Origin of the sequence: Sorangium sp. So ce381 (assembly GCF_051473845.1) — a bacterium.
GTDB classification, from domain to species: Bacteria; Myxococcota_A; Polyangia; order Polyangiales; family Polyangiaceae; genus Sorangium; species Sorangium atrum.
Genome location: NZ_CP150336.1, coordinates 4,117,966 through 5,040,711 on the forward strand (window position 1 = coordinate 4,117,966; position 922,746 = coordinate 5,040,711).

649 protein-coding genes, 1 tRNA gene and 5 pseudogenes (2 of these 655 cut by a window edge) are annotated in these 922,746 nt (G+C 71.3%); 359 read left to right on the forward strand and 296 right to left on the reverse strand.

Going from position 1 to position 922,746, the window contains the following annotated elements:
- From WMF29_RS15655 to WMF29_RS15680, 6 genes are all read left to right on the forward strand, one after another.
- Positions 1–145 carry the 3' portion of a transcriptional regulator gene (locus WMF29_RS15655; RefSeq protein ID WP_437329598.1) on the forward strand. Its footprint begins 194 nt before the window's first position, so 145 of the gene's 339 nt are visible here — the last part of the coding sequence; the start codon falls outside the window, past its left edge; it ends in the stop codon at positions 143–145.
- Complete coding sequence (locus WMF29_RS15660) at positions 142–702, forward strand: sigma-70 family RNA polymerase sigma factor (RefSeq protein WP_437329599.1); 561 nt, start codon at positions 142–144, stop codon at positions 700–702. The genes WMF29_RS15655 and WMF29_RS15660 overlap by 4 nt, the downstream gene beginning before the upstream one ends.
- Entirely contained in the window at positions 699–941 is a 243-nt protein-coding gene (locus tag WMF29_RS15665) for a hypothetical protein (RefSeq protein WP_437329600.1), read from the forward strand. The genes WMF29_RS15660 and WMF29_RS15665 overlap by 4 nt, the downstream gene beginning before the upstream one ends.
- A 117-nt stretch (positions 942–1,058) precedes the next feature.
- Positions 1,059–1,580 carry a hypothetical protein gene (locus WMF29_RS15670; protein ID WP_437329601.1) on the forward strand — a complete coding sequence of 174 codons (522 nt, stop codon included), beginning with the start codon at positions 1,059–1,061 and terminating at the stop codon, positions 1,578–1,580.
- 390 nt (positions 1,581–1,970) lie between these two features.
- Positions 1,971–3,113 (forward strand): IS1 family transposase, encoded by a 1,143-nt coding sequence (locus tag WMF29_RS15675; protein WP_437329602.1) that lies wholly within the window; start codon positions 1,971–1,973, stop codon positions 3,111–3,113.
- Between the two features lie 336 nt (positions 3,114–3,449).
- On the forward strand, positions 3,450–4,298 hold the full coding sequence (locus WMF29_RS15680; protein ID WP_437329603.1) for a hypothetical protein: 849 nt from the start codon (positions 3,450–3,452) through the stop codon (positions 4,296–4,298).
- Positions 4,299–4,316: 18 nt separating this feature from the next.
- On the opposite strand, the gene WMF29_RS15685 is transcribed toward WMF29_RS15680, so the two are convergent.
- Entirely contained in the window at positions 4,317–6,434 is a 2,118-nt protein-coding gene (locus WMF29_RS15685) for a thrombospondin type 3 repeat-containing protein (RefSeq protein ID WP_437329604.1), read from the reverse strand.
- 61 nt (positions 6,435–6,495) lie between these two features.
- Entirely contained in the window at positions 6,496–7,710 is a 1,215-nt protein-coding gene (locus WMF29_RS15690; protein WP_437329605.1) for a thrombospondin type 3 repeat-containing protein, read from the reverse strand.
- A gap of 198 nt (positions 7,711–7,908) precedes the next feature.
- On the opposite strand from WMF29_RS15690, the gene WMF29_RS15695 reads away from it, so the two are divergent.
- Together WMF29_RS15695 and WMF29_RS15700 are read left to right on the forward strand one after the other, a co-directional pair.
- Positions 7,909–8,958: a PEGA domain-containing protein gene (locus tag WMF29_RS15695; RefSeq protein WP_437329606.1), complete on the forward strand. Its 1,050-nt coding sequence runs from the start codon at positions 7,909–7,911 to the stop codon at positions 8,956–8,958.
- Positions 8,958–10,925: a hypothetical protein gene (locus WMF29_RS15700; protein ID WP_437329607.1), complete on the forward strand. Its 1,968-nt coding sequence runs from the start codon at positions 8,958–8,960 to the stop codon at positions 10,923–10,925. The genes WMF29_RS15695 and WMF29_RS15700 overlap by 1 nt, the downstream gene beginning before the upstream one ends.
- Positions 10,926–11,074: 149 nt before the next feature.
- On the opposite strand, the gene WMF29_RS15705 is transcribed toward WMF29_RS15700, so the two are convergent.
- From WMF29_RS15705 to WMF29_RS15720, 4 genes are all read right to left on the reverse strand, one after another.
- Positions 11,075–12,163 (reverse strand): hypothetical protein, encoded by a 1,089-nt coding sequence (locus tag WMF29_RS15705; protein ID WP_437329608.1) that lies wholly within the window; start codon positions 12,161–12,163, stop codon positions 11,075–11,077.
- Positions 12,156–13,670 (reverse strand): peptidoglycan-binding protein, encoded by a 1,515-nt coding sequence (locus tag WMF29_RS15710; protein WP_437329609.1) that lies wholly within the window; start codon positions 13,668–13,670, stop codon positions 12,156–12,158. The genes WMF29_RS15705 and WMF29_RS15710 overlap by 8 nt, the downstream gene beginning before the upstream one ends.
- Before the next feature lie 104 nt (positions 13,671–13,774).
- The gene (locus WMF29_RS15715; protein ID WP_437329610.1) at positions 13,775–14,551 is read right to left on the reverse strand and encodes a hypothetical protein; all 777 of its coding nucleotides are present in this window, start codon (positions 14,549–14,551) and stop codon (positions 13,775–13,777) included.
- A 148-nt stretch (positions 14,552–14,699) separates the two neighbouring features.
- A complete protein-coding gene (locus WMF29_RS15720; protein ID WP_437329611.1) occupies positions 14,700–15,329 on the reverse strand; it encodes a LysM peptidoglycan-binding domain-containing protein in 630 nt (209 codons plus the stop codon).
- A 129-nt stretch (positions 15,330–15,458) separates the two neighbouring features.
- Here WMF29_RS15720 and WMF29_RS15725 point away from each other — a divergent pair, with 129 nt between their 5' ends.
- The 3 genes from WMF29_RS15725 (at position 15,459) to lon (WMF29_RS15735) (ending at position 19,457) form a co-directional block, all read left to right on the forward strand.
- The gene (locus tag WMF29_RS15725; protein WP_437329612.1) at positions 15,459–16,034 is read left to right on the forward strand and encodes a hypothetical protein; all 576 of its coding nucleotides are present in this window, start codon (positions 15,459–15,461) and stop codon (positions 16,032–16,034) included.
- Between the two features lie 83 nt (positions 16,035–16,117).
- Positions 16,118–16,987, forward strand: a complete 870-nt coding sequence (locus WMF29_RS15730; protein ID WP_437329613.1) for a hypothetical protein — start codon at positions 16,118–16,120, stop codon at positions 16,985–16,987.
- 52 nt (positions 16,988–17,039) lie between these two features.
- Entirely contained in the window at positions 17,040–19,457 is a 2,418-nt protein-coding gene (gene lon, locus WMF29_RS15735; protein WP_437329614.1) for an endopeptidase La, read from the forward strand.
- Positions 19,458–19,556: 99 nt separating this feature from the next.
- Here the strand turns inward: lon (WMF29_RS15735) and WMF29_RS15740 are convergent, their stop codons facing one another.
- The 4 genes from WMF29_RS15740 to WMF29_RS15755 form a co-directional block, all read right to left on the reverse strand.
- Positions 19,557–23,669 carry a UvrD-helicase domain-containing protein gene (locus WMF29_RS15740; protein WP_437329615.1) on the reverse strand — a complete coding sequence of 1,371 codons (4,113 nt, stop codon included), beginning with the start codon at positions 23,667–23,669 and terminating at the stop codon, positions 19,557–19,559.
- Positions 23,666–26,812, reverse strand: coding sequence for a PD-(D/E)XK nuclease family protein (locus tag WMF29_RS15745; RefSeq protein ID WP_437329616.1), 3,147 nt, complete (start codon positions 26,810–26,812; stop codon positions 23,666–23,668). Before WMF29_RS15745 ends, WMF29_RS15740 begins: the two co-directional genes overlap by 4 nt.
- Before the next feature lie 524 nt (positions 26,813–27,336).
- Positions 27,337–28,200: a hypothetical protein gene (locus WMF29_RS15750; protein ID WP_437329617.1), complete on the reverse strand. Its 864-nt coding sequence runs from the start codon at positions 28,198–28,200 to the stop codon at positions 27,337–27,339.
- A 167-nt stretch (positions 28,201–28,367) separates the two neighbouring features.
- Positions 28,368–28,979: a bactofilin family protein gene (locus tag WMF29_RS15755; RefSeq protein WP_437329618.1), complete on the reverse strand. Its 612-nt coding sequence runs from the start codon at positions 28,977–28,979 to the stop codon at positions 28,368–28,370.
- Between the two features lie 250 nt (positions 28,980–29,229).
- Between WMF29_RS15755 and WMF29_RS15760 the strand changes: the two genes are divergently transcribed.
- Positions 29,230–30,645 (forward strand): hypothetical protein, encoded by a 1,416-nt coding sequence (locus WMF29_RS15760; RefSeq protein WP_437329619.1) that lies wholly within the window; start codon positions 29,230–29,232, stop codon positions 30,643–30,645.
- 34 nt (positions 30,646–30,679) lie between these two features.
- Here WMF29_RS15760 and WMF29_RS15765 read toward each other — a convergent pair whose 3' ends face one another.
- A complete protein-coding gene (locus tag WMF29_RS15765) occupies positions 30,680–31,255 on the reverse strand; it encodes a DUF99 family protein (protein ID WP_272098050.1) in 576 nt (191 codons plus the stop codon).
- Between the two features lie 60 nt (positions 31,256–31,315).
- Between WMF29_RS15765 and WMF29_RS15770 the strand changes: the two genes are divergently transcribed.
- Positions 31,316–31,987, forward strand: coding sequence for an AMIN domain-containing protein (locus tag WMF29_RS15770; RefSeq protein WP_437329620.1), 672 nt, complete (start codon positions 31,316–31,318; stop codon positions 31,985–31,987).
- A gap of 59 nt (positions 31,988–32,046) precedes the next feature.
- Here WMF29_RS15770 and WMF29_RS15775 read toward each other — a convergent pair whose 3' ends face one another.
- Positions 32,047–33,015 carry a COX15/CtaA family protein gene (locus WMF29_RS15775; RefSeq protein ID WP_437329621.1) on the reverse strand — a complete coding sequence of 323 codons (969 nt, stop codon included), beginning with the start codon at positions 33,013–33,015 and terminating at the stop codon, positions 32,047–32,049.
- A 180-nt stretch (positions 33,016–33,195) separates the two neighbouring features.
- Between WMF29_RS15775 and WMF29_RS15780 the strand changes: the two genes are divergently transcribed.
- The 7 genes from WMF29_RS15780 (at position 33,196) to WMF29_RS15810 (ending at position 39,860) form a co-directional block, all read left to right on the forward strand.
- Positions 33,196–34,362, forward strand: a complete 1,167-nt coding sequence (locus tag WMF29_RS15780) for a diguanylate cyclase (RefSeq protein WP_437329622.1) — start codon at positions 33,196–33,198, stop codon at positions 34,360–34,362.
- Between the two features lie 21 nt (positions 34,363–34,383).
- The gene (locus tag WMF29_RS15785; protein ID WP_437329623.1) at positions 34,384–35,847 is read left to right on the forward strand and encodes a sigma-54-dependent transcriptional regulator; all 1,464 of its coding nucleotides are present in this window, start codon (positions 34,384–34,386) and stop codon (positions 35,845–35,847) included.
- An 85-nt stretch (positions 35,848–35,932) separates the two neighbouring features.
- The gene (locus WMF29_RS15790) at positions 35,933–37,324 is read left to right on the forward strand and encodes a TolC family protein (protein WP_437329624.1); all 1,392 of its coding nucleotides are present in this window, start codon (positions 35,933–35,935) and stop codon (positions 37,322–37,324) included.
- A gap of 99 nt (positions 37,325–37,423) precedes the next feature.
- Positions 37,424–38,215, forward strand: a complete 792-nt coding sequence (locus WMF29_RS15795) for a cytochrome c biogenesis protein (protein WP_437329625.1) — start codon at positions 37,424–37,426, stop codon at positions 38,213–38,215.
- A 4-nt stretch (positions 38,216–38,219) separates the two neighbouring features.
- Positions 38,220–38,498, forward strand: coding sequence for a CcmD family protein (locus tag WMF29_RS15800; protein WP_437329626.1), 279 nt, complete (start codon positions 38,220–38,222; stop codon positions 38,496–38,498).
- Positions 38,498–38,641 carry a hypothetical protein gene (locus WMF29_RS15805; RefSeq protein WP_272098058.1) on the forward strand — a complete coding sequence of 48 codons (144 nt, stop codon included), beginning with the start codon at positions 38,498–38,500 and terminating at the stop codon, positions 38,639–38,641. The genes WMF29_RS15800 and WMF29_RS15805 overlap by 1 nt, the downstream gene beginning before the upstream one ends.
- A 79-nt stretch (positions 38,642–38,720) precedes the next feature.
- Positions 38,721–39,860 carry an acyl-CoA dehydrogenase family protein gene (locus WMF29_RS15810; RefSeq protein ID WP_437329627.1) on the forward strand — a complete coding sequence of 380 codons (1,140 nt, stop codon included), beginning with the start codon at positions 38,721–38,723 and terminating at the stop codon, positions 39,858–39,860.
- A gap of 59 nt (positions 39,861–39,919) precedes the next feature.
- On the opposite strand, the gene WMF29_RS15815 is transcribed toward WMF29_RS15810, so the two are convergent.
- Positions 39,920–40,885, reverse strand: coding sequence for an FHA domain-containing protein (locus WMF29_RS15815; protein ID WP_272098060.1), 966 nt, complete (start codon positions 40,883–40,885; stop codon positions 39,920–39,922).
- A 259-nt stretch (positions 40,886–41,144) separates the two neighbouring features.
- Entirely contained in the window at positions 41,145–41,294 is a 150-nt protein-coding gene (locus WMF29_RS15820) for a hypothetical protein (RefSeq protein WP_272098061.1), read from the reverse strand.
- Between the two features lie 319 nt (positions 41,295–41,613).
- Here WMF29_RS15820 and WMF29_RS15825 point away from each other — a divergent pair, with 319 nt between their 5' ends.
- Both WMF29_RS15825 and WMF29_RS15830 read left to right on the forward strand, forming a co-directional pair.
- Positions 41,614–42,822, forward strand: a complete 1,209-nt coding sequence (locus tag WMF29_RS15825; RefSeq protein ID WP_437329628.1) for a protein phosphatase 2C domain-containing protein — start codon at positions 41,614–41,616, stop codon at positions 42,820–42,822.
- Complete coding sequence (locus tag WMF29_RS15830; RefSeq protein WP_437329629.1) at positions 42,819–43,544, forward strand: pseudouridine synthase; 726 nt, start codon at positions 42,819–42,821, stop codon at positions 43,542–43,544. Before WMF29_RS15825 ends, WMF29_RS15830 begins: the two co-directional genes overlap by 4 nt.
- Here the strand turns inward: WMF29_RS15830 and WMF29_RS15835 are convergent.
- The 6 genes from WMF29_RS15835 to argJ all read right to left on the reverse strand — a co-directional run bounded on the left by WMF29_RS15835 (position 43,510) and on the right by argJ (position 48,816).
- Positions 43,510–44,613 carry a dipeptide epimerase gene (locus WMF29_RS15835; protein ID WP_437329630.1) on the reverse strand — a complete coding sequence of 368 codons (1,104 nt, stop codon included), beginning with the start codon at positions 44,611–44,613 and terminating at the stop codon, positions 43,510–43,512. The genes WMF29_RS15830 and WMF29_RS15835 overlap by 35 nt on opposite strands.
- A 25-nt stretch (positions 44,614–44,638) precedes the next feature.
- On the reverse strand, positions 44,639–45,250 hold the full coding sequence (locus tag WMF29_RS15840) for a TlpA family protein disulfide reductase (protein WP_437329631.1): 612 nt from the start codon (positions 45,248–45,250) through the stop codon (positions 44,639–44,641).
- 20 nt (positions 45,251–45,270) lie between these two features.
- Positions 45,271–45,738 (reverse strand): 3-hydroxyacyl-ACP dehydratase FabZ, encoded by a 468-nt coding sequence (fabZ, locus tag WMF29_RS15845; protein WP_272098066.1) that lies wholly within the window; start codon positions 45,736–45,738, stop codon positions 45,271–45,273.
- Positions 45,739–45,779: 41 nt separating this feature from the next.
- A complete protein-coding gene (locus WMF29_RS15850; RefSeq protein WP_437329632.1) occupies positions 45,780–46,388 on the reverse strand; it encodes an OmpH family outer membrane protein in 609 nt (202 codons plus the stop codon).
- Between the two features lie 48 nt (positions 46,389–46,436).
- Positions 46,437–47,309 carry a hypothetical protein gene (locus tag WMF29_RS15855; protein WP_437329633.1) on the reverse strand — a complete coding sequence of 291 codons (873 nt, stop codon included), beginning with the start codon at positions 47,307–47,309 and terminating at the stop codon, positions 46,437–46,439.
- 331 nt (positions 47,310–47,640) lie between these two features.
- Entirely contained in the window at positions 47,641–48,816 is a 1,176-nt protein-coding gene (gene argJ / locus WMF29_RS15860; RefSeq protein ID WP_437329634.1) for a bifunctional glutamate N-acetyltransferase/amino-acid acetyltransferase ArgJ, read from the reverse strand.
- 125 nt (positions 48,817–48,941) lie between these two features.
- On the opposite strand from argJ, the gene WMF29_RS15865 reads away from it, so the two are divergent.
- The 4 genes from WMF29_RS15865 to WMF29_RS15880 all read left to right on the forward strand — a co-directional run bounded on the left by WMF29_RS15865 (position 48,942) and on the right by WMF29_RS15880 (position 55,274).
- A complete protein-coding gene (locus WMF29_RS15865) occupies positions 48,942–50,558 on the forward strand; it encodes a hypothetical protein (RefSeq protein ID WP_437329635.1) in 1,617 nt (538 codons plus the stop codon).
- 9 nt (positions 50,559–50,567) lie between these two features.
- Positions 50,568–51,428, forward strand: a complete 861-nt coding sequence (locus WMF29_RS15870; RefSeq protein ID WP_437329636.1) for a hypothetical protein — start codon at positions 50,568–50,570, stop codon at positions 51,426–51,428.
- A gap of 167 nt (positions 51,429–51,595) precedes the next feature.
- Positions 51,596–53,734, forward strand: coding sequence for a DUF2169 domain-containing protein (locus tag WMF29_RS15875; protein WP_437329637.1), 2,139 nt, complete (start codon positions 51,596–51,598; stop codon positions 53,732–53,734).
- A gap of 79 nt (positions 53,735–53,813) precedes the next feature.
- On the forward strand, positions 53,814–55,274 hold the full coding sequence (locus WMF29_RS15880; RefSeq protein WP_437329638.1) for a serine/threonine-protein kinase: 1,461 nt from the start codon (positions 53,814–53,816) through the stop codon (positions 55,272–55,274).
- A 103-nt stretch (positions 55,275–55,377) separates the two neighbouring features.
- On the opposite strand, the gene WMF29_RS15885 is transcribed toward WMF29_RS15880, so the two are convergent.
- Complete coding sequence (locus WMF29_RS15885) at positions 55,378–56,862, reverse strand: IS4 family transposase (protein ID WP_437325635.1); 1,485 nt, start codon at positions 56,860–56,862, stop codon at positions 55,378–55,380.
- On the opposite strand from WMF29_RS15885, the gene WMF29_RS15890 reads away from it, so the two are divergent.
- From WMF29_RS15890 to WMF29_RS15905, 4 genes are all read left to right on the forward strand, one after another.
- A complete protein-coding gene (locus WMF29_RS15890; protein ID WP_437329639.1) occupies positions 56,861–57,115 on the forward strand; it encodes a hypothetical protein in 255 nt (84 codons plus the stop codon). The genes WMF29_RS15885 and WMF29_RS15890 overlap by 2 nt on opposite strands.
- A gap of 841 nt (positions 57,116–57,956) precedes the next feature.
- Positions 57,957–58,490, forward strand: coding sequence for a hypothetical protein (locus WMF29_RS15895; RefSeq protein WP_437329640.1), 534 nt, complete (start codon positions 57,957–57,959; stop codon positions 58,488–58,490).
- 566 nt (positions 58,491–59,056) lie between these two features.
- On the forward strand, positions 59,057–59,344 hold the full coding sequence (locus WMF29_RS15900) for a hypothetical protein (RefSeq protein ID WP_437329641.1): 288 nt from the start codon (positions 59,057–59,059) through the stop codon (positions 59,342–59,344).
- 1,095 nt (positions 59,345–60,439) lie between these two features.
- Positions 60,440–61,057, forward strand: coding sequence for a CAP domain-containing protein (locus WMF29_RS15905; protein WP_437329642.1), 618 nt, complete (start codon positions 60,440–60,442; stop codon positions 61,055–61,057).
- Positions 61,058–61,144: 87 nt separating this feature from the next.
- Here WMF29_RS15905 and WMF29_RS15910 read toward each other — a convergent pair whose 3' ends face one another.
- Both WMF29_RS15910 and WMF29_RS15915 read right to left on the reverse strand, forming a co-directional pair.
- Entirely contained in the window at positions 61,145–62,086 is a 942-nt protein-coding gene (locus tag WMF29_RS15910) for a hypothetical protein (protein WP_437329643.1), read from the reverse strand.
- Positions 62,087–63,252: 1,166 nt separating this feature from the next.
- Entirely contained in the window at positions 63,253–63,612 is a 360-nt protein-coding gene (locus tag WMF29_RS15915; protein ID WP_437331271.1) for a hypothetical protein, read from the reverse strand.
- Here WMF29_RS15915 and WMF29_RS15920 point away from each other — a divergent pair.
- Positions 63,545–64,198, forward strand: a complete 654-nt coding sequence (locus tag WMF29_RS15920) for a glycoside hydrolase family 11 protein (protein ID WP_437329644.1) — start codon at positions 63,545–63,547, stop codon at positions 64,196–64,198. The genes WMF29_RS15915 and WMF29_RS15920 overlap by 68 nt on opposite strands.
- 39 nt (positions 64,199–64,237) lie before the next feature.
- Here the strand turns inward: WMF29_RS15920 and WMF29_RS15925 are convergent, their stop codons facing one another.
- The gene (locus WMF29_RS15925) at positions 64,238–65,047 is read right to left on the reverse strand and encodes a fumarylacetoacetate hydrolase family protein (RefSeq protein ID WP_437329645.1); all 810 of its coding nucleotides are present in this window, start codon (positions 65,045–65,047) and stop codon (positions 64,238–64,240) included.
- Between the two features lie 132 nt (positions 65,048–65,179).
- Positions 65,180–65,764 carry a class I SAM-dependent methyltransferase gene (locus tag WMF29_RS15930; RefSeq protein WP_437329646.1) on the reverse strand — a complete coding sequence of 195 codons (585 nt, stop codon included), beginning with the start codon at positions 65,762–65,764 and terminating at the stop codon, positions 65,180–65,182.
- Between the two features lie 168 nt (positions 65,765–65,932).
- Between WMF29_RS15930 and WMF29_RS15935 the strand changes: the two genes are divergently transcribed.
- On the forward strand, positions 65,933–66,601 hold the full coding sequence (locus tag WMF29_RS15935; protein WP_437329647.1) for a DUF2293 domain-containing protein: 669 nt from the start codon (positions 65,933–65,935) through the stop codon (positions 66,599–66,601).
- A 27-nt stretch (positions 66,602–66,628) separates the two neighbouring features.
- On the opposite strand, the gene WMF29_RS15940 is transcribed toward WMF29_RS15935, so the two are convergent.
- Entirely contained in the window at positions 66,629–67,252 is a 624-nt protein-coding gene (locus WMF29_RS15940; RefSeq protein ID WP_437329648.1) for an HAD family hydrolase, read from the reverse strand.
- Positions 67,253–67,588: 336 nt separating this feature from the next.
- Here WMF29_RS15940 and WMF29_RS15945 point away from each other — a divergent pair, with 336 nt between their 5' ends.
- Entirely contained in the window at positions 67,589–68,779 is a 1,191-nt protein-coding gene (locus tag WMF29_RS15945) for a vWA domain-containing protein (protein ID WP_437329649.1), read from the forward strand.
- Positions 68,780–68,865: 86 nt separating this feature from the next.
- Here the strand turns inward: WMF29_RS15945 and WMF29_RS15950 are convergent, their stop codons facing one another.
- The 6 genes from WMF29_RS15950 to WMF29_RS15975 form a co-directional block, all read right to left on the reverse strand.
- Complete coding sequence (locus WMF29_RS15950; protein ID WP_437329650.1) at positions 68,866–69,930, reverse strand: LNS2 domain-containing protein; 1,065 nt, start codon at positions 69,928–69,930, stop codon at positions 68,866–68,868.
- A gap of 269 nt (positions 69,931–70,199) precedes the next feature.
- The gene (locus tag WMF29_RS15955; RefSeq protein WP_437329651.1) at positions 70,200–71,369 is read right to left on the reverse strand and encodes an acyl-CoA dehydrogenase family protein; all 1,170 of its coding nucleotides are present in this window, start codon (positions 71,367–71,369) and stop codon (positions 70,200–70,202) included.
- A 245-nt stretch (positions 71,370–71,614) separates the two neighbouring features.
- Positions 71,615–73,072 carry a serpin family protein gene (locus tag WMF29_RS15960; RefSeq protein ID WP_437329652.1) on the reverse strand — a complete coding sequence of 486 codons (1,458 nt, stop codon included), beginning with the start codon at positions 73,070–73,072 and terminating at the stop codon, positions 71,615–71,617.
- 78 nt (positions 73,073–73,150) lie between these two features.
- The gene (locus WMF29_RS15965; RefSeq protein ID WP_437329653.1) at positions 73,151–73,948 is read right to left on the reverse strand and encodes a hypothetical protein; all 798 of its coding nucleotides are present in this window, start codon (positions 73,946–73,948) and stop codon (positions 73,151–73,153) included.
- A gap of 317 nt (positions 73,949–74,265) precedes the next feature.
- The gene (locus WMF29_RS15970) at positions 74,266–74,973 is read right to left on the reverse strand and encodes a hypothetical protein (RefSeq protein ID WP_437329654.1); all 708 of its coding nucleotides are present in this window, start codon (positions 74,971–74,973) and stop codon (positions 74,266–74,268) included.
- A 117-nt stretch (positions 74,974–75,090) separates the two neighbouring features.
- Complete coding sequence (locus tag WMF29_RS15975; protein WP_437329655.1) at positions 75,091–76,785, reverse strand: aminotransferase class I/II-fold pyridoxal phosphate-dependent enzyme; 1,695 nt, start codon at positions 76,783–76,785, stop codon at positions 75,091–75,093.
- 387 nt (positions 76,786–77,172) lie between these two features.
- Here WMF29_RS15975 and WMF29_RS15980 point away from each other — a divergent pair, with 387 nt between their 5' ends.
- Complete coding sequence (locus WMF29_RS15980; RefSeq protein ID WP_437329656.1) at positions 77,173–78,534, forward strand: sigma-54-dependent transcriptional regulator; 1,362 nt, start codon at positions 77,173–77,175, stop codon at positions 78,532–78,534.
- 131 nt (positions 78,535–78,665) lie between these two features.
- On the opposite strand, the gene WMF29_RS15985 is transcribed toward WMF29_RS15980, so the two are convergent.
- Positions 78,666–79,325, reverse strand: a complete 660-nt coding sequence (locus WMF29_RS15985; RefSeq protein WP_437329657.1) for a Uma2 family endonuclease — start codon at positions 79,323–79,325, stop codon at positions 78,666–78,668.
- A 180-nt stretch (positions 79,326–79,505) separates the two neighbouring features.
- On the opposite strand from WMF29_RS15985, the gene WMF29_RS15990 reads away from it, so the two are divergent.
- The 3 genes from WMF29_RS15990 (at position 79,506) to WMF29_RS16000 (ending at position 82,539) form a co-directional block, all read left to right on the forward strand.
- Positions 79,506–80,825, forward strand: coding sequence for a PhoH family protein (locus WMF29_RS15990; RefSeq protein WP_272098102.1), 1,320 nt, complete (start codon positions 79,506–79,508; stop codon positions 80,823–80,825).
- An 81-nt stretch (positions 80,826–80,906) separates the two neighbouring features.
- Positions 80,907–82,016 (forward strand): tyrosine/phenylalanine carboxypeptidase domain-containing protein, encoded by a 1,110-nt coding sequence (locus tag WMF29_RS15995; RefSeq protein ID WP_437329658.1) that lies wholly within the window; start codon positions 80,907–80,909, stop codon positions 82,014–82,016.
- Between the two features lie 310 nt (positions 82,017–82,326).
- Positions 82,327–82,539 carry a hypothetical protein gene (locus tag WMF29_RS16000; RefSeq protein WP_437329659.1) on the forward strand — a complete coding sequence of 71 codons (213 nt, stop codon included), beginning with the start codon at positions 82,327–82,329 and terminating at the stop codon, positions 82,537–82,539.
- Between the two features lie 13 nt (positions 82,540–82,552).
- Here the strand turns inward: WMF29_RS16000 and WMF29_RS16005 are convergent, their stop codons facing one another.
- The 4 genes from WMF29_RS16005 to WMF29_RS16020 form a co-directional block, all read right to left on the reverse strand.
- Positions 82,553–84,739, reverse strand: a complete 2,187-nt coding sequence (locus WMF29_RS16005; RefSeq protein WP_437329660.1) for a RecQ family ATP-dependent DNA helicase — start codon at positions 84,737–84,739, stop codon at positions 82,553–82,555.
- Positions 84,740–84,832: 93 nt separating this feature from the next.
- On the reverse strand, positions 84,833–85,525 hold the full coding sequence (locus WMF29_RS16010; protein ID WP_437329661.1) for an oxidoreductase: 693 nt from the start codon (positions 85,523–85,525) through the stop codon (positions 84,833–84,835).
- A 422-nt stretch (positions 85,526–85,947) separates the two neighbouring features.
- Complete coding sequence (locus WMF29_RS16015) at positions 85,948–86,490, reverse strand: NUDIX hydrolase (RefSeq protein ID WP_437329662.1); 543 nt, start codon at positions 86,488–86,490, stop codon at positions 85,948–85,950.
- 475 nt (positions 86,491–86,965) lie between these two features.
- A complete protein-coding gene (locus WMF29_RS16020) occupies positions 86,966–87,562 on the reverse strand; it encodes an FxsA family protein (RefSeq protein ID WP_437329663.1) in 597 nt (198 codons plus the stop codon).
- A 240-nt stretch (positions 87,563–87,802) separates the two neighbouring features.
- On the opposite strand from WMF29_RS16020, the gene WMF29_RS16025 reads away from it, so the two are divergent.
- Positions 87,803–89,347, forward strand: a complete 1,545-nt coding sequence (locus tag WMF29_RS16025) for a lysine 5,6-aminomutase subunit alpha (RefSeq protein ID WP_437329664.1) — start codon at positions 87,803–87,805, stop codon at positions 89,345–89,347.
- A gap of 283 nt (positions 89,348–89,630) precedes the next feature.
- Entirely contained in the window at positions 89,631–90,365 is a 735-nt protein-coding gene (locus WMF29_RS16030) for an OAM dimerization domain-containing protein (RefSeq protein WP_437329665.1), read from the forward strand.
- 4 nt (positions 90,366–90,369) lie between these two features.
- Here WMF29_RS16030 and WMF29_RS16035 read toward each other — a convergent pair whose 3' ends face one another.
- The gene (locus WMF29_RS16035) at positions 90,370–91,155 is read right to left on the reverse strand and encodes a J domain-containing protein (protein ID WP_437329666.1); all 786 of its coding nucleotides are present in this window, start codon (positions 91,153–91,155) and stop codon (positions 90,370–90,372) included.
- A gap of 287 nt (positions 91,156–91,442) precedes the next feature.
- On the opposite strand from WMF29_RS16035, the gene WMF29_RS16040 reads away from it, so the two are divergent.
- The 7 genes from WMF29_RS16040 (at position 91,443) to WMF29_RS16070 (ending at position 99,395) form a co-directional block, all read left to right on the forward strand.
- Positions 91,443–92,288, forward strand: coding sequence for an SDR family NAD(P)-dependent oxidoreductase (locus WMF29_RS16040; RefSeq protein ID WP_272098112.1), 846 nt, complete (start codon positions 91,443–91,445; stop codon positions 92,286–92,288).
- 326 nt (positions 92,289–92,614) lie between these two features.
- On the forward strand, positions 92,615–94,378 hold the full coding sequence (locus WMF29_RS16045; RefSeq protein ID WP_437329667.1) for a hypothetical protein: 1,764 nt from the start codon (positions 92,615–92,617) through the stop codon (positions 94,376–94,378).
- Positions 94,379–94,422: 44 nt separating this feature from the next.
- Entirely contained in the window at positions 94,423–94,926 is a 504-nt protein-coding gene (locus WMF29_RS16050; RefSeq protein WP_272098114.1) for a T3SS (YopN, CesT) and YbjN peptide-binding chaperone 1, read from the forward strand.
- Positions 94,927–94,946: 20 nt separating this feature from the next.
- Positions 94,947–96,164, forward strand: a complete 1,218-nt coding sequence (locus tag WMF29_RS16055) for a hypothetical protein (protein WP_437329668.1) — start codon at positions 94,947–94,949, stop codon at positions 96,162–96,164.
- A 199-nt stretch (positions 96,165–96,363) separates the two neighbouring features.
- Complete coding sequence (locus WMF29_RS16060; protein ID WP_437329669.1) at positions 96,364–97,245, forward strand: carboxypeptidase regulatory-like domain-containing protein; 882 nt, start codon at positions 96,364–96,366, stop codon at positions 97,243–97,245.
- A gap of 361 nt (positions 97,246–97,606) precedes the next feature.
- Positions 97,607–98,608, forward strand: a complete 1,002-nt coding sequence (cyoE, locus tag WMF29_RS16065; protein WP_437331126.1) for a heme o synthase — start codon at positions 97,607–97,609, stop codon at positions 98,606–98,608.
- A 52-nt stretch (positions 98,609–98,660) separates the two neighbouring features.
- Positions 98,661–99,395: an SCO family protein gene (locus WMF29_RS16070; RefSeq protein WP_437329670.1), complete on the forward strand. Its 735-nt coding sequence runs from the start codon at positions 98,661–98,663 to the stop codon at positions 99,393–99,395.
- A gap of 16 nt (positions 99,396–99,411) precedes the next feature.
- Here the strand turns inward: WMF29_RS16070 and WMF29_RS16075 are convergent, their stop codons facing one another.
- Together WMF29_RS16075 and WMF29_RS16080 are read right to left on the reverse strand one after the other, a co-directional pair.
- A complete protein-coding gene (locus tag WMF29_RS16075) occupies positions 99,412–103,917 on the reverse strand; it encodes a sigma 54-interacting transcriptional regulator (protein WP_437329671.1) in 4,506 nt (1,501 codons plus the stop codon).
- 41 nt (positions 103,918–103,958) lie between these two features.
- A complete protein-coding gene (locus WMF29_RS16080; protein WP_437329672.1) occupies positions 103,959–104,738 on the reverse strand; it encodes a DUF3105 domain-containing protein in 780 nt (259 codons plus the stop codon).
- Positions 104,739–104,815: 77 nt separating this feature from the next.
- Here WMF29_RS16080 and WMF29_RS16085 point away from each other — a divergent pair, with 77 nt between their 5' ends.
- Positions 104,816–105,712, forward strand: coding sequence for a GGDEF domain-containing protein (locus WMF29_RS16085; protein ID WP_272098120.1), 897 nt, complete (start codon positions 104,816–104,818; stop codon positions 105,710–105,712).
- Positions 105,713–105,728: 16 nt separating this feature from the next.
- On the opposite strand, the gene WMF29_RS16090 is transcribed toward WMF29_RS16085, so the two are convergent.
- The 9 genes from WMF29_RS16090 to WMF29_RS16130 form a co-directional block, all read right to left on the reverse strand.
- Entirely contained in the window at positions 105,729–106,868 is a 1,140-nt protein-coding gene (locus tag WMF29_RS16090) for a hypothetical protein (RefSeq protein WP_437329673.1), read from the reverse strand.
- A 77-nt stretch (positions 106,869–106,945) separates the two neighbouring features.
- Positions 106,946–107,200 (reverse strand): hypothetical protein, encoded by a 255-nt coding sequence (locus tag WMF29_RS16095; RefSeq protein WP_044964942.1) that lies wholly within the window; start codon positions 107,198–107,200, stop codon positions 106,946–106,948.
- A gap of 108 nt (positions 107,201–107,308) precedes the next feature.
- Positions 107,309–108,757, reverse strand: a complete 1,449-nt coding sequence (locus WMF29_RS16100) for a cytochrome c3 family protein (protein WP_437329674.1) — start codon at positions 108,755–108,757, stop codon at positions 107,309–107,311.
- Between the two features lie 11 nt (positions 108,758–108,768).
- On the reverse strand, positions 108,769–110,373 hold the full coding sequence (locus WMF29_RS16105) for a hypothetical protein (protein ID WP_437329675.1): 1,605 nt from the start codon (positions 110,371–110,373) through the stop codon (positions 108,769–108,771).
- 314 nt (positions 110,374–110,687) lie between these two features.
- Entirely contained in the window at positions 110,688–111,449 is a 762-nt protein-coding gene (locus WMF29_RS16110) for a HEAT repeat domain-containing protein (RefSeq protein WP_437329676.1), read from the reverse strand.
- Positions 111,450–111,721: 272 nt separating this feature from the next.
- Complete coding sequence (locus tag WMF29_RS16115; RefSeq protein WP_272098125.1) at positions 111,722–112,534, reverse strand: hypothetical protein; 813 nt, start codon at positions 112,532–112,534, stop codon at positions 111,722–111,724.
- A gap of 139 nt (positions 112,535–112,673) precedes the next feature.
- On the reverse strand, positions 112,674–113,597 hold the full coding sequence (locus WMF29_RS16120; RefSeq protein WP_437329677.1) for an outer membrane beta-barrel domain-containing protein: 924 nt from the start codon (positions 113,595–113,597) through the stop codon (positions 112,674–112,676).
- Positions 113,598–114,021: 424 nt separating this feature from the next.
- Entirely contained in the window at positions 114,022–115,386 is a 1,365-nt protein-coding gene (gene ftsY, locus WMF29_RS16125; RefSeq protein WP_437329678.1) for a signal recognition particle-docking protein FtsY, read from the reverse strand.
- A 146-nt stretch (positions 115,387–115,532) separates the two neighbouring features.
- Positions 115,533–117,284, reverse strand: coding sequence for a carboxypeptidase regulatory-like domain-containing protein (locus tag WMF29_RS16130; protein WP_437329679.1), 1,752 nt, complete (start codon positions 117,282–117,284; stop codon positions 115,533–115,535).
- 507 nt (positions 117,285–117,791) lie between these two features.
- Here WMF29_RS16130 and WMF29_RS16135 point away from each other — a divergent pair.
- Positions 117,792–118,583: a HEAT repeat domain-containing protein gene (locus WMF29_RS16135; protein ID WP_272098129.1), complete on the forward strand. Its 792-nt coding sequence runs from the start codon at positions 117,792–117,794 to the stop codon at positions 118,581–118,583.
- Positions 118,584–118,659: 76 nt separating this feature from the next.
- A complete protein-coding gene (locus tag WMF29_RS16140) occupies positions 118,660–119,529 on the forward strand; it encodes a HAMP domain-containing protein (protein WP_437329680.1) in 870 nt (289 codons plus the stop codon).
- A gap of 85 nt (positions 119,530–119,614) precedes the next feature.
- Here WMF29_RS16140 and WMF29_RS16145 read toward each other — a convergent pair whose 3' ends face one another.
- The gene (locus WMF29_RS16145) at positions 119,615–119,938 is read right to left on the reverse strand and encodes a YraN family protein (protein WP_272098131.1); all 324 of its coding nucleotides are present in this window, start codon (positions 119,936–119,938) and stop codon (positions 119,615–119,617) included.
- A 241-nt stretch (positions 119,939–120,179) separates the two neighbouring features.
- A complete protein-coding gene (locus tag WMF29_RS16150; RefSeq protein ID WP_437329681.1) occupies positions 120,180–121,031 on the reverse strand; it encodes a hypothetical protein in 852 nt (283 codons plus the stop codon).
- 669 nt (positions 121,032–121,700) lie between these two features.
- Here WMF29_RS16150 and WMF29_RS16155 point away from each other — a divergent pair.
- The 8 genes from WMF29_RS16155 (at position 121,701) to WMF29_RS16190 (ending at position 146,658) form a co-directional block, all read left to right on the forward strand.
- Entirely contained in the window at positions 121,701–123,347 is a 1,647-nt protein-coding gene (locus tag WMF29_RS16155; protein ID WP_437329682.1) for a tetratricopeptide repeat protein, read from the forward strand.
- 91 nt (positions 123,348–123,438) lie between these two features.
- A complete protein-coding gene (locus WMF29_RS16160) occupies positions 123,439–127,320 on the forward strand; it encodes a tetratricopeptide repeat protein (protein ID WP_437329683.1) in 3,882 nt (1,293 codons plus the stop codon).
- Positions 127,321–127,331: 11 nt separating this feature from the next.
- Positions 127,332–128,822, forward strand: a complete 1,491-nt coding sequence (locus WMF29_RS16165; protein WP_437329684.1) for a tetratricopeptide repeat protein — start codon at positions 127,332–127,334, stop codon at positions 128,820–128,822.
- Between the two features lie 527 nt (positions 128,823–129,349).
- Positions 129,350–129,589, forward strand: coding sequence for a hypothetical protein (locus tag WMF29_RS16170; protein ID WP_272098136.1), 240 nt, complete (start codon positions 129,350–129,352; stop codon positions 129,587–129,589).
- 90 nt (positions 129,590–129,679) lie between these two features.
- Positions 129,680–131,725: an AgmX/PglI C-terminal domain-containing protein gene (locus WMF29_RS16175; RefSeq protein ID WP_437329685.1), complete on the forward strand. Its 2,046-nt coding sequence runs from the start codon at positions 129,680–129,682 to the stop codon at positions 131,723–131,725.
- 583 nt (positions 131,726–132,308) lie between these two features.
- Positions 132,309–133,217: a tetratricopeptide repeat protein gene (locus tag WMF29_RS16180; protein ID WP_437329686.1), complete on the forward strand. Its 909-nt coding sequence runs from the start codon at positions 132,309–132,311 to the stop codon at positions 133,215–133,217.
- A 75-nt stretch (positions 133,218–133,292) separates the two neighbouring features.
- Positions 133,293–144,833 (forward strand): tetratricopeptide repeat protein, encoded by an 11,541-nt coding sequence (locus WMF29_RS16185; protein WP_437329687.1) that lies wholly within the window; start codon positions 133,293–133,295, stop codon positions 144,831–144,833.
- 268 nt (positions 144,834–145,101) lie between these two features.
- Positions 145,102–146,658: a protein kinase domain-containing protein gene (locus WMF29_RS16190; protein WP_437329688.1), complete on the forward strand. Its 1,557-nt coding sequence runs from the start codon at positions 145,102–145,104 to the stop codon at positions 146,656–146,658.
- 82 nt (positions 146,659–146,740) lie between these two features.
- Here WMF29_RS16190 and WMF29_RS16195 read toward each other — a convergent pair whose 3' ends face one another.
- Positions 146,741–150,631 (reverse strand): serine/threonine-protein kinase, encoded by a 3,891-nt coding sequence (locus tag WMF29_RS16195; protein WP_437329689.1) that lies wholly within the window; start codon positions 150,629–150,631, stop codon positions 146,741–146,743.
- Between the two features lie 373 nt (positions 150,632–151,004).
- On the opposite strand from WMF29_RS16195, the gene WMF29_RS16200 reads away from it, so the two are divergent.
- The 3 genes from WMF29_RS16200 to WMF29_RS16210 all read left to right on the forward strand — a co-directional run bounded on the left by WMF29_RS16200 (position 151,005) and on the right by WMF29_RS16210 (position 155,281).
- Positions 151,005–152,543, forward strand: coding sequence for a hypothetical protein (locus tag WMF29_RS16200; protein WP_437329690.1), 1,539 nt, complete (start codon positions 151,005–151,007; stop codon positions 152,541–152,543).
- Positions 152,540–153,448 carry a hypothetical protein gene (locus tag WMF29_RS16205; RefSeq protein WP_437329691.1) on the forward strand — a complete coding sequence of 303 codons (909 nt, stop codon included), beginning with the start codon at positions 152,540–152,542 and terminating at the stop codon, positions 153,446–153,448. Before WMF29_RS16200 ends, WMF29_RS16205 begins: the two co-directional genes overlap by 4 nt.
- Positions 153,449–153,652: 204 nt before the next feature.
- Positions 153,653–155,281 (forward strand): tetratricopeptide repeat protein, encoded by a 1,629-nt coding sequence (locus tag WMF29_RS16210; RefSeq protein WP_437329692.1) that lies wholly within the window; start codon positions 153,653–153,655, stop codon positions 155,279–155,281.
- A gap of 596 nt (positions 155,282–155,877) precedes the next feature.
- Here the strand turns inward: WMF29_RS16210 and WMF29_RS16215 are convergent.
- Genes WMF29_RS16215 through WMF29_RS16225 form a run of 3 tightly spaced genes read right to left on the reverse strand, consistent with a single transcriptional unit; the run spans position 155,878 to position 161,084 of the window.
- Entirely contained in the window at positions 155,878–157,155 is a 1,278-nt protein-coding gene (locus WMF29_RS16215) for a hypothetical protein (RefSeq protein WP_437329693.1), read from the reverse strand.
- Positions 157,152–160,574 carry an RHS repeat-associated core domain-containing protein gene (locus WMF29_RS16220; protein ID WP_437329694.1) on the reverse strand — a complete coding sequence of 1,141 codons (3,423 nt, stop codon included), beginning with the start codon at positions 160,572–160,574 and terminating at the stop codon, positions 157,152–157,154. Before WMF29_RS16220 ends, WMF29_RS16215 begins: the two co-directional genes overlap by 4 nt.
- An 18-nt stretch (positions 160,575–160,592) precedes the next feature.
- Positions 160,593–161,084: a DUF6531 domain-containing protein gene (locus WMF29_RS16225; protein ID WP_437329695.1), complete on the reverse strand. Its 492-nt coding sequence runs from the start codon at positions 161,082–161,084 to the stop codon at positions 160,593–160,595.
- A gap of 415 nt (positions 161,085–161,499) precedes the next feature.
- On the opposite strand from WMF29_RS16225, the gene WMF29_RS16230 reads away from it, so the two are divergent.
- Positions 161,500–163,062 carry a tetratricopeptide repeat protein gene (locus WMF29_RS16230; protein WP_437329696.1) on the forward strand — a complete coding sequence of 521 codons (1,563 nt, stop codon included), beginning with the start codon at positions 161,500–161,502 and terminating at the stop codon, positions 163,060–163,062.
- A gap of 55 nt (positions 163,063–163,117) precedes the next feature.
- On the opposite strand, the gene WMF29_RS16235 is transcribed toward WMF29_RS16230, so the two are convergent.
- The 3 genes from WMF29_RS16235 to WMF29_RS16245 form a co-directional block, all read right to left on the reverse strand.
- Positions 163,118–165,589 (reverse strand): hypothetical protein, encoded by a 2,472-nt coding sequence (locus tag WMF29_RS16235; protein ID WP_437329697.1) that lies wholly within the window; start codon positions 165,587–165,589, stop codon positions 163,118–163,120.
- A gap of 107 nt (positions 165,590–165,696) precedes the next feature.
- Positions 165,697–166,281 carry a hypothetical protein gene (locus WMF29_RS16240; RefSeq protein ID WP_437329698.1) on the reverse strand — a complete coding sequence of 195 codons (585 nt, stop codon included), beginning with the start codon at positions 166,279–166,281 and terminating at the stop codon, positions 165,697–165,699.
- A 20-nt stretch (positions 166,282–166,301) separates the two neighbouring features.
- Positions 166,302–167,678, reverse strand: a complete 1,377-nt coding sequence (locus WMF29_RS16245) for a hypothetical protein (RefSeq protein WP_437329699.1) — start codon at positions 167,676–167,678, stop codon at positions 166,302–166,304.
- A 321-nt stretch (positions 167,679–167,999) separates the two neighbouring features.
- Between WMF29_RS16245 and WMF29_RS16250 the strand changes: the two genes are divergently transcribed.
- From WMF29_RS16250 to WMF29_RS16260, 3 genes are all read left to right on the forward strand, one after another.
- Positions 168,000–169,706, forward strand: a complete 1,707-nt coding sequence (locus tag WMF29_RS16250; RefSeq protein ID WP_437329700.1) for a DUF1592 domain-containing protein — start codon at positions 168,000–168,002, stop codon at positions 169,704–169,706.
- On the forward strand, positions 169,703–171,067 hold the full coding sequence (locus tag WMF29_RS16255; protein ID WP_437329701.1) for a DUF1552 domain-containing protein: 1,365 nt from the start codon (positions 169,703–169,705) through the stop codon (positions 171,065–171,067). Before WMF29_RS16250 ends, WMF29_RS16255 begins: the two co-directional genes overlap by 4 nt.
- A gap of 167 nt (positions 171,068–171,234) precedes the next feature.
- On the forward strand, positions 171,235–173,139 hold the full coding sequence (locus WMF29_RS16260; protein ID WP_437329702.1) for a L,D-transpeptidase: 1,905 nt from the start codon (positions 171,235–171,237) through the stop codon (positions 173,137–173,139).
- A gap of 40 nt (positions 173,140–173,179) precedes the next feature.
- Here the strand turns inward: WMF29_RS16260 and WMF29_RS16265 are convergent, their stop codons facing one another.
- Positions 173,180–173,896 carry a hypothetical protein gene (locus WMF29_RS16265; RefSeq protein WP_437329703.1) on the reverse strand — a complete coding sequence of 239 codons (717 nt, stop codon included), beginning with the start codon at positions 173,894–173,896 and terminating at the stop codon, positions 173,180–173,182.
- A 565-nt stretch (positions 173,897–174,461) separates the two neighbouring features.
- Between WMF29_RS16265 and WMF29_RS16270 the strand changes: the two genes are divergently transcribed.
- Complete coding sequence (locus WMF29_RS16270; protein WP_437329704.1) at positions 174,462–178,055, forward strand: protein kinase domain-containing protein; 3,594 nt, start codon at positions 174,462–174,464, stop codon at positions 178,053–178,055.
- Positions 178,056–178,066: 11 nt separating this feature from the next.
- On the opposite strand, the gene WMF29_RS16275 is transcribed toward WMF29_RS16270, so the two are convergent.
- On the reverse strand, positions 178,067–180,070 hold the full coding sequence (locus WMF29_RS16275; protein WP_437329705.1) for a PAS domain S-box protein: 2,004 nt from the start codon (positions 180,068–180,070) through the stop codon (positions 178,067–178,069).
- 427 nt (positions 180,071–180,497) lie between these two features.
- Between WMF29_RS16275 and WMF29_RS16280 the strand changes: the two genes are divergently transcribed.
- Entirely contained in the window at positions 180,498–181,190 is a 693-nt protein-coding gene (locus WMF29_RS16280) for a hypothetical protein (RefSeq protein ID WP_437329706.1), read from the forward strand.
- A 218-nt stretch (positions 181,191–181,408) separates the two neighbouring features.
- Here the strand turns inward: WMF29_RS16280 and WMF29_RS16285 are convergent, their stop codons facing one another.
- A complete protein-coding gene (locus WMF29_RS16285; protein ID WP_437329707.1) occupies positions 181,409–184,954 on the reverse strand; it encodes a protein kinase domain-containing protein in 3,546 nt (1,181 codons plus the stop codon).
- Between the two features lie 171 nt (positions 184,955–185,125).
- On the opposite strand from WMF29_RS16285, the gene WMF29_RS16290 reads away from it, so the two are divergent.
- From WMF29_RS16290 to WMF29_RS16305, 4 genes are all read left to right on the forward strand, one after another.
- Positions 185,126–185,377 carry a MoaD/ThiS family protein gene (locus tag WMF29_RS16290; RefSeq protein ID WP_276597196.1) on the forward strand — a complete coding sequence of 84 codons (252 nt, stop codon included), beginning with the start codon at positions 185,126–185,128 and terminating at the stop codon, positions 185,375–185,377.
- Between the two features lie 21 nt (positions 185,378–185,398).
- On the forward strand, positions 185,399–186,520 hold the full coding sequence (moaA, locus tag WMF29_RS16295) for a GTP 3',8-cyclase MoaA (protein WP_437329708.1): 1,122 nt from the start codon (positions 185,399–185,401) through the stop codon (positions 186,518–186,520).
- Between the two features lie 77 nt (positions 186,521–186,597).
- A complete protein-coding gene (moaC, locus tag WMF29_RS16300) occupies positions 186,598–187,113 on the forward strand; it encodes a cyclic pyranopterin monophosphate synthase MoaC (RefSeq protein ID WP_437329709.1) in 516 nt (171 codons plus the stop codon).
- Complete coding sequence (locus WMF29_RS16305) at positions 187,110–187,634, forward strand: molybdenum cofactor biosynthesis protein MoaE (protein WP_437329710.1); 525 nt, start codon at positions 187,110–187,112, stop codon at positions 187,632–187,634. The genes moaC and WMF29_RS16305 overlap by 4 nt, the downstream gene beginning before the upstream one ends.
- Positions 187,635–187,674: 40 nt before the next feature.
- Here WMF29_RS16305 and phoU read toward each other — a convergent pair whose 3' ends face one another.
- From phoU to WMF29_RS16340, 7 genes are all read right to left on the reverse strand, one after another.
- Complete coding sequence (gene phoU / locus WMF29_RS16310) at positions 187,675–188,400, reverse strand: phosphate signaling complex protein PhoU (RefSeq protein WP_044964959.1); 726 nt, start codon at positions 188,398–188,400, stop codon at positions 187,675–187,677.
- A gap of 20 nt (positions 188,401–188,420) precedes the next feature.
- Complete coding sequence (pstB, locus tag WMF29_RS16315) at positions 188,421–189,284, reverse strand: phosphate ABC transporter ATP-binding protein PstB (RefSeq protein ID WP_272098164.1); 864 nt, start codon at positions 189,282–189,284, stop codon at positions 188,421–188,423.
- A 9-nt stretch (positions 189,285–189,293) separates the two neighbouring features.
- Complete coding sequence (pstA, locus tag WMF29_RS16320) at positions 189,294–190,205, reverse strand: phosphate ABC transporter permease PstA (protein ID WP_272098165.1); 912 nt, start codon at positions 190,203–190,205, stop codon at positions 189,294–189,296.
- Complete coding sequence (gene pstC, locus WMF29_RS16325) at positions 190,202–191,185, reverse strand: phosphate ABC transporter permease subunit PstC (RefSeq protein ID WP_272098166.1); 984 nt, start codon at positions 191,183–191,185, stop codon at positions 190,202–190,204. Before pstC ends, pstA begins: the two co-directional genes overlap by 4 nt.
- An 81-nt stretch (positions 191,186–191,266) precedes the next feature.
- On the reverse strand, positions 191,267–192,376 hold the full coding sequence (pstS, locus tag WMF29_RS16330) for a phosphate ABC transporter substrate-binding protein PstS (RefSeq protein WP_437329711.1): 1,110 nt from the start codon (positions 192,374–192,376) through the stop codon (positions 191,267–191,269).
- A gap of 96 nt (positions 192,377–192,472) precedes the next feature.
- A complete protein-coding gene (locus WMF29_RS16335) occupies positions 192,473–193,969 on the reverse strand; it encodes an ATP-binding protein (protein WP_437329712.1) in 1,497 nt (498 codons plus the stop codon).
- Positions 193,970–193,975: 6 nt separating this feature from the next.
- On the reverse strand, positions 193,976–194,671 hold the full coding sequence (locus WMF29_RS16340) for a response regulator (protein ID WP_012235579.1): 696 nt from the start codon (positions 194,669–194,671) through the stop codon (positions 193,976–193,978).
- 337 nt (positions 194,672–195,008) lie between these two features.
- On the opposite strand from WMF29_RS16340, the gene ndk reads away from it, so the two are divergent.
- The 4 genes from ndk to dapE are packed head-to-tail and all read left to right on the forward strand — an operon-like array spanning position 195,009 to position 198,354.
- Complete coding sequence (gene ndk / locus WMF29_RS16345) at positions 195,009–195,443, forward strand: nucleoside-diphosphate kinase (protein ID WP_272098169.1); 435 nt, start codon at positions 195,009–195,011, stop codon at positions 195,441–195,443.
- Positions 195,443–196,336: a hypothetical protein gene (locus WMF29_RS16350; protein WP_437329713.1), complete on the forward strand. Its 894-nt coding sequence runs from the start codon at positions 195,443–195,445 to the stop codon at positions 196,334–196,336. Before ndk ends, WMF29_RS16350 begins: the two co-directional genes overlap by 1 nt.
- A 42-nt stretch (positions 196,337–196,378) precedes the next feature.
- Complete coding sequence (locus WMF29_RS16355) at positions 196,379–197,254, forward strand: 2,3,4,5-tetrahydropyridine-2,6-dicarboxylate N-succinyltransferase (RefSeq protein WP_437329714.1); 876 nt, start codon at positions 196,379–196,381, stop codon at positions 197,252–197,254.
- A complete protein-coding gene (gene dapE, locus WMF29_RS16360) occupies positions 197,251–198,354 on the forward strand; it encodes a succinyl-diaminopimelate desuccinylase (RefSeq protein WP_437329715.1) in 1,104 nt (367 codons plus the stop codon). The genes WMF29_RS16355 and dapE overlap by 4 nt, the downstream gene beginning before the upstream one ends.
- An 82-nt stretch (positions 198,355–198,436) precedes the next feature.
- On the opposite strand, the gene WMF29_RS16365 is transcribed toward dapE, so the two are convergent.
- From WMF29_RS16365 to WMF29_RS16375, 3 genes are all read right to left on the reverse strand, one after another.
- Entirely contained in the window at positions 198,437–199,429 is a 993-nt protein-coding gene (locus WMF29_RS16365; protein ID WP_437329716.1) for a sensor histidine kinase, read from the reverse strand.
- 230 nt (positions 199,430–199,659) lie between these two features.
- Positions 199,660–200,088, reverse strand: a complete 429-nt coding sequence (locus WMF29_RS16370; protein WP_437329717.1) for a response regulator — start codon at positions 200,086–200,088, stop codon at positions 199,660–199,662.
- Between the two features lie 227 nt (positions 200,089–200,315).
- Entirely contained in the window at positions 200,316–200,780 is a 465-nt protein-coding gene (locus tag WMF29_RS16375; RefSeq protein ID WP_437329718.1) for a response regulator, read from the reverse strand.
- 348 nt (positions 200,781–201,128) lie between these two features.
- On the opposite strand from WMF29_RS16375, the gene WMF29_RS16380 reads away from it, so the two are divergent.
- Together WMF29_RS16380 and WMF29_RS16385 are read left to right on the forward strand one after the other, a co-directional pair.
- Positions 201,129–201,950: a sensor histidine kinase gene (locus WMF29_RS16380; RefSeq protein ID WP_437329719.1), complete on the forward strand. Its 822-nt coding sequence runs from the start codon at positions 201,129–201,131 to the stop codon at positions 201,948–201,950.
- A gap of 120 nt (positions 201,951–202,070) precedes the next feature.
- Positions 202,071–206,126, forward strand: coding sequence for a hypothetical protein (locus tag WMF29_RS16385; RefSeq protein ID WP_437329720.1), 4,056 nt, complete (start codon positions 202,071–202,073; stop codon positions 206,124–206,126).
- A gap of 104 nt (positions 206,127–206,230) precedes the next feature.
- Here WMF29_RS16385 and WMF29_RS16390 read toward each other — a convergent pair whose 3' ends face one another.
- Positions 206,231–208,258 (reverse strand): DsbA family protein, encoded by a 2,028-nt coding sequence (locus WMF29_RS16390; protein WP_437329721.1) that lies wholly within the window; start codon positions 208,256–208,258, stop codon positions 206,231–206,233.
- A gap of 413 nt (positions 208,259–208,671) precedes the next feature.
- Complete coding sequence (locus WMF29_RS16395) at positions 208,672–209,166, reverse strand: hypothetical protein (protein WP_437329722.1); 495 nt, start codon at positions 209,164–209,166, stop codon at positions 208,672–208,674.
- A 289-nt stretch (positions 209,167–209,455) separates the two neighbouring features.
- On the opposite strand from WMF29_RS16395, the gene WMF29_RS16400 reads away from it, so the two are divergent.
- Together WMF29_RS16400 and WMF29_RS16405 are read left to right on the forward strand one after the other, a co-directional pair.
- Positions 209,456–212,293 carry a serine/threonine-protein kinase gene (locus WMF29_RS16400; RefSeq protein ID WP_437329723.1) on the forward strand — a complete coding sequence of 946 codons (2,838 nt, stop codon included), beginning with the start codon at positions 209,456–209,458 and terminating at the stop codon, positions 212,291–212,293.
- 65 nt (positions 212,294–212,358) lie between these two features.
- Positions 212,359–213,885 carry an MATE family efflux transporter gene (locus tag WMF29_RS16405; protein ID WP_437329724.1) on the forward strand — a complete coding sequence of 509 codons (1,527 nt, stop codon included), beginning with the start codon at positions 212,359–212,361 and terminating at the stop codon, positions 213,883–213,885.
- A gap of 10 nt (positions 213,886–213,895) precedes the next feature.
- On the opposite strand, the gene WMF29_RS16410 is transcribed toward WMF29_RS16405, so the two are convergent.
- From WMF29_RS16410 to WMF29_RS16430, 5 genes are all read right to left on the reverse strand, one after another.
- The gene (locus tag WMF29_RS16410; RefSeq protein WP_437329725.1) at positions 213,896–215,965 is read right to left on the reverse strand and encodes a bifunctional aldolase/short-chain dehydrogenase; all 2,070 of its coding nucleotides are present in this window, start codon (positions 215,963–215,965) and stop codon (positions 213,896–213,898) included.
- 46 nt (positions 215,966–216,011) lie between these two features.
- Positions 216,012–217,328 (reverse strand): adenosylhomocysteinase, encoded by a 1,317-nt coding sequence (gene ahcY, locus WMF29_RS16415; protein WP_437329726.1) that lies wholly within the window; start codon positions 217,326–217,328, stop codon positions 216,012–216,014.
- Positions 217,318–218,430, reverse strand: coding sequence for an ArsR/SmtB family transcription factor (locus tag WMF29_RS16420; protein WP_437329727.1), 1,113 nt, complete (start codon positions 218,428–218,430; stop codon positions 217,318–217,320). The genes ahcY and WMF29_RS16420 overlap by 11 nt, the downstream gene beginning before the upstream one ends.
- A gap of 264 nt (positions 218,431–218,694) precedes the next feature.
- Complete coding sequence (locus tag WMF29_RS16425; RefSeq protein ID WP_272098185.1) at positions 218,695–219,990, reverse strand: M16 family metallopeptidase; 1,296 nt, start codon at positions 219,988–219,990, stop codon at positions 218,695–218,697.
- Positions 219,987–221,816, reverse strand: coding sequence for a peptidylprolyl isomerase (locus WMF29_RS16430; RefSeq protein WP_437329728.1), 1,830 nt, complete (start codon positions 221,814–221,816; stop codon positions 219,987–219,989). Before WMF29_RS16430 ends, WMF29_RS16425 begins: the two co-directional genes overlap by 4 nt.
- A gap of 129 nt (positions 221,817–221,945) precedes the next feature.
- Here WMF29_RS16430 and WMF29_RS16435 point away from each other — a divergent pair, with 129 nt between their 5' ends.
- From WMF29_RS16435 to WMF29_RS16450, 4 genes are all read left to right on the forward strand, one after another.
- Entirely contained in the window at positions 221,946–222,455 is a 510-nt protein-coding gene (locus WMF29_RS16435) for a hypothetical protein (protein WP_437329729.1), read from the forward strand.
- Between the two features lie 124 nt (positions 222,456–222,579).
- Complete coding sequence (locus WMF29_RS16440) at positions 222,580–222,963, forward strand: PilZ domain-containing protein (RefSeq protein WP_437329730.1); 384 nt, start codon at positions 222,580–222,582, stop codon at positions 222,961–222,963.
- Between the two features lie 127 nt (positions 222,964–223,090).
- Positions 223,091–223,516 (forward strand): hypothetical protein, encoded by a 426-nt coding sequence (locus WMF29_RS16445; RefSeq protein WP_437329731.1) that lies wholly within the window; start codon positions 223,091–223,093, stop codon positions 223,514–223,516.
- Positions 223,517–223,526: 10 nt separating this feature from the next.
- A complete protein-coding gene (locus tag WMF29_RS16450; RefSeq protein ID WP_437329732.1) occupies positions 223,527–225,632 on the forward strand; it encodes an ATP-dependent DNA helicase in 2,106 nt (701 codons plus the stop codon).
- Positions 225,633–225,714: 82 nt separating this feature from the next.
- On the opposite strand, the gene WMF29_RS16455 is transcribed toward WMF29_RS16450, so the two are convergent.
- Entirely contained in the window at positions 225,715–227,367 is a 1,653-nt protein-coding gene (locus tag WMF29_RS16455) for a hypothetical protein (protein ID WP_437329733.1), read from the reverse strand.
- Between the two features lie 179 nt (positions 227,368–227,546).
- Between WMF29_RS16455 and WMF29_RS16460 the strand changes: the two genes are divergently transcribed.
- From WMF29_RS16460 to WMF29_RS16480, 5 genes are all read left to right on the forward strand, one after another.
- A complete protein-coding gene (locus WMF29_RS16460; protein WP_437329734.1) occupies positions 227,547–228,134 on the forward strand; it encodes a gluconate 2-dehydrogenase subunit 3 family protein in 588 nt (195 codons plus the stop codon).
- Complete coding sequence (locus WMF29_RS16465; RefSeq protein ID WP_437329735.1) at positions 228,131–229,777, forward strand: GMC family oxidoreductase N-terminal domain-containing protein; 1,647 nt, start codon at positions 228,131–228,133, stop codon at positions 229,775–229,777. The genes WMF29_RS16460 and WMF29_RS16465 overlap by 4 nt, the downstream gene beginning before the upstream one ends.
- Positions 229,778–230,076: 299 nt before the next feature.
- Complete coding sequence (locus tag WMF29_RS16470) at positions 230,077–231,810, forward strand: sigma-54-dependent transcriptional regulator (protein ID WP_437329736.1); 1,734 nt, start codon at positions 230,077–230,079, stop codon at positions 231,808–231,810.
- Between the two features lie 401 nt (positions 231,811–232,211).
- The gene (locus WMF29_RS16475) at positions 232,212–233,546 is read left to right on the forward strand and encodes a zinc-ribbon domain-containing protein (protein ID WP_437329737.1); all 1,335 of its coding nucleotides are present in this window, start codon (positions 232,212–232,214) and stop codon (positions 233,544–233,546) included.
- Between the two features lie 209 nt (positions 233,547–233,755).
- Complete coding sequence (locus WMF29_RS16480) at positions 233,756–236,857, forward strand: hypothetical protein (protein WP_437329738.1); 3,102 nt, start codon at positions 233,756–233,758, stop codon at positions 236,855–236,857.
- Positions 236,858–236,861: 4 nt separating this feature from the next.
- Here the strand turns inward: WMF29_RS16480 and WMF29_RS16485 are convergent, their stop codons facing one another.
- A complete protein-coding gene (locus tag WMF29_RS16485) occupies positions 236,862–238,436 on the reverse strand; it encodes a hypothetical protein (protein WP_437329739.1) in 1,575 nt (524 codons plus the stop codon).
- A 280-nt stretch (positions 238,437–238,716) separates the two neighbouring features.
- Positions 238,717–239,400 carry a hypothetical protein gene (locus tag WMF29_RS16490; protein ID WP_437329740.1) on the reverse strand — a complete coding sequence of 228 codons (684 nt, stop codon included), beginning with the start codon at positions 239,398–239,400 and terminating at the stop codon, positions 238,717–238,719.
- Positions 239,401–240,086: 686 nt separating this feature from the next.
- Between WMF29_RS16490 and grxD the strand changes: the two genes are divergently transcribed.
- Complete coding sequence (gene grxD / locus WMF29_RS16495) at positions 240,087–240,401, forward strand: Grx4 family monothiol glutaredoxin (protein WP_437329741.1); 315 nt, start codon at positions 240,087–240,089, stop codon at positions 240,399–240,401.
- On the opposite strand, the gene WMF29_RS16500 is transcribed toward grxD, so the two are convergent.
- Together WMF29_RS16500 and WMF29_RS16505 are read right to left on the reverse strand one after the other, a co-directional pair.
- Complete coding sequence (locus WMF29_RS16500; protein ID WP_437329742.1) at positions 240,398–241,159, reverse strand: uracil-DNA glycosylase; 762 nt, start codon at positions 241,157–241,159, stop codon at positions 240,398–240,400. The two genes, grxD and WMF29_RS16500, sit on opposite strands and share 4 nt — an antisense overlap.
- The gene (locus tag WMF29_RS16505) at positions 241,156–242,406 is read right to left on the reverse strand and encodes an esterase/lipase family protein (RefSeq protein WP_437329743.1); all 1,251 of its coding nucleotides are present in this window, start codon (positions 242,404–242,406) and stop codon (positions 241,156–241,158) included. Before WMF29_RS16505 ends, WMF29_RS16500 begins: the two co-directional genes overlap by 4 nt.
- Before the next feature lie 129 nt (positions 242,407–242,535).
- On the opposite strand from WMF29_RS16505, the gene WMF29_RS16510 reads away from it, so the two are divergent.
- Positions 242,536–243,750 carry a hypothetical protein gene (locus WMF29_RS16510; RefSeq protein ID WP_437329744.1) on the forward strand — a complete coding sequence of 405 codons (1,215 nt, stop codon included), beginning with the start codon at positions 242,536–242,538 and terminating at the stop codon, positions 243,748–243,750.
- Positions 243,751–243,754: 4 nt separating this feature from the next.
- Here WMF29_RS16510 and WMF29_RS16515 read toward each other — a convergent pair whose 3' ends face one another.
- From WMF29_RS16515 to WMF29_RS16535, 5 genes are all read right to left on the reverse strand, one after another.
- A complete protein-coding gene (locus tag WMF29_RS16515; protein ID WP_437331127.1) occupies positions 243,755–244,357 on the reverse strand; it encodes an adenine phosphoribosyltransferase in 603 nt (200 codons plus the stop codon).
- 41 nt (positions 244,358–244,398) lie between these two features.
- Complete coding sequence (surE, locus tag WMF29_RS16520) at positions 244,399–245,175, reverse strand: 5'/3'-nucleotidase SurE (RefSeq protein WP_437329745.1); 777 nt, start codon at positions 245,173–245,175, stop codon at positions 244,399–244,401.
- A gap of 24 nt (positions 245,176–245,199) precedes the next feature.
- The gene (locus WMF29_RS16525; protein WP_437329746.1) at positions 245,200–246,813 is read right to left on the reverse strand and encodes an aldehyde dehydrogenase family protein; all 1,614 of its coding nucleotides are present in this window, start codon (positions 246,811–246,813) and stop codon (positions 245,200–245,202) included.
- Positions 246,814–246,913: 100 nt separating this feature from the next.
- A complete protein-coding gene (locus tag WMF29_RS16530; protein ID WP_437329747.1) occupies positions 246,914–249,157 on the reverse strand; it encodes a hypothetical protein in 2,244 nt (747 codons plus the stop codon).
- A 99-nt stretch (positions 249,158–249,256) separates the two neighbouring features.
- On the reverse strand, positions 249,257–251,077 hold the full coding sequence (locus WMF29_RS16535) for a c-type cytochrome (RefSeq protein ID WP_437329748.1): 1,821 nt from the start codon (positions 251,075–251,077) through the stop codon (positions 249,257–249,259).
- A 438-nt stretch (positions 251,078–251,515) separates the two neighbouring features.
- On the opposite strand from WMF29_RS16535, the gene WMF29_RS16540 reads away from it, so the two are divergent.
- From WMF29_RS16540 to WMF29_RS16550, 3 genes are all read left to right on the forward strand, one after another.
- The gene (locus tag WMF29_RS16540; RefSeq protein ID WP_437329749.1) at positions 251,516–253,141 is read left to right on the forward strand and encodes a TolC family protein; all 1,626 of its coding nucleotides are present in this window, start codon (positions 251,516–251,518) and stop codon (positions 253,139–253,141) included.
- A 173-nt stretch (positions 253,142–253,314) separates the two neighbouring features.
- A complete protein-coding gene (locus WMF29_RS16545; protein ID WP_437329750.1) occupies positions 253,315–255,531 on the forward strand; it encodes a sodium-translocating pyrophosphatase in 2,217 nt (738 codons plus the stop codon).
- 95 nt (positions 255,532–255,626) lie between these two features.
- Complete coding sequence (locus WMF29_RS16550; RefSeq protein ID WP_437329751.1) at positions 255,627–258,956, forward strand: SNF2-related protein; 3,330 nt, start codon at positions 255,627–255,629, stop codon at positions 258,954–258,956.
- 167 nt (positions 258,957–259,123) lie between these two features.
- Here the strand turns inward: WMF29_RS16550 and WMF29_RS16555 are convergent, their stop codons facing one another.
- The 3 genes from WMF29_RS16555 to WMF29_RS16565 are packed head-to-tail and all read right to left on the reverse strand — an operon-like array spanning position 259,124 to position 260,973.
- Positions 259,124–259,732 (reverse strand): ExbD/TolR family protein, encoded by a 609-nt coding sequence (locus WMF29_RS16555; protein WP_272098210.1) that lies wholly within the window; start codon positions 259,730–259,732, stop codon positions 259,124–259,126.
- Positions 259,729–260,292 (reverse strand): ExbD/TolR family protein, encoded by a 564-nt coding sequence (locus tag WMF29_RS16560; RefSeq protein WP_272098211.1) that lies wholly within the window; start codon positions 260,290–260,292, stop codon positions 259,729–259,731. Before WMF29_RS16560 ends, WMF29_RS16555 begins: the two co-directional genes overlap by 4 nt.
- Positions 260,293–260,295: 3 nt before the next feature.
- Positions 260,296–260,973, reverse strand: coding sequence for a MotA/TolQ/ExbB proton channel family protein (locus WMF29_RS16565; RefSeq protein WP_012235624.1), 678 nt, complete (start codon positions 260,971–260,973; stop codon positions 260,296–260,298).
- Positions 260,974–261,969: 996 nt separating this feature from the next.
- Here WMF29_RS16565 and WMF29_RS16570 point away from each other — a divergent pair.
- From WMF29_RS16570 to WMF29_RS16585, 4 genes are all read left to right on the forward strand, one after another.
- Positions 261,970–262,590 carry a MotA/TolQ/ExbB proton channel family protein gene (locus WMF29_RS16570; protein ID WP_231864858.1) on the forward strand — a complete coding sequence of 207 codons (621 nt, stop codon included), beginning with the start codon at positions 261,970–261,972 and terminating at the stop codon, positions 262,588–262,590.
- A 226-nt stretch (positions 262,591–262,816) separates the two neighbouring features.
- On the forward strand, positions 262,817–263,386 hold the full coding sequence (locus WMF29_RS16575; protein ID WP_272098213.1) for an ExbD/TolR family protein: 570 nt from the start codon (positions 262,817–262,819) through the stop codon (positions 263,384–263,386).
- Positions 263,387–263,401: 15 nt separating this feature from the next.
- Positions 263,402–263,983 carry an ExbD/TolR family protein gene (locus WMF29_RS16580; protein ID WP_020735583.1) on the forward strand — a complete coding sequence of 194 codons (582 nt, stop codon included), beginning with the start codon at positions 263,402–263,404 and terminating at the stop codon, positions 263,981–263,983.
- A 190-nt stretch (positions 263,984–264,173) separates the two neighbouring features.
- Positions 264,174–265,178 (forward strand): hypothetical protein, encoded by a 1,005-nt coding sequence (locus WMF29_RS16585; RefSeq protein ID WP_437329752.1) that lies wholly within the window; start codon positions 264,174–264,176, stop codon positions 265,176–265,178.
- A 152-nt stretch (positions 265,179–265,330) separates the two neighbouring features.
- On the opposite strand, the gene WMF29_RS16590 is transcribed toward WMF29_RS16585, so the two are convergent.
- Genes WMF29_RS16590 through WMF29_RS16600 form a run of 3 tightly spaced genes read right to left on the reverse strand, consistent with a single transcriptional unit; the run spans position 265,331 to position 268,685 of the window.
- Positions 265,331–266,629: a DUF4147 domain-containing protein gene (locus WMF29_RS16590; protein WP_437329753.1), complete on the reverse strand. Its 1,299-nt coding sequence runs from the start codon at positions 266,627–266,629 to the stop codon at positions 265,331–265,333.
- Entirely contained in the window at positions 266,626–267,354 is a 729-nt protein-coding gene (locus WMF29_RS16595; RefSeq protein WP_437329754.1) for a hypothetical protein, read from the reverse strand. Before WMF29_RS16595 ends, WMF29_RS16590 begins: the two co-directional genes overlap by 4 nt.
- Positions 267,354–268,685 (reverse strand): HD domain-containing protein, encoded by a 1,332-nt coding sequence (locus tag WMF29_RS16600; RefSeq protein ID WP_437329755.1) that lies wholly within the window; start codon positions 268,683–268,685, stop codon positions 267,354–267,356. Before WMF29_RS16600 ends, WMF29_RS16595 begins: the two co-directional genes overlap by 1 nt.
- A gap of 990 nt (positions 268,686–269,675) precedes the next feature.
- Here WMF29_RS16600 and WMF29_RS16605 point away from each other — a divergent pair.
- Both WMF29_RS16605 and WMF29_RS16610 read left to right on the forward strand, forming a co-directional pair.
- Entirely contained in the window at positions 269,676–271,793 is a 2,118-nt protein-coding gene (locus WMF29_RS16605; RefSeq protein ID WP_437329756.1) for a hypothetical protein, read from the forward strand.
- Between the two features lie 282 nt (positions 271,794–272,075).
- Entirely contained in the window at positions 272,076–273,785 is a 1,710-nt protein-coding gene (locus tag WMF29_RS16610; RefSeq protein ID WP_437329757.1) for a serine/threonine protein kinase, read from the forward strand.
- A 39-nt stretch (positions 273,786–273,824) separates the two neighbouring features.
- Here WMF29_RS16610 and mutH read toward each other — a convergent pair whose 3' ends face one another.
- Both mutH and WMF29_RS16620 read right to left on the reverse strand, forming a co-directional pair.
- Positions 273,825–274,508, reverse strand: a complete 684-nt coding sequence (mutH, locus tag WMF29_RS16615) for a DNA mismatch repair endonuclease MutH (RefSeq protein WP_437329758.1) — start codon at positions 274,506–274,508, stop codon at positions 273,825–273,827.
- A gap of 218 nt (positions 274,509–274,726) precedes the next feature.
- Positions 274,727–278,344, reverse strand: a complete 3,618-nt coding sequence (locus WMF29_RS16620) for a protein kinase domain-containing protein (protein WP_437329759.1) — start codon at positions 278,342–278,344, stop codon at positions 274,727–274,729.
- 420 nt (positions 278,345–278,764) lie between these two features.
- Here WMF29_RS16620 and WMF29_RS16625 point away from each other — a divergent pair, with 420 nt between their 5' ends.
- Positions 278,765–279,964, forward strand: coding sequence for an aminotransferase class V-fold PLP-dependent enzyme (locus WMF29_RS16625; protein WP_437329760.1), 1,200 nt, complete (start codon positions 278,765–278,767; stop codon positions 279,962–279,964).
- A gap of 28 nt (positions 279,965–279,992) precedes the next feature.
- Here the strand turns inward: WMF29_RS16625 and WMF29_RS16630 are convergent, their stop codons facing one another.
- On the reverse strand, positions 279,993–280,850 hold the full coding sequence (locus tag WMF29_RS16630) for a metallophosphoesterase (protein ID WP_437329761.1): 858 nt from the start codon (positions 280,848–280,850) through the stop codon (positions 279,993–279,995).
- A 177-nt stretch (positions 280,851–281,027) separates the two neighbouring features.
- On the opposite strand from WMF29_RS16630, the gene WMF29_RS16635 reads away from it, so the two are divergent.
- The 10 genes from WMF29_RS16635 to WMF29_RS16680 all read left to right on the forward strand — a co-directional run bounded on the left by WMF29_RS16635 (position 281,028) and on the right by WMF29_RS16680 (position 292,604).
- Positions 281,028–282,776: a phosphoenolpyruvate carboxykinase (GTP) gene (locus WMF29_RS16635; RefSeq protein ID WP_437329762.1), complete on the forward strand. Its 1,749-nt coding sequence runs from the start codon at positions 281,028–281,030 to the stop codon at positions 282,774–282,776.
- Positions 282,777–283,178: 402 nt separating this feature from the next.
- The gene (locus WMF29_RS16640) at positions 283,179–283,736 is read left to right on the forward strand and encodes a GbsR/MarR family transcriptional regulator (protein ID WP_272098226.1); all 558 of its coding nucleotides are present in this window, start codon (positions 283,179–283,181) and stop codon (positions 283,734–283,736) included.
- A gap of 157 nt (positions 283,737–283,893) precedes the next feature.
- Positions 283,894–284,904, forward strand: a complete 1,011-nt coding sequence (locus tag WMF29_RS16645) for a polyprenyl synthetase family protein (protein ID WP_437329763.1) — start codon at positions 283,894–283,896, stop codon at positions 284,902–284,904.
- A 71-nt stretch (positions 284,905–284,975) separates the two neighbouring features.
- Positions 284,976–286,250, forward strand: coding sequence for a hydroxymethylglutaryl-CoA reductase, degradative (locus WMF29_RS16650; RefSeq protein ID WP_437329764.1), 1,275 nt, complete (start codon positions 284,976–284,978; stop codon positions 286,248–286,250).
- Entirely contained in the window at positions 286,247–286,978 is a 732-nt protein-coding gene (gene ubiE / locus WMF29_RS16655; RefSeq protein WP_437329765.1) for a bifunctional demethylmenaquinone methyltransferase/2-methoxy-6-polyprenyl-1,4-benzoquinol methylase UbiE, read from the forward strand. The genes WMF29_RS16650 and ubiE overlap by 4 nt, the downstream gene beginning before the upstream one ends.
- A 33-nt stretch (positions 286,979–287,011) precedes the next feature.
- A complete protein-coding gene (gene menD / locus WMF29_RS16660; RefSeq protein WP_437329766.1) occupies positions 287,012–288,856 on the forward strand; it encodes a 2-succinyl-5-enolpyruvyl-6-hydroxy-3-cyclohexene-1-carboxylic-acid synthase in 1,845 nt (614 codons plus the stop codon).
- A 49-nt stretch (positions 288,857–288,905) separates the two neighbouring features.
- The gene (locus WMF29_RS16665; RefSeq protein WP_437329767.1) at positions 288,906–289,046 is read left to right on the forward strand and encodes a hypothetical protein; all 141 of its coding nucleotides are present in this window, start codon (positions 288,906–288,908) and stop codon (positions 289,044–289,046) included.
- Entirely contained in the window at positions 289,043–289,978 is a 936-nt protein-coding gene (locus tag WMF29_RS16670; RefSeq protein ID WP_437329768.1) for a 1,4-dihydroxy-2-naphthoate polyprenyltransferase, read from the forward strand. The genes WMF29_RS16665 and WMF29_RS16670 overlap by 4 nt, the downstream gene beginning before the upstream one ends.
- A 5-nt stretch (positions 289,979–289,983) precedes the next feature.
- Positions 289,984–291,057, forward strand: a complete 1,074-nt coding sequence (locus tag WMF29_RS16675) for a mandelate racemase/muconate lactonizing enzyme family protein (RefSeq protein WP_437329769.1) — start codon at positions 289,984–289,986, stop codon at positions 291,055–291,057.
- On the forward strand, positions 291,045–292,604 hold the full coding sequence (locus WMF29_RS16680) for an AMP-binding protein (RefSeq protein WP_437329770.1): 1,560 nt from the start codon (positions 291,045–291,047) through the stop codon (positions 292,602–292,604). Before WMF29_RS16675 ends, WMF29_RS16680 begins: the two co-directional genes overlap by 13 nt.
- Before the next feature lie 38 nt (positions 292,605–292,642).
- On the opposite strand, the gene WMF29_RS16685 is transcribed toward WMF29_RS16680, so the two are convergent.
- On the reverse strand, positions 292,643–293,080 hold the full coding sequence (locus tag WMF29_RS16685; RefSeq protein WP_437329771.1) for an acyl-CoA thioesterase: 438 nt from the start codon (positions 293,078–293,080) through the stop codon (positions 292,643–292,645).
- A 270-nt stretch (positions 293,081–293,350) separates the two neighbouring features.
- On the opposite strand from WMF29_RS16685, the gene WMF29_RS16690 reads away from it, so the two are divergent.
- Both WMF29_RS16690 and WMF29_RS16695 read left to right on the forward strand, forming a co-directional pair.
- Positions 293,351–294,319: a hypothetical protein gene (locus tag WMF29_RS16690; protein WP_437329772.1), complete on the forward strand. Its 969-nt coding sequence runs from the start codon at positions 293,351–293,353 to the stop codon at positions 294,317–294,319.
- Positions 294,320–294,542: 223 nt separating this feature from the next.
- The gene (locus WMF29_RS16695) at positions 294,543–295,361 is read left to right on the forward strand and encodes a lysophospholipid acyltransferase family protein (RefSeq protein WP_437329773.1); all 819 of its coding nucleotides are present in this window, start codon (positions 294,543–294,545) and stop codon (positions 295,359–295,361) included.
- A 25-nt stretch (positions 295,362–295,386) separates the two neighbouring features.
- Here the strand turns inward: WMF29_RS16695 and WMF29_RS16700 are convergent, their stop codons facing one another.
- The gene (locus tag WMF29_RS16700) at positions 295,387–296,568 is read right to left on the reverse strand and encodes a lipin/Ned1/Smp2 family protein (RefSeq protein ID WP_437329774.1); all 1,182 of its coding nucleotides are present in this window, start codon (positions 296,566–296,568) and stop codon (positions 295,387–295,389) included.
- A gap of 150 nt (positions 296,569–296,718) precedes the next feature.
- On the opposite strand from WMF29_RS16700, the gene WMF29_RS16705 reads away from it, so the two are divergent.
- The 3 genes from WMF29_RS16705 to WMF29_RS16715 all read left to right on the forward strand — a co-directional run bounded on the left by WMF29_RS16705 (position 296,719) and on the right by WMF29_RS16715 (position 301,151).
- The gene (locus WMF29_RS16705) at positions 296,719–297,375 is read left to right on the forward strand and encodes a hypothetical protein (protein WP_437329775.1); all 657 of its coding nucleotides are present in this window, start codon (positions 296,719–296,721) and stop codon (positions 297,373–297,375) included.
- 44 nt (positions 297,376–297,419) lie between these two features.
- Positions 297,420–299,558, forward strand: coding sequence for a protein kinase domain-containing protein (locus WMF29_RS16710; protein WP_437329776.1), 2,139 nt, complete (start codon positions 297,420–297,422; stop codon positions 299,556–299,558).
- A 102-nt stretch (positions 299,559–299,660) separates the two neighbouring features.
- Positions 299,661–301,151: a tetratricopeptide repeat protein gene (locus tag WMF29_RS16715; protein ID WP_437329777.1), complete on the forward strand. Its 1,491-nt coding sequence runs from the start codon at positions 299,661–299,663 to the stop codon at positions 301,149–301,151.
- 24 nt (positions 301,152–301,175) lie between these two features.
- Here the strand turns inward: WMF29_RS16715 and WMF29_RS16720 are convergent, their stop codons facing one another.
- The 3 genes from WMF29_RS16720 to WMF29_RS16730 form a co-directional block, all read right to left on the reverse strand.
- Entirely contained in the window at positions 301,176–301,955 is a 780-nt protein-coding gene (locus tag WMF29_RS16720) for a hypothetical protein (protein WP_437329778.1), read from the reverse strand.
- 85 nt (positions 301,956–302,040) lie between these two features.
- A complete protein-coding gene (locus WMF29_RS16725) occupies positions 302,041–303,378 on the reverse strand; it encodes an NAD(P)/FAD-dependent oxidoreductase (protein ID WP_437329779.1) in 1,338 nt (445 codons plus the stop codon).
- Between the two features lie 229 nt (positions 303,379–303,607).
- Positions 303,608–304,114: a DUF2505 domain-containing protein gene (locus WMF29_RS16730; protein WP_437329780.1), complete on the reverse strand. Its 507-nt coding sequence runs from the start codon at positions 304,112–304,114 to the stop codon at positions 303,608–303,610.
- Positions 304,115–304,317: 203 nt separating this feature from the next.
- Here WMF29_RS16730 and WMF29_RS16735 point away from each other — a divergent pair, with 203 nt between their 5' ends.
- Positions 304,318–304,740, forward strand: a complete 423-nt coding sequence (locus tag WMF29_RS16735; protein ID WP_437329781.1) for a response regulator — start codon at positions 304,318–304,320, stop codon at positions 304,738–304,740.
- Positions 304,741–304,789: 49 nt separating this feature from the next.
- Here WMF29_RS16735 and WMF29_RS16740 read toward each other — a convergent pair whose 3' ends face one another.
- The 3 genes from WMF29_RS16740 to WMF29_RS16750 form a co-directional block, all read right to left on the reverse strand.
- The gene (locus WMF29_RS16740) at positions 304,790–307,084 is read right to left on the reverse strand and encodes a protein kinase domain-containing protein (RefSeq protein ID WP_437329782.1); all 2,295 of its coding nucleotides are present in this window, start codon (positions 307,082–307,084) and stop codon (positions 304,790–304,792) included.
- A gap of 90 nt (positions 307,085–307,174) precedes the next feature.
- Positions 307,175–308,566, reverse strand: coding sequence for a pyridoxal phosphate-dependent aminotransferase (locus WMF29_RS16745; RefSeq protein WP_437329783.1), 1,392 nt, complete (start codon positions 308,564–308,566; stop codon positions 307,175–307,177).
- A gap of 67 nt (positions 308,567–308,633) precedes the next feature.
- On the reverse strand, positions 308,634–310,454 hold the full coding sequence (locus tag WMF29_RS16750) for a hypothetical protein (RefSeq protein WP_437329784.1): 1,821 nt from the start codon (positions 310,452–310,454) through the stop codon (positions 308,634–308,636).
- Positions 310,455–310,914: 460 nt separating this feature from the next.
- Between WMF29_RS16750 and WMF29_RS16755 the strand changes: the two genes are divergently transcribed.
- The 4 genes from WMF29_RS16755 (at position 310,915) to aroA (ending at position 315,653) form a co-directional block, all read left to right on the forward strand.
- Positions 310,915–311,337: a hypothetical protein gene (locus tag WMF29_RS16755; RefSeq protein ID WP_044964995.1), complete on the forward strand. Its 423-nt coding sequence runs from the start codon at positions 310,915–310,917 to the stop codon at positions 311,335–311,337.
- A 1,018-nt stretch (positions 311,338–312,355) separates the two neighbouring features.
- On the forward strand, positions 312,356–312,916 hold the full coding sequence (locus WMF29_RS16760; RefSeq protein ID WP_437329785.1) for a hypothetical protein: 561 nt from the start codon (positions 312,356–312,358) through the stop codon (positions 312,914–312,916).
- 53 nt (positions 312,917–312,969) lie between these two features.
- Positions 312,970–313,884: an isoaspartyl peptidase/L-asparaginase gene (locus tag WMF29_RS16765; RefSeq protein ID WP_437329786.1), complete on the forward strand. Its 915-nt coding sequence runs from the start codon at positions 312,970–312,972 to the stop codon at positions 313,882–313,884.
- A gap of 470 nt (positions 313,885–314,354) precedes the next feature.
- The gene (gene aroA / locus WMF29_RS16770; protein WP_437329787.1) at positions 314,355–315,653 is read left to right on the forward strand and encodes a 3-phosphoshikimate 1-carboxyvinyltransferase; all 1,299 of its coding nucleotides are present in this window, start codon (positions 314,355–314,357) and stop codon (positions 315,651–315,653) included.
- Between the two features lie 88 nt (positions 315,654–315,741).
- Here aroA and WMF29_RS16775 read toward each other — a convergent pair whose 3' ends face one another.
- Positions 315,742–316,476 (reverse strand): alpha/beta hydrolase, encoded by a 735-nt coding sequence (locus WMF29_RS16775; protein ID WP_437329788.1) that lies wholly within the window; start codon positions 316,474–316,476, stop codon positions 315,742–315,744.
- A 295-nt stretch (positions 316,477–316,771) separates the two neighbouring features.
- Here WMF29_RS16775 and WMF29_RS16780 point away from each other — a divergent pair, with 295 nt between their 5' ends.
- The 5 genes from WMF29_RS16780 (at position 316,772) to WMF29_RS16800 (ending at position 324,082) form a co-directional block, all read left to right on the forward strand.
- Complete coding sequence (locus WMF29_RS16780) at positions 316,772–317,602, forward strand: NADPH-dependent oxidoreductase (RefSeq protein WP_437329789.1); 831 nt, start codon at positions 316,772–316,774, stop codon at positions 317,600–317,602.
- A 205-nt stretch (positions 317,603–317,807) separates the two neighbouring features.
- Complete coding sequence (locus WMF29_RS16785; RefSeq protein WP_437329790.1) at positions 317,808–319,469, forward strand: FAD-dependent oxidoreductase; 1,662 nt, start codon at positions 317,808–317,810, stop codon at positions 319,467–319,469.
- Positions 319,466–319,801, forward strand: coding sequence for a 4Fe-4S binding protein (locus WMF29_RS16790; protein ID WP_437329791.1), 336 nt, complete (start codon positions 319,466–319,468; stop codon positions 319,799–319,801). Before WMF29_RS16785 ends, WMF29_RS16790 begins: the two co-directional genes overlap by 4 nt.
- Before the next feature lie 369 nt (positions 319,802–320,170).
- Positions 320,171–322,225, forward strand: a complete 2,055-nt coding sequence (locus tag WMF29_RS16795) for a rhamnogalacturonan lyase (protein WP_437329792.1) — start codon at positions 320,171–320,173, stop codon at positions 322,223–322,225.
- Positions 322,226–322,492: 267 nt separating this feature from the next.
- Complete coding sequence (locus tag WMF29_RS16800) at positions 322,493–324,082, forward strand: hypothetical protein (RefSeq protein ID WP_437329793.1); 1,590 nt, start codon at positions 322,493–322,495, stop codon at positions 324,080–324,082.
- A gap of 324 nt (positions 324,083–324,406) precedes the next feature.
- On the opposite strand, the gene WMF29_RS16805 is transcribed toward WMF29_RS16800, so the two are convergent.
- Together WMF29_RS16805 and WMF29_RS16810 are read right to left on the reverse strand one after the other, a co-directional pair.
- The gene (locus WMF29_RS16805) at positions 324,407–324,586 is read right to left on the reverse strand and encodes a hypothetical protein (RefSeq protein WP_437329794.1); all 180 of its coding nucleotides are present in this window, start codon (positions 324,584–324,586) and stop codon (positions 324,407–324,409) included.
- Between the two features lie 54 nt (positions 324,587–324,640).
- Positions 324,641–325,825 carry a hypothetical protein gene (locus WMF29_RS16810; RefSeq protein WP_437329795.1) on the reverse strand — a complete coding sequence of 395 codons (1,185 nt, stop codon included), beginning with the start codon at positions 325,823–325,825 and terminating at the stop codon, positions 324,641–324,643.
- A 645-nt stretch (positions 325,826–326,470) separates the two neighbouring features.
- Here WMF29_RS16810 and WMF29_RS16815 point away from each other — a divergent pair.
- From WMF29_RS16815 to WMF29_RS16825, 3 genes are all read left to right on the forward strand, one after another.
- Positions 326,471–326,791, forward strand: coding sequence for a hypothetical protein (locus tag WMF29_RS16815; RefSeq protein ID WP_437329796.1), 321 nt, complete (start codon positions 326,471–326,473; stop codon positions 326,789–326,791).
- Between the two features lie 84 nt (positions 326,792–326,875).
- The gene (locus WMF29_RS16820) at positions 326,876–327,835 is read left to right on the forward strand and encodes a TauD/TfdA dioxygenase family protein (protein WP_437329797.1); all 960 of its coding nucleotides are present in this window, start codon (positions 326,876–326,878) and stop codon (positions 327,833–327,835) included.
- 88 nt (positions 327,836–327,923) lie between these two features.
- The gene (locus WMF29_RS16825) at positions 327,924–328,499 is read left to right on the forward strand and encodes a c-type cytochrome (protein WP_437329798.1); all 576 of its coding nucleotides are present in this window, start codon (positions 327,924–327,926) and stop codon (positions 328,497–328,499) included.
- A gap of 57 nt (positions 328,500–328,556) precedes the next feature.
- On the opposite strand, the gene WMF29_RS16830 is transcribed toward WMF29_RS16825, so the two are convergent.
- A complete protein-coding gene (locus tag WMF29_RS16830; protein WP_437329799.1) occupies positions 328,557–330,827 on the reverse strand; it encodes a hypothetical protein in 2,271 nt (756 codons plus the stop codon).
- Complete coding sequence (locus tag WMF29_RS16835) at positions 330,824–332,629, reverse strand: TolB family protein (RefSeq protein ID WP_437329800.1); 1,806 nt, start codon at positions 332,627–332,629, stop codon at positions 330,824–330,826. The genes WMF29_RS16830 and WMF29_RS16835 overlap by 4 nt, the downstream gene beginning before the upstream one ends.
- Positions 332,630–332,924: 295 nt before the next feature.
- Between WMF29_RS16835 and WMF29_RS16840 the strand changes: the two genes are divergently transcribed.
- The 5 genes from WMF29_RS16840 (at position 332,925) to WMF29_RS16860 (ending at position 338,990) form a co-directional block, all read left to right on the forward strand.
- Entirely contained in the window at positions 332,925–334,103 is a 1,179-nt protein-coding gene (locus WMF29_RS16840) for a ferritin-like domain-containing protein (protein ID WP_437329801.1), read from the forward strand.
- Between the two features lie 51 nt (positions 334,104–334,154).
- Complete coding sequence (locus WMF29_RS16845) at positions 334,155–335,267, forward strand: SDR family oxidoreductase (RefSeq protein WP_437329802.1); 1,113 nt, start codon at positions 334,155–334,157, stop codon at positions 335,265–335,267.
- A 1-nt stretch (position 335,268) separates the two neighbouring features.
- Positions 335,269–336,360: a sulfotransferase gene (locus WMF29_RS16850; protein WP_437329803.1), complete on the forward strand. Its 1,092-nt coding sequence runs from the start codon at positions 335,269–335,271 to the stop codon at positions 336,358–336,360.
- A 251-nt stretch (positions 336,361–336,611) separates the two neighbouring features.
- Positions 336,612–338,489, forward strand: coding sequence for a c-type cytochrome (locus tag WMF29_RS16855; RefSeq protein WP_437329804.1), 1,878 nt, complete (start codon positions 336,612–336,614; stop codon positions 338,487–338,489).
- 90 nt (positions 338,490–338,579) lie between these two features.
- Complete coding sequence (locus tag WMF29_RS16860; RefSeq protein ID WP_437329805.1) at positions 338,580–338,990, forward strand: VOC family protein; 411 nt, start codon at positions 338,580–338,582, stop codon at positions 338,988–338,990.
- Between the two features lie 46 nt (positions 338,991–339,036).
- Here WMF29_RS16860 and WMF29_RS16865 read toward each other — a convergent pair whose 3' ends face one another.
- Positions 339,037–339,690: a TetR/AcrR family transcriptional regulator gene (locus tag WMF29_RS16865; RefSeq protein ID WP_437329806.1), complete on the reverse strand. Its 654-nt coding sequence runs from the start codon at positions 339,688–339,690 to the stop codon at positions 339,037–339,039.
- A gap of 83 nt (positions 339,691–339,773) precedes the next feature.
- Here WMF29_RS16865 and WMF29_RS16870 point away from each other — a divergent pair.
- Positions 339,774–340,160 (forward strand): annotated as a pseudogene (locus tag WMF29_RS16870) (FAD-dependent monooxygenase); the annotation flags it as partial.
- Between the two features lie 119 nt (positions 340,161–340,279).
- Here the strand turns inward: WMF29_RS16870 and WMF29_RS16875 are convergent.
- From WMF29_RS16875 to WMF29_RS16890, 4 genes are all read right to left on the reverse strand, one after another.
- Positions 340,280–340,810: a hypothetical protein gene (locus WMF29_RS16875; protein ID WP_437329807.1), complete on the reverse strand. Its 531-nt coding sequence runs from the start codon at positions 340,808–340,810 to the stop codon at positions 340,280–340,282.
- 945 nt (positions 340,811–341,755) lie between these two features.
- A complete protein-coding gene (locus tag WMF29_RS16880) occupies positions 341,756–342,430 on the reverse strand; it encodes an O-methyltransferase (protein ID WP_437329808.1) in 675 nt (224 codons plus the stop codon).
- A gap of 203 nt (positions 342,431–342,633) precedes the next feature.
- Positions 342,634–344,373, reverse strand: coding sequence for an alpha-amylase family glycosyl hydrolase (locus WMF29_RS16885; protein WP_437329809.1), 1,740 nt, complete (start codon positions 344,371–344,373; stop codon positions 342,634–342,636).
- Positions 344,374–344,815: 442 nt separating this feature from the next.
- Positions 344,816–346,228, reverse strand: coding sequence for a cytochrome P450 (locus WMF29_RS16890; RefSeq protein ID WP_437329810.1), 1,413 nt, complete (start codon positions 346,226–346,228; stop codon positions 344,816–344,818).
- 393 nt (positions 346,229–346,621) lie between these two features.
- Between WMF29_RS16890 and WMF29_RS16895 the strand changes: the two genes are divergently transcribed.
- A complete protein-coding gene (locus WMF29_RS16895) occupies positions 346,622–347,491 on the forward strand; it encodes a DUF899 domain-containing protein (RefSeq protein WP_437329811.1) in 870 nt (289 codons plus the stop codon).
- A gap of 79 nt (positions 347,492–347,570) precedes the next feature.
- On the opposite strand, the gene WMF29_RS16900 is transcribed toward WMF29_RS16895, so the two are convergent.
- From WMF29_RS16900 to WMF29_RS16920, 5 genes are all read right to left on the reverse strand, one after another.
- Positions 347,571–347,954 carry a hypothetical protein gene (locus tag WMF29_RS16900; RefSeq protein ID WP_437329812.1) on the reverse strand — a complete coding sequence of 128 codons (384 nt, stop codon included), beginning with the start codon at positions 347,952–347,954 and terminating at the stop codon, positions 347,571–347,573.
- A 98-nt stretch (positions 347,955–348,052) separates the two neighbouring features.
- A complete protein-coding gene (locus WMF29_RS16905) occupies positions 348,053–349,750 on the reverse strand; it encodes an amidohydrolase (RefSeq protein ID WP_437329813.1) in 1,698 nt (565 codons plus the stop codon).
- 48 nt (positions 349,751–349,798) lie between these two features.
- On the reverse strand, positions 349,799–350,974 hold the full coding sequence (locus WMF29_RS16910; protein ID WP_437329814.1) for a hypothetical protein: 1,176 nt from the start codon (positions 350,972–350,974) through the stop codon (positions 349,799–349,801).
- Positions 350,975–351,257: 283 nt separating this feature from the next.
- Positions 351,258–352,487, reverse strand: a complete 1,230-nt coding sequence (locus WMF29_RS16915) for a hypothetical protein (protein WP_437329815.1) — start codon at positions 352,485–352,487, stop codon at positions 351,258–351,260.
- 228 nt (positions 352,488–352,715) lie between these two features.
- A complete protein-coding gene (locus WMF29_RS16920) occupies positions 352,716–353,792 on the reverse strand; it encodes an aldo/keto reductase (RefSeq protein WP_437329816.1) in 1,077 nt (358 codons plus the stop codon).
- A gap of 176 nt (positions 353,793–353,968) precedes the next feature.
- On the opposite strand from WMF29_RS16920, the gene WMF29_RS16925 reads away from it, so the two are divergent.
- The 3 genes from WMF29_RS16925 (at position 353,969) to WMF29_RS16935 (ending at position 358,652) form a co-directional block, all read left to right on the forward strand.
- Positions 353,969–354,496: a MerR family transcriptional regulator gene (locus WMF29_RS16925; RefSeq protein WP_272098291.1), complete on the forward strand. Its 528-nt coding sequence runs from the start codon at positions 353,969–353,971 to the stop codon at positions 354,494–354,496.
- A 382-nt stretch (positions 354,497–354,878) separates the two neighbouring features.
- On the forward strand, positions 354,879–356,588 hold the full coding sequence (locus WMF29_RS16930) for a hypothetical protein (protein WP_437329817.1): 1,710 nt from the start codon (positions 354,879–354,881) through the stop codon (positions 356,586–356,588).
- 21 nt (positions 356,589–356,609) lie between these two features.
- Complete coding sequence (locus WMF29_RS16935; RefSeq protein ID WP_437329818.1) at positions 356,610–358,652, forward strand: G8 domain-containing protein; 2,043 nt, start codon at positions 356,610–356,612, stop codon at positions 358,650–358,652.
- A 28-nt stretch (positions 358,653–358,680) separates the two neighbouring features.
- On the opposite strand, the gene WMF29_RS16940 is transcribed toward WMF29_RS16935, so the two are convergent.
- The 4 genes from WMF29_RS16940 to WMF29_RS16955 form a co-directional block, all read right to left on the reverse strand.
- A complete protein-coding gene (locus WMF29_RS16940) occupies positions 358,681–359,160 on the reverse strand; it encodes a hypothetical protein (protein ID WP_437329819.1) in 480 nt (159 codons plus the stop codon).
- 247 nt (positions 359,161–359,407) lie between these two features.
- Positions 359,408–360,949: a spermidine synthase gene (locus WMF29_RS16945; protein ID WP_437329820.1), complete on the reverse strand. Its 1,542-nt coding sequence runs from the start codon at positions 360,947–360,949 to the stop codon at positions 359,408–359,410.
- Positions 360,946–361,608, reverse strand: a complete 663-nt coding sequence (locus WMF29_RS16950; RefSeq protein ID WP_437329821.1) for a fused MFS/spermidine synthase — start codon at positions 361,606–361,608, stop codon at positions 360,946–360,948. The genes WMF29_RS16945 and WMF29_RS16950 overlap by 4 nt, the downstream gene beginning before the upstream one ends.
- A gap of 20 nt (positions 361,609–361,628) precedes the next feature.
- The gene (locus WMF29_RS16955) at positions 361,629–362,648 is read right to left on the reverse strand and encodes an AraC family transcriptional regulator (RefSeq protein WP_437329822.1); all 1,020 of its coding nucleotides are present in this window, start codon (positions 362,646–362,648) and stop codon (positions 361,629–361,631) included.
- A 342-nt stretch (positions 362,649–362,990) separates the two neighbouring features.
- Here WMF29_RS16955 and WMF29_RS16960 point away from each other — a divergent pair, with 342 nt between their 5' ends.
- On the forward strand, positions 362,991–363,527 hold the full coding sequence (locus WMF29_RS16960; protein WP_437329823.1) for a VOC family protein: 537 nt from the start codon (positions 362,991–362,993) through the stop codon (positions 363,525–363,527).
- A gap of 97 nt (positions 363,528–363,624) precedes the next feature.
- On the opposite strand, the gene WMF29_RS16965 is transcribed toward WMF29_RS16960, so the two are convergent.
- Both WMF29_RS16965 and WMF29_RS16970 read right to left on the reverse strand, forming a co-directional pair.
- On the reverse strand, positions 363,625–364,806 hold the full coding sequence (locus tag WMF29_RS16965; protein ID WP_437329824.1) for a hypothetical protein: 1,182 nt from the start codon (positions 364,804–364,806) through the stop codon (positions 363,625–363,627).
- Between the two features lie 182 nt (positions 364,807–364,988).
- Entirely contained in the window at positions 364,989–365,594 is a 606-nt protein-coding gene (locus WMF29_RS16970) for a polysaccharide biosynthesis/export family protein (protein WP_272098302.1), read from the reverse strand.
- 260 nt (positions 365,595–365,854) lie between these two features.
- On the opposite strand from WMF29_RS16970, the gene WMF29_RS16975 reads away from it, so the two are divergent.
- The 4 genes from WMF29_RS16975 (at position 365,855) to WMF29_RS16990 (ending at position 370,473) form a co-directional block, all read left to right on the forward strand.
- The gene (locus tag WMF29_RS16975; RefSeq protein WP_437329825.1) at positions 365,855–367,354 is read left to right on the forward strand and encodes an O-antigen ligase family protein; all 1,500 of its coding nucleotides are present in this window, start codon (positions 365,855–365,857) and stop codon (positions 367,352–367,354) included.
- Positions 367,355–367,446: 92 nt separating this feature from the next.
- Positions 367,447–368,406, forward strand: coding sequence for a Uma2 family endonuclease (locus WMF29_RS16980; RefSeq protein WP_437329826.1), 960 nt, complete (start codon positions 367,447–367,449; stop codon positions 368,404–368,406).
- A gap of 277 nt (positions 368,407–368,683) precedes the next feature.
- Positions 368,684–369,817, forward strand: coding sequence for a UTP--glucose-1-phosphate uridylyltransferase (locus tag WMF29_RS16985; protein WP_437329827.1), 1,134 nt, complete (start codon positions 368,684–368,686; stop codon positions 369,815–369,817).
- 17 nt (positions 369,818–369,834) lie between these two features.
- Positions 369,835–370,473 carry a GNAT family N-acetyltransferase gene (locus WMF29_RS16990; RefSeq protein WP_437329828.1) on the forward strand — a complete coding sequence of 213 codons (639 nt, stop codon included), beginning with the start codon at positions 369,835–369,837 and terminating at the stop codon, positions 370,471–370,473.
- Between the two features lie 18 nt (positions 370,474–370,491).
- Here the strand turns inward: WMF29_RS16990 and WMF29_RS16995 are convergent, their stop codons facing one another.
- Positions 370,492–371,034, reverse strand: a complete 543-nt coding sequence (locus tag WMF29_RS16995; RefSeq protein ID WP_437329829.1) for a PadR family transcriptional regulator — start codon at positions 371,032–371,034, stop codon at positions 370,492–370,494.
- 500 nt (positions 371,035–371,534) lie between these two features.
- Here WMF29_RS16995 and WMF29_RS17000 point away from each other — a divergent pair, with 500 nt between their 5' ends.
- From WMF29_RS17000 to WMF29_RS17010, 3 genes are all read left to right on the forward strand, one after another.
- Positions 371,535–372,317 carry a class I SAM-dependent methyltransferase gene (locus WMF29_RS17000; protein WP_437329830.1) on the forward strand — a complete coding sequence of 261 codons (783 nt, stop codon included), beginning with the start codon at positions 371,535–371,537 and terminating at the stop codon, positions 372,315–372,317.
- A 167-nt stretch (positions 372,318–372,484) separates the two neighbouring features.
- Complete coding sequence (gene rpsD, locus WMF29_RS17005) at positions 372,485–373,096, forward strand: 30S ribosomal protein S4 (RefSeq protein WP_437329831.1); 612 nt, start codon at positions 372,485–372,487, stop codon at positions 373,094–373,096.
- Positions 373,097–373,401: 305 nt separating this feature from the next.
- The gene (locus tag WMF29_RS17010) at positions 373,402–376,140 is read left to right on the forward strand and encodes a hypothetical protein (RefSeq protein ID WP_437329832.1); all 2,739 of its coding nucleotides are present in this window, start codon (positions 373,402–373,404) and stop codon (positions 376,138–376,140) included.
- A 132-nt stretch (positions 376,141–376,272) separates the two neighbouring features.
- Here the strand turns inward: WMF29_RS17010 and WMF29_RS17015 are convergent, their stop codons facing one another.
- Entirely contained in the window at positions 376,273–376,701 is a 429-nt protein-coding gene (locus WMF29_RS17015) for a VOC family protein (RefSeq protein ID WP_437329833.1), read from the reverse strand.
- A 112-nt stretch (positions 376,702–376,813) separates the two neighbouring features.
- Complete coding sequence (locus WMF29_RS17020; RefSeq protein ID WP_437331128.1) at positions 376,814–378,199, reverse strand: aldehyde dehydrogenase family protein; 1,386 nt, start codon at positions 378,197–378,199, stop codon at positions 376,814–376,816.
- Between the two features lie 58 nt (positions 378,200–378,257).
- Here WMF29_RS17020 and WMF29_RS17025 point away from each other — a divergent pair, with 58 nt between their 5' ends.
- Both WMF29_RS17025 and WMF29_RS17030 read left to right on the forward strand, forming a co-directional pair.
- Complete coding sequence (locus WMF29_RS17025) at positions 378,258–379,049, forward strand: Stp1/IreP family PP2C-type Ser/Thr phosphatase (RefSeq protein ID WP_437329834.1); 792 nt, start codon at positions 378,258–378,260, stop codon at positions 379,047–379,049.
- 107 nt (positions 379,050–379,156) lie between these two features.
- The gene (locus tag WMF29_RS17030) at positions 379,157–379,417 is read left to right on the forward strand and encodes a hypothetical protein (RefSeq protein ID WP_437329835.1); all 261 of its coding nucleotides are present in this window, start codon (positions 379,157–379,159) and stop codon (positions 379,415–379,417) included.
- A gap of 49 nt (positions 379,418–379,466) precedes the next feature.
- Here WMF29_RS17030 and WMF29_RS17035 read toward each other — a convergent pair whose 3' ends face one another.
- Positions 379,467–380,543, reverse strand: coding sequence for a glycosyltransferase family protein (locus WMF29_RS17035; protein ID WP_437329836.1), 1,077 nt, complete (start codon positions 380,541–380,543; stop codon positions 379,467–379,469).
- Between the two features lie 114 nt (positions 380,544–380,657).
- On the opposite strand from WMF29_RS17035, the gene WMF29_RS17040 reads away from it, so the two are divergent.
- Positions 380,658–381,650 carry a hypothetical protein gene (locus WMF29_RS17040; RefSeq protein ID WP_437329837.1) on the forward strand — a complete coding sequence of 331 codons (993 nt, stop codon included), beginning with the start codon at positions 380,658–380,660 and terminating at the stop codon, positions 381,648–381,650.
- A gap of 281 nt (positions 381,651–381,931) precedes the next feature.
- On the opposite strand, the gene WMF29_RS17045 is transcribed toward WMF29_RS17040, so the two are convergent.
- Genes WMF29_RS17045 through WMF29_RS17055 form a run of 3 tightly spaced genes read right to left on the reverse strand, consistent with a single transcriptional unit; the run spans position 381,932 to position 385,598 of the window.
- Positions 381,932–383,047 (reverse strand): ABC transporter permease, encoded by a 1,116-nt coding sequence (locus WMF29_RS17045; protein ID WP_437329838.1) that lies wholly within the window; start codon positions 383,045–383,047, stop codon positions 381,932–381,934.
- A complete protein-coding gene (locus WMF29_RS17050; RefSeq protein WP_437331129.1) occupies positions 383,044–384,546 on the reverse strand; it encodes a sugar ABC transporter ATP-binding protein in 1,503 nt (500 codons plus the stop codon). The genes WMF29_RS17045 and WMF29_RS17050 overlap by 4 nt, the downstream gene beginning before the upstream one ends.
- 32 nt (positions 384,547–384,578) lie before the next feature.
- A complete protein-coding gene (locus WMF29_RS17055) occupies positions 384,579–385,598 on the reverse strand; it encodes a sugar-binding protein (RefSeq protein WP_437329839.1) in 1,020 nt (339 codons plus the stop codon).
- Positions 385,599–386,159: 561 nt separating this feature from the next.
- Here WMF29_RS17055 and WMF29_RS17060 point away from each other — a divergent pair.
- The 4 genes from WMF29_RS17060 (at position 386,160) to WMF29_RS17075 (ending at position 391,204) form a co-directional block, all read left to right on the forward strand.
- A complete protein-coding gene (locus WMF29_RS17060; RefSeq protein ID WP_437329840.1) occupies positions 386,160–387,467 on the forward strand; it encodes a DUF1566 domain-containing protein in 1,308 nt (435 codons plus the stop codon).
- 111 nt (positions 387,468–387,578) lie between these two features.
- On the forward strand, positions 387,579–389,051 hold the full coding sequence (locus tag WMF29_RS17065; RefSeq protein ID WP_437329841.1) for a YkgJ family cysteine cluster protein: 1,473 nt from the start codon (positions 387,579–387,581) through the stop codon (positions 389,049–389,051).
- Between the two features lie 63 nt (positions 389,052–389,114).
- Entirely contained in the window at positions 389,115–390,146 is a 1,032-nt protein-coding gene (locus tag WMF29_RS17070; protein ID WP_437329842.1) for a DUF2169 family type VI secretion system accessory protein, read from the forward strand.
- Positions 390,143–391,204: a beta-ketoacyl synthase N-terminal-like domain-containing protein gene (locus WMF29_RS17075; RefSeq protein ID WP_437329843.1), complete on the forward strand. Its 1,062-nt coding sequence runs from the start codon at positions 390,143–390,145 to the stop codon at positions 391,202–391,204. Before WMF29_RS17070 ends, WMF29_RS17075 begins: the two co-directional genes overlap by 4 nt.
- Positions 391,205–391,741: 537 nt before the next feature.
- Here WMF29_RS17075 and WMF29_RS17080 read toward each other — a convergent pair.
- A complete protein-coding gene (locus tag WMF29_RS17080; protein WP_437329844.1) occupies positions 391,742–392,200 on the reverse strand; it encodes a DUF6968 family protein in 459 nt (152 codons plus the stop codon).
- A gap of 4 nt (positions 392,201–392,204) precedes the next feature.
- Entirely contained in the window at positions 392,205–392,528 is a 324-nt protein-coding gene (locus tag WMF29_RS17085; protein ID WP_437329845.1) for a hypothetical protein, read from the reverse strand.
- Between the two features lie 229 nt (positions 392,529–392,757).
- Here WMF29_RS17085 and WMF29_RS17090 point away from each other — a divergent pair, with 229 nt between their 5' ends.
- The 8 genes from WMF29_RS17090 (at position 392,758) to WMF29_RS17125 (ending at position 410,081) form a co-directional block, all read left to right on the forward strand.
- Entirely contained in the window at positions 392,758–397,590 is a 4,833-nt protein-coding gene (locus WMF29_RS17090) for an alpha-2-macroglobulin family protein (protein WP_437329846.1), read from the forward strand.
- Positions 397,591–397,892: 302 nt separating this feature from the next.
- Positions 397,893–398,696: a hypothetical protein gene (locus tag WMF29_RS17095; protein ID WP_437329847.1), complete on the forward strand. Its 804-nt coding sequence runs from the start codon at positions 397,893–397,895 to the stop codon at positions 398,694–398,696.
- 164 nt (positions 398,697–398,860) lie between these two features.
- Positions 398,861–401,086 carry a type VI secretion system Vgr family protein gene (locus WMF29_RS17100; protein ID WP_437329848.1) on the forward strand — a complete coding sequence of 742 codons (2,226 nt, stop codon included), beginning with the start codon at positions 398,861–398,863 and terminating at the stop codon, positions 401,084–401,086.
- A gap of 40 nt (positions 401,087–401,126) precedes the next feature.
- The gene (locus tag WMF29_RS17105) at positions 401,127–403,400 is read left to right on the forward strand and encodes a type VI secretion system Vgr family protein (protein WP_437329849.1); all 2,274 of its coding nucleotides are present in this window, start codon (positions 401,127–401,129) and stop codon (positions 403,398–403,400) included.
- Between the two features lie 13 nt (positions 403,401–403,413).
- A complete protein-coding gene (locus WMF29_RS17110; protein WP_437329850.1) occupies positions 403,414–406,188 on the forward strand; it encodes a type VI secretion system Vgr family protein in 2,775 nt (924 codons plus the stop codon).
- Positions 406,188–406,760, forward strand: a complete 573-nt coding sequence (locus WMF29_RS17115; RefSeq protein ID WP_437329851.1) for a hypothetical protein — start codon at positions 406,188–406,190, stop codon at positions 406,758–406,760. The genes WMF29_RS17110 and WMF29_RS17115 overlap by 1 nt, the downstream gene beginning before the upstream one ends.
- Before the next feature lie 223 nt (positions 406,761–406,983).
- Positions 406,984–407,106: a hypothetical protein gene (locus tag WMF29_RS17120; RefSeq protein WP_437329852.1), complete on the forward strand. Its 123-nt coding sequence runs from the start codon at positions 406,984–406,986 to the stop codon at positions 407,104–407,106.
- A gap of 476 nt (positions 407,107–407,582) precedes the next feature.
- On the forward strand, positions 407,583–410,081 hold the full coding sequence (locus WMF29_RS17125; RefSeq protein WP_437329853.1) for a hypothetical protein: 2,499 nt from the start codon (positions 407,583–407,585) through the stop codon (positions 410,079–410,081).
- A 47-nt stretch (positions 410,082–410,128) separates the two neighbouring features.
- On the opposite strand, the gene WMF29_RS17130 is transcribed toward WMF29_RS17125, so the two are convergent.
- The 3 genes from WMF29_RS17130 to WMF29_RS17140 form a co-directional block, all read right to left on the reverse strand.
- Complete coding sequence (locus WMF29_RS17130; protein ID WP_437329854.1) at positions 410,129–411,853, reverse strand: glycoside hydrolase family 43 protein; 1,725 nt, start codon at positions 411,851–411,853, stop codon at positions 410,129–410,131.
- Between the two features lie 264 nt (positions 411,854–412,117).
- The gene (locus WMF29_RS17135; protein WP_437329855.1) at positions 412,118–413,689 is read right to left on the reverse strand and encodes a hypothetical protein; all 1,572 of its coding nucleotides are present in this window, start codon (positions 413,687–413,689) and stop codon (positions 412,118–412,120) included.
- 67 nt (positions 413,690–413,756) lie between these two features.
- A complete protein-coding gene (locus WMF29_RS17140; protein WP_437329856.1) occupies positions 413,757–414,209 on the reverse strand; it encodes a hypothetical protein in 453 nt (150 codons plus the stop codon).
- Between the two features lie 64 nt (positions 414,210–414,273).
- Here WMF29_RS17140 and WMF29_RS17145 point away from each other — a divergent pair, with 64 nt between their 5' ends.
- Positions 414,274–416,376, forward strand: a complete 2,103-nt coding sequence (locus tag WMF29_RS17145) for a hypothetical protein (RefSeq protein ID WP_437329857.1) — start codon at positions 414,274–414,276, stop codon at positions 416,374–416,376.
- A 76-nt stretch (positions 416,377–416,452) separates the two neighbouring features.
- Complete coding sequence (locus tag WMF29_RS17150) at positions 416,453–417,541, forward strand: PEGA domain-containing protein (RefSeq protein ID WP_437329858.1); 1,089 nt, start codon at positions 416,453–416,455, stop codon at positions 417,539–417,541.
- A 30-nt stretch (positions 417,542–417,571) separates the two neighbouring features.
- On the opposite strand, the gene WMF29_RS17155 is transcribed toward WMF29_RS17150, so the two are convergent.
- The 6 genes from WMF29_RS17155 to WMF29_RS17180 all read right to left on the reverse strand — a co-directional run bounded on the left by WMF29_RS17155 (position 417,572) and on the right by WMF29_RS17180 (position 426,762).
- Positions 417,572–418,747: a hypothetical protein gene (locus tag WMF29_RS17155; RefSeq protein ID WP_437329859.1), complete on the reverse strand. Its 1,176-nt coding sequence runs from the start codon at positions 418,745–418,747 to the stop codon at positions 417,572–417,574.
- A 120-nt stretch (positions 418,748–418,867) separates the two neighbouring features.
- On the reverse strand, positions 418,868–419,605 hold the full coding sequence (locus WMF29_RS17160; RefSeq protein ID WP_437329860.1) for an OmpH family outer membrane protein: 738 nt from the start codon (positions 419,603–419,605) through the stop codon (positions 418,868–418,870).
- Positions 419,606–419,638: 33 nt separating this feature from the next.
- On the reverse strand, positions 419,639–423,697 hold the full coding sequence (locus WMF29_RS17165; RefSeq protein ID WP_437329861.1) for a serine/threonine-protein kinase: 4,059 nt from the start codon (positions 423,695–423,697) through the stop codon (positions 419,639–419,641).
- 97 nt (positions 423,698–423,794) lie between these two features.
- Entirely contained in the window at positions 423,795–423,950 is a 156-nt protein-coding gene (locus WMF29_RS17170) for a hypothetical protein (protein WP_437329862.1), read from the reverse strand.
- A 56-nt stretch (positions 423,951–424,006) separates the two neighbouring features.
- On the reverse strand, positions 424,007–425,014 hold the full coding sequence (locus WMF29_RS17175; protein ID WP_437329863.1) for a hypothetical protein: 1,008 nt from the start codon (positions 425,012–425,014) through the stop codon (positions 424,007–424,009).
- A 410-nt stretch (positions 425,015–425,424) separates the two neighbouring features.
- On the reverse strand, positions 425,425–426,762 hold the full coding sequence (locus WMF29_RS17180) for a PP2C family protein-serine/threonine phosphatase (RefSeq protein WP_437329864.1): 1,338 nt from the start codon (positions 426,760–426,762) through the stop codon (positions 425,425–425,427).
- A 431-nt stretch (positions 426,763–427,193) separates the two neighbouring features.
- On the opposite strand from WMF29_RS17180, the gene WMF29_RS17185 reads away from it, so the two are divergent.
- The 3 genes from WMF29_RS17185 to mutS all read left to right on the forward strand — a co-directional run bounded on the left by WMF29_RS17185 (position 427,194) and on the right by mutS (position 434,725).
- A complete protein-coding gene (locus WMF29_RS17185; RefSeq protein ID WP_437329865.1) occupies positions 427,194–428,957 on the forward strand; it encodes a hypothetical protein in 1,764 nt (587 codons plus the stop codon).
- Positions 428,954–431,833 carry a hypothetical protein gene (locus WMF29_RS17190; RefSeq protein WP_437329866.1) on the forward strand — a complete coding sequence of 960 codons (2,880 nt, stop codon included), beginning with the start codon at positions 428,954–428,956 and terminating at the stop codon, positions 431,831–431,833. The genes WMF29_RS17185 and WMF29_RS17190 overlap by 4 nt, the downstream gene beginning before the upstream one ends.
- 117 nt (positions 431,834–431,950) lie before the next feature.
- Positions 431,951–434,725 carry a DNA mismatch repair protein MutS gene (mutS, locus tag WMF29_RS17195; RefSeq protein WP_437329867.1) on the forward strand — a complete coding sequence of 925 codons (2,775 nt, stop codon included), beginning with the start codon at positions 431,951–431,953 and terminating at the stop codon, positions 434,723–434,725.
- Between the two features lie 10 nt (positions 434,726–434,735).
- Here mutS and WMF29_RS17200 read toward each other — a convergent pair whose 3' ends face one another.
- Together WMF29_RS17200 and WMF29_RS17205 are read right to left on the reverse strand one after the other, a co-directional pair.
- A complete protein-coding gene (locus tag WMF29_RS17200; protein WP_437329868.1) occupies positions 434,736–436,790 on the reverse strand; it encodes an IgGFc-binding protein in 2,055 nt (684 codons plus the stop codon).
- Positions 436,790–438,892: an IPT/TIG domain-containing protein gene (locus tag WMF29_RS17205; protein ID WP_437329869.1), complete on the reverse strand. Its 2,103-nt coding sequence runs from the start codon at positions 438,890–438,892 to the stop codon at positions 436,790–436,792. The genes WMF29_RS17200 and WMF29_RS17205 overlap by 1 nt, the downstream gene beginning before the upstream one ends.
- A gap of 505 nt (positions 438,893–439,397) precedes the next feature.
- Here WMF29_RS17205 and rpsB point away from each other — a divergent pair.
- The 6 genes from rpsB to WMF29_RS17235 all read left to right on the forward strand — a co-directional run bounded on the left by rpsB (position 439,398) and on the right by WMF29_RS17235 (position 447,386).
- The gene (gene rpsB, locus WMF29_RS17210; protein WP_437331130.1) at positions 439,398–440,237 is read left to right on the forward strand and encodes a 30S ribosomal protein S2; all 840 of its coding nucleotides are present in this window, start codon (positions 439,398–439,400) and stop codon (positions 440,235–440,237) included.
- A gap of 271 nt (positions 440,238–440,508) precedes the next feature.
- Positions 440,509–441,459 carry a translation elongation factor Ts gene (tsf, locus tag WMF29_RS17215; protein ID WP_437329870.1) on the forward strand — a complete coding sequence of 317 codons (951 nt, stop codon included), beginning with the start codon at positions 440,509–440,511 and terminating at the stop codon, positions 441,457–441,459.
- 9 nt (positions 441,460–441,468) lie between these two features.
- Positions 441,469–442,413: a polysaccharide deacetylase family protein gene (locus WMF29_RS17220; protein WP_437329871.1), complete on the forward strand. Its 945-nt coding sequence runs from the start codon at positions 441,469–441,471 to the stop codon at positions 442,411–442,413.
- A 44-nt stretch (positions 442,414–442,457) separates the two neighbouring features.
- Positions 442,458–443,822 (forward strand): hypothetical protein, encoded by a 1,365-nt coding sequence (locus tag WMF29_RS17225; RefSeq protein ID WP_437329872.1) that lies wholly within the window; start codon positions 442,458–442,460, stop codon positions 443,820–443,822.
- Positions 443,819–445,840 (forward strand): hypothetical protein, encoded by a 2,022-nt coding sequence (locus WMF29_RS17230; RefSeq protein ID WP_437329873.1) that lies wholly within the window; start codon positions 443,819–443,821, stop codon positions 445,838–445,840. Before WMF29_RS17225 ends, WMF29_RS17230 begins: the two co-directional genes overlap by 4 nt.
- 520 nt (positions 445,841–446,360) lie before the next feature.
- Positions 446,361–447,386: a hypothetical protein gene (locus WMF29_RS17235; protein WP_437329874.1), complete on the forward strand. Its 1,026-nt coding sequence runs from the start codon at positions 446,361–446,363 to the stop codon at positions 447,384–447,386.
- Positions 447,387–447,455: 69 nt separating this feature from the next.
- Here the strand turns inward: WMF29_RS17235 and crcB are convergent, their stop codons facing one another.
- The gene (gene crcB, locus WMF29_RS17240; RefSeq protein WP_437329875.1) at positions 447,456–447,839 is read right to left on the reverse strand and encodes a fluoride efflux transporter CrcB; all 384 of its coding nucleotides are present in this window, start codon (positions 447,837–447,839) and stop codon (positions 447,456–447,458) included.
- A gap of 140 nt (positions 447,840–447,979) precedes the next feature.
- Here crcB and WMF29_RS17245 point away from each other — a divergent pair, with 140 nt between their 5' ends.
- Positions 447,980–448,321: a hypothetical protein gene (locus tag WMF29_RS17245; protein WP_437329876.1), complete on the forward strand. Its 342-nt coding sequence runs from the start codon at positions 447,980–447,982 to the stop codon at positions 448,319–448,321.
- A gap of 226 nt (positions 448,322–448,547) precedes the next feature.
- Here WMF29_RS17245 and WMF29_RS17250 read toward each other — a convergent pair whose 3' ends face one another.
- Entirely contained in the window at positions 448,548–449,468 is a 921-nt protein-coding gene (locus WMF29_RS17250; protein WP_437329877.1) for an ABC transporter ATP-binding protein, read from the reverse strand.
- 111 nt (positions 449,469–449,579) lie between these two features.
- Here WMF29_RS17250 and WMF29_RS17255 point away from each other — a divergent pair, with 111 nt between their 5' ends.
- From WMF29_RS17255 to WMF29_RS17270, 4 genes are read left to right on the forward strand one after another with little or no spacing between them, the layout of a single operon-like run.
- Positions 449,580–449,867 carry a hypothetical protein gene (locus WMF29_RS17255; protein ID WP_272098357.1) on the forward strand — a complete coding sequence of 96 codons (288 nt, stop codon included), beginning with the start codon at positions 449,580–449,582 and terminating at the stop codon, positions 449,865–449,867.
- 15 nt (positions 449,868–449,882) lie between these two features.
- Positions 449,883–450,716 (forward strand): CheR family methyltransferase, encoded by an 834-nt coding sequence (locus WMF29_RS17260; RefSeq protein WP_437329878.1) that lies wholly within the window; start codon positions 449,883–449,885, stop codon positions 450,714–450,716.
- A 19-nt stretch (positions 450,717–450,735) separates the two neighbouring features.
- A complete protein-coding gene (gene glnD / locus WMF29_RS17265) occupies positions 450,736–453,597 on the forward strand; it encodes a [protein-PII] uridylyltransferase (protein WP_437329879.1) in 2,862 nt (953 codons plus the stop codon).
- Positions 453,594–454,673: a tetratricopeptide repeat protein gene (locus WMF29_RS17270; RefSeq protein ID WP_437329880.1), complete on the forward strand. Its 1,080-nt coding sequence runs from the start codon at positions 453,594–453,596 to the stop codon at positions 454,671–454,673. The genes glnD and WMF29_RS17270 overlap by 4 nt, the downstream gene beginning before the upstream one ends.
- Positions 454,674–454,693: 20 nt before the next feature.
- Here WMF29_RS17270 and WMF29_RS17275 read toward each other — a convergent pair whose 3' ends face one another.
- Together WMF29_RS17275 and WMF29_RS17280 are read right to left on the reverse strand one after the other, a co-directional pair.
- Positions 454,694–455,605 carry a ParB/RepB/Spo0J family partition protein gene (locus WMF29_RS17275; protein WP_437329881.1) on the reverse strand — a complete coding sequence of 304 codons (912 nt, stop codon included), beginning with the start codon at positions 455,603–455,605 and terminating at the stop codon, positions 454,694–454,696.
- The gene (locus tag WMF29_RS17280; protein WP_437329882.1) at positions 455,602–456,537 is read right to left on the reverse strand and encodes a ParA family protein; all 936 of its coding nucleotides are present in this window, start codon (positions 456,535–456,537) and stop codon (positions 455,602–455,604) included. The genes WMF29_RS17275 and WMF29_RS17280 overlap by 4 nt, the downstream gene beginning before the upstream one ends.
- A 660-nt stretch (positions 456,538–457,197) precedes the next feature.
- Here WMF29_RS17280 and WMF29_RS17285 point away from each other — a divergent pair.
- From WMF29_RS17285 to WMF29_RS17325, 9 genes are all read left to right on the forward strand, one after another.
- Positions 457,198–457,359 carry a transcriptional regulator gene (locus tag WMF29_RS17285; protein ID WP_437329883.1) on the forward strand — a complete coding sequence of 54 codons (162 nt, stop codon included), beginning with the start codon at positions 457,198–457,200 and terminating at the stop codon, positions 457,357–457,359.
- 265 nt (positions 457,360–457,624) lie between these two features.
- Positions 457,625–458,893 carry a trigger factor gene (gene tig / locus WMF29_RS17290; protein WP_437329884.1) on the forward strand — a complete coding sequence of 423 codons (1,269 nt, stop codon included), beginning with the start codon at positions 457,625–457,627 and terminating at the stop codon, positions 458,891–458,893.
- Positions 458,894–459,190: 297 nt separating this feature from the next.
- Positions 459,191–459,835: an ATP-dependent Clp protease proteolytic subunit gene (locus WMF29_RS17295; protein ID WP_437282063.1), complete on the forward strand. Its 645-nt coding sequence runs from the start codon at positions 459,191–459,193 to the stop codon at positions 459,833–459,835.
- Positions 459,836–460,317: 482 nt separating this feature from the next.
- Positions 460,318–461,574, forward strand: coding sequence for an ATP-dependent Clp protease ATP-binding subunit ClpX (gene clpX / locus WMF29_RS17300; protein WP_437329885.1), 1,257 nt, complete (start codon positions 460,318–460,320; stop codon positions 461,572–461,574).
- A gap of 206 nt (positions 461,575–461,780) precedes the next feature.
- The gene (gene lon, locus WMF29_RS17305; protein ID WP_437329886.1) at positions 461,781–464,273 is read left to right on the forward strand and encodes an endopeptidase La; all 2,493 of its coding nucleotides are present in this window, start codon (positions 461,781–461,783) and stop codon (positions 464,271–464,273) included.
- Between the two features lie 63 nt (positions 464,274–464,336).
- Positions 464,337–465,905, forward strand: coding sequence for a bifunctional phosphoribosylaminoimidazolecarboxamide formyltransferase/IMP cyclohydrolase (gene purH / locus WMF29_RS17310; RefSeq protein ID WP_437329887.1), 1,569 nt, complete (start codon positions 464,337–464,339; stop codon positions 465,903–465,905).
- Positions 465,906–466,091: 186 nt separating this feature from the next.
- Entirely contained in the window at positions 466,092–467,537 is a 1,446-nt protein-coding gene (locus WMF29_RS17315; protein ID WP_437329888.1) for a ParA family protein, read from the forward strand.
- Between the two features lie 158 nt (positions 467,538–467,695).
- Positions 467,696–468,094 (forward strand): hypothetical protein, encoded by a 399-nt coding sequence (locus WMF29_RS17320; protein WP_437329889.1) that lies wholly within the window; start codon positions 467,696–467,698, stop codon positions 468,092–468,094.
- Between the two features lie 271 nt (positions 468,095–468,365).
- Entirely contained in the window at positions 468,366–469,070 is a 705-nt protein-coding gene (locus WMF29_RS17325; RefSeq protein ID WP_437329890.1) for a Bax inhibitor-1/YccA family protein, read from the forward strand.
- A 210-nt stretch (positions 469,071–469,280) separates the two neighbouring features.
- On the opposite strand, the gene WMF29_RS17330 is transcribed toward WMF29_RS17325, so the two are convergent.
- Complete coding sequence (locus WMF29_RS17330) at positions 469,281–469,781, reverse strand: DUF4112 domain-containing protein (RefSeq protein ID WP_437329891.1); 501 nt, start codon at positions 469,779–469,781, stop codon at positions 469,281–469,283.
- Positions 469,782–469,971: 190 nt separating this feature from the next.
- Between WMF29_RS17330 and WMF29_RS17335 the strand changes: the two genes are divergently transcribed.
- Positions 469,972–471,555 (forward strand): hypothetical protein, encoded by a 1,584-nt coding sequence (locus WMF29_RS17335; protein ID WP_437329892.1) that lies wholly within the window; start codon positions 469,972–469,974, stop codon positions 471,553–471,555.
- Between the two features lie 106 nt (positions 471,556–471,661).
- Here WMF29_RS17335 and WMF29_RS17340 read toward each other — a convergent pair whose 3' ends face one another.
- The 5 genes from WMF29_RS17340 to WMF29_RS17360 form a co-directional block, all read right to left on the reverse strand.
- Positions 471,662–473,578, reverse strand: a complete 1,917-nt coding sequence (locus tag WMF29_RS17340) for a hypothetical protein (RefSeq protein WP_437329893.1) — start codon at positions 473,576–473,578, stop codon at positions 471,662–471,664.
- Between the two features lie 135 nt (positions 473,579–473,713).
- Positions 473,714–475,663 carry a molybdopterin-dependent oxidoreductase gene (locus WMF29_RS17345; RefSeq protein ID WP_437329894.1) on the reverse strand — a complete coding sequence of 650 codons (1,950 nt, stop codon included), beginning with the start codon at positions 475,661–475,663 and terminating at the stop codon, positions 473,714–473,716.
- A gap of 111 nt (positions 475,664–475,774) precedes the next feature.
- Positions 475,775–476,716: a hypothetical protein gene (locus WMF29_RS17350; protein ID WP_437329895.1), complete on the reverse strand. Its 942-nt coding sequence runs from the start codon at positions 476,714–476,716 to the stop codon at positions 475,775–475,777.
- 262 nt (positions 476,717–476,978) lie between these two features.
- Positions 476,979–478,031 carry an RluA family pseudouridine synthase gene (locus tag WMF29_RS17355; protein WP_437329896.1) on the reverse strand — a complete coding sequence of 351 codons (1,053 nt, stop codon included), beginning with the start codon at positions 478,029–478,031 and terminating at the stop codon, positions 476,979–476,981.
- 88 nt (positions 478,032–478,119) lie between these two features.
- Positions 478,120–479,334 (reverse strand): vWA domain-containing protein, encoded by a 1,215-nt coding sequence (locus WMF29_RS17360; RefSeq protein WP_437329897.1) that lies wholly within the window; start codon positions 479,332–479,334, stop codon positions 478,120–478,122.
- A 568-nt stretch (positions 479,335–479,902) separates the two neighbouring features.
- Between WMF29_RS17360 and glgA the strand changes: the two genes are divergently transcribed.
- From glgA to hflX, 6 genes are all read left to right on the forward strand, one after another.
- Entirely contained in the window at positions 479,903–481,357 is a 1,455-nt protein-coding gene (gene glgA / locus WMF29_RS17365) for a glycogen synthase GlgA (RefSeq protein ID WP_437329898.1), read from the forward strand.
- 166 nt (positions 481,358–481,523) lie between these two features.
- On the forward strand, positions 481,524–482,519 hold the full coding sequence (locus WMF29_RS17370; RefSeq protein WP_437329899.1) for a hypothetical protein: 996 nt from the start codon (positions 481,524–481,526) through the stop codon (positions 482,517–482,519).
- 46 nt (positions 482,520–482,565) lie between these two features.
- Positions 482,566–482,973 carry a FixH family protein gene (locus tag WMF29_RS17375; protein WP_437329900.1) on the forward strand — a complete coding sequence of 136 codons (408 nt, stop codon included), beginning with the start codon at positions 482,566–482,568 and terminating at the stop codon, positions 482,971–482,973.
- A gap of 158 nt (positions 482,974–483,131) precedes the next feature.
- A complete protein-coding gene (locus tag WMF29_RS17380; protein WP_437329901.1) occupies positions 483,132–484,445 on the forward strand; it encodes a WD40/YVTN/BNR-like repeat-containing protein in 1,314 nt (437 codons plus the stop codon).
- 352 nt (positions 484,446–484,797) lie between these two features.
- Complete coding sequence (locus tag WMF29_RS17385) at positions 484,798–486,720, forward strand: GAF domain-containing protein (RefSeq protein ID WP_437329902.1); 1,923 nt, start codon at positions 484,798–484,800, stop codon at positions 486,718–486,720.
- A gap of 219 nt (positions 486,721–486,939) precedes the next feature.
- Positions 486,940–488,376: a GTPase HflX gene (hflX, locus tag WMF29_RS17390; RefSeq protein WP_437329903.1), complete on the forward strand. Its 1,437-nt coding sequence runs from the start codon at positions 486,940–486,942 to the stop codon at positions 488,374–488,376.
- A gap of 32 nt (positions 488,377–488,408) precedes the next feature.
- Here hflX and WMF29_RS17395 read toward each other — a convergent pair whose 3' ends face one another.
- Entirely contained in the window at positions 488,409–488,579 is a 171-nt protein-coding gene (locus tag WMF29_RS17395; protein WP_272098382.1) for a hypothetical protein, read from the reverse strand.
- 82 nt (positions 488,580–488,661) lie between these two features.
- Between WMF29_RS17395 and WMF29_RS17400 the strand changes: the two genes are divergently transcribed.
- Both WMF29_RS17400 and WMF29_RS17405 read left to right on the forward strand, forming a co-directional pair.
- Positions 488,662–489,096 (forward strand): DUF309 domain-containing protein, encoded by a 435-nt coding sequence (locus WMF29_RS17400; RefSeq protein ID WP_437329904.1) that lies wholly within the window; start codon positions 488,662–488,664, stop codon positions 489,094–489,096.
- A gap of 208 nt (positions 489,097–489,304) precedes the next feature.
- Positions 489,305–489,697, forward strand: coding sequence for a response regulator (locus tag WMF29_RS17405; RefSeq protein ID WP_437329905.1), 393 nt, complete (start codon positions 489,305–489,307; stop codon positions 489,695–489,697).
- 204 nt (positions 489,698–489,901) lie between these two features.
- On the opposite strand, the gene WMF29_RS17410 is transcribed toward WMF29_RS17405, so the two are convergent.
- Positions 489,902–490,639 carry a hypothetical protein gene (locus WMF29_RS17410; RefSeq protein ID WP_437329906.1) on the reverse strand — a complete coding sequence of 246 codons (738 nt, stop codon included), beginning with the start codon at positions 490,637–490,639 and terminating at the stop codon, positions 489,902–489,904.
- Between the two features lie 473 nt (positions 490,640–491,112).
- On the opposite strand from WMF29_RS17410, the gene WMF29_RS17415 reads away from it, so the two are divergent.
- Positions 491,113–491,562 carry an acyltransferase gene (locus WMF29_RS17415; protein WP_272098387.1) on the forward strand — a complete coding sequence of 150 codons (450 nt, stop codon included), beginning with the start codon at positions 491,113–491,115 and terminating at the stop codon, positions 491,560–491,562.
- A 161-nt stretch (positions 491,563–491,723) separates the two neighbouring features.
- Here WMF29_RS17415 and WMF29_RS17420 read toward each other — a convergent pair whose 3' ends face one another.
- Positions 491,724–493,226: a L,D-transpeptidase gene (locus WMF29_RS17420; RefSeq protein ID WP_437329907.1), complete on the reverse strand. Its 1,503-nt coding sequence runs from the start codon at positions 493,224–493,226 to the stop codon at positions 491,724–491,726.
- Between WMF29_RS17420 and WMF29_RS17425 the strand changes: the two genes are divergently transcribed.
- A complete protein-coding gene (locus tag WMF29_RS17425) occupies positions 493,225–493,425 on the forward strand; it encodes a hypothetical protein (RefSeq protein WP_437329908.1) in 201 nt (66 codons plus the stop codon). The genes WMF29_RS17420 and WMF29_RS17425 overlap by 2 nt on opposite strands.
- 469 nt (positions 493,426–493,894) lie before the next feature.
- Here WMF29_RS17425 and WMF29_RS17430 read toward each other — a convergent pair whose 3' ends face one another.
- Positions 493,895–494,650: a S1 RNA-binding domain-containing protein gene (locus WMF29_RS17430; RefSeq protein WP_437329909.1), complete on the reverse strand. Its 756-nt coding sequence runs from the start codon at positions 494,648–494,650 to the stop codon at positions 493,895–493,897.
- 234 nt (positions 494,651–494,884) lie between these two features.
- On the opposite strand from WMF29_RS17430, the gene WMF29_RS17435 reads away from it, so the two are divergent.
- A tRNA-Lys gene (locus tag WMF29_RS17435) sits at positions 494,885–494,960 on the forward strand.
- On the opposite strand, the gene WMF29_RS17440 is transcribed toward WMF29_RS17435, so the two are convergent.
- Positions 494,919–495,929 carry a hypothetical protein gene (locus tag WMF29_RS17440; protein ID WP_437331131.1) on the reverse strand — a complete coding sequence of 337 codons (1,011 nt, stop codon included), beginning with the start codon at positions 495,927–495,929 and terminating at the stop codon, positions 494,919–494,921. The two genes, WMF29_RS17435 and WMF29_RS17440, sit on opposite strands and share 42 nt — an antisense overlap.
- 687 nt (positions 495,930–496,616) lie before the next feature.
- Here WMF29_RS17440 and WMF29_RS17445 point away from each other — a divergent pair.
- The 23 genes from WMF29_RS17445 (at position 496,617) to WMF29_RS17555 (ending at position 559,205) form a co-directional block, all read left to right on the forward strand.
- Positions 496,617–498,353, forward strand: a complete 1,737-nt coding sequence (locus WMF29_RS17445; protein WP_437329910.1) for a DUF6178 family protein — start codon at positions 496,617–496,619, stop codon at positions 498,351–498,353.
- 1,150 nt (positions 498,354–499,503) lie between these two features.
- Positions 499,504–500,739 (forward strand): hydroxymethylglutaryl-CoA synthase family protein, encoded by a 1,236-nt coding sequence (locus tag WMF29_RS17450; RefSeq protein ID WP_437329911.1) that lies wholly within the window; start codon positions 499,504–499,506, stop codon positions 500,737–500,739.
- 148 nt (positions 500,740–500,887) lie between these two features.
- Positions 500,888–503,737, forward strand: coding sequence for an SDR family NAD(P)-dependent oxidoreductase (locus WMF29_RS17455; protein ID WP_437329912.1), 2,850 nt, complete (start codon positions 500,888–500,890; stop codon positions 503,735–503,737).
- 3 nt (positions 503,738–503,740) lie between these two features.
- A complete protein-coding gene (locus WMF29_RS17460; protein WP_437329913.1) occupies positions 503,741–513,592 on the forward strand; it encodes an SDR family NAD(P)-dependent oxidoreductase in 9,852 nt (3,283 codons plus the stop codon).
- 35 nt (positions 513,593–513,627) lie between these two features.
- Positions 513,628–520,662, forward strand: a complete 7,035-nt coding sequence (locus WMF29_RS17465) for an SDR family NAD(P)-dependent oxidoreductase (protein WP_437329914.1) — start codon at positions 513,628–513,630, stop codon at positions 520,660–520,662.
- A gap of 17 nt (positions 520,663–520,679) precedes the next feature.
- Positions 520,680–525,356, forward strand: coding sequence for a beta-ketoacyl synthase N-terminal-like domain-containing protein (locus WMF29_RS17470; protein WP_437329915.1), 4,677 nt, complete (start codon positions 520,680–520,682; stop codon positions 525,354–525,356).
- Positions 525,353–526,444: a thiamine pyrophosphate-dependent enzyme gene (locus WMF29_RS17475; RefSeq protein ID WP_437329916.1), complete on the forward strand. Its 1,092-nt coding sequence runs from the start codon at positions 525,353–525,355 to the stop codon at positions 526,442–526,444. Before WMF29_RS17470 ends, WMF29_RS17475 begins: the two co-directional genes overlap by 4 nt.
- Positions 526,445–526,454: 10 nt before the next feature.
- Positions 526,455–527,432 carry an alpha-ketoacid dehydrogenase subunit beta gene (locus WMF29_RS17480; protein WP_272098406.1) on the forward strand — a complete coding sequence of 326 codons (978 nt, stop codon included), beginning with the start codon at positions 526,455–526,457 and terminating at the stop codon, positions 527,430–527,432.
- A gap of 14 nt (positions 527,433–527,446) precedes the next feature.
- Complete coding sequence (locus WMF29_RS17485; RefSeq protein WP_437329917.1) at positions 527,447–529,159, forward strand: 2-oxo acid dehydrogenase subunit E2; 1,713 nt, start codon at positions 527,447–527,449, stop codon at positions 529,157–529,159.
- Positions 529,160–529,162: 3 nt separating this feature from the next.
- Positions 529,163–534,682, forward strand: a complete 5,520-nt coding sequence (locus WMF29_RS17490; protein ID WP_437329918.1) for a type I polyketide synthase — start codon at positions 529,163–529,165, stop codon at positions 534,680–534,682.
- Between the two features lie 77 nt (positions 534,683–534,759).
- Complete coding sequence (locus WMF29_RS17495) at positions 534,760–542,094, forward strand: SDR family NAD(P)-dependent oxidoreductase (protein WP_437331132.1); 7,335 nt, start codon at positions 534,760–534,762, stop codon at positions 542,092–542,094.
- Between the two features lie 20 nt (positions 542,095–542,114).
- Positions 542,115–542,861: a polyketide synthase gene (locus WMF29_RS17500; protein ID WP_437329919.1), complete on the forward strand. Its 747-nt coding sequence runs from the start codon at positions 542,115–542,117 to the stop codon at positions 542,859–542,861.
- Between the two features lie 12 nt (positions 542,862–542,873).
- Positions 542,874–543,662, forward strand: a complete 789-nt coding sequence (locus WMF29_RS17505) for an enoyl-CoA hydratase-related protein (RefSeq protein WP_437329920.1) — start codon at positions 542,874–542,876, stop codon at positions 543,660–543,662.
- Between the two features lie 25 nt (positions 543,663–543,687).
- On the forward strand, positions 543,688–544,527 hold the full coding sequence (fabD, locus tag WMF29_RS17510) for an ACP S-malonyltransferase (protein WP_437329921.1): 840 nt from the start codon (positions 543,688–543,690) through the stop codon (positions 544,525–544,527).
- A 114-nt stretch (positions 544,528–544,641) separates the two neighbouring features.
- A complete protein-coding gene (locus WMF29_RS17515) occupies positions 544,642–545,661 on the forward strand; it encodes an acyltransferase domain-containing protein (RefSeq protein WP_437329922.1) in 1,020 nt (339 codons plus the stop codon).
- The gene (locus WMF29_RS17520) at positions 545,661–547,010 is read left to right on the forward strand and encodes a PfaD family polyunsaturated fatty acid/polyketide biosynthesis protein (RefSeq protein WP_437329923.1); all 1,350 of its coding nucleotides are present in this window, start codon (positions 545,661–545,663) and stop codon (positions 547,008–547,010) included. Before WMF29_RS17515 ends, WMF29_RS17520 begins: the two co-directional genes overlap by 1 nt.
- 54 nt (positions 547,011–547,064) lie before the next feature.
- A complete protein-coding gene (locus WMF29_RS17525) occupies positions 547,065–548,537 on the forward strand; it encodes a DHA2 family efflux MFS transporter permease subunit (protein ID WP_437329924.1) in 1,473 nt (490 codons plus the stop codon).
- Between the two features lie 70 nt (positions 548,538–548,607).
- Positions 548,608–548,853, forward strand: coding sequence for an acyl carrier protein (locus WMF29_RS17530; protein WP_437329925.1), 246 nt, complete (start codon positions 548,608–548,610; stop codon positions 548,851–548,853).
- A gap of 31 nt (positions 548,854–548,884) precedes the next feature.
- On the forward strand, positions 548,885–550,150 hold the full coding sequence (locus tag WMF29_RS17535; protein WP_437329926.1) for a beta-ketoacyl synthase N-terminal-like domain-containing protein: 1,266 nt from the start codon (positions 548,885–548,887) through the stop codon (positions 550,148–550,150).
- 182 nt (positions 550,151–550,332) lie between these two features.
- Positions 550,333–554,286 carry an RHS repeat-associated core domain-containing protein gene (locus WMF29_RS17540; RefSeq protein WP_437329927.1) on the forward strand — a complete coding sequence of 1,318 codons (3,954 nt, stop codon included), beginning with the start codon at positions 550,333–550,335 and terminating at the stop codon, positions 554,284–554,286.
- Entirely contained in the window at positions 554,283–557,054 is a 2,772-nt protein-coding gene (locus tag WMF29_RS17545) for a hypothetical protein (RefSeq protein WP_437329928.1), read from the forward strand. Before WMF29_RS17540 ends, WMF29_RS17545 begins: the two co-directional genes overlap by 4 nt.
- 424 nt (positions 557,055–557,478) lie before the next feature.
- A complete protein-coding gene (locus tag WMF29_RS17550) occupies positions 557,479–558,570 on the forward strand; it encodes a hypothetical protein (RefSeq protein WP_437329929.1) in 1,092 nt (363 codons plus the stop codon).
- Positions 558,571–558,656: 86 nt separating this feature from the next.
- Entirely contained in the window at positions 558,657–559,205 is a 549-nt protein-coding gene (locus WMF29_RS17555; protein ID WP_437329930.1) for a hypothetical protein, read from the forward strand.
- 139 nt (positions 559,206–559,344) lie between these two features.
- Here the strand turns inward: WMF29_RS17555 and WMF29_RS17560 are convergent, their stop codons facing one another.
- The 3 genes from WMF29_RS17560 to WMF29_RS17570 form a co-directional block, all read right to left on the reverse strand.
- A complete protein-coding gene (locus WMF29_RS17560) occupies positions 559,345–560,391 on the reverse strand; it encodes a cytochrome-c peroxidase (protein WP_437329931.1) in 1,047 nt (348 codons plus the stop codon).
- A complete protein-coding gene (locus WMF29_RS17565; RefSeq protein WP_437329932.1) occupies positions 560,388–561,368 on the reverse strand; it encodes an MbnP family protein in 981 nt (326 codons plus the stop codon). Before WMF29_RS17565 ends, WMF29_RS17560 begins: the two co-directional genes overlap by 4 nt.
- Before the next feature lie 690 nt (positions 561,369–562,058).
- Positions 562,059–562,793, reverse strand: coding sequence for a type 1 glutamine amidotransferase domain-containing protein (locus WMF29_RS17570; RefSeq protein WP_437329933.1), 735 nt, complete (start codon positions 562,791–562,793; stop codon positions 562,059–562,061).
- Positions 562,794–563,119: 326 nt separating this feature from the next.
- Between WMF29_RS17570 and WMF29_RS17575 the strand changes: the two genes are divergently transcribed.
- From WMF29_RS17575 to WMF29_RS17585, 3 genes are all read left to right on the forward strand, one after another.
- Positions 563,120–564,571, forward strand: a complete 1,452-nt coding sequence (locus WMF29_RS17575) for a hypothetical protein (RefSeq protein ID WP_437329934.1) — start codon at positions 563,120–563,122, stop codon at positions 564,569–564,571.
- A gap of 10 nt (positions 564,572–564,581) precedes the next feature.
- Complete coding sequence (locus tag WMF29_RS17580) at positions 564,582–569,288, forward strand: sigma 54-interacting transcriptional regulator (protein ID WP_437329935.1); 4,707 nt, start codon at positions 564,582–564,584, stop codon at positions 569,286–569,288.
- Between the two features lie 61 nt (positions 569,289–569,349).
- Positions 569,350–570,630 carry a hypothetical protein gene (locus WMF29_RS17585; protein WP_437329936.1) on the forward strand — a complete coding sequence of 427 codons (1,281 nt, stop codon included), beginning with the start codon at positions 569,350–569,352 and terminating at the stop codon, positions 570,628–570,630.
- Positions 570,631–570,773: 143 nt separating this feature from the next.
- Here the strand turns inward: WMF29_RS17585 and WMF29_RS17590 are convergent, their stop codons facing one another.
- Positions 570,774–572,243, reverse strand: a complete 1,470-nt coding sequence (locus WMF29_RS17590) for a glycosyl hydrolase family 8 (protein WP_437329937.1) — start codon at positions 572,241–572,243, stop codon at positions 570,774–570,776.
- Here WMF29_RS17590 and WMF29_RS17595 point away from each other — a divergent pair.
- On the forward strand, positions 572,221–572,460 hold the full coding sequence (locus WMF29_RS17595) for a hypothetical protein (protein ID WP_437329938.1): 240 nt from the start codon (positions 572,221–572,223) through the stop codon (positions 572,458–572,460). The genes WMF29_RS17590 and WMF29_RS17595 overlap by 23 nt on opposite strands.
- Before the next feature lie 163 nt (positions 572,461–572,623).
- Here WMF29_RS17595 and WMF29_RS17600 read toward each other — a convergent pair whose 3' ends face one another.
- Positions 572,624–573,535, reverse strand: a complete 912-nt coding sequence (locus WMF29_RS17600; protein WP_437329939.1) for a LysR family transcriptional regulator — start codon at positions 573,533–573,535, stop codon at positions 572,624–572,626.
- Positions 573,536–573,667: 132 nt separating this feature from the next.
- On the opposite strand from WMF29_RS17600, the gene WMF29_RS17605 reads away from it, so the two are divergent.
- Positions 573,668–574,363 carry an O-methyltransferase gene (locus WMF29_RS17605; protein WP_437329940.1) on the forward strand — a complete coding sequence of 232 codons (696 nt, stop codon included), beginning with the start codon at positions 573,668–573,670 and terminating at the stop codon, positions 574,361–574,363.
- Between the two features lie 66 nt (positions 574,364–574,429).
- On the opposite strand, the gene WMF29_RS17610 is transcribed toward WMF29_RS17605, so the two are convergent.
- The 4 genes from WMF29_RS17610 to WMF29_RS17625 form a co-directional block, all read right to left on the reverse strand.
- The gene (locus tag WMF29_RS17610) at positions 574,430–575,707 is read right to left on the reverse strand and encodes a kelch repeat-containing protein (protein ID WP_437329941.1); all 1,278 of its coding nucleotides are present in this window, start codon (positions 575,705–575,707) and stop codon (positions 574,430–574,432) included.
- 287 nt (positions 575,708–575,994) lie between these two features.
- Complete coding sequence (locus WMF29_RS17615; protein WP_437329942.1) at positions 575,995–576,174, reverse strand: hypothetical protein; 180 nt, start codon at positions 576,172–576,174, stop codon at positions 575,995–575,997.
- A 57-nt stretch (positions 576,175–576,231) separates the two neighbouring features.
- On the reverse strand, positions 576,232–577,671 hold the full coding sequence (locus WMF29_RS17620) for a PLP-dependent aminotransferase family protein (protein WP_437329943.1): 1,440 nt from the start codon (positions 577,669–577,671) through the stop codon (positions 576,232–576,234).
- Between the two features lie 3 nt (positions 577,672–577,674).
- Positions 577,675–578,262, reverse strand: a complete 588-nt coding sequence (locus WMF29_RS17625; protein WP_437329944.1) for a LysE family translocator — start codon at positions 578,260–578,262, stop codon at positions 577,675–577,677.
- A 281-nt stretch (positions 578,263–578,543) separates the two neighbouring features.
- Here WMF29_RS17625 and WMF29_RS17630 point away from each other — a divergent pair, with 281 nt between their 5' ends.
- Positions 578,544–579,083 (forward strand): hypothetical protein, encoded by a 540-nt coding sequence (locus tag WMF29_RS17630; protein ID WP_437329945.1) that lies wholly within the window; start codon positions 578,544–578,546, stop codon positions 579,081–579,083.
- A 49-nt stretch (positions 579,084–579,132) separates the two neighbouring features.
- Here WMF29_RS17630 and WMF29_RS17635 read toward each other — a convergent pair whose 3' ends face one another.
- Entirely contained in the window at positions 579,133–579,981 is an 849-nt protein-coding gene (locus tag WMF29_RS17635) for an oxidoreductase (protein ID WP_437329946.1), read from the reverse strand.
- A 156-nt stretch (positions 579,982–580,137) separates the two neighbouring features.
- Positions 580,138–582,045, reverse strand: a complete 1,908-nt coding sequence (locus tag WMF29_RS17640) for a M6 family metalloprotease domain-containing protein (protein ID WP_437329947.1) — start codon at positions 582,043–582,045, stop codon at positions 580,138–580,140.
- Between the two features lie 303 nt (positions 582,046–582,348).
- Here WMF29_RS17640 and WMF29_RS17645 point away from each other — a divergent pair, with 303 nt between their 5' ends.
- Both WMF29_RS17645 and WMF29_RS17650 read left to right on the forward strand, forming a co-directional pair.
- Complete coding sequence (locus WMF29_RS17645; RefSeq protein ID WP_437329948.1) at positions 582,349–583,791, forward strand: sigma 54-interacting transcriptional regulator; 1,443 nt, start codon at positions 582,349–582,351, stop codon at positions 583,789–583,791.
- Positions 583,788–587,168, forward strand: coding sequence for a protein kinase domain-containing protein (locus WMF29_RS17650; protein WP_437329949.1), 3,381 nt, complete (start codon positions 583,788–583,790; stop codon positions 587,166–587,168). Before WMF29_RS17645 ends, WMF29_RS17650 begins: the two co-directional genes overlap by 4 nt.
- Positions 587,169–587,199: 31 nt before the next feature.
- Here WMF29_RS17650 and WMF29_RS17655 read toward each other — a convergent pair whose 3' ends face one another.
- Entirely contained in the window at positions 587,200–588,045 is an 846-nt protein-coding gene (locus WMF29_RS17655) for a hypothetical protein (protein ID WP_437329950.1), read from the reverse strand.
- A gap of 474 nt (positions 588,046–588,519) precedes the next feature.
- Here WMF29_RS17655 and WMF29_RS17660 point away from each other — a divergent pair, with 474 nt between their 5' ends.
- Positions 588,520–589,242, forward strand: a complete 723-nt coding sequence (locus WMF29_RS17660; RefSeq protein ID WP_437329951.1) for a hypothetical protein — start codon at positions 588,520–588,522, stop codon at positions 589,240–589,242.
- 71 nt (positions 589,243–589,313) lie between these two features.
- On the opposite strand, the gene WMF29_RS17665 is transcribed toward WMF29_RS17660, so the two are convergent.
- On the reverse strand, positions 589,314–589,547 hold the full coding sequence (locus tag WMF29_RS17665; RefSeq protein ID WP_437331133.1) for a DUF3072 domain-containing protein: 234 nt from the start codon (positions 589,545–589,547) through the stop codon (positions 589,314–589,316).
- A gap of 6 nt (positions 589,548–589,553) precedes the next feature.
- Positions 589,554–589,781, reverse strand: a pseudogene (locus tag WMF29_RS17670) (DUF3072 domain-containing protein); the annotation flags it as partial.
- 136 nt (positions 589,782–589,917) lie between these two features.
- On the opposite strand from WMF29_RS17670, the gene WMF29_RS17675 reads away from it, so the two are divergent.
- The 4 genes and pseudogenes from WMF29_RS17675 to WMF29_RS17690 all read left to right on the forward strand — a co-directional run.
- Positions 589,918–590,757: an SDR family NAD(P)-dependent oxidoreductase gene (locus tag WMF29_RS17675; protein ID WP_437329952.1), complete on the forward strand. Its 840-nt coding sequence runs from the start codon at positions 589,918–589,920 to the stop codon at positions 590,755–590,757.
- Positions 590,758–591,083: 326 nt separating this feature from the next.
- Positions 591,084–592,679: an SPFH domain-containing protein gene (locus WMF29_RS17680; protein WP_437329953.1), complete on the forward strand. Its 1,596-nt coding sequence runs from the start codon at positions 591,084–591,086 to the stop codon at positions 592,677–592,679.
- 306 nt (positions 592,680–592,985) lie between these two features.
- A complete protein-coding gene (locus tag WMF29_RS17685; RefSeq protein WP_437329954.1) occupies positions 592,986–593,855 on the forward strand; it encodes a hypothetical protein in 870 nt (289 codons plus the stop codon).
- Between the two features lie 258 nt (positions 593,856–594,113).
- Positions 594,114–594,803: pseudogene (locus tag WMF29_RS17690) on the forward strand (hypothetical protein); the annotation flags it as partial.
- A gap of 178 nt (positions 594,804–594,981) precedes the next feature.
- Here the strand turns inward: WMF29_RS17690 and WMF29_RS17695 are convergent.
- The 3 genes from WMF29_RS17695 to WMF29_RS17705 all read right to left on the reverse strand — a co-directional run bounded on the left by WMF29_RS17695 (position 594,982) and on the right by WMF29_RS17705 (position 596,955).
- On the reverse strand, positions 594,982–595,146 hold the full coding sequence (locus WMF29_RS17695) for a hypothetical protein (RefSeq protein ID WP_437329955.1): 165 nt from the start codon (positions 595,144–595,146) through the stop codon (positions 594,982–594,984).
- A gap of 449 nt (positions 595,147–595,595) precedes the next feature.
- Positions 595,596–595,874: a hypothetical protein gene (locus WMF29_RS17700; RefSeq protein ID WP_437329956.1), complete on the reverse strand. Its 279-nt coding sequence runs from the start codon at positions 595,872–595,874 to the stop codon at positions 595,596–595,598.
- A 547-nt stretch (positions 595,875–596,421) separates the two neighbouring features.
- Positions 596,422–596,955 carry a hypothetical protein gene (locus tag WMF29_RS17705; RefSeq protein ID WP_437329957.1) on the reverse strand — a complete coding sequence of 178 codons (534 nt, stop codon included), beginning with the start codon at positions 596,953–596,955 and terminating at the stop codon, positions 596,422–596,424.
- Between the two features lie 983 nt (positions 596,956–597,938).
- Between WMF29_RS17705 and WMF29_RS17710 the strand changes: the two genes are divergently transcribed.
- Positions 597,939–599,006 carry a hypothetical protein gene (locus WMF29_RS17710; RefSeq protein ID WP_437329958.1) on the forward strand — a complete coding sequence of 356 codons (1,068 nt, stop codon included), beginning with the start codon at positions 597,939–597,941 and terminating at the stop codon, positions 599,004–599,006.
- A gap of 38 nt (positions 599,007–599,044) precedes the next feature.
- On the opposite strand, the gene WMF29_RS17715 is transcribed toward WMF29_RS17710, so the two are convergent.
- Positions 599,045–600,583 carry an IS1182 family transposase gene (locus tag WMF29_RS17715; protein WP_437331134.1) on the reverse strand — a complete coding sequence of 513 codons (1,539 nt, stop codon included), beginning with the start codon at positions 600,581–600,583 and terminating at the stop codon, positions 599,045–599,047.
- Positions 600,584–601,446: 863 nt separating this feature from the next.
- On the opposite strand from WMF29_RS17715, the gene WMF29_RS17720 reads away from it, so the two are divergent.
- From WMF29_RS17720 to WMF29_RS17785, 14 genes and pseudogenes are all read left to right on the forward strand, one after another.
- Positions 601,447–602,766, forward strand: a complete 1,320-nt coding sequence (locus WMF29_RS17720; protein WP_437329959.1) for a peptidylglycine alpha-amidating monooxygenase — start codon at positions 601,447–601,449, stop codon at positions 602,764–602,766.
- 524 nt (positions 602,767–603,290) lie between these two features.
- Positions 603,291–604,256, forward strand: coding sequence for an L-histidine N(alpha)-methyltransferase (gene egtD / locus WMF29_RS17725; protein ID WP_437329960.1), 966 nt, complete (start codon positions 603,291–603,293; stop codon positions 604,254–604,256).
- Positions 604,253–605,542: an SUMF1/EgtB/PvdO family nonheme iron enzyme gene (locus WMF29_RS17730; RefSeq protein ID WP_437329961.1), complete on the forward strand. Its 1,290-nt coding sequence runs from the start codon at positions 604,253–604,255 to the stop codon at positions 605,540–605,542. The genes egtD and WMF29_RS17730 overlap by 4 nt, the downstream gene beginning before the upstream one ends.
- Positions 605,539–606,333 (forward strand): ATP-binding cassette domain-containing protein, encoded by a 795-nt coding sequence (locus tag WMF29_RS17735; protein ID WP_437329962.1) that lies wholly within the window; start codon positions 605,539–605,541, stop codon positions 606,331–606,333. The genes WMF29_RS17730 and WMF29_RS17735 overlap by 4 nt, the downstream gene beginning before the upstream one ends.
- Positions 606,330–607,850, forward strand: coding sequence for a glycine betaine ABC transporter substrate-binding protein (locus tag WMF29_RS17740; protein ID WP_437329963.1), 1,521 nt, complete (start codon positions 606,330–606,332; stop codon positions 607,848–607,850). The genes WMF29_RS17735 and WMF29_RS17740 overlap by 4 nt, the downstream gene beginning before the upstream one ends.
- Positions 607,851–608,116: 266 nt before the next feature.
- Complete coding sequence (gene drmD / locus WMF29_RS17745; protein ID WP_437329964.1) at positions 608,117–611,788, forward strand: DISARM system SNF2-like helicase DrmD; 3,672 nt, start codon at positions 608,117–608,119, stop codon at positions 611,786–611,788.
- Positions 611,789–611,809: 21 nt separating this feature from the next.
- Positions 611,810–615,889 carry a DNA methyltransferase gene (locus tag WMF29_RS17750; protein ID WP_437329965.1) on the forward strand — a complete coding sequence of 1,360 codons (4,080 nt, stop codon included), beginning with the start codon at positions 611,810–611,812 and terminating at the stop codon, positions 615,887–615,889.
- 77 nt (positions 615,890–615,966) lie between these two features.
- Positions 615,967–617,014 (forward strand): annotated as a pseudogene (locus WMF29_RS17755) (PDDEXK nuclease domain-containing protein).
- Positions 617,011–620,499 carry a DISARM system helicase DrmA gene (gene drmA / locus WMF29_RS17760; protein ID WP_437329966.1) on the forward strand — a complete coding sequence of 1,163 codons (3,489 nt, stop codon included), beginning with the start codon at positions 617,011–617,013 and terminating at the stop codon, positions 620,497–620,499. The pseudogene WMF29_RS17755 and the gene drmA overlap by 4 nt, the downstream one beginning before the upstream one ends.
- Positions 620,499–622,364, forward strand: a complete 1,866-nt coding sequence (drmB, locus tag WMF29_RS17765; RefSeq protein WP_437329967.1) for a DrmB family protein — start codon at positions 620,499–620,501, stop codon at positions 622,362–622,364. Before drmA ends, drmB begins: the two co-directional genes overlap by 1 nt.
- On the forward strand, positions 622,361–623,182 hold the full coding sequence (locus WMF29_RS17770) for a phospholipase D-like domain-containing protein (RefSeq protein ID WP_437329968.1): 822 nt from the start codon (positions 622,361–622,363) through the stop codon (positions 623,180–623,182). Before drmB ends, WMF29_RS17770 begins: the two co-directional genes overlap by 4 nt.
- Before the next feature lie 28 nt (positions 623,183–623,210).
- On the forward strand, positions 623,211–624,437 hold the full coding sequence (locus WMF29_RS17775; RefSeq protein ID WP_437329969.1) for a DUF6361 family protein: 1,227 nt from the start codon (positions 623,211–623,213) through the stop codon (positions 624,435–624,437).
- On the forward strand, positions 624,430–626,349 hold the full coding sequence (locus tag WMF29_RS17780; RefSeq protein WP_437329970.1) for a phospholipase D family protein: 1,920 nt from the start codon (positions 624,430–624,432) through the stop codon (positions 626,347–626,349). Before WMF29_RS17775 ends, WMF29_RS17780 begins: the two co-directional genes overlap by 8 nt.
- Positions 626,346–629,702, forward strand: coding sequence for a helicase-related protein (locus WMF29_RS17785; RefSeq protein ID WP_437329971.1), 3,357 nt, complete (start codon positions 626,346–626,348; stop codon positions 629,700–629,702). Before WMF29_RS17780 ends, WMF29_RS17785 begins: the two co-directional genes overlap by 4 nt.
- Positions 629,703–629,860: 158 nt before the next feature.
- On the opposite strand, the gene WMF29_RS17790 is transcribed toward WMF29_RS17785, so the two are convergent.
- On the reverse strand, positions 629,861–630,883 hold the full coding sequence (locus WMF29_RS17790) for a zinc-dependent alcohol dehydrogenase family protein (protein WP_437329972.1): 1,023 nt from the start codon (positions 630,881–630,883) through the stop codon (positions 629,861–629,863).
- A gap of 104 nt (positions 630,884–630,987) precedes the next feature.
- On the opposite strand from WMF29_RS17790, the gene WMF29_RS17795 reads away from it, so the two are divergent.
- Positions 630,988–631,923, forward strand: a complete 936-nt coding sequence (locus tag WMF29_RS17795) for a LysR family transcriptional regulator (RefSeq protein ID WP_437329973.1) — start codon at positions 630,988–630,990, stop codon at positions 631,921–631,923.
- A gap of 29 nt (positions 631,924–631,952) precedes the next feature.
- Here WMF29_RS17795 and WMF29_RS17800 read toward each other — a convergent pair whose 3' ends face one another.
- Positions 631,953–633,290, reverse strand: a complete 1,338-nt coding sequence (locus tag WMF29_RS17800) for a hypothetical protein (protein WP_437329974.1) — start codon at positions 633,288–633,290, stop codon at positions 631,953–631,955.
- 331 nt (positions 633,291–633,621) lie between these two features.
- Between WMF29_RS17800 and WMF29_RS17805 the strand changes: the two genes are divergently transcribed.
- The gene (locus tag WMF29_RS17805) at positions 633,622–634,206 is read left to right on the forward strand and encodes a histidine phosphatase family protein (protein ID WP_437329975.1); all 585 of its coding nucleotides are present in this window, start codon (positions 633,622–633,624) and stop codon (positions 634,204–634,206) included.
- 32 nt (positions 634,207–634,238) lie between these two features.
- Here WMF29_RS17805 and WMF29_RS17810 read toward each other — a convergent pair whose 3' ends face one another.
- The 7 genes from WMF29_RS17810 to WMF29_RS17840 form a co-directional block, all read right to left on the reverse strand.
- Positions 634,239–634,667 carry a hypothetical protein gene (locus WMF29_RS17810; RefSeq protein ID WP_437329976.1) on the reverse strand — a complete coding sequence of 143 codons (429 nt, stop codon included), beginning with the start codon at positions 634,665–634,667 and terminating at the stop codon, positions 634,239–634,241.
- A 268-nt stretch (positions 634,668–634,935) separates the two neighbouring features.
- A complete protein-coding gene (locus WMF29_RS17815; protein WP_437329977.1) occupies positions 634,936–635,796 on the reverse strand; it encodes an SDR family NAD(P)-dependent oxidoreductase in 861 nt (286 codons plus the stop codon).
- Positions 635,797–636,029: 233 nt separating this feature from the next.
- Positions 636,030–636,752 (reverse strand): hypothetical protein, encoded by a 723-nt coding sequence (locus WMF29_RS17820; protein ID WP_437329978.1) that lies wholly within the window; start codon positions 636,750–636,752, stop codon positions 636,030–636,032.
- A gap of 7 nt (positions 636,753–636,759) precedes the next feature.
- Entirely contained in the window at positions 636,760–637,848 is a 1,089-nt protein-coding gene (locus WMF29_RS17825; RefSeq protein ID WP_437329979.1) for a TRAFAC clade GTPase domain-containing protein, read from the reverse strand.
- A 2-nt stretch (positions 637,849–637,850) separates the two neighbouring features.
- Positions 637,851–639,161: a hypothetical protein gene (locus WMF29_RS17830; RefSeq protein ID WP_437329980.1), complete on the reverse strand. Its 1,311-nt coding sequence runs from the start codon at positions 639,159–639,161 to the stop codon at positions 637,851–637,853.
- A complete protein-coding gene (locus tag WMF29_RS17835; protein WP_437329981.1) occupies positions 639,161–641,902 on the reverse strand; it encodes a TonB-dependent receptor domain-containing protein in 2,742 nt (913 codons plus the stop codon). Before WMF29_RS17835 ends, WMF29_RS17830 begins: the two co-directional genes overlap by 1 nt.
- Positions 641,903–642,125: 223 nt before the next feature.
- Positions 642,126–643,703, reverse strand: a complete 1,578-nt coding sequence (locus WMF29_RS17840) for a CotH kinase family protein (RefSeq protein WP_437329982.1) — start codon at positions 643,701–643,703, stop codon at positions 642,126–642,128.
- Between the two features lie 233 nt (positions 643,704–643,936).
- Between WMF29_RS17840 and WMF29_RS17845 the strand changes: the two genes are divergently transcribed.
- A complete protein-coding gene (locus WMF29_RS17845; protein WP_437329983.1) occupies positions 643,937–645,220 on the forward strand; it encodes a hypothetical protein in 1,284 nt (427 codons plus the stop codon).
- Between the two features lie 52 nt (positions 645,221–645,272).
- Here the strand turns inward: WMF29_RS17845 and WMF29_RS17850 are convergent, their stop codons facing one another.
- Both WMF29_RS17850 and WMF29_RS17855 read right to left on the reverse strand, forming a co-directional pair.
- Positions 645,273–646,532, reverse strand: coding sequence for a patatin-like phospholipase family protein (locus WMF29_RS17850; protein ID WP_437329984.1), 1,260 nt, complete (start codon positions 646,530–646,532; stop codon positions 645,273–645,275).
- Positions 646,533–646,558: 26 nt separating this feature from the next.
- Positions 646,559–647,815, reverse strand: coding sequence for a patatin-like phospholipase family protein (locus WMF29_RS17855; protein ID WP_437329985.1), 1,257 nt, complete (start codon positions 647,813–647,815; stop codon positions 646,559–646,561).
- A gap of 696 nt (positions 647,816–648,511) precedes the next feature.
- Between WMF29_RS17855 and WMF29_RS17860 the strand changes: the two genes are divergently transcribed.
- Entirely contained in the window at positions 648,512–649,192 is a 681-nt protein-coding gene (locus tag WMF29_RS17860; protein WP_437329986.1) for a DJ-1/PfpI family protein, read from the forward strand.
- 90 nt (positions 649,193–649,282) lie between these two features.
- Here WMF29_RS17860 and WMF29_RS17865 read toward each other — a convergent pair whose 3' ends face one another.
- Positions 649,283–649,564, reverse strand: coding sequence for a Na+/H+ antiporter NhaA (locus tag WMF29_RS17865; RefSeq protein WP_437329987.1), 282 nt, complete (start codon positions 649,562–649,564; stop codon positions 649,283–649,285).
- Between the two features lie 65 nt (positions 649,565–649,629).
- On the opposite strand from WMF29_RS17865, the gene WMF29_RS17870 reads away from it, so the two are divergent.
- The gene (locus tag WMF29_RS17870) at positions 649,630–649,929 is read left to right on the forward strand and encodes a hypothetical protein (protein WP_437329988.1); all 300 of its coding nucleotides are present in this window, start codon (positions 649,630–649,632) and stop codon (positions 649,927–649,929) included.
- Between the two features lie 18 nt (positions 649,930–649,947).
- Here the strand turns inward: WMF29_RS17870 and WMF29_RS17875 are convergent, their stop codons facing one another.
- Positions 649,948–650,406, reverse strand: a complete 459-nt coding sequence (locus WMF29_RS17875; RefSeq protein ID WP_437329989.1) for a hypothetical protein — start codon at positions 650,404–650,406, stop codon at positions 649,948–649,950.
- A 477-nt stretch (positions 650,407–650,883) separates the two neighbouring features.
- Here WMF29_RS17875 and WMF29_RS17880 point away from each other — a divergent pair, with 477 nt between their 5' ends.
- Both WMF29_RS17880 and WMF29_RS17885 read left to right on the forward strand, forming a co-directional pair.
- The gene (locus tag WMF29_RS17880) at positions 650,884–653,106 is read left to right on the forward strand and encodes a bifunctional alpha,alpha-trehalose-phosphate synthase (UDP-forming)/trehalose-phosphatase (protein ID WP_437329990.1); all 2,223 of its coding nucleotides are present in this window, start codon (positions 650,884–650,886) and stop codon (positions 653,104–653,106) included.
- Positions 653,107–653,242: 136 nt separating this feature from the next.
- Complete coding sequence (locus WMF29_RS17885; RefSeq protein ID WP_437329991.1) at positions 653,243–654,982, forward strand: DUF389 domain-containing protein; 1,740 nt, start codon at positions 653,243–653,245, stop codon at positions 654,980–654,982.
- A gap of 31 nt (positions 654,983–655,013) precedes the next feature.
- Here WMF29_RS17885 and nhaA read toward each other — a convergent pair whose 3' ends face one another.
- Positions 655,014–656,423 (reverse strand): Na+/H+ antiporter NhaA, encoded by a 1,410-nt coding sequence (nhaA, locus tag WMF29_RS17890; RefSeq protein ID WP_437329992.1) that lies wholly within the window; start codon positions 656,421–656,423, stop codon positions 655,014–655,016.
- Between the two features lie 252 nt (positions 656,424–656,675).
- On the opposite strand from nhaA, the gene WMF29_RS17895 reads away from it, so the two are divergent.
- Complete coding sequence (locus WMF29_RS17895; protein ID WP_437329993.1) at positions 656,676–657,686, forward strand: phosphotransferase family protein; 1,011 nt, start codon at positions 656,676–656,678, stop codon at positions 657,684–657,686.
- Here the strand turns inward: WMF29_RS17895 and WMF29_RS17900 are convergent.
- The gene (locus tag WMF29_RS17900) at positions 657,655–657,780 is read right to left on the reverse strand and encodes a hypothetical protein (RefSeq protein ID WP_437329994.1); all 126 of its coding nucleotides are present in this window, start codon (positions 657,778–657,780) and stop codon (positions 657,655–657,657) included. The two genes, WMF29_RS17895 and WMF29_RS17900, sit on opposite strands and share 32 nt — an antisense overlap.
- A gap of 137 nt (positions 657,781–657,917) precedes the next feature.
- On the opposite strand from WMF29_RS17900, the gene WMF29_RS17905 reads away from it, so the two are divergent.
- Positions 657,918–658,049: a hypothetical protein gene (locus WMF29_RS17905; protein WP_437329995.1), complete on the forward strand. Its 132-nt coding sequence runs from the start codon at positions 657,918–657,920 to the stop codon at positions 658,047–658,049.
- Positions 658,050–658,688: 639 nt separating this feature from the next.
- Here the strand turns inward: WMF29_RS17905 and WMF29_RS17910 are convergent.
- Positions 658,689–659,711 carry a hypothetical protein gene (locus tag WMF29_RS17910; RefSeq protein ID WP_437329996.1) on the reverse strand — a complete coding sequence of 341 codons (1,023 nt, stop codon included), beginning with the start codon at positions 659,709–659,711 and terminating at the stop codon, positions 658,689–658,691.
- 28 nt (positions 659,712–659,739) lie between these two features.
- Positions 659,740–660,030: a hypothetical protein gene (locus WMF29_RS17915; protein WP_437329997.1), complete on the reverse strand. Its 291-nt coding sequence runs from the start codon at positions 660,028–660,030 to the stop codon at positions 659,740–659,742.
- An 883-nt stretch (positions 660,031–660,913) separates the two neighbouring features.
- Between WMF29_RS17915 and WMF29_RS17920 the strand changes: the two genes are divergently transcribed.
- From WMF29_RS17920 to WMF29_RS17955, 8 genes are all read left to right on the forward strand, one after another.
- Entirely contained in the window at positions 660,914–661,222 is a 309-nt protein-coding gene (locus tag WMF29_RS17920) for a PadR family transcriptional regulator (protein ID WP_437329998.1), read from the forward strand.
- A 164-nt stretch (positions 661,223–661,386) separates the two neighbouring features.
- Complete coding sequence (locus WMF29_RS17925; protein ID WP_437329999.1) at positions 661,387–661,662, forward strand: hypothetical protein; 276 nt, start codon at positions 661,387–661,389, stop codon at positions 661,660–661,662.
- 1,121 nt (positions 661,663–662,783) lie between these two features.
- Complete coding sequence (locus WMF29_RS17930) at positions 662,784–664,211, forward strand: hypothetical protein (RefSeq protein WP_437330000.1); 1,428 nt, start codon at positions 662,784–662,786, stop codon at positions 664,209–664,211.
- Between the two features lie 63 nt (positions 664,212–664,274).
- A complete protein-coding gene (locus WMF29_RS17935; RefSeq protein WP_437330001.1) occupies positions 664,275–665,729 on the forward strand; it encodes a sigma 54-interacting transcriptional regulator in 1,455 nt (484 codons plus the stop codon).
- Positions 665,730–665,759: 30 nt separating this feature from the next.
- Complete coding sequence (locus tag WMF29_RS17940; RefSeq protein ID WP_437330002.1) at positions 665,760–669,038, forward strand: protein kinase domain-containing protein; 3,279 nt, start codon at positions 665,760–665,762, stop codon at positions 669,036–669,038.
- Positions 669,039–669,163: 125 nt separating this feature from the next.
- Positions 669,164–670,936, forward strand: coding sequence for a serine/threonine-protein kinase (locus WMF29_RS17945; protein WP_437330003.1), 1,773 nt, complete (start codon positions 669,164–669,166; stop codon positions 670,934–670,936).
- Positions 670,937–670,938: 2 nt separating this feature from the next.
- On the forward strand, positions 670,939–673,704 hold the full coding sequence (locus WMF29_RS17950) for an FG-GAP repeat domain-containing protein (RefSeq protein WP_437330004.1): 2,766 nt from the start codon (positions 670,939–670,941) through the stop codon (positions 673,702–673,704).
- Positions 673,701–674,984, forward strand: coding sequence for a PEGA domain-containing protein (locus WMF29_RS17955; protein ID WP_437330005.1), 1,284 nt, complete (start codon positions 673,701–673,703; stop codon positions 674,982–674,984). Before WMF29_RS17950 ends, WMF29_RS17955 begins: the two co-directional genes overlap by 4 nt.
- Before the next feature lie 59 nt (positions 674,985–675,043).
- Here the strand turns inward: WMF29_RS17955 and WMF29_RS17960 are convergent, their stop codons facing one another.
- Positions 675,044–676,570: a hypothetical protein gene (locus WMF29_RS17960; RefSeq protein WP_437330006.1), complete on the reverse strand. Its 1,527-nt coding sequence runs from the start codon at positions 676,568–676,570 to the stop codon at positions 675,044–675,046.
- 671 nt (positions 676,571–677,241) lie between these two features.
- Here WMF29_RS17960 and WMF29_RS17965 point away from each other — a divergent pair.
- From WMF29_RS17965 to WMF29_RS17980, 4 genes are all read left to right on the forward strand, one after another.
- Complete coding sequence (locus tag WMF29_RS17965) at positions 677,242–678,570, forward strand: DUF2403 domain-containing lipoprotein (protein ID WP_437330007.1); 1,329 nt, start codon at positions 677,242–677,244, stop codon at positions 678,568–678,570.
- A 5-nt stretch (positions 678,571–678,575) separates the two neighbouring features.
- Positions 678,576–679,676 carry a glycoside hydrolase family protein gene (locus WMF29_RS17970; protein ID WP_437330008.1) on the forward strand — a complete coding sequence of 367 codons (1,101 nt, stop codon included), beginning with the start codon at positions 678,576–678,578 and terminating at the stop codon, positions 679,674–679,676.
- A gap of 502 nt (positions 679,677–680,178) precedes the next feature.
- Positions 680,179–680,769 carry a DUF5110 domain-containing protein gene (locus tag WMF29_RS17975; RefSeq protein WP_437330009.1) on the forward strand — a complete coding sequence of 197 codons (591 nt, stop codon included), beginning with the start codon at positions 680,179–680,181 and terminating at the stop codon, positions 680,767–680,769.
- A 487-nt stretch (positions 680,770–681,256) separates the two neighbouring features.
- A complete protein-coding gene (locus WMF29_RS17980; RefSeq protein WP_437330010.1) occupies positions 681,257–682,102 on the forward strand; it encodes an alpha/beta hydrolase family esterase in 846 nt (281 codons plus the stop codon).
- A gap of 111 nt (positions 682,103–682,213) precedes the next feature.
- Here WMF29_RS17980 and WMF29_RS17985 read toward each other — a convergent pair whose 3' ends face one another.
- Complete coding sequence (locus WMF29_RS17985) at positions 682,214–683,575, reverse strand: PQQ-dependent sugar dehydrogenase (protein ID WP_437330011.1); 1,362 nt, start codon at positions 683,573–683,575, stop codon at positions 682,214–682,216.
- 155 nt (positions 683,576–683,730) lie between these two features.
- Positions 683,731–684,432 (reverse strand): VOC family protein, encoded by a 702-nt coding sequence (locus WMF29_RS17990; RefSeq protein ID WP_437330012.1) that lies wholly within the window; start codon positions 684,430–684,432, stop codon positions 683,731–683,733.
- Between the two features lie 150 nt (positions 684,433–684,582).
- Between WMF29_RS17990 and WMF29_RS17995 the strand changes: the two genes are divergently transcribed.
- Both WMF29_RS17995 and WMF29_RS18000 read left to right on the forward strand, forming a co-directional pair.
- The gene (locus tag WMF29_RS17995; protein ID WP_437330013.1) at positions 684,583–686,901 is read left to right on the forward strand and encodes a nitric-oxide reductase large subunit; all 2,319 of its coding nucleotides are present in this window, start codon (positions 684,583–684,585) and stop codon (positions 686,899–686,901) included.
- A 164-nt stretch (positions 686,902–687,065) separates the two neighbouring features.
- Complete coding sequence (locus tag WMF29_RS18000; protein WP_437330014.1) at positions 687,066–688,556, forward strand: flavin-containing monooxygenase; 1,491 nt, start codon at positions 687,066–687,068, stop codon at positions 688,554–688,556.
- Here WMF29_RS18000 and WMF29_RS18005 read toward each other — a convergent pair.
- The gene (locus WMF29_RS18005) at positions 688,553–688,945 is read right to left on the reverse strand and encodes a hypothetical protein (protein ID WP_437330015.1); all 393 of its coding nucleotides are present in this window, start codon (positions 688,943–688,945) and stop codon (positions 688,553–688,555) included. The genes WMF29_RS18000 and WMF29_RS18005 overlap by 4 nt on opposite strands.
- A 452-nt stretch (positions 688,946–689,397) precedes the next feature.
- Between WMF29_RS18005 and WMF29_RS18010 the strand changes: the two genes are divergently transcribed.
- A complete protein-coding gene (locus WMF29_RS18010; RefSeq protein ID WP_437330016.1) occupies positions 689,398–690,264 on the forward strand; it encodes a hypothetical protein in 867 nt (288 codons plus the stop codon).
- Between the two features lie 87 nt (positions 690,265–690,351).
- On the opposite strand, the gene WMF29_RS18015 is transcribed toward WMF29_RS18010, so the two are convergent.
- The 3 genes from WMF29_RS18015 to WMF29_RS18025 all read right to left on the reverse strand — a co-directional run bounded on the left by WMF29_RS18015 (position 690,352) and on the right by WMF29_RS18025 (position 693,599).
- Positions 690,352–691,872, reverse strand: coding sequence for a hypothetical protein (locus WMF29_RS18015; protein WP_437330017.1), 1,521 nt, complete (start codon positions 691,870–691,872; stop codon positions 690,352–690,354).
- Between the two features lie 122 nt (positions 691,873–691,994).
- Complete coding sequence (locus WMF29_RS18020; protein WP_437330018.1) at positions 691,995–692,891, reverse strand: fibro-slime domain-containing protein; 897 nt, start codon at positions 692,889–692,891, stop codon at positions 691,995–691,997.
- Positions 692,892–693,032: 141 nt separating this feature from the next.
- Positions 693,033–693,599 (reverse strand): hypothetical protein, encoded by a 567-nt coding sequence (locus WMF29_RS18025; protein ID WP_437330019.1) that lies wholly within the window; start codon positions 693,597–693,599, stop codon positions 693,033–693,035.
- Between the two features lie 365 nt (positions 693,600–693,964).
- Between WMF29_RS18025 and WMF29_RS18030 the strand changes: the two genes are divergently transcribed.
- Complete coding sequence (locus WMF29_RS18030; RefSeq protein WP_437330020.1) at positions 693,965–694,363, forward strand: hypothetical protein; 399 nt, start codon at positions 693,965–693,967, stop codon at positions 694,361–694,363.
- Here WMF29_RS18030 and WMF29_RS18035 read toward each other — a convergent pair.
- From WMF29_RS18035 to WMF29_RS18070, 8 genes are all read right to left on the reverse strand, one after another.
- Complete coding sequence (locus WMF29_RS18035; protein ID WP_437330021.1) at positions 694,275–695,663, reverse strand: sensor histidine kinase; 1,389 nt, start codon at positions 695,661–695,663, stop codon at positions 694,275–694,277. The two genes, WMF29_RS18030 and WMF29_RS18035, sit on opposite strands and share 89 nt — an antisense overlap.
- The gene (locus tag WMF29_RS18040) at positions 695,660–696,331 is read right to left on the reverse strand and encodes a winged helix-turn-helix domain-containing protein (protein ID WP_437330022.1); all 672 of its coding nucleotides are present in this window, start codon (positions 696,329–696,331) and stop codon (positions 695,660–695,662) included. Before WMF29_RS18040 ends, WMF29_RS18035 begins: the two co-directional genes overlap by 4 nt.
- A 26-nt stretch (positions 696,332–696,357) precedes the next feature.
- Positions 696,358–696,960, reverse strand: a complete 603-nt coding sequence (locus WMF29_RS18045; RefSeq protein ID WP_437330023.1) for a hypothetical protein — start codon at positions 696,958–696,960, stop codon at positions 696,358–696,360.
- A gap of 107 nt (positions 696,961–697,067) precedes the next feature.
- The gene (locus WMF29_RS18050; protein ID WP_437330024.1) at positions 697,068–699,986 is read right to left on the reverse strand and encodes a biotin/lipoyl-containing protein; all 2,919 of its coding nucleotides are present in this window, start codon (positions 699,984–699,986) and stop codon (positions 697,068–697,070) included.
- 2 nt (positions 699,987–699,988) lie between these two features.
- The gene (locus WMF29_RS18055; protein ID WP_437330025.1) at positions 699,989–701,722 is read right to left on the reverse strand and encodes an acyl-CoA carboxylase subunit beta; all 1,734 of its coding nucleotides are present in this window, start codon (positions 701,720–701,722) and stop codon (positions 699,989–699,991) included.
- 223 nt (positions 701,723–701,945) lie between these two features.
- A complete protein-coding gene (locus WMF29_RS18060; RefSeq protein WP_437330026.1) occupies positions 701,946–703,292 on the reverse strand; it encodes an acetyl-CoA hydrolase/transferase family protein in 1,347 nt (448 codons plus the stop codon).
- 101 nt (positions 703,293–703,393) lie between these two features.
- The gene (locus tag WMF29_RS18065; protein WP_437330027.1) at positions 703,394–703,804 is read right to left on the reverse strand and encodes a CBS domain-containing protein; all 411 of its coding nucleotides are present in this window, start codon (positions 703,802–703,804) and stop codon (positions 703,394–703,396) included.
- Between the two features lie 209 nt (positions 703,805–704,013).
- Complete coding sequence (locus WMF29_RS18070) at positions 704,014–704,805, reverse strand: CBS domain-containing protein (RefSeq protein ID WP_437330028.1); 792 nt, start codon at positions 704,803–704,805, stop codon at positions 704,014–704,016.
- Between the two features lie 415 nt (positions 704,806–705,220).
- On the opposite strand from WMF29_RS18070, the gene WMF29_RS18075 reads away from it, so the two are divergent.
- Entirely contained in the window at positions 705,221–705,895 is a 675-nt protein-coding gene (locus WMF29_RS18075) for a universal stress protein (protein ID WP_437330029.1), read from the forward strand.
- A gap of 231 nt (positions 705,896–706,126) precedes the next feature.
- Complete coding sequence (locus WMF29_RS18080) at positions 706,127–707,431, forward strand: sialate O-acetylesterase (protein ID WP_437330030.1); 1,305 nt, start codon at positions 706,127–706,129, stop codon at positions 707,429–707,431.
- A gap of 215 nt (positions 707,432–707,646) precedes the next feature.
- Here the strand turns inward: WMF29_RS18080 and WMF29_RS18085 are convergent, their stop codons facing one another.
- Positions 707,647–709,260: a hypothetical protein gene (locus WMF29_RS18085; RefSeq protein WP_437330031.1), complete on the reverse strand. Its 1,614-nt coding sequence runs from the start codon at positions 709,258–709,260 to the stop codon at positions 707,647–707,649.
- Between the two features lie 787 nt (positions 709,261–710,047).
- Here WMF29_RS18085 and WMF29_RS18090 point away from each other — a divergent pair.
- Entirely contained in the window at positions 710,048–711,043 is a 996-nt protein-coding gene (locus WMF29_RS18090) for a latent transforming growth factor beta-binding protein (protein ID WP_437330032.1), read from the forward strand.
- A 231-nt stretch (positions 711,044–711,274) separates the two neighbouring features.
- Positions 711,275–712,417, forward strand: a complete 1,143-nt coding sequence (locus WMF29_RS18095; protein ID WP_437330033.1) for an aromatic ring-hydroxylating oxygenase subunit alpha — start codon at positions 711,275–711,277, stop codon at positions 712,415–712,417.
- A 45-nt stretch (positions 712,418–712,462) separates the two neighbouring features.
- Here the strand turns inward: WMF29_RS18095 and WMF29_RS18100 are convergent, their stop codons facing one another.
- The gene (locus WMF29_RS18100) at positions 712,463–713,509 is read right to left on the reverse strand and encodes an SGNH/GDSL hydrolase family protein (RefSeq protein ID WP_437330034.1); all 1,047 of its coding nucleotides are present in this window, start codon (positions 713,507–713,509) and stop codon (positions 712,463–712,465) included.
- A gap of 327 nt (positions 713,510–713,836) precedes the next feature.
- Here WMF29_RS18100 and WMF29_RS18105 point away from each other — a divergent pair, with 327 nt between their 5' ends.
- The gene (locus WMF29_RS18105; RefSeq protein WP_437330035.1) at positions 713,837–714,655 is read left to right on the forward strand and encodes a hypothetical protein; all 819 of its coding nucleotides are present in this window, start codon (positions 713,837–713,839) and stop codon (positions 714,653–714,655) included.
- Here the strand turns inward: WMF29_RS18105 and WMF29_RS18110 are convergent.
- The 9 genes from WMF29_RS18110 to WMF29_RS18150 form a co-directional block, all read right to left on the reverse strand.
- Positions 714,609–715,841: a zinc-binding metallopeptidase family protein gene (locus WMF29_RS18110; RefSeq protein WP_437330036.1), complete on the reverse strand. Its 1,233-nt coding sequence runs from the start codon at positions 715,839–715,841 to the stop codon at positions 714,609–714,611. The two genes, WMF29_RS18105 and WMF29_RS18110, sit on opposite strands and share 47 nt — an antisense overlap.
- A 413-nt stretch (positions 715,842–716,254) precedes the next feature.
- Positions 716,255–718,669, reverse strand: a complete 2,415-nt coding sequence (locus tag WMF29_RS18115; RefSeq protein ID WP_437330037.1) for a family 43 glycosylhydrolase — start codon at positions 718,667–718,669, stop codon at positions 716,255–716,257.
- Between the two features lie 133 nt (positions 718,670–718,802).
- On the reverse strand, positions 718,803–719,852 hold the full coding sequence (yjfF, locus tag WMF29_RS18120; protein ID WP_437330038.1) for a galactofuranose ABC transporter, permease protein YjfF: 1,050 nt from the start codon (positions 719,850–719,852) through the stop codon (positions 718,803–718,805).
- A complete protein-coding gene (locus WMF29_RS18125) occupies positions 719,849–720,907 on the reverse strand; it encodes an ABC transporter permease (RefSeq protein WP_437330039.1) in 1,059 nt (352 codons plus the stop codon). The genes yjfF and WMF29_RS18125 overlap by 4 nt, the downstream gene beginning before the upstream one ends.
- Entirely contained in the window at positions 720,904–722,427 is a 1,524-nt protein-coding gene (locus WMF29_RS18130) for a sugar ABC transporter ATP-binding protein (protein WP_437330040.1), read from the reverse strand. The genes WMF29_RS18125 and WMF29_RS18130 overlap by 4 nt, the downstream gene beginning before the upstream one ends.
- Before the next feature lie 46 nt (positions 722,428–722,473).
- The gene (locus WMF29_RS18135) at positions 722,474–723,445 is read right to left on the reverse strand and encodes an ABC transporter substrate-binding protein (protein WP_272098593.1); all 972 of its coding nucleotides are present in this window, start codon (positions 723,443–723,445) and stop codon (positions 722,474–722,476) included.
- A gap of 83 nt (positions 723,446–723,528) precedes the next feature.
- Entirely contained in the window at positions 723,529–724,227 is a 699-nt protein-coding gene (locus tag WMF29_RS18140) for an L-ribulose-5-phosphate 4-epimerase (protein WP_437330041.1), read from the reverse strand.
- Between the two features lie 9 nt (positions 724,228–724,236).
- On the reverse strand, positions 724,237–725,742 hold the full coding sequence (gene araA, locus WMF29_RS18145) for an L-arabinose isomerase (RefSeq protein WP_437331135.1): 1,506 nt from the start codon (positions 725,740–725,742) through the stop codon (positions 724,237–724,239).
- An 11-nt stretch (positions 725,743–725,753) separates the two neighbouring features.
- Positions 725,754–727,448 carry a ribulokinase gene (locus tag WMF29_RS18150; protein ID WP_437330042.1) on the reverse strand — a complete coding sequence of 565 codons (1,695 nt, stop codon included), beginning with the start codon at positions 727,446–727,448 and terminating at the stop codon, positions 725,754–725,756.
- A gap of 144 nt (positions 727,449–727,592) precedes the next feature.
- Here WMF29_RS18150 and WMF29_RS18155 point away from each other — a divergent pair, with 144 nt between their 5' ends.
- Positions 727,593–727,808 carry a hypothetical protein gene (locus tag WMF29_RS18155; RefSeq protein ID WP_437330043.1) on the forward strand — a complete coding sequence of 72 codons (216 nt, stop codon included), beginning with the start codon at positions 727,593–727,595 and terminating at the stop codon, positions 727,806–727,808.
- A 36-nt stretch (positions 727,809–727,844) separates the two neighbouring features.
- On the opposite strand, the gene WMF29_RS18160 is transcribed toward WMF29_RS18155, so the two are convergent.
- From WMF29_RS18160 to WMF29_RS18175, 4 genes are all read right to left on the reverse strand, one after another.
- A complete protein-coding gene (locus tag WMF29_RS18160; RefSeq protein ID WP_437330044.1) occupies positions 727,845–728,429 on the reverse strand; it encodes a hypothetical protein in 585 nt (194 codons plus the stop codon).
- Positions 728,408–729,847 carry a M64 family metallopeptidase gene (locus WMF29_RS18165; protein ID WP_437330045.1) on the reverse strand — a complete coding sequence of 480 codons (1,440 nt, stop codon included), beginning with the start codon at positions 729,845–729,847 and terminating at the stop codon, positions 728,408–728,410. The genes WMF29_RS18160 and WMF29_RS18165 overlap by 22 nt, the downstream gene beginning before the upstream one ends.
- Positions 729,848–729,917: 70 nt before the next feature.
- Entirely contained in the window at positions 729,918–731,354 is a 1,437-nt protein-coding gene (locus WMF29_RS18170; protein ID WP_437330046.1) for a DUF1552 domain-containing protein, read from the reverse strand.
- The gene (locus WMF29_RS18175) at positions 731,351–732,961 is read right to left on the reverse strand and encodes a DUF1592 domain-containing protein (RefSeq protein ID WP_437330047.1); all 1,611 of its coding nucleotides are present in this window, start codon (positions 732,959–732,961) and stop codon (positions 731,351–731,353) included. Before WMF29_RS18175 ends, WMF29_RS18170 begins: the two co-directional genes overlap by 4 nt.
- Positions 732,962–733,886: 925 nt before the next feature.
- Here WMF29_RS18175 and WMF29_RS18180 point away from each other — a divergent pair.
- Positions 733,887–734,939 carry a LacI family DNA-binding transcriptional regulator gene (locus WMF29_RS18180; protein WP_437330048.1) on the forward strand — a complete coding sequence of 351 codons (1,053 nt, stop codon included), beginning with the start codon at positions 733,887–733,889 and terminating at the stop codon, positions 734,937–734,939.
- A 335-nt stretch (positions 734,940–735,274) separates the two neighbouring features.
- Entirely contained in the window at positions 735,275–736,510 is a 1,236-nt protein-coding gene (locus WMF29_RS18185) for an endo-1,4-beta-xylanase (protein ID WP_437330049.1), read from the forward strand.
- A 262-nt stretch (positions 736,511–736,772) separates the two neighbouring features.
- Here WMF29_RS18185 and WMF29_RS18190 read toward each other — a convergent pair whose 3' ends face one another.
- Positions 736,773–737,990 carry a vWA domain-containing protein gene (locus tag WMF29_RS18190; RefSeq protein WP_437330050.1) on the reverse strand — a complete coding sequence of 406 codons (1,218 nt, stop codon included), beginning with the start codon at positions 737,988–737,990 and terminating at the stop codon, positions 736,773–736,775.
- A gap of 449 nt (positions 737,991–738,439) precedes the next feature.
- Here WMF29_RS18190 and WMF29_RS18195 point away from each other — a divergent pair, with 449 nt between their 5' ends.
- The gene (locus tag WMF29_RS18195; RefSeq protein WP_437330051.1) at positions 738,440–739,051 is read left to right on the forward strand and encodes a hypothetical protein; all 612 of its coding nucleotides are present in this window, start codon (positions 738,440–738,442) and stop codon (positions 739,049–739,051) included.
- An 8-nt stretch (positions 739,052–739,059) separates the two neighbouring features.
- Here the strand turns inward: WMF29_RS18195 and WMF29_RS18200 are convergent, their stop codons facing one another.
- A complete protein-coding gene (locus WMF29_RS18200; protein WP_437330052.1) occupies positions 739,060–740,481 on the reverse strand; it encodes an ADP-ribosylglycohydrolase family protein in 1,422 nt (473 codons plus the stop codon).
- A gap of 120 nt (positions 740,482–740,601) precedes the next feature.
- On the opposite strand from WMF29_RS18200, the gene WMF29_RS18205 reads away from it, so the two are divergent.
- The 4 genes from WMF29_RS18205 (at position 740,602) to WMF29_RS18220 (ending at position 747,120) form a co-directional block, all read left to right on the forward strand.
- Positions 740,602–743,373, forward strand: coding sequence for a DUF2961 domain-containing protein (locus WMF29_RS18205; RefSeq protein ID WP_437330053.1), 2,772 nt, complete (start codon positions 740,602–740,604; stop codon positions 743,371–743,373).
- A gap of 240 nt (positions 743,374–743,613) precedes the next feature.
- Positions 743,614–744,636, forward strand: coding sequence for an ABC transporter substrate-binding protein (locus WMF29_RS18210; protein WP_437330054.1), 1,023 nt, complete (start codon positions 743,614–743,616; stop codon positions 744,634–744,636).
- Positions 744,637–744,643: 7 nt separating this feature from the next.
- Positions 744,644–746,182 carry a sugar ABC transporter ATP-binding protein gene (locus tag WMF29_RS18215; protein ID WP_437330055.1) on the forward strand — a complete coding sequence of 513 codons (1,539 nt, stop codon included), beginning with the start codon at positions 744,644–744,646 and terminating at the stop codon, positions 746,180–746,182.
- Positions 746,179–747,120, forward strand: a complete 942-nt coding sequence (locus WMF29_RS18220) for an ABC transporter permease (RefSeq protein ID WP_437330056.1) — start codon at positions 746,179–746,181, stop codon at positions 747,118–747,120. The genes WMF29_RS18215 and WMF29_RS18220 overlap by 4 nt, the downstream gene beginning before the upstream one ends.
- Before the next feature lie 46 nt (positions 747,121–747,166).
- On the opposite strand, the gene WMF29_RS18225 is transcribed toward WMF29_RS18220, so the two are convergent.
- The 3 genes from WMF29_RS18225 to WMF29_RS18235 all read right to left on the reverse strand — a co-directional run bounded on the left by WMF29_RS18225 (position 747,167) and on the right by WMF29_RS18235 (position 748,665).
- Positions 747,167–747,952, reverse strand: a complete 786-nt coding sequence (locus WMF29_RS18225; protein ID WP_437330057.1) for a phytanoyl-CoA dioxygenase family protein — start codon at positions 747,950–747,952, stop codon at positions 747,167–747,169.
- 64 nt (positions 747,953–748,016) lie between these two features.
- Positions 748,017–748,160: a hypothetical protein gene (locus WMF29_RS18230; RefSeq protein ID WP_437330058.1), complete on the reverse strand. Its 144-nt coding sequence runs from the start codon at positions 748,158–748,160 to the stop codon at positions 748,017–748,019.
- A 52-nt stretch (positions 748,161–748,212) separates the two neighbouring features.
- Positions 748,213–748,665 (reverse strand): hypothetical protein, encoded by a 453-nt coding sequence (locus WMF29_RS18235; protein ID WP_437330059.1) that lies wholly within the window; start codon positions 748,663–748,665, stop codon positions 748,213–748,215.
- Between the two features lie 259 nt (positions 748,666–748,924).
- Here WMF29_RS18235 and WMF29_RS18240 point away from each other — a divergent pair, with 259 nt between their 5' ends.
- Complete coding sequence (locus WMF29_RS18240; RefSeq protein WP_437330060.1) at positions 748,925–750,091, forward strand: hypothetical protein; 1,167 nt, start codon at positions 748,925–748,927, stop codon at positions 750,089–750,091.
- 79 nt (positions 750,092–750,170) lie between these two features.
- Here the strand turns inward: WMF29_RS18240 and WMF29_RS18245 are convergent, their stop codons facing one another.
- The gene (locus tag WMF29_RS18245; protein ID WP_437330061.1) at positions 750,171–750,710 is read right to left on the reverse strand and encodes a DUF4345 domain-containing protein; all 540 of its coding nucleotides are present in this window, start codon (positions 750,708–750,710) and stop codon (positions 750,171–750,173) included.
- 133 nt (positions 750,711–750,843) lie between these two features.
- Here WMF29_RS18245 and WMF29_RS18250 point away from each other — a divergent pair, with 133 nt between their 5' ends.
- A complete protein-coding gene (locus WMF29_RS18250) occupies positions 750,844–751,833 on the forward strand; it encodes a cupin domain-containing protein (protein ID WP_437330062.1) in 990 nt (329 codons plus the stop codon).
- A 43-nt stretch (positions 751,834–751,876) separates the two neighbouring features.
- Positions 751,877–752,830 (forward strand): hypothetical protein, encoded by a 954-nt coding sequence (locus WMF29_RS18255; protein ID WP_437330063.1) that lies wholly within the window; start codon positions 751,877–751,879, stop codon positions 752,828–752,830.
- Positions 752,831–752,847: 17 nt separating this feature from the next.
- Here WMF29_RS18255 and WMF29_RS18260 read toward each other — a convergent pair whose 3' ends face one another.
- The 4 genes from WMF29_RS18260 to WMF29_RS18275 all read right to left on the reverse strand — a co-directional run bounded on the left by WMF29_RS18260 (position 752,848) and on the right by WMF29_RS18275 (position 756,461).
- Positions 752,848–753,432: a hypothetical protein gene (locus WMF29_RS18260; protein ID WP_437330064.1), complete on the reverse strand. Its 585-nt coding sequence runs from the start codon at positions 753,430–753,432 to the stop codon at positions 752,848–752,850.
- A gap of 71 nt (positions 753,433–753,503) precedes the next feature.
- On the reverse strand, positions 753,504–754,514 hold the full coding sequence (locus WMF29_RS18265; RefSeq protein ID WP_437330065.1) for an anion permease: 1,011 nt from the start codon (positions 754,512–754,514) through the stop codon (positions 753,504–753,506).
- 10 nt (positions 754,515–754,524) lie between these two features.
- A complete protein-coding gene (locus tag WMF29_RS18270; RefSeq protein WP_272098642.1) occupies positions 754,525–755,175 on the reverse strand; it encodes a DUF47 domain-containing protein in 651 nt (216 codons plus the stop codon).
- 245 nt (positions 755,176–755,420) lie between these two features.
- Positions 755,421–756,461 carry an AraC family transcriptional regulator gene (locus tag WMF29_RS18275; RefSeq protein WP_437330066.1) on the reverse strand — a complete coding sequence of 347 codons (1,041 nt, stop codon included), beginning with the start codon at positions 756,459–756,461 and terminating at the stop codon, positions 755,421–755,423.
- A gap of 222 nt (positions 756,462–756,683) precedes the next feature.
- Between WMF29_RS18275 and WMF29_RS18280 the strand changes: the two genes are divergently transcribed.
- Both WMF29_RS18280 and WMF29_RS18285 read left to right on the forward strand, forming a co-directional pair.
- Positions 756,684–757,652 (forward strand): aldo/keto reductase, encoded by a 969-nt coding sequence (locus WMF29_RS18280; protein WP_437330067.1) that lies wholly within the window; start codon positions 756,684–756,686, stop codon positions 757,650–757,652.
- A gap of 178 nt (positions 757,653–757,830) precedes the next feature.
- Positions 757,831–758,595, forward strand: coding sequence for a zinc-dependent peptidase (locus tag WMF29_RS18285; RefSeq protein ID WP_437330068.1), 765 nt, complete (start codon positions 757,831–757,833; stop codon positions 758,593–758,595).
- 39 nt (positions 758,596–758,634) lie between these two features.
- Here the strand turns inward: WMF29_RS18285 and WMF29_RS18290 are convergent, their stop codons facing one another.
- The 4 genes from WMF29_RS18290 to WMF29_RS18305 form a co-directional block, all read right to left on the reverse strand.
- Positions 758,635–759,315, reverse strand: a complete 681-nt coding sequence (locus tag WMF29_RS18290; protein WP_437330069.1) for a hypothetical protein — start codon at positions 759,313–759,315, stop codon at positions 758,635–758,637.
- A gap of 130 nt (positions 759,316–759,445) precedes the next feature.
- A complete protein-coding gene (locus tag WMF29_RS18295; protein WP_437330070.1) occupies positions 759,446–760,039 on the reverse strand; it encodes a hypothetical protein in 594 nt (197 codons plus the stop codon).
- Positions 760,040–760,048: 9 nt separating this feature from the next.
- On the reverse strand, positions 760,049–762,184 hold the full coding sequence (locus WMF29_RS18300; RefSeq protein ID WP_437330071.1) for a molybdopterin cofactor-binding domain-containing protein: 2,136 nt from the start codon (positions 762,182–762,184) through the stop codon (positions 760,049–760,051).
- Complete coding sequence (locus tag WMF29_RS18305) at positions 762,181–762,642, reverse strand: (2Fe-2S)-binding protein (RefSeq protein ID WP_272098656.1); 462 nt, start codon at positions 762,640–762,642, stop codon at positions 762,181–762,183. The genes WMF29_RS18300 and WMF29_RS18305 overlap by 4 nt, the downstream gene beginning before the upstream one ends.
- A gap of 223 nt (positions 762,643–762,865) precedes the next feature.
- Between WMF29_RS18305 and WMF29_RS18310 the strand changes: the two genes are divergently transcribed.
- Entirely contained in the window at positions 762,866–764,530 is a 1,665-nt protein-coding gene (locus WMF29_RS18310; RefSeq protein WP_437330072.1) for an NTP transferase domain-containing protein, read from the forward strand.
- Here the strand turns inward: WMF29_RS18310 and WMF29_RS18315 are convergent, their stop codons facing one another.
- The gene (locus WMF29_RS18315; protein WP_437330073.1) at positions 764,531–765,304 is read right to left on the reverse strand and encodes a hypothetical protein; all 774 of its coding nucleotides are present in this window, start codon (positions 765,302–765,304) and stop codon (positions 764,531–764,533) included.
- 464 nt (positions 765,305–765,768) lie between these two features.
- Here WMF29_RS18315 and WMF29_RS18320 point away from each other — a divergent pair, with 464 nt between their 5' ends.
- Positions 765,769–766,338: an SgcJ/EcaC family oxidoreductase gene (locus WMF29_RS18320; RefSeq protein WP_437330074.1), complete on the forward strand. Its 570-nt coding sequence runs from the start codon at positions 765,769–765,771 to the stop codon at positions 766,336–766,338.
- Between the two features lie 41 nt (positions 766,339–766,379).
- Here the strand turns inward: WMF29_RS18320 and WMF29_RS18325 are convergent, their stop codons facing one another.
- Positions 766,380–767,624 (reverse strand): glutathionylspermidine synthase family protein, encoded by a 1,245-nt coding sequence (locus tag WMF29_RS18325; protein WP_437330075.1) that lies wholly within the window; start codon positions 767,622–767,624, stop codon positions 766,380–766,382.
- Positions 767,621–768,472 carry a DUF350 domain-containing protein gene (locus WMF29_RS18330; RefSeq protein ID WP_437330076.1) on the reverse strand — a complete coding sequence of 284 codons (852 nt, stop codon included), beginning with the start codon at positions 768,470–768,472 and terminating at the stop codon, positions 767,621–767,623. Before WMF29_RS18330 ends, WMF29_RS18325 begins: the two co-directional genes overlap by 4 nt.
- Before the next feature lie 157 nt (positions 768,473–768,629).
- Here WMF29_RS18330 and WMF29_RS18335 point away from each other — a divergent pair, with 157 nt between their 5' ends.
- From WMF29_RS18335 to WMF29_RS18350, 4 genes are all read left to right on the forward strand, one after another.
- Positions 768,630–769,580, forward strand: coding sequence for a hypothetical protein (locus WMF29_RS18335; RefSeq protein WP_437330077.1), 951 nt, complete (start codon positions 768,630–768,632; stop codon positions 769,578–769,580).
- A 5-nt stretch (positions 769,581–769,585) separates the two neighbouring features.
- Positions 769,586–770,935 (forward strand): hypothetical protein, encoded by a 1,350-nt coding sequence (locus WMF29_RS18340; RefSeq protein WP_437331136.1) that lies wholly within the window; start codon positions 769,586–769,588, stop codon positions 770,933–770,935.
- 2 nt (positions 770,936–770,937) lie between these two features.
- The gene (locus tag WMF29_RS18345; protein ID WP_437330078.1) at positions 770,938–771,510 is read left to right on the forward strand and encodes a hypothetical protein; all 573 of its coding nucleotides are present in this window, start codon (positions 770,938–770,940) and stop codon (positions 771,508–771,510) included.
- A gap of 91 nt (positions 771,511–771,601) precedes the next feature.
- Positions 771,602–772,549: an STAS domain-containing protein gene (locus tag WMF29_RS18350; protein WP_437330079.1), complete on the forward strand. Its 948-nt coding sequence runs from the start codon at positions 771,602–771,604 to the stop codon at positions 772,547–772,549.
- 248 nt (positions 772,550–772,797) lie between these two features.
- Here the strand turns inward: WMF29_RS18350 and WMF29_RS18355 are convergent, their stop codons facing one another.
- Together WMF29_RS18355 and WMF29_RS18360 are read right to left on the reverse strand one after the other, a co-directional pair.
- The gene (locus WMF29_RS18355; RefSeq protein ID WP_437330080.1) at positions 772,798–776,397 is read right to left on the reverse strand and encodes an nSTAND1 domain-containing NTPase; all 3,600 of its coding nucleotides are present in this window, start codon (positions 776,395–776,397) and stop codon (positions 772,798–772,800) included.
- Between the two features lie 273 nt (positions 776,398–776,670).
- A complete protein-coding gene (locus tag WMF29_RS18360) occupies positions 776,671–777,465 on the reverse strand; it encodes a hypothetical protein (protein ID WP_437330081.1) in 795 nt (264 codons plus the stop codon).
- A gap of 180 nt (positions 777,466–777,645) precedes the next feature.
- Here WMF29_RS18360 and minC point away from each other — a divergent pair, with 180 nt between their 5' ends.
- Positions 777,646–778,491, forward strand: coding sequence for a septum site-determining protein MinC (minC, locus tag WMF29_RS18365; RefSeq protein WP_437330082.1), 846 nt, complete (start codon positions 777,646–777,648; stop codon positions 778,489–778,491).
- 6 nt (positions 778,492–778,497) lie between these two features.
- Here minC and WMF29_RS18370 read toward each other — a convergent pair whose 3' ends face one another.
- A complete protein-coding gene (locus tag WMF29_RS18370) occupies positions 778,498–780,240 on the reverse strand; it encodes an ABC transporter substrate-binding protein (protein WP_437331137.1) in 1,743 nt (580 codons plus the stop codon).
- A gap of 325 nt (positions 780,241–780,565) precedes the next feature.
- Here WMF29_RS18370 and WMF29_RS18375 point away from each other — a divergent pair, with 325 nt between their 5' ends.
- Entirely contained in the window at positions 780,566–781,237 is a 672-nt protein-coding gene (locus WMF29_RS18375; protein WP_437330083.1) for a cyclase family protein, read from the forward strand.
- Positions 781,238–781,328: 91 nt separating this feature from the next.
- Here WMF29_RS18375 and WMF29_RS18380 read toward each other — a convergent pair whose 3' ends face one another.
- Complete coding sequence (locus tag WMF29_RS18380; RefSeq protein ID WP_437330084.1) at positions 781,329–782,294, reverse strand: DUF4423 domain-containing protein; 966 nt, start codon at positions 782,292–782,294, stop codon at positions 781,329–781,331.
- A 109-nt stretch (positions 782,295–782,403) separates the two neighbouring features.
- Between WMF29_RS18380 and WMF29_RS18385 the strand changes: the two genes are divergently transcribed.
- Positions 782,404–783,096 carry a hypothetical protein gene (locus WMF29_RS18385; protein WP_437330085.1) on the forward strand — a complete coding sequence of 231 codons (693 nt, stop codon included), beginning with the start codon at positions 782,404–782,406 and terminating at the stop codon, positions 783,094–783,096.
- A 75-nt stretch (positions 783,097–783,171) separates the two neighbouring features.
- On the opposite strand, the gene WMF29_RS18390 is transcribed toward WMF29_RS18385, so the two are convergent.
- From WMF29_RS18390 to WMF29_RS18405, 4 genes are all read right to left on the reverse strand, one after another.
- Positions 783,172–783,609, reverse strand: a complete 438-nt coding sequence (locus WMF29_RS18390) for an NADAR family protein (RefSeq protein WP_437330086.1) — start codon at positions 783,607–783,609, stop codon at positions 783,172–783,174.
- Between the two features lie 84 nt (positions 783,610–783,693).
- The gene (locus WMF29_RS18395) at positions 783,694–784,857 is read right to left on the reverse strand and encodes a substrate-binding domain-containing protein (protein ID WP_437330087.1); all 1,164 of its coding nucleotides are present in this window, start codon (positions 784,855–784,857) and stop codon (positions 783,694–783,696) included.
- A 371-nt stretch (positions 784,858–785,228) separates the two neighbouring features.
- Entirely contained in the window at positions 785,229–786,671 is a 1,443-nt protein-coding gene (locus WMF29_RS18400; protein WP_437330088.1) for a DUF1552 domain-containing protein, read from the reverse strand.
- Entirely contained in the window at positions 786,671–788,308 is a 1,638-nt protein-coding gene (locus WMF29_RS18405; protein ID WP_437330089.1) for a DUF1592 domain-containing protein, read from the reverse strand. The genes WMF29_RS18400 and WMF29_RS18405 overlap by 1 nt, the downstream gene beginning before the upstream one ends.
- A 476-nt stretch (positions 788,309–788,784) precedes the next feature.
- On the opposite strand from WMF29_RS18405, the gene minD reads away from it, so the two are divergent.
- A complete protein-coding gene (gene minD / locus WMF29_RS18410) occupies positions 788,785–789,612 on the forward strand; it encodes a septum site-determining protein MinD (RefSeq protein ID WP_437330090.1) in 828 nt (275 codons plus the stop codon).
- A gap of 12 nt (positions 789,613–789,624) precedes the next feature.
- Entirely contained in the window at positions 789,625–789,939 is a 315-nt protein-coding gene (gene minE, locus WMF29_RS18415; RefSeq protein ID WP_437330091.1) for a cell division topological specificity factor MinE, read from the forward strand.
- Positions 789,940–789,947: 8 nt separating this feature from the next.
- On the opposite strand, the gene WMF29_RS18420 is transcribed toward minE, so the two are convergent.
- Together WMF29_RS18420 and WMF29_RS18425 are read right to left on the reverse strand one after the other, a co-directional pair.
- The gene (locus WMF29_RS18420) at positions 789,948–790,871 is read right to left on the reverse strand and encodes an SWIM zinc finger family protein (protein WP_437330092.1); all 924 of its coding nucleotides are present in this window, start codon (positions 790,869–790,871) and stop codon (positions 789,948–789,950) included.
- Positions 790,868–794,080 (reverse strand): SNF2-related protein, encoded by a 3,213-nt coding sequence (locus WMF29_RS18425; protein WP_437330093.1) that lies wholly within the window; start codon positions 794,078–794,080, stop codon positions 790,868–790,870. The genes WMF29_RS18420 and WMF29_RS18425 overlap by 4 nt, the downstream gene beginning before the upstream one ends.
- Before the next feature lie 549 nt (positions 794,081–794,629).
- Here WMF29_RS18425 and WMF29_RS18430 point away from each other — a divergent pair.
- The 4 genes from WMF29_RS18430 to WMF29_RS18445 all read left to right on the forward strand — a co-directional run bounded on the left by WMF29_RS18430 (position 794,630) and on the right by WMF29_RS18445 (position 801,342).
- Positions 794,630–797,977 carry a kelch repeat-containing protein gene (locus WMF29_RS18430; protein WP_437330094.1) on the forward strand — a complete coding sequence of 1,116 codons (3,348 nt, stop codon included), beginning with the start codon at positions 794,630–794,632 and terminating at the stop codon, positions 797,975–797,977.
- Positions 797,978–798,160: 183 nt separating this feature from the next.
- The gene (locus WMF29_RS18435) at positions 798,161–799,453 is read left to right on the forward strand and encodes a DUF1552 domain-containing protein (RefSeq protein WP_437330095.1); all 1,293 of its coding nucleotides are present in this window, start codon (positions 798,161–798,163) and stop codon (positions 799,451–799,453) included.
- Complete coding sequence (locus WMF29_RS18440) at positions 799,372–800,334, forward strand: SMP-30/gluconolactonase/LRE family protein (RefSeq protein ID WP_437330096.1); 963 nt, start codon at positions 799,372–799,374, stop codon at positions 800,332–800,334. The genes WMF29_RS18435 and WMF29_RS18440 overlap by 82 nt, the downstream gene beginning before the upstream one ends.
- Before the next feature lie 24 nt (positions 800,335–800,358).
- Positions 800,359–801,342 carry an asparaginase gene (locus WMF29_RS18445; protein WP_437330097.1) on the forward strand — a complete coding sequence of 328 codons (984 nt, stop codon included), beginning with the start codon at positions 800,359–800,361 and terminating at the stop codon, positions 801,340–801,342.
- Here the strand turns inward: WMF29_RS18445 and WMF29_RS18450 are convergent.
- Positions 801,310–802,917: an amidohydrolase family protein gene (locus tag WMF29_RS18450; protein ID WP_437330098.1), complete on the reverse strand. Its 1,608-nt coding sequence runs from the start codon at positions 802,915–802,917 to the stop codon at positions 801,310–801,312. The two genes, WMF29_RS18445 and WMF29_RS18450, sit on opposite strands and share 33 nt — an antisense overlap.
- 51 nt (positions 802,918–802,968) lie before the next feature.
- On the opposite strand from WMF29_RS18450, the gene WMF29_RS18455 reads away from it, so the two are divergent.
- Positions 802,969–803,325, forward strand: coding sequence for a hypothetical protein (locus tag WMF29_RS18455; protein WP_437330099.1), 357 nt, complete (start codon positions 802,969–802,971; stop codon positions 803,323–803,325).
- On the opposite strand, the gene WMF29_RS18460 is transcribed toward WMF29_RS18455, so the two are convergent.
- The 6 genes from WMF29_RS18460 to WMF29_RS18485 form a co-directional block, all read right to left on the reverse strand.
- Positions 803,312–803,767 (reverse strand): nucleoside deaminase, encoded by a 456-nt coding sequence (locus WMF29_RS18460; RefSeq protein ID WP_437330100.1) that lies wholly within the window; start codon positions 803,765–803,767, stop codon positions 803,312–803,314. The two genes, WMF29_RS18455 and WMF29_RS18460, sit on opposite strands and share 14 nt — an antisense overlap.
- A complete protein-coding gene (locus tag WMF29_RS18465) occupies positions 803,764–804,804 on the reverse strand; it encodes an aliphatic sulfonate ABC transporter substrate-binding protein (RefSeq protein ID WP_437330101.1) in 1,041 nt (346 codons plus the stop codon). Before WMF29_RS18465 ends, WMF29_RS18460 begins: the two co-directional genes overlap by 4 nt.
- Positions 804,801–805,646 carry an ABC transporter ATP-binding protein gene (locus WMF29_RS18470; protein WP_437330102.1) on the reverse strand — a complete coding sequence of 282 codons (846 nt, stop codon included), beginning with the start codon at positions 805,644–805,646 and terminating at the stop codon, positions 804,801–804,803. The genes WMF29_RS18465 and WMF29_RS18470 overlap by 4 nt, the downstream gene beginning before the upstream one ends.
- Positions 805,643–806,488 carry an ABC transporter permease gene (locus WMF29_RS18475; RefSeq protein ID WP_437330103.1) on the reverse strand — a complete coding sequence of 282 codons (846 nt, stop codon included), beginning with the start codon at positions 806,486–806,488 and terminating at the stop codon, positions 805,643–805,645. Before WMF29_RS18475 ends, WMF29_RS18470 begins: the two co-directional genes overlap by 4 nt.
- A 3-nt stretch (positions 806,489–806,491) precedes the next feature.
- Positions 806,492–807,094, reverse strand: coding sequence for a cysteine hydrolase family protein (locus tag WMF29_RS18480; protein WP_437330104.1), 603 nt, complete (start codon positions 807,092–807,094; stop codon positions 806,492–806,494).
- Positions 807,095–807,361: 267 nt separating this feature from the next.
- Positions 807,362–808,366 (reverse strand): PAS domain-containing protein, encoded by a 1,005-nt coding sequence (locus WMF29_RS18485; RefSeq protein ID WP_437330105.1) that lies wholly within the window; start codon positions 808,364–808,366, stop codon positions 807,362–807,364.
- 635 nt (positions 808,367–809,001) lie between these two features.
- On the opposite strand from WMF29_RS18485, the gene WMF29_RS18490 reads away from it, so the two are divergent.
- Positions 809,002–809,919: an SMP-30/gluconolactonase/LRE family protein gene (locus WMF29_RS18490; RefSeq protein ID WP_437330106.1), complete on the forward strand. Its 918-nt coding sequence runs from the start codon at positions 809,002–809,004 to the stop codon at positions 809,917–809,919.
- Positions 809,920–810,034: 115 nt separating this feature from the next.
- Positions 810,035–811,024, forward strand: coding sequence for a helix-turn-helix transcriptional regulator (locus WMF29_RS18495; RefSeq protein WP_272098809.1), 990 nt, complete (start codon positions 810,035–810,037; stop codon positions 811,022–811,024).
- A 34-nt stretch (positions 811,025–811,058) separates the two neighbouring features.
- On the opposite strand, the gene WMF29_RS18500 is transcribed toward WMF29_RS18495, so the two are convergent.
- The gene (locus tag WMF29_RS18500) at positions 811,059–812,189 is read right to left on the reverse strand and encodes a pirin family protein (RefSeq protein WP_272098811.1); all 1,131 of its coding nucleotides are present in this window, start codon (positions 812,187–812,189) and stop codon (positions 811,059–811,061) included.
- A gap of 207 nt (positions 812,190–812,396) precedes the next feature.
- Here WMF29_RS18500 and WMF29_RS18505 point away from each other — a divergent pair, with 207 nt between their 5' ends.
- Entirely contained in the window at positions 812,397–813,620 is a 1,224-nt protein-coding gene (locus WMF29_RS18505) for an MFS transporter (protein ID WP_437330107.1), read from the forward strand.
- Between the two features lie 86 nt (positions 813,621–813,706).
- Here WMF29_RS18505 and WMF29_RS18510 read toward each other — a convergent pair whose 3' ends face one another.
- Positions 813,707–814,060: a hypothetical protein gene (locus WMF29_RS18510; protein ID WP_437330108.1), complete on the reverse strand. Its 354-nt coding sequence runs from the start codon at positions 814,058–814,060 to the stop codon at positions 813,707–813,709.
- A gap of 59 nt (positions 814,061–814,119) precedes the next feature.
- Entirely contained in the window at positions 814,120–815,730 is a 1,611-nt protein-coding gene (locus WMF29_RS18515) for a sulfatase-like hydrolase/transferase (RefSeq protein WP_437330109.1), read from the reverse strand.
- Between the two features lie 482 nt (positions 815,731–816,212).
- Here WMF29_RS18515 and WMF29_RS18520 point away from each other — a divergent pair, with 482 nt between their 5' ends.
- Positions 816,213–822,524 carry a M4 family metallopeptidase gene (locus WMF29_RS18520; RefSeq protein ID WP_437330110.1) on the forward strand — a complete coding sequence of 2,104 codons (6,312 nt, stop codon included), beginning with the start codon at positions 816,213–816,215 and terminating at the stop codon, positions 822,522–822,524.
- A 326-nt stretch (positions 822,525–822,850) separates the two neighbouring features.
- Complete coding sequence (locus WMF29_RS18525) at positions 822,851–823,240, forward strand: hypothetical protein (protein WP_437330111.1); 390 nt, start codon at positions 822,851–822,853, stop codon at positions 823,238–823,240.
- 40 nt (positions 823,241–823,280) lie between these two features.
- Here the strand turns inward: WMF29_RS18525 and pheT are convergent, their stop codons facing one another.
- A complete protein-coding gene (gene pheT / locus WMF29_RS18530) occupies positions 823,281–825,722 on the reverse strand; it encodes a phenylalanine--tRNA ligase subunit beta (protein WP_437330112.1) in 2,442 nt (813 codons plus the stop codon).
- Positions 825,723–825,755: 33 nt separating this feature from the next.
- Positions 825,756–826,805: a phenylalanine--tRNA ligase subunit alpha gene (pheS, locus tag WMF29_RS18535; protein ID WP_437330113.1), complete on the reverse strand. Its 1,050-nt coding sequence runs from the start codon at positions 826,803–826,805 to the stop codon at positions 825,756–825,758.
- Between the two features lie 901 nt (positions 826,806–827,706).
- Here pheS and WMF29_RS18540 point away from each other — a divergent pair.
- From WMF29_RS18540 to WMF29_RS18590, 11 genes are all read left to right on the forward strand, one after another.
- The gene (locus tag WMF29_RS18540) at positions 827,707–829,149 is read left to right on the forward strand and encodes a carbohydrate porin (RefSeq protein WP_437330114.1); all 1,443 of its coding nucleotides are present in this window, start codon (positions 827,707–827,709) and stop codon (positions 829,147–829,149) included.
- A 76-nt stretch (positions 829,150–829,225) separates the two neighbouring features.
- Positions 829,226–830,044, forward strand: a complete 819-nt coding sequence (locus WMF29_RS18545; RefSeq protein WP_437330115.1) for a 5-deoxy-glucuronate isomerase — start codon at positions 829,226–829,228, stop codon at positions 830,042–830,044.
- Positions 830,045–830,103: 59 nt separating this feature from the next.
- On the forward strand, positions 830,104–831,441 hold the full coding sequence (locus tag WMF29_RS18550; protein ID WP_437331138.1) for an MFS transporter: 1,338 nt from the start codon (positions 830,104–830,106) through the stop codon (positions 831,439–831,441).
- A gap of 4 nt (positions 831,442–831,445) precedes the next feature.
- A complete protein-coding gene (gene kduD / locus WMF29_RS18555) occupies positions 831,446–832,207 on the forward strand; it encodes a 2-dehydro-3-deoxy-D-gluconate 5-dehydrogenase KduD (RefSeq protein WP_437330116.1) in 762 nt (253 codons plus the stop codon).
- Positions 832,208–832,218: 11 nt separating this feature from the next.
- Complete coding sequence (locus WMF29_RS18560; protein WP_437330117.1) at positions 832,219–833,307, forward strand: PfkB family carbohydrate kinase; 1,089 nt, start codon at positions 832,219–832,221, stop codon at positions 833,305–833,307.
- Positions 833,308–833,339: 32 nt separating this feature from the next.
- The gene (locus tag WMF29_RS18565; protein ID WP_437331139.1) at positions 833,340–834,005 is read left to right on the forward strand and encodes a bifunctional 4-hydroxy-2-oxoglutarate aldolase/2-dehydro-3-deoxy-phosphogluconate aldolase; all 666 of its coding nucleotides are present in this window, start codon (positions 833,340–833,342) and stop codon (positions 834,003–834,005) included.
- A 30-nt stretch (positions 834,006–834,035) separates the two neighbouring features.
- On the forward strand, positions 834,036–834,395 hold the full coding sequence (locus tag WMF29_RS18570; RefSeq protein ID WP_437330118.1) for a cupin domain-containing protein: 360 nt from the start codon (positions 834,036–834,038) through the stop codon (positions 834,393–834,395).
- A gap of 99 nt (positions 834,396–834,494) precedes the next feature.
- Positions 834,495–836,159 carry a pectate lyase gene (locus WMF29_RS18575; RefSeq protein ID WP_437330119.1) on the forward strand — a complete coding sequence of 555 codons (1,665 nt, stop codon included), beginning with the start codon at positions 834,495–834,497 and terminating at the stop codon, positions 836,157–836,159.
- 129 nt (positions 836,160–836,288) lie between these two features.
- Positions 836,289–837,470 (forward strand): vWA domain-containing protein, encoded by a 1,182-nt coding sequence (locus WMF29_RS18580; RefSeq protein WP_437330120.1) that lies wholly within the window; start codon positions 836,289–836,291, stop codon positions 837,468–837,470.
- Between the two features lie 268 nt (positions 837,471–837,738).
- Positions 837,739–839,400 (forward strand): serine/threonine-protein kinase, encoded by a 1,662-nt coding sequence (locus WMF29_RS18585; RefSeq protein WP_437330121.1) that lies wholly within the window; start codon positions 837,739–837,741, stop codon positions 839,398–839,400.
- Between the two features lie 28 nt (positions 839,401–839,428).
- The gene (locus WMF29_RS18590) at positions 839,429–840,253 is read left to right on the forward strand and encodes a hypothetical protein (RefSeq protein WP_437330122.1); all 825 of its coding nucleotides are present in this window, start codon (positions 839,429–839,431) and stop codon (positions 840,251–840,253) included.
- Between the two features lie 21 nt (positions 840,254–840,274).
- Here WMF29_RS18590 and WMF29_RS18595 read toward each other — a convergent pair whose 3' ends face one another.
- Positions 840,275–841,600, reverse strand: a complete 1,326-nt coding sequence (locus tag WMF29_RS18595; protein ID WP_437330123.1) for a sigma 54-interacting transcriptional regulator — start codon at positions 841,598–841,600, stop codon at positions 840,275–840,277.
- Positions 841,601–841,708: 108 nt separating this feature from the next.
- On the opposite strand from WMF29_RS18595, the gene WMF29_RS18600 reads away from it, so the two are divergent.
- Together WMF29_RS18600 and WMF29_RS18605 are read left to right on the forward strand one after the other, a co-directional pair.
- The gene (locus WMF29_RS18600) at positions 841,709–842,698 is read left to right on the forward strand and encodes a diguanylate cyclase (RefSeq protein ID WP_437330124.1); all 990 of its coding nucleotides are present in this window, start codon (positions 841,709–841,711) and stop codon (positions 842,696–842,698) included.
- Positions 842,695–843,369, forward strand: a complete 675-nt coding sequence (locus tag WMF29_RS18605; RefSeq protein WP_437330125.1) for an HD domain-containing protein — start codon at positions 842,695–842,697, stop codon at positions 843,367–843,369. The genes WMF29_RS18600 and WMF29_RS18605 overlap by 4 nt, the downstream gene beginning before the upstream one ends.
- Before the next feature lie 202 nt (positions 843,370–843,571).
- Here the strand turns inward: WMF29_RS18605 and WMF29_RS18610 are convergent, their stop codons facing one another.
- On the reverse strand, positions 843,572–844,315 hold the full coding sequence (locus WMF29_RS18610; protein WP_437330126.1) for a pectate lyase: 744 nt from the start codon (positions 844,313–844,315) through the stop codon (positions 843,572–843,574).
- On the opposite strand from WMF29_RS18610, the gene WMF29_RS18615 reads away from it, so the two are divergent.
- Positions 844,296–844,709, forward strand: a complete 414-nt coding sequence (locus tag WMF29_RS18615) for a hypothetical protein (RefSeq protein ID WP_437330127.1) — start codon at positions 844,296–844,298, stop codon at positions 844,707–844,709. The genes WMF29_RS18610 and WMF29_RS18615 overlap by 20 nt on opposite strands.
- Before the next feature lie 354 nt (positions 844,710–845,063).
- Here the strand turns inward: WMF29_RS18615 and WMF29_RS18620 are convergent, their stop codons facing one another.
- The 3 genes from WMF29_RS18620 to WMF29_RS18630 all read right to left on the reverse strand — a co-directional run bounded on the left by WMF29_RS18620 (position 845,064) and on the right by WMF29_RS18630 (position 849,019).
- Positions 845,064–846,170: a vWA domain-containing protein gene (locus WMF29_RS18620; protein ID WP_437330128.1), complete on the reverse strand. Its 1,107-nt coding sequence runs from the start codon at positions 846,168–846,170 to the stop codon at positions 845,064–845,066.
- A 133-nt stretch (positions 846,171–846,303) separates the two neighbouring features.
- Positions 846,304–847,800, reverse strand: a complete 1,497-nt coding sequence (locus WMF29_RS18625) for a pectate lyase family protein (protein WP_437330129.1) — start codon at positions 847,798–847,800, stop codon at positions 846,304–846,306.
- A gap of 424 nt (positions 847,801–848,224) precedes the next feature.
- Positions 848,225–849,019 (reverse strand): hypothetical protein, encoded by a 795-nt coding sequence (locus tag WMF29_RS18630; RefSeq protein WP_437330130.1) that lies wholly within the window; start codon positions 849,017–849,019, stop codon positions 848,225–848,227.
- A 239-nt stretch (positions 849,020–849,258) separates the two neighbouring features.
- On the opposite strand from WMF29_RS18630, the gene WMF29_RS18635 reads away from it, so the two are divergent.
- Positions 849,259–853,644 (forward strand): DNA topoisomerase 3, encoded by a 4,386-nt coding sequence (locus WMF29_RS18635; RefSeq protein ID WP_437330131.1) that lies wholly within the window; start codon positions 849,259–849,261, stop codon positions 853,642–853,644.
- An 18-nt stretch (positions 853,645–853,662) separates the two neighbouring features.
- On the opposite strand, the gene WMF29_RS18640 is transcribed toward WMF29_RS18635, so the two are convergent.
- The 3 genes from WMF29_RS18640 to WMF29_RS18650 all read right to left on the reverse strand — a co-directional run bounded on the left by WMF29_RS18640 (position 853,663) and on the right by WMF29_RS18650 (position 856,663).
- Positions 853,663–853,791, reverse strand: a complete 129-nt coding sequence (locus WMF29_RS18640; RefSeq protein ID WP_272098872.1) for a hypothetical protein — start codon at positions 853,789–853,791, stop codon at positions 853,663–853,665.
- A 245-nt stretch (positions 853,792–854,036) separates the two neighbouring features.
- Complete coding sequence (locus tag WMF29_RS18645; protein WP_437330132.1) at positions 854,037–855,722, reverse strand: SBBP repeat-containing protein; 1,686 nt, start codon at positions 855,720–855,722, stop codon at positions 854,037–854,039.
- Between the two features lie 122 nt (positions 855,723–855,844).
- Entirely contained in the window at positions 855,845–856,663 is an 819-nt protein-coding gene (locus WMF29_RS18650) for an SDR family NAD(P)-dependent oxidoreductase (RefSeq protein WP_437330133.1), read from the reverse strand.
- Positions 856,664–857,096: 433 nt separating this feature from the next.
- On the opposite strand from WMF29_RS18650, the gene traA reads away from it, so the two are divergent.
- Positions 857,097–859,187 (forward strand): outer membrane exchange protein TraA family protein, encoded by a 2,091-nt coding sequence (gene traA, locus WMF29_RS18655; protein ID WP_437330134.1) that lies wholly within the window; start codon positions 857,097–857,099, stop codon positions 859,185–859,187.
- Entirely contained in the window at positions 859,184–861,076 is a 1,893-nt protein-coding gene (locus tag WMF29_RS18660; RefSeq protein ID WP_272098879.1) for an OmpA family protein, read from the forward strand. Before traA ends, WMF29_RS18660 begins: the two co-directional genes overlap by 4 nt.
- Positions 861,077–861,250: 174 nt before the next feature.
- On the opposite strand, the gene WMF29_RS18665 is transcribed toward WMF29_RS18660, so the two are convergent.
- The gene (locus WMF29_RS18665) at positions 861,251–861,901 is read right to left on the reverse strand and encodes a hypothetical protein (protein WP_437330135.1); all 651 of its coding nucleotides are present in this window, start codon (positions 861,899–861,901) and stop codon (positions 861,251–861,253) included.
- 238 nt (positions 861,902–862,139) lie between these two features.
- On the opposite strand from WMF29_RS18665, the gene WMF29_RS18670 reads away from it, so the two are divergent.
- Positions 862,140–862,658, forward strand: a complete 519-nt coding sequence (locus tag WMF29_RS18670; RefSeq protein ID WP_437330136.1) for a peptidylprolyl isomerase — start codon at positions 862,140–862,142, stop codon at positions 862,656–862,658.
- A gap of 217 nt (positions 862,659–862,875) precedes the next feature.
- A complete protein-coding gene (locus WMF29_RS18675) occupies positions 862,876–863,358 on the forward strand; it encodes a hypothetical protein (protein WP_437330137.1) in 483 nt (160 codons plus the stop codon).
- 45 nt (positions 863,359–863,403) lie between these two features.
- Here WMF29_RS18675 and WMF29_RS18680 read toward each other — a convergent pair whose 3' ends face one another.
- The gene (locus tag WMF29_RS18680) at positions 863,404–865,209 is read right to left on the reverse strand and encodes an ATP-binding protein (protein WP_437330138.1); all 1,806 of its coding nucleotides are present in this window, start codon (positions 865,207–865,209) and stop codon (positions 863,404–863,406) included.
- A gap of 123 nt (positions 865,210–865,332) precedes the next feature.
- On the opposite strand from WMF29_RS18680, the gene WMF29_RS18685 reads away from it, so the two are divergent.
- The 3 genes from WMF29_RS18685 to WMF29_RS18695 all read left to right on the forward strand — a co-directional run bounded on the left by WMF29_RS18685 (position 865,333) and on the right by WMF29_RS18695 (position 867,973).
- Positions 865,333–865,950, forward strand: a complete 618-nt coding sequence (locus tag WMF29_RS18685; protein WP_437330139.1) for a DUF47 domain-containing protein — start codon at positions 865,333–865,335, stop codon at positions 865,948–865,950.
- Positions 865,947–866,954 carry an anion permease gene (locus WMF29_RS18690; protein WP_437330140.1) on the forward strand — a complete coding sequence of 336 codons (1,008 nt, stop codon included), beginning with the start codon at positions 865,947–865,949 and terminating at the stop codon, positions 866,952–866,954. Before WMF29_RS18685 ends, WMF29_RS18690 begins: the two co-directional genes overlap by 4 nt.
- Positions 866,955–867,094: 140 nt before the next feature.
- On the forward strand, positions 867,095–867,973 hold the full coding sequence (locus tag WMF29_RS18695) for an NmrA family NAD(P)-binding protein (protein ID WP_437330141.1): 879 nt from the start codon (positions 867,095–867,097) through the stop codon (positions 867,971–867,973).
- Positions 867,974–868,054: 81 nt separating this feature from the next.
- Here the strand turns inward: WMF29_RS18695 and WMF29_RS18700 are convergent, their stop codons facing one another.
- Entirely contained in the window at positions 868,055–869,254 is a 1,200-nt protein-coding gene (locus tag WMF29_RS18700; RefSeq protein ID WP_437330142.1) for a 6-phosphofructokinase, read from the reverse strand.
- A 151-nt stretch (positions 869,255–869,405) separates the two neighbouring features.
- Positions 869,406–872,147 carry a phosphoenolpyruvate carboxylase gene (locus WMF29_RS18705; RefSeq protein WP_437330143.1) on the reverse strand — a complete coding sequence of 914 codons (2,742 nt, stop codon included), beginning with the start codon at positions 872,145–872,147 and terminating at the stop codon, positions 869,406–869,408.
- Between the two features lie 206 nt (positions 872,148–872,353).
- On the opposite strand from WMF29_RS18705, the pseudogene WMF29_RS18710 reads away from it, so the two are divergent.
- Both WMF29_RS18710 and WMF29_RS18715 read left to right on the forward strand, forming a co-directional pair.
- Positions 872,354–873,235 (forward strand): annotated as a pseudogene (locus tag WMF29_RS18710) (serine/threonine-protein kinase); the annotation flags it as partial.
- A 641-nt stretch (positions 873,236–873,876) separates the two neighbouring features.
- Positions 873,877–874,785: a LysR family transcriptional regulator gene (locus WMF29_RS18715; protein WP_437330144.1), complete on the forward strand. Its 909-nt coding sequence runs from the start codon at positions 873,877–873,879 to the stop codon at positions 874,783–874,785.
- Positions 874,786–874,936: 151 nt separating this feature from the next.
- On the opposite strand, the gene dut is transcribed toward WMF29_RS18715, so the two are convergent.
- Together dut and WMF29_RS18725 are read right to left on the reverse strand one after the other, a co-directional pair.
- Complete coding sequence (dut, locus tag WMF29_RS18720) at positions 874,937–875,395, reverse strand: dUTP diphosphatase (protein WP_437330145.1); 459 nt, start codon at positions 875,393–875,395, stop codon at positions 874,937–874,939.
- Positions 875,396–875,413: 18 nt separating this feature from the next.
- Complete coding sequence (locus WMF29_RS18725; protein ID WP_437330146.1) at positions 875,414–876,793, reverse strand: TPR end-of-group domain-containing protein; 1,380 nt, start codon at positions 876,791–876,793, stop codon at positions 875,414–875,416.
- Between the two features lie 160 nt (positions 876,794–876,953).
- Between WMF29_RS18725 and WMF29_RS18730 the strand changes: the two genes are divergently transcribed.
- Positions 876,954–877,817, forward strand: a complete 864-nt coding sequence (locus tag WMF29_RS18730) for an SGNH/GDSL hydrolase family protein (RefSeq protein WP_437330147.1) — start codon at positions 876,954–876,956, stop codon at positions 877,815–877,817.
- Between the two features lie 23 nt (positions 877,818–877,840).
- Here WMF29_RS18730 and WMF29_RS18735 read toward each other — a convergent pair whose 3' ends face one another.
- The 5 genes from WMF29_RS18735 to WMF29_RS18755 all read right to left on the reverse strand — a co-directional run bounded on the left by WMF29_RS18735 (position 877,841) and on the right by WMF29_RS18755 (position 881,474).
- Positions 877,841–878,590: a lysophospholipid acyltransferase family protein gene (locus WMF29_RS18735; RefSeq protein ID WP_437330148.1), complete on the reverse strand. Its 750-nt coding sequence runs from the start codon at positions 878,588–878,590 to the stop codon at positions 877,841–877,843.
- Positions 878,591–878,777: 187 nt separating this feature from the next.
- Entirely contained in the window at positions 878,778–879,209 is a 432-nt protein-coding gene (locus WMF29_RS18740) for a secondary thiamine-phosphate synthase enzyme YjbQ (protein WP_437330149.1), read from the reverse strand.
- Between the two features lie 9 nt (positions 879,210–879,218).
- Positions 879,219–880,118, reverse strand: a complete 900-nt coding sequence (locus WMF29_RS18745) for an HvfC/BufC family peptide modification chaperone (protein ID WP_437330150.1) — start codon at positions 880,116–880,118, stop codon at positions 879,219–879,221.
- The gene (bufB, locus tag WMF29_RS18750) at positions 880,102–880,959 is read right to left on the reverse strand and encodes an MNIO family bufferin maturase (protein WP_437330151.1); all 858 of its coding nucleotides are present in this window, start codon (positions 880,957–880,959) and stop codon (positions 880,102–880,104) included. Before bufB ends, WMF29_RS18745 begins: the two co-directional genes overlap by 17 nt.
- Positions 880,960–881,144: 185 nt before the next feature.
- The gene (locus tag WMF29_RS18755) at positions 881,145–881,474 is read right to left on the reverse strand and encodes a hypothetical protein (protein WP_437330152.1); all 330 of its coding nucleotides are present in this window, start codon (positions 881,472–881,474) and stop codon (positions 881,145–881,147) included.
- Positions 881,475–881,841: 367 nt separating this feature from the next.
- Here WMF29_RS18755 and WMF29_RS18760 point away from each other — a divergent pair, with 367 nt between their 5' ends.
- Together WMF29_RS18760 and WMF29_RS18765 are read left to right on the forward strand one after the other, a co-directional pair.
- A complete protein-coding gene (locus tag WMF29_RS18760) occupies positions 881,842–882,858 on the forward strand; it encodes a hypothetical protein (RefSeq protein ID WP_437330153.1) in 1,017 nt (338 codons plus the stop codon).
- A gap of 28 nt (positions 882,859–882,886) precedes the next feature.
- Entirely contained in the window at positions 882,887–883,918 is a 1,032-nt protein-coding gene (locus WMF29_RS18765) for a hypothetical protein (RefSeq protein WP_437330154.1), read from the forward strand.
- A 102-nt stretch (positions 883,919–884,020) separates the two neighbouring features.
- Here the strand turns inward: WMF29_RS18765 and WMF29_RS18770 are convergent, their stop codons facing one another.
- The gene (locus WMF29_RS18770; protein ID WP_437330155.1) at positions 884,021–884,722 is read right to left on the reverse strand and encodes a glutathione S-transferase family protein; all 702 of its coding nucleotides are present in this window, start codon (positions 884,720–884,722) and stop codon (positions 884,021–884,023) included.
- A 277-nt stretch (positions 884,723–884,999) separates the two neighbouring features.
- Here WMF29_RS18770 and WMF29_RS18775 point away from each other — a divergent pair, with 277 nt between their 5' ends.
- A complete protein-coding gene (locus WMF29_RS18775) occupies positions 885,000–885,476 on the forward strand; it encodes an SRPBCC family protein (RefSeq protein ID WP_437330156.1) in 477 nt (158 codons plus the stop codon).
- 405 nt (positions 885,477–885,881) lie between these two features.
- Here the strand turns inward: WMF29_RS18775 and WMF29_RS18780 are convergent, their stop codons facing one another.
- On the reverse strand, positions 885,882–888,368 hold the full coding sequence (locus tag WMF29_RS18780) for an efflux RND transporter permease subunit (RefSeq protein WP_437330157.1): 2,487 nt from the start codon (positions 888,366–888,368) through the stop codon (positions 885,882–885,884).
- A 745-nt stretch (positions 888,369–889,113) separates the two neighbouring features.
- Between WMF29_RS18780 and WMF29_RS18785 the strand changes: the two genes are divergently transcribed.
- The gene (locus WMF29_RS18785; RefSeq protein ID WP_437330158.1) at positions 889,114–889,245 is read left to right on the forward strand and encodes a hypothetical protein; all 132 of its coding nucleotides are present in this window, start codon (positions 889,114–889,116) and stop codon (positions 889,243–889,245) included.
- Positions 889,246–889,440: 195 nt separating this feature from the next.
- On the opposite strand, the gene WMF29_RS18790 is transcribed toward WMF29_RS18785, so the two are convergent.
- The 3 genes from WMF29_RS18790 to WMF29_RS18800 all read right to left on the reverse strand — a co-directional run bounded on the left by WMF29_RS18790 (position 889,441) and on the right by WMF29_RS18800 (position 891,344).
- On the reverse strand, positions 889,441–890,172 hold the full coding sequence (locus WMF29_RS18790) for a hypothetical protein (protein ID WP_437330159.1): 732 nt from the start codon (positions 890,170–890,172) through the stop codon (positions 889,441–889,443).
- A gap of 32 nt (positions 890,173–890,204) precedes the next feature.
- Positions 890,205–890,630, reverse strand: coding sequence for an EVE domain-containing protein (locus tag WMF29_RS18795; protein WP_272098926.1), 426 nt, complete (start codon positions 890,628–890,630; stop codon positions 890,205–890,207).
- Positions 890,631–890,735: 105 nt separating this feature from the next.
- The gene (locus tag WMF29_RS18800) at positions 890,736–891,344 is read right to left on the reverse strand and encodes a L,D-transpeptidase family protein (RefSeq protein WP_437330160.1); all 609 of its coding nucleotides are present in this window, start codon (positions 891,342–891,344) and stop codon (positions 890,736–890,738) included.
- A gap of 105 nt (positions 891,345–891,449) precedes the next feature.
- Here WMF29_RS18800 and WMF29_RS18805 point away from each other — a divergent pair, with 105 nt between their 5' ends.
- Both WMF29_RS18805 and WMF29_RS18810 read left to right on the forward strand, forming a co-directional pair.
- Complete coding sequence (locus WMF29_RS18805; protein ID WP_437330161.1) at positions 891,450–892,526, forward strand: RNA polymerase sigma factor; 1,077 nt, start codon at positions 891,450–891,452, stop codon at positions 892,524–892,526.
- 227 nt (positions 892,527–892,753) lie between these two features.
- Positions 892,754–893,785, forward strand: coding sequence for an OmpA family protein (locus WMF29_RS18810; RefSeq protein WP_437330162.1), 1,032 nt, complete (start codon positions 892,754–892,756; stop codon positions 893,783–893,785).
- 170 nt (positions 893,786–893,955) lie between these two features.
- Here WMF29_RS18810 and WMF29_RS18815 read toward each other — a convergent pair whose 3' ends face one another.
- A complete protein-coding gene (locus tag WMF29_RS18815; protein ID WP_437330163.1) occupies positions 893,956–898,395 on the reverse strand; it encodes a hypothetical protein in 4,440 nt (1,479 codons plus the stop codon).
- A gap of 147 nt (positions 898,396–898,542) precedes the next feature.
- Between WMF29_RS18815 and WMF29_RS18820 the strand changes: the two genes are divergently transcribed.
- From WMF29_RS18820 to WMF29_RS18840, 5 genes are all read left to right on the forward strand, one after another.
- Entirely contained in the window at positions 898,543–898,821 is a 279-nt protein-coding gene (locus WMF29_RS18820; RefSeq protein ID WP_437330164.1) for a prevent-host-death protein, read from the forward strand.
- Entirely contained in the window at positions 898,818–899,195 is a 378-nt protein-coding gene (locus WMF29_RS18825; RefSeq protein WP_437330165.1) for a type II toxin-antitoxin system RelE/ParE family toxin, read from the forward strand. Before WMF29_RS18820 ends, WMF29_RS18825 begins: the two co-directional genes overlap by 4 nt.
- Before the next feature lie 146 nt (positions 899,196–899,341).
- Positions 899,342–901,783, forward strand: coding sequence for a peptide ABC transporter substrate-binding protein (locus WMF29_RS18830; protein ID WP_437330166.1), 2,442 nt, complete (start codon positions 899,342–899,344; stop codon positions 901,781–901,783).
- 138 nt (positions 901,784–901,921) lie between these two features.
- On the forward strand, positions 901,922–902,938 hold the full coding sequence (gene galE, locus WMF29_RS18835) for a UDP-glucose 4-epimerase GalE (RefSeq protein ID WP_437330167.1): 1,017 nt from the start codon (positions 901,922–901,924) through the stop codon (positions 902,936–902,938).
- Positions 902,939–902,957: 19 nt separating this feature from the next.
- A complete protein-coding gene (locus tag WMF29_RS18840) occupies positions 902,958–905,273 on the forward strand; it encodes a peptide ABC transporter substrate-binding protein (protein ID WP_437330168.1) in 2,316 nt (771 codons plus the stop codon).
- A 44-nt stretch (positions 905,274–905,317) separates the two neighbouring features.
- Here WMF29_RS18840 and WMF29_RS18845 read toward each other — a convergent pair whose 3' ends face one another.
- Positions 905,318–905,911, reverse strand: a complete 594-nt coding sequence (locus WMF29_RS18845) for an esterase/lipase family protein (RefSeq protein ID WP_437330169.1) — start codon at positions 905,909–905,911, stop codon at positions 905,318–905,320.
- A 253-nt stretch (positions 905,912–906,164) separates the two neighbouring features.
- On the opposite strand from WMF29_RS18845, the gene WMF29_RS18850 reads away from it, so the two are divergent.
- Positions 906,165–908,558, forward strand: coding sequence for a glycoside hydrolase family 31 protein (locus WMF29_RS18850; RefSeq protein ID WP_437330170.1), 2,394 nt, complete (start codon positions 906,165–906,167; stop codon positions 908,556–908,558).
- Between the two features lie 27 nt (positions 908,559–908,585).
- Here the strand turns inward: WMF29_RS18850 and WMF29_RS18855 are convergent, their stop codons facing one another.
- Positions 908,586–909,473: a LysR family transcriptional regulator gene (locus tag WMF29_RS18855; RefSeq protein WP_437330171.1), complete on the reverse strand. Its 888-nt coding sequence runs from the start codon at positions 909,471–909,473 to the stop codon at positions 908,586–908,588.
- Positions 909,474–909,534: 61 nt separating this feature from the next.
- Between WMF29_RS18855 and WMF29_RS18860 the strand changes: the two genes are divergently transcribed.
- Positions 909,535–910,251 carry an SDR family oxidoreductase gene (locus tag WMF29_RS18860; RefSeq protein ID WP_437330172.1) on the forward strand — a complete coding sequence of 239 codons (717 nt, stop codon included), beginning with the start codon at positions 909,535–909,537 and terminating at the stop codon, positions 910,249–910,251.
- A gap of 251 nt (positions 910,252–910,502) precedes the next feature.
- Here WMF29_RS18860 and WMF29_RS18865 read toward each other — a convergent pair whose 3' ends face one another.
- A complete protein-coding gene (locus tag WMF29_RS18865) occupies positions 910,503–910,700 on the reverse strand; it encodes a hypothetical protein (protein WP_437330173.1) in 198 nt (65 codons plus the stop codon).
- A gap of 10 nt (positions 910,701–910,710) precedes the next feature.
- Here WMF29_RS18865 and WMF29_RS18870 point away from each other — a divergent pair, with 10 nt between their 5' ends.
- Positions 910,711–911,454 carry a fibro-slime domain-containing protein gene (locus WMF29_RS18870; RefSeq protein WP_437330174.1) on the forward strand — a complete coding sequence of 248 codons (744 nt, stop codon included), beginning with the start codon at positions 910,711–910,713 and terminating at the stop codon, positions 911,452–911,454.
- 62 nt (positions 911,455–911,516) lie between these two features.
- Here the strand turns inward: WMF29_RS18870 and WMF29_RS18875 are convergent, their stop codons facing one another.
- A complete protein-coding gene (locus tag WMF29_RS18875; protein ID WP_437330175.1) occupies positions 911,517–911,891 on the reverse strand; it encodes a hypothetical protein in 375 nt (124 codons plus the stop codon).
- A 333-nt stretch (positions 911,892–912,224) separates the two neighbouring features.
- On the opposite strand from WMF29_RS18875, the gene WMF29_RS18880 reads away from it, so the two are divergent.
- Complete coding sequence (locus WMF29_RS18880; protein WP_437330176.1) at positions 912,225–913,058, forward strand: class I SAM-dependent methyltransferase; 834 nt, start codon at positions 912,225–912,227, stop codon at positions 913,056–913,058.
- Between the two features lie 124 nt (positions 913,059–913,182).
- Here the strand turns inward: WMF29_RS18880 and WMF29_RS18885 are convergent, their stop codons facing one another.
- Together WMF29_RS18885 and WMF29_RS18890 are read right to left on the reverse strand one after the other, a co-directional pair.
- The gene (locus WMF29_RS18885) at positions 913,183–914,679 is read right to left on the reverse strand and encodes a hypothetical protein (protein WP_437330177.1); all 1,497 of its coding nucleotides are present in this window, start codon (positions 914,677–914,679) and stop codon (positions 913,183–913,185) included.
- A gap of 207 nt (positions 914,680–914,886) precedes the next feature.
- On the reverse strand, positions 914,887–916,398 hold the full coding sequence (locus WMF29_RS18890; RefSeq protein WP_272098956.1) for a GH1 family beta-glucosidase: 1,512 nt from the start codon (positions 916,396–916,398) through the stop codon (positions 914,887–914,889).
- A gap of 120 nt (positions 916,399–916,518) precedes the next feature.
- Here WMF29_RS18890 and WMF29_RS18895 point away from each other — a divergent pair, with 120 nt between their 5' ends.
- The 7 genes from WMF29_RS18895 to WMF29_RS18925 form a co-directional block, all read left to right on the forward strand.
- Positions 916,519–917,487, forward strand: coding sequence for a quinone oxidoreductase family protein (locus tag WMF29_RS18895; RefSeq protein WP_437331140.1), 969 nt, complete (start codon positions 916,519–916,521; stop codon positions 917,485–917,487).
- Between the two features lie 200 nt (positions 917,488–917,687).
- Positions 917,688–918,047, forward strand: a complete 360-nt coding sequence (locus WMF29_RS18900) for a glutaredoxin domain-containing protein (RefSeq protein ID WP_437330178.1) — start codon at positions 917,688–917,690, stop codon at positions 918,045–918,047.
- A gap of 263 nt (positions 918,048–918,310) precedes the next feature.
- Complete coding sequence (locus WMF29_RS18905; protein ID WP_272098962.1) at positions 918,311–919,231, forward strand: ABC transporter permease; 921 nt, start codon at positions 918,311–918,313, stop codon at positions 919,229–919,231.
- A 2-nt stretch (positions 919,232–919,233) separates the two neighbouring features.
- Positions 919,234–920,286, forward strand: coding sequence for an ABC transporter permease (locus tag WMF29_RS18910; RefSeq protein ID WP_272098964.1), 1,053 nt, complete (start codon positions 919,234–919,236; stop codon positions 920,284–920,286).
- 50 nt (positions 920,287–920,336) lie between these two features.
- Positions 920,337–921,350 carry an ABC transporter ATP-binding protein gene (locus tag WMF29_RS18915; protein WP_437330179.1) on the forward strand — a complete coding sequence of 338 codons (1,014 nt, stop codon included), beginning with the start codon at positions 920,337–920,339 and terminating at the stop codon, positions 921,348–921,350.
- Positions 921,347–922,363, forward strand: coding sequence for an ABC transporter ATP-binding protein (locus WMF29_RS18920; protein WP_437330180.1), 1,017 nt, complete (start codon positions 921,347–921,349; stop codon positions 922,361–922,363). Before WMF29_RS18915 ends, WMF29_RS18920 begins: the two co-directional genes overlap by 4 nt.
- 125 nt (positions 922,364–922,488) lie before the next feature.
- Positions 922,489–922,746, forward strand: the 5' portion of a protein-coding gene (locus tag WMF29_RS18925) for a hypothetical protein (RefSeq protein ID WP_437330181.1). The gene runs 1,230 nt beyond the window's last position; only the first 258 of its 1,488 coding nucleotides appear in the window; its start codon is at positions 922,489–922,491; its stop codon lies off the right edge, out of view.

A 922,746-nucleotide genomic window follows, 5' to 3' on the forward strand; every position in this document is an offset into this window, starting at 1 on the left:
CCTTGAAGGCATCGCCCGCGGGCGTGACCACGGCTCGCCCGGGACCGTGCAGCGCGCCGCGAAGGCGGCGGGCATCACCGTCGAGCAGCTCCTCGGCGGACTCGCCGCCGCGGACCGCTGCCCGACGTGCGGGAGGAGCGGGTGAAGCGCCCGCGGAAGGGGGCGACGAGCCAGCCTGCCGCGCGACACCCCAGGAAGAAGCCGACGATGGCAGAGATCCTTGCGGAGCGCGACATCGTCATGGCGACGCTCGCCGGCATCCCGAAGCGGGACCGCCGCGACGTGGAAGCCGAGGTGTTGCTCAACGCCTGGAACGCCGTCCGTCGGGGGCTCTACCGGCCCGACCCGAAGGACAAGCCGCGCGATGCGCTGAGGAAGTGGCTCCACGGGATCGCCTGGCGCCTCGCCTCGCACTACGTCAACAGCGCGTGGGCGCGCCGCGCCGTGCTCCACCCGTCGCCGCTCGGGTTCCTGCACGAGCCCGTCGGCATCGACATGCACGCCCAGATCGAGGCGCGTGAGGAGCTCGGCGCCATGGCCAGCCTGCCGTCGTGGCAACGGGATGCCCTGCTCTCCGTCGACAGCCCGGAGTCGCTCGTCGCGTACGCGAAGCGGCGCCGGATGAACCCGAGCACCGCGGCATCGCGGCTCCGCATCGCCCGCGAGGCGCTGGCCCTGCGGCTGAAGAGGTGGCGCCGATGAGCGACCGAGCCGAGAAGCGCCGCGTCCTCACCGAGGAGGACCTGACCTACGTCGTGGAGCAGCTGAGCATCTTCGACGCCTACCCCGGCGTGGTGCCCTGGAACCGCGCCGAGCTCTGGGCCGCCGTCATGGACCTCCACATGACCGCCAAGACCCGAGCCGACCGCGAAGCCTTCGCGGAACTCGTCGGCGCTCTGCGCGTCGTCGACGTGCTGGAGCGGCACTTCCTCCGCAAGTAGCCCGCCTCTTCCCGCCGTCATCTCGCCCTCCTCCACGACCAAACACATCCTGAACGCCCGTTGCTGAACGCTTGGGATCCTGTCGCGCGAATGACCTGGCTGTTATCCGTAGCTGTCATGACGGCACACCACACGGATTACGAACATCTCCAGGCCATCGCGTTTGAGTACAACAGGTACCCAGACAAGGCGGCCGCCATCCTAAAGAGCATCGTTAGCAAACTAGTCGGCGGCATGATGTGGGGCGGGAAGCATGCATTTGCCAAAGTTACGCCGACCCCTAACACGAGGGCCGTGAACGACGAATTTGCTGTAGACAACGAAGGCGTTGTTACCGGGTCCGTACTCATGTCGCTTACATTCTCCAAGAGACATGGTTCCTCCGTCTATAGCGCAATAGAACTGGCTATTCCTGTGTCGATTAAATTCGTTAGAGCAACGGGCACATGGGTGGTCGGCGTCGCTGGCGAAACAAACGCATTTGGCTCTCACGCTGAGATGTCGGACCCATTCCCAGTCAAGGACGACTCGGAGCTCAATCATCTGCAGAGCCTCATGTTCACGGAGATCTGTGGCCAGGCATGGAGAAAGATTATGGCTGGCGACGTGACGGACTTGAGATCCGAAGATACCCAATAACGAGTCCGTTCTTCGTCATTGGCGACCACTCGCTTGCGTCTTCGACCTCCATGTAGGCGACGACCTTGCCCGACAGTTGGCAGTACACGGGGAGTCGATTGTCAGGCTCGGCCCCGCGTGCCTTGACGACCTGCAACCATTCCCCATTCGGCAGCGCCCTCCGGCTCATCGCGCCACCTCGGCTATGACATACCCCGTCCTGTCGGCATCTACCGCGCGCCCTTCCGAGCGGTTTTCCACGGCAAAAGCGCTATAATCGAAGGACCTTAGACGAAAGCGCCCCGTCTCGGCTGGCACCAAGACGGGGCTGCGAAACGCCAGGCAGTCGCCCACCTCGCGCCCATCGCACCGCGTAGGGTACGGCCGTGCCTGGGGAGAGGCAAGGGTCCCGTGGCGAACGTGCTCCCACGCGAGCGGCAGCTTGCCGTGCTCGCGGCCCTGGTGGACGGCAACAGCGAGCGCGCCGTCGAGCGCATGACGGGCGTCGAGCGCAAGACGATCCGCCGCTTCGCGCTCCGCGTCGGCATCGCCGCGCAGAGCCTCCACAACACCATGGCGCGCGATCTCTCGCTCTCGCTCATCGAGAGCGATGAAGTCTGGTCCTTCGTGAAGAAGAAGCAGTCGCGCGTGACGCCCGCGGAGCACGCGGCCGGCCTTGGCGAGGCGTACACCTTCACGGCGCTCGCGATGCCGAGCCGCTACGTCGTGACGTGGCACGTCGGCAAGCGGGACGAGACGAGCGCCGACGCGTTCATCAAGGACCTGCGCGCGCGGCTCGTCGTCATGCCGTCGCTCACCTCCGACGGATTCACCGCCTACCCGGGCGCGATCGGGGCGAGCTTCGGTCCAGGCGTAGATTTCTCTGTGGTCCAGAAGAACTACACGAGGAAGGGGCAGCGCGACGACGACCACCGCTACGAGCCTCCGCGCGAGCCGTTCCTGACCAAGCGCGTGGTGTTCGGCGCCCCGAACATCGACGCCGCGACGACGGCGCACGTCGAGCGGAACAACGCCACCCTGCGGCACCACATCGGGCGCATGAGGCGCTTGGTGCTCGCCTTCAGCAAGGACCCGGAGCACCACCGCGCGGCCGTCAGCCTGGGCCTGACGCACTACAACCTGTGCCTGATCGTCAAGACGACGCGCGTCACGCCCGCGATGGCGGCCGGCGTCACGCGCCACATCTGGGAGCTCCCGGAGCTGCTCGACGCGCTGCTCTCCGTGCCCGAGACGCCAGCGCCGAGCGCGAAGCCGCTCGCTCCCCGCAAGCCAGAGGGGACCGCCCGCGAGCTGCCCGGCGGCCGTGGCTTCCTGCGCGTGGTGCCTGGCGGCGCCGCACCGAGCCCACCCGTCGCCCCTGCGCCACCTCCGCCCGCTCCTGTGCCCGTCGCCGCGCCGGCTCACGTCGAGCCCTCCGCGCCGTCGGCGGAGCCGCCCCGCCAGCTCGACCTGTTCGCCTGGCGCCCGAAGCCCCGGAAGCCGGTGCAGATGTCCCTGTTCGGGGATCCGCCTGCCGACCCGACGGCCGAATAGTGGGGTTGTTTGCGTCCACAAAAGTGGGGTCGTTTCAAGCCGAATGGGGTAATTACCCCACCACCTGCCGCGAACGCTGTGCCCAGGTCCACACCTGGGCTTCCCTTCAAAATTACGCTGAGCGCCAGATCGGGGCCGCCTTCCTCCGGCTCTCGTGAGCCTCGGCCCATGACGAGCGCCTGTGAGGGCCGTCACCTCCCGTCGGTCGCCCCGAAGCGCGCCTCGGGGCTGCGCTGCGCGCTCCGCGGTTGCTCCTGTAATCGGGTGTCATCGACAGGACATGAGACCGGCGCTTCCCTGGCACGACGCGCTGTCCCCCACGTGGAGGTCTGTCCCATGTTGAAACACCTGATGATTGAAGAGATGGTCGCCCTCGTCGCTCCGTGGATCGAGGATGCCCAGCGGAAGCGGCTGTTCCTGTCGATCCCGGAGATCGCCGGGCTGCACGACAAGGTGGCCGAGGTCCACGGCGCCGTGCTGGCGGTTCGCCCGAGCAAGACGGGCGTGTCGGCCGGGATGACGGCCTTGAACGACGAGCTCGCGAAGGTCGACGAGCGCCACGATCACCTGGCCAAGGCGGTCTCGTACGGCATCGACGCGCACCGCGAGCACTGTCTGGCGGAGGAGCTGCCGGACGTCGGGGGGGCGGAGGCGTGTGATCAGGCCCAGGGCCGGCTGTTCCCGACCGGGCTCGCCATCATCAAGGCGTCGCCCACCGCGGAGTCGGGCAACACGGCGCGGATCGCCCGGCTCCTCGACGAGGAGCCCTCGACCGCCGCGCTCCTCAAGGCGATCCCGGCGCCGGGCAAGACGACGCTGCTCCACACCGTGCAGCGGTGGATCGCGTCGGGCAAGGAGCTCGCGACGATCGAGCACCGGCGGGACGCGCTCGCCGCCAAGGAGAAGACCGCGCCGGTCGTGAACGCGACGATCCTGGCGGCGCGCAATCAATGGCTCCGCGTCGTCGCCGCGGTGCTCTCCAACCTGGAGATCTCGAGCGCTCCGGCGGAGGCCATCGAGACGATCCGCGGCCCCGTCCTGAAGGCGTCCGAGCGAGCCGGCCGGCGCTACGCCAGCGGTAAGGCCGGGGGCGCCGGCGCCGAAGGGCCTCGCCAGCCCGCGGCAGCGGGGGAGGGGGGCGTCGCCGCCGGGGGCGCGCCCGGGGCCAGCCCGCCCGTGGAGTGACGCGCGCCGCCGGCCGCGTCACCCGCGCCGCCGCCGCCACCGCGCGACGAGCGCCGCGGCGGCCAGCCACGCCGCTGCCGAGCCTGCCGCCCCGTCGGTGCCCACCGCGAGCCCGCAGCCGTTGCCGTGCGCCCGGGGGTCGCCGCGCAGGGGCCTGGGGGCGGCGCCCTCGCCGCCCGAGCCGTCTTCGCCGCCGTGGCCTCCGCCGCCGCCCGCACCGGCGTCGCCGCCGCCCGGGCCCGCGCCGCCGCCGCCCGCGCCGGCGTCGCCGCCGCCCGAACCGTCTTCACCGCCCGCGCCGCCGCCTCCGCTGCCGGCGTCGTCGGGCACGCAGCCGCCGGCCACGCAGGTGCCGCCGGGGCAGCGGGCGCCCTCCTTGGGGAGGAGCGCGCACTCGCCGTGCCTCGGGTGGCACTGCGCGGAGGTGCAGACGTTCCCGGAGGGCGCGCACACGACCGGATCGCCGCCCCTGCAGACGCCGCCGTTGCAGGCGTCGTTCCGGGTGCAGGGGTCGCCGTCGTCGCAGGGCGCGCCGTCGGGCTTCGCCGGCGCGCTGCAGTCGCACGCGTCGCCCACGTGGTCGCCGTTCGCGTCCTCCTGCCCTTCGTTCGGGAGGGACGGGCAGTTGTCGTCGGCGTCGGGCGCGCCGTCGCCGTCGTCGTCGTCGTCGCACCGATCGCCGTAGCCGTCGGCGTCGCCGTCGCTCTGGCTCGGGTTCGCTAGGAGCGGGCAGTTGTCGCCGTCGTCGGGCGCGCCGTCGCCGTCGTCGTCGATGTCGCACGCGTCGCCCTCGCCGTCGCGGTCGAGATCGGACTGGTCGGGGTTCGGGACGGAGAGGCAGTTGTCCGCGCCGTCCTCCACGCCGTCGTCGTCCCTGTCCAGCGCGTTCAGGTCGCACGCGTCGCCCCGGCCGTCCGCGTCGGCGTCGGCCTGATCGGGGTTGGGGACGAGCGGGCAGTTGTCGACCTCGTCGCCAAGGCGGTCGTTGTCGTCGTCGTCGTCGCACGCGTCGCCGCTGTCGTCCGGCGGCGACTCGTCCTTGTTGTTCTCCTGCCCCGCGTTGGGCGTCGACGGGCAGTTGTCGATGTCGTCGGGCACGCCGTCGCCGTCGTCGTCGGGATCGCAGGCGTCGCCCGCGCCGTCGCCCTCGAGGTCCGACTGATCGGGGTTCGCCGTGAGCGGGCAGTTGTCGTCGCCGTCGAGCACGCCGTCGCCGTCGTCGTCGGGATCGCAGGCGTCGCCCGCGCCGTCGCCGTCGGCGTCGGCCTGATCCGGGTTCGGCGCCGACGGGCAGTTGTCGTCGAGGTCCTTCACGCCGTCGTCGTCGTCGTCGCCGTCGCCGTCCGCGTCCCAGTTGACGACGTAGGCCCGCTCGCGGACCGACATCCCGACGAGCGCCGGCGCCGGGAGCGCGTCGAGGTGGGCCGCGCCCGCGTCGGAATCGGCCCGGCTCGCGCGCTGGCCGCCGAAGTGCATGACGATCCGCGTCGCACCGGGCGGCAGCTTCAGGGTGAACTCGGCGACGGGCCCCTGCGTGGCCGCGCAGTCGAAGGTGGTCATCCCGACGCTCCCCGGCACGATCGCCGCGGAAGGCCCGAAGAAATTGAAATGGAGGCTCGGATCTCCCCCCATGTCGACGGTGTCGTCCGTGGCGAGCCATCGATCCGCCGGCGTGAACTCCAGATCGCCCGTGTACGACTGCGTGATGGTGGTGCCGTTGTCGGACCCGACGTTCGTCTCGATCCGCACGACCGTCACCCGCTCGCTGGCGGTGGGGTTGTGGAGGATCTCCAGGAAGCGCGCCCAGCCCTCGTCGGTCGGCACGTAGATCTTCCGGGTGACCTCGAGCTCGCCCATCAGCGCCGGCCCGTGGACGAGCTGCCGCCCGTCCATCTCCTCGGCCCGGGTCGACGAGGGGAAGGTGCTCCCGTCCACCCGCAGCACCATGCCGGTGTCGAAGGCGTCGTTCGTCCCGTCGCCGATCACCCCGTCCGTCCCGACGTCCCACCGGAAGGAGAGACCATCGATGAGGTCCTGCAAGGGGCCCGCGGCGGAGCACTGCGCGGCCGCGCTACGCGGCGCCGCAGCGAGCGCCAGCGTGACGCCGAGCGCGGTGGCCATCACGGTTCGCTTCATCCTCTTCACCCTCTCTCGCCGCGCAGGGCCGCGTCGCATGGCCCGATCACGCTCGTCCTCGTCACCGCGCCGCGCCGCCCGCGGCCGGCTCCTGCTCGCCTTGCGCCTGCTCCGGGCAGCCGCGCCGCGCCGGGTCGCCGCCCGCGGAGCCCGCGGCCGCCCGGGGGCAGAGGTCGTCCTGATCGGCGACGCCGTCCTCGTCCTCGTCCTCGACGGGACAGCCGTTCCTCTTCGCGTCGGCGCTGGCCGGGCCGTGCGCGTACGGGCACGCGTCCTGCGCGCCGGGGATGCCGTCCATGTCCGGATCCGCGTTCGCTTCGGTGTCCGCCGCCGCGCCGGCGGGCGGCCGCGCCGGGGGAGCCCACGCCACCGTGCCCATCGCGCGGAACGACGGCGTGCCGATCGCGTCGCCGATGCCCGGCCCGGCGGCCGCCCCGACGACGAGGCCGGCGAGGGGGCGGAGCCGGGCGCCGATCAGGAGCTCGGCGCTCGTCGTCCTCTCCACCTCGACCCGCTCGCGCGCGGTGAGCGACAGGGAGCCGCCCTGGAGCATCGTCTCGGCGTACACCTCCGGGCCGACCTGCAGCCGCTCGTCCCAGAGGAGCACGCCCGCGCCGCCGCCATAAGCGAGCGTCGAGGGGCTCTCGGAGCTCCGCATCACCGCGCCGGCCGCGACGCTCCACACGACGCGCGCGACCCGCCCGCCGAGCAGGAGCTGCGGCGTGACGCGGACCGCGCCCTCGCCCATGTACGCGTCCGAGCTGCCCGTGGGCAGGTGCAGGGACGCGCTCGTGCCGATCTGGAAGGGGTCGCCGTCGTCGCCGAGCAGCCGGACGCGCACGCCGAGGCGCAGATCGCCGAGCGCAGGCGACGACGGAGCCTCGGGCGCGCCCGCGCCGGCCGCCGCCGCGGCGCCGTCGCCGCTCTGGGCGAGCGCGAGCGGCAGCGAGGCCGAGACGAGCAGCCGATCCCACAGCGAGAGGGAGCCGCCGACGTGGAGGAGCGACTGGCTGCCGACGATCACCCGCTCGGGCGAGGCGCCATCGGAGAGCGTGAGCGGGTCCTCCGCGTGGTCGAACAGGGCGAGCCCGCGCGGGACCAGGTGCCCTCCGATGAACGGCGACGGCACACCGAAGAGCGGATCGCCCGCCGGTGTCGGCTCGAACCGGCTGAGCGCGACGGCGCCAGGCCCCTCCGCGCGCGCGGAGGACGGGCCGAGGGCGATGCCGAGGAGCGCGCCCGCAAGCGCCGCGCCCACCGTGATGAGGCCTCTCATGGGCGCCGGATGGTATCCCCGCCACCGCAAGCGGAGCAAAGGCGATTTGTCCGAGACGTTTCCAACAGTTGCTTGCGCGGCGCGCGCATCGGGTAGCATCGCGGTGATCCCAGCCGGAGAATCGCGGTGATCCCAGTCGGAGAATCGGAGAGTCGGAGCACGGCCCGCGCGGTGTGCCTCCGCCAGCAAGGAGCATCGATGCGAGGGAAGCACCTGGGCCGTTGGGGGCGCGCCGTCGCGGCCGCGCTCGGCGTGGGGCTCGCGGCGGGCGCGGCCGCGGCCCAGCCGGCGCGCACCGCGCCCGCAAAGGCGCCGCCCGCAAAGGCGCCGCCCGCAGCGACGCCGCCCGCGGCGACGCCGCCCGCGCCGCCCGCGGAGACGCCGCTCGCGGAGTCGCTGACCGGGATGGCCAGGGCCGAGCACGGGGCGGGCGCGGCGCTGTTCGACGACGGCGACTACGCGGGCGCGCTCGCGCGGTACGAGCGCGCCTACGAGCTGTCGCGCGATCACCGGCTGCTCTGGAAGATCGCGCTCTGCCAGAAGAACCTGCGGCGCTACGCGTCGATGCTCGCGACGCTGCGCCGGCTGGAGGCCGAGGGGGGCGCCGCGCTGTCGGCGCGCGACAGGCAGGACATCGCCGATCTGCTCAAGGCCGCCGGGATCTTCGTGTCCCTCCTCGAGATCACGGCGAGCGAGCCGGGGGCCGCGGTGTTCGTGGACGACGAGCGCGTCGGGACGACGCCGCTCGCCGCGCCCGTGCCGATCGACATCGGCGAGCGCCGCATCCGCGTGTCGAAGCCCGGCTTCGTCGATTTCGTCCGCCAGGTGAAGGTCGTGGGCGGCGACAGCGTCGCGCTCGTGGCGCGGCTCGACCGGGCGGTGCACCGGGGGCGGCTCGCCATCGCCGCGGGGCAGGACGATCTCATCGCGATCGACGGCAAGGTGGTGGGCAAGGGCCGCTGGGAGGGCTCGGTGCAGAGCGGGACCCACGCGCTGCGGGTGACGGCGCCGGGGATGACGCCGCACGAGGCGCAGATCTTGGTCCGCGACGACGAGCGCCGCCGGATCGACGTGTCGCTGGAGCGCGCCGCGCAGCGGGGCGGCGCGAGCAAGTGGCTCTGGATCGGCGGCGGCGCGGCGATCTTCGCGGGCGCGCTCGTCGCGGGCGCGCTGCTCTTCGAGCCGGGGACGCCGGTGGAGCAGGGCAGCTTGGGCACGGTCCCGCTGGGCTTCGGAGGGAGACGTTGATGCGGATGAAACGGACGAAGCGGACCAGGTCGATGTCGGCGGCGGTGTGGCTCTCGCTCGCCGCGGCGGCTGGGCTCTCGGCCTGCGGCGGGGAGAAGGGGCAGCTCATGGTCGTCTTCCAGACGGACATGTCGCTGCCGAAGGACATCGATACGGTCCGGATCGAGGCGACGCTCGACGGGTCCGTCGTCTACGACGAGACGTTCGAGCGGCTCGGAAGCGACGGGTCGATCCGCCTGCCGGCGACGCTGGGCTTCCTCACGCCCGACGACCCGTCGCAGGCGCTCCGGGTGCGCGTCATCGCGAGCCGCGGCGGGAAGGACGGGGTGCGCCTGCTCCGCGAGGTGCTGACGACCGTGCCCGAGGGGCGCACGGCGACGCTGCACATGCCCATCCAGTTCCTGTGCGACGGCTCCGCCGAGGTCGAGCGCGACGCGCAGGGCAACGCGCTGCGCGACGCGGAGGGCAACGTGCTCGTCAAGAACAGCTGTCCCGAGGGCCAGAGCTGCGTCGCGGGCTCGTGCGTGCCGCGCGAGGTCGACTCGCGCGAGCTGCCCGATTACGAGGCCGTGGCCGTGTTCGGCGGCGGATCAGGCGACGGCGACGGGCTCTGCTTCGACACCCTGCGGTGCTTCGCCGCCGCCGCGTCGGCGCCGGTCGATCTCGAGGCGTTCGCCGCGGACGGCACCGTCTGTCGGGCCGCCGCGCCGAGCGGCGACGTGAACGTCGCGCTGCTCACGCAGGGCGGCGGCATCTGCGGCGAGAGCGCGTGCTTCGTCCCGCTCGACGCGGAGAGCGACGCGGGCTTCCGGGTGGAGGAGGGCAACGTGCTCCGGCTGCCCGTCGAGGTGTGCAGGCGCGCGCAGAGCGGCAAGCTCGCGGGGCTCGCGATCGTGGCCGCGGGCGAGGGGCAGTGCCGCAGGAAGGGCACGGACCTGCCGACGTGCGGCCCGTGGTCGGCGCTGCAGGGCGGCGAGTCCACGGTGCCCGACGCGTCGGCGCCCGTCCCCGTGGCGGTGGCGCAGGTCCACCCGGTGTCGCTGCAGGTGGCGGCGGGCGGCGTGACGTGGATCGCGGGCGCCACGTTCGATGGGGCGGGGATGGCCCAGGAGGACGGAGAGCTGAAGACGGCGCCCGTCGACGGCGGGGAGCCGCTGATCCTCGGCGCGACGCAGGCCTCGCCGCGGGATCTCGCGATCGACGAGGCGCGGCAGGTGGCCTTCTGGACGAACGCGGAGGACGGCACGCTGAGGGTGGTCCCGCTCGCGGGCGGCGAGCCGCGGGTGCTGCTCGCGGATCTGGAGCAGCCCGAGGGGCTCGCGCTCTCGGGCGGCGCGCTCTCGTGGACCGAGCTCTGGGGAGGCGGCGTGTTCCGGGCGCAGCTGAGCGGCAGCGGCGCGGAGGTCGAGCTCGGCGCGCCGGAGGAGCTGACGCCGACCGGCACGGCGTTCTCGTCGCCCTACCGCGTGGCCAGCGCGGGGGACACCGTGTGCTGGACGTACCAGGGCACGCTGGGCAGGACCGACGGGGCGGTGGCGTGCCGTGTGGGTGAGACCTCGGTGACGATCGCGGCGGAGCAGCTCACGCCGCGCGAGATCGCGCTCGACGTGGACGGGGAGGGGAACGCGGCGGCGGTCTACTGGGCGAGCTTCGAGGGCGGCAGCGTCTTCCGGGCGGATCTGAGCGGGGCGGAGGTCGGCGCGCCCGAGGAGATCGCGTCGGATCAGGGCCAGCTGAACGGCCTCGCGGTGGACGAGGGGCACGTGTACTGGACGCGGCGCGACGCGGGGACGGTCGTGCGCATGCCGAAGGCCGGCGGCGAGCAGGAGGTGCTGGCCTCGGGGCAGGCGCGGCCGGGCGACATCGCGGTGGACGAGGCGACCGTCTACTGGATCAACGAGGGATCGCCGGACGGCAGCGACGGCGCGCCGGTGAAGGACGGGGCGGTGCTGAAGCGCGCGAAGTGACGGGGGCGACCTGAGCGCCTGGCCCGCCCTGGCCAGCGCACCGGTTCACGGGACCCCGGCTGTCCAGCGGGCTCGACCCTACCCGGCGGAGGCGAGCCCGCGCTCCGCCTGCTCCGCGCGTCCGGAGAGGTGACGGATCCGACCTGGTGTCATGGCCTCAGGTACTTGTCTATCGTGTCTCGCACCACGTGGCCGACCGGATCGAACCCGGAGGACTCGAAGAGGAAGTTCTGCCACACAGCGACGAACTCTCGGCCCGACGTGTGTTTGAGGATCGAGCCCTCCGAGTAGACGTTGCTGCCGCCGTTCACCGGCTTGAGCTGGGCGAGCCCCACCTTCGTGTGGGTCACCGTGAAGTTGAGGGGCGGCGAGGCGCGGTCGATGAAGACCTCCGGCACGGCGACCGCCTTGGCCAGGAGATCCCGCATCTCACCGCTGCTGATGCCGCCGACCAGCGTGCCATCGTACATCAGCGTGTACATCCGCGCGAGGTGAATCGCGGTGGTCGCCTGGGCGACCTTCCCGTCGTTCACGGAGTCGATGCGGAAGTAGGGGTACTTGGCGGTGTAGTCCCCCGCCAACCAGATACCGGTGTTGGTGGCCGCGTCGAAGAACCCTCCCGACACGAGCGCGCCGTTCAGATAGCCGTAGCCGGATCCGTGCACGCACTGAGCGGCGCTGGCGTTGTCGCTGACCGCGATCATCTTCTCGAGGTGGCCCTCGAAGGCGGTCGAGAAATTCACGGTGAAGCCCTGCCCCGGGTGGCTCACCGGGACGACGTCGAACGTGCTGGCGTACTGCGGCACCGCGTGGGGCTTGAGGACGCCCTTGAGCGCCGGTATCGATGAGACCCGCGTCAGGATCGCGGGATCGAGGTACAGCGCGGCGTCCTTGAGCAGATCCGCCTTGGTCGTGCTCCCGCCGAGCTCCGCCGCGATGTCCCGCAGCGTGCGGCGGAGCTCGAAGGCCGAGTACATCGACGCGACTTTGAGCAGGCTGGCCGAGAAATGTACCTCGTTGCCCTTATAGTGGGCCATCGGGCGAGCGCCATCGGGCTCCAGCGAGACGATCGCCACGGGCGTCCGCCAGCTCGTGCCGGGCCCGGCCGCGACGGCATCGTCGAGCGCCTTCTGGAGCTTCGCGTTCGGCCTCAGCGGGTCCGCGTACGCGCTCGGGAAGGGCGGTGTCTTCAGCGCCGACACGCGGGCAGGCACGGCAGGGACGGGCCCCCTAGCCACGGTCGGCCTCTTCGAGGGATGCCACCGGCGTCGCGAGCGTGCCGTGCGCCGCGACGAGCGCGAGGTGCGTCGGCTCATCGAGCGTCCCGGTCGCGCAGAGGCCGATGTCCCATTGAAATGCGCGCACCGCGGCGTCAAGAGGATCGGTGTCAGGATACCCGATGTTGTGCAGCCGCTTCCTGGCCTGCTCCTCGATCGTGCCGACATCGTAGTTCACGTACAGCTCCAGGCGGAAGGGCGGCGGCCCCTCCGCCTCGTCCATGCCCCGGTCCTCGGTGCGGCCCCACTCGACGAGGCAGCGCTCCGGGACGCCTGGCACCGTGATCGTCGCCACCCCGTCCGGCGCGCGACCGACGCGCGAGCGACCGGCGGCCTGGATCCGGTAGGGGGCGCCCGCGATGAGCTCCGCAAAGCGGTTGCGGAGGGTGACGGTGATCTGCGTGTACGTCCGGCCCTCGCACGGCGAGAAGCGCGCGAACCGATCGTACCAAGTGCACGCCATGGTGCGGTGATCGTTTCGATACTCGCGAGCTTCGAGGCCCGGGCGGCGGCGCTGGTCTCCGTCGGGCCAGAACATCTTGCGGCAGGCGGAGGTGCCCTCGTCGGCGCGGGGACACGGCCAGGCGCTGGCGGTGACCGGGATATCGCCGGGGAAGAGGAACACTATCGCGCGGCGGTTTGACGCGTTCCGCGCGTCACGCTCGGCGCGAGGAGCCGCACCGGAGTCGTACTTCCGCTGATCGGCCTGAGAGATGACGAGCACCGGGTTGAATTCGCTGCACCCCTGGTGCGCGCCCTTGCCCAGCGGATCCTCGCCGCGGCCGACGAACCTGTCGGGCGTCATCGAGAACGGCTGTCCGGCGGCATCGGTGCAGACCGCGTCCATGTAGGCCGCGAAGAGCTCTGCGCGCGTCTTCGGCCCGGCGTCCCCGTCCGTGGTGAGCCCACGATCGGCCTGGAAGCGCCGCACCGCAGCGATGGTGGGGCCGTCTTCGATGCCGCTCGGATCGCCCGCGTAGTAAGGGCGCTCCGGATCGGCAGCGGGATCGAGCAGCGCGCCCAGCATCATCTGCACCGCGCGCGTCCCCCAGCGGTCGTTGCCGAGCGGCTCTTTGTAGAGCTTCTCCCAGAGGGCCACGTCGCGGGTGAGGAGTCCATAGAGCGCCTGGGCGCGGCGAACGCTGAGGCCTCGGTTGTAGTCGTCGAGGCCTGACGCGTCGGCGTGGCCGAAGACCGCCGCGAGCGATCCCTTGTTGGCGCGCAGGAGCGCCGCGAACCGAGGCGCGCTCGCCCGCACCCCCGGCTTGAGCAGCGAGGAGTCGAGATCGAACAGCGCCTCGTTGAGGCGCCAGCACGCGACGGGCGCGACCGGTGGGCGCACTGTATTGAACCGCGCGTCGGTCGCCGGCGCCACGTAGAACGGCAGCCTCACGCGAGGTCCCTGGGTCGAGACCAGCGCGTCCTGCGTTGCAAAGCCTTCCGGATCGTCGTCGAGCCACTCTGTCATGCAAAATCCACTTCAGGGGCTACGCTTCGTCGATGGGGCGCGATTGACGCTGTCGTGGTGCGTGGGGCTTCGAGCGTGTCAACATGAATCTTTGAATCGGTGGTTCAATGCGGCGCCGGCATCCAACGGTAACCGCCCTCCTGGACGACCTGATCCGAGTTTTCATGGGCCCACTCGATGCCGGGCGCGCCCCCCCTCGGCGCGGCGAACACGAGCGGCCATTCTCGCGTCGAGTGACGGATTCGCCACATCGCCGGGTCGCCATCCAGCGCAAGATCGCAGCGCAGCGCCTCGACCCGCGTCCGCGATGAGGGCTGCCATCGCGCTGTCGTCTTTTCGTCGCCGTCTGTCCTCTTGCCTGGCACCAGGGCAGCGCCCGCTGAAAGAACCGAGACGTGTTCGGGGCGGCATTGGAGGACGAGGGCACCTGGCATCACTCCGCACCCGGTCTCGGTGGGGCCGGCCGTCGCGGAGAGACGATAGGAGCGTGGGTCCGCGGAGGCGCGCGCGCCGGCGTATACGGTCATGGTGGGCGCGGGCCACCGCGTCTCGTCGTTCTCGTCACCATTGAGTGACATCCCGAGCTGCGTGGGAGGCTTGCCGACCTGGCAGAATACCTGCAATCGCGCGCGCGCCGCGCCGCGGAAGAGGACCCACGTCAGTCGAGTCGGCGGGTAGCGCAGCGCTCCGACCAGGACCTGCCGGAAGACCCGGCGATCGAGCGTCGCGTCGTCGAGCGCCTCGGCCGCCACATTCGGCTCGGCAGCGGGTCCGGCCCCCGCATCCGTCGCGGTCGTCGGTGCGGGCGGCGCCGATGCGTCCGGCACGGCGTCCAGCGCAGCATCGCCCGTCGGGTTCGGGGGCGCCGGAGGCACGGCCACCGGCGGCGATCCCCTGCCGCTGGGCGGCGGCTCCGATCGCGTGCTGCCGCACGCGCCGAGCGCCGTCAGGGTGAGCAGGACGGAGCAGCGAGCGAGGCGTCCTCCCGCGGTGCGGTGTCCGGGCGCGGATCCGTGTCGTGCGCCGCGCTCAGCAGCCATAAGCATCTTCGACGGCTGCCTCCAGCGATGGCGTGCGCTCGCCATCGACCGTCAGCCCGTGATCGTACTGGAAGAGCTCGATGGCGAAGCGGAGCATGTCGTCGTCCGCGTCGCCAGGATCGCCCGCCCAGTAGCCCATCGCGTTCAGCCGCGCCGAAAGCCCCGCGGGCGCTTCGACCGGATCGAGGTGTCCGATCGCGAGATCGTAGCCCACCCCTCCGTACGTCAGCGTTGCCCGCCGGGCGTCGCGCGGGATCCGCTTACGAACGACGCCGTCGCCGTCCGTCGTCATCTCCTCGGAGGTGCCGTCGACCGCGAGCTCGCAGCGAGCGCCGTGAAGCGGCTGATCTCGCCAGTCGAGCAGGCGCACGGCGAGCTGGAGCCACGTGCGTCTCAGGACGAAGCGGTGCATCCGCCCTGTGCTTGCCTCGACCTCCTTCGCATCGGCGTCAGGGATCGCGAGCGTGTCGCCCGGCGCGAGGACGTACGGCGATCGCCGTTTCCGCCTGAGCTCCGCGTTGTCCGGGTGCTGCCAGATCACATCGTCGTTCGCGAAGCCGTAGCGCGCTGCGATGGACGCCAGGTGCTCTCCCTGACGGACGACGTGCTGCTGAGGCATTCGGCCGAAACTACCAGGGCCCTTTCGGAGCGGCAACCCTGCACGTCCGGCGCTCGGGCTCTGCCTCGGCGCTTTACCCCCGCAGGCACAGCCAGATACATCTGTGCTTCGGAGTGAGCTGATTCAACAATGCATCCTAGCTGGCATGTCGGCTGCTTCCCTGAGAAGGTGTGGATCGTACGGCGCCTCGATAGCTCGCTGCCCGAGGGGGCTGAAGTGCTCTCGGCGCTGGAAGCGACGTGGCGGCTGGACGCGTGGTTCACGGACGATGCCTGGGGCAGGCTGCTTCTCATCGACATCTGCGAGGCGCTCGGCCATCCGGTGGCCGTGGGCGTCGGGCTCCATCCGAGCAGGCTGCGAGCGCGGCTGCGGGAGGCGTTCGCCGACGGCAGTCTCCACGCGTACCGCGTGCGACGCGTCTCGGCGGGCGCGCCCCTGGTCACAAGGCCCGAGTCCTCCAGGGGCGAGGGGCCCGAGCCCCCGGCCAAGGGAGACAAGGGCTGGATCGCGATCCAGCTCATGGACGACGGAGCTCCGCCGAAGCCTGTACCATTCATGAAATATCGTATCGAGCTGCCCGATCAGTCGGTTCGTGAAGGGCTGCTCGATCAGAACGGGCAAGCACTGCTTCAGGGCATAGATCCGGGCACCTGCAAGGTGTCTTTCCCTCAGCTCCACGGCGACGACTGGCGCCCCGTCGCCTAGGTCCGCCCGTCCGGAGTCCGACCAGGGATAGCCGGCCGTGCAGGGTCTGCGCGCTCGCCGCCGCGTGTGCTATGGGCCGATCCGTGAAACGCACGGCGCTTCTCCTGCTCGCCCTCGCGCTCCCCGCGTGCGGATCGAGCTACGCACAGCAGGGCCCGAGCGACACGCTCCGGGCCTACGCGCAGGCGCTCCAGGAGGGGCGCGTCGACGCGGCGTACCGGCTGCTCTCGGACGAGGCCAAGCGGTCGATGTCGCTCGAGGCCTTCCGGCGCGCGGTGCGGGACAACCCGGACGACGCGCTCGAGATCGCCCGCGCCATCGCGCGGCCCGCGGCCGATCCGGTGGTGACCGCGACGGTCACCATGCCGAACGGCGAGGAGCTCCTGCTCGTCTTCGAGGGCGGCCGCTGGCGGCTCGACGCGGCGGCGGTCGATCTCTACGGTCAGGCGACGCCCCGGCAAGCGCTGGTGGGGTTCCTGCGGGCCTTCGAGCGGCGGCGCTACGACGTGATCATGCGCTACGTTCCCGACGCCGAGCGGGAAGGCCTCGTCGAGCCGGCAGGCGCTGCGCCCGACGAGGCGGGCGCGCCCGCCGAGGCGAGCTCCGCGCGGGGTGGCGAGAGCCCGGCGCAGCCCGCCGGACCTGGAGCTGCGCCGGGCGGCGCGGGAGCCGCGCCGCCCGGCGCGGGAGCTGACGCGGCGCAGAAGCCGGGCGGTCGGCCCGGGACGGTCAAGGCCGCGGCCGACGCGGGGCAGCTCACGCCCGAGAAGCTGAAGAGCGCCTGGGAGGGGCCGCAGAAGGAGCAGATCAACCGGGTCGTCCAGGCGATCAAGGCGGCGCTGCCGACCGCGACCATCGAGGAGACGGGGGACAGCGCGTCGATGGCCTACGGCGCCGGCGGTACGGTCGCTTTCACGCGCGAGCACGGGGTCTGGAAGATCAAGGACTTCTAGCGGCGCGCCCGCGTCATGGCTTCGAGAAGAGCGCTGTACTAGGGTTGTCTGCATGCCGACCGGCGATCCTTCTTCGCGAACGCCTCCCTCGCCCGACGCGGATAGCGTCCCGATCCTCCCGCTGCGCAACTCGGTGCTGTTCCCGATGTCGGTCGTGCCGATCAACGTCGGCCGGCCGCGGAGCGTGCGCCTGGTCGAGGATCTCCTCGGCCGCGAGCGCGCGCTGGTCGGCGTGATCAGCCAGAGGTCGCCCGACGTGGACGAGCCCACGTTCAAGGAGCTCTACTCCGTCGGGACCGTCGCGCGCGTGGTGAAGGTCATCCGGCTCGGCCCGAACAACTACTCGGTCGTGCTGAACGGGCTCGGCCGCTTCCGGGTGAAGTCGGCGTTCTCGCTGGAGCCGTACATGCGCGCGCGGATCGAGCGCATCCCGGAGTCGCTCGTGCGCGACGTGGAGCTCGAGGCGCTCGGCGCGGGCCTGCGCGAGGCGACGCGCGAGGTGCTCGGCCTGATGCCGAACCTGCCGCGCGACACGGCGGGCATCCTCGACAACGTGCGCGAGCCGGGCGCGCTCGCCGATCTGATCGCCTCGAACTTCCCGCAGGCGCAGGCCTCGGTCGGCGACAAGCAGGAGATCCTCGAGGCGTTCGACGTGAAGGCGCGCGTCCGCCTCGTGCTCGCGATGGTCGGCCGCCAGCTCGAGGTGCTGCGGGTCAAGAAGGAGATCTCCTCCATGGTGCAGGAGGAGATGGGCAAGTCGCAGCGCGAGTACATCCTCCGGCAGCAGATGAAGTCGATCAAGGAGGAGCTCGGCGAGGGCGGCGACGACGACGAGATCGAGGAGCTCCGCGAGCGCATCCGGCGCGCCAAGGTGCCGGCGGAGGTCGACAAGGTGGTCCGCAAGCAGCTCAGCCGGCTGCGCTCGATGGCGCAGCAGTCGGCCGAGTTCAACGTGACCAAGACGTACCTCGAGTGGATCGCGGATCTGCCGTGGTCCAAGACCACGGTGGACAAGCTGAGCGTCGAGAGCGTGCGGCGCTGCCTCGACGAGGATCACCTCGGGCTGGAGAAGGTGAAGAAGCGGATCGTCGAGTACTCGGCGATCCGGCAGCTCCGCACGGACAAGAAGGGGCCGATCCTGCTCTTCATCGGGCCGCCCGGCGTCGGCAAGACGTCGCTCGGCAAGTCGATCGCGCGCAGCATGGGGCGCCGCTACGAGCGGATCGCGCTCGGCGGCGTGCGCGACGAGGCGGAGATCCGCGGGCACCGGCGCACGTACGTGGGCGCGCTGCCCGGGCGCATCCTGCAGGCGCTGAAGAAGGCGGGCACCAAGAACCCGGTGCTCGTGCTCGACGAGGTCGACAAGATGGGCGTCGACCTGCGCGGCGATCCGGCGGCGGCGCTCCTCGAGGTGCTCGATCCGGAGCAGAACTCGACGTTCCAGGACCACTACCTCGACCTGCCGTTCGATCTGTCGCAGGTGATGTTCCTCGCGACCGCAAACAACTGGGACGGCATCCCGGGGCCGCTCGTCGACCGCATGGAGGTCATCGAGGTGCCCGGCTACACGCGGACCGACAAGCTGGGGATCGCGCGGGAGTTCCTGGTGCCGAAGCAGCTGTCGGCGCACGGGCTCACGGACGAGCGCCTGGAGTTCACGGAGCCGGGCATCGAGGCGGTCGTCGACCACTACACGCGCGAGGCGGGCGTGCGCGGCCTGGAGCGGCAGATCGCGGCGGTGTGCCGCGCGACGGCGGTGAAGGTCGCCGAGGGCCACGACGTGCGCGAGGTGGCGACGCCCGAGCACGTGGAGCAGGTGCTCGGCCCGCACAAGCACCGCCCCGAGATCGCCGAGCGGACGCTCCAGCCCGGGGTCGCGACCGGGCTCGCGTGGACGCCGGCGGGCGGCGAGATCCTCTTCATCGAGGCGACGAAGATGCCGGGCAAGGGCAACGTGGTGCTCACCGGCAACATGCGGAACGTGATGCAGGAGTCGGCGAGCACGGCGGTGAGCTTCGTGCGCAGCAAGGCCGATCGGCTGCACCTCGATCCGGAGTGGCTCAAGGAGATCGATCTGCACGTGCACATCCCGCAGCACGGCACGCCGAAGGACGGGCCGAGCGCGGGCGTGACGATGTTCGCGGCGGTGGCGTCGCTGCTGCTGGGGGCGTCGGTGCGCAGCGACGTCGCGATGACGGGGGAGATCTCGCTGCGCGGGCGGGTGATGCCGGTCGGGGGGGTGAAGGAGAAGCTGCTCGCGGCCCACCGCGCCGGGATCCGGCACGTGCTCATCCCGGCGAAGAACCGGCGCGACCTCGAGGACGTGCCGCAGGACGTCAAGGATCAGATCAAGATCACGATGGTGTCGTCGATGGAGGAGATCCTGCCGATCGTGCTGGAGCCGCCGCGGCGCGCTCCGGCGCAGAGCGCGTCGCCGGAGGAGATCGAGGAGCAGGCGGGGGCGCAGTAGGAGAGAGGTCGTCGAGGGGGGCCGGCCCGCGCGGCGAGCACCCTCCGCGAGGGCCTTACCGTCGTCTGTCGATGGGGGGTTGGGGGGCGCGGGGACGCGCTAGCCGTGACAGGCGCGCACGAAGCCGCAGCGCAGCTTGCGGCACGCCTCGACCGGGACGGCGTCGAAGCGATCCTCGGACCTCGCCTCGGCGAAGCGCTCGGCGAGGCGGGCTAGCTCGCGCTCGAACCGCGCGTGATCGTCGTCGGTGAGGGTCCCCATGGGGCCCGCGGCAGCGAGCCACACGGGCTCGACCTCGGCGCCGACGAAGAGCACGCCAGCGCGGATGGGGCGGTCGGGGTGACGCCTCCTGAGCGCGAGCGCACACGCGCGCAGGCGGAGCTCGTACGGCGAGAGATCCGCGCGGGGGCGCGCGCGCTTGTACTCGATGACGTCGATCTGGCCGCCCGGGTGCAGGATGGCGAGATCGATGGCGAGCGAGAGCGCGAGCCTCGCGCCGCGCCGCCGTCCGGCGCGCTGGGGCTCGACGTCGAGCACGAGCGCCTCCTCCCGGAGGAGCGACGCCTCCTCGCCGCGCACCTGGCGCGCGTAAGGGCCGTCCAGGAAGCGCGCGACGCCCTCCGCGGTGCGCAGCACGTCCGGGCCGTGCGGCGGGAAGCCTTCGAAGGCGAGGCGGGCGGCGACCTCCTCGGCCTCGGTCGGCTCACCCCAGCGCGCGCGAGGCCAGCGCTGGAGCACCCGGTGCACGGCGCGGCCAGGAGGGCGAGGATCCGCGCCGTCCTCGAGCTCGACGCGCTCCTCGCCCGGGAGCTCGGGCGGGCCCTCGACGTCGAACAGGCCGAGCTGGCCCTCGCCGGCAGGCTCGGCGATCCCGAGGAGGTGGCGCAGCCGGAAACGGCGCGGGCACGCCTGGAACGCCGCGAGGGACGCCGCCGCGACCAGCACGGTCTGCGCGCGCGCTGGCCCCATGGCCGGGGGCGCACGGGGGGCCGGCGCGGCGCGCGCGTACGCGTCGGTGCCGGGAGCGGGCGCCTTCGCCCCGGCGAGCAGCGCGCTGGCGTCGAGCGTCGCACGGATGGTGCCGGCCAGCGGCGTGGAGGCCTCGATGTCGACGGCCGCCGCGGTCCCGGGGTCGGCGTCGACGGCCGCCGCGGTCCCGGGGTCGGCGTCGACCGCGGCCTTCAGCGTGAGCCAGGCCGAGCCGCTCCGCGGCTTCGCCTCGGCGCCGACGAGCACGAGCTCGCGGCGGGCGCGCGTGATCGCGACGTACGTGAGCCGCTGCCGCTCGGCGCGCTCCCGCGCCCGCACCTCGGCGCGCGCCGCCTGGAGCGCGGGCGTGCTGATGGGCAACGACGGCCCGCGCGCCGACGCCTCGGCGTCCTGGAGCGTGCTGGTCCGCAGCCGTCCGTCGATCACCTGCACGTAGTGGCGCACGAGCAGCGCGGCAGGCCGGTCCCCCGCGGCGGGGACGTAGCTCAGGCCAGGCTGGGCCGCGCGGGGCTCCGCGTTGAGATCCAGGAGCACGACGGCCGGGAAATCGAGCCCCTTGCTGGCGTGGATCGTCGTGAGCCGCACGGCGTCGTCCTCGGGCGAGAAGACGGCGGCCTCGGGCTCGTCCGCCTCGTCGCGGATGCGGCGATCGAGCCAGCGGACGAAGCTCGCGAGCGAGCCGCCCCGGCGGCGGGCGATGGAGACCAGGCGGTCGACGTTGCCGAGGCGGGCCTGGGCGCGAGGGAGCGCCGCGAGGACGCGGTCGAGATCGAAGGCGGTGACCGCGGCGCGGATCGCCTCGCCGGGCGTCGAGCGGAGCGCGGCGCGGCGCAGGCCGGCATAGCGGGCGCGGAACGCCTCGAGCCGCTCGCGATCCCCCGCGGGCAGGCGCGCGAGCGCGGGGAGCGGGCGCCCGTCGTCGAGCTCGGCGTCGTCGGGCGAGGGCGACCGGCCCCCCTGCGCGAGCGCGGCGGCGGACCAGCGGCCGAGCAACGGGACCGCGAGGCCGCGGCCAGGAGGCGCGAGCAGCGCGAGCGAGGTGTCCGAGAGCGCCACCACCGGGCCGCGGAGGACGGTCGCCAGGGCGAGGCGATCGCGCGGATCGAGCAGGAGGCGGAGGATCGCGGCCAGATCACGGACCTCGGCCGCGTCGAAGAGCGCGCGGCCGGCCACCACGTACGGGATCTCGAGGCGCGCGAGCGCCAGCTCGACGAGCGGGATCGTGCTCCTCCGCCGGGTGAGCACGGCGACGTCGCGGAAGCGCAGATCGCCTGTCGCGGCGCCGTCGCGGCCCGCAGCGCCGTCGCGGCCCGCGGCGCCGTCGCGGCCCGCAGCGCCGTCGCGGCCCGCAGCGCCGTCGCCGCCCGCGCCGCGGACGCGCCGCGCGATGTACGCTGCCGCGATCAGCGCCTCGCGCAGCTGTCCGCGCGCGTCCCGGACCAGGGCGTCGACCCCGTCCGGAGCGCCGCCGCCGTCGCTGACCAGCACGACGTCCGTCGGGCCCTCCGCGGCCCTGCCCGGCGCCGCGACGAGGTGCTCCGCCGCGCTGTAGGCGATCTCGAACTCGCGCGGCGGACTTCCAGCCTCGCGCGCGCCCGCGTCGCCGTCGCCCGCGCCGCCGTCGCCCGAGCCGCGATCCTGGGCGAAATCGCGCGCGGAGAAGGCGTTGATGAACGCGAGCAGCTCGGGCGTCGACCGGCGGCTCTCGCGGAGCGCCACGAAATCGGCGCTCGGATCCGGCGACCAGAGCGCGGGCGCGAGCTCGAGCGCGCGGCCCGCGGCGGCGCCGGCGAGCTCCGCGCAGACGCGGCAGAAGATGGAGACGTCGGCCCCGCGGAACCCGTAGATGGATTGCTTGCGATCGCCGACGAGGAACAGGCCGTGACCCGACAGACCGGCCGCCGTCGGGGCCACGCCGGCCGGGCGCGCGAGGGCGGCGTCGTCGCGCTCGCGCAGGAGGTACACGAGATCGCGCTGCACCGCGCTCGTGTCCTGGAACTCGTCGACGAGCAGCACGTCGACCGAGCCGCGGACCGCCGCGCCGATCGCCGGATCGTCCCGCAGGCCGTCGCGGGCGGCGCGCAGGAGATCGCCGAACCCGAGGCCGCCCTCGGTGCGGCGGATCGCCGAGAGCCGCTCGCGGATCTCCTCCAGCAGCTCGATGATCCGCGCCTCGCGGCGCGACAGGGCCGGGGCCTCGCGCAGGAAGCCGAGCAGCTGCTGCGCCTTGTCGCGGTGCTTCTCGCCCGGCAGCGCCTCGCGGAAGGCGATGAGCGCCTCGTCGGCCGGCGTGGACTTGCTCTTGTGGGGCTTGCGCTGCGTGAGGAGCTCGATGAGCGGGGCGCTCGCGGCGCTCGCGGGGAAGGGCGCGCCGCCGTCCTCGCGGCCGAGCGCCGCCACGAGCGCCGCCGCCGGCGCGCGGAAGGCGGCGCTGCCGAGCGCGGCGCTCCCGGCGGCGAGGCGGCGGAGCTCCCGCGCGAGCGCGCTGGCCTCGGCGGCGTGGTCGGACACGGCGAGCCGGCGCGGGGCGAGGCCGTCCTCGTCGAGCCGGTCGAGCAGCCGCGTGACCTCGCTCCGCGCGGCCTCGACGCCGCCCGTCGCGGCGATGAGCGCGCGCGCGGCGTCGGCGCGCTCGCCCCCCTCGGCGAGCGCGCGGCTCAGCGCCTCGTCGACCGCGAGATCGCTGAGCGCCTGCGCCTCCTCCTCGTCGAGGATCCGGGCCGAAGGCGAGAGCCCCATCGCGATCGCGTGCCGGTCCACGATCTGCTTGGCGACGCCGTGGAGCGTGTCGATGCGCGCGGCGGGGAGGCGGGCGAGCGCCTCCTCCGCGCGCTTGCGCAGCTCGGAGACGGGCAGCGACGCGCCGGGGAGGCCGGCGACGGCCGCCTGCCGCGCCCGGAGGATGTCGGCGAAGGGGATGTCCGCCTCGCCGTTCCAGCGGGCGATCTCGCGGAGCGATCGCTCGACGCGGTGGGCGATCTCCCGCGCCGCGGCGCGGGAGAACGTCGTCGCGACGATGCGGTCCGGCGGCACGGGCGGCGCGGCGGACGCTGCGTCGGGCAGGCCGAGGGAGGTGAGGCCGAGCGTGAGCAGCACGTAGAGCGCCGTGAGGCGGTGCGTCTTGCCGGTGCCGGCGCTCGCGGCGACCACGACGTTGCGGCGGAAGGCGTAGATGAGCGCGTCGCCCTCGGCGAGCTCCGCGCCGCGCGGCGCGGAGCTCACGCGACCTCCTCCGCGGCCTCGTCGCTCGGCACGACCGCGGGGCGGCGGCACACGTCGCGCGCGTCGCACCGCGCGCACATCGTCGAGAGCGTCGGCCGCGGCGCGGCCTTGCCCTCCCAGAGCGCGACGACCGCGGCCCGCGCCGTGCGCGCGGCCTCGGCCCAGCCCTCGGCGAGCGCGCGCTGCTCGTCGGCCGTGCGCGGCCACAGCTCGATGAGCCCGCGCTGGCGCACGCCGATGTAGACGGCGCGCACCTCCTCCGCGCCCAGCGCGCGCGCCGCGATGGCGCTGTACAGCGGCAGCTGGAGCGCCCTCCGCCGCTCCTTGGCGTCGGGGAGCTTGCCGGTCTTGTAGTCGACGACCCGCACGACGCGCTGGTCGGTCGATCGATCGAGCCGGTCGATCTGGCCGTCCACCCACAGGCTCGGGCCTCCCTCCTCGTCGAGCGGGGGGAGCTCCAGCGGCCGCCAGGGGGGCGGCTCTCCGGCGCCGAAGCGCCGCTCGGCCAGGAAGAAGCGGAGCTCCGGCGACGCGTCCTCCCCGTCTCCGTCGAGCGTGCGGGCCACGACCTCCAGCACGTCCGCGATCGCCTTCTCGACCGCCTCGCGGCGGAGCGGGGCCATGGGCGCCGAGACGCCGAGCGCCGCCTCGGCCGCGGCGCGCGCCGCCGCGAGCTGCTCGGCCGGATCGCGCTCCGGGCCGAGCTCCCGCAGGGCCTCGAACGAGGCCTGCAGGGCGCGGTGGATCAGCGTGCCGCGCTCGCGCGCGTCGGCCGACTCGGCGAGGTCGTCGGCGCGGCGCACGTGCAGGACGCGGCGGGCGAACGCCGCGAAGGCGCAGCCCACGGCGCGCTCGATGTGGGTGACCGCGATCGGCCTGTCGGGGTGCGCCCCGCCGATCGCGGCCCTGAGCTGCGCGGCGAGCGCGGGATCGCCGTCGACGAGGACGCGGCCCGTGTGGAGGTCGATCGGCGCGCGCGGATCGAGGAAGAAGTCCGCGCGGGCGCGCTCGATCCGGATCCGCTCCGCGAGGTCCGCCGGCGGCCGCCCGCCGCCCGCGAGGGCGATGAGCTCCGCGTCGCGCGGGCCGAGGGGCGCCGCGTCCGGGGCGACGCGCGAGGCGGGCTCCGTGCGCTGGGGCGCGCCGGCCGCCGCGGCCACGACGAAGAGCGGGTGCGGCTCGTTCGGCTCGCTGTCGTCCCCGCGCGTGAAGCAGAGGGCGACGCGCCGGGCGCCGGCGAGCGCCCAGCCGAGCTCCGCGCGCTGGGCCGCCTGGCGCTCGCGCCCCGACGCGGGGCGGCTCGGCGCCGGCAGCCTCCCGCGGAGCGCCTCGCCGAGCAGCGTCTCGTCCGCGCCCGGGCTGCCGCCGTAGGCGCGCGCGTCGAGCCCGGTCACCACCACCACGTCGTGCTCGAGCGCCGTAAAGCCGGCGGCGACGTCGATGCGCACCGCGCCGGCGCGGCCCGCGTCGCCGCGCGGCCCGGCGCCCTGCTCGGCCGCGGCCCGCTCGAGCTCCGCGTAGATCTCGGCCACGGTGGCGGGGCGCTCCTCGCAGCCGAGGTCGTACGCGGCCCGCGCGAGCGCCTCGGCCTGCTCGCGGATCGCGCGCGCGGCCCGCGCTCCTTGCCCCATCGCGCCCATCGCCTCGAGCGCGAGCGCGCCGCCGCTCCGCCGCTCGCCGCGCAGCGCGGCGCGGAGCTCCTCGAGCCCGGGCTCGCCGAAGCCCAGCTTGTCGAGGAGCGACAGGAAGCGCCGCACGATCTCGGGCCGCGTCGCCGCCTCGCCGATCCAGCGGGCGCTGGCCAGCAGCCGCTCCAGCGCGTGCGGCATCCACGCCTCGTCGTCGCCGTCCTCGTCGCCGTGCGCGCCGCCCGCGCCGCGCAGCACCTCCAGGCCCAGGGCGAGCTCCGCGTCGCTCAGCGCCTCCTGCGCGGTCGCCGGCGGCGTCCGCGCCGTCCCTGCGCGGCGGTCCGCGCGGCGGGCCGCCACGACCGAGATGAGGCCGTCGATGAGCAGCCGGCCCGTGCGATCCACCTCGACCGGCACGTCGCGCAGCCGGTGGGCCAGGTCGGTCGAGCGCCGCTCCGCCTCCGTGGCGGACGTGCGGTCCATCCAGGCGCCGGCGTGGACCCCCGGGGCGCGGAGGATCTCGATCGCCTGCTCGCGGCGCACCGGCCCGACGGCGAGGCGCAGGATGGCGAGCGCGACGCGCCCGTCGGGGCAGCTCGCGGCGGCGCGGCCGCGCGGCTCCGAGGCGCGGACGCCCGCGTCGGCCAGCGCGGCGCGGAGGGGCTCGAGCGCGGCGTCGTCGAGCGCCGGCACGACGACGGCGATCCGCTCGGGCGGGATCCCGCGGCCGAGCGCGGCGGCCACCTCGGCGGCGGCGGCGCGCGCCTCGCCCTCCGGGGTCCTCGCCGCGACGGCGGCGAGCGGCTCCGCTCCGCCGTCGGGCACCCAGGCGATCTCCGGCGCGTCCTCGAGCGAGGCCCAGCGCCGCTCCAGCGCGTCGGCGATCGGCGCCGCGCCTTCGTCCGGGAGCGCGGGCAGCTCGACGGTGACGCCCGCGCCGCCGCGGGCGCGGACCGCGGCGTGGAGCGCCTCGACCCAGGCGAGATCGTCGGGCTCCCAGGCCACGGCGCCGCGGATCGCGACCTTGCGCGGGAGCGGGAGCGCGGCGGACGCGCCGGCCGAGCGGAGCGCCCGCGCGAGCACGGACCCGGCGCAGCGCGGGTCGACGAGGCGCGCTGCCCGCAGGGCGGCGTCCGCCCGATCGAGGACCTCGGCGATGGCGATCGCGTACGGGGTCCCGAGCGCCCGCAGCTCCGCCGGGGAGGTCCCGGCGCGCCGGAAGCTCCCGAGGGCGCGGTCGATGGCGTGCGCGAGCGCGACGCGCGCGGCGGGCTCGGCCGGCTGACGCAGCCGATCCGGCGGCAGGGCGTCGAGGGCGAGCCGGGTGGCGAGGCGGCTCGTGTGAAGGCTCGCTATGGCGGCGTCCGGCGCCAGCAGGGCGAGCGCCTCGGAGACGAAGCTCCACCGTGAGCGGATTTCCTGTCCTGCGGTACGCGGGTCGCGCAGATCGAGCGAGGCGAGCTCGCGTTCAACGTGCCGCTCGGTCGGGACGATGAGGAGCGATGTTCTGCTCACCACCGCGAGACGGCCGAGTGCCGCTCCCGGGAAGCGCAGGCGCCCGCCAGGGCAGGCGGCTGAGAGGGCGCCGGCGCGTCTGAATGCACGTCCAGCAAGGGGGACCTCACGGCAGACGCTTTACTTCATGCATCCGTCCCCTCGCAACCTCTGCCGGGGGCGCGCCTTGTTGAAAAAGTCCCGCGGAATGTGGGAATTCTTGTGGGGAAAAGGGAATGCGTGTTGAAAAACCTGTTGAGAACCCCGGACGGTCCGGGTCGCAGCGCGCCGTAGACCTGCGGAATTGCACGCAGCGAGGGCGGGCCAGAGCACGCCCGGGGCGCTCTGCAGTTTTCAACAGGCTCAGCGGTGATCGGCGGCGATCGGAGGAGACCGGACGTCACGACGGGGCGTGAGCCGCCTCGGCAGGCCGAGCGGGGCAGGGCGGACGGAAGGAGGAAAGGGGGAGGAGGGGGCTGAGCGCTCCGTCGCGAGGCGCCCTGTCGGTTGCGTCGGTTGCGTCGGTTGCGTCGGTTGCGAGGGGCCTAGCGGCGCGCCACGTCCTTGTCGCGGCGGACGCTGGTGTCGTCGGCCGGCGGCAGATCGGACACGCTCGCCGGCGGCATCGCTGGCGGCAGCAGCGTGGGAGCCGCCGTCGCGCTGCCCTGGTCGCCGCCTCGCGCGGCGGGACCGGCGCCGGCCGACGCGGCGGCGGACGCGCTCGTCACGGCGCCCGGCGAAGCATCGGAGGCGGCGGGTGAAGCATCGGAGGCGGCGGTGGTCGCCTGCGTGGCTGGGGGCGCCTCGGACTGTGCGCGATTCCGCACGGCGGTCACCGCCTTGTCGGCCGCCTTGACGAGCTGTGTCGTCACGACCGAGGGCGGGAAGGGGAGCTTCGGGGCGACGAAGAGCTCGAGCTTCAGGATCGTGTGGTGCTCGTCGACGGCGCGGAGCCGCCAGCGGGCGCGGAAGTCGGCGACGTTGCCGCGCTTGTGGCGGCCGGAGATCACCTCGTCCGCGCCGTCCTTGGTGGGCGGCGACATGTCGGCGACCGTCCAGATGTGCGCGGCGCCGTTCAGGATCGGCACCTGGAGATAGACCTCGCTCGTGCCCTTGCGCTTCGCGAGCACGCGGCTCTGGTCGAAGGGGCCGATGAACGTCTTGTAGCTGCCGTAGGAGGTGACGATCTTCCGGACCGCCGGCAGGGGCGCTTTCACGAGGATCGCTGCGCCCCCGGTGTCGATCGCGGCGACGGGCCCGGTGGTCTTCAGCGTGTACCGGAGCGCCTTCCCGAGCGACGCGAGCTTCTCCGACTCGGCGTCGGCGGCGCGGGCCGCGCGCGGCGAGAGGGAGAGGGCGAGGACGGCGAGCGAGAAGGCGATCAAGGACAGGGACCACAGTTTCTTCATGGACTCTCCTGTTCGAGCGACGTCCGTCAGCGCGGGCTCCCCCCCACGTAGCGGACATGCGCCTCGGGCGGCGAGACCGCAGCCCCTCGCTACATGTAACTCCGTGAGCAGGCGGCCGCACGCCTGCGCACTACAGAAAACATGCTTTCTTCGGACGAGGTCGGAATTCAGCGATCGGCGTCGGCGCGCTTCACGTTCACGCCGCTGGCGCCGCGCTGCGCGCTGCCGCCGCTGTCTTCGCTCGTGGGCGCGGCGCTCGCGGCCTGTCCGGCAGCGTCGGCGTCGGGCTCGGACGAGGCCGCGGGTGGCCGCAGGGGCCGCTCGCCTGGCTCCTCGTCGAGCGGGGCCATCTTGCAGGAGCCGTCGAACTGCACGCCGCGATCGATGAAGATGGCGGGCGCGTGCAGGGCGCCGGTCACCTTGGATGGAGCGTAGAGCTCGATGGCGTCGCGGGCGCGGATGCTCGCCTGGACCTCGCCGCCCGTGACGATGCACGTGACCACGTGGATCTCCCCGATCACGAGCGCCCCTTCGCCGATCACGAGCACGTCCTCGCCGCGGATCTCGCCGCGGAAGCTGCCGTCGATGCGCACGCGGCCCTCGAAGAAGAGCTTGCCTTCGAAGTGCGTACCGCGGCCCAGGAGGGCGTTGATCTCGGTGGGCCGGTGGCCCCCGCCGTCGTCGCCGCGCGGGCTTCCTGGGGATCGCGGCGAGAGGGGCGAATCCCTGTCGCCCGGGAAGGACATCGGCTCCATCGCCTGCTGGCTTACTTCAGGCATCGTCACATTCGCAACGGGGGTGCGCGTCAGTCGCGTAACGGGCGCGCCGAGGTGGCCGTGTATGTTGAGTGATTTCCGATGCTTGGAGACGATTTGCGGCAGGGTACGTTTTCTGCAGAGAGGGCGGACCGAGCAGGTGTCCCGGCGCGCTGACCGCGCCGGTGGACGGCGCGCGCGGAGGGTGAGCCGACGTCTGGCCGAGCGCGCGGTGGAGCGTGAGGGTCCGAGGCGACCAGGAGAGGGAGTGGAGATGACGTTCCGATCGTTGCTTGTGGCTGCCGGTGTCCTGGGCAGCATCTCGGTGGCGTCCGCGCAGACGCCACCCGCGCAGCCGACAGCTCCACCGGCCGATCTCACGCCGCCTCAGCCGCCGCAGCAACCGGCCGCCCCGGCGCCGGCCGCGCCCGGCGCTCCTGCCGCGCCCGGCGCTCCTGCCGCGGCTCCCGGCGCCCCTGCGGCTGCGCCGGGCGTGGCTGCCGCGCCCGCCGCCGCTCCGCCCGCGGAGCCAGCGCCCCCCGCGCAGCCGGAGCCTCCGGCAGAGCCGCCGTCGGCCCCGGCGACACCGCGGTCCGACGCCGTGGTCTCCCCGGTGGTGCGGTTCGATCTGGCCACCGCGGCCGATACCGTGCAGGAGGAGGACGAAGAGACGAACCTGCGCTGGCGCGGGACCACGTTCACCTGGAACCAGGCCGGCAGCACGACCCTCTTCGGCGTCGGCGGCGAGTACACGCCCGACATCCAGGTCTACGGCTGGGATTTCACGCTGCGGCCGAGCTACTACCTGCTCGACCGCCCCAAGGACAAGGTGTCGCTGTCGGCCGAGATCGGCTGGCTCGTCGAGCTCACGAACAGCGACACCACCGCCACGTACCGGGAGCCGCAGCTCAAGGACACGACGCTCGGCGCCCGGTACAGCCGCGCGCTCTGGGAGAGCGGCGGCGCGAACAAAGGCGAGTACAAGACGGACGCCGCCATGCGGCTGCGCGTGACCCTGCCGACCTCGCCGCAGAGCTGGAACTCGGGCGACTACTTCACCGTGTCGGTCGGCCCGCAGGTGAGCCAGAAGATCAAGCTGCTCGGTTCGAAGGCCGACGGGCTCAACCATGTGACGGCGACGCTCGGCGTGACGTATGCCCACCTGTTCTCCAGATCGATCATGCGGGTGAACCCGGACCTCCGACGACTCCGGCAGAACCCGAGCGGTGAGAGCGAGCTCGACGAACAGCTGAGCGGGTATGCCCAGGTCCTCAATCGCCTGACCACGAGCCTCGATCTCGACGTGCCGCTCTACAAGGACCTCTCGCTGGGGACGAGCTTCGGGCTGCTCAGCCGGTTCAAGCCCGAGCTCGGAGAGGGATGCCTCAAGATCAGCACCGGCTGCGCCCCGTATACCTTCGACGGGACCACCTACCTCCCGAACACGGCGTTCGACATCAACGTGAGCTACCCGGTCTACGAGGTCGTCGACCTCACGCTGGGCTACAACAACACAACGGCGCAGCTCGGGGAGGACGGCCAGCGCAGGAACTTCTTCTATAGCCCTGACGCCCAGTTCTATCTCGACATCAACGCCAACCTCGACGTCATCTACTCGAAGGTGACAGGCCGCGGGAAGAAGGCCGAGAAGGCGGGCACCGCCAGCGCTTCGCGCCGGCAGGCGCTCTGACGCGCGCGAGCCGTCGCGGCTCGTCAACGTACCGTTACGCGCGCCCGCGGCTCTCGCCGGTGGTCAGGCCGCCGGCGATGAGGTGCGCGGCGCGCAGGGGCTCGGGGAGGTGGCCGTTCACCGAGAGCCGCGCGATCAGCGCGCTCGCGTCGTCCAGCGAGATCCCGGCGCGCTGCACGTACACGCTCGCGACGGGCTCCATCGGGCCAGCGCGCTCGATGAGCGCCCACTTGCGGCGCCCTCCCCGGACGCGCGAGAGCAGCGCGTCGCGGATCGCGTCGAGGTCCGGGAGGCGCCGCGCCACCACCACGACCGGCAGGGCGAGGGCTTCGTGCAGCGCCGCGAGATCGACGACGTTGAAGCCCGCCACAGCGATGCCCTGGAGCATGACCACCTGCGCCTGGGCGTAGAAGCGGGAGCCGCGGATCATCGCGGCGATCGCGGGCGTGGCGTTCCGCCCGTCGCGCCTCACGCGGGTGGAGAGGACGCCCTCGAGGCGCAGCCCCGAAAAGACGGTCCCGACGACCTGCACGTCGCCGCGGTGGTCGCGGGCGAACGGCGCGTCGTCGACCCCGATGACGTGCGAGAAGCGTGGAGCGCGGGCCGGCACACGCGGAGCTTAACGTGCTGCCGTCTTTGCCGGGCCAGGCGGTCGTGCTGTACTGATAGAATGCGACCTTCCAGGCACCTCTCGCTGAGCCTTCTGCTCGCCCTCGGCCTCGCCTCGTCGCTCGCCTTCGGGCAGGGCGCCACCGCCCAGCCGGCCCCGAAGGCCGCCGCGGCGCCGGAGAAGGCCGCCGCCCCGCAGAAGCCGGCGGTCAACAAGCCGCGCGGCGGCAGCGCCGGCGCGCCGAAGCGCGCCGGGCGCGCGCGCAAGCCCAAGAAGGACGCGCAGGCGAGCCTCGCCGGGCGGCCGGTCGCCACCTTCCCGGGCTTCCGCATGCTCCCGGCCGGAGGCTCGCGCGTGTTCGTGCAGATCCACGGCGGCAAGGTCGACGTCGCCGAGTCGAAGGCCGCCGGACGCCTCGTCTACCGGCTGAAGGGCGCAGGGGCGATCCAGACGAACCGCTTCCCGCTCGTGACGTCGTTCTTCGCGACCCCGGTGACCCAGGTGCAGCTCGTCGGCCAGGGCAACGATCTCGACATGGTGATCGACCTGCGCACCCAGACCGAGGCGGCGTACCGCGTGCTCGAGACCGATCAAGGGATGGTGCTCCAGGTCGACTTCCCCCCGTCCGTGCCCGAGCAGCGCGCCGCGGCGCCGGCCGAGGGAGCGCGCAAGCGCTCGGAGCGCCGCACGATCTCGCAGGATCCCGGGAGCGACGAGAGCTCGGATCTCTAGCGTTCCGGCTGGCCGCGGCCGGGGTCCGGGCCGAGGCCGAGCTCACCGCCAGAGGGCAACTAGATGGCGACGGCCTCCCGCCGGGCCTTCTCCCCGGGCGGACCCGCGTCCGCCGCCGAGGCCGGCTCGCCCATCGCCGCCGCGGCGAACGTCACGAGGACCATCCACAGGAGATCGGCGAGCAGCAGGTGGACGAGCTGCATCCACACCGGCGCGAGCAACAAGAGGTTGAGGAGCCCCGCGCCGATCTGCAGCAGCACGAGCGCTCCGGTCGCCGCCGAGAGCCGCGCGACCTCGGGCGAGGGGCGCCGGGCAGCGACGGCGCCGCGGGCGAAGAGGAGGTAGACGGCCACGGCCGCCGCCACCGTCGGGTGCAGCACGCGCAGCTGCAGCAGGAAATGCGCCGCGGGCGAGAAATCCTGCGCCAGCCCCTCTCGGAGCGAGCCCGCGGCGAAGAGCGTGTCCCCGAGCGCGGCGATGGCCCCGGTCACGCCCACCGCGAGGACGCCTGCGAGCCCGGCGCCGAGCAGCGCGCCCGTCACCCCCTGGCCGCGCAAGCGCACGCGCCGGCCCCCGCGTGCCCAGTAGAGGGTGCAGGTCATGGCGCCCACCAGCAGGAACGTGTTGATGAGGTGCACGGCCATCCAGAGCGCGCGCGCCGCCGACGCGTCGTGCGCGACGTACTCGAGCAGGACGATCCCGGCGCCGACCGCCGCCTCGGTGATCATGAACAGCATCGACGCGGCCGCGCCGCCGCGCACCGGGTGGCCCGACGGATAAGCGACGAAGGCCCAGACGAGCTGCAGCGCGACGAGCAGGAACGCGATGCCCGAGGTGGCGCGGTGCGTGAACTCGATGAAGGTCGCCGCGCTCGGAGAGCGCGGGATGACGTCGCCGTTGCACGTCGGCCAGTGGCTGCCGCAGCCGGCCCCCGAGCCGGTCGCGCGCACGAACGCGCCCCACAGGATCACGCCGAGCGTGAAGGCCAGCGCGAGCGCCGCGAGCTTCCAGAACCGCGCCTGAGTCATGCCGGGTCCTTACCGCGAAACCAGCGCGACGGCAGCCCGCGCGAGATCGGCGATGCACGGGCAACCTGCCCAAGCAACTCCTGCGATCGTCAGCGCGACCGCGCGCGACCGGCGGCGAGGCGGCGTCCACCGCAGCGCGATCTCGTTGCGCCCGGCCCCGGCTGAAGGGAGGATGTGCCGGTGCCGAACAGCGACGAACTCCGAACCGCTCCGCTCTCCGCGCCGATCGAGCTCCCGAGCGGTCGACCGGCCAGGATCGTCGTCGCGGACGACGACCGCCTCGCGCGCCAGATGCTGGCGAGCATCCTTCAGAAGGCGGGCTTCCAGGTCGAGGCGGTCGACGACGGCCAGGAGGCGATCGAGCTGATCGGGCGGGGAGGGGTCGATCTCGTGCTCCTCGACATCGTGATGCCCCGGCTCACCGGCCTCGAGGCGTGCAGGCTGCTCAAGAGCATGACGTCGGAGTCGTTCCTCCCCGTCGTGCTGGTCACCGTGAAGAGCGACACGGCGAACCGTGTCGAGGGGCTCAAGATCGGCGCCGACGATTACGTCTGCAAGCCGTTCGAGGAGGAGGAGCTCCTCGCGCGGGTCGGGGCGATGCTCCGGATCAAGCGGCTGCACGACCAGGTCGCGGCGCAGCGCGCCTACCTGGAGCAGCTCTCCATCCACGACGAGATGACGGGGCTCTACAACTACCGTTACCTCTTCACGCGCCTCAACGAGGAGTTCAAGCGCGCGGAGCGCTACCACGAGCCGTTCGCCTGCGTGCTCGTCGACATCGATCGGCTGAAGGCGATGAACGAGACCGGGGGGCGCACGCTCGGCGACGCCGTGATCCGGCGCGTGGCCGATGGGATCCGCCGCTCCGTCCGGGAGGTGGACGTGGTCGCGCGGTACGGCGGCGAGGAGTTCCTCATCGTCCTGCCGAGCACCCACTTCGCCGGGTCGCTGACGGTGGCCGAGCGGATCTGGCGCGAGGCCTCCGGCAACCCGGTCGAGTTCGGCGGAGAGGCGAGGCCGTGCAGCGTCTCGATCGGCGTCTCGCTCTACCCCTCGCGCGACGTCCGCTCCAAGGACGCGCTGATCCGCGCCGCGGAGAGCGCGCTCAACCAGGCGAAGCGCGAGGGCGGCAACCGGATCTGCGTCTTCCAGCAGCACGGCCACATCTACACGCCGACGGCGAGCGGCGAGCCGCAGTCCTCACCCCCGCCAGGGAAGCTCCGGCGCTCGAGCGATCCGGCCTTCGCCGCGACGCACGCGGCGCACACGGCTGCGGAGGAGCCGAAGGAGCCGCAGACGCGCCGGGGCACCGACCTCCCGCCCTTCCCCTCACGCAAGCCGCTCTAGTCCCGCTCGCCGCTCCGCCTCGTGAACGCCGCAGATCGCGCCCGTATCCTCCTCGTCGACGACGAGCCCGCCCTGCGCCGCGGCCTGGCGCGCGCGCTCGTGCGCGACTTCGACGTCCTCACCGCCGAGGACGGCCCCGCGGCGCTCGGGCTGCTCGCGACGACCCGCGTCGAGGCGGTGCTGCTCGACCTCGCCATGCCGCGCATGAGCGGCGCCGAGGTGCTCGATCGGATCAGGGCCGCGTACCCCGACGTCGAGGTCGTGGTGATGGCCGGCCACGCCGACCTCGACGCCGCGATCGCGGCCGTTCGCGCCGGCGCGTACGGGGTCGTGACGAAGCCCGTCGACGCGGAGGCCGCGGTCGCGATCACGATCGAGCGCGCGATCGAGCGCGGTCGGCTCGAGCGCCGCGCGCGGGCCCTCGAGGAGCGGGTCGACGAGCACGAGCAGCTCGGCGAGGTGATCACGAGCTCCGCCGCGATGCAGGACGCCTACAGGAAGGCGCTCGGCGTGGCGGCCGTCGCCGCGCCCCTCCTGCTGGTGGGCGAGCGCGGGACGGGCAAGGAGCTCGTCGCGCGCGCCGTCCACCGGCGCGGCCCGCGCGCCGCGCGGCCGTTCGTCGCCGTCGACTGCAGCGCGCTGCCGCCGTCGCGGGCCGAGGACGAGCTCTTCGGCGAAGGCGGCGACGCCTCGCCGGACGGCCGCGCCCGCGGGGGCCTGCTCGAGGCGGCGGACAAGGGCACGCTCTTCCTCGACGAGGTCTCGGCGCTGCCGCTCGCGGCCCAGGCCAGGCTGCTCCGGGTCCTCACGCACGGCGAGATCGCGAGGGCGGGGGGCGAGCCGCGCCGCGTGGACGTGCGCGTGATCGCGTCGACGTGCGAAGGCCTCCGCGAGCTCGCCTCTTCAGGCCAGCTCCGGGAGGATCTCGCGTACCGCCTCGGCGTCGTCGTCGTCGAGCTGCCGCCGCTCCGGCGGCGCAGGGAGGACGTCGCGCTGCTCGCGAGCCACTTCCTGAACCGGTGCGCGCGCAGGCACGGGCGCGACGTCAAGCGGATCGGCCCGGAGGCGGCGCGCCTGCTCCGCGAGCACGCGTGGCCGGGCAACGCGCGCGAGCTCGAGAGCGCCATCGAGCACGCCGTGATCTCCGCGCGCGGCGAGGCGATCCTGCCCGCGGATCTGCCGCCCGCGGTGTCGGGGCGCTCCGGGCCGCCGCTTCGCCCTCCGAGGGACGCGCTCGTCTTGCCGGCCGAGCTCTGCGATCTCCCCTACGCGGAGGCCAAGGAGCGCGCCGTCGATGCGTTCGATCAGATCTACGTCGGGCGCCTGCTGGAGCGCACGGGCAACAACCTCAGCGAGGCGGCGCGGCAGGCGGGGATGGATCGCTCGAACTTCCGGAGGCTGAAGAAGAAGGTCGCCTCGCGCGGAGACGAGGCCGCGCAGGGGGAGACCGACGGGGCGGCCCCGGGCAAGGGCGGCGCGGGCTGACGCGCGGACACGTCGGCGCACGCGCGCACGTCGCGCGCGCACGTTGCAGAAGCGCGCGGCCGGCTCGTGCTACGTTGCGCCGAAAATGGCCCGACGCGCTGCACGAGCTGCCCTTGCTGCCGCCGCCGTTTCCCTCGCGGTCCGGCTGGCGCCGCTCCCTGCCGCCGCCGCCGACGCCGGCGGGGCTCCCGGGCGGCGGGCGGCGGTGGTCCACGATCTCCCCGGCGTCCTCGCGCTCGCCGACCGCAATCACCCGAACGTCGCCGTCGCCCGCGCGAAGCTCGACCAGGTCCGCGCGCAGCTCGACGAGGCCCGGTACGCCCCGTTCTCGCAGTTCAAGCTGACGGGCGGCGTCGCGCTCGCGCCGACCGTCCGCGGGAACAACGTCTTCAGCCCGAACACCGACGTCTCGCTCACCTCGAGCCTCGGGGTCGGCTGGCGCGTGAACATCGACGGCGTCATCCCGCTCTGGACGTTCGGGAAGATCACGAACCTCTGGGACGCCGCCGAGGCGAACGTCCGGGTGAACCAGGCGAGCGTCGAGAAGGAGCGGGACGCGGTGCGGCTCTACGTCCGCAAGGCCTACTTCGGCCTCCAGCTCGCGCGCGACTCGCGCAGCCTGCTCGTGGACGTGAGGGCCGAGATGGACAAGGCGCTCCGGCGCCTGGAGGAGCAGGTCGAGCGCGAGGAGGGCGATCCCATCGAGCTGCTCAAGCTGCAGACCTTCGGGGCCGAGCTCGAGGCGCGCGGGGCCGAGGCCGACAAATACGTCTCGGTCGCGCTGGCGGGGCTGCGCTTCTACACGGGCGTCGCGGATCTCGACATCCCCGACCTCCCGATCCGCCCGCCGAAGCACCGGCTCGGCCACGTCACCCGTTACCTGACCGCGGCGCGCCTGTACCGACCGGAGCTCGCGCAGGCGCGCGCGGGCTTCGACGCGAGGTCCGCGCAGGTGCGGCTCGCGCGCGCGCAGCTGTTCCCCGACATCGGCATCGCCGTGCAGGTCGGGGTGAGCGCCGCCCCGGAGGTCGCGGATCAGCTGAACCCGTTCACCAACGACCCCGGCAACTTCTTCCACTACAGCGCGGCGCTCGCGCTGCAGTGGAAGCTCGACCTCTTGCCGCAAGCGGCGCGCATCCGCGCCGCCGAGGCGCAGCTCGAGGAGATGGCGGCGACGCAGCGCTTTGCCATGGGCGGGGTCGCGACCGAGGTCGAGACCGCCTATGCCGAGGTCGTGGAGGCCCAGAAGCGGCTCGACGCCTACAGCAAGGCGACCAAGTACGGGAAGCGCTGGCTCGTGATGGTGCAGCAAGGAATCGACGTCGGGACGATGACGGACAAGGATCTCATCGATCCAGCCAAGGCATATGCCACGAACCGATTCAACCAGCTGAACGCGACGATGGATCTCGACATGGCGATGTCGCGGCTCGCGAAGGCGACCGGCTGGGACGCCATCGCGCCGGACGGCACCTGAGCGAGGGGGCGGCCGCGCTGAGGCACGCGCTGCGTCGCTCGGCTCCGCGTCACCCCGGCTTGAACGCGACCGTCCTTGGCAGTACGGTGCGCGGACAGCATGGGAGCCAACGTCAACGTCGAGCAGGCGCCGCACAAGGTGGCTTTGGCAGCGAACGGTGATGCGGCGCGGCGCGCGGCGAGCGGGGCCTCCGCGGGCGCCAGCATCGCGTTTTACGTCCTGCTCGCGGCGTCGGCCCTCGCCATCATCGGCACTCTCCACTTCGTGGCCTACGTCGTGCCGACCGAGGCCACGATGGGGATCGTGCAGAAGATCTTCTACTTCCACGCCCCCGCCGGGTACGCGATGTACATCGGCGCGACCGTCTGCTTCATCGGCTCCGCCGGCTACCTCGCGCGCGGCACCCAGCGCTGGGATTCGCTGGCGAAGGCCGGCGCCGAGGTCGCCGTGGCGATGGGGCTGATCGTCCTCGTCACCGGTCCGCTGTGGGCCGCCAAGGCGTGGGGCGTGTACTGGACGTGGGATCCGCGCCTCACGACGTCGCTGCTCAGCGTGCTTATCTACATCGCTTACGTCGTGCTCCGCGCCTTCACCGGCGACAGCGACGCCGAGCGCAAGTTCGCGGCGGCCCTGGGCGTCCTCGGCGCGGCCAACCTGCCGATCATCCATTATTCGGTGAAGATGTGGGGCGGTAACCACCCCACGGTCATCACGGGCAAAGGCGGCGGCCTCGGGCACCCCGACATGAAGATGGCGCTCGGCTTCGGCTTCCTCTCGTTCACCCTGCTCACCCTCGCGCTCGTGTGGGCGCGCTACCGCGTCGATCTCGCGTCCGCGCGGCTCGCGGAGATCGAGCAAGAGGCCCTCGAAGCCGGCATCGGAGAGGACTGACAACGTGAATTCCCATCATTCCTTGTTCTCCCATGCGGCGTTGCAGCAGCCGACGAGCACCGCGTCGGACGACCGGTCGCAGGCGTTCCGCCCCGTCCAGGGGGGGAACGACATGCAGAGCGGAGAGAAGCTGCTGGTCGAGGCGTACGCCGCGATCTGGCTCATCCTCTTCGCGCTGGTCTTCCTCTCCTGGCGCCGGCAGAAGCAGATCGACCGGCGCATCGACGCGCTGGAGGCCGCCGTGCAGAAGGCGCGGTCTGGAGCAGGCCAGGGGGCGAGCTGATGCCGAACCTGGGGGAGATGACCCCGCAGCACGCGCTCTACATCCCCGTGGTGCTGATGCTCGGGCTGATCGTCGGCTACATCCTGGGCAGCCGCGCCGTGCGGGCCGAGCTAGAGCGACGTAAGCGCAGAATGAAGCAGTGACGGGGGCGCAGGCCCTCGTCCCGCGTAGCTGGCGGGCTCGGTGAGCGCCGTCCCCGCCCCACGAGCCGGAGGTCACAAGGTGGTCGATTTCTCTGTGAGCGAAGAGCACAAGGCTCTCATCGATACGGCGCGTCGCTTCACGAAGGAGCGCATCCTCCCGATCGCGGCCGAGTGCGATCAGAAATCGTACTTCCCGATGGATGTCTTCGTGGAGGGCTGGAACATCGGGCTCGTCAACCCGACCTGCCCGGCCGAGTACGGCGGCCCGGGGATGGGCGAGCTCGAGAACGCCCTCCTCGCCGAGGAGCTCTCGTACGGGTGTACCGGGATCCAGACGAGCTTCCTGGCGAACGGCCTCGCGCTCACCCCCATCAAGCTCGCCGGCAGCGAGGAGCAGAAGAAGAAGTACCTCGGCATGCTCACCGCCGAGCCGATCATGGCGAGCTACTGCACGAGCGAGCCGGACGCGGGCAGCGACGTCGCGGGCCTCAAGACCCGCTTCACGAAGCACGGGGACGACTACGTGCTGAACGGGCAGAAGTGCTGGATCACGAACGCGAGCTACGCGCGCTACTACGTGATCTTCGCGACGTCGAACCCGGAGCTGCGGCACAAGGGGATCGCGGCGTTCATCGTCGACCGCGACACGCCCGGCCTCCGCGTCGGCAAGAAGGAGGACAAGCTCGGCCAGCGCGCGAGCGACACAGCCCAGGTGTTCCTCGACGATGTGAAGGTGCCGAAGGCGAACCTGCTCGCGCCCGAGGGGCAGGGCTTCAAGCTCGCCATGGAGACCTTCAACCAGACCCGCCCGGACATCGGCGCGGCCGCGACGGGCCTGATGCGGCGTTGCGTCGACGAGTGCGTGGCCTACGCCAAGGAGCGCAAGACCTTCGGCCAGCCGATCGGCAGCCACCAGCTCATCCAGTGGATGCTCGCGGAGATGGCGATCCGCGTCGAGGGCACGCGCCTGCTCTACCAGAAGGCCGCGTGGAACCTCGATCACGGGGTGCGCGACCCGATCGTCTCGAGCTTCGCGAAGGCCTACGGCGCCGACAGCGCCATGCAGACGGCCGTGGACGCCGTGCAGGTGTTCGGCGGCAACGGCTACGTGAAGGAGTACCCCGTCGAGAAGATGATGCGCGACGCGAAGGTCCTCCAGATCTACGAGGGCACGAGCCAGATCCAGCGCCTCGTCATCGCGCGCCAGCTTCTGGCGTAGCGCGCAGCGCATAGCGCGCCGCGAGGGCGCGCCAGCGGCCGCGAGGCGCGGCCGGCGTGTCAGATCTGCGGGTGCCAGATCAGGGTGAGCTCGGGGCCGAGCGTGAGCGCGAGGCCCTCGGCGGGCACCATCACGCGGCGGACCTTCTGGCCCGCGAACCTCGTCCCGTTCGTCGAGCAGAGATCGAGGGCCATGATCTCCGTGCCGTCCCGCAGGAGCAGCAGGTGGGTCCGCGAGATGTGCGTGCTCAGGACGGCGCGCAGGCCGCGGTCCAGGCAGTTGTCGGCGCGCCCGAGGAGCACGCCGTCGTCGAGCGCTTGCTGGGGCAGCTCGACCGCGGCGCTGCGCTCGCTCGATTGCAGCGTGAGCCGCACGTACCCGCTCTTCGCGCGCGGGGCCACCATCTCCTCGATGTGCGAGACGGGGCGCACCGACGTGATGTGAGAGATCTCTCCGCGGGCGAAGCGGTGGCTGGTCGTGATGCCCTCGGTCGCCGCCGGCGGCGCGGCGCCCTCGCTGACGGCCTTGCCCGCGATGCTCTCGATCCCGCGCGGCGGCTCGCTCATCCCGCACGAGCTCACCTCCAGCGCCCTCGACGAGGCGCGCGGCCCGACCGGGAGCCCGCCGACCACGTGCTTGCCGATGCGCACGAGCAGCGGGCCGCTGACGACGATCGACCGCCGCGGCACGTCATCGTCCACGAAGAAGGGGATCGAGGTCTGCAGATCCATGAGCCGCAGGCCGAAGGCGCCGTCGGGGAGGTTGCAGCAGGTGGCGACCAGGTGGCGCACGCAGACGTCGTCGCCCGACGCGAACTTCATGTCGCAGCGCGGGTGCGAGCCGAAGACGGCATACGCGCCGCTGTTCGCGGGCAGGTCCAGCCACGCGACGTCACCGCCCGACACCCGGAACAGCCGGTACCCCTCGCTCATCGGCGACTCGGGAGGGTTCAGCGCCATCACCGCCTCGGCGGTGGACAGGGCGCGCCGCATGGTGGCGACGTCGATCCGCGGTTCTACCGTCATCGCGCGCTCCACGAGCGGCGCGAGGTCGCGCGCCCCGCAGTCCGCGTCGGACCGCCGAGCTCGAGCGTGAACGGCGGAGTCGCTGCGCAGGCCTCCGGCAGAGCCGCGGCAGGAGCGAGCGTGGTGGATGTCAGACAGCGGCGAGGCCTCATGCGGTCGAGCCGAATCCTACCGGAATTTTTCGTCTGGGGCTCTTTCGCTGCGCGCCCCGAATCTGCTGTGGCCGGCGGGGCTCAGGTCGAGACGACGGCTGTCCGGCTCAGCTCACGCCGACGCTGACCTCCGCAACGAGCTCGCCACCCCAGCGCCAGAAGGCCACCGAGCGGCTGAACAGGACGATGACCTCCAGCCCGAGCCCTCCGCCCAATTCGAGCCGAAAGCGCCCGACGTCCACCTCGATGAGTTGCATGCTCCCCGAAGACGCGAGAGTCGGGCCAACCGTGGATCCGTGCGCGTTGCACGCTGGTGTGTCCGCCGGAGGCACGGCCTCGCCGCGGCCGGTGCGCAGGGCGCGCCGGCCCGCGCCGGCGGGCCAGGGCGACGACGCGCTGCGCGCCGCCGCGCGAGGGGGGCAGCGGGGCGGCGACGTGGCGCGCGCTCGCGGCGGGGGCAGGGGCGAGCGCCGGCGGGCGCAGGCGAGCGGGCGCGGAGCCGTCGCGGAGCCGTCGCGCGGTCGTCGACAGCCGCGCCATTTTGACGCCGCCCGCACGGTGTCTATCCTGGTCGCGGTGTCCCGGATCCTCCCACGCTTCGACTATCGCATCGAGTTCGCCGCATCGACCGATGTCGGCCTCGTCCGCCCGAGCAATGAGGACCGGATCCTCTGTTGCCCCGAGCTCGCCCTCTTCGGCATCGCCGACGGGATGGGCGGCCACGCCGCGGGCGAGGTCGCGGCTCAGATCGCCGTCGACACGGTGCGCGCCGAGGTGCTCGGTCCGCCCGCCGCGGCCATCCTCGACGCGTACGTGGCCGACCCGAACATCGAGGCGCGGCGCGAGGTGTTCGCGCTGCTCCGGCGCGTGGGCGAGGCCGCGCACGCGGCCATCCTGGAGGCGCGCCGCACGGAGCCGAGCTACCAGGGGATGGGCACGACGCTCGATTTCGTCGTGCTCGCGCACAGCCGGGCGTTCTTCGCCCACGCGGGCGACAGCCGCGCGTACCTGGTTCGCCCGACGACCACCGTCCAGCTCACCCAGGACCACGCCCTCTACGATACGCTCCGCGCGGCCGGCAACCCGACCCCGGCCAGGAAGCCGCAACGGAACCCGCTCGTGAACGCGATCGGGCTCGCCGGCACCGTCGCGGTCGACACCGTGTTCGTCGATCTCTCGCGCGGCGACCGCATCGTCCTCTGCACCGACGGGGTGCACAACGCGGTCGACAGCGAGGCGGCGCTCTCCCGCTTCTGCTCGAAGGGCGGGCCCGAGGAGGTCGCCGCCGGCCTCCTCGGCCACGCGCGCGAGCGGGGGGGCCACGACAACGCGAGCGTGATCGTCATCGACATCAAGGAGCGCTTCGTGAAGCGCGCGGACGACGCCGGCCCGTCCTCGCGCGATCTGTCGGTGCTCTCCGCGTGCCCGCTCCTCGCCGGCATGAGCCCCGCGGCGGTGCTCGGGGCGCTCGCGGCCGGCGTCGAGGTGGAGCTCTGCGCGGGGGATCGGATCCCGCGCGACGTCGCCAGCGATCTGGTCGCTTACCTGGTGCTCGACGGCGCCGTGAACCTGCCGGACGGGCGGCGCGTCGGGTCCTCCGGGCTGCTCTTCCCCGAGTCGCTCGTGGGCGCGCGGCGCAAGGGCGATCTGCCCGTGGCCGCGGCGCGCACGCGGCTCATCCGGATCCGCAAGGACGATTTCGCCGAGGTCTGCGAGCACGACGCGGATCTCGCGGCCGCCCTCTACCAGCGGCTCGCGCGGTACCTCGCGCTCGGGACCGGATGAGCGGGGCCGCGATGCAGCTCTCCCTGCTCCACCTGGACGATCGCGTCGCGGCCTTCGCGAAGCCGTCCGGGCTGCTCGTGCACCGCGGCTGGGGCAGCGCGCCGGTCGTGTTCGTCGACCTCGCCGAGCGCGCGCTGGGCCGGAAGGTCTATCCGGTCCACCGCCTCGACCGGGCCACGAGCGGCGTGCTGCTCGTCGCGCTCGACTCCGCCGCCGCGGCGCTGCTCGGCGCGCAGTTCGAGCAGGGCCTCGCGCGGAAGCGCTACCTGGCGCTCGTCCGCGGCGTTCCCCCCGAGCGCGGGTGCATCGATCACCCGATCCCGCGGCGCGAAGGGGGCCCGCGCGTCCCGGCCGTCACCGACTTCGAGCGCCTCCACGCGCTCGAGCGCTACGCCGTCGTCGAGGCGCGCCCGCGCACGGGCCGCCTGCACCAGGTGCGGAGGCACCTCAAGCACATCAGCCACCCGATCATCGGCGACGTGAACTACGGCAAGGGCGAGCACAACCGCCTGTTCCGCGAGCGCTATGCGCTGCACCGCCTCGCGCTCCACGCGGCCGAGCTCGCCGTCGCCCACCCCGAGACGGGCGCGCCGCTGCGCCTCGCCGCGCCGCTGCCCGACGACCTGCGAGGCCCGTTCGATCAGCTGGGCGTGCCGGCGTGGATCGGCGCCGTCGGCGACGCGACAGCTAGCCCGCCCCTGGATCGCGGCGCTCCGGGGTGACGCCGTGGCCGGCGCGGATCCCCTCGAGGGAGAGCGCCGGGCCTCGCTGGACGAAGCCGCCGTCGAACGGGTTCTCGGCGAGGAACATGGGCGTGTCGAGATCGACGAACGAGAACCCGCCGAGGCCGGCGGCGAAGCACGCCGACGCCGTCATCGCGAGCACCGACTCGACCATCCCGCCGATCATGAGCCCGAGCCCCGCGGCGCGTGCGACCGCCGCGATGTCGAGCGCCTCGGCGATGCCGCCCTTCATCAGCTTGATGTTGACAACGGTCGCCGCGCGCTCGGCTGCGACGCGGAGGACGTCCTCCGCGGAGGCGGCGCTCTCGTCGGCGGCCACGTCGACGCCGGCGCGCCGCGTGACCTCCTTCATGCCGTCCCAGTCGTCCCGCGGCACCGGCTGCTCCAGCAGCGCGACGTCCGCGCCGAGCCGGCGCGCGTGCGCGACGAGCGCGAGCGCCTCGCCCGCCGTGAGCCCGCCGTTGCCGTCGAGGATCAGCGACGCCCCGGGCGCGGCCGCGCGGATCGCCTCGATGCGCGCCGGATCCGACGCGGCGAGGCGGCCGCCGACCTTCACCTTGAGCGTGCGGAATCCCATGCCCGAGGCGCGCCGCGCGGCCTCCTCCGCGCGCTCCGGCGAGCCGGTGGTGATGGTGATGTCGGTCGTGAGCGCCGTCCCGGAGCCGCCGAAGAAGGCCCAGAGCGGCATGCCGGCGCGCTTCGTCAGCGCGTCGAGGATCGCGGTCTCGATCGCGCAGCGCGCCGCGCCCGCGCCACCCCCGGCCGCCGTGTGGAGCGCGCGCGCGACGGCGCGCCACGCGCGCGCGTCCGAGCCGACCACGGCCTCGCGCAGGGAGAGGGCGGCCGCGCGCGACCCGTCCTGCGTCTCGCCGTTGAAGGCGGGCAGCGGCGCCGCCTCGCCGAAGCCGAGCGTCCCGTCGGCGAGCTCCACGGTGACGAGGAGGTTCGCCGCGCGCTCCTGCGCGCCGCCGGCGATGCCGAACGGCTCGTGCAGCGGGATGTCGAGCGCCTCGACCGAGACGCGCCGGATCAGGGTGGGGGTCGTCAAGACGGGCGTCGCCTCCTCGGGAGCCTCAAGGGGATTGGCGGCCGCCGTCGGCGGGCGGCGGAGCGGCCCCCGGGCCGAGGAGCGCCTCGATCTCCCGGGAGATCTTGTCCTCCTCGCCATCCTCGTAGCCCGCGTGGATATGGCGCACGACGCCGCCCCGATCGACGACGAACGCGGTCGGCATCCTCCGCGGCTTGTACGCCTTCTCCGCGCTCTGGTCCTTGTCCCAGAGGATCTTGAACCTCACCCCCGCCTCGTCCGCGAACGCCGTGAGCTGCTCCGTCGAGACGTCCTCGGGCGCGTCGAGGGAGACGGCGAGCACGGCGAGATCGCCGCCGAAGCGGTCGAGGAGCGCCTGGTACTTGGGGAACGACTTCCTGCAGGGGCGGCAGTAGGTCGCCCAGAAATCGACGATCACCACCTTGCCGCGCGCGTCCTTGAGCGTAGGGGGCCCCTCGCCGCTCACGACCTCGGCCGCGAGCTCGGGCGCCGCCGAGCCGATCAGGCCGCCGCCCGTCTCGGGCGCCGGGGGCGCGAGGGGCGCGGCGCCGCCGCAGCCGCCCGCGAGCGAGAGGGCGAGCGAGGCGCAGAGGGCCGCGAGGACACGGGCGAACGACGGCGATGGACTGGGCCTCATGACGAGATCTCCCTCCTCGATCAGGGCTCGCGATCGACGATGGAAGCGAGCATCTCTCCCTCGGCGCAGAGCGTCCCGTCGACGCTCGCCTCGCCGCGCAGCTTCCAGACGTTCGAGCGGTGGTGCAGCACCTCGGCGTAGAGATCGAGCCGGTCGCCGGGCGTCACGGTGTGGCGGAACTTCGCCTTGTCGATGCCAAGGAAGAACATGAGGTTCGACGTGGCGTCGAACGGATCCGACGCGTAGGCGAGGATGCCGCCGAGCTGCGTGAGCGACTCCAGGATCAGCACCCCGGGCATGATCGGCCGCTGGGGGAAGTGCCCCTGGAACCAGGGCTCGTTGTAAGCGACGCACTTGTAGCCGCGGATGCACTTGTTGGCGGTGATCTCCGTCACCCGGTCGACCATCACGAGGGGGTAACGGTGCGGCAGGATCGACAGGATCTGATGGATGTCGAGCGTGACGGGCGCTTGGGTTCGGTCAGGCAAGGCCGGCTCCTTTCCGCGGTGTGGAGCGCGCGGGCGGCGCGCTACTTCGCGTCGTCCTTCTTCTCTGCCTTGTCGCCGCCGGCGTCGTCCTCGCCGCCGCCGGTGTTGTAGAGCTGGATGACCTGCTCCGTCAGGTCGAGATCGGCGCGGACGTACGGGGCCGCTTGCTTGTCGAAGATGATCTCGTAGCTCGACTTCTTCGCGATCCTGCCGACGATGAGCATCATCTTCTTGAGGATGGGCCCGGTGAGCTCGCCCTGCTTCTTCTGGAGCTCCTTGTTGTAGTCGACGAACACGGTCTGGAGCTCGACCATCTGGCGCTGCCAGTCCTCCATCCGCTTCTGGAGCGACTCGCGCGAGAGCACGCGCGACTGCTTCTCGATGTCCTCGCGCGCCCGCTGGAGCTCGGTCTGCTTCGCGTCGAGCTCCTGCTGCCGGCGGTCGAAGAGCTTCTTCAGCGTGGCCTGCGCCCGGATGCCGTCCTCCGTCTGCATGACGGCGTGCTGCACGTCGACGACGGCGATCCGGGTCTCGGCGGCGGCGACGCTCGGCACGGCGAGGGCGAGCGACACGGCGGCGGCGCGGGCGATCCGGACGAGGAGCGGCGCGGACCGATGCGCGGACCGATGGACAGGAGAGCGGGCGACCATTGGAGCCGATTACCTGCCGCGTGACGGACGGTCAAGGTGTGCGGCGGATCAGAGGCACTTGCCCGAGATGCAGCTCTCGCCGTCGGGGCAAGGCTCGTCGAGCGAGCACTCCGGCGCGACCTCCTCCCGCGTCTTGCAGAACCCGTCGTCGCAGCCGACGAAGCGGCTGTCGATGAGCTGGCAGGCCCGCGTGTTCTCGCACGGGTAGTGGCAGTAGCCGTCATCCATGCACTCCTGGCCCTGCGCCGCGCAGGCCTTGGCGCCGCAGCCGGGCTGAGGAGAGGGGTCATCCATGCACGCGCCGGTGGCCGCGTTGCACACCTCGCCGGGCGCGCAGTCCGCGTGCGTCGCGCAGCCGGTGGTGCAGGTGCCGTCGACGCAGACCGCGCCGCCCTCGCACGGGGCCGCGTCGCTGCACGCGGGGTTCGCGGGGTCGGGGACGCAGACCCCGCGGTCGCAGCGCGTGCCGGGCTCCGCGCAGGGCGCGGCGTTGGAGCAGCCATCGGCGCACTCGCCGTTCACGCACACCCTGCCGTCGCCGCACTCGTAGCTGAACTCGCACGCCGCGATGCAGAGCCCGTCGACGCACCGCGTGCCGTCCTCGCACGCGCCGTCGCCCTCGCAGGGACACGTGGTGAGCTCCGCGTCGCACTCGGTCTCCGCGCCGCCCGTGCCCCCCTGGCCCGCGCCGCCCTGACCCGGGTCTGCAGGACCCGCGCCGCCCCAACCGCCGCTGCTGGTGTCGACGTCCGGCTCCACGGGGCGACACCCGTAGCCGTCGCAGAGGAAACAGTTGTCGCCATCGGGGTCGCACTGGAGCGACGCGTCGCCACAGCCGCCGCAGCCCGTCGCGGTCGCGGCGATCATCAGGAACAGCGCGCCTCGACCCAGGATCTTCGCAAGGGGGGAATGAAGAAGCATCGAAGTCCTCCAGCGGCGGCCGGCACCGGCGCGGCCTTCCCGCACGACTACCATGACGCGCGCTAACACGCAGCGTGCCACGGGGCGGCAGGAGAGGAGGGCCGGGAAGCCCGACGAGGCGCTCATTTTGTGAACCCGCTTGTGAACCTGCGTTCACCTGCGCTCGTCGCGCGAGGTTCACTGATCCGCGGGGGGTCGCGCGGCGGCGAGGCGGGGGACGGCCGGCGCTCGAGGCCCGGGAGTGATGTGGAATGCCGCAGCAGGCGCTTCCGGTCAGGGCGAAGGCGCGGGGGCGCTCCTGCGAGCGGCCCGGCCGGTCACCCCGTGAGGATCAGGAGCGGTACCCCGCGTTCACGTCGACGTAGCCGTGTCCGAGATCGCTCGTGAGGTACGCGAAGTCGCCGGGGCCGCTGCCGAGCACGAGCTCGATGACGTAGGTGTCGCGCGCGAGCACCTCGTTGGCCTTGAGCTCGGCTTCCGCCCCGACCGGCGCGCCGTTCCGCACGATCGGGATCCCGCCGACGAGGATCTGGGCCTCGCGCGGGTCGAAGGGGACGCCGGCGCGGCCCGCGGCGGCGAGCAGCCGCCCCCAGTTCGCGTCCTTGCCGAACAGCGCTGTCTTCACGAGCATCGACGTGGCCACCGTGCGCGCGACGGCGCGCGCACCGTCGCGCGTCGCGAGCCCGCGGACGCGGATCTCGGCGACGTGCGTGCTGCCCTCGCCGTCGGCCACCATCGAGCGCGCGAGCTCGCCGCAGACCTCGGTGAGGCCCGCCGAGAGCTCGTCGCGCGAGACGCGGCGCTGGGACGCGCCGGAGGACAAGAGGAGCACCGTGTCGTTGGTGCTGGTGTCCCCGTCGACGCTGCACGCGTTGAACGTCACGTCGCACGAGGCCGCCAGCGCCTCGCTCGCCTCGCCGGCGTCGAGCACGGCGTCGGTGAACAGGAAGACGAGCATCGTCGCGTGGGGCGGGCCCACGTCGGGGTGGATCATCCCGGCGCCCTTGCCGATGCCGAGCAGCGTCGCGCCGGCGCCGAGCTTGCGCTGCGCGAGCTTCGGCCAGCGGTCCGTCGTGCAGATCGCCTGGGCGAAATCGAGGTAGCCCTTCGGCGACAGGCGCGCCGACAGCTCGGGGACACGCTCGATGATCCGGTGCGCGGGCAGGACGGCGCCGATCACGCCGGTCGAGGCGGGGAGCACCTCGTCCTCCGAGGCGCCGATGGACTCGGCGACGGCGCGCGTCGTATCGAGCGTCGCCTTCCACCCTGCCTCGCCCGTGCAGGCGTTCGCACACCCGCTGTTGGCGACGACGGCGCGAGCGCGCCCCGACCGGACGCGCTGCATGGCGATGTCCACGGGCGCCGCGCGCACGAGATTGCGCGTGAACATGCCGGCCACGACCGCCGGCTGATCGGCCACCGCGAGCGCGACATCGATGCGCCCGTCTTTCCGGATCCCGGCGCTGACGGCGCCGAAGCGAAAACCTGCAACTGGCTCGAAGCTCATGAGGGCGCGGAGTCTACGCACGAACGCGCGCCGGGAGAAAGCGACAAGCGGAGGGCAGGCGCCGCGGGGGATGAGACGCCCGGAGGCGGCCGAGCTGAGCGCGGCATTTGCAATGCTTCGCCTCGATGATCGCGGTCCGTATTGTCGACATCAAGGGCCTGTATCTGCCGGGCTTTCCCGACAGCACGGCGCCGCCGGGGACGACGCGGGCGGCTGGATACAAGCCCGGTTACAAGAGCCTCGATAACCGAGGACGCGTCTACATCAATCGAGATCTCGACGGGCAGTGGGCAAAGAATACGCAGCTCGTCGAGATCACCGTCGAGGTGACGAGCTCCGAGGGCGAGCTGCCAGAAGGAGCCCGGATCCGCTGGAGCGCGCGCGATCCCGACGATCCCTCGAATGAGCGGCCGGAGGTGCACCCGGACTGGGCTCCCACCCTCGACGAGAACGATTACGACGCCGCGGGGAACTATGTGGGGCCGGTCGAAGACGACAACGAGGGAACGCAGGACAGGGCGCCTGGCTGGGAAGAGGTGGAGGGCTATGCGCTGTCCGACGTGACGGAGACCAGCGCGAGCACGGCGATCGTCGGGAGGACGAGCAAGGTCCGGCGCCACATGACCGATATCGCCGGAGACAACCTGATCGTGAGCGCCGCGCTCGACGCCGCCGGCGGCGCCGAGGCGGCCGGCGACGAGACCGGGATCATGACGCTCTGGCGCCGGATCGACGTCGAGTACATCCGGATGGAGAGCGCGCCCCCGTTGCCCGTGGAGCAGGCGCCGGAGCACTTCGAGCCCGTCTTCACGCAGCTCGATTTCACCGAGGCGCGCGTGATCCAGGACCTGCAGCACATGGCGCTCTACGCGGACGCGCTCGGCGAGATGGCCTCGCGCTTCGTGAGCGAGCACTTCGAGCACGCCGGGGACCCTGGCTGGTTCTGCCTCATCGCCGCGCTCGAGCCGCACCCGGTGCCCGAGGTCCGGGGCGAGGTGCTTTTCTCCGGGAGCGTCACGATCCTGGACGGCGGCGAGGGCGAGCGGCGCAGCGAGTACGTGGAGATCCCTGGCACCCACCCGGACGCGAGCTACATCACGTTTCGCTGGGAAAGCTGGCAGATCAGCTTCTCGGTCGCGAGCGCGGCCATCCTCGACGACCCGCCGCGGACCCGCCTCTGGCTGGCGCCGCACGACATCCAGAGCCAGTTCACGGCGGGCGACGGGTCCCTGGCGCACGCGTACGAGAGGCGCCTCTTCTTCTTCCCGCGGGCCCGCCGCAGGGACGGGGCGTGGGAGCCCCCGGGCTACGGCATCCCCGCGAGCGCCGAGGTCGACGTGCGGGGCTCAGGGGCCGCCTATGTCGCCGGCATGAGCCCCACGATCGACGTCGGGCCGGCGAGGTACTTCGCCGGCAGGACCATCCTCTTCACCCATCACAGGGCGTGGTGGGATCCCGAGGCGGCGCAGCCCCGGCGCGGCTACGAGCAAGGCACGCTCCACACCATCGTCCACGAGCTCACGCACGCCTTCGGGATGCCGCACAAGTGCGGCTACTTCGATTACCGGACGCCGCGCCGGACGACGTGCTGCATGAACTACGGGTCCCACTGGATGGTGGACGCCGACCAGCAGCTCATCCCTGGGACCGACAGGCGGGTCGGCAACGACCTGTGCGGGCGCCACGTGAAGGAGACCCGGCGCGTGCGCCTCGAGAACAACAGGGGACTTCGATGGAGATGAGGGGCTGTCATGTCCGATGAACACACGCGGAGCGCCGGGGACCCGGTCGGCCCGCCTGGTCTGGTGCTCCGCTCGCTCGACCACGATCGCCGCTATGTGCTCGGCTTCCCCCTGCACGTGGCCATCACGCTGTGCGCCGATCGCCCTGGCGCCTGCATGCTGCGGTTACCGCGCCCGAGCTGGGCGGGTAACGCAGGCTCCATCGGCGTCCACCTCGCGCGGGCGGGCACCGGCGAGGAGGTCGTGAGGACCGAGCCCTCGCCGGTCGTGCTCCCTGAGCACGGCACGCCGGTGTTCCGCCTGTGCCCGGGCGAGTGCAGGCGCATGCTCATCGACGTCTCGTCGTACCTCCCGGCGGGGCTCGATCCCGGGCAGTACACGCTGGCGATCGTCTACGTCGGGCCGCCGAACCGCGCGGAGAGCGCGCCGGTGCCGATCGAGCTCGCGGCGCCGAGCCCCGAGGAGCAGCGCGAGCTCGGGCGCCTCGCGCCCGAGGCCGCCCGCGCGGGCTCCTGGGGCCGCTGGACGAGCCTCCCTCCGGACAGCGGCGCGGCGGTCACGGGCCGCGTGGAGCCGGGCGATCCGCTCCGCTTCGACAGCATCTTGCGTTATCTGCTGTACGGGCCGCAGCCGCTCGGCGACGTGGACCCGGCCATCCTCGACGTGCTCCGCGGCGTCTACGAGCCGGAGGCCCAGGCGCTCCGCGCCGAGATCTACGCCGCGCGGGGGGACACGGCGCGCTTCGCGGAGACGGCGGCGCTCATCCGGGCCGCTCACCCGGGGCTCGGCTGGTGGATCGAACAGATCGAGGCGGGGCAGAGCGAGATCGGCTTCGTCCGGGCGTGCCGGGCGAACCCGTGCGGCGGGTGAGCGGCGGCGCCGGTCCCCGTCTGCCAACGCCCTCGCCGCCGCGCCGGCTCCACACGCGGATCACGCGATTGCAACGCGATGGTCACCTTGAGCGGGTTCACTTGTCGCAGAGCGATGCGTGACGCGATGCGAGCGATGGCGAGGTGTTTCTACAAAAGGAGGCGGTCGTGAGCGCGCTGCCCCCCGACGCCGTGGCGTCGCTCCCGGGCGCGGAGGCCGCCGCCGTCTCGTGGCGCACGCAGGGCCAGCGCTACATCACGATCATCGTCAAGGCGAGCTTCGCGTTCACGCCGGGCGCGGCCATGTGGCGCACGGAGCCGCAGGAGATCTTCCGCGCCGAGGTGCATCACGCCAAGAACCCCGCGCGGAGCGTCCGGTTCACCGGCGATCTCGCGCCCTACCTGGGCCGCGCGGACGTGCTCTTCACGGGCGACGCGCACGCCCCTGACGGGGCGCACGTCGAGTCCTTGCCGGTGCGGCTCGCTGTCTTCGGCGCGAGCGGCTGCGCGCTCGACAAACGCCTCCTCGTCCGCGACAGGAAGCCGTTCCAGCGGATGCCCCTCGTGTACGAGAAGGCAGCGCGCGGCGCGAACGGGTTGGAGAACCCCTTCGGCATCGACGCGAGCGACGGCGAGGCCCGCGTCCTCGACCCGCAGGACCCCGCGCGGCCCGCGGGGCTCGGCCCGATCGCGCGCGCCTGGCCCGTGCGCAAGCGGCTGCTCGGCAAGACCCGGCGCGAGACGCTCGAGGGCCCGAACGCGGAGATCCCTGCCGGCTTCGACTGGTCGTACTTCCAGGCGGCGCCCCCGGACCAGCGGATCGACTATCTGCGCGGCGACGAGTGGATCGTGCTCGAGAATTTGCACCCGGCCGCTCGCCGGCTGGAGATGCGCCTGCCCCGGGCGCGCGGCATGGCGCGGATCCACGGGCTCGCCATGCCTCCTGCGACGGGGGGCGACGTCATCGAGCTCAACGCGGACACGCTCCGGATCGACGGCGCCGAGCAGCGCTGCACGGTCGTGTGGCGTCAGATCGTCCCCGTCGACGACGGCGCCCTCGCGGCCGTGCGGATCGTCGCCGGCGTCGCGGTCGACGGCGAGGAGCTCGCGTGGCCCGACCTGCGCCTCGGGCGGGCCTCGGGCGCTCCGGGAGCGGCTCCGGACGCGCTCCGGATCGGCCCGCAAGGGACCGTGCACATCGAGGACGCGCCCGGCGCGCCTGGCCCGGCGCGCCTTCGGGACGGGGATCCGGGGTGCACCATCCACCTCTCGGACGACGAGATCGAGATCATCGACCTGATCCAGCGCCCGTCGCCGCAGCAGACGGTCGCGCTCTCCGACGAGCAGGGCGAGGCGGCGGTGCGCGCGCTGGTGCTTCCGTTCGCGGCCGCGCCGGGATCGGCGAGGCAGAGCCGGCCCGAGCCGGCGCGACCGCTGATCGATGCCGCCGTGAGCGCGACGCTCGCCCTGTCGAGCGAGGAGGAGGTGCTCGTCGGCGAGCGGCCCGCGATCCCGTTCTTCTTCGACCCGAGGTCGGCGCCGCGCCTCGAGCTCAGGGCGCCGATCGTCGGCGCGCCCTGGTCCGGCGCCCTCGCTTCACCGGCGCCCGGCCCGTCCATCGGGCTCGCGACCCTCGCGCTGGAGGATGCTCCGCCGCCCGTCGAGGTGTTGCCGCCGCCCGTCGAGGTGTTGCCGCCGCCCGTCGAGTCTTCTTCTTACGCCGCCCCGGCCTCGGGCGTCCTCGTGCGTGAGCCCGAGCGACCTGCCGCGTCCCGCTTCTTTCACGTCCTCCGGCGCGAGGACGAATCGCCCTCCGGGCCGCTCCCGCCGCTCGGAGACGGCGAGGAGGTGAGCCTCGAGCGGTGCGCGATCATCACCGCGGAGCTCGCCGAGAAGCCTGTCCCCCGCGCCGACGTGCTCAAGGCGCACGGCCTGTCCGAGGCGCGCTGGGCAGAGGCCGAGCGGCGGTGGCGGGACTCGATGACGGAAGAGGCCAGGAGCCGCGAGCGGGCGCTCCGCGACAGGTTCGACGCGGCCTATGTCGGCGCGTGGGAAGCCGTCTGTGGCCCGCTGCATGCGGCCGATTATGCCCGGCTGATCGTCGCGACCGAGCGCAGCGGCGGCGCGGCGGCGCTCGGCGAGCGCGCGATCCGGCGCACCGTGTGGGTGCGCATCAAGCGGCTCTGGGCCAGGCGCCTCGCCGAAGATCCGCGCCTCAGAGCCCGCGTCGAGGCCGAGATCGCGAGGCTGCGCGAGGCGCCGCGCCAGCGCGCGCAGGGCGGCGCTCCCGCGGCGTACGCCGTCTGATCCGCGCTGCGCGCCGTGCCCCTTGACCGCGGCGCGCGGGGTTCCGAACATCATCGCTGGTGCAAGCGATGGTCCGTTCATGATCGACGCGTCGACGCTGGGCAAGGAGCTCGCGGGCCGGTACAGCGTGGAGGGGCTGCTCGGCGTGGGCTCGATGGGCGCCGTCTTCCGCGCGCGCCACCTCGCGCTCGCTCGGGTCGTGGCGATCAAGGTGCTCACCGGGCACACGGATCCGAACGCCGGGGAGCGGATGCTGCGCGAGGCGCGCATCTCGGCGCTCATCAAGTCGCCGCACGTGGTGAGCTGTTACGACTTCGGCTTCCTTTCGAGCCGATCGCCGTTCATGGTGATGGAATACGTGGGCGGCCCGTCGCTGGCCGCGCGGCTCCAGGGCGGGCCGCTGCCGCTCGACGATCTGCGGCGTTACATGCTCCACGCGGCGCGGGGGATGGCCGCCGCGACCGAGCTCGGCGTGATGCACCGCGACCTGAAGCCGTCGAACATGCTGATCGCGCCGTCAGGGGAGCTGAAGGTCGCCGACTTCGGCCTCGCGCGCCTGACCGCCACGACGGGGCCCACGGCGCTCCGGGAGCAGCCCCTCACCGCGATGGGGACCGTGCTTGGGACGCCGTTCTACATGGCGCCCGAGCAGGCGTGGAGCCCGCAGGAGAGCGACACGCGCGCGGACATCTACAGCTATGGCGCGTCGTTCTACCACGCGGCCACGGGCCAGCGGCCGTTCGAGGAGCAGGAGCTCCTGCCGCTCCTGCTCGCGCACCGGCAGGACATCCCGGCCCGGCCGCGGGCGCTCCGTCCCGAGCTCGACGAGGACGTGCAGGCCGTCCTGGAGCGCTGCCTGGCCAAGGACCCGAAGGACCGCTTCCAGTCGTTCGAGGAGATCGACACCGCCCTCGTGGGCGCCCAGAGCACCCGATGGGGGGACCCGCACGACCTGACGCTCCGCGTGTACATGGAGCAGTACAAGCGCTTCCGGCCCGCCCTCCTGTCGGGCGGCCCTGCGGGGCCGGTCACGGCCTTCCAGTTCCACGGGGACAGGACGCTCTCGATCGTGCGCGCGAACATCGCAGGCGTGTCGGCCGACGCGCTCGTGAGCGCGGACGACGGGCAGCTCACGATGTCGGGCGGCGTGGCGCTCGCCCTGAACCACGCGAGCGGCGGCGTGTGCCACATGGAGACGCGCAAGTACGTTCCCGTGCGTCACGGCGGGGTGGTGGTCAGCTCCGCTGGCAGGTTGAACGCGCGGTTCGTGTTCCACGCGATCACGCTCGACTGGGATCACGTGGCGACCTACAGGCCGACGCGCGACCTCATCCTGCGGCTCCTGGAAGGGTGCTTTTATCACGCGGACACGATGAAGCTCCGGAGCATGGCGCTGCCGCTGCTCGGGGCGGGGAGGGCGGGATTCTCGCCCGCCGAGTGCCTCGACACGATGGTCGAGTTCCTGGTGAAGGCGATGCTCCTCGGCGGGACCGGGCTGTCGCACGTGACGATCGTTCTGCGGGAGGGCGCTGGGGTCTGAGCGAGCGCCCTGTCGACAGGTAGCGCCGCGTCAGCGCCCCCGGCGATTACCAACGTGAACGTGAACGTGGTCGTGAACGTGGTCGTGGTCGTCTGAGGATTGATCACATTTCCCCCTTAGTTTTCGCTGTGTTGGCGACGGCGGCGTTCCAGCCCATCTCCAGCATGAGCAAGGTCTGCATTCCGCGCGCGAGCGTCAGCCAACCGGGGGGACCGTTGCGCTTGAGGTGTCCACCGAGACCGGCAACGGCGTAGAGCGCATCGACTACCGTCGCCCCCTGCGCCGGCAGCTTCTTGGGCTGGTGCTGGTGCAGCAGCTTCAGCTGCGTGGGGTTCAGGGCTCGTTCCGCGGGCGCGTTGGGCTCAAGGCGCGACAGAGAGCGCAGCAGCAGCATCTGCCACGCGATCGGGGCGAACAGCGCCAGCGCGTTCGTCAGGCTCCGGAAGCTCTCGAGCTGGCGCGTCTCGAGGGCGCAGCCGGTCTTGAGCGCCTTGAAGAACTCCTCGATGAGCCACCGTGCCCGGTAATGGTCGACGATCGCAGCGATCTGGTCGGGCGTGTCGACGGGCTCGTTGGTCGCCAGCACCCACGCGACCGGCTCTTCGCCCGCTGGCGTGTCGATCTCCTGCACACACACGATGTTGACTGCGAGCTCTTCGGCCAGCTCGGGCAGGTAGTACGGACGGCGCAGCGCCACGCGCCGGGCGCCGACGCCCAGCGTGGCCCTCCGCTCCGAGCGCTCGGGGTGCGCACGCTTGCTCGCAGGTACAGGGCCGGTGCGGCGTTGGGTGAGCACGACCTCGCGGCTAAGCCGGATCGGCAGCTCGACCAGCGCCTCGCTCAGCCGAAGCGGTGCGCTGTCGTCGAGCGATTCCTCCTCATCCTCGGCCAACTCCAACACGTTCCGATCCCGCGCCATGCGCACGACGAAGCGGTGGCCCTGCTCGACCATGGCGCACAGAAGCGGGTAGGCGTCGGCCTCGCGATCCATGATGTGCAGCAGCGACGTGCGGTCGCCCACGGCCTGCTCGGCCGCCTCCACCTGCCGCAGCCAGCGCGTCGATTCCTTGTCGGTCACGCGCGCATAGTCGCTGCCCGTCCTGTTCTTCTTGCGTGGGCTCTTGGACAGGGCGGAGGCTTTGCGGGCCCAGCAGGCCAGCCCCAGCAGTCCGAGCGGCTGGTTGATCGCGTCGGTGGCCACGGCGAGCGTCGCGTGCGCCAAAAAGCCCTGGGTGTGCTTGCCGTTGAGCGGGCCGAGCCCTTTGCGTGCGCCGTCGCCGTCGAAAGCGACCGCGGTGGTGTCATGCACCGCGCGAACCGTGTCGTGACCGGCCATCCGCTCGAGGGTCTGCTCGCTGTGGGCTTGCACCAGCGCACCATACGACACGCGCTTGTTGCCAAGGAGCCGGTAGAAGCCCTCCAGCTCTGCTTCTGTCTTCAGCGAGTCCGGGAAGCTCTCGCCCGGCGCGACGCTCAGCCGTGCCACCACCGCCCGGACCCGCTGATGCAGGCGCGCGTCGCCCAGCTGCACCGTCTCGAACTCGCGCACGAGCGACGGCGTCGCTTCCGGCACATCGGGATTTCCCATGACATTTCAGACGCTTGGCGGGTCCGAAACGGATCAAAAAAAGATGTGCGGGATCTTCAGTCGTGGTCGTGGTCGTGGTCGTGTCGTCGACGACACGATCGTGGACGTGAACGTTCCGCGAAAACCTTGGGCGACGATTGGGGACGTCTACGTTCACGACCGAGCCGTTGACGACCACGACCACGACCACGACCACGTTCACGACCACGACCACGTTGGTGACTTGCCGGGGGGGGCGGGCTTGGTGCCCTGAACGCGCTTGGTGAACCCCGATGAGGGAGAGGGGGCGCTCTCGCGGGCCTGTCGTCGGCCCGCGCCCGCACAGGCCGAGGCGGGGGATAACGCTCCATAACCGCGCGGCCGCCCGCCTGCGCCACCGTTGTGTGTCCTTGCTCACTATTGCGCGGCTCCTGCGCAGCTCAACCGGCCTCCTGCACGTCGATTCTGTGTCCTTCATCACTGAATGCCGCCTCCTGCGCAGCCATGGCTGCCTCCTGCGCAGCGCCGGCGGCGCTCCTGCGCAGCCATGGCTGCCTCCTGCGCAGCGCCGGCGGCGCTCCTGCGCAGCCATGGCTGCCTCCTGCGCAGCGCCGGCGGCGCTCCTGCGCAGCCATGGCTGCCTCCTGCGCAGCGCCGGCGGCGCTCCTGCGCAGCCATGGCTGCCTCCTGCGCAGCGCCGGCGGCGCTCCTGCGCGGCCATGGCCGCCTCCTGCGCAGCGCCGCTGGCTCTCCTGCGCAGCCACGGCCGCCTCCTGCGCAGCGCCGCTGGCTCTCCTGCGCGGCCTTGGCCTCGTCCTGCGCAGCGCCGCTAGATCTCCTGCGCGACTCTGGCTCTCTCCTGCGCAGTCTCTTCTGGTGCGTCCAACGAGATCGCCGCGGCGCCGCGGATTTCCGGACGCGTGCTGTTCGCCGACCACTCGGCTGAAGAAGACTCCCAGTCACATCACTGCCAGCACATCAGTGTACGCCCAGGACGGGTCCACTCCTGTCTCTTCGGATCACTCGCCGAGTTTCTGTTTGACGCCCAGATCCCACCAAGAACAATGGCGCGTGTCCCCATTCGGCGTGTCGCAGCTCGGCGAGGAGCCTTCACCATGTCGATGCGCTTCCACGGCAAGGTCGGCCTGCTTTGCGCTTGCAGCCTCGTCGCGGCCCCCGTCCCGGCGCTGGCGCTCGAGTTCAGCGGCGGTGTCAGCGTCGGTGGGATCCAGGTAGGGACCGAGCCCCGGCTCGCCGTGAGCCCCTTCATCGGGTGGCTGTGGCGCAGGACGGGCGACTTCCGGATCGAAGTCCACAACGTGCTCAGCGTCGTCCCAGGGGCAGGCGTCGGGGTCTACGATCGGACGGCGGTGACGCTCGGGTACACCACGAAGACCGGCAACGTCAGCCTCGGGCCGTCGCTGTCGGTCTACATGATGCAGGTGTGCGGCGCCGTGATCTGCGACCGCGTGATGGGGATCGCTCCGGGGGGCCGCGCCCAGTCCGACTGGTACTTCGCCGGTCGCCTGGGGGCGTCGACGAGCGTCAACGTGGACTGGGCCGGCGGGAGCAGCCGCGTCCTTCCTGGCAGCATGGTCCTGATGGTCACGGCTGGGCCTATCTGGAGGTTCGGGGGAGAGTCGAAATGAAGAGGCGGATCGTTCTTCTGGTGTTCGGTCTCACGGGGTGCAACTTCGACATGGGAGAGTGCTACGTCCGGGGTCATGGAACGGAGGGGGCCGGCGGGGGCATCATCACCCCTACTGGCGGGGTCGGAGGCTTCGGGTATGTCCCGCTACAGCCGCAGAACCACACCGGCTACGACGAGGATCCGTGCAGTGGCGGCTCACAGCTCGCCGAGTGCACGGTCACGTGGAAGGCTGGCTCGACTCAGTGCAAGAACTGGGGAGAGACAGGCGCCTGCACCTCGCTCTACCAGGGCGATCATGCGAGCCTGGACGAGGCCAAGGAGCGATGTGAGTATGCCAACGGGGTGCACCTCGGCTCGGGAGCGCAGTCGTGCGGCCCGTGCCGGTGGGTGAATGGCGCGAATGGGGATTGCAAGGAGCGCTGCAAGCTGAACTGTGACGCAATTCACGACGGCTGTCATGAGGACTGCACAAAACGCGATCCTACGTCAACGTGTCGCGCGAAGTGTAATGCCGACTATTCCAAGTGTCTTCGCAAATGCGAGGATAGCTGCAAGTGAGGTCCAATGCTTGAGCTGACCACGATCTTTACCCCAGTGGACGGTAGTCCGAAGCGGACCATCACGCTTCGAATCAGTGATGTGCGGCTCGATTCCGATGGCGTTACGTGGTCTGTTGCCGTGGAGATTCTCGGGTTCAAGGATGATGACAGGGTTCGGCTGAAACAGGTGGACTGGACACAGGCGATCGTGGATGGTGCCCAATTTGTCGCTCGGAGGGTCAACGACAAGGTCGAGAACGCGGGCGGCGGAACCCTCGACCCACCCATTTGGAACACGACATGGGGAACTTGAGCGAGTGGACGCGATGGTGGACACCAATGCTCGGTGCTGTGCGCTCGGGGCGGTGGTCGAGCTCGGCCATGTGGCCGGCGAGCTCTTCAGCATGGCCGGGGTGAGGTTCGCGAGCACGAGGCCGGATCGAGGTCGCCGTCGGCTTGGTCGAGCATGCCGGGGGGCGGCCGCGGGATCGACGGGGGCGCTGGTGAGGTCGGAGCGCGCCAGCGTCGCGCTACATGGCGCCCGAATCAGTCGCTACCTCAGAAATCGTGAAAAAGTGCTAGGGCTGAACAATGAGTTCTCATGCGGCCACAAGGGCGCTGGTGCGCACCCTCGAAATGACGCTGCCAGGCTGGAGCGATGTCCACGACATCGTTGTTCGCATCGGGCTTCCAGAGGACGATCCCCTTCCGGGCGGAAATTTTCGTGTGCTACCTCTACTGCGGGAAGTTGCCCCGGGTCAGCAGAAAAACCGCCAAGGCGCCGAGGCCGCCAAGAGAAGAGGGGGAGGGTCATCCCGGCATTCCCCCTCTTATTTCTCTGGTTTCTTGGCGCCCTTGGCGGTTTGGCGGTTCGCTTCTCAGGGCGACCTCCCGCAGTAGTGCTAGCCATCCGCCGCGGAGGGTCAGCGGGCGCGGGTCCTGCTCGGGGAGCAAGCGGAGCCGGAACTGCCGCCCGAGATAGATAAAGGACCGACTGTCCGCTCACGAACTCTCGCGCGCTGCTGGCGGGGGGCGGGAGCTGCTAAGAAATCTACACGGCGTCCGTCGACCTCAAGAGCTGTCCGTAACGAAGCGAGCGGTGGGAAGCGAAACTCGTCCAAATGCAGCGGAATTTTCGAACCCCTCGCGTCATCCTCCTTTTACTTGATCGGTTAGTCGTAGCAGCTCCACACTTGCAGGTATGCGTATCGCTTCCTTCAGCGTGCTCGCGTTCGCGTTCGCCTGCTCCAGCTCGCCAGACGAACCCGGCGGCTCGGGAGGCGCAGGGGGCGCCGCCGCGGGCGCCCCGGGCACGAGCGGCACTGGCGGCGTCACCCAACCAAACGGAGGCGCGACGAGCGCCGGCGGCAATGCGACGAATGGCGGCGCAACGACAGGAGGAGCCGCGATGGGCGGAGCGTCGACGGGCGGCATGCCAGCCGGCGGCTCCTCGGGAAGCGCGGGCACAGCGAGCGGCGGAGCGTCGGCAGGAGCTGGCGGAGCGAATGGCGGAGCCGGCGGGGCGAGTGGCGGAGCCGGCGGAGCGAGCGGCGGAACCGGCGGCGGCGGGGCCTGCGTCAAGGACCTCGCCTGCAAGCTGGACCCACCGCCGAGCACCGGCGACCTCGCGCAAGACTGCGTCGATCGCATCAACCAGTTCCTCACGCAGTGCGCTTGCCTGCCGGCGCTCAAGCGCCGCAAAGACGGCGAAGCCTGCGCCAACGAGATGGCGAAATACGACGCCGATCACAACATGTCTCACGCCGGCATCCAAGCAAAAATCTGTGAGCCCGGCGGCTCGCAAAACTCCTGCCCTGGCTACTCCTCCAACAGCAAAGTCATCGGCCTGTGCATGCAACAGATGTGGGACGAAGGCCCGCCACCCACCGCAAACTGCACCGGCGACTGCTACGAAATGTACGGCCACTTCATCAACATGACCGACGACTCCGTCACCCAAGTCGCCTGCGGCTTCTACACGACGAGCAGCGGCAAAGTCTGGGCCGTCCAAAACTTCACGCGCTGAGAGCGCGGGTGGGCGGGGCCTCGTTGCGGCGCGGGCGCAGTTACAAGGGAGGGACGAGCAGGCCGCGGCGGCGGGGGTTGGTCGGGCTCACGGGTGCTCGTCGGCGGGCACCAGACGCGCGGCGAAGAAGAAGCGCCCGTTCAACCACCACCCCAGGTCATGCAGGCGACCCCCGTGCAGAAGAGCGCCGCCGGCGTCGAGCGTGCCGGCGCGGAGCGCCGCCCAGACCTCGCGCGAGAACATAACCGGCCCGAGGCCAGGAGGCCCCTGACGGCCCCTCAGCGCCTCGTAGATGGCCGGGCGCGGGGTGCTCGGCAGCTCCAGGGCCGTCCACCGCGCCTGACCCGGCCCGGGGCCCTCGACGACGGACAGAGCGATGTGCAGGTCTCCGTCGGGCGCGAACGTCCCCCACGTCGCGCCGCCGATCGGCCGGTAGTCAAACCGCGCGGCCACAGCGAGCAGAGCCCGCTCGAGCAGCGGTCGGGGCGGCGCGAGCTCGGGCCGCGTGGTTGGCTCGGCCGGCGAGCTGTCCGGCGGAGCAGGGGAGGGGCGCGGAGCGCCCTGGGGCAACACCGTGACGACGCGAAAGCCACCGCGGCCCGCGAAGCCCTCGCCCTGCACGCCCCGCCGCGGGTGGAGCCAGTCGCCGTCGAGCGCGACGTGGGCGAGGCCGAGCGCACCGGGCGCGTCCTGCGCGCCGGAGGCCTGCGCGCGGAGCGGGGCGGGGCTCTCGCTCGGCGAGAGCCGGCCGAGCGGCGTGCGCGGCATCGGACGGGTGACCGCCTCGGGGCTGCGCGCGGTCGCAGGGCCGGTGTTCGGGCACCGCTCGGAGGCAGCGCTGCCCGGCGTGGATGTCGCCACGGCGGGGCCGACGTCCACAAGCGCCGCCTGGCAGCACTCGCCGGCGCTTGCGGTGGGCGGCGGCACGGCCGAGGCCGGACCGACGTGGACGAACTCGGCGCAGCAGAACCGCCCCCATGCCAGAGGACGAGCTCGCAGCGCTCGCCACCCGAGGATGGTGCGCGACAAGCTTTCTTTATCAAGGACCAGACACCCCGAGCGCCCCCTTTGCCGTGCGGGCTCGCTCCCATCCTGCTCGACGCGGTCGTCGACGGTCTGCTAACCCCCCGGGAGCAAACTCCTGTCAACCTGCTCGTCCGGGCGACGAACGTGATCGGCAAGCTGCAGGCGGGTTGGCCGCGCGAACGACTGGATCAGCTGCTGCCCAACGCGTGGGCGCGAGCGTCGCTCCCGGCTTCGGCCGCCAGCGGCGCCGACGCGCCCCGAACGACGCAAAGCTCGTCTTCGGCACCGAGGGACGGGGGAGAGCACCTCGCCGACCCTCTCGTGTTGTCCGCCCGGGGCCGCTCGGACGGCGAGTAGGCGCCGCCCCTCGCCCAGCATCGTCGACCCCGGCGAGAGCCGCAAGGGGCCGTGCCTATGGCGATGGCCGGGTGGTTACCCAGCGGGCCTTACCAGCGAGTCGAGGTGCCTCGCATGGCGCGCTTTCTGGTTGACAACGCACCAGTGCTGCGCAGCGCAGACGTGGCCGTTCCGCCCTGGGTACCTTCGCCTCCGCCGTCGTAACCGCCCGGATCGAGCACTCGTCGCTTTTCCAGGAGGGTGAACGAAGTGAGGGTCGACAGAGGTCCATGATTGAACCCGTGCGCGCAGCGTGGCTGTATCTTGCAAGGCACGCCACGGCGAAACAGCGAAACTGTCGCGATGAAGCAGTAAGGACCCTTGACTTTCGCCTCGTGGCTATAAGAATATTCCAAACCTCCCTTGGCGGTCCGGACCCCTCTCAGCCGGGCGCCGCAGTCGGTAGCGGGATCGCGCAAGGGCCGACTCCGAGTGAGGCGACTGTGGGGATTACTTGCCTCTTGCGGCTGCGCGTCGGGGGTGCTCTTGCTTTCTCTGAAGTGATGCCCATCCCCATCACACGGGGTTTTCGCATGTGAGTGTCTCTTCGACAAACGTCGTGATCGCCAGGCCTGTGGTCGGCGCAGGCACCGCGGGTGCATCCATGATCGCCGGGAACATGGGCACGCTCGCCGGAACATTCGAGTTTTGACCGCTGGATCGAAGGGGCCGCAGACGGCTCGATGGGTTCATGAATCCATCTAGATCAGAAGTTTGAGGCTCAGCCGGTTCATCATGGAGAACCCTTCAATGCGCGTCGCTCCCTTGCTTGTCTACTTATCCGCTTCGGTCGCATGCGGCCTGCTGGCGTGCAACGTCGAGCGCGCCGTGGGCGAGGACCTCGAAGTCCTGGACTCCTCGTCGAGCAGCTCGTCGTCGTCGAGCAGCAACTCGAGCTCATCGTCGAGCAGCAGCTCGAGCTCGTCGTCGAGCAGCAGCTCGAGCTCGTCGTCGAGCAGCAGCTCGGGAACGGGCGGCGGCGGGGCCGGCGGGGCCTCGTCGTCGAGCAGCAGCTCGGTGACGGGCGGCGGGGCCGGCGGGGCCTCGTCGTCGAGCAGCAGCTCGGTGACGGGCGGCGGGGCCGGCGGCGCAGGCGGGGAGGGTGGGGCCGGCGGCGCACCCGACACGTGCACGACATCCGAACAGCCGGTCTGCAGCAATCAAACTGGCGACCACTGCGGCTTCACCTATCAACTCTGGAAGGACCAGGGGACCGGATGCCTGACCAACACCGCGGATGGCTTCAGCATGGAATGGAGCGATATCAACAACCTGCTGGGCCGTAAAGGCCTGAGGCCCGGGTCGGCGAATCAGATCGTGACCTACGAGGCCGACTTTCGGCCAAACGGCAATGCCTACCTGGGGGTCTATGGGTGGACGAAGAGCCCGGCCGTGGAATACTATATCATTGATGGCTGGGGCACCTGGCGTCCCCCTGGCGGACCGGGAACCATGGGCACCGTCACGAGCGACGGAGGCGTCTATGACATCTACAAAACCCAGCGATCCGAGGTGCTCGCGATTGATGGCATCAATGCCCCTTATCAGTTCTGGAGCGTTCGTAAGCAGAAGCGCACGAGCGGAACCATCACCGTCGCCAACCACTTTGACGCATGGCAGAGGCTGGGGATGAACATGGGGAGCTTGAGCGAGGTCTCGATGCTCGTGGAAGGATATCAGAGCAGCGGAAGGGCTGACGTGAGCGTCTCCATGAGATGAGCGCCGGGGTTCGAGCGTCGACCCGGGCCGCTCGCCGGGCTAGCGCCCGCTCGCGCCGTCGCCCCGCGCGGTCACGGACACCCGCAGCGCGCCGATCCCGCGCGTCTCGGCCGTGGCGCCGGCGATATCGATGACGAGCTCGTCGCCGGACACGATCGGCCCCACGCCCTGGGGCGTCCCCGTCGCGATGACGTCGCCGGGCTCCAGCGTCATCACCCGGCTGATGTACGCGACCAGCTCGGGCACGCCCCAGATCATCTGCGCCGTCAGCCCGTCCTGCCGCACCTGCGAGTTCACGACAGCCCGCACGCGGAGCGCCCCGGGATCGAGCTCCGTCTCGATCCACGGGCCCACAGGGCAGAACGTGTCGAACCCCTTGCCCCGCGTGAACTGCACGTCCTTCCGTTGCAGATCCCGTGCGGTGATGTCGCCGAGGCAGGCGTACCCGAGCACGTGATCCAGCGCGTGCTCCGGTCGCACGTCCCGGGCGCGGCGGCCGATGACCACGCCGAGCTCCGCCTCGTGCTCGACCCGCTGGCTCTCCGGAGGGAGCACGATGGACTGGCCAGGACCGATGAGCGCCGAGGGCGGTTTGAGGAAGAGGAGCGGCTCGACCGGGACGTCGTTGCCCAGCTCCTGGGCGTGCGCCGCGTAATTGCGCCCCACACACACGATCTTCGTGGGGACCACGGGGCAGGCGAGATCGACGTCGGTCCACGCCACGGCCTCCCCCGTGGTCTTGCCGCCGAGCCAGGGCGGCGCGTCCAGGACGAGCGCGGCTGCGCCGTCCAGGCGGGCGAAGAAGGCTGGGCGATCCTGATCCGGAGGCGCGAGGCGAGCGAAGCGCATGGCGCGAGCAAAGCGCGATCTTCGGGTCGCGGCAAGGCTGGGACCGACGCAATACGACGCCGAGCGCCTGGCAGCTGTCTGCGCGGAGCTCGTGCGTCGTGGTCGTCGCGCGACGTCGGCGGCGGGCCGCCGTCACGGAGGAGGCGCCGCGGCGCCCCGACGCCGCGCGACGAGGCGGGCCTCGTGATTCCCCTCCTCGAGCCACCCTTCCTCGTAGCGGACCACCTCGAGCGCCTCGCCGAGCAGCCCCGGGAGCTCGCCGTCATCGAGCAGCCAGCGCGCGCTCGGGTGCGCGTGTCTCAGCAGGTTCGACCGCGTCGGGTGCACGACGACGAGGAGGCCGCCCGGGGCGAGCTCCGCCGCGCAGGCCGCGAGCCGGCGCTCGAGGAAATAGAAGATCAGGAGGAGGTCCCACGGCCCGGCAGGGAGCGGGTCGCGCTCGACGTCGAGCGCCACCGTGCGCAGCGCCAGCCCTTCCTTCGCCGCGGCGCTCCGAGCGATGCCGAGCCCGACCTCGGAGATGTCGGCCAGCGTCACGTCGAGCCCGCGCCGCGCGAGCCACAGGGCGTGACGACCCGCGCCGCCCGCCAGGTCGAGCGCGCGCCCGCGCCGGGGCAGGAGCGGATCGAGCGCCGCGAGCACGGCGGAGGGCTCCCCCGGATCGCCGCCGCCCTCGCGGTAGCGGGCGTCCCACCTCGTGCGATCGTCGTCCGACACGCTGTCCTCCTGTCCTGTTGGCCGCGCCGGGGCGGACACCGGCGAGCGCCCCTCGCTGGTGCGGAGCGTACCATCACCCGGCGGGGCCGCTTCGGCGCCGGGCGACGGAGGCGGCCGGCCGGCGCTGGACGCGCGGCATGACCTGGCCTAGCACGCCGCCGGTTCGCCATGCCCGAGTGCCTGACCCTGGCCCCGACCCCGGATCCCCGCCGCTTCCGCGCGCCAGACGGCGCGCTGCTCTCGCCGCCCGAAGGCTGGGCGTGCCTGCCCCCGGGCGACGCCGGGCTCACCCGACGGGTGAAGCTCGCGGGCCCATCCTGGATGGTGGTCGAGAAGCGCGGGAGGAAGACGTTCTCCCGAGGCCTCTGGGCGCCCGCCGCCACCATCGAGGCCGCCCGCGCCGCGCTCGAGGCCGAGCGCAGCACGCCTTCGTACGCGAAGAAGCGGGAGGCGGACGCCCGGCGGAGGGAGCGCGACCAGGAAGAGTACGTGCGCGAGTTCGAGGCCGCGGTGGCCGCGTTCCTCCGGTTCTCGCCGCGCTACGCCGCGCTCGCGCGGGCGGTCGCGACCAAGGTGACGCTGCACGCCACGCCGGTCGGCAGCGGCACCGTCGCCCGCACCGAGCGGATCCCGGTCGCGCAGCGCGCCGAGTCGGCCGTGATCGCCTGGATGCGGCACCAGACCACGGCCTACGACACGATGGCCATCCCGCGCGTGAAGGGGATGCGCCGCGAGGTGCGGCGCGAGCTCGCGCAGATCTCCCGCGCCATCCTCGATCTCCATCGCGGCGACGCGCCGCACGCGGGCGCCTCGTGCCCGCTCTGCGCGGCGCTCTGACGCGCGGGGCGGAGCGGGGCGAGCCCGTCACGCGCCGAGCAGCCCCTCTCCGACCAGCCGCGCGCGCAGCCCCGCGGCCCCGTCGAACACGTGCGCGCGCATCCCGAATGCGGCCGCCGCCTCGCAGTTCTCCGCGCGATCGTCGACGAAGAGGCACTCGCCCGCGTCGACCCCGATGCGCGCCATGAGCCGATCGAAGAACTCGGGCGCCGGCTTGCGCACGCCCAGGTGGTGGCTCGAATAGACGCCCTCGAACAGGACGTCGAGCGCGAACGCCTCGCGCACCTCCTCGACCCACACGGGGTAATTGCTCGCCACGAACCTGAGCGCGCGGCCCTCGAGCGACGCGACGATCTCCCGCACGCCGGGCAAGAAGCGATATCCCGCGCGGCGCACCCGGTTGAACGCGTCGAGGTCGAACGAGAACCCCTCGGCGCCTTCACGAAAGAACCGGCGAGCGAACTCGGCCTCATCGATCTCGCCGATCTCGAACGCAGGCCAGCACGTGGGGTCGCGGTGCCTCGCAATCTCGGGAGGCGCGGGCGCGGCGGGCGCGGCGGGCGCGGCGGACCGGATCGCCGCGGCGAGCGCCTCCCGGTACGGGTCGTAAAGGACAGTATCCATTAGATCGAAACACACTGCGCGGACCATCAGGCGCGAACCGTAGCACCGGCACGCGCGCGTGTGCGCACACAGGTCACACGGGCATACAGGCGTGCGGCCACACCGGTGAGTTGCGCTGAGGGCGCCGCGACGTGAGAGCGGCGTGGAAGCGGCGTGGAAGCGGCGTGTAACAAAGACACAAAATTGATACGAACTTTGGGAAGGCGCATCTCGCAATGCGCTGCGCGATGGCCTATACTGGGCATGGGTGGCGAGTCTTCAGGAGCGTGGTCCGGCGATGCGTCGGCTCCTGAGGACTCGTGTGGTTGGTCTGCTTTTCTACCGGCGCGCAGCGCCGGCACTTACTTAAAAAGGAGTCAGGCCATGAGATTGCCTGCTATGGGCATTGCCTTGTTCACGGTCGCCGTGGCCAGCGCGGCGTGCGGCGGCGGCGGCGACGAGAATCAGAGTGGCTCGGGCGCCGCGAACGGCTCGGGTAGCGGGAGCGGAGGCGACGACAGCGGCTTCGGTTCAGGGGGTGTGACCTCGGGCAGCGGCTCGGGCTCAGGCAACCCCAGCAGCGGCGCTGGCCCTTCGACCGGCGCCGGCGAGGCGTGCGCAACGCAAACGGCCCAGGCCGGGCTCCAGCCCGTGTACCTGGCAGTCGCGTTCGACGTGTCGGGCAGCATGGGGATGAACGACAGGCCCTCGCACAGCAAGGAGCTCAAGTGGGATCCCGTCGTCGCCGCGACCAAGCAGTTCTTCACGGATCCGGCGTCCGCGGGGCTCACCGCCTCGCTCACGTTCTTCCCCGGCGAGCGGCGGATGTGCGAGGCCAGAACCTACAGCGCGCCGGACGTCGAGATGACGCCGCTGCCCTCCGAGGCGTTCGGTAAGGCGATCGACGACGTCACGCCCGCGACCGACGACGACTGGGGCACGAGCACGCCGACGGCGTTCGTTGTCGATGGGACGGTGACCTTCATCGAGCGGCAGCGCCAGGAGAGCCCCGGGAAGTACGCGCTCGTGCTCGTGACCGACGGCTACCCGCAGCGCTGCGGCGGACAGGCGGACTCCATCGAGGCCGTCGTCCAGCGCGTCGAGGGGGCGCGACAGGACAACATCCCGACCTACGTGATCGGGGTGGCGAACCCGCCGGAGGACGAGCCGGGGAACGTCGACAACCTGCGCGACATCGCCGAGGCGGGCGGCACGGGGCAGGCCTTCATCATCGAGACCGGCAACCCCGACGCGACCGCGACCGCGTTCAGGGCGGCCATCGACCAGATCCGCGGCGCCGCGGTGACGTGCAACGTCGCGATCCCGGCGGCGCCCGACGGGAGGACGTTCGACAAGCAGCGGGTGCGCGTGACGTACACGAGCGGAGGGGGCCAACCGAAGGCCGTCGCGTACGATCAGGAGTGCGCGAGCGACGACGCCTGGCGCTACGACAATCCGTCGAACCCGTCGCAGATCGAGCTCTGCGAGAGCGTGTGCAACGCCATACAGTCCGATCCGGAGGCGTCCCTGGGCGTCGACTTCACCTGCGAGGACGTGATCGACATCCCGCAGTGATCCAGCGATGGGCGGCGGGGGCGCTCCCTGATGCAGGCGCGCCCGCCCCGCCCGCGGGGCGGAGGCTCGCGTCGCGAGCGCGTCCTTCAGGGCGCGCAGGCGGCCTGTGGGCGGAAGAGCGCCCGGACGAGGCCCCGGTAGTCGTCGTGGGGCACGCCGCCGCGGAGATCGCCGCCGAGTTTGTAATAATAGCACCGCGAGGGGGCGATCCCGGCGGCCGTGTACGTCGCCACGTCGCTCGGCATGTTGCCGAAGCCGAAGGAGGGCACGATGCCCGTGCGCGCCTTGAGCCATCCGAGCTCGATGGTCTTGTACTTGGCCGCCGCGCCGCCGAACGCGCCGGTGACGCCGATGGTGGTGTGGAGGATGCCCGGCGGGAAGCCCTGCTCTCGCAGCCAGACCCTCGTGCTGCCCACGAGCCACTCGGGGCGCGCGGTCACGTAGAAAAGGTAGATCCCGCTCTCGGCGAGGGCGCGCATCGCGTCCGCCGCGCCGGGGTGGGCGGCCGGCGGGGCGCCGCCGACCAGCTCGCTGACGACCGCCACCTCGCTCGACGTGAGCGTCCCGTCGACGTCGGTCACGGCCACCTGCGCGCCTGGCGGGAGGACCTCGATGAACAGGTCCGCGCTCGTGGCGTCGCCGGCCACGGCGAGGTGGACGCGGTGCCGGCCGACCTCGAGGCGCCGGCCCGCGGCGAGGTCGATGTAGACGCGCCCGCCGGTGTCCGGGATCCCCTCCGTCGTCGGGTGCGGGTGGTCGTCGTCGCTCGTCCGGAAGGTGCCGAGCCGCTCCCAGGCGCCGCTGCAGCCGCGGAGCAGATAGGCCTCGACGTCCTCGTCCTCGAGATCGTCGTCCTGCGGCCCGTAAGCGAACTTCGCGATGGCCCACTGGGGCCCGTCGGCGCGCGCGAAGAGGTCGCGCCCGCGGTGGCGCGGCCACCCGGCCGCGACGAGGCGCGAGCGCGTGTGCCTGAACCCGCGCGGCAAGGCCTCCGGCGGCGGCGCGTCGCAGGCCGGACGGGCCGGGCAGGCGCCCGCCCGGGGCCGCGGCGGCGCGGGCGCATCGGCCTGCCGCGGGGCACCGGCGCAGGCGACGAACGAGATGGCGGCGAGGACCAGCGGGGCGAGCGGGGCGGGGCGCAATACGACCACCTATACCGCGTTGGTCGTGAACGTGGTCGTGGTCGTGAACGTGGTCGTGGTCGTGAACGTGGTCGTGAACGTGAACGTGGTCGTGGACGTGGACGTGGTCGTGGACGTGGTCGTCCGCCGGCCGACGTGAATCGTGGGAGTTGAGAGCGGCGATCTCCGGGGGACGTTCACGTTCACGACGAGCCGTTGACGACCACGACCACGACCACGACCACGACCACGTTCACGACCACGACCACGTTCACGACCACGACGGTGATCGCTAAGGTTCAGGTCCAGAGGCCCGTCGGCTGCCCAAGGAGCGCGGCGCCGACCTGGCCGAACCAGCCCTCTGCGGCGGCGGCGTGCTGGGAGAAGGTGTGAATGTCCCGGAACCGCCGTTGCAAGGGCGACGCGTTCCGGGCGACTCCGCCCCCGCCCGCCTGATAGCAGGTGTCCACGGCCCGGGCCGTCACCTCCGTCACCCACGCCAGGGCGCCCGAGATCCGCGGCGCCACCGCGAGGGCGGCGCCAGGGTTGTTCACGCACGCGGCCCAGAGCTCGTCCCCCATGTCGCGCAGCAGGGCGCGGGCGGCGCGGACGCTCGTCTCGGCGCGGCCGAGGTTCACCTGGAACAGCGGAGAGTCTGCCAGCTGGGCGCGCGCATACAGCCGCTTCTTGCCCGAGGCCGCGAGCGTCACGATGTCGTCGAGCGCCCCCTGGGCGATCCCCACCGCCACCGCCCCCATGTGGAGCGCGAAGTGCAGGACGGGCGCGACGAAGCCCGGCCCGGCCACCGACGGCTGGCCCCGGAAGATATCGAGGGTGTTCGCCTCGGGGCAGAAGGCCCCTTCCAGCGCGATATCGTGGCTGCCCGTGCCGCGCAGGCCGAGCACGGACCAGGTGTCGATGATGCGCGCCTCGCTCGCCGGGAACAGCATGCCCCGCATCTCCGGCACCTCGCGCGCCTCGCCCATCCGCGGGCGGCCGCCGTCCATGATCACGCAGTTCCCGAACAGCCAGCTGGCGTGCTCGCAGCCGCTCGCGAAGCTCCAGCGCCCGGTGACCCGGTAGCCGCCGTCCGTCGCGTGGGCTTCGCCCTGCGCGTTGAAGCCGCCGCCGATGATCACGTCCGGCCCGCCGGCGTAGATGGCGTCGAAGCGCTCGCGCGGCAGGAGCGCGAAGAGGTGCGGGCTCTCCGAGCCGATCATCACGGTCCAGCCGGTGGCCCCGTCCGCGCGGGCGAGCGCCTCGAGGACGTCCATCCCCGTGCGCAGATCGACGTCGTGGCCGCCGTGGCTCCTCGGCAGGAACATCCGGAAGCACCCCGCCGCCTTGAGCTGACCGAGGAGATCCGCCGGGAGGCGCCGCGCCTCCTCGATCTCCGCGCTCCGTGAGGCGATCGCGGGGGCCAGGTCACGGACGGCATGCAACACCTTCGCGGCGTCTTCGTTCTTCATCGCTCGCTCCTTGACATCGGGGGTTGGCGGACCCTGTGAAGGCCCGGCAAAACGGCTCATCGTACGGCGGTTCAGGAGCGGGGTGCAGATTCGTGCGCTACGGGCTCAGCCGCTAGGCAGGCGAGTGAGGCGTACGCAAGTACGCCGCAGCGAGCCGAACGACGCGGATGAGCCCGTAGCGCACGAATCTGCACCCCGCTCCAGAGCTCCGCGCAGACTTTCGGCCCCCTCCGCCGGGAGCGACGTCATCGCGGGTCGGTCACCCGGCCCATGAACAGCACGGTGCCAGTCGCCACGTCGCGGATCAGGAACACGAACGGGTGATCCGCGCGGAACGCCTGGGGCGGCGCCGGGGCGGATCGTGTCGTCATGACGACCCCCGTGGCCGCGGCGGCCTCGGTCCCTTCCTCGTTGACCTCCACGAACGCCTTGTGGCGCACCTGGGAGATGTAGAGCGGCTCTGCCCTCGTGATCCCGGAGAAGTCGGCCTTCTTCTCGTCGAACGCGAGCGGCATCCCCAGCGCGCTCAGGGTCGCCGACAGCTCGAGCTCGGCCGTCATCTTGAAGCGCGGGAGCGCCACGTCGACCCGCGCCGGCTCGAGCGCATCCACGTACGCCTTGAGCTGCCCCGCTGCCAGGCGCTGCTCCACCTGCGCCAGCCCGTCCACCTGCGCGGGCAGGACGACGACCATGGCCAGCCGGCGCTCGGGGCTCTGCGCCTCGTACGCGAGCTCCAGCACCGAGGCGTCAGCGGTCTTTCCAAAGCCCGCCAGGAGCGTCTTGCGCATCATCGGCACGGCCGGCGCCGTCCCGGGCTTGACCGTGAACGGCTCGTTCTTGGTGGCCTTCTTGTCGAAGGGCGTCGCCCACTTCCCCTTGAAGTAGACGGCGTTCGTCAGGACGAGCCGCGTGAGGCCGGTGATGCTCCCGGCGGGCATCAGGTCCTTGATCTTCCCGTTCGTCTGTTGTTCGACCCATTGATTGATGCGCCCCCGCGCCGGCTCGCTCCCGCCCTTGAAGTCGACGAGCTCGATCCCTGCCCCGTAGTGCTGCTGGGTGGTGCTCTGGAACGCGGGCTCGATCGGCAGCCCGGCCTGGCCCCACAGCCGGTTGGCGATCCGGAGCTCGGGCCCCTGGGGCCCGGTCGCCAGCGCCAGCTCCTTGATGAGCCCGCCGAAGGCGGCGTGGAGCGCCTCGGGCGGGAGGGTGAACTCGAGCGTCTTCGCCATCTGGGCCGCGGTCTCGCCGCGGGCGCCGGCGTAGGTCATGGCCAGCGCCGTCGAGATGCTCGCCGGCGAGAAGAAGAGCTTGTCTCTGGAGGCGGCGAGCTTGCCGTAGAGGCGCTGCGCGAACGCGGCGTTCGTGTCGGCGAGCGCCGTGGCCGGCGGCGGAGGATCCGGCTGCTGAGCGTCCGGCGGGGCGGGCTCGCTCGGCCCAGGGGCCGCCGCCCCGGAGGCCGGCTTCGCGCCGGGACAGACGTGTTCCCACCGGCACGCCCCGCCCTCGGCGCGCGCGCACTGCGGGGTGCCGGTGGAGCCATCGTCGCAGACGCGGGCGATCATCGCGAGGGGGCCGCAGTCGGCGGGCTGGCAAGCGGACGCGCTCGGGGCCGGCGCGGCCGGCGGGGCGCCGTCCCGGGCCTGACACCCGAGCCCCAGCAGCGTGCATAGCGCGGTCGTGAAGAACGAGATCGGTCTGGCCATGGCGCTGAGGTACCAGCGCGCCAGGCCGGCGGGAAGCTCGACCGGAAGGCGGAGCGAGCGTGTGCTCCCGTCGCGCCGTCAGAAATTGTGGACGAACGTGAACCGGCCGGCGAGCTTCTTCCCGCCGATCTGGCTCTCCTCCTGCGTCTCGTAGCCGAGGTAAAGGAGCAGCTTGTTTCCCGTGCCGTAGTTCAGCCCGAGCACGCCCCCGACCTGCAGGCTGGCGAGGCCGCTCTCGTCGACGTCCGGACCGGCGGTCAACGGGTCGTCCTCGAGCGTGACCTCGTTGAGGTCGAGCGTGGCCTCGAGGTGCGGGCCGAAGCCGAAGTCGTCGATGGGGTAGTAGAGCAGGAAGTCCCGCGTGTAGACGTAGTTCTGGACGCTCTCGTCGAACATGCTGGAGAACGACCCCAGGATCCACGACTCGAAGTAAACGGGCTTTGAGTCGACGAAGGTGAACAGCTGCGGGGCGACCAGCGCCGCCGGCTGCATCGTCGTGAAGTTGAACGAGAAGCCCACCATCGGGTTGAGGATGACAGGGCCCATCGTGAAGGCGGGGCCGATGTCGAACTCAGCGGTTCCCAGCGTGGTGAGGTAGATGTCGCTCGAGAGGCTGATGGGGCCGACCTGGTGCGTGGCGCCGGCCCAGAGCTGGAGACCGAGGCTGTCTGCGTCGAAGCGGAACCAGCTCGGGATCTGGCTCGCCTGCGGCTCCGGCGCGGCGGGCTCCGCCGCGGGCGTCGGCGCGGCCACGGCCGTTGCGCCCGGATCAGCCGGGGGCGCAGCGGGATCCTGAGCCCAGGCGGCGGGCGACGCGAGCAACCCCACGACGCAAGCGAGCGCCGAGCAACTTCTCCGCATATCGTTCTCCATCATCGAATTGCCTCCTCTGCGCAGCACGAGGTGAAAGCAACATGAAACATGAGAGCAACATGAAACGTAACGGCAGTCGGTCGACACTAACGTAGTGCAGAGCAGTTAGGCAAAGCCGATGTGCATGGAGAGCCCCCGAGCGGCGCGCGGCCGCGTGGCCTGCCCGCGCGGGCGCACCTCGCTGCCTCGCTGGCCACAGGCGTCGATCGGGCAGGGGAGCGGCTTGAGCCGTCGGCGGCGCTGGACCGGGCGAGGTGTCGTTCGCCGAGGGCCGCGGGCGCGCAGGGGGAGAGGGGCCTGCGCCCTTCTTGAGAGGAGGATCACAGAGGGATGTACTGGATGCCCGCGGCCGCCCCGAGCGACGCCAGCGCGGCGGCCCCGACGAGGAGCAGCGTCATCTTCAGCAGCGTCCCCTCGATCTGGTCCGTGACGAGGCCGTCGACGCCCTGGGAGAGCTCGTCCCGCACCTTCATCAGGTCGATGCCGCCTGCCTGGTTGGCCTCGTTGCGGAAGCGCGCCAGCGTCAGCGTCTCGATGGTCCCGAGCAGCTGCGCCTCGATCTTGCGCCGCAGGAACCCCCGCACGCCGCCCCCTGTCGGCGCCGCCTGCACCCTGTGGATCACGGCGAGGCGCAGGCGCTTCACCGCCGCGTTGAGCGGGACGCGCTCCACCGCCTGCGCCACCCGCCCGCCGCGGGCGCCCGCCTCGGCCTGCTCGGAGACGCCGAGCAGCCGCTCGAACACGGAGGTCACGAGCATCCCGCCGAGGCGCTTCGCCCGCACGATCTGCAGGATGCCGGTGCCGAGCGCCCGCTTCCACGACAGCGTGAAGCCCATCACGGCGGAGAGCGCGAGCGCCGCGACGGCCGCCAGCGCCCCGCGCAGCGCCGAGCCGTCGGCCGCGATGGCGTACGACGAGGCGGCGAGGGCGAGGGCCAGGAACGACATGGCCGCGGCCGTCAGGAAGAAAGAGCGGAGCGCAGGGCCCAGCGCCCCGGCGACACCTTGCGCGAACGGTCGAAGATCCATGACCGCTCAGCTGACCACGCCCGCCGCGCGGCGAAAATGCCGAACGTGGCGGGCGCGCGTCGATCACCGCGAGCATGGGGAGCGGGCCCGGAGGGCGCCGCTCCCGCCCCGCCCGCCTCAGATGACGCCGAACTTCTTGCCGACCTTCTCGAACGCCTCGAGCGCGTGATCGAGGTGCTTGCGCTCGTGGGTCGCCATGTAGCTCGTCCGGAGCACCTGCTGCTTGGGCGGGACGCCCGGGGTGATGAACGGATTCACGTAGAGCGAGTAGTCGTCGAGGAGCGACTTCCACATCATCACGGTCTTGAGATCGTCGCGGATGTAGATGGGGATCACGGCCGTCTCGGTCTTGCCGAGCTCGAAGCCGAGCCGCTGCAGCTCCGTGCGCATGTACGTGAAGTTCTCGCGGAGCTTCTCCTGGCGCCAGGGCTCCTCCTGCATGACCTCGAGCGAGGCCATGGCGGCGGCAACGCAGGGCGGCGCGGCGCTCGCCGCGAAGAGGAAGCTGTAGGCGAAATGCTGAATGTAATCGAGCACCTTTCGCTCACCGACGAGCCAGCCGCCGATCGAGGCGAGCGACTTCGAGAAGGTGCCGCCGATGAGGTCGACCTCCTTCCCGAGGCCGAAGTGCGCGGCGGTGCCGCGGCCCCCCGGGCCGATGACGCCGAGCGCGTGGGCGTCGTCGACGAGGAGCCGCGCCTTGTGCTTCTTCACCACCTCGACGATGCCGGGCAGACTCGCGATCTCGCCCTGGGCGCTGAACACGCCGTCGGTGATCACGAGGGCGCCCTCGGTGTCGGCGATCTCGGAGAGCGCGCTGTCGAGCGCGGCGGGATCGCTGTGCTTGTAGCGCACCATCCGGGCGCCGGCCGCCTGCGCGAGCCGCACGCCGTCGTAGATGGAGGCGTGATCGTCCTTGTCGATCATCGCGACGCTCCGCTTGTTGCTGAGGAGCGCCGAGATGGTCGCGATGTTCACCTGATAGCCCGTCGTGAACACGAGCCCCGCCTCCTTGCCGTGGTAGGCGGCGAGCTTCTGCTCGAGCTCGTTGTGGAGGCGCATCGACCCGTTCACGAGCCGCGAGCCGGTCATGCTGGTGCCGTATTTGTCGATGGCGTTCCGCGCGGCTTCCCGCACCTTCGGGTGGGTCGTCAGCCCGAGGTAGTTGTTCGAGCCGAGCATGATCACGGTCCGGCCCTCGAGCTGCGCCTCGGGGCCGTTGTTGAAGTCGAGCGGGCGGAAGAAGGGGTAGACGCCCATGGCGCGGGCGTTGTCCGCGGTCATGAACTTGTAGGCCTTCTCGAACACGTCGCGCCCGCCGATCCGCGCCAGCGACGTCCGCGCCGCCATCTGGGTCGCGAGCTGCTGCTCGGCCGCCGCGGCCACGTAGGTGCCGGCGCCGTTCGAGCCCGCGCCGTTCGAGCCCACGCCGTTCACGTGCGGGCGGCTCGCCGCCCCGCCGCGCTCGCGCGGGGCTTCGCTGCTCGCCGTCTCCTCCACGACCGACAGCCCCGCGCCGCTCGCGGCGGGCGCGGCGGGCGCGGCGGGCCGACGAGCCGCCGCGCGCGACGGCGTCGCCCCGTGGACGCCGGCCTCGTCGTCGAGCGAGGGATCGATGTTCGGGAGCGCGTGCCCGTTGAGCAGGATGTCCCAGGCCTCCGCGGCCCGCTCCCGGGCGGCGCGCAGGCGGTTCTTCGCGTCCATGACCCCCGTGGCGAGCCGCATCACGCGATCGTTGCTGACGACACGGACGACCACGCCCGACGAGGTGAGCTTCTTTGCTTGGTCGACCAGACGATCCTTCATCCTCATGCCCTGGCTCCTCACGCGATCGAATTAAGGGGCGCGGTCCCGTCCGCGAAAGCCGCTCCGGCGTGCAGGATCGAGGCCCCTCGGGCCCCTGCTCGTTCCCTGCGCGTGTCGCCGCTAAAGCAGCCTGCGCGGGCCGCGTCAACTGCCACCACCGCGTCGTCCCGGCGTGCGACGAGCGCCGCGGAGCGCCGTCGCCGCGCACGCGCATTCCGCGTCGCGCAGGGGCGTTCGCGTGGTGCGCGGCGACGTTCGCAGAGCTCGCCCGCCACGGGCCTGCGCGCGCTGCACCTGACTCCCAAACACCGCGGATGACAGGCCGCGGCAAGGGCAAAGGCGCAACTCGTTGCGGAGTGGTGCGCGCCGGTGTAGGAAAAGTTTTCAGGGTCTATGCGCCGTGTCCTAGTCGTTGACGACGAAGAAAACCTGCGCCTCGTGGTGCGCACGTTCCTCAAGCGGGACGGCTACGAGGTCGAGGCGGTCTCGAGCGGCGAGGAGGCGCTCGCGATGGTCGAGACGTTCGGGCCCGACGTCATCCTGACCGACGTCCGGATGCCCAGGATGGGCGGGCTCGACCTGCTGGCGACGCTGAAGGCCAAGGGCAACGAGGCCACGGTCATCGTGATGAGCGCCTACGGCAACGTCGACCTGGCGATCGAGGCGATGAAGGCGGGCGCCTACGATTACATCCAGAAGCCGTTCAAGGCCGAGGAGGTGCTGCTCACGCTCCGCAAGGCCGAGGAGCGGGAGGCGCTCCGCCGCGAGAACCGCGTCCTGCGTCAGGAGATCCGGCGGGAGAACCTCTTCGAGGAGATCCTCGCGAAGAGCCCGCCGATGCAGGTGATCTTCAAGACGATCGCGAAGGTCGCCGACTACAAGACCACGGCGCTCATCACGGGCGAGAGCGGCGTCGGCAAGGAGCTCGTGGCCCGGGCGATCCACCGGCGGTCGAGCCGCCGCGGCGGTCCGTTCGTCGCGGTCAACTGCGGCGCCATCCCGGAGAACCTGCTGGAGAGCGAGCTCTTCGGGTACAAGCGGGGCGCGTTCACCGACGCGGTGAACGACAGGGCGGGGCTGTTCGAGCAGGCGAACCACGGCACGCTGCTGCTCGACGAGATCGGCGAGCTGCCGCTCGCGCTTCAGGTGAAGCTGCTCCGGGTGCTCCAGGAGGAGACGCTCCGCCGGCTGGGGGACAGCAAGGACATCAAGGTCGACGTCCGCATCCTCGCGGCGACCCACCGCGACCTGATGGCCGAGACGCAGGCCGGCCGGTTCCGCGAGGACCTCTTCTACCGGATCAACGTGCTCCCCATCGCGATCCCTCCACTCCGCGAGCGGCGGGAGGACATCCCGATCCTCATGGATCACTTCCTCGCGAGGAACAACGCGCGGTTCGGCATCAACATCCGCGGCTTCGAGCCCGAGGCGAGGCGGCTGCTCCTGGAGTACCGGTGGCCGGGCAACGTGCGGGAGCTGGAGAACACCGTCGAGCGCGCCATGGTGCTCTGCGAGGGCGAGCGCATCGGCGAGGCCGACCTGCCCGAGCGGATCCGCGAGGCGCGCGATCCGATCCAGATGCAGCTGACGAGCGGCGAGCTGTCGATCAAGAAGACGTCCCGCGTCATCGAGGAGATCCTCATCCGGCGCGCGCTCCAGAAGACGAAGGGCAACCGGACCAAGGCGGCCGAGGTGCTGGAGATCAGCCACCGGGCGCTGCTCTACAAGATCAAGGACTACCGGATCGATCTCTGACGGCGGTGGGGCCCCGCGCGGGTGGGGGGTACGCGGCGGGAGAGTGGCGTAATTCCACGGTTCACGAGCTGAACGACGGATTCTGCCATGGCGATTTGGATGTGCCGCGAGGGCGCAAGAGTCCTGGCGGGCTAGCGCGGTTCATCGAGCGAGCCCGCCTCCTCGCCGAGCACCGGCGAGGAGGCGGCGCTGATGTCGCCGAACAACTCGTCGATCTCGATCTCGACCGCATCGAACGGCGCCGCGCGCACCCTGTCCCCGCGGCCCGCGACGAGCTCGATCAGGTAACCCTCCGCGGTCCACCGGAGCACCGCGAGCGTGCCATTGTGGGGATCCGCCATCCAGTAGTGCGCCACGCCCGCGCGGTGGTACCCGAGGCGCTTGTCGCCCATATCGATGTGCGCGGTCGTCGGCGAGAGGACCTCGCAGATCCAGTCAGGGCCGGCGGTCACGATGCCGCGCCGGTCGGGCTCCGGCAGGGTGGGGTTCCTGTCGCGGCGCCAGCCGAGCACGTCGGGACGGCAGCCGAGGCCTGCGATCTCCATGTCCACTTCCATGGAGATCCACCAGCCGCCAGGCCGGTCACCACCGCCTGGACGACGGTCGTACGCCCCGCGGACCAGCGCGATGATCGCGCCCTGCGTCCTGCCGTGCATGGGGCCCGGCATGCCCTGGTACATGATCCGCCCGTTGATGAACTCGGCACGCTTCTCCTCGGGAATGGCGAGCCAGTCCTCGATCGTGGGCTGCCGCAGTGAGCGGGACAGAGCGACGGGCGGGATCATGTGCATCGAGGAAAGCATAGTCCACGTCGCGTTCGCGGGCAGCGGACGCCGCGCTTCCCCCGCGCCGCCGCGGAGAGCGCCGCGCTGCTCGGCGCCCGCAGACCGCCACGGAGCGATCCAGGCGCCCGCCAGGTCGGAGCTCTCTTGCGCCCGTCGCCTCAGGCGGCTACGTCGTCCCGCTCCCCCATGAAGAAGAATTACGTTCTCGACGCGAACGTCCTCCTCCACGATCCGCACGCGATCTTCAGGTTCGAGGACAACGACGTCATCATCCCGATCTACGCGATCGAGGAGATCGATCAGTTCAAGCGGGAGGGCTCCGAGCGCGGGCGCAACGCGAGGACGATCGCCCGGCTGCTCGACGAGGTCCGCGGCGCCGGGACGCTCGCGACCGGGGTGCTGCTCGAGAGCGGCGGCACGCTGCGGATCGCGATCCCGGAGCGGCGGCCGGAGCTGCTCGTGGGGCTGGAGTCCGGATCGCAGGACAGCGCCATCCTCCAGACGGCGATCGACATCCGCGATCGGCACAAGGATCGGCCGACCATCTTCGTGACGATGGACACGAACCTCAGGATCCGCGCCGACGCGCTCCGGATCCCGGCGGAGACGTACGAGAACCAGCGGGTGCACGACCCGGCCATCGAGCAGTCGGTGGTGGAGCTCGAGGTGCCCGGCTCCGAGGTCGACGCGTTCTTCCAGAACGGCTCTCTCTCCAGCGACAAGCTCGCGGATTTATTGCCGAATTCTGCGGTGTTGCTCCGCGACGCGGGGGCGCCGAGCCACACGGCGCTCGGCCGGTTCGACGCGGCGCGCGGGCAGATCGTCGCCCTCCGGGTCGGGCGGGAGGGAGTGATGGGGGTCCGGCCGCGCAACAAGGAGCAGGCGTTCGCGCTGGACCTCCTGCTCGACGATTCGGTGCGGCTGATCACGCTGATCGGCAAGGCCGGGACGGGCAAGACGCTCCTTGCGCTCGCGGCGGCGCTGAAGCGGACGACCGAGGACAACGCCTACAGCCGGCTGCTCGTGAGCCGGCCGATCATGCCGCTGGGGCGCGATCTGGGCTTCCTTCCGGGCGACGTGGACGAGAAGCTGAACCCGTGGATGCAGCCGATCTTCGACAACCTCGAGTTCCTCTTCTCGAACGGCGGCACGAAGCCGGGGCGCGACGCGCGCGGCTTCGTGGAGCTCCTGGAGAGCGGGCGGATCCAGGTCGAGCCGCTCACCTACATCCGCGGGCGCAGCCTGCCGCACCAGTACCTCATCGTGGACGAGGCCCAGAACCTCACCCCGCACGAGGTGAAGACGATCATCACGCGGTGCGGCGAGGGGACCAAGATCGTGCTGACCGGCGATCCTCAGCAGATCGACAACCCGTACGTGGACCACGCGTCGAACGGCCTGCTCGTGGTGGCGGAGCGGTTCAGGCGCGAGCGCATCGCGGGTCACGTGGTGCTCGCCAAGGGCGAGCGCAGCGAGCTCGCGGAGCTCGCGGCGAACCTGCTCTGAGGCGAGCGGCGCCGGGCGCGCGGCGCTCTCACGGGGCGGGGGCGTGCGGGGCGGGGGCGTATCTGGAAGGAGCGGCGGGCCGTGGCGCGGCGTCCTCGAGCTAGATCGGCCGAACGGCCGGCGCCTCCGGCGTGGGTGCCGGACGCGGATCGGCTCCTCGGCGCCGCGGCGCGGCGGATCCGCGTCGTCGGGTCGAGCACGCCGGTGAACCTCGTCGAGGAGCTCGCGCGGCTCGCCGCCTCCTGGGATCGGAGCGGCGGGGAGCTCCCGCGGTTCACCTACGCGCCCGCGCAGGACCACGGCGAGCTTCGAAAGGCGATGGAGGCGGCGGCCGAGCGGCTCGCGGGGCAAGGGGAGCTCGGCGCGGTCTACGCCGGCCGCGCGAGCGAGCTCGCCGCGGAGGCCGCGATCTGCGAGGCCGCGGGCGGGGCGGGGTGCTGGTCCGCCGCGCGCCGCCGCTACGCCGCGCGCGACGCGTTCGACGAGCAGGCGGACGCGCTCGCCGCGACATGGGTCGAGCAGGAGGCGGGCGCCGCGTCGAGCGACGAGGAGCGGGTGCGGAGCGACGACGCGCGCTCGCCCAGGTCGCTCGTGTCGCGGATGCGCCGCGAGATCGGGGCGTGGCGCCTGCCCCTCCGGGTCGTGATCGCCGACATCGCGCCGCTCGCCGCGACGGGCGACGGGGTGATCCAGGTCGCGCGGGGGCGCATGCTCACGCGCGACGACGTCGAGCGCACGGTGCTCCACGAGATCGAGGGGCACGCGGCGCCCAGCGTGCGCGCCGCGGCGCTCCCGCTCGGGATCTTCGCGATCGGGACCGCGAACGGGGGCGACGATCAGGAGGGCTGGGCGCTCGCGCGCGAGCGCGCCGCGGGGTACCTGGTCGGCGCCCGCCGGATCGAGCTGGGGCTGCGCCACCTCGCCGCGCGGAGCGTCGAGCGCGGCGCGGGCTTCGTCGAGACAGCGCGGCTGCTCGAGGCGCGCGGCGCGCGCTCCACGGGGGACGCCCTGCGCATCGCGGCGCGCGTCCACCGGGGCGGCGGCCTCGCGCGGGAGGTCGTCTACCTGCCGGCGCTGCTGCGGGTCGAGGCGCTGCTCGTGGAGCAGCCGGCGCTGGGGCCGGTGCTCGCCTCGGGCCGGGTCTCGGTGGGCGCAGCGGCGTCGCTTTCGTCCTGGGCGAGGGAGAGGTGATGGTCCGTGGCTGCCCAGCTCGACCGAGAGGATGGGAAGCCGGGAAGAAAAGTCCGATCCTCGCTGAACTTCGTGCCTTCCTGGGAAGCCGATCCCATGAAATGAAGGCATCGCCGGTCGGGTGAGGGGCGGGCGAGAAAGGGGGCTGCGTGAAGGGAAGGATCACTCCAGCCGCGCGAGCGCGGCATGGAACGCGCTTGACGTGGTGGCCGGCGGGCGGGCCGCCTCGCGCGTGCGGTCGCATCCGCGCGGCGCGGGGCGGCGGTCCCGGGAGCGCGCGGCGCGGACGGGCCGGCGGGCGGAGGCGGGCATGAACTCGAAGAAGGCCATGGAGAGGGAACCCAGACGGCCGCCGAGGGGAGGCGAGGCCCCGACGGTGGTCCTCAAGGGGGACCTCCATGTCCTGGATCTCGGCGCGGGCCTGATGCTCGACGTGTTCATCAACGTCGAGGGGCGCCTGACGACCTTCGTCAGCCTGGATGGCCAGCTCATCGCGGAGCTCCGCGTCGCGGGCCTCGCCTGAGGTCCCGGGCCGCTCAGGGGCCCGAGAACTCCCGGACGACGCGGAGGATGCCCTCCCCGTAGCTCGAGATCTTCGCCTGCCCCATGCCGCGCGCGAGCGCGAGGTCGTCGAGCGACGCGGGCCGGATCCGCGCGATCTCCCGGAGCGTCCGGTCGTGCGCGATGACGTAGGCGGGCAGCGACTTCTCCTTGGCGAGCGCGGCCCTGTGGGCGCGGAGCGCCTCGAACAGCGGCACGTCGTGCTCCTCGAGCTCGACGCCGGGCTCCGCTTGCGCGCGCGAGGCCGGGACGGGGGCGCCCGGCGCGGGGCGCGCCGCGTCGTCGCGGGTCGCTGCGGACGCGAACGCCTGCGGGGCCGGCTGCGCGCGCGCCCGCGTGGAGGGCGCGGCCGCCGGCGGGCGCGCGGCGGGCGACGCGCCCGGCGCCGCGCGGCGCGGCCGCCGGCGCGCGGCGGGGACCGGGAGCCGCACCCGCGAGGGCACCTCTCCGCGCATCACGCGCCAGCCCGCCGGCGTGATGAGGGGGACGGGGAACTCGCCGGTCGTGAGATCGATCCAGGCGTTGGCGAGCAGCGCGCGGAGGATCGACATGGCCTCGTCGTGGCTCTTCCCCTCGAGGACGCCGAACGTCGAGAGCCGGTCGAGCCCCATGCGGCGGACGCGCTCGTTCGACTCGCCGACGAGCATCGACGCGACCGCCTGCATCCCGGCGCCGCCCTTCACCCGCGCGACGCCGGCGAGCGCGCGCCGCACGAGGTCGTTGTCCCGGGCGAGCGCGGCCGGGTCGCTCGCCTCGAGGGCGTCGACCTCCAGGCAGACGTCGCAGTGGCCGCAGCCGCCGAGCGACTCCGCCTCGTCGCCGAAGTAGCGGAGGATGAAGTCGTGCCGGCACGTCGCGGCGTCGACGTAGCGGAGCAGCTCGCGGAACAGCCCCCAGGCGCGCGCGGCGTCGTCGGCGTTCGCCTCGACGCCCCCCTCGCCGAGCTGGCAGAGCCGGCGGCGCAGCGCGATGTCCGCGGGCGCGAACAAGAGGAGGCCGCGGGCCGGGTCGCCGTCGCGCCCGGCGCGGCCGACCTCCTGGTAGTAGGCCTCGATCGACGACGGCGGCTGGGCGTGCACCACGAGCCGGACGTCGGGGCGATCGATCCCCATGCCGAAGGCGTTCGTGGCCACGACCACGGAGAGGCTGCGATCGGCGAAGCCCGCCGAGATGCGCGCGCGGGACTCGGGGGCGAGCCCGGCGTGGTACGCTTCCGCGTTCCAGCCTGCGTCGCGGAGCGCCTCGGCGAGGCGCTCGGCTCCCTTGCGGGTGGCGGCGTAGACGATGCCCGCCCCGCGGGGCCGCCCGGGATCGCCGAGGGCCTCCAGCAGCGCGCGCGCCGTGCGGCGCCCGGCCTCGCGCGGGCCGTCGACCGCCGAGACCTGCAGGTGGAGGTTGGGCCGGGCGAAGCCGCGCAGGATCACCTTGGGCGGCGGCTCTTCGGGGCCGCGCGCGCGCCCGCTCACCGCATCGCCGCCGCCGCCGTCGTCCGCGCCGTCGGGCGCGGGCAGCGGCCAGCCGAGCCGGCGGATGATCTCGTCGCGCGCGTCGGGGGTCGCCGTCGCGGTGCAGGCGAGGACCCGGGGCGGCCGGAGCCGCGCGAGCGCGGCGCCGATGCGCAGGTAGTCGGGCCGGAAGTCGTGCCCCCACTGGACGATGCAGTGCGCCTCGTCGACGGCGACGAGCGAGAGCCGGCTCGCGGCGAGCGCCTCGACGAACCCGTCGAGGGCGAGGCGCTCGGGCGCGGCGTAGACGAGCTTGTACTCGCCGCGGCGGAGGGCGGCGAGGCGGCGGCCGTTCTCGTCGCGCGCGAGGCTGGACGCGATGAACGTCGCCGGGATGCCGCGCGCCTCGAGGGCGCGGACCTGATCTTCCATCAGGGAGATGAGCGGGCTCAGGACGAGCGTCGTGCCGGGCAGGGCGACGGCCGGGAGCTGGTAGCAGAGCGATTTGCCGCCGCCGGTCGGGGCGACCACGAGGACGCGGCCCGCGCCCCCGAGCAGGGCCTCGATCGCCTCGCGCTGCCACGGCCGGAACGCGGCGATGCCGAACCGCTCCGCGAGCACGGCGTCGAGCGACGGGGGCGGGCTCTCCGGCGGGCGCAGCGAGGAGGGGGCGAGGCGCTCGGTCACGATCGGCGAGGGGCGTTCAGCGAGGACCATGGCGGCGTCGTCGAGCGAGCGCCGTGCCTGCCGCGAGCCCTAGCATTTCCGCGCGCATGCGTCGCCCGGTGGGTGGCGGCGCCATGGCGGCGATCAGGCCTGGACGACGCCGATGCCCTTGGCGAGCGTTTCCATGTCGTCGAAGTGATAGACGTGGCGACCGTTGCGCCCGCCGAGCGCCGCGGCGACCATCGCGCCGGCGACGGTCCTCGCGTCGATGGGCCGGTACCTGCGCAGGCCGCCCTTCATCGTGAACCGGAGCGTCTGCGCCGCCGCGACGCCGATGGCCTCGCCCTTCCTGACCTCGCCCCGCTCGCCGAGGAGCAGGCTCGGCCTGAGGACGTGGACGGCCGCGAAGCTCGCCGCCGAGAGCTCCTGCTCGAGCTCGCCCTTCACGCGCAGGTAGAAGCTGGTCGAGCGCGGGTCGGCGCCCACGGAGGAGACCAGGACGAACTGCTTCACCCCGGCCTTCTCGGCGAGCCTGGCGATGGTGATGGGGTAGCGATAATCGATCTCGTAGAAGGCCTCTTCGGAGCCGGCCTTGGCGATCGTCGTCCCGAGCGCACAGAACACGTCGCTCACGCCGGCGAAGTCCGCGCCTTCGAGCCGGTCGAAGTCGACGATGCGCTGCGAGAGCCGCGCGTCCTCGATCGGGGCCGGGCGGCGGAGCAGGGCGACGACCTTCGTGTACGCTGGCTGTTGCACGAGGAGGCGCAGGCAGTGGCCGCCGACGAGGCCCGTTCCTCCCACGATGAGAGCTGTCTTGTCGACCGTCATGTCTTCCATGTCCGTGCGGAATCACCCGCGGAGAGCGCCGCCGCGGGGATCCACAGCCGTACCACGCAGCGTAACGCAAGCGGCGCGCGAACCATAGCGGCCGGCCGTGCGCGGCGCGAGCGGACCGACGGCGCGGGCCCCCCACGCTTCCTTTCCTGGTGTGTCCGGGCGCTACATGCTCTGTCCTTCGCCAGCCACGCGCCAGTCACGCGCCGCGCTCAGCCACGCGCCGCGCTCGTCCGGAGCAGCATAGACGGACGACCGCAGGGCTCCATCGAGCTGCCGGCTCTGGAGATGGCCGTACGCTGAAGGGGGGATGATCGCACATCTCCTGTGATCCCGCGGGCGCCGCTCGGAGCGAGCGTGCGAGATGTGCCTTGAGCGGGCCGCCCGCCTCCTGCGTCGCGGCGGCGCGGGGCCCGCGCGGCGCCTCACGTGAGCTGCGCGCTGGCGACCTTCTGCGAGCGCTTCGTGCGCTGGGCCTGCGAGCGCTTCGCGCGCTGGGCATGGAAGGCCTTGACCGCCATCGGGATGACCAGCTCCCGGTGCTTGGGTACCAGGTTGTTCGGCAGCTGCTCGACTGGCCACCAGGTGCCCGTGGCCGGGACCTCGGCGAGCTTCGCCTGATGGACCCGGGAGAGCATCCAGCCGCGCGTGGCGGCCGAGAAGTAATCGCCGACGAACGTGAAGTCGGAGATCGTCATCCCGACCCGGTGGAGGACGTGCTCGGGCTGCTCGCCCGGCGAGAGGACGCTGCCGGGGCAGCACCACTCTCCAGGGCCTGCCGCCGACGCTCCGCGCTGTGTCAGGAGCACCTCGAGGGCGCCAGAGTCCGCGTTCCTCCGGAGGCACACGGCGTCCGCGGCGAGGTGAATGGGGAGTCGGGAAAGAGCGTTGATGAGCGAGCTGCCGAGCGGCTCCCGTGGATCGACGTACCCGAGGAGCCAGCTGGCCATCGACTTGATGAGCCTCATCGGGGCACCCTCCGCGAGGGCGCGCGGCGGGGCCGCTGGAGCACCGCCCGCCGGGCGTTCGGGCGAGGGCGTCGGCGCTGCTCAGGGCTGGACGTCGTGCCGGGGTCGCTCTTCGCGCTGCCGCCGGGGCGGCGCGGCCGGGTCGATGGGATCGAGGTTCGAGTTGGATCTTTCATAGGAGGTTGCTGCGTTGGTGTGGTTGTGCGTTGTTGCGTCATGTTGCGCAGGTTCAGATCTTCATGTCGTTTCTCCTGGGATGTCGGGCTGCGCCGACGACGTTGAGGAGCCTACAATGCGCTCTGTTTCTTTGTCGTTTCAGTCGTGCAGCTCGGACGTGAATCATTGTCCTGCGTCGTTGCTCGCTGTCTCGCCGAGCTCCTGACGCCGGTGTTCGGGTGTCGTGCGTGAGAGTCGCTGGTGATCCGGGCCGCGCGAGCGCGCATGCGTTCGCCGGGGCATCGATGACATCGAGGTGTCAGCCGGGCAGTCGTCGCGTCGTCCGCGCTGGCCCGCCGGCCTCATCCTCCTCGGCTCCCTCGGTCACCTCCGCCTCGACGTCGATGACCTGCCATGACGCCGGTCGACCGCGGGACGCGCCAGCGCGCCCGTCGGCGCGCTCGCCGAACGGCCCGCCGCTCAGGTCGATGACCCTCATGCTGAAGAACGCGCCGTTGCCTGGGCTGTCCACGCCGATGCCGGCGGCGCTCGCCGCGGCCACCCGCCGCTCGAACCGCTCCCGCACCGCCGCTGCGATCCGGCGGCGCACCGGCGGGAGCAGGAGCATGAGCCCTGCCACGTCGGTCAGCACCCCTGGCGTGATGAGCAGCGCCGCCCCGAGGAGCGCGAGGAGCCCTCCCGTGAGCCCCTCGTCCGGGACGCGGCCCGCCGCCAGCGCGCCGCGCCACGAGGCGAGCACCTTGAGCCCCTCGCGCTTCGCGAGCGCTGCGCCGAGGATCGCCGTCCCGAGCGCGATCGCCACGGTGGGCCAGAAGCCGATGACGTCGCCGATCGACAGGAGGAGCCAGAGCTCCAGGATCGGGAGCGCCGTGAAGAGCAGGATGAGCTTGCCCATGACCCCCGTCGTCTAGCGCCGCCCGCCGCGCCGCGCACGCGTGGGGCCGCCCGCCTCGCTGCCGAGCGCCGTCATCGCGCACCGCGGCACGCCGCCATCGCGCACCGCCCCGCGCCGCCGTCCGCCGCCCGGAGCCCCACGAGGCCGGCTGTTCCACTGTTCCATGCTCCGCCATGGATCCTGCGCCGGAGTACCGGCCGCGGTGAGAGTGCGCTAAGAGCGCTTGCCCCGGAGAAATCCATGACGACTGTCCCCGTGGAGCAGGAAAAGGTGGAGGCGTGTCGCGCGTTTGCCGCCGACATCGCCGACGAGGTGCAGCGCTTCATCGACCGCCACACCACGGTCGGCGTCGAGCGCACCGTCGCCCGCGCGTACGGCGTGGTCGGCGCCGACGCCGAGGGGACGCCGCTCGTGAACGCGCTCGTCGATCGCATCCACAGGGCGGGGCAAGCCGGCCGCGGCGTGGCCTACCACCTGGGCCGGGCGCTCTGCGAGGGCGCCGGCTCGGTGCAGGAGGCCGCGGAGATGCTGGCGTTCAGCGAGGCGGCCGACCTCGGCGCGGGGCCGCCCGCGGCCGAGGCGCGCGGCGCGCTCGAGGCCGCGACGCGGGAGGCGATCGCCCGGATCGACAGGGCCCGCGACGAGCGCGAGGCCAACAAGGCGGCGCACCGGGTCGGCGTCGCGCCGCTCAAGTACGTCATCGTCGCGACGGGCAACATCTACGACGACGCCGTGCAGGCCAAGGCCGCAGGGTTCGCCGGCGCCGACATCGTCGCCGTGATCCGCGCGACCGCCCAGTCGCTCCTCGACTACGTCCCGGAGGGGCCGACGACAGAGGGATACGGCGGCACCTACGCGACCCAGGAGAACTTCAGGATCATCCGCCGCGCCGCCGACGAGGCGACCCGCGACACCGGCACCTACCTCGCGCAGACGAACTACTCGTCCGGCCTCTGCATGAGCGAGATCGCCTGGATGGCGGCGGTGGAGCGGCTCGACATGCTGCTCAACGACGCGATGTACGGGATCCTGTTCCGCGACATCAACATGCAGCGGACGTTCATCGATCAGTATTTCTCCCGGAGGATCATCGCGAGGAGCGGTATCGTCATCAACACGGGAGAGGACAACTACCTCACGACCGCCGATGCGGTCGAGAAGGCCCACACGGTGCTCGCGTCGCAGTTCATCAACGAGGCGTTCGCGCGGCGCGCGGGCCTCCGCGAGGAGCAGATGGGCCTCGGCCACGCCTTCGAGATCAACCCCTGGCTCGAGGACAGCCTCCTCTTCGAGCTCGCCCAGGCCCAGCTCGTCCGGCAGATCTTCGACCGGCACCCGATCAAGTGGATGCCGCCCACCAAGTTCAAGACAGGCGACATCTTCCACAGCCACGTCCACGACGCGATGTTCAACCTGGTCGGGATCACGACCGGCCAGTCGATCGAGCTGCTCGGGATGTTCAGCGAGGCGGTCCACACACCGCTCCTCATGGACCGGTATCTCTCGCTGAAGAGCGCCCGCTACATCTTCACGGCGGCGCGGCACCTCGGCGACGAGATCCAGTGGAAGCCGGGCGGCATCGTCGAGCGGCGCGCCCGCGAGGTCCTCGACAAGGCGCACGAGCTGCTGCGGGAGGTCGAGCAGGAGACCGTCTGGGACGCCATCGGGCGCGGCGCGTTCGGCGACGTCAAGCGCACGCGCACCGGGGGGAAGGGGTACTCCGGGGTCGTCGCGCGCCACCCGGAGTACCTGAACCCGATCCTCGAGGTCCTGGAGCGGTCGTAGGCCTGTCCTGCTGCGCCGTTCCGGTCGGAGGGCCTTCGGGCTGGGGGCGCGCCGAGAAGGACGGGATTCCCGGGACACTCTCCGACAGGGCCGGAGCGTCGGCGCGCCGGACGACATTCTTCCTGACTTGGCATCTTCCGTGCGCCGAAGCATGGCTGAAGCGTGGAAGCATGGAAGAAGCGCGCTCTCTCCCCCGCGATCGCGCTGGCCGCGCGACACCGCATGGCGCTACTGTCAACGATGGATGGGCTCTTCTGGCCCACCGCTGTAGACAGAGGTGAGCATGACACTGCGAAACATCCTGCGTGCGTATGGCGACCGAGAGGGGGACGGGATGGTCCAGATGTCGTTCACGCTCCGCGTCCTGCCGGGCGACCGCGCGCGCGAGGCGGCGAAGCGCTTTGCCGAGTCGCACGGCCTGCGCGAGCCGCTGGTCACGGCGATGGAGCAAGCCAGCCGGGAGCACACGTATTTCGTCGTTTACGGGCACTCCCAGCACGGCGTCGACCTCTCGGACATCGAGGTCGAGGAGCTCGCCGCACAGCCGCTCACGCGGGACGACATCGAGGCGCAGGCGAAGAAGCTCGGCCGCAAGATCGTGGTCGTCGGGGCGTGCACCGGCAGCGACGCGCACACGGTCGGCATCGACGCGATCCTGAACTACAAGGGGTTCGCCGGCGAGAAGGGGCTCGAGAGCTTCAAGTGCTTCGACGCCCACAACCTGGGCGCGCAGGTCGAGAACGCCGAGCTCTGCGAGAAGGCCAAGGCGCTCGGCGCGGACGCGATCCTGGTCTCGCAGGTGATCACCCAGCGCAACTGCCACAAGGAGAACGCGGCGGCGCTCGTCGAGATGGCGACGCGCCAGGGCTTCCGGGACAAGGTGATCCTGCTGCTCGGCGGCCCGCGCATCGATCACAACCTGGCCGTCGAGCTCGGCTTCGACGCCGGGTTCGGCCCGGGCACGAAGCCGATCACCGTGGCGTCGTTCCTGATCGAGCGCCTCGTGGGCCGGGCGTAGGCGGTCAGGCGACGAGCATGTGGTAGGCGGCCGAGAGCTCGGCGAACCGCGCGGTGCGCAGGGCGCCGTCGCCGGCCTGCGCCGCGGCGCGGTCGGGGTGCAGCGACGCGGCCAGGCGGCGGAAGGCGCGGCGGATGTCGGCCTCGGTCGCGCCCTCGCGCAGGCCCAGCGCCTCGAGCGCCCGGCGGCGCGGCTCGTCCGCGCGAGCGGCGCGCGGCGGAGCGCTCCGCGGCGGCGCGCTCGCAGGCCCGCCGTGCGCGGCGCGCGCCGACGAGCCGCGCCGCTGCCGATCCCGCGCGCGCGGGCGGCCGTGGAGGAAATCGCTCGGAGAGAGCGGGCCGGTCTGCCGCAGCGACCCGGCGAGGGGCCTCGCCGTGTGGAAGCAGATGGTCGCCTCCTCGATGCTGAACAGCGCCTCGAGGCGCTCTCGGAGCTGGATCCGGAGCGCGCGGTCGACCGCGCTCGCCGGGATGAGCCCCGCCGCCACGAGCACCTCGCCGGTCCGGCGCCCCCGGTGCGCGGCGACGAGCGCGGCGAGCCGCTGGATCGACGGCTCGGGTGCGGAGCCCTCCTTCGCGAGGATCTCGCCGAGGCGGGGCACGCGGAGCGGCGTCTCGACGGCCGTCACGAGGCCGGAGAAGAGCTGGATCCGGTGCTGGCGGCCCGGCACCGTCGAGCCGCTCGGCGTCCGGAGCTCGCAGAGCTCCAGGAGCCCGGTGGTCTTCTCGCGGTGCAGCGCGCCGAGCAGGTCTCCCAGGGTCGACGTGGAAAGGCGGCTGGGCAGTTGCATCGAAGGCGGCGTTATCACTGCCGCGCTCGATCGGCCAAAGAAGCGGCGCAGGCGCTCGGGCGCGCGGACGTCTCCCTCGCCGGACGGGCCCGCTCGCGCGCACCGTCACCGTCGCTCGGCCATCGCTCGGCCATTGCGTGGCCTTCGCTCGGCCGTCGCGTGGCCTTTGCTCGATTGCGTGCCCCTGCGCGCACGAATGTGTGCCCGGGCCGAGGCCCGCCGTGCGAAGCTCCGCGCGAAAACGGCACGGCGCACCGCGCCGGCGCGCGGATCAGGAGGAATCTGCGATGGGCTTGCTCGACGGAAAGGTCGCGATCATCACGGGAGCCGGCGGCGGGATCGGCCGCGAGGAAGCGCTGCTCTTCGCCCGCGAGGGCGCGAAGGTCGTCGTCAACGATCTCGGCGGGACGCGCGACGGGGCGGGCTCGAGCGACGCGATGGCGGCGCAGGTCTCGGAGGAGATCAAGGCCGCGGGCGGGCAGGCCGTGCCGAGCTTCGACAGCGTGGCGACCCCCGAGGGCGCGGCGAAGATCGTGAAGACCGCCGTCGATGCGTTCGGCCGGGTCGACATCCTGGTGAACAACGCGGGAATCGTCCGCGACAAGACGCTCCTCAAGATGGATGAGGGCATGTGGGACGCCGTCATCGCCGTTCACCTGAAGGGGACGTTCCTTTGCACGCAGGCCGCCGCGAAGCAGATGGTCGCGCAGGGCGGGGGAGGGCGGATCGTCAACACCACGAGCGTCTCGGGGATGATCGGCAACTTCGGGCAGGCCAACTACGCGGCTGCCAAGGCCGGCATCTACGGGCTCACCCGCACCGCCGCGATCGAGCTGCAGAAGCAACGGATCACCGTCAACGCGATCGCGCCCATCGCCAAGACACGCATGACGGAGGATCTGCCCATGTTCCAATCGGCGGGCGACACGCTCACGCCGGCGCACGTGGCGCCTGCGGCGCTGTTCCTCGCGTCCGACCTGTGCGCCGACAAGACCGGCAACGTCCTCGCCGTCGCGGGTGCACAGATGTACATTTACAAAGTCGTCCAGAGCCCCGGGAAGTTCAAGGACGAGGGCGGCGTCTGGACGGCGCAGGAGATCGCGGATCACTGGGACGCGATCATCAAGCTCTGATCGTGGCGCGGGCGCGACGGCGCAGGGCGCCTGGCCGACGGCGGGCGCGGCCGGAGCGCCGGCGCGCCCGCCCAGGGCTGCTTCCCGCGCATCGCGTCGCATGCGCGGCGCGGACGATGCGGCTTCGCGCGAGCCGACCGTTGCTGCGCTGATCCCTGGATGCTAGGTTCGAACCGCTTCCGGGGTACGATTGGCGCATCGGCGCACTGTTCGAGCAGGTCGTTCACGCGGAGTCTGGAGGTGCCACCGGTGACCGTCTTTCGCTGCTGTTACGGCTGCGCCATGTCGCGCGGTGCGGCCTCTGCAGCGCGGAGGCGTTGAGCGCCGTGTCGCGTGACGCCCACATCCCGCTCGCCCTGTGGATCTGCGCGGCGATCGTGGCGCACATGGCGGGCGGCGGCGGCGCGGTCGAGGTGGCGCAGGTCATCGAGGATCGCGCCCAGCTCCGCCAGATGGTCCACGCGGTGAGGGATGGCCTCCGGCCGGGCGACACGACGTTCGAGATCCTGACCGACGGCGCGGCGCTCACGCCGCCTCCCGCCCCGCTCGCGCCGCCGGAGCGACCGGCGGACAGCGAACCGGACAAGGACGCGGCGCCCGATCCGCAGCAGCCGAAGCCCGAGCCGACCAAGGCGGCGACGACCCCACCGCGGAAGCCGCCGAAGGCTGAGCCGCCGCGCCAGGCGAAGGCGCCTCCACCCGCGCCGCCAAAGCCCGAGCCGCCCAAGGAAGCGGCGGCCAAGATCGTACCGGTCCAGCCGGCGCCGCCGCCGCCGCTGCCGCCGGCGGATCAACGGATCGCCGTCCGCCAGCACGTCCAGAAGGACCAGGAGGACAACCCCGAGGCGAACCGGATCGCGGACGACGCCAACAAGGTCGCCGAGGAGACCATGGCGCAGATCCGCTCGAAGGATCAGGACGATCCGGAGCCGACGCCCGGGACGCCGTCAGGGCCGAAGGCGCCGACGGACACGGTCGGCGACAGCGACCACGATCACAGCGGCCACAGCGAGGAGCGCGCCGGCAACGAGAAGCACGCGCCCGGCGAGGGGAACCCCAGGAGCGAGAGCGCGGAGCACCACAGCCCGGCGTCGCCGGCGCAGGCCGCGCAGGCCTCCCGGGCAGCGTCCTCCCCGAGCGTGCCGGGCGCGAGCGGCGGGGCTCGCGTCGCGCAGGCACCTCCCGCGCTTCCGCCGCCGGAGAGGGGCGCCGCGGGCGGCTCCGGCCCGGCGTCGCCCGAGGTGATCGACGGCGCGCGCGGCGGCTACACCCTCAATCCGGCGAACCCGGGCGGCGACGGCAAGAGCCGCGTGGCCGGCAAGAAGGCGACGCCGCAGCCCTACCAGAGCCCGGTCCGCGTCGGCTCGATCGGCCTCGGCGCGCCGGGGCTCCCCGGCGGGCCCAACCTCAACCTGGACATGGCCGGCGTGCAGGCGGCCGTCGGCAACGAGAAGCTCAGGGCGGAGCGGGCCTCGGACGGCGCCTCCCGCAAGAGCGCGCACCGGGGCTCGTGGGAGACGACGGACAAGTGGAAGAAATGGCGCGCCGCGATCGAGAACTACGACCCCTCGGTCAAGCCCGGCAACCAGACCTCGCTCAACGCCGCGCGGGTGCCGTTCGCGACGTACATCAACATGATCCACAACCGGCTCCACCCGATCTTCGCGGAGGAGTTCCTGGCGTCGCTCGAGAGCCTGCCCTCCGGGCACGCGTTCAACCAGAACCGGGTGACCCACGTGGAGATCGTCCTGAACAAGGACAGCGGCAGCATCGTGCGCCTCGGGGTCACGAGGCCGAGCGGGATGACGGCCTTCGACATCGTCGCGCTGAACTCGGTGCAGCGCGCGTCGCCGTTCGGCAAGGCGCCGGACGCGATCGTCTCGCCGGACGGCAACGTGTACCTGCACTGGGAGTTCCACAGGGATCCGTACGACGCGTGCTCGACCCGCAACGCTCGCCCGTTCCTGCTGAAGGCGCCCTCCGGCGCCGCCCCGGTCGAGCCGGCGCCGGTGCGCAGGGGGCCGCGGCCCGTCCCGGGCGACGAGGGTGCGCCGGCGCCGCCAGGTCCGCTGCTTCCGCTCGGGCGTTAGGTCCCGGCTCTGCACCGGGACCGCGGCGATGTATCCTGCGCGTCATGCCGAAGGATTCCGACGAGGCCGTTCGAGTGACCAACGCGCGCATCGAGGCGGCGCTCGCGGATTCCCCGGCGTTCACCCGTGTCGAGCCGCAGTTCTACGTCGTCCGCCAGGGGACCGCGTACGTCTACCTTCATGTCCTCCCCTGGGCGCCCGATCGCGCGCTCGTGCGGCTCGTCGCGCAGCTCGCCCGCGGCGTCGAGATGACGCCGGACCTCGCGATGAAGCTGCTCCGCCTGAACGCGCGCATCCGCTTCGGCGCCTTCGGTTACGTCGCGCAGGGCTCGTGTGTGGTCATCGTCCACACGCTCCTCGGCGGCGAGACGCTCGACGCCGACGAGATCCTCGTCGCGCTCCGGGATCTGTCCGTGCTCGCGGATGAGTACGACGACCGCATCGTCGAGGAGGCCGGCGGCCAGCGGATGCAGGACCTGATCGACGCCTCGGCGACCGCCGCGGTCTTCACGGATCTCGACGCTCCCCGCGCCTGGGACAAGGGCTGAGCGACGGGCGCTCATCTTCAATGCTCCTCAACATCGATCTCCCACCCGAAGGCCCTCCTCCCACCGCCGCGCCGGACGCCGCTGCCTCGCCCCATCGCGAGGAGGGCGGCGAGCCTCCGCCTCCCGAGCGCCGGTCCTCCGCCGCCGGGCGACCTCCGCTCGCCGGCCTGCCAGTGCTCGCGCTGATCCGGCCGCTCGCCGTCCTCGCCCTGCTCGCGATGATCCTCGGCCGCATGCTCGCGCCCGCGATGGTCGGCCTGGCGGTGGGCATCGAGCGCGCTGTCCACACGATCGAGCTCGCCGGCGCCGGCGCCTCGCAGCTCTTCGCGATCGGCGCCATCGTCGTCGCGATGGCGCTGATCAGCGCGGTCGTGCGGAGCCGCGTCCCGTACGCGCTGCGGATCGGCACGATCGTCGCGGGCAGCTTCGTCATCCTTGTCGTGCTGCACGCGACCGTGCAGCGCGTGCCCGACCTCTCCGCCGCGCTCATCGGCGTGAGCGCCGCGATCCTCGCGCTCGGCAGCGCGTGGGAGGCGCTCCGCGTCCCGTTCGTGCGGCCGGTCGCGGCCGCGCTCGGGCTCGTCGGCGCCTCTGCGCTCGTGCGGCTCGCCGGCGTCCTCCTGGCCGTCTGGGCGAACGACCGCGGCTCGAAGGCGCTCGCCGGCGCGACGAGCTCCGTCGCGACCGCCGCGTTCGCGCTCGATGCGCTGGCCGTCCTCACGGCGACCGTCGCGCTCGGCGCGGGCCGCGAGGCGCGGCCGCGTGAGGCCGAGCCGCCGCGGCCGCGCCTCGTGAGCCCGCTCTCGCTGGTGGCGCTCGCGTCGGCCCTGCTCGCCACGCGGGCGGCGCTCGCGGGCGCCGCCGACGACGCATCCATGGTCGAGGCGCTCTTCCGCCGCGCGCTCGACCGGCTGCTCACCCGCCCCGCTCCGGTCGTGCCGCTCTCGATACAGCTCTTCGTCGCCGCGCTCTCGGTGGTGATCGTCGCGCTCGCGCTCGTCGCCCCGCCGCGGCTGCCGGCGCTGGGCGGCGCGCTCGCGCTGCTGCTCGTCGCGGGCAGCGCCCCGGAGGTGCCGCTCGGCGCGCTGTCGCTGGTGATCGCCGCCCTGTGCGTCGCGCTCGCGGCCCGCGACGAGCGCGGCTTCTGGGCGGCCGTGCTCGCGAACGAGCGCGAGCGCACCTCTGGCTCGCTCCCGGGCGCCGGGAAACCGGACATCACCGGCGGCGCGTCAGGTTGACGCGAGCGACGACACTCGTTAAGCACGCCCTCGCTGTGCGGAAGGACGGCGCGCGGCATTCCACCCGCTGCTCGCCATGAGAAAGACGCGGTGGGAGTCGCCGCCCGGTCCAGACGACCCCTCCCTGAAGACGCCAGATCAGGCTCGGAGGGGCGCGAATCAGGCTCGCGTGGCGCGCCGCGGGCGCGGGAGAGTCCTCATGCATCGTCGCGATCTCGCCTCGCTCTCTGCTCTCGCGCTCACGCTCGCTGGGTGCCCCGAGGAGCCCTCGAGGCCGAGCGGCGGCACGGCCGCGACGGCCATCACGGCGGCACCCCCGGTGGCCTCGGTCGAGAAGCCCGCCGCGGCCCCTCAGGGGTCCGAAGCGCCGAAGGCCACGGCGCAGGCGGCCGCCCCGGCGGCCCCCGAGGGCAAGGGGATCATCAAGGGGGTCGTCAAGTTCACCGGCAAGCCGGTCGAGATGAAGGTCCCCACCGCGCGCAAGGACGCTCCGTTCTGCCAGGACAAAGACGTCCTTTACAACGCTGTTGTCGCCAACGATGGCAAGCTCAAGGACACCTTCGTCCGCATCGCGGTCGGGGGCGTGCCGGGCAGCTGGAAGGCGCCCGACGCGCACGCGGTGGTCGACCAGCAGGACTGCATGTATGTGCCGCGCATCCAGGGCGTGGTCTCCGAGCAGCAGGTCGACATCAAGAACAGCGACCGGACGCTGCACAACGTGCACACCTACAAGGGCTCTGAGACGCTGTTCAACCAGGCGCAGCCGGGGGGCGCCGCGCCGCTCACGAAGGCGTGGAAGGACGGCATCATCAAGCTCACCTGCGACGTCCACCCGTGGATGCGCGGCTTTGTCGTGGTGACGGATCACCCGTTCTTCGCCGTGAGCGGGGATGACGGCTCGTTCACCATCGAGAAGGTCCCTGCCGGCAAGTACAAGCTCGAGGCGTGGCACCCCCGCTATGGCCTGAAGACCGCCGACGTCGCGGTCGCGGACGACAAGCCCGCCCAGGTCACGTTCACGTACGCCGGAACCGAGCCTGAGCCGGCGGAAAACAAGGACGAGCTCAAGGGCCTTTGGTGAGATCCATGGCAGCGGCTGCGGCAGGCGTCGCCCCGCCCCGGGCTGCCCGGCTGGCGGCGAGCGGCGCGGGGGAGCGACCTTTCCAGGCTCGCTCGACGCGCAAAGAACGGCTGAGCACGCCACGACGGTTGCCGCAAGGCGACTCGTGCCCTAAAGGGAGGCGGGCGACAACTGACGAACTCGACTCCCCGAGACGTGTTGTGCGCGCTAGTCTCCCGGCCCCGATGCTGTTTTCTCCCGCCTCCCGCGCTCCGGTGATGACGTTTTTCAGTGTAACTGTCCCGAGCCCAGGGATCTTCGGAGATGCCGCGCGAGCGCGCGGCGTGGGCCCCGAGCACAGCAGCGAGGTGCGCGCGTGACCATGAGCGTCGAGCAGGCCGCCGAGCGCGCCCCGGTCGTCCCTTACGTTCGCCAGGCGGAGCCGTCCGAGGGCGGCGGCTGTGCGGTCCCCACGAGCGCGCGCCCGCTGCTCAAGGGAGCGGCCGATCTCGTGAGCCTCACCAAGCCGCGCATCACGAGGATGGTGGCCGCGACGATGCTCGGCGGCATGTGGGTCGCGAGCCGTTATCTCCGCGCCGGACTGGCGGGAGAGGCCGCGATCGAGCGCGCGGCGGTGCCGCCCGCGCAGCTGGCGCTGGCGTTGCTGGGGACGGTGCTCGTCGTGTCCGGCGCCAACGCGCTCAACATGTACATCGAGCGCGACACCGATCTGCTGATGGAGCGGACGCGGAGCCGCCCCTTGCCGGCGCGGCGGCTTTCGCCGGAGCTGGCGCTCTGGTTCGGGATCGCGCTCTCTGCCGCCTCGATTCCGGTGCTGTTCATCGGGGTGAACGCGACCACGGGCGTGCTCGCCGCGGTGGCGCTGCTCAGCTACGTCCTCGTCTATACCCCGCTCAAGCGCCGGACGACGCTCTCGCTGCCGATCGGCGCGATCCCCGGCGCCATCCCGCCGCTGCTCGGGTGGACGAGCGTCACAGGGCAGATCGACGCGCCCGGGTTCCTGCTCTTCGCCGTCATGTTCCTCTGGCAGATCCCGCATTTCCTCGCGATATCGCTCTTCCGTCAGGACGAGTACCAGCGCGCGGGGCTCAAGGTGCTGCCGCTCGAGAAGGGCGATCTCACGACACGGCGCCACATCGTCGGCTACCTCGCGCTGCTCGTGGTGTCCTCGGTGCTGTTCGTCCCGCTCGGCGTGGCGGGCCCTGTCTACCTCGGCGCCGCGGTCCTCCTCGGCGGCGCGTTCTTCGGGCTCGGCGTCTACGGTCTCCGTGCGGGCACCGGCGCTCGCTGGGCGCGTCAGGTCTTCTTCGCCTCCATGGTTTACCTGGTGCTCCTCTTCGCCGCGCTGATGATCGGCGCCTGAGCGGCGCCTCGTCGCCTTGACTCACAGGGGACAGGCCCTTAAGCGTCACCGGATGGTCTCAAGCGAGCCCACGCGCCACGCGAACGGCGCTCTGTCGCCTGCGGAGCCGACCGGCCAATCACTCCCGTCCGACCGCGGCGACGCGGGGAGGCCCCCGCGCCGTGGGCTCGTGGGCACGCCCGTGTTCTGGGCCGGGCTCCTCGCGCTGGTCGGGCTCGTGGCGCTCATCACCATCGGGGTCGCCGGGCGCGCGCTCCACGGCCAGGCCGCGGAGACGCCCGCGATCCGCATCCCTCTGCCCGCCTTCGAGCTCACGGATCAGCGGGGCGCGCGGTTCGGGCTGGAGCAGCTCCGGGGCCGCGTGTGGATCGCGGACTTCATCTTCACGACCTGCCCGACCGTGTGTCCCAAGCTCACGCAGCGGATGAAGGAGATCGAGCACCGGGGCCGCGATCTCGGTGACGCGCTGCACCTCCTGACATTCACCGTCGACCCGGAGAACGACACCCCGGCGGTGCTCGCGGCCTACGCGGCGTCGCAGCAGCTCCCGCTCGAGCGCTGGACGCTCCTGACAGGCTCCCTCGATCAGATAGAGTCGACGGTCCTCGACGGCTTCAAGGTCGCCATGGGCAAGCAGGAGTCGAGCCCTGGCCTCTTCAGCATCTTCCATGGCGAGCGCCTCGTGCTGGTCGACCAGCAGGGCGTGATCCGCGGCTACTACGAGGCGAACGACGACGGGATCGACACGATCCTGCGCGACGCGGGCGCGCTCGTGAAGTCGAGGTGACCCGCTCGGGCCCGCCTCACGCCTCGATGGCGAGCCGCTTGATCATCTTCTGAAGGCCGAACCTGGACAGGCCCAGCAGCTTGGCGGCCTGCGTCTGGTTCCCGCGCGTGCGCTCGAGCGCGTCGCGCACGAGCTCCGTCTCCAGCGCGTCGATCCTCGCGCGGACGTTGAGGCCGAGCTCGCGCGGCGTCGCGCTGCCGCCGTGCGCGATCTCCGGGGAGAGGTGCTCCCGATCGATGGTCCCGTCGCAGAGCACGAGCGCCCGCCGGACCTCGTTCTCCAGCTGGCGCACGTTGCCCGGCCACGCGTAGGCCGAGAGCCGATCCATCGCCCCGCGCGTGACCCGGACCGGGCCGCGGCTGTGCTTCTCGAGGAAGTGCTGGACGATGAGCGGCACGTCCGTCGCGCGCTCGCGCAGCGGCGGCACCCGGATCGTGATGATGTTCAGCCGGTAGAGCAGATCCTCCCGGAAGGCGCGGGCGCGGACGAGCGCCTCCAGATCCCGGTGGGTCGCGGCGATGACGCGCACGTCGACCTTGCGCGCCCGCTCCGAGCCGATCGGCCTCACGAGGCCGTCCTCGATGACCCGCAGCAGCTTCGTCTGCATCGCGAGGCTCATCTCGCCGATCTCGTCGAGGAACAGCGTGCCCCGATCGGCCACCTCGAAGAGCCCGGCGCGCGGGCGATCCGCGCCCGTGAACGCGCCGCGCACGTGCCCGAAGAGCGCCGACTCGAGGAGCCCTTCGGGGATCGCGCCGCAGTTCTCGCTCACGAACGCGTGCGCGGCGCGCGGCCCGTTCTGGTGGATGGCCCGCGCCACGAGCTCCTTGCCGCTGCCGGACTCGCCGCAGACGAGCACCGGCACCTCGGAGGCGGTCACCCGATCGACGAGGCGCAGCATCGCGCGCAGAGGCTCGCTCTCGCCGATGATGGCGTCGTACCGGTAGCGCGTGTCGCGGCCGCCGCGCGCCCTGGCGAGCTCGAGCGCCGCGGCGTCGAGCTCCGCCTCGCGCCGCGCGAGCTCCTCGGCGAGGCGCGACGAGGCGCGCTCCGCGCGGCGCGCGGCGCGGCGCAGCTCGACCTGCGCGCGCGCGTCGGAGATCGCCAGCGCCGCGACCGACGCGATGGCGCGCGCCCACCGCAGCTCCTGCGCGCCGAACGCGCCGCGGCGCACGCGGTCGTCGAGGTAGACGACGCCGAGCGCCTCGCCGCGCGCCACGAGCGGGACGGCCAGCACGCTCCGCAGCTTCAGCGCGTGCACGCTGCGGTGCACGCTCGGCAGCTCCCCCGCCGCGTCGACCGCGACCACCGGCTCGCGCGCCTCCAGGGCGCGGCGCGCGAGCGTCTCCGACAGCGCGAGCTGCTCCGCGCCGAGGCTCGAGCGCGCCAGGTTGCGCGCGGCCCGCGGGACCAGGCGCCCGTTCGGGGCGCGCAGGAGCAGGAGCCCCCGCTCGACCCCCGTCCAGAGCACGAGCGCGTCGACGACCCGGTCGAGCAGCGGCGCGAGCCGCTCGCGCTCGCCGAGCGCGCCGACGAGGGCCTCCAGATCGCGCGCCTGCTCGGGCCGAAGCCCGCTCTCCGGCAGCGCCCGCGCGCGGACCACCCACGGGAGCGATCGGACCGCGCCGGAGAGCGCCGACGCCCCTGGCGACGCAGCGGAGGCGCCGGCCGAGCCCGCGCCCGCGTTGCGCCCGCAGAGCTCGCGGGCGGCGTCGGCGAGCGCCGCGAGCACCCGGTGCGCGACGTCCGTCTGGCCGGCCCTGACGGCCAGCGCGTGCGCCGCGGCCAGCGCCGGGCCGCGCGCCGCGATCGGGGCGCGGGCGCCCGCGAGCGCGGCGATCGCGGCGAGGACGCGGTCGCTGCGGCCGCGCGACGCCGACGCGCCCGACGCGCCCGCCGGGCCGCGCGGCGCGTCGTCCGCGGCGAGCGGGGCGCCGACGTCGTCCGCGGCGATCGCGATCGCGGCGCGCGCTCCCCACCAGTCGAGCCGCGAGGCCGCCGCGGGCTCCGGGCCGTTCGCGAGCTCGTCGAGCTCCTCGACGCGGGATCCATCGAGCTCGTCTGCGCCGTGGCGCAGGAGCCGCGCGGCCGCCCGGAGCGTGTCGTCCGCGGAGCCGCCGGCGAGGAGCGCCGCCGCGCGCGCCGCCGCCGCGCGCGGGTCGACGTGCGAGCCGACGTCCGGGCTGGCGACGCCGTCGCCCCGCGCGGCGACCACATCGGCGATGGCCCAGAGCGCGTAGGCCTCCGCCTTCGCGTCGCCCGCGTCGCGGGCCCGCGCGATGGCGTCCTCGGCGGTCCGGCAGGTCTCGTGCACCAGGCCCGCGGTGGCGTAGGCGGCGGCGCAGGCGAGCAGCGCCCGGGCGCCCTGCGCCGGCCGGCCGAGGTGCTCCCAGAGCAGCGCCGCGCGGGTCGAGGTCGCGATCGCGCCGTCGAGATCGCCGAGATCCACCGCCGCCGCCGCCTCGCCGGTCCGGTAGGTCGCCTCCTCGACCACCGCGCCGGCGCGGACGGCGTAGTCCACCGCGGCGCTGAACGACGCGTGCGCGCGCTCCGGATCGCTCGCGTGCCACGCGTAGCCGCGCACGGCGGCCATCCGCGCCAGCTCCTCGACGGAGCTCGCGAGCGCCTCGCCGCGCGCCACCTCCGACAGCGCCCGCGCGGTGTCGCCGCGCAGCACGGCGAGCAGCGCGCGCACCTCGCAGAGCGGCGCCGTGACCGCATCCCCGGCGAGCGCGTCGGCCGCCTCCAGCGCCCCCGCGTCGATCGCGGCGCGCGCGAGCACCGCGCGCGCGCGCCCCTCCGGGTCCGCGCCGGCGTCGATCGCGGCGCGCGCGCGCTCCTCCGCGAGGGCGCGATCGCCGGCGCGCCGCAGCACCTCCGCCGCGATCGCCGCGGCCTCCGTCGCGCCTCGAACGCACGAGCGCAGCATCAGGCTCCGCGCGCGCCCGGCGTCGCCGTGCAGCCGGAGCGCGTTGGCCGCCGCGACGACCAGGCTGGCGGGCGCGTCGTCGCGCTGCTCGACCGCCTCGAGCGCGAGCGGATCCGGCGGCACCCGCGCGATCGCGAGCGCCAGCGCCGCCGCCTCCGCCGCGCCGAGGGCTCGCGCTTCGGCGGCGCCCTCGGCAGCTCCGCGCTCCTCCGGCGCCGCGCTCGCCCGCCGCCGCGCGCCGCTCCCCGGGGTTCCCAGCACGGCCGCCTCGACGTCCGCGTACGTCCAGGCGCGCGGCGGGACCTGCCGCGCGAGCGCGACGAGCGCGTCCGCGAGCGCCCTCTCCGGCGCCGACGCGAGGGGGCCCATCGGCCACGCCGCCGCGCTCGTCCCCGCGAGCGCGGTGAGCCACCGCGCGACGCGGTCCGGCCCGAGCCGCCCCAGCCACGCCGCGTCGCCCTGCGGCGGACCCGCGCGCGCCGCGCCGTCGCCCGCGCGGAGCGGCGCGCCGGAGAGCGCGCGCACCCGCTCGACCACCGCGAACGCGTCCACGAGCCAGGGGGCGACGTCGTCGCGCACCCCGAGCGCCGCCTCGAGCTCGTGTCGCCGCAGGCGCAGGTAGGCGGCGCGCACGCGGCGCGCGTCGCGGTCCTGTCGATCGCGCTCTGCGGCGGGCGCCCCCGCGTCGCGGCCGGCGCGCCCCGCGGGGGACGCGGCGACCGGGTGCCGCGCGCGCGGCGCGCCGGCGAGTGCGGCGCGAGCCGACTCGGTGACCCACGCGGACGACGGGCGCGCCGCGGGGGAGGGCGAGAGGAGCGCCCGGCAGATGGCGTCGAGCGGCGGCCCGGCCGCGCTCTCCGCGGCCACCGCGGCCCGCGCCGCTCCGATGGGATCGTCCGCGTCCGCCACGCCAGGGAAGGCGATCTCGGCGAGCAGCGTCCCCAGCGCGAGCAGGTCCCTCGCCCGCGCGTCTCCGAGCTCCGCGTCCCCGCGCGCGATGTACCGCAGCGTCGCCCCGTCCACGGAGGCCTCGTGGATCGAGCAGGCGAGCCCCAGGTCGATCACCGCGATCCGCCCCTCCGGCGTCAGGATCAGGTTCTCCGGCTTGAGATCTCCGTGCGCCAGGCCGATGCCGTGCAGGTCGGCGAGCGCCTCGCCCGCGTCGCGCGCGGCGGCGAGCGCGAGCGCCGCGCGCTCGCCGGGGGGCAGCCTGCGCAGGGCGTCGGCGACGGCTCGCCCTTCGACCCAGCGCATCGCGACGAACGCGCGCCCCTCCTCGCCGGGGGCGCCCTCGACGCGCGCGGCGCGAGCGACGCCAGACGGCATCGCGAGCCAGCCGACGTCGACGAGCTCCGGCAGCCGCGGCGAGAGCGCCAGCGCCGCGTGCAGCGCCTCGCGGGCGAGCGCCCGCCGCGCGGAGGCGCGCTGCGCCGCGGGCGCTCCGCGCTCGCGCGGCTCGATCTTGAGCGCCACCATGCCGCCGCGCTCCCGATCGGCGGCCTTCCAGACCTCGGCCGACCCGCCGGACCCCGCGACGTCCAGCAGCCGGAAGCGCTCTGCCAACCGAGGTGTCACGGTCGACGGCTCGCTCATGCCCAGAATGCTCCCGGGCCGCGAGCCACCTGTCAACCCGGTTACGGCTCCGGTGGAGCGCCCTCCGCCATGCCTCCCGCGCCTCCGCCGCCGCCGCCGCCGCCGCCGCCGCCCGAGCCGTCGCCGCAGCTCGGCGCGCCGCCGTCCGGCAGATCGATATCGACGGCCCCCGCGTCGCTGCACGTGTCTTCCGGGCCCTTGCCGTAGTGGTCCGCCACGAAGCGCGCGAGCGACGCCTTGTCGAGGCACGTCGCGGTGTACGTGGCGCCCCAGGCCGCGGCTGCAACGGGGGTGTCCAGCGCGCTGTCGGGCGTCATCACGAGCCGCGCCTCCGGCCCTCCCGGCACCAGGAGGCACTTCGGATCGGAGGCGGCCTCGGCCCGCACCTCGTCGAGCGCCGCCTTCACCTCCGCGCAGCCGGACGAGGCGCACCGGTACGCGAGGACGATCGCGCCGTGCTCGAGGTTGTGGACGTACATCTCGCGCGGGACCTCGGACTCGAAGCGCTTGTACTCGGCCCAGATGCCCCAGTGATCTCCGCCGCTCGGCGGGTTGGTCGTGTACTGGACAGACGCGCACGTGGCCACGTGTTGCGCCGACGTGACGGGGATCCCCGTCCTGACGACGACCTTGCACTCGGTCTCGCCCGGGAGCGGCGGAGCCTCCGGAAAGCTCGTGACGATCTCGGGTTGTTGCGGCGCGGGCGCGGCGTCGCCCTCGTCGATCGGGGGCGCGCTCGTGCCACACCCGCTGAGAGGACCGGCGAGCCCGGCGGCCATCGTGGCAGCGACACACATCTGCGCGAAACCGCAGTGTTTCATGGCCGAAGCCTACCATGTCCGACGCGCGACGCGCGTTGCCCTGGCACGTCGGCTCTGGTGTACTTGGCTCCCCTAGCGTGGCGAAGCAAGAGAACGATCATCGGCAGACGCTCGTCACCTGCACCTCGATCGCCCCGCCGGTGCTGCCGGTGGCGCCTGGCACCGCGTGTCTGGTGGTGATCTACGGCACCGAGCTCGGGCGCCGCATCGCGCTAGGGACCGGGGCAATCGAGTGTGGGCGCGCGATACAGACCGATATCCCGCTCGACGACGACGCGGTGAGCCGGCGTCATGCGCGCATCTCCTGGACGGGGATGAGCTACGTTGTCCGCGATCTCGGCTCGACCAATGGCACCTACGTGAACGACGTCTCCGTCGATGAGCGCGCCCTCAGGGACGGCGACCAGGTGAAGATCGGCCGGACGATCTTCAAGTTCATCCAGGGTGGCAACGTCGAGCTCTCGTATCACGAGGAGATCTACCGGCTGATGACCTTCGACGGTCTGACGCAGGTCCACAACAAGCGCTCCTTCGAGGTCGCGCTGGAGCGCGAGGTATCGCGGGCTTGCCGCTACCATCGCCACCTCGCGCTCATCATGTTCGACATCGATCACTTCAAGAACATCAACGACACCCGCGGGCACCTCACGGGCGACGCCGTGCTCCGCCAGATGGCCGCGCTCGCCGCCGCGAACGTCCGCCGCGACGACGTCCTCGCGCGCGTCGGCGGGGAGGAGTTCGCGCTGCTCGTGCCGGAGATCGCCCTCGACGGCGCCCGCCTGGTCGCCGAGAAGCTGCGCGCGCTCGTGGAGCGCACGCCGTTCCGCTTCGAGGATGGCGAGGTCGCCGTCACCGCGAGCTTCGGGGTCGCCGCCGTCACGCCGGACGCGCCTGTCTCGCCGATGGAGCTCTACCGCCGCGCCGACGAGCGGCTCTACCATGCGAAGAAGGCCGGGCGGAACCGCGTGATGTGACGCTGCGCAAGCGCCGTCAGGGCGAGGCAGCCGGGGCGGAGCAGTCTCGCGGCGCGGCGCCGTTGAGGATCCACGCGGACAGGATGTCCATGCCGTCCACGTAGGGCGTCGTGTTCTGATCGTCCGGCATCTGGGGGTTCTGGGGGTGGAACCAGAATATCGGCTTCGAGGGCGGGGGCGGCATCGGCATCCCCACCACAAACGCCGCCTGCAGCCGCTCGTTCTCCTGGCGGAGCTTCTCCGCCGCATCGGCGGGCAAGGAGGGATCGACCGCGATCTGCCCGATGAGGATCTTGTAGAGCAGGTAGCTGTTCCCCGGGTTTCCCGGGTCGATGAGCGGCATGGCCCTGCCGAAGCGCGCAGGGGACGCCTCCCCCACGTGCGCCTTCTCGCCCATCTGGGTCTGGTGGGCGGTGCGCCCGATCGCGGTCTCGAGCAGCGGATCGAGCTGGTTGAACGCCGTGCCCAGGTTCAGGTCCAGCCCTGCGGCGGCGCTCGCGCCGTTGTGGCACCCGAAGCAGCCGTAGAAGAGGTGGTACGCGGCGCCCTTCACGCAGGCGATGCACGTCGGATCCGCGGGAGCGTCGCCCTGGCAAGCGTCCGTGCGCATGACGCACTCGAGGTCTCGCTGGCAGAAGAAGTCGCCGCTCGGCGGGCGCTCCGGCATCGCCTGGGGCGGGTTCGTCGCCGCGACGGAGAACTCGATGCGCGTGTTGCCGTCGAGGGGCGCGCCGTCGAACGCGCGGACGCCGGACGGCGCAGCCTCGTCCGCCGGCTTGAAGACGGTCAGCGCATACCGGGTCCCGGGAACCAGGCCCGGCATGCCCTCGATCTGGCGGAAGATGACCTCCCGCTGGACAGGGTTGTACGTGGGCGCGAGGGCGATCGGATTGACGCAGTCCGCGTAGGTCTGGACCGTGGCCAGATCGCCCGAGACGCACACGGACTCGGCGCCAACCGTGGCGCTCACCGAGCTCGGCAGCAGGAAGCGATCGAACTTCAGCACGAAGCTCGCTGTCGACAGGACCTCGGTCGTGCCGGCGGGATCGAGCGCGGTGCGGACGGGCTGGTAGTTCTGGTCGAGGCTGGTCGTGGCGCGCGCCTCGATCAGCTGGACAGGAGGGGCGTCGATCGGCTGGAGCGTGGCCTCCCCCACGTCGCAGCCGGCCGTCGCGAGGGCCGCCTGCAGACAGAGGGGGAGGAGGGCGAGGCGCGTCGCGCGAGCCAGCGTGCTCAGCTCTCGGAGTAGAGCGAGAGCTGCTCGCGGACGACCTTCTCGTTCACCCCGGACTGGATGTGCTCCTTGAGACAGTCGGCCAGCGTGATCAGCATGTCGTCTACCCCTTTCTCCTCGATGAGCTTCGACAAAAGTTGGCGTGCCTCCCGTCCGTCGTCCTCGCGGAGGAAGCCCCGCACTGTCTCCAGCGTGATTTCCCCCTGGAAATCGAGATAGAGGTTGTCGATCAGGTACTTGATCAGCTCCTTCACGCCCGTTCTCCTTGGCGTTCGCGGCGATCGTTAGGGAAGCCGCGCGCACTTCGCTATACCCGTCGCTGGAAGGCCAGGGCAAGGAATATACTGACGGATTTTGACTTTTCATTGGCACCGCTGCACGAACCTGTCGCTCGACTGATGGCACACCAGGCACGGACGCGGGTTCCGGGAGAACGCCGTCTTGCACTTGCTCTCGAACCCGAGCGGGTGCGGGTTCAACCCTTGCCCGCCTGACGCCCCGCGCGTCGCGTGGCAGGTCGCGCAGTCCCGCTCGGTGTGGCAGGAAACGCACGCATTCAGGTTTCGCTCTGCTTCCCAGGCGTGGTGCTTCGCGCCGCGCGGCGCTGTGGTCCACTCCGCCGGCGGGGGATGGAAGCGGCGCCCCGTGGGCCGCGCTGCGCTCGGCGCGTCGCGCGCCACGCCCGTCCGCCGGTGACAGTCCGCACAGAACGTCTGCTCCTGATGGCAGCTCACGCAGCGAGGATTGTCCTGCCGGGCCGCTTGCGGGTGCATCGAGAGGAAGTCGTTCGGGTGGACGTTGCGCGGACGGATCTTCCCGTCGTGGCAGTCGGTGCAGTAGTTCGCGCTGTGGCATGACCCGCAGAAGGCGCTGTCGTTCGCGGCGATCTGCTTGTGCCGCTCGAGCCAGTCGGGCGTGTGCCCCGCGTTGTGCAGCCACGCGGGCGGCAGCAGATCGCCCGTGGCGAACGCCGTCACGAGCCGCCCGTCGGGGCGCGTCACGTGGCAGACGTCGCAGTCGCTCTTCGCCTCACCCTGGGCCGCGCCGCTCATGTTGTGGCACGTGAAGCAGCCGGCCATGCGCGGCAGTTGGTCCCGGGTAGCGAGCTCGATCCGATCGACGCGGCCGTGGCACTGGCTGCACTTGATGTTCCGGCTCACGTGCTTCGCGTGAGGGAAGCGGAGGTTCGCGTGCGGCAGCACGAGCGGCGCCACCTTTCCGTCGCTGCCAGCGTTCTCCCCGATATGGCAGTACGCACACTGTCCGTTCTCGTTCGTCCCCGCCTTCACCTGGGTGAGGTCGGAGTGATCGACATCATGACAGTTGTCGCAAGTCTCGCTCGGCTTCGGCAGCAGCCGGTCCGTCACCGCGCCGCTCGTGTAGGCCGCGCCGTGGCACGACTTGCACGTCTGCTTGAGCCCCTTGACGTGCTTCTTGTGGTTGAAGCGGATCGTCAGCGTCTGCGGGGGATAGATCTCGTCGCTCGGGACCGGTGTCGCGCTCGTCCCGGGAGGCATCCACGCCAGGGGCACCTCCGCGTCGGCGGGCATCGGGTGGAGGCCCGACGTGTACCCGCCGTGCGGCGCCTTCGCAGGCGCCTCTCCCTCGGCGTCGCCTTCGTCCGCGTCGCCATCGGCCGCCTCGGCGCTGTCGTCGCCTGCTGCCGCCGGCGGCTTCGGCTGGGCAGCCGCCTCGGGGCCCACGATCGCGAGCGCCAGCGCGCCCAGGCACGCGACGATCGCGACCCATCCAGGGACGACCCTCGCCTCGTCTCGCCGAGCGCGGCGCCCGCCGTCCTGTCTTGCGTCCATGCGATCCTCGCTCACGGCGCCACCCGCAGGTTCACGAGGCCGACGACCCGGAAGCGCTGGCCCACCAGCCGGTTCATGTCGTGCTCCCACTCGATCTTGAAATCCGCGACCTCGCCCGGCCGATACCCAGCCCCGAGGACATATCCGAACGACGTCGCGCCCCGGTCTGGCCTGAGCGGATCCTCCCAGTCGTACAGCGACATCCGTGCTCCGAGCGCGTAGCGCTGCCCGCTCAGCCGCTTCTCTCCCGAGAGATCGGCCCCCGTCCGGCGCCCGCGCTCCCCCGTCTGCAGCATCCCGCGGAGCTCGACCGACGTCGTGCGCGTGCGGTAGCGTCCCGCGAGGTTCGCGAGCACGTCGGTCGAGATCGTCGCGGCGCGGTTCTTCTCGTCGCGCGCGTAGTCGCGGAGCGCGCCGTCATTCGGATCGAGCGACGTCGCGCCGACGCAGCCTGGTCGATTCACCGCCTCACACTGGCCGGCGCCGAACTCCTCCGGGTTGCCTTCGGCGATCCACATCCGCGTGCCGCCCCAGGCCGCGACATCGATCTCGCGGGTGACGTCCACCGCCGCCCGTCCCGTGATCGTGGTGATGGGATCGTGGGTGAACCAGTTCCAGATCGAGTCAGCGTCGAACGTCGGAACGAAGTAGTCGACGTCCGCCCCCAGCGTGACGCGGCTCCCGGCGTACACCTCCAGGCCGCCGTAAAACGAGCCGACGAGCTGGTTGTAGAAGTCGTAGGTCACTCCGCCCTTGAGGCCGCCGAGATCCGGCTTGTTGATGTTGGCGGCGTACCCGAGCCGATCCTGCGAGATGCGCGACGCATCGGACGTCCGGACGCCTCCGCCCGGATCCGGGAACTGCTGGGTGACAGAGGTCCCCAGGTTGTAAACGCGGCGGTAGGTCAGGCGACCGTGGACGAAGCTCGGACCGGCGCTCTCGAGCGCGACGCCGAACGCTGGCGCCAGATCGGACGCCTGATACGACGGGAAATCGGCTGCACTCCCGGGCTGAGTCCGGTCATCGCCGAATCCCCGGTGGCTGCCGCGCCAGATCCCCTGCTGCTCGAAGCGCGATGTGGAGAGCGGCAGGCCGCCGCGCTGCTCGAGCCCGCCGTACGCCTCGAGTTGAACGTAGTACGGTGTCGTCACCCGGAGGAGCGCGCCGTCGAACGACCACCACCCGAGCACGTCGCTCACGTACTGACGGCCGACCCGGAAGCCGAGCCACCCGCCGGCGACGTTCCGCCCTTCGACGTACGCGTACATCAGATCGATGGGCGCCTCGCGCAGCCCCGGGATGTAGCGCGAGCCCCCATCGATGCTGTAGTCCGTCTCGCCGCCCCGCTGCGCGCCGTCGAGGTGGCCATTGATCCCGAAGTCCGCGTCGAGCCGGAGCCGCACGGTCGCGGAGTAGTCGGCCTCGCCTGGAGCAGAGTCGCCCTGGAGGTTGTAGACGGCGAGCCCCAGCGTCTGAAGGAGCCGCCGCCGTTCGATGTTCGTGTCGCCCCAGGGGCTCGCGACCTCGTAGGCCTGGACGCCGGTCGTCGACTCGACCTCGAAGTCGGCCGCGGCTGCGCTGCGCGGGACGAGCGCGCAAGGCAGCAAGCACGCCACGGCCAGCGCGCGTGACAGGGGGAGGTGAGGGAGGGGGAGGCGACAGACGGGGACGCGACGGGCGCTCCCCACGAGCGTGCCAGGGCGTGCGTCGCTGGCGTGCCGCGGACGACGTCGCGACGGAAGCTCCGCCATCCATGAGAGATGCTCAATCACGGATGGCGCTCGCTTTCGTCTTGTGCGGGCCGGTCTGCGCGGCTTCGCTCTCAGCTGCCGCCGAGGGCTGAACAAGCATGGCGTGGAGTTTCGTCCACGCGCGGTGATGCTGTCAACCCGATCGCAGGACGAACGGGTTTGTCACGATGCGCGCCGGGTCAGCTGTATCCAGCGCCCTTCCGGAGCTTGCCGTCCGAGCCCACGCTGAAGCCGTTCGAGTCCTGGAGCGCCTGGCTCGCGCTGCTCCGCAGCTCGGCCGGCACCGTCCAGCCCCGGGTCATCAGCCCCTCGGCGACCTTGTTCTTCACCCGGACCGACTCCTCGGTCGCGAGCATCTTCACCAGCGCTGGCACGCTCGCCTCATCGCCCTGGGAGAAGATGGTCTGCACGGCGTGGAACCTGACCGTCTCGTTGACGTCGTCGAGGAACCGCTCGACCGCCACCCGCACGTCGTCGCCCTTGATGTCGCCCAGCGCCATGATGAGCTGCTGCTTCGGCTCGACGTTGCGCGCATACTCCGTGTCGAAGCGGTCGAGCAGCTGGACGAGCTCGGTCCGGTACTCGGCGTCGTCGAGCAGCGCCCGCAGGATCTTGAGCGGCCAGGTGAGCGCCTCGGCCTTGATGCAGAACTCGACGACGGCCGGCACCGCGTCCTTGCCCGCATCGACGATCCCCCGGAAAGCCAGATCCTTCTCCTCTTGATCCGTGATGGAGGGGTCGATCGAGAACGTGAAGCGCCTGAGGAGCGCCGCCGCCGCATCCGCGCTCTTCATCGCGGCGAGCGACTGGATGGCGTCGAGGCGGTCGTACGTCTGAGCGCGCTTGTCCGCGACGACCTTCGCAGGCCCGGCCACCTTCTTGTCGGAGGGGACGCCCCCGGAAGGGGGATTGCTTTTGCGGAGAAAATCGAAAATACCCAACGCTGACCTCTGGTGGCTGTCCCCGCCGCCCGGTCCGAGCTACCCGGCGATCGTCACCGGATCTATAGCGGGGCGCATCTTCGTGCGCTACGGGCTCATCCGCGTCGTTCGGCTCGCTGCAGCGTGCTCTCGCCCGCCTCACGCGCCTGCCTGGCGGCTGAGCCCGTATCACATGAATCGGCGCCCCGCTAGAGTGGCTCGCGGCAGAGGGTGCTTCCCGCCTGAGCTACCCCGGGCGAACCGGCTCGGTCACCGCGAGCCGGCGCAGCCGTCTACTCCGTCGTCTTGATGCCGGTGGGGAACTGAATACTCAGGCTCACGGTGACCATGCTCGTGAAGTGGAATTCGCGGTCCTTGTCGTCCACCTTGCGGTCGGGGAACGCCTCGTCCGTTCCGAGCCCGTGGTTGTCGAAGCCCGAAGTATTCCATGCGAACGGCAGGGCGCGCCACTCCGCGCCGAAGCCGATGAAGTCCGACGGGTAGAAGTTCCAGCCGAGGCCGAACGTCGGCGCGAAGGCCATGCGGCTCTCGAGTCCGAAGGTCTCCGCGCAGGCGTTCTGGTTGGTCGTTCCGCACTCCTTGCGCTCCTTCACGCCGATCGCCGCGGCTCCAGCGAAGAAGCTCACGTCGGTATCAACGAAGAGCTCGGCGAACAGCGCCAGCTTTCCGCGGAAGGGAACGACCGTGACCTGGGGCGCTGCGACCCACTGGATCTGTCCGAGCTGATCCTTCGTCAGGTCGCCCTTGGTCAGGTTGACCCTGGTCAGCTGGCACGCCTTCGTGAACGGCTGGGCATCGCAGTTACGCCCGTCGATCGCGACGCGCTGGAGCTCGTCCGTCAACCCGGCGTTGTACTGAAACCCGTACCCGCCCCAGGCGCCGAAGCCGAGCCAGTCCGTGAAGTGGTAGGTGAGCCGCAGGCCCGGCATGATCGTCCGCCGGTACTCGTCCAGCAGAGTGAACGATGCGCCTGGAGCCACCTCGAACCGCCCGGCACGGTGGAGCCGGAGCTGCCGCACGGCCGGCGCGCCGGCCAGAGGGCCCGTGAGCTGGATCTCCTGCGCCTCCGCGGGCGCAGCCGTCATCAGAAGTGCACAGCCGGTAAGCCCTGCCACCACGGTGCAGAGGCTTTGGACGAATCGACGCATCATGCCTGTCCCCGTCTTTGGCTGAATCATCCTATGTCTCGCGCTCGGCGTCCGCGCGTCCCCACGTCCAAAGTCTTCACTTCGGCAGCCGGTATTCCCAGGAGAACGGCAGGAAGACCGACAATCCGACCTGCGCCTGTACGTTGTTGGTGAAGCTCTTCCCCTCGGCGAGCCAGGTGCTCTTGTCCTGAGGGTTCGCCGCGACGCTGGGGTTCTCGAGCTCGTCGAAGAAGATGTAGTCGCTGACCTCGAACATCGCCGCAAACCAGCGGTTGAAGAAGATGCGGAGGCCACCGCCGACGTGGAAGGAGAGCTTCGGCTTCCAGTCGAAGGTACGGTTGTCGGGGTCGACGACGGCCATCGGCCTCGTCGAGATCGCGCCGACACCGCCCAGCACGAAGAAGTCGTAGTGGAAGATGAAGTCGCTGAACCCGGCGAACTTGCCGTACGCGGGGACGTACGTGAAGTTCGCATTCGCGTTCCACTGATACTCGGTGATCGGCTCGCCGATACGCGCCGCCCTGCTCGTCTGGAAGTTGAAGTCCGACGGCGTGTTGAGCGCACCGTACCAGTTGCCGTTGACCCCGATCGCGAGGACGTTGGTGAGGTACCAGTTGACCGCGAGCCCCGGCCCGTTGTGGCCGACGAACTGGTCGTTCATCGTCAGCCCGAAGTACGGGTTCACCTCGAAGCGGTGGTAGCGCAGCGCGTAGATCTGCTGCACCGCGTAGGTCTCGTTCTTGAGATCCTTCGCGGCCTCCTTCTCCAAATTGATCGTGGGACACGCCGTCGGGTCGATCTTACAGATGTCCCCAAGCCCCGTCTCCTCACCGCCCTCGGTCGGGGCAGCGGGCGCCTCCACCGGCTCCGTGCCCTCGGCAGGAGTCTCTGGCTCGTCGAGGTTGATTTCCTTGGGTTGCCCTTTTGGCTGAGCCGACGCCGTAAGCGGCACCGCGACCAGCGCAGCCGCAACGAGAAGCCCCACGCGAGCCTGGTTCATCGCCATCCCTTCCAAAGTCCGTGCGATGCGAGCGATCGATCGCCCAGGTAGTACAGCTTCCTAACTACTCGAATTCATTAAATAATTCGGTCAACCGCCAAGCCCGACGGACTATATCACGCCGAAAATAAAAGGATCAACAACCAAATCCTTTTGCCACGGACGACCGGCGGCGTCGCAGAGGGGGCGCGCCGGGTGGATTCGCGGCGAGCAGCAGACTCGCTGCACAATCACCGCGGGCTCGGATCGCCGGTGTGCTTGCGCCGAGGGCGCGACGATCGTGACGCCTGACGGGTTCAGCGGCAGAGGCGCGGCGTGCTGAGACATTGGAGCCATCGCCCGTTGGTTGGACCGGTGTCGAGCCGCGCGATTGGGTGGTGAGGAGAGATCGAGCGCCGCCGGCGCTCACGCCGCGGGGCGCGCGTCAGGCGGCCGCGTCTTCGGAGCCGCTGGCGCGGCCGAGCATCGCCTCGACGAACTCGTCGGGCTCGAACTCGCGGAGGTCTTCCGCGCGCTCGCCGATGCCGACGTACCGGACGGGCAGCCCATGCTCGGCGCAGATGCCGAGGATGACGCCGCCCTTGGCGGTGCCGTCGAGCTTCGTCAGCACGATGCCGGTGATGGGCAGCGCCTCCTTGAAGAGCGCGGCCTGCTGCATGGCGTTCTGGCCGTTCGTGGCGTCGAGCACGAGCAGCGTCTCGTGAGGCGCCCCCTCGAGCGCCTTGTTCATGGTGCGCGCGACCCGGGACAGCTCCTCCATGAGGTTCGTCTTCGTGTGCAGCCTGCCGGCGGTGTCGGCGAGCACCACGTCGGCGCCGGTGTCCTTCGCCTTCTGGATCGCGTCGAAGATCACCGCACCGGGGTTCGCGCCGTCCTTGCCGCGCACGACCTCGCAGCCGACGCGCTTGCCCCAGACGTTGAGCTGCTGCACCGCCGCCGCCCGGAACGTGTCGCCCGCGGCGAGCACCACCGTCCGGCCTTCGGCCTTGAGCTGCGTCGCGAGCTTGCCGATCGTGGTCGTCTTTCCCACGCCGTTCACGCCGACCACCATCACCACGGTGGGCTGCGTCTTCAGCGGCAGCCCGCCGCCGGCGCCGACGCGCAGGATCCGCTTCGCGTGCTCGCGCAGCGCGTCCCAGACCTTGTCGGTGTCGGCGAGCTCGTTCCTGCTGAGCGCCGACCGGATTTCGTCGAGGAGGAGCTCTGTCGTCTTCACGCCGACGTCCGAGGTGAGCAGCACCTCTTCGATCTGCTCGACGACGTTGGGATCGATCTCCTTCTTGCCGGCGAACAGCGCCTTGAGCCGGCCGAAGAAGCCCTCGCTCTCCCGCACCTTCGTGAGGCCTTTGCGGAGCCCCTCGATGTCTCGCTTGCGCGCGGCCGGAGGCGCGGTCTCCCGCGCCGGCTTGGCGGCCGGCTTTGCGGCCGGCGCCTCGATCGCGGGCGCGACGGGCGCCTCCGCGACCGCGGGCTCCGGCGCCGCCGGCTCGATGGCGGCCGGCGGCGCGACGGGCGCCTCGACGGGGGCGGGCACCGCCGCGGGCGGCTCCTCCTGCGGCGCGGGCTCCTTCGCCTTCGCGGGAGGAGCTTCCTCCGCCGGAGGCTTCTTCGGGGCACGCGGCTTCTCGGTCGGCTTGTCCGCCGGCTTCTCGGAGGGCTGCTTCGCCTTCTCCTGGAGCTTCTTCGGTTCGGGGGGCGCTGCGATCTCCGGTGGCGGCGCCTTCTTCGTGACGAAGTAGACGATCGCCGCCACCACGACGAGGCCGACGATAATTAGGGCGATTTCCACGTTGGCGTTCTCCGGCGAGGGAGCCGACTATATGGGACGCACCCCATACGTCAACGTGCGGTCGCGCGGGGGCGCGATCCGGCCAGCGAAACGGCAGATCGACGCGGCGGCGGGGCCGGCGCTTCGCGGGCCCCCGTGCGCCTGGCTCACGGGGCGAGCGGCGAGGCGCCCGGCTTGGGCTCCGACGCCCCGAGGTCCTGCTCGATCCGCTCGTCGACGGGATCGGGGCCGAAGGCGGCGTGCTCGATCCGGCTCGCCCAGAGCTCGACCTCGCGCTGCTGAACCCTGCTCGCCGCGCGGCGCACGTGCCCGGGCGTCGGCTCGGGCGGCCCCTCGAAGGGAGCTCCCTGGCGCCGCGCCCAGCGGACGAGGCGGTCGAGGACGGCGCGGCGCCGCGTGACGAGCGCGATGCCCAGCTTGCTCGGCGACGGGAGCGCCTGCTCATGGCTGCTGTGCATCGGCGCGCGGACCACGAGCCTCGCGTCGCTCCGGTACGGCGCCTCGATCGAGAACTCGCCGACGTCGTCGGTCAGCGCGCGGGCGATGACGCCGCTGCCGTCGAAGGCGGGCACGACGATCACGAGCTCGGCGCGCGCGATGGGCGTGCCGTCGTGCGCGTCGGCGACGGCGCCACGCCAGCCGGTCGCGCCCTCGAGCGGTCCCATGACACGCACGCCGGCGCGGCCGGGCGGCGCGACGGGCCGCTCGTCGCCCGCGCGCGTCGCCGCGGCGCGCTTCGGCGCCCGCCGCCAGCCGCCGAGCACCCAGCCCGCGATGGCGAGGACGGCGGCGCCGAGCGCGATCTGTCGCCACGCCCCGGGGCCCGCGACGGGCACGTCGATCGCGAGCTCCGCGCCGGGGATCCACCACGGAGAGGCGGGCACGTAGCGGAGCGAGATCGGGACCGTACCCGCTCGCTCGGCGGTGAACGCGGCGATCACCCGCGCCTTGCCGCCGGTCACGGTCGCCGCTCCGACGGGCTCACCCGCGCGCAGCGCCTCGACGACGCCGCCCTCGACCGGGCCACGGGACGAGCGCACCTCGACGTCGATCGACACGCCGTCCTCCGCGCGCGCCGGCTCGACGGGATGCGACAGATCGAGCGTGACCTGAGCGTACCGGACGACGCCCTGGCTGACGCTCGCCTTCGCGAGCGTGGCGGTTCCATCGAAGCGCGCGCGCAGCACGCCCTGGCCGGCGCCGTCGAGGCGCTCGGTCGGGAGCTCGAAGCGCGCGCGGCCGTCGCCGCCGGTCGGCGCCTCGGCGAGCCGCGCGCCGCGCTCGTCCTCGAGCACGACCGGGAGCCGGTCGCGCTCGAACGGCGCGCCGCTCGCGAAGCCGCGCGCGCCGCTGCGATCGAGCCGGAGCGCCACGGCGACGTTGACCGTCGGGCGATCGAGATCGATCGCGTCCACCGGCGGATCGAACCGGAGGATCACCGGCGCGAGCGGGGCCGCGTGTGCCTCGATCGGGATCTTCGCCTCGGCCGCGTCGTAGAGCTTTCCTCCTGCGAACCGGATGCGCAGCGTCGCGTCCGCGAGCGGCGCGCGCCCGTGGAGGCAGAACCCGCCGCGCTCGTCTGTCGCGATCACGTAGCCGCCTTGCGAGGGGCGGGGCTCGCGGGCGCGCGCCGCGCCGTCGGCTGCGCACCCATCCACCGCCGGCAGGATCGCAGGCGCGCCGGCGCTCGTGAGCGCATCGATGGAGAGCGGCGCCTCCGCGATCGCGCTCCGCGCATCGTCGACGACGCTTCCGCGCACGACGAACCCGTCGGGCTCGGTCCATGCGACCGCCTCGATCTGCGCGCTTCCTCGCACATGGATGCGGAGCGGCGCACCTTGCGTCTGCGCGTGCGCCGCGTGCGCCGCAGCGAGCGCCGTGGCCGCGAGGAGCGCCAACGGCAGGCATCGTCTCAGTGCGCGCATCTCCCGAAGGCCTCCGGCGAGCTCCTCATCATGGTCGCGCATTATCCGTCACGCGGACACGGCACGGGCAAGGGGAAGCCGATCCGCGGCAGCGCCGCGCCCGCGCTCGCCCGGCGCCTGCAGCGCGAGCGAGCGAGCAAGCGGCGAGTGCGGACGTAAGCGGACGTGAGCGGACGTGCACGCGAGCTCGCGGCAGCGCGTCGGGTCGATGGCGGTAGCGGGTGGGTAGATAAGCGGATGGTGAAGCCGTGTTCGCCGTGAGCCCAACATGTTTCACGCGTTGAAGCGCCGCGGGCAGGCCGCGTCAAACCGTCCAGTCTGGTCGCAGCGAGGAGCGAGCGAATGCAAGGCAAAAGTGCGAGCGTGTGCGCACCAAATTTCGGGTGTAGACCGGCTGATCCGATCGCCACGGCGGCGATGCGCTCGTGTATCGTCGGACGTGGAATGCGTCGGCCCTTTTCAGTGCTCGTGTTGCTGGTTGTGACGCTTGTACTCTCGCTGATACCCACGAGGCTCTACGCGGATCAGCGCACGAGCTACCTCGCCGACCAGCTCAGGACCAACGAGGACTATCGCGTCCGCACGCAGGCGGCGCTCGCGCTCGGCGCGTCGGGAGACGACGCCGCCACGAGGCCGCTCTGCGATGCCCTCACGGACAGCAACGCGTCCGTCAAGGTCGCGGCGGCCGCGGCGCTCGGCAAGCTCGGCAAGCCCGCGGGGCTCGCGTGCCTGGAGCGCGCCGAGGGGCGCGAGCAGACGCCGGCCGTCAAGTCGCAGATGCAGAAGTCGATCGCGGCGCTGTCCGCCGGCGGCGGTGGCAGCGGCGGCTCGGCTGCGCCGCCGCCTCCGGGCGCGGACACGAAGTACTACGTGGCCATCGAGATCACGAACAAGAGCGGCCGCCCAGAGTCCGAGATCGAGCCGCTCGTGCGCGCCGCGATCCAGTCGAAGATCCTCGCGAAGGCCGGCTACGCGGTCGCCCCCAAGGGCGAGACGGTGGCGCAAGGCAAGAAGATTCTGAACGGCAAGAAGCTGAAGGGCTTCTATCTGCTCGCCACGGTCGAGCCCGCCGTGTACCAGGGCGGCAACCTCACCCAGGTGGTCCGCGTCAGCATGTGGACCTATCCGTCCAAGTCGCTCCAGGGTGAGTTCGCGCCGAAGCTCACGCAGAGCGGCACCCCGAAGAAAGACGTCCAGAGCGAGAACATCCTGATGAAGATGTGCGTCGAGAACGCGGTCGAGACCTTCCACAAGGTCGTCGCCTCGTTGTGACGCACCTTCGCTGCTCGAATTTGGCTTCTCCAGTGCCTCACGACCCTTGTCATCTCCAGCCAGCTCCGAGGATCCCATGAGCGACGCTTCCAGCACGGCCCCGCAGACCTCCGCGCCGGAGGTCAGAGCGCGCTACCAGCGGAGCGCGCGGAACTACCTGATCGACCAGAACTTCCAGCTGAAATACACGGGGTTCCTCGTGGGGATCAGCCTTGCGCTCTCCGTGGCGCTCGGGATCCTCCTCTGGAACGCGAGCTCGAAGATCATCGAGCAGAGCCGCAGCGCCGTGCAGCAGGGACAAGAGACCGTCCGTCAGGGTCAGGAGACGGTCAAGCGCGGCCAGGAGGTGCTCGTCCAGAGCCGTCGGGTCAGCGAGGTCGTCGCGATGAACATCGCGAAGGAGTACAAGGACGATCCCGAGCTCGCGAAGACGTTCGGCGAGGCGGCGCAGCGCGACGAGAACAAGCTCAAGGACGAGCAGTCGCGGCTCGAGCGCGACGCGGCCACGCTGCAGCAGCGGGCGGAGGCGCTCGAGCGGCAGGCCGCCGACGTCGCGAACAACCAGCAGATGTTGCTACGCCTGATCGTCGCGCTCCTGTCGCTGCTCGTCCTCGGCGTCGGCATCGCGGGCATCGTCTTCACGCACAAGATCGCCGGGCCGATCTTCAAGATGAAGCGGCTGCTCCGTCAGGTCGGCGAGGGCAAGCTGGTCGTGCGCGAGAAGCTCCGGAAGGGCGACGAGCTCCAGCACTTCTTCGAGGCGTTCGAGAAGATGGTCGAGGACCTCAGGGCGCGCCAGCAGGGCAAGATCGCCAAGATGGATGCGGTCCTCGAGAAGCTCGAGGCAGGGGCGCGCGCCGAGAAGGGGACGCTCGAGATCGACCCCGAGGGCCTCTCCCAGCTGAAGCGCCTCCGCAGCGAGATGCAGGAGCAGCTCGACGCGTGATCGAGCCCGCGCGCGGTCGATCGACGTACGCGCCGTCCGAATCCCTCCCGAGATCAAGCCAAAAATAAGAAGCGTTCAGGCCGCGCTAAAAGGCGGCCTTGATGATCTCGACGGTCGCTTCGCCGCTCGGGAGGAACGTCACGGATGCGGCGTCGAAGCGCATCCGCTCCACGCCGCGCACGCGCGAGAACGTGGCGCGCCAGAGCCGCTCGCCCGCTCGCCGCACGCGGGCGCGCTTGCTCGCGTCGATGCTGTCGAGGGCGCGGACGTACGAGCCGGCGCCGCGTGTCCGCACCTCGATGATCACGATGACAGGGCCGTCGCGCGCGACCACGTCGATCTCCAGCCGCCCCACCCGCGCGTTGCGCGCGATGATCTCCACGCCCTGCGCGGCGAGGTGAGCGACCACCGCGTCCTCCGCGCGCGCGCCGAGCGCTCGCCGCGCGTCGGCCGCGGGAGCGCCAGCGGGCCCGATCGCCGGCCGGCTCTTCGCCGGAGCCGCCCGTGCGCTGCGCGTCGCGGCGCGCCCGGGCGGCCGGCCGTCATGTGAGCCCGAATCGTCGCTGGGAGGGAGGGAGACGGAGGTTCCGGCCAGATCGGCCGTCGTCGGCGGAGGGCTGCGCGAGCCGCGACGGCCGGTCACCCGACGCCTAGAAGCCTTCGCACTGGTCCGAGTTGGCGCGGCCCTGCACGTCGCCGCAGGCCCCCTCGTTCTCGAACTGCGTGTTCTGCTTGATGCAGTACTTGCCGGTGATGTTCGGGTCCCCGAGGCCGACGTTCGGGCGGATCTCCGAGCAGGTGAAGCCCTGCGGGCACTCGCAGAAGTTGAAGTTCGGGTCGTCCGGCTCGCCATCGGCCACGCCGCACCGGCACGAGCAGTACACCGCCTGCTGCGCGTTCCGGTTCGAGTTGGCGGCGCACTGGCCGCACACGGGCGACGCGACCTGGTCGTCGGTCCCCGGCACGCAGCAGGCTTTGCCCTCGTTCTCTGCCGCCGACTTGGTCGGGTCCTGGCAGCCGGTGAAGCCGTCGCGGCAGAGGTACAGCTTGCAGACGCCAGTCTCGCACTTCCAGCCGGCGCCGGGGCAGTCGGCGTCGCCGCCGCAGCGACAGAAGGCGCCAGCGGCGTCGCACATGCCGCTGAGGCACTGGCTGTTGCCGCCGTCCGGCCTCGTCGGGTCGCAGTCGGGCGCGTACGTCCCCGACTCCTCGCAGGTGGTGCACCCGCCCTGCCCGGGTACACACGTCGCAGGCGCCTCCTGGCCGAGCGGGCAGCTCACGCGCCCCTGGAAGTGGTTCACCAGGCAGATGCGCGTCTGGCACTGGAAGGATCGCGATTCGATGTTCTCTTCCGTCACCTTGAAGCCAGCGAACTGCGAATCGTACTCGTCTTCAGGCAGACACGGGTCGCCGACGCCGCCGCTCTCGCACGCGGAGGGCAGGCTCGCCATAGCGACGACGCTGAGCAGGCCGAGCAGGCCGGACAGAATGGAACGGGTCATCAGAACGTGCTCCTTCGGCGGCGGTGCGCGCCACCGCTTCGGCAGCGGCGCGCGGACGGGAGGCAAGAAAACGCTCAAGTCGAGGTGCTCAAAGGCACAACGTCAGCGGTTGGACCCTAGACGAAGCGCGCCTTGAGCGTCAACAGCCGGATGGGGCGCGCCCGTCCACGTCGCCGAGGTGGCGGGCGCCGCCGGTGCGAGGCGTTCGACCCTGCGCGCGCTCATCCCTTGGCGGCGGACGGCCTGGCTGCCGCCTGGGCGGCGGCGGTGAGGCGGCGGCGCGACGATCGCGTTTAAGGAAGCGATCGCGCCTCCGTTCGATAATTCCACCGTCGACTCCTACGCAGTGCGCAACCCCAAGGTCGACGCGGCGCCGGGTGTCTCAGGACGGGAATGCAAGAGGGGGCCCCTCGCCCGGCATCGCTTGACAAGCTGCGCGCCACAATCCTACCATCCCCCGCCACACGCAAGTATCCGTTGATTCTCATTGAACTTTTTGGTTCCTGACCGAGCTGCCTCGGGGGTCTACGGCGCGCGTTCTCCGTGTGTGGAGCCGCGAACGGGGCGAAGGGGCCACGATCTTTACGTCGCCGAAAGCGAGGAACGACGATGCGGAACCGGGTGGCGAGTATCTGCCTTGTAGCTTCTGCCCTGTTGCTATCCCCCGCCGTGGGGCATGCGCAGCCCGGCAAAGGTAAGCCCGTCGCGGCTGAAAAGGCGGACGCCAAGGGCGACAAGAAGCCCAGCAAAGAGGTCAGCGCCGACGAGGATGCGGGCCCCGTGACCGCGGGCCAGATGACGGAGGAGGCTGCGCAGGGCAAGCGGCTCTTCGACAGCGAGCGGTGGAGCGACGCTGCGCGGCAGCTGAAGCGCGTCGTCGACGGCGACACCGGCGATGACGAGGGCAACAAACAGATCGCCCAGTACCACCTCGCGATCGCGCTCTACCGCCTGCAGTTCTACCAGGCGAGCTATGCGCTCTTCTCGCAGATCGCCGACAAGCCGAACCACCTCAAGTTCAACGAGACGCTGCTCTGGCTGTCCAAGCTCGCGACGCAGCTCCCGGAGCCGGCGGACATCATCGAGCGCGTCGGCAAGTACAAGACCGAGCAGATCGCGCGGTTCAACAACCCCCAGCAGCGCGACCTCTACTGGCAGCTCAACTACCTGCTCGGCCGCTACAAGTACCGGAACCGGAACTACGAGGAGGCCATCAGCCTCTTCGCCAAGGTCGACCCGAACAGCAAGTACTACGTCCAGGCGCAGTTCTTCAGCGGCATCTCGTACGTGCAGCTGCGCAAGTCGGTGCCGGCGGTCAAGTCGTTCCAGCGCATCGTCCAGGCGATCGACGAGGGCGTCGAGGGCCTCGAGGACGAGGCGCGCATGCGCGACCTCGCGTTCCTCTCGATGGCGCGCACCTACTACTCGGCGTCCGTCCGCCTCGACGACAACAACGTTCCGACGATCGACGCCGCGAAGCTCTCGGCGGCCGTCAAGTACTGGAACCGCGTCGACGTCGCGAGCGAGTACTGGCTGGACAGCCTCTTCGAGCAGTCCTGGGCGTACTTCATGGCCGGGCTGTACCCGCAGGCGCTCGGCAACATCCACACGATCGAGTCGCCCTACTTCCCGAACTCGTTCTATCCCGAGGCCGACATCCTGAAGGCCGTCGTCTCGTTCACGATCTGCCAGTACGGCGACGCGACCACGATCGTCGCGAAGATGAAGAAGAAGTACGAGCCGATCAAGAAGGACCTCGAGTCGATCCTGTCCCGGTACCAGGGGGAGGGGAACGAGGAGCGCTTCTTCCAGTTCCTGAAGGACGTGGGCGCCGGCAAGGGCGACATCCCGCCGAGGGTCCGGCCGATCGTCGAGAACGCGCTCTCCGACCGCCAGCTCCGCCGCAACATGGAGTACGTGCGCATCCTCGATGAGGAGGCGGATCGGTTCAAGAAGGCGCCCGCCAACTTCCGGAACTCCCCGGTCGGAAGCGACGTGACCGACGCGCTCGAGTTCGCGAGGAGCCTCGCGATCCGCAACGCCGGCACGCTCGGCCGGGAGCGCTACCAGCGCAACCTCGACGAGCTCAACGAGCACCTCCGCGACTCGTCGAAGATCCTCATCGACATCACCGCGGCCGAAAGGAACAAGCTGGATCAGCAGGTCGTCAGCGGCCAGCTGTCGAAGGAGGACGCGCTCACCTACGGCGTCGTCAAGCCCGACGACGAGCACGTGCTCTGGCCGTTCGACGGCGAGTACTGGCGCGACGAGCTCGGCTTCTACCGGCAGGTCGTGACGTCGAAGTGCAGCAAGTGAGCGATTTCATCATGGTTGGCCCCGCGGCCCTAGGTCGCGGGGCAGGCAGCGCTTCCTCACGGGGGTCCGTGGCGGAGGGACGGAGATGGAGATGAAGCAGTCGAAGTTCGGTGTACTGCATGCGCTCCGCGCGGCGGCGGGTACGTTGGCCGTAGCGGCGTGCGCGGTCACGACGAGCCCCGCGTCGGCGGCCGACGCGTGCATCACGCAGCCGGCGAAGGATGCGATCGCCGCCTGTCCGGGCGGCAAGCTCCAGGTGTCGGCGGGCAAGAAGCCGCAGGTCAGCTTCAAGTCAGCCCCGCAGGGGATCCAGCTGAAGAAGCGCGAGGACTTGACGAAGCCGACCAATCCGACGGCTTCACAGGCCTCGGCGCAGCGCGACGAGCGGCGCAATCGCCTCGCCCCGAAGGTGAGGAGCCTGCTGGTCACGGAGATCCAGGGGCTCGAGGGCCTGTACTCCTCGACGCCGAAGAACGCGCCGGACCGGCCGAAGCTGATGCGGCGCCTCGCCGAGGGCTACGTCGAGCTCGAGTCGGCGGCGTTCCGCGACAAGACCGAGGGGCAGATCAAGGCGGACGAGGCCAAGCGGAAGAACCCGAAGGCGGTCGCCGGGATCAAGGCCGAGATCGGCAAGGCCGACAAGATCCTCAGCCTCGCGCGCAAGCAGGCGATCAAGTACTACACGGACCTGAAGACGCAGTATCCGAAGTACTGCCAGAGCACCAACGCGGCCGACCCCGCGAAGAGCACGGGCTGCACGGACGAGGTCCTCTACTACCTCGCCTACGAGTACGAGCAGGCCCAGCAGCTCGAGGACGCTCGCAAGGTCTACTTCGAGCTGATCAAGAACTGGCCGAACTCGAAGTACATCCCGAACGCGTACCTCGCCTTCGGCGAGCTCTTCTTCAACGAGGCGCAGGGCGACCCGTCCAAGTGGGACCTGGCTGAGCAGTCGTACGTCAAGGTCACCCAGTACCCGCCGCCCGAGAACAAGGTCTGGGGCTACGCCCACTACAAGCTCGGGTACGTCTACTGGAACAAGGGCGATTTCGCCCGCGCCATCAGCGAGTTCAAGAAGACGATCGAGTACGGGCAGCAGTTCCAGCAGATGCCGAACGCGGCGCAGCTCGCGGTCTCGGCGCGGCGCGACATCATCCCCGTCTACGCGCTCGCGGGCGACCCGCGCAAGTCGCACGACTTCCTCCGGCCGCTCAGCGGCGACACGAGCGGCAGCTCCGAGAAGACGTTCAAGATGATGGACGACCTCGGGCAGAACTACCTCGACACCGGTCATTACAAGGAGGGCATCGAGCTCTACACCGACCTGATGACCCGCGATCGGGGCCCGAGGTACTGCGTCTATCAGGGGCACATCGCGGAGGCGACGCTCGCCATGAAGTCTGGCAACAAGGACCAGATCATGGGCGAGCTCGGGCGCCAGCTCGACGTCCACAACAAGTTCCTGGGCGAGGGGCACCCGGCGGACGCCAAGCTGAAGTGCTCGAACATCACCGCCGGTCTGCTGACCGAGACGGCGATGGCCTGGCACCTCGAGGCGGTGGGCTCGGGCGGCGTGCGCGGCACCGGCGACAAGAAGACGATGCAGCTCGCCGCGCAGCTCTACGACAAGGTCGTCAACAACTTCAAGCAGGAGCAGTTCGCCAAGTTCGAGTTCCCCCGCATCCTGAAGGAGGACTGGCCGAACATCTTCAAGATCAAGTACGCGATGGCCGACCTTCTGTACTTCCAGAAGGACTGGGCCAAGTGCGGTCCCGCGTTCGACTCGGTCGTGGCCGAGGACCCGAACGGCCCGCAGGCGGCTGAGGCCGCGTACGCCTCGGTGCTCTGCTACCAGAACATCTACACCGAGACCCACAAGGACGGCTCCGACAAGAAGGGGTCCGGCAACCTCCCCGACGGGGGGACGGGCAAGAAGGGCGACAAGAAGGCGGAGAAGGCGAAGTTCCTGCCCAAGGACTTCAGCGACAGCCAGAAGGGCATGATCACCGCCTTCAACCGGTACGTCTGCTACATCAAGCCCGCGGCGAACGACAAGGAAGCGCAGGAGCAGTACGTCGAGGTGAAGTACGCGCGCGGCCGCACGTACTTCGAGGCGCAGCACTGGGAGGAGGCCGCGCTCGCGTTCCGCGACGTGGCGCTGAACCACGCCGACAAGGAAGTCGGCATCTACGCGTCTCAGCTCTACCTCGAGTCGCTCAACGTCCTCGGCGCGAACATGGACCCGCCGCGTCCGTCTTGTTACGACGACATGGCCGCGGACGTGCCCAAGTTCGTCGACCTCTACTGCAAGGGCGGCAAGGAGAAGGAGAACGCCGAACAGTGCGGCATCCTGATCCGCATCCAGCGCGACATCGAGCGCCTGCGCGCCCAGAAGCTCGTCGAGGCGGCTGATGCGGCCGGCGGCGTCGAGGCCCTCAAGAACTACGAGAAGGCCGCCGTCGCCTACATGGACATGTGGAAGAAGTACGGCGAGGCCGCCTGCGAGGCGAAGCAGCCCGCGTGCGAGAAGAGCGAGGAGATCCTCTACAACGCGGCCAAGGCGTTCCAGGCCGCCCGCCTCATCGCCAAGTCCATCTCGGCCCGCAAGATCCTGCTCGATCCGCGGTACAACCTCCACAACACCGAGCTGGCGAAGACGTCGATCTACGAGATCGGCGGCAACTACCAGGCGATCGCGGTCTATGACGAGGCGGCGAACTGGTACGAGCGCTACGCCCGCGAGAACCCGAAGGGGGACAAGGCCGCCGAGGCGCTCCAGGACGCGGTCGTGCTGCGGCTCGGCCTCGGTCAGGAGGACCAGGCGATCAAGGACGCCGACCTCTTCAACAAGAACTACGGCAAGGCGAAGCCGGCGCAGACCGCGCAGATCGCGTTCGCGATCGGCGCGCACTACATCGATCGCGAGGACTGGGATCAGGCGCGCCGGCGGCTGTCGACGGCGATGCCGCAGATCGATCGCAACGCGACGTTCGACGTCCAGGTGCAAGCGCACGCGATGTACGCGCGCGTCCTCCTGCAGACGAAGAGCGTGACCCCGGCGAACGGCGAGTACAACAAGGTCCGCGGCTACTGGAAGGACCCGGCGGCCGCGCTCAAGAAGCTCGACGCGATCGGCGGCGAGGAGCCGGAGAAGCTGCGTCGGCTCGGCAAGGTGCTGACCGCGGTCGGCGAGGCCTACTTCCACTTCGCCGAGCAGAAGCGGAAGGACGTCGATAAGATCAAGTTCCCCGAGTACAAGGGCTCCGGGAACCGCGAGGACGTCCTCAAGCACATCAACACCAAGGTCGCCGACTGGGTGAAGAAGAAGCGCCCGGCGATCGAGGCGGCCGACGCCGAGTACCAGAAGATCCTCAAGCTGGAGCCGACGCCTCCGCCGAAGTGGGTCATCGCAGCCGGCGCGCGCGTCGGTCAGATGTGGGGCAAGTTCGTCGCCGAGTTCCGGGCCGCGCCCATCCCGAAGGAATGGAAGGGGCACGGCATGGTCCCGGGCACCGACGTCTCGTACGACGAGATCCGGGGCGAGTACTACTCGCGCCTCGACGAGGCGAGCGAGCCGCAGAAGCAGATGGCGAAGGGCGCGTTCAAGACCTGCCTCGACCTGTCCGTGAAGTACCAGTACTTCGACGACTACTCGCGTACCTGCGAGGTGTGGCTGTCGAAGAACTACGGCGCCGAGTACCACCTCATCGACGAATTCCGCGGCTCGCCGTCGCGGGTCAACTCCGGCATGAGCGAGCGCCCTGCGCCGCTGAACCTCGACGGGACCCCCTTCCGAGAGGCGCTGACAGCCGCTGACAAGCCGGCTGCGAGCAAGGAGAAGGAAGAGGGCGACGACAAGAAGGCGGGCGACGACAAGAAGGCGAGCGACGACAAGAAGGCCGCGCCGGCTGCGTCCGGTGCGTCCAAGGAAGGCTCGGCGCTCGATCGGGCCACGACCCGACCCAGGAAGTGATGGAGCGAAACATGAGAAGCATCACCTCATTGGCAGCGGTTGCGGTGCTCCTTCTGGCCGCGACGGGTTGTGGCGGCGGGAGCACCGGCGGTACGGCTCACGGGGCGAAGGACCCGACGACGGGCAAGACGATCACGGACAGCAAGGGTCAGGCCGTGTCGGTCGAGGCGGCCAACAAGTTCAAGACCGCCATGGACACCATGGTCCAGCACGACAAGGCTGGGGACTGGTCCGAGGCGACTTGCAGCTCGACGGCCCAGCTGTTCCTGGACGCGGCGGACGAGCAAGGGAGCACGACGTTCGCCGAGGCCATCTACAACGCGGGGCTCGCGTACCAGCGTTGCAAGAAGGACTCGGAGGCGAAGAAGCACTTCACGCAAGCGCTTCAGAAGAACCCGAAGTTCCACCCCGCGCGGGTCCAGGTGGCGCTCTACAACCTGGCGGAGTCGGGCGACAGGAACATCGACGCGGCGATCAGCGAGATGCGCCAGGCCGCCGTCGTCGATGCTCAGTACAAGAACGTCGAGGCGCTCGTGCACCTCGCGCTTCTGTACATGAAGCGCGGCAACCAGGTCGCCGACAACGATGGCCCCAACGACTTCCAGCGCGCGAAGCGGTACATCCAGAGCGCGCTGGCCGTCGACGACGCCTTCATGCCCGCGTTCAACCAGCTCGCTATCTACTACCTGGAGACGGCGAAGCAGAAGGCGGGCAGGAAGTCGGGCAAGGCGGTCGCGACCAACGTCAGCAAGCAGAAGAAGGTCGACACGCAGGCGCTGGAGCTCGCGGCGCTGGTCTGCTCCCAGGCCATCCGCAAGAACCCCAACTACGCGCCGATCCACAACACCGCGGGGATGATCCAGGTGGAGCTCGCGAACCTGAACGGCGCCGTGCAGGAGTTCAACATCGCGAGGAAGCTCGACCCGACCTTCTACGAGGCGCAGATGAACTACGCGGCGGTGAACCTCCAGTTCCGGGGGTTCCAGCAGGCGGACGAGGCGTACCGCGCGGCCCTGAAGATGCGTCCGAACGACTACGACGCTCATCTGGGCCTCGCGCTCGCCCTGCGCGGTCAGATCGATGACGCGAACTTCGACAGCATGGTGGCGGCCGCCAGCGCGGAGCTCGATGCCGCCAAGAAGGTCGCCCCCGAGCGCGCCGAGACCTATTACAACGAGGCGATCCTGACCCAGGAGTACAAGGCGAAGTCGGGCGGCAAGGGGGCCGAGGGCGCCCTCATGTCGGCGAAGGGGCTGTTCGGTCAGTTCATCCAGAAGGCGGGCGCTAGCACCGAGTTCGCCGACGCGGTGAAGCGGTCGAAGGAGCGCATGAGCGAGATCGACCAGATCATCGCCTTCAACAAGCAGACCGAGGCCGAGCGGAAGGCGGCCGAGGCTGACATGAAGACGAAGGAAGCCGAGCAGGAGGCAGCTGCCGGGAGCGAGGGCGAAGGGGGCGAGGGGGGCGAAGCGACGACCCCGGCCCCGGCTCCTGCCCAGTAGCGGACCCTCGTCCTGGGCGCCGTCGATGGTGGGGTGCAGGTTCGTGTGACACGGGCTCAGCCGCTGGGCAGGCGAGTGAGGCGTACGCAAGTAGGCCACAGCGAGCCGAGCGACGCGGCTGAGCCCGCCACGCACGAAGATGCGCCCCGCCACAGCGGACGTCTCGATCGGTCCGGGTCGCAAGGAGGGTGAGCGAGGGATACGGTAGTATTCCGGGCGAGCTCGACGGGCGGGTCGGACCGCGTGGCGGTGCGACAGACAACGGCACCTGAAGCCCCCTTCTCTCGCTGCACGAAGCTGCATCAAGGAGAAGGGGGCTCGTTTTTTTCGTCTTCGTCGCAGCGTTCTGGGAACCTTGGGTAGAATCGGTTGTCGAGGCGTGTGTGGGTCGTGCTCTCCGACGCCTCGATAGCATGCGAAGCTGGTTGACCGGCCGCCGCGGAAGGCGGTACAATGGCACTGTAACCGCGTCGAAACATTGTGAGGAGGCTGGAATGAGAGGGTTGACCCGATTGGGTGCGGGAGTCGTGGCTGCCGTTCTTATGAGCGTGGTCGCCTCATCGGCGTTCGCGCAGGGAGCGGCTCCTGGCGCTGGGAAGAAGGATGAGGGGTACGGGTACGAGTTCTCGGACGATCCGCTGAACGCCGGCGGGTTCGGCCCCAACGACGCCACCATCCGCGTGCGGCCCGGTCCTGTCCGGACGACGCTGATCAGGCCCCGCACCTCGTTCGTTCCGGAAATGCTCAAGTCGGTCGAGAACCTCTGATGTGATGGGCAGGTTTGGCACCTGCCCTATCGATTTACCCCCCGGTGCTGGGGGCGTGCGCCGCGCGGCGCACAGGGAAGGCTGGCGGAGATGGAAGGCAAGCAAAGGGTCGCTCTCACATTTGCGCTCTACCAAAACGAGGCGCTCGTCCGCCGGGAGACGATCACCCAGGATATCGTCAAGGTAGGCAAGGACGCGAAGAGCCATCTGCGTGTCGATGACGAGCTTGCCTCGCGCATGCACGCGGTCATCGAGGTCGCCTCCCCGCAGGACATCACGCTCATCGATCTCGGCAACGAGCCGGGCACGATGGTGAACGGGGCGCGCGTCAACAAGTGCAAGATCAGCCCAGGCGATCAGCTGCAGATCGGCGGCACGAAGATCATGCTGGAGCGCGCGGAGCCGGTGGCGGTCGCCGCGGCGGCGGGCCCCGCCAAGCCGGTCCCCGCAAACCCGTTTGCGGCGGCGCCTGGTGGGAACCCGTTCGGCGCTGCGGCGCCCGGGAATCCGTTCGCGGCCGCGCCGCCTGGGAACCCGTTCGCAGCCTCCGCCGCGGGCGGGGCGGACCCGTTCTCCTACAACAACCCGTTCGCGCAGTCGGCGCCGGCCGTCGACGAGGTGCCCCCGGACGCGCCGGAAGGCTCCTACACGTACACGCTCGTGAAGAACGGGCCGGACGTGCCGAGCGAGGAAGTCGAGGTCCCGGCGGCCTCCGTCGAGGTCATGATCCTGTGGGATGCCGCGGTGCTCCACGTCGAGCACCTCACGCCGCCGCGCTCCTTCTACGTGGGTGAGGAGGCGGGGAAGAACTTCAAGTGCGACTACTTCATCCCCTCGGAGAAGCTCGGCACGACGCGGGCGCCCATCCTCCTCGCGGATCGCTCCGGCTCGGTCTCCGTGGTGCTCCTGCCCCGCGCGACCGGGACCATCGAGATCCCGGGTAGGCCGAAGATGACGGTGCAGCAGGCGATCGATCAGGGCCTCACGCAGCCCTGTTCTGAGCTCTCTGGCGCCTATCAGATGGCGCTTCCGTCGGGCGGGAAGGCGAAGGTCGAGCTCGACGGCATCGTCTTCCAGGTGTCCGCCGTGAACGCAGGCAAGGTCGTGGCTGGCCACCTCCAGCTGGACACGCAGAGCCTGCTGTACACGGGCCTCTCGATGGCGGTTCACCTCGGGCTGCTCGCGGCGATGGCCTTCTTCATGCCGCCCCTCGGCGATACGGGCGAGGACGGGATCTCCGCTGACCAGCAGTTCCTCATCCAGCAGTACCTCGCGGCGGCCGCCGAGAAGGAGATGGAGGAGAAGGAGACCGAGCAGGTCGCCGAGAACGCGGCGGACAACAAGGAGGGTGGCACCGGTACACGCGCCAAGGGTGAAGAGGGTTCGATGGGTAACCCGAACACCAAGGCCACCGGCAACCGCTACGGCGTCCAGGGGCCCGCCGACAACCCGGATCCGCACATCGCCCGCCAGGCTGCGCTCCGCGACGCCGCGGAGTTCGGCATGATCGGGCTGCTGAACGCCGGCGCCGGCGGCGATCCGAACGCGCCGACCGCGCCGTGGGGACGCGACGATTCGCTCGGGAACGATGCGCTGAGCGCCCGCGGCAACATGTGGGGCGATCAGATCGGCGACTCGTTCGGCGCCGGCGGCCTCGGCCTCTCCGGCATCGGCGAGGGCGGTGGCGGGCGCGGCGAGGGCATCGGCCTCGGCTCGATCGGCACCATCGGGCACGGCGCCGGCACCGGCACCGGCCAGGGCTTCGGCTCCGGCCATGGCCGCCTCGGTGGGTCTCATCGCACCAAACCGCCGCAGGTGCGCATGGGTGCGACCAGCGTGAGCGGCCGTCTGCCCCCCGAGGTCATCCAGCGTATCGTCCGTCAGAACTTCGGTCGATTCCGGCTTTGCTACGAGAACGGGCTCAGGAACAACCCGAATCTGCAGGGCCGTGTCGCGGTGCGCTTCGTCATCGGGCGCGACGGCGCGGTCTCCAACGTGGGTAACGGCGGTTCGGATCTGCCCGATAACGGCGTGGTTTCCTGCGTCGTTCGGGCGTTCTACGGCCTGTCGTTCCCGCAGCCCGAGGGCGGTATCGTCACCGTCGTCTACCCGATCATGCTCAGCCCCGGCGGCTGACATGCTCAGCCCCGGCGGCTGAGTTCGCCTCGCCGCTCGGTTCGAGCGAACGCCCCGCACTTCGCGTGCGGGGCGTTTTCCATTTCAGCGCTGGACGCGGCTGGCGCTGGGCGCGGCCGGGGGTCTGCGGCGAGCGCCCGTGGGGTGGCCAGCTCGTCGTCCGCCGCGCGGGGGGAGGGTGGGGGCCCCGCGTGGAGGCGCTGCCGCGAGGCGCATGCGCGGGGTCTGAAGCCCTGGACTTCCGCGGTTGCCTCCGCCTATTCTCGCGTCGCCGCGCGAGGTTCAACGCGCGCCACCTCGGGACGCTTGTGACGGTGCCACACGGAGCGGGGCAGCCTGTCTCCGAGACTGCTGAAGGAGCGGCGCAGCCGTCTCCGGGATTGGGGACGGAGCGGCGCAGCCGACTCCGGGACGCTGAAGGAGCGGCGCAGCCGACTCCGGACGCTGAAGGAGCGGCGCAGCCGACTCCGGACGCTGAGCTGAAGGAGCGGCGCAGCCGACTCCGGGACGTTGAAGAGGGGCGACGCGACGCCCAGGTCACTCAGAGGCCGGCGATGCCGGGGCCATTCGAAAGGTGAGCGAGATGAAGCTTGGGGCATTCTTGATGGTTGGCCTGGTCGCGGCGAGCGCGGCGGGCCTGGGCTGCAGCCGGCACCGCCAGGAGGCCGTCATCCTGGCGAATCAGGCCGACAAGGAGGTCGCCGTCAACCCCGACGGTGCGGCCAACAAGTACGAGCAAGCGACCAAGCTCGACCCGAACAACCACCGCATCTTCTTCAAGCTGGCGATGGCTCACAAGAAGCAGGAGGAGTGGGACAAAGTCGCATCGACGCTGGCTCGCGCCACGCAGATCGCCCCGAAGTTCGCCAACTACTGGTTCGAACGGGGGTGGGCGCTCGAGCAGCAGGCGAAGAAGAAGACGATCTCCTACGAAGAGTCCAAAGAGCCGTACCAGAAGTGCATCGAGAACGACCCCAACTTCGCGGACTGCTACTCCCAGCTCGGGAACGTCTACCTCTGGACGGACGACGAGCAGAAGGCGCTCGAGAACCTCACCAAGGCGATCGAGCACAACCCGAACGAAATCCGGTACTACGCGGCGCTCGCCGACCTGTACACCCGTCTCGGGTACACGAAGGAGGCCGAGCAGGTGCTCAAGGAGGCGAAGTCGTTCGCGAAGCCGGGGGACAAGTACCTCTTCGGCATCCACAGCCTGCTCGCGTCGGTCTACCAGGACCGGGGGTCCACGGCGGAGATGGTGTCCGAGCTCGAGGCCGCCAAGGCGGTGGCGCCGACGGATGGTCCCGAGTCCGTACAGATCCTCTGGAGTCTCGGGAGCACCTACGCGACCCTGGATCCGCCGCGCAAGCAGGAGGCGATCCAGATGCTCAAGGGGTTCACCACACGCGCCTGCAAGGGCTCGAAGGCGGCGAGCTTCAAGACCGAGTGCGAGACGGCGAACACGCTCGTCGCGCGGCTCGGCGGTCAGTAGCCGTGATGCCGCGCGCGGCACGGGGCACCTAAGCGTTTCAATCGTTCGAAGGTCGGGGCCGAGGGTCGATAATCAATGGATCTTGCGCAGCGTCTCAATCATCTCGAGTCGGTTCATGACTGGCAAGGGCTCGTCGAGGAGCTCGAGAAGGGGATTGCGGCCGAAGGGGACGCGACCCGGAAGGCGGCATATCACCTGAAGCTCGGGCGGCTGCTCGAGGAGAAGTTCCTTCAGGCCGTCAAGGCGCTGAAGCACTTCCAGGACGCCTACAAGCTGAATCCAGCGCTGCTCGAGGCGCTGGAGTCGGCTCGTTCCATCTACTGGGACCTCGGCAAGACCAACATGGTCCAGAAGCTCCTGGAGCTCGAGCTGAGGAACGCCCCCGAGGGGACCGCGGCCGCCGAGCTCCGCGTGGAGCTCGGCGACGTGCTCTGCGACGCGGGCGATTTCGAGCGCGCGACGGAGATGTACGCGAAAGGGCTCGCTGCGTCCGGCGGGACGAGCGAGGAGGCGCGGGCCTGCCTGTTCGACATGCAGGTCGATCAGTCGTCGTGGTCGGCGCGCATGGCGGAGCTGGTGGACGCGGCCGACGCGGCCGCGAGCAACGACGAGCGCAAGCGGCTGCTGCTCCGCGCGGCGCGCCTCGCGAAGCGCTTCGATCGCGGTCAGCTCGAGGACCTGCTCCGGAGGGCGTACGAGACCGCGCCTTCCGACAAGCAGGCCGCGGCGATGTTCGAGGGGCTCCTCGTCGAGGCGGAGCGGCCGCAGGCGATCGTGGAGACGCAGCGCCGCATCCTCGACGCGCGCGCCGGCGTGGCGCGCGGAGAGGCGGCGTTCAAGTTCGGCGTGCGCTGGGCCACGCGGCACCAGAACGTCGAGATCGGATCGAAGCTCCTCGAGGAGTCGCTCCGGTTCGATCCCTCGAACGAGGCTGCGTTCGCCTACCTGCGCGAGCTCTGGGGGACGAAGGAGGGCAACTGGGAGCGCGTCGCGTCGCTGGCGGAGAGCGCTGCCAACCAGAACGGCAGCTCCCCGTACATGATCGCGCAGGCGGGCGGTGTTGCCTGGCGCCAGCTCGGCAACCTCATCCGGGCCAGGAGCTGGTTCGAGAGGCTCTCCGCGGTCGCCCCGACGCACCCGAGCGTGAGCGCGTTCGAAGCGCAGATCGGCGAGCGCCTGACGGCCGCGCCTGTCGCGCCGTCCGCGCCTCCGCCGGCTGCTGCCGCGCCCGCGCCCGTCGTCGTCGCGCCCGCGCCCGTCGTCGTTGCGCCCGCGCCCGTCGTCGTCGCGCCGCCTGCGCCCGTCGCCGTCGCGCCTGCGGACGCCACGCCGCTTCCCACGAGCGCGCCTGCGCCCGTCAGCGCGCCTGCGCCCGTCAGCACGCCAGCGCCGCTCAGCACGCCAGCCCCGGTGAGCGGCAGGGCGAGCGCGCCCGTGAGCGCTCCTGTGGATGCCTCGTCGGTGGACGAGCGCGACGCGAGGTCCTCGGTGGCCGACATCGAGCCGCCGCCTGCGCGGGCGCCCGCCGAGAGCAGGCCTGCCGATTCGGAGGTCGGCCGGCGGCCGACGGCGCCGCCGCCTCCGGCCGCGGAGACCGCGGGCCGCGTCGAGGAGCTCAAGGCCAAGGCCCAGAAGCAGGAGCAGGCCAAGCGGTACAACGAGTACGTCAAGACGCTGATCGAGATCGCCGAGGCGGTCTCGGATCCCGCCGAGAAGATCGACAACTACGCGAAGGCGGCGGATCTCTACTCGGGCAAGTTCTCGAACGCGGCCGAGGCGGTGAAGTGCTACGAGGCGATCCTCGCGATCGACGGCGAGCACGCGCAGGCGATCGACTTCCTCCGCCAGAGCTACGAGAAGCGGCGCGACTGGGAGAAGCTCATCGGGCTGCTCCGCCGCGAGGCCGCGGCGCTCCCGGAGGGCGGCGATCGCGCCGCGAAGTACCTCGAGATCGCGAAGCTCGCGTCGGAGCGGGTGAAGAAGGTCGACTTCTGCATCGAGCTCTGGGACGAGGTCCTCGCGAACGACCCGGAGAACCCCGAGGCGCTGAACGCGCTGGCCGGGCTCTACGAGAAGAACAAGGACTACCAGGCGTTCGCGAGGGTGCTGCAGAAGCAGGTCGACACGACCTTCGACAGCACCCAGAAGCTCGCGCTCCTCAGCAAGCTCGCGCAGCTCTACGGCGAGCGCCTCAAGGACGACGAGGCGGCCGTCAAGGCCTGGCAAGAGGTGATCGCGCTGAACCCCCAGGACCGCAAGGCCCAGGAGGCGCTCAAGAAGGCGTACCTCCAGCTGCAGCGCTGGGACGACCTCGAGGTGTTCTACGCCGAGAGCGGCAAGTGGGACGAGTTCATCCGCGTCCTCGAGTCGCAGGAGGCCAAGGAGACCGACGACGCGGCCAAGATCAGCCTGCTGGTCAAGATCGCTGATCTCTGGATGGTCCAGAAGCAGAAGGCGGATCGCGCGGCGCGCGCCTACGAGAAGGTGCTCTCGATCGACGGCTCGCACCTCGCCGCGGCCGAGGCGCTCATCCCGATCTACACGCAGGCGAACAACCCGAAGGGGCTCGCCGGCGCCATCGAGGTGAAGCTCTCGCACGACCAGGACGACGTCTCCCGGCTCGACCTCTACCGGCAGGTCGCGGCGCTCTACGAGACGCGCCTCAAGGAGCCGCAGCGGGCGTTCGAGCGTTACCTCTCGGCCTTCCAGATCGCGCCGCAGGACGAGCAGTGCATCGATGACGTCGAGCGGGCCGCGCGCTCCACCGAGGGGTGGGACGCCCTGATCCAGGCCTACTCGTCGGCGATCTCGCGCGCCGAGGGCGAGGGGGACATCGCGCTCGGGGTCGATCTCCGGCTCCGGCTCGGGCGGGTGCTGCTCGATGAGGTGAAGCGCATCGACGAGGCGCTCTCGCAGTTCCGCGCCGTGTACGAGGCGGACGGCGAGAACCAGGCCGCGATCGGCGCGCTGGAGCGGCTCTACCGCGAGACGGGGCGGTTCGGCGAGCTGCTCGGCATCTACGAGAAGAAGCTCGGCATCGTCACCGAGCCGGAGGAGCGCAAGCAGATCCTCTACGCGATCGCGGAGCTCTACGAAGGGGAGCTGCGCGACGCGGCGCAGGCGATCGGGACGTATCGCCAGGTGCTCGACGACGAGCCGACGGACCCGCAGGCGCTCGCGGCGCTCGACAAGCTCTACCGCGAGCAGCAGGACTGGGCGTCTTACGTCGACGTGCTCCGCAAGCGGATCGACTCTCCGCTCGACGAGCACGCGCTCATCGACCTCAAGTTCCGGCTCGGGAGCACCCTCGAGAAGCACCTGAACGATGCGGCTGGAGCGCTCGAGAACTACAAGGAAATCCTGATCCTCGATCCGGGCAACGACGCGGCGCGCCTCGCGCTCGAGGCGCTGCTCTCGAACGAGTCCCTGCGGGCCGAGGCGGCGGCCATCCTGCAGGAGATCTACGAGGGGCGCGGCGACTGGGAGAAGCTGATCCAGGCGCTCGAGATCCTCGCCGCGGCCGAGGGCGACACGGCGACGCGCGTCGCGCTGCTCCGGAAGGTGGCGCGGACGGCGGCCGAGAGCCTGAGCGACCTGGGCCGCGCGTTCGACGCGCAGTCGCGGGCGCTCAAGGACGACCCGTCGCACGCCGAGACGCGGGCGGAGCTCGAGTCGCTCGCCGCGCAGGCGGGCGCCTGGGACAGGCTCGACGTCATCTTCAGCGAGATCGCCGATTCGCTGAGCGACGCCCGGCTGAGCCGCGAGTACTGGATGCGCCTCGCGAGCATCCACGAGCGGCTCGGCAAGGTCGAGGAGGCGGCGAACGGCTACCTCCGCGTGCTCTCGATCGATCCCGCCGACTCGGAGGCGCTGGAGGCGATGGACGAGCTCTACCGGCGCACCGAGCGCTGGGGCGATCTCATCGGCGTCTACCGGCGCCGCATCGAGCTCGTGCACGAGCCGGCCGAGCGCGAGGGCCTCTACGCGCAAATGGCCGAGGTCTACGAGCAGCGGCTCGGGCAGCCGGAGGAGGCGATCGCCGCTTACCGCGAGGTCCTCTCCATCGACAACACGAGCATGGTGGCGCTGGCGGCGCTCGACGGGCTCTTCAGCCGCCAGGGCATGTGGGAAGAGCTGGCGGACAACCTCGAGGCGCAGCTCGGCATCGCCGTCGACGAGGAGTCCCAGATCAGGCTGATGCTCCGGCTCGCCGCGCTGCGGGAGTCGCGGATGCGGCTCGTCGACTCGGCGATCGACATCTACCGGCAGGTGCTCGAGCGCGAGCCGACGAACGTCGAGGCGCTCGGGGCGCTCGAGCGCCTCGGGAAGGTCGCCGAGCACGAGCTCGCGATCGCGGAGATCCTCGAGCCGCTGTACCGCCAGTCGGGCGACTTCCAGAAGCTCATCGGGGTGCACGAGGTGCAGGTGCGGCGCAGCGACGACGTGACCCGTCGCGTCGAGCTGCTCCACCAGATCGCCGTGCTCTACGAGGACGCGGGCGGCGACCTCAGCTCGGCCTTCGACACCTACGCGCGGGCGCTGAGCCAGGATCCGGCCTCGGAGTCGACGCAGGAGGGGCTCGACCGGCTCGCGCGCGCGACCGGCCGCTTCGCCGACCTGGCGCGCGTGTTCGAGACGCTCGCGGCGCAGCAGACCGACGCCGAGCTCGCGAGCTCGCTCTACACGATGAGCGCGCGGATCTACGAGGGAGACCTCGGCGACATGGACAGCGCCGTCGGGCACTACCGGCGCGTGCTCGAGATCGATCCGCGCAACCTGCACGCGGCCGAGTCGCTCGAGCGGCTGTTCAGGACCGCGGAGCGCTACAACGAGCTGTCGCAGATCCTCCAGCAGAAGGCGGACATCCTCGACGACCTGAACGAGAAGAAGCTCGCCCTCTTCCAGGCCGCGAGCATCGAGGAGGAGGTGCTCGAGCGGCACGATCCGGCCATCGCCGTCTACGGCAAGGTGCTCGAGCTCGACGCCGAGGATCTGCGGGCGATCGACGCGCTGACGAAGCTCTACCTCAGCCTCTCGCGCTGGCAGGAGCTCCTCTCGGTCTACGCGAAGAAGGCCGATCTCGTCCTCGATTCGAACGAGAAGAAGCGCATCTACTACCAGATCGGCGCGGTGTACGAGCGCGAGCTCGGCAACGTCGCGAGCGCAATCGACACGTACCAGCGCGTCCTCGAGATCGATCCGGACGATCTCCAGGCGCTCGGGCGGCTCGACGTCCTCTACCAGACGTCGCAGAACTGGCTCGAGCTGCTCAGCGTGCTCCAGCACGAGGCGGAGATCACCGCGGATCCGGCGGAGGGGATCAGCTACCAGTACCGGATCGCGGAGCTCTACGAGAAGCACCTCGACGACGTGTCCCGGGCGATCGAGCTCTACCGCGATCTCCTGCAGCAGATGCCCGATCACGAGCCGACGCTGCGGGCGCTCGAGCAGATCAAGGACGGCAGCCGTGAGCCGCTCGGCGCCGCGCTGGTGCTCGAGCCGATCTACGACGCGTCCGGCGAGTGGCAGAAGCTGATCAGCGTGCTCGAGGTCCGGGTCAAGGTGGCCGAGGACCCGTACGAGAGGGTCGATCTGCTCCACCGCGTCGCGCGCCTCTCGGAGGAGATGCTGAGCGACCACGTCACCGCGTTCGAGACGTACGCGCGGGCGGTGACGTTCGACATCGGCAACGAGGAGTCGCTCTCGAACCTGGAGCGGCTCGCGATGATGGTGAACCGCTGGCCGCAGGTCGCCGCGCTGTACGACACGGAGCTCGGCCGGCTCGGCGAGGAGCCGGCGCGCTTCGTGGAGCTCGGGCTCCGCCTCGCGCAGATCTTCGAGACGCAGCTCGACGACATCGACAGCGCCGTCGCGCGCTACAGGCGCGTGCTCGATGTCGAGCCGGAGAACCAGACCGCGATCGCGTCGCTCGATCGCCTGTTCACCGCGACCGAGCGGTGGAGCGACCTCGTCACCATCCTCTCGCGCGAGTCGGAGATCGCGCAGTCGCCGGACGAGATCCTCGAGTTCAAGTACCGGCTCGGCGTGGTCTATCAAACGCGGCTCAACGACCTGCCCGCGGCCATCGGGGCGTACCGCGAGGTGCTCACGGCGGCCCCCGAGCACTCGCCGACGCTCGAGGCCCTCGAGGGGCTCTTCGCGGCCGGGATCAAGCAGATCGAGATCGGCGCCATCCTGGAGCCGCTCTACCAGGCGGCGGCGGAGTGGGAGAAGCTCGGCGGGGTGCTCGAGGCCGAGCTCACCCACCTCACCGAGCCGCAGGAGCGGCAGGCGATGTACTACCGGCTGGGGGAGCTCCAGGAGGAGCGCCTCATCTCGCCGGACGGCGCCCTCGCGGTCTTCATGCGGGCGTTGAAGGAGTACCCGGGCGACGAGAAGACGCTCGAGGAGGTCGAGCGGCTCGCCGGCTCGGTGGACGGCGGCTGGGAGATGCTCGCCAACGCGTACGCCGACGTGCTGGGCATCCACAGCGACAAGGACGTCCAGACAGGCATCGGCAAGCGGCTCGCGCGGGTCTTCGAGACCGACCTCAGCGACGTCGCCAAGGCCGAGGAGACGTACCGGTACGTGCTCGGCATCGAGCCGCTCGAGGCCGAGGCGCTCTCGAACCTCGATCGGATCTACACGCAGCTCGAGCAGTACCCCGAGCTCGCGAGCGTGCTCGAGCAGCGGGTGCGAGCGACCGAGGATCGCCCGGAGCTCGTCGATCTCTACCTCCGGCTCGGGCAGACGTACGAGGAGCGGCTCGGTCAGCTCGACGACGCCATCCGCGCGTTCCGGCGCATCTTCGACGAGCTCGAGACGACGAACGAGCAGGCGATCAGCGCCCTCGAGCGCATCTACACGGCCAAGGGGGCCTGGACCCAGCTCAAGGTCGTGCTGGAGCGGGAGCTCGAGAACGCGATGGGCGACAGCCAGGAGGCCGACATCCGCGCCAAGATGGCGCATCTGCTCGCCGATCGGCTGAACGACGTCCAGGGCGCGGTCGAGACGTGGAAGCGCGTCCTCGACCTCCGCGGCGAGGATCCGGAGGCGCTCGGGGCGCTCTCCAACCTCTATGAGCGGGTGGGGCAGTGGTCCGAGCTCTGCGACGTCCTCGAGCGGCACTACGACATCGCGATCGACGATGAGTCGCGCGTCGCCGTGCTGCTCCGCCGCGCCAAGCTGTTCCACGAGCAGCTCGGCCGCGACGACTCGTCGCTCGACGACTACCAGCGCGTCCTCGACATCGACTACGCGAACCTCGAGGCGCTCTACGCCATCGCGGCGATCTGGCGGCTGCGCAACGAGCCCGAGCAGATCGTAAGCTCGCTCCACCAGACGGTGGATCGGGCGCGGGACGTGCTGCCGGCCGAGAACGTGATCGCGCTGTACCGCGAGCTCGGGACGACCTACCAGCACGTCCTCGGGCAGGCGTACGACGCCATCGACGCCTGGAGGAAGCTGCTCGAGGTCGACCCGAAGGACTTCGAGGCGATGGCCGCCCTGGAGAACCTGCTCCGGGCCGAGGGGCGCTGGGTCGAGGTCATCGACGTGAAGATGGGCCGGGCGGCGGCCTACGAGTCGCCGGCGGACAAGGTGCGCGAGTACCTCGAGGTGGCGCAGATCTGGGAGCACCAGGTCGAGGAGAGGGACCGGGGCACGCTCGCGTACGAGAAGGTCCTGGAGCTCGAGCCGACGCACGATCAGGCCTTCGCGGCGCTCGAGCAGCTCCACGACGCGGCCCGGCGGAGCGAGCCGCTCATCGAGCTCTACCTCGCGCGGCTCGACTCGCGCGAGGAGGTCTCCGAGAAGACCGACATCCTCCGCAAGGTGGCCCGGGTCTTCGAGGAGCAGCTCGAGGACAAGCCTCAGGCCTTCGACGCGCTGCTCACGGCGTTCGAGATGGACTTCTCCGACATGGACACGGTCCGCTACCTCGAGCGCATGGCGCAGGCGACGAACCGCTGGCCCGAGCTCGTGCAGACGGTGAACGGGTGGCTGCAGCAGCAGACGGCCCCGCTCCAGAAGATCACGCTCTGCCTGCGCCTCGCCAAGTGGTACGCGGAGGACCTCGGCCACCCCGAGTACGCCCAACCGTACTACCAGCAGATCCTCGCGCACGACCCGAACAACGTCGCGGTGCTGCGCCAGATGGCGAACTTCTTCAAGAAGACCGGCCAGTGGCAGCAGCAGGGGCAGATGCTGACGAGCGCCCTCAACGTCGCGGTGACCGACGTCGATCGGAAAGAGGTCCTGACCGAGCTCGGCGAGGTCCTCGAGAAGCACATGGGCGAGGTCGAGCAGGGGCTCAGCTTCTACCGGCGCGCCCTCGACGTGGATCCGCTGCACCTGCCGGCCCTCGAGGCGCTGGAGCGGATCTACACGGATCGCGATCAGTCGAACGATCTCGTCGACGTCCTGCTCCGCAAGGCGCGGGCCGTGAGCGAGCCCGACGTCGTCGCGGCCGTGAAGCTGCGCACCGCCGGCCTCTACGAGTCCAAGCTCGGCCTGATCGAGAAGGCCGGCGCGGTCTACCGCGAGGTGCTGGACATCGACGCATCGAACCTCCTCGCGATGCGGGGGCTCGAGCGCGTCTACACGGCCACGCACCAGTGGCCGGATCTCGTGCGCGTCCTCGAGATGCAGCTCGACGTGGTCACCACGGAGCGCGAGCGCATCGACGTGCTGATGAAGATCGCGAACCTCCAGGAGGAGCAGTTCCTGAAGCCCGATCTGTCGGCCGCGCGCCTCGAGCAGGTGGTCGAGATCGACCCGAGCCACGAGCCCGCGCTCGAGGCCCTGGAGCGCTGCTATCGCCGGCTCCGCCAGTGGCACGATCTCATCAACACCTACGATCGCCACATCAACGCGGCGGAGGATCGGCAGAAGAAGATCGAGCTCTGGGCCCAGACGGCCAAGGTCTACGCGGAGGAGATCGAGGACCTCGACCGCGCGATCGACGCGTACCTGAACATCGTCGACATCCAGGACACGCACATCCCGGCCCTGGAGGCGCTGGCGAAGCTCTACGAGAAGCAGGACAACTCGGCGAAGGCCATCGAGTACATGACGCGCGTCGCCGACCTGACGGCCGACGGCAAGCAGCGCGTCGAGATGTACTTCCGGATCGGCCGGCAGCTCGACGAGAAGCTCGGCGAGCGGGTCCAGGCCCAGGAGCGCTTCGAGATGGCGCTCGATCTCGATCCGTCCCACGTGCCGACGCTGGCGGCGCTGCGGGTGATCGCGATCGACGCGGCCGACTGGGACCGGGCGGCGCGTTACCTCGACCAGGAGCAGATGAACACCGACGCGCCCCGCGCCAAGGCGCGGCTGCTCGTCGAGCTCGGCAAGCTCCGGGACGACATGCTCGGCGAGCACGCGCTCGCGGTGCAGGCGTACGAGATGGCGCTCCAGAGCGATCCCGACAACGAGGACGCCGCGATGCCGCTCCTCAACGAGTACGTCTCCACGGAGCGGTGGGCCCAGGCCGAGCCGCTCGCGGAGATGCTCGTCAGGAAGAGCGGCAAGCGCGACAGGTCAGAGCAGCACCGGCTGCAGCGGACCTTCGGGCGGGTCCTCGAGCGGCTCGGCAAGGACGACGCCGCGCTCAAGGCGTACACGGCCGCGCACAACCTCGATCTGACCGACCAGGAGACGATCCGGGGCCTGGCGGACGTCAGCTTCAAGCTCGGCGACTGGGCGAGCGCGCTGACGAACTACCAGAAGGTGCTCACCAGCCTCGACGAGGCCGAGACCGAGGAGCGCGCGACCGTCTACTACAAGCTCGGCTGCATCAAGCAGGCGCAGGGGCAGTCGAAGCAGGCGGTCAACAACTTCGAGAAGGCGCTCGGCGCCGAGCCCGCGCACCGGCCGACGCTCGAGGCGATGGTCGCCGTCTACGACGCGCTCAAGGACTGGAAGCAGGTCTGCCACTACAAGCGGCTGATCCTCGACAACATCATGGACGGCGTCGAGCGGTTCAGGATGTTGAACGACATCGGCGACATCTGGGTCGAGAAGGAGAACAACATCCCGAAGGGCGTGGAAGCCCTGGAGGAGGCGCTCGACCTGGAGCCGCAGAACCACGTGCTGCTCCACAAGCTGCTCCAGCTCTACCAGCGCACGGGGCAGTGGGAGCGGATGGTGGACTGCCTCCAGCGCATCGCGGAGCTCGAGCCGCAGCCGGATCGGAAGAGCCGTTACCTCTACACGATGGCGCAGATCTACCGCGACAAGCTGGACGACCCGGCGCGCGCGGTGGAGCTGTTCAACGACACGCTGGACCTGAACCCGCACTCCCTCGAGGCCTTCGAGCGCATCAACAAGATCCTCACGGCGCAGAAGGAGTGGAAGCAGCTCGAGCGGGCGTACCGCAAGATGCTGCACCGGGTGGCCGGCAAGGGGAACACGGACCTCGAGTACAGCCTCTGGCACGCGCTCGGGCTCATCTACCGCGATCGGCTCGGCGACAGGACGGCCGCCGTCGAGACGTTCCGCATGGCGTCGCGGCTCAAGCCCGAGGACGCGACGGAGCACCTGATCCTCGCGGAGCTCTACGAGCAGTCGGAGCAGTTCGATCTGGCGACCGGCGAGTTCCAGGCGATGGTCAAGATCGATCCGATGAAGATCGACCCGTACAAGCGGCTCTACCGCCTGTACGTGGACAGCAAGCGTTACGACCAGGCCTGGTGCGTCGCGGCGGCGCTGTCGTTCCTCCGCAAGGCCGATCCCGACGAGCAGCAGTACTTCGAGGACTACCGCCCGCAGGGGCTCATCCAGGCGAAGAGCCGGCTCGACAACGAGCAGTGGATCAGGAACCTGTTCCACGAGGAGGAGAACCTCTACGTCGGCAAGATCTTCGAGATGATCGCGGGCGCCGCGCTCAGGGCGAAGATCGAGACGCTCAAGCAGCGCCGTGAGCTGCCGGTCCTCGATCAGCGCTTCCTGCAGGATCCGGCGACCTCGACGGTGACGTTCGCCCGGACCTTCGGGTGGGCGGCCAACGTCCTGGGCCTGCCGGCGCCGCGGCTCTACGTGCGGAGCGACGTGCCCGGCGCGCTCGTCGCGGTGGCGAACGAGCAGCCGGCGTCCGTCGCGGGTCAGACGGTGCTGACCGGGTTCTCGCCGCAGGAGCTCACGTTCATCGTCGGCAAGCACCTCGCGATGTACCGCGGCGAGCACTACATCAAGACGCTGTTCCCGACGGTCACCGAGCTGACGGTGCTCCTCTTCGCCGGGATCAAGCTCGTCGCGCCCGACACGTCGGTTCCGCCGGACATCGAGAAGCAGATCACGGCGACCGCGCAGACGCTCCGCGGGTTCATGCAGCCGATGCAGCTCGAGGGGCTCCGCATGGTGGTCAAGAAGTTCCTTGCGGAGGGCGCGAAGGCCAACATCAAGCGGTGGGTCCAGTGCGTCGACATCACCGCGGCGCGCACCGGCCTGCTCCTCTCGGGCGATCTCGAGATCGCGAAGAAGATCATCGCCGCCGAGCCGCAGCAGCCCGGGGATCTCCCGCCCCAGGACAGGCTCAAGGAGCTGATCGTCTTCTCGACAAGCGATCAGTATTTCGCGCTGCGTCAGGCGCTCGGGATCGCCATCGGCGAGGGCTGATCCCGCGCGGCAGTCGGGCCTAAGTTGCGGAATTCACCTCATTAACTGGAGCACCCGGGGCATTCAGGGGGAGCGCGCGCGCGCTCCTCGGCCCGGGGCTCCGCTGTGCCGGAGGGATGCACATCTCCATGAGTCTGCTTGACGAGTCAGCAATCCTTACGAACGATCAGGTGCTGTGACCTCGTCATCGATGATCGTCCGGCTCCCCGTGCAGTCCGCGAGAGGCTTCGGGAGATACAGGCTGATCGCAAAGCTTGGGCAGGGAGGGATGGCCGAGGTCTTCCTCGCTGCGCATCGCGGCCCGCTCGGGTTCGAGAAGCTGGTCGTGATCAAGCGGCTCAAGCCGGGGATCGCGACCGAGCCCGAGGTCAACGCGATGTTCCTCGACGAGGCGAGGCTCGCCGCGCGGCTGAACCACCCGAACGTCGTGCAGACGTACGAGTGCGGCCAGATCGACGACCAGTACTACATCGTGATGGAGTACCTGGAAGGGCACTCGCTCGATCGGATCTGCAGGAAGATCGACCCGTCGCGTCACCGCGCGGTCTACCTGGCGATCCTGGCCGACGCGCTCGCCGGGCTCCACTACGCGCACGACCTCATGGACTTCAACGGGCAGCCGCTCCAGGTGGTCCACCGCGACATCAGCCCGCACAACATCTTCGTCACCTACGACGGGCAGGCGAAGGTCGTCGACTTCGGCATCGCGAAGTGGGCGACGCGCGACGCGGACACCAGCACCGGCGTCGTGAAGGGGAAGATCCGGTACATGGCGCCGGAGCAGGCCCTCGCGACGATGGTCGATCGCCGCGCTGACATCTTCTCGATGGGCCTCATCTTCTGGGAGCTCGTCGTGGGCGAGCGCTTCTGGGGAGATCTCTCCGACGTGCAGATCCTCCAGCGGCTCACGTTCGGCGAGATCCCGAAGCTGCGCGAGCGGTGGCCCGCGGCGCCGGACGCCCTCGAGCGGATCTGCTCGCGCGCGCTCGCGATGGCGCCCGAGGAGCGGTACGCGACGGCGGCCCAGATGCGCGACGACGTCGAGGCGTACCTCGCGACGATGGGCCGCCGCCCCTCCTCGGCCGAGATCGGTCGCCTCATCGGCGAGACGTTCGCGCACCGCCGCGCCGAGGTGAGGTCCGCGATCAGCGACCAGCTGGGGCGGCTCCACGCCAGCGCGGCCGAGGGCGGGGAGGAGTTCGAGATCCTGCCGGTGCTCGAGGAGCGCGGCGCCGTGCCGTGGTCTCAGCGCATGCCGCTCTCGCAGATGTCGCAGCAGTTCTCCGCGCCGGTGGGGGACCAGATGCTGGGCGACGACCCGTCGCGCGAGGACAGCATCTCGAACCGCCAGACGATCCCCACGATCATGGTCGCCAACACCAAGTCGACCCGGCGAAAGGCGCTCTGGAGCGCGGGGATCGCCGTGCTCTCGGTGCTGCTGATCGGCGGCGCGTGGGCGGTCCTCGCGCTCCGAACCCCGGCGACCCAGGTGGACAGCGATGCTCGGACGGAGGTCAAGGACGAGCCCACGACCCCTCCTCCCACGACCTACGCGCCCCCGGTCGCCAACCTCGTCGAGCTCCGGATCATCGCCACGCCGCTGGACGCGAAGATCTACCTCGACGACGTGGAGCTCCCCAGCAACCCGTTCTTCGCGAGGTTCAGCCGGGATGGCACCGGGCACCGCATCCGGGTCACGGCCGACGGGTACACCCCGGAGGCGCGCTTCGTGGTGTTCACGCGCGACGAGGTGCTGACCATCAACCTCCGCCAGGTGCCGTCGACGTCCCCCAAGGCGGGCGGCGGCGCCGCGCCGCGGAAGTGACGGGCAGGGCCGCGGGCTCGGCCTAGCCGCCGGACAGCCGCCGGAGGCGCCGCGAGGGGGCGCCGGAGCGCCGCGCGGGGCTCTACGGCCGGCCGCTCAGCATCGCCTCGAGCTCCGGCGGCACGCAGCCGTAGGCCTCGGCGGCCACGAGCAGCGCCGAGTTCTGCGGCAGGTTCAGCAGGAACGAGCTGGCGTAGGGCGTCCCCTCGAGGCCCTTCAGCCGGCGCAGGAGCGGGGGCATCGCGCGCTCCATCGCGGCCCGCGCGCCCTCCAGATCGCCCATGTCCACGCACGCGTCGTGGAGCGCGAGGTAGATCGGCGCCTCGTTGAGCAGGCTCGGCGCGCCCGCCTCGACCAGGGCCGCCGCCTCCCGCGCGATCTCGCGGGCCTGCTCGGCGTTGCCGAAGCGGCGCTCCGCCTCGGCGCAGAACCCGAGCGCGACGGGCAGGACGTCGCGGTTGTCGGTGACGCGGTACGCGTCGGTCGCCTTCTTCAGCAGCGAGCGCGCCCGCGCGAGGCCCGACGACTCGAGGCGCAAGAGCTCGCAGCCCCGGTAGAACAGGATGCCCAGCGTCACCCGGTCGCGCACGACCCACATGCTCCCCGCGGCCTCGTCCGCGCTCGCGCGCGGCTCCGCGAGCACGGCGTCGAGCCGAGGCTCGGGGCCGAACGTCGCCGCCCAGCAGAGCAGGATCATCTGCCCGTGCCGAGCCGCCCCGGAGCTGCCGATCGCCTGCGCCCTGGCGATGCCCCCCTCGATCTCCTGGAGCGCCTCCTCCCGGGCCCCGATGGTCGTCAGCGCGAAGCCGACGTTCATCGTCAGCATCGCCTCGCGCTCCTGCAGCCCGGCGCGGCGCGCGGCCCGCGCAGCGTTCCGGCGCGCCCCCAGCGCAGCGGCCGGCTCGCCGCGCGTCTGGTGGGCGACCGCGCGCGTCTGCCACGCGTCGACCGCCGCCCAGACGAGGTTCCGCCGCGCCGCCAGGTCGAGCAGGTGCGCGGCCTCCTGCTCGGCCATGGCCAGCTGCCCGGCGAACGCGTGGACCTGCGCCAGCGTCGCCGAGCACTGCGCCTCCTCCTCGACGAGATCGATCGACCGGGCGCGGTCGCGCAGCGCCGTCAGCCGCTCCTCCAGGTCGATGCCGGAGCCGCACGCGTGATCGTAGCGCGCGCGGGCCGTCAGCGTGCGCAGCTCGCTCGCCTCGTCGAAGACGTTCTCCCACATCGCCCGGATCGCCGAGTCGCGCTCGGGCGAGCGCGCGTCGAGCCGCGAGTACGCCTCCTCGAGGAGGACCGCGCGCGCGAACGCCGTCGGCTTGTCGGGGGAGAACACGAGCGCGCGATCGGCCATGGTGACCGCGTCGCGGAGCGAGTTCGTCGCCAGGGCGCGCCGCGCGGCGGCCTCCCAGCGGATCGCGGCCTCCTCGTGCTCGCCGCCGAGATCGAAGTGCTGCGCCACCGTCGCGCTGTCCTCGCCGAGCCGATCGAGCCAGCGCGCCGCCGCGGCGTGCAGCCTCTTGCGGAGCTCGTCGCCGACGGACGCGTACGCGACGTCGCGGACGAGCGCGTGCTTGAACAGGAACTCGCGCGTGGCCGGGAAGCGCGACGCGGGCTGCGCGACGAGGAGCTCCGCGGCGATGAGCTTCTTCAGCGCCGTCGCGGGCTCGGCCACCCCGACCTCGGCGAGGCCCAGGTCCCACACCGACAGGCCGAAGACGCTCATGCGCACCACCGCCTCCCGGGTGGGCTCGTCGAGCGCGTCGAGGCTCACCTGGATGGCCGCCTCGATCGTGGGCGCCGTGGCGGCGTCCTTGCCCGAGGCGATGACCCGCGCGAGCTCCTCGGCGAAGAGCGGCGAGCCGGCCGCCTGCTGCGCGACGCGGTCGAGCGTCGCCTCGTCGAACGGCCGCGCGGCCGCGGCCGCGCTGAAGACCGCCCGCGCGATCTCGCGCGTGGCCCGGCGCGCGATGGGGCGCAGCTCCACGCGCACGTGGTCGCGGCCGGCGAAGCGCTGGCCCTGGTCGCGCCAGAACGCGGGGCGCACCATGAGCAGGATGAACAGCGCCCTCCCGGTCGCCCGCCCGAGGAGGTGATCGAGCCACGCGACGCTCTCCGGGTCGGCCCACTGCGCGTCCTCGACGAGCAGCGCGCACGGCTCGCTCGACGCCGCGTCGACGGCGATGTCGGTCATCGAGAGGTAGAGCGCGTCGCGCGCGCCGCGCAGGTCGACGCCGTCGGGGAACGGCTGGTTCGCGAGCAGCCGCGCGAGGAGCCCGCCGTCGCCGTGGAGCGGCCGCCGCGCGCGCACCGCGTCCTCGGCCTGCTCGAGCGACGCGCCCTTCGGCAGGCCCATGAGGACCCGCAGCGCGTCCGTGGCGACGCCGAGCGCCTGCGCGCGGCCGAACGACTCGCAGCGCAGCTGGACGAGCCGCGGCGGATCCGGTCGATCCACGATGCGGGCGACGAACTCGCGCGCGAGCCGGCTCTTGCCGATCCCCGGCGGCCCCGAGATGCTCATCACGACCGGCGTCCCGTCCTCCACGCAGCGCTCGAACGCCGCGACGGTCGTGATGAGCTCGGCGTCCCGCCCCACGAACGGCGTCTGCGCGTCGGGCCGCTTCGGCGCGCGCGCCAGCACCCGCACGGCGCCGCTCTCCAGGGGCTCGCCCATGAAGCGCCCGCGGGACAGCTCCACCGTGGTGGCGTCCGCGAGGACCCTGCCGAGGCCCGCCTCGCGCGCGAGCGCGACCGCGCGGTCGACGACCTCGCCGGCGGAGCGCGTCCTGTCGACGCGCATGCGGCCGGAGGCGACGCCGACGCGGCCGCCGCGGCCGCCGAGCGCGAGCCCGAGCTCGAGGGCGCGGGACGCCTCGTCGCCGTGGGCCTGCCGCACGCCGAGGTGGGCGGCGATCGAGTCCGTGCCGAGCGGCAGCGCGTCGGCCCCGCGGCGGCGCAGCGCTTCGAGCTCCCGCTGGCGCTCCTCCCCGGTGGCCACGTGCAGCGCCACGATCGTGGTCACGAGCCGCGTCCCCATCACCCCCGGCGGGTTGTCGCTCACGCGCAGCGGCGACGGGGTGGGCAGGTACGGCTCGTCGGCGAGCGCCGCGAGCCTGTCCGCCACCTCGCGCGCCGAGCTCGGCCGGAGCTCCCGGTCGGCGCGCAGGAGCGCGTGGATCAGGTCGTCGAGCGCCGGGACCACGTCGAGCAGGAACTCCGAGAGGCGCGGCGCGGGCGTCGTGGCCAGGCGGACGAGGGTCGCGATCGAGCTCGGCCCCATGTGCGGGGGCCGGCCGGCGACCAGCTCGAACAGCGTGGCGCCGAGCGAGTAGAGATCGCTGCGCGCGTCGACGGTCGCGTCGCCGCGCGCCTGCTCGGGCGAGATGTACGCCGGCGTGCCGACGAGACCCCCCGCGTCCGTCGTGAGCACGACCTCCTTCGACGCCGCCACGCCGAAGTCCACGAGCTTGGTGCGGAGCGGGGCGTCCGGCGAGCCGCGCAGGAGGAGGATGTTGGAAGGCTTGATGTCGCGGTGGACGACGCCCGCGGCGTGCGCGGCCGCGAGCGCGCACGCCACCTGCCGCCCGACCTCGATCCCCTCGCGCAGCGAGAGCGGGGAGCGCTTCTGGCGCGCCGCCAGGTCCTCGCCGTCGAGCCACTCCATCGCGATGAAGGTCGCGCCCTCCTCGATGCGCCGCCCCTCCGCGTCGACAGCGCTCGCTTCGAGCGTCCCGAACGCAACGACCCTCACGATCCCGGGGTGATCGAGCTCCGAGAGGACCTGCCCCTCGCGGGAGAGCCGGGCCTGGCCCTCGGCGTCGACCCCGACCGCCGTGATGATCTTCAGCGCGACGTAGCGCTCTGTCTGCACGTCGAAGGCGCGGTGCACGGTGCCGATGCCGCCGCGGCCGACCTCGTGCTCGATGTGGAACCGGCCTGCGACGAGCGGCCTTGCGGACTCGATACGCGCGGAGCTCATGCGCTAGCCGACGTGGTTTGTGGGATGGGCGCCGAGGGGGCTCCGGCGCAGCGGAGAGGCGATCTCATCGCGTCGGGCCGCGTGGGCCTGCGGTGTTCCGACAGGGCGCATTCGCGAAAGAGACTACGCCGTCGCTCATGGCAGTTCCAGTGTCGCGGTCGCGGGACCCGGGCAGCGTGGCGGACGCGGCGAGCCGGCAGGAGCGCTCGCAGCGCCGCGCGCGCCTCTCGTGACGGACCCGGCCGGGGAGCTCGCAGAGCGCGCGGCGGGCCTCTCTTGACGGATCCGGCGGCTCCTCCTACCGTCTTCGGCTCCGCTGCTCCTCCAACGTTGCGCTACGTTGCGTTACGTTCGAGCGGCGGAAGCCATTTCGATGCTCGATCGCGTCGCCGTTCACCAGACCCGGCTGCGCACGCCCGGCCTCGGGCTCGACGCCAAGGGGGTCGCGCTCGGCGCCAAGGGGCTCGTCCTCCTGCCGTCGATCGATCGGCTCGTCGCCTTCCTGGCGCTCTACACGCGGCAGGGCTCGCTCGCGGACATCCTCCGCTCGCTCGTCGTCGAGATCGTCCGATCGAAGCTGGGGGCCCGGGAGGTCACCCTCCTGTTCGCGGCCGAGAGCAGCGATCGGCTCGACCGTGTCGCCGAGATCGCGCGGCTCGCGGGCGGCTACAGCTTCACCGGCACGAGCCGGCACTTCGTCCAGTACCGCGACGCGGCCGCGCCGTTCGGGTACGACGTCCCGCAGATCCTGCCGAGCGACGCGGCGCTCTCGCTCTATCACAACGCCTTCTCGCAGACGTACGAGGTCGAGCGGCGCGTCGACGTGCGCACGCTCCTGCTCCGGCTCGAGCCGCACCTCGATCCGGCCGCCGGGCGGGACCCTGGCCCGCGCTGGCTGCTCGCGGAGTCGGGGCTCGGCCCGGCGCTCATCCGCTACTTCTCCCGGAGCAGCGTCGAGGCCGAGGTCGGCCTGTGCGAGTGGCCGCCGGAGTCGAGCTTCGACGACGCCCCGGTGCTCCGGTACCTCTTCCGCGCGCCGGCCATCCCTGCCCGGATGGTCCCGCTGCTCACGAGCACGCCGGGGCTCGGGTATTTCGTGCCGGTCGCGCCGGGCGCGGCGGTGGAGGTGGGGTTCCGGCACCCGGTCAACCTCCGCGCCTGCCCGGTGTTCGGCGAGGCGGGCCTCGTGCTCTTCCGGGGCGGGGGTCGCGAGGCGCTGGAGATCGCGAAGCTGCCGGCGATGGGCGACGTCGCGGCGTTCGCCCGGGTGGAGCTCGGCCGCGAGCCCGTCGCGGCGAAGGTGGCGGCGGAGGGCGACGCGCAGCGCCCCGCGTCGGTCGTGCTGTCGCTCCGCCTCGTCCCGAGCTCCGAGCCGTGGCGGTCGGTCACGGCCTCGTGGATCCGGCCGCAGGAGATGCCGCTCCTGCGGCACGTCGCCTACGCGCTCGGCCCCGAGACCCTGCGCCGCGCCCGCATCGCCTTCACCGCCGCGGGCGCGTTCCTCAGGCACCCCACCGGCATCGAGGGGATCCCGGTCGGCGAGTTCTTCCGGGAGGTCCATCCGGGCCTCTACATCCCTGCCGGCTACGACGCGGTCCCTGCGGTCGCGCCCGGCGTGCTGTTCCGCGCGCTGGGCGCCCCCGCCGGGCAGGCGCTGTTCATCGGGCGCGACGGGGGGGCGATCGGCGTGCCGGAGGAGGCGTTCGTCGCCCTCGAGACGGCGCTGCTCGAGGCCCAGCAATGGTCGGCGGTGACCGCGTCGTCCGCGGGCCTCACGGCGGCGCTGGCCACCGAGCTGCCCGAGGTCGTGCTCGGCGGCGTCGGCATCCGGCCGCTGCGCGATCTCGCCCCGTCCGAGGCGCTGGCCGAGCCGAGGGCGCTGCCGCCGGGCGCTGGCCGGGCGCCCCAATGACCCAGGCCGAAGCGATCGCCGAGCGGCTCTCCGAGCTCCAGGCGAACGTGCTCGCCCCGCTCGTCCTCGGCGGTCCTCTGCGCCCGGTGCGCCCCTTCGGCGTCCGGCTCGCGCTGCTCCTCGGCGACGGCGCGCCGGCGATCGATCGCGACCTCGGCTCGCGCATCGATCTGGTCCGCGTCCGTGTCGCCCGCCTCATCGCCCCGATCGACGTGCTCCCGGGGCTCACCGCTGCCGAGTGGGCGCTCCTGGCCGCGCTGAACGACCTGCTCCAGCTCACGAACCACGAGCTCGCCAGCGTCCTGACGCGCAGCCGCTATCCCCGCCTGCTCGCGAGCGTGCGCGACCTCTGCGAGCTCGTGCCCGCGCCGGTGGACGTCGGGGCCGCGCTCTCGCGGCACGCGACGTTCGCGCGGGTGCTCGACTGCTTTCGCACGGACGCGCTCGTCGCCTGGTGGACGGGCCGCGCGAGCTTCCGCGGCCAGCGCCCGCCCGCGCGGCTGCTCCGGTGGCGGCAGCTGCGCGGCGTCCAGGTCGACACCCGGCGCGTCGGCCTCGCGGACATGGGCCACGACGTCCCGGGGCTCGCCCCGCCGGACTTCGCCGAGGCGCTCTCCCTCTGGATGACGCGCACGCCGCTCACGGATCTCGCGACCGCCGCGCGCAAGGACCCGCCGTTCGCGTGGTCGGCCTCGACGCTCGCGGTCGTCGCCACCCCTCCTGGCCGGAGCCTCGCGTACCGCGTCCTCCTGCGCCAGCCCCACGACCTCGCCGTCGCGGCGCTCGCCCGCGCCGCCCGGGAAGTCCCGCCGCGGTTCGCCCAGGCGCGGGCGCTCGCCGAGTCGTTCGCCAGCGAGGTCGCCGCCGGCATCAAGCTGCTCGACGAGCGCTCGGCGGCCGGGTGACCTGCGCCCGCCACGCGCCCGTCCTGGCATCTCCACGCACCGCGCGCGGCTTTGCTCGGCTCAAACGGTGCGTGATACGCTCCGTCCTCCTTGCAGTGCAGAGGCGCGCCGTCCTTGCGCTCGCGCCTTCGACATCACCTCACGGGCATCGCCCTGGGAGCGACGGACCGTTTGAACCGGCAAGACGCTGAGACTTCCGACAAGTTGCTTGCTTCCCCCTGGCGCGCGCGGCGCCGCGGCTCCTGCCTCGAGGCGTCGCGGCGCGCCTGGAGCGCCGGGCGCACCTGCGCGCGCCTCGCCGGCGTCGCGTTCGCGCTCGCGCTCGCGGTGAGCCCTGGCGTCGCGTTCGCGCAGGCGGAGGCGCTGCTCGACGAGGGCAAGAGCCTGATGAAGAAGGGCAAGGTCGCGGAGGCCTGCCCGAAGCTCGAGGAGAGCTACAGGCTGAGCCCGAGGTCGGCGACGCTCCTCGCGCTGGCGATGTGCCACGAGAAGCAGGGCAAGGTGGCGACGGCGTGGGCCGAGTACATCGATCTCGGCGCAGCGGCCCGCAAGGAGGGCAACAAGCGCCTGGAGGCCGACGCGAAGGCGAGGGGAGCGAAGCTGGAGCTGTCGCTCCCTCGGCTGACGCTGAGCGTGCCGCGCGCAGCCGCGGTCGAGGGGCTCGAGGTGACGCTGGACGGGGCGCCCGTCGACGGCGCGCTCTGGGGTCAGGCGAGGCCGATCGATCCTGGCCAGCACAAGGTGAGCGCGAGCGCCCCTGGCAGAAAGCCGTGGGAGAAGTCGGTCGCGATCAAGCGGGGCGAGCGGAAGACCGTGGCGGTGCCGGCGCTCGCCAAGGACGCCTCGGCCGCTGCGCAGCCTGCGCCCGCGGCGGAGGCGCCCGCGCCGGCGGCGCCGGTGGCGGCGGCGTCGGAGAAGGGGAGCGCGGCGGCCGGGGACGGCGCTGCGGGACCCGGGAAGGGCGCTGCGGGGCCGGGGAAGGGCGCTGCGGGGCCGGGGAAGGGCGCTGCGGGGTCCGGGAAGGGCGCTGCGGGGCCGGGGAAGGGCCCGGCTGCGGCGGAGGCTGGGAAGGGCGCTGCGGGGCCGGGCAAGGCTGCCGCGGGGCCGGAGACCGATGCGCCGCCTGCGGCACCTCCTGCATCCGAGGAGCCGGAGCCGAGCTCCGGATCTGCGCCGAGGCACACCGGGAGCTTCGTGATCGAGGCCGGTGTGGCCGGTGGCGCGTTGATCGGCCTGATGGACTCCGGCAGCTTCGGCGATCTGAGCGCGTACTCGTACAGCTACAACATCCCGGAGGGTGAGCTCATCGCGCCCTGCGACGATGAGGTCTGCCATGCCAGCTTCGATCCGGCGATCGGGCCGTTTGCCGGCGGGGAAGCGTTCATCGGGGTTGCGATCTCCGAGGATCTGCACCTTGGCGCGCGTGTGCTGGGCGGCTACCGCTTCGGCGGCGGCTATGTCGTTGTCGGCGGTCCCTCCGTCTCGATGCGCCTCGGGCGCGTCTGGCTCGGCCTTTCGGGGCTCGTGGGCCCTGTGGGGCAGGAGGCGAAGGTCACCGGGATCAAGGGGGAGATCCCCTCCGAGGTGGTCCACCTCAACTACGGTCGGAGCGAGGTCGCCGTGAACGCGCGCGAGGGCAGCCTCCCCGAGAGCGCGCTCGTGGAGACGCTCGCGTTCGGCGGGAGCGTCGACGTGTCCCTGGTGCTCGCGGACCTTCCGAGCGCGGGCTGGACGTCGGGCGCGCTCCTGCTGAGCGTCTCCCCGACGGTCATGAAGGGCCTCGACGGCTGGGTCTTCGCGGCCCCGGCGAGCCTCGGTTACCGCTTCTACTGAGCGGCCTCGCGAGCCGTCGCGCTCTCTCGTCGGGCGCCCGGGTGAGGGGACCGGGCGCTTCGGTGCGCGACGAGCGAGAGGGCGCAGCAGCGGTAGCGGATGCCCACCCCCGGTCCGTGCTCGGCGCTCCGCGCCTGCGCGCGGCCCGCCCCTCCCAAATCGCGCGCTCCGCGCGCTCAGGGAGGGGGGAGAGCAGATCCGCAGCATCGACCCATCGCGGCGTACAACCAGGAGGCGCCAGCTTCGCCAGCACGCGTCGGTCGTGCGGTCCGCTGATGATCGCGGCTGTGCCGAGCTGAGACAGAGCGTCGGAGAACTTCCAGTTGTCGCTCATCGTCTCCCGACGCGCTGAAACTGGTTGCCCGTGACCTTCCACATACCAACATCGCGGATGCCACCCGGCCGTTGTGCCGGGTCAATCGATTGCTCGGATTGTTGTAATGCACGCTCCGAGATCTTCGGGCTAAAGGCATCCAGCGAGCGACGGTCTTGGCTCCTCCATTCACCTTCCTGTCATCGCATGGCTGGCGCGGTCGTGCTTGTTGAAGCCGACGTGACGCGCGTGCGCTTTCATCTCTGAAGAGCTCGGCATGGAATCACCGGAGCGCCCGTGCCCAGCCCAGCGTGGCGATATCGAGCGCGACGACCTCACGGCGGTCGTGACTCACAAATTCGACGGCGGGCCAACTCGCGAACCGTTCCCGGATTTGAGAAGGGACCAGGTGTCCTCCGAGGAGGAGCCGCGCGAGGTGAGAGAGGGCTGGGCGCAGCGCGAGGAGATCGTCGAACGGAAGCTTCCTGGCGTCATCCGTCGACCAGATCTCGAGCGACCGAAGTCGTTGGACGAGGGGGTGTGCTGCGAGCACACGGAGCCCTTCGGGGCGCGTGGGGCGATACCAGAGTCCGAGGTGTTCGAGCGCTGGGAGCTTCCCGGGGCCGAGCGGCCCGAGGGCTCCTCGCACGTCATCGTCTCCGCGAAATACCGTCAGGTAGCGCAGCGTCGGCGCGGGCTGAGAGAGCAACGTCGCGAGGGGCCGCTCCGGCGTGCCCAGGCCCAGGAGGCCGGGCAGCGCGGCGCCGATGGCTGGACTGGACCCGCGAGCGACGAGCGACGCGACCACCGACGCGCGCCCGTGCGCGTTGAGCAGCTCGAGGAAGGGGCCGAGCGCGCCGAAGGTCATGAGGCGAAGAGACCGGAGTGAGCGCCCGGCGGGGCTTGCCAGAAGTCGACGCAAGCGGTGCAGGCCGACAACGCCGAGCGAGACGTCGGGGGCATCCGGTGAGAAGCCGAGTGCGTCGCGGCCGATGAGCTCGAGCTCCGGTCGGAGCTCCTCATCGATGGTGGCGGCGTCGTCGTCATAGACCCAGCCGAGGAGGCCATCTTGGCCGTCGTCGATGCACGCACATGGCTCGCCGAACTCAGGGATCGGGCCGAAGGTCATCTCCTTTGTCGAGTCGAGGAGCTCGTGCACCAAGGCGCGTGCGTCGTCTCCATCGTGACGCAACTGCTCGACCTGGAATGCGATCAGCGTTCCCATTGGATCGCCGCGTCGTTCGAGCTGTGCGCCGATCTGGTGAGCTGCGGCGAGCATGTCTTCGTCGGGGGGCGCACTCGTGACGGCTTGACCGCCAGCGGCGAACCCCTCGGCGCGGAGCTTGGCGAGGCGGTACTCGAATACGATTTCTGCGATGCACGCCCTGGTAAAGCTCCGATCGAACGACACCCGGCTACCCCGCCCGACCGGGCGCTCTGTGACGCGGCCGCCGTCGATGCGTAACTCGATGTGTTCGTCGCGGCGGTCAAGCCGCAGCGCGAGGCTCGCCGGCAGCTTGATGGTGTCGAAGCCACGGTGGAACGCCTTGCGGGAGGTCATCGTCGCCTCGAAAATTGGCCGTTGTCTACTTTCCAAGTTCCCAGATTCATGGAACCGTGTGCGTTTGGACGGCTGAGGTGGCTGGTCGGATGGGATGCATAGCCGTGGCTCGCGTTTGTGCCACCGCCGATCACGCGTCCGCTCGGCGGTGGTCGTCCAGCCATCGTCCAGAGTCGCGGAATGAGCTGAGAGCAGTTCGGGCACGCAGGCACGGCGTCGTTCGATCCGGTTTCCGAGCGTATGGTGTCGACCTCGCCGAGCGCGCTCTTAAGATTCCTTTGCCAGTTGCGATCTCCAGGGGCGCAGGACCGGCCGGTCCGGCGTTCCCAGTCCCTGATATGGTCGGAGAGGGCTTGCGGTTCGGCGCAGCCTTCCGGCGGTCTTGGATCACCTGGTTGTCGAGCGTTCGTCCTCGGTAAGGCCGCTGCGACCGCGGGGTGGATTGATTCCTCGCTGCCTCCGCTGCTCCGCACGACCTGTGTGCCGTTGCGGCGAGTGATGACGCAGCGAAGGAGCCCGTCGACATCCACCCAATCCATCGGGTGATCGTCGACATACGCGTACGGCTTGAGGCTCCCCTCGATCCCGAGCGGCTCCGGACTGAGATACACTCCCGTCGCCGGGTCGTAGTACCTGTGCCCGTTGCAATGGAGCCCGGTCTCCTCGTCGGCGTACTGCCCCGGCAGCCGCAGCGGCGTCAGCGCGGCCTGTTCCGTCGGCGCATGCCCGTACATCGTGGCCTGTAGCTCTCCGACTACGTGCCCATCCCCACCGATCAGCGCCTCAGGAAACCCGTTCACCCCATGGACGAAGTACCCGAGCGCCCCCCCGGCGCCCTCCCGCTGCGCTAGCGGCAGCACGCTCTCCGGCAGCGTGACGTAGCTCCGCTCTTCCACGATGGGCGCCTGCCCGTCCCGCGCTCGCTCTGTACGCTCGTGGACCATCACGTCGCCGCGAAAGGCATACTGCGTCACGCTCTCGACCTGCCCGAGCCGCGCAACGCGCTTCTCGATCCTGCGGCCGAAGGCATCATAAGCGAACGAGATCGTCCTCCCTTCCGGGGTTCGCGCTGCCATGAGCCGCCCGTCGCCGCTCCAGTCGTACGTCCATACAAGCTCGCGTCGGACCTCGCCTTGGTCGTCCAGCTCGCTCACGCGCTTCCGCACCACATCGCCGCGCTCGCTGTAGCCGTAGCGCACGGTCTCTTGTTTCGTCGTGTGCGCCGTCAACCGCCCACCCGGCGTGTACGTCCGCTGCTCGCCCTCCCTCTCCATCTCCCCTGTCACGGTGAAGCGGAACCGCTCCGCCGCCTTGCCCGCCTTGCGCCGCTCGACGATGCGACCGTTCGCATCGCGGAGCAGCTCTCCCACCGTGCCAACGAGGTTCTCGTCGGTGCGTAGCAGCCCCGCAGACGACCAAGCGTACGTACTGCGCCACGTCTCGCGCGATGGCAGCGGCCCGACCCAGGCGGGCTCTCCCGGACGTACACGCGGCGCCATGGATCTGCCGAGCACTCGCTGGCGCTCCATCAACCCATCCGCGTTGACGTCGGTCGCGATTCTGCCGCCGCCTGGCAAGAGCCGCTCGACCTCGAAGCCGCGCGCATCGTAGGCGAGGCGCAGCGGCTCGCTCTCACCGCCGATCTGCACGGCCACAGGTCGCCCCCTGACGTCGCGCTGCACGCTCATCTCGCCGCCCGGCCCGCAGACGGAGGTGGCCTTGCCCATGGCATCGTAGGTCCACGCGAACGCCGCGAGCACCTCGGCGCCTCGCCGCGTCACCTCGGTCGTCACCCGACCCCGCCGGTCGTAGGTGTACTCGCACTCGATGCCGCCGCTGACCGCGCGCTCGATCCGGCCGAGCGGATCGTACTCGAACACGTCCTGGCGCCCATCCGAGGTGCTCCGTTTCACGAGCCTGCCCAGCGGATCGTACTCGAGATCGACGCTCTCGGAGCCGCACTCCCTCCGGACGATCCTGCCCAGCAGATCGAGCCTGTACCGGATCGCCCGCCCATCGAAGGTCCGCTCGCCGGTGATGCGCCCCTCGGCGTCGCGCTCGATCCGGTGCTCCTCACCGGCCTCGTTGACGATGCGCACCAGGTCCTGCTCGCGGTCGTATCGATACCGCACCGTGCTCCCGTCGGGCCGCACGAGCTCGGTGACGACGTGGAAACCGCCCCAGCGCAGCGTGGTCGTGCGCCCGTCGGCGTCGCTGATCCTCGCCAGGTTGCCGTCGACGTCGAAGTCGTAGCGCGTCACCGCGCCGCTCGGCCCGAACACGGCCGCGGGCCTGCCGCAGGCGTCGTAAGCGAAACGCGTCTCGTGCCCGCGCTCGTCGGTGAAGCCCATCACCCGGCCCAGGAAGTCGTATCGGATGCGCCGCTCGGCGCCGTCGGGCTCGACGACGCGGACGCGGTTCGCGAGCGCGTCGTACTCCATGCGCGTCTCGCCGCCGTTCGGCAGGGTCGCGCCGACCAGAAGGCCACGCATGTCGTAGGCGAATCCGACGACGAACCCCATGTCGTCGTAGACGGCCACCACATCGCCGCGCGCGTCGCGCTCGTAACGCGCCGTGCCGCCGAGCGCGTCGGTCATGGCCGAGACGAGCCCGCGCGCGTCGTGCTCGTAGGCGGTCCTGTTCGCCATCGGATCGACCTCGGCCAGAACCCGCCCCTCGGTGTCGCGCTCCCAGCGGAAGACCTGCCCCAGCGCGTCCTGGTACGCGCACAGCGCACCGGTATCGTCGTAGCCGAACATATGCACGCCGCCGCCGGCTCCCCAGACCATCCTGTCGAGCTTGCCGAAGGCGTTTCCGTCGACCCGCCGGATGGCGCGCGAGGTGATCACCTCCGTGAGCACGCCGTCGTGGTGATCGATCTTGACGTGCAGGAACCCCTTCGCAGGTGAACCGTCACTCAAGGCCCCCGGCACGCCGTCGTCGAGCGCGTCGTTGCCCTCGCGGTGACACCACGCTTCGATGCAGCGCGTGTCCTTGTAGCGAAACTTGGCGACGAGCCCGCCGGGCTCCTCTCGCCGAATCAGACGATGGCGTTCATCGTAGGCGAAGCGGTGGGCGTGGCCCGCGGCGTCCTCGGCCGCGATGAGGTCGCCGCGCGCGTCGAACGCGTACCGCCGCCGTGTCTCCCATCGACCGTGCGCGAAGGCGTTCTTGACCTCGAAGGCGGCGATGTGCCCGTCGCTGTGGCGCCGTACGCGCACGACACGGCCTACGCTGTCGATGACCTGCACGAGGCCGCCGTCCTCGTACGCGAGCGCGATGGCGTTGTCGTGCACGTCGACGATCCGGCTCAGCAGCCAGCGGCTGCCGAGCGGCTCCGCGAACAGATACGCCAGCCCATCGGCCGCGAGCGCGTAGCCCCAGGGATACCTGGTCAGTACCCCGCACGGCAGCCGCACCGATTCGTCCTCATCGAGCTACTGCGGCAGCTCCGTCGCCGCCGCGTGCGGCTCCAGCACCCGCAGGCCGCGACGCCGCTCCTCGATCTGCCACGCGAGCGAGTGCGTCCACCCAAAGCCGAGGCCGCAATCCTCCTCGACGAGCGCCGAGCTGTAGCTGCGCTTGACCACGAGCGGGATCGCGCCGGGCAGCGCGAGGTCGACGACCGCCACCGTGTAGACGCGCCCTGTGATCGGATCGACCGGATCGCCCGCGTGCGTGCCGCCTCCGCCGCCGTGTGCGGGGTTGGGACAGCCGCTGCCGCTGCCGGGCCCGCAACTCCCTGCGTCCTTGCCGCCGCCGCGCGCGCCGTTGCCGCCGTTCTTCCCAGCGCCGCCTTGACCGCCGCCGCGGCCATTTCCGTAGTGGCCGTTGCCACCTCCGCCGCTTCCGCCGCCGCCGAGGATGAAGACGCCGGGGTTCATGCCGGGGATCACCGCCGCATTCGGAAACGGGGCCGTTCGCGCCATGCGGGCATGCTCGGCGACGGGCGTGCCGCCCGCAACCTGCCGGCGGTTCCTCGACGCCGTCCACGGCGGTCCCCGCACGCGGCGGTGCATGCCGGCGGGCGTCCCCCCACGCAGAGCTGCATGCCGGCGGGCGTCCCCGCACGCGGCGGTGCACGCCGACGGGCGTCCCCCCACGCAGAACTGCATGGCGGCGGGCGTCCCCGCACGCGGCCGTGCACGCGGGCGGGCGTCCCGCCACGCGGCGCTGATCTGCCAGGCCGCCCCGCCGGCGGCCGGCTCCGGGCATCCGCGAGAGCTCGCCCTGGCGGACCGCGTTTCCAGAGGCATCGGCGGCCGACCTCTCCCGGCGCGCGCCACGCCCCGCGGGCCTCTGCCGCTCCTTGGTGCCCCCGCGGGGGCAGGCTACCGTCCCGCCATGTCCAGGACCGGGCGGCGCAAGCAGAAACCCACGCCGCGACAGGGCGCCCCGGAGCTCACGCCGAAGAACGTGGCACGCATGGAGGTCGACGCCGCGGTCTACCGCCTCGTGAAGCTTCTCAGCCGCTACCCGGATGGGCACCCCGACGCGAAGGCCCGCGGCGCCCTGGAAAAGACGCTGCCCGCCCTCGACGCGCTCCGCGCGAGCCACCCGGACCACCCGCAGGTCGCCTGGGTCTCCGGGATGATCCTCCGCAAGCTCGGCCGCCTCGACGAGGCCGTGCAGCTCGCCCGCCGGGCGTTCGAGCTCGATCCGACGTTCGCGACCGCCGTGAGCCTGGCCTACGCCCTCCGCGAGCGCGGCGAGATCGACGCCGCCCGCGACGCGTTCGAGGCCGCCGCTCGCCTCGATCCAGAGGACGTCTCGGCCCGCTGCGACCTCGGCGCCATGCTCTGCGAGGCCGGCCGCACCGACGAGGGGCTGCGCCATCTCGAGGCCGTCCTCGAGGCGCAGCCGGCGCACCCAACCGCCTTCCCGATCCACGCCTACCACCGCGCCGCGCGCGACGGCGACGCCTCCGCGTACGACAAGCTCGCGGCCTACGCCAGGGCGCACCCGGAGAGCGCCGCCGCCGCGTGGGCGCTCGAGCGCCTGCGCGCCGAGGGGCTCCACCATCCCGCTCCCGCCGCGGTCGTCGAGGGCTTCGTCGCGGGCGCCGCCGAGGCGCTCGATCACCTCCACCGCGATCACGATCCGTGGCTGAACCGCTTCGGCGCCCGCGCGCACGGATACCGGCTCGACCCGCCGCTCACCGCGCGAGACATCGAGCGCATCGAGGCCTCGTGCGGCGCCCGCATCCCCGCCGACTACGCGGCGTTCCTGACCCGCGTCGGGAGCTCCGGCGCCGGCCCGTACCACGGGCTCCTGCCGCTCGACGGCCCTGGACAGATCGAGAGCCTCACCGGCGAGTTCCCCCACACGAGGGCCTACCGGCCCGATCCACGGACGCTGACCGCACCCCAGCGCGCCGCGCTCCAGACCGACGAGGTCGTCCGCGGGACCGTCGCGCTCGCGCACATGGGCTGCGGCTACTTCTCCGTGCTCGTGATCCGCGGCCCGCGCGCCGGCAGCGTCTGGGCGGATCTGCGCGCGGCAGGCCTCGGCGTCGTCCCGACCCACGACAGCTTCACCGCGTGGTACCGCGGCTGGATCGAGGCGCTCTCCAGGGGAGAGCCGGCGCGGGTCCCCGTGGAGCCAGGACGGTGCTCGGCGCCCGCGGCGCTCAGCGACTACCTTGCTTCATGGGAGCGGCAACACGCGCTCCGGCCCGGCACCCTGGACGAAGCAGGGACCCGACGGGCGCTGCGCGAGATCCCCGACGCCGGCATCGCGATCCAGGCGGCGGCGTCGAGGTACTTCGACGCCGGCGATCCCGTGGACCCCTGCCCCAGCTGCCAGCACATGTTCGATCACTTCCTCCGGAAGAACATGCTGCTGCCCGCGCAGATCCGCCCCGGCGTGCCACCCAGGGCAGCGCGGCGGGCCTCGCCCGAGGCGTAGCCCCGCCCCGGCGTGCCACCCAGGGCAGCGCGGCGGGCCTCGCCCGAGGCGTAGCCTACCCCCTCGGATCCGCGCGCCGCCTCCGGGCGCGGCGCGGCTCGCCGCGGACGCTGTCCGCTCCGCTGGCGGGCTCGGGTGACGGGGCGAAGCCGATCGCCGCGAGCTCGCTCTCGCCGACGACGTCGCCCTTGGCCACGAGCGCCGCGCGGAGCAGGACCGCGCCCATCTCGGCGTCGTTGCCGGGCCACGGGTGGTCGAGCACGGCCTGCAGCGCCCGCAGATCGAGGCCGAACGGACGGCCCCGCAGGCGAACGCCGATGCGCGCGAGGTGATCCAGCGCGAGCGCGCGGAGATCCTCGGCGCGCGACGACAGCGAGGGCAGCGCGACGGCCCTGTCGCCGAGCCGGTCCGCGAGCCGCTCGCTCAGCTGGCCGGTCGCCGCGAGCGCGTCCACGGTCTGGGGCACCGCCACGACGAGCCCCACGTCGTCCGGCAGCGCCGCGCCGAGGTAGCTCTGCACCTCCGACGGCAAGGCCTGGGCGTCGAGCACGAGCAGCGTGCCCCCCCGCGCCGCCTCGATGGGCGAGCTGTCCGGATCACGCCACAGCGCGAGCGCGGTCGGCGTCCCCGAGGAGCCCTCGATTGCACTCGGCTCGTCGCGCGCCGGCGCAGCGCCCCGCTCGTCGCGCGCCGGCGCAGCGCCCCGCGCCTGCGCGAACGCCTGCGCGAACCCCTCGGGGAGCGGCGCCGCGCCGTCGACGATCGCCAGCGGGCCGCCCGCGCGCGGCGAGGTCAGGTGGACGACCGCGCCCCACGCCACGGCGTCGATCCCGGGCGCCGTCAGCAGCGTGACCGGGCCGCCCGCCACGCCGAGCCGCTCCAGCTGCTCGAGCGCCGCGCGGGCGGCGGGGCTGTAGGCGGCGGCCCGCGCCGGCCTCGCGAGCAGCGCCGCGATCGCGCGGAAGCGCCCCGCTCCCTGCGCCACGGCGCGCTCGAGCCGGCTCACCTCGCGCGCGCGCTCCTCGGCCTCGCGGCGGGCGGCGACCTCGCGGCCGCGCGACCCCGACAGCATCGCCGACACCGCGATCACCGCGCCGAGCCGGTCGGCGACCGCGCGCAGGCCGCTCACCTCCTCCAGCGTCATCGGCGACGCGCGCCGGGCCCGCGGGATGGCCAGGGCCCCGATCGGGCCCTCCGCGTCGTTCACCAGGGCCACGACGCCGACGTCGCGCTCCGCGAGCCAGGCGAGCAGCGGGCGCACCTCCGGCCGCCGGACCTCGACGGCCTCGGCGGCCTCGACGCGAAGGACGCGCTCCGGCTCGATCTGGGCGAGCTCGATGAGGCGCGCCGGCACCTCCGCCGGCTCGGTGTGCGCGTAGCCGGCGCGATCGACGGTCACCCGCTCGGGCGGCGAGAGCAGGTAGAGCGCCGGCGGGGCCTGCCCGGCGACGCCGGCGTCCGACGCCTCGCGCAGCGCGGAGAGCGCCGCCTCGAGCGCCGCCTCCGGCTCCGGGTTCATCGCCGCGCGCGTCGCGGCGTCGAAGGCCCCGAGCCAGCGCGCCCCCTCCGGCGCGAACCGGCGCGCGAGCGCCGGCGCCGCGAGCCCCGCGAGCGCGCACAGCGCGCACGCGCCGAACACGGCGACGCCGACGGAGGACTGCGGCGCGCCGCGGAGCCCGAGATCGCCGCGCGGCGCCTCGTGCACGGCGTAGACCGCGAGCAGCGCCGGCGGGGTCGCGAGCGTCGCGACGGCGAGCGTGCCGCGGAGCGCGCGCGAGACCTGCGCGGCGTCCGCGGCCACGGTGCAGAACGCGACGCAGACCGCCGCGACGGCGCTCGTGACCGGCAGGATCGACTCGGGGGGCGCGACGCCGACGAAGGCCGCCGCGAGGCCGACCGCCAGCGCGGTCGCGGTGAGCAGCAGCGCGGCCTCGACCCGATCGGCCACGCCGAGCTCGATCCGCCGCGCGATGCGGACGCGCGCGATCGCCACGAGCGTCACCGTGAGCGAGCCGAGCGAGGCGGCGGACGTGGCGTAGTGGACGAGCAGCGGATCGAGATCGGCCGTGCGCTCGGGCGCCACCGCGGAGACGGCGGGCAGGGCGACCGCCACGGTCCAGAAGAGCGAGGCGAACGCCGCCGCGTCGAGGCGCCGCGTGCTCGGCGGAGGCTCGAGCAGGCCGCCGAGGCCCGCGATGCGCGCGAGGCCGACCAGGGCGGCCATCGCCGCGGCTGCCGCGCCGAGGTTGCCGAGCGCGATCAGCGCGAGCCCGGCGGGGCCGCTCCGCGCGGCGGCGAGCATCGCGGCGCCGGTGAGACACACGGCGGCCGCGCTGCGGGCCGCCGGCTCGATCCGGTCCTCTCCCCGCGGCGGCCGCTCTACCCAGCGGAGGCCAAGCGCGAGCAACGCGGGCAGCCCGAGCAGGGCGAGCCACGCGGGCCCGTGGCCGCCGGACGCCCGGAGCGCGGCGAAGGCGGTGTAGGCGACGGCGGCCGCGGCGATCCAGAACGAGCGCCGGCGCAGCATCGCGGCGAGCGTAGCGTCTGGCCACGGGGGCGCCAACGAGGCGGTCTCATCGAGGTGACGACCGCGCCGCCCGCGCCGCTTCCGCGGCCAGATGCTCCTTCGCTACCTCAGGGCGGGAGCGCCGCGATGTAGTCGTAGAGACACTTCTTCTCGTCGTCGCTGAGCTCCGGGCCGAGCGGCATCCGGCTGTCGCAAGGCGGGGGGTCCGAGAGCTTCATGTAGAGCAAGCTGGCGTCCGGATCGCCCGGCACGATCACCGTGCCGTTGCCGCCGCAGTCGGACGCCTGGCCCGCGACCCTGGTCTCCCAGCCCGTCGACAGATTGAGGCCCCCCAGGTTCGCTTGCCCATCGTGGCAGCCCGCGGTGGCGCACTTCGCCGCCACCAGCGCCTGCGCTTCCGCGCATCCGGTCCCACCGCCGCTGCTCGCGCTGGTGGTCGCAGCGTCGCCGCCGCTGGTGGCCGCAGCGTCGCCGCCGCTGGTGGCCGCAGCGTCGCCGCCGCTGGTGGCCGCAGCGTCGCCGCCGCTGCCAGTCGTCGCGCCCTGGCCGTTTCCGCCGCCAGGTCCGTCGCCGCCGGCGAGGTACTGGTCCTTGTCCTCGAGGGTCCCCGCGCAGCTGATGATGAACGCAGCGCCGCTCATCACGGCGGCGGCGAGCGCGGTGCGCCCGCCAAGGAAAGCGATGTACGTCACGTGCTACCTCTCTCTCTCGCTCAGTAAACGTAGGCTCCGGCGAGCCGCACCCCAAGGTACTGGTCGATCGCCCCGCCGGCCACGTACGGGTCGCCGATCGCGGGCTCGAACGACGAGAAGAACCGCGCGTACTCGACGAGGAGCCGCGCCTCGACGCCGGTCGTGACGGGCACGAGCACGCCGGCCATCGCGCCGATGCCCTGCACGCTCGCCCCGGCGAACCGATCGTAGACCGGGCCTGACGAGAGCGGGAAGAGGTAGTCGGCGCCGAGCGCCAGCGCGACCGGGCCGGCCGGCACCCGCAGATCGAGGCCGCCCCGGACCAGCGTGTAGGAGACGTTCGGCACCGTCCTGGCCAGGGCCTCCGGCGCGTCGACCTCGAAGGTCAGGAGCCGGAGCCCGGCGGAGATGCCGAGCACGGACGACTCGCCGATCGACAGCCGCTCCCGCAGCCCCAGGTTGATGCGCTGGTAGGTCGTGCTGATCGGGTCGCCCTCACCCACCGCCGAGTTGAGGCCGAGCGCCAGCATGTACCCCGCGGTGATGCCGAGGCCCTTGAGCACCGGGATGTCCGTCGACGCGAGCGGGTACACCTCTCCGGAGATCGACAGCGCGGGCTGACCGAAGACGTCGTAGGGCCGGAGGTTCTGCGTGACCGGATCGGAGTACTCGAACCAGCGGCCGGTGAACTCGACGCCGGCCTCGACCGAGAAGAGCGCCGAGCGGGGATCGTGGCGCTTGCGCTTCCCGCCCTTGTCGCCGTCGTCGCCGCCCTTGTCGCCGTCGTCGGCGCTCTTGTCGCCGTCGCCGTCCTTCTCGTCGTCGCCGTCCTTCGCGCCGTCGCCCTCGTCGCCGCCGTCCTTCGGCTTGTCCTCGTCGGCCGCGGCGGCCGCCGGCGCGATCTGCGAGAGCGTCGGGCCGAGCAGCTCTTCGAGCGCCTTCTTGCGGTCGTCCCGCGAGCCGCCCAGCGGCACCGCGCCGTCCACCGCGAGGTCGCCGGCGTTCTCGTCGACGTAGACGAGGTGGACCTCTTTCTTCTTCTTCTTGTTCGTCCGCGAGACGCCGTAGATCACCCCCTCCACCTTCGCGGCCTTGCCCGCCTTGCGGATGCGGTCGATGGCCTTCTTCCGCTGGGCCTTCGCCACCAGCGCGTCGCCCACCGGCTTGGTCTGGCCGGCGCCCCGCAGCGACTTCGAGAACGCGTCAGCGTCCACGACCTTCAGCGTCTCCGGGACGAGGGACGCGATGTCTTCGCGGATGTCGTCCGCGTTCGGCCCCTCGATGTGGATCGCGATCGACTTCGACCCCTTGGGGGCGGCGAGCGCGATGGGCGAGAGCGCGAACGTCGTGACCGTCGCGGCGGAGAGCCCGAGGAGGATCCTCCCGCAGAGGCTCAAAGAGAGGGACAGCGTTCTGAACCTGGTCGGCTTCCGCGCGGGCCTTTTGCCGGCAGCGGCGTCAAACGAAGCTTGCACGCGCGCGAGCCTACAGGCGATGTCGCGGCTGGATCCAGCGTCTTTCGAGGGGGCTGAGCGACATTTCTGGTGACGCGCAGTGTCGCTACGAGACTCCGCTGCAATCGGACTCACGGGCCTCGCTGAGCCTCGTCTTCCCTGGCGCCTTGACGGGCCCCAGCGAAGGGAGAAATGTCGTCGCGCGATGCGCAGCGCCGCAACGCAGCGCATCGCGGGCCAGCGCGTCCCCCGGGGAGAGGACAGATGGATCGGTCAAGAGGACGGCACCGCCGCGCGGCGCGCGGCCCCGGCGGCTCTCTCGGGCTTGCGATCGTCGTGGCGGCGGCCGCCGCCTGCTCCGGCGGGCGCGGCGGCGGGGCCACGGGGGGAGCGGAAGGCGAGGCGCCGCGCTGCGCGGAGATCCGGCCGGGCGCGTCGCCGCTCCGGCGGATGACGCGCTTCGAGTACAACAACACGATCCGCGATCTCCTGGGCGACGACAGCGCGCCGGCCGACGCCTTCGTGGTCGAGGAGGAGGCGCTCGGGTTCAACAACCAGGCGGCGGCGCTCGGGGTCACGCAGCTCCTCGCCGAGCAGCTCATGAAGGCCTCCGAGGCGATCGCGGCGCGGGCCGCGAAGGATCTCGGGAAGCTCCTTCCGGGGTGCGACCCGGTGGTGCAGGGGCCCGACGTGTGCGCCGCCGAGCTCATCGAGCGCCTCGGCAAGCGCGCATTCCGCCGTCCCCTCGCGCCCGCGGAGAGCGAGCGGCTCGCGCGGCTCTTCGCCTCCGGAAACGACGAGCACGGCTTCTCGACCGGCGTCGAGCTCGTGATCCAGGCGATGCTCCAGTCGCCGCACTTCCTTTACCGCGTGGAGCACGGCATGCCGGATCCGGCCGGCGAGGGCGTGGTGGCGCTCTCGGACCACGAGATCGCCTCGCGGCTCTCGTACCTGCTCTGGAGCTCGATGCCCGACGACGCGCTGTTCGCTGCAGCCGACGCGGGGGAGCTCCGCACCGCGGAGCAGATCGCCGCGCAGGCCCGCCGCATGCTCGAGGATCCGCGCGCCCGCGCCGCCGTCGCGAACTTCCACGCGCAATGGCTGCAGCTGTCGAACATCGATACCCTCACCAAGGACCCGGCGGTCTACCCCGGCTTCCACGCCGGGCTCCCGGCGCTCCTCCGGGCGGAGACCGAGGCGTTCCTCGATCACGTCGTGTTCGAGGACGACGCCGGCGACGTGGCGACCCTGCTGACGGCGCCCTACTCGCTGATGAACGCCGAGCTTCGCGCGTTCTACGGGCTGGGAGCGGCGGGCGGCGCGGAGGCGCCCGGCGAGCTCTCGGTCGTGCCGCTCGATCCCGCGCAGCGCGCCGGCTTCCTCACCCAGGCCAGCGTGCTCGCCGTGCTCGCGAAGCCGGACCAGTCGTCGCCCGTCCATCGCGGCAAGTTCGTCCGGGAGCGGCTGCTCTGCCGGACGCTGCCGCCGCCGCCGCCCGACGTGGACATCCAGCCGCCGCCGGTGCGGGACGGGATCCCGACCCGAAGGCAGTTCGAGCGGCACGCGGAGGACCCGGCCTGCGCCGGTTGCCACCGGCTCATGGATCCGATCGGCTTCGGGTTCGAGCGCTACGACGGGATCGGCCTCTACCGCGAGGTCGACCAGGGCGTCCCGGTCGACTCGAGCGGCGAGATCGTGGGGAGCCGGGATATCGATGGGCCCTTCGACGGGGCGGTGGAGCTCGCGCACCGCCTCGCGGAGAGCGACGAGGTGCGCCAGTGCGTCGCGACGCAGTGGTTCCGCTTCGGCTACGGCCGCGCCGAGCAGGCGGAGGACGAGTGCAGCATGCGCCAGATCCAGGCGGCGTTCGCCGAGAGCGGGTACAACATCAAGGCGCTGCTCGTGGCGCTGACCCAGACGGACGCGTTCCGCTACCGCCGCGCGGCGCGGGGCGCAGGGGGTGCGCCGTGAGCGGGGCCGTGCAGCGCCGGGCGTCGAGGAGGCGCCTCGATCGCCGCGCCTTCCTGCGCGGCGCCGGCGGGCTCGCCCTCGCGCTCCCCTTCCTCGACGCCATGGCCGGATCGGCGAGCGCCGTCGATTTCCCGAAGCGCTTCGTCGTCTTCTTCACCGGCCTCGGCACGGTGAAGGAGGCCTGGCAGCCGACAGGGACCGAGGCGTCGTTCGAGCTCGGAGAGATCCTCGCGCCGCTCTCGCCCTACCGGGACAAGCTGCTCGTCGTCGAGGGCATCGACATGGAGTCCGCCTACCACGGGCCGGGCGACTCTCACCAGCAGGGCATCGGCCAGGCGCTCACGGGCACGGAGCTCCAGGAGGGGACCCTCTTCCCGTACGCCTGCAACCCCGCCGCGCGGGTCGGCTGGGGCGGGGGCATCTCGGTCGACCAGCTCCTCGCCGCGAGGCTCGGGGCTCGCACGAAGCTCTCGTCGCTCGAGCTCGGCGTCCAGGTCCAGTACGCCAACGTCTCGTCGCGCCTCTCGTACCTCGGCCCGGGCCAGCCGGTCCCGCCCGAGGACGATCCGCGCGCGGCGTTCGACCGGCTGTTCCTGGACCTCAGCGCCGACCCCGCGGAGCTCGCGCGGCGGCGCGTCCTGCGCCGCCGTGTGCTCGGCAGCGTCATGGAGGACTACGGCGCCCTCGCGCGCGAGCTGGGGGGCGAGGACCGGCAGAAGCTGGAGCGGCACCTCGACGCGCTGAACGACATCGAGCAGCGGCTCGACGTACCGGCGCTCCTCGGCGGCGCGTGCGCCCTGCCGGCGCTGGGCGAGCCGCTCGACATCTACGCGAACGACAACTTCCCCGCGATCGGGAGGCTGCAGACCGACCTGCTCGCGATGGCGCTCGCCTGCGATCTCACGCGGGTCGCGTCGATCCAGTGGAGCGCGACCCAGGCGGGCAAGGTGTTCACGTGGCTCGGCCAGTCGGAGACGCACCACGCGCTCTCGCACTCGAACATCGCCGACGCGGACAAGCAGCGGCAGCTCGTCGACATCGGGCGCTGGCAGGCGGAGCAGCTCGCGTACCTGCTCGAGCGGCTCGACGCCGTCCAGGAGGGCACGGGCACGCTCCTCGACAACACGCTCGTCCTCTGGTGCACGGACATCTCGGAGGGGCAGAGCCACTCGCGGCGCGACATGCCGTACGTGATCGCGGGGGGCGCCGGCGGGGCGCTCAGGACCGGAAGATTTTTGCGCTATGCCGGCGATCCCCACAACAACCTGCTCGTCGCGCTGTGCAAAGCGATGGGCGTGGACGTGTCGACGTTCGGCAACCCCGCGTACTGCACGGGGGTGTTGCCCGGCCTCTTGGCCTAGTTGCGCGCGCCGGAAATCCCGCCGGGGATTGCTGACGCGCGCAACCAGGGCGACCGCGAAGCGGACGCCGGGGTTCGGGGCGGAGCCCCGAGGAGCCAGGCGCCGGCGCGCGTCCGCCGGGTGTTTTGGGCTTTTCGTCGCGCGCCGATTTTGGCAAGTAGGCCCGCATGGGCGCCCTGCTGTCCTCCGGGAAGCCTCACGATGCGCGGCGCGCGGCGCGCCTCGCTCTCTGTCTCGCTCACCTCGCGGCGCTCACGGCCGCGGCGTGCGGCTGTCGCAAGCCCGCGGACGCCTCGGCGGACGCGGGGGCGGCGGCCCCTGCCGGCGACGCGGGCGCTGACGCGGCCCCCTCGGCGCTCGCGTCGACCGAGGGGCAGGCCGCGCCCGCGGCGCCCGCGTGGCCGCCGAGCGACAAACCGCTGCTCGGCGTGACGGCCTTCGTGGCGACCGTCTACAAGGAGCCGCGCGACACGTCGAAGAAGCTCGGGTACCTGCGCGTCGGCTCCAGGGTGCCCCGCTCCGCCGAGCCCGCCGGCACCGCGGGCTGTCCGGGCGGCTGGTATGCGATCGAGCCCCACGGCTACCTCTGCGTGGGTGAGGAGGCGACGCTCGACCTGAACGACCCGATCCTCAAGGCCGCCGGCCCTGGGCCGAACATGAGGACCGCGCTCCCGTACCGGTATGCCTTCGTCCGCGCGGTGCTGCCGCTCTACCTGCGCGTCCCCACCGCCGAGGAGCAGCGCAAATCGGAGTTCAAGCTCGATGAGCACCTGTCGTGGTTCGAGGAGAACAAGGCGACCGTGCAGCGGGTCATCCTCGGCGCGAACGACGTGGCGATCGACGCGCGCGGCGTGCCGCTTGCTGGCAAGCAGCTCGGCGAGCTCGGCCTTGGGAAGAACTCGCTCGAGCTCGGCGAGGGCGCGCTGCTCGGCGGGGAAGGGGACGGCGACCCGATCCCGTTCTGGCTCGAGGGCGGCAAGCGCCTCATCCGCAACATCAGCGACTTCAAGGTCCCGGACTACGCGGTCTTCGCCGATCGCGCGCGGCGCTTCACCGGCCTCTCGCTGATCGGATCGTTCGCGACCGGACCGGAGTCGCTGAGCCGGCGGTTCGCGATCACGACCGATCTCCGGCTCGCGCCTGCGACGAAGATCAAGCCCGACACCGGCTCTCCCTGGCACGGCGTCGAGCTGACCGACGCGCTCACGCTGCCGCTCGCCTTCGTCCGCGCGCGGAGCGCCCGCGACGTCCAGATCCAGGGCGACAAGGCGACGCCGGGCAAGGAGCTGCCGTTCCGGGACATCGTCCCGCTGACCGGCAGGATGCGCCGGATCGAGGGCGTGAAGTACTACCGCACCCGGGATCAGCGGTACGTGAGCCAGCTGGACGTCGGGCTCGCGGTCGCGCCGTCCGCGTGGCCGGAGGTCGCCGAGAAGGGCGAGAAGTGGATCGAGGTGTCGATCACGCACCAGACGCTGGTCCTCTGGGAGGGCAAGCGCCCGGTCTATGCCACGCTGGTCTCGACCGGCCAGGCCGGGGTGGCCGATCCCAAGACCACGACCGCGACGGTGCGCGGCATCTTCCGGATCCGCAACAAGCACATCACGGCGACGATGGACTCGAACGAGTCGTCGAGCGTCGGCGGCCGCGCGGAGACGACCGCCGACGCGCCGTCGGCCTCGCGCGGCGCGAAGCCGGAGAAGGGCGGCTCGTCGAAGGAGCGCTCCCCGAAGAAGCCCGGCGCGAGCGCGGCGGCGAAGCCCGCGGCGGGCGAGAAGGTGGTCCCCCGGAAGGGCGACGGGGAGTACGGCGTGACGCGGCGCCGCGGCGAGGGGACCTATGCCCTCAAGGACGTGCCGTACATCCAGTACTTCGCGAGCGGCTACGCGCTCCACGCCGCGTACTGGCACGACGTCTTCGGCACGCCGCGCAGCCACGGCTGCATCAACCTGTCGCCCATCGACGCCCACCGGCTGTTCCTGTGGACCGATCCCCCGGTGCCGCCCGGATGGCACGCGATCAACACAGGCGAAGAGCTGGGCGAGGGGACGACGGTCATAGTCCACGAGTAAGTGACGCGATCGCTGTCTGGATGAGGAGTGCGGGGGCGCTTCAGTGCTTCGGCGCGGTGCGGAGGAGGTCGGTCAGGGCCTCGTCCGCGGAGGCGGCGAGGGCGTCGAGGAGCGCGGCGAGGTGGGCATGCTGGTCCGGGGTGAAGGGGGGCATGCCGAAGCGCGCGCGGACGCCTGAGAGGCGAAGAACTAGGCCGGCGCCGTCCTGGTAGCCGGCGATCCAGGGGCCGCGGAGGAGCTCGTCGCAGATGCGACGGAGCCGCGACTCGAAGGCGGCGCGATCGGCGAGGGGGCCGGCGGGGGAGGGGGCGCGCTGCTGGAAGTGGTGGATCGAGGCGGCGGCCTCGGTCGGGGCGCCGTCGATGGCGTCGAGGCCGGCGCGGAGGTCGTCGAGGAGGGGCGCGAGGCCGGTCCTGCGGACGAGCGCGCCGTCGAGGCACATCTCCCAGAGCACGTGGGCAAACAGCGCGAGCCGGGGCGCGCCGAGCGAGGCGGCGCGCAACGCGGCGGCGAGGCGGCGCTCGCCCTCCACGAAGACGGGGGCGGCGTGGAACCAGCGGTCGACGGCGACGTGGTGGTCGATGCCGGCCAGCACCTCGGCGAGGCGGGGCGGCGGGGCCGCGGGGCGATCGGGCGCGCGGGAGGGCCTGACGCGCCGGTCGGCCATGCGCCAGAGGTCCGGGAGCATCGCCGCCGCGCCCGCGGCGGCCGAGCCGAGGTCGCGCGCGGCGAGGTGGCGATGAAGCAGGAAGTTCATGCGTTCAGGATGGCGCTGCCGTCCGCGGCGGTCGACGGTGAACCGACGCGGCGCGCTCTCCCTCGCCCTTCCGAATTCCCGCTGTGGGGCTAGGGATACGGCTGCTTCGGCGACGCGGCGGGCCCGTGAGGGCCTGCAGCGCAGGCCGACCGTGACAGGCAGGAGCGCCCATGAGCTGCCTGTCCCCGATCCAGGAGACTCGTCTTCGTGCTCGATCCACCGGTACGCGCCGCGTGGTGCGCGTGGCGATGAGAGAAGCGCGAGGACGGCAGTGCGCCTCGATCGACCGGAGCTGCGGTGGTCCGGCGGTCCGAGTTCTGCCGCAGCGCCGCAGCGCTCATGTAGGCAGATCGGCGCCGTCGAGCTCGAATCGCCGGCCTCATCGTTACCCGGCCAGCGGAGATGGATCCATGCCAGTCGCCTGTCGCGGCCGTCAGGGCCCCTTTTCCTCCTTGGAGCCGCGAGTTCGGCGGGGCCCCACGCGCGCCCCGCCTCGCACATCCCCTCGCCCGCGGCCGTTGCTTCTCTTGCTCGGGGTTCGGCGCAACAGGTAGCCTAGGCAACGATGCAGGCCAGCGACCCGTTCGGCTGGGTGGGGTCGATCATCGACGGCCAGTTCGCCGTCGAGGCGCTGGCGGGCGAGGGAGCGTTCGGCGTCGTCTACCGGGCCCGGCACCTCGGCTTCGATTCGCCGGTCGCCGTCAAATGTCTCAAGATCCCCGCGGGTCTAAGCCCTGACCAGCAGGACGGTTTCCTCGCCAAGTTCCGCGAGGAGGCGCGCCTGCTCCACCAGCTCTCGCGCCGGACGATGGGCATCGTCCAGGCGCTCGACATCGGCGCTGCCGCGGCTCCGAAGGGGCCCTGGACGCCGTACATCGTCATGGAGTGGCTGGAGGGCGAGACGCTCGAGCAGGATCTCAAGCGCCGCAGCGCCGAGAAGCTCCCGCCGAGGAGCCTCGGCGACGCGATCCGGCTCCTCGCGCCGGTCGCCTCCGCGCTCGCCGTCGCCCACGACGAGAACGTGTCTCACCGCGACGTCAAGCCGGCCAACCTGTTCCTGCTCGGCGATCGCATGAAGGTGCTCGATTTCGGGCTCGCCAAGGTCTTCTCCGAGACGCCGACGTTCGCGGAGGCGCTCGTCCAGACGGGACGAACGTTCCGCGCCTTCACGCCGCAGTACGGCGCGCCGGAGCAGTTCAGCCCGCGGTTCGGCGCCACAGGGCCCTGGACCGACGTCTATGCGATGGCCCTCATCCTCATCGAGGTCGCGAGCGGTCAGCCCGCCCTCTCGGGCGGCGACGTCATCCAGCTCTTCGTCGCCTCGAGCGACGAGGCGATCCGGCCGAGCTTTCGTTCCCGCGGGGTGAACGCGAACGCCGACGTCGAGGTGGTCCTCGGCCGCGCGCTCGCGATCAACCCCTCGCAGCGGTTCCACAACCTCGGCGAGATGTGGGCCGCCCTGGAGGCCGCCCACCGCTCCAGCATCGTCGTGGTGGCGCGCGACACCCTGCGCGCGCCCGCCTTCGGCCCGAGCGACACGAACGACGACGCTGACGGGCTGCTCGACCTCGCCGCCGTCCACCTGCCGCCGCTGCCGCCGCCGCCGGCGCTGTCGGTCCCGCCGCCGTCGCTGCCGCCGTCGTCGAGGTCGTGGATGACGCCGGACAGCAGCGGGATGAGGGGGAGCGTGAGCTCCGATCGCGGCTCGCCGCGGACCCGGGCCGCGCTGCCGTTCGAGGGTGGAGAGCACCGGATCTGCACCGTCCTGTTCGCCGATCTGTCCGAGGCGACCGCGCTCTCGTCGCGGCTCGATCCCGAGGACGTCAAGGACGTCGTCGACCGCTGCTATCAGGTGCTCGCGGAGCACGTCGAGCAGATGCACGGGATCGTCGAGCGGCCGATCGGCGGGCGCGTCATGGCCGTCTTCGGCGCCCCTCGCTCGACCGACAGCGACGCCGAGCGGGCGATCGTCGCGGCGCTCGGCGCGCAGGCCGCGATCCCGCGCCTCGCGCTGCCGCGCGCTGCGCGATCGGTCCGCCTCTCCGTGCGGTTCGGGATCGCGACGGGGCGGGCCTTCGTCGGCGCTGGGGGCTCGGCGCGGCAGGACCTCGCCGTCATCGGCGACGCGGTCGACGGCGCGGGGCGCCTGCAGCAGCTCGCGCCGCGCGGCGCGATCGTGATCGGCCGCGACACCCACCGCCTCGTCCTCGGGCGCTTCCACGTCGAGCCGATCGACGCGGGCGCGGGCGCGAATGCGGTCCGGGCGCCGGCGGCGCCGCCGGCGTCCACCGCTCACGGCGCGGCGCAGCCGATCTACCGCGTGCTCGGCGAGGCGCCGCTCCACCACGCGTTCGCGCCGCCCGATTTCCATGGGCTCTCGACGCGCCTCGTCGGGCGCGGCGCGGAGATGCAGCGCCTGTGTGATCTCGTCGAGACCGCCTTCCACGAGCGGCGGCCGCGCCTCATCACGCTGGTCGGCGCGCCCGGCGTGGGACGGACGCGGATGCTCGCAGAGCTCTTCGCGGGCCTCCGCGACGGCGGCGCCGGGGGCGGCGCGCCCTCCTCGGAGCGCGGGTACGCGCTCGCGCCGCCCGGGGGGCTGCTCGCCCTCTCCGCGCAGTGCTCGGCGCTCGCGCAGGACTCGAGCTATGGCCTGGCCGGCGCGCTGCTCCGCCGCTGGTTCGGGATCCACGAGGCCGATCCGGCCCAGGTCATCCTGCGCAAGCTGCGCCGCGGTCTGCGCTGGATCCGGCTGCGCGCCGCGCGCGCCCGCGTCCGCGCCGAGCGGGAGGCCGCCGGCGCGGGGGCCAGGGCCGCCGCGCTCGGGGGCGCGTCGCCCATCGTGACCCACGCGTCGTCCGTCCCGCTCCGAGGGCCGATCAGCTCGACCGTCAGCGGGCGCAGGGGAGCCGGGGCGGCGCGCTACGAGGACGACGACGAGCTCGATCCGTCCCCCTCGCTGTCGAGGCCGAGCGGGGGGAGCGACCTCGAGGAGATCCTCGCCCGGCTGGCGGCGATCCTGGGCGCGCGGCCTGCGCCCGCAGGGCTGCTCGAGGCCGCGGCGCGCGGCAGCGTGCTGGCGAGGCGCCGGATCGCCTCCGCGCTCGTGCTGCTCGTCACCTTCGCCCTCGAGCGGACGCCGATGGTGATCGTGTGCGACGACCTGCAGTGGGCCGACGACGCGACGCTCGACCTCGTCGAGGAGCTCGTGGCGCACGCCGAGGGGCTGCCGCTCTGCATGGTGTGCACCGCGCGCCCCGAGCTCTACGAGCGCCGCCCCGACTGGGGCGTCGGGAAGGAGGCGTACGTCCGCGTCGACGCGTCACCGCTCGCGCGGCGGCACGCGGAGGAGATGATCCGGGATCGGCTCCGCGGCGCCTCCGCGCTCGATCTCGAGCTCGTGCGCGCGATCGCCGAGCGCTCCGAGGGCAACCCGCGAACCGTGGAGGAGACCCTCCACCTGCTCGTGGACGCCGGCGCCATCGAGGCCCAGGAGGGCGCGTGGCACGTCCGTGACGACGCGCTCAGCGCGCTGAGCCTGCCGCCGGCGGTGCACGGCGTGGTCCAGGCGCGCCTCGACCGCCTGGACGAGGCCGCGCGTGTCCTCCTGGCGCAGGCCGCGGTCGTCGGCCGGACCTTCTGGGAGGGCGCGGTCGAGCGGCTCCGGAACGACGCCCCGCAGGCGCGCTCGCCGATGTCGAGCGAGCGCATCCTCGCGGAGCTCCAGGATCTCGATCCGCCGTTCTCGGTGCGCCACGGCGGCAGCGCGTCCACCGCCGAGCTGCTCGCGCGCCTCTGCGAGCGCCAGCTGATCCGGCTCCGCTCCCCCGCATCGTTCCCCGGCGAGCGCGAGTACGTGTTCGTGGAGCAGGCGACGTGCGAGGTCGCCTACGAGATGCTGAGCCTCAAGATCCGCCGGCGGATCCACCTGCTCGTCGCCGACTGGATCGAGCACCGCGCCCCGAACGCGGCGGCGCGCGACGAGGGCGCCGCCCTCCTCGCCCACCACTACGAGCGGGGCGGCGATCTTCGGGCGGCCGCGGCGGCGTACGACCGCGCCGCGGCGCACGCTGCCGCGATCGGCGAGGGCGCCGCGGCGGCGCGCCACGCGGCGCGCGCCCGGGAGCTCCACGACGAGCTCGCGGCCGACGACGCGTAGGCAGGCCGCCGCTACCGCGCCTTGCCGCGCGCGTTCGGCAGCCGGGCGCCGGACACGACCAGCGCGTGGCGCAGGGCGTCCTCGAGCGCGCCGAAGGTCTCGAGCGTCCGCGCGTCGCTTCCGAGCGTCACGATGGCCTGCGCGACCCCGGGGGAGATGCCCGACACGAGGCAGCGGCTGCCGAGCAGGCTCGCGGCCCGGGCCACCTGGAACAGGTGGTCGACCGTCGGGGTGTCCGCGACCTCCACGCCGGTCAGATCGAGCACGGCGAAGTGGGCCTGCGTGCGGACGATCTCCCCGAGCAGCTTCTCCATGATGTCCGTGGCCCGGTCGCTGTCGAGCGCGCCGATGATGGGCAGCACGAGGACGCCCTCCCACGCCTGGATGATCGGCGTCGACAGCGCGCGGATCGCCTCCTGCTGCTGGCGCAGGACGCTCGCGGTCCGCTCGCGTTCGGCGTTCTCCGCGGCGAGCATCCGGTTCTTGCCTTCCAGCTCCTCGGCGTACACCTCGAGGCGCTCGATCGACTGGCGCAGCTGATCTTCGAGCCGCTTGCGCTCGGTGGTGTCCCGCATCGTCACGGCGACGCCGCCCTGGATCGGCACGATCTGGTGGTGCACCCAGACGCCCGGGCGCGACGCCTGGGCGGTCGGCGCGGGCAGGAGGATCTCCTCCTCGATCGGCGCCCCCTTCCGGAGGCCGCGCAGGCACCTCGCGAGGAGGACGCCGGCCTCGACCGAGTGGACGAGCTCCGAGAGGCGCTGACCGAGGAGCTGCTCGCGCGGCATCGACAGCATCGTCGCGGCGCGCGCGTTGAGCCCCGTGATCACGAAATCGGCGATCTCCTCGCTGTCGTCGCGGTGGGAGGCCAGCGTGAGGAACGCGTCCATGCTGGCCTCGACGGCCGCGTGGAAGCGCGCCTCGCTCTCCCGGCGCTGCTCCTCGGCGCGCCGGCGCTCGGTGATGTTCTCCCCCACGATGAGCGCGTTCGTGACCTCGTCGGCCCCGCGGATCGCGCTGACGTGGTTCGCGTACCACGCCCGCCCGCCGTTCGCCCCGAGGCCGACCACCTCGTAGCTCGCGCGGCCCCCCTCCTGGAGCACCGTCCGGAGCGCCTCCCTCACCGTGGCGTGGTACTCCGGCGCCGTGAAATCGTAGAGGCTCCGGCCGACGATGCTCTCTTCCCGGACCCCGGGAGACGGCCGGTTCACCGAGACGATGCGCGCGTCCTTGTCGACGACCACCAGGTGGTGCGGGATGCCGTCGTACAGCGCCCGCAGCTTCTCCTCGGACTCACGGAGCGCGATCTCGGCGGTCTTGCGCCGCGTGACGTCGCGGGCGACGAAGTAGACGAGCCCCTCGTCGAGCGCGAGCATCGCGTTCCACTCGAGCCACCGGTACGAGCCGTCCTTGCAGAGGAACCGGTTCTCGTAGGTGATCGTCTGCGCGCCCGTCGAGAACGTGTCTGTCTCCGAGAGGGTGCGCGCCTTGTCCTCGGGGTGGATGAACTCGAGGTAGGGCCGCGCCATCAGCTCCTGGCGGCTGAACCCGAGCGTGCGCTCCCACGAGGGGCTGAGCTCCTTGAACCGCCCGTCGAGCGTCGCGGCGCCGAGCATGTCGACGGCGAGCGCGTAGAGCCGCCGCTGCTCCTTGTCCTCTTCGCGCACGACGGCGCGCAGGATCGGCCCTGCTCGGTCGGGGAGGGGGAGCCGCGCGATCTGCGTGTCGGCCTGGATGAAGTCCCCGCCTGGGCGCCGGTAGAGCCACCGAAACCGCTGCGGCTCGCCCCGGCCCGCCGCGTCGAGCCGCTGCGCGAGGCCTTCGGCGGAGGCCTGTCCATCGGGCTGCAGCAGCGGCGCGAGGTCCGCGAGCTCCCGTCCGACGAGGCCGTCCGCGGACCCGGCGAGCAGCCGGATCGCGCTCGGATTGGCGTCGATCACGCGGCCGTTCTCCAGGAGGAGGAGCGCGTCTTCGGCCGCCTCGAACGCGGCGCGGTGGAGATCAGGCTGGCTCATCGTGGGCGCCGCAGGGTGTCAGGAGCGCCGTGCCGCCGTGTTGTCCTCTCGATCTCGATCGCCAATCAGCACCTCGAGCGGCCGCCGACACCCCCGCTCGGTCGCTGCCGCCAGCGGCGCATTGTGCAGGAAGCCTCGGTCGAGGTCCATGAGCCCGCGCGCGGCTCGGCGCGGGCCGTTGCTGTCGTCGCCGTCCTCGTAGGTTTCGTCTCTCGTCCGCTCCCTGGTTCCAGCTCCGTTCCGGCGCAGGCCGCTCGCGCGGCGGCATTCGAGCGCTCTTGTCTTCGTCAATGTTGTCTGCCTGCCACACGCCGGCGACGGCCTCTCGCGTGCTGCGGGCGCCGTGGTAGCGTTGGTCTGCATCGCGGGGGGTTCCTTCTGCGCTGCCTGTCGGCAGGCAGCTCTCGCGCGGTGCGAGGGGGGTGCGATGATCTCAGAGGCGTGCGGGCTCTGCGCTTGGCCGGCGAGCCTTCTCGTCGACGACGTACAGCGGCACAAGAGTGCGCTCCTGGACATGGCGCTGCAGATGCGTGCGGACGACAAAGAGCCGCTCGCGCGCGTGGCCTTCCGGGGCGCGCTCTACTGGCAGCGCTGGCTCCTGACGAAGGAGCCTGGGCTCCACGAGGAGGCTCGGGTCGTCTCCGGGCTCGAGTTCGCCCGGGAGGCCGGCGACTGGAAGGAGGCCGACATGCTCCTTGCCCACGCCGACGGCTCGAGCGCCCTCGCCGGTCTGCCGTTCGTCGATCACTGGAAGGCGCTCGTCGCGCAGCACTTGCCGGAGCAGGTGAGCGACGAGCACGAGCTAGAGGAGACGTTCCAGGAGTTCCGGCGGCACCCCAGCGAGGAGGCCGCGGAGAGCGTGCGTCGCTGCGCCACGGCGATCGCGCCCCTCGGGTCGCCGGTCCCGGTGCACAGCCTCCTGGCGCGTGTGGCGATGGATCTCGGCCAGACCGAGGAGGCGGAGTTCCACCTCGCCGCGCTCGTCGTCTGCAGGCCGCTCTGGATCCCCTACGTCGTGCAGCTGGCCGAGCACCAGGCGAGGCTCGATCTGCCGCGTGCCCTCCGCACGATCGAGGACGCGCGCCGCCTCTTCGGTCCCGACTTCTGGCTCCCTCTTTGAGCGGGGCTCACCCGCTTCGGATACGGGCCCATCTCGGCGTTTTCGGTGCTCAGCGCACGGGAGTGCGCCTGCGCGCCGAAAACGCCGATCTGGACCCGTCTCCTGTGCGGGTGAGCCCCGCTCGGCGACGCAGCTCGTGAGAGCGTCAGCCGTCGGCGGCCTCCGAGCTTTTGGAGAGCTCTTGTGGCCAGGATCCAGCGCCCCCCCGGGCCCCCGCCTCAGGCGCTCTCGAGCGTGCGCATCCAGCCGCTGATCCGCGTCCCCGCCGGCTTGGGCCAGCCCATCCGCGCGAAGCGCTCGAGGAGCTGCGGCGTATGGTCTCCGGTGCGGCTGTCCTTGAAGGCCGCCCGCGCCGCGTCGAGCTCGCGCGCCGCCTCGTGGAAGCGCCCCTCGTGGTACGCGAGCCACGCGAGCGTCAGGTGCCGGTGCTGCCGGGGCTCCGCCTCCGCGAGCGCCACCGCCTCGCACGCCATCAGGTGCTCGCGGGCGAGCTCCGCGTCCCCGCGGTGGAGCGCGATCTGCGCGAAGAGCAGCCGCGCCTCCACCAGGCCCCACGGATCCCCGAGCCGCTCGAAGAGCCTGCCGGCGGCGAGCGCGTGCTCCTCGGCGAGCTCCGGCGCGCCCGCGTCGAGCGCCACCATCGAGAGGAGGCGCTCGCACCCGGCCTCGCCGCGCGGGTTCGCGACGTCGCGGAAGCTCTGCCGCGCCGCGAGCGCGCCCGAGCGCGCCGCCTCGAAGTTGCCGACGCGGTGGTCCGAGTGCGACAGCGCGAGATCGCACTGCGCGAGCCCGAGCCGGTAGCCGATGGCGTCGAAGTCGGCGTGCGCGGTCGTGAGCAGCGCGCGCGCCGCCTCCGAGGTCGCCCCGGCCTGCTCGACCATGCTCTGCAGCAGCAGGCACTGCGCCCGGCCGAGCCGATCGCCGACCTCCATGAACCTCGACGCCCCGGACGCCAGCACCGCCCGCGCCCGCGCGTGCTCGCCGAGCAGGTAGTCGATCTCGCCGAGCAGCACCTCGCACTGCGCCTGCCCGTGGCCGTGGCCGATCTCGTCGAAGATCGCGTGCGCCCGCGCCACGAGCCGCCGGCCCTGCGCCTCCGCGCCGAGGTCCGACGCGATGTGCCCGAGCAGGCGCAGGCAGTGCGCCTGGTTCTCGCGGTCGCCGGCTTGCTCGAAGATGCGCCGCGCGTCCTCCGCGTCGCGCCGCGCCTCGTCGAGCCTCCCCGCAAGCCGCAGCGCCTCGCCGCGGAAGCGCAGCTGCGTCCCGAGGCGCGTCCCCGTCAGCACGGGCCGCGCGTCCACCCCGCCCCGGAGGCCCGGGCGCGAGTCGCTCCCCCCGGGCAGCTTGCCGTCGAGCACGGCGAGGTCGCGGAGCGTCGCCGCGATGTCGCGCGAGCTCTGCCAGTGCGCCGCCACGTGCGCGTGCATGAGCGCCGCGGCCTCGTCGGTGTCGCCGGCGCGCAGCAGGCTGACCACCCGGTGCCGGAGGATGCGGCGGCTCGACGCGGCCGGGTGCGCCCCGAGCGCGTCGGCGGCGGCGCGGAACACGCGGGCCGCGTCCGGCTCGAGGAAGAGCTGCGAGAGGAGGTGCTCCTGGAGCAGCGCGTGCGGCCAGCGCAGGCGATCGCCCACGGCGAGGAGGATCTGGGCGCGCTGCATGGACGCGATCGCCCGGTCCGCCGAGATGTCGAGCGAGGTGAGCAGCGCGCGCAGGATCTCGCGCCGGATGTCGCCGCCGAGCGCGGCGGCGGCGCGCGCGCCGGTGCGGAGCTCCTCGGGCAGCGCCGCGAGGCGCTCTTCCCAGAGGTCGGCGGTGGTCGCCGCCTGCACGGCCATCGACGCCCTCGGCACGAAGTACTTGCCCGCGCGCAGCTGGAGGTGGCCGCCGCCCGCCCACGCGTGCAGCAGCTGCAGCGCGAAGAGCGGGTTCCCCTTGCTGCGGGCCGTCGCCGCCTCGGCCGCCGCGTCGTCGAGCGGCAGCGTCTCCCGGAGCAGCGCGTGCGTCTGCGTGGGGTTCAGCGGGGCGACGTCGAGCCTCTCCCCGACGTAGGCCGCGAGCGCCCCCTCGATGCGCCTCGCCGCCACCGGATCGCACTCGACCGCCTCGCTCCTGACCGTCGCCACGACGAGGAGGCCCAGGTTCGGCGCGTCGCGGTGGAGCGTCATGAGCCCCTCGAACGTGGTCGACGAGGCGTAGTGCAGGTCGTCGAGCCAGAGCAGCACCGGCCGGTCCCGGCCGATCCTCTCCAGGGTCTTGCGGATGATCAGCCAGCGGAGCTCGGGGCGGTCCAGACGGAAGCGCTTCCCTGTCGGGCCGACCGCCTCGCTGCCCGGAGGCGACGGCTTGATCCACTCGGCGGTCGCCGCGACCCACGTCTTGCCGACCTCGTCCTCGGGCGGGACCTCCCAGAGGTTCATCAGCACCTTCTCGACGATCTCGCGCTCGGCCCGCTCCAGCCGGTAGTGCTGGGTCACCGCGCCGAGCACGCCGTCGAGCGGCGCCGCGATGCGCCGGTAGCGCGCGCGGAGCGGCACCATGAGCGCCCGCTCGTGGACCTCCTCGCAGAGCCACTCGGCCAGCCGGCTCTTGCCGACGCCGGCCTCGCCCGCGAGCAGGACGAACCGGTGCATCGCCTTCGGCGCGTCGACCATCTCGGCCACGACCTCCATGAGCCGCGCCCGCTCCCCGGTCCGCGCGACGAACGGGCTCGGCCGGAGCGCGAGCAGCCCGGTGGTCGTCACGGACGGCGGCGGGTCGTCGTCTGGAGGCTCGATGAGCTCGGGCGTGAGCAGCTCCTTGCGGCTCGGGGGCAGACGGCCGCTCGTCAAGAGGGCGATCGGCAGCGGCGTCGCGGTCACGTTCTCGTTGTTGCGCGGCTCGAACCGCTTCCACACCCGCCGCGCGTCGCCCGCGAAGTCGAAGCGGTGCCACGGGCGCTTCGCGAGCAGCCGCTTCGCGAACTTCGCGACGTCGCCCGGCACCGCCGTGGGGAGCGGCAGATCCGGGATCGGCGCGCTCCGGTGCTGCTGGAGGAGCTCGTCGTTGTTGCCGTCGTAGACCTCCCCCCCGGCGAGCAGGGCGTAGAGGATGCAGCCGAGCGCGTAGAGGTCCGTCGGCGGTCCGACGTGGGGCGCCGCGAAGCGGATCTGCTCGGGCGCCATCCAGCCCGGGGTGCCCGCGCCCCAGCGCACCGTGGGTTCGCTCTCCCTCGATCCGTCGAGCCGGTGATCGACCCGGTCCTGGATGAGCCAGGCGAGCCCGAGGTCGAGCACGTGCACGAGCGGCGGCTCGCCCCCGTGCTGCAGATCGACGAGGACGTTGGACGGCTTCAGGTCCCCGTGGATCACGCCCCGCGCGTGCGCGTGCGCCAGCGCGCCGAGCACCTGGTCGATGACGCTCCAGATGATCGGCCAGGGCAGCGGGTCCTCGAGCCGCGCGAGGTAGAGCCACTCGTGGAGCGATCGCCCCGGGACGGCGTCCATCACGAGGTACGGCGTCCCGTTGCTGAGCGCCCCGAAGTCGCGGGCCTTGACGAGCGCCGGATGGGAGAGCCCGGCGAGCGCCCTGGCTTCTTCCTGGAACCACCAGGCGTCCTCGGGGCGGGCCGCCGCGCCTGGCCGGTCGAGCAGCTTCACGGCGACGCGCTCGTCGAGCACGAGATCGCGGCAGAGATAGACGACCCCCATGCCGCCGCGACCCAGCTCTCGGCGGACCTGATAGCGACCGGCCAGGATCGTGCCCGGCAAAAAGCCTTCTTCCGACATGACGGTGAGCCGCCCGATGATAGCCGTGCCGGCCGGGCCCGGTAGACTCGAATCTCGCCAGGCGCCAGGCGCCAGGCACCAGGCACCAGGCGCCAGGGCGTCGAGGCGGCCCGAGGTCGCTTGGCGGCAGTTCGTCGTGTCGGGTCAGCGGAGCGATGCTAGGTTGCAGTGATGGATGCAGCGGTACGCGTGCTTGCATTCGCTGGCGCGAGGGATGTGCTGGGCACCGGAGAAGTGGCGCTGCCGCTGGCTGGTCCCTGCACCGCAGCGGAGCTCCTGGAGCACGTCTGTGCTCGCTATCCGGGGCTCGGCCCCTACAAGGGATCCATCCGGGTGGCCGTGAACGGCGTCTATGCGACGCCGAGCGATCCTGTAGGTTTCGGTGACGAGGTCGCGCTCATCCCGCCGGTGGCGGGCGGCTAGAGGAGCCGAGAGGGACGCTGCATGCCTTCTTCTATTGGCGGCCTCGATCCTGCGCGCAATGCGGGCGACGCGCCGGCCGAGCGGAGGCGATCGCTGCCGCTCGTCGGCGGCGGAGAGGCCGGGCGACGCGCCGCCGTGATCCCGTACCGCGACGGCGCCCGCGAGGCCGCTGGCGCGCACGCGGGGCCCGCGCCGCGGAGCGCGCGCATCTCGGTCACGGATCGGTGCGACTTCGCGTGCACCTACTGCCGCCCGTCGCGGCATGACGGCTACGCCGACGGCAAGCTCATGACGGCCGCCTGGCGCACCATGTTCGAGGCCCTGCGCGACGCCGGCGTCCGGCGCGTGCGCCTGACCGGCGGCGAGCCGCTGCTCCACCCCGAGATCGTGTCGATCGTCGGGTGCCTCGCCTCGCTCGGCTTCGAGGATCTGGCCCTCACGACGAACGCGTCGCAGCTCGCGCGGCTCGCCGGGCCGCTGCGCGCCGCCGGGCTGCACCGGCTGAACGTCTCGATCGACACCCTCGATCCTGGGCGCTTCCACGAGATGACCCGGGGCGGCGAGCTCGCCCGGGTGCTCGACGGCATCGACGCCGCGATCGCGGCGGGCTTCTCGCCGATCAAGCTGAACACGGTGGTCCTCCGCGGCGTGAACGACGACGAGATCGAGCGGCTCGCGCTGTGGGCCTGGGAGCGCCGGATGGTGCCGCGCTTCCTCGAGGTGATGCCGATCGCCGAGGGCGCTCGGCTCGTCGGCAAGCACCTCGTCACCGCGGCCGAGATGAGGGCGCGCCTCGCCGAGCACCTCCTCCCGGAGGAGGCGGCGGCCGAGCCCGGCCTCGGCCCGGCCAGGTACGTCCGCGCTCGCCGCGACCCGTCGCTCCGCGTGGGCTTCATCACGGGCACGAGCGACACGTTCTGCGAGAGCTGCGATCGCCTGCGCGTCTCCTCGACGGGCGTTCTCCGGCCGTGCCTCGCCACGGACGACGGCGTCGACGCCTCGCGCGAGGCGAAGATCGGCGATCGCGCGGCGATCCGCCTGCGCCTGGACGAGGCGTGGCGCCTCAAGCCGGACGGCAAGGTCTGGAAGGGCTGCACCGAAGAGACGGCCTCCGCGGTGTCGATCCGCGCGATCGGCGGCTGAAGGAGCGGGCGATCGGCGCGGGGCCGGATCACGTTCGGCTACCGGTCCTCGGGGCCGCCGTGTCAGATTCCGGGGCGATGCCGCGAACCCCTGATCGACCCCGCGAGGGCGAAGCGCTCTCGACTCACCTCTCTCCGAGCGGCGAGGCCCGCATGGTGCCTGTCGAAGGCAAGCCCGTCACGCACCGCCGCGCGGTCGCGTCCGGCGCCGTCCTGATGCGCCACGAGACGATCGCCCGGGTCGCGCGCGACGACGCCCCGAAGGGCGACGTCCTGGCCGCGGCGCGGATCGCCGGGATCATGGCGGCGAAGCGCACGCCGGAGCTCATCCCGCTCTGCCACGGCATCGCGCTCACGCACGTCTCGGTCTCGCTCGACGTGGACGAGCCGTCCGCGTCGATCCGGGTGACCGCCGCCGCGGAGGCGTTGGATCGCACCGGGGTCGAGATGGAGGCCATGGTCGCGGTGAGCGCCGCGTGCTTGACGATCTACGACATGCTCAAGGGGATCGATCGCGAGATGGTGATCTCGGACATCAAGCTCCTCGAGAAGAGCGGGGGCCGGTCCGGCCATTTCCAGCGGAGCGCGCCGTGAGCCGGATCCGCGCCGAGCCGCTCCGACTCGACGAGCTCATCGCCGCGGTGTCTCACCCCGGCGCGGGCGGCATCGCCACGTTCCTGGGCGTGGTGCGCGACGTCAACGAGGGCCGTTCGGTCACGCTGCTCGAGTACGAGGCCTACGGGACGATGGCCGAGGCCGAGCTGGAGCGGATCCTGTCGGAGCTCGCCGCAGAGATCCCCGGCGTGCGCGTCGCCGCGACGCACCGGGTGGGCGCGCTCCACGTCGGCGACGTCGCCGTGGCCTGCGCCGCGAGCGCGCCGCACCGGGGAGAGGCCTTCCGCGGGTGCCGCCTGCTCATCGATCGCATCAAGGAGCGCCTGCCGATCTGGAAGCGTGAGCACGGGCCGGACGGCCCGTACTGGGTCGGATGGGAGGACGCCCGCTGCGCCGGCGAGCATGGGCACGAGGCGCCCCACGGGCACGCGCACGGCGACGAGGCGCCCCACGGGCACGGCCACGGCGGGACGGCGCCTCCGGGCGGCGCTGGCGCCTAGCGCAGGCCGGGCAGGCGCCTAGCGCAGGCCAGGCAGGCGCCTAGCGCAGGCGAAGCCCGGCCGGCGGCGGCGAGGAGAGCGGGTCGTTCTCCTTCAGGCGGTTGTGGTGCCGGATGTCCGTCCCCTTGACGAGGAAGACGACCGACTCGGCGATGTTCATCGCGTGATCGGCGATGCGCTCCAGGTACTTGGCGATCGACTGGATGCGCGTGGCCCTGTACACCGTGCTCGGGTCGCGGCTCATGACGAGGAGCACCTCCTGGAAGATGCGGGCGTAGTGCTCGTCGATCACGTCATCGCGCGTGAGCAGCTGGTTCGCTCGCTCGCAGTCGCGGGCGACCAGCGCGTCCAGCGCCTCGTGCACCACCTCGATCGCCTCGTCCGCGAGGCCTTGCAGATCCGCCACCGGCGCGAGCGGCGGCTCCTCGTTGAGCTCCTGCACACGCTCGCAGACGTTCACAACGAGATCGCCGACCCGCTCCAGATCGGTGACGATCTTGAGCGCCGTGGTGACGAAGCGCAGGTCGGACGCCACGGGCTGGCGGGTCGCGAGGATCCTCATACAGAGCTCGTCGACCTCGCACTCGAGGCGGTTGATCCGGCGATCGAGCCGGATCGTCGCCTTGGCGAGGCCCGTGTCGCGCGTCGTGAGCGCGGTCGAGCCTTTCTGGATCATCTCCTCGACGAGGCTCCCCATGAGCAGCAGCTTCTCGCGAAGCGTGCGTAGCTCGTGCTCGTAGACCTTGCTCGTGTGCGACGTCGGCATGATTCTATCCCCCGCTTCCATCAGCCGAACTTCCCGGTGACGTAGTCTTCCGTCTTGCTCTCCTTGGGGTTGGTGAAGATGGTCTGGGTCCTGTCGAACTCCACCAAGTCCCCCATGTAGAAGAAGGCGGTATAGTCAGAGCACCGGGCGGCCTGCTGCATGTTGTGTGTTACGAGCACGCAAGTATACCGCTCTTTCAGCTCGTCGATGAGCTCCTCGACGCGCGCGGTCGCGATGGGATCGAGCGCCGAGCACGGCTCGTCGAGCAGGATCACGTCCGGCTCCACCGCGAGGACGCGGGCGATGCAGAGCCGCTGCTGCTGGCCGCCCGAGAGAGATAGCCCGGACTGATCGAGCTTGTCCTTCACCTCGTCCCAGAGCGCGACCTGGCGCAGGCATTTCTCGACGAGGCCTGTGGGATCCTTGACGGAGATGCCGTTCAGCTTGTGTCCGGCGAGGACGTTCTCGCGGATCGACATGGTTGGAAACGGGTTGGGTTTCTGGAACACCATGCCGACGCGCCGCCGCAGCCGCACCGGGTCGACGGCTTTGTCATAGATGTTCACGCCGTCGATCATGACGGAGCCCTTCGCCGAGGCCCCGGGCACCTGCTCGTGCATCCGGTTGAGACAGCGCAGGAACGTCGACTTCCCGCACCCGGACGGGCCGATGACCGCTGTGACCTGGCCATCGGGGATATCCAGCGTGATGTCGTGGATGGCGTGGAACTTATGAAAATAGGCGTTGAGCCGAGTGACGCTGATCTTGGCTGGCGGCGCCTCGTCTCCTGGCTCGATGGAGCGGCTGTCGATGCCGTCCGTGTCGAGCCCGCTGCGGCGTTCCCCGGACCGTCCTTTGTGGTGCAGTGAGTCGAACGAGCTCATCGAGTGCCTTTAGCGCGCCTTGACGCTCCGCGACGTGGCGATGCGCGCGAGCAGGTTGAGGAGGAAGACGATGATGATCAGCACGAGGGCGCCGGTCCACGCCTCCTGCTGCCACTTCGGGTAGGGCGATGTGGCGTTCCGCCAGATCTGCACCGGCAGTGAGGCGATGGGGCGGTCGATGGCGAAGCTCCAATACGATGAGCCGAGCGCGGTGAGGAGCACTGGCGCGGTCTCGCCGGCGATGCGGGCCACGGCGAGCATCACGCCGGTGCCGATCCCGGGCGAGGCCGTCCGGAGCACGACGAGGAGGCTCGTGCGCCACTCCGGCACGCCGAGGGCGAGCGACGCCTCGCGGAGGTGGGCGGGCACCAGCTTGAGCAGCTCCTCCGTCGTGCGGGTCACCGTCGGGAGCATCACGATCGCGAGCGCGATGCCGCCGGCGAGCGCCGAGAAGCGCTTCATCGTGACCACGACGAGGGCGTAGACGAACACGCCGATGGTGATCGAGGGGACGCCGCCGAGCACGTCGGCGATGAACCGGATGGCGGCCGCGAGCTTGCCGCGCCCGATCTCGGCCAGGTAGATGCCGGCGAGGATGCCCGTCGGAAGCCCGATGCTGCAGCCGATGGCGACGAGGATGAGCGTGCCGACGACCGCGTTGCCCATGCCGCTCCGCTCGTCGCCGACGGGCTTCGGCAGCTGGGTGAAGAAGTCGAGGGACAGCCCGCTAAGGCCCTTGCTGACGACGTAGATGAAGATCAGGAACAGCGGGACCAGGACGACGACGGCGCTCGAGACGCAGAGCCCTTCGAAGAAGTAGCTGCGCGCGCGGCGCAGCGTCTCGCCGGGCGCGGGCTCGAGCAGCGTGCGCTTGGGGGCGCTCGTGGGGCTCGCCACGGGGACAGGGGTGTCGCTGTTCATGCGCGCTTCTCCAGCTTGCTCTTGGTCGAGCTCACGAGCCACCGGGCGAAGAGGTTGAGGAGGAGGGCGACCCCGAAGAGGAGCAGCGCGATCTTGGACAGCGCCGACACGTACATATCGCTCGTCGCCTCGACGAACTCGTTGGCGATGACGCTCGCCATCGAATAGCCGGGGTGGAAGATCGACGCGCTCACCTTCGGGACGTTGCCGATCATCATCGTGACGGCCATCGTCTCGCCGAGCGCCCGGTTCAGCCCGAGGATGATGGCCCCGATGATGCCTGAGCGCGCCGACGGGAGGACCGCGTAGCGGATCGTGTCCCACGCGCACGCGCCGAGGCCGACCGCGGCCTCGCGGTGCAGCTGGGGCACCGCCTGCATCACCTCGCGCGACACCGACGTGATCGTGGGGACGATCATGATGGCGAGGATGACGCCCGCGGCGAACATGCCGAAGCCGAGCGGCGGGCCCTCGAAGAGGGGGATGTAGCCGAAGTACTTGATGATGACCGGCTCGACGGTGTCCCGGAGCCAGGGGCGGAGCACGGCGATGCCCCAGAAGCCGTAGACGACGCTCGGGATCGCCGCGAGGAGCTCGACCATGAACCCGAGCGGCTTGCGGATCCGGTGGGGCGCCAGATCCGACAGGAAGATCGCGAGGCCGAGCGAGACGGGGACGGCGAGCACGATGGCGATCAGCGACGTGACGACCGTGCCGTAGACGAACGGGAGCGCGCCGAACTCCTCACGCGCAGGGTCCCACACGCGCCCGGTGAGGAACCCCAGCCCGAACTTGTCGATGGCGAGCCGCGATGAGCGGATGAGCTCCAGCACCATCAGCGCTGGCACCGCGAGCACCGTCAGGCCGAACATCGTCAGGATGGCGCGGAACGCTCGATCTGCTCCGCGCGTGCCATGTGGCGCGTCGCTCTGTGGCGCGGACGAGGCGGCTTGTTGCATCGGGACTTCTACGGTGCTCATGGACCTATCCTGCGCTCCTGCGCGCACGCCAGCCGCGCGCGGCGGAGCGCCGTTCGCACGGCTGAGGCGCATTCCTGGGGGTTATGGGGCGAGCAGGGGCTTGCCGTCAGGGCCGACCAGCGCGGCGAGCTTCTTGTCGACCTTCTCGACGACAGCCGCGGGCAGCGGGGCGTAATGGAGGTCGTTCGTGAACTTCTGGCCGTCTTGCATCGCCCACTTGACGAAGTTGGCGAGCACCTTGCCCTTCGCGAGGTCCTTCTGCTCCTGGTACACGAGGAGGTACGTGAAGCCGGCGATGGGGTATGCGTCCTCGCCCTCGGCGTCCACGAGCGAGATCCGGAGGTCTTCCGGCATCTTGGCTGCGGCGCCGGCGCCTGCGGCGGTCGTGCTCTCCAGCGACGGGGTGATGAACTTCCCGCTCTTGTTCTTGAGCGAGGCGAACGTGAGCTTGTTCTGCATCGCGTACGCGAGCTCGATGTAGCCGATCGAGGCGGGCGTGCTCGTGATGAGCGCGGAGACACCGTCGTTGCCCTTGGCGCCGAGGCCGCCAGGCCAGTTCACGCTGGTCCCGGTCCCTGGGCCGCTCTTCCACTCCGGGCTGACCGCGCTCAGGTAGTCGACGAAGATCTTGGTCGTCCCGCTGCCATCCGAGCGGTGGACCGTCGCGATCTCCTTGTCGGGGAGCTTCACGTCCGGGTTCTCCTTCTGGAGCGCCGGATCGTTCCACTTCTTGATCTTGCCCAGGAAGATGTGCGCGGCCGCCTCCGGCGTGAGCTTCAGGCCAGACGGGACACCCTCGAGGTTGTAGGTCAGCACGACCGCGCCGAGGCAGGTCGGCAGGTGAAGGATGCCGGCGGCCTTCCCGAGCTGCTCCTCGTTCATCGGGGCATCGGAGGCGCCGAAATCGACGGTCCGCTCGGTGATCTGCCGGATCCCACCCCCGGAGCCGATGGACTGGTAGTTGATCTTGACCTTGGAGTTGGCCTTCTGGAACTCAGCGATCCACTTCGTATAAAGAGGGTACGGGAACGTCGCACCCGCGCCCGTCAAGGTGATGTCCCCGTCAGCGGTCGGCTGCGGCGCGGTGTCCTTCTTCGCGCCGGGGAGCGAGCCGGTTTCTTGGGGGGCATCAGAGCGACCGCACGCCGCGGTCAGGAGGAACATCGCCAGGGTGAGCAGAATTCGAGCCATGCACAGCAAGGCGTAATCGAGTTTTGTGACAGCTCCGTGACGGCAAGGTGGAACAGCGAGTACCGCGCTTTCCTGGCTTTGCGTGGTTCGCGTGGATCACTCGGCGCGCGCCAGGCGGACGGTGAACTGGGTGCCGCGGCCGATGGCGCTCTCGACCTCGATCGAGCCGTTCATCAGCTCGACCAGGTGCTTCACGATGGCGAGGCCGAGCCCGGTGCCGCCCAGATCGCGTGAGCGGCCGGCGTCGACTCGGTAGAACCGCTCGAAGATGCGGCCCAGGTGGTGGGGCGGAATACCGGGGCCGTCGTCGGCGACCGCGATCGTCACCTGGTGATCGACCGAGCGCGTCTTCACCGTGACGTGAGCTCCCTCGCCCGCGTACTTGATGGCGTTGTCGAGCAGGTTCATGAGCACCTGCTCGAGCGCGCGGCGGTCGCACCGAGCGGGCGGGAGCGCAGAGGCGTCGACGGTCAGCGTGACCCTGCGCCGGCGCGCCGCCTCCGCGAGCAGCTGCGTGACGTGCTCGATGGCGGGGGCGATGTCGAGCTCCGACAGCGCGAGGCGGAAGTTCTTCGCCTCGATCTTCGAGAGGTCGAGCAGATCGTCGACGAGGTGGCGGAGGCGCTTCGCGTGCCGATCGATCACGTCGACGAACTCGGCGGCCTCGTGGGGATCGTTCAGCGCGCCGAGCTGCAGCGTCTCGGCGGCGGTGCTGATCGCGGTGACCGGGGTGCGCAGCTCGTGGGACACGTTGGCGACGAAATCGGTCCGGATCGTCTCCAGCCGGCGGAGGTCGGTGACGTCATGGAACACCGCGATGAGCCCCGGCTCGGCGGACGCGCCGTCGTGATCCGCGCCCCACGCGGCGAGGGCCTCGCGCTCATCGTGCCCGAGCCGCGCCGGGCCCTTCCGGCGCGACACGCGCACGAGCAGCCGCCTCGGCAGCGTCCGCCCGAGCTCGACCTCGACGTCGACAGGCTCGTCCCGCTTGCCGGCGAGCTGGATCGCCTCGGTGAGCCGCGCATTGCGGATCGACTCGATGACCGATCGACCGAGCGCGTCCTCGCCGAGGGAGGCCATCGCGCGGAGCGCCCGGTTGGCGAGGAGGATCCTCCCGTCGCGATCGAGCACGAGGACGCCCTCGCTCATCCCGTCGAGGATGCCCGCGAGCAGGGCGCGCTCCGTCCGGACCTCGGCGGTGGAGCGGGAGAGCTCGCTCGAGAGGTGGTTCAGCGCGCGCGCCAGCTGGCGCAGCTCGCCCGAGCCGCGCAGCGGGGCGCGCGTCGACAGGTCGCCCTCGGACATCGCCTGCGCGAAGCGGGTCAGCCTCCGGATCGGGCGCGTGACGAAGAAGGCCGTGGCGGCGCCCACCGAGACGGCGACGACGATCACGGTGCCCATGCCGAGCAGCAGCGTGCGCCGTGACCGAAGCAGGGCGGCGTCGACGGCGGCGCGCGGGCTGTGCTCCGCCAGCAGCGCCGCTTCCATGTCGCGCGCGGCGAGGCGCTCGATCGGGACGCCAGCGACGAGGAGGGCGAGCACCGTCCCCGCCGCGAGCTTCGCTCCGACGCCCAGCCCCCTAAGCAAGCGCATGGGCCCCTAGGCGACCTCGGGCTCGGCGCGGAACCGGTAGCCGACGCCGCGCACGGTCTCGATGTAATCGCCCGCCGCGCCGAGCTTCTCGCGGACGCGCTTCACGTGGGTGTCGACGTTGCGCGCGGTCACGTCGACGTGCGAGCCCCACACCTCGTCGAGCAGGAGATCGCGCGACAGCACGCGCCCGCGGCGATCGTAGAGCATCATGAGCAGGCGGAACTCGAGGGCGGTCAGCGCGATCTCGGCCTCCTGAACCCAGGCCCGGTGCGCGGCGCGATCGACCCGCAGGATGCCGAAGTCGAACTTCTCCGGCGCCGACGCCGGGCTCTCCGAGCGCTTGAGGATCGCCCGGGCGCGCAGGATGAGCTCGCGCACGCTGAACGGCTTGACGACGTAGTCGTCGGCCCCGAGCTCGAAGCCGACGATCCGGTCGATCTCCTCGCCCTTGGCCGTGACCATGATGACGGGCACCGCCGATGTCTGTGGGTTCTGCTTGAGGCGGCGGCAGATCTCCGTGCCCGACATGTCCGGGAGCATCAGGTCGAGCAGGACGAGATCGAACCGCTCCTCCTTGACCGCGCGGAGCGCCGTCTCCCCGCTCCCAGCGGACACCACATCGAACCCTGCCTGACGGAAATTGTAGGTGAGGACGCGCTGCAGGTCGCGCTCGTCCTCCACGATGAGCACGTGGCTCGGCATGGCCGATGTATGTAGCAGCGCATTGTGACAGCTTGATGGCGATCGCGCGTGTCGCGCGTCGCCCTCGCGAGACGGAATTGCGACAAGGACGCGATGGCGCGCGAGCGCGAGGAGAGCGCGGAGAGCCGAGACGGACAACGGGCGGGCGGGATCGGACGTGGCCGATCCGCAACGTGGGGCGCGGCCGGGAGAGCAGCCTGGAGCGCTGTGGCGGGGCGGACAGCGATGACGGAAGCGCGACCGGCCGACGGGTCGTGCAGCGCGGCGGGCTGCGGACTCCCGGGACGGAATGCGTGACGCTTGCAACGCTCGGCGTTTTCGCCTAACTGGGCCGCCCATGGCCCTCGAGCGAACACTCTCAATCATCAAGCCTGATGCGATGGAAAAGAACACGGCCGGCGCGATCGTCGCCCGCCTCGAGCAGGAGGGCTTCACGGTCAAAGCGATGAAGCGCATCCACCTTACCCGCGCGGAGGCCGAGGGCTTCTACGCGGAGCACCAGGGGCGCGGCTTCTTCGACGAGCTCGTGACGTTCATGTCGCGCAGCCCCATCCTGGTGATGGCGCTCGAGCGCGAGGACGCGGTGGCGAAGTACCGCGAGGTCATCGGCGCGACGGATCCGGCCAAGGCAGCGGCAGGGACGATCCGCAAGCTCTACGGGGCGAACGTGGGCGAGAACGCGGTCCACGGGTCCGACAAGCCGGCGACCGCCGCGCGGGAGATCGCCTACTTCTTCGCGGGTTACGAGGTCGCGCCGAGCGCGACGGCCTGATGCTCGGCGAGCGGCTCGCGGCTGCGCTCGGCGCGGCGCGGGACGGCGCGGCAGGCATCGAGAGCTTCGCGCACCTGCTCGGCTCGCGCCGCGTCGGGCCGCGTGGGGTCGCGCTCGCGCTCCCGGAGGTATGCGAGGGGTGCGCGGCGCTCGTCGTTGCCCTCGACAGCCTGTCCGCGGCGGTCCGCGACGGCTTCGTCGAGACAGACGCCGCCGTGGCGGCCGACGCCGCGGCGGCCGACGCCGCCTGCGCGGTCCTCGGCCATGCGGGCGTCGAGGTCGCGCGCCTCACGGACGAGCTGTCCCGCGCCGCGGCCGGCGCCTCGCCGGCGCGCGGCCCTGGCCGCGGTCGCGGAGACCGCGGCGGCTCCGAGCGCGGCATCGACGCGCGGCAGCGCCTCGGGCTCGAGGCGTCGGTGCGCAGGACGGCCCGGGAGCTGAGCGGCGCGCTGCGCCTGTCCGAGCTCGTCATCGCGACCCTCGAGCTGCGCCCGACGCCGCTCGATCTCATCGACGTGCTCCGCAACTGGAGCGCCGCCCCGGCCGATGGGCGGCCCGTGGTCGGCATCTCGGTCGCCTCCTCCGACGGCCGAGCCAACGAGGTGGAGGGCGACGTCCGCGCCGTGAGCGGGCTCATGGAGCTCGCTGTCGGCATGGTCAGCGCCGCCGGTGTCGCGAGCCCGCACCTCACCGTGTCCCGCCTCTCGGACGGGCGCTCGGTGGTGCGCATCGCCGAGCGCGGCCCGCGCGAGGGGGCGCCGGCGGTCGCCCTCGACGTGGTGCTGCGCGACGGCGGCGAGCGGGCGGCCGCCGTGGCCCGCGTCGTCGCGCGCCGCGCGCGCATCGAGCTCGTCGAGGGGACGGGCGGTCGCGTCGTCACCATGACGTTCTGACCCCGGTGCCGGTGCTGGCTCGGCCGTGCTAAAGGCGGCGCCATGGCCACCGAAGAATCCATGAAGTCCCTTGTTGAGGCGGCGTTCCGCGACCGCGAGCTCCTGCGCTCGCCCGCGCACGAGGCCGCGGTCCTCCGCACGATCGAGTGCCTCGATCAAGGCCTGCTCCGCGTCGCCGAGCCCGACAAGACCGCGCAGGCGGGCGGCGAAGGCGCGGCGTCCACCGGCGAGGGCGCGCCGCACAGGTGGGTGACGCACGCGTGGATCAAGGAGGCGATCCTTCTCTACTTCTCGCTCCGCGGCATGAGCGTGATGGAGGCCGGCCCCTTCGAGTTCCACGACAAGATCCCGCTCAAGCGCGGCCTCGACAAGGCGGGCGTGCGCGTCGTCCCGCCGGGGACGGTGCGCTACGGCGCGTTCCTCGAGCAGGGCGCGATCGTCATGCCCGGCTACGTGAACATCGGCGCGTGGGTCGGCTCGGGGTCGATGGTCGACACCTGGGCGACGGTCGGCAGCTGCGCGCAGATCGGGCGAGGGGTGCACCTCGCCGGGGGCGTCGGCATCGGCGGGGTGCTCGAGCCGCCGGGGGCGCGGCCCGTGATCATCGAGGACGGCGTCTTCGTGGGCTCCCGCGTGATTGTGGTGGAGGGCGTCGTGGTCGAGGAAGAGGCGGTGCTCGGCGCCGGCGTGGTGCTCACCGCGTCGACGGCGATCCTCGACGTCACGGGGCCGGAGGTCGTCGAGCACCGCGGCCGGGTGCCTGCGCGCAGCGTGGTGATCCCGGGAACGCGGCCGAAGCGCTTCCCCGCAGGGGAGTTCTCGATCCCCTGCGCGCTCATCATCGGCAAGCGGAGCGAGGCGACGGACCGCAAGGTGTCGCTGAACGCGGCGCTGCGAGATTTCGCGGTGCCGGTGTGAGCGCGCGCGCCGACGCGGACGCGGCGGCCGCGGCCGATCTCGCGGACACGCTGCTCTGGCTGTGCTCCGTCCCGTCGCCCACGGGCGAAGAGCAGGAGCTGTGCTGCGCGGTGGCGGAGCGGCTCGGTCGGGCTCGGCTCGCCGCGCCGGTGCGCCGCCACGGCGACTCGCTCGTCGTGCAGGTGACGCAGGGCACGGGCGGCCCGAAGATCGCGCTGGCCGGGCACCTCGACGTGGTGCGCACCTCGCACGACGGGCCGCCGCGGATCGAGGGGGATCGCCTCTACGGCCCCGGCGCGAGCGACATGAAGTCGGGGCTCGCGCTGATGCTCGACCTCGCCGAGGGAGAGCGGGAGGCGATCGCGGGCGTCGATCTGACGCTCGTGTTCTACGCGCGGGAGGAGGGGCCGTACCTGGAGAACGAGCTCGCGCTGGTCATCGAGCGCGAGCCGGACCTCCGCGCGCTCGATCTCGCGGTGTGCCTCGAGCCGAGCGACAATCGGTTGAGCCTGGGCGCGAGCGGGTCGCTCCACGCTGGGCTGACGTTCCGCGGGCGGACGGCGCACAGCGCGCGGCCGTGGCAAGGGGAGAACGCCATCTACAAGGCAGGCCCGCTCCTGGTCGAGCTCGCTGCGCTTGCGCCGCGCGAGGTCGAGATCGACGGGTTCGTCTACCGCGCCGTCACCACGGCGACGATGGCGCAGGGCGGGCGCGGGCGGAACGTCGTGCCGGACGAGTTCACGATGAACCTGAACCACCGCTTCCCGCCTGGGACGTCGATCCAGGAGGCGCAGCGGACCATCGAGGCGCTCGTGGACGGCCGCGCCGAGATCGCCTGGCGCGATCTCAGCCCTTCGGCGCCGCCGCACGCGTCGCACCCGCTCGTCGTCGCGCTGCGCGAGGCGGGCGTCGCCGCGGTCGAGCCGAAGCAGGCGTGGACCGACGTGGCCCGCTTCGCGGAGCTCGGAGTGCCTGCGGTCAACTTCGGCCCTGGCGAGAACGCCCAGGCGCACCAGCGCAACGAGTGGTCGTCGCTTCAAAAGCTGTCGGAGGGTCGCGCGATCCTCCGCCGCTGGCTCTCGGCGCTCGGACCGGCCTGACGCCGCGCGCGCTCCGTGTCAGGGGGGAACCCGCCTGATCGCGCGCGGTGTTCGGGGCGCGCCCCGGCGACCCTCGTGTCCTTCAGGTGCCTGCGCGCACCGAGAGCCCGGCGGCGGGGATGGTGAAGAAGAACGTGCTCCCCTGGCCGGGCGAGCTCTCGACCCAGATCGTACCGCCGTGGGCCTCCACGATGCCCTTCGTGACGAACGCCGCGAGCCCCATCCCCTGTCCCATGGGCCTTCGAGGGGGCGCGTGGCGGGTGAAGAGCAGCGGTTGCTGATCCGGGGAGATGCCAGGTCCTGTATCGGAGATCGAGAATCGCGCGTCGGTGCCCGACGGCTCGGCGCGCACCGTGATGCGTCCGCCCTTCGGCGTGAAGCGCATGGCGTTGCCGAGCAGGGTGGCGATGACCTGGACGATGCGCTCGCGATCGCACGCGATGGGCGGCAGATCGTGCGGAAGCTCCTTGGCGATCTCGAGCGGCTTCAGCGCGACCGTGGGCGCCAGGAGCTCGATCGCCTTGTCGAGGATCGGCTCGACCTCGTGCGCGCCCTTGCCGACCTTCAGCGAGCCGCTCTCGATGCTCATGGCGTCGACAAGGTCCTGCGCGAGCTGGTTGATCTCGTCCGCCGCGCGGGTGATCGCCTCGAGCTGCCGCCTACCCGGGCCCTCTTGAGCGACGGATCGCATCAGCATGCGGGCGCTCACGACGATCACGCTCAGCGAGTTCCTGAGGTCGTGAGAGATGGTGGATACGGTCTCGCGCAGGAGGCGCTCCGCCGCCTCCGCGCGACGCTCGAGGAGCTGGCGCTGCTCCTCGATGATCCGCTCGCGCTTGGCCGCGTCGCCCCGTGGGGCGAGCCGCTCCGCGTCCGCCTTCGATCGCCTGGGCGCCCTGGCGCGCAGGGTCGCTGGTCCCGCGGATCGAGGCCCGCTCGCTGCAGCGGACGTCGAGCCTCTCTTCGGAGCGCGCAGGGGCGCCGCCGTTGTGCGCCCGCGGAGCGTGCGGCCGTGCGCTGCATCCGCGCCGTCCGCCGCGTTCTTCCCGGCTTTTTTTCTCGTCACCCCCGCCATTCTTGTCCCCTCGTGCCTCTCAAGCGCTCAGTTAGCCAGAAAGACCGCACCGAGAATAGTCAGGTGGTGCCGCAGTCAAGTCCTGGCAGCGCGGGAGCGCAGGTGCGCTATTCGCAGTCTCGCCGCGGTCTCGCCGCAGCGTCGCGGGGGGAACGCGCCTCGCGGATCTCGCGAGCTCGTGCGCGTGGTGTGGGTTTCGCTGGTTCCGTGGAGCGGGGATTCGCGGCGCGTCAGGGCGTGCTTTCCGGCTGCGATGACGCGCCGCCGCGCGACAGGAGGCGGCGAATCTCGAGCACGAGCGTGTCCGGCAGACACGGCTTCGTCAGGAAGGCGTCGCACCCCGCGTCCTTCGCCTCGCGCGAGTGCCCCGCGAGCGTGTGACCTGTGAGGGCGACGATGGGGATCCGCATGGTGCGAGGATCGCTCTTGAGGTGGCGCGTCGCCTCCCAGCCGTCGATCTCGGGGAGCGAGAGGTCCATCAGGATGAGGTCCGGGATCAGCTCGAAGGCGCGGTCGAGCGCCTCGCGCCCCGTCGCCGCCTCGGCCACGCGGAACCCGGAGAAAGACAAGTACTCCGCGAACATCTCCCGGTTGTCCTGGAAGTCGTCCACGACCAGGACGAGCGGCGAGACCGCGTTGTCATCAGACTTCACTTCCATCCCAGTGAACCTTTCCATTCCTCGGCGCACCGCGCCGCCCGATCGGTCGTAAGGGGCTCCGGCATCGCTCGGCCGGCCTCTCACGAAGGTCATGTAGGGGGGCGATCCGCTCGGGTCACGTCATGTTTGTATACCTGATGGCGGGCACAATGCCGGGCATTTCCCCTCCCGCGCAGGGGTTATCCTGCATTTGCCCTGAAGGGGTCTCAGGTTGCTCCTGATGCGGCCTAGGTAGGTCCGTAGGGTCGGCGGACGCCGACGATCTCGTGGAGCAAACGAGCGGCGCTGTCCCAGTCGACCGGCTTCACGAGGACGCCGTCGAACGCCGAGGCGTTGAGGGCGGCGCGGGCCTCGAGATCGCGCCGGCCGGTGCACGCGAAGATGGCGACGTGCTGGGTCGCCGGATCGGCGCGCAGCGCCTCGGCGACGACGAAGCCGTCGATGCCGGGCATCCTCAGGTCACACAGGATCACATCCGGCACGTCCTGCGTCGCGAGGAACACGCCACGCAACCCGCCGGTTGCCCGCTCCACCAGGAAGCCGTGCGCAGCGAGCGCCGCCTCCGCCATGACGAGGAAATCGGGATCATCATCGACGATGAGGACCCGGCGCCGCCGCTCGAGCACCTGGGTATCCTCATCTCCCTGCTCGTCGTGATGCTCGGTGAACTCACTGCGCTCTGCCTCGGACATGCTCCCCCGCTCGCGGCTCGGCTGACAGCGCTCCCCAGGTGCTCGGGCTTCGATGCGCGATGCGCGGAAGCATGACCATGGGACCATGGATGGAAGGAGAGCAACGGCCTCCCGCCGGCGTTTCTGGAAAGGCCCCCCCGCGCTGGTGGAGGCGGAACCTGAACCCCAGGTACACCTTGTGCCCAGGTCGCTTATCCGCAACCATCAACTGTCCAGCGCAGATGGGGGGCCTCTGCGCGGCTCACCCCCAGCGTCCGGCGACCGCTGTTTCGGGGCAGCCCCGACGACAGTTGGCTTGCTCGTCTGATGCTCGAGGTCCGCGCTGCTGCATATTCGGAGCAGGCGTTTATGTGGATGGATGACGAGTTCTTCGCGCGTGTGGGCCACGATCTTCGGGGTGAGCTGGCGACCATGCTGGCGGGGGTCCACTATCTCCTGCGTTACCAGAAGGACCTCGGGGCGGCGCCGCGGGACATGCTGGAGCGCGTGCGCGGCGCGGGCGAGCGGCTGAAGCGGCTCCTCGACGAGTTCGACAACTCCATCTGGCTCCGCGCGGACGCGAGCCGTCCCATGGCGATCGCCTCGTGCGATGCAGGCGAGCTCGCCCGCCGCGCGGCGGGGCACCTCGAGGAAGCGGCGACCGCGCGTGGCGTGCGCATCTCGTTCGATGCCGAGCCCGACGGGGGCGCCCCCGTGGAGGGGGATCCCGAGCTGCTCCGGGTGGCGATCGAGTATGTGCTCGGCTTCGCCATCCTGCGCTCGCGCGATCGCCCCGTGCAGATACGTGTCTCGATCGCTGGCGGTGAGGCCGTGGTGACCGTCATCGACGAGGCCGGCCCCGTCGCGCCGGAGCCGCTCGCTCGGCTGCTCGATCCGTTCGGCGAGCGGGCGGCGATCCCCGCCGACCCCGTCGCGCCGCGCCGTCGAGAGCGGCTGGGCCTCGGGCTCGCGATCGCGCGTGGCATCCTCGGCGCGCACGGGGGCGGGCTGACCGTGGAGCCGTCGTCCGAGCGCGCGGACGGCGGCTCGACGGAGCCGGCCTCGGGGCTCTCCCCGACGGGGCTGCGATTCTCGTGCTCTCTCGGCGGCGTTCGACGGGGCGCTCCCCCCGGCTCGCCCGAAACGAGGGGTCGCGGCGGCGCGGCGAGCGCGAGCGGCGATGGCGGATGAGGTCCTGCCCAGGGCTCGCAACGCGCGGATCGTGTCCGATGAAGACTTCGTCTAGGATGAACGGGGTCGCACGTCGCGAGCGTGCTCCAACTTCCACCGCCCACCGATGAATGCGCCTCGATGCCGACGCTGAGCTCTCTCCTCGTGCAGCATGGGGTTACCTCGATGCGGGTGGTCGAAGAGGCGATCGCCCGCCAAGTGCTCCACGGCGGCGACCTCGCCACGAATGTGCTGGAGCTGGGGGCGGTGCGTGAGCGGGAGCTCACCGCGCTGCTCGCAGAGAGCCTCGGGCTCCCGCCCGCCGTGGGCCGATTGCGGCCCGCGTCGCCCGACGTGCTCCGGACGATCCCGGTCGATCTCGCGGTCCAGCACCGCGTGTTCCCCCTCGACGTACGCGGAGGCCTCGACGTCGCAGGGGCGGGAGCCGCGCAGCGCGAAGCGACGCTCGTCATCGCCACGGCAGAGCCCCTCGCGTTGCCCGTGGCGGAGGAGCTGAGCTTCGCGCTGGGGGTCAGCCTGCGGCAGCTCGCCGCGCCGCTGGTGCGCATCCGCCAGGCGCTCGCCGAGCACTACGGCGTGGCCCTGGAGCGGCGGCTGTCGCGGCTCGTGAAGCAGCTCGACGCGCGCGCCGAGCCGAGCCCCGACGAGTCGAACCAGTCGAACGGGCCTGGGCCAGCGGTCACCGCAGCGGTCCCGCCGGCGGCGTCGGCGCCCGTCTCACCCGAGGGCACCGACGCGGCGCAACGCGCAGCGGTCGACGCCACCTCGTCCGCGCGGATCGACACGACGCCTCCTGCCGAGGTCGTCGCGGCTCGCCCGGTCGAGGTCGCTGCGGCCTCGCCCCCTGGCGCCGATGCGGATTCACCGGCAGGTGCTCGCCCCACGTCGCCTCCAGGAGTCGACGCGGCTTCGCCGGCCAGCGTCGAGGAGCCCGAGGATGCCGCTGAGACCCAGCAGCGGCGGCACAGCATCGAGGATGCTCCGACGGTCGAATCGCTGACCTCGATCTACGACGAGGACACGGTCGTCGCGGACGTCGCGCTCAACGAGGCGGTGCCCACGCCGAGGAAGCCGCCGCTCCACGAGATGGATGACGAGCCGACGGTCGTCGCTGCGTATCCGCTCGATCTGGCCGCGCTCCGCTATCCCGAGGCGCACATGCCTCGGGTCGAGGCGGTCGCTTCGAAGCGCGCCGCGCCAGCTCGTGGTGAGGCGGCCGCGCCTACCGGCCAGGCGGCCGCGCTGCAGGAAGAGCCGGCGATCGAGCCGGCAGTGCCGACGCCGCGCTCCGAGCAGCTCGCGCCGCACCTTTCGCCGCTGGCGCCATCGGACGCCGTGCACACGTCGCCGACCGTGGAAGCCCCGGGGCCGCCCGTCGAAATCCCGGAGTCGGCTCCGAAAGCAGCGGCCTCGCCGGCGTCGGCGCTCTCCGGCGCGCGTTCGCCGGCGCCAGGTACTCAGCTCCTGACGGGCTGGCTGAAGCGGGCCTCCGCGGCACACCGGCCTCAGCGAGAGCCGCTGCCGCAAGCCGCCTCGGCGCTGCAGCAGCGGCCGGACGGATCCGCGCCGACGGCGTCGGCACCGTCGCCGCTACCCGCAGCACCGACACCCGAGGCGCCTGTCCCCGCGGCGTCAGCACCCGAGGCGCCTCCGGCCGAGCGACGCGAGCTCTCCTCGATCACGCCAGCGGCGAAGGTCTCCATGCGCGAGGCGGGACGCTCTGCGCCCGCTGCGCAGAGGCGTAAGGGCCCCTTCACGCTGGCCATGGCCGAGCAGGCGCTCGCCGCCGTCGGCTCGAGCGAAGAGGTGCTCGCGGTCCTCTTCGACTTCGGCCAACAGTACTTCGAGTACACGGTCCTGTTCACGGTGCACGGCGAGCGCGCCGAGGGCCGCAACGCCTCAGGTCCAGGCGCCGAGCGTGAGCGCGTCACGAAGATCACCGTGCCCTTCGAACGTCCGAGCGCCCTCGCCAGGGCGCGCGCGCTCCGCGCGCCGCTCGTCACCGCGATTGCCGGCAGCGCTCCTGACGCCGAGCTCCAGCGCGAGCTCGGCAGGAAGGTCCATGCGGCCGCTGTGGCGGTCGTCCCGATCGTCGTGCGCGGCCGCGTCGTCGCGCTCGTCTACGGTGACGACGGCGCCACCTCGGTCGAGCTCTCGAGCATCGGAGACCTCATCGCGCTCGCCGGCATCGCGGCGACGGTGCTGGAGCGGCTCATCCTGCGGAAGAAGCTGAACCGCAGCGGTGGTGCCCAGCAAAGCGACGGCCCGGCGCCCCATGATGCCGCCACGCCGCCGCAGAAGGCGCCAGCGCCGCTGCATCCCGCACCTGCGCCTCCGGAGGACGCCGCCGCCGCCGGGCCTTCGGAGGGCGCTGCTGCGCCTCCAGAGGACGCTGCTGCGCCGACGGGCGAGCAGGCCACGGAGGGACCGCTCTCCCTGCGCACCCGCGCCGCGCTCATGGAGCTGAGCAGCATGGTCCGCTCGGACGCGCACGGCTCGCACGTCGCCGCCGGAGGAGCGCAGCCGCCCGCGGCGGATGCAGATCGCGACGCGGGAGAACCCCCGCCCGCCGACCCCTCGGACGTCGCGCCGCGAGCCGTGCGGCCGCAGGGCGGCTGGACCACGGAGGACGGCGCCTCGGGGATCGATGCCGTCGCGCGTGCCTTCGGCCTTCGCGGCACCGGCGTGGAGGCCGAGTCCGTGCCGCCGGAAGAGGGTGTCGCCCACGCGATGGCCTTCAGCTCGACCATCCCGCCGGCCCCGACGCTGCACGCACAACGCCTCGGCTCCGAGCCGCAGTTCCGGTCGGGCCTCGAGGTGGACGCGGACGTCGTGTCGGGCACGGCCGTCACGGCGCCGATGATGCCGGCGATCACGCCGCCGATGATGCCGGCGGTCACAGCGCCGATGATGCCGGCGGTCACGCCGCTACCTGCGTCGCGCGCCGCAACGTCGTCCGCGCCGGCGATCATCGACGAGATCCCCGACCTCGAGATCCCCGCGGCGCCGGTCCCCTCGGCGTCGGAGGACCTCGATCTCGGCGAGCCGGAAGAGGCGCGGACGAAGCGGTACTCACGGCCTCCGTGGATGCTCGACAGCTCGATCACGCCGGGCGCAGAGGAGCACCGGGAGCTCGGACCGGCGCCGGCAGCGGGGCGGCCCTCGTGGCGCCGCCGCACGCCTGTCGCCGTCGAGACCGCCACGGCGTACGCGAGGCCCCCGTCCGAGCGCCGCGCCGCGGTCTCGCAGTCGCCGGCCGGCGACCTGCGCGCGGAGTACACCTCGCTCCTTCAACACGTCCTCGCGGGCGGCGAGTCCGCCGCGAGGGCGTTCGCCGAGCTCGTGCGGAACGGCGACACGGCGATCTCGATCGTCGCCGCGCGGTTTCCCGGTCCGCTCCGGGTCGACCGTCAGCGCTTCCGTGAGCAGCTGGCCGGACCGGACGGCGCCGCGATCGTCGCCACCGCGCCCCCCGCCTCCCAGTGCGGGCCGCTGCTCGAGCTCATCGTCGCGATCCGGCGGCCGGCGCTCCCCTTCATGACCGTGCGGAGCGCCTCGCCCGATCCCGAGGTGCGCCTGTGGGCCACGCACGTGCTCGGCGAGCTGCCGTACCCGGAGGCCGCCAACGCGCTGCTCCCACGGCTCTTCGACGACAGCATCGCCGTGCGGCGGATCGCGATCCAGTCGGCCGCCTCGCTGATCGCGGCGCCGCCCGCGGGCGGCCCGATCCTGCAGGGGCTCGATCACATCGCGCGCGATCGCGAGGAATCGTCCGCGCGACGGCTCGCGGCCATCGAGACGATGACCGAGATCCGCTCCGGAGCCAGCGTGCCGGCGCTCATCAGCGCGCTCACCGATCCTCACGAGGCGATCGTCGAGGCGGCGGCGCGGGCGCTGATCGTCATCACGCGCGACGATCTCGGCCGAGACGCGCGCAGGTGGCTGTCATGGTGGTCGAGGAACGGCGAGCGCCATCGCATCGAGTGGATCATCGACGCGCTCACGCACGAGAAGCCTGCCATCCGCCGCGCGGCGATCGACGAGCTGAAGGGCATCACCAAGGAGTACTTCGGCTACTACGAGGACCTGCCGCGGCAGGAGCGGGAGGCCGCCCAGGAGCGGTACCGCGCGTGGTGGATCTCCGAGGGGCGCTCGCGGTTCCGCACCACCGGCTGAGGCTGCAGGGAGGCGGGCGGCTCGACCGCTCAGCGGGAGCCGCCCGTCGGGTGGGCTTCAGGGAAGGGAAGGGGAACGAAGAGAGCGAACCGCGCGGCGGCGGTTCACTTCGGGGTGGCGGGGGCGGCGGCCGGCTGCGCGGCGGGCGCCGGCTTCTTGACGGGCAGCCCGGCGGGCGCGGTCTCGCCGGCCTCCTTCATGGCCTTGTCGATGAGCTTCTTGAACTTCGAGAACGGCTGGGCGCCGCTGATGAAGTAGCCGTTCACGACGAACGCCGGCGTCCCGCTGATGCCCGCCTTGTCCGCGACGGCGCTCTCGGAGTCCACGAACGCCTTGTGGGTGTTCGCGTCGAGCGCCTTCTTGAACTTCGTCAGGTCGAGGCCCTGCTCCTCGGCGTACTTCTCGAGCGAGGCGCGCGCGAGGCCGTCCGGCTGCCCCTGGTTCTTGAAGAGCTCCTCGTGGTACGCCCAGAACCCGGCGTTGCCCTTCTGCGCGTAGGCCTCCTGCGCGGCCTCGGACGCGAGCGGCGCGTTCTTGTGCATCGGCAGCGGCCGGTGGCGCCACACGATCTTCAGCTTGTCGCCGTAGGTCTTCGAGATCTGGGAGACCGTGTCCTCGACGCGCTTGCAGAACGGGCACTCGAAGTCCGAGAAGACCTGCATCACGACCTTGGCCTTCTCGCCGCCCTTCCACGGGCTGTTCGGCGGCGGCGCGGAGACCTCCTTGCGCTCGGGCGGCGGCGGCTCCTTGCCGTCCTTGATGATCTCGGCGTAGAGGTCCTTCGCGGCGACGCCCTTGGCGAGCAGCGCCTCGGACTTCTTCATCTCCTCGTCGATGATCGCCTTGAACTTGTCGATCGGCTGCGCGCCGACGAGCCGGCGGCCGTTGATGAAGAAGTGCGGGGTCCCGGACGCCTGCAGGTCGTCCGCGAGCTCCTGATCGGCGGCGATGGACGCGCCGTGCTTCTTGGTGGCGATCGCGGCCTTCACCTTCTCGACGTCGAGCCCGAGCTCCTTGGCGTAGCCGAGCAGATCCTCGTCGTTGAGCTTCTGCTGGTTCTTCCAGAGCAGGTCGTACGCGTCCCAGAAGCCCTTGTCGCCCTTCTGCGCGCGGGCCTCCATGGCGAGCTCAGCCGCGGGCTCCGCGCGCTGGTGGAACGGGAGCGGGTTGTTCTTCCAGACGAACCGGACCTTGTCCCCGTAGGTCTTGACGATCTCGTCGATCGTCGGGACGACCTTGCTGCAGAAGGGGCACTGGAAATCGGACCACTCGACGATGGTGACCAGCGCGGTGGCCGGACCCTTCGCCGGCGCCTCGCCGACGGGCACCTTCCAGACGGTCTTGTCGTCCTCCTGCGGGCGCTCGCGGTCCTTCTGGGGCGGCGCCTTCGCCTTGTTCTCCGCGGCGAGCTTGGCGTACACCTTGTCGGGCTTCGTCCCGGAGGCGACCGCCGCCTGCGCGGCCTTGAGCTGCTCGTCGATGACGGAGGTGAACTTGTCGATCGGCTGAGCGCCGCTCAGGAACACGCCGTTGATGATCGACGCGGGCGTGCCGGTGACGCCCGAGGTCTTGCCGACCGCCATGTCGGCGTCGATCTTGGCCATGTACTCCTGCCGATCGAACGCCGCCTTGAACTTCGCCCTGTCGACGCCGGCGTCGCCGGCCCACTTCTCGAAGTTCTCGGGCGAGAGGCTCTTCTGGTTCTGGAAGGCGAGCTCGTGGAACTTCCAGAACGCCTTCGAGCCGCCGAGGCGGAACACGGTCTCGGCCGCGAGCGCCGCCGGGCGCGCGTTCTTGTGGAAGGGGAGCGGGTTGTTCTTCCAGAGGATGCGCAGCTTCTCGGGGCCGTACTTGTCCTTGAGCTGGCTGATCGTCGTCTCGACCTTGCTGCAGAACGGACACTCGAAGTCGCTGAAGACGACCATCGTCACCGGCGCCGCCCGCGTGCCCCACATGGGGTCCTTCGACGACACCGGGACCGCCGCGTCCTCGTCGGTCCACGGCTGACCGTCGTCGACGGCCGCCGAGATCTCATGGCCGCGCGAGCCGGCGCTCCGATCGATGCTCCACATCAGCCCCATCCCTGCGATGAAGCAGAGAAGAAAGCCGACGATGGCTGTTCCCTTGTTCATGATGTTTCCTCTCTCAACGTGGGTGGGGCTCCGCCAGGCGGGCCCCTCCTTCAACGCGGGTGCGGCACCGGGTGCAGCGCCCGCGACAAGATCGCCAATCGTGAGCCCCCGGGGCGGCGCGCCACCCCGGGCCGAGGGAGCCGCCGCCGCGTGCCCGCAGCGCAGCCCCCGGCGGAGCGCCAGAGCCGCTCTCGACCCCTCACGCCGGCGCCTGCGCCCGGCCTCGAGCGCGGCTGGCACGTCGCCCTCGAGAGGGCGAGCCTGCGCGACGTGGGACCGGACCGGCGCCTAGGAGGCTCGGGTCAGACCGGCAAGCGCTCCAGATCTCGCGGCAGCACCGCCCTCGCGCCAGGAGCTGCGGTCTCCGAGAGACCGAGCGGCGCGATCGCGTGCGGGCTGCCGGCGAGCTCGCCTCATCGAGGCGGGTGGTAGACGCCCTGCGCGACGCCGGGACGTGGTCCTCCCGAGACCGCCGCGAACGAGAAGAGCGAGACGGGCGCGTACAGGGGAGGGAGGACGAGCTCAGGAAGGAGCAGCGCCTGGTGCGGAGCGCTGGCGAGCTCGCTCACAGGACCTGGATGCCGCGAGTTCGGCCCGACCATCGGCCCGCCATCGCTCCCGGCGCAGCCTGGCGCCGCGTCGATCCGCGCGTCGGTGATCGGGAGGGTGCGGGGCGGAGCGACGGCGGAGGCTCCGCGGGGATCACAGATGGGCGCGTCCCTCGTCTCGCCCGTCGCATCGTCGACGCTGGTCAAGACGGTGCACGACGGCTCGTCCGGCGGGGCGACGATCGTCATCCGGTCGTCCTCGCACACCGGGATGATCGCAGCGCGCGCTTTCAGCGGCAGGACCAGCGCCAACGCGAACGTCAGCACGGTCATCAGGCGCTGGACAGCGTGTCGCGACATCCCTCGCAAGGATTAGCCGAGGCGTGCAGGGAGAGCAATGGCCCGGATCCCCGAGGGAACGCGGCACTCCGGGCCTTCCTGGACGGATCCCGACGCTTCTCCAGGGTACCGCCCGGAGGACGCCACTTGTCGACAGGGTGTGGATAACCCTGTGGATAAGTTGGAGAGCCCCTGTGTCGAAACGGTGGTTCGAGCAGCCCGCGCCAGCAGGAGCACGGCCGGTTTCAGGGTTGTGCAGCGATCCGCGCGAACTTGGCCCACCTTGTCCTACATCCGGTAGGTTCGCTTCATGGCGAACTCCTCCGCGACCGTGCCTCGCCCGGTTCCTCCGCCCTCGCATGAGCCCAACAAGAGCGGCTTCGCTGCGGACGATGTTCCCCGGCCGCTCGGCCGTTACGTGCTCCTGCGGCGCATCGCCCGCGGAGGCATGGGGGAGGTGTTCCTCGCCTCCACGACCGGGCTGGAAGGGGCCGAGCGCCCCGTCGTCGTGAAGATCATCCGCCGCGAGCACGCGTCCGATCCGAGCTATATCGCCCGCTTCCTCGACGAAGCGCGGGTGCAGGCGCAGCTCCAGCACTCCGGCGTCGCGCAGGTCATCGAGGCGGACGTCGACCCGGCGACAGGGGAGCCGTACGCCGTGGTCGAGCACGTCGAGGGCCGGAGCCTCGGCGAGGTCCGCGCCCGCGCGGTGCAGCTCGGGCACCGCTTCGACTGGGCGGAGGCGGTCGCGATCGCGACGATGATCGCCGAGGCGCTCGCCCACGTGCACGAGCGCAGGGACCCGTCGGGCGCCGCGCTCGCCATCGTCCACCGCGATCTCTCGCCGCAGAACGTGATGCTCGGCTTCGCCGGCGACGTGAAGATCATCGACTTCGGCACCGCCCGCGGGCAGAACCGGCGCTGCCACACGGTCGCGGGCGTCGTCTTCGCGAAGCCGGGCTACGTCGCGCCGGAGGTCGCCAACGGAGATCCGGGCGACGCCCGGGTCGATCTCTATGCGCTCGGGGTCATGCTCTGGGAGCTGTGCGCGGGGCGCCGGTTCCTGCAGGGCGACGCGCAGGCGCACATGGCCGCGGTCGCGCGCAATCAGAACGACCCGCCGCCGATCGCGCTGTCGCTCGGGGCTCCCTCGGCGCTCGACGCCGCCATCGGGCGGCTCACGGCCTTCGACCGCGACGCCCGCTACCCGTCGAGCCGCGCCGCCGCGCGCGACCTCGCCGCGCTCCTCGGGGCGGCGGTCGCCCTGCCCGGCGGCGAACGCGGCGTGCGCGCGCGGGCCGCGCACTTGATGCAGCGCCTGTTCCCTGGCGAGCCGGGGCGCTCGCGCAGCGAGTTCGCGGCCCTCGTCGCCGCTGCCAAGGCCCACCGCGCCACGGCCGTGACGCCGGTGAGCCCGCGCGCGGAGGCCATGGCCTCCGCCGAGCGCGTGGACGACGGCACGCTGCCCGGGACGCGCTACCGGCTGCTGCGCGAGATCGGGACGGGCGCGAGCAGCACCGTCCACGAGGCGGAGCACGTCGATCTGGGGCGCCGCGTGGCGCTCAAGGTCGTCTCCGCGGAGCACTCGGCGACCGACGTGGTCGCGAGCCGCTTCCGCCGCGAGGCGCGCGTCCTCTCGCGCCTCTCCCACGAGCACCTCGTGAAGGTCCACGATTTCGGCATGGCCGCGGATGGCCGGCTGTTCTGCGCCATGGACCTCCTGGAGGGCGAGACGCTCGACGCCCTGCTCGTCCGCGGCGGCGCGATCGACTGGAGGGACGCGCTCGCGATGGCCGCCAAGGTGCTGAGCGCGCTCGAGCTCGCGCACGCCGAGGGGCTCGTTCACAGGGACATCAAGCCCGAGAACCTGTTCATGACGCGCCCGCGCGGCGCCGAGGGGGCGCTCTCCCTCGCGGACGCCGGCCTGAAGCTGCTCGATTTCGGGCTCGCGAAGCGCCTCTCCGAGGATCGCGGCGAGGCCGACGGCGTCGCGGACGAGACGGGCGCCGGCGAAGGGCCGGCCCGGGCAGCGGTCGCGATCGTCGGGACGCCCGAGTACATGGCCCCCGAGCAGGCCGCGTCGGGGCGCATCGACGGGCGCGCCGATCTCTACGCGCTCGGCTGCGTCCTCTACGAGATGCTCACGGGGCGCCTGCCGTTCGTCGAGCAGAGCCTCGTCGCGCTGATCGACGCGAAGATCAAGGGCAGCCCCGAGCGCCTCCGCGAGCGCGCGCCGACCCGGCAGATCCCGACCTTCGTCGACGATCTGGTGATGCGCGCGCTGGCCCGTCATCCGAGCGTCCGCTTCCAGAGCGCCGCCGAGATGCGAAAGGCCATCCTGGATGCGCTGGGGCAGCCCGCGCGCGCGCGCACCCGCCGCCGCGCGCTGGGGTTCGCCGCGGTGGCCGCCGCGATGACGCTCGCGGGCGTGCTGGTCGTCGGCAAGGGGCGCGAGCTGGTGGCCAGGGTCCCCGCGGTCGCTGCGCTCGTCGGCGCCGCGGGCGAGGCGACCGCGGCGTCGGGCGACGAGGCGCAGCCCGCTGCGCCCGGCGCGCCGGCGGTAGCCGCGGAGGCGCCGGTAGTCGCTGCGGAGGCGCCGGCGTCCGCCGCGGAGGCGCCGGCCGACGGCGCGCTCGCGGCAGCTTCCTACGCACCGGCGTCCGCCGCGGCAGCTCTCGCTGCTGCCAGCGCGCCAGGACCTGCCGCGGCAGGGCAGGGGAGCGCCACGCCTTCCGCCCTCGCGGCTGTGTCCGCCACCGGAGCTGAGCCCGCCGCGCCCCGCGAGGGAGCCGCGCTGCCCGCGGCGGCGGTGCCGCATGGGCAGGCTGCCATCGCGAAGAGCGACGCGGCGAAGCCACCGGCGAGGGACGAGTCCGCCCGGCGCGCCTCGGCGACGGCCGCGCGCGCACCGGCGCCCAAGGCCGCCAAACCTGCGGCGCGCGGCGCGGCGGATCGCGCCTCCCGCGAGGTCGCGAAGCGCGAGCAGAAGGCGCGCGAGCGATCGTCCTCGTCCGCGGCGCGCGAGTCGGCCGCGCCGACACCCGCGCGTGGCGAGGCTGACACGGCGGCGAAAGACGCGCACGAGGATCGCGGCGAAGCGAAGCGGCGCCGTCACAAGCGGCGGTCCCGGGTCGCGAAAGCGGAGTAGCCCCGCGTCGCGCGGCGCATTTCGCTCGCGCGTCGGCTGCGGCGTTGTATACCGCGCAGCCTGCGATGGCTCAGATCGCCCTGTCCGCGCCGGGTTCGAACGCCGTTACGTCGGGGCCACCCCATCGCGCCATCCTGCGGCTCGCGCTGCCGACCGTGGCGGCGATGCTCACCCAGAGCATCGTCAACGAGGTCGACATCGTCTTCTTCGCGCACCTGCCGTGCCCCGAGTCCTCGAACGCGCACGCGGCGCTCCTGCCGTCGCTGATCGTCCTGTGGCTGTTCGGCGGCTCGCTCAGCGCGATCTCGGTCGGCACGCAGGCGTTCACGGCGCGCCGCTTCGCCGAGAATCGCCCCGGGGACGCTGGCGCGGTCCTCGCGAACGCCCTGTTCTTCTCGATCGTCGCCGGCGTCGTGTTCTCCGCGATCGGGTACCTGACGATGCCGTATATCCTGTCCGTCATCATCAAGGTGCCGGACGCGCGGCAGGCGGCGCTCGACTACCTCGGCTGGCGCCTGCTCGGCGTGACGTCGATGGCGGCGACGTTCGCGCTGAAGGCGTTCTTCGACGGGATCGGCAAGACGCACATCCACCTGGTCTCGGCCCTCGCGATGAACGGGCTGAACATCGTGCTCTGCCTCCTGCTCATCTTCGGCAACGCCTCGCTCGGCATCCCGAAGTACGGCATCGCCGGCGCGGGCATGGCCGGCTTCATCTCGACCTACGTCGGCCTCGCGATCATGCTCGCGTACGCGCTCCTGCCGGCGTACCGGCGCCGCTACCGCCCGTTCGCCACGAGCAAGCTCTCGGCCCCGCTCGTCTGGTCCATCCTCAGGCTGTCGATCCCGAGCGCCGTCGCCACCGTCGCGATCATGACGGGCTTCGCCCTCTTCTACGCGATCGCCAGCAAGCTCGACCAGGTCGCGCCGGCGGGCGTGGTCTCGCCGCTCTGTCCCGGCGGCCGCGCGGAGCCGGTGTATGGCGCCGCCACCACGGTGATCGTCGGGATCCTGAAGCTCACGTTCACCGCCTGCCTCGCCTTCGGCACGTCGACGGCGACGCTGGTCGCGCAGTCGCTCGGCGAGAAGGACGGCGACAAGGCCGCGCGCTTCGGCTGGACCAGCGTCCGGCTGGGGCTCGCGATCTTCGGGGTCGTCGGCCTGCTCGAGGCGATCTTCGCGCGGCAGATCCTCGCGTTCGCCAGCAGCAGCGAGCTCGTCCAGGCCGCGGCGCTCCGGCCGCTGCAGGTCATGGGCATCTGCACGCCGCTCGTCGCGGTCGGCATGATCCTGACGCAGGCGCTCTTCGGCGCGGGCAACACGCTGTTCGTGATGGTCGTGGAGCTCATCCTGCACTTCACCTGCCTCGTCCCGCTGGCGTGGCTGCTCGGCATCACGCTCGGCTTCGGCCTGATGGGCATCTGGGGCGCCGGCGTCGCCTACGTGGTCCTCCTCGCCGCGACCATGGTGTGGAAGTTCCGCTCGGGGGACTGGAAGAAGATCCGGCTCGACGCCCATAAGCCCCTCGACGGGCCCGCGCTCGGCGAGGGCGGCGGCGGCGGCGGCGGCGGCGCGAGCGCGCAGGGGCTCTGAGCCGACCGGCTCAGCGGGGGAAAGCGGCGGCGTTCCCGCCGTCGACGGTCACCACGCAGCCCGTCGTGGCCTCGGCCGTCGCGAGGTAGAGGAACGCCTGCGCCACGTCGGCCGCAGTGGTCTCGCGCCGGAGCAGGTTGTCGCGGAAGTAGTCGTCGACCGAGACGTTGCGGGCGCGGGCGCGCGCCTCCAGCAAGCCGGCGCCGAAGAGCGCGGTGCGGATCCGGTCGGCGTTCACCGCGTTGGCCCGGATGCCCTGAGGTCCGAGGTCCACGGCGTACTGGCGCATGAGCGAGACGAGCGCCGCCTTGGCGACGCCGTAGGGGCCGAAGTCGGGCCCCTGGTTGAACGCGCTCTTCGACGCGTTGAACAGGATCGCGCCGCCTGAGCCCTGCGCGAGCAGCACCCGCGCCGCCGCGCGGGCGACGTTCTGGTGGCCGAGCAGGTTCAGCTCGAGCGAGGCGCACAGCGCCTCGTGCCCCTCGGACGTGTGGAGGGAGCCCGAGAACGCGCGGCCGGCGTTCGAGACGACGACATCGACGCCGCCGAAGTGCGCGGCGCTCTGCGCGAACGCGCGGTGCACGCTCGCCTCGCTGCGCACGTCGCAGGCGACCTTCATGCAGCGGCCGCGGTAGCGGCCCCCGAGCTCTGCGGCGGCCTTCTCGAGCGACTCCTCGTCGCGATCGGCCAGCACCACGTGCGCCCCCGCGGCGAGGAACGCCGCCGCGGTCGCGTGGCCGATCCCCGAGGCGGCGCCCGTGATCAGCGCGATCCGCCGATCGAGCGGGCCCCGCTGGCCCGCCCCGAGCTTCAGCTTCGCCTGCTCGAGGCTCCAGTATTCCATGTCGAACAGGTCGAGCTCCGGGACCGGCTGGTAGCCGCCGAGCGCCTCGGCGGCCTCGATCACGGAGACGGTATGAGCGTAGACGTCCGCGACGATCTCCGCCTCGGCGCGGGAGCCGCCCACGCACAGCGCGCCCGCCCCGGGGAACAGCAGCACCCGCGGGAACGGATCGAGCTCATCGCGGACGACGCCCCGCGCCGCGCAGGAGCGGCGGAAGTACTCGTGGTACTCGTCCACGTACCTCGCGATGGCCTGCTCGACGGTCGCGCGGAACCGCGCCGCGTCGGTGATGGCGTGGCAGTCGATGACGAGCGGCCGCGCCTTGGTGCGGATGACGTGATCCGGCGTGGCGCAGCCGATCTGCGAGACCCTGGCCAGATCGTCGCGCGCGCAGAACGCGAGCAGCTCCAGGCCGGTGCGGAGCGTGCAGACCCAGGGGCGCCCCGACGCGCGGGCGAGCGCTCCGCGGACGACCGGCCCGATGGCGGCCCGGAGGTCCGGATCCGCCGCGACCGTGGGGTGCGAGACGACCACGCTGCGCTCGGCGATGTAGTGCTCGGCGCGCGTGACGGCGTCGATCATGCGCGTATAGCTCTCCTCGGCGGTGTCTCCCCACGTGAAGACGCCGTGCTTGTCGAGGATCATCAGCGACGGGAGCGCCCCTCGCGCGAGGCGCTCCCGGACGAGCTCCGCGACGCGGCGGGCGAGCGCGAAGCCTGGCATCACGTACGGCACGAAGAGCGCGCCGTCCCCGTAGATCGCCTGGACGACCTCGGCCGAGCCGGGCTGATCGATGACCGCGAGCACCGCGTCCGCGTGCGTGTGATCGACGAACTTCGCCGGGATGATCGCGTGCAGCAGCGCCTCGACCGACGGCGTCGGGCTCGCCGGATCCAGCATCTGGCCGCGCAGGAGCGCGACCATCTGCTCGTCGGTCATCGCCTCGAGCGCGCACGCGCGCTGGAGCGGCGCGAGGCGGCACGCCGGGAAGCCGCGCGGCTCGATGGTCGCGAGGTCCCACCCGCTGCCCTTGATGAAGAGCACCTCGACGCGATCGCCGAGCAGGTCGACGGCCGTGCTCTTGACGCTCGTGTTCCCGCCGCCGTGCAGGACGAGCGACGGATCGGCGCCGAGGAGGCGGGAGGTGTAGACGCGGAGGGCGAGATCCTCGCCCCAGGTCGAGGCGTAGGTGTCGAGGGTGCGCTGGGCTTCGTCCTTGCTGTGGCGAGGATCCATCAATGGGCCGCGTACCCCAGCGGCGGAGGCGCCGAAAGCCCGCCGCTCAGTAGCGGTAGTTCTCGGCCTTGAAGGGGCCCTCGGCGGGGACGCCCAGGTATTTCGCCTGCTCCGCCGTCAGCTGGGTCAGCTCGACCCCGAGCTTCGGCAGGTGCAGCGCGGCGACCTTCTCGTCGAGCTTCTTCGGCAGCAGGTGGACGCCGATCGTGTGCTTCTCGGTCCACAGGGCGATCTGCGCGAGGACCTGGTTGGAGAACGAGGTCGACATCACGAACGACGGGTGGCCGGTGGCGCACCCGAGGTTCACGAGCCGGCCGCGCGCGAGGACGATCAGCCGCTTGCCGTCCGGGAAGATGAAGTGATCGACCTGCGGCTTGATGTTCTCCTCCTTGATCTCGGGGTTCTTCTCGAGCCACGCGATCTGGATCTCGGAGTCGAAGTGCCCGATGTTGCAGAGGATCGCCTCGTCCTTCATCGCGATCATGTGCTCCGCCCGGACGACGTCCTCGCAGCCCGTCGCCGTGACGAAGATGTCGGCGATCGGGGCGACGGTCTCGAGGCGCTTCACCTCGTAGCCCTCCATCGCCGCCTGCAGCGCGCAGATCGGGTCGATCTCGGTGATGATCACGCGCGCCCCCAGGCCGCGCAGCGACTGCGCGCACCCCTTGCCGACGTCGCCGTAGCCGCACACGACGGCGACCTTGCCGGCGAACATCACGTCGGTGGCCCGCTTGATCCCGTCGCCCAGCGACTCGCGGCAACCGTAGAGGTTGTCGAACTTGCTCTTGGTCACCGAGTCGTTGACGTTGATCGCGGGCACCTTCAGCTTGCCCGCGCGGTGCATCTCGTAGAGCCGGTGCACGCCGGTCGTCGTCTCCTCGGAGAGCCCGCGGATGGGATCGGCGCCGGTGAAGAGCTCCGGGTGCTTCTCGTGGGCGACGATCGTGAGATCGCCGCCGTCATCGAGGATCATGTTGGGCCCCTTGCCGCCCTTGAAGGCGTAGAGCTGCTGCTCGATGCACCAGTCGTACTCCTCGAGGGTCTCGCCCTTCCACGCGAAGACCGGGATGCCGGCCGCCGCGATCGCCGCCGCCGCGTGGTCCTGCGTCGAGTAGATGTTGCAGCTCGTCCACGTGACCTCCGCGCCGAGGGCCACGAGCGTCTCGATCAGCACCGCCGTCTGGATCGTCATGTGGAGGCAGCCGGCGACGCGCGCGCCCTTGAGCGGCTGCGTCGCGCCGTACTCCGCCCTGAGCGCCATCAGCCCGGGCATCTCCTTCTCGGCGATGCGGATCTCCTTGCGACCCCAGTCCGCGAGCGTGATGTCGGCGACCTTGTAGGAGAGCTTCTTCTCAGCAGTCATGGTGTCCCTTTGCCTTTTCGGTGAATGCGCTTGTGCGCGCGCCGCGCCAGCCGACGAGCAGCTGCCAAACCAGGTGTCGATCCGGGCCTTCGCCCTGCCATGCGGACGGCAGCCGCCGGAGCTCGACGCCGGAGAGCCCGGCCTCCTCGGCGAGACCCCGGAGGTCGCCCGGCGAGAAGCCGAGCCAGATGTCCGCCTCCTGCTCTCGAAGGGCCTGATCATGATGCACCTCGTAATCGAGCACGCACACCGCGCCCCCGCGGGCGTGCGCGCCGTCGCCGCGGCCGGGGGCGGCCGGGCGCGCGAGCTCGACGAGCGCGCGCATCGCCTTCGCCGGCTGAGGCGCGTGGTGCAGCACGCGCGCCGCGAAGACCACGTCGGCGCCCCCGGAGAGGGCCTCGTCGGCCCCCGGAGGATCGCCGCCGAGCGCGCGCGCCACGGCCTGGATCACCTCGGGCCCGTCGATCTCGCCGCACACCAGCTCGACGTTCTCGAGGCTGCGCCTCCGCAGGCGCTCCCCGGCGAGCTGCAGCTGGGCGCTCGCGCGATCGAGCGCGACGACGCGATCGAAGACGGGCGACAGCACCTCGAGCAGCGCCCCGTCGCCGGTGCCCGCGTCGACCGCCAGCCGCCTGTGGGGCAGGAGCGGCGCGAGCGCCGCGAGGTAGGCGGCGAGCTCGGACGGCGGCCCCGGGCGCAACGGCCGCCCGCCGCGCGCGAAGAACTCGCGCGTCTCGGCGTCGCGCGCGGCCAGCACCTCCTCGATGCGCGCGAGCGTCCCGTCCGCCGCGCACGCGCGCTGGCCCGCGCGCACGGCGTCGTCGACCACGGGATCGGTCGTCGCGCGCGGGTCCAGGCGGAGCAGCGTCCACGTCCCCTGGCGCCGGGCGAGCAGGATCCCCGCCTCGCGGAGCGCGGCCGCATGGCGGGAGATCTTCGGCTGACCCTCGCGGAGCAGCTCGGCCAGCTCTCCGACGGCGAGCTCTTCCGCCGCGGCCAGGCCGAGGAGCCGCACCCGCACCGGATCCGCCAGCAGCCGGTACAGCTCGCACCGCGCGACCGCCTCCTCCGGTTGAGCTGGCGTCTCTACGACCGAGACCATGGCTCATACATATGTGTTGATGCGCATAGATGCAAATAGTTTATTCAAGGCCCTGAACGCGCTCGGTTCCCCTCGAAGGCCCCGCTGACACGTATGCCCGGGCACCACGGCTCGCGCGCCGGGGCAGGCTCCCGTGCAGCGAGTAGCAGGGACCAGCCATGCGCACGGGGGCGCCCTTCAGCGGCCGCCCCCTTGCCGGGCCCCTTCCGCTTCCTGTGCGATCGTCGCTGTCGTGGTGCGTCGCGGCTCTTGGCTCGCGCCGGGTCAACCGAACGAGCGGACGGCCTTCTCCAGCTTCGCCTCTTCCGAGGAGCGGAGCAGGCCCACGGCCACCACGGTCAGGCGCTCCGGCCTGAACAGCGCGCGCGCGGCGTCGCGCACGTCGGCGACGCTGACGCGCGCGAGCTCCTCGTGCCGCGCCTCCGGGGTGCGCGTGATGTCGGCGAGCGCGGCGAGCCCATGGAAGCCGGCGGTGGCCTCGACGTCGTCGAGCATCGCCTCCACCGACCAGAGGTGGCGGTCCCGCGCCTTGGCGAGCTCGTCCTCGCGCGGGCCGACCTCGGCGAGCTCGCGGAGCAACGCGAAGATCTCCCGGACCACCACGGTCGCGCGGTCGTGCTGGACGCCCGCGGCGATGTCGACGACCCCGTCGTCCTCGTAGGCCTCGAACATCCCCGACACGTCGTAGCAGAGGCCCAGCCGATCGCAGATCCGCTCGTACAGCCGCGTCGACATGCCGTCGTCGAGGACGCGGAGCAGCATCTCCACGGCGGGCTCGCGCGGATCGCGCTCGCTCACGCCCCGGAACGCGATCCGCAGATCGGTCTGGCTCGACTGGTTCTCGATGAAGCGGAACCTCGGCTTCTTCTGCCCGTTGGGCGGCGGCGCGGCGGGCACCTGCTCGCCGCGCGGCATGGCGCCGAAGTGCCGCTCGGCGGCCCGCGCGCACGCCTCGGGATCGAGCCGCCCCGCCAGGCAGAGCACCGCGTTCGCCGTCGTGTAGTGCCGGGCGTGATGGGCGCGCAGCATCGGCTCGTCGAACCGATCGAGCGCCGCGATGTCGCCCGTGATGGTGAACCCGAGCGGGTGCCGCTCGTACATGAGCGCGCGCGCGTTGTTGTCCGCGTCGATGTCGCGCCCCTCGTCGTCGAGGTCCTCGAGGATCTCCTCGCGCACGATGCCGCGCTCGACCTCGATCGCGGTGAAGCGGGGCGACGTGGTCACCTCGCCGAGCAGGGCGAGCACCGGCTCCAGGTTCGTCGGCGGCACGGAGATGCTCATCACGCCGTGGTCGACGTGGGTCGCCGCGTAGAGCGTCCCTCCGAGGCGCTCGAAGGCGAGCGCCTGCGCATGCGCGGACGGCAGCGTCGACGTCCCCCGGAACACCATGTGCTCCAGGAAGTGCGAGATGCCGTTGTTCTGCTGGCTCTCGAACCGTGAGCCGACGCGCAGGTACAGCGAGGCGACCGCCCGGTGGACGTGTGGTTGCGGGACGAGGACGACCTTGAGGCCGTTCGGGAGGACGACGTCGCGCGCGTCACGCAGCGGGAGCGACGTCATTCCCCCTCGTCTTCGAGCGGCAGCGGCGGCTCGCCGGAGCCATCCTCGGCAGGCTTGGACTCCTTCAGGAGGTTCTGGTCGTACTTCACCTCGCTGCCGATCGTCGACTTCAGCCGGCGCACGTACCCGATGAGCGCGTCGTTCTGCTTCGCGGCGCGCATGGCCGACGTGTAGAACTCGCGGTCCTTGTCCCACTGCTCCTGGCTCGCGGAGGTCTTCTCCTTCAGCTGGATCACGGCATAACCGTTCGCCAGCGCCACGACGTCCTTGGGCAGATCGCCCGGCTTGTCGAGCTGGAAGGCGATGCGCGCGGCCTCGGTGCTGTCCTTCGCGTCCGCGATGGGCGAGCCGGAGACGTTGAACGGCAGGCTCGTCTCGACGGTGGGTCGGTTCGGGTGGTTCGCGATCGTGTAGGGAGCCCGCGCATCCCCGGCCTCGGCCTGGCCACCCTCCTTCGCGCCCGCCTCCTTGTTCCCGTCCTGCTTCGCCGCGGCGGGCTCGCCGCCCGCCTTCGCGCCCGGCGCCGCGGCGCCCGCCTTCTCGCTCGCTTTCTCCTTCGGCTTCGCCGGCGTGAGCTGGGCCATGTAGGCGGCGAGCGCGTCCTCCAGCGACTTGCCGCCCGCGGCGGCGGCGAGCACCTGCTTCGCGGCCTCGGCCGCGAGCCGCTCCGACTCGTGGGCGATGTAGAGGTCGCGCGCCGCCTCCTGCCGGCCGATCTTCTCGGCCTCGGCGTCCTTCGCGATCTGCTCGAGCTTGATCACGTGGAAGCCGTCCTCGGTCTCGATGAGGTCCGACACATCGCCCGCCTTCATCTCGAAGAGCTTGTCCTCGACAGGCTTGCTCAGGCGGCCCTTGGCCACGCATCCGAGCTCGCCGCCGCGCGCCGCGCTCGGCCCGTCGCTCGCGGCGCGGGCCACGTCGGCGAAGCTCTCGCCCTTCTTGAGGCGCTGGACCGCGCCCTCGATCCGCGCCTTTGCGGCCGCCTTGCCCGCCTCCGGCCCCTGCTCGGCCTCCTCGGGCTTCACCTCGACCACGAGCTCTCGGGCGACGCGGCACTCGGGCTGATACTGCGCCTTCCGCCCCTCCCAGGCCTTGTCGAGCTCTTCTTTGTTGGTGTCGGCCCAGGCCTGGATCGCCTTCTCCGACGTGTCCACGATGAGATCGCTATAGAAGCGCCGGTCGAAGCGCACGTAGGCGAGCGTCCTGGTGGATTTCTCGCGCGAGAACTGCTCGAACGCCTCATTCTCGCCGACCCGGACCCGCGCCCGGATGAGGTCGCGCATCCGGGCGGCGATGAGCTCCTTCCGCTGGTAATCGCGGAAGTCGGTGGGGCTCATCTTCGTGATGTTCCGGATTTGCTTCTCGTACTGCTTGTTGTCGAATTTCTTCGTTTGCCGGTTGCGGACGTCCAGGTAGCGAGTGAGGTCTTCCCGGAGGCTGAGGGCGTAACCGACCTGGCGGATCTTGTCTGCCGGGAGCGAGACATGCACCCTGCCAGACACGAGCTCGTTCGTGAGCTCGTCGTCCGAGACGGTGATCCCGAGGCGCTTCGCGTCCTCGTTGAGGAGCCACCGCTCGTAGAGCCCCTCCGCCGTGAGCCGCCGGTAACCCATCGCCCGGAGGCGGTTTTCGTCGACGCTCCGCATCGCGAGCAGGTTCTTGGACGCGTTGAAGTCGGTCGAGGAGATGCAGCTGCCTCGGACCTCGACGGCACAGGTCCTCCCGGTCGACTGCACGGGGCCCGTGCTCGGGCGGAACTGGACGATGAAGACGACGGCGATCGCGATGATGATGGCAGCGCCGAAGATTTGGCTCAGTCTGTTCACGAAGGGCTCGCTCCCGGGGCGTGCGCCGCTCGCTCTTCGAGCGGCCTCCCGCCTTGGCCTGGCGCGGCATAGCACGGCGTCGACGGCGTGTCTTTACGGCGGTCGGGAGCGGGGCTAGGGGCTCATGCCATGGCAAGCTCGAAGTCACAGCTCCCCGATTGCGGCCTCTACCTGACGACAAAGCCGCTCCCCGGACACGAGGACAAGGTGCCTGCTGGCACCATCGTTTCCTTCCACAACCACTCGGACAACGGTCTGCCGACGGTCACGACGCCCGACCACAACGTTCACAACCGCTGGCACTTCCACGGTCCTGCGGTCGCGTTCCGGGGCACGACGTGGGCGGACTCCCTGCAGCGCCTCCCCGCCGAAGGGTTCTACACGCTTCGCAAGGAGCTCGCGTTCGACGGCGGCAACTGGCCGAAGGGCACGCTCGTGCAGCTCGGTTACACGCAGGCGGGCATGCCTATCCTGTTCATCGCCCGTGTGCGCTCGCGGCTTCAGGAGAACGACCTCTTCTTCTCCGACAAGGGCGTAGGCATCAAGCGCGAGCAGCTGTCCCTGCTCGAGCCCGTCTCCGTCTTCGAGGAGCCGAGCGACGGCTCCGGCCACCAGCCCGACCACGCAGACGCGCACTGAGCGGCCGCCGTAGGGGGCGCATCCTCGTGCGCCATGCAGGACCCGGCTCTCCCGTCCACGCTGAATATCGACCGGAGCCCACATTTCTGTCCCCGGGTACGGCGTGTGCTTGTAATTTTCTTTCGTGATTCGACGCAGAACCCTCACCCCCCCGTCCCTCCAGATTCCCCCTGAGCTCCTGGCCAACCGTCGCAGGAGCCCCCGCCGCGAGCTGAGCGAGCGGGTACGCCTGGAGACCGGCGAGCGCGCCGTCGCCGGCTGGACGCTGAACGTGAGCGTCGGCGGGCTCAGGGTGGTGATAGAAAATTCACTCGACCCTGGTACGGAACTAACGGTCTGGCTCGACGGCAGGAGCCCGCGCCCAGGTAGGATAATGTGGGTGCAAGACGAGCCCGACGGCTCGATCGTCGGTGTGTGTTTCCTGGATGGTCTGGAGGATCGAGAGGGCATCAACGGCCTGGGGGGCCTGGAAGGTGGCTCCTCGAGGTCGCCGCGATCGAGCTCCTGAGCACACACGAGCGCGCCGGCGTTCCAGAGCGCCACACGTGGTCGGCGCTGTCGGCTTGACGAGGCACCCGCAATTTTGCGATGGATGTTCCTGCTGACAGCTGGGGGTAGCCGGAAACCAGCGGAAGATGCCGACACCCGCGGAGATAAAGAAGGCCCTGCTCCAGGCCGGATTCGAGGTCTACCGCACCCGGGGCGACGCCGTGCAGGTCGCGGAGCGGGTGCGTGAGAACCTCCTCATGGACTCGGGGATCGTCGTGGGCGCGGAGCCGCTGCGGGTCGGGTTCGTCGTGCGCGCCCAGCGCAACGATTTCCCGGGGGCGGCGGACGAGCAGCTCTTCGAGCGGGCGCGCGGGATGGCCGAGGCCGCCGTGGCGCATGGCTACACCGAGGCCGAGGCCGCCCTCCGCCACGTCCGCGACCCCGGCGACGCCGAGCGGACGCTCGATACGTGGTGCGAGGTCCACTTCGAGAAGCGCGTGGCGTCGCTCGAGCTCGCCGTCAGCGAGGTGGGGTTCGCCCTCTCGCTGGAGAAGACCGCCCTGCCGCGCTGAGCGGTGCGCGATGCCCTTCGATCGAGCCGCGAGCCTGCTCGGGCCCTCTGGCCCGTTCGCGCGTGGCCTGGACGGGTACGAGGACCGAGAGGGGCAGGTGGCGATGGCGAGCGCCGTCGAGCGGGCGCTCGCGGAGGACCGCATCCTCCTCTGCGAGGCGGGCACCGGGACGGGCAAGACGCTCGCCTACCTGGTGCCCGCGATCCTGAGCGGTCGCAAGGTCGTCGTCTCGACCGCGACGAAGGCGCTCGAGGACCAGATCTACACGAAGGACCTGCCGCTCGTGGCCGAGCACCTCCGGCTGGATCCGCGCGCGGCGCTGGTGAAGGGGCTCGGCAACTACCTGTGCCTGCGGCGCTTCGGCGAGCTCCGGACGAGCCCCGGCGCGGGCGCCGGGATCGCGGGGCGCTCGCTGCCGCTGATCGAGGCGTGGGCGCAGGAGACCGAGATGGGCGACGTCGCGGAGCTCGCCCACCTCGCCGAGGGGGATCCGCTCTGGCGAGAGGTCGCGTCGTCCAGCGAGACGCGCCTCGGCGCCTCGTGCGAGCACTTCGAGCGGTGCTTCGTCACGCGGATGAAGCGCGACAGCGAGGCGGCGCGCCTCCTCGTCGTCAACCACCACCTCTTCTTCGCGGATCTCGCGCTGAAGATCGCCGGAGCGCGCCGCGGCTTCGCCGGCGCCGGCGCGCTCCCGCCGTACGATGCGGTCATCTTCGACGAGGCGCACCAGCTCGAGGACATCGCGACGGGCTTCTTCGGCGTCCGCGTGTCGCGCGCGCGGGTCGACTCGATGCTGCGCGACGCGGACCGGGCCTTCATCGCGTCGGGCCTCGCCGATCGCATCCTCGGGCGGGGCGAGGGGACGGCGATCACGGCCGTCGTGCGCGAGTCCGCGGACGCGCTCTTCGATCGGCTCGCCTCGCTGGGCGGCGCCGCCGGCGGCGGGGATCGCGGCGAGGCCCGGAGCCCGCTCGCCAGGGACGCCTGGTCGGGCGAGCTGCTCGACGCGTACCACCGCCTCGACGACCACCTCGAGGCGCTCGCGGCGTACGCGAGCGCGAACGCGATCAGCGAGGCGGTGCAGCTCGTCGGCAACCGCGCCGCGCAGCTGCGGGACGACGCGGCGCGCATCGTCGACCCCGCGACGAACCAGGTCACGTGGGTCGAGGTGCGCGGCCGCGCCGTCTCGTTCGGCGCGTCGCCGGTCGATCTCGGGGACATGCTGCGCGAGCACGTCTTCGAGCGGATCGGCGCCGTGGTGCTGACGAGCGCCACGCTGACGACGAGCGGCTCCGCCGGGGCGAGGTTCCGCTTCCTCCGCTCGCGCATGGGCCTCGATGAGGACGTGTCGGTCCCTGTCGACGAGCTCGAGGTCCCGTCGCCCTTCGACTACCCGACCGCCGCGCTGCTCTACACGCCGCGCGATCTCCCCGAGGCGACCGACGCTGCGTTCGTCGAGCGCGCCGCCGATCGCGCGGCCGAGCTCATCGGCATCACGGGCGGCGGCGCGTTCCTCCTCTGCACGTCGATCCGCGCGATGAACGCGCTCGCCGCGGCCCTCCGCGTCCGGCTCGCGCGCGCCTCGGCGGTCGCCCGGGCGGACGGGAGCGCTCCGGGGCGGCAGGCTCCGCTGCTCGTTCAGGGGGACGCGCCGAAGGGCGCGCTGCTGCGCCGCTTCCGCGCGGAGCGGCACGCGGTGCTCGTCGCGACGATGAGCTTCTGGGAAGGGGTGGACGTCCCCGGCGAGGCGCTGCGCCTCGTGATCATCGAGAAGCTCCCGTTCGCCGTGCCGACCGATCCCGTCGTCGCGGCCCGGTGCACGGCGATCGAGCAGGGCGGCGGCAACCCGTTCATCGCCTACAGCGTGCCGCAGGCCGCGATCACCTTGAAGCAGGGCTTCGGCCGGCTGATCCGCGCGCGCACCGATCGCGGCATCGTCGCGATCCTGGACCGCAGGATCCGCACGCGCGGCTACGGCCGCGTGCTGCTCGACAGCTTGCCCGACGCGCGCCGGACCGACCGCATCGAGGACGTGCGCGCGTTCTGGGCGGCCCGCGCGGCCGACGCGGAAGCGGACCGAGGAGGAGCGCCGGCCGGGACAGGCGCGCGGACGTGAGGCGCGGAGCGAAGGGGCCGCGAGGCGAAGCGCGAGATGAGGCGTACCCTCCGGCGACGCGCGCTCTTCGTCGGAGCGCTCGTCAGGGATACGACGTCTTCCCGTAGATGCACCAGGCGCCGCCCTTCCGGAGGGCGATGGCCTGGAGGAGCCTGTAGTCCGCCTTGAACCTGGGGTCGTCGTACGAGGCGCGGGAGGAGGGCACCGTCGGGTTCTTGCAGTCGATCCCGGAGGAGATGACCAAGAAGTAACGCGGGTTCTTCGCGAAGATCGCGTCGGTGTAGCCGGCCCCGACCTTGTGCGTGTACCCGCCCGGCAGGCGGGAGACCTCGGGGCTGAGCAGGCCGAGCATGTCCACCACCGGGAAGCCCGTGCGGTAACCGACGTAGCCGATGTCGGCGAGCGCGATGGGGCCAGGCTCCGCGTTCTGAGCGAGCCACTCCGCGGAGCGCCCTGCCGCGTCGTCCCAGAAGCCCTTGTCGTTGACGAGGAGGTTCCGCTGGGCCCGCACGAGCTCGCCGGCCCGGGTCGCGATCGTGATCGCGCCGAACGCTGCGATCGCGAGCGACGCCACGCGCTCACGGCGCGCTGCGATCGCGCGGACCGCGTCGTCGGCGAGCAGGAACGCGAACGGCTCCGCGGGCGCGAGGAACCGGAAGTAAGGCATCCAGTCGCCGCCCACCGCGACGACGTACACGCCGAAGAGCAGCGCGATCGACGCGATCGCGAGGCCGCTCCGGCGCCGGTGGACGATGGACGAGGCGACCGACAGGAGCCCGAGCCACAGGAAGGCGCCGGCGTGCTGCGCGTACTTGCGGACGTAGTCGCCCCCGCCCTGGATCTGCAGCGCGAAGTCGCCCGTCTTCGCGGCGAGCGTGTTCGGGAGCCATGCGCCGTAGTAGCTGTGCCGCCACACGAGGTGCGCGGCGACCGGGAGCGCGAAAGCGAGCAGGCGCAGCACGCTCCGGCGCGAGAGCGCCTGCTCCGAGTGCCAGACGACGAGCAGCCCGAGGAACAGCGGCGCCTCCGGGCGGGTGAGCGCGGCGAGCGCGAACACCGCGCCGGACAAGGGGAACCAGGGGAACCAGGAGAAGACGAGCGCGGGTCGAGCGCCGCCGTCGTCGCTGGCGGCGTCCTCTTCGCGGAAGAAGAGCTCGGTCCCCGCGAGCGTGAGCAGGAGGAACAGCGGCGTCTCCAGCCCGAACACCGCGTAGCCGGAGAAGAGGACGCTCATCGCGAGCAGCCACGTCGCGAGGCAGGGCACGTTCGAGAACGGACGCAGCCGCCGGGAGAGGAGGTAGGTCGGGACGAGCGCACCTGCAGCGCAGGCGGCGCCGAGCACCTTCGACGCCGCCGCCGGCGCCGCGCCGAGCTTCACCGCCGCGGCGAGCAGCACCGTCCAGAGGAAGTTCGTGTAACCCTCGACGCGCTCGCCCACGTTGTAAACGAGCCCGTTTCCGTTCGCGAGGTTCTCCGCGTACCGGAACGAGATGTACGCGTCGTCGATCGTGAAGCTCGCGACGCGGAGCGCGGCCGCGATCGTGATCACCATCGGCGCGAGCAGCCCGAGCGTGAGCTCCAGCGAAGCGGGGAGGGGAGCGCCATCGAGCCAGCTTCGAAGATCGCGCGCCGGCGAGGCGTGGCGCTCCGCTCCCGACGGCTCCTCGCCTTCGAGGGACTCGTCGTATCCCACCTCCTCGCTCCTCTCCCCTGCGGTCACGGGCTCGTCGCTCATCGGGCGCCGACCATACCGCGATTGTCACAGCCACAACGTCGAGCTGCGTAAATCAGGACAGGATGGTGCGCGCACATCCCGACGCAGTGCGAACGAAATTGCGCACTCCGACTGTAGGACTACGCTGTCGAGGCAGCCACGGCGACGGCTTCCCGTGCTGACAAGGAAGGAGTCGAGTGATGAGCGAGCTCGTTGCGCACCTGCCCGTGATCGGTCCCGTCGTCGCCCTGGTGGCGCTCGCCCTCGCCGCCACCTTCCTCGCGCGCAGGGCGTCGGCCCCTGCTGCTCCCTCTTCCGCGCTGTCCGTGAAGGAGCGGGCCATCGTGGCGGCCTGCGCTGACGCCCTGTTCCCGGCCGGGGGTCCAATCCCGGTCTCCGGCACGGAGGCCGGGCTGGTCGAGTACATGGACCGCTACGTCGCGCGCACGCCGCGGCCTCTCCGGCCCTACATGCGGCTGCTCTTCCACTTCGTCGAGCTCTCGCCGTGGGTCTTCGGGCCGCGCCGCGCCCGCTTCACGCGTCTCCCGCAGGCCGATCGCATCGCGGTGCTCGCGTCGATGGCGCAGAGCTGCATCTATCTCCGGCGGGTGACGTTCCTCTCGCTGCGGACGATGCTCTCGATGGGCTACCTCGCGAACGAGAAGGTCGCCGGCGCGATTGGCGTCGCCTGCTGCGCCACGCCCTTCGAGCGCCGCGCCGCCGGGAGGTCGGCGGGTGAGCCCGCCGCCGCGGCGCCCCCGTCGCTCGTGCCGGGGGTGACGGCATGAAGCTCCCCGTCGTCCCGGAGCCGCCTCGCGCCGTGAGCCGCGAGCGCGGCGAGCGGCGCTCGCTCTCCGAGGCCACGCTCCGATCGCGGGGCGCTGTGGAGCCGCTCGCGCCCGGCGAGCCGCGCACCCAGGTGAAGGTGTTCGCCGACTACGAGGGCGAGGTGCGGGCGTCGTGCGAGGTGCTCGTCGTCGGCTCGGGTCCGGGCGGCGCGGTCGTCGCCAAGGAGCTCGCCGAGGCGGGGCGCGACGTGATCCTCGTCGAGGAGGGGCCGCCGTTCGGGGTGGAGGATTTCCGCCAGGAGGCGGGCGAGTCGCTCTCGCGCACGCTGCGCGAGGGCGGGATGCGCGCCGCCCGCGGGCGCATGCTCATCCCGACCATGCAGGCGATCGCGCTCGGGGGCGGATCGGTCGTCAACTCGGCCATCTGCGCGCGCTCGCCCGCCTGGGTGTTCGACAAGTGGGCAGAGCGGACCGGCACGGCCTCGCTCACCCTGGACGCGCTGCTGCCCCACTACGATCGCGTCGAGCGCTTGCTCGGCGTCTCGCCCACGCCGATGGAAGTGCAAGGCGAGCGCAACCTGCGCTTCAAGCGCGGCTGCGATGCGCTGGGGCTGTCGAGCGAGCCGACCCACCGCAACGTGCGCGGCTGCCGCGGCTCGGGCGAGTGCTTCACGGGGTGTCGCAACCGCGCAAAGATGTCGACCGACGTCTCGTACGTCCCCGCCGCGATCCGGGCGGGCGCGCGCGTCTTCACCAGCGTGCGCGCCGAGCACCTGCTCCTCTCCGGCAGGCGCGCCGCCGGGATGCGCGGGCGCACGATCGAGCCCTTCACGTGGCGCGAGGGGGCGCCCGTCGAGATAAGGGCGGAGCTCGTCGTGCTCGCGGCCGGCTGCATGGCGACCCCGCTCATCCTGCTCCGCAGCGGCGCCGCCGGATCGAGCGGCTACGTGGGCAACGAGCTGCAGCTCCACCCGGGGCTCGCCATCATGGCGGTGTTCCCCGAGCCCATCGATCCATGGGAGGGCGCGACCCAGGGCTATCATTCGCTCCACTTCATCGAGCAAGGGATCAAGCTGGAGGTCCTCTGGTCGCCTCCGGCGGTGCTCGCCGCGCGATTCCCCGGCTTCGGGCACGACTACCAGCGTCACCTCCGGACATACAACCGGATGGCGCCGTTCGACGTCATCATTGCTGCCGAGCAGTCGCGCGGGACGGTGCGTCCGAAGCGAGGCAGCTGGGACCCTGATGTGCGATTCGACTACGCACCGCGCGACGTCGAGAAGATCCAGCGCGGTCTCGGCATCCTGTCCGACATCTGCTGGGCGGCGGGGGCCTCGTCGATCCTGCCCGGGCTGCACGGGGTGCCCGACGAGCTGAGGTCGCCGAAAGAAGCCGAGATCCTGAAGAGCAAACGGCTCGACGGACGAGACACGATCACCGCGGCGAATCACGCCTTCGGCACGGCGCGGATGTCGAGGCGCCCGCGGGACGGGGTGGTCGATGAGGAGGGGCGCTGCCACGATCTGGACAATGTGTACGTCGCTGACACGAGCGTCTTTCCTGGAAGTCCCGCAGTGAATCCGATGCTTACGTGCATGGCGCTGGCCGATCGGATCGCATGCGGCATCATCGAGCGCTGGTGAGGCGCGCGGCGGCGTGTCACCACAGGAGTCAGTGAGCCAGGGGCGCCGCATCCGTCGGGCAGGCACGGCATGTCGCGGACGGTATGTGAGGGGGGCTTTGCACCCGAGAAGGAGGCAACTCCCGAGTTGATACGAGGCCCCCGCGAGGTACAAGTTTAACGGCACGTTTCAACTCGCACGGGGCCGAGCCGTCCGTCCGCCGAGCTGGGAGGGAAGCTTTGGGACCGAACGCAGTTTCAGCTGCAATTCCGCGCGGACAAGCGCGCTCGCCGCATCGGAGCCACAGCCATCACGGCCGTGTGCTCCTCGTCGAAGACGAGCCCGACCAGGCGGCCATCCTCGAGGCGGTGCTGCGCCACGAAGGGCTCGACGTCGTCGTCGCGTCGAGCGGCGAGCAAGCGCTCGAGATCCACCAGCGGACGCCGGCTGACGTGCTCGTCACGGATCTCAACCTGCCGGGCATGACGGGGGTCGATCTGATGCGCCGGCTCTCGCCCGGCGAGCTCGAGGGGCCCGAGCCGAAGGCGCCGCCGCCCCACGTGGTCATGGTCACCGGCGCGGCGTCGATCACGAGCGCCGTCGACGCGCTCAAGCTGGGAGCGGCCGACTACCTCCAGAAGCCGCTCGATCCGGCGCGCCTCGTGCTGCTCGTGCGCGAGCTCCTCTCGTCGCCGCCGACCGAGTTCGACGACGACGATCCCCTCCATGGGCAGCTCGTGTTCGAGGGGATGATCGGCGGCTCGCCGCGGATGCGGGAGGTCTTCACCCGCATCGATCGCGTCGCCGCGACGATGGCCCCCGTGCTCATCGTCGGCGAGAGCGGCACGGGCAAGGAGCTCGTCGCGCGCGCCATCCACAACCGGAGCCGCCGCCGCGCGGGCCCGTTCGTGCCGGTCCACACGGGCGCGATCCCGCGCGAGCTCATCGGCAGCGAGCTCTTCGGCCACGAGAAGGGCTCGTTCACCGGCGCGTTCGCGGCCGCGGAGGGCAAGTTCGAGGCGGCGGCTGGCGGCACCGTCTTCCTCGACGAGGTAGGCACGATGGACGCGGCCGTGCAGGTCAGCCTCCTGCGCGTGCTCGAGACGTACCGGTTCACGCGCGTCGGCGGCCGCAAGGAGATCGAGGCCGACGTCCGCGTCGTCGCCGCCACGAACAAGGACCTGCTCGACCTCGTCGACGACTGCGTCTTCCGCGAGGACCTCTACTACCGGCTCAACGTGTTCACGGTGACGCTGCCCCCGCTGCGCGAGCGCAGGGAGGACATCCTGCCCATCGCCGAGCGCTTCCTGCTGAAGTTCGCCAAGCGCTACGGCACCCCGGCCCGCCGCCTCTCGGACGCCGCCGTCGAGCGGCTGGCCGAGCACGACTGGCCCGGCAACGTCCGCGAGCTGCGCAACGTCATCGAGCAGACGGCGCTCTTCGCCTCGAACGAGCTGGTGTCGGCCAACGACGTCCAGCTCGGCCAGGGCCGGATCGAGCGGCGCGCGGGCCGGCGTTCCTATGACAGCATCCCGTCGACGAGGGTGGCGGCGCCGGTCGCCCCGGCCGAGCCGGCCGAGCCGCTCTCTGTGCCGATCGTTCATGCGGCCGACCTGGTGGTCCCCTCCGAGCCCGTGCCGTCGCACGTCGGCGCGCAGCCCGTGCCGTCCTCCATCGGCCCTGCCTCGATGCCGCGGAGGCCGGGGGAGGCGGGCACGCACGAGGCCGAGCCGTCGCGGGACGCCGGCGAAGCGGCGGAGCACCCGCTCGTGCTGCGCCTTCCGGTCGGGACGCGCCTGGCGGATGCGGAGCGCAAGCTCATCCTGCTGACCCTCGAGGCGGTGCGCGGCAACAAACAGCGCGCCGCCCGCGTGCTCGGGATCAGCCGCCGCGGCCTGTACTCGAAGCTGCAGGCGTACGGGGAGCACGTGGGGAGCCACGAGGCCCAGGGGCACAGCGAGAGCGCCGAGCCGCAGGACCCGGTCGACGACGTGCCGGTCGTCACCGACGAGCCCGCCCTGGAAGAGCTCGGCTCCGCGCGCGGCGACGCCTGACGGGCATCCTTGCCGCTCCGCGCCGCGAACCCACACCGCGCCGCGCCGCGAGCTCACACCGCCACACCGCAGGTTCGCAGTACCGCAGCAATCACGGGTCGCGCGGGCGCGTCGAGTGTGAGCCGCCTCCCAGCGCGGATGGGCGCCTGAGCCCCGCCGAGAGGCGGCTGGTCGCACTCCGGGACCCGACCTGCGCGCTGCTGCGCCGCACCCCGACAACGGTCCCGTCGGCGGTCCGTCCCTTTGTGCTTTACGAAGGGACGACGACCTCGGCTATCGTAAAGCGGAGCTGCGAGATCAGACGCGCGACTGGCACGTCAGAGAGCGGGCCACCGGCGCGGTATCAAGGTAAACTCTACGCGACGCCTCGCCGGCACTACACCCCAGCGGGCCAGCCCCCAATGAAGATCACCTGCCAGTCCTGTCAGTCGAAATACACCGTCTCGGACGAGAAGGTCCAAGGCAGAACCGTCAAGATCAAGTGCCGCAAATGCGGCGCCACGATCCTCGTGAACAGCTCGGGCGTGACGACGAACGGCGGGCTCGCCGATCCGGTGTCCGGCACGAGCGTTCCGAATGACGGGACGACGTACCTGGTCAACGTGGCGGACGGCGATCAGCGCTCGATGGCGCTGGCCGAGATCGTCACGAGCTACCAGGCGGGGGTGATCAACGCCGAGACGTACGTCTGGGCGGACGGCATGGCCGACTGGCAGCCGCTCGGCCAGATCGACTCGATCGTCGCGGCCCTGCACGCAGGCAGCGCTCCTGCCTCGGCGGCCGCGCAGGAGGCGCCGGTGCAGTCGACGTCCGTGCCCAGCGGGGGAGCGGCCCTCGGGCAGACCTCCCCGGGCGTCGAGTCGGTCGCGGCGGCCGCTCCTCGGGCAGCGGCGGTGCGTCGCGATCCGGCGCGCCCGACGCAGGATCTCTTCGGCGGGAGCCCGGGCGTCGAGGCGCACCGGCCCAGCTCCGACGACGTGGCGACGAGCGCTCCGCTCTTCAAGAGCGGCGCCGCGCCTGGCCAGCGCGACGAGAACTCGATGCTGTTCTCGCTGAGCGCCCTCACGGCGAAGGCCGCCGCTCCTGCCCCGGCGCGGGCGGCCGTCAGCGCCTCGGAGGACTCCGGCCTCATCGACCTGAAGGCCCTCGCATCGGGAGCCGGCGTCCGAGCGCCGTCGCCCGTCGCGAGCATCGTCGCCAACGATGGCGGCCTGTTCCAGCTCAGCGCGCCGATCGTGACCACGGCGCGAGCGCCGTCGGTCGCGCCGCCGAACGTCGGCGAGGCCCCTTCCAAGAACCGCGCCCCCTTGATCATCGGCGCGGGCATCGCGATCGCGGGCATCGCGATCGCAGGCGTCTTCTTCCTGATGAAGGGCGGCGGCAGCACGCCGGTTCCCGCTGCGGTGGAGACGACGCCGCCCACGGCCGCCGCGCCGGCGACGACGGCGCCCCCCGAGCCGGAGCCGGCGCCCACCGCGTCGGCGACGGCGTCGGCGACCGCGACGGCAGAGCCGGTCGCGAGCGCTGCGCCGAGCGCCACGCCGACGGCAGCAGGGGCGCGTCCGAGCACGAGGCCGTCGACGCGACCGAGCACCGGTGGCAGCACCGCAGGCAAGCAGACGCCTGCTGCCGCCGCCCCGGCGCCGGCCGCTCCGGCCCCCGCGAAGCGCGGCGGCTGCGGGTGCGCGGCCGGCGATCTGATGTGCGCGATGCAGTGCTCCGCAAAGGGCAAGTGAACGCGCGCAGGCCGTCGTCCGATCGGTGAGCGCAGATCCTCGTCGCCGGAGCCGCGCGCGCGGCGGCTGCTCCGGCGCCGGCTCTGCGATGCGCGAACGGCATGAGCCAGACGCGGCAGACACGCACGACGCGAGCCGCGGCTGGACCTTCGAGCGGGCGCCCGCAAGGACGGTGCGGCGCCCGGACCGCCGCGCTAGCATCGTCCGTCATGAGTGAGCCCGACGGGCGGCTGCGCGCGCCGATGCCTCGGTGGATGCCGGGCGCGGCGCGGCGCTCCGCGATGGCGCTGCTCCTCTGCGCGAGCGCGGCAGGGTGCGGTGGGCGGGCGGCGATGACGCCATCCGGAGGACAGCCGTCGAGCGATCGCGGCGCCGCTGGGCAGGCGTCGCGCCAGGCTCCGGGCGGGCGAGCCTCGCAGGGCGCGCTCGTGACCATGGTCACTCCATCGCGGCTGCTCCCGGACCTCGTCGGAGAGCGCGGCGTGGTGGCCAGCGAGGCGGGGGCCAAGCGGGTGCTCATCGATCGCATGCGCGTCGTCGCGCACGACGACGGATCGCTCGAGCGCGCCGCCGACCTGTTGCCGTCGGGTCAGGTCACCTCGCTCAAGCTGCCGACGCGCCTGGGCGGCGGTTACCTGTTCTACTCCTCGAACCGAGGCAGCGCGCAGCTCTGGCGGGCCCAGGCGTGGCTCGCCCCGCTCGAGCCGCTCGTCCAGCTGCCGTCGGAGGCGAACGAGATCCTCGCGGGGTTCGATCGCCTCTACGCTCGGCTCTCGCACAGCCACCGGCTCCTCGCGATCGACGCGCAGACGGGCGCGGCGATGCCGCTCGGCCCGCTCCCGCCGGCGAGCTCGTACGGCCAGATCGCGTTCGCCGACGGCTGGCGCGCCGTGGTCGAGGCCGATCTGCGCGGCTTGCTCGTCACGTTCGACGCAGGGGCCACCTGGCGCGAGGTGGAGATCGACGCGCGGCCGACCTCCGTCGCCGTCGTCGGCGGCGATCCTGCCGTGATGACCGCGAGCGGGCTCTACGCGGTCGATGCGCGCGGCGGCGTGACGTACCGCGCGCTGGAGGTCTCCGACGACGTGCACGAGCCGCCGGCGCGCGCCCAGGGGCCTCTCGGGAGGCGCCCGCTCCGCGCGGCGGTCGAGGACGGGTGGCCCGACTCGAGCACGACCGCGGTGGTGGCTCGCGGCGGCGCCCTGGCGCGCGTCTCGCTGCGCGACGGGGCGGTCATCGACGTCGCGCCCGACGCTTATCCGGAGCGAGAGGCGGCCTGCCATGCGATCCGCGCGGGGGCGTCGTTCGGGTTCGTGTGCGGCGAGCGCGAGGGGCCGACGACCCTGTACGCCTTCCAGCCGCCGCTCGGCATGCGCCGGCTGATGCGCTTCGACGAGCCCCGCTTCGTGGTCGCGAGCGGCAACGGTGCGCTGGTGATCCGCGGCTCCTGCAGCGAAGACAGCGCGGTGCGCGCCGGGCGTGCGTACTGCGTCGTCGCCGCCGACGGGCGCACCCGCGAGATCCACGTCCGCGCGCCCGCGCGAGACGTCGGCATCGAGCGCGTCGTCGCGCTGTCCGACGGCCGCATCGCCGTCCTCTCGCCGCCTCGCCTGGACGCATCGGGGCAGCTCACGCTGCTCAAGGGGAGCGACGTCACGACCGTCCCGCTGATCCTCCCGGGAAAGCCGCGCAGCACAGCGCGCGATCTGCAGCGCGGTATGTGGCTCGAAGGGTTCGAGGAGCGTGAGCCCGGCGTCATCGGCGGCTGGGTAGAGGCAGGCGGTCCGATCGTGGGCGTTCGGATCGACGCGAAGAGCGGGAAGGTGACCGCCGGCGCGCCGCGCCAGGACGGCACGGGCGCGCTGTTGTCAGGGCGGTTCGCGTTCTCCCTCGGAGAAGGCGAGCGCGCCGCCGAGTCGACGGACGGCGGGATGACCTGGCGCGCGCTCGATCTGCCGGAGCGGGACGACGACACCGCGGCGTCGAGGACGCGCGCGTGCGGCCCCGTCGGCTGCGTCTTCAGGGGCTGGATCCGCGTCGGCTGGGGCAAGACGGCGATGCCGGACGATCTCGCCGAGGCGAAGCCGCCGCCGGTGCTTCAGATGCCGCTCCGCGCGGGGAGCCCGGTCGCGATGCGCTGCGAGGCCCTCGGCTCGTCGACGCCGCCGCTGCCGGACAAGCCTTCCGCCGCGCCGTCCGCGCGCGCCGAGGGAGCGCGCCCGGCCTCGTCGGTCACGCGCTCGGCGTCGACGGAGACACCCACGTCGCCGTGGGCTCCTTTCCGCAACACTCCGCCGCCCAAGCGCGGGGCGGACGAGATCGGCCTCGACAACGGGGCTCCGTACGACATCGTGACGATGCGCGCCTACGCATGGGGCAAGCGAGGCGCAGACTGGGCGCGCGCCGGGCGCTGGCTCCTCCGTTTCGACGATCGCTTCGACCCGGATGGCGGGGTGCGTTCCAGCGGCGTGAGCGCCTCGCCTTGGTCGGATGAGGCGTCGGCCGCCGAGGCGCTCGGGGTGGTGAGCCAGGGGGCGGCGTCCTGGGGCGCGTACCTCGATCCTGGCGGACGGGCCGCGCTGACCCACGTGTGTCGCGGCGCCGGATGCAGCCTGTTCGCAGCCTCTGAAGGGCTGCCGATCCTTCCGTTGCGCGACAGCGCCGGCCGCGCCGGCAATTTCCTCCGGCCGTTTCCGAACGGCGCCGTGCGGCTCGGCGAGACGTGGTTCTTCGTGACGCCCGGCGGCTCGTATGACGTCGTGGCGCTGTGGCGCGCCGACCTCGGGATCGCGCGGCAGCTGGCGACCTACTATCGGCCTGGCCGCGCCGGCTACGGCGTGGATCCTCCGCGCCTGGTCCGGCGTGCGCTGGGCGGCGGTGTCGGCCTGCTCATCTCGGCGGCTCCCGACCCCGGCGTGCGCGCCGGCTCCTGGCACGTGCTCCCGATCGACCGCGAGACCGGCGCGCTCGGCGAGGCGGTGCCGCTCGGCCGCAAGGACCTCGCGGATACACGGCTCGAGCGGTGTACTCCGGGGCAGGACGGCTGGCTCCTCGACACGAGCCTGGACGGCTCGCCGAGCTTCGATGTCGTCGGCAGCTCTCCCTCCGTCGACGGCGCCGAGTTCAGGCTTCGCCTCGATCCAGGCAGCGCGTGCGTCGAGGCGATGGCGGTGAGGCTGCAGGGCGCCTTCTCGAAGGCGCCCGAAAAGCAGAGCGACGTCGGCGCCAGCGCGATCCCGCTCGCTGCGACCGAGCGCGCGACGGGCCGGAGGTGGCGGTTGCGCTGCGAGCCGAAGGACGCCGCCAGATGATCCGCTAGTTGGTGATGGCGTCCGGCGAAACGGCGTTCACCCGTCCCTCGACGCCGACCTCCTCGCCTTGCCCGTAGCGGATGGTCCCGAGCCAGTCGGCCGTCCATGCGATCGGCGTGGCGGAGCTGTTGAGCTGCGCAGGGCCTGAAGCGTTCACGACGATCTCGCCGATCATCCCTGCCTTCTCCGATGCCTCCGTGCCAGCGCGCCACAGGAGCTTGAGCCCGCCAGCGCACAGCATCGCCATGCAGTCGCTGGAGCAGTCGGAGTAGCCGCCGAGCAGCTCGCCGAGCGCCTGGCACTCTGCCGCAGCGGCGAGCGCTGCGGGGACGGACTCCGCATCCGCCTCCGCTGCGACCCCGAGCCCGGTCACTCCGCCGATGTATCGGGTCGGCGACCACGTCAGCGTGCCCGCGAGCCGGAGCACGTCGCCGGGATCCGCCGTCCACGACATGAAATGTTCCGGTGGTACGCCCGCGTTGTCGGCGGTCACGCTGCCGAGCCAGCTCGCCTCGAAGAGCGCGCGTCCCTGCATGTCTCCCGCGCCGCTCAGCTGGCCATCCAGCGCGAGCGGCGTACCCGCGAGCCCGGCATGGGCCCATCCACGACACCTGTTGCGCAGGGGGATCGGGAGGGCGGCGAGGTGCGCCTGTGCCGCCGCGTCCCAGTCACGCTCGATGCGCTGCGCGGCAAACGCGGTCGCCTGGTCCGGCGGCGCCGCGCGCTGCATCGCGTCGAGCAGGGACGCGGCTTCCGCGCCGGCAGGCAAGGACGCGTCGAGCATCTGCTCGGTCGCTGCTTCGAGCATCGCGGTCAGCCCCTCAGCCGTCACGAGGGTCAGCTTCGTGTCGAGGCGCGTCGCCGCCATATCGATCGGCAGGTCCTTGATCGGGACCCAGACGTCGCGCGCCGAGCCGGCCTGCAGCTCTCGTTCGCCCACGCAACCCCACATGATCCGACCGCTGTGCAGAGCGACGGTAAGGCTCGGCCCTACAGGCGCGCCCTTGACGACCACCGGCTCGCCTGGACCGCCGTGCGCCACGAGCGCGCCCACGGGTGCTTCGGGCGCAGCAGCCGCGATCTCCTCACAGGTGGCCTCTGCGACGACGCTCGCCGTCCAGCCCTTCGCGACGCGCGTCCCGTCGTAGACCGGGATGACGCGGAGCGTGCCGAAGCCCTCTGCGCTGACGGAAACACCGAGCTCGGCGGATGGCCCCTTCTTCGTCGCGGCGCGGAGCCGAAACGTGCTCCCCAGAGTCGACGCGTGGAGCTGAACCGAGGCCCTGCCATTTTCGTCCGCGACGGCCGTCGTGCGGTCGACCCATGCACCCGCAGCTTCGCCGAGGAGGGTGAAGCTCACCTCGTAGGGCGCGGGCGGTTGTCCCGTAACCCAGACCGTGCGCAGCTCCCCTGGCACGAGCTGGAGCGTACCTTCCTCCTCGAACGCCAAGACGGTGGGTTGACCGGCGTCCCCGGGCATATCGGGGATATCCGCCGACTCGTCGGCCATACGAAAAGAGCAGGACGCCAGTCCCACGATGGCGATCCAGGGAGCCGAGTACTTCCAAGGCAAGCTCACCCTTGGAGTGTACCTTGCATCTCCCACGGCGAACAGCGGAGGGCGAAACGTACGACGGCCTTCCGCGTGAGCCGTGTCCATCGGCCACCGACCCTGCCGAGCAGAGCTTGGGGCGAGCGGGTTCACCCAGGAGTGACGTCGCGAGCTGTGCCGCGAGGCGGTGGTGCCAGGGCCACGTGGCGGCAGCGGGCGACGGCAGGGCAGCGGACGTCCCGCGGTGCGCGCGGTGGCGCCGCGCCTCGAGGCATGAGGCAGACGGCGCCGGCCCGCAGGGACGCGACTACTTCACGTAGATCTGGGCGACGGCGAGGCCGCTGCCGCGGACGGTCATGACGGCCTTCGCAGGGCCGCCGACGGGGAGCGGATTCTTGAAGCAAGTGCCTTTGCCGCCGAGCGTGGCGTTCGGTCCGGTGGTGTTGTCCTGAGAGAGCACCACGGGCGGCAGCATCGGCGCGGGCTGGGCGACGATCTGCAGGTTGAGCTCCTGGACGCCGAGGCCCACGCCGATCACCGAATAGCACTTGCCCGGCTGGATATTGAACGGCTGCTCGAGCGTCTGGCCGTCCTGGAACTGCCCGGCAAACGCGCCGCCTTCCGGCTGCATGCCCTGGACCTCGGAGGCCGCCATGGCGGTGAGGATCGGGGTCGCTGCGCTGACCGCGGCAGGCGCGATCGGGGTCGCCTGGCCGGTGCTCGTGCCCGTCGCGGTCGGCGTCTGCGTCGGGGTGGGGGTCGTGGTGGCAGGCGGCGTGTACTGGCCCGGCTGCTGGGTGGGTTGGCCGTACTGGCCAGGCTGGGCGGGCTGACCGTACTGTCCAGGCGGGTACTGTCCGGGCGGGTACTGGGTTGACGCCCCGTACTGGTTCTGCATCTGCGACGGGTTGTTCGGCTCCGGGTCGCTGCCGCCGCAGGCGAGGGGCGCGAGGCCGAGCAGGGCCGCTGGGATGAGGACGTGCAAGCGCATACGAGGCTCCTTCAGGGTTGTGCGGGTGAGGCCGCGACAATGGGACGCTCGCCGCACCCGCGGCGGCTCACCGCCGCTGGTCACGGTCGGTGAGACGGCCGAGGTGGGGGCGTGTTCTACAACGACTTGGCGGCGCGAGGCCAGACGCTGCGGTGCAGGCGGCACGAGGCGCGTCCAGCGGGCCGAAAGAGGCCCCGCCGCGGCCTGGGTACAGAGGTCCTGGAGCACGTTGTCGACCAGCGTTCGACGTTTCGGTGCCCGCGGGCGGGCGCGCGCCGTGGCGCGCGCCGTATCGATCGCCCACCGTGTCCCTGCGCGGCCGCGGCCGTCGAGCCCCCTCGGTGGACGCGCTGAGCCCGGCCGGCGCGGGCCACCGACCCCGCATCTCTCGCGAAGACGCACCCCGCCGTCGCCGCACCCGCCCGAGGATACACTGGTCCCTGCGGCCCTTCATGAGACCCCTGCGGCGCTCCAGCCCAGTTGACGCGGGCGGAGGGCGACACCAGAAACCCCGTTCACAACCGCGCGCGGGGCGGGGCGGTCACGTGGTCCGCTTGGCGAGCCCAGTGCGGTCCCGTCGTGAGCCCCGCCGGACGCCACGGAGTGCGGCCCGGCGGTCACGCGCCGCTTCTGTGTAGATTGAACAATGGGCGATCCCGCTCGCGGCGGGAGATCAGGAACGAGCCATGAGCGACATCCACCAGGCAATCAAGGATACCGTCGAGAGCAACCGCGTCGTCCTCTTCATGAAGGGCACCAAGACCTTCCCGCAATGCGGGTTCTCGGCGCGGGCCGTCGACATCCTGAAAAAGTGCGGCGTGGACTTCAAGGACGTCAACGTGCTGTCCGATCCCTCGCTGCGCCAGGGGATCAAGGACTACTCGCAATGGCCGACGATCCCGCAGGTCTATGTGGACGGGAAGTTCATCGGCGGCTCCGACATCCTGACGGAGATGTTCCAGTCGGGCGATCTGCAGAAGCTCCTGTCGAACCAGAGCTAACGTCCGGATCGCTCGGGGGCGCGAGGCCCTGCTGCGCTCACCGCGCGGCGTAGGACCTCGTCGAACATGTCGCCGGTGAGCCGCCCCGTCTGGGTGTTCTGCTGGCTGACGTGGTAGCTGCCGAAGAGCAGCGCCGCTGCGGCGCCGCCGCGCGGATCGGGGATCGACGCCTCCACGCCGTGCGCGAACGGTGGCAGGCGTGGGTGAGCTTCCGCGTGATCCCCCGCGGACGCGCGGCGTGCCCGGGCGAGCGCGCCGACGGCGTCATAGCCGATCTTGCCGAGCGCGAGGTAGACGCGCGCCCGATGCAGCGCCGCGAGCTCTCGGTCGATCCACCCACGACACGCCGCGAGCTCCGCGATCGTGGGCTTGTTGTCCGGGGGAGCGCAATGGCAGGGGGCGGTGATGAACACGCCCCGAAGCGAGAGCCCATCGTCGCGCGAGGTGCTCGTCGGCTGCGAGGCGAGCCCCGCTCGATAGAGCGCCGCGTAGAGGAAGTCGCCCGATCGATCGCCCGTGAACATGCGACCGGTGCGGTTCCCGCCGTGCGCCGCCGGGGCGAGCCCGACGATCACGAGCGGCGCGTCCGGATCGCCGAAGCCCGGCACAGGGCGGCCCCAGTAGGTCTGGTCCCGGTAAGCGCGCCGCTTCTCTCGCGCGACGTCCTCGCGCCACGCGACGAGCCGCGGGCAGCGCCGGCACTCGACGAGCTCCGCCGTGATCTGAGCGAGCGCGCGCGCCGCGCCGCCGCGGCTCACGCGGCGGGCTCGCCGCGCGCGCTCGTCGAGGCGCCGCTCTGCTCGAGGTCCACGCCGCGCTCCGAGGCGCGCGCATCAGCGAGCGGGCGCGGCGGCGCCGCCGCGTGCTCTGTCAGGCCGCCCTGCTCGCCGGCCACCATCCCGGTCACGATGCGGTCGAGCACCGCGTCGAAGCGCAGGCGATTGAAGCGGGCTCCGCTCGCCAGCCAGTCGATGTGCCCGCCCTTGCCCGGAAAATGGCCGACGATGTCCAGGTGGTCGGCCTTGCCGGCCCAGATGAGCTCCCCCCAGACCTGCGAGGCGAGCGGGACCACGCCGTCGTTGGCGTCCGGGGGCGGCAGCTCGCCGAGCACGCGCGCGAGCTTCTGCTCGATCGAGCCGTCATGGGAGCGGCAAGGGTAGTGCTCGTTCAGGCGGGCGGTGATGTTCGACAGCGCGGTGAAGATGGCAGCCGACATCGCCCCCCACGGCGACCGGAGCGCCGATACCCAGTCACGGACGGCGTTGCGCGGCGCGTACGTCGCGACGCTCTGGTACCGCAAGCCCGCGCGGTCCTCGAGGCCGGCGTGGAGCAGATCCATCGCCTCGGGCATGAGCTGGACGATGGCGCCCTGGTCGTCGCGCAAGAGCTTCAGCCACGCGCGCAGCTCGCGGCTCGACGCGTCGTCGAGCACGCGGATGAAGCTCTCGACCGCGCGATCGATGAGCTCGATCTCGAAGAAGCCGAGCTGCGCCCGGCCGAAGGCGGCGACCAGCGCCGACGCGGCCGCGAGCGGAGGCGCGCCGAGCTTGAGGCCGGCCACCGTCAGCGCGGTGACGGCGTAGAGCAGGCGCTGGCCGCTCACCGTGGCGAAGAAGGCGGCGAGCGGGGTGCCGAAATGAGGCGTGTTGATGGTGGTGACGGACCGCAGCCGGCTCGTCCAGCCGAGCCGGCGATGAGCGTTCCCGGGGAGCCGCGCCGTCGGCGAAGCGACGAGGCGGGCATCCAGGCCTCCGGTCGAGTGGCCTACGATGTGGATAGGGCCGTCATCGTCTCCGGCGCTCTCGTCGACGAGGCGGGCGAGCTTCGCCGCCCGGCGGAGGATGGAGGCCGTCGGGTGGACCTCGCAGACGTGGATCTCGACGATCCGGCCGCGATCGCGGAACCGCTCCTCGATCGCGCGGATGAAGTGCTCGAAATACTCGAGGGAGGCGAGGGTTGCGAAGCCGAACATGCCCGGCGACAGGTAGACGCGCGTCTTCTGCACGCGCGGGAATGTGCCATGCCCGCCGGCCCTCCGCGGCATTTCCATCGCCGCCCGCGCCTGCGGCCATGACAGCCGGGCGGCGTGAAGAAGCGGCGGCATGCCGGCCGTAAATCCGGCTACCCTGCGAGCGTGGACGACCCCAGCGCGCGGGAGATCGAGGCGGCTGTACAGGAGGCCCTGGGCCTGTTTGGAACATCAGGCTCGGTGAGCGTGCAGGGGCGCCAGATCGCGCTGCGTGGGCGCGGTGCGCCCGTGGCCATCGATCTGGAGCAGCTGGTCGAGCAGTGGCCGCTTCTGCCGCAAGAGCTGCGCACGCGTAAGGCGTCCGACATCGCGCGGCGGCTCGCTCAGGCGCACCGCGCGGTGAGCTCGCTCGCGCCGCCAGCGCCGGCCGCCCGGGTCCGGCCAGCGCGGCACCTCGTGATCCCCGTCGGCGTGATCGCGCTCGTGGTGGTCAGCGCGCTCTTCGCGTCGCGCATGTTCCGATCGCGGGAGGCGCCGGCCGCCTCGCCCACGGAGCCGGAGACGACCGCCGGCGAGGATGCGGCGCGGAACGCGCGCACCTGCGAGGCCGCGCGCAAGCGGATCTACGCCGGCGCTTCCATGGGGCCCTTCGAGCTCGCGGGCTGGGTCGCCGAGCTCTGGCTGGCGATGCCGCGCGGCGCCGCCGCAGCGGAGGTCGCCGCCGGCGCCGGGGAACCTCCAGCCCTGACCGCCGAGTCCGTGGGGCTGGGCGCGCTCATCGCGCAAGGCAAGCTGACGGCGGGCGCCGACGCCGATCTCGCCGCGATCACCGACGGGGTCGTGGAGATCGTCCCCGGGTTCGACGCGGAAGAGGCGAAGCGCTCGCCGTCGTGGCGCGCGATCGCCGCGCGCTTCTCCGGCGGATACGCGCGGGCATACTTCGATCCCGCGCAGCGGGCGCGCTTCGTCGCGCTCGGCGATCGCATGGCCGACGCGTCCGCCGCGGCGCTGGGCGCCCTGTACGCGCGCTGCGCGCACCTGCCCTACCACGACGCAGGCGCCTGGTTCCGCGGCTCGGATCCGGCCGCGGCGGCGACGGCGCTCGTCTATGCGTCCGGCCTCTTCGCCGAGATGTCGGCGGTCGATCGGGGGGCGCTCGCCGCGCTGCCAGGGGTGGGGCCGATCGACGCCTTGCGCGGCGCCGGCGCCTCGCTCGATGTGGCGAGCCTTGGCAAGCTGGTGGGGGCGCACGGCGGGGGCATCACGAAGGGCGGGACGGGCGCGGTCGTCATCACGTTCCCCGTCGGGGGGCCGACCCGGGCGACGACCGCGAGCCGCACCGTCGCGCGCAAGCTGCAGGTCGGCGTGGGCCAGGAGTGAACGCTCACTCGCCCGCGGCGAAGTGAACGATCGAGAAGACCGGCGCCGTGCCGCCGGCGCGCTCCGCGAGGAGCGCCCGACCGCCGAGGAAATCGAGCTCGACGACGAAGGCGAAGCCGGCGACCTCGCCGCCCTGCTTGCGCGCGAGCTCCGCAGCGGCCGAAGCCGTGCCGCCGGTCGCGAGCAGGTCGTCCACGATGAGGACCCTGGCCCCCGGCCTGATCGAGCCCTTGTGCATCTCGAGCTCTGCCGTGCCGTACTCGAGCGCGTACGCCACGCGATCGGTCGCGGCCGGGAGCTTGCCGGGCTTGCGCACGGGCACGAAGCCGGCGTTGAGCCGGGCCGACAGCGCGCCGCCGAAGATGAAGCCCCGCGACTCGACGCCGACCACGACGTCGACGTGCTCGCCGACGAAGCGCTGGGCCAGGAGATCCAGCGTGATGTGGAGCGCCCGCGGATCCGCGAGGAGCGGCGTGATGTCCTTGAAGAGGATCCCGGGCTTCGGAAAATCCGGGACGTTCCGGAGGTGCGCCTTGAGGTAACGGAGCGCGTGCTCGGAGGGCAGGGCGTCGTGGTTGAACATGACGCCGAGCGTAGGCGAGCGGATTCGAGCCGGAAAGCGCTCCACGCGTCGCGACGCGAGCTACGTCAGGCGACGTGGCCGTCGTTGAGCTCCGCGGCGAGGAGGCCCGCGATGCCCTCGTGCTGCGCGGCGAAGAGGTCGAGCGTCAGCGGCGTGACGCTGACGGCCCCTTCGTCGTAGGCCTCGGTGTCCGAGCCGGGGACGAGGTCGTGGCGCACGCCCGCGCCGCCGATCCAGAGGTACTCGTGCCCGCGCGGATCCCGGCGAAAGATCACCTCTTCTGTGTACAAGCGCGCGCCGATGCGCGTGGCTCGCACGGGCCAGCTGCTGCCCGCAGGGATGTTGACATTGAGCAGCGGCGCTGGCCGGCGCCCCTCCTGCCCGGCGGCGCGGTGGAGGGCGAGGGCGAGCTTGACGCCGAGCGCCGCGGCGGCCGGGAGCGACGCGCCTGCATCGGCGGAGAGCGCGATCGACGGGACTCCGCGGAGCGCTCCTTCGCGCGCGGCGGCCACGGTGCCCGAGTAGAAGATGTCGGCGCCCAGGTTGAGCCCGTGGTTCATGCCCGACACGACAAGATCGGGGCGCCGCGGCAGCACGCGCGCGCCGGCGTGAAGGGCGACGTAGATGCAGTCGGCGGGCGTCCCGTCGACCGCGAACACGCCGGGCGCGGCCTCCAGGAGCCGGAGGACGCGGTGCAGGCTCAGGGAGTGGCTCGTCGCGCTCTGGTTGACCGCGGGGGCGCACACCACCACGTCGGCGTGCCGGGCGAGCTCGTCCCGCACCGCGATCAGGCCCGGGGCCGAGTAGCCGTCATCGTTGGAGAGGAGGATCAGGGGGCGCATGCGTTCGCTCGATGGGTCTCTGGATCAGCGACCGAGCAAGCGCCTCGCGAGCGCGGCGACGAGCTCGACGAGGGCGCTGACGCGGCCGAACCATGCGGCTCCACCTCGCGCCCGCGCCATCGCGAAGGCGACGGTCCGGAGCGCGGGCGTATAAGGGTACCACCACAGCTCGCTCTTCGCCCTGCTGCGGTCCTCGAGCAAGAAGCGCGGCCGCGTCAGCTCCGCGAGCGCGTGTGGGCTGCTCGTGACGCCGTAGCCGCTGTCTCCCGCCCCCGTCCACGGCGCAGCCGGGAGCGCGCCCGTGAAGCCGTGGTTGTTGATCGTCACCACGCCGGAGCGCAGCCGTCGCGCGAGCGCGTGGGCCCGCTCGTAGCCGCGGGTCCAGAGGCTGGTCGTGAGCGCGAAGCGGGACGCGTTGGTGCGCGCGATCGCCTCCTCGGCGTCCTTCACCACGATGACGGGAAGAACGGGGCCGAAGGTCTCCTCCCGGAGCAGCGGCGTGTCCTCGCGCTCCACCTTGAGGACCGTCGGCGGGAAGGCGAGCGAGCCCTCTTCCGGCGCGCCGCCTGCGAGGATCTCCGCCCCGCCCTCGACGGCCGCCTCCAGCTGATGCCGCACGAGCTGCGCCTGCCGCGCCGTCGTCATCACGCCGACGTCGACGCCGGCCCGGAGCTGCCCCGTGAGCTCGACGACGCGCCCGATGAAGCGGTCCGCGATCGCCTGCTCCACGTAGACGCGCTCGATGGAGGCGCAGTTCTGTCCGGCGTTCGTGAAGGCGCCCCAGAGGACGCCGCGCGCGGCGCGCTCCAGATCGCAGTCGCCGAGCACGATGGCGCTGTCCTTCCCGCCGAGCTCCAGCGACGTCGGGACGAGGCGCTCGGCGCACGCGACGGCGATCTTCTTGCCGGTGGCGACGCTGCCGGTGAAGACGACGAGATCGACGCCGGCCCCGACGAGCGCGGCGCCGAGGTCGCTGCCGCCCTGCGCGACGGCGAGGACGCCGTCCGGGAGCAGCCCGTCGAACAGCGAGGCGACGAGCGCGCCGGAGCGCGGCGTGACCTCGCTCGGCTTGAAGACCACGGCGTTGCCCGCGAGCAGCGCCGGCACGATCGTGCGCAGCGGGATCGCGACAGGGTAGTTCCAGGGCGTGATGAGCGCGACGACGCCGCGAGGATCCCTCTGGATGCGCCCGACCTTGCCGGGGTAGGCGAGCGGATCGAGCGCGACGGGGGAGTCGTCGAGGAGCTCCTCGATGGATCGGGTCCAGTAGTCGATGAGATCCGCGTTCGGGAGCACTTCAGCGAGCGCGGCCTCCTCGATCGGCTTGCCGCACTCGCGGTGCACGAGCGTCGCGATCTCCTCGGCCCGCGCGAGCAGGCGCTTCTTGACGCGCGCGACGAGCTCGGCGCGCTCCCTGATCGGGACCTCGGCCCAGGCGACCTGCGCCGCCCGCGCTCTGGCGACGATCGTCGCGAGGGCGCCGAGCTCTGTCTCCGCCACGTCGTCGAGCGGCGCTCCCCCTGCCGGGCTGCGCAGAGGGAAGGGACCGGAGCTCGCCACCCTGACGGACGCTGACGACGATGCGTCGCCAGCGGCGGCGCCGGCGTCGTGGGGAAGGGTAGTCGTCTCGGAATTCATGAGGCGCGGAGCCTAGCACCGCGCTCCTGCCCCTCTGCATGGGGCATGTGGTGACCCCGAGGGAGCAGGCCCCGACCGGACGGGCCGGGGGCGCGGGTTTCTACGGAGCGGGATCAGGCGTCGGTGCAGTCTCCTCAGCGGGAGCGGGCGCAGCGCCCTCACCGTCCGGGGTGGCGGTGCCGGCGGCGCTGCCTTTCCGTTTCGTGGGCCGGTCGGGCGCCGGGCTCGCCGCGGAGGGCGTGATCGACACGACCGTCTGCTTGCGGCAACCGACGATGACCGCCTGACCGGCGGAGAGCCATGCGGGGGTCGACGTCTTCTCCGTCGTCAGCTTACCGAGCCGCACGTAACGCGTCCCGCAGGGCACATCGAGCGTCTCTCCGGTGCTTCCGGCGAGCGAGCCGTTCACATACACCGACGCTCGCTCTGGCGAGTTGACCGTCAGGTGGCCCCGGTTTGACGGCAGATCCTCGGCTTTGCCTGCGGCCGGCGCAGCGCTCGCCTCGGGCGCGGCGCTCGCTTCGGGGGCAGCGCTCGCCTCGGGCGCAGCGCTCGCCGCCGGCGTCGCGGTCTCGACCGCGGACGGTGCAGCGGGCGCCGTCTCGGTGGGCGCAGCGGTCGGAGTCGGCGCGGTGGTCGGCGGCTGCGCCGTTGCGCTCTGGGTCGCTCCGGGAGACGTGGTGTCGGGGGCGACGTTGGGGAGGGGAGCGGGCTCGGAGCCGAATACGCCGAGCTTGTACGCGACCGCTGCGCCGCCCACGAGGAGCGCCACGGCTGCGATCACGAGGCCCGCGCGAGAGCGCGGGCGCGGCGGCGGGCGCACCGTGATGCCGGCGTCCGCGGTCGGCCGCGTCGTGACGTGGTCGGAAGGCTTCACGTCCTTGTCGGCCGGGAGGGGCGGATCCTTGGTGATGACCTTCGGGAGAAGGTCGCGGTCGGCCGCCTTCGGCCTGGACCTGCGATCCGCTTCGTCGCTGGCGTCTCTGGACAGCGTTCCGGGCGACGCAGCGCCGGTCTCTTCCGCGACCGAGCGCGCGATGGCCTGGGCTTCGGACCGCGCGGAGCGGACCGCCGTTTCCTCGTCTTCGAGGCCCTCGGGGCGGGAACGAATGACGGTGGGCTCGTCCTCGAGCATGCCGCGGATCACGGTCGGCTCGTCGTCGACCATCTCGCGGCTGAACTCTCGCTCGCTGGCAGGCTCCCCCATCGCGCGCCGGGTGGCGACGGCGATCTGATCGGGCGCCTTCGGGGTGACCGGCTCCCCAGAGGACGACGGCGCGCGGGCGGTGACCGCCTCGAGCGTCGGAGCGTCGTCCGCGGCGGGTGACGCGGTCGTGGCGTGCGCCTCCGCGCGGTCGGGCAGGGATCTGCGCTCCGCGCGCGCCTCGGCATCCGGCGTCGGCCTTCGCTCGGCCGGGAGCTTCAGCCCTGCAGCGGGCCTCTGGCCGGGTTCCGGCTCGTCGGGGAGGAGCCCTGCGAATGAGAGCTCGCTGTCGCTCTCCGCCACCTTGGGCCGTGCACCGACGTCCTCGTGAGGGAAGAACGGCTTCGTCTCTGCGCGCGGGCTGGAGCCCCGGGCCGGGGGCACCGCTGCAGCGGGCGCGTCCTTGGCCTGGGCACCTGACCTGGCAGCAGGCGCCGTGACCCTGGCCGCGGTTCTGGCTGCCTCTCTCGGCTTCAGCTCGGCGGCCTCCGCGGGCGGGCGGTAGGTCTCCTGAGCGCCGGCCGGGGGACCCGCGTCAGCTCGCGGGAGATCGAGCGATGCGGCGGGCCTCGCGACCGGCTTCCCGGGTGAGCTGGGAGGCGGCGCAGGGTTGCGCGCCGGCGTCGCCGCGGCCGGCTTGACGGCCGCCGTCTTGACCCCGCTCGCCGCGGGCGTGGCCGCTGCGGGCGCCTTCACCGGCGGCTGTTGCGGCGTCTTCGCCGGAGATTGCTGCGGCGCCTTCGCGGCCGCTGCGGGCTGCTTCGCGGCGCTGGCCGCCGCGGTCTGCGGCGCCTGCGCGGCGATCTGGCGCGCATCGGCCGCCGGGCTGAAGGCGTCGATGCCACCGACGTCGTCGAGGACGGGCTCGAGGGAGCGCGGCGCAGACGGTCCGCTCGCGGCGACCGCGCTGGCCGCCGCCGTCCGTGCTTCGTTCGCCAGCGACGTTTCCGTCGAGCTGAACCTGGGGTCGGGCGAGGCCGCGCCCGCCGTGTCGTTGGCGATGGCGCCGGGCGCCTCGCCGCGATGCGGGACGAGCTCGGCGGAGGCCGCGAGCTGCGCCCGAGTACGAGGCGCAGCGGCGTTCCGCTGCACCCGGTGGAGGAGCCCTTCGAGGGTGGCGACTTTTTCGGCGACGTTCACGCCGCGCCAGCATATCGCGGCTCGGCGCTCGTTACATCATTCGCGGTGATGCGGCGCGATCAGGCGGGCTCACCAGCCGAAAATCCCGCCGGAAGAGGGTCAGAGGGTCTCGAGGTAGGCGACCAGATCGTCGAGCTGGGCGTCCGAGAGGTGGGACGTCTTGCCGTGCCGGTCGCCGCCGCCGCAGGCGGGGTTGGTGAACCGGTCCTTCAGCGTCGGCGCGCACCCGTCGTGCATGAACGGCGCGCGCGCGCCGATGCGGACCAGCGACGGCACCTGGAAGGGCTTTCCCGTGCCGACGTCGAACGACTCGTTGCTCGTGAGCTGAGCGCCCGCGTGGCAGCTCGCGCAGTCGACGGCCTTGTCGTGGAAGAGCGCGTCGCCGCGCGCGACGGCCTCCGCGTCGGGCGCCGACGACACCGGCGGAGCGGGGAGGCTGTCGATCCACCGCGCGAAGATCTTCACCCGGCGCGGTCCCTGGTGCATGCCGCCCATGCGCCGCTCGAAGACCTCGTCCATGATGGCTTCGATACCGGACATATCGCCGTCCCAGTGGAACGGCGCGGTGTTGAGGATCCCGCCGCTGACGAACTGGGTGCGCCGCGGGCCGATGGGGTTGAATACCCAGGTATGGCTGTCCTCGCCTCCCTCCGGATGGCACGACGCGCAGGCCATCGGGCCGGACGCGTTCCGGTGGAACATCTCGTGGCCGGTATCCTTCCGGCTCTCCCCGGGGAGCGTGATGACCTTGGTGACGCGGTTGCCGGTGGCGTCGATCCCCCCGAGGATCTGGAGGCCCGCCGGTTCACGGGTCTGGACCACCACGGAGCTGCCAGCGAACGCGACGGCCGTGGGTTCGCCTTCCACGGGCACGCGCTGCTCCGCCTCGACGCAGGTCCCTTCGGGGGCACCCTTCGCCACGTTCAAGTTCGCGCTGCTGGTCACGAGGATCTCGCTCCTGCCGGCCGCGACGACCGCATACGAGAGACCGTCATCGGACACCGCGACATCGACCGGCAGGGTGGCGGAGGGGAGGGCAGCGGCCAGGTTCGGCTGGCCGTCGGAGTCGGGCGTCCCGACCTCCGAGACCGTGCTGTGGACGACGCTCCCATCGCATCCGCCGGAGCTGTAGCCCCCCTCCACGATCTCGACCGGGGCGATCAAGGCACGCTGGTGGACCATCGCGACACCGCCTGTCGGCAGCTTGATCGTCCGCCAGGCGACGGTCGGCGCGAACTCCTGCCCGAACAGGTTGAACTTCGGGAGCTTCTTTTGCTCCATGACGGCGCCGTCCGCACCGATGGTGAGCAGCTCGGCAGACCGGAACTTGCTGACCAGGAGGCGATCCCCGTCCACGACCACGTCGCGCAGGTCGCGATCGAGCTTCAGGCGGCGTGTCGCCGCTCCGGGACCGGCCGGGAGCGTGACGAGCTCGCCGCCGACGCAGGCGACATGGAGCTCGTCGGTCTGCGCATCGTAGGCGATCCCCCGCGGGGCCGGGCACACGTCGCGCCTGTCGACGATCGTCCCGCTGTCCGCGTCGACGCTCACGACCGCGCCGCCGCGGCGGAGCGCGACGTGGAAGCGACCCGCGTCGTCCTCGACGACCCTGCCCGGCTCGTCGCCCTTCTGCAGCGCGATCTCCGCGGTCAGCTTCTGCGCCTGGAGATCGACGATCCACACCCGGTCGCGATCCGGATCCGCGGCCACCGCCCGGAGGGCGCTCTTGCTCACGGCGAGCGTTCCGCCGCTGATGGCGGGCGGCGGCTCCGCCGCGACCGCGACGCTCCCGGGATCACCGATGTCGGGGGTGTCGTCCTCACCGAGCTCCCACGGAGCGCAGGCGGCAAAGGATGATCCGATCACAAGGATGGCGAGGAACGGGGAGAAGCTGCGGCGCGACGCAAGCAGTCTATGCATGAGGGCCTCCGGTCCGCCGCCAAGCAAGATGGCGGCCACTTCATTCGATGTTCTTCCATCCGATCGCGCGCGGCAATACGTGTTGCCGCGGAGAGAGCGACGTATTCCTGCCGTCCATAACGCGCGTGAACGGGGTTGGATGGCGCGTCTGGCGAGGGTCCCGTGCTGCGCATCGGCGATGACGTCCCTGCTGTCGTGGCCCATTGCGGCACGGCATGACGAGCGCGCCAGACCATCGTATCCGGTGCGACCCAGGACGTTGCCCGGCGCGGTCACGGCATCACGCGGGCCCGGGGGCGCAAGCACGCCGTGCGCCGAGAGCGCGGGCTGCCCGGTCACCTTCGCCAGACGGCGAGGCGAGCGATCGCCGAGACGCGATGCGTGGGATCGCCTGTGACTTGACGGGTGCTCTCGCCGCCCATAAGTGACCCACCGGTCATGAAAAGCACCGCACCCTCGTCTCGACGCAGCATCTCGCTGGCTTCGACGCTCGCCGGGCTGCTCGCCCTCGGGCTCATCGCCTCACCGGCCGCGGGGCAGCCGGCCGCTCCCCGACCGGCGGCACCGCAGCCGGTCACCCCGCCGCCCGCTCCGGCGCCTCCTCCCGCGGGCCAACCGCAGCCTGCCGTCGCTGCGGCCCAGCCGGCGGCGCCGAAGGCCGATCCGCTCGCCACGGCCCTCGCGCCGCAGCCGGGAGGGCTGACGCCGGACGATGTCGCGAAGGCTGCGCTGCAGACGCGCGCGTCGCTCCGCGCCAAGCAGGCCGATCTCCGCGCGGCGTCGGCGAAGGTCGACCAGGCGATGGTCAATTTCTTTCCCCGGCTGACTGCGACGGCGACCTACACGCGCCTCTCTGAGGTCGAGAGCGCGGGGCTCGGAGGCGGTGGCATCGTCGGCGCGAGCAGCGAGGGGCTGATCAAGGTCGGTCCATGTCCGCCCGACGTGCAAGGCCAGTGCGTCGTCGACAGCGCCGGGCGGCCGGTGGGGGCCGCCTCCCTGTCCTTTCCGGCGCCTCTCAACAGCATCTCGCTCACGGCGAATCTCGCCGTCCCCATCTCGGACTACGTGTTCCGCATCTCGCAGGGATACGCCGCCGCGTCCCACGCGGAGAGCGCGAAGAAGCTCGAGCTCCAGGCGGAGACGCTGCAGGCCGCGGCCGACGCGAAGGTCACCTTCTTCAACTGGGTCCGCGTGAAGGGGCAGGTCGTCGTGGCAGGTGAGGCGGTGTCTCAGGCGAGGGCGCACGTCGAGGACGCGCGCCGCACCTTCGAGGTGGGCCTGCTCTCGCGCGCCGACGTGCTCCGGCTCGAGGCCCAGGTGGCCGGCGCGGAGCAGGTGCTCAACGAGGCTCAAGCCGCGCTCCTGGTCGCGGATGACCAGATCCGGATCGCGCTCGGCGCCGGGCAGGAAAGGCCGCTCACGCTGGGGATCGACGTGATGGGCAGCGCGCCTGCGAAGCCGCCCGCCGAGGCGCTCCCGGCGCTGGTGCAGGAGGCGCTTCAGAGGCGCCTCGAGATCCGCGCGCTCGACGAGACGCAGTACTCGCTCGAGAAGGCCGAGGCGGTCGCGAGGGCCGGCTACTTCCCGCGCGTGGACGGGTTCGCCGATCTCACCTACGCAAACCCCAACCAGCGCATCTTCCCGACGCAGGACAAGTTCGCCATGACATGGTCCGCCGGCGTCCGCGCCACGTGGGTCGTCAACGACATCTTCACCACCGCGGGCGCCTCCGCCGAGGCGAACGCCCGCACCACGCAGATCGCGGAGCAGAAGGCCGCGCTGCGCGACGCCCTCCGCCTCGAGGTGGCCTCGGCGTATGCGGAGCTGAGCAAGGCTTCGAGCAGCATCGAGTCTGCGGAGCGCCAGCTCGCGGCGGCCGCGGAGTCGATGCGCGTCAGGTCCGAGTTGTTCCGGGCAGGACGGGCCACGAGCGTCGACGTGGTCGACGCCGAGGGCGAGGTGACGCGCGCGCGGCTCCAGCAGCTCAACGCGCGCGTCGGCGCGCTCGTCGCCAAGACCCGGCTGGACCACGTCGTCGGGCGCGACGCGAAGGACCTGAAATGACCCGGCCGCGCGCGTCTTCTTCGCTTGCACGGCTCTCCTGGCCGGAGTAGGGAAGGCGTGCGCCGCTGCAGCGCGGGTTCCTGCGGCGCGTTTGTCGATACCGCGGCAACCACCCGCATCATCCCTCACCGGCCGAGGTAGCGCGTCCACGGTGCGCGCCCGGTCCGCCCGTCATGACGGAGCTTGCGCTCATCCTCAGCGGCGGCCTGCTCGGGCTCGCCTTTGCGGCTTACCTCGCTCGCTGGGTCGTCGCACGCCCCGCGGTCGAGCCCGAGATGCAGCGCGTCGCCGCGATCATCCAGGGGGTCGCGGAGGCGTACTTTCGCCGCCAGAGCAGCGTGATCGGCGCGGTCTCGGCGATGCTCGGCGGCGCCATCTTCCTCGCTTACGGCCTCCTCCGGCGCGCCGGGGAGAACAACCCGGTGCCAGCGCTGGAGCTCGGTGTCTGGCTGACGCTCTCGTTCGCGGTCGGGGCCGCCAGCGCGGTCGCGACCGGCCGCGTCGCCGCCTGGATCGCGCCCCGCACCAGCGTGCGCGCCGCGAGCGGCGCCCGCCGCTCGCTCGATCTCGCGCTGCAGATCGCCCTCCGCGGCGGCGCCGTGTCGGGGCTCTTCGTCGCGAGCATGAGCCTGCTCGGCCTCGGCGGCCTGTTCGCCGCGGTCCTCGCGTTCCGTGGCGGCTTCGGCGCCGAGCCGGCCGAGGCGCTCGCGCTCGCCCCGACCATCCCCTGGGTCATCGCCGGTTACCCGCTCGGCGCCTCCTTCGCCGCCCTGATGGCGCAGCTCGGCGGCGGCACCTTCTCCAAGGCGGCCGACCTCGGCGCGGACCTCGCCGGCGCGGAGGTCGGGCTCGACGAGGACGACCTCCAGAACCCGGCCACGATCGTCGATCTGGCAGGCGATACGGTCGGCGACTGCGCCGGGCGCGCGGCCGGCGTCTTCGCCTCGACCGTCGCCGAGAACGCGGGCGCCATGGTGGTCGGCGCGATGCTCTTCCGCAACAACGCCGGGCTCCCGAGCGCCCTCGCCGTCGTGCTCTTCCCGCTCGTCAGCCGCGCGTTCGGCCTCATCGCGACGCTCTTCGGCGTCATGGTCGTCAAGACCGACGACCGGGAGGACGCCTTCAACGCCCTCGTGCGGGGTCTCTACGTCACGGCCACCCTCCACGCCGTCGGCATCGCCGGGGCCGCCAAGTGGCTGCTCGACGCCCACTGGGTCGTCTTCTTCGCGTGCGGCGTGATCGGCATCGTCGCCGGCATCGGCGTGCTGCACGTCACGCAGTACTACACCGAGCAGCGGCACCGCCCGGTGCGCGAGCTCGCCGAGGCGGCGCGCAGCGGCTCCGCGATGGCGGTGCTGCGCGGGCTCGCCATCGGCCTCGAGAGCTCGGTGCTCCCGCTCCTGGTCGTCGTCGGCGCCACCTTCGGCTCCTACCTGCTCGGCGCCCGCTCCGGGCTCGCCGGGGGTGGCCTGTTCGGCACCGCGGTCGCGACGATGGGGATGCTGGGCACCTCGGGCTACGTCCTCGCCATGGATGCGTTCGGCCCCATCGTGGACAACGCGGGCGGCATCGTCGCCGTGACCGTCGCCCGCGAGCGGCCGGACGTGCGTGGCCGCACCCTCGTGCTCGATGCCGTCGGGAACACGACCAAGGCGCTCACGAAGGCGTACACGGCCGGGGTGGCCGCGCTCGCCTCGCTGCTGCTCGTCGCGGGCTACCTCGATGAGTCCCGGCGCCGCGCGCTGGCGTCGAGCGCGCCGATCCGCGGCGAGACGACCGCGATGGTCCTGCGCCTCGACCGGCCCGAGGTCTATCTCGGCGCCCTGGTCGGGATCCTCCTTGTCTTCTGGCTGGCCGGCCGCTGCATTCGCAACGTCCTCCAGGCTGGTCGACGTGTCCTCGATGAAGTGAGGCGCCAGGCCCGCGCCCGCCCGCCGGGTTTCGTCGGCGACCACGAGCCCTGCGTCGAGATGGTCTCTCGAGCAGCGCTGCGCCACATGATCGCGCCGGCCCTCGTCTCCGTGGCGGTGCCCGTCGTCGTGGGACTTGCCTTGCGCTTTGCAAGGACGGAAGATAATCCTCTGGTCGCGGCCGATTCAGTCGCGGCCCTGATCATGGCCGGGACGGTCGCAGGCGTCCTCGGGTCGCTCTTCTTGGGGAATACCGGGGCGATCTGGGACAATGCGAGGCAGTACATCGCGACCGGCGCGCACGGTGGGCGCTACCTTGTCGACGAGACGGGGGCGCGGGCGGACAACCCCACCTATGGTGCCGCCGTCGTTGGCGACACGATCGGCGATCCGCTCAAGGACGTGGCCGGTCCCGCGATCCACGTGCTCATCAAGATGCTCCCCGCCGTGACCATCGTGTTCTTGCCGTTCTTCATCTGATGACGGTTCTTCACCCAGCGGGATTTGCCAAGAGATCCCGTTCACCCGACCCATCCCGGCGAATAGCCGCCGCACCCGTATCCCGAGCCCACGACGTGCCGCCTCCGATCTCCGACGCACTCTCTACCCTCAGCGATCGTGGCCTGCGAAGGCTGCTTGGCGCCCGCACCTTCCTCCGCGGGCTGGAGTACTTCCGCCGCCGCGTCGTCGAGGACATCTCCATCAACGAGACGATGGCGAGCGGCACCGTCCGCGCCGCCGACTCCGAGCCGTATCCGGTCAAGGTCGAGCTCTCGCCCGATGGCATCCAGTCGCAGTGTTCCTGTCCTGCGTTCCAGAAGGCTGGGCAGCACTGCAAGCACGTCGCGGCGCTGCTGATCAGCATCCGCGACCAGGCGCGCGGCGCGCAGCCGCGGCGCGAGCCGCCGATCCCGGCGCTCGTCCCGCAGACCGCCCACGCCGGCGGCGACGCCCTGAAGCGCGTGCGCCGGCGCGACCGCCGCGGCCGCCTGGCGATCACGCCGGCGGCGCCCGTCCCGACCGTCGTCGGCACCCACGGGCCGCCGGGCTCACCCGTCGCCCTCGCCGCGCCGGTCCTGGACGCGACGGCCAAGCAGACCGGGATCGGCGCCTGGCTTCCGCCCGAGGGCGTCACCGGGGCACGGCGCGTGGAGTTCCGCCTCCACGTGCGGCAGGGGGCGCTGACCGTCACCGTCCTCGACGCCGAGGCGCGTGTCCCGGTGCTGCCCTCCGCGGCGCTCGCCTGGCAGGCGCTCTATCCGACGCCGGATCGCGACGCGCTCCGGCTGCTCGCCCGGTTCGAGAGCGGCAACCCGCGCCACCCGGCCGTCGACATCCGCGGCGAGGACGTGGCCGAGCTGCTCCCGCTGCTCGAGGGCCAGCGCGTGCTGCTCGAGCCGGCGCTGATGCAGCTCCGCTTCGGCGACGACAGCCTGCGGCCGCGCTTCGATCTCGAGACCGTCGGCGGCGACACCATCATCGTGAAGACGAGCTTCGAGCGGGGGAACGACAAGCGCCGCTTCTCGCTGCTCCAGGGCGGGTGGTTCGAGGGCTGGCCGGGCTGGCACATCGACACGCAGGAGGGGCTCGCGCGCCGCATCGACAAGCGCGTCTCCCCCGCGGCGATGCGCCGGCTGCTCCGCTCGCCGACCATCGGTGAGCCGATGAGCGAGCTGGCCCGCATCATCATGCAGGGGTTGCCCAAGATCGCGCTCGAGGTCGGCGCGGAGCTGCCCGACCTGAACCAGATCGCCGAGGTCGTCGACCTCGTGCCCACGTTCCGCATGCGCGCGGGCGGCTCGCTCATCGAGGCGCGCGTCACGCTGACCGCCGCCTACGGCGACGCCGAGGTCGCCGTGCGTGCCGACGGCATGTCGCCCCCGGTGCTCGTGCAGCCGCCCGAGGAGGGGATGAAGCGCGCCCGCTGCATCCGCGTGGACATCGCCGCGCAGCAGGAGGCGGCGAGCAAGCTGCTCGCCCTCGGGCTCAAGCCGGACGAGACCGGCCAGGGCTTCATCGCGAACGGCGACCAGGCGCTCACCTTCTGGACCGAGGGGCTCGCCGAGCTCCCCGACGACTGGGACCTCTTCGTCCCCGAGGATCTCGTCGACACGCAGGTGCGCGGCAGGCCGATCGGCGTGTTCGCCAAGGTCACCTCGGGGATGGACTGGCTGAACGTCAAGCTCAGCTTCGAGAGCGAGGGCGTCGGCGTCGATCGCGACGAGCTGCGCCGCTGCCTCGCCGAGGGCAAGCGCTACGTCCGCCTCGAGGACGGGTCGTTCGCCGCGTTCGATCCCGACGCCGTGCGCGCGATGCTCGATCGCGAGGTCGAGCTGATGATGGCGGCCGGCAAGAGCGGCCGGCTGCCGCTCGCGCAGGCCGGGCGGGTGCACGAGCTGCTCCAGCACGCGAGCGGATCGAGCGTGACCGCGTCCGCGCGCGAGCTGTTCCAGAAGCTCAGCAACATCGACGAGATCGGCAGCACCAAGCGGCCCAGGAACCTGAAGGCGACGCTCCGCCCCTACCAGGAGGCGGGCCTCTCGTGGCTCAAGTTCATCCATGACATCGGCTCGGGCGGCGTGCTCGCCGACGACATGGGCCTCGGCAAGACGGTCCAGACGCTCGCCCTCCTGCTCGCCGTCAAGCAGGAGGAGAAGCACATGCGCGCGCTGATCGTCGCCCCGACGAGCGTCGTCACGAACTGGGAGCGCGAGCTCGCCCGGTTCGCGCCCTCGCTGTCGGTCGCCCTCTGGCACGGCGCCGATCGCAAGGACCAGATCGACGAGGTGAAGGCCGCGGAGGTGGTGATCACCAGCTACGCGCTCCTCCGTCGCGACGAGGATTTCCTCGCGCAGCTCGACCTGAGCTACGCCATCCTCGACGAGGCGCAGCACATCAAGAACCCGATGAGCGCCACCGCCGCGGCGGCCAAGCGGCTCCGCGCGAAGCGCCGGCTCGCGCTGACGGGCACGCCCATCGAGAACCGGCTCTCGGAGATCTGGTCCATCTTCGACTACGTCTCGCCGGGCTTGCTCGGCTCGCTCGACAAGTTCGAGGCTCGCTTCTCGCGCCCGATCGAGGCGGGCGACTACAAGACCGCGCAGCGCCTGCGCGCCGCCATCCACCCGTTCATCCTGCGCCGCACGAAGCAGGAGGTCGCCAAGGATCTTCCCGAGAAGATCGAGATGGATCAGATCTGCGATCTCACGGGCGAGCAGCGGGCGCTCTACCTGCAGGTCGCGCGCGAGGTGCGGGCGCAGGTCCTCGGCGAGGTCGAGCGCGTCGGCCTCGCGAAGAGCCAGCTGCAGATCCTCGCCGGCCTCACCCGCCTGCGGCAGGCGGCCTGCGACCCGCGGCTGCTCGGCTTGCCGCGGGAGTTCGGCGACGACGACTCGGGCAAGCTCGTCGCGGTCCGGGAGCTCATCGCGAACGCCGTCGAGGGCGGGCACAAGGTCCTCGTCTTCAGCCAGTTCGTGATGATGCTGAGGCTCATCGAGAAGGCGATGAAGGAGGATGGAGTCGCCTACGAGTACCTCGACGGCTCCACGAAGGACCGGGCGGAGCGCGTCGAGCGCTTCCAGAGCGATCCGAGCGTGCCGGTCTTCCTCATCAGCCTCAAGGCGGGCGGCACCGGCCTGAACCTCACCGCGGCCGACACGGTCATCCACTTCGATCCATGGTGGAACCCGGCGGTCGAGCAGCAGGCAACGGACCGCGCCCACCGCATCGGTCAGACGAAGGTGGTGACGGCCTATCGGCTCATCGCCGAGGGCACGATCGAGGAGAAGATCCTGCTGCTCAAGGACAAGAAGCGCCAGCTCGTCGCGTCCGTCCTCAGCGAGGACGCCGGCGGCGCGAAGAAGCTCACCAAGGCCGACCTGGAAGAGCTGTTCGCGGTGGACTGAACGAACGACGGCGCGCAGGGGGAGCGCGCCGGTCGCGGAGCACCGGCCGATCCATGGGGGCGCGCAGGGGAGCGCGCCCCTCCCTCATGGGAGCAGGGGTGGATCCATGACGGCGCTCGGGGTGGCCGTCGTGGGGGCTTTGGGCACCGCAGGGCGGGGGAGGATGGCTACGGCTTGCGGCTGCCGCTCAGGACCATCAGGTGGTACTTGCCGAACTCGCTCTGCCCCAGGGTGAACAGGACCTCGATCAGGAGGCGGTACGGCGTGGTCGCGTCGGCGACGATGATCGCCTCCGACGACGACGGATCGAGCCCTTTCGCGGCGCGAATGGCTTTGTCCGTCTCGCGCGCGTGGGACAGGGCGTTCGCCAGCGGCACGATGTAGAGATCGTTCGGCCCGCTGCGCTTGTACTTTGCGTCGACGCCCGACTGCGCGAGCTGCTCGCGGTTGGGCAGCATGACGATCGGGGTCGGATCCTCGCCGACCAGGATCTGCGACTTCGAGACGATGACGACCACACCCTCCTGGGAGGGCTCGGCCTGCATCACCGACTTCGGCAGGGTGAGATCCTTCGACTGCGGGATGGATGCCGCCGACGATCCAACGCTCTTCAGCAAGAAGACGAGGATGATCGTCATCAGGTCGAGCATCGCCGTGATGTTCAAGAAGTCGATCTCGGGCTCCCGCCGGTTCCTTCGGATCGCCTTCCGGAGGGCCGCTTTGTAGCGGACGACGCTCGCCCTCGGCCGCGGGGCAGGTCGCTGCTCGGCGCTCATCGGGCCACCCCGAAGTGGACCTCCGGGAACAGCACCTCCCCGTCGTCGCTCCTCAGCGCATCCATCACGTCGATGATCGTCTTGTAGTCGATGCCCGGGTTCGCCGTGATCGTCACCTGCGTCTCCTCTTTGAACTCGGAGCGGGCGTTCTTGAGGCGCTTCGCGCACGCCGTGAGGGCGGGATAGTCATAGCCATCGTTCACCTTCGGCACCGTGACCCCGCCGCCCACGTCCTGGCAGCCGGTCGCGATGTTGCCGCTCGACGTCTTCAGCGAGATCCCCTGGCTGGTGATGAACGCGGAGAGGTTCAACGCCTTGCTGGAGAGCTCGCTGCGCACCTTGCCCCCGCCGATGGAAGGCGGCGTCGTGTCGATTGACGACACGAATGTCACCGACACGCTGGCGAGCACGAAGATGAGGATGTTCGTGATGATGTCGAGGTACGGAACGACGTTGAGCTCGCCGGCCTCCTCCCCGGCTTCGGGCTCCTTGGGCTGCGATAGGCGCCGGATCTTCGATCGCTGCGCCGAGCTGAGCGGGACGTCTTGCGGGTCCGCCATGGGCTAGTAGCCAGGCTTGCTGCTGATCGTGAGCAGGTTGAACACGCGCTCCGTCGTCGACTCGAGATCGTGCTGGATGTTCTTGGAGCGGGTGTGGAGGAGCACGTGCGCGATCATGCACACCACCGCGATGGCGAGGCCGAACGCGGTGTTGTACATGGCCTCCGCGATGCCGTTCGAGAGCATCCGCTGCTTGTCGGCCTGCGAGAGGCCCTGGGCGGCGATGGAGGCGAACGTGTTGATCAGGCCGGAGACCGTCCCGATGAGGCCGATCAGCGTCGCGATGTTCGCGAGCGACCACAGGGCGCCGATGCGCTTCTCCACCGCCGGCTTCAGCTCGGACAGCTTCTCGCTGAGGGCGGCGTCGATCTCGTCGGCCCCCTTGTTCGCGTGGGTCAAGCCGGCCTTGACGAGCTGCAGGATCGGATAGTCGCTCGCGTCGCAGAGCTTGATGGCGCGGTCGATGTTACCGGCCGCCACCAGCTTCTTGACCTGCGCGAAGAACTCCTTGGAGTTCACGCGGTAGCGTCCGAGCTGGAACGCGGTTCGTTCGATGATGATGGTCACCACGACCGCGGAGACGACCAGGTTCGCGATCAGGAAGGTCGGATTGTGTTTGATGGCCTCCCACATCCCACCTTCGCCACCACCCTCGGCCGCCAACATCAGCAGATGACGCATCCTCGAAGTCCCTTTCTCAGCGTCGTCAGAAGCCCGACAATCTCCAGGCGCGGCGACTATAACTGCCGCCCGATCCCGTGCGCAAGCTCGGCGATGCTGCGGCGCTCCGAGCCTCGAGGCCGGGATCGCCGAAAATCCCCGCAAGAACCAGCGCATCTCACCGGGAGCTCATCCCTGCCACGCGGACGGGCGCCCGCGATGTCGAGGCGGGACAGGTGGGTCCGGAGACCCCTGAATCGCCCCGGCCGCCGGCGTCCGAGCGGGCTACCGTGCTCTGCCATCGCCGCGTCCCCCGGGCGGATGAGCCGCAGCGCTCGCTCTCGGGTGATGCGGCTCGCGCTGCCGCGGCGCGCGATCGGGCCGGCGGTGGTCATGCGGGCGCCGCGCCCCCTGAAATTCGCGGGATCTGCCGCCGGTCGACCCGCATCGCTCCCGGCCGATCATGACATAACCCCGCGATTGTTGTAAAGTTTTGCCCGTATCAGAGCGCTCACGTGTGGCCAAATCTCTCTTGACGGCGCCGGGTCTCAATCGCGAAGATGCGCGAGTCCCCCGGGCGCGTCGGCGTAGCTCGGCCACAAGGCGGCACGCTCTGCGGTGAACGGGGAGCCGCGCCCAGAGCCATGAACGGCCCCTGGCGCGACGACGCGAAGTCAGTCTTGGACGACAGGTGGGAGAGCTGGGACGGCGCCGGGCGCCGGCCCCAGAAGAGACGATCAGGACTCTTGCAGAGGTCAGCGCCGCTCGGTTAGCGTCCCGTGGGCATCTCGCCAGAGAGCGACAGCAGCACGCCGTCCACGGCCAGCGCCGCCAAGCAAAAATAGGCCTCTCATCCGTCTTTACGTGTGAGTGAAAGACTGCCGCCCCTCGGCAACACGAGTCTGACAAAGGGAACCGATCGAGTTGCGCGAAACCTCATCCCGGGGACGCGAGGCGAACTGGAGGACAGAAGCAATGCACGGAGCGTATGAAGCTTTCAAAGAGGGTGGGTGGGGTATGTGGCCCATCCTGTTCTGGTCGATCCTCACGATCGGCATCATCGTCGAACGCGCCCTCTACCTGTTCGGCTCGTCCATCAACAAGGACGTCTTTCTCGCCACCATGCAGAAGTGCATCCTGGCGGGTGACGTTGCCAAGGCCGTGAAGATGTGTTCGGCGGCGAACGCCCCGCTCGCCCGCATCGTCCAGGCTGGCCTCGTCAAGGTGAACCGTCCCGACGAGGAGGTCCAGGCGGCGATGGACGAGGCGGCTCTCCGCGAGCTGCCGAAGATCTCGGCGCGCACCTCGTACCTCGCGCTGCTCGCGAACCTCGCGATGCTCTCGGGCCTCCTCGGGACCGTGACGGGCCTCATCAAGTCGTTCGGCTCCGTCGCCGGCGAGTCGGTCGACCCCAGCCAGAAGGCCCGCGTGCTCGCGCTCGGGATCTCCGAGGCCATGAACTGCACCGCCTTCGGCCTCGGCGTGGCCATCATCGGCCTCATCGGCTTCGCCGTGCTGAACGGCAAGACGCAGCACATCGAGGACGACATCAACGAGGCGTCGGTGCAGATCCTCAACCTCGTCGTCGCGAACCGTCAGAAGGTGAATGTCGCAGCAGTAGGTCAGGCGGCTGCCTGATGGTCCTCGGCGGGCCCGGGTCGTCGAGCGCCCTTCGCGCGCGATGTCACCTGGGCCCGCTCTCGCGCCTCGAAGCCCCGGACGGCGGCTTCCGCCGCCGGGGCCCCGGGAACTTCGGAAGAGCGACGAAGTCAGACCCAGCATGGTGGCCCACCGCGAGCTGCGGGCAGGGCGTTCCCCGGAACAACTTGGATAGGTGAGCTCAGGCTCACGTTGGGAAGGCAATATGGGCGGCGTAGACGTCGGCGACGGTGGCGGCAAGAAGCGGTCGACGAACAGCGATATCAACATGATCCCGTTCATCGACCTGCTGATGGTCACGATTGCATTCCTGTTGATCACGGCGGTCTGGGTCACCAACTCGCGCATGAACGCGGACGCCCAGGTCCCTGGCCCTCCGGACCCGAACAAGGAGCTCACCCCGCAGACGCCGGAGAAGGTGCTGAACCTGCACATCGGCGAGAGCGAGTTCGGGCTCGTGTGGAAGCAGGGCGCGACGGTGGTCAACGAGGTCAAGGTCAACAAGTCGCCCGTCGAGATCGGCGAGGCGGGCTCGAAGATCGTCCGCTACCCCGAGCTGGCGAAGCGGATCGAGGAGGAGTGGAAGACCCACGGCGGCCACCGGGATCCGAGCGACAAGAAGCTCGACCAGGCCATCCTCCACACCGACAACCGGACGCCCTTCAAGGAGATCGTCGCGGTGCTCGACGCGCTCTACGCGCCCAAGCGCGAGATGCGGCTGCCCGATGGGAACAAGCAGGTCCCCGTGTTCAACATGACGTTCTCGGTCCGCTGAGGCAGGAGCGCGCACATGGATAGGTTCAATCCGAAGCACCACAAGAACCCCCACGCCCACGTGATCCACCAGCCGGGCCGCCGGCTGATGAAGGGCGTGCCGCTCCGGTTCGTGTGGAACAAGGTGTCCGGACACGGCGCTCGCAGCCCGAACGCGGGGCTCAACCTCGTGAGCTTCATCGACTTCCTCGTCGTGACCGTGATCTTCCTCCTGATGTCCTTCTCGGCGTCAGGCGAGATCGCCGTCGACAAGAACGTCAAGCTCCCGAAGGCGGAGAACGTCGAAGACGTCATCGACGCGCCGATGGTCGCTGTGAACGGCAACCAGATCCTCGTCGACGGCGCCCTCGCCGGGTCGACCCGCGCGATCGAGGAGCTCGGGCGGCTTCAGAAGATCGACGAGCTCTTCAACCTGCTCAAGAACAAGCGCGAGCTGTGGAAGCAGGTGCAGCCGAACAAGCCGTTCCCCGGCGTTTGCATCCTCCAGGTCGATCAGAACGTGCCCGCGCTGGTCGTGAAGAGCGTGTTCCAGACCGCGGCGTTCGCCGGTTACCCGAACGTCAGCTTCATGGTCAGCAAGCTCCCGAAGTCGCAGTGATCCCCGCTTCTTGACCTATCGAGCACAGAAGGATGGGGCACGCCGGGCGACCCCCGGCGGCCTCGGTCACCATGGAACGTGGTGGCTCCAGCGGCGCGCTCGGCGCGGCCTTCGCCTCTACGCGGCTCGCGTGGAGGAGGCTGCCTTGCTCGGGTGATCGGGCTGGGGCCTCCTGCGTGGAGCCTCTGCTATGTCCTCTGAACAGCCGCCCCGCGAGCGCGGCCTGCCGTCGGTCTACAAGGCGCGCGAGGCGCGCTCCAAGATGCGCTGGCCCCCGGCGAAGTTCTGGGGTTACACGGCCCTCGTCCTGGCGGTCTCGGCGATCCTCCACTGGAAGTGGTCGCAGGGGCAGATGGAGAGCGCGCGTCAGAAGCTGATGGCGCGCCAGCGCGCGGTCGCCGTCGAGCTCGGCCCGCGCTGGTTCCCCATGCGCGAGCGCGTGGAGGGCTGGACCCTCGATCTGGCGCGGAGCGCTGGCGCCGATCTCGTGGATCGGGAAGCGCTCAAGACGTGGAATTTCCGTGAGCTTGCGGGTATTTACCTGCGCCTCCGGGTAGACGAGGCCACGGGCGTCGACGCCGTCCGGAAGAACGCGCAGCAGTCGCTCCGCGACGCGTTCACCGCGTGTCTCTTGCGTGTGCCGAACCCGAACCCGCTGGCCGGCGCGGAGTGCAAGCGCACGCGGGACTGCCCCGCGGGCGAGTACTGCAACGAGGCCGAGCGCTGCTCCAGGCCCGCGCAGCCCTTCAACCTGCGCGTCGCCTACCGGACGATGCAGGTCCTCTCGGACGAGTGGGTGCGTGACGCACAGGACGCCTCGAGCGAGCTCCGCCTGCGGCTGCTGGAATCCAGCTTCGAGGACACGATCCGAGACGATGTTCCGCTCGCGGCGGAGCTCCTCACGCGGGCGCAGTATTACCTCCTCGTCCTCGACGAGCCGGCCGAGGGAGCGGCGAGCACCGAGGCGTTGCTCGGCGTGCCGCACATGGCGCGGGTCGGGGTGTGGCGGCTGTCGGACGGCAAGGCCATCCTGCGGGTGCGCCGCGAAGCGAGCGGCAATCTCATCGGCGGGACGCCCTCGATCGAGGGGAGCGTGCTCGATGCGCGGCAGCGGCAGGCGAACAGCTGCGCGCTCGCGCTCGCGGTGCGCGAAGCGATGGGCGACACCACGGCCGCTGTCGCCGAGCCGCAGTGAGGGCGCGGCGCCCCGGGGCGCGCGCCGCTCATCGCGCCTGCGCGCGCCGGCTCGCACCGTAGTCCGCGCGGCGCGCGTGAGTTCACGTGGCTGTGCGTTGCCGCGTGAACTCACGCGCGCCGCCGCGCCTCAGCGCGTGTTGCCGCGTGAGCTCACGCGTGCGCGCCTCTGGGGAAGTCTCGCGCAACGATGTGCAGGTCCGTGAGGTTGTGACCTGTCGGCCCGGTCTCGACACGCGTGCCGAGCGCGCGGTGAACGACGGCGTCGTCGAAGCGCGCGAGCGCCGCGTCGATCGCGCGGTCGTCCATCGCGGCTGCTGCCGCGCGGGCGACGGCCGCGCCCGCGGCGCCGGAGCTGCCGTCGACGCCGTCGGAGGCCGCGCAGAGGAGCGCGACGTCGGGCGGCAAGCCGCGCAGGGCGGCGAGCGCGATCCATCCTGCGCGGCCGCCGGCGCCGCGGTGGGCCGGCAGCGCCAGCGTCGGCTCGCAGGGGATCACGGCCGCTTCGCCGGGAGCGAGGGTGCGCGCAAGCGCGAGGCGGCGCTCCACGATCGCGCGCGCATCGCCGTCCTCGGCGGGGGCGGCGGCGGCGCGGAGCCCTGTCCTGTCGGCGAGGGCCGCCGCCACACGCTCGGCGAGCTTGTCCGGATCGGCGAGCACGCGCGCTTCCAGGAGGCGCGCGTCCGCTGGCTTCAGCGACTCGCTGAGCGCGGGCGTGAGCCACGCGAACCGGGGAGCCCAGCGCTCGAGGGCGGCGAGCGCCTCCTCCACGCGCGTCGGGTCCGGGACGGTGGGGCCCGAGCCGACGTCGTGCGGGAGTCCACCCACGACGTCGCTCATGAGCAGCGTCAGCACGCGCGCCGGGGCCGCCGCCGCCGCGAGCCGCCCACCCTTGATCCGCGACAGGTGGCGGCGAACGAGGTTGACGTCCTGGATCGGCGCGCCTGCTTCCAGGAGCTCTGCGACGACGGCCTGCTTGTCCGCGAGGGACACGCCCGGAGGCGGCGCGGCGATCAGCGCCGACGCGCCGCCGGACAGGAGGGCGATCAGGAGATCCTCGGGCCCGAGCGCGGCCGCGATGGCGAGGGCCGCTTCGGCCGCGTCGACGCTGCGCGCGTCGGGGATGGGGTGCGCCGCGCGCATCACGCGCAGCGGGCGCAGCGCGGCCTCCTCGGGGTCGGTCGGCGGTGTCGTCTCATCGCGCGCGGCGAGCGCCGGGGCCGCGACGGTGATGACGAGCCCTCCGGCGATCCTGTCACCCCAGCGGCGGAGCGCCCCCCGGGCCATCCCGGGCGCCGCCTTCCCCGCCGCGATCACGAACACGCGGCCACGGTGCGCTCCGGCCTCGGCGTCGAGCGCGCGCTCGACGAGCCCTGCTGGGTCGAGCTCCGTCAGCCCGGCGCGGAACGCGGCCACCAGCGCCGCGCGCAGCTCGCCGAGGGCAGCGCTCAACGGGTCCTCGCGCCGACCACGCCGCGCTGCACCGCCGCCCGGGCGGGGGCACGATCGCCTGCGTCGACGAGGTGCGCGCGGAGCACGTGGTGCCAGCCCAGCGTGACCGACACCATCGCCCGCTGCGCGTCGCGCGGGCCCTCGTCGCCCGAGAGCTCCGGCCCGCGGAAGCGGAGCGCACCCCGCACGCCGAGGAACGGGCCCGTGGCGTCTCCCAGGAGCGGCACGTCGAGCGACAGCGAGAGCTCGAGCCCGGGCTCCGCGGCGAGCCCTGCTCCCGGCGGCGCTTCCCAGAACGAGCCCACGCCGAGCGCGACGGAATCGATGAAGAGGTCGAGCCAGGGCGCGCTGCGCTCGAGATCGCTCGCATAGCGGGCGAGGAAGAGCGGCTGGATGAAGACGCCGCCCGCGATCGAGCGCGCGACGGGAGCCCCGTCTGCGCCGAGCGCGTCGGTGTAGTGCGCGTACAGGCCGGCGGTCGAGAGGTACACCGCGGCGCCGCGCGCGCAGAGCGCCGGACCGCCGTCCGCGAACGAGGCGCCAGCGCCCGCGCGCAGATCGAGGTCTCCGTCCAGCCGGCCGTACGCCCCGTCGCCCTCGGCGTGCGCCGTGGACGCCCCCGCGAGCGCCGCGAGCGCTGCAACACCGGCGACCGCTCTGGCGATGGCGCGGCGCGCGCGCGCGGGCTCGGACGATCCCCGGGCTGCCTTGTTCCTGGTGGTCATCAGCGTATCAGCGCCTCCCGCACCGTATCCCGCAGCTCGGGCGCGAAGAGGATCCGGGTGCGTGTCATCGTCTCGTTGCGCAGCCGATCCAGCAAGAAGGACACCTCGGCGGGGCGCCGCGGGCGCCCTTTGGAGTAGACGACCATGAGCGACTCGTCCTCGGCGTAGGGCGTGTCCTCGGCGACGTCGACGCCGACGTACACGTCCGGGTCGAGCCCGCCGCTCTGCGCGATCTCGCGCACGGTCTCCAGCGCCGCCGCGCGCCGCGCGTCGCGCTCGGCCGGCGACTCGCCGGGCTCCGGGAACAGCTCGACCGACTTGAAGAGCGAGCGCACGCGCAGGCGGCGGGCGAGATCGGACAGCACGGGATCGGGCGCCGCTTCCCAGGCATGGATGGCCCCGAGCAGGACCTGATCGTCGAGCTCGAGGTACTGCTCCAGGGTGGGCATCTCGCCGACGGCCATCGCGGCGACGGCGGCGGGGACCTCGGGGATCCGGTCCCCGGCGGTGAGGCGGTTGACGACGCGCCGGAGGATGGCGCCGATCATCCACTCCGCGCTGCGCGTCGTCTTGTGGAAATAGACCTGTTGAAACATGAAGAAGCGGGCGAGCAGGAACGACTCTATCGCGCTCATCCCCTTCGTCCCGTCGATGGCGAGCGCGGGCGCTGGTGGGGCGGACGCGGCGCCGCCGCCGGGCATCTCCACCTGGACGTCGCTGAACCTGAGGCTGCGGAGCAGCCACGGCAGGTCGTACTCGCCGTACCTGACGCCCGTCGCGTGCGCGTCGCGGAGCAGGTAGTCGCAGCGATCGACGTCAAAGGTCCCGCTCACCGCCTTGGCGAGGTACGGCAGCTCGTGCCGTCCGCCGATGAGGTCGGCGACCCGCTGCGGGAGGTAGGGATCCTGGCGCACGAGCACCTGGTGCACGTCCGAGGACGGGTCGAGCAGGATGCGCTCGGTCCAGCGCTCGTGGTGGAGCGCTCCCGGCATGGCCTCCTCGAAGAGATGCGACAGCGGGCCGTGGCCGAGATCGTGCAGGAACGCTGCGGCGATCGCGTCGCGCGCGCGGTCGCTGGTCACTCTCTGCCAGAACGGAAGGTCGCGATCGATCTGACGGAGCCTCGCGATCAGGCGGCGCATCACGTGAGCGGCCCCGAGCGCGTGCGAGAAGCGGGTGTGCTCGGCGCCTGGGAAGGCGAGCGACGTCAGCCCGAGCTGACGGATGCGCCGCAGCCGCTGCACCTCGCGAGCGCCGAGCAGGCGCGGAACGATGGCCGCTTCGGCGCTCTCGAACTCGATCAAGCCGTGGACCGGGTCGCGCAGAATCAAGATGGGTCTCCACTCGACGCCATGGGCGCAAACGGCGCCGGGTCACTCAGGAGTCGCCTGATGGCGTCGATCCGCGGGCGTGTGCGCGGGGGAGAGGGCTCATCGCTTCGGGCGTGCGGTGTGGAGCACAGCATGGTGCGCCTCGAACAGGGGCGGGAAATCAAGGAGGTGTGCGACGTTCCCACGTGGGCCCGCGGGAAGGCAAGCGCGGCTCGTCGCCGAGCCTTCTTCGTGAGCGGTCCAGCGAGCCGGTCAGCTCTCCCTGACGAGGACGATAGGTGCGCCGCATCGGGACGCCGCGAGCGTGGCGCGCGACGGAATTCATGCGATGGGGCCAGCCACGCCGAGGCGGAATCGCGCGGCGGACGTCGAGCGGCCGACGTCGCGGACGTCGCCGACGTCGAGCGAGCGGCAAACCGTGTCGAGCGCCGCGTGAGGCGAACGCGTGCGCGGCGCATCACGGCACCGCGAGCGTGGTCCCGCGGCCGCATGCGATTGCGTACGAGCGCGTGTGATTGCGTACGGTTGCGTGCGGTTTCGTGCGGTCGCGGTACACGGGACGAGCGCTCGAGATACGGGCTGAGATGCCTGAGGTGAATCGGGCGAACAGAGGGTGACCATGCGAGGAACGCGCGAGGAACGCGCGAGGACGACGCGAACCACAGCGGGGTGAACCGACGAACAACAGACGTGAACCGACGTGAACCGGCGAAGAACCGACGTGAACCGACGAAAAGAAGCCGCCGCGAGGCCAGCGAGCGAAATTGCGATCGGAGAAAATTGTGATCGACGGAGGAAAGTGCTCGATTTCTTGAAGCTGGACGAGCATCCTGGTGTACGGTAGGAGGCTGACTATTCCGCTGGTTAACGTGGGTCATCGGATATCCGGGAGATCAAGTCGAGCGCATGACCACAACCAACGGACGACAGTCGGGGCGGGAGCATCCTGCAGATGAGGAGCAAGGTCGGGTGACACGCGAATCGGGAGGCATGGCGAGCAGTGATGAGGCTGAGCTCGACGAGTCGCCGAGGCGGCTCGACGCCATCCTCCGCGCCCTCCCAGAGTCGGAGCTCAAGGGCCTCATCACACGCATGGGGATCCGCATCGACGCCGCGAAGCGCATCGACGCGCCCTCTCAGGCGGCGCGGGCGCTGGTCGGCCTCCCCGACGTGCGCGACCCGTCGCGGCTCCCGACCGCCAGCCGCGAGCTGCTCCATCGCATCGCCGAGGCGGGCGGCGTGCTCGTCGTCCCGTCGCTCCCGGCCGGGCTCGAGCCGCTCATCGCCCGTGGCGTGGTCTACGCGCGCAAGACCGACGAGGGCATCGAGCTCGTGCTCCCGGCCGCGTTCCTCGTCCAGCTGAAGAGCTGGGAGAGCGAGGATCCCCGGGCGATCCGGGCGCTGCTCGCGCAGGCGCCGTTCGAGACGATGAGCGCGATCGCGACGCACTACCTCGGCCGCCCGGCCACGCCGCCCATCGCGCTGTCCCTCGAGAACGCGTGGGAGACGCTGAGCGCTCCGGACCGGCTCCGCGAGGAGATCGATCGCCTCGCGCCCGTCGAGCGCCGCCTGCTCGAGTCCATCGAGGCCGTCGGCGGCGAGGTGGACACGCAGGAGCTGCTCGATCTGGAGCGGGAGCCGATGCGCCTGCGCAGCGCGAGCGGGGTGACCGCGAGCCGCCGCGGCGCGGGCTTCGCGCTCGAGCGCCGCGCCTTCCTCATCCCGATCCATCCGAACCGGCACGTCGTGCCGACCGAGGTGGCGGCGATCGTCGGCGCGGATCGCCGCCGGATGCGCGAGAAGCGGCGCGAGCAGATCCGGTCGTTCGTCCTGGAGGAGGATCACGCCCCGCGGCGCGCCCGCTTCGCCTCGGATCCCGGGATGCTCGCGCTGGCGCTCGCGTACTGCGTGCGCGAGCCCGGCAGCGACGTGCGCCCCGGCGTCGGGACGCCGCGGTCGCTGCTCGTCCGGCTCGCGCAGCGCTTCGGGCGGGACGTCGAGGGCGTCGCGCTCGTCGCCGCGCTGTCGCGCGCCGTCGGGCTCTGGGACGCTTCGGCGGCGTCGCCCGCGACGCCGCCCGGCTCGCTCCAGGTGCAGGAGCTGACGCCGCTCCTGTTCACGACGTGGCGCCGCGGCGGCGCGTGGGATGAGGCGCGCGCCGAGCGGGAGGTGCTCCGGGTCGCGTCGGACAACCGCGACGCGAGCCCCATCGGCGCGCTCCGCGAGATGGTGCTCGACGCGCTCCACGACCTCGGCGAGGGCCGCTGGGTCCCCTGGCAGTCGCTGCAAGGCTACCTGGCGGCGGACGAGCGCATCGCGGGGGTCGAGCGGCTGGTCCGTCGCTGGGCCGAGCGCGCCTCGGTCGAGGCGCCGGAGGTCCCCGACATCACGCGGCGGATCGCGCTGGAGTCGCTGCCGGCGCTCGGGATCATCGATCTCGGCGGGGCCGAGGACGTGGCGAGCGCGGAGCTGGCTCTCCGGCTGACGCCGCGCGGGCGGGCGCTCCTCGCGGGCTCCGCGCCGAGCTCGGACAACAGCAAGAGCAAGTTCGTCGAGGCGCACGCGCTGCGCGTGGGCCCGAGCGCCAGGGTCGCCGCCGTGCTCGGGCTCTCGTCGTTCGCCGAGATCGGCCGCGTCGGCGATCAGGTCGATCTCCTGCTCACGCCGCCGTCGATCGCGCGCGCGCTGTCGGTGGGCCTCGACAGCGACGCGCTGCGCTCTCGCATCGAGGCGGTCGCGCCGCTGCCGGACACCATCTCGCGCATGCTCATCCAGGCGAGCGTCGTCATCGGCAAGGCGAGCTTCGTCGGCGCCTCCGGCTTCCTATGGATCGAGGATCCCGAGATCCGCGAGCTGCTCCGCACGCGGAGGCCGGCGGCCGAGATGTTCGTCGATCCGTCGCCCCCCTCGGGGTTGCTGATCGAGGCGGGTGTCGATCTGGAGCGGCTCATCCGGCGCTGTCGCGCGCTCGGCGTCGAGATCGAGGCCGATCTCGGCAACCTCAAGGCGACGCGGCAAACCCCGGCGCACGGCACCGAGGGACCGCACCGGACCTCCTCGACGGCGAACATGCGCCGCTCCCGGACGCCGCCAGCGCGCACCCGTTGAGCTCGCTGTCAACTGGCATTGCGGGGCCACGAGCGCAGGCCGACCGCTGAGCCGAACCTGAAGGAACCGCCGGGCGGTCGTCGGCGCTCACCGACGGACCGCGGGGGCGCTTCGTCCGCGGTGTGGCGGTGCGTGAGGAGCGCAGGCTGGCCCTGGGTTGCGCTTGCTTCCGCCTGTTCCACGCGCGCGTCCCACCTGGGGGTCGTTTTTTCGCAGCTCTTTGCATTCCTGCGGCGTGAGGGGAATCGCTTCGGAGAAGCGCGACGTGTATACCTTAGCTCGATGGCGCCCTCCTCTGGTGAGCCGGACTCGACCGAAGGAGAAGTCTCGGTCGGCCCGGAGACGGCTGCGTTTCCGCTCGGCCCGGGGGAACCGAAGGCTGACAACGTCTACACGATCGCGCCTGGCACCGTCATTGCGCGCAAGTACCGCGTCGAGCGCACGATCGGCCGTGGAGGCATGGGGCTCGTGGTCGAGGCGCTGCACCTCGATCTCGATACGCGTGTCGCCATCAAGTTCCTGCTCCCGGAGTTCATGTCGTACACCGAGGCGTCGGAGCGGTTCATGCGCGAGGCGCGCACGGTCGCCAAGCTGCAGACGCCCCACGTCGTGCGCGTGCTCGACGTGGCCGCCCTCGAGAGCGGCGAGCCGTACATGGTGATGGAGCTGCTCGACGGCGTGGACCTCGCGGGCCACGCCGCCGAGTCGGGCACGCTCGCGATCGGCGAGTGCATCGATCACATCGTCCAGGCGTGCGAGGCGCTCGCGGAGGCGCACGCGCTCGGCATCGTCCACCGCGATCTGAAGCCGGCGAACCTGTTCCTGACGAAGCGCCCGGACGGCGCCCCGCACATCAAGGTGCTCGACTTCGGCGTCTCGAAGATCCTCACCGGCGACACGGGCAACGTCTCGCTCACGCAGACGACCACGATCCTCGGGTCCGCGCTGTACATGTCCCCCGAGCAGATGCGCTCCTCGAAGAGCGTCGATCCTCGAACCGACATCTACGCGCTCGGCGTGTGCCTCTTCGAGATCATCGGCGGCAGGCCGCCGTACGTCGCCGATAGCTTCCCCGAGCTGTGCGCGAAGATCTACACGTCGCCGCCCGAGGCGCTCCAGGACCTCCGCCCCGAGGTGCCGGAGGGCCTCGTCGAGGTGATCGAGAAGTCGATCGCGCGCGAGCCGGAGGATCGCTTCCAGTCGATCGCGGAGTTCGTTCAGGCGCTCGCGCCCTACGCCGCGCCGGGCACGCGCACGACCATCGGCGGGATCCTCCGCCAGCACGCCGTGGAGCTCGACCTGCCTCCGCCGGCGTCGCGGGCGGCCATGACGCGGACGTCGCGCGCGTCGCGCACGAGCAGCGGCGGGCCGTCGGTGAGCGACAGGGGCGCGCGCACGGGCAGCTCTACGCCCCCGGTGGAGGACGAGGTCCCGCGCCGCGGGCGCACGATGCTCTACGTGGCGGTCGGGGCTGTCGCCGTCCTCGTGGGCGCGTGGGGCGCGCTCCAGTTCCAGCGCAGCCGCTTCGCTGTGGGAGGGAGCGAGGCGACCGCTCCGGCGGAAGCGCCTTCGTCTGCCGACACGGCGGCTCCCGGCGCGCCGACGGCGACGGCGCCTCAGGCGCCGGACACGGCCGCGGCAAGCCCGACGGTCGCTGTCCCCGCGGGCGCCGCGGCGACCGCTGACGCAGGCGCGAGCGAGGCGGACGCAGGCCCATCGGATGCGGGCGTCAGCCCGACCGGGACAGCGGCGGATGCGGGGAGCGAGCCGTCCGCAGCGGGTACGGCGGCGCCGAGCGCCAGCGCGGGCAAGCCGCCGCGCGCCGGCGCCGGAGGGCGAGGGCGCACGCGCCCAGCGGAAGCCGGGGGGGCTGCCGTGGACGAGCCTGCGACGCCGCGCACCGTCACGCCGACCGTGAACGACGATCTCTCGCTGGAGACATGCACCGCCACGATGCCGGACGGCTCCAAGAAGGTCGTCCCCTGCAAGTGACGCGCGCCGCGGCGCCCGTTCGCGGAGGGGGCTCGCCGGTCACCCCGGGATCGCGGCCGGATCGCTCAGGATCGCGCCGGTGAAGCTGGGGCGCAGGTAGAAGCCGCGCGGCAGCGCGGCGATCATCTCCCCGTCGCGTCCGAACGCGAGCGTCCGCGAGCGCCCGCTCGCGGCCTTTGGCCGCACCTGGAGCCAGCGCCCCGCGTGCGCGGTGAGCGCCTCGACGGCGCCGATGCCGATGAGCCCCATCAGGTCTTCGAAATCGGCGCGCAGGACGCGCTCCTGCGCGTCCGTCGGCCGCCAGAGCCGCGGGGCGCCCAGCCGTCGCTCCTCGCTCGGCCGGCCAGGAGAGGCGATGATCGGGACCCACAGCACACAGGCGAGCTTCGCGCGAGCGCGCGACGTCTCCCACTCCGCACGATCGGCGTCCGAGAGGGAGATCGAGCAGACGAACGTCGACTCCTGCGGCGCCCCGGCCACGTCGACGGGGATCGTCTTGAGCTCGATCCCGAGGTGGGGAAAATCGGGCCTCGATGTCGAGCCGGCCGTCGCGCCGAGCGCGCGCTCGACGAGCGCGCCGGCGGCGCCCTTCGTGCGCACGCCGCCTCGGGGCACGGCGCAACCGAGCGCGCGCGCGAGATCGGCGAGCGTCAGGCCGGCGAGCGCGGCCGCCCGGCCCCGGAGCTCGGCTTCGTCGCGCGGCGGTTTCAGCGCAGGGATCAACGACGCCGCCCTTAGAGCATCGCGGGGCGCGACTCCAGCGCTCAGCCGCGATCGAGAAAGGTTGGCCGCCGGGGTGCGCCGGTACGTCGATGGGGATCGAGCAGCGCTGACCCGGGGGCCATGGCGGCCTGATACGCGGCCCCCCCGAACGCGCCGCCGAGAAACAACCTACTGCTTAAAACCTTCTTTGGGCCGACAGGATTCAGAGGAAAAACGCATCAGGAATTTCCTGTATGGACTTTCCGAGGTCCACCAGCGTTGGGCCTGGCAGCCCGCTCGTCGTCGAGCGGCCATCTCAGGTCAGCGAGCTGACCGGTGATCCGCAGCAGCATCTCCCTCAAGGAGGAGGCGTTCGCGCGGTCGTTCGGGTTATGTCGTAAACAGGCATACATGAACGCCGCGATGTCGGCGGTCCTCGGATCGTCGGCGATGCGCTTGATCGGCGCAGGGAGCCCATCGTGCGTGACGTGCGCCGTGATGAGCGCGACCTCGGTGGGCGCGTCGAACAGCGTCTTGCCGGTGAGGATCTCGTAGGCGAGGCAGCCGAAGCTGTAGACGTCGGCGGTGAGCGGGGTCGGCGTGACCCCGGCGGGGACGACGCCCCAGATCTCCGGGGCGCCGTAGCAGCCGGTGGCGCAGCCGGGGCGGATGTGGCGGCCTGCGAGGCCGAAATCGACGAGCACGGGCTCGCGTCCCCCGCGCAGGATCACGTTGGTCGGCTTGATGTCGAGGTGCCCGACGCCGACGGCGTGCATGGCCTCCAGCCCGGCGAGGATGCCGTCGAGCAGCGCCACCGCGCTCCGGGAGGTGAGGCCTCGAGCGTCGAGCAGCTTGTCGCAGCGGATGCCCTCGATGAGCTCCATCACGAGGATCGGCTTGGGGCGGGCGCCCGCGTCGAACGTGACGAAGCGGGCGAGGTTCGGGTGATCGGGCAGCGAGAGCAGCGCGCCCGCCTCCTCCCGGAACAGGCGGAGGAAGTCGGCTTCCGAGACGCTCCTGGCCGCCGTGTGATCGTACTCCGGCACCTTGAGGGCGAACCGCTCCGCCGACGGATCGTGTCGCTCCTCGGTGCGGGTGACGACGAACACCGTCCCCAGCGAGCCGCCGCCGAGCTGGCGGTGCACGTAGAAGCCGCCCAGCGTGCGCCGGCTCGGAAGCCACGCGGGCAGCGGCTGCTCGGGCAGGGCGACCCCGCTCGGCGCGCTCGGCCGCCGGACCGGGAGCAGCAGGACGCGCGGCACGACGAGGGCGACCACATCGGCAAGCGCGCTCGGGATGCTCGCGCGCGCGGCCGAGACGAGCGCCTCGATCGGCGCGGCGACGCTCGGCTCCGCGTCGCCTTCGTCCTGCAGCGCGACCTCGATGGCGAGGCGCAGCGGCTCGGTCGCGCCGGAGGGCGCGGAGGCCGGGTGCTCCCCGCAGCGCCGGCGCGCGCCCGCGGTCAGCTGCGCGAGGCGCGTCAAGGCCTCCTCCAGGGCGGCGAGCGGCGAGGCGTCCACGTCGCCGTCGCCCGCGCCGGTCAGCGCGCTGAGCGCGCGGGCCGCGTTCAGCGCGCCGAGCGCGCGCGAGAGGCGGGCGAGCGCGCCCCGCACGATCTCCGTGCGCTGCGACGCGCCCGCAGGGAGCGCGGTGACGAGCGCCTCGAGGGCGGCGATGCGCTCGAGCGCCACGCGCGCGCGCTCGGCCTCGGCGAGCTCCGCGTCGAGGCCGCCTTGTCGGGTCGACCGGCGCGACGCCGGGGCGTCGCCCTCCGTCGCGCGCGCGCCGCCCTCGCGCCCGCCGCGCGCGAACCGCGCGTAGGCGCGCAGCAGCTGGGCGACGTCCGGGTGCATGCTCGCCTGGCCGAGCACGTCGAGGTCGTCGGGGTCGCCGCCGCGCATCGCCGCGTGCAAGAAGATGTCGGCCGCGTCGGCGGCGCCTTCGCGCACGAGCGCGTCGAGGCCGCGGGCGACCGAGGCGGCGATGGCGCGGCGGAGCGACGAGCCGCGCTCGGCGCGCAGCCGGTCGAGCAGCACGCTGATGGCGCCCGTCCAGCGGGCGAGCACCCGCGCCTTGAGCTCGGGCTCGCTGCCGAAATCGGTGCTCTCTCCGTCGATCAGGTGGATGAGCGCGCGCAGGTTGCGCTGGTGCACGGTGACGTGCAGGGGCGGCGAGGCGCTCGCCCGGGCGGCGGGACCCTCGGCGCGGAGCAGCCAGCGAGCGAGCCGCTCGTCGAGATTGTCCAGGGAGGCGACCCCGGTCGCGTCCTCGCTCGGCCGCCGGTTCAGGAGCAGGAGGCTCTTCAGCAGGCCGGAGCCGAGCAGCTCGGCGTCGAGCTCGCGCACGAGCCCCAGCGCGGCCCTGCGCGCCGCGGTGCTCTGCGCGTCGTCGTGCTCGCAGAGCTCGATCTCCTCGAGCGCGCCCACCACCTCGGTCGCCAGGGCGTAGGCCTCGAGCGCGCGGCCGTGCGCGTCGCGCGGGCCGGTCTCGACGAACGCCGCGACGGCGCTGTCGAGCGCGCCGCGCAGCAGCGCCACCCCGGCGCTGTCCATCGAGAGGTCGCGGTGGATGACGCGCGCGAGCGCCGCGAGCCCGTCGTCGCGGACGTGCGCGCTGGGCGGGGCCTCGAGCGCGTCCTCGAGCGCGCGGGCGCAGCGCGCCGCGGCGCGGGCGCCGAACGGCTCGCCGCGGCTCATCACGCCCCGGAGCTCGCGCCGGAGCTCGACGATCGCCTCGGCGGTCGCCATCGGGGAGGTGCGCGCGATCTCGTCGAGCAGCGCGTCGGCGGCCTCGGGCTCCGCGTCGGCCGCGACGGGGAGCCCCCAGGCCATCGCCGTGGCGATGCCCGGATCCGCGGCGAGCAGCGGGCTCCGGAGCAGCTCGATCGCGCGTCCGAGCGCGCCGTCCGGATCCACGGCGATGCTCGCGGCCAGCGACGCCGCGCCGCGCCGCCACTCGGTGGGGGAGAGATCCTGGGAGAGCAGCGCGCGCACCTCCTCGGCGAAGTCGGGCAGCACCCCGGCGAGCAGCCCGCGCGCCGCGGCCACGTGGCGCCACACGAGCGGCTCGCGATCGGCGAGGAGCGTCTGCCAGGCGAGCGCGATCCCGTCGGCGCTGCGGTCGAGGTCGCGCCGCCGCCCGTCGCCGACGTTGCGGAACAGCCGGAGCGGGAGGTCGTCGCCCTGCGTGGCCCGGCGGGTCGCCTCGCGGGCGGCGCGCTCGAGCAGGCGCGCGGCGAGGCGTCGCTCCGGGAGCGAGCCGGTCGATGGCGCGGCGATCCAGTCGCGCGACAGCTCGCGCCGCGAGGCGAGCAGGAGCGCGAGCGGTTCGACCGGGATGTCGGTGCCGGCGGGGAGCCAGAGCGAGAGCATCACGCGGGCGCGGATCCCTGCCCCGGACAGGCCGCGGGCCGAGCCGGCCGCCATGCGGGTCGCGAGGGCGACGAACGTCGCTGCGTTGCCGGCATAGAGCTGTCCCAGGACGCGCCTGCCCAGCTCGCGCCGCTCGGGCCCGAGCGGGAGCGCCCCGGCGATCTCGTAGAGCGCCACGCTCGCCGCGGCCGGCGCGAGCCAGCTCAGATCGTCGAGCAGCCCGTCGGCCATGGCGGTCTGGACGCTCCGGAGCAGGCCATCCGGGCTGAGGGAGTCGAGCGGGGTCGATCCATCGAGCGCGTCGACCAGGGCCAGCGAGGCGATCGTCTGCCGGAAGAGCGCGCGGCGGACGTTCGGGTCGTCGTGGGACGTGAGGTCGACGAGCCCTTCGAGGTATTCCGCGCGCGGTCGCATCGGCAGGTTGCGCAGTCTAGCGCGCCGACGCGCCGGCCCCCCTCCCACGCCGCGGCAATCCTCGCCCGCCATGGAACCTCCCACCTCGATCCGGAGCGCGTACCGCTCCACATGGCTCCGAGACAGCTACCTCCCCCTACGATGATCGGACCGGCCCGAGGCGCGCCCCCGCCGCGCGTTTCGCCTCCTCGCCCAGGCGAGCGCGTCGTGGCACGGCGAGGAGCCGGCCCCGTCGACGCTCGATCTCCCGCAGAAGCGCGTCCCCTCGCGTCCGGCCGCCTGGGCCGTCGGCGCGCGCGTGGGGCAGCGGCAGATGGCAGAGCGCTCCGGGCCGCTCTACGCGTTGAGGACGCAATCCACGCATCCTGCGCAAGGCACCGCACCGCACGGACCGGCTGGGTGGAAGTGAGCAGCGAAGTGGGTTAAGCGGCAGCGCTACGGGGCCTCGTCGCCCAGCGTGTCCGCCGGGCGTGCCTCGACTGAAGAGCTGGAATGCAAGGAGACGTGGAACAGGGCTTCTCTCTCGACCTCGACGCGTTCCGCGCGGCGTACTCGCGCTTCCTCGCGCCGGCCGGGGACGCGGCGCCGCGCATCCTGCTCACGGGGCACTCGCACCAGGCCTGGCCTGATGTGGCGCGCGACGCGCTCGCCGCATGCTTCGACGACGCCGCGCGGCTCGTCGACGGCAAGTGGGACGCCGCGGTGTTGCCCAGGCTCTCGGCGGTCGGCGCGGCGATCCTGGAGCGGATGGGCTTCGAGCGCGGCGACGCCATCGCCTTCGGCCAGAACACCCACGAGCTCGTCTACCGGCTGATCTCGTCGCTCCCGCGGCGCGAGCGGCTCCGGATCGTCACCACGCAGGGCGAGTTCCACTCGCTCAGGCGCCAGCTCGCCCGCCTCGCCGAGGACGGCGTCGAGATCGACTGGGTGGCCATCGAGCCGCGCCACGCGCTCGCCGACCGGCTGCTCGCGGCGCTCCGGCCGGGCACCTCGATGCTCGCGATCTCGGCCGTGCTCTTCGAGAGCGCGACGGTGGTGCCGCGGCTCGGCGAGATCGTCGCGCGCGCGGCCGAGATCGGCGCCGTCCCGCTCGTGGACGCCTACCACGCGTTCAACGTCGTCCCGCTCGCGTGGGGCAGCGCCGCGCCTCATGTCTTCGCTGTCGCGGGGGGCTACAAGTACGCGGCGATGGGCGAGGGGATCTGCTGGATGCGCGTCCCGCACGGCTGCGAGCTGCGTCCGGTCTTCACCGGCTGGTTCGCCGACTTCGGCTCGCTCGCGGGCAGCAGCGGGGGCGTCGCGTACGCGCCCGGGGGCGCGCGGTTCGCGGGCTCCACGTTCGACCCCTCCGCGATCTACCGCGCCGCCGCGGTGATCGCGCACTGGGATCGCTTCGGCCTCACCGTGCCGCGGCTGCGCGCGATATCGCTCCGGCAGACCGGGCGCATCCTCGGCGTCCTCGACGCCGCGGGCCGCGGCGGCGACGTCGTCTCGCCCCGCGAGCCCGAGCGCCGGGGCGGCTTCGTCGCCGTCCGCTCAGCGCGGGCGGGCGACGTCGTCGAGCGCCTCCGCGCCCGGCGCGTGCTCGTCGACGCCCGGCGTGACGTGCTGCGCATCGGCCCCGCGCCATACCTCACCGACGCCGAGATCGACCAGGGCGTCGCGGCCCTGGTCGAAGAGCTCGGTCGATAGCGCTCTGGCGAAGCTCTCGTCGGGACGCTCAGGGTTCGCTGTGGACGCGCGGCGCGTCGGGGTACAGCGACCGGAGCCCGCGCCAGGCGACGTCGGCCGCGCTCTCCGCGGGCTCGGCGAGATCCCATTCCAGGTAGAGCTTGTCGCCGTCGTAGCAACCGAAGCTCGTCGACAGGCAGAGCAGCGGCTCGCGCTCGGTGGCATACCCCTCGCGCGCGACGTCGTGCCCGTAGATCGCCACGCGAGCGTCCGGGTCGATCGCGCGGAGGAAGGCATAGGCGCGGTCGCTCGACGTGCTCCGCGCCCAGAGCAGCGCGCCGAGCGTCCCGTGCAGGCTCATCTCCGAGAGCGGTACGTCGAGGAACCCGTCGAGCGGGAGCCGATCGAGATCTTGCCGGCTCTGGATGCGGGCGTGCGGCGCCGCATGCAGCATGACCAGCCGGGCCGCGCGCGCGGCCGCCACGAACGGCCACCCGCGGAACCAGCTCCGCATCGCCAGCGTGTCCTCCGGGCCGAGGAGGTCTTCGAGCCGCAGCGCCTCGTCCGGGAAGAATTTGGCCACCACCGGACCTCCCACGTGCGCGTGCTCGTGATTTCCGAGCAGGTAGTGAACCCTGCCGGGGTGGCGTTCCGCGAGACTCCTCGCCTTTTTCAACAAGGTCACGGAATCGCCCCGGTAGAACGAGCCCAGGTAGTCGGGCCATTCACCTTCGTCGAGCTCGGGCCCGTGGACCAGGTCGCCCGTGATCACGAGGACCGCGCCGTCACGGCCGGTCGCCGCCCGCTCGAAGATCTCGGCGATTCGCTCGAAATCCGCGACATTGCCCTGTAAATCGGTGGCGACGATGAGTCTGCCCCGATCAGGGAGGTCGACGACACGCTGCACGTCTCCAGCATAGCCGAACGTCCCTGCGTTCGCCTCGCGTGAACTGAGCCCATCCGACGCGTGAACGCCGGCCGGCTGCCACGCCACGCCCTCTGCCAGAACATCCAGATTTGACGAAATACTACAATAGTACTGTGACTTGGCGGAGGTTCTCGCTCGGGCTAGGCTCGCAGTCGTATGCAAAACCGGAAACTTTCAGCGTGGGTGGACGAGGTCGCCCATCAGACGCGGCCTGATCGGGTCGTCTTCTGTGACGGCTCCGAGGCGGAGAACCGAACGCTGATCCAGGGGATGCTGAGCGACGGTACGCTCCTCGCGCTCGACGGGGAGAGATACCCCAACTGCTATCTTCACCGGAGCGACCCGACCGACGTCGCCCGGACTGAGCACCTCACGTTCATCTGCACTCGCGATAAGGAAGACGCGGGCCCGACGAACAACTGGATGTCGCCGGACGAGGCCTCGCAGCGGGTCGGACGGCTGTTTGACGGGGCGATGAAGGGGCGGACGATGTTCGTCGTCCCGTACCTGATGGGCCCAGTGGGATCGCCCTCCTCGAAGGTCGGAATCGAGATCACCGACAGCCCTTATGTCGTGGCGAGCATGCGGATCATGACCCGTATGGGCCGGGTCGCGCTCGATGCGCTGGGCAGCTCCGAGGACTTCTGCAGGGGGCTGCACTCGCTCGGGGACCTGAGCCCCGAGCGCCGCTTCGTCTGCCATTTCCCGGCGGAGCGGCTCATCTGGAGCGTCGGCTCCGGGTATGGGGGCAACGCGCTGCTCGGGAAGAAGTGTTTCGCGCTGCGCATCGCGAGCACGATGGCGCGCGACGAAGGGTGGCTCGCGGAGCACATGCTCATCCTCGGCTTGGAGGACCCGGGAGGGCGGGTGACGTACATCTGCGCGGCGTTCCCGAGCGCCTGCGGGAAGACGAACCTCGCCATGCTGGTGCCGCCGGCGTCCCAGAAGGGGTGGAAGGTGTGGACGGTCGGCGACGACATCGCCTGGCTGCGGATCGGCCGGGATGGCCGGCTCTGGGCGATCAACCCCGAGGCCGGCTTCTTCGGCGTGGCGCCGGGGACGAGCTCGAAGACGAACCCGAACGCCCTGGCGACGCTGGCCAGGAACTCGATCTTCACGAACGTGGCGCTCACGCCGGAGGGGACGCCGTGGTGGGAGGGCTTCGACGGTCCGGTGCCGCCGGTGCTCACCGACTGGAGGGGACGCCGATGGACGCCCGACAGCAAGGAGCCCGCGGCGCATCCCAACAGCCGGTTCACCGCGCCGGCCCGCCAGTGCCCGTCCATCTCGACGGAGTTCGAGGCCGCAGCGGGCGTGCCCATCTCGGCCATCGTCTTCGGCGGACGGCGCGCGCGCCTCGCGCCGCTCGTCTGCGAGGCGCGCGGCTGGGCTCACGGCGTCTATCTGGGCGCGACGATGGCCTCGGAGACGACCGCGGCGGCCACCGGGAAGGTCGGGGTCGTCCGCCGGGACCCGATGGCGATGCGCCCCTTCTGCGGATACAACATGGGCGATTACTTCGGGCACTGGATCGAGCTCGGCGAGAACCGCGCGGCGTTCCCGAAGATCTTCCACGTGAACTGGTTCCGGCAGAGCGAGGCGGGCGCGCTCCTCTGGCCAGGCTTCGGCGAGAACCTCCGCGTCCTCCGCTGGATCGTCGCGCGCGTGCGCGGGGAGGCGAAGGGGCGCGACACGGCGGTCGGGATCATGCCCGCGGACGGCGAGCTCGACACGAGCGGCCTCGGCGTGAACGACGAGGCGATGCGCGAGCTCTTCGCGATCGATCGCGACGCGTGGCTGGAGGAGGCGCGCGATCGCGAGGCGTTCCTGGAGTCGTTCGGCTCGCGCATGCCCGAGGCGCTGCTCCGGCAAAACCGGGATCTCATGGCCCGGATGCGCGCGTGAGCTAGCGCGGTCGAGAGCGGTTCAGACGCGGTTTACGCCTGATTCACGCCTGATTCACGCCTGACTCACGCCCGATCACGCCTGATTCACGCCACGCACCGCCGCGAGGCCCGGAACGGCCCCCGGCCGAAGGCTCGCGGAGCTGACGCGCGAGCCCTGCCCAGGAGCATCCCGGCGCTCGACGCCAGGCCGCGCGGGCGCGCGGCCCGGGAAGAGTGACGCGCGGGCGCGCGGCCGAGGAAGAGTGACGCGCCTGCGCGCGGCCGAGGAAGTGACGCGCGCGCCCGCGCCGGCCCAGGAACCGACCTGCCCGTCCGCGCTACATGGCGAGAACGGTCGGGAATGTCTTGACGCCGGCGCAAGTAGGCCCACACAGTTCTTTCAAAGAATTCTGAAACTTTCATGAGCCACGCAAGCGACATCCATCGCCAGGCGGAGCTGCTCGCGGCGGACGCGATCGGCGACGTCATCGAGCACTGGGGCTTCCGCCGGGTGCTCGGGCGGATCTGGACCGTCCTGTTCATCGAGGGCGGAGCCCTCGCCGCCGCCGAGATCGGTGAGCGGCTGCAGGTTTCCTCCGGCGCAATGAGTATGTCGCTGACAGAATTGCAAAGGTGGGGTGTAGTACGAAGAGTATGGAAACCGGGAGAGCGGAAGGAGTTCTTCGAGGCCGAGACGGACTTCTGGAAGATGATTTCCAAAGTGTTCGCCGAGCGCGAGCGGCTGATCGCCGACTCCGTGAGGGAGCGCCTCGAGCGGGCTTCGGCGCTGCTGGAAGGCCTGCCTCCGACCGAAGCCGCCCGGTTCAGCCTCGATCGGGTGGAGCGGCTCCTCTCGTTCGTGATCGTCGCGCAGGCGGCGCTCGACGGGTTCATCAAGAGCAGGACCGTGGATTTCTCGCGGTTCGGGGATCTGGTCCGGTTCCCCATCCGCGCCGTGCGTTCCCGGCGAGGCGCCTAGCGGGACCGTGATTTCGGAGAGCTCGACCGTCACGGGGGGCCCCGCGCGGTGCGGGGCGCAGCGTGCGCTCGTGCTTCCAGGTGGAGATGGGATGACTGCGACTACAACGTTTACTGGGACGGTCCAGCGGAGCGATGTCGTCTCGAGCCTCGGAGGCATGTGCGCTGGGCGAGGGCTCGACGCGCTCGCAGCGCGCCTCGCGGAGCTGAGGCGCCTGCTCGACGGGGACCTCGGCGACATCGAGCGCGAGATCGCGAAGGTCGGGCTGGACGGCGAGACGCCGGCGCACCGGAGCGCGCGGCACCTGCTCGGCCTGAACGGCAAGCGGCTGCGGCCCATCTGCGTCGCGCTGGCCTCCCACATCGGGAGCGGCTTCAACGACGCCGCGCGGACGTTCGCCGTGACGGTCGAGCTGGTCCACAACGCGACGCTGCTGCACGACGACGTCGTCGACCTCGGCGACCGCCGGCGCGGCGCGGACGCGGCGCGGGTCATCTACGGCAACGCCGCCTCGATCTTCGGCGGCGACTACCTCCTGCTCGACGCGCTCTCCAAGATCCAGGCGGTCGGCATGACCGACGTGCTCGAGCGGGTGCTCCTCGTGATCAAGGAGATGGTCGTCGCCGAGGCGCTCCAGCTCGCGTCGCGGGGCCGCGTGCGCACGAGCACGAGCGAGTACTTCCAGATCGTCGACGGCAAGACGGCGTCGCTGTTCCGCTGGGCGATGTTCGCAGGGGCGCGCGCGGGCGGCGTGAGCGAGCCGCTCTGCAAGGCGCTCGAGAGCTTCGGGACGAGCCTCGGGGTCGCGTTCCAGCTCGTCGACGACGTCCTCGACTTCGCGGGCGACCCGGAGGCGACCGGCAAGGCGCTGCTCACGGACCTGCGCGAGGGCAAGATGACGTACCCGCTGCTCCTCGCGATGGAGCGCGACCGCGAGCTCACGCCCGCCCTCGAGGCGCACTGCGCGTCGGAGGACACGGCCGTCGAGCCGGAGCTCGGCCGGCGCATCGCGCAGATCATGGTCGAGAAGCGCGTCGTGGACGACTGTCTCGAGCTCGCGTCCCGGCTCTGCGGGGACGCGGTGCGGAGCATCGAGCCGCTCCCGGAGAGCCCGGCGAAGGCGGCGCTGGAGGGGGTCGCGATGTCGACGCCCCGGCGGAGGCGGTGAGCGGCGATGACGAACCCCTGGATGCAGTGCGCGGAGCGCGCGCTCCTCTCGCGAACGCGCGGAGACACCCGATGAGCCAACACGTGTCCAGCCGGATCAGCGGCTTCTACAAGCGGTGCCTCGAGGAGCGGCTCAGCGCGATCCAGGCGCTCGGTCTGCTCGACGAGGAGGCGCTCGCGCACCTCGCCAGCGGGGGAGGGCTGCCGACGGCGGTGGCCGATCGGATGTGCGAGAACGTCATCGCGACGCACGCGCTCCCGCTCGGCTTGGCGCTGAACTTCCGCGTGAACCAGCGCGACGTGCTGGTGCCGATGGCGGTGGAGGAGCCGAGCGTCATCGCCGCAGCGTCGAACGCGGCGCGCATGGTCCGGCGGTCGGGCGGCTTCTCGGGCGAGGCGGACCCGCCGATCATGACCGCCCAGGTCCAGCTCGACGACGTGCCGGACGCGGAGGCGGCCGCGGGCCGGCTGGAGGCGGCCCGCGCGAGCCTGCTCGCGGCCGGGGACGCGGCCATCCCCAGGATGGTGGCGCGCGGCGGCGGCTGCCGCGATCTCGAGGTGCGCGTCCTCTCGGCGGAGCTCGGCGTGCTCGTCGTGCACCTCTACGTCGAGGTCGGCGACGCCATGGGAGCGAACCTCGTCGACACCGTGGCGGAGGCGGTGGCGCCGCTCGTGCAGCGCATCGCCGGCGGGACGCTGGGCCTGCGGATCCTCTCCAACCTGACCGTCCGCCGCCTCGTCCGGGTGACGGCCACCGTGACGGACGACGCGCTCGGGGGCGCGGACGTGGCGAGCGGCATCGCGCGGGCGAGCCGCTTCGCGGAGCTCGATCCGTACCGGGCGACGACCCACAACAAGGGCTTCATGAACGGGCTCGACGCGGCCGCGGTGGCGCTCGGGCAGGACTTCCGCGCCATCGAGGCGGGCGCGCACGCGTACGCGTCGCTCGGCGGCCGGTACCGGCCGCTCAGCACGTGGGAGCGCATCCCCGACGGGCTCGTGGGGCGCGCGGAGCTGCCGCTCGCCGTCGGCACGGTGGGCGGCGCGACCGAGGTGCACGCCGGCGTGCGCGCCGCGCTGCAGCTCGTGGGCGCGAAGAGCGCGCGCGAGCTCGCGGTGGTGCTGGCGTCCGTCGGGCTGGCGTCCAACCTGGCGGCGCTGCGCGCGCTCGCGAGCGAGGGCATCCAGCGAGGCCACATGCGGCTCCACGAGCGGAAGCGCGCGCTCGGCGTCACGTCCACAGCGGGCGGGGAGGCCGCCGGGCCGGCGTCCGGTGAAGGCAAGCGGTTCGCCGCAGAGCGAGCCGAGGCGCCGCGCGCGGCGCACCAGGCGGGAGGCGGGACATGAGCGACGCGAGCCAGGATCAGGCGCCGCGCGGCGGGCGCCGCTTCGGCACGGGCGAGATGTTCGACGGCATCGCCGAGCGGTACGACCTCCTGAACCGGGTCATCTCGCTGGGGCTCGATCAGGGCTGGCGGCGGCGCGCGGTGCGCTCGCTCGAGCTCTCGCCCGGCGCGACGGTGCTCGACCTGGCGACGGGCACCGCCGATCTCGCGATCGCGATCGCGCGGGAGCACGACGTGCGGGTCATCGGGGTCGATCCGTCGCAGGGGATGCTCGGCGTCGGCCGCCGGAAGGTGGAGGCCGCGGGGCTCGCCGGGCGGATCGATCTCGAGGTCGGCGACGCGCAGCAGCTCGGGCTCGGCGACGCGAGCGTCGACGCCATCTCGATGGCGTTCGGGATCCGCAACGTCCCGGATCGCGCGCGGGCGCTTCGCGAGATGGCGCGCGTCACGCGGCCCGGGGGGCGCATCGCGATCCTCGAGCTCAGCGAGCCGCGCAGCGGGCTCATGGGCAAGCTCGCGCGCTTCCACATCCACACGGTCGTGCCGTACGTGGGCGGCGCGATCTCGGGCAAGGACGAGTACCGGTACCTGCAGGACTCGATCGCGAGGTTCCCGCCGCCGGACGAGTTCGCGGAGCTGATGCGCGAGGCGGGGCTGCGCGTGCTCCGCGTGGAGCCGCTCACGATGGGCGTCGTGTGCCTCTTCGTCGCGACGCCCGAGGGGGCCTGACGTGCGCGCGAGAGAGGGCCTCGGGGGGCGGTGATGGGCGGGTCGAACCTCCACTCTGCCTGGGCGCAGCTGTTCGTCCGCGCGCTCGCGCAGGCCGGGGTGCGCGACGTGGTCCTCTGCCCCGGCTCGCGCTCCACGCCGCTCGCGATCGCGGCGATGGAGAGCGAGGAGGTGCGCTGCCAGAGCGTCATCGACGAGCGCGCCGCCGCGTTCTTCGCGCTCGGGCAGGCGCGCGTCACCGGCCGGCCCAGCGTCTTCGTCTGCACCTCGGGCACCGCCGGCGCGCACGCGCTCCCGGCGATCATCGAGGCGCACCAGAGCTTCACCCCGTTCATCGCCATCACGGCCGACCGCCCGTGGGAGCTCGCCGACGCCGCGGCCTCGCAGACCGTCGATCAGACCAAGCTCTTCGGCGACCACGTCCGTCACTTCGCCGAGCTCGGGCTGCCGGATCCGTCGCCCCTCGCGATGCGCGCGGCGGCGCGCATCGCGGCCCAGGCGGTCACGCGCGCGCTCTCGCCGACGCCGGGCCCGGTCCACATCAACGCGCGCTTCCGCAAGCCGCTCGAGCCGGTCGACGCGGCCGGGCCCGAGCCATGGCAGGCGGAGTGGGAGGCGCTGATGCGCCGCGGCGGCACGCGGGTCGTGTCGGCCCGCGCCGGGGTCGATGGGCGCGCGATCGAGGAGATCGCCGCGCGCTGCGCGCGCGCGGAGCGGGGGCTCATCGTGTGTGGCCCCGCCCAGAGCCGAGAGGACGACGCGCGCGCGCGCCGCGCGGTGCTCGCGCTCTCGCGCGCGACAGGCTTCCCGGTGCTCGCCGAGGGCACGAGCCAGATCTGCTTCGGCGGCCTCGCCGAGGGCGTCGTGATGCCGGCGTCGTTCGATTCGTTCCTCCGCGCGCCCGAGTTCCGCGCGGCGAACGCGCCCGACCTCATCCTCGAGCTCGGCGCCCCGCCGACATCGGCCGGGTACGCGACCTACATCGCCGAGCACGCGAGCGCCCGCCGCGTCGTCGTCTCCTCGCACGGCTGGAACGACCCGACGAGCGCCGCGGCCGCCCTCGTCATGGGCGAGCCCGTGGAGGTGTGCGAGGCGCTCGCGGCGCGCCTCGCCGGGGCGGCGCTGAGCCTGGGGCGCGGGCGGCGGGACTGGGCGGCGACGTTCGCGCGCGCCGGCGAGATCGCGGCGGCGCACGCCGCGCGCGCTTGCGCCGGGGACGAGCTGACGGAGGGCGCCGTCGCCCGGATGGTGGCCAGCGCGTGCCCGGCAGGCTCGCTGCTCGCGATCGGCAACAGCATGCCGGTGCGCGATCTCGACACGTACTGCCCGCCGTCGGCGCGCGCGCTGCGCGTGCTGCACCAGCGCGGGGCGAGCGGGATCGACGGCCTGGTGTCGGGGGCGGCCGGCGCCCGCGTGGCCGCCGCCGCGCCGGTCACGTTGCTGCTCGGCGATCTCAGCCTGCTGCACGATCTGACCGGGCTGCTCCTCGCGGCGAAGGCGGCGGGCGACGGCCGAGCGCCGCTCGTCATCGTGGTGGTCCAGAACGACGGCGGCCGCATCTTCGAGCACCTCCCCATCGCCAGGCGCGGCGCCGAGCTGCTCGAGCGCTGCTTCACCATGCCGCAGCACCTCGATTTCGCGCCCGCGGCGGCGATGTTCGGGCTCGCCTACGAGCGCGCCGGGACCGCCGGGGATCTCGCCCGCGCGCTCGCCGCTGCGTACCAGCGGATGGGCGCGACGCTGATCGAGGCGGTCGTGCCGCCCCACGACGGCGCCGCCCGCGTGGCGCGGCTCTGGTCCGACGTCCGTCGCGACGTCGCAGCCCTTGTCAGCGCGCCGGCCGCGGAGGGGGCGGCGGCCGATCTGCAGTCTCCATGAGCGGCGCGCGCGCCGAGAACCCCGAGCTTGCCGAGAGGGATCCACGATCATGAGCCAGGTCAACGCGAACACGAGTCCCGCACCCGACGACGTCGCGCGCGGCGCGTCCGGCGAGGACGCCGCGCAGCGCGGGAGCGCTCGCGCCGCCGCGGGAGCGCGCGGGCTCCGCGAGGCGGGGAGGGGATCGTGAGCGCCGCGGCGGCTCCTCAGGCGGCGGGCGCGGCGGCCGCGGGGGGCGTGCGCCCCGGCTCGCTCCGGGCGTGGCTCCTCGCGTCCCGGCCGGCGACGCTCACCGCGGCGCTCGCGCCGGTCATGGTCGGGACGGCCGTCGCCTACGCGCTCGGCGGGATGCGGCTCGGCCCGGCGCTCTCGGCGCTCGCGGGCGCGATGCTCATCCAGATCGCGACGAACTTCGCGAACGACGTCTTCGATCACGAGAAGGGGGCCGACACGCACGAGCGGCTCGGCCCCACGCGCGCCGTGCAGGCGGGGCTGCTCACCCCGCGCCAGGTGCGCGCCGGGCTGCTCGTCACGATCGCGCTCACGCTGCCGTTCGGGGTGTACCTGGCGTTCGTGGGCGGGTGGCCCATCGTGGTGATCGGCGTCGTCTCGATCCTCGCTGGCGTCGCGTACACCGGCGGGCCGTACCCGCTCGGCTATCACGGCCTCGGCGACCTCTTCGTGTTCGTGTTCTTCGGCCTCGTCGCCGTCTGCGGTACGGCGTTCGTCCAGCTCGGCTCGGTGCCCCCGCTCGCGTGGGCGGCGGCCGTGCCGATCGGCGCCATCGCCACCGCCGTGCTCGTCGTCAACAACGTCCGCGATCGCGAGACGGACGTCGTCGCCGGCAAGCGCACGCTCGCCGTCCGGCTCGGGCGCCGCGCGGGCGTCATCGAATACGCGATGCTCTTCGCCGTCGCCTACGCGGTGCCGGTCGCGCTCGCGGTCGGCGAGGGCCGGCGGTGGACGCTCCTCGTGTTCGCGACGTTCCCTCGCGCGGTGCGCCTGCTCCGGGTGCTGGCGACGACCGACGGCCGGCCGCTCAACGAGTGCCTCGCCGGGACGGCGAAGCTGCTGCTCGCCTACGCGCTGCTCTTCTCGCTCGGCCTCGCGGCCCAGCTGTAGGGATCATGCGCGTCGTCGATGCCCGCCTCGCGTCCCGGATCCTCGATGGCGCGCGCCGGGGCCTCGTGCTGTCGCTCACCGACGACGAGGGGCGCGTCGGCCTGGGCGAGGCCACGCCGCTCCCCGGCTTCTCGCCCGACACGGCCGACGAAGACGAGCGCGCGCTCGCCGAGCTGCCGGGGGCGCTCGGCGCGCTCGACCCGCCGGCCGAGGGCGCGACACCGACGGCCGCGGCGTCCGCGATCCTGCGCGCGCTCGCGCCGTTGTCATCGCGGCTGCGCCATCTCCCGGCGGCGCGCTTCGCCCTGGAGACGGCGCTGCTCGATCTGCTGGGCCAGCGCCTCGGCCTCTCGATGTCGGCGTGCCTCGGCGGACACGGGCGCTACGCCGACGTCCAGGTCAACGGCCTGCTCACGACCTCGGTGGCGCTGCCAGAGATGCTCGAGCGCGCTCGCGCGCTCGCCGCGCGCGGCGTCCGCGCGATCAAGGTGAAGCTCCGCTCGCGCGGGGAGGACGGCTTCGCGCGCGACCTCGAGGCGCTGCGCGCGCTGCGGCGGGAACACCCGGGCGTCGAGCTCCGGCTCGACGCGAACGCGGCATGGTCGCTCGACGAGGCGCCGCGTCGGCTCGCGCTCCTCGCGCCGCTCGGCCCGCGCTTCGTCGAGCAGCCGGTCGCGCCGGAGCTCCTCCATCACCTCGGCGCGCGCGAGGTCCCGTGGGCGGCCGACGAGTCGCTCGCGGTCGAGGGCATGCCGGAGCGCCTGCTCGAAGCGGAAGGCTGCGCTGCGTTCATCCTGAAGCCGGCGATGCTCGGCCTGCTGCGCGCCTACGCGCTCGGCTGCAGGGCGCAGGCGCGCGGCATCGACGCCGTGGTGACGCACCTCTTCGACGGGCCCATCGCGCTCGCCGCCTCGTGCGAGCTCGCGCTCGCCTTGCCGCGCCCGCCGCTCGCGTGCGGCCTCGACGCGCACGCCGGCCTGGAGGCGTGGCCCGCGATCCGGATCCCGCAGCTCCGCGAGGGCGGCCTGGTCGCGGCCAGCGATCGGCCCGGCCTCGGCATCGGGCCATGGACGGGCTGAGCCTCCTCGATGCCGCGCGCGATCCGGCGATCGCCGCCCGGACAGCGATCGTCCACGGCGGCGCCGAGGACGACGCGCAGCGCGCGATCGACGTCCCCGCCCTCGGCGTCGGCCCCGGCGGCGCTCTCCGTTTCGGCGAGCTGGCGCCCGCGGTCGTGGCCGTGAGCGCCCGGCTCGCCCGCGCGGGGGTAGGGCCGGGAGCCCGCGTGGCGCTCGTCGCCCCGAACGCGCTCGGGACCGTGGTCGTCATCCACGCGCTGCTCGCGCTCGGCGCCGTGCTCGTCCCGATCCACCCCCGGCTCACGGCCGGCGAGGCGGGCCTCCTGGTCGACGACGCGCGCCCCGACCTCGTTCTGCGCGAGCCGGCGCTCGCCGCCCTGCTCGACGACGCCGCGCCGGAGATCGGCGCGCTCCGCGAGCGCGGGGCGCGCGCCGCCGAGGCCGCGCGCGTCCCGCCGCCGGATCCATCCGGCGATCTGGCGATCGTCTACACGTCGGGCACCACCGGGCGTCCCAAGGGCGCGGTGCTCTCGCGCCGGGCGTTCCTCGCCGCCGCCGAGGGGAGCGCGGCCAACCTCGGCGTGCGCGACGACGATCGCTGGCTGCTCTGCCTTCCGCTCTGCCACGTCGGTGGCCTCTCGATCGTGACCCGCTGCTTGCTCGCGCGGCGCGCTGTCATCCTAGCGCCGCGCTTCGAGCCCGCCTCGGTGCTCGCCTCGATCGTCCGAGACCGCGCGACGTTGCTGTCCGTGGTGCCGACGATGCTGCTCGCGCTGCTGGAGGCCGATCGCGACAACGTCCTCGCCCGGCTCCGCGCGGTGCTCGTCGGCGGCGCGGGCGCTCCGGAGCGGGCGCTCGACGAGTGCGCGCGCCGCGGGGTCCCCGCGCTCACCACGTACGGCCTCACCGAGGCCTGCTCGCAGGTCACCGCGCAGCGCCCGCGCGACCCGCGCGCGAGGGAGCCGGGCTCCGGCTCCCCGATCGCCGGCGTCGAGCTTCGCATCGAGGGCGCCGGCAGCGACGGCGTGGGCCGCATCGAGATCCGCGGCCCGGTGCTGTTCCGGGGTTACTACCGCGGCCCCGACCGCGCGCCGGAGCTCGCGGTCGACGGCGCCGGGTGGTTCGGCACCGGCGATCTCGGCGCGCTCGACTCCGCCGGGCGGCTGCACGTCGCGGCGCGCCGCAGCGATCTCATCGTGACCGGCGGCGAGAACGTCTACCCCGCCGAGGTGGAGCAGGTCCTGGCGTCCTGCGCGGGCGTCGCCGGCGCCGTGGTGTTCGGCGTGCCTGACGAGCGCTGGGGCCAGGTCGTCGCCGCGGCGATCGTCCCGGATCAGGGCGTGCCCGGCGCGACGGGCGGCGCCGCGCCCTCGCCCGCATTGCTCGGCGACCTCGCGGCCGTCGTCGCGGCGCGGCTCGCCCCGCACAAGCGCCCGCGGCGCCTCTGCGCCGTCGCGGCGCTGCCGCTCACCGCGGCCGGCAAGCTCGATCGCGCCGGCGCGGCGGCGCAGCTCGCGGCTGCGCTCGCCCCGTTCCCGCCGCGCTAGCGCCCGGCGCGCCGTCCGGCGGTCGTCGCTCGGCGCGGCTATGCGAGCGCGCTGCGCAGATCGCCCGGGAGCGGGCACGGCGTGAAGCGCGCGCCGTCGATGCACACGTGCACGGTCTGCCCGATGGCGGCGACCCGGCCCGCCGTCGTCACGCGGTAGCCCACCGTGAACGACGTGTCGCCGAGCTTCGGCGCGAGCACCTCGACCTCGATGGCGTCGCCGAACCGGAGCGGCAGGAGGTAGTCCGCCTCGGCGTGGACGAGCGGCAGCTTGATCGTGCCGCCCGCGATCATGGCGGGGAGGTCGATGCCTCGCTCCTTCAACGCGATCATGTAAGCGTCGCTGAAATACTCGAGGACCCGCGGATAGAAGACGATCCCGGCCGCGTCGACGTCCTGGAAGCGCACGGCGCGGCGCTCCACGGCGAGGCGCGGCGCGGTCTGCTTGAGCTCATCGACGCTGAACGCGCGCTTCATCGCGCCGCAGGGTAGCGCAGAGGCGCTGCTCACGTCGCGAGGTGCGCGGTGCTCCGCCGCACCGCGGCGCCCTCCTTCTCCGGCTCTGACGCGGGCGGTCACGTCGGACCGGCGGCGCTTCGTCGCGTCGTTCCCGTGTCCCTTTCCGCTCGCCGTCGTCCGTTTCGCGGTCCATGCTCGCCCGCGATGGCTGACCGACGTCCCGGCGGTCTCGGGGCCGGGTCCCGCAGGCTGCGTCGCGCCACCGCGAAGGATAGCGAGCGCCGCGCGATGCGATGCCTCGGGGCTCGAGCGCCGCGCTCCCGCGGCGTGGTCGCGGCGCTCGCCTGCCTCCTGGCGGCGTGCTTCGCGGCCGCGTGCGAGTCGGCGCCGGCGTCGACCCCGACGCCGATGCCCTCCCAGAGCCCGCCCGTCGCTGCGCTGCCGCGGCCTGCGTTCGCGGAGACCTCGGCGCCGACCGGCGCGGCGCACGCGTCGAACCCGCTCGGCCTCCCCCCGTATCCGATCAAGCTCGAGCCAGGCCGCCGCGTGTTCACCTTCTCGGACCGGATGCTCGCCGGGGCCAAGCTCGGGTCCACGCTCGTGCTGTACGCGGGGACGGTGGTCGGCTTCGACGGCGACGACCTCATCGTCGAGGGGAGGGGCGGACCGTCGTACAAGGTTCACCCGGGCTACGTCATCCCCGTGCCCGACGCGCCCCGCCTCCGACCCCACGACCCGCTGCTCACGGAGTGGAACGGCGTCATGAAGCACGCCGTCCTCACCCGCTTCGTGAAGGACAAGATCGAGGTCCGCTACACCGACATGGACCCGCGGACCCCGCTCGCGCAGCTCAAGGGCGTTCGCTTCGTCGTGCAGACCGCGGGGCTCGCGCCCGGCAACTTCGCTGCATGGAAGGACGGCGAGACGTGGCGCCACGTGCTGCTCGTGTCGCGGCTCGGCGGTCCCGCGGCCGAGCCAGGCGCCGTCCTGACGTCGCTGTCCAGCAGCTCCGCGCGGTGGTTTGCCCTCGGTTACGGCGGCGCCGCGCTGCTCGCCGACGAATCGGCGCTCCGTCCGCTCCCCGTCAAGCCGCAGCTCAAGATCGGGGCGAGCGTCTGGGCCGAGTGGGTCGGCGCGCTGCGCCCAGCCGTCGTGCAGAGCGCCGAAGAGACAGGCCTGTACACGGTGAAGTTCGAGCGCGCCGGGCGGCCGGCCACGGTCGGCTGGGGGCTGCTCACGCCGCCGCTCCAGCCGTAGCCGCACGGCGCCGCAAGAGCGCGTCGCTCGAGCCGCCACCCTGGCCCGCGGAGCCGTCCCGGCTCATGCCGAGCTTCCGACGTGGGCGAACGCCGGATCACGATCTCGCCGCGTCGCGGAGCTGAGCGGCGATCCGGAGTCGAGCAACGCCGCTCGCACACAGCGATGGTGCGCAAGACACTACGCGTTTTCGCCCGACATGGAGAGTGGTAAGCGCTGTAGTATGGATCTCAAGAGCGCATGGCTGGCGACGCGCCAGTGGGTCCCTTTCACCCTCAGGACCATGGCGTACGGCACAGTGTCTCTGACGCTGGGCCCCCTCACGCCGCAGCGCTCGGCGAGCCTGTGGGCGATGCGCCGCTGGTGTCAGGCGAGCGCGCGAGGGCTCGATATCGAGATCCAGGCGAGCGGGCTCGAGAACGTCCCTCCCGGGGTGTTCGTCTATTGCTCGAACCACCAGAGCCTTCTTGACATTCTGGCCCTCGGCGCCGTTCTACCAGGCGATTTCAAGTGGGCCGCCAAGCGCTCCCTCATGAAGATCCCATTCCTCGGCTGGCACCTCCGGCTCGCGGGCCATGTGCCTGTCGATCGCACGGTCGGCTCCCGCGCCGCGGTCGAGGCCATCGCGCGGTTCGAGGAGGTGCTCAGGAGCGGCAAGCCGCTGCTCGTCTTCCCCGAGGGGACGCGGAGCGAGGACGGCATCCTCCGGGAGTTCAAGAACGGCGGCTTCTATGCAGCCGTCCGCGCCGGCGTGCCCGTGGTGCCGGTCGCCATCGACGGCACGCACCTCCTCATGAAGAAAGGCGCCATCGACACCGGTGACGGCACCCTGCGGATCGTCCGCGTCCGGGTCGGCGCGCCGATCGCCGTGCGCCCGGACGGCCGCGAGGGCGCGCGGGTCAACGAACTGCGCGAGCGCGCCCACGCCGCGGTGAGCGAGCTCCTCCGCTCGATCGGCGGTCGCGTCGAAGCGCCGGCCGGCGCCGCGGCTGCGTCGGAGGCGCCTGCGAGCGGCGCCCGGACCGAGCAGGCGTCCGGCTGACGGGCCGGCGCGCCGGCCGGGTGGATCAATCGCAGAGGCTGGGGAGCGCGTCGATCTCGGCGAACAGCTCGTCGTAGCCGTCGATGCGACGGCCCCCGTGCGACTCATCGTCGAACCGATAGAACACGCGCTGCGCGAGCGGCATCACGCCGGCGTTGTCGTAGGCCTCGGCGTCGGTCGCCGTGTTGCCGAAGGCCCACGCGGGCAGCATCTCCCTTCCGTCGAACAGCCGCTCCAGCTCCGCTGTCTTGTACTCCACGGCGCGGTCGCCCACCGCGCCGGTCAGGCTCAGCGTGGTGTGCACGATGCCAGGCGGGAAGCCGTACGCCTCGAGGAAATCGCGCGTGCGCTGGACGAGCCACTCCGGCCGCGCGGTCAGGTACATCGGGCGGTAGCCCTTCGACGTGAGCCGGTGGAACGCCGCCGCGGCGTGCGCATGCACGTCGGGCAGCTCGCCGAGGAGGAGCGAGGTGAACTCCTCGGTCTCCGTGCCGGTGAGCGTCCCGTCGACGTCGCTGACGAACACCGGGGCGCCCCGCGCGACGACCTCGATGAAGAGGTCGGTGCTCGAGAGGTCGCCGCGGACGACCAGGTGGACCCGGTGCCGGCCCGGACCGAGCCGCTGCGCCGCGGGGATCTCGAAATAGACGCGGCCGCCGTCATCGCTGACGCCCTCGACCGCGCGGTGCGCCGAGTCCGCTTCCGTCGTGGTCGCCGAGCCGAGGCGCTCCCACGCGCCGCCGCAGCCGCGGAGCAGATAGACGTCGACCCGCTCATCCTTCAGGTCCTTGTCCGTGATCCCGTAGGCGAACTTTCCGATGATCCACTGCGGGTCGTCCGGCGTCAGGTAGAGGTCGCGTCCGCGGTGGTTGGGGCTCCCAGCGCCGGCGATGAGGTACGAGGACGGGTGGTTCCACGCGAGCTCCTCGCCCGGATCCGGCGGCGGCGCATCGCACGCCGGAGGTGTGTTGCAGAAGGCCCCCGGCGCCCCGTCGCCGCTCGAACCGCCGTCCTCGCCGCTCGGTGCGCTTCCGTCGCCCCTGGCCCCGCCGCCATCGCTCTGGCCCCCACCGCTGTTCTGGCCGTCGCCATCGCCGCCCCGGCCATCACCATCGCCGCCCTGGCCACCGCCCCCGTCGCCGCTCGGCGCCCACTCGAGCGTCGCGTCGGCCGATCCGCAGCCGATCGCGAGCACTGTTGTCGCCATGACAAGTAGTATCCTGGTTTGCATCGGGCCCGAGTGTGACCGAGTCGCCCCCATTCGAACAGCGAGCTCCGGTCGTCGATGGCGTCGCTGTGGACCGCGCTCGCCCCTTGCGTGCCGGCCTGACTCCGGGCAATCGTAGCTGCCCCAACGATGCCCAAGCCCGACCCGAAGGTCCTGCTCCGCCACGCCGGTGACTATCTCAAGGCGCACCCCGAGGAGATCGCGAGGGCGTTGCGCGGCGCGCTCCGCCTGCGGTTCGGCGTCCCGATCGATGCGCTGCGCTATCTGGCGAGAGAGCTCAGCGGCGGCAAGCGCGCGCCGAAGGACATCGTGATCGAGGCCGCGCCCCCGGGCCTGCGCCTCGCGCTGACGGTGAAGGTCATGGGCGCCCCGATCCGGGCCTCGTTCACGGCCTTCGCCGAGGAGCTCGACGTGCGCGCGGACGCGATCCAGGTCGGCCTGCGGATCGCCGACCTCAAGCTGCAGGTGATGGGCGACGAGGCCTCGCCGATCGCCGGGCTGATCGGCTCGGGGGCGATCGACCTGAACAAGCCGGGCGATCTCGTCTCCTTCATGCCCAAGCGGCCCGCCGCCCTGATCGACGCGAAGGATGACAGGATTACCCTGGATCTCCTCAAAATCCCGGCCCTCGGCGGGAATCCGGCGGTCGCGCGGGCGCTGCGCATCTGCGCGCCGGTGCTCGGTGTCCGTGCGCTCAAGACCAAGGATGACCACCTGGACGTGCACCTCAAGGCCACCCCCTCCGGGGTCGCCGCCGCGATCGCCGCGGTGCGCGCGGGCGTCTGAGGCTCTTTCCGCTGGGGGCCGTCGCCCGCTAGACTTCTCCGTGCATGTCTCGGCTCCCCGAGCCCGCGCCGGCTGCGCTCTCGCTTCAGTTCCTTGCAGAGATCGCGTCCGGGGCCACCACCCGCGTTGATCTCTGCAGGTCGGCAGGTCCGCACCGGCCTGGGGAGCTGCTCGCCGTCAAGCGGCTGCACCCGCACTTCGCCGAGGATCAGAACGTCTCCACCCGGTTCCTCGACGAGGTGCGCACGACCGCGGCGCTCAAGCACCCGAACGTGGTCGAGGTCGCGGGCTGGGGGACGGACGAGCAGGGATGGTACTTCGCCGTCGAGCTCGTGCAGGGCGTGAGCCTCGCGCGGCTCATGAAGACCGTCTTCGACACGGGCGAGATGTTCTCCGAGCGGCTCGTCGTCCACGTCGGCGCGACGCTCTGCCGCGGGCTCAGCGCGGCGCACGAGCTCCGCTCGCCAGGCGGCGCGCTGCTCAACCTCGTGCACCGCGATCTGACGCCGGGCAACGTGCTCGTCGGGTTCCAGGGCGAGGTGAAGATCGCCGATTTCGGGCTCGCCAAATCGTCGCTCCGCGTGATGACGACGGCCGTCGGGGCGCGCCGCCGCGTGACGACGTACATGGCGCCGGAGCAGGCCCGCGGGGGCGCCGCCGACAAGCGCTCCGACCTGTTCTCGCTCGGCGTCGTGCTGTTCGAGCTCTTCACCGGCAAGCACCCGTGGCCGTCGACGAGCGACTACGAGCTGCTGCGGAGCATGTCGACGCAGCCGGCGGCCGATCTCCGGGAGCTCCGGCCGAAGATCGACAAGGAGCTCGTGTCGATCGTGATGCGCTGTCTCGAGAGGGACCCGCCGTCGCGCTTCCAGAGCGCGGACGAGATCCTCGCTCGGCTGGAGGGCTGGCTGCACAGCCACGGGTACCACGAGGGCAACGAGGAGGCGCTCGGGCGCTTCGTGCGGCGCAACGCGATGAGGCAGATGCGCTGGTTCGAGCGCGCCGTCACCGGCGGCTTCGCCGGGGTCGCCAAGGCGCCGCGCCCCTCGCTCTCGACCGCGCGGGCGATCCCGCGCCGGCCATCGGCCGATCCGCGGGGCAGGGGGGCGAACGCCACCGGACGGCTGCGCGGCGAGGGGGGGGCGCGCGCTCAGGACGACGACGCGACCGACTTCGAGGCGCGCCGCGGGACGCTGTCCCATTCGCCGACCGGCCTCACGCCGAGCGACGTGGACGCCGCGGACGACGATCTGGGCCGGCGCGGTCCCATGGCCTCCGAGACGGCCGACGAGGCGACGGTCGTCGTCGGCAGCAACGGCAGGGGGCGCGCCGACCCCGGGTCCTCCAGCTCGGGCGGAGGACGGCGGCGCAGCAGCCTGCCCTCGTACGGATCCATCACCGAGCGGGACAGCGAGCCGCTGCCGACGTCCGGGAACGAGGCGACGCCCTCGATCTCGAGGGTGGCCGCGTTCGCCGTGGATCATGACGCCGACACACCGCTCACGGCGCAAGGCGCGCCGGGAGGCGCGCGGCCGCTGCACGCGGAGGTCGACCGCCTCACGACGGAGGCGCTCCGGCTCCGCGAGGAGGCGCGCTTCGCGGTCGCCCACGCCGAGCGCAAGCTGGCGCTGGCCAAGGTGGCTGCTCACCTCTCCGAGATGGCCACCGAGGCGCTGCGCCTCTCCGCGAGCGCCGCCCCGGAGCGCGCGTCGCACCGCCTCGACGAGGCGCTCGCGCTCGAGCGGGCGATGCACAAGGTCATGTCCACGCCGCTCACGCTCGCGCCCGAGACGACCGCGCTGCCTGTCGCGTGGGGCAACGAGCAGCGGTCCATCCTCGCCCAGCTCGGCCTCGAGCACCTGGCATCACCCGCCACGTCGAGGCCCTCGGACTTCGGCGCGCCCCCGCAGCGGCTCACTCCGGCGCCCGGGGACGCGAGCGCGGCGCAGCAGCTCATGGCGGCCGGCCCCGCGAGGAGCGACGCGGCAGGCGTGCCATCCGCTGCGCTCGCCGTCCGGGGCGACGCTGCGGGCGACGCGATCGGCCCGCCCACCGCTGCGGACGCTGACGCGTTTCAGGCCAGCCTCCGGCCGATGCTCCTCGGCGTGCCGCGCGCGCTCGCGCTCGCCGTCGCGGCGGCGGCCTTCATGGCGTTCGTCTTGCTGGCCTGGTTCTATTCCTGAGCGCCGCTGCGCCCGCGAGCGCGCGACGCGCGACGCGCGACGTGCCGCGCGCCGAGACGTCGCTTGATCCCGGCGGGGCACGGCGGCTACCGTCCTTGGATCATGAGCGAGCAAAGCGACTGGGTGCTGATCGGCCTGGATGAGACCACGGCGCGCCGGCAGGGGATCCCCGCGCGCATGCCGGTTCCTCGTGGCGAGTTCGAAGGGCTGGCCGACAAGGGGCTCGGCATCGACGCCGCCCGCAAGTGGATCAAGGACTTCCTCACGAACTCCGAGCCCGGCAAGAGCGGCGTCTGGCGCAAGCAGAACAGCACGCTCGTCTCACAATTCGAGGCGTTCCTCGACAAGGCTCCGGTCTGGGAGCGCGCGCAGAAGGCGTTCGGCGAGCGCGACTACGAGAAGGCGATCTCGGCGCTCAAGCGCATCATCACGATGGATCCCGACGATCACGCCGCGCGGCTGAACCTCGCCTCGGCGCAGGCGAACATGGGCGATCACCCCGCGGCGCTGAAGAGCTTCCAGGCGATCCGAAAGACGTTCCAGGGGGACGCCGACTACCACGTGGCGGTCGGGCAAGTGCACCTGGCGATGCAGAAGAAAGACGCCGCGCTCGACGAGATGGTGCTCGCGCTCGAGGCGAAGCCCGACTGCCAGCCGGCGCTGGATGCGATGGTCCAGCTCGGGGTCCTCACGCCGATCTACGAGAACCCGCGCGACGCGGCCTCGCTCGTCTACGTGCGCTCTGACGCGGTGCTCGAGTACCTCGCGGGCCAGTGGGACGCGGCGCCGCGCGACGGCGCCTTCTATCTCGAGCAGCTCGCCTACCACGAGCGCGAGCTCCGCCACGACGTCGCGCTGGCCGCGGCGGAGCGCGCCGTCGCCGCCTCGGGCGAAGGGGCGAGCGGCGAGCGCGCGCACCTCGCGCGGATCGCCGCGCTCCGATCGCTCGGGCGCACCGACGAGGCGCTCGCCGCGGCCGAGGCCTTCGTCGCGACCGCGCCGTCCTCGTCGGGCGCCTGGGTCGAGCTCGCCAAGTGCCTGTCCCAGGCGGGCCGCGGAGCGGAGGTGCCCGCCGCGGTCGAGCGCGCGCTGGAGAGCGACCCAGGCGATCTCGCGGCGCTCTCGCTCCGGTTCTGGCCGAGCGATCCCGCGGACATCCAGAAGGTCAACGAGGCGATCCCCGCGCTCGCCGCCTTCGTCGCGGCTCACCCCGAGAGCGCCGGCGCGCGCCGCTCGCTCGCCCGCGCCGAGCTCGTCGCAGGTCGGATCGACGACGCGCTGGCGGGCTTCGCGGCGGCCGTCGCGCTCGCGCCCGGGGACGACGATCTCCGGGCCGAGTACTGGACCGAGCTCGGGAAGCAGCAGCGGTACCCGGACATCATCGCCGACGCCGCGAGGCTCTCGGATCTCGCGAAGCGCGACTGGAAGCTGCGATGGAACGAGGCCGAGGCGTACGCCGCGCTCGGCAAGAACATCGAGGCGCGGGCGGCGTTCTCTGCCATCAACTTCGACGAGTCGCTGCACGTCGACGTGCGCCGCAGGGCCAAGCGCGCCGTCAAGACGATGGATGAGACGCCGCCCGTCGTGCCGTGACGCCGAGCCGCGGGCGGCGCGCGCTCAGAGCGAGCCGGAGACGCCGAGCCCGACGGCGTCGCCCGTGACGATCGGCTTCACCGACAGGGAGACGTCGTTGCGGACGAGCTTCTTCTCCGGCGCGGCGAGGCCGCCGATGAACATCGCGGCCCCGGCGACCTGAGCCAGCCCGTCGACCATGAGGACGAAGACGCCGCCGCCCTTCGCATCGGCGGTGCCGACGGTGATGAAGGGGCCGGCGAGCGGGATGTAGAGCGGGAGGTAGCTCTCCCCGCTGCCGCCGCTCGCCCTGTCCGCGCTCTCCGCGACGAGCCCGACCATCGCCGAGAGGATGTAGGTGACCCCGAACGTCACGGCGCCGCCGATGACCAGGCCGCGGCGCGCCCTCTCCTCCACGCGGTAACCCTCCGGGACGGCCTGCCCTTCCTCGTAGTTCATGATCCTCGGGCCGACCGGGTACGAGCCGGGGGTCGAGGCGTATCCGGGCGGCGGGGCGTAGCCCGGAGGCGGGGCGTATCCGGGAGGCGGGGCGTATCCGGGAGGCGGGGCGTATCCGGGAGGCGGGTAATAGCCGGGCTGCTGCCCGTAGGGGGCAGGCGCGCCGTACGGCGCGGGGGCTCCGTAGGGCGCGGGCTGCGGCTCGGCGCCGGCAGGGGCGGCTGCGCGCGGCTGCGCGGACGCAGCAGGAGGCGCCTGCGCGAAGGCGGAGGGGGCGCCGAGCAGGAGTGCGGCGAGAGGTGCTGCGCTGGCGAGGAGCGCTCGCCACGGATGCGTCGGGGCGCCCTGTCCGGGATGGATCGTCATGGTCAATGACGCTAACGCAGCTCCGTCGCCAAGGTCCAGACGAGCGCAGTGCGCCGGCGCGTGGCGTGTGTGCTCCAGGCCGCGCCTAGGCGCGCGTGCGCGCGGGCTCCATGGGCTGGTGCCTCCTGACGGCGCCATCGTCCTTGCGCGCCTCGAGCTCCGGCGCGCGGTGGTCCTCCAGGAGCGGCGGGATCTCGCCCGTGATCAACCGCGAGGCGCGCTCGTAGGTCACGTAGGAAAGGGCCCACGAGAACAGCACCAGGAAGCGGTTACGGAAGCCGATCAGGAAGAGGATATGGACGAACAGCCACGCGAGCCACGCCAGGAACCCGGAGAGCTTCAGCTTGCCGAAGTCGGCGACCGCCGCCGCGCGCCCGATCGTCGCCATGGAGCCCCGGTCGTCGTACCGGAACGGCAGCCGCGGCAGCCCCCGCAAGGTGCGCGCGATGCTGCGCGCGGCGTGGCGCCCTCCCTGGATCGCCGCGGGCGCCACGCCGGGCACGGGCGTCCCGTCCTCCTGCTTCAGCGACGCGAGGTCGCCGATCACGTAGATGTCCTCGTGACCCGGCACCGTCAGGTCCGGCGCCACCAGCACGCGCCCTGCCCGGTCGAGCGGCGCTCCCAGGGTGCGGGCGATGGCCGACGCCGCCACGCCGGCCCCCCAGAGCACGGTCCTGGCTTCGATCCGCTTGTCGCCGATCGAGACCCCCTCCTCGTCGATGCCGGTGACGCGGCAGTTCGTCCGCACCTCCACATTGAGCGCGGCCAGCTGCTGCTTCGCCTTCTCGCCGAGCTCCGGGACGTACGACGGCAGCACCTGCCCGGCCCCTTCCAGCAGGACGATGCGGGCCTTGCTCGGGTCGATGCGCCGGAACTCGCGCCTGAGCGTGTGCCTCGAGAGCTCCGAGAGGGCACCGGCGAGCTCGACGCCCGTCGGGCCCGCGCCCACCACGACGAACGTCATCCAGGCGCTCCGCCGCGCCGGATCGGGCTCGCGCTCGGCCGCCTCGAAGGCGACGAGGACGCGCCGGCGAATCTCGAGCGCATCCTCGACGGTCTTGAGCCCGGGCGCGAAGGCCGCCCACGCGTCGTTCCCGAAGTACGAGTGCGACGCCCCGGCCGCGACGATCAGCGTGTCGTAGCCGAGCTCGCCGTCCTCGAAGATCACCCGCTTCTGGACGGGGTCGATCGCCTTCACCTCGGCGAGGATCACGCTCGTGTTCTTCTGCTTGCGCAGCACGTGACGGATGGGCGTGGCGATGTCGCTCGCGCTCAGGCCCGCCGTCGCGACCTGATACAGGAGGGGCTGGAACGTGTGATGGTTGTGCCGGTCGATCACGGTCACGCGTACCGGCTCGCGCCGGAGCGCCCGCGCCGCGTAGAGGCCGCCGAAGCCGGCACCGATGATGACGACGTGCTCCATGCGGTGGCCCTGGTTCCCGTGTGCCACCGCAGCAAGAGCAGGAGCCGCAGATCTCCCGATTTGACCCTGGACGTGAAGGGGGCGCCCTCGCTCGTTCGCGGGACGGAGGCCGCGAGATGGCCGATCGCGATCCCCTCTCGTCGGCGTCGCCGTCCGTTCGTCGGGCAGCGCCTGCGTCAGGCGCCCCAGGCGGTGCGCAGCAGGGACCGGCCGATCGCCATCGGCCCGGTCAAGCGGCTTTGCCCTGGGCGATCCACTTGTTCATGAAGACCGCGCTGAGCTCCCACCCTTGCCGCAGCTCCTTTTCGGCGCTGCTCTCGAGCATGCCGCCGACGCCGAACACCTTCGCTTCGATCGTGATCTCGGCGATCCGACGCACCTTGTTGTCGCCGATGGCATCGGCGCGCACCACGCCTTCGTTGCGCATCTTGTCGGCCAGGGTGCTTGGCGTCAGCTTGAAGGTCCACACCTTCGTCGCCTTGTTCAGCCTGCCCTCTTCGGTGTAGCGGAACCCGGAGCCGAGCAGCTTCTCGACGGGGCCGGGCAGATTCATCTTCGGCTTCCCGGCCGACCTCCGGATGATCTCCGTCGCCGTCTCGACCTGCTCCGTGATCGTGAACTCGGGGAAACCGAGCTCCTTCCTGTAGAGCTCCTCGTTGAATGTCTTGTCCAGGAACAGCTTCCAGAACGTCTCGAGGTTGCAGTTGATCTCGTGTGTGAGGGTGAACTTGCCCATGGGATCGTTCCTTTGCGGTGCGCGGGTTCGATGACGTCTAGCTCTGCGTGTACCGCAGCCCGTACGTGGCGTCCATGTCTCGGCCGGGAGCGCTGAACACGGGATCTGCGAGGACAATGCGTCCGTCTGCGTTGCGCGCGCCGGGCGATGCAGGCGCGGGCGGCGGGCTTCCAGCGCTTCTGCATCCGTGCGAGCATGACGCTGTGACGTGCATCCTCGTCATCGACGACGACGCCGCGATCCGATCCATGTTCGTGCGTTCGCTCCGCCCGCTGGGCGAGGTCGAGGAGGCGAACGGCGGGGCGCCGGCGCTGCGCCGGCTCTCCGCGCGCAAGTTCGATCTCGTGGTGCTCGACCTGCACATGCCGCTGGTCGACGGCTTCAGCGTGCTCGAGTCGCTCTCGGCCAAGGGGGCGCTGAACCGGGACACGCCCGTCTTCGTCGTGACGGCCGATGAGTCGCAGCAGGCTCGTATCCGCGCGCTGCGTCGGCACGCGATCTTCCTGCTCTCGAAGCCGGTGAACCTCGCCATGCTGGTGTCGCTGGCGGAGTCGTCGCTGAAGAAAGCCGCCGCGCGCGCCACGCCGTCCGACGAGGCGCAGCCCGAGAAGCCGAAGGAGCACTGAGCGCGATCCGCCGGCCGCGCGGGAGGCCGCTGCGGCCGGTCTGAAGGCGCTACCGCGGCGCCAGGTCGAGGGGCGGCGCAGCGGGGCGCGGTCGCGGCGGCGCCGGGCCGGGGACGGGCCCGCGCGGCAGCGCGGGGGCGGGCGGCGTCGCCGGCTGCGCGGGCTGGAGCGAGGGCCGTGGCGGAGTCCACCCGGTGACGGATGGCGTCGGCAACGGTCCCGGGACGCGCGGCGCAGGGGTGACCGAGGAGCCCGGGTACGGCGTCCCCGGCGCGGGTGCGGTGCCGGGGACGTACGCCGGCTGCCCGCTCGGGAGAGGGGCGCCTGCGTCGGCGGGGACCGCGGCATCCGCGGCCGCGTCGGTCTGGGCGGCCGCGTCGGCCGCGTCGACCTGCGCGGCCGCGTCGACCTGCGCGGCCGCGTCGACCTGCGCGGCCGCGTCGGCGATCTGCTCGGCTGCGGCCGCGTCGATCGGGGCCGCGGCATCGGCGACGGCGTCGCTCGCGACCGTGGCGGCCGTCGCCGACGCGCTCGGCTTCGCCGCGGCATCGGCGCCGGCATCGGGCGTTTGCGCCGTCGGTCCGGAGGCGCTGGGGCTGGCGGAAGGCACCACCACACCGCCGAACGGCAGGCGGCCGGAACGCGCGAGCACGAACGCAGCGGCCGCGATCAGGCCCAGGACGATCAGCGCGAGCAACGCCACGCGGGCGAAGGACCACGTCGCAGGAGCCGGGGGCGCGCGGCGCTCGGGCGCCGGCGCGACAGCGCTCGCGGGGCCGCCCGCGTGCGCCGCCGGACCGACGTAAGCCGCCGGCCCCGGGGGCGCCGGCGGCCCAACGTGCAGCGGCGGCGGGAGCAGCGGCAGCGGCGAAAGCCCCGCCGGGAAATCGAACGGCGAGCCTGCCCCGTCCGGGTTCGACTTGCGGGTTGCATCCGGGTTCGACTTGCGCGTCGCGTCCGGATTCGACTTGCGCATCGGGTCGGCGTTCGCGCGGCGCGGGCTCGTCGGCGCCGGCATGCGCGAGCTCGCCGGCCCCGACATGCGCGAGCTCGCGGGCCCCGACATGCGCGAGCTCGCGGGCCCCGACATGCGCGAGCTCGCGGGCCCCGACATGCGCGAGCTTGCCGGCCCCGACACGCGCGAGCTCGCGGGGCCCGCCGGGGACGAGGGCGGCGCCGCGTCGGCCGCGCCCCCGCCCTCCGTCGCCTCCGGGCCGTCCTGCAGGATCGGCAGCATGGAGATGCGCCGGAGCATCACCTCGGTCGCGTCCTCGGGGCGCGAGGCCTGCGGCTTCTGGGGGTGGGCGCGCTCGGCGAGGATCCGATCGAGCTCGTCGAGCGCCTGATCGATCCGCTCCTTGCGCGCCTCGGCGACCCCGGGGAGCAGATCGCGGACGAGCTGGCCCACCTGCTTGTCGGTGTAGCTCTCGCGGACCGCGGCGCTCACCTGCTCGAGATCGCGGCGCAGCTCCGCGGCCGTCTGGTACCGCTCGTTCGGGTTCTTGGCGAGCGCGCGCATGATGATGCGGTCGAGCTCCGGGTGGACCTCGGGCATGATCTCGCGCGGCGGCTGCGGGTTGCGGTTGGCGATCTGCTGCATCGCCTCCAGCGGGCCCTTGCCGCGGAACGGCGTGTGGCCCGTCACCAGCAGGTAGAGCAGCACGCCCATCGAGAAGAGATCGCTGCGGCGGTCGAGCGCCCCGCCCATGACCTGCTCGGGCGAGAAATACCCCGTCTTGCCCTTGATCGCGCCGACGCGGCTGGTCTGCGCGCGCGCCCGCGTCTTCGCGACGCCGAAGTCGACGACCTTGACCATGCCGTCGAACGTCACCATCACGTTCTCCGGCGTGACGTCGCGGTGGATCAGGTTGAGGAGCTCGCCCGTGTCGTCGCGGACCTCATGCGCCGCGTGCAGCCCGGCGCACGCGGCGATCATCACGTGGAGCACCCAGCCGAGCGGCAGGAGCGCGCGCTTCGCCTTCTGGTTCGAGAAGATCTTCGCGATCGGGGCGCCGTCGATCCACTCCATCGCGAGGTACGGCCGATCGCGGACCTCGCCGTACGCGAGGATGTGCACGACGTTCGGGTGGAGGATCCGCGACGCGGTGCACGCCTCGTCGAGGAACATCGCCCGCGCGTCGTCATCCCCGCGCATCGCGTCCGACAGCAGCTTGACGGCGACGATCTGGACGGAGCCGTTGGGCCGCCTGAGCCGCGCAGCCCACACGGCGGCCATGCCGCCCACGGCTGCCGGGAACAGCAGCTCATAGGGGCCGATCGTATCGCCCGGCTGGAAGTTACCGGGGTCGTCGTCGTTCCAATCACTCCACGGATCTTTGGCCACGCGCTCCCCCACCATGTCGGAAGACGTGCAGCGCGACAAGACCTGGCGCTCGGCCCCGTCTTCCCGCTCCCCTGCGCGGCGCCGCCGGTGTCAGGCCCGGCGACGCTCGCCTACCATGCGCTCGAGCCGCCCGAGCGCCCGGACGAGGACGTCCTCGCTCGGGCCGAAAGAAAAGCGGACGTGGTGGCGGAACCGCGACGGCCGCCCCGCCCGGCGCTTGCCGGGGTTGACGTCGAAGAACTCGCCCGGCACGACGATGATCCGCTCCCCGAGGGCCGCCCGGAAGAAGCCGTAGCCGTCGGAGAGCCCCGGGGGCAGATCCGCGACCGAGCCCCAGACGTAGAACGTGCCCTCGGGCTCCGCGTCGACGGTGACGCCGATCCTGCGCAGCCCCTCGAGCATGATCTCGCGCTTGTGCGAGAACGTCCGGTGGATGGCCGTCGTCTCGGCGCGGGTGTGCTCGATGGTGAGCAGCTCTGCGGCGGCGCGCTGCATCGGCTTGGAGCCGCCGCCGTCGAGGAAGCTGCCGGCGCTCGCCACCGCCTCGATGACCTCGCGCGGCCCCAGCGTCCAGGTGACGCGCCAGCCGGGGTAGCGCCAGTTCTTGGTCAGGCCGTCGAAGATCACGACCGGATCGCGATCGACCTCCTCGACGTAGCGCGCCGCGCTCTCCATCGGGGCGACGTCGCCCATCCCGTAGACGTAATGCGAGTAGAACTCGTCGAGCAAGAGCGCGCAATCGAGCTCCTTCGCGGTGCGGACCCAGGCGGCGAGCTCCTCGCCGCGCACGTGCTTCCCTGTCGGGTTACAGGGGTTCGAGGCGAGGATCGCGCTCAGCCCGCGGCCCAGGATCTCGCGGCGCAGGTCGCCGACCGAGAACGAGTAGCCGCGCTCGCCCTCGAGCAGGATCGGGATCGGCGAGAACAGCCGGAAGACGTCGAGCAGCTCCTCGTACGCTGTGTAATCGGGGAGGAAGTGGCCGAGGTTGATCTGCCCGAGCGCCGCCGCTGCGCGGGTGAGGGCGATGCGACCCCCGCCCGACACGGCCACGTTCTCGGCCGTGTAGCGCGACGGCATGCCCCGCCGGTAAGCGCGGTTGTAGAGCGACGCGATCGCCTCGCGCAGCTCCCAGAGCCCGGCCACCGGCGCGTACTCCTGGTCGTCTCCGGAGATCGGCACCGCCGCGCAGCGCGGGGGCGAGCCCGGGAGCGGGCCCGTCTCCGGCTGGCCCTGCCCGAGGTTGCACCAGCCGTCCGTCCCCTCGTCGGCGCCTGCCTTGAACCCGAGGCGCGCGGCCTCGGTCGTCACGTAGATGACGCCCGTCCGCGGCACCTTCCGGAAAGCGTGGACCGCCCGCTCGTCGCCGCGCGGCGGGGCCGGCGTGTTCCCCCGGTCGGCCGGCGCCCCAGGATCGCTGGGCCGGGCCTCGTCTCCCTGGAGATCGCCTCGCTCGTCGGGATGCTCTCGCTCTACTTCTGTCATCGTTTGTTTCCAGGCACTTCGAGGCATGAGATGCGCTGCCGTGGTGATCCAGCAGGAGGCGAGCGCCTCAGGCCTGCTGGGCCGTCGGCTTTCCGCCGTCCTCGCTCGCCGGCTCGGGCTGCCGCGCCCACGGCATCGTCTTACCGGAGAAGATCCAGAGCAGGTAATAGCAGAAGGCGAGTGAGACAGCGGTGAGCACCGTGTACTTGTCGTCGTTGTAGTTGAACGTGATCCAGATGAACTGGCTGAGCGCCGCCAGGCCGAACAGGGGCACCTCGATCTGGCGCTTCACCCGGGTGAGCGGCGCGCTCAAGATCATGAATGAATAGTAATAACAGGTGAGCTGCGAGAGCAGGATGACGAAGATCTGGGCGAGGCACTGGGCCACCCACAGCGAGCGGACCCGCCGGCACACGTAGACGAAGCCCGCCAGGGACGCGGCGATGATCGCGTAGGCGATCCAGCGGTATTTCGCGTAGCGCTCGTTGCGCATCCGCTTCCAGACCTCGAACGGATCGACGAGCTTCGTGTCCTTCGTGTACTTCATGCGGCCGGACTCGACGCCCGTACCGGGCTCGTGGGCGACGAGCACGCGGAGGCCCATGTGGTTCGTCAGCGGCGTCTGGTCGTGCACCTTGAGCGTGTGCTCGTAGAACTGCCGGTACGAGTCCGAGCCGGAGACCTTCATGCTCACCGGAATGAGCACGGCGGCCGCGAGGACGCCGCCGATCAGCACCTGCACGTGCGACCTCGCCATGCGCTTGTGGCGGACGAGGTGAATCCCGGCGACGGTGAGCCAGCCGATCACGGGCAGGCCCGGGAAGATGCGCAGGAGGCCCGCGTAGACCATGCTCGCGCCCGCGAGCTTGAAGTAGCGCTTCCGGATGAGGCAGGCCGAGAGGACCAGGTAGAAGAGCCAGTCCTGCCGGAGGAACGCGCCGCCCGTCCAGTAGAACGGCGCCGACGACTGGCACCCCCAGAAGATCGCCGCGACGGCGAAGACCCGCCACCCGAAGGCCCAGTAGAGGGCGGCGAACATCCCGAGCAGATAGAAAATATCGAAGCTGGCGAGGAACTGGAGGTAGCGGGTGCTGGCCGGCTGGAGGTCCGCCCAGAACTTACCCATGATCGTCCAGACCGGCGGCGGGTTGTAGCCGTGGTCCTTCTGCATGTCCTCCCAGTAGCCCTTGTCCGAGGCCGTCCGGAAGAACTGCACGTCGGCCTTGAACGCATCCCAGCGCTCCGGTGCGAAGTGCGCCTTGCAGATCTCGGGGTTGGCGAGCACCTCGCTCGCCGGCATGAGGAGGTTGTCGCCGCCGAGGTTCCGGATCTTCTTGTCCGGGTGGCGGACCTCCTTCGACATGTCGAGCTTGACCTGCCGCCCCGTGTCCTCGTTCGTGTACGTGACGAGCCCCAGCTCGTCCTGCGCGATCAGCGCGCATTTGTAGAGGCCGTCGTACCCCATCTCCGGGAAGTACTTGGCCCCCATGTAATAATGGAACTGATCCCAGCGGTGGTAATACTTGGGATAGCCGAAGCGGAAGCCGTTGAAGTACGCGATGATGGCGGCGACGCCGAGCGCGACGCCGGCGAACCGCTTCCAGCGCTCCGCGATCGGACGGCGCATCCCCTCGCGATGCGTCTCGTAGAAGACGCAGAGCGCGGCGCCCATCGCGATCGCCACCTTCGCCATGTCCACGGCGCGGGCGTGCTCGTCGATGTACCGGTCCAGACCATAGAAGAACAGCGCGACGCCCGCGGCGACCGTGCTGTACCGCGCGAGCACGCGGAAACGCGCCGGGGTGAACCAGTTGAGCGCGAACGCGACGCCGGAGTAGGCGCAGAGCGCGATGACGATCTCGATGACTTGTTGTGACGTGAGCTTCATTGCCTGCGGTTCGGATCGGGATCGAGGTGACGCGGGACGCGCCGGCGGGCCTCTTCGCCGGCCTTCCGCGGCAGCGCGCCCGACATCGGGCGCCGCTGCCGCCCCGACCCGTCGCTGCGGGCTGGAGCCCGTCGGGGCCGGGGTGGCGCCGTAGGTGCAGGACGCACCCCGTCCCGGACGGGCTCCACGGGGGAGGCGGGGCCACCTTAGCCGAAATCCCAGGAGTGTGGCGCTCTCGTTGTGGCCGCCATGGGCATCGGCGAGCGTACCCAGGCGGCGTGCGTGTGACAGGTGTGACCGGGGCGGAGCCGTGTCGTCTCGACGTGCTGCGCAATTGAGCGGGCTTCCTCCGCCGAGCAGAGCTCGTGTATCGTCTCCCTTCGTGTCGAACGACAGTTTCTCTTCTGCTTCTTCGGGGGGCTCGGAGCGAGAGGGGGCCCGTGGCCCCTACGGTTTTCTCGTGCGCGTCGACGGCGCGCCGCCGCTCTGGTGCCGGGAGGTGCGGGGCTTCCACCGCGCCGCCGTCGCCGCGGCCGATCCTGACGCGCTGCCTCCCGCGCAGCTCGTGCTCGTCGGCCTCGACGAGGCGGCGCGGGCGTGGCTCGCGTCGTGGGCCGAGGACAGCGAGCGCGTGCGCCGCACGCTGACGATCCGGAGGCTGCTCGACGACCGGGAAGCCACCGCGGTCGTGACGCTTGCGTCCTACGGCTATGGAGTCAACACCGCGCTCGCCGTGGAGTCGGTCGTGGTGCCTGGGGGCGACGGCCCGGCGGCCATCCTGCGCAGCGGCGTCCACACGAAGGAAGAGATCGACGCGATGCTCGCGGTCCTCGCCACGGCGCTGCCGGAGGGCGAGGAGGCGAGCTGGTTCGCGCACGTCTGACGGGCGCGCGGCCCCACCTCGCGCTGCGGCGCGAGCGGCGGAGGTCACGGCGCGCTGGCCCGCCGTCCAACATCCTTGCCGGCGTCCTCGCCGTTGTTCCACCTTACCTGTTCCGGCAGCTGCGCGCGTGCGTCCGGCACGTCGTCTCGCCGGAGCGCTGCGCCTCGTCGTCCTGCCGAGACGCGCCTTGCACCTCGTCCTGCCTGGCCGCTGCTTCCGGTGACGCCTGCCTGGCCGTGTGCGGCGTGCGGCGCGCCGCGTGCCTCGTGCCGCATCGAAAAGAACGACGCCTGCCCGGCTACGCTGCGAGACGCGGTGGGAGCGGTGGGGCCATGCGGACCGCGGGTAGACATGGATGGAATGGAAGAGAATCGCTTTCGATGTTTCGGTGCGTGAGCCCCTTGCTCGCCTGAACAGCGGTGATAGGCTGGTCCTCGGCCTCGGACGGAGCATCAGCTCCAGGATGGTCCTGCCGTGGAGCACCACGGTGCTGGGGTCGACACCAGATCGGCGGGCTCTCCGCAGATCCGCAATCGAACACCCTTGCCATGCCGGACGATCTCTTTCGATCCGGCGCGGGGTGCCGGCAAGCCGGAGGAGGGATGGACACCATGCACAGTACCAGTGGCTCTTCTATACCGGAGGCTGGGAACGGCTGACCCTCGTGGAGCGTGGACGCAGGGTCATCGGGGCCTTGCAAAACGCTACCGCGCTCGGCCAGGTCCGGCGCTCGATAACCTGTTGACTGCCATCGCGACCTCCGCGAGGCCGGCAGAGAGGGAATCGAGGAAGACTCAGGTCTTCCAGCAACGATTCTCACCGGCGCTCCGGGGCCGAACGCTCGTCGCGACGGGACAGGGGGGGCGCCGCACAGGCGGGATCAAGCGGGGTCCAGAAGGCCTCCGGTAGAGGCCCACGGGACGGGTCGGGTGCGAGCAAAGCACCCGACCCGTTTTTATTTCCATTGCCTGGGAGCGCTTTTTTGTCCTGCGCCGTGCCTGTCTGGTACGCGGGCTCGATGCGGATGCTGCTGCTCGCGCTGCTGCCGGCGTTGCCCTTGCTGCCAGGGTGCGCCGACGCCTTCGGGGATCAGGAAGCGCCGGAGCGGGGGACCGCGCTCGGCGCTTTCCACGTGGTCGGGACGCAGACGGCGAACACGTGCGGGGAGGGGGCGCTCGGCGCGAAGCGCCTGTGGGAGTTCGACGTCGAGCTCGCGCGCGGCGACGGGTCCCTGTACTGGAACAACGGCGCCAGCGTGATCCCAGGCGTCATCGACGACGACGACGTGAGCTTCTCGATCGACGGGCGCGTGGTGGTCGACATGCGCGCCGGCGACGCGCCGCCGGGGCCGCCGTGCTCCGTCGAGCGCCGCGACCGGGCGCTCGGGCAGCTCGGCGGCAGAGGGGATGACGTCGCCGGGTTCAAGGCGACGATGTCCTTCGAGTTCGTGCCCACGGCGGGGTCGCGGTGCGAGGACCTCGTCGCCGGAGAGCTCAGCGTGGCGCCGGTGCTCGCGGCGCTGCCGTGCGGCATGGCCTACGATCTCAAGGCCAAGCGGAGCGCGCTCCCGCCCGAGTGAGCGTCGGGTGGGCGTGGACCTCCGGGCGCGCGCCGGGGTAGGGTGCCACGGTCGTGAAGCACGTCATCCATTCTCTGGGCGGGCACGGCGGGCGGCGCACCGTCCTTGTCCACGGCGGCGCGGGCGACGTCGCTCCTGAGCGGCGGCCGCTGCACGCGGCGGGGTGCCTCCGCGCGGCGCGCGAGGGAGCGCGCGTGCTCTCCGAGGGAGGGAGCGCGCTCGACGCCGTCGAGCGCGCTGTGCGCGTCCTCGAGGACGATCCGCTCTTCAACGCGGGCACGGGCGCGTGCCTCAACGAGGAGGGCCACATCGAGCTCGACGCGTCGATCATGGAGGGCCGCGGGCTCAGGGCCGGCGCGGTCTGCGCGCTCTCGGATTTCGCCGAGCCGATCGCGATCGCGCGCGCGGCGCTGGAGGACGGCCGGCACGTGCTGTACGCCGCGCACGGCGCCGCGCGGTTCGCGCGGATGAAGGGGTTCTCGCCCGTGGGCGAGGCCGCGCTCATCACGGAGGCGGCCCGGGAGGCGCTCGCGGCGGCCCAGCAGGGCATCCGCCCGACCTCCTGGGCGGGCAACACGGTCGGCGCGGTGGCGCTCGACGAGGGCGGGCTCACGGCCGCGGCGACGAGCACGGGCGGCACGGTCAACAAGCGGGTCGGGCGGGTGGGGGACTCGCCCCTCATCGGGGCTGGGACGTACGCCGACGACGAGGCCGGGGCCGTGTCGACGACCGGCCACGGCGAGGGGATGATCCGGCTCGTGGTGGCGCACTCGGCCGTGGAGCGGATGCGCGCGGGCGTCGGCGCGGTCGACGCGGCGAGCGGGATCATCGCGCACCTGGCGGAGCGCCTCGACATCACCGGGGGCGTCATCGCGCTCGATCGGACCGGGCGGTTCGGGCTGGCGCGCTCGACCGCGACCATGTCGTGGGCAGCTGTCGGCGATTGGGGCGAGGAGAGCGGTGTGTGAATTCTCTTTACAGAGAACACACATGATTCCGTAGTCACTGTTCATCGCATGGCGCCCCGGGCGCTCTCGCGTGTGCGGTAGTGAGCATCACCGTCAAACCGCGTTCGTCCTGAGCTGGGGTGTTCGCAAACCAAGCCGCGGCGCTGTTGCGCGCGTCGGGTGATGGCGTGTCATGCACGGCGAGGCGGCTTGACCGGCCCCCGAGCCACGGGGATCACGCTGGGCTCCGTCGGCAGGAGGTCTATCTTATGAATCGGAATCCCCCGAGTGGGCAGTACCGCTACTACGATGGCATGCTGTATTTCATGGCGCTGCTGCACGTGAGCGGCGAGTTCCAGGCCTACGCGCCGCAGTGAGGCGCGGCGGCGCGGCGCCGCGAAGATTCGTGTGATCCTGGCGCCGGCGAGCGACGAGCGACGCGATGAGCCCGTGGCGCACGGAGATGCGCCTCGCTATAGTCCGCCGCCCTCATGATCCCTGCCGGTCCTCTGCCCATCACCCCGCTGTCCTCGCCGCCTGATCTGATCTGGCGGGTCCCTGGCTCGAAGAGCATCACGAACCGCGCGCTCGTGCTGGCTGCGCTCGCCGACGGCGAGAGCACGCTGGAGGGGGTGCTCCACAGCGACGACACGCGGCACATGCGGTCCGCCCTGGAGGCGCTGGGGATCGGGATCGAGGACGCCGGGCCGCACACGCTGGTCGTGAAGGGGGGGCGGGGCCGGCTGCGTGCGCCGGGGCGCGAGCTGTTCGTCGGGAACAGCGGCACCACGGTGCGGTTCCTGGCGGCGCTCGCGTGCCTCGTGCCGGGCGAGGTTGTGCTGGTCGGCGACGAGCACATGGCCAAGCGGCCGATCGCCGATCTTGTCGACGGCCTGAGGCAGCTCGGGGCGGACGTGGAGTGCGCGACGGGGTGCCCGCCGCTCCGGATCCGGGGCGGCCGGCTGAAGGGCGGCACGCTGACGATGCGCGGCGATCGCTCCAGCCAGTACTTCTCGGCGGTGATGATGGCCGGCCCCTTCGCCGACGCCGCCATCGATCTGCGCGTGGCCGGCGAGCTGGTCAGTCGCCCCTACGTCGAGATCACGCGGCGCATGGTCGCGGATTTCGGTGGCCGGATCGACGAGGCCGCGGGCGGGTTCACTGTCCATCCCGCCGCGGGGTACCGCCCGCGGGCGTACCCGATCGAGCCCGATGCGTCGTCCGCGAGCTATCCGTTCGCGCTCGCCGCGGCCGCGGGCGGATCCATCACCGTGCCCGGCCTCGCCGACGGGGCGTTGCAGGGGGACTACCGGTTCGTCGAGCTCCTGGAGCAGGCCGGCGCGCGGGTGAGCCGGCAGGCCGACGCCACCACCGTGCGCAGCGACGGGCGCCTGCGCGGCATCGACGTCGACATGCACCACATCTCGGACACGGTGATGACGCTGGCGGCGATCGCTCCGCTCCTCGATGGGCCGACGACGATCCGGAACGTGGCGAACATCCGGATCAAGGAGACGGACCGCCTCGCCGCTACCGTCGCGGAGCTCCGCCGCCTGGGCCAGGAGGTGACCCACGGCGACGACTGGCTCCGCATCGAGCCTCGGCCGCTGACGCCCGCGCTCGTGCGCAGCTACAGCGACCACCGCATGGCGATGAGCTTCGCGATCCTGGGGCTCTGTCGGCCAGGGATCACCATCGAGGATCCGGCCTGCGTCGCGAAGACGTACCCGACGTTCTGGGAGGACGTCGAGAGGTGCTCCCGCGCGGCAGGCGCGGCGCCGGCGGTGTGATCCCGGCCCGCGCCGTCGGCAAGGAGATCAAGAGATGGCGAGCACGGCCTCCGTGCGCGCTCGATAACACACGCGCGCCGGGCCCATGTCAGGGGCGGGGCCGCGCGTTCGCGTCGAGCCAGTCGAGCGCCTCGTCCATCACCCGTTCGGCGTCCGGCAGCGCTCCGTGGTGCGCGCCCGGCATCTCCCGGTAGACCGCCGGTATCTTGGCGGCGAGGAGCCCGCTCGCGCCCTCCTTCATGCGGTACGTGGCGTCGAGCTCGCCGCTGATCATCACGGCTCCCCGGACGTGCCGGAGGCGCGCGGCCGAGGGCGTCGTGGGCGCGCCGAGCAGCACCAGCCGCGAATACCGCTCCGGCCACCGCTCTGCGAGCCGCTCCGCGAGATTGGCACCCTGCGAGTAGCCGATGACCACGAGGTCTTCCGCCTCGCCGCCGCACGCCGCCAGCGCGTTCCGGATGCGGCCGTCCTGCTCGTCGACGCCGGGCGAGTACTTGCTGAACACCCGGTCGGCGCCGCAAGGCACGTCGCCCTGGAGCCCGAGCACCCCGCCGTGCTCCCGCGCCGCCCTCGCGAAGGCCTGCACGTAGCCCAGCCCGTGCCCGCACATGCCGTGAAGGAACACCATCCGCGGACACGCGCCGAGCGGCCCGGTGACGACGAACGCCGGCAAGTCGTCTGGCACGGGCACCTCGGTCGCGGCGAGCGGCGGCTCGACGGGTTGCCGCTCGACCATTGTGGGCTGTGCCGGGCGATCCTCCGCGAGCGCGCGTTCCTCCTTGCTACACCCCGTCGCCAGCGCCGCGAGGCCGAGTCCGGACATGGCTATGACGGAAATTTTCATAAGCCTGGCGTTGGGCCACGCTCGACCCACCGCAAGCGCTCCTTCGCGCCCGCAGGAGTTTCCGCTCACCTCGCGAGCAGAGCGGTTTTGCTCTTTCTGACGGATGAATTGTCCGTTATAACGGATATTGACCTGGCTGGCGCGGCTCCCCGGGATCGTCGCGCCGTGCGCCCGTGGCACCGAGGCGCGCAGAGAACAGCCTGGCATCGCCGCAGGGGAGTACGTCCCGCGCTGCGAGAGACGATCGATTGCAAGGACGGCAAGGAGCAGACCGATGAGTGATCGCGGCGTGGCGTATTTCGGCGAGCGGTACGGCGGCGAGGGGCCGGCGCCCCGCTTCGCGCAGTGGAACGAGGTGATCGAGGCGCTGCTCGGGCATCGCTCGGTGCGGCGTTACGCGCCGAGGCCGCTCCCGGAGGGCACGCTCGAGCTGCTCGTGGCCGCGGCGCAGTCGGCGCCGAGCTCCTCGAACCTGCAGCTCTGGAGCGTGCTCTCGGTGCAGGACGCCGAGCGGCGGCGGCGCCTCTCGGAGCTCGCCGGCGGCCAGGCGCACGTGCGCGATTGCGGGCTGTTCCTTGTCTGGCTCGCCGATCTGCAGCGGCTCGGCGAGCTCGCGAAGCACCGCGGCGTGGGGCACGAGGGGCTCGACTACCTCGAGATGTTCGTCATGGCGGTGGTCGACGCGGCGCTCGCCGCGCAGAACGCGCTCGTCGCGGCCGAGTCGCTCGGCCTCGGCACGGTCTACATCGGCGCGCTGCGGAACCACCCCGAAGCGGTCGCGGCCGAGCTCGGCCTGCCACCCCAGGTGTTCGCGACGTTCGGGCTGTGCGTGGGCTGGCCCGACGCGGCCACCCCGGCGAGCATCAAGCCGCGGCTGCCGCAAGAGGTCGTCCTGCACAGCGAGCAGTACGGCGCGTTCGAGCGAAGCGTGGGCGCGCTCGATGCCTACGACCAGCTCATGGAGCGCTTCTATACGAAGGAGCGCATGGGCGTGCAGGGGAGCTGGAGCCGCCACTCGGCCGCGCGCGTCGAGTCGGCCCAGGCGCTGCGCGGGCGCGACCGGCTGCGCGCGGCGCTCCTGGCGATGGGGTTCAAGCTGCAATAGCCGGAGCCCAGCGATCGATGCGCGCGCGAGGTGCCGCGGAGGTGCGCCCGGAGCAGCACCTGGGCAGCAGCCCTTGGTGCCTCTCCAGCAATCAGGGAGCCGCCCACCGGATCGGCGCCGGGAAACAGGCCATGGCATGTCGGCTGCAATTGCAGTGAAAGGGGGCGGACAAGGCAGCTGGCCTGAACAAGGGAGCCTTCCCATCATGAGCGAGGAACTGGGGCCTGAGGGCGAGGGCGGACGCGTCCTCGACGGGAGCGACACGCTGGCGCTGGAGGCCGACGTCCTGGTGATTGGCGGCGGGCCCGCCGGGACGTGGGCCGCGCTCGCCGCGGCGGCGAAGGGCGCGCGCGTCGTGCTCGCGGACAAGGGGTATTGCGGCAGCAGCGGCGCCACGGCGCCTTCGGGGGTCGGCGTGTGGTACGTGCCCCCGGTCCCCGAGATGCGCGAGGCGGCCAAGGCGAGCCGAGAGGGGCTGGGCGGCTTCCTCGCGGACCGGGGCTGGATGGACCGCGTGCTCGACAAGACGTGGGCCAGCGTGAACGACCTCGCGACCTGGGGTTACCCATTTCCGGTCGACGACAGCGGGCAGCCCGTCCGCCGCAGCCTGCAAGGCCCCGAGTACATGCGCCTGATGCGCAAGCGGGTGAAGCTCGCTGGCGTCCGCATCCTCGATCACAGCCCCGCGATCGAGCTCCTCGTCGACGGGAGCGGCGTGGTCGCCGGGGCGGCCGGCGTCTGCCGGCAGCTCGGGCACAGGTGGGCGGTGAGGGCCGGGGCCGTGGTCATCGCCACCGGCGGCTGCGCCTTCCTGAGCAAGGCGCTCGGCACCAACGTCCTCACCGGCGACGGAGGGCTGATGGCCGCCGAGGCGGGCGCCGAGATGTCAGGGATGGAGTTCTCCAACGCCTACGCGATCGCCCCGGCCTTCGCGTCGGTCACAAAGACCCTCTTCTACAGCTGGGCGACGTTCTATTACGAGGACGGGCGCGTCATCGAGGGGGCCGGCTCGCAGCGCGGCCGGTCCGTGATCGCGGAGACCCTCCTCACGCAGCCGGTCTACGCCCAGCTCGACAAGGCCGACGAGGCGCTCCAGGCGTGGATGCGCACGGCCCAGCCGAACTTCTTCCTTCCCTTCGATCGCGCTGGCATCGACCCCTTCCGGCAGCGGTTCCCGGTCACGCTGCGGCTCGAGGGCACCGTGCGCGGCACGGGCGGGATCCGCATCACCAGCCACGGCTGCGCCACGTCGGCGCCGGGGCTCTACGCCGCCGGAGACGCCGCGACGCGAGAGCTCATCTGCGGCGGATTCACGGGCGGCGGCAGCCACAACGCCGCGTGGGCCATCTCCTCGGGCCAGTGGGCCGGCGAGGGAGCAGCCCTGTTCGCGCGCAGCGTCGGCCCGCGCGCCGGCCGGCGCGCGGTGGAGGGGGTCGGCCGCGCCGCGCTCCCGGCGGCGGGCGGGACGAGGCCGCTCGACGCGGAGGGCGTGATCCGGTCGGTGCAAGACGAGGTGTTCCCGTACGACAAGAACCTCTTCCGCACCGCGCAGGGGCTCGCGGCCTCGCTCGACAGGCTCGATGGGCTGTGGCGGGACGTGCGGCAGGCCTGGCCCGGGGCGGCGGTGCGCGAGGCCGTGCGGGCGCGGGAGAGCGCCGCGATGGTGGCCACCGCGCGCTGGATGTTCAACGCGGCGCGCGCGCGCACCGAGACGCGCGGCATGCACAAGCACAAGGACCACCCCGGGCTCGATCCGGCGCAGCAGCGGCGGCTGATCACCGGCGGTCTCGACCACGTGTGGGTGCGCCCCGAGTCGCCGGCGCCGGCGTCGATCGGCGCGGCCGCGGCGGAGGTGCAGGCGCCATGATCGAGCTCGTCAGCGATGCCCGGTGCATCGGGTGTGATCTCTGCGTCGAGGTCTGCCCCACCGACGTGTTCGACCGCGTCCCGGGCGGCGCGCCGGTGATCGCCCGGCAGGGCGACTGCCAGACTTGCTTCATGTGCGAGGCCTACTGCCCGGTAGACGCGCTCTACGTGGCCCCGGAGGCGGAGCGGCCAACCGCGGTGGACGAGGGACAGCTCGAGGCCTCCGGGCTGCTCGGGAGCTACCGGGCCGCGGTGGGGTGGGGCACCCGGCGCAAGCCGGGCGCCGCAGCCGACCAGACGTTCCGCGTCCTCACGGTCGCTCGGCAGAGCTAGAGCGGCGGTCACCCGCTTCGGATACGGGCCCACCTCGACGTTTTCGGTGCTCAGCGCACCGGAGTGCGCTTGCGCGCCGAAAACGCCGATCTGGGCCCGTCTCCTGTGCGGGAGACCGCCGCTCTGCAGCCGCTCTGCTCTGGATGGTGCCAGCACCTGCCGCCCTGAAGGGGCTCGGGCCAGTCGAGCCCGTTGTCCTCAGGTGCGTGGCGGTAAAATTTCAATGCCCGAGAAATCGTGCGTCCCGTGCAATTCTCGTGACTGACTTCGTCCTGCTCTCACAACCTGGGTGAGAAACGAGGCCACCATTCCGCTCACGGCCGGGAGGCGAGGCGCCGACCGGACGATGAGGGGCCGCGCGAGGTATGCATGAGACGATCTATTTTCTTCATTTGCTTTTCGCTCGCTGCCGCTCACCTGGCATGCGGATCGAGCGGTGATTCCGGAACCGGCGCGGGCGGCGCCGGCGGGGAGGGCGCCGGGACGGGCGGCGGCACGACCGGCGCGGCGTCCAGCGGCAACGGCAGCGGCAGCAGCGGCAGCGGCAGCGGCAGCGGCGCGGGCACCAGCGCTGCGTCCGGCAGCGGCGGCGCCGGGACGAGCGCCGCGACCGGCAGCGGCGGCTCGGGCGGCGGCGCGGGCGGCGGGGCGCCCACGGGGTTCGCGCAGATGGAAGACCTCGACCGCGGTGTCGTGGCCGTGCCCACGGACGGCGGCACGTACGTGGGCTTCCGCCTGTTCGGCTACGACCCCGACGACATCGCGTTCAACGTCTACCGCGACGGCGCCAAGGTCAACGATGCGCCGCTCACAAACTCCACGAACCTCGTGGACCGCGGCGGCTCTCCGAGCTCGGTCTACACCGTGCGCCCCGTCGTCGGCGGCGTCGAGCAAGGCGAGTCGGAGTCCGCGCCCGTGTGGAAGGATGGATACCTGTCCATCCCGACGACGCCGCCGCCCGCGGGGGACGGCTACACGTACTCGAGCGGCGATGGCAGCGTGGGAGACGTGGACGGCGACGGACGTTACGAGATCATCCTCAAGTGGGATCCGTCGAACCTCCAGGACAACTCGAAGGCCGGCCGCACCGGCAAGACCTACCTCGACGCTTACTCGCTCGACGGCAAGCGGCTCTGGCGCATCGATCTCGGCGTGAACATCCGGGCCGGAGCGCACTACTCGCCGTTCCTCGTGTACGATCTCGACGGCGACGGGAAGGCGGAGGTGGCCGTCAAGACGGCGCCGGGGACGCGCGATGGGAGGGGCGAGTACCTGAGCAAGGGGCCGGCGGCCGGCGATGACGATTCCAAGGATTACCGCAACAACGACGGCTATATCCTCACCGGCCCGGAGTACCTCACCGTGTTCGCCGGCGACACCGGCGCGGAGCTCGCCACGACCGAGTTCAAGGTCGGGCGCGGCGACGTGTGCAGCTGGGGCAACAACGAGTGCTACGGCAACCGCGTCGACCGCTTCGTCGGCACCGTCGCGTTCCTCGACGACACGGGGCGCCCGAGCGTCGTGTTCGGGCGAGGCTATTATGCGCGCACGACGCTCTCGGCCTGGAACTACCGCGACGGCGCGCTCTCGAACCTCTGGACGTTCGACTCCAGCTCGAGCCGCGCCAACGAGGCGTTCGGCGGCAAGGGCTGCCACTCCATCAGCGTCGCGAACGTGGACGACGACCCGCAGCAGGAGATCATCAACGGCGGCGCCACGTTCGACAACGACGGCAAGGGCCTCTGCGCGGTGAACTACTATGCTCACGGCGACGCGCTGCACGTCACGGATCACATCCCGTCGCGCCCTGGACTCGAGGTGTTCCAGCCGTACGAGGGCGGCGAGTCGCCCGCCTACGCCATGCGCGACGCCCGCACGTGCGAGGTCCTCTGGAAGGGGCCAGGCAACGGCGGCGAGGAGGGCCCCGGCCGGGGAGTGGCTGCGGACGTCGACCCGCGCAGCCCCGGCAGCGAGGCGTGGGTCAACAACAGCGAGCTGCTGGGCGGCTCGGACGGCGATCGCGTCGGGAGCCGCCCTGCGTCGAGCAACTTCCTCATCTGGTGGGACGCTGATCTGAGCCGGGAGCTCCTCGACGGCAATGGCATCCGCCAGGCCGACGGCCAAGGGGCGAACTTCACGGCCGCCGGGTGTACCTCGAACAACGGCACGAAGAGCACGCCGACGCTCAGCGCCGACCTCCTCGGCGACTGGCGTGAAGAGGTGATCTTCCGCTGCGGCGATTCCATCCGCATCTTCACCACGAACCAGGTCGCGACGAACCGGATCTACACCCTGATGCACGATCCGCAGTACCGCGTGGCCATCTCGTGGCAAAACGGCGCCTACAACCAGCCGCCTCACCCGAGCTTCCATATCGGAGAGGGGATGGCCGCGCCGCCGAAGCCGGATATCCACGTCCGCTGAGACTCCGGCGCTGGCAAGTCGCCTCGCTCGACTCGATATCTGAAGCCGACGGCCTGGCTACCGAGTCAAAACGCGTCGAAAGGGCCGCCCTCACTGCACAGTCTGCCTGTGAGCGTTCACATGTCTATAAATACATGATTACAGTACATTCGTTAACACCGTTGACGAAGTTCGCGTGCCGCTGGTAGAGTGGTGTTACCTGCCCGAGGTGAGGCGGGTTGCGCCTGACGGACTGAGCCTAACGGCCTGAGAGCCTGAGAGAGCGACATGCGATTTATCGACTTGCACCAGGGTTCTGCGACCGACCTCCGTACATCGCGGCGGGGCCTGGCCACGCTCGCCGCGCTGGCCGCGTTGTTGCTCAGCGCGTGCGCCGGTGACGATGGCAACTCGTTGAGCGGCGCGTCGGAGGGCGGCGCGGGAGGACCCGATGCGACGGGCGGGACGGGCGGCGCGGGCTCGCAATCGAGCGTGAACTCAGGCTCGGGCGCGGGCTCGGGTGCTGGCTCGCAAGCCAGCACGGGCGCGGATTCGGGCTCGGGCTCGGGGTCCGGCTCCGGAGGCGCCGGTGCCGGTGGCGCCCCGGACGACCATCCTGCGTACGACCACTGCGTGAACGGGTACATGCCCCACCCGAGCGACTCGGATCCCAACATGAAGGATGGCCCGGCGGAGTTCTTTCCGCCCGGCAACAACGATCCGAACATCGTTGATACGACGGTGCAGCCCCAGGTCCTGGACTGGATGTATGAGAACAAGTGGCAGGACGCCCACGTCGAGTGGCACGCGATCCGCGCCTGCAACTTCGGGGGCGCCGGGAGCAAGGTGGGCATCTGCGACTTCAAGCAGCTGGTCCCGAAGGATCAGAACTGTCAGACCGCCGGCGACGGCTATCAGTTCCTCGTGTTTCACCGCCACATGATCCAGGCGTTGCAGCAGCTCTGGCCCAATCATAAAGAGCAGTTCACGGGCTTCACCAAGTTCCCGACCAAGGCGGAAGACGTGCCGCCCCAGTGGCGCTCCGCGTGGAAGAACTGGGACGCGGACGCCCTCGCCGCCGGGAAAATCGGCGATGAGATCGACAAGCCCGAGAACCTCGCGAGGTTCAAGGACGAAGGCGAGCTCGGCTTCTGGCTTCAGTGCAACGTGGGTCAGAAGCTGGCGGGGGCGGCCAGCATGCCGTGGGTGGGGCTCCACTTCGTGCTGCACGCCAAGTGGGCGCGGCCGGGCAACACGACGCACGGTGTGAACAACACCAGCGCGAACATCGACAATTACATGTTCTGGAAGCTCCACGGCTGGATCGACAACGTGTGGGAGAAGTACCGGCTCGCCAAGGGGTTGTTGCCGACGGACAAGAAGCTGAAGGACGATCTCGTCGCGCAGTGTCGCGAGATGGATACCGAGATCAAGATCATCAAGGACAACCTGGACCCCGAAGACGTCAGGGATCCCAATGCGCCTTTGCCGGTGGAGTCCGGGTACTTCCACGAGAAGGTGCGGCCCATCTTCGAGAGCGCGACGAACCTGTGCAGCGGCTGCCACGCCGAGTCGGGCGCCAATGCGGGGCTGTCGCTCGGTGGCCACCTCAGCTCCAGGGAGATCGTCGACGGTTTGGTCAACGTGCCCTCCCGCGACGGCGGTCAGTTCAAGCTCGTCGTCCCGGGCGACCCCGACCACAGCTGGCTCTACCTCAAGGCGGCCGGCAAGGCGGAGGGCGCGGGTTGCCAGCAGACCTCTACGGCGCAGTGCATCTCGGGCGTGATGCCGCCCAGCACGGGGGGGCCGACCGTCAGCCCGGCGCAGCTCGAGATCTTGCGTAAATGGATCGCGGACGGCGCCGCGGGACCGCCCTGATCCTGGCGAACGCTCGAGGTCGGCGGGATCTGATCTGCCGACCTCGAGGGTGAAGAGCCAAGTTCGTCTCAGGCCGACATTGGGGGCTCCGGGGCGCCATCAGCGCCCTTCACCTCGCACCCCGAGGCGTCGGAACATGCCTGGGGCGCTCCGCCTCCCTCCTGTCTCGCATTCCGCCCATCGCTCTCCGCCGTGAGCGGCCGCGTCGCCTCTGCGGGCGCCGGCGCAAGGCACCGCGCTCGGTTCCGCGCCCACGGCAGGCCCCCGTGGCCGAGGCGTCAACCAAGCTTCGCGCCGCGTTCTCCTACATCCGAACGTGAACGTTTACGTGGTCGTGGTCGTGGTCGTGGTCGTTAACGTGGTCGTGGTCGTTAACGTGGTCGTGGTCGTTAACGTGGTCGTGGTCGTGGTCGTGGTCGTCAACGATAGGCCGTGAACGACCACGACCACGACCACGACCACGACCACGACCACGACCACGTAAACGTGAACGTGAACGTTCACGTTGGTGACCGATGGTGAGGTGAAGCGGGGGAGACCGACCCAGGCGAGTCCGTACTAGGGGCCCGGAGGCGGGTAAGTGTCTTCCTTCATCTCCTGGATCCAGCGCGAGACGACCTCCACTCCCGTCTCGTCGACCTTGTGGGTCCCGATCCGCGGCATCTGCCCTTCGAAGCCGCGGAGCACCTGGCGGGCGACAAGCAAGCTGCGCGACGGGTCTCCCGGCCGGATGTCGTACCAGTTGGCGGGGTCGGGGTTCGGGAGCCCCTCGTACTTCGCGTTTTCCGCGGGGCGCTTGTTGATGGCCGTCCGGGCGGCATCCGTGGCCATCACGCTGCCGAGCTCGCTCGCCTCGAGCCGCAGGTAAAGGCCCGTCTTCTGGCCCGCCGACTCGGGCAGGTCGTTGTGACAGCTCACTCCGCAGTTGGCGTGAAGGTAACCGAGCGCCTGGCGCTCCACCTCGTTGCCCGGAATCGTGAGGGCGAGATTGCTCGCGTCCGCGATCACGCCGAGCTCGACCAGCGTCTCGGGCGAGAGCCCCTCGGCGCCGGAGCCGAGCATCAGCGCGTCCCAGCCCAGGACGTAATCGGCGCGTCCGACGTGGCACTCCTTGCACTGATCGCGGTTCGGGACCGTGTGGCCGGTGCCGTAGAGATCTTCCACGCCGAAGTCGTTCTGCATCTGGATGGCCTGCTTCTCGTCCTCGGACCACACATAGCTCGTGTAGACCCAGCCGGCAGCCGTCTTGCGCAGGAGGCGAGTCTCCGCGAGGCGCAGCGCGCCGCCCGCGCCCGTCACGCTGAACTCCTTCCAGAACTGCGTCCCCTCGGGGTAGATGAACGCGTCCGGATTGCTGGTGTCCACGTGCTGCCCTTTCGGGATGGAAACGAAGCGCCGCTTCTTGGCGCCGTCGCTCCAGAGCTCCACGGCAGGCTTGTACTCGAGCACACCGCACGCGAGCTCGCGCTGATCGAAGTTCCCGTAGAGCCCCGTACAGCGCAGGTTCGCCGGCAGCACGCCGTCGATGGGCGCAGCGCAGTCCACGTCGGTGGGCATCGCAAACTCCGCGCAGCTCGCGCCTCCCCCGCCGCCTGCGCCGCCTGCGCCGCTCGTTTGCGCGCCCGATCCGCCGCTGCCGACCGTGGCGCCCGACCCCCCTTCGCCCTCGGGCTGCGCCTGCCCGCCGCCCGAGCTACATCCCGCCGCGAGCAGCAGCGCGCCGACGAGTGAACCGTTCCTCACGACCTGAAAAAGCATGCGCGCAGTCTGCCACAGGAGAGGAGCGCTTGGGAGCGTGGAGTCACGCCTTCGCCGTGCCGCATCGCGCATCGCCCCCGCGCAGCGCGCTTCATCCGGTCAGCGGTCGTCTGCTGTCGGAAGGATGTGAACGTCGATCAATCGACGGTCGAACGGACAGCGCAGCGGGGCCGAGCTGCTGTCGGAGGGATGTGAACGTCGATCAACCGACGATCGCGCGGACAGCGCAGCGGCGGGTCCGACAGAGCCGATAAGGGCAGGGCGCCCTCTGAAAATGTGAACCTATCGAATGGTCCACTCTTGCTGTACATCGTGCGTCCAGCGCCGGATCGTTCAGGGCCCGAACACCCGGCATCGTCTGTCCGCCGCGCTCTTGCGCCGCTCCGGCGCCATGCTCGCGCGGCCGCGGGCGCGGTGCGGCCTCGGCAGCAGGCGCTGCTGACCACGTGCTCGTGACGCAGCACCTGGCGCGCGAAGTCCGGCCGAAGCGCATGGAAATGGCTGGCACGGCGCGTGCGATGCGCGACGCGCGTCGGATCAGCGACCCGGCACGTCGGGCGCGGCGGTGCGCCGCCCGGGCCGTCACCCCGCCGAGTGCGCCCGAGAACAACCTTTTCACGGAGCCGTCGCATGAGTGGTCTCAGTCTCGTCTTCGACACGCCCCACTGGGTCACGGCCGTGGAGCTCGCCGGCTTGCTCGGGGGCGCCGGCTTCACCGTGCAGAAGATCGAGGCCCAGGAGAACGTGCACCATCAGCCGGACGGGCGCTCCGCCATCGCCTTCTCGCAGGCGAGCTCGTTCGGCAACTTCCTCGGCCACCTGCCCGAGTCGCTGCGCAGCGAGGCCATCGAGGACATCCAGCGCGAGCTCGAGGCCTTCCGTACGCCCGAGGGCATCCGGCTCGAGGGGAAGCGGCTCTTCGCCATCGCACACAAACCGGCGTCGCACTGAGCTGACAGGTCGATAGCCGACCCCTGCACCGCGACGCCATTCCAGCATCTTGATCGCTTTTCTCTGCCACGAGGAGAACTCCGCATGAGCGCCACACAGAACCATAGCAACAACGTCCTCGAGATCGTCCCCGTCGCCGGCCGGATCGGCGCGGAGGTGCGGGGCGTGCGCCTCAGCGCCGATCTCGACGCCACCACCGTGAGCGAGATCCGGAAAGCCTGGCTGCGACACAAGGTCATCTTCTTCAGGGGCCAGCACCACCTCGACGACGCCTCGCAGGAGGCGCTCACCACGCTGTTCGGCGCAAAGCCCGTCGCGCACCCGACGGTGCCCGTGGTCAATGGCACCGATTACATCCATGAGCTCGACTCGCGCGAGGGCGGGCGCGCGAACTCCTGGCACACCGACGTCACGTTCGTGGACGCCTACCCGAGGGCCTCGATCCTCCGGGCGCTCGTGATCCCGGCGTACGGCGGCGATACCGTCTGGGCCAACACGGTCACCGCGTACCAGGATCTGCCGCCCGCGCTGCGCGCGCTCGCGGACACGCTGTGGGCGGTCCACAGCAACGAGTACGACTACCAGGGGCGGAAGCCGAACTCGTCGTCGGACGACCTGCGGCGCTTTCAGGAGGTGTTCACGTCGACCGTGTACGAGACCGAGCACCCCGTCGTGCGCGTTCACCCGGAGACCGGGGAGCGGTCGCTCGTGCTCGGCCACTTCGTCAAGCGGCTTGTCGGCGTCTCGTCCCACGACTCGGCGCACCTCTTCCAGGTGCTCCAGGAGCACGTCACGCGCCTCGAGAACACCGTCCGCTGGCGCTGGGCCGCGGGCGACGTGGCGGTCTGGGACAACCGCGCCACGCAGCACTACGCGATCAACGACTACGGCGATCAGGTCCGCGTGGTGCGCCGCGTGACGGTGGACGGGGACGCGCCCGTCAGCATCGACGGCAAGCGCAGCGTCACCCGCAAGAAGGCGCAGCGCGCCCCCGCCGCGAGGAGCGAGAGCGCCGGCGTCGCCGTGGCCGCGGCGACCGCGTAGTCGCCCGAGCCGGGGCGCGTCCGCGGGCGTCAGGGGATCCTTGACGGCCGCGGACGCGTGCGCTTCACCTGCGGCGGAGGAGTGCCCCGTGGGTCCAACTAGCAAGCGCGACGACGCTCGAGACGGAGCGCAGAACACGGCGCACGTCGTGGTGATCATGCTGATCGTGGCCTTCGGCGTGCTCGCGCTGCCGTGGATGGTCCTCCGGAAGCTGGACGCCCGGACGCCGACGGGCGGCGTGACGGCCTCCGGCGTCCCGGACGAGGACCTCGCCCAGGGCGGCAAGATCTATTATCGCTCGTGCGCCAATTGCCACCAGGCGAGGGGGGAGGGGAAGCCGGGCCGCTATCCGCCGCTCACCGGCTCCTCGTGGCTGCTCGAGGACAAGGAGACGCCTATCCGGATCACGCTGCTCGGCGCCGCCGGCCCGATGGAGGTGAACGGCGCCCTCTACAACGACGTGATGCCCAACCTCGGCGTCACGCTGTCGGACGAGGACGTCGCGCTGGTGCTCACCTACGTCCGGTCGAGCTGGGGGAACAGCGCGCCCGCCATCACGCGGGACGAGGTCGCGAAGGTCCGCGCCTCGCTGGGAGACCGGATGGAGCCCTGGGCCGGTGGCGCGGCGCTGTCGGCGGCGCGGGAGACGCGCGTCCTGCCCTGAAGAGCGCGGGCGATCGGAGCGGGCCGCCGGGGAGGCGCTTCCAGGCGCCGAGCGCGGTCACTGCCGAACGGGCTCCTGCAGATCCACCCCGAAGTGCTCGCGGTAGCCCCGCCGCGCGGCCTCGCGCAGCTCGTCGTCGCCGCGGCTGAACTGCTCCTCGAACGCCTGCGCGTACGTCTCGGGATCGACCTCCCGCGCGCCGGAGCGCAGCCTCTTGCCGGAGAGCGTCTCGAGGACGAGCGTGGCCACCCGGTGCTCGGCGCCGCCGCGCGCCACGACGCCGAAGGGGAACAGGTGCACGAGCGTGAGCTGCGGCGGCGCGTCGCCGGCCGTCATCTCGGCGATGTACGCGGAGAGCTCGCGGCTCACGCGGTCCTGCGCCTCGTCGGAGAAGCCGGCGAGCAGCTCGGTCACCGCGGGCGAGAGGGGCAGGTGAGGGCCGTCGATCTGGTGCTGGAGCTCGTGCCGCTCGGTGCCGGCGAGCACGGCCCGCTCGAGCGTGGAGCCCAGGCGCTCGCGCAGCTTCGCGAGCGCCGCGTCGCAGCGCGCGAGGGCGCCGGCGTTGGCCCCGGCCGCGCCGCCCGCCGCCGCGTGGCACGTCGCGCCCTCCTTGTCGAACCGCTCGGCATACGACCGCACCTCGGATCCGAGGACGAGCGCGAAGGGATCCTGGTCGCGCGAGAAGCCGAGGTGGACGCGGGGCTCGCCCGTCATGGGCTCGACGAGGAGCGTCGCGAAGCGGTCGTCGCCGACGCGGTAGGCGTGGACCTCCTTCACCCGGTAAGGTGTGGTGTAGAAGCGCCGCGTGGCGCCGTCGGTCGAGACGCCGAGGTGGACGGACGCGTCCAGGTAGTACCCGAGGCCGGCGCGTCGCGCCGCGTCGTTGACCTCGGCGACGAGCCGGCCGAACGCGCGGCCGGAGAGCTCGAGGTCGTCCACCTGACCGGCCAGCGCCGCGAGCGCCGCGGCGACGTCCTTGCCGTCGGGCTGCGCCCTGGCGACCGTGAGCATCTCGCGGCTGCGCGCCCTGGTCAGCACCTGCGCCTCCGCGCCCGTGCCCTGCGCGTCGCGAGCGTGCGCGTCGCGGGCGATGCGCGCGCGCTCCCAGCTCGGCAAGAGCTCGCCGTACACCTTGTCCCATTCGGTCGTGGGCGCGCCGAGCCTCCAGTCGACGCCCTTCGGCGCGGGGCGGCCGAGCACCAGCAAGGCGCCGAGCAGCGCGGCGACCGAGGCCGCGGCCGCGCCTGCCGCTGCGATCGGCCGCGCGCCGCCGCCATCCGCGCTGGCCCCGATGCCTGGTTCCAGCTCGGCTTCGGGCACCATCACGCCGAGCGCGAGCACCTCGATCGCGGAGGCGAGCACCGCCACGACCGCGGCGAGCAGGAGCGCGAAGAAGGCGACGGCGCCCGCCTCGACGCCCCAGCCGCCCGAGAGGAACGCGCGGTACACGAAGAGCAGCATGAGGCCGGGCATGGCCCACACGGCCGCGATCGCGAGGCCAGGGTGCTCGCGCCGGGGCACGCGGCGCACGTAGGCGAGGCCCAGCAGGGCGATCGCGAGCGGGCCGAGCACGAACAGCAGGACCATGCCGTAGCCGAGCTGGAAGCGGGCGTCGGGCAGCGTGGCGACGAGCACGGCCGCGCGAGCGATCGTCTGCGCGGGGATCTCGCCGCGGGACGGCCAGAGATAGAAGACGAGCGCTGCGGCGACCGACGCGGCGAGCAGGGCGCTGCCGCCCTTGCGCGCCCGCGCGTGGAAGCGCAGCACCACGCCCGCCGAGGTGAACGCGAAGACCGCGAGGAACGGGGCCGGCCGCGTCAGCAGGCTGTCCGGCAGCGGCAGCATGTCCCACGCGGAGCTCCGGCGGCCGATCCACACGGCGACGTTCACGGCCACGAACGCCGCGAGCACGGCGATCGCGCGCGACGTCGGCCGCTCGACGAGCAGGCCCGCGCGCCGCTCGGTGCGCGCGCCGAGGAAGAGCAGCCACAGGCCGGCGATCGCGGGCGCGAGCGCGGCGACCTGGGCGGCGGGCGCGAGCTCGGGGAGCACGCTCCACACGAGGATCCCGTGGCCGTAGGCGACCTCGTACGGCACCAGCGCCGACAGCGCGAGCGCGAGGCCGCTCCACAGGCAGCGCGCGCGCAGGCGCTCGGCCGACATGCGGTAGAACATCGCGGTCGCGACGCTCTCCTCGCCGGGAGGAGCGCTGGCGTTCTGCGGCGGGGCGCTGGCGTCCTGCGGCGGGGCGCCGGCGCTCTGCGGCGGGGCGCCGGCGCTCTGCGGAGCGCCGCCGCCGTGCTGCGGAGGGACGGGGGGCGCGCTCACGGCTCGACCGACGCGCTCGCGATGCGCGAGATCGACCGCTTCTGCGGGAACACCGGGTCGCGGTACCGCACCTCGAACAGCACGCGCTTCCCATCGGCGGAGAACCGCGGCGCCCGCTCCGCCGCGGAGCCCACCGTGAGCTTCTTGATCTCGCCCGTGGAGAGCGCCAGCACCGCGATGTCCGTACCGCCCGCGCCCCTCGTCTCGAACGCGACGCGCGCGGCGTCGGGCGAGAACGCGGGCCACGAAGCGCCGCCCGGGGCCGCGTACACCTTGCGGCGCCACGTCGCCGTGTCGATGACCGCGAGCCCCGGCTCGTCGCCGTCGACGACGCACACGATCTTCGTCCCGTCGTTCGACGCCGCCGGGTTGCGCAGGTCCTCCCCGGGCTTCGCGCGGAACGGGCGCTCGATCGACAGCGGCTGCTTGCCCACGTCGACCACCGCGAGGTGCGGCGCGTCGTCCTCCGACGCGTCGGGCACGTAGACGAACACGAGCCTCGTCTCGTCGAGCCACGCGAACCCGCCGAGCGACTGATTCTCGGTGTGGAAGCCGAACACCTCCTTGCCGCCGTCGGTGTCGAGCACCATCAGATCGGCCTGCGCGCCCGCCTCCGGGCGATCGTAGACCGCCACGAACCTGCCGCCGGGGGCGAGCTTCGGGTCGACGAACCGGTGCTCCGGGTCGACGCGCACGCGCTTGCTCTGCCCGGATCGGTCGACGACCGTGATCGTCTTCGCCCAGCCGAAGAAGTCCTCCACCAGCGCGGCCCGGTCGCCGTCGCGCTGCGACGACGGATACGAGTACACGTGATAGCCCCTCCACATCGGCTTGACCGCGCCGGGATCCGTCGTCGGGACGGCCGGCTGATCGAGCGGCCGCCACTCGACCGTCTCCAGCGCTTCGCTGCGGGCGAGGTCCCTGGACCTCACCGAGTGGAACACCGAGACATCGGCTGTCTTGACGAAATACCCGCCCTCGGCCGTGCCCACGAGCAGGTCCTCCGCCGCCTGGGGCGACAGGAACGTCACGCGCCCCTGCTCCTCGGCCTCGACCTCCTTCGCGCGGGCGGCGTATGCGGCGGCGGCCCGGTCGAGGTTCGCGGCGCGGTCCTTCACGAACCTCCGCGCCGACGCCAGCCGCTCCAGCAGCTTGATGTCCGATCCCTCCGTGATCTCGCGCACCGAGGGGTGGTCCATGAGCTGCGCGATCACCGCGTCGAGCGCCTGGGACGCCATGGAGTTCGCGAGCAGCGCCATCGCGCGGTCCTTCTTCGTCGCCCCGGAGTAGCCGCGGATCCGCCCCTCGGTCGATGTGCCCTTGTCGAGGGACGTGAGCGTCACCGGCGCGTCGACCCGGAGCTCGAAATACCCCTCCTTGACCGGGTGCTCCACGATCTCGGGCGCGAGGCGCGCCTCGATGATGAAGCCGGCGCCGAGCGCCCTCGCGGCCTCCCTCGGGTCCTTGGCGCTCTCGAGCGCCTTCACGACCTTCGGGTCGCCGCCCTTCACGGGATCGAACCCGAGCTCCGCGAGGTGCTCGCCGAGCTCGTCGGCGAGCCTCGCCGCGGGCTGCGACCCTTCCCACCAGTAGCCATCGAGATCGATCGCCACGAGGATGCGCAGCGGATCGGCCGTGGTCATCGAGCGGAAGGCGAGGAGGCCCACCGCCGCGATCACGAGGCCGAGCACCGCGAAGACCGGCCAGAGCCTGCGCTTCGGCACGAGCGCCTGGAGCGACTCCGGCGGTTCGGCCTCGGGGGCGGGGGGCTGCGCGTCGGTCGGGGGTCGAGGCTCCTCCATGGAAAGGGACGTGCCCTATCCGCGAGAGGGCGTAAAGCTGCGTGAGCGTGGCGCGCGGGAAGGACGCTGGCCACGCTGCCCGGGAGTCCGCGCTTCTTACGGCCCGCCTGCCGACGCTGCATGAACAGGAGTGGAGGGGCCGGCCTCGGGAGGAGCCCCGCCTTCGGGCTGGCCGCCCCCCATGACTGCCTGACCATACTCTCCCGGCGCGGGGGACTCGAGATTGGCGTGAATTCCCGGGAGGCATGCGTCGTGCAAGCGGGTCCAGACCTATTCTTCATCAACGAGGTACCTGATGACCACCGCACATGCTTTTCGACGCACGCTTGCATATCGCCTCTTCGCCCTGCTCGCGCTCCCCGCTGCGGGTGGCGCGACCGGCTGCGTCACCGCCATGAGCAGCTGTCCCGAGGATCCCGAGCCCATCTCCAAGGTGGCCTGTTTCGCGTGGCCGCAGGACGGCGCGGGTGGCGCCGGAGAAGCCGGCGGCGCTGGGGAGGCCGGCGGCGCAGGTGGCGCAGGTGGCGGCGGGGGCGAGCCTGTCGCGTGCCCCGCGCGACCGGAGGCGCAGGAGATCCTCAATCAGTCCGCGTTCGGGTCGCACAGCGTCAGGAGCGATGGATCGCTCGAGGACGGGCAGTGCTGCTATCAGACGTCCTTCATCCCGATGTGCGAGGGGCGCCCGTACCTCGTCGAAGAGGCCGCGCGGACAGCGCCGTTCGTCCGCGCCCGCGGGAGCGCCGGCTGGGGCGCGGCGGAGGCCCTGACACCGCGGATCGATCATCTCACCGCGGACCTGCGGGAGGCGCTGGCCGCGGCGTGGACGCGCGACGCGCTCTTCGAGCACGCGTCCGTGGCCTCGTTCGGCCGCTTCGCGCTCGAGCTGCTCGCCGCGGGCGCGCCGGCCGATCTCGTGGAGGAGGCGCACCGCGCGGCGCTCGACGAGGCCCGCCACGCGCGCCTCTGCTTCGCCCTCGCGAGCGCCTATGCGGGCGAGGTGATCGCTCCGGGCGCGTTTCCCTTCGACGGGCGGGTGGAGGTCGAGGCAGACCTCGCGTCGATCGCGGCGCGCGCCGCGAAGGAGGGCTGCATCGGCGAGACCATCGCGGCGGTGGTCGCGGCCGAGGAGCTCGGCGCCGCGGAGGACCCGGCTGTGCGGAGCGCGCTCGCGATCATCGCGGCGGACGAAGCGCGGCACGCGGAGCTCGCGTGGGGCACGGTGGCGTGGGCGATCCGCACGGGCGGCGAGCGGGTGCGGGCGGCGGTTGAGAAGGTGTTCGCGGGGCTCGGGCGCGCGGAGCTCGGGGGAGGCGACAGCGCAGGAGGTGCGCAGCTCGCGGCGCACGGGCGGTTCGGCGCCGCAGCGCGCGGCGAGGCGGCCGCGCGCGCGATCGAGGAGATCGTGGGGCCGGCGTCGAGGTTGCTCCTGGCAGGGCGCCCGGACGAAGCTGCCCAGAGCGCGATGACGGCTTGAGGGCGGGGCCCTTCCGCTCGCCCTGGCCACGCGATACGCTCCCTCTCCGCCATGAAAGAAGCGCATCTCGTGACCGGGGCGACGGGGTTTATCGGCGGTGCGCTCGTCCTGGAGCTGCTGCGGCGGACCGATGACGACATCGTGGCGATGGTCCGACCCGGCGACACCGGGGCGGTCGAGAGGTTCCGCCAGTCCATCCATCATGCTGCGAGCCTCTACGAAGCGACCGATGTGCTCGCGAAGCTCGACAGGTGCCGTGTCGTCGCCGGTGACGTCGTCGAGCAAGACTGCGGCCTCCGCGAGCCGATCGGTGCTCGCGTCGCGCAGGTGTGGCATGTGGCCGCATCGCTGCAATACGAGAATCGTCACGTGGACGTCATCAGGGCGACCAACGTGGAAGGCACCCGCCGCGTCCTCGCCCTCGCGGGTCAGCTCGGGGCGGGGACGTTCAATTACATCAGCACGGCGTACGTTGCAGGGCGCGCGACGGGGGCGATCCCCGAGGTGCGGAGCCGCGGCAACGCGACCAACAACCACTACGAGCAGAGCAAGATCGACGCCGAGACGCTCGTCGCCTCCTGGGCGAACGGGCGCATTCGTATCTTTCGCCCCAGCATCGTGGTGGGGCACAGCCGCACGCTCGGGGCGACCTCGTTTTCGGGCTGTTATGGCTTCTTTCGCCAGCTCGTGCAGTTCCGCGGGATGATCGAGCGCACCCAGAAGGGCTTGCTGTCGCGGTCCCCCGTGCGGATGAGGGTCGACCCGGATGGCGACCTGAACCTCGTTCCGGTCGATGCGGTCGTCCAGGAGGCCGTCGGGATCGCCCTCCAGGACGCGTGCGAGGGCGTGTTTCATCTGACGCATCCATTCCCATGGAAGACCGGCGCGACGGTGCGCACGATGTTCGAGCTGCTCGGCATGCACGCGCCCATGTTCATCGACCGGCGTGACGACTTCTCCTGGCTCGACCAGCAGCTCGACAAGCGGATGGATTTCTACGGTTCGTACATCATCGGTCACAAGCATTTCGAGCGAATCCGCACCGACGCGGCGCTCCGGGGGCGCGAGCGTTTTGCGTACGCCGAGGTGCCCCTCGTGGCGCTCTGCCAGTGGTACCTTCAGGTCCTCGAAGAGACCCGCAAGAACCTCCCGGTGGCTCGCTGACATGGGCGCGTTGGCACCGCTCTTCATCGTGGGGACGGGGCGCTGTGGGTCGACCATGCTGTCGAACCTCGTGCGCCGGCATCCGGACCTGCTGAGCATCTCCGAGTTCTTCTCGGCGGCCACCGACCTCGGTGGACGGATCTCCCTGTGTTTCCCGGACCATCCGATCGACGCGGACGAGCTCTGGCGGATCGTCGCGGGCATCCAGCCCAAGCTGGCGACGATGCGGCGCCACGACGTCATGATGGACGAGGTGCTGTATCGACCGGCGGCGCTCCCGCGCTTCGGCGGCGTGCCGGGCGTGCCGGCCATCCTGGAGACCGCGCTTCCGCATCTGTGTGATGAACCGGAGGCGCTGTTCGACGAGCTCGAGCGCTTCGTCTCCACCCTGCCTACGGCGGCGGTCGGCCAGCACTATCAGCAGGTGTTCGGGTTCCTCGCTCACCGCTTCGGCAAGCGAACATGGGTCGAGCGTTCCGGGGGCTCGTTGCGGCTGGTTCGCCGGCTGATCAAGAGCTTTCCCGATGCTCGTTTCGTACATCTGGTCCGTGACGGCCGCACCTGCGCGATCTCGATGAGCCGTCACCTCGGGTTTCGCATGGCGTTGATCGCGGTTCAGCTGACCGAGATCCTCGGCGTCGATCCGTGGGAATCGAGAGACCGCGCCTACGTGGACGACGTGCCCGAGGAGCTGCTCCCGTTCTTGCCCGAGCGCTTCGATCGCGAGGCCTTCCTGCGCTACGAGACGCCGCTGCCGCTGTGCGGTCATTACTGGTCCGGCGAGATCGTGACAGGGCTCGACGAGCTCTCGGGCGTCGCGCCCGGGCGGCTCTTGACGCTTCGTTACGAGGACTTCGGCCGAGCGCCGCGCCCGACCATCGCTCGCCTGATGGAGTTCATCGGCGTCGACGCCGATGACGCCTGGATCGAGCGCATGGCGGGCATCGTGCGTCCGGCGCGCTCGCGCTTCAGCGAGCTCGCCCCCGGAGAGCGACGCGCGTTGATGGACGCGTGTCAGCCTGGCTTCGCCGCGCTCGCGGAGCTGTATTCCGCCGAGGTCGCGGAGGCGGCCGTGGGCGAGGTGCCAGCCTGATCGCCGCGTGTGGAACGACGGCAACACCTGGCTTTTTCAGCGTATCTATTTTGCGTCTCCCAGCACGATTCCGGCAGTCGGAAGTCTGTGCCCTGGGCGGAGACTGCGGATCCTGCTGCATGGACGCGCCCCCCTGAATTCGGCGCGTCCGCTGCGATCTCGCTCATTTCGGGGAGAGGTGTCGTCGTCATAGGCTCGGCGCACGACCCCGGCAACCGTCTTGCATAGCCGCGCCGGTCGCAGGAGGCACAATGAAAGCTCACTTCGGCGCGGGGCTCACCGCGCTCGTCGCCATGATTGCGGCCATCGCCGGGTGCACGGTGCTCGACGGTTATGACGATCTCCCGTGGGACGACACCCAGGGGTTACCGGACTCCCCGACGCGAGATCCATCCCCCAAGGTCTCCGCGGTGCCGCCTCCCCCGATCAGCGGCGGGACGCTCCTTGTGACCACCGACAAGGCGTTTGCCATTGCGGCGGATCCGGACCGCGACAGGATCTCCATCGTCGATCTCGTCAGGTCCAGGGTGCACGGGATCCTCCCCCTGGAGAAGGACGACGAGCCCGGGCGTGTGGTCGAGGGGGCGGCTGGCTCCGTTCATGTGGCGCTCCGCCGCGGGGGCGCGGTGGTCACGATCGATCTCGCGACCAAGAAGATGCACCGCAGGCCCGTGTGCCCCGCGCCCCGCGGGCTCGCCTATGACGCGTCGACAGACCTGCTCCACGTCGCGTGCGCGGGCGGCGAGCTCGTGACGCTCTCCTGGGACGTCGCGGCCCCGCCGGTCCGCGAGCTCCGCCTCGACGGCGACCTGCGCGACGTGGTCGTCGAGGGGGACTCGCTCCTCGTGAGCCGCTTCCGGTCCGCCGAGCTCCTGGTGGTCGCGAAGGACGGGACCGTTGTCGAGCGCATCAGGCCGCTGGCGTACATCCCGGGTGCGCTGTACGACGGCGCGAACGACACGCGCGAGTTCGCGCCGGCGGTGGCGTGGAGGATGGTCCCGCTGCCTGGGGGCGGTGTGGCCATGGTGCACCAGCGCGCCCTCGTCACGCCCATCGAACCTGCGGGGGCCGGCAGCTACTACTCGACGGATTGCAGACAGAGCGTGATCCATACGGCGGTGACCGTCACGCGACCGTTGCCCAGCGAAGGCGATCCGTCGGACCTTGTGCTGTCCAGGCATGGTGTGGGCGGCATCGGGGTAGGGGTGCTCCCGGTCGACATCGCTGTGTCGCCGGATGGGCTCAGCGTGGCGATCCTGCAGGCGGGCAGCCGCGATCTCGTCGTGACGCCGCTCGAGACCCTCGAGCGGGAGGACGGGATCGAACGCTGCGCGCTCGCCCCCGACCAGGGCCGCCCCTTTATCGGCCCCAGCGGCGAGCCCATCGCCGTCAGCTACTTCGGAGCGAACAAGCTGCTCGTGCAGCTACGGGAGCCCCCGGGCATCCTGAAGGTCTCGGCCCTCGACGGCGTGAAGTTCGGCATGATCGAGCTTCCCGGTGAGAGCCGGCTCGACGATGCCCATGCCCTCTTCCACGGCAACCGCGGTGGAGCCCTTTCCGTCACCTGCGCGTCCTGCCACCCGGAGGGGCATGAAGATGGTCGTGTATGGAACTTCCAGCCCGTCGGACCGCGCCGCACACAATCCTTGTCAGGCGGCGTCCTCGCGACGATGCCGTTTCACTGGGACGGTGACCTGGGATACTTCACGGGCTTCATGGAGGAGGTGTTCGTGAAGCGGATGGGCGGCTCGCTTCCGGACGGCGAGCACCTCGACGCGTTCGCGGCGTGGCTCGACACGATCAAGGCCCTTCCCCGGTCGAAGCCGGCGGACGAGGGCGCCGTCGCGCGCGGCGAGGCGCTCTTCAACGACCCGACCCTGGCGTGCGCGACGTGCCATTCCGGCGAGACGCTCACGAACAACCAGACCGTCGACGTGGGCACGGGCAAGCCCTTCCAGGTGCCCTCGCTCCGCGGGCTCGCGGCGCGCGCTCCGTACATGCACGACGGCTGCGCCGCGACGCTCCACGACCGCTTCGGCCCGTGCGGTGGAGGGGACCGACACGGCGTCACCTCGGCGCTCGCGCCGGCTCAGATCGACGATCTCGTCGCGTACCTCGAGACGCTCTGATCCGATGGCTCCCGGCCCGCGCCGGGCGCCTCGCGCAGCCGCGAAGCGCCCTGGCTTGGGGGCGACGTGCCCAACAGCTAGACTCATCGCATGTCAGACCTGCTCGTCAACATCGATGTACCGGCGCTCGATCCTGCCATCGCGTTCTACACGCGTGCGTTCGGCTTGCGCGTCGGGCGGCGCTTTGGTGCCTCCGGGGTCGAGCTCCTCGGCGCGGCGGCGCCCATCTACCTCCTGGTGAAGCCGGCCGGCAGCGAGCCAGCCGTCGGTGCGTCTCCGCGCGACTACCGCCGCCACTGGACGCCGGTCCACCTCGACTTCGTGGTCGACGATCTCGAGGCCGCCGCGCGCCGCGCGCAGGAGGCAGGCGCGGTCCCCGAAGCCGATATCGAGGTGGCGGCGTGGGGGCGCATGCTCCGCCTGGCCGATCCCTTCGGCCACGGCGTCTGCCTTCTTCAGTTCAGCGGCCGCGGTTACGACGAGATCGCCACGTCCGGCTGAGCGAACGGGTCATGCGGGGCAGCCGCCATCGGCGGCCTCGGCGAGATCACGTGTCCTCCCGCCCCGCGCCGGCGCGTGGCGCTGGGGTCTGCTTCCCGCGCAGGTAGCGCTCGAGCAGCTGCACGAGCTCCTCGGCCAGCGCGCCGGAGCGCACGTCGTCGGGCCGCTCGACGATCGCCTGATGCACGACCGCGTGCGCCGCGGTCTGCATCATCCACCACGCGAGCTCCACCTCCGGCGCCGGGCAGCCCCACGCCGAGAGGAGCTGCTTTGCCTCCTCGAGCAGGAAGCCCTCGCTCGCCGCGGACCGGGGCGCCTTGATGCGCGGCATCTGCTCGAGGAACACGCGGTGCAGCTCGGGCTCCACGGCGTGGGCGGCGATGCCGGCCTCCACGATCGTCCGGACCACGCGGTCGGGCGACTGCCCCTGATGCGCGGCGAGCACCGCGGCCGCGGCCGCGCGGCCCTGCTCGATGTGCCGGCGGTGGAGCTCGGCCACGAGCGCCTCCTTGCCCGGAAAGAACTGGTAGAGCGACGCGACGTTCACCCCGGCCCGCTGGGCCACGCGGTTCGTCGTCAGCCGCGCGTACCCGTCCCGGACCAGAATGTAAGCGGTCGCCTGCAGGATCGCCTCGACGGTCGCGCGCGACCGGTCCTGCGTCGGCTGTTTCCGCGGCGTTATGGCGTCCCGCTTGCGCATGGAACCATGCTGGCAGAACGCAAGCTGACGAGGCAAGCGACAGCTTCCAAGATGGCGTGACTTCACCTGACAGGAGACAGCCAATGAATCCGTCGCAGAGCACGCATGTCCTCATCGCGGGGGCAGGGCCCACCGGCCTGACCCTCGCGTGCGACCTGGCCCGCCGTGGCGTGGCGTGCCGCATCGTCGACAAGGCGCCATCCCATTTCGCCGGCTCCCGCGGGAAAGGCGTGCAGCCGCGCACCCTCGAGGTCCTCGACGATCTCGGGGTGCTGGACGCGGCGATGGCCGCCGGAGCCCCTTACCCGCTGATCCGCGCCTACGACGGCGGCGCGGTGCTGGGCGACTGGGCCATGTTCGAGCGCCGCGCGCCGACGCCGGACGTGCCCTATCCGAACATCCTGCTCCTCGGGCAATGGCGGACGGAGGACTACCTCCGCCCGCTGGTCGGCTTTGTTACGGCTGAGGTTGGCTGTACGCTGAATCCGAACTTCTCGTGCACCGCGACGGTGGCCGTCTACGCCGAGTGAGGTTCGACCAGTCCGCGCCACGGAGCGAGGAGCCTAACGACGACGATGGCAGCGCCCGATCAATACCCGCGCCAAAGCCGCTTCAGTCGTGCGAAAAGTCCTCGTTGCGCGTGCGCGCGAGGAACAGGGGCGACAGGCTCCGGAGGGTCGAGGTACTCAGCAACCATCAGCAACGGGCCAACTTGCACATTCACCGGTTTTCCAGGCCCCTCGGGGGACGTGCGCTGTCCGAGCTGCCGTAGTATCTTGAAGGTAGCGCTGCGTTGGAACATCGCTTGCCGCTGCGCTTTCGAACATCGCTCCGCCACCGACATACACGCGGCGAAGACGGGCTCTGCCGCCAGGGGTCGATGCTCGAGGGAAGCGACGCCGCTCGACGGGCGGTGAACACTGTAGTGGTCGGGCCACGTGATCTTCTCGCTTCGCAGCCAGACTCGCGCCGCTGAATTCGGCGCGAAGGCGACCACGCGGCGCGCGACCGCCACGTCAGCGCCCGCCTCGAGCAAGATCTCCAAAAGCTCCGAATCGGCGATTGTGTTCCTGCGCGCGACCGCCTTGAACACGACGCTAACCAGTTTTTCGAGATCCACGAACACCCGCTTAGCACGGACGCGCGTCTGTCTCACGCCGAGCGCGTCGTCCGCGATTCACGCAGGCGGGCCCTCCTTGCCTCGTAGCCGGGGCAGCACGGCCGAGCCGCGGGTGCATCGTCGGGTCTGCAAGGGACGATTTCAGGATCGAAAGCTCCAGGGGTTCCCTGACGGGCAAGTCCTTGAAGAAGGCGTGGAAAGGCCCTGGCCCGTGTCCTGCTAGAGAACCAGGGCAGAGCGCCCGTGACGGCTTCCCCCCCCCGCCGTCGAATGGGCGCTCTGTTTTTTGTGCGCCGGCGGCCCCGAGCAGCAATCCGGCCACGAACCCTCCCTCGATCTGGACATGGGGGTTCTGCGACCAGTCGCTCGGCGCCGCGGTCACCGGCCGGGACACGAAGCCCGAACGCCTCGAACACCTGCGGTTGCATCGCCTCCTCGATGCCCACCCCGGTGTCAGTCCCCCGGATGACGGCCTCTCTCGCCGAGATGTCTCAAGGGGACGCGCTGGCACGTCGAGCGGGTCGCGCTCGGTCAGTTTGCCAACGAGCCGCCGACGCTGCCGCCGGCATCGTCTCCGGCGCAGCCGTCGTAACGCCTTCACCGTCGTCTTGGGCGCGCTCCCCGCGCCGCTCCGGATGCGCCGCAGGACCGGCCGACGAGGTCGAGCGGTGATCGCGCTGGACCGCCGCCGCAGGGCCCTGGGGTCGCGGCGCGAGTGCATCCGTCAGGTCTGCAAGCGGCGATCTCAGGATCGAAAGCTTCAGGGGCTTCCTTACGGGTAAGTCCTTGAAAAGGGTGCGGAAAGACCCTGGCCCGTCTCCTGCTAAGTAACCAGGACAGAGCGCCCGTGACGGCTTCCCCCCCCGCCGTCGAATGGGCGCTCTTTTTTTGTGGGCCGGCGCGGGAGGGTGCGAGGAGCGCCCGGCAGACGCTGGGCCGGTGCGGCTACGGATCCTCGGTGACGAGGACGATGGCGAGACCGTCGTATCCCTTGCTGCCCACGGTCTGGATCGCCGTCGCGCTCACGCGTCGCTCGGCGGCGAGCAGCTTGTTCAGGCGGCGCACCCCCTGGACGCTGGGATCGGCGCTCTCGGGGTCGATGATCGCCCCCTTGCGCACGACGTTGTCGATCACGATGACGCTGCCGCGGCGGGAGAGCTTGAGCGCCCACGCGAAGTAGTCGGGATTGCTCGGCTTGTCGGCGTCGATGAAGATGAGGTCGAACGGGCCGCGGCCCTCCGCGGCGAGCTTGGGCAGCGTGTCGAGCGCTCGCCCGAGGCGCAGCTCGACGATGTCGGCCAGCCCGGCGCGATCGAGGTTCGCGCGGGCGACCTCGGCGTGCTTCGGCTCCGACTCCAGCGTGATCAGGCGGCCGACGGCAGGCAGCGCCCGCGCGAGCCAGATCGTGCTGTAACCCCCGAGCGTGCCGATCTCCAGGATGGTTCGCGCCCCCTGGATCCGCGCCAGGAGATGCAGCAGCTTGCCCTGGTTCGGCGCGACGTTGATCGGCGGCAGGCCGGCCGCGGCGCTGGCCGCGAGCGCCGCATCGAGCGCGGCGTCGGACGGCACGAGCAGATCGGTGAGGTAGCGATCGACGGCGGACCATTGCTCCTGAGCCATGAAAATCATCCTCCTCCCGTCGCGGCGACCACCGTCGCGGCGCACGGGTGAGCTGAGCGCCAGATGTTCGAACTTCCTGCAGCTGACAGAGACGCTGAGCGTCCCGATAGGGACGCCTCGCGGCCACGTCAAACATTGGATGTTTGTCCGTTATAACAGACGATCGCGGTGAGCGCAGCGCCCGCCGCCGCGCAGGGCTCGTCCTACCGCGGCACGAGGACGCGGACGTCCCAGGGCGCGAGGTCCAGCGCGAGGGCGCCGGCCCGGAGGTGCGCGCCGGCGCCGCTCAGCGCGTCGCGCAGGCCACCTCGCGCGTGGGCGGCGAACGGCTCCGGGACGGTGAGCCGCTTCCTTACCGGTCGGTCGCTGAAATTCAGGACGACGAGCGCGAAGCGGGACGCGTCGTCGCCGTGCCTGACATAGGCGAAGACCTCGTCGTCCGGCCCCCCGGCGTGCAGCGTGAGGTGCCCCCGCGACCGGAGCGCCGCGACACCGCGCCTGAGCCGGATCAGCCGCTCGTAATGCCGCGCCAGCTGGCCGCGCGGGGGCCGTGAGACCGGGGCGAGGCCGCCGTAAGGCTCGTACTCGGCGCCGAGCTCGTCGAACGTGTAGACGCACGGGATCCCCGGCAGGGTCAGCAGCGCCGCCGCAGCGACGCGCGTCAGCCCCGGCCCGTGGCGGGTGATGAAGCGCGCGCCGGTGTCGTTGTTGTTGATGAACCTGAGCGTGCGCTCGGGGCGCGCGGCGGTGGCGGCGAGCGCCGCGCCGAGCCGGGCCGCGATGCCCCGCGGCGCGCCGAACACGTCTTTCCAGGCCCAGTGTCCGAGCTCCTCGGTCCAGTCGTAAGCCGCGTCGAACCCGTTCTGCAGATAGTACGGATCGCGCGCCGAGGCCTCGGCGATCAGCGCGACATGCGGGCTCACGCGCCGGAGCTCGGCGGCCCAGGGGGACCAGAGCTCGCCCCGCCGCTGCTTGATGCCCCACGCGGCGTCGACGCGATAGCCATCGATGTCGAACCGGCGCACCCAGTGCAGCGACGCCTCGAGCATCCAGCGCGCCACCTCGGCGCTGCCGTAGTTCAGGTTCGGCAGGTGCTCCCAGTCGAAGTAATGCGTCGGCTCACCGCCGTCGTCGCGATCGTAGAAGTCGAAGGTGTGGGCGCGGTTCGAGCGCCGCTCGGCCTCCCGGAAATACGGGTGCTCGGCCGAGGTGTGGTTGGGCACGAGATCGAGCAGCACGCGCAGGCCGCGCCGGTGCGCGTCGTCCACGAGCTCGCGGAGATCTTGCTCGGTCCCGTAGTCGGGGCGCACGCTGAAGTAGTCGGTGACGGCATACCCGAAGTCGCCCTCGGGCGCGGCGAAGAGGGGAGATAGCCAGATCGCCGTGACGCCGAGCCGCTCGATCGCGGGGAGGGCGGCGCGGACGCTCTGGAGCGGCGGATCGCCGAAGAACGGGGGCACGACGCCGTAGAGGACGGCGTCGTCGATCCACGCCGGCGCGGTCGCGCCAGGGGCGGCTTCGAGCGGCGGCGCGACCCGCGCGGCGTCGCCGCGGCCGCGCTCGTCGCGCACCCTGAGCTCGTACAGCGCCTGACCGCGGGCGTCGGGCGCGGGCAGCTCGAGGCGAGCGCCTTGCCCGAGCGGTTCCGGCGCCGCGCCGACGCGCAGCCGGAACCAGTCGAAGGCGACGATCTCGGCGCGCGAGCGCTCGCCGGGCTCGCTGCTCGTCGCGTCGAGGACGAGCTTGCCGCCGGCCAGCGCAGCGCGGGCGCGGGCGCGGGGCGTGTCCTCGAGCCGGACGCGGTAGGTGACGGGCGGAGAGTCCAGGTCGCCCGCGCTCGCCTCCCGGCAGCGCGCGACGATCTCGTTCTCGCCCTCGATCAGCGGGATGTCCGCGAAGAACCGCTGCTGCTCGATCGCCGCGGGGAACACGTCGCCGCCCACCCGGATAGCGCATTCCTCCAGCGTGCCCGCTCCGGCGAGGGCGCCCTGGATGCGCGCGCTGAAGGCCCAGACGTCGGCATCGCCGGCGTGCAGCTCCAGCCGGGCTTGCGCCGATCCGGATGGGCGCGGCGATACCGAGGGGGTGACCGACTCGCACGAGGACGCCGCCAGGAGCAGAGCGGTAGCCCATCCGAGCCGGGCGAGCAGCCGAAGGCGACGTGATGGGCCTTCGACGCGCTGTGGCCGGACACCGGTGCTCGCGTCGAGCGAAACGACCGGCGGAGGTGGGGATGCACAGGGAGAGAAGGCGGCCGTCGAGCGGAGGAGACGTCTCAGCATGGGGGCGATGCGGCAAGCGGGGGAGCCCCTCTATTCCAGATCCACCCCCGGCGATCCCCGAAGCGCAGAGAGCGCGGAGCTTTTATGTCGTGATCTTCTCCATCTACTCCATGTCCGCTATGTCGTGGCCTCCACGGCGATGCATTCCCGTGCTGGGGCTTCCTCTGCGCCTCCTCGCGCCAGGATCAGGCGGCGGCGCTGAGACGCGATTGCGGGCGCGCACGACGAGCGGGACGCCGCCCGACGGGCTCAGCGTCAGATTGCGGCGCACGGGTCGGGGCGGCCGCTCCTCGAGCAGGCGGAACTCCCATGCCGAAAGCGCCACGCCGAGCACGATCTTCATCTCGAACATCGCGAAGGCCGCGCCGATGCAGCGGCGGTGTCCGCCGCCGAACGGCAGGTACTCGAACGGGGAGAACTTGCGCTCCAGGAAGCGCTCTGGCCTGAACCGGGACGGCTCGGGGTAGAGATCGGGGTGGTGGTGCACGAGCAGGATGCAGGGCGCCACCCCCGTTCCCGGCAGGAGCTCGTGCTCGCCCAGGCGGAACGGCTGCGCCAGGAGGCGAGGGGACTCGGTGACGATCGGATAGATGCGCAGCGCCTCCTTGCACACGGCGTCGAGGTAGGGCAGGGCGGCGAGGCGCTCGGGGTCGGGCTCCGGGCCGAGGGCGTCGATCTCGTCGCGGAGGCGCGCGAGGACGCCGGGGTTGCGGTGCACGTGATCGAGGGCCCACGCGAGGGCGAGCGCCGTTGTCTCGTGCCCGGCGAACAGCAGCGTGCGGAGCTCGTCGAAGATGGCCTGATCGCTCATGGTAGAGCCGTCGTCGTAACGGGCCGAGACCATGAGGCTCAGGATGTCGTCGCCCGGCGCCGCGCGCGCCCGCTCGATCTGCCCGAGGAACAGGGCATCCAGGTCATCGACGCGCCGGCGGAAGCGCGCGTAGGGGCCGAGGCCGCCGAGGTCCCGCTGCAAGAACGGCAGGAAGGTCAGCGCCGGGGTCAGCGCGTCGGTCATGGCGACGACGGCGCGGGCGAACGCGCTCGTTCGAGATGGCTCCTCCACGCCGAACACTGCGCGGATGATGACGTCGAGCGAGATCGCCTGCGTGATCTCCTGGGCGACGGCGCGGGGCGCGCGCGCCGCCTCGGTGAGCCGACGGGCGGCGGTGTCCGCCATCGCCGCGGCGTAAGCGCGCATGCGATCGCCGTGGAACGGGGGTGTCAGCAGCTTCCGCTCGCGCCTGTGGCGCTCGCCCGAGAGCATGAGGAGCGAGTGCTCCCCCACGAGGGGCGCGATCGCCCTGGTGGCGAAGGGAAGGAATGTCTCCGGCGGCGCCGTCAACACTTCCTCCGCCGATCTGGGGCATCCGGCGATCACGACGTCACCGCTGACCACGGGGACGTTGAAGACATCCCCGTACGTGGAGGCGCACCGCGACAGGAACTCGAAGGGACGTGTGATGAACTGGTAGGTCGTCAGAAGTCGGCCGCGCGGGCCTCGAAGCAACTGGCTCATGGCGTACCTCGGCGGGAGCTCGATCCCGGGGGCGCGCGGCGCCTCGCCGGGATCGATACCAAGGATGGGCTCGGCGCGCCGCTCCGGCAGCGGCGTCGGGCGCCAATGTTGCGACGGATGGCGCCAGGTCGGGGCGCGCCGCGCGGTGTCCGCCCGACCAGGGCCATCGTGACCACGCTGCCGGGGCCGGCCGGCGCTGCCGCGTTCGCCCACCGGAGAGCTCGCCTGGGGCATCACGCAATGCTCGTGCCATAGGCGTAGCGGCGGCCGGCGACATTTTTGATGGATGCGCCGATGAGTTCTGCGCGCTCCGGCAGTCCACCCCCCGAACCCATCCCGCGGCAGCGCCCGCACCGGGCGAGGCCCATTCCCGATGACAATGGAGACGTCCCCATGACCCGGATCGAACTGCCCCGCGTCGTGTCGCGCGCCGAGTGGCTGGAGGCACGCAAGGCGCTGCTCGCCCGCGAGAAGGAGCTGACCAGAGCGCGCGATCGGCTCAACGCGGATCGCCGGCGCCTGCCGATGGTCGAGGTGACCGAGCCGTACGAGTTCTCGGGCGCCCACGGCAAGCTGCGCCTCCTCGATCTGTTCGAGGGCCGGCAGCAGCTCATCGTCTATCATTTCATGTGGCTCTTCGAGGACGACGGCACTCCCAAGGATCGCGGCTGCCCGAGCTGCTCTGGCTACGCCGATCAGATCTCGAAGGGCCACCTGCGGCACTGGCACAACGTCGGCACCACGTTCGCGTTCATCTCGCGCGCTCCCTGGGAGAAGATCGCGCCGTTCAAGGCGCGTATGGGCTGGCCCGTGCCCTGGTACTCGTCGGCGGGCAGCCGCTTCAACCACGACTACCATGTCACGCTGGACGAGTCGGTCACGCCAGTGGAGTACAACTACCGAACGCCCGCCGAGCACGAGCAGGCGGGCTCGGCCTACTATCTTGGGGGCAAGCAGCCCTTCGACCTGCACGGGCTGAGCTGCTTCCTGCGCGACGGCGAGCGCGTGTATCATACCTACTCGACTTACGGGCGCGGCACGGAGTCGACCGGCGGCTCGTACTATTTCCTCGATCTGACCGCGCTCGGGCGCCAGGAGGAATGGGAAGAGCCCAAGGGGCGCAGCACCGGGCTGGGCGCCAAGGCCGGCGACGAGCGCATCCGTTACCCCGACGAGCAGGAGGACCTGTCCGATTCGAGCGGCGCGCGGCCCGCGGCCGCCGCTCCCGAGGCGGACGACTGTTGCTCACGGATGCGCCGCTGAACCGCGGGGCCCGCGCCATTCTCGGCGAGAGCGCGACGCCCGAGCTGCCTCGCTCGCCGTCGGCAGGAGTGAACGCCGCTCACCGCGCATCGAACCTCACGTCCAGGTCCGGGTACTTGCGAGCGAAGTACTCCAGCGCCAGCCACGTGTGGCAGTGCCGGACGTCAGGCTGGTGCGCCGTCGGGCAGTTGCAGCCGAGGAACACGTCACCTTGCCGGGCCTCCTGCGCCAGCGCGTCGAAGCGCTCCCGTTGCTCCGCAAACCGCTCATCGAGCGCCGCGAGGTAGGCGGCGCGAAACCTCTTGAAGCCAGCTTGCGAGGGGTCCGACAGGAACTCTTCGACCATCTCCGGGGTGGGCCTCAGGATGTGGTGCGTGTGTTTGCGCGTGTCGTACCGCTTGCCTTCTGGCAGCGGATCGTCCTCCGGGCGGCGCCCGCGGACGAGGTGGTAGCGTGCAAGCATATACGCTCATTCCTCCTTTCGTTCGTCGTTGGGATGCGTCGGCCGCGACGTCCCATGGCGGTCCGGACGAAGCGCGGCGCGCAGCACGAGCGCGCCTCTCACCGCGGCGCCGGCGCGCGCGCCACGCGGCCGCCCACGACCACCATGTCGATCGGCGTGTCGACGAGCGAGCGATCGGGCGAGAGATCGCGGCCCAGGACCGTCAGATCGGCCACGTAGCCAGGCGCGATCCGGCCCCGCTGGCCCTCGGCCCAGGCCGCGTACGCAGGCGCCGCGGTGAAGGCCAGGAGCGCCTCGTCGAGGTCGAGCCGCTCCTCGGGCATCCACCCGCCCGGGGGCTGGCCCGAGGGATCCTGCCGGGTCACGGCTGCATAGATGCCGAGCAGCGGTGAGGCGTCCTCCACAGGGAAATCCGAGCCGAACACGAGGCGCGCGCCCGACGAGAGCAGCGACCTCCAGGCATACGCGCCCTTCAGGCGATCGGCGCCGAGCCGCGCGGGCGCCCACGGCATGTCGCTCGTCGCGTGCGTCGGCTGCATCGAGGCGATCACCCCGAGCGCCGCGAAGCGCGGCAGATCGTCGGGCGAGAGGATCTGCGCGTGCTCCACCCGGAACCGCAGCGCCGCCGCCCGCCCCGGGCCGAGCGCCTCGAACGCGTCGAGGACGGCGCGGTTGGCGCGGTCGCCGATCGCGTGCACCGCGAGCTGGAAGCCCGCGTCCGCGACGAGCCGCGCCGCGCGCGCGAGCGCCTCGCGATCCATCAGCAAGAGCCCGCTCGTCGAGGGCTCGTCCGCGTACGGCGCGAGCAGCGCCGCGCCGCGCGAGCCGAGCGCGCCGTCGGCGAAGAGCTTGACCCCGCGCAGCACGAACATCGCCGTGCCTGTCGGGTCCACGTCGGGCGTGCGCGCCTTCAGCCCCTCGAGCTGCCCGTCGCCTGCGAGGTAGGCGTAAACGCGGATCGGCAGCCGCCCGGCCGCGGCGAGCGCGCGGTAGACGGCCACGGTCTCGTCGTCGATGCCCATCTCGTGCACGGCCGTGAGCCCGGACGAGAGCGCCTCCTCCGCCGCGCGCAGGATGCGCCGCTCGCGCACGGCGGGCGGGTCGGCCGGGATCCTGGCCTCGATGAGGCCCATCGCGTTGTCGACGAAGACGCCCGTCGGCTCGCCCGCGGCGTCGCGCAGGATGCGCCCGCCCGGCGGATCCTGCGTGCCTCGACCGACCCCGGCCGCGCGCATCGCCACGGCGTTCGCCCAGAGCGCGTGCCCGTCGACGCGGCGCAGCGCCACCGGGTGCTCCGGCGCCGCCGCGTCGAGGGGGGCGTGCGTGGGGAACGCCGCGCCCGGCCAGAGGTTCTGGTCCCAGCCGCGCCCGGTGATCCACTCGGCCCTCGGGCGGGCCTTCGCCGCCCCGGCCACGATCGCCGCCGCCGCCTCGGCGCTCGTGGCGCCGCGCACGCTCAGCGTCTCCAGCGCGACCCCGAGCCCGTAGAGATGGGCATGCCCGTCGACGAGACCGGGCACGACCGCGCGCCCCGGCAGCTCCTCGACGCGCGTACCCGGCCCGACGAAGGCCTTCGCGCCGCCAGCGCTGCCCACGAAGACGATCCGCTCGCCGCGCACGGCGACCGCCTCGGCGCGCGGGTTCCCGGGGTCCATCGTCCGGACGACGCCGGCCGTGATCACGAGATCTGCGGGCGCTTCGGGCATCGACGTCGCGGCGGACAGGCCCGGCGAGGCACAGCCGGGGGCGAGGCTGCCGAAGAGGCTCAGGAGCGTCGCTCGGAGCGCGTTCGACATGAGCGCCACCCTAGCACCCGCATGGGGCGCGCAACGGCGGGCAGGGGGCTACCAGAGGCTCAGCGTGACCGCGACGGTCAGCAGCGGCAGCGGCGCGAGCACCGCGATGAAGAAGACGAGGACGTCGATCCGCGCAATCTGCGCGCGCCCTCGCTCGAGCAGCCCGGCCTGCTCTCCGGCGACGATCTCGGCGCCGCAGAGATCCCCTCCGCGGTACGTGCCCCCGGACGTCGGTCCGAGGACCACGACCGGTCCGGGTGGCAAGCCGCGGTCCGCGGCGCGCACGAGAGGCGAGCCGTCCGCGAAGTCGAGCCAGCCGTTTTCCGCGAGCACCGCGACCCTCGCCCCCGCGATCCGCGCGAGGGCGCGGCGGGCACGCCAGCGATGGCGGAGCAGCGCCGCGGAGAGCAGCGCTCCGCAGGCCGCGACGGCGATCGCGCGCCGGTGGGCGCCGAGCACGTCTGCGACGAGGCGCATGGACGCGGGCCTCGGGAAGAACCGCGGCGCAGTGAGGACGACCGGACCTGCTTCACCGCCGCGATGGGCATCGTAGATCGCTCCGTCGAGCACGATCAGCTCGCCCAGCTCGCGGTGTTTGGCGAACGGAGACGCTTTGCGAACGAGCGGCGACGCCTGGCGGATGATGAAAGAATCGCGGGGATCGATCCAACCCGGCTGCTGCGGGCACGCCTCGGGGTCGACCATCGTGTACGTGCCGCGCTGAGACAGCCACGTCACGAGCTGAGCGTCGAAAGGCCTCCCGGCCTCCTCCACATCGAGAAAACACCTCTCGGACAGGCTCGGGCACAACCTGCGCACGCCCAGCCGGCCGATGGTCACGTCGTGGATGCGCGTCACGAGGGGCGGTCCGGACGGGTCCGACGGGCCCTCGGCGATCATCGAAGGCGCCCCCTCGACGGGCGGGACGACTCCGATGCTCGGAAGGGACGCGATGTGATCCTCCGGATCGGGCTCTCGTACGGCGTGAGCGGTCGATACGGCAATGAGGCCCGTGGTCAGCGCGAGGACGGCGACGCTCGCCGCGTGGAGAGCGCGCGGCGGCACACGGACCATGGTGGTCGTCATGGCAGCGAAGAACACCACCCCGAGGGCGCCGACAAGGGCGGACATGAGCCCAAACACGCTGCCGATGGCCGGCAGCCACTCTCGCCATACGTGCCAGGAAGGGGGGATGTCGGGGCACGTCATCGCATCCCGGGTCATGCGGAACCAAGCTCGTCCCGCTCTCGCACCCCGGCGCGCTCGACGCCTACGGCTGCACCGCCAAGGCCACCTGGACCATCATCGACTGAACCGACCCTGCTGGTTTCTTTTCGGGATAATTCACAGGGAGTCGGGGAGACGGGGAGTGAATCCCGCCAATCTCCCTGCCTCCCCGACTCCCTGTTTCAATTTTATCTGCTCAAATGCCAACAAAATGAGGGGGTTGTCAGGCTTGGAACGAGGTGTCGACGACCGGGCACGGCGCACCGCGCGATGCCGTCTCTCATTCTCCTGCTTCGGTACTGCATGTAATGTTGATCCACCCGCGACGGCCTTCGATCGCGCCGCCGATGAACCGGAGCGGCCATGGGTGATCCGAACGCTCGCAGCGCCACTGCGATACCAGCTCCGGCACCTCGGTCGCGCAGAAGCCGCTCGGGCATCCCGGACAATCGAGCGAATGCCGGCAGCTCTCCAGGTCGGCGCCGGCGAGCTGCACGACCTCGCAGCGGCGCAGCTCCTCGCCGCCGCGCTCCACGAACGTGGGCTGCCCGCCTGGATCGCGCCAACCTCGCGCGGCATCGCAGCGCTCGAGATCGGCCTGATCGATCATGACCTTGCAAGCGACCACGCCTCCGTCGTCCACGGCGAGCGGGTGGGCCTGGCAGATGTACCCGCAATCGGCCCAACCCGGGTGGAGGAGCATGTCCCACGTTTGCTGATCGTCGCAGCGCGAGGCGATCGGCTCCGCGTGCACGAGCTCGCTCCACGCCTCGAGTCGCGTGCTGCCTTCGTCGACGGCGCGACAGGTCGAATCGCGCGTGGTGAAAGGCCCGACCACCTCCGTGTCCAGGGTCATCGACAGCGCTGTCTGGCCGGGTACGTCGTCGGCGACGAGCTCGGGCCCCTCGTCGTCGCGCGTGCTCGCGACGAGCAGCCTCGCGATCCTGTCCTGGGGCAGTGACCTGACGAAGGCGACCTCCGCCTCCCCCACGGGGGCGAGCGCGCCCGTGACGAGCTCCAGCGCGCCCCTGGCCGTCCGTAGCGGGCGGTACTCCTCCCCGGGCTCGGCCAGGCGCTGGCCCAGCGCCTCTGTCACGCCTGCCATCACTGCCTCGACCTCCTCCTCGTGCGATGTCTGAGTGGTCCACGCGAGCGCGGGGATTTCCCTCGAGGTGAGGAGCGCCGCAGCCTCGGGCGCGCTCGGCCGCGCGACGACCACCCGGATATCGCCCGGGTGCCACTGGGCCGGATCCGCGCTGCCGCAGGCTCCCCACCGCAATCCGATCACGTCAAGAAGGCTCGCGCGCACGCTCTGGGCGACGCGCTCCCGAAGCTGCGCAGCTTCGGCCGTGTCCGCGTCATCGACGACGAGGACGATGACCTGCGGGCGCTCCCCGGCGCCCGTTCCGTCGAGCACCAGCTGCGAGGTTGTCCGGGGATCCACCGCCACCGGATCCGTGCCGCACGCCACGGCGGCGAGCGTCAACCATGTGAGATGGAGAGACCTCATTTGCCACATCACGGGCGGTGTTGGCAACACGCGTACCAGTGAGCGTGCTGCTCTCCAGGCCGAGAACAGCGCTGTTCCTGCGGTGTCCGAAGTGGGCTGAGCGCGCTCCATGCCAACGCGGCGGCGCGCGGCGCCAACCCAGTTGCTCAGCCCGAGCGAGCCGCTCCCTCCCGGAGTGGTGACGCTGGATCCGCGACTGACCCGCGGAGGCCTCGGGGATGAGGTCCGCTACTTGTTCGTCTGGTGCTGGCGGGCGCGATCCGCGACCGTTTGCCCGCCGGGGACGCCGCGCACGTCGCGGTTCTGCCACTCCAGCATCCAGCCGGGGTATTCGGGCGGCAGCGCGCTCGCCTCGTCGAGCTGCTTGACGTGTTCGGGAGAGAGCGTGACCTCTGCCGCGGCGAGGTTGTCGGCGAGCTGCTCCCGCGTCTTTGCGCCGATGATGACGCTGGTGACGAAGGGGCGAGTCAACTGCCACGCGAGCGCGACGCGCGCGACCGAGAGGCCCGTGGCGCCCGCGACCTCGCGCAGCGCGCCGAGCACGCGCGGCAGGCGGGCGCGGTCGACGGGCGGGAAGTCGAAGCTCGTGCGCCGCGCGCCGTCAGGGCCGCCCGGCTTCTCCGGATCGAACTTGCCCGACAGCATGCCGCCCGCGAGCGGGCTCCAGGGGAGGATCGCGATGCCCTCCGACTGCGCCAGGGGCACGATCTCGCGCTCGATGTCGCGCCCCGCGAGCGAGTAGTAGACCTGGGCGCTCTCGAACCGCGCGAGGCCGTTCGCCTGCGCGAAGCCGATCGCCTTCATGGCCAGCCACGCGGGCAGGTTGCTGAAGCCGACGTAACGGGCCTTGCCCGAGCGCACCACGTCGTCGAGGGCGCGCACCGTCTCCTCGATGGGCGTCACGGGATCGACGCCGTGGATCTGGTAGAGGTCGACGTGATCGAGCCCTAGCCTCTGGAGGCTCGCGTCGATGCTCGCGAGGATGTGCGCCCGCGAGAGGCCGATCTGGTTCACGCCCGGGCCCACGCGTCCGCGCACCTTGGTGGCCACGACGACCTGCTCGCGCGGGCGGCCGAGCGCCTTGAGCGCCGCGCCGACGAGCCGCTCCGACTCGCCTTCGGCGTACACGTCCGCGGTGTCGATGAAGTTGACGCCGCTGTCGAGCGACGTGCCCACGACCGCCTCGACCTCGCCGGTGCCGAGCGCGCCGATCACCTGCCAGAAGCCCTTCCCGCCGAACGTCATGCTGCCGAGGCAGAGCTCGGACACGTAGAGGCCTGTCTTCCCTAGGAGCTTGTATCGCATCGTGCCTTCTCCCTTGTGTGTCCGGGAGGGGTAAGGCTTCGAGCGCGCTCGAAGTCAAGGGGCGGCTGGCGAAACAAAACGAGGCCGGGGGCGCCCTTGACTTAGAGCGCGCTCGAGCTTTTACCGTGACGGGTGCCGAAACGCCGCCGTCCCTCCCTGCGCGGCAAGGAGGTCCAGTGCAGCCCCGCCGAGCAGCTGATCGCCCTCCGCTCTCCGCCATCGACGTCCGCCCCCCTCCCGCGGAGCGCGCCGAGGCGCCCTCGGGAGCGGCTGACAGGCTGACCATCGCCGAGGTCGCTGCCGCCACGAGCACGAGCACGCACACGCTGCGCTACTACGAGCGGATCGGCCTCATCCAGCCGATCGCGCGGGCGCGCAGCGGCCACCGCCGCTACGGTCCCGACGACGTGCGCTGGGTCGTCTTCCTCCGCCGGCTGCACGAGACGGGCATGCCCATCCAGCGGATGCTCGCCTACGCGACGCTCGCGCGCCGGGGCGACGCGACCATCTCGGAGCGTCGCGCCCTGCTCGAAGCGCACCGCGACGAGGTGGCCAGGAAGCTCGCCGAGCAGCAGGCCCACCTCGCCGGCATCGAGAAGAAGGTGCGAATGTACGAGGAGCTGGAGCGTCAGCTCGCCGAGAAGAGCGGCCGCGACGCACCCGCGCCCGGCCGTCAGCCGGCGGCCTTCGTGCCGAGCGCCTGATCGCCGATCGTGCCAGTCCTTGTGCGCGGCGCGCTGCGCCTCCTCGATTCGCCCTCAGCCAGGATGGCCGGCCGGTGAACCCCGTGAAAGGCTCGTATGAGCCATATCACCAGGGTGAAGTCTTCTCGTTCAGAAGACATTGCCAACAGGGTCTCTGGTTGTAGGACTGAGCCCTGCCCGAGGCTCGCGACAGTCGCTTGCCATGTCGGCCGCTGGCAGCGACCAAGAGACGCTTCCTCGTAGACAAGGGTGCGACGGGAAGAGCAACTCCAGGGCCTGGACGACCTGCTCGCGTGTGCGCTCCCCCGGGGAGGATGTGGGTGTATTGTTCCTCGGCGTTGAAGCTGACGAAACCCTCGACGGCGACTGATATGCTGCGGCCGTGCGATGGCTCGCCCAGCTTGCGCTCGCCGTGGTCCTGATGGGGTGCGCGCCGGATGGAGACGAGGATGCAATTTCGACCGCGACCTCGCTCCCGATTGAGGTCCTCGGCGCGCCGGGCGCCGCCGTCGCGGTCACGATCGACGTCCCCGGCGACGTCGCCTCCGCGCCGGGCGCCGCGCTCGCGCTCACGGTGCACAACGTCGTCGAGGCCGACGCGGCCTACGTGGTGGTGAACGACGCGGCGCCGATCGACCTCGCCGCGCCGGGGCTGCGCAGGCCGTCGGGCGGCCACGCGACCGCCACGCTCCCGCTCGCCGAGGGCACGCTGCGCGCGGGCGCCAACCGCGTGGTGTTCCGCTACGACCGCCAGGTCCGCGACGTATCCGGGTTCCGCGTGATCGACGTGGCCGTGGTGGCCGGGGGGCGGCGGGGGACGGCCGACCTCCCCGCCGACGACCCCGCCGCCTGGACCGCGCCGTCGGCCGACGCCGATGCCATCGAGCGCGGGCGGCGCTTCTTCACCGAGGAGAGCCGTGACGGCGGGCCTGTGTGCGCGCGCTGCCACGCCGACGATGGCGCCGACCTGGCCTACTTCGCGTTCTCCAACCACAGCGTGATCGCGCGCGCCCAGCACCACCTGTTCACCCCCGCCGAGGCCGCCGACCTGGCGAGCTACGTGCGCTCCCTGGCCGTCCCCCCCGTCGGACGCGTGATCGACGCGCCGTTCCAGCCCGGCCCGCTGCACGCGGGCGCGGCCGGCGCCGGGCATAAGGCCGTGCTCGACTCCGACGAGGCGCTCGGCGCCGCGCTGTTCCCCGGCGGCTTCCCCGAGGACCCGGCCTGGGACCTGGCCGCGTCGTTCGACTCCTCGGCCATCGCGCTCCCCGTCGAGACGCCGTCGTGGATGCGCTGGCTGCCGCGCAGGATCGACGAGACCTGGTTCACGCGCGACGACGGCCGGCTCGCCGAGGCGCAGGCCGCGCTCGAGCGCGACGGCACGCTCGAGGCCGCGCGCGCCTTCGAGAGCGCTGCGGTGCAGATCGGCAAGGAGATCCTCATCACGACCGGCGATCACGCCGGGCGCGTGGAGCTCCTGCGCTACGCCGCGATCAAGCTGTGGGACTGGCAGCGGCGCCACGGCGGCTTCGACGGCGCAGACCACGGCTTCCCCGACGGCGGGCCCGCATTCCCCTACGAGGTCGGCTTCGCGTTCTTCGAGGCGGCGTTCGCCGAGGCCGTGCCGGACGCGATGGCGCAGACCTTTTCCTGGTGGGTGGCCCAGGCCGCGGTCAACCCCGGCCGGGGCCACACGTCGGGCGATCGACCGCTGAACTGGAAGGACGTCCTCACCGCCGCCGACGGCGCCGGCGCCGGCCCGTGGACGATCACCTATCTCCACCTCGTCGGCAGCCTGGAGGAGTCCCAGGGCGCGCTCGCCGACGACTTCGGCACCGATCGCGGGCCGGTGCGCCTGCTCGCCGTGCCGCTGCGGCGCGTCCCCGGCCCGATCCGCGCCTCGCTGCTGCGCCGCTTCCTCGCGCGCGAGGCGGCGTTCCTGGCCGGCGGCGGGACGCTCACGTCCGATCATCACGTGGTCCTTGGCAACGCCTGGCGGGATGGGTGTGAGGGGCTCGCCCTCGACGAGCGCGCGGAGCTGCGCGCGCTCGCGCCGCCCGAGGTCGCCGCCGACCTGGCGGCGTGTCCCTAGGCGGCGATTGCTGGAGGAACGATGGTTCGAACACGTCTCGCGCTCTCACTCGTGGCCGCTGCCGCGCTCGCGGCCTGCGGCAGCTCGGGGAACGGCCCCGGCGGCTCTGGCGGCCCCGACGGTCCGACCGCCGACTGCCCCGACGGCGAGTCCTGCTCTTTCTGTCACGCCACGACCTGGGGCGGCGCGCTCCCCGGCGCGGACACCGACGTGGTGATCCCGTCAGGGAAGGTCGTCGTGGTCGACTGCCCCGCCGAGGCGCACACGGTCCTTGTCGAGGCCGGCGGCACGCTGCGCGCGTCGCGCGAGGCGTCGGCCACGCTGACTCTGCACGGCAACCTGGTCGTGGAGGGGACCGTCGACTACGGCACGCCCGACGACCGCGTCCCCGACGGCGTGACCGCCGAGATCGTCTTCACCGGCATGCACGACGAGGACTACGCCGGCACGCCCAGCGCGGTGGAGGGAGGGGACGGCCCGCAGTCGGTCGACACGCCCATCTCCGTCGTCGGCGGCGACGTCGGGGTGTGGGTCATGGGCGCCGGGCGCCTGCTCGCGGCCGGCGCGCCCAAGCGCGCGTGGGGGAAGCTCGTCGAGGGCGCGGGGGACGGCGACGCGGTGTTCACCGTCGACGACGCGTCGGGGTGGAAGGCCGGCGATCGCGTCGTCCTCACCCCGTCGACCCCGCTCGCCGGCGGCGACGCGGCGGTCGACCAGTTCGATGAGGGGACCATCGCCGCTGTCGACGGCAACGAGGTGACGCTGGCCAAGGCGCCTGCGTTCACCCACGACGGCTGCGCGGACTGCCTGCGCCGCGCCGAGGCCGCGAACCTGTCGCGCAACGTGGTCATCCGCTCGGCCGACGACACAGCGCACGCGCACATCCTGGTCGCCGAGCAGGGGCACGCGCAGCTCGACAGCGTGGAGCTCCGCTGGCTCGGCCCGCTGATCCCGTGCAGCGGCGGCGCCGAGGGGACCGCGCTCCCCGCCCGCCGCGCGCCGCTCTGGTTCCACCAGCAGAAGGACGCCTCGGCGGGCTCGTTCGTGCGTCACGCGGCGATCTGGGGCGGCGAGCTCCACTTCATCATGGTCGAGCAGTCGAACGACATCGAGATCAGCGACGTCGCCGGCTACGACACCCAGGGAGTGGGCTTCGGCCTGTTCTACGACAACGGCGCGTGCGGCACGTTCTGTGACGATCGCGAGAAGGCGCCGGCCGGCGTGCTCCTCGACCATGTGCTGGCCGCGCGCGTCGGCATCCCCGAGCGCGTCGACGGCTGCATCCGCGTGGACCACCGCATGACCGGCATCGCGGTGTCGGGCGGCGAGGGCTCGGGCGCGCGCGACTCGGTCGCCGTCGGCGTGGGCTACGACGGCACAGGCGAGGACGTCTCCGGCTTCGGCTGGCAGGAGGGGGGCTCGGGGCGGCCGGCGGACTTCGTCTTCGACGGCAACGTCGCCCATCACGTCCGCGGGCACGGCGCGATGATCTGGCAGAACATCGAGGTCGCGCAGCCGGCGTACCGCGACAACGCGTTCTGGTCGAACGGCCACTATGGCGTCCTCTGGGGTGCCTACGTGAATCCGCTGCTGTTCTCCGACGTCGTGGCGGTGGACAACGGGCTGGCGTCGATCGGCGTCAAGGCCATCCCGCTCGACGACACGGCCCGCATGCAGGGGGGCACCGTCGACGACATCAAGATCCTGGCTTACGTGTTCATCCAGGAGAAGCCGGCGATCTTCGATCACGTGACGTTCACGGGCGATCGTCCGGTCGCGGTGACGCAGCTCCACGAGGCGTGCGACGGCGGCGACGAGGAGGACCCCGCCGATCCCGACTGCCTGCGCGTGTGGCTGCGCTTCGTCGATCCGGTATTCCCGGCGGGCGTGCTGCCGTTCGATTTCGGGCAGACGTTCAACCGCTACTCGACCTGGGAGGTGCGCGGCTTCTCCAGCCCCGACTTCCCGGACCTGCCGGCCGACTTCGATCTCTACCGCGCCGACAACGAGGTCGAGGGGGGCGCCTACTTCGCGCCGTTCGACGCGTGGCTCGTTCCACGTTGATGCGGCGAGAAGCACCGCCGCCCGTCGCTCAAACTCCCAGCTTCGGTCGCTGAGCGATGATGAAGTCGACGGCGGCGCGGACGCTGTTCACCTTGGCGTAATCGGCGCTGAAGGTGGCCACGAACGATTTCGCCTCCGGCCAGGCGCCGAGCGTGGGCTCTATCTCCTCGGCCTTCCAGCGGGCGCCGAAGGGGGGCATGAGCACGAGGCCGAGCTTGAGCCCGCCATCGGATGGCCGGCCGTGCTCCGGGAGCCAGCGTGTGCCATCGGTCAACCGCTCCGGATCAGGGGGAGTGACCGACGCGCGAGGCACGGTTGCGACCGCCGAGCGGCTGGTGCGCCCCCGATGGGACAGCGACGAGGCCTGTGCTGGGCGGCCATAGGGCCCGAAATCCACATCGCCAGCCTGGTCCAGCAGCTCTATGTCAGAGCGAGTGAACGACCCAGACGGCTGGCTCCTCATAATCCAGCCGCTGTCGGGCAGCGCCGCCAGATCGTCGCTCCGCACGGCGAGCGGCGCGGCGTTGCCGACCGCGGCCAGACGCCCCGTCGCCCGCTCGACGAGTCCGAACGTGAACGCTCGCGTCGACGCGCAGCCGGAGGTTCGACGCGAAGCGGCGGAGACCGCTCACGGTGGAGCTCGACGGCTTCAATGTGCAAGCTGCGGTACGGATCGAGGGATGGGCCGATGAGGGGCGGGAGCGGCTCGTGAAGTACTGCGCCCGCCTCGGGGGGTGCGTCCTGCGAAAGGAGGGCTAGGGGTACGTGCCGAACGCCCACCATTCGGTCGCCATGTTGTCGTCGGTGATGATCGGGTCATCCTGCGTCCGCAGCAGGATCGACTCCCGGCCTTCCCAGGTGGGCCCGCCGCGCCAGTCCTGTTCTTTCAGCAGATCGAGCTGCGCGGCGCTGCTGCCGGCGGGCAGCACGGGACGGCCGTCGATACGCCACGCGTCGAGCTTCCCCTCGAAGCGCGCGTGGTCGATGGTAATCGGACCGTCGCTCGCGATCAGCATGTTCTGGAAGCGGAGGGCGTTGGGGAATACGGTCGCCCCGGTCTTCTGAGCCGCGGTGGACATGGTGGTGTTGTAGTAGAGCGCGCCGCCCAGCTTCAGGTGCCGGCGGGACAGATCCATCATCTCCCGGGAGAGCAACATCGAGGCATACGAGCGCCAGTACACGATTGTGTTCTCGACGATGACGTCGAAGCGCCGCGAGGTCCGCCCCAGGTAGCGCCGGCCATCGTCGATGAGGACCTCCACCTTCGGGTTGTCCAGCGCGCTCGCGACGACGGGCGCGCGCCGCGCCGCCTCGACGAACCCGGGGTTGATCTCGACCACGGTGAGGCGCTCGACGTCGGGGTCGTTCGCCAGCACCTGAAGCCAGGAGCCGGACCCGAGGCCGATCATGAGGATGTCGCGCGGCTGGGGATGGAACGCGGACACCAGATAGGCCCGCAGCACCCGGTTCTCGTCCTTTTCCGGCAGCGGGCTGACGTTGGTGATGCCCTCGTAAGATCCGCCGCCGTACACCGTGCCCGACTGGGAGACCGTGACGACGCCTTCGCGACGCTCGATGACGTGGGCGAAGCGACCGTGCTCGCGGTGTTCCTCCCCGTAAAGGAGCTTCTCGTAGAGGTCGCCGTAGAGCGTCGGCGCCGACCCCACGAAGGACGCGATGGCGGCAGCCAAGATGGCGCCGCTGAACACGCGCGAGCGCGCCGTCGTCGACGCGGAGAGCATGAGCATCGCGCCGATCGCGGCGCCCGCGATCGCGAGGGCCACGTTGAGCTCGCGCAGAGGCAAGACATCCAGCAGCACGAGGCCGGTGACCAGGCTGCCCAGCGTCGAGCCCACGATGTTGCCGACGTAGACGTAGGACAGCCGCGCGCCGGCCAGCTCGTCCGCGCGGATCCCGAAGTGGCACAGGAGCGGGAACCCCGCGCCGAGGCAGGTGCTGGCGAGCGCGAAGACAGGCAGCGTCGAGGCCGGCTCCACACCGCGGCCGACCAGGTGCGCGACGACGGGGGCCACGAGGAAGGCCGCGAGCGCCCCGGCGAAGATCACCCCGCCCACCCGGTAAAGCTGTCCGGAGTGCTCCGCCGCCGTGCTCCGGCAGTAGCGACCGGCGAGGAGCGATCCGCCGGCCAGACCGGCGAGGTAGGCCGCGAGCAGAAAGCCGAAGGCGTCCGGAGCGCCTTCGACCGTGAAGCCGTAGATCCGGACCCAGAGGACCTCGTGCGAGAGCGCGAGATAACCGCCGAGCGTGGCGACGAGGACGGCGACGAGGAGCCTCATGGCTCGCCGCGACGCCCCCGGCGCAGAACCATCACGAGCACACCGAGAAATACGTTGAGCGCCGCGGCAACCTCCGCCGTGGCCCGGAGGCCCAGCCCGCCCAGCAGGTAGTGCGCCGCCAGAAAGGCACCGAACGCCGCGCCCAGCGTGTTGGTGAAGTACAGGTTACCTAGCGAGCGACCGACGTTACGCGATCGCGACGTGGCGTGCGCGACCAGGAGGGGCAGTGTGGCTCCCATCAGCATGGCCGGGAGCGCCACGAGCAGGAAGGCCACCCCACCCGTGGCGACATGGCCAATGCCGTGCGTGACCTCTGCAATGAGGGCGAAGAGGCGAATGCTGAAGGCGCCGTAGAGGCCTATCCCGAGCTCGGAGAGCGCAAACAGCGTCACCGCGGCTTGCGGGTACCGGCGCGAAAGCGCCCCACCCGCGAGGCTCCCGAGGCCGAGACCGAGCATGAACGCGGTGACGACGATCGTGACCGACAGGATGTCGACGCCGTAGATCGCGTAGAGCGCGCGCTGCCAGACGACCTGATACACCAGCGCTGCCGAGCCCGAGAGGAAGAACACCGGGAAGAGCCAGGGCTCCATGGCTTGCGCCTTCAGCTGCTCAGCGGCCGGCGGGGCGAGCTTGGTCGAGAGGGTCTGCGAAGGCATGCTTGCTCTCCCACACGGAGCTAGCGGACGCGGGCGCGCCGGTACTCTCCCGGCGTCGTGCCCGTCCAGCGACGGAAGCTGCGATAGAAGTGGCGCGGCTCGCCATAGCCGAGCAGGAACGCGATCTCCTGGAGCGCGAGGTCAGGCCGGCGGACGAGATCGAGCGCCTTCTCCCGCCGGGCCTCGTCGAGCTGCGCCGTGAACGACGTGCCGACGTCCTTGAGCGCGCGCTGGAGCGAGCGCGTGCTCATGCCCAGCGCGCGCGCGATCCCCTCCTGGTCCACGTCGCCGTGGTCGAGCCGCTCGTCGATGCGGGCGCGCACGCGCGCGTCGAGCGTCGCGGCGCTGGCGGGCGCCGCGCGCGCGGCGAGGAGCTGCTCGGCGTGGCGAACGAGGTAATCGCGGACCGACGGGTCCGCGCCGACCAGGGGCGCGTCGAGCACGCGCGCATCGTAGACGAGGCCCGTCGCGCCCGCCTCGAAGCGGGCGGGGGCCCCGATCGCCTCCTCGTAGAGCGACGGCGGGTGCCGGCGAGGATGGCGGAACAGCGCCTCGATCGGCCTCGCCGAGCCGCCGAGGTAGAGCGCGATGAAGCGCGCGAGCGTCGCGACCATCATCTCGATCGGCTCGGCCATGGCGACGACGCGCGGCTCGTGCTCGAGCGCGAGCCGCGCGACCCCGCCGTGCTCCTCGAGGAGGATGCGGAGGTACGGGTCCATCAGCCGGCAGAAGCGGCCATAGACGGCGACGCCCTGCCGCACGGTCTCGCTGTGGCGAAGGACGTGCCCCACGATGCCGACGACCGAAACCGGGATGCAGCGCGCATAACGCAGCCCGAGAGGCTCGCCGGGGAGGCGCTGGAGAAGGAGCTCCCACAGCGAGAAGAGCGATGCATACGGCACGAGCTCGTCGGGCGCGGTAAGGATCTCGGGCGCGACGCCGGCCGCCTGGAGGAGATCCTCCTGCGGGACTCCGCACGACGAGGCGAAGGCGATGAGCCCGGCAGGCATGGATGCGAACACGAGATCGCCGTCGGACATGGCCTGCGCCGAGGATAGCGCAGCCGTCCGGGGGCTCAGCGCCGATCCCGCCGAGCCCCCGGGCGGCTGCGGGTCCCTCGAGGCACCCGCCGCCTCGCTGTCCAGGGCTGGTCGAGCGTCCGGGGCACGGCGCGCCGGGCCGGCATCCTGCGCAAAGGACTCCCCGTCGCCGGAATCCCTCATGCTCGATGGGGTGGGGACACCGGGAGACCCGACGTAACCGATCTAACCGAGGTCACCGCCCGCGCCTCGCTTCGCGATCGCTCGACCGATTGCATGGAATCCAGCTTGAACGAGCGCTCCGGCTCGTGGCATCCTTGCCATGCACGCAAAGGGGGGACGATGGCGGTGCATCACATCGCGCTGGCGACCAGCGATCTGGTCGCCACACACCGGTTTTATACCCGGGCCATGGGGTTCCGTCTCGTGAAGGTCATCGCGGTGCCTTACGAGGGCAGCCGCGATGGGGGCTGGGCGAGGCACGCCCTGTATCGGACCAGCGAGCCCGATGGTCCGATGCTCGCATTCTGGGATGTGCACGAAGAGACGGTGCGGGGGCGCTTCAGGACGGATCTCTCGACAGGGCTCGGGCTGCCGGTGTGGATGAACCACCTGGCCTTCAGCGCCCCGACGGGTGAGCTCTACGGTCGGATGCTCGCGCGATGGCTCTCGCACGGCCTGGAGGTGACCGAGAGAGATCACGAGTTCTGCCGCTCGATCTGCACGATCGATCCGAACGGCATCATGGTCGAGTTCTGCCAGACCCTCCGGGCCTTCTCGGCCGAGGAGGTGGCCGACGCGGAGCGCTCGCTCTTCGATCCCATGCCGCCGCTCGAGCTGCCGCGACCCTCGGTCGTCCACCGGTCGCAGGTGGGGTGATGCGCCTGCGCGCGACCAGGCCTCCGGCGGTGATTGCGCGCCATCGTCACGTCATGTGCGGCGCGTGGGACGGCGAGATCGCGTGCTGCGACGTGGCTCAGGGCGTTGCCGGCGCTCCTTCCCGGCAGGGCGCCACCCGATCTGCGCCGCCGAAGAACTCTCCCGAGAGCAGCGACCATGCCCGCGCGTTCTCCGGCGGGCCGCACTTGAACGGCGCCTTCGAGAGCCGCTTGCCGCGGAGCGCCGCGCGCTGCTCGCGGTAGTAGCGGATCGCCAGCTCGGCGGCGTACTCCACGACGCCGTTTCCTGGCTGGAACGAGTAATACGTGCCGCCCTTCACGATGGTCTCGTTCGGCGAGTACGGCGTGAGGCAGGAGATCCTCGTTCCGCAGCGCGCGACGATGCCGTCGTAGATCGGCGAGAGCGCCGCCTGGGACCACCCGCCGTGCGCGACGTCGTTCAGGTGGAAGAGCTCGTGGAAGAGCGTCTCCCGAACGTCGTCCGCGGAGCGGTGGAGCGAGCCGGAGAGGTTGTATGCGACCGTCCAGCCCGAGGCGTAGGCGGAAGGCGTCCGCGCCCGCACGGACCGGAAGTAGCGGAGCGCGAGGGCGCGGTGCCGGTAGCGCACGGGCGAGCTGGCCGCGGCCGCGAGATCCGCGACGAAGGCGTCGAAGTCGGCGATCGCCGAGACCGTCCACTCGAGGTGGCGGCGCTCGGCGCGCACCGGCAGCTCCGGGACGAGGTGGAGCATGCCGCGGTAACCGCCGTCCATCATGTGCTCCCGTTCCAGCCCGGCGACGCTGCCGTTCTGGTCGAAGAGCGCGGTCGCGCTCGCCGAGGCCTGCGGGTCGCCTTGGTAGCGGAGCGCGAGCAGGCAGCGGATGCGCTCGTGTCCCGGGCTGGGCGCGGCCGCCGTCCCGGCGTTCCCGCGCCGGCAGGCGTCGATGGCGTCCCGATGGGCGGCGGCGTCGTCCGGGAACAGGATGGCCTCGGCTTCGTCCGCTGAGATGGCAGGGGCCGGCTCGGTTGGGGTGGGGGAGGGCGCGGCGCCCTGCGCGCCATCGGCCTGCGCTCCCCCCGCGGACGCCGCGCCGGCAGGCTTAGGGCCTCCCGGGCCTGAAGGCGCGCTGGCTGTCGCGAGGACCGGAGAGCTCGGCGGCGCCGCGGCCTTGCCGGCGGGGCCCGGGGGGCCGGGGCTCGCAGGGGCACACGCCGCGACGATCAGCGGCAACGCGAGGGTCAATACGGCGGCGAGCGGCGGTGTTGCCCCGGGACGCATCCTGTCAGGATGCCAGAACTTGGTGCGGCGATCATCCAACGATGTCCGTCGGGGCAGGGGAGGACCCGCAGCGATGCGCAACGGGTCCTCTGCGACGCGAGCGCTACCCCTGCCCACGCGCGTGCCGCAGCCGCATGCGGATAAGCCTGTTCCCGGAGCGACGTGTCCCCGATGCGGACCTTCTACGGCACCACCACCGTATCGTTCGTTTGCAGCGGCAGATCCCCGCGGAGATCGCCTTTCCCGACGACCTCGTCGAACACGAACGGAATCCTGCGCTCGCCGATCGCGTCGCGCCGGACGATCACCACCTCATCGGGATCGGCGAAGCGGGTGAATCCGCCCGCGAGGGCGAGCGCCTGGAGCACGGTGATCTGCCCCCTCGGCGTGAACTCGCCAGGACGCGACACCTCGCCCATCACGTAGACCCGGTAGCTGTGGAGCTCGGCCACCTCGACGCTGACGACCGGCTTCTCATGATAGAATTTGGCGGCCTGCGTCGCGATGTCCTCGGCGATGCCCATGACGGTGCGCCCCGACGCCAGGACGTCGCCGATGAGCGGGATCGTGATGAACCCGTCGGGTCGCACCGTGACGCGCTGGCTCAGCGCCTCGTTCTTCCAGGCGCGCACCTCCAGCACGTCGCCCGGGCCGACGGCATAGGCGCTCGTCGCGCGGCGCTCCGCATCGAAATCGACCCGCGGGGCGCGCGCGCCGCAGCCCGGGAGCGCCATGAGGACCGTGAGCGCGGAGCAGAGCAGGGCAATCCGGACACAGCGGGAGCACATGCGGTTTCCAGCCTCCTTGATGCGATGGCGCTCCAGCAAGCGCCGATCCCGCGGCCGCGCTCCGCGCCTGCTCCTCGCGCGCGCACTGGCGCTCTTCCCGCGTGCCGCTCGGACCCGCGGTGCTAGATCCGTCGCGCGGAAGGGGGGAATGCGCGCCGCGCCTCATCGCGCCCGCGCAGGGCGCCTCCGCGCGGCCGCCTCGACGGCGCGGCGCGGGCCGCCTGTGCGCGGCGCGCGCCACGCGAACGGCGCGCCACACCATGGCAGCGTGGGTCGTGTGCGCGCTGTGCGCGCTCGTCATCATCAAGCCGCAGGAGTTCATCCCGGCGCTCGCGGGGATTCCGCTCGTGCACGCGGCGTTCGGGATCACCCTTCTCTGCGTCGCCCTCGACGTCGTGTGGCGGCGGCTCAAGCCGACGCTCGCGCCTCAGGTCGTCTATGCGCTCGCGTTCCTCGCCTGGGCGGCGCTGACCACCGCGCTGAAGCGCCCGGCCGCGCTCGAGGAGCGCGGCATGCAGCTCGCGACCGTCGCGGGCATCTTCGTCGCCGTCGCCGTCGCCGCCGCCTCGCCGCGAGGGCTGCGCGCGCTCGCGATCACGCTCGTCGGCTGCGCCGTCCTCACGACCGTGGTCGCGATCGTGCAAGCGTTCCAGCCCCATGGCTGCATGATCGCCGCGCCCGATGACTGGGAAGGCAAGGGCGAGCTCGAGCCGGATGGACGCCCCTGCGAGACCAACCTCGACTGCCGCATCGAGGCGCCCGTGCCCGACGGCAACTACCGGTGCGAGCGCCCGGGGCCGCTCGGCACGTCGACCATCGACGGCCGTGTCCGCTACCGCGGCTCGCTCGCCGATCCCAACGAGCTCTCGCTGATGGCCGGCATGTCGATCCCGCTCGCGATCGCGCTCGCGGAGCGGCGCGCCGGCCCGCGCCGGCCGCGCCGGCCCGTCGGCGGAGGCCCGCCCCCGTCGGCCGGCGCGCCGCCATGCGCGCCGCGCCGCGCGCTGACGCTGCCCGTCCTGCTCACGGATCGGCTGATCTCGCGCGTGGCCGCGGCGCTCCGCGCGCTCCCCGTGACGGCGATCATCGCGGCGATCGGCGCGATGGTCGTCCTGTCGCGCTCGCGCTCGGGCGTCATCGTGTACCTGGCGGTCCTCGGCCTCAGCTTCATCCGGCGGAGCGGGACGCTCGGCGTCATCGCCGCCTGCTTCATCGGGCCGCCCATGCTCCTGCTCGGCGGCCGGAGCGGCGACGAGGCGAGCGAGAGCTCGGACGAGCGCGTCGAGCTGCTGCGGGAAGCGTTCGAGCTGATCCGCCGGACCAAGGGGATCGGCGTCGGCGCAGGGCAGTTCGGCGACGAGTCGTCGCTCGGCTTGACCGCCCATAACTCCTATCTCCTCGCCGCGGCCGAGACGGGCCTGCTCGGGATGTGCCTGTTCGCGCTCGTCCTGTACGCGTCGATCAAGGTACCGCTGTCGATCTGGCTGGGCGACGTCGATGCCGGCCCCACGGCGAGGCGGTTCGCGCCGGCGATCTTCGTGAGCCTGTGCGGCGCGCTGATCGGGATCTTCTTCCTCTCGTGGGCCTACAAGGACATCCTCTACATGGTGCTCGGCGCCTCCGCCGCGCTCTACGGCGCTGCGCGGGCCGAGGACAGCCGCGTCGTGGTGCGCGTGTCCGGGAGGGAGGTCGCGCTCGTGTGCGGCGGGATGGTCGTGGTGCTCGTGCTGCTCAACATGGTGCTCCGGTTCCTCGGGTGAGGGCGCGCGCGAGCGCCGGACGGCGCCGGCGCCGCCTCGCAGCAGGTCGTCCGACGGCGGGAGCGCCCCGGAACGGTGGTATGCTGGGCGGGATGTCGGCTCCCATCCGAAAGCCCGTCGACCCCGCCGCTGCCCCCATCCCGGCCGAGGCGCCGCGCGCCCCGACCGAGGCCGAGTGGGCCGCGATGTCGCCCGCTCAGCGCCAGCAGGCGATCGCGGCGCTCGTCGACTCCGTGTCTCAGGAGGAGATCGACGAGCGCCTGGCCATGGCCGAAGGGGACCCGCACTTCGACGCCAAGGTGGAAGCGCGCGACACGCTCCGCGCCTGGTTCGGCCGGCGCGGGCGGCGCATCTACATCGGCGCCGAGATGAAGGTCCACTATCCGGGCGAGAAGGGCTTCACGCCCGACGTGATCGCGGTGACCGACGTCGATCCCGGCCCGCGCCTCTGCTGGATGGTCAGCGCCGAGGGCAAGGGGATCGACCTCGCGATCGAGGTGCACTACGCAGGCAACTGGCGCAAGGACTTCGTCGACAACGTCGTGCGCTACGCGACCCTCGGGATCCGTGAGTACTTCATCTACGACATCCCGCGCGGACACCTCAAAGGTCACCGGTTACCGCCCACGGGCGAGCGGCGTTACGAGAGCATCCCGTCGCGCGCCGGGCGGTACCGATCGGAGGTCCTCGATCTGGATCTCGCGGTGGAGGCGGGGCGTCTCCGTTTTTACGCGGATACCGCCGAGCTGGTCACCGCCAGCGAGCTGGTGGGCAAGCTCGAAGGGATGATCGAGGCCGCCGAGGCCCGCATCGAGCAGGAGCAGGCGCGGGCGGAACAGGAGCAGGCGCGGGCGGAACAGGAGCAGGCGCGGGCGGAGCAGGCGGTGGGGCGGCTGTCGGCGGCGATCCTGATGCTGCTAGACGCGCGCCGCATCCCGGTGAGCGAGGAGGCGAGGGGTCGGATCCTCGGCGAGACGGACGTGGACGTCCTGGGACGCTGGCTCCAGCGCGCGGCGACCGCGGCGGCGGTGGAGGAGCTGTTCCCGAGTTGACCGGCCGCTGACGGAAGCAGGACCGGGGGCTCCCGGGTCGGCGTGATTTCCTGGAGATGATCCATTCTCGGAAGGGAACTGGTGATCTTCAGGCGAGCGACCTTCAGGCGAGCGACGCGGCATCAGGGAGCCACGTACGACGCATTCAGCGCCATCCGGATCTCGGGTGTGTGTGCAGGCGCGAGATGCCTCTCCAGGAGGCGCCCATTCTGAACGGCGTGACCGGTTGCACGATGCCGTTGCCACGCGCATCGCCTCGTGGTCTTTTGAGGATACCGTGTCTTCCCTCGCCCAGCAGATCGCCGCGCTCCCTGGCCCTCTCCTCGCTCGCCTCCGGGCTCGCGGGTTCGACCCCGATCGCGTCGCCCGGTGGGCCGCGTCCATCGGCAAGGACCGGGACGCCCGCAACCGCCTCCAGGGCACGGTCGAGCCGCCCGCGCCCGGCGATATCGCCTACCTGCCCGCCGAGGGCACGCCCGAGCACGCCCGCTGCCGCGAGGCGGGCCTGGCCGCGCTGCGCCGGGGCGAGGTCGCCCTCTGCGTCCTCGCCGGCGGGATGGCCACCCGGATGGGCGGCGTGGTCAAGGCGCTCGTCGAGGTGCTGCCTGGTCGGACCTTCCTCGATCTGCGCCTCGCCGAGAGCGATCACCTCCGGCGCACGACGGGGGTCCCGGTCCCGCTGTGGCTGATGACCAGCGAGGCGACGAACGGACCGATCCGCGAGGCGCTCGGCGCGCGCCTCGACGAGCCGGGCGATCTCTGCGCCACGTTCGAGCAGCACGTGTCGCTGCGCCTGACCCCGGAAGGGGGGCTGTTCCTCGACGAGGCGGGCGAGCCGAGCGTCTACGCCACCGGTCATGGCGACCTCCCGGACGCCCTCCGCGAGAGCGGCCTCCTCGGCCGTTTCATCGCCCGCGGCGGGAAGATCGTCTGGATCGCCAACCTCGACAACCTCGGCGCGACCGTCGATCCGGTCCTCCTGGGCTGGCACCTCGGCCACGGCGGGCCCCTGTCCGTCGAGGTGGTCGACAAGGGCGGCGACAAGGGCGGCGGGCCGCTGCGGTGGAACGGCCGACCGGTGATGGCAGAGGACTTCCGGCTGCCGGTCGATTTCGACCCGAAGGTCGTGCCCGTCTTCAACACCAACACCTTCCTGGCGAGCGCCGAGGCGCTCGACGCCCTCGCGCTGGAGTGGATCTACGTGGAGGTCGAGAAGAAGGTGGACGACCGCAAGGCGATCCAGTTCGAGCGCATCCTGAACGAGGTCACCTTCGGCCTGCCGGCCCGGTTCGTTCGCGTGCCGCGCGAGGGCCTCGCGGCGCGGTTTCTTCCCGTCAAGGACGTCGAGGAGCTGGAGCGGCGGAGGCCGGCGATCGAGGCGATCGCCCGCGCGCGCGGCTTCCTCGGCTGAGCCGAGGGGCACAGGCCGTGGCGCGCGGCGCGCGGTCGACGACCGAGGGGGCCAGTCATCGTGACAACGACGCGCGCGCCGCGGAGAAGCGCCCGAGTGCGCGGTGGCGGACGGGAGGATTGGATATGGCAGATGCGCAGACTGTCTCTCTGGACGCGGCGACGCCAGCGGACGCCGTGATCCTGTCCAACCTTCTCGAGCTGTACATCCACGATCTCAGCGATGTGTTCCCCGCTATCGAGCTGGGGCAGGACGGGCGCTTCGGCTATCCCAAGCTCCCTCTCTACTGGTCGGAGCGGGAGCGGCGGTTCGCGTTCCTCATTCGATGCGGCGGGCGCGTCGCCGGGTTTGTCCTGGCGACGCGCGGTTCGCCGGCAGTGGAGGATCCGGACACCCTCGATGTCGCCGAGTTCTTCGTCCTTCGCCGCTATCGCCGCTCCGGCGTGGGCCGCCAGGCGGCGTGCCTCCTATGGAACGGTCTTCCCGGGAAGTGGACCGTGCGCGTCGCCGAGGGGAACCGGGGCGCTCTGGCGTTCTGGCGCGGCGTCGTCGCGGAGTTCACGAGCGGCGCTGTGACGGAGCTCGTGCGTCCCGGCCAGCCGAACGCCTGGCGGGTGTTCTGCTTCGAGAGCGTGCCTGAGCGCGTCGCGCCCTGATTCCACGGGCGGCGCGGATCACGGGCGCCGGCCGGCGGGCCCCTCCGGATCTTCGCCGAGCAGCTCCTCGATCTCGGCCGCCGCCTTGTCGAGCACCTTCACGGTGCGCGCGAGCACGGACGGCGTGATGCGCCCCCGGCGCATCGCGTGGCGCAGCATCTTCATGAGCGAGCCGATGCGCTTCATGACGTCGCCGAAATCCTCGGCGAACCGCTCCCACGAGGTCTCGACGAAGCGCTCGTAGAACTCGTCGACGTACTCGCGGTTCGCCTTGAGGTCCTCGCGGCCCGCGTCGGTGATCTCGTAGATCTTGCGCCCCTCGGCCTCGATGACGCGCGCGTGGCCGAGCTCCTCGAGCATCTGCAGCGTCGGATAGATGACGCCGGGGCTCGGACGGTAGGTGTCGCCGCTGCGCTGCTCGATCGCCTGGATGACCTCGTAGCCATGGCGGGCTCGCTCGGCGAGCACGTCGAGGACGAGGTAGCGCACGCCGCCGCGATCGGCGCGGAGCGGCGGCCCTCCAAACCAGTCGCCCCACCAGCCCGGCGGGCCGCCGCCCATGCCGTGCCGACCCCTCCCGAACGGACCCCCCCTCGGCCCTCGCGGGCCTGCGCAGTGATGGTGTTCGTATCCCCAGAACATAGACAAAATCCCTCTCTGGCTCGGCGGCGGACCGCCACGGCGGCGAGCACTCAGCTGCCGCGCGCTCGTGCGCAGACCACCCCGGCTCCGCGGCCCGGCGACCATGCGGCTGCCGGGTCGATATTCTAAAAGATATATCTAAAAGATAGCTCTCGACCGATGCCCGTCAAGGGCCGGGGCGGACGACCGCAGGCTCCGGCCGGGCAGGGCAGGGCCGCAGGACACAGCGATGGGGAGAGGCGCCGCAGCTCAACCTGGGTGGGTCGCCAGCTCAACCTGGGTGGGGTCGCCAGCTCAACCTGGGTGGGGTCGCCGCCACAGCTCAACCTGGGTGAGGTCGCGGTCGCAGCTCAACCTGGGTGGGGTCGCGGCCGTTCGCTGCTTGACATAGGACGCACGTTCCTGTAACGAAAATGAAAATGATTTTCAGTATCGACGCTGCCCCTTCGTTTGCTCGACGCGAGCTCGCGGGTGTCGCCGCGTGCGCGTACGCCTCCGACGCGTTTCCTGACCTCGGGCTCCACGACGAGGAAGCGCGCCAGCTCGCCCGCTTGCTCGAGGTCGAGCGCGCTGGCTTCACGGAACAGGAGCTCCGCCCCCTCGCGACCCGCACGCGGCTGGTCGATGACGTCGTGGACGACTTCTTCCGCCGTCACCCGGACGGGTTGGCCATCGGGCTCTTCTCCGGGCCGTGCACCCGATTCTCGCGCGTCGACAACGGGCAGCTCCACTGGATCGACATCGACGTTCCCCGCGTGGTCGCGTGGAAGTCCCGGCGCGCCCCGCAGACGCCGCGGTACGCGCTGGCCACCGCGTCCCCGGGCTGCGATCACTGGATCGATCAGCTCGCCGACGCGCAGGACTGGCCCACGTTGATCCTCGGCCTCGGCCTCTTCTCCCACCTCGGCCCCGAGCGGATCGGCGCCTTCTTGACCCAGGTCTCCCTGCGCCTCGCCAAGGACGTGGAGCTCCTGCTCGACGCGAGCCCGAGCCTCCAGCTCCGTCCCACCGCGGCGAGGGGCGCGCGTCACGTCGAGCTCCACCGAGAGGGAGGGGTCGTCGAGACGTTTCCATGGCTGCGCGTCCTGGGCGACAGCGACTATCCCGAGCCGCTCGGCGCCCGCATCCGGACCACGAATGGACTCGCTCGCTTCTTCCGTAAAGCGCAGTTCCCGATCCTCCGCCACCTCCGGCGCGTGTGAGCCCTCGATAGCACTCTCGGGTACACCGCCATGACAAGCAACAGCAAGACCCATGCACAAGGACAGAGAAGCTCGATGAACATCCAGGACTACGTCGACGCACCGGCGCCCTGCGGCGCCGCGCTCCACCATCGCGACGCGCGCGCGTCCCTGGGGAGGGCCCGGGCATGAGCCGTTACACCGGACCTCGCGTCAAGGTCATGCGCGCGCTCGGGGTCGAGCTCCCCGGGCTGTCGGCCAGGAAGACGGAGCGGAGGCCTTACCCGCCCGGGCAGCACGGACAGGCCCGCAAGAAGCTCAGCGAGTACGCCCTGCGGCTCCGCGAGAAGCAGAAGGTCAGGCTCAACTATGGCCTCACCAACACGCAGCTGAAGACGCTCATGCTCGAGGCGCGCAGGAGCGACCTGGCCGCCGGGACGAAGCTCATCGAGCTACTCGAGCGGCGGCTCGACAACGTCGTCTTCCGCGCGGGCTTCGCGCGCACCATCCCGGCCGCGCGACAGCTGGTGGCGCACGGGCACGTGCTCGTCGACGGAAAGCGCGTCGATATCCCGTCCTACCGCGTCAGCGCCGGAGAGACGGTGAGCGTGTGCGAGAAGCGCCGTGACCACCGGACCGTCGTGGAGGGCCTCGCGAAGACCGACATGGAAGCCCCCACGTGGCTCGCGGTCGACAAGGACGCCCGGCAGGCGCGCGTGGCCGCGCTGCCGGACGAGACGAGCATCCCGTTCCCCATCGCCGTTCAGCTCATCATCGAGTACTACTCGCAGCGGCTGTGACGCGGAGCAGGGCTCGCCGCGCTGGCGAGCCCGCCTCCCCCGAAGCGGGGCCGCGGCGACGAGCGCCCGCCTTTCCGGGAGCGTCCACGCAGCGAGCCGCGCGCGCCGGACGCGGAATGTCCATGGCGTTCGTCGGCGTCGGCCCTCTCTCACGCGGTCAGCGCGCGTGGTGGCGCCGAGCGGTGTGCGTCCCGGGGTGACGCGCCCGCGAGCACGCGCTTTGCCGTGCGGGGGCGGAGCGCCCCCGCGCGCGCCCTCCGCGCCGCGCGGCGCCGGACGCGCTGCCCACACGGGCGAGGAACACCATGGCCAGCCTGAGCACGGAGAGCACACCCCGGGAGCGCCTGGATCGCGCGATAAGCGTCCTCGGCCGGGTCCGGATGTACTGGCGCGGAGCGGCCGCGATGATGGCCGTCGGACTCGCGATCTCCTTGGCCCTGGCGCTCGCCACGAAGCGGGTGTGGCGGAGCGAGGCCACCATCCTCTACCGCGACACCATCCAGACAGGCCGCGATCCCCAGAGCGGCACCGCGCGCGCGGCGCGCCTCGGGTCGAAGCTGAAGGACGCGCTCACGGCGCGCGGGACGCTCGCCGGCGTCGTCGAGGCGTTCGGGCTCTACCCGGAGAAGACCGCCCGCTCGATGGTCGAGGCCGTCGAGGAGATGAAGACCCACGTCGGCTTCCGCGCGCAGAGCAGCGATACGTACGTCATCTCGTTCACCCACGACGATCCCCACGTGGCGCAGCAGGTCGCCGCCCGCCTCACGCAGATCCTGCTCGACGACTACCGCCGCGACAGCCTCGGCACGGCGACGATGACCCGCGACTTCCTGCGGAAGGAGCTCGCCGAGGCCAGCTCCAAGGTCGACGCGGCGAGCCGCGCGCTGGCGACGTTCCTCGCCAGGAATCCGCAGTTCCAGTGGGGGCTCAACGACTCCCCGTACGCGCCGGTGCCCCAGCCGCTCGGCTCGCCCGCCGCCCCGGCGCCCGCTGCGGCCCTGCCAGCGCAGCCAGCCCGCCCGGCCGATCCGCAGCTCGCGGCGCTCGAGCGCCAGCTCGCCCGGGTCGAGGCGCTGCTCGGGGCCGCGCGGTCGCCGGCGGTGGCGCCCGGGCAGCCGCTGCCCCAGAGCGTCGTCGAGGCGCAGCGGGCCCGCACCGCCGCTGTCGCCGCGGTCGCGTCGGCCGAGGCGGCGCTCGCCGAGAAGCTCACGACCGTGACCCCGATCCACCCGGACGCCGTCGCCGCGAAGCGCCGCGTCGAGGCGGCGAAGAGCCAGCTCGCCGCGGCCGAGGGCGCGCTCGGGCTCGTGCGCGCGGGCGTCACCGAGGCGCCGGCCGGCGAGGAGCGCGCGCTCACGCCGGCGCGGCGCGCGGCGCTCGCGGCGGAGCGGACCGCGCTCCTCCGGCAGATCGCGGGCCTGCGCGCGCGCGCCGCAGGCGGCAGGGCGTCGGCAGGAGGCGAGGCGCCGCGCGCGCCGGCGGAGAGCGCGGCCAGGGGCGAGGCGCCGCGCGCCCCGCCGTGGGCGGCCGACGGAGCCGCCGAGGAGCGCGTGATCGAGCTCGAGACCGAGTGGCACCGGCTCCGCCTCGATCTCGAGCGGGCGCGCGAGTACCTGAAGACCGTTCAGGCCAACGAGCGGTCCGCGGACCTGTCCGCGGACGCCGCCGAGAACAAGAGCGAGACCGAGCTCGACGTCCTCGACCAGGCCTACCTGCCGAGCCGCCCCGACCGGGGGCGGGGCCGCGTCTTCTTCGCGGGCGCCGCTGTGACGTTCTTCTTCGCGCTCGGCGTCGCCGGGGCCCGGGTGCTGCTCAACGACACGCTCTATGACGGCGGCGACATCCACGCGCTCGGCGGCCCGGTCCTGCTGGCCGCGATGCCGGAGCTCCCGGCGCGCCCGCCGCTCCGCGAGCGCACGATCGTGCCGGCGTACTGCGCAGAGCCGCTCGGCGGGCCCGGGTACGGCGCGGAGCCGTCCGGCGGGCCCGGGTACGGCACGGAGCCGCCCGGCGCGGCTGGGCCCGGCGCGGAGCCGCCGGGGGAGGCCAGGCACGGCGCCGAGCCGTCCAGCGCGGCTGGGCCCGGCGCAGAGCCGCTCGGCGGGCCCGGGTACGGCGCGGAGCCACCCGGCGCGCCGGAAGAGGCCGCTCCGGCCGGCGCCGTCCCGGACCCGGAGGACACGCTCCGGGATGGCCTCGATCTCGGCGACTGCGAGGTGACCGACCGGACGTCCTGGAGCGCGCCCGAGGCTCCGCTCGCCTGCGTGGGCGTGCGTTCGTTCGCGCGCGCCGGCAGCCCCGCGTTCGACGGGCCCGAGGTGGTGATGATCGGCGCGGATCTCGATCCCGAGGGGCACGGGGTGTTCGAGCTGCTCCGGGGAGCGCCCGCGCCCGCGCTCGCGGCGCTCCGGGTCCTCCGGCACCGGCTCGATCAGCGGCGGGCGGGCGAGCCGCTGGCGGTCGCGGTGGTGAGCCCCGGCCGGGCCGAGGGCAAGACCGCGCTCGCGGTCCGCCTCGCGATGACGCTCGCCGAGGCCGAGCGCGCGCGGGTGCTGCTCGTCGACGGCCACCTGGCGTGCCCCCGCGTCGCGGCGACGCTCGGCCTGCGGCTGCCCGCGCACGCGAGCTTCTCGGAGCAGCTCCGGCGGCGGATGGCGGGCGAGATCCGCCCGCTCGGCGTCATCGCCGTCAGCCAGTCGCTCTCGGTGCTCGCGGAGCCATCGCTCGAGGCGAGCTATCCCGCGGCGCTCCACTCGGTCCACTTCGAGGCCGCGATGCGCACGCTGCGGCGCTATCACGACTACGTCGTCATCGACGGCCCTCCGGTCCTCGGCTCGGGCGACGCCAACGTCATCGAGGACGCCGCTGACGGCATCGTCCTGGTCGCGCGCGCCTCGCTGACCCGGGCGTCGTCGCTGACGAGGGCCGCCGAGCAGCTCGGCGATCGCCGCATCCTCGGGGTGGTCCTCAACGACGTCGCGCCGAGGCCCGTCGTCAGGAAGCGGATCTGCATCGATGGCGAGCCAGCGGGACAGTCAGTCTGAGGAGAGGCGAGGAGGCGCCGACAGGGCAGCAGCGAAAGGAGCGCGGGAGGAGCCGCGGTGGTGCGCCGGCGCCCGTATCGAGTTCAATCGATCCTGTGTCGGCGCTTCAACGATCTCGCGGCATCCTCGCGATCAGAACGTGATCTTTATCGCGTCGGCCGACTTGTTCGCCTGGCCGTGGTGGACGACCTCGATGTTGTTGCCATCCGGGTCGAGCACGAACGCCGCGTAGTAGCCAGGATGGTACGGGCGCTTGCCCGGAGCGCCGTTGTCCTTGCCGCCCGCGGCGACCGCGGCGGCGTGGAACCGATCGACCGTCGCGCGGTCGCTCGCCTGGAAGGCGAGGTGCGCTCGGCCCGTGGGCACACCGGCCGCGGACGGCGAGTCGACGCTGGATATGAAGAGCTCGTCGGCCCAGAAGTAATCGTCGGCCTCGCCTCCGATCGGGATCCCGATCGTCTCGAAGACGGCCCGATAGAACTTCTTGCTCGCCGCGAGGTCGGCCACGACGAGCTGAACGTGATCGATGAGGCGCCCGCGATAGATCTCTCGTATTTCCATCACTCCGGGATACCGCACATCGCCCACCGTGCAAGCGGACTCATTCGAGCTCATCGGCTCGCGGGCCACGCGCGGCGCGGTTGTTTACGCCGCGCGCCGCGCGCCCGGGCCTTCAGCCGATCTTGAAGTTGATCGATTTCGGCCGCGTCAGGTGCAGGAACCCGAGCGTCGAGAGCGTCGCGCCCTTGCCGCTGTTCTTCGCGCCCGTCCACGGGAGCGCCGGATCCAGGGTGTCACACTGGTTCATGTAGACGGTGCCGACGTCGAGCTCGCGCGCGAGCCGCGCGGCGCGCTCGCGGTCGCGCGTCCAGACCGACGCGGTGAGCCCGAGATCGCTGTCGTTCATCAGCGCGAGCGCCTCCTCGTCGGATGAGACCGGCACGATGGGCAGCACCGGCCCGAACGACTCGATGCGCATCACGTCGAGATCGGGCGCCGTGTCCACGAGGAGCGTCGGCTCGAAGAAGCGCCCGCGGCCCTCGACCTGGGTCGCCCGACCGCCGCAGAGCGCCTTCGCCCCCCGGGAGAGCGCCTGCTTCACCTGCGCCTCCAGGAACGCCGGCGCATGGGGCTGCGCCATCGGACCCAGGTTCGTCCGCTCGTCGGTCGGATCGCCGAGGACATAGCGCTTCATCAGCTCCAGCGCGGCCTCCACGAACTTCGGATACAGGTCGCGGTGAACATACGCGCGCTCGACAGCACAGCAGCTCTGTCCGGCGTTGTAGCAGGCGCCGTCGACGATCCCGTCCACCGCCTTCTCGAGGTCCGCGTCGGCCGCGACGTAGGCGCCGTCCTTCCCGCCGAGCTCCAGGCCGGCGTCGACGGCCACCTTCTTCGATGTGGCCGCATAGATCCTGCGTCCGCCTTCGACGGAACCGGTGAAACCGACGAAGTTGACCCGCGGATCCGATGCGATGCGCTCCGACGTGGCGTGGTCGCAGTGGAAGGCCTGGACGAGGCCGGGCGGCGCGCCGGCCTCCGCGAACGCCGTCGCGAAGTGCTCTCCGCAGAGCGGCGAGCGCGGCGAGTGCTTGAGCAGCACCACATTGCCCGAGAGCACCGCGGGGATGACCACGTTCACGGCGGTGAGGAGCGGATAATTCCAGGCGGGCAGATTGAAGACCACACCGAGCGGAGCGCGCACGATCCGCCGCTCGAGCCCGGGGAGCTCCGGCAGGATCACATCGGCGAGCGCGCCCTCGGCGATCGAGATCATATGCCGGGCTCGCTTGGCCATCCCCGCGACTTCATTGCGGGATTGGCGCAGCGGCTTGCCCATCATGCGGGTGATGTCGGCGGCGATCGACGGGGCGTTGGCCTCGATGTGCTCGACCGCGCGCTGGCACAGGGCGGCGCGCTCGGCGATGGATGTGTGCGAGAAGCGCCGCGCGGCGGCGGTCGCCGTGTCGAGGAGGCGGTCGACGGCGGCCTCGTCTGCAAGAGGCCGGCGGACGGCTTCCTCGAGGGTATAGGGGTTGTCGATCACAAGGTCGGACATGGCGGGGGAGATTAACCCAGTTCCCTGCGGGGCCAAGCGTCGTCTAGACTCGGGGCGAATGCGCGCCACCGCGGCAGGTCTATCCGACGTCGGCAGGGAGCGGGTCCACAACGAGGACCGATACATCCTCCTCCCCGAGTTCAACGTCTACGTCGTCGCGGATGGCATGGGCGGGCACGAGGCCGGCGAGGTCGCGAGCCGGATCGCCGCGAGCGCCATCGCCGGCTACTTCCGCGACGCGAACGGCAAGCGGCGCAAGGCGTCGACCGGCGACAGGCTGCGCGCCGCCGTGACGTACGCGAACGCGCGCATCTTCGCGCACGCCGACGACTCGCGGTTCTACCGCGGGATGGGGACCACGGTCGTCGCCGCCGCGTTCTCGCCGCGGGAGCGCAAGTTCTACGTCGCCCACGCCGGCGACAGCCGCTGCTACCTCCTCCGCAACGGCGATATCTCGCAGCTGACCCGCGACCACTCGCTCATCGCGGACGCGCTCCTCGAGCGGCCCGACCTCACGGAGCGCGACCTCGCGTACCTGCCCCGCAACGTGATCACGCGGGCGCTCGGCATCGCCCCCAGCGTCGACATCGACCTGCGCGCGGAGCGCGTCGAGGCCGGCGACGTGTTCCTCCTCTGCTCCGACGGCCTCCACGGGCTCGTGGACGATCGCGAGATCGCGCGCATCGTCGAGGACAACGCCGTGCTCGCCGACGCGTGCGGCAAGCTCATCGACTGCGCCAACGAGAACGGTGGCCGCGACAACATCACCGCCGTGCTCATCCGGATCGAGGAGACGGCATCGGCGTCGTGGAGCCAGCGCCAGGGCGTCAAGAGCCGCAGCGCGCGGTAGCATCGGGAGGCGTGCGGAGGGGGGCGGGAGCATGCCGCGTCGTCGCGTGGGCGGCGCCGCCGCGCCCGTGCCCCGTGCGCGTGGGCTGAAGACAAGGGAGGTCATGCATGCGAACCAGGTGGATCGGGATGGGGCTCTTCGTCGGCGCGCTGCTCGCGTGGGGCTGCGGCGGCGAGGCGGCGCTCGGCGAGGCGTGCGAGGAAGAGGGCGCGGACGGCGAGTGTGAGGGCGGGGCGGTCTGCGGCAAGCCCGACGACAGCGCGGCGCTCGAGTGCCTGAAGACGTGCGTCGAGCAGTCGGACTGCCCCGCGGAGCAGGAGTGCAACGGCATCTCCGGCTCGGACCTCAAGGGCTGCAGGCCGAAGTAGGGGAGGGCGCGGTGTCCACGCCGCGAGCGCGGCGCGCCGGCCGCCGCGATCAGAGCACGCCGGCGTGCGCGCGATCGAGCAGGCCGTCCATCACCTCGAACAGCTGCCGGTTGCCGTCCTGGGAGTAGCCCGCGAGCTTCTCTTCGCAGGCCGGGATGGCCTTCACGAAATCCGCGACGACGGCCGGGTCGTCCAGCGAATCGGCGCCGCGGCCGAAGCCCTCGCGCTCGAGGTAGCGGGCGTTGAGCACCTGCTCGAACTGGCGGCCGAGGGGGACGGCGAGCATCGGCTTGCGCAGGTAGACCGCCTCTCCCATCAGCGTGAACCCGCCGCCGGCGATGACGGCGCGGCACGAGGCGAGGTCGTCGATGAAGCCCTCCTCGCTGAAGGGGCGGTAGCGCAGGTTGCCCTCGACCTGCTCCTCCGTGATGTTCCGGCGCATCCCGTAGATGCGGCACTCGAGCCCGGTCTTCGCGAGCGTCGCCGAGAGCGCGTCGTTCCCCTCGGCGGTCTGGTAGACGAGCAGGTGCTCCCCGGGGCGGCGGTTCGCGGCGATGATCTCGGGGCGGAGGATCGGCGGGACCAGCGTCGTCTCCTGCTTGCGGACCGGCGGGCGGAAGAACGTGGCGATGACGTAATGGTTGCAGAACGGCAGCTTGCTCTTCACGAACGCGCGCGTGAGCTGGAAACCCGCCTCGTGGCCGGCGAGGATCTCCGCGTCGTGGGTGCACCGGTTGATGATCTGCATGTTGTCGACCGAGAGGATCGGCAGCCGGTGGAGCTTGGCGTAGAGGTACGTCCACGACTCGAAGTCGCTGACGGTGAGCTCGGGGCGAAAGTCCTTGATGAGCTCGAAGTACGCGGCGATGTTCTTCGGCGTGCCCGTCGCGCCGGACAGCACGTTGGACCAGAGCGTCTTGCCGCGACGCACCCGGTTCTCCTCGTAGATCATGTGGAGCCCGTGGATGCGGTTCACCCCCGCGAAGCGCTTGGACAGGAAGTCGGTCGCCCTGCCCGACGCCATGATCTCGAGCTCGTGTCCCTGCGCGAGCAGGTGTTCGATCACGACGCGCGAGCGCATGGCGTGCCCCATCCCTTCGCCGACGACGCCATAGAGGATCTTCATGACGCGCGAGTGTAGCGGGGGCTTTGTGGCGTTCGGAAGGAAACGGCGCCGCCGCGGCGCGGGCGGCGCGGACGGCGACCGAGCGCAGGCGGCGCCGCGGCGCGGGCGGCGAGCGTGACGCCCCGCCGCCGGATCTGGAGCGAGCTGCTGCCGCTCGAGGTGGTGCGGATGCCCGGGACGCTCGCGCTGCTGCGGCGGTATGCGCTGGAGCTCTCGATCGCGGTGCGGCCGGAGACCGCGGCGGGGCTGCCGGATCTCGTCGCGGCGTGCGCGGACGCGGGGGTGGCGGTCGCGGTGTGGCCGATGATCGCGGACGAGGACGGGCGCTGGGCGAGCGCCGGCAACGCGGCGGCGTTCGGCGCGTTCGTCGCGCGGCTGCTGGACGCGCTCGACGCGCGGCGCCTGGCCGCGGCGGAGATCGTGTTCGACCTGGAGCCGCCGATCGATGCGGTGCGGCGGGCGCTCGCGGGGGGGCGCGGCGCGCTCGATCTGCTCGGCGGTGGACCGCGGGGGAGCCCCCGGTGGAGCGAGGCGCAGCGCGCGTACGTGGAGCTGGCGGGCGCGGTGCACGCGCGCGGGATGGCGACCTCGGCCGCGATCGTGCCGCTCGTCTTGACCGACGGGCCGGCGCGCGGCTGGGAGCGGCTGCTCGGGACGCCCGTGTCCGCGCCGCCGTGGGGGCGCGTCGGCGCGATGCTGTACACATCGCTGGTCGAGGGGTATTCGCGCGGCGCGCTCGAGCGGGAGGACGCGGTTGCGCTGCTCGCCTGGGGGTGCCGCGCCGCCGCCCGGCGGTTCGGTCCGAGGGCGGGCGCCTCGCTGGGCGCCGTGGGCAAAGGCGCGCTCGGCGACGAGCCGGTCTACCGCTCGGTCGCCGAGCTCCGCGAGGACGTGGCCGCCGCGGAGGCGGCCGGGGTCTCGGATCTCTCGCTGTTCGACCTCGGCGGGGTGCTGGCGCGGCCGCCGGCCGAGGCCTGGCTGGAGGCGTTCGTGGCGCCGCCGGAGGCGCATTCGCCCCGGGATACGCTGCGGGCGCGCGGCGTGGTCGCGGCCGCAGCGCTCGTGGGGCGGGCGGCGGGCTGCGCTCGTCGGCTCACCTCGCCGTGACGGCGATCACCCGTGGTGTGACTTGCCCTGGCCGCGGTAGCGCTTCCAGTGATGTCGCTTGTTCTTGCTCTTCGGCCTGCTGTTGTTGGACAGGCCGATAGACGTCTTCTTCGTGTGCACCGACATGGCCCCGTCATGGCGCCGAGACGGGGCGGGCGACAGGGGGTCACGGACTTCGCCGCTCAGGCCGGACCGCCGGGCTGAGGAGGCGACGACTTCCCTGATAGGTCAGGGCGGGGCGCTCTTGGCGGATTGCCGGTTCGTCCCCATCGCAGGAAAGCTCAGGCGCTCTCGCGATCGGGCGCTCGCGCGGCAGGCGACTCCGCTGCGCTGACCGCCGCGGCCGCCTGCAGGCTCGGCGCCGCCTCGGCGGCGCCCGCGGAGGCATGCCGGATGCGCCGCTTCGTCTGCACCATGTGCACGATCTGGTCGAGGATCACGGCGACGAGGATCACGGCGCCGATGATGATGAAGGTCCAGTTCGGGTCCAGGCGCCAGATGCGTTGAATGCGGTCAGCGTCCTGGTACGGCAGCTGGAACATATTGATGCCGTTGTCGATGACGCGCATCACCGCGGAGCCGATGATGATGCCGAGCACCGTGCCTTCACCCCCGCGAAGCGAGCAGCCGCCGAGCACGGCCGCGGCGATCGCATACATCTCGTACGCGATGCCGACCTGCTGCGACATCTGCCCGATGTACGAGGCGTAACAGACGCCGGCCACGCCGCCGAGGCCCGCCGAGATCACATAGGTAGACGTCTCCACCCGCCTCACGTTGATGCCGGAGTACTCGGCCGCGTCGCGGTTGCCGCCGATCGCATAAACGTAACGGCCGAACACCGTGAAGTGCAGCGCATAGGTCGCCACGGCGCTCACGGCGAGGAACATCAGGAGCGGGTACGGGACGAGCGCGTCGCTCCCGCTCTTGAGCAGCCCGCCGTTCGCGAGGGCGAGCAGCGGCGAGCCACCGAGGCTCAGGGTGCCCCCCTGGGCGATGGTCTGCGAGACGCCGCGCAAGAACAACATGCCGCCGAGCGTGACGATGAACGGCTGCAGCTTGAGCCGCGTGATCAACAAGCCCTGGCCGAGGCCGATCAGCAGCGCCACGCCGAGCGCCACCGGAATGCCGATCCACAGCGGGTAGCCCAGGCCGCCGAGCTGGGTCGACGAGAGCTTGGCGATGAGGACGCCCGTCAGGCCGATCACGGACCCGATCGACAGATCGATGCCGCCGGCGATGATGACGAACCCGATGCCCATCGCGAAGATCCCGAGCATCGAGATCTGCCGCAGGGTGTTGATCGAGTTCGACTGCCCGAGGAAATCCGGGTTCGAGATGTAGAGGCCCAGACACATCACGACGAGCGCGATGGTCATCCCGAGCTCGCGCCTCACGACAGAGCCTCCTTGTCCGCGTGGCCCGTCATCAAGGTCGCGATCCGCTCCTGACTGAGCCGTTCCCGCGGCAGCACGCCCTTGATGCGTCGCTCGTGCATGACGGCGACGCGATCGCTCATTCCGATGATCTCTTCCATGTCCGAGCTGACCATCAAGATCGTGATGCCTTCATCCGCGAGGGCGGCCATGTGGCGGTAGATCTCGGCCTTGGCGCCGACGTCGATGCCCCGCGTCGGCTCGTCCAGGATGAGCACGCGCGGGTTCATGGCCAGCCATTTCCCGAGCACCACCTTCTGCTGGTTTCCGCCGGAGAGGTTCACGACGGGCTGACGAATGCCGGGCGTCTTCGTCCTCAAGCGCTCCACCTCCGATTCGGCGACCCGGCGCTCCGTCTCCCTGTTCAAGAAGCCCCAGCGGCCGTAGCTGCCGATGTTGGGCAGGGAGGTGTTCTCTGCGACGCTGAGCGGCAGCACGAGGCCGTGGCGCTTGCGATCCTCCGGCGCCAGGTAGACGCCGCGGTCGATCGCATCCCTGGGTTTTCGAGGAGCGAACCCCTTGCCTTCGAGCGTCATGCGTCCCCCGAGCGCCTTCGTCACCCCGAAGATCGTCTGCATGAGCTCCGTGCGGCCCGAGCCGACCAGGCCGGCAAAGCCGAGGATCTCCCCGCGTCCGGCCGAAAAAGAGACCTGCGCGGGCGCGCCGGGCACGACGAGCCCCTCGACCACCAGCACGGGCTCGGTCGATCGGCGGGGCCGCCTCTCCGGGAAGTAGTGCGCGCTGAGCTCGCGGCCCACCATCATGGCGACGATCCGTTCGCGCGTCGCCTCCGCGCGCGTGAGGTCACCGACGTAGCGGCCGTCGCGCAGGACCGTCACCCGGTCCGCAAGCGTCATGACCTCTTCCATCCGGTGCGAGATGTAGACGATGCCGATGCCGTCCGCCCGGAGCTTGCGGATGATCCCGAAGAGGTGCTCGGACTCACCGCTCGTGAGCGACGAAGTCGGCTCGTCCATGATGAGGATGCGCGCGCTCAGGGCGAGCGCCTTGGCGATCTCGACCATCTGCATCTGGCCGGCGGTCAACGCGGACACCGGGGTCGAGGGCGGGAGCGGCAAGCCCACGCGCAGGAGCAGCTCCCTGGCGCGGGCGTGCATGTCGCCCTTCTTCAGCGGACGGAGGAGCAGCCCTGTCGCGCCGCCTTCGTTGCCGAGGAAGATGTTGGCCGCGATGTCCAGGTTCGGCGCCAGCATCAGCTCCTGATGGATGAGCGCGATGCCGAGGCGCTTGGCGGCGCGCACGCTCTCGATGGCGACGCTCCTTCCATCGATGCGGATCTCGCCCTCATCGGGCTGCAGGGCGCCCCCGAGGATCTTCATGAGCGTGCTCTTGCCGGCGCCGTTCTCGCCCATGAGGGCGAGCACCTCGCCCGGCTTCAGCGAGAGAGAGACGCCCTGGAGCGCGACCACGCCGGGAAACCGCTTGGTGATCGCGCGCATCGAGAGCAGATCCGGAGCGGACGCCGTCACGCTCACTTCTTCATTTCGGCGAGCTGCTGTTTGAAGGCCGCAACGTTGGTCTTTTCGATCACCTCGATGCCGGTGTCGATGCTCTTGTTGGCCGGGATCTGCGCCTTCGCCGTGTCGGGCTTGACCGAGAGCTCATGCGCCCACTTGCTCGCCAGGTAACCGAACTGAAACGGCTTCTGGACGACCGTGGCCGAGATCGTGCCGTTCTCGATGGCCGTGAGCGTCTCCTGCTCCTCGTCGAACACCGCTGCGAGGACCTTCCCCTTCTTCCCGAGCGCCTCGATGGCCGCCGCGATGGCGGGGCCGTTGTAGGACCACAGGCCTGCGACGAGCTTCAGGTCCGGGTGCGCGTTGATGATGTCCTCCACGTTGGAGCGCGCCTTCGCGCGGTCGGTGTTGTCCTCGCGCTTGTCGACGATCTCGATGTTCTTGCCGGCGATCGCGTCCTGGATGCCTTGCAGGCGCTGCTTCGCGTTGTCCGCGGAGAGCGTGCCGACGAACACGGCCATCTTGCCGCCTTCCGGGAGGAGCTTCACGATATAGGCGCCGAGCGCCTTGCCGGCCTCGTGGTTGTTGGTGCCGATGTAGAGCAGTCGGCTCGACGCCGGGGCGTCCGAGTCGAACGTGATGAGCTTGCTCTTCTCGGCCACCTTGTTGAGCACCGGGACCTGATCGGCGGGCGCGATGGCGCTCACGGCGATGGCGTCGTAGCCCTGACTCGAGAGGTTTTCGAGGATTTGGTTCTGCTCCTCCGTGGTGCCGTTCGACGGCATCTTCACGTCGACCTGAACCTTGCTTTCTTGCTCGTATTTCCGGACGCCCGCCTGAGCGATCTTCCAGAACTCGGACGCGTTGTTGGTGACGAAGGCGAGCTTGACGACCTTCGGCTTCGAGCCGGCGCCCTCGGCCGGCGCGGCGCCCGTCCCCTCGCTCTTCTCGTTGCACCCCGTCATCGCGAGCAGCCCCAACAGGAAGGGCGCTACGACCGCCCAACCCTTGCCCCAGGACTTCGTCTCTTTCACGGCTGGTCTCCTTGCTGATTCACTTCAAGAACGTGTTGACATCACGCGTGGCGTCGCCCTTACCCGGCCGTTGTCCCCGTGATCTGCTGCAAAGCTGGCGGCGCGTCTTTCCACAGTGCGCCCCGGTGGCTGGGGTCTACCCTCCGCGTCCCTGGAGGCCGAACCACTCCTTGGTCTTCAACATCGGAATGGCTCTGAGGACAAAGGATGCCCGCAGGAATTCATTGTGAACGTTCACATTTTCGGTGTCAACTCCGATCGGCGGGTGCTGTGCGCGCGGGACGTCACGGGTTAAGGCTGATCGAAGAATTGTCAGGGCACGGGAACGCGCGGTCGCCCGGTGCGATCAGGGGCGTTGCGCCTGCCGAAGGCGCGCAGGGTCTGCGACTCAGCACATCGAGCATGGGCTGAGATGACGGCGCTGGGCGATTTCTGTAGATTGGCAGGAAATATGCCTTTCTTCCGGTACGTGCGTTGGCGACCCTCGCGCGGCGTGTGATAGGTTGGTGCGGTTCGAGCATATTTGTCTTGCGACATTGGCTTGAGCCCGCGGAGGTGCCTGTGAATCGAAGCAAGCGGCGGGTCGTTGACGCGACCCGGGTGATGTCCGTCGCCGCGGCGCGTGCCTGGACGGGGGTCGCGCTCGGCGTGGTGCTCGCGGCCGCGGCGTGCGGCGAGGAGGAGGGCGGCGACCGCGGTGCGATCGCGGGGAGCGGCGGGTGGGGGACGGGCGGCGCGCTCGCGACAGGCGGAGCCTCGGAGACGGGCGCCGGGGTCGGCGGCGCGGAGAGCAGCGCGAGCGGCGGCGCGCCAGGGGACGGCGGAGCGGAGAGCACCGCGAGCGGGGGCGCGGAGAGCACCGTGAGCGGCGGCGCGCCGGGCAACGGCGGAGCGGCCGGGGAGGGCGGTGGTCCGGGCAGCGGGGGCGCGGGCGGAGCGCCCGACACCTGCAGCAGGGCCGCTGCCTGCGGGACGCACAAGTGGGCCTGCTGGCCCATGCCCAACCCGGCGGGCAGCGGCCTGCCCAACCCCGCGAGCTACACCGATGTGGGGGGCGGCGTGGTGCGCGACAACGTCACATGCCTCGAATGGCAAGAGACCCCTCCTTCCGAGGCGTACACATGGGAGCAGGCGATCGGCTATTGCGACGGCCTGACGCTCGGCGGGTCCTCCGACTGGCGCCTTCCCACGCGCATCGAGATGACGTCGATCGTCGACTTCACCCGGAGCCCGGCCATCGACAGGGGCGCGTTCCCGGGGGCGCGCGGGGGCTTCCACAAGACGGCGTCCGACTGGATCCTCACCATCCGGCAGGCCGGCGCCGGCGCGGGACGCGACTATGCCTGGGCCTTCAACCTCAGCGACGGGATCGTCAGCAACGCCTACTCCAAGGCGACCGCGGCGAGCCTGCGCTGCGTGCGAGGCAACGGCGATGGCGAGGCGCCGAGCAGCCCGGCCGTGGCCCCGCCCGACCAGTACACCGTCGTGTCGCCCGGCGAGGTGATGGACAGGTACACAGGCCTCGTCTGGCAGCAGGGGTATTCGCCGGCCACGATGGCCTGGGCCGAGGCGGAGAGCTACTGCGCGACGCTCGATCTCAACGGCCACGCGTGGCGCCTGCCCAGCATCCGGGAGCTCGCGACCCTCGTCGACGAGGCGCAGGTGGCGCCGTCGATCAACCGCACGATGTTCCCCGACACGCAGTACGGCTCCCGCAGCAACGACTGGTACTGGGGCTCCCACGCGGCCGTGGGGAACGCCGCGGCGGCCTGGGCGCTCAATTTCGACGACGGCTTCACCGGGTTCAACGCGGGAGAGAGCGGCAAGTGGAACTATTTCACGGCCGCGTGGGTGAAGTGCGTGCGCTGAGGGCGCCGCAGCGGCCGTCGCGCTTCGCCTGGGGAGCGCGGCGGCGAGGCCGGCGCCGCCGTCCCTCGTTTCGGTGGCGCGCCGCCGCCGGCGTCGGATAGCTTGGCTCGGGTGAGCCCGAGCACGCCGCCGGCGCGCCCTCGCCTCGCCGCCCACGTGCTCGCGCGGCGCCACCTGGTCGGCGAGGAGGAGCGCGTCATTCTCCACGATGTCCGCACGGGGCAGCTGCTCCAGCTCGGCCCGCGGGAGTGGGTCCTGCTCTCCGCGGCCGACGGGACGCGCGACGTCGAGGGCATCGTCATCGCGGCGGCCCGCGAGGGCGCGCACGCGCGTGTGCCCGCGGCGCAGGCGTTCTTCGCGGAGCTCCACGCCGCGGGGCTGCTCGGAGCGGACGACGCCGGCGAGGACGCGGCGCGCTTCGGGTCCACGGCGGCCGCGGCGCCCGCGGCGCCGGCGCTCGACCCGGGGGAGCGCGATCCCCGCGAGCGCCCGCTGGAGGTGCTGCCCGAGTTCAGCCTGCACTGCGACGGCCGCGGGAGCTGCTGCCGGATCTACGCCTCGATCCTCTTCGACCCCGAGGAGGCGGCGCGGGCGCGGGCATTGCGGCCCGATGTGCTGAGCGGGGGCGCGCGCCACGAGCGGGCCTTCACGCCGGAGCGCGGGACGTGGCCGTGCGCGGCCTCCGTCGTGGCGATGCGGGACGGGCGGTGCGCCTACCTCGAGGGCGAGGGGCGCTGCTCGCTCCACGCGAGGGGCGGGCCCGAGGCCAAGCCGCTCGGGTGCCGCACCTTCCCGACCAGCTTCGTCGACGACGGCGAGTCGGTGCGCGTCTCGGTCGCCGTGGAGTGCGCCTGCGTGCTGGCCAGCGCGGGCCGCCCCGGCGGCGCGCCGCTGCTCGATCCGCGGCTCGTCACGCGGGGGGATCTGGACGAGCGCATCGATGTCGCCCGGCTGCCGGACCGCGCGCAGGTGGCGCCCGGCGCGACCGCCTCCCGCGCCGAGGTCGTCGCCTGGTCGCGGCGCCTCGCCGCGGCAGCACCCCCGCCCGACGTCGCCGCGGGCCTCTTCTCGCTCGCCGCCGCGCTCGAGGCCGAGGGCCTCACCGAGGGGGCGATCGCGCGCTTCGAGCGGCCCGATCCGCTGGATCCGGCGGCGCTCGCGCCCTGGCTCGCCGCGCTCCACGGCCGCGCGGCGCGGCGGGCGCGCGAGGACGCCGCCTGGCGGAGCGAGCGGGACCTCGCGGGGAGGGCCACGCGGTGGATCGCGGACGCGACGCTGGCGCTGGCCGAGCCCGACCTGCTCGGCGCGCTGCTCCTCGCGCCCGTGCCCGCGCGCGTGGGCGACCGCGAGCGCTTCACCCTCCGGGCGGCCTTGCACGGCCACCGCCTGCTCGGGGCGCTGCCGCTCTCGCTCGCGCTCCGCGATCGCGCCGTGCGGCTCGTCGTTGCCCGGGCGCTGCCGGCGGTCGTCGACGGGGAGGGCGCGGACGACCCGGCCTGCGCCGAGCCGATCGCGCTCGTGGAGGCGACGCTGCGAGGCCACGGCCTCGACGCGTACGCCGCCGAGGCGGTCACGGCGGGGTGATCGCGTGCGTCTCCTCGAACTCGGAGAGACATCGCCTCCGATCCTGTCGATAATGCGCCCGCGATGAGCCAGCCCCCGCTCGACAACAAGACGGACTTCGCCGCGCATCCACAGCTGCTCGTCGACAGGGACGGCGAGCAGCTGGTCACGATCGTCAAGGCGAGCTTCGAGCTCCAGGGCGACGGCAGCCTCGAGCTCGCGCCCCCCGAGCGCACGCGCGGGGTCCGCCTCGCCGACCTGCCCTGGGAGGAGAAGAAGCCCGAGAGCGTCGCGTACCCCGCCGACGTCTGCCTGTTCAAGCCGGCGACCGACGTGATCTTCGTGGCCACGGCGTACGCGCCGAACGGCAAGGCGGTGCCGTCCTTCGACGTGCGCGTCGAGGTGGGCCCGCTCAGCAAATCGCTCGTCGTGTTCGGCAAGCGGCTCTGGGTGGACAAGGGCGCCGCCCTCACCGCGCCTTCGCCCATCGAGCAGATCGACATGCGCTACGACCACGCCTGGGGCGGGCGGGACGACGACGATCCCGCGGCGCTCCTCGAGGAGCCGCGCAACCCGATCGGCACGGGCGTCACGCGCGCGCCGGCCTCGCTCACCCACCAGCCGGCGCCGGCCATCGAGGATCCCTCGTACCCGATCCGGACCGCGAAGACCGCGCCGCCGCCCGCGGGGATCGGGGCCGTCGGCCGGCACTGGGAGCCGCGCCGCGCGTACGCCGGGACGTACGACGCCGCGTGGCGGGAGAACCGCGCGCCGCTCCTGCCCGAGGACTTCGACCACCGCTTCAACCTCTGCGCCTCGCCGGGCCTCATCGCGGATCCGCCGCTCGCGGGCGGCGAGCCGGTGCGGGCGCTCAACCTCACGCCCGAGGGGGCGCTCAGCTTCGAGCTCCCGAAGGTGCAGGTCGAGATCGAGTTCCACGTGAAGGACCGCGCGCCTGTCGCCTTCGCGCCCCACCTCGACACCGTGCTCGTCGACCTCTACGCCACCGGCCCGCAGAAGCCGGTGGCCGTCGAGATGGTCTGGCGCGCGCACGTCAAGGCGCCCCGGCGGATGAAGGACGCGCGCGTGATCGTGCGCGAGCGGGGGCGAGCGTGAGGCCCCTCGCCGCCGTGGTGGCCGCGGGCGCGGTCACGCCCGTGGGGCTGCGCTCGATCGACACCGCCTTCTCGCACCGCGCCTCGGCCGCGGCGATGCGCGAGTCGCCGCTCGTGGACGGGCAGGGCGAGCCCGTCACGATGTGCTTCCTGCCCACGCTCGATCCGCGGGCCACGGGCGCGGCGCGCGCCGTCCTGCTCGCGGAGCGCGCGCTCGGCGAGGCGCTCGAGAAGCTCGGCCCCGCGGCGCGGGGGCTGCGCCTGCAGATGGGCCTGTGCCTCGACGAGCACCTCGGGCAGCGGCCGCCGGGCGGCGAGGCCCCGGCGCAGCGGGTCGCCGCCGAGCTCGCCGCGCGGGCGCAAGCGTACGGGTGCGCGCCGGAGATCGCGGTGAAGGTCTCGACGCGAGGGCCCGCCGCGCCGGGGTACTTGCTGCCGGAGCTGTGCGACGCGCTCGCGCGAGGCGCGATCGACGCGGCGCTGCTCGGCGGCGTGCACACCGACTACGACCCAGCGCGCATCGCCGCGCTCGACGCCGCGGGCCGGCTCTTCCGGTCGGACAACCTGGACGCCCTCGTCCCCGGCGAGTGCGCGGCCTTCGTGGTCCTCATGCGCCCCGACATCGCGCGGCGCGCGCTCCTCCGCGAGCTGGGGCAGATCGTCGGCGTCTCCACCGCGCACGAGCGGGCTCGCCCGGACAACGACGAGTCCGCGTTCCAGGCCACGGGCCTCACCGCCGCGCTCCGTGCCGCGCTCGCGCCCCTGGCCGAGCGCGGGATGCGCGCGGGCTGGATGCTGACCGATATCACCTTCGAGACCTTCCGCCATTTCGAGCTCCAGGCCGCATCGGTGCGCACGCAGCAGCTGTTCTGCGATCCGCAGCAACTGGAGTGCCCTGCCCAACGGATCGGCGCGCTCGGCGCCGCGGCCATGCCGCTGCATCTCGCCATCGCGTCGGAGGCGTTCGCGCGGGGCTTCGCGCCGCACCCGTGCGCCGTCTCCCTCGCCGGGAGCGACGGCGGGGAGCGCGCAGCGATGGTGGTCGTGGCGCCGGGGTGACGGTGCAGCACGGCGGACTGAGTCCAGGTGTAGCCGCCGAACGGGACGACCGCCGAACTGGCGCGCGCGGGGGACGCGGCGGTGGGGGCTTTGGCTGAAGGTGGGGGCATTTGAACGGCCAAGTCGCCAGAAGACGCCAAGATTTTAGAGGATTTCTTGGCGTCTTCTGGCGACTTGGCGGTTCCATCATTCCGGGAGGGTCGGTGAATTCCCTCTCCACCTGTCGACGGCTTTTCCGGAGAGATGAAATTCAGTCCGGAGGATGTCGACAGGCGGTGTCCGGGATAGGGCCTCTCCCAGATGACCCGACGTGGAACGAGATCTCCAGCTTTGCCACGGACGGGCGCTTTCGTTAAGGCCCTTGGTCTACCACTGGAGAGAACGCCCGCTCGGCCTCAGCGGGTATGCTGGGACAGCCGATGTCCTGGTCATCGTGCGCGATTACAGCCTGTTCAATGGGCCTTTCGCGCGGTCGGTCCGCGAGCGCCAACGGACGGCGCGAGCCCGGGGTAGGGGCGCCGGGTGCGCGCATGGCGCTCATTCGCGCTGTGCGCGCGCTCGCTTCACCTGCTCGCGGACTTTCGGATGCTGCTGGCTGACCTCGACGATGACGCGGCCAACGACCTCGACCGCGAGGTCGAAAGCCCGCTCCGCCAGGCGCTGGAACCAGAGCCCGAACGGCGAGTCGATCGGCCGGTACAGCCCCAGGTCACCGGGCTCCCCGCCGGCGGCCCAGGTGATGGGCAGCCCGGACGCCTCCAACGTCTGCCTGGCGAAGCCCTGCGCGAGTTGGAGGGCTTGCAGGGCGTCGACGCCCTCCTGCCACTTGAACACCTCAGCACCGAGCCCGGAGATGAGCACCGGGCAGCACCAGTCGCCGTCCTGCGCACCGGACGCAATCGGCTTGCCGATGACGAGTACGATCTGCCGGTCAGGCTGGCCATCCACTCCGTAGCGACGGACGGCGATGGGCTCACCGATGCGCTTCTTGGGCATAGGGTTAGGTTAGTCCGGAAACGACGTGACCAGGCAGTAGACCTCCCATCTGGCCGGTGACCCGCTGTTCGCCACTTCCCAGCAAGCCCTCTTTACTCACCGGATCCAGTTTCCACTGCGAGCGGCAGAATGCCTCCTTTGCCCGCTGACTCGCGTGGGTCAGCAGCAGGCAGATCCCCCTGGCATCAGCCCGCAGCTCTCCCGTCGCAGCCACGAACGCAGCGGTGTCCGGGTCCGCCTCTTCGGCCGCATTCTCCTCGGTCGTGCTCACAACACAGCCAGCGAACATGACGACAACGGCGACCCCGATGAGCTTCGCGCCACGCATAGAGTCCCCCTGCTCGACCGCCCGCTACACGTAGAGCCCGGGGCGCTCAGCGGTAGCCGCATGTCACGCGGGGGCGTCGCGTGCCGACGTGGGCGGAATCATCCATCGAAGCACGCGATCCGCTTCACACGGCACGGCGCGCCGGCCCGATCGCGCGCGGCGCTGGCCACTCCGCGCGGCGACCGTGCAGCGCAGGAACCTGCTCCCCTCTGCCGTGTCGAAAGGCACCATGCCCAGGTCTTCCCTTCCGCTCGCCGGCCTCGTCCTCATCGCCGCCCTCGGCGCCGCCGCGACGTCCGACGCGGCCACGGACGGCCGCGATGCGGTCGCCCGCGGCCTCGACCTCTTCGTTCACGCGCCCGACCGCGGCGCGCCCGGCGCCACCCTGCCGGTCCAGGTCCTCGCGCTCGGCTTCCCCACCGCGGTCACGCTCCGGCCGCTCGAGGCGGCCACCGTGGAGGCGACCTGGGATCCCGAGCACCTCGGCAAGGTCAGCGCCGTCCCGCCGCCCGTGCGGGTCACCACCGACGCGAAGGGGCGCGCTCACCTCGACGTCCCGATCCCGGAGGGGCCCGAGCGCGAGCTACGGCTGCTGCTCGGCGTGCGCGCCGGCGACCGGCAGCGGACCCGGACGCTCACCGTGCAGCGACTGGCGCCGCTCCAGGTCGACCTGCACGTTCCTGACACGCGCGTGGTGCCGGGCAGCGCGATGTCGGCGTGGATCACGGTGCAGAGCCAGGCCTCGGGGCAGCCGGCCCCGCGGGTCCCCGTGGAGGTCAGCCTGCTCGAGGGCGGCGTCGCGCGGCACACGGCCGTGGTCACGACCGACGCGGCCGGCGTCGCCATGACACGCGTGCCCGTCCCCTGGATCGACGAGCCCGGCTGGCGCTGGATCCTCCGCGCCCGCGCGCGGGGCGCGGCGGGGGCCTCGTCGAACGCCGCGGAGATCTCCCTGTCGCCGCGCGAAGAGACGCCCGGCGCCCCGCAGATGCTGGCCGAGTGGTCCGAGCAGGATCTGCGCGCCGGGGATCGCGCAAGCTACGTGATCCGGATCCGCGATGGCGCCGGCCAGTCCGTGGCCGGGCTGCCGGTGCGGATCTGGACCGGGCCGAAGGGCACGAGCCCGCCCGAGGACAGGGCCGCGTGGGACAAGCTCACGACGCCCGCGCGCACCGACGCGGCCGGCGAGGTCCGGGGCGCGGCCACGGCGCCCACCACCGTGGTGCAGGGCGCTGGGACCACGCTGCGCGTCGTCGCGCGCGCGACGTTCGAGGGGCACGAGCTCGCGCGCGAGGCCACCGTCTCCGTGGAGAGCCCCACCTCGGAGGCGACGCTGCTCCCGGAGGCGGGCGCGGTCGTTCCAGGCGTCGCTCAGCGCATGCTCCTGCGCGTCCGCGATGCGCGGCGGAAGCCGGTGCAGGGCACCTTCACCGTCGAGGGCGACGGGCTCCAGGCCGCCGTGACCACCGACGCGTACGGCGAGGCCGAGGTGACCTGGGAGGCGCCCGTCGAGCTCGGGGCCTTCCGCAACGTGGGGCCGTGCGCCGGCGGCGTCGCTGCGGCGGTGCGCGTGCGGCCCGCTGGCGAGCTCCCAGCGCTCGCGTCGCGGCGCGAGCCGTTCGCGCTGTGCGTCTCCGTCGATCGCGACGCCTCGGCGCTGCTCCGGCCCGAGCGGCTCCTCGCCCGCGCCGGCGACGCGCTCCCGCTCCGCGTGGTCGACGCCGGCGGCGCGGACGCCCGCGGCGACCGGCGGCCGGCGGGCGGCAGGGCAGGGGACGGCGGCAGGGCAGGGGACGGCGGCAGGGCAGCGGACGGCGCCGGCTGGAGCGTGATCGTCCAGGCGGACAACGCGGCCCGCGCGGCGAGCGCCTGGATCGCCGGAGGCCCGGAGGGCGGCGCGCTCGGCCTGCCCGAGGGCGCGGCCGGCGTCTGGACGCTCAGCGCTGCCGCTCCTCGGCCGGGCGCCGCCGCGCGGCAGGCGGGCGGCGCGGTGCTCGTCACGCCGCGCGTCCTCCCTCGGCTCGAGGCCCGCATGACCGGCGGCCGCGCGGCCCCGCGCGGCGCCGTCGACGTGGACCTCGCGCTCACCGACGGGGGCAGCCGCGGCCTGCCCGGGACCGTCGCGGCCGTCGTCGTGGATCTGCACGGCGGGGGCAGCGTCGGCGGGCTCGCGGCGCTCGACACGCGCGCGCGGCTCTGCCAGGGCATGGTCGAGCCCGAGCGCTGCGGCGCTTTCCTGGAGGGCGATCCCGCGCTCGATCCGCTCCGGCGCGCGGAGCTCGGCGCGCGGGCGCGCGAGGCGATCGCACCGGCGAACGATCCGGCCGGCTCCGCGCGGGCGGCGCTCGACGAGGCGTTCGGCCAGGTGCTTCGCTCGCTCGAGGGGGCGGTCTTCGAGGCCACAAGCGACCCGGAGCGGCTGCGCGACGTGCGCCGCCGCGGGCCGGGCGGCGCCTATGCATGGAACCCCGAGCTGATGACCCTGGTCACGGCCGCCATGGATGCGCCCCCCGAGACGCCCGGCGGCGAGCCGCTCTCGCTCGCGGACCTCCTGGGGGTGGACCCGCAGGTCACGTTCGATCACGTCGCTCGCCGCGTCACCCGCCTCAAGCTCTTCCGCATCCTCGCGGCGGCGCGCGCGTTCCGGCGCGAGCGGCTTCTCGACCCGGACGAGCCGGCGCTCCGCGATCCGAACGCGCTGCTCCGCCGCCTGGTGCGCGACGCGCAGCTCGAGGAGTCGCTCCTGCTCGATCCCTGGGGCGGCACCATCCAGTTCACCCCGACGACGGCGCCGCCCGCGCCGTTCCTCACGGTGCGGCGCGGCTTCGCCCTGCAGGCGCCCGGGCCCGACGGCCGGATCGGCACGGGCGACGACGTGCGCGATCCGTTCGAGCGCGTGCTGCGCTCGGGCACGCCGTACGCCAGGGCGGTCGGCGAGGATCGCCTCGTCGACGCGAAGTTCGACATGGAGGTCGGCGACGCCACGGTGTCGGCGTGGGAGAGCCTCCTGGAGGAGCTCACGGGCACGTCGCTTGGCGAGGGGCTCGGCCTGAGCGGCATCGGCACCGGCGGCGGGGGTACGGGCTCCGGCGTCGGGTTCGGTTCAGGCCACGGCAGACTGGGCGGCGCCCACCGCACGTCGAGCGGCGCGCCGCGGGGCGTGTTCTTCTGGTCGCCGCCCCAGCGCACCGACAAGGATGGCCGGCTGCGGATGCGCGTCCCGCTCGGCGACGTCGAGACGACCTTCCGGCTCGTCTTCGTGGGCGTGCCGGACGGCGCCACGCCGGCCACGGCCACGCTCGACGTGCCCACGGCGCAGCCGCTCTCGGCGCACGTGGAGGCGGGCGCCGCGTGGGTCGAGGGCGACGAAGTCGACGTGGAGATCTCGGTCCGGAACCGCTCGCCGAGGCCGCTCCGCGCGATCGTGGAGCTCACGGCGCGCGGCGTGGCCGCGCTCGCGGACCCACGCCGCCGGGCGGTGGCGGTCGACGTGCCCGCGGGGGGCGCGGCGCCGGTGCGCGCGCGGGTGCGGGCGCTGCGCGCCGGGCGGGCGGAGCTCGCGGTCGCCGTGAAGGCGCAGGGGACCCCGGGCGACACGCTCGTGCACGCATGGGATGTGCGCCCGGCGGGCGAGCCCACCGATCTGAACATCGCCCAGGTCGTCGAGGGCGGCGCCACGGCCACGCTGAGCGTCGCGGCGGACGCGCAGCGCTACCAGCCCACCGGCCGCCCGCGGCTCGTCGTCGAGCGCGGGCTTGCGGGCGCGCTCACCGCGGCGCTCGAGGCGATGGATCCCGACCGGCTCTCGTCTGCCGGGGCGATGGCGGACGCGGTGGAGGTCGCGGCGCTCGTGGGCCGCTGGGCCGCCGCGCGGGGGGGCGATGGCGCGCCGATCGCCGCGCGCGCGGAGGACATCGGCCGCCGCGCCGTGGGCCGGCTGCTCGCGTACAAGGAGAGCAGGAAGGACCGGGGCTTCTGGCCTCCGGCGCTCCGGGCGCGCACCTTCGCGCCCGCGTCCGCGGCGGAGGAGCTGCCGAAGATCGACGCGCGCTGCCCGCCCGAGCCCCTGCACCCCGCGGCAGCGCTCGACGCGCTCGAGGTCGAGCCCTCGCCTGCGGGGGGCGCGGTGAACGCGTGCTGGGACGCGCTCGTCACGAGGACGCTGGACGACGTGATCCAGAGCGGCGATCGCGTTGCGCTCGCCCGGGTCCTGCTCGCGCTCGCGGAGCGGCCGCACCGGGCAGCGCTGGCCGCGAACGTGGCGGACCGGCTGCGCGCCTGGGTGGCGCTGCTCTCGACCGGCGGCATCACCTTGCCGCCGGGTCAGGCCGAGGATCGGAGCGCGCGCGCGGTGGTCTACGCGGCGCTCCTCCGCGCCGCCGGGCTCGGTCGGAGCGCGGCGCCGCCCGCGAAGCTCCTCGGCTGGGTGGGCGTGCAGCGCGACGTGCGCGGCGGCTACGGCGCGCCGGCCAGCACGCGCGCGGTGGTGCGCGCGCTCCTGGCCCACGGGGGCGAGGGCCGTGGGGTGGCGCGGGTCTCGGTGACGTCGGGCGGCGCGCGCCGCGACGTGGAGGTCGGGCCGTCGGGGCGGCTCGTGGTGCCGCTCGACGCGGGCGCGACGGAGGTGACGGTCGAGGCAGCGGGGCCCGCGGTCGTGGCGCGCCTGGAGCGCCCGGCGCTCCGGCGCTGGAGCCGGCCGCCGACCGCCGCGCCGAGCCCCGTGCAGGCGGAGATCTCGTGGCCGAAGCGCCCGCGCGCGGGAACGACGGGGAAGCTCGCTGTCTCGATGCGCCACACGCTGGGCCGCCCGATCGAGGTCGACGTGCGCATCCCGCTTCCGCCAGGGGTGTCGCTGGCCGCGCCGCTCGGGGGCGTGCGGCAGGTGAACGGCGTCCTCGCGCTTCGGGCTTCCGTGGAGGCGAGCCGGCTCGCGACGCTGGTCGAGATCCCGGTGCGCTTCGCGCTCGCAGGGAAGGTCACAGCGCCCGAGGCGCAGGCCCGGGTGGCGCAGGAGGAGCTGCCGCGCGCGGTGGTCCCGGCGCGGCAGCTCCTCATCGAGTGATCGGCGCTCCTGGATACCGGTTCACTCTCCGCCTGCGCCGGCGCAGGAGCACACGGCTGAAGTCGTGTTCGATGCCCGGCCACAGGGGTTCAACTACACGCATCGATCGAGGGCACGGCTTCGGCGCGCCCGCAGGCTGTGGAGTGGAGGCGGCCCCTTCGATGCATGATCGGTTGTTGATAGGAGCGTCTCTTTTCCAGTGACACCGCGCCATTGAAGGCGAAGCGTTCGACGAAGAGATCACCTTGACATAAACTCGGATCGCCGCGCGCGCGGCCCCCTTCCGTGCCACGATCCCGGCCGTGAGCCCGCGATGTACGCTCTTGCAGCTGCTCCTCCTCGCCGCCTGCGGAGGCCCCCAGCTGCCCTCGCCCGCCGCCGTCGCGGGCACCGCCGAGGCACCGCCGTCGAGATGCGTGCTGCCCGGCGCGCCGACGGTGGTGCGTCGCGAGGGCAACGCGGTGTTGCAGGTATGGGAGGTGCCGGCCGCGCCGGTGCTGTTCGAGGAGGTGCTGCCGAGCGCGCCCGGGTACCTGGCGTACCGTAAGGCGATCGCGGCGGCCGGCGGTGACCTCGAGCGTCCGGTCGCCGATCCACCCCAGCCGCGCGACGACGCCGAGCGCGCGCTATGGCGCCGCGAGGACGAGAACGCCGCGCTGATGTACGGCGACGCAGGTCGCGTCCGGCCTATCCGCTGCCTCGAGGCAGCCCTGTTCGCGGCGCAGGACGCGCGCTATTCGGAGCTCACTCAGCCCACCGAATTCATCGCGTCGATCCTGCGCCGCGAGGTCGGCGGCCGGTCCCAGCTCAAGATTTATTTCGGGGCGAGCGACTCGATGTTCCCGCCCAAGGCGTTCTATGGCTTCGACGAGGTCCGCCGCGACGTGGCCGCCGGCTGGGAGTATTGGGTCGTCCTCCACAACCACTCGGTGCGTACTCTTGACGGCAAGCCCGCCCTCGGCGTGCCCGCGCCGAGCACGAGCGATGTGCCGCTCTTCCGCGGGCTCGTCGAGGAGTCGGGGCTGCGCGCGGTGTGGGTCACGAACGGCTTCTACACCGGCGAGGCTACGGCCGAAGATCTCTCCCGCTACCGCACCCGCGATTGACGGTCAGCGCATAGCTTGTGCGAGGGTGAAGGTCGCTTCGGAAGGAGCGGCCCGTGCGCGCGCCGCCCCGAGGTCCGCACCATCCGGCCCCCACGCCGCTCCCGCCGCGTCGGGTTCCGGCGCCGGGGCTTGGCGCCGTCCGCCGATCGCCTACCATGCCCCCAATGGCCGCTACCTTCGCCACCTTCTCCCTGGAGGGCGACAAGCTCCCCGCGGACGTCGCCGTGACCCGCTTCGAGGCCGTCGAGGCGATCTCCACCCCCTACACGGTGGAGGTGCGCTTCGCGACATTGGACGCCTCGTTCCGGGTCGAGGACTGCCTGCGCAGCCGCCTCTGCCTGCGCGTCGTCGACACGTCGGGCCAGGAGCGGCTCTACGACGGCATCGTCGACCGCGCCGGCTTCGCGCACATCGTGGGCGAGAGCCGCCAGTTCGATGTCCGCCTTCGGCCCGCGCTGGCCGCGCTCGCGCACCGCGAGGGGTGCCGCATCTTCCAGGAGAAGACCATCGTCCAGGTCGCGCAGTCGGTCTTCGAGGACGCCGGCTTCGGCGACAAGGTCGAGTGGCGGATCGCGAAGGAGTACGAGCCGCGCGAGTTCATCGTCCAGTACCGCGAGTCGCACCTCAACTTCGTCTCGCGGCTCCTCGAGGACAACGGCCTCTTCTATTACTTCCGGCACGAGGCCGCCGGACACACGATGATCATCACCGACGACCCCGCCGCCTTCGAGGTGGAGGAGGGGCTGCCGGTGAGCTTCCGCATGGCGCAGGGCGGCCTGCCCGGGAGCCTGCCGCTCGCCAAGTTCACGAGGACGCGCGCGCTGCGCACGAGCCTCGTCCACCTCCGGGACCACGATTTCGAGAAGCCCGACGTGAAGCCGGAGTCCGCGCTGCCCCGCAAGGAGGCCATCGCGCTGCCCTACTTCGAGTACCCCGCCGGCTTCACGAAGGGGAGCGTGGGCGCCCGCCGCGCCGAGGCCCGCATGCGCGAGCTCTCCGCCGACGCCGACGTGTGCGAGGGCGAGAGCCGCGCGGCCGGGCTCAAGGTGGGCGAGCCGTTCGCCGTCGAGGGCGCCGCGGAGCCGTGCCTGAACGGCGAGTTCGTGGTCACCCACCTCGTCTCGCGCGGCAACCAGACGCTCACCGGCGGCGTGACGAACTACGACGTCGAGAACCATTTCCGCGGCGTCCCCAAGGGCGCGCCCTTCGCGGCCGAGCGCCGCGCGAGGCGGCCGCGCATCCGCGGCATCCAGACGGCGGTCGTCACGGGGTCGAGCACCCAGGAGCAGGCGATCCACGTCGACAAGTACGGCCGCATCAAGGTCCGCTTCTTCTGGGACCGGCAGGGCCAGCAGGACCACACATCGAGCTGCTGGCTGCGCGTCTCGCAGATCGCGATGGGCGGCTCGATGATCCTCCCCCGCGTCGGCTGGGAGGTCTCGGTCGCGTTCCTCGACGGGGACCCGGACCGGCCGCTCGTGCTCGGGCGCACGTACAACGCGGAGAAGACGCCGCCCGACGCGCTCCCCGCCGCCAAGGCGTCCGGCACGCTGAAGAGCATGTCGTCGCCGGGCGCGGGCGGCCACAACCAGATCGGCATGTCCGACACCGCGGGGAGCCAGGGCTTCGGCATCCACGCCCAGAAGGACCTCAACGTCACCATCAAGAACGACAAGGTCGAGGAGGTGACGGTCAACGAGGAGCAGCACATCAGCGTGAACGGCTCCCGCTCGGTCAAGGTCGACGACTCGACCTCCGTCGCCGGCAATCAATCGCTCGACGTCGGCGCGGTGCTCTCGCACAAGATCACCGGCAACCAGAGCATCTCGATCGGCGGCAACGACACGACCAACGCGATCAGCAACTACGTCGAGAAGGTCACCGGCAATCGCTCCTATACGGTGAGCGGGAACCAGATCACGATCTCGAACGGCGTCAGGCACTCCATCACCGGGGACATGAGCCGCAAGGTCGGCGCGCTGCAGCTCTCCGGCAGCCTGGGCTCGATCAACGACAACGTCCTCGGCGGGATGACGGAGACGGTGGGCGCCGTGAAGGCGCAGATCATCAACGGCAGCCACGGAGAGCAGATCACGGCCAACAAGGACCAGACCTCGCTGGCGGCGGAGCTCCACCTCACGAAGGGCTCGCTCTCCCACGTGGCGCTCGGCGTCACCAACATGGTCGGCGGCCTCCATTACCAGAAGCTGGACGGTGATCTCGTGGTGCAGGCGCCGCTCATCACCCTCCTCGGCGCCGTCGGCGTCTTCAAGGGCGGCGGCAGCGAGCTCAAGCTCGGCGGCGGACCCGTCGTGATCAAGGGGTCGAAGATCGCGGTCAAGGGCGCGCTGGTGGTCAAGATGGGCGCGTCGATGAAGCTCGGATCGTGAGGGTCCATGGGCGCTAGTGACGTGAAGAGAGAGGTGAAGAGTGGCTGATCATCATGTCCTCGCGATCCCCTCCCTCAGCGTGGAGGGCAAGATCTACCGGGTGCTGCGCTTCGAGCTCACGGAGCAGCTCTCCGAGCTCACCCGCCTCGAGTGCGAGCTGCTCGACGACGAGGCGGCGCTGCCGAGGCCGAAGGAGGTCCTCGGCAAGCGCGCGGTGTTCACGCTGTCGCGCAGCGACGACACGCAGACGCGCTCTTTCGCCGGGACCATCGTCCTCGCCGAGCTCGTGCCCGATCCCGACGACGTGCCCACGCTGCGGATCGAGGTCGCGCCGGCGCTCTGGAACCTCGGGCAGCGCTCCGACTGCCGGATCTTCCAGGACAAGAGCGCCGTCGACATCGTGAAGGAGGTCCTCGAGGGCGCGGGCGTGCCCGCGGGCCAGCAGGACTGGCGCGTGACCGAGCCCCACCCGACGCGGGTCTACACGGTCCAGTACCGGGAGCGGGACCTCGATTTCGTGCACCGCCTCCTCGCCGAGGAGGGGATCTACTTCGCGATCCACATGAAGGACGACGAGGACGTCCTCGTCTTCGGCGACTCGCCGACCGGCCTCGAGGACATCGAGGGCGCGACGTCGCTGCCGTTCTTCCAGGACTTCGGCGTCGAGGGCTTCGCGGATCGCGTCGTCCGCCTCTCGCGGGAGGTCTCCGTGCGGAGCGACAAAGTGTTCGTCCGCGACTACGACCCGGAGAAGCCGTCGACCAAGCCGGAGGCGTCGGCCGAGGGGAGCGATCCTGGGGAGCACGTGCTCGAGATCTACGAGCACCCGGCGCGCACCGCGGATGCGGGCGTCGCGGAGCGGCTCGCCAAGGTGCTGCTCGACTCGGTGCAGGCGGAGCGCGACGTCGTGCACGGCGAGAGCGGCTCGCTCGCGCTGCTCCCGGGCCGGCGCTTCTCGGTGGACGGCCACCCCTACGACCCGCTCAACCAGGAGTACCTCGTCGTCCGCGCGCGCATCGTCGGCAGCCGGCCGCGGGGCTTCGAGCTCTCCGGCCGCGCGGGCCCGGAGGACGGCGCGCGCGTGCTCCAGTCGAGCTGCGAGTTCTGGGGCGTGCCGACCGGGAGCACGCGCTACCGGCCCCCGCGGCGCGCCCGCGAGCAGGTGATCCCGGGCACGCAGACCGCGATGACCACCGGGCCCTCGGGGCAGGAGATCCACACCGACGCGGGCGGGCACGTGAAGGTCGCCTTCCACTGGGATCGCTCCGGAAAGAAGGACGACACATCGAGCCGCTGGATCCGCACGAGCCAGGTGCCGACGGGCGGATCCATGCTGCTGCCGCGCGTCGGGTGGGAGGTCACGGTGCGCCACGTCGAGGGCGACGCGGACCGGCCGTTCGTGATGGGCCGCATGTACAACGCGCTCACGCCGCCGCCCTACGCGCTCCCGAAGGAGGCAGGGAAGAGCTCCCTCCAGACCGCGACGACGCCGGGCGGTGGCAGCACCAACGAGCTCCGGATGTCGGACTCGAAGGGCGGCGAGGAGATGTTCATCAACGCCTCGAAGGACATGTCCACCGAGGTGAAGAACAACGCGACCGAGTCGATCGGCAACAACCACAAGAAGAAGATCGGCGCGGATCAGACGACGAACGTCACGAACAGCATGACGACCAGCATCGGGTCGAACCAGACGCTCTCGGTCTCCGGCAACCAGTCGATGAAGATCGAGACCTTCCACGTGGACGACATGGGCGGCGATCACTCGCTCTCGATCGGCGGGAACCGCGACATGAAGATCGGCGGGGATCACAAGCGCGACGTCACCGGCAACAGCTCGCTCACGGTGTCCGGCAACCAGATCGATCTCGTGGTCGGCTCGGTCACGGATCAGACCCTGGCCGGCTTCGACCACGAGGTCGGCGCGGCGCTGGTCGAGCTCGCGCTGGGGCACCGCTCCGTGACGGTCCAGGGCGACCGGAGCGAGACGGCCACCGGCGCGAAGGTGATCGCGGTCAAGTCGGGCCGCGGCGTCCAGGTCGGCGGCTCGATGAACGTGAAGGTCGGCGGCGCGATCGTCAACGTGGCGAACGGGAACCGCGTGGAGAGCTCGCTCGGCACGTACACCGAGCTCGCGGGGGGCGCGCAGCTCGTCAAGGCGAACAACGCCGTCTTCGAGGCGACCGGCGCGCTCACGCTGGTCATGGGCGCGTCGATCCTCTCGCTGACGCCCGCGAGCGTCGCGATCATCGGCGTCTCCGCGAAGCTCGACGGCGACGTCTCCGACACCGCCGCGCTGGTGCTCGACAACTGAGGAGGAGGCGAACGTGGCACGCGAGACGATTGCGCACTTCACGATCGAGGAGATCCCCGCGGCCCGGGTGCTCCGCTTCGAGGCGATCCACGAGGCCGGCAGGCCGCTCGTCCTCGACGTGGAGGTGTACCTCCACTCGTACCAGGAGCTCGACGCGATGATCGGCAAGCCCGCGGCGCTCTCCTTCGGCGCGTCCGGGGAGGCGCCGCGCGTCATCGCGGGCACGGTGGAGGCCGCGACGTCGATCGGCTCCACAGAGCTCGGCATCGAGGGGCTGCTGGGCGTCCGCTACGCCGTCCGCGTCGTCTCCTCGCTCGCGCTCCTCGCGCGCAGCGTCGACTCGCGGATCTTCCAGGACATGAGCGCCAAGGAGATCGTGGCGAAGGTCCTCGAGGATCACGGGATCACCCGCGTCGCGTGGCGGCTGAGCGGCGACTGTCCGAAGCGCGAGTACTGCGTGCAGTACCAGGAGAGCGCGCTCGCGTTCATCTCGCGGCTCATGGAGCACGAGGGCGTCTACAGCTTCGTCGAGGTGGACGCCGACGGCGAGCTCCTCGTCTTCGACGACGACAGCACCGTCGCCGGGCCGATCGCGGGCGACCCCGCGCTGCCGTTCCGCCGGCGCACCGGGCTCAGCGCGGCCGACGAGCGCGACGCCATCTACTCGATCCGCGAGCTCGAGCGGGTGCGCTCCGGCAAGTTCGTCCTCCGCGATTTCGACTTCAAGCGGCCGAAGCTCGACCTCACGTCGACCGCGGCGTCGGGCGAGAACGACGCGCTGGAGCGCTACGACTACCCGGGCGGCTACTTCGAGCCGAGCGAGGGGCAGCGGCTCGCGCAGATCCGGCTGGAGGAGGAGCAGGTCGAGCGGCACACGATCGAGATCGACACCGTCTGCTCGCGCCTCGCGGTCGGCCAGAAGCTCACGATCACGGACGCCGGCGAGCTCGACGGCGAGTACTTCCTCTTCGCGGTGAAGCACACCTACGTCCACGAGGGCGACGACGCGCACGGCGGCGGCGAGCGCGCGACGTCGCGTTCCAGGGCGCGCGCGCGCCTCGTGCCGGCCTCCGTGAAGTACAGGCCGCGGCGCATCACGCCGATCCCGCTCATCGAGGGGCCGCAGACCGCGACGGTGGTCGCGCCCGCAGGCTCGCAGACCGAGGCGATCCACACCGACGAGTTCGGCCGCTGCAAGGTGAAATTCCACTGGGATCGCAGCGACGTGATCGACGACAAGGCGTCGTGCTGGATGCGGGTCGCGCAGCTCCAGACCTCCGGCTCGATGATGCTCCCGCGCATCGGCTGGGAGGTGATCGTCGAGTTCCTCGAGGGCAACCCCGATCGGCCCATCGTGACCGGGCGCCTCTACAACGGCGTCTATATGCCGCCGTACGCGCTGCCGGAGGGCAAGACCCGCACGGCGATCCAGACATCGAGCACGCCGGGCGGCGGCGGAGCCAACGAGATCCGCTTCGAGGACAAGGCGGGCTCCGAGGAGATCATGGTGCACGCCCAGCGCGACATGAAGACGGTCGCGGCGAACAACGCGAAGAGGAACATCGGCAACAACGAGACGTCGGTCGTCGGGAACAGCGCGTCGCTCGAGGTCGGCGGCAACCAGACGACGAAGATCACGAAGGGCTCGCAGAACACGGTGGGCGCGAACCAGACGATCAGCGTCGGAGGCAACCGCAACGTCGAGGTGAACGCGGTGTCGGCGCTGACGGCGAAGGGCAACGCGACGACCACCGTGGGCGGCAACCAGTTCGAGATGGACGGCAACCCCCTCGAGGCGATGCTCGCGCTCGCGGCGCAGGCGGCGGTGCAGTTCGCGAGCGTGATGGCCAACAACGCGATCGCGGCGGTCCAGGGGCAGGTCGACGGCGCCATCAACCAGGTGATGGCGCCGATCAACGGGCTGACCCAGAAGGCGGCGGGGGTCGCGGGCGCGATGCAGGCCGTCGCCGGCGGCGACATGAGCCGCATGCCCGGGATGATCGCGGGCGCGTCGGGCATCCCCGGCGCGAGCCAGCTCGCGGCCTCGATGGGCGGCGGCGGGGGCGGGGGCGGGGGCGGCGCCGCCGGCGGCGCGCCGGGCGCCGCGGCGCCCAACATGCTCGCCTCGATCGCGTCGAACGTGGCGCAGAGCAGCCTCGCCGGGAAGGTCTTCGTGAAGCCGGAGGCGCTCGCCTCGGCCCTCGGCATGGACGGGGGCGGCGGCGGCGGCGGGTCGACGGCCAACGTCGGCGGGCCGGACGGCGCCGTCGATGGCGTCGACGCGACCGACCGCGAGAAGGGGCCCGGGCACACGACCGCCAAGGTCACGGGCACCCACAAGGAGGACGTGGGCTCGATGAAGGTCCTGGGCGCGATCCAGGACATCGACAACAACGTGACCGGCAAGAAGACGATCGACGTCGGCGCCGCGACCGTGCAGGTGGCGTTCGGCAGCTACGCCGAGAGCGTCACGGGCTCGAAGAGCGAGAAGGCGACGGGCCTGGTCGTCCTCAGCAACGGCGGCGAGAGCGAGACGGTCACCGGCTCGCGCACCGCGATGGTGGGCGGCGCGGTCGTCGACAAGCTCAAGGGGTCGCACGTGGTGCAGGCCGTCGGGCCCGCGACGTTCATCGGGGCCTTCCACAAGGTGGAGGCGAAGGGCGCTATCGTCTTCAAGTGCGGCGCCAGCGAGGTGGTGATCGACGGCGCCGGCGTCACCATCACGTCCCCGCTCGTGACCATCCTGGCGCCGAAGATCCAGCTGCCGAAGAAGGTCTCGGAGGTCTGATGGCGGCTCAGTTCGACGGTGGGTCGCGGGCGGCTTCTGCGTCGCTCTCGCTGGAGGAGCCGGACGCCGCGGCCACGGCCGAGGAGGCGTCCGAGTCGCCGCGAGTGACCTTGGACGACGTGCTCGCCGAGCCGGCCGCGGCGCCGCTCCCGGCGCGGACGGCGCAGCCGCTCGGCGCCGCCATGCGGACAGCGCGCGTCGCCTCGATCGCGGGGCGGAAGGCGTCGATCCACGTCCGTGGCGCGGAGGGGCCCGTCGACGCCCAGATCGCGCCCGACGTCGATCCCGAGGTGATCGCCGACGCCCACGCCCGCGGCGACGCCGTGCTCGTCGAGCTCTGCGAGGGCGAGCCCCCGCTGATCGTCGCGGCCCTGACGACGCAGCGGCCGCACACGCTCCACCTGAAGGCGACCACCGTCGCCATCGAGGCGGAGCAGGAGCTGCTGCTCCGCTCCGGCCGAGGCGCGGTCCGCATTCGCCAGGACGGCGACATCGAGGTCGTGGGCAGCCGCATCAGCGCCGCGTCGCGGGGGCTGTTCCGGATCGTCGGGAGGCTCTTGCGGTTGAATTGACGGCACGCGCGGCGTGCCCGCCGGAAGGCTCGGCTGTCCTAGCTTTCACTCGGGGAGCGTTGAAGCAGCGATGCGAACGGCACCTGTCCCCAACATCCCGGCCATCCCGGGATGAACCCCGGCGTCTTCGTTCTCGGCGGCGGCCACGCGGAGCGCCACCGGGCCGGAATTTCAGCGTGATCGGGACGCGAGGCTGAACCCGGACAGCTCGTACCAGAAGAACTTGCACGATCCGAGCGCATTCCACGACGAGCAAGGCAATTACAAGCGACCGGACAATCCGCCGCCGCCGGAGACGAAGTTCGTGCCGCCGGAGGACGACAACGCCGACCCGACCCGGAAGTAGAGATGGCGGACACCGGCGAAGAAGCTGCGATTTCGAGTTTGCTCGGCGGGCTGGAGCGCGCGCCGGACGGGGTCTGGCTGGCCACGCGGGCCCTCCTCGCCTCTCCGGCTGTGGCGGCCTGGCTTGACGGCAAGCCGCGTCCTTCCGGCTCGCCCGAGCAGCGCCCTTGGGCAGCGCTGGAAGCGCTCTGGGCGGGCTCCCGCCCGGGTGAGCGGGCCTTGATCAGGGCTCCTGCGTGCTCTGCCAGGAGCTCTCTGCTCGGCGCATTCTGTCTTCATCTCACGCGGCGATGGCTCGCCCGCGTGGCATTCATCCCGATCTCGGTCCACGGCGGCATGGCGGATCCCTCGATATGGGTCGCCGCGCTGCACGCGCGGCTCGGAGCGTTGACCTCCAGGAAGGCCTCCGAGCGCGCGCTCGCCCCGCGCGTGGCAGATGACATCCGACCGATCCTCGACGGTGACGAGAACCCCGAGGTGCCGCTGCTGATCGTGCTCGACGGTGCCCACGAGAACGATGATCCGGCGGTATGGTCGCGCATCGGATGGTCAGCCGGGCTGCCCGGGAATGTCCGGGTGTGGGTGTCTGCGGACAACGACCCTGGTGTCACCGCCGCCCGATGGGGTGAGGCCCTTCATTGGTTGAACGATTGGTCTGATGTCGTCCTGGAGATGCCGTCGGAGCGCTCCGGCACGGCGTTGCCCCGCGACGTCGACGCGGATACCGTGTGTGTCTTGAGCGCTGCCAGCGGGCCGATCTCAGAGGCAGAGCTGGTCCAGATCGTGGGAGGCGATCGGGCCGAGGCACGAGTGTCTGCCACGTTGCGGAAGCTCGAGCCATGGCTCTGTCACACAACCCATGGCGCCGCGTTCCTGCATCGAAGTCTCGGGAAAGATCTCGCTCTGCGCTTGAGCCACCTGGGCGATGCCCGTGGTCAGGCGCTCTTGACCGCACATGTCCGGGCGACGCTCGATAGCTGCTCTGAAGAGAGCATCGCCTCTGTCGCTCGATCGGAATACGTCATTCGATATGGGGCGATGCATTTCTTGCGACACGATGCCACGGCGGAAGAGCTCGATCGCGTGATCGCCGAGCCGATGCGCGCCGCCTGGGAACCCCTGGATGGCGGTGCGTTCGGCTTTCGTGCGCTCGTCGTCGCCGCGTGGTGGCGAAGCCACGCAGCGTTCGGCGAGGCGACGTCGGAAGCCTCGCGCGGCCGTTGCATGGTGCAGGCGCTGCGGTTGCGAACACTCTTCGAGCAGCTCATCACTTCGTTCGTGCACGCTCTCCCGGACGTGGTTGGCGGTGCCATCCACGAGGGGCTCTTTCGACCGGGCGCAGGCATCGAACTCGCTAGGCCGCTGAGCGAGAAAGACAGGCTGCGGCTGTGGAGGGCGGTCCGGCCCGCCGTGTCCGAGGCGGATGTGGTATGGCCAACACCATTTCTGCACGAAGCAGAACGCGCCGTCGCAGGGATCGAGGCCGCCGGCGCGACCGAGACCCCCTCGGCATACGCGCGAGACCGCAGAGGCTTCGTATTGCGCGAGTTGAAATGGCGTCGTGTCGTGAAAGCGCTCGTGATCGGCGCGCTCCGGCGTATCGCCGAGCGGTTGCGCTTCCCCGCGCGGGAGGAGGTTCTGCTGCTGGCGGCCAGGCGCCTCGCCGGGATCCATCCAGAGCGCCGTGCGTTCTGGGCTGCCCTGCTGGCGCCGCTCTACCCCGAGGAGCGCCGCGCCGAGCGACTCGAAGACGTGGACGCGCAGATCTCCGCCTTGCCGGAGCTCGGAGATCGCCTCGAAGTCTTGACGGAGCGGCTCCTGGGGACCTCGGCGGGAACGAGCGCGATCGTTCAACGAGCCATGGGATGGTTGCTGTCTTCCGAACGGTTTCCGCTCACGGCGCAGCGCTTTCTCTTTCATATTCCCGAGAGTGAATGGAACCGATGTGTTCCCGACGAGGCGCGAGCGCTCGTCCGTCGCTGGCAAGGCGAATCGCGAGGATCCGCGGATTCGCTCGGGCCGCTCCGCTGCGCGCGGCTGCCTCCGTGGCTCGCGGCCGAGGTGCAGGAGGCTCCCCTCGCGGAGGTGAAAGAGCGGATGGACATCTCCGACCGCAACTACGTCGCCTCGGAGCTCGTCTCCTTCGTCACGGCGGACGTCCGAGCGGAGCTGGCACGCATGTTCTTCTCGGTGCCTCCAGAGGCCTTCCGCGGCGAGGACCGCGCCATCGAGAACTGGGCGGAATCGGCCACGCTGGAGGAGCTCCGTTACATTCACCAGAAGGTGTTGCCGTGCATGGGCTCTCAGATTGACGATGCGCTCGCGGCGCTCTCCCTCCGTGCAGTGGCGCTCGGCGACAGGGACCTCGCGACCAGCTTTTGCGCCGCGATGGAGGGGGACGACGGCCGGCATCAGGCCGAGCTGGAGATCGCGCTCGCTCTGGGCTCGTTTTCCGACGTGGAGCGCCTCGTGCGTCCGGACCTGGAGGACGAGGAAGCGTCTGGAATGCTCGAGATGGTAGGGAAGGCGCTGAAGAGCGAGGAGCACGCGGCTCGCTTCGCGGAGCTCGTGCGCGGCGCTGCTCGAGCATCGAACAGGCTGTCTGCGTGGGCGGCCGTGTTCCCGTCGCTCTCCCCGGAAGCGAGGGAGAGGTTGTCCCCAGCCGTCGCCGACACGGTGAAGGAGGTGCTCCGCGAGCCCCCCGAGGAGTCGGACGACACGCTCTGCAGCATGTTCCCTTGGATGTCAGAAGAGAGCCTGTGCGACGTGTGGCGAGAGCGCGCCTCACCCGACGCGTGGCGTCCCACGATCGCCGAGATTACGCCTCTCTTCACGTACGATCGACGTTATGACAACGGCTCGTGCCTGGACACGCTCCTCCTGCGTCTGGGAGGTGAAGCCGCCCTCGTAGCCTGGGCCAGGACGCTCGCCGAGCTCGACGACTGGTTCTCGGAGATCGGGCCCGGGTCGGAGTGATCGCGCGGGCCTGCGGCGATGTGGCCATCGCCGCCTGGGTTACCGATTCAGCTCGTCACTCCCGGACGACGCCCCCTCCGGCCGCGCTGCCGGAGCCCCAGGGACGCCGCAAGCAGCGCTGTCAGCGCGATGGCACCTCCGGACGGCGCGCGGCTCGCCGAGCGGCAGCTACAACCAGCCGGCTCGCCCGATTCCTCGTCAGAGGTGCCCCCCGACGACGCCTGGGCGGCTGACGTTGAGCTGGGGGACCCTCCACCCGTGGCCGCGCCCGTCGAGGGCGCTCCTCCGGAGCCGGAGCCGGAGCCGACGCTGACGGCACTGCCGTTTCCGCCGCCGACGCCACTGACGCTGCCGTCGCCACCGCCGCTCGTGCTTCCCCCCGTGCCACCCCCGCCGGCGCCCTCGCCCCCGACGGGCGAGAACTGCCAGAAGTTCACGTTGAAGAGGTTCGACCCGCCGCCGGTGAAGACGAGATAGAGATCGTGCACGCCTGCGGCGCCGTCGACCGCACACGACACGTCGCTCCACTTCTGCCAGCCCCCCGTCGCCCCGACGGCGCAGGTGCCCACGAGCTTGCCGTCGCGCGCATCCAGGCGGAGCTCGATGCTGCCCCCCTCCGCGCCGCTCGCGACGCGCGCGCGGAAGCTCTCCGCCCCTTCGCCGAAGTCGACCCCGCGGAGGCGCACCCAGTCTCCGTTGTTGATGAGCGAGAGGTCCATCCCGCCCTCCTCGCAGCGCTCGGTCTCGATACCGCTCTGCGCGTTGAAGGTCTCGGCCTCGACGCGCGCGTAGGGGTCGAGGTTCGCGAGCTGCTTGAGCCCGTCCGTCGTGTAGGTCACCGGCACGATCGAGCCGTCTTCCTTGTAGGTGAACGACTCGATCCCGAGGTTCCGGCGATAGCCCGGGGGCTCGCCGGCGTCGTTGGCGACGGAGCGATTGTGGTAGGCGTGGTACCAGGAGCCGCCGAACTCGAAGATTGCCGCGTGGTTGTTGTTGTTGTTGTTCTTCGGCGGCTGGGGCCCCACCGTGCCGCGGTGAGTGAAGCCGGAGGTGGGGCTCGAGCTCGTGAGGTAGTCGATCCGCATGCCGTTCGCGGGGTTCGTCGAGTACGACAGATAGTAAACGCCGTTCCGCTTGTGCATCCACGAGGCCTCGAAGAAGTACGGGACCGTGATCGTGGAGGCCGAGCCCGAGACGCTCACCATGTCGTTGTTCAGCTTGATGACGCGCGCGTTCTGCTCGCCGTTGCCGCCGAAGTAGAGGTACGCCTGGCCGTCGTCATCGATGAAGACCCCCGGATCGAAGAGCCAGATGTTCTGGCCCGAGGCGCCGGGGGTGCTCGAGGTGATCAGGGCGCTGCCCTTCGCGTCTCTGAACGGTCCGGTCGGGCTGTCGCTCTTGGCGACGCCGATACCTGATCCGTTGTTGGCGAAGTACATGTAGATGTTGCCGTTGCGCTCCACGAGCGAGGGGGCCCACGTGTTGGCCGCCCAGGAGGCGTCGCGGGGCACGCGGATCACTTCCCCGTGGTCGGTCCAGTTCTTCAGGTCGCTGCTCGAGATGGCCACGAACGAGGCCATCTTGTAGCCGTCGTCCGAGCCGTCCTGTTTGACGTTGTCGTCGTCGTTCGAGGCGTAGAGGTAGACCCGCCCGTCGTGCACCAGCGAGGCCGGATCGGCGAGGTAGCGGTGCGAGGCGATGGGGTAATCGGCCAGCGCGGAGGGGCTCGCGACGAGCCCGACCGAGGTGAGCGCGAACCCGCAACAAGCCATTCTCGCCAATGTACGTGAGCGACGCATGTTCACCTTACCTGTTGGTCCAGAGCCCTTGATCACGGCCGCTCGGGCGGCGCTTCGCCCCCGAACTGGTACAGGCGAGGTCCCGAGCGCAGGCTTCCAGGGCGAAGCGAAAGGATATCCCTTGGGGCCAAATGTGAACGTTCACATGGCCGATGTCAATCAAAATCCGGCGCGCGGTGAGCCTCGGCACCTCTCGACGCCGGCGCTGAGCGGCGCCCGACTCGAGCGCGGGTGTCCTCAGCCCTGCGCGCTCTGGTCGATGAGCGCTTGCCACTGCGCCTTGAGCGCCGGATCGGCCTCGAGGCGCTCATGCCAGATCCTGTGGAGCGCGATCCAGCTCTGCGGGGTCAACCCATAGTGGCTCTGGATCTGCGGGATGTGATTCGGATGGTCGCGCAGGTCGGCGCACAGGCGCGCGTACCGCGCGAGGGAGATGCGCTCCACGCGGCGCATCGTCTCGTCGTCCTCCATGCCGGCGTGCGCTTGCGCGGTGAGCTCCGCGGGCGTGGGGCTCGCGGACGGCTCGGCGGCGCTTGGCTGAAGGAAGGGTAGGGCCCATCTCCCCGTCGGGATCTGGGGCGGTTGCGGAGCGATATCCCCCCTGGCGGGCCGCGATGGCGCGGGGGATTGGCCCGGACGAGCGAAGGGCAGGGCGTTGTCGGCGGCCGGCGAGGGGGTCGGTCGTGAGAACGGCAGGGGATTGGCGGCCGGCGGCGGGGAGGCGGGGCGAGAGAAGGGCAGGGGATTGGCGGCCGGCGGCGAGGCGGCCGGTCGCGAGAAGGGCAAGGCGTTGTCGGCCGGAGGCACAGGGGCCGGTTGCGAGAAGGGCAGGGGATTGGCGGCCGGCGGCGAGGAGGCCGGGCGCGAGAAGGGCAAGGCGTTGTCGGCCGGAGGCACAGGGGCCGGTCGCGAGAAGGGCAGAGCGGCATCGAGCGGAGGCAACGGGGCCGGTCGCGAGAAGGGCAGAGCGGCATCGAGCGGAGGCAACGGGGCCGTGCCTGAAAAGGGCAAGGCTCTGTCGGCCCCCAGCGCGCCGACCGTGCCGATGGCCGTCGTGTCCATCTCCGGGCTGTCTGCCGGTGACGCAGTTGTGCCCTCGACCGCGGGCGCGCTCGACACGTCTTGACGGAACGGCAGCGCATCCCGGCCCGGGAAAGGCGTCGTGCCGAGGAGCGTCATGCGGGCTCGCGGCGCCGTCGATGGCCGCTCCAGCCTTGGCATGGGCAGCGGCGACGGCACCGCCGGCAGCAGCGACGCGGAAGGCACGGCCGGCGGCAACGGCGAAGGCATGACCGGCGGCAACGGTGAAGGCATGACCGGCGGCAACGGCGAAGGCACGGCCGGCGGCAACGGGGAAGGCTGCACGATCCCGGGCAGCGGCGCGGCGGCATTCAGCCTGGCCCAGGGAGATCGCGCAGCCCCCTCGTCGCTCACGCCCGCGGCGGGCGGCGGCGTCGCCCGATCCAGAGGCGCCCCCTGCAGCGGGGCGATGCGCGCAGCAGGCGCCACGGGCATCGGCCCTTCCAGCTTCCTGGGCGCGCCCCGCGCCTTCTCCTCGGCGCGGCGCTTCTGCGCGGCGACGAGCTCCAGGTACCGGCGGCTCGATCGCAGCTGCCCGCGCGCGGCCTGCGCGGCGAGCCTGGACATCCACCGCTCCCGCGCCGCCTCCCACGCGGCGGCCGAGAGCCCCGCTTCGGCGAGCACCTCGTCGCGCGGCAGGCCCGCCTCGAGGGCCCCGGCCACGGCGGCGAGCTCCTCGAGCCGGATCGATCGGACCTCCTCGTCGCGCTCCACCATGTCCACGAACATACCCCCTCATCACCGCCGGCCGGCGCGCCGCGGCGGCCCGGCCGACGTCGCCTCGCGGCCGTCCCGGTTACCTCATCGCCCGCTGAAACCGCGCCATGAGCGCGTCGTCCTCGAGCATCGCCGCTGTCCATCGCTGCTGCGCGCTCAGGTAGTCCTCGAGCGTCAGATCCAGGCGGCTCAGCACCGTCGCCATGTCGGTGCCGCGCTTCATCGCGCGAGCCGCTTCGAGGAAACGCTCGAACGACAGATCGCCCTTCGATCGGGCGCGCTGGACCCTGGCGAACGTCTCGGCGAAAGCGACGACGAGCGGCGGCACCCCCGCCTCCTCGCCGTCGTCGTCGTCCGCCTCGGAGAGCCGTGTCTGCCAGGCGTCGTCGAGCGCCTCCCAGCCGGCCTCGTCGAGCCCGTGCGCCGCGAGGAGCGCCGCGCGGTCGGCGCTCGGGTCCGCGAGCCGGGCGGCCAGCGTCGCGTACGCCTCGACGTCGTCGATGCCCTGCGCGCTCTGCGGAGGTTCCTTCATCGTCCGGCCAGGCTACCTCAGCGCGCGTCTTGGGGCCTCCTTCGCGCAGGTGTATTCATGGCGCGTGTCCTTCTCATACCTGCCCTTCGTCGCGCCCGGCGGTCAGGAGGGGCAGCCCTCCGCGCCCGCCGGCACGGACCTGCTCGCCCACGACAAGCTCGAGAACGCGCACGCCGCGCTCCGCCGCGCGGCGCTGTCGCTCGAGCACGACGTCGAACCCGTGACCGACCTGACCGGGCCCGCGCGCGCCCTGGAGCGTGCCCTCGGCGCGATCTACGACGCCTTCGACGGCCGCGCCGAACCCCTCGGCGCGGTGCGCGCCGCCCTGGCGGAGACCGACGACATCGCCGCGCAGATCGGGCAGGCGATCGGGCTCGACGCCGGCTTCACAGCTGTGGACGAGCTGCTCCGGAGCGCGCGCGGCTGGCTCGAGCAAGCGGCGGCGCGGCTCGCCCTCGTGCCGCCGGCGCCGCCGCTCGACCTGCCGCCGATCCTGGCGAGCCGCGACCGGCCGCGGTTGCACGCGGTCCAGCGGGCGTCGCTCGCGCCGCTCATCAAGGTCCCGGAGCCGCCCCCGGCCGAGCTCGTCGCGAAGCCGCCGCCGCCGATCCCGCCGCCGCGCACGTTCGAGGAGCTCAAGGCCGCCGTCGAGGCGCTGAAGCAGCAGGCGCCCGCGCCCGGCGCGCTGCCCGCGGCGGCGGAGGCGCGGCCGCCCGCGGCGGGCCCGGAGGAGAGAGCTCCGCGCCCCGCGCCGCCGGGCTTCGCGCCGGAGATCGGCGACGCGATCGACGATCTCGCCTTCCTCCGCGCCCGCGCCCGCGAGTGCTTCGAGGAGGTCGCGATGGTCGGCATGCAGCGGGCGCCGCTGCTCGGCGACCCCTTCCGCGGGGCGCTGGTCCTCGAGCGGCGCATGCTCGCGGCCATCGACGTGATCGCGGCGATCGGGGCGCCGGCGCTCGAGCACGTGCCGCGGCTCGTGGCCGACGCGCCCGTGAAGGACGCGAGCGTCGCGTTCGCGAGCGCGATGGTGCTCGGCTGCTTCGCCGGCCGCGACGCGCTCGCCGCGGCCGAGCTCGCGCTGCTCCGGAGCGGCAAGGACAGGGCGTTCATCGACGCGCTGGGCGCTGCCTTGAAGCTCGTCCCGCACGAGCTCCTGCCGCTCGCGCTCCGCAGCCTGCTCCGCGAGCCCGAGCCGCTGGTCCGCGCGATGGCGATCGACGTCCTGGCCTACCGCGGCTTCGCGACCGAGGACGAGCTCGTCGCGGCGGCGTCGGACGACGCGGCCCCCGTGGCGGCGTGCGCGCTCCACCACCTCGGCTGCACGCCGGGCCCCCGCTTGCCCGAGCTGATCCAGCGGGCCCTCGCGGCGCCGGACCCGGCGCTCCGCGAGGCTGCCTGGACGGCCATGGCGCTCTCGGATCACCCGCACGCCCCGCTCGCGCTGCGCGGGGCGCTGGACGAGGCCGACGGCGCGGACACCGCGGCGCTCCTGCTCGCGCTCGCGGGCGACGACGCCGACGCGCGGCTCCTCGCCTCGCGCGCCGCCGAGGCGCCGCGCCGCGGGCTGATCTTCGCGGTGGGCTGGGCCGGCGCGGCCGCCGCGGTGCCGCTGCTCATCGACCTGCTCGAGCGCGACGTCGACGGGGACGTGAAGCTCGCCGCGGCCTACGCGCTGGAGCGGATCACCGGCGCGGGGATGTGGGACGAGGTCGCGGTGGCGGACGAGGAGATCTTCGTCGCCGATCCGCCCGAGCCCGACGTGGGCGAGCCTCGCGAGCTCAAGCTCGCGCAGCTGGTCAGCGATCCCAACGACCTGCCCGAGGCGCCGGCGCCGGAGATGGAGGAGCAGCCCACGGTGGACGCCGCGCGCTGGCGGGCCTTCTGGCGCGAGCGCTGCCAGGGCTGGGACATGAGCGCGCGCTACCGCCGCGGGCGCCCCTACACACCCGACGTCGTGCTCGACGAGCTGGACACGGGGCGGGTCACCCCGGGCGAGCGCCGGCTGCTCCAGCGCGAGCTGATCATCCGCACCGGGCACTTCGTGCGCTTCGATCCGCACGACTTCGTGGTGGCGCAGGAGGAGGCGATCCAGGCCTGGCGGCCGATCGCGGCGCGCGCTTCCGGCGCCCCGGGCCGCTGGACGCGGCCCCGCCGGCGCGTAGGGTAAACGGCGCGTCGGCGCTCGGACGCACGCGAGCCGAGCCGAGCGCGAAGAGGGGCGCGGTGCCCGCCAGGGGGGATGCATGGAGCGACGCGGACTTCGGAGGAGCGGCTGGCGGCTGGTCATCTCGGCCTGGGCGCTCGGCGCCGCGCTGAGCGCGCCGCCCTCGGCGAGGGCCCAGTCTAGGGAGGAGCTCGCGGAGGCGCGGGCGCTCTTCCAGGAGGGGGTCGCGCTCAGCGCGGCGAACCACTGCGCCGCGGCGCTCGTGAAGTTCCAGGCGGTCGCGGGCGTGCGGCGGACGCCGCAGGTGCTGTTCAACATCGCGGAGTGCGAGGCGCGGCTCGGCAAGCTCGTCTCGGCGCTCGGCAACTACCGCGTCGCCGCGGCCGCGGCCGACGGGGACCCCCGGGCGAACGACGTGAGCGCGAACGTCGGCGCGCGGATCGAGGACCTCGAGGCGCGCATCCCGAGGCTCGCGATCCGCCGCGGCGCGGGGGCGCTCACCGCCACGATCCTGCTCGACGGCGCCGCGCTCGGCGCCTCGGAGATGAGCGCCGACATCCCGGTCGATCCAGGGCCCCACGTCGTCTCGGCCCGGGTCGGCGATCGCGAGGCGGCGCGGGAGACCGTCACGCTCGAGGAGCGGGACGCGAAGACCGTGGAGATCGCGCTCGCCGATCCGCCGGCGGCGCCGCGGCCGGCGAGCGCGTCACCGGGAGGCGCGCCCGCGGAGGTGCCGCCGAGGGCCGCGATGGAGGGCCTGCCGGCGACGCGTCCATCGAAGGCGCCGGGCCTCGCCGTCCTCGGCGCCGGGATCGCGAGCGGGGCGGTGGGTGCGGTCTTCCTCGGCCTCCGCGCCGGCACGCTGAGCGATCTCGATGCGCTGTGCGGCGGCGACAGGAGCTGCCCTCCTTCCGCCAGGCCCGTGGCCGATCGAGGCCGGCTCTACACGGGCGTTGCCGAGGCGGCGATCGGGCTCGGTGTCGTCGGCGTCGCCGCGGGGATCACCCTGCTCGTGATGAGCGGCAGCGCGGCCGCGCCGGACGCGAGCGCCCGCGCCGCCGCCGCTGCGGCCGGGCGGCGCGCCCGCGCGGGCGTCCGCCGCGCGGAGGTCCTGCCGCAGGCGCCCGGCGCCGACCTCGCGGGGCTCAGCGTCGCCGGCAGCTTCTGAGGCCGGGCGCCCTCCGGGCCAGCGGGCGTGTCAGGTGCGGCAGCAGAACGTCCGTGGGCTCGCGCCGCGGGCCTCTCCGCGGGGCGTGCCGCCGCTCGGCAGGCACGCACCGCCGGTAGGCGCGCCGAGCGACGTCACCTTGCGGCCCACGACGGAGGGGTTGTCCTCGAGGTCCTTGCAGCTGCCCGCAGGCAGCTCCGTCACCCGCATCGAGCAGGTGTGCAGCTGCGCGTCGGAGTAGAGGGCGACGGTCGTCGGGCACGTCCCGCCCGACGGCGCGCCGCACGCGCAGTCGTCGTCGCAGCCGCGGCTGTCCTCGACGTCGGTGTAGAAGACATGCCGCTCCGTGTAGGGGCCCGGCGGGCAGACGGCGTCGCCGTCCCTGGCGATGCAGAGGCCGCCCTCGAACGGCGCGGCTGGCTTCGGCGCGCAGACCTGGCCGAGGTTGCAGCCCCGGCCGAGCGGCTCGGCCGCGGCGCACGCGCGGCCGAGGCGAGTCCACCTGGGGTCCGGCCTCTGCACCTGCACGGCGCTCGGCGCGCACGCGCCGCCGGAGGCCGCGAGCGGGCTCACGCTGACCGAGACGGCGCACGGCGCGCCGGTGGTCGCCGAGCACTCCGTGTTGCTGCTCGGCCCGCAGGTCAGCCTGTCGCTGAAGACTCCATCGGGGCCTCTGCACACCTGGGCCTCCCAGCCGGGCGTCTCGAGCGGGAAGAGGCAGTGCGGCTCCGATCCGCAAGGCGCGTCCGCGACGGTGATCGTGATCCCGTCCACCGGATCGCAGCCTTGCCCCTCCGCGGGACCGCACGAGCACGCGCAGCTCGCCGGCGGCGCGGACAGGCCGCGGTTTCCGACGAACGGCGGCCCCGCGGCGAACTCGGGTGGGCAGCCCGGATCCATCGCGGGCTCGCCGTCGAACAGCGCGAAGTAGCCGCTCCAGCCCTCCGGCACGGCCGCCGTGCACACGAAGTCGCCGCACGCGGGATCGGCGCAGTCGATCCGGCCATCGCCGTCGTCGTCGGCGCCGTTCGCGCAGTCCTCCGCCCCGTCCCCGCTGGAGCTGCGGCTGGCGCTCCCGGAAGGCTCGGGCTCATCGAAGGTGTACTCGGGGTACAGACAGGCGGCGGGAGCGGCCAGGGCGCCTGCCGCGCCGAGCCCGATGCAGGCCGTGAGGCGCGCTCCCCGGCCGACGAGAAAAGAGCCCACCGAACCACCTCCGTGACAGGTGGCCGCGCAGCGCCCGTTCGCGCTCGTGCCCCCGCCCGGAGGATATCGCGCCGCGCGGCGTGAGCCACGAGCGCCGCTCGAGCGACGTACGCTACGCGGCTACTTCTTGGCGGGCGCGGCAGGCTTCGCCGGGGCGGCGGGCGGCGCGCCCTTGGCCGGCGGCGCGCCCTTCGCGGGCGGCGCTTCGCCGGCCTGCCCGCTGTTGTACAGCTGGATCGCGCGATCGGTGAGCTCGAGATCGGCGCGGTAGTAGGGCACGGCCGACTTGTCGAGGATGAGGTCGTAGCCCTCCTGCGCCGCGAGGCGCCGGAGGAGGCCGAGCACCTTCTGCAGCATCGGCGTCGTGAGCTCGCTCTCCTTGCGCTGCATCTCGCGCTGGGCGTCGAGCGTCGTCGCCTGGAACTCGGCGGCCTGGCGCTGCCAGGTCTCGAACCTGCGCTGGAGGACGTCCTTCGGCGTCTTGCCCGCCTGGGCCTCCTTGTCGAGCTTGTCCCGCTCGTCGTCGAGCGCGCGGCGCTTCGTGTCGAGCTCCACCTGGCGGCTGTCGAACAGCTTCTTGAGCGTCGCCTGGACGCGGAGCCCTTCCTCGGTCTCCAGCATGGCGCGGCGCACGTCGACGACGGCGATCTTCGACTGCGCGGACGCGGGCGCGGGCGACAGCAGCGCCGCGCTGCCGAGCGCCGCGGCCGCGAGCAGCGGCAGGACGCGCGCCGTGAGCCGCCGGCCCGAGGTCGGGCGGGCTGCCAGCGGAGCACCCTGGGTCGCGCCGGCCGGACGCGCAGGGGTGGAGAACGTGGAACAGCGCGCGACGAGCCGCTCAGGAGCGTTGTTTCGCATCGCGGATGGCCTTAGCTACCCGGCCACCCAACGTCAAGAACGTGGCGCGCCCTTCTCGTGCGCCGCCGCCGCCGCGCCCTCGGCGTGCGCGTCCTTGCTCTGCGCAGGGCTCGCGCTCCGGTGCGCAGCCGGGTCGTTGCTCGGCGCCTCGGCGCGCTCCTTCCGCCCCGAGGCGCCGGCGGTCTTCGTGACCTTGCTCCGCGACGGCGCCCCGGCGGCCCGCTGGGCGGACGCGTCCGCCGCGTGCGGCGGCCGCTGCGTCGAGGGCAGCGACCGGCCGAGGCGCTCTCGGGCGAGGGCGATCAGGCGCCCGACGTCGTCGTTCCCCCGAAGGAACGCGTCGCGCTGGCGGGGATCCCGCAGGGCCTCGACGCGCGCGGCCAGGGCGGAGAACGCGGCGTCGAGCGCGGCGTTCGCCTCCCGCTCCTCCCCGATCGCGAGGAGGGCCTCCACGAGCGTGACGCGGATCGCGTCGCTCCACTCCTCGATGGGCCCCCCCGCGAGGTGGCGCGACGCCTCGCGCGCCGCGTCGACCGCGGCCCTGAGCTCGCGGCGCGCCAGCTGGACGCGGGCCATCGCGAAGCTCGCCATCGCCTGCAGCGCGGCCGCGCGGTGCGCCGCCTCCTCGCAGAGCCAGCGCGCGACGGCGTGGGCGGTCGCGTGGTCGCCGGGGGCGCCGCGCCAGACGAGGAAGAGCGCCTCGTACAGCCGGCCGGCGAACCTGAGGCGGGAGATCTGGCACGCGTCGGCGATCTCGCTCGCCTGGCGCTCGAGCGCGACGCCCTCCTCGATGTTGCCGAGCCGCGCGTGCGACATGCCGAGGTTGTGCAGCGCGAACCCCTCGATCGCCCGGAGCTTCCGGCTCCGCGCGTCGAGCAGCGCGCGCTCGAGCAGCGCCTGCGCCTCCTCGAACAGGCCGAGCTGGTTCAGCGCCGAGCCGGCGCTCAGGCGGGCCCTTGCCGCGATGACGGCGTCGCCGGCCCCGTCGGCGTCCGCGACGAGCGACGCGCCCAGGGAGGCCGCGGCGGCCAGGTCGCCGGCGTGCATCAGCGCGGTCAGGTGGGCCTCCCGGGCGTGGAGGAGCGCGTCGGTCGAGCCGCTCCCGCGCGCGGCCTCCATGGCCGCGTGCGCGGCGCGGAGCGCCTCGGCGGGCCGGCCCAGCGCCGCGAGGGCGCGGACGCGCGACGCGAGGAGCTTCGCGCGGATCGAGGGTGAGAGCGCCGCCGCGAACTGCGGAGAGAGCGCGGACGCGGCGCGCGCGTCGCCCTCGGCGCTCTGGCCTGTCTCGATCATGCAGGTCGCCGCGACGACCTGCGCCTCGCCCCACAGATCCGAGCCGGGCAGCGCGAGGCGCGACGCCTGCTCCGCGGCGTCGAGCGCCTCGTCGAGGCGGCCGAGGAGCTCGAGGATCTCCCCGCGGCGGACCAGGAGCGCTGCGCGCGTGGTCCCCTCGGCCCCGCAGGCGAGCCCGCGCGTCGCGAGCTCGAGCGCCTCGTCGAGCCCCGCGCCGCTCGCCGCCGTGTCCCGCGTCGCGCGCGCGTACAGCAGCGCGGCCCGCGCCTTGTCGCCGCCCGCCTCCGCATGGCGCGCGATGAGCCCCGGATCGACGCCCGCGGACTCGAGCCAGGCGGCGGCGGCGATGTGGAGCGCGGCCCGGTCTTCCTCGAGGATCGACGCGTACGCCGCGTCGCGCACGACCGCCTGCCGGAACGTCCACTGCACCTGCCCCGGGACCCGCGGCTCCAGCTGGCGCGCGATCATCTCGCCCGCCTCCAGCTCGGCGAGCTCCGCGCCCACGGCGCGCTCGAGCAGCGCAGCGACGCCCGCCGTCCAGAAGACCTGTCCGAAGACGGAAGCGGCGCGCAGCGCCCCGCGCACCCCGCTCGACATGCGGTCGACGCGGACCTGCACCAGGGCCTGCACGCTGAGCGGCACGCCGTCCCGCCCCTCCGCGGCGGACCGGATGAGCTCCTCCAGGAAGAGCCCATAGCCGCCGGCGCGCTGCGCGATGGCCCCGCGCGTGCCAGGGTCGGCCTGCGGGAGGGCGTCCGCCACGAGCCGATCCGCGGCCTGCGGGGACAGCGGGGCGAGCGTCACGCGGGTCACGTCGCGGTGCTCCCACAGCGACGGGAACCGGGCGGAGAGCTCGGGCCGCGCGAAGCCGAACACCCCGAAGCGGAGATCGGCGCAGCCGAGCAGCCAGTCGACGAGCTGGACGGTGGTGCTGTCGGCCCAGTGCATGTCCTCGATGACCAGGATCTGCGGCGTGGTCTCGGACTTCGAGCGGAAGAACGCCTCCACCGCCATCCGCGTGCGCGATTCCATGAGCTGCGGGCTCTCGCGGGCAGCGCGCAGCGGCTCGTTGTCCTCGTCCGGGAAGGGCACGCCGGCGAGCTCCCCGATGAAGCCGGCGAGGAAGCGGAGCGGGCGGGCCAGGCGCATCGCCACGTGGGCGCTCACCTTCTGCACCTGGTCCTCGAGGCGCTCGCAGTCGCGGACGCCCATGAGCGAGCGCAGGGCGCGGCCCAGCCCCGTGATGCCCGCGCCCTGGCTCATCGCGTCGCCGCGGCAGAGCAGGATGATCGGCGCGTGCGGCGCCGTCTCGAGGTGCTGGATCAACGCGGCGCGGACGCCGCTCTTGCCGATGCCGGCGGGGCCGGTCACGAGCGCCGCGCGCGGCGCGCCGTCCTCGGCGATCTGCTTGAAGATGCCCTGGAGCCTCGCGAGCTCGTGCTCGCGCCCGAGGGTCGCCGTGGGGAGCCCGGCGAGCTTGCGCGCGTCGAAGCCGGCGGCGTCCTCGTGGACGAGCACGCCGCCGCGCGCGTCCTCCTGGACCACGAACCGCCCCTCCAGAGCCGCGGTCGCGTGCGCGTCGATCCGGACCGCGCCGGGCGCCGCGAACTCCAGCTGCTGGGCAGCGCGCTCGAGCGCCTCGCCGGCGAGGCTCGCCCGGCCGCGGACGGCGTGCCCGATCGCGACCGAGGCCCGCGCGCCCGGCGTCGATCGGGCGACGGTCAGCGCCGCCCGCGCGGCGCGGGCCACCTCATCGCCCCGCGAGCGCTCCACCCCGAGCGCCGCGACGAGCCTCCCGTCGGGGAGCGGCTCGAACCGCGGATCGTCGCCGAGGGCCTCGCGGAGCGCGGCGTCCACCTCGGGGCGGAGCGGCCCGGCACCCAGCTCGAAGAGCGCGCAGGCGACGACGCGCCGCTCGCCGTTGGCGAGCCGCACCTGCGGCCGCTCGTCGCCTGGCCCGGCGGGCCCCGGCATGATCTCCTGCGCGGCCGCGCGCCGGACGATCGAGGCGGACCTGTCGGTCGCGGGAGGATCGTTGTTCAGCTCCCCGACCCGCGCGAGCGCCCGCGCCAGCTCGCCGCCGTTCTCGTACCGCTGCTCGCGATCTCGGGCGATGGCGCGCGCGAGCACCTCGTCGAGGGCCTCGGGCACGTCGAAGCGGATCTGCTGCGCGCGCGGGGGATCCTCGATCACGAGGCGGCTGAGCAGGGCGATCGCGTTCTCGGTCTCGAACACGTTCCTGCCCGTGACGAGGCGGAACAGGACGGCGCCCAGCGAGTACACGTCGGCCCGCGCGTCGACCGCCTCGCCGCGCGCCTGCTCGGGCGCCATGAAGTGCGGGGTGCCGATGATCGTGCCGCGCTCGGTGGGGCAGTCGTCCGGCACCGCGAGCTTCACGACGCCGAAGTCGATCAGCTTGATCGCGGTGCCCTTGCCGCGGACGAGGAAGATGTTGGAGAGCTTGAGGTCGCGGTGGACGACGCCGCGGGCGTGGATGGCGGCCATCGCGGCGGCGCTGCGCCGGACGACCTCCACCGAGTCGCGCATGCCGAGCGGCGCGCGCCGCTGGCGCTGCCCGAGATCCTCGCCGTCCAGCCACTCCATCGCGAAGAAGAGGCGCCCGTCGAGGCAGGTGCCGTGAGCGATGTACTGGACGATGTTCGGGTGCCGCAGATCGGCGAGGATCGCGATCTCGCGCGCGAAGCGGGCGCGCTCCTGGGGCGACGCGGCGGCGCGCAGGACCTTGAGCGCGACAGGGGCGCCGGTGGTCTGATCCGTGCCCTTGAAAATATCACCCATGCCGCCGCTTCGGCTGCGGGCTTCGATCATGAAGCGGTCGGTCGGGTCGGTGGACTCCGGGAGCACCGTCCGGATAGGCTACGCGAACCTCGCGTCTTCATGCCAGCGAGAAGGCGTTCTGCGCGGCGCGGAGCCCCGGCGGGCGACCTGGGCCGAAGCCCGAGTCGCGCGTTATCGTCGTGCTGCTCCGCAGCGTGGCGCCCTCCATGAGCGGGGCGAGCAAGGCACGGCGCTCGAAAATTCCAACCAGCATCCGCGCCGTCGCGCCGTCCGCACCATCCTCCTGCCCGCGCGCACCCCTCCGTGCGCTCAGAACCCCGCGAGGAGCCCGGCGCCGATGGAGGCGCTCGGACGCGGAGCTCTCAGCGCGCCGGCGAGCGGGGGGTCGAGGAGCCCGAAGGAGACGAGGACCTCGGCGTGCGAATAGAACGAGAGCGCGTCGTTGAGCGCGAGCTCGATCCCGCCGCGGAGCCCGAGCCCCATGAACAGCAGAGACACGTCGGTGGCGGGGGCGGACCGATCGCCGACGTGCGCCACGCCCATCTCGACGAGAGCGCATGTGACGAGCAGGTCGCCCGTGTGGAGGCACGGAGCGAACGCCCCGCTCGCGTGCGTGCGCAGGTACGGCGATCTCACGCTCGTGCTCCCGCCGGGGCTCGGGGCGTATGGACTCGACACCTCGCCGTTTCCGCGCGCGCTTGGGTTCGAGACGGCGAACGTGCCCCGGCTCTCCAGCGAGAAGGAGAGGCTCTGTGACCAGCGAACCCTGAAGAGCAAGGAGGCGCCGCCGAACGGCCCCTCGGGCACCCCGAGCCCCGCTATCGCGCCCGTGCCGATCCGCGCCGAACTCCATGGCTCGCCGGGCCCGCCCGCAGGCTCCGGGCGCGCCGGCGCGCTCTCTGGGCGAGGCGGCGCGGCGGGCGCTCGTTCGTCGCTCGCGAACGGCGTCAGCGCGAAGGAGATCGCGAGCGCGACGGTGTTGGTGAGCTGCTCGCAGGCGCCGTCTCCGTGCGAGAGGTCGAAGCCCCGGCCGGAGACCCGCCCGTCGGCGTTCCGGTAGGTGGTCGTCGCGACGACGTGGGCGCCGTGAGGCCTGATCGCGACGTCGACCTCCTCGGTCGCGTCCTCGCGGAAAGGATCGTACCCGACGCGCAGCCGGATCCGCTCGCGCAGCGCGCGCTCTCCAGGGCACGAGGCCGCTTGCGCACCCTCGCTGTAGCGCAGCCGCAGCGCGCGGCGCGCCGGCTCTGCCGCGAGCGAGGGCGCGCTGAGCAGCAGAGAGGCGAAGGCGATCATGCAGAGAAACGAGCGTGCCATATCCCCGATCAGCGGCTCCGATAGACGAGCCATTCGTGGCCGCCATGAAGCCCTCTCGAGCCAAAGCACGTCAAGAGCTCACGTCGTTTCTCTTTGCGAGCCCGGCAAGCATCAATCGAAGTGATAATCGAAGCCCGCGAATCGTAATGGCCGCGAAATCGCGATTATGCGCGAGCGGGATCCGAATCCGTGACGAGCGTGATCACTCGCCCGTATACACGTGGGCAGCCGACCCGCGCGGAGCATGAGGATCCGTCGGGACTCGTGGCAATGCAGACACGCTGTCTGCAGTGGCCTGCGGGCGGCGGGCGTGCTCCGCCCGCCGCGCGGACCTCCCGGTCAGCGCCGCGCGCGGTCGATCTCGTTGGAGGGGGAGGGAGAAGGCGAGGGGGGAAGCGGCCGGCGAGCGGTCAGCCTGCGCTGGCGCCGGCGCTGGCGCCGGCGCGCGAGGCGAGCCGCGCGAGGTCCTTGGGGTCGCTGACGCGGACGAGGATGACGGTGATGTTGTCCCGCCCGCCGCCCGCGTTCGCCTTCTCGATGAGCGCCTGCGACGCCTTCTCGGGATCGGGCTCGGCGAGCAGGATGTCGCGGATGGCCTCGTGGCTCGTCATCTTCGAGAGGCCGTCGGAGCAGAGGAGGTAGACGTCGCCGGGGTGGGGCCGGGCGATGATCAGATCGACCTTGACTGCGGGGGAGATTCCGATCGCCCGGCTCAGGTGGTTCGCCATCGGCCCGGTGATCCCCGCCGCGCCCATCGTGTGATCGGTGGTGAGCTGCGTCAGCTCGTTGTCGCGCAGGCGATAACAGCGGCTGTCGCCCACGTGGCCGATGTAGAGGCGCTGCTTGTTGGGCGAGAACCGCGCGCTGACGAGGGTCGTGCCCATGCCCGTGAGGCTCCGCTCGGCGTGGGCCCGCTCGTAGATCGCCTGGTTCGCTTGCTGGATCGCGACCGCGAGCTCGCTGCCGCGACGCGGGACGTCGGGGTAGGGGCTCTCCTCGTCGCTCTCCACGAACGACTGATCCTTGAACGCGCGCGCGATCGTGTCGACCGCGAGGCGGCTGGCGACGTCGCCGCCCGCGTGGCCACCCATGCCGTCCGCCACGGCGAACAGGTAGTGCTCGTCCAGGCAGAGGTAGCAGTCCTCGTTCTTCTTGCGCTTCTGGCCGGGATCCGTCTGTCCGACGGCGCTGATGAGCAGCAGCGGCGACGAGCTGGTCGGCTCGTCGACGGCCGCCTCGTCGTCGTAGATGATGGGGACGGCGGACGGCTCCTCGCGCTCGTGCCCGTCGTCATCATCGTCGTCGTCGTCATCGTCGCCGCCGTAGGACGGGATGCTCGCGCGCTTGATCGTGCTCTGCAGCACCTCCGGCGGCGCCAGCGTGATCAGCGTGAGGTCGTCGTCATCGTCGTCGAACGCGTCATCGTCGTCGTCGCGGCGCGATGAGCCGTTCGATCGCTTCCAGTCGGCGCTCGAGATCCGCTCGGTGCGGCCGTGACTTCCGGTGGTCTTCGCGTGGGCGCTCTCGCTCGCGGGCGTGCCGCCCCGCAACCCTGCTGCGCCTGTCCTCGTCGTTGAATCGTCGAGATCTCCCTCCCCCTCGTCGAGGGCTTGAGCTCCTGGGCCCCCCTGCGTCAGCGTCGTCGCCGCGCGAGGCCGGGCCCGGTCGCCGTTGTTCGAGCGAAAATACCAATAGATCAGCCCAAGAAGGGCGATTCCCATGACAAGGGCGGCTGCGAGATCGGCCATGTCCCGGCGACCAACGTAGCAAAGGCGCGCCGCGTCTCCGAGATCAACGTGCAGGGGGACGGACGACGGCGATCGATCCCGGTCGACCTTGACCTGCGGAGCCCGCACCGCAGGGGCGCACCTTGGGCACCACCCGGCGCAGGGGAGCGCCATCTCACCCCGCCGAGGGCTCGCCACCCCGTGACGGGCGGCCGCTGCAGAGCGCTCGCCCGGAGCAGAGCGTCTCGCCAGGAGGAGGCCGCGCCTGGCGGGCCGCGCGCGCTCACCCCGGGGCAGGCCGTGCGGCCGTGCTGCGCTGCGGCAGGTGCAGGCGAGAAACGAGGGCCTTCGCAGCGGCGTCTGCCGCTCGTTCGCCAGGAGGACCGCTGCGAGCGCCGCGCGCTCGCCGCGCGTCCGCCGCAAACGAACCCGCGGAGAGGAGCGGGTTGCCAGTGCTCCAGGTGCTGACTAGTCTCCGCGCCCGCATGAAGCTCGCCCGCACACTTCTCCAGACACCTCGCATCGTTGGCGTGGGCCTCGCGGCCTCGATCGTGGGCGGGCTCGGGGGCGTGGGCTGCTTCGTCGAGGGCGAGGGGCTGCCGCCGCCGGTCGAGGGGCTCTACTACCCGACGGGCCTGGCGGTGTCTCCCGGCGGACGGGTCCTCTACGTCGCGAACTCGGACTTCGATCTCCAGTTCAACGGCGGCACGGTCCAGGCGCTGGATCTCCAGCGGCTGCGCAAGCGGGCGCTCACGCTCCAGTCGGGGCTCGCTCCTGGCGGGCAGGACGCCAGCGGCGGCGTGCGCGGTGCGTGCGATGCGGTGGGGCTGAAGACGAACGCCGCGTCGTCGCTCTACCCGGGGCCGTGCGGGCCGCTCAACCTCTCCGCCCTCGAGGGCGACGAGGAGGTCGTCCGGAGCTCGGCCGTGATCGGCGCGTTCGCGTCCAACCTCCTCCTCGTGCACAGGCCGCTCAGCGGCGAGGCCGCCGACCCCGGCGCGGAGCGGCAGGCGCGCCTGTTCGTGCCCGTGCGCGGCGACCCCTCGGTGACCTTCTTCGACGTCGCCGACGACCGGTTCGACGACGCCGGCGCGCAGCGTTGCCAGGGCGAGGCCTGCTTTCGGCTGGACTGCGGCGCGAGCGCGGCGGGCGGGCGCTGCGGCAGAGATCACCGCATCGGGGAAGACCCCGGCCAGGAGCTCATCCGGCGCAAGCTGCCGCTGGAGCCGTTCGGGATCGCCGCCGGTCCGGACGGGACGAGCATCGTCGTCTCGCACCAGACGGAGAACGCCGCGAGCGTCATCGTGAACCGCTGGGAAGCGAGCGAGAGGCCGCAGCTGGCGTACGTCCTCACCGACCTAGGCCTCGGACCGACGGAGCTCGCGGCCGTGCCGCGCCCGAGCGTGCTCGGCGAGCTGGAGAAGAACGGGTGGGGGATCGACTACCAGCCCGCGTTCGCGGTCACGTACATCGCGTCGTCGGAGCTCGGCCTTCTCCGCTATCAGGACGCCGCTTCAGGCGCGGCGCCGCGCCTGAACGAGTCGACCCCGACGCCGATCACCGAGCTCGCGAGGGGGACCGACTCCCGCGGGGTCGCGTTCGACGCGAGCGAGCGGCAGGCGTGCGAGGACGGCTGCGCGGGTGGCGCAGACGTGGCCGAGTGCCTCGAGCGGTGCGTGGAGATCCCGATCCCGGTGTACGTGGCGCATCGCGGCCCGAACTCGCTGCTCATCGGCGAGCTGACGACGACGCTGGTCAAGAAGGGCTCGGACGTCGGCACGGAGGGGCGGGCCTCGGTGTACGACACGATCGCGTTCCACGACGCCGCCCCGCTCGGCGCCTACCCGTCTCGGATCGAGATCGGCGAGGTGATCGACCCGGAAGGCGTGCCTCGCCGCAGGGTCTTCGCGCTCGCGTTCGACGCGGGGCTCGCGTTCTCCTACGACCCGGAAGCGCGCCGCGTCGACGCCGTCATCAAGACTGGGCGCGGGCCGCAGGCGCTCGCGTTCGACACGGGCTCCGCGTGCGGCGACGAGAAGGAGCGCTGCGACCGCGAGCAGGGCGGCGCCGGCCGCGACACCTATTCCCTCATGTACATCGCGCATTTCACCGACTCGTACCTCGGCGTTGTCGACCTCGACATGCGCAAGGCGAGCACGTTCGGAACGATGATCCTCACGGTGGGCACGCCCGTCCCGCCCCGGGAGTCCCAATGAAGCCGCGCCTCGCGCTCCTCGCCTCCACCTCCGCCCTGGCGCTCGCCGGGTGCGCCGGGGAGGCCACGCCGGTCACCGTCGAGGCCCTGGCGCAGTCCGGCCGCAGCGCGTTCGTCTGCCTCGCCGTCGACCGGCCGGATCCGGACAAGCCGGGCGTGATGCGCTCGCTGCCGATCACGGACTGCTCGTACCGCACCGTCGAGTCGTCCACGGACTACGAGGTCGACGCCAAGGACGCGGGCAGGGCCACGCTCCCGCACCTCTACGGCCTCGTCACGCAGACAGCGCGCGGCGAGGTCGCGATCGTCGACATGACGACCGAGTCGGCGCTGACCGTCGATCGGGACCCGGGCACGCCCGCCCCGAGCTTCCTCCCGGTCGGCGCGCAGCCGGTCGACATCGTCGCGACGCCGGGCGGGACCGCGTCGTTCGTCGCCGTCGCGGAGCCGGGGCGCGCGGGGATCTACGCGCTCCCGTCGGCGAAGGTGCTGCCGCGCGAAGGCTGCCCGGTCCCGTCGCTCAGCTCTTGGCCGGCCTGCTCGCTCCCCTCGGCGCCGGGTGAGATGCTGCTCGTCGCCGACCCGCCGGACCCGGAGGGCAGCGGCAAGCTGCGGAGCTCGTGCGAAGGCAGGTACGACGTCGAGCCGACCGAGCCTGGCGACCCCGGTGCGTTCGTGGACGACGTCTGCTCCACGTCGAACGGGAGCCTGGACATGGAGGGCGGCGGCCGCCAGAAGCTCCTCGTGACCTTGCCCGATCTCGGCGGCATCGCCGTGATCGACGCGCAGAACCTCCTCGAGAGCGAGGATGGCGGCTTCAAGGCGTGCGACGTGGAGCGGTGGGTCCCTCTCGAAGTCTCGCTCCCGCCGGCCGCGACGCCCGACGAGGCGCCGCACGGTCCCGAGTGCGCTCAGCCAGCGGCCGCGGCGAGCCCGGAGCAGACCTTCGACAAGGCCCGGCCCGCGGGGCTCGCGCTCTCCGGCAACCGGCTGTACGTCGGCGATCTCGACGCGCCGGTGATCCACGTCGTCGACCTCCCGACGCCCTGCGAGCCGAGCGAGCAGCCCCCGCTGCTGCCCGCGTCGACGCTCGACCCAGGGCGCGTCGTCACGACGACGCGCCTCGCGGTGAGCCTGGCGTCGCCCCCCGACTTCAGCCGCTACCTCTACGCGGTCGACGCCGGCGACGGCAGCGTGATGGTCTTCGACGTCAGCGACGGCGCGCCCAGCCGGTCGCCGCTCTCTCGCGAGAATCCGGACTGGAACCCGTTCCAGCCGCCCGACCGCGTCCGCCTGCCGGCGCCTGTCCGCGATCTCGCGATCGTGCAGCGCGACGTCCCGAAGAGCCTCCCGGCGACGGGCGTGGTGCCGAGGGGGATCCGGTGCAGCCCCGATCCGAAGCTCACGCCGTGCGACAGCAGCGTCACGTCGTGCGACATCGAGACGCTGTACCGCACGTCGGCCGATCGCGACTCCGGCGCCGGCCCGCTGAAGCTCCGGGGCACGTTCGCGTACATGGCGCTCACGAACGGCCAGGTCGCGATCGTCGACATCGACGACCTCGACGCGGCCTGCCGCGGACCGGAGCGCCAGAGCGTCCGCGCGGGCTGCGATGCGGACGCTGCGCCGAGCAGCCCGCCGCTCGAGACGAGCGGCGAGGCGTCCTGCAACGTCGTCCTCCCGCACGCCGTCCGCTCCGAGACCTACGTCGTCGCGAGCGACGGCTCCGGCCAGATCGAGCCCGGCGTGCAGGGCCTGCCGATCCTCTACGATCGCAGCGGCGCGGTCGTGCCGCTCTCCGCGGAGAGCCCGAAGATGCGCGCCACGTTCCCGTCCGAGGGGGCCGCGCCTGACCTCGCGCTCGCGGTGGGGGTGCAGCGCGAGGCGATCGCGTCGAGCGACAGCGCTGAGAGCGAGCTCGACGAGCAGGGGCTCGTGCTGAGGTCCGGCGGACCGCAGCACGCGCTGACGATGAACCTCGAGGACCCGCGGGTGCACATCGCCAACGAGACGTGGACCGTGACCTACGAGGGGGTGTTCACGTCGATCACCCGGGCCGCCGTGGCCTTCGACGAGAACCTCTACCTGAGGGGCGCGGACGCCCGCTTCTGCCGCCGCGGCGTCCAGAGCCTGACCAGCGTGAAGGCGCAGCTGGAGGCCGCGGGCGTCCCGGAGGGCGAGGCCGAGACCCGCGCCGAGCAGCTCGCCGACTTCGCGCAGATCACGTCCGAGCTCCCGGACGAGGACGCCACCTACTGGAACAACGTCGACTCGTCCGTGTGCTCGTTCGACACCTGCAACGCGAAGTATGGCAGCGTCATCACGTCGCGCCCGGCGCTCCGCATCGAGGAGGCCTACGACGACCACCTCGAGTTCGCTCCGGCCGCCGAGGCCGAGGCCAAGTTCGCGGCGTGCTGCTTCGCCGGCTCGGTGCAGCTCGGCATCCGCGCAGGGGGCCAGTGGGTCGTCCGGAGCAACGGCGCCGGCTTCCTGCACCACGTGATCGCCGATCCCGCGACGGGCGCCTGCCGGAATTCGTGCGACACGCGCCTCTCGCGGCTCAACGGGCGCGTCGTCCACACACCGCCCGACGGGCGCGTCACCGACGGTGATCCGGGGGCGTTCATCAACCCGATGTTCCGGTTCGCGGTCACGGGCGGCGTGCCCGAGCAGGACATGCAGTTCCGCTTCACCACCCAGGGGGCGTTCACGCCGCTCGCCCTGGACCTCGCGGACATCAGCGACACAGTGGAGCTCCAGCCGCAGGCCATCCAGCTCGTTCCGGCCACGGGCGAGCTCGCCGTCACCGACGGCTCTGTCCAGGGCCTGTTCCTGCTGAGCTCACGCGACGTCGCCGTGGCGCGCCGGTTCCGCTGAGCCGCCTGCCGGCACCGCGGCATTGCGGTTTCGGCGCCGAGATTTCCACGAAAACAGCGGAACAAACGCGCGAATCACGCGTAGACCTCACCGGCGGTCGAGACTAAGACGCCGGCGATGCAGCCGTCCGAGCAGCCTGCGGCCAGGAAGAAGCTGACCCCGGTGATGCGCCAGTACGAGGATGCGAAGGCGCTCCACCCCGACGCCATCCTCTTCTTCCGGATGGGCGACTTCTACGAGATGTTCAACGACGACGCGGTCCTCGTGTCGCGCGCGCTGAACCTGACGCTCACGAGCCGCAACAAGGGCGAGCCCGACGAATCCCCGATGGCCGGCGTCCCGCACCACGCGGCGCACGGGTACATCGCGCGGCTGCTCGCGCTCGGCCACAAGGTGGCGATCTGCGAGCAGTGCGGCGATCCGTCGAAGATCAAGGGGCTCGTGCCGCGGCAGGTCGTGCGCGTCGTCACGCCGGGGCTCGTCACCGAGACCGAGCAGCTCGACGCGCGCGCCAACCACTACCTGGCGGCGGTCGACGGCGGCGGCGCGCCCCGCGGCGACGCCCTTGGAGCCGGGGGCCCGTACGGCCTCTCGCTGCTGGATCTCTCCACCGGCGAGCTCTCGGCCACCTCGGTCCCGGACGCCGCGACGCTGCTCGCGGAGCTCGCCCGGGCGGATCCGCGCGAGGCGCTGATCGCCCGGGACCTCCCGGACGTCCGCACGGCCGCGGCCTCGCTCGCCTGCCGCGCGGCGCTGCGCGACGACGAGGAGCTCGACAGCGCGCAGGTCGCGGCGATCCTCGACGACGCCGCGATCGAGCCGATCTCGGCGGCGGCGCTGGCCGAGCACCCGCTCCCGGCGGTGCGCGCCGCCGCGCGGGCGCTGCGCTTCGCGCGCCGCTGCAGCCCCGGCGCGCGCATCCCGGTGCGCCGCATCGCCCCGCACGACACCTCGGGCACGCTGCGCATCGACGAGACGGCCCAGGCGCACCTGGAGCTCGTGCGCGCCGCGGACGGCGGCCGCCGCGGCACCCTGCTCGACGTCATCGACTGCACGGTCACCCCGGGCGGCGCCCGGCTCCTTCGCCGCCGCCTGCTCTCGCCGCTCGCGGATCTGGCCGGCATCCGCCGGCGCCTCGACGAGGTGGAGCTCTTCGTCTCGCACCCGCGCGCCCGCGGCGAGTTGCGGCAAGCGCTCGGCGGCGTCGGCGACCTCGAGCGCCTCAGCGTCCGCGCGCTCCTCGGCGAGGCCACGCCGCGCGACCTCGGCCTCCTGCGCGACGGCCTCACGGCGGCCCCGGCGGCGATCGCCGCGGTCCGTTCGATCCCCGACCTCGGCAAGGCAGCGTCGCGCGGCGACGACGGCGCCGCCGCGCGGGGCAAGGACGGCGTCGCTGCGCGAGGCAAGGACGGCGCGGCGGCCGCGTCGGGCTCCGAGCCGCTCCTCGCCGAGGCGGCGTCGCTGGACGTCGTCGCCGACGTGTGCGCCGAGCTCACCGCAGCGCTGATCGAGCGGCCGCCCCCGAACACGCGCGAGGGCGGCATCTTCCGCGAGGGGTACGACAAGGAGCTCGACGACGCGCGCGGCGTTGAGAAGAACGCGACGGAGCTCATCCTCGCGCTCGAGGCGAAGCTGCGCGCGCAGACGGGCGCGCCCTCGCTCCGGGTCAAGTACACGCGCGTCTTCGGCTGGTACATCGAGGTGACGCGCGCGCACATCGCCAAGGTCCCGGAGACCTTCCGCCGCAAGCAGACCGTCGCGACAGGCGAGCGCTACACGAGCGACGAGCTCGACGAGCTCGCCGACAAGATCGAGCACGCCGGGGCGCGCGCGCTGGAGCGGGAGACGGCGCTCTTCGACCGGCTGCGGGCCCTCGTCGCGAAGAGCGAGGGCCGCCTCCGCGCGCTGGCGCGCAAGCTCGCCGCGTGGGACGTCGCCGCCGCCCTCGCCGACGTCGCCCACCGCAACGACTACGTGCGGCCGCACGTCACGGCGGGCGAGGCGCTCGCGATCCGCGACGGCCGCCACCCGGTGGTCGAGCGCTACGCGGCCGCGGGGCACTTCGTGCCGAACGACACCCGCCTCGATCTCTCGGGCGAGCGGCTCTGGCTGATCACGGGCCCCAACATGGCGGGCAAGTCGACGCTCATGCGCCAGGTGGCGCTGATCGTGGTCCTCGCGCAGATGGGCAGCTACGTCCCCGCGCGCGAGGCGGAGATCGGCCTCGTCGACCGGATCCTCTCGCGCGTGGGCGCGAGCGACAACGTCGCGCGCGGCGAGAGCACGTTCATGGTCGAGATGCGGGAGACCGCCGAGATCCTCCGCGACGCGACGCGGAGATCGCTCGTGATCCTCGACGAGATCGGCCGCGGCACGAGCACGTACGACGGCCTCGCGATCGCGTGGGCCGTGGCGGAGCACCTGTTCGACGCGATCGGCTGCCGCGCCCTGTTCGCGACGCACTACCACGAGCTGACGGAGCTCTCGGCGCGCGCGCCGGGGATCGCGAACCACTCGGTCGCCGCGCGCGAGCACGGCGACGACGTCATCTTCCTCCACAAGCTCGAGGCGGGCCCCGCGAGCCGCAGCTACGGCGTGGCGGTCGCGCGGCTCGCGGGCGTCCCCGAGAGCGTGCTCGCGCGCGCCCGCGCGATCCTCGCGACGCTGGAGTCGGGCGCCGCGCTGCCGGGCGGCAAGCACGCCTCCCTCCGCGGCCGCACGCGCGGCGGCGCCGCGCAGCTCGACCTGTTCGCCCCGGCGCAGGCCGCGGTGCCGCCGGAGCAGTCGGCCGTCATCGAGACCTTGCGCGCGGTGGACGTCGATCGGCTCGCGCCGCTCGACGCGCTGCGGCTCGTGGCCAACCTGAAGGGGCTGCTCGGCGGCGGCGGCTGACCGCGGCGACTCAGTCCGGCGGCGCGATCTCGCGGAGCTCGGTGCCGCCCGCGTACCCGTAGCTCACGAACGAGTCGAACCCCGTCACGAGCAGCCCCACGGGCGCGGAGGCCGTGAGCCAGTGCACGCCGTCGCGCTGCATCCCGGGCAGCACGTTGTCCGGCGCCTGCCGCGCCGGATCGATCGCCGCGAAGCTCAGCTGGCAGCGGTAGACGACGAACGACGGCGCGCGGCCCCCGCGCTGCTCCTCCGTGAGCCCGTCCGCGGGCGCGATCTCGCACTCGTCCGGCCCGAGCGTCACGTCGTCGAGCCGCACGACGGCCGACCGCGGCGCGACGACCGAGATGAAGTCGAACGCGTACTTGTCCGGCGTCAGGAACACGTAGTCCGGCCGGAACTGCTCGATGGGGGGCAGGATGATGAGGCTCGGGTCTCCGCCTGGCAGCCCCTGCTTGACCCCCGTCGCGTTCTGGCTGGCCATGATCTGCGACACGATGACCGGCTCGGAGCTCTCGATCATGAAGTCGCCCCAGGCCGTCACCTCGCGGAACTCGCCCAGCGACGACAGCGTGATCCGATCGTCCGGCGGCGGCAGGGTCGTCTCGATCACGGCGCCCTTGCTGCTCGCCGCCACGATCCTGACGTACTCCGGCTCGGGCACGGCCTCGATCCGCGCGCCGGCCTCCTTCACGGTCTTCGACCGGCTCGGCGTGTGTGGCACCGCGAACCGCTTGCCGGCGGTCCGGGTCGGATCGAGCTGATCCTCCAGATGGTCGGCGCAGCAGCGGCGATCCGCGAGCTCGTCGAAGTGGGGCGCGTCCGAGGCCTCGTTTCCGGTGAAGACCGCGATGGGCTGATCGGCCTTCACGATCGATCCGGTGAAGTCCGCGTTGAACCCGCCGCTCTCCAGGTTGAGCACGTCGAACGCGCCGAGCTTGACCTCGATCGACCCGCCCTCCGGCGTCTCCGGGACGGGCCCGCCCCCGACGACCCTCGCCGTTGTCGTCACCTGCACGGTCGTGTTTTCGCGCGTCCCGACGATGGTCAGGAACGCCCGAAGATCGATCGGGTTCTGCGGATCGAAGTTCGTGTCCGGATCGTCCGTGACCGCGATGGTCTGCGGCCACCCGGTGACGACGTACGCCGTCGCCATCGCGCCCGGGCTGTAGGTCAGCGCCTCGCGCGGCTTCAGCAGCGAGGCGTCGTTGGAGAACACGTTGGCGTTCTCCAGCGGGTTGAACTGATAGGCGACGATGGGGAACTTCGACGTGATCTTGTACGCGTGCCGCGTGAGCGCCGTGTGCGTGCCCGTGTTGTACTCGCCCTCCGGGCTGCCATCGACCTCGCGCGGCCCGAGCTTGAACACCTGGAGATAGAGCGGCGCGATGAGCGCGCTCGCGATCTCCACCGGGGCGGGCGCGTCGCCCGGCGCGCCGTCGTCCTGGAAGATGTGGATCTCGTTCGGCACGTCCGGCTGCGGGTTCGAGACCACCACCGCGAACTGCTGCGCCGCCGCGTTTCCGGTCGCGTCGATCCGCGCGTTGTCCAGATCGACCGCCCAGTACTCGCACCCCACGTTGCTCCGCTCGAGCTCCGCGACGGTGCACAGCTGCTGGCAGCTCCCGCTCCGGCACGCCTCGCCGGCCTCCGTGTCGCACGTGTCGATCACGCGGCCGAAGCTGCCGTCCGCATCGCAGACCACGACGTCCTGCTCGCGGCACGAGTGCGCGGCGGGCACGCACGGCCGGCAGCCGAGCTCGAGCGACGCGCACACGAGCCCTCGAGCGGCGCAGTCGTCGAGCGTGACCCAGGCCAGCCCTGCGCCGGTCTCCTCGCAGCGCGTGAGCTCCGCGCCGCAGCGCACCTCGCCGGCCGTGCAGGGCGGCGGCTCCTCCGGCCGATCGCCCCACCGCGTGCCGCTGTCGAAGCAGCTCGGCGCGAGCCCGAGCCCCGCGGCGACGGCGATGAGGGCGGCGGCGGCGGCATACCGCGATCGGGCGCGGCGTCCTGGCTTCTGGGCGCGCGTCGGCCTGCGCGCTCGCGTCGGGTGGGGAGGGGCGCTCATCACAGGTGCGCGCTGAAGCTGTCGAGGGAGTAGGCCGACATCCCTGCCGGCTTGAGCTGCCGGTAGACGAGCTTGCCGTAATCGAAGCCGTCGATCTTCGCCCCGTACACCCCGATCGTGAGCGGCCCCGGCGGCAGCGCGCCATTCTCGATCTCGAGCTGCCGGAGGTCCGGCACCTCGACGGCGTGCGACCCTGCCGGCACGGCCACGGTCCACCGGATGAGGCCGTTTCCGCTCGCGATGTCGTAGACGCTGAGGTCGACGGGCGCGCCCGCGCCGAACGAGGTCGCGAGGTGGGACCCATCCCAGGCGCTGTTCTGCGCGGGCGCCTCGAGCGTCGGCACCCCCACGAAGTCGCCGATGCGCACGGGCTCGCTCGTGCTGGTCGAGAGGACCCGCCCGACGACGGACAGCGGCGCGAGCCCGGCCTTGCCGGTCACCGCGCGCGCGGACGAGTGGTAGCTCGCGCCGAGCAGATCGCGCGCGAGCGGCGGCACGCCCACGAACGTCAGCCCCCCGTTGAACGGGATCAGCGGGCTCTGCGCGCCGATCGGGAGCGTCGCGAACCCGTCGTTGCCGATCATCAGCGACACGTTCGCCTGGATCCGGTCCGGCCCCTTCGGCCCCTTCGCCGGCGCCCTGACGTCCATCGAGAGGGCGTGGTCGAGCGGCTGATTGATCCGCAGGAACACCTCCTTCGTCCACTCGTTCGGGAGCACCGGGATCCCGCGGACCACGCCCATCGCGTACGCGGTGAACCGCGGCGGGGTCGTCGAGCGATCCTCGAGGCCTGCCAGCGCGTAGATCGTGCGATTGCCGGGCGCGACGTACATCGTGAACCCGTGCCCGAGCTCGCCCGACGTCTCCGGCGTGATGGCCTGGAACTCGGACGGCAGCTTGAAGGTCGCGAGCGGATCGACGCCCGTCGTGAACACGTAGGCCGCCTTTCGCTCGGTCTCGCGGCGCGGGCTCGGGATGTTGCCCCACGCGACGCTCCCGGGGTCCAGCGACGTGTCCCACACGAGCTCGCCCTCGATCGCCCCGGCGCTGCCGACCTTGCCGCCGACCGGCGGCGGCGGATCGCCGGACGCGCCGCACGCGGGCGTGAGCACCGGATCCAGGTAGACGGTCACCGTGTCGACCGGCACGTCGACGAACGAGATCGGGCTATGGCACGTCGCGGCCACGGTGACGGTGCGCGGCGAATCGAGCGACGCGTCCTCGATCACCGCGACGCCGGACGCGTCGACCTCGATCCGAGAGGTCGTGTCGGCGCCGAGGACGACGCTCGCTCCGGGGATCGGGTCACCCGTGAAGTTGTCATAGACGAGCACCTTGAGCCGTCCCGCGAGCGGCGCGCCGCTGAGCCCGCCCTTGTAGCCGTTCGCGCTGTCCTCGTAGGTGTAGCCGTCCAGCACGAGGATCGTCTCGCCGCCGGTCGTCACCGAGATCGTCTTCGCGCCCGGCGTGCCCTGGGGCACCGTGCAGACGAGCCGCGTCGGCTCCGGGACGGCGAGCGACGAGCACGGCTTCTGATCGATCTTCGCGACCGTCGTCTCGTCCCAGCGCGTGCCTTGCCCGATGAGCTCGACGGTCGTCCCGCCGGAGATCGGCCCGCTCGACGGGGACGCGTAGAGCGCGTCGTACACGTAGCCGCCCGGCAGCGCTCGCCGGGTCGACGTGTCGTCGCCGTTCTGCACGGCGAGCTCCACCGGGCCCGCCGCGCCCGGCGGCGCCGCCACCTGGACCCGGCTGGGATCGACGGGCACGATCGCGGACGGATCGACCTCGACGTCGCCGAACCAGACGCGGACCTGGGAGCTGAAGCCGTTGCCGTGGAGCAGGACGCGCTGGCCCCCGTTGAACGGCCCGTGCGTCGGGTCCGCGCCGAGCAGCGCGTGCGGATCGCCGCCGGGCAGCCCTGCGCCGGTGGACGATGACGTCGACGTGGTCTGCGGGTCCACGCCGAAATCGCCGCCGTCGCCGTCGGTCTGCCGGCGGATGCCCTCGGGCGCCGACGCGATGCAGGCGGAGACGATCGCGAGCCCTGCGCAGACCGAAGCGAAGCGTGCGGTAAGAAAGCCTCGTGATGCGGTTCGCACGAGGCGAGTGTACGCCATCGCGGATGCCGGGCCACGGCGCGCCAAGGGGCGTGGCCCGGCGTTCCCGTGCTCCGCGCCGCGCGATCCATCGGCGCAACCACGCGGACGGCGGAGCGGACAACCGTGCGGGGGGCGCGGGGAGCGCGGGGAGCGCGGGGAGCGCGGGGGGCGCGGAGACACACGCAAACACACGGAAATACTGCGGTGCGATGCGGTGGCTTCGTCGCTTGACAAGCGATGGGCCTCGGGGTAGCAAACCGCCCCCTTCTTGCGGTCTCGTGACGAGGGGGACAGCGGAGGCTGAATCCTCTCACCTTCGCTGCCGCTGAACCGAATCCACACGCTCTCCTGGCACCCACGGCATTCCGCGGCCCGGTGCCCCAGCAGCACGGACGCTCCTGTCCGCGCCTGGGGTTGGTCGCGGGAGGGGGAGCGGCGGACCAACCGAAAGGACACTGCCGTGACCGATACCAGCTTCTCCGCATCCGTCCCCGCGGTCGACACCATGCAGGCCGCTGCCCCCCAGCCGGGGGATTTCCCGCTCCCGCTCCGCTCGCTGCTCGACGCGGGCGTGCACTTCGGCCACCAGACGAAGCGCTGGAACCCGAAGATGCGGCCGTTCATCTACGGCGCGCGCAACGGCATCCACATCATCGATCTCGATCAGACGACGCGGCTCTTCAAGCGCGCGTACGACTTCCTGACCGACGCGGTCGGCCGCGGTGGCCACGTGCTGTTCGTCGGCACGAAGCGCCAGGCGCAGGACATCGTGCAGGAGGAGGCCCGCCGGGCGGGCATGTACTTCGTCACGAACCGCTGGCTCGGCGGCACCCTGACGAACTTCCGGACGATCAAGCAGGGCCTCGATCGCCTGCGCACCCTCGAGCGCATGAAGGAGGACGGCACCTACGAGCAGCTGCTCAAGAAGGAGGTCGTCCGCCTCGAGAAGGAGCGCGAGCGGCTCGAGAAGTACCTGGGCGGCCTCAAGGGGATGGGCGGCCTCCCGGCGGCGATCTTCGTGATCGATCCGCACCAGGAGTCGATCGCCATCAGCGAGGCGCGCAAGCTGAACGTCCCGGTCGTGGCCATCACGGACACGAACTGCGACCCGGATCTCGTCGACTTCGTGATCCCTGGCAACGACGACGCCATCCGCTCGATCCGGCTGATCACGGCCCGCGTCGCGGACGCGTGCGTCGAGGGCGCGCAGCGCCGCAAGGATCACGGCGAGGGCGCGCAGCAGGGGGCGGGCGGCGGTCGCGGCCAGCGCGACGAGATCAACGTCTACCAGGGCGGCCGCGGCGGCCGCGGCGGTGGCGGCCCGCGCCAGCAGCAGGCGTCGTAGCGCGGCGCGAGCCGCGACGGAGCGGCCCAGCGCCCGGGCGGTGGGGTGACGACGACGTCGCCGTCACGCCTGGGCGGTGTGGCGCCGCGAGAGAGCAGAGAGGGCGCAGGGATAGAAATGAAAATTTCACGCCTCTGCGCCTTCTGTGCCTCTGCGGTTCGACCCGCCCTCGCTCGGGCCGTTCGTGCAACAGCAGTCGGACGTGTGGTGAACGGGGGCCGCTCGGCGCGGCCTCTTCCTATCTAGGTTCCAGGTTGAAGGAGAAAGAGCCATGGCCGGCATCAATGCGCAGGCGATCAAGGAGCTTCGTGAGCGTACCCAGGCGGGGATGAGCGACTGCAAGAGCGCCCTCACGGAGGCCGAGGGCGACATGGAGAAGGCGGTCGAGATCATCCTGAAGAAGGGTCTCGCGAAGAGCGCCAAGCGGGCCGGCGCGTCCGCCACCGAGGGCGAGGTCCGCGCGGTGGTCGCGGCCGACCGGCGGAGCGCGACGATGGTCGAGGTCAACATCCAGACCGACTTCGCCGCCCGCAACGACGCGTTCCGGCAGTTCGTCGGCGACGTGCTCTCGGCGGTCGAGAAGGCCCCCGACGGCGCGGACGCGGCTCAGCTCTCGATCGGCGGCAAGTCGATCGCCGACACGGCCACCGAGCTGACCGCGCGCATCGGCGAGAAGGTCGCTGTGCGCCGGTGGGATCGCGTGTCGATCCCGGCGGGCAAGCACGGCGTCACGCACGCGTACGTGCACCTCGGCGGCAAGATCGGCGTGCTCGTCGCGGTCGAGGCGTCGAGCCAGGCGGTGGCGGAGCACCCTGCGGTGCAGAAGTTCATCGACGAGACGGCGATGCAGGCCGCCGCGATGAGCCCGCTCGTCCTCCGCCGCGAGGAGGTCACGGAGGAGCTGAAGGCCAAGCAGAAGGAGATCTTCGAGGGGCAGCTGCGCGAGGATCCGAAGCCGAAGCCGGAGGCGGCGTGGCCGAAGATCATCGAGGGCAAGTTCAACAAGTGGTACTCGGAGGTCGCGCTGCTCGAGCAGGAGTCGGTGGAGGCCGCGTCGCGCGGCGAGTCCGGCCAGACGATCGAGAAGCTCCTCCAGGCGGCGTCGAAGGCCGCCGGCGGCGAGCTCACGCTCACGCGCTTCGTGCGGTACGAGCGCGGCGAGGGCATCGCCAAGAAAGAGGACGACTTCGCCGCCGAGGTGGCGAAGATGGCCGCGAGCTGACGCGGTCCGATGCGGGGGCGCCTCGCCGCCGTCTCGATCGACCTCGACGAGGTCCCGAACTATCTCGCCATCCACGGGCTCGCCGTCCCGGATCGCTCCGGGGCGGCGGTCGCGCTGAGCGCCGTCTACGACACGGCGCTCCCCCGCATCGCTGATTTCGCTGCTTCCCACGGCATCCCCGTCACGCTGTTCGCGATAGGCCGCGACCTCGCGCGCCCCGAGAGCGCCGCGGCCTTGCGCGCGCTGAGCGACGCTGGCCACGCGGTCGAGAACCACTCGTACGGGCACCGCTACGACCTCTCGCGGCTCCCGCGCGCCGCGATCGCGCGGGAGGTGCTGCTGGGCGCCGAGGCCATCGCGGAGGCGGTCGGCCGGCGTCCGACGGGCTTCCGCGCGCCGGGGTACACGGTGAGCGACGCGCTGTTCGACGCGCTCGACGCCGTCGGGGTCGCGTTCGACTCCTCGGTGTTCCCGTGCCCGCCGTACTACGCCGCGAAGGCGCTCGCGATGGGCGTGCAGCGGGCGAAGGGGAGGGGGTCGTCGGCGATCCTGGACACCCCGCGCGTGCTCGCGGCGCCGCGCCGGCCGTACCGGCCGGGGCGGCCGTGGTACCGGCGCGGCGGCCGGCGCTTCGTCGAGCTGCCGATCCAGGTGACGCCGGGGCTCCGGCTGCCTGTAATCGGGACGAGCGTGGCGCTCGCGGGCGCGCCGGGTGCGCGGCTCCTGGCGCGCGCGTGCGCCGGGGAGGCGCTCGTGAATCTGGAGCTTCACGGGATGGACTTCCTCGACCGGAGCGACGGCCTCGAGGCGCTCGCGCCGCACCAGCCGGAGCTCCGGGTGCCGCTGGGCAGGCGGATCGAGGCGCTGGGGGCGTTCGTGGAGGAGCTTGCGCGGAGGGGAGCGAGCTTCGTGCGGCTGGACGAGGCGAGCCGGGAGCGCGGGCTCGTGAAGTGACCCGCGGGGCGGTGCCGACGGGCGGCGCGAATTCCCTGACGAGCATGGTGCCGTCGGGTACCTTCCCGGCGATGGAGTTCGAGCGCCTCCAGGAGCTCTACAACCGCTGCAACCCCGACGAGCCGCTGTCGCCGGGCGATGAGCGCAACGTGGACATCGACGTCCGCGGCGTCCGCGGGGCTCACTGGACGAACAAGCTCGCGCGGCAGATCGAGCTCTCCAGGACGCCGGTCTGCCAGCTCTTCACGGGCCTCCGCGGCACGGGAAAGAGCACCGAGATCCAGCGCCTCGCCGCCAGGCTCTCCGATCCGAAGCGGCGCAACCTGCTCACGGTCCTGATCGACGCGGACGATGTCCTCGACCTGACCGTGGAGATCGACATCTCGGACGTGCTCGCGCTCGTGCTGCTCCACACCGAGCGTACCGTCCTGGCCGCGGAGGGCGAGGACGCGGCCAGCGCGTTGACGGACGGGCCTCACCGGCGGCTCTGGGCGTGGCTCTCGCGGACCGACGTGGAGATCGGAAAGCTCACCGCGGGCGTGGAGGCGGGGGCGAAGACCGGGGTCGAGCTCAACCTCAAGACCAACCCGACCGTACGCCACCGGGTCCGCGAGATCGTGGCCAGGCACCTCTCCACGTTCGTCCGCTTCGTGCACGATGAGCTCCGGGAACTCGACTGGCGCGCGCGCAAGCTCGGGCGCTCCGGCGTCGTGATCCTCTTCGACTCGCTGGAGAAGCTCCGGGGCACGAGCCTCACCTGGAAGCCGGTGCTCGAGAGCGCCGAGCGCATCTTCTCGACCGGCGCGCCGTACCTCCAGCTCCCGGTGCACGTGCTCTACACGATCCCGCCGGCGCTCGCGCGGCGCATGGTCGAGCCGCCCGTGTCGTTCCTGCCGATGATCAAGGTCCGGGACGTCGAGGGCAGGCTCCACCCCGAGGGCGTCGAGGTCATCACGGAGCTCGTGAAGAGGCGCATCGACGAGGACGCGCTCCGCGAGATCTTCGGCGAATCCGCGCTCCGGGACCGGCTCCGCGCCATCGCGCTGTGGTCGGGCGGCTACCCGCGCGAGATCGTGCGGCTGCTCCAGACGCTGCTCGAGCTCGAGACGTTCCCCGTGGAGGCGAAGACGCTCGAGCGGGAGCTCCACCGCGCGGGGAACGCCTACAGGAGCATCGTCTACGACAGCGGCGCGATCCCGTGGCTCGCCACGGTGAACCGCACGAAGCGGCTCATCACGAACAATGAGCAGGAGCGCGAGGCCGCCGATCACCTGCTTCAGAACAACGTCATCCTGCGTTACCTGAACGACGACGAGTGGGTCGACGTCCACCCATCGGTGGCCGGGATGCAGGAGCTCGCCGGGCCCTTCCCCGACGTGAAGGACGCCGCGCCGGAGGAGGGCGCATGACCGGCGCCGCGGGCGAGGAGCGCTCGCGGCTGATCCGGGCGCTCGCGCTCTCGCGGCGGTTCCACCTCTACCTGGCGCGCTGCGCGAGCCCTCGCGCTGCGGATCAGTTGGTCGCTGAGCTCGCCGCGGAGCTCCCGCGTGGTGGGCGCGCCGAGGTCCGCCTCGTCAGGCTGGATCCATACAACGCGAGGACCGAAGACACGCCGCTCACCGACGGCGAGCTCGCGGATCGCGTCCTGCTCCCGCTCCTCGACCCGCCCGAGGAGCTCAGTGGCGCGATCCACCTGGTCGACGCATCGCGCGCGGCCTACGCGGACAAGGAGGCGTGGGCACGCTTCTTCGCGCTGTGGAACGAGAAGCGCAACGTCCTCGGTTCGTCCCGCGGTGAGGTCGTTGTGATGCTGCCGACCGCGCTCGTACAGGTGTTCGCGACGGCCGCGCCGGATGTGTGGTCGATCCGGAGCGGGGAGTACGTCATCGAGGAGGACGCGGGCGCGCGCGAGGCCGGCCTGGGGAGCGGCGCGCGAGGGTCCCTGTCGTTCGTGGGCGTTGCCCGCGTGGCGCTTCCCTCCTTATCAGCGACGGCGTCGGGGAGCGTGAGCGCGCGCGTCGGCGACGTGCTGTTGCTCGTGCGCGCCGTCTCGCCGCTTGCGCTCTTCGGGGGCGATCTGGTGGTCGAGCCGTGGGTCAGTGATTTTCTCGTCCAGAGCGGGGCCGACGCGCTGTTGAGCGAGCTGCACGCAATGGAGCAGCGCGGCATCGCCGAGGTCGCGCCGCCCCTCCGGGCGAGGCGGATGCTGCGCGTCGCCAATGCGCTGCTCGCTGAGCGGCGCTTCGGCGAGGCCGAGGCGCTGTACTCCGACCTTCTGACTCTCATCGAGGCCCACGATGCGGAACTGACCGCCGTCGCGCTCTCGCACCTCGCCATCGCGGTGGCCGCGCAGGATCGCGCCGATGCAGCCGTCGTCCATGCGAACCGGGCGTTTTCGCTCGTCGGCGCCGAGTCCGGTGGAGGGGGCGCCGGCGCGATCGAGTTGCCGGACGTGCGGCAGGCGAACGCGCTCGTGCAGTGGTGCCTCGGTCACCTCGAGCACGCGGAGCTGCTCGACCAGCTGCTCGTCATGGAACCGAAGGGAGGGACCCATCGATGGCGCCCTTACGCGCCATTCGCCAACCTTCTATCGCACATTCTCCGGCGGGTTGAGCGCGGCCGCGTCGCCAGCGCGCTGGCGTTTGGCCGTTCACTGGCCTCTCCCGAGCTGCACGAGAAGCACCTCGAGGGAAGGCGCGCGGTCTTTCGCATCACCTGCGCGGACATTGAGTTCCTCTCCGGCAACATCGATTCGTCGCTCCGGGAGCTCGAGCAAGCCGCTGTCGAGGACACTGCCTGGCCGGCGGAGCACGCGAGCCTCGCTGGCCGCCGCGAGATCGCCGTGGCGCTCATCGAGATCGTTCGGGGAAACGAGGATCGGGCCTCGAAGATCCTCAGGCGAGCGAGGCATGCAGCGGTTCAATTGCGCTCGGAGCTCGATCTAGAAGGCGGTTGCCGGGCAGCGGCCTTCCATGCGGTGACGTCCGGGCTCCTCGCGCTGGTCACGGGGGATCCTGGAGGCGCCGCCACGTGGTTTGACAACGCGCGTGCTCGGATCGCCGACTGGGGGCGATTGGGCCTGGACCGGCGATCACGCCTCCGCGCGCAGCTCTTGGTCGAGGTGCTTCGAGCCGCGCTCCAGCCGGAGGGTGACGGCGCTGTCGCGGCCGCGCGCAACCTCACCCACCAGGCCGAGGCGCTCCTCGGCGACACCGCGGAGGATCACATGAGCCGCGTGCTCGCGGTCGCGGCGCATCGGGAGCTCGCGCGGCGCCTCGCGGGGGCGGGCGGCGGCGACGCTCGAGCCGCCGCGCAGCGGGCCGCGGCGCTCGCCCAGCCCCTCGGCAACCTCGGTGTGCCCGCGTGGGACGAGCTGCTTCGCGCTGCAGAGCGCGCGCTGAGCTTCGCCCGCAGGCGACCTCCATGAGGAAGCGCTGCCGGCTGAGAGGGAGGGGGAGTGGAATAGACGCGATGCGTCGTGCGCGCTCTCCTCGTGCGTCATGCTCGCGTTCCTGGCGTGTGGTGCGCGCGCTCCCGGCGCGTGGTGCGCTGGGTCCTGCCGTGTCTGGCGCGTAGCGTGCGATGGCCCCCGCGTACTGCTTGCGCGGTGTGCGCGCGCTCGCCCCGCGTGGTGCGCGCGTCCCGGCGCGTGGTGCGCGCGTTCCGGCACGTGGTGCGCGCGTCCCGGCGCGTGGTGCGCTGGTGCGACCGCCGTCCCGCGCCTTCGCCCGCCGGCCTCGCGCGCGATCCCCGGCTGTCGTGGCGCTGCTCATCCTGCGCTTCGCGCGCGCCGCATCCTTCCATGCGCGTCCCCGCTGGCGGCTGTGTGCCGTGTCCCGAGCAGGATGCGCCCCTGCGCCTCATCGGATCGGGCTGTCGCGACGTGATTGTGCTCGCTGGAGTGCTCCCTTTCCTTTCATTGACGCCTTCTCATAGCTTCTCCTTTCATGCCCACTTCCAAGACCAAGAAGCCCGCGCCGGCGGCATCGCCGGCCGAGGTACCGATCGTCTCACCGACCACCATCACCCTCGACGCGCTCGCGAGGGAGCTTGGCCCTGCAGATGGCGCGTTCGCCGCGCGCACCTACGCGGGCATCCCCGAGGAGGACCTCGTCACCGAGGGGACGCGCATCGATTCGCAGAGCCTCATCGATGACGTCCCGCACTTCGTCGCCTCGGCGCGGCGGATCCTGGGCTCGCTGTCCGAGGCGCAACGCGGCAAGGTGCGCATGCCCGCGGCGCTCTTGCCGCTGCTCGTCGCCGAGGCGGGCCGGCTCCAGGCGATGAAGCGGTCGCACGACGCGGCGGCGACCGAGGCGGCCGGCGCGAGGGCCGCGCTCGAGGTGCAGGGGCGGAGCGCGATGCGCGACGGCATCGGTGAGCGCGATCTCTGCTACGACGGCCTGCGCAACGCGCTCGGAGCTCGCCGCATGGCGCGGGTCGACGCCGTCGTGGGGCGGGCAGACTCCCCCGAGAGCCTCGCCAAGGGCCTCGAGGCGCTCGCGAGCTTCATCGACGAGACCCGGCGGGCCGATCCCGCGCAGGACGCGAAGCTCCTCGAGGACTACGGCGTCGGCGCCGAGTGCGCGGCCGCGCTCCGGGCCACGGCGCAGCGGGTGCGCGGCGTCGCCAGCGTCCAGATCGCCGCGGGGCGGCGGGTGACGCAGCGCGCGCTCGATCTGCAGGACGGGCGGGTCGCGGTCGTGATCGAGAAGATCCTCCGTGCCTTCCGCGCGGCGCGCCGGGTCGATGGAACGATCCTGGTCCCCGAGCTGAACAAGGCCGCATGGATGTTCGAGGCCCGCTCCGGCAGCTCCGGCAAGAAGCCCCCGTCCGCCGGAGAGAAGCCCCCGTCCGGCGGAGAGAAACCCTCGTCCGCCGGAGAGACTCTCCCGCCTGCCGCCAGCGGAGCGCCGGGCGCCGTATCATCGGCGCAGGGAGAGACGGCGCCGATCCTCGGCGCCGACGGCTGAGCCTCATCCCCCACGACCAAGGGCGGCGCCGCCTGCCGCCCGCGCCCTCCACGGCCCGTCTCGACGCCTTCAGCCCGCGATGAGCCGCCTCGCGACGACCATCCCGAGGACGCCGGCGAGCAAGCAAGCGACCAGCGTGATCGCGATGTTGGCGAGCCCCGCTGCCCACGACTTGTACTCGATGAGCCGGATCGTCTCGTTGTTGAAGCTCGAGTACGTGGTGAAGCCGCCCATCACGCCGGTGCTCAGGCTGAGGCGGAGCGTCGGCGAGAGGAGCTCCGTCGTCGCGGCGACCTCTCCGATGGCGCCGAGCAAGAACGACCCGGTCACGTTGACGGCGAGCGTCCCATACGGAAACTCGGCGCCGAAGCGCTGCTGGCACCACGTCGACAGCCCGTACCGGGCGAGCGTTCCCGCTGCGCCACCGAGACCGATCCAGAACCACCGCTCCATTCGTTTCACCTTCTCGCTCGAGTCGCGAAGATCGTGAACGGCGGCCGTGCCATGGCATCCTCGCCGCCGCTGGTCGAACGCTGGCGCGGGTAAAGCGCCGCTTCAACACGACCGGGCCGTGCCGCCCCGATCTGCACCACATGATCCCGGCCGAGAGCCGCCTGCCCGAGGCCCCGAGGCTCGTCGAGCAAATGGCCTGCGTCGTCGTCCACGCGCCCCGGCAGACGGGCAAGACCACCGCCCAGCGCGCCGTCGCCGAGCGGCTCACGGCCTCGGGTCGCCACGCCGCGGTCCTCTTCTCCTGCGAGGAGGGCAGCGCTGCCGGCGACGACTACGGCTCCGCCCAGCGCGCCGTCCTGCGCGAGCTCACGCGTGCGGCCCAGATCGCGCTGCCGCCGCGCGGGCGCCTCGCTCGAACCGCGCCCCAGTTCTCCGAGGCGACGACGCCCCGCGGCCGCCGCGTCGCGCTGCTCCGCTTGTAGAGCGCCGCTCAAGCTCCGGTTCCAGGAACGAAGAGCGTAGGCCCGAGCAGAGGGTGTTCGTCGTGCGGCGCGGGGAGGGCCGATGTTTGAGCCTGGGACAGAGCTCCTCCGGCGTAGCCGGAGGAGCTCTGTCCCAGGCGAGTTCGGCGGGGTCCCCGCGCCGCGCGACGAACACCCTCTGCTCGGGCCGGGCAGCCCGGCAGGACCTCTCGTCCCGCCCCCCCGGCTACTCCGCCGCCTTCCTGAACTCGATCACCCGCCCGCCCGTGCCGTCCGCCAGCGCAGGCCGGTTCACCCGCGACACCTCGTCCGTCGCCACCCCGGATGCCGCGATGAACTGGCGCGCCTGCTCGTTGTCGCCGTGCGCCAGCTCGTCCGGCGTCCCCGACGCGACGACGCGCCCCTGGATCACGAGGAACGCCTGGTGCGCGATGCGGAACGTGCTCGCCATGTCGTGCGAGATCACCACGCTCGTCACCTTGAAGCGCGCCCGCGTCTCCTCGATCAGGTCGTCGACCAGCCGGCTCGTCAGCGGATCGAGACCGCTGGTCGGCTCGTCGTAGATGAGGATCTCGGGCTCCAGCATCAGCGCGCGCGCCAGGCCCACCCGCTTGCGCTGCCCGCCGGACAGCTCCGACGGCATCCGGTCCTCCTTGTTCTCGAGGCCGAGCGAGTTCAGCATGCCCACGACCTTGTCGCGGATGTCCCGCTTCGACATGTGCTTCCGGTGCTCGCGCAGCGGGAACGCCACGTTGTCGAAGATCGTGAGCGAGTCGAGCAGCGCCGCGTACTGGAACACCATGCCGAACCGCTGGCGCATCCGGTTCATCTCGAAATCGCCGAGCGCGCCCATGTCCACGCCGTCGACCCAGATGTGGCCGGTGGTCGGCCGCTCCAGCCCGATGAGCAGCCGGAGCAGCGTCGTCTTGCCAGCGCCCGACCCGCCGATGATCACCGCCGTCTCGGTCCGCCGGAGGTGCATGGTGATGCCGTGCAGCACCTTCGTCGCCCCGAACGATTTCTTGATGTCGTCGACGAAGAGGTGATCCCCCGGCTGCCACCCCGGCGGCATGTTGCCCACCTGCTGCGCTTCCGGGGGGCCCGCGTGCGGGGAGGCGGAGACCTGGCTGGGCGGCCTTCTCGACATCCGCGCCGTACGGTACCACGGAGGAGGCCCCGCAGGACGCCGATCGCCTTGCATCACGGTAAGGGCGAGCACGTGCTTGACGCGGCAGGGCGCGGGACGGAAACGTTGCTCATGACCGACGACCTACTCAAGGCAGCCCTCGAGACAGCAGAGGCGAAGACCGACAAGGATGGCTGGGCCGAGCTCCCCGAAGGGCGCATGCTCACGCTCTACGCCGCGCACGACGGCGTGTCGCTCCCGGTGACCAAGATCGAGGCCGTGTCGAGCGCGGGCGGGCTCCTCAAGGCGCGCAGCACCAAGGGCGAGACGTTCGTGCTCGCGCTGAAGGACGTGTTCGCCATCGCCCTCGACGGCGGCGGCAAGGGAGCCCAGGCCAGGAAAGCCGGCTTCCTCGGCTGATCGCGACGACCTTCCATGGCCCGATCGTCGAGAGCGGGAGGAAGTCCTGCGGCGCGGTCCGCTCAGCGGGCCGTCGACCTCGCGCTCGCCGAGCTGCAGCGCCGGTTCGGCCTGGGCCGCAGCCTCGCCGCCCCAGGCTGGGTGCGCGAGCGGGTCCTCGCCGTGCTCAGCGCCGTGGCCGCGCGCCACGGCGTCTCGCCGCTCGCGGCCGCCGAGCGGCTGCGGGACGACAGGGAGGCCATCGAGGAGATCGTCAGCGCGCTGCGCGTCGGCGAGACGCGCTTCTACCGCGACCCGATCATCTGGGAGGCCATCGCCACCTCGGTGCTGCCCAGGCTCCCGCCCGACCTGCCGATCGCCGGCCTCTCCGCCGGGTGCAGCACCGGCGAGGAGGCCTATACCCTGGCGATGGTGCTCGCGAGCGCGGGCCGCCGCTTCAGCGTGCTCGGGGTCGACCGCGCCGCTCCCGCGATCGAGGCGGCGCGCGAGGCCGTCTACTCCGCCGAGGCCGTCGACCAGCTCCCCCCGTCCTTCGTTCAGCGCTACTGTGAAGAGAAGGGCGGAGCGCTGCACGTCGGCCAGCAGCTGCGCGACGTCGTTTCCTTCGAGGTCTGCGATCTGGTGCACGCCGTGCCGAGCGGCGGGTTCCAGATCATCTTCTTCAAGAACGTGCTCCTGTACCTCGCAGAGCCCGCCGGCGACGCGGTGGCGCGCCGCCTCGCGGCCGAGCTCGGTCCAGGCGGGCTCCTGTTCTCTGCCGCGAGCGAGGCGCCGCGCCTCTGCGGCGCCGGCCTCACGCCGATCAAGGTGAACGCGCACGTCACCGCCTTCCGCGCCCCGGGCGCCTGAGAAAGCAGAACGACACCGCATGAGCGTCGACCTCTCCCCCACGTCCAGGCCCAGCGGGCTCGCCGAGCTCCGCGCCGCCTACGCGCGCGAGCGCGCCGAGCTCGATCGCACGGCGCCGAGCGGCTCCACGCCGGCCGCGGATCCGGCCGCCGTCGGGGTCGCCCTGGGGCGGCGCCACGCGCGCCTGCTCGACGATCTCCTGGCGCGCCTCTTCCACCTGCTGCGCGAGTCCGGCGGGCCCGGCCGCAAGGAGTGGGACTCGGTCGCGATCGCCGGGGTCGGAGGCTACGGCCGCGGCGCGGCCGCCCTGCGGAGCGATCTCGACCTGCGCATCCTCGCCCGCGACGCCCAGCGCGCCAGCGCCATCGCGGACGCGCTGCTCTACCCGCTCTGGGACATGGGGGTCGCCGTGGGGCACCAGGTCGTCACCATCGACGATCTCATCGACGGCGCGCGCGAGGACCTGCCCACGGCGACGAGCCTGCTCGACTGGCGCCACGTCGTCGGCGACGCGTCGCTCTCGGAGTCGCTCTGGCAGCGCGCCTCGTCGGGCATCTTCGCGCACTCGGAGCTGCCCCGCTTCATCGAGCGGCTCGGGAAGGAGATCGCGCAGCGGCACGAGCGCTTCGGCGGCTCGGTCTACCTCCTGGAGCCGGACGTGAAGAACGGCGCCGGCGGGCTGCGCGATCTCGACGTCGCCCGCTGGGCCGCGAAGGCGCGCTACGGCGTCGGCGAGTTCGACGCGCTCGTCCGCTTCGGCGCGCTCGTCGCGCGCGAGGCGGAGGAGATCCGGAGCGCCTCGGAGATGCTCTGGCGCATCCGCAACCTGCTCCACGCCCACTCCGGGCGGAGGACCGACCGGCTGACGTTCGACGAGCAGGAGCTGTGCGCCGGCGCGCTCGGCTACAGCAAGGGCGCCGGTCCGGCCGACGCCGGCCGGAAGGGCGCGCCGCCCCCTGACGAAGCCGCCGTGTCGCCCGAGGCGATCGAGCGGATGATGAGCGATTACTACCGGAGCGCCCGGACCATCTCGCGCTCCCTCGACATGATCGTCTCGCGCGCCACGCCGACGCTGACGCGGCGCCGCCGCCGCGACGAGGACCTCGGCGGCGGGGTCCGCCTCTTCGACGGCTGCATCACGATGAGCGACCCGGATCTGCTGAGGACCGATCCGGCGATCGCGCTGCGCCTCGTCTCCGAGGCCGTCGAGCGCGGCGTGCCGCTCCTGCCCTACGCGCGCGGCGCGATCGTCCGCGCCGCCGGCGATCCGGCGTTCTGCGCGGCGCTCCGCGAGAGCCCCGAGGCCGCCGAGCGGTTCAGGACCCTCGTCGCCACGTGCAAGGAGACGGAGCTGCAGAGCGGATCGGTCGTCCGCGAGCTGCACGACCTCGGCCTCCTGCTCGCGATGATCCCGGAGTTCTTGCCGGTCGTCGGGCGCGTCCACCACGACGTCTACCACGTGTACACGGTCGACGTTCACTCGGTCGCCGCGGTCGATCGGCTGGCGTCGCTCGTGCGGGGCGAGCTCGCGGGCGAGTTCGGGCTCGCGTGCCGCCTCGCCGCCGAGGCGACGCGGCCGACGATGCTGTTCTTCGCCACGCTCCTGCACGACGTGGGCAAGGCGATCGGGGGCACCGATCACAGCGGGCGCGGCGCCGAGATGGCCCGGAAGATCCTGGCGCGGCTCGGCTTCCCGCAGGAGGACATCGACGAGGCGTGCCACCTCGTGCTGAAGCACCTCGTGATGTACCTCATCGCGACCCGGCGCGATCTCGACGACCCCGCGACGATCTCGGAGTTCTGCCAGGAGGTCCACGGCCGCGAGGGGCTGCGCGATCTCTACCTGCTCACGGTCGCCGACCTGTCGACCACGAGCCCCACGTCGATGACGTCGTGGAAGGCGCGCATGCTCGACGAGCTGTACCTCTCCGCGGACAGGGCCCTGCGCGGCGCGCGCGAGGACGCGGGGCCGTTCGGCATCGACGACCAGCGGATGGCCCGCGCGATCAGCGGCACGGTGGGCGCCCTCGAGGACCTTCCGGCCGCGAACGAGGCCGATCGGCGCGCGCAGCGGGACTTCCTGGCCCGTTATCTGGCGTCGATGCCCGAGCGCTACCTGCTCGCGAACAGCCCGGCCGCGATCGCCGCGCACTCGGAGCTCGCCCGGCAGCAGCAGTCGAACGGCAACAGCGTCTCGGTCGCGCTCGTCCCGTCGCGCCACCCGGAGGCCGCGGAGGTCTGCGTGGTGGCGCCGGATCGCCCCGGCTTGCTCGCGGCGATCACGGCCGCGCTCGCGGCCTCGCGCCTCGAGGTCCACGCGGCGCAGATCCACTCGCGCGCGTGCGACGACGATGGGATGGACGACGGCGGCGTGATCCGCGCGAGGGCGGGCTCGTCCCCGCCGGCGGGCGTGCGCCTGCAGGCCGTCGATCTGTTCTGGGTGCGCGACCGCGGCGAAGGGGTAGGGGGGGTGGCCCGCGCCATCCCGAAGCTCGTGACCGACATCCAGGGGGTGCTCTCGGGGCAGCTCTCCGGCGCCGAGCTCGCCAAGAAGCGCCGGGGCGGCGCGCTGCGCGAGCGCCCGACGCCGAAGGTCCGGACGCAGATATCCATCGACGATCGCGCCTCGCACCACACGGTGATCGAGGTCCTCACGCGCGACCGCCCCGGCCTCCTGTTCGCGATCTCGGACGCGCTCTACCGGCTCGGCCTCTCGATCTCGGTCGCCAAGATCAACACGGAGGGCACGCGCGTGGCCGACGTGTTCTACGTGAGCGACGCGGACGGGACGAAGATCGCGAACGGCAAGCGGACGCAAGAGGTCGAGGAGCGGCTGCACGCCGTCCTCCAGGGTCTGGACGGCGAAGGGAGTGTCGGATGAACGAGAGGTGGTTTACGCGCGCGGTGTGGACGACGGCGATGACGACGACGGCGAGGCCCGCCGCGCAGCGGGTCCTGGCGGCGGTGGCGCTCGCCGCGTGCGTCGCGGCGTGCGCCCTTTCGTGTGGTGGGGCGCAGGAGCCGCAGCGCGATCCGCTCCTGGCCGATCCGCCCGAAGGCAGCGACGCGGCGGCCTCGAAGGGCGCGTCGTCCACGGCGCTGGATCGGGGCATCGCGTACATCAAGAACGAGAAGTACGAGGAGGCGAAGCAGCACCTCCTCCAGGCGATCGAGCACGAGCCGGGCAGCGCCGAGGCGCACTATTACCTCGGCCTCGCCAACGAGAAGACGAACGATCGCGCCGGCGCCGAGGCGTCGTACAAGAAGGCGCTCGCGAGCGATCCCAAGCTCGAGGCCGCCGCGCTGAACCTGGCCGCGCTCTACCTCGACGAGCCGCCTCGGCCGGACGACGCGATCGCGGTCCTCTCGAAGGCGATCGAGCAGGCGCCGGACCGGGCCGCGCTCCACCAGAACCTGGCCTACGCGTACGGCCTGAAGGGCGACGTCGCGAACGCGAGCAAGCACTACGAGGCGGCGCTCAAGGCCGAGGACACGGCCGCCACGCGCTTCGCCTACGGCGCGATGCTGTTCGAGGCGAAGGTGCTCGACCGGGCCGCGGCCGAGCTCAAGAAGGCGCTCGCGGCGACCGGCGACGACGTGGCGACGATCGCGACGATCGGGCGGATGCTCGGTCCGGCGAAGGCCTACGCCGACTGCGTGGCGGCGTTCGACCGCGCCATCAAGCTGAAGCCGGAGGCCGAGTTCCACGTGCGCCGCGGGACGTGCCGCCACGAGCTCGGCGACGAGCCGGGGGCGCGCGCCGACTACCAGGCGGCGATCAAGGTGGACCCGCGGTTCGCGGCCGCGCACTACTACCTCGGCCTGTCGTTCCTGGCCGAGCGCAAGCCGCAGAGCGCGATCGCCGCGCTCACGGAGGCCGGGAAGCACGGGGGTGACACCGAGATCGGCAAGCGCGCCCGCGCCAAGGTCAAAGAGCTCAGCGCCAGGCTGAAGTAGCGCCCGGAGGCCGTGCAGGCTCACACGCCGAGCAGCGCGATGATCCTGTCGAGCTCGTCGAGCGAGCCATAGGTGATGCCGAGCTCGCCGTGGCCGCCCTGGTCGCGCACCTCGACGCGGGTCCCGAGCCGCCGCGCGAGCCGCGCCTCCAGGTCCTTGATCGCAGGCGACTTCCCCCCGCGCTTCTTCTCGCCCGCCTCCTCGCCCTCGCCCTCGGCGGCCCGGAGCTCCCTCTCCTTCGCCGCCTTGATCAGCGCCTCGACCTTGCGGACGGGGAGCTTGCCGTGGACGGTCCGCTCCGCGACGTCGGCCATCACCTTGTCGCTGGGCGCGCCGAGCAGCGCGCGCGCGTGGCCCTCGCTGAGCTCGCGCGAGATGACCATGGTGCGGATCCGCGGCGGCAGCCGGAGCAGCCGGAGCGAGTTGACGATCGTCGTGCGGTCCTTGCCGACGCGCTCGGCGAGGGTCTGGTGCGTGTAGCTGTGCTCGCGCAGCAGCCGATCGAACGCCTCGGCGATCTCGATCGGGTTGAGGTCGGCCCGCTGCACGTTCTCGACGAGCGCGAGCTCGAACGCCTCCTTGGGGGAGACGTCCTTGACGACGACGAGCACCTCCCTGAGCCCCGCGCGCTGCGCGGCGCGCCACCGCCGCTCGCCCGCGATGAGCTCGAAGGCGTCGTTCCCCGCCTGCGTCCGGCGCACGATGAGCGGCTCGATGAGCCCGTGCTCGCGGATGCTGCCGGTGAGCTCCTCCAGCTCCGTCTCGTCGAAGTGCTGCCGCGGCTGCCCCTTCTGCGGGACGATCTTCTCGATCGCGCACACGAACACGCTGCGCCCTTCGGCCGCCGTCGCTGTCGCCGGCGGCGCCGCCGGGAGCAGGGCGTCGAGCCCCCGTCCGAGCGCGCGCCGCGCCCCTTTCTGATCGGCATTCATGATCTGGGTCGTGCGTCCCTCGCGCGCTCTCCGGGGTTCTGCGGGGGCGAAGGCTCGGCCGGTGGCTCCGCCTCGGCGGCGTCCCCGCGCGGCCGCTTCTTCGCGTCTGCCGCGGCGGCGGGCGGGCCGTCCAGGATCTCGCGCGCGAGGCTCAGGTAGCCCTGCGCCCCCTTCGACTGCGCGTCGTAGAGCAGCGCCGGCTTGCCGTGCGACGGCGCCTCGCTGAGCTTCACGTTGCGCGGGATGATCGCGTCGAAGACGCGGAAGTGCGCCTTCACCTCGTCGGCCACCTGGTGGGTGAGCGAGTTGCGCCCGTCGTACATCGTGAGGACGACGCCCTCGACCGTGAGCTCCGGGTTGAAGGCGCTCCGCACCCGGTCGATGGTCGCCATCAGGTGCGTCAGCCCCTCGAGCGCGTAGTACTCGCACTGGAGCGGCACGAGCACCCGGTGCGCCGCGGTGAGCGCGTTCAGCGTGAGGAGCCCGAGCGACGGCGGGCAATCGAGCACGACGTAGTCGTAGCCCGCGAGCTGCGGGCGCAGCGCGTTGCGCAGCCGCACCGCGCGATCGTCCGCGTCGACCAGCTCGAGCTCCGCCGCGACGAGGTCCTGGGTCGCGGGCACCACGCCGAGGAGCGGCACCTCGGTCGGCACGATCGCGTCCTTCAGCGCCGCTCGCCCGATCAGGACGTCGTAGAGGGACAGCTCGAAGCTCCCGCGCCGCACGCCGACGCCGCTCGACGCGTTCCCCTGCGGATCGCAGTCGACGAGCAGCGTACGGCACTCTGCCGCGGCGAAGCTCGCGGCCAGGTTGACCGAGGTCGTGGTCTTGCCGACGCCCCCCTTCTGGTTGGCGACGGCGAAGATGACAGGCGAAGGCTTGGGGGCGGCGCCGGGCTTGCCGGGCGCGCCCCCCTCGTTGGGCGATGGCATCGTGCTGTGTCGCGTCCGACCAGGCTGCTTACACGACCCCCATCGGCACGTCGAGAGAAGCGGGCGCCTCGACACAAACGTTCGACCGAGCGTGCGGGTCTGTCCTGCGCGGTCGGTCCAGCGCGCGGGCCCAGCGCGCTGCCGCCGCGGGCGTCCTGGGACGCCCTGGACGCTGGGCTGCGGCACCCTCGGGGGCGCGACCCGGGCGGGGCGTCGTCACCCGCTCGGCGCCATCCCACCGTTCGGTTGCCGGATTGTTGGCCTGAACGGCAGGCGTATCTACAGTGCCCACATGTCGCTTGATGTAGGCAAAGGTAGCCGAACGGCGAAGGCATGGGCGCGCGGGCGAGCCTCGAGGCGAGGCCGGTGCTTCGGCCTCGGCGGGGCGCTGCTGGCCTGCTGCGACCCGGGGCCCGTCGATCGGGTCCTCGCGCGCGCCTTCTGGTGCGACGGGCGCGGCCCTGCGCCGCTCGCGCCTGCGCAGGTCCTTGTGCTTTCGCCTTCGCTTCAACGCAGGTCGGCGCTCGGTTCGCGCCGTCGTCCGCCCTCGACCTCGAGTCGCGGGCCGACGCCGACCGCCCCTTGATCACGGACGTGGTGCCCAGCTTCGCCGAGCGGACCGACGCACCGACGTCGCCTCGGCACATGTGAGGAGGACAGATGCCGCTTCCCAGGTCGTATCAGAACTTTGCAGAGTTCGAGCGGGAGATTCTCCGCCCGAACCGCGTGGGCTTCTCGCTCGAGGACATCGTCGAGGAGGAGGGGTCCTTCGACGCCGAGCTCGACTTCGACAAGGACCCGTTCGACGCCTCGGACGACTGAGCGCGGCGGCGCGGCGCGCGGGACGTCTTTTCAACGTCCTCGCACGTGCTCGCACGTCCTCGCGGTCGCGCTCGGCGCTGCTGCCCCGTGACGTCGCGTCGCCAGCGCCAGCGCTGCACATCAGCTTGCACGATCCCTCCCGGGATCCGAGCCCCGGCGGCCGCCTCTCCGCCGGGGCTCCTTTTTTTTTAAAGCAGCGTCCTGTCGCTCGTCTTGACCCCCCCAGCGACGCGTGGCACGAGTGCCGCCCTTCGAAAAAACCGCCATGCAAGTCAACGTCGAAAAGCTTTCTCCCGTGCTGATGGAGTTTCAGGTGGAGGTCCCCGCGGACCGGGTCCGGAGCGAGGTCGACAAGGCCTATACGGCGCTCCAGCGGACGGCCCGGGTCCGGGGCTACCGGCCTGGCAAGGCGCCGCGCCAGGTGCTCGCGCACCTCTACGGCGGCCGCATCCATGCCGATGTCGCCCAGCGGCTCGTCGACGCCACGCTGAACCAGGCGCTCGCCGACAAGCAGGTGCAGCCCCTGTCCCAGCCGGCGATCGCGCCCACCGAGCTCCGCCCTGACGACACGTTCTCGTACAAGGCCCGCTTCGAGGTCCGCCCCGACATCGCCGAGGTGAAGTGGGAGGGCTTCGAGGTGAAGCGCCCCTCGACCACGCCGACGGACGAGATGATCGACGCCGAGATCACCGCCCTCCGGCGCGAGCACTCGACGCTGCAGGCGCCCGATCCGGAGCGCCCCGCGGCGAAGGGGGATGTCGCGACGCTCGCGTTCACCCTCGAGGTCGGCGGCGCGCTGCGCGACACGAAGGAGCAGGAGATCGAGACCGAGCTCGGCAGCGGCCAGGTCTTCAAGGAGATCGAGGACGCCCTCGCCGGGATGACGCCCGGCCAGTCGAAGGACGTCCAGGTCACGTTCTCCGAGCAGCACTCCAACGCGGATCTGCGGGGCAAGCAGGCGACCTTCCACATCACGCTGAAGGATCTGCGGGAGCGCATCTTCCCGGAGGTGGACGACGAGTTCGCGAAGGACTGCGGCGACGAGAGCCTGTCCGCGCTCCGCGAGTCGCTCCGCAAGAAGCTCGAGAAGGAGCTGACGCAGCGGGCGAGCGACGCGGTCGCGGAGCAGCTCGTCGTGGAGCTCTGCAAGGCGAACCCGATCCCGGTCCCGCCGTCGCTCGTCGACCAGCAGGCGCAGCTCGCCGAGCGCGAGCTGCTCGCGACGGCGCGGAGGCAGGGGCAGCGCGTCGATCCGACGCCGGAGTTCCGCGCCCGCGTGCGGCTCGACGCCGAGATGAAGGTGCGCGCGGGCCTGGTCATGGCCGAGATCGCGAAGGCGAAGGCGGTCAAGATCACCGAGGCCGATCTCGAGAAGGGCTACGAGGAGCTCGCCGAGCAGACCGGCAAGAACGTGGCGAAGATCAAGGCGGAGTATCGCGAGCCCCAGAAGCGCGAGCTCTTCGCCGGGATGATCCTCGAGGACAAGATCCTCGACATCATCGAGGCTGCGGCGAAGGTCGCGGACGCGAGCTAGCCCCGCCCAGCAAAAGTCCGGCGCGGAATGGCCGGACCTCTGCTCCGCACGCCGGCGCCTCAGCTCTGCTGCGCCGGCGTGCGCCGTTTGTCCAGGTCGCGCCTCTCGCGCTCTCGAGCGACATCGGGCGCGCGCGCCTGGATCGAGCGAGCCGCGGCGCGCCGCGTGTTCCGTGCGACGCGCGGCGAGCGGCCGATATTTCCGGTAACCTTGGGCGCGTTCGGTCTTGCGATCGGACGCAGTCTGGCCCAGGAGTAGAGCCCCTGCCGCGCGGCAGCGAACCCCTCGGAGCACCGGATGACCCGACGAGTCGAAACCCGCACCCAAGCCATCGAGTTTCTCGAACGCGAGAAGGCCTACATCCTCCCGACGGTCACCGAGGTGACCCACCGCGGCGAGCGGGAGTGGAACATCTTCAGCCGTCTCCTCAAGGATCGCATCGTCTTCATCGGCACGGAGATCGACGACTTCGTCGCGAACGCCGTGATCGCGCAGTTCCTCTTCCTTGAGAGCGAGGATCCCGAGAAGGAGATCCAGGTCTACATCAACAGCCCGGGCGGCGTCGTGACGTCGGGGCTCGCCATGTACGACACGATGCAGTACGTGCGTTGCCCGGTGTCGACGATGTGCATCGGCCAGGCCGCGTCGATGGGCGCCGTGCTGCTCGGCGCCGGCCGCAAGGGTCGGCGCTTCGCGCTGCCGCACGCGCGGATCATGATCCACCAGCCGCTCGGCGGCGCGCGCGGTCAGGCGACGGACATCGAGATCCAGGCGCGCGAGATCAAGAAGATCAAGGAGACGCTGATCGACATCCTCGTCGACGCGACCGGCAAGAACCGGGACGAGCTGGCGAAGGACATCGAGCGCGACTTCTACCTGAGCGCGACGCAGGCCAAGGAGTATGGCCTGATCGACGAGGTCTTCCCGAAGCGGAACAAGTAGGTGGCCGCGCCGCCGCGTCCGGCGGGCGTGCTGGGGCCGAAGCGCGGCGCGCCGTCGCGCCGGGCCGCGGCGCGCCGTCGCGCGGCGTCACGATGCCACGCCCCGCCGCTGTGGCGGGCGGGGCATTGCGCGCGGGCGCGCGGGAGCGGAGCACGCGGGAGCGGCTCCTCGCGCGCCGCGCTGCGTTCGCTCGATCCGCTGTTTTTCGCGCTTTTCGTGCGACGCGCGGCCTCGTCGGCGGCCGACAGCGGGGCGCCATCGGGTGATTCCCTGACTTCGGCCACAGGCTGGAGACCACCCCCGTTAGCTTGCGACGGTACGGGCACCGCACTAGAATCCGAGCGCGGCGTTTGGCTGCGCATCGCTGAAAATCCAGGGAACGGTGGAAGCCGTTCCCGGCGCAAGTTGGAGGGGCCGCCGCCGCGGCGGGACCCCACCTCTCATTGAAGCGGTAGCGTCGGCAGACCGCACTGAGGGTCGAAGTGGAGCGAAGGCGGGACGATCACTCGAATGGCAATCTAAGCTGCTCTTTCTGCGGCAAGTCGCAGAAAGAGGTGAAGAAGCTCATCGCGGGCCCCACGGTCTACATCTGCGATGAGTGCATCGGGCTGTGCAATGACATCATCGCGGAGGAGGTCGAGAAGGACGAGCCGTACGCGGGGTCGACCCCGGTGCCCAAGCCCGCCGACATCAAAGCGACCTTGGACGAGTACGTCGTCGGCCAGAACCGCGCCAAGAAGATCCTCGCTGTGGCGGTGCACAACCACTACAAGCGCATCGACAGCCGGGTCTCCTCGGACGACGTAGAGCTGTCCAAGTCGAACATCCTCCTGCTGGGGCCGACGGGCTCCGGCAAGACCCTCCTCGCGCAGACGCTCGCCAAGATCATCAACGTCCCCTTCGCCATCGCGGACGCGACGACGCTGACCGAGGCCGGGTACGTCGGCGAGGACGTCGAGAACATCATCGTCCAGCTCCTCCAGAACGCGGATCACGACGTCGAGCGCGCGCAGCGCGGCATCGTCTACATCGACGAGATCGACAAGATCAGCCGGAAGAGCGACAACCCGAGCATCACCCGCGACGTCTCCGGCGAGGGCGTGCAGCAGGCGCTGCTCAAGATCATCGAGGGGACGATCGCGAACGTCCCCCCGAAGGGCGGGCGCAAGCACCCGCAGCAGGATTTCCTGCAGGTCGACACGACGAACATCCTGTTCATCTGCGGCGGCGCGTTCGTCGGGCTCGACCAGATCATCCAGCGGCGCATCGGCCAGAACACCCTCGGCTTCGGCGCGGACATCAAGGGGAAGAAGGAATTCAAGCTGGGCGAGCTGCTCAGCGTCGTCCAGCCGGAGGATCTCCTCAAGTTCGGGCTCATCCCGGAGTTCATCGGACGTCTGCCGATGGTGGCGACGCTCCATGAGCTCAACGAGGAGGCGCTCATCGACATCCTCACGAAGCCGAAGAACAGCCTGGTCAAGCAGTACCAGAAGCTGTTCGAGATGGACGGCGTGAAGCTCAAGTTCACCCGGGGCGCGCTCGTGGCGGTGGCCCGTCAGGCCCTCGAGAGGAACAGCGGCGCCCGCGGCCTCCGCGCGATCCTCGAGTCGGCGATGCTCGACATCATGTACGACGTCCCGTCCCGCACGGGGATCAAGGAGGTCGTCGTCAGCGAGGACGTGATCGTGAAGCACGAGCCTCCGCTCATCGTGTACACGAAGGAGGCGGAGCTCGCGTAGCGCTCGCCCCCGGGGGGCCGCGGGCCGGGGCGCACGTCGCGGCCCGAGCCGAGCCCTCGCCCCCCGGAGGCTCCTCCGAGCGTGCCGGCGCCGCGTGTCCCTGGAGGGCAGCGGGACGAGCCGGCGGAAGTTCAGCATCAAACCAAGGCATTTGACAACCGAGGCGGGGGTGCCCCGACCTCCCGACACTCCCGGAAAGACGGCGGATGTTCTTCAAGAACGACAGTGATCGCGGCAAGAACGCACCCGAGCGCGGGATCGTCCCGTTGCTCCCGCTTCGCGACATCATCGTCTTTCCACACATGGTCTCGCAGCTGTTCGTCGGGCGCGAACGCAGCATCGCTGCGCTCGACGAGGCGATGAACCGCGGCAAGGAGATCTTCCTCGCCGCGCAGCGCAACGCGAAGACGAACGATCCGACGCCGGACGACATCTTCGGCGTCGGCTCGGTCGGCGCCATCATGCAGCTGCTCCGCCTCCCGGACGGCACCGTCAAGGTGCTCATCGAGGGCAAGCGCCGGGCGCGCATCCGCCGCTACGTCCAGAGCGATGCGTACTTCCTGATCGAGTACGACGAGATCGTCGAGAGCTCGGTCGCGAGCGTCGAGGTCGAGGCGCTGATGCGCTCGGTCCAGTCGACGTTCGAGATGTACGTCAAGCTCAACAAGAAGATCCAGCCCGAGGTCCTGATGGCGGTGCAGGCCATCGACGAGGCCTCGCGGCTGGCCGACACCATCATCGCCAACCTGCCGACCATCAAGCTGACCGACCGGCAGGCGCTGCTCGAAATGGAGGAGCCGCAGAAGCGGCTCGAGCGTCTCATCGAGTTGATGCAGGCCGAGATCGAGATTCTCCAGGTGGAGAAGAAGATCCGGAGTCGCGTCAAGAAGCAGATGGAGAAGACGCAGAAGGAGTACTACCTCAACGAGCAGATGCAGGCCATCCAGAAGGAGCTGGGCGGCGGCGAGCGCGACGAGTTCAAGAACGAGATCCAGGAGATCGAAGAGGCCCTCAAGACCAAGCGGATGAGCAAGGAGGCCGCCGCGAAGGTCAAGAAGGAGCTCAAGAAGCTGAAGATGATGCACCCCACGAGCGCCGAGGCGACCGTGGTGCGCAACTACATCGATTGGATCCTGGAGCTGCCCTGGTACGACAAGAGCGAGGAGCGTTATGACCTCGTCGAGGCCGAGCGGATCCTCGATGAGGATCACTACGGCCTCAAGAAGATCAAGGAGCGGATCCTCGAGTACCTGGCGGTCCAGGCGCTCACGAAGAAGCTCAAGGGCCCGGTGCTCTGCTTCGTCGGGCCGCCCGGCGTCGGCAAGACGAGCCTGGCGAAGTCGATCGCGCGCGCGACGGGGCGCAAGTTCGTGAGGCTGTCGCTCGGCGGCGTGCGCGACGAGGCGGAGATCCGCGGCCACCGGCGGACGTACATCGGCGCGCTGCCCGGCAAGCTGATCCAGTCGCTCAAGAAGGTCGGGACGAACAACCCCGTGTTCCTGCTCGACGAGGTCGACAAGATGTCGACCGACTTCCGCGGGGATCCGGCGGCCGCGCTGCTCGAGGTGCTCGATCCGGAGCAGAACCACACGTTCAACGACCATTACCTGGATCTCGATTACGACCTCTCCGACGTGATGTTCATCACGACGGCGAACACGCTCTCTGGCATCCCGGTGCCGCTCCAGGACCGCATGGAGGTCATCCAGCTCTCGGGCTACACGGAGTTCGAGAAGCTGAACATCGCGGTGAAGTACCTCGTGCCCCGGCAGCGGAAGGAGTGCGGCCTCGAGGACGTGTCGCTCGACTTCACGGAGGGCGCGCTCCGGACGATCATCCACCACTACACGAAGGAGAGCGGCGTGCGCTCGCTGGAGCGCGAGATCGCGAGCGTCTGCCGCAAGGTGGCCAGGCGGGTGGTGTCCGACGGCAAGGAGAAGCCGATCGAGGTCGTCGCGAAGAGCATCCCGAAGTACCTCGGCGTCCCCAAGTACCGGCTCGGCCGGCGCGAGGAGCGCGACGAGGTGGGCCTCGTGAACGGCCTCGCAGTGACCAACGTCGGGGGCGATCTGCTCCCGGCCGAGGCGACGGTGGTGCCGGGCAAGGGCAAGCTCGTGATCACCGGGCTGCTGGAGAAGGGGATGGAGGAGAGCGGGCACGCGGCGATGAGCTATGTCCGCTCGCGCCTCGATCGCCTCGGGCTCGAGCCGGACGTCTATCAGAAGGTCGACGTCCACATTCACTTCCCCGATTTCGTCCGCAAGGACGGGCCCAGCGCCGGCGTCACGATGGTGACCGCGCTCGTCAGCTCGCTCATGAAGGTGCCTGTCCGGAGGGATCTCGCGATGACGGGCGAGATCACCCTGCGCGGCCGCGTGATGCCGATCGGCGGGCTCAAGGAGAAGCTGCTGGCGGCCCATCGCGGCGGCATCGCGACCGTCATCCTGCCGAAGGAGAACCGGAAGGATCTCCGGGACGTGCCGCGGCGGGTGCTGAAGGCGCTGCGGCTCGTGCTCGTCGAGCACGTCGACGACGTGCTCCGTGAGGCGCTCATCCTGCCCGACTCCTACGCGGTCTTCGGGCCGCCCAAGGGCGTCCTGGAGTACCGGGACGGCGAGCTCGTCACCGAGGCGGCGTCGGTCAAGGCGCCGCCGGCCACGGCGGGCGAGCCGACGCCGGCCGCGCCGCCCGGCGCGTGAGCGCGGCGCCGCCCGTCGGATAGGCTGGCGGTCGCCGCAGAGACGCACTAGCTGTGCGTCGCAATGATCCGACGCGCACTGATTTCGGTATCCGACAAGACGGGACTGCTCCCGCTGGCCAGGCGGCTCGCGGAGAAGGGCGTGGAGATCCTCTCGACCGGGGGGACGCAGCGGGCGCTCGCGGACGCCGGCGTGCCGGTCATCGGGGTGGAGGCCTATACCGGCTCTCCCGAGGTGATGGATGGCCGGGTGAAGACGCTCCATCCCCGCGTGCACGGCGGCATCCTGATGCGCGGCGCGATCGACGACGAGGACCTCGCGCGGCTCGGCGGGGCGCCGATCGATCTCGTTGTGTGCAATCTCTATCCCTTCGAGGCGACCGTCAGGAAACCGGGGGTCACGCACCCCGAGATCATCGAGAACATCGATATCGGCGGGCCGTCGATGGTGCGGAGCGCGGCCAAGAACCACGCGCGCGTCGCGGTGGTGGTCGATCCGGCCGACTACGATGCTGTGCTCGCCGAGATCGACAGGCAAGGTGAGGTGTCGAGCGCCACCCGCCGCCGGCTCGCCACCAAGGCGTTTGCGCACACGGCGGCCTACGACGGGATGGTGTCCGGTTACCTGTCCTCGCTGCCCGAGGACGGTGAGCCGAACGCCGCGCAGCGTGAGGCCTATCCGCGCTTCCTGACGCTCGCGCTCGAGCGGGCCTATCCGCTCCGGTACGGCGAGAACCCGCACCAGTCCGGCGCCTTCTATCGTGAGCGGGGCGCGGCCGCGGGGTCGCTGGCGCTGGCGGAGTCGCTGGGCGCTGGCGGCAAGGAGCTCTCGTTCAACAACCTCGTCGACGTGGACGCCGCGTTCGAGGCGGTGCGCGAGTTCACGCAGCCTGCCGCGGTCGTCGTGAAGCACACGAACCCGTGCGGCGTCGCGACCGGCGACAGCCTCGCGGCCGCCTACAGGACGGCGCGCGAGGCGGACGCCGTCAGCGCCTTCGGCGGGATCGTCGCCCTGAACCGCGAGGTCGACCGCGCGGCCGCCGAGGTGCTCGTCGAGACGTTCCTGGAGTGCGTGGTGGCGCCCGCCTATGCGCCCGAGGCGCTGGAGGTGCTCCGGACCAAGAAGAACCTCCGGCTGCTGGCGACCGGCGCGCTCTTGCCCGCGGATCACCGGGAGCTGACCTTCAAGCGCGTCGGCGGGGGCCTGGTGGTCCAGGAGCGGGACGCCTCGGCGGCCGGCGAGGTGCGCGGCGGCCGGGTCGTGACGAAGCGCGCGCCCACCGAGCAGGAGCTCGAGGCGCTCGATCTCGGCTGGCGCGTCAGCAAGCACGTGAAATCCAACGCGATCGTGCTCGCGCTTCCCGGGAGGACGGTCGGTATCGGCGCCGGACAGATGTCGCGGGTCGAGAGCGTGCGCATCGCCTGCAGCAAGGCGGGCGAGCGGGCTCGCGGGAGCGTCCTGGCGTCGGACGCGTTCTTCCCGTTTCCGGACAACGTGGTGCTCGCCGCGGAGCACGGGATCACGGCGGTCGCGCAGCCTGGAGGCAGCGTGAAGGACGCGGAGGTCATCGCCGCGGCCGACGCGGCGGGGATCGCGATGGTGTTCACAGGGGCCCGGCACTTCCGTCACTGAGCTGGCCTGGCGCCGCGGTCCCGCCACGGACCGGCCTGGCGCCTCCCCGTCCCGGGGCGCGCGCGCTCCCTCTCCGCCGGAGGGATGGGTCACGCTCGCAGAAAAGTTGACCTTTGCGCCTTGACTGTGATGATGGTCAACGCTGCGCCTGGGCAAAGCGCTGTGCGCGGCGCGAAGGAGCGAGCTGTGGGCGGAATCAGCGAGACGTGCAGCGTGTGCGGGACCGGATTCGAGGTCCAGTTCCGGTACCAGATGGAGGAGAAGGACGGCGGCTTCTCCTTCTTCTGCTCGCAGAAATGCCTGGAAAAGAGCCATCTCGGCGGGCAGGACGGCGCTGCGCTCGCCACGTGCGACGCGTGCGCGAAGCGGTTTCCGCCGGATCTCGTGTCCCAGGTGCTCTACGTCGCCGGGCGCCGGCACTACGCGTGCTCGCTGGGGTGCCGGACGCAGCTGGTCCGTGAGGCGAAGGGGGTGCGGCTCGGCGACATCGCGGCGGCGGCCGCGGCGCCGGCCGACGGGGCAACGCCGACCGGCGGCGAGGCGCCGCTGGCAGGAGGCGCCTCGCGCGCCGCCACGGAGGCAGCTGAGCCGGCGCCGCCGGCGGTTCGCGCGAGCGCACAGGGCGAGGCGACGGGGCCGGCCGCGCCGGCCGTCGCGCCGGTCGCGTCTGCTGCTCGGCCGGCGGAGCTCAAGGGGCAGGGCGCGGTCGCGGTGCCCCTGTCGCCGGCGGGGGGCGCGAAGCGGCCCGCGCAGCCGCCGCAGCGGCCCGCCGGGGTGCCCCGCTGCCTGGCCGTGTTCAACCACAAGGGCGGTACGGGCAAGACGACGACGGCCGTGAGCGTGGCGGCCGGGCTCGCGGCGCGCGACAAGCGGGTGCTCCTCGTCGACACCGACGCGCAGGGGAACGTCTCTGTCTCTCTCGGCGCGGGCGCGGAGCGGTCGCTCTATCACGTGCTCGTGATGGGGCTCCGGGTCGCGGACGCGACCAAGACGGTGCGCCCGAACCTGGATCTCCTGCCGTCCAACGAGACGCTCGCCGCGGCAGAGCTCTACCTGGCAGGGCGCCAGAACCGCGACCGCGTGCTCTCGGATCGCCTCTCCGCCGCGGCGGCCGAGTACGATTACGTGGTGCTCGACTGCTCGCCGAGCCTGTCGTTGATGAACCAGAACGCGCTGGTGTTCGCCGACAGCGTGCTCGTCCCGGTCGCGTGCGACTACCTGTCGCTCGTGGGCGTCCGGCAGGTGATCAAGACGGTGAAGAACGTGAACGCGCTGCTGCATCACCCGGTGCAGATCTGGGGCGTGCTGCCGACCTTCTACGACGGCCGCGCGAAGATCGCGCGCGAGGCGGTGAGCACGATGAAGCAGCACTTCGGAGAGCGCTGCCTCGCGCCGATCCGCCAGGCGATCAAGGTCAAGGAGGCGCCCGCGCAAGGGCAGACGATCTTCGAGTATGCGTCGGGAACCCCCGCCGCGGACGACTACCTCGCGGTGGTCGATCGCATCATCGAGAGCCGCGAGCGCGGCACGACGGGCTCCGAGGCAGGGGCGTCGCGCGACGGGACGGCGTGGAGCGTCGACCGGGGCGACGCGGGTACGGAGCGGCCGGGCGCTGCGGCGGCGGGTGCGTGAAGGGACCCGCGGACGCGGGGTCCCGCTGAATGAAGGGCCCGCACTCGCGGGGTCCCGCTGAATGAAGGGACCCGCGGACGCGGAGTCCCGCTGAATGAAGGGCCCGCACTCGCGGAGTCCCGCTGAATGAAGGGCCCGCACTCGCGGAGTCCCGCTGAATGAAGGGCCCGCACTCGCGGAGCCTCGACCGGGCAGGGGAGCTGGAGGAAGCAATGAAAAGCGAAGGCGATCTCGGGGGCGCCGCGCGGGCGCTGCTCGATCGCGACGAAGTGGAAGGTGTTTTGTCCGGGGCGTTCTATACGTCCACGGAAGTGCCTCGCGTGCGCGCAAAGGCCCGGACGACCGGCGCCGCATCCGAGCCGGGTGCTGCGCCGGCGCCCGAGAGACCGCAGCACTACAAGGTTATCTGTATCTCGATGTACACCGAGGATCTCGAGCGGCTGGACGAGATGGTCAGCTCGCTCAAGGCGCGCGGGATGACCAAGGCCAACAGGAGCGCGCTGATCCGGCATGCGCTCTCCCAGGTCGACCTCGACAAGATCCCGAAGGGGATTTAATCCCTTCTTTCAGGGAGACCTCGACAGGACGCAGGGCGCGACGTCCCCATTTCCATCATCGTGCGGCGGGCGCCGCGCGCTCCCAGGCGCCCCCGCGTTGCCGGTGGGGGCTGGTAGTCCGGCTTTCCCGGGAGCCGGCGAGCGGCGGAGGGCCCGTGCACCGGCGCCGGCGCTCACGACGTCGTGGCGCTGCGCCTCGTCCCCTGGCCGCCGCGCCGCGGGCATGCGGCGTGCTTCACGTGCTAGAGTCGAGGCCTACCAGAGAGGGAACATGGACCACAACTACGTAGGATACGGGACCCGCTCGTCGGTGCACCGTGCCGGTGCCGAGTCGCGCGAGCGCTTCCTCGTGCGAACGTACAACCACCTGTTCGGTGCGATCGTGCTCTTCGCTGCGATCGAGGTCGCGCTGTTCAAGACCGGCGTCGCCTCGGTCATCGCCAGGGCGATGATGGGCAGGAGCTGGCTGCTGGTTCTCGGGGCGTTCATGCTCGTGAGCTGGCTGGCCAGCCGCGCCGCGCACACGTCGGCGTCGAAGCCGGCGCAGTACGCCGCGCTCGGCGGCTACGTGCTCGCCCAGGCGATCGTCTTCGTGCCGCTCCTCTACATCGCGGACATGGTCGCTCCCGGCGCGATCCAGAGCGCTGGGCTCGCCACGATGGCCGGCTTCGCCGGGCTCACCGCGATCGCGTTCGTGACCCGCAAGGATTTCTCGTTCCTTGGGGCTCTCCTGCGCTGGGGCGGCATCTGCGCGCTCGTCCTCATCGCGGCCGGGGCGCTGTTCGGCTTCCAGCTCGGCACCTTCTTCAGCGTCGCCATGGTCGCGTTCGCCGGGGCCGCCATCCTGTACGACACGTCGAACGTCCTGCACCACTTCCCCGAGGACCGGTACGTCGGCGCCGCGCTCCAGCTCTTCGCGTCGGTCGCCCTGCTGTTCTGGTACGTCCTCCGCCTCTTCACCACCTCCCGCAACTGAGCGGGGGGCACCCGCGGCGGATACGGGCCCATCTCGACGTTTTCGGTGCTCAGCGCACTGGAGTGCGCTTCCGCGCCGAAAACGCCGATCTGGGCCCGTCTCCTGTGCGGGTGCCCCCCGCTCGGGCGGCGTCCGTTGCCGAGAAGACGCGGCGGCGTCCGTTGCCGAGAAGACGCGGCGGCGTCCGTTGCTGAGAAGACGCGGGGGGCGTCAGGGGGAGAAGAAAGACTGTAGCGCTCTTGTCAGTGAGAAGAGCATGAGGGCCGTCAGGGCGAGGATGCCCGCCAGCGCCAGGGACAGGCCGGCGTAGAAACGAAGATTGGAGGGCGGCGCGCTGCCTTGCGTGCGCGCGGCGAGGTGCGCGCGCAGCAGGTCGAGGTTGCGCGCGTTTGCCTTGTAGGTCGCGTCGAATAGATCGCCTACGAGAGGAACCGTGCCGAGCAGCGTCTCTAGGCCGACGTTGAGCACCATGCGCAGCACCGCCGAGGCGGGGAGACGGTAACGCGTCGCCGCGAGCACGATGTAAATCGAGAGCGCGAAACCGATGAGATCGCCGATGCCAGGGATCAACCCGATCACGGCGTCGTAGCCGACCCGATAGTCGACTCCAGGGATACGGATGGAGTTGTCGAGAAAGTGCCCGAGCGCGTTCAAGCGCCTCAGCCGCTCGTCCTCGAGATCAATGGCCGGGGCGAGGGGCGGCATGGGCATGGCGGACCCATCTCGGCGAAGCGGGTGAGACATCCATCGCAGTCTACTTCTCGCCCCCTTCGACGGCGACTCAAGAGAGACCGCAGGGCGGCGGCGGGCGAGGAGCGGGCAGGAGCACGCCGGCTCCGGAGGGCGGGCGGGCGCTGCCGGCGTTGCGGCGGCGGCGCTGCGATCCATGCTGGCGCTTACCATGCCGAGCCCGCGCGCCCTGGTTCGCCGCTACGGAGCGCGGAGAGCGCTGCTCGGCCTCGCCAGCGCGCTGCTCGGGACGCTCGATGGGGCCGCGGCGCTCGCGCAGGGACGGTACGAATCCGCGCTCCTGGGCGGGCGATCGGCGCTCCTGGGGGGGACGGGGGTCGTGCTGGGCGTCGACGGCGCCGCGCCCTTCCTGAACCCGGCCACGATCGTCCGCATCGAGGACCGGAACATCGCGTTCTCGTCGGCGTTCTTCCGCTATGCGCACCGCACACTGCAACGGTGGCACCAGCCAGGTCCGGTCGACCCCGCCCTGTACGGCGATCTCCGGCTCGATCGCACGACGGTGAGCGATCATGGGCTGGACAGCCTCCCTGACGCGACATGCTATTTCTTCAACTGGAAGAGCGGCGTGCGAGGCGCGGATTCGGCGCGGGTGCCGGTCGGCCGCCAGGTCGTCGCCGCCTGCCTCGGCAAGACGGAGGAGAACGAGTTCGGGTTCGACGCGCTCCGATTCTCGGGGGAGTCCGCCTCCCGGCGCGTGAGCCAGGCGCAGACGCTCCGCTACGCGTGGGGTCGCTTCAGCGCCGGTCCATCGTGGAGCTACAGCGCCACCTCGCGCCTCGCCCTGGGCGCCTCGCTCTCGCTCGTGCGCACCCGCTACACGAGCTCGCTCGGCGTCGCCAGCCTCGTGGAGGACACCGGCGCGGGCTCGGCGAGCAGCGCGACCTACCAGGCCGCGCTCTCGGGCGATTCATGGGACCTGCTCGCGCACCTCGGCGTCACGTACCGGCTGAACCGGGTGTTCTCGGCCGGGATCAGCCTGCGGACGCCCAGCGTTCACGCCGTCGACTCCCTGGATGCGAGCTACGTGGACACGCGCGGCGACGCGACGGCGGCGGCGCGCTACTGGGCCGGTGAAGGGGAGTTCGTGGCCCCCTCTCCGGCCCGCGTCGCGGTCGGCGCGAGCGCGGAGTGGAGCAGGCTGCGGCTGGAGCTCGACGGCTTCTTCTACATGGGCCAGCCAGAGTTCGCGCGGATCGCCGCCGATCGTGAGGAGATCGCGATCGCGGGGGGCGCGGTGACGAGCCGGACGCGGGGCCGCCTCGACATCGTCGAGGCGGCGGCGCCCATCGTCAATGTCGGGCTCGGCGCCGAGGTGTTCCTCACGCGCGACCTCAGCCTCGTGGGCGGAGTCGCCTCCGATTTCAACGCGCTGTCCAGCCTGCGAGGCCCCATGTCCGCCGAGTCGAAGCTCTTCTTCGAGCGGATGAGCGGCGCCCACGCGTCGCTCGGGTTGGTCTCCTATACCCGCTACGGCGATCTCGTGTTCGGCGCGCGCCTCGATTACGCCGCGGGGCAGATGGCGGCCGTCAACGCGTTCGCGTCGCCGGTGCGGCTGGACCCCATCGACTGCCGCGAGATCGGCGCGACCCTGGTGCTCGCCGGGAGGATCAGCCTGCGCACCGTGGAGGACGTGGCGCGCGAGATCGGCGACGCCGTGGAGGGCTCGGCCGCCGCGCCCCCCGAGCGGACCAGGCCGAGGGAGCCGATGCGGGCGCCTGCTCGAGAAGACTGAGCGGCGACGCGCGCTATCGATCGAGCGGGCGCCGCGCGCGTCCGGCGCGAGGCTGGGCGCCCGCGGACGCGCCGGAGGCCGCTCCCACGCCGCGGCGCCGCGGCGCTCACGCCACGTCGGCGTTCCGCGGGCGCACCCCAGCGCGCTCCGCGAGAGCCTCGGCCTCCGCGAGCGCCTCCGTCTCCGCGAGGGCCTCGGCCTCGGCGTCGCCTTGCTCCCTCAGGCGCTCGAACGCCGCGAGCGCCGCCGGCGCGATCGCCGAGAGCCAGCGCCGGCTCGCGGCGTCGAGCCGGAGCTCCTCGCGGAGCCGCTCCACCTCGCCAGCGCCCGCGGCGCCCGGGTTCGCCGCCGCGCGGCACACGTCGGCGAGCAGCTCGTCGCGCGCGTTCAGCGGCAGGTCCGCGTCCCTCTCGGTGAGGCGCGCCGCCCCGGCGATGTCGCCCTCCCGCGCCCGCAGCGCGAGCGCCACCCGCAGCCTGGCCCTCTCCAGGAACGGGTACGACGCATACCGCTCGGCGAGCAGCGCCATCTCGGCGCGCGCGTCGGCGCTCCGGCCCATCGCCGCGAACACGAACGCGCGCTCGGCCAGGAGCGCAGGCAGCAGGATGTCCGCCGCCATCGCGCGCGCCGCCTCGGTGTTCAGCCGCGCGAGCCCCGCCTCGCACGCCGCGAGCGCCGCGAGCAGCTCCCCTTGCCGGTCCGACAGCTCGGCGAGCGCGAGGTACGCCTGCGCCGCGGCCGCGGGCGCCTTGGTCCGCGTGAGGGCCTCGAGCTCAGCCTTCCCGCGCTGCGGCTCGCCCTTCGCGATCGCGACCTTGGCGGCCACGAAGCGCTGCGAGAGCTTGCGCGTGCGCACCGCGTTCACCAGCACCCCACCGACGAGCATCACGATGAAGAAGATCGGAAACGCCAGGACGATCGCGAGCGGTCCGAAGATCGGCTCCGCTGGCAGACGCTCGACCGCGGGCGCCACCGGCGGCGCCTGATCGGAGTTCAAGAGCTGCCACACCCCCAGGAACACCATCACCAGGACCACCCACAGGAGCAGCATGCGGCGTGCCGCCTTCGCCACCGGCTGGCGGCTGCTCCCGGCGCGCCCCTCCGCCGCGGCGCGCGCGGAGGCGTCGGCGCGGTCCACCTCCGCGCGCGACAGCTCCTCCACCCCGCCCGCCGCCAGCGCGGGGGCGCGCATGAACGGCGCCGCCTCGGGTGAGATGCGCGCCGCCCAGTCCGCCGCCGAGAGCTCGCCTCCGGCCTCCGGCTCCCGCTTCGCGCCGGTGCGGTAGACCGAGCTCGCCTTCGCCTTCAGCATGCGCTGGTAGGCGCGGACGAGGGCGCGCTCGCGCGGGCGCGTGTGCTCGACGAGGAGGCTGCGCTCGCGGAGCAGGTGCGCCCGCAGCGCCTCCCTGTCGCCCGAGCGCTCCAGGAGCACCGCGGCCGCGAGCTCCGCGCGGGCGAGCACCTCGGGCGACGCCAGGGCGCTCGTCCGCACGAACTCGATGTCCGCCGAAGCGCCGTCGCGATCGCTCGTCGACGCGCGGAGCAGGGCCCTCAGCGAGCGCGCCGCGGCGATCGTCACGTGATCCAGGTGAAAGGAGAGCGGGTCGGTGCGGCGGGTCACCGCGGCGTCGGCGCGGACGAGCGCGCCCGCGAGATCGCCGCGCTGCATGGCCGCGAGCGCGCGCTGGACATCGACGACGCGCAGGACGTAGCGCGAGCGGCACGTCTCTTCCGCGTAGTCGAGGAGCTCGGCGGCGTCCTCGCGCTGGCCGGAAGCCGCGAGGTTGTACGCCTTGTTGACGACCTGCACGGCGACGCCCATCGAGCGGGTGCGGAGCCCGATCGCTATCGTGAGCGCGCCGGCCATCCCGAACGGCAGCCCGGCCGCGACGCTGCCGAACCCCGCCACGCTCACCCCCGCGCCGATCAGCGCCATCGCCCCGCCGATCGCGATCTGCCGGTTCGCCATGCGGCGCGCCGCGTGCGGTGTGATCCCGAACCTTGCAGGCAGCTCTCTCGCCATCGCGCGAGCGTAAGAGACCGCCGGCCGAGCGGGCCAGCGGATCTCGCGGGTACGGCGTGGCCCTACCGGAGCCCGCGCCTCGTCGCGCCCGCGCCGTGAGCTCCGTCCGCCGCGCGCGCGACTGCCCGTCGCGGGCTAGGGCAGGGGCGCCGGCGGGTCGATCGGCTCCACGCGCACCCGCTCCTCGTAGAGCGCGCCGCCCTCGCCGATGTCCGTGGTGCGCGCGGTGATCAGCGCGTTGGCGCAGCGGCCGTCCCGGAGGTGGCCTCCCTTCGGGACGAGCGCGACGTCGCGGCGCTGGGCAGGATCGTGGCGGATCACCGCCGTCATGGCGCCGACGCGCGACGTGATCCGGCAGGCGCCGCCGTCGGGCACGCCGCCGGCCGCGTCCGGGTGGACCGTGACGACGGCCGGACCGCGCTGGGGTCGCGCCCACTGCGACGACTGGGACTTGTCGGTGGAGAGCGCCATGAGCAGCAGCGGGAACTCGCTCGCGTCGGGATCCGCGCGCTCCTCCGGCGCCTCGGTGATGAGGTTGACCCGGCCGCTCGGGGTCGGGAACTTGCGGTCCTCGAACAGCACCTTCGGCGCCAGCGGGTTGCGCACCGGCCCGCGCTCCAGCGTCTCGAGGGTGACGCCGAGAGGCGCGAGCTTCGGCTCCGTGACCCGCCGCTTCCAGTCGCGGGCGCTGCCGTCGAGCGCGTCGCCGAGGCCCACGCGCCGCGCGAGCGCCTGCATGATCTCGAGATCGCCCTTCACCCCGGGCGGGGGCGGGACCACGGGCGTGGAGACGCCGAGGTAATGGTGGCCGTAGGCGCCGACCACGTCGTCCGCCTCGAGGAGCGTCGTCGTGGGCAGCACGAGGTGGGCGACCCGCGCCGTGTCCGTGAGGAAGGAGTCGACGACGACGACGAACTCGCGCGTCCGGAGCGCCTCCGCGACCGTGTCCGACTCGGGCAGCATCGCGACCGGGTTGCCGGCGGTCACCCAGACGGCGCGGATCGGCGGGTCGCTCATCCCGAGCACCTCGCGTCCGAGCAGGGGCTCGCAGACGGTGCGCGGCGCCGGGCGCTCGCCCTGGAACGGCGAGAGGTCGAACGCGCCGCGGCGCTTGAAATAGAACGAGACGCCGCCGCCGGGGATGCCGAGGTTCCCGCTCACGGCCCCGAGCGCGTCGAGGGCGCGCACGATCGCCCCGCCCGAGGTGCGCCGGCCCATGCCCCAGCCCACGAGGATCGCCGTGGGCCTCTCGGCGAGGCGGCGAGCGAGGTCCAGGGCCGCGCGCTCGGGCACGTCGGCCTCGCGGCACCACGCGGCGACCGAGCTCCGCCGCGCGAGCGCGCGGAAGGCGTCGAGGTGATCGCAGTAGTCCGCGGCGCGCGGATCGGCCCACCCCTCGTCGAAGAGCACGCGGGCGACGGCCATCGCGAGCGCGAAGTCGCCGCCGGGGCGCGGCTGGTAGAACGCCCCGCAGAGCGACGCCGTCCTGTGGTGCACCGGATCGATGAGCACGAGCTCCGCGCCGCGCGCCTTCGCCTCGCGCAGCACCGGGAGCGTGTGAGGGCTCGAGGTGAAGACGTTCTTGCCCCAGAGGAGGATGTGCCGAGCGTTGAGCAGATCGGCGAGGTCATGGCTTTCCTCCTCCCCGAAATCGGTGAGCTGCGCGGCGTCGCCAGCGCCGGAGCAGATGTCGCCGCGCTTGACCGTGACCGGCCCGAACCGCGCGAAGAACGCGTCGGCGATCCCCGTGAGGATCCCGAGCGAGCCGCCGCTCCGGTAATGGAAGATCGCGCCCGGGCCCGACTCGCGCCGGATCGCGAGGAGCCGCTCGGCCGCGGTGTCGAGCGCCTCCTCCCAGGAGACGGGCGTCAGCTCGCCGCCCTTGCGGAGCAGCGGCGTCGTCAGCCGCTCGGGCGAGTACTGGGTCTCCAGGAAGCGCGATGTGCGGTAGCAGAGGAAGCCCCGCGTGATCGGGTGGTCCGGGTCGCCGCCGAGGCGCACGACGCGGCCGTCCTCCACGGTGGCCACGATGCCGCAGGCGTCGGGGCAGTCGCGGTTACAGGTGGTCTTGCGGAGCTCCTGCATGGCAGCAGCGTAGATCGAGCGTGCAGGGCGGTACACCCGGTCTGCCCCCAGGAAGTCCGTCCGGACGTGGTCCGCCTTCCACGCCGCTCCGCGGCGGCTCCGCGCGCCGGATCAGTCGGCCGCGAGCCGCTCGGGCGCGTAGTCGCGCGAGTCGTCGCCCGAGACCTCCTGGGCGATGGCCCGCAGCTGCTCGTAGCGCTCGCGCAGGAGCGACCACAGCCGATCGCGGATGTCCCTCGAGTCGAGCCGCTCCGGCGGGCGGGTGTTGCTGAGCAGCCACTTCGCGGTGCCGTTCAGCTGGGTCAGCTCCTCCCTGGTGATCGGGATCCGGCTCTGCACGTGGCTCCACCGGTCCAGGATGAGGTTGGTGATGGTGGCCGTCGCGCTCGCGGGATCGCCGGCGACGAGCGCGCGCCGGACGATGCCGAAGGTCTCGGGCACGATGCTGCGCGGGAAGTACACCTCGGCCGTGGCGAGCGTCGGGCGCAGCGCCCCGTAGAGCAGATCGAGCTTCTCGACGACCTCGGGCGGCGGCGCGCTCTCGGGCTGCATGCGCGTCACCGCGTAGTCGAGCGCCATCGCGAGCTCCGGCAAGCTGCGGATCGCGTCGAAGCGGGACTTCGGCAGCCGGCGCCGGTGGCGCGCCGGATCGCGCGTGACGGACTGCACGGCGCGCCGGACGATCGCGAGCACCCCGCTCGCGTCGCCGCGAAAGGCCTGCACGTTGGCCGCGGGCAGGTCGCTCGCCGGCATCGCGTACCGCTCGTAGCGCTCCCGATCCAGGCTCTCGTCGCCCCGGGCCCGCGGGTCGACCTGCAGCGGCGCGGCGCCGGCCGATGAGGCCGGTGCGGATCGCTCCGGGCCCGCCTGCCGCGGTTCTCCGGCGCCGGCAGGCTCTCCTGGAGAGGGCGCCGCCGCCGCGTCCTGCCTCGTCTCTCCCGGATCAGGCACCGGCCCGGATGTCGTGCTCTGGGCGGTGCTCTCGGCCTCGAGCGGTGTGGACCGGAGCGCTGGATCCCGCAGCGCCTCGAGGTCGTCTCGCGCACGCGTCATCTCGGCCATCGTACGTAAGTCGGTACTTCGGCACAAGATCCGCCGCCGCTCGATCTCGCCGTCGTTCTCTTCCTTCGCTGCCTTCTCTTCCTTCGCTGCCTTCTCTGCCTTCCGCCTCGCGGAGGATCTCGGCTTCCAGCGTCCATCGCGCACCCGCGGGCGCCGCCTCGTCCGTAGGTGTCATCGCTGCGCAAGCGTCACCCCGCACACACACACGAGCGGAGGGGTGGCCCGCGATGGGGGCGTCCACCTCCTGCGCGGATCACGCGTCGAGCGCGTCCCAGAAGGTGCGCAGATCGTCCGAGAGCGGCGCCTCGATGCGCACGCGTTCGCCTGTCATCGGGTGCGTGAGCTCCAGGAGCGCGGCGTGGAGGGCGTGGCGGTCGAGCTCGAGCGCGCGGCGGTCGTCGTCGGTGAGCACGCCGTCGGCGCCGCGCGCGAACATGCCCTCGTCCGGGCCGTAGAGCTTGTCGCCGACGAGCGGGAGGCCGCTCGTCGCGAGGTGGACCCGGATCTGGTGCTGCCGGCCGGTCTCGAGCGTGCAGCGGACGAGCGCGTAGCGCCGACCGGTGAGGGGATCGGCGCGGCGGCCCAGCACCTCGCACGCGGTGGCCGACGCGAGGCCGCGGCCTGGCGGCGCGACCCGCATCTTGACCTTGTAGCGGCTCGCGTCGTCCAGCTCGAGCGGCAGCTCGACCCGGAACGTATCGTGCTCGGGCCAGCCCCAGGCGATCGCCGCGTAGCGCTTGACGACGCCTGTGCGCTCCTCGAACTGCGCCTTCACGGTCCGATCGGCGTCGGGCGTGCGGCAGAGCAGCAGCACGCCGCTCGTCTCCCGATCGAGCCGGTGGGCCAGGAACAGCCGCTCGCCGGGGCGCGCGGCCTCCATCATCTTGATCACGGTGCTCTTGTGGTACCGCGCCGTGGGGTGCACCGGCAGGCCCGCCGGCTTGTCGATGGCGAGCAGCGCGTCGTCCTCGTGGAGGACCGGGATCGGGGTGTCGGGCGCCTGCTCGTCCCACGGCTCGCGCCAGAGGAGGATGCACTGCTCCGGCCGGACGCGATCGCTGCCGCGCAGGCGCCGAGCCTCGGGCGAGTAGGCGCCGCGAGCGACGATCTCGGCGGCGCGCGTGCGGCTCGTCCGCTTGAGCTGGGTCTGTACGAACCGGTCGAGCCGCATGCCGGCCGACTCCGGCGGCACGCGCAGCACGGTGACGACCGACCCCTCCGGCACCTCCGCGGGGCGCACCACCGGCGTGCCGCGGCCGAAGGGGCCGCTGGTGCCGGCGAGCTCTCGCGCGCTGATCCTGGTCATTGGGTCGAGCCGGCCTTCGCCTTTAGCAAAAGCGCCGGCCTGTGGCGCGGAAAAGGGGCGGTGCGCGCCGGCGCGTGCCGGCGCAGGTTCACTGAGGGACGAGGATCTCGCAGGGGAAGTCGAACGAGATCTCCTGCGCGTCCTTGAGCTGCTCGCAGGCGTCGCCGACGAGGACGAGCCGGGTGGCGCTTTCCATCGTCCAGCCGTTCTGGGCGTCGTAGGGCACGGGCGTGCCGTCGAGGAGCACCTGGCCGAGCGCCGCGTTGCGGAGGTCGACCTCGATCGAGCCCTGGAGGTCGAACGTGCAGCTCTTGACGCCGGCGATGGCCGCGTCGAGCTCGTCCTCCAGGGCGGACGCGTCGGTGGGGTCCGGCGTGTAGTACGTGGCGGTGCCGCCAGCGTTGGCATAGGTGCCTGCTCCGGCGAAGCAATCCTCGTTCGTGCCGCTCCGGGGCCGCTGGACGGGCTGGCCCGCGCCGGCGTTCGCCACGTCCTGCAGGTGCTGCGCGAGCGCGCCCGACCCGAGGCCGAAGACGAACGTGCCGATGCCCTGCTCGTAGGCGTCCTGCACCGCGCCGACGACGTCGTCGCGCGCGCACACGGCCAGCACGTCGTCGCAGCGATCGGGCTCGCCGTCGGTGACGAACAGGATGTACTTGGGGCCGGGCTCCGGGAACGCGAGGAGCTCCGGGACGACCGTCTCGTTGAATGTCATCGCGGTGGGCGTCTCGAGCTTGCCGGGCGGCACCGTGGAGGCCTCTTCGTAGGCGGCCGAAATGGCGGCGTGATGGTTGATGGCGATGCCGTCGGCCCTCGCGAGCAGCGGGCACTGCCTGTTCTCGATCCCGGTGAACGTCACGAAGCCGAAGCGCACCCTGTCCTGCAGCCTGTCGACGACGCGGAGCACCGCGGTCTTGAGCGGGTCCCAGAAGCCGCTGCCGTACATGCTGCCCGAGCGATCGACGACGATCATCACGGTCGGCGTCTGCGGCTCGAACGTGATGTCGAGCTGCTGGCATGCGCCTCCGCCGCCGCCCGTGCCGCTCGAGCCGTGCGAGCCGCCGAAATCGAGCCCTGAGCCGCCTTCTCCGAAGCCGGAGCTCGAACCGGAGCCGGGGCTGGCGCCGCTGCCGCCCGCGCCACCGCTGCCGGCGCTGCCAGCGCTGCCGGTGCTGCCGGTGCTGCCGCCAGAGCCCTGGGTCGAACCGTCGCCGTCGTTCTTGCCTCCACAGCTCACGGCGACGCCGGTGGCGAGGAGGGCGAGGAGCAAGGAAAACCTGGGAAAGTTAAGGGTGCTGCTCATGGCGAAACGATACACAGGCCAGGACGGCGCGTCTGCGCCATGCAGGGCCCAGGACGTGGATGGGGCGCAGGTGAAAAGTTGCTCGAAACGACGCGTGCGGCGCTGCCTCCGCGGCGAGACCCGGGCGCCGGCCAGCGTTCAGCGCCGTCTCCGGCGCCCCCTCTCAGCGTCGACCGGTGTGCGGGAGCGCGTCCGCGGAGGCACCTGGATGTAGCGCAGCATGCAGAGGTGCCTGCGCGGGCCGACTTTGAAGTGAAAAATCATACAGATTTGCCTGCGGGATCCCGTAAAAAAGTAATCCAACATGCAAATTTGAGTGCGATCGGACCTTCCGGGTGAGATCGAGGAGCCAGAGCTGCCTGCGGCGCCGGTTCAGCGCGTGTCGCCGGCGTGGCGCTGGGCTCGCGGCGCTCTTCGACCGTGGGGCTCGCGGACAGGGGAGGTCGTGCACGGCGACGAGGGACATCGAGCGGGGCTCGCGAGGGCGTGTCGCCGGCCGTGCGACCCCGCCCGTGGGTTCGGAAGCCGCGCTGTACGCGCCCCGGTTCGTGCTACACACGGCGCCCGCATGGACATCCTCTTCGCTGCGTCCGAGATCGCGCCCATCGTCAAGGTCGGCGGCCTGGCCGACGTCGTGTCGTCGCTCTCGAAGGCGCTCCGGCTGCTCGGGCACAAGGTGACGATCGCGCTGCCGCGCTACCAGGCGCTCGACTCGAGCGGGCTGATGATGGCGCGCCGCCTCACGCCGATGCCGCTCGAGGTCGATGCGAAGGTGTCGCCGGGCGGGCCGATCCAGGTGACGCTCTTCGACGGGCGGCTCAGCACGGGCGTGGAGCTCGTCGTCCTCGATGTGCCAGGCTTCCACGATCGGCCGGGCATCTACGGCGAGGAAGGGCGCGATTACGAGGACAACGCGCGCCGGTTCTCGCTGTTCTCCCGCGCCGTCGTGGAGCTCGTCCGCCAGCGCGCCCGGTCCGGCTCGCCGTTCGATATCGTCCACGCCCACGACTGGCCCACCGCCATCGTGCCGTACCTGCTCCGCCACCAGCAGTCCGCGCCCGGCCGGACCGTGCTGACGCTCCACAACGCCGCGCACCAGGGCCTCTTCCCGAAGGACACGCTCGCGTACCTCGGCCTCGACGACGACCACTTCCGGCCCGAGCGGCTCGAGTTCTACGGCCAGCTCAATTTCCTCAAGGGCGGCATCCTGGCGGCGGACGCGCTGACCACCGTCTCGACCACCTACGCGAACGAGATCCTCACGCCGAAGCAAGGCGAGCGCCTCGACGGCGTGCTCCGCACCCGGGCGAACCAGCTGTCCGGCATCGTCAATGGCATCGACTACGCCGTCTGGAACCCGATGACCGATCCGGCCATCATCGCCCGTTACGACGCGGAGGACGTGAGCAACAAGGGCCGCTGCAAGAGCGCGCTCCTCCAGGAGCTCGGGCTCGAGATCCGGCCGGATCGCCCGCTCCTCGTCTCCGTCGGCAGGGTGGTCGCCCAGAAGGGCAGCGACCTGCTCGCGAACGCGATGCCGAAGATCCTGAAGGGCGACGTCAGCGTCGTCGTGGCCGGCGAGGGCGACCCCGAGCTCATGGAGAAGCTCGCCGCCGCCGCGGCCAAGGCGCCCGAGCGGGCGAAGTTCCTCGGCGGGGTGAGCGAGGCCGTCGTGCACCGGCTCATGGCGGCGGCCGACCTCGTCGTCGTGCCGTCGCGCTTCGAGCCGTGCGGCCTCGTGCAGCTGTACGCGCAGCGCTACGGGGCTGCCCCGGTGGCGTGCAGGACCGGAGGCCTCGTCGACACGATCGTCGACGTCGACGCCGCCCTGGAGACCGGCACGGGGTTCCTGTTCGACAAGCCGACGGCCACCTCGCTGCTCGGCGGCGTGCAGCGCGCCCTCGCGGCCCTCACGTCGCCCCGCTGGCCCGCGGTCCAGCGCCGCATCATGCGCCTCGATCTCGGCTGGGACCGCCCCGCGCGCCGCTACGTCCAGGTCTACCGCCAGGCCCTCGCCAGCTGAGCTCCGCGCCGTCGCTGAGCCCCGCGCGCGGTCGGCTGGCTCTGCGCGCGGAACGGAAGCGGCTCGGGACACCGCGTGAAGGTGCGGCCCGACCGAGCTCAGGGGCCCTCCGCGCGACAACGTGTCGCATTGGCGCGGGGCAGGAGCGTCGCCTATAGGAGCGGCCGTGCTGGCCAGAGCCGTCGCCGGTGTGGTGCTCCTGCTGTCGCTCGCGGTGCACTCGAGGGAGGCGCGGGCGTCGGCCTGCTGCGGAGCGGGCCACGGCATGGCCCAGTGGCTCGCCCCCTCGGAGCGCGCCGCGGCGAGCTTCTCCGTCCGGCTCACGGAGCAGCTCGGGGCGTGGGCGGTGGACGGAGGCTTCGATGCGTCCGATGAGGGCGTCTACCACCGCGAGCTGAGGGCCGAGGCCGGGTGGCTGGTGCGGGCCGGAGAGCGCCTCCAGCTCGGCATCTCCGTCCCGATGATGGTCACCTGGAGCGGGATGGGGCTCGGCGATGCGTCGTCCGGCGGCGGGCCAGGTGACCTCGGCGCGGCAGCCAGGATCGACCTTATCGAGGGCGCGGCGTCGCCGTGGATCCCGTCCGCCGCGTTCACGCTCGGCGTGACGCTCCCGACCGGGCGCGGCCCGAGCACCGGGACGGCGCCGTTCGACGCGGGCGTGGGCGGCGTGGCCGGCGCCCGCGCGATGGGCGTCGACATGACGGGCGCCGACACGACCGGCCTCGGGGTGGCCGAGATCCGGCCGGGGATGGTCCTCGAGAAGTCGTGGGGCTCGTTCCACGCGCTGCTCTCCGCCTCGACCAGCTTCCGCACCAGCCACCGTCTCCCCGACGGCGACGCGGTGCGGTCCGCGCCCCGCGTGCAGCTCCTCGCCGCGGCGGGGCCCGCATGGCCGTCCGGCGCCTCGCTCACCGTGGGCGTGCTCCACGAGCGCGAGGGCGCGCCGCGCGAGGTCGAGCCGGGCCCGGGCCCCCGCATGCCCATGGGAAAGGAGCGCGTGCGGACGGCGCTGCTCGCCGTGCTGGCCCACGACATCGGCGCGCGCTGGACCGCCGTCGGCAACCTCCAGGTGGACGTGCCGATCTCCGGGATCGGCCGGAACGAGGGCGCGTTCGCCGCCCTGTCCGCAGGCCTTCGCTACGTGTGGGGAAGACGTGATTGAACCTCGTGAACAGCCTTCGCTGAAGTCACCCGCCAGGCGCCGCGCGGTGAGCGCCTGCGCCGCGCTGATCGCGGCGCTCGCCGTCCTCTCGCCGGCTGGCTGCGGCTCCCGGGACGTGGAGCCGGATGCCGGCAACCGGCTGGACGTCGGCGTGAACGGGCGCATCGAGTTCGCGGTGGAGTCGATCGAGCCGATCAAGCGAGGCTTCAACACCTTCCACGTGCGGCTCACGTGGACCGACTCGGGGAACCCGGTGCAGCGGATCAAGCTCCGCGTCTACGCGAGCATGACGAGCATGGGGCACGGGTCCGTGCACGAGGGCAAGGAGATCGAGCCCGGCCTGTACGAGGTCGCCGACGTGCCCTTCGGGATGGGGGGCCTCTGGGACGTGCAATACCGGGCCCTGGCCTCGTCCCTCATCGACGAGGCGGCGTTCGAGTTCGACGTCCACTAGGCTGACGCCTCGTGCGAGCCCCTACCGAACGCTCCGAGCGAGCCCCTACCGAACGCTCCGAGCGAGCCCTCCTAGCGCCGACGCATCACCCGCGCAGCGGACCGGGCGCGCGGCGGCGCGGCCCCCTCTCGTCCTGCGCGGCGGCGCTGCTCTCGGTCGTGGCGCTGCTCTCGGTCGCCGCGTTCCCGGCGCCGGCCTCGGCCAACGGACGCTTCCCGGCCGCAGGCCTGATCGCGTCGCACCCGAGCGATCCGTCGCGCCTCATGGTCCGCGCGACCTACGGCCTGCTCGCCTCGCGCGACGGCGGCGAGCGCTGGCGCTGGATCTGCGAGCCGGTCGTCGGCTTCGGCGGGAACGAGGATCCGATGATCTCCTTCCTCGCCGACGGGACGATCATCGCCGGGGTCTTCGACGGCCTCAGCGCGTCGAAGAACGGAGGCTGCGACTGGTCGTTCGCCCAGGGCGATCTGATGAACCGCTACGTCATCGATCTTTCGGCCGATCGCGAGGACCCCTCCCGCGCCGTGCTCGTCATCAGCCTGGGGCTCGGGGCGGGTCAGTTCCTGACCCAGCTCTGGGAGACGAGCGACAACGCGGACAGCTGGACCCAGGCCGGCGTCGATCTGCCCGAGGACTTCCTCGCCCACACGGTCGACGCAGCCCCCTCGGACCGCGCTCGCGTCTACGTGAGCGGCCGCTACGGCGCGCCAGACTACGTCGGGGTCCTCCAGCGCACCGATGATCGCGGCGCGACCTGGGAGCGGCTCGACATCCCGGGGAGCAACGACATGCGCCTGCCGTTCCTGGGCGCGATCGATCCCGTCGACCCCGACATCGTCTACGTGCGGCTCGACGGCGATCCGACCGATGCGCTGCTCGTCTCGAAGGACGGAGGGCGCAGCTTCATCACCGCCTTCGAGAGCGCCGGCGACCTCCTCGGGTTCGCGCTCTCGCCGGACGGCGCGACCGTGATCGTGGGCGGGCCGCAGGACGGGATCTGGCGCGCGCCGGCCGCGTCGCTCGAGTTCGAGAAGATCTCGGACGTCGGCGCGCGGTGCTTGACCTGGACCGCCGAGGCGCTCTTCGCCTGCGGCGACGAGTTCGCCGACGGCTTCACGGTGGGCCGATCGATCGACGACGGCGAGAGCTTCTCGGCGCTGCTGCACCTCGACGGGCTCTGCGGGCCGATCGAGTGCGCGCCGGAGAGCGGCGCGACCTCGACCTGCGCTCCGCTGTGGGGTGCGACGGAGCTCACGATCGGCTCCCAGCAGTGCGACGGCGCCGCAGCGACCGGCAGTAGCGGCGGGGGATCCGAGCCGCCGCCAGCGGAGGCGTCGGACGGGTGCGGGTGCAAGATCGGCGCGGCAGGCGCGGCGAGGGGCGAGGGCGCCGCGCAGCCCGCCAGCAGCGCGATCTGGTTTGCGCTCGCGGCGGGCGTCGCGAGCGCGCGGCGGCGCAGGCGCGCTCGCTAGCGGGGCGACACACGCGAGCGCGCGGCGGCGCAGGCGCGCTCGCTAGCGCGGCGACACGCGCGAGCGAGCGCCCGGCGGCCGGGAGCGTGAGCGCCACGGCACACGAGCGAGCGCGACGGCGCAGGCGCGCTGGCGAGCGCGACGGCGCTCGTGTGCAGGCGAGCGCCACATAACCGCTTATGGAAGCGCGCTCGCATGGCCCAGGAAGAAGGGTACGGACGGAGAGGCCGGACCGCCTCGGCGCCGTCCGCGGGAGAGTCGGACGGGCAAGCCGTCGCCTGGTTCGTTTCTGGATCTACGTCCTCGTGGGCTGGCGTAGACTGAGGGTGCCTCGGCTCCGGCCAGCGCGTGAATGGCCCCTAGAGACCTTCCCAGATCGCCGCTCGCCGTCTTCCTGCGCGCTCACAGCGCGGAGATCCTGGAGGCATGGGAGCGCGCCGAGCGTCGCCGCGCGCCGGGCGAGCAGTCCCCCGGCTACATCGCGCTGCGCGAGGAGCTGCCCTCCATCTTCGCGCGCCTCGCCGAGCGTCTCGAGGCGGCCGTGGCCGCGGCGGCGGCGCCGCCGGGCGGTGACGAGCCGGACGCGTGGGGCGGCGTCGAGTCCGTGTCGGTCGAGTTCCCCGAGCCGCTGCTCGGCTTCCGCGTGCTCGACAAGCTCCGCGACGGGTTCGAGCTGGAAGACGTCGCCGCTCACTACTCGGTGCTGCGCCGCTGCGTGCTCCGGATGCTCGAGCGGACGGGCACGCAGCCGTCGTGGGTCGAGATGACGATCCTGCACGAGGTGCTCGATCAGGTGATCATCGATCCGGCGACGCGGAGCGCCGCGCTCCGCGAGCGGGCGCTCGGCGCGCTCGATCGCGTCTCCGCCGAGGGCATGGGCAACGTGCACATCGATCGGCTGCTGCGGCGGCTGGTCGAGGTGGTCGTCGAGTCGGCGCGGTCGGTCGACTGGGCGGTGATGCTGCTGCTCGAGGGCGAGGTGCTGCGGATCCGCGCCGGCATCGGCGTCGACGAGGCGCTGTGGGGCCTGCGCGCGTACAGGCTGGCGGAGGGCTTCGTCGGGCGCGTGGTCCGCGAGCGGCGCCCGGTGGCGCTGCGCTCGGCGGCGCCGGATCCGCTGGCGACCGACGCCGGGGGCGGCGCGGCGGGGCCCGAGTCGGGGGCGCAGAGCGAGCGCCCGAGCGACGCGCTCCACGCGCTCTACGGCGTGCCGATGCTCTCGGAGGGTCGCCTCGTCGGCGTCACGGTCGTGAGCTCCCGCCGCGTGGCGGAGTTCTCCGAGGGAGACCGGCTGCTCTTCAAGAAGGCGGCCGAGCGCGCGGCCGCGCTCGCGACCCAGGCCCAGCTGCGCGAGCAGCTCGCCGGGGAGCGCGGCCGGTTCGAGGCGGCGATCCAGAGGCTCCCGGTCGGCGTGGTCGTCGCGGAGGGAGCGTCGGGCGCCATCGCGCTCAACAACCGGAGGTTCGCGGAGATCGTCCGCGGCCCCGAGGAGACCCCGAGCAACGCGCCGCTGCGGACGCTGCTGAGCGAGACCGACGACGACCAGCGCGCGCGCTGGCTGCTCCACCGGGCGCTGCACGGCGGCGAGACGGTCTCCCGCGACGAGATGGAGTTCATCCGCGCGGACGGAGAGCGCCGCCTCGGGAGCTTCAGCGTGGCCCCCGTGCGCGACGCCGACGGGCGCATCACCGCGGCGGTGATGACGCTCGAGGACGTGACGGAGCTCAGGAAGGCGGAGCGCGCGCGGCAGCTCCTGCTCGAGGCGAGCGCGCTGATGGCGGAGTCGCTCGACCACCACGGGACGATCGAGCAGGTGGTGCGCCTCGGGGGCGAGCGCTTCGCCGACCTCTGCGCGCTCGATCTCGACGACGGCGGCGGCGGCCCGCGGCTCGTCGCGTCCGCGCGCCTGCCCGAGGCGCGGGCGCTCCTGCCGAGGCTGCTCAAGCACCCGCCGCTGCTGCTCGGCGACGCCGCCTCGCTGGCGGAGGCGACGGCGCGCAGGGAGGCGACGCTGATCCCGCTGGTCACCGATCCGTGGCTGCAGCGGATCGCCCGCGGGCCGGAGCACCTCTCGGCGCTGCGAGAGCTCGGCGCCCGCTCGGCGATCCTCGTCCCGCTCGTGGCGCGCGGCCGCAGGCTCGGCCTGCTGAGCCTCTGGACCGTGGATCGCGAGCTCCGGCAAGACGATACGGGCGTGGCCGCGGAGCTCGGGCGCTTCGCGTCGCTGGCCATCGAGAGCGCGCGGCTGCACGGCGAGGCGGCGCGATCGAGGTGACGCCGCTCGTGCCTCGGGCGTGATCGGACGGCAACGCCCGCTGGCGGCGTCGGGCTATCCCTGCCCGCCCTCGTGGTCCGCGTCGGGGTGAGTTCGGCGGTTCGCCGGAGCGAGCCCGGCGGGTTCGTCCGAGGCGACGCAGCGAGGCGCGGGCGAGCGCGCGGCGGCTTGCGTCGCGGGGATAGATGAGGCGAAGCTCCCGCTCTCGCACACGACCGTATGACAAACACCAACCAAGAACGTCCCCTCGCTGTGCTCGTCGGGGTGCAGCTCCCCGGCGTCGACGATGTCGAGCACGCCGCCGATCTCGCCGAGCTCGGCCGCCTCGTGCACACGCTCGGCTTCGACGTGATCGCGACCGTGTCGCAGCGGCGCGGCGCGCTCGCGGCGGCCGCGGTGCTCGGGGAGGGCAAGCTCAGGGAGCTCGCGGAGCTCACGGGCGGCAGCGGCGTCGTGCCCTCGGGCGCGCCGGAACGAAAGAACAAGGCGCGCGCGCGCCGGGCCGCAGAGAGCGGCGACGGCGACGGCGACGAAGACGACGTCGAGCTCGGCGGCGACGACGGCGACGACGCGGGCGACGACGGCGGCGCGGAGCCGCGCGCGGGCGGCGCCGGGCAGGCGGCGCGCCTGGCGACGGTCGTGGCGGTCGATCACGACATCTCGCCGAGCCAGGCGCGCAACCTGGAGCGGGCGACGGGCGCGCAGGTGCTCGACCGGGCGGGCGTGATCATCGAGATCTTCCACCGCCACGCGCGGAGCCGGGAGGCGAAGCTCGAGGTCGAGATCGCGCGGCTCAACTACGTCGCGCCGCGGCTCCGGGAGACGGGCGGCGGCGGGGACCGGCAGCGCGGCGGGATCGGCGGCAAGGGCGCCGGCGAGAGCGCGCTCGAGCTCGATCGGCGCAAGATCCGCGACCGCATCGCGGAGCTGAAGGAGGAGCTCACCGCGGTCCAGCGCGAGCAGTCGACGCGCCGCGCGCTCCGGCAAGGGCAGCGCCGCGTCGCGCTGGTCGGCTACACGAACGCGGGGAAGTCGTCGCTGATGCGGGCGCTGACGGGCAGCGAGGTGCTCGTCGCCGACAAGCTCTTCGCGACGCTCGACACGACGGTGCGCGCGCTCCACCCGGAGGTGCGCCCGCGGATCCTCGTCTCGGATACGGTCGGCTTCATCAAGAAGCTGCCGCACGATCTCGTGGCGAGCTTCCGCTCGACGCTGGACGAGGCGCTCGAGGCGTCGCTCCTGCTCTACGTGGCCGACGCGTCGGACCCGACGTTCCGCGATCAGCTCGCGGTGACGCGCGGCGTGCTCTCCGAGATCGGCGCGAGCGAGGTGCCGAGCCGGCTCCTGCTGAACAAGGTGGACCGGCTCTCCGAGGAGGAGCGGGACGCGCTGCGCCTCGAGTTCCCCGAGGCGACGCTGCTCTCGGCGAAGACCCCGGCCGACGTGGCGGCGCTGCGGGAGGCGATCATCGCGTTCTTCGAGCAGTCGATGGTGGAGGCCGAGCTGCTCTTGCCGTACGCGAAGCAGGGGCTCATCGGCGAGATCTACGAGAACGCGCGCGTGCTCTCGGAGGAGTACGACGACGTCGGCGGCCGGCTCTCGGTGCGGGCGCACGCGGCGGCGCTCGATCGGCTGCGCAGCCTGCTCGCGCGCTGAGGGCGCGGCGGGCGGCGTGGGCGCGCGCGGCGTCAGCGCGGGCGGGCGGCGCGGGCGCGCACGGCGTCAGCGTGGGCGGCGATGGCGCGCGCCTCGTCTGCCTGCAGGCGTCGCCGTCGCCGGCGGCGGCGCAGGACGATGCCGATCGCGAACGCCAGGAGGTGGAGCCCAGCAATCACCGCGACGAGGAGCCACCGCTGCACGCGCGGAGCGTAGCACCGGAGCGGCGGAGCGCGGGCGTCCGGGGCGCGTGGTACGCTCCGCTGCCCACCGTCGCTCCGCGCCATGAGCTCCTCCACCGACGCAGCGCTCGAAGCGATCGTCCAACGCGGGCTGGAAGCTTACCGCGCGGGGCGGTTCTTCGAGGCGCACGAGCTGTGGGAGTCCGGATGGCGCGACGAGCCGGACCCCGTGAGGAAGACGTTTCTCCAGGGGCTCATCCTCGTCGCCGCGGCCCTGCACAAGCTCACGAGGATGCAGAGCCCACCGGGGGCGTTGCGCCTGCTCGACAAGGCGCGCGCTCGGCTCGCGGGAACGCCTGACGGCATGGGCGGGCTGGCGATCCGGCTGCTCGTCGACGACATCAGCCGCGCAGCGGCCGCGATCGAGCAGCTCGTGAGCGGAGAGAGAACCGAGATCGACGCCTCGCTTCTGCCCAGGATGGAGATCGCGGGCGACGTCGCGCCGCCATCGCCGTCCGGGGCGCGTCCGCGGCCGTGAGCTTCTGACCCGAACGGGCTCCGCAGTCGATTCTGCGCTCGTCGCGTGCGACATGGGACGCTGGCGTGACATCGTTTGCCTGAGTGGTGTTCGCGCATGGGAAGCGCCCGTGTGGGGGGATATCGTGGCAGACGGGTACTGTGGAACCGGAGTGGAGGGGACGGCGAGCGCCGAGCCTCGAGCCAAGCTGCAAACCGAAAGGAGCCGCGTGACACGGCGCAAGCAGATCCTGATCGTGGACGACGACCAGGAGATCCGGGAAATGCTCGAGATCACGCTGGAGGAGGAGGGCTATGACGTCCTCTCGGCGAGCGACGGCGAGGCCGCGCTCGCGCTGCTGGAGCGCAACCGGCCGAATCTCATCCTGCTCGACATGCGCATGCCGGTGATGGACGGTTGGGGGTTCGCCCGCGCGTACGCGTCGTGTCCTGGTCCGCGCGCGCCCATCCTCGTGATGACGGCCGCGGTGGACGCCGGCACCTGGGCCCGCGAGGTGGGCGCGTGCGCGTCGGTCGCAAAGCCGTTCGATCTGAACCGCCTGCTCGATTCGATCGCGGCGCACGCGGGGTGCTCGCCCGGCCCGAGCCCGGCCTCCGCCTGAGCAGGCCCAGGCTGGGCGCGATCCCGGCGCGCTGCGTGAGCGGGGCCATGCCGGGCGCGAGCCCGGCGCTGAGCGACTTATCTGAGCGGGGCGATGCCGGGCGCGAGCCCGGCGCGCTGCGTGAGGGGGTTATCCGAGCGGGGTCATCCGTGGCATGAGCCCGGCCGAGGCCGCGGCGGATCTGCCGCGGCGCCAGGCGGTGGATCAGCCGCCCGTGGCGCGGCGCATCGCGCAGAGGAGGTCGCCGCGGCACGGGTCGGTGGGAGCGCGGCGGTCGGTCGTGTCTGGCGCTGCTGGGCCAGGCTTGGCGCGCGTCGCCGCCGCTGCACCCGTGGGCCGCGCGCGGTTCTCGGGCGCGCGCCGCGAGGCGACTGCGTCGTCGGGCGCGTTGCCAGCGCTGTTGCGCTCGACAGGAGGCGCGGCCAGCGCGCGCTCGGCGGGCGCGTCGATGCGCGGGAGCCGCACCTCGACCGCGCGCGCGGCGGCGGCGAGGCCGGCCGTCGCGCGAGGGCCGGTGGCGGCGGCATCCGGGGCAGAGATGCCCGCCGTGAGGGCCGCGATCGCGCCGGCGCCAGCGAGCAGGACGGCGATCGAGCGGGCGCGCCATGCGCGCGCCGGCGCGTCGAGCGCCGGCGCCTCAGGCACGGGTGCGGACGCGGGCGGCTCGCCGAAAGGGAAGATCGGCAAGAGGTCGAGGACCTGGGGGCGGGCGCCCTCCTCGCCGGCCTTCAGCGCGGTGAGGTCGATCTGCCCCGAGGACGCGTCGCGCTCCTCGCCCGCGGCGCGCGCCGCGGGCGGGGCCGTGACGGCGGCATCCTCCGTGATTGCCGGCGTATCCAGCGAGGACGCGTCCACCGAGAACGAGACGGATGTGTCCTCTCCGGGGCTGGTGACGGCGGCTCGCTGTTCGTTCCCCCACTCCTCGTGCTGCGTGTACTTCATGGTTGCTCCCGCTTCAGCCGTATCGGTCGAGCGCTGGAGTCGCGCGCCTGCGCCGCCGGTCGGCATGTCCTTTCGAGATTTGGACATGCACACGCGCGCGCTCTTGGGCCCGCCGCGCGCTCAGGCCCACGCTCATCGACCGCGATCGCGGGGCGTTACGATCGATTCCGCCCCGCGCGCGCGCCGGTGTTCGCCGCGTTCGCCGCGTGCCTCGCGTTCGCCGAGCTCGCCGCGTTCGCCGTGACGCACGCGCCTGCTACCGAGGTCGGGGAGCACCTGAAGCAGGCCCGTCGGCGGCGTTCGCGATCTTGCGAGCGGGCTCGTGACGCCCATACTTCGACCGCTCGGATCGCCGAGGGCGTGCAGCCGGCGGGCCTCATGATCGCGTGCGCTCGGGGAAGTTGGTTGCGATCGGGGCGTTCCTCGTCGAACAGAAGTTCCCACGCAAACGCGAATCGGATACTTGAGGTGAGATGAAATCTACACGGCTCTTCACGGTTCTGGGGGCGCTGATGTTCCCCCTTGCAGTGGCTCTGGTCACCAGCGGGTGCCCCAAGAAGGAAGAGGACGACGTTCCGCCGGTGCCCTCGGCTCCGCCCGTCGTCCCGACGCCGGCCCCGACGCCGACCCCCACGACGCAGATCGTGCCCGAAGAGGACGCCGGGGCGGACGCGGCAGACGCCGACACGGCGGACGCGGACGCTGGAAAGAAGGTGGTCGGCACGGGCGATCCCAGCGGGATCCGCAAGTGCTGCGCGGCGCTGCGCCAGAACGCGAAGTCGGCTCCGCCCGAGCAGCAGGGCGGCTACCTCGCGGCCGCCTCGGCGTGTGACGGCCTGGCGAACTCGCCGCAGGGACGGCAAGCGCTCTCGACCTTGCGCGGCCTCCTGGTCGGCGCGCAGATGCCGGCGTCCTGCCAGTAACGGGACGGACGAAAGGGCCAGCAGCGGTCGGGTGAGCGGGCCCCCCGCCCAGCTTGCCGGACGCATCTGGCGAGCTGGGCCGGTCGTCCGGCTGTCCTGAGGGCATCGGGGCAGCCGGAGCCATCAGCCGTGCACGGAGCCATCAGCCGTGCACGGAGCGATCAGCCGTGCACGTAGACGAGCGTGCCGCCGCCCTCGAGGTTCAGCGCTCCATGCCACTCGGGCGGGACGGCGGGCTCGGTCCACTCGAAGAGCCAGGCCGCGTCGGCAGGGGCCAGGTTGATGCAGCCGTGGCTGCGCGCCTTGCCGAACTCGTCGTGCCAGTACGCGCCGTGGAGCGCGTAGCCCCCGTGGAAGTACTGGGTGTAGGGCACGTCACGCAGGTCGAACGCCGCCTCGGACGCCTCATTGTCGCCGTCCATCGTGGTCGAGACGTGCTTCGCGTGGATGTAGAAGGAGCCGCGGACGGTGGCATCGGTCTCCTCGGGATCGGCCATGCCGCTGCGACCGCTGGAGATGAGCGCCGCGAACACGGGGCGCGTGCCCTCGTACGCGACGAGCATCTGGCGGCGGATCGAGATGTCGATCCACTTCTTGCCGTCGCGCGCGAACCCCTGAGGGTCCTTGCGCAGCTCGGCGATGATGAGGTGGTCGGCGGCGAGCCATGAGCCCTCGGTGGTCTCGAGCAGCCCCTTGGCCCCGCCACGCGTGCGGCCGGTGAGCACCCAGCCCGAGCGGTGCGGCGCGAGGCCCGCGTCGACGAGCGCGCGGCCCGACGCGGAGGGACGCTGCCGGGTCGCGCCATGGACGCGGACGAAGGCAGGGGCGCCCTTCAAGGCGGGATCGGGGCGCGGATCGGTGCCGGGCGGCGCGGGAGGGAGCTCGTCGGCAGGCAGCTCGGCGACGGAGAAGCTCGCGGTGTCGGCCGGCGGAGCGGCGGCGGGCGTCGGAGCGGCCGACGACGTGGGGGATGCCGACGACGCCGCGGCGGCCGGGGATGCCGTGTCGGACGCGCCCGCGGGGGCCTCGGCGCCGTCGGCGTCGAGATCCTTGATGATCACGCCGCGCATCGCGCTGAGGCGCGCGGGGCGGGTGCGATCGAGCGGGATGAGGTCGAGCTCGGTCGTGAGGCCGAAGCGGCGATTGGTCCACTCGAAGGTCGTGATCAGGCCGAACGCAGAGCTCTCCTTGGTGCGGCCCGTATGCACGGAGTAGTGGAGCTTCTCCTCGGCGCCGTACGGCTTGGGGAGATCCCGGCCGGCGAGGAGGAATTCCGGCACGGGATCGAGCGGCAACGAAGAGGGCGCGACAGCCGCGCGGGCGAGGTGGGCGCTGAGCGTGGACCCCTCGACGCGGCGCTGATCCTCGACTGTCGGGAGCCGGAAGTAGAGGTGCGGCGGGGGCGAGCCCGACATGACGTAGTAGTAAGGCACGGGCGCACCACGGCGCGGACCGCGCACGGCCGCGGCGACCACCTGGTGCTCGAGCGCGAGCGACGCGCCCTTGCCCACGCAGACGTAGCCGCGCGGCGCGATCCGGTACCAGCCGCCAGCACATCCGTCGGTGCCCGCAGGGAGCTCGGCCCGATCGACGACCGCGCCGGCGCGCAGGTAGCCGAGCTTCGTCGAGCGCTCGTCGGGAGCGACGTAGATCCAGGTGCGCATGGCGATGCTGGCGATCTTCGCGCCCCGGCCCGGCAGCGTGGTCTCTTTCGAGGAGGGCGATGCGGCGGCCGACGACGCGAGCGACGCAGGCGACACGGCGTCCGGCGCGGCGGACCCAGGAGAGGGGGCCAGCGGCTCGGCCGAGGGGAGACCCGGGGCCGCGGGGGCGGCACCGGTGGCGAGCGGGGCCGTCGCGTGAGCGGCGCCGGAGCGGTGATCGTCGGTTGCCCTGCCGGGCGGATCCTGGGACGGAGAGCAGGCCGCGGTCGAGAGGACGAGCGGGGATGCGCCGGCGAAGGCGACGGCGAGAGCGCCAGCGCGGACCAGGGCGCCGGAGAGCGAGCGGGAGGGCGCCGTGGCACGAGGTCCGACGCGGGGGCGAGCGCGAGTGCGCGGGGAGCGCTGCGGTGCGGGCAGCGACGCGGGGGCGGGGGCTCGAGCGAGGGGAGGCATCGACGCGAAGGCGGAGGCAGGGAGACCCAGGCCCGAGGTGCGAAGGCGCGCGGGGCCAGCGAGCCAGCGGGCGACGAGGAGCCGAAGCTGGAGCCGCGAGGGGCTGAGCGGGCGAGGTGTATGCTGAACCGAGGGGGAGATGCAATCTCCTGCCGGCGGCGTGAGGACGGGGAAGGAGAGGACGGAGAGGGAGACGGGACGAGGGGGAAGAGGCGCTAGCGCTTGACCTTCTTCGCGAGCAGGTCACCCAGCGTGCCGAAGTTGCGAGGCGCAGGCTTGGCGCCCTTGTCGTTGCCGCCGCCGGAGCGCTCGGCCTTGGCGTACGACTCGAACTGGCCGCGCTCCTCGTCGACGCGGAGCGCGGAGATCGACAGGCGGATCTTGCCGGACTCGTCCACGTTGAGGATCTTCGCCTCGACGTCCTGCCCCACCGTGAAGTGCTTCTTCAGGTCGGCGGAGCGAGGCGTCGCCGTCTCGGCCGTCGGGACGAGCCCGCGGCCCGAGCGGCCGGACGTGCCCGCGATCTGGACGAAGACGCCGTAACGCTCGATGCCCGTCACCTTGCCCTTGACCCGCGCTCCCTCGACGAGCAGCGGCGCGCCGCCCGCGGCAGGCGCGGAGACCGCGAGCGACGTCGCGCCGTCGCCGCCGTCGCTCGCGCGCACGACGACCGGCGTGAGGCGCACCTGGCCGGTGCCGGAGTCGACGCCGGCGACAACGGCCGAGACGCGCGAGCCGACCTCGACGCGGAGCTTGCCGTCGCCGTCGGCGAGCGCGACGCGCTCGAACATGCCCTCCTGCTTGCCGCCAAGATCCGCGAAGACCGCCTCGCGAGCGATGGCGACCACGGTCACCTCGATGGTCTCACCCGTGTGGTACTGGCGGCGGCGCTGCTTGCCAGCTCCTTCGGACTGCTCGAAGAGCGAAGCGAACGATTCCTTGGAGGCGGCGGAAGGGCGTGACGACGACATGGCGCGACCTCATAGCGCGAGGCGAGGGCGCGAGGAAGGCGGCGGTGAGCGGGAAGCGAGGGGGGAGGCGGGAGGACGGCGGTGGAGAGGGAGGGGGCGGAAGCGGAAGGAGGGGGAGGGGGGAGACGGGGAGGGGCTGGGGAGAGGACGGGGAGGGCGGAGAGCAGGGAGGCGGCGGGAACGGAAAGGTGGAACCTGGCGGGGGCTTCTGCTAGCTTCGCCGGCCGCTGAATCGGGTCGATAGCTCAGTCGGTAGAGCTGCGGACTTTTAATCCGTAGGTCCAGGGTTCGAGTCCCTGTCGACCCACCAAGTAACTACGCGGAACTGCTGACCTTTCCGACCAGCACTCCCGCCTGTTCCAGGTTGTCTCCACGGACCGCCCCGGCAGGCGACGCGTCGAGCAACGCGATCGCGCTCGGCGACAGGTGCATGTGGCCCATGGTCTCGTCGAGACGTCGCGGTGCCCGGCGAGCTCCTTGATCGGTACCACAGGCGCCCCCCGCATCGCGAGGTGCGGGCAGACCGTGTGGCGGAGGGGGTGCGGGCCCTCGAGCACGGCGAGCCCGCGCGGCGCGTCGCCTGCCGCATCCAGCGCGCGACCGTCCGCCCCGTGATGGGCGAGCCGGCGTCCTGCTCGGCCGGTAGCAGACCGGACATGTGGTTGGCGCCGCTCGACCGAATAGACCTTCGCCGGTGCGCGGCGAGGTGATCGAGCTCGACCTCGGCGCAGTCGTCCAGCCAGGTGGCGGCGCGGAGCACGCGGGTGACCGCGATCCAGCGCCGGTCGGAGACGACGAGCCCGTTGGCCTTGAGCTCGTTCCGGATCCGGAGGAGCTCCTGCACGATGCGCTCGGGCAGCGTCACCCGGTCGACGCCCGCCCGCGCCGCGTCCCACTCAGCGAGCTTGATCTGGGCCGAGGCCGAGTCGGACCCCTTGAACACCTCATCGAGGAAGGCGCACTCGACCCCGGCGAGCCGGCCGTCGAGATTGCGCTCGCAGGGATCGTCCTTCAGGGCGCTGAGCTCCACCGGCCCGAAATACTCGTCCTCGGATCCGAGCTTGGTCGCCAGCGTCTGGAACTTCCGCGCCTCTGGGAAGCGCGAAAGGAACCCGAAGAACGAGGCGCTCCTCGTCGTACCGGGAGGGCCCACGAGCAGCGCGTGATCGGCAGACAGGACAGCGAGCAGGATGCACTCGACGGCTCTCGCGCTCCCGGAAAGCGGCAAGCTAACTGTCGCGCACGGTCCCGAGCCTGCGCCGCAAAGACGTCCTATCAACCGAGTTGCTGGTCGTGGACTTCATCATCACCTCATGTGTCTGCGCAGCGGGCATGCTGCGCCGGTGCCTCGCCGCGGTGTCACCCACGGCGAGGCGTCTATGGGGGCAATCCCGACTCCTCAGTCGTTGACCACGGGGATCGTGAACGACACGCCATCACCGCGGTCGAGCTGGACCTGGAAGCTGTGCCGGAGCTCGTTGACGCGCTCCGTGATCCGGTCAGCGGAGGTGGTTTCCGTGTGCGGCCATGGCCTCGGCGTGCGCGAGTTGCAAGCGCAATGCCGGTGTCACCAACATGGGGGCTCTCCACTGCTGCACCTCGCTGGGGCGACCTTTCCGCCGGTGCCGCCCCGCCCCCGACATCACGACGGGAGGGGCTGAAATGTGCGGATCGTGTCGGTCTTCAACACCGGGCGGAAGGCGGACGCAGCGGCGCGCGCGGGCTGCCCCGGCTGGTGAGCGTGACGGGCGCCAGGCCAAGCCCGTCGCCGCGTGCGCGCCCACGAGCGTCGCCTCCCACGGCCTTCATGAACAGGGCGCGGCGAAAACGTACAGTTAACCTGGAAATCGCTCAAAATAGATTTCATTTGAAGCGTCGGGCGGGCGCCGAGCGGCGACACCTGCTCATCATCCCTCGCGACGATCGCGCTTTACAGGCGCGTCCAGAGCGCTAAAGAAGGCAAATCATGAAAACACCGCTCACCACATCGACCCGTCCTCGCCACCTCGTGACGCGACTCCTTGAACAGCCGGATCTCGTCCACCTCGTGCAGGGCCTACCGGCCCCGGTGCTCACCAAGCTTATTCATCACATTGGCCTGGAAGACGCGGGCGAGATCGTCGCGCTCGCGACCACCGCGCAGCTCGAGGGAATCTTCGACGAGGATTTGTGGCGCAGCGAGCGCCCGGGCAAGGACGAGACGTTCGACGCAGATCGATTCGCCCTCTGGATCGAGGTCATGCTCGAGGCCGGTGAGGCGTTCGCGGCGCAGAAGATCGCCGAGCTCGACGAAGACTTCGTCACGCTGGCCCTGTGCAAGCACGTCCTCGTGATCGACATCGACGGGCTCTGCGTGCAGATGTCGAGCTCGGCGCATTCGGACGATGACGATCTCGTGGAAAAGGCGCTCGAGGGCTGTCTGTACCAAGAGTTCGAGGAGTTCCGGGTCATCGCCAAGAACCACCGGAGCTGGGAGCCCATTCTCTCGGTCCTGGTCGAGCTGGACAAGGAACATCACACCCTCCTACGAACGCTGCTCGACAGGTGCTGCGCCATCTCCTCCGAGTACATTGAAGAATCCGGCGGTCTGTACGACGTCCTCACCTCCGAGGAAATGCTGGAGTCTGACGTGGCCGGTGAGCGGGAAGATCGGCGCGAGCAAGAGGGGTTCGTCGCTCCTTCGGCGGCGGCGAGTTTCCTGAATCTGTCGAGGGTCACACCCCTGGAAGAGGTACTGCAGTCCCGAACGTACGACGCCGTCACGCGCGCCCATTTCCGCGCGGCGGCGGTGAAGGGTCGACCCACCGCAGCGGCGGCTCGGCGATCGGACGCGCTCGAGGCGAAGAATGCGGCGAATCCGCAGAGCCTCAAGGGCTTCCTCGAGGTTTTGCGCGAAGCGGACGTCCTGCCGCCTGCGACCGAGCCGGGGCTCCTCACGGCCGGCGCGAAGCACGGGGACGATCTCCCGTTCACGTCGGCGATCCGCGAGGTGAAGACGCGCGACGCGGAGATCTATGGGAAGCGCCTGATGGAGCTGAGCTACCTCGTGAACGTCCTCATCTCCGGATGCAGCTACAACGGCGGTGCGTTCCGGCCGTTCGAGGCAGTCGAAGCCGCCATCTGCACGTGCAACCTCGGGCTCGAACAACTCCTCGGAGAGCGATCGGCGCGCAAGAAGCCGAGCCCGGACGAGCTCGTGTCGGTGATCATCGAGCACGACGCGGTGAAGATTTTCATGGCCGGGTGGAACATCCTGCATCACCGGGTGTCGCTCTTCGCCGCCGACGCGATACGGAAAGCGCTGACAAAGCTGGCCGCCGACCAGTCCGACGCGCAGACGGCCCGGGAGATCGAGCGCGTGGCCCTCGGGCTCGGGGCGGATGCCGACGCGGGCAAGCCGTGGCGCTCGCGCGGCAAGCTCGACCGGATCGAGGGCGTGCTCGGGGCCGAGACGACATCGACATTTCGGGCGCTCCTGGACGAGTACCCGACGCTGCCTCACGGCGTGGGCGAAGGATCGCGGACCACCGCGGGCCGGCCTTTGCGCTTCATCTCCACGGGCGCGCAGGTTCTGGCCATACAGACGTTGCTGAAACGGCCGGAGGTGATCGGTGCAAAGGGCCCAGAGCGCGCAGCCCGCACCGACGCCCCCGCCAAGCCTCGACTCAAGCGCACCCGACCTGGACCGGGCCGCCAGAAGTAGAATTTGAATTTCATCACTCCCGAAGCGGGTTTGCGGGGACCACGGAAGCGGTACCGCCTGTGGCGGTGCCGCTTCTCGCCCTTGGCGAGCCGCGAGCGACGGGGAGTGTCAAGATAGCTGGCTGTTGAGTCTGCGGGCTTCTTGGGGCGGAGACGGCCGATCGATCACCCGGCGCACAGGATCGGGACCGCCCGGATGGCCGCGCTCCTTAAGCATGCCGAGGAGGCGACTCGAGCGCCGCGAGGGATACTTGCCGAGCTGCTCGACGATGAAGGGCACGAAGGGTCGACCATCGACGGGCGCGGCGCGACGACCTTCTGCGGTGACGCGGCCTCGGGACCGGGTCCGGCACAACACCTTCGGCGCAGTGTAAAGCATGGTTCGCTCGTGCTCGCCTCGCGCGGCTCATGAGCCGGTAAAGCGGTAGAGCGGCCGGGTCTTGCCCTGGCGCCAGGCATGCGCCTGCCTGGCATGCGGGTGAAGGTACCGACGCTCGGCCCCATACGCGTTTCATTATCGGTGTAAAATACCGTTATGAGCGGAAGTAATGCGGCTTGCAGATACCTATTGCTCAATCTGTCGGCAGTGTTATATGTAGCCTGGCGGACACAACCATACCGAGCCAGTCAAAGAGACGCGAGCACGCCAAGGCACGACGACGAAATCGTGCTCTTGCATGCTGGAACGCGAGCAACTCAGGCGCACGATGCGTCTTTGTTGGCCGGCGACGGGAGGTTTTGAGGGGTACTTGCCGCTGCGACTGCTCTTGGCGACACGTGTGTCGCACAGGCTTGCAGGTGTGCCAGCCATTGATTGGCACCACTGGTGCAGCGACGACATTGAACGATTTCAATGGTTTCAATGAGGTTGCGAAGCGGCGACGCCAGAGCGTCGAACAGGTTAATTTTGTAAGAAGTTAGGAACCTTCGATGCAATGCTCGAAGGTCCGGCCGGACCGCGATCTCATCCGCGTCCGGAGGTGCATGGCTGGAACGATGGTCGCCGTCGGTGGGGATGTCGCGGCAGGAGCAGGCGCTCATGAGGGGGCTGACAGGCGTGAGAGCGCTGTTCGGCTCTCTCAGGCTGCGCCATTGTGTTTGCCGTTCCAGGTCGTAAAAAATCGTGGCGGGTCGATCGCGGGAGAGAGTCGATGGACGTCGGAATCGAGCGCATTAACGCTTATCTCGGGCAGGCATGTATCGACGTGCGGATGATATTCGAGCACCGAGGTCTCGAATTGAAACGCTTCGGAAACCTGCTGATGGACAAGAAGTCCGTATGTCTGCCGTGCGAGGATTCGGTGACGAACGGCGTGAACGCGGCAAAGCCGCTCATTGATTCGCTCGATCGGTCTTCTGTTGAGAAGATCGAGCTACTGATCACATCCACCGAATCCGGGCTCGATTTCGGCAAATCGCTCAGCAACTACGTCCACGACTACCTGGGGCTCAGCCGCCGCTGCCGAATGTTCGAGGTGAAGCAGGCGTGCTACGGCGGTACGGCGGCTCTACAGATGGCTGCCAATTTCGTGAGGTCCAACGCGGCGCCCGGCGCGAAGGCGCTCGTCGTGGCGACGGACATCACGAGCGCGACAGCGAAGCACACATACGCGGAGCCGTCCCAGGGGACGGGCGCCGTGGCCATGATCGTCGGCGACGAACCGCACGTCCTGGAGCTGGATTTCGGCGCGAACGGCTATCACGGTTACGAGGTCATGGACACCTGCCGGCCGGACGTGCACGTCGAGGCCGGCGACCCGGATCTGTCTCTTCTATCCTATCTCGACTGTCTGGAACAGAGCTTTCGAAGCTACGTGGAGCGGGTCGAAGGTGCGGATTTTCAGTCTGCATTTGATTACCTCGTGTTCCATACGCCGTTCGGTGGAATGGTGAAGGGCGCTCACCGCAACATGCTTCGCAACATGAAGGTCCCGCCGGAGAGCATCGAGCGTGACTTCAAGCAGCGCGTGACGCCGTCGCTCAAGTATTGCGCGGAGGTCGGTAACATCTACTCCGCATCCATCTTCCTCGCCCTGATCGGGCTGATCGATTCCGTGCCGCTCGATTCCGCCAAGCGCGTCGGGCTCTTTTCGTACGGTTCGGGCTGCTCTTCGGAGTTCTATAGCGGAATCATCTCTCGACGCGGACAGGAGCTGGTGCGGGCCCTCGGCCCGGCAGAGGCGCTTCGAAAGCGCTATCGGCTCAACATGGCTGAGTATGAGAACCTGCTGGCGCTGAACTCGGAGTGGACGTTCGGCGTGCGCGATCGGCGGGTCGACGTCTCCGGATACCGAGACATCTACGACCGACAGTTCACGAACAGCGGCTTGCTCGTGCTGGAGAGCGTCGGGTCGAACTATCATCGCAAATACAACTGGGCTCACTAGCTGCCCCGTTTGGTTGACTCGCGCGTTTCAGGGCGGAATAGGCGCGTTCGCGTTCGGTGGGCGGGTAAAGAACCATGATTGATGGTCGTCGGGTCATTTCGAGAATGGACGTTGCCACTTCGGCCTGTCCCGATGACTGGTACGTGCCATGAACGTTGACCTCCTCGGGCAAGCCGACTCGGCCGATGGCGATCGCGGCCGCGTCGCCGTCGGACAGAGCTGGATCGTCGCGCTCTCGGCGCGAAATGAGCAAGAGCTTCGGCGCCTCGCCGGATCGATGCGCGAGTGGCTGTCGGGTGGGCGTAACGGGATTTCAATGGGAGAGTTGAGTCGAGCGTTGAACGTGGGACGCACCCATTTCGGCGTGCGATTCTGCGGGCTCTTCGACTCGCTCGACGACCTCTCGGCCGCGCTCGAGCGGCGGGCGGCCGGGGAGGCGCCGCGACCTGCCGATGTCGATGGACCGCGGCTGTCGCTCGAGACCGCGACGAGCGCTTTGGAAGAGAGCGGCACGGAGCCGAAGGAGCGCAGGGCGGCGCTGGAGGCCGTCTGCGACTGGTACCGGCAGGGAGCCGACATTGATTGGCGACGTGTGTGCGGCGACCCGTCTGAGGGGGCCCCATTCGACCTGCCGGCCTACCCATTCACGGATGTCGACTTCTGGTTTCAGGCCGAAAGGCCCCATTCGGCGATATCGGGCGCGCGGCCCTGGACGGTGGATTCATTCTGGGATGCGGACCTATCCAGGTTGGGTCGCCAAGGCTTCGCGAAGCTCTTGGGTGACGATGATGCGAGCGTCCTTCAGCATCGCGTCGAGGGGGCGCCCCTGGTCCATGCTGCGTTCTATTTCGAGCTCGCTTTTGCGGGCCTGAGGGCGTTGCGATGCCAGGTTGGCGGCTTGCGATGGCGTTCTTGCGTTTGGGCGAACCACCTCGTGCTCGGCCGGCGCGTGCCCGTGTGCCTATGGCTGCGGGACGACGGTGACACGGCCTCGTTCGAGATAGGGCTCGGGAGCGAGACGACGGAAGAGATCGTCATGCAGGGGCAATGGGAAACAGATGGCCGTGGCCCGGTTCCACCGTTTCCGGACACGTTCCCCTCCGGAGCGGCGCGCGAGCGCGCCACGGCGGCGGCGGTCTACGACACGCTGGCGGCTCGGGGGGTGGAGTATGCGCTGGACGCGCGGCTCATCGAATCGATCAACCTGTGGGCGGCGGACGACGCGTGGGTCGAGCTCTCGTCCCTGGCACCCGAGAGCGACCGGCAAGAGCCGGTGAGGCGAGCGTTCTTCGCGGCGCTCCAGGCGGCGGAGTTCTTGATCGCCCGATCCTCGGAGGCTCCGGCCGTCGTGGAGAGAATCGAATCTATCGCCATCGCGGACGCCACGCGCGAGCCGCGGTTCGCGCGTGTCCGATCGACGGCGAGCGGGCAGGGGGCGCCGACCTACGATATTGTCGTTTTCGACGTGAATCGCGAGGTCGTTGTCGTCATCGAGCAGGTGCTCTTTCAGCTCGTGGGCGGGGCGCGCGGCGCCCGGGGCCGACTCGAGCAGGTCACGCCCGGTCCGATGCTGGCGCGCCCGCGCCTTGTGGCGCGCCCTCCCGACGGGAGAGCCCCCTCGACCATCGGCGAGGGCGTGCTGATCTTCGACACCGACGATCGCCTCGCTCGACGAGTTCGGGAGAGCGAGCGCGACGCGGGCGTCGCCCTCGTCTTGCCCGGAGCGGAGTTCCGCCGGTGTGACGCGCTGACGTACACGATCGATGTCACCCGAGGCGAGCACTACACCGCGCTGCTCGAAGCGCTGCGCGGCGAGAGCTTCTTACCTGGACACATCGTCCATCGTTGGGCCAAAGGTGACTTCGGCTACCGGCCCAATCAGATCGACTCGCAGCTCGACCACGGCGTGCGCTCGCTCTACTGGATGGCCCGTGCTCTCGTCGCCGCGCGGTGGGATCGCCCCTTGCAATTCCTGGTTTGGTACGGCGGGCGTCCCGAGCTCGTGCAGCCCCTCGGCGCGTCGGCGACCGGCTTGCTGCGAGCGTTCGCTTTGGAGCAAGCACGCACCACCGTGCGCGCGGTGGAAGACGCCTGGTCGGAAGACGATCCGGTCAAAGCCGAGGTCATGCTCCGAGCGGAGCTCGCCGTCTGGTCGGGCGACATCGAGGTTCGTTACGATGGCGGCGGACGTTGGGCGAAGACGTGGGAGCTGGCGTCGCTCTTGCCGGCGCCGGCCCCGCATCCGGTGCGCGCGCACGGTACGTACGTGCTCACGGGCGGCCTCGGTGGCCTCGGGCTGTTGTTCGCGGAGCGCTTCGCGCGGCTCGCGCCGGTGAACCTCGTGCTCACTGGACGATCGGCGCCCACGCCGCGGCAGGAAGACGTCATGGCGCGCTGCCGCGCTTTGGGGAGCCGCGTCACGTTCGTGCGATGCGACGTCACCCGTCAGGATGAGGCGGACGAGCTCGTGGCGCGGGTGCGCGCGGAGTACGGGCCGATCCACGGAGTTGTGCATGCGGCAGGCGTGCTGCGTGATGGTCTCGTGGCGACCAAAGGGCTCGATGCCCTGAACGAGGTCATCGCACCGAAGATCGCGGGGACCGTTCACCTCGACGTTGCCACGCGTCGCGAGCCGCTCGACTTCTTCGTGATGTTCTCGTCGCTCGTCGGCGCCGTGGGCAACGTGGGTCAAGCGGACTTCGCTGCGGCCAACGCGTTCCAGCTGGCGTTCGCCGAGTTGCGAGAGGCGCAGCGAGTGACCTCCGAGCGTGCGGGGGTGACCCGCGCGATCGCTTGGGGTCATTGGCACGAAGGCGGCATACGAGTGACCGACGACGTGGACTCGGCGCTCGCTGCGCGCGGGATGGTTTCACTGTCGAACGAGGTGGGCTTCGCGCTGTTCGACGAGGCGCTCCGCGCGGAGGCTCCGGCCTCGATCGCCGCGCAGGGCGACTCGTCGAAGCTGCTGTCGCTGCTCACGAAAGCTGGCCGAGGCTGACCCATGCAGGAGACGCGAGATCAAACGTTCGTGCGCGTTCAGGCGGTGCTCTGTCGGATCGCCGATGCGCTCCTCAAACGGGGGCAGGGCGCCGCTGATCCAGAGCGCACGCTGCCCGAGCACGGCTTCGACTCGATCATGCTCAAGGCCTACGCGCGTGCGATCAGCGACGAGCTGCAAATCGATCTTGCTCCGAGCACGTTCTTCACGCACGACAGCATCGCGCGCTTGACCGCGCATATCCTCTCGGAGCACCAGGCCGCGGCGGACGCGCCGGATCGAGCTTCCGGCAAGACGCGCCGATTCGAAGGGTTTCGAGGGCGGAGGCTTGAGCCGCTCGATCTCGTCCGGCAAAGCGCCCCCGACGCGAGCCGCCCGGCTGACGTCGCCGTCATCGGGATGAGCGGGATGTTTCCCGACGCGCCGGACCTCCAGGCCTTCTGGCGGAACCTCGTCGAGGCGAGAGATTCCGTGACCGAAGCGCCGACCGACCGCTTGGACTTCTCCACCTTCGACGCGCAGGACGGAGAGCTGGCGAAGCCCGTGCCACATTGGGGGGCCTTCGTTCGCGACGTCGATCGCTTCGACGCTGCCTTTTTCGGGATCTCGCGGCGGGAAGCCGAGGTCATGGACCCGCAGCAGCGCCTGTTCCTCGAGAACGCTTGGCACGCCATCGAAGACGGGGGCTATTCGCCGCGCGCGTTCGCGGGGCGCCGGGTCGGCGTCTTCGCCGGCGCGCAATTCCACGGCTATGAGGATGTCGTCTTCGCGGCGCGGATCTACGACGGGTATACTGGAACGGGTAATTCCCAGTCGATTCTGACGAACCGCGTCTCGTATCTCCTCGATCTGCGCGGCCCGAGCGAGACCGTCGACACGGCCTGCTCGAGCTCTCTCGTGGCGATCCATCGGGCCGTGCAGGCGATTCAGAACGGCGAGTGCGAAGCCGCGCTGGCGGGTGGAGTCAGCCTCAACCTCAGCCCCAAGGCGCAGGTCGTGACGGCGCAGCTCGGCGTCCTTTCTACGACGGGGCGCTGCCGGACATTCGACGCGCGCGCAGACGGTTACGTGAAGGGCGAGGGCGTCGCGGTGTTGCTCCTCAAGCCGCTCGACCGAGCGCTGGCCGACGGCGATCACGTGTACGGCGTCATCAAGGGGAGCGCCGTCAATCACGGCGGCAAGGTGAGCTCGCTCACCGCCCCGGAAGCGGGGGCGCAGAGCCGGGTCATCATCGACGCGCTCGAGCGCGCGCGTATCCGGCCGGAGACGCTGGGCTACATCGAGGCGCATGGTACCGGCACCGAGCTGGGCGACCCCATCGAAATCGACGGCATCAAGGGTGTGTTCCGGCACTTCGGGGTCCCCTGGGAGTGCGCGTCAGAGGGCGAGCGCTGCCGCATCGGATCGCTGAAGACGAACATCGGGCACCTGGAAGCGGCGGCCGGCGTCGCAGGCGTCGTCAAGGTCCTGCTAGCTCTCTGGCATCGGGAGCTGCCGCCGTTGCTGCATCTCGAGACCGTCAATCCGTATCTGAAGCTCAACGGGACTCGGCTCTCGATCGTCACCCGACTCACGCCGTGGGAGCGCAGGGCGGGGGAAACCCGACATCCCATACCTCGGCGCGCCGGGGTCAGCTCATTCGGGTTCGGCGGGACCAACGCGCACATTGTGCTTGAGGAGGCGCCGGAGCGATCGCCTCGAACGGTGGAATCCTCTACCGCCGAGGTCATCGCGCTCTCCGCGAAGACGGAGCGCGCGCTGTTGGCACGGATACGTGCGCTGCGATCGTGGCTCGACGACGTGGGTGACACCTATGCGCTTGCCGACGTCGCCTTCACGATCAACGTGAGCGGGAGTAATTTCACCAAGCGCTGCGCGTTTGTCGTCGGGTCGCTCGCGGAGCTGAAGGCGGCGTTGACCGCGGTCGATCGCGGCGAACGACCGCAGGGATTTTTCGACGCGGAGCGCGCGGCGGACGCCGTTCACGACGCTGCGGTCGAAGCGGCGGCAAGCGCGATGTCGGATCCGAGCCGGCTCGGTCGCGCGCTCGAAGGGATCGCGGCGGCGTTCGTCCGTGGCCGCGTAATCGACTGGGCCAGGCTCTTCTTGGGCCGGGAACGCCGCCGGATACCCATGCCGGGCTACCCCTTCGAGGGCGAGCGGTTCTGGATTCCGAAACCCGAGCAGGACATCAGCCTGGGGTTCTTCGGCCCGGCCTTTGTGCACTCCGAGCTGTCCGTCGATAGCATCCAACCGGCTGGCGTCCTTCTCGTCGTCGGCGGGCAGGAATACGCGCGAGAGCTGCGCGCCCGATGGCCGGGGCTCGACGTTGCCGTTCTCGCCGGCGATGAGACCAATTACGCGACCGCGATAGATAGGTTGCGCGCGGAGAATCGATTTCCCCAGCGGGTGATCTGGTGTGCCCCGGACATCAACCAGGAATCGGCTGACTGCGCTCGCCTCTACCGGATGGCGCTCGGCTCGTTATGGAGGCTCTCGCAGGCCTTGATTCGAGCGGCGCCGCACCGGACGATCGATCTGCTCGCCGTTCACGTGGGGCCGTCGTCAGCCCCGCTGGCCGCGGCGGCGGCGGCGTGGGCGAAATCGGCGCTCGCGGAGCATGCCTCGTTCTATTGCCGCGTCCTAGAGCTTTCTCCTGATCTGGACGCGTCCGCCCGCGCGTTGCTCTTGGCGCGCGAGGTTCTCTCCGGCGACACCGCGTTCGAGGTTCGCTATGATGCGATGCGGAGGCGCTCGGTCAAGAGCTACGCTCCGCTCGAGGCCGCGCCGTCGGCCGTTCCCTTGCGGCGGGGCGGCGTCTACATCGTCTCCGGCGCCTTCGGCGCGCTCGGTCGCCGATTCGCCGAATGGTTGGCGACCGAGTGGCAAGCGAAGCTCGTGCTTCTCGGTCGTCGGCTGCCGCCGAAAGCGCCGCCCTCAGGCTCGCGAGAAGGCGACGTTCTGGCGCTCGAATGCGACGTGACGCGCTTCGACCAGGTCGAGGCCGCCGTGCGGCGCGCGGTCGCTGCGTTCGGGACAGTGCACGGGGTGTTGCACGTCGCCGGCGTGGGCGGCTCGAAGCCGGTGCTCGATCTCGACGCCGTCGAGCTCGAGCGATTGCTGGCCGTCAAGGCGGAGGGAGTCATCCACCTCGATCGCGCGACGAGGCATCTTCCGCTCGACCTCTTCGTCGGGTTCTCGTCGTTGGCGGCCGCTGCCGGGACGGCCGGTTATTCGGCGTACGCGGCGGCGAACGGGTTCCTCGATGGCTTCATGCGGGCGCGCACATTGGCGCGACGGCCTGGGCTCAGCCTCTCGATCGCCTGGCCGTTCTGGGCGGACGGAGCGATGGGGCCCGCGGAGGAAGCCAAGAAGGCGTGGATCGCGTGGATGCGAAAGACGCAAGGTCTGGTGCCGTTGTCGGCCGCGTCCGGCCTACGCGCCTTCGAGCTCTCCCTGGGGTTGGGCGAGGCTCACATCGTCGTGACGGAAGGGGAATTGAGCAAGGTAAGGCCCATGTTGGCGGCGGCCGCGCGGGCCGAGCGACATGGTGAGCCGGACGAGCCGGCAGCGTCGTTGTCTGTGGACACGCCGGCGCCGCCGGGGCCGACGCAGCCGAGGCCATCAGCGCAGGGATCCGCGTCGCTCGAGCGCGCGCTCGTGGAGCTCGCGGCGCGCATTCTCAAGGAACCCGAATCGTCCATCGACCCGCGCGCGCCGCTCACCGAGTTCGGATTCGACTCGTTGTCGCTCAAGGATCTCGCATCGCGCCTCTCGCGAACCTATTCGCTGCCGATCACGCCCAATCTCTTCTTCCAGTATGGAACGTTGCACGCTCTCGCCGACTATTTGATCACGAAGTTGCCCGATGTTCTGAAGCTCGCCGGTGAGCCAAAGAGTTCTCCCGTGGAGAAGCTCGCGACGGCGACGGAACCGGCGATGCAGGGCGCCCGATCGGGACGAGAAGAAGTGAAACGAACAGAACCGGGACGAAGCGATCTGGGACGAGAAGAGGGATGGCAAGAAGGTTCGCTGCGAGGAGGTGATCCGCCGCTCGGCACCTCGCCGGCGGGCTCGGAGCCGATCGCCGTGATCGGGATGGCCGGCGTATTTCCCCAGTCGAAGGACGTCGACGAGCTGTGGGCGCACCTCGCGGCGGGGGACGACCTCGTGACGGAAGTGCCGCGGGAGCGCTGGGACTCCCGCGCCTTCTTCGGCGACTCCACGCGCGACCCACAGAAGACGAACTCGAAATGGGGAGGGTTCGTCGCGAACGTCGACTGCTTCGATGCGGCGTTCTTCCGCATATCGCCGCGCGAGGCGGAGCTCATGGATCCGCAGCACCGGCTCTTCCTTCAAGTCGTGTGGAGCGCGATCGAGAACGCCTGCCACGATCCGCTGGCGCTCGCGGGCCGGAGCGTCGGCGTATTCGGTGGAACGCAGGTCAGCGAGTACCAGGAGGTGCTGGAGGCGCACCGCGAGCGCGACGCGTTCCGCGTAACGGGGAACATCGACGCGCTCCTGGTGAACCGGATCTCGTACTTGTTCGATCTCAGGGGCCCCAGTGAGGTCGTGAGCACGGCCTGCTCGAGCGCGCTCGTCGCCGTGCATCGCGCCCTGTGCGCGCTGCGCCGGAACGAATGCGAGATGGCGATCGTCGGCGCCGTGAGCCTGATGCTCTCGCCGCTCGGGTTCGTCTACCCCAGTCAGATGCGCATTCTGTCTCCGGACGGGCGCTGCAAGACCTTCGACGCGCGAGCCAACGGCTACGTCAAGGGCGAAGGGGCCGGCGCCCTCGTCCTCAAGCCGCTCTCGAAGGCGCTTCGCGACGGCGATCCGATCCACGCCGTCCTACGTGGCAGCGCGGTCAACCATGGCGGCAGAGCCACGTCCCTGACCGCGCCGAACTCGGCGTCGCAGCGCGACGTGATCCTCCGCGCGCTCGCCGACGCAGGGCTCGGCGCCGGGAGCGTGAGCTACGTCGAGACCCACGGCACGGGGACGGAGCTGGGCGATCCGGTCGAGATCGACGGCTTGAAGCAAGCGTTTGCTGAAGGCGGCGCCACCGCGTCGGCGTCGTGCGGGCTCGGGTCCGTGAAGAGCAACATCGGTCACCTCGAGCCCGCAGCCGGCATCGCCGGGCTCGTGAAGGTCATCCTGGCGCTGCGGCACCAGATGATCCCTCGGACCCTTCACGTCCAGACCGTCAATCCGTACATCAACCTTGAGGGCTCTCCGTTTTTCATCGCCGACCGCCCGCGGCCGTGGACGAGTGGACTCGACGCTTCAGGCCGACGGGTTCCGCGCCGCGCGGGAGTGAGCTCGTTCGGATTCGGCGGGGCCAACGCGCACGTCATTGTGGAGGAGGCCCCTCCGCCGGCGCCTTCGAGCCCGCCTCCTGAGAGGCCGTATTCGATGCTCGTGCTCTCCGCGAAGAGCGAATGGTCGCTCCAGGAACGGCTGCGCGACCTCCGGCGATGGATCGGACAGCACCGCTCGGAGGTGACGCTTGGAGAGCTGAGCTTCAACCTCGCCATGACGCGCAGCCACTTCACGCACACCTGCGCGCTGGTCGTGAAATCTTACGATGAGCTCGACGAGGCGCTCGCGCACCGGCTGGAGGGGCGCCCGTGCGCCGCTGTCGTGAGCGGGACCGCCGCGAGCGGCAAAGACGGCTCGGAGCCGTTGATGGACGAGCTCTCGGAGTATCTAGCGACGACGGTGACGCGCGGCGATCTGACGCCCGAGCGATATCGCAGCGTGCTGCTCGCCCTCAGCGAGCTCTATTGCCGGGGCAAGCGGGTGGACTTCGGCGCGATCTTCGGGACCGCGCGAGTTCGACATGTGCCGTTGCCTTCCTATCCGTTCGAGAAGCGGCGACACTGGCTCGAGGCGAGCGACGCGCGGGGCGCAGCGATCGCGTGCGCGACCGACCTCGGCTACTACGAGCCGAGGTTCCGGGACGCTCCTTTGCCCGCGGCCGGCGCGCACCCGCTGCCGCCCGGCGCCGTTCTTCTCTTCGATGTCGATGATGCGCTCGCCCCCCGCGTGAGCCGCCACCTCGGCGGTCGCCCCGTCGTTCTCGTCGAGCAGGGGCGGGAATACCGCCGCGTCGATGCGCTGCGGTACGAGCTCGATCCGGGTGATCCCGAGGGCTACGAGCGGCTTTTGTCGTCGATCGAGGGAGACCACGGAGGCTGCGCGGCGGTGGCGCACCTGTGGGCGCAACACCGGTTCTCGCCGGACGTGCGAGCGGTCGATGCGCAGCTCGACGAGAGCTTCTATTCGGTGCTCTTCCTCGCTCGCGGCCTCGTAGCGCGAAGGCGTCAAGTCCGCTTTCTGTTCGGCTATCGGGAGGCCGAGGGCCCGCAGCCTGTGTACGCGGCGATGGTCGGGTTCGTCAAGTCGGTCGCGCTGGAGCATCCCGCGCTCGACATGTGGGTCGTTGCCTTTGGCGGCGCGGCGGCGCCTCCGGACGCGGTGGCCGCAACGTTGGTAAGAGAGCTGGAGAACGGCTCGACCCGCGGCGTGCGCGTGCGGTACTCGGGTGAGCGCCGCGCGATCGAGCGGTTCGAGCGGGTGAGCGCCGAGCGCGCCTCGGCTGGCGTTCGAGAGGGCGGCGTCTATGTGATCACGGGCGGCTGCGGAGGGCTCGGGCTCATCGTTGCCGAGCACCTCGCGCGGGCGTACCGCGCCAAGCTGGTGCTCGTCGGACGCGCACCGCTGGACGGCGGCAAGGAGCGCCATATCGAGCGGCTCGCCGCGCTCGGGGCGGAAGTCGCCTACGTCCCCGCGGACGTCACGATCGCAGAACAGGCGCTCGGCGTCGTCGAGCTCGCCGAGCGGCGGTTCGGCGCCCTTCACGGCATCGTCCACGCGGCGGGCGTGGGCGCGGCCGCGCCGATCAAACGGAAGGCCGTCGAGGAGGCGCGCACGGTGCTCGCGCCGAAGGTGCAGGGGACGTTGAACCTGCTGCACGCGGTCGGCTCACGCCGGCTCGATTTTATCGCGCTGTTCTCGTCGATCTCCTCTGTCATCGGTAATCCGGAGAACGTGGACTACGCATTTGCAAACGCGTTCCTCGACGCATTTGCCGCTGCGCGCGCCGGCGCTCCGGGGCCGCGTATCGCCGCGATCAGCTGGCCGCTTTGGGAGGATGGGGGCATGAAGCCCGCCCCGGCGCAGATGGCGGCGCTCGCGCGCTGGATGCGCGAGGCACAGGGGCTCGTCCCCCTCCCAAGCGCGCGCGGCATCGAGGCGTTCGAGCGCTGCCTTGGTCTCGGCCGGCCCCACCTGATGGTGATCGACGGCGACGGAGCGCTGTTCGAACAGACGCTGTCACGTGCGTGCGAACGCGAGCTCGACGCGGCGGCGGCGGACACGACCTTGAAGCAGTCCGCGGTGTCCACCGTCGAGGCCGCGGAAGGGGCGGAGAGAGCCGGGCGCGCCCCTGGTCCGTCGGCCGTCGCGATCGAGGAGGAGCTCCGCGCGCTCGTGGGCGCTCAACTGAAGCTCCCGGAGGCGGACATCGACTCCGCCGAGACGTTCTCGAACCTGGGGCTTGATTCAATTTCGCTCAAAACGTTCGTCGAGAGGGCGAATTCGCGGCTCGGAGTAAAGCTGATGCCCAGCGTCGTCTTCTCGTACGAGACGCTCCGGGCGTTGGCGCACCACGTGGAGGCCGCGCATACCCCGACGATCCATTCGTCGTCGGGCGCCCCTCCGACCACCCCGGAGCAGGGGACCATCGGCCGCGTCGCGGCCGCCGCGCCCCCGGCTGCAGTGGATCCCGATCCGCCTTCGGCCACCGGCGCCGCGGGCGCCGGTACAGGAGCCATGCCCGCCTCGGCCGCCGCCGCGCCGCCGCCGCGTGGCTCGTCCCGGGGCGCGCCCGCGGCTCAACCCGAAGGAATTGCCATTATCGGAATGAGCGGCGCGATGCCGCAGTCGCGCGATCTCGATGCGTTCTGGCAACACCTCGTGGCGCGGCGCGATCTCGTGACCGAGGTCCCTGCCGCGCGCTGGGACTGGCGGCAGTACTTCGGCGAGGGCGTCGCGCAGTCGGTCTCGAAATGGGGGGCGTTCCACGGAGATGTCGATAAATTCGACGCGGATTTCTTCGGCATCAACCGGCGTGAAGCGGCGTTGATGGATCCGCAGCAACGCGTCTTCCTCGAGGTCGCGTACCACGCGTTCGAAGACGCTGGATACTCGACCAGCTCGCTTGCTGGGCGATCGGTCGGCGTCTTCGGGGGGATGAACTTCGGCGAGTATCAGAGCCTCCTCGCCGCGCATGGCGAATCGCACGCGTATATGGCGACCGGCAATTACAGCAGCATGCTCGCCAATCGCATCTCGTTCCTGCTCGACCTGGTCGGGCCGAGCGAGACGATTGATACGGCGTGTTCGTCCGGGCTCGTAGCCTTGCATCGAGCGGTGCAGGCGCTTGAGACCGGCGAGTGCGAGATCGCGCTCGCCGGCGCGGCGAGCGTCATCGTCAGTCCGCGGTCGTACGTCGTGTCCAGCCGGTTGGGGATCCTGTCGCCCACTGGACGTTGCCGGACGTTTGACGCCGCCGCCGACGGTTACGTGAAGGGGGAAGGGTCCGGCGCGGTCGTGCTCAAGCCGCTCGCTCGAGCGCTGGCCGACGGCGATTCTATCTACGGCGTCATCAAGGGGATCGCCACCAATCACGGCGGTCGCGCCAACTCGATGACCGCGCCCCGCGCCCCGGCCCAGGCGGCGGTCATCCGGCGCGCGCTCGAAAAGGCGAAGGTTGATCCGCGGACGATCACGTACCTCGAAACACACGGCACGGGGACGAGCCTCGGAGATCCGGTCGAGATCGATGCGCTCAAGCTGGTATTCCCGCCGGAGGGGGCGCTCGCCACGAGAGGTTACTGCGCCCTCGGAGCCGTGAAGACGAACGTCGGGCACCTCGAAGCCGCCGCTGGAATGGCCGGGCTCCTCAAGGCCCTCTTGGCTTTCCGCCATCACAAGCTCCCCGGGAATGTGCACTTCAAGACCCTGAACCCGTATATCCAGCTCGACGAGAGCGCCTTCTTCGTGCACGCGGACACCATCGAGTGGACGCGGATGAACGACGACATCCCACGGCGCGCTGGCGTGAGCTCGTTCGGCTTCGGCGGCGTGAACGCGCATGTCGTCCTGGAGGAGGCACCCGACGTACCGCGCCGGACGACCGGCCGGCCGGCCTATGTTTTCTGTGTATCGGCCAGGAAGCCCTCGCAGCTCTCACGCCGCATCACCGATCTGCTCGAGTGGCTCGGCTCCCAGGCTGACGTCGATCTCGGGGCGCTGAGCTTCACGCTGAACGCCGGGCGGGCTCACCACGCGCATCGTTGTGCGATCGTCGCGTCGACGCGTAGCGAGCTCGAAGAGCGCCTGGTCGCGGAGCGCGACCGGGTCCGGAGCGCTCCCGACTTGCCCGCGCCCTCTCGCGGGCAGGCGGACGCCGCGGCGTCGAACGCCCGAGGTGGATCGCGCGACCCGAGATCGGCGCTCGCGTCGGCGAGCCGGGGCGACCGGCCTGCGCTCGCGTCGATCGCCGATGCCTATGTGGCCGGCGCGGAGCTCGACTGGCAGCTCCTGTACGAGGGCGAGGCGGTGCGCCGCATCTCGATTCCCGGTTACCCCTTCGAGCGGATTCGTTATTGGTTCGACGAGCTGTCCGCGTCGCCGCCGGCGGTGTTGCCAGCCGTGCCTGCGCAGCAATCCAGACGCCCGCTCAAAGCGCTCACGGTCCCCCGCGGAGCGCCGTCTGACAAAGCGCCAACGTCCGCGCTCAATGGTGATTCTCACCACAAGATTCGTTTGAAGACTATTTCGGAGTGAAACTCCGTGACCTACATCGATTGGAGCGCGCGAAAGTGAGCACGAGCAGCCGCCTGAAGCAGATTGTGGCCGACGAACTGCTGCTGAGCCCCGAGCAGTTGGACGCCGATGCATCGTTCTCCGAGCTCGGGATCGACTCGATCCTCGCGGTCGAAGTCGTGAAGAAGGTCAACCGCGCATTCGGCGTGGAGCTGAAGAGCACGGCTCTTTACGACCTGCCCTCGATCCGCGCGCTGGCGGAGCACGTCGACGGCCCTGGAGTCGAAGCGCCTCGGGGGTCGCGCATTTCCCTGAAGCCAGTGGGCATCGCCGGCCCTGCGCCATCGCCCATCGTGGACGCGCCCCCGGCGGAGAGCGCGGCCCGCCGGACCGCGCCGACTCCGACGCGCGCGCAGGCCGAAATCCGTAGAGAGCTTCGTGAGGTCGTGGCGGCAGGGCTGCTCGTCTCGCCGAATGACCTGAAGGACGCGGCGGCCTTCGCAGAGATTGGGGTCGACTCGATCCTGGGCGTCGAGATCGTCAAGCGCTGCAATCAGGCGTGGGGAACCGAGCTGCCGGCGAGTATTCTTTACAGCTATCCCAGCATCGCCGAGCTCGCCGAGCACGTCGCGGAGATCTTCGCAGAGGCGTCCCGCGCCGGCGACCGCTCACCAGAGGAAAGCAACGGGAGTCGTCCGATCGTGCATCGCGCGGTCTCGGAAGTGCGGCGTGAAGCGCCGCCGAGCGCGGCTCCGGAGGCGCGGCGTGAAGCGCCGCCGAGCGCGGCTCCGGAGGTGCGGTGTGAAGCGCCGCCGAGCGCGGCTCCGGAGGTGCGGCGTGAAGCGTCGCCGAGCGCGGCTCCAGAGGCGCGGCGTGAAGCGCCGGCGCGAGCACCGGCCGCCCGCGCCGCGGATCCGGACGAACCGATCGCCGTCGTCGGGCTCTCTTGCCGTGTACCCGGCGCGCGCGATGCGCGCGAGTTCTGGGTCAATCTCTACCAAGGTCGCGACTCGGTGCGAGAGGTGCCCCGCGAGCGCTGGGATCCGCAGCTCTGGTTCGATCCGGATCGCCTGGCGCCGGGCAAAACATACAGCAAGTGGGGGGGATTCCTGGACGACGTCGACAAGTTCGACCCGCTCTTCTTCAATATCTCGCCTGCCGAGGCGAGCTGGATCGATCCCCAGCACCGCCTCTTTCTCGAGGAGTGCTGGTCGGCGCTCGAGGACGCCGGCTACACGCCGGACGACGTGCGCGGCAGGCGTGTGGGCGTCTACGCCGGAATCATGAACAATGATTACCAAGAGGTGATCATCCGGTCGGGCTCCAGCCCCAGCGAGCACGGCACAACGGGCATCGCCGAGTCGATGCTCGCCTCACGTCCGTCGTACTTCCTGAACCTCAAGGGCCCGGCGCTCACCATCAACACGGCATGCTCATCGTCTCTCGTGGCCATTCATCTGGCGTGTGAGTCGCTCAAGAACCGGCACACCGATATGATGATCGCCGGCGGCGTGACCTGCTATCTGACCGAGTCGTCGTACATCGGAATGAGCAAGCTCGGGATGCTCTCGCCCCGGGGGGTGTGCTCGCCGTTCGACGACGGAGCCGACGGTATCGCTCCCAGCGAGGGGGTCGGCGTTGTCGTCCTGAAACGTTTGAGCGACGCGATCGCTGACGGAGACAGGATCTGGGGGATCGTTCGGGGGTCGCTGACGAATCAAGACGGCAGGACCAACGGGATCACGGCGCCGAGCTCGATCTCGCAGAAGGCGCTGTTCGTCGAGCTGTATGAGAGGACGGGGATTCACCCGGAGAGCATCCAGTACGTCGAGGCTCACGGCACGGGGACCAAGCTCGGCGATCCGATCGAGGTAGAGGCGCTCAGCGCGGCGTTTCGCACGTTCACGCAGAAGTCGCGCTTCTGCGCGCTCGGCTCGGTGAAAGGCAACATCGGCCACACGTCGGGCGCCGCCGGCGTCGTGAGCCTGATCAAGGTGCTGCTGTGCATGAAGCACCGCACCCTCGTGCCATCGATCCATTACGAGCGTTCGAATCGGCACATCGCCTTCGAGGAGACGCCGTTCACGGTTCAGACCGAGGTAGCCGCATGGGAGGCGCCGCAGGGCGCGCCCCGGCGCTCCGCGATCAGCTCGTTCGGGTTCAGCGGCACCAATGCTCACTTGATCGTGGACGAGCCGCCTGCATTGCCGATCGCCCCGAGCACGCCCAAACCGGCTTACCTGTTCGCGGTCTCGGCGCGGACGCCCGACGCCCTCCGGCAGAGGTTGGCGGCTCTCTCCGAGGCCTTGACCGAGGCTGATGGTCGTATCGATCTTCAGGCTTTGAGCTACACGCTGAACCGCCGCCGCGCGCATTTTGCCCATCGTGTCGCGTTGATTGCTTCGTCGGTGAGCGAGCTCCAACAATTGCTGGAGGCCGCTCGTCGGGGCGAGGCGGGGCCGCGCGTCGTCTTTGGGCCCGCTTCCGCCAAGGAGACGAGCGCCTCCGACGCGCTCCTTTTCACGGAGGTGCTCACCATCGTAATCGAGCAGGTCCGGCGGCGAGACGGCCTAGACGATGCGACCTACGCGCGCAAGCTGACGGTCCTCGGGGCGCTCTACGCGAGAGGGCTGGACGTCGATTGGGCGATTCTGCACGAGGGAGAAAGCTCCCGCCCTTTGAGCTTGCCCGGTTATCCGTTCCAGAGGCGCCGGTGCTGGATCGAGGTGTCGTCCAATGACTCGGCGAGCAAGGCGTCTCCGGCTCTGGCTCCGTCGCATCGAGTGAGCCCCCGGGTCCAGGAGAACGGTGCGCATCACAATGGTGCGCGCGAGAACGGTGCGTATGAGAACGGCGCTGGCCTCTCCCGCGGTTCGTTCGCGGCGGCGGTTGAAGAACCGAGCCATGGGGTCGAGACCTTCGAGCTCTCCGAGGAGCAGCCGACGTTGGCCGATCATCGAATCGCCGGGCAGTCGATCGTTCCAGCGGTGCAGTATCTGGAGCTGATCCGCGCCGCGCTCGAACGCGGCGGCAAGCGGGCCGTCCGGCTCTTCGGGTGCGTCTGGCTCGACGCCTGCCGGGTCCGCGGCTCGGCGCCGCGACTTCGTTTGTCGCTTGAAGAGCCCGGACGGTTCGTCTTTAGCTCGACAGACGAAGCGGGGCGAACCGTCGTTCATTGCCGCGGCTCCTGGGAGGAGAGGGACCTCGCCCGGATCCCGCCCCCGGTGGCCCTCGCGCCCCTCCTCGAGCAGGCGGTCACGGTCTTGAAGGGCGCGGAGATCTACGCGAAGTTCGCGCGGCTCGGGATCGACTACGGCCCGAGCTTCCGAACGCTGCAATGGGTCCAGCGCGCGGGTACCAAGCTCGTGGCGAAGATCGAGGCGCGCCCTTCGCGAGGCGGAGAGCTCGTTATGGCCGGTCTCCTCGACGGTGCGCTTCAAAGTCTCATCGGGTTCGCGCAGGACGAGGGCGAAGGTTCGTCGGTTCCGTTCAGCATGGATGCCGTGGAGGTATACGGGCCCGTCGACTCCGAACTGTACGTCGTCGCGGATGTCAAACCATCCAAAGGCCCCGGTCCCAGCCTGTCGCGTCAGGTCGATCTCAAGCTGATCGCGCTCGATGGGCAGGTGCGGGTCAGCATCGAGAATCTCACCGTTCGCAAGTATGCGAACAAGACGCAATCCATCCAGGCGCCGACGAGCCCGCGCGTCGTGTTGTGTGAGGTCGACTGGCGCGACCGCCCCGCGGGGGAGATGCCGATCGACCTGGCCGCTGCGCGTGGCGTGCTGGTGCTCGAGGGGCGGGCTGGTCTCTCGAGTGCCCTCCAATCCTGGTGTTCCGAGAGGCAGCACCGGATGCCGATCATCTCGGTGACCCCCGACGCGCCGTTCGCGCAGCTCGGTCCGGCCGAATACTGCGTGGACCCAAGCCGCCCGGAGGACTTTGCGCGGCTGTGGAGCGCTCTTGCGGCCGGTGGCATCGCGGTGAGTCACGTGCTCAACCTTTGGTCCCTACACGGCGCGCAGCACGGCGGGGCCGGGGAATCACTGGAGGACAGAATTGCGACGGGCCCGCTCGCGACGTTCGATCTTGTCGCCGCCTTGGCTCGGGCAGGGACGAGGAAGCTTCGCCTCCTGCATGCGTACCTTACGGATGACCCGCTGGCCGGCGCCGACGCGATGATGGCTGGTTTTGCGGAGAGCGTCGTCCGGGAAAAGCCGGACTACGACCTCCGGGTTGTTGGGCTCGGAGAGGCGTGCCGTGCGCCGTCGGTGCTCGTCGACGTGCTCGCGCGAGATCTGTTCAGCAAGGGCGCGCCGCGCCACGTGCGGTGGGTCGATCCCCGGCAATCGCGCTTTATGGGTGTGCGACGCTTGGAGGCCGACGCTGCCGGCACGTCGGCGGTCGCGGCGGCGCCGGTCGCCGGTGGTGTCTACCTCGTCACGGGCGGCATGGGCGGCGTCGGTCGTCACGTCGCGCATTGGCTCGCGTCGGAGTTCGGAGCCCGCCTCGCGCTCGTCGGGCGGCACGCCCGCGATCCGATGATCGAAGCCAAGCTCGAGCCGCTGCGCCGCGCGGGCGCGGCGGCCGTCGAGTACTTCTCCTGCGACGTCGCATGCGCGGACGAGGTCGACGCGTTGATCCCGGCGATTCAAGACAAGCTCGGCGCGCTGCGAGGAATCATCCACGCGGCCGGCGTGCTCAACGATTCGCTTCTCGTCAACAAGACACGCGCAGACTTCGAACGCGTCATGTCGCCGAAGGTGTTCGGCGCGGTTCACCTCCATCGAGCCACCGCGCGCCATCATCTCGATTTCTTCGCCGCGTTCTCGTCGCTGGCGGCGCTGAAGGGCAACGTGGGCCAGGTGGACTACGCGACCGCCAACGCCTTTCTCGGCCACTTTGCGGCGTGGCGCGAAGGGCAGCGCGAGAGAGGCGAATGCTCGGGGATCACCGTAGCCATCGACTGGCCGCTCTGGCGGGACGGCGGTATGCAGGTCACCGTCGAGATCGAGCAGCGGCTGCGAGACGCGTTCGGTCTTGAGCCGCTCGAGACGGGGGAGGGGATGGACGCGTTCCGGACGATCCTCGCGCGGGGCGTTCCGCGTGTCGCGGTGGCGCGCGGGCGCGTAGCCGCCGTCTCTCGTTACCTCGGCCTGGAAGGCGACGACGTCAAGGTATCAACGGTCGCTGCGGGCGCGATCGAGCGCGGGCCTGTCGCGGCGATGCACGAGCCCCCGCCGCAGCGGACGGGCGGCGATCCCGGTCAACGAGAGCAGGCCGCTGTCGCCATGTTGACTCAGATCTGCGTGGCGACCCTCGGGCTCGACGCTGCCGACGTCGACCCCGACGCGCCGTTCGACACGCTGGGAGTCGATTCGATCCTCATGATGAAGATCCTGTCGGCGATCGAGCAGCACGTCCACTTGCCAGTGCCGCCCAGCATGATCCTCGAGAATCCGACCGTCCATCAGCTCGCGAAAGCGCTGGTCGCCGAGGGTTTCGTCCGGGAGCCGAGCGCCAAGGCGAACGGCGTGCGGACGGAAGCTCCGGCCCCGTCCATGGAGCCGATCGCGCCTTCGCGGTCGCCTGCCGCCGCGCCGGTGCCCGCTGAGCGGGCGCCCGATCGCCGGATCGCCGTGATCGGGATGGCCTGCCGCTTCCCGGGTTCTCCGAGCCCGGAGTCGTTCTGGGAGAACTTGCGGGGCGAAAAGTGCCTGGTCACCGAGGTGCCGCCCGATCGCTGGGACGTCGGTCGATCGTTTAGCCCCGATAAGCGCGCCGGCAGATCCTACTCGAAGTGGGGCGGCTTCATCGAAGGCGTGGATCTCTTCGACAACGAGTTCTTCGGCGTCGCCGACGAGGACGCGGTGGTGATGGATCCCCAGCAGCGCATCGTGCTCGAGCTGACCCAGGAGTTGTTTGACCGGGCGGGGTATGCACGCAGCGAGATCGAGGGGCGAAACATCGCCGTGCTCCTCGGCGCGTCGCAGAGCAGCTACATCAACCTGGTCGAGGGCAACCTGAGCGACAAGCAGCTCGCCAAGGCCGTCGTGAGCACCATTTCGAACATGGTCGCGGCCCGGGTCGCCGACTTCTACAACCTCAAAGGCGCGGCCCAGACCATCGACGCCGCCTGCGCCTCGGCGCTGATCGCCGTGCACGACGCCTGCAAGGCGCTGGTCGACGGGTCCGTGGACATGGCTGTTGCGGGTGGCATCGGGCTCCTCCTGGACGACCGCCAGTTCGTATCGTTCAGCCGCGCCAGCGTCCTGTCGGATACCGGCGTTTGCCGCGTCTTCGACGAGAAGGCGAACGGCTTCGTCCTCGGCGAGGGCGCGGGGCTCGTTCTGCTCAAACGATACGACCAGGCCGTGAAGGACGGTGACCGGATCCTCGGCGTCATCCTGGGATCGGCGGTCAATAACGACGGCCGCACGATGGGCTTGACCGTGCCGAATCAGGCGGCGCAGGAGGCGGTGATCGAGCTGGCGCTCGCCAACGCCTCGGTGTCGGCTGACACAATTTCGTACCTCGAGGCGCACGGCACGGGGACGCTGCTCGGCGATCCCATCGAGGTCAAGGCCGCTTCCAAGGCGTACTCCAAGCAGACCGAGGCGAAGCGGTACTGCGGCATCGGGTCGGTGAAATCCAGCGTGGGGCACCTGATGCGGGCCGCCGGGATCGCGAGCTTGATCAAGGTGATCTTGTCGCTCCAGCACGGGACAATCCCCGCGACGCTCCACTGCGACGCGCCCCACGCGCGATTCCAGTTCGAGCAATCGCCGTTCTACCCGGTCCGGGGCACGCAGGAGTGGCGCCCGCTCAAGGGAGTGCGCCGGGCGGGGATCTCGTCGTTCGGTTTCGGCGGCACCAACTGCCACATGATCGTGGAGGAGGCGCCTCGATCGGTGCCGGCGCGACGGCAAGAGCGCCCCGCTCAAGCGTTTCGGCGTCGGCGCTTCTGGGCGGACGGCACAACCCCGGCGCCGAGGCACGACGAACGCCATTTGTGGGACATTCTCAGCCGCCTCGAGCGGGGCGAGCTGAGCTCGGAACAAGCGACGCGAATGACCGCGCAGGCACTTTGACGCGAGGGAGCGGGCAAATGGACACGGCTTTACGGAAAATCTTCGAGAGTGTCGAGCGAGGCGAGCTGTCGCGCGACGATGCGATGCGACGAATCGTCACGCTGCGCGGCGAGCAGCGCCCCTCGGCGACGGACGCCGCGTTCTCGCGCCAGTTCTCGCTCGGGGACGCGTACGTCCGCGATCACCTCGTGCAGCGCGAGCCGGTCCTGCTCGGTGTCACGTACGTGAGCCTGGCGCTCGACGCGTGGAGGCGGACCGGGCGCGCCGGCGGTGCGTGCGCGCTCCAACGCGTCACCTTCGTCGAACCCATGAAGGTGCGCGCCGGCGTCCCATGTCGCGTCTCGGTGGAGATCGAGGAGCAGGCGGGCCAAACAAAGTTCCGCGCGCTCTTCACACACGCGGACGGGGCAGGCGGCTCGCGCGTCCCGGCTCACGGTGAGTACATGGCTGCCCCGGGGGGGCGGCCTCCGGCGATCGAGCTCGAGGCGGAGCTGCGCGCGGCGTCGGCGGTTGTTCCGGGGCACGATCTCTACGGGCGGAGCGACGGCATCGAGCACGGCCCTTCGCTCCACACGGTACGCAAGGTCCACGTGACGGGTGATCGAGCGATCGGCGAGCTCGCGCTCTCGGACGCGCTCGCCTTCGAGACGAACTACGAGAGCGTCCATCCCGCGCTGCTGGATGGGGCGATCCTCTCCGCGGCGGTCCTCCTGCCGGAGGGCGCGCGCTCCAAGCCCTTCATTCCGATTTTTATCGGCTCGCTCACGCAGTATGCCGCGGTCCCCGCCCGCTGCTTCAGCGTGTCCCGGCTGGTCAAGGCCAACGACGAGGTCACGATCATCGACATGGTGCTCGTGGACGCGAGCGGCAGCGTGCTCGTCGACGTTCGAGGCTTCACCTGCAAACGCATCCGAGCGACGAACAGCTCGGCGACCGCGGAGCAGGCGAGGCGCGACGTCACGCCGGCGCATCTGGTCGGCCACGGCGTCGAGGCTCGCGCTTCGGACTCGACCGATCCCGTCGAGGGCTACGTCCTTCGCAAATTGCAAGGGTTGGTCGGCTCGTCAAGGCCCCTCGATCCGAAGACCAACTTCATGGATCTCGGGATCGACTCGAATCAGCTCGTCGGTCTCGCAGCCAGCATCGAGAAGGAGGTCGGCGTTCAGCTCTATCCGACGGTGTTCTTCGAGTATCCGAACTTGAGCGACCTCACCGCCTTCTTCGCGCAGGAATACGGCGAGAAATTTCGCGCGTTCTGCGGCGTGGCCGTTGAGTCCTCTCCGCTGCCGACGCCGGCCGCGAAGCCGGTCCAGAGCAGCGCGCCCCGGCAAGCCGACGAGCGCATCGCCATTATCGGGATGGCGGGGCGCTGGGCGGAGGCGCCGGGTCTCGAGGCGTTCTGGCGGAACACCGCGCTCGATCGGGATGTGGTGCGGGAGGTGCCGCTCGACCATTGGGACTACCGGCCCTGGTTCGAGGCGGGCACGCGACAGGCGGACAAGACCTACGCGAAGTGGGGCTCGTTCGTGAGCGACGTCGCCGAGTTCGACGCGGAATTTTTCGGCATATCGCGAAGAGAGGCGGAGCTCATGGACCCGCAGCAGCGCCTGCTGTTGCAAACGCTCTATCACGCCGCCGAGAACGCCGGTTACGGCGTCAAGATACGCGGCTCTCGAGCGGGTGTGTTCGTCGGCTGCTGCTTTTACGACTACGCGCAGGAGATGGGCCGGGTCGGCAAGGTCGTGGATCCTCACGACGGGACCGGCAACGCCGCGACCATGCTCGCGAACCGACCTTCATTCTTCCTCGATCTGCGCGGGCCGAGCCTCACCATTGATACCGCGTGCTCGTCGTCGCTCGTCGCCCTCGACATGGCCAGCGACGCGCTGCGCCGGGGCAAATGTGATCTCGCGTTTGTGGCGGGCGTCAACCTGCTGCTCAGCTCCTGGCACTATCGCTATTTCTGCAGCATCGGCGCGTTGTCTCCGACGGGGCGTTGCCACACCTTCGACGAGCGCGCGGACGGCTACGTCCCCGGGGAAGCGGTCGGCGTGTGTTTGCTCAAGCCGCTCTCCGCCGCGATCGCGGACGGTGATCGGATCCACGCCGTCATCACCGGCTCCGCGGTGAACCACGGAGGCTACACGCCGTCGCCGACCGCGCCCAACGCCAAGATGGAGACCGAAGTCATGCGCGAGGCGTGGCAGAACGCGGGGGTCGACCCCACGCGCATCGGCTACATCGAGGCGCACGGCACGGGTACTCCGCTCGGGGATCCCATCGAGATCAACGCGATCAAGGCCGCGTTCGCTGCGCACACGACCGAACCGGGCTTCTGCGCGGTCGGATCGGCCAAGGCGCAGGTGGGTCACACCGAAGGGGCGGCCGGCATCACCGGCGTCATCCGGACCGTGCTGGCCATGCAGAACGAGACGATTCCCGCGTTGCACGGTTTTCGGAAGCTCAATCCGTACATCAACCTCGAGGGGAGCGCGATCTACATCCCCGCCGAGAAGCGGCACTGGCCCGCGCGGGCGGGTGAGCCGCGTCGAGCCGGGGTCAGCTCATTCGGGTTCGGAGGGACGTACGCCCACGTGGTGCTCGAGGAGGCGCCGCCCCGGTACGTCCCGGCGGAGGGTAGTCCGCGGTCCCACGTGTTGATCGGCATTTCGGCCCGGAACGAGCGTGCGCGGAGCACGCGCGTGACCGAGCTCCGCGATTGGTTGGCGGTGGCCGGCGACGTCTCGCTGGCCGACTTGGCGTTCACGTTGAACAGGACTCGCGCCCATTGGGCGTCGCGGCACGCGTTTGTCGTGCAGAGCGTCGACGAGCTCCGCGCGGCGCTCGACGCCGTGCTACGGGGGGAAGCGCCCCCGTCGGTCCTGTCGTCGAACGCTCGCGTCAAGCCGGAGCGGCACGCGGCGGCCGCCTTCGAGACCGCATACCGCCGGCTCGTAGAGTGCGGCGACGGCGAGGAGCTTCGAGCGGTCTTGCGCTCGATCGGGGCGCTTTACATCGAGGGTGCTGAGGTCGACTGGGCGCGCGTTGCGCCTCGTGCCCGCTTGCTTGACGCGCCGCTCTACCCCTTCGCCACCGAGCATTGCTGGTTCGACCATCGCACCGCGCCGCCCACCGAGCACACGACGGCGCCTCACGTGATGTCGGCGCCGCCGGCGTCAGCGCCGCCGGTGTCAGTGCCGCCGGTGTCAGCGCCGCCGGTGTCAGCGCCGCCGGTGTCAGCGCCGCGCTCGGTCGATCGAGCCGAGGACGCGGGGCGTCCGGAGCAACCCGCGGCGTCGCACGTTTACGCCAAGGGCGTGCGCATTCTGAGTGACATCTTGCTGCTGCCCGAGTCGAAGATCGATCGAGATGCCGAGCTCACCAGCCTAGGCGTCGACTCGGTCATGACGATGCAGTTCGTGATGCGAGTCAACGAGGTCTTTGGACTTCGCCTGACGGCCGCGGCGCTCTACGACGTCACGCGCGTGGGCGACGTGCTCGACCGCCTCACCTCGATCATCGGGGGCGCGGCCGCGTCGACCGCTGACTCGACGGTCTCGAGGGGGTCGGAGTCGATCGCGAGCCCCGCGCCCGCAGCGGCGGCGGAGCCACCAGCGGCGGCGGAGCCGCCCGTCCGGACCGCGGATCCGGCGAGCCACGCTCCCGAGTCTCCTTCCGCCCCCGAGCGGAAGCGGCTCGTTCTGAAGCGAACCGGGGTGGTGCAGCCCGCGAGTGTACCCGCTGGGGCGCGCTACGTGCCGATCTTGAGCTTCAACACGGCGGGGCACAAGGTGCCACTCTTTCTCGTCCACCCCGGCGGGGCGGGGGCCGAGGCGTACATCAAACTCTCTACCTATCTCGACAAGAGCCAGCCGCTCTACGCCATCGAGTCGTACAACCTGTACAGCGGCGAGCCGCTGATCCGCACCGTCACCGAACTCGCGGCAGTGTACCTCCGCCATCTGAGAGAGGTTCAGCCGCGCGGCCCCTACTATCTCGGCGGTTGGTCACGCGGCGGGATGATCGCCTTCGAGATGGCGCAGCAGCTCCGGGCGAGCGGCGAGCAGGTAGGCACGCTCTACCTGTTGGACACCTATGTGATGAACGAGCGCGAGAAGCTGGTGGCGCTCGACAACGTCATCAAGCACTCGCTGCCCAACTCGGAAGACGGCTCGTTCCGGAGCCTGCTCAAGAAGAACCTCGCCACCGAGCGAATCGCGAACATCGTGTACGACCCGTGCGAGTTTCCGGGGCGGACCATCCTGTACAAGGCCAATCAACCGCTCGAGGCATCGGTCGCCAGGGACACGATGCGGCAGGTCCACGTAACGATGCACGAGGGCATTCCGCGGGCGGCCAGCGACGGGGTCGACGATGTGATCGACAACCTGAACGCGTTCATCAACGAAGACACGATCGCCGATTTTAACGCGCTGGGCGCCAAGCCCGACAACGGCTGGTCTCGTTACATTCCGAACCTGCTCGTCCGGGTTATCGAGGGCAACCACTTCAGCATCATGGGGGAGCGGACGCTGCGCCCGATGGTTGAGCACATTCAGGCGGACCTGCTGGCGACGTCCGCTTCCGGCCGGAGCGGCGCGGCGCGAGAGCGCGACGGGATGGGCGCACACGTCAAGAATCGGGCCAACGGAGACCTCGTTTTTGCGACCTCGGGCATGGGGGATGAGAGATGAAATGTGAATGGGCGCTCCGCCGCGGTGACTCGCCGGAGCTGTTTCGCGTCCTTGGCACTCCCGACGCGTCGAATGTCCCCCACGCGGACGTGGCGGACAACTCGCACGCGCTGATGATGTATCGACAGATGGTCGCGCTCCGCGTGCTCGACGAGCGGGCGCTCGTGTACCACCGGCACGGTCGCATCGGCACCTGGGCGATCTCGTGGGGCCATGAGGCGATCCACGTGGGCGTCATGGCGGCCCTGCGCGACACCGACTGGGCTTTCCCGTCGTACCGCGAGAACAAGCTGTGCCTGCTCCGGGGCATGTCGCCCGAGGCGATCCTGGCGGGGTGCCGCGGTCAGCCCGAGGGGTTCTGGAATCCCCACGAGTGGCGAGTTGGCTCGATTTGCATTCCGGTGGCCTCTCACGTCCCCCACGCGGCGGGGTTCGCTTGGGGCGAGAAGCTGCAAGGGCGCGACACGGTCGCGGCGGTCTTCTTCGGCGATGGCGCCACGTCGGAGGGCGAGTTCCACGAAGGAGCCAATTTCGCCGCGGTGACGCGGGCCCCTGTCTTGCTCGTGTGCACGAACAATCAATGGGCGATCAGCACCCCCGTATCGCGCCAGACTCGGGCGATGTACCTGGCGGACAAGGCGGTGGGTTACGGCATTCCAAGCGTACGCGTCGACGGGAACGACGTGCTCGCGGTCTACGAAGCCACCCGGCAGGGGGCCGAGCGGGCTCGCGACGGGGGGGGGCCCGTCTTCATCGAATGTGTGATCTATCGGGCGCAGGCCCACGCGTTCCCGGACGATCCAAGCGCGTACCGCGACGATGTGGAGGCTGAAAAGGCGCGGCGCGAGGAGTGCCTCGGGCAAATGGAGACATACCTTCGGGCGCGCGGGCTGCTCAGCGACGAGCAGGCGGCCCTGTACCGATCGGAAGCGCTGGCCTCCGTGGCCGCGGGCATCGTCAAGGCGGAGGCGCTCCCGACCGCCGACCCAGAGCTGATCTTTCAGCACGTTCTCGAAGAGCAAACTCCAGCCATGCGGAGCGACATGGAGCGACTCCGCGCCGTGCGCACCCGCTACGGATCACCGTGAGGATCGGTAGATGACCCTACTCGCATTCGCTGACGCGATTAACCTTGCTCTTCGAGAAGAGCTACACAGAAATCCGCGCGCGATGCTGCTCGGCCAGGACATCGGGCGCAGCGGCGGTGTGTTCCGCGTGACCGCCGATCTGCAGCAGACCTTCGGCGCCGATCGCGTCGTGGACGCGCCCATCTCCGAAGCGGGGATCGTCGGGATGGCCGTTGGGTTGTGTCTCTCGGGCTGGCGGCCGGTCTGCGAGCTCCAGTTCGACGCTTTCAGCTATCCGGCGCTGAACCAGATCTTCACCCACGTGAGCAGGTACCGGTGGCGGACGCGGGGCGCCGCGGCGATGCCGATGGTGATCCGCATGCCGTGCGGCGGCGGCGTGAAGGCCCCCGAGCTGCACTCCGACTCGCCGGAGGCCTATTATTGCCACACACCCGGCCTGGTCGTTGTCATGCCCTCGACGCCCGCGGACGCGAAAGGGCTCCTGACCGCGGCGCTCCGCGCGCAGGACCCAGTGGTGTTTCTCGAGCCGAAGAAGCTCTACCGCCACGCGCGGGGCGAGGTGCCGGAGACGGAGCACATCGTCCCGCTCGGGTCGGTGCGCACGGTGCGTGAGGGGAGCGACGTCACGCTGATCGCGTGGGGGGCGATGATAGACGTCGCCGTGCAGGCGGCGGATGTCGTCCGCGAGGAGGGAGTCTCGGCGCACATTTGCGACGTGCGTACGCTCTCGCCGCTCGACAGAGCGGGCATCCTGGACGCGGTGAGGGCCAGCGGCCGCGTGGTGATCGTGCAGGAGTCGCCGAGGTCGTGCAGCCTGGCCAGCGAGATCGCGGCGCTCGCGGCGGAAGAAGCCCTGTATGACCTGCGCGCGCCAGTGGTGCGCGTGAGCGGGTACGACGCTCCGTACCCTTATTACAGCGTCGAACACTATCACCGCCCCGACTGGGCGCGGGTCGTTGACGCTATCAAGCAAGTGCTCGCGGCGTAGGACGGGTATCTGATATGGGTTTCGTTTACGTATTGCCGGATCTCGGGGAAGGAATCGCCGAAGCAGAGGTCGTGCGCTGGCACGTCGCCGAAGGCGACGACGTGCAGGAGGACGATCCCCTCGTCGAGGTGGTCACCGCCAAGGCGACGGTCGACGCGCCCTCACCGAGGACGGGCAAGGTGCTCAAGGTGGTCGCCCTGACAGGAGAAACCATCCAGGTGGGCGATCCGCTGGCCGTCATCGGCGAAGCCGGCGAGGACGTCGAGGCCATCCTCCAGGCGAACGCCAAGGCGAGCTCGCGGCGGCCCGCGGGCGGCGCGATCCAGGTCCTGCCCAGCGTCCGCAAGTTGGCCGCGGAGCTCGGCGTCTCGCTCGAGGCCCTACAGCACTCCGGCCCGATCACCGCGGATGTGGTGCGGGCCGCCGCGCAGGGAAATCTCGGCGCTGGTGTGCAGGGAAACCTCGGCGTCGGCGTCCGGGCGCGGCGGCGGCTCCAGGGCGTCGGCCGGGCGGCCGCGCAGAACCTGTCGCGCGCGCAGCTCGTCCCGACGGTGATGGTCGTCGAGGAGGCCCAGCTGGATGCGCTGTTCCGCCTGCAGCAGCTCCTCGATATCGGCTACGTGCCGTTCCTCGTGCAGGCGGCGATCGCGGCGTTCCGCGAGGTGCCCGAGGCGAACGCTCGATTCGACGAAGCGAAACAGGAGCTCGTGATCTACGACCAGGTCGACATGGCTGTCGCCGTGCACCTGGACGAAGGGCTGGCGGTTCCCGTCATGAGCGACTGCGCGGGGCTCTCGCTCCGTGAGCTGGCGGAGAAGATCCGCGACCTCGGGGAGAGGGCGCACGCCAACGCGCTTTCGCCGAGCGAGAGCATGGGAGGCACATTCACCGTCTCATGCCCGGGGGACGCGGGGGTGCTCCTCGCGGCGCCGCTGCTCAACGTGCCGCAGGTCGGGCTCCTGGCGCTGCACCGGCTGTCGCGGAGACCGATCGTCGTCGATGGCCGATTGGCCGTGGGGTGGGCGGCGCACGTCACGTTCACGCACGATCACCGCGCGATCAACGGCATGACTGCCTGCCACTTCCTTCGGCGCGTGGTCGAGCTCTTGTCGAAGCCGCTCCAGGCGCTCGAGGCCGGGATCTTCCGGCCCGGCGATCTCCAATCTCAAGCGACCCGAGCGCCGCGTCCGGGCGCGGCGGAGCCTTCCGGGGCGCTGGCCGCCGAGCTGGGCGGGCTGCCCGAGCCGCGCCGGCGCGACCACCTCATCGCGGCGATCGAGGCGCGCCTCCGCAAGCAGCTCAATACCAACTGGACGTTTGATCGCTCCCGGACGTGGTCGGATCTCGGCTTGAACTCGTACGGCGCGGTGTCCTTGCGCAGCTCGCTGAGCGACGCGTTGGGGTGCGAGCTGCCGTCGACGCTCTTGTACAGACACGCGACGCCCGTTGCTCTCGCCGAGCACCTCCTCGGACTGCTGCGCCAGCCGGCGGCTCCGGCGACGCTCACGCCGGTGCAGCTCCTCCAGCGGCTCCGGGGGATGCAGGAGCAGAAGGCTCACGCGCTCCTCGTGGAGCTGACCGAGGGGCGAGCTGCCCGGGACGCACGGCCGCGGCAGACGAAGGGCGAGGACCTGATCGACGAGGCGGGGGGCGCGGCGGCGTCGAACGTGGAAATCGACGCGCAGCTCGATGACATCTTGGGCGCCGATTCTTCGGCGGGGGCATAGGTCGTGAGCGACGAGCAAACAATCCGGCTGCGCCGCGCGATGGCGGCCGTCACGAAGCTCCAGGCGCGAATAGCGCAGCTGGAGGCAGGGGCGCACGGCGCCATCGCGATCGTCTCCATGGCCTGCCGGTTTCCCGGCGGCGTCGACAGTCCGGAGGGGTTCTGGCAGCTCCTGGATGACGGACGGGACGCGATCACCGAGATCCCGCGTTACCGGTGGGACGTCGACGCGGTCTATGACCCGAATCCGGGGACGGTCGGCACCACGTACTGCCGCGTGGGCGGCTTCGTCGGCGAAGTGGACCGGTTCGATCCTGGTTTCTTCGGGATCAGCCCGCGCGAGGCGCTGACGATCGATCCGCGCGAGAGGTTGCTCCTCGAGACAGCGTGGGAGGCGCTCGAGCGGGGAGGGATGACCGCCAAGCGGGTCGCCGGCTCCTCGACAGGCGTCTACGTCGGCATTTTGACCCTGCCGGAGTACCAAATCGACGCTCTCCGTGACAGGGACCGGATTGACCCGTACACGCTCCTCGGCACCACCCACAGCGCGATGGCGGGCCGACTCTCGTACTGGCTCGGCCTGCACGGCCCCAACATGCCGGTCGACACGGCATGCTCGTCCTCCCTGGTGGCCGTGCACCTGGCCGTGCAGGCGCTCCGGGCGGGGGAATGCGACATGGCGCTGGCCGGAGGGGTGAGTCTCCTGCTCGCCCCGGAGGGCTACGTCTATTTCTCTCGCCTGACAGCCCTCTCCAAGACGGGGCGGTGCCATGCGTTCTCCGCCGACGCCGACGGTTACGTGCGGGGTGAAGGCTGCGGGATGGTGGTGCTGAAGCGCCTGGAGGACGCGCAGCGGGACGGTGATCCGATCCTCGCCGTGATCCGGAGCAGCGTCGTCAATCAAGACGGGACGTCGAACGGGTTCACCGCTCCCAGCGGCGTCGCTCAGGAGCAGATGCTGCGCCGGGCGCTCAAGCAAGCGCAGATCGAGCCGGCAACGATCGACGTCGTGGAGTGCCACGGGACGGGGACGATCTTGGGCGATCCGATCGAGGTCGACGCGCTGGCGAGCGTCTATGGAGAGGGGCGCTCGCCGGACCGCCCCCTGCTGCTCACGTCGGTGAAAACGAACATCGGGCACACCGAAGGGGCCGCGGGCATCGCGGGGATGATCAAAGCGGTGCTCGCGCTGCAGCATCGCCGCGTGCCGCCGTCGTTGCACTTCAACGACCGTCCGAACCCGAACATCGCTTGGGATCGCTCTCCGGTGAAGGTGGCGACCACCGCGATACCGTGGGAACAGAGGGAGCACCCGCGGCGCATCGGTGTGTCCTCGTTCGGGTTCTCGGGGACGAACGCGCACATCATTCTGGAAGGGGTGCCTGAGGCCACGCCGAGCGCGGCGCCGCCGAAGCTGAGCTTGCCACGGGTCCCGCTGGTGTTGTCGGGTCACACGGAGGAGGCGCTGCGGAGCAACGCGGGGCGCCTGGCGGCGTGGCTGGACGACCACGACGGCTCGCTCCTGGATATCGCGTACAGCCTCGCGGCGACGCGAACCGCCTTCCGAGAGCGCGTCGCGGTCTCGGTGGCGGACGCACCGTCGGCCAAGGAGGCGCTCCGCGCCTTGGCGCGAGGGGATCTGCCGTCCGACGCGATCCGCGCGACGGCGCGCCGAGACCGGGCCGTCTTCATCTTCCCCGGCCAAGGCAGCCAGTACCCGGGCATGTGCCGGACGTTGCTGAACGAGCCGGTGTTTCGTGAGGCCCTGGCCGCGTGCGACGCCGCGATACGTCAGCACGCAGGCTTCTCGGTGCTGGAGCTGCTGGAGCAAGACGACGATGCGCAGCGGAGCGCGCTGGAGAAGGTGGCCATCGTCCAACCGGTCTTGTTTGCGGTCGCCGTCGCGCTCTCGCGGTTGTGGCAGTCCTGCGGCGTGGAGCCGGCCGCCGTCGTCGGGCACAGCCAGGGAGAGGTCGCCGCGGCCGTCGTGGCCGGCGCGCTGTCGCTGGAGGAGGGCGCGCGCGTCGTCAGCGTTCGGAGCCGCCTCTTGAGTCGACTGGACGGCAGCGGGGCGATGGTCAGCGTTGGTCTCCCGATGAAGGAGGTGGAAGCCCTCCTGGCCACATACGAAGGGCTGTCGGTGGCCGTCGTGAATACGAGCGAGTCGACCGTCGTCGCGGGCGATCGTTCCCGGTTGGAGGCGCTGCTGGTCGAGCTGGAGCGTCGAAGCGTCTTCTGCCGCCGCATCGCGGTGGACTATGCGTCGCACTCGCCGCAGATGGACCCGATCCTGGGAGCTATCCGTGAGGGGCTCGCCGATCTCGCGCCCCGCGAGGCGAGCACGCCGTTCTACTCGACGGTGCTCGGCAAGCAGGCGATCGGCACCGAGCTGGGTGGCGGATACTGGGCGGACAACCTGCGTATGCCCGTGCGGATGGACCTGGCGCTCGAAGCGCTCGGGCAGCGCGACGCCGCCGTGCTCCTGGAGGTGAGCGCTCATCCTCTCCTCGCTGCCCCGCTCGGGCTTGCGGGGCACGAGGCCGTCGTCGGTTCGCTCCACCGCGACGCGGACGCCGCCTCGCGCTTTCGAGCCGCCGCCGCACAGCTCCATGTGCACGGCGTCGAGGTCGATTGGGAGAAGGTCTACGCGGCTGCGGGCGCGAGGCGGACGGCCGTGCCGACCTATGCGTTCCAGCGCGATCGCTACTGGTTGGAGAAGCCGAAGGAGCGACGGCCGCAGCGCGGAGGGCACCCGCTGCTCGGGGAGCGCATCGAGCTCTCGACGCCGAAGAAGATCGCGGTATGGGAGAGCGCCATCGGCCTCGAGGCGTTGCCGTACCTCAAGGATCATCGGGTCGAAGACGCGATCATCTTCCCAGGCGCGGGCTTTGTGGAGATGGCCCTCGCGGCGGCGAAAGAGCTCTTCGGTGGAAGAGCTCACGTGGTGGAGGATCTCTCGCTCGACGTCGCGCTCGTTCTCCTGGAGGAGGCGAAGGTCGTTCAGCTCGCCTGCGTGGAAGACGAACCGGGGTCGATGGGCTTTCAGATCTCGAGCTGGGAGGACGCGAGCTCGTCGTGGGTGCGGCACGCGCGGGGGAAACTGCGGCTCGGCGAGCCGGAGAAGGTCGCGCCGGAGCCTCCTCGCGAGGTGCGCGCGCGCTGCCGCACGGCCGTGAGCGGCGGCGAGTACTACGGCGCGCTCTCGGAGCGAGGCCTCGTTTACGGGCCGTCGTTTCAACGGATCGCGCGCCTCTGGGTCGGAGAGAAGGAGGCGCTCGGCGAGATGCAGCTCGCGGGCGAGGGGACCTCGGGCGCGAGGCGCTACATCGTCCCTCCCGACTTCCTCGACGGCTGCTTTCAGGTGTTGATGGCCGCGTCGGGGTCGTCGACGGCGGGGCCGATGGTCCCGGTAGGCGTGAAGTCCGTGCGGGTTCGGGGGCCGCTCGAGGGCAACGTATGGAGCCACGTTTGGCTCCGAGAGATCGACGAGGCGAAGGGCAGCTTCACGGGCGACGTGTCTCTGCTGGACGAGTCCGGAGGCGTGCTGGTCGACGTGCGGGGGCTGCGCGTCCAGCGGCTCGAGCGCGGCGCGGTCGCGGGTGAGGAGATCCGCCGCCTTGAGCACCGCTTTCATCCGGCGCCGTTGCCGGAGCGCGAGCGCACGGCCTCGGGCAGGTCGGGCCGGGTCGTGATCCTCGCGGACGAGGGCGGCGTCGGGGATGCTCTCGCGAACGCGCTGCGGGCGGAGGGGGTACCGGCCACGTCCGTACGCGCTTCGGAGATCTCCCTGGAGGGCTCGCGGGTCTTCGAAGATCTGTTCGGCTCCTCGCCGTGTCGAGACATCGTGCACCTCTGGAGCCTCGACGGCCCGCCGCCCGAGGAGATCACCGTCGCCTCGCTGGCGCGCGTCGGGCAGCGCGACTGCGGGGGCCTGCTCCACGCCGTACAGGCGCTCTCGCGCCTCTCCTTGCGAGACGCGCCGCGGCTCTGGATCGTCACGCGCGGCGTGCACCAGGTTGGGGCTCCATCGACCCCGAGCTCGCCAGGCCCCGCGCTGCTCTGGGGGCTCGGTCGAACGATCGCAGCCGAGCACCCGGAGCTCTCCTGCACGCGGCTCGATCTGGCGCCGCGACCGCTCCCGGACGAGGTGAACGAGCTCGCGAGACATCTGCTCGTCGACGATCGCGAGGACGAGATCGCGCTTCGTCCAGAGGGCCGCTTCGTCGCGCGCGTGGGGCCCGCGGCGAAGCTTCGGTCCGCGGGGACGTCGTTTGGCCCGACGAGAATCGCCCAGGGCGCGACGTACCTCGTCGTCGGTGGGCTCGGCGGCCTCGGATTGTCGCTGGCCGAGTGGTTGGTGTCCGAGGGGGCGCGCCACCTGGTGCTGACGAGTCGGCGCGGAGCGCACACCACGGAGCAGATCGAGGCTGTCGCGCGAATGAAGGCCTCCGGGGCCCAGGTGGTCGTCGAGGCGGCGGACGTCTCGGTGCGCTCCGACGTCGAGCGCGTGCTGGAGCGAATCGCGAAGGAGCTGCCGCCGCTGCGCGGCGTCGTGCACGCGGCGGGCGTTCTCGACGACTCCCTCCTGGAGCGGCAGACGGCCGAGCGACTGGCGAAGGTGACCGCGCCCAAGGTGGCGGGCGCGTGGCACCTGCACGAGCTCACGCGCGATCAACCGCTCGATTTCTTCGTCCTCTACGCCTCGGCGTCTGGGCTCCTCGGCGCCGCGGGACAGGCCAATTACGCCGCGGCCAACGCATTCCTCGACGCGTTGGCTCATCATCGGCGCGCCCTCGGCCTCCCCGCGTTGAGCCTCGACTGGGGAGCGTTCTCCGAGGTCGGGTTGGCGGCGGCTCAGGACAACCGAGGCGCGCGGCTGGCGACCATGGGAATGCGAAGTATGACGCCCGAGGAGGGCATCGCCGTCCTCGCCGAGGAGCTGGGCGGCGACCGCGTGCAGCTCGGCGTCATACCGCTCGACTTGCGGCAGTGGGTCGAGTGCCATCCGCACGTCGCCGCCTCGACCCTGTTCTCCGAGCTGGTCCAAGCGGCCGGCCAGCTCCGGGGATTGAGCAAGACGGCCAAGTCGATGCAGCAGTCGCTGAGCAAGGCGTCCGCCTCGGAGCGCCGCGCGCTGGTCGAGCGCTTCCTTCGAGAACAGGTGGGGACTGTCCTCCGGATGGATGCGTCCAGGGTCGACCCGACGGCGCCTTTCCGGGGCATGGGGCTCGATTCCCTCATGGGATTGGAGCTGCGCAATCGGCTCGAGACCGGTCTCGGTCTGAAGCTCGCGGCCACGTTGATCTGGACATACTCCAACGTGACCGCTCTGGCGGAGCACCTCTCGGGTCGGCTCGCGGCGGAGACGAGCGGGGACCCGCGCGTCGAGACGAACGCTCCGGTCGACGTGCTCGTACACCCGGCGGCTCCGATGAGCGTCGCGCCCATCTTGAGCCTCTCGCACGAGGAGAAGAACGCCCTCCTCGAAAAAACGCTGTCGGCGATCGAGGAATATCTCAAATGACCCAGGGCACAGGGACTGGACTCTCGCAGCTCGATCGAGCGCAGATCGCGCTCATGAAGGCGCAGCATGGGCTGGAGATGCTCGACCGGATCCGGTCGGAGCCGATCGCCATCGTGGGCATGGCCTGCCGGTATCCAGGAGGGGTCAACACGCTCTCTTCGTACTGGGATCTCCTGAGCCGGCGCGTCGACGCGATCAGCGAGACGCGCGCGCGCTGGCCCGACGCGGCGGCGGGCGCGGCGCCGGAGGTCCGCTGGGCGGGACTCCTCGATTCGGTCGACGCCTTCGACGCGGAGCTCTTCCACATCGCGCCGCGCGAGGCCGTGAAGCTCGACCCGCAGCAGCGCCTGCTCCTCGAGCTGACCTGGGAAGCGCTTGAGGATGCGGGCTACGCCCCGGACGGGCTCGTCGGTGCGCCCGCGGGAGTCTTCGTCGGCATTTCGAGCGCCGACTACGCCCAGCTCCTCACCGCCGCGCCGCCGGCCGACGTGGACGCTTACAACGGGACGGGCAACTCCAGCAGCTTCGCAGCCGGGCGCGTGTCGTATGTCTTCGGCTTCCAAGGACCGTCGGTGGCGATCGACACCGTCTGCTCGTCGTCGCTCGTCGCCACGCACCTGGCCTGTCAGAGCTTGCGAACGCAAGAGTGCGATCTGGCGCTGGCGGCCGGCGTGAACCTCATTCTCTCGCCGCGTTCGATGGACATCCTGGTGCCGCTGAAGGCGCTCTCTCCCGACGGGCGCTGCAAGACCTTCGACGCGCGCGCGAATGGCTTCGTCCGCGGTGAGGGGTGCGGCGTGCTCGTGCTCAAGCGCCTATCGGACGCGCTGCGGGATGGAGATTGCATCTGGGGTTTGATTCGAGGGTCGGCCGTCAACCAAGACGGCAGCTCGACCGCGCTCACTGCGCCGAACATGCTCGCGCAGCAGCAACTGCTCAGGCGGGCGCTCGCCCAGGCGAAGCTGTCCCCGTCCGACATCGGCTACATCGAGGCACACGGCACCGGCACGTCCCTCGGCGACCCCATCGAGGTCGAGGCCCTCAGCAGCGTGTTCGGCGCCGCCCGCGCGGATGGCTCGAGCTGCGCGCTCGGCTCGGTGAAGACGAACATCGGACACCTCGAGGCGGCCGCCGGAGTCGCCGGGTTGATGAAGAGCGTCCTGGCGCTTCATCACGAGTGTATCCCCGCCCATTTGCACCTGCGCGCGCTCAATCCGCGGATGTCGCTCGAGGGGACCCCCTTCGTGATTCCGACGAGCGAGCTCGCCTGGCCGCGCGGCGCGAAGCCGCGTCGGGCGGGCGTGAGCTCGTTCGGCATGAGCGGGACCAACGCTCACGTCGTGCTTGAGGAGGCACCTTCGCGGCCGGCGTCGGCGAAGCCGGAGGTCGAGCGGCCGGTCCACGTGATCCCGGTGAGCGCGAACACCGCCGAGGCGCTCCGCGCGCTGGCCGGAAAGTACGCGCAAAAGCTCGCCGAGACCGAAGACCGGCTGGAAGACATCGCGCACACCGCCGGCGCTGGGCGGAGCCGGCTCCCGGAGCGACTGGCGGTGGTCGCCCGGACGAAGCAGCAAGCCCAGGAGAGGCTCGAGGCGTTCGCGCGAGGAGAGACGGCGGCCGAGTGCGCGCGCGGTCGGGCCGACCGGTCCAAGCCGGCCAAGATCGGTTTTTTCTTCGCCGATGGAGGTGCGCATTACGCGGGAATGGGCCGTTCGCTCTACGAAACAGAGCCCGTGTTCCGGCAGGCGCTCGATCGCTGCGACGCGGAGATGAAGCGGATCGCGGGCCGGAGCCTGCTCGGGGTGATGCTCGGCGGAGGCGCGAGCGGCGCCGCGCTCGACGGAGCCGAGGATACGCTGCCGGCGCTCTTCGCGCTTCAGTTCGCGCTCTGCGAGCTGTGGCGGTCGTGGGGCGCCATGCCTGACGCGGTCATGGGCCACGGCGCTGGCGAGTACGCGGCGGCGTGCGCGGCGGACGTGCTCACGATGGAAGGGGGATTGCAGCTCATCGTCGAGCGGAGCCGGTCGCCGCAGGCGGAGCCGACCTCGGGGCCTTCCGACAAGGCGGCGCAGGCGACGTTCAAGGCGCCATCGATCCTCTTCATACCTCACGAGGCCGGGCTCATGGCGAGGCTGGAGCCGGCGCGGGCAGAGTCCTGGCGCCGCGCCGTGGGAGAGGCCATCGCCGCCGAGCGAGGCGTGGAGGTGCTGCGCGCCAAGGGGATCGACGTGTTTCTGGAGGTCGGGCCGCATCCAGCGCGGTCCGGCGCGGAGGCGGCGCGGATCGAAGACGCGGCGGAGTGCGCGTGGCTGCCGTCGCTGTGCCAGGGGCGAGGCGAGTGGGAGACGATGCTGAGCAGCCTGGGCGAGCTGTTTGTGCGTGGCGCGGGCGTCGATTGGAAACGATTGGACGCGCCGTATGCCCGCCGGCGCGTGCGGTTGCCGACCTATACATTTCAGAGGACGCGCTACTGGTTCGAAAGCAAGTCGAGGCCGCAAAGCCGCCGCGGCCAGGAAACGGGGCACGAGCTGCTCGGCGAGCAGGTGGCTCTGGGCGGAGAGGGCGCGTTGTTCGAAAACCGGCTCAGCCCGCGTGACGGTCACTACCTCACCGACCATCGCGTGCTCGGCAAGGTGGTCGTCCCCGCGGCTGGTCTCCTGGAGATGATGTCGGCCGCCGGGGCGAAGGTCACGGGAGCCAAGGTGCGGGTCAATGACCTGCTCGTCCTTGCGCCGCTGGTGCTGGATGATCCGGCGGGGCGAGACGCGCAGGTGGTCGTCGCGGAGCCGGTCGAGGGCCGGCGAAGCGTTAAGATCTACAGCAGGAAGGCGAGCGGCGACGGCGCGTGGACGCTGCACGTCTCGGGCGTGCTCTCGGAGCTCGGCGGCGCAGGCGCGGCGCCGGTGGACGTTGCCGGGTTGCGGGCGCGGTGCGCCGAACCGCAGGACGTGGACGCGGCATACGCGGCGTTCGAGCAGCAGGGGCTGGGGCTCGGCGAGTCATTTCGTGGGATGGAAGCGCTGTGGGCCGCGCCCGGCGAGATGCTCGCGCGCGTGCGGCTACCGGCGGGGTGCGCGAAGCAGGCGCAGGAGTACGGAATCCATCCGGTTCTCCTCGACACAGCGCTGCAGGTGCTGGCGTCGATCGTGATGCGGGGAGCCGCCGAGGATCGGCTGTATCTGCCGTTCGGGGCGGCGGGGTACGCGCAGCGGACCGACGCGGCGGAGCGCGGCTGGGTGCACGCGCGCTTGACGAGCGACCCGCGCCGCGAGGTCGTGACGGGAGACGTGCAGATCCTCGACGACGAGGGGAGAGTGGTGGCCGAGGTCGCCGGGCTCCAGTGCAAGCAAGCGCCGTCACACGCCCTGCAACGGGCGTCCACGAGCACAACGGAGCAGGCGATTTACAGGCTTGAATGGGTGGAGTCTGCGCCGCAGGCGCAGGTCCCGCCGGTGCAGGGCCGGTGGTTGATCCTGGCGGACCACGAAGAGCCCGCGGAGCCGCTCGTGCGTGAGCTGTGCGCGAGGGGAGCGGAGAGTCGATTCGCGACCTGGCCGGAGGCGAAGCGCGAGCTCGAGGCGGGAGGCGCGTTCGAAGGGGTCGTACGGATTTGGGAGCGCGCGAGCGGGGAAGGCTCTCCGGCGGATCGCGCCGAGAGTCGCGCCGTGGGCGCTTTGGAGCTGACGCAAGCGCTGGTGCGAAGCGGGCGCGTGAAGCGGCTCTTGTGCGTCACGCAAGGCGCACAACCGGTGGCGCCGGGGGACGCCGTGGACATGGCGTCGTCGGCGCTGTGGGGATTGGGGCGCGCGGTCTTTCAGGAGCATCCCGAGCTGTCGTGTCGCCTGATCGATGTGGACGAGCTCGCCGGAGGGCTGTGGCGCGAGGTCGTGAGCGGCGACGCGGAGAACCAGGTGGCGCTGCGCAGCGGCAAGCGCTGGGTCGCTCGGCTGGTGAAGGCGCCGCGCGAGCCCGACACATTCTCGCCGGAGACGCCCAACTGCCGGCTGGAGAGCTCGAAGCGAGGTTTGCTCGAGAGTCTGCGATGGGTACCGACCTCGAGGCGAGCGCCGGGCCCGGCTGAAGTGGAGATCGAAGTCCGAGCCGCCGGGCTCAACTTCCGGGACGTGCTCAATGCGCTTGGAATGTACCCGGGCGACGCGGGCCTCCTGGGCGGCGACTGCGCGGGCGTGGTGGCGGCGGTGGGCGAGGGCGTGCAGCACGTCGCCGTGGGGGACGCGGTGATGGGCTTGGTCCCGGGTTCTTTCGGCCGCTACGTCACGGTGGACGCGCGCCAGGTGATCCGGCGCCCGCCCGAGTGGACGTGGGAGCAGGCGGCGTCGGTACCGACCGTGTTCTTGACCGCGTGGTACGCGCTCCGCGAGCTCGCGGACCTGAGAGCGGGCGAGCGCATCCTCGTGCACGCGGCTGCGGGAGGCGTGGGGATGGCGGCCGTGCAGCTCGCGCGGTGGATGGGGGCGGAGGTCCTGGCGACCGCGAGCGCGTCGAAGCACGAGGTGCTGCGGGCGATGGGCGTCGAGGCGATCGCGGACTCCCGGTCGCTCGACTACGCCGAAGCGTGGAGCCGGACGAAGCGGCCCGGCGGCGTCGACGTGGTGTTGAACGCGCTCGCCGGTGATCATGTGGACAAAAGCCTCTCGTTGCTCTCACCGGGCGGGCGCTTCCTGGAAATGGGCAAGACCGACGTGCGGAGCGTGTCGGACGTTGCGTCGAAGCATCCGGGTGTGCTGTACCGCGCGTTCGATCTGCTCGAGGCCGGGCCGGCGCGGATCCAGGAGATGTTGACCCAGATCCTGGCCGGGTTCGCCGGCGGTCGGCTGCGTCCGCTCCCCGTGACGAGCTTCGAAATGAGGCAGGCGCAGGCGGCCTTTCGTTTCATGGCGCAGGCCCGCCACGTGGGAAAGATCGTGCTTCGGGCGCCCGGCCTGGAGACGAAGCGGCCCGACGCGACGGCGCTGATCACCGGCGGACTGGGCGGGCTCGGGCTGCTCGTGGCGCGCTGGTTGATTGAAAAACAGGGGATCGCGCATCTCGTCTTGGTCGGGCGCAAGGCTCCCTCACCCGCGCAGCTCGCCAAGGTCGAAGAGCTGCGTGAGCTGGGCGCGCGCGTGACGGTGGCGCAGGCGGACGTCGCGGACCGCGCGCAGGTCGAAGCGCTGATGTCGTCGCTCGGACGGGAGTCGCTGCGGGGCGTAATCCACGCAGCGGGTGTCCTTGAAGACGGGATCTTGATGCAGCAAAATGGACGACGCTTCGCGCAGGTCTTCACGCCGAAGGTGCAGGGCGCGTGGAATCTGCATGAAGCGACGCGGGGCCTCCCGCTCGAATTTTTCGTGCTGTTCTCGTCCGCGGCGGCGATGCTCGGCTCCGCCGGGCAGAGCAACTACGCCGCGGCCAACAGCTTTCTGGACGGCCTCGCGCACCACCGCCGAACCCAAGGATTGTGCGGCCTCAGCTTGAACTGGGGGGCCTGGCTCGGGGCGGGGATGGCGGCGTCGCTCGGCCAGCCGGATCGCGTGCGTTTGGCGCGTCTCGGTGTCGGGTCACATACCCCAGCGGAGGGCCTCGCCTTGCTGGAGGACGCGTGGCTTCGAAGCGACCCCCAGCTCGGCCTCTTCAAGCTGGATCTGCCCGTGCCGGCGCAAGCCGCGGCGGCCGACGAGGTGCCGCCGTTGTGGCGCTCGCTGATCGTCCAGACCGGGGCGCCGCCGCGCCGCGCGGCACCTTCCTCTTCGGCATCGTCGCCGATCGCGCGATTGGCTTCGCTCTCACCCGCCGAACAAAGGTCGGAGATCGAGTCCACGCTGCGCCTGGAGGTGGCCAAGGTTCTGTCGTTGCCCACGTCGAGCGCGGTGCCGCTCGCGACGCCGCTGAAAGAGCTCGGTCTGGATTCGCTCATGGCGGTCGAGCTGCGCAACATGCTCACGGCTCACATCGGCCAGACCTTGCCGGTGACCCTCGCGTTCGACTTTCCGACGGTCAAGCAGATGACTGACTACCTGCTGACAGAGTACCTCGTGAAGCCGACCGAGCATCCGGCGCCCGTCGACGCGCCGCCTGCCCTCGCCAAGATCCCCGCGCGCCGCGGCACCTCAGTGGGATCGGACGAGCCCATCGCCATCGTCGGCATGGCGTGCCGGTTCCCCGGCAGCGACAATCCGCGAGCGTTCTGGGAAACGCTGATCGCCGGCCGCGACTGCACGTCGGAGATCCCGAGCTCGCGCTGGGATGTTGCCCGTTACTACGACGCTCGACCGGGGACGCCCGGAAAGATGATTTCCCGGCGCGGAGGTTTTCTTTCCAAGGTCACCGGGTTCGACGCGGACTTCTTCGGGATCGCGGGGATCGAAGCCGAGGCGATGGACCCTCAGCAACGCTTTCTCTTGACCGTCGCATGGGAGGCCATGGAGTCCGCGCGCCTGTCGCCGCGGCGCCTGGCCGGCAGCAAAACGGGGGTCTTCGCCGGCCTCTGCAATTTCGATTACGCACGCCTCCTGTTCACGCACGCGCTCTCCGTCAGCCCGTACGCGGGAACCGGTGGATCTCTCGCCATTGCCGCCAACCGACTCTCGTACTTCTTCGACCTGCGCGGCCCGAGCCTGACGGTCGATACGGCGTGCTCCTCGTCGCTCGTGGCGGCCCACCTCGCGTGTCAAAGCTTGCGCATGGGGGAGTCGGATCTCGCGCTCGTGGGGGGCGCCAACCTCATCCTCGCGCCGGAGGTCAGCATCGCCCTCTCGCAGGCCGGAATGCTGGCGCCGGACGGGCGCTGCAAGGCCTTTGATGCTGCGGCGGACGGGTTCGCGCGCGGCGAGGGCTGCGCGGTGGTGGTCCTCAAACGTCTGTCGGACGCGCTCCGCGACCATGACCGCATCGTCGCCACGTTGGTCGGCTCGGCCGTGAACCAGGACGGGCGCAGCAACGGTTTGACCGCGCCGAACGGCCCGGCGCAACAGGCGGTGGTGGAGCAGGCGATCGAGGACGCCGGCGTGACACCTTCGGACGTCGGATTCGTGGAGGCGCACGGCAGCGGCACGCCGCTCGGAGATCCCATCGAGTTCAACGCGCTGCGGAAGGTCCTCGACCGACGTCGAACCCCGGATTCCCGGTGCTGGATCGGATCGGTGAAGACGAACATCGGGCACCTCGAGGGCGCGGCCGGGATCGCGGGGTTGATGAAGGCGGCGCTGGCGGTTCACCACGGCACGATCCCGCCGCATCTCCACGTGCGGACGCTCAACCCGCACCTCGATTCGGCCGACGGGCGGTTCGCTGTTCCCACGGCGTGTGAGCCGTGGCCGGCGTCAGGGGCGCGGCGGATCGCGGGCGTCAGCTCGTTCGGATTCGGCGGCACCAACGCGCACGTCCTCGTCGCCCAGCACGGTAACCCCTAGGGACGCGGAGGGAGAAGCAGGTGGAGCCCATCGTTTTGCTCGAATTTCGCTCCGATCACATCGCGCATTTGATGCTGTGCGATCGTGCAAGCAAGAACATGTTCTCGCGCACCCTCATCGAGGAGTTGACGAACAAGCTGGCCGAGGTCGCCCGGCATCCGGAGGTGCGCTGCGTCGTCGTGTCGGGACTGGAACGGCATTTCTGCTGCGGCGGCAGCCGGAGCGAGCTGCTCGAGCTCATCGAGGGCAACTACACCTTCGCCGTCGGTCATTTCTATCGGGCGCTGCTCGATTGCCCGATCCCGACGATCGCCGCGATGGCGGGCCACGCCCTCGGTGGCGGGCTGGTCTTCGGCTTGTACGCGGACATCGTGATCTTGGCCGAGGAGTCGATCTACAGCGCCAACTTCATGCGCTACGGCTTCACGCCCGGCGTCGGAGCGACGTGCCTCCTTCCGCACCGGCTCGGGCCCGCGCTCGCGCACGAGATGCTCCTGACGGCCAACGGCTTCCACGGGGAGGAGCTGCGACGCCGCGGTGTGCCCTTCCAGGTCGTCAAGCGCGACCGCGTGCTGCAGCAGGCCCTGACCATCGCCGCGGATCTCGCTTCAAAGCCCGTCACGTCGCTCAAGCTTCTGAAGGCGACCATGACGCAAGCGCTTCGCGACGAGCTCCCTCGCGCCGTGAGCCGCGAGCTCGAGATGCATGAGATCACGTTCAAATTGCCCGAGGTCCGCGCTCGGGTAGAGCTCGAATTCGGATACTGAGGAGTGAATGCCGTGACGTTCGAGACACTGCGCTATGAGAACAGCGGCGGCGCCGCGCGGATCACGCTGCATCGACCGGAGCACAGAAACGCCATCAACCGTGCTCTGCTCCGGGAGTTGAACGCGGCGCTCGACCTGGCCGAGGCCGCTCCGGATTGCCGCATGGTGGTGCTCCAGGCCGACGGGGACATCTTCTGCTCCGGTATGGACTTCGACGAGATGGCCAAGCTCGCCGATCAGGTAGACCTTCGGACGATGCAGGAGAGGACCGAAGAGTACATGCTCACGCTCAAGCGGCTGGCGACCTCCCGTCGAGTCGTCGTGTCGCGCGTCGCGGGGGCGGTCACGGCGGGCGGCGTCGGCTTTGTCGCCGCGAGCGATCTCGTGCTCGCGACTCCCAAGGTCACCTTCACCTTGACCGAGGCCCTCTGGGGGCTGCTTCCGTCCAACGTCGTCCCGTACCTGGTTCGCCGCGTCGGGTTTCAGGCCGCGTTTCGCATGACGCTCACCGCCGCGTCCATCTCTGCTGAGGAGGCTCACCGGCTGCAGCTCGTCGACTACCTCGGCCCTGATCTGGACGAGCTCGAGAGGGTCATTCGCATACGGCTGAATCGAATCACTGCCGACACGGTGAGCGAGCTCAAGGGTTTTTTTCGGAAGATGTGGATCATCGACACGGCGATGGAGCAGGCCGCTGTTGAAGAGACGGCGCGGCTCGGTGCTTCGGCGACCGTGAAGGAGAACATCCGCAACTTCGTCGAGGCTCGCACGTTTCCATGGGAACGCCGCTCCGGCCGATGAACCGCCCCGAACCGAGGTACTCCTGATGAAGGCCTATATTTTTGCGGGTCAAGGATCGCAGTCGCGTGGGATGGGCCGCGAGCTCTTCGCGGAGTTCCCGGAGTACGTCGCCCGCGCCAACGACGTCCTTGGCTACTCGATCGAAGAGCTCTGCCTGAGCGACGGGGACGGCAGGCTTGACAACACCGAGTACACGCAGCCCGCGATCTACGTCGTGAACGCCCTCTCCTACATGAAGAAGGTTCGCGACGGATCGGGTCCCGCTGACTATTGCGCGGGGCACTCGCTGGGCGAATACAACGCGCTCCTCGCGGCTGGCGCGTTCAGCTTCGAGGACGGGCTGCGCCTGGTCAAGAAGCGCGGCGCGCTCATGGCCGCGTCAAAGGGCGGTGGAATGGCCGCGGTGGTCGGGTTCGGAGAGAGTGACATCCGCGAACTGTTCATCAAGAACGACATCGTGAACATCGATGTGGCCAATTTCAACTCGCCCTCGCAGTTCGCGATCGCTGGGCCGAAGGCGGAGATCGAGGCGGCGAAGAAGGTGTTCGAGGAGGCCGGGGCCGTGTACCACATCCTGCGGGTCGGGGGCGCATTCCACTCCCGTTACATGCAGGAGGCGAAGACGGAGTTCGGGAGGCTCGTCGAGACGTTTCACTTCGCGAGGCTGAAGATCCCCGTGGTGTCGAACCTTCGCGCTCTCCCTTACGCGAACGGCCGAATCGCCGCGGGGCTGACGCAGCAGATCACGGGGGTCGTTCGGTGGAGCGAGAGCGTCCGGTACATGGCGTTGCGCGGGGTGACGGAGTGGGTCGAAGTGGCTGCTCGGCCGGTGTTGACGCCGCTCTTGAAGCGAATCTTGAAGTGAACGATCGCGCCTTGCTCACGTCGCGCGGGCTCCAGGCCCGTCTCTGCCGCCGTCGGTCGGATCGAGATCCGTTGTCGGTGAGCTTTGCAAAGAATCACACGGAGAGGTGATCCCATGGACGCCCGAGGCAGACCCGTCGTTTTCATGTTCGGCGGACAAGGCTCGCAGCACTATCACATGGGGCGCGAGCTCTTCGACGCAGACTCGACGTTTCGGACGTGGCTCCTCCGCGGCGATGAGCTGTTCCGGCGCGTGAAGGGCCGTTCGCTCATCGAGGTCATGTTCGATCGGTCGAGGAGCAGGGCCGACCCGTTCGACCATATTTCGGAGACGCACCCGGCCATCGTCCTCGTGGAGTTCGCGCTCGCCCAGGCGCTCCTCGGGCGGGGTATCGAGCCCGACGTGCTCATCGGTTACAGCCTGGGCGAGTTCGCGGCGGCCGCGGTCTCGGGCGTGGCGCCGTTCGAGGACGTGTTCATGGCGGTTCTCCGGCAAGCCGATCTCGTGGTCGAGCGCTGCTCGGAAGCCGGAATGACGGCCGTCATCGGCGACGTGCGCCTGTTCCACGACGAGCCCAAGCTCTTCGCCGGATGCGAGCTCGTTTCGGTCAATTTCGAGCGACACTTCGTCGTCGCGGGGTCGCTCGCTGCCCTTGCTCAGGTCGAGGCAGAGCTGCGGGGGCGGAACGTCCTCCAGGTCCGCTTGCCGGTGCGGTACGGGTTTCACTCGCGGTGGCTCGATCCGCTGGCGCGTGTCAGCCCAGCGCTGCAGCTCTCCTCCCCGCCAGCGCCGCCCCGGGTCGCCTTGATTTCCTGCGCCACCACCGGCCCGGTGTCGCGCTTCGATCACCGGCATATCTGGCAGGTGATTCGGACGCCGGTGCGCTTTGCCGATACGATAGAGAAGCTCGAGGACCCGGAACGTCACGTGTACGTCGATCTGAGCCCGTCGGGGACCTTGGCCACCTTCGTCAAGAACATCCTGCCGGGCCACGCGGAGGCGACCGTGGTGCCGATCATGACGCCGTTCGCGGGCGCTCGGGAGATGCTCAGCGAAGCGATCGCGCGTATCGACGCGGCGGTGCACGGCGGGACGTCGCGCGCGCGGCCGGACGAGACTGGAGCCCGCGCCTGATGCTTGGGAGCGCTGAATTTCGTAGGGATTACGGGGTCGACCTCGCCTATGTGGCAGGGGCGATGTACAAGGGCATCGCTTCGAGTGATCTCGTCATTCGCATGGGGCGAGCGAACCTCTTGAGCTTCCTGGGGACGGGGGGAATGCCGCTCGCGCAGATTGAGCGGGAGCTCGACAGGATCCAGGGAGAGCTCGGTCCGACGCAGGCGTTCGGCGCAAATCTCCTCGCGAACCTGGATGACCCCAGGCTGGAGATGGCCACCGTAGAGCTGCTCTTGAAGGCCAACGTGGTCAACGTCGAGGCGGCCGCGTTCACGCAGATCAGCGACGGTGTGGTGTGGTATCGATTCAAAGGGGCGCGCTGGGGAGCTGACGGCGAGCCGGCTGTGCGCCGCCGTCTCATCGCGAAGGTCTCGCGCGCCGAGATCGCCGAGTCGTTCCTACGCCCCGCTCCCCCGGCGGTCGTCGAGCGGCTGCGCGCCGCGGGGCGGCTCAGCGCAGAAGAGGCAGAGGTCGCGCTGCGCGCGCCCGTCGCGAGCGACATCTGCGTGGAGGCCGACTCTGGCGGGCACACCGATCGAGGTGTCCTGATCGTGCTCCTGCCATGCATTCTTCGACTGCGCGATCGCGTGTGCAGGGCGCAAGGCTACGCGAAGAGCGTGCGCGTCGGGGCGGCGGGGGGAATCGGGGCGCCCGAGTCCGCCGCGGCCGCCTTCCTGATGGGGGCAGACTTCGTGCTCACCGGCTCGATCAATCAGTGCACGGTCGAGGCGGGGACGAGCGACGCGGTCAAAGATCTGCTCCAACGGGTAGCCCTGGGCGACACCGCCTACGCGCCCGCCGGCGATATGTTCGAGCTGGGAGCTCGCGTGCAGGTGGTCGGTCGAGGCCTCCTCTTCGCGCCTCGTGCCAATGAGCTCTACGAGCTGTATCGCCGCCACTCGTCTTTGGACGAGATCGACCCGCAGGTCCGTCGGCGGATCGAGGAGCGTTATCTATGCCGGAGCTTCGCGGAGGTATGGGACGAAACGCGGAGCTACTTCGAAAGGTCGAACCCGGCGCGTCTTCGGGAGATGGAGCGAAGCCCGAAGGCCAAAATGGCGGCCATATTCCGCTGGTATTTCGTGCACTCGACGCGCCTGGCGCTGCGGGGCAGCGCGCAGCAAAAGACGGATTATCAGGTGCAGTGCGGGCCGGCGATGGCCGCTTTCAATGAATGGGTCAAGGGCACCCCTTACGAGAGCTGGCGATCGCGACACGTCGATTCCATCGCTGTGCTGTTGATGCGCGGCGCAGAAGACCATATGCGGCGCGCGCAGCGCGATGAACGGGAGGAGGCGCGGCTCTGAAACCGGTATTTCTTGACTCGGTCGCGGACGCCGCTTATCTGGCTGGGTGAGATCATGGAAAACGCAAAAAACGATCAAGTTGTCAAGGGCGGACTGAGCCGGGCAATGGTGGTGGTGCTGGTATGCATCTTCATGTCGATGCTCGACAGCAGCATCGTCAACGTTGCGCTCCCTTCGATCGGCGAAGCCTTGCACGGCTCGTTTGTGGTCCTGCAGTGGATCGTACTCTCGTACCTGGTCGTCACGAGCGGGCTCGTGCTCGCGATGGGCCGTCTCGGCGACATCTTCGGCAAGAAGCGGTTGTACATCGCTGGTATCGTTATTTTCACCGCGGGCTCCGCGGTCTGCGCGGTCCCCTGGAACGCCGGGTGGCTGCTCCTGGGACGCGCGGTCCAGGGCGTCGGAAGCGCCATCCTGCTGGCGCTCGGGCCCGCCTTGGTGACCGAGCTCGTCGCGCCGGCCGAGCGCGGGAAGGCGTTCGGCATGATGGGCGCGACCGTCTCCCTGGGGCTCATTCTGGGGCCGGGGCTCGGAGGAGTTCTGGTCTCCTCGCTGGGCTGGAATTGGATCTTCCTGATCAACGTCCCCATCGGTCTGTTCGCGGCGGTGCGCGCTCTGCGCGATATTCCGGCGACGCGTCCGGCCGCGCAGGAGTCGTTCGATCTTCTGGGCGCCACCGCGCTCTTTCTCGGGATCTCAAGCCTGGTGATCGCGATCACCGGGGGCGAGCGTTCGGGGATGGGTCCCGAGGGCGCGGCGGCGCTCTGGGCGGTCAGCGTGGGCTCGTTCATCGCTTTTGTCGTCGTCGAGCTCAAGGTCAAGACGCCCCTCCTCGAGCTGCGGATCTTCAGGAACGCGCTCTTCAGCACGAACCTGGCGGGGGCGGTGCTGAATTCGATCGCTCTCGGCGGGACCCTGGTTTTGATGCCCTTCTATCTGCAGAACGTGCTCGCCCTCAGCGTTCGAACCACGGGGCTGCTCCTCGCCGTGACCCCGATCGCGCTCACCGTGGTTGCCCCGCTCGCGGGAGGTCTGAGCGATCGCTTCGGCGCGCGCCGCCTCATCCTCGGCGGACTGCTGCTCACGGCGGTGGGCTTCTACGCGATCAGCACGCTCTCCCAAGAGACAGGCAAGGTCGAGTATGCGCTGAAGTTCCTTGTCCTGGCGGTCGGCGTGGGGCTCTTCCAAACACCGAACAGCGCGACCATCATGTCGTCGATCCAGACGGCGCGCACGGGCATCGGGGCGGGGCTCTTGTCGGTGGCGCGGCTCTTGGGCCAGACCGTGGGCGTCGCGACGGTCACCGGGCTCTGGTCGTGGCGTGTCATGTCGCACGTCGACATGGCCTCGGGCGAGGGCCCGCTGCGAGCGCCGCTGCAGGCGCAGGTCGATGGGTTTCGCGACGTGTTCCTGATGTTGCTGGTGACCACGGTGCTCACGGGCATCATCGTGGCTCAAGGCTTTCGTTCCGGCACGAGCCCGGTCGGTCCGCTCGCCGCGGGGGGGAGCCGACCGGCAGCCGGCTGAACTCTCATCGGTTGGAAATGAAGCTCATGCAGCGACGCTGCATGAGGGGCGCCCAGGAGGAGGTTGAGTCATGACGCGTGATGAAGTGTTGTCGATCGTGCGTGAAAACATCGTGATGGTCCTTCCGGAGGTGGATGCGACCTTGCTGCGCCCGGAGAGGAGCCTCTCGGAGCTCGGGGCCAACTCCGTCGATCGCGCGGAGATCGTCGTGGGGGCCATGGCGGCGCTGCGGATCAAGGTGCCGGGCAGCGAGCTCGCCGAGGCGAAGAACATCGGCGGGCTCGTCGACGTCCTGTATCGCAAGCTCAGCGGTTGACGGCGACGCCCCGAGGAGAAGCGGAGCTCGCATGAAAGGCGTGCTTGTCACGGGCATGGGCATCGTGGGCCCCTTTGGGTCAGGGGTCGCGTCGTTCGAGCGCGCGCTCCGCGAGGGGGCACGGCCGTTCACGGTCACGTCGCCCGCGATCTCGACGCGCGCGGGCTACATCGAGGCTCCGGTGCCGGAGGCCGTTCTTCAGGTCGCGTTCGGCGGTCAAGGCCGGACCGGCGAACTTCACCCGCGCCTCCGCAAGCTCGGCGCTCGAGCTCCTCTTGCCGTACAAGCCGCGCTCCTCGCGGCGTCGGAGGCGTTGTGGCCGGCCGGCGCGGCGCTCTCCGGCGAACGGATCGGCATCGTCGTCGGAGGGCAGAACCTCACGCACGCATTCGAGCAGGAGGCGCTGCCGGCCTTCCGACAAGAACCCGCCTACGTGAGCCCGAGCGCGGCGCTCCGGATTCTTGACACCGACGTCCTTGGGTGCGTCAGCGAGGCGTTCGACATCCGCGGCGAGGGGATGTGCGTGGCCGGGGCGTCGGCGTCCGGAAACGTCGCGATCATTCACGGCGCGCGCCTCGTCTGCGGCGGCCAGGCCGATGCGTGCCTCGTCGTCGGCGCGCTCGCCGAGCTGTCGCTCTTTCAAATGCAGACGCTCGTCAGCATCGGCGCGCTCGGCGGCGAGTTCTTCCTCGACGCCCCGCACCGAGCTTGCAGGCCGTTCGATCGCCGCCACGGGGGCTTCATCCCTGGCCAGGCGAGCGCCGCGCTGTTGCTGGAAAGCGCGGCGTCCGCTCGTGCCAGGGGTGCGGAGCCGCTCGGATGCGTGCTCGGGGGCGGCATCGTCCTCGACGCCAAGAGCGGCTCGAGCCCGTCCGTTGAAGGCGAAGTCGGCGCCATGCGCCGCGCGCTCGCCGACGCAGGTGCGGGCGCGAGCCACGTGAGCTACGTGAACGCGCACGGCACCGGAACGCCGCTGGGCGACGAGGTCGAGCTACGGGCGATCGCGGAGGTGCTCGGCGAGCGCTGCGCGGAGGTCCCGGTGAACTCGACGAAGGTCGTGACGGGTCACTGCCTCTGGGCCGCGGGGGTCGTTGAAGCCGTGGCCACGCTCGTGCAGATGCGAGCGGGTTTCGTGCACGGCAACTTCAACCTGGACGACCCCCTCGAGACTCCTTGCAGGCTGGTCGGTCGGGCCAGCGAAGCGGCGGACATCGGCGTCGCCCTGAGCAATTCGTTCGGCTTTGGCGGCATCAATACGAGCATCGTGCTCGGACGAGCATCGGATTCGCGCGCATGATCGCGCGCCTCGGCTCGAGCGCCGCCGGCGCCTGACCGCGTTGTCCACGATCGAGCGGCGCTCCAAGCCCGGGTGAGCTGCCCACCCCGCCCGCGGCTCACGTGGGTGCATCCGGGGGCCAGGCGGTGTAGGCTCGTGTGGATCACACGGCAGCAAGACCGCACGAGACCCGGGAGACGACCATGGCCCGCACTGCGCCTGTACCGAACATCCCCGCCATCCCTGGAATGAACCCGGGGGTCTTCATCATGGGAGGGGGCGGGGCCGGTGGCGGGGGCGGTGGCGCTGGAGGAAACGGCTCTGGCGGTAAACAGGGCGGCAATGGATCCAACGGTGGCAAGGACGCCAGCGGCGGCGGGAAGTCCGCGTGTGGCAGCGCCGGCGGCGACGGCGCCGGCTGCCCGAACCACCATGGCGGCAAGAAATCGGGAATGGCTGCGAAGGGCGACCCGGTCGACGTGGTGACGGGCCGGGTGTTCACGGTTCCCGCCGTCGACGTCGAGCTTCCGGGACCGCTGCCGCTGTCGATCGTGCGGTCGTACACCACCGCGGCGTTCGAGCGCGACGTCGGGCTGGGGTTCGGGTGGAGCCACTCTCTGGCGTGGGAGATCGAGGTGCGGCAGCGCATCATCCGCGTCTGGACCGACGATGGGCCGGTCGATGTCGAGGCGATGCCCGTGGGCGCCGGCGCGGCGGGCCCCCACGGCTGGGTCCTCGCGCGGGAGGAGCGCGGCTTCGTCCTCGATACCGGCGACGACCGCTGGTACGTGTTCGCCGAAGCGACGGGGAAGCGATACCGGCTGACCGCGATCAAGGACCGATACAACAACGAGATCAGGCTCTCGTACCGGGATGGCGTGCTCGCCGAGATCACCGACAGCGTCGGACGGATCGTCCGGGTCCGGCGGACGCCCGACGGGCGCATCGGCGCCTTCGAGATCAAGAACGCGCGGGAGCGCGGTGTCTGGGTGCCTCTCGCGCAGTACAGCTACGACGCGGCCGGGGATCTCTCGTCCGCGACCGACGCCGACGGATACACGACGCGCTACACGTACCAGGAACACCTCCTCACCTCCCATACGAGCGCCACCGGGCTCACGTTCTCATTCCGCTACGACGATCGGCGTCGCTGCGTCGAGACGTGGGGCGCTTACGACGATGGGCCCGACCGCAGCCTGGCGGAGGACGTCCCGACGCACCTGGCTGACGGGAAGACGGTCGCCAGAGGCATCTACCACTGCAAGCTGGAGTTCGGAGAGGACGGATACGTCGAAGTCGCGGACTCCATCACGGTTCATCGCTACTTCGGGAACCGCTTCGGCAAGCTCGACAAGGCCGTGAGCGCCGGGGCCGTGTTCAGCCGGACGTACGATGAGCACGGGCACCTCCGGACGTTCATCGATCCGGTCGGCGCCATGACCGTCTGGCAGCGGGATCGCCTCGGCCGCGAGCTCTCCATCACCGATCCGCTCGGTCGAATGACGAAGATCGAGCGCGACCCCGACGGGCATGTCCGCCGAGCGATCGATCCGGCAGGCGGCGTCACCGAGATCGGGCGGACGCCCGACGGGCTCATCTGGACCGACCCCCTCGGGGCGGTGTTCCAGGTGCGCCAGGACGGGCGCGGGCGGCTCATCGAGACGGTGGCGCCCAACGGCGGCCGCACGACGTACCTCTATGACGATCTCGGGAACATGGTCGAGAAGACCGACGCGCTCGGGGGCAAGACGCAGCTGGCCTACGATTACTGGGGTCGGTGCCGCTCGATCCGGGATACGAGCGGCGCGGTGCTGTCGTACACCTATGACAACCGCGGCAACCTCACCGGCGTCTACCGGCCCGACGGCGGGACGACCCGCTACGAATACGACGGTATGGGGGACTGCACCGCGGTCCTCCAGCCGAACCAGCAGGTGACCCGGTTCGTGCGAGGCGGCTTCCACAAGCTCTGCGAGGTGCACAAGCCGAACGGAGAGAGCACACGGTTCCGGTACAACCGTGAGGGGCGCCTTGTCGAGATCCAGAACGCGCTCGGGGAGCGCCACAGGATCGAGCTCAACACCGCGGGGATGGTGACCAGCGAGCGTGGGTTCGACGGGCGCGTGTCTCGAACCAAGTACGATTACAATGGTCGGATCATCTCCTTCCAGAACGCTGCGGGCGAGAGGACGGAGTACACGTACGACCTCGCCGGGCAGCTCATCGCGCGCACCTTCGACGACGGCAGCGTCGAGAGGTTCACCTACGACGCCCGCGGCGACCTGATCGCCGCTGACAGCCCCGCCGGCTCGTTCACCTATGAGCGCAACGCCGTCGGCTGGGTCGTGTCGGAGACCCAGATCGTGGGCGGCGAGGCCGCGACCGTCCGGCGTACCTTCGATCTCATGGGTGACGTCGTCGAACGCACCACGTCGCTCGGTCACTCCGCCAGGTGGATTCGCAACGTCGGCGGGCTCGCCGAGAGGGTGATCCTCGACGGAAGAGACGAGGTCCGGATCGCGTACGACGCCGCGGGGCGTGAGGTTTGCCGCGCCCTGCCGCGAGGCGGCCGGATCGAGAGCGTGTGGGACGTGATGGATCGCCTCGTCGAGCGGCGCGTCTGCTCGCCGTCGAGCCGCGTCCACGTCGGGCCGAACGAACCAGAATGGGTGGGCCCGGCGCCGGCGTCGGTGACGGTGCACCAGGCGTACCGATACTCGCCTGCGTCGGAGCTCGTCGAGGCGTGGGACCAGGCGTACGGCACGCGCCGCTTCGAGTACGACCCTGCGAGCCAGATCCTGGCGAACGTCCCGGAGCACGAGCGCGCGGAGCTCTTTCGCTACGACGCCTGCGGGAACGTGTTCGACGTCGCCGCTGGCAAGAAGGATCGCTCGTACGGTCCTGGAAATCGCTTGCTCAGGAAGGGAGACACCGAGCTCCTCTGGGACGACGACGCGCGCCTCAAGGAGACGCGGGCCAGGACCTCCGCCGGAGCGCTCGAGGTCACCCGGTATGCCTGGGACGCGCGTGGACTCTTGCAGTCGGTCGAGCGCGCCGACGGCACCGTCGTCGAGTTCTCGTACGATCCGGATGCCCGGCGCGTCGCCAAGCGGATTTCCCGTCGGCTCTCGACCGGGGAGCTGCGGCCGGAGAGCACGACGAGGTTCGTCTGGGATGGCGCCGAGCTCGTGCACGAGATCCGGCAGGTCACCGGCGACGCGGCTGCCCCCACCGCAGAGGCACGCACGTACGTCTTCGAGGCCGGCGCGCCGTGGGCGCAGCGCGCCGGGGAGGGCGAATGGTATCATTACCTGAACGACGAGATCGGTACGCCGGAGCGGCTCGTCGGCCCCGACGGCGCCGTCGCGTGCGAGCTGCGGCGGAGCGCCTGGGGAAAGGTCGAGCCCGCGCGCAGCGCCTTGGCACCGGTGTCGACGCCGATCCGCTTTCGTGGGCAGTACTGGGACGATGAGATCGGCCTCTGCTACAACCGCAACCGCTATTACGATCCCGAGGTGGGTCGCTATATCAGCGCGGATCCAATCGGGATCTTCGGCGGCCTCAATGGATTCGCCTACGCGGAGAACCAGCCGACGCGGCTCATCGATCCGGACGGGCTCATGGCCAAGGCCTCGAGCGAGATCGAGACCGCCGGCGGCAAGAGGCACCGCGGATCGAGCGCGTTCGGGGGGCCGCTCGACCCCGCGCTCCAGACCGCGGTCGACAATGCCCACAAGAAGTTCGACGACGGCCAGGTGGCGGGGCCGAAGCCATCGAGCGCCGGACAGTGTGCCGAGATCGAGGCGCTGAACAACCTGGCGAAAGACATCCGGCAAGACCGCCAGAAGAACGGTAAGACATTGAAAGACCCGGCGGCCGAAGACACCGAGATCAGGAAGGAGATGCAGAAACAGGTGAAGGAGGGCAAGATGACGACCAAGACAGACAAGGACGGTCTGCTCATGGATCCGTGCAAGTTCTGCGCGCAGGTCATGCGTGAGCTCGGCCTTCACCCGGCGAACAACGGGGGCACTGGCAAGAAGAACGGTGTCATCGGCTCGGACGGCAAGGCGTGGAACGGCAATGTCTGGCACAAGGGACGCTCCATGCCGTTCAGGACCGCTCCGTCGAGCACGCCGCCCTTCGCAGGCACATGATCCCTCCTTCGCGAGCACCGGATGCGCCGGCCGCAGGCCCGGCGGCGGCGGAGCGTGGCGTCCGCGCCTTCTGGCGCGAGGTCGAGCGCTGCAGCAGCGCCCCCCTCGGCGGGAGGGCGCGCGCTGGCGCTGTGGCGGCCCTCGAAGGGTGGCTGGAGCATGGCGGTGCGCGCGTGGTGCTGCTCGGGCCGAGCGGGCGCGGCAAGTCGATGCTGCTGGGCCCGTGGGCGCTGGAGCTGGCCCGCACGGGCCGGCACGAGATCGCGTTCGTCCCCGTGAGCCGCCGGTTCGGTACGGCGCTGGAGCATACGGCGCTGAACCTCCTTTATGCGCGCGTGGCACCGTTCCTCAGGTCGCCGCGGCGCACCGGCGAACGGCCGCACGGGGTCGAGGCGACGCGGCGCGACCTCGTGAGCATGCTCGAGGAGGGCCGCCCGCCCGGAACCAGGCCGCTCGTCGTGATCCTCGATGGGATCGACGAGGCCGTCGCGTGGAGCGCCGATGCCGCGCAGCGCTTCCTGCGAGATCTCGGCCCCGGCGTGCGCGCCGTGCTGTCGGCGCGCTCGATCGAGGTGCTCGGAGGGCTCCGGGAGGAAACCGAGGTGGTCGCGCTGCCGCCGATCGCAGTCGACGAGGTGGCGGAGGCCGTCGGGCGGAGGCTCGGCGATCCGCCGGCCAGCGTGAGCTACGATGTCGCCCGTGTGAGCGGCGGGGAGCCGCTTCTCGTGGAGGCGCTCCTCGAGGCCCTCTCGCGGGATCCCGCGGCTGTGGCGCCGCCGCTCGCGAGCGCTCACGCCGGGGCTCCGGGGGTCCTCGATCTCTGCGCCGGCGGCGCGAGCCGCCCTGTTTTGCCTTGGCTTGCAGGCGCGATCGCGCCGATCGAGGAGGAGGAGCTCTTCGCGATCTCGACGGTGAGCGACGGAGTCTGGAACGAGCTGAGCGGACCGATCGTCGCCGCGGGAGAGTCGGGCCTCGCGCTCCGTCACCCGGCCTGGGCGGAGGCTGTTGAAGAGCGGCTTGCGCCGCAGCAGCGCGCGGCGGTCGATCGCCGGTTCGCCGACCACGGGAAGCGCGCGTTCGCCTCGGGCACGGTCTCTGATTACGTATGCCGGAACTGGCGCGCTCACCTGGAGCGGGTCGGCGCGAGCCTCGCAGAGCGGATCGAGCTGGTCTCGAGCGCGTGGCTCGACGTGTGGAGGACGCGCCCGGATGGCTCGTCCGGGTTCATCGCCGACGTGGACGCGACGGCGGCGTGCGCGGCGAGCCTCCTGGTCGATGCCGCGGCCGGAGGCGATCTCCTGGCGGCGCTGGCCGCGCGGGTCCGCTGCCTGCTCGTGACGAGCTCGGTGCGGACGATCCTTGGCTTCGAGGAGACGCGGCGTGTGCTGGCTGCGCAGGCCGCGCAGGAGGACGAGGAGGAAGAGGAAGGGGCCGAGGGAGGCGAGGGCTCCGCCGGAGCACACATCGAGATGCCGCGCGTGGGCGAGGACATCCTGGATGCTGGACGGCCGATCGCCGACGCCGCGGAGCGCGCCGGTGCCCTGATCCGGCTGGCGCGCGAGCTGCCCGACGCCGAGCGCGCCGTCGTGCTCGGCTGGGCGCTCGAGGCCGCCAGCGAGGAGCACGCCGGCGGGGGCGCGCTCGCCGCCGTGGCGTGGGCGCTCGACGGGCAGGCGCGCGTGACCGCCGCGCGCGAGGCAGCGGCGCGGCTCGCTCGCGAGCGGACCAGGGAGAGCCGGCTCGCGCGCGTGTCCGTGGCGGCGCTGCTGCCCGAGGACGAGGCGTGCGACCTCGGTCGCGAGGCGTTCGCCGAGGTCCCGGCCGACGCGAGGAGCGACGAGCTGCCGCGGCTCTCGGAGGCCGCCGCACAATGGTCTCCCGGGGCGGTGCGCGGGCTCTGGGCATGGTCCCAGGCGCTGCCCCCCTCGGAGCGGCACTTGGTCCTCGCTCGCCTCGCTTCGGGCCTGCCTGCGGAGGAGCGGGAAGCGGGCGCGTCGGAGGCGCTGGGGCTCGCGCTGTCGCTGCTCGCGGGCGACGCGCTTCCGCCGGACGCGTGCTGGAGCCTCTGCGCGCTCGCGCCGCACGCACCTGCCGGCGCCGCGTCCGCGCTGGTCCAGGCGTGCGCGGCTGCGGCCGGCCTCCACCTCCCGGTGGTGAAGGCCGTCGCCGCGCGCCTCTGCGATCTGGGGCGCGTGGAGGATGCGCTCGCGCTGGTGGACACGCTGCCCCAGCCGTCGGACCGGATCGAGGCGCGAGCCGCCCTGCTCGCGCACCTGCCCGCCGCGGTCCGCGAGGCCGCCTGGGCCCAGCTGTCGGGCGATCTGCGGGCGAGCGACGGCGCGCGCCTGCTCTTCGAGCGGAACGCCGCTGCGTGGACCCGGGCTCTCGGGGCCGATGCGGTCCTCGACCTGTCACGCGACATCGGCGCCAACTGGCCAGCCCTGGTCGCGATCGCCGGGGCCTCGCCGGACCACGCGCCGGCGATTGCGCGCGATCTGGTCGAGCGCGCTCTGGAGCAGCCGAGCGACGAGGACGAGGCGCTCTTCGCGCTGGTCCCGCTGGCCGCCTGGATGACCGAGCCGCACGCACGCCGCCTCTGCCAGAGACTCCTGAACGAGCTCGGCTGGAAGCCGCGGTCCGATCTCCTCGACGACTGGACGAAGGACGACCTCGGGCACCTGGCGCCGTTGTTCGCCCGCGTCGCTGGACCGCAGGGCGTCGCCGCGGTGGCCCGGGAGATCGTCGACGTCGCGCGATGGCTGCCCTGAGCGTCCGCGTGGAGATGTCGCGCGCCGAGCCCTTCAGACATCATCTCGGCGGCGTATTCGCAGCTGTCACCGGGCCATGGTCGCTGACAGGCCTCGAGGGCACGCGCCGCAGCACGGGTCTACTGCCCAAGCCCGGGTGAGCTGCCCACCCCGCCCGCTGCTCACAAAGCATTGCGAGAAGCCGACTAATTTTCTCGTTACAACCCTCCTATTTCCACGTCGCGCTCGCTCTATGCGGACGATTTTTGGTGCCCATCGCGTTGGCCGGTAGGGTAGGAGTGACCTGAAACGGCTTCATGAACGCAAACATCGAAACCCAGGTTGCTCACTATCTCTGCACAGGTGAGCACGACCGGCGAGCGCTCGGTCGTGTTCCTGACGCCGCACAACATCGAGGCTCTCCTCGCTGAGAGACCTGGCACACATGAGCGAATACCAGTGGTACGAGTTCGTCGCGCTCGATCGTCCCCTCACGCCGAAGCAGATGGCGGAGCTCAGGACCATCTCGACGCGCGCCGACATCACGCCCACGCGCTTCTGGAACGAGTACCAGTGGGGTAACCTCAAAGCCGACCCGGCGAAGCTCCTCGAGCGCTACTTCGACGCGCACCTCTACTTCGCCAACTGGGGTACGCGGCGGCTGATGTTCCGGCTGCCGGCGGCGCGCATCGACGAGAAGCAGCTCCGCCCGTACTTCCCCGGCGGCGCAGCGCGCATGACGAAGGCCGGCGAGCACGTCGTGATCGAGCTGGTGAGCGAGACCGAGGAGCCCGAGGACGACTTCACGAGCGACGTGACGCTCGCGTCGCTGGCGCCGGCGCGGAGCGAGCTCCTCCGCGGGGATCTGCGCGCCGCGTACCTCGCCTGGCTCCTCGCGGTCGAGGCAGGCGACGTCGAGGACGACGAAACGGAGCCGCCGCTGCCGCCGGGTCTCCGTGAGCTCTCCGCGCCGCTCGAGGCGATGGCCGGCTTCCTTCTCCTCGACGGCGATCTCCTGTCGGCCGCGGCGGAGCCGAGCGGCGCGGAGCCGGACGACGCCGACGCCCTCCGCGCGTGGGTCGGCGCGCTCCCCGCGCGCACCAAGGATCAATGGCTGCGGCGCGCGGTGGACGAGCCGGAACTCGCGCTCGGCGCCGAGCTGCGCCGCGCGTTCCGTGCTCGGGTGCAGGCGAAGACAACGAGGGTTCCACGGACCGTCGCGGAGCTGCGTGCCGCGGCCGAGGAGCGTCGCGAGAAGCGAGAGCGCGCCGAGGCGCTCCGAGCAGAGCGGTCGCGCAAGGCCGCAGAGGCCGCCCGGACGAAGCAGCTCGACGCGCTCGCCAAGCGGCTCGACGCCGCGTGGAGCGAGCTGGAGGCCCTGGTCGCCAAGAGCGCCTACGACGAGGCGCTGAAGCTGGCGATCGACCTTCGCGACCTCGCCGCCCGCGACGGCACGAACGCAGCGTTCACGGAGAGGTTCAAGGCGATGCGGAAGCGACAGTCGCGGCGCCGGGGCTTCTTCGACCGCTGGAAGTAGGAGGACGAGCCGAGAGGATGGTGAAAAGGGACGTTGGTCGAGCCAGGCGCCTGCCGCATCCAGCGGAGCTTCCGCGCGATGATGGCGTGCGCTACGGCCCGGAGACGTGGCGCGAGATCGACGGCGTCGCCTTCTGCCACTGGGACCGGTGGCTCCTGCGGCTCGCGCTGGCGGAGCCGCGCGGCCTCGACGCGATCGCGCGTGAGTTCCGTGCGCGCGCGGCGAGTCGGCGCGTCAGCGGCGAGGCCGTCGAGGCGATGCTCGCGCAGGTGGTCGACCTGCGTGGCCGGCTCGCGCGCGTCGCGCGGATCCCGGAAGAGGTCCTCGATGCGGAAGAGCGAGCGAGCGGGTGGCTGCTGAAGAAAGCCTCGAAGCGGGTCTGGCATGATGGTCCGAATCGCCGCACGGACGCGATGCGCAACACGCCTCGCCGGCGGCGCGAGGCGCACGCGCTCCGGGGAAACTGGGCGCGCTTCCCGGTGTCGCCTGCGCGCTTCGAGCCCGAGCTCCGCCGCGTCGTCGGAGACCAGGCATACTACGACTATCGCGCCACGGATCTGGTCGCGCGCCTCCTCGAGGGCCAGCTCGCCCGTGCGCTCACGCTCCGCAAGGCGGTGCTGGCCCCCTGGGGATAGGGACCGCGGCGATCTGGCCTCGCCTACTGGAAGGCGCAACCCTTCCCACACGTCCCATCCGACCCAAAGACCTGTTCCAATCCTGTTCCATCACTCCGGTGGCCTTCGGGGACATGGCACCACGCCCCTGGCTCGCCGCTCACGGGCGGTACCGCGGATCGTCCAGAAAGGCGGCATCAGTCAGCGACCGCAGGAACGCCACCAGATCGGCCTTCTCGTCCGGAGAGAGCCCCAGCTCATCGATCTGCGGATCGGTGGAAAAATGGCCCAGCCCCCCGCGATCGTAATGGTCGACCACCTCCTCCAGCGTCGCCAGCGATCCGTCGTGCATATAGGGGGCGCTCGCCGCGATGTTCCGCAGACCGGGCACCTTGAATTTGCCAAGGTCTCCCGTGCGTCCGGTGATCCTCTGCCGCCCGACGTCGCCGCCCTCGAGGTAAGTGCCGTTGTTGAAGAAGCCTTCGTTGGTGAGCATTCCGGCCGGGTGGCAATGGAAGCAGCCAGCCCGCTCGGTCAGGAACAGGGCCTCGCCGCGGCGCTCGGCGTCTCCGAAGCTCGTGTCGTCCCCGCGCCGGTGCCGGTCGTAAGGGCTGTCGGCGCTGACGATCGAACGTACGAAGCTCGCGAGGGCCTTGCGCAAGGACTCCTCGCCGGGAGGCCCGCCATAGGCATCCATGAACGCCTTCACATAGACGTCATCGCCGGCGACACGAGCGACGGCCTCGGCGAGCGGTAGATCCATCTCGTCGGGGTTCTCGATGGGCTTCCCGGTCTGCTCTTCCAGGGTGGCCGCGCGGCCATCCCAGAAGAAGCTCTCGCCCCAGGCGAGGTTCACCAGCGCGGGCGCGTTCCGCTGTCCCAGGCGGCCGTCGACCCCCTGAGAGACGGGGACCGGATCGGCGAAAGCGTGCTCCTGACGGTGGCAGCTCGCGCACGCGATCTCGCCGGTGCGAGAGAGGCGCTTGTCGAAGAAGAGCCTCTTGCCGAGCTGGGCCCTCGCCTCGGTGAGCGCGTTTTCGGCCGGCGCTCTGGCCGCCGCGGTGCGCGCGGGAAAGCCGGCGGGGATGGCGTCCGTGACGAGCGGCGGCAAAGGTCCAGGGGCCGCCGGCCCGTCGTCGCCGCATCCGCCCGCGAGGAGCAGCGCCGCCAGGCCGATGGCCCCGCCAACGTTGGAACTCGGCGTCACGGACCGAAGGTGAACACCGTCCGATCGGGGAGGCCGCGCCGCAGGCGCTCACCCGCGAAGAGCTCGTCTCCCACGGGCCCGGGCGGCGGGACGAACCCGGTCATGTCGACGTCCGCCGTGGCGCCCGCGAAGACCTCGTCCATGACGAGCCGGACGACCTTGCCCGTCGAGCCGCTCGCGGGCACGGACAGCGCGCCTCGTACCTCGACCCTGGGCGCGAGATCCTCGACCAGGTTGCCTCCCATGTGGACCGCCGGCGGAACCGTGGCCGTCTCTCCCTCGGGATCGACGGGATCCCCCTCGTCCGGCGGAGCCACGTTGCCCTCGTAGCGCAGGAAGAGGTGGCCGGTGTGCGGCCACGTCATCTGGGAGGCTTCCGCCAGAGGCGCGACGCTCGTTTCGGGCCGGGAGCTGTTGCAGGCCTGGTGCAAGCCCCAGATGAAGCTGACGCCTTCGTAGCTGCCAGCCGGAGCGCGCAGCCGGAGCGCGGCCGAGCCCGGGTCCTCTGCGTTGTAGAAGTGGACCCCGTAAGGGGTGGGGGCGCCGTCCGGGCCGACGATATCGACGGGCACGAGGTCGCCGTCCGCCCCGATCAGCGCCGCGTGGGAGACGTAGAAGCGAACGTTGAGCGGCGTGACCGTGCTGCCGTCCGGCGCGACGTTCGGCTCGCCGAACAGGAACGGCTCACCGCCGAGGACGAGCTCGAACGCGAGCTCGACGGGTGTGCCCTCGGTCCGGATGGACGCCGGCTGCTCTGCGCAACCGGTCGGCCAGGTGGCCTCGGCCTGGCCGCCCGCGCCGCCGGCGCCCGGTTGGGCGTCCGCTCCACCCGCGCTGCTCGCTCCACCGGACCCATCGGGCTCGCTGCCGCCCGCACCGCCTGTCCCGGACTCGATTGGCTGATTCGAGCCCCCGCCGCAAGCAGCTGCGGCGCCCAATAGCAATCCGAACCACCGGAACAAGCCAGGAGATTTCATCGTGGGATCGATTGTACGCGATGACGCACCACACGGGAACAGATGACGCATCGCCGGGATCTTGCTGGGCGAGACGCGGATGGGTGGTGCGAGCGGCGATACGCCGCCGGGCCGGCCAGCACCATTGTGCCAGGGCGGTGCGCGCGCGAAGAGGAGAGGGGCGCTCTGCCGCGGCCCCTCCGCCGAGCAGGGCGACCTCGGGCGGGATGCGGCTTCTCCGCGCGGAGATCACGAGCGTCGTGCCGATGACCGCGATCAACAGACCTGTCGTCTTCACCAGCCAACGTTCGCTCTTCGGGCCAGTGACCGCCTCGAACGTACGTAGTTGACGAGCGGTCAGATCCCGGCGATCACATCAAAGAGACCCTGCGCTCCGGCGAGGAAGATCGCCTGTTCGTTCGCCTGTTCCCGATCGCGTTTCGTGCTCACCATCGCCGCTGTCAGCGATCGCCGCCGGGCGTACCGGAGCCGTCGGGCGTGCCGGAGCCGCTGCCACCACCGGGCGCGCCGGAGCTGCTGCCGCCGCCAGGCGTGCCGGAGCGACGCTCCACATCCGCGCCGAACGTTTGGGTCGAACCCGCGTCGAGGGAGGCTCACGCCGTCCTGATTCAACGTCGGAAAATGCCCCACGTACCGCGGATGGAAGCGGGCGCCCGGAAGCAGCTGTCGAGGTGCCATGGCGCGGGGTCGTCACGCCTGCCTGGCGAGCCGCCGGAGCGCGAGGATCCCGGCGCCGAGCACCGCCGCCGCCCCGAGGAGCCGGCGCGCTGTGTAGGCCCTCGACAGGGCCACCATCCCGGCCACGGCCCACGGGGGAGGCGCGCTTTGCTGCGGGGCCGAGATCGCGTGTGATGCCGCTCCCTTCGGCGCTGCCGAATCGCGCTCCGCGAAGAGCTCGATCATCGCGCGCGTGAAGGAGGCCAGATCGTGCGGACCGCGGCTCGAAACCCAGTTCCCGTCGCGCACGACGGCCTCGTCGCGCCAGACGGCGCCGGCATGGACGAGATCGTCCCGAATGCCAGGCCATGACGTGAGCTGCCGCCCGTTCAGGCGCCCCGCCGACGCGAGCACCCACGGGCCGTGGCAGAGCGTGGCGATGGGCTTCCCCGCCTCGTCGATGGCCCTGACGAACTCCCGCGCCGCTCGGCTCTGCCGGAGGAGGTCGGGGTTGATGAAGCCGCCCGGCAAGAGCAGGGCGTCGTAGTCGGCCGGAGCCGCTTGCTCCACCGTCCGATCGACGCGCACCGTACGGCCGGGCCAGTACAGGTTCAGGCCGCGGATCTTCCCGCGTCGGAGCGAGAGCACCTCGACGTGGGCCCCCTCGGCGCGGAGCGCCTTCGTCGGGATCGTCAGCTCGACCTGCTCGAATCCCTCGGTCGCGAGCACCGCGACATGCAACCCTTTCAGCCTTTTCCGAAACAGCATCTTCGACCTCGTGACGCGCGAGCGCGCATCTCGGGCTCATTGCAAGGTCTATGCGCTCGATGGCGTGCCGGCGACCAAGTCCAGGAGCATCCGAGCGAACGGCTCAGGGTGGGCCGACGTCGTTCATGTGCCGGTCGACGCTCACGGCCTTCGAACGGAGGAGCCGGAGGCGCACGCCAAGCGGTTACCAGCTCCTGGTCACCCCGCCGTTCCGGTTACCACGTCCTCTGGTAACCGCCCCGTTGCGATGCGAGAAATCCTTTGAGATTCAATGGTTTGGCGCTGTGGCCCGAGAGCTGCTTCAGGGGCTGGCAGGAGACCTTACCATGGTAACCGAACCGACATCCCACCGCCTCACGCTTCCCATTCTCCTCGCCACCCTGCTCGCCGCGTGCGCCGGAACGTCCGACGGCGGCAGCTCGACCGGCGACGCGCCGGCCGATCCGCCCGGTCCAGCGCCTCACGAGGGCGCCTCTCCCGGCCAGCGGGCCGCGCCCGCCGTGCCTCCGGCGCCGGATCTCGCGTACCCCGGCAAGGGCTTCATCGTCCACGAATGGGGCACCGACACCGTGGTCGTCGGCTCCGACGGCTCGCTTCAACCGGGGCTGCACCACGAAGAGGAGGACCTCCCCGCCTTCGTCTACGACCGGCTCGAAGCCGGCACGCTCGATGGCTCGATCTCGACGAGCGTCAACGTGAAGATGGAGACGCCGGTCACTTACTTCTACTCCGAGGAGCCGCTCAACGCGCACGTCCAGATTACGTTCCGCAAAGGGATCTTCACGCAGTGGTACCCCGCCGTCCGCGAGTTTTCCCCGCCCATCATCGCGCCCAACACCGTTGCTGGCGTGACGACCTACGCGGACCCGGCGTACGACCCCGAGTTCCCCTTCAGCTCGCAGATGTGCGCGGAGACGTACGGCCCGAACGCGAACGGCTACCTGCAGTGGAGTAACATCGAGGTCCTCGGGCGCGACGGCGATATCCCTCTGCCCGAGGCGCCGCTCGATCGGTTCACGTGGGCGCACGCGCGCCAGGTCGGCGCCAACCCGCTCCGCGTCGCAGGCGTGCCCGGCGCGATGGAGACGCCCCAGCACGAGCGCTTCCTGTTCTATCGAGGGCTCGGCAACTTCGACCTGCCCGTCCGCGTGACGGCCGGCACCGGCGGGGCGATCTCCGCCGAGAATACCCTCGACGAGGCGATCGGCGCCGTCTTCGTCCTCAACGTCGGCGCCTCGGCGGGGGCGTTCGTCGCGCACCCCCAGGGCATCGCCACGGGCGGCACGCTCGTCGAGCGCGCCCCCTCGCTCGACGGAGCGCCGCCCCTCGACGAGTTCGTCCAGTCGCTCGGCGCGAGCATGATGGACGCCCTCGACGCGACCGGCCTGTACCACGACGAGGCCGTCGCCATGGTGAACACCTGGAAGCGCCAGTGGTTCCGGACGCCCGGCGTCCGGGTGCTCTACCTCGCTCCTCAGACGTGGACCGACGCCTCGATCCCGATCACCATCGCTCCCACGCCTGCCGATGTCGTGCGCGTGATGATGCTCCGCGTCGAGGTGCTCTCGCCCGAGATCGAGTCGGCCGACGTCGGCGCGGCGCGGCGGCTCGCAGACCCGTCCCTCGCCGGCGACGCCGAGCGCCACTTCGACGATCTCGGGCGCTTCGCCGAGCCGCGCCTCCGCCGCGCGCTCACGATCCTCGGCGAGCCTGCGTACGGCCAGCCCTTGCTCGCCCGCATCGCGGCGGGAGCGACGGCGAGCGCCGCGCGCGAGTAACCTCTCGGCCATGCACGCCTCGCGGCGCGAGCCCTTCATGGCCCATCCTCGGTACGAGCCGGGCGAGATCCTCGGGCAGGGGGCGCAGGGCGTCGTGGGGCGCGTGATCGACCGCGAGGCGCGGGGGCGCGAGCTCGTCGCGAAGGTGTTCCGTCAGGGCGCCTTCCGCGAGGACACCCTGCTCGGCGAGTTCGCGCTGCTCGCGCGCCTGCGCATCTCCGGCGTGGTGCGGGCGCACGATCTCGGGCGCGACGAGCGGACGGGGGCGCCCTTCCTCGTCGAGGAGTACGTGGCCGGCGACGACGCCGCGGCGTGGGTGCAGGAGGGCCCGGCCGCAGAGCGCCCGGCGCGGCTCGCGGGCGTGCTCGGCGGCGTCGCGAGGACGCTCGCCGCCCTGCACGACGCGGGGTTCGTGCACAGCGATCTCAAGCCGGCGCACGTGCGGATGCGGCCCCTCGGCGGGGGCGGCGCCGAGGCCGTGCTCCTCGACCTCGGGGCGGCGGTCTCGAGGGCGCGCGCGCCGGGCGGCGCCGTCGCGTTCACCTCGGCCTTTGCCGCGCCCGAGCTGCTCGCCGGGGGCGCGCCCTCGCCCGCGTCCGACCTCTACAGCCTGGGGGCGCTCGCGTGGTGCTCGGCCGCGGGCCGCCCGCCCGGGCCCTCTCGCGCGCGGCGCCCGCTGCGCGACGCCGCACCGTGGGTCCAGCCGAGCGTGGCCGAGGTGATCGAGGCGCTGCTCGCGCTGCACCCGCGAGACCGCCCCCCCGAGGCCCGCGAGGTGCTCCGGCAGCTCGGCGTCGCGGCCGCGGAGGCGGGCATCGCCGTCGGGGCGCCGCCCGCGCCCATCGGGCGGGAGCGCGAGCTCGAGGCGCTGCAGCAGGCGCCGTCACGGTCAGGGCGCGTGCGCTATGTCACGGGGCCGAGCGGCGCCGGCAAGAGCCACCTCGGCCGCGAGCTCGTGACGCGGGCGCTGCTCGGCGGGCGGAGCGCTCGCTACGTGGCGTTCCCGCGCGACGCCGACCCGCTCCTGCTGCGGCTCATCGCGTTCTTCCGGGGCGCCGAGCAGGCGCCGCCGTTCGTGACGCCGCCCGGCGACGGGCCTCCGCTCCTGCTCTTGCTGGACGACCTGGATCAGGCCCCGGCCGAGCTCCGCGCCGCGCTCGACGCGTACCGGTGCCGGCCGGCGGCGCCCGGCGGCGCGGCGATCGAGGTGATCGCGACGGCCCGGAGCGCGCCCGAGGGCGCGGCGTGCGTGGCGCTCGGGCCGCTCAGCGACGCGAGCTTCGGCGCGCTGTGCCGCGCGCTCGGCGTGGACGACGAGGCGAGCGTGCGAGAGGCCGCCGTGGCGTCGGGGAAGAACCCGGGGTGGCTCTTCGCGTCGCTCGGCCGCGTGCCGCTCACGAAGGACACGGCGATCGAGCGCGTGCGCGGGCTGTCGGCCGACGCCTGCGCGACGCTCGCCGCGATCGCGATCGCGGGCGGCGCCCTGCCCGAGGCGCGCTGCTCTCTCGGGTTCGGGCGCGGCGGGCGGGCGGACGCGCGGGGCGGCGGGCAGCAGCGCGCCTCCGGCGAGCGAGCCCTCGGCGAGCTGCTGGCGGGCGCGCTCATCGCGAGGCGGGAGGCGGCGGCCGGCGCGCTCATCACGCTGTCCGCTCCCGCGCTGGCGAGGGACCTCGCGGCGGCGCTCGCCACGCCGGAGATCGCCGAGGAGGTCGCCGCGGCGCTGCTCGCGGACCCCGGCGCGCCTGCGTCGGCGCTCCTCTCGGCGGCGGCGGCGCCGTGCACGAGCGCCCGCCGCGCGCAGCTCCACGAGCGGGCCGCGGCGCGAGCGCGCGAGGCCGGGCTGCGGTCGGAGGAGATCGAGGCGCTGCTCGCGCTCGGCGAGGACGCGGACCGGAGGACCCCGGCGCTCCTGTGCAGGCTCGAGCGGCTGACGCGCGACGCGGGCGTGGGCGCGGCGCACCCGCAGGTCGTCGCGTGGCTCGACGAGGCGGCGCAGGGGGACGAGCGGGTGCTCGTGCTCGCGCTGCGGCGGCGCGCGGAGAGGCGCGCGCGTGATGGAGACGCGGCGGCGGCGAAGGAGCAGGCGCTCGCCGCGCTCGCGGCGGCGCGGCGGCTCGGCGGCGGGGCGGCCGAGGCGTTCGCGCTGTCGACGCTGGGGCTCGTGGCGCTGATGCGCGCCGACTGGGGCGAGGCGGAGGCGTGGCTCGCGGGCGCGCAGGCGAAGCTGCCCTCGGCGGGCGAGCGCGTGGACGATGTGGAAGGCGAGCGCGTGGACGACGTGGAAGAGGTGGCGCGGCTCCACCACAACGCGGGCATCGTGGCGCTCTACCGCGGCCAGGTGGACGACGCGGTGCGGACGTTCGAGGCGTCGCTCGCGGTCAAGCGGAGCCTCGGGGATCGCGCCGGCATGCGCTCGTGCCTGATGAACCTGGGGATCGCGCTCGGGAAGGCGTCGCGCTACGAGGACGCCTTCCGCGCGCTCGACGAGGCGATGCGGCTCGCGCGGTCGCTGGGTCAGGTGGCGGGGCGCGGCTGGTGCCTGTCGGCGCGCGCGGACATCGAGGTGCGCCGCGGCGACGCGCGCGCGGCGGAGCGCTGCATCGAGGAGGCGTGGGCGCTCGCGGCGTCGCTCCCTGCGGCGATCCAGGCCGATCTGGTCATCGCGCGGGCGAACGTTGCGTTGCTCGACGGCGACGGGCGGCGGGCGCTCGCGGCGCTCGCGGCGCTCGCGGCGCTGGATCCGGGCGTGCGGGCGAACGATCCGCTCGTGGACGCGCGGGCCCAGGTGGCGGAGGCGCAGGCGTACCTCACGAAGCTGCCGGCGGAGCCGCGGCGGGCGGCGCGGGGGGCGATCCGGGCTGCGCGGCGGGCGCGCGCGGCGATGCTCGCGGAGGTGGAGGCGCAGGCGCTCGACGTGCTCCGCTCGGCGCGGCCGGGCGCACCGGCGGCGGCGGGCAGCGCGTATGCTGGCGGAGGCATGACGGCGGCGAGCGGGGAGGATGACGCGCTCTGGGCGTGGCTCGCATCGGTGGCGGCCGCGGGCGACGGCGCGAGGGGGACGGCGGACGGCGCCGCGGAGGCCGCGGTCGGGCTCGCCCGCGCCCTCGTGCAGCAGTCGGGGGCCGAGCGCGCGCTGCTCGCCGTGGTCGACGAGCAGGGGCGGGTGGTCGCGGCCTGGGGCGCCGATCTCGACGGGCTGGAGATCGCCGAGGCGGCGCGGCGTATCGCGCCCGACCTGGCCCGGCTCGCGCTGAGCCAGGCCGCGCCCGTCCACTACCAGCGCGACGTGGAGACGCCGGGCGGCCGCGGCTCGCGGCTCGTGGTGCGCGGCGGCGCAGACCCCGCCTCGACGGGCGCGCGCGCCCCGGCGGCGAGCGCGGCCGCGCCGGGTCCGGCGCTCCCCGGGCCTCCGCGCGCGCTCATCGTGGTCGAGCACCGGTTCCGCCCGGCGTGCTTCGATGCCGTCACGGAGGTGCAGGCCGCTCGCTGGGCGTCGCTCGCGGGGCTCTTCCTGCGGCTCTTCGCCCGCCCCGGAGCGCCGGAGGAGCCGCGCCGCGAAGGCCCGGCGCCTGCCTGCCTCGCCTCGCTCGCGGAGCCCGCGCCCGATCTCCGGCACGCCGACACAACGGTCGTGCCCACGGCCCCGCTGCGCAGGAGCTTCCCCGGCATCCTGGGCCAGAGCGCCGCGCTGCGCCGGGCGCTCGCGCGCCTCGACGCGGCGATCGACAGCGATCTGCCCGTGCTCCTGATAGGCGAGACCGGCACGGGCAAGGAGCTCTTCGCCCGCGCGCTCCACGATCTCGGCCCGCGCCGTTCGCGCGAGCTCGTCGCCGTCAACTGCGGCGCGGTCCCCGACACGCTCTTCGAGGCGGAGCTCTTCGGCCACGCGCGGGCCTCGTTCACGGGGGCCGAGCGCGCGCGCCCCGGCCTGCTCGCCCGGGCCGAGGGCGGCACGCTCTTCCTCGACGAGCTGGGGGAGCTGCCGCTCCCGCGCCAGGCGGTGCTGCTGCGGGCGCTGGAGTCACGGCGCTATCGCCCGGTGGGCAGCGACGACGAGCGGCCGTTCGACGCGCGGATCGTCGCGGCCACGAACCGGGATCTCGCGCAGGCGGTCGCCGAGCGAGCGTTCCGGCAGGACCTGCTCTTCCGGGTGAACGCGATCGAGATCCACGTGCCGCCGCTCCGCGATCGGGAGGGCGACGTGCCGCTGCTGCTCGCCGGGTACCTGGATCGGACGGGCGCCCCCATCGAGATCGCGCCGCGCGCGCTCGCGGCGCTCGACGCCTACGCGTGGCCCGGCAACGTGCGGGAGCTCGCGCACCTGGTCCAGCGCCTGGCCGCGCTGGGCGTGCGCCGCGTCGACCTCGAGCACCTCCCGCGGGGGGTGCGGGCGAGCGCGCCGCGGGCGAGCGCGCTGCGGGCGAGCGCGCTGCGAGCGAGCGCGCGCCGGACGCCCGCCGCGGAGCGCCCCGCGGGCGAGGCGCGACCGCCGGCCAGCCCCGCTCCGCCGCCGGCCGCGGAGCGCCCCGCGGGCGAGGCGCGCCACGCGCTGGCCGAGGACGACGAGCGCGAGCCGATCCGCCGCGCGCTCGCGGAGACCGGCGGGAACATCAGCCGCGCGGCCGAGCGCCTCGGCATCACGCGCCACGGTCTGAAGAAGCGCATGGCGCGCCTCGGCATGCGCGCCCCCTCCGGATCGCAGGGGAAAGCGGGGTGAACCCCCTCGTGGAGGCGCTGCTGACAAAGAGGCAGGCAAACGCAGTATCGGAGGACTCTTTATGAAGGGCAGCGGTTCCGGAGCACTGAACACATCGAGGCTCGAGGAAGAGCACCGACGAGGCCGCGCGGCAGGACAAACGGTCTTTCCGATCCTCCCGCGCCCCTGCCACCCTCGAGGACCGAGCCCTCGCCGTGGGTGGAGCGGGCGGTTCGCCCTAGCGCTGCTCGTCGCGGGCTGCTCGCCTGCGGCCGTCGACGGATCGCCGGCGCCCCTGCCGGACGGCGGAGGTGGCGCCCCCGCCGCGCCGCCCTCGCCCGCTGCATGCGATGCCTCCGCGGCCGACGGCGTCGCCGTCTTCGCCTCCGACGTCGACACAGGCGCCCCGCAGGCGCCCGGAGCTCCCCCCTACGCGATCGACGGCTGCTGGCTGGCCTACGTCGCGCCGCGCGAGGCCGGCGACGTGAGCGGCGCTCTGAGGCTGCGTGATCTCGGTACGGGCGAAGAGCTCCTCCTCGCGCCGGCCGCCGAGACGCCCCGCCGGCCTGCGCTCGCCGGCGACGTCGTGGTCTGGGAGGCGACGGACAGCGGAACACGCGTGGTGCGCGTGCGCCGGGGTGGCCAGACGCAGACGATCCGCGGCCCGTTCGACCACGCGGGCGAGCCGCGCGTGGAGGGAGACGCCGTGGTGCTGACAGGCTGGTTGACCGCGGACGAGAGCGGCGACACGGACGTCTTCCTGTACGAGATCGGCCAGGAGGAGGCGGTCCCGATCGCGTCCGGCCCGGGCCAGCAGCGTTTCCCGGACATCTCGGCGACGCACGTCGCCTTCGCTGATTTCTCCGAGGATCCCGACGGCCGCTTCGACGAGGACGCGCGCGATCTCGCGGACATCGTGGTCTATGACCGGCGCACGAGGCGCGCCACCCGGCGCTCCCGGGAAGGCAAACAGTCCTTCCCGATGCTCGGCGCCGGGGAGACGGTGGTGGCTTATCTCGAATGGGCGCCGTTTCATCCGGAGCCCAAGTTCGAGCAGTTCGATCTGCGGATCGGGGACATCACCGCTCCTGCGGACGGCGACGCCCTGGCCGCGAGCATCGAGCAGTCGGGCCGGCCGTACGTGCTCCCCGAGGTCCGCGGCGAGCTCATCGAGTGGGTGGAGCGGCCTGCAGACGGCAATGCGTCCTTGCGGCGGAGGCCGGCCGATCTCTCGGCGCCCGCGGTCGAGGTCCCCGGGCTCTCGGCGTTCGAGTTGTTCGGGCCGTCGGCCTCTGCGACGATCACGGTGCTGGCGGCGCGCTCGCCGGGAGGCGAGCTGGAGCTCCGCGGCGTCGCCCGGTGATCCGGGGGGGCGCAGGCTGGCCCCGCCGCGGCGTGGTGAAGGTCCGGGAGCGCTACCTCCCGGCGGGACAGGCCTTGCGAGGGGAGTCGGTGTCGGGCGCCCGCGATCACCGGAGTGATCCGAGCGCCCCCACGCCTGCCGAGCTACTTCTTCGCAGCAGCGGCAGCAGGCGCCTTCGCAGCAGCAGCCGGCGCCGCGGCCGGCGCCTTCCCAGCAGCCGGCGCCGCGGCATGCTCCTGCGGCGTGATGATGCGGAATTTCCCGCTCAGGTGCAGCAGCGACATCGTGTACAGCATGCCGTCGTAGTACCGCCACTTGCCGGTGGGCGCCTCGCGCTGATACAGCTCTTCGACGAAGCGCCAGGCCCGCGGATGGGTAGCGGCCAGCGCCGCGACGGCGTTCGCCGCCACGAGCCCGAGCGAGTCGTAGTCGACGGTGGGCTTGCCATCGAGGGTGAAGTTGCCCTTGTACTTGGGGCCCTGCGCCTCGAAGAACGCGAGGAGGCGATCGCTCAGCTCGGTCTGCCGCGGATCCTTCGCCCACCACGCCGCGTCCACCGACCAGTTGATCGCGGTGCGGAACGCGTCCTGACGGAAGTTGGCGGTCCCCGCGTCCCACGAGGCGCCCTTGGGGGTGCCGTCGAAGTTGGCGTAATCCGGAGCGAGCCCGGTCTTCGGGTGGGTCGTCTTGACGAAGTAATCGCGGCTCGCCTTGGCCGCCTCGGCCCAGAACGCGCGATCCGCCTCGGGGCCCCAGGCCGCCCAGAGGTCGTAGAACGCCGGCAGGTGATACGACGGGTCGGTGTGATCGCCGTTCTTCGCGAAGTTGTCCGCGTCGGGCGTGAACCGGACCATCTTGTGCTCGGTGTTGAAGAGCGAGTGCAGCGTCGTCTTGCGCTTGTCCTTGTTGACCGGCCCGGTGATCGGCTTCCGGTTCTTCATCGCGTCGAGGATAGCGAAGGCTTCCTTCTTGTAGTCGTAGATCCCCTTGCCGTTCCCCCAGCGGTTCGACGCGAACAGCAGCGCGGTGGCGAAATACTCCTCCGCGTCCGGCGCGGGATTCTCATCCATGGCCGTGCCGTCCGGGTGCATCTGCCACGAGAAGTAGCCGAAGCCGGGGTGCTTCGGATCCGCATGGTACATGTGGGACTTGGCCCAGTTCCACAGGGCGTCGAAGTCGTCTTTGCGATCGACCTGCACGGCGATCATCATGCCGTACGACATCCCCTCGGAGCGGACATCGTTGTTGCCGATGTCCATGATGTACGCCTTGGGGCCGTTCGCGTTCTTCCCCGCCGGGAACAGGACGGCCTGCTCCTTGGGGTCGCCGTGGAACAGCTGCTCGTAGGCCTTCGCGATCTTGGCGTCGATCTCGGCGGGCTTGTGTCCGAGCTCGGCGAACAGGTTGCGATACTCACCCGTCGCGAACGCTCCCTTGGCAGCGGGCTTGAGCGGCGGACCGAGGGGCGCGGGCTCCGCCGGGGCGGGCGCCTGGGCCGTGCCGCTCGGGCTCGCGGTGGTGGCCGGAGCGGCGCTGTCGGCCGGAGTCGCGGAGCTCGCCGGACCGGGCGAGCCGACCTGGGTGCCCTGGTTGCTGGGCGCGCAGGCGATCACCGTGACCGCAAACCATACCGATGCGACGGGAGACGTTAGCATTCGCAAGTTCATCACTGTCCTCGTGTTCGAGCTCGCATCCTGTGAGAACGCGCTCGGCGTGAACATCGCTGGCGACGTCCACGTTATGACGCTGCTCGGCGAGAAGGAAATCCAACCGCTCGGAGGCGTCAAGCCCCAACTGCCGGGCCTGCCCCGGGGTGAAAGGACACCCTGACAACTGCGATCCGGCTCTTCTAGAAAAGTTGCGTGATCCCAGCATCTTTTCATGTGTCGAAGGGGATCGCCTTCACGTCACAGCGCTGCTCGCTCAGGGGTCGACGCGGTCGACATGATCGACGTTCACACGCCTCGAATCGGCGCTTCTGGGTCGGGCGCGGCTACGCCCTGAACTCCGCCAGCGACCGGCACACGCGGCGGAGCCGGTCGCGCAGCCACCGGTGCGCGGGGTCGGCGTCGAAGCGGGGGTGCCACGCCTGCGAGATGGTGATGGCCGGCGTGGTCACGGGCAGCGGGAACGTGACGAGATCGAAGCGCGGGGCGGCGTGCGCGAGCCATTTCGACGGGAACGCGCCGACGAGGTCGGAGCTGGCGAGGAGGCACAGCGCCGCGTAGTGGCCTGACGCCACGGCCGCGGTGGTCCGGGCGAGCCCTTTCTTCTTGAGGGCCTCGTCGATGGGGCCCCAGGTCTTGCCCAGCCTGGAGACGCCGAGGTGCGCGTGCTCGACGAACCGCTGCAGCGTCACCTTGCCGGACGCGAGCGGGCTGCCGCGGCGCACAACGCCCACGAAGCGGTCCTTGACGAGCGCCTGCACGCGGATCTCCGGGCCCATGTCGCCGATGATGCCGACGTCGAGATCGATCCGGCCCTCCCGGAGCGCGGCGACGTCCTCGTCGCCCTCGGGGAGGAAGCGGACCGTGACGCCCGGGGCCTCGGCCCTCAGCGCGTCGAGGAGCGGGGCGCCGAGGAGGCCGACCATGCCGTCGCCGGTCCGGACGGCGAAGCTGCGGGTGAGCGCGGCGACGTCGAGCGCGCCGCGCTCGCGGAGGACCGCGCTGGCCGAGGCGACCACCGCGCGCACGCGCGGGCGCAGCTCCGCAGCGCGCGGCGTGGGCACGAGCCGCCGGCCGGCGCGCACGAGGATCGGGTCGCCCACGGCCTCGCGGACGCGCGCGAGCGTGCGGCTCATGGCCGAGGGGCTGAGGTGCATCCGCTTCGCGGCCAGGAGGACGCTCTCTTCCTCGAGGAGCGCGTCGAGCGCGACGAGCAGGTTCAGATCCATGGAGTGCATGGGACGCAGCAATAACTTACCGCACATGCACTGGAAGTCATGTCTGTTCGGGCGCAGGTTGGGTGTCGAACAGGGCAGCCGCGAGGGCAGGGGAGCCGTCGCCATGGGCCTGCCCGGAGGAGACCTGTCATCATGAGCACCACGCTGGATTCGCCGCGCGTTCAAAGGACCCTCGACCGCCTCTTCCAGGACGCCGACAGCGGCGATCCGGGCATCATCGCCCGCGTCCGCGGCGACCTGGAGCGCCGCGGGCCGAGCCCCGACCCCGAGAGGCTCGCCCACATGCTCGCCGACGCGTATCTGCCGGTTTCCCGCGAGGTCGGGCGGCTACTGCACTTGCTCGCCTTCGCGACGAGGGCGCGCACCGTGGTGGAGTTCGGCACGTCGTTCGGGATCTCGACGGTGTTCCTGGCCGCGGCCGTCCGCGATGCCGGGGGCGGCGGGCGGGTGATCGGCAGCGAGATGCACCCGGAGAAGGTGCGGCGTGCGCGGCACAACCTCGAGGAGAGCGGGCTCGGGGAGCTCGTCGAGATCCGCGAGGGAGACGCGCTGGTGACGCTGCGGGACGGGGAGGGGCCGATCGACTTCGTTCTGCTGGACGGATGGAAGAACCTTTATTTGCCGGTGCTCCAGATGCTCGAGCCCCGGTTGCGGAGGGGCGCGCTCATCGTCGCGGACGATCTCGACATCGCGCCGGATGACCTGCGGCCGTACCTGGAGTACGTGCGCGGCGCGGGCAGCGGCTACGGGTCGGTGGAGATCCCGCTGGGGGACAGGCTGGAGGTCTCCTGCTGGCATGGCCGCGACGGGCGCGAGGGCGGGGCGTGAGACAGGTCGCCTCGCTCCTCGCGCGAGGCGAGCAGCGCGCGGCGGCGCGTGCGCGTCAATGCTTCATCAATGCTTCTTCTTGCAGCCCCCGTACCGTTCCACGCTCGCGAGGGTTGGCGGGTTGCTGAAGTACGTCGCGTCATACCCGCCCGTGATGAGGACCGAGCCGTCTTGCAGGGTCGTCGCGGTGTGGAAGCCCCTCTGGATCGGCTCGTCGATCTCGGTCCATGTGCCGTTCGCCTCCTTGTAGATCTCGGCGCCGTCGCTGCCGACGGCCATCACGCGGCCGTGGGACATGGGCGTGACGGCGGATGCCCACGTGTGGAGGAAGTTCGGCGGCGCGGTCAACGTCCACGTGTCGTTCGCGGGATCGTAGATCTCGGCGGTCTCGCCGGCGTCGACGAGGATCTCGATCTCCTCCTCGGTGCCGCCGTAGATCCTGCCGCCGCCGCCCACCACCAGCACGCGCCCGCTCGGCAGCAGCGTGGCCGTGTGCTGCATGCGGGGCAGGTTCGTCGGCGCCGCCGCCGCCCAGGCGCCCGTGGCCGGATCGTAGATCTCCACGCTGGTGCGGCCCTGGGGCATCTCGTTGCCGTTCAACGTGTAGCCGCCGACGACGAGCACGCGCCCGTCCTGGAGCAGCGTCGACGTATGAAGGTAGCGGGTCACCGACATCGACCCTGCGCTGGACCATGTGTTCGTGGCGGGGTCGTAGAACACGGCCTCCTTGAGGCTCCTGTCGTCGTCGCTGCCGCCCGTGCGCAACACCCGCCCGTCCGGCAGGAGGGTGAGCGCCGTATAGGCGAACTCCCAACCACGGGCCGCCTCGCCGGGCGTGAGTGGGACGCTCGCCGTCGTGCCCGTGCTCGGATCGTAGACAAGCCCGCCCGGGCTGAAGAGCACCCTGCCGTCCTGGAGGAGCGCCGCGCCAACGGGGGACATGGGGTAGGGCAGCGTGTCACCGGTCGTCCACGTGTCAGCGGCGGGATTGTAGAAATCGACCGTCGTGGGGTAGGGGTAATCGCCGCTGCCGCCGGCGACCATCACCTGGCCGTCCGGCATGAGCAGGGCGATGTGCCGCTCTCGCGCCACCGGCAGCGGCGCCGCCGACGACCACTCCGCGTGGACGCCGACGTGGCGGCGGCACTTTTTCTTCTTGGCGTGGTGGTGGGCCAAAGGCGCCGAGTTCACCTCCAGCGCCCCCTCCTCGAGCGCATCCGAGGCGAGGGGTTCAGGCTCCGCCCCAGCACCGCAGCCGGCGACCGCGAGCGCGGCGAGGGAAACGAAGGCGACCAGACCACGATGATGGCGACGACCGATGGTGGACATGTAGGACCTCGTCATGAGCTGGAGGAGTGGCAGCGGTCCCGTGCTGGGGACGCGCCATGGAGCGCAACAGAAGACCATATCAGATGGCCGCTAAGCTGGAACGGGGCGCGCTTGGCCGAGCGAGCGCTTTGACGCTTCGTATGCTCCGCGATGCCGAGCGTGGACTCTGTACCCCGCTCGCGGGGACCCTCTCCACCCGCTACGCGCCATAGGCGTTAACCAAGCTTCGCACCGCGTTCTCCTACATCGAACGTTTACGTGGTCGTAATCGTAATCGTGGTCGTGGTCGTGGTCGTGGTCGTTCACGGCCAACCGTTGACGACCACGACCACGACCACGACCACGTAAACGTTCACGTAAACGCTCACGTTCACGTAAACGCTCACGTTCACGTAAACGCTCACGTTCACGTAAACGCTCACGTTCACGTAAACGCTCACGTTCACGTAAACGCTCACGTTCACGTAAACGCTCACGTTCACGTTGGTGTCCGATGGGGGCGGGCTTCGGTGACCGAGCTTGGTCAACGCCTATGCCCGCTAAACCCCCACCACCGCCCTCTCCATCGCCCCTCGCGCGCTCGCCACGGCCGCAAACCGCGGCCCGAGGTACTCCGCCACCCGCACATGCTGGCTGAACACCACATTGAACCGGATATGCGGATCGCCCGCCCCATCCGCCATGAACGTCGCCCCGCGGGCCAGCAGGATCTTGTTGAGGTACGCGTCCTGCACCAGCTCGTCGACGTCCACCCCGCGCGGCGCCGCGCCCCAGAGGAACAGCCCGCCTTCACCCGGGTGGTCCAGCAGCACGCCGGCCTCGCTCAGCCGGCGCGCCGCTGCGTTCCGTGCCGCGCCGAGCTTCTGCTGCAGCCGATCGATGTGCTTGCGCCACCTGCCGGCCGACAGCACCTCCAGGAGCACGAGCTCGTTCAGCGCGCCGGTCGTCAGCACCGAATAGATCTTCTCGCGCAAGAGGGGCTTCAGCCGCCCTGGCTCGGCCGCGATGTAGCCGAGGCGCAGCGCCGGGCTCAGCGCCTTGCAGAAGCTGGAGTAATAGATGACCCCGTCCAGCCCCGAGAGCTGCGCCAGCCGCGTGGGATGCCCGGGGTGGAAGTGACCGTGCACGTCGTCCTCGGCGATGAGGACACCGTGCTGGTGCGCGATCGTCAGCACGCGGTGCAGGTTGGCGGCGCTCGAGCCCCAGCCGGTCGGGTTGTGCAGCACGCTCTGGAGGAACATGAGCTTGGGCCGGTGCTCGCGGCACGCAGCCTCCAGCGCCCCCGGATCCACGCCGTCCGGCGTTCGCGCCACCGGGACGAGGCGGTAGCCCGCCTGCCGCAGGCGGCCGAACAACAGGAAATAGCCCGGGTTTTCCACCAGCACCGCGTCGCCTGGCTGGAGGTAGGCCCGGCAGATCAGGTCGATCGCATGCGTGCCGCCCCAGGTCGTGAGCACGCGGCCCGCGTCGGCCGCGAGGCCCTGCGAGCGCATCAGCATCGCGATGCGCTCCCGCAGCTCGGGTAGCCCCTGCGGCGGACAGCGCGCCGCCATGCCGGCGTCGTTGCGGGCGAGCGCGCGCTGGAGAACCGTCGCAGGGATGGCGTCGCTCAGCCAGCTCGCCGGCAGCGCGCCGCTGCTGGCCAGCAGCACGCCGGCGCGCTGGTCGTTGGACTGCTGCGCCAGCCACACCGGCTCCTGCTCCTCGCCGGCCTCCAGCCACGCCTCGTTGGGCATGGCCGAGGCCGCCTCGCACACGAAGAACCCGGCCGTGCCGCGCGACTCGAGAAGCCCGGCCGCCACCAGCCGATCGTAGGCCGTCACCACGGTGTTGGGGCTCACGCCGAGCTGCGCCGCCAGCTGGCGGATCGACGTCAGCCGCGCGCCGGGCGGCAGCTGCGCGCCCTCGATCAGCGCGCGCAGCCGCGCCTCGATCTGGTCGGCCAGGGGAACGGCGGAGTCGCGGTCGAGCGAGAACATGGGTCAACGCAGGAACAGGAGCGCCAGCACCGCCAGCGCGCCGGCCATGATGCCATTGAACAGCCGGTGCCGTCCCGCATCGGTCAGAAATCGCCGGATGGCCACGCCGAACAGCGCCCACGCCGAGGTGCACGGAAAGGTGATGGCGAGGCTGACGACGGACACGAGCAGGGCGCCGCTCGCCACGCCCATGCCTGGCGGCATGAACACCGAGGCCACCGTGATCGCCTTGACCCAGCTCTTCGGGTTGACGGCCTGGAACAGCGCCCCCTGCGCGAACGACAGCGGCCGCGGCACCTCGGCGCCCTTGACCGCGGCGCCGCCGGTCAGCTTCCACGCCAGCACCAGCAGGTACAGCGCGCCGGTCACGCGCAGCACGCCGTGCAGCGCCGGGCAGGCGGCGAACAGCGCGCCGAGGCCCAGGCAGGCGACGAAGGTCTGGACCGCGCCGCCCACGCCGATGCCCAGGAGATGCGGCAGCGATCGGCGGTAGCCGAAGTTGGCGCCCGAGGCGGTGAGCATCATGTTGTTCGGCCCAGGGGTGCTCGACATCACGAAGCAATAGGTCAGGAGGGGCAGCAGCTCGGTCATCGCAGAACGCTCCGGTCGGGGATGGCCCGGAGCGTAAGGAGGCGGTGTTCGCCGGTGAAGGCACAGGGGGCGCTCCGCACGAAAGCACTGTGTCAGTCGCGCGACCGGTACAGCGCCGGGGGGCGCACCGGACGTGGACGCTGCGTGCGGCTGCGACGTTCTGGCGGATGCCATCGCACCGGCCAGACTCCACGTTCCGGCTGGCGCGGAGACGGATTGATCGCGTACCTGTACCACTCGGAGCAGCACAGCCGGACGAGGCCCCTGGCCGCGGAGGAGACATGACGGACGAATCAGCGGCAGGCGCGCCCGACAAGGCGGCATTTTTCCGACCGGAGAACGAGCGGGAGGGCTCGCGCAGCGAGATCTCGAGCCCCACGGGGAAGTACAGGCTCGTGGTGTCGAGCTTCTCGACGGGACGTGGCACCTGGGACTATGCCCAGGGCGAGGTCTACAGGACCGCCTCTGCCGATCCCATCGCCGTCGTGCAGAGGAACTTTGACTGGTTCCCTTTCCTGTTCGTCGAGGCGCACCCGAACGGCCACGACTACCTGGTGTGCGGCGAGGACTACCAGGGCCAGACCGTGGTGGAGCTCGATACCGGGAGGCGCCGCGACCACCTGCCGGACGAGGCGAAGGACGGGATCGCCTTCTGCTGGGCGGAGATGCGCTTCGAACCGTCGGCCGTGATGCTCGTCGTCGAAGGGTGCATCTGGGCGTGCCCGTACGAGTTTCGCTTCTTCGACTTCTCGGACCCGATGTCGGGATGGCCCGAGATCGAGGCGCCCATGGTGAACGACCCGGAGGCGGCGGGCGCGTGACCCCCGTCTCTCCCTGCTCGCTCGTGCCTCCAGGGGTGTCAACCTCGCTTCATTTGGGAAAGTCCGTCGACTCCGCGACGGCGCGCCACGCGGCGAGCTCCTGCGCCACGAACGCGTTCTTCGCCTCGATCGCAGCGACGGTGTCGCTGCCGAGCGGGAGGCGGAGCGGGGGATTCTTCGCGCGGGAGAGCTCGACGACCACGCGCGCGAGCCGCTCCGGGTCGCCAGGCTGCTGGAGGCTGACCTCCTTCGCGCGGCTCCGGACCTTGCCCGCGGTGTCCGCATAATCGGCGATGACGTTTCCCATCTCGACGACGGACTTCGCCTCCAGGAACTCCGTCCGGAAGTAGCCCGGCTCGATGACCGTCACCGCGATGCCGAGCGGCGCGAGCTCGGTGTGGAGCGCCTCCGAGATCCCCTCGATTGCGAACTTCGTCGAGCAGTAAACGCCGAACCCGGCGCCCGACCGGTAGCCGCCGAGCGACGAGATGTTCAAGATCTGGCCGGCGCGCTGCTTCCGGAGCTGCGGGAGCGCGGCGCGCGTCACCGCGAGGAGGCCGAACACGTTCGTCTCGAAGACGCGCCGGACCTCGTCCCCCGAGGTCTCCTCGATCGCGCCCATGACGCCGTAACCGGCGTTGTTCACGAGGACGTCGATCCGGCCGAACCGAGCGACGGCCGCCTCGACCGCGGCGGCGACCGACGCCTCGTCCGTCACGTCGAGCGCGACGGGGAGGAGCGCCTCGGGCCGCCCGAAGCGGTCCGTGATGCTCTTGGGATCGCGCGCGGTGGCGACCACCCGATCTCCGGCGGCGAGCGCCGCCTTTGCGATCTCCGCGCCGATGCCGCGCGACGCGCCCGTGATGAACCACACCCGCTCGTGCTTGCTCGTTTCCATGGGGATCTCCTCTTCGTGGCCGGGGCGCTGCGCCCCTCACACGACGGAAGATGCAACATCCCGAGCATGAAGAAAATGCGCGCACGCAGGAGCAGCCGAAGCTCCGCGCGCTGATAGAGACGGTCACGAGCCTCCGCGGGCAGGAGGCCAAGCCGCTCAGTCGCACTCCCCGACGCTCCACAGACCGGGCGCCTCCACGTGGAGCGTGACGATCTCGTCCTTGTCGAACCCGAGCGCCTGCTGCACACCCGTCGTGCGGTATCCAAGGAAGATCTGGTCGTCCCCGAGGTCCACGATGTGCTTGTGGGCGCGGCCGTGGATCTCGTGCTCCGCCACGGACGCTGTGATCGCGTTGCAGGCGAAGGGGACGTAGCTCACGTGCGCGAGCATGATCGGCCCGGAAACGTTGAAGTCCGTCACCGAGAGCCCTGTGAACTGCCCGTCCGCGTCGTCGCTGCTCGGGTCGGTGAACGGCGTGAAGGTCCGGCCCCCCTCCTCGTTGTAAAGATTGGCGAGGGAGCTCGGTGAGCTCGGGTTGTTCGCCATGACCGCGATCTTCCCGGCGCCGGCCTTCCTGGCCTCGTCGACGCGGTAGATCGCCACGCCGCCGGAGACGTCATCGAAGTCGAACCAGCGCTGCAGGCCGCGGTCGTAACCCTCGTTCTGGCGGTTGTCGATGAGGAAGTACTGGTCCGGATCCGAGGTCTCGATCTTGTAAATCGTCGGCTCGACGCCCTGCCCGAGGAACTCCGCGCCGGCCGTCCGGACGATGGCAATGTCCTGCGGCGGGGCGCCGGGCTCGATCACCGTCGGCGCCAGGAATCCGGCCCGGATCCGGCTCCAGGCGCCCATCGCCACGGGCATCGAGCCCGCGGGCGAGCCGCTCGTGCTCCCCCAGCTCCCGCTCGCCATCACGCACCATGACCCGAGCGGGGTCGGGCCCTTGTAGAGATCCGGGAGGCCGACCGCCGCGTGCCCGAGCTCGTGGACGATGACACCCACCGTGGCCGGCATCGTGGTGGGCACGCCGCCGACGGAGTGGACCTGCCGTTCGCCGAGCGCGGCGTAGCCGGAGAGGACCTTCCCGTCGAGGGTGATCGGGTCCTCGAAGCCCTTCGCATGGGCCCAGATGGATGGCGTCTTGCTGGTGTTCGCGGTCTCGTAACCGGCCACGATGAAGACCACGTTGAGCTCGTCCCCGCGGACCTTGCCGTCTGCATTGGTGTCGTAGGAGGCGAAGTTGACGTAGGGATCCGCCATCACCAGCGCCTCCTTCAGGTAGAGCTGAAAGAGGGAGAAATCCTTCTTGCTGTTGGGGTGCGCGAACGGGAGCTTGATCCGGACGATGCCGTCGTTGGCGGTGCCCTGGGTCTCCTTCGCGCGGGTGAAGGAGAACTTCCCGCGCGACATGTCGGCGTAGTAATGGTTCACCGAGCCCGGGAGGCTCCCGTACATCGTCTGTTTCCAGTACGCGATGTCGGTGGCGAAGCTGCCGGTGAACGCGCCCGGCGTGGCGAGCCCGCCCCCCTGGGTGAACTCCAGCAGGATGGTCAGCAGGGGGCGCCGGATCCCGGTGATCACCGCCGGAGCCGCCGCGAACGAGAGCGCGCCCCGCGAACGTGAGGTCGCCGCCTCCCAGAGGGTATCGAGCGCCTCGTCGTCGATGCGCTGGAGCAACGCCGGATCCACGGGGCCGCCGTGCCCGCGGAGATCACGGACCAGCACCCCGGAGGGGACGAGCTTGAGGGCGCCGCGCGCGTCCGATCCGAGCTCGGCGACCTCGTAGTCGCCCGAGAGGTCGTTGAGCACGACGGCGGTGCCGTCCGCCATCCGGAGGTAGTCGAAGTGCTCGTCGCCGATCACCTCGGCGCGGAAGGTCGCGCCGTTCGGGTCGAGCGATATCTCGCGCAGCCCGGGCTCGGCGCTCACCGCGGCCGCAGGGCGGCTCGCCGAGACGGCGCTCGCCAGCGCGGCGAGCGCGACGAGCCCGAGCCGCGCTCCGCGCCGCGCGCCGGCGATCCCCTGGTGATCCACGTTGGCTGTGCTGCTGTGTCGAGACGTCATGTCCGTGTCCTCCTCGATCCGCGTTTCGCCGCGTTCGAGGGGCGCATCGCAACGCATGTGCCGGGATCGGTGTGCAGCGCGAATCGGCGCGTTTCGAGGCTGATCCGCGCGTCTTCGGCGAGCGCTGCGCCCCGCGCCGACGCGCCGCCGGGACAGCTGTCGCGCGCGCGCGACGGATGCTGTCGCGGCGGCGTGACAGCGGTCCTGCAGGCGCGCCGGCGGCGCGCTGCAGGCGCCGCTGCGGCCCCGCGGGCGCGCCGGTTCCCGGTTGACGCGGCCCCCTCCAGGGGCACCATGGCGATCATGGGCGACGATTCCGGGGAGGCCTGCACGCTCACGAGCTTCGATCAGGGGCGCTCTCTCCGGCTCCCGGCCGTCTCGGTGACCGTCGCCCTCCCGGACCGGCGCACGCTCACAGCGCCGCTCGATCTGCGCCCCCTCCTCGTGGGCGCGGGCGCGGACTGCGATCTGGTCCTCGCGGATCCACGCGCGTCGCGCCGGCACTGCGAGATCCGGTTGACGGAGCAGGGGGTGCTCCTGCGCGATCTGGGCAGCAAGAATGGCACGCTGATCCGCGACGTCCGGATCCGCGAGGCATTCCTCCCGCCGGGCATCCCCGCCACGGTCGGCGGCTCCGAGATCGTCGTCGGCGCTGCGGGCCCCGCGGCTGTTTTGCCGCTCTCCGCCGCGGACGCGTTCGGCGAGGCCGCGGGGCGGAGCCTCCCCATGCGCGCGCTGTTCGCCCGGCTGGAGCGCGCGGCCCCGACCGACGAGACCTTGCTCCTGCTGGGCGAGTCCGGCACCGGCAAGGAGGTGCTTGCGCGGGCGATCCACGCGCAAAGCCGCCGCAAGGACGGCCCCTTCGTGGTCGTGGACTGCGGCGCCATCGCGCCGAACCTGGTGGAGAGCGAGCTCTTCGGGCACGCCCGGGGCGCGTTCACGGGCGCCGCGGCGGCGCGGCCGGGTCTGCTCGAGCAGGCGAGCCGGGGCACGCTCTTCATCGACGAGATCGGCGAGCTCCCGCTCGAGCTCCAGCCGAAGCTCCTCCGCGCCATCGAGGGGCGGCAGATCCGGCGGATCGGATCGAACGAGTGGCTCCCCTTCGACGCGCGGATCGTGGCGGCCACGCACCGGAACCTGCGCGCGAAGGCCCAGGACGGCTCGTTCCGGGCCGATCTCTACTTCCGGCTCTCGGTGGTGGACATCCACGTCCCCGCGCTCCGGGAGCGCAAGGACGACATCCCGCTCCTCGTCGAGCGCTTCCTGGTCGCGCGGGATCCGCCGCGCGCGCTCGCCGACCTGCCGCCGGGCGCGCTCCCGCTGCTGGAGGCGTACGACTGGCCGGGGAACGTGCGCGAGCTCCGGAACACCGTCGCGCGGCTCGTCCTCTTCCCCGAGCTGCTCCACGAGATCCTCGGCGCTGCGCCGGCGGCGCCGCAGGGGAGCTCCAGCGCGGAAGCGACGCGCCCCGATCCCTCGGGCGCGGCGCCCTCCGGCGCGGGTTCGTCGGGCGCGGCGCCCTCCGGCGCGGCGGCAGCAGGGCCCGGGGACGCGCGCCTCCGCAGGCTCCTCGAGCTGCCGCTGCCCGAAGCGCGGGAGGTCGTGCTGGAGGAGCTGGAGCGCGCCTACGTCACCGAGAAGCTCCGCCAGCACGGGGGCAACATCTCGCACGCGGCCGACGCGATGGGCGTCTCCCGCCAGCTCGTCCACCGGCTGATCCAGCGCCACGGCCTCCGGGCACGATGATCCTGCCCGTGGACGGCGACGAGCCCCGCGTCGACGCCCCGCAGTGGCCGCGGCGCGGCCGCGACGACGCGACCCTCACCGGCCCGGCCATGGCTGCCGCGCCCGCCGCGCCCGGCGCGATGCCCGCTGCGCCCGAGGCTTCGCCCGCTGCGTCGGAGGCCACGCCCGCCGCGCCCGCCGCCACCTCCGATCTTGGCCTCGGCGAGGAGAGCCGGCGCTCCGCCGCCGCGCGCGACTCCACGCCCGCCGCGCCCTCGCCGATACCGCCTTCGCTCCACGCTCGCTTCGAGGACTTCCACCTCCTCGGCCGCGGCGGCATGGGCGTCGTCTACCGGGCGCGGGACCTCCGGCTCGGCCGGCGCGTCGCCATCAAGCTCCTCTCGGCGGGCGCGCAGATCGACGGGAGCTTCCTGCGCGAGGCGCGTTCCCAGGCGCGGCTCCGCCACGAGAACGTCTGCGAGGTCCACGAGGCCGGCGTCGCCGATCACGTGCCTTTCCTCGTGATGCGCTGCATCGACGGCCCCTCGCTCCAGGACGCCCGCGGCGACCTGACCCTCGAGGAGAAGGCGCGCGTGGCCCGGGCCATCGCCGCCGCGCTCCACGAGGCGCACCGGCTCGGCCTCGTGCACCGCGACGTGAAGCCGAGCAACGTCATGCTCGAGCGGGGCACGGACGGCGCCTACCGCCCCTACCTCATGGACTTCGGCATCGCGCGCGAGGCGGGGGAGAGCGGGCCCACCCTGACAGGCGCCCTGCTCGGAACCCCCGCGTACATGGCGCCCGAGCAGGCCGCGGGTCGGGTGCACGCCCTCGATCGGCGGACCGACGTCTACGGCCTGGGCGCGACGCTCTACGCGCTGCTCGCGGGCCGCCCGCCGTTCACGGGGGGCACCGTGATGGACGTGCTCCGCCAGGTGCTGGAGGCGGACGCGACGCCGCTCCGGACCCTGGACCGCGACATCCCCCAGGATCTCGAGGCAGTGGTGATGCGCTGCCTCGAGAAGCAGCCCGGCGCCCGCTACGAGTCGGCGCGCGCGCTCGGCGAGGACCTGCAGCGCTTCCTGGACGGCGATCCGGTGCTCGCGCGCCGCGCCTCCCTCGGCCGCCGCCTGGCCCGGGCTGCGCGGCGGCACCGGGCGGCCGTCGCTGGCGTGGCCGCGCTGGTCGTCGCGGCCTTGGTCGTCGCCGGCCTCTCCGTCCGGAGCCGGCGCGCCGCCGCGGAGCAGGCGGAGCTCGCGCGCGAGCTCGGCGAGACCGTGAAGGAGATGGAGCTCTTCCTCGTCGGCGCCCACGCGATGCCGCTCCACGACGTCGAGCGCGAGCGCGACGTGGTCCGCGCCCGCCTCAGGACCGTGGAGGCCCGGATGGCGCAGGCGGGCGAGAGCGGCCGCGGCCCCGGGGAGTACGCGCTCGGCCGCGGCCTGCTGGCGCTCCAGGAGCCGGCCGCCGCCATCGAGCACCTCCGCGCGGCCGAGCAGGCGGGTTACCGATCGCCGGGGCTCGACTACGCCGCCGGCGCGGCGCTCTCCGAGCTCTACCGCCGCGGCCTGGAGCAGGCCCGGCGCATCCGCAACCCGGCGCAGCGCGAGGCCCGGGTCGCCGCGCTGGAGGCCGAGCTCAAGGCGCCGGCGGTCCTGCACCTCCGCGCGGCGCTCGGGGGCGCCGTCGACGCGCCCGCGTACGCCGAGGGGCTGCTCGCGCTCGCCGAGGGCAGGCACGAGGACGCGCTGGAGAGGGCCCGGGCCGCGTTCGCGGGGGCGCCGTGGCTCTACGCGGCGAAGAAGCTGGAGGGCGACGTGCTCTTCGCGATGGGGAGCCGCTACCGCCACGACGCCGCCTTCGATTTCGAGCGGATGAAGGGCCATTTCGACGGCGCCGCCGAGGCGTACCGGATCGCCGCCGACCACGGGCGGTCCGACCCCTCGGTCCACGCCGGCGCGTGCGAGCTCTGGACCCAGACCATGAACGCCGCCGGCAAGCACGGCGCGTCGATGCGACCGAGCTTCGAGCGGGCGCGGGAGGCCTGCGGTCGGGCGCTCGCGGCGAGCCCGCGGAGCGCGGAGGCGTACGTGAAGCTGGCCTGGGTCCACAGCTGCTTCGCCTGGTGGGTCGCGAGCGGAATGCAGGAGGGCGAGGACGCGGAGGCGGCCCTCGCCGAGGCGACCGCGCGCGCCGAGGACGCGCTCGCCAGGAGCCCGGACGACGCCATGGCGCGGTACGTGGCCGCCTCGGTCTTCCGCGCGCGGGCCTACCACGCGGACCTGATCGGCCGCGACCAGGGCGAGGCCCTCGAGCGCGCCGTCCAGGGCTACGAGGCCGCGCTCCAGCGCGAGCCGGACCTCGCCTGGGCCCTCAACGAGCTCTGCGTCGTCCACGCCGAGCGCGGCCGCTACGAGTCCCTGCGCGGCCTCGATCCGAAACGGTCTTTCGAGCGCGCCGAGGATCGCTGCGAGCAGGTCCTGGCGCTCGATCCAGGGTTCGGCAGCGCGCGAACGTCGCGCCTGACCGCCGGCTTCTACGAGGTCGAGCACCTCGTCCGCGCCGGCCGCTCTCCGGAGGTGGCGGTCCAGCGGGTGCACGCGGTGATCGAGGCGACGCGCCGGAGCGATCCTTCCTGGACCGGGGCTCCCTACTGGCGGCTCTGGCTGGATCACGCGCTGGCGATGCACGCGCTGGACGCGGGGGCCGATCCTGGCCCGGCGCTCGCGCGCGTCCAGGAGAGCGCGCGGGCGATGGCGCCGGGCGCGGCCGCGTATCCGGAGTCGCTGCGGGCGATGCTGGCGATGCTCGAGGCGCGCGTCCGGCTCGCGCGGGGCGAGGATCCGGCGGCCGCGCTCCGGATCGCGCGCGAGACGCTCGATCGCAGGCTCGTCGAGGCGCCCTGGGACGTGTCGGACCGGGCGCAGCGCGCCGAGGCGGAGCTCCTCGCCTTCCGATGGAGCGCGCAGCGGGGCCGTCCGGAGGCGGCGGCGCTCGACGCGGCGCTCGTCCCGCTCCGGCCCGTGCTGCTCGGCGAGCCGCGCGCCGATCCGCGGATCTACGCGCTGCTGGCCGAGATCCACGAGGCCCGCGCCGCGCTGCGGGCGGGCCGCGGGCAGGACGCCGCGGCCGAGATCGACGAGGGGCTCCGGCACGCAGGCGCGGCGCTCGCTCTGAACCCGCGCTTCGACCGGGCGCTCGTGGCCCAGGGTGGGCTCTTTCGCCTGCGCGCAGCGGCGGCGCCCGGTGCGGCCGCCCGGAGAGAGGCCACGCTGCGGGAAGCCGAGGCCCTGGAGGCGGCGATCCAGGCGAACCCGCTGCGCGCCCGGACCGTGGGCGCGCGCCTCGTCGAGGCGCGGCGGCTCGCGGGCGAGGGGCCTGGCACGGCCGCGCGCTGAGGAGTGAGCTGCGCCAGCGGAGCGTTGCGGCTCATTGCGGGTAGCCGGGGGGGAGGGGATCGCACCAGTCGGGCGCGGGGTCCTCCAACCATGTCATCGTGCACGCCTTGCTGTTGCAGTCGTACTGCCCGCTCCCCGGCGCGCCCACGGCCTGGCACTCGGCGTTGAACTCGAGGACATCCTTGTAGACGAGGCCGCAGGTGTTCTTCTGGTAGCAGTACCGCTGAGCCAGCGCTGCCTTGGCGTCGATCCCGCACCCGCTCAGGAACGAGCGTGTCGGGTAGACGTCCACGACGACGTTGCCCGCGACCACGCTCGCGCACCAGACCGCCTCGCTGTGGATGAACCCGCCGTGGTCGCCGCCGTCGTCGTTCACGTGGGATCCCGTGAGCAGGATCTTGACGCCATCCTTCTTGTCGTTGACGAACGCGATCACGCACTCCAGCACGTTGTCGATCACGTCGTCGGAGAGCCCCTTCTCCGTCCAGACGGAGGCGCCGCTCACCATCCCCCGTCCCTGGTAGGGCTTGTTGCCGTAGGTCACGACGGTGCCGCTCGCGACGGCGCAGCGGAACGTGTGATTGAAGACCTCCTCGCCGCCCGCGTCGGAGAAGACGGGGGTGGTGGTGATCGCCGGGTTGATGGCGCCGTTCTGGAGCAGCGGGTGCCGCAGCCAGCGGGCGACCTCCAGCTTCCAGGTGTGCCACGCGAGCTTCGGCGTGCCGTTGGGGTCCTGCGATCCGGGCTTTATCACCGTCGCTTCGAGCCCGGGCCCGTCGAGCTCGGCCTCGATCTCCGACTCCGATGCCGGCCCGCAAGCCGCCATGAGGAGCCCGATGCCCATCACCATCCCGTGCGCACCAGCAGAGCGCTTCATCGCGATCTCCTCGTCCAGAGAGTTTCGAGCCTTCGTTGACGGCAACGGCGAGCTTGCCGGTCATGGACACAAGCGGCCATGATCGCCGCGCTGTGTGCCCGCGACAAGGAGCATGCGCCGTGCCACGCGTGAGAGCGGCGTGGCGGCGGCGGATCGCCCGCGCCTCTCCCGGCGAGGTGGTACGGCGGCGTGACAGGTGACCGCGGCGCGGACAGCCGCTGTTGCGCCGCCATGACAGGCGCTCATCCGAGCTGCCGGAGCTGCCAGAGTGAGCGAGCGGCGAGAGGGGGCATCGCCGGGCCGCGGAGAGGCGATGTTCTCCTCATCCCTGGAGATCCAGGCCACCTCAACGGGGGGGAGCGCGGGGAAAAATCGACCGAGGCCGTGTCGGGTCCGCGGGACCATTTACGGGAGTAGGGGAAAGAGGGCGCGATCCGCGCTCTCCACGATCGCCTTCTGCCCGAGGTACACGCCATGAACAAGCCGTCGTCGCTCCCCCTTTTCCTCTCGCTCCTTCTCGCTGCGGCCGGCTGTGGCAGCACGGCGCCCGTCGAAACCGAGACGCCCGTGCCCGCGCAGGAGGCCCTGCGGGGGAGCCGTTACTGCGAGATCCTGCTCGGCGACGCGGATCTCGGCGCGAGATCGGTGAGGATCGACGTGTACAACACGCAGGGCTTGAACGAGTGCCCCGAGGCGGCGTGGGTAGCGGTCGATGAGGCCGAGGTGAAGGCCGAGACGATGGCGGACGTGGTCGTCATGAACGGCCCGCGCCACTGGATGATCGACAGCTTCGAAGGCTCGAAGGTGCTCGATCCGGAGGTGCGCACGCTCGGCGGCATCGAGATGCGCAAGACGGGCACGCTCACCGTCGCGCTCGCCGAGGCCTCGAGCAAGGCGAAGCCGTACGAGACACGCACCGTGCGGCGCGACACGACGTGGGGCTACGACGCGGGCAAGACCGTCTACGAGCTCGTCGATCCGGAGGGCGCGATCTACGACATGCAGTCGTACAGCGTGCAGGAGGTGCAGCAGGACGAGGCGTCGCTCGCGAAGCTCGGCGAGACGTTGACGCTCCCCGCCGGCTGGGCCTTTCGAACGCGGGTGATCGACGAAAAGCTCGAGGTGGAGGCGGTGGACGGGCTCGCCGTCGTGGTGCAGGACGGCTTCGGGAATACCTATCAGCGCTCGCAGCAATAGAAGGCGAACGGGGCGCGACGTTCAGCGGAGACCCCACGCCTCCGGGGCGGCGAGCTGAAGCGCCCTGTCGGTCACTCCCGCAGCTTCTGCCCGCGCCCGGTCCTCGCCTGCAGCTCGTCGATGCGCTTCGACGCCTCCGCCTTGGTCAGGTTCGCCTCGAAGTCCACGCCCGCCTCCTGGGAGAGCGTCTGGAGATACGACGCCTGCGCGCCTGTCATCGGCTCGTCGCCCGTCTTCCACTGCTCGGGGTCCTTGCGCGTGTTCTCGACGCCGGCGGCCGCCTCCGCGCCGCCGGAGACGCCCACGGCGTCCCGCAATTCGTCGATCTTCTCGGACGCCTCCGCCTTGGTCAGGTCGTCGGGGACCTCTTCGCCCTGCTGCTCCGCGAGCGTGTGCAGGTACGACGCCTGCGCGCCCGTCATCGGCTCGTCGCCCGTCTTCCAGTCGCGCGGATCCTTCTGGACGTTCGACGGCCGCTGTTCGCCTGCTTGCCCCGCGGCCCTGGGATCGGCGGCCTGCTGGTCTCTTTTCGTGCTCATCTCCGGTTTCCTAATCCCGGGAGGGCGCGTGGCAAGCCCGCGAGCACGCCGAACGACGATCGTCGCGCCCCGAGCCAGGCTGGGGTAACACTCCTCGAACACCACGTCTTCGCGGCGCGAGGGTGAGGAGGGATCGATGTCGAAAATCGCACTCGTTACAGGCGCGAACCAGGGCCTCGGTTATGCGATGGTGGCCCGTCTGTGCCAGGAGTTGCCGCCGGGCAGCACCGTGTACCTGGGGGCCCGGGATCCGGAGCGCGGCGAGGCGGCCGTGGCGCGCCTGCGCGAGCAAGGCCTGCAGCCGTCCCTGGCCCGGCTGGACGTGACCGACGACGCCAGCGTCCAGGCCCTGGCCGAGACGGTGGCGCGCCGTCACGGCGGGATAGATATCGTGCTCTCGAACGCGGCCGCGCGCATCGGGAAGGACCTGCCCCAGGCGGTCCAGGTCCGCACCTTCATCGACACGAACAACCACGGCACCTACCGGATGATCCGCGCCTTCGGGCACCTGCTGCGCGACGGCGGGCGGTTCCTCGTGGTCGCGAGCTCCTTCGGCTCCCTGAGCAAGCTGGATTCGCGGCTGCACCACCGCTTCGACCCCGCCACGCGATCTCTCGAGGACATCGAGCGCGTCATGGACGAGTACGTCGAGCTGGTCGAGCGCGGCGAAGCAGAGCTCCACCACTGGCCGGCGTGGATCAATATCCCGTCCAAGGTCGCTCAGGTCGCCTCGATGAAGATCTATGCGCGCCAGCGACAGGCTGAGGCCACAGAGCGCGGGCTCACCATCGCCGCGCTCTGCCCCGGGCTCGTGGACACCGACGCGTCGCGTCCGTGGTTCGACGACATGTCGTCGGCGCAGTCGCCGGCGGACGCCGCGAAGAACGTCCTCTGGATCTGCACGGAACCCGCCGAGTCGGCGCGCGTGGTTCATGGTGAGCTCGTACAGCACCGCCGGGTAATTCCCTGGTTGTGACGCGGCGGTTGATCAGCCGCGCGAAGCGCGCGACGCCGATCGGGGCACGAAAATCGCCGGACTGTTCGCCGCTACCCGGCGGGCCGGACCATCGTGGCGGGTGGCCGAGATCGGCGTGATGCCTCGCCGCAGGAGGAGGCGGCCACCGCCGCGGCCGGGCGGCCGGGCGACAGCGCTCCATCCTGGACCGGCGCTGCGCTCCATTCCGGATCGGCGCCTCGCCTATCGCGGGTCGGCGGCGCGCGGCGCGGCCCCGAAACGCCTCCTTCGCCGTGCCTCCTGCGTGGCCCGCTTCCTGCGAAAGCCGTTCTCGCGAGGTAGAGGTCATGACGCACATCGAGCAGCGCAGGGTCATCATCCACGAGGGCGGCGTGCCGGGCGGCGCCGCGCCGATCCTCCACGCGGACGATCACGGGACCGGGGCGGCCGGTCGCGGGCGGTACGATCAGGGCTGGCGCGCCGGCAAGCCGGCCGAAGATCCAGAGAAGCTCAAGAAGTGGGGCCGTATCAGCGCGAAGCCGAGCGAGTACCTGATTCACATGCGGCGGGGCAGCCTCCGGCCCACCTCCGGTCAGGGCGCCTCGTGCTTCAAGCTCCCGGGCGACAGCGTCGCCGTCGTGCCGACCACGGTCCAGAAGCTCCAGTTCACGGCCGACCAGGTCACCCTCGAAAAGGTCGGCGTGGAGGTCACGGGGCTCGCCGTCTACCGCATCGCGGAGCCGCTCATCGCGTTCCGGATGCTGAACTTCTCGTTCCCGGAGCGCGCGCAGGAGAAGCTCGAGGCGCTGCTCGTCGACATGTTTGCCGGCGCCGTGCGCCGGCTGGTCGCGAACCTCTCCGTCGAGGAATGCTTGACGCGGCGGAAGGAAGGGCTCGCCAGCGAGCTGATACGAGAGATCGTGCCCGTCGTCTCCGGGCGCGGCAGCGCCGAGGACGCCACCGACAAGGGGTGGGGCGTCCTCATCGATACCATCGAGATCCAGGACGTCCGCATCCTCTCTCCGGCGGTGTTCGGCAACCTGCAGGCGCACTATCGCCAGGAGCAGGAGCGGAAGGCCAGGGAGGCGTCGCTGCTCACCGAGCGCGCGGTCCGGCAGGGCGAGGCCGAGGCGCAGCGCGCGATCGAGCTGACCAAGCTCTCCGCCGAGGTCGAGCTGCGCACGCGACGCCAGGAGACCAGCGAGAAGGCCCGGCTCGAGGAGCTCGCCTCCGAGGCGCGGGTGTCGGAGGCGAAGCTCGTGTCCGAGCGGGCGGCCCGGGAGCGGCAGATCACGCTCGACAGCGAGATCGAGCTCAGGAAGCTCGCGGCCGACGTCGGCCTCAAGCAGCAGCGACAGGCGACGAACGAGCAGGGCAAGCTCGAGGAGCTCGCGGCCGAGGCGCGGCTGAAGGAGACGCGGCTGGCCCACGAGCAGCAGATCGCGGCGCTCACGCTGAGGGCCGAGATCGAGAAGACGACGCTCGAGGCGGAGGCGGCGGCGGCGCGCCACGCGGCGAAGATGGCCGCGAGCGCCCACGAGATCGACCTGCTCAGGCAGCGCGCGGCGATCGCGGGCGCGCGCCGGCTCGTGGCCGAGGCCGAGCTCGCCATCGCCGAGATCGAGGCGAGGAAGGCGCGGCTCACGCAGGAGATCGAGCTCGACCGCGCGCGGGCGCTCCGGGAGATCGAGAACACCGTGTCGCCGGAGGTCATCCGGTTGACGGTCGCGCAGCAGATGCCGGCGCTCGCCGCCGCGTTCCAGCAGCGGATGGGAGAGGTGCACATCACGGCCGTCGATGGGGCGAACCCGTTCGGGTACATCGCGGCGGCCGTGGAGGGGGTGATGGGGCTGGCGCGCGCGGCAGGGCTCGAGGTGCCGCCGGCGCGCGCGCAGAAGGCGGAGCTGACCGAGGAGAGCGGGCTGGACAGCGACCGGCGTTGAGCCCGGCGACGTGAAACGCGACTTCATGCGGTTCGGCGAACCATGTGCGTCGCGAGTCCCACACACGAGCGGTCGTGACGCGCCGACGGGAGCGTTGCGCAACAGCGCAATCCGTTGCGGATCATGACAGGGCATTGCGCTCAGCTCCTCGCTGTCTGAGGCGTTTCGCCGAGACCTTCACGCATCTCGCGCCGGCACGTGGGTTGCCGTGCAGCCACGCCGCAACGAAACCACGGCGTGTCGCCGCGGCGGCAGGCCAGAGCCCATCAGACATCACAGGAGGTTTCCCCCGTGAGTGAATCACCGATGTTTTCGACCATGGTCCTCCCCCAGGAGCTCGTCGCGGACGACGTGATCGGTCTCCGAGATCAGATGAGCGCGCGCATCGCGGCGGTGCTCCGGCCCAAGGGCGGTAAGCGCAAGGAGGGCGACGCGCCGCTGCCCAGGGGGATCGAGCCCATCGCGGCGCTGCCGCCGCACATCGACAGGCCGTGGAAGCGCTTCGACGCGGCCGCGACAGAGCTTCAGGATTTCCGCGGCGTGCGGGCGAGCGCGCAGGCCGCCCAGCGCCACTCTGTGACGAGCGAGGCCGAGCGGAGCGCGGCGAACACCGACAGCGACGACCGATGGCGCGCGCTCGAGCAGTGGAACGCGGGCGCCGCCGGGCTCTCCGAGGATGGGCAGACGCCGTCGCCGTCCGATGCGCGCTGGCTGTACGGGCAGCTCTTTCCGGCGCCCGAGGGGCTTCGCTTCATCACGCGCCGGCCCCGGGTCCAGTGGGCCGCGATGGTGCAGCGGATGAAGACGCTGGAGGAGGAGCGCGCGCAGGCGGTGATCGAGCAGTTCGGCGGGACCCGGCACTACCGGCAGCTCGTCGCCGCCCACGCGCGCTTCGGCGAGGCCTACGGCTTCACGACCGTGGTCCTCGCCAAGGAGGGCGGGCCGACCGACGGCCGGCCGCAGTGGAGCGCCGCCCGGGATGCGCTGCGGAGCCTGATCCAGAAGATCGAGAGCCACGCCGACCCGGAGATCCCGGGGAGCGAGGCGCTGGCCGCGTTCCTGCTGGCGCCGTACGTCGAGATGGTCGACGACCTCGCGAAGCCCCGTCGAAGAGCCCCCGCCACAAAGCCCGAAGCCGTCCCGGCGCCACCGCTCGGGGCGGGCAGCACGCCGTGAACCCATCCGGGTGAGCCGACTCCTCCACGCGGGAGACGAGTGGCACTCGTCTCCCGGTGGACGTGCCTCCAAGAAAAGACGAGTGGCACTCGTCTCGCGGTGGACGTGGCTCCAAGAAAAGACGAGTGGCACCCGTCTCGCGGTGGACGTGGCTCCAAGAAAAGACGAGTGGCACCCGTCTCGCGGTGGACGTGGCTCCAAGAAAAGACGAGTGGCACTCGTCTCGCGGTGGACGTGGCTCCAAGACTTCCCTGGTGCCGCGGAGCGATCGGCATGAAGGTCAATGTCCGCTGCTACGACGGGTCCGACTGGGGCCCCGGGGCGCCGGGAACACAGGGCGCGCCCGGCGAGGGCATCGGGCGCCTCACCGAGACTGGATGGGAGGGCGCTACAGGGGCCGAGCGGAGTTGGGGCACGCCGGGCCAAGGCGGCGGCGGCGGTGGTCGTCGGGGCGGGCTTGCCATGTGCGGCGTGGCCTCCAAGGGCGGCGCAGGAGGAGGCTCGGGCGGGGCCGGCGGCTGTGGTTGTCGAGGGGGCCGCGGGGGAGCGAATGCACATCCGGCGATCGGCATCGTCGCGCTTCACGCCCCCTTGACCGTGCGCGACAGCATGATCACGACGGGTTACGGCGGCACGGGCGGCAACGGCGGGCCGCCCCAGGAGGGCGGCGGAGGAGGCAGAGGCGCACCGGGCGCCGCTCTGCTGGACGTCTTTCAGGCCTGCATGGGTGGCCGTGGCGGCCAGGGAGGGCCTGGCGGCTACGGCGGCCCGGGGCGCGGCGGCGACTCGATCGGCGTCGCCTACCTCGACGAGGACCAGCTCACGCTCGAGGGCGTCACCTTTGAGATCGGACCGCCGGGCACGGGCGGAACCAGCTGGAACCACGATGGCACGACGACGATGGGGCAGAGCGGCGAGAGCCACGAGACGCTTCGCTTTCCCGAGTAGCCGCAGTCACGTCAGGGGAGTACGGCGAGGATCTCAACGCATCCCCCACTTTGTCGGCAAGCTGCTGGCCAACGTGCGCCTCGACCTCCGCGGAGCCGCGCCGCTGCGGAGGGGGCGCCGCCGAGTTCGCCTCAAGCTCCTCGCCGGGCACGCGGACGGCGGACGCCCAGGGGAAGGGCTACACCGGATCCACCCAAGTCCACTTGGGCGAGAAGAGGCACATGTATATCGTCGCCTTGCCCATCGACACCGTGTCCATCGCCACGTCCGGAACCACCTCGTTCCCGAGCTCCGGCGGGATCGGCCGGTAGCCAGGGTACGTGGCATCGATCTCCCGGGCCATCTCGCGCGCCCCTGGCTCCTCCTCGGGGATGCCGGGGGGGTGGATCCTCCCGGATCATGCATCTTCCTCGTCGACCTCATCGTCGGCGATGCCGCAGGTGCCCCCGCTCGATCCGGACGAGCGCGGACGAGGCGAGAAGGGAGGATCGAGCGTTCCTCCGCCCTCTGCCTCCACCTTGTCGGCGAGGCGGATCGCGGCAAACCTGGCCGCATACTCAACGGCCTCCGCCCAGTCTCGCCCACGAAGTCGAGAAGTTTCGACCCTGGCGAAGCCGAGTATTTCCACAGCAGCAGACCATGGGTTCTCGGTCCCTGCGTGCGTTTGCGAACATCGCCGATTCGGATCGTGACGATCCGCAGGCTACCGTCAGCGGGAGTTAGCTTTGTCGTTAGTTCAATCACGACTGCCTGTCGCGATCTCTCAAGCAATCAGTATATTCAGTATCGTCCTCAGGGCGCGATCGGCGGTTCAAGGGTGCCGCCCGCATCCTCCGCTCGGCCGCGGATGTACTTGGACGCGAACTGAGCGGCCAGCTCCACTGCGTGGAGCGGATCCGCACCGGCTAGCGGGCGATCGAACGCGACCTCGTCTCCCCACACGATCGTTACGCTGATGTCCCAAGGTGCGGGATCGTCTGCACCGCGCACCTGTTTGACATCGAACAATCGCACCACGATGTCCTGATGAACATCTCCATCGAACTTGTACTTTAACTCGATCATGATCATCGGCACTTTCTGTCGCAGTCGCGGTTACAAACGGCGAGATCGTTTGTACATTCAGACAGGCAGTTTTTATTCCCCTTGGGACAATTGTTGCGACAATTCACCCATATCTGGTAACAGAGATCCTTGCAGCGCTCCAAGCAGTCATTCTGCGCGCCGGTCACCCACCGGCACGGGCCGCACGACTGCACGCCCGAGTCGAGGTGCACCCCATTGGCATATTCGCATCGCTCCTTGGCTTCGTCCAGGCTCGCATGTTGGCCCTGGTAGAGCGAGGTGCAGGCACCGGCCTCACCCCAGTTCTTGCACTGAGTGGAGCCAGCCTTCCACGTAACCGTGCACTCGGCGAGCTCTGAGCCGCCGCACGGATCCTCGTCGTACCCGGTGTGGTTTTGCGGCTCTAGCGGGACATACCCGAAGCCCCCGACGCCACCTGTAGGGGTGATGATGCTCCCGCCAGCTCCTTCCGTTCCATGACCCCGGACGTAACACTCCCCCAGATCGTAGTTACACCCCGTGAAACCGAGAACCAGAAGAACGACCCCTCTCTTCATCTTGACTCTCCCCCGAACCGCCAGATAGGTCCGGCAGTGACCATCAGGACCATGCCGCCAGGAAGGACACGGCTACTCCCACCAGCCCAGTCCAGGTTGACGCTCGTGGACGCCCCCAAACGCCCCGCGAAGTACCAGTCGGTCTGGGCGCGGCCACCAGGAGCGACGCCGACCACGCGGTCACAGATCACGGCGCCGCACACCGGCATCAAGTAGATCGACAGCGACGGGCCAAAACTGACGTTGCCTGTCTTCGTGGCATACCCAAGGGTAACCGCCGTTCGATCGTAAACCCCGACGCCTGCACCTGGAACGATGCTGAGCACGTTGTGGACTTCGATCCGGAAGTCGCTCGCTCTGCGCCAGAGCCAGCCGACGAAGGGGCTCACGGCAAGCTTGGGCTCAGTTCCAACCTGGATCCCACCGACACTGACACCGCCGCTGAACTCGAGTGCCAGCGCCGGCTCAGGAGCGATGACGAGCATATAAGCGCAGATCAGGCTGACCTTGCCGTGGAAGCGCATCGACATGGTGGGAGGCCCTTGGCCAAGCCGCGACACGCGGTGTGTGTACGCGCGCCATTTTTCTGGTTGTGGCCTGGGCGTCCAAGAGAAATCCGACGAGGAGATCGCAAGGCTCGAGGGTCGAGCCGTCCCGGGCGCACACGCGGCTACGCGGTGGAGGTGTTCGTCAACCATTTGGTGGGCGAACGGCTCTCGCCCGGAAATCCGCAGCGCCACGACTATTCCGTTTGACTATGGCGGCCGCACCGTGCTTCCCCGGGTGCGCTTCAACATCTGTGACCGCAGCGGCGGAGAGGGGCCGCGCCGAACTCGCGCCCGCGCGCCTCGTCGCCGGCGCCCCTTCTGTACTAGGTCAGATGGGCGACGGCGCCACGCTCGCCCTTTGGCAGCCTCGCTCCGGCGCTCGGCCAGGTGGAGAGCCACTGCGCCGAGCTGGCCGACGCTCGCCTCGACATCTGCGACGGCCCCGAGCGTACCCAGGTGGACGGCGGCCCCCAGTTCGTGCCGGGGACCGCGACGCCGGCTAGGCCTGGAGCGGCCCCCCACCGGACGCCCGCGCCGCGGCGAGAGACTGCGCCGATCGGCTCCGGCGCCCTGTGCTCGACGGCGGCCGCGCCGAGTTCGTCCTCATCGAACTGCTGGATGGTGAACGACCACGGCCCCGAGCGCGTGCCCTAGGCGCAGCGATTTGAAGCCGCGCCCTTGACGACCCGCGACCCGACCGCCAGCAGCGGCACGGGTGCGTGCCCATGGCCCCATACAGCTCCCCCGGCCTCCCCGCGCATGCCGCCGGGCTGGAAAGAAGCTGCGTAGGACGTTGGACTCAGCCCACGACTGGAGGATGCCGCCGAACAAGCCGCTGCTGCCGACGAAGCCCGCCGTTTCGAGAAAGGAACGCTCGCGATCGGTGGTACGATCATGCCCTACCGAAAGCGCCTGGCTGGCGGGCTTCGCGGCAGACCGGCAAATCGTTGGACTGACGATTCACTATGAAACCACTATCTGAACCGACGCTGCCCGCGCTCTCGCTGCGGATGTACGACCCGGAGCAAGTCTACGCGGAGCGGATTGCACAGCGCCAACTGGCGTACCTGGACAATAACGTCTGGATCGAACTGCGAGATGCTAGGACCGCCGCGGCGACGGCGTGTCGGGACGCCTGTTTCGCGGCAGTTGCGGCTGGCAAAGCACTGTTCCCGCTGGCGTTCCCAAGCATCACCGAAGCGATTGAAATCGAGGACGTCGCCACGAAGCTGCGTCACTGCACGCTCTTAGACGAACTGTCGTCCGGTGTTACTTTCCGGTCACCTGCCATACTATTAAAGCTTGAGGCCTGGAGCGCGTCGGAGTGGTTCTTTCTAGGCGATGAACGACCGCTTGAGCGAACGCAAGTTTTTACAAGCGTTCCCGAACACCTCGGGGAAGGTACGCTGAGCTTCCCGGCGGGTTGGACGCTGAGCATGCTAAGAAAGCTCGCTGATGACATGGCTTCCGACCCGCGGATGCGAAGCGTCCGGTTCATCGCTGAGCAAGGTGACTGGAAGCAGCGGCATGCCGCATTCCGCGCAAGCTACGTAGATAAGATGGAGGCACTGCGGGCTCGGCAGCGGACCAGGCCGAAGTTGCCCAAACAACAGGCCTTCGCTCGGGCACTGCTCGACGAACGGGTGGCGCTCATAAAGAGCTACCTGCTCGAGGGAGGGGCGGAACATCTATTTTCGATACTCGGCCCGGAGAAGGCGGCGTCGCGAATTAGCGAGGTGCTGGCGGCTAAGGGCGCGGGCGGTCCCGAACGGATACGCGAGATATGCAAGCGGATGCCGATACTTGACCAGCACGCACGCCTGATGGCTCACGACACTCTGGAGTCGAACAGAAAGCCACAACCCCAAGATTTCTTCGACATCGACCATGCGACTTCTCCTCCGGTTTACGCTGACGCATTCGTGACCTTCGACCGGCGACTTGCGCGGCTAGTTCGAAGCGCTAATCGGGGAGGCGCAAAGCTTCTCACATCTTTCAACGAATTGCTTGGCTGGCTGGAGGCGCTTCGCTAGGACGACAAACATGTTGAAGATCGTCTAGTTCCGATAGGTTATGCCGCCTCCTGGATGAGCCGCTGGGCGGCCTCGAGATTCTGGATGGTGGCTGCGCGCCGGAGGTCGAATAGGTTTCTCCTGGCGCCGATGTAGCGCGCGCTGTGTCCTTTCCGCGCCGCGATATGGGCGAGCGCATGCTCCACAGCCGTGCGCTGCCGGAGCACGGCGCGTCCTGGCCCGGTCTGCTGTAGCTTCCGGAACTTGCGCTGCAGCGCTTCGTCCTCGGCGATGGACACGGTTCGGCCTCGTCCCGACGCGGCTTGGGTGCATTTGGATCGGAGAGGGCACGCGCCGCACTCTTCAGGATCGAACTCGACCGTGTCGCCCGGTTCGAACACTTCGACCTGCCCTGCTGGACATGTAATCGTCTTGGTACGCAGGTCAATCTTGAAGTCGCGCTTGCTGAACAAGGCGAGGCTGCGAGCCCGCTGCCCCCAAGGCTTCGAGAACCCCCGGCCCTTCGCGCGGATCACGTCATCAACGACGGGACTGTTCACGTAGGCGCGATCGATGTGGAGTTCGACGATGCGCAACCGCTGACGCTGAATGTCCTTGGCGATCGGCGAGGCTCCCTCTTCTTCGGGCCGATTCGCGGGCGTGACCGCGCAGGCGACAATGATGGGAAGGTCAAGGTCGCGTGCGATGTGCTCCTTGTAGCCGTCAAACCGCTTCGAGCGGCTCTTGCGGCCGTGGCGCATCTCGGCGTCTTCGATGGAGACACGGCGGTCAGGCGCAACGCCTTGCCGGATGCGAACGGTCCCATCCTCGGCTGTTTCCAGGTCCTGGTCTCGGACCTGTGTGATCGCATCCAGATAGGTGCGAAGCGGCTGCTCGACGACGTCGTCCAGATGGCGGTCGACCCACTGCTGCAACGACGAGACCTGCCGCTCCAGGATCTGAATCGCCGCTGCCTTCTGTTTCGGGTCGCTCCAGTCGAGGTCGAGCCCGGCCTTGATGCTGGGAGCCAGAAGCAGCGGGATGCCCGCCTTGCGGCAGATCTCCTCGGGCGGACGCTCCGTGATCTTCGACACGACGCGGACGATGCTGCGTGCAGCATGGCCGAGCAGGTTGATCGTGTCTTCAACCCGCCCGGCCCCCGCTAAAGGGCGGCTATCGATGGCCACCCGCAGCGCTTTCGACACCGCACGCCTTTCGCCCTCCGTCATCGCGCCGGACCGAACGAGCGCCACGGTCCGCTCCAGCAGCACCCGGTCCATCTCGTGCGCGACCATCCGCTCTCGGAACGCCTGCAGCGCGCCCTGCGAGAACGGCGGCGTCGCCGCACCCAGGCATCCGAGCACCATCTGCCAGCGCAGGTCGACGACGGACAACTCCACGGCCTCGGCATCCGATGCGCCGACGTAGCCTTGGAGCAGCGTGACCATGCACATCAGCGCCGGTGGATGCGGCGCCTCGCCTGCCCCCGTCGTCCGGTACATGCCCTCCAGCTGCTCCTGGAACGTCTCATCGAACAGCTCGTGCCGGTGCTGCCTGAGAAAGCCGAACAGTGCTCTCACGCGCGTCAGCCGCTTCATCAGCGCCTGCTCTTGCCGCGACAGCTCCACCGGCGGCAACTATCGTTCCATCCGTGCACCTCCGGACGCGGACGAGATCATGGCCCGACGAGACCGTCGAGCCTTGCATCGAAGCGACCGGAATTATCGCAAAATCAACCTGATCGGTCCTCTAGTACTACAGCCGTACTTGGTCCCAGGTGCGGCTGTAAGCATCAAAATCGTCGAGAAATCCATGTCCGTCCGCCCGCCTACAGCCGCAGATGGGCCGCAAGGACGGCTGTAGTACTAGGACATCCAAGGGCGATCTGCTGCGGAGCCCCCCGTCGGCGCTCCGCCGCCGATGCACGGACCGCGGCAGCTCGCCCGCTCCAGGCGCAGCGCTGGCGGCGTGTGGCCTCCGGCGGGCACACTTCCCCGTCGCCCCCCTTCCTCGCGCTCGCGTCACGCCGCCTCGCACCCCGCTGGGTCGCGCGCTCGGGCCATGGCCGGCCCCTCGGTCGGCAGCCCCAGGTGGACCAAGATAGCGGTCACCACCTCGGGATCGTGAAGGTCCGCGATCACCCGACGCCGACCGCCACAAGGGCAGGCGAGGACATCTTCGAGGTACACGCGCACCGTTGAACGATCTCAGAGCGGGCGGGCACTCACCGAAGGAGCACCGACGCCAGGTCGCCGGCCCGTCCGTAGACCTGGGTCGCCGGTGCTCTCACGCGCCAAGTCTCCCGCTGTTCTCGGGAGCTCGCGGCGCGCGTTCTTCTTCCACCCAATTCGACGGCGTTTTTCGGAATCTCGGTCTTCGACCGCCCTTCCGAAAAGCTGCAGAACAGCGCTCGATACGCTCGAACGCCGATTCAGGTCGCACTTTTCCCCGAGGAGCTCGCATGAATCGTAGTCGTTATTTGTTCTCGGCGCTGTCCTTCCTATCCGCTCTCGTGGTTGTCGCGTGCAGCGACGCCGAGAAGGGCAGCAGCGGCTCATCCGGCTCCGGTCCGGAGAACGGCAACGCGGAAGCGCTGCCGTGCGACGTCGACAAGATCCTCTCCACGAAGTGCCAGACCTGTCACGGGGCGTCCCCGAAGTTCGGCGCGCCGTTCCCGCTGGTCGACCGGAGCGATCTGGTCGCGCCCGCGGTGAGCGATCCCAACAAGAAGGTCTACGAGCTCGTCGCCGCACGCGCCCGCGACACCGCGCGCCCCATGCCTCCGCCCCCGACCGAGCGCCTGACCGCCGCGGAGCTCGCGATCTTCGATCAATGGATCGCCGCCGGCATGCCGGCCGGTAAAGACACGTGCGTCGACCCGGGCGGCGGCGGAACCATCGACCCTCCGACCCTGAGCTGCACACCGGATGTCCTGCTAGCGCCGTCCGCGCCTTACGTCATGCCGAAGGGCGTCCAGGACCAGTATATGTGTTATGGGGTCGATGTAGAGATCGGCCAGAAACGACACCTCGTCGGGGTCGTGCCCCACATCGACAACAGCACCATTGTACACCATATCCTGCTCTTCAAGGCGGATGAGGCGTCTCCCTCGACGCCCACGCCGTGCAATGGGGGCGACATCATGGGGGCTCTTTTGGCCGTCTGGGCGCCCGGCGGCAAGGCCATGGAGCTGCCGCTAGAGGCGGGCTTCCCGCTGGAAGGCACGGCACACTTCACAATCCAGGTGCACTACAGCAACATCAAGGGCCTCGACGGGCAGCAAGACAGCACCGGCTTCGACGTCTGCACGACGACGGAGCTCCGCCCCAGCGACGCCGGCATCTTCATGTTCGGCACAGAAGACATCAACATCCCGCCTCACGGCTCGCTCGACGTGAGCTGCGATTACCAGTTCCCGCCGGATATGGGGGCGCTTTCGGTAATCAGTGTTATGCCGCACATGCACATCCTCGGCAAGCACCTGTCGAGCAACACGGTGCCCACGGACGGCAGCGAGCCGAGCAACCTGGGGCTCGCCGATCCGTGGAACTTCGACAACCAGATCTGGTACGATAACGATACCATCCTTCGAGGCGGCGACACCGTGAGGACGCGTTGCGCGTGGGACAACCCGGGCAACAGTGCCGTGGAATTCGGGGACCGGACGCTGGATGAGATGTGTTATAATTTCGTGATGTACTATCCGTCTCAAGAGCTAGATTCAAAGGTGGGGGACTGGACTTCTCCGGCGGACGACGTGTCCTGTGTGACGACAAAATAGACCAGCTCGTGCAAGACGCGCGCCTGTGCCCAAGCGGAGGCGCGCGCCGTTCGGTGAGAGCGCTCGTAAGCCTGGCGAACAGGAGCACCGCGCGCGCCTTCGAGGGTCTCTTCGATCCGCGCGCCACCCCGAACGGCCGCGTCGATCGCTTCGCTTTCAGCGAGCGGATAGGACAAGCAAACGCGTTCCGCAAAGTAAAGATTCTCGGAGCCGTTCCTGACTCGTGCAGTCCGACTGTACGAGCTCATTGAGAGAACGGGCCTTATGCGATCAGGCAGGTTTCCACGCCTGAAACGCCTGGGATTGCCGCGACGTAGCACCAAGCGGAAGGCATCGTACCGTATAGCTGTACCCTACTGGCTCTACCTGCCCGGCCCCCGTTTTCTGCACACCCCTTGAGTACGCCCGCGCTGCCCGGGTTTCACCGAGCATCGTCCACGGCGGCACGCCGGGGATCGATGCTTGACGTCCGCCGCTCTCCTCCCAATGGACGCGCTGCCCAGCGCTCCCTCAAGGAGGTCCTGTTGAGCTCCACATTCACGGAGGATGCGTACCCTTCACCCGATGAGCGCGCTCGGTTGCGCGAGAGCCTCACACGATCGCTGCCCGAGATCCCGCCCGTCTACTTCTACGACGATCTCGGGAGCGAGCTGTTCGAGCAGATCACCCACCTCGCGGTCTACTACCCGACGCGCACGGAGATCGGCATCCTCGAGCAGCGCGCCGGAGACATCCTGCGCGCCGTCCGGCCGCGGCGCCTCGTCGAGCTGGGCAGCGGCGCGGGCCGCAAGATCCGCATCCTGCTCGACGCCTGGCGGTGGGTGGGCGGCGGCGAGACGTGCACGATGCTGGACGTGAACGGGCTCTTCCTGGAGACGTCGATCAGCCGCCTCCGCACCGACTACCCGGAGTACACGTTCCGCGGCGTGATCGGTGATTTCACGACCGACCTGCCGCGGCTCGGCCGGGGCGGGGGGCGCCTCGTGCTCTTCCTCGCGGGCACCATCGGCAACCTCTACCCCGACGAGCGGCGCGCATTCTTCCGCGAGGTCGCGCGCGTCATGGAGCCGTCGGACGCGCTCCTCGTCGGCGCCGATCTGGTCAAGGACACGGCCCGGCTGGAGGCCGCGTACGACGATCCGGAGGGCGTGACGGCGGCCTTCAACCGCAACGCGCTCCGCGTGATCAACCGGCGCTTCGGGGCGAATTTCGCGCCCGACGCGTTCGCGCACCGCGCCTTCTACGACGCGGCGCGGGCGTGGATCGAGATGCGCCTCGTGGCCACGCGGCGGATGCGCGTGCAGATCCCGGCGCTCGATCTGCGGCTCGATCTCGAGCGCGGCGCCGAGATCCGCACCGAGGTGAGCTGCAAGTTCACGCGCGACTCGCTCCAGGCCTCGGCCCGGGCCGGAGGGCTCGTGATGTCTTCGTGGCACACCGATCCCGACCAGCTCTTCGCGCTGGCCCTGCTCCGGCGGAGCGACGCGTGACGGAGGCCTCGTTCGAGGCGCTCCTCGCCGCCGCGTGGCGCCGCAGCGACGACCTGTTCGCGCTCGTCCCGGAGGCGTCGATGGGGCGTCGGCCCATCGCGCTGCGACACCCCTTCTCGTTCTACCTGGGGCACCTCCCGGCCTTCGCGTGGAACCAGATCGGCCGAGGCGTCCTCGGGCTCGGGCCCATGCGGAGCGATTTCGACGTGCTGTTCGAGCGCGGGATCGATCCGGCCAACGAAGACGGCGCCCGCGCCGCGTCGAGGGACGCGTGGCCGGCGATCGCCGAGGTGATCGCGTACCGCGACGAGGTCCGCCGCGCCGTGCGGGCGCGCATCCCCGACGTGCTGGCGCGCGCCGACGATGTGCTCGGCGCGCGAGGGCGGATCCTCCAGCTCGTGATCGAGCACGAGCGGATGCACCACGAGACCCTGATGTACATGCTCCAGGAGCACGGCGACGCGCGGCGCCCCGACGGCGCGCCCGCGTTCGTGGCCGGCGGGGGGCGCGCGGCCGAGCCCCGGCACGTCCCGGCGGGCCGCGTGGTGATCGGCGCGGACTTCGAGGCGATCCCGTTCGGCTGGGACAACGAGTTCGGGCGCGCGGAGATCGATGTCCCGGGCTTCACCATCGACTCGTTGCCGGTGCGGAACGGCGATTACCTGGCCTTCCTCGAGGCGATGGGAGACGGCGCGCGGGCCGCGCTCACGCCCCGTACGTTCGTGCGCCGCGGAGGCGGGCTGGCGGTGAAGACGATCTTCGGGCCGGTCTCCTTCGAGGTCGCGTCGGGCTGGCCGGCGCAGGTCTCGGGCGAGCAGGCGCGCGCCTATGCAGTCTGGCGCGGTGGGCGCCTGGCGACCGAGGCCGAGCTGCGCCGCGCCGCGTTCGGCGAGCCGAGCGGCGGTGTGCGCGCGCGTCCGTGGGGGCACGCGCCGGGCGAGCCGCGTCATGGCCACTTCGGCTTTCGCGGATGGTCGCCGGTGCCGACGGGCAGCCACCCGGACGGCGCCAGCGCGTTCGGCGTCGAGGAGCTGGTGGGCAATGGCTGGGAGTGGACGTCCACGCCCTTCGCGCCCTTGCCCGGCTTCGTCGCGTACGCCCGCACGTACCCCGGGTACTCGGCGGATTTCTTCGACGGGGAGCACGACGTCGTCTTCGGCGCCTCGTGGGCGACCGACGAGGGGTTCCTCCGGCCGAGCTTCCGCAACTGGTATCGCCGGGACTATCCCCATGTCTTTTCGAGCTTCCGGGTCGTACGCGAGGAGCCACGCTCTCGGCGGCGATGATCGAGCTCGATCAGGTGACCAAGCGGTACGATGGAATCGCCGCTGTCGACAGCGTCTCCCTGCGCGTCGAGCCGGGCGAGCTGGTGGTCCTGCTGGGCGGGTCGGGATCGGGGAAGACCACGACGCTGAAGATGACGAACCGGCTCATCGAGCCGAGCTCGGGTCGCATCCGCGTCGAGGGCGAGGACGTGACCACCGTGCCGCCGCACGCGCTCCGGCGCCGCATCGGCTACGTGTTCCAGCGGCTCGGGCTCTTCCCGCACCTGACGGTCGCCGAGAACGTGGGCATCACGCCGGCGCTCCTCGGCTGGGACCCGAGGCGCATCCGTGGTCGGGTGGACACGCTGCTGGAGCTGGTCGAGCTGGATCCAGCCGAGGTCCGCGATCGGCGGCCCGACGCGCTCTCCGGCGGCCAGGCGCAGCGCGTGGCCGTGGCGCGGGCGCTGGCGGCCGAGCCGGGCGTGCTGCTGCTCGACGAGCCGTTCGGCGCGCTCGATCCGATCACGCGCGAGCGCCTCCAGCGATCGTTCGCGCGGGTGCGCCGGAGCCTGGGGTTCTCGGCGATCTTCGTCACGCACGACGTCGTCGAGGCGCTGCTCCTCGGCGATCGCGTGGGCGTCATGCGCGGCGGGCGCCTCCTGCAGCTCGCGCCCGGCCGCGAGCTGGCGCGCGCGCCGGCCGACGACTACGTGGCCGATCTGGTGCGCGGCCCGCTCGAGCAGGCGCGCGCCGTCGAGTCGCTGATCGCGGGCGCGCCCGCGCGAACGATCGCTGGAGGCGGCGCTTCGTGAAGGAGCAGCTCGCCCTCCTCCCGCGCTACCTCGCCGCCCACCTCGGGCTCACGCTGGTCGCCCTGGCGCTGGGCGTGGCCGTGAGCGTCCCGCTGGGCGTGCTGGTCACGCGATCGCGCCGCCTGGAGGGGCCGGTGCTGGGCGTGGCGAGCGTCGTCCAGACCATCCCGAGCCTGGCGCTCCTGGCCTTCATGGTGCCCGTGCTCGCGGCCCTGGGCGCGCGCAGCATCGGCTATCTGCCGGCGCTGATCGGCCTCTTCCTCTACAGCCTCTTGCCGGTCCTCAGGAACACGGCGGCCGGCCTCTCGGGCCTCGATCCGGCGGTGATCGAGGCCGCGCGCGGCGTGGGGATGACGCCCCGCGAGCAGCTCCGCCGCGTCGAGCTGCCGCTGGCGCTCCCGGTGATCGTGGCCGGCGTGCGCACGGCGGCGGTGCTGACGGTGGGCACCGCCACGCTCTCCACGCCGGTCGGGGCGCCGAGCCTTGGTGACTACATCTTCAGCGGGCTGCAGACGCGCAACTACACGGCCGTGCTGATCGGCTGTGTGGCCTCGGCCGGGCTCGCGCTGGTGCTGGACGGCCTGGTGCGTGGCCTGCTCGCCGGCGTCACGCGCCGCAGCCGGCGCCTCGTGCTGCTGTGTCTCGGCGGCTTCGCCGGGCTCGCGGTCTTCGCGGCCACCCCGGTCGTGCGCGCCCTCCTCGAGCGCGATCAGGTGTCCATCACCGTCGGCGCCAAGACCTTCACCGAGCAGTACATCCTCGCCGGCATCGTCGCCGGGAGGATCGAGCGCGTCGCCGGCGTGCCGGCGCGGACGCTGGGATCGCTCGGATCGACGGTGGTGTTCGACGCGCTGAAGAGCGGCGAGATCGACGTCTACGTCGACTACTCGGGCACCCTCTGGGCGAACGTCCTGGCACGGAGCACGGAGGGCGCGGACCGCGCGTCGGTGCTGGCCACGGTGGAGAGGGAGCTGCTCGATCGGTACGACGTCCACGTGGCCGCCGCGCTCGGGTTCGAGAACACCTACGCGCTCGCCATGCGGCGGGCCGAGGCCGAGCGGCTGGGGATCCGGCGCATCAGCGATCTCGGGGCGCGCGCGCGATCGCTGCGGGTGGGGGGCGACTACGAGATCTTCCAGCGGCCGGAGTGGCGCGCCATCGAGCGCGTGTACGGCCTCGCGTTCCGCGAGGCGCGGAGCATGGATCCGTCGCTGCTCTACGAGGCGCTGCGAGCGGAGCAGGTGGACGTGATCACCGCCTTCTCGACCGACGGGCGGATCATCGTCGACGATCTGGTGCTGCTGGAGGACGATCGCCGGGCCATCCCGCCGTACGACGCGCTCGTGCTGGTGAGCGATCGGCTCGCGCGCACCCGCCCGGAGGTGCTGGAGGCGCTGCGCGGGCTGTCGGGGACGATCGACGCGCAGAAGATGCGCCAGATGAACGCGGCCGTGGACGAGAAGAAGGGCTCGCCGGCCGCGGTGGCCGGCCGTTTCCTCGATGAATTGCGGCGCTGAATTCTCCTGCGCTGGGCCCCCCGCGGGCCGGCCGTTGGGGCTCGCACGTTTCGCTCGCAGCAGCACCCGCCGGGCCCGCCGTGATGCCCGCGCGATGTGCTGCCGCTTTGCTCTTTCCCGGTCCAGGCCGAGGGTGAGCGCCAGGAGCAGGTCGTGCGACGCTCGCGCGCAACCCGGTGCACCGTCGGCTGAACAATCTTCACCGTGTCGTTGCCGAGGCGTACCTTGCCGTGGGCCGCCAGCTCTGCGCGGCGCGTGGAACCCCGATGTCGATGTCCGTGTCCTTGCCCTCCGCTCCCTCGCCCTCCGTTCGCACGCTCCTCGAGTCGCTGCCGTCACGGGGGCGCTTGATCGAGCTCGCGCGCTACTTCGGCGTCTTCGTGCCCCAGCGCGGCACGAAGGCCGAGCTGGTCGCCGCCCTGGCGCGCTCCGAGCAGGTCCGCATGCGCGCCGTGGTCGAATGGATGGGCCGCGACGAGCTCCGCGCTGCCTGCCAGGCCCACGGCCTCGACGCTTCCAGCCGCGCGCGCCAGGAGCTCGCAGAGCGGCTCCTCCAGGCCTTCGGCGATCGCAAGACCGCCCCGCCGACGGGCCTCTTCGGAGCCCACGTCACCCCGCGCCTCACGCCCGTGAAGGGGGACATCGCGCTCGTCCGGCAGCGCCAGTACCTCGTCGAGGACGTCATCACGCCCGAAGCCCCGAGCGAGGCCACCCGCGTCGACCTCGTCTGCCTCGACGACGATGCGCAGGGCGTCCGCCTCTCGGTGCTCTGGGAGATCGAGCTCGGCGCGAAGGTCCTGCAGCCCGAGGCCGAGGGGCTCGGCGCGGTCGCCTCGCTCGACCCCCCGCGCCGCTTCGCGGCCTACTTCCACTCCCTCAAGTGGAGCAGCGTCACGGCCACGCGCGCCGATCTCTTCCAGGCGCCGTTCCGGGCTGGCATCAAGCTCCTCGACCACCAGCTCACGCCCCTCAAGAAGGCCCTCGAGCTGCCGCGCGCGAACCTGTTCATCGCCGACGACGTGGGCCTCGGCAAGACCATCGAGGCCGGGCTCGTCATGCAGGAGCTCCAGCTCCGGCAGCGCGTGGACTTCGTCCTCGTCGTCTGTCCGGCCTCCCTCTGCCTCCAGTGGCGCGGCGAGATGGAAAAACGCTTCGGCCAGCGCTTCGAGATCATGGGCCGCGAGCTCGTCGCCCGCCGGCGCCGCGAGCGGGGCTTCGGCGTCAACACCTGGAGCACCCACAACCGCTTCATCGTCTCTTACCAGACGCTCCGCCGCACCGAGTACCGCGAGCCGCTCATCGCCCACCTCGGCGCGCGCATGAAGAAGAGCCTGCTCGTGCTCGATGAGGCCCACACCGCGGCGCCCGCCTCGGCGAGCCTGTACGCGGTCGACTCCCACGTCACGACCTTGATCCGCGACGAGCTCGGCCCGCGGTTCGAGAACCGTCTCTTCCTGTCGGCGACGCCGCACAACGGTCACTCGAACAGCTTCAGCGCCCTCATGGCGATGCTCGACCCCCAGCGCTTCACGCGGGGCGTCCCCATCCAGGCGGGGTCGAAGGCGCTCTCCGCCGTGATGGTCCGCAGGCTCAAGCGCGACCTCCAGGCGCTCGGCAAGAGCGATTTCCCCGTCCGGAGCGTCGTCCGGATAGCCCTTACGCGCGAGGGCGACGGCTTCCGGGCGCGGTGCTTCGAGGCCGAGGCCGGCCAGCGGGAGAAGCTCGCCGCGGAGATCGCGCTCGTCCCCGTCGGCACGCCCGAACTCGAGCTCTCGTGCCTCCTGGCCGAGTACACAGAGACGATGAAGCCGAAGCGCGGCCGTGGGCAGCTCGTCTTCATCAACCTCCAGAAGCGGCTCCTCTCGAGCATCGAAGCGTTCCACCGGACGCTGAACGCGCACGCCGCGCGCGTCGACGAGGGGGCGCCGAGCGCCGATCCCCGCCGCTCGGCGGGGCGCACCGCCACGCTGGATGACCAGCTCGATCTGGAAGGAATGGCGAGCGCCGCACCAGCGCCTGCGCCGCTGCTCGGGCGCGGGCGGCCCGAGGACGACGACGCGTATGGCGTCGACGACGAGCAGCGCGACGAGGAGGACGCGGCCGAGGTCGCCTCGGCGTCAACCGCGCTCCCGTCCCCCGAGGGGCGCGCCCGCCAGCTGCTCCAGCGCATGCTCGACCTCTCTCGCCAGCACCGCCATCGGCCCGACGCCAAGGTGGCGGCGCTCCTGCACTGGCTCCGCGCGGAGCTCTGCCCAGGGGTCGGCACGTCGGACAGGGGCAAGCGCAGGAGCGGCGCCTGGGGCGACCGGCGGGTGATCATCTTCACGGAGTACGGCGACTCCATGCGCTACCTCCAGAAGACGCTCGGCGCCGCCTTCGAGGACACCGACCGCGGCGACGAGCGCATCGCCATCTTCCACGGCGGCATGGGCGACGAGGCGCGCGAGGAGCTGCAACGGGCGTTCAACGGCGATCCGGGGGAGCACGCCGTGCGCGTCCTCATCGCCACCGACGCCGCGCGCGAGGGCCTGAACCTCCAGAACCACTGCGCCGATCTCTTCCACTTCGACGTCCCGTGGAACCCGGCCCGCATGGAGCAGCGCAATGGCCGCATCGATCGCACGCTCCAGCCCGCGAGCAAGGTCCGCTGCCACTACTTCGTCTACCCGGAGCGCGCCGAGGACGCGGTGCTCGAGAAGCTCGTGGGCAAGGTCGAGACGATCCAGACCGAGCTCGGGAGCCTGGGCGAGGTCGTCATGGAGCGCATCGAGCGGGCGTTCAGCCATGGCATCGATCGGAGCACCGCGGCCGCCCTCGACGAGGCCGAGCGGCTCCCCGAGCAGGCCGAGACGACCCGGCGCGAGCTCGAGACCCAGCGCGAAGGCCCGGCCGTGCTGAGGAAGGAGATCGACGAGGCGCGCCGCATCCTCGGCCGATCCCGCAAGGTGATGGACTTCAGGGAGGAGCTCCTGCACGACGCCATCGACGTCGGCCTGGAGCTCGCGGGGGCCGCGCCCCTGGCGCCGCACGCCGAGAAGGTGGAGGGGCAGCAGGCGTTCGCGCTGCCGCCTCTGCCGGCGAGCTGGGACCGCACCCTCGACAGCCTGCGCCGCCCTCGCCGCAGGGACGAGCCCGAGTGGGAATGGCGCAAGCTTCCGCCGCAGCCCGTGGTCTTCAAGGCGCTCGACCGGATGGGCGAGGAGCGCGTCCACCTGCACCTCGAGCACCCGTTCGTGCAGCGCATCCTGGCGCGCTTCCTGGCCCAGGGCTTTGGCGCCCAGGATCTCTCGCGCGTGACGCTCGTGCCCGACGACCGCTCGGGCGAGCCGCGGGCCATCGCCTTCGGTCGCCTCTCCCTGTTCGGGCCCGGGGCCGCGCGCCTGCACGACGAGCTCATCGCCGTCGCCGCGCCCTTCCGCGAGAGCGGCGACGGCGATCACCTGAAGCCCATGGGCACCGAGGAGGATCGCCAGGCCGTCGCCCACCTCGAGGAGCTGCTCACGCGCGTGGGCGGCCTCCCGGCCGTCCCGGAGCCCCTTCGCCGGCGCCTGGCGAGGACGGCCGCCGCCGACTTCGGCGTGCTCTGGCGGCACGTGCAGGACGAGGCCGACGGACGGGCGCACGAGGCCGCGCAGCTCCTCTCGGCCCGCGGCGCCAAGGAAGCCGAGGATCTGCGGCAGATCTTGAGGGCCCAGCGCGTCGAGATCGAGGGCCAGCTGAACGTCCAGCTCTCGCTCTTCGGCGAGCTCGAGGGCGACACGATGAAGTCGCAGCGGGAGCAGCTCGAGAGCGAGCGAGAGGACATGAGGAAGCGCCTGGGCCGCATCGAGGACGAGATCCGGGACGAGCCGGCGGAGCTCGAGGCGCTCTACCGCGTGAGCCTGAAGCGGCTCGCGCCGGTCGGGCTCGTGTACCTCTGGCCGACGACGAGCATCTAGTTAGTAGGGACGAGAGACGCCATGAGCGACGCCGACAAGCGATTCCACGAGCAATGGATCGGCATGGCGCAGCCCTCGGAGGGGCTCGTCGTGTCGGTGCCCGTGCTGGTCGATGCCCAGTGCGCGGAGAAGCTGCCGCGGGAGGCGCACCTGGCCTTCCTCGAGTGCCTCGAGGAGGACGCCGAGAAGAGGCTGCACGTCCCGGATCTGGCGCGGCTCTTCTCGACCGTGCTCGAGCTCGACGCCGAGCGCTTCGACGCGGGCGAGGCGCTCCCGAAGGAGCTCTCGCTCTACGTCGTGGAGGGCAAGCAGCTCCTCCGGCCGACGCGCGCGCTCCGGTGGAACAAGCCCCGGGAGGAGGCGGCCGCCGCGGCGGACAGCACGCCCGCGGCGCAGGCGGGGCGGCCGTACGCGATGCTCGTCTGGGAGGTGCCGCCCGAGGTCGAGCAGCTCGACAAGCCCGAGCAGGTCACCGGCGCGTGGGAGTACCCGGCGCAGGCGAAGTTCGAGCGGCTGCTCCGGGAGTGCCGCGTGCCGATCGGGCTCCTCTCGAACGGCCACGAGATCCGGCTCGTGTACGCGCCGCACGGCGAGTCGAGCGGGTGGATCGCGTTCCGCGCCGCCGACATGGCGTCCGTGAGCGGGCGGCCGATCTTCGATGCCTTCGTGATGCTGCTCTCGCGGCAGCGCTGGTTCGGCGTGGCGGCAGAGCAGTCGCTCCCGGCCATCCTGGCCGAGAGCCGCAAGCGCAACGCCGACGTCACCACCGAGCTCTCGCGGCAGGTCTTCGAGGCGCTCGAGGCGCTGCTCGCGGGGTTCGCCGCCGCCGAGGAGCGGGACGGCACGGGCGCGCTCCGGGACGCGCTGGAGCGGGAGGACGACCACCTCTACGCGGGCCTGCTGACGGTGCTGCTGCGGCTCGTGTTCCTGCTCTACTGCGAGGACCGGGGGCTCCTGCCGGCCGAGCAGCCGCTGTTCGCGCGGAGCTACAGCCTGCTCGGGCTGTTCGACGCGCTCCAGGCCGACTTCGGGAAGTACCCCGACACGATGCACAGGCGCTTCGGGGCGTACCCGCGGCTCGTAGGGCTGTTCCGGGCGGTCTATCTCGGTGTGTCGCACGGGGAGCTCGTGATCCCGGCGCGGCGGGGGCAGCTCTTCGAGCCGAACGCCTATCCGTTCCTCGAGGGGTGGGGGCCGGAGGGGAGCGCGCCGATCACGCAGGCCGAGGCGCGCGCGGCCGTGAAGCTGCCCAGCGTCGACGACCTGACCGTGTACTCGGTGCTGGAGCGGCTGCTCTACCTGGGCGGCCAGCGGCTCTCGTACAAGGCGCTCGACGTGGAGCAGATCGGCAGCGTGTACGAGGCGCTGATGGGCTTCGGGGTGAAGCGTATCGAGCGCGGCGCGGTGCGGATCCGGCTCGGGAGCAAGAAGGGCGCGGCGCGGGTCTGGGTGGAGGCGGACGCGCTGCTCGCGGCGCCGGCGAACCAGCGGGAGCGGTGGCTCCAGGACGAGCTCGGGTTCGACAAGAACGTGGCGGCGAAGATCGCCGAGGCGGTGAAGAGCGCGAAGAAGGCCGAGGAGGCGCTCGGGGCGATGGAGCCCTTGAGCGGGCGTACCCCGGAGCGGGCGGGCGCGGGGACGCTGGTGATCCAGCCGGGGCCGGAGCGGCGGCGGACGAGCAGCCACTACACGCCGCGCACGCTGACCGAGCCGATCGTGGAGCGGACGCTGGAGCCGCTGATCAAGGCGATGGGGGAGGCGCCGAGCTCGGAGACGCTGCTGAACCTGGTCGTCTGCGATCCGGCGGTGGGGTCGGGGGCGTTCCTGGTCGCGGCGTGCCGGTACCTGGCCGATCGGGTGGTGGCGGCTTGGACGCGGGAAGGGCGGCTGGAGGTGATCGCCAGCGCGCACGAGGACGTCGTGAACCATGCGCGGCGGCTTGTGGCGCAGCGGTGCCTGTACGGCGTCGACAAGAACACGTACGCGGTGCAGCTCGCGCGGCTGTCGCTGTGGCTCGTGACGATGGCGAGGAACGAGCCCTTCACGTTCGTGGACCACGCGATTCGGCACGGGGACTCGCTGGTGGGGCTGGGGTTCGAGCAGATCCGGGCGTTTCACTGGAAGCCGCAGGCGCAGGTGGAGCTGTCGGCGGGGCTCCTGTCAGAGGCGCTGGACGAGGCGATCGGGATCCGGAAGAGGATCCTGGAGCTGGCAGGCGAGGGGACGTACGCGGCGCAGCGGGAGAAGGAGCGGCTGCTGTTCGATGCGGAGGACGCGCTCGACCGGGTGCGGCTGGTCGCGGATCTCGTGGTGGGGGCGTTCTTCGGGCAGAAGAGCGACAAGGAGCGGGAGAAGGAGCGGACGCGGCGGCTGGACCGGGTGACGGCGTGGCTCGCGGCGGAGAAGCGGGGGGAGGGGGAGACGGCGGGGGAGATCCTGGCGGAGCTGCGGGGGATGCAGGGGGAGATCCGGCGAGAGCAAGTGCCGTTTCATTGGATGGTCGAGTTTCCGGAGGTGTTTGCGCCGGGGAGGGCGGACCCGCTGGATGGGAACAAGGTTACCGGGCAGGCTTGGGTGGACGCGTTTGTGGGGAATCCGCCGTTTGCGGGAAAGAACGGGGTCATACGGAGCAACGGACCCGCATACTTGCCGTGGCTTCAGGTGCTACACGAAGGGGCGCATGGAAGTGCAGACCTTTGTGCGCACTTCTTCCGGCGTGGTGCTGGACTTCTCGGGTTCAACGGCACTATTGGCCTGATCGCGACCAACACGATCGCCCAAGGCGATACCAGAACCGTTGCCTTGCAGTGGCTACTAGCTCATAGGTATGTGATATATGAAGCTACCAGCACGATGTCATGGCCTGGGGATGCCACTGTTTCAGTTTCGGTAGTCCATGTCGCAACTGGGGCCATGCAGCGTATCGTTTCGGGAAATTATCGCCTTGATGGTAAGGTGGTCTCGATCGTCGACTCGTCATTGCGTCCGAGGCCAGAACGTCCGAATCCAGAACGGCTTGTTGCCAATCGCGGGGTCAGCTTTCTCGGTGTTAATCCATGGGGAGCCGGTTTCTTTATATCTATCGAAGAGCGAGCTCATTTGGTTGAGAGGGATTTTAGAAACTCTGAGCGGATGTTCCCCTATATTGGCGGCGAAGAGGTGAATTCTGATCCGCTGCAGAACTTTTGTCGATATGCGATTCACTTCGGTTCGATGAGTCTCGCTGAAGCCGAGCGGTGGCCTGACTTGCTGCAAATTGTGCGGGAAAGAGTGAAGCCTTCCCGTGAGCAGCTTGGTGACAACACTGATGCACGCCGAATGAAGGCGTATTGGTGGCAGTACTATGGTCGCGATCGTCCAGAGATGGCTGCGTCCATTGGGGCAATCGAGCGCTGTCTGGTTATATCGAGGGTTACAAAGCATTCGTGCTTTTCTTTTCAGCCGACGGGAAGGTTGTTTAGTGAGGTTCTTTGTCTTTTTGCGCTGAATAGATGTTCGCACTTTGCGCTTCTCCAGTCGCGCATTCACGAGCTCTGGGCCCGCCTCTTATCGTCCTCGATGAGAACGGACCTCCGCTACGCCGCCTCCGACTGCTTCGAGACTTTCCCGTTCCCGCAGCCCGACCCCCGCACCGTCATCCCTGAACTCGAAGCCATCGGCGAGAAGCTCTACGAGACCCGCGCCCGCTTCATGGTCGACACCAACCAGGGCCTCACCAAGACCTACAACGCCTTGAAGGACCCCGGCAACGACGACCCCCGCATCCTCGAACTGCGCGCCCTCCACGAGGAGATGGACCGCGCCGTCATCGCCGCCTACGGCTGGAGCGACATCGCCGTCCCCCCGTACTGCCCGAAGACCGACGACGACCGCGCCGCCGTGCAGTCCTTCGAGGACGAGGTCATCGACCGCCTCTTCGTCCTCAACGCCGAGCGCGCCGAGCAGGAGAAGCAAGCCGCCGCAGCCGCCGCGCCTCCCGCGAAGGGCGCCAGGAAGCCCGCCGCCAGGAAGCCCGCCGATCCAGCGAAGAAGCCCCGTGCCCCGCGCGCCAAGCCGGCGGCGCCCACGTTGCCCGGCTTCGCGGACGAGAGCGATCCGTGATCCGGCGAGCCGCGGCACGACCTCGCCGGGGCGCTTCCAGGACGGCCCCGCTCGCGAAGCCGCCGCCCGCGCCCTCCGTGGCGCCCTCGAAGCTCGTCGGAGACATCAGCCGCCTGATCGAGGCGGCACGCCAGCGGGCGGCGGTGACCGTGAACGCCGTGCTCACCCGGCTCTACTGGCGCATCGGCGCGCGGATCCGGACCGAGGTGCTCCGGTACGCCCGCGCTGCCTACGGCGACAGGGTGATCGCCGCGCTCGCGGAGCAGCTCCAGCGCCGCTACGGCCGCGGGTTCTCGGAGAAGACGCTGCGGCGCATGGTCCAGTTCGCCGAGGCCTTCCCCGAGGAGCCGATTGTCGCGGCGCTGTCGCGACAATTGACCTGGAGCCACTTCGTCCTCCTGCTGCCGCTCGAGGCTCCCCTCGCGCGCGCGTTCTCCCCTCGCGCGCGCGTTCTACGCCGAGATGTGCCGCGTCGAGCGGTGGAGCGTGCGCGCGCTCCGCCAGCAGATCGACAGCATGCTCTACGAGCGGACCGCGCTCTCCCGCACGCCCAAGGGCGTCGTCGAAGCCCAGCTCGCGGCGTTGCGGGCCGAGGACCAGGTCACCCCCGAGATGCTCCTGAAGGACCCCTACGTCCTGGATTTTCTCGGCGTTCAGGACCGCTACCTCGAGAAGGATCTCGAGGACGCCATCCTGCGCGAGCTGGAGGCGTTCATCCTGGAGCTCGGGAGCGGGTTCTGCTTCGTCGCCCGCCAGAAGCGGATCCAGATCGACGGGGACGACTTTTACATCGATCTCGTCTTCTACAATCGAAAGCTCCAGCGGCTCGTGGCGGTCGACCTGAAGGTCGGCGCGTTCAAGGCCGAGTACAAGGGGCAGATGGAGCTCTACCTGCGCTGGCTCGACCGCCACGAGCGCGAGCCCGGAGAGGAAACACCCCTCGGGATCATCCTCTGTGCCGGCAAGCGCCGCGAGCAGATCGAGCTCCTGGAGCTGGGCAAGACGGGCATCCACGTCGCGGAGTACCTCACCGTCCTGCCGCCCCGTGACGAGCTCGCCCGCAGGCTCCACGCCGCGGTGGAACATTCACGCGCGCGGCTCGCGCCGCCCGAGGAGGCCAAATGAGCGACAGCACGTCGACGCAGCCGAAGAGGAGCCCGCCCACGAACCCCCGCGACCACCTCGTCCGCGCCCTGCACGCCGACCTGATCGGCCCCTACCAGCTCGACGAGGAGGGCATCGTCGAGCAGGAGGTCCTCGAGCTTCCGCCGTCCCGCCACTACCTCACCGGCTTCCTCGCCTCCGAAGAAGAACGTGAGCCCGAGGACCCGACCGCCGACGACAGCCTCGGCGCCGGCCCAGACGAGCCCGAGGAGGAAACTCAGGGGGAGGAGCCCGAGGACAAGCGGCCCAATCTCTGGCCCGCGTCCATCGGAATGAGCGTGCTCGTCCCCAGGGAGACGCGCGACGTCAAGGTCACCGTCCGCTTCGCCGAGTATCACCCCGAGACCCTGAAGCCCGAAGGGCGCGGCCGAGGGCAGCGCGTCTGGAAGCGAACACCGCGGCAGACGATCTCCACGGACGTCCCGCTGGACCCGCAGATCCTCAAGAACGGGATCCGCCTGCGGGACACGGTGGGCCTCGTGATCTACGGCCAGCTCAAGGCCGTCGAGCACGCGCGCGGGCTCCGGGAGGGGACGCAGGCGCTCGCGCTCTTCGTCGTGAACCAGCGCGGCGCTGGCGAGAAGGGCCGGCGCGACGAGCAGATGGTCTTCCAGATCGAGATGGAGATCGAGTGCACCGAGGGCATCGTCCCGCGGCCGAACTTCTCCGACGAGGAGAGCGACCAGTGGGACCAGAAGGTCGCCGATCTCCAGTTCCGTGAGCGCGTCGAGTACGCGGTCGGTCACGGCGTCGCTGTCGTGGTGCCCCCGGGTCAGAGCTCATTGGACGATGGGGGCTCGCCCGGCGAGCCGGGCTCTGCCCCCAAACCCTTGGTCAACGATGGGGGCTCGCCCGGCGAGCCGGGCTTTGCCCCCAAACCCCCGGTCACCCGCGTGAAGACCACATGGCTCCCCGAATACGAGGTGCGGCGGGTCGTTGCGCACGAGGAAGACGACGTGAACGTCGCGATGGACGAGCTCGCGAAGCTCGACAGCGCCGAGGTGGTGCGCGAGCGGCTCCAGCGCCTGCCTGCGGCCTACGGGGCGTGGATCGAGCGGCAGCGAGGCGTCGCGCTCGAGGGCGACAGGCGCGCAGAGACCCGCGACGAGCTCATGCGGAAGGCCGACGACGCGCGGCGGCGGATCCAGGAGGGCATCGCGCTCCTCGAGAGCGACGCGCAGATCCGCCAGGCGTTCTGCCTGGCCAACGAGGCGATGGCCGAGGCCGCACGGCACCGGAGCCCTTCTCGGTACCAGGGCGGCGAGCGCCCCGAATGGCGCCTCTTCCAGCTCGCGTTCCTGCTGATGAACCTCCACGGCGTGGCCAGCGGCGAGCACCCCGATCGCGAGCGCGTCGAGCTGATCTTCTTCCCGACCGGCGGCGGCAAGACGGAGGCCTACCTCGGCGTCATCGCCTTTTGCCTGCTCCTCCGCCGCCTGCGGCGGGCGAAGCTGCCCGACGGCGGGCTCGGCGTCACCGTGCTCCTCCGGTATACCCTGCGCCTGCTCACGCTCGACCAGCTCGGCCGCGCGGCGACGCTCGTCTGCGCGCTCGAATCCCAGCGCCGGAAGATGCCCGCGGTGCTCGGCGACACGCGCTTCTCGGTCGGCCTCTGGGTCGGGCGCAGCGCCACGGCCAACACCCTGGACGAGGCGTCGAAGCTCGTCACAGGCTTCAAGCTCGGCGCGAACGGCAATCCGTGCCCGCTGCCCACCTGCCCGTGGTGCGGCAAGGAGCTCGGCGCGGGCAGCCTGACGCTCCTGCCCTCGAAGACCGCGCCCGACGAGGTGCGGGTCGGCTGCACCAGCGAGATCTGCGAGTTCTCGCGCGCCAACAACGACGAGGGCATCCCGGTCGTCTTCGTCGACGAGCAGGTCTACCGGGAGCTGCCGAGCTTCCTCATCGCCACCGTCGACAAGTTCGCGATGATGCCCTGGCGCGGCGAGGCCGGCATGCTGTTCGGCAAGGTCGGCGCGCGCGACGGCCGGCGCTTCTACGGCCCGATGGACGGGAAGCCACCGCGCACGGCGAAGAACCTCCCCGGCGGCCTCGCGCCTCCCGAGCTCATCGTGCAGGACGAGCTGCACCTGATCTCGGGCCCCCTCGGCACCATGGTCGGCCTCTACGAGACGGCGGTCGACGCCCTCTGCTCGCGCCAGACCAGCACCGGCGTCGTGCGGCCCAAGGTGCTGGCCGCGACAGCCACGGTCCGCCGCGCCGATACGCAGATCCAGGCGCTCTTCGGTCGCCCGGCGAGCACGGTGAGCGTGTTCCCGCCGCCCGGCATCGACGACTCCGAGACGTACTTCGCGACCGTCGACACGAAGAGCCCCGGCCGGAAATACGTCGGCGTGGCCGCGCAGGGGCGCAGCATGAAGGCGATTCTCCTGCGCGTGTACCGGACGCTGCTCGCGGGGGCGATGAGGACCTACGACCCGTCGTCGTCGCCCCAGCAGACGGCGGACGCGTACATGACGCTCGCCGGCTATTTCAACAGCCTCCGGGAGCTCGGAGGGATGCGGCGGCTGGTCGAGGACGAGGTGCTCGGCCGCGCCGCGCAGGCGGAAGAGGCGCGGCCGATGAACGCGACGGGCAAGCACCTCTGGTTCGCCAACCGGGATATCGGCGAGCCGGTCGAGCTGACGAGCCGCGAGCACACCGACGCGGTGAAGCGCACCAAGGATCGGCTCAACAAGCCCTGGAGCGATCCCGAGCGGATCAACGTGCTGCTCGCGAGCAACATGATCTCGGTCGGCGTCGACATCGATCGACTCGGCCTGATGGTGGTCGCGGGGCAGCCGAAGACGACGGCCGAGTACATCCAGGCGTCGAGCCGCGTCGGCCGCCAGGACAGGTGGCCGGGGCTCGTGGTGACCGTGTACAACCTCCACAAGCCGCGGGATCGCTCCCATTACGAGCACTTCGCCGCCTACCACGAGAGCTTCTACCGCTTCGTCGAGGCCACGAGCGTGACGCCGTTCTCGGGTCCCGCCCTCGACCGCGGCCTCGTCGGCATGCTCGTCGCGATGGTCCGCTTCGCCTCCCGCGATCTGACGCTGCCGAAGGGCGCCATGGCGCTGCCGGCAAACCGGCACCTGGCGAACGCCGTCCTCGACCAGATCGCCGCGCGCGCGAGCGGCCAGCCCGAGCTGAACCAGGACGGGCAAAAGAAGCTCGAGGAAGAGCTCCGGATGCGCGGGCACAACCTGCTCGACACCTGGACCGATCTGGTGCGGTCGACCCCCGAGGAGCCAAAGCAGCGCCGGTACTCGAAGTTCGACCGGGAGAAGGTCGGCGGCAAGCCGCTGCTCTACACGCCGCTCGACGAGGAGCGCCCAGGTCCCGACACGCCCGATGGCCGCTTCGCGGCGCCCACGTCGCTGCGGGACGTCGAGTCGACCGCGCACCTCTGGCTCATCGGGCGACGCCTGGGGAGGCAAAGCTGATGGCCATCGCGAAGAAGACCGCGAAGGGCGGGCACAAGCCCCCCGAGGGCAAGATCCGGCTGGGCCAGGTCGTGATGACGTTCGGTCCGGGCGCGATGGTCGACCTGCTCGACCACGCCGTGCTCATCGGCGGCACCGACTTCTGGCGCTACGACAGGCACAAGGATCAAGGCTTCATCGACGAGCCCCGCCTGCGCGACGCCATCATCGCCAGGGTCGGCTCGAAGCTCGGGATCGAGCTCAGCATCAACCGCGCGTTCCGGCTACCCCCCGCGGGCGACGACGACGCGCCGTCGCAATACAACGGTATCCAGGTCGCCGAGTTCCCGTCGTGGTTCCTCTGCCAGCGTTGTCGCGCGCTCGGGCCGTCGAGGAACCTCGAGCGTGAGAAGGGGCGCTACGTTCACCGCTGCACCAACACCCAGCAGGGCTTCTGCGTCCCCGTGCGGTTCGTGGCGACGTGCAAGCGCGGCCACCTCGACGAGTTCCCCTGGAGCTGGTTCGTGCACCCATCCCAGGAGACGCGGTGCGAATCGCTGGATCTCCATCTCAAGGAGGACGCGTCCGGCGACTTCGCCCATATCCGCGTCTGCTGCGGCGTCTGCGGCGCGGAGCGAAAGCTCTCGGAGGCGCGCGAGCCCAAGATCCTGCCCCAGTGCCGGGGGGAAAGGCCGTGGCTCGGCGTCGAGGGACGCGAGGAGAAGGGCTGCGAGGAGAAGCTCAACCTGCTCGTCCGCACGGCGAGCAGCGGTTACTTCTCGCAATGGATGAGCGCGCTGTCGATCCCCGACAAGGCGCGCGAGGTCCTGAACAAGGTCAGCGAAGCGGACGTGTGGAATGTCGTGCAAGAGGCCAAGCGCGAGGAGCTCGCGCTGCTGCGCAAGGTCGTGGCCTCCGTGCGCAATGCGCTGCGCGACTACGACGACGACCAGGTGTGGACCGCGATGGAGACGATCCGCAAGGGCAAGTCTCCGGCGAGGGACGAGCTCCGGACCGCGGAGTACAAGGTCTTCCTCGAGGCGAAGGACGAGGTGGATGGCCAGCTTCCGCCGCGGGACGAGGACTTCTTCGCCTGTCGCCTGTCCCCGAAGCGGCATCCGTTGCCGCCGAAGGTGAGCCGCATCGTGCTCGCCAAGAAGGTGCGTCAGGTGCGCGCCCAGATCGGCCTGACGCGCCTGTCGGCAACGCAGATGAACCTGCAGGGCGAAACCGAGGACACGAGCACCCTCCAGCCGCTCGGGCTGACGCCGACCTGGCTGCCGGCGGCAGAGATCTTCGGCGAGGGCGTGCTGGTCTGCCTGGACGAAGAGGCGGTTCGGAAATGGGAGAGCCGACCCCCGGTGATTCGTCGCGAGGAGGAGCTCGCCGAAGGGTACAAGCAGGAGTACAAGGGAAACAACCGGGGGCCGAAGTTTCCGGGGGCCAGGTTCTACCTTCTGCACTCGCTCTCGCACCTCCTCGTGTCCTCGATCTCGCTCCAGTGCGGCTATTCGGCGAGCGCGCTCTCCGAGCGCATCTACTGTGCGCCGGCGACCGACGACCTGCCGATGGCGGCGATCTTCATCATGACCGGCACGAGCGGCGCCGAGGGCACGCTCGGAGGGCTCGTCGAACAAGGTCGCTTCATCGGCCGGCACCTCCGTCGCGCCTGGGACATGGCCTCGCTGTGCTCGAACGATCCGGTCTGCGCGCATCATTCGCCCGGGGACCAGTCGGGGCGCCACCTCGAGGGCGCCGCCTGCCATGGGTGCCTGTTCGTCGCAGAGCCAGCGTGTGAGCGATTCAACCGCTACCTGGACCGGGCGCTCGTCGTGCCAGCGATGGGGCACGATCCCGAGCTCGCCTTCTTCAAGGTCCGGCCGTGACGGGGGCGGGGTTATCCGCGGTCACGGAGCAGGATCTCCTTGCCCTCGTCGCCGCGCTCGACCGGGGGGACGTGCGCGCGCCGATGAACGAGACGGGCCTGCGGGCCAACGGCTTCGGGCACCTCGTCGACGCGTTGCGGCCTTATCTGAAGCTCGGTCGGGAAGGCATTCACGCGGTCGTCGACGTCGTGCTCGCCGAGCGGCGGCATCGCAAGGCCGCCAGGCTCACCCTGGTCTGGACGGGCGACGACCCGGGCGTCAGCCATTCTCGCCACACGCGGGTCCTCCTGCCCGAGCTCTTCGAGCGGGCGCGGCAGCACGTGCTCGTCGCCGGCTATTCCATCGACCACGGCGCGGAGCTCTTCGCGTCGCTGCACCGGGGCATGGTCGACCATGGGGTGACGGCGGATCTTTTCGTGGACGTGGATCAGCTCGCCAAGCGGCTGGAGCAGGCGGCAAGGGGCGCAGGGCAGAGCTGGCCCCTGGTGTCGGCGCCGCTCGTGGCGGCCAAGGGGAATGTGGCGCGGGGGCAGGCCGTGGTGGCGCTGTTCTTCCGGCTGATGTGGCCGTTCGGCGATCCGAGGCCGGTCGTCTATTTCGACCCGAGGACGGCAGACAGGCAGAGCGCGGTCAGCCTGCACGCGAAGTGTGTCGTGATCGACCATGAGTACACGCTCATCACGTCGGCGAACTTCACGGATCGCGGGCAGACGCGTAACCTGGAGGCAGGGGTGGCGATCGAGGACCAGGGGTTCGCGGCGTCCCTCGAGAGGCAATGGCTTAACCTGGTGGATGCGGGGGTGGTCGTGAGGGCGTGACGCGCGCCCGACCGGAAAGGAGCTTGCGTTGATCTCGACGTTCACCTGGCTGGATCATTCGGATCGGGAGCGGCAGCGCGTCCTCGAAGCGATCGACCGCTTCAAGGAGAGCGACACGCGCGACGAGCTCGGGCTCGGCAGCATCCGCGACGCCTTCGCTGATCTGTTCTTCCCGGGCACCAGCGTCATCCAGACGCGGGCCCGGTATTTCCTCTTCGTTCCCTGGATCTACCTCGAGCTCGAAGGCCGCGAGACGCCCTCGCGCGAGATCGAGGCGAAGGCGCGCAAGGCCGAGACGAAGCTCATCCAGGTGCTGAAGGCGTCGGATGACCCGTTAGGGACGATCGGCGGCCTCGCCGGTGAGACCTTGAAACGACTTCCGAGCAACGTCTACTGGCTCGGCCTCGCGGCCTGGGGCATACGCAGCTTCGACGGTTCGCAGGACGACTACCACCGCTCCCTCGACCGATTCTTCGCCGTACGCGACCGCGCTGGGCGGGACGACGACGGCGAGAGCCTCGACGGGCGCGTGCGCCGCAACTGGCACGCCAGCATCCCGGCGCCACCCGACGGCTTCCCAGGCAAAGCCGGATTCGCCCTGCGACGCGAGGAGGCTCGCTATCTCGTCGACCGGATCCAGCTCTCCGCACCGCGCTCGCTGCTCGCCTTCCTGGCGCGCCGCGGTCGCGCCGCCGAGGTCGACTTCGCGTGGATGCACCCCCAGCTAGGTGAGCTCTCCGGCGAGGTGCAGGAGGCGCTCACGCACGCGCGGCTTCTCGCGGAGACGATGCAAGGCGCGGCGTGGCTCTACAATGTGATGCTCGCGGAGGAGCGCGCGAAATCGACGGGGAACGGCGACGCCGTGGAGCGGTTCCGGGGCGAGCTCGCCGGCTGGTCGGAAGAGATGCGCGGACGGCGCGGGGCGGTCGCCTCCTGGGACCGCTCCGCCTTCTGGAGCCTGGTCCGCCAGCACGCCCGTGTGGCACGGACGACAGAAGCGTTCGTCGAGGGCTGGCTCAAGCTCACGCCGTGGGACAAGCCGGGCGGCGGGGCGGACGACAAGGCGGCGCGCGCGCTGGTGTGGCAGCGGGAGCAGCAACTCAAGGGCGGCCGGGCGCGGCTCACCAACCCCCGCGCGCTGGAGCTCTGGGGGGGCGAGTCGGGCACGGCGCGCCTCACTTACCGGTGGCCGTCGGCGAGCCGGCTGCTGGCCGACATCTACGCGGCCCTGGGCCGGGGAGGGGACGATGCTTGAGCCGGGTAATCGCCGGGTGCTCCTGGAGGCGCTGCGACCGCCGGACGGTTATGTCGTCGACCGGACCCTCGCCACGACCTATTCGCTCGACCTGATCGCATTGCTGGTCGCGCCGCTGTCCTTTTCGCTCTTCGACAGGATCGCACGCCGCGGGGATCCAGCGGCCGACGAGGCCGAGCCGCTGGGGGCGACGGCGCTGCTCCAGGCCGTGCGCGCCCATGCCGAGAAGCTCGTGGTGTTCTGCCAGGCGGGTTGTATCGCGCGCCCGGCGCAGTACCGCCAGCTCCTCGCCTACCTGGAAGGGTCCGTCGTCCAGGTGCGCGCGCGAAGCGAACAGGGGGTGTTCCACCCCAAGGTATGGGTGCAGCGCTTCACCTCGGCCGACGGCCCCGTGCGGTATCGGGTCCTGATCAACTCCCGTAACCTCACCTTCGATCGGTCGTGGGACACGATGCTCTCGCTGGAGGGCGAGCTCAAGGACCGCACCAACGCGATCGCCCGGAACCATCCGCTCGGGGACTTCCTGGCGGCGCTCCCCGGCCTCGCGGTGCGCCCCGTCTCCGGACGGGTGGTGACGGACACCGCGCTCCTTGCCGACGAGGTGCGCCGCGTCGCGTTCGAGGAGCCGGAGGGGTTCGAGGATCTCAAATTCTGGCCCCTCGGCCATGACGACAAGACGCGGTGGCCGTTCGATACACGGATCGATCGGATGCTTGTGATCTCGCCGTTCGTCGCCGCAGAGACGCTCGGGCGGCTGACCACGACCGGGAGCGGGCACGTGCTCGTTTCGCGGACGGAGGAGCTCGCCCGCGTCTCCCCCGCGACGTTCGCGCGCTTCGACGAGGTGCACATCCTCAATGAAGGAGCGGAGGGCGAGCGTGAGGACGGTGACGACGGCGGGGATGGTGACGCTGGCGAGGCGATCACCGCCGACACGGCCGCGCGCGGGCTTCACGCCAAGCTCTATATCGCCGATGCGGGGCGTAGCGCGCACGTATGGACGGGATCCGCCAACGCGACGCGAGCGGCGTTCCACGAGAACGTAGAGCTCCTCGTCGAGCTCACGGGCAAGAAGGGCAAGGTGGGCATTGACGCTGCGCTCGGCGATGGTGGCGGGTCGGCTGCGCTGCGGGCGCTCCTCGTGCCGTTCACGCCGTCCGGGGAGGCTGCGCCCGAAGACCCCGTCGACGCGGCGCTCGACCGTCGGCTACGCGGCCTACGCCTCGCGCTGGGGAGCGCTCCATGGCGGGCGAAGGTCGAGCGCGAGCCCGCGCCGGGTGACGACACCGAGCGCTACTGCGTCCACCTCCGCGCGGAGGGCGTGCGGCTCGACTTCGGGCCGGGCACCGAGGTGCGCTGCTGGCCGATCGCGCTCCCGCCGGATCGCGCGATGGGCCTGTCGCTGTCCAGCGCCGGCGCGTCGACCACCTTCTCCCGGTGCTCGTTTCAGGCCCTGACGAGCTTCTTCGCCTTCCATGTCGTGGTTCAGGAGGGGGCGCGGACAGAGCGGATCGTCTTCGTGGTCAACACCCCGCTCGACGGGGCGCCGGAGCACCGGCATGCGCGCATCCTGCTGGCGATGCTCGATGATCCAGCCAAGGTGATGCGCTTTCTCCGGATGCTCCTCGCGCTCGATCCGGTGGAAGGCATCGAGGAGCTGCTCGACGCGGAGGGCACGACGGAAGGGGCGACATCCTGCTGGTCCGGCGGGGGCTCGGGGACGCCGCTGCTCGAGGCCCTTCTCCGGGCGCTCGATCACGAGCCGGAGCGGCTGCGCGAGTTCGAACGCGCAGTGCAGGAGCTCGGGACCACCCCGGAGGGCGCGGCCGTGCTACCGCCCGATCTCTGGCGCATCTGGGAGCCCGTTCGCTCCGCCTGGGAGGCGCAGCGCTCCAGAGGAGGCCGATCATGAACGGAGGCAAGGAGGCGCGTGTCGCCGATGCGGTGCTGGCAGGACTCAAGGACTTCCAGCGGCGGACGGTCGATTGGGTGTTCGAGCGGCTCTATGAGAAAGAGGGCGGGAGTGGCCGTTTCCTCGTGGCGGACGAGGTCGGCCTCGGCAAGACGCTCGTCGCTCGCGGCGTGATCGCGCGCGCGATCGATCACTTGCGCGCGACGGTGCCGCGCATCGACGTGCTGTACATCTGCTCGAACGGTGACATCGCGAGGCAGAACATCCAGCGGCTGAAGCTCGATGGAGACGGTCACGTGGCCCTGGCGTCGCGCCTGACCATGCTTCCTCTCGAGGTGGGCAAGCTCAAGAGCACGAGCACCGGGGTCAATTTCATCTCGTTCACGCCGGCGACGTCGTTCGACGTACGCGACGGGCTGGGCCAGGCGCAGGAGCGGGTGCTGCTCTACTGGATGCTCCGCAAGGCGTGGGATCTCGGCGCTGGCAAGGCGATGATCAACGTGTTTCGTGGTCACGTCGGCGCCGACCGTTTCCGTGAACGGATCGACAGCTTCGACCGGTCCTTGATCGACGTTGCCGCCCAGGAGGCCTTCGAAAAGGCGCTCTCCAAGCGCGTGGCGCAGGAGAGGGAGGGAGGCGCGGTCGATCTGCGCGCGCAGCTCGACGCGCTGTGCCAGGCCTTCTCCTCGTCGAGCCGGACGATCGACCAGGAGACCGGCCGCGCCCGCGGCCGCTTCGTTGGCGCGCTCCGGTCGGTGCTGGCGGAGAGCTGCGTCGAGGCGCTCGAGCCAGATATCGTGATCCTCGACGAGTTCCAGCGCTTCAGCCATCTGCTCGACGACGACGAGGATGAGGCGAGCGTGCTCGCGCGCGCCGTGTTCGAGTACCCGAAGGTCCGGGTGCTGCTCCTGTCGGCGACCCCCTACAAGATGTACACGCTGAGCGACGAGGAGGGCGAGGACGACCACTACCGCGACTTCGTGCGCACCATCCGTTTTCTCGAGGGGAAGACGGGCGGCACCCGTCTGATCGAGGACGAGATGGAAGCGTACCAGTCCGCCGTCCTCGGGCTGACGCAGGCCGATGGGCCCGAGCGCCTCCGCAGAGCGACCGGGCGGCTCACGGAGCGGCTCCGCCGGGTGATGGTCCGGACCGAGCGGCTCGCCTCGACGCCGGACCGGAACGGGATGCTCGTCGAGGTGCCCGGAGCGCCGCTGGAGCTTCGTTCGAGCGACGTGCTCGACTACCTCGCCGTGCAGGCCGTGTCGCGGGTGGTCGGGCAGCAGGATGCCATCGAGTACTGGAAGAGCGCGCCTTATGTGCTCAGCTTCCTGGACGAGGGCTACAAGCTCAAGACCGAGCTGCGCAAGGCGCTCGACGCGGGCGACCAGAGGATGCCTGTCGCCCGGGCCCTGTCGCTCTCTCCGACGGCCACGCTGCCCTGGGACAAGGTGCACGGCTATAAGGAAGTCGAGCCAGGCAACCCGCGGATGCGGGCGCTGGTGGACGAGCTCCTCGGGACCGGCGCGCATCGCCTGCTCTGGATCCCGCCTGCGATGCCGTACTACGCGCTCGGCGGGCCGTTCGCGGATGCGGGCGTGGCGCGGCTGACGAAGCGGCTCGTCTTTTCGTCGTGGCGGGTAGTCCCCCGGGCCATCGCGGCGATGCTGAGCTACGAGGTCGAACGACGGGTGTTCAGTGAGGATCCGGGCGCGGAGTACACGCCGGAGTACCGGGCGGGGCGGCGCGGGTCGCTGCGCTTCGGTGCGGAGGCCGATGGCCGCCTGACCGGCATGGCCGTGCTCGCGTTGCTCTACCCGAGCCTCTACCTCGCCGAAGCGTGCGATCCTGCGAAGCTTTCGGTCGAGCTCGCCCGGGATCGCTCGTGCGGCGACGCGCCGTGCAGCCTGGGCGCGATCCCCGCGACAGACATCCTTCAGCTGGCGAAGGAGCGGATCCAGTTCGCCGTGGACAAGCACCTGCCCCGCACCCGGGCGGATGGCCCTGCGGACGAGCGCTGGTACTGGGCCGCCCCGTTGCTTCTCGACCGCAAGCTCAGGGAGGCGACGACGGTCGCCTGGTTCCAGCAAGAGGACCTCGCTGCGGCATGGTCCGGCGCGGCGGACGCTGACGAGCCTGTCGAGGGCGAGGAGCGCGCCGGACGGGGCCGCTGGGCGGAGCATGTCGAGGAGGCGCGGACCGTCGCGCTCGGCGGCGTGGCCGCGGCGACGTCGGCGGAAGGGCAGAAAGCGCTCGGGCGGATGCCCGACGACCTTGTAGATGTCCTGGCGCATCTCGCCATCGGCGGGCCTGCGGTCACCATGTTCCGGGCGATGCTCCATGTCGTGGGCGGCGAATCCGCTCTCGACGAGGCGGGGCGGACGGCCCTTCGCAATGGCGCGGGGACCACCGCGTGGGCGTTCCGCGCGCGGTTCAACCAGCCCGAGGTGGTGGCGCTCCTGCGCGGCATGAGGCGGGACGATGATACGACGCCGTACTGGCGACAGGTCCTCGACTACTGCGTCAACGGCTGTCTCCAGGCGGTGCTCGACGAGTACGTGCACGTGCTCCGCGATCACCTGGGCCTGCTCGCCGGGACGATCGGCGAGCGCGTTCACGAGGTAGCGGACGAGATCGTGCAGGCGATTGAGCTCCGGACGTCGCGTGTCGCCATCGACGATCTTGTGCGCAGCGAGGCCGGCCGCACGGTGAAGCGCGTGAGCCGCAATCTACGGACGCATTTCGCTCTCCGGTATGGGGACGAGCGCTCGGATGACGGGTCCCTGGTGACGCGCGCTGACCACGTGCGCAAAGCGTTCAACTCGCCGTTTTGGCCATTTGTGCTGACGACGACATCTGTAGGCCAGGAAGGGCTCGACTTTCATACATATTGTCACTCCGTCCTTCACTGGAACGTGCCGTCGAACCCGGTCGACTTCGAGCAGCGTGAGGGCCGCGTTCATCGCTACAAGGGCCACGCGGTGCGCAAGAACATCGCCGAGGCGCACGGGGAAGCGGCGATTCACGACGGCGACCGCGATCGCTGGGAGGCCATGTTCGCGCGCGCCCTGGAGCGGCGCTCCGCAGACGCGACGCATATCGTGCCGTACTGGATCTTCCTCGATGGCGCCGCGCGCATTGAACGGCACGTCCCTGCGCTGCCGCTCAGCCATGATCGAGAGCGCATCCAGCGACTGCGCAGCTCCCTCGCCGTCTATCGTATGGTCTTTGGCCAGCCGCGACAGGAGGACCTTGTCGCCTACCTGATCGAGCGGGTACCCCGGTCGGAGCTGGACACGTTGATGGCGGAGCTGCGCATCGATCTGAGCCCGGACCGCAGTGCGTCAGCCTGAAGCGCTTGACTGCCGAGCGCGCCCCAACCGATTTGTCTTGTGAACGCTGCGGTCTGCTGGAAGACCAAGAGTTTCGCTATGCCGCCATACGCGAGCAGAACGTGCTCGTAGGATAGTACCACGCTTGCGCGCCGACCGCCCCCCCGCCGCCGCTTCGCTCACTCGATCCCGATCACCACCTTCCCGAAGTGCCTCCCCGCAGCGAGCTTCGCGAGCGCCTCGTTCGCCCGCTCGATCGGAAAGACCTCATCAACCACCGGCCGGATCCCGTGCAGCTCGAGCGCCGCCACGAGCTCCACGGTCGACTGCCTCGACCCGACCACCGCCCCCTCGACGCGGATCGCGCGGAACAGGATCGGCATCGGATCGATCTGGCTCCCAACCCCGCTCAGCAGCCCGATCAAGCTCACGATCCCGCCCGTCTTCACCGCCTGCAGCGATTGCGGCAGCGTCCCTGCGCCGCCCACCTCGATCACCCGGTCCACCCCTTCGCCCCCCGTCAGCCGCAGCACCTCCTCGTGCCACTCCGGCTGTTTCCGGTAGTCGATCGCGTCGGTCACGCCGAGCGCTCGCAGCCGCTCGATCTTCGCCGCGCTGGACGACGTGGCGATCACGCGCAGCCCCGCCGCGCGCGCGAGCTGCGCCGCGAACAGCGAAACCCCGCCGGTCCCCTGCACGAGCACCGTCGCCCCAGGCGCCGGCCGCGGCCCCGACTCGAAGAGCGCCGTCCACGCAGTCACCCCAGCGCACGTCAGCGTCGACGCCTCGTTGAACCCGAGGTGCGCCGGCGCGCGGACGATCGCGTCCTCCCCGAACACCACCAGCTCCGCGAGCACCCCGTCGTTCCCGCCCGCACCGAGCGTCGTGGCGCGGTACTCCCCGCGGAACGGCCCCGAAGCCCACGTCGGGAAGAACGTCGAGATCACGCGATCGCCCTCCTTCCAGCGCCGCACGCCGGCCCCGAGCGCGACGACCTCGCCCGCCGCGTCGCCCAGCGGGACGAGGTCCTCCTTGCGCTCGCCGCCGTACCGGCCGCGCACGACCATGAGGTCACGGTAGTTGATCGACGCGGCGCGGACGCGCACGAGCACCTGCCCCGGACCGGGCTTGGGCGCGGGGCGCTCGGCGAGCGTCCATGCGTCCGACTCCGAAGCGTTCTTCCGAATGATGACAGTCTTCATGGCGTGTCCTCCTGTCCTCCCTGGACACCCCATCCGTAGATCCGTTCCTCCGGGCGCAGTAGTCCGCGCGAGGGAACGTCACCTGTGCTATTTCAGCACAGATCATGATCTCGCTCGCCGCGATCGAGCTGCTCGTCGCCACCGTCGAGACCGGGAGCTTCTCGCGCGCCGCGCGCCGGCTCGGCGTCACGCCGTCCGCGGTGAGCCGGCGCGTGATGCGCCTCGAGCAGGAGCTCGGCGTGGCGCTGCTGGCGCGCACGACGCGGTCGCTCCGCCTGACGGACGACGGGCAGGCCTTCTACGCGCGCTGCGTCCGCATCGTCGAGGAGCTCGGGGAGGCGACCGAGGCGATCGCGCGCGCGAGCAAGAAGCCCGTGGGGCTCCTGCGCGTCGACGCGCCGGTGGCGCTCGGACGGGGCGTGATCGCGCCGGGCCTTCCGCGCTTCGCGGCGCGCTACCCCGACGTGCGGGTCAACCTGACGCTGCGCGATCAGCACGTCGACCCCGTGGCCGAGGGGCTCGACCTGCTCGTGCGCATCGGCCCGCTCGGCGACTCGAGCCTCGTCGCGCGCCGGCTCGGCGCGAGCCGCATCGTCCACTGCGCGGCGCCGTCGTACATCGCGCGGCGCGGCGCGCCGGCGACGCCGACCGATCTCGCTCACCACGACTGCGTCGGGTACCTGCGCGACGGACGGCCCTCAGGGTTCCGCTTCCTGACCGGAGACGGCGACGCCGTGCTCGAGGTGCCCATCTCCGGGCCGTTCCACGCGAACGACGTGGATGTCCTGAGGCACCTCGCGATCGCCGGGAGCGGGATCATCGCGATGTTCGACTTCCTCGCGAAGGACGCGCTGGCCGAGGGGACGCTCGTGACCGTGCTCGACGAGTTTCCGACGACGACCTGGCCAATCCACGCGCTGTACCCGAAGAACCGGCACCTCTTGCCGAAGGTGCGCGTGTTCGTCGATTTTCTCGCGGAGATCTTCGCTCCCTCCTTGCCCCAGCGCCGGGGCGAGCGCCGGCGGAGCGGGCGACGTTGAGCGCTCCCTCGCGAGGGCCGTCAGCGCCGTCAGAACTGGTAGAGCCCGCCCGCCTCGACGCCCCAGCCCGTGCGGTCGGCGTCCTCCTGCGCTGCGGCCGCCGGATCGAGCTTGTGGCGCGTGAGCAACAGGGAAGGCTCGAGCACGATCGAGAGCCCCTTCATCGGCGCGAACGCATAACCCGCGCGCAGGGTCACGTTGCGCTCGATGCCGGGACCATTCGCGGCGACGCGCGCGGGCGCGGTGGCCGGCGCGCCGCCCGCCGCGGGGGTTCCGGGCGTGTAGCCGAGCTGCATCTCGTCGGTGCTGAGCACCACCGCGGTCCCGGCGACGAGGTGCAAAGAGTGCTTGTCCAGGAACGTGACCTTCCCCGACACCCAGCCGCCCACCTCGGCGACGTCGTTCGTGCGATAGCCCTGCCCGAGCGTCAGGAGACCCAGGTTGGCGAGGTTCTTCCCGCCGTACGCCTCGGCCCGCACGTTCAGCGAACCGGCCGTGATCTCGCCGAACAGGTTGCCGCCGAGCGCCAGCCGCCCCTCTTCGGTCGGCAGGTTCGCGTCGAAGGCGAGCCGCGTGCCGATCACCGAGGCGCCCACCCATGCGGTCTTCTCGGCGCGATAGCTCGCGCGCAGCGCGACGGTCGGCGTGCGCGAATACTCGACGTTGTTGAGGATGGCCGTGACGTTCTGGCTGACCAGGCCGAGCGCGGCGCCCACCTCGACGCTGCCGAGGTTCGCCAGGTAGATGAACTGGTGGCGCACGAAGCCCGAGTTTCCGGACTGGAACATCCCACCCACGAGGTTGTACGTGTGCGTGTTCAGCGGCGAGAACAGATCCCAGGTCTGGCCGAGCGTGAGCTTGTGCCCGTCGCCGGGAGTCCACTCCAGGAACGCCTGACGCACGCGAAGGCTCGTCCCCTGGGCCGGCGAGGACTTGCCGAAATCGACGAAATCGACCTCGACCTGCCCCTTCACGGGCGTGCCCTCCCCGACGGCCACGCCGAGGCGCGTCTGCTGCGCCTGGAAGGTGAGGCCGACGGCGTCTGGATCGGCGAGGAACAGCGGGTTCACCGCGGCCGTCGGGGCGGTGTAGTTCGGGTTGCCGAAGGACTCGAGGCCGTTCCCCACGACGACCGTGGGCTTGACGATCCCGTAGACACGCACGAGAGGCTTGTCATCGGCCTTCTTCTGCTCGACCGGCGGAGGAGGCGCAGGACGGGGCTCCTCCACGGGCCGCGCCGCGGCCGCGCCCGGCGCAGCCTGCTGAGCCGGCTCCGCCGGCTGCGCGTTGCTCGTGGCCGGCGCAGCGACTCCGGCCAGCGAGAGAGAGACGACGAGGGTTGCGCTGGGCGTCTTCCAAGTGCTCATGATCAATCTTCTCCGGCGGTGAATCGGACACGCGGGTTCACGTTCCGACATCCACGAGGGCTGCATCGGCGCCGCCGTCGACCACGCCACTCGTCATTTGGGTGTTCACGTGGGTCTCCCGAGAGCACGGTCCGCGCAACGTGGTTTTCAATGAATCGATAATTCTGTTGTGGGCTGGGAATGACGAGACACCCTATTACCAATCCGTCGGGATGCCAAAAAACACGCCCGAGGCTGACGGGGCTCCACGCGGCGAGAGCTCGGCGGTCCGCGTCTTGACAGCCAGGAGGGGCTCTGCGATTCCCCTGGACGGACCTCGCGAGGACCGACGTTGAGCGCGCGCATCATCCTGGTCCGTCACGGCCGCTCGGGGCACGTCCACACCGGCTGGATCGACGCCGCCGGGTTCCAGCGCTGGCGCGACGCCTACGACGCCGCGGGCCTGGCGCCCGGGGAGCTTCCGCCGCCCGCGCTCCAGCGCCTGGCGACGCAGGCGGGCGCGGTGGTCGCGAGCGATCTACCGCGCGCCCGCGCCTCGGCCGAGCTGCTCGTCCCCAGCGCCGAGATCGCCACGTCGGCGCTCCTGCGCGAGGTGGAACAGCCGGCGCCGCCGTTCGGCGACGCGCGGGCGCCGCTCGCGGTCTGGGCGCTCGCGATCGGGCTCAGGAAGGCCTACGGGGCGCTCCGCGGCGAGGCGCCGCCCGCTGCGGTGCAGCGCCGCGCGGGCGAGGCGGCCGAGTGGTTGGTCGAGCTCGCGGCCCAGCGCGGCAGCGTGCTCGCGGTCACCCACGCCTGGCTCCGCGAGGTGCTGGCGCAGGCGCTCGCCGATCGCGGGTGGCGGCGCGTGCACGCCTCCGCGCGTTACGCCCACTGGAGCGCGTGGACGCTGACTGACAAGCATCCATCCGGATCGTAGCTTCCCGCCAGCCGTGCGGGCCGATCCAAGCACTACCCCGTGCCCTCCGGCGCGCGCTGGCGGAGCGCGTCCTCCAGCGCGCGCTCGAACACCGCGCGCGATGGATGGACGGTCAGCTTGCGGATGGCGGTATTCGCGATCTGAACCCCGAAGATGACCACCCTGGATTGGAGCAGAAAGTGACCTCCCTCGATCGCATGGAGGACGGAAACCGTCGCCTCGGTCAGCCGCGTGCGCGTCACGTGCTCGTAATCGGTCATCGCCTCCCAGTCGTTGAAGACCAGCACTCGGCCCTCCTCGGCGACCCGCCGCAACATCGCCTCCTCGATCGCCGCGGCGCCCGCCTCCACCAGCACCCCGGTGACACACGTGACCATCAGCGCCGGCGCGGGACACCAGATCTTTACCGTGCCCTCGTTGCACCAGTGGGTCTGAAGGGGGCGGGCAGGGAGCGAGACCATACAGCTGGCGGGTAGACTGGGCCGCGGGCGACCGTTCGTCGAGGACCCCGTCGCACGATCTGCATCAACATGAGGAGCCGCGCGACACGCCAGGATCTCTGCGGTGTCGTGTTGTGAGGGGCCCGACCATCACACGAAGTGAAACATCCAATTCGGGCGGCTGAAAACAACCTGTGCAGCTCTCCTGTTACAGCGACGGATCTTTATGCTGCCCGGGGCCGAGCCCGCCTCACCTGCGCGCGGCGCGCGCTCCGGGCAGCCTGCCCCGTCAGGGCTTCGCCGCGCCCGCCATGAAGGCGGCGAACGCCTCGGCGTACTCTGGATGCCAGCGCGACAGCGCAGGTCGGTTCCGGATCAGGTCGTCCGCCGCCCACTGCACGCGGCGCTCGTCCATCTCGCGCGTCACCGCGTTGTCGGGACAGAGCAGATAGAAGTCGCCGCGGGCCATGCCGTCGATCATCAGATCGACCACCTGATCCGCGGTCCAGGCCTCCGCGGGCTTCTCCGGGCCCCTCGCGGTCATCCCGGTGAAGGTGTAGCCCGGGATCAGGAGATGGGCGGTGATCTTGCAGCCCGCCACGTTGCGCAGCTCGTGGGCGAGCTGCTCTGTCAGCACCTTCACGCCGGCCTTCGAGACGTTGTAGGCAGCGTCGCCGGGCGGGGTGGTGATGCCCTGCTTCGAGCCCGTGTTCACGATGGCGCAGGGGGTGCCCTGCGCGATCATCGCCTCGGTGAACGCCTGCACGCCGTGGATCACGCCCCACAGATTGACCTCGATGAGCCGCCGCCAGCGCTCGATGTCCTTCCACGGCTTGCCGCCGCCGCCGACTCCGGCGTTGTTCATCAGGACCGCCACCTCGCCGAACGCGTCGTAGGCGACCTCCTTCAACCGTTGCACGTCCTCGAGCCTGGCGACGTCGGTCGGCACCGCGCGCACGTCGGCCTTGCCGCCGGGCGCGGCGGCGGCGACGCGCCCGGCGGCCTCGTGCAGCGCCGGTCCGTCCAGGTCGGCGAGACAGACCTTCAGGCCCATGCGCGCGAAGCGCTCGGCGGCCGCGAGGCCGATGCCGCTGGCGGCGCCGGTCACGACGGCGGCACGGCCAGGTGTCAATGCGGGATGGTCATTCACTGCGGATCTCCGTCATGCGTTGATGGCGCGCCGCCTTTGGCGCGGCGATCGGGGCGAGCATAGTAGGCGCCGGCGCGTCGAGCCACGATCATCCGACATCCGGCGTGAGTGGCCACGTCCAGGGATGGCTTGCATGTCACCGCAGCGGCCCCTACCATGCGCGCTGGCGGACAGCCGCGCAGGTGCGCGATGAGCGATTGAATTTTCCGGAGAATTTGAGGGATACCTCAGCCTCAACCCCCCACCCATCCGACCATCAGTCGACCGACGGCGACGATCACCAGCAGACAGGCCGCGAAGCAGCCGAGTCCCGGGCGCTTGCCGTTATCGCCTGCTCCCGCCACCTGCAGGCTCACCGCGCCCGGAGGATCCAGGCGCTTTTTTTTTAGCGTGGGCAACCGCTTCCACCGCGCCGGCGCGGCTTCGCCTTCGAGCAGCGCCACCGGGGGCGTGCGCTTCACGATCGCCATCGCGCGCGCCGCCCGGCTCTCCCGATCACCCCGCCTCGACGCGCGGATCGTCGCCTCGGGCAGCCCGAAGACCTCGCCGGAGCCGTACGTCCCAGCGAGGCCGGCGAGCACGCGAAGGTGCCAGTCGGCGGGGATCGCCCCGGGCAGCGCCTCGAGCGCCTCCTCCGGGATCGGCGGGAACCACACGGCGAAGTGCTGGACCCGCCTTCCGGTCCAGTCCTTCCGCGCTGGATCGAGGAACCGCGTCGCCACGTAGGGAAACACGAGAGAGCCTCTCGGCCCCGGCTCGTCGATCTCGAGCAGGCCATAGCGGAGCTCTCCCGCGCTCGCGTCGGCGTCGCCGATCATGGCCTCGAGCGTCGTGAGCCAGGCGGGGAGCGCCGGGATCTCGGGCACGCAGATGAACTCGTAGTCCCAGTGCTCGCCGCGCGTCCTCCAGAGGAGGCGCGATGTCTCGACGACGGGCGCTGGCGCGGGCGCGAGCATGGCTGTCCTACTGGTTCTGGTGGTAGGCCCGCGCTCCCTCGTCGTTGCGCAGGGCCGCGGCCATCGCTGTCAGGACCGCCGTGAACGCGTCGCCCCTCCGGATCGCGCCCTCGCGGGTCTTCTGGAGCCTGTCGAGCCGCGTGGTCGCGAAGTCCTTGATCGAGACGAACCGCAGGATCTTGCTCACGATCTGGTATCGCTTCGGGAGGAAGTCGTCGAGCGAGTCGACGAACGTCACAAGATCGCGCAGGCCCTGGAAGAACGTCTCTCCGGCCGACCTCTCCTTCCTCGTGGCCTGCGCCTCGCGGACCGCGCCCTCGACGGTGCTCACCAGGATCGCGGGGGCGAGCGTGCGCACGCCGAGCGAGGTGCCCGGGTCGACCTGCGCGTCGGCGTCGACCGGCGCGGCGACCGACGAGAGCAGCATGAAGCGGTGGCCGAACGCGCTCTCGGCGCGGAGCACGGCGCAGAGCTTCGCGAGCTGATCGTCGGCGTCGCGGCAGACCTCGCGCTCGAAGTCGCTCGCGCTGTACTCCGGCGGGAATAGGTCGGCCTTGCTGAGGGCGAGGATCCACTCGCGCGGGAAGCTCACCTCGTCGCCCGCGGCGGCGCTGGTCCGGCGCAGCCGGTCGCACTCGTCGGCGAAGTGCTCGAAGAGCCACCGGATGTAGCCGGTCCCCTCGCTGCGGTACTTCGCGCCGTCCGCAAGGAGGATCCCGACGTGGCTCATGCCGAGCTTGAGCAGGCCCTGGCGCATCGCCTCCCGCTCTTCCGCGTCGATCGGCTCGTCCTCCCACCAGCGCCCGGGGTAGTCGTACCAGTGGATGCGGACCGCCGCGTCCGGCAGGTCCCTGGGGAAGAAGTCGAACTCGTACGCGTCGAAGCGCGTGCTGCCGTCCGGGAACCTGCCCTCTTCGAGGCGGTAGAAGCGCCCGAGGAGCTGGTTGCCCTGCGCCTTGTTGACCGCCTGGATCTTGTACGCGTGCTCCTGCTGAAACGAGGGCTGCGTCTGCGCCCGGTAGAAGGCCGCCAGGAGGACCGTCTTGCCTGCGCCGGAGGCGCCGAACAGGGCGACGTGCAGATCGAGCGGCGGCATGACTACTTCTTCTCCTTCACCTCGACTTCCATCTGCTTCACGCTCGAGCCGCCCCGGCTGTCGTGGACGACCGCCCACAGCGACACGCGCCCCGGCTTCGAGGGCGGCGTCCAGGTGGTCCCGTGGCGCTCGCCGGGTCCCGTCACCGCGTCGCTCACGAGGCGCCGCGCCCCGTCGAACTCGCCCCCGTCCGTGTAGTAGTCGACCCAGATCGCCTCGCGCGCCGGCGGTCCGCCGAGCCCCGTGGCCTCCACGTCCTCGTCGGCGGCGCCCGGCGGCACGATCACGTCGATATCGTAGCTCGTGCAGTCGTCGGCGTCCGGCTCTGCCGGGCTGCATCCCTGGGCCTTCGCTTCCGGCCGGACGCACGGCTCCACGAGGGGCAGGCCGCTCTCGCCGAGCGCGACCTCCTTGTCGTCCAGCTTCAGCGTGAAGCCGTCGAGGGGCGGGTTCGTGTTGGATCGCTGGTCCTGGAAGACATACACCTGCGTGTAGCCCACGACGAAGCTGTCCGGACCGAGCACCTTCCCGTCCTCGTCGACGCACTCCAGTGGAACCGCCAGGTCGTCCAGCAGCGCCGCGTCCGGCTCGGCGCCTGACAGCACCGCCGCCAGCGCCGCGGACAGCGCCGGGGAAGGCCGCGTCTTACCGGCGCACAAGGCGAACAGCACGTAGGCCGACGAGTACCTCGTGCCGGTCGCGGTGCGCCCTGCGTCCTTGCGCTTGAGGATGTCGTCCGGCAGCGCCCACGTGAACGAGACCGCGTTGGGCTTGCCGCTCAGCCCTGGCTCGATCTCCTGCCGCTCGAAGAGAGAGGTCGGCTCCTCCTGGCCGCCGTTGCCGCCGCCACCACCGATACCGCCGCTGCCGCCGTCGTTGGTGCCGCCACCACCACCGTCGCCGCCGTCACCGATGCCGCCGCTGCCGCCACCGCCGCCGCCGTCGTTGGTGCCGCCGCCTGCTCCTCCCGGCTGCGGGCTCATCCCCGCGATGTAGGTGCCCAGCCACTGCGGGAGGCACCCGAGATGCTCATCCACCCCGACAGGCGGGTTCACGCAGCCCCCGATCCACGCGACCTCTACCTTGCGCGGATTGCCGTCGGGGTCGCCCAGCGCGTCGGCGTACGTCATCCGAAAGGTCACGCGCTCGCCCGGCGCCGCGTACGGCTTGTCCGCCGTCACGGTCAGGACGCGGAGCGCCTCCACCTCGGACGACGGAGCCAGGTCGCTCCCTGCGCAGCAGGGGATGCCGAGGGCCAGGGTCGAGAGCGCGGCGAGCAGCGCGCGGCGAGCGGGCAGTCGGGTCCGTTTCATCAGAAGTCTCCTCGCAGCCCGAGCGTGGGCAGGAAGGGGAGCCCCGTCACGTACTCCCGCTTCGTGTAGTTGAAGTTGTAGCTGATGCCCTCCGCAGCCTGGTAGTTGTAGACGTTTTGCACGTCCAGGTAGAGCCCGAGCTGCCACCTCTTGAATCGCCACGTCTTGTCGACGCGGACGTCGAGCTGATGGAACAGCGGCATCCTCTCGCTGTAGTCGCCCCCGAGCGGGAAGGGCGAGTACTTGCCCGAGGAAGCATGGTAGATCGCGTTCACCCGGTTCGGATCACACCCCTTCTGCTCCGGATCGCAGACATAGGGTGTCTGGAGGTTGCCCGACACGAGGCGGAAGCGCGCGCCGACCTCCCAGCCCCGGCCGAGCTGCAGGTTCCCGAGCACGGTCAGCACGTGCGTCTGGTCCCACGGCGTGGGGTGCTCCTCCTCGCCGGGGCCGTCCGTGCGCACCGACCGCGAGAGGGTGTAGGCCGCCCAGCCGAAGAAGCGGTCGTCCGGCTTGTACTTCAAGAGCACCTCGCCGCCCACCGCGTACCCGGTGCCGTCGTTGGCATATCCGTCCTTCTCCGCCGAGAAGACGACCTGCCGATCGAGCTGCTTGTAGAACCCATCCAACGTCACGTCGATCTGCGGCGTGATCTCCTGCTCCACCCCGAGGCCGTAGTGGATGGATCGGTTCGACTTGATATCCGGCGTTCCGAACGGCTCGACGCTCTCCTGGAACTGGGGCGCCTGGTAGTAGAGGCCCACGCCGCCCTTCGCCGTCGTCCGCGGGAAGCCGCTCCGGATGTCGTAGCGCGCGTTGATCCGCGGGCTCACGTCGAGCGTGTGCGTGTCGAGCGCGTAGTCGACGCGCACCCCGGGGACGATCCGCGCGCGCGGCGAGGGGACCACCTCGAACTCGGCGTAGGCGGCCGGCCGGGAGTACGGGCCGTCGAACGACTGGTCCTGCGCGGGGAGCGTCGAGAACGGCTGGTTCGACGGGTGGCCTGCAGGCAGCCTCGTCGGCGCGTGGAGGTTGACCGTCGCGACGCCGCTCGAGAGGTCGGTCCCGACGTTCATCGTGAGGAACCTGGCGAACCGGTGCGAGTACTCCAGCCGCAGGTCGAGCGAGGCCGTGGTGATGTTGAAGGCGAGGGGAGCGACCCCGAAGTCGAAGACGTCCCTGCCGAGGGCCAGCGACCAGAGGATCCTGTCACGGTTCCCCAGGCGGTTCTCGTAGCTGAGCTGGAGGCGCTGGAAGGCGGTGTGCAGCCCGAAGTCGCCCGTCAGCGCCGGCTCGTCCTCCGGCGGCTTGTCCAGGGTGATCTTGAAGGCGTCGTCCGATCCGTAGAAGCTCGCGCGCACGCGCTCGCTGGGGGAGGGGCGGCCCTCGAGGACGAACTGGTAGTCGTAGTAGACGGGCGCCTGCGTCACGCTGGAGCCCGCCTCCTTGAGCACGGGCCCGAGCCACGCGTCGACCCAGCTCCGCCGGCCCGCCGCGATGAACTTCCAGTCCTTGAGGTACGGGACGGGCCCCTCGAGGAGCACGCGCCCGTCGATCAGATCGAGCTGGACGACGCCGTGGTACTTGCCGTCCTGCTTCGGCGAGCGGAGCCCGACGTCGACGATGCCGCCCATGGCGCGGCCGTACACGGCGCTGAAATTGCCCGGGTAGAAGTCGATCTTCTCGAGCATCTCGGTCGGCACGACCGAGGAGAGGCCGCCGAAGTGGTAGATGATCGGCACCGGGGTGCGATCGATGAACGTGAGCGTGTCCTGCGGCGCGGACCCGCGCACGATGAGCAGCCCGAACCCGCTGCGCGCGACGCCGGGCAGGCTCTGCAGCGAGCGCAGCGCGTCGCCGCCGGTCCCGGGGATGCGGTCGATCTCGCGGCGCTCGAGCGTCCTCCGGGTCACCTCGCGCGGCGGGCGCTCGCCCTGCACGGTCACCTCGATGCCCGGCGCCGCGCCGTCCTTGGGCGCCGCGAGCGAGATGCGGTAGCGCACCTCGATCGCCTCGCCCTCCGCGATGTCCTCCTCGGCCGTGAACGGCTCGAACCCCGCGGCGGCGACCTCGACGCGGTACTTGCCGGGAGGGAGGTTCTTGAAGCGGAACTTGCCGCGCTGGTCGGTCTTCACCTCCTCGCGGCCGCCGTCGGGCCGGAGGAGGCTGACCGAGATGTCCGGGAGCCCCTCGCCGGTGCTCGCCGACAGGACGGTCCCGACGACCGTCTCGACGTCGGCGGGCGGGGCCGGCGCCTTCGTGTCGGCGGGCTTGGGGGTGAGCGTGAACGCGTACCGGTAGAGGATGCGCGCCGGCGCCGGCGTGCCGTCCGGGCGCCGCGCCGGCTCGAACACGAGGCCGGGCGCGGCGGCGAGCGCGGCCTCGTCGAAGCCGTGCCCGCCCGGCGTCGCGACCTCGGCCTTGGTGACGCGCCCGGTCTTGTCGATGTCGAGCTTGAGGATGACGCTCCCCTCGACGCCGGCCTGCTGGGCTTCGACCGGATACGCCGGCGGGGCGTACGTGATCAGCTTCGGCGGGGTGATGGCGGTGGGCGGCGCCGGCTGGGCCGTGCCCGGCTGGGGGACGACGACCGCGCCGGCCCCGCCGCGAGGAACGGACGCCCCGCCCACGTCTCCCTCAGGCGGAGGCTCGGGCGGCGGCGCGTCGGCGGGCTGCGCGCGCGCTGCGCTGGCGGTCATCGCGACCGCGAGCAGCAGCGCTTCCGAAACAGCGAGGCGCATCGCAGAGGGCGCTGTGGAAGGCATGCGCGCGCACTCTCGCATGACGCGGACGAAGAGAGAAATATGCATCCGGGACGGGAGTGTGCTCCCGCGGTGTGTGTGCATCGGCTCACGAGGCGCCGGGGCGAGCGCCCTCCGTGGTCGCCGGGCGCGCTCCGGGTAACGTGGTTCGCGGCTCAGCCACCCGTCGTTCGCAGCCCGGGCCGAGGCGCGCCGCCGGCGCTCAGTAGAGCGCGTCCTGGTGCTGCCACCGCTCCGAGAGCCACGCCTTCAGGTACGCGATCTCCTCCTCGTACGTCGTGAAGTCGTCGCGCCAGCTCCAGCCCTCGTAGCTCCGGTACGCCTCGCCCCACCTCGACTCGTCCCGGCGCGCGCTCGCGTCGATGCGCGCCACGTAGCCGTCCACGATCGCCTGGATCTCGGCGTCGTCGAGCGCGCCGCGCAGGACCTCTCCGTACCGGGCGCGCAGCGGATCGCCGATCGAGGGCTCCTCCAGGAGGCGCTGGAAGAGGAGGTTCACGTTGAAGTACTCGACGCGATCCGAGGCCGGCTGGCGCTCCGTCTCCCACGTCTGGCCGAAGCTCGCGTTGAAGTCCCACGGCGCGTAGCGGAAGACGCCGCCTCCGGCCGGATCGTGGTAGTGGTAGCTGTTCTTTCCGGCCGAGTCGTCGGCCATGATGAACGTGGCGAAGATCCACCAGTCCTCGTAATCGCGCAGATCGATCCGCGACCCGATCTCGGCGGCGAACGTGTCCTTCTCGGACGTGGCGACGAAGCTCACGAGGTCCTCCAGGTCCGCGAACGCGTCCGGCTCGCCCTCCGGCGGCGTCCCCTCTTTCTTCTCGAAGCCGTCGTGCAGCGTCTCCTTCGGCTCGTCGCGCGCGGTCAGCGCGAAGTTCGCGTCGTGGCTGACCGCCTTGTAGAGGTTGCCGTCCTGCGGATACCCGTGGTCCTCCATCAGGTAGCCGTCGACGTGATCGGCGACGGTGTAGAGCCCCACGTACTGCCCCTCGAGGTACACCACCGCGCTGTACGTCTTGATCTGGATGTGCTCCGGATCGATGCGGTTCCAGAGGTCGTACGCAAGGCGCTGCCGGACATAGGAGTTGTCGTCGAACGTGCTGACGAGCACGACCTTGCGGCGATCGGTGAACCCGCCGGCCTCGTCGGGCTCGTTGAACTTGTCTTCCTTGGGGAACTTGAGGGTGAAGCTGTTCTTCGGATACGCGAGCGAGCTCTCGCCGCGGAGCTCCGCCTCGGCGGCGTACGTGTGGCCGCGGTAGACGACCGTGGCCGGCGCGTACTCCTTCGTCTCGGGGGTCGGTGAGAGGAAGAGCACGGGCAGGCCGTACTCCTCGGGATAGCGGGCCGGATCGACGACAGGCACGTTCGCCGGATCGGCCCAGTCGTCGGCGACGCCGATCTTGACGCGCCCTACCTCGGACGTCTGCGCGACGCGGATCTCGATCTCGTAGACGGCGGCCTGGTCGAGCCCGGGTGAGAACGTCACCTCGCGCGCGACCGCGTCGTAGGTGGCGCCGTCGGGGAGCGGGCCGACCTCGATCGCGCCGTCGGGGAGCGCGAGGCCGGTCGCGCACGTCACGGGGAACGTCACGGTCTCGCCCTCGAGGAGCCAGTGCGGCCCGCCGCCCGAAGGCTCGCAGCGCGGCCCCTCGGGGCCCGACGACCCGCCGGCGGTCGCGCCCGCATCAGCGGGCGACTCGCCGGAGCAGCCGGCACCTTGCAAGGATCCGAGGACCAGGGCCGTCGCCAGCGGCAGGAGAGGGCGGGGGGTGCGCATGGCGGCAATCCTAGCCGAGCGCGCGCGGCGCGGCCCCCCCGTCCTGGATGTGCGCCGGTATCAGCACGCGCGCCGACACGCGCCGCCCCGTCCTCGACGTCGATGCCGCGGTCGTCGAGCTCGGTCCTTGACACATCGCCGACTGGCTATTAAACAGGTGTTTCAAACGGTCGATTGACAGGAGCTCTCGCGGAGATGCGGCTCCTGAGCCGGCCGACGACAGGAGGCGTGGGATGACGAGGGGCGAAGCTGTGCGCAGGGCGCGGAGCGTTGTGGTGTTCGTGCTCGGGGCGGTGGGGGCGATGGGGTGTGGGGGCGACGGGGAGGCGCCCGCGTCGCCGGGGCCGGAGGTGACGTGGTTCCGGGACATCCAGCCGCTCGTGGAGCGCTCGTGCGCCTCCTGCCACGACGGCGCGGGCGTCGGCGGGGTGGCGCTGACGGACGCGGCGACGGCGCAGCGGCTGGCCGCGCTCATGTCGCTGCGGGTGAGCGCGGGGGACATGCCGCCGCCGGTGCTGGACCCGAGCTGCCGCAGCTACGAAGGCGCGGAGAGGATGAGCCTCAGCCAGGAGGAGCGCCTCCTCTTCGAGGCGTGGGCGCGCGGCGGCGCTCCGCTCGGCGATCCGGTCGATGCGCCGCCGCCGCGGGGCCGGGCGGACACCATCGATGCGCCCGACGCCACGCTCGAGATGCCCGAGGACCACGACGTCTCCCTCGACGACGACGGCAACGAGTACTTCTGCACGATCATCGACAACCCCTTCTCCGAGCCGGCCTGGATCACGGCGTTCGAGGCGGAGGTCGGCAATCCGGCCGTGGTGCACCACATGGCCGTGTACCGGGATCTCGGCGGCGACGCGGGCATCGGCTACGGCGTCCCGCCGGGGACGCGCGCATTCCCGTGCCGCGATCCGGTCATCGAGCTCGACTGGCAGCTGCTCCACAGCTGGGCGCCCGGCGTCGGGGTGACGCGGCTGCCGGAGGGCGCCGGGGTCCGCGTCGAGCCCGGCGAGCAGCTCGTGATGCAGATGCACTATTTCGGGCGCAGGAACTCGGACGCGCGCGATCGGTCCGGCTACCGCCTGGAGCTCTCGCGCGAGGCGCCTCGCGCCGAGGTCTACATGGATGTGTTCGGCCCGGTCCCCTTCACGATCCCCGCGGGCGCCGAGTCGCACACCGAGCGGAGCGCCGCGCCGAACGAGGGCCCGCCGCTGCTCGTGTACGGCGTCATGCCGCACATGCACGTGCTCGGCCGCTCCTACCGGGCCTGGATCGAGCGCGACGGCGGGGCGAGCGAGTGCGCCGCGCGCGGCGAGTTCGAGTTCCACCACCAGGCGCTCTACATGTTCGACGAGCCGATGCGCTGGGGGTCTGGAGATCGCTTCGTCACCGAGTGCACATGGGACAACACGGTGGACAGCGAGGGGCAGTTCTCCCTCCCGCCGCAGGACGTGCCCTGGGGGGAAGGGACGAATCAGGAGATGTGCTTCATGATCGCCTATCTATCGAAGGAGTGAGCCCAGGCGGCGGTCCGTCGTGCGGCGGGGGGACGGGCGGTGTTCCGCAGGCTCATCGGCCTCCTGGCTCCTCGGTCCCTCCCGCGCCGTGCCGCGGACGGACCACCGCCGCCCCCGGCGTTCCTCGCGCTCCGCGTGCGGCCCTGGCTGCGGCAGCGTGCACCGCGCGCCCGCGCTCCAGGAAGTCGGCGCCGAGGGCTCGCTTCATGACGTAGTAACCCCCATTGTAGAGGAGCTCTCTCTCGACAGGCGTCAGCGCGAGCGGATTCGTGCTGATCTTGAAGATCGGCGCCGCTTCCGAGTTGACTTCGATCACCCTCGCCCACTTCAGCTTGTCGACCAGCTTTGCTGTATCGCCGACATCGCGCGCCTCCTGCACCGTGGAGCCGAGGGCCCAGAGCGCACGGGCGGCGATGAAAGGAGTGCGAATCGAGTGATACCGAGCCTGGAGGACGCGAATGCCGAGCGTGAGCGTCTCGTCCGGCGCCGGCGCGCCGGTGTCGAACAGGTGTACGGGGAAGTTGCTCAAGAGCCCGCCATCCACGATGTAGCTCGTCACCTTGTCGCGCCCCGTGAGCTGGACCGGCCTGAACACGAAGGGGAAGCTCATGCTCATCCGCATGGCGAGGGCCACCTCCAGATCGTCGGGCTCGACCCCGTAGAGCTTGGCGCTGATGTCGTCGGGGAGGACGAGCATGCGGCCCCTCGTGATGTCGGAGGCGATGAGGTGTACCCGGTACTTGCGGGCCGGGTTTCGTTCGTTCTCGCACCCGGGCATGATGAGGTCGCGGAAGGTCCTGATGCCCTTCTGGTCGAGCTTCTCCCGGAAGAGCGAGAGGAGGGCGTCGCCCTTGAGCATCCCCAGCTGCGTGATGGCCCCCCAGGCCATCGCGATGGGCCTGCCCACGACCGGGATGCAGATCGGCCCGGCGGGGTCCGCGACCTTCGCGAACTCAGGGCCACGGAGGATGCTGGCGATCTCCGCGGGCGTATAGCCGGCTCCCAGGAAGGTGGCGACGAGCGCGCCTGCCGAGGTCCCTGCCAGGTACGAGATGTACGTGTCCTTGTACTTCTGGGTGAGCGCCTCTGCGAGCGCAGCGACCGCGCCGACGAGCGCGACCCCTCGGAGGCCGCCGCCTTCGAGGACCAGGTTCAACCGCTTGGGAGGATACTGCTCTTCCGCGGTGTCCCCCGCCGGCTCGTCGGGCTCGCACGGCTCCTGACGGGACAAGAGATCCCGCTCGCTCCGCTCGGGCCCTTCCGCGCATACGACCGCGCGCGGCTCTTCCTTCTCCATGTGCTGCTCGTCCATGGGTCTCTCCCCGGGCCACGTGGTGATCATGTCTGCTTCGGTCCCGATGCGCTCTGCCCCGCGCTCCCTGCTGCGGCAGCCCGGACCGGGACGCGTCGCTCCAGGACGTTCCCGTCAACGGCTCGCTTCATGGTGAGGTAACCGGCGTTGTACAGGCTCTCCCTCCTCAGCGGTGACAGGTTTTCGAAGGGGGCGGCAGTGCCTGTGTTGATCTGGATTGTCCTCGCCCATTTCAGCTTGTCCACTCGCTTCGCGATCTCGCTCACGTCGCGAGCCATGAACGCCGTGGATATCGCGGCTCTGGCCAGGTGGTAGAACGAGGGGAATTTCACCGCGTGATACCGCTCGGAGCTCACCCGTACTCCGAGGGTCAACGTGTCCTCCGTCTCCGGCGCTGCGAGGTCGAACAGGTGGATGGGAAAGCCGCTGGTCAGCGCGCCGTCCACGATGTAGCTCTCGACCCCGTTCGCGCCCGTGACCCGGACCGGGGGGGACCAGAGGGGCATGCTCGAGCTCATCAGCACGGCCTGAGCGACGTCCATGTCGTCCGGCTCGACCCCGTACAGCTCGGCGTTGACGTCATCGGGCAACACCAGCATGCGCCCGCGTGTGATGTCGGAGGCAACGACGTGGACCCTGTACCTGCGCGCTGGATCTCTCTCCCTCTCACATCCGGGCATGATCAGGTCGCCGAAGGTCCTGACGCCTCTGGCTCGCAGCGCGTCCCGGAGCAGCTGCAGGAAATAGTCGCTCCGGAAGAATCCGAGCCGGGTAAGGAGCCCCCAGGCCATGCCGGCGTACATGCCCACGATCGGCAAGCGAGCGAGCCCGGAAGTTCTCGTGAGCTTTGCGGTGTCGATGCTGAACAGATCTGCGATCTCTGTGTGCGTATAACCGGCGCCCAGGAGGGCGGCGACGATGGCGCCAGCGGACGTCCCTGCAAGATAGGAAATGTACGTGTGCTTGTATTTCTCCTCATTGACGAGCGCCTCCGAGAGCGCGGCGACGGCCCCGACCTCCGCGATGCCCAGGGCGCCAGCCGCCTCGAAGACCAGGTTCAGCCGTCGCGGGATCCGCGTCTCTTCGGGCGCTGGGCACGGCGGCGGCGCGCACGCCTCGGACGGCGACAGGAGCGCCCGCTCGCTCCTTCGCTCCGCCGGCCCGCCTCCGCGCGCGCGAGCCTCCGGTCCAGCCCTCTGTGAGATGGGCTCCGGTGCGGGGGCGATCCTTTGCCCGGCGGGCGGCTCCGCGGTGCCGCCGTGCTGTCTCTGACGCTCCTCCATCGCCATGCCTCCGTTGTGCTGTGGAATGCGCGCAGCACGGCGCGCTGCTCGGGCTCGGCGGCGGCGCGCCCGCGCGATCACGAAAGGCAAGGACGCCGTGCGCCTGCGCTGCTCGGTCGGCGCATCCCACCGATCCTCTGCCGCCGACGGTCAATCCGTCGTGATCGTCGCGGTCGCGTGAGCGAAGCGCCCTGTTCGAACTCCGTAGGCCCGGGACACCCGGTCATGCCGGAGAGCCAGGACGGTCCCGTATGGCTGCTTGTCGCTACAAGTATGGATAGGGGACGCGCGGAGCGTCAAGCGAAGCTGAACGTGGGTCTCCACGAGACGACGCGGTCCGTCGATGGATGGCTATCATGCCAGGCGCAACCCGAAGCCTCGCCGGACTCGAGGTGCGTTCGGCACGCAGCGCCGCTCCGCGCGACGCCCGGGTCGACGCCCAGCACGCGCGGGGGCTACTGAGCGCGCCTGCTCCCCCCGCGGGTTCACGCCCATGCGACACCGCGCCGCAGGACAACGTGTCGCATGGTCGCGCCGCATGGCAGCGCGTACACAGGCCGCATGAGACGCCGACAAATCTTGGATTTCGCCGCTGCGGGCGCCGCGCTCGCCGCCCTGCAAACGCTCGGCGGGTGCGCGCAAGACGACGCCGGTCCCGGGCGATCGCCCACGACACCTGGAGGAGAGACCTCCCCGATGAAGCAGTTCGCCATGCTGATTTACCCGGGCTTCACCGCGCTTGACCTCATCGGTCCTCAGGCCGTGTTCAGTACGTTCAGGGATGCGCAGATCCACCTCGTGTGGAAGACGCTCGACCCCGTGACGACCGATACGGGGATCACCCTCCTTCCCAAGGCGACCTTCGACACGTGCCCCGAGGAGCTCGAGCTCCTCTTCGTTCCAGGCGGCGTCGAGGGCACGATCGCCGTGATGAAGGACGGTGAGGTCCTCGATTTCCTCGCGGCGCGCGCGGAGCAGGCGAGCTACGTGACGAGCGTTTGCACGGGGTCGCTCGTGCTCGGCGCGGCAGGGCTGCTCCGCGGCTACCGTGCGACCACGCACTGGGCCTTTCGCGAGGTGCTGCCCCTTCTGGGGGCCGAGCCCGTCGACGCGCGGTATGTCGAGGACCGCAACCGCATCACGGGAGGCGGGGTGACGTCAGGCATCGATTTCGGCCTCCGGATCGACGCCAAGCTGCAGGGCGAGGAGGCCGCGCAGCTGGCGCAGCTCGCCATCGAGTACGCCCCCGACCCGCCGTTCCAGGCGGGGACGCCCGAGTCCGCGCCCGCGGCGGTGGTCGAGCGGTTTCGCGGCATCGCCGCGCCGGCGGTCGCGCAGGCCAGACAGGCGGCGGAGCAGGCCGCGGCGCGCTGGTGAAGCGCGGCGCGCCCGCTCCCGAGGGGCCGCTGAACCGCCGCCCGCCGGACAGGGCCCGTCGGCTCGTCCGGAGGGCGCCGTAGGGGCTGGTCACTGTTCCGTCGACGTCTCGGCTTCCTCGAGCGTCTGCGCCGCGCCGGGCGCGGGCGCCCCGGACAGCGCGAGCCTGCCGACGAGGAGGCCCACCACGGCCGCCACGGTCGAGGCGAGCAGGATGCCGAGCTTCGCCGCGGCGAGCATCGCGGCGTCGCCGAACGCGAGGCCCGCGATGAAGATCGCCATCGTGAAGCCGATGCCCGCGACGCAGCCCACGACCGCGATCCCGCGCCAGCCGACGCCGCGCGGCAGGGCGCAGACGCCGAGCCGGATCATCGCGAAGCTCGCAAGGGTCGCACACCGAGCGGAGCGCCGCGCCGAACGAGGGCCCGCCGCTGCTCGTGTACGGCGTCATGCCGCACATGCACGTGCTCGGCCGCTCGTACCGGGCCTGGATCGAGCGGGACGGCGGGGCGAGCGAGTGCGCCGCGCGCGGCGAGTTCGAGTTCCACCACCAGGCGCTCTACATGTTCGACGAGCCGATGCGCTGGGGGTCTGGAGATCGCTTCGTCACCGAGTGCACATGGGACAACACGGTGGACAGCGAGGGGCAGTTCTCCCTCCCGCCGCAGGACGTGCCCTGGGGGGAAGGGACGAATCAGGAGATGTGCTTCATCATCGCTTATCTGTCGAAGGAGTGATCTCCGGCAAGGCTGCGCTTACAGGTCCATGATCTCGACGTGATCCGACTCGGATGCCCCCTCCGTGATGCGCAAGAGGCCATCGAGCAGGTGGCCGAAGACGTCGTCGAGGCTGTCGCCGCATGGCGCGCCGAGCAGCGGCACCGAGTCCCCCCAGTCCGTGACGAGCATCGTCTCGATCTCCTCCGGCGGCGGCCAGCGCAGGCTGAGGACCGAGCGGGTCCGGCCGCTGATCGCCAGGTCGTCGATCGGGCGGCCCGCGAGCTCGGCCCGCGCGCGCCTGAGCTCGTCGTGGAGCCTTCGCGCAGGGAGCACCACGCGTTGCCCGCCGAGCGCCCCGGCAGCGCCATGGATCGTCGCGAACTCCGCGCTCGGCCGCCCGTCCTCGAGGTGGTGCTGGATGCTGTCGCGCATCAGCGCATACACGATCCAGCGCTGCTCAATCCACCCCTTCGGCCCGGAGAAGGACAGGCTCATGACAGAATTTCTAGCCTGCTCATTGTTTGAGATCAAAATAATTTCGGCAGGGGCATCAGCGCTGCTGAGCTCGAGCTCTCAGCGAGAGGTGCGCGCGTAGCGCCCCGCGCGCGCGGGCGGGGGGCCTCCAGCTCGCGCTCGACCTGCCCGCGTTGTCGGTCCAACAACCCGCGTTGCCCTCCATCGGCGCTCGACGCGCCGCGACGTCGGGGATCAATCGACGCGCGACGCCCTCCGGCGTGCCGGATCAGCTTGCGCGACGCCGCGCGGTATGTTTTGAGTTCAAAGTATTCGTTCGGCCGCTCGCCCGCGGCGATCCCGCGGTGGGCGTCGCGCCCTGTTTGTTTCCGACGGCTCGCGGCACCGCGCCACGCGGCGCGCGGCTCGTCCCTGCGCCGGCGCGCCTCGGGCCCGGCGGACGAGGGAGGTGCCGCGCCTCGCGCCCGGCGCCTCGTCGCCGTCGAGGAGGGGAGTTCCATGGCCCGACTGCTCATCGTCTCCAACCGTCTCCCGATCAGCGTGCGCGTCGACCGCGGCGCGCTCTGCCTCACGCGCTCCTCGGGCGGCCTCGCCGCCGCCATGCGCGGCCCCCACGAGCGGCACTGCGCGATCTGGATAGGCTGGCCGGGCAGCGTCGCGAGCCTCTCCCCGGAGCAGCGAAGGGACGCCGACGTGGCGCTCGCCGGGATGCGCGCCGTGCCCGTGCACCTCGGCGCCACGGAGCAGCACCGCTTCTACGACGGCTTCTCGAACGGCGTCCTCTGGCCCCTGCTCCATTACCTGCTCGACAAGGTGAACCTCGACGCCGAGCTCGACTGGGAGGCCTACCAGCGCGTCAACGAGCGCTTCGCCGACGTCGTCGCCGCGCAGTACACGCCGGGCGACGCGATCTGGGTGCACGACTACCAGCTCCTGCTCCTCCCGGCGCTCCTCCGGCGGCGCCTCCCCGGGGCCCGGATCGGCTTCTTCCTCCACGTCCCGTTCCCGTCCGCCGAGGTCTTCCGCATCCTCCCGTGGCGGGAGCAGATCGTCCGGGGCCTGCTCGGCGCGGACCTGATCGGCTTCCACACGGCCGCCTACCGCAGGAACTTCGCGGCGTCGGCGGCGCACGTGCTCGGCGTCGACCCGGGCGAGGCGATGATCGAGCACGACGGGCGCACGGTCGCGCTGGGGGTCCACCCCATCAGCATCGACGCCGCCGAGATCGAGCGGCTCGCGGGCCACCCCGGCGTGCGGGAGGAGGCGGCGCGCATCCGCGCCGAGGCGCGCGACCGCAAGATCGTGCTCGGGATCGACCGGCTCGATTACACGAAGGGGATCCCGCGCCGCCTGCTCGCGATCGAGCGGTTCCTCGAGCGCGAGCCGGAGCTGCGCGATCAGGTCCGCTTCCTCCAGCTCGCCGTGCCCACGCGCGAGATGGCCGGTGCATACGCCGACTTCCGGCGGGTCGTGCACGAGATGGTCGGCCGCATCAACGGGCAGTACGGTACGACGTTCGCGACGCCGATCCACTACATGCACCGCTCGCTGCCGTTCGAGCAGGTGGTCGCGCTCTACCTCGCCGCCGACGTGATGCTCGTGACCCCGCTGCGCGACGGCATGAACCTCGTCGCGAAGGAGTACGTCGCCGCGCGGGGCGACGACGACGGCGCCCTGATCCTGAGCGAGTTCGCGGGCGCTTCCTCCGAGCTCGCGGAGGCGATCTCCGTCAACCCCTACGACATCGGCTCGGTCGCCGCTGCCGTGAAGCAGGCGATCGCCATGCCGCCCGCCGAGCAGCGGCGCCGGATGGCGGCGCTGCGCCGCCGCGTGGCGACGCACGACGTCCACGCCTGGGCGCAGGCGTTCCTCGACGAGCTCGACCGCGCCGCGGCGCCGGAGCCCGCGGGGGCCGCCGCGCCGTCGCGCCGAGGGATGCCCGAGGGCGTCGTCGAGCGCATGCGCCTCGCGCCCCAGCGCGTGTGGATCCTCGACTACGACGGCACGCTGGTCCCGTTCGCGCCGGTGCCTGATCTCGCCGCGCCGGACGAGGACCTGCTCGCGCTGCTCGGGGCGCTGTCCGAGCGCGACCGCGTGCACGTCGTGAGCGGCCGCCGGCGCGCCGACCTCGAGCGCTGGCTCGGCGCGCTGCCGCTCCACCTGCACGCCGAGCACGGCTTCTGGTCGCGGCCCAAGGCGAGCGGCGACTGGGGCGCGCTCGAGCCGGACGCCGCCGCCTGGAAGGGCGAGGCGCGGGCGATCCTCGACGGCTTCACCCGGCGCACCCCGGGCAGCTTCATTGAGGAGAAGACGGTGACCCTGGCGTGGCACTACCGCACGGCCGAGCCCGAGCTGGCGAGCCAGCACGTGCGCGAGATGCGCGCGCGCCTCGAGGAGCGCCTCCCCATGGATACCCTGGAGCTCCTCGCCGGCGCGAAGGTGGTCGAGATCCGGCCGCGCGTCGTCCACAAGGGCAGGGTGGTGCCGCTCATCCTGGACGACGTCCCGGCGAAGGCGGCGGTGATCGCGATCGGCGACGACCGCACGGACGAAGACATCTTCGCGGCGCTGCCGCCGTCCGCGTACACCATCCACGTCGGCAACGAGAGCAGCCGCGCCGCCTACCGGCTGCCCGACGCCGGCGCGGTGCGGCGTCTCCTGCGCTCGATCCACGCTGGCCACGCCGGCCGCGCGGGGCTCGACTCCGGGATCCACGCCTGATCCGCGCCGGGGGCCACGCCCGATCATGCCTTTCTTCCCGGCCCGAAGCCGCCGCCGCTCGCGGCGCGACGCCGTCCACGAGCGGCCCGCGTTTCCCGGGGCGAGCGCGGCGGAGAGGCGCGTTATAAGGCGCGCCATGGATCAAGATGCCGGCCGTGAACCGCCCGAAGAAAGGCCGTCCGGGCGGCCCGCAGGGGCGGCCTTGCAGGACCGCATCGCGGCCGCGCTCGGCATCGAGCCCGAGGCCCGCGAGGCCCTCGTCCGGAGCATGCTGGAGCGGAGCGCCCGGGGGGCCGCGGGCTACTGGCTCCAGCTCTTCCTCGCCATGGGCATCGCCTCGCTCGGGCTCGTCCTCGGCAGCGGGGCGGTCGTCATCGGCGCGATGCTGATCTCGCCGCTCATGGGGCCCATCGTCGAGCTCGGGATGGGCCTCGCGATCGGCTCGCCGTTCCTGGCGCTGCGCTCCTTCACGCGCGTCGCCTTCAGCGTCGTCATGGTCGTGACGAGCGCCGCGGTCCTCACGCTGACGCTGCCGTTCTACGAGGTGACCTCGGAGATCGCCGCGCGCACCTCGCCGACGGCGCTCGATCTGCTCATCGCGATCTTCTGCGCGATCGCGGCTGCCTACAGCACCGCGCGGCCCGGCTCGGACACGACCTCGACGGCCGCGGGCACGGCCATCGGCATCGCGCTCGTGCCCCCGCTCTGCGTGGTCGGCTACGGGATCGGCACGCGGGTGAAGAGCATCGCGAGCGGCGCCGCGCTCCTCTTCACGGCGAACCTCTGCGCCATCCTCCTGTTCGCCATCCTCTGCTTCCTGGTCCTCGGTTACAGCGCCGTCAGCACCGCGGAGCTCGAGCACGCGGAGCTCGCAAAGCAGAAGCCGGGGGCGATCCGCCGCGTGGCGCGCGCGCTGCAGGTCTTCTTCGAGCTGCGACACGGGTGGATCTTCCGCGTGCTGATGCCGCTCGTGCTCCTCGGGGCCGTGTACTTGCCGCTCCGCGAGGCGCTCGCGCGGGTGTCGTGGCAGGTGCGCGTCCGCACGTCGATCCTGCGCATGCTGGACGCGCTGCCCGAGAGCACGGTGCGGTCGAGCGTCTCGGTCGACCACGGCAGCGTCGCCGTGCGCCTTGTGACCCTCGGGCGAGCCGACGAGGCGGAGCGGATCGAGCACGACCTGCGCGACAAGATCGCCGCCGTCGCGGGTATCACCCCGAAGGTCGACGTGATCGCGGTCCTCGACGCGAGCACGCTGGAAGAGGTAGCGGCGTCGATCAGGGCGAGCTCGACGCCCATCGACGTGGTGCCCAAGGAGCCCGATCTCGTGCTCCTGCGACAGGAGCTCACCAGGTCGCTCGCGGGCGCGTGGCCGCACGCGGCCGGGCCGCTCGTCGCGTGGCGGCTCCGGTTCCCCGAGAACGAGCCGGCCGTCGTGGAGGTCGTGCACGTCGGCCCCGCGCTCGGCGCCCCGGCGGCGGACCTGCTCGGGCGCGCTCTCTCTCGGGAGCTCGGCGCAGAGGTCGTAGTGCAGGACCGCGCCATCCCGCGCGATCCGATCGTCGCCGAGCCGGCAGACGGGTGGTCCTGGCTCCAGGAGGCCCGGCCCGCGCTCGCCTGGGTGGACGACGTGGACGCGCTCCACGGGTGCGTCGAGGTGCCCACGACCCCCGGGGAGAAGCCGGGCGGGGAGATCGCGGCGGTCCTCGCGGCGCTCCGGTCCCTTTCGGCCCTCGGATCGGATCGGGTCCGCGTCCGCGAGGGCGCGCGGTGGGGGGCGGTCGTCTCAGCCACGCCGTGCGCGCCGCTGGAGACCGCGCCCGCCGACGCCGGCGCCCCGGTGGACGCCAGCGCCGCCGCCGACGCCGGCGCTCGCTGAGGCCGGCGGCGCGGGCGATCGCGGGCGGCGGCTACTGCTCCGTCGACGTCTCGGCTTCCTCGAGCGTCTGCGCCGCGCCGGGCGCCGGCGCCCCGGACAGCGCGAGCCTGCCGACGAGGAGGCCCACCACGGCCGCCACGGTCGAGGCGAGCAGGATGCCGAGCTTCGCCGCGGCGAGCATCGCGGCGTCGCCGAACGCGAGGCCCGCGATGAAGATCGCCATCGTGAAGCCGATGCCCGCGACGCAGCCCACGACCGCGATCCCGCGCCAGCCGACGCCGCGCGGCAGGGCGCAGACGCCGAGCCGGATCATCGCGAAGCTCGCGAGGAAGACCCCGAGCGGCTTGCCGACGACCAGGCCGAGCGTGACCCCGAGCAGGATCGTCCCCGAGGCCGCGTGTCCGAGCGAGGAGCCGTCGACGCGGACGCCGGCGTTGGCCAAGGCGAACAGCGGCATGATGCCGTACGCGACCCACGGGTGGAGCGCCGCCTGGAGCGAGACCACGGGCGGCAGCGCCTCGCGCTGGGCCTGCCGGATCCGCCCGAGGGGCTTGAGCAGCTCGTCCGCGCGGTGGCCGTCGCGCTCGGTGAGCGCGGCGACCCTGTCCACCGCGTCGCGCGCCGCGGCGACGAACCCGTGGCTGCCGAACCAGGAGCGCACCGGCGTCAGCAGCCCGATGACGACCCCGGCGATCGTGGGATGGACGCCGGCGCGGAGCATGCCCCACCAGACGACGGCGCCTGGGGCCACGTAGGCGGCGGGCGAGCGGACGCCGAAGCGCTGGAGCAGCAGCACCGCGAGCACCCCGCCGCCCGCGACGAGCAGGCCGCCCCACGCGACGCCCGACGAGTAGAACAGCGCGATGACGATGATGGCGCCGATGTCGTCGATGATCGCGAGCGCGAGCAGGAGCACGCGCAGGGCAGGGGGCACGCGCTTGCCGAGCAAGGCCAGGACGCCCACCGCGAAGGCGATGTCGGTCGCCGTGGGGACGCCCCAGCCGTGCCGCGTGGCCGGCGAAGCGTTGAGCGACAGATAGACGAGCGCGGGCGCGATCATGCCGCCCACGGCCGCGGCGACAGGCAGCGCCGCGCGCTTGACGTCCGAGAGCTCGCCCTCGTGGATCTCCCGCCGGATCTCCAGGCCGACGACGAAGAAGAAGATCGTCATCAGCCCTTCGTTGATCCAGAAGTGGAGGGGCTGCGTGAACGCCAGCGAGCCGGCGCTGAGCGTGATCGGGACGTGCCAGAGGTGCTCGTAGGCGTCGCCCCACGGCGAGTTCGCCCAAGCGAGGGCGACGGCGGACGCGATCAGCAGGACGATCCCGCTGGCGGCCTCGACGTGCAGGAAGCGCTCGATCGGGCCGAGGACGCGCTCGGCGATGCGGCGCGCAGGGGCCCAGGTTCCGGGGGCAAGCTCCTGAGAGGGGGATCGACGCAATGGACCACCGAGGCGCGAGCGACGTCGCGCGAGGGGGGAAGGCGGCCCGACCGTCCCATGAAGACCTGTCGCGGCGCTCCACCGCCGCGACACCCGCACGGGAGAATACTCGTTCAGGCGATAGGATCCAGCGCGAACGGACGCATCGGGCCGGGGGCGTCGCTCCGGCGCGGCCGGGCGCATGGATCGGATCCGAGGCGCAGGGTGGATCGTGAGCTGGACTCGGCGCATTGTGGGGCCGGGAGGCGACGGATGACGCGAGATGCCCTGGAGCGCGCCGCGGTGACGGCCTTTCTGGTCGCCCGCCACGGCGATGCTGTCTGCGACTCGGCCGTCGAGATACGCCCGCTCCCCGGCGGGCTCTGCTCGGAGGTCGCGCTCGTCACGGCGCGGCTGCGCGGCTGCGCGGGGGCTCGCCAGGTCACGCTCGTGGCCAAGCTCGTGCACGGCACGGCCGCGCGCGAGGCGGCCGTCTACCGGCGGCTCTCGAGGTCCGTCGGGCGGCGCTTCTCGCCCGAGCTGCTCGGCGCGGAACGGCTCGGGCGCGGGCGCTGGCTGCTCTGCCTCGAGCGGATCGAGCCGGCGCACGCCTGGCCCTGGGCCGACAGCGGGCACACGGCCCGGGTGCTCGAGCGGCTGGCGCGCCTCCACGAGGAGACGGCGCAGGGCGCCGCGCTGCCGGCGTGGGACTACGAGGCCGAGAACCTGGCCATGGCGCGGGATACCCTCTCGCTGGCCGAGCGCCTTCCCCGCAGCGACGTCCCGGCGCTCGCCCGGACGCTGCCCGCCCTGCGGCGGGTCGTCTCGGCGCTGCCCGCGATGCGCCGGCAGCTCCTCGCGTTCCAGCCGCTCGGCCGCGCGGTGATCCACGGCGATGTGCACCCAGGCAACGTCATGGTCCGCCGGCGCGACGGCGTCGTGGAGCCGGTGCTGCTCGACTGGGCGCGCGCGCGGCTCGGCTCGCCGCTGGAGGACGTGAGCTCGTGGCTCCAGGCCCTCGGGTACTGGGAGCCGGAGGCGCGGCGCCGCCACGATACGTTGCTCGCAGGCTACCTCTCGGCGCGCGGGCTCGCCCCCGCGCTGACCCGGCCGCTGCGCGACGTCTACTGGTTCGCGGCCGCGTCCAACGCGCTCGCCGGCGCGCTCGGGCACCACCTCGCGATGGCCTGCCGCGCGGGCGCGCTAGCCGCGCTCACCGCCACGGCCCGGTATGCGGCGGATTGGCTGCGCGTCATTCGCCGAGCCGACGCGTGCTGGAGCTGATGTGCTCGCGGTCGTCGAAGCGCAAGAGGACGCCGCGCTTCCCGGTGGAGAGCCTCATGTAGATGCTGCTGCCGTTCACCGAGGCGATATCCACTCTGCCATCTCCATTGAAGTAGGCAACCCAGGAGTACTCCGCAGCACCCCAGGTGTTCGAGACCAGCCATGTGGCGCTGACAAGCCCAAGCTCTCTCGGCGCCCTGATTTGCAGCGGAGCCACGGACTTGGGCCTGCATGGCCATGGGGCCGCGGCTGTGCTCGCAGCCGCTCGAGCCGATCATCGAGGCCATCGCCCACAACGAAGGCCGCACGCCGGGCGAGGTCCTGCGGGAGATCTCCGTCATGGCGCAGATGGCGGACGGGTAGGACAAGGCGCCGCTTGGCTGGCGCGGCTCCCGGTGCGCCATGGTTCGACGACACCGCGTTCGAGATCGTCCGCTGGTACTTCATCCAGCGGCAGAAGCTCCGCCGCAGGCGCGGGTAGATCCTCACCTGCGCGAGGTCACCGTACCAGCCGAGCGAGCTCTACGATGCACGATTCCTCGGCAGACATCCTGCGCGAGATCGCAGCGCAGACTCAGCACGAAGACGGCAAGTAGGCCACCCATTCCCCACCATCCCAAGCTACGCCCGCCCGGCGAAGCGCCCGACACACCGCGACGGGCAAGGGCCTATTATAGTAGGCGCTCCGATCGAGACAAACGGGTCCAACTACGTGTTCCTGTGCGGATTAAAGCAAGTTTTATGATTGCCCAAGCTTCGAGAGTTTACCCGACCAACGCAAGTAATACAGGAAATAAGGGTCGACAATCTCCAGTAGATCATCGCTGTCGTCCCACTCGATGACTCGCTGAGTTGGGTACATATCATCAGCAATTTTTGCGATCTGCTCAAGAGATTGATAGATGCTCGCAGGCTGTGGCGAGTCACCGATGCAAACTTTCTGTACGCGGCGAGACATCTCATTATAATCAAAACTAAGCTTCGGAGGACTTGATGCAATGGCTAGGAGGACGCAGCGGTACACGTCGCCGCGCGTCCGATCTGAAAAAGCATAATCCTTCCTCTCGACTCCTCGCGTCTTTGGTCCCGTGTGCATTTTCGCAGCAACGAACTATAGTCGGCGCGCGTTGACGACTCCTCAAAGATTGCAACGATCTGATGCTCGGATAGAGCATGACTGGTGAGCTCGTCCAGCGCCTCTCGTACCCTAAGCTCAAAGCAGGCCTGCAAGCAAAGTGCCTGCATGAGCTGCGGAGAGCCAGATGACTCTACGGAGAATCTTGCCACAGCCTGGCTTGGAATCTGCAAATTTAGCTTCGGGAATCCAAGTTTTGCAATTTGCTCAAGCTCGGCCGGGGTCCAGTATTCTAGGTCAATTATGCGAACTCGTCCCCTGAGTTCAGGATTAGCCCTCACGACGTCATCCGAGCGATGAGGTACAGACGCGGTGCAGATCTTGACCCCTCGCCTTGCGGCTTCCTTGATCTGCTGCGCCACCTCGGTCTGAATCTCTCGCTTCATGTAATGAAAGTCGTCAATAAGTAACACGAAAGAGCTGTTCGCGATCTCGTCGATCACTTGGCTCATGTTCGTTCGATTAGCGGTTTTAGTGCTCGTCGAGGTTCTAGCTAACCCAGCGGTTGCCTGCGCGGTCACCTTTCCTTCCGCCACACCTGGCAGAGAGAGACCCCCTCCACCACCACCGCTGACCCCTCCTGATGTCTGCCAAGCAACAGACTCGGACGTGGTAGCCGGGGCTCCCATCCAGTCCAGAACGCGGTCCCAGAGTGCATCCGGCGTTGAAAGCCCAGCGCCCGTAATAGAAATCAGGTTGTCGTGGCCGACAACGCGCTCGATTAAAACGGTTTTTCCTGACTTGGAAGGACCAGAGACAGAAACGACTTCTCCTGGCGTTTCGAGTGCCTCACGCAACCGCTTCTCAAGCCGCTCCTCAGCACGCTTGACGTACGTGTGAGAGGGAAATTCGCTCGGCGTAAAAACGTCTGTGGCCCGAAAACGCGTCATGTGTGACCTCCGCCAGCCTGAGCCGCCGTCACGGGTAACGGTGGACCGATCTGGTCTTCGGCGTCAACACGATCGAGCCGCCGCTGCGCGGAGCGCGCTCGACGGCGAGGCGCACCGGGTCGAGGCCGAGCGCGCCAGGCACGCCACGGCGCCCACGCAGGGCTCTTGTGCTCGCCGTCGGGCCGAGCTTCGCGCATGCGGCCCTGAGCGGCAGCGCCCTCAAGCGCACGCACCCGCTCCCGCTCGACGCCTTGCCCGCCGCGCTCGACCCCGTGCCGCGCCCCTCGTCCACGGCGAACGCTCCGCGGCAAACCTGCACCCGTTCCGATTACTCCGCCGCCTCAAGGCGCGCCGAGCTCGCCGCGCGCTCGTCAGGGGGTCGCGAGCCCGTCGAGCGGCCGCCGCGCGGAGCGCGCTCGACGGCGAGGCGCACCTCGTCGAGGCCGAGCGCACCAGGCATTCCACGCCCCCGCCGCGCGCCCGCGCACGGCGCTTGTGCTCGCGGTCCGGCCGAGCTCCTCGAGCGCGTCGCCGCGCCCTCCGCGCCATCAAGAGCCCGCTCCGCGCCACCCCGCTCCGGCCCGACGCCTCGCCCGCCGCGGCCGGCAAGTGCTTCCTCGCGCCGAGCAACGAGCCGGCGTAGGCGGGAGCGAGGGCAGTGGGCAAGCGGCGAGGTAAGGTCGGCGGCTCCGTCCGGTCACGTCCTCGCGCATCATCGCGAGGCTTGGGCTACCCGTGGGCAGCTCGCCTGGCGAAGTCGTCGCTGATATCGCGGAGAGGCCGGGCGTTCTAGCCAAAAAACAGGGGCACCTGTGGGTGCCCCTGTCGCAAAGCGCTGCCGCGCTTCACGAGTCGCAGCCCCATTCTTTCGCCGCGCCCCTCGTTTGTCAATATTTGATATTGCAACCTCGAAATTCGAGAAAAATTGCACGGCTTTCCTAGCGCGCTATTTGACTGCGTGACGGAGGCTGGCGCGCTTCACGAGTCGCCCTGAAGCTGCAGCCCTCCGTCCTCAGCGGAAAGAGGTTGCATCATGGACGTTATGGCGGTGTTTCTGTCAGGATTCGTGCTCGGTCTAGCAGTTACTGATATGCGGAGTACCTGGAAGGGACGTCGTAAGTAAGGCGGACAAGAGGAGGTCGCGATGACATCGAGACCGTCGCTGCGACCTCCTCATACTGCAGCCCTGAAGAGACAAGCTCATGGATACGCCTGTTACCGCGAAGGCGGCTTTGCTCCAGGCTCTTGTTCGAGGTCCTGGTTATGGGCTCGACCTCATTGATCGAATAAAACGACAAACCGATAGTAAGCTCCTTCTCGGGCAAGGTAGCGTCTATCCAGCGCTTCGCGAGCTCGAGCGAGATGGGCTTGTTGAGAGTTTTCAGAGCGATCCTCTCCCAGAGCGAGGAGGACGCCCACGGCGGTATTATCGGCTTACCGCGTTGGGGGCGACCGCGGCCACGATGCAACGGGAAGCGGTGTTCGCTCTGTTTGCGGAGGTAACGCGATGAGCCACCTAGCTCTCACTGCGCTCCTGCTACTGTCCACTTCGAGCCGAATGAAGCACCGCAGCCGGAGGATGGCCTACCGAAAGAGGTTTCACAGGCAACTCAGTCGGACTGCGCGACTTGACGCCTTGGCAAGCGTGTGGCACCAACACCCATGGACCTCTTCGTTGCCGGACGAGCATGCGATCGCAGCTCAGCGCGCTATGTTGCACGTTAATTGGGTGTTCGGTTTTGTGACGCTGTTCGTTCCGAAGCGCCTCGTAGACGAGGAAATTGGTGATGCGCTTGAGCTGATGGCTAAGCACTTCAGGTATTCGAGGTTGCTATGGCCCATCTACGTTAAGCTCGCTAGCACTGTCTTCTGGATGGCAATTAACGCCATTCGCTACCTGTTCGCCAGCTTTAAGGCCTCGATGGCGGAAGCCTCACGGAAAGCCGAGTAACGGGCCACCGTCGAGCGCGCCGCCGCGAACCCCGGCAGCGTTGCTCGCAAGTCGCCGCCGCTGGCCGCGCCGAAGTCGCCGTGCGCTCGTCGGGAGCTGGCGAGCCCGTCGAACCGCCGCCGCGTGGAGCGCGCTCGGCACCGAGGCGCACCTGATCGAGGCTCAGCGCGCCAGGCCCGCCACCCGCCCGCGCAGAGCTCGTGGGCTTGCGGTCCAGCCGAGCTCCTCCAGCGCGCCGTCGCGCCGGCCGCCCCCTCCCCCTCAGGCTCCTGATCTGCGCCACCCCGATATCACTCGACGCCTCGCCCGCTGACGCGTTCGATCCCGTGCCGAACGCCGCGCTCCTCGTCGGCGGCGACCGCTCCGCCACGAACTAACGACAAGGGGCCATTCGCGGAATTTTGCAGATTCAAGCCCGTGACGTGCGCTGCGAGCCGCGTATTTGAAGGGCAGTACGGGGTCCAAGTGGTCGACTCTTGACCGCTCCAGACGTGATCTATTCTGCCGGTCGGATCCTGGACCATGAGCAGGTTTCTCTCAGGTGCTCGCGAACTTCGCCGAGCTCTCCCAATCTTGCTCGTCGCTCGATGCGGCCGCACGACGTGAAGCCGTAGATCACGTCGCACGGACCGTCCGACAGCGCAGGCTGCCTCAGCGATTGGATCGCGAACGACTGACGAGCTTGCGGACGGCGCGGAGGAGGGCTACACGAAAGAAACCGTCGGCCCGCAATTGTGACCGCGGACGTCCACGAAGGACCCTGGTTTAGCTTCTGACCGGGGGATCCAGGTCGGGCCGACGTGACGCCTGCGCTCGAGCCGGTAGCCGCCCGGCGGGTGAGGGCACCACAGAGCGGGTGCAACAGGTAGCGCAACAGGTGCAACAGGTGCAACAGGTAGAACTGGACCCTCGGAGGCTCGCGCTGGCCCCATCTCGTGGAACGCCGTAGTGGCGCGTGAAGCGAAGCTACGAGGCCGCTGTCCAGGGCTCGTTGGCCGACGCCCCGGGCGGGGCAGGTGGCACGGCGGTTGCGACTCGCACTGCCGTGACCGGGGTTGTTCTGGCATCTTCTCCGGCGCGCTCACCGTCGAGCCGAGAAAGCCGATGAAATGGAGGTCGCAATGAACACCTGCACGTCGCGCATGAGCATCGTCTGGCTATCTTCGCTGTGCGCCGCCGCGGGCGTGGCCGGCTGCGCCTCCTGGGATCCCGGCGCCGACTGGACCGGCGGCGACGCGCCGCCCGAGCTCGTCTCCGAGGCGCTCGAAGCGCTGATGCCCCGGAACAGCCTGCCGGCCCAGGCGCTCGCCGCCGGCGCGCTCCTGGAGGACCGACCCCTCCTCGACCTGCTCCGCTCCAGCGCCCTCGGCGACCCTTCGCTGGCGGACGACCTCGCGTCTCCCCAGTTGAACGCCAACGCGAGATCGCTGCTCAAGTACGTCGTCTCCTGCGCGCTCGATCCAGGCCGGCGCGTCTCGGCGTGGGAGGGCGAGCTCGGCCTCTGCGGGGCCGCCTCGCCTCACGGGGACTGGTTCGAGCGCCCGCCGAGCGCGGCGTGCCAGGAGGTCGTGTCGGCCTGCGTCCTCGCGCGCACGAACGCCCTCGGGAGGAAGGTCCGCCTCTCCACGCGCAGCGACGAGGACAGCGCGCTCTTTCCGCTCCTGCCGGTCGTGCCTGTGGAGACGGAGTACCGCGACGCGGGCGACCCGCCCATCAAGAGCCTCAATGCCCCCTGCGCCGCAGGCGCCGCCGCGGGGGATCCCGCTCGCGACTGCGGCTGGGCCGGGCGCCACGTCGGCACGTGCACGCCCAAGGCGCGGGTCGTGCTGAAGCCGGGCGGCCCCGCCAGCGCCTCCACTCCCTATTTCATGGTGCGCGTGTGCAACGGCATCCACGGCTGCGATCATCGGACGATGGCGCCGCGTCCGTGGTACTCGGGCCTCGTCGCCGAGGGGGTCCTGAGCGTGGACGGGCGCTCTGGGACCACCCGTGAGGTGAGCTTCACCTGTCCTGAGCCGGGCGTCCCCGGCCCGTCGTCGTTCGCGGTGATGGTGGCCTCGCCCCATCCCGCGGAGGCTCCCCCCGCGACGGCGGACGTGATCGCCGCCGGGGCGGCGGCGATCTACCCCGCGCCCGAGAACAAGGTGTTCACGTTCCGGGAAGGCGCGTTCTACGGAAACCTCTTCGGGGCCGCGAACCCGGGTCCGCCGGGGGAGATGCTCTCGAACGGCCAGCACGCTTGTTACAGCAACGTCTGGTCCCGTCCGATGGCGCACTTCACCGACAGGCTGTGCGCCGGCAGGGACGCCGGCTGCTTCGGGAACCCGCCCGGCGCCTGCCTCTCCAGCCCCGCGGCGCCGCCCCGGCCCGATCTCGCCCGGGTCTGCAAGGGAGAGCGCAACGGGAGCTACTACGGTTGCGCCGCCGCTTCGGGACGGACGCCCTGGAACCACGTGATCACCGTGTTCCTCAACCACCCGTGCGATCTCGCCGGCGACCTGATCCGCTGTCAGGACGCGTTCGCGCAGCTCTCGCCCCCCGGGCCTTGATCCGCGCCGCGCGGGTCGCGCGCGAGGATTGACCGCGCCGGTCGGGCTCTGTACCCAGGATCCGTGTCAGGCGGGCTCGAGAGCAGCACCCTCTCCGTGAGCAGGGGGCCGGGGGCCCCGGCCGGAGGGCGCAGCAGCCCGTTCCTGTTCCTGGTCCTGGAGAGCCACCGGCCGCTCGCGCCGCCGGCGCGCGTCGCGCTCCACGAGGTGGACGAGGTGACGATCGGGCGCGGCGCGGCCCGGAAGATCGAGCCCACGCGGGACGGCTCGATCCGGCGGCTCGACCTCCGCCTCGACGATCCGTGGCTCTCCTCGAGGCACGCGCGCATCGTCCGGCTCCTCGGCCGCTGGGTGGTCGAGGACAGCGGCTCGAAGAACGGCAGCCTCGTCAACGGGGCCCCGCTCCAGCACGCGCAGCTCGCGGACGGCGACCTCATCGAGCTCGGCCGCACCTTCTTCGTCTTTCGCGACGCCCTGCCGCACCCGCCCGGCGCTCCGGCGATCCTCGAGGGCGCGCCCGACGCGGCGCCGGCGCCCGGCCTCGCCTCGCTCCTGCCTGCCCTGCTCGACGCGTTCGAGCAGCTCGCGGTCGTGGCGCGCTCCGCGATCCCGGTCCTGCTCCAGGGGGAGACCGGCACGGGCAAGGAGGTGATTGCGCGCGCGATCCACGCGCTCTCGGGGCGGGCGGGCGATCTCGTGGCCGTCAACTGCGGCGCGCTGCCCCGCGAGCTCGTCGAAGCAGAGCTGTTCGGGCACCGGAAGGGCGCGTTCTCAGGCGCCACGGAGGACCGCCCGGGGCTCGTGCGCAGCGCCGACCGCGGGACGCTCTTCCTCGACGAGATCGGCGACCTGCCCGCGGCCGCGCAGGCCGCCCTGCTGCGCGTGCTGCAGGAGCAGGAGGTGCGCCCCGTGGGCGCGACGCGACCCGTCCGCGTGGACCTGCGCGTGCTCGCGGCGACGCACCGCCCCCTCCAGCGCCTCGCTGCGCTGGGCGAGTTCCGCGCCGACCTGCTCGCGCGGCTCTCGGGGTACGTCATCGAGCTGCCGCCGCTCCGCGCTCGCCGCGAGGACCTGGGCCTGATCCTCGGGGAGCTCCTTGGGCGCGCTGCGCCGGAGCGCGCGGCGGGCGTGCAGATCCACCCGGACGCGGCGCGCGCGATGCTGATGTACCGGTGGCCCGCCAACGTGCGCGAGCTGGCGCAGTGCGTGACGACCGCGGCCGTGCTGGCGCAGGACGGCGCGATCGAGCCCCGGCACCTGCCCGACGAGGTCGCGCGCGCGGCAGGCCGCGACGGCGGCGACAGCGGGGACGAGGGGGAGGGCGAAGGCGAGAGCGACGCGCAGGGAGAGGGCGACGCGGGTGGGGAGGGCGACGCGCGCCGGGCGGAGCTCGTGGCGCTGCTCGTCGAGCACCGGGGGAACGTCACCGCGGTGGCGCGCGCCATGGGCAAGGCCCGGATGCAGATCCAGCGCTGGCTGAAGCGATACAGGATCGACCCCGAGCAGTTCCGGCGCTAGATCGCGGTCTCGGCCGGAGGTGCGGGCGCTTTGGTCCGAGGGACGCTCATCGCCGATCGCTACCGCGTCGTGCGGCGCCTCGGCGCGGGCGCGATGGGCGCCGTGTACGAGGCCGTCGACATCGAGACCGACCGCCGGCGCGCGCTCAAGGTGATGCACGCGCACACGATCGAGCGCGCCGATCTCCGGCGGCGGTTCGCGCTGGAGGCGCGGGTCGCGGGCCGGGTCGACAGCCCGTTCCTCGTCGACGTCGTCGACGCGGGGGTCGACCGGGAGACGTCGACGCCCTTCCTCGTGATGGAGCTCCTGGAGGGCGAGACGCTGGCCCAGCGGCTCGCGCGCAAGGGGCGCTGCTCGCCCGCCGACGCGCTCCGCTGGCTCGGGCAGGCGGCGCTCGGGCTCGACAAGATGCACCGCCTCGGGATCGTCCATCGCGACCTGAAGCCGAGCAACCTCTTCCTGGAGCGGCGCGAGCACGAGGCGCCCCGCCTCAAGATCCTCGATCTCGGCGTCGCCAAGGTCCTCGACGCAGGCGCCGGCCTCGAGTCGACGGCCGCGGCGGGCACGCCGGTCTACATGGCGCCGGAGCAGCTCCGCGGCGGCAAGCTCACGCCGGCCGCCGACATCCATGCGCTGGGGATGATCGCCTTCACGCTGCTCGTCGGGAGCGCTTACTGGCAGGACGAGGCGGCGCGCAGCCAGGACCCGATCGCCTTCGCGCTGGCCGCGTCTTCCGGCCCCGTGGAGCCCGCGACGGCGCGCGCCGCGCGCCGGGGCGTCTCGCTGCCGCCCGGGATCGATGCGTGGTTCGCGCGAGCGACGGCGGTCGATCCTGCCGCGCGGTTCGCGAGCGCGGTCGCCGCGGTGGAGGCGCTGGCCGGAGCGCTGGGCGAACCCAGCGCGGCGCTTCCGCTCGAAGCGACCTGGTCCGCCCCGCAGGCGCCAGCCGAAGGGCGCGAGCGCGCGCCGGTGGCTGACGCGGGAGGCGATGGCGGGACCAGGACCATCGAGGAGCGCGAGGGCGCGATGGCGGGGCGCGACGGCGCGACCAGGACCGTCTCCGTCGCACCCGGAGCCATCCCGATCGCGCCCGGAGCCATCCCGATCGCTCCGGGAGCCATCCCGATCGCTCCGGGAGCCATCCCGATCGCTCCGGGAGCCATCCCGATCGCACCCGGGGCCGTCTCGATCGCACCCGGAGCCGTCCCTGCGACGCCGCCTCGGTCTGGCGGGCGGGCGCGCTGGCAGATCGGGCTCGGCGGCGCCGCCGCGGCGCTGGCCGCCTTCGCGCTCGCCGCGGCGCTCAAGGCGCCGCCCGGGGCACCACCGGAGGCGGCGTCACCCCGCACCACGCCGCGCTCGCCGCTCGACGCGCCGGACGCTGTGCTCGCTTGCCCAGTGCTCGACGCCGCGGGCGTCGACGCGCCCTCGGGCTGGCTCGGCGCCGCCGCGGCGGCGACCGTGTGCGAGCGAGCGCGGATCCTCCTCGGCGGCAGCCCGGCGCGCACCCTGGTGCCGGCCGAGCTGCTCTCGCTCCCGCACCCGCCGGTGGATCGGTTCCCTGTCGATCCCTACGCGGCGCCGGAGGCCCGCGCGCGCTCGGTGGAGGCAGCGCGCCGCCGCGCCGCGGCGCACATCGACGGCGAGGTCGTCCGCGACGGCGCGGCCTTCCGGGTCGCCCTGCGGCTGCACGGACCGGACGGCGCGGAGATCACCCGCGCGCAGGGCGCCGGACGGGCGCTGTTCGAGGCGGTCCGCGAGGCCATGACCCCGATGGTGCAGGCAGGGCACCTGCCCAGGGCGGCGCGCCTCGACCCCTCGGTCGCGGAGTTCTCGCGGGCCGGGGACGTCGACGGAGCCCTCGCCCTGCTCGATCTCTCGATGGCGATGGTGCACAACGCCGGAGGGCTCGCGGAGGAGTGCGCCCGGGTCGAGGCGCAGGGCGGCGCGCTCGCGGAGATGGGGCCCGGAGAGCGCTACCGGTGCGCCTTCGTCCTCGGCCTGCCCGCGCCGGCGATCGCGCTCCCGCCGGCCGAGGCGGCCTCGCCCGGCGCGTTCGCGGCGCGGGCGCGCATCGACCAGCTCGCCCATCGCGTGGACGACCCGGCGCTCGCCGCGGAGCTCGTGCGGCGGTTCGAGCAGGAGCCGTCGTCGTGGGGGCGGTCGACGCTGGCCTCGACCGCGTCGTGCCTGCTCCAGCCGTTCGATGCGGGCCGCGCCGCCGAGCTCTCGCTCCTCTCGGTGCAGATCGAGCCGAAGAACCCGACCGGAGAGTTCTGCGCGCCCTGGGTGCAGCTCGCCACCGTCACGCGGGGCACGGCGAGCGCGGAGAGCGCGCTGCGCGCGATGCAGGCGTGGGCGCCCTGGGACGGCTATGCGTGGCTGCTCGAGGAGCCTCTGCCCGACGACGCCGGGCGGGCGCTCGCGTTCGCCCGGCGCGCTCACGCGCTGTCGCCGCTCGACGCCTACGTGGCCGACGTCCTCGCCGGCCGGCTGCTCGCGATCGGAGCGCGCAGCGAGGCGCGCGGCATCGCGCTCGCGCTCGCCGCGGGCGGATACCCGAGCCAGCGGGTCGAGAGCGAGCTCCTGCTCCTCCGGGTCGAGGCGAGCGAGGCCCGCTTCGGCGCCGCGCTCGCGCGGGCGACGCGGGCGATGATCCCCTCCGCCGAGGACGCCGGATGGGTGCGCGTCCAGCGGCTCGAGATCGCGTGGCGCGCGCTGGAGATCGGCCTGATCCTGGGCCGGGCCGGCGAGGTCGCCGATCGCGCGGTGGAGCGCTTCCTCGATCCGGAGCCGACGCCGCTCGACGGCGCCCACCACATCGACGTCCCGCTGCGGATCGCGGCCCTCTGCGCCCACGCCACGGCGGCGGCGTCGCGGCGGTGCTTCGCGCGGCTCCGCGCGCTGCGGCCGAGGCTCTCGGGGGGCATCCTGCCGGGCACCGACGCGTTCATCGACGGCGCCGAGTGGGTCGCGCGGGCGGACCACGCCGGGGCGGCGAGGGCGTGGCGGCCGCTGCTGCGGGACCCGGGGCCGTTCGCGGCGGTGATGGCCGACGCCATGGCCGCTGTGTTCGAGCGGACGGGCGAGATGGAGCTCGTCGAGCGGCTGGAGAAGGCCGTTCCGGCGGGCGAGCGCCACCTCGGCGGCGCGAGCCTCGCCACGGTGCGCGCCGCGCGCCGGGCCGCGCGACGAGGCAAGGTGGACGAGGCGCGCGCGCTGGCGAGGCAGGTGATCGAGGCGTGGGCCATCGCGGATGAGCCCGTGCCGGCGCTCGACGACATGCGGCGGCTCGCGGGGCCGCGGTAGGGCAGCTCGCCGCGGCGATGCGCTCAGGCCACGCTGCATCGGGAAACCCTGCGGCGCGGCGCGCTTCCTCCCGCTCGCCGCGCTGTTCATGGCTGGCGATGGCGCCTAGACTGGCGTGACGGTCGATGGCCACCTGCCCCGCGTGTCGCTCGGTCTATCCGGAGGATGTCGCGACCTGCCCGGAGCACGGGGACGCGCTGCTGCCGGACGAGGCCTTCTCCGAGGAGGACGCGCAGCTCCCGCCCGGCACGATGCTAGGCGAGTACCGCGTCGAGCGGCTGCTCGGCGCGGGCACGTTCGGCGACGTCTACGCGGGAGAGCAACCCCTCATCGGCAAGCGGGTCGCGATCAAGGTGCTGAACCGGCGGTTCGCGTCCGACCCGACCGTCGTCTCGCGCTTCGTCGGCGAGGCGCGCGCGGTGAACCGCATCCGGCACCGCAACATCATCGACATCTTCTCGTTCGGCGTCGTCGACGGGCGGCACTACTTCGTCATGGAGCTGCTCGACGGGCTCACGCTCGGCGCGCTGATCCGGCGCGAGGGGCGCCTCTCCCCGGGCCGCGCCGTCCCCGTCCTCGAGGGCATCGCCGACGCGCTCGACGCGGCGCACGCGGCGGGGATCACGCACCGCGATCTGAAGCCCGAGAACATCTTCGTGGCGATCGAGAAGGGCGGCCGCTACTTCCCCAAGCTGCTCGATTTCGGCGTGGCGAAGCTCGCGGACGAGGCGCTCGCCCACAAGACGGCCACGGGGGTCGCGGTCGGAACGCCCGCGTACATGTCGCCCGAGCAGGTCCGCGGCAAGGGCGTCGACCATCGTTCGGACATCTACGCCCTCGGCGTGATCGCCCATGAGGTGCTCACGGGAACGCTCGTCTTCCAGGGCGAGTCGATGATGGACGTGATGATGATGCACCTCCTCCAGGAGCCTCCGCGGGCGTCAGAGATCTGCGCGGATCTCCCGCCCGAGCTCGACGCCCCGGTGACGGCGATGCTGGCGAAGCGCGCCGAGGATCGCCCGCCGTCGGCGGGCGCAGCGGTCCAGGCGTTCGTCGAGCAGGTGCGCAAGCTCGGCCTCGAGGGGCTCGACGGCGGGGGCGCGTCGCGGCCCCGGAGCAGCGCGCGCGTGGTGTCCGTCGGGTCGCAGGACGTCAGCTCCGAGGCGGCGACCGATGTGGTCGACGCGCTCGATCCGGAGGAGGGCAGCGGCGCTGCCGGAGGCGGCGCGTCCCGGAGCGGCGCCTCCGGGAACGGCGGCTCCTCCGGAACGCTGCGCAGCCCTGGCGGGAGCGGGGCCGTTGCCCCGGGGCGCACGCAGCCCATGCCGCCGGGCTCGGTGGCGCCCACCGAGGTCGGCCGGACGGCGGCGCTCGCCCCGCTCGCCGAGCCCGCCCCGACGGCGGCGTTCGCACCGCTCCCGGAAGCCGTCCAGGCGCCGAGGACCCGTGCCCGCCGCGCCGGGATGCTCGCCGTGCTGGTCCTCGGCGGCGCCATGGCCGGGGCGATCGCGTGGCTCCGCCCCGGCGGCGAAGGTGCCTCGATCCGTGACGCCGCCCCGACCGCGGCCACGGGCGCGCCGCCCGGCGCCGCAGACGTCACCGGCGCTCCGTCCAGCGCCGTCGGCCCCCTCGGTGCGCCGCTGGCCGGCGCGGGCGCCACCGGCGCGCCGGCCGGCGCCGCGGAGCCTTCGGGCGCGTCGCCCGTCGCAGGCGCCGCGCCCGGTCTCCAGGCGGCTCCGGGCGCAGCCGCGGATGGATCGGCGCCGCCCGCACCGGCCGCCGGGGCAGCCAGCGCGGCGCCGACCACGGCGTCGTCGGGCGTCCGGGCGAGCCGTCCGCGCAAGCTCCACACCGATCTGGAGAAGCCGGCGTTCGACAGCTTCCGCGGAGCCCCCTGACCATGAAGGCATCTCACGGAGTGTCGGTCGTCCTGGCGATCGCGGTGGCCGGCTGCGCGAACCTCTCGCTGCTCGAGGAGGACGTCTGCGGCAACCGCGTCGTCGAGGCGCCTGACGAGGCCTGCGACGGGCAGGAAGGCTGCGGCGCGCCCGGGAGCGCGCACCAGTGCCGCTACCTCTGCGGGGGCGCCGAAGGGTTCGTGTGCCCCGGCGGCTACGGGTGCGGCGCGGACGGCGTCTGCCGGCGGCCCACGGGCGTGTTCGAGGAGCTCTCGGCGCGCACCATGGTCACGGCGATGGAGCTCTCGGCCGGCGATATCAACGCCGACGGCTGCGACGAGCTCGTGCACACGACGCTCGAGAGCACCACGATCACGGCGCTCCCGAGCCAGGCCCCTGGCCTGTGCGCGCAGGCGGAGCAGGCGCTCCCGATCGCCCGGGCGGCGTCGAGCGAGGAGACGTCACCCGCTCCGATCCTGCGCGATCTCACGAGCGACGGTCAGCTCGAGCTCATCGTCGCAGGGCGCGGGGACGTGGTCGCTGCGCAGGGGGGCGCCGCGAACGGCCTCTTCGTGTTCTCCGCCTCCGAGAGCGCGGCCATGGCGCCGACGCTCTACGCGACCACGCGCCTCGACAGCGAGGCCGCGCGCCTCCTGTCGGCGCGGCTGCGCGGCCGCGACGCCGCGCTGATCTTCCTGGGAGCAGCCGCCGCGACCGGTGGCGCGAACGGCGGCGGTGCGAGCGGCGAGCCGCCGGCGAGCGCCGGCCCAGGCCGTCTCGCCGTCATGTCGGACCCGGCCGCGACGCCGCAGACGCTCGACGGCGACGTCGTGGCCCCCGGCGACATCGTGGCAGCGGTCGCCGCCGATCTGGACGGGGACGCCGCCGCGGACACCGAGCCGTGCGACGAGGCGATCGTGGCGAAGCGGGGCGACGATCGGATCCGCATCTACGCCGTGTGCGGCCCCGCGGGCTCGAACGCGCTCGCGGCGCTGCCCGAGGTGCAGCTCGGCGGCGGCGCGAGGATCCGCGACGTCAACGCGTCGCTCGCCGTGCACGATCAGAACGGCGACGGCTTCCTCGACATCGTCGTGAACGCCATCCACGGCGATCTCGGCGAGATCCACGTCGCGTACGGCCTCGGCGACGGGCGCTTCCATTCGACCCCGAGCCTTCCGTCCTCCGGCTCGCCCGATCAGCGCACGGGCGCGCTCTCGCTCGACGACGCGGAGCTCGATGCCGCGCTCGCCGATCCGGACCGGATCTTCGTCGCCGGCGATTTCGACGCGGACCGCCCCGGACCAGAGCTCGTGCCGCTCGACTGCCGCCCCGGCGCGCCGTTCCAGTCGCCGGTCTGCGGCTCCATCGGCGGAGGGTGCGAGGCGATCGCCGCCGACGTGAACGCCGACGGCCACCTCGATATCGTCGCCACCGAGACGCAGCTGCCCGACATCACGGTCTACACCGGCGCCTCGGACGGCACGTTCTACACGCAGCGCGTCGCGACGCAGTGCCCGCCTCACTACGTCGCCGTCGGCGACTTCGACGGCGATCGGGTGAACGACATCGCCTACTTCGATCAGCAGGCGCGGCCGTCGTCTCCGCAGCCCTCGACCCGGCTCGACATTGCCTATGGCAACGCCTTCGCCGCGCCCTCCGCGCCGGCCGGGCACGGCCGCCTCGATCTCGCCAGCGGCCTCGTCGCGGGCCGCGTGCTCCAGGAGGCCACGGGCGTGCAGCTCTTCGCCCTGCGCGGCCTCCCGCGGCCGCCCGACGCGCCTGTGGGCTCCGGCTCCGGGCTCGCGCTCATCGAGGGGGGCCGCGATCGCCTCATCCGCGCGCCGTTCTACTTCGCCGCGCCTCCCGGAGCGCCGGGAGGCATGCCGCCTGGTCCTGGCATGCCGCCTGGTAGCGGCGCGTCGAGCTCCATCCTGCCCGTGAGGCTCCTCGCGGTCGCGGGCGGCATGTTCGCGGCCGGGGCCGACGGCGAACCCCAGCAGCGCCTTGCCGCGATCACGGAGCTCGCCGTCGAGGGCGGGCCGGGGCCCGTGCCCGAAGGCACGCAGCTCTGGCTGATCGCCGTCTCGCCGGAGGGAGACAACCTGCGCGCCGAGGCGTCCGGCCGGCCCGGCGAGGGGGCGCCGCCGTGCGACGCGTGCGTGCTCGCGCCGATCGACACCGACGGCGACCGCCGCGACGAGCTCGTGTGGCTGAACGACGGCGAGCTCGCGCTCTATGCGGCCGACGGCGAGAAGCTCGTCGAGGCGGCTCGGCAGGAGACGGCGCACGTGTTCAAGGCCATCGTCGAGGACGTGAACCCGCCGAAGTACGCGCCGCGCCCCCTCGTCGCGGATCTGGACGGCGACGGGCAGCAAGATCTCCTCGCGCGCGCGGACAGCGGCGAGATCGTCGCGCTCTGGGGCCGCGCCGGCGGGGGCTTCGACGAGACGGAGCTCGTCGCCCCGGAGCCCTGCGAGGGCGACAAGGTCTGCGCGGGCCTCGCCGTGGCGCTGCTCAACGCCGACGCCGACGTCGCGCTCGAGGTCGCCGTGGCCGGGCCCGGGCGGCTCGAGCTCTACGACCTCGACGCCGGCGCGCGGGCGCTTCGCCGCCTCGAGACCGCCTTTCCCGGCCCTCCGCCGGAGGCTGGCAGCGATTTCGTCGCGCTGGTCGCGGGCGACGTCGACGGGGATGGCGTCGACGATCTCGCGGTGGCGATGAGCTCCGCGTTCCTGAAGGTGTTCCGCGGCAAGCCGGTGCTGCAATGAGGGCGGCGGCTCGCCCCTTCCGTCCGTTGCTCCTCTGGGCCTCGCTGAGCCTCGCTGTGGCGCCTGCCGCCGCCCGGGCGGACGCGCGCCCGACGCCCGAGCAGGTCGCGCAGGCGGAGAACTACTTCAACGCCGGCGCGCAGGCGTACGAGGCGGGCCAGTACCAGGTCGCAGCGGAGGCGTTCCTGGAGGCGCACGAGCGCGTGCCGAGCCCGTCGCTCCTGTTCTCGGCGGCGCAGGCGTTCCGGCGGCAGTACCTCACGGAGCCGTCGCCGGACGCGCTGCGCCGCGCGATCGCCCTCTACCGCGAGTACCTGCGCCAGGATCCGAAGGCGACGCGCCGCGAGGAGGCGGTGACGGCCCTCGGATCGCTCGTGCCGCTGGAGGCGCGGATCGCCGGCGAGGGCGCGGCGCCTGCGGGCGGCGAGGGCTCGACGGCAGAGAGCGGCGGCCCCGCGACCGCCGCGAGGCCGGCCGCGGGCGGGACGCGGCTCTTGCTGTCGTCGCCGGCCGAGGGGGCGCGGGTGTCGGTGGACGGCCAGCCGTTCGTCGCGGCGCCGCTCGTGGCGCCTGTCGCTCCTGGCCCGCACCGCGTGCGGGTGCAGGCGACGGGGCACTACGACGAAGAGCTCACGGTCGTCGCGGTCGCCGGCGAGCTGATGCCGCGGCACGTCGTGCTGCGGGTGAAGCCGGCGCAGCTGCGGGTGACCGGCACGGGCGGCGCGCGCATCGCGGTGGACGGGCAGGTGAGGGGGACGGCGCCGACGGCCGGAGCGATCGCGATCGAGCCGGGGGTTCATGTCGTCGAGGTCTCGCTGCCCGGATACGAGCTCTTCCGGCGGGAGCTCCGCGTGACGCGCGAGCAGGCGGTGGCGCTCGACGCCGATCTCCGCATGACCTCCCGCCGAGTCGCCGCGTGGACGGCGCTCGGCGTGGGCGCGGCGGGCGCGGTTGCGACCGGCGTGCTCGGGGGCCTCACTCTCGCGAGCCAGAGCGAGGCGGTCGAGCTGCGGGACAGGAAGGATGCGGGCTCGCTCACGCCGTCGGAGCGGGATCGCTACAACGCCGCGGTCGACGCGCGCGGCAGCCTCGGCGCGGCGGCGGCCGTCGCGGGCGGGGTGTCGTTCCTGGCCGCCGCTGTGGGGTTCGGGCTCTTCGCGTTCGACGAGCCGAAGGGCCTTGGCTCCGCCGCTCCCGCCGCGCCGCCGCCGCGGGATCCCGGGGTGGGGGCGGAGTTCACGGTGGGAGTTCTGTCGGCCGGTATCCGAGGGCGCTTCTAGATTTCCGTCTCGCCGCAGGTCGTCCCCGCGAGCTCGGACCGCGATCAGCCACGCCGCGATCAACCAGGCACGACGACGATCTCGCCGGTCGTGTACAGCGCGGAGGTGTCCCAGGCGAGCCCGGGGGCGAGCGGCACATCGATCGTCACCTCGGAGAACGTCCCCAGGAGGGCGCCGCTCCAGCCGAGCACGGCGATGGTGTCGCCGGCCTGGAAGGGCATGGCCTCATCATCCGCGTGGATCTCCAGCGCCCCGTCGATGCTCGCGTCCCCGTCCACGAACAGGAGCGGCGCGGCGCTCGGCCCGGCGACGGTCACGCTCAGCGCAGCGAACGAGCCCTGGCTGTAGCTCCCGGCGACGCTCGTCGAGGGGTACACCTCGCCCACGACCAGCGTGCCGAGCGCGGGGTTCGCGAGATCGCCCGTGAAGCTGCTGGTCTCGAGGCGCCCCCGGTAAAGATCGATGTTGTCGCTGGCCTGGACCTCGATCTCTGCCGCGGTGAGCTCGCCGTCCGCGAGCCGCACCGCCCACCTCGGGCCGCCGGGAGCGCCGGGCAGCGGCGCGAGCCGGAGGAGGCCGTCGATGCGGACGGACCCTCCCCCGTCGATGTGCAGCACGGGATAGACCGGCGAGTCCATGGACGCGAGGATCGTGACGTCACCGCTGTTGATCCACGATGCATAGACGTCGGTCACGTAGATGTACGCCGCGCCGCCTCGCGACCGGATCTCGGCCTCCTCTGTGGCCAGGGTCCCCAGCGCTCCGAGGACGATCCCGCCGATTCCATGGTCTCCCCCCACCGACAGCAGCCCCGCGTTCGTCCAGGTGCCGTCCCAGCCGCTCACGCTGACAACGCTGTTCTCGCGCCCGTTGCCGAGGACCTGCGCGTTCACGGTGGAGAGCTCGCCCCGGTAGACGGTCAGCTGCGCGGCCCTGCCCGCGCCGACGACGAACTCCCCCGTGCTCACCCACCTCGTCGCGGAGCCTGTGACGAACGCCTCGATCGGGAGGAAAGGGTCCGGCAGGGCGCTGGCACCGAAATAGACGTTGTGTGAGAAGAAGCTCGCTCCTTTCCGGATCTCGAGCCTGCCGCCCCACAGGTCACCGATGTAGGCGTTGGTTCGGCTCGTCAGGGTCGCGTCGTACCCCTCGACGAGCACGTCGCCGTAGGCGTGGAAGTACGGCCCGCTGACCAGGAGCTCGTCGGTGATCACCCTGGCGCCGGTCCGTACGATGAGCGAGCCCCAGGCAAAGTGGCCTGCGCCGATCGCGAGAGAGCCATTGTTGGTCCACCGCGATCCGTACCCGACCACCTCGACCGTACCGGAGCCCTCGTAAGGCCCGCCGATGATGGCGCCGGGGCTGAGCACCCTCCCTTTGTTGGAGACGCGCACGCTCCCCGAGCGGGGCATCCCCCGTATGGTGCCGCCGACAAGCAGAGGGCTATCGCCGAGGTCCCACGGGTCCGTCGCGCTCGCGGGCGATACATCATCCGAGATGGTCACATCCGCCCGGAGCGGCACTGGCACGCTCACCGACACCGCCGCAAGCAACACCGAAAGGGCGCATCGGACATGCTGGTTCATGGGCCTCCTGCTCAGCAAGAAAAATCACAACACAAGAATTCCGTCCTCGCTTCCCCCTACTGCCCGAGCCGGGTGGATTGCGAGACCGATATTCCCGCGCGCACTCTAGCAGGTAAAAGTCCGACGATCGCACGTCCTCGAATCAGCGCTGCCGATGAGCCCGGCGATGGGCTTCGCCGCCCGGGCCGCATTGCCCGGGCAGGGTGGAGCGGGTAACCCCTCTCGCGGGATATGTATCGGAGTCGACTTTGCTGTCGCCGCCGCCCGTCGGGCCGGTTTGCGAGAGGAGATTGGAGCCGATCTCTTTTTCATCAATCTTGTGTGCGAGCGTGCGAGTTCGACGAGCGTCTGAACGCGTCGGCGCCGAGGTCCGAGCGCGAGCTCGTCGAGGGCGCCAGGGTCGAGGCTCATCAGGGCGCGCGCGGCGCAGCGTCGGGTTCCGCGAGCTCGACCTGGGGAACGCCGAGCTCAGCGGCCGGATCGAGGGCAGAGGCCTTGAGGGCCCTCGACGGTCATAGCGACCTCGCTCCGGGATGGGTCGTGGCTCGATCTCGCTCGATCTGCTCAGGTCGGGCCCGAACGGCGCTCATGTGGGCCTCTCGATGACCTATCGGCGCCGGCCCCTCCGTTTTCCATCACGGAACGCGCGCGCGCCGGAGACAGTCACGGGCATGAAGCGCTCGTCGTTGTTCGTGCAGGCTGCCCTCGTCCTCCTCGCGTGCGCCTGCGGTGACGGAGGCGATGCCGGAGGACAGGGCGGCCAGGGGGGCCAGGCGAGCGGAGGTTCGTCCACCGGCCCAACGGGCGCCGGCGCAGGCCCGTCCGCCGGCACGACGGGCTCCGGTGCAGGCCCGTCCACCGGCACGACGGGCGCCGGCGGAGGTCTCGGCCCCCACGTCCCTGAGCCGAGCACGCCGACGCGCGGCGGGACGATGACGTTCACGAACATCGGCGCGCCCGGCTGGTGGCCCCGCCGCATCGACCGCGAGCCGGGCGACCCGGCGTGCGACTACAAGGACGGCGACGACACCTGGGGCGGGCACTGCTGCATGACGGAGCATCACGCGACGAGCGACAAGCTCGCCCCGTTCGATGAAGAGATGACCCTCATCATGAAGGCCATCCGCGTGAAGCAGCTCGCCGTCTACCAGCCCGGCAGCGACCCGGCGTCCTGGCAGATGGTCTCGTCGTGGGACGCGAAGGACGGCGTTGGCTCCAACCTGCTCGTCACGGAAGGGCAGGCCACGTCCGCCGACTTCACGGGCGATCTCACGAAGAAGGACTGCGTCACCTACTTCACGCAGGACAGGCCCTTCGCGTGCGGTGACGGCAAGGACTATTACTGTCCCGACGATCCGGGCGTCATGCACCTCGGCTGGGCGGGATCGAAGCTCGTCGTCTTCCTGGCGTCGATGACGTTCGACGACGCGGGCGTCGAGAAATGCGACGGCGATGGGCAGGGCCACCCCGGCCCGTGGGTCGCGTTCGTCGCGTCCGAGCTCATCCGCGACGGCGGCCGCAAGTGGAACGGGCTCTGCAACTGCTACTCGAAGACGGGCACGGTCGGCGACGGCTGCGGCGAGATCAACGTGTTCGAGGTCGTGATGGACAACAACGAGTACAGCAACCGCGAGTTCATGAGCACCGGTGTCCGCTCGTACCAAGAGGGGCACATCGGCGGCAGCGTCTGCGGGAGCGGCTGTGATCGCGACGAGTTCGCCGAGGACGTGGAGGTCGTGGATGCGTGCGCGCAAAAGGCCTACGACGAGGGGCCCGTCATCGAGGCCGGCGGGGCCTCGGACGGCTGCCCGACGTGGCGCCGGCCCGTCGGCGATCGCTACTTCATGATCCTGCTCGATGAGGCGCAGCGCACGATCCAGGTCGCGGTCATTCACCCGGAGAGGATCCCCTCCGCCGCGGCCGAGATGCTCCCCGATCTGCCGGGCGGGCTCTCGCGCGGCGCGATCGACGCCATGCTCTCGATGCGCCTGCCGGAGTGAGCCCCATGAAGAAAACGAGGAACACCATGCACAATTTCCGTCAGCTTCCGGTGCGGTGGATCTTCATCGCCGCGCTCGCGTCCTTCGCCGGCGTGCCGGCGTGCTCTGGCAGCGACGACGAGACACAGGCGTCGTCCGGGTCGAGCGGCGCCGGCGTGGGCAGCGCGAGCGGGAGCGGTGTAGCAAGCTCGAGCGGCGCCGGCGGGGGCGGCTCGAGCGGGAGCGGTGGTTCAAGCTCGAGCGGCGCCGGCGCGGGCAGCGCGAACAGCAGCGGTGCGGGCGGCTCGAGCGGCAGCGGCGGTGCCCAGCCGACGGGCTGCAAGCGCGGCCTCGCGTATGGTTATCACTCGAAGGCCGACATGGATGTCCTCTCGCCGGCGGTGTCCTGGTGGTACAACTGGACCCATGTGCCGGACGAGGGTGTCCGGCCCGACTATTACAGGACGCTCGGCGTCGAGTACGTACCGATGGTGTGGGGCGGGGGCAACCTCGACAGCGCCGCCGCCGACCGCATCGCCTCGGAGATCCCCGAGGGGGCGAGGTTCCTGCTCGGGTTCAACGAGCCGAACTTCGGGGCTCAGGCCGATCTTTCCGCGGCCGAGGCCGCGGCGCTCTGGCCGCACGTCGAAGCGGTGGCCGACGCCCGCGGCCTCGCGCTCGTGTCGCCGGCCGTGAACTTCTGCGGCGGCGATTGCCAGGAGACCGATCCATTCAAGTACCTCGACGACTTCTTCGCCGCGTGCAGCGGGTGCCGGGTCGATTACATCGGCATCCACATCTACACCGGCTGCAAGGGAGAAGGCGACAACCAGGCCCAGTGGCTCATCAACCACGTCGAGACGTACAAGTCGCGGTTCGACAAGCCCCTCTGGCTCACGGAGTTCGCGTGCGACAGCGCGGGCTCACTCGCCGAGCAGAAGGAGTTCCTCGTCGACGCGCTGGCGTACCTCGAGAACGAGCCTCGGATCGCGAAGTACGCGTGGTTCTCGGGCCGCGCCGACAACGTCCGGCACGCGAGCCTGCTCGGCGACGACGGCGAGCTCAACGAGCTCGGTCAGGCGTACGTCAGCGCGCCGCAGCGTTCGTGCGGAGACTCGACGGAGTGAGAGTGATGCGGCGGGCAGGCCACGGCCGCTGCGTCGGTGGCGATTTCCCGCAGCCGTTGTGGTTGCCGATGTGCAGCTTGCCGCTGGCTGCACGCGTGCCCGGTGCCCGCCTCTCTTGACGCGATGCTCCGGAGGGGGCTTGTCTGCCATCGGCGCGTGGCTGGTCGCTGGCGCGCCGTTTGGAATTGACATCCGATTTGTGAACGTTCACATTCGGCCCACGACCTCACCGGGGAGGGCGACGAGGGCGGCCGCGGGGGCTTGAGCTCAGGGCCTCTGACGCGCCGATCGGCTGGCGCGTCAGAGCGTCTGAACCGGATCCATCGTTCGCTGGGTGCTGCCAAACGTGAAACAATCCACGTATTTATGAAATTTCTTACGCACTTCAGCTCGAGTGACGAGCTCCGTGCACGGTGCGTTCGCCCCCGCTGCCTGGTGGCGGCGGTCATCCTGCTCCTCGGCGCCGGGGCTGCGGGATGCGGCGCGGACGGCGCCCTCAGCAGTGGCAGTAGCAGCAGTGGCGGCGGAGGCGGCGGCGGCGGCGGTGGTGGTGGCGGCGCCGGGGCGCCGGGTGGCGGTGACGGGGTCGGCGGCCCCGCAGGTTCAGACGGGGGCGCCGGGGGGGAAGGCGGCGCCGGCCTGGTACGACTTCTGGACGGGCACGCGTTACGCGGGAGGCACGACGATCGCCGCCGCCCCCGCGCCCATCGACGCCATCCCCGTCTACGCGCGCGCGGGCTCGATCGTCCCCATCGGACCGGCCCAGGAATACGTCGATCAGCAGGCGGCCGATCCCATCACGTTGCTGGTCTATGGCGGCGCTGGCGGCACTTTCACGCTGTACGAGGACCAGGGGACGAGCACCGATCACGAGAGCGGTGCATTCTCGCTCATCCAGCTGACCTGGGACGACGCGGCGCGAGCGTTGACCATCGGGGCGCGCCAGGGCGCGTGGGAGGGCATGCCGGCGAAGCGCACGTTCCAGGTGGTGCTCGTCACCGATGGCAAAGCGGTCGGCTTCTCGACGACGGACACGCCCGCGCCCGATTCCACCGTGACGTACGACGGGCAGGCGGTCCCCGTTCGTTTGTGAGCCGCTGGCAAGCGCGGAGTCGCCGCTTCCACGATGAAGGGGAGGGGATGCACAACAACTTCGATTGTGCAGACTCGAGCCCTGCGACGCCCCCTGGCCGGTATGGTGACGCGCCTAATTTGAGCTGTCGCTTCATAACTGAACCGGCGCGCCACAATCCATTGCTGGTCGGGAGGCCATGAGCTAGTATCGAGTCCCAGTCGCGCACTTCGCGCGCACGGAGTTACCGATGACAAGTGCCCGTTGCTCCTCCCTGGTCCTCGCCCTGTTCTCACTCTCGGGTGTTGCTTGTTCGTCGAGCAGCACCGCTCCTTCGGAAGAACCGGGGGTCGCAGGCGCGGGCGGCCAAGCGCAGGCGGGCGCCGGTGGTAACGCCGCGAGCGCGGGCAGCACCTCGGGCGGTGGCCAGCCCGGCTCCGCGGGCGCGGGTGGCTCCGATTCCGACGGTGCCAGCGGCGGCGCGGGCGGCAGCGCGAGTGGCGCGGGCATGGGGGGGGCGAGCGGTGGTGGCGGTCAAGCCGACGGCAGCGCAGGCGGCGCGACAGGGACGGACGCGGTCAAGAGCGCTGGCTGCGGCAAAGCGAAGACTCTGCAAAACGGCACGATCGACATCTCGTTCGGCGGCGCCTCTCGCAAGTACATCCTTCGCGTGCCGAGCGATTACGACAAGGACAAGCCGTATCGGCTCGTGTTCGCCTTCGCGGAGTCCGGCTCCTCCGCCATGTCGGTGGCGAACCGGAGCTACTTCACGATGGCGACGCTCGACACTGGAGCTACCACCATCTTCGTCGCGCCGGACGCCGCGAACGGCGCCGGTTCCTGGAGCAAGTCGGACGTGGAGCTGACGGACGCGATCCTGGAGGAGCTCGAGGGAGATCTCTGCATCGACAAAACTCGGATCTTCGCGACCGGCTTCAGCTTCGGGGGAGCGATGTCGTTGGCTCTCGCCTGCACCCGCGCGGACGTGTTCCGAGGCGTCGCCTTCTTTTCGGGGGCAGATCTCACGGGCTCCTGCACGGCGACGTTGACCAAGCCGATCGCCTACTACGCGTCGCAAGCCAGCGGTGACAGCAGCGGCCCCCCCATGCCGACCAGCGGTCGCGTCAAACAAGCCGAATTCGCGAAGGTCAACGGCTGCATGGAGGAGCCGTCGGCGACCACCTTCCCGGCAGCTGGCCAGCCCCACACGTGTACCGAGTACAAGGGCTGCTCCGCAGGTCACCCCACCAAGTACTGCGTGTTCGACGGCCCGCACGGCTGGGAGCCGAAGGACCCCGGGCAATCGACGAGCTGGAACGCCCCCGAGGCGTGGAAATTCATCACGCAATTCTGATGTCGCCCGCGTGACCACTTGCGGAGGCAGCGCGGGTCGTGCACGAGACCGGCTTCTCTGGCACGATTTCTGACCCTGGCAGGTGCCCGCCGACCGCACCGCATCCTGGTCTCACTTGCCGTAGGCCACCCGCCACACGGTGTTGCTCTGGTCGTCGGTCACCAGCAGCGCCCCGTCCTTGGCCACCGCGACGCCGACCGGGCGACCCCACACGTCGCCGGTGCTCGTGACGAAGCCTGTCATGAAGTCTTCGTAATACCCCGCCGCCTTGCCGTCCTTGACCGGGATGCGGATCACCTTGTATCCGGTGCGCCGCGAGCGGTTCCACGAGCCGTGCTCCGCCGCGAAGATGTGTCCCTGGTAGTCGGCAGGGAACTGCTGGCCCGTGTAGAAGCACAGGTCGAGCGAGGCCGAGTGCGACTGGATCAGCACGTCCGGCACGATGACCTTGTCCCGGAGCTCGGGGTGCTTGCCCTCGTGCCGCGGATCCTGGTGCGCGCCGAGGTAGTACCAAGGCCAGCCGTAGAAGCCGCCCTCTTGCACGCGCGTCACGTAGTCGGGGACCAGGTTGTCGCCCAGCTCGTCGCGCTCGTTCACGCTGGTCCAGAGCGCGCCCGTCGCCGGCTCGATGGCCAGACCGACCGGGTTGCGGATGCCTGACGCATGGAGCGCCTCGTTCTTGCCGTCGGGCGTGAAGGCCAGGATGCACGCGCGCCGGATCTCGCTGTCGTCGTCATCGACGTTGGAGCGGGAGCCCACGGACACGAACATTCGCTGGTTGTCCTTGCTGAAGGCGATATCGCGGGTCCAGTGGCCGCCGCCGCCCACGGCCTCCTTGCCCGAGGGGATGTTGGTGACCAGCGCCTCGGCCGGGCCGCCGGCCCTCGTGTCGCCCGCCTTGTAAGGGAACCGCACCACGCTGTCGGTGTTCGCGATGTAGACGTGCGTCGGCGCCTCGGTGCCGCTCGGATAGAAGGCGATGCCGAAGGGGCGGTTGAGGTCCTCGGCGTAGACGCTGCGGAGGTCGGCCTTGCCGTCGCCGTCCGTGTCCCGGAGCACCTGCACCCGGTCCGCCGCGCTCTCGGCCACGAACACGTCGCCGTTCGGCGCCACCTGCACGACGCGCGGCTTCTCCAGACCCGTGGCGAGCTCGGTGACGGCGAATCCCGACGGGACTTTGGGGAACACACCGGCTGGACGATCTGCCTTGCTCGGACTGTTGGTCACCGACTCGCCCTCGTTGGGCGCGGGCAGGTCGGCGACGGTGATCTTGCGCTTCACGCCTGGCGCGTCCGTTGTCCAGTCGCCCAGCGCGTCGGCGCCCGTGAGGATCCTGTCGGTGGGCGCTGGCTGCGGTGTGACCTCGGCTCGCTTGGGCGAGCAGGAGGACAGCGCGCCCGCGCAGGCGCCAACCAGGAGCACCTGAGCCGCCCCACGCCGGGCCCAGCAGCGGCCTGATCTTCGGTTGTCCATGGACTCTGGTTGCCATCCGACTGCTCCTCTGTCCACCGCTCCACCGCTCCTCTGGACCGATGAGCCCGCCGATCTCCTCGCTCCTCGCTCCTCGCCACGCGCACGCGAGGGAGCGCCCCCCCATCCAACCCCGGCTGCCGCCCTGTGGCCGGCGGCTACCAGTCCGCCTCGATCACCCCTCCGGTGTACTGCGTGCTGGTCGGCGTGTACTGGTGCACCTCGAACTTGTTGCCGTCGGGGTCCGCCAGCCAGATCTGGTACGTGTTGTCGCAGCCGAGCTTCTTCTCGGTGAACGGGACGCCGCGGCTCTTCAGCGTCGCCATCACGGCGTCCATGTCGTCGGTCTCGAGGCAGAAGTGGGCGATCCCGGTATTGACCACCTCGCCGAGGTTCCGGTCCTCGAACATCTCCACATAGTTGCCGTCGGCGATCTCGAGGTACGCGCCGAACGGCGCGCCTTCGCGGGTGAAGCTGAACTTGGTGGCGAACCCGAGCTTGCCGTAGAAGTCGACCGAGCGCTGCAGATCTCTCACGTTGAGACAGACGTGCGCGATGCGTTTGAACATGGGGAGGGCCTCCGCGACGGCGCCGGGGTAGGGGAGCGGCGCGCGCGGCCGAGGATACCCCAGCCGGAGGCCCCGGCGCGACGGTAGGCCCAGGCTCGCGCCCGGCGCCCGCGACGCCGCCCGCCGGCGAGCGGCGGCGACCAGGCCGAGCCGCTCGGCGCTGGGCTCGCGCGCGTTGATGAGCCGGCCCGCGCGCGCCGCCGCGGTGTCCGGCGCGACGCGTCCTGGCGCCTCGGCCTGGCAGAGGAGGTCGAGCCGCGGGTGCGCCTTCGTGCAAACGGTGCGCCCCACCGCCTCCGGCGCATGGCCGCGCGCCGCGAAAACAAGGGGGCACGCGCGAGGCACGCCGCCTGCTTCATGGCCGGCGTCACGGCCGGAGCTCCCGATGTCGCGCCGCGGAGGCGCGGGCGCGCCGGGGCTCACGCGAACAACGAGGTCGCTATGCATAACCTACGACGACTCTGGCTGGCGCTCGCCGCCGTCATCACCGCTGGCTTCTTGATACTCGGCTTCACGGGCCGGGAGGTGTACCGCAAGGCCCCGCCGATTCCAGAGCGGGTGGAGACGCCGTCCGGCCGGGTGCTGCTCACGAAGGACGACATCCTGGACGGGCAGCTGGTCTATCAGAGCATCGGCGGACAGCAGGTCGGCAGCGTCTGGGGGCATGGCGCTTACCAGGCGCCGGACTGGTCGGCGGACTGGCTCCATCGCGAGGCCGAGTCGCAGCTCGCGCTCTGGAGCCAGCGAGAGCACGGCGCGCCGTTCGCGTCGCTCCCGGACGAGGCGCAGGCCGCGCTCAAGGCGCGGCTCCAGCGGACGATGCGCCACAACGGCTACGACGCCGCGACCGGCGCGCTCACGGTCTCCGAGGATCGCGCGCTGGCGATCGAGGAGACCGCGGCGCACTACCGCGCGCTCTTCGGCGACGAGCCGAGCCTCGCCGGCCTGCGCGAGAGCTACGCGCTGCACACGGCCGCGGTCCCCGACGCCGGGCGGCGCGACAAGCTGACGGCGTTCTTCTTCTGGACCTCGTGGGCCGCGGCCGCGGAGCGCCCTGGCACCGGCGCCAGCTACACCAACAACTGGCCTCACGAGCCGCTCGTCGGCAACGTCCCCACGAGCGCCAACGTGATCTGGTCGATCGTGAGCATCGTCCTGCTGCTCGCCGGGATCGGCGCGCTCGTCTGGTACCACGCGTTCCGCCGTAGCGAGGAGCCGTCCGACCCTGCGCCGGCGCGTGATCCGCTCGCGGGGTGGGTGCTCACCCCGTCGATGCGGGCCGTCGGGAAGTACTGCGTCGTGGTGGTCGCGCTGCTCGTGCTCCAGGTCGCGCTCGGCGTGCTGACCGCGCACTACACCGTCGAGGGGAACGAGGTCTTCGGGCTGCCGCTCGGGGAGATCCTGCCGTACGCGGTGACGCGCACATGGCACGTCCAGCTCGGCGTCTTCTGGATCGCGACCGCGTTCCTCGCGACGGGGCTGTTCCTCGCGCCGGCGGTGGGCGGGCGTGAGCCGAGGGGGCAGCGGCTCGGCGTGAACGTCCTCTTCGGGGCGCTCGTCCTCGTGGTCTTCGGCTCGCTCGCCGGAGAGTGGCTGTCGATCAAGCAGCGCTTCGCGCTCGAGACCTCGTTCTGGTTCGGGCACCAGGGGTACGAGTATGTCGACCTCGGCCGCGCCTTCCAAATTGCGCTCTTCGGCGGGCTGGCGCTCTGGCTCTTCCTGATGCTGCGCGCGCTCTGGCCCGCGCTCGCCCGGCGCGACATGAGCCGGCACATCGTGCTGCTCTTCACCGGCGCCACCGTCGCCATCGGGATGTTCTACGGCGTGGGGCTCTTCTACGGCGCGAAGACCCACCTGTCGGTCATGGAGTACTGGCGCTGGTGGGTCGTCCACCTCTGGGTCGAGGGGTTCATGGAGGTGTTCGCCACCGCGGCGATCGCGTTCCTGTTCACCCGGCTCGGCCTCGTGCGTCCGGACAGCGCTGCGCGGGCGGCGATCCTGTCGACCTGCATCTTCCTCATCTCGGGCATCCCCGGCACCTTCCACCACCTCTACTTCAGCGGCACGCCGGTCTCGGTGATGGCGGTCGGCGCGAGCTTCAGCGCCCTGGAGGTCGTGCCGCTCGTCCTCGTGGGGATGGAGGCGCGCGAGACCTGGCAGATGCAGCACCGGAGCGGCTGGATGCAGGCCTATCGCTGGCCCATCCAGTTCTTCGTCGCCGTTGCATTCTGGAACTTCGTGGGCGCGGGCGTGTTCGGCTTCCTCATCAACCCGCCGATCGCCCTCTATTACATGCAGGGACTCAACACGACGCCCGTGCACGCGCACGCCGCCCTCTTCGGCGTCTACGGGCTGTTGTCCCTCGGCCTCGTGCTGGTGATGCTCCGCCGCCTGCGCCCCGATGCGGTGTGGAACGAGGCGCGGCTCCGGGTGGCGTTCTGGGGGATGAACGGCGGCCTCGGCCTCATGATCCTCCTGAGCCTCTTGCCGATCGGGCTCGCGCAGGCGTGGGCCAGCGTCGAGCGCGGGCTGTGGTACGCGCGGAGCGCGGAGTTCTTGCAGCAGCCGGTCCTCGAGGCCCTGCGCTGGATGCGGTTCGTCGGAGACAGCCTGTTCATCGTCGGCGTCGCGGCCTTCGTGGCGTTCGTCGCGGGGCTCTTCACCCGGCGGCCGGCGGGCGCCGCCTCGGCTAAGCCCGCGTCGGAAGGTGAGGCGGCAGGGATGGCCACGCCGGCCGCGAGCGGCGTGCCGGCGGCCTGATCAACCGCGCGCCAGCGCCCGCCTGCGCGCTGGCGCGCCTCCTCACCGCCGCGCCGCCGCCGCGCGGCACACCCGAAATGTGCTCGTGGCGCCGAGCTCAGCCGTGAACCGCCACGCTATGCTCGGGTCCTGGAGCGCCACGGCGCTCGCCCCCGGAACCCAGCATGTCCACCGAGCACTTCGACGTCCTGATCGTAGGCGCCGGCCTCTCCGGCATCGGCGCCGGCTACCACCTCCAGACGCGCTGCCCGGGCAAGCGGTATGCGATCCTCGAGGGGCGCAGCGCGATCGGCGGTACCTGGGACCTCTTCCGCTACCCTGGAGTCCGCTCGGACTCGGACATGTTCACGCTCGGCTATTCCTTCCGCCCCTGGAAGGAGGCCAAGGCGATCGCGGACGGGCGGTCGATCCGCGACTACGTGCGCGACACGGCCCGGGAGCTCGGCATCGACCGGCACATCCGGTTCAATCACCGGGTTCGATCCGCGTCATGGTCCTCGGAGCACGCGCGGTGGACCGTCGAGGTGGACGTCGGCCCAGGCGAGGAGCTCGTCCGCTACTCCTGCAGCTTCCTTTATATCTGCAGCGGCTACTACCGCTACGAGAGCGGGTATACGCCCAGCTTTCCCGGCCGCGACGACTTCCAGGGACAGCTCGTGCACCCCCAGCAGTGGCCGGAGGATCTCGACTACCGGGGCAAGCGCGTCGTCGTCATCGGCAGCGGCGCCACGGCCGTGACGCTTGTGCCCGCGATGGCCGCCGACGCAGCGCATGTGACGATGCTCCAGCGCTCACCGAGCTACATCGCCTCGTTGCCCTCGGAAGACCCGATAGCGAACGCGATCCGCGAGCACCTGCCGGAGCGGATGGCCCACCGCGTCGCCCGCTGGAAGAACGTCGCGCTCAGCCTGCTCATCTACCAGATCTGTCAGCGCGCGCCGCGGCTGGCCAGGCGGATGCTCCGCGGCGGCGTCGCCAGGCATCTGCCGCCCGACTTCGACATCGATACACACTTCAACCCTCGTTACGATCCGTGGGATCAGCGCCTCTGCCTCGTGCCGGACGCCGATCTCTTCCGTGCGGTGAAGGAGGGGCGCGCCTCCGTGGTCACCGACAGCATCCGGACCTTCACGAAGAACGGCGTCCTGCTCGAGTCGGGCAAGGAGCTCCAGGCGGACATCATCGTGACGGCGACGGGCCTGGAGCTCCTGCTCTGCGGCGGCATCCGCATCGCCGTCGACGGCGACGTCCTCGATCCCGGCAGGTCGTTCATCTACAAGGGGCTAATGCTGGGCGGCGTCCCGAACTTCGCGCTCTGCCTCGGTTACACGAACGCCTCGTGGACGCTCCGCGCGGAGCTGGCCTCGACGTACGTCTGCCGGCTGCTCAACCACATGGATCGCCGCGGCTACCGGCAGTGCTTGCCGCGCCATGACGAATCCGTCCCCGATCCTCGGCCGCTGCTCGGCCTGACGTCGGGCTACGTGCAGCGCTCGGCGGACCACCTGCCCAAGCAGGGATCGAAGGCGCCGTGGTACTTCCGTCAGAACTACGTCCTCGATCTGCTCGCGATGAAGCTAGGCCCGGTGGACGACGGCACCATGGTCTTCTCTAGGCGAGGGGAGCAGGAACGAACTTGGGGAACGCTGTTCTAGTCTGCACAGGGCGCTTCGACGGGGTAGTTGGTACCCGTCCATACCGCCGCGTCGGGGACGTAGTAGCCATTGTCGAGCTTGTACCAGAGGTTGTTACCATTCACATAATCGCCTCTCGTGTGGCAGACGAGGCTGACCATGGCGCCGACCTGAACGGCCATGGCCACCGGGCCGTCGGCGTTGGGGGTGAAGCGCAGAAAGACACGCCGGACAAAGACATTCGGCCCCACGTAGATGGGCGCCCGGGTGAGGGCGCTCGAGGCTTCTTCGACGATCTCCTCGTTCGCCCCCGTCGCTTCGTCGCTCGATCCGGATGTCGTGATGCAGCCCATGATCCCGGTCGTGGCCGATATTGCCAGCAGCGCCGTGTGTCTCCTGATGTACGTCATGTCGTCCCCCGATGTGGTACTGGTGCAATCGAGTCGAGATGGGCGCAGGACCACGCAGGCGTCCTCTCGCGCCGGCGAGGCTACGCCGACGCTCATCATATAATATCCGGATCCGATCCGTCCACATGCCGCGCACGCACCCGGTCGGTCGCGACCCTCATCGTGTGATAGACATCCGTGAAGTGGAGAATGGAATCGGGAAAGAGAGTTGAAGACGGAGAGCCATGACGTCCGGCGGCGCCGAGTGAAAACCCGACCCAGGCCCCACCGAAGAGCGCATCGGGATGCGGCGGAAAAATGCGGAGCAGGCGCGTCGGCGCACCTCCAGCGCGCGCGCTCATGCTAACAACCGCGCCGGTCGTCCGAACGCAGACGAGCTGGCCATGGACGACCGAAAGCGGCCATCCTCACGGCCGCCTCGACGCGCGGGCCAGCGATGCATGGAGCTTTGAATGAGGTACAACCTGTTCGTTGGATTGCTTGCCTTGCCCCTCCTGGGTTGTGGATCGGATCCTGCTGACGACACGGGCGCCACGACGACGGGCGCCACGACGAGCACGGGCTCCGCGGGGACGGGAGGTGGTGCGGGCGGGGAATCGCCGGGCTGCGCTCCGACCGCGGCGCCGGACGTCACGGATGTCTCCGGCACGTGGGCGTACCGCGCCATCGGGTCGCAGCTCACGCAGGCGCAGGGGCTCCCGCCGTTCCAGACGCGCATCGTCAGCGTGATGCTCATCACGCAGCAGCAGCGCGGAGACGCCATTTCCTTGCAGGGCACGTATTGCGACCATTACACCGAGGACCCGGACGCGATCGTGCACGCCGTCATCCCGGACAGCTTCCGCGGGGCGCTCGCGCCGGTGACCCGCGAGGGCACGTTCGCGGCGGGCGAAGGGGGGCTCCGCTACAAGCTCGGGCCCCTCCACGAGGTGATCGGCGCGGCGCTCGACGACCCGACGCAGGACGAGCTGCCCACGGATCCGGCGGACGCTCGCGTCGTCGATCAGGACGAGGATGGACACCCGGGGATGACGGTTCAGCTCCAGGGGCTCATCGACGGGTCGGTGTACGTGGCCGAGCGGGCGCGGACCGAGCTCGACGGCGTTGCGGTCGCGACCGATCGCATCGAGGGTCGACTCGGGTTCGTGTCGGAGCAGAGCGTGCTCGAGACGGATCCTGCGAGCCTCAAGGCGACCATGGCCGCCTCGAGGACGTATCCCGATCCGGAGGAGTGCAACAGCACCTTCGTGATGGTCCGCACCCCAGATGGCGCGGACTGCGCCTGGATCAAGGAAAGGGCCGACACGCTCTTCCAGTAAAGCCCTTCCCGGCGGTCGCGGCGCGCCGCGTGACCCAGCGCCGCCGGGTCACGATCCATCAAGAGGACGCCGGCTTCGCTGTGTGGCTCACTCGGGCAGCCGCAGCATGAAGCCGGCGCCGGCCAGCCACCCGCCGCTGGAGAAGCCGGGATAACCTGGGTTGTTCGTCTGCAGCCCGTCGATGCCGTCGAGCGGCTCGCCGCTCACGATGTCGACCAGGTTGTCGGGGACCTCGTCGAACACGGGGTTCCTGGCGGACGGGCTCTTCGACACCTCCCGCGGCACGAGCAGCTGGCCGTGCAGGAACGCTCCCACCCCGAAGTCGGCGCCGAAGAGCGACACCGGCGTCTCGAACGAGGCGGCGACCGCGAGGCGCGCGTTGTCGACGTAGTTGGTCCTGCCGGTCTGGTCCGGCACCGGAGACGGCGTGAAGGCCACGTCGGCAGAGAGCCTGCGGCTCCCCAGCACGACCGCGCCGCCGAGCCCCACGGACACCGTGCTCGACCACAGGTCGGGCGGGGCCTCGGCGTGCCGATCGCGGTACTCCGACCACCGCGTCAGGAGCGCGTGCCCGCCGATCTCCCAGGAGGGCAGCGCCGGGCCCTTCGAGCGCGCGGCGCGCTCGCCCACTCGGTCTCCGCTCGGCGGGCCCGTGACCGAGGCCCCGACGCTGACGCGCGTCGGCTGGTGGCCGAGCGTCAAGCGATAGGCCTGCGGGACCGAGCTCTCGCCCTCCGGATAGGTGGTGTTCCAGAAGCGGATCCTGTTCTCACCGTCGGTGTCCGACGCCGAGGCGAGGTGGAGCGTGGCCGAGAGGCGCAGCCAGGGTGTCGGGCTGGTCGCGAAGGCGAAGTAAGGAGCGAAGACGCTCTCGACCTCCACGTCGGGGTTGATGAGGGCGGTCCGCTGGTCGCTCGCGTCGGGCACGTGGACGGCGGTCCGCGCGCTGGTGCCGATCGTGACGTCGACCCCCGCCCCCACGGATAACCAGCGGGTGATCCGGCCGGCCATCGACACTGCCAGGCTGGTGACCGACAACCGATCTCCCAGCAGCTCGAACTCCAGCCGATTCGAGAAGTACTGCGCGCGCTCGTCGGCGAAGAAGGCCCGCTGCTCCTGGAAGCTCCTGAGCGGCAGCAGGGCGTAGAAGCCCAGGACGAGGCGGTCCTCGTAGAGCGGCCTCACGAGCCCGAGGGTCGCGTACGTGTTGGTCTGCCGGTCGCGCGTGTCAGCCCGCGGGCTCGGGAGCTTCGACCGCGGCATGGGCCGGTGGGTGAGCCGAGAGGTCGAGCCGTCCGGATTCCGGATCTGGCCATCGTAGACCGACTCGGGCACGTCGACGCCCGGAGGGCGCGCGGCGAGGGTGATGTCGCCGTGCGTGACGAGCACGAAGAAGCCCGCTTGCGTCGTCGCCGCCGCGTACGGCAGGAGCGCCGGGTTGAAGAACGCGGCCTCGGGTCCCCGCGCGAGCACCCGTGCGTTCAGCCCGTTGGCGCTCGTGGGAGCGCCGGTGATCTCCAGCGCGCCCGACGCGCGGACGGCCTCGGCATGGAGGAGCAAGGCAGACGCCAGCGCGAACGGCGCGGCGACGCAGACTTTGTGCGGCATAGGTGATCGAGGCGCGGGAGTCTGCCGGAAGGTCGGCCGCGAGGTCAAGCCGTGAGACGAGCAATGGCGCCTCTGGCCGCTCGCGCGGCTGAGCCTCGAGGCGCACGTGAGCGCGCTCGGCGCTACCTCAGGATCGGGGCGCAGTTCGTGAACTTGAACGACGTCATGATCGTGAAGCTCGACCCTCCGCCGCGGCGCTCCGCGTAGAAGAAGTCGAGCGGATACTCCTTGCCGGGCTCGATGCCGAGCTCCGCGGCGTTCGCGTCGAGATCGAGCTGCGCCGGGGTCGAGACGTGGAGCCCGCCCAGGTCGATCGCGAGGCGCCTGTTGATGAACACCCAGAGATCGTCGTCACCGACGAACACGAAGACACCGCCGGGCCGGTACTCGAACGTCATGTGGAGCTCGTAGGTGAAGCCGTAGTTGTGCTCCCGCTGCTCGTTGCCCCACCCCTGATCGTCGATCGGGAAGAACTGCGGCGCCGCGAACTCTCCGAGGCCGCGGTCGCTCAGCTCGAGAGGGACGTCGTACCGGATCCGTACGTTGACCGTCGGGTCGTCGTGATACCATTGATAAAACGCCTCGGGCCCGGTCGTCTGCTCGGTGCCGCCCTCATGGGCATAGACCGGCTTGTCGTCGGGGCCGAGCTCCGGCTTGACGATCCCTTTCAGGCCGTCGCCCACGAACGACTCGAAGTCGGGGTGCCCGCCGGGAGAGCCGGAGGCCTTGAAGTCGCGCACCAGCCCGGCGAGCTTCGGCTCGCAACGCTCGTCTCCGCCAGCGCCGGCGCTGCCTTGGGCGGAGCCGCCGCCGGCGCCGGGATCGAGGATGCCGGGGTCGTCACCGCCGGCGGTGGACGAGGACGAGGCGGGCGACGACGACGTCGTGGCGCCGAGGTCGCGACCGATGACGGCGATCTCGGTGGTGCACCCCGCGAGCGCCATGCCCGTCGAGAGAAGGAAGGCCAGGAATCGAGGGGTGCTCGCGCGGGTGGCCGCCGCGGGCTGGGCTAGCTTCATCGAGATCGTCTCCTGCCGCATGGATGCCGCCGGGCTTGCCGATCCTTCAGACAAAACCATTTGAACGCGTCGTTTCATGGGGCGCTGCCTGCAGGGACCCTGCGTGGCCGCGATCGCTTCACGGACGCGCGCCGCGGAGCCTCAGCTCCAGTGTGCTGTCAACTCGAGGTGATCGTCGTCGTCGCCGCCGCCGGCGATGATGCGCAGGCGGACATGGTTGGCGCCGCCGATCACGAGGAGCTGCTCGCAGGAGCCGATGACTTCGGTCCACATGTTCTCATCGAAGCCGTGGCAGTGGATCCAGAGAGCGCGGGTGAAGCCGCGGCGGGATTCGAGGACCCGGACGTGGCCGGCGGAGTAGTAGTTGGAGAAGACGCGCTGGCCGAGGGAGAAGAGGGTGGAAGGGGAAATGAGGCTCGCGATGACCTTGTAGATGCCGCTCATGTCGTCGTGGGTGCACTGGCGGCCAATCTGGTGGATGAGCTCTTTGCCTTCGCCGCTGGCGCGCCGGATGGCCTGGAACAGGTCCTTGTACCAGGCGATCGGGTACCATCCGGTGGAGACGAGGCTGCCATAGCGGATGCCGTCGCGCAGCGGTTCACTCATCGCATCGAGGCTGAGCTTCTGGACAGGCTCGCCGCGCAGCTTGCCAAAGCTCGCATAGACGGAGCGAAACGCCACCCCCTTGACCCTGGGTTCGTCGGTCATCCGATCGCGCGAGCCCCCTCGACAATAAGGGTACCGCAACCCGCGGGGGTCGGCCAGATTGTTGCCCTTCTCACCGGCATCGAAGAGTACAATCGCCTCCTACATGTAGCAGCCCGAGCCGTTCGATTTTCGCGCCGCTTTCCCGCGGCCCGCCTTCCGGATGGCCCCGCCTGACCGGGCCACCCTGGAGCGGAGTTCATGGGGCCGGCAGCCGCAGCCATGGCCCCGAGCGACGTGGAGCTTCGCCCCCTCAGGTCATTACCTATGACGAGGTGGAGTGTGTCCTCGCGATGGAAAGGCTCGCTTCGGGATCGGGGTCGCCTTCTTTCACGTCATGAAGCAGGTCGCGGCGTTCATCGACGGACGTGACCAAGGCATCGCAGACCATCTCCGGTGAGATCGTGCTCGACGAGCTCCTGCGCACGCTGCTCCGGATCGTGCTCGAGCAGGGCGGCGCGGAGAGGACCTGCCTCCTCCCGTGCCAGGACCAGGGCCTCTCCCACGCGTCGATCACGGTCCTCCGCACGGGCGAGCCGCTCCTCATGCCGGAGCTGCCCCTGCGAACGATGTGCGTCGACGACGAGCACTTTCGGCTGGTCCGGGAGCTCGGCACGCGGGCCGGGCTCTCGGTGCCGCTGCAGGGCCGGTGCCCCGGCCTCCCGCGGCGTGAGCAGGCTATGACCGCGGTCCTGGCCCGAAGGGCACGGGCGCGATCTCCGGCGGCGCGGGCGCCCCGAGGCCTGACGCGGGGCGGCGCAGCGTGAGCACCGCGCGGCAGCCGCCGTCGGGCGCGGCCTCGAGCCAGCACTCGCCGCCGTGGCGGCGCGCCACCTCGCGCGCGAGCGGCAGGCCGAGGCCGAGGCCGGCGCGGTTGCGGCGCCGCCCCTCGCCGGTACGCGTGAAGCGGTCGAACACCGCGTCGCGCTCGCCGGGCGGCACGCCGGGGCCTCGATCGTCGACCTGGAAGACCACCCGGTCGGGCTCGGGCACGACCCTCAGGGTCACCGGCGCGCCCGCGGCGTAGGCGGCCGCGTTGCGGAGGAGATTCGCGAGCGCCGCCTCCACGAGCGCCGGGTGCACGCGCAGATCGGCGTCACCCTGCGCATCGAGCTCGAAGGCGCAGCCGGCGCGGACCAGCCCCGGCCGCTCGCGGGCCGCGGCCTCTTCCGCCAGCGCGACGGCGCCGGCCGGCTCGAGGCCCTGCTCGACCTGGCCCGCGTCGACCCGGGCCAGCGCGAGCAAGCCCTCCACGAGGCCCCGCAGGCGCTCCACCTCCTCGCGCACGGACTCGAGCACCTCGCGGTACTCGTCGGCCCCGCGGGACCGGCGCAGCGCCACCTCGATCTCTCCGAGCATCGCCGTCACCGGGGTGCGCAGCTCGTGGGCCGCGTCGGCGGTGAAGCGGACCTGGGCGCCGTGCGCGCCGTCCAGGCGGTCGAGCAGCGCGTTCACGGCGGCGAGCAGGGCGCGGAGCTCCGCCGGGCCCGCCTCGGTGAGGCGGTCGCCGCCCGCGAGCGCGGTCACGCGCGCGGCCTCGGCGCACGCGCGATCGAGCGGCGCGAGCGCGCGGCCCACCGTGCGCCGGAGCAGCAGCGCCGCGGTCAGCGCGGCGGCGGCGGCGAGCGCGCCGTAGATGGCGGCGAAGGGGCCGACGCTCCGCGCGAGGGTGACGCGCGGGGCAGCGGCGGCGATGAGCACGTGCTCGCCGTGTCCGTCGCGCTCGGCCTCGATCTCGGCCGGCAGGACCAGGAGGCGGAGATCGCCGACGTCGCCCGCGGTCGGGCGCTCCGCGGCGAGCGCTTCCCGCGCCAGATCCGGCGGGACGCGCGGGTCGCTCCGGCGCGAGACCCACACCGACGCCGGCGGGCGGCTGTGCTCCACCTCCCACGCGCCGGAGGCCTCCGGGTGGGCGTGCTCGTGGGCGGCTGCGAGCAGCGCCCGGTCGAGCGAGCGCACCTCGGCCTCGTGCAGCAGCGCGGCGGTGCCGACGCCGACGCCCGCGAGCGCGCCGAGCACCACGGTGACCGCGCCCGCGACGAGCGAATCGGCCAGCGAGCGGCTCACCGCGGCCGCTCCTCGAGGACATAACCGACGCCCCGCACCGTGTGGATCAGCGGGCGCGCGAAGCCGCGATCCACCTTGGCCCGCAGCGCGCTGACGGCCACGTCGACGACGTTGGTGCCAGGGTCGTGGCCCACGTCCCAGACGCGCTCCAGCAGGCGGGTGCGGCTGAGCACCCGGCCGGCGCTCTCGGCGAGCGCGCGCAGCAGCGCGAACTCCTTCGCCGTGAGGTAAATCTCCCGCCCGGCGCGCTCGACCCGGTGGGCCGCGAGATCGATCAGCAGGTCGGCCACCTCGATGCGCTCGCTGCGCCCGGCGCGGCGCGATACGGCGGCGATGCGCGCCAGCAGCTCCTCGAACGAGAACGGCTTGGGGAGGTAGTCGTCCGCGCCGCCGTGGAGGCCCTCCACGCGCTCGCCCACGCGGTCGCGCGCGGTGAGGCAGATCGCCGGGGTGGCGGCGCCGCCGCGGCGGAGCTCGCGGATGAGGTCGAGGCCGTCACCGTCGGGCAAGGCGCGGTCGACGAGGAGGAGGTCGTAGTCGCCCTGGGCGAGCGCGCGCCGGGCGCCCGCGAGGTCCTCCTCCACGTGCACCTGGTGCCCCTCCTCGGCGAGGCCGCGGCGCAGGAAGCCCGCGATCTTGCGCTCGTCTTCGATGACCAGGATGCGCATGGGTCTCCGCCGTGCTCGAGCGGGGCTCAGTCGTCGTCCTCGTCCCGCTCGCCTCGATCCGCGCCGGCGGCAGGCGTCGCCTCGCCGGGCGGTGCACTCTGGCCTCGGCCAGGCTCGGCGGCCAGGGCGCCTCCGCGCGCCTCCGGGTGCCGGATCTCGCCGCCCGCGGCGCCGGTCCAGGCCATGGCGCCGCTGGTCAGGATCGCGCCTACGAGGGTGACCGCCACCGGCGCGCTGGACGCCGTCCGCCTGCGCTCGGGCGCGCCGGCGAGCGTGATCGCCGCCGGCGCGCCGGACGCCGTCCGGCGGCGCTCGGCGAGCAGCAGCGCCGCGATCCCCGCGAGCGCGGTCAGGCCCGCGAGCGCGGTCGCCACGCCGGCCCGCTCCTCGTGGACCTCCATGGCCTGCTCGGAGGTGCCCGGCAGGCGCTCGACGACCTTCTCGGCCGGCTCGCCGCTCAGGTAAGCGGCGGCGGCGCCGGCGGCCGAGAGCACCAGCACGAGCACCGCGGACCGCAAGGCGCCGCGCTCGGCGGGATGGAAGAACGCCAGGATCAGGAGCACCGCCGCGATGGCGAAGCCGACGATGGGGAGGTGGTTGATGATGAGATGAAAATGAGCTGCGTTCATGAGGACCTCGCTCGGTTCGGCCCTCAACGTCTTCCCGGAACCTGGACCGGACCTCAGGCGATCATGAGAATTTCATGAGAACGCGGCGCCCCGGCCCGCGCGCGGCCTCAGGGGCTCTCGGCGTCGAAGATCGCGTCGACGTACCGCAGCGTCGCCTCGCGCCGGCGGCGCGCGCGCTCGGCCGAGTCCTCCTCCACGAGCACCTCGTCGGGCTTCACGCGGAAGAGCGGCTGGCCCTTCTGCACGATCGTCCCCTCGCCGCCGTCGATGAGCACCTCCTCGACGGTGCCGGAGCACGGCGCGAGCACCTTGTTGAACATCTTCATGACCTCGATCACGTAGAGCGGATCGCCGGCAGCGAAATGGCTGCCCTTGGTCACGAACGGAGGCCGGTCCGGCGCCTCCTGCGCGTAAAACATGCCGCCGGTGACCGCGACGATCTCGTTGGCCCGCATGGCGGGCGGCGGCGCGAGGACCTTGCGCATGCGGGCCGAGAGCTCGCGATCGAGCAGGCGCTCGGGGATGGCGACCGTGCCGTCCTCCCGCGCGCGGAGCTCGAAGAAGCGCGCGGCGTCCCCCGCGAGGACCAGCGCGTCGAGGAGCTCCAGGCCCGCCTGGAAGCCGAGGTGGGAGCCGCGAACCCGCCGCCAGAGCTCGGCGTCGTGGCCGTGAGGCGCGGTATCCCGGGACAGGTGCGCTCGCAGCTCGGGCCACGGAGGCGCGCCGCCCGCCTGGCCCATCCGCTCGCCGACGCGCCGGTAGAAGCCGAGCGCCCGCGAGAGCACCTCCTGGTCGTGATCCCAGATCACATGGGCCGCGGGCGCCTGCGGCTGCGGCGTCATGTTGAGCAGCCAGTACGTGTCCGCGAGCACCTCGATCGGGTTCTTGAGCCAGCGCACCCGCCCAGACCGGATCTCGAACGACCCCATGTTCCGGCTGAGCCACGCCGACAGGAGGTGCGGCTCCGCGCAGATCTTCTCCACGGGGCGGCGCACCAGCGTGTCCTTCAGCGTGAAGACCTTCTTCAACGCTCCTCCGCCGGTCGCGTCCGTGGCCCCGGCCCGCGCCGCGAGGCGGCGCTCGTGACGGGCGCCGAGCTCGGCCCACATCGCGTCGAAGTCGAGCCCCCCGAGCTCCACCGCGAGCAGGCCGACCTGCGTGAGGTACGGGACCACGAAGCGCGTCGTCGGCTTCGCCCACACGCTCCGCGCGAGGAACCAGTGCACGAGCCCGTAATGAAACTGGAGGTTCGTGTGGAGATCGCTGCCGCGCAGCGTGGTCGTGCGCAGGATCTCGCAGATCCGCTGGTAGGCCTCCTCGCGCGAGGCGCCGTAGGTCACGAGGAGCGCGATGTTGCTGTCGTAGGCGCCGGCGACCCGGTAATGCATGAACACCCCCGTGTCGGGGTTCTTCACGCAGATGCCCTGATCGTCGCGGATCTCGTGCGGGTGCGGATCGCTCCAGGACACGATGATGCCGGCCGCGTGGGGCTCCAGCGCGCCGTTCGTCGCGTTGAGGCGCGCCTCCACCGCGGACCCTTCCCGCCGGACGCGGATCGGCCGGGGCAGCCGCTCGCCGTGGCGCGCGAGGAGGACCATGCACTCGACGAGCGAGGTCACCTCGAACGCGTCGGCCGGATCGGCCGGGTTCTCGAAGCGGAGGGCATAACAGAGCTCCGACACCCGGTGCTCGACCTGGATGCGGGTGTTGACCTCCATGAAGTAGTGATGATCCCCCTCGACGATGCACTCGAACGTCGAGGCCGAGTTCAGCCCGACCGCCTGCCCGAACCGCTCGGCCTCGGCCTCCATCCGGGCGAGCGACGCGAGCTCGCGCTCGAGCGACGCGGCGAGCGGAGCCTCGCCGGCCGCGCGCGCCCGCTCGATCGCCTCGAGCAGCCCCTCCTGCGTCATCGCGACCTCGAGCAGCTTCTGCTCGTGCATCTGCAGCGAGCAGTCGCGCCCGCCCAGCGCGACGCACCACGCGCCGTTGCCGATCAGCTGGATCTCGTTGTGCCGCGTCTCCTCGACGTTGAGCTCGAGCAGGATGTTCTTGTTGTCGCCGACGCCCGCGGCCTTCACCTCCGCGAGGACCTCCCGCGCCAGCGCGGGGACCTCGGCCGCCCGCGCCCGCGCCGCGGCCTCGGGGGCCGCCGCGTCGAGCGCGACGCCGGCGAGGAGCCGCTGCCCCTTGCCGCCGCCGCCGCCGATGGCCTTGAGCCGGATCCGCCGCCCCGGGTGGCGAGCGAGCAGCTCGGCCGCGCCCCGCTCGAGCTCCTCGCAGAGCTCGTCGGTCGTGTAGAGATCCACGCGCCGCGCGTACGCCGCCGCGAGCAGCGCGTCCGCCGCCTCCGCGAGCGGGACCCCGTCGGAGAGCCGCGCGCCCGCGGCGCCCTCGCCGAGCAGCCCGCGGTCTGCCGCGGCCGCGCGCAGCGCCGCGTGATCGGGCCACTTGCGGAGCACGATCCGCCGGGTCGCGTCGTCGATGCCGGGCGTCACGCTGACCGCGGTCGCGAGCGCCGTCCGCTTCGCCTCGTCCTTGAGCCCGGCGGCGCGCTGCACCGACGAGCGCGGGCCGATGAAGACGAGCCTCGCCTGCTCGAGCGTGCGCACGAACTCCTCGTCCTCGGCCATGAAGCCGTAGCCAGCGAACACGTGCGTATAGCCGCCGGCCCGGGCGATCGCGACGATCTCCTGCATCAGCTTGACGCGCTCGTCCTTGGTGGCGCCGGTATAGTCCTTCACCCGGTGCACGTGCGCCGGGTGGATGCAGCGCAGCTCCGGCGCCAGGGCGTGCGTGTAGACGATCGAGTCCTTCTCCGACAGGAGGATGCCGTAATGCTCGATCCCCATCTGGGCGAAGACATCCATCGCCTCTTTCCGGATCGGGCCCCGGCAGACGATCAGCGGCCGCACGTCGTCGGCGGCGAAGGAGCGCGCCCACGCCGAGCCCGAGCGGCCGAGCCTGCGGTCGCGCGCCACCCTCGGGTTGCGGTCGTAACCTCGCCTGGTCTCGAATCCATCCATGATCAATGGAACTCCCGCTGAACACCGGTGAACGGCCCTGGCTGGTAGTGCCGCAGCAGGAACTCGAGGTTCTCTGCGATCACCGAGCGGAGCTCGCGCGGCATCACGAGCCGCGAGATGGATCCCAGGCTGAGCCCCTCGCGCGGGTTCATGAGCTCCCGCTCGTACCGCGCGCTGAACTCGGCCTCTCTCGCCTTCAGCCACGCCGCGGCCTCGTCGCGGGCCTCGGCCTTCGCCTTCGCCTCGTCGAGGCCGCGGCCGAGCCGCTCCTTGACGCCGGCCTTCTCCCTGGCGCTCGCCTGAGCGCGCACCTTGCGGAGCTCGTCCTTGTAGACGAACTCCTTGCCGGCAGGGCCCATCACCGCGACGCGCGTCGTGGGGAGCGCGAGCACGACGTCCGCGCCGGTCGCGTAGTTGTTGAACGAGGCGTAGGCGCCGCCGAACGCGTTGCGCACGAGCAGCAGGATGCGCGGGGTGCGCACGTCGATGATCGCGTCGAGCATGGCCCGGCCGGCCTGCACGATGCCCATCGCCTCTTGCTCCCTGCCCGGGAGGAACCCCGTGGTGTCCTCCATGAAGAGGAGCGGGATGTTGTAGAGGTTGCAGAAGCGGATGAAGCGAGCGTTCTTGTAAGCGGCCGCCACGTCGATCTGGCCCGACGCCACCGCGCTGTTGTTCGCCACGAAGCCGACGACGCGCCCGCCGACCCGCCCGAACGCGGTGATCGTGTTGCGCGCGCGCTGCGGCTGCACCTCGAAGTAGTCGCCGTGATCGCAGATGCGCTGGATGATGATGTTGATATCGAGCGGCGTGTTGTATCCCGTCGGCGAGGAGATCGTCCTGCGGAGGAGCGTGTCGATCTCGGTCGTCTCCCGGCCCACCGGATCGCTCGTCCGCTGGAAAGGCGCGCTCTCGCGGTTGTTGCTCGGCAGGTAACCGAGCAGCCGGACGGTGGTGCGCAGCGCGCCCACCTCGTCTGGCACCGTGAGATCGGCCACCCCCGAGGCGCCGTGGACGCGCGGGCCGCCGAGGTCGTCGGGTGAGACCACCTCGCCGAGGACCGATTTGACGACCGCCGCCCCCGTCAGGCCGAAGAACGTGCCGCCCGGCTGGATGACGAAGCTGCCCTGCCGCGGCAAGTAGGAGCCGCCGCCCGCGTTGAACCCGAACATGCACATGATGCTCGGGACCACGCCGCTGATCTTGCGCAGCGCCGCGAACGCCTCGGCGTAGCCGTCGAGCCCGCCCACGCCCGCGGGGACGTAGGCGCCGGCGCTGTCGTTGAGGCCGATGAGCGGGATCCCCCGCTCTCCCGCGAGCTGGAACAGCCGCGCGAGCTTGCGGCCGTTCGTCGCGTCCATGGACCCGGCGCGGACGGTGAAATCGTGGCCGTACAGCGCCACGTCGCGGCTGCCGATGCGCAGGATCGCGGTGACCAGCGAGGCGCCGTCCAGGTTGGGCCCCCAGTTCTCGAAGACGACCCGCGGCGGCTCGGGCGTGAGCACCCGGATGCGCTCCCAGATCGTCATCCGGCCTTTGCTGTGCTGCCGGATGATGTTCTCGGGGCCCGCGGAGACATAGGGGCGCCTGCGGAGCTCCTCGGCCTCCCGCAGCGCCGCGTCGTACGCCGAGGCAGGCGCGGCCGGCGCCCCGGCTCCCTCGTCGAGCGGATCGTCGAGCGAGGGCACGAGGGCGGATGGCTTCACGGCGACATCGTTGTGATCAAGAGGGCTCATGGACGGGCGAGGCGCTCTATATCATGGCAGGATCGGGAGGCGCACCTCGCGAGCCCGGCGAGGCGCGCCCCGGCGCCGGCATGTGGGGCGCGGCACGCGCGCTGCGCGGTCCCGGTGCGGGGCTCCACGCGGCGATGCCGGGTCGCCGCGGCCACCTCGACCGGCTCGCGCGGCGCTCTCCGTCTGGACGCGGCGAGTCATGCGTGGCTGAGCCCGGCGCCCGTCAGGGGCAATCCGCGCGCGACATGACATGATCGCCGAACACGTAGCGGCGCTGCTTGGCCGCGGCGAGGAGGTCGGCGCGGTGATCGGGGTGGGCGATCTCGATGAGCGCGAGCGCGCGCTCCCGGATGTTCCGGCCCCAGAGATCGGCGACGCCGTGCTCCGTCACCACGTAGTGCACGTCGCCGCGGCTCGTCACGATGCCGGCGCCCTGCTCGAACGCCGGCTGGATCCGGCTGATCGTGCCGTCCTTCGCGGTGGACCGGAGCGCGATGATCGGCTTGCCGCCGGCGCTCCGCGCTGCGCCCCGGATGAAGTCGACCTGCCCCCCGATCCCGGAGAAGAAGCGGCCCATCAGCGTGTCGGCGGCGACCTGGCCCGTCAGATCGACGGCGAGGGCCGCGTTGATCGCGACCATCCTGTCGTTCCTGGCGATCGTCAGCGGATCGTTGGTGAAGGCGGACCCGCGCATCTCGATGACCGGGTTGTCGTGCGCCCAGTCGTAGAGGGCGCGGCTCCCGAGGAGGAACGACGTCACGAGCTTCCCTGGCAGGAGGGTCTTCCTGCGGTTCGTGATGACGCCGCGCTGGACGAGATCCATCACGCCGTCGGAGAGCATCTCGGTGTGCACGCCGAGGTCGCTCCTGCCTCCCAGCGCGGCGAGGACGGCGTTCGGGATCTTGCCGATGCCGGTCTGGAGCGTCGCGCCGTCGGGCACGAGCGTCGCCACGTTGCGGCCGATGGCGCGGTCGATGTCGTCGAGCGGCTCGATCGCGCGCTCGGGGAGCTCGCGGTCCACCGGGACGAGGTGGGTTATCCGATCCACGTGCAAGAACGAGTCTCCGTGGGTGCGGGGCATCCGCGGGTTGACCTCGGCGAGGACCAGATCCGCCGAGTCGACGGCGGCGCGGACGATATCGACGGAGACGCCGAGGCTGACGAAGCCGTGGGCGTCCGGGGGGCTCACCTGGATGAGGGCCACGTCGATGCGCACCCGGCGCGAGAGGATCAGGCTCGGGATATCGGAGAGGAATACCGGCATGAAGTCGGCTCGCCCCTCGTGGATCGCGTCCCGGACGTTCTGGCCGATGAAGAACGCCGTGTGACGGAACCGCCGCTCGAGACCGGGACGGACGTACGGCGCGGGGCCCTCGGTCATCAGGTGGACGATCTCGTTGCCGGCGAGGTGGTCGCCGGACTGGACCATGGCGTTCACGAGATCGGTCGGCTCCGCGGCGCCCGAGCCGACGAGGATGCGCCGCCCCGGGGGGATCGCGCGGATGGCCTCCTCGGCCGTCTTGATCTTGTCGCCGAAGCGCGATCGCCAGTCCGTGATCGTCTGCTGCATCGTGTGCCTTCTTCCTGTGTTCTTGGGGGGGATGAACGGAGCGCGTTCGCCGTCGGGGCGCGCGATGGCCGGCCGCGCCGTCACGCGGGTCGAGCCTCGGGTCAGGCGATCTCTCTCTCGGTGAGCAGCGCGGCCAGCACGGCGAGCGCGTCGGTCGTCGTGAAGACGCCGACGACCTGCGCGCCGTTCAGCACCACCGCCGATCCGTACTTGTGCTCGGCCATCTCGCGGACCACCTCGGAGAGCGGCGCGCTCGGCGCGACGGCGTAGGGGCACGGCGACATGGCCTCGCTGACGGCGAGCTCATCGCCCTCTTGCTCCTTGAGCGTCTCTATCCAGTAGATGTCCCGCTCGGAGAGGATGCCGACCAGCCGGCCGCCGCTCAGCACCGGCAGGTGCCGGATGCGATGTCCGCGCATGAGCGCGCGGGCGAGGCCGACCTTCTGATCGGCGCCGATCGAATGGGGGCTCCGGGTCATGCAGTCCTGGATGCGAATGGTGGAAGAGCTCATAAGGCCTCCCCTGGCGCTGGACGTCCGCGATGATCTAGTCGAGCTGATCGAACCGGCGCCCTTCGATCGAGCTCGGTTTGCCGCGATTGGCCACGAGGCGGGTTTGCAAGATGCGGACCGCCGGGATCGGCGTTCGCGCTGCGACGCTCGGCGGGCGTGCGGCGCGTGCGGCGCGTGCGGCGCGTGCGCTTCATCGGCGAGCCATCTCCTCAGGCCCGCTTGCGCGCCGACGGGATCAGGTACCCGCAGCACCGCCCGAACCACCGCAGCACGTCGAGCGACGACACGATGCCGACGACCTTGCCGTCGTCCGAGACGACCGGCAGCCGGTGCACGCCCTCGTAGGCCATGAGCGACGCGGCCTGCCGGATGCTGGCGCTCTCGTGCAGCTGCACCACCACGGGCGTCATCACGTCACGCGCGGTGACCCTGACGGGCTCGTAGACATGGAAGCCCTGGCTCATCTCGAGCGGCGCGACCTCGTCCGACCGCGAGGTCACCGGCCGCGACTCCTCGGTGTCGCCGCGCTCCTCTCCTGCACGGAGCACGTCGGCCCGCGACACCATGCCGACCGGCCTGCCCGCCGCGTCCACGACCGGCATCCCGCTGATCTCGTGGCGGACGAGCAGGGCCGTGATGTCGTCGAGGGAGACCTCCGATCGGATGCAGATGACGTCCTTGGTCATGATCTCGGCGAGCGGCGCCTCCGGATTCACGGGCACGTCCACGCCCACGCTGCGCAGCGGATCCGCTTCCGCCGTGCCCGGCGCCGCGTGGCTGGCATGGCAGACGACCGACGTCGTGCGCGAGCTCTTGTCGAAGTGCAGCGCGTGGAAGCGACGGCACGACTCGCACTCTCGCGCCGTCGTCGACCGCTCCCGCAACGGACAGTAGACGGTCGCCACGACCGATTCCTCGCCGTCGTCTCCAACGATGTGCGCGCTGCGGATCGTGTGGTGCCGGAGCTGGTGCTCTCCGCCGGTGGGTCCAAGGGTTGTCATCGTCGTCTCCCGTTCGCCTCTGCGTCCTTCGCTCGAGGTGTGCTGTGGGATGAGCACCGTTCGTGCCACGCACGCGAGATCGCCTGCGGGCGGCGGCGGCCCTGGTACGCCGCGGTCACGTCTGCGCCTCCGCGCGCCGTTTGCGCCGCGGCGCAAACGGCCGCGGGCTGCCTCGCGGGGCGCCCGCCCGCAGCGCTCGCGGCGAGAGGAGCTCGCTCTCGGCTCGCGCGGAGCGTCCGGCTCGCGGGAAGAGCCCAGCGCGCGCGAGGGATCGAGCGCGTGCGAAACCCTTCTCCCCGGCGCCCGGAACGCCTGGCACGCGGCGTGCTGGACTGCTGGACATTGAGCAGAAGGGCAGATGGGTAGAGCGAGGCGACCGCTGGTCGGGCCTCGCATGGAGGCTGAGGAGGCTGTCATGTCGAGCGCAAACGCAACGAATCGGTTCATCGTCGTCGTCGGGATCGACTTCTCGGAGCCGAGCAACCGCGCGCTTGATCAGGCGCTCGAGTCCGCTTGCTGTCGCGAGAACGCCGAGGTGCACGCGGTCTACGTCGAGCCCGAGAGCTGGGTCGGCGTCGGGCTCTCGCGGGTGCCCGTGGTGGCCACCAAGCCCGACGTGGCGCTCCAGCAGCTCCAGCAGCGCGCGAGCGAGCGCGTGAGCGCCATGGGCAACAAGCTCGACGGCGGGCGGCTGAAGCGCGTCGTCGTCCACTTCCGCCGCGGCGATGCGGCCGAGAACATCGCCCAGCTCGCCGCCGACCTGGACGCCGACCTCGTCGTCGTCGGCTCGCACGGCTACCGCGGGCTCGAACGGCTGCTCCTCGGCTCGGTCGCGGAGCGCGTCTCCCGGCTCGCGCGCTGCCCCGTGTGGATCGTCCGGCCGAAGGATCACGCGACCGCCGGCCGGGTCCCCGAGATCGAGCCGCCCTGCCCGGAGTGCGTGAAGCACCGGCAAGAGACGGGCGGCGCAGCGCTCTGGTGCGCGCGCCACGCCGAGCACCACATCCGGCCGCACCGCTACTCGTATGCGACCAACGGCGTCTACGCGCCGTCGAGCGCGGCTTATCAGGCGACGCCCGAAGGGGCGTGACCGCGAGGCGAGCTCGACGAGACCGCGCGTCCGTCAGGCACACAAACGCCCGACACGTGTCCTGAGGAGGGCAGGCGTGCGCCTGCCAAACGAGGCTTCCATCCTCGTGAGTCGCGGTCTCGCCGCGCTCGCTCCTCGATCACCTCGGCGCCGGCGCGCGGCGCGCTCTCTCCGGTCGATCGCGATCCCGCCGTGTTGACGTTCCACCGCGCGCGGGGGATAGACAGCGCCATGAAGCGGTCTTGCATCGCCCTGGCGGCTTTCGTGCTGTCCCTCTCCGCTCCCGCGATCGCGCAGCCGGTGAAGGTGTTCGTCCTCGCGGGCCAGTCGAACATGGTCGGCTACGGCGTGGGCCGCCAGCTCCCGGTCGAGCTCCAGAGCCAGCCGGACATCTGGTACGACCACTACAACCCGGACGCGCGCGAGGGAGGGGCGTACGCCGAGGCGACGAGCGCCGACTGGGGGCCGCTCGAGCCGAAGGGCGAGGCCCGCCGCTACGGGCCCGAGATCACGTTCGGCCGCGCCATGGCCGCGGCGTACCCGGAGCACCGGATCGCGATCGTGAAGATGGCGCAGGGGGGCACCAACCTCGTCGATCACTGGGGTCGCGGCCTCGCGCCGGACCCCGAAGTCCTCTACAAATCCCAGCTCTACCACGCGCTCCTCGGCAAGCTGGACTCCGCGACCTACGAGGGCGACCGCGCCCTCCGTTACCCCGAGGAGGTGACGCGCCTCGACGGCGCCCTGGCGCGGCTCGAGTCGGAGGGGCAACCGTACGAGATCGCCGCGCTCGTCTGGATGCAGGGCGAGAACGAGGCGGGGTGGTCGGCCGCGTTCACCTACGGCGACACGCTGCGCGGCTTCATCCGGGCGATCCGCGAGGACCTCGGCGTCCCCGGGCTCCCTGTCGTGCTCGGCAGGGTCAGCGACAACCTTTACCCCGCGAACGGCGGGCCCATCGCCGCAGGCAAAGAGGCCAACATCGACGCCGTGCGCGCGGCGCAGGTGACCGTGGCCGAGGAGGACCCGCGGGTCGCGTGGGTCGACACCGACGACCTCACCGTGCGAGCCCCCGACGACGCGTATCACTTCGACTCGGCCTCGTACCAGCTGCTCGGCGAGCGCTTCGCCGAGGCGTACCTCGCGCTGGTCCGCGAGGAGGGCTCGTCGAGCGCGTCATCGGCGAGCAGCGCCGGGAGCGCGGCCGCAGGGGGAGGGGGCGCCACGGGAGAGGGCGCCACGGGAGGGGGCGCCACGGCCGGATCGAGCGGGAGCACGGCAGCGGCGGGCGGCGCCGGGGGCGCAGGCGAGGGGGGAAGGGGCGCCACGACCGGATCGAGCGGGAGCACCGCGGCGACGGGCAGCGCCGAGGCCGCGGCCAGCTCGGGCGGAGTCGCGCCCGGGATCACCGGCGGGAGCGGCGGCTGCGGCTGCCGGACCACCGCCGGCCAGGGCCCCGGAGCAGCGGCAGCGCTTGCGCTCGTCGCGCTCGCGCGCCTGCGCCTGCGCCTGCGCCGCTCGCGCGGGCAGGGCTGAGCTGAGCACCGAACGGCGCCTCGTGGAAACAGGTAGAGCGGTGGAGAGAGCGCGCGCGCCGGCTGCGCCACAGTGATGGAGCAGCCGCGCCGCGCTTCGTGGGAGAGGCCTCGTCGTCGCCTCATGGCGGCGCGGAGGTTCATCGCTTCAGGGGAGCCGCAGGGGTCCGTCGTCACATCGTGCGGACCAGCCTGCGATCACCCCGGGTCGACGAGTCATTGCGGGAAGCAGCCGTCCGCCGTGCACTCATAGCCGTCGCGGCAGTCGGTCGACGTCGCGCAATCGCTGTTGCAGTAGCCGTCCACTGTGCAGATCCCGCCGCCGGCGCAGGGGGTCGTGTCGTCACAGAGGCCCCAGCAGTAGCCGCCAGGCCAGCCGGCCTCCTCGGGGGAGCAGTAGCCGCCGGCGCAGTCGCCGTCGGTGGTGCAAGGGGCGCCGTCGGCACCCTCGCCGGGCGGCGGCGCGCAGCTGCCCACCTCCGCCCTGCAGGTGAAGCCCGGCTCCGTGCACTCATCGTCGCTGGTGCATTCCGGAATGCAGAGGCCACCCCGGCACGAATAGCTGCTTCGGCAGTCTGCGGACGTGGCGCAGTCGGCGACGCAGAAACGGAAGCCGCTTGTGTTCTCGACGCAGGCACCGCCGTTGCAGTCGCTGTCCGTGTTGCAGACGCCCGAGCAGGCGCCGCCCGGCCAGCCGTCCAGGGCCTCGGTGATGCAGAAGTCGCCGGTGCAATCGCTATCGAGCGTGCAAGCGCTGCCGTCCGGGCTCGTCTCGAGCGGGGGGTAGCAGCCGCCCGACTCCGTGTCGCACGTGCCCACCTCCGGGCACTGCGCGTCGCTGGTGCAGTTCGGCCAGCAGGTGGAGTCGACGTCGCACATGTAGCCGTCGCGGCAGTCGGCCGCTGTCTCGCACTCGGCGACGCAGAGGTTGAGGGATGCGGTGATGTAGATGCAGACGCCGCCGCCGGCACAGTCGCTATCCGCCTCGCACTCGGCGGTACAGTGCCCGGAAGGGAACCCGAACTCCGTCTCATTGAGGCAGAAGCCGCTGGCGCACTCGGTGTCGGTGGCGCAGGCAGCGCCGTCGGCGCCGGGCTCGCCGCCGCCGCCCCCGGTGGTGACGGAGGTCGTCGAGGTGGTGACCGAGGTCGTGGAGGTGACGCCGCCGCCGCCGGCGCCGCCGGCGCCTGTGGTGACCGAGGTCGTGGAGGTGACGCCGCCGCCGCCGTCGCCGCCAGCGCCCGTGGTGACCGAGGTCGTGGAGGTGACGCCGCCGCCGCCAGCGCCCGTGGTGACCGAGGTCGTGGAGGAAACGCTGCCGCCGCCGTCGCCGCCAGCGCCCGCGCTGACCGAGGTCGTGGAGGAGACGCTGCCGCCGCCGTCGCCGCCAGCGCCCGTGGTGACCGAGGCCGAGGTCGAGGAGACGCTGCCGCCGCCGTCGCCGCCAGCGCCCGTGGTGACCGAGGCCGAGGTCGTGGAGGCGCTGCTCGATGAGGCCGAGGTCGAGGTGGTGGCCCCGCCCATACCGCCGCCGCCCGTGTCGCCGCCGCCGGTACCGCCTGCACCGCCGCTGCCCGTGTCGCTGCCGCCGGTGCCGCCGGCACCGCCGCCGCCCGTGTCGCTGCCGCCGGTGCCGCCGGCACCGCCGCCGCCTGTATCGTTGCCGCCGGTTCCTGTCGTGCTGCTGGCCGAGGTGGCGCCTTCGCCGCCCGTGCCGCCGCCTGCACCCCCGCCGCCCCCAGTCCCGATGACCGGCGACTCGTCATCGCCGCACGCCGTCGTCGTCATCAGGCCAAGAACGAAGAGACACACCAAAGATCGCATCTTCATCCGCTGCTCTCCAGCCGGTAGGGGTCCAGTGACGCGGCGCCGGCCGTCGGAGGCGAGGTGCCGCAGCGCGATAAGCGCGCACGCATCTTCTGTCGAAACGGCGCGGATGCCAACGCCTCTTTACTCCCTCTCGGCGCTTTCGGGCGAAGGGCGCCCGCGCTCTCTCCCCATCCTACCTCGTCCACGCTCATCCTCGCCCCGGGGCAACGACGAGCGCAGCAGCTTTTCGACGGGCGATCGCGCGCGATTGTCGCGTCCGCTACACGCTTGTGGAGCGCGTTTTGGAGGTCGCGACGCCCTCATCTCCACTCGCTTCTACCCGTTCCACCCCTCTGACGAGCCCTCCTTGCCACCCTGCGCTTTTCTCCTCTCCTCACCGCCTCCCCGAGCCAGAGCGCGCCTCCCGATGTCCGTGAGGTTTCGGGCGGCTGCTCCTCAGCTCGTCAGCGAGCCTGAGCGCACCTCCGAGCTTCGCGAGGCTCCGGTCGTTCCGCCCCTATCGCCCCGAGCCCAGTGGCGGCCGCTGCTCCGCCCGCTGCAGGTCCGAGCGTCGCCTCGCCATGTGATTGACCGGGCGCCATCGAAGCTGGTATAGGTAGCCGTTTTCTTCGGAATTGAATTTTACAGTCACAGCCAAAGAGAAAGGCGGTCGAGCGCGGTGTGCGCAAGTGAAGGGTGCCCTGGTGCTTTCCGTGCCAGCGATGTCACCTCGCTCTTGCTGCGTCGCGTCGACGCCCTGCGCCTCGGCGGACGACCTCTCGTTTCAGCCAGAGGAGGAGGAGACCCCATGCGTGTCCGACACGTGATGATCACAGCAGCGATCGCCGGTCTATTCGCGGCCTGCGCCAGCTCGGGGGGCGACGGCGGCAAGACCGAGCCGGTCCACGGGACGGTCTGCGAGGCCCGCTGCGCCTGCGAGGGCTGCTCCGACGACCAAGAGGGCCTGTGCGAGGCCGAGCAGGGCGCCATCGCCGAGCGGTCCGAGGAGCGCTGTCAGGACGAGTATACGGCGTACATCGACTGTGTCCGGCTGGAAGGCCGGTGCGTGGACGGTCATCACCTGGCCGAGGCCTGCGACGTCCATGAGGAGGCCCTCCTGGAATGTCTCGATTCCACGGATCGCTGTCCCAGCGCGGGTGACGGCATCTGCGACGAGCCCCAGGGCACCGGCAAATGCCCTGCTGGGACCGATCGAGCCGACTGCCTCTCTTCCTGTCCCTCGACCGGCGACGGCACCTGTGATGAGCCCGAGGGCACCGGGCTCTGCGCGGAGGGCACGGACGTCGTGGACTGCGCGGCCACGACCTGCTCCCGGACGAACAACGGCACCTGCGATGAGCCCGAGGGCACCGGGCTCTGCGCGGAGGGCACGGACGTCGCGGACTGCGCGGTAGACGAGCCGTGCGCTACCACGGACAACGGCGAGTGCGACGAGCCCGGAGGCACCGGGCTCTGCGAGGCGGGCACGGACACTGCCGACTGCAGTGCCCCCCTCACCTGTGACGACCTCGACGAGTGCGGGGACGACTCGAAGGGGTGTATCGGGTGCGCGAACGCGGGGAGCTGCGCCGATGAGCTCGACACATGCATCCTCGACGACGACTGCATCGGGTTCACCAGGTGCGTCGTCACCTGCGCGGACGACGACGACGCCTGCTTCCGCGCGTGCATGGACGCCCATCCGGACGGGAGGAATCTGTATGCCAACTACGACCGGTGCGTGAACTGCAATGAGTGTTATTACTCCTGCGGCAACGCCAGCATCTTCGGGTGCAATCCATGATCTGTCCCGTCGCCGCGGAGGCAATGAGACGGTCAGCGGCGTCGCCACGCGCGGGATCACCGAGACGTGCGAGGGCGACCTGCGCCCGCCCCGCGTCGACGCTGAAGGCCAGATCTGCGTCGTCGACCTCGGCGCCGCGCGTCTGGCCTTCGGCATCGACGCGCAGCCGTCCCCCCTGAGCCGCTCCCGGGCGGCGCGATCCGCGCCCTCGTTCTGGTAGCATCGCCCGCCTTGCCGGAGCTCCCTCTCGCCCCTGCCGATCTCGACGCGGTGCTCGCGCCGCTCCAGAGCGCCCGGCCGCTGCCCGCGCGCGCGTACTGGGACGAGGACGTCTTCGCCTTCGAGCAGGCCGAGATCTTCGGACGCTCCTGGCTCTGCGTCGGCCGCGAGGACGAGATCGCCCGCCCCGGAGAGTGGCTGCTCGCCCCCCTCACGCCGGCGGGCATCGTCGTCCTCCGCGGCGCCGATCTGGAGATCCGCGCGTTCCACAACGTCTGCCGCCATCGGGCGGCGACGCTGCTCGACGGCCCGTGCGGCCGCCTCTCGCACCTCGAGTGCCCGTACCACGGCTGGACCTACGAGCTCTCCGGCGCGCTGCGCGCCGCGCCCCACGCGCCGCCCGGCTTCGACCGCGGCGCGCACGGGCTCCTCCCGGCGCGCGCCGGCGCCCTCTTCGGCTTCCTCTTCGTGACGCTCGACCCCGGCGCGCCGCCGCTCGAGAGCGCGATCGGCGAGGCGCCGCCGTGGCTCTCGCGCCCCGGGCTGCGCTCGCTCCGGCGGGGCAGGCGGGTGGAGTACGAGGTCGCCGCGAACTGGAAGCTCTGTGTGGAGAACTTCCAGGAGTCCCACCATTTCCCGCGCGTGCACCCCGCGCTCGAGCGGCTGACCCCGTGCGACGACGCCGTGTCCTGGGGCCGGGGCGGCCCGTGGCTAGGCGGCATCATGGACCTCGCGCCCGGCGCCGACACGGTCTCGGTCGGCGCCACGCCCGGCGCGCGGCCGCTCATCGTCCCCGAGGCGGAGCGGCGGCGCGTGCGCGACGCCATGCTCTTTCCGGGCCTGCTCACGAGCCTCCAGCCCGACTACCTGCTCACGTACCGGCTCGCCCCGCGCGCGCCCGATCGGACGCTCGTGATCGCCGACACGCACTTCCACCCAGCGGCGTTCACGCCAGGCTTCGATCCGGGCGACGTGTTCGCCTTCTGGGACGCCGTGAACCGGGAAGACCGCGCCATCTGCGAGCGCCAGCAGCGCGGGATCCGCGCGCCGGGCTACGCCCCTTCGACGTACGCCATGGTGGAAGACGGCGTCCACGCCTTCGACGGCATGGTCGCGCGGAGGTACCTCGCGGCGCTCCGCGCGAAGACGGCATGAGCAGGCTCTGCGGCCTGGAGGGATCGCCCGTACGTCGATCGCTCGTCACTGCGCGACGCAGCTGGTCTTCATCGCTTCCCAAACCGCATCTCCGGTGGCGACGCTACCGGCGGCGGTGGGGTGGATGCCGTCTTGCGTATACTCGTTGTGTCCGTTCCAGGTCGGACGAAGGTCCAACCAGTAGCACTTCGGCGCCGTGAGCCCGTCGCACAGCGCCTTCATCTTCGGCCGGAGCGCATCGAGGCAGGTCTTGAGCGACGCGTACTGGTTTCCGATGGGGTCTGGATAGAAGAAATAGAGGACCTTTTCGACGTTGTCCTTCTCCATGGTCTCGAACAGCGACTCCGCCGCCGCGAGGGCTGCGTCGCCGTCCCCTCTCAACAAGCAGTCGTTCCCGCCCCCATCCATCAGCACGTACTTGATCATGCCGTTCTCGGCGGCTTTGCGGTACTGGCTGGGAATTTGATCGTTGGCCAACGTCGTGCCGCTGACCGAGTTGTCGATATAGCGCTCGTTCGCGCCGAGGGAGCCGTTGGCCTTGGCCTGCTTTTCGATCTGCTGCGTGATGCCGTGCGTCGCGGCGATGAACGATTCTCCGATGACCGCGACCTGATTTCCCTTGGTCTGGCCCTTGACGCATTCGCCCGGGTCCGAGCCCCCGCTCGTGACGCCCGTCTCTCCGCCGGCGGCCGTGCTGCTGGCCTCCCCGGTGCTCGCGCTGCTGCTGCTGCTGCTGCTGCTGCTGCTGCTCGAGGTGCTCACGGCTGCCGAGCTTGCGGCGCCGCCAGTGCCCGTATCGCCCGTGCCGACCGTGACCGTGGCCCCCGCGCCGCCGGTGGCCCCGTCAGGGCCGCCTCCGCCGGTCGAGGACGTACCACCGTCGTTCGCCTCACCACAGGCCCAGATGCCGATGCTCAGGAGACCGAGAACGCTCAGTTTCGTAGCGATGTGACGACGTGTCGATCTCATTTTATTTCTCCAGTGTCCGCTTGGCGCCGAGGTTTCAAGCGGCGAAAGACTCGCGTTGCCTTGTGTTGACGGTTCATCCGTGCATCGAAGGAGCCGCGTTCGCCCGATGCAGGTGACTGCCACGACTTCGTACCCAAGCCAGCTGACTCGATGTATAGGCATACTCGCCTATGCCTCGATCCGAGACGTCACGTTCATGTCGGTGGACTGAACAATTCGGGCGAGAGTCGAACTCGATGTCTGCGCCACGGCCCATCCTCCTGGGAGGCCCCGCGGCGTTCGGTCCCGAGCGCTTCACGCCCGAGCGCTCGATCGCCCGCCCGCGCTGCGCGTCCATGCCGTCCGGCGGTCGACCGCGGCCGTGGATCGGCGGCCCGTTCGCGGACGTGGACGGCGTCCACACGTTTGACGGCATGGTCGCGCGCAGGTACCGCTCGGAGCGAGGACGGCATGAGCAAGCTCTGCGGCCTGTGGGGCCGCCCGTACATCGACCTGTCGCCGCTGCTCGACACGGCGTGCTTCCCCGAGCTCGATCGCGAGATCGTGCGCGGCCTCTGCCGCGTCGAGCCCTCGTACACGGGCGGCAGCCTGAAATGGATGGGCGTGGTCGCGCCCTGGGTGCACGACGACCCGTACGTGGATTACGGGGAGGTCATCGAAGGCTTCTCGCGCGACGAGTTCTGCGATTTCATCGCGCTCGGCGAGGACCCGTCCGCCGTCGATCCCGAACGGCGGGGCGAGTACACGTTCGGAGACGAGACCGATCATCCGCTCACGCGGGCGCAGATGCTGTACCTGAAGTACCGCTACGGCGTCTATTTTCCCTGGAAGGTCTGCTATCACCTCCTCGAGAACGACCGCTGGGAAGACAAGCACTCGGGCGCGGGCAAGGACTTCTCGGCGGAGGCCAGAGCGGTGTTTCCCCGGACGGTCGAGTTCATCCGGGGCCTGCCGTTCGTCGAGATCGGGCGGTGCGTGATCTTCGGCCTCGAGGCGAACGATCACGCGCCCGCGCACCGGGACACCGAGCCGGGGAGCGCGATCGGCGCGGCGCAGTCCATCTCGTTCGACCCGCGCGGCGACAAGCGGTTCTATCTCTGCGACAGGGAGGGGGAGGAGCGCACGGTCGTGCGCGCGCCCATCTACTGGTTCAACGACATGGATTACCACGGGGTCGAGCCGGACCCGTTCTTCCGGTACTCGATCCGCGTGGACGGCGTGTTCAAGCCGGAGTTCGTGAAGCGGCTCCAGCGCCTGTACGGACGGTAGGCGCGGGCGAGCGCTCTGCCGGTGAGTCCTCCGCCGGCGAGGCCCCGTTCACCACCAGGTGGATGAACTGCAGCTTCGCCACGGCGGGGCGCGGCAGCACGAACGGGTAGAAGTCGTGCTGGCCCATGCTGCGCGACATCTCGTTGAGCACGGCCGTCAGCTCTACCCAGGCGTTCAAGAAGCCCAGGAAGGTCTCGGCCCCTCCGTCGTCCGGGCGCCACAGCGCGTCCGCGCCCCATGGCTCGACGTCGAGCTCCACCTCGTCGGCGTCGATGCCGAAGCTGAGCGCCGTATCGACGGTGTCGACCATATGGAGATAGTGGGCCCAGGTCTCGGCCCAGTCTTCCCACGGGTGCATGCTGGCGTAGGCGCTGACGAAGCGTTGCTGCCAGTCGGCCGGCGGTCCCTGCTCGTAGTTGGCCTTCAGCGCGGCGGCGTAGTCCTGCTGCTCGTCGCCGAACAGCTCCCTGAACGGCGCCAGCCACCCGGTGTCGCGCACCAGGCGGTCCCAGTAATAATGGCCGACCTCGTGCCGGAAGTGCCCGAGCAGCGTGCGGTAGGGCTCGCGCATCGCGGCGCGGGTGCGCTCGCGCGTGGCGTCGTCCGCCTCCTCGATGTTCAGCGTGATCACGCCGTCGGCGTGGCCGGTCATCACCCTGGGCCCGTCGGGCGGCGAGGCGAGGAAGTCGAAGCAGAGGCCGCGCTCCGGGTCCTCGCCGATCTTGGACTTCACCGGCAGGTTCAGCGCCAGGAGCTGCGACACGAGCCGCCGCTTGGCCGTCTCGAGCAGGCGCCACTGCGTCTGGTGTTCGGCGACGGAGAGATCTGGAATGGTGCGGTTGAGCCGGCACGCGGCGCAGAGCGCGGGCGCCTCCGCCCCCGCCGGGATCAGCCAGTTGCAGCCCGACGCCAGGTCGAAGTTGCCGCAGCGCCTGTAGAGCCGCGGCGGGTCCGCCGTGTCGTCCCAGATCTGCCAGGCGCCCTCGGTCGGGCCGACCTTGAGCGGCACGACCTGGGCGCGCTCGGGCTCGTAACCGAGCGGTGTCTTGCAGGCCAGGCATTCGCTGTTGCGGAAGAACACCGGCCTTTCGCACTGGCAGCGGTAAGCGCGCGGCGCGGTGGGCTGCTTGGTGCGCTTCCATGCGCTGCGCAGGCGCGCGATCAGACTGTCGAAGCGATTGGTCATGGTGGGTCGAGCGGCCTCGATCGTGTCGGCCCCGGCTCGCGATCGCAAGGGTCGCAAGCCGTATGCCAGGCCTGCGGCCCGACGCTCGCGCCACGAGCGCAGCTCAGCGCGCTGTCGAGCCGTGCGCGAACGTCGCGAACGTCGCGGACGTCGCGGAGTGTCTCAGTGTGGCAAGAATGCCGTGGGCCCGACCCAGGTTGGGCAATACCCCCGCGCGCCCGCGTCTCGCGCTGGTCCACGAGCGGGCTCTTGCCCAGGGGCAGCTCCCTCGCTGCCCCCTGGCGTCATGCCACACGTCTTGGAGGTGCAGGTCCAGGGGCAGCTCCCTCGCTGCCCCTGGCGTCAGGCCGGCCGGGGAGGGGGCCGCCGTCGACGACTCCGCCGACGGCATCGGGCCGCCCGTGGTGGACAGGTCACTTGGTGGGCACGAAACGCAGCGATGCGAGGCGCACGAGCTCGCCCTGGCCGCCCTTCACCTTCAAGTAGACCTCGTGCGTGCCCGACGTGGGCGCCACGTTGCACGTCGTCGTCTTCCACTTCTCCCAGCCGTCGGTACCGGGGAGGGCGCAGGTGCCGATCATCGAGCCGCCTGCCAGCGGATCGATCCAGACCTCCACGGTGCCGCCGGCCCCGGCGCTCGAGGCCTCCAGCGCGATCGCCTTCGACTTTACACCCCCGCTGCCGAGGTCGACGCTCCCGAACATGGCCCAATCGCCGCTCTCCAGATCACCGAGCACCGATCCCGCCGACGTGCTCGACACGACCTGGGCGCCGGACTGCTGGTCCGCCTCCGCCGCCGGGATCGGGGTGAATCCGTCACGGTAGGTGAACAGGTCGAAGTAGGCACGGCTATTGGTCGCGAACATGCCGGCCTGGTTGCCAATCCAGGTGTGAGCCATGGCATAGAACCCGTCGAGCGCGGAGATGTCGATCTCGGCGCCTACCTGGGTCCATTCGACTCCATCCGTGCTGAACCAGCCCGTGGCCTTGTGCTCGGAGCGGACCAGCTTCAGCCAGACCGCTTTCCCGGCGGGTGCGGGGACCGACGCGCCCACCACGACCGGCTCGGCGAGCTCGCTGTACGCGGCCCCCGCCTCGGCCGGGGCCTGCACCGAGCGCGACCGGAAGGAGAAGCGAATCCTGTCTTCCTCGCCCTCCATGACCCGCGCCACCGAGACGTCCATGATGGCGGGGAGCCTGAACTTCTCGCTGTCGGTCATCCACGTCGGGCAGGAAAGCACCTGCTCGTCCTGCCAGTAGCCGTTGCCCACGCGGATGCCGGCCGCGTCCCCGTCGGCCGCGGGCGTGAACTCGACCTTCGCGACCATGCTGCTCGAGTGCAGCGTGTCCTTCTGAACGGCCCACGTGGTCCCTCCGGTCCCCGGCGTGATCCGCAGCCACCCCGGGCGATCCACCACCGAGTACTTGTCCTCCGACGCGCCGTAGGTGGTCCACGCGGAGTTGATCGTGGCCGACGAGAAATCGTCGTTCACGGGCAGCAGGAAGGGCACGCCGCTCTGCGGCAGCTTGGGCGCGGACAGATCGCCCTTCTTGGTCGGGAATCGCGGGACCGGGATCGTCTTCCCGTTCACCTCTTTGTCGACCCAGGTCACCTCCAGCAGCAGCCCCTCGCGGCCAAGCCCCTGCCAGTCGCCGTTCTTCGAGGTCTTGGTGTCGTCGGTGCCCACGTTGCTGCAGTCGTACGAGTGGGCAAAGGCCCACCACGAGCCGTCCTCCAGCCCGATGGGCGACGTGATGTGCTGGACGCCGGCGTACGGCTCCTCGCCGGTAAGGACATAGCCGAGCCACGTCCAGTCCTCGGGGGTGCTGCCGACAAGCTTCTTCGACGCCCAGGCGTGCAGCTGGCCGCCGCAGGCCGTGTGCGTCGAGACGAAGTAGTAGTACCAGTCGCCGCGCTTGGCCATCGTCGGCCCTTCGGCCCACTTGCTCCAGTCAGCATTGGTGAAGTCGCCGCAGCCGCCGGTCGCCTGGTCCCAGTTGACGAAGCTCATGTCGACGCTCGACTCGGGCAGCAGCATCCCGGTCTTGGGATCGATCTCCGTGACCAGGTTGATGCCGAAGTCGTTGGGGTGCTCCGCGTCCCATTTGCACAGACCATTCTTGATGATCATGTACGTCTTGCCGCTGTCGGGATCGACGAACACCGAATTGTCGGAGCCGGTCCCTCGTTCGTACGAGGTCTCGCTGCCGGGCGGCGTGTAGGGGAAGATGTCGACCTTGGTGGGCTCCGACCACGGGCCCTCGAGGCTCGGCGCCGAGGAGAAATGCTGGGTGGCCCCGATGGAGTAATAGACCCGGTACACATCGCCGGCCTTGACGATGAAGCCGCCCCAGGTGCCCTGGCCCGGGCCGAGCTGCGCCTCCAGCGCGGGAGCGGTGGAGTGGACCACCCGGTTCATGCGCTCCCAGTGGAGGAGATCCGTCGAGTGCAGGATCTCGAAGGCGGGCATCATGTGGAAGTTCGACCCGACCAGGTAGAAGTCGTCGCCTTCCCGGTAGATGTTCATGTCCGGGTGATCGCCGGGTAGAACGGGGTTCTGGTAGGTCGTCACCTCGAAGGCCGCGTCGCCGTCGCCGCCCGCCCCACCGCCGCCGGCGTTCGGAGAGCCACCCGTGCCCCCGGAGCCGCCGTCGCCGCCGCCGTCGCCGCCCGTTCCACCGCCGTCTCCGCCCTGACCCGCGGAGCTTGTCGAGGTTGGCCCGGACGAGGTGCTCGATCCCGCCGGGCTGGGATTGGGCTCGTCCGAGCCGCACCCGATCGCGATCAATCCAACGAAAGTGATAATCCCTGCTGCATAAGAGCGCACGATGACCTCTCAGTTCCTTGTTGTGGACCCTTGAATTCCCGAGGGCTGCCGAAATGATCAATGAACGGGCACGAAAGTGCCTATCGGCGCCACACGGACCCTGGCGGAAGGAACGCCCTTCATCCCCCTCTTGTCACGCCGTACGGGCGCGTCGCTCGAAGATGCGCTGGAGCAGGCAGGCGACCAGGAGGAGCAGGCCGATGACGATCTTGGTCCACCAGGAGCTGAGCGTGCCCTCGAACATGATGAGGGTCTGGATGGTGCCGTAGATGAGCACACCGAACAGGGTGCCGACGACCGTACCATGGCCGCCGGTCAGCAGGGTCCCTCCGATGACGACGGCGGCGATGGCGTCCATCTCCATTCCGCCGGCGTGCAGCGCGTAGCCGGACACCATGTAGAACGTGAAGGCGACGCCCGCGAGCGCCGAGCAGAATCCGCTCCAGGTATAGATGAGCACCTTGGTCCGCGGCACCGGCAGGCCCATGAGCAGGGCGGATTGTTCGCTGCCGCCGATCGCATAGACCGTGCGGCCGAAGCTCGTGTAGTGGGCGATGTAGATGGCCGCGGCGAACAGCGCGAGCGCGATGACCACGTTCCAGGTGATCGAGGTGTCGAACAGGAACGGGATGCGGTGCGACGAGGCGTCGACGTAGAAACCGTTGTGGATCGTGATGGAGTCGATGCTGATGAGGTAACAGAGCCCGCGCGCAAGGAACATGCCCGCCAGGGTGACGATGAAGGGCTGCACCTTGAAGTACTGGATGACGACCCCCATGACGAGGCCGATGCCCGAGCCCATCGCCAGCACGAGCGGGATGACCACCGCAGGGCTCAAGCCGTGCTTCTCGACGAGCGACGCCGAGACCATCGTTGTCAGCGCGATGACCGAGCCGACCGAGAGGTCGATCCCGCCGGAGAGGATGACGAAGGTCATCCCGATGGCGCTGATCAAGAGAAACGCATTGTCGATGAAGAAGTTGAGGAACACCTGCAGCGAGAAGAAGCCCTTGAACAGGTACGACCCGGCCAAGAACATGAGCACGAACAGGCTGCAGGTGACCGCGAGCGGCAGGTGCCTCGGGTCGATCCGGACGGAGCGCCCGGTCGCAGTGGTGGTGCCGCTCCCTCCGGTCGCGGCGATGGTGCCGCTCCGTCCGGTCACGGCGGCGGTGTCGATCATGGTGTGACCACCCTCCTCGTCCGTTGCTTTGCGATGAGATCCCTGACCTTCTGCGATTGCACGATGGTGATCAGGAAGACGACGAGCGCCTTCACCACCAGGTTGACCTCCGGCGGCACACCGGCGGAGTAGATGGTGGTGGTGAGCGTCTGGATGATCAGGGCGCCGATGACGCTCCCCGCCAGCGTGAACTTGCCCCCGGAGAGCGACGTCCCGCCCAGGACCACGGCCAGGATGGCGTCCAGCTCGAAGAGGAGGCCCGCGTTGTTCCCGTCGGCGCTCTTGACGTTCGAGCTCACGATGAGCCCAGCGATGCCGGCGCACAGGCCGCACACGGCGTAACAGGCGAAGGTGATCGTGCGCGCGCGGATCCCGGCCAGCCGCGAGGCGACCGGGTTCACGCCGATCGCCTCGATGAACATGCCGAGCGCGGTCTTGCGGGTCAGCAGCCAGACGACGGCGCTCACGGCCGCCACGATGAACAGCGAGACCGGGATCCCCAGGAGGAAGCCGTTCCCGATGAAGTGATACGGGCTGTAGTAGATCGTGATGATCTGGCCGCCCGTGATGAGCTGGGCGATGCCTCGCCCCGTGACGAGGAGGATCAGGGTCGCGATGATCGGCTGCATGCCGAAGAGCGACACCAGCGCTCCGTTCCACATGCCGAGCGCCAGCGCCACGCCCAGCGCGCTCCAGACGACGATCGGCAGCGGAACACGCGTCGCGTCCGCCATGCCGGTCCCGCCGCTCGGCGAGAGCTCGCCGCCGATCAGCACCGCCGCGACCGCGCCGGAGATCGCCACGACCGCGCCGACGGAGATGTCGATGCCGCGGGTGGCGATCACCAGGGTGAGCCCCATGGCGATGATCATGAGCGGCGATGCGCGGTTCAGGATGTCGATGACGCTGCCGTAGAGGTGGCCGTCCTTGACCGTGATCGCGAAGAACTGCGGGTTGCTGACGAGGTTGAACAGCAGGAGGGATCCGAGCATCGCCAGCGGCCAGAACGCGTTCCCGCTGGCGAGCCGGCGCAGGGAGGCGGCGGCCGCGCTCACGGCTGACCTCCCGCGATGATCTGGTAGACCGCCTGCTCGTCGGTCTTGGCCGTGGCGAGCTCCGCCACCTTGCGCCGGTCGCGCAGGACGACGACCTGGTCGGAGTAGCGCAGCGCCTCGGCCATCTCCGAGGAGACGAGCACCACCGCCATGCCCCGGTCGCAGAGCTCCATGACCTGGCCCATGATCTCGCCCTTGGCCGCCACGTCGATGCCGCGGGTCGGCTCGTCGAGGATGAGCATGCGCGGATCGGTCACCAGCCAGCGAGCCAGGAGCGCCTTCTGCTGGTTGCCGCCGCTCAGCTTCGAGATGGGCACCTCCGCGTCGGCGGCCACGATGCCGAGCCGCTGGATGTAGCGGCGGGCGATGTCGTCCTGCTCGTCCCGGGACAGGTTGCGGAAGATGCCGCGCTTGGCCTGGAGGGCGACGATGATGTTCTCGCGCAGCGACAGGTCGCCGAGGATCCCCTCGACCTTCCGGTCCTCGGGGCAGAAGCCGAGGCCGCGCGCGATCGCGTCGAGCGGCGAGCCGATGCGCGCCGGCTCCCCGTCGATCTCGATGGATCCCTGGTCCGCCCCGTCGAGCCCGAACAGGAGCCGCACCGTCTCCGTCTTCCCGGCGCCCAGGAGGCCCGCGAGGCCGAGCGCTTCGCCGCGCTGCACATCGAGATCGACGTCGCTGACCGAGCCCTTCTTGCCGAGCCCTCGCGCCCTCAACAGGGGCGCTTGCCCGCTCGCCGACGTCGCCTCCCGCGCGCGCTCGGCCCGGGTCGGGCCGTCCTCCGCGACCTCGCGCCCGACCATCCGCGTGACGAGCTCCATGCGCGTCAGCTCGGCGGCCGGAGTCTCGCTGACCAGCTGACCGTTCCTCAGGACCGTGATCCGGTCGGAGATCTCGAACACCTGATCGAGGAAGTGCGAGATGAACAGGATCGCCATCCCCTGCGCCTTGAGGCGCTGGATGACCGAGAAGAGCGTCTTCACCTCGTCCTCGGCCAGGCTCGAGGTCGGCTCGTCGAGGACGAGGATCTTCGCCCGGGCGCAGAGCGCGCGGGCGATCGCGACGATCTGCTGCACGGCGATGGAGACGGTCGAGAGCGGCGCGGTGACGTCGACGTGGATGTTGAGGTCCGAGAGCAGGGCGCTCGCCTTCCGGCGCATCTCCCCCCACCGGATCGCGAACACGCCCGCATCCTCGCGCCCGAGGAAGATGTTCTCGGCCACGGAGAGGTTGGGGCAGAGGTTCACCTCCTGGAACACGGCGCTGATGCCGAGCGCCTGCGCGTCCTGGGGGCTCGAGGGCCGGATCTCCCGGCCCTCGAGCAGGATCTGCCCATCATCCGGGGGGTGGACGCCGGTCAGGACCTTGACCAGCGTCGATTTGCCCGCGCCGTTCTGCCCCATGAGGGTGTGCACCTCCCCGGGCAGCATCCGAAAATCGACGGAAGAGAGCGCCTGTACGCCAGGAAATCCCTTGGAGATCCGCTTCATCTCGAGCACGGGCACGGCTCCGCTCTGCATCGCTCACGTCCTCCCCGGCGGCCTCCGCGTCGCCACCGTCACGCGCTCAGTACTTGCGCTTCGGGAACTCCTGGGCGGCGGTCTCCATCGGGAAGACGCCCTCCTCGGTGACGATGCGCTTCGGCAGCTGCTTGCCAGCCACCAGGTCCTTCACAGCGCTCATCAGCTGCGGCCCGAGGAGGGGGCTGCACTCGACCGTCACGTTCAGCTTGCCGGCCATCATCGCCTCGAACGCGCCCTTCACCGCGTCGATCGAGATGATGAGGATGTCCTTGCCGGGCTTGAGCCCCGCCTCCTCGATGGCCTGGATCGCGCCGATCGCCATGTCGTCGTTGTGGGCGTAGAGGACGTTGATGTTCTTGCCCTCCGCCTTGAGGAACGCCTCCATGACCTCCTTGCCCTTGGCGCGCGTGAAGTCGCCCGTCTGGGAGCGGAGGATCTTGAACTGGGGCTTGTCCTTGATGATCTCCTCGAACCCCTTCTTGCGATCGATCGCGGGGGCCGAGCCGACGGTGCCCTGCAGCTCGACGATGTTGATCGGGTCCTTCTGGTCCTTCGTCTTCTCGACCAGCCACTTCGCCGCGCGGCGGCCCTCCTCGACGAAGTCCGACCCCATGAAGCTGACCCAGAGGGTGTCGTCCTTCGTATCCACGGCGCGATCGGTCAGGATGACGGGGATCTTGGCCTCCTTGGCCTCGCGCAGGACGGGCTCCCAGCCGGTCTCGACCACGGGCGAGAAGGCGATGACGTCGACCTTCTGTGCGATGAACGACCGGATGGCCTTGATCTGGTTCTCCTGCTTCTGCTGCGCGTCGGAGAGCTTGAGGTCGATCCCGGCCGCCTTGGCGGACTCCTCGATCGACTTGGTGTTCGCCGTCCGCCACTCGCTCTCCGCGCCGATCTGGGAGAACCCGAGCGTGATCTGCTTATTTTCCTTTTGACAGCCCGGCCCGACCACGATCAGCGCCAGCCCTGCCAGCGCCATCATCCCCGTGGTGACAAAGTTTCGCCTCTTCATCGCGCAGCTCGTCTCCTCTCGTCCGTCGCCTCGTCCCATGAGGCACCTCGCTCATCCTCGCCGTCGTCCCCCGACGTACGGCGTCACTTCTGCCCGTAGTACGCCTTTTTCCCGTGCTTCCGGTCGAAGTGCTTGCGCACGAGCGCGTCGGGCAGGCGAGCGGCGCCCGGGTGGATCGTGCGGGTGATGAACGCCATCCTCGCGATCTCCTCGAGCACCGCCGCATTGTACACCGCCTTCTCGGCGTCCTCTCCCCACGCGAACGGGCCGTGTCCCGCCACCAGCACCATGGGTGTGTGAAGCGGGTTACGATCCCTGAAGCACTCGATGATCTGCTTCCCCGTCTCCGTCTCGTAGTCGCCCTCCACGGCGTCCGGCCGCATCACCTCGGTGCAGGGTACGTCCTCGGCCAGGTGATCCGCGTGCGTCGTACCGTAGATCGGAATCGGCATGCCTGTCTGCGCCCAACCGGTCGCGTAGGTCGAGTGCGTGTGCACCACGCCACCCAGCCCGCGGAAGCTCGCGTAGAGGACGATATGCGTCCTGGTGTCCGAGGAGGGGCGGAGGCGTCCCTCCACCACCTTCCCCTCCAGATCGACCACGACCATGTCGTCGGCCGACAGCCGATCGTAAGGGACGCCGCTGGGCTTGATCGCCAGGACGCCCCTGTCGCGATCGAACGCCGAGACGTTGCCGAACGTGTAGATCGCGAGCCCCCGGCGCGGGATCTCCATGTTCGCCGTGAAGGCGCGCTCGCGCAGCTCTCGATAGATCGCGCTCACGTCATGGCCTCAGTGCGCCAGCCGGTAGGCGAGATCGTTCCAGCGGAGCTCGTTCTTGAGCGCGCGGATCTCGGTCCCTTCGCCGATGCGGACCAGCTCCACGCCGGCGATGGAGGCGAAGTCCTCCACGTGCGCCATCGTCACGGCGCGGCTGTAGGCGCAGTGATGGGCGCCTCCAGCCAGGATCCACGCCTCGCAGGCGAGCCTGAAATCGGGCTTCGGGATCCACACCGCGCGCGCCACGGGCAGCTTCGGCATCGCCCTCTCGGGCGGCACCGACTCGAGCTCGTTGGCGACGATCCGCATGCGGCCGCCCATGTCGATCATGGCAACGTTCACAGCGGGCCCGGCGCCGGCGTCGAAGACGAGCCGGCACGGGTCCCCCTTGCCGCCGATCGAGAGCGGGTGGATCTCCAGCGACGGCCTGCCGGAGGAGATCGAGGGACAGATCTCCAGCATGTGGGCGCCGAGGACGCGCTCTTGCCCCGGGACCAGGTGATACGTGTAGTCCTCCATGAAGGAGACGCCGCCGCGCAGGCCCGTCGCCATGACCTTCAGGGCGCGGACCAGGCCGCAGGACTTCCAGTCGCCCTCCGCCCCGAAGCCGTAGCCGTCGGCCATGAGCCGCTGCACCGCGAGGCCGGGGAGCTGCTTGAGCCCGTGAAGATCCTCGAAGGTGGTGGTGAAGCCGCCGAAGCCGCCCTCCTTCAGGAAGGAGCGCATCGCCGCTTCCTGCCGCGCCGCGTACCGCAGGTCGCCGTGGCGATCTCCGCCCCTCCTCAGGGCGGGGGCGATGGTGTACGCCTCGTCGTACTCCGCCACGAGGCGATCGACCTCGCGCTCGTCGACGTCGGCGATGCGCCCCACGAGATCGCCCACGCCATAGCCGTTCACCGACCAGCCGAACTTGACCTGCGCCTCGACGCGGTCGCCGCCGGTGACGGCCACCTCTCTCATGTTCATGCCGCCGAAGCGCGCGATCTTGAGCCGCCGCCCGTCGAGGATGGCGCAGGCGGCGCGCGCCCAGATGTCGAGCTTCGCGAGGACGTCGCCGTCCGTCCAGTGGCCGACGATGACCCTCCGGTCGATGCGCAGGCGAGCGCCGATGTACCCGAACTCGCGGTCCCCGTGGGCCGACTGGTTCAGGTTCATGAAGTCCATATCGATGCTGTCCCAGGGCAGCTCGCGGCCGTACTGCGTGTGCAGGTGCGCGATCGGCTTCTCCAGGCGCTTGAGCCCCGCGATCCACATCTTCGCGGGCGAGAACGTGTGCATCCACGTGATCACGCCGGCGCACCGCGGCGACGCGTTGGCCTCGCGACAGACGGCGAGGATCGCCTCGGAGCTCTTGAGCGTCGGCTTCCAGACGACCCTGACCGGGAGCTTGCCCGAGGCGTCGAGGGACGCGGCGATCTCCCGCGCGTGTTCGGCGACCTGCTTCAGCGCATCCTCACCGTAGAGGTCTTGACTGCCGGTCAAGAACCACACTTCGAAGCCTTCTCGAAGATCCTGCATCGCGATCCCGCTCATTGCGTCAACTCCCTCTCCACGAACGATCCCAGCGCGACATAATCCCGGTACAGCGCGTCATAGAGCCTGGCGCGCTCGGGATCCGGCAGATACCGGGCCTCGGTCCCAGACGACATCGCGCGCTGCGCGTCCTCGACCGTGGCGTGCAGGCCGGCGGCGGTCGCGGCGAACATCGCCGCGCCCAGCGCGACCGGCTGCTCGCCGGCGCGGACCTCGACGGTCATGTCGAGCACGTCCGAGAGGACCTGCATGGTGAGGGGGCTCTTTCGCGCGACGCCGCCGACACCGATGATGCCGTCGATGCGGAGCCCCTCGGATCGGAAGCGCTCGACGATGGCGCGCGATCCGAACGCGATCCCCTCTACGAGCGCGCGGTAGATCCGCGGGGCGTCCGTGCCCAGATCGAGGCCGACGATGGCGCCCTTGAGCCGCTGGTCCGCGTCCGGGGTCCTGCGCCCGTTCAGCCAGTCGAGCGCCAGCACGGAGCTCCGCGCCGGCGGGATCTCCGAGGCCGCCCGCTCCAGCTCGGGGATGATCCGCTCGATCGCCGCATCGGCGAGCGTCACGTCGGCCAGCGTCGTCCGGAGCGAATGGCCCTCGCCGGGCAGGGCAGGGAGGATGGCGAGGAGCGGCCAGCTAAGGAGCTGCTTGAACCAGGCGAAGACGTCGCCGAACGCGGACTGCCCTGCTTCGTAGCCGACCGCGCCCGGGAGGATCGAGCCGTCGACCTGGCCGCAGATCCCGGCGACGAGGACCTCCGGCGCGCCGGTCTTCGGGATGACGAGCATATCGCACGTGCTCGTGCCCATGACCTTGAGCAGGCGGTTCGGCTGGATGTTGCCGCCGACCGCGCCCATGTGCGCGTCGAAGGCGCCGACGGCGACGACGACGTTGTCCGGGATACCGAGCGTCGCGGCCCACCCGGGCGAGATCGTCCCGAAGGGCACGTCCGCGGTCCAGGTCTGCGAGCCGAGGGTGGCCTTGATGGCGGGCAGGCGCGGATTGAGCCTCGCCAGGAACTCGTTCGAGGGATAGCCGTCGAACTCCGGGTGCCACATCGCCTTGTGCCCGGCGGCGCAGCGGCTCCGGCGGATCTGCCTGAGGTCGTCGGTGCCGGTCAGGACGGCGGGGATCCAGTCGCAGTGCTCCAGGACGGTGACCGCCGCGCGCGCGACCGCCGGATTGGTCTCGATGACGTGGAGCGCCTTGGCCCAGAACCACTCGGACGAGTACACGCCGCCTTCGTACTTCGTGTAGTCCACGCCGCCCCAGGTCCGGGCGACGCTGTTGATCCGCGCCGCCTCGGCCACCGCGGTGTGGTCCTTCCAGAGGATGAACATCGCGTCCGGGTCCTCCTCGAAGCCAGGGCAGAGCGAGAGAGGTCTGCCCTTCGCGTTGGCCAGGACCGGCGTGGATCCGGTGGTGTCGACCGCGATCCCGCGCACCTGCGCGGCGACGTCCCTGCCCGCCTGGTCCAGCGCCGCGCGGATGGACGCCTCCATGGCATGCAGGTAGTCGAGCGGATGCTGGCGGAACCGGTGCGCGCGCGCGTCGCAATAGAGGCCCTGCGCCCAGCGCGGGTAGGGCGCGACCGAGGCCCCCGCGAGCTCGCCGTTCCGCGCGTCCGCGACGACCGCGCGCACGGAGTCGGTGCCGAAATCGATCCCGATGACGAATGTTCCCTTGAGCATGACGACCCGTTGGCCGGGCGAAGCCAGTTAAGGATGTGCCCCGCGTTAAATGTGAACGTTCACAACGTGGCTGTCAATCATAATCTACTGGAACGCGACGCTTCCAAGGTCCCGGAGGATGAACCAGGCTGCAACTCTCCTCTCGTGCGGTTAGGACGGGGAGGGGAGGATGGGCCGCTGGCTGGAGCGAGCACGACCACGGCCACGACCACGACCACGGCCACGACCACGACCACGACCACGACCACGACCACGACCACGACCACGACCACGACCACGACCACGACCACGACCACGACCGACGTGAACGTTCACGTGGTGAACGATGGTGGGGTGGAGGGGGGCGTGACCTGCGCGTGACCGAAGGAGCTTGGCTGATGCCTCGGGGGACGCGGGTCAGCTGCCTTCGAGGCAGATCCTGCGAACGAAGCGCCTGACGGTCGAGGCGCGATGCTCGGCGTAGTAGCCCTCCGCCGCCGCTCTCGACGACTCGCCCGGCGCGGCGAGGCAGTCTGCGATGATCTCGTAGCCGTCCTGGAGATGGTTCGGGTCGCCGGGATGCGTGCGACGATATTCGTGCACGAGCTCACGCATGCGCGCGCCGTTCCGCGCGCTCATCGCGTCGTTCAGCAGCCCGATCAGGCCGTTCTCATGCTGTATCTCGACGTGGCGCTGCGTGATGGGGTGGGGGTGGGCGGGGCCTTCGTGTCGGTCGTCGGGGCTCGGCCCGATGACGGGCAGGTCGTCGATCGCCGCGGCGAGCGTGGTGCTGCCGGTCGACGCCAGCGGTTCGTTCGTCCCATGGCGCGACGTCGCCTCGCGCGGCGCCTCCTCTCGCGACGCCTCCTGCCGCGAGGAAGGTAGCCGTCGAGCGTCGGGCTCTCGGGAGCGATGCACGAGGTAGAGCGCGGCGCCGAGGAGCAGCAGCGCGGCGACGGACGCGCGCCTGCGCGCCGACCTCACGGGATCGTCACGGTCCACGTCACCGTCTCTTGCGAGCGGGGCCAGTTGTCGCGACCCCAGCAGGGATCGTAGTAACGAGGATCGGTCGAGGGAGGAGGGTCGAGGCACTCGCCGCTGCGGTAGCGCACCAGCTCGTCGCCGGCGTTGTCGTAGGCCTTGGCGACGATGGTGTGGGTGCCCGAAGCGAGGCCCGCCGCGGCGACGTTGTAGACGGGGCCGCCGTCCGTCGCGATCACCTCGCCGTCGAGCGTCCAGTCCACGCTGATGACGTCGGGATCGATCACGTCGAGCGCGAGCGTCTCCGGATCCGTGACGGCCCCTGCGGGCGGATCGGCGGAGTCGATCGGCCTGACGCGCATCCAGATGTCCATGATCATCTTCTCGCGCGAGACCGGATTGAAGCTCGTGTTCTTGTTGTCTCCGAACAGGCTGTTCATCATCGAGTTCGAGGACGGGCGGTACTGCCCGCCGTCGACGTAGCGGCTGCCGATGAACGTGCCCTGCACGCCCGTGGCGTCGACGGCGTCGTACTCCAGCCACTTGTCCCATTTGCCCGCCGTCGTCGCGCAGTTGCCCGTGCTGTTCACCTCGACGTACTCCGTGCCGCTGCCGCTGCACGTGTTCGCGCCGCACGCGGAGCCCGTCGCCTTGGCGCAATACTCGTCGGCGAGCTGATGGAAGCCGTGGCCACCTTCGTGCAGGGCAGCTCCGGCGGCCTCCTCATGCCTGCCGGACCAGAGCATCCAGGCCGAGCCCGTGTTCCACCAGCGATCGTTGTTCAACACGATGGCGTGCCAGTCGACCTCGAAGTCCTCGGGGAGGTTCGCCTTGAGCGCCTGATCCGCCTTGCGGGTGTCGCACTCTGCGAGGCGGCTCTCGTCGTCGCCCGTGCAGCCGAGCGCTCCAGGGATGCCGTTCGAGGGGCTCACCAGCTTGACGGCGCAGATGTTGACGAACTTGCGATACCTGCCGTACGGCTCGCCGATCGGGCTGCTGAACCGCTTGGCCATCGCCTCCTCGATGTGCTCGATGTACGTGGTGTTCACGGTCGTGGCGTCGTAGCCGTCGCCCACGATGACGTAGTTGACGCGGTTTTCAGGCGGCCCCGCGCTCTCGATGGCCACGCCGTTCGCGCCGCAGTCGAGCACGTAAGCGGGGCCGCCTCCTCCTGTGCCGCCGGGCACGAAGCTCCCCCCGGCGCCCGTGCCGGTGGACCCGCTCTGTGCTGCGCCGCCCGCGCCGCCTGCGCCGCCCGAGCCCGGAGCTCCGCTGCCTGTTGCTCCGCCGCTGGCAGAGCCGCCAGACGCAGAGGTGCCGCTCGCCGACGTGCCGCCGCCGTCGGTCGTCGCCGCGGGGCTGTCCGGTGCCTCGCTGCAGGCGCAGAGCGCCACCAAGCTCAAGGCGTGCAGGTTGCAGATCGACTTCGTCCTCTTCACCTCACGACCCCTCGCAGGCGGCGTCTACGCGCGGCTCGGCTCTACCGTATCCGATCTCCGAGGCCCACGGTCACCCGAACAGCCCCTCGATCGCCGAGGTCCGCTGGTCCTTGTCCCCCATCACGAGATCCGGTGCCCCGAAGGAGGCCGCGATCGCCATCCACAGGTCGTTGGTGGAGCGGCCGCCGCGGTTGCCGTTGTTCCACACCTGCCCGCCGCGCAGCTTGGTTCCCTCGCCGCCGAACAGCACCCACGCCATCTTGTCCCAGTTGTGATGCCGCGTGCCGACCTCCGTGATGTACGGGACCAGCGTGGTGTCGAGCAGCGTCCCGCCGGTCACGTCCTTGGTCTCCGCGAGCTCCTTCAGGAAGCCGGCGACGTAGCCGGCGTAGAACTCTTCCACCCGCGTGAGGAACTCGAGCGTGTCGGGCGTATCGGGATCGTGGCTCGTTGTGTGGTGCACCTTGAAGATGGAGGAGTTGGGGGGCCACAGCTCGCCGAAGCTCACGTGGTTCGTGCCAGGGGACCACTGGAACGTGACCACGCGCGTCAGGTCGCAGCGGAACGCGGCCTTGATCACGGCGAAGTGGAGCGCGCCGATGCGCGCGTGCTTCACGTCGTCGCGCTCCGAGACGACGTGCGAGCCGCCGTAGGGATCGATGTGCCCGCTCACCTGGATGACCTCGGGCTCCTGGGGCATACCGCAGGTCGCGGGATCCCTCGGGTCCGCGTCGAACTCCGCCTCCACCTCGCGGATGGCGGCGGCGTGCCCCTCCAGCGCCTCTCGCTGGGAGCTCGGCGCGAGGCTCTGAAGGCGCTTCAGGTCCTTCATCGCGAAGTCCAGCACGCTCTTCTTCTGCAGGCGCGCCCGCGCCAGCGCATCCAGGTTGTCGTTCGTCGGGCCGCCAGGCATCAGCGTGCCGAACACCCGCCGGTACACCTCTTGCGGCTGGTAGTAGGGCGTCATCGGCGCCCGCGCGCCCGAATAGGACATGTGGCGGGTCGACACCTCGGGCGTGTCGGCGCGGTTGTCGCAGGACACCTGGAGCGACGCGATGGGCGTGCCCTGGAGCTCGGCCGACTGCTTCACGAGCAGCTGGTCGATGCTCGGCGCCTCGGCCATCGGATCGTCGCCGCCGTTGCCCGGGTACAGCTGCTTGGTCCGCGTCCCCGTGCACATCAGCACCGTCCCGCGCTCGTGGCCGCCGCCGACGGACCCCTCGTGCGGCAGCTTCAGGTCGCGCATCACGACCATCCGAGACTTCATGGCCTCGAACGGGGTCAGGATGCGGGAGAGCGTGAAGTTGGTCCCGTTGCCTTGCGGCCAGTAGTTCTCGTACACGGTGCCCACGGGGCGCTGCACGATCAGCAGGCGCCTCGGGGGCGCCGCGCCCTCCGCGGCCGACTCGAGGCCCTTGAGCACCGTGACGAGACCCGCGGCGGCGCCGATGCCTTGCAGGAAGCGGCGGCGAGACCATCCATAAGAAAGGTTGTAGCCCACGGTCATTCCTCCTTGGCGCGCTCGGTCAGCGCGGGCGACGTCACGATGCCTTTCACGACGTTGGCAAGCGTCCGCTGGCCCTCTGGCAGCGCATTGATCACGCGTCCGACCTGACAGTCGCGGACCCCGAGCGTCTCATCGTCCGTGCCGTAGGTCAGCAGGTGCCGCGTGATGCAGGCGGCGAACCCGTCGTTCTGCGCGACGGCCTCGGCGAACTCGACGGCGCTCGTGTAGCTCCCCGCGACCTCGGCGATGTTGCCCAGGTTGACGCGCGCGTCGATCGGCTCCCCATCGAGGGTGTCGCGGTACCGGCCGATCGGATCGTAGTTCTCGAGCAGCAGGCCGAACGCGTCGAACTGGGCGTGACACGCGGCGCAGGTGGAGTTCGCGGCGCGCGCGTCGGCGCGCTCGCGCTCGGTCATGTCGGCCTCGAGCAGCTCCTTGATCGCGTCCGAGAGCGACTCCGGGGGCGACGGGATCTTCCCGAGGCAGAGCAGGGCGCCGCGCACGAAGAGCCCTCGCGCCACCACGCTCGTGTTGTCGGTCCGGGCCAGCGCCGCGAGCAGGCCGGGCTGCGTGAGGATCCCGGCGCGCTCGTCGGCCGGCAGCTCGGCCTTGGTGAACTCCTCCGGGCTCGATCCCGTGTGCTCCACGCCGTAGACCTTCGCGAGCACGGCGTTCACGAACGTCTCCCTCGTGGTGAGCAGCTCCGACACGTCCGCTCCGCGGTTCCACAGGAGGTCGTCCACGAGCAGCTCGGTCTCGTGGAACATGCTCGCCTGGAGCGCGGGGGTGTACTCGGGGAAGAGCCCTGGATCCTTCACCGTGCCGAAGAGGTTGCTGAGCCCCCACGCCGCGATCAGCGTGGTGTTCAGGCTGCTGCGCGTCTCGGGCTTCTGGAGGAGGCGCTCGGCCTGGCGCGCCAGCTCCTCCGGATCGTTCAGGGCCCCGGAGTCGGCGGCGGCGGCGAGCTCCTCGTCCGGCAGGCTGTCCGTCAAGAAGAACGAGAGCTCGCTCGCGACCTCGTGCGCGGCGAGCTTCACCACGTCGCCGTCCGCGTCGCCGCCGAGCTCGGTGCGGTAGGAGAACGAGGGGGACGCGATGAGCGCCTCGAGCGCGAGCGAGACGCCCCGCTCGTAGCTCGTCTCCTTCCCGAGCGCATAGACCGACCACAGGTTGTCGAGCTCCGCCTGCTCCACGGGCCGGCGGAACGCCCGTTGCGCGAACTTCGTCAGGAACGTCTTGGCGCAGGCGTCGTCTCCGTCGGCGGCGCACCCCGTCACCTGCTCGAAGCGCCCCGAGATGCTCTCGGCCGCGTAGGCAGCCCTCGCGAGCCGCGTATGCACAAGGGAGGTCCCCACGACAAGGCCCTTCTTGGCAAACGGCTTCGTCCGCGCGTCCGGCGCCTGCTCCGCCTCGATGGCCTCGTCCCCCAGGAGACCGCGGATGGCGTTGATGAACTGCAGGTCGGCGAGCAGCACGACCCGTCGTTCGAGCCGCGGGTTGCACACGGCGTCTCCGCCGCCCGAGGAGCTCGTGCCGCCGCCCGTCGGGTTCGCGCCGGCGCCCGAGGAGACGCCCGAGGAGCTCGAGTTGCCGCCGATATCACCCACGCACCCTGCAACGAGGAGCGAAGTGCACGCGGCCGCTCGCAGCAGCCGGGAGGCCGCCCCGCTGTGAGTGAATGTTTCCACCTTCCATCGATCACACGCGGCGTTCGGGCCGCTATCGTGAGTGGAAGATTTCATGGCTCCTGCTGCGCGACCTCGGCCATCGAGCCACCTCGGCGCTTTGCGGGGCGCGCGCCCCAAGGCGGTGGCCAATAAAGAAGATAATTTCACACGATCCCTCCTGTGAGTCCGCCCTTGTGTGAAAAAGTGCCTTGCTGACGTCCGGGGCTGCGCTAGATGATCTGGCGCCGCACCGCGTAACACCTTCACGAACCGCCGCTGCCGCGCGGGCCGACCCTGGTTGGCCATGGCGTGTGAGGCGAGCGCACGGCGCAGCAGGTCAGACCCGCCGCCTCTCCCCGCGCTGACATCGATGACGAATGCCCCGCTGCATAGACGTACGACGACGACCTAGCGGGCGCAATGCCTAAGGGTGTTCCCCGAATTGTGAGCGTTCACATCTCTCGTGTCAACTGGAATCGGCTGGTGTCCCAACGATTTCTGAACCGGTTGAGTACGAGCGCCAGCGGCGTTCCTCCGAAGCCCGCCCTGCAGGGGAGGAGGGGCCGGGCTGTGGAGCTGATCGACGGGGCCACGCCTGCCGGCGGCGGCCGGCATGCCGTTCGCATAGGCCAGATGTGAGAGCCGGCGTGAAATCTGCGGGATCGATCGTGGGCCCACCGGGAATGGCTTCTACGACGACGAACAGCGTCGGTGCCGCGCTCGATCCCGATGGCGACGATCCCAGGCGCGCACCCGTCCAGTGACGCGAAAGCCGAGTGAAATGAAGAACTCCGACCAGTATGTGAACGCTCACACTGAAGAACTCCGTTCCAATCGACCGGTCCGCGACTATCCTCTCGCGCCGATGGCTGACAAATCTCTTCCGGAGCGCCGCGTCAAAAGGGGCGGCGGGCGACGGGCGGCGGTCATGGTCGACGTGGCCAAGCTCGCTGGCGTCTCGTATCAGACGGTCTCGCGGGTCCTGCACGACAGCCCCCACGTGCGCCGCGACACGAGAGAGCGGGTGCTGGATGCGATCCGGCAGCTCGACTACCGGCCGAGCTCGGTGGCGCAGGCGCTCGTCACCGGCCGGTCGCGGACGCTCGGTGTGGTCAGCTTCGACACGACGCTCTACGGTCCGGCGTCGACGCTCCTGGGGCTCGAGGAGGCGGCGCACGACGCGGGTTATGGCGTGAGCATCGCCAGCTTGAAGTCGTTCAGCCGAGCGCCGGTGCTGGAGGCCGTGCAGCGGCTGCGCGACCAGGGGGCCGACGGCATCGTCGTGATCGCCCCGCAGCGGTCGGCGGTAGATGCGCTGCGGCACGTCACCTCCGATGTGCCGGTGGTCGCGGTCGAGGGCGGTCCGGACGACTCGGTGCCGGTGGTCGCGGTCGACCAGCACGAGGGCGCCGCGTCCGCGACCCGCCACCTGCTCGATCTGGGCCACAAGACCGTGTGGCACATCGCCGGCCCGACCGACTGGCTCGAGGCCGACCAGCGCATCGACGGCTGGCGCTCGGCGCTGCAGGCGGCCGGCGCCGAGATCCCGCCGCTCCTGCGGGGCGACTGGAGCGCGCGCTCCGGCTACGAGCTCGCCCCGCAGCTGACGCGCACGCCGGGCGTGACGGCCGTGTTCGTGGCCAACGACCAGATGGCGCTCGGCCTCCTCCGCTTCCTCCACGAGAGCGGGCGCGAGACGCCGCGGGACATCAGCATCGTCGGCTTCGACGACATCCCGGAGGCGGCCTACTTCACGCCGCCGCTCACCACGGTCCGCCAGGACTTCTCCGAGCTGGGGCGCCGGTGCCTCCACGTCCTGCTCGGGCAGATCGAGAGCGGCCAGCGCTCGTGGTCGCGGGTCGTGGTCGAGACCGAGCTCGTTGTGCGCAAGAGCACGGCCGTCCCCCGGCGCCGCTGAGACCGCTCTACCGTACCGGCTCCGTGATGTGTTCACGGACCGGGCCGTCAGCGGGCAAGCCAGGGATAACGAGCTGGGCTGCCGCTCGAAGCGCAAAGTTGCTTCATGATTGCAACATGCGCTGTCGATGCACGTTTCCTCTCAGCTGGGAAGTTGAGATGTAGCAGGCTTCGCGCGCGTGTCGTGATCACTTCCAGGCGTGGCGGGAATCATCCGTCGCGAGTTGCACGGCGTGCGTATCGCTGAGCGTGGGCGCTGCCGTTCTTGCCGCCGCCCCTCGGCTTTCCCGCTCCCAGCTTCACCAACGACAATCGTCCGACTTGCGGAACTCCAACATGAACAAGAAGCGTTCTTCTCGATTGCTGTGCAGCACGGCCTGGATCGCGCTCGGAATGGCGACCCTCTTTGGATGCGCGGATGGGGGCGAGGGGGTTGACGACGGCGTGGGCGGCTCGGGCGGAGCGGGGAGCACCGGCACCAGCGCCGGCGTCAGCACGAGCTCCAGCAACAGCACGAACAGCAGCTCCGGCGCCGGCACGACGGCCGGCGTCGGCCCTGCCACCAGCAGCGGCTCGGGCGACTCCGCGCCGACCGGCGCCACCTCCGGCGGCGCGACCACGGGGGTCGGCGGCGGGGACGCTTCGACCAGCGCGTCCACCAGCGCGTCCACCAGCGCGTCCACGGGGGCCGGCGGAGCCGAGCCCGAGGGGAAGTTCGTCGGCAACATCACGACGAGCGGCGCCGTGCGCGACGGCTTCGCGAAGTACTGGAACCAGATCACGCCCGAGAACGAGGGCAAGTGGGGCTCCGTCGAGAGCAGCCGCGGGAACAAGAACTGGAGCTCGCTCGACAGGACCTACAAGTACGCGCAGGACAACAAGATCATCTTCAAGCACCACGTCTTCGTGTGGGGCAGCCAGCAACCCTCCTGGGTCGGGAGCCTCTCGCCGGACGAGCAGAAGAAGGCCGTGCGGAGCTGGATGGAGGAGTTCTGCAAGCGCTACCCGGACACGAAGTACATCGACGTCGTCAACGAGCCGCCGCCCCACACCACGCCCTCGTACACGGCCGGCCTCGGCGGCAACGGCGCCAGCGGCTGGGACTGGATCGTCAACGCCTTCAAGTGGGCTCGCGAGTTCTGCCCGAACGCCAAGCTCATCCTCAACGACTACAACAACATCGAGTACGAGAACGAGCACAGGCACTTCAAGGACATCGCGAAGAAGGTGATCGACGCGGGCGCCCCGGTCGACGCCCTCGGCGCGCAGGCGCACGACGCATTCAAGATCAACACCAACACGGTCAAGGGGTACATCGACTCGCTCGCCGAGCTCGGCAAGCCCGTGTACATCACCGAGTACGACATCGGTGAAACGAACGACAGCAGGCAGAAGCAGATCATGGAGGAGCAGTTCACCATGTTCTGGAATCACCCCAAGATCCCGGGGATCACCCTGTGGGGTTACATCGTCGGCAAGACGTGGAGGAACGGCACCGGCCTCCAGCAGGAGAACGGCACCATGCGGCCGGCCATGCAGTGGCTGATGGACTTCCTGGATCGTGGTGGTTGACGGGGAGCCGACGCGCTGAGCTGGACGAGCTCCCTCGACCGAAGGAGCTCGGGCGCGCCTGCATCTCGCACGGGTGCCGGCGCGCTCTCTCCAGGTCTGCGTCCGTCTCTCTGGCCTGGAGCGGGGGGTAGATTCGTTTGATACGGGCTCGGGCGCCAGGCAGGCGAGTGAGGCGTAGCCACTCGCCGGCTGCGCACCGGGAGACGATCAGCTGGCCGGCGCGTCGTCGCGAAGAGCCGTGTCGGCCAGCGAGCGTCGGCGATCACTGGGGCACTTGGAGCACGTCCTCGCAGGTGAAGTCGACGCCCAGGGAGACCTCGACGTCGGCCTGGACAACGGCGCAGGTATCGTCGCAGAGGATGATCGCCGTCGGGTTCGCAGGCTCGTCGTAGCGCCATGTGCCTGCGGCCGAGCAGGCCTGATCGTACGTGAGCGTCGTCGGCGTGTTGCTCGCGGCGCTCGTGTAGGTCACGTTGACCTTTTGCTTGTCGAAGCTCCTCCCGTCGGGCGCCGGCGGGATCGGGATCGTGCACGAGACGGCGGCGCCGCGGATCTTATCGATCGCGGTCTTGAACGCGGCCGCCGTCTGCGCGGGGTCGCCGGTGTTCAGCATCGACGCCTCTCCCGTGCCGCCCGCAGCCGCGATCTCGTGCAGGTTGGTGAGGCTGGGCGGCGCGCCTTCCCCCTGCGGACTGTCGACCCCGATCACGAAGGTCGAGATGTTGTTGGAGAGTGCGGCCTCGACGTTGCTCACGACGTCCGCGAGCGCGTTGCCGCCTTGCCGGCATCCCTCCGGATAGCCGTCGGTCACGAGCACGATCGCATATTTCCCGGGGTTCTGCTGGCGCTGCGCTTCGATGTAAGCGACGATGCCTTCGACCGCGAATGCCGTCGGCGTGCTGGTGCGCCACGAGAGCCTTTCGCTGATCTCCGGCTCGATGACATCGATCGCCGCGCCGAACGCCGGGGAGGGAAGCGGCGTCATCGGTACGTTCGGCGTCGAGTAGCCGGTGGCCTGGCACGCCTGGGTCGCCTGAGCCGAGCCCGGGAAGAACGTGAGCGACGCCCTGAAGCCTTCGGACGCGGGATCCAGGAAGAACTGCTTCGTCGCGGCCACGACGGGATCCCACTTGAGGTCCTTCCTGCGCCACTCCACGTCGCTCGCTGTCATGCTGGCCGATACGTCGAACGCGAACACGAGGTACACCTGTTGAAACCCGGCCTGGGACGACTGGGTGGCGCACGCCTCCCCCGCGCCCGTCGAGCCCCCGCTGCTGCTGCCGGTCGTGCCGGAGCTCCCGCTCGAGCCCACGCCGCTTCCGCCGAAGGTGTCGTCGATGCCGGTGCCGGTGCTGCTGCTGGTGCCGGAGCCGGAGCCGGAGCCGGAGCTGTTGCCGGCGCCGGTGCTGCTCTGCGAGCCAGCGCTGTCCCCGCTGCCATCGTTGGCCCCTCCGCACCCCGCGCCGATCAAAGCCGCCATTGGCAATGCAATGGCTATCCTAGGCAATCTCATGAGCCGACTCCTTCTCGAACGCGTGCCAGCACGGTCCGCGGGCACGAAGTTAGTTAGCGACGTGAGGTCTCCAGAGGCGGAAATTTCCAGTGCATGCCTCGCCGGAGCCCCGGGATCGACGACGAGTATAGTCGATGACGCTGATCTTTGCGCGGGATACGGTCTGAAAAGACGCAGCGTCGAGTCGCGACCTCATCGGGATGTCAGAAATGTCGCCGTAGCTCTTTGCGGTGGAGGTCTTCATCGTGCAGCGACGCTGCACGCGCTGGTCGCTATGAGCAGCTCGCGTGCGATCCGGTCGTCCGCTGGAAAATCGACCACACCCAAAGATTCATCCACGTGGCGAATTGCCCCGATCGCGCTGCGGCGAGCTGGGAGAGAACTCGAGCGCAAAGTACACAGAGAATACCGAGGAGGTGCCGATCGGAGAGGGCCTCTGGAAGACCGCTGGACCGGTCAAGCTGCACCGGTACCTCGTCGATACCGAGCAATGTGGAACGATGTCCGAGGTCGTGCTCCCGGAAGACGGGGTGGACGTGATCATGGGGTTGAGGCTGAAGGTCGAGTCCGGCGGCATCACGGAGGCCGAGGCCATCATCACGCGGGATGGCGATTGGCTGTTCGACGCCCAGGGGTACCTCGACTCGAAGGATCAGACGTGGGACGTCTTGCCTGAAGAACAGCGCAGCACGCGGGAACAGCTGCTCGCCGCGGCCAAGGCCTACTTCGACGTCTTCAGCGACAAGTCGGTGAAGCCGCCGTTCGGCGAGGGCTGCGAGCGCCTGGAGGGCGGCCAGGCGACGGCTCCGTGTCCCGTCGGGATCCCGGATGGCGTCACCATCGGCAACCGGCGCTACCTCGCGGACGTGGAGGCTTCCGTCTCGGTGGGCATCGTGCTCTTCGGCGGCGAGCGCTCCGGGCTGCTCGACGCGCACTTCTTCCGGCTGATCGACGGCACGATTCGCAACGTCCACAGCATGACCGTGAACAGCACGTTCACGACGACGGGTTGGCCCGAGGCGCCTTGAGCGCCAGCTCATCTCGCCGAGCGAGGAGCGCGGGGCCGAGGCTCGGAGCCCGGTGTGGCGCGCGCGCTGGCTCCTGTGCCGTCGCGGGGGCGACGAGGGAGGACCCACCGGGTCGGCTCGACCTGGCCGCCTCCCTCCTGCACGGCGAGGTCGACAAGCGCGGCCATCCTCCTCGCCACATCCGTGAAGGTGTCCTCGGCCTCGGGATCCTGCGGAAGCCGGTCCGGCAGGGTGGGGCGCGTGCGGTGGATATGATAACGGTCGGAGAGGCGCGCGCCAGGGAAGGCGCGGCGCAGCTCGTCCATCCCGCCGATGAGCGCGACGAGCGAGCCCATGGTCGCCGTGCCGTTGTCGGAGTCCCAGCCGGACAGGGTGCCGATCTGTACGGTGCGCCGGAAGCTCCCCTCACCGAACAGGAGGGCCAGCGTCGCGGTCGCCAGGTTGATCGCGGATTCCGTGTACCCCCGATAGACGAATCCGTACGCCGAGGCCCGCTCCTGGTAGCGATCCGCAATGGCATCGCGGACGCGCTCCCAGTCGGCGCGATCGCTGGTCGATAGATAGGCGGACAGCACGAAGTCGATGACATCGGCTGCCTTGGACTCGTCCGGCAGGTAGCTCCTGGCCTCACGGACGATGCGCACGATCTCCTGTCGCCGCGGCTTCTCCAGATCGACTGTCGCCGCGAGCGAGAAGAGGAGAACATGGAACTGCGCGGCGTGCGCGGCGTGATCGCGCGCGGTGGTCCGTATGGGGAGGTCGGCGATCCGCAGTGCCAGCCCCGGCATGCCGGGCGCGAGGGCGCCGAAGATCTCCGTGGTGAGCTGGGCGTCGATCTGGAGCGCGTCCGGATTGAGCGCTGGATCGCTCGTCGCGGGGGGCAGCACGCCGCGCTCGAGGAGATCGCGCGCCCTGCGGTTGGAGACCCAGATGAAATCGTTGATGTGCGCGCGCCATCCGTCCCGGATTTGCTCGGGGGAGAGGAAGAGCGTCCCCGCCTCGGTCATGAGGTGGAGATAGACATACTCGATGTCGGTGTCATCGTCGGCCGGGCAGGGGTCGAGGAGGACGAAGTCGATCGGCGCCCCGTCGCGCCCCAGGGGCTTTCCCCAGTCAGCATCGGTGAAGAAGGGGCGCTGGATGCGGACGCCCTCCGTGCGAAGCCCCGTCCAGTTGGCGATGCACGCGCCAATCCACATCGCGCGGAGCCGCTCGGCGTATGCCGCGCGATCGAGCTGGATGCGCGATCTCGGGGACATTCCCGGGGCGTCCCGTTGCTCCAGGGGAGCGGCGAGCGCGCAGCGCGGCGCGTCGCCGGCGCCCGCGAGCGGCGATAGAGAGAGGAGCGCGAGCAGGAGCCCGCGCGCGCATGCGCGGGGCCCGATGCTGGGCAAGCCTTCGACAGGGCGTCGATCGCAGCGGGTGCGCATGAATTACCCCCTCGAGCGTGCGAACGGTGCGTCGCGCACGCTCTCGCTTCGCGGCCGTGCAAGGGAGGTGCCTCGCCGAGCCCGCTCCCCTGGCGTTGTTCGCGCCATTAGGTTTCGATCATGAACACCGGAAGCCTCAATGGGCGCGGCGCGGGCGCGTTCCTGGATCGCCTCGTCTCGAGCGCGGCCCGCCATCTCCTCGGCGCGTCCCTCGCCATCGCGCCGGGCGTCGCGTCGATCACGCCGGTGCTGGAGGATCTCCTCTCCTTTCATCCGGGGTGGATCACTCGGAGCGTGACCACGCATGACCCCGCAGGTGGCAACGACGATGGGTATCGCCCGGGGGTCGCGCTCGAGGGGGATCACCAGGTCCTGTTCCACGCCCGCGGGGAGGGGAGAATCGCGCGGATCTGGATGACCGCCCCCCGCGCGGAGCTCGAGAGGCCGGACCAGGAGATATGGATCGAGGTCGACGGACACACGGCGTTCCGCGGGTCGCCCGGCGATTTCTTCGGGGGTAGGGGCCCCTGGAAATCGCCTCTCGTGCTCGACGTGGACGCGAGCTCGGGCGCATACACAAGCTACGTCCCCTTCGCCTGGTCGAGCGAGGCCAAGGTCCGCTTCCGGGGCGTTCCCATCTATTACCAGGTCACCTACCGCGAGGGCCCCGGGGCCGCGTCGGGACCGACGCCCGAGGCGCTCTCGCGGTTCATGACGGAGGACTGGACAGCCACCCTGCCTGCCCCGTCCCGCCGGGAGAGCCTGAGCGCCAGCGCGCCGCTCGTCCTGGCGACAGGGCCCGCGACCGTATCAGGGGTCGACGTCCGGATCCCGGCGGGGAGCTTGAACGACCTCTCGGTGAGGATCGGCGGACAGCCGCCCGTGCCAGCGTCGTTCTTCTTCGGCCTCGCCAGCTCGGGCACCGACGCCGACGGCGGTTGGACGACCTTCCGGAGCGCGCTGCACGCCGCGTGGACACCCGACGCCGCGGGGGCCGGCAGGCTCGCGACGCGTCTGCCGATCCCGCTGGCCGAAGGGGAGGTGCTCTCGCTCGAGGCCGCGCCCGGGCAGGAGATCGCGGCGGTCGAAGCGGCCGTCGACCTCGCGCCCGCCCGCCGAGGTGTGCGGTTGATCGCGCAATTCCGCGATCAGATGGCCCCCGGGCGCGAGACGACGATGCCCCTCTTCGAGAGCGATGAGCCGCTCCAGCTCGTCGCGCTTCTCGAGGAGATCAGCGGCGGCCGGCCGAACGATCGGACGTACCTCGAGGGGGACGAGATGATCCGGACCGACGGAATGTCGCACCCGCTGCAGATGGGGACCGGCACCGAGGACTACTTCAATGGAGGCTTCTATTTCCTGGGCGCGCACAGCAACCCCTTCAGCGGGCTGCTCCGCTTCCTCGTCATCGATCCCGAGGATGGATGGAGGAACGCGACGTTCGTCCATTCGCTGTACCGCCTGCACGTGGCCGATCCCATCGTGAGCCGCTCCGGTCTGCGCTTCGGCATCGAGGCCGGACCGACCGGCGCCTACACGCCGCTGCGGGTGCGCTCTCTGGGCCTCGCTTACGCATTCTCGGATCATCAGGTGATCGGTGAGCAGAAGGTCCGTGCGGCCGGGAGGCGGCGGCTGGTGCATTCGGCCGTCGACGCCGAGCGGCTGGAGCTCCGGCGGCGATCCTGGTCCAGCGAGGGGCGCGGGATCACCCGGATCGAGGTCGAATGCCCGTCCGATGCGCGCGGCCTGTTGCTGCTCCGCGCGTACTCCGCGGAAAAAGCCCCCCAGACGGCGCGCGTCAGGCTCGACGGGCGGGAGGTCGGCGTGCTCCACGAGATGCAGGCGAACCCTGTCCGGTCGCTCGCCGAGGACGCGCTCTGGATCGACCTCCTCCCCGAACAGTGCAGCGCAGGCAGGCGCCCGGTCCTCGAGATCGACGCGACACACTCCCAGGCGCCCTGGAGCGAGCGGGGGTACACGCTGCGGTTCTTCTCCGGACCTCCTGCGCCTCGGCTCACGCAGGGGCCCGCGGTGAAGATCTTGGACACAGGGAGCCTCCCCGGGGGGCCGTTCTATGTGAACGATCACTCGATGGTCCAGCTCGCCGACGGCCGCTGGATCCTCACCGGGATCTTTCACCTCGAGCCTTATCGACCTGACATGGAGCGCGAGTTCGTCCTCGCTACCGCGCCCGGACCCGGACCGGTGCGCTGGATGGAGTCCGTCTCACCGAGCCTCACGCTGGCGCCGGAGCGCTTCTCGATTCACGCCCTCTCTGACGAGCGCTGGATCTGGGCCCCGCACATGGTCAAGGACCGGGACGGCAGCCTGGTCATGATCTTTCATGTGGGCACGCACGACCCCGACCGATCCGGCTTCCGGATCGCGCGCTCGCGCGACGGCTTTACCTGGGGCCGCGAGGGGGGGACGCTCTTCGAGGAGTTCTGCGTCGCCCGCGATCCGATGCTCGCCCGGCTCGGCGATCTGTGGGTGGTGTACTATACGCGCTGCGCGTCGATCGAGTCGCCCCTGAGCGGCGTCGCCTACCGCACGTCGCTCGATCTCGTCCGCTGGAGCTCGCCGGCCATGGCGCTCACGCTCGGGCCGGAGACGGCGATGCGCAACAGCGGTTACACCGAGTCGCCGTTCGTGTTCGAGCGGAAAGGGTGGTTTTACCTCACGGTCACCAGCTATCCCGTCGATTACGACGCCACGTTCGTCTACCGCTCGCGCTCGCCGTTCGCGTTCCCGCCGCATGCGGTTGCCCGGCTGCGCGCCCACGCGGCCGAGTGGGTGGCGGAGGCGGGCGACCTCGAGGCGGGGCGCCTGTTCTTCACGCACGCAGGGGCCGGGAAAGGCGGCGTGTTTCTCCAGGAGCTCTTCGGCCTCTGAGCCGAAGGCCGCGCCGCCGGGCTGACCGAGCGGCGCCGTCCGACCCGGGTCGACCTGCGCGCGCGCTCGCCGGTTCGACCCGGGTGAATGACGAGCTGCACGCGAGCGTCGCGCTGGGATGAGCTTGCCTGCGCCGGGTGCAGCCGAGAACTCGGATGGTGCTTGTCGGACGGATCTGCGCGGACGACGTGCTTGCCCGCGCGAGCGTGGCCGCGATCCGTCGACTATCCTCTCGCGCCCATGAGCGTCCATGTCGTCGTGTGCGCGTTCGCGATTGCCGTCCTCGCCGCGTGCTCCAAGACGTCGTCATCGGCGACGACGTCGACGGATGCAGGCCCGGGCGCGACCGGCGGCGCGCGCCTCCGCATCGCCGTCGTGCCGAAGGGGACGACACACGAGTTCTGGAAGAGCGTTCACGCAGGCGCGGTGAAGGCCTCGCGTGAGCTCGGCGTCGATGTCGTGTGGAAGGGGCCGCTCCGGGAGGACGACCTCAAGGCGCAGGTCGATGTCGTCTCGAGCTTCGTCGCGCAGGGCGTGTCCGGCATCGTGCTCGCGCCGCTCGACGCCACGGCGCTGAGGGCGCCGGTGCGGGCGGCGGCGCAGGCGAAGATCCCGGTGGTCGTGTTCGACTCCGATCTCGCCAGCGACGATCACGTGAGCTTCGTCGCCACCGACAACGAGGCGGCCGGCAGGCTCGCCGGAGAGCACCTCGGCAAGGCGATCGGCGAGAACGGCAACATCGTCGTGCTCCGTTACCAGGAGGGCTCGGCGAGCACGCAGCACCGCGAGAAGGGGTTCCTCGACGCGGTCCGCGCGATGCCCGGCGTCACGGTCGCGAGCGAGAACCAGTATGGCGGCGCGACCACGGAGTCGGCGTTCCACAAGAGCGAGAGCCTGCTGCTCGCGCAGAGGGCGGCGGAAGGGGCCGTCGCCGGGGTGTTCACGCCGAACGAGTCGACGACCTTCGGGATGCTGCAGGCGCTCCGCAAGACGAACGTCGCGAGGAAGGTGAAGTTCGTCGGCTTCGACGCGTCGGAGAAGCTCCTCGGCGCGCTGCGCGAGGGCGACATCGAGGCGCTGGTCGTGCAGAACCCGTTCAACATGGGGTACGTCGCGATCAAGACGATGGTGGCGCACCTCCACGGAGAGAAGGTCGAGGCGCGCATCGACACGGGCTCGCGCGTCGTCACGAGGCAGGACCTCGACGACCCGGCGGTGCAGGAGATCGTGAGACCCGATCTCGCCAGGTGGCTCGGGGAGTGAGGGGCTCGTGGGCGGAGAGCGCGCGCCCCTCCTCGAGGTGACGGGCCTCGCGAAGGCGTTCGGCCCGAACCCGGTGCTGCGCGACGTCTCGCTGCGGGTGGCGCCCGCGAGCATCCACGCGCTGCTCGGCGAGAACGGCGCGGGCAAGAGCACGCTGGCGCGCGTCCTGCTCGGCGTGGAGCGCGCGGACGCCGGCGCGATCCTGCTCGGGGGGGCGCGGTACGCGCCGGCGTCGGCCGAGGAGGCGCGCCGCGCGGGCGTCGTCCTGGTCCCGCAGGAGCGGACGCTCTGCGCCCACCTCACGGTCGTCGACAACGTGGTGCTCGGGATCGAGCCGCTCGCGCGCGCGCGGCTCGGGATCCGGGACCGCTCGCGCGCGCGCGCCGTGGCGCGGGCGGCGATCGCGCTCGTCACCGCCGATCCGGGCCGCGTGCCGCTCGACGCGCGGGGCGGGGAGCTCGGCGTCGCCGATCAGCAGCTCGTCGAGATCGCGCGGGCGCTCGCGCAGGGCGGCCTCCGCGAGGACGGGCGGCTCGCGGCGCGGCTCCTCGTCCTCGATGAGCCGACATCGAGCCTGGGGCAGTCGGACGCCGCGCGCCTGTTCGAGCGCGTCCGCGCCCTGCGAGACGCCGGGCTCGCGGTGCTGCTCGTGACCCACTTCCTGTCGGACGTGCGCGCGCACGCCGATCGCTACACGGCGCTCCGCGACGGCCGCGTCGCGGGGGAGGGCGATCCGCGCGAGACCGAGCCGGCCCAGATCGTCCGCGAGATGCTGGGCCGCGCGCTTAACGACACGCGCGCGGGCGCCGACACGCGCGCGAGCGCCGACACGCGCGCGTGCGCGGTGTCCGAGGCGGCGCGTCCGGACGGCGGCGAGGTGGTGCTCGAGGCCGAGGGCGTCTGCGGCGTGAAGCGGCCGAAGCGCGCGTCGCTGACGCTGCGCCGGGGGGAGATCCTCGGCATCGCCGGCCTCGTCGGCTCGGGGAGGACGGAGCTCCTCCGCATCCTGGCGGGGCTCGATCCCAGGCGCGGCGGGACGGTCGCGCTGCGCGCTCCTCGCGGGGTCGGCCTGCTGAGCGAGGATCGCGGCGGGGAAGGGTTGATGCTCGGCCGCTCGCTCGCCGAGAACGTCTGGCTCTCGCCGCGCGCTCCGCGCTTCGCCAGGCCGAGGTCGCTCCTCACGGAGGGGGCGCGCTGGATCGAGAGGCTCGCGATCCGCGCAGGAGGGCCGGAGCAGCGCGTCGGCGAGCTCTCGGGCGGCAACCAGCAGAAGGTCCAGATCGCGCGGCTGCTCCGCGAGGACGTCGACGTGCTGCTCGTCGACGAGCCGACGCGCGGCATCGACGTGGCGAGCAAGGCGCAGGTGCTCGCGCTGCTCCGCGAGCTCGCGCGCGCCGGCAAGGCGATCGTGCTCGTGTCGAGCCAGCTCGACGAGCTCGTCACGACCTGCGATCGCATCGCGGTCCTCCGCCGGGGGACCCTCGACCCGCCGCGGCCCGCGTCGTCGTGGACCGAGGCGTCGCTCCTCCTGGAGGCATCCTCGTGAAGAAGCGTCCGCCGTGGGTGGGGCCGCTCGTCGCGCTGCTGCTCGTCTACGCGCTCTTCGCGGCGCTGACGCCCGACACGTTCCTGCGCAGCCAGAACCTGCTCACGATGGCGCGGCAGACGGTGGTGGTCGGCATCTGCGCCGTCGGCATGACGCTCGTCATCGCGACCGGCGGGATCGACCTCTCCACCGGCTCGCTCGTCGCGTTCACGACGGTCGTCCTCGCGAAGCTCCTGCGCGCGGGGGTGCCGGCGCTCCCGGCGGCGCTCGTCGCCGCGGCGGCGGCGGGCCTCGTGGGCGCCTTCGTCGGGACGCTCGTGGGGCGGGCGCGGATGGTGCCCTTCGTCGTGACGCTGGGCACGATGAGCGCGCTGCGCGGCGCCGCGAAGGGGCTCGCGTCCGAGCAGAAGATCGACGCGGATCCGCGCGGGCTCGACGCGCTGCTGTCGGCCGACCTCGCCGCGCCGGGGCTGTGGGTGACGGCGGGGCTGGCGATCCTGGTCTTCGCCGTGCTCCTGTTCACGCGCTTCGGGCGGCACGTGTTCGCGGTCGGCAGCAACGAGGCTGCGGCGCGCCTGTGCGGCATCGACACGGGGCGCGTGAAGATCGCGGTGTACACGCTGTCGAGCCTCCTCGCCGGCGTCGCGGGGGTGATGGAGTTCGCGACGCTGACGGTGGGCGACCCGACCGACTCGATCGGCCTGGAGCTCGAGGTCATCGCGGCGGTGGTCATCGGCGGCGCGCCGCTCTCGGGCGGCGAGGGGAGCGTCGCGGGGAGCGTGATCGGGGCGCTGCTCATCACGGTCATCCGGACCGGCGGCGTCCACCTCGGGTTGCCCAGCTGGGTGCAGGAGATCGCGACGGGCGCGATCATCGTGGTCGCCGTCGCCGTCGACCGCGTGCGGCGCGCGCGCGGGGCACGCGCTGCCGCGGGCTGACGGTGCTTCGCCGCGCGCGGCCTGCGCGTCGCGGCGTGTCCGATGCTCACGGATCCCGGCGCAGCGCCGCGCGGATGGCTTGCTCGACCGGAGAGCTCTCGCCGTCTTCGCGATCGAGCCGCAGCGGTTCGGTCGGGAGCAGGGGCGGCTGGGCCATGAAGCGCGGGCGCGTGCCGCGGTGCGGCTGCGCTGCGTGGACCAGGAACGGGTGGCACAGGTAGACCGTTCCCGCCTCGCCGGTCGCGAGCACCTGCGGTCGATGCGCCGTCTCGGCGAAGCCGTTCGCGGCCAGCTCACGCAACGTCAGCCCCGGCTCGCCCGCCGGCGCGAGCTGCCTCGCGATGTCCAGGTGGGACCCCGCCCGGATGCGCGTCGGCGCGTCGGATTCGCCGACATCCGAGAAGAGGAACAGCATGAGCAGCGCCCGGCCGCGCGACACAACGTTCGCGCGCCATGACATGAAGTCGGGGTTCTCGGTGCCGAAGCTCACGTCGACGTGCCAGCCCGTATCTCCCGGATCATGGGGCGACGGAAAGCGAACGGGCCAGGTGCCGAGCGCTTTCTGCGGTTGCCAGCGCCCGCGGCCGACAAGCTGATCGAACGCGGAGTGAAGCGCTGGCGTGTTCGCGGCGTCAGCGAACGGTCGCTGGCCGTACATCCCGAGTCGAACGACCGGCTTCGTCCAGGTCTTCGGATCCTGCGGATCCATCCCGGTGTCACGCCACAGGATGGCGCGGCCCTCGTCGGCGAGGACCCGCGGGAACGCCGCGTCGATCCGGACGAATCCATCGGCGATGAAGCGCTCGATCTGTTGATGGCTCAGCTCGATCATGGCGCGGGCCAGTCTGCATGGCCGCTCCCGAGGGGGCAAGCGGGTTAGGTCGGGCTCGCCTGGATCAGCCGCCGGGAGGCGGACCCATGCCGCAGCCCGGCGGCCCTCCCATACCGCCTGTCGAGCAGAGCTCGTCCGCGAGCGAGGAGCGGATCACGGGCGTCTTCCAGGCGAGCAGCGATCCCTCCGCCTGCTGTTCGGTCGACATCGCTTACCGCGCGGCCGAGCTCCACGGCTTCAGCCTCGGCCTGCGGCCGTCCTCAGGGGATCTGCACCTCGGTGGAGCCGATCTTCTTCGGATCGTTCGGCTCGTTGATGTTGTCCCAGCGGCGGTACAGCTCGACGCCCAAAGCCCCCTTGCTCAGGCCCTTGATGGCCATACCGATGTCATAGCGGCAGTCGCACCCGGCCACGGCCCCGGGGTCCATATCCACGGGCTGCACGAGCACATCCACCCTGCTGCCGGCGATCCGGACGAACCCTTCCACCTCCTGGTCGCATCGGAACTGCGCGGCGCGGTACTCGAGGCGGACAGCGCCGCGCTCGGGCGTCGCCACGAGCGCCTCCTGGACCGTGTCGTCGTACGCGCCTGCCTTGCACTCGCTCTGGGTGAGGCCCTCGATCGCCTCCGCATCCTCCCAGCCCTCGGGCAAGTCCGCCCCGCCACAGCCGACCACCAGGAGCGTCGCGACCATCCACGCCATGTTTTGCATCTCGTCCCTCCGGTGAGCGCTCACTGCAACGTGTGTGCCTGGTGTGTGCCCGCAACCTCGCAGGGCGCGGCGGCTGATCTCGGGGGACATCCGTGTCGCGGGTGTGCCATGGGCTCTTCGGTCGCCGTGGGATCGATGAGCGGACCGCGGCACGACGGAGGTACCCTGCGATGATGCTGGCGACTGGCCACGCGAGGAGCGACCGGCCCGAGAGGTGTCCACGCCGCTGAGCAACGACTATTGGATCGAGGAGGGCGTGATGCGGCGATCGCTGGGGCTGATCTTGTGCTTGTCGATGGCGACCGTGGTTGCGGCTTGCGGGGACGACCAGCATGGGGGTGACGGGGGGACGGGCGCGGGTGGCGCCGGAGCGACGAGCTCCGCGGGAGCCGGCCCGGGCTCGGGCGGCTCGACGCCGGAGCTTCCTGCGCACGAAGGCGGCGGCCCCGCGGCAGGCAACCCGGAGGGGAGCTGCGCTGTTCCGGACGAGGCTCAGGCCGTCGACACCTCGTCACCGAAGACGGTGATCGGCGACGGGACGCCCGAGAGCTGCACCTCCGAGGCGGTCGTCAGCGCCGTCGCGGCCGGCGGCATCATCACATTCGACTGCGGCCCGGAGCCGATCACCATCACGCTCGAGGAGACGGCGAAGATCTTCAACGATACCGGCCCCGAGATCGTGATCGACGGCGGCGGGCTCGTGACCTTGAGCGGCGGCGGGAAGCGGCGGATCCTCTACATGAACACCTGCGACGAGGCGCAGGTCTGGACGACGCCGAACTGCGACAACCAGGACCACCCGCGCCTGACGGTCCAGAACCTCACCTTCTTCGGGGGCAACTCGACGAACGATGACGACGAGGGCGGCGGAGCCATCTTCGCGCAGGGCGGGCGCCTGAAGGTCGTCAACTCACGCTTCTTCAACAACACGTGTGATCCGACCGGCCCCGATCTCGGCGGCGCGGGGATCCGGGCGTTCATGCAGTACAACGGCCTTCCGCTCTACGTGGTGAACAGCACCTTCGGCGGCGCCGAGGGCTACGGGAACGAGTGCGCGAACGGCGGCGGCATCAGCAGCATCGGCGTCTCCTGGACGGTCATCAACAGCCTGTTCTCCCACAACCGCGCGCTCGGCAACGGCGGCAACCCCGCGATGGCCGGGACGCCGGGCGGCGGCAGCGGCGGGGCGATCTACAACGACGGCGACACGATGACGCTCACGCTCTGCGGGACCCGGATCGAGCGAAACGAGGTGAACGCCCACGGGAGCGCGATCTTCTTCGTGAGCAACGATCACTCCGGAAACATCGTCATCGACCGGTCGGTGATCACCAACAACATCGGCGGGTCGTGGTACCCGACCTATCCGCAGATCTCGAACCACGACGACACGCCGATCATGGTCACGGCGTCGACCATCGAGTGAGGGTGGCCGGCTCCGCCCGGCTGAGCGGCGCCGGCTGCCCGATCCGGGTTGAGGTTGCCCTGACCTGGGTCGGGTCACCTCAACCTGGTCGGTGCACCTCAATCTGGGCGGGGGCGCCCGCGCGTCGGCGATGCGCGACGAGCGCCGCGACACATAGGAGGCCGAGAATCAGCTCCACGACGGTCGCCAGCACGAGCTCCTGCGCCGGCAACCCGTCCACGGCCATGCTGAGGAGGCGGGAGAGGCCGTAGGAGACGTACATCACCGCGCCGAGCACGCTCGCGGTGAACGCCAGCCGCGAGACGAAGGCGCCGAGCAGGACCACCGCGCCGACGCCCAGGAGCGAGCCACCTACGGCCCGTGCCTCGCTGAGCACGCTGCGGCTCTCGCCGAGCGAGATCCCGCTGCTCGCATGGAAGGCGACGGGCGCGACGAGCGACGCCCCGCCGATCCCGAGGAGCACCACGCCGGAGACGAACAGCGTCGCCGCCACGAGCCAAGGGGCCCGCGGGTTTGCTGTTCCCGTCGCGATGGGCGCTGTCGGGACGCCGGACGCGGTCTGCCGACCGGTCGTGCCTGTCGAGCCGATGACGAGGAGGGGGCTTGCACGATGGGGCATGGTGCTCCTTGCTGGATGACGCATCCAACGTGCGGCGCCATGGATGGACGATCAATCATCATGAGTCCATGTTCTTTTGCCGTTCGTCCACGATCGATGGACGTAGGGTCGAGGCTCGGGCACGCTGTCGCGCATGTCGCGCGCTCGCAGCGTCGCCCCCGCCACGGACCCGCTCGGAGAGCCGCTGCACCTGTTGCGGCTGACGGGCACCCTCTACTGTCGCGCCGAGCTCTCCGCGCCGTGGGGCATCGACGTGCCCTCGCTGGAAGGGTTGATGACGCTCCAGGTGATCACCGCGGGGCACTGCTGGCTCGAGGTCGATGGGGCGCCGCCGATGCGCCTCCAGCAGGGAAGCCTCACGCTGATCCCTCACGGTACGCCGCACCGCTTTCGCAGCAGCGCCCGCGCGCGCACGGCGCCGCTGTTCGAGATCCCCGTCGAGCAGGTCAGCGATCGATACGAGATCATGCGCCACGGCGGAGGCGGCGAGGTCACGCACGTCACGTACGCCGCGATGCGCTTCGATCACGTCGTCGCCCGGCGCCTCGTCGCGCAGCTCCCGCGGGTCTTGCACATCGACACGTGGGACGACGAGGACACCGGCTGGATCCACAGCACCCTGCGCCTCATCTCTCGTGAGGCCCTCACCCTCCGCCCGGGCGGGGAGACGATCATGACCCGGCTCGCCGACGTCCTCGTCGTCCAGGCGATCCGGTCATGGCTCGGCTCGTCGCCGGAAGCGGGCCGCGGCTGGCTCGCCGCCATGCGCGACGAGCACGTGGGGCGCGCGCTGTCCGCGATGCACCGCTCGCCGGAGCGCCCGTGGTGCCTCGTGTCGCTCGCCCGCGAGGCGCGCATGTCCCGCTCGGCGTTCGCGGCGCGGTTCACCGAGCTGGTCGGCGAGCCCGCGATGCACTACCTGGCCGAGTCGCGGATGCAGCTCGCCCGCGCGCACCTCCAGCAGACGTCGGAGCCGCTTTCGGACGTCGCGCGGCGCGTCGGCTACGGGTCCGAGGCGGCGTTCTGCAGGGCGTTCAAACGCGCGTTCGGCGTGCCGCCAGGCAGCGTGCGCCGCGGCGCCGCGACGGCGGAGCACGCGCCGAGGGCGGGCGCCCGGCCGTGACGGCGGCCGGTCACACGCTGCCGCCTCCGCGCGATGGAGGGGTATGCCGAACCGCCGCTCGCCCCTCGGACCGCATCACCTGCTCGTGCTCGCGCTGGCCGCGGCGCTCACCGCGCCCGCCGCCCGGGCGCGCGCCGAGACCTGCGCCGCCACCGAGGGCCAGGCGCTCCCGGACGCGCTGCCGATGCGCGACTTCGCCGCCCGCCTCGGCGAGCGCATCGACGCCTGCGCCGCCGATGCGCGGCGCCCCGACGCCGAGCGCTTCTGCGCCGAGCACGGGCTCGAATGCAGCGCCGGGCGGGTCCGCGACTACGTGCGCGTCCGGACGCTCTTCGAGATGACGCGCGACGGCGGTCCGTTCCGGCTGCGCTGGAGCATCACCGATCGCAACCCGACCGCCTGGCACATCTGGGCCGCGTGGAGGCAGAGCCCTCCGCTCGCGTCGTCGGCCGGGCCCTCGGCGACGGCGGAGTGCGACGAGCTCTCGGCGCTCTTCGCCGGGCTCGCGCGCCGGTTCGACGTCCGCGGGGTCGGCCTCTTCTGGCCGACGTGGAACCACACGATCGCCGCGTGGGACGTGGCCCCGTCCGTCCGCGTGCTGGTGCCGACGTCGCAGATCTTCCTCGCGTGCGACGCGACGTTCGATCGGACCACGTTCCTGCCGTCGAAGCAGCGTGTGGTCTACGAGCTCCGCCTGACCGACGCGCTCGACAGCGTGCCCGTGCCGCGGCCCGTGGCGACGTTCCTGCTCGATCAGGTGGCGCACTACGCGGGCGCGTCGCTCGACGTGCTCGCGATGATCCGGACGCACCGGGCGCTGCGCTACGGATCGAGCGTGCCCGCGTCCTGCGGTGAGGGCGCCGCCGCGGCGGCGAAGGCGCTCCGCGCGCGGCCGCTCTCGCCTGCAGACCGCCGGGCGCTCGCGCGCTACGGGGCGACGGAGCTAGGGCTCGCCGCGCCGTCGGCCGAGGCGGCGCTCGCGCAGATCGCGCGCTGAGCGCGCCTCGCGAGCGTTCAGTCCTCGCCCCGGACCCGATGGCTGATGTACATCGCCGTCAGCTTGCCGAGCTGGCTCGCCGCGTCCCGCGCGCGACCTCCGCTCGACGGGTTGAGCAACGAAGCCGGCGACTTCGCCTCGATCAAGAACTCGTCGAACACGCGCCCTGCCGGATCGGTGAGCTGCACCGTCGCCTTGAGGAGCGTGTCCATGTTGAAGACGCCGGTGAAGACGCCGGGCTCGTAGAACGTCACGTTGGCGCGGATGAAGAACGGCGCGTCCGCGGCGCTCCTCGCCCTGACGACGATCGCGTCCTCCGACGCTGCCTTCTCGACGAGCGCCTCGGTGAACGCCTCGTTCATCGCCGACTTGTCCTCCTGCCAGCTCTGCCGCTGCTCGGCGTCCTTCTCCGCCATCCAGTCGGCCTCGGAGCTGTTGCCGACCTCGAGGGCGTTGAACGCGATCGGGACGACCCCGAAGCGCCCCTGGCCGTAAAACGGGTTCGGCATGGCCTGACGGGAGGTCTTCCAGGGGTGCCCGCACGCGGCGAGCAGGGGAGTCAGGCAGAGCATCAGGATCCAGAGCGCGTGGCGACGGTGCACGGAGGGGCCTCCTTGGAGAGCGAACAGCAGTGTCAGCAGTGTCAGAAGTGGGCGACGCGGCGCCTCGACGCTCAACCGCCGAGGATCGACGAGAGCCCGCGGTAGCAGGCCCACGCCACCACGGCGCTCACCGGGATGGTGAGCACCCAGGCCCAGAGGATGCGCGTGGTCACGCCCCAGCGCACCGCGCTCACCCGCTGGCTCGCGCCCGCGCCCATGATGCAGCCGGTGATCACGTGCGTCGTCGACACCGGCATCCCGAGGAACGACGAGGTCAAGATGGTCGCCGCCGCGCTGGTCTCGGCCGCGAAGCCATGAATCGGCTTGAGGTCGATGATCTTGGTGCCCATGGTCTTGATGATCCGCACCCCGCCCGCCGCCGTGCCGAGGGCCATGGCCGTCGCGCAGGCGAGGACCACCCAGAGCGGCACGTGGAAGTCGCCGTGACCCGCAGGGATCACGCCGTACGCGACCAGCGACATGGTGATGATGCCCATCGTCTTCTGGGCGTCGTTGCTCCCATGCGAGAGCGCCATGAAGCCCGCGGAGAGCATCTGCAGGGTCCGGAAGCGCCGATTGACCACCGCCGGCCGGGTGCGCCGGACGATCCAGAAGATGGCGATCATCCCGAAGAAGGAGATCACGAAGCCCACGAGGGGGCTGATGACCAGGCTCTTGACCACCTTCAAGAGCCCCGCGCCCTGCACGGCCGCGGTGCCCGCCCGCCCGGCGCCCGCGCCCACGAGCCCGCCCACGAGGGCGTGAGACGACGACGACGGGATACCGAAATACCAGGTGAAGAGGTTCCAGAAGATCGCGCCCACGAGGGCGCTGAGCACGACCACCTGGGTCACCGCCGAAGGGACGATGAGCCCTTTCCCGATGGTGCTCGCCACCGCCGTGCCGGTGAGCGCGCCCCCGAAGTTGAACAGCGCCGCGAGCATCACGGCGGTGCGGATGGGGAGGACACCGGTGCTCACCACCGTGGCAATGGCGTTGGCCGTGTCGTGGAAGCCGTTGATGTAATCGAAGACGAGCGCGACCACGATCACGAGGGTCAGCGTGACGAGGAGAGTGTTCATGGCGCGCCCCTCAGGCGTTCTTGATCACCAGCGCCTCCAGCGCGTTGGCGACGTCATCGCAGGCGTCGAGCGTGTTTTCGAGCCCCTCGAGGAACTCCTTGTGCTTGATGAGGTGGATAGCGTCCTTCTCGGTGTTGAAGAGGTCGACGATCGCCGAGCGGAATATCTGATCGCCGTCGTGCTCGAGCTTGGCGATGGCCTTGCAATGTCGGTTGATCTCGGCCACCCGCTTCATCCCCCGGAGCAGCTTGACGGCGCTGTGGATCTCGCTGCACCCTTCCAGGATCTTGGCGGCGAGCTCCTGGCTCGCCGGCGGGAGATCCTCCATGGCGTGGACCACGACGCGCATCATCGTGGAGTGGACGCGATCGGAGACGTTCTCGAGGTCGGTCGCGAGGGCGTAGATGTCGGAGCGATCGAGCGGCGTGACAAACGTCTTGTTGAGAGCGTCGTAGACGTCGCGGATCACCGCGTCGGCGGCGTGCTCGATGTCGGTGATGCGCGAGACCAGGGCTTGCCTCTCGCTGGCGCTCCGGGCGCTGCAGCACTCCGAGAGGACGTTGGCGCTCTGCAGCGCGCAGTCGGCGCCCCGCTCGAGCAAGTCGAAGAAGTGCTCTTCACGAGGTAAAAGCGATTTGATGACCCGATCGAGCCACATCATGCACCTTTCTTGGCGGGCGGGCGCATCCTAGCACGAGGACGTGACGCTCGATGGGGGCGCTTCGCGCCGGGCAGCCGCCACGGCGGGCTGTGTAAGGTCTTACCGAAGCGTTGTGTAGGGGGGCAGGAAAAATTCGCCCTCGTGTCCATCGTCATGGGCGTCCCGAGCGGGAACGTCGGCGGCCGCGGTGGCTCGGGGCCGGCGCGGCCGGGCGCCGCTCGACGCCGCTTCCACGCCGGAGCAGATCAGCGGCGGCGGGACCACGCGCCGGGCGGCACGCCGTTCCAGCGCTTGAACGCGCGCGTGAACGCGGCGACGTCCGTGAACCCGACAGCGAACGCCGCCTCGGTCACGGTCGCGCGGTGCGCCGCGAGGAGCTCCTCGGCCATCGCGCGCCGCGCGTCGTCGACGATCGCCTGGAAGCTCGTCCCGCGCTCGGACAGGCGGCGCTGGAGGCTGCGCGCGCTCTGGCCGACGGCGCGCGCGACGCGGTCGAGCGTGGCCTCGCCCTGCGGGATCGCCGTGCGCAGCTCGCGCCGCACGCGCGCGAGCACGTCCTCCTCGGCGCGCGGGAGCACGCGGTGCTCGCCCCCGGGCAAGCCGAGCGCGCGCTCGAGCTGCTGGGCGAGGAGCGCGAAGAGCATCGGGTCGGTGGTGCTCATCCGCGCGTCGAGCACCGCCCTCGGGTACTCGACCTCGGCGCTCGGCTCGCCGTAGCGGATGGGCGCGCGGAAGACGCTGCGCGCGAGCGCGTCGTCCGCGGGCGGCGGGCGCACGAGGCGGACGACCGTGGGCTCGCGGGGGGGCGTCGCGGCGCGCCGGAAGCGCAGGACGGTGGTCGCCGCGAGGTAGTCCCACACAGCGCTCGGGGCCGTGTGGCCCGGCGCGAGCGCGAAGCGGAACGTCACGTGGGCCGGCCCCTCCTCGAACGTGTGCGCGGCGGCGTCGTGGATGAGCCGCTGGAAGCGCAGGAACGCCCGCACCGCGCCGCGCACGTCGCCCGCGCTCGCGAACGTGTACTCGACGAGCGACTGCGGCGCGGCGTCGACGAGCACCGCGGCGCGCACGCCGAACGACTCGTCCGCAGCCGAGAGCGCGGCCCACGCGCGGCAGAGCTCGTCGTGCGTCACCCGCGCGTCGGGGCGGCCGAGCACCGCAGGGTCGACGCCGACGCGCGCGCACACCTCGGGCGGCGCCATGCCGTCGCGCTGCGACGCGGTCACGACCGCGATGCCGAGCGCCTGCGCGAAGACCGTGGCCGGCTGGGTCGCGGGGCGCGGGGTCACGGAGGAGGAGCCAGGGTTTCTGCGAGGGGCGGCGGCGTCAAGCGGCGTTCCGCCTGGCCCGCCCTTGGCTCACGGTTTGCAGACTCTGCAGATGCAGATTGCGGGGCGCCCAGCGCTGCCGCGAATCACGCGTCTTGTGTGTGGCGCGTAATACAAACATCCCTCGCTCAGCGGCGCAGCCAGCCGCCGCGACCAGCTCGTGTTCGCTCTCGGAGGAAGACCATGACCGATTTGCCCACTCGCCTGCTCGGACGCACCGGCGTCCGCGTCACCACCCTCGGTTTCGGCGCCATGGAGCTGCGAGGCGCCCCGCGGGGCCCTGAGCTCTCGGATCAGGAGGCGGAGCGCATCCTGAACGACGTGCTGGACTCCGGGATCAACTTCATCGACACCTCCATCGATTACGGTCGCAGCGAGGAGCGGATCGGGCGCTTCCTTTCGCACCGCAGGCACGAGTACTTCCTGGCTTCGAAATGCGGGTGTGTCGTCGGCGGAGCCCAGGGCGAGCACGTGCACACGGCGCAGAACATCCGGCACGGCGTGGAGAACAGCTTGCGCCTGCTGAAGACGGACCACCTCGATCTGGTGCAGTTTCACCGGAGCCTCACCCGACAGGAGTTCGAGCAGGACGGCGCCCTGGAAGAGGCGCTGAAGCTCAAGAGCGAGGGGAAGGTGCGCTTCCTCGGCGTCTCGGGCACGCTGCCCAACCTGATCGAGCAGATCGAGCTCGGCGTCTTCGACGCCTTCCAGATCCCGTACTCCGCGCTGCAGCGCGAGCACGAAGAGGTGATCAGCAAGGCCGCCCAGGCCGGCGCCGGGACGATCATCCGCGGCGGCGTGGCGCGCGGCGCGCCCACCGATTGGCAGCGCACGAATTACATGCTGCCGGGCACCACGATGCAGGACCGGTGGGAGCGAGCCAGGCTCGACGAGCTGCTCGATGGCCTGACCCGGATCGAGTTCACGCTGCGCTTCACGCTGTCGCACCCGGGACTCAGCACCACGATCGTCGGGACCCGGGACCCGAAGCACCTGCGCGACAACCTGGAGTTCGCGAGGAAGGGCCCCCTGCCGAGCGAGGTGGTCGCCGAGGCGAAGCGGCGCTTGACCCAGGCGGGATCGACGCCGGAGGCCGTGCCCGCGACGGGCGTACGCGCGGCCGGCGCGGCGCAGGCGACGGCGCAGGCGTAGGCGTAGGCGCAGAGCCGGCTCTGACGAACTGCCGCAGGCGGCACGCCTGCTGCGCGGCGGCCCCTCGTTGCTGCCATGGCAGCAGCCGGTGGTGATCCGCTGCTGCGGTACGGGCACTCCGAGAGGGCCGCTCACCGCTCTTCCGACAGCGCCACGCGAGCGGGTAAGGTGGTCGTCGATGCTGGCCTTCCTCAGGAAGCGGCGGCGCGACGCCGTCCGCCGTGAGCCCTTTCCGCCCGCGTGGCGCGAGATCCTCGACCGGAACGTGCCCTGCTTCGGCCGCCTTCCGGCCGAGGACCAGCAGGAGCTCCTCGGGCATATCCAGGTCTTTCTGGACGAGAAGCCGTTCGAAGGGTGCGGCGGGCTGGAGATCACCGACGAGATCCGGGTCACGGTGGCGGCGCAGGCGTGCCTGCTCCTCTTGCACCGCGAGACCGACTACTACCCTGAGCTCGAGGTCGTCCTCGTTTACCCGAGCGCCTACGTGGCCCGCGGCCGGGAGGTGCGGGAGGGGGGCGTCGTCGTCGAGGGCGATCGCGCGCGGCTCGGAGAGTCGTGGTCGCGGGGGTCGGTCGTGCTCGCGTGGGACGGCGTGCTCGCGGGCGCGGCGGACATGAGCGACGGTCACAACCTCGTGCTCCACGAGTTCGCGCACCAGCTCGACCAGGAGGAAGGCCCCGCCGACGGCGCGCCCGAGCTGCCCGAGCGCTCGATGTACGCGGCGTGGGCGCGCATCCTCGGCCGCGAGTACGAGCGCCTCCTCCGCGACGAGGCGACCCTCAAGCGCACGGTCATCGACCCGTACGGCGCGACGAACCCGGCCGAGTTCTTCGCCGTCGTCACCGAGGCCTTCTTCGAGAAGCCTCGGAAGCTCAGGGCGAAGCACCCGGAGCTCTACGAGCAGCTGAAGGCGTTCTACTGCCAGGACCCGGCCGGCCGGTAGCGGCGCCGCCCGCCTTCGCCTTCCGTCGCCGCGTTCGACTTACGCCTGGACGCACACGCCGGCTGTGGAGCAGACGCAGCATTCTCCGCACCCGCCGCTGTTCACGCAGTCGATGCACCTGCCGGCGCCGTCGCACTGATCTTGCAGGGAGTTGCAGAAGGCGCCCGCCGGCGCGGGCTGCGCCGCGCAGAGGCCATTATCGCAGGTGTATCGGATGCATTCCGTCGAGGTGCCGCACTCGGCGTCCCGCGAGCACTCGGCCGCCGGCACGCAGTTGCCAGCGTCGTCGCAGCGTCCCGCCGGGCAGGCCCCCGGCTGGGGCGTGTGCTTGGGTGTCGTCCCGACGCAGGTGTCCGACGTGCACGGGTTGTGATCATCCTCCGGCTCATCGGCGGCGACGGCGGTCTGAGCGCCGCGCCCATCGCAGAGGAGGCGCTGGCAGTCGTCCGCCTTCGGCGCGATCTCGGTCCCTTCTGGCAGCGGCGCCGAACCGCACCTTCCGGCGACGCACGCCGGGACCTGGCAAGGCTCTGGCGGGGTAGGGCAGTCCGATGGCTCCGTGCAGCTGCCGCCGGAACCGGCGCTCGACACAGCGTCGCTGCTTGACGCGGCGTCGCTGCTCGTCTCGCCCGCACCTGCGCCGCCTGTCCCGCCAGCGCCGCCGCCCCCGCCGACGAAGCGGCGCTCCTCGACGCTGCATCCGACGAGCGCCGCGAGCACCAAAAGCTGAAGGAGAGCCGGCCACGCGCCGCCGGCGCGCCGACACGGACCCGATGCCGAGGCGGGAGACGACCCCATGGGCCGCATCATAGAGCACGCGCTGCCCGACGGCGAAGCGCGTGACCGTCGATCATCCACCCGGGCAGGGCGCGCCGGCGCGGGCCCAGGTCTCCCATGCAGCGACGAACTCGGCGCGCGGCGTCGGGATGGGCGTGCGGCCGGCGCCAGGGTTCCAGCCCCAGGTCACGAGGGGATCGTCGAGGTGGACGCGCAACGCCGCCATGTCCTTGCCGCCATTGCGCTTCGGATCCTTGATCTGCTCGCACAGGGCGCCCGGGGCGACACCGACGAACACCATCGGCATCTCGGGCGGCGGCATGTGCCAGCCCTTCGAGACGCCCGGCGGCACGTGCACGCCAAAGCTGTTCGGCGGGTTGGTCGGCCCGTGGCACGTCGTGCACTCCGCGCCTGGCATGCCGTGGCCGGTGGGGCCGCGGAGCACGAACTGCGTGTGCAGGCGGCCCTCGTCGCCCTGGAGCGGCACGTCGCCGGCGGGGTGACAGTTCTGGCAGCGAGGGTGCTGGAGGACGCCGCGCACGGTCTCGAACGCAGCGAGGGCGGCCTCGCGGCTGACCGGCGACGGCGAGGGCGCCTGCGAGGCCCCGGGCGTCTGTCCCCCGCACGCAGCGAGGAGAGAGGCGAGGACAAGAGAGGATCGGATCATGGTCAGTTCCTAGGCGAGGCGAAACGGAAGGGAGCGCAGCCGCTGCTTGGTCAGCGCGAACACCGCGTTCGCCACGGCAGGCGCGATCGGCGCGGTGGCAGGCTCCCCGATGCCGCCCATCTTGGCCTTGCTCGGGATGAGATGGACGGCGATGCGCGGCATGTCGAACATCCGGAGCATGGGATAGTCGTGGAAGTTGCTCTCCTGGACCTTCCCCTCGGCGATGTTGATCTTGCCGTAGAGCGCAGCCGTGAGGCCGAAAGCGACGCTGCCCTGGATCTGCGCCTCGATGCCGAGCGGGTTCACCGCCGTGCCGCAATCGACGCTGCAGGTGACCGCGTGGACGCGGATGCGCCCCTTCTCGATCGAGACCTCGGCGACCTCGGCGATGATGGAGCCGAACGACTCGTGCATCGCGAGCCCCCGCGCCCGTCCCGGCGCGGGCGCGGTGCCCCAGCCGGCCTTCTCGGCGGCGACCTTCAGCGCGTTCGCGTGCCGCGGCTTGTCCTTGAGCAGCTCGAGGCGGTACGCGAGCGGATCCTGCCCTGCGGCGTGCGCCAGCTCGTCGACCATGCTCTCCACCGCGAAGGCCGTGTGGGTGTTGCCGACCGAGCGCCACCACAACACGGTGACCGGCGTCCTCGGCGAGTGCAGCGACACGCGGAGCGCGGGAGTCCGCTCGACATAGGGCGACTCGGCGATCCCTTCCACCGAGGTGAGGTCCACGCCGTTCTTCGTGACGAACGACTCGAGCGGCGTGCCGGCGACGATCGACTGGCCCACGACCACCTGATCCCACGCCGCCGGCATGCCGCGCGCGTCGACGCCGACCTGGATCCGGTGGACGAAGGCGGGGCGGTAAAAGCCGCCGCGCATGTCGTCCTCGCGCGTCCACACGACCTTCACCGGCACGCCGGCGGCCTTCGCGACGATCACGGCCTCGCCCACGAAATCTGCCGCGGGGCTGGCGCGCCGCCCGAAGCCGCCGCCGAGGAACGTCGTGTGGATCTGGACCTTGTCGGGCGTCGTGCCGAGGATCTTCGCCGCGGCCATCTGGTCGCCGGTCTGGAACTGCGTGCCGGTCCAGATCTCGCAGCGATCGCCGTCGATCTTGACCGTACAGTTGAGCGGCTCCATCGGCGCGTGCGCGAGGTAGGGCACGTCGTACTCCGCCTCGAGCCGCGATTTGGCGGCGGCGAGCGCGTCTTCCACCTTGCCGACGCTGGCGGCGACGACGCCGGGCGTCCGCGCCTGCGCGTGGAAGTCGGCGAGCAGCTTGGCGCTGTCGACCCCGCCGCCCTCGGGCTGCGCCCACTCTGCGCGGAGCGCGTCGCGCCCGAGCTTGGCGGCCCAGAAATGCGCGGCGACGACGGCGACGCCGTTCGCGGTGGGGACGACCTTCTCGACGCCGGGCACCTTGAGGGCGTCGGCGGCGTCGAACTTGACGAGCTTGGCGCCGAACGCCGGCGGGCGGAGCACCACGGCGGTGCGGAGCCCGGGGAAGTGCACGTCGAGCCCGAACTGCGCCTTGCCCGTGACCTTCTCCGGCGTGTCGATGCGGCGCACGAGGGTGCCGATCAGCTTCCAGTCCTTGGGGTCCTTCAGCTTCACCTTGGCCGGCGGGGCCAGCTTCATCGCCTCCTCGGCGAGCTGGCCGTAGGTCAGCTTGTCCTTGCCGTGGGTGACGACGCCGTTCGTGGCGGTGCACGCCGCGGGCGAGACCTTCCACCTGGCGGCCGCCGCGCGCAGCAGCATGTCCTTCGCCATCGCGCCGACGGTGCGATACCGCTCGAACTCGCCGTTCGTCGTCGACGACCCCCCGGTCATCTGGAAGTGCAACGCCGGATGGCCGTAGACCGGCGCCGCCGGCGCGTGCTCCGACCGCACCTTCGACCAGTCGCACTCGAGCTCCTCGGCGATCAGCATCGCGAGCCCGGTCCAGATGCCCTGGCCCATCTCCGAGTGCGCGAGAACCACCGTCACGGACTCGTCGGTGCCGACGCGAACGAACGCGTTCGGCGAGAGCGGCGGCGGCTGCGCAGCCTTCGGCGCGGCGCGGACCCCCTGCGGGACGTAGAAGCTGATCAGGAGCCCGGCCGCCGAGCCCGCTGTCGCTTGCAAGAAGTCACGCCGGGAGACGGTCACTTGCCACCTCGCTTGAGCCTCGACGCGAGGATCACCGCCTCGCGTACACGAACGTACGTCCCGCAGCGACACACGTTTCCGGACAGCGCAGCGTCGATGTCGGCGTCGCTCGGATCAGGCTTCTGTTCGAGCAAGGCGACCGCGGTCATGATCTGCCCGGACTGGCAGTACCCGCACTGGACGACGTCGGCCTGCGCCCACGCCTGCTGCACCACGTGCGACCCGTCGGGCGACAGTCCCTCGATCGTCGTCACCTTGCGCGTCCCGACGCTCGACACCGGCAGGACGCACGAACGCGCGGGTTTGCCGTCGATGTGGACCGTGCAGGCGCCGCACTGGGCCATGCCACAGCCGTATTTGGTGCCGGTCAATCCCAGCAGATCGCGGAGCACCCAGAGCAGGGGCATCTCCGGACTGGCATCCACGTCACGAACAACGCCGTTGACATCGAGCTTCATGGCCATTCAGGCCATACGTTTGGGCTGACGCGCCGTCAAGCGACTGCGCATGTCCTTATCATTTCTTCACCATCGGCCAGCGGCGCGCCGGCGCATCGATCATGCTTGCGCGCCCGACCGCGAGCGGCCGAGCGGCGTGGAGGGCGAGCTGTCGTCGCCAGCGTCGCCAGCGACGACGAACGCCCTGGCGGGAGCTTCACGAAGGGTGAATGATGCCGAGCGCATGAACGAGCTTGAGCGGATCGTGCGCGAAGCAGCGACATTGGTGGCAGAGAGGTCGCCGTTCCTCCTCGCGACGGTCGTGCGGGTGTCGGGGTCGTCGTACCGGCGTCCGGGCGCGCGGATGCTGGTCGCCGGCGATCGCTGGGTATCCGGGTGCGTGAGCGGCGGCTGCCTCGAGGGCGACGTGATGCTCCGCGGAGAGCACCGCTGCCGCGATGGCGCCGTGGTGGTCACTTACGACTCGACAACCGAAGACGGAGAGACGTGGGGCGTGGGGCTCGGCTGCAACGGCGTCGTCGATGTCCTGCTCGAGCACGTCGCGGCCGGAGCGACGCACGACGCGCTCGCGTTCGCCGCGGCCTGCTTCGCCGAGGAGACCACCGGCACGCTGGTCACGGTGATCCGCTCGACGGCCGGCGCGGTCCGGGTCGGCGCGCGCCTCGCGTTCGGTCCGCCGTGCGCGCTCGCGCACCCGGTGACCGATCCGGCCGCGCGCTCCGCGATCGAGGCCGCGGCGCGGGGGCCGGCCGGCGTCGTGGAGCTCGACGGGCTCGGGATCACCGTGCTCGTCGAGAAGATCGCGCCGTCGCCGCAGCTCTTCGTGCTCGGGGGCGGTCACGACGCGGTGTCCATCGTCGCGCTCGCGACGTCGGTCGGGTTCCGGGTCACGGTCGCCGGTCCCACGATCCGGCAGGCGTCCCGGTTCCGCGCCGCGGATCGCGTCGTCTCGACCGGCGGCGCGGCGGATCGTCTCCGCGCGCTCATCGACGCCGCGGCCGAGCCGTACGTCGTGATCATGCACCATCAGCTCACGCCGGATCGCGACGCGCTCGCGGTCGCCCTCGCGTCGCGCGCCCGCTACATCGGCGTGCTCGGGCCCGCGCGCCGCACGCGCGATCTGCTCGCGGAGATCGGCCACCCCGGCGACGATCCGCGGATCCACGCGCCGATCGGGCTCGATCTCGGCGCCGAGACGCCCGAGCAGATCGCGCTCTCGATCGTGGGCGAGCTCCAGGCCGTCGCGCGCCGGGCGCAGGGGGGAAAGCTCCGCGCCCGCGCCCGGCCTCTGCATGCGCGCGTCGCGCTGGTCGTGCTCGCAGCCGGCGGCTCCCGTCGCCTCGGTCGCCCCAAGCAGCTCGTCGAGCTCGACGGAGCGCCGCTCGTCCGGCGCGTGGCGACCACGTGCGTCGAGGCCCGATCCGGACCGGTCGGGGTCGTGCTCGGCGCCAACGCCGGCGCGGTCGCGCGCGCGCTCGGCGATCTGGAGGTCGCGCACATCGCGAACGATGGGTGGGACGAGGGCATCGCCTCCTCGGTCCGCGCCGCGGTCCGGTGGGCGGAGGCCTCGAAGGCCGACGCGCTCTTGATCGCGCTCGCGGACCAGCCCCTGCTCACGGTCGAGCACCTCACCGCGCTGCGGCAGGCCTGGCTCGCGGGCGCGCCGATCGCCGCGTCGCGGTTCAGCGGCGTCGTGGGCGCGCCGGCGGTGTTCGATCGATCTCGCTGGGACGCGCTCTCGCGCCTCCAGGGCGACCAGGGCGCCGGCCGCCTTCTGCGCGCCGAGGATGTCGCGGCGATCGACTGGGCGGGCGGGGCGATCGACGTCGATACGGTCGACGACGTTCGCGCGCTCGGCGGCCACGCGCCGGCGAATCCGCCGGGTTGATCACCAGCAGCTGTAGTCGTAAACCGTGTGCAACGTCTCCCCGGTGCGCTCGACCAGCAGATCGCCGTCGAAGACGTAGGTGAAGGCCGGGAGCGATGGGCTGGGCGCGCCGTCGAGCGGGCTCACCCCCTGCTCCCGGCGGACGAGACGACATCCATCGTAGACGATCTCCGTCGTGATGGTCGGCAGATCATCCGTGAAGCGGTCGAACGTCAGCTGAGCGGGGCGCCCCAGGTTATCGTGATCGTATCGGACGAAGTAATCGTCGTTGCCGAAGGTGATCGCCTGCGCGTCGTCGTCGTAGTCGATTTCGAGGACGCGGGTGTCGGCCGCGCCGGTCCGGGTCATGCGGATCATCCGACCACTCTCATAGTCGAAGGTGTGTGTGTGGGTATCGCTGCCCCGCGTCTCGACCGCTCCGATGACATGCTGGCCGTCGTATTCGTAGACGATCGACGTCTCCAGTCCCGTGTCCGTCTCCGTGTCCGTCTGGGCGCACGGTCCGGGATGAGGCCCATACATCCACGGACCGAGCTCCGGCATGGGGACGCGGCCAGCGAGCTCTGGACAGCCCGTCGCGCCGGCGCCCCCGCCTCCATCACCTGACCCGCCCGTGCCGCTCGAGCCTGTCGAGGCCGCCGAGCCTGAAGCGCCGGCGCCCCCGCTCCCCGACGTCGACGTCTCGTCGGAGGCCCCGTCGTCACCGCAAGCCACGAGCGCGAGCAGGCACATCGTGGCCACGTATCCGCACGTCCTGAAGACAAATCGATGCATCTCTCTCCTCATCCGTCAACCTGGGTCGGGTCGCCGGGCCGTCGCGCCCTGGTCATGGGAATGTCAACCTGGGGCGGGTTACTCAGACATCCTGGTACGCGACCGTGATACCGGACATCCGACCTTGGCCCTCAAGCATCATGAGGTCACGCTGATATGGCGGCGCGCAGCGAGCGCGAGCTCCTTCAGGATGCTGTGACCGCAAGCGCCGTTCATCGCCTCCAGCGCCGCCGGGCATTGTGCGCAGCGGACCCAGCGGACACCCAAGCGTACCTATCCGCGGTCGTCCTGGCAACATGCGATCCGGCCGAGCGCTGATCCTCGATGACGGTGCGAGCGGGTCAACGCCTGTTCCACGTGATCGAGGCAGCTCTATTGCCCGCGGAGACAGCGGGTCGACCCGCAGCCAGATCGAGCGCGGCGCCGGTTGACGTCCCGCGCCGGTTCGCAGTAAGTGGCGTCCCATGCATAGAGCCCTCGCCATGGTCGCGCTGCCGCTCCTTGTCCTCGGGTGCGCCCCCGCGACGCCCCAGCCCGTCGCGCCGGCGGCGCCAGCGCCGGCCATTGCGGCGGCGGCGCCCGACGCACGCGAGCAGCGGGCGCTGGGAGAGCAGCTCGTCGCCGCCTTCAACGACGCCTGGAACCGGCACGACATGGATGCGTTCGCCGCGCTTCAAGCGGAGGACGCCGATTTCGTGAACATCTTCGGGATGTGGTGGCATGGGCGGGAGGAGATCCGTGCGAATCACGTCGGCATTCACGAGACCGTCTTTGCAAAGAGCCGCCTCGCCAGCGTGCGTGTCGAGACACGCTTCGTCACGCCGGAGCTCGCCGTCGTCCGCTGGGCATGGGAGCTGACGGGCGTCGTCACTCCGGATGGCCAGCCCGTGCCCGACATGCAGGGCATCCTGGTGCACGTGGCGCGGCGCACGGGGGACCGGCTCCAGATCGTGACGACGCAGAACACGCAGGCCACCGCCGACGCGTTCCGCGCGGTGCGCAGCATGGATGCCCCCGCCCGACCCGCCCAGTAGCCGCCCGCGGGCGCGCTCGCGCTGCGGGCGCGCGTCCGCTCCTACCGCACCAGCGCCGGCGCGCTCAGCGCGGCCGCGTCCGTCATCCCGGCCTGGACGCGCGCGTAGATGCCGCACGCCTCGCCGGCGATCAGATAGATGCCGTAGTTGACCGACTCGCGCCGCGCGTTCTCCAGGGCGGCGAAGTAGCGCTGCGCGATCCACCGCCCCTCCCGGGCCTTGGCCAGGGACGCGCGCCAGACGTCGTCGGGGGTGTGGCGCCCGAGGATCACCTCTTCTCCCTCGGCGCCGTAATCGCTCTTCAGGACCCACTCCTCGCGCTGCGCGAGGAGCAGCTCGGGGTGCACCGTCTCGAGCCGCGACGTCACCGGGACGTGACGCTGGATCACCGACTGCGCGTGCGGCGAGAAGCGATGGAGGTGCTCCCACATGAACGCCATCGAGCGCTTGTTCTGCGGCAGCACGGCGCCGAGCGGGTTCAGGATCGCCGCGCGCCCGTCGGCCGCGGCGGACAGCACGGCGCCGAGCGGGCCGGCGAGCGGCTCGGCGTCGGGGATCTGCTCGTCGGTCCACACGCTCGCGCGCTCTCCCCACCAATCCGTCTTGTAGTGGCGCAGCAGGACCGAGAAGGGGGCGTCGAAGAGCGACAGGCCGCGATCGTCGTGGCCGAGGTTGTACGGCGAGCCGAGGAGCACGGAATACCCGCGCTCCGTGAGCCAGCGCCGGTAGAGGCGGATGACCGAGAGGTCCTCGGTGAACTCCGTCGGATAAACGAGGCCGAGGCGCCGCGTCGCGGCCTCGCCGAGGAGCGCACGGGCGACCTCGTCCACCATCGCGCAGAACCGGGCGCCGAGCTCGCCGTTGGGATCGCGCGCGCCGGGGTGATCCGGCGCCGCGAGCGCGCTCAGCACGACCGCCTCCGCCTCGCCCGTCGGCGTGTCGCAGTTCAGCTCGGCGATCGCCGGGCCCTCGTCCGTCAGGAAGACGTCGGCGCGCGCGATGCCGTGCCACAGCGGTTGTGACGAGAGCCACATCGCCTTCTGACAGGGCGTCAGACAGAAGAAGTCGTCGAGCAGCGACGGCTCGTCCGCGACGATCAGGCAAAGCTCGTTGTAGACCGCCGCGACCTCCTCGGCGGCGCGGTACAGGGCGCGCTGCTCGGCGGCGGTGACGAACACCGGCTCCTCGCGGAAGCGCGGGGCCCCGTCGAACCAGGGGTCGGTGATGAGGCCCGTGTCGACGATCTTCGCGGCGAAGGCGTCGTAGGCGCGGTCGGCGGAGGTCATAGGAGGCGCGCGATGGCGATCGAGGTCGCGAGGTAGGTCGCCGCCTCGAGCGCGCCGAGCCCCTCGTTGCGGTCGGCCGCGATGCCCGCGTCGAGGCGGCCGCCGCGCAGCGCGAGCGGCGCGCCGAGCAGCACGCTCTGCACGAGGAGCTGCCGCACAGGGTAGAGGGCGAACAGGTAGAGCAGCACGCCGCCATAGCCCTTCAGCGAGATGAAGAGACCCTCGAAGTCGCCCTCGAGCGCCCGCGCGATGATGATGGCCACCGCGATCGAGGCGCCGGCGTAGCTCAGCGCGGCGGCGAGGTTCTCTCCCTGGATCTGCTCGGCGTCATCGTACGTGGTGAGCGCCCGGAAGAGCGAGATGAACACGTGCAGCGTGATCTGCGCGAGGAGGAAGAAGCCGAGGGAGATCGCGAGATCGCCGAGATCCTTGCCCGCGATCGCGCGCGAGGTGATGAGCCCGGTCGCCACGTAGTGCGCGCCCGCCGCGAGCCCCGCGGCCGCGTTGCCGCGCTCGATCTCGGCCGGGAGCCGCGCCCTGAGCAGAAGGCGGATCCCGAGGTGGCCGGTCGCGAGCACGAGGAGCAGGCCCACGACGGCGAACGCGCTCACCCAGAGGAGGTCGCGCGCGAAGCTCTCGCCCTCGAGGCAGTTCTTCACGGCGTTGGCGGCGACGAGGAACACCGCGAGGACCTGGCCCACCGTGAGCAGCCGGCGGGCGGCGTTGCTCTCGGTGAGATCGCGGGCGACCGTGTGCGCCGGTGAGAAGACCCTCTGCCCGATGCGCAGCAGGGCGAGCAGAGCGAGCGTGGTGCCCAGCCCGAACCCCATGACGTAGGACAGATCCATGGGACGCACGCTACAGAACGCGCCGCGCCCTCACAAGCCCGAGCCTCGCGTCGCCGCCGCGATGCGCAGGCGGGTTTCGGGGTTTGCGGGGCGCACGGCGCTTTGTGATATGGGTAGGCCTGCGGGGCGGTGACGCCCCGGCTCCGGCGGCGGACCCATGGTCGAACCTCCTTGTGACTCCGGCATCCAGGGCATCTTCTCGCGACCCTATATCGATCTCGAGCCGTACCTCGACCTCGCCCCGCTCGACGAGATCCACGAGGAGATCTGCCTCGGGCTCACGCAGGTGCCGATCGATTACACCGGCGGCAGCCACCGCACGATGGGCATCATGCCGCCGTCGCGCCTCGGCGAGGCGTTCGCCGACTACGGCGAGGTGATCCGCGGCCTCGCCGACGAGGAGTTCGCCACGTTCCAGCGCCTCTCGGACGACCCATCGTCGATCGATCGTTCCGCGCGCGCCGCGCTCGAGTTCGGCGAGGAGCGCGAGATCCCGCTCTCCCGGCGGCAGATGCTGTGGCTCAAGTTCCGCCATGGGGTGTACTTCCCCTGGAAGGTCTATGTCGAGCTCATCCCGAACCGATATTGGAGCGACAAGAGCCGGAGTGAAGGCAAGGACTTCACCCGGCTGGCGCGATCGTTCTTCCCGAGGACGATCGCTTACGTGAAGCGCCTGCCGTTCTCGTCGATAGGGCGCTGCAACATCATGGGTCTCGAGGCCAACGATCACGGCACGGTGCACCACGACGGGGAGGGGAGACCGCCAGGGGAAGGGAGAGCGCCGGGGGAGGGGAGAGCGCCGGACAGCGAGCCCGACCACTTCGTCACGCTCTGTCCCGCGGGCAACAAGCGCCTGTTCCTGTGGGATGAGCGGGCGCGGCGGAAGACGGCTGTCGCCGGCCGGGCTTACTGGTTCAACGATCACGATTACCACGGCGTCGAGGCGGACCCGTACTTCAGGTACTCGGTGCGCATCGACGGCACGTTCACGCCGGAGTTCATCGAGGCGCTCCGGCGAGACCACGCGAGGGCGGCAGGGGCCGTGCCGCCCGCGCCAACGGCGCCGGCCGAGCGCGCGCCGCAGGGCGCCGGGGAGGCCGCCGCGTGAGCCAGATGGATGAGCCGTTCGAGCGCGCCGAGGTGCTCGACAAGGCCGGGATCGTCGGGGCGCGCTGGTGGCACAAGGGCCTGGCCGACGCGCCGAAGGACGCGTCGCGGCGGAACGCGATCCTGGCCGCGCTCGGCGCGGTCGGGCTCGTCGGGGTGGCGGCCGCGATCGCCGTGGCCGCCGACGGGTGCTCGGACGACGAGACAGCGGTGCAGAGGAAGCGGGCGCTCGACATGCAGCGGACATTCGGCTGGAGCTTCGGCGCCGCGCAGGAGAGCGTGACGTTCGACGGCGAGTCGAAGAAGCCGTTCGACCGGGCCGCGCTCGCGAGGATGTCCACCGACCTCAGGCCGGCGGACGAGGGCGCACGCGCCTACTACGTGCCCGCGCTGTTCGAGTCGCCGTCGGCCGTGCCAACGCTCGTCGCCGAGGGGGATCCGGCGCCCATCACGCCGCTCGGCGACGTGCTCCGGCCGATCTTCACGCCTGCGATGGACCGCGCCTACCGGAGCGGCAAGGCGCTCGCGTCGCTGCTCCTCGCCGCCCGGACGGACAGCGGCCTCCGCCGCGACATCGCGGTCATCGTGGATCTCGACGGCCCCGAGTCGGTCGCCTTTGCCGCCGGCGCGGCGGAGGCGTTCGACCCGGTGTTCACGTTCGACAACTGGCCGCACCCGCGGGGCGTCGTCAAGGCGCACCTGACGCTCGCCGCGGCGGCGTACTACCAGCCGCTCTTCGCCCGCTCGGTTCCCGGCCCTCGCGCGACGATGTTCGTCCTCGATCGGCAGCGGCTCTCGCCCTATTCGGACGACGCGGCGCAGTTCGACAACCGGCATGTCGCGAGGCTGCCGTCCGCCGATGCGCTCTGGGACAGGGGAGTTCGCCATGTGCTGGTCATCGTGCCCACGGAGAGGGACACGACCGAGTCCGACGACCTCAACGACGACTTCGTTGCGTTCCGGTCGCGCCGCCTCGACGTCGCGTTGATGGCCGCGAGCGTCTTCGCCGCCGACGCGGCGGAGTCGAAGCCCGCGAACGAGACGGAGGATTGGCCTCCCTACTACTACGGCGGCCGCGCCGCGTCGCACGGCTGGTTCTGGATGGATTATCCGTGGGGGCCGCCCCCTCGCCCGGCGCCGGTCGAGCCGAGCGCGCCGAGGCCGGGCAAATCGTACGTGCCGACGCAGCGCGCGACGCCGTTCTCGAGCGGCACCGCGTCGAGCGGGGTGTCGCCGATCCCGGACGGCTTCGGGACGGTGCCAGTCGTCGTGGCGCTCGGCACCGGCGTGATCCTCGGCGCGGCCCTCAGCCGCAGCGGCTCGTGGAACCGGGCTTCGGGCGGATACGGAGGCTGATCGTGGAGCACTCGATCTTCGCGATGGAGGTGTGTGCGCGCATGGACCCCGGGAGCACGCTGCAGCGCACGCTGCACGAGGCCGTCCAGGTCCAGTTCGAGAAGATGAGCCTGCAATACAAGTGGTACCAGTACCGCCGCGCGCAGCTGGCGCTGCTGTCCAATCTGCACGCCATCGAGAAGGGGTGCTGGGACTACTTCGACGACGACTCCCGGGCGCTCAACGATTATGGCATGTGGTCCCGCGGCATGATCACGGAGGAGGGCGCGCGCAAGGGGCCATCGGGGACGCCGGACCCGTACCGCGGCCAGCCGCGCTACCTGACCTTCACGATGGCGTTCCTGTTGATCCAGGGCTCACCCACGGATCGGATGCTCCGCACGGTCTGCGACATCCCCAAGGATCGCCTGTGGCGCCGCGACGTGTTTGGCCACATCCTCCAGAACCTCGGTCACGTGAGCTTCGCCAGCGTCAAATCGGATGTCATCTACCTGATCCCGCGGGATGAGGGCTGGGCGCTGACGGCCGACGATCTGACGGATCCCAAATTTCACTATCTGCGGAAGCTCGTGTAGCACTACCTTGGAGGGGGAGCTCTGCCCTGGCGGGCACCAAGCCAGCGAGTCGCCCGTCGTTGTCTGGTAGGTTGAGCGAGGTGGATGCGTGATGGAGGAAACCGAGCTGGACACGATCGCGGCGCTCCGGAGCGAGAACGACCGCCTCCGGCAGCGCGTCGCCGATCTCGAAAGGGAGCGCGGGGGCGACGACCCGGGGCTCTCGTTTCGTCTCCCGTATCGCCAGATAGTCGAGCACTTCCCCATCGGCATCGTCGTCCGTCGCGCGGACGGCGCGTCCATCGGCGCCAACCGGCTACATTACGCGGCCACGGGGGTCGAGCCGCCGACGCCGGAGACCAAGCTGCACAACATCCTCCACGACGAGCAGGCCATCGAGGGGGGATTCGCGGCGGGGTTCCTGCGCGCGGCGCAGGGCGAGATCGTCGAGCTGGAGCCGAAGCTCGTTGATGTATCCCGAGTGGGCTTGCCGGGCGCCCACGACATCAAGCTGTGGATTGACACGCTCTTCTTCCCCGTCACCGACGAGGCCGGCGCGAAATACGTCATCGAGACGCACCGCGACGTGACCCGGCAGCAGCTCGAACTCTTCGAGCGCCAGGCGGCCGAGGACGAGAACCGGCGGCTGCAGGAGGAGATCCTGCGCACGCGGGAGGCCGCGCTGCGCGCCCTCTCCACGCCGCTCATCCCCATCGCCGAAGGCGTGCTGGCCATGCCCCTCGTCGGCGACTTTGACAAGGATCGCGCCCGTCAGGTGCTCGAGACCCTCCTCGACGGCGTGGTCCAGCGCGGGGCCCGCACGGCGATCCTCGACGTCACCGGCGTCACCGGCGCCGGGCACGAGGTCGCCCAGGGGCTGGTCCAGATCGCCAAGGCCGTGCGCCTGCTCGGCGCCGAGGTGGTGCTCACCGGCGTCCAGCCGCAGATGGCCCGGGTCATCGCCGCCATCGAGGAGAGCCTCCACGGCGTCGTCGTCCGCAGCACCCTCGAGAGCGGCATCGACCACGCGCTGCGGGCGCGCCGTGCGGCTGGGCGCTGAGAGGTCGCCCTCGGGCACCGCGGCCTGGGCCTTCCGAGCCGGCCTCGCGGTGTCGCATCGGGCGGTGCCGGTCGTCGTGGCGCTCGGCACCGGGGTGATCCGAGGGCTGGGCGCTGACAGCGGACGATCTGACGGATCCCAAGTTTCATTATCTGCGAAAGATCGTGTATAGCGATGATCTTCCGTTCCGGGAGGTGAACCGGAGTAGGAGGGAGCATTCTGAACCGTCCATCTACCCGCTGCGCCAGTCAGATCTTCAGCAAATCGAGCGCGGTGCGCAGCTCGTAGAACACGGCGAGCCCCTGGACGCGGCCCGAGCGCTCCAGGCGATCGAGGATTGATGCACCGGCATCCCGGTACTGACGAAGGGTCGTAGCTTCGTTGCTTTGCGAAGCCCAACTGGCCATTCGGATGTATACGTGTGCCAGATCGAATTGCCACTCAAGGCTCTGTGGGTACGACTCTAACAGCGATCTGGTCAATTCGAGCGACCTTTCGTAATGGTCACGAGCCAGGGCGAGGTCGCTTCGTGTCAGCGCCATATCGCCAACCTTGTTATGGCTCACCAGCAAGTCTCGCCGCAGGATCGAGTTCTGCGATTCGCTCTTGGAAAGAGCTGTCGCGAGCTCTAACGCTCTCTCGTGATACTCTCGCGCCGACGCGAAATCCCCTTCCAAATGTGCTACGTCCCCGAGCATGTGGAAGATGCGGGACAGGTCCCGCCAGGCATTGACATTTTTGGGTTCCGCTCCGGTTAGTGCTTCAAGCTGCTCCTGGGCGTCTTCGAAGTAGTTTCTCGCAGCCTCGAGATCCCCTGACTCCTGCTCCAGAGCGCCGAGCTTGGCGTAAACCATCGAAAGATCATCCCGCTGCGGTCGGACCGAGATGGGCTCGGCCGTCAATAGCGCCATCATTAGCGCAAGACACTTCTCGTAACATCCTCGGGCCTGCGCGAGATCCCCTCCCACGTGCGCCACCTCACCAAGTTTGCCGTAAGCTATCGGCAGCTCGCTCTTGTATTGGGCATTATTCCCAACGAGCTCCACGAGTCGTAAGTTTATGGCGAGTGCTGCGTCGTACTCTTTTTTGGCGAGCGTGAGATCGCCGTCGTGCGTGAGGGCGAGCTCTCCTCGTTGGCGATGGTTGACCATCCGGCTGTGTAGCGCATCCGAGCTCTCACCAGCACGGTCCAGCAACGCTGCCGTCCGGGATAACAGCTTTCTGCGTATCGCAGCCGTCCCAGCGATGTATTTGAGATCTCGCTCGATTGCGAGATGCACTTCGTCTGCTAGCTCGATGGCATCAGCCAGGCGGCGCTCTGCACTCTCGCGCTGGCGCTGTGCCTCGTTGCGCTCCTCTTCCAGGCGCAGCCGCGCGGTCTCCCGTTCTGCGGCACGCCGCGTCTCGAGCGCGGTCGCCAACTCGAGGAACCGTCGCGCTCGCGGGCCTGGCGCCTCGGCCTCGCGAAGGTACGCGAGCTGCGCGCCTCCCGGCAGACCGTCCTCATGGCCTCCCGCGGCCTCCCACACCTTTGCCGCTGCTTCGAGATCGTCGCGCCGTTCGAGCGCCTTGCGGCTCGCCTCGATCCAGTGGCGCAGCGTCGCCCAGCGCTTCAGGAGCGCCTCATGCACCAGGTCGACCCTATCCTCGCCGTCACGCCGGCTCACCACCACGAGCCGCACCGACGCGCCGGCGCCGCCGTCCGCCGTTCCCGGCTCTCGGCCGCCCGAGAGCCTCAGGAGCAAGTGCTCCGCATACTCGTCGCTGCCGGCCGCCTCCAGCACCTCAGCCCGGCTCGCGGTCTGGCGCGTGTCCTCCGCGCCACGACCGATTTTCACGAGGCGGAGGAGCAGCCGCCGCGCTCGTTCGCTGCCCTCGGCGCCCAGACGTTCGATGACCGGGGCCACGCTCCGCGCCAGGGCGCCGCTGAGGCCGCCGAGCGCGTCGTACGTGGCATGCGTCAAGAGGTCGCCGTCGCGCTTCGTCCAGAGCGCGTGGAGCACGTGAGCGACGAGCGGCAGGCTTGTGTCTGTCGCTGCGGCATCCTCGATCAGTCGCTCGGCGAGACCGCGCTCCCAGCGAAGGCCAACGTGCTGCGCAGGGCCGGCGATCGCCGCTCGCAGCCCTGGCGCGCTGATCGGGCGGAGGTGGTAGCGGGATGCGTGGGCGTTGAGCAGCGCCGACAGCTCGGGTAGGACGCTCAGAGCCGCCTCGAAGTCGCTCCGGATCGTGGTGACAAGATAGAGCGGTCCCCCTGGATCGAGGAGCGCCTGCGCAAGGAGGCGATCGAGACGATCTCGCGCCTCGAGTGCGGAGAGCGTAAGGGCCTCCTCGAGCTGGTCTACGACGAGCAGGAAGCCCTCATCGCCGCTATGCTTGCGGAGCAGGCGCGTAAGCGCCAAGTCAGATGTGTCGAGTTCCAGTGCGAGCGCGTCTGCCGAGCGCAAACCCGGCGGCAGGCGATCCTCGAGCGCGTAGCGGAGAGCGGTAGCGAGGGCTCGCACCGGCTGGAGGCCCGGGCGGAAGACGCCGGTGCGGAAGCGCTGGGGAGACCCAGCGATCCAGCCGCCTTGGCGGACCCGGGGAACGAGTCCTGCGCGTGCGAGTGAGGATTTGCCGGCGCCGCTCGGGCCATCGATCTGGAGCCATCGGCGGTGCGCGTCACCAGTCTCGCCGAGGCGTTGAAGCGCCTCGTTGATCTCAGCGTCGCGGCCGAAGAACAGGTCGGCGAGATCCTCGTCGAAAAACTCGAGACCGGGGAACGGGCAGATGGACGCCGGAGCCGGGTTGAACTCCTCGATGTGCGACGCATCTTCGAGGTGCGCTTCCGGCACGATCGTCGCGAGATGGCTGGGACTTCGCTCTTGAACGGTCGTTCCGCCAGGGACCCGCTGCGCAACGCTCAGCGTCTGCTCGAACACATTCCGTTGACTCGCGCGCCGGTCCAGGGGTGTTTCGCCTGCGCGCATCGCCCGCAGATTGCGGAGTATTTGCACGGCCTCTACGTGCGTGCCGTCGCGATCCTCGTACGCGATTGGCCGAACGCCCAGCCGATCAAGTTCATTGCGGAGGTAGCGCGTGAGAGCTCCCGTGTGGACGAGGGCGAAGTGGTTCGGGGGCTGCTCGCTGGCCAGGAACCGGACCCACCCGAGGACCGCCTGGAAGTAATCAGCGGCAGGGTCGCAACCAACCAACAGCAGCGGGCAGGAGGCGAAGAGCGCAGAGAAGGCACGAACAAGGTGCGGGTCGTGATGCGTCACGCGGTCGTGCTCGTCGCGCGTCAGCACCCAGGTTGAGCGATCCATGAGCGTGCCGAAGCGCTTCAAGATGAAGCGGTGGCGCTGGGCGATGTTGCCCGTCGCGCGGGCGAGCGCGGGCCAGCGGCCGAGGAAAGCGCGCTCGAGGAGCAGGTCGAGGCTCGTCGTGAGCACGGCGCGGGGAGAGAGTGCCGCGATCGCCGAGGCGATGTCCGGGACCTCAAAGCCTTGGTCGTCGAGGTGCCGTTCGATCGTCGCGCAGAACTCGTTCGCGCTCACGGTGTCCTTCACCGCCGTGAGCGCGTCCATGACGCGCCGCTGGTCCGCGAGGGTCTGAATCTCGCGACAGAGCTCGCCCTCGGCACCGCGCGCCCGCGCACGCTCTACGATCAGTCCGAGGAGGCGCTCACGCGAGGGAAGCCCTGCCGCAGTCGAGACGCCGTGGCCAGCGAAAACCACGAGGTTGCCGCCGAGGTAGGCACGTTCGAGGTCATCAAGGACGGGATCGCGCACCCGAGCCGGGGTGCTTCCCACCTCCTCGGCCTCCACCGGGCAGGACAGGCTGCGTCCCCGCGCCCCGTCGCTCGTCATGCGTGCATTTGAGGAGCACGCGCGCGAGAACGCAAGCGCGCCGGAGCCTAGGTCGAGGCCGCAGGACTCGGCGCGCCAAGTTCAAGCCGCGGAGGCGGAGGTCGACGTCTCGGGGGCGGCTCACCGAGCATGGATCCCCGAGATTGAGCCCGCGCAGACATCCTTCAGGTTGAGCTAGCGGAGGACGGAGCCCCCTCCGGTCAAGCCTGCGGAGCATGGCGCCTTCAGGCGAGCATGCCGTGCCGTTCGGCCGCCGTAAGTACGACTGGAGTGCTAAAACCACGTCTCCCAGCGGCCGTTGTCGATCTCGGCCGCGTGCACCGTCGCGGAGATGCGATCCCGGTCGCCCGGGAACGGCTGTATCTGGTGCAGGCGGTAGCTGTCGATGACCAGCGCGCCGCCAGGGCTGTAGCCGGCGACGAGGCTCCGCGCGGAGAGCGCCTCGTCGCCCGGATCGTCTCGCCCGTCGTAGAGGACATCCCACAGCTTGAGCCCGCCGTCCGCATCCGGGAGCTCCAGCATCACGACGACGGTGATCGCGCGGAGCCGGCGGGCAAGGTGGTAGTCGGAGAGCCCCTCCGTATCGAAGTGGACGACGCCGCCCTCGCGCGCGACCTTCTCCCCCGCAGGGAAGATGTGGACGCCTGGCCCGCAGAACCCGCGCCGGGACTGCGCGAGGCCGCCGGTGAGCGCCGCGACGAGCTCGCGCATCCTGCGCTGGAGCCCGGGGAGGTGCCGCTCGACGCGCGCATCCGAGGCCGCCGCGTCGGCGAAATAGAGCCGCGAGCGCCCCGTCTCCAGGTGCGTGTAGAAGGCGCGCCCCAGCGAGAACTGCTCGCCTCCGAAGTCGGCAGTCCACTCGGAGCGGGCCGCGCGGACCCCCGCGACGAGCGCGGCGCGCTCCGCCTCGGAGAACACGCGCGGGACCTCCAGCGCGAAGTGGCCATCGAGCGCGTCGACCGGCCGGGGGGTCGCGCGCGGGGACGCGGGAAAGGGAGAGGCGATGGACGAGGCGGGAGGGGGAAGGGGGTCGAGCCGCAGTACGGAGGCGCGGCGCGCGGTCGGCATGGCCAAACCACCGTTAGCACCGCGCGAGGCGGCCAGCCAAGCAGCGGCGCGCCGGCCGCACGCAGCGACGCGCCGCCCGCGCGGCGAGGCCCGGAGCGCCTACCGGTTTTTCCCGCGCGAGCCGCCGGATCCGGGTTACAGTGCCGCCGCGGGAGCACCTTTTTGCGAGCGAGGACAGCGATGGTGTCGGGCAGGCGAGGGGAGAAGCGGCAGGAGCAGCAGGCGTTTGCGCTCAAGGGCACGATGCCTGCCATCACGATGCTCTGTCTGAAGACGGCGAATGTCTCGGCCGTCGAGCGTCAGCTCGCCGACCACATCTCGCAGATGCCGCACTTCTTCCTGCACCTGCCGATCCTGCTCGACCTGGCGGAGCTCGGCGACGAGCCCGTCGACCTCGGCGCCCTCGCCGGGCTGCTGAGGAAGCACAACCTCGTGCCCATCGCCGTGCGCAACCCGACGGACGCCCAGCGCGAGCGGGCCGTCGCCGCCGGCCTCGGCGTGCTGCGGACGCCGCTCACGCGCTCGTCCCGCCAGGCCGGGCCGGCCGAGGGGAGCACCCCCACGCCGGGCCCCGTGGCGGTAGGGCCCGCGCCGGACCGCGGCGCGCCAGGGGGCGCCGCGGCGGAGCGCGGCGCGGCGGGGCCCGCCCGGCGCCCGAGGGACGCCGCCCCGCCGCCGGACGCGGCCGGGGAGCCGCCGCCGGCGGGGCTCACCGTGCGGCAGCCGGTGCGCAGCGGGCAGGTCATCTACGTGCCCCACGGCGACCTCGTGGTCCTCTCGCCGGTCAGCTCGGGCGCGGAGCTCATCGCGAACGACAACATCCATGTCTATGCGCCGCTCCGCGGCCGCGCCATGGCCGGCGCCCACAACAACGCGGACGCGAGCATCTTCTGCATGAGCCTCGAGGCGGAGTTCGTCTCGATCGCCGGCCGCTACCTCATGGCCGACGAGATCCCCGACGAGCACCGCGGCAAGCCCGCCCGCATCTCCGTGCAGAACGACGGGCTCGTCGTCACGCGCCTCTAGGGCGCGTCACCTTGGTCGGAGCTCGGTCAGGACGAGCAAGTACTCCGGAGGGTTGTTCGGCGTCAGCTTCGCGTACGGGTTCTCCATCGTCGGGAAGCCGGTGAACCGCTTCGTGCTGTACTCGCCCCACGACGGGTTGTTGAAGAGCGGGATCACCGGCGCGGCCTGCACGAAGATCATCTGCAGCCCGTCCAGGATGCGCTTCTGATCGACAGGGTCCGTCGCGGACTCGAACGCGTGGAACAGCACGTCGGCCTCCCTTGCGCCGAAACGGTGCCAGTTGCGCGGCGCCACCTCGCCGAGCGGCTTCACGAGATCTGCGCTCATCAGATCGCGGTAGAAATTGTAGGGTGTTGGCTCGACGCTGGTCCAGCCCATCGACAGATCGAACAGGCCCTTCTGCAGCGCCGCGTAAAACGCGCTGAAGTCATACGTCTTCATCGACGCGGCGATGCCCACGCTCTCCAGGTTCTGCGTGATGATCTGCACCGCGCGGACCCAGTCGGACCAGCCGCTGACGACGTTGATGTCGAAGTGCATCGGCTTGCCGAGCCTCGTCCGGATCCCGTCCGCGCCCCTCGGATAGCCCGCCTCGTCGAGGATCTGGTTCGCCCGCTGCGGATCGAACTTCACCCAGTCGCCCGCCTCCACCGCCTTCTCGCTGCGAAACCGCTCGTAGGAGTCGTCCAGCCCCGTCGCGTCCGCGCCATGCGTGTAGTTGTCCGCCGCGAGCTTGACGATCTGGTCGCGATCGATCGCCATGCTGATGGCCTTGCGCACGCGCACGTCGTCGAACGGCTTCTTCGTGGCGTTCGGGTAGAGCGTGGCGGTCCCCCCGACGAGCGGGAACCAGTAATGATGGTTCGCCGGATCCTTTGCGACGAAGACCCGCTCGATGTCCGGCACGAAGGCGCCCGCCCAGTCGATCTCCCCGTTGACGAGCGCCAGGGTGACCTGGTCGTTGCTCGGATACGCCGGGAAGCGCAGCCCGTCGACCGCCGGCTTGCCCTCCTGCCAGTAGCGCGGGTTCTTGCCGAGCTCGTACACCTGGTTCTGAAAGACCTTCACCTCGGTGAAGGGCCCTGTCGCCACGGGGGTCTCGTTCGCGAACGTGACGGGGTCCGCGACTTCCTTCCACACGTGCTCCGGCACGATCGGCTGGTGGCCGATGTAGCTGAGCCCGGGCACATAAGGACGCCTCAGTACGAACTCGACGGTGGTGTCGTCGATCGCCGTCACGGAGCCGAGGAACCGCCACACCCCCGCGAGATCGAGCGCCGCGTGCTTCTTGATGAGCGCGAACGTGAACGCGACGTCCCTCGCCGAGAACGCCTGTCCGTCCGACCACTTGACGCCGGAGCGGGTCGTGAAGGTGAGCTTCTTGTTCGCGTCGCTCCACGCGTAGCTCGTCGCGAGCCACGGCGTGTACTCGCTCCGCATCGTGTTGTAGACGAGCATCGGCTCGTAGATGCCGGCGACCGTCGGGAAGCGCGCGCTCCCCTCGGGGAGCAGGGGGTTGAAGTTGCGCACCCAGGTGGCCTGCTGCTCCCTCGCGATCGTGACCACCGTGGCCCGCTTCGGCGGGGGCTGCTGCGCGGAGGCGGCCCCCGCCTCCTGCGCCGACCCCCCCGGCGTCGCCGCCCGCTCCGGCGCGGCGGACGGGTTCTCGCTGCCATTCTTCGAACGACAGCCCGCCGCGGCGCAGGTGGACAGCAGCAGCGCCGACAGGACGAACGCGCGGCGCGGCATGGTTCGACTCATCCCAGACATCCACCTCTCCACGCGGGCGATCTCGACCCCCCCGCGACGCTCCGTTCCCGTGACCACTCCAGCGACGACGCCCGGACCCGCGCCCGCCGAGGCACCCAGGCACGACGCTCGCCCCCCTGAACCATCGGGCCAGGTGTCGCCGCGCTCGCACTCTATCGGCGCATGTGAGCACATGTCAACTCGACCGGCTCGCGCCCGATTTCTGGATCTCCTCGCGCCCTCCCGCGAAACTGGCGGCGGCTCGGGGCCCCGACCGGGCGCACAGGAGGCTCCGCCGCGCGGAGCCCCTCCCGAGGAGCGGACCGTGACCACCCCCGTCTCACGAACCTTCGTCGACCTGAGCCACACCGTCGAGCACGGCATGACGACGTACAAGGGCGTGCCGGCGCCCGTCGTCTGCGATTTCCTCTCACGCGAGCAGTCCCGCGGCGTTTACGCGGAAGGCGTCGAATTCCACATCGGCCGAATCGACATGGTCGCAAACACGGGCACCTACGTGGACAGCCCGTTTCATCGCTATGCGAACGGCAAGGATCTCGCCGGCTTGCCGCTCGAATCGCTGGCCGATCTGGAGAGCGTGGTGGTCGAGGCGCGGGGCCGGTCCGGGCGGGCGATCGACGCCGACGCCTTCGACGGGCTCGATCTCGCGGGGAAGGCCGTCCTCGTGCGCACGGGCTGGAGCGCTCACTGGCGCACGGACCGCTATTTCGAAGGACACCCGTACCTCACGCGGGACGCGGCGCTGCTCCTGGCCGGCGCAGGCGCCGTGTTCGTGGGCGTCGACACCTACAATATCGACGACACGGCCGATCCCGCGCGGCCAGTCCACTCGCTCCTGCTCGGAGCGGACATCCCGATCTGCGAGCACATGACGGGGCTCGATCAGCTCCCCGCCGCCGGAGCCCGCCTCTTCGCCGTCCCGGTGAAGGTCCGCGCCTTCGGCACGTTCCCGGTCCGGGCGTTCGCCATCGTGTGAGCCGCGCAGGCCGCTCGGTGGAAGCTGGCGCGGCGCGGGCTTTCCTGGAGCGGCGGCGGGGCGGCGCGGTGTCGCGGCGCCCGCGGGTGGCTCAGCCCCCGTCGAGCGGGAAGAGCTGCAGGTTCACGGCGACGACGCGCTCGGGAGGCCGCGACTCGGCGATCACCGCGCGCATGTTCTGGAAATAGCTCACGTGGAGCTCGGAGAGCTTCTCGAGATCGGCCGCGGAGACCGTGAAGACGTTGAACGAGAAGCGCCCCTCGGCCTTGCGCGTGAGCCGCGCCAGCCCGACGCCGGCCCAGAAGCACTTGAGCCGGTGCTCCGCGTCCGGATCCGGGCGCGTGTCCACCGTACGGATCGGCGCGACGATCCACCGGCCGCGGCTCCTCCGGATCTGGCCGGCCTCCGCGAGCCGATCCAGGCAGCGCGCCTCGTCCTCGACGGGGAACCCGAGCCGCCGCGCGATCCACCCCGGCTCGTGGCGCGGGAGCGCCCGGTAGGCCGGCAGCTCCAGCGCGAGCAGGACGGCGGGGAGCAGCGGCTCCTCGTAAACGGCGCGGCGCTGGGCCTCGAGCGTGCGCCACGCCGCGCTCGCCGCCGGGAGCGCCGCCGGGTCGGCGAAGAGCGCCACGAAATCGAGGAGGCGCAGCGAGCACGCCTCGACCATCCGCAGGAAGTCCGGCAGCCGCGGCTCGGCCTCGCCCGAGAGCCAGCGCGCGACCGCGTAGCGGCTCCTGCCCGCGCGCCGCGCCACGTCGACGATGGGCGACATGGAGCGCATCTCCGAGAGGAGCGCCGCGACGCCCTCGGCCGACGCCGGATCGGTGCGCGCGAGCCACGCGGGCAGCGACGGGAAGAAGCGCCGCACCGCCCCCGCGACGTCGACCCCCGCGCGCCGCGCGGCGACGAGGAAGGTGGCCGCGGTCGGCCAGCGCCTGCCGGACTCCCACGTGTAAACGACGTTGGTGCGGAAGCCGAGCCGGCGGCTGAAGGCCAGCTGCGAGCGCCGACCGCGCAGGGCGCGGATCAGCTCCTTTGCAAGGGATTCATGGTCCACGTACCGCAGATTCGCACATGTATAGGCCAGTTTGCCCTATGGAATGTGCGAAGCTGACCTGGCGTCGCGCCGGCGACGAACGCAAGGTACGCCGCAGGAGGTCGTGAACATGCGCGAGCGGCGTTGGCTTTCTTGGGTGGTCGCGGTGGCGACGAGCGTCGGGTCTTTCGGGTGCGTCGATGGCGCGGGCGGCGCGCCGCAGGGCGGCCAGATCGGCGGAGTCCACGGAGCGGAGGGCGGGTGCGACGAGGAGAAGGAGGACATCGGCGCAGACGACGTCTCCCCGCTGGGCTTCTCGGCGCGAGCGGCGCTCACGGAGATCTCCGGAGAGCGCTCCGCCCCGCTCACATGGGCGAAGGGCGGCAGCACGACGGCGACCGTCTCTGTCGGCGAGCTCATCGCCGCGCGCTTCGTGCGATCGACGGTGGCAGAGGGCGGCGATTCGAGCGGCGCCGAGCCGGCGCTCGCATTGGATTGCTCGGATCACCTGCAGATCGACGTCCCGCTGGCCTTCTCGACCGAGGACGGCGCGTTCGACGAGTCGTTCGCGGTCACGCTCAGGGTCCCGCGGGTCGACGCTGCCAGCTTCTTTTACAAGATCGATCTCTCCGCGCTCCAGGGCTCGTACGAGGTCACCGAGGTCGATCCCGCGGAGTTCAAGGCGGTCACCGTGTACCTGAGCGGCGCGCTGAGCAGCGGCGCGGTCTCCGGCACGATCAGCGGGATCGCCGAGAGCCACCCGACCGGGAGCGGGCCGGACGGGTCGGTCTCCGCGCGGCAGTTCGGCGTGGCGCAGTTCTGATCGCGGAGCCAGGGTCGCGCGACAGCCATCGTCGCGACCCCGGGCCGTCCGAGGAGAGAGGACCGCTTCGACGCGTCAGCGGCGCAGCTGCGCGCGGACCTCCATCAGGATGATGCCCAGCATGTTCCGCCCGCTCCCGTCGCCGCCGTCGGCCCAGTAGGCGTCGTTCGCGGTGTGCTCGACCAGCTCAGCGTCCCCGGTGTCGAGCAGGGCGCGCCGGAGATCCTCGTGCTGGGTGAACTTCGCCAGCACCACCTCGCGCATGACGTCGTCCTTCACCTGCTCCCAGTCGGGGCGCAGCGGGCGGCTCCGCTGCCGGCCCATGCGGGCCGCCTCGCCGGGGCCGGAGGCATTGCGGATCGCCTCCTCGTGCTCGGTGCCGGGGAACTTCTGGGCCTGGAAGTAGTGCTCGCTCGTGGGCCACACCTTGCCTTTGAGCGTGACCGGGTGGGGCGAGAAATTGGAGAAGAACCCGTGCGCGTCGCCGGAGCGATAGAAGCGGATGACGGTCATGGGCCCAGTCTACCCCACGGCCCCCGCGGCACCGGGGCGGAACCTCGCCGCGAGCCCGCCGCCATCCCGCCATCCAAGGCGCCGCTACTGGATCGAGCCGATCTGGTCGAGGAAGTCGTTGTAGGCCTGGACCTTGTCCGCGGGGACCACGTCGACGCCGAGGTTGACCCGGTGCTCGTCGGGCATCTGGTTCTCGTCTGTCATCAGCGGGCGGAGGATGTCCTTCGTCGCATCGAGGCCGATGTGCTCGATGCCATAGAGAATGTAGGGCACGAGGTACCCCTCATAGTACTGACGCTGGACGACCGTGGCCTTGATGCGCTTCTTCTGCATGTATTCGACGGTCTTCGGATCGAAGTCGAACGCGACGATGGGGATCTCCGGCCTGCCGGCGTCCTCTGCGGCCATCACGCAGCGATACGAGATGTTGAACACGCCGAGCATGCCCACGACGGGCGGGTCAGCGTTCAGGATCTGGGTCTTCATCTGATCGACGTCAACGCCTTCCTGGCCGTTGATGAAGACAGCCTGGACCACCTGGACCGTGTAGCCGGCCGCCCCGAGCGCCTCCAGGACGCCGAACGTTCGCTGGGACCCGTCGTACCACTGCGTCGACGTGTCGCCGTGGACCACTACCGTGCCTGGCCCTTTCGGTAGCATCTTTACCAGGGTCTCCGCCGCCAACTTGCCGGCGGACTTCTGTATGGCGCCGACGTAGAGCGTGCGCCCCGAGTCCTTCAGGTCGGTGTCGAACGTCACCACGTGAAGCCCCTTCGCCGCGGCTTCATTGATGGAGGCCTCGTTGAGGGAATCGTAGGGCGATACGCCGATGCCCTGGGCGCCGTCCTCTATCGCGTTCGCGATCTGTTGATTCTGGAGCGCCTGCGACTCCATGCCGCTGGCCGTCTCCGTCTGCGTGCTGGGGCCGAGCACGTTCCCCACGGCCTCGAGCTCGCCCATGGCTCGGTTGGCGCCGGTGGCGATCGGCTCGAAGAAGGTGGAGAGGTGCTTCAGCAGGACCACCATCTGGATCGGCTTGAGCCCGCTCTGGTTGATCGCGCCGATGAGGTGGTCGACAGTATCCTCGAGCTGCGTTGGCGTGAACTCGGTGATCGGAGTCCGGTCCCGCTTGATCAGCGCGATCTCCTCGGTCGGCTTGTCCGACTGGGGGGCGTCCTCTGCCGCGCACGCCGCCGTCATCAGCATGAGCCCGAGGGCCGTCATCCAGCATCGTCCCGTCATCTTCATGACATTCCCTCCTCGGCGGCCGGCGAGCACGATGCCGAGATCTGGGACGCGAGTCCCACAAGTGTCCTGGTCTCCGTACAGCGGAGCCGACATCTGCGATAAACGAGCACCATGTCGGTTCGACGGGCGCATTGCAACGTCGTGGGCGTCCTGAAACCCATGTTTGCAATTTTGAGATACGACGTCGACGAAGTGACTGTCAATAGGCACGGAAAATCGCCGATGAGGAGTGGCGTGAAGGCGAGGTGGGAGCTCTCGGCTGAAGGCATCACGCGCACGGGCGCCATGAAAGCGCGATTACACACCTCGCCTCGCGCCGACGGCGCGCCTCGACCAGCGCGCCGCCTGTCGAGGAAGGAGGTGGAGAATGCTTACGTGAGCTCGCTGAGCGCGCCCGTGGTGAGCGCCGGGTCGGGCTGGGAGCCGAACGACTCGATCTCGACGCCGAACGCCTGGGCGATCGACACGAGGATCCGGCTGTTCGTGACGGGCGTGAACGTGGCGTCGCTCTCGCCGCACCACGGCGCGTCGGCAGGGCAGTCCGCCTTGAGCTTGATGCGCCGGCCCATCCTGAACTTCCCGTTCGCCCCGCCCGCCAGCAGCGTCGGCACGTTGCGCTTGCTGTGCTGGGCGGGGTTCCCCATGTCGCTCGACGCGTAGATCAGCGTGCTGTCGAGGGCGCCGAGCTGGTCGAGCCGCTGCATGAGGCGCGCGATCTTCGAGTAGCTGTACCGGTTGAACCTCGCGAGCGGCACCCAGGTTTCAGGGTTGCCAGCGCCGGGGCGGCCGTCGTTGCCGACCGGCGAGGCGTCGTACGTGTGCGCGACCGATCCGTGGTTGTCCGTCGGCAGCCCGAGCGGGTTGTTCGCGTAGGACAGGTCGTTCATGAACAGCGTGGCGAAGCGCGTGACGCCGCAGGCGAGCGCCTGCGCCAGGAGGTCGACGTGCGCGTCGGTGATGGCGTCGAAGTAGGGCTCGCCCCCGTTGTACTGCTTCACCGACGGGAACTTCGACGCGTCGGGCTGGGGCGGCACGACGCACGACGGCCCGCCGGCCGAAGGCGCAGCGTACTGCTTCTCCAGCTCGCGGAGCGACGTCAGGTGCTGGTCGAGCTTCTGCTGCTCGGCGGGCGCGAGGCGCGTGCGCAGGCGGTTGATGTCGCCCTTCACGAAGTCGATGACGCTCTGGCCGAGCTCGCGCTGCCGGGCCGCGCGGGCCTGGGCCTCGGGGTCGTCGCCCACGACGAGGCCCGCGAACAGCAGGTTGAACGCCTCCACCGGGTGGATGATCTTCGGCAGCGGCGCGCCGCCCGCGCCGAAGGACAGCGTCTGCCCGGACTCGGTCCCGTCCATGCCCACCCCGAGCGCGACGCTCGTGATGCGCGTGTCCGCGCCGAGGCCCCTCTCCACGGCGAGGTACTGGTCGAGCGAGAGGTTGAGCGGCTTCTTCCCGTCGATGCGGCTGCCGGTCAGCATCGTGCCGGCCGAGTCGTGCCCGTTGGCGTTCGACAGGTGGTCGATGCCCTCGACGACGAGGATCTTGTCCTTGAAGCTCCGGCCGTAGGTCGCCGGGTCATCGAACGGCTGGAGAGAGCAGTTCTCGTACGCGATGTCGAAGCTCGTCTCCGTGTCCCCCGCGCGCATGGCCCAGTACTCGGCGGCGATGCCGTGGGGGTGATAGACGGCGACGAACTTGAGCGGCAGCTCCTCGCCGCCCGCCTGGGCGACGGAGTCCGCGAGCATGTTGACGAAGGGAAGCGTCGCGAGGCTCGCCCCCACGGCGCGAAGGAACGTACGGCGGGTCGACCGGCGCATCACTGGGGCCTCCGATGGCTGAAGAGACTGCTCTTGACGTAGGTGATCAGCGTTTCGACGAGCTTGCCCTGCTCTGCCTCAGGGACGGCCTGCCATGCCTTCAAGAACGACTCCTCGCTCTCCGCGGCGGCCTTGCCGCTGCGGCCCACCGAGGCGCGGAACACGTTGCGGGCGAAGCACGAGCGCACCGTCGGGCTCGTGGACAGGGCCTGCGCGAGGGCGTTGCTGTCGGCGTACGCACCGTCGAAATCGGCGCCGATCGCGACGCTGACCGCGCTATCGACGTCGGTCCCGTTGTCCTTCTCGCGGACCTTGCCCATGCCGTCGAACCGCTCGAACGAGAACCCGATCGGATCGATGCTGTTGTGGCACCCCTTGCACTCCGCGTCGGTGGAGTGGATCTCGAAGCGCTGCCGCGTCGTCTTGCTCGGATCCGGCACCGGCGGGACGACGTTGATGTTCAGCTCGGTCGGCGACGGGATGTCGATGCAGGCGACGCGGCGCAGGACGGTCACCCCGCGCAGCACGGGCGCGGTCTCCGTGGCGTGCGCATACACGGAGAGGAACGCGCCCTGGTTGAGGATCCCCCGGCGATCGGAGAGCGACACGCGCCCCGTGCTGGCGGCGCCGTACACGCTCTTGAGCGGCTGATCGATGACGCTCCAGTCGGCGCCCAGGAGCTCGCCGACCGTCCCGGTGGAGTTCATCAGGACCTCTGTCACGAAGTCCTCCGTCTCGCGCTCCATCGAGGCCCTGGCGCCGGCGAAGTCGCCGTAGACGTTCGAGTCCTTCGCCGTCATCGCGATCCGGTCGACGCCGAGCCACTCGCGGACGACCCGCACGATGCGCTCGCGCGCCGCCGACGTCTGGAGCAGCCGGCGCACCTCGGCCTCCCGGCCCTCGGGGGTCGACAGCGCGCCGGCGACCGCGGCCTCCATCAGCGCATCATCGGGCGGGCCAGCGGTGATGAGGTAGGAGAGGGAGCTCGCCAGCTCATGGGGAGTCAGCGCCAGCGCATCTCCGCCGGATCCATCGCCGATCTCGGTCAGGTAGAGAAAGCCTGGCGACTGCAGGACCGCGCGCGCGACGAGCTCGATGCCGTCCGCGTAGGTCGCGCCCTTCGCGCCGACCTGATAGACAGCGAGCAGCGCGTCGGCCTCCGCCGCGTCGAGCGGGCGGCGGTAGGCGCGCCCGCCGAACGACGTGATGAACGCCCTGGCGCAGCTCTCGGCCTGCGTCCCCGGATCGGCGCAGGGGGCGAGCTCCGCGACCTTGCCCTTCACCTCGGCCGCGAGCGCCTCCGCCGCGGCGGCGAGCTGCTTCGCCAGCACCGGATCGACGCGCTGCGCGTCGTTGACCGTGAAGCCGTCTTGCCGCGAATCCGGCGCGAAGCCCTCGCTCGGGTTGGTGGTGGTCCCTGTCAGCGCGCGCGCCGAGGCGGCGTACTCGGCGTTGGTGAGCCGGCGGATGCGCGCTGGGAGGAGGCTCGCGCTCTCCGTCCCATCGGGCAGCGTGACGCCGCCTCCGCCCGTCCCGGCAGCGTCGGGATCTCCTACGTCTCCCGTGCAGCCGGCGACCCATGCCAGCGCCGTCGCCAGCATGGTCCCGTAAGAATGATAACCAAGTGATCGACCCATGGTTCATTTTATGCGCGCGAGCGCTCCCGTCTGCAACCGCGCTTGCTCTCTCGGCGCGCCTGCGAACCAGCCCACGCGACGCCGGATAATCGCTCTCACGATCGTCGATCTGCTCATCTGCGACGATATCGTGCTTGAGGTGATGAACAAGGAAGTGAGCCGCCACGTGGTCCAGCTCGTCGCATTGCCGCGCGCTCGGCGCGCCGCACACTCGCCACCGCCAGGCGCACCTACATGTAGGTAACTTGGATCCAGATCGCCGGCCGGGGTACGCTGCAAGTTTCGTCGCGAAAAAGTTGTTCGTTCGGTTCGCGATGACGTACCCAGTCGAGCGCGTCCCCGGCCTCGATGGAATCGGGCGGGCGCCGAGCCCCCACCACGTCGACGCCGCCCCCTCAACGCCGGGAGGCGGGCATCCGCGCGGGCTCGGCCGTAGGACAGGCCACGTCTCTCGAACCATCTCAAGGAGGTTTCTGGTGTCAAAGGTAGTCGTCGTCACCTCGGGCAAAGGCGGAGTCGGCAAGACCACCACGACCGCAAACCTCGCGGCCGGCCTCGCGGCCGTCGGTTGCAAGACGATCGCCATCGATTTCGACGTGGGGCTCCGCAACCTCGATCTCGTGATGGGGTGCGAGCGGCGCGTGGTCTACGATCTCGTCAACGTGATCCGCGGAGAGGCGACGCTCCGTCAGGCGGTGATCCGCGACAAGAGGCTCGATTCGCTTTACGTGCTCCCCGCGTCGCAGACGCGGGACAAGGACGCCCTCACGCTCGACGGCATCGGGCGCATCCTCGACGAGCTGCGGGGCGGCGGCTTCGAGTACATCTTCTGCGACTCGCCGGCGGGGATCGAGTGGGGCGCGCAGATGGCGATGTATTTCGCCGACGAGGCGATCGTGGTGACGAACCCCGAGGTCTCCTCGGTGCGGGACTCGGATCGCGTGCTCGGCCTCCTGGACGCGAAGACCCGCAGGGCGGAGCTCGGCGAGGAGGCGGTGAAGACGCACCTCCTGCTCACGCGGTACGCGCCGGCGCGCGTCGCCAAGGGCGAGATGCTGGCGCACCAGGACGTGCTGGAGCTCCTCGGCATCCCGCTGCTCGGCGTGATCCCGGAGTCGCCGGCGGTGCTCCAGGCGTCGAACGCCGGGACGCCCGTGGTCCTCGATCCGACGAGCGACGCGGCGCAGGCCTACCTCGACGTGGTCCAGCGCTTCCTTGGCGCGGACCGCCCCCACCGCTTCCTGGAGCCGGCCAAGAAGGGGTTCTTCAGCCGGATTTTTGGCGGCCAGGCGGCGACCGTCTGAGGGAGTTCTGCCATGTCGATCATGGACTATTTCCGTAAGTCGCAGCCGAAGTCGGCCAGCGTGGCGAAGGAGCGTCTGCAGATCATCGTGGCGCGCGAGCGCGTGCGCCCGACGGGCGAGCCGGACTACCTGCCGCGGCTCAAGCAGGAGCTGCTCCAGGTGATCTCGAAGTACGAGCGGATCGACCTGGACCAGGTGAGCGTGAACGTGGAGCGGAGCGGCGATTGCGACGTGCTCGAGCTGAACGTCGTGCTCTCCGAGTCGGAGAAGGCGGCGGTGCGCGCCGCGGCGACCCGGGCGAGCGCCCCGGCCGCGCGGAACTGCTGACGCGCGCCTCAGCCGCGCCCTCGCGCCCGTGGCGCGCCCTCCGCCATCGCGATCTCCCGCGCCCGCTCCGACGCCGCCCGGAGGAGCGGTCCGAAGAGATCCGCCGGAGAGCGCTCCTCGGTCCAGCCTGGCGGCGCGCCGAGCTGCGACAGGAGCGCCGCGTGGGCCGCGGGTGGGTCCAGCGCCACGTCGAGCGCCGGCGGCGCCTCGCGCCAGGCGTCGTAGTCCTTCGCCGCCATCTTGCCGGGCGTCACCGTCGCGATCGCCGGTGTCTCACCGGCGCAGGGGGCGCCTTTGCCGGCGCCCGCCCGCCTGGCGCGCGCAGGGGCGCCCCGCGCGGCGCGGATCGCCTCGATCGCCTGCTCGCGCGTGCGCCCGCGCAGCTCGAACAGCAGGAAGGGGTCCTTGTCGAACGCCTCCCCGAGCACGTAGTGCGTCGCCGCGACGTGCTTGCAGGGGTTCGCTGCGTCGGGGCACGAGCACGCCGTGGTGAGGTCCTCCGGCCGCTCCGGGAACAAGCTCGTCCCGGCGCTCTGGAACGCGGTCTCGATCTCCTCCGGCATCTGGCCCGCGAGGAGCGCCGCCGCGAAGCTCGCCTGCTTCGCCATGGCGGCGATCGCCTTCGCCCAGGTGGCGTCGTCGAGCCGCGCGATCGTGAGGATCACCTTGTACGGCCTCGGCTGCGAGCCGGTCACGCGCGCGGTCACGAGGCCGGGCTTCACCGTGAGATCGTGCGTCCTGCCCGCGCGCGCGTACGTGCGCCCGCGCGCGAGGCGGCCCGCGTCGTCCGGCGCCATCCGCTCCAGCGCCTCCACCCAGCGCTTGCCCCACCAGGTCGTGCCGGCCCGCTTCATCCGGATGCCTCGCGCCGGCGGCGGCGGCTTCGGCCCGGCCTCCCGGTGGAACGGCGCCCATCGCGGCGGCGGGCTCATGTTGGCGCTCCTCCCCGCGGTCGGTCCACCTGGCGCCTCGCGCCCGTGCGCCCGCCCTCCGCCCGGCGCACCTGCCGCGCGCGCGGGCGGCCGCCTTCGTGAGCGCCGCGCTCGCCTTCCGGCACGCCGCGCCCGTCCAGCGCGTCGCCGCGCTCCTTCGCAGGGTCCGGCTCCGGCTCCTCGCGATCGTCCAGCTCGCCCGCGCCGGTCACGGCGTCCCTCGACAGCGCGAACAGCTCGCGCAGCGCCGCGTCGTCGAGCTCGGTGATCCACGCCTCGCCCTGGCCGACCACCTGCGCCGCCAGATCGCGCTTCTGCTCCAGCATCCGGTCGACCTTCTCCTCCACGGTGCCCGCGCAGACGAGCTTGTGGACCTGCACCGCGCGCCGCTGCCCGATCCGGTGCGCGCGGTCCGTCGCCTGATCCTCGACCGCGGGGTTCCACCAGCGATCGAAGTGGAACACGTGGCTCGCCGCCATCAGGTTGAGCCCCGCGCCGCCGGCCTTCAGCGAGAGGACGAAGACGCGCGGCCCCCGCGGATCGTCCTGGAACCGCCGCACCATCTCGTCGCGCGCGAGCCTCGGCGTGCCGCCGTGCAGGAAGAGGACCTCCGTGTCGAGCGAGGGCGCGAGGTGCCGGACGAGCCGGTCGCCCATCTCGCGGAACTGCGTGAACACGAGCGCGCGATCGCCCGCCGCGAGCGCCTCCTCGAGCATCTCGGTGAGCCGCGCGAGCTTGCCCGACCGGCCCGCGAGCGGCCCCGCCTCCCTGAGGCACTGCGCCGGGTGGTTGCAGATCTGCTTGAGCACCGTCAGCAGCGAGAGCACGAGCCCGCGCCGCTCGATACCCTCGGCCTCCTCGATGCGGCGCATCGCCTCGTCGAGCGCCGCCTGGTAGAGCGTCACCTGCTCGCGCGTGAGCGTGCAGAAGACCCTGGCCTCGTCCTTGGGCGGAAGGTCCTGAAGCACGGCGGGGTCGTTCTTGATGCGTCGCAACAAGAACGATCCGGCGACGCGCCGGAGCCGCTCTGCGGCCTTCCGGTCGCCGTAGCGCTCGATGGGCACCGCGTAGGCGCGCCGGAACGCCTCGAGCGGGCCGAGCAGTCCGGGGTTCGCGAACTCGAGGATCGACCAGAGCTCGGCGAGGCGGTTCTCGACGGGCGTTCCGGTCATTGCGACGCGATGCGGGGCGCGGAGCGCGCGCGCGGCGCGGGCGGTGCGCGACGAGGCGTTCTTGATGTTCTGCGCCTCGTCCAGCACGACCGCCGCCCAGTCGACGCCGGCGAGCGCCGCGGCGTCGCGGCGGAGCAGGCCGTACGTGGTCAGGACGAGCCCGCCGCCCGCGCTGCGCGCGCCGCCGTCGCTTCCCTGGGCGGGCCGCTCGCTCGCGTCGGAGGCCCGCGTCGCGAGCTCCTCGGCCGAGCGGGCGCGCCCCTCGCCGTAGTGCCGCACGAGGGGCAGGGCAGGGGCGAACCGCGCCGCCTCCCGCTCCCAGTTGCCGACGACCGACGTCGGGGCGACGAGCAGCGTCGGGCGCGTGTCCTCGGGCGCCGCCGCCCGCCGGCCGACAAGGAACGCGAGCAGCTGGACGGTCTTGCCCAGGCCCATGTCGTCGGCGAGGCAGGCGCCCAGGCCGAGGCTCGCCATCGTCTGCAGCCAGGCGACGCCGCGCGCCTGGTACGGGCGCAGCGTCCCCACGAACCCCGCGGGCGGCGCGGCGGCGCGCTGGGCGCCCGAGCGGAGCCGCTCCATCGCGCGCGCGAGCGCGCCCTCGGCGACCACAGGCACGGCCAGGCCGTCGACGTGGGTCTCGCCGGCGAGCGCGCCCTCCAGCGCCTCGCGCGCCGAGATGCGACCGCCGCCGGCCTCGAGGCGCCGCGCTATCTCGGCGAGCTCCTCGGGGACCACGGCCACCCAGGCCCCGCGGTGCCGGACGAGCGGCGATTTCTGCCGCGCGAGGGCGGCGAGCTCGCGCGCGGAGAGCGCCTCGTCGCCGAGCGCCGCCTCCCACGCGAAATCGAGCGCCTCGTCGAGGCCGAGCCCGGCGCTGCCCGCGACGACGCCGGCCGTGCGGCGCGCCGCGCCGACGCGCATGCGAAGGCGCAGGCGGCGCTGCCCCGAGGCCAGGAGCTCGCCCGGCACGACCACGCCGAACCCGGCCTCGCCCAGCGCCGGCGCGGCCTGCGCGAGGAAGGCCCACGCCTCCGCGGGGTCGAGGTCCACGCGCTCCGGCCGCGCCTCGCCGAGGGCCCGGGCGATCGGCGCGAAGAGCCGCGCCGCGGCGCCGAGCGCGCCGAGGAGGACCTCCTCGGCGTCGGAGAAGGCGCGCCCGAGCGCCTTCAGCGTGCGCCCCTGGGTCTTCCACACGTCGGCGGCGGGCACGAGCAGGCTGGGATCGTCGGTCGCCTGCAGCAGGAAGCGGAGCACGAAGCCGCGGTCGCCCTGGGGCAGCTCCAGCCGGAAGCAGGCGCGCAGCGCGTCGCAGGCGCCGAGCGCGGGCCGGATCCATGCGTCGAGATCGGCCACGAGCGCGCGCTCGGCGAGCCCTTCCGCGGCGAAGGCGCGCTGCGGACCCGTCAGGGCGAGCACCAGCCGACGCTCCCACGGGGCGTGCGCGGGGCGCGGCGCGCGCGCCGGGCGATCGGTGGCGCCGCCGCGCGCGAGCGCGTCGGCCGCGGCGTCCAGGAAGGCGCGCAGCAGGGCCTCGGCGGACCAGACCTCCGCGGCGGCGTGCGCCCGGGAGCGCCCGCGGCCGTCGTGAGCGTGCGCGGCCTGCGCGCCCGCCGGCACCGCGTGTGCGGCCGGCGGCATGGCCCGGGCGAGCGCCGCGACGCGCGCGGCGTCCTCCGGGGCGGCGAGCGACACCGCCCAGCGGGCCTCCGTGCGCCCCCCTGCGGCGCCGGCCGGCACCACGCGGGGCACGACCCGCTCGCGCACCACGAGATCGAGCGCGAGCTTGCTCGCCAGGCTCCACGCGGCCACGGACGGCGGAGCTCGCCCGAGGTCGTCCTGGGCCATGCTGGCGAGCGCGGACAGGCCGTCGAGGAGCGCCGCGGCCTCTCCGGTCTTCCTCACGGCCCGGCCCGCCTCGGAGACCACGACCGCCTCCGCCGGGGTCGTCGCGCCGAGCGACCGGGCCGCGAGCTGATCCACGGCCGTGTCGTCCCAGAGGAAGAAGCGGAGATCGCCGGGCAGAAAGACGAGCGGCATCGACGCGCAGATCCATTGCACAGACGGCGACGGCGAAAAGGGGGCTTCACGCGTCGTGAGCCAAAAAAGCGATGGGCCGGACGGGAGCACTCCGGCTGAATCACGGGTGTGACCCATTGCCTGTCATCGCTGCGAATTGCCAGAATTTGTTTGAAACCTATGATCGGGAGGGTTGGAGAACATCTCATGGAAAAAGATCGTGGCTCGAGGGAATGGACGTCGCAGCATGCTGCGCTGGGAGCATGGCGAGCTCGAGCGGTCGGTTGATGCCGAGCGCGCGCAGGGGCGCCTGGGCCGCCGGGGCGCCGCGCGAGAGGCAGGCCGCCGCGTGGTCCGCTTCGGCGGCCCGCTCGCCGTGCCCGTGAGGCCCGCGGCATCCGTCTCGTGGTCCTGGACGCGCTGGAAGGCACACCGCCGGGTCGCGCGGAATGCTTCGTCAACATAGTTCAAGAAGGTGAAGGGTCCTTGCGACCGTTGGCCCCGACGTTGTTCCAGGAGCTGAACGTCGAGTGACCGGGAGGCATCAGAGGGCGGCGAAGGAGAAACTGAATGCGAACGAGCTGGTACCTGGGCGTTGCTCTGGCCTGCGCGGCGGTGGTGTTGCCTTCGGGGCAGGTCTGGGCCGATGGAACGCCGTCCTGGGAGCGCTTGCCCCCGATGATCACCCCGCGCAGCGGGCATACGGCCACGTTGCTCCAGGATGGCCGGGTGCTCGTGGCGGGGGGTCACGGCAGCGACGGGACCGTGCTCCTCCGGGAGGTCGAGGTCTACGGCCCGGCGAGCAAGACGTGGACGCCCGCAGCGCCGCTTCGCAGCCCGCTCCGCGACGTCGCCGCGACGGCCGTCCTGCCGAGCGGGCTGGCCCTCTCGACGGACGGCGAGCATGTCGAGGTCTATTCTCCCGAGCTCGATCTGTGGAGCGCGGCGGCGCCCCTGACTCCGGCGCTCACGACGCCTCACGCCGTGACCCTCCCGAGCGGCAAGCTGTTGATGCTCGGCCGCGCGTCGGGCGCCCTCGCGGGCAGCATCTATGATGACGCCGCGGGCACTTGGACGCCCATCCGGTCGCTGAGCGGCATGACCGCCACGAGCGCGACGTTGCTCCGCGACGGCCGCGTGCTCGCGGCGGGCTTCGGCCGCGGCAACATCTACGATCCAGAGACCGATTCCTGGACACCGGCCTCCGGGTACCTCGGCGGGGCCATGCAGTACCCCGCGACGCGGCTCGCCAGCGGCGACGTCCTCTTCGTGGGCGGATATCCGTTCGCGAACATGCACCCCTCGCAGCTTTACCTCCCCGAGGAGAACCTCTGGGTGGCGATCCCGGGGCATGACCCGTTCTATTACCCGTATCCTGAATGCTACCCGCCCGAGGACTACGACATGGGCCTGGGCGTCTCGCTGCTTCCCAGCGGAAGCGTCCTCCTGACAGGAGGCATGGTGACGTACCTCTGCGGAATCCAGGACGAAAATGGCGCCTACTTGAACGAGTGGCGCTACAGCGAGTTCAGCGCCGCGCTGGAGCTGTATGATCCGGCGAAGGCTTTCTGGGTACCCCTCGAGGTGGAGCCGCCGGAGACGATGGCGCGCGGGTATCACACGGCGACGAGCCTCGACGACGGCAGCGTCCTGATCGCCGGCGGGCTCGTCGCGTCCGGCTCGCCCGGCGGCGTGCCGGTGCCGACGGGCTCCGCCCTGCTGTTCCACGAGCGCGCGCCGCTCGGCGCGGCCTGCCAGGCCGGCGGCGACTGCGCGAGCGGCTTCTGCGCGGATTCGGTCTGCTGCGATGCGGCCTGCGCCGGTCCGTGCGACGCGTGCGCGGCCTCGGCGGGCGCCACGAAGGACGGCGCCTGCACGCCGATCTCGGGCACGCCCTGCGACGACACGGGCGCGTGCCTCAAGGGGGGCGTCTGCGAGGCGGGGACCTGCGCCGGCGGCGCCCCTGCGCCCGACGGCACCCCGTGCGACGACGCCGAGGTGTGCTCCGCGACGAGCGCGTGCGAGGCGGGCGCCTGCGTCGCGGCGAGCCCGGCGAGCTGCCAGCCGCCGGACGGCTGTCACGAGGCTCCCGCATGCGATGCTGCGCTCGGGTGCTCGGGGCCCGCGCCCGAGAAGCCGGACGGCGCGCGCTGCGATGTCGCGGGGACGCCGGATGCCTGGCAGACCGCGGCGCGGATGCCGGACGAGATGAAGAGCGCGGGCATCGCCGCGGTGCTGGAGGACGGCACGGTGCTGGTGGTCGGGCTGGAGAGCAGCTCCCCCGTGCGCTGGAGGTGGATGCGCTACGACCCGAGCATGGACCAATGGCAGCTCATCGGGGGGGCTCCGCAGGTGCGATCGATCGTGCACACCACGCTGCTGCATGACGGCACGGTCCTCGTGATCAGCGATGATCGCGTGGACCGGTTCAACCCGGCCACGGGAGCATGGGTGCAGGCCGCGTCCATGCTCCGGAAGCACAGTATCGGCACGGCGACGCTGCTCCAGGACGGCAGGGTGCTCGTCGCGGCCGGCAACGACGAATCCGCGGAGGTGTATGACCCCACCACGAACGTCTGGACCCTCGTCGCGCCCCTGAATGTGCGGCGATTCCAGCACAGGGCGACGCTGCTCCAGGACGGCAGGGTGCTCGTCACGGGCGGCGGCAACCAATCGGCGAGCGCGGAGGTGTATGACCCGGCGGCCGACGTCTGGACGCCTGTGGCTTCGATGAGCCAGGCACGCACGTCGCATGCGGCCACGCTGCTCCAGGATGGCAGGGTGCTCGTGGTGGGGAGAAGCCACGATGGCGTAGCCCTCACGACAGCCGAGCTCTATGATCCGGAGAGCGACACCTGGGCGCCAGCGGCGGAGATGGTCGCCCGGCGGTATTATGTCAATGCGACGGTGCTCCTTGCCGACGGCAGGGTGCTCGTGGCGGGTGAGCTGGAAGGCCCGTATTCGCTCGATTATACGGTTGAACTTTACGATCCGGCGAGGGACATCTGGTCGCCGGGGCCAGCCGTGAACATCCCGCTCACCCATGGCGCGGTGGCGCGGCTGCATGATGGCCGCGTTCTGATGGCGGGCGGCTCGCTCGGCAGTGCGTACTACCCTTCCCCCCTCGTGCACTTCTATGTTCCTGGGCAGGGCCCGAGCACAGGGGTGTGCCAGGCTGGCGTATGCTTGCCGGGCGCAGGCGGAGAGGGTGGCGCCGGCGGCAGCGGCGGTGATGCCAGCGGCGGCAGCGGCGGCAGCGGCGATGCTACAAGCGGCGCCGGCGGCAGCGGCGGTGATGCCAGCGGCGGCAGCGGCGATGCTACAAGCGGTGCCGGCGGCAGCGGCGCTGGCGTGAGCGCCAGTGGTGGCAGTGGCGATGCTGCCAGCGGCGCTGGCGGTGACGGCAGCGGCGGTGGCGTGAGCGGCAGCGGTGGCAGTGGCGATGCTGCCAGCGGCGCTGGCGGTGACGCCAGCGGCAGCGGCGGTGGCGTGAGCGGCAGCGGCGACGCTACCAGCGGTGCTGGCGGCAGCGGAGGCGCTACCAGCGGTGCTGGCGGCAGCGGAGGCGCTACCAGCGGTGCTGGCGGCAGCGGAGGCGCTACCAGCGGTGCTGGCGGCAGCGGGGGCGATGTCAGCGGTGCTGGCGGCAGCGGGGGCGATGCCAGCGGTGCTGGCGGTAGCGACGGCACCACGAGCACGAGCGCAGGCGCTATCAGCGGGACCGGCGAAGGGGGGAGCGCCGGTGACACCGGCGCACAGAGCGGCGCTGGTGGCGGCCCGCCAGGCGGCGCCATCGGTGGTTGGCATTGCCAGATGGGGCCCGGAATCCAGGGGACACCCGCATGGCTCGTCCTCGTCGGGGGGCTCGCTGCCCTGCGCCTGCGCCGGCGCGCCGTGAGGATCCGCGGCGCTGCGTGAGCCGCTCGCGCAGCTCGACGTGACGTCGGTCGATCCCGGCGAGCGAAATCCAAATACGATCACGGATCCCCGGGGATTAGGGGGACATGGAGCCGTGGCAAGCTCGGGCATCCGAGGGCGTTCCGAGTGGCAGCCGGGCGGTTTCCTCCATTGAGGCAGGAAAATACGACCATGTCAAAGCGCATGAACCGAAGAATTTTCCTCCGGGGGCTGGGCGGAGCTTGCGTCGCGGCGCCGTTCCTCGGGTCGATCGTCGACCGCACCGTGATGGCGCAGCCGGCCACGCCGCCGAAGCGGCTGATCGTGATGTTCACGCCCTATGGCTGCATCACGACGCGGTGGTTCCCGAAGAAGTCGCACGGCCCGCTCACCGCCGCGGACCTCCAGTCGACGACGCTCAAGCACCTGGCGCCTCACGCCGACAAGCTCCTCATGCCCCGAGGGATCCGCGCGATGAACGAGTGGACGGCGAAGCTGGAGCGGGGGCAGGGGAACGATCCCCACACGCAGGTGAACGGGTCGTACTTCACTTGCCACCCGGTCACCCCCAACAGCGACGACCCGTTCAGCTTCAACGCGGATACGAAGTTCAACGCCCAACCGACCGGTCCCTCGCTGGACCACGTCATCGCACGACAGCTCAGCCCGCAAGGCACTCCGTTGCTCTTGAACACGGCTGGTCAGAACGAAAACCCTCAGGCGGCGATCTCCTACTCGGCCGCCGTGACCCTCTTCAGGGGCGTCAACGCGTCGCAGGCCTTCAGCAGCCTCACGGGCCTCTTCGAGGCGGGGAAGCCGACGTCTCCGGACACCTACGCGGCGATGCGCGGCAAGAGCGTCGTCGACATCGTGAAGGATGACCTGCAGAGGCTCGAGCGGTTCGACATGAGCCGTGCCGACAAGCAGAAGCTCGCGGCCTGGAAGGAGCTCCTCAGCTCGACAGGAAACGTGGTGGCTTCTGCGCAGTGCAACACGTCACTGGCCACGGCGCTCGGTGCGACGCGAGAAAACGTCGACCTGGCGATCACGCGCCCGAGCGTCGACGACATGCTGACGCGGCGAATCTCGGACAGCATGGATGGAGCGGACCTCTGCTCGAACCTCGCCGTGCTCGCGGCGGCGTGCAACGCGACCCCCGTCATCCTCCTGAAATACCCCGGGAACTACGTCTTCAAGGGGCTCGGCGTGACGCTCGAGAGCGCCAGCCTCTCGCGTCGCCTGAACAATGCGGGCATGACGGGCACCTGCGTCCCGGGTGCGATCGACATGCTCGCTCCCGAGCCTGTCGGCCTCGGGGCGGTGCGCCTGATCGAGATGTCCCCATCGTCGAGGGGGGTGTTATGCTCGCCCGCGTCGAGCGGGCGCGGCGCGGCGCCGTGCCGGGAGGTCATTGGATGTCATCTGTCAGGGGTTTCACCCTCGAGCTGTCTCGGATCGAGTACGTCGGTCAAGGCCTTGTCCGGCCGGAGTGCGTGATCGCCGAGCCCGGCGGCACGCTCTGGACCTCGGATGCTCGCGGCATCGCGACGCGCATCGAGCCGGATGGCAGGCAGGCGACCCTCGGCCCCGAGGTGCCCGAGCCGAACGGCATGGCGATGGATCGGCAGGGCAACCTCATCGTCGCCAGCATGTCCGGCGGCAAGATCCACAAGCTCCACCGCGACGGCCGGTCCGAGGTCCTCCTCGACTCCATCGACGGCAAGCCCCTCGGCGCCGTGAACTTCTGCTTCATCGACTCGCGGGATCGCCTCTGGATCTCCGTCACGACACGGCATCTCCCGTGGTGGACGGCGGTCGTGGGCAGCATCCGCGATGGGTACATCGTGCTCGTCGACGAGAAGGGCGCTCGCATCGTGGCCGACGGCCTCAGCTTGACGAACGAGGTCCGCCTCGACGCCGCCGAGCGGTTCCTGTACGCCGTCGAGACCGTCCCCGGCCGCCTCCTCCGGTTCCCGGTGCGCGACGACGGCAGCCTCGGCGATCCCGAGCAGTTCGGGCCCGATAGCCTCGGCATCGGCGGGTACATGGATGGCTTCGCCTTCGACGCCGAGGGCAACATCTGGGTGGCGGCCGTCTGTCGCAACGGCCTCGCGGTGATCTTCCCGGACGGCAGCTACCAGACCGTCTTCGAGGATCCGCGCCCTGCGGTCCTCGAGGCGATGACCCTGAAGCAGAGGAACGGCACCATCGAGCCGGCCGATCTCGGCGCCTGCGCGGGGAACACCCTGCAGCTGCCCACGAGCATCGCGTTCGGCGGCCCCGATCTCCGCACGTGCTACATGGGGTCGCTGGCGATGCCCCACCTCCTCACGTTCCGCGCGCCCGTCGCGGGGCTCCCGCTCGCGCACATGCGCTGATCGGCTTCACGCCAACAACCAGCCATGCCTCGTGTCCACCTCGTCACCACCGGCGGCACCATCGCGAGCCGCGTCGACCCGAAGACGGGCGCCGCCGTGCCCGCCGTCCGCGCGGAGGAGCTCGTCGCCGACGTGCCCGCGCTCGGCCGCGTCGCAGAGATCGCGGTCACCGAGTTCTGCCTCGAGAGCAGCTGGAACCTCGGCCCGGACAGGATCGCGGCGCTCGCGGTCGCCGTGCGCGATCTTCAGCTCGATCCAGAGGTGGCCGGCGTCGTCGTCACCCACGGCACGGACACGCTCGAGGAGACGGCGTTCGCGCTGGATCTGCTGCTCGACGGGGACACCCCGGTGGTGCTCACAGGGGCGATGCGGGACGCGAGCACCGCGGGGACCGACGGCCCGCTCAACCTCGTCTCGGCCGCGCGGATCGCGGTCGACCCGTCGGCGCGGGGGCTCGGCGTGCTCGTCGCGCTGAACGACGAGATCCACGCCGCGCGGTGCGTGATGAAGACCCACACGACCGCGCTTGGCACGTTCGCCTCGCCGGGCGTGGGGCCGCTCGGCTGGGTCGACGGCGAGGGCGTCCGCGTCCACGCGCGCCCCGCGAGGACGCCGACGCTGCCGCTCGCGCCGCCCGAGCCGCGGGTCTACCTCGTGAAGATGGCGTCCGGGATGGACGATCTCCTCCTACGCGCGCTCCTCGAGGCAGGGGCGCGCGGGGTGGTGATCGAGGGCTCGGGCGCGGGGAACGTCTGCGGGAGCTGGGAGGGGGCGATCGGCGCGCTGGTGCAGGCCGGCACGCCGGTGGTGCTCAGCTCGCGCTGCCCCGGCGGGCGGGTCACGCCGACGTACGGCGCGCCCGGCGGCGGGCGGCGGCTCCGGGACCTCGGGGTGATCGCCGCGGGCGCGCTCTCGGGGCCCAAGGCGAGGCTCGCGCTGATGTTCGCGCTCGGGGCAGGGCTCGACGCTGCGGCGCTACGCGCGTATTTCGACCGGCTTGCCGGGTAGACCCTCGCTCCTCGAGCCCGGTTGCGGGCCGCGCCGCTCGTCACCGGCGCCCGCCTTGCGCTTCAGCTTCTCCTCGACCCGCGTGCCCTTGAAGAAGCTCGCGTTGGCCTCCGTATAGAGCTTGTACGGGTTCTCGAAGACATAGGCCTTGAAGTCCTCGGCGCTGAGGACGCCCTCCTCCACGAGCTTCCAGCTCTCCGCGAGCGCCTCGGTCAGGTCGGGGACGTCCCAGTGGCCGACGTCGGAGGAGTAGATGGCGTTGATCTTCACGCCGAGCGGGTTCGCCTTGGCGTTGAACGCGGACGCGATGGTGCGGTCGTCGGACTCGGATCCGAAGAAGAAGTTGTTGACCCAGCGGTCGCGGATGTCCTCGATCTTCTCGATGCCCGCGGCCTCGAAATCGTTGCGGTACTCCGGCGCCGGCTGGCGGGCGTCGCTCGTGTACCCGGCCCCCAGCGTGTCGGCGATCAGCTGCTCGCCCTCGATGGAGCGCCCGTTTGCGAGCTTTGCGAGATCCGCGCCGTAGCGCCGGAAGAGCTCTGTGAAGAGCGCGCGGTCGGTCGCCGCGGGGTCGTAGTGCTTCAGGCCCTCCGGGCCGCGCTTCTGGAAGCGGTCGACCAGGTGGATGTAGACCCGCGCGCCCCAGTCCGCCCCGCCCTCGAGCATGCCGATGCGCAGCCCGGGGAAGCGGCGGGTGACGCCGCCGAAGAACAGCGCCTTGGCGAACGCCTCCGAGCCGTCGGCGAAGTGGCCGACGTGGTTGTTCATGTAGTTGCTGATCGACGAGCGCCCCGTCCAGCCCTGGCTCCCGTAATGGGTGAGGACAGGCACGCCGAGCTCGACCACCTTCGCCCAGAAAGGATCGTAGTTGTACTCGCTGTCGATGCCGTAGAAGTCGATGTACGTCGCGTACTTCGCGATCTCCGGGTGGTGCGCCGGCGGGTACTTCTCCGCGATCGCCTTGATGGGGCGGCGCACGCCGCCGGCGATGTTGATCGCCTTGAGCCCCAGCTTCTTGACGGCGAACTCCAGCTCTTCGATGCCCTCCTCGGGCGTGTTCAGCGGGATGCCGGCGACCGGGGTGAGGCGGTCGCTGTACTTGCGAAACAGCTCCGCGTGGTAATGGTTGATCGCGCGCTGGAGCGCCTGCCGCGAGCCCGGGTCCTTCACGGCGAGCGGCGCGAGGGTGTTGTTCGGGAACAGGACCGAGTAATCGGACCCTTGCTCCTCGAGGCGCTCGGCGAGCAGCTCCGGCAGGTGGTACGTGGCCACGTCCAGCGTGTTGCGCGTCACCCGCGCCCACCACGGCGACCTGACCGTGCGGTAGTGCTGCCGCTCCTCGGGCGTCTGGCTGTACCAGTCCTTGCCGCTGCTGTTCTCCGCGTTGCGGCGGCGGGAGCTCAGCGCCTTGCGCAGGTCGTCGACGAGCTTGGCGCCTCCGTACGTGGCGACGAAATCCTCCAGCGCCGGCGAGTAATCGTTGGTGTGGATGTCCGTGTCGATGACGGGGTAATCGAGCTTCTCCTTGACAGCCACGGAGGGCGAGGCCTTGAGACGAGCGATACGGTCAGTCATGAAAGACTCCGGAAAGGGGTTGGGCGCGCCGATGTCGCCGGTGTGAGATCGATGGCCGTGCTGGCGCGCGGCAATCTGCAACCTGCGTGCCTCGACGCCGTTGCCTCCATGTCGCTGCTCGACCGCGGATCTCGGCGTCTCTCCGGCGCGCTCTGCCCGCGCGTTGCTCGGAATCGAGCACCGATTCAGCGCGGCTGCTTCCTGAGCAACACTCAATCCGGACCGATGCTGTCCGCCCTCGCGGAAACCTTACGAGGGCACGTGCCGGGCCGAGGAGGCATCTTCCTTGAGCCGCGCGCGGGCGAGCGTCAGCGTGCGGGCGTCGGCGGAGATGCTCTCCAGAAAGCGCTTCCTGAACGCGGGATCGCCGGTCCTGTCGGCGCGGGCGAGCGCGTCACGACGGGCTGAAGAGCGCGAGGCACCGATCGGCGAGGACGCCGCCGACGAGGTCGACGGGCGCGCCGGAGTTCTCGTTCATCCAGCGCGCGGGGACGGCCAGCTCGCGCTGCGCGCCGCCGGTCGCCGCCGTGACCTCCTGCATCGTGCAGCCGAAGACGACGCGGCTCACCCGGGCGAGCCAGGCGGCGGTGAAGCACATCGGGCAGGGCTCCACGGTGGTGTACAGCGTGTAGCCCGTGAGGTCCGGCCCGGCGGCCGCGCACGCGCGGCGTACGGCGCCGACCTCGGCGTGCCACGTGAAGTCGCGCTGGGCGTTCACCTCGTCGGTCGCCTCGGCCACGACGGTGCCGTCGGGGGCGGCCAAAAGGGCGCCGAACGGCGGCTCGCCCGCGCGCTGCGCGCCGCGCGCGAGCTCCAGCGCGCGCGCCATGAGCTCCTCGTCGCGGCTCATCGGACGAGCCTCGGGTCGAGCAGCGACTCCGGCGCCGGCGCCTTCTTGACGAGCTTGGACTCGACCGCGAAGTCGACCACCGCCTTCATCGAGGCGTACACGGGGCCGGCCTTCTCCGCCGTGCCGAAGAGCTGCTTGTTGTCGGCCAGGTCGTAGATCTTGTCGCCGGCCAGCATGCCCTTCACGTCCTCGGGCGGAGCGTTCAAGTACTTTCCGATGATGGGAATGGCCTTGTCGGGCTCGCCGCGCAGGACGCGCACCCCCTGATCGATGGCGCCGATGAACCGCGAGCAGGCGTCGCCGGACTCGGCGAGCCGCGATCGGCGCACGGCCACCGCGTCCATGATGGTGTCGGGGACGCTGGCGCTCGAGAAGATCACGCGACCTCCGCCCTTGGTCGCCTTGGTGATCCACGGCTCCCAGGTGACCGCGGCGTCGACCTTCCCCGCCACGAACGCGGCCCCGGCATCGTCTGCGCTCATGCTCGTGACCTTCACGTCGTCCGTGGAGAGCCCGGACTTCTTCAGGCCGGCGAGGAACAGCATGTGATTGACCTCGCCGAGGGTGAGCGCGACCGTCTTGCCCTTGAGATCGGCCATGGACGCGACCCCCTCCTTCGCCACCACCGCGTCCGCGCCGTTCGAGCTGTCGATGAGCGCGATGCCCACGACGTCCGTGTCGCCGTTGCCGCTCAGCACGGCCAGGTTCTGCAGGGTCGTCAGGCCGATATCGAGCTTCCCCGCGGCCAGCGCCGGCAGCGTGTCCCCGGGGTTCGAGAACGGCTTGAGCTCGACGTCGAGGCCAGCCTGCTTGAACAGCCCGAGCTCGTTCGCGATGAACACGCCCGCATAGCCGATCCACATGTCGTGTCCCACGGTCAGCTTCACCGGCGCGTTCGCCGCGGCCCCGGGCTTCTCGCCCGGCGCGGCGGCGGCGGGCATCTCGCGCGCTGGCTCGTCCTTCTTCGAGCAGCCTGGCGACAGGAGGAGGCAGGCGAGCGCTGCCCCGAGCTCTAGCACGACGGTCCTTCGGTTCATGGATCCTCTCCCCTCGGCGTATGCGTGAGCCCGAGGAGCAAGCGGCGGCGCTGCTCCTCGGGGCGGGCCTTCCCCCGCAGGAGCGAGAGAATATCCCGTTTGAGGCGCAGCAACGCCTCGTCGAGCTTGAGGTCGGGTGAGCGATCCGCCCGGGGTACCGGCACGTCGAAGGTGGCCACGACGCGGCCGGGGCGCTCGGAGAAGACCAGCACGCGATCGGACAGGATCAGGGCCTCATCCACGTCGTGGGTGACGAAGAGCGTCGTGATCCGGTGATGTCGGATCACATGGAGCAGGAGCCCCTGCATCTCCTCACGTGTCTGGGCGTCGAGGGCGCCGAACGGCTCATCCATCAGCAGCACCTCCGGCTGCGCGGCGAGCGCCCGCGCCAGCGCGGCGCGCTGCTGCATGCCGCCGCTCAGCTCCGCGGGCGCGCTGTCGCGGAAGTCCCACAGATCGACGAGGCGCAGCAGGCGCTCGACGCGGTCCGCCTCTCGCTCGGAGCCGGCCTGCCGCGCCCGGCCGCGGTGGCGGGCCAGCGTCAGCGGGAAGCGGACGTTCTCCAGCACGCTGAGCCACGGGAAGAGCGTCTGTTGCTGGAACACGACGCCGAGCTCGGCGCCGGGGCCGAGGACGCGTTCGCCGCCGAGCGTGACGGTCCCGGTGGTCGCCGGCTCGAGCCCCGCGACGATGTGCAGCAGCGTCGATTTCCCGCACCCGGAGGGGCCCACGAGGCTCACGAACTCGCCCTCGCCGACATCGAGGTCGAGCGGGCAGAGGGCGCCGGTCTCGCCGCGGCGACCGGCGTACGCCTTGCTGACGCCGCGCACGGAGAGCGTCACGAGTCGCGCCCCCTGGCCCAGCGGAAGAGCCGGCGGTGCGCCGCGCCGAACGCCCAGTCGAGCCCAAGGCCAATCGCGCCCAGCACCGCCAGGTACGCGTAGATGCTGGGCGTCTGGATGAAGCGATAGAACCTGAGGACGCGGAAGCCGAGGCCCTCGGTGGCGGCCACGAGCTCCGCGACGACGACGTAGCTCCACGCCCACCCGTTGCACATGCGCAGCGCGCTCCAGATGCCGGGGAGGGCGGCCGGGGCCAGCACGCGCCAGACGATCTCCCGCCGGGTGGCTCCGAGGCTCTGGCTGACCTGGAGCAGCGGCGCCGGGACCCGCCGCACCTCGTCCGCGGTCATGAGCAGCAGCTGGAAGAAGGTCCCCAGGAAGACGAGGAGGACCTTCGCGCCCTCGCCGATGCCCGCAGCGATCATGACGAGCGGGATCAGCGCCGGCACGGGGACGTAGCGGAGGAACTCGGTCGGCGGCTCGATCAGCGCGGCGATCGATCGGAACGCGCCGGCGAGCACGCCGAGCGGCACCGCGAGGAGCGCGGCGGCCACGAACCCGGCCGTGACCCGCAGGAAGCTGTAGCGGACGTCCAGCCAGAGCTCCGCCGAGCCGAGCGCGTCGGCCGTCGCCCGCCCGATGCTCGCGAGCGTGGGAGCGAGGGCGGTGTTCACCCCGTCGCGGCCCGTGAGCCAGGCGTACGCCGCGAGGGTGGCGAGGAAGCTCGCCGCGCCGAGCGCGAGACGGACCCGGGCGGGAACGGGGCGGCCGAGCGCGAGCCAGCGCGGCGGTGGTCGCTCGCACTGTCGCGACGGGGCCCGCGGCGCTCGGTCGCCGGGCATCCGTCAGCCGAAGAGCTGCATCACCGAGGCGCTCTCGGTGACGTAGGCGAACGCGTTGCTCATGCAGAGGATCGCGGCGTCGTGGAGCTCCCGTGAGGTCCCGGCCACGGCGTCGACCGGGAGCAGCACGCGGTAATCCAGGTTCCTCGCGGTGAGCACGGTGCTGAGCACGCAGATGTTCGTGCACACGCCGCAGCAGATGAGGTTCTCCACCCGCTTGCACCGGAGCAGCAGGTCGAGGTCGGTGCCCAGAAAACAGTCGTAGCGCCGCTTGGTGAAGATCCGATGATCCTGCGGCTCGATCCGCAGCCCATCGACCATCTCCGCGCCGCGGGATCCCTCGATGCAGTGCAGCGGCTCGAACTCCAGCTCGATGCCGAAGTCGCACCGATCGGCCCTGTGCATCTCCTGCGTGAAGACGACGGGCAGATCACGCCCTCTCGCCCACGCGACGAGCGCGTTGATTCTCGGCACGATCTCGAGCGCCCCGCGCGCCTCGCAGGGCGCGCCCTCCTCGACGAAGTCGCGCTGCATGTCGATGACGAGGAGGGCGGTGGTGGCGGGGCGGATCTGGTCGAGGGGCAACGGGCGGATACGCGGCGTCATCGCTGGCCTGGACGTTCGACGCGCAGGGGACACCGTGCGCGTCGAGCTCCCTGAGGTGTGGTAAAGTGGTGAACCGACCGCATCTACATCAGCCGGGAATGCAGCGCTAAAAGGCTGAACGGAATTTAACCGACGCCTCGCCGGAGGGTCAAGCGAGACCTCGGTGCGTGAGCGCTTCGAGAGGGCGTGAGGTCGCCCGCTGCGTGGAACAAGGTGCGAGGGGGGAGGGGGAGAGGTCTCTCGGCGCCGCTCGACGTCGCCTGTCGTCTACGGTGGCGCCATTGGCCGCATGCCGGTCAACTGCTTCCGCCGCGCCATCGCGTAACGCACGCCGGCCCGGAGATCTCTCAGGAGGACGATCCCCTCCAGTGTCTCGCCGAGGCTCGAGAGCGCCGCGGCGGTGCTGGCCGACATCCCCACCAGGACGCTCTCGGCGCCGAGCAGGCCCACGGCCTGCACCGCGCGCAGGAGGTGGAGCGCGACGGCGCTGTCGATCATCGGGACGCCGGTGAGATCGACGATCACGAACTCGGCGTCGTGGCGCTCCACGCCTTGCAGGAGGGCCGCCATGAGCTGGGAGCCCCGCATCGTGTCGAGATGGCCGATGAGCGGCACGACGATGACCCCGTGATCGATGGGCAGGACCGGCGTCGAGAGCGCGGCGATCGTCTCGAGGAGGCGCGACTGGATGGTGAGGAGATCGGCCTCGGTGCTCCGCAGCGCCTCTTCCGTCCTCTTTCGTGCGGTCATGTCAACCACGACCCCGACCATCCCGATCACACGCCCGCTCGCGTCGCGGAACGGGACGTTGTTCTCCAGCGTCCAGCCGTCGCTCCCGTCCTCGAGCTTCCACCGGAGCTCCACGTTGAGCCGCGGGATCCCCTCGGACATGATGATCTCGTCGTTCTCGCGGTAGCTGCGCGCGACCTCGTCGACGAATATCTCCTCGTCGCGCTTCCCGACGATCCTGTCGCTCGAGAGGCGATAGTGCTGCGCATAGGCCTTGTTGACGGCGAGGTACCGGTGGTCCCGGGCCTTGAAGAACACCATCGCCGGGATCGCGTCGAGCATCGCGGCGTACCCCGAGGCGTCTGCCGCGAAGAAGCTGGCCAGGGGCCCGTGCTCCTGCTCGGCTGGCCTCGCCTCGCTCGCCGCCGCGCCCGGTCGCTGCGCCTCGGCCAGCGCCTGCTCGAGCTCCGCGACGCGCCTGCGGAGCGCCGCGACCTGCTCGGGCAGCGGCGTCTCGCTATCTGGGTCTGAAAGACACTGCATTACGGGGTACCACGTGTCGGCCGGGCCACAGCGGACGCATGATTGTCGGGGGCGCAACACTTGTCAAGTGCTCGATGTCCGTTGTCGACTCACGGCGTGCCGCCCGTGTACGCCGGCAGGTGCCGTGGATGTCGACCAAGACGTTCCTCGCCCCTGCAGAGGGCGAGCGCGCTCCTTGCGCGGAGTTATGCGTTGTTGCGCGGAGTTATGCGTTGTTGCGCGTCGTTACGTGCCGTTCGAGCTGGACCCATGATGATTCGTCACGACCGGATCTGCGGAGAGCGCGAATCTGCCTCGTTCAGCGCGGACGATGCATGTGCGCCGCGCGTGACCGATGAGGCGGCGTGGACGTGAGATTCGTTGTCTCGCGTGTCTCGATTCCCCTCGGGTGGAACGACGGAGGCGCCTTGAACGATCGGTTCTTCCCTGGTCGAGACGCGCCGTGGTCGGCAGTGGCCCCCCGCGGTCTGCGCGAGGGCCTTGCGCCTTGGCCGGCAGCGGCGCGCGCCAACCGCGGCGCGTGAGCGTTTCGGGCGTACCAATGAGCGCCGCGGGCGCGCGCCGCGCGGCGAGCGGGCGCAGGGTAGGCGCACCAGCCGGCGCGTTGCCGGCCCGTTCACACGAGAGTGCACACCATGAAAACGCAACCGAAACGCCTCGCCGCGGTCCTCGCCTGCCTCTCTGCCGTCCTCCCGGCGTGCGCCGAGAGCGACGCCCCGGCCGCGCCGGAGCTCCGCCGCGTCGGCGGCTTCAGCACGCCCGAGTCCGTGCTCCACGACGAGGAGCGCGACGTTTACCTGGTCTCGAACATCGTCGGCTCACCCGTCGAGAAGGACGATCGCGCGTTCATCTCGCGCGTCTCGCCGGACGGCGAGGTCCTCGATTTGACATGGATCGACGGCGCGTCGGAGGGCGTGACGCTGAACGCCCCGAAGGGCATGGCCATCGCGGGCGGCAGGCTCTATGTGGCCGATATCGACGCGATCCGCGTCTTCGACGCGAGCGACGGCGCGCCGATCGAGGACATCGAGGTGGCCGGCGCGGGCTTGCTCAACGACGTCGCGGCCATGCCCGACGGGTCGATCGTGGTCTCGGACTCCGGCGTGGCCATCGAGGACGGCGCGTTCGCCTCGATCGGCACCGATGCGCTCGTCTCGGTCGATCCGGGCGGGGAGGTCTCCCGGTTGATCGCGGATCCCGCGCTGCCGCACCCGAACGGCGTGGCGTGCGCGGAAGGCGAGATCTGGGTGGCTTACCTCGGCGCAGCGCGGGTCGACGCGCTCGACGCCTCGGGGCAGCTCCGGCGCGAGATCTCCCTGCCCGCAGGCACGCTGGACGGCCTCGTGCGCCTCGACGACGGCCGGCTCCTCGTGTCGAGCTGGGACGCGGGCGCCGTCTTCGAGATCGACCCCGCCGGGGACGCGGCGCCGCGCGTCTCCACGCTCGCGGCGGATCTCCCGAGCCCCGCCGATCTCGGCTGGGACCGCGCGAGAGATCGCCTGCTCGTCCCGCTCTTCAACGACGGCGAGATCGTCCTGCTCGACGTGAAGTGAGCCGGCGGAGCAGCGCTTTGGGCCGAGGGGCGGCGCGGTTACGCTGCGCCGCCCAGGCCGGCCCCGCGCTGTGTCTCCGCGGCGAGAGACGCGCCCTTTTCAATCAGGAGCGACGATGAAGACCCATCTCACCCGACTGCTCGAGCCCACCGACCAAGCCCAGGCCTGGGGCGCGCTCAGAGAGGCCATCTCCCGCCTGGAGCGCACGTCCTCGGCGAGCGGCGCCGGCCTGGCCCGATGGCTCGGCGTCTTCACCCGCACGCGCGAGCGGATAACGATACAGCGGCTCTCCCGGCCGCTCGTCGTGCTCATCCTCGACGGCGCGAAGCGGATCTTCCTCGACGGCCCGGACGGCAACACGCGCCTCGTCGCCCGGGAGGGGCAGATACTGCTCGTGCCGCAGGGCATCCCCCTCGAGCTGGTGAACGAGCCCGATCCGGAGCGCGGCGCGTACCGCTCGTTCACGATCGAGCTCTTGAGCGAGGTCGACGAGCGGCTCCAGCGCCGCTATCCCACGCTCTGCGTCCAGCGGGGGCTCGGCGGCTTCGAGGCGGACCGGCCGCACCTGCTGCGCTCCGCGATGCCGTCGATCCAGGCGCTGATCCACCTCGTGAACACGCTCCTCCTGCCCGGCGCGCACGCGCTGCTCATCGAGCACCGGCTGGAGGATCTCATCCTGACCCTGCTCCTGCAGCACAGGGAGCAGCTCGACGAGGCGCGCGCCGCCTCGTCGACGCTGGCGCTCGATCCGACGCTCGCGGTGCGGGCGCTCGTGCGCCGCGATCCGGCGCGCCCGTGGGCGGCCCCGGAGGTCGCGCGCGCGCTCGGGGTGAGCGACGCGACGCTGCGCCGCCGGCTCGGCGCGAAGGGGGTCTCGTTCAGGGCCCTCCTGTGGAAGGAGCGCCTCGATCTCGCCAAGGCGCTCCTGCGCTCGGGCCGCCACGGCGTGCTGGAGGTCGCGACGGCCTGCGGCTACGACTCGGCGTCGCGCTTCGCCGAGCAGTTCCGGCGCTCCGAGGGGGTCAGCCCCTCGGAGTACCGCGCGCGACACCGGGCGAGCGCGAACGACTGCTGGAGCGAGGAGCCCGAGCTCGACGCGAGGTGAGGGATCGGCGCGCCGGCACGCGGTGGCGAGGGGCTCAGCCCGCCTTGTCGATGCGGCCGTCGGGGTAGCGCGCGAAGCGGCCTTCCGCGCGTCCGTGGACCGGGCCGTCGCTCGGCCACGGCCATCCGCCGAAGCCCGTCCGCCGGTAGTCGAGGAAGGCCTGCTGGACCTCCGCCATCGAGGTCATCACGAAGGGGCCGTGTTGCGCGACGGGCTCGCCGATGGGCTGGCCCTGGAGGAGCAGGAGCTCGGCCTCGTCGGGGCCGTTCTCGAGCAGCGCGGCGGCGCCGTCGCGGAGCGTGATCCTGTGGGCCGCGGGGACGCGGCGGGCGCCGACGCGCAGCTCGGCGCCGCGGAAGAAGTAGAGCGCGCGGTTCGTGCCGGGGGAGGCGGCCGGCAGCGTGAACCGCGCGCCCGGGGCCATCTTGAGCGTCCAGATCGCCACGTCGGACGCCGCGCGCGCCGCCCACGACCTCGGCGGCGGGGCCGGCGGGCGGAGCTCGCCGAGGCGGCCGGCGACGATCGTGATCTCGGTCGCCTTGCCCGCGGCGTCGCGCGCGATCTGCCTGGGGATCGTGTCGCCCCACAGCATCACGAAGTGCGGCTCGGCGAGCTTGTCGGCGCGCGGCAGGTTGAGCCAGATCTGGAAGAGCTCGAGCGGGTTGGGCCCGTCCTTCTCGACGAGCGGGAACATCTCCGCGTGGACGATGCCGCCCCCCGCCGTGAGCCACTGGACATCGCCGCGGCCGTAGCGCGCGGCCGCGCCGAGCGAGTCCGCGTGATCGACGAGCCCGCGCCGCACGACCGTCACGGTCTCGAAGCCGCGGTGCGGGTGCTGCGGGAAGCCGGGGACCACGTCGCCGTGGTACATGCGCCAGCCGTCCTTGCCCGCGAAGTCGCGCCCGATGGCGCGGCCCGCGAGCGACGCGGCCGGCCCCATCCGCTCGTTGCCGGCCGGATACGCGTCGTCGTGGTGGACGCAGAACAGGAAGGGGTCGAGCGTCTCCCAGGGGAACCCGAGCGGCGCCACGTCGCGGACGACGTCCGCCGCGGCGAGCGCGGCTTCGTCGGTGCGCTCGGGCGAGGGCGGGGAGGGGTCGCACGCGGCGACGACGGGCGTTGCGGCGAGGGCGCCGAGGGCGGTGCGGCGATCCATGGGGCTCATCATCTCATCGTAAGGTGGACCTCATGGAGGGACAACGGTGCGAGCGCGCAACGTGGCGTTGCGCCGGGAGCAACCCGCGCGACGCGCGAGCCGAGGTGAGCAGGGGAGCGGTGAGGGTGCGCGCGAGGGCATGGGCGCGGCGTGTCGCGGCGCTTTTTCGCGTCGAGGCGGGGCGGGCGCGCTCGGAGTCGACTAGAGTCAACCCTCGTGTCCAGACAGCGCTCCGAATCGAGCATCATCTTCCTTGTCGCAGCGGTCCAGTTCATCAACATCCTCGACTTCGTGATGGTGATGCCGCTCGGGCCCGACTTCGCGGTCGCCCTCGGCATCCCGATGTCCAGCATCGGCTTCATCGGCGGCAGCTACACGGCGGCGGCCGCGATCTCGGGCCTCGCCGGCGCGTTCTTCCTCGACCGCTTCGACCGCCGCAGCGCGCTCGCCGTGGCGATGCTCGGCCTCGTCGCCGGCACGGCGGCCGGGGGCTTCGCGACGGGGCTCCCGAGCCTCATGGCGGCGCGCGTGCTCGCGGGGGCGTTCGGCGGGCCCGCGACATCCGTCTCGTTCTCGATCGTCGCCGACGTCATCCCGCCCGAGCGGCGCGGCAAGGCGATGGGCGTCGTGATGGCCTCGTTCTCGGTCGCCTCGGTGCTCGGCGTCCCCGCCGGGCTGGAGCTCGCGCGTCGCGGGGGCTTTCCGCTGCCGTTCTTCGCGGTCGCGGCGCTCGGGCTGCTCGTCGCCGGGCTCGCGATCTTCCTCCTGCCGTCGATGCGGGATCACCTGACCGACGCGCGGCCGTCCGGCAGCTCGCTCGGCGATCTCGGCGCGCTCCTCGGCCGGCCGATCGTGCTGCTCTCGTATGCGACGACGGCGATCCTGACGGTGGCGTCGTTCCTGGTGATCCCCAACATCTCTGCGTACGTGCAGTACAACCTCGGGTATCCGCGCGAGCGGCTCGGGCTGCTCTACTTCGTGGGGGGCCTTGTGAGCTTCTTCGCGATGCGCGCCGTGGGCCCGTTGGTGGACCGCTTCGGCGCGTTCCAGACGGGCTCGGTGGGGGCGGTGGTGCTCGTGAGCGTCCTGTACGCGGGGTTCGTCTCGTATACGCCGGGGCTGCCGGTGCTCGCCATCTTCATCGTCTTCATGCTGGGCATGACGTTCCGCAACGTCTCGCACAACACGCTGACGTCGAAGGTGCCGCGCCCCGCCGAGCGAGCGCGCTTCACCTCGATGCAGTCGGCCGTGCAGCACATGGCGTCCGCGCTCGCCGCGTTCTCGTCGGCCAGGCTGCTCCACGAGCTGCCGGACCACCGCCTCGACGGCATGCCGGTCGTCGCGGGGCTGTCGATCGTGTTCACGGTGGCGCTGCCGCTGCTGTTCCTGGGGATCGAGCGGCGCGTCACGCTCGCGGCGGCCGGGCGCCCGGCCCCCTGAGGCTGCTGGCCGACGGCGGACGAGCGCGGCGTCGGCGCGGCGTCGGCGGCGGGATGGGCTGGAGACCGCAGCAGGACGCCTCCCCGTCAGCGGGCAGGCTCCATCTGCGAGAAGCGGTAAGCCCCCACGGTGGCGGCGATGGACGAGAGGACGAGGAGCGCGAGCGCGAGCCCGATGTTGTTGAGCGACTCGCCGATGCCGACGAGCCAGATCCAGCGCGCGTCGGGGTCCACCGCGCCGATGTACGTGAGCGATTTGATGGTGCCGCTGACGAACCCGAGCCCGCCGGCCACCAGCGTCAGGATACCGAGGCTCACCTGGAGGGGTACGAAGCGCCGCTCGGGCGAGACGGCATAACGGATCGACGCGGCGAGGAGCAGGAGCCCGAAGACGAGCGTGGGAACCATGCCCCAGCCGCCCATGCGGAAAGCTTCAGCCATGACGAAGACCTCCTTGGATAGCGCTCATGACATGCGCGGGGCGAGAAGGTTCCGGGGCATCATCGGTGCTTCGGATGCAGCGCCTTCTCCGCGCGCTGCCCGGACAGGACCGCCTCGAGGCGCTCCTCGGCGGCGCGGGATGCGCGCGTACCGTTGCCCCGATGGGCCAGGTTGTTCGTCTCCAGCGGATCGGCGTCGAGGTCGTACAGCTCATATTCGGATCGATCCCGCCCCGAGCTCTCCGCGGTGGGGTCGCCGATGAGCGATCGCGTGTAAGATCGCCCGTATTTCCAGAGCCGCGGCCCGTCGCCGGCGTCGAGGCGCGCCACGACCGCCTCCACCTTTGCGGGCTCTTGGACGGCCTCGTACGTCCGGCCGATGAGCGTCGTCTGATCGAGCCCCTCCGAGACCTCGTCCTCGGTCATGAAGTAGATCGGATCGTCCTTCAGCGCGCCGCCGCGCAGGGCGCCCGAGAGGTCCCTGCCCACGAGCGGCTGCGCCTCCGTGTGGTCTTTGGCGAGCGACGCGCGGATCGCCTCGGCGTCGATCCCGGCGAGCCCGAGGAGGGTGGGCAGGAGATCGACGTGGCTCGTCGGGTGATCGACGCGCGCGTCCGCGGGGATGCCTGGCCCGCTGATCAAGAGGGGGACGCGGAGGGACTCATCGTAGGCGTTGTGCCATTTCTGGTGCATGCCCCCGTGCGCCCCGAGCATGTCGCCGTGATCCGACGTGTAGACGACGATGGTGTCGTCGCGGAAGCGCGACGCTTGCAGCCTCCGGAAGACGCGCTGCACCTCTCGATCGACGAGCTTATGGAGGTAATAATAGAATCGTCGATAGGCCGGTATCTGCGGCTGGGGCGCCATGAACTTGCCATACTTATCGACGTAATCCGCCTGACAGCTCGGCTTCGTGCGGAGGGGCTCGCCCTGGGTGGGCGGCTCGGGGATCTCGGGCACGGTGTCGTCGTGAAAGGGATAGCCAAAAGAGAGCCAGAGCGCGCCGAAGAGCACGATATCGTGGGGGTTCACGAACGGCGCGACCAGGAGCCACGGCGCGTCGTCCGCGCTCGCCTCGAGCTCGCCGAAGAGGGCGTCGACTTGATCGCCGTACAGCGGGTCGCGGAGGAGGCCGCAGTTCGACCGCGCCATGCCATGCGGCTCCGGGCCGATCCACCCCTGAAACCCGAAGGGCGCGAGGCGATCGGCGCCCTGATAGAGCCTGGTGATCGACTCGATGATCGCGCCTTGGTCGTCGCTCGAGGCTAGGGGCGAGCGCGTGTCGGGCGCCGTGAGGTCGGCGTGGGAGATATGCCATTTGCCGCGGTAGAACGTGCGGTACCCGGCCTTGCGGAAGTAATTGCCCATGGTGGGGACGGTGTTCGGTTCGAGCCAGAACATGGCTGGATCGAAGGCCGATTTGGCGGCGCCGTCGGTGGCGCGCACCCCGTGGAGCGTCGGGTAGTGGCCCGTGAAGAGGGAGGCGCGGCTCGGAGAGCAGGCGGTGGACGCCGCGTAGTGGCGGTGGAATTCGGTGCTCCTGGTGCGGATCTCTTGCTGGCCGGGGAGCTCGGTCCGACGGAACTCTCGGATGGCGTCGGTCTCGTAGACCGGGGGATAACGCTCTTCGTCGGTCATGACGACGAGGATGTTGGGGCGACGATGGACCATGAAGCCTCCCGGCGTTGTGTCGCGGCGTCGCGAGCATAAGGGAGGGCGCCGGCGGTGGCCAGCGTCGCGTCGGCCGCGCGGTGGCCCACGCTCGTGCCCGAGGCCACCTCGTCGCGGGCCCCGGCGCAGGTTCGTCGAGACGCAGCTCGAGTTGCCGTAGCCGCGGCGCGGGGCTCGCGACGGCGCGGCGAGGAAGCGAGCGGGGACCCCACCGCCCGCTCACCCTGGGTTTTCAGGGGAACGCCTGTCTCCCACATATTGGCACAGAGGGGCTCGTGCAGTCCGACTGTACGAGCTCATTGACAGAACGGGCCTTGCGATCAGGTAGGTCTTCCACGCCTGAAACGCCTGGGATTACCGCGACGTGGCAGGCGGAAGGCATCCTACCGTATAGCTGTACCCTACTGGAAGCAATGGAGTTCGATTTCGATTCCCCAATTCGCGGCATCACATGTTAGGGTGATTTTCTCGGGAGGTTCGTGATGTCGATTGCGGAGGGATTTCTCCGTCCTCTGAAGTTCGTGTGCTGCGTTTTTGCGGGCTTTGCGCTCGCAGGTTGCTCGAGTGCGCGCCCGGATACCGGCGAGGCGCTCGAGAGCCAGAGCGGCGCGCTGTCGGCCACGATGATCCGCACCCTCGGCTTCGAGTCGCTGTCGGATTGGCACGTATGGGGCGGCAGCACGCCGACGCTCGCGCTCAGCACGACTCACACCGAGGGCAGCTCGTCGCTCTCGGTGACGAAGGGCGGCTGGATGCAGGTGGAGAGCCGCGTGCTCGATAAGGAGCAAGCCGCCCCGAACTCGTTCGGATACTCCGTGCGCATCCCTGCGGGATCCACGGGCTGGCTCGGAGACACGCAGCTCAGCATCAACGCCCCTTCGGTCGGCATCTACAGCCAGGTGGTCGGGACCGTGGCGCTCAGCGGTCCTGGCCAGTTTCAGCGCGTTCAGTTCACGCTGTCGAACGCCTTGAAGGCGCAGCTGAACAACAACTACACGGATCTCCAGTTTCGGATCGCGATCAATGTCCCGACCACCGCGACTCAGGCGTACCTGCTCGACCAGCTGACGTTCGGCACCGTCTGCGACTCGAACCCGGTGATCGACGACAATAACCCCTGCACCGACGACAGCTGCGATCCGCTCCTCGGTGTCCGTCACCTGCCTCGACCGAACGGCAGCGCGTGCAGTGACGGCAACGCCTGCACCCAGGTGGACGCTTGCTCCGCTGGCGCCTGCGTGGGCTCGAACCCCGTCGCGTGCGCTCCAGCCAGTCGCTGTCACGACGCGGGAGAGTGCGATTGGGTTAGCGGTGTCTGCGACTATCCCCTGGAGGACGATCCCTCGAGCTGCCGCGAGGACCTGACGATTCGCGTGCCGCGGGCCACGAGCTACCCAGCTTATGCGGTGGTGGCGAACGGTGAGCTCGATCTTCGCGATCAAGTGACGGTGCGCGCGCCCGTCGCGAACGTGGGCGCTACCTGGACGCACATCGGCAACGACGCCTCCTTCACCGACGTGTACTCGAAACCGCTCGTCACGGTGGGGGATCGCTCCGTCTTGCAGGGCATGCTGCGAACGGGAGCGGGCTCCACCGTCTCGAGCAGCGCGTCGGTGGGTGACGGCATCTCGGCGTACCTCTTCGAGCCGCTGGTAGAGCACACGATCACATTCGATTTTCCCGCGCTGGCGCAGCCGAATGTCACGGTGGAACTGGACCAGAGCCATCCGCTCGCCCCCGGCGGTTATGGGCACCTGAGCCTGCAGCCCGGGGCGCGGCTCCTGCTCTCGAGCGGCGACTACTATTTCGACGCCCTCGACGCCGTCGAACCCGGCTCCGCGTTCGTGCTCAACGAGCGGAAGGGGCCGGTCCGCATCTTCGTGAACGCGCCGTTCGCCTTCCGCGGCAGCGTGACCTCGACCAGCGTGCCCGCCGAGCTGACGCTCGGGGTGCTGGGCGCGGGAGAGGTGCATTTCGAGAGCCCATTCCAGGGGACTCTGATCGCTCCTGACGCCGACCTCGTGCTCGCCCCGCTGAACGGAGAGAAGCACGTGGCCGCCTTCTTCGCGAAGAACATCACGGTCGACGCCGGCGTGATCGTGGAGGCTCCTCCCAGGGACCGGAGCTCTTGCCGGCACAGCGAATTTCGTGACGCGGGCTCCGCCGAGTGCACGGGTCACGACCTCGAGATCGTCGCGCACCAGGGGGTGACTCGAGCGCTCTTCGAGCGTGAGGAGGCGCTCGGCACCGGCAAGCGCGTCGAACCGGTGGAAGATTTCACCTTCACGTTCAACGAGCCGGTGTCACTCGATCGAGCGCGCTCGGCGGTCCAGATCCTGTCGGTGAGCTGCCCCGCAGAGGTCCTCAAGGCGGGTTGCACGCACGACGTGGCGCTCGAGGTGACGGCGGTCGGCAGCGACGGAAAGAGCGTCCGCTTCAGCAACGACAATGACCCCTTCTTGCCGGGCTGCCGCTACGAGCTCCGCGTCGACGACGCGCCGCTCACTGCGGGGAACGAGTGTCTCGCTGAGCCCGCGCGGCTCGCGTTCCTGAGCCTGTCACCCGCGGACGGCCCGGTGCTGGCTTACGAGACCTCGGAGCTTCGCCACGATCCGCGCAACCACAAGGTCGCCGCGCTCGAGTTCGCTGAAACCATCTCCTGGCAGGCCGATGAGCTCTTCCGCGAGCGGCTCTCCGCGCTCGGGCTGCGTCCCGGCATCGACAGCTTCGCTCCCGAAGGGCCGGTTCGGGAAACCGGCTTCGCGTCGAACGCAGAGTCGGTCTTCTATCGACAGAAGATCAACGGTGTCTCGATCTCCGGCTACGGCTACTCGGTGCAGCGCGATCGCACGACCGGCCGCGTGCTCCACGTGACGGGGCGCGCGGCGACGGACGTGACGCCGCCCGGTAACGCCGTGGTGAGCGAGGCCGCCGCGCTCAGCGTCGCACGGGCCGAAGTCAACGTGCCCACCACCAGCGCGCCCGCCGAGCTCGCGCTCGTCCCCACGTTCGACGGGACCAAGGCGTTCAAGCTCGCGTACCGCTTCGCGCTCGAGGATTCGCAATCCTTCATCCGGCGCTACGTCGACGTCGACGCGACGAGCGGCGTGGTGCTGCAGTCGCTCCAGGGCGAGCAAGAGGTCTGCCAGTCGATCGACGTGAACACGCTCGTCAAGCCGGAGCCGCTCTCCTCGGTGATGCCGGTCACCCTGAACACGGTGCAGCAGCAGCACGGTGACTTCGATCCCACCACGTTCTACGTCACCGAGTACATGCAGCCGAACGGGCCGCGGGTGTTCACGCTCGATTCTCGCGGCGGCGAGCCGATCTCTGGTGTCCCCGACGGTCGTCCTCCGCAGTTCACGCTCTGCCCTGGGCAGCTCTTCCCGAACGTGGTCAAGCTCCCCGGCGATCAAGGCGGTCCGAGCTGGGACCCCGATACCTACATGGCGGCGCAGCTCCAGCTGGCGGGCGAGTCGTGCATCAACTATTTCGCGAATCGCCCGAGCCCCCTGGGTCACAGCGGCGCCCAATGGTCGGGCATGGACGGCCGGGGGAAGGTGCCTCTGGAGTTCCGCCTCGTTCCGAACCTCGAATATTGGGCCGGCGCCTACGCGTCGAGCAGCGACAGTCGTCATCCGGCGATCCTGGTCAATCCGACCTTTTCCGGCGGAGCGATGATCGACTTCGTCTGTCACGAATTCATGCACGGGGTCTGGGACCACCTCGGGTACACGTTCCGGACTCCCGAATCGTTCTCGCTGAACGAGAGCGTGGCGGACATCTTCGGGAGCGCCGCCGAATACGCCGTGCGAAATGACGAACCGAGCCTGTGGTGCCTAGGCCCGCGCGACGTCGAGACCGACTGCATGCGTTGGCTGCATGCTCCGGCCGCCACCGGACAGCCTTACATCTACGAAGGTCCGAACTGGTGCTTCGACGGTGTCGCTTGCGACGAGCACACCAACGCGGGCGTCTCGAACTATTGGTTCTACTTGCTGAGCCGCGGCGGTTCCACCGCGGGGCAGGGCTGCGGCGGTTCGGTGCCGCCGCTCGATCCCGACCCCAAGAAGGCCGTCGACCTCGCCACCGAAATCCTGTTCGTGGCCTTGCGCGATCACCTCTACATCCCGGACGGCGACTTCCGCGACCTGGCGAACGCCACCATCTCCGCGTCGAAGCAGCTTCACGGCGACGGCGCGCTCACGGACACCGTCAGGGACGCATGGCACGCGGTGAATGTCTGGGAGAAGTACGGGGAGGGCGCCGACCCGTTCCTCACGCCTCGGCGCGACGCCAAGAACGTGAACCCGTGGCTCGACATCCAGTGGAGCCTCCCCGAGTACGCCGCCGACAGTGACATCCAGATCGATCTCGTGGGCTCGTTCGACAGCTCGATCGACGCCCCGAACACGCCATTGATCTCGCGGACCGTGCCGAACGCGCAGCTGCCGCGCACTCAAATCCCCGGTGGTCCGCCCAATCCCAACGCGCCCATGGACACCGTGGGGACGCTGACCATCGCGCTCGAGCCTGGACAGACCTACTATTGGCGAGTCCGCCCCCACTCGAGCGAGCCCTGGGGGAAATGTGACTCTGTTCACTGGTTCACGACCGGCGATCGTCCGGCGGTAAGCAGGATCAACACCGGGTTCCTGGAAGACGTGCCGCCCGGCCACTACGAGGTCATCCCGGAGCAGATCTCGGGCGCCCGGCACTTCAAGGTCCAGCTGAGCGAGCACGACACGAAGTGCGAGCCCGATCCTGCGGCGCAAGAAGAGATCATCGAGCGGGTCAAGCTCCCGGTCGACGATGAGCCCGTTCCACAAAACTCCACGGCGGAGTTCGAAGATCTCCAACCGGATCACGAGTACTGGGTCAACGTGCAGCCGATCGGACCCGAGAACATGTTCGGCGAGCCGGCTGTCGGTCCCTGCTTCGCACAGGTCGTCCGCACGCGGTCTCTCGACGCTCCCACGAACCTCCGTCCGCCGACCTACCCGTACTTCGATTACTTCGGACCGCAGCCCGAGCTAGCGTGGTACGCCGCACCGGGTACGCACTTTCACCGCCTTCGGTTCTACCCGATCGACGAGTCGGACCGATGCGACTACGGCACGATCGCACATACGACGACGCTCGATGAGCTCTGCAATCAAAGCTTCTCGTGCGACACATCGACGACCGTGGTGATCCCCGGAATTCGTAACCCCACGGGTTACTGCTGGGACGTCACCGCCGTCTCCACCGACGGCCACGAAAGCACGCTGGTCGGGAGTCGGTTCTACTACAAGCTCGCCGGTCTCCAGGAGCGCGAGCCGGGCGTCCAGCTCTTCTACACGGAGAACCGCGATCCGTCGCCGATCGGAGGCGACTCGTACGATCAACCGGTGACGTTCTCGTGGGAGCCCGACCCGCGTGTGCTCGGTTACGACCTCCGGATCGGGAACTACCCCTGGGAGCCGACCGGGCTCAAAGTCCCGGCGAACTGCTACTTCAGTTTCTGCGACTACGGCCCGGCGGACGAAACCGTCCCAGGGGTGTTCACCAGCGAGTCCGACGTCGAAGTCGAAGGTCGACTCGCGGCGCGTGGACGCTACTGCTGGACCGCGTGGTCGGTGCTCGAGGATCCCGAGCATCCAGGAAAGGTATGGAGCCGGCAGCCCTTCGTGCCCACGGCTCCGCTGCTCTGCTACACGAGCGGCCCCTCCGAGCCCGTCATCACGTTTACCCATCCGGAGAGCGGAAGCAGCATCGCGGTCGGTCAGACGATACACGGCACGATCGAGGTGGAGTACGTCCCCGACGGGCAGCTCGTGATCGATTCGTCGCACCCCGTCACGCTCGATCGCAGCCTGTGCGAGGAGACCGGCCCCTACTACCGTGACCTCTACGACTGCGTGATCGAGTTCTCGGCGACGGGGGTCCTCGAAGGCAACGACTTCACGATCTCTGCCGCGACCTACAACAGCCCGGAGGTCAACCCGCAGGGGGATCCGCCCTACGACGGTCTCGGCGCGGTCCACGAGGTCTCGAAGACCGTGCACGTCCACTCGTGCGGCGCGCTCGGCGAGGTGTGTTGCCCGGACCCGTCTCATCCTTGCGACGACACCCAGGCCGCACACTGCAGCGCGAACGGGGTCTGCCAGAGCTGCGGTGGCCGGAACCAGCCCTGCTGCAACGGCGTCAGCGGTCAGTGGTGCAACGGGAGCACGCTCGGGTGTGACGCCGGCACCTGTCGCGACTGTGGGCAAGACAAGGTCTGCTGCGACGGGCCGGAGCTATGTCCCGGTACCGCTGTCTGCGTGAACGAGGGCAGCACGAACCGTTGCCGCAGCTGCGGCGGGCACGGAGGGCCTTGTTGCGCCACGGGGAACGCTTGCAACGTCGCCAACGACACCTGCCAGGACGGCACGTGCGAGTCGCCTTGCGGTCCCATTGCTCCCGTCACGATCACGGGTCCGGTCAACGCCTTCGGAGAGCCGCACTACGCAGACGAAAATGGGGTTCCCCACACGGCTTGTGGCTTGCCCGACCTCTTCGGCAAGCTCGGGAACGGGCTCATCACCTGGGAAGTCCCGAGCACCGGCGAACCGGCTTATTACATCGTCACCTATGCGCCAGGTATCAACGAGAAGCAGACCGCGGGCAGCGGCGCCACCGGGGTCCTCCCGGGCTTCCAACCGACCGCGAGCCCCTGCGGAGCGATCGGCGTCACGGTCCAGGCCGTGAACCATTGTGGCGACGTGGGTCCGATCGGCGAGGAATCGGTGATCTACACGATGTGGCAATAGCGCGCGGCGCGGTCAGCTCTGTCGGAGATACACTCGAGCGGATAAAACAGGCAAAGGTGTTTCGCAAAGTCAAGATTCTCGGAGCCGTTCCTGACTCGTGCAGTCCGACCGTACGAGCTCATTGACAGAACGGGCCTTATGTGATCAGGCAGGTCTTCCACGCCTGAAACGCCTGCGATTGCCGCGACGTAGCACCAAGCGGAAGGCATCCTACCGTATAGGTGTACCCTACTGGCTTTGCAACGAGAAGGGAGAATGCAGTCACTAGAATCTGCCACCGAGGCCCTGCTCCTCCGCATCGTCCCTGGGCGCGCGACGACGCGCGGGTGGTGAGGCGCCACGCGCGTGGGGGCCAGATCCACGTCCACTCCGAGACGTTCCGCGAGATGCTGGTCTGGGGAGAGTTCCTCCAGTTCCGGGTCGACACGCTCCCGCAGCGCTGCCGGGGCAGCTTCTTCGACGAGGGCGCCGACGTGTACAAGCACCTCGACCCGGTGATGGAGCGCCTCGGCTTCGCGCAGCCGCTCCCGACCGGACCCTTCTGCCGGCTGTACGAGCGCGACGACGCCGCTATGGCATGCACGTCCACGCCGAGCGACGAGCCCGAGAGCGTGACGATCTGCGATTTCGAGCTCTGGCCGGACCTGGACGTGGGCGGCCGTCTCAAGGTGCCGACGCTGAGCTTCGCTCTTGGCCTGACTCAGCCGAGCCGCTGAGAGCCCTTACTCGTCAGCGCCCCCCGCCCGCCGCCGCCCCTCAGCGCTGCTGCGCCCCGAACCGCGCCTTCGCCGCGTCCACCGCGGCCTTCGTCCACTTGTCGACCTCGTCGTCCGTCAGCGTCCGCTCGGCCGACCGGAACCACAGCGCGAACCCCAGCGAGTGGGTCCCCGCCGGCAGCTCTTCGCCGCGGTACCGATCGAACATCTCGACCTTCTCGCAGCGCTCCCCCGCGGTCGTCCGCAGCACCTCGAGCACCTCTCCCGCCGGCACGTCGAGCGGCAAGAGCAGCGCCACGTCGTGCCGCATCGCCGGGAACCGGCTCGGCTTCGCGGCCACCGGCGCGCGGTACGCGGCCACCACCGCCGCGAGATCCAGCTCCGCCACGACGGCCCCGCTCGTGATCTCCAGCGCCTCGCGGACGTCCGGGTGCAGCTCCGCCACGTACCCGATCTCGCGGCCTTCGAGCAGGACGCGGGCGCCCTTCTTCGGGTGCGCCCACGGCGGCGCCTCGCCCGAGAGGTCGAACGCCGGCGTCACGCTGCCCGCGAGCTCCGCGACCACCGCCTCGACCGCGCCCTTGCCGTCGTAGAAATCGACGTCCTCGGGCCGCGTCAGGTAGCTGTCGCGCGGACCCGCCAGGAAGATCGTGAGCCGCGTCGGCTCGTTCACCGGCGGCCGCTCGACCCGCGCCAGCTGGCTCGCGCCGCCCGCCTCGCCCTGCCACGGCAGGAACACCTGGCTCACCTCGAAGAGCCGCACCCGCGGCACGTTGTACCGCTGCGAGCGCTGCACCACCGTGAGCAGCCCAGGGACCAGCGACGGCCGCATCACCGACTTCTCCTCGGAGAGCGGGTTGAGCAGCCGCAGGAGCGACCCGTCGTCGTAGCGCGCCGCCTTCAGCTCCTGGGGCGACAGGAACGAGTACGTCACCGCCTCGTGCAGCCCGATCCCCGTGCAGATCTGCCGCACCCTGCGCCGCAGCCGGTAATCGCCGCGGGCGCCCGCCGGCGCGGCCCCCACGCGCGGCAGCCGGCTCGGGATCTGGTCGTAACCAGCGATGCGCGCGACCTCCTCGATGAGATCGATCTCCTCCGCGATGTCGGGCCGGTGCTCCGGCACCTCGACGAGGAGCCGATCCGCCTTCTGCTCCAGCACCGAGAGCCCCAGCGTCTCCAGGATCTCGCGCGCCCGCGCCGGGGCCTCGGCCCCGATGATCCGCTGGTACCGCGGGAGCCGCAGCGTCAGGCGGCGCGGCGCGCGCGGCGCCACGTACGCGTCGATCGGCTCGCCCGCCGCCTCGCCGCCCGCGAGCTCGCAGATGAGCGCGCTCCCGCGGTCACGCGACAGGGGGACCCCCGAGAGATCCACCTCGCGCTCGAAGCGGTGCGACGCCTCCGTGTGGAAGCCGTACCGGCGCGCCGACCTGCGGATCCCGCGCGGCTCGAAGTACGCCGACTCCAGGAACACCCGCCGCGTCGTCGCGGTGACGCCGCTGTCCGCGCCGCCGATGACGCCCGCCAGGGCCACCACGCGGTCCGCGTCGGCGATGACAAGGTCGTCCTCGTCGAGGGACAGCTTCTGCCCGTCGAGCGCGACGAACGTCTCGCGCGGCTGAGCCCGCCGGATCTCGATCGGCAGGCGCAGCGTGTCCAGATCGAACGCGTGGAGCGGCTGCCCCCGCTCGAGCATCACCAGGTTGGTCGCGTCGACGATGTTGCTGATCGGCCGCACGCCGAGGCGGCCGAGCCGCACCCGCGCCCAGAGCGGCGAGGGGCCCACGCCGACCCCCTCGATCACCTGACCGTCATACCGGGGGCAGCGGTCCCCGTCGCGCACCTCCACGGCGGCGCTCGCCGCGGCGCCGTTCGCCCGCGGCGCAGCGACGGCCGGCGGCCGGAACGGTAGGCCGAGCACCGCGGCCACGTCCCGCGCCACGCCCAGGTGCCCCAGCGCGTCGGGCCGGTTCGGGGTGACGCTGAGCTCGATGATCCAGTCCTCGAGGCGAGGCTCCCAGTCGAGCAGCGATTGCCCCGGACGCCCGCCCTCCACGGTCAGGAGCCCCTCGTGGCTCGACCCGAGCCCGAGCTCGTCCTCGGCGCAGAGCATGCCGGGCGAGGAGAAGCCGGCGACGGCCTTCTCGGTCAACGTCACGAGCGCGCCGTTGCGGTCGAGCACCTGCGCCCCGACGGGCGCATAACAGACGAGCGCCGGAGCCTGCGGGATGACCGGCGCGCCGCACGCGACCTCCACGCCCTCTCCGCCTCCGCCCGCGTCCACGCGGACCACCGTGAGGCCCTTCTTGCCGGCCGGGTGCGGCCGCGTCGCGACGACGCTCGCGAGGACCACCGAGCGCAGCGCGGCGCCGACGTGCGTCACGCGGTCGACCTCGAGCCCGCCGCGGCCGAGCGCCGAGGTCACCGCGTCGACGCCGGGATCGGCGCCGAGGATCTCTTGAAGCCACTTGTAGGATATCAACATGGGGAATCGGGGCTGCGGGCGAGGGGCAGTGGCCTAGAGGCTTCCGAGGAAGCGGATGTCGTTCTCGTAGAAGGCGCGGATATCGTCGACGGCGAACTTCATGTTGGCCGTGCGATCCACGCCGATGCCGAACGCCAGCCCCGTGTACTCCTCCGGGTCGATCCCGACGTTCCGGAGCACCGTCGGGTGGACCATGCCGCACCCGAGGACCTCCAGCCAGCCGGTCCCCTTGCACTGCGGACAGGCGCGGTTCTCGCCGAAACAGACGAGGCAGGACACGTCGAGCTCGGCGCTGGGCTCGGTGAAGGGGAAGTAGCTCGGCCGGAAGCGCGTCCTCGTGGCCTCGCCGAACATCCGGCGGCTGTAGACCTCGAGCAGGCCCTTCAGATCGGCGAGGGACACGTCGCGATCGACCACGAGCCCCTCGATCTGCACGAACATGGGGCTGTGGCTCGCGTCGTCGTCGCGGCGATACACGACCCCGGGCGCGACGATCATCACCGGCGGAGGGTGGGAGAGCATCTCGCGCACCTGGACCGGGCTCGTGTGCGTCCGGAGGAGCACGTTCTGGCCAGGATCGCCGGCCATGTAGAACGTGTCGTGCATGTCCATGGCCGGGTGATCCGCCGGGAACCCGAGGAGATCGAAGTTGTAGCGCGCGAGCTCGATCTGCGGCCCTTCGGCCACGTCGAACCCGAGCCGGACGAAGATATCGACGATCTCGTCGAGGGTCCGCATGATCGGGTGCGGCCGCCCGGGCGCGCGCCAGCGGCCGGGCAGGGTGATATCGAGGGGCGGCGCGGAGAGCTCGCGATCGCGCGCGGCGCGCTTGATCCTCGCCGTCGCCTCCTCGCGGGCGCGCTCCACGCGGCCCTTGACGGCGTTGAGGCGCTGGCCGAGCGTCTTGCGCTCCTCGGGCGCCGCGCCGGGCAGCTGCTTCATCAGCGCATTGAGCGACCCACGGCGCCCGAGCAGGCTGGCATACAGGCGGTTCAGCTCATCGAGATCGCCGGCTGCGGCGAACTGGACGTCCACCGTGCGATCGACCTCGTCGATGAGGCGGCCGAGTTCGGGACCACTCATTGCCGCCCCCTTACCGCGAAGGCCATGGCAACGCAAGACGTTGACCTCCCGCGCCGCCCCCAGCTGCTCGCGCCAGCCAGCGCGCGGCCCGCACGCGTGATCCGGAGGCTCGACGACCACGACCGTGGCGGACGCGCCTCGCCGCTCCCGCTGCGCGGCCCCGCCCTGCGCGCGGTGCCCGCAACAGCCGATGTCCACGCGGTCAACGTCGGGTTGACAGCCTCCGCTCGCGACGGCGCGATCCGCCCGGAGACGACGTCCGCGCCCGGGTGGCGGGGTACTTTGGCCGAACGCGGGGGCTTTTGAACCGCCAAGCGCGCCAAGGACGCCAAGAAAACCACGAAATCTTGGCGTCTTATGGCGACTTGGCGGTTCCATCATTCCGGCAGGGTGAGGGGCCCCCTGCTCGCGCGAGCGCCGCGCGTCGACCGCCGCTGTCGGTCGCGTCAACCGTGTCAACCCGAGGTTTACGGGCTCTCCACGGCGGTTGCCCATTTGAATCCGGATTCGCACTCTGGCCGCGGCGAGGACGCCTGGATCGTGGCGCTGCGACCGCGCCGGTCGTCTCTGGCCCATCGCTTGCTTTGAACGTTGACGAACGTTGACGAACGTTGACGAAGGTTGTGAACGTTGACGGACGCGGGCGAGCGCGCCTGAGCGCGAGCGCTGCGAGCATTCCAATCGATGAGCGAGCCACGCCAGGCGTGCTCGTCGGGGCCCTTTCGCCCTGACGACAACCCGCTGCTTGCGCTGCTGCCGCTCCAAAACACCACGAGATCGGCGCACCTTGAATCCCATCATCCATCTCTCTTGCGACCCTGAGCACGATGCCCGCCGCGCTCCGCGACGCGGCGCAGTCTCCGCCCTTCTCGGCGCGGCGCTCTGGGTGTCTCCAGCGGTCGTGAACGGGCAGCCGACGACGACTCCGGCTCCGGCGCCCGAGGCGCCTCCAGCGGCCGTGAACGGGCAGCCGCCGCCCCCTCCGACTCCCAGTCCTGCGCCGGTGCCGGAGAGCGGCTTCTTCTTCGGCGGCGTCGGCCGCGTCGTCGCGGCCACGGACGCCGAGATGGGGCCGGGGCGGGACGCCGATATCGTCTTGAGAGGCTCGCGCCTCGACGAGTCCACGTACATCCAGATGGACCTGGAGCGGCAGGATCACTGGGAGTCCACAGGCGCCACAACGCGCGTCGCCGTCCGCCTGGTCGTGGACGCCCCCGTCCTCCACTACAACAACGCGCGGCCGTGGAACATCAACATGTCGGTGCGCAACGCCTTCGTCGAGGAGCGAGACCTCGGCGTCAAGGGCCTGTCCGTGTGGGTCGGCTCGCGCCTCTACCGCGGTGACAACGCCGAGCTCCTCGATTTCTGGCCGCTCGACTGGCTGAACACGCTGGGCGGAGGCGTCCGGTACGACCTGCCCTCGAAGCGCACGTACTTCGCGGCGCACGCAGGCGTCAACCGGCCGCTCTCGCCCTATTACCTCCAGACGGTGGAGCGCCCGCCGGCGCTCAACCAGCCTGGCGCGGCGAACGTCAACCTCCTCGATCGCCAGCGGCTCATCTCGAGCGTCAAGGCGAGCCACACCGTCCCGGTCGGGGAGAAGGGCGGCGTCAAGGGCGTCCTGTATGGCGAGCTGCACCAGCTGCCGTCGGGCACGCGCGAGACGGCGGAGGCCGGCGTCGTCGAGCGCCTGCCGCGCGACTCCGGGTACGTCGTCGGCGCGCAGATCAGCCCGTTCACCGGCGTGAACAACGGGCACCTGCACCTGTTCCTGCGCTACGCGGGCGACCTCGCGGCCTACGGCGAGTTCGGCGCGCCCACCCAGCCCGCGCCGGACGGCACCGCGACCGGCGCGCACGAGCTCCTCTTCACCTTGAGCGGCAACTACGAGACGGGGCCGCTCGGCCTGATGGCCGCGGGATACGTGCGCTCCTTCCGCAACGCCAGCGAGCCGTTCGACTTCGCCGACCTCGACGAGGGCATCTTGCTCGTGCGGCCGCACCTCTACCTGCGCGACTGGGGAGGCGTCGCCGTCGAGGCCTCGTATCAGGCGCAGCGGCGGGGGAGGGTCCCGCCGCCGGCCGACCCCGCAGCGGCGGGCGCGCACCCGGCGGCGAGCCACCACAGCGCCAGCCTCGTGCGCCTCGGGCTCGTGCCGTTCCTGAACGCGGCGGGCAAGGGTGATTTCAAGCGCCCTCAATTCCGGTTCATCTGGCTCGTGACCCGGCGCGACGACGGCGCGAAGGCGCTCTATCCGCAGGACGACGTCTTCAGCCAGCGCACCTGGGAGCATTTCATCGGCCTGAACGTCGAGTGGAACATCAAGGCCAGCCCGGCGTTCTGACGCAGCCGCGGGGCTCCGGGGATTCACCGCGTCCATTCGTAAATCCAGTTAACGAATCGAGGAAAGGGTTTTGTCCATGAAGCCAGTGAACGCTGGGCAGGTCGTGGTCCGCGCGACGGCGTCGCACAGGGGGCGAAAGCTCTCCGTGACCCCGGCAAACAGCCCCATGAAGCGCCTCCATTACGGTCGGATCCTGCTCGACGGGACCACGCCGGAGGCGCGCTTCGAGACCTCCGGACGCGAGGTAGGGCTCCTCTGCATGGCCGGCGAGTGCGCCGTGAAGGTGAACGGCGTGGAGGTGATCGCGCTCGGGCGGTACGACGCCCTCTACGTGCCTCGCGGCTCGGCCGTCGAGGTGCGCACGAGCTCGGCGGTCGATCTCGTCGAGTGCGGCGCCGAGGTGGAGGGTGACTATCCCCTCCAGGTCGTCCGCTACAAGGACGTCGAGCAGAACCCGTCGCTCAAGTTCAAGGCGGGCGGCGACGCCACGACGCGCGAGCTCAGCATCCTGCTCGGCAAGAACGTGCAGGCCGGCCGCATCGTCGCGGGCTTCACGCGCTCCGCGCCGGGGCACTGGACCAGCTGGCCCCCGCACGAGCACACGGACCTGCTCGAGGAGATGTACGTCTATTTCGATATGCCGCCGCCGGCGTTCGGCGTGCAGCTCGTGTACACGGCTCCCGAGGCGCCCGAGGTCGTCACGGTGGTGCGGGACGGCGACGCCGTGCTGATGCCGGCGGGGTATCACCCGAACGTCGCCGCGCCGGGGCACTCCATCAACTTCGTCTGGCTCATGGCCGCGCACCGCGAGCGCGAAGATCGGGTGTTCGGGGTGGTCAACGTCCAGCCGGAGTTCGCCCAGCGCGGCTCCGGGCTCGAGGCGAGCCTCAAGTAGCGAGCAGGGGAGCGGGCCAGCGTCAGGCGGCTCGAACTCAGGAGGATAGCTTCATGGTGATGAACACGGAGTCCACGACGGCCATCGCCGACGCGCCCGCGGAGGTGCCGCGCGACGCGGGCGCCGGCGCCGCGCCGCGCTCGGCCGGCATCGGGCGTTATCGGTGGGTGATCTGCGCCCTCTTGTTCACGGCCGCGACGATCAACTACGTCGATCGACAGGTCCTCGGCGTCCTCAAGACGACGCTGCAGAAGGACCTCGGCTACAACGATATCGATTACGGCAACATCGTCACGTCGTTCCAGGCCGCTTACGCCATCGGGATGCTGACGATGGGCCGCCTCATGGATCGCATCGGGACGCGGCGCGGGTTCTCGTTCGCCGTCGGGTTCTGGAGCCTCGCGGCGGCGGCGCACGCGCTCGTCGGCAGCGCCGGGGGGCTCTCCGCGGCGCGGTTCGCCCTCGGCATCGGCGAGGCGGGCATGTTCCCGGGCGCCCTCAAGACGATCGCGGAGTGGTTCCCGAAGAAGGAGCGCGCGCTCGCGACCGGCCTGTTCAACTCCGGCACGAACATCGGCGCGATCGTGTGCCCCCTCGCCGTCCCGTGGATCGCGGTGGCCTGGGGGTGGCGCGCGGCGTTCGCGCTGACCGGCGCGATCGGCGCGCTGTGGATCGTCGCCTGGATGATCCTGTATCGCCCCCTCGCGGAGAACCCGCGCGTCACGCCGGAGGAGCGCGCCTACATCACGAGCGAGCCGTCGCCGGCGCCCGGCAAGGTCGGCTGGCTCAGCCTGATCCCGCACCGCCAGACGTGGGCGTTCGCGATCGGCAAGTTCATGACCGATCCGTTCTGGTGGCTTTACCTGTTCTGGGTCCCCGACTTCCTGAACCGCAAGCATGGATTGAACCTCCTCCAGATCGGCCCGCCGCTCGTCACGATCTACCTGCTCTCCGACGTGGGCAGCATCGCCGGCGGCTGGTTCTCCTCGATGCTGATGCGCCGCGGCTGGACGGCGAACGCGGCGCGCAAGACAGCGATGCTCGCCTGCGCGCTCGGCGTGGCGCCCGTCTTCCTCGCGACGCGAACCGACTCGCTGTGGGTCGCCGTGCTGCTCCTGGGCCTCGCCACGGCCGCGCACCAGGGCTTCTCGGCGAACCTGTTCACGCTCACAACGGACATGTTCCCGTCGCAAGCGGTGGGGTCGGCCGTCGGGTTCGGGGGCATGGCCGGGGCCATCGGCGGGATGCTCATCGCGCAGATCGCGGGCCGCGTCCTCCAGCTCACCGGGAGCTACTCGACGCTGTTCATCATGGCGGCGTCCGCCTACGTGCTCGCGCTCGCCATCATTCACGCGCTCGTGCCGCGGCTCGAGGCCGCGCGGTTGAAGCAGGGATAAGACAATGACGAACGATCCGTTTCGTTTGGACGGCAAGGTCGCGCTCGTGACGGGCTCGGCCACGGGGATCGGCGCCGCGATCGCGACGGCGCTCGCGGCGGCGGGCGCGGACATCGCCTGTCACGGCAAGGACGAGCCGGGCGAGGCCACCATGGCGGCGGTGCGAAATCTCGGGCGGCGCGCCACCGGCATGGCCGCGGATCTCGCGGATCGCGCCGCGCACGCGGAGCTCGTCCGGAGGACGAAGGCCGAGCTCGGGCGCATTGACATCCTCGTGAACAACGCAGGTCTCATCCGGAGGTCCCCGGCTGTCGAGTACTCCGAGGAGGACTGGGACCTCCTGATCGAGGTCAACCTGACGTCCGCGTTCCGTCTCTCGCAGCTCGCCGGGAAGCAGATGCTGGAGCAAGGGTCGGGCAGGATCGTCAACATCGCGTCGCTGCTCTCGTTCCAGGGCGGGATCCTGGTGCCGGCCTACGCGGCGTCCAAGGGCGGGATCGCGCAGCTGACCAAGGCGCTCGCGAACGAGTGGGCCGGGAGGGGCGTCAACGTGAACGCGATCGCCCCGGGCTACATCACGACGGACAACACGGCGGCGCTCAGGTCCGACGAGGCGCGCAGCCGGCAGATCCTCGATCGTATCCCGGCGGGGCGCTGGGGGGAGCCGAGCGACATCGCGGGAGCGGCGCTGTTCCTGTGCTCGGAGGCGAGCAGGTACGTCCACGGCCACGTGCTGGTCGTGGACGGCGGGTGGATGAGCCGTTGAGGAGCGTGAAGATGAAGATCCGAAGTGCAAAGAGCTGTGCGTGGGACCAGGTGAGCCTCGGGGAGGTGATGCTGCGCCTCGACCCGGGAGAGCGGCGGATCCACACCGCGCGGACGTTCGAGCTCGGCGAGGGCGGGGGAGAGTACAACGTGGCGCGGGGGCTGAGGCGCTGCTTCGGGCTGCGGACGGCCATCGTCACGGCGCTCGCGGACAACCCGATCGGGCGGCTGATCGAGGATCTGATGCTGCAGGGCGGGGTCGACACCTACCCCGTGCGCTGGGTCGATTACGACGGCGTTGGCCGCGAGGCGCGCAACGGCCTCAACTTCACGGAGCGCGGGTTCGGGCCGCGCGCCGCCGTGGGGTGCTCGGATCGCGGCCACAGCGCGGCCTCCAGGCTGAAGGCCGGCGACCTCCCGTGGAAGGCCCTCTTCGGCGAGCGCGGCGCCCGCTGGTTCCACACGGGCGGCATCTTCTGCGCGCTCTCGGAGACCACCGCCGGCGTCGCGCGCGAGGCCATGGAGGTCGCGCGCGAGCACGACGTGCGGATCTCCTACGATCTCAACTACCGGCCCTCGCTCTGGAAGAACTTCGGCGGTCAGAAGCGGGCGCGCGAGGTCAATCGGGCCCTCATGCCCTACGTCGACTGCCTGTTCGGCAACGAAGAGGACTTCGTCGCGGCGCTCGGCTTCGAGGTGCCCGGCGTCGATGAGGGCTATCGCGATCTCGACACGGCCGGGTTCCGCCGGATGATCTCGGATGTCGTCGCGGCGTACCCCAACATCTCGGTCGTGGCCACGAGCCTCAGGACGGCCAGGAGCGCGAGCGTCAACGGCTGGGGCGGCATCCTGTACTGCAAGGGCGAGTTCTACGAGGTCGCCCAGCGAGACATCGAGATCCTCGACCGCGTCGGAGGCGGCGACTCGTTCGCCTCGGGGATCATCTACGGGCTCCTCTCGGAGCAGAGCCCGGAGTGGGCGCTCCGGTGCGGCGTCGCGCACGGGGCGCTCGCGATGTCGACGCCGGGCGACACGTCGATGGCGTCGCTCGCCGAGGTGCGGCGGGCGATGAGCGGGGCCAGCGCGAGGATCGAGCGATGAATCACGCGATGAATCACGCGATGAACCATGCGATGGACCGAGAGCACGTCGTCCGCCGCATCGAGGAGATCGGCGTCGTCCCCGTGGTGCGCGCGTCGAGCGGCGCGCTCGCCGTGCGGGCCGGTCGCGCGCTGTGCGCCGGAGGGATCGAGGTCCTCGAGATCACGATGACGGTCCCGGACGCCCTCGCCGTCATGCACGAGATCACCTCGCAAATGGGGAGCCGCGTCCTGGTCGGCGCGGGCACGGTGCTCACCGCGGACGCAGCCCGCGGGTGCATCGAGGCCGGCGCGCAGTTCATCGTGAGCCCGGGGCTCAACCTCGAGGTCATCCATGCGGCCCGCGAGCTCGGGAAGGCGGTCTTCCCCGGGGCGCTCACCCCGACCGAGGTGATCGCCGCGTGGAGCGCCGGCGCCGACGCGGTGAAGGTGTTCCCGTGCTCGGCGATGGGCGGCGCGAAGTACCTGCGCGCGCTGCGCGGACCGCTCCCGCACGTGAAGCTGCTGCCGACCGGCGGGGTCAACCTCGCGACCGCGCGCGAGTTCATCGAGGCCGGCGCCGTGGCGCTCGGCGTCGGCGGCGAGCTCGTCGACGCCGCCGCGCTCGAGGCCGGCCGCGACGAGGTCCTCACGGAGCGCGCGCGGGAGTTCCTGTCCGTGGTCCGGTCCGCGCGGGCCGGGATCGAGAAGCGCGCCTGAGCGGGGCTGCCGCGAGGCGCTGGAGGAAGCATGAGTCATCTGAAGAGAAGCGATGTCCCGAGCCTGGCTCGCGTGTCGGGCGATGCGGTGGAGTTCTTCACGCCCGAGCCGGGGCTCAGGCGCCGGGTGCTGGCCCACAACCCCAACATGATGCTCGTCGAGCACCACATGGAGGTCGGCTGGGCCGGAGCGCGCCACAGCCACCCCCACGATCAGCTCGTCTATGTCATCTCCGGACACCTCAAGTTCTCGTGCGGAGACGAGGAGTTCGAGGCGCGGGCCGGGGACAGCTTCGTGGTCCGCGGGGGCGTCGAGCACCAGGCCTGGGCGTTCGAGCCGTCCGTCGTGCTCGACGTGTTTACCCCCGCGCGCGAAGAGTACATGCCCTGAGCGCGGGGATCCGGTCAGCCACTCCAGTTCACCAAGATCATCATGTCTTTTCGACGGGCCCTGCGACCGACGCAGCGGCCCTGTGCGATTGAGGAGCCTATGAAACGCAGAACGTTCGCGATGTCGATCCTCTTGCCCTTCGCGCTGGCCGCCTGTGGGGGGGACAGCGAGCCGGGGCCTGGTCCCGGCCAGGAAGTGCCGCCCGAGATGGTCCCGTACGTCGAGGCGATGAAGCGCGCGGCCACCTTCATGAGCGAGGAGGTCGCGTACAACGGCGGTTACGTGTGGAGCTACCTCCCGGATCTCTCGAGGAGCTGGGGCGAGATGGAGGCGAAGCGCACCATGCTGTGGGTGCAGCCGCCCGGCACGCCGTCGATGGGGCACCTCTACCTGGACGCCTACCACGCCACCGGCGACGAGCTCTACTACAAGGCCGCCGAGCAGGTCGCGCTCGCCCTGATCGAGGCCCAGCACGAGGCCGGCGGCTGGAACTACATCTATGACTTCGCGGGCGAGGAGTCGCTCAAGGACTGGTACGACACCATCGGCAAGAACGGCTGGCGGCTCGAGGAGTTCCAGCATTACTACGGCAACGCGACGTTCGACGACGCGGGCACCGCCGTGGCCTCGCAGCTGCTCCTGCGCATGTACCTCGAGAAGAAGGACGAGCGGTTCCGCGGGCCCCTCTACAAGGCGATCGGCTTCGTCACCGAGAGCCAGTACGAGGGGGGCGGCTGGCCGCAGCGCTTCCCGCTGATGGGCAAGGGCGGCGAGCCCGACTACACGAGCCACATCACCTTCAACGACGACGTGGCCGGAGAGAACATCAAGTTCCTGATCATGTGCCACCTCGCGCTGGGCGAGTCGCAGCTGCTCGGGAACATCGAGCGCGCCATGGACAATTTCGTCGTGTTGCAGCAGCCCGCGCCGCAGCCCGCGTGGGGCCTTCAATTCACGCAGGACGGCAAGCCGGCCGGGGCGCGCACCTACGAGCCGGAGGCGCTGACCACACACACGACGGCCAACAACATCCAGCAGCTCCTCAATTTCTACAACATGACCGGGGACGAGAAGTACATCGCCCGCGTGCCCGAGGCGCTGGACTGGCTGGACAAGGTCAAGCTGCCCTCGGAGCTGCTGGAGATCTTCCCCGACCGGACGCATCCCACGTACATCGAGATCGGGACCGACATTCCGCTCTACGTCCACCGGCGCGGCTCGAACGTCGTCAACGGCGAGTATTACTTCGACAAGGACCCTGCCAAGCCCATCGGCCACTACGGGCAGGCCCGCAAGCTCGACGTGGACGCCATGCGCGCCCGCTACGAGGAGCTCGCGGCGATGTCGCCCGAGGCGCTGACGGCGGGCTCGCCCCTCAAGATCACGGGGCCGGCGGCGCTGCCGCGGTACTTCTCGCTGCGCGAGGTGAAGCTCGAGGACCTGTACGCCGGCGCCGCGATGACGACCGCGCCGGTGACGGCGGAGGACGCGCAGCGGCTCGTCGGCGAGCTCAACGCGGAGGGCTACTGGCCGACCAAGATCACGATGATCACGAATCCTTACAAAGGCCCTGGCGACGCCGAGCCGTTCGTGGAGGACACCTACGCCACGACGCACGTGGGCGATCGCAACGATACCTCGCCCTACGACCCGGCCAAGGCGCCGGCGACGTACCCGGCCGAGGAGTCGCCGACGGGCATCTCTGTGGAGTCGTTCATCAAGAACATGGGCGTGCTCATCTCCTACGTTGCGCCCGTGAAGTGAGCGCCCCCGCGCCCCGTCGCGCTGGCACCCCGTGTGCTTTGTCGACCCGATGCCTGGGACCACGCGCAATCCAGGTGGCTTGATGCCGGCGACGTGGTGCCGGCGCGCGGTGGTGCAAGGAGTCGAGGCATGAGATTGCTTATGGTTGCCATGGCGGTGCTGACCGTGGCTGCGGTCGGGCTCGGATGCAGCAGCAGCCCGAGCGACGGGGGAGAAGCTGAGGGGGCGAGCTCCGGAGGAAGCGTCGGCTCCGGCTCCGGCGAGGGGGGCTCGCTGGACATCGGCGGCGAGATCGGGCCCGGATCGAGCGGCGTGGGAGGCGCCGGCCCCACGGGTGGAGGCGGAGCGTGCGCCACCCAGACGGCGGCGGCATCGCTCCAGCCCGTGTACCTGGCGTTCGCGTTCGACGTCTCGGGCAGCATGGGCAAGGGCGACAAGGACTGGCACGACAAGTCGCTCAAGTGGGATCCTGTCGTCGCTGCGACCAAGCAGTTCTTCTCGGATCCCGGGGCCGAAGGGCTGACGGCCTCGCTCTCGTTCTTTCCCGCTGACGACGACAAGTGTTCGGCCGAGATCTACGCGACGCCGGACGTGCCGCTGACGCCGCTCCCCTCGGAGGCCTTCACCGAGGCGATCGACGCGATCGAGCCGGAGAGCTCGGACGACTGGCGCGGCGGCACGCCGACCGCGTGGGTGATGCGGGGCACGAGCGCGTTCATCGAGGCGCAGCGGCAGCAGAACCCCGGGAAATACGCGATCGTGCTCGTGACGGACGGCTACCCGCAGGGCTGCGACGAGGCCTCCGACACGATCGACGCTGTGGTGGCCGACGCTCGGGCGGCGCTGGCGGAGGGCGTCCCGACCTACGTCATCGGGGTCGAAAACCCGCCGATCGAGGGAAGGCCGGACACCCTCGACGACCTGCACGAGATCGCCGCGGCCGGCGGCACGGAGCGCGCCGTGCTCATCGACACCGGCGATCCCTCGCAGACCACGGCCGCTTTCAAGGCGGCGGTCGACCGGATCCGCGGCGCCTCGGTCTCGTGCACCATGGCGATCCCGCTCCCGCCGGACGGGAGCACCTTCGACAAGGAGAAGGTCCGCGTGCTCTACACGAGCGGATCGAGCGCGGCGACGGAGCTCGTGTACGACCAGAGCTGCTCGACCGAGGGCGCCTGGCGCTACGACGAGCCCGCGAGTCCGACGCAGATCGTGCTCTGTGTCGACGCTTGCTCGACGGTCCAGGCGGACGTGGTGGCGAAGCTGAGCGTCGATTTCACCTGCGAGAGCGTGATCGAGGTTCCCCTGTAACCGCAGGCCGTCGCACCCCTGCCGCGCGGCGCGCTCGGCCTCGCCTACCGGCGCGCGCGCCGCCTGGCTGATCCATGTCAACCGTGAGTTGACACTGTGGACACACGCAGTTGCATCTCCACCGGTCCCACCTCGGCAGGGGCGGTCAGACACCCATCTGCCGCGTCGAGCGCTCTCCGCTGCCCGGCGTCATTGGCCGCCTGACGCCGGCGCGGCGCGCAGGTTACCGTCCAGCAACGCTGCCGAGATGTTGTAGAACAGAGCCACCATGGCACCTGCTCAGGAGCGCGAGCGGCGGACCCTCGATCGGTACACGCTCCATGGCGTGATCGCCTCCGGGGGGATGGCCTCCGTCCATTTCGGGCGGCTCGTGGGCGCGCATGGCTTTGCCCGCACCGTCGCGATCAAGCGCCTGCACCCGCAGTTCGCCAGGGACCCCGAGTTCTCGTCGATGCTCCTCGACGAGGCGCGGCTCGCTGTCCGCATCCGCCACCCGAACGTCGTCACCACGCTCGACAGCGTGCAGGCCGACGACGAGCTCTTCGTGGTCATGGAGTACATCGCGGGCGAATCGCTCTCGAGCCTGCTGCGCGAGGCCGGCCGGCGAGGGGCCCAGGTGCCGCAGCCGATCGGCTCGGCCATCATCGCCGGCGCCCTCGCGGGCCTGCACGCGGCGCACGAGGCGACCGACGAGGAGGGCGCCGCGCTCCAGATCGTCCACCGCGACGTGTCGCCGCAGAACATCCTCGTCGGCGAGGACGGCATCGCGCGCGTGCTCGATTTCGGCATCGCGCGGGCGGCGGTGCGGAGCCAGGTGAGCCGCGTCGGGCAGCTCAAGGGCAAGCTCAGCTACATGGCGCCGGAGCAGCTGCGCGGAGCCCCCCTGAACCGCCGCGCCGACATCTACGCCGCTTCCGTGGTCCTCTGGGAGGTGCTCACCGGACGGCGGCTGTTCACGGGGGAGTGCGACGCGGAGATCTTCGGGCGGATCCTCGAGGGCGTCGTCCAGCCGCCGAGCGTGTACGGCGACGTGCCGAAGGCGCTCGACGAGGTGGTGCTCCGCGGCCTCGACAGGGATCCCTCCCGGCGTTACGCGACCGCGCTGGAGATGGCCGCTGCGCTGGAGGAGGCGCTGCCGCCGGCGAGCCCGCGCGCTGTCGGGGCGTGGGTCGAGGCGACGGCGGGGACGCTCCTCGAGGCGCGGGCGAAGAGCCTCGCCGCGATCGAGACGTCGCAGCGGAGCGCGGCCCCGACGCCGCCAGCGCCGAGACCCGCCGCCGTGGACGACGCGCCGCCGCGGGACGTCGAGGCGCGCCTCGCGCAGCCGTCTGGCGGCCGCGGGCGCGCGCTGCGGACCTCGGTGACGGTTCCGACCATGACGAGGACGGTCGAGGACATGGCGCGGCCCGCGGCGTCGGCGCTCGCGACGCCGGTCGCCGCTGCGGCGCCGCCGCGGCTGGCGAGCGCGCAGCTCGTCCGCGCCTCCACGCTCGCGCTCGGGGCCAGCGCGCTGGTGCTCGCCGTGGCCCTCGGCAGGAGCTGTAGCGTGCGTCCAGGGCCCGATGCGCCGCAGGACGGGCGCGCCGGCGCCGGCGAGTCCTCGCTGCCCGCCGCCTCGCCACCGGCGGTGGCGGCGCCTGCCGTGAGCGTCGGGGCGCCGGAGGTCCTTGCGGAGGCGCCGGCGGCGTTGTCGGCAGCGCCCGACGCATCGGCGGCCTCGCCGGCGCCGGCGCCGGCCGCGACCGCGCCGGGGGCCTCCGCGAGCGCCGCCGTGGCGCCGGAGCCGGCCGCGCGCGCCGCCGCGCCGGATCGCGCCGCGGGCGTGCGCGCCGCGTCCCCCGCGCGCAGCGCGCGGCCGCGGTCGCGCTGCGTGCCGCCCTACTATCTGGACGCCAACGGCATCCGGCGGATCAAGCGAGAGTGCCTGTGAACGACGGATGCGTGTAGCCTGCGCCGCGATGAAAGGGCGCCTCCTCGCCGCCTTCGCCGCGGCCGTCACGCTCCTCGCGGGCTCACGCGCCCGCGCTCAGGGCGTGGGAGAGACGTGCGCGGCCTCGTACGAGCAAGCGCAGCAGCTCCTCCGCGACAGGGCGCTGCTGCGCGCCCGCGCCGAGCTCCGCGTCTGCGTGAGCTCGTGCCCGGCGACGCTCGCCCGCGACTGCCAGAGCTGGAGCGAGCAGGTCGAGCGCGACATGCCGAGCGTCGCGCTGTCGGCCACGTCCGCGGACGGCCACGCTCCGGGCCGGGTCCGGGTGCTCCTCGACGGCGCGCCCCTCGTCGACGCGCTCCCGAAGGACCCGGTCGAGCTCGATCCCGGGCGCCATACGCTGACCTTCGAGGACGCGGCGGGGACGCGGGTGGTCACCGTGGTCACGGTGCCGCCGGGCGACAAGGCGCTGCCGATCGCGGTGCGCTTCCCTGCGCCGGCGCCGTCGCGCCCCGCGGCCGGCGCCGACGCGCCGCGGGTGCGGCAGCGCTGGCCGCTCGTGCTCGTCGGCGTGGGCGCGGCGGGGCTCGGCGTGGGCGCGGTCCTCGGCGTCAAGGGGCACCTCGACCGGAGCGAGCTCCGCACGCGGTGCGCGCCCAGATGCCCGGCGGAGGACGTCGAGGCGATCGATCTCACGTGGAAGGCCGGCGCCATCTCCGCGGGCGTGGGGTTCCTCGCGGCCGGCCTGGGCGCGGTGCTCTACTTCCAGCTCGATCCCGTCGCGCCCGCCGCGCCGGTCGCGGGCTTCTCCTTCTCGCCGGGCGGCCCCGGGCTCTCGCTCCGCGGCGCGTTCTGAGCGCCGCGCCGCGCGGCCCCGTCAGCCCTTGCTGCGGATCCCGTAGCGCTCCATCAGCCGGTGGACGAGCTGCCGGGAGACGCCCATCGACGCGGCGGCCCGCGCCACGTTGCCGCCGCTCTCCCGGAGCTTCATCGCGATGTACGTGCGCTCGAACTGCTCGACGACCATGTCGCGCGCCTCGCGGAGCGGCAGCGCGGCGAACTGGCCGACGCTCATGTCGGCGGGCCGCGGCGCCACCTTGACGATCGCCTCCTCGGCGAGGTGCGGGAACAGCATGAGCCGCGCGACGGTGTTGCGGAGCTCGCGCACGTTGCCCGGCCAGTGGTGCCCGCGGAGCAGCTCCAGCGCGTTCGGCGGCAGGTCGGCGAGCGAGCGCGGCGGCACCTGCGCCGCGAGGAAGCGCTCGACGAGCAGCGGGATGTCCTCCTTGCGCTCGCGCAGCGGCGGCACGACGGTCTCGACGACGGCGAGCCGGTAGTAGAGATCCTCGCGGAACGAGCCCGACGCGACGCGGCCCTGGAGATCGCGGTGCGTGGCGGCGATGACGCGGGCGTCGAAGGACGTGTACGCGGCGGCGCCGATGCGCCGCACCTGGCGGGCCTCGAGCGCGCGCAGGAGCTTCGGCTGGAGATCGAGCGGCAGCTCGCCGATCTCGTCGAGGAAGAGCGTGCCGCCGCTCGCCTCCTCGAGCAGGCCGGCGCGCGCGCTCTGGGCGCCCGTGAACGCGCCCTTCGTGTAGCCGAAGAGCTCGGCCTCGATGAGGTTCGGGGCGACGGCGCTGCAGTCGAACACGACGAAGGGGCCGCCGCTGCGCGGGCTCGCCTCGTGGATGGCGCGGGCGAGGACCTCCTTGCCGGTGCCGGACTCGCCGAGCAGCAGGATCGTCTCCGAGGTGGCCGCGGCGCGCTCGAGGCGGGCGAAGAGCGCGCGCATGGGGACGCTGCTGCCGAGGGCCTCGCCGAAGCTGGCCGACGTGGAGAGCGGGACGACGACCGGGGCGCCGCCGACGCGCACGGTGAGGGGCACGCCGCCCAGGGAGGCCACGGCGCTCGGGGTGAGGAAGCCCTCGACGATCAGGACGTCGTTGATGAACGTGCCGTTCTTGCTGCCGAGGTCGGTGAGGACGACCCCGCGCGGCGAGAACCGGAGCTGGCAGTGACGGCGCGAGACGCGCGAGTCGGGGATGATGACGTCGCACTCGCCGCTCGTGCCGAGCACGAGCGGCGCGACGCCGAGGGTGGCCTCGATCGGCGGGCTCTTCTGCGGGGTGACGAGGATGCGCAGGTCCGGGAGCTCGACCGCGTCGCTTCGGAGGGTCGTGATCGTCCGGGTGGGGTCGTGCATTGATCGCGCGGGAGGGGGACGGGGCAGCATCTCCGAATTTTCGGCGGATTTCCAGCACGCGGTGCGCCCGGAGCGCTGGACGCGCCGCCGCCGAGTTATCCTCGTGACGTGCTCGAGTTCACGCAGTCCGAGGCCAAGATCCTGTCCCAGTGCGTCACCCGCTTCACGGACGCGTTCCGCCGCGACGTGGCGGACGTGATCCGGCAGGAGTTCCGCGGCTACGAGCCGCCGGAGGTGACGGAGCTGATCGGACAGCTGAGCCTCCTCGGGCGGCAGCTCGAGCTGCGCCCGCCGCACGCGCAGATCCACGACACGCAGGGCCCGCTGCTCAAGCGCATCCTGATCGACCTCCGGCGCGACAGCGCCACGGCGATCGAGGAGCCGCTGCAGAAGGCCGTGAACGCCGAGACGATCCGGCACCTCCGGCGCGAGGTCCACGGGCTGGAGCAGCTGATGGCCGCGCCCTGGTTCGCGGCCACGCGCGCGCTCAAGGTGCCGCAGCTCACCGACTACATGTCGATCCGGCACGCCGAGGCCGTGACGCCGGAGGCGCCGCCGCTCCGGCCGCGCGAGTACGACGAGAAGTTCCACATCCTCGAGGCGCCCGGGCTCTTCCTCCCCGATCTGGCGCACTACCGGGCGCGCTGCGCGCTGCGCGGCGCCTCGATCGCCGTGGCGTTCATCGACATCGACGACTTCAAGGCGTTCAACGTCCAGCACACCGAGACCGCTGTCGATCTCCACGTGCTCCCGCCGTTCATGGAGAGCATCGAGGCGCACGTCTTCGCGCACGGGCACGCGTACCGGTTCGGAGGCGACGAGTACATGATCACGCTGCCCAACGCGACGCGCGCGTGGGCGGTGGACTTCCTGCGCGCGCTCCAGGAGCGGCTCGCCCGCCGCCGCTACCGCCGCGTCGAGCGGCCGCCGACGATCTCGGCCGGGCTGTGCGTCGCCGACGTCGACTGTTTCCTGACCGATCGCGAGATCCAGGGGCGCGCCAACCTCGCGAAGAACCACGCGAAGGCCACGGAGAAGGGCCGCGTCGCCACGTACGACGGGGAGCTGTTCCGCCCCGAGGATCTGGTGCTCGCGTGAGGCCGGACGGTGAGAGCGCAGCGGGCGCGGCGGTCGAGGCGCGCGCCGGCGGGGATGCGCCGCCGGAGGCCCCGGACGGCCTGATCCTGCCCGAGCCGCTGTGGGGCGCGGTGCGCGCGGCCTACGGCGAGCCTGGGCGCGCGTACCACGACCTCGCGCACGTGAGCGAGGTGCTCCGCCGGGTCGGCGAGGTCTCCCGCGACGTGGGCTGGCGGAGGCCGCGGGAGGTGTTCCTGGCCGCGCTCTTCCACGACGCCGTGTACGTGCCCGGCCGCCACGACAACGAGGCGCGCAGCGCGGAGCTCGCGCGCGAGGCGGTGGCGCGCTGGCTGCCCGGCGAGGGGCTCGACGAGGGCTTCATCGAGCGGCTGATCCTGCTCACGGCGCGCCACGGGGCCCTCGGGCCGGCGGACGTCGGCGACGAGGAGGCCCTCTTCCTCGATTGCGACATGGCCATCCTGGGCAGCGACGCGGCGGTGTTCGACGCGTACGACCGGGCGATCGCCGCGGAGTACAGCGCCGTGCCGCCCGAGCTCTACGCCGCAGGCCGGCGGCGCTTCTTCGAGAAGCTGCTCGCGGCGGAGCGGATCTTCCTCTCGCCGTACTTCCACGCCCGCCTCGAGGCGAGCGCGCGCGACAACCTGCGCCGGAAGCTCGACGCGGGCGCGTAGCGGCGCTGCGCGAGGGGTTATCAGGGGCGGGGATCGTCGGGGGCGGGGATCGTCGGGGGCGGGGATCGTCGGGGGCGGGGATCGTCGGGGGACGGCGTGGTCGTCGCTGGCGCGGCGGTCCGCGCCGGAGGGAGCGTGGCAGTCGGCGCCGGAGGCGTCGCAACGAGGGACAGCGACGCCGGCGCGCGCCGCCCTCGCGCGATCACCAGCTCTTCACGTCGCTCTTGCTCACGCGGCACGTGGCGGTGCCCCACTGGCTCGCGCCGCCGTGGAGCTTCTCGGACTCGCCCATGTGATCGGTGACGGCCTTGTACTCCTGGCAGATCTTCGGCTTGTCGTCGCCCGCGTCGTAGCCCCCCTTGACGTACAGGTTCGTGATCGTGACCGTGTCGCCGTAGTTCTGGTTCGCGCCCGCGACCGTCGTCTTCACGCGGTCCACCCTGACGTTGTCGATGATCAGGTGCCGCGGGCCGCCGTTCGCGGTGCAGTCGCCGCACGAGCGCCAGAGCTTCCCGAAGTCGGCGATGTACGAGTTCGTGACGATGGTCGTGGAGCCGCCCTTGGCGTTGTGCTGGAAGATCTTGTCGGCCGAGTGCAGCGCGATGGAGCTGTTGATGCGCATCGTCGCCCCGTCGGCGCTGTTGGTCGCGGCGTCCTCGCAGACGTCCTCCCAGTAGACGTGATCGAGCGTGCAGTCGCCCTTGCAGACGATGCCGTTGCCGCCGGGGAGGCCGCCGGCGATGATGAGGTTCTTCACGGTGACGCCGTCCTCGACCTCGAACACGGTCTTCTGGCCCTCGCCGTCGTCGCAGTCCTCCGTGTTGTTCACGCCGATCTTCTGGTTGTTGAAGTCGTAGACGTCCTGCCCGCCGTGGGCGGCGTTCTTGAGCACCGTCGTCTGCGTCCTGATCTCGCCGTTGCCGTTCGTGGGCGTCGGGATCTCCATCGGGAGCTCGTCGCCGAGGGGCTCCTCCCCACCCGCGCCGCTGCTCGTGGTGCTCGCGGCCGTGGTGCTGGAGCTGCTCGTGGTCGCGCTGCTCGTCGTGCTGGAGCTGCTCGTCGTGCTGGAGCTGCTCGTGGTCGCGCCGCTCGTCGTGCTGGAGCTGCTCGTGGTCGCGGCGGTGCTGCTTCCGCCGCCGACGCCCGTGCTGCTGGTGCTCCCGCCGCTGGCGGCGGCGCTGCTGCTGCTCGAGCTGCTGCCTCCCTGGCCGTCGTCCGGCGTCGCGGCGTCGTCTGAACAGCCGAGCTGCATGGCTCCGACGGCGCCGAGCACGAACAGCAAAGTGAAAGCTGACTTCATTCCAGATCTCATCTCGTTACCTCTCGTTCCGGCATCATGATGGGCGACCCGCGGCCCGGAAGCGCTTGTACGGCGCTGTCGACTCCTCGACGCAACCCGTCGAGGTGGCAACCAGGAACTCGCGCTTCGCGCCGCTCAGCTGGCTTCTGCGTCGAGCTCGTCGAGGTGAATGCAAGCGGCGATCCAGGGTGCGCGGCAGGACATCGCGCATCGCGCGGAGGCGCGCTGGGGTGGGCGTGTCAACGGGCGGTCGACACCGGTTGACGATCGGGTTGACGTGCGGGTGCTCCACGCCGCGGAGCGCCGGGGGAGGGCGCGCATGGGGCGGGGGCGACCCGGCGATCGGAGTCGCGAGCCTGCCGAGTGGAGCGCCCGGCAGGCTGCGCCCTCCAGCTCAGAAGATCGGGTCGTCCTTGCAGCCGAAGATGACCTTGACCGAGCCGGCGCCGCTGCTCGCCACCTGCTCACATGCAGCGCCGTACAGCTTGATCGTCATCATGTCTGGCCCCGTGTAATTCCATCCATCCGTGCCTGTTGTGTCTTGCATGATCGATTGTTCCCCGACGAACACCCCGACGTGGTCCGGGTTCGGCGGCGGCTCGCCGAGCGGGAACAGGCACGTCGAGACCTCTCCCGTGATCGCCAGCAGCGATGTCACGAGCTGGTCCTGCGTTGCCGCGAGGTAGAACCTGGGCGCGTCCGGATCCGGGTCCTGGCGCGGCTCGAGGCCTGCGACCGCGAGGCCGTTGAGCGCCTTGATCTTGCTCGCCTGCGCCGCGATCCCGACCACGAACGTATGGAAGCCGGCGGCGGCCGCGTCCGTCACTGCCTGCACGGCGAGCTCGTCCGAGTCGCTCTTGGGGCACGACGGATCTCCGTCGGTCGCGAGCAGGATGTACTTCGGATCGTCGTTCTGGATCGTTTGCAGGTACTCGACCGCCTTGTTGATGGCGTCGCCGGTCGGCGTGCCGTCGCCCTCGGGGGTCGTGCTCGAGATCGCCTGGCTCACCGTGGGGGCGTTGCTTGCCGCGATCGGGATCAGGATGTCGCGCGGGAAGCTCTCCTCGGTGCAGCTACCCGTCCTGTCGCCCTGCGGGAACACCTTCAGGCCCCAGGAGGCGGCCTCGTTCGTCGCCGCGATCACCTCCTGCAAGGCGGGCACGACGATGTCCCATTTCGACGGCGTGCCCTCGTCTCCGTTCGGATCGTCCTGCATCGACGCCGAGCGATCGAGGACCAGCAGGATGCTGGCCGGCTTGCGCTCGACGTCGAAGTTCTGCCGCCCGCAGTCCACGCCGCCGCCGGCGCTGCTGGCGCTGCCGTCGGCGCCGAGGTCTCCGGGCACGCTGCCCGGCTCTCCGGCCCCACCGCCGACGTCGCCGTACCCGGGGGTATCGCCGGCGCCCGGCGCTCCGCTGCCGCTGCCGGCTTCGTCGCTCGACGTACAGCCCGATAGCGCCGCCAGCACGACGACGGAACAGATCGATGATGCTCTCAACATGATGCCTCCTGTAAGCTGAATCCTTGCGACGTCATCGCGAGCACCGCGCCAGGGCCTGCGCTCCATCCACGAACAGCGGCCACGAACGGCGGCCACGAGCTGCGGGGCTCGGCGACGGCGCGGGCGACGGTTGCTATTCGAGCTCGTCGGCGAGGCGATCGAGCCAGCCCTCGATGTCCTCGGTCGGCGCGTCGAGCGGTCGCGAAGCCGGCGCTGCCGTCGGGTAGCCCCCAACCTCGTCTTGGCTGTTCACGAACATTCCGTCGCCGGACAGGACGTCCTCGACGATGCGCAGATCGACCTCGTCGCGGTCTCTGGGCCTCGCGCCTGCGTGCGCGAGCACCGCGTCGAGGACCGACGCTGCGGGGAGCGCCACGAGGCCGTCGGGCCACGCGGGCTTCTCGGCGAGGACGATGATGTCCGGGGAGGCGATGGGCGCCGCTCTGCCGAGGGCGTCCACGGCGATGTTGTCCTCGAGGTAGGCCGATCCCAGCGAGTTGGTGCCGATCATGGGGAGGCCCGGCAAGGTGTTGGCGCCGTGCCGCATGTAGTTGCCGACGATGCTGACCCTCGGCGGCTCCGGCGTGACGCCCGAGCTCTCCCACTCCTTGAGGACGGGGCCGAGGCGCATCGCCCATTTGCCGGGGTTGTAGACGACGTTGTTCACGATCGCCCCGGTCGCGAACCCCTTGTACCAGGGGTTTCGTTCGTTGTTGTTGGCGTAGAGGTTGCCGACGACGGTGACGTCGGTGCAGTGGTCGTGCACGAGGGTGCCCATGGAATGAGAGCCCTTCTCGTGGATGGATTCGAGGAGCCCTTCGGCGATGATGTTGTTGCTGAGGGTGACGCGGCGCGAGGTGCCGTCGGGACCGTCGAAGCGGGGGCCCGAGACGGACAGGTTCTCGTCGACGCCCCACGCCACGGAGCAATGGTCGATCACGATGTTGTACGCCGAGGCGCCGTCCGTCGTGACGTCGGGCTCGAACCCCGACGCCGGCGCAGCCCCGGCGTCGCCCATCCGGAAGCGGAGGTGCTGGATTCGCACGTCGTGCGTGCGGATCTTCATCCCGCCGCGGATCAGCGTGACGCCCGGCGAGGGCGCCGTCTGGCCGGCGATCCTGACGAACGGCTCGGTGATGTCGAGGCGCGTCTTGTCGAGGTCGATGATCCCGCCGACCTCGAACACGATCGTGCGCGGCCCCCGCGTCTCGATCGCCTCGCGCAACGATCCCGGGCCGTCGGCGTCGAGGTTCGTCACCTTGAGGATCGTACCCACGCCATCGACGGGCCCCGAGCCGCCGGCGCCGCCCGACGAGCCGGTGGTGGCGACGAAGCCGCCGGCGCCGCCCGCCGAGCCGGCGGTGGCGACGAAGCCGCCGGCGCCGCCCGCGGAGCCGGTGGTGGCGGAGCCGCCGGCATCCGCGCCGCCTCCCGGCGCGCCGCCGGCTCCGGTCTGGGCGCCTGCAGTTCCTCCGCCGTGGCCGCCCGCGCCCGGAGTGTTACCTCCGGCGCCGCCCTGTCCGGCCGCTTCATCGCCTGGGCCAGGCGAGCTCGCTGCGCGGGAGCAACCCCCCAGGAACGTGCAACCCGTGCAACCGAGGAGGACGAACGAGAGGACGGCGGCCTTCATGAGATGATTCCTTTCGAATCGAGAGAACTCGCGTGGGCGCTGAAGGCGCCGCGCTCCCGCGGGCGACAACGGCGCATGGCGCGGCTCACCGTCGTTGCGCTGGATGCACGCACGAGGCGACTCGAGCCCAGCCCGTCGCGCAGTCCGGGTAGCGCGTGAGGTGGCGGCCGCCGAACCAGGCCGGCGCCGCGCCTCCTTCGCGCGCCGCGAGACCAGCAACGACAATGCCATTTGCCCGGACCCGCCTGCCGACGGCTCACGTGTGTGGCTGGGGGCTGCGCAGCGCTCGTGGCGTGGACGTCCTCATCGCGGCGCGTCGTGGCGCCGCGACGTCAACCACGGGTTGACGTGCTTGACAGCAAGGACGGCTCCCGTGTCAACCGCGTGTTGACCGGCAGCCGTCTGCCGCGAGCTCCGCCGGCGCTCAGCCCTTCCAGCCGGGCGGCGGCTTGGCGAAGCCGGTCTCGGCGGGGAAGGGGCTGGCGGTCTCGCGCTGGTGCAGCCCGTCCACGTCGATGCCGAGCGCCCTCAGCCCGTCCCGCTGCTCGTAGCGGATCACCAGCACGGCGGCGGGCTTGGGTGTCGCCCGGGTGAACTGCGTCGACGTGATGCGCGACTCGCGCCGCTCGCCGAAGGTCGTGCCGAGTCCCTTCGGCGCCGCGGGGGCCGGCGCGGCGCCCGGCGCGGGGGCTGGCGGCGGAGCAGCAGGCGCGGGCGCGGGCGGTCCAAACCCCGGAGCCGGCGGCGGCAGTCCGCCGCCCTGCGGCCCGCCGAACGCCGGCGGGGGTGGCGTGAAGGGCGGCGGTGGTGGCGGCGGCGGGGGCGCGAATTCCTCGAACACCGCCAGGCCGATGACACCCACGTTGCGGGGCTTGCCGATCTGCGCGGCGTACGACTGCTCGATGCTCCCGAATCGGAACGTCGCGACCTCGGTGTGGCTGATGCGGAACCCGGTGAAATCGAACGACTCGTGCGCCCTGATCACCAGGCCGCGGGCGTCGAACGACGCGTCCTTGCCGCTCTGCACGTCGAGGCCGTCGACCGTGGGCACCACCTCGACGCGCGCGCCGGTCAGGTTCCGCACGCGCAGCGCATAGCGCTGGCCCGACCGCCCCTCGACATAGGTCGTCTCTCGATGGACAAACTCCCGCGTCGGCGTGAGCCCGCCGCCCTCCTCGACGAGCAGCTCCACCTCGACGATCCCCTTCAGGTCTCGCATCTCGATGCCCCTCTCCCTGAGCCGTCGCGCGCCCTCGCGCGGCGGCGAGCGTCCAGACACTACGTGAACCCGCTCGGCGCCAGCGTGTCAAGGCGCCGGGCGGGCGCGGGCCTCGCTGCCCGCTCGCTTCCCCATACCGCCCGCCCGCGGCTCGCGCTATCAACGCACCTGCGCGAGGCGCGGGCGACGCCCGCCGCTCGCAGTCCTCGCATGTTTCGCCTGTTTCGCATGGTCGCCGCATGATCGCCGTGGTCGCAGAGAAGCCCGCCGTCGCCCGCGACATCGCCGCGGTGCTCGGGGCCTCGAAGCGCGCCGAGGGCTTCCTCGAGGGCGGCGGCTACGTCGTCACGTGGGCGATCGGGCACCTCGTCGCCATCGCCGAGCCGCACCAGATCGACCCCGCCTGGAAGCGCTGGCGCCTCGACCTCCTCCCGATGCTTCCCGGCCAGTTCCCGCTCGTCGTCCTCCCCGGGACGCGGGCCCAGTTCGAGATCGTCCGGAAGGTCCTGGGCCGGCGCGACGTCGAGCGCGTCGTCTGCGCCACGGACGCCGGCCGAGAGGGCGAGCTCATCTTCCGATACCTCTACGAGGCGGCCGGGTGCAAGAAGCCGGTCGAGCGGCTCTGGATCTCGTCCCTCACGCCCGACGCCATCCGGGACGGGCTCCGGCGGCTGCGGGACGCGCGCGGCTACGACGGCCTCGCCGACGCGGCGCGCGGGCGTAGCCGGGCCGACTGGCTCGTCGGCATGAACCTCTCGCGCGCCTACAGCCTGGTCTTCGACCAGGATCTCTCGGTCGGCCGTGTGCAGACGCCGACGCTGTCCATGGTCGTCGAGCGCGAGCTCGCGATCCGGCGGTTCGTCCCCGAACCGTACCTCGAGGTCGTCGCGACCTTCTGCCCGCTCCGGGAGGACGGCTCGGGCGCGGCCGACGAGTCCTACAAGGGCACGTATTTCAACGACAAACCGCTCCCCGGCGAGCCGCCGGCCGCCGGCGGGCCGCCGAACGCCGGCGAGCGGCCCGAGACCGCGCCGTCGCGGAGGCGCCTGCCGCCGGACGGCGAGGAGGCGCGGCGCATCATCGAGCGGGCCCGGCGCGGCGAGGCGCGCATCGAGGCGGTCCGATCGGAGTCTCGCCGCCTCCCGCCGCCGCTGCTCTACGACCTGACCGAGCTCCAGCGGCACGCCAACCGCCTTTACGGCTTCTCTGCGCAGAAGACGCTGGAGGTGGCCCAGGCGCTGTACGAGCGCAGGAAGCTCATCAGCTATCCGCGCACCGACAGCCGGCACCTCTCGACGGATGTCGCGGCCACGCTCGGCGCGGTGGTGCAGGCGATCGAGGGCTCGTTTCGGGGGATGCTCGCCCCGGGGACAGGGGCTCGGCCGCTCGGCAAGCGCTTCGTCGACGACGGCAAGGTCGGGGATCACCACGCCATCATCCCCACGGGGGCTCGTTCCTCGCGCGCGGAGCTCTCGACCGATGAGCAGAAGATCTTCGATCTCATCTGCCGGCGCCTCCTCTCGGCGTGGCACGAGGATCACGTCACCTCGATCACCACCGTCATCACGGCGATCACCACGCGCGGCGGCGCGGGCGCGCGCGGCGGCGAGCCGATCGTGGACCGCTACCACAGCGCGGGCAGCGTCGTGGAGAAGGTCGGGTGGAAGGTGCTCGACATCGGCTTCGGCAAGCCGCCTGCGAGGCCCAGCAAGAAGGCGGAATCGGACGGTGATGGGCCCGACGCGCGCGACGGGGGAGCGGGCGAGGGCGAGCGCGAGACCGCGGATCAGCGGCTCCCGCCTGGGCTCGCGAAAGGGCAGGTGCAGCTCGTGCTGGACGCGGAGGCGCAGGCCAAGAAGACGCGCCCGCCGCCGCGCTTCACCGAGGCCACGCTGCTCACCGCCATGGAGACCGCGGGCAGCAGCCTCGAAGAGAAGGAGCTCTCCGAGGCGATGAAGGACTCGGGCCTCGGCACGCCGGCCACGCGGGCCGCGATCATCGAGACGCTCCTCCGGCGCGAGTACATCGTGCGCAAGGGCAAGCTGCTGCACGCGACCGACAAGGGCGTCGGGCTGATCGAGGTCGTCCACGCGGACGTGAAGAGCCCCGCGATGACGGGCGCCTGGGAGGCGAAGCTCGCCCGCATGGCGCGGGGCAAGGGCGATCTGCCGTCGTTCATGGCGGACATCGAGTCGTACGTGCGCCACGTGGTCGCGGAGGTGAGCGGGGGACGGCGCGCAGCAGGGGACGGCGCGCTTTCCCCGGAGGTCGGGGCGTCGCCGTTCCAGGAGCGCGGCGAGGCGCGGTCGCGCGAGAAGAGGGGCGGCGCCGCGGCCGCTGCCCCGGGGACCGGCCGAGGCCGCGAGGCGACGCCTCGCCGTGCTCCGGGCAGCAGCGCAGGGGTCGGGCCGGGCGATGCATCGCCTGGCGCGCTGCAGGCGGTCGCGGCGGCTGCAGCACCGGCGCCGGCTCGGGCGCAGGCGCGGTCGCGTGCGGCGGCGGCGCCGTCGCCAGCGCGACCTGCGGCGGCCGGGGCGACGGCGCGCCCTGCGGCGGTAGCGCCGTCGCCCGCGCGATCTGCGGCAGTAGCGCCGTCACCCGCGCGACCTGTGGCAACGACGTCGCCGCCGGCGCGCCCCGCGGCGGTAGCGCCGTCGCCCGCGCGACCTGTGGCAGCGACGTCGCCGCCGGCGCGCCCCGCCGCGGTAGCGCCGTCGCCCGCGCGCGCGGCGGCCGTCGGGTCCTCCCCGGCGCGTGGGGTGGGCGCCGCGTCCTCGCCGGCGGTCGCCTCGTCGCCAGCGCGCCGGCCGGAGGACCTCGTCGAGCTGCTCCACCAATGCTTCGGCTTCAGCGCCTTCCGCCCCTACCAGGAGGCCGTCTGCCGGACGGCGGCCGCGGGGAGCGACGTGCTGCTCGTCATGCCCACGGGCGCCGGCAAATCGCTCTGTTACCAGCTCCCCGGCATCGCCCGAGGCGGCACGACGCTCGTCGTGAGCCCGCTCATCGCGCTCATGGAGGATCAGGCCTCGAAGCTCCGCGCGTGCGGCTTCGCCGCCGAGCGGATCCACTCCGGCCGGAGCCGGGCCGAGTCGCGGCAGGCCTGCATCGATTACCTCGATGGCGCGCTCGATTTCCTCTTCATCGCCCCCGAGCGGCTCCGCGTGCCCGGGTTCCCCGAGATGCTCGCCCGCCGGAAGCCCGTGCTGGTCGCCGTCGACGAGGCCCATTGCATCTCGAAATGGGGCCACGACTTTCGCCCTGATTACCGGATGCTGGGTCAGCGGCTCCCGGCGCTCCGTCCGGCGCCTGTCATCGCGCTGACCGCCACCGCCACGCCGGTCGTGCAGGACGACATCGTCGAGCAGCTCGGCCTCACGTCCGCGGCGCGGTTCATCCACGGCTTCAGGCGGAGCAACCTGGGTATCGAGATCCTCGAGGTCAGCCCGGGAGAGCGCCTGAACCGGGTGCGCGCGCTGCTCGGCCAGGAGGGCCGGACGCCGGCCATCGTCTATGCGCCGACGCGGAAGGAGGCCGAGGCGCTGGCCGCCGGCCTCTCGGAGGATCTCCCGGCCGAGGCCTACCACGCGGGTCTCGCCGCCCCGGTGCGGGACCGGATCCAGGCGGCCTTTCTGGACGGCAGCACCGAGATCATCGTCGCCACGATCGCCTTCGGCATGGGCATCGACAAGCCCGATGTCCGCACGGTCGTCCACGCCGGGCTGCCCGGGAGCGTCGAGGGCTATTACCAGGAGATCGGCCGCGCCGGCCGCGACGGGCTCCCCTCGCGCGCCGTGCTGATGCACTCGTATGTCGACCGGCGAATGCACGAGTTCTTCCACGAGCGCGACTACCCTGATCCGGCGGTGCTCCAGCGGATCGAAGAGGTCCTGTCGGACGAGCCCCGCCCGAAGGAGGCGATCCTGGGTGATCTCGGCATGGATCCCGAGGTGGCGGACAAGGCCCTCGAGAAGCTCTGGATCCACGGCGGCGCGCGCGTGGATCCGGACGGGGGCGTCGCCCTGGGCGAGCCGGGTTGGCGCGGGCCTTACGAGGCGCAGCGGCGCCACAAGCTCGCCGAGCTCGTGCAGATGGCGCGGTTCACCGAGGGCCACGGCTGCCGGATGCTCCACCTGGTCCGCCATTTCGGCGACCAAGAGGACACGGGCGAGCCCTGCGGCCTGTGCGACGTCTGCGCGCCGGCCGCCTGCGCCGCGCGGGAGTTCCGGGCGCCGAGCCGCGACGAGGCGCAGGCGATCGCGAAGATCATGGCGGCGCTTCGCGAGAGCGAGCAGCCGACAGGCCGGCTCTACCGCGAGGCGTTCGCCGACGGCTCGCTCGAGCGGCGCGACTTCGAGCACCTCCTCGGCGGGCTCGTGCGGGCGGGCCTTGTCTGCGTGCGCGAGGACTCGTTCGAGAAGGCGGGCGAGCTCATCACGTACCAGCGCGCGTCGCTCACGCAGCGCGGCCTCCTCGGCGGGCCGCGCGGCGCGAGCGACGTCGTGGGCGAAGTCCCGCTCGCGAAGCTCCCGCCGAAGGTGAAGAAGCGGCAGAGCGCGAAGTCGTCGGACGCTCGGAGGGCGTTCTTCGCCCGCAAGGCGCAGCGGAAGAAGGGGCGGGCGCGCTGAGCGGCGCGCGGGCGGCGCTCAGCGGAAGACGCCGAAGTGGCCGAGCACCCACCAGAGCAGGACGAAAATGAGGATGGTGCTGAAGCACCCGCCGCCGAGCTTCTTCGCGCCGTAGCCTGCCGCGATCCCACGCAGAATCTTGCTCATCGAATGACCTCCGGCCCCGTGTCGGGGTGCTCGACGAGCGAAGCAACGTGGGTGCCACATCCGGCGGGCTCCGGCGGGGCGAGATGTTCCCGTGAAGAGGCGATGACTTGGCTTGCGGGGCGGCAAGCACAGCGGCGTACGCGCCACGGTGGGGCGTTTCGCGACGACCTACCTGCGCGAGCTGCGCGAAGCGTTCCAGTCGCTGCCGCGCGAGGCACCGAGCCCTGCCTGCTGCCGGAGCAACATCACCGGCCCAGCTTCGCGATGACGAGGCGCGTCCGATTCCCGTCGCCGGTGCCGGGCAGCGGTCCCGTGCCGAAGTCGGCGTGCGGAGCGGTCGTCGTGCCCGCGATGAGCGTCTCGCCGTCCGGTGAGGTGGCGACCGCGCGCAGGATGTCTTCGCCCGTGTTCTCCGTGAGGTGATTCCATAGGAGCTCTGCATCGGGCGTGAACTTGGCGACGAAGGCGTTGTGAAGTCCCTGTGCTTTCAATGGGCCGCTGCCGAAGTCGATCTCCCCCGCCGCAATGCCGCCAACAACGAGATTTCCAGAAGGATCCCGAGTGACTCCATACGCGTACTGTTCGCTGGCAGCCTCTCCGAACCCGCGCAACCATCGGGGCATCCCGGTCGCCTCGAGCTGCACCACGAAGACGTTGCGGTCGGTTCCGGCTCCTCCGGTTACGGTGTGCTCGCCAAGTTGCATCTTCTGAGAGAACGAGCCCACTATCACAGGACGGCTTGACAGATCCACCGTGATGCCCATCGGCTGCGCGTAGCCTGATCCAGGTCCGTTGAGCGCTCTGGCCCACACGGCCTTCCCGGCCGGCGTCAGCTTGACGACAAATTGGGTGCCATGGACTCGGAGCGGCACAGTGTCAGTGCCGAAATTGATCGTCTCATCCGACCAGCCGAGAAAGAAGATGTTCTTCGAGCTATCGACCGCAACCGCAGTGGCAGCTTCATACCATGACGAGCCATTGAACGTGCGCACCCAGTAGCCCGGGCCGCTCACGCGCCCGTTGGCACCGTCGAGCTTCGCCACGAGGATGTCCTCGCCATCGGGCGTGATCGGGCCCTCGCCGAGATCGATGGGCAGGCTGAATCTCCCCGTGACGATGATGTCGTCGCTCGAGTCGATGGCGATTCCGGTGAGTGTGCCGCGGCCTCCCAGGCCTTTGCTCCAGACATGCTTGCCCGATGCGCCAAGTCGGATGATGAACGGACCCTCCGGAAGCGGTCCACCGCCGAAGTCGACTCCCCCCTGAGGGCTCTCGCCGATCAGAACTGGGTTTCCCTTGGAGTCGATGGCAAGGTCCGTGACACTGTCCACGCCGAAATCGCCGAACTTCTTCGCCCAGAGAGGGATGCCGGTCGGACTCAGCTTGAGGATCAGCGCATCGCTCGACCCGCTGGCAGAGGAGAAGGATTCCCCTGCGATCTTGATCGTCCCTGAAAAACTTGCGCTGACGAACACGTTTCCCTCAGCGTCACTCTCGACGGCCAAAGGCCAGGCGTCGCCATTTTGCTCGAACCCGGTCGCCCAGACAATGCATTGGAATCCATCGCAGTTCTCGTCGTCCGCGGCATCGCAGCGCTCCACCGCGGGGACCACCTCGCCCTCACAGGCGCCCCAGGTCCTGTCGGCGCCGCAGGTGCGCATTCCTTCCCGGCAGGCGCCCCTGTTCCTGGTGCCCAGTGGGCCGGCGTAGCACACCTCCGACACGTCCGGCGTGCACGTGGGCGCCTCCTCCTCAGCGCCTCCCGCACCGCCGGCGCCCATGGGGTCAGCACCCCCCAGACCGCCGGCACCCGTGCCGCCCGGCGCCTGGTCGGAGAACTCGTCGAGACCGAGGAGCTGCGCGCACCCGCTGGCGCACAGGCCCAGACCAAGGAGGGAAGCGAGCGCGTAAGGTCGTGCTTGTCGTTGCATGGGCTCGTGCGCGCCCGGAAGTCGCAAGGTGAGGTTCCCGACGCTAGCGCGGAGGGTATCACACTGACGCGGCGCGCAGGAGCCTGGTTTCGATCGTCGCCGGGACGAGCCGGGCGCTCGTCCTAGCCTCGGACGCCTCGCGCCCGAGCGCCATAGCCGAGGACCGAGAGCCCTATCCGTGCCGAGAGCCGGCGTAGCGCCGCGCGAGGGAGGACGCGCGAGAGCTGGGCCGTGGCCTTGCTCAACGCGGTCGGGACGGCGACCACATCGCCACGATCCGCCGCCGCGATGCCGTAGGTCGCGCAGCCCTCGGCCGTGAGCTCGAAAGGCAGCTTTCTGCGCGGCACGCCGGGCGCGCCTACGTCGAAGATCTCCGTGGTCACCGGCCCTGGGCACAGCGCTGTCACCGTGACGCCGGTTCCCTCGAGCTCCACGGCCAGGCTCTCCGAGAGCGAAAGCACGAACGCCTTGGTCGCTCCATACACCGCATGTCCCGGGGTCGGTTGGAACGCGGCGAGCGACGCGACGTTGAGCACGCGCCCTCCGCCGCGGGCCACCAGGTCGGGGACGATCGCCGCGCAGAGCGCGACGACGCTCTCGCAGTTGAGTCGCACCAGCATCGCCAGCGCCGCCGGGTCGCCCTCCAGAAAGGGCCCGAGCCGCGTCGTTCCCGCGTTGTTGACCAGCCAGGTCGCGCCGCCCAGCTCGCGCGCCCGATCCCGCACGCGGAGGGCTGCGCCCTCGGTGGTGACGTCGAGCTCGAGCGGGTGGATGGGCGCGTGCCCGGCGGCGCCCGCCTGCGCGGAGAGCTCCTCCAGCCGGTGCGCCCGCCGGCCGATGGCGAGCACCGGCTGCCCGCGCGCCGAGAGCTGCCGTGCGATCTCCGCGCCGATGCCGGACGAGGCGCCTGTGACGATGGCGAGGCCCGAGGTCATGATCATGGACGCTATCCTTTACGCCGCGCCGCCCTTGATCGCGAGCGGGCTGTTGGTCCTGGCGTACGGGCGCGCCACGGCCGTTGCCGCCGGACTGCTCGCCGCACCGCGCCACGACGATCAGAACGCCATGGGTGCGTCATCCAGCACGGGCGGCCCCCCCCGACGCCGCGCGAGAGGTCGATTTCGTGGCGTTCTTGTCACAGTGGCTCATGCCGCCCACCGCGGCGCGGTCGATCGCCCGCGCGGTTCGCCGGCCGTCCCACACGCAGGGGACGTCGGAGCATCGGGTGGTAGAGGACCGTCCCCTACATCAGGAGCGGGCGTTTTGCCGCCTTCTTCTTGCAGAACGCTGCGCGCAGCGGCTAGCCTGTGAAACGTGCTTTCGACTTCGGGTGCTGAGGACCCGCGGGCAGCGCAGCGGACCCGCGAGCGAGTCATGCGCATTCGATGCGTCGAGCTGGCCACGGCCGCCCTGTGTGCGCTGTTGCCGTTGCCCGTGCATGCGCAGGTGGAGAAGCCGACGCCGCAGCCGGTCGTCGTTTCGGCGCCCGCTCTTGAAGAGCTGCCGGAGGTCGAGGGCACCGGGCTCTGCGCCGCGTCGGTCATCCCGAGCGGGCCGCAAGAGACGCCGGCAAACCTCTTTATGAACGACTTCATAGGAGGAACCAATAAACTCATCGACGATCACAAGGAAGATCGCCTCGAGTACACCATTCGAACGCTCCTTGATCTGAGCAACAACAACGCCGCCGACGAGGACCCCGGCGACGAGGACGCCCCGCGGAGTTTCGGCGACTTCAGGCCGATGTCGCCGGATTGCGGGATCGGCGGCTGCAGCTTCCCGTGGGACGATCGCCCTGACCGTACGAAAATCGTCTATGGCTCCCGGATTCGCGGGTTCCTGGCCGTCACGGAGGAGCTCGTCCGCAAGCCGGTCCATTTCGGCCTGTACGCCGACGATGCCGTGAGCCTCGCGTTTTACGATGCCGTCACGAGCGAGAAGGTGGTCCTTCTCCAGCCGGCGGAGCTCGGCCTGCCGGTCTGGCGCCTCACGAACACCGTCACCTTCGACAAGCCAGGCCTGTACCCGCTCGAGATCAACTACGCGGAGATCGCCGAGCACGCAGCGCTCGAGATGTCCTATTTCGTCGGGGAGTTCGAGGACTTCCACCGCGCTGCTGAAGTGGATCCCGTGAAGCTGAACGAGAACGGCTTCACTGTCTTCCGGCCGACGCAGTTCTTCCAGACGCTGGCCGGCTCGCCGTCGTTCCCGGATCTGGACCAGTGCCAGCAGTGCGAGCGCAGGTTCGTCGGCCTGCCCAACAACAACGGCTGTCCTGGGAGCTACTACTGCAACGAGGCCGCCCTCTGTGCCCCGTGCGACACGGCGCTCCACTGCGGCGAGTCGTGCTCGCGCTGCCTGAACGACACGCCGTTCTGCATCGATCTCAACGGCAGCCGCGCGTGCGCCGAGTGCCGCACCAGCGAGGACTGCCGCGACGGCTTCGTCTGCGACCCCGAGTCGCACGAGTGCAAGGAGGAGTACGAGTGCAACATCGACCCGGACTGCCCGCGGGGCGAGATCTGCGTCGAGCACTCCTGCGTCCCGTGCGACACGGCCGATCGGTGCGCCGGCAACTCCTGCAACTGCTGTCCGAACGGCATCAGCGGCGCCCAGATGAACTGCGCCGCGGTCGAGCCGGGCGGCGTCGCGATGTGCGTCGAGTGCCTCGTCGACGACGAGTGCCCCGACGGCAAGAAGTGCCACACCCCGACGGGCCACTGCGTCGACGAGATCCCGAGCAACGCGCAGCCGAACTGCTGCGGCGAGGGCTGCGTCGACTGCATGCACCCCGAGGACCCGAACGACCCGCAGTCGCCCCCGGTGCCGTTCTGCCTCCCCGGGCCCGTCGGGACGGCGTGCGCCGCGTGCCGCAACGACATGGATTGCGCCGACGGGCAGTACTGCCTGAGCGGCGAGTGCAAGGAGTGCGTCAAGGATCGGCGCTGCGGGCCGCGCTGCGAGAGCTGCGGCGGCGACACGCCGTTCTGCCTCGGCGACTTTTCGGAGCTCGCGGTCTGCGTGCGCTGCACGTCGGACGAGCAGTGCGCCGGCACGACCTGCAACCGCGAGACCCACGAGTGCGACCCGGGGTGCATGGCGACCTGCGCCGAGGATACGCCGCACTGCGACGGCGAGAAGTGCGTCGAGTGCTACGCCGACACGCAGTGTCCGTGCGGCAACACCTGCGACCTCGCGACGAACACCTGCGACGTCTCCTGCAAGTCGAACCTGGACTGCCTCGGCAACGAGCACTGCCGCTGGACCGACGAGGCGGACGCCAAGGAGTGCGCGCTCGGCCCGATGCCCGACAACGTCGCATGCGGCGGCACCCTCGCCGAGATCTGCAGCGTCTCGGTCGTCGGCCAGAAGGGCGCCGACCCGAGGGCCGCCGGGCTCGTCGCCCTCGCGGCGCTGGCGCTGCTCGAGCGAAAGCGCCGCCGGCGCAGCGGAGGTGCCTCGTGAGAACGCGTCCGCTCCTCGCCCCGCTCCTCGCGCTGTCGGCGCTCCTCGCCGGGGGCCCCGCGCTCGCCGAGGAGGGGCGCTTCGATGCCCAGGTCTTCCGCCCGGCTGCGGCCCCGCGCGATCTCGTGATGGTCCAGAAGTCGGAGGTCATCGGGAACCTCTCGCCGACCGTCGGCCTCTACAGCGACATCGCGGCCGACCCGCTCGTGCTGCTCGTCGCGGGCGACGACACGAGGCAGGCCGTCGACGCCATCTCCGGGCGGCTCGAGCTCGCCTTGCTCGCGGGCATCGGCTTCTTCGACGTGTTCGACGTCACGATGACCATGCCGCTCGTCCTCTTCCAGGAGGGCGGCAACCTCCGCCGCTTCGGCACCGAGGGGTCGGTCAAGAGCTCCTCGGTCGGCGATCTCCGCCTGTCCACGAAGATCTCGCTCCCGTACCTGAACCGGAAGGAGCAGGTCAAGGAGGGGTTCGGGATGGCCATCGCGGGCAACCTCAACTTCCCCACGGGCGACCAGAACGCGTTCACCAGCGACGGCGCGCTGAGCGGCGGCGCGACGCTCATCGGCGACTACCGGTTCAACTTCGGGCTGCTCCTCGCCGCGAACGCTGGCATCTGGCTGCGGCCCGACAACCAGTTCGCGGGCGTGCGCGTCGGCGACATGGCGCAGTTCGGCGTGGCGGCCGAGCAGTACGTCGTTCAGAGCTGGGGCCTGTCGGTCATCGGCGAGGTGTACGGCTACCCCTCGCTCACGAGCTACCCCGACGACCCGGGGCAGATCCCCGCGGAGGCGCTCCTCGGGCTGCGCTGGCAGACCAAGCACGGCATCACGATCACCTTCGGCGGGAGCTTCGGCGCGGCGTGCGGCTTCGGCGCGCCCTCCATCCGCTTCTTCAACGTCATCACGTGGCAGCCGAAGACGTCCCAGGAGCAGGAGGAGATCAACCGCCTGCAGCAGCGCGACAACGACGATCCGGATCGCGACGGCCTCATCGGCGCCGCGGACCGCTGCCCCGACGTGCCCGGGAGCCCCGAGAACTTCGGCTGTCCGGACCTGGACACCGACGGCGACGGCATCTTCGATCGCGACGACAAGTGCCCCGACAAGCCCGCCGGTCCGCACGGGAAGGACGGCTGTCCGCTCGCCTTCATCCGGGGCGACGAGATCGTGATCACCGAGCAGGTCCACTTCGCGACCGACAAGGACATCATCCTCGAGGACTCGAACTCGACCCTCGAAGCGGTCGCGCAGGTGCTGATCGACAACCCCGACATCCGCGAGGTGCGGATCGAGGGCCACACCGACGTGCGCGCGACCGACCTGTACAACATGGCCCTGTCCCAGCGCCGCGTGGCGAGCGTCATGGCGTACCTGATCGCGAAGGGCGTCGATCCCTCGCGGCTCCAGGCGGTCGGCTACGGGCACACGCAGCCGATCTACGACGACACCGGCTGCCAGGGGCACGACGATCAGCTGTCGCCCGATTGCCAGTTCATGACGTCGAAGAACCGGCGCGTCGTCTTCCGCATCCTGCGCTACGGCGCCGCGGGGGCGAAGCCGCTCACCGGAGCGCCCGAGGGGGGCGAGCAGCTCCTGCCGTCCGGCGGGGTGCTGCCGCAGAAGACCCAGGGCACGCTGCCGAATCAGGGCACGCTGCCGGGGCAGGGGGTCCTCAAGTCGAACGTGCTGCCGAGCGGCGGATCCGCTCTTCCGCCAGCAGGCGGGGCGCCCGGCGGTGCGGCGCCGCTGCCGAACCGCGGCAACGCGGGCGGTCTTCCGAGCAATACGGGCGTGCTGCCGCGATCGGGTACCCCTGCGCCGGCACCAGCGCCCGCGCCGTCCTCGTCGAGCCAGCCGCCTGCTCCTGGAGGCGGGGGGAGTCGCTAGGAGGGCGCCGATCTGGGGCCCGGCCCGAGGAGATTGATGGAAGGGGGCTCGATGGCGGGTCGAGCGCGCATGCGAGAAGAGCAGGCGTCGCTCGATCGCGAGCGCCTCGGGGAGGAGAGGGGAGCTGGACGTCAGGTAGGAGACCGCGCGCGGCGCTGACGTCTTCTGGTGCGCTTACTTCTTCGGCGCGGGCTTCACGGGCGCCGATGACGTGGCGGGCTTGGCCGACGACGGCGGGGCGGGCGTCGGCGGCGCGGCAGAGGAGGCCGGCTTGGCCGACGACGGCGGGGTGGACGACAGGGGCTTCGCCCCCGGCTTGCCCGGCTTGGCCGAGGTCGCAGGCGCGGGCGAGTCATCGTACGGCTCGTCGGACGCAGCAGGAGGAGCAGCAGGCTGCTCTGCCGGCGGCGCCTCCGGCTCGGCAGGCGCGGCCGAGTCGGCGGGCGGCGTCGCCGGATGCAACGTCAACGGCTTCGCCTCTCCCTCGGTGCGGCGGACCCAGATCACGGCCGTCCCGCTCGCGACGCTGGCATAGCGGCCGTCCTCGGTGCGGATCTCCTCGTTGACCGCCTCGATGACCGCGTCGCCGCCGACGCCGCACGCGGCCTTGCGGAGCGACTCGAGGCGCTCCGCCTCCGTGCGGGCCGTCGGATCGCTCGCGATCGGCTGAAGGCGATGGTATTCGCGATCGGGCAGCTGGCCCGCCGGCACGACGTGCATGTCGCTGCAGAACTCGCCGGAAGGCGTGCGTTTGTCTCGGAAAGCGGTGCTGCAACCGGCGATGAGCGCGGCACCCAGGGCCGCCGAGAGGAGGAGGCGCTGCATGCTGCCTTCTTACCAGCGATGCGACGCGCGATGCAAACCCCGTGCATCATGGACGCAGCCGACGTGCACCGGGGACGCCGGCCGACCCGGCGGCACGCCGCCTTTCGCAGGTTGCTCGGGGGGGATCCGCGCCTGACGCCGTGCGCGTCACCGGGCCGCCACGCCCCGTCGCCACCGCCGCGATCGCCCCATCCAAATGTTCCGATCTCGTGAACGCCTGGCTATGCTTCGCGGCGCGATGCGCCAGCTCGAGCGATCCGCTCCTCTCGCCTTCCTCACCTTCCTCGGCGCGGCGCTCGCCGCCGCGTGCAGCGCCCCTCAGGCGGCGCCGCACGCCGCTCCGGACAGCGCCGCCCGTGCCGAGGAGAGCGCCTCGAGCGCCGCAGCGTGCCTCGCAGCCGCCAGCGCGCCGCGGCAAGCCCGCCCCGGCGAGCCGCCGCGGATCGGCGTGAAGCACATCCTCGTCCGCTATGCCGGCGCCGATCGCGCCGAGGGCACGGCGCGCACACGCGAGGAGGCGTGCCTGCGCGCGATGGAGGCGCGCGACAAGATCCGTGGGGGCGCCGACTTCGGCGAGGTGGTGGCGCAGTACAGCGACGAGGCCGGCGCAGCGTCGCGCGGCGGCTCGCTCGGCACCGTGGAGCGCGCCGACGTCCTGCCGCCCTTCGCCGACGCGGCGTTCGAGCTCGACATCCAGCAGCTCAGCGACGTCGTGGAGACCCGCTATGGCTTCCACGTGATCTTCAGGACGGAATAGCCCTCCTGCCGAGAGCGAGCCTCCCGCCGGAGACCTCGCTGCCTGCCCGCGCGAGGCCTCGCCTCGCGGGCCACGCTTCGTCACGGCGCCGCGGCGAGCCACGCCTCGCCACGGCGCCTCGCGGGACGGCGCCTCGCGAGCCACGCCTCGCTGCGGCGCCTCGCGGGCCGAGCGCGCAAGGGTTGCGTTCCCGGCGGAGGCGCAGCATGAAGCTCCCATGCGCGCTCACAAGCTCCTCGCCGCCTTCGCCGTGATGATCGCCTCGCCAGCGCTGCTGATCGCGGCGTGCAAGTCCAGCGACGAGCCGGAGGAGGTCACCCCGGCGCCAGGCGCCGTCACGGCGCCGACCGCGACGGCGCCGCCGCCCGCAGCGACCGGGACCGCGCCGGCCGCGACGCCGACCCCGGCCGCGCCTCCAGCGACCACGACGGCCGCCCCGACCCCTGCCGCCCCGGCGGCCCCGAAGCCTGACGCGGGCGCGCCGAAGGACGCGGGCGCGCCGACGGACGGCGGCGCCGCCACCACGGCCGACGCGGGGGCGCTCTCGGCCAAGCTCGCGGCGTGCGCCGCGAAGTGCCAGTCGATCCTCCAGACCTGCCTCACGCCGAAGTTCCCCGCGGACGGCGGCCTGCCCGCGCTCGCCGATCCGGCGGCGTGCCAGAGCTCGTTCGACTCCTGCCGCACCGCCTGCGCGCCGTAGCTCCCGCCCCGCCTCGGCGAGGCCGGCTCCAGCGCCGCCGCCGGCCTACTTCTTCTGGGCGGCGCCAGCTGACGCGCTGGGCAGCGTGATCCGGAAGAGCGCCCCGCCGGCCGCGCCGGTGGTCACCGTGATGTCGCCGCTCATCGCCTCGACGAGGTGCTTCGCGATGGACAGGCCGAGCCCGGTGCCGCCCGACGCGCGAGAGCGGCCCGGATCCACCCGGTAGAACCGATCGAAGACGCGGGCCTGGTGCACCGGGGGGATGCCCGGACCGTCGTCCTCGACCTCCAGGACGACGCGCCCGTTCGCGGCCCGCGCGCGCACCACCACGTGCGAGCCGTTCGGCGTGTGGTGGATCGCGTTGTCGACGAGGTTGGTCAAGATCTGGTCGAGCGCGCGTGGATCCGCCGCGACCAGCGTGCCCTGCGCCACGTCGATCTTCACGTCGGTGTCCCTCTCCATGGCGCGCCCGCGCAGGAGCGCCACCGCCGCCTCCGCCTGCACCGAGAGGTCGAGCGTGCCCGGCGAGAGCGGCCGCTCGCCGCCCTCGATGCGCGACAGGTCGAGCAGATCGTCCACCAGCCGGTGCAGCCGGGTCGCGTTCCGCTCGATCACCTCGACGAAATCGCGCGCGGCCTCCGGGTCGTCGAGCGCGCCGCCGAGCAGCGTCTCGCTGCTCGCGCGGATCGACGCGACCGGCGTGCGAAGCTCGTGCGACGCGTTGGCGATGAAGTTGCGCTGCAGGCCCTCGATGCGCCGCAGCTCCGTCACGTCGAAGAAGACGGCGACGACCCCCGCCGCCCCGCGGCTCTGCGCCGGCAGCGCGAGCGGCGCGGCGTTCACGAGCAGGATCCTGCGCCCAGGAGGCCCGGCCGCGCCTGGCGCCGCGGGCGCAATCTCGATCTCGCGCGTCGCCGCCGCGCGCGCGAGCGCGACCTCCTCGAGGAGCTCGTGCAGGCTCGACGAGCGCAGCACCTCGAGCGGCGGGCGGCCGACCGGGTCCCTGCGGATGCCGAGCAGCTGCGAGAGCGCCGGGTTGACCAGCGTGATGTCCCCCTTCTCGTCCGTGACGAGCACGCCCTCGCGCATCGACTCGAGCACCGCGCCGAAGCGCTCGCCCTCGCCCCCGAGCTCGCGCCGCGACAGCTCCAGGCTCTCGGCGAGGTCGTCGAGCGCGCCGCCGAGCGTGGCGATCTCGTCGCGCCCCTGCATGCGCGCGCGCCGGCCCAGGTCGGCCCGCATCTCCCGCGCGACGCCCGTCAGGTAGACGAGCCGCCCGGAGAGGGCGCGCGCCCCGGCGAGCGCCGCGGCGACGGCGAGCGCCAGGGCCAGGATCGTGCCCTCCACCACGCGCGTGCGGGCGGCGGACAGGCTGCGATCGATCGCAACCGGCTCGAACGCGACCCGCACGACCCACGGCCCGTCCGGGCGATCGAGCCGCTGCGCGGCGTAGAGCATCCGCATCCGCGTCGTCTTGCTCACGCGCTCGCTGTGCCCCGTGCCCACGTGCCGCGCCTCGGCGACCTCGTCGCGCGTCGCGTGCGTATCGAGCTGGCCGAGCCCCTCCGGCGCGACCGACGAGTCGCCCCGCACCGTGCCCTGCGGATCGATCAACGTGACGCGCGCTCCGGCGACCTTCGACAGCGCCGTCGCGAGGGCGGGCGCCTCGGCCGCGAGATCGCCCGACCTCGCGGCGACCTCGGTGACGAGCGCCGTCCGCGTCGCCAGGTTGGCCTCCGTCTGCGCCGAGAGCTCTGCTCCGAGCGTCTTCAGGACATAGCCGTCGAACACCAACGCCGCGAGGATCGCGATCCCCACCGCGAACGCGATGAGCTTGCTTCTTATACCCATGTCACCCGCGTGCCGGACCCACGCCGCGCGCGACGTGGGCGAAGATCCTTAGGTTACCTGGTTTTGTCCGTCCCATGACGACTCGTTGACGTGATGCGGGGAGACGGGTAAACGCCCGGCCCCATGGGATTAACCCGTGACGCAGTCTTCTTCGACGCGCTGGCCAACCACGCACGGCAGAGCGTCGCAGCGAGCGAGCTCCTCCTGGAGATGCTCGACAGGCTCGACGAAGCCCCGGCCCTGGTGCAGCGGATCTCCGACCTCGAGGACGAGGCCGACAAGATCACCCACGAGTGTCTGGCCGCCCTCCACCAGACGTGGATCACGCCGCTCGATCGCGAGGAGATCCACGCGCTCATCACCCGCCTCGACGACGTGCTCGACTGCATCGAGGCGGCGAGCGTGAGGCTCGTGCTCTTCGAGATCACGAGCGCCCTGCCGGACGCGCGGCTGCTCGCGCAGGATGTCGTCGACGCGTGCACCGTCATGAGCTCCGCCATCCAGTCCCTCAGGGATCTGAAGAAACAGCCGACCCTCCTCGAGCTCTGCGTCGAGATCAACAAGATCGAGAACGCAGCGGATAGGCACTACCGCAACGGGTTGGCGGCGCTCTTCAAGAAGGGGAACGACCCGCTCCTCGTGATGAAGTGGCGCGACATCTATGACCTCTTGGAGCACGCGACCGACCGCTGCGAGGACGTCGCGAACATCATCGAGGGCATCGTGCTCGAGCACGCATGACGACCTACATCCTCGCCATCCTCATCATCGCGCTGGTGTTTGATTACATCAACGGCTTTCACGACGCCGCGAACTCGATCGCCACGGTCGTCTCGACGCGCGTCCTGTCGCCGCGCACCGCGGTGCTCTGGGCAGCCGCCTTCAACTTCATCGCGTTCGCGCTGTTCGAGCCCACGGTGGCGCGGAACATCGCGAAGGGCGTCGAGCCGGGGTTCATCACGCCGAACGTCATCCTCGGCGGCCTGCTCGGCGCGATCATCTGGAACCTGCTCACGTGGTGGTGGGGGCTGCCGTCGTCGTCGTCGCACGCGCTCATGGGCGCGTTCGCCGGGGCTGCGGTGAAGAGCGCGGGGCGGCTGTCGGTGCTCGACGCGACGGTCTTCGGCAAGACCGCGGCGTTCATCCTGGTGTCGCCCCTGCTGGGCGCTGTCATCGGGTTCTCGCTCATGCACGCCATCCGGCGGCTCGCGCGGGGCTGGACCGCCGGCAAAGTGAGCTCCCGGTTCCGGCGGCTACAGCTGCTCTCCGCCGCCGCCTACTCGCTCGGGCACGGCGGCAACGACGCCCAGAAGACGATGGGCATCATCACGGCGCTCCTCATCTCCGCGGGCCTCCAGGAGGGCGGCAAGGACCCGAAGCCGATGCTCTGGGTCGTGCTCGTCTGCCACGCGGCCATGGGCCTCGGCACGCTCTCCGGCGGCTGGCGCATCGTGAAGACCATGGGGATGAAGATCACGAAGCTGAAGCCGGTGGGCGGCTTCGCGGCCGAGACGGCCGGCGCGGCGACGCTGTTCAGCGCCACCGCGCTCGGCATCCCCGTGAGCACGACCCACACGATCACGGGCGCGATCGTCGGGGTCGGCGCCACGAGCGGGCGCCTCTCCGCGGTCCGCTGGGGCGTCGCCGGGCGCATCGTCTGGGCCTGGATCTTCACGATCCCCGCCTCGGCCGCCCTCGCCGCGGTCGCCTACACCGTCGCGAACGTCATCAGCGGCCAGCCCTGACCGCGCAGGCGAGCGCGGCGCCGCGCCGCGCGGCGTGGCGCCACGCAGGCGAGCCGGCGCCTCGCTCGCGCGCCAGGCGGCGGCGCTCGCGGCGCGCCCTGGGACTTCCGAAGCGCGCCGCCGATCTCCATAGCGCGACCATGCGGGCGCTCGTGATGGGGGCGACGGGAGCGCCGGGAGGGGCGGTCGCGCGGGCGCTGCTCGCCCGCGGGCACCGCGTGCGCGCGTCCTACGCCAGGCCTGGCGATCCGACCGCGGCGCGGCTCATCGAGCTCGGCGTCGAGATCGTTCAGGGCAGCGCAGACGAGCCCCGCTCGATCGCGCGCGCGGCGGCCGGCGTCGACGCGGTCTTCGCCATGGGCTCGCCGCTCGAGGGCGGGCTCGCGGCCGCCGAGGCGGAGCTGCGGCTCGGCCTCGCCGCCGCCGAGGCCGCGAGGGCGGCGGGCGGCGCGCACCTCGTCTACACGTCGGTCGCGAGCGCCGACCGGGGCACGGGCGTCCCCCACTTCGAGAGCAAGGCGACCGTCGAGCGGTACATCACCGCGCTCGGCGTGCCCTGCACGATCCTCGCCCCGGTCTGCCTGATGGAGAGCCTGCTCGCGCCCGCGGCGCTCCTCGGCCTCCGGCGCGGCGTGTACGCGGCCCCGCTCCCGGCGGGCTGCCCGCTGCAGCAGATCGCGGCGGACGATGTGGGGCGGTTCGCGGCGCTCGTGCTCGAGCGCCGGGGCGATTTCCTCGGGCGCCGGATCGAGCTCGCGTCCGACGAGCTCACCGGCGCCGAGGCCGTCTCGGCGCTGTCCCGCGTGGCCGGCCGCGAGATCCGCTACGCCGAGGTGCCGCTCGCCGAGGTGCGCGCGCGCAGCGAGGACCTCACGGCCATGCTCCGCTGGCTCACGCGCGTCGGCCACGGCGTGGACCTCGGGGCGCTCCACGCCGCCTACCCGGAGGTCGGGTGGCGGCGGTTCGAGGACTGGGCGCGCGAGCACCTCGCGGGCGCGCTGACCCGAGCGGTCGCGTGAGGCTGCGAGGGCGTCGCGTCGATCCGGCGCGTGGTCCACCCGGCCGGCGCGGGGCTCACCCGGCCCGCGCGGGCGCGGAGCTCATCCGACGTGCGACGGAGCGCGGCTCGGTCGGGCCGCCCCGAGGCTGATGAAGTGGTCGAGGATCCAGGTCTTGAAGCGGCTCAGGTCGAGCCGGTCGAGCAGCGGCAGGAACGCCCGCTCCACGCCGTCCTCGCGACGTATGGAGGCGAAATCGAGCACGCCGACGTCGTTCGCGGCGAGCACGTACGGCATCACCTCGGTGCGCCCCTCGTCGAAGGCCGCGAGCAGCAGCGACCCCTTGAGGAAGGCGGCCGAGACGTCGAGGAAGGCGGGGCGGATGCCGCGGATGTACCGGCTGAAAGGCTCCGCGATCACGCGCTTGTCCGACGAGTCGCGGAGGCCCGCGCCCTCGAGCTGCATCTTCAGGTAGTCGCTCGCCGACACGCCGGGGTGCTCCTTGCGGCGGCGCTCGGCCTCGTAGCCCTCGGCGACGATCACGAGCGCGTAGTCGGCGCGCTTGAGGCCGTCGGCGAGCTCGCTCAGCACGTCCTGGGGGAAGCGGAAGAAGGGGAGCACGATGAGGTGCGCCCGCGCAGCCACCGCGCAGTGCAGCGCGTGCCGCCCGCTGCGGTTGCCCATCATCTCGAGGATGTAGATGCGCTTGTGCGTGTAGGCGTCCTCGTAGAGCCCGCGCGCGATGGTCGCGCCCGTCTCCACGCCGGACAGGAAGCCGATCGCGCGATCGCCCTCCAGATCGTTGTCGATGGAGACGTTCACGAAGCCGGCCTGCGGGCGCACCTCGAACTCGTCGAGCCACGCCTTGATGCCCTCGAACGTGCCGTTGCCGCCGACGCAGATGAGGTGCGTGAACCCCTGCGCCTTGAAGGTCGCGGCCGCCTGCTTGCGCTTCTCGCGATCGAGGAAGCCGGAGTAGCGCTCGCTGCGGAAATCGCTGCCCGCGTCGAGCACGCGCCGCCCCATCGAGCGCGCGGGGATGCCCTGCGCGAGCAGGTCGTAGCGCTGGCGGCGGCTCATGATGAGGCGCTCGAACTGGGGCTGGGCGCGCGCGTCCGCGGTCAGGGAGCGGAAGCCCTCGGTCGCGGCCCACACCTCGTAGCCTCGCCGCGCCGCCTCTTCCGTCAGCGCGACGGCGACCGAGGAGTAGCCAGGGGCGTTGCCGCCGTCGAAGACGAGCAGCAGGCGCTTGTCCGATGCCGGGAGGGTGTCGGGACGTCCGAACTCGACGATGCTGGTCATGGCGCCGGCCTTCTACCACGCGACGACGAGGTTGGCTGAGCGATTGTCACACGTTCGAACGTGTTGTTGGACGACGCCCGGCGTTGGACGACGGCGCCGCGCGGCGTCGAGCGAGCGCGCCGCGCCGCGTGGCGCTCCGCGCGTGCGCCGTTCACCCCGTGTTGCGCATGCCGGCGGCGATGCCGTTCAGCGTGAGCAGGAGCGAGCGATCGCGCCCCGAGTCCCCACCGCGGCTCGCCCGCAGGAGCTCGACTTGCAGGAATGAAAGGGGGTCGACGTAAGGATTGCGCAGCGAGATGGAGCGCTGGAGCGTCGGGTTGCCCTCGAGCAGCCGCCGGTTGCCCGTGAGCCGCTTGAGCCACGACCGCGTCCGCTTGTACTCCGCGATGATCCGCGGCGCGACCGCCTTGCGCGCGGCGGCCGGCGCGAGCTCCGCGTAGCCCGCGAAGATCGTCATGTCGGCCTTCGCGAGCACCATCTCGACGTTGTCGATGACCGCCCGGAAGAACGGCCACGACGCCATCATCTCCTTCAGCAGCTCCGCGCCCTCGGGGCGCTGCCCCATCGCCTCCAGGCCGCTGCCGACGCCGTACCACCCGGGGAGGATGGCCCGGTTCTGCGTCCACGCGAAGACCCACGGGATCGCGCGCAGCGACTCCAGGCCGCCCGCGCGCCGCTTGCTCGGGCGCGAGCCGAGCGGCAGGCGCGCGATCTCGTCGATCGGGGTCACGGCCGTGAAGAACTCCACGAACTTGGGCTCCTCCCAGACGAGCCCGCGGTAGGCGCGCCGGCCCGTCTCGGCGAGCTCGTCGAACGCCGCGGCGTAGCGCAGCTCGGACGCGGTGGGCGGCCGCGGCTGCGCGCCCAGCGTGTGCAGGAGGACGCCGCTCAGCATGATCTCCAGCGTGCGCATCGCGAGCTCGGGGCGGGCGTACTTGTGGTCGAGCGCCTCTCCCTGCTCGGTCGCCTTGTAGCGGCCGCCGACGCTGCCGGCCGGCAGGGCGAGCAGCGCCTGGTGCGCCGGTCCGCCGCCGCGCGCCACCGACTCGCCGCGGCCGTGGAAGACGCGGAGCGGCAGCTCCGCCTCCGCGGCGATCTTCGGCAGCGTCTCCTGCACGCGCCGGAGCGCCGCGCTCGCCGCGAGCAGGCCGACCTCCTTGCCCGAGTCGCTGTAGCCGATCATCACCTCCTGCACGCCGCGCGCGAGGACGTGCGGCCGGTACTCCGGGTGCGCGAGCAGCGCCCGCAGGATCCTCGCGCTGTCGTTCAGCGCGGCGAGCGACTCGAACAGCGGGACGACGTCGATCCGCGCGCACGAGCGCGCCTCGTCCCACAGCCCGGCGGCCTTCGCGCACGCGAGGGCCGCGAGGACGTCGTCCTCGCTGTGGGTCATCGACAGCACGAGCGTGCGGCAGGACGACTCGCCGCCGTCGCGCTGCGCCGCGGCGATGCGCTGCAGCGCCTCGAACACGCGGCGCGCCTCGGGCGTCATCTGCGCCGGCTCGACGCGGCCCTCCGCGACGCTGGCCGCCGCGGCGCGCGCGTCCTCGGCCGGCGCGCGCATCTCGAGCTCCGCGAGCGCGAACCCGAGCGCGTGCACCTGCGTGAGCAGCGCCCGCGCGCGCCGCTCGCCCGAGCTCGCGCAGCGCGCGGCGCGCAGGCTGTCGGCGACGACCGTCAGGTCGCGCTCGAGCTCCGCGGGCTCGCGGTAGGGGGCCCCGACCGTCGGCTCCTCGGGCCGCACGAACGCGCGCCCCTCGCGCGCGGGGCCCTGCCCGGAGCGCGCGCGCGCCTCGGCGCGGCCGTGCTCCGCGTGCTCGAGCGTGGCGGTGAGGCGCGCCTCGATGAAGTGCAGCTTGCGGCGCCACGGCTCGCCCTCGGTGCGCGGGCCGAAGTGCGCGGCCACCTCGGGCATCGCGGCGGCGTCCTCCTCGATCGAGGCGAGCAGCCAGGGCGGCGGCGTGACGTGCCGGACCGACTGCGACAGCGCGCCGCCGAGGTCGCGCACCGCCCGGATGAGCCGGCGCAGCCCGCGGATGCGGTAGGCGAACAGCGCGTCCTCGAGCACGGCGGGCACGACGAGCGGGTTGCCGTCCATGTCGGCGCCGACCCACGAGTGGATCCGGAGCGGCGCGATCTCCGCGTCGAGCGGCTCGCCGTAGGCGGCCTCGAACGCGCGCCCGATCACGGTGGGCAGATCGGGGATCAGATCCCAGAGGATCTCCTCAATGTACCAGGCGACGTTCTTCACCTCGTCGCCGACGGTGGGGCGATCGCGGCGCACCTCGTCGGTCTGCCAGAGCGCGGTGATCTCCTCGCGGATCTCGGCGAGCTTGCGCGCCGACTCGTCGGGCGTCAGCTGGCAGCGGTCGCGCTCCTCGAGGTTCTTCGCGATGCGGTAGAGCTTCTCGAGCACCGTGCGCCGCGCGGCCTCGGTCGGGTGCGCGGTGAGCGTGAGCGTCACGTCGAGCGTCCTGAGCGCGGCGCGCACGCGCTCCGCGGGCACGCCGGCCTTCTTGAGCGTGTGCATCGCGGCCTCGATCGAGCCGCGCTGCGGCCGCGCGCCGGGATCCGTCGCGTACGCGCGCGCGCGGCGGATGCGGTGGTGCTGCTCCGCGAGGTTCACGAGCCGGAAGTAGACGGTGAACGCGCGGATGACGGGCTCGAGGCGATCGTGGGGCAGCTCTGCGAGCAGCTTGCTGAGCTCCGCGGCCGCGTGCGCGCGGCCGTCGCTGGGGCCGCGGCGCCGACGGATGGCCAGCGTGCGAATGCGCTCTTCGATGGCGAAGAGCTCTTCTCCCTCCTGCTCGATCAACACTTCCCCGAGCAGGCGTCCAAGCAGGCGAACTTCTTTGCGAAGAGGTCGATCGACCTCACGACGGCGGGGCGGCATGGCGGCCAGCCTAGCGCGATGCGGCGTAAAACGGACCACCGAGTGTGGTCTGGGCGGATGGTCCGTGGCCTCGAGGGGGCGGGCCCCCCGGGGCGGGGGGCGCTCCTCGGGACCCGCCGGGTGGGCTGGGGTGCGAGCACGGTCCGTGCATCATCCGTTCATCCGCGCCCTTTCGAAGCCTCGTCGAGCTCGTGTACCCTCGGCGGATGGCCGATGATGTGTTCGGGATCGTCGGCACGACCCAGGGGGCGTTCAAGGTAGAGCGGGTCGTCGCCGAAGGTGGGTTCGGCGTCGTCTATCGGGCGTACCACGAGGCTTTTCGAGCGCCGGTCGCGCTGAAATGCCTCAAGGTCCCGGCGACGCTGCCCGAGCAGCTGCGCGTGCAGTTTCTTGAAAAATTTCGTGAGGAAGCGGAACTGCTGTTCCGCCTGTCGGCCGCGATCCCCGCCGTCGTCAGGCCGCTGCACCACGACGTGATCTCGGCCGCGACCGGCGCCTTCGTGCCGTTCATCGCGCTGGAGTGGCTCGAGGGCCGCACGCTCGCGAGCCACATCGCCTCCCGCGCGGCGATCGGAGCGCCGCAGCTCTCGCCGGCGGAGGTGATCCGGCTGCTCGCGCCCGTCGCGCGGGCGCTCGAGGCGGCGCACCACTTCCCCGGGCCGAGCGGCCCCACGTGCGTCGTGCACCGCGATCTCAAGCCGGCGAACATCTTCCTCGCCCAGATCCACGGCGCGGAGGTCGTCAAGATCCTCGACTTCGGGATCGCCCGCGCCCGCGACGCCGCGACGGTCATGGCCGGCCAGACCGCCACCACGTCGGGCGGCCTCTCGACGGCGTTCACGCCGGCCTACGGGGCGCCCGAGCAGTGGGCGCCGAAGCGCTTCGGCAAGACGGGCCCCTGGACCGACATCTGGGGGCTCGCCGTGACGGTCGTCGAGGCGCTCGCCGGCCGCGAGATCATCGGCGGGGATCACGTAGCGATGATGGGCACGGTGCTCGACGAGAAGCGCCGCCCCACGCCGAGGAGCGAGGGCATCTTCGTGCCCGACGCGCTGGAGGCCGCCTTCCGGCGGGCGCTGGCGGTGGACCCGCGCGAGCGCTTCCGGGACATCGGGGCGTTCTGGGACGACGTCGAGCAGGCGCTCGGGCTGCCGCGGAGCGCTCCGCCGATCGCGGTGCCCAGCCGGAACCACGCGCCGCCCGCCGCCCGCGCCCGCTCCTCGGTGCTGCCCGCGTCGCCCTCGTCGCCGGGATCGACGCGGTCGCAGGATCTCCTCCAGAGCACCGGCCTCGCGGCGCCGGCGGCGTTCACGGAGGCGGCCCGGGAGCTCCACCTGCCGGAGCGCGGCGGCGGCCGCTTGCCGCCGCACAGCCTCCCCACCGAGCCGGTGGTGCCGCTCGCGCTCGACTGGTCTCCGCCCGCACCCTCGCCCTTCGCGAGGCCTTCCTATTCGCCGTCGAGGATGCCGCCCCCGATGATGGAGCGCGCGCCCGCGCGGCCCAGCCCGAGCACCGCGGAGCTCATGGCGATGTTCGCGTTGCCTGTGCGGCTCGCCGGCGCGGGCGTCGTCATCACCCTCCTCGACCTCGCGGCCGCGTCGCTGCTCTTCGACGGCCAGCGCATCGGCGTGGGCCCGATCGGGCTCTTCCACGTCGCGGTGGGCCTCGTGGTCCTGGGCATCGGGATCGCGGTGTTCCGGCTGTTCTCGTCGGACCGCTAGCGCAGCCCATGCCCGCGAAGCCGCAGGATCTGGGCGACACGCGATGGGACGACGTCCGCGTCTTCCTCGCCGTCCACCGGCACGGGAGCCTGGGCCAGGCGGGCGCGCGCCTCGGCCTCGACACGTCCACCGTCAGCCGCCGCTTGACGGCGCTCGAGGCGTCGCTCGGAGCGCGCCTCTTCGACCGCACCCGCGACGGCCTCGTCCCCACGCGCGTCGCCGAGCTCGTCCTGCCCGCCGCCGAGGCGATGGAGGCCGCGCACCGGCGCCTCGCGCGCGACGCCTCGGGCGCCGAGGCCGACGCCGAGGGCGTCGTCCGCCTCAGCGTCGCGCCGGGCTTCGCCGACTCGTTCGTGACCCGGAGGCTCCCGCGCCTCCGCGCGCTCCACCCCAGGATCCGCATCGAGCTCGACGCGTCCGTCCGGGTGCTCGATCTCACCCGGCACGAGGCGGACCTCGCCCTCCGCTCGATCCGGCCGGAGGGCGCCGACCTCGTCGTGACGAAGCTCGCGTCGGCCCGCTGGATCGCCGCCGCCTCGGAGCAGCTCGTGAAGGACGCCGGGCCCGTGGCGGCGTGGGACGCCGTGCCGTGGATCGCCTGGGATCGCGACCTCACCAGCTTCCCGGCGGCGCGCTGGCTCGCGCGCCACGCCCCCGGGGCGGAGATCGCCCTGCGCACGAGCTTCTTCGTCTCGCAGCTCACCGCGGCGGAGATCGGGCTCGGCGCCCTGCTGGTCCCCGAGCCGTACCTGCAGGTGCACGCCCTCGCGCCGCTCCGGTTCGCGAGCGCGCTCGAGGCGAGCGCGGCGGAGTGGCCCACGGACGATCTCTGGCTCGTCGGCCACCGCGCCCTGCGCGACGTCCCCCGCGTCGCCGCTGTGTGGAGCTTCCTGATCGACGAGCTCAGGACGCCGTGAGCTCTGTGACCCCTCGCGAGCAAAGCGAGATTTCAACGCAAAGGCGCAAAGTCGCAAAGGCGCAAACCTGCATAAAATCTGCTCTTTTTTGCGACTTTGCGGCTTTGCGCCTTTGCGTTGAAATCTCTCTCCGGATCCCTCGCCGGCGGAGCTAGGGCTCCTCGCGCCGCACGCCCGTCGATCCGTAGCCGCCCGCGCCGCGCGCCGTCGGCGCGAGCGCGGGGACCAGGACCACGTCGGCGAGGGCGACCGGGCAGATCACGAGCTGGGCGATCCGGTCGCCGCGGTGCACCGTGAACGGCGCCGAGCCCAGGTTGATCAGGACGACCTTGATCTCCCCGCGGTAGTCCGGATCGATCGTCCCGGGGCTGTTCAGCACGGTGACGCCGTGGTGCAGCGCGAGCCCCGAGCGCGGCCGCACCTGCCCCTCGTGGCCGTCGGGGAGGGCGACCGCGTAGCCCGTGGGCACGAGCTTCCGCTCCCCGGGCGCGAGCGTCACCGGCGCCTCGATGGCCGCGCAGAGATCGAGCCCGACGGCTCCCTCGGACTGGTAGGCGGGGGGAGGGACCTCGATCGGCCCCACGCGAAGGAAAGGCACCGGGATGCGCACGCGGCGGAGCCTAGCCGGTCACGGGCGCGGCAGCACCGCCTCGAGCGCCGAGCCCCGGAGCGCCTCGAGCGCCGAGTCGGACCACGCCCGCGCCCGATCCGAGAACCCGGCCTCCACCGCGCGCCGGAGCAGCTCGATCGCCCGCTCGAGGTTCCCGTCCTTGGCGCTCGCGCGCGCCGCGCCGTACGCGTCCTCGCCGAGGCCCACGCGGCGGAAGATCGCCTCGTAGAGCCGCGCCGACCAGTCGAACGCGCCGCGCTCGAACGCGATCTCCGCCATCCGCCGCGCGTCGTCCTCCGAGAGCTGCTCCACGATGTCCAGCGCCACGGCCGCGGCCCGCGCCACCTCGCCCTGCTCCACGAGCACCCGGATCAGCGGGCCCGCGACCTCCTTCCGGTCGTCGCCGGCCTCCCGGGCCGCCTCGAGCGCCTTCCGCGCCTGCTTCAGGTCCCCGAGCGCGAGGTGCACCGCGCCGACCAGCGCCGGGTCCGGCTCGCCGTGCTTGCGCGCCTGCGCGACCGCTTCCCCCGCGCGCTTCGCGTCGCCGAGGAGCAGGTGCGACCAACCGACGAGCTCGTGCGCCTCCCGGAGCGCGCGCCTCGGCGGCGCCGGCGACTGCGCGAGCACCTCGGCGGCGAGCGCCATCGCCTCGCCCGTCCGCTCGTCCTCCACGGCCCGGCGCGCCCGCTGGAGCAGGACGGCCGTCTCGGGCGGCATCGGCTCCTCCTGGAACTCCGCGCGCCGGCGGTTCATGGAGGGCGACGGCGCCGCCGGCTCGGCGCGGAACCGCTGAAGGCTCTGGAACGCGGACATGACGAGGATGAAGGAGAAGAAGAAGAACCCCGCCCTCAGGAAGAGGATGGCGAGGAGCACGGCGGCGACGCCCGAGATGGCCGCCGTCAACCGGGCCCGCTTCGGGCCGAGCGCGTGCTCGAGGACGTGGCCGCCGTCGAACGGGAGCACGGGGATCAGGTTGAGGAGGCCCCACCACACGTTGACCGTGATGAGCATTTCCATCCCGCTCAGCAGCATGGCCGGGAGGGCGTAGAGCGCCGGGGTGTAGCTGAGCACGAGGTGCAGGAGCCCGGCGACGAGGAAGCCGGCGAAGGGGCCTGCCAGGCTGATCAGCACGTGCTGGAGCCGCCCGACGGGCAGGAGCGAGCGCCATGTCGTGGTCCCGCCCATGAAATGCAGCGTGATCTCCGGCTCGATCCGGTGCCGCTTGATGGCGAGCGCGTGCCCGAACTCGTGCATCAGGACCGACAGGAAGACGACCAGGATCCAGACGAGGAACGTCTGGTACTGCTGCCTGGCCAGGATTCCGTACCCGAGCAGGGCGGCGGAGAGCCAGAACCCGAGCTGGACGTCGACCGAGACTCCAAACAGACGGAAGCTCATGCGCATGTAATAAGCCGTGCGGGCCGTTCGCTCAATGATTGCCGTGCGGACGCGGCCGGCCGTAGAGTGCGCCGCGATCTTCCGCGCAGCCGCGCGCGCGTGCCCATCGGGGCGCGCCGTGCCCCTCTCTGGCCGCGCGGAAGCGGCGTCGGGAGCGAGCATGGGCAGGGAGATCCGGGTCAGTAGATGGGCGCTCGCCGGGGTTGCCGCGGCGGGCATCGCGTGCGGGGCCGCACCGGCGCCCGCGCCGTCCCCCGGGGCCGCGGCGGCGCCCGCGCCGCCGTCCAAGGCCGCCACGCCCGCCGCCGCCCGCCCGCCCGCGGCCTCCGCGCCGGTCGAGGCCGCTGCCGCGCCGCCGGCCGCAGCGCCGCCCGCGTTCGAGGTCCCGCCCAACACGGCGGTCCTCCACGTCGGCGACTCGTTCGCGGTGGCGGGCTTCGCGCAGGCGCTCCGCCCGCGGATGCAGGAGCACCGCGTGCGCTACGCGGTGAAGGCGGAGACCAGCTCGTACACGGTGACGTGGGCCTCGAGGATGGAGCTCCTGGTCGCGAACTACCAGCCGGACCTCGTGATCATCAGCCTCGGCGCCAACGAGGTGGAGAACGTCAACCCGCCGGCCCACGCCGGCGCGATCCGCCGCATCGTCAAGGCGATCGGCGGCCGCCCGTGCGTGTGGGTCTCGCCGCCGCTCTGGCGCAAGGACACCGGCATCATCGACGTGATCCGGACGAACTCGGCCCCGTGCCGCTTCTTCGACTCCGACGCGCTCGTGCCGGGCCCCCTCCCGCGCCAGAAGGACAAGATCCACCCGAACGAGGTGGGCGGCGCGCGCTGGGCCGAGGCCTTCTGGGGCTGGCTCACGGCGGAGCACCTTCCGGCCGGCGGGGAAGAAGGCGCAGCGGCGCCGCTGCGCAGCCCCTGGGCGCTCCGGCCGTCTCCGCCGGAGGAGCACCGCTCCCGGACAGAGGCCCCGGAGAGCGCGGCCCAGCGGGGCGAGCAGGTGTCGGAGCGGCGGGCGGAGTGACTCCGAGCTGACCGGCCGGCGCCCTACGCCGGCGACGTCGCGACGCCCGCGCCGCGGTGGATCAGCCCGGGATCGTGGCCGAGCGCCCCCGCGATCGCCGCCCTCACGTCCCGCATCAACCGGTTGCGGCCCCCGGCGCCGTAGGGCGCCGGATCGATCGGCGGCATGATCGTGACCACCACCCGGTGGTGCTCCTGGACCACGAAATCCTTCGCCCGGAGCACGTGCCGCGTGCCGTCGATCGCCACCGGGAGGATGGGCGTGTTGGTCTCGATCGCCATCCGGAAGCCGCCGCTCTTGAACGGGAGGAGCGCGCCGGTCTTGCTCCGCGTCCCCTCCGGCGCGATCCAGACCCGGGTCCCGTCCTGCAGCATGGACGCGCCGACCTGCAGGCTCGCGCTGGCCTGCACGTGATCGCTCCGGTTGATCCGGATGAACCCGGCCGCCTTCATCGCCTGGCCGAAGATCGGCACGTTGAACAGCTCCTTCTTGGCGATCATCCGGAGCCGCCCGGGGATCGCCCGGAACACCACCGGGATGTCGAAGAGGCTCTGGTGGTTCGACATCACAACGAACGGCCGCGCGCCCGAGGCGTTCTCGCGCCCGCGCACCACCAGATCCACGTCCGCGTCCTCGAGCACCTTGCGCGCCCACCAGTCCAGCCGCTCATCGCAGCGCTCGAGGGTCACACGCCCGATCATCGCGTCCACCACGGTCGGAAAGCAGATCCGGGCAGTGTCGAAGATTCCCATGAACGTCGTCTGAAGGCTCATCGCTCTCTTCCCGCTGATTCCGCTGAAAGGTGAGGGGATCGCGTGGCGCGCCGGCGACCGAGCAGGCCCTGCCTCACGCGGCGGGCAAGCAGCCCCGAGGGGCGCCGAGCTCATCCAGTGCTCATGCAGCGCTCATCCAGCACTCGTCCACTGCTCGTCCGTATGCGAACGCCGCAAAGTATACCACTCAACCCCCGGCTGTGGTGCCGGTCACGGTCACTACCACGCGGCGCCCGTGGGGAGAACTACGGTGCTCCCAGACATACAGCGCTTGCCAGGTCCCGAGGGCGAGGCGGCCGCCGGAGATCGGGATCACCTCGCTGGAGCGGGTGATGGCGCTCCTCAGGTGGCCCGGCATGTCGTCGGGGCCCTCGTCGTCGTGCTCGTAGTCGCGGCCCTCCGGGGCCAGGCGCGACATCCAGCGCTCCAGGTCGCGGAGGACGGCCGGATCAGCGTTTTCCTGGATGATGAGGCTCGCCGACGTGTGCTGCAGGAACACGGCGCAGAGCCCGACGTCGACGCCCGCGCCGGCGACGACGCGCGCGACCTCGCGCGTGATATCGACGAAACCCCGGCCGTTCGTGCGGATCTCGAGCGTGCGCTGGACGATGGTGGTCACCGCGCCATCTTAGCCGCCTTCAGCGCGCGCGCCCGGCACGACGTCGACGATGAGCCCCCAGCTCGTCCATCGCTGGAACCACGCGCCCACGCGCTCGGCCAGCGCCGCGCCCGCCCCCTCTCCGGCGCCCTGCGCCTCGGTGCCGGCCGGCTCCTGAGCTCTGCTCGCCACCTCCTCACACGCCGGGACGAGCGGCACGCCCCGCCCGAGCGCCTCGAGGAGCGCGAACGCCTGAGGATCGAGCTCCTCGAAGCGGATCGTGAGGTCGGCGCCGCGGAACACGGCCAGGTGGACGGGGCGGGGCGCGGGCAGCGCGGGCGACAGGCCCTGCTTGAGCTCGCTCCGGAGGACGTGCGCCGGATGGCCGAGCCGCACCAGCGCGAGCAGCGGGTGCAGGACGATCCTCGCGGTGGACCAGCCGTCCGCCGGCATGTTCGTCACCTTCGCCGGATCGAGCGGAGGGGGCGAGGCGCCGTCGAACAGATCGACGAGGGCGTGCTCGTACCGCGCCACGTCGCGCGCGAGATCCCGCAGGGCAGGGGGGAACCCCTCGTGGGCGCCCGCGAAACCGGCGACGTCTCGCCCGAGGTCGCGCAGCGTGAAGCTCGCGGGCGGGTGCGCCGCGAGGTAGGCCCTCGCGAACGCGTCGAAGCCGTCGTCGCCGAGGACGTGCGCCAGCGCGGGGTAGTCCTCGCGGAGCGCGTCCCTGTGCCGCAGCCAGAACTGCCGCCGGTAGATGTCGGCCTGCTCGGCGGGCGTGAGCCGCTCGCTCCCGGCGACGTGCTCGCGGCACAGGCCGGCGAGCTCGGCGTCGTCCGCGAGCGGCGCGCCGGCCGTGAACATGCGGGTGAGCTGCCGCGTCAGGGCGGCGAGGCCGGCCGGGGGCGCGGGCTCAGGCGGCGCGCGCACGCGCCACCTCCTCCCGGATCGCCCGCGCCTTCTCGGCCTCGGCGGCGAGGACCTCGAACGAGGGGATGTCGTCGTCCCACTCGATCAGCGTCGAGACGTCGCCGGTGCGGGCGACCGCGCGCCGGTAGAGCGCCCACACGGCGTCGACCACGTGATCGCTGTGGGTGTCGAGGATGTACGCGCCCTGGTGCGTGTGGCCGGCGAGGTGGAACTGCACGATCCGGTGGTGCGGCACGCCGTCGATGTAGGCCTCCGGATCGAAGCCGTGGTTGTACGAGGAGACGTAGACGTTGTTGACGTCGAGCAGGATGCCGCAGTCGGCCTCCTCCGCGACCGCCGAGAGGAACTCCCACTCGCTCATCCGGCTCGCCGTGAAGGTCAGGTAGCTCGACACGTTCTCGAGCGCGAGCCGGACCTCGAGGAAGTCCTGCACCACCCGCGCCCGCGCCGCGACGTGCCGCACGGCCTCGTCGGTGTACGGCAACGGGAGCAGATCGTGCAGGTTGATCCCGTGCGCGCCCGTCCAGCACAGGTGATCGCTCACCCAGGGCGAGCCCACCTTGGCCAGCAGCGCCTTCAGCCGGCGCAGGTAGTCGAAATCGAGCGGATCCGTGCTGCCGATCGACAGCGAGACGCCGTGCTGGACGAGGCGGTAGCTCGAGAGGAAGCGCTCGAGGTTGGCGACCGGCATGCCGCCGTCCACCATGAAGTTCTCGCTGATGATCTCGAACCAGTCGACCCGGGGCTGGTGCTCGAAGATGTGGCGGTAGTGCGGGATGCGCAGCCCGACGCCGACGCCGAGGTCGGGGAGTCCCAGCCGCATCCGTTCGAGGTTCACCATGGTTCACCGCGAGCCTTGCTCAGGGGTGGAGGGATGCGCCGCGGCGCCTCACGGCCCAGCGGATCCGCGTGGATCGGCGCGACGGCTCTGGCGGATCCGCGCAGATCGGCCCGACGGCCCCAGCGGGTCCGGCGGATCCTCGTGGATCCGCCGGACTCCGCCGGGCCGGGCCGGGCGCGCCGAACTTACGACGAGCAGTCGGCCGGCTTGCAGCCGCCCTTGCCCTTGCACTCGTTCTTGCCCGAGCACTCGTGGCCGGCGCCCTTGCAGCCGCCCTTGCCCTTGCACTCGTTCTTGCCGGCACAGCACTCCTTGGCGGCGGCCGCAGGCGCTTCGGTCGCCGCCGGCTCGGCCGCGGGGGCGGCGCCGCTCGTCTCAGGCGCGGGCGGAGGCGACGAGGCGCAGCCCGCGAGGCCCGCCACCATGCCCGACACCGCCGTCAACGCCAACGTCTTGCCCATGTCGATCGTCATCTGATCCTCCACGCTCGTCTTCGTCGCGATCACCGAGCCCACCGCGCGCCTCGCCAGAATGGCGCGCCCGCACGCTGGAGCCCGTCGGGTCTCGCCGGCCTCTCGACCGCGCTGAGCCCATCGGCTACGCGTCACTACGCCCGACCGGTTCCACGGTTTCACTCCGGACGCGTTGATTCTTCATTCAACTCCCCGTAAGTGAGCGGGGTTGACCTCCACGCCCACGCGAGCCCCCCCTGCGTGCACGGCGTCCGGCGGCGTAGCCTCGGTGGCTGGGGCGCGCGGCCAGCGTGCAGCGTTCCATGCACGACGTAACTCGCTTCGGACGGCAGGCGCAAGACAAAGCGTCCAGCGCGGCGCGCCGGCGCCGTGGCGGGTCCTCGTCCACCCGCGTCGCGGGGCGCTCCCGGTGCTCGCGGCGCTCTCGCTGGGGGCGGCCGGCTGCGGGGGGGCCCCGAGTGGAGGGGCTCCGCGTGGGGGGGCCGGCACGCCGGTCAGCGCGGCGGGTGATGCGGCCTCCGGGCGCGAGCTCCCGGTCGAGGCGATCGCCGCCGAGCTCGAGGCGCTGAGCGGCGCGATCCTCGAGGGGCGGGAAGCGACGTTCCGGGACATCCTGGCCGACGCGATCGCGAAGGACGCGTACCTGTGCCAGCCGGCGCCACGCCGCGTCTTTTCCGGAGCGCGCGGCGACGTGCCGGAGGGGGAGCGGCGGATCGCCGGGGTGATGCCGCACTACGGCCTCTTCTTCGGTCCGATGAGCTACCTCGTGCGGCGGCGCGGCGGCGCCTGGGAGGTCGACGTGCGCATCGCGGTCGATCCGCCGGAGGGCGCGGGCTGGCTCGAGCTGCCCGACTGCGGGCTGGCCGCCCGGCTCGGGGGCGCGATCGCGTGCCGCGGGACGCCGTACGCGCGCTCGGGATCGACGGACGCTTGCCCGGGGTCCGGCGTGTTCACGGCGAGGGCGACGCCGGCCGCGATCCGCGCGCTGCTCGCGCGCTGGTCGGACGAGGCCGAGGGGTACTGGAACCGCGACGCGCGCGCCTTCGGGCTGCCGGTGCGCTACGACTTCGACTTCGTGCTCGCGGACGAGGCGCGCGCGCGGGGGCTCCGGGTCGATCTCGCGGTGCCGCTCTCGCCGACGTGCGGCAGGACGCCGTACTTCAGCGCGATGCGGGCCGGCTGGTCGCTGCCCGTGCTGGCCCACGAGGTGGGGCACGTGCTCGGGCTGCTCGACGAGTACGAGGCGCTCTCCGGGATCGTCCGCTGCTATCCGAAGACGCCGTTCCCGGGCGCCGAGATCAGCCGGATGGGGCTGTCGATGAAGGAGGAGACGCGGCTGCTGCCGATCCATCACTACCTCGTGCTCCGCCGCTTCTTCTGCCGCGAGCCCGCATCCATCGACCCGTATGCCGGCGCGATCCGCTGAGCCGATGCCGGCGCGATCCGCTGAGCCGATGCCGGCGCGATCCGCCGAGCGCCCCGCGCGGCCCCGCGGCGGCCGCCTCCTCGCGGTAGCGGCGCTCGCCTATGTCAGCGCAGCGGCGCTCGCGTGGACGGGGCTCGCGGGCTGCCGCTCGGAGCGAGAGCGCGGCGGGGCGGACGCAGGGCCGAGCGCGGCGGACACGGGAACCAGCGCGGCGGACGCCGGGGCCGGGGCGCCGGACGTGGCGCCGCCGCTCTTGGGGGCGCCTCCGGGGCCGAGGGCGCTCGCGCCGCCGGCGGAGCCGCGCTGTCCGCCGGAGATGGTGCGGGTCGCGCGCCGGTTCTGCGTCGATCGCTACGAGGCGGTGCTGCTCGACAAGGAGACCGGGCTCGAGATCTCCGCGTTCTATCCTCCGTCGCGCCAGGCGGCCGCGTCCGTCGAGCGCGTGTGGTCGAAGATGCGGCTGCAGCTCGGGGACGACGAGGCGCGCCGCATGGATCTGCCGCTCCTGCCCGGCTGGCAGAAGCAGCGCGAGTTCGAGCCGCGCGCGGTGTCGCGCAGGGGCGTGCTCCCGCAGGGCTACACGACCGGCGCGCAGGCGGAGCTCGCGTGCCGGAACGCGGGCAAGCGGCTCTGCTCGCTCGAGGAGTGGCGGACGGCGTGCCGCGGCGAGCGGGACGAGCAGTTCCCGTACGGACCGACCTACGCGGACGGGCGGTGCAACGTGTTCCGCGAGGCTCACCCGGCCGGCGTGCTCCACCGCGACGTGACGCTCGGGCACAGCGATCCGCGGCTCAACCTGGTGCGCGTCGCCGGGGCGCCGCTCCTGCGGCGGACGGGCGAGACCGCGACGTGCGCGAGCGCGTGGGAGGACGACGCGGTCGCCGACATGGTCGGCAACCTCGACGAGTGGATCGACGATCCGGAGGGGACGTTCGTCGGCGGGTTCTATGCGCGCGCGACCCGGGAGGGGTGCATGGCGCGCGTCGCGTCGCACGACTTCACCTATTTCGACTACTCGACCGGCGTCCGCTGCTGCGCGGATCTCCGCGCGCCGTTGTGAGGGCGCGCCGCCGGGGGCTGCCGGGCGCGCGACGAAGATGCCGCTCTCCGGCAAGCCAGGAGGGTAGCCGGCGCCCGCTGGGGCAAAATCGGCGCACGTCCGTCAAGCCGACATCGTCCTGGCGGCGCCCGCGGCCACGCCGAGGCGCTGCTCGTAGTTGGCGAGCGCGCGGGCCCAGGCCGGACGCGCTTCGCAGAGCTCGCGGTAGCGCCGGACGTGCGGATGGTCGCCGAGGAGATCCGCGCGCCACGCCTGGCGGAGGACAGTAGTCATCGCGATGTCGGCAACGGTGAAGTCGTCGCCGGTGACAAATTGCTTGCCGTCGAGCCGGCGGTCGAGGGCACCGAGGCAGCGCTGCGCCCACGCGCAGAGCTCCGGTCGGAGGTCGGCGCCGGCCGTCTTTCCGAACTTGGCCTTCAGATCGAGCAGTACGATCTGTGCGATCGGCGGCTCGACCGTGGTGAGGGCCGCGAACGTCCAGCGCGTGACCTCCGCGCGCTTCCGGAGGTCGGATAGCTCACCCGCGCGCTCCGCAAGGTAGAGGAGGATCGCGCCGCTCTCCGCGATCACGAAGCCGTCGTCCTCGATCACCGGCACCTGGTTGAACGGGCTGATCCGCGCGAAATGCTCCTCGTTCAGCTCGCCCTTCGGCTGATCGAGGCCGTGCACCTCGTACGGAAGGCCGAGCTCCTCGAGCGCCCAGAGGATGCGGAGGTCTCGCGTGAGGCCGATCACCACGCCGGGCACCTTGCCGAAGCCGTAGAGCGTGATGGGACGAGCGGTGGAGGTGTCGTGCGCTTTCATCGATTCCATCCTCTAAATGACGCAGCAGCATGCGTGCAAGCTCGAGCGGTCGTAGAGCTGGCGCGACCGACCAAAGATTGCGGCCATGCTCGCGAACGCGCTCCGCGGGCTCGGGCGGCTGCTGGAGACGACTCACGTCTTGGGGTACCTGCACGGCGCGGATCTCCGCGCGCCGCCGCGGCGGGCGCGCGGTCGCGGCGGCGCGGGACGATCTGGTAGCATCGGCCGCTGCGCGGGAGGACGTCGCGCTCGTGCGACACCGCGGGGAGGACCACCGATGCTCGCAGCCCGATATCACGTCTACGATTCAGCGGTGCTCGACGTGCCCATCGAGGAGGCGTGGAGAGAGCTCCGCGATGTCGTCGCGCTCCTGCCGATCGTCTTCGGTGACGGCGTCAAGGACTACGGTTACGTGGACGGCGGCTCGGCGGAGAAGATCCCGTCGCGCTTCGAGTTCACGCTCCACCCGTCGGGAGACAAGGCCGTGGAGGAGGTGGTCGCGCGATCCGAGACCGAGCACTCCGTCACGTACCGGCTGCTCGGACAGGTCCTGGGCATCGAGGGGTACATCGCGACGTACCGGCTTCGCCGGATCACGACCGAGCCGGGCAAGACGTTCCTCGAGTGGCCCCGGGAGTTCGGCGTGGCGTCGGGCCAGGAGCCTGAGAAGGTCGTCCCGTCGGTCGCGGCCCTCACCGCGAACGAGGTCCTCGCCGTCAAGGAGCACTTCGCGAAGCGCCGCCGCTCGGTGTGATGCACTGCGGCCTCGGCCGAGCGGACGGGGCCGAGGTGGAGCCCCCCGCCGGGGGATCTTCAACGGATCGCAACCGTTGGGAGGGGCCCGCCGTCGGGGGCTTCAACGGATCGAGTGAGCGCGAGGGGCCCGCCGCCGGGGGTCTCCAACGGATCGAGTGAGCACGAGGGGCCTGCCGCCGGGGGTCTCCAACGGATCGAGTGAGCGCGAGGGGCCCGCCGCCGGGGGGTCTCCAACGGATCGAGTGAGCGCGAGGGGCCCGCCGCCGGGGGTCTCCAACGGATCGAGTGAGCGCGAGGGGCCCGCCGCCGGGGGTCTCCAACGGATCGAGTGAGCGCGAGGGGCCCGCCGCCGGGGGGTCTTCAACGGATCGAGTGAGCTGCCTGATACAGCCGCCGCGCGCCCTCAGGTCGTCGGACGGCCGACGGCGAGGAAAGCCTCCTCGCCCTTCGGGCGCCGCCGGTCGCGCCAGACGAGCGCCGCCGGCAAGATCAGCACGGCCGCGAAGAGGCACGCGAGCTCGCCGATGACCGCGGAGATGCCCAGGCTCCTCACCGCGTAGTTCTGCGAGCGGACCAGGGCGAGGTAGCCCAGCGTCGTCGTGAGGCTGCAGAGGATCACCGCGCCGCCCGTCTCGCGCACCGCGGTCAGCGCGCCGCCGGCGCCCTCCCGCGCGTACCGCTGCACGATGTTCACGGCGTAGTCGACGCCGATGCCGAACGTCAGCGGCAAGGCGATGAAGTTCAAGAAGTTGAGCTTCACGTTCATCAGCACGAGCAACCCCGCCATCCACGAGGCGCCGACGAGCAGCGCGCCGAGCACCGCGAACGCCGGGCGGCCGCCGCGGAAGGCGACGAGCACGACGAGGACCGTCGCGGCCAGCGAGAACAGCACCGCCGGCGGCACGTCGTCGATGACCGCCGCCCACATGTCCGCGTAGATGACCGCGCGCCCCGAGCCGCGCACGACGCTGCCGTCGGGGAGCCGCGTCTCGCGGTACGCGTCCGCCCACCGGAAGAGGTAGTGCGCGTCGTGCACGCTCTCGGGCGTGATCGGGCTGATGTACACGATGCGCCCGCGCGTCCCGTCGGTCTCGGTGAAGGCGCGCGCAACGCCAGCCGGCAGATCGCCGATCCCGAACGGCGCGAGATCGTCCGGCGGGATGACCGCCTGGATGCGGCGCCAGTCCTCGTCGCCCACGAGGCCGCGCTTCCGCGCCCTGAGGACGCGATCCTTGATCTCCTGGAGCAGCGGGATCTTCGCCTCCTGATCCCGCGGGACCAGATCCTGGAGCGCGTAGATCTCCTTGAACGGCTTCGCGCCCTCGGGCGCCGCGTCGCGCCTCGCGTAGAGCGCGGCGCGGAGCGGCTCGACCTGCTCGGGCCGGTCCACGAGGATCGCCATGCCGTCGGTGCCGACATAGCCGGTGATCTCCTCCGCGAGCGAGCTCAGGCGGATCTGCGCCGCGCGGGCCCCCTCGTCGTTGCGGAGGTTCTGGAGGTTGTACTCCATCGGATCGGCGCGCACGTAGCTCACCGTGGCGACGAGGCCGGCCGCGGCGAGCGCGAGGCCCGCGAGCGTGAGCGTGACCGGGCTCCGCGACGCGAGCCGCGCGAACGGCGCGCCGAACGCGACGCCGCCCTGGGCGCGCCGCCGCAGCCTGCCGAGGAGGCCCGGCGACTCCTGCTCGAGGGGGACGATCCGGTCCATCACCGCGAGGATGCTCGGCAGCGCGACGAACGTGGCGATCCAGCAGAGCACCATGCCGGCGCTGCCGATGAGGCCAAAGTCGTGGAACCCGCGGAACTCGGTGACGAGCAGCGAGCCGTAGGCGGCCGCGGCCGCGCAGCCGGCCGTGAGCGTGGGCAGCCAGGTCTCGCGGTGGGCGACGCGCACGCCCTCGAGCAGGCTCGCGCCGCCGCGGCGCGCCTCGAGGTAGCGCGCCATGTAGATGATCCCGAAGTTGATGCCGTTGCCGGCGACGATCGAGAAGAGGAACCCGGTCGCCATGTTGAGGTGGCCGAGCGCGAGCTGGGTGGCGCCGAACGTCCAGGCGACGCCGATGCCGATCGTGATCAGCATGGCGACGAGCGTGCGCAGGCGCAGGTAGTAGAGGAACACGACGGCGGCGATGAGGACCGCGCCCGAGACGCCGACGTCGGTCAGGTCCTCGTTGATCGCCGCGTACTCGGCGATCCCGGTCTGCAGATCGCCGGCGAGGCCGTGGGTGATCCCCGGGTCGAACGAGGCGGGGCGCACGCGCTCGACGACCTCGCTCACGCGCCGGATCGCCTCGGAGCCGGCGGCGAAATCGCTGGCCATCACCTTCGAGCGGATGGCGACGACGACGGTCTTGCCGTCCTTCGACTGGTAGTAGCCGTCGGGGTAGCGCCCCGTGTCGACCCCCTGGAGGCCGAGGCTCTGCTCGATCGAGCTGGCGTTGATCTCGGGGGGCGGCTCGTCGTCGAGCAGCGCGCCCGTCGCCTTGCTGACCTCGTAGGTGTAGCGCGCCTCGATGTCGTCCCGGAGCTTGGTGAGCCTGTCGCGCTCGACGTAGAGCCCGGCGCGCGGCGAGAGGAAGCGGTACGCCTCGTGCACCCCGTCCTCGACGCTGCCGACCCACGGGGGGCCGATCTTCTCGATCTCCGGGACGAGCGCGTCCGCGGCCCGCTGGAGCGCGGCCGTGGGGGTGCCCTCGCCGCCCTGGAGCACGACGAAGAGCGTGGACACGCCGGCCGTCTTCGCCGCGACCCGGTCGAGCTCCTGCACGCTGGGCCGCGACGCCGGCAGCAGCGACTCGAACCCCGTCAGCACATGGAGCCGCGTCGCCAGGAAGACGGCGATGACGGTGAGGATCCCGGTCACGAGCAGCGGCAGCGCCGGCCGCTTCACCTGGAGCTCGGCGAGGCGCGACGCGAGCCCGCCTCCGCGCGACGAGGGCGGCGGGAGGCGGGGAGGGCTCTCGCCGGAAGCTTCACGGGAGCTCTCAGGTGAAGGAGACGGGCGGGGCGCCGGAGGCGGTGGCATGTGCGGAGCGGACATGAGACGGTGTGTGAATCCGGGGCGGAAAGGGAGGTTGGAAGGGGCGTTGGAAACGCCGGTGGACCACGTTCTTAGGGAACGGGATCCCCGGAGGACAGCGGTCGCGTGCGGCGCAGCGACGGCGCGCGGCCGAGGTCCAGGCGGCGGCGGAGGCGCGCGGGGCAGCGATAGCAAGAAATGGGGGCGGCGCGACCGACGGTTGCCTGCGCTCGTTCATGTCACCATCGCATCCGAAGGCCGTTCTCTGGGATCTGGACGGGGAGCTGGTCGACTCCAGCGAGCTCCTTTTCATCGCCTGGCGCGAGGCGCGAGGCGCGCGGGGCCGCGGGGGGCTCCGACGACCACGCTGACCATGATGCGGTGTTCGGGATGCGCAACGACGATCTCGTGCGCTGCCTGATCGGTCCCGAGGTGCCGGCGGCCGAGATCGCCCGCATTTCGGGGGCGAAAAAGCGGCACTACCGGGAGCTCGTGGCCGAACCTCCGGGCGGCCGAGCTGGGCAGGTCCTACGTGCTCATGGGCGCGCCCCTCGGGGACGCTCCCATAGGCGTTCACCAAGCTTCGCGCCGCGTTCTCCTACATTCGAACGTTTACGTGGTCGTTTACGTGGTCGTGGTCGTGGTCGTTCACGTGGTCGTTTACGTGATCGTGGTCGTGGTCGTGGTCGTTCACGGCCTACCGTCGACGACCACGACCACGACCACGACCACGACTACGACTACGTAAACGTCTACGTTGGTGACCGATGATGGGGTGAATGGGGGGCCGGGCTTCGTGCCCTGAGCGTGACCGAACGCGCTTGGTCAACGCCTATGCGGGGATGCTCTCAACTGCTCTCGGCGGACATCGGAATGCCGCTACGTGCGCAACCCGGCCGGCGATGGATCGAGGCTTGTCTCGCCTCGGGAGCGCGATGAGCCCCTAGGGGCCGGGCGGGGTCGTGCCGGCATCCGCGGCCCCCGCGCGGCGAGGCTTCGCGACGCCGCCTGCGCCCCCGTCGCGGGGCGCGCCGGCGTCCGTCGCCTTGGTGCCCGCGTCGGCCGGCGTGGCGCCGGCATCCACCGGCGCGGCGCCCGCGTCGGCGTCGGCGTCGGTGCCCGCGTCCGGCGGCGTCTCCTCGGGCACCGCCGGGGGCGCGGGCGGAGGGGGCGTCGGGGGGAGCTCGCTCTCCCAGCACTCCACCTTCGGGGGCGCCGCGAAGTGGACCGTGCGCGACGCGGCGTCGCCCTTCCGGGTGACCAGCTTGTCGGTCTTGTACACGGTCGCGTGGCCGCACGCGTACTCCGCCTGGTGCTTCGCCTCGCGCCCCACCACGTGCGTCCGAGGCGCGCGCTCGTTCTCGCACTGGGCCCACTCGATCTCGTACTCAGCGTCCTGGTCGGAGAGGAGGATGCGGCTCGGCGGATCGTCCTTGGACCGGCGCCCGGTGAGCGTCGTCCGGGTGATCGGCTCCTTGCCCTCGCGCACCGTCAGCGTGACCGGGAAGCGAAGGCTCCCGCGCATGTGGGCGCGCGAGGCGCCGACCTCGAAATCGGGGCAGATCGGCTCTCCCTCGATCGGGGACGGCGTGGGCGGGCCGCCGCACGCGGCGCTGGCGAGGATGCTGCCGAGGAAGAAGACGGCGAGGGGTCGGGCTCCGGGGCGGAGGTTCACGCCGGGATTACTCGTTTCCCCGGGTCCGCGCGTCAAGCGATCTTGGTCTTGCCCAGCTTCAGCACCCGATCGAAGTGCTCCTTCGAGACGGGCACCACGCTGAGCCGCGACCGCTTCAGGAGCGAGATCTCGGCCAGCGACTCGTCGCCGCGGATCGTGTCGAGGCTGACCTGCACCTTGAGCGGCGCGACCGGCTCGATGTCCACCACGCTCCAGTCCTCGTCGGCGTCGGCCGTCGGATCCGGGTACGCTTCGCGCTTGACGCGCGCCACGCCCGCGACCGCCTTGCCCTCGCTCGAGTGATAGAAGAGCACGAGATCCCCCTGCTTCATGCCCCGCATGTTGTTGCGGGCCTCGAAGTTCCGGACGCCGTCCCAGATCGTCTGGCCGTCGCGCACGAGCTGCGCGAACGAATATTTCTGAGGCTCGCTCTTCATCAGCCAGTAACGGCGAGACATGCACGATCTCCAGGGCAGGCGCGAGGGCGGCGCCGGCCTGGCCGTCGCGCTCTCATCCTCGACGGACAGCCCGTCGATTTGACCGGCTACCCTAGCACCGCCCGTTCAGTCGGTGATCACGATCTTGGCGCCGTCCGGCGTTCGTCGCGCGATCTCGTCAATCTCGTCGTCGTCGAGGGCGATGCAGCCGAGCGTCCAGTCGCTCTCCTTGTGCACGCCCGCGAGCTGCGCGCTGCCGACGCCATGGATGCCGATGCTGTGCCCGACGCCGCGGCCCGGCGGGACCTCGCCGCGCCGCTTGAGCTCGGCGAAGCGCGCGCGGTCTTCCTCGTTCGGGTAGCTGACGATCAGGAACCGATGGAACAGGCCGTCGATGCGGCCCGCGACGCGGTACGTGCCGACGGGGGTGCGCTTGTCGCCCTCGTAGCGCTTCGGCCCCGGCCCGCCAGGCCCGAGGGCGACCCGGTAGGACCGGACGATCTTGCCGCCCGCGACGAGATCGAGCGTGTGCTCGCTCTTGTCGATCCGGATCTCGGTGACCGGCGGCGAGGCAGCGGCCCTCGGAGCGCGCCGCGCGGCCGTGGCGGGCGGCGTTCGCTCGGACGGCGCCGCACGAGGGGCACCGCCCGAGCCTGCGGTCAGGGAGGGGACCGTGTGGGTGAGGGAAGCGGCGACCAGCGCCGCGGCGAGGACGAGAGGGGGCCTGAGGAGCATGCCCGACCGTCGGCGCCGCGCCGGAGAGTGTGACGCCCGGCCGGGGCCTGCAGTATTCTCGATCGGGCGCGTCACACTCCGGGGCCGCGGCGCGATGCAGGGTCGATGAGCACGCCGATGACCACCGAGGACCGCACCCCCGCGACGAACCCCCTGGCAGAGCCGGCGCTCCGCCGAGCCCTCGAGGATTTCGTGCGGCGGCGGGTCCCGAGCGGCGAGGTCGACGACGTGGTGCAGACCGTCCTCTGCGACGCGCTCGCTTCGCCGGGGCGCCCGGTCGACCCGACGGAGCTCCGGCGCTGGCTGCTCGGGATCGCGCGCCACAAGGTGGCCGACCATCACAGGCGCTCGGCGCGCGAGGCAGCGACGGAGCTGCCCGATCTGCCGGTCAGCCCGCCGCCCATCGAGGCGCGGGAGCTGGCGCGCTGGGCGGAAGAGCAGGCCTCCGCGAGCCGCGACGCCCGGCAGACGCTGTCGTGGATGGCCCGCGAAGGCGAAGGCGAGAAGCTCGAGAGCATCGCCGCCGAGGAGCAGGTGCCCGCCGCCCGGGTGCGGCAGCGCGTGTCGCGGATGCGGCGATGGATGCGGGAGCGATGGATGGCGGAGCTCGCCGCGGTCGCGGCGCTGGCCATCCTCGCGATCCTCATCGCCCGGCTCCTCCGGTCGACGAGCGAAGCGCCGATGATCGCGCCGCTGCCCGAGCCGCAGCCGAGCGCGCCGCCCGACGGGCCTCCGGCGCCGATCGCGCCGCCTTCGCCGCTCGACGCGCTGGAGCGCGCGAGGTCGCTCCGGGCCGAGGCGCTGCGCGCCTGCGACGAGGCGGCCTTCCGCCGGTGCCTGGACCAGCTCGACGAGGCAGATCGGCTCGACCCGGCGGGCGGCGACGCGCCGGAGGTCGCCGCGGCGCGCGAGCGCGCGCTCGAGGCGCTCCGCGCGCCGACGGAGAAGGCCCCGGCGCCGGGGCCCGTCACCGAGAAGCTCGACAAGAAGGACGAGAGCAACTCGCGCCCCGCGCCGAAGCCGCGCCCGAAGGTGGCGCCGCCGCCCGCACAGAAGCCCACCTCGTCGGTGCCCGCGGAGCAGATGCTCAAGGAACAGATGCTCAAGTCGAGGAAAGCAGCGCCGAAATCGAAGGCGGGCGGCGGGCTCGACGAGATGGATCTCCCGTCGGGGAAGCTCTAGCCGCTCGCGCCGAGGGGCAAACGACGCGCCGAGATCGCGCCGATCGCGACGGCGCGCCGTCGCCTCCGGAGCGGGGGCCGACGCGCTCTCGAGGGGGAGCGGCGCGCGCCGCCGTACGAATCCATCTCGCAGTTTCCGGCGTAGTCGTCTAAACACGCTGGCGCTCGGCGCCATCAACGACGCCAAGGAGAGGAGCCCAGGAGATGCGAACGACGAGATGGCTTGGAATGGCATTCGCAGTGTCGCTGCTCGCGGCGAACGCCGGCTGCGCGGTCGAGCCCCAGCAGCAGACCGCGAAGGCGCCGGCACCGCCGCCCGCGCCGCCGCCGCCTGCGCCACCTGCGCCGCCCCCTGACGCGGACGCGGATGGGGTGCTCGACGATGGCACCGACAAGTGCGTCGCCGAGAAGGAAGACGGCCTGCCGCCCGACGCCAAGGACGGCTGCAAGTCGACCGACCCGGACGGAGACGGCTTCGTTGCCGACGCCGACAAGTGCCCGACCGAGGCCGAGGTCAAGAACGGCTACAAGGACGACGACGGTTGTCCTGACGTCCCGCCTGTCGCCGTGCTCGGCAACGAGGTGAAGCTCAACGAGAAGATCGCCTTCGTCGCCGGCAAGCCCGATATCGAGCCCGCCTCGCAGGGACTCCTCGCGAACATCGCGCAGGTCCTCAAGGACCATCCGCAGATCCAGTTCGTCGAGGTCGCGGCCTACTCCGAGAAGCTCGCCAACGACGCCGCCGCCGTGACGCTCACGAAGAAGCGCGCCGAGGCGGTGGTGAAGGCGCTCACCGCGCTCGGGGTCGAGAAGAACCGCGTGCGGGCCGCCGGCTACGGGGCGCACTGCGCGACCGATCCGGGCGAGACCGAGGAGGCGAAGGAGAAGAATCGCCGCGTCGAGATCAAGATCATGCGGCTCGACGGCAAGGACACCGGCGTCGAGCTCGCCTGCGCCGCGGCCGCCACCAAGGGCCTCAAGCCGGCCGGCGTGCCCGCGACCGCGCCCAAGGGCGCCGCGAAGGCCTCCGACGCGAAGCCGGTGGACCCGAAGGCCGCCGCCAAGCCGGCGGAGGCGAAGCCCGCCGCTGCGCCTGCCGCACCGGCGCCCGCCGCCGCGCCGCCGGCCGCTGCGCAGCCCGCCGCCGCCGCGCCTGCCGCCGCCGCGCCCGCCGCTGCGAAGCCCGGGGACACGAAGCCGGCCGCTGCGAAGCCCGCGGACACGAAGCCGGCCGAGACGAAGCCCGCCAGCGTGAAGTAGGCGCGCGGCGCCGGGGGTGAAGGAGCTCCCGGCCCTGCCGCCATGATGGAACCGCCAAGGCGCCATCAGACGCCAAGAACAACACAAGAATCATGGCGTCCAGTGGCGTCTTGGCGGTCCAAGAGCCCTCACCTCCGCCGGAATGACCCCGGCGCCGGGCAGCCGGCAGGCTAGCGAGCCTGTCCGCGCGCGGCGGCGAGCAGGTTGGTAAGCGCCTCCAGCGCGGCCTGCCGGCGCTGCGGCTCGGGCAGCGCGCCAGGGCGCAGGCGCTGGATCTCGGCGCACTGCGCGGCGCGATCGCCGGCGAGAGGCTCGCCGCACGGCGCGTCGCGCGCGCCGTCTCCGGGGGCGTCGCGCGGCGCAGGCTCGCCAGAGAGCACGGCCGCGGCGGCCTCGATGAGGCGCGCCGTCGTCGCGGCGCTCTCGCTCTCACCGCGGAAGCGGCCGACGAAGTCGGGCTGCTTCGAGAGCCGCGAGAGGACGTCCCAGCGCTGCTCGCGCACGGCGAGCTCCGTCGCGAAGAGCACGACCTTCAGGTTGCGGCCGAGATCGGGGAGGGCGCGCGTCTCGCCGTCGAGCGCCATCAGGTCGTCGACGACGCTCGCGTCGAGCGCCGCGGCCGCGCAGCGCACCGCGACGCTGAGCAGATCCGCGCGCAGCGCGGGGCCGAGCGAGGGAGCGCGGCCGAGCGCGCGCGCGGCGGCGAGCACGACGGGGCCGCAGTGCCCCTCGCGGCGCTGCCGCGCCAGCATGACGCCGGCGTCGTAGAGCCGGCCGCTCTGCCGCAGCGCCTCCACGGCCGCCGTGAACGCGTCGGGGTCGTACGTCCCCCGCTCCGCCGCCGTGAGGAAGCCGTCGAGGCTGCGCAGGGCAGGGCACGCGGCCGCGCTGCCCGAGCGTCGGAGGTGCGGCAGCTTGCCGAGGACGTCGGCGATGCGCAGCGAGAGCGCGAGCGGGTAGGCGTCGCAGGCGGGCTCCTCGTAGCCGCCGAGCTCGACCCTGGCCTCGGTGCACGCGAGCGGTCTGGCGACCGCGGCGAGCGAGCGCGCGGTCCTCGCGACGAGCGGGTCGAGCCCAGGGACCGCGGCGAGGCCGGTCGGGAGCGGAGCGAGGAGCGCCGCGACCGCGGCGTCGTCCGCGTCCGGCGGCAGGAGGCCGCGGACGAGCGTCCAGAGATCGCCCGCGAGGAAGGGGTGACCGGCCTCGGCCGCGAGCTGGGCGTCGATCGCGAGCAGCGCGCGGGCGTCCCGGCCCCAGGCGAGCGGCTGGTCCGGGCGCAGTCCCCGCCGCCCGAACCGGAGGCCGAACGAGAGCGCGGCGATCGCCCGGCGCGCCGCGGCGGTGCCGCGCTCGGCGTCGCCCTCGAGGAAGTGGTAGGCGGCCGCGAGCGCCGCGGCGCTGACGTAGGCGCGTGCCGCGTCCTCGTCGCTCCGGGGCGAGCCCTCGGGCGCGAGCGCCGCGGTGAGGGAGCCCTCGGGCTCGCCGCGGGTGCGGAGGCCGAGGCCGAGCTGGAAGCTGTTCGCCCCTTCGAGGAGCCCGGCGCCGTACGAGACGTCGAAGCTGAGCGAGAAGACGCGGGTCGCGGTCTTCTCCTCGTAGCGGTAGGTCATGCGCGGCACGCGCAGGCCGCGGGCGTCGGCGGCGGCGAGGACGCTGTCGAGGGCGTCGCGCGCCTCGGCGCGCCGGCCGCCGGCGAAGTCGCGCACGGCGCCGACGAGGGCGAGCACGTCGCCCGTGTCGGCCGCCTGGCAGGCGTCGTCCGACGCCTTGCTCATGGCGCTCGCATAGGTTGACGGATCCGGGGCAACGCCGGCGCGGGCCTTCGCGATCTCGCCGAGGTACGAGAGCGCCCAGGCGACCCGGCTGCCGCTGTCGTTCGCGAGCGCGATGGCGTCCGGCGACGGCGGCCCGCCCAGCACGGCGGCGCCGAGGAGCGAGGCGAGCAGCGCGAGGTCGGACTGGTCGCGCAGCCCGAGGGCCGAGAACGCGCGGGCGTAGCCGACGAACAGGCCCCTGAGGTCGCCGCCGTCGCGCGCGGCGGGGAGCGACGCGAGCGCGTCGAGCAGCGCGCCGCCGGCGAGGCCTCGTCCGGCGCCGCCGCGCCGCGCCGGATCGTCGCGGAACGCCGCGGAGAGCCCGCGGAGCACCCGTCCGAGCGGGGCGCCGCTCCGCTCGGCGAAGCGCTCCGCGGTGGGCGACTCGAGGAGCGCGCGGGCGAGCGCGTAGCCGCCGGTGAGCGCGTCGGCGAGATCGCGGTCGACCCAGCCGGAGAGGCCCGCGGCGACGGCGGCCTCGGCGTCCGGGGTCGGGAGGGTGAAGCGCGGCGGAGCGACGCGCTCCGCCGCGCCGGCGGCGCGCTGCGCGCGCGGCGGCGCCGAGAGGAGATCGATGGCGTCGGAGAGGAGCGTCACGAGGAGCCGCGCCCGGCGCGCCCACGGGCCGTCGCCCTGCCTGTACCGCGGCGCGAGCAGGATCCGCCGGCGGACGTCGCCGAGCCGCGCGAGGGCGCGGCGGGCCTCGGGGCTCGGCCCGCGCCCGGCGGCGCAGGCGGCCCCGGCCGGCGGCGGCTTGCGCGAGCGCTCGGTGAGGAGCACGGCGAGGACGCCGTCGGCCAGCGCGGTGACGTCCTCGACGAGCTCGGGCGGCGGCGCCTCCGCGGCGTCGGCCGCGCCGGCGCCGGCGTCGGCAACGGGCGCCGCGAGCCCCGCGACGGCGCGCCGGAGCGCGTCGCGCGCCTGCCGGCGCTCCGGGGGGAGCCTGGCTACGTCGGTCGCCTGCGGATCCAGCCCGCCGGCTGCGCCGAGCGCGGCGTAGCGGGAGAGGCTCGCGGCGAGCGCCGCGAGGCCCGGGTAGGGCAGCGCCGGGGCGGGCGCGAGCGCGCGCTCGATCTGCGTAGACGAGAACGCGAGATCCGGCGCCTGACCGGAAGCGAGCCGGTACAGCGCGTCGGCGGCGTAGAGGCCGGCGACGCCCCAGCCGGCCTGCTCGGTGAGCTCGCCGCGGAGCTTGGCGGTGAGCGCGCCCTGCAGCGCGAGGAAGTGCGGGGGCTGCACCTCGGGCGGGTACGCCATGCCCGCGAAGACGCCGGCGAGCGCCGCGCCGAGGACGGCCTCCGGGTCGTGCGCCTCGGCCATGCGGCGCTGCACGGCGACCTGCGTGAGATCGACGATGGCGTCGCGGAGGGGCTCGTCGGCGAGCACCCCGGGGCTGTAGGCGAGGGGGATCAGCGCGAGCGCGCGGTAGCGGCGCGGCTCGGCCTCCGCGAGGGCGCGCAGCGCAGCGAGGTGCGCGAGGCCCAGCTCGGTGGCGCGGCGGTGGACGGCGCTGCCCGCCTGGCCTGCGGCGGGCGCGGGGCCGCGCTCGTGGAGCAGGCTGGGCGCGTAGGCCCACGCGGTGCTCGTCTGGTCCACGGCGCGGACGAGCGCCTCGTAGCGCGGCAGCCACGCGTCGAGCGGGAGCCGTCGTCCCGGCGCCGCCGCGGTGCTCGCGGGCGCAGCAGAGCTCCCGGGCGCGGCGGGCGCGGCGGGCGCGGCGGCAGGGTCGCCCGGGGCGAGGGCGCCGGCGAGCGCCGCGGCGAACACGAGGTCGCGCGGGCCTTCCATGGGGGGCGCGAGGTCCCGGCCGCAGCCGGGCGCCTTGCCGAGCAGGTCGTCGAGCGCGTCGCGGCGGTCCGCGGGGACGGCCCGCAGCACGGCCGCGCCGCGGGCGCGCCACGCGGCGCGGCCGTCGCGGGCCGTGCGCACGCGGAGGAGGTCGCCGTAAGGCGTGTCGCCCGGCGCGGGCGGCGGGTCCAGCCGGGGGGCCGAGGCCGCGAAGGGAGCGTCGTCCTCGGCCTCCTCGAGCGCGACCCCGGCGGTCGCGAGCAGCTGCAGCGCGTAGCGGCCGCGCAGGACCGGCTCGTCGTTCGGGTCGCGCCCCTTCACCGCGGCCGCGAGGGCGTCGGCCGCGGCGGCGGCCTCGATGTAGCGGAAGCGGCCTGCTGCGCCGAAGGCGCGGCGGACGAGCGCGGCGAGCGCGATGTCGTCCGCGACCCGCGAGAGCGACGCGTCGCCGCGCGCGATCGGCGCGAGGCCGGCCATGAACGGCGCGAGCGGATCGGCCGGAAAGAGCTCGGCCGCGCCGTGGCGAGCGCGCGCGTGGACGAGGTGCTCGTACCCGAGGGCCTCGCCGAGCGCGAGGAGCAGCGCGTCGGCGCCGAGGCCTCCGGGGGGCGGCAGCGGCGCGGAACGGAGCCATTTCGCCGCGGCCGCGGGCGCTCGCGCCGAGGCGGAGGGCTCCGCGCCCGCCTCGACGATGACCGCGGCGCGGGGGCCGGTCCCGCCGCGCCGGTCGAGGTCGCGGAGCAAGAGCGCCCACGGGTCGTCGGCGTCGCGGGAGGCGCGGGCCGCGATGTAGCCGAGGGCGAGCTCGCGCGGGGGCCGGCCCTCTGCGAGGGCCGAGGCGAGGGCGCGCTCGCACGCGTCGAGGTGCGCAGGGTCGCACTGGGCGGCCTGCGGCGGCGTGGCGGCCGGGGAGGCCGCGCCCCCGCAGCCGGCGGCGAGCAGCGCGAGGAGCACCGCGGAGCAGAGCGGGAGAGCGCGCGGCGAGGAGGACACGCGATCGTGCAACATGGCGCGCGCGCGACCTTACACGAAGACCTCGGAATGGCCGCGAGCGTCTCGCGGGCGGAGGAGGTCGGCCGCTGCACCCCGCCAGGTTGCGATGTCCCCAAGGATCCGTTACCAGATCGTTGCACCTCGACGCGACGGAGGCACCGCATGGCGATTTCTCCCGAGGACATCGTTCCGTTGAGCCAGGCGGAGGCCCGGCTCACGGAGCTCGCAGACGAGGTTCGCGCGGGTCACGAGAAGATCCTCACGCTGAACGGGGAGGGTTACATCGCCCTCGTCGATGCACGCAGGCTGGACCACTATCACCGCCTCGAACGCGAGCACATTCACCTCACGCTCCTGGAGGAGGTGGATCGGGGCCTCGACGATATCGAGGCCGGGCGCACGATGAGTGTGGAGGAGCTCCGCGCCAAGTACGGCCGATGAGCCGCCGCGCCACCGTTCGGGTCACCGAGAACTTCGAGCGGAACCTGGACGAGATCCGGCGGTTTCTGGAGGAGGCAGGGCTCTCTTCCGCTTTCGGCGATCTTCTGGATCTCGTCTTCAAGGACGTGATCCCGAGCCTGGAAGTCTCGCCCCTGCTCGGATTCGACTTCCTTGCGCGTGCGCCACAGTCCGCGGAGGTCGAGGCGCGGATCCTGGCGCTGAAGCGCCGCCTCGGCTCCGACTCGTCGCTGCGGGAGTACATCGCTGGTGAGTACCTGTTGCTCTACGCGCTCAGCGGTGAGCGGATCCATCTGCTGGCCATCAAGCACCATCGCCAGCTCTCGTTCGATTTGCAGGCGCTCTGGCGCCGGTGATCGCACACCGGTCGTCGACTTTCCTTGCTGTCGTCGATCGCCCGTGCCGTCAGGGACAGGTGCCGCGGAGCCCCATCTCCTGTACGGCGCCCGGTCCGGGTAACCCCTGTCTTCCTGCCCCCGGAGCGCCGTGCTACGCGCGCGATATGCGACGGGCTCCGGAGCGACGAGGTGCCGGCGGCGCGGGGGGCGGCGGGAGCGCCGGTTGCGGGGCGCGCGGCGCCTCCGCGGCGATCGGGCTCGCGATCCTCGCGCTCTCGGCGTGCAGCGAGGGCGAAGGCGGGTATGCCGGGACGACCGCGCGCGTCGGCAAGGACACAGAGACGCTCTACATCAACAACGGCAGCGAGCCCGAGTACCTGGATCCAGGAAAATCCAACGACTCGGCGAGCTCCACGCTCGTGCAGCAGATGTTCGAGGGGCTGACGACCTACGGCGCCGGCGACCTCCGCCCGGTGCAGGGGGTCGCGACCCACTGGGAGCAGAGCGACGATAACCGGCTCTTCCGGTTCCACCTGCGGCCGGAGGCGCGCTGGTCCGACGGCAAGCCGGTGACGGCGCACGACTTCGAGTACGCGTGGAAGCGGGTGCTGCGCCCCTCCACGGCCTCGCTCGCCGCGACGAACCTCTACGTCCTGAAGAACGGCGAGCTGTTCAGCCTCGGGAAGCTCAAGGCGCTGCGGGAGGCCGCGCCGCTCCGCGCGGCCCCCCGGCCCGACGCGCCGTCCGCGCTCGATCTGCCGAAGGGGGCGTTCGTCGTGGTGCTGGCGCGCTCGCCGATCCAGGTGGACACCGCGATCGCGCCCCTCGCGGCGCTGCCGGAGGGCTCCGCCGCCGTGACGTTCGCGAAGGGCGACGCGAAGGGCGGCGCAGGCGATCGGCTCTCGTTCGGCGCAGCAGGGGGCGGCGCGACAGGAGGCGACGCGGCCGCTGGCGCCGCGGCGCCGCTCGGCTCGGCGCCCGGCGGCGGCTGGCAGGGCGCCGTCGTCGACATCGTCCGCGTGGGCCCGCCGTGCAAGTGCAACGGCGCCGCCGACCGGTGGTTCGAGATCGAGCGGGGCGGCGCGCGCGGCTTCCTCCCGGGCTGCGCGCTCGTCCCCCCCGCGGGCAACGGCAACCCGGGCAAGGAGAGCGCGGGCGGCGCGCCCCGATCGGAGGCGTACGCCGTCGTCACGCCGCACACGAGCCTCCCCACGTACGAACCCGCGGCGCCGTCCCCCGGCAGCGCCGCGCAGGGCGACCCCCCCGTGGGCTTCGTGCCCGACGCGCTGCTCGCCGAGGACGACGGCGCTGTCGGCGTCCGGGCAACGGACGACCTGACGCTCGACGTGCAGCTGGAGCAGCCCACGCCCTACTTCACCGATCTCACGAGCTACGTGACGCTCTTCCCCGTGCGGAAGGACGTGATCGAGGCGTTCGAGAAGCGCGGCGAGCCCGAGCTCTGGTTCCGCCCCGAGAACATCGTGGTCAACGGCCCTTACACGCTCGATGAGTGGAAGTTCCGTTACGAGATCACGATGAAGCGGAATCCGATGTACTGGAACCACGACAAGCTGAAGATCCACCGCGTCGTGTGGCTGGAGGTGGAGCTCTACAACGCCACGATGAACATCTACAAGGCGGGGGATCTCGACTACCTGGGCGACAACACCTCGCTGCCCGCCGAGCACATGGACTGGCTGTCGACCAAGCGGGATTTCCAGCGGTACCCGTACCTCTCCATCTACTGGTTCGAGTTCAACACGAAGAAGCCGCCGGTCGACGACGCCCGCGTCCGCTGGGCGCTCAACCTCGCGGTCGACAAGCGGCAGATCGTCGAGAAGGTCACGCGGGCGGGGCAGAGGCCGGCCACGCACTACGTCCCGGACTACACAGGATCGGGCTATGACGAGGCGGTCGCCGAGGACAGGAAGCTCGGGGTCGATCCGTTCTCGTCGCCGGACGTCTCGTTCAACCCCGAGCGCGCCCGCGCGATGCTCGCCGAGGCGGGGTACGAGGTCGTCCGGGAGGGCGACGGGTACCGGGCGAAGAACTTCCCGGCGCTCGAGCTCCTCTACAACACGAGCGAGGGCCACAAGCAGATCGCTGTCGCGGTCCAGGACATGTGGAAGCGTCACCTCGGCATCTCGGTCACGCTGCGGAACGAGGAGTGGAAGGTGATGCTCAAGAACGTGCGCGACGGTCACTACCAGGTCGTGCGGTTCGGCTGGATCGGCGAGTACAACCACCCGGCGACGTGGCTCGGCACGCTGCTCTCGTACAGCCCGCAGAACCGGACCGGATGGGCCGACCAGGAGTTCGACGATCTGATGCGCGCCGCCGCGGCGACGGCCGATCCGAAGGAGAGCATCCGCGCGTTCCGCAAGGCGGAGAAGCGGGCCCTCGACGGCATGCCCAAGCTGCCTCTCTACTTCTACACGAAGTCGACGCTGGTGAAGCCGTGGGTCAAGGGGTTCAAGGGCAACTCGCGCGGCCTTCAGCTCGTCAAGTGGCTGTGGAACGACCCGAGCTGGCGCGACAACCCGTCGAACGAGACCGCGTCTCCGGAGCTCGAGTTCCCGACGCCGGGGCGGCTCGGCGCGCCCTGACATGGCTGACGTGGACTGACGTGGCCTGACGTGACTGCGGCGCCGGGCCGGCCGCGCCCCGAGGTCCCCGTTGACGCGGCGGCCTGTGCCGTGGCCTCATCGACGCGAGCGCGGTACAGACCCTCTCGGGAGAACGACATGAGCAAGACGATCCTGGTCACCGGAGGCGCGGGCTACATCGGCTCGCACACCTGCGTGGAGCTCCTCCACGCGGGCTACCGGGTGGTGATCCTCGACAACCTCTGCAACAGCCGCAAGGCGGCGGTGGAGCGGGTGGAGCGGATCGCCGGGAAGCCGGTGACATTCATCCAGGGCGACATCCGCGACGCGGCGCTCCTGGACCGGCTGCTCGCCGAGCACCCGATCGACGCGACGATCCACTTCGCGGGGCTGAAGGCCGTCGGCGAGTCGGTCGAGAAGCCGCTCTCCTACTACGAGAACAACGTCGCGGGGACCGTGTGCCTGCTCAAGGCGCTCGACGCGCGGGGCGCGCGGAAGCTGGTGTTCAGCTCGTCCGCCACCGTGTACGGCGATCCCGAGCGCGTGCCGCTCGACGAGGGGAGCCGGCTCGGGCCGACCAACCCCTACGGGCAGTCCAAGTTCATGGTGGAGCAGATCCTGCGCGACGTGGCGGCCACCGGGGGCTGGTCGCTCGGATCGCTGCGCTACTTCAACCCCGTGGGCGCCCACGAGAGCGGGCTCATCGGGGAGGATCCGAACGGGATCCCGAACAACCTGACGCCGTTCATCACCCAGGTCCTCGTGGGGCGGCGCGACAAGCTCCGGGTGTTCGGGGGCGACTGGCCGACGCCGGACGGCACCGGCGTGCGCGACTACATCCACGTGGTCGACCTCGCGCTCGGGCACCTCGCCGCGCTGAACCGCATCTTCACCGTCGGCGACAGCTTCACCGTCAACCTCGGCACCGGGCGGGGACACTCCGTGCTGGAGATGGTCGCCGCGTTCGAGAAGGTCAGCGGGAGGCGCGTCGCCCACGAGATCGTGGCGCGCCGCCCCGGCGACGTCGCCTCGGTGTACGCGGATCCGGCGCGCGCGGTGGAGCTCCTCGGCTGGCGCGCGGAGCGCGATCTCGAGACCATGTGCCGCGACAGCTGGCGCTGGCAGGAGCAGAACCCGAAGGGGTTCGCCGATTAGGGCCGCGGATCTCTCCCTTGTGCCCTCGCGCCGCTGCGGCGCGCTGCTGCTCGCAGCCCTCTCGTGCCCGCTCGCGGCCTGCGCGGGCGAGGCCGAGGGCTACGTCGGGACGACGGCGCGCGTCGGCAAGGACGTCAGGACCTTCTACGTCAACAACGCCGACGAGCCCGAGTACCTCGATCCCGGCAAGGCCGCCGACACCGTGAGCATGACGCTGCTCCACCAGATGTTCGAGGGGCTGACCAGCTACGCGCCCGGCGATCTCCACGCGGCGCAGGGGGTCGCGGCGCGCTGGGAGCGCAGCGACGACAACCGGTTCTTCCGGTTCCACCTGCGGCCGGAGGCGCGCTGGTCCGACGGCAAGCCGGTGACGGCGCACGACTTCGAGTACGCGTGGAAGCGGGTGCTGCGGCCCTCCACGGCCTCGCTCGCCGCGACGAACCTGCACGTCCTCAAGAACGGCGAGCTGTTCAACCTGGGCAAGCTGAAGGCGCTGCGCGAGGACGCAACGCTGCGCCGCGCGCCTCGGCCCGACGCGCCGCCCGCGCTGTCGTTGCCGCGGGGCGCGTTCGTCGTCGTGCTCGGCCAGTCGCCCGCCCGGGTGACGTCGGCGGTGGCGCCCCTCGCGGCGCCGCCTCCCGGCGTGACCTCGGTGACGTACGCCGAGCCCGACGAGGCGACCGGCGCCGGCGAGCGGCTCTCGTTCGACGCGGCCGGCGCGGCCCCGCCGCCCGCGCCGCGCGACGCCACCCCTGGGGGCGGGTGGCGGGGCGCCGAGGTCGCCCTCCTCGCGGCCGGTCCGCCGGTCGCTTGCAACGGCGCGGCCGACCGCTGGTTCGAGATCGAGGGGCCAGCGGGCCGCGGCTTCCTGCCGGGCTGCCTGCTCGCCCCCGTGGACGCCGCCGCCTACGCGCTGGTTGCGCCCCACGCGGATCTCCCCACGTACGACCCCGCCGCGCCTCGGCACGACGCGCCTCCTTCCGGCTCCGGCGGGGCGACCGGCTTCGTCGCCTCGTCGTCGCTCGTGGAGGACGACGCCGCCGTCGGCGTGCGGGCCCGCGACGACCTGACCCTCGACGTCGAGCTCGAGAAGCCGACCCCGTACTTCACCGATCTCACGAGCTTCGTCACCCTGTTCCCGGTGCGCCGCGACGTCGTCGAGCCGTTCGAGGCGCGCGGCGAGCCGGAGCTCTGGTTTCGCCCCGAGAACATCGTGGTCAACGGGCCTTATCGGCTCGACGAGTGGAAGTTCCGGTACGAGATCACGATGGACCGGAACCCGGCGTACTGGGGCCATGACGCGCTCCGGATCCACCGGATCGTCTGGATGGAGATCGCCCAGTACAACGCCACCCTGCAGCTCTACAAGGCGGGGGACATCGACTACCTGGGAGACAACTGCGAGCTCCCTTATGACCACCTCGGCTGGCTGTCCGGGAAGAAGGATCTCCGGCGCACCGAGTTCCTCTCCACGGTGTATTACGAGCTCAACACGAGGAAGCCGCCGGTCGACGATCCGCGCGTCCGGTGGGCGCTGAACCTCGCGATCGACAAGCGGGAGCTCGTCGAGAAGATCACGCGGCTCGGGAAGCCGGCGACCCACTACGTGCCCGACATCACCGGATCCGGCTATGCCGAGCAGGCGGCGGAGGACAGGGCGCGCGGCGCGGATCCGTTCTCGAGCCCCGAGGTCGGCCACGATCCGGCACGCGCCCGCGCGCTGCTCGCGGAGGCGGGGTACGAGGTCGTCCGCGAGGGAGACGAGCTGCGGGCGAAGGGGTTTCCGCCGCTCGAGATCCTCTACAACACGGGGGAGGGGCACGCGCAGGTCGCCGTGGCCATCCAGGACATGTGGAAGCGCCACCTCGGGGTCTCCGCGGCGCTGCGGAGCGAGGAGTGGCGGGTGATGCTCAAGGACCTCCGCGACGGCAACTTCCAGGTGATCCGGCTGGGCTGGCTGGCCGACTACAACCATCCGCAGACGTGGCTCGGGACGTTCCTGTCGCAGAGCCCGCAGAACCGGAGCGGCTGGGCGGACGCGGAGTTCGACAAGGCGGTCGCCGAGGCGGCCGCGACGGCCGATCTCGGGGAGAGCATCCGGCGCTTCCGGGCGGCCGAGCGGCGGGCGCTCGACGGGATGTGCAGGATACCGCTCTACTTCGAGGAGAAGCCGACCCTGGTGAAGCCGTGGGTGAGGGGGTACATCCCCAACGCGCGGAACACGCAGCTCATCAAATGGCTCTGGATCGACCCGGACTGGCAGAAGGGGCCGGCCGGAGAGCCGCCGCCGGTGCTGGAGCTGCCGCCGCCGGGGCGGCTGGGCGGGGGGCAGTGAGCGATCCCGCAGCGCCGCCCTTGAAGTAGCGGCGGGCCGGGCGCTCAGCGCTCCAGCAGCTCCGCCACCGAGTCGAGCACCCGCCGGTCCGAGAGCATCCACCGGTGCAGCGCGACCGGCACGACGCGCGTGGTGCGGGCGCCGGGGAGCTCGCTGGAGCGGGCGGGGACGATCATCACGTCGAAAGGCGTGTAGAGCACGTGCACCTCGACCGGGCCCCAGGGATCCGGGTCCGCGGCGAGGTCGCGCAGGAGAGGGCTGCCCGGGCGCATCTGCTGCACGCCCTCGTGGGGCAGCCACATGGCGTTGAGCGTGCCGCGGTGCGGGCCCGAGATGGAGACGAAGCGCCGGACGCGCGCGCGGCCGCGGCCGCGCTGGATGTAATAACGGCTCACCAGGGCGCCCATGCTGAAGCCGACCACGTCCACCGCGCCGCCGGGTGCCCCGGCGAGCGTGGACTCCACGGCGGCGTCGAGCTGGGCGGCGAGGCGCTCGATGGACGCACGGCCGTCGTTGGGGACCAGATCGAAGGCGCGGGCGCGGTCGACGCCTCGGGCCGCGAGCCCGGCGCGCAGGCAGTCGATGCGCGCCGCCGAATCCCAGATGCCGTGCACCAGCAGGACGGGCGGCTTGCTCATGTCGTCGAGGAGTACGGCGCGGGCGGGCGCCGTCAAGGCCGCGCGACCGCAGAAGCGCGCGTAACTCGGCGTAGCCTGCGGGCGGCGCGCGTCGAAATGACAGGATCCAGACCCGGGACGCCCTTCGCGGCGCCAGCCGATTCGCCTGCTTCGGCGGGGGCCAGGTCAACAAGGGAAGGACCCACCGAGACGGCATCTCGTCGGTTCACGGGCGATCGTGGCGAGGACGGCCAGGCCCGGGTAGATTCGCGCCATGCACCTCACCGACGCCTCGATCGGCGCGACTCACGTGCTCCTCTCCGGCGCCCGCGCCGCGATCGAGATCCGCTGTCCAGGCCCCGGCGTCCTGCGTGTGCGCCACGCCCCCTCGTCCGCCGCGACGAGCTTCACGCACCCCGAGCTGCCTCCCAAGCGCTCCTTCGCTGTGGTGGCCGAAGGCGCGTTGCCGCTCTCCGCCCGCCGCGAAGGCGACGCGCTCCACGTGCGCGCCGACGGCGCCTCTCTCGAGGTATCGCTCGCCTCGGGCACATGGACCTTCGGAGACGGACAGGGCCGCATTCAGGCGCGGTGCGAGGGGGTCTCCGGAGAGGTGCGGCCGGCGTTCCCCGTGGACGAGCTCCGCTCCCGGATCTCGCTCGCGGCGCCGCCCGGCGAGGCCTACCTGGGGTTCGGCGAGAAGGTCGGCCCGCTCGACAAGCGCGGCCTGCGATTCACCTTCTGGAACACCGATGCTTTCCCGCCGCACGTGGAGTCCGACCCGCTCTACGCCTCCATTCCCTTCTTCATCGCCCTGCGCGGCGGCGTGGCCTGGGGCCTCTTCCTCGACGAGCCGTGGCGCTCGGAGGTCGATATCGCCCTCGACGACCCGACCCGCATCGAATGGGAGTCGCGCGGCCCCGAGCTCGATGTCTACCTCCTGGCCGGCCCGCACCCGGCCGACGTCCTGCGGCGCTACGCCGCGCTCACCGGGCGCCCGGCCATGCCGCCCCTCTGGAGCCTCGGGGCGCACCAGTCGCGCTGGGGCTACGAGACCGAGGACGACGTGCGCGGCGTCGTCCGCGGCTACCGATCGCGCGGCCTCCCGCTCGACGTTGTCCACCTCGATATCGATTACATGGATGCTTATCGGGTCTGGACCTGGGACCGCTCGCGCTTCCCCGACCCGGCGCGGCTCGCGCGCGAGCTCGCGGCCGAGGGCGTCAGGCTGGTGACGATCGTCGACCCGGGGATCAAGGCCGACGAGGGATATGCCGTCTACGAGGAGGCGAGAGCGCGAGACTACCTCGTCCGGCTGCCTCGCGGCGGCCCCCTCGTGGGAGAGGTCTGGCCCGACCCGGCGGTCTTCCCGGATCTCACGCGCGAGGAGGTGCAGCGCTGGTGGGGCGATCTGCAAAAGCCCTTCGTCGACGCGGGCATCGCCGGCATCTGGAACGACATGAACGAGCCTGCGTGCTTCTCCGTCCGCCCCGACAGGGGCCTGCCGGCGCCGAGCGGCGGGCGCACCGCGGGCCTCGGACCCATCGAGGGCAGCACGCTCCCCGACGACGCGCGCCACGGCGCCCGGCGCCACCTCGAGGTCCACAACGTCTATGGACTCGGCATGTCGCGGGCCGCCCACGAGGGCCTCGCGCGCCACGCGCCGGAGCGGCGCCCCTTCGTGCTGACGCGCGCCGCCTTCGCCGGCATCCAGCGCTACGCCGCTGTGTGGACGGGCGACTTCGCCAGCAACTTCACGCACCTGGAGGCGTCCATCCCGATGCTGATCGGCCTCGGCCTCTCGGGCGTGCCGTTCGTGGGCGCGGACATCCCGGGCTTCACGGGGCGCGCGAACGGCGAGCTGCTCGTGCGCTGGATGCAGGCGGGGCTGTTCTATCCGCTGATGCGCAACCACGCGGCGAGGGGCAGGCCGGCGCAGGAGCCCTGGCGCTTCGGCGAGCCGTACCTCGGCCTCGCGCGCGCGGCGCTCGAGCGGCGCTACCGGCTCCTGCCGACCCTGTACACGCTCATGCACGAGGCGGCGGAGACGGGGATACCCATCCTGCGGCCGCTGTCCTTCGCGGCGCCGGACGACCCCGAGGCGCTCCACGCCTCCGATCAGCTCCTGTTCGGCGGCGATCTGCTCGTGGCGCCCGTGGTGCGGCCAGGGCAGTCGAAGCGGCTGGCGTACCTGCCCGCCGGCGCATGGATGGATTTCGCGAACCTGGAGCGCGCGGGGAGCGTGGATCGGGGCGGGCGCCACGTGATCGCCGATGCGCCGCTCGGCGTGGTCCCCGTGTGGCTGCGCGCCGGAGGCGCGGTGGCGCTCACCGCGCCTCGGATGCACACGACGAGCGCCAGCTGGGAGGAGATCACGTGGCACGTCCACGCGGCGGAGCGCGTGAGCGGCCGCCTGGTCGAGGACGAGGGCGACGGCCACGGCGCGTCGCGCGTCACGCGGATCGAGGGCGGCCTCGACGGCGCCACGTTCGCGCTCGAGCGCAGCGCGACGGGCGATCTGCCGCTGGCGCGCGAGGTGGAGGTGATCCGCGTCCACGGCGTGCCGGCGCCGCGCTCCGTTGTCGGGGCCAGGTCGCACCGAGCGATCGACGGGGGCGTCGAGATCGAGGTCGCGGCCGACTGGCAGCGGATCGAGCTCCAGGTGCCCTGATCGCGGCAGCGCCGCGCGCCGGGGCGGTCAGCGGTGCTTCATCACCCAGTCGATCGCCAGCCGCACCCGCGTGGAGAGCAACCGCCGTGACGGGTACACAGCGAAGAGCTCGCGGGGCTCGATCGTGCGCCCCGTGACCGTGAGCTCGACGAGCGCCTTGCCCTGCTGCTCGATCACCTCGCGGGGGGCGCAGACCACGCCGAGGCCCTGCGCCGCGGCCGTGATCGCCACCCGCGGGTCGTTCACGCAGAGCTTCGCGCGCGGCCGGACCTCCTCGATGGAGCCGTCCCGCCGGCGAAGGCGCCATGCGGCGCCCGGGTGGCTCAGGACCGCGGGCACGGACCCGAGCGACGCGCGCGCGAGCCGCGAACGGCCCTCGAGCGCGTCCTGCACGAGGCGCGGCGACGCGGCCAGCGCGTACGGGAGCGACCACATCCGCCGCGCCACGAGGTCGGCGTCCTGAACGGGCCCGGCGCGGAAGGCGAGGTCGATGCCCTCCTCGACAAGGGGGACGACCGCGTTCGTGAGCGTGAGCTCCAGCGACAGGCGCGGGTGCCGGGCGGCGAAGGAGAAAAGCGCCGGCGCGATCCGCTGCGCGCCCGTCATCACGGGCGCCGTCACCCGGAGCCTGCCCGCGGGCTCGTCCTCTCGATCCGCGGCCCTGTCGAGCACCGAGCCGAGCTCGTCGAGCAGGGGCCCGGCGCGCTCGATCAGCCGCGCGCCCTCGCCGGTGAGGCCGACGCGGCGGGAGGTGCGCTGGAGCAGCCGCACCCCGAGCGCCTCCTCCAGCTGCGCTACCCGGCGGCTCACGGTGCTCGTGGGCACCCCCGTGCGCCGCGCGGCCTCCACGAAGCTCAGGTGGTGAGCGACGGCCGCGAAGAGCCGCATGTCCTCGAGGGAGATCATCCCGCTCATGGGATGGAGCATGCCACAGCATCCCATGGTTCGCCGCAGGCGCGCGCGCTACCCCTCCCTCATGAACCTTGAAGATCAGCATGTGGTCGTCATCGGCGGCTCGTCGGGCATCGGCCTCGGCGTGGCCAGGGCCTGCCTCGAGCGCGGCGCGTCGCTGACGCTCGTGAGCCGCTCGCGCGAGCGCCTCGCGCGCGCCGCGGCCGAGCTCGGCGAGCCACGCCGGGTGCGCACCTTCGCGGCCGACGCGACGCAGGAGGCCGAGATGCAGAGTCTGTTCGACGAGCATCCGCCGGCGCGCCATGTGGTGGTGACGGCGGTGGAGGGGCATTATCAGCCGATTCGCGCGCTGGACATCGCCGCGGCGCGCCGCGTGATCGACGCGAAGCTCGTGGCGGCCCTCCACGTCGCCAAGCACGCGCGGATCGAGCCGGGCGGCTCGCTCACGTTCACGGCCGGGATCGCGGCGGAGCGGCCGGGGCCCAGCGGGGCGGTCGTGGCCGCGGTGAACGGGGCGCTCATGGCGCTCGCGCGCGCCCTGGCCGTGGAGCTCGCGCCGGTGCGCGTGAACGCGCTGTCGCCGGGCTGGGTCGACACGCCGGTCTGGGACTCCCTCGCGGGCGGCGCCAAGCAGGAGCGCTTCGAGCAGCACGCGCGCCGCCTCCCCGTCGGCCGTGTCGGCGCGCCCGCGGACATCGCCCACGCCGCGCTCTTCCTCATGGGGAACGGGTTCACCACCGGCGAGGTGCTGCGCGTCGACGGGGGACACCGCCTCGTCTGAGCGTGCGCCCGCCCAGGGAGGCGGCAGGATTCGATACGTGCGAAACCGGGGAAGGCAAGCGCGGGAGGCGCGGGAAGCACGAAAAGCGCGGGAGGCGCGGGACGTGCGTGGAAGAGCCATGGCCACCGCCTGTTCCATCGAACAAGGCATGTTCCACGAGCTTGCCGCAGCGCTTGCCGCAACGCTTCACCACGCGATCGCCATGAGACGTGGTTGACAAAAGCCGCGAAATGTGGTTGTGCTACTGCTCCCTAGGAGTGCACCATGTACCCTCGTTCTTTCTTTCTTCTGACGTTCGCAGCCGCAGCCCTGGCGTGCTCTTCGGCGCCCGACGAGAGCAGCGGCCCCACCTCCGGATCCGGCGGCAGCAGCGGGACGCCCGCGAGCAGCAGCGGGACGCCGACGAGCGGCGTTAGCAGCTCGACCGGCGACGACTTCGGGACCATCACGGGGGGCAACGTGACCACCGGCGGCGGTGGCGGCGGCGGTGGCGATTGCAAGAGCGTCCTCGACGTCACCTATCGCGACTTCAAGGAGACGCACCCCGACTTCGAGATGGCCAGCTTCAGGGGCGACGAACCCCGTCGCCAGCTCATCGAGCCGATGCTCGACGGCGATCGGAAGCCGGTGTTCCGCGACTCGATAGGCTGCTTCGCGCAGCTGCCGGCCCCGCTCGGCTGCAGGGATGGGGTCGGCAACCAGAAGACCATCACGAGCGAGGAGAGCTTCAACCAGTGGTACCGGGACGTGCCGGGCGTGAACATGACGTTCCCCAAGGAGCTCGCGCTCGACGAGTCGCCGCCCGGATCGGGGCAGTACGTGTTCGACAGCGCGGATTTCTTCCCGCTGGCGCCGGAGGAGGGGTTCGGGATCACCCCGCCCAACAACGGCAAGAGACAGAACTTCCTCTTCACCACCGAGATCCACCTGATGTTCGGATACGTCGCCGGTCAGAAGTTCACCTTCCGGGGCGACGACGACATCTGGATCTTCATCAACGGCAAGCTCGCGCTCGACCTCGGCAGCATGCACGGGCCCGCGGAGAGCGTCATCGACTTCGATGCTCAGGCCCAGGATCTCGGCATCTTCCCGGGCAACAGCTACGCGATGGACATCTTCCACGCGGAGCGCCACACCGACGGATCGAACTTCCGCATCGAGACCAACATCTCCTGCTTCGTGCCCGTCGACATCCCCCTGTGAGGCATCCGGGCTCGCGCCGCGCCCTCCCGCAGGCCTGAGCCCGATTCCCCCGCCACGCGGATTCAGACGTCGAGCGCGATGTTGTTGGGGTTGGCGGCGTCGATCTTGACCGGCACGACCAGGCCCGGCTGCACGCGCGGGATCGCCATCTGATGGATGACCGCGAGGATGGCCGCGCGGTACGGGGGCGCGTTCGGGCGATACACCTCGAGGTCGACACGGCACTGCGGCTGGTAGTTGATCATCGTGCCGGTGGGCTGGACGATGAGCACGCGGGCCTGCGCGGGCAGGCCCGTCATGCGGAGGTTGGCCGCCGCCGTCTGCGCCTGGATCATCTCGTTCGCGCCCGCGAGCATCTTGTTCGCGTTCTTCATCATGGGCAGAAAGACGGTGACGAACACCACGGCCATGACGCCCAGCACGACGAGGGTGATCACGATTCCTAAGAGGGGACCAGCGATCGACATGGGAGCCTCCACACGACTGCGTTGACGGGCCGGCGGTCGGCGGAGCGTGGGGGAGGCCCCCGAGCTGCGCGTCGCACCGGCGAGGGAGCGACCGATGTCACGGGGCTCCTCCGCGATCACCAGGGGAGCACGAAAGGGAGCCAGCGACAATCCTGCGGAGCGCGCCGCCCTCGCCGTGGCCTGGCCGCGGGGGAGGTGCGGCGATCGAAAAAGAGGCCAGATCCACCGAAAGCGCCGCCAGTGACGCGCTCCTCGGGCGGTGACAGGCTCGTCTCCCATGATCGATGACAAGAGGATTGGCCGATGACCAACCGCGTTGAACCACTCAACTTCAGCGATGAAGCGCGCTGGACCGCCCTGGCGGCCAGCTACGAGCGCTGGGCCGAGCCGCTGACGGCGGGCTTCGCGCGTGCGGCGCTGTCGCTTGCGGGCGGGATCGGGCACGGCGTGCGCGTGCTCGACGTCGCCGCAGGGACGGGCGCCCTGACCTTGGCCGCGGCCGAGGCGGGCGCGCGCGTGCTCGCGACAGACATCTCGCGCGGCATGGCGGCGCGCCTGCGCGAGCGATTGCAGCCCTTCGCAGGCAGCGAGGCGCGGGTGATGGACGGGCAGGCGCTGGAGGTCGAGGACGGGACCTTCGACGTGAGCTGCTCCGTCTTCGGCGTCATGATGTTTCCCGACTGGCGCCGCGGCATGGCCGAGCTCGTCCGCGCGACCCGGCCCGGGGGCCGGATCATCGTGGCGACCTGGTCGAGCCCGGAGGGGGCAGGCCCGGGGCCGCTCTTCCTGCAGGCCTATCGCCGCACCTTCCCGGACGCGCCGATCCACCCGCCGCCCCAGGGCATGACGGTGCTGTGCTCGCCGGAGGGCCTGAAGGCCGAGATGCTCGGGGCCGGGTGCGGCGAGGTCGCCGTGCACGCGGTCGAGGGCGCATGGGGCGGAGCTTCGGTGGACCAGCTCATGGCGGATCTCGACGAGATCCTGCGCTTCATGCCCCTCTACGTCGCGCTGGACGGCGATGGGCGCGCTCGGCTACGCGGCCCGCTGCGCGCCGTCATCGAGCCCTTCGCCGAACCAGGCGGCGCCGTGCGTGTCCCGGTGACGGCGAACGTCGCGATCGGCCGCAAACCCGGCTGACCATGGAATGCAGCGCGACCTGGCCTGTCGGGGCGCGCTGCGTTCCTTCTCGACGCGCCGCCTGACGGGCCGCGCGGCTGTCCATGGAGAAGGGACCATATCCCCGGCGCCGAGCCGGGCGTGATCACCGGGTGAGCTTCACGACGATCATCGATTCCGTCGCTTCGGGGCTCGAGATCGGTCCGGCGCCGAAATCGATCGTACCCTTGAGCTTCCCGACGGCGACCAGGGCTCCGTTCGGGCCGACGGCAATCTGGGACAGTCCTCCGTACTCGGACGGTTCGAACGCGACGTTGCAGAAGTCCTCGCCGCGCGGGTCGAGCCCAGCGACGAAGATGCCCAAGAAATTCGTGGGCATCGTACCGCAACCGAGGTCCGTTCCCTCGAGGAAGGTGCCGGTGAGCCAGGTGTTGCCGGCGGCGTCGGCGGCGAGCGCTTGCGCTCTCGCGGAGGTCCTGGCGAACAGCGCGGAGCCGCCGGCGGTGAGCCTGGTGAGGGACACGCTGTTCCCGTCGCCCGTCAGCGTGGCGTCGCCGGCCGAGAACGTCGTGAAGAAGGAGCCGAGCGTGACCACGCCGCCTGCCCCGTCCAGGACCGTTGCGAGGTGATCGTCACCATCGATGCCGCCGAGCCTCTGGCTCCATCGGTGCTCGCCGTCTGGATCGAGCGAGGCGACGAAGATGTCGGACGGCCCGTACTCCCCCGAGGGCCCTGCGACATGGAGCGGGCCGCCGCCGAAGTCGATGGAGTCCTGGAAGCTCCCCCCGACGGCGACATTCCCCGCCGCGTCCAGGGCGAGGGTCTCGGCGCTTGCGCCTCCCGGCTCGCCGAAGCCCTTGCTCCAGAGGTGGCCGCCCGATGCATCGAGCCTGGCGACGAAGGCGCTCAGCGTCAGTGTCGCGTCGGGCAAGGGCCCGCCGCCGAGATCCATGGTTCGCCAGTAGTCACCGGCGACGACGACGCCGCCCGCCGGATGGAAGCCGACGCTGCGGACCGCCACGGACACCTCTCCGAAGTGCTTGCTCCAGACGTGCTGTCCTGAGGCGTCGAGCACGACGACGAAGCCGCTCGATCCCCCCTCATTCGTCACGGGGCCGCCGCCGAGATCCGTCGTTCCGCCGAATCGGCCCCCGACCGCGATATTCCCCGACGCGTCGGCCGCGATGGCCAACCCGACCTGGGTCTCGATCACCGAGGAGAGATCGCCGAACCGCCGGCTCCAGAGGTGGTTGCCGAGCGGATCGAGCTTGAGGACGAACGCGTCGATGTTGCCCGTGCCAACGAGAGGACCGCCCCCGAAGTCGACGGTGCCATCGAAGCCCCCCGTCACAAGGATGTTGCCGTCAGCGTCGACCGCGAGGGCGTACGGCTCGACGTTGTCGAACTGGCGGGCGAAATCGAGCGCCAGGCAGCCCGCCTCGCACGCGGGAGCGCTGCCGCCGACCCCGACGCTGGCGCTGCTGCTGCTGGCGCTGATGCTGCTGCTCGCGCTGATGCTGCTGCTGGCGCCGCCTTCCCCTGTCTCCGGGCCGCTCCCAGACGTCTCTTCCCCATCGTCGACGCTGACCCTGATGCTGCATCCGAGCGTGGCCAGCACAGCCGCGAGAGAAAGATGCCTCAAATAAGACGCGGTTCTGTTCATCCCTGCCTCCCTCGCCGCGACGATATCATCGTGCAAGGAGGGCACGGATGATGCGCCCGGGAAAGCCAGATATCGACGCCGGTGCGCCCTCGGGACGCGCTTTGGGCCGGAGGCGCGACGGGCCGCGGCGCAGCGCGGCGGCGGGCCGCGCGGCCCGGGATGGAGCCGGGCCGCGGGCCGCCGGGATCAGCCGGTCACGTTGTCCCACGCGACGGCGGTCGGCCCGAGGAGCGAGCGTCCGCCGCTCGCGATGACCTCTCGGTACCAGGAGAACGAGTCCTTCGGGATCCGCCGCTGCGTCGCGTAATCGACGTAGACGAGCCCGAAGCGATCTTTATAGCCCTCGGCCCACTCGAAGTTGTCGAGCAGCGACCACGCCCAGTACCCGACGACCGGAACGCCCTCCTGGACGGCCCGCGCCAGGCCGAGCAGGTACCGGTGCATGACGTCGATGCGCTTCGGGTCGTGCACCTTGCCGTCGAGGAAGACCTGGTCCCGCGTCGCCAGGCCGTGCTCGGTGATCCCGATGGGCAGCTTGTACCGCTCCCAGAAGTACCTCGATCCCCAGTAGAGCGTGCTGGGGACGATCTGCAGCCAGTCGAGCGTCCCGCGCGGGTAGCCCGGCGGGGAGACGACGCGCTCCGGCCTGCCGTCCTTGCCCTGCCGCCACGTGCCCGCCGAGTACATGTTGAGCCCGAGGTAGTCGATCGGCCGCTTGATCTGGTCGAAGTCGCTGGCGGGGAACTCGGGCATGTCGTCGCCGAAGAGCCGGAGGCCGCTCTCCGGATACCGCCCCTCGAGCACCGGACAGATCCACCAGGCGTTGTTCCACGGGTTCCTGTCGTAGACCGAGAAGATCGCCTCGCGCGCCGCCTCGATGTCTCCCGGATCCTCGGTCGCCGGGCGCTGCACCTGGGTCGCGAGCACGTAGCCGATCTTCGCGGCCTTGGTCGCGGCGCGCAGGGCGTCGACCTGCTTGCCGTGCGCCCGCATCTGGTTGTGGGCGGCGGTCAGGTACTCCCGGTAGGGGAGCTTGAGCCCGGGGGCGAAGACGCCGTTGAGGAGCGCGTTGCCGATGAACGCCTGCGGCTCGTTCTGCGTCACCCACCAGGGCACGCGATCGCCGAGCCGCCGGGCGACGACGGTCGTGTAGTCCGCGAACCAGTCGGCGACGTCGCGCTGGAGGAACCCGCCGCGATCCTGGAGCGCCTGGGGGAAGTCCCAGTGGAACAGCGTGCACATGGGCACGATGCCGGCGCGGAGGAGCTCGTCGACGAGGCGATCGTAGAAGTCGAGCCCCTTCGGGTTGACCTTGCCCGTGCCGTCCGGGAGGATCCGCGTCCACGAGACGCTGAAGCGGTAGCTCTTGACCCCGAGCTCCGAGAGGAGCCCGACATCCTCCTTGTAGCGGTGGTAGTGGTCGCACGCGACGTCTCCTGTGTGCCCTTCGAAGACCTTCCCGGGGGTCTTCGAGAAGACGTCCCACACGGAGGGCGTCCGGCCGTCCTCGCTCGCGGCGCCTTCGATCTGGTAGGCCGCGGTGGCCGTGCCCCACAGGAAGTCCGCGGGAAACGGCGCGGCCGTCGCGTCTGCTCGGCCCAGGCCAGCCGAGGCGGCGGTCACAGGCGGGGGCGCGGAGGACGGCGAGGCGGGAGAGGCGTTGCTCGCGGAGAGCGACTCGGAAGGATGGAGGGCCATGGGGGCATCATCCACGGCGTGCGCGGGACATCAATGGGTTCGATGCGCGTCGGCTTCGATGCGCGTCGATGATCGCGCCGGTCGCTTGACGGCCCAGCGCGGCTCGACAACATGGGCAGCATGCTCGCGATCCGACCGAAAGCCGCTGGCGGCCCCGAGGTGATGACGCTGGAGGAGCTCCCGACGCCCACGCCGGGCCCGGGGGAAGCCGTGGTCCGCGTCGAGGCCGCGGGGGTGAACTTCATCGACATCTACCAGCGGAGCGGCCAGTACAAGCTGGAGCCGCCCATCCCGCTCGGCCTCGAGGGCGCGGGGCGCGTCGAGGCGGTGGGGCCGTCCGTCACCGAGGTGAGGGTAGGGGACGAGGTCGCGTGGACCGGCGGCCCCGGCTCGTACGCGACGCACGTCCGGATCCCGGCGGCGAAGCTCGTCCCCGTGCCCGCGGGCGTCGGCGCGAGGCGCGCCGCGGCCGCGATGCTCCAGGGCATCACGGCGCAGTACCTCGTGCGCTCCACGTTCCCGCTCGGCCCCGGCCACACGTGCCTCATCCACGCGGCCGCGGGCGGGGTCGGCCTCCTCCTGTGCCAGATGGCGAAGCGGCTCGGCGCGCGCGTGATCGGCACCGTCTCGACCGAGGAGAAGGCGCGCCTCGCGCGAGACGCGGGCGCCGACGAGGTGATCCTGTACACGAAGGCCGATTTCGAGGCCGAGGCGCGCCGGCTGACGGGCGGCGCCGGCGTGCACGTCGTCTACGACGGCGTCGGGAGCGACACGTTCGCGAAGGGCCTGGGCGCGCTCCGCCCGCGCGGCACGATGGTGCTCTTCGGCCAGTCGAGCGGGCCTGTGGCCTCGTTCGACCCGCAGATCCTGAACCAGAAGGGGTCGCTCTACCTCACGCGGCCGAGCCTCGGCCACTACACAGCGACGCGCGAGGAGCTGCTCGAGCGCGCCACCGACGTGCTCGGCGCGATCGCGCGCGGCGAGCTCGCGATCTCGATCGGCGCCACATACCCCCTCGCCGAGGCGGCGGATGCGCACCGCGCGCTCGCCGGGCGGGCGACGACGGGGAAGGTGCTGCTCATCCCGTAGCGGACGGAACCGTCGCGCGGAAGTTCGATCCGAGGCGCGGAGGAGCTGGGGAGTGCAGCCCCGCTGCGGGCGCTCCGTGTCTCCAGGGTCCTCTCTCAGGCGTGCAGACCTGCGCTGTACTCGAGCCGTGTCTAGGCGATCCGGCCGTTGACCGTGTCGTCTTCGGGCCGGTACGCTGCCGGCGCGGAGGTGCTCATTCCATGGCCGAACGTCCCACGCTTGCTCCCGAGAATGTCTCGGACACGGTGAAATCGCAGCTCGCCGGCTTTCATCGGTCCATCATCGACGAGGTCGCGGCGACGGTGAGCCGCGACCGGGTGGTCGTCGTCGGGATGGCCCAGAATCCCTTCGTGAAGAAGGCGCGCCAGCTGCTCGACGGAGAGGGCGTGAAATATACCTATTTGGAGTACGGCAGTTACCTCTCCAGGTGGAAGGAGCGGCTCGCCATCAAGCTCTGGGCCGGCTTTCCGACGTTCCCCATGGTGTTCGTCGGCGGCGTCCTCGAAGGCGGCTACGCGGAGCTCGTGAAGCTCCGCGACGAGGGCAAGCTCAAGGGGTAGCCGTGATCTGGCGCGGGTGAACGCCGGGCACAGCGCGCAGGCCGCCTCGGCCGCGGCGCTCCACACGTCACGTCGCGCCGCGCGAAACGCCGCGGTCGACCGGCGGTTCCGTGATATGCGGGAAGGCGCGGCGCGCCCTCGCGGCGGTCGCCGCGCTGAAGGAAGGCAGCACGGAGGCACCTCGTGACATCGCTCGGGATCCACGGAAGGCGGCGGGATGACGAGGTGAACGGCGCGGCTCGACGGCCGGGAGGCGGCGCGCCGTGAGCACCTACGCCATCAAGCGGCTGCTCTCCATCATTCCCACGCTCTTCCTCGTCGCCACCCTCGTGTTCATCCTGGTGCGCATCGTTCCGGGCGGCCCGTTCGACCAGGAGCGGGCCGTGCCCGTCGAGGTCCAGCGGCAGCTCGACGCCAAGTACCACCTGAACGATCCGGTGCTGAAGCAGTATGGCGACTGGCTGCTTGCGCTCGTCACCAGAGGCGATCTGGGCCCGACGTTCAAGTACCCGAACCGCACCGTCAACGAGATCATCGCCCTCAGCCTGCCCGTATCGATGCAGCTCGGCTTCTGGGCGATGCTCTTCGCGCTCGCGATGGGCATCCCGCTCGGCATCGTCGGCGCGATCCGCCAGAACACCTGGAAGGACACGGCGGCCATGGGGGTCGCCATGGTCGGCCTCAGCGTGCCGCGGTACGTGCTGGCCCCGCTGCTCATGCTCGTCTTCTCGCTCAAGCTCTACTGGTTCCCTGTGGCGCGCTGGGAGACGTGGCGGCACATGGTGCTGCCGGTCATCTGCGCCGGGCTCCCGGTCGCGGCCTACATCGCCCGGCTGACGCGCGGCGGGATGCTCGAGGTGATCCGCTCGGATTTCATCCGCACCGCGCGCGCCAAGGGGCTCTCCGAGCGCAAGGTCGTCCTGAAGCACGCGCTCCGGGGCGGGCTGCTCCCGGTCGTGAGCTTCCTCGGCCCCGGCTTCAGCGGCCTGCTCGTCGGCTCCCTCGTCGTGGAGAAGATCTTCAACATCCCCGGCATGGGCCGCTATTTCGTCGAGGCGGCCACGAACCGCGACTACAACCTCGTGATGGGGGTCATGCTCGTTTACGGCTTCCTGCTCATGCTCTTCAACGCGATCGTCGACGTGGCATACGCCTTCATCGACCCGCGCGTGGAGCTGCGCTGACCATGCTCCACGCCGCCCTCCCGCAGCCCGCCGCCCCCGGCGATCCGCCCGCTGTCCCCGGCGGCGCGGGCGGCGCGGCGCCAAGCCCTGCCGGCCCGCTGCGGCTCGACGCGCTGGAGCAGGGCTCGAGCCTCGGTCGCGACGCGTGGCGGAGGCTCCGGAAGAACCGCGCCGCGGTCGCCTGCGGCGTCGTGCTCATCGCGATGATCCTCGCCTGCATCCTCGTCCCCGAGCTGTCGAGCTACCGGTACGACAAGGCGGATCTCAAGCTCGGCGCGCAGCCCCCGTCGCTCGCCCACTGGATGGGCACCGACTACTTCGGCCGCGACCTGATGGCCCGCGTCTTCTTCGGCGGGCGCATCTCGTTCGCGGTCGGCATCGTGGCGACGCTCGTGAGCTTCGTCATCGGCGTGAGCTGGGGCGGGGTAGCCGGCTACTTCGGCGGCAAGGTCGACGCGATCATGATGCGCATCGTGGACGTGCTCTACACGTTCCCGTTCCTGATCCTCGTCATCCTGCTCATGGTCTTCTTCGCGAACGACCAGACGGTCCTCTACCGCGCCTGGAAGGTCGCGCTCGGCCTCTTCGTGAAGGAGCCGTCGGACCCGAGCTACTTCCCCGTCTTCCAGATCGTCGTCGTCTTCGCGGCCCTCGGCGGCATCTCCTGGCTCACGATGGCCCGCATCGTCCGCGGCCAGGTCATCGCGCTGCGCGGCCAGCCGTTCATCGAGTCGGCGCGCTCGATCGGCGTCGGGCACGCCGCGCTGATCTTCCGGCACCTCGTTCCGAACGCGGTCGGCCCGATCATCGTCTACACGACGCTCACCATCCCCGAGGTGATGATGACCGAGGCGTTCCTCAGCTTCCTCGGCCTCGGCACGCAGGAGCCGCTGTCGAGCTGGGGCCTGCTCGCGTCCACGGGCGCCGACGCGATGGACCTCTTCCCCTGGCAGCTCATCTTCCCGGCGCTGATGCTCGCGCTCACGCTGATCTGCTTCAATTTCCTCGGTGACGGGCTCCGCGACGCCCTGGATCCTCGCATCCGAAAGGACTGAAAGGGCGGCGCGCCCCTCCCGGGACGCGCGCCGGCACGGACCATGCTGCCATGCTGATCGAGGTCAAGAACCTGAAGACCCACTTCTTCACCGAGGAGGGGGTGGTCCGCGCGGTCGATGGCATCTCCTTCAGCCTCGATCGCGGCGAGGTCCTCGGCATCGTCGGCGAGTCCGGCTCGGGCAAGAGCGTGACAAGCCTCTCGCTCCTGCGGCTCATCCCCGACCCGCCGGGCAGGATCGTCGGCGGCCAGATCCTGCTCGAGTCCGAGGGCGGCGTCGTCGAGGACCTCGTGGAGGCGAGCGAGGCGCGGATGGAGCGCGTCCGCGGCGACCGGATCGCGATGATCTTCCAGGACCCGATGACGTCGCTGAACCCCTATCTCCGGGTGAGCGAGCAGCTCATCGAGGTGCTGGAGCTCCACCGCGGCATGGGCCGCGCCGAGGCGCGCCGGCGCAGCGTCGAGATGCTGCAGGCGGTCGGGATCCCCGCGGCGGCGTCGCGGATCGACGACTACCCGCACCAGCTCTCGGGCGGGATGCGGCAGCGCGTGATGATCGCGATGGCGCTGCTGTGCGACCCGGATCTGCTGATCGCCGACGAGCCGACGACGGCGCTCGACGTCACGATCCAGGCGCAGATCCTGGACCTGATCGGCGAGCGGAAGGAGGCGCTCGGCGCGGCCGTCCTCCTCATCACGCACGACCTCGGCGTCGTGGCGAAGATGGCCGATCGCGTCGCGGTCATGTACGCCGGGCGCATCGTCGAGGAGGGCCCCGTCGGCGCCATCTTCCACGCGGCCCGGCACCCGTACACGATCGGCCTGTCGCGCTCGATCCCGCGGCTCGACGACGCGCGCGGCGCGGACCTCGTGCCCATCCCCGGGATGCCGCCCTCGCTCGCGCGCCTGCCGCCGGGCTGCCCGTTCCACCCGCGCTGCGCGCACGCGATCGCGGCGTGCCGGGAGGAGGCGCCGCCGCCGCGCGTCGTCTCGGGCGAGGGCAACAGGAAGGCGCTGCACGTCGTGCGGTGCCACGTCGAGGACGTCGCAGGACGAGCGCCATGACCACCGCCGCAACACCCCCGCCGCTGCTCTCGGTGCGCGATCTCAAGGTCCACTTCCCGGTGCGCCGCGGCCTGCTCCAGCGGCAGGTCGGCACGGTGCGCGCGGTCGACGGCGTCTCGTTCGACGTGGAGCGGGGCGCGACGCTCGGGCTCGTCGGCGAGTCCGGCTGCGGCAAGTCGACGACCGGCCGGGGCATCCTCCGCCTCGTCCCGCCCACGTCGGGGAGCGTGAAGATCGACGGCCGGGAGATCCTGACGCTCGATCCGCGCGCCCTGCGGAAGGCGCGCCGCGAGATGCAGATGATCTTCCAGGACCCGTACGCGAGCCTGAACCCGCGCATGACGGTCCACGACCTCATCGCCGAGCCGCTCTCCACCCACGGCCTCGTCTCGTCGCGCGACGAGGCGCTCCGCGAGGTGGCGCGCCTCATGGAGCTCGTCGGGCTATCGCCCTCGTACATGCGGCGTTATCCGCACGAGTTCTCCGGCGGCCAGCGGCAGAGGATCGGCATCGCCCGCGCGCTCGCCCTGAAGCCGAAGCTCGTGATCGCGGACGAGCCGGTCAGCGCGCTCGACGTGAGCATCCAGGCCCAGATCGTCAACCTGCTCGCGTCGCTCCAGCGCGAGCTCTCGCTCACGTACGTGTTCGTCGCGCACGACCTCGCCGTGGTCCGCCACCTGTCAAGCGAGATCGCGGTGATGTACCTCGGCCGGATCGTCGAGCGCGCTCGTCCAGACGAGCTCTTCCGTTCACCGCAACATCCGTACACGCAGACCCTGCTTTCGGCGATCCCGATCCCGGATCCCGACGTGGAGCGCACACGCCGCCGGCTGCCCCTCGTCGGCGAAGTGCCCAGTCCGCTGAACCCGCCGTCGGGGTGCCATTTCCACACACGCTGTCCCTATACGATGGACCGGTGCAGCGCCGAGGCCCCTCCGCTGGAGGAGCGTCGCCCCGGGCACTGGGCCGCGTGCCATCTCACCGAGTTGCCCACGGCACCTACGCATCCGTGATGTGATCCGGCGGCGCGCAATACCCCACATCGGCTGAGCTCGTTGTCCAGACATGACGTGGAATGTCCGATGACAGGATTTTCCTGACCTCTGCGTGCGGCAGGGGGGTTAGGATCCCTGGACCGATGCCGCGAATCTCCGACGCCACGCTTCGCGCCCAGATCCCGACGGCCCTCCTCATCGGCGGCGATCAGGCGTTGCTCCAGCGCTGCCAGACGGCGGCGATGGATGTGGGGATCATCATCAAAGCGTGCCCGGTATCGATGGCCGCCGCGCTCGCGGAAGAGCGTCGTCCGGTGGTCATCGTGGTCACGTCGTCGACTTACGCGCTCGCTCCCGAGGCGTTCGAGGAGATCGCGCGCGACGTGGTCAGCACGCTCGTG

Excerpts from the sequence above, each read along its gene's own strand:
- WMF29_RS15665 (WP_437329600.1), top strand. The coding sequence starts at position 699 with ATGAGCGACCGAGCCGAGAAGCGCCGCGTCCTCACCGAGGAGGACCTG.
- WMF29_RS15670 (WP_437329601.1), top strand. The coding sequence starts at position 1,059 with ATGACGGCACACCACACGGATTACGAACATCTCCAGGCCATCGCGTTT.
- WMF29_RS15680 (WP_437329603.1), top strand. The coding sequence starts at position 3,450 with ATGTTGAAACACCTGATGATTGAAGAGATGGTCGCCCTCGTCGCTCCG.
- WMF29_RS15685 (WP_437329604.1), bottom strand. The coding sequence starts at position 6,434 with ATGAAGCGAACCGTGATGGCCACCGCGCTCGGCGTCACGCTGGCGCTC.
- WMF29_RS15690 (WP_437329605.1), bottom strand. The coding sequence starts at position 7,710 with ATGAGAGGCCTCATCACGGTGGGCGCGGCGCTTGCGGGCGCGCTCCTC.
- WMF29_RS15695 (WP_437329606.1), top strand. The coding sequence starts at position 7,909 with ATGCGAGGGAAGCACCTGGGCCGTTGGGGGCGCGCCGTCGCGGCCGCG.
- WMF29_RS15700 (WP_437329607.1), top strand. The coding sequence starts at position 8,958 with ATGCGGATGAAACGGACGAAGCGGACCAGGTCGATGTCGGCGGCGGTG.
- WMF29_RS15710 (WP_437329609.1), bottom strand. The coding sequence starts at position 13,670 with ATGACAGAGTGGCTCGACGACGATCCGGAAGGCTTTGCAACGCAGGAC.
- WMF29_RS15720 (WP_437329611.1), bottom strand. The coding sequence starts at position 15,329 with ATGCCTCAGCAGCACGTCGTCCGTCAGGGAGAGCACCTGGCGTCCATC.
- WMF29_RS15725 (WP_437329612.1), top strand. The coding sequence starts at position 15,459 with ATGCATCCTAGCTGGCATGTCGGCTGCTTCCCTGAGAAGGTGTGGATC.
- lon (WP_437329614.1), top strand. The coding sequence starts at position 17,040 with ATGCCGACCGGCGATCCTTCTTCGCGAACGCCTCCCTCGCCCGACGCG.
- WMF29_RS15750 (WP_437329617.1), bottom strand. The coding sequence starts at position 28,200 with ATGAAGAAACTGTGGTCCCTGTCCTTGATCGCCTTCTCGCTCGCCGTC.
- WMF29_RS15755 (WP_437329618.1), bottom strand. The coding sequence starts at position 28,979 with ATGCCTGAAGTAAGCCAGCAGGCGATGGAGCCGATGTCCTTCCCGGGC.
- WMF29_RS15760 (WP_437329619.1), top strand. The coding sequence starts at position 29,230 with ATGACGTTCCGATCGTTGCTTGTGGCTGCCGGTGTCCTGGGCAGCATC.
- WMF29_RS15770 (WP_437329620.1), top strand. The coding sequence starts at position 31,316 with ATGCGACCTTCCAGGCACCTCTCGCTGAGCCTTCTGCTCGCCCTCGGC.
- WMF29_RS15775 (WP_437329621.1), bottom strand. The coding sequence starts at position 33,015 with ATGACTCAGGCGCGGTTCTGGAAGCTCGCGGCGCTCGCGCTGGCCTTC.
- WMF29_RS15790 (WP_437329624.1), top strand. The coding sequence starts at position 35,933 with ATGGCCCGACGCGCTGCACGAGCTGCCCTTGCTGCCGCCGCCGTTTCC.
- WMF29_RS15795 (WP_437329625.1), top strand. The coding sequence starts at position 37,424 with ATGGGAGCCAACGTCAACGTCGAGCAGGCGCCGCACAAGGTGGCTTTG.
- WMF29_RS15805 (WP_272098058.1), top strand. The coding sequence starts at position 38,498 with ATGCCGAACCTGGGGGAGATGACCCCGCAGCACGCGCTCTACATCCCC.
- WMF29_RS15815 (WP_272098060.1), bottom strand. The coding sequence starts at position 40,885 with ATGACGGTAGAACCGCGGATCGACGTCGCCACCATGCGGCGCGCCCTG.
- WMF29_RS15820 (WP_272098061.1), bottom strand. The coding sequence starts at position 41,294 with ATGCAACTCATCGAGGTGGACGTCGGGCGCTTTCGGCTCGAATTGGGC.
- WMF29_RS15830 (WP_437329629.1), top strand. The coding sequence starts at position 42,819 with ATGAGCGGGGCCGCGATGCAGCTCTCCCTGCTCCACCTGGACGATCGC.
- WMF29_RS15840 (WP_437329631.1), bottom strand. The coding sequence starts at position 45,250 with ATGAGGCCCAGTCCATCGCCGTCGTTCGCCCGTGTCCTCGCGGCCCTC.
- WMF29_RS15850 (WP_437329632.1), bottom strand. The coding sequence starts at position 46,388 with ATGGTCGCCCGCTCTCCTGTCCATCGGTCCGCGCATCGGTCCGCGCCG.
- WMF29_RS15855 (WP_437329633.1), bottom strand. The coding sequence starts at position 47,309 with ATGCTTCTTCATTCCCCCCTTGCGAAGATCCTGGGTCGAGGCGCGCTG.
- argJ (WP_437329634.1), bottom strand. The coding sequence starts at position 48,816 with ATGAGCTTCGAGCCAGTTGCAGGTTTTCGCTTCGGCGCCGTCAGCGCC.
- WMF29_RS15865 (WP_437329635.1), top strand. The coding sequence starts at position 48,942 with ATGATCGCGGTCCGTATTGTCGACATCAAGGGCCTGTATCTGCCGGGC.
- WMF29_RS15870 (WP_437329636.1), top strand. The coding sequence starts at position 50,568 with ATGTCCGATGAACACACGCGGAGCGCCGGGGACCCGGTCGGCCCGCCT.
- WMF29_RS15880 (WP_437329638.1), top strand. The coding sequence starts at position 53,814 with ATGATCGACGCGTCGACGCTGGGCAAGGAGCTCGCGGGCCGGTACAGC.
- WMF29_RS15890 (WP_437329639.1), top strand. The coding sequence starts at position 56,861 with ATGACATTTCAGACGCTTGGCGGGTCCGAAACGGATCAAAAAAAGATG.
- WMF29_RS15885 (WP_437325635.1), bottom strand. The coding sequence starts at position 56,862 with ATGGGAAATCCCGATGTGCCGGAAGCGACGCCGTCGCTCGTGCGCGAG.
- WMF29_RS15895 (WP_437329640.1), top strand. The coding sequence starts at position 57,957 with ATGTCGATGCGCTTCCACGGCAAGGTCGGCCTGCTTTGCGCTTGCAGC.
- WMF29_RS15900 (WP_437329641.1), top strand. The coding sequence starts at position 59,057 with ATGCTTGAGCTGACCACGATCTTTACCCCAGTGGACGGTAGTCCGAAG.
- WMF29_RS15905 (WP_437329642.1), top strand. The coding sequence starts at position 60,440 with ATGGGCGGAGCGTCGACGGGCGGCATGCCAGCCGGCGGCTCCTCGGGA.
- WMF29_RS15925 (WP_437329645.1), bottom strand. The coding sequence starts at position 65,047 with ATGCGCTTCGCTCGCCTCGCGCCTCCGGATCAGGATCGCCCAGCCTTC.
- WMF29_RS15935 (WP_437329647.1), top strand. The coding sequence starts at position 65,933 with ATGCCCGAGTGCCTGACCCTGGCCCCGACCCCGGATCCCCGCCGCTTC.
- WMF29_RS15940 (WP_437329648.1), bottom strand. The coding sequence starts at position 67,252 with ATGGTCCGCGCAGTGTGTTTCGATCTAATGGATACTGTCCTTTACGAC.
- WMF29_RS15945 (WP_437329649.1), top strand. The coding sequence starts at position 67,589 with ATGAGATTGCCTGCTATGGGCATTGCCTTGTTCACGGTCGCCGTGGCC.
- WMF29_RS15955 (WP_437329651.1), bottom strand. The coding sequence starts at position 71,369 with ATGAAGAACGAAGACGCCGCGAAGGTGTTGCATGCCGTCCGTGACCTG.
- WMF29_RS15960 (WP_437329652.1), bottom strand. The coding sequence starts at position 73,072 with ATGGCCAGACCGATCTCGTTCTTCACGACCGCGCTATGCACGCTGCTG.
- WMF29_RS15965 (WP_437329653.1), bottom strand. The coding sequence starts at position 73,948 with ATGATGGAGAACGATATGCGGAGAAGTTGCTCGGCGCTCGCTTGCGTC.
- WMF29_RS15970 (WP_437329654.1), bottom strand. The coding sequence starts at position 74,973 with ATGGATCTTCGACCGTTCGCGCAAGGTGTCGCCGGGGCGCTGGGCCCT.
- WMF29_RS15975 (WP_437329655.1), bottom strand. The coding sequence starts at position 76,785 with ATGAGGATGAAGGATCGTCTGGTCGACCAAGCAAAGAAGCTCACCTCG.
- WMF29_RS15980 (WP_437329656.1), top strand. The coding sequence starts at position 77,173 with ATGCGCCGTGTCCTAGTCGTTGACGACGAAGAAAACCTGCGCCTCGTG.
- WMF29_RS15985 (WP_437329657.1), bottom strand. The coding sequence starts at position 79,325 with ATGCACATGATCCCGCCCGTCGCTCTGTCCCGCTCACTGCGGCAGCCC.
- WMF29_RS15990 (WP_272098102.1), top strand. The coding sequence starts at position 79,506 with ATGAAGAAGAATTACGTTCTCGACGCGAACGTCCTCCTCCACGATCCG.
- WMF29_RS16000 (WP_437329659.1), top strand. The coding sequence starts at position 82,327 with ATGAACTCGAAGAAGGCCATGGAGAGGGAACCCAGACGGCCGCCGAGG.
- WMF29_RS16005 (WP_437329660.1), bottom strand. The coding sequence starts at position 84,739 with ATGGTCCTCGCTGAACGCCCCTCGCCGATCGTGACCGAGCGCCTCGCC.
- WMF29_RS16010 (WP_437329661.1), bottom strand. The coding sequence starts at position 85,525 with ATGGAAGACATGACGGTCGACAAGACAGCTCTCATCGTGGGAGGAACG.
- WMF29_RS16015 (WP_437329662.1), bottom strand. The coding sequence starts at position 86,490 with ATGAGGCTCATCAAGTCGATGGCCAGCTGGCTCCTCGGGTACGTCGAT.
- WMF29_RS16020 (WP_437329663.1), bottom strand. The coding sequence starts at position 87,562 with ATGGGCAAGCTCATCCTGCTCTTCACGGCGCTCCCGATCCTGGAGCTC.
- WMF29_RS16025 (WP_437329664.1), top strand. The coding sequence starts at position 87,803 with ATGACGACTGTCCCCGTGGAGCAGGAAAAGGTGGAGGCGTGTCGCGCG.
- WMF29_RS16030 (WP_437329665.1), top strand. The coding sequence starts at position 89,631 with ATGACACTGCGAAACATCCTGCGTGCGTATGGCGACCGAGAGGGGGAC.
- WMF29_RS16035 (WP_437329666.1), bottom strand. The coding sequence starts at position 91,155 with ATGCAACTGCCCAGCCGCCTTTCCACGTCGACCCTGGGAGACCTGCTC.
- WMF29_RS16040 (WP_272098112.1), top strand. The coding sequence starts at position 91,443 with ATGGGCTTGCTCGACGGAAAGGTCGCGATCATCACGGGAGCCGGCGGC.
- WMF29_RS16050 (WP_272098114.1), top strand. The coding sequence starts at position 94,423 with ATGCCGAAGGATTCCGACGAGGCCGTTCGAGTGACCAACGCGCGCATC.
- WMF29_RS16055 (WP_437329668.1), top strand. The coding sequence starts at position 94,947 with ATGCTCCTCAACATCGATCTCCCACCCGAAGGCCCTCCTCCCACCGCC.
- WMF29_RS16060 (WP_437329669.1), top strand. The coding sequence starts at position 96,364 with ATGCATCGTCGCGATCTCGCCTCGCTCTCTGCTCTCGCGCTCACGCTC.
- cyoE (WP_437331126.1), top strand. The coding sequence starts at position 97,607 with ATGAGCGTCGAGCAGGCCGCCGAGCGCGCCCCGGTCGTCCCTTACGTT.
- WMF29_RS16070 (WP_437329670.1), top strand. The coding sequence starts at position 98,661 with ATGGTCTCAAGCGAGCCCACGCGCCACGCGAACGGCGCTCTGTCGCCT.
- WMF29_RS16075 (WP_437329671.1), bottom strand. The coding sequence starts at position 103,917 with ATGAGCGAGCCGTCGACCGTGACACCTCGGTTGGCAGAGCGCTTCCGG.
- WMF29_RS16080 (WP_437329672.1), bottom strand. The coding sequence starts at position 104,738 with ATGAAACACTGCGGTTTCGCGCAGATGTGTGTCGCTGCCACGATGGCC.
- WMF29_RS16100 (WP_437329674.1), bottom strand. The coding sequence starts at position 108,757 with ATGGACGCAAGACAGGACGGCGGGCGCCGCGCTCGGCGAGACGAGGCG.
- WMF29_RS16115 (WP_272098125.1), bottom strand. The coding sequence starts at position 112,534 with ATGACGGCTGCGCCCGCGGAGGCGCAGGAGATCCAGCTCACGGGCCCT.
- WMF29_RS16120 (WP_437329677.1), bottom strand. The coding sequence starts at position 113,597 with ATGAACCAGGCTCGCGTGGGGCTTCTCGTTGCGGCTGCGCTGGTCGCG.
- WMF29_RS16140 (WP_437329680.1), top strand. The coding sequence starts at position 118,660 with ATGAGCGACGCTTCCAGCACGGCCCCGCAGACCTCCGCGCCGGAGGTC.
- WMF29_RS16150 (WP_437329681.1), bottom strand. The coding sequence starts at position 121,031 with ATGACCCGTTCCATTCTGTCCGGCCTGCTCGGCCTGCTCAGCGTCGTC.
- WMF29_RS16160 (WP_437329683.1), top strand. The coding sequence starts at position 123,439 with ATGAAGCAGTCGAAGTTCGGTGTACTGCATGCGCTCCGCGCGGCGGCG.
- WMF29_RS16165 (WP_437329684.1), top strand. The coding sequence starts at position 127,332 with ATGAGAAGCATCACCTCATTGGCAGCGGTTGCGGTGCTCCTTCTGGCC.
- WMF29_RS16175 (WP_437329685.1), top strand. The coding sequence starts at position 129,680 with ATGGAAGGCAAGCAAAGGGTCGCTCTCACATTTGCGCTCTACCAAAAC.
- WMF29_RS16180 (WP_437329686.1), top strand. The coding sequence starts at position 132,309 with ATGAAGCTTGGGGCATTCTTGATGGTTGGCCTGGTCGCGGCGAGCGCG.
- WMF29_RS16185 (WP_437329687.1), top strand. The coding sequence starts at position 133,293 with ATGGATCTTGCGCAGCGTCTCAATCATCTCGAGTCGGTTCATGACTGG.
- WMF29_RS16190 (WP_437329688.1), top strand. The coding sequence starts at position 145,102 with ATGGCCGAGGTCTTCCTCGCTGCGCATCGCGGCCCGCTCGGGTTCGAG.
- WMF29_RS16195 (WP_437329689.1), bottom strand. The coding sequence starts at position 150,631 with ATGAGCTCCGCGCGTATCGAGTCCGCAAGGCCGCTCGTCGCAGGCCGG.
- WMF29_RS16200 (WP_437329690.1), top strand. The coding sequence starts at position 151,005 with ATGCTCGATCGCGTCGCCGTTCACCAGACCCGGCTGCGCACGCCCGGC.
- WMF29_RS16205 (WP_437329691.1), top strand. The coding sequence starts at position 152,540 with ATGACCCAGGCCGAAGCGATCGCCGAGCGGCTCTCCGAGCTCCAGGCG.
- WMF29_RS16215 (WP_437329693.1), bottom strand. The coding sequence starts at position 157,155 with ATGACCTCCCGCAAGGCGTTCCACCGTGGCTTCGACACCATCAAGCTG.
- WMF29_RS16225 (WP_437329695.1), bottom strand. The coding sequence starts at position 161,084 with ATGGCGCGAACGGCCCCGTTTCCGAATGCGGCGGTGATCCCCGGCATG.
- WMF29_RS16230 (WP_437329696.1), top strand. The coding sequence starts at position 161,500 with ATGTCCAGGACCGGGCGGCGCAAGCAGAAACCCACGCCGCGACAGGGC.
- WMF29_RS16235 (WP_437329697.1), bottom strand. The coding sequence starts at position 165,589 with ATGCTGCGCCGGCGCTCGTTCTGGATCGCCGCGGCCGCCGTCGCCTAC.
- WMF29_RS16250 (WP_437329700.1), top strand. The coding sequence starts at position 168,000 with ATGGATCGGTCAAGAGGACGGCACCGCCGCGCGGCGCGCGGCCCCGGC.
- WMF29_RS16260 (WP_437329702.1), top strand. The coding sequence starts at position 171,235 with ATGGGCGCCCTGCTGTCCTCCGGGAAGCCTCACGATGCGCGGCGCGCG.
- WMF29_RS16265 (WP_437329703.1), bottom strand. The coding sequence starts at position 173,896 with ATGAACTTCCTGCTTCATCGCCACCTCGCCGCGCGCGACCTCGGCTCG.
- WMF29_RS16270 (WP_437329704.1), top strand. The coding sequence starts at position 174,462 with ATGCAGGCCAGCGACCCGTTCGGCTGGGTGGGGTCGATCATCGACGGC.
- WMF29_RS16275 (WP_437329705.1), bottom strand. The coding sequence starts at position 180,070 with ATGAGCCAGCCTGATCTCCACCGCGCCGCGTTCGAGGCGGCCGAAGAC.
- WMF29_RS16280 (WP_437329706.1), top strand. The coding sequence starts at position 180,498 with ATGATCTCAGAGGCGTGCGGGCTCTGCGCTTGGCCGGCGAGCCTTCTC.
- WMF29_RS16285 (WP_437329707.1), bottom strand. The coding sequence starts at position 184,954 with ATGTCGGAAGAAGGCTTTTTGCCGGGCACGATCCTGGCCGGTCGCTAT.
- WMF29_RS16290 (WP_276597196.1), top strand. The coding sequence starts at position 185,126 with ATGGATGCAGCGGTACGCGTGCTTGCATTCGCTGGCGCGAGGGATGTG.
- moaA (WP_437329708.1), top strand. The coding sequence starts at position 185,399 with ATGCCTTCTTCTATTGGCGGCCTCGATCCTGCGCGCAATGCGGGCGAC.
- moaC (WP_437329709.1), top strand. The coding sequence starts at position 186,598 with ATGCCGCGAACCCCTGATCGACCCCGCGAGGGCGAAGCGCTCTCGACT.
- phoU (WP_044964959.1), bottom strand. The coding sequence starts at position 188,400 with ATGCCGACGTCGCACACGAGCAAGGTCTACGAGCACGAGCTACGCACG.
- pstB (WP_272098164.1), bottom strand. The coding sequence starts at position 189,284 with ATGAGCTCGTTCGACTCACTGCACCACAAAGGACGGTCCGGGGAACGC.
- pstA (WP_272098165.1), bottom strand. The coding sequence starts at position 190,205 with ATGAACAGCGACACCCCTGTCCCCGTGGCGAGCCCCACGAGCGCCCCC.
- pstC (WP_272098166.1), bottom strand. The coding sequence starts at position 191,185 with ATGAGCACCGTAGAAGTCCCGATGCAACAAGCCGCCTCGTCCGCGCCA.
- pstS (WP_437329711.1), bottom strand. The coding sequence starts at position 192,376 with ATGGCTCGAATTCTGCTCACCCTGGCGATGTTCCTCCTGACCGCGGCG.
- WMF29_RS16335 (WP_437329712.1), bottom strand. The coding sequence starts at position 193,969 with ATGCGCTTGCTTAGGGGGCTGGGCGTCGGAGCGAAGCTCGCGGCGGGG.
- WMF29_RS16340 (WP_012235579.1), bottom strand. The coding sequence starts at position 194,671 with ATGCCGAGCCACGTGCTCATCGTGGAGGACGAGCGCGACCTGCAGCGC.
- ndk (WP_272098169.1), top strand. The coding sequence starts at position 195,009 with ATGGCCCTCGAGCGAACACTCTCAATCATCAAGCCTGATGCGATGGAA.
- WMF29_RS16350 (WP_437329713.1), top strand. The coding sequence starts at position 195,443 with ATGCTCGGCGAGCGGCTCGCGGCTGCGCTCGGCGCGGCGCGGGACGGC.
- WMF29_RS16355 (WP_437329714.1), top strand. The coding sequence starts at position 196,379 with ATGGCCACCGAAGAATCCATGAAGTCCCTTGTTGAGGCGGCGTTCCGC.
- WMF29_RS16365 (WP_437329716.1), bottom strand. The coding sequence starts at position 199,429 with ATGGCGGGGGTGACGAGAAAAAAAGCCGGGAAGAACGCGGCGGACGGC.
- WMF29_RS16370 (WP_437329717.1), bottom strand. The coding sequence starts at position 200,088 with ATGGAAGTGAAGTCTGATGACAACGCGGTCTCGCCGCTCGTCCTGGTC.
- WMF29_RS16375 (WP_437329718.1), bottom strand. The coding sequence starts at position 200,780 with ATGTCCGAGGCAGAGCGCAGTGAGTTCACCGAGCATCACGACGAGCAG.
- WMF29_RS16380 (WP_437329719.1), top strand. The coding sequence starts at position 201,129 with ATGTGGATGGATGACGAGTTCTTCGCGCGTGTGGGCCACGATCTTCGG.
- WMF29_RS16385 (WP_437329720.1), top strand. The coding sequence starts at position 202,071 with ATGCCGACGCTGAGCTCTCTCCTCGTGCAGCATGGGGTTACCTCGATG.
- WMF29_RS16390 (WP_437329721.1), bottom strand. The coding sequence starts at position 208,258 with ATGAACAAGGGAACAGCCATCGTCGGCTTTCTTCTCTGCTTCATCGCA.
- WMF29_RS16395 (WP_437329722.1), bottom strand. The coding sequence starts at position 209,166 with ATGTCGCGACACGCTGTCCAGCGCCTGATGACCGTGCTGACGTTCGCG.
- WMF29_RS16400 (WP_437329723.1), top strand. The coding sequence starts at position 209,456 with ATGGCGAACTCCTCCGCGACCGTGCCTCGCCCGGTTCCTCCGCCCTCG.
- WMF29_RS16405 (WP_437329724.1), top strand. The coding sequence starts at position 212,359 with ATGGCTCAGATCGCCCTGTCCGCGCCGGGTTCGAACGCCGTTACGTCG.
- WMF29_RS16410 (WP_437329725.1), bottom strand. The coding sequence starts at position 215,965 with ATGGATCCTCGCCACAGCAAGGACGAAGCCCAGCGCACCCTCGACACC.
- ahcY (WP_437329726.1), bottom strand. The coding sequence starts at position 217,328 with ATGACTGCTGAGAAGAAGCTCTCCTACAAGGTCGCCGACATCACGCTC.
- WMF29_RS16420 (WP_437329727.1), bottom strand. The coding sequence starts at position 218,430 with ATGGTCTCGGTCGTAGAGACGCCAGCTCAACCGGAGGAGGCGGTCGCG.
- WMF29_RS16425 (WP_272098185.1), bottom strand. The coding sequence starts at position 219,990 with ATGACGTCGCTCCCGCTGCGTGACGCGCGCGACGTCGTCCTCCCGAAC.
- WMF29_RS16435 (WP_437329729.1), top strand. The coding sequence starts at position 221,946 with ATGGCAAGCTCGAAGTCACAGCTCCCCGATTGCGGCCTCTACCTGACG.
- WMF29_RS16445 (WP_437329731.1), top strand. The coding sequence starts at position 223,091 with ATGCCGACACCCGCGGAGATAAAGAAGGCCCTGCTCCAGGCCGGATTC.
- WMF29_RS16450 (WP_437329732.1), top strand. The coding sequence starts at position 223,527 with ATGCCCTTCGATCGAGCCGCGAGCCTGCTCGGGCCCTCTGGCCCGTTC.
- WMF29_RS16455 (WP_437329733.1), bottom strand. The coding sequence starts at position 227,367 with ATGAGCGACGAGCCCGTGACCGCAGGGGAGAGGAGCGAGGAGGTGGGA.
- WMF29_RS16460 (WP_437329734.1), top strand. The coding sequence starts at position 227,547 with ATGAGCGAGCTCGTTGCGCACCTGCCCGTGATCGGTCCCGTCGTCGCC.
- WMF29_RS16465 (WP_437329735.1), top strand. The coding sequence starts at position 228,131 with ATGAAGCTCCCCGTCGTCCCGGAGCCGCCTCGCGCCGTGAGCCGCGAG.
- WMF29_RS16475 (WP_437329737.1), top strand. The coding sequence starts at position 232,212 with ATGAAGATCACCTGCCAGTCCTGTCAGTCGAAATACACCGTCTCGGAC.
- WMF29_RS16480 (WP_437329738.1), top strand. The coding sequence starts at position 233,756 with ATGAGTGAGCCCGACGGGCGGCTGCGCGCGCCGATGCCTCGGTGGATG.
- WMF29_RS16490 (WP_437329740.1), bottom strand. The coding sequence starts at position 239,400 with ATGCGCTTGCACGTCCTCATCCCAGCGGCCCTGCTCGGCCTCGCGCCC.
- grxD (WP_437329741.1), top strand. The coding sequence starts at position 240,087 with ATGAGCGACATCCACCAGGCAATCAAGGATACCGTCGAGAGCAACCGC.
- surE (WP_437329745.1), bottom strand. The coding sequence starts at position 245,175 with ATGCGCCCCCTGATCCTCCTCTCCAACGATGACGGCTACTCGGCCCCG.
- WMF29_RS16525 (WP_437329746.1), bottom strand. The coding sequence starts at position 246,813 with ATGAATTCCGAGACGACTACCCTTCCCCACGACGCCGGCGCCGCCGCT.
- WMF29_RS16535 (WP_437329748.1), bottom strand. The coding sequence starts at position 251,077 with ATGCATAGACTGCTTGCGTCGCGCCGCAGCTTCTCCCCGTTCCTCGCC.
- WMF29_RS16540 (WP_437329749.1), top strand. The coding sequence starts at position 251,516 with ATGAAAAGCACCGCACCCTCGTCTCGACGCAGCATCTCGCTGGCTTCG.
- WMF29_RS16545 (WP_437329750.1), top strand. The coding sequence starts at position 253,315 with ATGACGGAGCTTGCGCTCATCCTCAGCGGCGGCCTGCTCGGGCTCGCC.
- WMF29_RS16555 (WP_272098210.1), bottom strand. The coding sequence starts at position 259,732 with ATGAGCGCCGAGCAGCGACCTGCCCCGCGGCCGAGGGCGAGCGTCGTC.
- WMF29_RS16560 (WP_272098211.1), bottom strand. The coding sequence starts at position 260,292 with ATGGCGGACCCGCAAGACGTCCCGCTCAGCTCGGCGCAGCGATCGAAG.
- WMF29_RS16565 (WP_012235624.1), bottom strand. The coding sequence starts at position 260,973 with ATGCGTCATCTGCTGATGTTGGCGGCCGAGGGTGGTGGCGAAGGTGGG.
- WMF29_RS16570 (WP_231864858.1), top strand. The coding sequence starts at position 261,970 with ATGTGGCCCATCCTGTTCTGGTCGATCCTCACGATCGGCATCATCGTC.
- WMF29_RS16575 (WP_272098213.1), top strand. The coding sequence starts at position 262,817 with ATGGGCGGCGTAGACGTCGGCGACGGTGGCGGCAAGAAGCGGTCGACG.
- WMF29_RS16580 (WP_020735583.1), top strand. The coding sequence starts at position 263,402 with ATGGATAGGTTCAATCCGAAGCACCACAAGAACCCCCACGCCCACGTG.
- WMF29_RS16585 (WP_437329752.1), top strand. The coding sequence starts at position 264,174 with ATGTCCTCTGAACAGCCGCCCCGCGAGCGCGGCCTGCCGTCGGTCTAC.
- WMF29_RS16595 (WP_437329754.1), bottom strand. The coding sequence starts at position 267,354 with ATGACCACCAGGAACAAGGCAGCCCGGGGATCGTCCGAGCCCGCGCGC.
- WMF29_RS16605 (WP_437329756.1), top strand. The coding sequence starts at position 269,676 with ATGGCGAGCAGTGATGAGGCTGAGCTCGACGAGTCGCCGAGGCGGCTC.
- WMF29_RS16610 (WP_437329757.1), top strand. The coding sequence starts at position 272,076 with ATGGCGCCCTCCTCTGGTGAGCCGGACTCGACCGAAGGAGAAGTCTCG.
- WMF29_RS16620 (WP_437329759.1), bottom strand. The coding sequence starts at position 278,344 with ATGGCGGGCGAGGATTGCCGCGGCGTGGGAGGGGGGCCGGCGCGTCGG.
- WMF29_RS16625 (WP_437329760.1), top strand. The coding sequence starts at position 278,765 with ATGCAAGGAGACGTGGAACAGGGCTTCTCTCTCGACCTCGACGCGTTC.
- WMF29_RS16635 (WP_437329762.1), top strand. The coding sequence starts at position 281,028 with ATGCAAAACCGGAAACTTTCAGCGTGGGTGGACGAGGTCGCCCATCAG.
- WMF29_RS16640 (WP_272098226.1), top strand. The coding sequence starts at position 283,179 with ATGAGCCACGCAAGCGACATCCATCGCCAGGCGGAGCTGCTCGCGGCG.
- WMF29_RS16645 (WP_437329763.1), top strand. The coding sequence starts at position 283,894 with ATGTGCGCTGGGCGAGGGCTCGACGCGCTCGCAGCGCGCCTCGCGGAG.
- WMF29_RS16650 (WP_437329764.1), top strand. The coding sequence starts at position 284,976 with ATGAGCCAACACGTGTCCAGCCGGATCAGCGGCTTCTACAAGCGGTGC.
- ubiE (WP_437329765.1), top strand. The coding sequence starts at position 286,247 with ATGAGCGACGCGAGCCAGGATCAGGCGCCGCGCGGCGGGCGCCGCTTC.
- menD (WP_437329766.1), top strand. The coding sequence starts at position 287,012 with ATGGGCGGGTCGAACCTCCACTCTGCCTGGGCGCAGCTGTTCGTCCGC.
- WMF29_RS16665 (WP_437329767.1), top strand. The coding sequence starts at position 288,906 with ATGAGCCAGGTCAACGCGAACACGAGTCCCGCACCCGACGACGTCGCG.
- WMF29_RS16675 (WP_437329769.1), top strand. The coding sequence starts at position 289,984 with ATGCGCGTCGTCGATGCCCGCCTCGCGTCCCGGATCCTCGATGGCGCG.
- WMF29_RS16680 (WP_437329770.1), top strand. The coding sequence starts at position 291,045 with ATGGACGGGCTGAGCCTCCTCGATGCCGCGCGCGATCCGGCGATCGCC.
- WMF29_RS16685 (WP_437329771.1), bottom strand. The coding sequence starts at position 293,080 with ATGAAGCGCGCGTTCAGCGTCGATGAGCTCAAGCAGACCGCGCCGCGC.
- WMF29_RS16690 (WP_437329772.1), top strand. The coding sequence starts at position 293,351 with ATGCGATGCCTCGGGGCTCGAGCGCCGCGCTCCCGCGGCGTGGTCGCG.
- WMF29_RS16695 (WP_437329773.1), top strand. The coding sequence starts at position 294,543 with ATGGATCTCAAGAGCGCATGGCTGGCGACGCGCCAGTGGGTCCCTTTC.
- WMF29_RS16700 (WP_437329774.1), bottom strand. The coding sequence starts at position 296,568 with ATGGCGACAACAGTGCTCGCGATCGGCTGCGGATCGGCCGACGCGACG.
- WMF29_RS16705 (WP_437329775.1), top strand. The coding sequence starts at position 296,719 with ATGCCCAAGCCCGACCCGAAGGTCCTGCTCCGCCACGCCGGTGACTAT.
- WMF29_RS16710 (WP_437329776.1), top strand. The coding sequence starts at position 297,420 with ATGTCTCGGCTCCCCGAGCCCGCGCCGGCTGCGCTCTCGCTTCAGTTC.
- WMF29_RS16715 (WP_437329777.1), top strand. The coding sequence starts at position 299,661 with ATGAGCGAGCAAAGCGACTGGGTGCTGATCGGCCTGGATGAGACCACG.
- WMF29_RS16720 (WP_437329778.1), bottom strand. The coding sequence starts at position 301,955 with ATGACGATCCATCCCGGACAGGGCGCCCCGACGCATCCGTGGCGAGCG.
- WMF29_RS16725 (WP_437329779.1), bottom strand. The coding sequence starts at position 303,378 with ATGGAGCACGTCGTCATCATCGGTGCCGGCTTCGGCGGCCTCTACGCG.
- WMF29_RS16730 (WP_437329780.1), bottom strand. The coding sequence starts at position 304,114 with ATGGGCAAGTTCACCCTCACACACGAGATCAACTGCAACCTCGAGACG.
- WMF29_RS16745 (WP_437329783.1), bottom strand. The coding sequence starts at position 308,566 with ATGACAGAAGTAGAGCGAGAGCATCCCGACGAGCGAGGCGATCTCCAG.
- WMF29_RS16750 (WP_437329784.1), bottom strand. The coding sequence starts at position 310,454 with ATGAAGCTCACGTCACAACAAGTCATCGAGATCGTCATCGCGCTCTGC.
- WMF29_RS16760 (WP_437329785.1), top strand. The coding sequence starts at position 312,356 with ATGCGGATGCTGCTGCTCGCGCTGCTGCCGGCGTTGCCCTTGCTGCCA.
- aroA (WP_437329787.1), top strand. The coding sequence starts at position 314,355 with ATGATCCCTGCCGGTCCTCTGCCCATCACCCCGCTGTCCTCGCCGCCT.
- WMF29_RS16775 (WP_437329788.1), bottom strand. The coding sequence starts at position 316,476 with ATGTCCGGACTCGGCCTCGCGGCGCTGGCGACGGGGTGTAGCAAGGAG.
- WMF29_RS16780 (WP_437329789.1), top strand. The coding sequence starts at position 316,772 with ATGAGTGATCGCGGCGTGGCGTATTTCGGCGAGCGGTACGGCGGCGAG.
- WMF29_RS16785 (WP_437329790.1), top strand. The coding sequence starts at position 317,808 with ATGAGCGAGGAACTGGGGCCTGAGGGCGAGGGCGGACGCGTCCTCGAC.
- WMF29_RS16790 (WP_437329791.1), top strand. The coding sequence starts at position 319,466 with ATGATCGAGCTCGTCAGCGATGCCCGGTGCATCGGGTGTGATCTCTGC.
- WMF29_RS16795 (WP_437329792.1), top strand. The coding sequence starts at position 320,171 with ATGAGACGATCTATTTTCTTCATTTGCTTTTCGCTCGCTGCCGCTCAC.
- WMF29_RS16800 (WP_437329793.1), top strand. The coding sequence starts at position 322,493 with ATGCGATTTATCGACTTGCACCAGGGTTCTGCGACCGACCTCCGTACA.
- WMF29_RS16815 (WP_437329796.1), top strand. The coding sequence starts at position 326,471 with ATGAGTGGTCTCAGTCTCGTCTTCGACACGCCCCACTGGGTCACGGCC.
- WMF29_RS16820 (WP_437329797.1), top strand. The coding sequence starts at position 326,876 with ATGAGCGCCACACAGAACCATAGCAACAACGTCCTCGAGATCGTCCCC.
- WMF29_RS16835 (WP_437329800.1), bottom strand. The coding sequence starts at position 332,629 with ATGGAGGAGCCTCGACCCCCGACCGACGCGCAGCCCCCCGCCCCCGAG.
- WMF29_RS16840 (WP_437329801.1), top strand. The coding sequence starts at position 332,925 with ATGACCACCGCACATGCTTTTCGACGCACGCTTGCATATCGCCTCTTC.
- WMF29_RS16845 (WP_437329802.1), top strand. The coding sequence starts at position 334,155 with ATGAAAGAAGCGCATCTCGTGACCGGGGCGACGGGGTTTATCGGCGGT.
- WMF29_RS16850 (WP_437329803.1), top strand. The coding sequence starts at position 335,269 with ATGGGCGCGTTGGCACCGCTCTTCATCGTGGGGACGGGGCGCTGTGGG.
- WMF29_RS16855 (WP_437329804.1), top strand. The coding sequence starts at position 336,612 with ATGAAAGCTCACTTCGGCGCGGGGCTCACCGCGCTCGTCGCCATGATT.
- WMF29_RS16860 (WP_437329805.1), top strand. The coding sequence starts at position 338,580 with ATGTCAGACCTGCTCGTCAACATCGATGTACCGGCGCTCGATCCTGCC.
- WMF29_RS16865 (WP_437329806.1), bottom strand. The coding sequence starts at position 339,690 with ATGCGCAAGCGGGACGCCATAACGCCGCGGAAACAGCCGACGCAGGAC.
- WMF29_RS16880 (WP_437329808.1), bottom strand. The coding sequence starts at position 342,430 with ATGGCTCAGGAGCAATGGTCCGCCGTCGATCGCTACCTCACCGATCTG.
- WMF29_RS16890 (WP_437329810.1), bottom strand. The coding sequence starts at position 346,228 with ATGAGCCAGTTGCTTCGAGGCCCGCGCGGCCGACTTCTGACGACCTAC.
- WMF29_RS16895 (WP_437329811.1), top strand. The coding sequence starts at position 346,622 with ATGACCCGGATCGAACTGCCCCGCGTCGTGTCGCGCGCCGAGTGGCTG.
- WMF29_RS16900 (WP_437329812.1), bottom strand. The coding sequence starts at position 347,954 with ATGCTTGCACGCTACCACCTCGTCCGCGGGCGCCGCCCGGAGGACGAT.
- WMF29_RS16905 (WP_437329813.1), bottom strand. The coding sequence starts at position 349,750 with ATGTCGAACGCGCTCCGAGCGACGCTCCTGAGCCTCTTCGGCAGCCTC.
- WMF29_RS16910 (WP_437329814.1), bottom strand. The coding sequence starts at position 350,974 with ATGACCCGGGATGCGATGACGTGCCCCGACATCCCCCCTTCCTGGCAC.
- WMF29_RS16915 (WP_437329815.1), bottom strand. The coding sequence starts at position 352,487 with ATGAGGTCTCTCCATCTCACATGGTTGACGCTCGCCGCCGTGGCGTGC.
- WMF29_RS16920 (WP_437329816.1), bottom strand. The coding sequence starts at position 353,792 with ATGCGATACAAGCTCCTAGGGAAGACAGGCCTCTACGTGTCCGAGCTC.
- WMF29_RS16935 (WP_437329818.1), top strand. The coding sequence starts at position 356,610 with ATGGTTCGAACACGTCTCGCGCTCTCACTCGTGGCCGCTGCCGCGCTC.
- WMF29_RS16945 (WP_437329820.1), bottom strand. The coding sequence starts at position 360,949 with ATGAGGCTCCTCGTCGCCGTCCTCGTCGCCACGCTCGGCGGTTATCTC.
- WMF29_RS16950 (WP_437329821.1), bottom strand. The coding sequence starts at position 361,608 with ATGCCTTCGCAGACCCTCTCGACCAAGCTCGCCCCGCCGGCCGCTGAG.
- WMF29_RS16955 (WP_437329822.1), bottom strand. The coding sequence starts at position 362,648 with ATGTCCGACGGCGATCTCGTGTTCGCATCCATGCCTGCCGGGCTCATC.
- WMF29_RS16960 (WP_437329823.1), top strand. The coding sequence starts at position 362,991 with ATGGCGGTGCATCACATCGCGCTGGCGACCAGCGATCTGGTCGCCACA.
- WMF29_RS16965 (WP_437329824.1), bottom strand. The coding sequence starts at position 364,806 with ATGCGTCCCGGGGCAACACCGCCGCTCGCCGCCGTATTGACCCTCGCG.
- WMF29_RS16970 (WP_272098302.1), bottom strand. The coding sequence starts at position 365,594 with ATGTGCTCCCGCTGTGTCCGGATTGCCCTGCTCTGCTCCGCGCTCACG.
- WMF29_RS16975 (WP_437329825.1), top strand. The coding sequence starts at position 365,855 with ATGGCAGCGTGGGTCGTGTGCGCGCTGTGCGCGCTCGTCATCATCAAG.
- WMF29_RS16980 (WP_437329826.1), top strand. The coding sequence starts at position 367,447 with ATGTCGGCTCCCATCCGAAAGCCCGTCGACCCCGCCGCTGCCCCCATC.
- WMF29_RS16995 (WP_437329829.1), bottom strand. The coding sequence starts at position 371,034 with ATGGGCGGCGGCCCGCCGGGCTGGTGGGGCGACTGGTTTGGAGGGCCG.
- WMF29_RS17000 (WP_437329830.1), top strand. The coding sequence starts at position 371,535 with ATGATTTTCAGTATCGACGCTGCCCCTTCGTTTGCTCGACGCGAGCTC.
- rpsD (WP_437329831.1), top strand. The coding sequence starts at position 372,485 with ATGAGCCGTTACACCGGACCTCGCGTCAAGGTCATGCGCGCGCTCGGG.
- WMF29_RS17010 (WP_437329832.1), top strand. The coding sequence starts at position 373,402 with ATGGCCAGCCTGAGCACGGAGAGCACACCCCGGGAGCGCCTGGATCGC.
- WMF29_RS17015 (WP_437329833.1), bottom strand. The coding sequence starts at position 376,701 with ATGGAAATACGAGAGATCTATCGCGGGCGCCTCATCGATCACGTTCAG.
- WMF29_RS17020 (WP_437331128.1), bottom strand. The coding sequence starts at position 378,199 with ATGTCCGACCTTGTGATCGACAACCCCTATACCCTCGAGGAAGCCGTC.
- WMF29_RS17025 (WP_437329834.1), top strand. The coding sequence starts at position 378,258 with ATGCGCGCCACCGCGGCAGGTCTATCCGACGTCGGCAGGGAGCGGGTC.
- WMF29_RS17030 (WP_437329835.1), top strand. The coding sequence starts at position 379,157 with ATGCGAACCAGGTGGATCGGGATGGGGCTCTTCGTCGGCGCGCTGCTC.
- WMF29_RS17035 (WP_437329836.1), bottom strand. The coding sequence starts at position 380,543 with ATGAAGATCCTCTATGGCGTCGTCGGCGAAGGGATGGGGCACGCCATG.
- WMF29_RS17050 (WP_437331129.1), bottom strand. The coding sequence starts at position 384,546 with ATGCGCGCGATCACCAAGCGGTTTCCCGGCGTGGTCGCGCTCCAGGGC.
- WMF29_RS17070 (WP_437329842.1), top strand. The coding sequence starts at position 389,115 with ATGAGCCAGCCCCCGCTCGACAACAAGACGGACTTCGCCGCGCATCCA.
- WMF29_RS17080 (WP_437329844.1), bottom strand. The coding sequence starts at position 392,200 with ATGCCCAAGAAGCGCATCGGTGAGCCCATCGCCGTCCGTCGCTACGGA.
- WMF29_RS17085 (WP_437329845.1), bottom strand. The coding sequence starts at position 392,528 with ATGCGTGGCGCGAAGCTCATCGGGGTCGCCGTTGTCGTCATGTTCGCT.
- WMF29_RS17090 (WP_437329846.1), top strand. The coding sequence starts at position 392,758 with ATGCCCAGGTCTTCCCTTCCGCTCGCCGGCCTCGTCCTCATCGCCGCC.
- WMF29_RS17100 (WP_437329848.1), top strand. The coding sequence starts at position 398,861 with ATGGCCGCTACCTTCGCCACCTTCTCCCTGGAGGGCGACAAGCTCCCC.
- WMF29_RS17115 (WP_437329851.1), top strand. The coding sequence starts at position 406,188 with ATGGCGGCTCAGTTCGACGGTGGGTCGCGGGCGGCTTCTGCGTCGCTC.
- WMF29_RS17130 (WP_437329854.1), bottom strand. The coding sequence starts at position 411,853 with ATGGCTTGTTGCGGGTTCGCGCTCACCTCGGTCGGGCTCGTCGCGAGC.
- WMF29_RS17135 (WP_437329855.1), bottom strand. The coding sequence starts at position 413,689 with ATGTTCGTGGACATGGTGGAGCGCGACGAGGAGGTCCGATCGATCCGG.
- WMF29_RS17140 (WP_437329856.1), bottom strand. The coding sequence starts at position 414,209 with ATGAAGGAACCTCCGCAGAGCGCGCAGGGCATCGACGACGTCGAGGCG.
- WMF29_RS17150 (WP_437329858.1), top strand. The coding sequence starts at position 416,453 with ATGGAGCGACGCGGACTTCGGAGGAGCGGCTGGCGGCTGGTCATCTCG.
- WMF29_RS17160 (WP_437329860.1), bottom strand. The coding sequence starts at position 419,605 with ATGCGAAACAACGCTCCTGAGCGGCTCGTCGCGCGCTGTTCCACGTTC.
- WMF29_RS17165 (WP_437329861.1), bottom strand. The coding sequence starts at position 423,697 with ATGGGTGATATTTTCAAGGGCACGGATCAGACCACCGGCGCCCCTGTC.
- WMF29_RS17170 (WP_437329862.1), bottom strand. The coding sequence starts at position 423,950 with ATGCTGGTTGGAATTTTCGAGCGCCGTGCCTTGCTCGCCCCGCTCATG.
- WMF29_RS17175 (WP_437329863.1), bottom strand. The coding sequence starts at position 425,014 with ATGGCACGCTCGTTTCTCTGCATGATCGCCTTCGCCTCTCTGCTGCTC.
- WMF29_RS17180 (WP_437329864.1), bottom strand. The coding sequence starts at position 426,762 with ATGGCCGATCTCGCAGCCGCCCTTGTCATGGGAATCGCCCTTCTTGGG.
- WMF29_RS17190 (WP_437329866.1), top strand. The coding sequence starts at position 428,954 with ATGAAGCCGCGCCTCGCGCTCCTCGCCTCCACCTCCGCCCTGGCGCTC.
- mutS (WP_437329867.1), top strand. The coding sequence starts at position 431,951 with ATGCAGCCGTCCGAGCAGCCTGCGGCCAGGAAGAAGCTGACCCCGGTG.
- WMF29_RS17200 (WP_437329868.1), bottom strand. The coding sequence starts at position 436,790 with ATGAGCGCCCCTCCCCACCCGACGCGAGCGCGCAGGCCGACGCGCGCC.
- rpsB (WP_437331130.1), top strand. The coding sequence starts at position 439,398 with ATGCAGGCCGCTGCCCCCCAGCCGGGGGATTTCCCGCTCCCGCTCCGC.
- tsf (WP_437329870.1), top strand. The coding sequence starts at position 440,509 with ATGGCCGGCATCAATGCGCAGGCGATCAAGGAGCTTCGTGAGCGTACC.
- WMF29_RS17220 (WP_437329871.1), top strand. The coding sequence starts at position 441,469 with ATGCGGGGGCGCCTCGCCGCCGTCTCGATCGACCTCGACGAGGTCCCG.
- WMF29_RS17225 (WP_437329872.1), top strand. The coding sequence starts at position 442,458 with ATGGTGCCGTCGGGTACCTTCCCGGCGATGGAGTTCGAGCGCCTCCAG.
- WMF29_RS17230 (WP_437329873.1), top strand. The coding sequence starts at position 443,819 with ATGACCGGCGCCGCGGGCGAGGAGCGCTCGCGGCTGATCCGGGCGCTC.
- WMF29_RS17235 (WP_437329874.1), top strand. The coding sequence starts at position 446,361 with ATGCCCACTTCCAAGACCAAGAAGCCCGCGCCGGCGGCATCGCCGGCC.
- crcB (WP_437329875.1), bottom strand. The coding sequence starts at position 447,839 with ATGGAGCGGTGGTTCTGGATCGGTCTCGGTGGCGCAGCGGGAACGCTC.
- WMF29_RS17245 (WP_437329876.1), top strand. The coding sequence starts at position 447,980 with ATGATCCCGGCCGAGAGCCGCCTGCCCGAGGCCCCGAGGCTCGTCGAG.
- WMF29_RS17250 (WP_437329877.1), bottom strand. The coding sequence starts at position 449,468 with ATGTCGAGAAGGCCGCCCAGCCAGGTCTCCGCCTCCCCGCACGCGGGC.
- WMF29_RS17255 (WP_272098357.1), top strand. The coding sequence starts at position 449,580 with ATGACCGACGACCTACTCAAGGCAGCCCTCGAGACAGCAGAGGCGAAG.
- WMF29_RS17260 (WP_437329878.1), top strand. The coding sequence starts at position 449,883 with ATGGCCCGATCGTCGAGAGCGGGAGGAAGTCCTGCGGCGCGGTCCGCT.
- glnD (WP_437329879.1), top strand. The coding sequence starts at position 450,736 with ATGAGCGTCGACCTCTCCCCCACGTCCAGGCCCAGCGGGCTCGCCGAG.
- WMF29_RS17270 (WP_437329880.1), top strand. The coding sequence starts at position 453,594 with ATGAACGAGAGGTGGTTTACGCGCGCGGTGTGGACGACGGCGATGACG.
- WMF29_RS17275 (WP_437329881.1), bottom strand. The coding sequence starts at position 455,605 with ATGAATGCCGATCAGAAAGGGGCGCGGCGCGCGCTCGGACGGGGGCTC.
- WMF29_RS17280 (WP_437329882.1), bottom strand. The coding sequence starts at position 456,537 with ATGCCATCGCCCAACGAGGGGGGCGCGCCCGGCAAGCCCGGCGCCGCC.
- WMF29_RS17285 (WP_437329883.1), top strand. The coding sequence starts at position 457,198 with ATGCCGCTTCCCAGGTCGTATCAGAACTTTGCAGAGTTCGAGCGGGAG.
- tig (WP_437329884.1), top strand. The coding sequence starts at position 457,625 with ATGCAAGTCAACGTCGAAAAGCTTTCTCCCGTGCTGATGGAGTTTCAG.
- WMF29_RS17295 (WP_437282063.1), top strand. The coding sequence starts at position 459,191 with ATGACCCGACGAGTCGAAACCCGCACCCAAGCCATCGAGTTTCTCGAA.
- lon (WP_437329886.1), top strand. The coding sequence starts at position 461,781 with ATGTTCTTCAAGAACGACAGTGATCGCGGCAAGAACGCACCCGAGCGC.
- purH (WP_437329887.1), top strand. The coding sequence starts at position 464,337 with ATGATCCGACGCGCACTGATTTCGGTATCCGACAAGACGGGACTGCTC.
- WMF29_RS17320 (WP_437329889.1), top strand. The coding sequence starts at position 467,696 with ATGAAGGGCCCGCACTCGCGGAGCCTCGACCGGGCAGGGGAGCTGGAG.
- WMF29_RS17325 (WP_437329890.1), top strand. The coding sequence starts at position 468,366 with ATGGACCACAACTACGTAGGATACGGGACCCGCTCGTCGGTGCACCGT.
- WMF29_RS17330 (WP_437329891.1), bottom strand. The coding sequence starts at position 469,781 with ATGCCCATGCCGCCCCTCGCCCCGGCCATTGATCTCGAGGACGAGCGG.
- WMF29_RS17335 (WP_437329892.1), top strand. The coding sequence starts at position 469,972 with ATGCCGAGCCCGCGCGCCCTGGTTCGCCGCTACGGAGCGCGGAGAGCG.
- WMF29_RS17340 (WP_437329893.1), bottom strand. The coding sequence starts at position 473,578 with ATGGCGAGAGAGCTGCCTGCAAGGTTCGGGATCACACCGCACGCGGCG.
- WMF29_RS17345 (WP_437329894.1), bottom strand. The coding sequence starts at position 475,663 with ATGCAGGAGCTCCGCAAGACCACCTGTAACCGCGACTGCCCCGACGCC.
- WMF29_RS17350 (WP_437329895.1), bottom strand. The coding sequence starts at position 476,716 with ATGACGCGTGCGCGAGACGACCTCGAGGCGCTGCGGGATCCAGCGCTC.
- WMF29_RS17355 (WP_437329896.1), bottom strand. The coding sequence starts at position 478,031 with ATGACCAGGATCAGCGCGCGAGAGCTCGCCGGCACCAGCGGCCCCTTC.
- WMF29_RS17360 (WP_437329897.1), bottom strand. The coding sequence starts at position 479,334 with ATGAGCAGCACCCTTAACTTTCCCAGGTTTTCCTTGCTCCTCGCCCTC.
- glgA (WP_437329898.1), top strand. The coding sequence starts at position 479,903 with ATGGACATCCTCTTCGCTGCGTCCGAGATCGCGCCCATCGTCAAGGTC.
- WMF29_RS17385 (WP_437329902.1), top strand. The coding sequence starts at position 484,798 with ATGGCCCCTAGAGACCTTCCCAGATCGCCGCTCGCCGTCTTCCTGCGC.
- hflX (WP_437329903.1), top strand. The coding sequence starts at position 486,940 with ATGACAAACACCAACCAAGAACGTCCCCTCGCTGTGCTCGTCGGGGTG.
- WMF29_RS17400 (WP_437329904.1), top strand. The coding sequence starts at position 488,662 with ATGAGCTCCTCCACCGACGCAGCGCTCGAAGCGATCGTCCAACGCGGG.
- WMF29_RS17410 (WP_437329906.1), bottom strand. The coding sequence starts at position 490,639 with ATGAAGTACACGCAGCACGAGGAGTGGGGGAACGAACAGCGAGCCGCC.
- WMF29_RS17415 (WP_272098387.1), top strand. The coding sequence starts at position 491,113 with ATGAAATCTACACGGCTCTTCACGGTTCTGGGGGCGCTGATGTTCCCC.
- WMF29_RS17425 (WP_437329908.1), top strand. The coding sequence starts at position 493,225 with ATGGCGATGCTGGCGATCTTCGCGCCCCGGCCCGGCAGCGTGGTCTCT.
- WMF29_RS17420 (WP_437329907.1), bottom strand. The coding sequence starts at position 493,226 with ATGCGCACCTGGATCTACGTCGCTCCCGACGAGCGCTCGACGAAGCTC.
- WMF29_RS17430 (WP_437329909.1), bottom strand. The coding sequence starts at position 494,650 with ATGTCGTCGTCACGCCCTTCCGCCGCCTCCAAGGAATCGTTCGCTTCG.
- WMF29_RS17445 (WP_437329910.1), top strand. The coding sequence starts at position 496,617 with ATGAAAACACCGCTCACCACATCGACCCGTCCTCGCCACCTCGTGACG.
- WMF29_RS17450 (WP_437329911.1), top strand. The coding sequence starts at position 499,504 with ATGGACGTCGGAATCGAGCGCATTAACGCTTATCTCGGGCAGGCATGT.
- WMF29_RS17455 (WP_437329912.1), top strand. The coding sequence starts at position 500,888 with ATGAACGTTGACCTCCTCGGGCAAGCCGACTCGGCCGATGGCGATCGC.
- WMF29_RS17460 (WP_437329913.1), top strand. The coding sequence starts at position 503,741 with ATGCAGGAGACGCGAGATCAAACGTTCGTGCGCGTTCAGGCGGTGCTC.
- WMF29_RS17470 (WP_437329915.1), top strand. The coding sequence starts at position 520,680 with ATGGACACGGCTTTACGGAAAATCTTCGAGAGTGTCGAGCGAGGCGAG.
- WMF29_RS17475 (WP_437329916.1), top strand. The coding sequence starts at position 525,353 with ATGAAATGTGAATGGGCGCTCCGCCGCGGTGACTCGCCGGAGCTGTTT.
- WMF29_RS17480 (WP_272098406.1), top strand. The coding sequence starts at position 526,455 with ATGACCCTACTCGCATTCGCTGACGCGATTAACCTTGCTCTTCGAGAA.
- WMF29_RS17485 (WP_437329917.1), top strand. The coding sequence starts at position 527,447 with ATGGGTTTCGTTTACGTATTGCCGGATCTCGGGGAAGGAATCGCCGAA.
- WMF29_RS17495 (WP_437331132.1), top strand. The coding sequence starts at position 534,760 with ATGCTCGACCGGATCCGGTCGGAGCCGATCGCCATCGTGGGCATGGCC.
- fabD (WP_437329921.1), top strand. The coding sequence starts at position 543,688 with ATGAAGGCCTATATTTTTGCGGGTCAAGGATCGCAGTCGCGTGGGATG.
- WMF29_RS17515 (WP_437329922.1), top strand. The coding sequence starts at position 544,642 with ATGGACGCCCGAGGCAGACCCGTCGTTTTCATGTTCGGCGGACAAGGC.
- WMF29_RS17520 (WP_437329923.1), top strand. The coding sequence starts at position 545,661 with ATGCTTGGGAGCGCTGAATTTCGTAGGGATTACGGGGTCGACCTCGCC.
- WMF29_RS17525 (WP_437329924.1), top strand. The coding sequence starts at position 547,065 with ATGGAAAACGCAAAAAACGATCAAGTTGTCAAGGGCGGACTGAGCCGG.
- WMF29_RS17530 (WP_437329925.1), top strand. The coding sequence starts at position 548,608 with ATGACGCGTGATGAAGTGTTGTCGATCGTGCGTGAAAACATCGTGATG.
- WMF29_RS17535 (WP_437329926.1), top strand. The coding sequence starts at position 548,885 with ATGAAAGGCGTGCTTGTCACGGGCATGGGCATCGTGGGCCCCTTTGGG.
- WMF29_RS17540 (WP_437329927.1), top strand. The coding sequence starts at position 550,333 with ATGGCCCGCACTGCGCCTGTACCGAACATCCCCGCCATCCCTGGAATG.
- WMF29_RS17545 (WP_437329928.1), top strand. The coding sequence starts at position 554,283 with ATGATCCCTCCTTCGCGAGCACCGGATGCGCCGGCCGCAGGCCCGGCG.
- WMF29_RS17550 (WP_437329929.1), top strand. The coding sequence starts at position 557,479 with ATGAGCGAATACCAGTGGTACGAGTTCGTCGCGCTCGATCGTCCCCTC.
- WMF29_RS17565 (WP_437329932.1), bottom strand. The coding sequence starts at position 561,368 with ATGAAATCTCCTGGCTTGTTCCGGTGGTTCGGATTGCTATTGGGCGCC.
- WMF29_RS17570 (WP_437329933.1), bottom strand. The coding sequence starts at position 562,793 with ATGCTGTTTCGGAAAAGGCTGAAAGGGTTGCATGTCGCGGTGCTCGCG.
- WMF29_RS17575 (WP_437329934.1), top strand. The coding sequence starts at position 563,120 with ATGGTAACCGAACCGACATCCCACCGCCTCACGCTTCCCATTCTCCTC.
- WMF29_RS17580 (WP_437329935.1), top strand. The coding sequence starts at position 564,582 with ATGCACGCCTCGCGGCGCGAGCCCTTCATGGCCCATCCTCGGTACGAG.
- WMF29_RS17585 (WP_437329936.1), top strand. The coding sequence starts at position 569,350 with ATGAAGGGCAGCGGTTCCGGAGCACTGAACACATCGAGGCTCGAGGAA.
- WMF29_RS17600 (WP_437329939.1), bottom strand. The coding sequence starts at position 573,535 with ATGCACTCCATGGATCTGAACCTGCTCGTCGCGCTCGACGCGCTCCTC.
- WMF29_RS17605 (WP_437329940.1), top strand. The coding sequence starts at position 573,668 with ATGAGCACCACGCTGGATTCGCCGCGCGTTCAAAGGACCCTCGACCGC.
- WMF29_RS17610 (WP_437329941.1), bottom strand. The coding sequence starts at position 575,707 with ATGACGAGGTCCTACATGTCCACCATCGGTCGTCGCCATCATCGTGGT.
- WMF29_RS17620 (WP_437329943.1), bottom strand. The coding sequence starts at position 577,671 with ATGTTCTCGCTCGACCGCGACTCCGCCGTTCCCCTGGCCGACCAGATC.
- WMF29_RS17625 (WP_437329944.1), bottom strand. The coding sequence starts at position 578,262 with ATGACCGAGCTGCTGCCCCTCCTGACCTATTGCTTCGTGATGTCGAGC.
- WMF29_RS17630 (WP_437329945.1), top strand. The coding sequence starts at position 578,544 with ATGACGGACGAATCAGCGGCAGGCGCGCCCGACAAGGCGGCATTTTTC.
- WMF29_RS17635 (WP_437329946.1), bottom strand. The coding sequence starts at position 579,981 with ATGGAAACGAGCAAGCACGAGCGGGTGTGGTTCATCACGGGCGCGTCG.
- WMF29_RS17640 (WP_437329947.1), bottom strand. The coding sequence starts at position 582,045 with ATGACGTCTCGACACAGCAGCACAGCCAACGTGGATCACCAGGGGATC.
- WMF29_RS17645 (WP_437329948.1), top strand. The coding sequence starts at position 582,349 with ATGGGCGACGATTCCGGGGAGGCCTGCACGCTCACGAGCTTCGATCAG.
- WMF29_RS17650 (WP_437329949.1), top strand. The coding sequence starts at position 583,788 with ATGATCCTGCCCGTGGACGGCGACGAGCCCCGCGTCGACGCCCCGCAG.
- WMF29_RS17655 (WP_437329950.1), bottom strand. The coding sequence starts at position 588,045 with ATGAAGCGCTCTGCTGGTGCGCACGGGATGGTGATGGGCATCGGGCTC.
- WMF29_RS17660 (WP_437329951.1), top strand. The coding sequence starts at position 588,520 with ATGAACAAGCCGTCGTCGCTCCCCCTTTTCCTCTCGCTCCTTCTCGCT.
- WMF29_RS17675 (WP_437329952.1), top strand. The coding sequence starts at position 589,918 with ATGTCGAAAATCGCACTCGTTACAGGCGCGAACCAGGGCCTCGGTTAT.
- WMF29_RS17680 (WP_437329953.1), top strand. The coding sequence starts at position 591,084 with ATGACGCACATCGAGCAGCGCAGGGTCATCATCCACGAGGGCGGCGTG.
- WMF29_RS17685 (WP_437329954.1), top strand. The coding sequence starts at position 592,986 with ATGTTTTCGACCATGGTCCTCCCCCAGGAGCTCGTCGCGGACGACGTG.
- WMF29_RS17695 (WP_437329955.1), bottom strand. The coding sequence starts at position 595,146 with ATGGCCCGGGAGATCGATGCCACGTACCCTGGCTACCGGCCGATCCCG.
- WMF29_RS17700 (WP_437329956.1), bottom strand. The coding sequence starts at position 595,874 with ATGATCATGATCGAGTTAAAGTACAAGTTCGATGGAGATGTTCATCAG.
- WMF29_RS17705 (WP_437329957.1), bottom strand. The coding sequence starts at position 596,955 with ATGTCGATGCGCTTCCACGGCAAGGTCAGCCTGATCTGCGCTTATATG.
- WMF29_RS17710 (WP_437329958.1), top strand. The coding sequence starts at position 597,939 with ATGAAACCACTATCTGAACCGACGCTGCCCGCGCTCTCGCTGCGGATG.
- WMF29_RS17715 (WP_437331134.1), bottom strand. The coding sequence starts at position 600,583 with ATGAAGCGGCTGACGCGCGTGAGAGCACTGTTCGGCTTTCTCAGGCAG.
- WMF29_RS17720 (WP_437329959.1), top strand. The coding sequence starts at position 601,447 with ATGAATCGTAGTCGTTATTTGTTCTCGGCGCTGTCCTTCCTATCCGCT.
- WMF29_RS17735 (WP_437329962.1), top strand. The coding sequence starts at position 605,539 with ATGATCGAGCTCGATCAGGTGACCAAGCGGTACGATGGAATCGCCGCT.
- drmD (WP_437329964.1), top strand. The coding sequence starts at position 608,117 with ATGTCGATGTCCGTGTCCTTGCCCTCCGCTCCCTCGCCCTCCGTTCGC.
- WMF29_RS17750 (WP_437329965.1), top strand. The coding sequence starts at position 611,810 with ATGAGCGACGCCGACAAGCGATTCCACGAGCAATGGATCGGCATGGCG.
- drmA (WP_437329966.1), top strand. The coding sequence starts at position 617,011 with ATGAGCGACAGCACGTCGACGCAGCCGAAGAGGAGCCCGCCCACGAAC.
- drmB (WP_437329967.1), top strand. The coding sequence starts at position 620,499 with ATGGCCATCGCGAAGAAGACCGCGAAGGGCGGGCACAAGCCCCCCGAG.
- WMF29_RS17780 (WP_437329970.1), top strand. The coding sequence starts at position 624,430 with ATGCTTGAGCCGGGTAATCGCCGGGTGCTCCTGGAGGCGCTGCGACCG.
- WMF29_RS17785 (WP_437329971.1), top strand. The coding sequence starts at position 626,346 with ATGAACGGAGGCAAGGAGGCGCGTGTCGCCGATGCGGTGCTGGCAGGA.
- WMF29_RS17790 (WP_437329972.1), bottom strand. The coding sequence starts at position 630,883 with ATGAAGACTGTCATCATTCGGAAGAACGCTTCGGAGTCGGACGCATGG.
- WMF29_RS17795 (WP_437329973.1), top strand. The coding sequence starts at position 630,988 with ATGATCTCGCTCGCCGCGATCGAGCTGCTCGTCGCCACCGTCGAGACC.
- WMF29_RS17800 (WP_437329974.1), bottom strand. The coding sequence starts at position 633,290 with ATGAGCACTTGGAAGACGCCCAGCGCAACCCTCGTCGTCTCTCTCTCG.
- WMF29_RS17810 (WP_437329976.1), bottom strand. The coding sequence starts at position 634,667 with ATGGTCTCGCTCCCTGCCCGCCCCCTTCAGACCCACTGGTGCAACGAG.
- WMF29_RS17820 (WP_437329978.1), bottom strand. The coding sequence starts at position 636,752 with ATGCTCGCGCCCGCGCCAGCGCCCGTCGTCGAGACATCGCGCCTCCTC.
- WMF29_RS17825 (WP_437329979.1), bottom strand. The coding sequence starts at position 637,848 with ATGCCGCCGCTCGATCTGCACGTCGCCCTGTTCGGCGCCTCCGGCGCA.
- WMF29_RS17830 (WP_437329980.1), bottom strand. The coding sequence starts at position 639,161 with ATGAAACGGACCCGACTGCCCGCTCGCCGCGCGCTGCTCGCCGCGCTC.
- WMF29_RS17835 (WP_437329981.1), bottom strand. The coding sequence starts at position 641,902 with ATGCGCCTCGCTGTTTCGGAAGCGCTGCTGCTCGCGGTCGCGATGACC.
- WMF29_RS17840 (WP_437329982.1), bottom strand. The coding sequence starts at position 643,703 with ATGCGCACCCCCCGCCCTCTCCTGCCGCTGGCGACGGCCCTGGTCCTC.
- WMF29_RS17845 (WP_437329983.1), top strand. The coding sequence starts at position 643,937 with ATGACGAGGGGCGAAGCTGTGCGCAGGGCGCGGAGCGTTGTGGTGTTC.
- WMF29_RS17850 (WP_437329984.1), bottom strand. The coding sequence starts at position 646,532 with ATGGACGAGCAGCACATGGAGAAGGAAGAGCCGCGCGCGGTCGTATGC.
- WMF29_RS17855 (WP_437329985.1), bottom strand. The coding sequence starts at position 647,815 with ATGGAGGAGCGTCAGAGACAGCACGGCGGCACCGCGGAGCCGCCCGCC.
- WMF29_RS17860 (WP_437329986.1), top strand. The coding sequence starts at position 648,512 with ATGAAGCAGTTCGCCATGCTGATTTACCCGGGCTTCACCGCGCTTGAC.
- WMF29_RS17865 (WP_437329987.1), bottom strand. The coding sequence starts at position 649,564 with ATGATCCGGCTCGGCGTCTGCGCCCTGCCGCGCGGCGTCGGCTGGCGC.
- WMF29_RS17875 (WP_437329989.1), bottom strand. The coding sequence starts at position 650,406 with ATGAGCCTGTCCTTCTCCGGGCCGAAGGGGTGGATTGAGCAGCGCTGG.
- WMF29_RS17880 (WP_437329990.1), top strand. The coding sequence starts at position 650,884 with ATGGCCCGACTGCTCATCGTCTCCAACCGTCTCCCGATCAGCGTGCGC.
- WMF29_RS17885 (WP_437329991.1), top strand. The coding sequence starts at position 653,243 with ATGGATCAAGATGCCGGCCGTGAACCGCCCGAAGAAAGGCCGTCCGGG.
- WMF29_RS17895 (WP_437329993.1), top strand. The coding sequence starts at position 656,676 with ATGACGCGAGATGCCCTGGAGCGCGCCGCGGTGACGGCCTTTCTGGTC.
- WMF29_RS17905 (WP_437329995.1), top strand. The coding sequence starts at position 657,918 with ATGGCCATGGGGCCGCGGCTGTGCTCGCAGCCGCTCGAGCCGATCATC.
- WMF29_RS17910 (WP_437329996.1), bottom strand. The coding sequence starts at position 659,711 with ATGACGCGTTTTCGGGCCACAGACGTTTTTACGCCGAGCGAATTTCCC.
- WMF29_RS17920 (WP_437329998.1), top strand. The coding sequence starts at position 660,914 with ATGGATACGCCTGTTACCGCGAAGGCGGCTTTGCTCCAGGCTCTTGTT.
- WMF29_RS17930 (WP_437330000.1), top strand. The coding sequence starts at position 662,784 with ATGAACACCTGCACGTCGCGCATGAGCATCGTCTGGCTATCTTCGCTG.
- WMF29_RS17945 (WP_437330003.1), top strand. The coding sequence starts at position 669,164 with ATGGCCACCTGCCCCGCGTGTCGCTCGGTCTATCCGGAGGATGTCGCG.
- WMF29_RS17950 (WP_437330004.1), top strand. The coding sequence starts at position 670,939 with ATGAAGGCATCTCACGGAGTGTCGGTCGTCCTGGCGATCGCGGTGGCC.
- WMF29_RS17955 (WP_437330005.1), top strand. The coding sequence starts at position 673,701 with ATGAGGGCGGCGGCTCGCCCCTTCCGTCCGTTGCTCCTCTGGGCCTCG.
- WMF29_RS17960 (WP_437330006.1), bottom strand. The coding sequence starts at position 676,570 with ATGAACCAGCATGTCCGATGCGCCCTTTCGGTGTTGCTTGCGGCGGTG.
- WMF29_RS17965 (WP_437330007.1), top strand. The coding sequence starts at position 677,242 with ATGAAGCGCTCGTCGTTGTTCGTGCAGGCTGCCCTCGTCCTCCTCGCG.
- WMF29_RS17970 (WP_437330008.1), top strand. The coding sequence starts at position 678,576 with ATGAAGAAAACGAGGAACACCATGCACAATTTCCGTCAGCTTCCGGTG.
- WMF29_RS17980 (WP_437330010.1), top strand. The coding sequence starts at position 681,257 with ATGGGGGGGGCGAGCGGTGGTGGCGGTCAAGCCGACGGCAGCGCAGGC.
- WMF29_RS17985 (WP_437330011.1), bottom strand. The coding sequence starts at position 683,575 with ATGGACAACCGAAGATCAGGCCGCTGCTGGGCCCGGCGTGGGGCGGCT.
- WMF29_RS17995 (WP_437330013.1), top strand. The coding sequence starts at position 684,583 with ATGCATAACCTACGACGACTCTGGCTGGCGCTCGCCGCCGTCATCACC.
- WMF29_RS18000 (WP_437330014.1), top strand. The coding sequence starts at position 687,066 with ATGTCCACCGAGCACTTCGACGTCCTGATCGTAGGCGCCGGCCTCTCC.
- WMF29_RS18005 (WP_437330015.1), bottom strand. The coding sequence starts at position 688,945 with ATGACGTACATCAGGAGACACACGGCGCTGCTGGCAATATCGGCCACG.
- WMF29_RS18010 (WP_437330016.1), top strand. The coding sequence starts at position 689,398 with ATGAGGTACAACCTGTTCGTTGGATTGCTTGCCTTGCCCCTCCTGGGT.
- WMF29_RS18015 (WP_437330017.1), bottom strand. The coding sequence starts at position 691,872 with ATGCCGCACAAAGTCTGCGTCGCCGCGCCGTTCGCGCTGGCGTCTGCC.
- WMF29_RS18020 (WP_437330018.1), bottom strand. The coding sequence starts at position 692,891 with ATGAAGCTAGCCCAGCCCGCGGCGGCCACCCGCGCGAGCACCCCTCGA.
- WMF29_RS18025 (WP_437330019.1), bottom strand. The coding sequence starts at position 693,599 with ATGACCGACGAACCCAGGGTCAAGGGGGTGGCGTTTCGCTCCGTCTAT.
- WMF29_RS18040 (WP_437330022.1), bottom strand. The coding sequence starts at position 696,331 with ATGCGCATCCTGGTCATCGAAGACGAGCGCAAGATCGCGGGCTTCCTG.
- WMF29_RS18045 (WP_437330023.1), bottom strand. The coding sequence starts at position 696,960 with ATGAACGCAGCTCATTTTCATCTCATCATCAACCACCTCCCCATCGTC.
- WMF29_RS18050 (WP_437330024.1), bottom strand. The coding sequence starts at position 699,986 with ATGGATGGATTCGAGACCAGGCGAGGTTACGACCGCAACCCGAGGGTG.
- WMF29_RS18055 (WP_437330025.1), bottom strand. The coding sequence starts at position 701,722 with ATGAGCCCTCTTGATCACAACGATGTCGCCGTGAAGCCATCCGCCCTC.
- WMF29_RS18060 (WP_437330026.1), bottom strand. The coding sequence starts at position 703,292 with ATGCAGCAGACGATCACGGACTGGCGATCGCGCTTCGGCGACAAGATC.
- WMF29_RS18065 (WP_437330027.1), bottom strand. The coding sequence starts at position 703,804 with ATGAGCTCTTCCACCATTCGCATCCAGGACTGCATGACCCGGAGCCCC.
- WMF29_RS18070 (WP_437330028.1), bottom strand. The coding sequence starts at position 704,805 with ATGACAACCCTTGGACCCACCGGCGGAGAGCACCAGCTCCGGCACCAC.
- WMF29_RS18075 (WP_437330029.1), top strand. The coding sequence starts at position 705,221 with ATGTCGAGCGCAAACGCAACGAATCGGTTCATCGTCGTCGTCGGGATC.
- WMF29_RS18080 (WP_437330030.1), top strand. The coding sequence starts at position 706,127 with ATGAAGCGGTCTTGCATCGCCCTGGCGGCTTTCGTGCTGTCCCTCTCC.
- WMF29_RS18085 (WP_437330031.1), bottom strand. The coding sequence starts at position 709,260 with ATGAAGATGCGATCTTTGGTGTGTCTCTTCGTTCTTGGCCTGATGACG.
- WMF29_RS18090 (WP_437330032.1), top strand. The coding sequence starts at position 710,048 with ATGCGTGTCCGACACGTGATGATCACAGCAGCGATCGCCGGTCTATTC.
- WMF29_RS18105 (WP_437330035.1), top strand. The coding sequence starts at position 713,837 with ATGAGCAAGCTCTGCGGCCTGTGGGGCCGCCCGTACATCGACCTGTCG.
- WMF29_RS18110 (WP_437330036.1), bottom strand. The coding sequence starts at position 715,841 with ATGACCAATCGCTTCGACAGTCTGATCGCGCGCCTGCGCAGCGCATGG.
- yjfF (WP_437330038.1), bottom strand. The coding sequence starts at position 719,852 with ATGATCGACACCGCCGCCGTGACCGGACGGAGCGGCACCATCGCCGCG.
- WMF29_RS18130 (WP_437330040.1), bottom strand. The coding sequence starts at position 722,427 with ATGCAGAGCGGAGCCGTGCCCGTGCTCGAGATGAAGCGGATCTCCAAG.
- WMF29_RS18135 (WP_272098593.1), bottom strand. The coding sequence starts at position 723,445 with ATGAAGAGGCGAAACTTTGTCACCACGGGGATGATGGCGCTGGCAGGG.
- araA (WP_437331135.1), bottom strand. The coding sequence starts at position 725,742 with ATGCAGGATCTTCGAGAAGGCTTCGAAGTGTGGTTCTTGACCGGCAGT.
- WMF29_RS18150 (WP_437330042.1), bottom strand. The coding sequence starts at position 727,448 with ATGCTCAAGGGAACATTCGTCATCGGGATCGATTTCGGCACCGACTCC.
- WMF29_RS18170 (WP_437330046.1), bottom strand. The coding sequence starts at position 731,354 with ATGACCGTGGGCTACAACCTTTCTTATGGATGGTCTCGCCGCCGCTTC.
- WMF29_RS18180 (WP_437330048.1), top strand. The coding sequence starts at position 733,887 with ATGGCTGACAAATCTCTTCCGGAGCGCCGCGTCAAAAGGGGCGGCGGG.
- WMF29_RS18185 (WP_437330049.1), top strand. The coding sequence starts at position 735,275 with ATGAACAAGAAGCGTTCTTCTCGATTGCTGTGCAGCACGGCCTGGATC.
- WMF29_RS18190 (WP_437330050.1), bottom strand. The coding sequence starts at position 737,990 with ATGGCGGCTTTGATCGGCGCGGGGTGCGGAGGGGCCAACGATGGCAGC.
- WMF29_RS18200 (WP_437330052.1), bottom strand. The coding sequence starts at position 740,481 with ATGCGCACCCGCTGCGATCGACGCCCTGTCGAAGGCTTGCCCAGCATC.
- WMF29_RS18205 (WP_437330053.1), top strand. The coding sequence starts at position 740,602 with ATGAACACCGGAAGCCTCAATGGGCGCGGCGCGGGCGCGTTCCTGGAT.
- WMF29_RS18210 (WP_437330054.1), top strand. The coding sequence starts at position 743,614 with ATGAGCGTCCATGTCGTCGTGTGCGCGTTCGCGATTGCCGTCCTCGCC.
- WMF29_RS18225 (WP_437330057.1), bottom strand. The coding sequence starts at position 747,952 with ATGATCGAGCTGAGCCATCAACAGATCGAGCGCTTCATCGCCGATGGA.
- WMF29_RS18230 (WP_437330058.1), bottom strand. The coding sequence starts at position 748,160 with ATGTCGACCGAACAGCAGGCGGAGGGATCGCTGCTCGCCTGGAAGACG.
- WMF29_RS18235 (WP_437330059.1), bottom strand. The coding sequence starts at position 748,665 with ATGCAAAACATGGCGTGGATGGTCGCGACGCTCCTGGTGGTCGGCTGT.
- WMF29_RS18240 (WP_437330060.1), top strand. The coding sequence starts at position 748,925 with ATGCGGCGATCGCTGGGGCTGATCTTGTGCTTGTCGATGGCGACCGTG.
- WMF29_RS18245 (WP_437330061.1), bottom strand. The coding sequence starts at position 750,710 with ATGCCCCATCGTGCAAGCCCCCTCCTCGTCATCGGCTCGACAGGCACG.
- WMF29_RS18250 (WP_437330062.1), top strand. The coding sequence starts at position 750,844 with ATGTCGCGCGCTCGCAGCGTCGCCCCCGCCACGGACCCGCTCGGAGAG.
- WMF29_RS18255 (WP_437330063.1), top strand. The coding sequence starts at position 751,877 with ATGCCGAACCGCCGCTCGCCCCTCGGACCGCATCACCTGCTCGTGCTC.
- WMF29_RS18265 (WP_437330065.1), bottom strand. The coding sequence starts at position 754,514 with ATGAACACTCTCCTCGTCACGCTGACCCTCGTGATCGTGGTCGCGCTC.
- WMF29_RS18270 (WP_272098642.1), bottom strand. The coding sequence starts at position 755,175 with ATGATGTGGCTCGATCGGGTCATCAAATCGCTTTTACCTCGTGAAGAG.
- WMF29_RS18280 (WP_437330067.1), top strand. The coding sequence starts at position 756,684 with ATGACCGATTTGCCCACTCGCCTGCTCGGACGCACCGGCGTCCGCGTC.
- WMF29_RS18285 (WP_437330068.1), top strand. The coding sequence starts at position 757,831 with ATGCTGGCCTTCCTCAGGAAGCGGCGGCGCGACGCCGTCCGCCGTGAG.
- WMF29_RS18295 (WP_437330070.1), bottom strand. The coding sequence starts at position 760,039 with ATGATCCGATCCTCTCTTGTCCTCGCCTCTCTCCTCGCTGCGTGCGGG.
- WMF29_RS18305 (WP_272098656.1), bottom strand. The coding sequence starts at position 762,642 with ATGAAGCTCGATGTCAACGGCGTTGTTCGTGACGTGGATGCCAGTCCG.
- WMF29_RS18310 (WP_437330072.1), top strand. The coding sequence starts at position 762,866 with ATGAACGAGCTTGAGCGGATCGTGCGCGAAGCAGCGACATTGGTGGCA.
- WMF29_RS18315 (WP_437330073.1), bottom strand. The coding sequence starts at position 765,304 with ATGCATCGATTTGTCTTCAGGACGTGCGGATACGTGGCCACGATGTGC.
- WMF29_RS18320 (WP_437330074.1), top strand. The coding sequence starts at position 765,769 with ATGCATAGAGCCCTCGCCATGGTCGCGCTGCCGCTCCTTGTCCTCGGG.
- WMF29_RS18325 (WP_437330075.1), bottom strand. The coding sequence starts at position 767,624 with ATGACCTCCGCCGACCGCGCCTACGACGCCTTCGCCGCGAAGATCGTC.
- WMF29_RS18330 (WP_437330076.1), bottom strand. The coding sequence starts at position 768,472 with ATGGATCTGTCCTACGTCATGGGGTTCGGGCTGGGCACCACGCTCGCT.
- WMF29_RS18335 (WP_437330077.1), top strand. The coding sequence starts at position 768,630 with ATGGTCGAACCTCCTTGTGACTCCGGCATCCAGGGCATCTTCTCGCGA.
- WMF29_RS18340 (WP_437331136.1), top strand. The coding sequence starts at position 769,586 with ATGGATGAGCCGTTCGAGCGCGCCGAGGTGCTCGACAAGGCCGGGATC.
- WMF29_RS18350 (WP_437330079.1), top strand. The coding sequence starts at position 771,602 with ATGGAGGAAACCGAGCTGGACACGATCGCGGCGCTCCGGAGCGAGAAC.
- WMF29_RS18355 (WP_437330080.1), bottom strand. The coding sequence starts at position 776,397 with ATGACGAGCGACGGGGCGCGGGGACGCAGCCTGTCCTGCCCGGTGGAG.
- WMF29_RS18360 (WP_437330081.1), bottom strand. The coding sequence starts at position 777,465 with ATGCCGACCGCGCGCCGCGCCTCCGTACTGCGGCTCGACCCCCTTCCC.
- minC (WP_437330082.1), top strand. The coding sequence starts at position 777,646 with ATGGTGTCGGGCAGGCGAGGGGAGAAGCGGCAGGAGCAGCAGGCGTTT.
- WMF29_RS18370 (WP_437331137.1), bottom strand. The coding sequence starts at position 780,240 with ATGCCGCGCCGCGCGTTCGTCCTGTCGGCGCTGCTGCTGTCCACCTGC.
- WMF29_RS18385 (WP_437330085.1), top strand. The coding sequence starts at position 782,404 with ATGCGCGAGCGGCGTTGGCTTTCTTGGGTGGTCGCGGTGGCGACGAGC.
- WMF29_RS18390 (WP_437330086.1), bottom strand. The coding sequence starts at position 783,609 with ATGACCGTCATCCGCTTCTATCGCTCCGGCGACGCGCACGGGTTCTTC.
- WMF29_RS18395 (WP_437330087.1), bottom strand. The coding sequence starts at position 784,857 with ATGAAGATGACGGGACGATGCTGGATGACGGCCCTCGGGCTCATGCTG.
- WMF29_RS18400 (WP_437330088.1), bottom strand. The coding sequence starts at position 786,671 with ATGCGCCGGTCGACCCGCCGTACGTTCCTTCGCGCCGTGGGGGCGAGC.
- WMF29_RS18405 (WP_437330089.1), bottom strand. The coding sequence starts at position 788,308 with ATGGGTCGATCACTTGGTTATCATTCTTACGGGACCATGCTGGCGACG.
- minE (WP_437330091.1), top strand. The coding sequence starts at position 789,625 with ATGTCGATCATGGACTATTTCCGTAAGTCGCAGCCGAAGTCGGCCAGC.
- WMF29_RS18420 (WP_437330092.1), bottom strand. The coding sequence starts at position 790,871 with ATGAGCCCGCCGCCGCGATGGGCGCCGTTCCACCGGGAGGCCGGGCCG.
- WMF29_RS18425 (WP_437330093.1), bottom strand. The coding sequence starts at position 794,080 with ATGCCGCTCGTCTTTCTGCCCGGCGATCTCCGCTTCTTCCTCTGGGAC.
- WMF29_RS18430 (WP_437330094.1), top strand. The coding sequence starts at position 794,630 with ATGCGAACGAGCTGGTACCTGGGCGTTGCTCTGGCCTGCGCGGCGGTG.
- WMF29_RS18435 (WP_437330095.1), top strand. The coding sequence starts at position 798,161 with ATGAACCGAAGAATTTTCCTCCGGGGGCTGGGCGGAGCTTGCGTCGCG.
- WMF29_RS18440 (WP_437330096.1), top strand. The coding sequence starts at position 799,372 with ATGTCATCTGTCAGGGGTTTCACCCTCGAGCTGTCTCGGATCGAGTAC.
- WMF29_RS18445 (WP_437330097.1), top strand. The coding sequence starts at position 800,359 with ATGCCTCGTGTCCACCTCGTCACCACCGGCGGCACCATCGCGAGCCGC.
- WMF29_RS18450 (WP_437330098.1), bottom strand. The coding sequence starts at position 802,917 with ATGACTGACCGTATCGCTCGTCTCAAGGCCTCGCCCTCCGTGGCTGTC.
- WMF29_RS18455 (WP_437330099.1), top strand. The coding sequence starts at position 802,969 with ATGGCCGTGCTGGCGCGCGGCAATCTGCAACCTGCGTGCCTCGACGCC.
- WMF29_RS18460 (WP_437330100.1), bottom strand. The coding sequence starts at position 803,767 with ATGAGCCGCGACGAGGAGCTCATGGCGCGCGCGCTGGAGCTCGCGCGC.
- WMF29_RS18465 (WP_437330101.1), bottom strand. The coding sequence starts at position 804,804 with ATGAACCGAAGGACCGTCGTGCTAGAGCTCGGGGCAGCGCTCGCCTGC.
- WMF29_RS18475 (WP_437330103.1), bottom strand. The coding sequence starts at position 806,488 with ATGCCCGGCGACCGAGCGCCGCGGGCCCCGTCGCGACAGTGCGAGCGA.
- WMF29_RS18480 (WP_437330104.1), bottom strand. The coding sequence starts at position 807,094 with ATGACGCCGCGTATCCGCCCGTTGCCCCTCGACCAGATCCGCCCCGCC.
- WMF29_RS18485 (WP_437330105.1), bottom strand. The coding sequence starts at position 808,366 with ATGCAGTGTCTTTCAGACCCAGATAGCGAGACGCCGCTGCCCGAGCAG.
- WMF29_RS18490 (WP_437330106.1), top strand. The coding sequence starts at position 809,002 with ATGAAAACGCAACCGAAACGCCTCGCCGCGGTCCTCGCCTGCCTCTCT.
- WMF29_RS18495 (WP_272098809.1), top strand. The coding sequence starts at position 810,035 with ATGAAGACCCATCTCACCCGACTGCTCGAGCCCACCGACCAAGCCCAG.
- WMF29_RS18500 (WP_272098811.1), bottom strand. The coding sequence starts at position 812,189 with ATGAGCCCCATGGATCGCCGCACCGCCCTCGGCGCCCTCGCCGCAACG.
- WMF29_RS18510 (WP_437330108.1), bottom strand. The coding sequence starts at position 814,060 with ATGGCTGAAGCTTTCCGCATGGGCGGCTGGGGCATGGTTCCCACGCTC.
- WMF29_RS18515 (WP_437330109.1), bottom strand. The coding sequence starts at position 815,730 with ATGGTCCATCGTCGCCCCAACATCCTCGTCGTCATGACCGACGAAGAG.
- WMF29_RS18520 (WP_437330110.1), top strand. The coding sequence starts at position 816,213 with ATGTCGATTGCGGAGGGATTTCTCCGTCCTCTGAAGTTCGTGTGCTGC.
- pheT (WP_437330112.1), bottom strand. The coding sequence starts at position 825,722 with ATGTTGATATCCTACAAGTGGCTTCAAGAGATCCTCGGCGCCGATCCC.
- pheS (WP_437330113.1), bottom strand. The coding sequence starts at position 826,805 with ATGAGTGGTCCCGAACTCGGCCGCCTCATCGACGAGGTCGATCGCACG.
- WMF29_RS18545 (WP_437330115.1), top strand. The coding sequence starts at position 829,226 with ATGAAGCCAGTGAACGCTGGGCAGGTCGTGGTCCGCGCGACGGCGTCG.
- WMF29_RS18550 (WP_437331138.1), top strand. The coding sequence starts at position 830,104 with ATGAACACGGAGTCCACGACGGCCATCGCCGACGCGCCCGCGGAGGTG.
- kduD (WP_437330116.1), top strand. The coding sequence starts at position 831,446 with ATGACGAACGATCCGTTTCGTTTGGACGGCAAGGTCGCGCTCGTGACG.
- WMF29_RS18560 (WP_437330117.1), top strand. The coding sequence starts at position 832,219 with ATGAAGATCCGAAGTGCAAAGAGCTGTGCGTGGGACCAGGTGAGCCTC.
- WMF29_RS18565 (WP_437331139.1), top strand. The coding sequence starts at position 833,340 with ATGGACCGAGAGCACGTCGTCCGCCGCATCGAGGAGATCGGCGTCGTC.
- WMF29_RS18570 (WP_437330118.1), top strand. The coding sequence starts at position 834,036 with ATGAGTCATCTGAAGAGAAGCGATGTCCCGAGCCTGGCTCGCGTGTCG.
- WMF29_RS18575 (WP_437330119.1), top strand. The coding sequence starts at position 834,495 with ATGAAACGCAGAACGTTCGCGATGTCGATCCTCTTGCCCTTCGCGCTG.
- WMF29_RS18580 (WP_437330120.1), top strand. The coding sequence starts at position 836,289 with ATGAGATTGCTTATGGTTGCCATGGCGGTGCTGACCGTGGCTGCGGTC.
- WMF29_RS18585 (WP_437330121.1), top strand. The coding sequence starts at position 837,739 with ATGGCACCTGCTCAGGAGCGCGAGCGGCGGACCCTCGATCGGTACACG.
- WMF29_RS18590 (WP_437330122.1), top strand. The coding sequence starts at position 839,429 with ATGAAAGGGCGCCTCCTCGCCGCCTTCGCCGCGGCCGTCACGCTCCTC.
- WMF29_RS18595 (WP_437330123.1), bottom strand. The coding sequence starts at position 841,600 with ATGCACGACCCCACCCGGACGATCACGACCCTCCGAAGCGACGCGGTC.
- WMF29_RS18610 (WP_437330126.1), bottom strand. The coding sequence starts at position 844,315 with ATGGAGATCCCGACGCCCACGAACGGCAACGGCGAGATCAGGACGCAG.
- WMF29_RS18620 (WP_437330128.1), bottom strand. The coding sequence starts at position 846,170 with ATGTTGAGAGCATCATCGATCTGTTCCGTCGTCGTGCTGGCGGCGCTA.
- WMF29_RS18625 (WP_437330129.1), bottom strand. The coding sequence starts at position 847,800 with ATGAAGGCCGCCGTCCTCTCGTTCGTCCTCCTCGGTTGCACGGGTTGC.
- WMF29_RS18630 (WP_437330130.1), bottom strand. The coding sequence starts at position 849,019 with ATGCGAGACCTGAAGGGGATCGTCGAGGTGGAGCTGCTCGTCGAGGAG.
- WMF29_RS18635 (WP_437330131.1), top strand. The coding sequence starts at position 849,259 with ATGATCGCCGTGGTCGCAGAGAAGCCCGCCGTCGCCCGCGACATCGCC.
- WMF29_RS18640 (WP_272098872.1), bottom strand. The coding sequence starts at position 853,791 with ATGAGCAAGATTCTGCGTGGGATCGCGGCAGGCTACGGCGCGAAGAAG.
- WMF29_RS18645 (WP_437330132.1), bottom strand. The coding sequence starts at position 855,722 with ATGCAACGACAAGCACGACCTTACGCGCTCGCTTCCCTCCTTGGTCTG.
- WMF29_RS18650 (WP_437330133.1), bottom strand. The coding sequence starts at position 856,663 with ATGATCATGACCTCGGGCCTCGCCATCGTCACAGGCGCCTCGTCCGGC.
- traA (WP_437330134.1), top strand. The coding sequence starts at position 857,097 with ATGCGCATTCGATGCGTCGAGCTGGCCACGGCCGCCCTGTGTGCGCTG.
- WMF29_RS18665 (WP_437330135.1), bottom strand. The coding sequence starts at position 861,901 with ATGCAGCGCCTCCTCCTCTCGGCGGCCCTGGGTGCCGCGCTCATCGCC.
- WMF29_RS18670 (WP_437330136.1), top strand. The coding sequence starts at position 862,140 with ATGCGCCAGCTCGAGCGATCCGCTCCTCTCGCCTTCCTCACCTTCCTC.
- WMF29_RS18675 (WP_437330137.1), top strand. The coding sequence starts at position 862,876 with ATGCGCGCTCACAAGCTCCTCGCCGCCTTCGCCGTGATGATCGCCTCG.
- WMF29_RS18680 (WP_437330138.1), bottom strand. The coding sequence starts at position 865,209 with ATGGGTATAAGAAGCAAGCTCATCGCGTTCGCGGTGGGGATCGCGATC.
- WMF29_RS18685 (WP_437330139.1), top strand. The coding sequence starts at position 865,333 with ATGGGATTAACCCGTGACGCAGTCTTCTTCGACGCGCTGGCCAACCAC.
- WMF29_RS18690 (WP_437330140.1), top strand. The coding sequence starts at position 865,947 with ATGACGACCTACATCCTCGCCATCCTCATCATCGCGCTGGTGTTTGAT.
- WMF29_RS18695 (WP_437330141.1), top strand. The coding sequence starts at position 867,095 with ATGCGGGCGCTCGTGATGGGGGCGACGGGAGCGCCGGGAGGGGCGGTC.
- WMF29_RS18700 (WP_437330142.1), bottom strand. The coding sequence starts at position 869,254 with ATGACCAGCATCGTCGAGTTCGGACGTCCCGACACCCTCCCGGCATCG.
- WMF29_RS18705 (WP_437330143.1), bottom strand. The coding sequence starts at position 872,147 with ATGCCGCCCCGCCGTCGTGAGGTCGATCGACCTCTTCGCAAAGAAGTT.
- WMF29_RS18715 (WP_437330144.1), top strand. The coding sequence starts at position 873,877 with ATGCCCGCGAAGCCGCAGGATCTGGGCGACACGCGATGGGACGACGTC.
- WMF29_RS18725 (WP_437330146.1), bottom strand. The coding sequence starts at position 876,793 with ATGAGCTTCCGTCTGTTTGGAGTCTCGGTCGACGTCCAGCTCGGGTTC.
- WMF29_RS18730 (WP_437330147.1), top strand. The coding sequence starts at position 876,954 with ATGGGCAGGGAGATCCGGGTCAGTAGATGGGCGCTCGCCGGGGTTGCC.
- WMF29_RS18735 (WP_437330148.1), bottom strand. The coding sequence starts at position 878,590 with ATGAGCCTTCAGACGACGTTCATGGGAATCTTCGACACTGCCCGGATC.
- bufB (WP_437330151.1), bottom strand. The coding sequence starts at position 880,959 with ATGGTGAACCTCGAACGGATGCGGCTGGGACTCCCCGACCTCGGCGTC.
- WMF29_RS18765 (WP_437330154.1), top strand. The coding sequence starts at position 882,887 with ATGCCGGCGCGATCCGCCGAGCGCCCCGCGCGGCCCCGCGGCGGCCGC.
- WMF29_RS18770 (WP_437330155.1), bottom strand. The coding sequence starts at position 884,722 with ATGAAAGCGCACGACACCTCCACCGCTCGTCCCATCACGCTCTACGGC.
- WMF29_RS18775 (WP_437330156.1), top strand. The coding sequence starts at position 885,000 with ATGCTCGCAGCCCGATATCACGTCTACGATTCAGCGGTGCTCGACGTG.
- WMF29_RS18795 (WP_272098926.1), bottom strand. The coding sequence starts at position 890,630 with ATGTCTCGCCGTTACTGGCTGATGAAGAGCGAGCCTCAGAAATATTCG.
- WMF29_RS18800 (WP_437330160.1), bottom strand. The coding sequence starts at position 891,344 with ATGCTCCTCAGGCCCCCTCTCGTCCTCGCCGCGGCGCTGGTCGCCGCT.
- WMF29_RS18805 (WP_437330161.1), top strand. The coding sequence starts at position 891,450 with ATGAGCACGCCGATGACCACCGAGGACCGCACCCCCGCGACGAACCCC.
- WMF29_RS18810 (WP_437330162.1), top strand. The coding sequence starts at position 892,754 with ATGGCATTCGCAGTGTCGCTGCTCGCGGCGAACGCCGGCTGCGCGGTC.
- WMF29_RS18815 (WP_437330163.1), bottom strand. The coding sequence starts at position 898,395 with ATGTTGCACGATCGCGTGTCCTCCTCGCCGCGCGCTCTCCCGCTCTGC.
- WMF29_RS18820 (WP_437330164.1), top strand. The coding sequence starts at position 898,543 with ATGGCGATTTCTCCCGAGGACATCGTTCCGTTGAGCCAGGCGGAGGCC.
- WMF29_RS18825 (WP_437330165.1), top strand. The coding sequence starts at position 898,818 with ATGAGCCGCCGCGCCACCGTTCGGGTCACCGAGAACTTCGAGCGGAAC.
- WMF29_RS18830 (WP_437330166.1), top strand. The coding sequence starts at position 899,342 with ATGCGACGGGCTCCGGAGCGACGAGGTGCCGGCGGCGCGGGGGGCGGC.
- galE (WP_437330167.1), top strand. The coding sequence starts at position 901,922 with ATGAGCAAGACGATCCTGGTCACCGGAGGCGCGGGCTACATCGGCTCG.
- WMF29_RS18845 (WP_437330169.1), bottom strand. The coding sequence starts at position 905,911 with ATGAGCAAGCCGCCCGTCCTGCTGGTGCACGGCATCTGGGATTCGGCG.
- WMF29_RS18850 (WP_437330170.1), top strand. The coding sequence starts at position 906,165 with ATGCACCTCACCGACGCCTCGATCGGCGCGACTCACGTGCTCCTCTCC.
- WMF29_RS18855 (WP_437330171.1), bottom strand. The coding sequence starts at position 909,473 with ATGAGCGGGATGATCTCCCTCGAGGACATGCGGCTCTTCGCGGCCGTC.
- WMF29_RS18860 (WP_437330172.1), top strand. The coding sequence starts at position 909,535 with ATGAACCTTGAAGATCAGCATGTGGTCGTCATCGGCGGCTCGTCGGGC.
- WMF29_RS18880 (WP_437330176.1), top strand. The coding sequence starts at position 912,225 with ATGACCAACCGCGTTGAACCACTCAACTTCAGCGATGAAGCGCGCTGG.
- WMF29_RS18890 (WP_272098956.1), bottom strand. The coding sequence starts at position 916,398 with ATGGCCCTCCATCCTTCCGAGTCGCTCTCCGCGAGCAACGCCTCTCCC.
- WMF29_RS18895 (WP_437331140.1), top strand. The coding sequence starts at position 916,519 with ATGCTCGCGATCCGACCGAAAGCCGCTGGCGGCCCCGAGGTGATGACG.
- WMF29_RS18900 (WP_437330178.1), top strand. The coding sequence starts at position 917,688 with ATGGCCGAACGTCCCACGCTTGCTCCCGAGAATGTCTCGGACACGGTG.
- WMF29_RS18910 (WP_272098964.1), top strand. The coding sequence starts at position 919,234 with ATGCTCCACGCCGCCCTCCCGCAGCCCGCCGCCCCCGGCGATCCGCCC.
- WMF29_RS18915 (WP_437330179.1), top strand. The coding sequence starts at position 920,337 with ATGCTGATCGAGGTCAAGAACCTGAAGACCCACTTCTTCACCGAGGAG.
- WMF29_RS18920 (WP_437330180.1), top strand. The coding sequence starts at position 921,347 with ATGACCACCGCCGCAACACCCCCGCCGCTGCTCTCGGTGCGCGATCTC.